Source organism: Aurantimicrobium photophilum (assembly GCF_003194085.1).
In the GTDB taxonomy this organism is placed as follows: domain Bacteria; phylum Actinomycetota; class Actinomycetes; order Actinomycetales; family Microbacteriaceae; genus Aurantimicrobium; species Aurantimicrobium photophilum.
This window is the reverse complement of the sequence record NZ_CP023994.1, coordinates 395,083-1,317,828: the sequence shown is the minus strand read 5'-3', so window position 1 is coordinate 1,317,828 and position 922,746 is coordinate 395,083. Positions and strand designations below refer to the sequence as shown.

Sequence of the window (922,746 nt, the reverse complement as noted above, 5' to 3'; positions counted from 1 at the left end):
AGAAAAACCGCGATTATTTCTAGTAAAAACGGTGAACATTTTTGTATACAGGGGTGAATACTTGAAATATCACCAAGTTTTACTTCCCTCGAAGCTTGGGTGAGACAAAGGAGACTCAGATGTCGATCGCAGACCTCACTCGGACAGAACCCATCGTTCAGCCTGAGGTGCCCATCGCCACTGACCTCAACGCTCCTCCCTTCGTCACGCAGCGTGCACTGCTGCACTGGGTAGCGGACATTGCCAAGCTGACCAAGCCTGAGCGCATCGAATGGTGCGACGGTTCCGATGCTGAATGGCACCGCTTGACCAAGCTTCTCGTTGACGCAGGTTCCATGATTCCTCTCAACGCCCAGAAGCGTCCCAACTCTTTCTTGGTTCGCTCTGACCCTGACGACGTTGCGCGAGTCGAAGACCGCACCTTCATCTGCTCCGTCAACGAAGCAGATGCTGGTCCGACTAACAACTGGCGCGACCCTGACGAGATGAACGAAGAGCTGCGTGGACTCTTTGACGGTTCCATGCGCGGCCGCACGATGTACGTCGTACCTTTCTCCATGGGTCCCTACGGCGGTCCTATTTCTCAAGTGGGTATCCAGCTCACGGATTCTCCTTACGCTGTGCTCAACCTGCGCATCATGACTCGCATGGGCTTTGACGCTTTGGCTCAGATCGATGAGAAGACCCCGTGGGTTCCTGCCGTTCACTCGGTGGGTGCGCCGCTGGTTGATGCAACCGGTCGCCGCGTTGCCGACGTTGCCTGGCCTTCGAACTCCACCAAGTACATCTGCCACTTCCCTGAGACTCGTGAGATCTGGTCCTTCGGTTCTGGTTACGGCGGAAACGCTCTGCTGTCCAAGAAGTGCTTCTCACTACGCATAGGTTCCTTCATGGGTCTGCAGGAAGGCTGGCTCGCTGAGCACATGCTCATCCTCAAGCTCACTTCGCCCGAGGGCAAGGCGTACCACATGGCTGCGGCCTTCCCTTCGGCCTGTGGCAAGACCAACCTCGCGATGCTCCGTCCCACCGTCCCCGGCTGGAAGGCCGAGACCATCGGTGACGACATTGCCTGGTTGCGCCCCGGCGCAGACGGTCGCCTCTTTGCAATCAACCCTGAAGCAGGCTTCTTCGGTGTTGCTCCTGGCACCGGCGAAAAGACCAACCCTGTCGCGATGGATACTGTGGCCTCCAACACCATCTTCACGAACGTGGCACTCACCGATGACGGCGACGTCTGGTGGGAGGGTATGACCGAAGCTACTCCTGATCACCTCATTGACTGGCGTGGTGAAGAGTGGACTCCCGATTCGGGTCGTCCGGCTGCTCACCCCAACTCTCGCTTCACGGTGCCCATTCAGCAGTGCCCCACCCTCTCCGAGGAATGGTACGAAAACGCTGGTGTGCCACTGGATGCCATCATCTTTGGTGGTCGCCGTGCAACCAACATTCCTCTCGTTGCCGAAGCCTTCGACTGGCAGCACGGTGTCTTCATCGGCGCCACCATGTCGAGCGAACAGACAGCAGCTGCTGAAGGAACCGTGGGCGATCTGCGCCGCGACCCCTTCGCCATGCTTCCCTTCTGTGGCTACAACATGGCCGACTACTGGGGTCACTGGCTCGAGATCGGTAAGACCTTGGGCAACAAGGCTCCTTCCATCTTCCAGGTCAACTGGTTCCGCAAGGATGCCGATGGTTCCTTCCTGTGGCCTGGCTTTGGTGAGAACTCCCGTGTTCTCGAGTGGATTGCACGCCGCGTCGACGGCGACGTCGCCACTGAGAACGCACCTATGGGCCGTGTTCCTGCCGCCGGCACCTTCAACCTCGAAGGCCTGGATGTCTCGGACGAGGCCATGGAGAAGCTTTTCCATGTGGACCGCAACATGTGGACCGCAGAGTGCGACCTCACCGAGGAGTACTTCGACAAGTTTGGCGAGCGCGTTCCAGCTGCGCTCACCGATGAACTGGCTCAGCTACGAGGACGTCTCACCACGTAGAACTACTGAGCCATAACCGACATTTTATTGTCGGACGAGTGAACCGGGCCATTGTCTCTTTGACTCGGTGAGAGGATGGGGCTGTACATCTGGAGGGAAACTGATGACCAGCCCCATCTTCTCCTCACTTCGAGGAGTGACAAGCACACGCTATGTCGCCGCTATCTGGACCTCACGTGTCCTTGCTCTCGCGGTCACGGCACTGTATTTCACTGCCTGGTGGGATGAATCACAGGCACGGCAAGAACCCATGCTTGGCGGTGCATCAAACCCCAGCCTGATCTACACCTGGGCAGTGTGGACTCACCTGTTTCCTGCCGTGGCCATCTTGCTGTTCACGGTGGTGGGCTGGAATCGTCCAGGCCTAGCCGGTATTGGCTTCGCCATCTTTGCACTGCTACAAGCCTTCACCGTCGGCACGGAGCTTGCCTTTCTGCCCATCGTCGTTGCCCCAGGACTGATTGTGGCAATTGCTTATGTCACTGCATATCGTTGGGGCATGCGTGATGTGTATCTGGAGAAGAACAAATGAGTGACGACCAGATAGAGAAGAAAGAACAATCCAAACTCGATGAACTCATCGAGGTAATGGCTGTCCTGCGCGCGCCAGGTGGATGCCCCTGGGATGCTGAGCAGACTCACGAGTCCCTCATCAAGTACTTGGTCGAAGAGACTTATGAGCTCATTGACGCCATTGAGTCAGGTAATCGTGAGGAGATGATCGAAGAGCTTGGTGACGTGCTCTATCAAGTGATCTTCCACGCCGACCTCGCCTCCACCACTCCCGGTGAAGAATTCGACATCCAAGATGTTGCCGCCCACATGACCGCCAAGATGGTGGGGCGTCACCCTCACGTTTTTGGCGAAAACAAGCTAGAAACAGCCGACGATGTCATGGCGGTCTGGGATGACCTCAAGAAACAAGAAAAGCCCGGACGAACCTCCACCCTGGATGGCATTCCGCAGTCCATGCCTGCCCTCGCGCTCGCCGAAAAACTCCTCGGCAAGGCAGAAAAGGTGGGTCTCGAGAAGCAACACCTGCCCGATCCACCCATCTGGGCAGATGAAGACGAAGTCGGCAGCATTCTGCTGAGCATTGTCTCCTCTGCACGTGAGCAGGGCATTGATGCTGAGAAAGCTCTGCGTGTGAGACTGCGTGAACTCCAGGAAGACATTCGAGAGGCAGAATAGATACATGGCTCGTGACGTATCTCCTCCCCGTGGCATGCGGGATTTCCTGCCTGCAGACAAGGCAAAGCGCGAACGCGCTTTACGTGTCATTCGAGATGTCTTCGCCAGCCATGGCTTTGAAGAAATCGAGACTCCCGTTGTTGAAGACTTTGAGCGCCTGCACTCCGGTCTCGGTGGCGATAACGAGAAGCTTGCCTTTAGCGTGCTCAAGCGTGGTCTGGATAAGGAAGCTCTTGAAGCAGCTGCCAACTCAGGTGATGCACACGATTTAGCAGACCTCGGTCTGCGCTTTGATCTGACTGTGCCTTTGGCTCGGTTCTATGCAACGCACCGTGCTGAGCTTCCTTCGGTGTTCCGTGCGATACAGATTGCCCCGGTCTGGCGAGCTGAACGCCCCCAGAAGGGCCGCTACCGCCAGTTCGTGCAGTGTGACATCGACATCATTGGTGAAGCAGGACAACTTGCTGAAGTTGAGCTCATCACGGCGACCTCGGCTGTTCTCTCCACCCTGGGCCTTGAGGGTTGCACCATCCGCATCAATGACCGTCGCATCCTGGCGGGAATCCTCGATTACTGCGGTTTTGCCCCCGAGCGCTTCGGATCTGCCCTGATCTCGATCGACAAACTCGACAAGATTGGCACCGAGGGCGTCGTCAAAGAACTCTCGGAAACAGGCCCCGATGCAGCAGCGGTGCTAGGCGGACTGCTCGAACGCATCGAGCCACATCTGGCTTCTGGTGGTGTCCCGATGACTACCGCAGACATTCTTTCCGTCCTGCCTGACGGCATCGATTCCGATGCCGTGGCAGACCTGGAAACCCTGGCGAAGTCGTTGACAGAGCTTCCTTCCGGTGTTGAGGTGCGCTTCGACCCCACCCTGGTTCGCGGCATGGGGTATTACACGGGCACCATCTTTGAGATTGCCCACCCCGAGTCCGGTTCCTCCGTCGGTGGCGGCGGTCGCTATGACGGCATGATTGGTCGCTTCCTGGGCCAAGACGTTCCTGCAGCGGGCTTCTCCATTGGTTTTGAGCGCATTGTTGACCTCATCGAGGTCGACGGCGCTTACGTCTCAGACAGCGTCGTGCTGGTTCACGATGCCGTGCTGGACAGTGCTGATCTGAGTCTTTCGACACTGATTGGCATCAAGAGTGAGCTCATTGCTGCGGGTAAGCGCGTGCGTCTCGAAAAGCGTGCCAAGAACCTCACTCCCGTGCTCGATCGTGCTCGGGAAGCAGGATTTGGCTCCTTTGCCTTTGTTTCTGCCCAGACTACGAGTGCCAAAGACTTGGTCTTCAAGGACCTCGCCTAGAATTACTTGTAATTCCCTCACTTTTTCTACACACCACCTAACACATCACAAGGAGACACTGTGGCCCTCATTGACGCCATTGGCGCACGCGAAATTCTCGACTCTCGCGGTAACCCCACCGTTGAGGTAGAGGTTCTGCTCGAAGATGGCGTGCTTGCCCGCGCTGCAGTCCCATCCGGTGCATCCACCGGTGCTTTCGAAGCATACGAACTCCGCGACGAAGACAAGAACCGTTACCTCGGTAAGGGTGTTCAGAAGGCTGTTGACGCTGTCATCGACGAAATCGGCCCTGCACTCGAAGGCTTCGACGCTGCTGACCAGCGCCTCATCGATGGCGCCATGATTGAGCTCGACGGCACCGAGAACAAGAAGCGTCTCGGCGCTAACGCCATCCTCGGTGTTTCTCTTGCTGTTGCCAAGGCTGCTGCAGACTCTGCAGACCTTCCTCTCTTCCGTTACGTTGGTGGCCCCAACGCTCACACTCTTCCTGTTCCCCTGATGAACATCATCAACGGTGGTGCCCACGCTGACACTGGTGTGGACATCCAGGAGTTCATGGCTGTTCCTCACGGTGCAGAGAGCTTCTCTGAAGCACTGCGCTGGGGTGTGGAGATTTACCACTCACTCAAGTCGCTGCTGAAGAAGAACGGTATGGCTACCGGTCTCGGTGATGAGGGTGGTTTCGCTCCTGACCTCCCCAACAACCGTGGTGCACTCGAATTCATCGTGGGCGCTATCGAGCAGGCTGGCTTCAAGCCAGGTAAGGACATCGGTCTCGCACTCGACGTTGCATCTTCTGAGTTCTACAAGGACGGCGCTTACCACTTCGAGGGCCAGAAGCGCACCTCTGAAGAAATGACCGCGTACTACGCAGAGCTCGTTCGCGACTTCCCGCTGGTTTCCATCGAGGACCCACTGGACGAAGATGACTGGACCGGTTGGACTCACATCACCGCTGAGCTTGGCGACAAACTTCAGCTCGTAGGTGACGACCTCTACGTCACCAACCCTGTTCGCCTGCAGAAGGGTATCGACCTCAAGGCCGGTAACTCGATCCTGGTCAAGGTAAACCAGATTGGTACCCTCACCGAGACTCTCGATGCAGTATCTCTCGCACAGCGTCACGGCATGAAGGCCATCCTCTCTCACCGTTCCGGTGAGACCGAGGACACCACCATTGCTGACCTCGCCGTTGCTACCGACTGTGGTCAGATCAAGACGGGTGCACCTGCTCGTAGCGACCGTGTTGCCAAGTACAACCAGCTTCTGCGTATTGAAGAAGAACTGGGTGAAGCAGCTGTCTACGCAGGCAGCAGCGCTTTCCCCCGCTTCACCGCCTAAGGCGTCACTGGCCCTTTATGGCTAAGAAAAACGTTCGCGTTCGTAAGGTTCCGGTGGCTTTGGTCACCGGAACCACGAAAGCGGGCGTCTGGCTCGGCAGTATTCGACTGTCGGGCTTTTCTATCTTGATTATGAGCCTGACCCTGCTGGGCATGCTCGTGCTCGCACCCAACATCAAGATTTGGATTGAGCAGCGTCAGGTTATTGCTGATCTGCAAGCTGAAGCTGATCTGAAAACTTCTCAAATCACGGACTTGGAAAAGCAGCGCGCTCGCTGGGATGACCCTGCCTACGTGCGTGCTCAGGCACGTGATCGCCTCTACTACGTCATGCCAGGTGAAATCAGCTACCTCGTCATCAACGACGCCACCATCGATGACCTCAAGCGTGAGAAGGCAACTGCTTCTCTGCAAGACACCAGCACTGACTGGGTCTCAGGTCTGCTCAAATCTTTCCTTGTTGCTGGTTTGGGTACTCCCACTCCGGAACAAGTTCAGCCCACACAGTAAGAAAGCTTTCTATGCGCCCGCCATTTGACCCTGCCACCGACGACGACATCCGTATTGTGTCGGCGCAGCTTGGGCGTCCCGCGCGCGATGTCATAGGTATTCCGGCACGCTGTGTGTGTGGTGCTCCGACAGTGGTCGCCACGGCGCCCAGGCTGTCGGATGGAACCCCGTTCCCTACCTTCTACTACCTCACCCACCCTGCTGCCACGGTTGCCATGTCTGACTTGGAAGCTACCCAGGTGATGGCTGAGTTCACTGAGATCTTGAACGCTGACGAAGAGATGCAAAAGCAATATCTCGTCGCGCATGAGCAGTTCATCGCAGACCGCGAATCCATTGCTGTTGTGCCTGAGTTGGATGGTATTTCTGCTGGCGGTATGCCGGTGCGCGTGAAGTGCCTGCACGCGCTGGCCGGTCACGCACTTGCTGCCGGTCCTGGCGTGAACCCGATTGGTGATCTTGCACTGGCTAGGTCTTCGTGGTCACCTGAGGTGTGTCAATGCATCGACTACGACGCGGTTTAGCCTCCCTCTCTGTCCTTGCCGTCACTGCTTTGGCAGTGCTCTCGGCAACCCCCGCCCGCGCGGACTACATTCGTGACTTCGAATACTGGTTGGGCGACTACAACTTTTACCAAGCCTGGGATGTGACCCAGGGAGACGGTGTGCTGGTTTCGGTCATTGACTCCGGGATTGGCTACGCCCCCGACATCAACGCGGCTGTCGTGGGCGGTGCAGACTTCTCAGGTGTGGGTTCCCCCGATGGGCGCACCCCAGTAGGGGAGTCTCCAGATCACGGAACGCTCGTTGCCTCTGTCTTGGCTGGCCGTGGCACAGGTGGAAATAACGGCGTCATAGGTACTGCTCCCGCAGCACAACTGTTATCTGCCTCGGTAGCTTTTGGAGACAACACGGCGGTCTCTTCAGACGAGCAAATTGCTAACGCCATCAAATGGTCCGTGGATCAAGGCGCCAAGGTCATCAACATGTCCCTGACTCGAAACAGCCTGGAATGGCCCCCCAGCTGGGACGACGCGTTTATGTATGCGTTCGAGCATGACGTTGTCATCGTTGCCGCAGCAGGAAACCGTGGAGCAGGAACCACGGAGGTGGGTGCACCCGCCACGATTCCGGGTGTGCTGACGGTGGCTGGTCTCGACGTCAACGGTGAAGCAAGCTATGACGCCTCGAGTCAAGGAATCACCATAGGTGTTTCCGCACCCAGTGAAGCGCTCGTTGGGGTTGCACCCGGTGGTGCCTACATGAAGTGGTCTGGCTCCAGTGGGGCGACTCCGATTGTTGCCGGCTTGGTGGCGCTGGTTCGTGCGTCACACCCCGAGCTCGATGCCAACAATGTAATCAACCGCATCATCTCGACAGCTACTCCCGTGGGCGAGGTTCCCAGCCCCATTTATGGCTACGGCAAGATCAATGCCTATGCCGCAGTGACGGCAGATGTCCCCACGGTCAAGAAGAACCCTTTGGGGTCTTTGGAAGAGTGGATCAAGCTTTATCGCCGTGGAAGTAACACCACCACACCCGAGCCCTGGGACACTTCCACGGCCACGCCACTGCCATTACCCTTCGACAGTGGGAATATTGCCGGGCTTCCAACCCTGTATCAGCTGACCACCGTGGGTGTTCCGTTATTGTTTTTCGCTGGATTCGGTACGATTGTAGTTATCGGGTACATCGTAGTTACTCGAAGACTTCGACCTGTTGTTCCCCGTGACAATTCCCATCACGAAACAGACGAGACGCCCTAACCCCACTTTGTCTAGCTGGAGACGTATTACTGTGCCCAAGATTCTTATTGTCGGTGCTGGCTACGCAGGTTTCTATACCGCGTGGAAGCTCGAAAAAATCCTTCGTAAGTCAGAGGCAGAGGTCACCATTGTTGATCCATTGCCCTACATGACCTACCAGCCATTCCTGCCTGAAATCGCAGCTGGCTCCATCGAGGCACGTCACGCTGTCGTTGGTCACCGCTCACACCTCAAGCGCACCCGCATCATCTCGGGCAAGGTTGTTGGCATTGACCACAAGAAGAAGACCGCAACCATCGTTCCCAACGCGGGCAAGGAATTCGCAGAGAAGTATGACCAGGTCATCTTCACCGCGGGTGCTGTTTCTCGCACCTTCCCCATCCCCGGCATTGCAGACAACGCTATCGGCCTGAAGACCATTGAAGAAGCAGTTGCGATCCGCGACCGCATCCTCTCCAACTTCGACAAGGCTGCTCAGCTTCCTGCAGGTCCTGAGCGTGACCGCCTGCTCACCGTCACCGTCGTTGGTGGTGGCTTCGCAGGTATTGAGGTCTTCGCAGAGCTTCGCTCGCTGGCTTCTGACCTCATCAAGGACTACCCAGAGTTGACCTTCGAGGACACCCACTTCCACCTCATCGAGGCTATGGGCCGCATCATGCCCGAGGTTTCGCTCGAGACTAGCAAGTGGGTTCTGAACAACCTCGCAGAGCGTGGTGCTCAGGTTCACCTCGACACCCAGCTTCAGTCGGCAGAAAACGGACTCATTCAGCTCTCCACCGGTGAGAAGTTCGAGTCTGACCTCATCATCTGGACCGCTGGTGTCATGGCTAACCCCATGCTCCGCGCAACCGACTTCCCCCTCGACGAGCGTGGCCGTCTGCGCGTTCGTGCGGACCTCCGCGTTGAGGGCGACAAGGGTGTTATCGAAGGCGCCTGGGGTGCTGGAGACGCAACCGCATGCCCCGACCTTTCAGGTGGCGGCGTTGGCGGTTACTGCGTTCCTAACGCGCAGCACGCTGTCCGTCAGGGCAAGCTGATGGCTCGTAACGTCGCAGCGGTTATCCGCGGCGAGGGCCCAACTGACTACTTCCACAAGAACCTCGGTGCGGTTGCAGGTCTCGGCCTCAACATCGGTGTGTTCCAGTCCGGCAAGCTCGCCCTCAAGGGTTACATCGCCTGGCTCGCACACCGTGGTTACCACGGTCTTGCCATGCCTTCCTTCGAGCGCAAGTTCCGCGTTGTTGGTGGCTGGTGGAACAACTTCTGGCTCGGCCGCGACATCGTCTCGCTCGAAGCTCGTGAGACTCCTCGCGCAGCATTCGAAGAGTTCGCTTCGCGTCCAGCTCCTGCAGCAGCCAAGGTTGCCGCAAAGCCTGCAGCAAAGAAGGCTCCTGCAAAGAAGCCTGCGGCTAAGAAGTAAAACTTCCAAAACGAAAGGGAGGCCGCATCGGCCTCCCTTTTGCTTTGCTAGCCTGAGAAGGTACGCCCCCATAGCCCAATCGGCAGAGGCAATCGACTTAAAATCGATCCAGTGTGGGTTCGAGTCCCACTGGGGGTACCAACAACTATCAGCTTCGACGCCGATAGGCAGTTCTGCGATGTGAGACCAGAACGATTTCAATCATGATTTCGTTGTCGAAGATTTCATAGATCACGCGGTATTCACCGCGTCTGGCAACCATCATGCCGGCAAGGTCACCGCGGAGAAGTTTTCCTATCCGATGAGGGTTCTCGGCTAGCGGGCCGTAGATAAACTCAACAACTGCAGCAGCTACTTTCTGGGGGAGCTGGAGCTCAATGGCAACACGTGCCGCGGGAAGAATTTTGACGGTGTAGGTCTGTTTCATTCGGGCATTCTGGCAGCGATGCTCGCTAGCAATGTTTCTTTATCCACAGCCACGCTCATGCCTGCTTTTTGCTGGGCCAATGCCACGCGAAGTTGAACCATGGTTTCTTCATCGCCCAGGATGTCGATGGTCTCGATGAGGGAGTCATATTCATCTGCGCTCATGAGCACAGCATCCCTGGCCCCGTTACGAGTGATCTCAAAAATCTCTTGAGTGGTGACAGCTGCCTCAACAAGCTTGGAGAGGTTAGCTCTGGCTTCAGCAAGGGGGAGGGTTGTCATGTACAGAATTCTAGCGTTAATGAATTCTGGCAAACAGGGGCTTGTGAATAACTAACCCTGCGTGAACCAGCGCATCTCATAGGGTGCGAGAGGAACTCCGGCGCCAATATCGAAGGTGTGGCCTGTGAGGTGGTCGGTCACAGAACCGGACAGAGTTCCCAGCTCGGTGGCGGTGAGCCAACGTGGACTGTCCGAGAGGTTATAGACCTGGACAATGTCCCCGGCAGGGTGAACGCGGTCAAAGATCACCACACCCTGTCCTGTTCCCTTGCGCACGGTCGTGGCAACACCGGCGTGCAGGGAAGGCAGGGATTTCCGCACTTCAATGACGTGCTTGATGCGGTTATAAATAATGCCCGCAGCCTTGTCATCGAGTTCACCAGCGGCTGCCGCGTCGGCAACCTTCCAGTTCATCTTGGGGCGGTGGAGCCAGCGGTTATCTTCGGCCTTGGTCTCGTCCTTGAGGTAGCTGTGGTCGTTGAGCAGGCCAATCTCGTCGCCCATATAGAGCAGAGGAATGCCGCCGAAGCCAAAGATCATTGTGTAGGCACAGAGGTATCGCTCAATGGCGAGGGCAAGCTGCTTTTCATCCTTGAGTTTGAGGGCTTTCTCAATACCGGCCAGGCTGGCGCCTGTGCCGGAGGTGCGGCGCTCACCGCTAACGGGGTCCGGCATAAAGGGCTCACCGGTTGCGAGTGAGCCATAGAAGCTACCCTCGAAGTATTCAGCCAAGAACATCCGGTGGTCGTGGCCATTGAGGCCCACCTCGTGGGCATCGGTGTCATCGATAGCCCAGCCGATGTCATCGTGGCAGCGCAGATAGACACCCCAGGCGGTGGTGCTGGGCAGGCCAGTGAAGCGAGACATGGTGTGAACCATGAGAGTGGCATCCTTGGCGGCGATAGCCGACCAAATCTGCACCATCAAGCTGTTGTGATACGCCAGGTCAGACACCTTGCCCGCATGCTTACCCTCGCCGAAGTAGGCACCTACTTGGGCGGGACCCACGATAGCTTCCGCTTTGAAAATCATGGCAGGGGAGAAGATCTTGGTGAAGGCACGCAGGGCTTGAGTGATCACGTGAACCTCGGGCTCACCCTGGCAGATAGTGCCCATGCGCTTCCACATAAACGCAATGGCATCAAGACGTATGCAGTCAACACCGTGGTTAGCCAGGTTGGCAATGATGTCGGCGTATTCGCAGAACACAGCAGGGTTCGACCAGTTCACATCCCATTGGTAGGAGTTGAAGGTGGTCCAGACCCAGCCGCCCAGCTGCTCATCCCAGGTGAAGTTGCCAGGGGCGAAGTCGGGGAAAACTTCGAGCAAACTCTTCTCGAACTCATCAGGGATGGTGCGGTCGGGATAGACATAGAAGTAGTCGCGGTAGGCAGGATCCCCGGCACGAGCTTTCTCTGCCCACTCGTGCTCCTGCGCAACGTGGTTGAGCACCAGGTCGAGGGTGAGAGAAATGCCTGAGTCATGCAGTTTGTCTGCCGTGGAGCGCAGCTCCTTCATGGAACCCAAGTCTTCGCGCAGTGCGCGGTAATCCATAACGGCGTAGCCACCGTCGTTGGCACCAGGGCGTGGCTTCAAGATGGGAAGAAGGTGCAGGTAGGTCACACCAAGGTTTTCAAGATAGGGAATGCGTTTAGCTATGCCTTTGAGATTCTTGGCAAACAAATCCGCATAGGCCACATAGCCAATAGTTTCGGGGCTTTGGAACCAGTCTTGTTCCAGCACGCGCTCGCGGTCACGCTGCTGTAAAGACTCATCGCGCTGCAGGTGGGCAGCTGCCATCACTTCAATGAGTTGGGGCAGAGCGGTCTCTATCGGATAGATCTCGGCAAGTGCCTCGACCAGGTCACCACCCCAGCGATCGAAGCGATCAAGCAGGTCCTGAGCACCACGAGTTGTCGTGCCAATAAGTCCCTGGAGCTGCGCGCGTGCAGCGTCAACAAGGTCGGGGGAATAGGGCATGAGGAGGGACTCCATTGTCTCTGGCCCGTTCGTCTCTTAACGGGTTGAGAAAAGTGTATTCCCGTGGGGTACAAGACGGAAACTTCCTGACCGATTTATGCCTGAATATGCGTTAGGAGACAGGTGCAGGTGCATTGCGAATACGGAAGCTGATCCACGCTGCCACAGCACATAATGCCGCAGCACCAAACCAAGCCAGGGTGTATTCACCGGTTTGGTCACGGATAACACCGGCTGCCAATGCGGCGATAGAAGCACCAACCTGGTGCGAGGCAAAGACCCAACCAAAGACGACAGGGCCTTTCTTTCCAAATACTTCATTACAAATGGCAATGGTGGGTGGAACGGTGGCCACCCAGTCCAGGCCATAGATCACGACAAAAAGAATCAGGCTGGGGTGAATGGCATCAGAGAGGAGCACGGGCAAAAGCATTAGTGCGATGCCACGGCCAAAGTAGTACAGCGCCAGCAGTAGGCGAGGGTTGACGCGGTCAGTCAGCCAACCCGAGGCAATCGTTCCGAACACATCGAAAATGCCCACCACGGCCAACAATCCAGCGGCCGTGGTTTCGGGCATGCCGTGGTCGTGAGCTGAAGGAATGAAGTGGGCGCCAATCAAGCCATTAGTTGTGGCACCACAAATGGCAAAGCCAATAGCTAGAGCCCAGAAGGTCTTGTTCTTGGATGCGTCAACAAGCGTGACCTGAGCATTCTTTGCAGGGTTAGTGGGTGCCGGGTTCTGGGCAGCATCAGAAGCGACCTTGGCGGCAATCTCTGGTGTTTCGCCAAAGCGAAGAATGCCCAGCTTGGCAGGGGAGTCCTTCATGAAAATGAGAACGAGAGGAACTACCGCTAAAGCAGAAAGGGAAACCACAATCGAAACGAAGCGCCAACCGTTAGTTTCGACCAAGCCGGCATAGGTGGAGAGGAAAACCAACTGACCGGTCGCGCTTCCAGCGGAAAGCACACCTGAGACCAAGCCTTTGCGAGCGTAGAACCAGGTGTTAGTAATCGTGGCAGCAAAGACCATCGCCATCGAGCCCGTGCCCAGGCCAATCATGACACCCCAGGTCATCATGAGCATCCACGGGCTCACCACCAAAGTGCTCAAGGCGCTTCCGGAGGCAATCATGATCAGCGCGAACGCAGAAACCTTCCGCATACCAAAGCGCGCCATCAGCGCGGCAGCGAACGGCGCCATCAAGCCATAGAGCAAGATATTGAGTCCGATGGCGGTCGAAATAGTGGTGCGGTTCCAGCCGAATTCTTGTTCCAAGGGAACCATCATCACACTTGGTGCGGCTCGGAATCCGGCAGCGCCCACGAGTGCGAGGAATCCTACTGCTGCCACAATCCAGGCAGGGTGAATTCTTCGTGAACGCGGGGAAGACATTGCTCCAGCCTAGTGAGATTCGTTCGGGGCAAAAAGGACGAAAGTATTCACGATTCTCTCGGCAGACATCCAGCTTTCTGGTCGTAACATGGAACACATGGATGTACTGCTCCCCGTACTTGGACTCATTGTCGTTGTCGCCGCCATCGTTGGCATTTACCTCTGGTCGACCTATAACGCACTGGTTACCCTTAACGTGCGCGTGGATGAGGCATGGAGCGACATCACGGTACAGCTCAAGCGCCGAGCAGACTTGATTCCCAACCTGATTGAAACAGTCAAGGGTTATGCCGCCCACGAAAAGGGCGTCTTCGAAGCCGTCACCAAAGCACGTGCAGAGTCACTCTCGGCCAGCACCCCAGCTGCTGCGGCAGAAGCTGAAGGCCACATGCAGGCAGCTCTGAAGAGCATCTTCGCTGTTGCAGAGGCCTACCCCCAGCTGCACGCCAGTGAGAACTTTCTCCAGCTCCAAGGTGAGCTTGTCGACACCGAAGACAAGATTCAGGCAGCACGCCGTTTCTACAACGGTGGCGTTCGTGAGTTCAACACCAAGATCCTCACCTTCCCCAACAACATGTGGGCAAACAAGCTGAAGTTCGACAAGCGCGACTTCTTCGATGTTGCAGATGCTGCAGCTATCGCCGAGCCTCCACGTATTCAGTTCTAATCAGAACTCCTGAGAGCTAGAGCTCTATGTATTCCGCAATCGCCGCGAATAAGCGCAACACCATCTTCATCATGTTGGTGTTCCTCGTGATCATTGGCGGTTTGGGGTGGTTCGCTGCCTATATGTATGGCGATATCAATATCGCCATTTTCACAGTGGTGATTGCTGCCGCCTATGCCTTCTTCCAGTACTACCTCGCTAGTTCACAGGCGCTCTCGATGGCAGGAGCCATCGAGATTCAGAAGGCAGACAACCCGCGGTTGTTCCGCATTGTGGAGAACCTCTGCATTGCCACAGGAACTCCCATGCCCAAGGTTTACATCATCAACGACCAAGCCCCCAATGCTTTTGCCACGGGCCGTGACCCCCAGCATGCCTCAGTTGCGGCCACATCGGGCTTGCTTGATCTGATGGATGACGCTGAGCTCGAGGGCATCATGGCTCATGAGCTTGGTCACGTGCGCAACTATGACATCCGCGTCTCCATGATTGTGTTTGGGCTTGTTGTCGCCGTCGGCTTCCTGGCCGACATGCTCGTTCGGATGTCGTTCTTTGCCGGCAACCGCCGAGACGACAACGGTGGGGGAGGTAACCCGGTCGTGATGATCTTTGGCCTGGTTGCCATGATCATTGCCCCGCTGGTGGCCACCATGGTGCAATTAGCCATTTCCCGCCAGCGTGAATACCTCGCAGATGCCACGGGAGCACTCACCACCCGTCACCCCGAGGCTTTAGCTAGTGCCCTGCAGAAGCTGGGTGCCTATGGTCGCCCCATGCAAAAGCAGAGCTCGAGCATGGCACACATGTGGATTGCAGACCCAGAAAAGCCAAGTCTAGCAGAGCGCATGCTCTCAACCCACCCACCCATCGCGGAGCGCATCGAGCGTCTCCACGAAATGGGTGGAAAGTTCTAGTGCCCTAAGATTTGGTTATGACCTCGAAGCACGTTGCTGGCCCCACTCTGGACGAGTTTGAGGCCGCCCGCGCCACCGTGGCCAAGGTGGCACAGTCCACTCCGATGGAAACCTCTCGCTACCTCAGTAGCCTGCTGGGCTCCGAAGTCTTTCTCAAGTGTGAAAACCTGCAGCGCACCGGAAGCTACAAGCTCCGAGGCGCCTATAACCGTCTGTCTCAGCTCACCCCCGACGAGCGTGCCAAAGGTGTCATCGCAGCATCTGCTGGCAACCATGCACAGGGTGTGGCCCTCGCTGCCCGTGAACTAGGAATCAAAGCCACCATCTTCATGCCTCTCGGTGTTGCCCTGCCCAAGCTCGAAGCAACCCGTGAATACGGTGCTGAGGTTGTTCTGGCTGGAAACATCTTCAATGAGTCGCTCAAGGCTGCCAAGGAGCGTGCGGCAGAAACCGGCGCCATCTTTATTGCGCCCTTCGACCACGAGCACGTCATCACCGGTCAGGGAACTCTGGGCCTGGAAATCTTGGACGAAGTCCCCGACGTGGACACCATCATTGTTCCTATCGGTGGCGGCGGCCTCATCTCCGGTGTTGCCTCTGCAGTGAAGCAGAAGGCTGCGACTCTGGGTCGCACCGTGCGCATCATTGGTGTGCAGGCAGAGAACGCTGCGGCCTATCCTCCCTCTCTGGCAGCAGGTGAGCCCGTCAATGTCGAGGTTCAGCCCACCATCTGTGACGGTATTGCTGTTGCTCGTCCGGGAACCCTGAACTTCGACATCATCAAGGACACCGTGGATGAGGTCGTCACCGTCTCGGATGATGACACTGCCCGTGCTTTGGTCATGCTGCTCGAACGAGCAAAGCTCGTTGTCGAGCCAGCAGGTGCTGTCGGTGTTGCCGCCATCATGGCGAAGAAGATCAAGAAGAGCGGAAAGACCGTTGCCATCCTCTCGGGTGGAAACATCGACCCTCTTCTACTGCAGCGCATCGTGGGTCATGGTCTTGCTGCTTCCGAGCGTTATCTCAAACTCCGCGTCATGCTTCCTGACCGTCCCGGTCAGCTGGCCCGCACGGCAGAGATTGTGTCCGAACAGAACGCCAACGTGGTTGAGGTACTGCACACCCGTCACGGACGTGGTTTGCAGATCAGTGAAGTCGAACTCGAACTCCACATCGAAACCCGTGGCAAGGAACACCGCAAACAGGTCGTCAAGGCCCTGCGCGATGAGGGCTACAAAGTCCGCATCAGCGACGACATCTAAGTCTTAACGAATAAAGCCTCCCCATCGGGGAGGCTTTATTGCTGGAGTTCTTTGTTAGCCGGTGAAGGTGGCTACGTTGATGACCTCAACCGCAATGTCTTTGCCGTTGGGAGCAGTGAAGACAGTCTTCTCGCCGACCTTGAGGCCGAGGATCGCAGCGCCCATGGGGCTGCTTTCGCTATAAACGGTGTAGTCGGTGCCAGCGGCAATCTCGCGGTTACCAAGCAGGAAGACAGATTCTTCACCGGCAATGGTTGCGGTGATGACCGTTCCGGTCTCCACAACGCCAGAGCTTTCGGGAGCTTCGCCCACCTTGACGTCCTTGAGCAGTGCAGTCAGGGTGCGAATACGAGCCTCGATCTTGCCCTGCTCGTCCTTGGCAGCGTGGTAGCCGCCGTTCTCTTTGAGGTCACCCTCTTCGCGGGCTGCTTCAATGCGCTTGGCAATCTCTTCACGACCCGTCGTGGACAGGGTGTCGAGTTCTCCCTTGAGGCGGTCATACGCCTCTTGGGTGAGCCATGTTTCTTTGATTTCTTCGCTAGCCATACTTTTCAGCCTAGGTGAGCCAACAACGGTAGACCAAACCCGTGGTGGCTGGCTGGCTGGTGGTGATGGTCTCTGAAAAGTCGCGAATTCGCTGACTGGAAGGGGGATAGACAAATACCTTCCAGCCCACAATGGCGAAAGCGGTGTTCTTGGCTTGGATGGCGCAGGCCACTTCATGTCCAGGAGTTGCCGTGAGTTCGAATTCCACTGTCACGCTGGTGTCAGTGAGGTTTTTGTAACCGAGGTCACGAGCTTCGGCTTGGGGGCCAAATCCCAAGGCATCTGTGCTGATGGCCCAAAGCGTCAGCGCGATGATAATTACTGCGGAGGTAATGATCACACCGAGATTGCGCCGGATGGGTCCCCGAGGTGTCGCTGGTCGACCATAACGGTCAGCGAGTGTGTTCTCGGTGCTCATCGGACTCCTTGGTGACGGCAAGCTCACAGCTTTTCGGCGGTACGCTCTATATCAAGGCTATTGGCTACAAACCCCTCGGAGGAACCGTGCTTTTTGCAAAAGAAACCATTGATCCACAGCTGGTCTCACCTGGTCCTGTTGGTTTCTTTGCCACCATCCTGGTTGCTGGCCTGACCTTGCTCTTGCTCCTAGACATGGTTCGCCGGATGCGCAAGGTAAACATGCGTGCGGATATTCAGGCCAAGTTGGACGCTGAAGAAGCGGCCGAAGGTTCGGCTTCAGAGAAGTAGCAGCATGTCCAATCAATTTGGAATGTATTCCGAGCAATACAGCAACGACTACTCGAAAGAGCAGAACGAGCAGTTCACCGCAGCATTTGATGCGATCACGCAGCAGTTTGTAGCTGGTCTGAATGAAGGTTTACCCGCCAGTGCCGAGGCAGTCCAGGAAGCTGTGCGTCAGCATTACGAATTCACCACACAGTTTTGGAAGCCCACTCGTGAGGCATACAAGAACCTAGCCCTGAGTTATCTCATGCCCTCGCCCTATCGGGATTCCTATGAAGGTATTGCCGAAGGTCTAGGAAAGTATCACTACGACGCCATTGTGATCTGGGCCGACAACAACCTCTAAGCGTTATAGGCGGGGTGGAGAGCAATCAGCAAGATTGCCGTCCAGTGGCACATAAAGGCCACAACCGTGAGGGTGTGGAAGATCTCATGGAAGCCAAAGACGCCCGGAATGGGGTTGGGCTTCTTGAGCCCATAGATCACAGCGCCGGCGGTGTAGGCAAGGCCACCAACGACGACAAGGATCATCATGGCCACGTTCGCTTGGAACAAGTCCACGATGTACATCATGGCGGCCCAGCCGAGCAGGATGTAAAGAGCGACGTAAAGCCAGCGCGGTGCGTGAACCCAGAACACGCGGAATGCGATGCCCAAGGTGGCACCAATCCACACCAGCACAAGAAGTAGAACACCTTTACTTGGTGGCAGTGCCAGCACTGCGAGAGGGGTGTAAGTACCTGCAATGAGCAGGAAAATGTTGGCGTGGTCAAAACGCTTGAGCATGACCTTGGTCTTTGGGCTCCAGTTGAAGCGGTGATAGAGCGCTGAGATACCAAAGAGCAACAACGAGGTAGTCATGAACACCGCGGAGCTCCACTTTGCTGCCGGACCATCTGCCAACACAATCAAGACAATGCCGGCAGCGATTGCCAGGGGGAAGGTGCCGGTGTGGATCCAGCCACGCCACGTGGGCTTCACCTCGACGTGAGGGAAAGACTCGGCATCTTCGATTAGCGGCAAGCTCATGATTCGAGCCTACGCCCGTTGAATGTGACGAAGCTGGGCGTAGAAGCCTGGGCTATACGGAAATCCAGGTCATCGAGTTCTGCTAATACGTCGGGGGAAGCCCACACCCGGTCACGACTGCGTCCAGTGATTTCTTGGAGGATTCCATCACGCGTGAGTTTCTCGAGTGCCGCATTGGCGCTCACGTGGGAGGTTGCAGTGAGACGTTGGGTTGTCTCCACATTCAGCGTCGGATGTTCCAGGAGAACATCAATGATCTCTAGTGCCGTGCTACCCACTCGATTGCGGGAAAGACCATGCCACTGCACAGGAAGGTGAATGAGCCTGCGTGCGGTTTCTGCTGCTTCGAGGGATGCCGTGTTGCACCCCTGGGCAAACAGCGTAACCAGGGGAGAAATAAGCCCGTCGTGGAAATGATTCAGCGCAGCAAAGTAGTCATCGCGCCTTGCGGTGAGGGCGCTGGCAATGGGCACAACGGAGTGCAGAGTGATCCCGCGACGGCGCAGAACCACATTGATGAGAGCTCTACCGATGCGGCCATTGCCATCTGTGAACGGATGAATGGACTCAAACTGGGCATGAACGAGTGCCGCCTGCACGAGCACGGGGACATCGTCACGATTGGCGAAAGCCTCGAGATCGGCCATGTAGGACTCAACAGTGTGAGCGGGAGGTGGAACGTAGTCGGCATTGCGAGGAGAGTGATCGCTGCCGTTGATCCAGTTCTGCACTTCCCGCCACTTCCCGGCATAGGGGCCGTCGAGTGAATCTTCTTTCATCAGGTCGTGATGCGCGGCAAGGATGCTGGCTAGAGAGATACGCCGTGTCTGGCTCACATCGTCCACAAGACGAGTCAGTGCCGCGCTCGCCGCAATCATGGACAACGCGCTGGGATTCGCTTTGCTTCCGGCTATGGCTCGGGCGTAATCGACAGAGCTGGCCTCGATGTATTCGAGCTTGGACGAGGCCACGCTTTCCGTTCTGATGAGAAAACTGTTGAGTACCTTGAGTCCCGAGCCGAACTCGGCATCGGTTCGGACAATCTGAATAAGTGCCTGTTCAGCCATTGCGATGACGTCTGGTGGCAGCATCACGTCGAGGTTGGCTATCTCAGGAGGCAGGCTCACTGTGACCTCGGAGAGAGTTCGGTCTTCACGTGTTCCAGAACGCCCGGACTGCTTCCATGGCACCACGTCATGCCCGTGCGGGGGAATTTCATGCGTGTGGGGCACGGCAGGTTCCTTACATAGTGTGTGTCTTATGTAAGTTTATATCCACTAAAACTACATAACAAGAATGCATTGTTCTGCCCTTCCTCGGATGGGCACCTCGTTCTCTGAAGCTGCTTCGGCTAACGTTAGGGACGTGATGTCGCGCGCAACAAAGACGGGTCTGCTCTACGGCCTGTACCAAAAGCGTCTGCGTCGGGGGCTCAACCAAGACAATCTTCCGCACCACATTGGAATGATTGTCGATGGCAACCGACGGTGGGCACGGGAGCGTTTCTTAGATAACCCTTCCCATGGTCACCGTGCTGGTGCACAAAAGGTTCCAGAGTTTTTGGTCTGGTGCGATGACATTGGCATCGGCATGGTCACCCTCTACCTGCTCTCTACCGACAACCTCACTGGTCGTGATCCCAAAGAGCTCACCGAGCTTTACGCCATCATTGGCGAACTGGCTGAAGGCCTGTCTCACTTCCGCAACTGGAAGATCAACCATGTGGGTAAGGACGACGTTCTACCCAAGGATCTTCTGGACACTCTGCTCGCTGCAGAAGAGCGCACCAAGAACAACACCGGCCTGCACGTGAACCTGGCCATTGGTTACGGCGGCCGTGCCGAGATTGCGGACGCCGTGCGCAGCATCATCTCCGAACACCAGAGTCATGGCGGCAGCCTGGACCAGCTCGCCGAGAAGCTCACCCCCGAACTCATTAGTGATCACCTCTACACCGGCGGGCTGCCAGACCCTGACCTGGTGATCCGCACCTCCGGCGAACAGCGCCTGTCTGACTTCATGCTGTGGCAGAGCGCCCACTCCGAGTTCTACTTCGTGGAGGCGCTTTACCCCGACCTGCGCGAGGTCGACTTCCTGCGCGCCATGCGTGATTACTCACGTCGTGAGCGCCGCTTCGGCGGCTAAGACTCACTCTGAGTTTCCCTCAGATGACACTTAGATGAACTCAGGGCGTGTCGCACTCAAAGTGTGTCACCGCAGTCTTAGTTTCATCACATGAGCCCACAAAGTAGTGGCGCTAAGATTGGTCAATCCGGTCAGCGCCAGAAGTCCACTTCCTCATCCACAACCGAGCGTGTCTATGTCATAGATACCTCGGTTTTGTTGTCTGACCCCCAGGCACTCTTCCGCTTCGCGGAGCATGCGGTGGTCATCCCGGTGGTGGTGATTAGTGAGCTCGAGAAGAAACGCCATGATCCTGAGATTGGTTACTTCGCTCGACAGGCGCTGCGCATTCTCGACGACCTGCGTATCAAGAACGAACGTCTCGACTTCCCCATCCCCATCGGTGATGGCGGTTCGCTCCGGGTGGAGCTGAACCACTCCAACCAGGCCGTGCTGCCGTCTGGTCTCCAGCTGGGAGATAACGACAGCCGCATCTTGGCCGTGGCCATGAACCTCGCTAACGATGGCCTCAACGTCACCGTGGTCTCCAAAGACCTCCCCATGCGCGTCAAGGCTTCCTCTATCGGCATGAGTGCGGAGGAATACCGTGCAGAGCTGGCCGTGGACAGCGGCTGGACCGGCATGGAAGAGATTTCTCTCAGTGCTGATGACATGGCCATCCTCTATGAAGAGGAAATCCTGCGATCCTCACAGGTCAAAGACACCCCCATCAACACCGGGTTGGTCATTCACTCTGACCGCGGTTCTGCCCTCGGTCGCGTCATCGACAAGGGTGAGATCACCCTTGTTCGCGGTGACCGCGACCTCTTTGGTCTGCACGGTCGCTCGGCAGAACAGCGCCTGGCTATCGACATGCTCCTCGACCCCAGCATGGGAATTATCTCGATGGGTGGCTCCGCTGGCACCGGAAAGTCGGCACTGGCACTGTGTGCTGGTTTGGAAGCCGTGCTCGAGCGTCAGCAGCACAAGAAGATCATTGTCTTCCGTCCCCTCTACGCCGTAGGTGGCCAAGAGCTCGGTTACCTCCCCGGTGACAAGGACGAGAAGATGAACCCCTGGGGTCAGGCCATCTTTGACACCCTCGGTGCTCTTGTCTCCGACAACGTCTTGAACGAGGTCGTGGACCGTGGCATCCTCGAGGTCTTGCCTCTGACCCACATCCGTGGTCGATCACTCCACGATGCCTTTGTCATCGTGGATGAGGCGCAGTCCCTCGAGCGCAACGTTCTGCTCACCGTGCTTAGCCGTATTGGTCAGAACTCCCGCGTGATTTTGACTCACGATGTCGCCCAGCGAGATAACCTCCGGGTTGGTCGCCACGACGGTATTGCCAGCGTGATTGAAAGCCTCAAGGGTCAGCCCCTCTTTGGCCACATCACCTTGACCCGTTCCGAGCGCTCCGCAATTGCGGCGCTCGTCACCGACCTCCTGGAGCGCCAGGAAGTCCTTTAGACGCCACGCGAATAGCCGGGGAGGAGAACACTCTTCGTTGGCTCACCCGCGGACTGTGGAAAGCCCTCGCCAAGCGAGGGCTTTCTGCATTAGTGTCTGGGCATGACGCTCTGGCAGATCATCCCCCTCGCCTACCTCGCAGTGGTGACGATTCCGCTGGTGCGCATTGACTGGAAAACCCACAAACTCCCCAACGTCTGGGTGATGCCGGGCTATATCGCTCTTGCCATTGCCTGGATTGGCGTGTGGATGACCACGGGTGAATACCCCATGCTTCCTGCTATTGCCGCTGCAGGTTATTTCACCTTCATGCTGCTGCTGAGCTATGGCGGGGGAATGGGCATGGGGGATGTGAAGCTGGCAGGGCTCTTGGGCGGTGCTGCTGGATTGATCAGTGTTCCGGCAGCCATCCTCTCGCCAGTGCTGGCTTTTCTTGCCGGGGGCGTGGCCTCACTCGTGGTGCTGATTATCACCTTCACCAGGCGATCTGACCTCCCACTCAAGCAAGCTTGGGCTGTGACGAGGCAGACGAGAATTCCCTTTGGCCCCTTCATGTTGTTGGGGTTCTGGGCAGCAATGGTCTTGGTTGCAGGCTTGTTCAACTAGATAAAGTGAGCTCATGACTGTTCCTGAACTTTTCTTTGTTTCTGAGAAGCCTGTTGCCGAGCTCACGGGCGCAGACAATGTTCTGTTTCTCGGCAATGCTCTCGGCACAGACACGCACCTCTGGGACTTGGCGTTGCCCACCCTGGCAGCGAAGTATTCAGTGATTCGCTTCGATATGCCCGGTCACGGACAGTCACCTGTGCCCACCGACTCCTACACCCTTGAAGAGATCGCGGATGCTCTCGTCGCAAAGGCAGATGAGCTCGGCGTTGAATCCTTTGACTATGCCGGTGTATCCGTCAGCGGAGCTATTGCGCTCGAGATCGCTTACAAATACCCCACCCGCATCAAACACTCCGTCGTGGTGTGTTCGGCTCCCTATATGGGCGGACCCGAAGGCTGGGCAGAACGTATTGCTCAGGTGAGCGCAGCAGGAACGGCTTCGCTAGTTCCTGCCATTCCAGCCCGCTGGTTCTCTGACGAGTTCATCGCCAAAGACCCTGCAGCGGTGAAGAAGACGCTGGATATGGTTGTTGCCACCGATGACTCCAGTTACATCAAGACCTGTGAAGCACTGGGAAACTACGACGCCCGCCCCTTCATGGCAAACATCACCGTTCCGGTGCTGGTGATTTCGGGAGAAATCGACCCCGGATCACCGCCTGCAGCAGGCGCCATCATTTCAGAGACAGTTCCTGGAGCACGCCAAGTTGTCATTCCTGGTGCTTCTCACATTGCTGTGGTGGAAGCACCACTTGAAGTGGCCAAGACACTGGTCACTTTCCTAGACAGCTAGGCATATCTCACAGCGAAACAAGGCATTGCCCACACAGTGAGAGCATTGCCTCGATACCTAATAAGGTGAAGGAATGGTTTCCGCAGAAATTTCCCGCTCCTGGCTGCTTGTCAACGGTTCGCACTCTGAAGAATTCGATGCCGCCGCTGCAACAAAAGCAGATCAGATTGTCCTCGACATTGAGGATGCCGTTGACCCCTCGCAGAAGAGCGCCGCTCGTGACGAGGTCGCCAAGTGGCTAGAAACCAAACAAGCATGGGTTCGCATCAATGACCGCTCCTCGGACTTCTGGTCAGATGACATTGACCAGCTCAGAGATATTCCAGGACTTCTGGGTGTGATGCTCGCCAAGACCGAAGACGGATCTCACGTAACCGAAACTTTTGACCGTCTCGGTGGCAGGACTCGCGTGTTGGCACTCGTGGAGTCAGCGCTGGGTATTGAAGAAGCACGAGAGATTGCGTGCGCTCGCGGTGCTTTCCGCCTCGCCTTTGGAAGCGGCGACTACCGCCGCGACACCGGCACCAGCGTGGAAGATATTGCGATGGCATATCCACGCTCACGCCTGGTTGTGGCCAGCCGTATTGGTAATATTCCTGGCCCCATTGATGGGCCAACGGTTGGTACCAGCTATGGAATTCTTCGCGAAAAGTCTGAACATGCAGTAGCTCTGGGCATGACCGGAAAACTATGTCTTCACCACGACCAGATCCCGGTCATCAACGAAGCCATTAGCCCCACTCAGTCTGACGTTGCCTGGGCGCGCACTTTCTTGGCCGACTTCGAAGCACGCGGTCGCGTGGTTCGTGACGGCAGTGACCTGCCTCGTTTGGGTCGTGCAGAGAAGATTGAGAAGTTGGCTGTCGCCTTCGGCATCAACCCTTCCTAGCCAGTTTTACGTGCTCTTCTTTCTGGTGAGCTTCACATAGAGTCCCAGGAGTCTGGGGACGATGAGGTAAACCGCAAGGGGAACCACAATCAACGTCAAAATCAGTGCCTTGAGTATGGGGTGCATATTCCCCAGAGCTGGCATGAGGAATGTCAGGCCAAGTGCTACCAGGGGAAAAATAGTTAGCCACGTGATGAATGCACGCATGTGGATGAAAACTTGCTGGGGAGGGTGAGCCATTTCTCTAGGCTAGCTCTTATATTTCTCACAGCTGGCTCATAAGAACCCTAGATACGGTGAATACACAACATCCCCTACTGGAGAACATGATGGCTAAGTCCACCCCCGCAACTTTTGATCCTGCTGACGAGCCCAAGGCTTCCGAAGCAGCTACAGCGCCCAAGACTGAAGCAGCAAAGCCTGCTGAAGTAGCTCACGCAACCTACCCAGGTCAGACCCTCGGTATCGTCGCTCTGGTTCTTGCTTTCTTCCTCCCCGTCCCTGCTCTAGCGCTGGGTATCATCGCATGGGTATGGTCCAACAAGGCAAGCAAGAACAACGTTCTTGCCAAGATTGCTGTTGGTGTGAGCGCCGCATTCGCAGTTATCGGAATATTCCTGTTTGGTCTCTGGATCGCACTTGCCGGCGCAGTATTCGGCGGTTTTGACCGTGGTCACGATGGCTTCGAAGGCGGTCCCGTGCAGGTTCATGTCATGCCTGGTCAGGGCGGAATGCAGATGCCCGGTGACATGGATGACATGATGCGCGGACTCGAAGGTGACATTGATGGCATGCAGGGTGGACACATGATGCCCGCACCGTCGGACCTCCCTTCTGCTTCTGCAACAACGAACTAGATCTCCTCAAAGACGAAGTGACCCTGGCCTAACGGCCGGGGTCACTTTCGTTAACAAGCAACAGTTACCGCCTACCCTAGAGATATGACTCACCACACGCATAAGCCGTTGATGGCTGCGTGGGTGGCGATTGCTCTTGCCGTTCTGGCAGGCATTCTGCGCACGAGCCAGGCGCGAATCAACGGTGCCTTTGCTCAGGAGATTCACGACGCTTTCCTCTCTGGTGTGATCAGCTTTGGTTCGGGCTTCCTGATCTTGCTGGTGATCATTTCCTTCAACAAGAAGGGCCAGCAAGGCTGGCGCCAGCTCATGGTTGCTATTCGTTCTGGCGGAATCACACCCTGGTTCACTTTGGCTGGCACCGCAGGTGCCGCCTACGTGCTCTCGCAGACGCTGGTTGTGGGCTTGACCGGTGTCGCCCTCTACACGGTGGCCTTCGTGGCAGGGCTCTCGATGGGTGGCCTGTTCTTAGATCTGTGGGGAATTGGACCTGCGGGCAAGAAGCCCTTGAGCTTCAACCGTGTGGGTGGTGCTGTGCTGGGTATTGCTGCCGTGGCGCTGTCCTTGGTGGGGCACTCCACTGCCGCCTCTGCTCTTCTTCCTTTGCTCTTGCCTCTTATCTGTGGTGTTCTGGTCGCCTGGCAGGACGCCGCGAACGGTCGAATGACCGTCATCGCGGGCACGCCTCTGACCTCCACCTTCCTCAACTTCATGGTGGGAACTGGTGTGCTGTTGATTGCCACGGCATTCCACTCGTTCTCAGTAGGACTGCCTGCTGCTTTGCCGACCCAGCCCTACTTCTATCTCGGTGGCGCCATCGGTGTGGTCTTCATTGGCATTACTGCTGTTGTGGTGCGCGAAATTGGTGTGTTGTTGATGGGGCTGGGTTCTATTGCCGGGCAACTTCTGATGGCCGTCATCTTGGACTTCTTTTTCCCCAGCGCCCAAGTCACGGGCGTGATGATCTTGATTGGTGCCAGTTTGGCGTTCGTGGCAGCTGCGTGGGCTGCCTGGCCCAAGAAGAAGCCGCATGCCCATGTGGCCGAAAGTGTTCCACACTCTGGCGAGTAACATCTCTTACATAAACTCCTCAAGGTGGTGACTGTGGCGAAAGCGCAAAGTGCATCTGCTGACAACAGCAGCGTCACCTCACGTGCCCTTTCGGTGTTATCTGCTTTCGAGAACTCGCCAGGTGCTTTGTCTGTGGCCCGTATCTCTCAACGCTCAGGTTTGCCGCTGTCCACGACCTATCGTCTTGTCCACGAACTGGAAGAGTGGGGCGGCCTCGATAAGACTCCCGACGGCAAATATCAAGTGGGAATGCGGATCTGGGAGCTAGGGCAGTTGGCTGGGCGCCGTTTGCGCGACCGTGCACACCCGTTCTTGCAGGACTTGTTCGATCTCACGCACGAGAACGTACACATGGCAGTGCGGGAGGGGACGCAAACCCTCTACACCGACAAGATTTATGGTTCCAAGAAAGTGCCACTGATTTCACGTGTGGGCGGGCGCTTGCCCCTGCATGCCACGGCCGTCGGCCGTGTGCTGCTGGCAGCCCAGCCTGAATGGTTCATTGAGGCCTACTTCGAACGAGAGCTTGAAGCCCCCACGGCGAAGACCGTCGTGGATCCAGAAGTTCTTCGTGCTGAGGTAGGGGAAGTACAGCGCACGGGCTACTCCATCACTATCGAACAGATGCGTGTGGGGCAGTTCTCACTCGCGTTGCCTGTTGTGGTCGAGGGGCAAACGATTGCTGCAGTCGGCATGGTGCTAGATAAGGGCAAGATCGGTGAGGTCCGTCGTTTGATGCCTTTGCTGCGTGGAACCGTCGAAAGCATCCAGGCTTCGATGTCTGGACGCGCCATTCGCTGAGCGGGAAAGCTCGCGTAACTTCCCCGTCTTTTCGGGGAGAAAGAATTAACTTTGACCCCGATTCTCACTGAGTGAGAAAACTCTCTAGGTGTTTACCTCTAACGGGTCGACTATGAAGATACGCACGTTCAAGGAGGAACGCACATGAGTGCAACAACTCACCACGGATACGAACCTTTCAACATGAAGGATCCTTTCCCTGCTTACGCTGAGCTTCGCCGCGAAGAGCCTGTGATGTTTGATGAGCGCATTGGCTACTACGTCGTCTCTCGATATGACGACGTGAAGGCCACCTTCGAAGACTGGGAGTCTTTCTCTTCCGAGAACGCTCAGGCTCCCGTTCGCCCCATGGGCGCTCCTGCCAAGAAGATCATGGAAGAAGGCGGCTTCACCGCCTACTCAGGACTCTCCGCTCGCGTTCCGCCAGAGCACACGCGCCTGCGCACTGTTGCATCCAAGGCATTCACTCCTCGCCGTTACAAGGTCCTTGAGCCCGCCATCCGCGAAAACGTCGACATCATGATTGACAAGATGCTCGCCGCGGGAGAACCCGGAGACATTCTCAGCGACATCGCCAACGACCTGCCCACCATCACCATCCTGACCTTGTTTGGTGTTCCCATTTCTCGCATTCCCGAAATCAAGAAGTGGTCGGCTAGCCGTGCCTTAATGACGTGGGCAGAGCTCACCGATGAAGAACAGATTCCTCACGCACACAACCTCGTTGAGTATTGGAACTTCTGCCAGGAAGTTGTGGCCAGCAACAAGGCAAACCCCGGACAAGACAACCTCGCTGCAGACCTGTTGAAGCTTCAGGCTGAGGGCAACGACATCTCTGACCACGAAATTGCATCACTGCTGTACTCGATGCTCTTCGCTGGCCACGAAACCACCACCACCTTGATTTCAAACTCACTGCGCATGTTACTGTCGAACCCTGAGACCTACCAAGCTCTCGTGGAAGACCCCGAGAAGATTCCAGGCGCCATTGACGAGGTGCTGCGCATGGCAGGAAGCATTGTGGCTTGGCGTCGCAAGGCAACCCGCGATGCAGAAATCGCCGGAGTCAAGATTCCTGAAGGATCTGGTGTTCTTCTGCTCATGGGCTCGGCAAACCGCGATGCCAGCGTGTTCGAGAACCCCGATGTATTCGACATCGGCCGCGAAAATGCCCGTAACCACATGTCTTTCGGTTACGGCATCCACTTCTGCCTCGGAAACCTCCTTGCGAAACTGCAGGGCAAGGTTGCTCTGGAAGAGATCACTAAGAAAATCCCCACGCTGCGCCTGATGCCAGGAGCAGATATCAACTTCATTGAAAACCTCTCCTTCCGTGTGCCCACGTCGGTGCCCGTTGAATGGACCAAGTAAGGGAAAACCATGGGTAAGTACACCTTCGCTTTTGACAGCACCGAAACCCCCGAGCACGACCGTCTAGGTGGCAAGTGCACCAGCCTGGCCATCATGACCAGCGCCGGTATGCCAGTCCCTCCCGGATTCGCCGTAACCACCGATGCATTCGACGCCGTGATGAACCAGACCACTCTGCGCGATCACATCGTGAAGCACTTGGCGGGTCTTGACCCCAACGATGTTGTGGACGTAGACACTCGTGCAGCACACATCCGCGAGCTCATCATGACTCAGGAAGTTCCTGCTGATGTCCGCGACGAGAGCATCGCCGCCTACAACACCCTGATGGAACTCTGTGGCGGGGAAGTGCCTGTAGCTGTGCGCTCGAGTGCAACCGCTGAAGATCTTCCTGACGCCAGCTTCGCTGGACAGCAGGACACCTACCTGTGGATCATTGGCCAGGAAGCAGTGATGCAGAAGATCCGTGAGTGCTGGGCTTCGCTCTACACCGCACGTGCCATCACCTACCGCATGGCGAACAACATCTCCGATGAGGGCCTGTCCATGGCAGTTGCTGTGCAGAAGATGGTCAACTCCCGCACCTCCGGTGTCGCGATGACCATCGACCCCAGCAACGGTGACAAGTCCAAGATCGTGGTCGACTCCAGCTGGGGTCTCGGCGAGATGGTTGTCTCCGGTGAAGTCACTCCAGATAACTTCCTGATCGACAAAGTCATGATGCACATCATCAACCGCATCATCTCGGACAAGCACGAAGAACTCGTTCCTTCCGGACACGGCACCGTGATCCGCAAGGAAGTTGAGGCAGAGCGCCGCAACAGCCCCAGCCTGAGCGATGAAGAACTCATCCAGGTTGCCACTTTGGCTAAGGCGGCTCACAAGCACTACGGAACAGTTCAGGACATCGAGTGGGCCATCGACGCCGACTTGCCTGCAGGTTCCAACGTTCTCCTTCTGCAAAGCCGCCCCGAAACGGTGTGGTCACAGAAGAAGCAGGAAGTGAAAATCACTTCCACCGGTTCCGGTATTGAAGCGATCACGAAGTCGCTGATGGCTCAAATCGGAGACCGCAAGTAAAGCCTCACCAACAAGGCACCACCTGCACCACAGATCCACCCCCTGTTCCACCAATCTCGACGATGAGAAAGGCACCACCCCATGTTCGGAAAGAAGGCAAAAGCAATGACGCCAAGCGCCGCTCGCAAGAGCTTCGTCTCGCCTTATGACCTGCCAGCACCCAAGGGTGCTGAAGGTTGGCAAGACCTCTACCCATACAACCTCGTCTTCCAGGACAACCTGAAGGACAAGGAAAACTCCAAGTTCTGGTTCTGCGACTCGCAGCACTGGCCCAACGTGTTCAAGCCATTCGAGACCGTCGGTGTCGAGTTCGCCGTTCGCTGCCTCGGTGCGTACAACACTCGCCACTACATCATTCCTCCCGCAAACGGTATTGAGTTCCGCATCCACAACGGCTTCTGCTACATGAGCCCTGTTGCTGTTGCACCTGAGCTCATCGGCGACCGCGTCCCTCACTTCATGGAGCGCGCTGGTTTCTACTTCCAGAACTGGGATTCCCTCCTGGAGAACTGGAAGAAGAAGGTTCTTGCAACCATCGAAGAGATGGACGCTATCAACTTCGAAGCTCTCCCAGACATGGTTGACATCGAGGTCATCACCAGCGGTGCTGGTATTGACCCCACCGCCAAGATGATGGCTGACTACGACCGTCTGATTCAGCTGGCATACAAGAACTGGGAGCACCACTTCGAGTTCCTGAACCTGGGATACGTCGCGTACCTCGACTTCTTCGGCTTCTGCAAGGAATCCTTCCCCGGCATCCCTGACTTGGCTATCGCCAAGATGGTGATGGGTGTGGACTCGGTTCTCTTCCGTCCCGATGACGAGCTCAAGGACCTCGCTGACCTCGCTGTGAAGCACAACCTCACCGCTGTCTTCGCTATGAACCTCGACGCAGCAGGAACCCTTGCTGAACTCGCAGGCTCTGCAGACGGCAAGAAGTGGATTGCTGCATGGGAGAAGGCTCAGGAGCCTTGGTTCAACTACACCAGCGGTAACGGTTTCTACGGTTCTGACGTCTACTGGCGTGACAACCTCGATCTGCCTATGGGTTACATCCAGGACTACGTTGTCCGCGCAGCCAAGGGCGAGCAGCTTCACCGCCCCAAGGATGCACTCATTGCAGAGCGCGACCGTATCACCGGTGAATACGCTGAACTTCTCGACGGCGAAGCCCTCGAGACTTTCAACGGCAAGCTCGGTCTTGCACGCACCGTGTACCCCTACGTAGAAGACCACAACTTCTACATTGAGCACTGGACCATGGGCGTCTTCTGGCGCAAGGTTCGTCAGCTGTCTCGTTTGCTCCACAGCTACGGCTTCTGGACTGAGCCAGATGACATGCTCTACCTGACCCGCGACGAAGTACGTCCCGTACTCTTCGACCTCGCAACCGGTTGGGGTGTTGGCGCTGACTGCATCGCACCTACCTACTGGCCACAGGAGATCGAGCGTCGTCGCAAGATCGTGGACGCCCTGATGACTGCACGCCCCGAGCCTGCATTCAACGAGCCTCCCGCAGAGATCAACGAGCCATTCACCATCATGCTCTGGGGTATCACCACCGAGCAGGTTCAGCAGTGGCTTGGCGGCGACGAGGGCGACCCCAACCAGCTCAAGGGTATGGCAGCATCCCCCGGTGTTGTTGAGGGTAAGGCACGCGTCATCATGGGACCAGAGGAGCTCGACCAGCTCCAGCAAGGTGAAATCCTTGTTGCTCCTGTGACCGCACCTAGCTGGGGACCTGTCTTCGGCAAGATCAGCGCAACGGTGACCGACATCGGTGGAATGATGAGCCACGCGGCTATCGTTTGCCGTGAGTACGGCCTTCCCGCCGTCACCGGTACCGGGTCTGCTTCCACCAAGATCAAGACCGGTATGAAGCTTCGAGTCGATGGCTCGAACGGTACCGTCGAAATCATTGGCTAAGTAAGCAGCCACTAAGGAATAAACCATGTCGACCCCATCCCACTCACCAGTTGTCAATCACCTGGGCCGCGATGTCACCGGAAAGATTCCGGACGCATCGCGAGTCCCCGGGATGATTGAACTGAACGAGCGGGATGGGGCGATTTGGTCCCTTGCGAAGGATTTCCTTCGCACCCGCGATAACGATGCGCACAGCCTCTATGCGTATTCGATCGCACAAGCACTGCTCTCCCAGATTCCTGAAGCTGATGAAAACATCGTGCTTCCCGCAATACTTCTCCACGACACGGGTTGGTCCACGGTCGATGAGCGTTTAGCGCTGGAAGCCATTGCTCCCGGAGCAGATGACTCTCTGCGCCACTTGATCATTCAGCACGAAAAAGAGGGTGCACGCATTGCGCGGGAAATCCTCGAGCAGGTCGGTGTTCCTGAAGAAGACATCGTGCAGATCGTGGACATCATTGATGGCCACGACACTCGTCTGGTCACCATCAACACCAATGACGCCCTGGTTAAGGACTCAGACAAGGTCTGGCGCGTCACTCCTCACGGCCGTCGCGTCGTGATGGACTGGTTTGGCATTGATGCTGAACAATCCCTGCGGTTGTGTGCCTACCGCGCGTATAACGAACTTTTCACTGACCAAGCAAAGGCCATGTCCCGAGTACTTGTGACTACGGCATGCATGGATTTCAGCGAAGAAATTGCTCACACTTACACCCGAGAGGATGTCGCCTAATGGGTGCTTCACCACAGTTTGACGGCAAAGTTGTCATTGTCACCGGCGCAGCCGGTGGCTTAGGTCGTGCCTTTGCTCAGGGGTTCGCTGCCGAAGGCGCCCAGCTCGTTGTGGCCGATATTGACCAGGCAGGCGTGGAAGAAACCGCCTCGATGCTGAATGCATCTGGTGCGAAAGCCATTGCCGTTAAGGTCGATGTCACCAGCAAAGAATCCACGGATGCTCTGGCCCAAGCTGCTCTGGATGCGTTTGGACGTATTGATGTGCTCATCAACAACGCAGCCATCTATGCAACGCTGACCCGCAAGCCCTTCACCGAGATTGACCCTGCAGAATGGGATCGCGTCATGAACGTGAACGTCAAGGGCGCGTGGCTGTGTTCAGCCTCGGTTTATCCCAAGATGGCTCAGCCTGGTGGTCGCATTGTGAACATTGCCTCCGCAACTGTCTTCAGCGGTTCGCCACTGTGGATGCACTACGTCGCGTCCAAGGGCGCCGTGATCGGCATGACCCGTGTGATGGCTCGTGAAGTGGGCCCACAGGGCGTCACCGTCAATGCCATTGCTCCAGGATTTACCCTGACTGAAGCCAGCTTGAGCCTGATGGAAGACGCCGAGACCTATGGCGTGGACCGCGGTGCTATCAAGCGTGCCAGCCAGCCCGAAGACATCGTGGGAACCGCTATTTTCCTTGCCGGCGAACAGTCCGGTTACATCACCGGCCAGACCCTCGTGGTCGATGGCGGCAAGCAATTCATCTAAAACTTTTCAGAGACAGAAACATAAAACAGGAGAGACACATGCCGAACGTAACTTACATTTCCCCCGACGGAACTGAGACCACCCTCGAAGCTCGTGACGGTGATTCCGTCATGGAAATCGCTGTGAAGAACGGCGTCAAGGGCATCGTTGCTGAATGTGGTGGAGCATGCTCCTGCGCAACCTGCCACGTCTATGTTGATGAGGCTTTCGTTGGTGCTGCCGGCGAAGTTTCTGACCTCGAAGATGACATGCTCGACGGTGCTGAGTCCGAGCGTCTCCCCGTTTCTCGCCTGTCCTGCCAGATCAAGATGTGTGCAGAGCTCGACGGCCTCAAGGTTCGAATCGCTCCCAAGCAGTAGTCATCATGAAGGAAAAGATTCTCATCATCGGTGCCGGACAAGCCGGCATGCAAATAGCCTCGTCGCTGCGCGACGAAGGCTATGTCGGTGATGTCACCATTGTGGGTGAGGAAGCATATGCTCCCTACCAGCGCCCACCACTATCGAAGGCATATCTTGCCGGCGAGATGGATGAAGAATCTTTGGAGTTCCGCAACGAACACTTCTATGTTGAAAACAACATTGGCGTGGTCACCGGTGAACAGATTGTGCACGTGGAGTTTGGTCCTGGCGGCGGAATTGCTAAGGGTAGCTCGGGCAAAACATACGAGTTCGACAGGCTCGCTTTGACTCCGGGTGCAGATCCTCGCAAGCTCAAGGTTGATGGTGCAGATCTAGATGGTGTGCTCTACATGCGCCACCTCGACGATGCCAAAGAGCTCAAGCAGCGCTGGGATTCCATCAACAATGTCGTCGTTCTTGGCGGTGGCTTCATTGGTCTTGAAGTAGCTGCTGTCGCACAAAAAGCGGGCAAGAACGTTACCGTCTTGCAGTCCGGCACTCGCCTGATGGGCCGTGCAGTGTCACCCATTGTTAGCGACTTTTACAAGGCAGCTCACGAAAAGCGTGGCACTACCGTTCACCTCAACGCTCAGGTTTCACACCTCATTGGAGATGCCGGCAAAGTCACAGGTGTTCAGCTGGCTGATGGTTCTGTCGTTCCTGCTGACATCGTCATGGTGGGTATCGGCGTGACCGCTCGCGGTGAACTCGCTGACCAGCTCGCTCTCGAGATGGAAGACGGCGTCATCGTGGTGAACGAATATGCCGAGACCTCCAACCCCAACGTGGTGGCTGCCGGTGACGCCGTGATTTTGCCTCACCCGCTGGGCCACGAAGGCACTGTTCGTTTGGAATCAGTGCAGAACGCAGTGGACCAAGCCAAGATTGCCGCCAAGACTCTGATGGGTCAGCGCGAGGCATATCGTGCTGTTCCGTGGTTCTGGTCAGACCAAGCAGATTTGAAGCTCCAAATTGCTGGGCTCTCCTCCGGATATGACCAGACCGTGATTCGTGGTGATCAGGCCGCGGACAAGTTCTCCGTTCTCTATTACAAGAACGGTTCCCTGTTGGCCATCGACGCTGTCAACGACGTCAGTGATTACATGGCCGTTCGCCGCGCACTCAATGCAGGGGCAAACATCCCTGCTGATGCGGCAGCAGACTCCTCCATTCCTCTCAAAACGCTCATTACGGGCGGGGAAGCGTAAAAGAAAAATGACTATGGAATACACGCATGTCCTCGGTGACATCCCCACTCTGGCTAACGGAGCAAGCCCACGTGGCGAATGGGAAAACCTCGACGCCGTCTGGGTGGCCGTTCGCCCCTACCTGCGCACCCGCGCTAACGACATTCACTTGCCGCTGTCCTTCAACTTTGCCGAGTTGCTGCTGGATCACCACCCCGAGGCAGATTCACTCGTGACACGTCTGGCAATCCTTCTCCACGACACTGGCTGGGCTCGCGTTGACGAAGACCGCATCATCTCCGAGGGTTTCCGGAGCGAAAACGCGATGCAGTCAGACGTTCGTGTTCTGCATGAAATTGAAGGATGCAACATTGCCCGCGAGGTCTTGCCTCCACTCGGATATAGCGAAGAAGTTGTCGAAGCTGTCTGCAAGATCATTGACGGTCACGACACTGACCCCAATCATGACGGCATCGAAGATGCCATCATGCGTGATGCTGATCGCCTGTGGCGCTTCCAGCCCACCGGTATGGCCTTCTCGGCTCTCTGGTTTGGCAAGACTCCTCAAGAGATTCGCCTGCGCTTAGAGGACACCATCTATGGCCAGCTAATCACCCCCGAAGCACGTGCCATTGCAGAAGTAGAGCTTGCCCGCTCTATTGAACTGCTCAAGCTCGACGTCATTCAGTAAGGACATCATGACCACGCTCGAGGAATACCACGACGATAACTTCATCAACGGTGACTGGGTAAAGTCTCGCTCCGACAAAAAGATCGAGATTGTTGATCCTTCCACCGAAGAAATTTGGGGAGCTGTCCCCGCCTCTAACGTTGAGGACATTGACGCTGCCGTTCAGGCGGCCTCGCGCGCATTCCGCGGCACCGGCTGGAGTGACATCGGGGCACCAGCTCGTGCTGCCATGATGATTCGCCTGGCCGAAGAGTTTGAAGCCCGCGCAGAGCGTCTGGCGATGATCATCACCAGCGAAAACGGTACCGGTATCACCGAAACCCGTCAGGCTGCCGGTCACGCGGGCAAGCTTCTGCGCTACTACGCAGGCCTTGCCGACTACGTCGACCAGATCGACCAGCGTCCTTTCCCTGGCGTGGAAGACCAGTTCACTGAGGTGGTTCGCCAGCCTCGTGGTGTGGCAGCACTCATTGCGCCCTGGAACTTCCCTGTTGCACTTGTCATGGTCAAGCTCGCTCCAGCACTCATCGCTGGCTGCACCGTCGTGATCAAGCCTGCCTCGGAGACTCCACTGGATCTGCGCATTCTGATGGAATCAGCACAGGCTGCTGGAATTCCTGAAGGTGTTCTCAACCTCATCACCTGTGGCCGCGATGTCGTCGGCGCACTAGTGGAGCACCCACTCGTGGCCAAGGTTGCTTTCACCGGTTCCACTGGTGTGGGACGCCTTCTCGCTGAGCAGTGCGGACGCCTCTTACGCCCTGTCACCCTTGAGCTTGGTGGAAAGTCCGCAAGCATCGTGCTTCCGGATGCCAACCTGGACTACTTTGCCTCGATGCTCAACCGCACCTGCTTGCGCAACACGGGACAGACCTGCTACAACTCCACTCGCATCTTGGCTCCTCGCTCCATCTACAACGATGTTGTCGATGCTGTTGCGACCGTGGTGGGCAACACCGTTATCGGTGACCCCTTCGACCCTGCAACGGTTTACGGTCCCTCTGCATCGAAGAAGCAGGCCGCCACTGTTGCCGACTACATCCGTATTGGTCAAGAAGAAGGCGCACGTGTTGCTGTGGGTGGATCGGGAATGCCAGAGGGTATTACCCGTGGTTACTACAACAAGCCCACTGTCTTTGCTGATGTGAACAACCAGATGCGTGTGGCACGGGAAGAGATATTTGGCCCTGTCCTCGTGGTCATTCCTTTTGAGGATGAAAACGACGCCGTCAACATTGCCAATGATTCTCCCTTTGGTTTAGGTGGCTCGATCTTCACGGAAGATCCCAACCATGGTGCTGAATTGGCTCGTCGTATTGAGTCAGGTTCGGTTGGTATCAACTTCTATGGTTCTAACCTGGCTGCCCCATTTGGTGGCTGGAAAGACTCCGGCATCGGTATGGAATATGGCCCTGAGGCCATTGGTGCATACACGCGCATGAAGTCCATTCACCGCAAGCGCTAGAAACACTTAAAGTTCGAAACCCCCATCCTGCTGGTCTGGGGGCCTCGAAGTTTGTAGCGCTCGTACTCAGTGCCTAGCGTCAATCTCAAGGAGCATCTCGAGGAGTTCCTTGGGTGCAGTGACCATAGCCTCATGGCAGGTGGCCAACTCATAAGTGGGCCAGCCCTTGGCAGCTGCACGCTCCGCAAAGCGCGTGAAGACACGCATCCAGTCCACGCACTCGATATAGACGCCGGCAACTGACTCTGAGGCCTCAGTGAGCACAATGTTCTCCCAGTAAGTGCCAAAGGGCTGTGGCGTCAGGCGTGGGGTGAGCCAGTCAATGTCAGCCTGGTCGGTCACGCCAAGCTTCTCGAGTGAACGTGGTGGGATCATCCAACCGAAGCCGGGACCCTTGACTGCTTCTCGGTAGTGGGAAGCAGGGACATCAGGGAGGATGTCGATGGCTGCTTCGCCGTTTTCGGGCAGGAAGCCGTCGAGGTGAACGCGCAGGCGTAGGCGTTCTGGGCGTTGCTCTGCAACGCCACTAATCACCATGCCGGCGTAGCTGTGGCCGACGAGAACCACATCTGTGAGGTCCTCAGCGTCGAGCATGCGCACGATGTCCTCAACGTGGGTGCTCAGGTTCACCGAAGGTGAAATGAGGTGGGCGCGGTCACTGAGACCGGTGAGGGACGGGGTGAAGACAGTGTGGCCTGCGGCACGTAGCTGGGGGGCTACGCGACCCCAGCACCAGCCGCCGTGCCATGCGCCGTGAACGAGGACAAATGTGGTCATGAGGGGCTCTCCGAGTTCTCAAACAGGGCTAACGCTGCTGCGGTATTAGATGCAGGGACGTGGTAGGTCTCCGTAATACGAGTAATGCTGGAATTCATGGCACCGCGCATGACGAGCCACATAATCAATTCAATGCCTTCGGAGCCTGCTTCACGGATATATTCCTCACGTGAAATCTGGGTTAGGGCTTGGGGGTCAGTTTGAATCTTCTCCAAGAACATCCGGTCGAAAGTTTCATTAATCAACCCGGCGCGTTCACCAGAGAGCTGATGAGACATGCCACCAGTGCCGAAGATAGCGACCTTAATGTTGTCGGGGTAGGACTGAATGGCTCGACCAATGGCCTGGCCGAGGGCGTAGCAGCGCTTGGCGGTCGGCTGCGGGTATTGCAGTACGTTCACCAAAACCGGAATGACGGGACAGGGCCACGCATCTCCTGGCTCAGGTGTGTAGACAGATAAAGGTACGGTCAAGCCGTGATCCACTTGGAGTTGGTTGGCCACAGTGATATCAAATTCTTCATCAATCAACGACTCCACTAAGTGGGTGGCTAAGTCAGGGTGTCCTAAAACTGGTGGAACGGGGCGAGGTCCCCATCCTTCGTCTGCGACGGGGAAGTGGGATGCGGTGCCAATCGCGAAAGTGGGCATCAAATCCAGGTCGATGGCGTTGGCGTGGTCGTTATAAACAATCAACACAACGTCAGGGGTGTGGTGCGCCATCCAATCACGAGCGGGCTGGTAGCCGTCAAAGAGGGGGCTCCAGTAGTCGTCGTGGGTCTTTGCGTTGTCCATGGCGGCGCCAATGGAGGGAACGTGGCTGGTGGCCAGGCCCCAGATAATCTCAGCCAAAGTGTCGACCTCCTGCTTTGAGCTCAGCAATGAACTCTTCGGTGCTCATGCCGGTGAAGATCCCGCCCAGATACTGGACAGACTTCTTATCTAGTTGTGCCAGTTTGAAGATGTAGAAAATGGATCCACCGAGGTCAAGCATCTTCACCCAGTCACGCTCCAGAATGGCCGTGCGCTGTTCAGGAGTGAGATCAAACTTGTCGCAATAGCCGGCTTCATCATCTTGAAAGAGCTGACGGTTCTCGGCAGAGGTGAATGTGGAACATAGTTTGTTCAGGGCATAACCGCGACGGTTGTCTTCAATGCCGAAAACGTAGGTTCCTTCAACAACAGGTTTACTTGACATCACATCTCCTGAGGATGGGTGGCGAGGGCTTCCACGTCCACATCCATCCAGGGGAACATGGGCAATGAAGCCAGGGCATCATGCAGGGCAGTGGCATCAGGTGCTTCCCACAGCCCCACCACTGCGCGGCGACCAGGTACCCGCCACAGGCGCTTGAGGATGCCCTGCTCGCGCAGTTCCATCGCGCGTGCGCGTTCGATTCCGCGCAGGCGCTCGCGCTCGTCAGCGGTCATGGATTCGGGCTGGTTGATTTCAAATCTGACGAGGAATTCCATTGTGATCTCCTGTGTGTGGGGGATTACCCAAAGAGGGCAGCGGCTTCGTAGTAACGATATTCGGGGACAGACTTGGGTTCCTGGGTTGCCGAGGACAAGCTCACGGTTTCAATGTCTGTTCCCTTGAGAACGACGGTGGAACCCCACTGTTCGTCATGGGCGGCATCAACGGCAGCAATGCCGAGGCGCGTGGCCAGGACACGGTCATAGGCGCTGGGAACACCACCGCGTTGAACGTGACCTAAGGACACGGCACGGGTTTCAATCCCGGTCAATGCTTCGATTTGGGGAGCAAGAATGTCTGCAATGCCGCCCAGGAGGGGACGGTTGAAGGGGTCCAGGCCCTTGTGAGAGTGGGCTTCATCCATCTCTTCGAGGGTGAAGCCTTCAGAGACGACAAATACAGGTGCACTGCCACGGTCGCGGACTTCGAGTGCCCATTCGGCAATCTGTCCCAAGCTGACCGGGTGCTCAGGGATCAAGATGGCATTTGCTCCGGCTGCCATGCCGGCGTGGAGGGCGATCCACCCTGCATAGCGTCCCATGACTTCCACGATGATGCAGCGGTCGTGTGATTCTGCAGTGGTGCGAATACGGTCCAAGGCATCGGTGGCAATCTCCACGGCTGTGGTGAAGCCGAATGAGTAATCCGTTTCCTGAATGTCATTGTCGATTGTCTTGGGCACCCCCACGATGTTGATTCCCTCTTCGGAGAGGCGACGTGCAGCAGTAAGAGTTCCCTCACCGCCAATGGCGATGATGGCGTCAATGCCGTGCTTGAGCATCATGCGCTTGATGTTCTCAGGGCCACCAAAAGGTCCCTCATAGGGGTTGGTGCGAGAGGAACCCAGGATTGTTCCACCCTGGTTAGCGAGGAAGCGCACGTGTTCCTCTGCGAGAGGAATGAAGCTACCCTCCACGACACCGCGCCAGCCGTGCTTGAAGCCGACAAAGTCGAACCCATAAGCCTCTGAGCCTTTGAGTACGATGCCACGAATGACGGCATTCAATCCGGGGCAGTCGCCCCCAGAGGTAAGAATTCCGATCTTCATTGTCGTCTCGTATCTTCGGTCTCAGTGGTCATTAGTGGAGGGAAAGTAAGTCATGTGGTGCGGTTGAATCTTTAGTTCTTGCTGGCGTGCACACCTTGCTCAATGAGCTCAGCCGCCTCCGTGACTAGGGAGAGGCCAGAGGTGTAGGGCTCACGCCAGATAGCCAGAGCATCGCTCACAAATCCGGGAAGAATTGTGCGCGTAAAGGCTTCCACGCCAATAGGTCCTGTGTAGCCGGATTTGAGCGCGTGAGAAACGACAGCAACAGGATCAACAACACCTGTGCTGAGTTTTCCACGTCCTGACTGGCCTAACTCGAGGTATCCCAAGCGAGGAAGGGCGTGCGTAATGGCCGCAAACATGTCTGCTTCTTCAACGGACATGTGGAAGGTGTCGAGGTGAATCTTGAGGTGTTCTGATTCGCTGAGCTCGGCGAAGTCCATGGCCTGAACTGCAGTGTTGATCAGAGACGTTTCGTAACGGTTGAGGACCTCGAAGGTCATGGTCACGCCACGATCATGAGCGTATTCGGCAGCCTTGCCCACTTCGCGGGCGGCGCGGGCAAAGTACCCGGAAGGTGCTGGCGCATCTGGCTTACCAAATACTCCGTAGGGAACTCCGTTCATTTGGGTTCCGCCCAAGGCAACCGTGAGATCCACCGTGGCCTTCATGGCTGCCAGGCCAGCCGCGCGAACATCAGCGTCTTCTGAGCCCACAGACGTCTCGGGAGACTGTCCACCGAAGATGGTGATGGGCGAGAGGCCACGCTCAGCAAAGAGTTGCTTGATGGCGGGTGCGTCAGGAGTTGCAGGATCCATGGGGCCTAACACCACGTGGGTGTAGCCCAGGTTTTTGAGGGAATCGAGGGAGCTGGGGAGAGCCTCAGGTGATGCATCACCAATGAGGACATTGATCAGGCATGCCACGGGGTTCGCGGAAGTCATGAGGCTCTCCTTGGCTCTACTAGAACGAGGGCAGGTCGAAGCGCTGCTTGAAAGCGGAGTAGCCATCATCAACGTGAACAACAGTTCCGTTGATGGCATTGGCTTCATCCGATGCCAAGAAGGCGACGGTGTCTGCAATTTCTTCAGGCAGGGTGAGCTTGTTGCGCATCTGCTCAGATGCGAACAGAGTCTTGAGCTCGTCACTGAACTGGTTGATGATCGGTGTTCCCACACGGCCAGGAGTGATGGCGACGGCACGGACACCATACTCAGCCAGTTCGTATGCTGCTGAACGAGTGAACGAAATGACCGCTGCTTTTGCTGCGCTGTAGGAGAAGGCCAGCTCTGCTGCCTGCTCGCCATAGATCGAGGAGGTGCTGATGATGACACCACCGGTGCCCTGGTCACGGAACTGACGACCTGCAGCCAGGATGCCGTAGTAGACACCGTCCTGGTCAACGCGGATCATGGGCATGTAGTCGACCTCGGGGTCGTGATCCAGCAGTGGCTTACCGCCAGCAATACCGGCGTTGTTGAAGATGATGTCGAGCTTGCCGAATGTCTTCACGGCGAGTGCCACGACTGCTTCGACCTCTTTATAGATAGAGACATTGACCTGACCAGCTGCGGTCGCGCCGGGGAAGCCCAGGGCGTCGATTTCTGCAACAGCTGCCTCAGCCTGAGCGAGGTTGATGTCGGCAATGAGAACCTTTGCGCCTTCGCGCACAAACTTTTTGACGGTCGCGAGACCGATACCGCTAGCTCCACCAGTAATAATGGCGACTTTGCCTTCTAAACGCATGAGTTGAACTTTCTAAGAAATGGTGGTTGGTGAGGAGTTGGTGAGGGGTGCAGTGGGGGCGGGGGACTGTCCCGCCCCCACTGCTAGTGGATGAGCTTTACAGCTTGTCCGAAGGGGTGATCTTTGCTGCGTTGACCTTGTCAACCAGGGTGGTACCCACGGTCTCGAAGTTCGAGGATGGCAGAGATCCGGTCTTCTGGAATTCGAGCATGTAGCCGATAACGGTTTCCAAGATCGAAGGCCAAGGCTGTTCGATGGTTGCGAGGAATGCGCCCTCAGCCTGGATTTCAGCAATAGCTTCGCTGGTTGCGTCAACACCAGTTACCTTGGCGGAAGAACCTGCCTCGGTGATGGCCTTGGATGCACCCAGTGCTGCGTCATCCCAACCAACCCAAACAGCGTCCAGGCCGTTAGGGTTTGCTGCCAGGTAGTCAGCTACGAGTGCAAGTGCCTCGGTGCGACCGGTTGCAGGAGACTGTACCTGCTGGATTTCGCCACCAGCAAGGTTTGCTCCAGCTGCCTTGAAAGCGTCGAATGCAAGTCCGGAACGCTCACGAATACCAGCGTGTGGGTCGTGACCGATAACCATGATGTTCTTGCCCTTGAGGCCACCGAGCTGAGTAGAGAGCGCTTCGACGGTGCTGTCCACGATGCCCTGCTGGTCAGTGGTGACGTTGATTGCAAATGCATCGGTAGGTTCAACACCACTGTCCATTGCGAAGATGGGGATTCCAGCGTCAGCAGCGGCAGCAGTAATTGAGCTGATGGATGCGTAGTCGGTGTAACCATCAAAAATTGCGTCTGCACCCTGTGCAATTGCACTTTCAACAGCTGGGTTCATCTTCTGGAAGTCGAAGTCACCTTGAATCATGGTGAGTTCCCAACCAAGCTCTTCAGCCTTGGCAGTAACTGCCTTGACCCACCAAGCACCAACAGGTGTCTGGTTTCCGGAGGTGAAGGCAATAACCTTGAAAGGCTTGTCTTCGGCTTCGCCACCGCCTGATGCGGCGCAACCGGTCAAAGCAAGTGCTGCGACAGCAGCCATTGCGACCAGTAACTTGAACTTGTTACGCATTACATACTCCTTTGTTGTGATTGCGATTGTTTCTAGGGTTACCGAGAAGGCTTGAGCCAACCCAGGTTTCACGTGAGAAATAGCGAGCTATCTCTCACGAGTCTTGAGGCCTGACAGTGTCACTGCCAGAATGATGATCACGCCGGTGACCACCTGCTGAACGTAGGCATTGACGCCCAGGATGTTGAGTCCATTGCTCATCACGCCGATGATTCCCACGCCGACCATGGTGCCTCCGAGGTTTGACATACCTGACTTGATGACGGTCATGCCTAGGAAGACGGCGGCAACAGATAGAAGCGTGTTGTCGCTACCTTGTACTGCGCTGGCACTGCCAAGTCGGGCTGCAAGCAGCACACCGCCAAATGCGGCAACGACACCTGCGATGGTGAATGCCATGAGTCGAGCACGACGAACCTTGACGCCAGAAAGACGTGAAACTTCTACGTTTCCACCAATGGCGTGCCAGCTTCGACCAATTGTGGTGAATTTCAGCAGGGCCCAAATCAGCACGGAAACCACAATCGCGAAGTAGACAGGAAGGGGAACATTGAAAATCTTTCCCTGTCCTAGTTCGTTGAATTCTGCAGGGAAGTTGAAGAGTGTGGTTCCTTCAGTCACGATGAATGCCACACCGATGACCGAGGTCATGGTGGCCAGTGTTGCAACGAACGCAGACAGGTTGAGATAGGCAATGAGGACACCATTGATGAGGCCGACAATCAAACCAACTACTAGTGCTGCTGCTATGGCAACAGGGACTGGTGTGCCCCCAATCATGAGCGCGCCAGCGACAGCACCGGCAAGTGTAGAAGTTGCCCCAACAGATAGGTCGAAGTCGCCCAAAACCATCACAATTGTTTGAGCGCCGGCAATGATGGCCAGGATGGACACCTGATACATAATGTTCTTCACGTTGACAAAGGTGAGGAAGATGTCAGGCCTCATAGCAAAGAAGAATCCAATAAGGACAATCAGTGCAATAACTGTTCCGCCCTGGAGAAGAGTCCTACCGATTGCGGTTCCAGTAATACGTCCGGTACTGGTTTTCGTCATTATTTTGTTGCCTTTCCGTAGCAGTAGGACAGAAGAAGTTCGTCGTTCGCGATGTCAGCTTGGACCTCGCCTGAAATATGGCCTTCGTGCATGATGAGAATTCGGTCGCTCATCCCGATGAGTTCAGGTAACTCTGAACTCACTGCGATGATGGTTGTGCCACCGGCAGCAAGCTCGCGGATAAGGCGATAGATTTCTGCCTTTGTTCCCACATCAATACCTCGGGTGGGCTCATCCATCAGCAGAACCTTGGGCTTCCGGGCCAACATCTTGGCCAGAACGACCTTTTGTTGGTTTCCGCCCGACAGCTGGCCAACTGTTTGACGTTGATTGCGTGCCTTGATCTGCAGGTTTTTGATCCCGTTCTCGGTTAGAGAGGTGATCTTGTTTCCCGAAACGAGGCCTAACGAGCTCACGGCAGGGATATTGGCAAGCGCAATGTTGTCACGAATGGATGCGCTCAAAATCACGCCCTGACTGCGGCGTTCTTCTGGTACCAACGCGATTCCAGCATCGAGTGCACGGTTCACTCCAGGTGAGCCGGGAAGTTCAACATCACCAATTGTGACGACTCCGGACGTGTGCTTTTGCGCGCCAGCAAGGATGCGGAGCAACTCGCTACGACCTGATCCGGCAAGACCGCCAATTCCGAGAACTTCACCCTTGTGGGCAGAAAAGCTGATGTCTTTGACTCGCCGACCATTGACACCCTCAACAGTGAGCGCAATTTCTGTTGTTGCCGTGCCGCGTTCAGGGTACAGCTCGCCCGCGTCACGACCCACCATGGTGGAGATGACTTCGTCAATGTTGGAGTCAGAAACGTTTTTCGAAATGATTGTCTCGCCGTTACGCATGATGGTGAGGCGGTCACACAGCTCGAAGACTTCTTCCAGGCGGTGTGAGACATAAATAATGGCCACACCCTGGTCGCGCAACTTGCGGAGCACGGCAAAGAGATCTCTGATTTCGGTGTCCGTCAACGATGCGGTGGGCTCATCCAAAATGAGCACACGAGCATCAGTTGCCAGCGCGCGAGCAAAGGCGACCATCGTCTGCTGCACCGGAGAGAGCTCCCCAGCGAGCTTGTTGAGGGGAATCTTTTGGTTCAGGCGGTCAAGTTGCTCCTGTGCTCTCTTTCGAAGTGCGGACCATTGGACGAAGCCTGCCTTGCTGGGGGTTTGCTCGCCCAACAAGATATTTTCGGCAACGCTAATTGAGGGGATGATGGAGAGCTCCTGGTAGAGAGCCACAATTCCTGCCGCATTAGCCATGCGAACACTACTGAATTCAACAGGGTCACCATTGCGTCGGATTTCACCAGAATCTGGGGCATAAATACCGGTGATGACCTTGACCAATGTGGACTTACCCGCACCGTTTTCGCCCAAGAGTGCGTGGATTTCACCGGTCTTGACCGATAGATTGACCCCACTCAGGGCGTGCACGCCGTCAAAGTGTTTGAAAATGTTGTGCGCCTCAATTGCGTAAGGTGCTTCCATCTTTTCGGAGGTAGTTACCGCATTCATGAGTTACCTCCGTTGTCGTCGAGATCATTACACCGGATAACAACCTTGGGAAACTTGCCGCTGATGTGGACTTCGAACGCATCCGCAGCATTTTCCAGATCGATAACAGACTGTGTGAGCTCATCAAGATTCAGGTGAGGAAGAATCTGCAGAGCACGAGGGAAAGTGTAAGGAGAGATGAAGACACCTGTGAGGGTGAGCTCCTTAAGGTAGAGATAGTCCGAAAGGTTCAGGGGCATCTCGAAGTCATGAGGATACATAGCCCCGTAGATAACCGTTCCGCCCTTGGCAGCAATGTCCAGAAGACCCTGGACTGCACGAGGAGAACCGGACGCGTCAATGACGATGTCGTATCCACGACCACCGGTGATCTCTTTGGTGCGCTCACCCTGGTTCTCAGTGATGGGGTCGATGACAAAATCTGCACCGTGACGCAGAGCCATCTCACGGCGTTCTGCGATGGGCTCAATGAGTGTTAGAGAAGTAGCACCATTCATCTTCATCATTTGAAGAGCGAGTTGACCGATGGGGCCACCGCCACAGATGGCTACACGGTCACCAACACGGATGTTGGTCTTATCGGCAATACGCACTGCAACTGAGGTGGGCTCGAGCAAGCAGCCCTTGAGCAGGCTGACGTTGTCAGGGAGCTTGTAGACCTGTGATTCGTGCCAGGTCACCGTCTCGGCCATGCCGGGACGGTTGTAATCCTGAATGAATTCACAGAACTGCTGCTGACCATCGCGGCAGGGGCCGCAGGTTCCGCAGAAACGAAGGAAGTTACCGGCTACGCGGTCTCCCACCTTGAGGCCAGTGCGGGTAGCGCGCTCGCCGAGTGCTTCGATGACGCCTGAGATCTCATGTCCGAGGCCAATGGGGACGTCAGTCCCGAAGAAGCCTTCAGCCAGGTGAGGGTCTGAACCACAGATAGCAGCGTAGGCGACCCGAACGCGAACATCCTCAGGGCCGAGGGGCTGTTCAGGGAAATCGACAACCCCGATGACGCCACGAGTTTCCTCGTTGGTGTCCCGCAGGCTCCCGATCTTGGTGACCGCTACTGTCTTCATCAAAATTCTCCGTTGAATGAGTGATTGTTTGGGTGCGAACTACTTAGTAGCTAACACTCGCATGATTGCGCTGATAGTTGAAGTGAGGCCGTAACCGTATTTATCGCGAAGCTCTTCATCGCCACCGAATCCGGCGTAAACCTGGGGGATACCCAGGCGCTCGAAGGCAGTGAGATTGATGCTGCGGTCGACGAGGACATCAGCAATGCGCGATGCCAGACCGCCATATGCCAGGTGATCCTCGAGAACAACGAAGCGTCCGCCTGTTTCCTTTGCGCAGCGCTCAATGAGGTCTGCGTCAATGGGCTTGAGGGTGAACATGTCGACGACGCGGATGGAGTGACCCAGTGCGCCAAGGGTTTCAGCGGCTTCCAGTGCCTGAGCAACGGTGGTGCCGTGGGTAAAGATGGTGGCGTCGTAGCCATCGCGAGCAACAATGCCCTTACCGATTTGGATGTCGTGCTGACCGGGTTCGTAGAGAACCATGTCGGACTTACCGACACCCAAGCGGATGTAGATCGGGCCAGACATCTTCATGGACTGGCGAAGAATGTCACCAGCCATCAGAGGGTCAGCGATCGAGGTCACTGTCATGTTGGTGAGCGCACACATCAGTGCGAGGTCCTCAACGGCGTAGTGAGTGGATCCACCATTACCAACCAAACCACCGTGAGTACCAATGATCTTCACGGGGAGGTTGGGGTAACAGACGTCGGAGCGAATTTGCTCCAACGCACGCATACTCAGGAAGGGCAACATTCCGGAGACAACCGGAATGTTTCCTTCGTATGCCAGACCTGCAGCAACACCAATGCTGACTTGCTCCGCGATACCGACATCGATGAAGCGGTCTGGGTAAAGGGAACGGAACTCACCGAGGGTAGCTCCGATTTCTGGAGTGATAGTCCAGAGGTTGTTGTATTCGCCACCGAGCTCAGCAAGAGTAGACCCAATAACTGAACGGGCTGAAAGCCATTCGCCGAATGTAAATGTAACGGGCATTATGCCGACACCACCTTACGTGTGGACTCGAGAGCGGCCATCGCTCGTTCTAAATCAGCTGCGCCTAACGAGCCAGCGTGCCAGGCGATGTTGCGCTCCATGAAGTCGACGCCCTTACCCTTAATGGTTTCGCAGATTACGACGGTGGGACGCGTGCTGTCAGAGCTAGGCAGGTTATCAATGATGTTGACTAGGTCCTGCATGTTGTGGCCGTCTACCGAAACGACATTCCAGCCAAAGGATGCCCACTTGCCCAGGTATGGCTCGAGAACAACTCGATCTTCGCTGAAGCTAGTCATGAGTTGGTGGTTACGGTCCACGAAAGCAACGAGGTTCCCGAGCTGACTGCTCCGAGCCGCCATGGCTGCTTCCCAGACGGAACCTTCACCCGTCTCGCCGTCACCGAGGACGCAGAAGACGCGGTGCTTCTCTCCCTTCTGACGAGCGCTCTTAGCCATACCTACAGCAATGGGGAGGCCATGACCCAGAGATCCGGTTGAAGCCTCAACGCCGCGAAGCTGAACCTTGCATGGGTGCATGCCGTAGGCGCTACCAAGCTGTCCGTATGTGGCGACAATGTCTTCGAAGTCAAAGAAGCCACGCATTGCCATGCTGATATACATGCACACTGCGGCGTGGCCCTTACTCAAGATGAAACGGTCTCGGTTGGGGTTAGAGATGTCATTGGGGTCTACATTCAGGCCGTAGTGGTACAGCGCGGTGAGCATGTCAGCAAGGGACAAATCACCACCAATGTGGACTGCGCCTTCGTATGTTCCGCAAAGGTAAAGAAGCTTCTCGCGAAGCTCGTACGCCAGGTCCTCGAGCTCAGCGACCGTGTGCTTTGGTTCGCTGCTGAGTGAAATTGATGTACTCATCAGGTGCCTCCTCGTTGATGACCCTGGTTGGTGATCTCTGTTTAGAGATCAAAGTTTCGGTGAATCAACTCCATCTAACTGGGTTGATGTGATGACAGTAACACGAATCCTGTTTACACATAAACAAGATTTTCAAGAACGTTATCATTTTGTTGTTTACTTGTAAACATAATGTTATGAAAACTTGTTTACAAGTAAACCGGTTTTACTTTAGGCTGTCACAACAGATGCAAACTAAGACAGTTGGCACACACGATTCAGGACACAGAGAGGTGCTTTGATAATGGGCGATAAGGACATCATCCGTACGGGGTTGTTCATCGGAGGCGCATCGCGCGACACCGTGGAACACCTTGAAATTGCAGACCCCGCCAAGCGCGGCGAAGTTGTGGGCTATGCAGCCGCAGCTACGAAGCAAAACGTTGACTACGCAATTTCCGTAGCAAAGAACGCATTCCCTTCATGGTCTTCCATGTCGGCTGTTGAGCGTGCAGATCTCATGTCTGAAGCAATTCAGGGAATAGCTGAAGCACGTGATGACGATGCCGCAGTTCTCTCTCGCGAAAACGGCAAGGTCCGTTTCGAGGGTTGGATTGACTCTCTCGTCTTCGAAATCCGCTGGAACCTGGCACTCATGATAGCTGACCAGGTAGATTCCGGAAAGACACTTCCTGTCGCACCTGGCATCCCCGTCTCCACAGAGGTTCAGCACCAGCCCCTCGGTGTGGTCACCATCATCGTTCCGTTCAACTGGCCCATCGCCATCCTCGGTGCTGCATTGCCTCACGCACTGCTCGCAGGTAACACCGTCATTGTGAAGCCACCACTGACTGCACCTTTGGCAACCACTCGCGTGATTGAACGCATCGCTGCCAAGTTGCCAGCTGGTGTCCTTAACGTCGTCACCGGTAAGGACGAAGACATGGCTGCTCTCATCGAGAGCGAAGACATTGCCAAGGTCTGCTTCACCGGTAGCGTCGGCGGTGGAAAGCGCATCATGTCTATGGCTTCCAAGGCGCTGACTCGCGTCACCCTGGAGCTCGGTGGAAACGATGCGGCTATCTTCCTGGAAGACGCCATCATCGATGACACTCACCTCGACCGCCTCTACGGTGCCATTTTCGACACCACTGGTCAGATCTGCATGAACGCAAAGCGTATTTACGTTCACGAATCTCGAATGGATGAGGTTGTCGAAGGTCTGACCGCTCGTCTCGAGAAGGTCAAGCTTGGTTACGGTCTTGATCCTGACACCACCATGGGACCTCTCCACGCACCAAGTCAAAAGGCTTTCGTCGAGAAACTCATCCGTGAAGCTAAGGATGCTGGAGCAGATGTACGCGAGTTTGGTGAACTGCCTACCGGTGAACTAGCTGCAGGAAACTTTGTCCGCCCCGCACTTGTTATCAACCCTGATCCCTCCTTGGGAGTCGTCGTTGAAGAACAGTTCGGTCCCGTTATTCCGCTGATTCCCTTTAGCACCGAAGCAGAAGCTATTGCCGCTGCAAATGACACCTGGGCTGGTCTGGCTGGTTCAGTGTGGACTGCTGACCCTGTTGCTGCGAACCGTGTTGGTTCCAAGCTGCAGTGTGGTTATGTCTGGATCAACGACCACGGTGCAACCCGCCTTGACCTTCGCGCACCATTCGGAGGTATGAAGAATTCGGGCTTTGGCCGCGAACAAGGCATCGAAGGTATCCGTGCATTCCAAGACACCCGCTCTATCGCAACCATCGATGCAGAGGCGCTAGCCGCTCAGGCTCACTAGTGTTTCACTCAACCTCGGCCAACGAATCCACTGTTAAACTTTGGGTTCGTTGGTCGATGTTGACTAACTGTTTTCAGCACAGAACAATCTGGTTGGGGAAATGACAGCTTCGAAAAGAACCGTCAAGGCAATTACGGTTGCCTCTGGTTCCAGCGTTCCTCATATCGGCAAGCAAGAAATAATTACTGAGCCGTTGTCTCAGTTGATCGATAGTGACGCGTTCACTCCTCGGCTTCTTGCTCTTCTCTCTAATGCACTGGTGTGGCGAGAATCAATGTTGATGCGCCAAGAGTTCAACCTAGGTACCAATGACTGGCGTGTTATATCTGCATTGGCCAATACGCCTGGCAGTAGTGCAACAGACGTGTCAGAGTTCTTGGCCATGAATAAGGCTGTGGTTTCCAAGGCGGTCAACACCCTTATTGATCGCAAGCTCATTGCCGTCAGTGATGGACCTCGTGGTTCACGACACCTTTATCTCACCCCTGAGGGGGCTCAGATGCATGACAAGATGATGCCCATCTCCCTCTCGGGTGAAGACATTATTTTGAGCAGACTGAGCCCGCGTGAACAGGCACAGCTGCGCAAGCTTTTGACCAAAATGATGTTAGAGATCCCGGATCTCTCACCCACTTCGGTCGTGATTTCACCACTCGAGGACTAGACCTCTTTATGTGGTGACAATCTCGACCAAAGCTGGACCAGACGCATCCGCTGCCAGACCAGATTCTGAGGTCACGATACGGGAGACGCAGCACGAGATCTTCTCGTTCTCTTCCTTCTGGCGTTCGCTATAGAACACGTCACGGTGGTCAACACGGCCCTTGAGGTTCAGTACGCGAACTTCACACAGCCCACACTCGCCCTTACGGCAATCAGAAAGCATGTCCACGCCAGCGGCTTCGAGGGCTTCCAGCATGGAGTGCTGCTTATTGACGAGAACTTCAACATTCTTCGCAGGTATGCGAACGATGAATTCCTCTGGGTCATACCAGCCGCTGGCACCAAAGGTTTCAAAGCGGAGGTTGGTGTTTTCAAGCTCGCTGTCGAGCCAGGTGCGACGCACAGCATCCATCAAGCGAATAGGGCCACAGATATAGAGCTCGGTGTTGTCATCCAGGGATGCGATGAGTTCAGGAATCTGAATGAAGTTCTTGTCTTCATCAAAGAAGATCTGCAGGTTCTCGCCGTGGAGAGCTTCAAGCTCCTCACGGAATGCCATGGCATCTCTACTGCGTGCTGCATACATCAGCGTGTAGTTGGCACCAATGCGCTTGAGCACAGCCGCCATCGCCATGATGGCGGTGACGCCAATGCCACCGGCGATGAGCACATAGCGCTCTGCACCTACACGCAGGGGGAAGTTCTGCAGTGGCTGAGTGATGTCCAGCTGGTCGCCCACGTTCAGCTCATGCACCGCGATAGAGCCACCGCGAGAGTTAGGAACCAAGAACACACCCAGAGTGAGGTCCTTAAGGTCCTCGCTCTGCGAGACCACGGAGTAGGAACGGCGAACCATTTCTCCGTTTGCCTTCACCATGAGGTCAATGTGGGATCCAGGGTCAGCCTTTGCCGGCTTTGACTGGCGAATAACAATCTTCTTGATGTCGTTGGCGGCCTGGGAAATCTCAATGATTTCGCCCTGCTGCCAGACTTCGATATTGGTTGCTGCCATTGTTACTCGGTCCAACCTTCTTCTTGCTTGGTTCCCAAGCGTCCTTCAGCAAGAAGTTGACGCTCGAGCAGGCGACGAACCCACATGCCGCCGGCATCGATGTTGATGTTGTAAAACTCGTAGTCAGGGTTGGCGTCAATGGCTTTCTGCTGAGCTCGAAGCATGACTTCGTCTTCTCCGAATACGCCGTGCACACCTTCACGCATCTGCGTGGTGATGGTTTGGCTGTCCAGGCGGTAGTTGCGCTGGATGGACCAGAAGTAGTGACTGGTCTTGGCGGACTCGGGGGAGATGGTGTTCATGACGAACGCATTCACGCCCTGGCTGCGGTCACCCTCGGGGGCGCCGGTGTCTGCCTTGGCCACTCCGACGTCAATGCAGATGGTGCCGGGAGCTTCGAAACGAATGATCTGCCAGCGGTCGACCTTACCCTCATAGCCGGGGAAGACATCGTGCAGGTTCTTCTTCCAGAAGGGAGGTGGGTAGATGCCCTTCATCCACCGGGTCACGGTGACGGAGGTGTCATCGTGAGTGGTGGTGAAATCTGATTCACTCAGCTCGGCCTGGCCGATGCTAGAGCCGTGCACGAACTCTTCGTGGGTGAGGTCCATCAGGTTGTCCACGATGAGCTGGTAGTTGCAGTCAGCATGGATGGTACGACCATCGCCGGTCCACTCAGGGTGATCCATCTGGAACATATTGGGAATGGTGTCGGGGTCGGCGAGGGTGGGGTCACCGAGCCAGACCCAGACGTAACGGTGGCGTTGAACGGCGGGGAACGAGGGGACGGTGGCGCTGGGGTTCACGGTTTCCTGCGCAGGCATGGAGATGCAGCGGCCCGCAGAGTTGAACACGATGCCGTGATAAGGGCACTGGATGCCATCTTTTCCAACCGCTTTACCCATAGACAGGGGGGCGAGGCGGTGCCAGCAGGCATCCGCCAAGGCGACGGGCTTGCCATCTTCCGTGCGATAGAGAGCCAAGGGACGGTCTGCGATTGTGCGAGACATCGGGTTGCGAGTGACCTCGTAATCCCATGCAGCGACGTACCACGCGTTGAGCGGGTAGTTCGTAATCTTGGTCGTTGTTGTGCTGCCTAAGTTCTGAGCAACCATCATGTCTCCTCTTTGAAACTAACTATCACCATAGATAGTGTTAAAGACACAATACATATGTCTATAGTTAGTTACAAGATTTCAGGCAAAGGAGTTGAGATGAGTCTTCGATACGCACTCCTTGCTGTCCTCACGGTTGAGCCCATGACGGGCTACGACCTTTCTAAGCTTTTCCAGCAGTCCGTTGCCCACGTGTGGAACGCACCTGACTCTCAGATATATCCCGAGCTACGCAAGATGGAAGCCGAAGGCCTCCTCGAAGGCAGTGATGTTCCCTGGGGTCCACGCGGACGCAAACGCCAATACGCCATCTCAGATGAGGGCCGCGAAGCATTCCGTCTCTGGATGAACGAACCTATTGGTTATTTCCTCGAGCGCGATCCTGCACACCTCAAGGCCGCTTACCTCGAATGGGCAGAGCCAGAAAATGCTCGTGTCATTCTCAACGAACACAAGGCGCACTTCACCGCACTGCTCCAAGACTGGACTTCTCGACTTATTGAAATCAACACCTTGACCAACCCACTGCTGGTCAAGCGTCTCGAGATTTCATCACCGAAAGACCATCAAAAGGTCGTGGCGTTCAAGCGCTACACCTATGAAGGTCTCATCGCGCGCGCTGAACAGGAAATTCTCTGGGCTGACCGTGGACTCGAACTCTTGGACTCATTCGAAACTGCGTGAGACAAGACCTGCTGAAAACCCGTAACTGACGACTCAGTTATTTACTAATCAACTAATTACTGATCAATGAGGAGTAGTAATGAACTTTTTGGACCCCACTACCTGGGCTGGAAAAATCTTCAATGGTGACTGGGTTGCAGCCGGCGGCGGCAACCTCGACGTCTTTGAGCCAGCCACAGGACAAGTACTGACTTCTGTAGGACTCGCCTCTGTGCAGGACGCTCACCGTGCTGCCAAAGATGCTGCCAAGGCGCAGGTTGCCTGGGCTGCAACCAAGCCTGAAGAACGTGCTGCCATCTTGCGCAAAGCTGGAGACCTCTGGCACGAACATGAGGCCGAAATTGGTCAGTGGATCATGCGCGAAACAGGCGCTATCCCACCCAAGGCTGGTCTAGAAACCCATATGGCACAAGGAATTTGCTACGAAGCATCCGCACTTCCTTCCCACACCATGGGCTCCGTTCACCCCTCAAACAACGACCACTGGAGCATCTCTCGCCGCCGCCCTGCCGGTGTAGTCAGTGTGATCTCGCCCTTCAACTTTCCGCTAATTCTCTCCATTCGTTCCGTGGCACCAGCACTTGCTTTGGGTAATGCTGTCGTGCTCAAGCCAGACCCCCGCACACCCATTACCGGCGGACACGTGATTGCTCGTGTCTTCGAAGAAGCAGGACTTCCCAAGGGTCTGCTCCAGGTCATTCCTGGTGCCGCTGATGTGGGCGTCGCTGTCGTTGAGGCTCCGGACGTTCGGGTGGTGTCCTTCACCGGTTCCACAGCTGCCGGCCGCAAGGTGGGCGAACTCGCTTCGGCCAACCTCAAGCGCGTTCACCTCGAACTCGGCGGAAAGAACTCGATCATCGTTCTGCCTGGTGCAGATGTTGCCAAGGCAGCAAGTGCTGCTGCCTTTGGATCATTTCTGCACCAAGGTCAGATTTGTATGTCGACTGGTCGCATCGTTGTGCACGAGTCTCTGTATGACGAATTCGTAGAGATTCTTGCGGGCAAGGCGCAGCACCTTCCCGTGGGTAACCCCCACACCGAGCAGGTTGCACTTGGACCCGTCATTGACCACAAGCAGCTCGAACGTATGGACTCCCTCGTGAAGGCCACGGTCAATGCTGGCGCAACTCTGGTTGCCGGTGGTACTCACCAGGACTTGTTCTACAAGCCCACTGTGCTCACAGGCGTGACCAAAGATATGCCCGCGTATAGCGAGGAAATCTTTGGCCCCGTCGCCAGCGTGTTCAAGTACTCCACCACCAAAGAAGCCATCGATCTAGTCTCCGACACGGAATACGGCCTGTCTTTGAGCATCTTGGGTGATGTGGGTATCGCGATGGAGATCGCGGACTCTGTTCCGACAGGTCTGGTTCACATCAACGAACAGACCGTCGCCGATGAGCCCAATATCCCCTTCGGCGGTGTGGGTAACTCCGGTAACGGTTCACGTTTCGGTGGTGCTGAGGCAAATATCGAAGCCTTCACCGAACTGCAATGGCTCACTGTCAGAAGTGAGATTGCTCCCTACCCGTTCTAAAGAGTCAACAAAAAGAAGAGCCTCCAACTGCTGGGTTGGAGGCTCTTCTTGGTTGAGTGCTGGTTAGCGCCAGTCGTCTGCGCTGTAGTCCCAGCCGACATAACCTTCAGCGATATAGGTCTGACCAGCTAGCGACTCGGTGTGTGAGTAGAGGTCAGCAACCTGGCGCTTCTTGTCGAAGTCGGTTGCATCTGGTGCGATGTGCAGCATGGTGGTCATCATGTAGGAGTAGTTGGTGGCCTTCCAGATGCGCTTGAGTGCGTCTTCCTGGTAGCTGTCCAAGAACTGCTCAGAGCCAGAGCGGTAGTACTCGCGCAGTGCACGGTTCAGCCACAGCACATCGCTGAAAGCAAGATTCAGGCCCTTTGCTCCGGTGGGGGGAACGGTGTGTGCAGCGTCACCCATGAGGAAGACTTTGTTCTTGCGCAGGCTGTCGTGGACGTAGCTGCGGAATTTGAGCACGTCCTTGCGGAAGATAGGGCCGCGCTTCAGTTCATGGGTGGAGACTCCAGCCTGGAGCTTGTCCCAGATCTGCTCGTCAGTAACGGCATTGACGTCCATGTTGGGGTCGCACTGGAAGTACATGCGCTGGATGTGCTCGTCACGGGTGGAGATGAGCACGAAGCCTTCTTCAGAGCGGCTGTAGATGAGCTCTTCAGAGCTGGGTGGTGCTTCCACGAGGATTCCGTACCAGCCGAAGGGGTATTCACGGGCCATGCCACTGAACTTGTTGCCAGTGACGTATTCGCGAGCGATGCTCATCGAACCGTCGGCACCAATGACGAAGTCAGCGGAGATCTCGAAGGCCTCGCCCTGAGCGTTCTTGCCCACAATCATGGGACCGTTGGAGCCGTCCACGACCTTGTCGGCGAGGTGCTCGAAAAGGGGAGTTACACCCGCAGCAACGCGGGCCTTGATCTGGTCCTTGAGCACTTCGTGCTGGGGGTAAAGGTAGACGCCCTTGCCGGTGAGCGCGGGGAAGTCGAAGCGGTGGGCGTGGCCATCGAAGTGGAACTCGATACCGTCGTGACGCATGGTCTCGACGTAGTCACGAGTGACAACGTCAGTGTCCACGAGGACCTCTACTGCTGGAGCTTCGAGGATGCCGGCCTTGACGGTGCCTTCAATGTCTTCGCGGCTACGGCCGTCGATCACGACGGAGTCGATGCCTGCGCGCTGGAGAAGGTGGGCGAGCTGCAGACCTGCAGGGCCGGCGCCGAGGATGCCGACCTGGGTGCGAATGGAGATGGTCATCATTGAACCTTTGCTGTAGTGGGGAACGTCTAGGACTATTCAGGCTTATGCGGAAGGGGGCAACAAGACTAAAGTTTCATGAGATGGAAGTTTCAGAGTGGAGCCAATCATGAGCCCAGCACGGGTAGAAAGCGGCGCACCAACTGCATTGCTGGAGCGCGCCATGGAGATCCTCGGCTGTTTCGACGAAAAGCACAGCGCACTCACGCTGACCCAGCTCGCTCAGCTCACCAAGCTCCCCATGTCTACCTGCCACCGCATCGTGGGAACACTCGAAGAGGGAGGGTTTCTCAGTAAGGGCAGTGACCGTAAGTTCCGCGTGGGCACAAAGCTCTGGACCATTGCACAGCACGCTCCTTTGAGTGAGCGTCTGCGCGAAAGTGCTCTGCCTACCCTTGCTCGTCTCTATGAAGAGACCGGAGAGAACGTGACTCTGGCTGTTCTGGACCGTGGTCAAGCGCTCTACGTTGACCGTCTCGTGGGGGAGCGCAGCATCCCCACCATCAGCCGTGCGGGTGGCCACCTTCCCCTCCACACCACGGGTGTGGGAAAGGTGTTGCTGGCGTATCAATCCGAGAAAGCCATCGAGCAGTACTTGTCACAACCTCTGCCCAGGCCCACTCCGCAATCCATCACGCAGCCAGATGCGCTGCGGAAGGATCTCGCTGAGGTGCGCAAGAACGGGTATTCCATCACACGCCAGGAGATGACCCGAGGAAGCGGCTCTATCGCTGTTCCCATCATGCGTAATGGCAAGTGCGTGGCAGCTGTTGGAGTGATTGTGCACTTGAACAGGCTTGATGTGAACCGTTTGGTATCCACGTTGACGGATGCTGCCGCGTCGATCGCGGCGGAACTCGACGGTCACTAAACCGGTCAAGTTTCTTGTGAATACTGCCCTGTCAGTGATTGTGTATAACTGATAGCATTTACTATATGTCCACCATTTCTTCTTTTGAGCAGCTGCAGGCTGAAGCCCGCGCTGCTGACTTGCTCTATGCCAGGTCTCGGAAGATTTTGGTAGATGCCGTCCGCGCGGGAATCAAGGCAGGCCTCAGCCAGCGGGACATCGCTGCTGCCGTGGGCAGGAGCCAGCCTGAGGTTTCAAGGTTGGTGCGTTTCCAGGGAAAGACCCCATTGGGAAAGAAGCTTCGTAAGCACCGCAGCGAGGTCATCAAGATTGCGAAATCTCATGGTGCTCGGGACCTGAAGGTCTTCGGAAGCGTTGTGACGGGCAAAGAGCATGAAGGCTCAGATATTGACCTGTTAGTAACTTTCGACAAGGGTGTCACCCTTATGGGTATCGTTCGCCTGGAATTCGCACTCGGCGAATTGTTGGGAGTCGATGTAGATGTTGTTGGAGAGAAAAGCCTCAGGCCATTTCTTCGTGATCGTGTGCTGGGGGAAGCAGTCCCTCTGTGAGTAGGACCGATGAGGAGTTAGTCCGAGACGCACTTAATCATTTGGAAATGTTGAAGTACCACCTGACCAAGGGGCCTTTTGAAGATCCGACGGTCTCTGATGCTGTGAATATGAGACTTGCTGCTGCGTTGGAGACGATTTCTCAAACAAGCACTGTGCTCCGGGATACATATTTCAGTGATGACTGGCGCCATATGAAGTCCATGAGAAACAGAATTTCTCATGGATATTCACTTCTCGATCTTGAACTCGTGCAGGGAACCATTGCTGAAGACGTGCCTCACTTTGAGCTTCAGCTTCGCAAGGCATTACGCGAATTATCGACCTAGGCTGTAAGTGTGACCGAGAAAAGCGTTCCGACCCGCACCGTGACCGGTCGCGCGCTCGCTGTCTTGGACACCTTTGATGTGAAGCATCGACGGCAATCGCTGGCGTCGATCTCTCGTCGCGCTGATTTACCGCTGACCACCGTTCACCGTTTGGTGCACGAGTTGGAAAAGCAGAACGCGTTGGTTCGTGGTTCTGATGGTGACTACGAAATTGGCAGCAAGATTTGGCGTCTAGGTCTGTTGGCTTCGGTTCACTCAGACCTGCGTGAAGTGGCACTTCCCTATATGGAAGACGTCTACCAACTCCACAACGATGCCGTGCAGATCGCGGTGCTCGATGGCCTGCGCTGTTTGATTGTGGAGCGTATTGCAGGCTCGAGAACCCTAGAAGTCATCAGTAAACCGGGCTCCCGGCTCGCTCTCCACGCCACGGGTGTGGGCAAGGTGCTGCTTGCGCATGGTGATCAGGAACTGCAGAAGGCTGTGCTGAACTCACTGGATCGTTACACCGACCAGACCATTACTGATCCCGGTGTTCTGGAAACGCAACTGAAGACCATCAAGGTGCAGGGCTTTGCCAAGACCCAAGAAGAGCTTGCGGAGGGTGCGGTTTCCATTGCTGTGCCCTTGCGAGGCAAGGGCGGCAATGTCATCGCCGCACTGGGCATCGTGGCACCGAGTGATGGTCGTGATCTAGGCAAACTTGTCCCCGTAATGCAGGTCACCGGAGCAGCTTTGTCGAAGAAGCTGGTTGAAGCAGGTCTGGGCGATGCTGCTCGCCTGCAAGCAAGCTCCTAAAGCTCATTCAGATTGGCCTTCCACTATCCGGAAGGCTCCTTGGTTTTGTCCTATGAAATGCAGTTGTCTGTAATCAGGCATATTTGCGTTAATTCGAAGGAGAATCATGGCACGCGTCGTTCGAGGAACACCACGAACCCCACTTGAGATTGTGGACGGCCTCGCCGCTCTCGGATCTGCCACCGTGCACGAGGCACAGGGACGCATTGGTTTGCTGAACCGTCGCCTGCGCCCCATCTTCCCCGCCATGATTGCTGGCAACGCGCTCACCTGTGAAGTTGCGCCCGGTGACAACTGGATGATTCACGTTGCCGTCGAGCAGGCACAACCTGGCGACATTCTCATTGTGACCCCCACCAGCCCTTGCGACGACGGTTACCTCGGTGACCTCCTCGCCGAGAGCCTGATGGCTCACGGCGTTCGAGGTCTCGTTATTGATGCCGGTGTGCGCGACGTTGCGACCCTGACCGAGATGGGCTTCCCCGTCTGGTCCAAGACCATCAGCTCGCAGGGAACCGTCAAGGAAACCATTGCGAACGTGCAGACGCCGATTCTCATGGCAGACCAGCTGGTTCGCCCCGGTGACGTCATCGTGGCCGACATTGACGGTGTGTGCTTGGTCAAGCGTGAAGACGCCGAAAAGGTTCTCAAGGCAGCCCAGGAACGTGAAGCCATGGAAGCAGGCAAGCGCAAGCGCCTCGCTGCTGGTGAGCTAGGTCTTGACATTTACAACATGCGCGAGAAGCTCGCCGCTAAGGGACTCGTCTACGAGGACTACGCGGGTGAATAACTCTCAGGTTGCTGTTCCCTGTGTGGTTATGCGCGGGGGAACGTCAAAGGGCCTCTACTTCCTCGCAAGTGATCTGCCCTCAGATCGCGCTGCCCGGGACACTTTCCTCCTTGCCGCTATGGGCTCTCCTGATGTGCGCGAGATTGACGGCATGGGTGGTGGGCACCCGCTGACCTCCAAGGTTGCGGTTGTTTCCAAGTCCGAGCGTGACGGCATCGATGTGGACTACCTGTTTTTGCAGGTCTGGCCCGACCGCGCTGAAGTCAGTGACCAACAAAACTGCGGCAACATCTTGGCTGGTGTGGGGCCATTTGCTATAGAAAAGGGACTCGTTTTAGCTGCGGACGGCGTGACCCCCGTTGCGATCTATATGGAGAACACTGACTCCAAGGCAACGGCCTTTGTGGAGACTCCTGGCGGAGTCGTGAACTACGCAGGAACTGCCCGCATTGACGGTGTTCCTGGAACTCACGCTCCGATCAACATCAATTTCGAAGATGTTGCCGGCTCCAGCTGCGGCACTCTGCTCCCCACCGGCAATGTGGTGGATGAGGTTTTGGGCGTGCAGGTGACCTGCATCGACAACGGCATGCCCGTTGTCTGCTTAAATGCCTCTGACTTCGGTATCACCGGCTACGAAACCCCTGCTGAGCTCGAGGCTAACACTGAGCTCAAGGCACGCGTGGAAGAGATTCGTTTAGCCGTGGGTCCGCTCATGAACTTAGGCGACGTCACCAACAAGACCGTGCCCAAGATGAGCTTGCTCGCCCCTGCGCAAGACGGTGGCTTGCTCTCCACTCGAACCTTCATTCCTCACCGTGTGCACGAAAGCATTGGTGTGCTGGGTGCTGTCTCTGTTGCCACTGCCTGCATGCTGGAGGGCAGTGTTGCTGCCCAGATTGCTGGTCTAGACACCGTCGGTTCCAGCCTCGAGGTAGAAGTGGAGCACCCCACCGGGTTCTTCACCGTCCAGATGGAAGTTGATAACTCCACTGGAACACCTGTTGTGACAAAGTCTGCGCTGCTGCGCACCGCCCGCATGCTCATGTCGGGTTCTATTTATGTCCTCGAATCTGCTTGGGAGAACAACGCATGATCATCGATATCCACGGCCACTACACAACGGCCCCTGAGCTACACAACAAGTGGCGCATTGACCAGCTCGCAGCCTATGCAGCAGGTCAGCCCAGCCCTGAATACCCCGAGATCTCCGACGAGATCATCCGCGAGACCATTGAGCAGAACCAGCTCAAGCTCATCAAGGAGCGCGGCTCGGATCTGACCATCTTCTCTCCCCGTGCTTCTGCGATGGGCCACCATGAAGGTGACCAGCGCATCAGCCTCGAATGGACCGTTGCCTGCAACAACCTGATCAAGCGTGTGGTTGACCTGTTCCCCGAAGACTTCGTCGGTGTTGCTCAGCTGCCCCAGTCTCCTGGTGCTGATCTGACCGAGACCATCAAGGAAATGGAACGCTGCATCAATGAACTCGGCTTCATTGGCGTGAACCTCAACCCTGACCCCTCCGGCGGTCAGTGGCAGACCGTTCCCTTGACGGACAAGTTCTGGTACCCGCTCTACGAGAAGATGGTCGAACTCGACGTTCCCGCCATGATTCACGTGTCTGCGTCCTGCAACCACAACTTCCACGCAACTGGTGCGCACTACATGAACGCGGACACCACTGCCTTCATGCAGTTGCTGCAGGGCAACCTGTTCGGCGACTTCCCCACACTGCGATTCATCATTCCTCACGGTGGTGGAGCTGTTCCGTATCACTGGGGTCGCTACCGCGGTCTGGCTGACATGCTCAAGCAGCCCAGCGTGGACACTCACCTCATGAACAACGTGTTCTTTGACACCTGTGTGTATCACCAGCCCGGTATTGATCTGTTGGTCGATGTCATCGACAACAAGAACGTACTCTTCGGCTCTGAAATGATCGGTGCCGTTCGTGGCATCGACCCTCAGACCGGTCAGTACTTCGATGACACCAAGCGATACATCGATGCCGCCAAGATCTCGGACGAAGAACGTACCAACATCTTCTCCAAGAACGCCCGCACCGTCTTCCCTCGTCTGGACGCCAAGCTGAAGGAGCGTGGACTGTGAGCGCATTTGTGAAGGATGCTGACTGGCTCGACTGGCACCCCAACCCCAGCAAGCCTAAGTTTGTTGTTCCTGAAGGTGCCGTAGATGCGCACTGTCACGTCTTTGGTCCTGGGGATGTGTTCCCGTTCGCTCCTGAGCGCAAATACACCCCCTGCGATGCCAGCTGGGAACAGCTCTTTGCACTGCGTGACTTCCTTGGCTTTGAAAAGAACGTTGTTGTGCAGGCAACCTGCCACGGTTCGGATAACTCAGCACTGCTGGATGTTCTCGAGCGTGCCAACGGCAAAGCCCGCGGTGTTGTCACCGTGAAGCCCGACATCACTGCCGAAGAACTGCAGCGCATGCACGACCTCGGTGTGCGGGGGGTGCGCTTCAACTACGTCAAGCGTTTGGTTGATCCCAAGCCTGATGACTACTACCGCGAAATCATTGAGAAGATCCGCCCTCTCGGTTGGCACGTTGTCCTCTACTTCGAGCCTGCGGACTTGAAGGAGAAGAAGGACTTCTTCAACTCACTCAACATTCCACTCGTCATTGACCACATGGGTCGTCCCGATGTGACCAAGCCCGTGGATAATGAGGAGTTCGAAATGTTCCTCGACTTCATGCGTGGCAACAAAGACATCTGGTGCAAGGTCAGCTGCCCTGACCGCCTCACCAAGAGCGGTTCACCCGAGTATGCAGATGTTGTTCCCTTCGCCAAGAAGATCGTCGAGGAGTTCCCTGACCGTGTTCTCTGGGGCACCGACTGGCCACACCCCAACATGAAGACAGAGATGCCGGATGACGGCATCTTGGTTGACTATGTTCCCTCAATTGCAGTTACCCCTGAGCTGCAAACCAAATTGCTTGTCACCAACCCCAACACCCTCTACTGGAGCTAATCATGAAGCCCAACTTTGAGCAGTACAAGGACATTCCTGGCACAACCATCTTCACCATTGAGTTGGCTCGTCAAGGTTTCCACCTCAACCAGTTCTGCATGAGCCTGCGCAGTGAGGAAAACCGTAAGCGCTTCTTGGCCGATAACCGTGCCTACCTCGACGAATGGGACATGACGGAAGAGCAAAAGCAGGCGGTCATTGACCGTGACTTCCAGAAGATGCTGGATCTGGGCGGCAACGTCTACTTCCTGTCCAAGATCTTTGCTTCGGAAGGGCTCTCTTATGTTCAGGCCGTGAGCACCATGACGGATATGACCACAGAGCAGTATCAAGAAATGATGATTAACGGCGGCCGTAACATCGAAGGCTGGCGCTCGAAGAAGGAACGAGGCGAAGCATAATGGCGAAGATTGTTGCTGGTATTGCGACCAGTCACGTCCCTGCCGTGGGCCACGCTGTGGACTCCGGTAAGACACAGGATGCCTACTGGAAGCCCATGTTTGATGGCTACGAATTCTCCAAGCAGTGGGCCAAAGACAACCCTGCTGATGTGGCGATCATTGTCTACAACGACCACGCTTCTTACTTCGGTATGGAGATCATGCCCACCTTCGCGATCGGCATTGCAGATAGCTACGCCATCTGCGACGAGGGCTATGGCCCCCGTCCCGTTCCTGTTGTGGAAGGTGCTCCGGAGCTGGCAACACACGTTGCTGCTTCACTCATCACCGATGACTTCGACATGACGGTGCTTAACGTCTTGGAAGTGGACCACGGCCTGACCGTGCCCATGTCCTTGATGTATGGCACCCCTGACAAGTGGCCCACCAAGGTCATTCCTTTGCCCGTCAACGTCGTGATGAACCCTCAGCCCTCCGGTGAGCGTTGTCTCGCGCTGGGTAAGGCTATTAAGCGTGCAGTGGAGCAGTTCGACGGCGACCTCAAGGTTGAGATCTGGGGAACCGGTGGCATGAGCCACCAGATCCAGGGTGCTCGTGCAGGACTCATCAACCTGCCCTGGGACATCCAGTTCATGGATGACCTCATCAATCAGCCTGAAGTGCTGCAATACAAGCCACACCTCGAATACATGATTGAAGCAGGCTCCGAAGGCGTGGAGCTCATTATGTGGCTCATCATGCGTGGAGCTCTCGGTGACCAGGTCAACGAGGTTTACCGCTTCAACCACGTTCCCGCCTCCAACACCTCAGTTGGCCACCTCATTTTGACCCCCAAGGAAGACTAAACATGACCGTCAATATTGCTGTTGTTGGCCTCGGTGCCTTCGGCCAGAAGCACCTCGATGCGCTGGCCAACATTCCTGATGCCACCATCAAGTACGTCGGCCACAGCCGTCAGAACGTGGCGGATGAAATCGCTGAGAAGTATGGCGCAGACAAGGGCTTTGATAGCTACACCGAGCTTCTGGCACAGCCAGACCTCGATGGCGTCATCTTGGCCACCCCCACCCAGATGCACCATGATCAGACTATTGAGGCTCTGCGTGCAGGAAAGCACGTCATGGTGGAAATCCCCATGGCAGATAACCTGCGTGGAGTTCAGGACATCGTGGACGTGCAGAAGGAAACCGGCTTGATTGCGATGGCTGGTCACACTCGCCGCTTTAATCCTTCCCACCAGTACGTTCACAACAAGATCACTGCGGGTGAATTCAACATTCAGCAGATGGACGTGCAGACCTACTTCTTCCGTCGCACCAACATGAACGCACTCGGACAGCCACGCTCGTGGACTGACCACCTGCTCTGGCACCACGCAGCTCACACCGTGGACCTGTTCCAGTACCAAACAGGTGAGAAGATCGTGAAGGCAAACGCCATTCAGGGCCCCAAGCACCCTGAGCTGGGCATTGCGATGGACATGTCCATCCAGCTCGCCACCGAAACTGGCAAGATCTGCACCCTCTCGCTCTCGTTCAATAACGATGGACCCCTGGGAACCTTCTTCCGTTACATCGGTGACACCGCAACTTACATCGCGCGTTATGACGACCTGGTCACCGGTAAGGAAGAAGTCATTGACGTCTCCAACGTGGATGTTTCTATGAACGGTATTGAGCTTCAGGACCGTGAGTTCGTTGCCGCAATCAAGGAAGGCCGCGAGCCCAACGCCAGCGTTGCGCAGGTCCTTCCTTGCTACATCGTCCTCGACGCACTTCAGCAACAGCTCGACTACTAAGAACTACCTGCCGCTTCCAGGCACAACAAAAGAATCCCCGCAGCAATTGAACTGCTCCCCAAAAGTTGGACTGATTAATCAGTATCCAATTTCTGGGGAGTATTTCTTTGCAACCAAATAGTTCACTCACAACACCTCAACGAGAACAGCTCGTTGATCTCTTCGAAACCGGCTTCGGTTATGTTGCCGCCGCTAACCGTTTAGGTTTCTCCGTTGACGCCTCGAAACAGTTCCATCGCAAGTGGATGCTTCATGGCAGGCTTTGTCTTATGCAAAGCAAAACCAAAAGTACTTTCTCTTTTGAAATCAAAAAAGAAGTAGTCGAACGTTTTCTTGCCGGTGCGACAAAGATGGAACTCGCGGCAGAGTTTCAGTTAAGTTCTGTTCAGCTTGTGACCGCATGGGCTCGTCAATGGCGAGCAGGCGGTGATGAGGCGTTGATGCCCAAACCTAAGGGCAGGCCTTTTGGTTCGGTTCAAAACCAGGAAGTTTCCAGCGAAGAAGACCGGCTGCGCCAACAAGTTAAACGCCTTGAAGCAGAGAACGCGTATCTAAAAAAATTGCGGGACTTGAGGAACCAAGGACACGCCTAAAGGTCCAGGTGATTTCCTCCCTCAAGTCCGATCACGCCCTTGACGATCTCCTCGCCGCAGCGCAGATGGCAAGGTCGACCTATTATTACCACCTCGCCCGGCTTGATGCGCCTGACCGGCATGCCTTCCTCAAAGCAGTCATCGTCACAGTCTTCTTCGCAAAAAAGAGACGATATGGCCATCGCAGAATCTGGCTGCATCTAACTCAACATGGTTGGCAAGTGGGGAAGAAGCTGGTTTATAAACTCATGAAACAGTTAGGCCTGAAATCGAAAGTGCGCATCAAACGCAAATACAACTCCTATCAAGGCACGATTTCTCATATCGCAGCGAACCATCTCAACAGAGAATTCGACGCAACAGCACCAAACCAGAAATGGGTCAGTGACGTGAGCGAATTCCGGGTGGGAAACCAGAAAGTGTATCTCTCAGCGATCTATGACCTGTTCGATCATGCAATCGTGAGCTTCAAAACAGGAACCTCACCGAATACCGGATTGACGTCACGGAGCCTGAAAGACGCGTTTGAACGTGAACAACCAGCTGCCGGACTACTCGTTCACACAGATCAAGGATTCCACTACCAACACCACTCGTGGCGTGAACTGTTGGAAGAACATGGCGCTATCCAATCCATGTCCCGCAAAGCAAACTGTTATGACAACGCCCTGATCGAGAACTTCTTCGGACACCTCAAAACAGAAATGTTCCATGGTGAAAGATTCAACACCGTCAACGAACTCATCGAAGAAATTGAGGAATACATCGATTGGTATAACAGAGATCGTCTACAAGAACGACTGAAGGGCATGACCCCGATGCAATATCGGAACCATGCCCTTCAGTTAGAAGCCGCCTAGTATTTATCCTGTCCAACTTTCGGGGGACAGTTCAAATGCGGGGATTCTTCACTTAAGCCGGGTTACTTCTTCCACTTATTCGTGGGCGCCTTGCTATAAGGAATCTTCTTTCCATGCATGATCCGGCCATGGGTGAACTGGATAGGCGCAATCATGGTGCTGTCATAGCCACTGCTGGCTAACAGCTCGACCACATCTTGCATCGCAATCTGGTGGCGCTTGAAGTTGTGGGCAGCGTCGTCGATGAGTGATTGGGCAGCGTCTGCATTGAAAGAGGTGAGTTCGGCCTGGATGTCTTTCCACGCCCATTCTTCAATTCCCAGGCTTTCTGCTGCCCAGAGAGTATCCGCCACAACTTCGGCCAGGCCATTGCTCAGCAGTGTGCGAATCAGAGTGCGTGCGGCAGCGTCGCCAGGAACATCAGAGATCACCGTTACAGCAATCTTGAGGTTGGTCAGTGCGACAAAGAGTGCGTGAGCGGCAGAACCAGAAGCTTCAATATTTCCAGAGGCGGGGAGGGCAGCATCTGCGTACGCTTGCTCAGGAAACAGCTGTGCTAGGCGCTTTTTGAGCTCGGGAGTTCCCGCGGTGAAATCTGCGTAGATGGCACCAGATTGCAGCTGGGGAGCAAACTCTTGTGCTGTCTTTTCGGCGAGATGTGGAGCAACGAAATTCAGCACCACATCTGCACTGGCTGCTTCTGTGATGCTGCTTGCCTGAGGAATGGGCACGTACTCGGCAGGAGCTAATTCAAATCCCACCACCTCAGCACCGGCAGCCTGAAGTGCGACGCCCAGGCGTAAGCCAGCGTCGCTGGCTCCAATTACTGCAATGCGCGTCATGACTAAACCTCGCGGTCCAACATCTTCATTTGTGCCTCGTTGTGGTGTCCACCAACGGGCTGGGTCACCTTGTCGAGTCGTGCAACCTGTTCAGTGGTGAGCTCCACGTCCACAGCAGCGAGGTCCTCTTCGAGGTGGCTAATGCGCACAGTTCCTGGAATGGGTGCCCAGTCAGCACCCTTGGCCAACAACCACGCCAACGCTAACTGCGCTGGGGTGCAGCCAACTTCGGCAGCAATGCTGGTAACTTCGCCGAGAATCTCTTTGTTCTTTTCAAAAGCCTCGGGCTGGAAGCGAGGGTTTGTCAGGCGCCAGTCGTCCTCATCGAACTTGTCCAGTGTGGTGATCTTGCCGCTGAGCATGCCTCGGCTGAGTGGCGAATAGGGCACAAAGCCAATACCGAGCTCAGCGAGTAGCTCAAGGGTTCCATCCTCACCATCGCGGGTCCAGAGTGAATACTCCGACTGCAGCGCTGTGATGGGGTGGACGGCATTTGCCTTGCGAATGTTGGCTTGGCCAGCCTCGGAGAGGCCGATGTGGCCAATCTTGCCTTCGTCGATGAGTTCCTTGAGCGTGCCAATGACGTCTTCTATGGGCACGTTCTTATCGATACGGTGCTGGTAGTAGAGATCGATGTAGTCCATGTCGAGACGCTTTAACGACTGCTCAACGGCATAACGAATGTTGGCGGGGGAGCTGTCGAAACCAAGCTTTCGCTCTTCACCCTCGCCCGTCATCATGCCGAACTTGGTGGCGATGACAACCTCATCACGGTGTGCCTTCAGGGCCTTACCCACCAGAACTTCGTTCTTGAAAGGACCGTAGATCTCAGCAGTGTCAAAGAAGGTCACACCAAGCTCGAGTGCGCGGTGAATGGTGGCAATGTGAACCTCGTCGGGCTGATCCTTACCGGTGAAGAGGTGGGACATGCCCATGCAGCCCAAGCCGATGCGAGAAACGGTGAGGTCACGAAGCTTCGTGTATTTCATGGGAATCCTTAGGGGTGGGTCATTGACAGCACATCCAGTGCGCTGTCGAGCTGTTCGAGGGTGAGCTTCTTGCCATCAACGAAGCCCAACTCAATGGTTGATTCTCGGATGGTCTTGCCGGTGGCAACAGCATGCTTGGCAATTTTGGCCGCGGCTTCGTAGCCAATGTATTTGTTCAGTGGCGTCACGATGGACGGGCTGGACTCTGCCATTGCACGAGCGCGCTTCACGTTCGCCTCGAGACCATTGATGGTCTTGTCAGCCAGGATGTGTGTGGAGGAGGAGAGTAGGCGGATCGACTCGAGAACAGCACTCCCCATCACGGGGATGGCCACGTTGAGCTCGAACAAACCGGATGCCCCACCCATCACAACGGTGGAGTCATTACCAATGACCTTCATGCAGACCATAAGCACTGCTTCCGGAACAACTGGATTCACCTTGCCGGGCATGATGGAGGAACCAGGCTGCAAGTCAGGGATGTGAATCTCGGCCAGGCCGGTGTTGGGACCGGAGCCCATCCAGCGAATGTCGTTGCAGATCTTGGTCAGTGACACCGCGATGGTGCGCAGCACGCCGGAGGCTTCAACCAGGCCATCGCGGTTGGCTTGAGCTTCGAAGTGATCACGTGCTTCGGTGATGGGAAGCTTGGTTTCTTTGGCCAGCTTCTTGATCACCAGCTGGGGGAAGCCCTTGGGAGTGTTGATGCCGGTTCCCACGGCCGTGCCGCCCAGGGGGACTTCGGCAATACGAGGCAATGCAGCCTTGATGCGCTCAATGCCGAGACGAATCTGGGCTGCATAGCCACCGAATTCTTGGCCGAGCGTCACAGGAGTGGCATCCATCAGGTGTGTGCGGCCAGATTTCACCACGGTGGCCCACTTCTTGGCCTTCTTCTCCAATGACTTGGCGAGATATTCCAAGGCAGGAATGAGGTCTTTCAGAAGCGCACTCGTCACGGCTACGTGAACAGAGGTGGGGAAGACGTCATTAGAAGACTGTGAGCAGTTCACGTGGTCGTTGGGGTGAACGGGTTTCTTGAGCTTGCCCGAGGCGAGGGTGGCCAGCACCTCATTCATGTTCATGTTGGAACTGGTGCCAGAACCTGTTTGGTAGATGTCGATGGGGAACTGGTCGTCATAGTTGCCGGTAATGACCTGGTCAGCGGCCCAGGCAATAGAGTCAGCGATCTTCTGGTTCAGAACGCCCAGTTCGGCATTGGCCAGTGCCGCTGACTTCTTGATCTGAGCGAGTGCAGCGATGTGAGCGGGCTCAAGAGTGGTGCCCGAGATGGGAAAGTTCTCCACCGCGCGCTGAGTCTGTGCGCCATAGAGGGCATTGATGGGAACGAGCACCTCACCCATGGTGTCGTGCTCGATACGGAAATCTTTGTTCTGTGCCATGAGCGCTTCCTTGCGTGGGTGAAGGGGGAAAAGACTTAGACGCCGATGTCGCCGACGACAACGTCAGGCTGTACGACACCCTGACCTAGACGGTAGTTGGCTCCCACAATGGCGAGATTACCTTCAGCAATGGCCTGAGTAATCAGCTCAGAGCTTTCCATGAGTTCTGCAATGGTGTCACGGAGGTGTTCGCGGCCTACTGCCAGAGCATCGACCTGTTCCGGGTTCAGCGAACCATCTGGGGCAAACAGCCCTGCTTTGCCCGCAACGCGGCGGATGGCCGGAACGATACGTGAAACAAGTGCCTCAATGTGGGGAGGCAGGGGAGTGGAGTCAGGACCCAGCATGTTGATGGCGCCGTTGACGGCACCACAGTTGTCGTGGCCGAGAACAACAATGAGGGGAACTTCGAGAACACCCACGGCGTATTCGAGAGAACCAACGACTGAGTCAGAGATGATCTGACCCGCGTTACGAACTACGAACAGGTCGCCCAAGCCCTTATCAAAGATGATTTCCGCTGCAAGGCGAGAGTCAGAGCAGCCAAAGAGCGCCGAAGTGGGGCGCTGTTCATCCACGAGCTCGGCACGGCGGTCAACATCTTGGCGAGGGTGAGCAGGGGCGCCGGAAACGAAACGTTCGTTTCCCCGCGCCATTTCAGCCCAGGCCTTTGCAGGAGTTATTCGGGTCATTGCTCACTCCTCAGGTCAGCCGTGATCGACGTGGCAAGTTGTTCAAATTCTGCATCGTCAGCAGTGCCATAGAGGACAACAGTGGAACGTCCCAGTGTGGTCACCATGGCGTACTCAACATTTCCGGCATCATTCATGGACCGATTGTCATAGACGGTCCATTGCTGGCCATCAATCGTGACGGTACCGGTGGCGGGGTAATCCTTGAGTTCGTTGGCAACCCAGGTCTCGTTGGCATCAAAGGCTTCATTGAAAGCGATGAACTTATCGCTCGGAGTAATGAAGCCGATATACCAGCTGGTGACCTGCCCGTTGGTGGCATTACGCAGCTCTGCTGCGTTAGCTCGCCACTGTTCAGGCATTGCAGGAACGAGGAGGGATTCACCTAGCGATTTTGAGGCAATTTCACTCTGGGCAACATAGTCAACTTGCCAGTTGGGCTCACCATCAGCGCGGGGGACTAGGAAATAAATTACAGCGACCAATCCCACAGTCACGAGGAGCGAATAGACCAGGTTGTTGATGGTCTTGCGAGATTTATACAGCCTGGAATTCTCTGCCTTACGAGCAGCAGTTTCCGCTGGTGTCTCAGGACGACCTAGCTCGGCAACAATCTTGGGCTTTTTGCTCATTCGGCGGCAGCGCCTGAATCTAGTCCGGCACGGGCAGCATTGAGGCGCTCCTTGGCGCCAACGAGCCACTCCTCGCAGCGCTTGGCAAGTGCTTCGCCACGTTCCCAGAGAGCAAGAGTCTCTTCGAGCGTGGGGCTTCCCTGCTCCAGCTGAGAAACAACAGCAACAAGTTCATTACGTGCGTCTTCGTAGCTGAGCTTCGAGACATCTACTGGTGCTGCCATAGTTACGATTCTACCTTCCGTGGACCGGCCGAAACCGCGTCGATAGTGCCCTCTGCCAGGGTGAGGGCGAATTCAGTCTGTGCGGGTGCATCCTTCGCGGAGCGAGCTACCTTGCCATTCGGTAAGACCGCAATGGCGTAGCCGCGGTCCAGCGTCTGCTGTGGTGACAGCGCTCGCAGTTGAGTCTTGAGTGACAGCGTTTCCTGCGCGGCATTGTGCAGGGCGCGGTCGACCAGGTCAGAACCGCGCTGAACGTTGCGCACGATCTCTTCAGCGCGAGTCGAGATGATCCAGTCCGCATCTGCCAACACGGGGCGTGAACGCAGGGATTCCAAGCGATCAAGTTCTCCGGTCAGGAAAGCAGTCACGCGGTTGCTAATGCGGCTGCGCGCATCGGCTACGCGTGCCAATTCTTCACCCACGTCGGGAACGACGCGCTTGGCAGCATCGGTAGGAGTGGAGGCGCGGAGGTCGGCCACATTATCCAGAAGCGGAGCATCGGCCTCATGGCCGATGGCACTGACCAGGGGAGTGACGCAGGCAGCAGCTACACGGACGAGCTTCTCATCGCTGAAGGGGAGCAGGTTCTGGAAGTCTCCACCACCGCGGGCAACGATGATGACATCGACTTCAGGGTCTGCATCAAGTTTCTGAATAGCGGCAATAACTTCAGGAACTGTCTGGTCGCCTTGCACCTTGGTGTGGATGACCTTGAACTCCACCTGTGGCCAGCGCAGGTGGGCGTTCTTGAGCACGTCCTTCTCGGCATCAGAGTCTTGACCGGTAATCAAACCAATGCACTGAGGTAAGAAGGGCAGTGGAACCCTACGGTCAGCATCGAAGAGACCTTCTTTGGCGAGCTGTGCGCGTAAGCGCTCCAGCTTCTCCAGAAGGTCACCGAGGCCTACGTGACGCAGCTCGAGGATGTTGAGGCCGAGGTTGCCGTTCTTTTTCCAGAAGTCAACCTTGACCAAGGCAATAACGCGGTCGCCTTGTTTGATGTCGTCGGGCATCTTTGTGCGGGCATTGGACCAAATGGTGAAGCCCATGGTGGAGTCTTCGGTGAGGTCCTTGAGCTTGCCAAAGATGCCGGAAGAGCGCTGATCCCACTGAGTAATTTCACCCTCAACCCACACCAGACCGAGACGATCGAGGTAGGCCTTGAGCTTGGTGGTGAGGGCAGCAATGGGCCACGGATCTTCCGGGGTCGATGCCTCTTCACTCATACCTTCTACGGTAGTCGAGACTCCGGACAAACTCTCACCCTCGTCACCTACACTTGAACACGTGAGCGCAACGAATATTGGTCTGGGCATGCCCCGCGTCCCCCGTCCCAAAATCACTCTGGTGGAACTTCCTTCCCCCGAGCCCAAGCGTGTGCTCTTGGCTTCTCCTCGCGGCTACTGCGCCGGTGTTGACCGTGCGGTCATCACCGTTGAGAAGGCCCTCGAAACTTTTGGTGCTCCTGTTTACGTGCGCAAGGAAATCGTTCACAACAAGCACGTGGTCACCACCCTTGAAGAAGCCGGCGCTATCTTTGTCGACGAAGTTGACGAAGTTCCCGAAGGCTCACACCTCGTCTTCTCCGCTCACGGCGTCTCACCAGCGGTGGTGGCTGAAGCAGAAGCTCGCAACATGCAGGCTATTGATGCCACCTGTCCGCTGGTGACTAAGGTTCACCGTGAAGCGGTGCGCTTTGCTCGTGACGACTTTGAAATCTTGCTCATTGGGCACGAAGGTCACGAAGAAGTAGAAGGCACTGCTGGAGAAGCTCCCGACCACGTCACCATCGTGGACGGTCCCCACGCCGTTCCACACATTGAGGTCAAAGACCCCGACAAGGTTGTCTGGTTGTCTCAAACCACGCTCAGCGTGGACGAGACCATGGAGACCGTTCGCCTGCTGCGTGAGCGCTTCCCCAACCTGCAAGATCCTCCAAGTGATGACATTTGCTATGCCACCCAGAACCGTCAGGTTGCCATCAAGAAGGTCGCTGCAGAATCAGACCTCGTGATCGTGGTGGGCTCAGCTAACTCATCGAACTCTGTGCGCCTGGTTGAGGTTGCCCTCGAATACGGCGCCAAGGCTTCCTACCGCGTGGACTTCGCAGATGAAATCAAGCAGGAATGGTTCGAGGGCGTTTCTTCCGTCGGAGTCACCAGCGGTGCTTCAGTTCCGGAAGAACTCGTTCAGGATGTTCTTGAAGTTCTGGCCTCGGGTGGATTCACCGAGATTCAAGAAGTGAAGACGGCAGAAGAAGATCTCATCTTCTCGCTGCCGAAGGAACTTCGACCTAAGCGTGCTTCTTAGTAAGAAGTAGGAGCCTTCGTTCCTAAGCTCAACACCTTGGCGCCTGGACGGTCGGCCTCATCGAGGTTGCGATATTCACGAGGCGTCATGCCCACTTCAGATAAGAACTGCTTATTGAAGTTCGCCAGGTTTGTATAGCCAGAGTCTTCTGCGATTGCAGAGACAGCTTTATCTGTTTGCTCAAGTAGGCGACAAGCGTGAGCGATCCTCAGTTTCTTCACCATGTCGCTAAAGGTCAGGCCGCTGACCTTTCTGAAGTACTTGGAGAATGTCGGCTCGGACATTGCCGCCAGTCGCGCTGCTTCTGACATGCGGATATTGGATCTGAGGTTTTCGAAGATGTAGGCAATACCGGTATCGGCAGCAGTTGCTTCATCTCGGCTGCTGGGCTCGGTGTACCACTCGTTAGCGATGAGTTCTTTTTCATCCGCGGGAGCATTAGCCATCAGGGAAAGAATGTTCATCAGATGAGCAATGCGAGCGATTCCTTCAGTCACGCCTACTGCTTCGATTTCAATGGCTGCTTTTTCGGCCGTCTCGCCTGTGAAGAGAATTCCTCGACTGGACTCTTGGAGCAAGTGTCGTGTGTCCGCAATTTCAGGGATTGTTTCTGAGCACTTGGCCAGCCATTCACGTTCGAACTGGATTACTGCATCACGGTTACGAATAACTTGTCCAGGCTCTAGATCGCTCATCCAGTCGTGGGGGAGACCAGATCCCATGAGATAAACCTGGCCTGCGGTGAAGGCACCAACGGTGTCTCCAATGATGAAGCTTCCGGTGCCTTCACGGATGAGGTGGATCTCAAACTCGGGGTGATATTGCCAACGAGCAATCTCGCTGGGGTAGTCGTGGTTAAGGAAGCGGAATGACTCGTTCGGCTGAAGTGGAATCACTTCGCGATAGGGGCTAAGGGTGAGGATTTCCTCAGCGATTGTGGCTGGGCGAGTGTCTCCAGAAAGTAACGGTTTTATAACACGCTCACTCAAGGGGGCCTCCATTGGCATCTCGTTAAAGGCCAATCTACCCCCGTTTTCCCCTGTAAACAAGCGGAAGTTGAGAGAGCTGCGAAGGGGGTCAAAAAGGGTGGCAAAAAAGCATTAGTTCGCTTTGGCAAAAAAGTATCAGAAGTACATGTCAGTGGGGGTGGATTTCGGTTTGCGTTCAGCAGTTTCTTTCGTACATTCAACTCAGGAAAATTTGTCTTCACTCATTTCAACTCTTTGGTGTGATGTGCTTCCGAAACTCTCTCCCTTTCTGGGTGAAGGCAACTTTTCTTAGCCAGGTCGGTATGGCGAACACCAAGTAAGTAAATAGCAACGACAACAAAGGAGTATCAATGCTTTTGACTAAAAAGCGTGCACTTGCTTTGAGCGCGATCCTCGCCACCTCGGCACTCGCACTCACAGGCTGTTCAGGTGCTGGTGGAGCTAAGCAGGACGTCACTCTGACGCTCGCAACTGTAAGCAACCCACAGATGAAGGACATGGAAGAGCTCAAGGGCCAGTTCGAAGCTGACAACCCAGGTATCAAGGTCAACTTCGTTCAGATGGAAGAAGGCGACCTTCGTGCCGCTGTTACCGCTGACGTCGCTTCCGGTGCGGGTCAGTACGACATCGTCACCGTTGGTGCTTACGAAGTTCCACAGTGGGGCGCAAACGGCTGGCTGCAGGACCTCACTCCTGCGCTCAAGGCTGACGCTACCTACGACGTCGAGGACATTCTTCCTCCCGTCCGTGCAGCACTTTCTGTAGATGGCAAGCAGTACGCAGTGCCTTTCTACGGTGAGTCTTCCATCCTCATGTACAACAAGGAAATGCTTGCTGCTGCAGGCGTTACCATCTCTAACAACCCAACTTGGCAGGAAGTTGCTGCTGCAGCTCAGGCTGTCAAGGACCAGGGCATCGCTGACTCGGGTATCTGCCTCCGCGGCAAGCCTGGTTGGGGTGACCTGTTCGCACCTCTCACCACTGTTGTTCAGACCTTCGGTGGTTCTTGGTACGACATGAACTGGGACGCACAGGTTAACTCTCCTGAGTTCACCGAGGCAGTTACCTTCTACAAGGACCTCCTCGCAAGCGCAGGTCAGGCTGACCCCGTTTCCTACTCGTTCACCGAGTGCCTTAACCTTCTCCAGGAGGGTAAGACCGCTATGTGGTACGACGCATCTGTAGCTGCATCGATCCTCGAGGACGCTAAGACCTCTAAGGTTGCAGGCAAGATGGGTTACGCTCACGCTCCTACCTACAAGACCGCTGAGTCCGGATGGCTTTGGTCGTGGAACCTCGCAGTTCCCGAGTCCTCCAAGAACAAGGAAGCTGCAGACAAGTTCGTACTGTGGGCAACTTCTAAGGACTACCAGCAGCTCGTTGGTAAGACTCTCGGCTGGACCCGCGTACCTCCAGGGGCTCGTATCTCAACCTACGAAATCCCTGAGTACAAGGAAGCTGCTGCAGCATTCGCACCCATCACCCTTGAGGTCATGAGCGCAGTGAACCCATCGCAGCCTGGTGTTAACCCACAGCCATGGGTTGGTATCCAGTACGTAACCATTCCTGAGTTCCAGGATGTCGGAAACCAGGTTGCACAGCTCGTAGCTGACGCAATCGCGGGCCGCATCTCGGTCGAAGAGGCTCTGAACAAGGGCCAGGAGATCGCTCAGAAGGCTGGAGACGCCCACAAGAAGTAATAACTTCTTAGGCAACTCAACTCGGGGCCGGTCACTCACCTGACCGGTCCCGGGTTTCCACCCCCTCAACGACGAGAAAGAACAACCATGACGACCATCGCTCAGAAGCCAGGCGCACAAGCAGTGCCACCGGTAGGCGCAGCAGAGAAGAAGAAAGTACGACTTTCACGCTCGCTGATTCTCCCCGCACTGATTTTCGCTTTGGTCCTGACCCAGATTCCCTTCTTGGTCACGATCTACTTCTCGATGCTCAACTGGAACCAGCTCTACCCCAACGAGGTCGGCTTCAACTGGTTTGCCAACTATGTGACTGTGTTCACTGGCCCAGACTTCCTCTCATCCCTCGGAGCAACAGTGCTCATCACAGGATCTTCTGTCGTCCTGTCCCTGTTGTTTGGCCTCGGATTTGCCATTCTTCTTGACCGTAAATTCCCCGGTCAAGCTATTGCTCGCACACTTCTCATTACTCCCTTCCTGATCATGCCTGCTGCTGCAGCGCTGATCTGGAAGTGGTCCATGCTGGATGCCAACGTCGGAATGATCAACTTCGCGTTGACTAGCCTCGGTCTTCCTGCAGTGGCATGGAACACGGATCTTCCTGCCGTCACCATCATCATGTTGTTGACCTGGCAGTTCACCCCCTTCATGATGCTGATCCTGCTGGCAGGTCTGCAGAGCCAGAGCAAGGATGTCCTTGAAGCTGCTTCTGTTGATGGCTCGGGTGCTATCCGCACATTCCAGTGGATTACCTTGCCTCACATGCGTCAATACATCGAGATTGCTACTCTGCTGGGCTCGATCATGTTGCTGCAGGTCTTTGACCCCATCGCCATCATGACCAAGGGAACTGGTGGCACCAAGACACTGTCCTACCTGCTCTATGAACGAGCATTCATTGGTCTTGATGTGGGCCAGGCAGCTGCCTTCGGTGTTGTCACCGTATTCATCACCATTCTTGTTGCCACTATCGCCCTTCGAACTTTGTTCAAGGTATTCATGAACGGAGGAGACCGCTGATGCGTCGTTTCAAGAGTGGGCTAACCACCACCATCACCTGGATTCTGGTCCTGCTGTTCTTCTTCCCCATTGCGTGGATGTTCATGACGGCGTTCAAGTCAGAAGCCGACGCGGCCTCTATTCCGCCCAAGTTATTCTTTACACCCACGCTGGATCAGTTCCAGATTGTTTTTGACCGCGGCATGGGTTCATTCTTGTTGAACTCGTTCTCCTCCAGCATTTCGTCAACCCTGATTGTGCTGTTGCTGGCTATTCCTGCCGCGTATGCACTGAGCATTCGCCCGGTCAAGAAGGTTCAGGACTCCCTGTTCTTCTTTATTTCCACTCGCTTCATGCCTGTGGCAGCATCCATCCTGCCCATCTTCTTCATTCTGAAGTTCACCGGCCTGCTGGATAACATCACCGCTTTGACCTTCCTCTACGCCGCAATGAACCTCCCCATTGCTGTGTGGATGATGCGCTCCTTCTTCAATGAAGTTCCCATGGAAATCATCGAAGCTGCCCAGATCGATGGTGCGAACTTCCGTACCGAGCTGGTCAAGGTAGTACTTCCGATTGTGATTCCAGGTATTGCAGCTGTCGCACTGATTTGTTTCATCTTCTCGTGGAACGAATACTTCATGGCTCTGCTGCTAACCACGGATACGGCACGCACCACTCCGCCATTCCTGGCTAGCTTCGTTGATGGTCGTGGTCAGTTCCTTGCAGTACTTTCTGCCGCGTCGACCATCGCTGTTCTCCCCGTCATCATCGCGGGATGGGCTGCTCAGAAGCAGCTCGTGCGCGGCCTTGCCATGGGTGCTGTGAAGTAGTTCTCAGAAACAAACAGAGACAAACAGATCATGACTACCCTCAACAAGAGCACCCTCTCAGGGATTAAGCCCGGGGTTCCCACCCCGAGCTATGACCTAGATGCTGTGAAGACGGGAATCGTTCACTTTGGTGTGGGAGGTTTCCACCGTTCACACATGGCCATGACGCTGAACCGCCTTATGAACGACGGTAAAGCTCTGGACTGGGGCATCTGTGGTGTTGGTCTTCTCGAAGGCGACAAGAAGCTCCGCGATATCTTCGCTGAGCAGGACTGCCTTTACACCTTGGTTCTCAAGCACCCAGATGGTGTGCGTGAACCTTCAGTTATCGGCTCCATTCGTGAATACATGTTTGCTCCTGATGACCCCGAAGCGGTTATCGAAAAGATGGCAGACCCTGAGACGCGTATTGTCTCGCTCACCATCACTGAGGGTGGATACAACTTTGATCGTGTAACCGGCGAATTTATGGCCTCCACACCAGCCGTTGCAGCCGATCTCAAGGACGGTGCAATTCCCTCCACTGCTTTCGGTTTTGTGACCGAAGCACTGCGCCGTCGCCGTGAACGTGGCATCCCTGCGTTCACTGTGCTTTCCTGTGACAACATCCAAGGCAACGGGCACGTAGCCAAGGAAATGTTCACCGCCTTTGCCAAGCTCAAGGACGCTGAGCTGGGTGAGTGGATTGAGCAGAATGTCGCATTCCCCAACTCGATGGTTGACCGCATTACGCCGGTAACAGCTCCTGAAGATATCGCTGAAGTTGCTGAACTCACTGGGCTCAATGACTCATGGCCGGTAGTAGCCGAGCCGTTCTTCCAGTGGGTTATTGAAGATGATTTCCCACTCGGTCGCCCACCTTTCGAAGATGCTGACGTCCAGCTCGTGGAAGATGTTGAGCCATATGAATTGATGAAACTTCGTCTTCTCAACGCCAGCCACCAGGGTTTGACCTACTTTGGATACCTCTCTGGTTACCGCTTTGCTCACGAGGCCCTGGCAGATCCCGCAATCGCCAATTTCCTCCTGGCTTATATGGATAAGGAAGCAACTCCTACGTTGCGCCCAGTTCCTGGCATTGACCTCACTGCTTACAAGCACATGCTCATTGAGCGTTTCTCAAACCCTGAGGTTCGTGACACTCTTGCTCGCTTGTGTGCTGAGTCCTCAGACCGTATCCCCAAGTGGCTAGTTCCTGTCATTCACGATCAGCTCGCTCGCGGAGGAGATGTCACGCTCTCTGCTGCCATTGTGGCCAGTTGGGCTCGTTATGCCGAGGGTGTCGACGAGCAGGGTGAACCTATCAATGTGGTTGACCCCCTCAAAGATGAACTCATTCCTATCGCGCTCTCGCAGCGAGAGAATCACCTGGCATTCGTTCAGAACAAACAGCTGTTTGGAAATCTGAGTGAGAACGAGAAGTTCACCGTTCCATATCTTGCGGCACTCGAGTCCTTGTTCACTCGCGGTGCTCACGAAACCGTTTCCAGCTACACCCGCTGATTCAGCACGACAACACCATTTCCCACAACAAGTAAGAGAACATCATGACTACCCAGATGAAGGCATCGTTTCTGAAGAAGCAGGGCGAAATTGCTGTTGAGACGATCGACGTTCCTGAGGTTCGTGCGGATGAAGTTCTCGTTCAGGTCGCAGCCGTTGGCGTCTGCGGAAGTGACGTTCACTACTACGCACACGGCAAGATTGGCCCCTACGTCGTAGAGGAGCCTTTGATCTTGGGCCACGAGCTTTCCGGTGTGATTACTGCCGTTGGTTCTGATGTTGACCCAGCTCGTATTGGCCAGCGCGTCGCAGTAGAGCCTCAGCGTCCCTGTGGTGACTGCTTCCAGTGCAACGCAGGTCGTTACAACCTGTGCCCAGACATCGAGTTCTATGCAACTCCACCCATCGATGGTGCCTTCTGCGAATACGTCACTATCCAGTCCAAGTTCGCCTTCGAGATCCCAGAAAGCGTTTCCTTCGAAGCTGCTGCCCTGATGGAGCCTCTCTCGGTGGGCATCTGGGCATGTGAGCGTGCTGAAGTGGGCAAGGGTAGCCGCGTACTTATTGCCGGTGCAGGTCCAATTGGTGTCATCGTGGCGCAGACTGCTCGCGCACTCGGTGCGGCTGAAGTCATCATCACCGATGTTGCTGAAGACCGTCGTGAGTTCGCTCTCAAGCACGGTGCAACCAAGGCACTGGATCCTCGCGTTGACGAGCTTGCGGGTCTAGAAGTTGATGCGTTCATCGATGCATCAGGTGCTCCGGCTGCCGTGCAGGGTGGCATCTTGGCTGTGCGTCCTGCGGGTCGAGTGATCCTGGTCGGCGGCGGTCACGATGAGTACAGCCTGCCTATTTCGTTCATCCAGAACCGCGAGATCTGGATCAGTGGTGTCTTCCGCTACACCAACACCTGGCCTACTGCCATTGAGATGGTGTCCAGCGGCAAGGTTGATCTCGACATCTTGGTCACTGGCAGGTTTGGGCTCAACGAAGTTGAAAATGCTCTCAACGCAGGGAAGACTGCAGGCCAGCTCAAAGCAATCGTTTACCCTGGAAAGTAAAACCAGCGAACTGCGCCGGCTCTTAATTACTTTCCGGCGTTGATGAGGGAATTGATTCCCTCTTGAAAGCCAGGGTCTGAAAACAGCGCAATAAAGATGCATGCTGTCGACAATGCGTTTGAAATCACTGCACCCAGTACTGGAACCCACCAGGCGAACTTCTTTGCCTTCATGCGCTGACGAGAAATCCACACCACCATGGCCAAGACAACTGCCTGAATGGTCACGGCAACCCAGCCCATTTGAACGGCGAAGGTGATGTTCTCAAAGTTGCCCAGGTTGAACGCGGGGTTCAAGGTGTTGAGCTCGTCATAGAGCAGGTTCATCGAGTTGCGTGGGTTGATGTAGTCGCCGAGGCCGGAGAAAACCGAATACACCGCGACAAAAATCAAACCCCAGGTGATCATGCGATCGAAAGCAAGGCTCCGCTCCTTCTTCTCCTCTGGTGTGAGGGGAGTCGGAGCCTGCTTCGAATCGTTCTTGTCTTTCTTGACGTTCTTTTCCTGTGCGGCAGGGGTCACCTGAGAAGCCTTATCTTCCGTCTCGGAAGCAGGCGTGTTCTCAGGAGTTTCTGCCATGGAAATGAACGTCTTACTTGCCGGAGTGGCCAGCAGAGCCGAGCTGGTGAGTTGCCTGACCAACACGAGCTGCCATGGCAGTCTCAGCGAGCTTGCCCCATGCGCGGGGGTCATAGATCTTCTTGTTACCCATTTCGCCATCAACCTTGAGCACACCGTCGTAGTTGCGGAACATGGTGTCTGCAACAGAGCGGGTGAAGGCGTACTGGGTGTCGGTGTCAACGTTCATCTTGATAACACCGTTGGCAACAGCTTCAGCAATCTCAGCGTCAGTTGAACCAGAACCACCGTGGAATACGAGGTCGAAAGGCTTAGCTGCGGTGCCGAACTTGGCCGCAACGCCTTCCTGGATTTCCTTGAGGAGTTCGGGGCGAAGCTTGACGTTACCGGGCTTGTAGACGCCGTGGACGTTACCGAAGGTCATCGCAGCCATGTAGCGACCGTTTTCGCCCAGGCCCAGAGCCTCAACGGTCTTGATGCCGTCTTCGATGGTGGTGTAGAGGCTGTCGTTGATGTCGTGAGAGACGCCGTCTTCCTCGCCACCGACAACACCGATCTCGACCTCGAGGATGGCGTTGATGTTCTTGGTCTTCTCGAGCATCATCTGAGCGATCTCAAGGTTCTCCGCCAGAGGAACAGCGGAACCGTCCCACATGTGTGACTGGAAGATGGGGTTACGGCCAGCCTTGACCTCTTCTTCGCTAGCTGCGATGAGAGGAAGAACGAAGTCATCAAGAGCGTTCTTGGGGCAGTGGTCGGTGTGGAGAGCCACGGTGATGGGGTAGCTCTTTGCTACTTCGTGAGCGAACTTCGCGAATGCGAGTGCACCGGTTGCACGTGCCTTCACGGTGTGACCTGCGAAGTAGTCAGCACCACCAGTAGTGACCTGGATGATGCCGTCAGAACCAGCCTCGGTCAGTCCCTGAAGAACAGCGTTGAGCGTCTGTGAGCTCGAAACGTTGAACGCGGGGTATGCAAAGCCCTTGGCTTTTGCCTTGTCGAGCATTTCTGCATACTGTTCCGGGGTTGCGACGGGCATGACATCTCCTAGATTTGTGGCGCGAATAGAAACGGGAAAGCGCCCCTCTAGTCTAACCAGCCCACCAGTGAGCGTGATTCGGGTATGAACGAAACGAATACGTGAGTATTACGCCCGTCGACTGGGGAGTGACGCGCGTCGACGCCTAGGCTGAGAGCGTGACTACGACAAACACCGGAATCCTGAACCTTCACCCTGATCGCAACCTTGGTATGGAGCTGGTGCGAGCTACCGAGGCTGCCGCTATCCGCGCAGTGCCCTTCATCGGCCATGGCGACAAGAATGCAGCTGACAAGGCTGCAGTCGACGCCATGCGCGCTTTCCTCGCCACCGTGAACTTTGACGGTGTCATCGTCATCGGTGAGGGCGAGAAGGACGAAGCTCCCATGCTCTTCAATGGTGAGCACGTGGGTAATGGTCGTGGTCCTGCCTGCGACATTGCGGTAGACCCCATCGACGGCACCAGCCTGACGGCCGCCGGCCGTCAGAATGCGGTCTCGGTCATTGCCGTTTCTGACCGCGGCACCATGTTGGATGCCTCCTCTGTCTTCTACATGAACAAGATTGTGACCGGCCCTGCGGGTATTGGTGTTGTTGACATTCGTAAGCCCATTGGCGAGAACATTCGTGCTTTGGCCAAGGCCATGGGCAAGGATGTCGGAGATATCCGTGTTGCTGTTCTTGACCGTCCCCGTCACGAAGGATTGATTCAGGAAATCCGTGACGCTGGAGCGGGAACCAGGCTTCTTCTCGACGGTGACGTCGCTGGTGGCATCAACGCTGCCCGCTATGAATCGCGCATCGACATGTGTGTAGGAATCGGTGGCAGCCCTGAAGGTGTCGTAACTGCCTGTGCCATCAAGGCACTAGGGGGCATGATTCAGACTGTTCTTGCCCCTAAGGATGACGAGGAAAAGCAGAAGGGTCTTGACGCAGGCCTCAAGTTTGACTACGTCTATGACCAGGACACCCTCGTCACCAGTGACAACACCTTCTTCGTCGCAACTGGTGTGACCGATGGTGGTCTTGTCGAAGGTGTTCGCCGCAAGGGTCCGATCATCCGCACCGACAGCATCATTTTGCGAGGTCGTTCCGGAACCATCCGCCGAGTTCAGGCGGACTACCGCGCTGACCGCTGGCTCGAGTCTTAAGTAGCCAACTTGAGTTCTGCGTCAACCATTCGGTTTCGACGCAGAATCAGGGCAGCAGGAATATTTGCTGCAACAGAGACGATCATGAGTGTTGTCAGAACCACTGTCCAGTCGTTGGTGCTGCTGTAGAGCAAGCCCATGAGTGGCGGTGCCATGGCAGCGCATAAATACGCCACGATCTGAGCAAACCCACTCAATGCCATGGAGCTGCGCACGCTACCTGTGCGCAGGTTGACCAAGACGAGCGCCAGCGGGAATTCCAAACATCCTGTTCCCACAATGGCAACCCAGATCCACGTTCCATGCGTGGGGGAGAGCAGTAAGCCCAGATATCCCACAACAAAGAAAGCACTGCCGACAGTAACAAGCCAGTGCACGTGCTTTCCCATCCGCTTTGCTAAGCCCGGGGTCACAAATGCCAAGGGCAGGCCAATGCCGGCAAAGAGGGCTAGAAGAGCACCACTTTGTACTGGGGTCACCCCGGCAATATCAATGAGAATGACCGGCATCCATGCATACATGGCATAGCCGGTGATGGAAGAAACAGCGAGGACAGTTCCCACTGCCCACGCTGTGGGGGAGCGCCAGGGATGAATCTTCCGCACCTGTGGGGACTCTTCTGGCGCATCGAACGACGAGTCTTTGCGGTGAGAACGGTATTCCAGGATCCAGGGGATCAGCGCAATGGTGGCAATAACTGCCCACTGGAGTAGAGATCCACGCCAGCCAATGGCATCAGCCACGGGAACAGCCACTAGCGCAGGCAAGAAGGCACTGATCGACATGATCGACATATAGACCGAAGTCATCATGCTGACCCGGTCAGGGAAGTATTTGCGCACCACCGGCGGCATGGCCACGTTGGCAAACCCCATGCCCACCAGAGCAGACAGAGTTCCCACAGCGAGGGTCTGCCAATTCACGGAGGCAGCACGAATGACGTGCCCCAGGATCATGAGAATTAAAGCCAAAATCAGTGTGCGCTCCAGGCCGATGCGCTTCTCAATGCGAGGAGTAAAGACTCCACCGGCCGCAAAGCTCAGAGGGGCGATAGATCCCAACAGGGCGATAGCTGCTGTGTTGAGTTCGTAGGTCTGGCCAATAATCGGAATCAGTGGTGACAAACCTGCCACAGCTGCCCGCATACTGAACGCCACCAGTGCGATACCCGCAAACGCTAAAACGCGCCCGGCGAATAATGCTCGGGGCGCGTTAGCTGATGGGGAACTCACGTTCCCATCATGTCATTAGCTGGGGAGACCCTTATTGTCGGGGTCGATCAACTCATCAGAGGTGATCGGCTTAGGAGCATCGTGCACCTCAATGCCCTCAGGCAGGATCTTGGTGGGGTCAATGCCGGGGAACTTACGAGCAGTCGAGAGGACACGAGTCTCCAGCGAAGAGATGAAGCCGTTGTAGTGCTTCACGGTGTTCTCAATTGCTTTACGAAGGTCTTCGGTGTGCTTGGTCATGGTGCTTAGGCGTGAGTAGAGCTCAATACCCAAATCAAAGAGCTTCTTTGCTTCATCGGTAACGACCTGCTGCTGCCAGGTGTAGGAGACGGTCTTGAGCACTGCCCACAGGTTCACGGGGGAAGCTAGAGCTACGCGCTTACCGAAGGCGTAGTCCAGCAGAGTGGGGTCTGCTTCCAGAGCTGAGGCCAGGAGGGATTCACTCGGAATGAATGCAAGGACGAATTCGGGGCTGAAGTCGAAACCGCTCCAGTAGCTCTTCGAGCTCAGCGCATCCACGTGAGAGCGCACTGCCTTGACGTGCTGATCCATCAAGCTCTTGCGACGGGCAGCTTCTTCGCCGGTTGCGGTGATCGGGATCTGACTTGCCTCGAGGTAGGAGTTGAACGGAACCTTGGCGTCGATGACGATGGTCTTTCCGCCGGGCAGATTAATCACCATGTCGGGACGGATGGTCCCACCATCGGTCTTCATGGTGGTTTGAGTGTCAAAGTCAACGTGGGCAGTGAGGCCAGCAACTTCAACGAGTCGGCGAAGCTGAGCTTCACCCCAGGTGCCACGGACGCTGTTTGAGCTGAGAGCTGAAGCTAAAGACTGAGTAGTTGCGCGAAGTTCTTCACCGAACTGGCGAGACTCCGTCAGTTGCTGAGCAATCTGGCCATATTGTTCTTGGCGCTGGTTTTCCAGGTCGTTGACCTTGGTCTGCATGGCCTGCAGGGTCTCTTTGACAGGAGCGAGCGCCTCAAGAACCTTGTGCTCTTCTTTGGCTCGCTCGACGTCTTCTGCAACGCGACGGTCATTGGTCTCACGAAGTTCAGCAATCATGCGCTCAAGACTGGAAATTTGCTCATCTTTACCTGAGATGCGCGCCTCGGCGGTGGCAGCGCGCACAGCGAGGTCGCCTGCATCCGTTGGCAATCCTTTGCGTGAGCGCAATGCCCAGCCAATAGAGATACCGGCAATGATGCCTGCGATTAATCCGAGCAGAAGAAAGAGAGCTGAATCCATACCTTTAGTGTGTCAGCAGGTACTGACAAATCCCTGCTCCCACGGTTAGAGTGATGGAGCACAGAAGGAATTGATATTCATGTCACAACTCCCCGTTGTTCCACACTGGATTGATGGGGCAGAGCGCCCCTCCACATCCGGTCGCACCGCTCCTGTTTTTGACCCAGCCCTAGGTGTCGAAACAAAGCACGTTGCACTCGCTAACCAGGCAGAAATTTTGGAAGCTATTGCTTCCGCGAAGGCTGCTTTCCCCGCATGGCGCGATGCCTCTCTGGCAAAGCGTCAGCAGATCATCTTCAAGTTCCGTGAGCTGCTCAATGAGCGCAAGGGTGAACTTGCCGAGATCATTACCTCCGAGCACGGCAAGGTTCTCTCTGACGCCATGGGTGAAATCACCCGAGGCCAGGAAGTTGTTGAATTTGCCTGCGGTTTGAACCAAATGCTCAAGGGTGAGTATTCCGAGAATGCCTCCACTGGTGTTGACGTGTACTCCACTCGACAGCCTCTCGGCGTTGTCGGAGTTATCTCTCCGTTCAACTTCCCCGCCATGGTTCCCATGTGGTTCTTCCCCGTGGCCATCGCGGCAGGAAACACTGTGGTGCTCAAGCCATCTGAAAAGGACCCCACAGCAGCAATCTGGATTGCCAAACTCCTGAAGGAAGCTGGTCTTCCTGACGGTGTCTTCAACGTCCTGAATGGTGACAAGGAATCCGTGGACGGGCTCCTCGAGCACCCGGACGTTCAGGCCATCTCGTTTGTGGGTTCCACTCCTATTGCGAAGTATGTCTACGAAACCGGTGCCAAGAACGGCAAGCGCGTTCAGGCACTCGGAGGAGCTAAGAACCACATGCTGGTTCTTCCCGACGCTGACCTCGACTTGGTTGCTGATTCCGCCATCAACGCAGGCTTCGGTTCTGCAGGTGAGCGTTGCATGGCAATCTCCGTGGTTGTTGCTGTTGAGCCCGTCGCTGACGCCCTCATTGAGAAGGTTGTCGAGCGCATGGGCAAGTTGACCACCGGTGACGGTCGTCGTAATTGCGACATGGGTCCCTTGGTTACCAAGGTTCACCGCGACAAAGTTGCCTCCTACATCGACATTGCCAAGGAAGACGGCGCAAAGGTTGTCGTGGATGGACGCGAGCAGGAATTCGATGGCGCAGCCGACGGTTTCTGGCTTGGCCCCACTCTCATCGACAACGTGCCCACTACTTCCAAGGTCTATACCGAGGAAATCTTTGGACCCGTACTCTCTATCGTTCGCGTGAAGAGTTACGACGAGGGTGTTGAGCTCATCAACAACGGTGCTTTCGGTAACGGAACCGCAATCTTCACCAACGATGGTGGTGCAGCTCGTCGCTTCCAGAACGAGATCGAGGTCGGCATGATCGGTATCAACGTGCCCATTCCTGTCCCCGTGGCGTACTACTCCTTCGGTGGTTGGAAGAACTCACTGTTCGGTGACACCAAGGCTCACGGTGCTGAAGGCGTTCACTTCTTCACCCGCGGCAAGGCCATCACCAGTCGCTGGCTTGACCCCAGCCACGGTGGCATCAACTTGGGCTTCCCCCAGAACTAAGTCAGGCGCTCAGTGACCACCGGAGTTATCAAACCCCGGTGGTCACTGAGCGCAATTCTCTGGATTTGTGTCCTGGGAATTATGGCCGGGTTTCAAACCTGGCGTGGTGCCTATGTTGACGGCATCCTGTTCTTTGCTCTTGTGGCCATGCTGGTGCTGGACCGCCTGACCGGCGGTCAGATTGTCATTTTCAAGAAGCCGATTGTGGCACCGAAGATTGTTACGATCGGCATCACGGGGGTGCTTGGCGTTGTCTTAGTGCTTGCTCCTCGGCATAGCTGGATTGACCTCGCAGTCTTTATCGCGATTGGTGTGACCGTGCTCATCGTGGCGTGGGAGCCTGCGCCAGAACGAGTCAAACGCCCACGAAAAGCCATGCTTCGCTCCATGTGGTTCTGGTCCATAGCTGCAGTCGTACTGTGTTTGTGGGAAGCCACGGCATTCATCTTGAGCGTGACGCTGCCCAATGGTTACCTGTATTTCCCCACCATTTCTGTTCTCCTTGACCCGTTTGTGGAAACCCTCGGGGGAAGGATTGTTTTTGTGGGACTGTGGCTTGCCGCGGGATATGGACTTCTTCGTTTCTGGAGGAAGTCATGATCTGGAATTTAGTTGCAGCTGGATACGCCGTCATCGCACTCATCGCAATAGGTGTTGAAATCTTTGCTCAGCGCAAACCTGACACCGTTGCCCCCATCGGGGACATGTTGGACCATGTGATGAAGTCCAGAACGACTCGCGTGGCAGTAATTGCTGCATGGTGGTGGTTTGGCTGGCACTTTGCTTTTGCTGACACGGTGCAGTTGAACCTCTAGCCCCGGGTACGATTAACCCTTGTGGCTCTAACTATCGCAATCGTGGGACTGCCCAATGTCGGCAAGTCAACCCTGTTCAACGCTCTGACCAAGAGCACCGTTCTCGCAGCGAATTATCCGTTCGCCACGATTGAGCCCAACGTGGGAGTTGTCAACCTCCCCGATGAGCGCCTCGGCGTTCTCGCAGGCATCTTCGGCTCCGAACGTCTGCTGCCTGCAGCAGTGTCGTTCGTCGACATTGCCGGCATTGTGAAAGGTGCTTCCGAAGGTGAAGGCCTCGGTAACAAGTTCTTGGCCAACATCCGTGAAGCTGACGCTATTGCGCAGGTTGTGCGCGGATTCTCTGACCCTGACGTTGTTCACGTCGATGGCAAGGTCAACCCTGCCTCTGACATGGACACCATCAACACTGAGCTGATCTTGGCTGACCTCCAGACTCTGGAGAAGGCTATTCCTCGTATTGAGAAGGAAGTGAAGGGCAAGAAGGCTGAGCCAGTTGCCCTCGAGACAGCTCTCGAAGCACAGAAGGTGCTCAACGACGGCAAGCCACTGTCTTCCACCACCATTGACCTCGCTCCCATCAAGGAACTGGGTCTGCTCACTGCAAAGCCCTTTATCTATGTGTTCAACGTGGATGAGGATGTTCTCGGTGACGAGGCTAAGCGCAAGGAACTCGAGGCACTCGTTGCACCGGCCAAGGCAGTTCTGCTCGACGCCAAGCTTGAGTCTGAGCTGATTGACCTCGACGCAGCAGATGCTGCTGAGTTGCTGGCCTCAACCGGCCAGGATGAGTCCGGACTCGACCAACTCGCTCGTATTGGCTTTGACACCCTCGGTCTTCAGACCTATCTCACCGCAGGTCCTAAGGAAGCTCGTGCGTGGACCATTGGTAAGGGTTGGAAGGCTCCTCAGGCAGCCGGTGTGATCCACACCGACTTCGAGCGTGGCTTTATCAAGGCAGAAATCATTTCCTTCCAAGACCTCGTCGACACCGGCTCAGTTGCCGAAGCACGTGCCAAGGGCAAGGCCCGCATGGAAGGTAAGGACTACGTCATGCAAGATGGCGACGTAGTCGAGTTCCGCTTCAACGTCTAAGGGAGTCCAGCATGTGTGGAGGTTACGCGCTCGCGGAACCGACCGAAGTGTTGGAAGACGTCTTCAACGTTGACCTGGTGGGGGAGAACCTCCCAGGGCCCAGCTGGAACATCAGACCCACTAACCAGGTGCCCATTGTGGTGGACACCGTGGATGCATCAGGCGACCAGCGCCGGCGCTTAGAAAGCGCTCGCTGGTCTCTGATTCCTTCCTGGGTCAAGGGTGAACCACCCAAGTTCTCCACCTTCAACGCCCGCAGTGAAGACGCTGCGTCGAAGCCTTCCTGGCGGGACGCGGTGAAGTCCAAGCGCTGTGTGGTTCCGGCCTCGGGATATTACGAGTGGGTTGTGGAAGACGGTGTGAAAGTTCCTCACTACATTCACTCCTCTGAGACCCTTGCGTTTGCTGGGCTGTATTCGTGGTGGCGGACCGCAGAGAGCGACCCTTGGATGCTCACGGCCACCATATTGACAATGCCGACGGTGCCAGAGTTAGCGGCTATTCATGACCGGAATCCGGTGCCACTACCCCAGGAATTCTGGGCAACGTGGCTGGATCCACAGGAAGTGGGAACGCAGCAGCTGGTGGATTTGGCAGTTGCTCAGGCGAGACCGGTCGCTTCTGGTTTGAGTGAGTATCGAGTGAACCCCATCAAGGGTAATGGCCCTGACTTGATTGTCCGTGCCACCTGATTAACTTCTCTATAGGGAGAGGTCAACGCTCATGAAATTATTGGAACAGGTAACTCCTGGTCAGGTTTTGCTGCATGACTTTCTTAACCCTTATGGATTGTCCCAGTCTCAACTCGCACGTCATATCGACGTGCCCGCCCGACGAATTAATGAGATTGTTCACGGTAAGCGAGCCATCACGCCTGACACAGCCCTGCGTTTGGCAAGAGCCTTTGGAATGACTCCCCGATTCTGGCTGAACCTCCAAGCGCGATTTGACCTTGACAAGCAGTCAGAAATTCTCAATGAGACCTTAGACCGGATTGAGCTTCTTCCTGCCTTGCAGGAGCAGCTTCGCGCCTAGGTTATTTCCCCGGCTTGATCTTGACGGTGTTCAAGATGAGGCCTGCCCCATTGCGCATGATGAGCTTGGTGTCTGGAGCAATCTTGGACAGCAGGGGATAGACCGCCGTGGCCAACATCATGCCAATAGCCATGGCAAAGAAGGTGAGTGCTGCAGTTCCGGCCACGTCACTGAGGTTGTGTGCCGATTCAATCTCTCCGGTCATGGCGACAAACCCCGTGGAGCCGGGAACAATCAGCCAGAACGTGGGCAAGAAGATAGCCAAGTCACCGGGACCACCACCCAGACGAGCATTGATAGCCCAGGAAATGATGAGGCCCACTGCCGTGGCAAGTCCTGCTGAGAGGGCAACACCGAGGGCAGGCAGTGTGAAGACCGAGACGGCAAAGCTCAGCACCAGCACGAACAGGCTGGGCAACCAGAGTCTGGTTGGGGTGCAGAAGTAGAGGAAGGTGCCGATGCCATACAAAATGGCACCTGCCCATGCCGCCCATTCGGGCGTCATGGTGGAGGTGAGATCCTCCAGGCGGTTGGCAGGAATGCGGCTGATGCTGATCGCCAGTGCACCACCAAAGGCCATGCTGCCCAAGATCATGACGGCATAGATCAGACGTGCTGCGCCCGAGATCATGTAACCACTGACCAGCTCAATAATGGCTGAGGTCAGTGACGCACCAGGCAACAACACCACAACCAACATCGCCACCATGCGCACGGGATCTGGCTTGTCTAGGGCAATGGAGATACCGGCCACCATGACGCCGGCAATAAAGGTGGCAACCAGAGGCAACAACGCTGCGAAGCGGGGGCTTCTACTCATATTCAAAACGAGAACACCAATGACGGCACCCATCACGGTGATGGCGCCCAAGGAGGGCAAATCCATCCGGAAGGCGGCACCAAAACCTAAAGCAGAGAGGGCATACCCCACGACGCGTAGCCAGCTGGGATAAATCGGCTTCTTGGTGGCAATGGCACGCAGACTCTCGGCCACATCGTGGGCATCTTCTTTGTTGTGACGAGCCTGCGCCATGACCGACTGCACCTGCGTCATTTGGTCGAAGCGGTAGCTGGTCTTCACTGAGCGCATCTGAGGAACGCCGTGCTTCTTGGTCTCCGTGAGCACCAAGGTGGGCAACAGAACAATCTCGGCATCTGCGTCATAGGCAGCCGCAAGACCACGGAGTACTTCCTCTGCCTGGGGCGCGGGGTAGGTGGAGCTCACCATGGCAGCTGCCGCTTCGGTTAGCATGTCTGTCACATCAGGACGTGTGGCAGGTGCTGGTGTTTGCTCAGTCATAACTCCACGGTAACAAACTCCCTCCACAACCTAGACTTGGGACTTCAGGGCACTTTCTGGGCCCACTTGGGAGTTCTGATGGAATACACCGGCAAAACCACACTCATCACTGGTGCAAGCTCAGGCATTGGCGTGCACTTTGCAGAGGGCTTTGCTGCCCGTGGTAGCAACCTCGTTCTGGTTGCACGCCGTAAGGAACTCCTTGCTGATCTTGCCGCGAAGTTGACCAAGAACTATGGCGTCACCGTGGATGTCATCACCGAAGACCTCAGTCTTCCAGGCTCCGGCGCTGCGCTGGAGAAGAAGGTTGCTAAGAAGCACACCGTTGATGTGTTGGTGAACAACGCTGGTTTTGGCACCAACAACCTCTTCGTGGATGAGGACCGATCACGTATTGCTCAGGAGATTCAACTCAATGTGGGCACACTTGTTGACCTCACCGCGGCTTTCTTGCCTGCCATGGTGGAGCGCAACAGCGGAGTTGTGGTGAACATTGCCAGCACGGCATCGTTCCAGCCCGTTCCTGGCATGGCTGTCTATGGCGCCACCAAAGCTTTTGTTCGTTCCTTCACTGAGGCAGTCTGGGGTGAGCTTCGTGGAACGAAAGTGCGTGTTCTTGCGGTGAGTCCCGGTGCCACCGAGTCCGAGTTCTTCCTCGTTGCGGGAGGAAAGTCTCCCGGTAAGCCCATGCCAGCAACTGCTGTAGTGGAAACCATGTTCGCCGCCCTGGATGCATCCTCGTCGACACCATCTGTAGTCGTGGGTGGAATGAATAAAATGTCCTCATCACTGGTGATGTTCTTCCCCAAGAAGACGGTGATCAAATTGGTGGGCACCATGTTCATGCCCAAGGAAGGCAAGTAATGCAGCACAACTTTCTCTACTCTGTAGAGCGCGAATACACCCAGCCCATGAGTCGCATCTGGGAGGCCTGGACTGACGCTGCTCAGCTTGAAGCCTGGTATCACCCCACCGTGCTGGCAAACGTTCCTGGTTCTTCTGTTTCCGAACCTCACGTGGGTGGCAACTGGGCAATTGCCGTGGACGTGCCTGAAGCAGGCTTTCAGTCCTGCTTCTGGGGCACTTACACCGCAATAGAACCCGGCAAACTCATCGAGCACACCATGTTCTATAGCCAAGACCCTGCAGAGTTTGCTGCCAAGGATCTCTCCGGTGAATTCGCCAAGATCGTTGTCGACTTCGAAGAGCGTCCCACCGGAACCTGGGTGAAGTTCAGCCAGTATGGTGAACTCCCCGAAGAGCACATCCCTCTCGCCAAAGCAGGAATGGACAGCTACTTCCAGTCGCTTGCTGACTACCTGGACTAACTAGCCCAGTAACGCCTTCATCTGCTTATAAATCAGAGCAGCTGCCTTCTCGGGCATCAAGCGAGTGAGTTTGTCCATTGTCTTGGCATCAGAACCGATGAAGACTTTGTAGGAGTTCTTCTCGATGGCGCCAATGATGGTGCTTGCTGCCACGTTCACTGAGGTCATCTTGAACTTGTTTCCTTCGTGAACATCCATGTCTGCGGGCATAGCCATGCCGGAGTTCTGGGCAATGTTGGTCTCAATCGCACCAGGATAAATCGCGGTGACGTGGACATTGGTGTCCATGAGTTCAGAGTGCAGACCTTCGGTCAGCAGTTTCACTGCTGCCTTGGTGGCACCGTAAATGGTCTGGCCAGGAACAGGGGCATAGCCACCCATGCTGGAGACGTTGGCGATGTAACCCTCGGGGCGCTTGAGAAGTTCAGGCAAGAAAGCCTTCACGGTGTTGATGGTGCCATAAAGGTTCACGTTGATGACGCGTTCTATGGCATCGAACTCGAGATCGTTGACACGAACAAATGGCTGAATGATTCCTGCCACATTGACCAGAGCATCAACCTGACCGTGCTTGGTGATTACTGCCTTCGGCAGTGCCATCACCTTGGCGCGGTCGGTGATGTTGAGGGTGTGGGTGGAGAGCTTGGCACCCTTGCCGGCAAGCTTGGCTGTTTCCTTCAAGCCGTCGGCGTTGAGGTCCACGGCAGCGACCGTGGCACCCTTGGCGAGGAGTTGGAGTACGAGTTCACGAGCGATACCGTTACCGCCACCGGTGACGACGAATACTTTGCCTGCGATGTCCATGATGTGTTCCCCATTCTGGATGATGTTCCTCATCCACTTTCAGTATCCTCCTGCCCGCTGAGTGCCACCTATGTTTTTGGACCGCTCAGCGGTCGAAATGAGCATTTCTCCTGTGTAAGGACCCTGCTAAATGCTCTGTTCGCAGTATTCTGGAGATACCCAAGGAACAGGAGTCATCATGGGTTTCACCGCATTTATGTCATCGACCTTCGGTCGCTGGGCTCGCATCGTTGTGGGGCTCGTTCTCGTCATCGCTGCCCTCACCTGGGGTCCCATTGGCGCCATCTTCTTCTTTATCGGCCTCATGCTCATTTCAGCTGGTGCTTCTGACACCTGCTACTTCGGGCCACTCTTTGGTCGCGGATTTAACGGCAACGACAACCGCCGCTAACGAAAACCTCAAGAAAGCCTCCGAAGTAATTGAACTGAACCCCTTTATTGGGACAGTTAATGAGGAGTCGGCTTCAAGTCTCTAATGGTCTGAGTTCGGTAGTCAACCGGACTCAGACCATTGAGCTTTAACTGGACCCTGTCGTGGTTGAACCAGTGAATGTATTTCTCTAGTTCCCGCTTGAACTGGCCCATGCTGGTGAAGTGGTGTTGACGCAGGAATTCTTCTTTGAAGTGTCCGAAGAAATTCTCAGCAACGGCATTGTCGAGACAGTTGCCTTTTCGTGACATTGATTGAGTGATGCCGCGTTGTTTCAACGCGAGTTGATATTTGATGTGTTGGTAATGCCATCCCTGATCTGAATGCATCACCAACCCAGTGCCAGGTTTCAACTGAGTGAAGGCTTTCTCCAACATTCCTGTGACTAAACCCATCACTGGTGATGGTGCCAGTTCATAAGAAATCACTTCACGGTTAAACAAATCAATCACGGGTGAGAGATATTGCTTCTGGCCCAGGACATAAAACTCAGTGACATCGGTCACCCATTTCTTCGACGGCTGTGCGGCATCAAAGTTCCTTGCCAACACGTTTGGCGCTGCCTTGCCAATCTCGCCCCTGTAGGACTTGTATTTCTTGCGCCTTCGAACTTGGCATGTGCGGCCTTCTTGACGCATCAACTTCAACACCGTCTTCCCGCTCAACTGGATGCCATGTCTAGTGGCAAGAACGGCGCGAATGCGCCGATAACCATAAGAACGATAAGAACCATCAAAGACCTCACGAAGCAGCGGACGAAGCTGCTCATAACGGTCGAGAGGAACAGGTTGTGAGCGGTGGCGATAGTAGGTGGAGACAGATAACCCCACCGCCTTCAAAACAGCTCGTGTGGAGTATTTGTGCTCTAACTCAGTAACAATCACAGACCGGACAGACGTCGATCTTCCTCCTGGGCTAGAGCCACCCATTTTTTTAGAATCTCGTTCTCCATCTCCAAAAACGCAAGCCGTTCCTCAAGCGTTTCCGGACGAGAATCTTTCCGCGGTCGCCCTTTAGCTTTCTCATAGAAAACTGAAGGACCGCCTTCGCGATAAGCCGACACCCATTTGGTCAACATGCCCCGATTAGAAATTTCAAACTCGGCAAGAACATCAGTTTTTGAAGCGCCAGCAAGAAACTTCTCAACCGCAGCAACCTTGAGCTCTGGCGGATAGAACTTCTTTCCCATAACTGTTGAGTCTAAAAGTCGACCCTGCAAATAACGATCCTGCCAATGCCGGACCGAATCCAGATTCAACCCCAAATGCGCCGCAACAGCTTTATAGCCAAAACCCGCATCGAAAAGCTTTGCAGCTTCGATGCGGGTTTCGATTGAATGAATAACCTTGCCATTCATGAACTCATCCCTTTCAAGTAGTGACTCTTAATTACGAGTCCCACTTTTGGGGTTCAGTTCAAATTCGGAGGCTTTCTTCTTTAACTTCAGTTTCAGTACTCTGTTGTTCATGACTGAAAAAGTTCAAGGCCCCGCTTCCTACTTCCCCTCGATCGAGAAGAAGTATGGTCAACCCATTGATCACTGGATGAGCCAGCTTGATGCTGTGAAAGATCAGAAGCACATGGACCAGGTGAACTACCTCAAGACCGAACACGGCATGGGTCACGGTCACGCCAATGCGATTGTTGCTGTTTATCGCGTAAACAACGGTCTCTAATGTCAACGGCTGAAATTGACGCCTATATTGCGGCGCAACCAGAGCCTCAGCGCTCCACGCTTGAGCACTTACGCAAACAGATCCTGACTGTCATTCCAGAGGCGGAGCAGTGCATTTCTTATGCAATGCCAGGTTTCCGGGTGAACGGCAAGGTTGTTGCCGGTTTTGCTTCGTATAAGAAACACATCGGCTATTACCCTCACTCTGGGCAAGTCTTTGGCGTCATGATGGATGACCTGGCTGGCTATGTCGTCTCTGAAAAGGGTGGTGGGGTGCAATTCCCCATTGATAAGGCTGTGCCAGACGCTTTGATTGAGAAGCTCATTGCCGTGCGCATGAGCCAGGCTTTCCCTCACGCCTAGGGAACATGAATGATCCCCGTGGTGGGGTCATCCGGAAGTTCTTCCGGTTTGAAGTGCTTGTCAGCGACTGCTTGCCACTGAATGCGGCGTTCTCTCCAGCTAAAGAAGAACACTTTGAAGAACTCTTCAATGGTTCGGCCAATGAAAAGGCCATAGATGCCCAGGGGAGTGAAGAAGGCTAAGGCAATAGTGATGGGTACGCCCACCAAGAACGGTGCAATGAAGTCGCCAATCACAACGCCCTTGACGTCATCTCCGCTGGGGAGAATAGCGGCACCTAATAGGGCAATGCGCACCTTGACGAACTGAATGGTGGCATTGAGCAGGATGGCAAAGGTGACCGGGATGAGAACTGCGGGGCCAACTTTGGGAAAGAGTGTGGGCACAGCAAAGGCACTGCCCGCAAAGAGAACACCAAACGCGATGCCGGTATAAACGCCAACCCGCTTGATCTTGGCAATCCAGGCCTGAGCCAGGGCGCCGTCACCGGCTCCCACCGCACGGCCTGCCAGTGCGGTGACCGCGCTCATCAGGCCCAAGCTAGCCACAAAGAAGACCGCTTCCAGGGAGCCAAAGATCTGCAGAACGGCTAAGGCATCGTTGCTGATTTGCTGGGCAATGATGTTGTAAATGAAGTTGCCCGAGGTCCAGAAAATCGTGGTGAGGGCCAGGGGTATACCCAACACAAACAGGGGAACCAAGACCAGCTTCCAGCTGACCCAGTTGCCCGGGGTTTCCCATCCAGCAATGCGATAAAGACCGTAGGTTTGGTAGGCCATCACGGCGGCTTTGATGATGCAAATAATGAGCGTTGCCCAGGCTGCGCCCACGATCCCCATCGCAGGAATGCCAAACCATCCAAACACCAAGATGATGGCGATGGGGGTGTTGAGCACCGTGGTGATGATGGTCGCCACCATGGGGGAGCGGGCATGGTCTGCCGAGCGCAGAATGCCGCTGAAGATTTCAGCCAGCACGGCAAAAGGCAGACTCAACGAGAGCACTGACATATAGATGGGGCCTTCTTTGAGCACATCGTCAGATGCGCCACAAGCCCGGAGAATCTCCGCGGGGAAGAACACCAACGGAATCGCAACGAGGCAGGAAATAACAAATCCCACAATCAGCGCCGAGGACACAACAGTGTTGAGTTCTTTCTCGCGCTTGGCGCCATACGCACGTGCAACCAAGATGGCAGCGCTAGCACCGAGAGCGCCCAAGGTGAAGGTGGGAATCAGATTCAGGCTGTTGACCAAGCCGACAGAGGCAACTGCAACGGCACCGAGTGCTCCCACCACAATCTGGTTGATGAAGTTCAGTAGCAGGATGAAGACAAACTCCAGGCTGACCGGAATCGCGATATTCGCGATTTCCCGTCCTGGAGTAGCTGCTACTGGTGTCGACATAACTTCCCAAGCTTATTCCCGGCAGACATACAACTGGCAGGCATACACTCAAAGGCATGACCGAAGAACAGCCCTATACCGTCCTCAAGAACTACGACGGGTTTGAGCTGCGCCACTACCCGGACTACGTCCTGGTTCAGGTCGACGTCACTGGTGACTTTATGCGCGCGGGCAACGTGGCCTTTGGCCCACTCGTGAGCTACATCTCCGGCAATAACGTGGTGGGTAAGAAGATCGCCATGACAGCGCCGGTATTACAAGAAACCCGTGGTGAAGAAACTCACACCGTTTCCTTTGTCCTTCCTGCCGGTATGAGTATTGCGGATGTTCCCTTACCTTCCAATGCTCGCGTCTCTACCAAGCACGTGGCAGCCCACGACGCAGCGGTGTTGAAGTTTGGTGGTGGCTGGAACGGTGACCGTTTCCAAGAAAACGGAGACATTCTTCAAAAGAAAGTCCACGAAGCAGGCCTCACCGCGGTGGGCAATGTCTACTACGCCCGCTTTGATCCACCGTGGAAACCATGGTTCCTCAAGCGCAATGAAGTTCTCATTGCCCTTGCTCCTGGGCAGGTTTAACGCTCTAGGCTAGTCACCATGCCTAAGCCTTATAGCCTCCAAGTTTCCGAAGACATCAACGCTCCTATCGACACTGTCTTCGATGTTCTCAACGACCTCAACCAGCTTGAAGCATGGTCTCCATTTAGTGCCATGGACCCCAGCCTGGTCAGCACCATCTCCACCCCAGCATCTGGTGTGGGCTCGGTGTATTCCTGGAAGGGCAAGCGCATTGGCTCAGGTTCGATGACCATGACCGTGTGCACCAAGCCCTACAAGATCGCCTTCGACATGGACTTCAACGGCAAGGACAAGGCACTCAGTGAATACCTCATCACCGAAACTGACGGCGTCACCACGGTGACCTGGTTCCTTGGTGGCGAGCGCGGCTTTGGCGGTCAGCTGATGAACGCATTGTTCAAGTTCGACAAGATGATGGCCAAGAACTTCGCGGATGGTCTCGGCTCACTCAAGAAGCTCATCGAAGCTCAGGGTAAGTAACTTAATTCGCCAATCCGCTGACGATGGAAACAGCGTCAGCTAGGGCTGCTGCTGCAGTACTGAGTTCTTCAGCAGTGGTGCTGTGGCTCAAGCTGAAGCGCACCGAGGTTTGTGCCACGTCAGGGTCAATGCCGCTGGCAATGAGAACGTGTGAAGGATCATCACTGCCTGCAGCACAGGCAGAACCACTCGAGACAATCACTCCGCGCTGTTCGAGTTCTAACAGCAGGGTTTCTCCATTGAGCCCGGCGAAAGTGAAGCTCGCAATGGCGGGGTGACGTTCGGTGGGGTTCCCGGTGAGTTGTGCTTCGGGGATTGAGCTGAGCACCTGAGTAATGAACTCATCACGGAGTGCACTCACACGAGCGGATTCAGTCGAAAACTCGGGCAGGCCGTCAACGGCAGTGGCGAGAGCAACAGCCCAGGCCACGTTCTCTGTTCCGGAACGTCGACCGAATTCTTGGCCGCCCCCGTGGAGCAACGGCTCCACGACCAGGCGTCCTCGAATGTAGGTCACGCCAGAACCTTTGGGGGCGCCGAGCTTGTGACCTGAGATTGTCAGTGCATCAACACCGGCAACGACTGAGCCGTTCTTGCCCACGCGCAGATCGAACCATCCAGCTGCTTGCACGGCATCGGTGTGCACGAGAGCACCCACGGCATGTGTTGCTTGGATGATCTGGGGAAGCGGATGTGTGGTGCCGATCTCGTTGTTAGCCAGCATGAGTGTGACGAGGGTGGTGTCGGAGCGCAGTGCCTTTCCCAGCTCAGCCAGGTCGATGTTTCCCTGGTGGTCCACGTTCAGCCACGTAATCTCAAAGCCATGCACGCGCTCGAGGTAATCCAGTGTTTCAAGAACAGCTTCGTGTTCGGTCTTTGCAGAAACGATCTGTTTACCCCGAGGGTTAGCCAGTGCCAGGCCAGTAATGGCGAGGTTGTCACCTTCGGTGCCACCGGAAGTGAAGACGAGGTCACTGGCGGGGCAGTCCAGCCAATTAGCTATGCGTGAGCGCGCACTTTCCAAAGCTGTCTTGGCACGTAAACCCAGCTCATGCGTGCTCGAAGGATTACCAAACACTGCCGTAAGCCAGGGCCATGCTGCTTCCAACGCTGCAGGAACCACGGGAGTGGTTGCGGCGTTGTCGAGATAAATCATGAGGAACTCTTAGGCATCAATCGTGACGTCGAGGCCAAGGTCGAGGGCGCGGGCTGAGTGTGTCAGTGCACCAACAGAGATCACGTCCACGCCGGTCTCCGCAATGGCACGCACGGTGTTCAGGTTCACGCCACCACTTGCTTCGACCACGGCACGGCCCGCAACCTGGTCAACACCGGTCTTGAGGTCTTCCAATGAGAAGTTATCGAGCATGATGATGTCCACGCCACCGGCAATGACGGGTTCAATCTGGTCCAGGCGGTCCACTTCCACCTCAAACTTCACGCCTGCAGGAAGTTCACTCTTCACGCGCTGAAGTTCCGTGGTGAGATCCTTGCCACCTGCCAACAACACAGCCAAGTGGTTGTCCTTGGCCATGAAAGCGGTGGAGAGGTTGAGGCGATGGTTTGTTCCGCCACCGCACACAACCGCGTGACGTTCAAATGCGCGCAGGTTGGGGGTGGTCTTGCGGGTATCCAAGATGGTGGCACCGGTTCCCTTAATGGCGTCCACATAGACCGCCGTCAAGGTTGCAATGCCACTCATGCGCTGGGTGAAGTTCAACCCAATGCGTTCTGCCGTGAGAATGCCTCGGGCAGGACCAGAAACACGAGCTAGCTCGTCCCCTGGAACAAAGCGGTCTCCATCTTTCTTGAGGAGTTCCACCTGAATACGAGGATCGGTTAGACGGAAGGCTGCTTCAAAGACCTCGGCACCAGAGAACGTACCTGGTTCACGCGCAGCCAGCACGGCGGTTGCGGTGGCATCCTCGGTGATGGCCAGCAGAGAAGTGATGTCCCCAGTGGGGGCATCTTCGTGCAGGGCCTCAGCAACAACCCGGTCGATGGTTTCTTGATCCAACATGGTTACGCCTTTCGAACCAGCGTGATGGGGCGAGCTTTCGCCGGGTCAGTGTCGGGGAAGTCGAGACGGTAGTGGCCACCACGAGATTCTTCGCGAGCCAGGGCAGCCTCGGTCACCGTGCGGGCTAGGAGAAGCAGGTTGGCATCTTCCCAGTCGGGGAAGAGGCGGTGGGCAGGGTCAGCCGGACGCCAGGAGTGGAGTTGAGTGAGTGCACTCTCGAGTTCAGATTTGGTGCGAGCCAGACCCACGTTGTCCCACATGAGTGTCTGCAGTTCCACACGGTCCACGACCTGGGCGGTGGTGGTGTGGTCGGGCTCGAGAAGTTCGAGTTCTGCCAATGGTGCTGCATTCGCCCAGCGAACACTGGGCGCATCTTCTGGCCACTGTTCTCCCAGTGCTCGAACAGCACGGTGGGCAAAGACGATGCTCTCGAGCAGAGAGTTCGAAGCTAAGCGGTTAGCGCCATGAGCACCCGTGCAGGCAACTTCGCCCACGGCATAGAGTCCGGGGATTGAGGTGCGACCAAAGGTGTCGGTGGCGATGCCACCCATCCAATAGTGCGCGGCAGGTGTGACAGGAATGGGGTCGCGTCCCCAGTTCAAACCATAAGAGCGGCAGGCCTTAGTAATACTGGGGAAGCGTTGAGCTAGGAAGTCACTTCCCAGAGCAGTGGCATCCAGGAGCACAGGCTGGCCGCCCTGCTCAATCATGGTGCGCTGAATGCCTCGGGCCACGACATCGCGAGGCGCTAACTCTGCCAAAGGGTGGATCTTCTGCATGAAGCGCTCGCCGTTGGCGTCGATCAAGACAGCGCCTTCACCACGGACTGCTTCAGAGATCAGAAACGAACCAGGAACAGCAAGTGCAGTGGGGTGGAATTGGTAAAACTCAACATCTGCCAACTCAGCACCTGCGCGAAACGCGGCTGCAACGCCGTCGCCGGTAGTGACAGCAGGGTTGGTGGTGTGGCGATAGAGCTGACCGGCACCACCACTGGCCAATATGACCGCATCGGCAGCAATGAATTGCATGCCGTCAGCGTCAAGCACCTGAACGCCTGTGACGTGATTGTTGTCAACCACAATGTCGGCGACGAAGGTGTATTCCCGAATCTCGGTGGCGGTGCGGCGCACCGTCTCCACTAAGGCATTACTTGTCACAGCACCGGTGGCGTCGCCACCGGCATGCAGAATACGTGCGTGGGAGTGGGCTGCTTCTAAACCCATGGCGAAATCTGCGCCCGTGCGGTCAAACTCAACACCGAAGTTCACCAGGTCGTTGATACGACCTGGTCCTTCGGCGCAGAGAACCTCGACAGCGGGTTCCCAGCACATGCCCGCTCCAGCAAACATGGTGTCGGCGACGTGTTCAGCGATGGTGTCATCGGTGGAGACAACGGCAGCAATGCCGCCTTGGGCATAGTGAGTGTTGCTTTCGGCAAGGTTTGCCTTGGTCACGAGGATGACCTCGTGATGACGGCTCGCCTCAGCTGCGGCGATCAGTCCTGCGACACCGCTACCGATAACAACAATCTTGGCCATAGTTAGTTTGCTGGCTTAGCAGCCAACATCCTCTCGAGTGCAACGCGTGCTGGTTCAGCCACAGACTCATCGACTGTGATCTGATTGACTACTTCACCCGCGACAAGGCGCTCGAGCACCCAGGCGAGGTAGCCGGGGTGGATGCGATACATCGTGGAGCAAGGGCAGACAACGGGGTCGAGACAGAAGATGGTGTGCTCGGGGTGCTGCGCAGCCAGGCGCTGCACCATATTGATCTCCGTGCCAATGGCGAAGGTGGTGGGCTCGGTGGCTGCTTCCACGGCCTTGCGGATGTAGTCGGTGGAACCGTATTCATCTGAGGCATCCACGACAGCCATAGGGCTTTCGGGGTGAACAATCACGCGCACGCCGGGGTATTCCGCACGTGCCTTCTCGATCTGTTCCACGGTGAAGCGCTTGTGAACTGAGCAGAAACCATTCCAGAGAATGACCTTGGCGTCAGTGAGTTCTTCTGCGGTGTTGCCACCAAGCGGCTTGCGTCCCCACCACAGAGGCATCTGCTCAACGGGGATACCCATGGCCTTGGCGGTGTTGCGGCCTAAGTGCTGGTCGGGGAAGAACAGCACACGCTGACCACGTTCAAAAGCCCACTCCAGTACGGTTGCTGCGTTAGAGGACGTGCAGACGATACCGCCGTGCTCACCGCAGAATCCCTTGAGAGCTGCAGAGGAGTTCATGTAGGTCACAGGGATGACAGGAACGCGACCCTGCTCATCTGGCTCGGTGCCATAGAGTTCCTCGAGCTGTTCCCAGCACTGAGTGACGGAGTCAATGTCAGCCATATCTGCCATGGAGCAGCCAGCTGCCAGGTTAGGCAGGATGACCTTCTGGTTGTCGTTGGAGAGAATGTCTGCGGTCTCGGCCATGAAGTGAACACCGCAGAACACGATGGCTTCAGCTTCGGGGCGCCCCTTAGCTGCAACAGCCAGCTGGAAGGAGTCTCCGAGGTAGTCGGCGTGCTGCACAATCTCATCGCGCTGGTAGAAGTGACCCAGGATCACGACCTTGTCGCCGAGAGTCTCTTTAGCGGCGCGGATGCGTGCGTGGAGTTCGTCGTTGGTCGCGGTCTTGTATTCCTCAGGCAAGCCACCCTGCACTGGAGAACCGGTGGGGATGACATCACCCATGGATGCACCTGGGCCATAGCCCGGGGTGCCCTTGTCGAATTCCCACGGGCCCTTGGCTAGCGAAGGGGAGCAGGTGCTCTCGTCGCTCTTGCCAGCGGCAATGAGCTGGATGCGGTCGTTGACCGAGGCGGTCGGGTTCATGAGTTATCTCCTCGGGTGGAGGCCGGAGTGCGGGGTGCACTCAGGCGTGAGAGCGGACCTTGGTCCGTGAGGTCAATGGAGGTGTTGTAGCGATAGAGCTGGGGTGGGCGGTGTGGTGTGCCCGCGAGGCGCTCGCCGGTGGCGACCACGGTGCCAGAGGCTTCCACCATGCGGCGGAAGTTGCCGGGGTCAACCGGCTTGCGAAGAACGACTTCATAGACCTCACGCAGCTGAGCCAAGGTGAAGGTTTCACCCAAGAAGCCGTGTGCAATGCGGGAGTATTCGAGCTTGGTGCGCAATCGCCACAGCGCGTAGTCCACGATGAGGTTGTGATCAAAGGCGAGCTCGGGCAGATTATCTGCAGTGAACCACTGCACGTTCTCACTCTGGATAGCGCGGTCTGCTTCATCACCAGCAACCAGTGCCCAGTAGACAATCGAGACCACGCGGTCATCGGGGGAGCGGTCGAGCTGACCGAAAGCGTAGAGCTGCTCGAGATAGCGAGGCTCCAGGGCGGTGGTCTCGAGCAGAGTGCGAGAGGCAGCTTCGGCCAAGTCTTCGTTGGAGTTCAATGGACCACCGGGCAGCGCCCACTGCCCCTCATAGGGTTCGCGGATTCGACGAACCAGGGGGAGAACCAGTTCCGGCTCGCCAGAGGCTGAAGGGCGCAACGCAAAGATCACCGTGGATACGGCGAGCGAGACCTGGCTCTCAGCTGTTGACATTGCCCCTACTTTGTAAGAGTCAGTTTGACTCTAAGTAAATCCATCTTAGTGTCATTCTGACTCGAACACCACAATTCGTCTTCATTTCGATTATGTAAAGAACTCTTGAAAGGTGGGTTATTGATGGAAATCTCTCACAAATGAGAGTTAAGTGTGTAGCAACCGCAGTTCAGGGCTGGGATGCGGACGTCACAAAGGAGCAACACCGAATGTCAACTACTGACCTCACCGGACAAAAAGGACTCAAGACAGGAGCATTGGGACTCGTCTCCAGTGTTGTTGTCGGAATGGCCTCCACGGCGCCGGCATATAGCCTGGCAGCTGCCCTCGGCTTCATTGTCTTAGGTGGTGAAACCCTTGTTGGGTTCCAAGCACCGGGCATCATCTTGCTGGCATTCGTGCCCATGTTCTTTATTTCTGTTGCTTACAAAGAGCTCAACCGCGTAGAGCCGGACTGCGGCACGGTGTTTACCTGGGCAGCACGTGCCTTTGGCACCCGCACCGGCTGGATGGGTGGTTGGGCATTAATCGCCGCCGACATCATCGTGATGGCCAACCTGGCACAAATTGCCGGTTCCTACTCCTTCACCTTCGTGGGAGAAGTCTTTAATAACCCGGAGATTGGCGCCATCTCAGGAGACGTCTTCTGGTCAACCTTTGCCGGTTTGATCTGGATCTTCCTGATGACTTGGATTGCGTATCGAGGCGTGGAGATCTCCGCCAAGCTCCAGTACTGGCTACTCGCTATTGAAGTAATCATCCTGATTGCCTTCGCCAGTGTTGCCCTGTTCCGTGTCTTTAGCGGAAACGGTATTGCAGAGTCCAGCATCCCTGAACTGAGCTGGTTCAACCCCTTCACTCTTCCCTTTGAAACCGCTATTGCTCCTGCTGTGCTGACCGCCCTGTTTATCTACTGGGGCTGGGACACCGCTGTGGCCATCAACGAAGAAACCTCAAACCCTGAAAAGACTCCCGGTAATGCTGCAGTCATTAGCACCCTGCTCTTGGTTGTGACCTACCTCTTGGTCACTGTGGGCGCCGTTGCATTCGCAGGTGTTGGTGAAACCGGTATTGGTTTGGGCAACCCTGACAACGCCGGCGATATCTTCGCCGCGGTGGGACCAACCCTGTTCGGTGACAGCATTCTCGGTCACATTATGATGCTGCTGTTGGCCGCATCGATTCTGACCTCGGCAGCTGCCTCGACTCAGACCACCATCTTGCCCACCGCTCGCGGTGCACTTTCGATGGCGGCCTACAAGGCCCTTCCCTCGCACTTCACAAAGATGCACCCCAAGTTCCTCACGCCCACCTGGGCAACCTGGGGCATGGGCATCATCTCGGCCGCGTTCTATCTCATCTTCACTTTGGTGAGCCCAGATCTGCTGGTTGCGTTGATTGGTGCACTGGGTCTGCTCATTGCCGTCTACTACGGACTTACCGGATTCGCTGCAACCTGGTTCTTCCGCAAGACCCTTTTTATGAGCACTCGAAACTTCTTCATGCGGGGCCTGATTCCTTTCCTCGGTGGCACAACGATGGCTATCGTCTTTGTCTATGGCCTGCAGCAGTTCCTGCTGCCGGACTGGCTGGTTGACGCCAACGGCAACAACGTCACCATCTTTGGTGCCGGCGCTGTCGGCGTAGTTGGTCTGATGTCTATCGCTTTAGGAGCATTCCTGATGATCTGGTGGAACGTGGTCAACAGTGAGTATTTCAAGGGCAAGACCCTTGAAAAGCGCGCTCATACCGCCGATTAAATCCTTCCAATTGGGTTGGCAAGAATCCCCACCTCACCAGAGGTGGGGATTCTGTTGTGACGGACTGAGTTCAGACCTTCAACCCTGACTTGAAGTAACTTCCTCAATTCCTTCCGCTCTGGCCAGAAAACATGCGGAGTATCGGGACTTCCGCCCATAGACTTGACGTACTAATTGAATATCGAGGTCTAGCGATCGATGCGGGAGAGTTCACTTTCGAGGTGAACACCGAAGGAGCAATCCTCCCCGACAATCTCTCAGGTACGCGTACCGCATCGGACGGACCACTCTGAAAAGAAGATGTTGAACAAAACATCTCGCCCACGGTGAAAGCTGCTTCGGCAGTGAAGCTCTCAGGCACCAATGACAGAGGGGGAGTTCCCACTCAAAAGGTTTTTGACCGAAGGAGAACTCAATGTCTGACTCACCTCGATACTCACCGCTGTACGCCGTGCACGAATCACTCGGTGCCAGCTTCACCGACTTCGCGGGCTTCATGATGCCCGTTCGCTATGACAGCGACCTGGCTGAGCACCACGCCGTGCGCACTGCTGCCGGTATTTTCGATATCTCCCACATGGCTGAGATCTCCGTCACCGGCCCAGAAGCTGGTGCATTCCTGGACTACGCACTCGCTGGCAAACTCTCTGCCATCAACATTGGCCAGGCTAAGTACTCTCTTCTGCTCAACGAAGCAGGTGGCATCATTGATGACCTCGTGGTCTACCGCCTCGGTGAGCAGCACTGGTTGGTTGTGGCCAATGCAGGTAACCGTTTCCCTGCCGTTGAGGCACTGAACCACCGCACCACAGGTTTTGATGTCAACGTCAAGGACGAAAGCGACGCCACTGCGCTTATTGCCGTGCAGGGACCCAACGCTCTCGACATTCTCAAGCACACCGTCGGTCTCGAGCTCGCAGCTGAAGCTGCTGAGCGTCCCGAGCCCACCCTTGAGTCCCTCAAGTACTACTGGTCTCTTCCTGCTACGTTCCTGGGCAACCCTATGCTGATCGGTCGTACCGGCTACACCGGTGAAGACGGCTTTGAGCTCTATGTCGATGTACAGCACGCAGCAGTTCTTTGGAACGCATTGATGGCTGCCGGTGAAAGCCGTGGACTGGTACCCACCGGTCTGGCATGCCGTGACACTCTCCGCCTCGAGGCCGGTATGCCTCTCTATGGTCACGAGCTCAACCTCACCACCGCTCCTGTTCAGGCAGGCCTGGGCAAGGTTGTTGCCCTGTCCAAGGAAGGCGACTTCGTCGGACGCGCAGCATCTGAGAAGGGCGTCTCTGCAGATGCTCCCGTTCTGGTGGGTCTCGTCGGCGAAGGCAAGCGTGCTGCTCGTGCTGACTATGAGGTCTACTCCGGTGAGAACAAGGTGGGTGTGGTCACCTCCGGTGCCCTGTCACCCACGCTTGAATACCCCGTTGCCATGGCGTTCGTTGACCCCTCGGTCTCCGAGCTGGGCACCATCGTGGATGTGGATATCCGCGGCACTCGTCTTCCCTATACCGTTACCGCTTTACCCTTCTACAGCAGAAAGAAGAACTAACCATGGCTAACCCCACCAACCTGAAGTACACCGAAGAACACGAGTGGCTGCTTGTCGACGGCGACAGCGCAACAGTGGGCATCACCGCCTACGCAGCTGAGAAGCTCGGCGACGTTGTCTACGTTGAGCTGCCCAAGGTCGGCGCCTCCATCACCGCGGGCACCGTTGTTGGCGAGATCGAGTCCACCAAGAGCGTAGGAGAGCTTTACGCCCCTGTCACCGGAACTGTCACCGAGGTCAACGACGCAGTTGTCTCCAGCCCTGAGCTCGTCAACGAAGACCCCTTCGGCGCTGGCTGGCTCATCAAGGTGAGCTTCGCTGACGTTCCCGCACTGCTGGACGCTGACGCCTACACCGCACTCACGGGCGAATAGTTCACAAGAACTCTCGTCGCTGCCCCGGCAGCACCTGTTCCAACTTTTGTAATGCCCTCAACCTGTCAAGGAAATTGAATGTCGAACGCGTTCGTCAACCGCCACATCGGAACTGACTCTGCAGCACAAGCCCAGATGCTGAAGCACCTGGGCTATGACAGCATCGAGCACCTCATCGAGGCTGCAATCCCTGAGTCGATTCACGTCGACCAGTTCCGTGCTGCTGGCTCATCTCTGCTCCCTGAGCCTGCTACTGAGCGCGAAACGATTGCGGAACTGCGTGAGTTGGCCTCGAAGAACACTCTTCGTCGCTCACTGATCGGTCAGGGTTACTACGACACGATTACTCCTGCGGTGATCAAGCGCAACGTGTTGGAGAACCCCAGCTGGTATACGGCATACACGCCCTACCAGCCTGAGATTTCCCAGGGTCGTCTGGAAGCCATCATCAACTTCCAGACCATGGTCACTGACCTCACCGGTCTGGCAACCGCCAACGGCTCGATGCTCGATGAGAGCACCTCGGCTGTGGAAGCCATGCTCTTGGCTCGTCGCTCCTCCAAGGTGGACTCCAACGTTTTCGTTGTCGACACCCATGTCCTGGCTCAGACCAAGAGCCTGATTGCCGGCCGCGTTGCTGCAGTGGGCATCGAGGTAGTTGAGCTTGATCTTGCTGCCGGTGCAGAGCTTCCTGAGGCTTTCGGTGTTCTCATTCAATACCCCGGTGCGAATGGTCGCATCTGGGACCCCAGTGCCGTCATCGAGAAGGCCAAGGCGGCCGGTGCCATCACGATCGTGGCTGCTGACCTGCTTGCCTTGACTCTCATTGCTTCCCCTGCTGAACTCGGTGCTGATGTTGCTGTGGGATCCTCACAGCGCTTCGGTGTTCCCATGGGCTTTGGTGGTCCCCACGCCGGTTACATGGCTGTTCGTGCTGGCCTTGAGCGCAGCATGCCTGGCCGTCTGGTGGGAGTTTCTCTCGACGCCAATGGTGAGCCTGCCTATCGCTTGACCCTGCAGGCACGTGAGCAGCACATCCGCCGCGACAAGGCAACCTCGAACATCTGTACTGCACAAGTACTCCTCGCTGTGATGGCCGGAATGTACGCGGTGTACCACGGCCCCGAGGGCCTGAAGGAAATTGCAACCCAGGTGCACGAGCGTGCCACCGCACTGGCAGCGATTCTTCGCGCCGGCGGTGTCACCGTCACTCACGACAACTTCTTCGACACCCTCCACGTCAGCGTTCCTGGCAAGGCAGCAGCTATCGCTGCCGCTGCACAAGCTGGTGGCTTCTTGCTCAACCAGGTTGATGCTGACACCCTCACCATCTCCGTGGATGAAACCACCACCCCCGGTGAAGTGGAAGCCGTTGCGGGGTTCTTCGGTGCAGACGCTGCTTACCAAGCAGTGGCTTCGGCCGTACCCGCCAAGCTGGTGCGCACTTCGACCTATCTTGAGCACCCCGTGTTCAACACGCACCGCAGCGAGACCAGCATGATGCGCTACCTCAAGCGTCTTGCTGACTTCGACTACGCACTCGACCGTGGCATGATCCCGCTGGGTTCCTGCACCATGAAGCTCAACGCTGCCACCGAAATGGAAGCAGTGACCTGGCCCGAGTTTGGTGGTCTACACCCCTTCGCTCCCGCTGAGGATGTTGCCGGTTACGTTGAACTCATTGCTCAGCTCGAGAAATGGCTTGTTGACCTCACCGGTTACAACACCGTTTCCCTCCAGCCCAACGCGGGAAGCCAGGGCGAGCTTGCTGGTCTGCTCGCTATTCGTGGATACCACTTGGCCAACGGTGACACTCAGCGCACCGTCTGCTTGATTCCTTCCAGTGCCCACGGCACCAACGCAGCCTCCGCAGTTCTAGCTGGCATGAGCGTGGTTGTGGTCGCCTGTGATGAGGTCGGAAACGTTGACCTCGATGACCTGCGCGCCAAGATCGCCGAGCACGGTGACACACTCGCTGCTCTCATGATCACCTACCCCTCCACTCACGGTGTGTATGAGCACGCAGTGCCCGACATCACCGCTGCGGTTCACGCAGCAGGTGGCCAGGTTTATGTTGACGGTGCAAACCTCAACGCGATGACCGGCTTTGCTCGCTTCGGTGACTTTGGTGGCGACGTCTCCCACCTGAACCTGCACAAGACCTTCTGCATCCCTCACGGTGGTGGCGGTCCCGGCGTGGGCCCCGTCGCAGCGAAGGCGCACCTTGCTCCTTACCTGCCCAGCCACTTCGCTATCCAGAACCCTCACCACGTGTTGGTGGAAGGTGACACCGTCTCCACCGTTACTCACGATGGTGCTCAGATCTCAGCTGCTCCTTACGGTTCGCCCAGCATTCTTCCCATCTCGTGGGCATACGTGCGCATGATGGGTGAGCAAGGCATCCGAGATGCAACAGCATCTGCAGTTCTCGCAGCGAACTACATTTCCAAGCGCCTCGCGGATTACTACCCCACCCTCTACACCGGTGACAACGGTTTGGTTGCGCACGAGTGCATCCTCGATCTGCGTCCGCTGACGGCAGAGACCGGTGTGAGCGTGGATGACGTGGCTAAGCGTTTGGTGGACTTTGGCTTCCACGCTCCCACCATGAGCTTCCCCGTTGCGGGCACGCTCATGATTGAGCCCACCGAATCGGAAGACCTTGACGAGATCGAACGCTTCATCAACGCCATGATCACCATCAAGGCAGAAGCTGACGCTGTGCTTGCTGGGCAGTGGCCTGCAGATGACAACCCACTGCACAACGCTCCTCACACGGCTGCCTCCATCGCAGGGGAGTGGAACCACCCTTACTCTCGCGAGAAGGCTGTCTATCCCTTCGCTGAAGGCCTCGATGCTGCCACCCGCACTATGCGCGTGCGGAGCAAGTACTGGGCTCCGGTTCGTCGTATCGACAACGCCTACGGTGACCGCAACCTGGTCTGCTCCTGCCCACCACCAGAAGCGTTTGAGAACTAACATTTCTCAATCTTGAATTGATAAGCCCCTCAAAGCAGCATGAAGCTGGTTGAGGGGCTTATCTAATGTTTCCCAAATCATTTCCGCGTCTACGGTGAAGTAGTGGTGACCAATGAGGTCGCGCTGACGCATTATTTTGCTCCAGGGGACTTCCGGCAGCGTCTCTCGTTGACTAGCGCTGAGAGACTTCACCGCTTCACCAATGATGAATAGTTGAAAAGTGACGGCGGCCAACACCGTCTCTTCAATTTCATCCTCAGAATGTTTCTCGAGTAATGCTTTGCTTCTGTGGATGGACTGGATGGCTTTCAGGATGTCGCTAATACGTTGTTTGTCGCTTCGGGTCATAAAGGAACTGCCTCTCGATGAGCGTGTAAAGCTACATGCTCAGCGAGGACAGAACGGGGGGCTACATCAATCTGTTGAAAAAGTATTTCTTGAAGGGCATCGGAAGCATCAAGCAAAGGCATCAAGCCATACTTTCTCGCGTCAAAATCAACCATGATGTCGATGTCAGAAGTTTCTGTTTCCTCGCCTCGGGCGACGGAGCCAAACACTGCCGGGTTGAACATGTCAAAACCGGCGAGGATCTCGATGATCTGTTTTCTTTTGGCCTGAACCAGAGCCATTATTCCTCGGCGAACATCCAGTTGCCGAGGGGAACTCGTTGCAGTGAGCTCGAGCGTGGAACCAGCTGCTGCCAGAATTCTTTCCAATGTCACCAGAGTGGGGACCGCTTCGCCTGACTCGTATTTACTCAAGGTTGCTTGCGATGTGCCAGCTCGCAACGCTAGCTCTGTCTGCGTGAGACCACTCTGAAGTCGAGCCTCAGAAATGAGCGTAGAGATGACCATAACTAATTATATCAATATTGATATAAGTGTTCTAGGCGGCAGCAGAGTAACCTGAAGCCATGACGAAGAACGCTCTCATCGTGATTGATGTCCAGCAGGGTTTTGACCAGCTGGATTACTGGGGACCGCGAAATAACCCTGCATGTGAAGACAACATTCGTTCCTTGCTCGGGAAATGGCGTTCCGAAGGTCAACCTGTCGTGTTGGTACGTCATGATTCTGTTGGCGCAACCTCGCCCCTTCGTCCGGGGCAGTCGGGCAACGATTTCAAAGCTGGAATAGATGGAGCTCATGACCTCCTTATTTCGAAGCAGGTGAACTCAGCTTTCTATGGAACGCCTGACCTCGATGCGTGGCTCAAGGCAGTAGGAATTTCTTCAGTCACAATTTGTGGCATCACGACGAACCACTGTTGTGAAACAACGGCACGCATGGCAGGAAATCTTGGTTATGACGTCACGTTCGTACTGGATGCTACGCACACTAATGACCGGAAAGATGTTGAGGGAAAAATCATACCCGCTGACGAAATAGCACGAATCACCGGAGCAAACCTGCACGGCGAATTCGCCACGGTTCGTTCAACCGCAGAAGTACTAGCGAACTAGTTCAGGATGGCCTTATCGACCACGTGCATCACGAGGTCGATCCAGGCTGCAGGGTCTACCTTTTCAGGGGCGATATCGTCAACGACGCGACCTACGGTGTAAGCCTGAACGAAGACGGCAGCAGCGCGAGCATCGACATTCTCTGACATCCAGCCCTTGTTCTGGGCTTCGATGAAGAGGTCAGTGAAGGCATCCGTGAGGCGCTTCTGTTCAGCGCCTAGTGCTTCGTGGAAGCGAGGGCTGCTGTAGGTCAAGCCAGCTGCACGAGCGCGCTCGAGGCGGAAGCTAGAACGTGCTTGATCCTGGTTATAAATGTTGAGCTTGCGGAGAGCTTTCAGAAGGTCATCGCGTGAGCCCACGGTGGCCAAAATCTGCGCGAGAGCATCAATGGTCGCGTCCACGTTCACGCTAAATCGAGCAATAAGTGCTGCTTCGAGCAGGTCTTCAAAATCTTCGAAGTGGTGATACAGCGAACCCTTAGAAACCCCCGAGGCTGTCAACACCTGATCGGCTGTGATGTGTTCTGGATCAGAACCATCCAGCAGTTCCGCCATCGTCTCAATAAGACGATCGCGGGTGGGGTGTGAAGATTTCGCCATAGTTAATTCTAAACCGCTTTGTGAAGCGGAAAATTGGACGAAAGGTATTTATTACTGGGCTGTCGCGGGCTCAACAGCAGAGTCAAAGAGCTTCTGTGCTTCCTCGCTGAGACCATAGGAAGACACCACGATCTGAGGAACGTTAACGCCCGTCGCCTTGCCGGAAATAACAGAGGTCATGACGAGGTCATTTTTGGTGTGAAGTTCGATGGTGAAATCGGTACCCGTAATTTTGAAGATGTTGTCACTGAGCTTGAACTCTGCGTCCGCGAACGTCTTCGAGTCGAGGAGCTTTTTCAATGCATTGATGGAGATTGACTTAGCTTCATCAAAAGTCGGAGTGGTCTTGTCGCCCAGGTTTGCTGTGACAACCTGCTTGCCTTCGGGTGCGCTGGGGTCATAGACAAGGACGAATTCTTTATCTGCTACCGAAAGAGTCTCAGTTCCGCCTTTGGCCTTGAACTCCTTGACCGAGTTAGCCACCACGGCAACAGCAGCATTACGGGCAGCGTTGCCAGAGAGATTTTTGTGGTCAGTGATGCTGCATGCGGAGAGAACAGCGGTGATGAGGAGAGCGACCATGGTCGCACCGATAAAGCGCTTAGACATAGGTACAACCCTACCGAGAGTTTCTTATGTGCTGGCTGTGAAAGAAAGGTGGTTTAGGTGCCGGGCAGGAAGCCCGGAGCAAGTGCCTTCACTGCGGCATAGCCAGTGAAGGAAACAATGTCCAAGATCCAGTGCGCAATCACGAGAGGCATCGTGCGACCCCAGCGCTGATAAGCCAAACCGAACACCACGCCCATCACGAAGTTGCCCACGAAGGGACCAAAACCTTGATACAGGTGGTAACTGCCACGCAAGGCAGCCGACGTGAGAATGATCTGCCAAGTCTTCCAGCCAAATTCACGCAGGCGAGTGAAGAGGTAGCCAACGACGATGAGTTCTTCGACCAGGGCTGCACGCAGCGCTGCCAGGACCAATACCGGCACAGTCCACCAGTAGGTATCCAGTGCGGTCGGAACAATCGTGACCGTAATTCCTAAGGCATTACCGACGAGGTAGAGGCCTAGACCTGGAATGCCAATAATCGCTGCCAAGCCAAATCCGCGCAGCAGGTCTTTGCCGGGTTCTTTGAAGTTGAATCCCAATTGGGTGAACGCGCTGTTGCCTGGTTTCGCTAACAGCCATAACACCAACACAACAGGAACCAGGCCAAAGAAGATACCTAAGAGTTGGTAGACCAGATCAAAGATGGGCTGATCCGACAGAGGCTGGTTGATGACCGCCTTCTGAGCATTGAGTGCTTCAGGAGTAGTGAGCTTTCGAATGAGCGACACAATCGAATACACCGCGGAGGACCCCAGAGAGAGTCCCAGCACAATGGCAATCTCAAGCCAGGTGCGTGCACGTTGCTGTTTCGGGGTCCATTCACTCACGCCGATAAGCCTAGTTAGAGATGCCTACGGTATGCTTGAAATGCTCGATTTACCCGGCATTGCACACCTGTGGTGCCGCTGGTTTTATTTTGTCGGGCAATCACTTCTAACCAACGATGACCATGTTCGGTCATCGAGAGGATTTTTCATGGCGCACGCCCTCCGCTCAGACCGCCGCAACGTTGCAATCGTTGCTCACGTTGACCACGGTAAGACCACGCTTGTAGACGCAATGCTCAAGCAGACCAACTCGTTCGACGCCCACTTTGCTGGCGAAGACCGCATGATGGACTCCAACGACCTCGAACGCGAAAAGGGCATCACCATCCTCGCGAAGAACACGTCTGTGTCCTACGAGGGAAAGCACGCCGACAACGGCCCCATCATCATCAACGTGATTGACACCCCCGGCCACGCCGACTTCGGTGGCGAGGTGGAGCGCGGTCTGTCCATGGTGGACGGCGTTGTTCTTCTCGTTGACGCATCTGAGGGCCCTCTTCCTCAGACTCGCTTCGTTCTGCGTAAGGCACTGGAAGCAAAGCTTCCCGTGATTCTTCTAGTCAACAAGACCGACCGTCCCGATGCTCGTATCGATGAGGTTGTGGGCGAAAGCCAGGACCTTCTTCTTGGTCTTGCTTCCGACATGGCCGATGACGTTCCTGACCTCGACCTGGACTCGATCCTGGATGTTCCTGTTGTCTACGCATCTGGTCGTGCCGGTGCTGCCAGCCACAACAAGCCTGAGAATGGCTCACTGCCTGACAACGATGACCTCGAGCCTCTGTTCGAAGCTATCCTGAAGCACGTTCCTGCTCCTTCCTATGACGACGCACACCCTCTGCAGGCTCACGTGACCAACCTGGATGCATCGCCATTCCTGGGTCGTCTTGCTCTGCTGCGTATCTTCAACGGCAACATCAAGAAGGGCCAGCAGGTTGCCTGGGTCAAGAGTGATGGTTCCGTGGCGAACGTGAAGATCACTGAACTTCTTATTACCAAGGCACTGGAGCGCTTCCCTACTGACGAAGCTGGTCCTGGTGACATCGTTGCTATCGCCGGTATTGAAGACATCACCATTGGTGAAACCATTGCGGATCCCAACGACATTCGTCCGTTGCCCACCATCACCGTGGATGACCCCGCAATCTCGATGACCATTGGAACCAACACTTCGCCCATCGTGGGCAAGGTTAAGGGGCACAAGCTCACCGCTCGTATGGTGAAGGACCGTTTGGACCGCGAACTCGTCGGTAACGTCTCTATCAAGCTCGTTGACATTGGTCGCCCCGACGCCTGGGAAATCCAGGGTCGTGGTGAACTTGCTCTGGCCATCTTGGTTGAGAACATGCGCCGCGAAGGCTTCGAGCTCACCGTGGGTAAGCCACAGGTAGTGACCAAGAAGGTCGACGGCAAGGTTCACGAGCCTTTCGAGCACCTCACCATCGATGCTCCTGAGGAATACCTCGGTGCTGTGACTCAGCTCCTCGCTGCTCGTAAGGGTCGCATGGAGTCCATGACGAACCATGGCACCGGCTGGGTTCGTATGGAATTCATCGTTCCTTCCCGTGGTCTGATCGGTTTCCGCACTGAGTTCATGACCATTACTCGTGGTGCTGGTATCGCCAACGCTGTGTCTCACGGTTATGAAGCTTGGGCTGGTTCCATCGTGACCCGCACCAACGGTTCGATCGTTGCTGACCGTGCCGGTGTTGCCACTCCATTTGCCATGGTTGCACTGCAGGAGCGTATGAGCTTCTTCGTGGAGCCCACTCAGGAAGTGTATGAAGGCATGGTTGTCGGCGAGAACTCACGTTCCGAAGACATGGATGTCAACATCACCAAGGAAAAGCAGCTGACTAATATGCGTCAGTCCACCTCGGACAGCTTTGAGCGCATGACCCCCTCACGCAAGCTCACCTTGGAAGAGTGCCTTGAGTTCGCTCGTGAAGACGAGTGTGTTGAGGTTACCCCTGAGCACGTGCGTATTCGTAAGGTTGAGCTAGACGCGAATGCTCGTGCCCGCTCGGCTAGCCGCTTGAAGAAGCAGAACGAGTAATTCTCGTTCTCGTTTTTGATCTAGCTGAAAACCCTCGCCTTACTTGGCGGGGGTTTTCGCATTAATCTGACGCAGGAAGACAGTTAGTGTGATTCCGACGTAAAGCGCCCAGCCAATGATCTGACCCCATGCCATTTCGGGGGTGAACCCGATTGTGCCGCGAAGGAGAACCGCATACCAGGTGTCTGGAGCAATAACTGCGCTGACGTTGAAAGCCTTGTCGGCATCGCCAGGGAGGATTCCTGCTTCTTGGAATTCGTGAATGCCGTAGCTCAGGATCCCAGCGGCAACAATGATGAGGAATGCGCCTGACCAGGCGAAGAATTTCTTGAGGTTGAGGCGCACCATTCCCTTGAAGATGAGCCATCCCAAAACTGCAGCGATGCCCAATCCGATGAATGCTCCCAGGACGGGGAGGATGCGCTCGCCGGTGGCGTTCGCTGCTGCCCAAATGAACAACGCAGTTTCCACACCTTCACGCCCTACAGCCAGGAAAGCCACGAACATGATTCCCCAGCCATTGCCCGCTAATGAATTCTCAACATCTGATTCGAGGTGAGACTTTAAATTCCGGGCAGTTTTGGCCATCCAGAAAATCATCCACGTGACCAGTCCGACGGCAAGGAAAGAGAGGGTGCCTGCCATGATTTCTTCGGATCGGTCATCCAGTGTGGCAACGCCGACCCCAAGAATGACTCCCACGATGGTGGAGAGAAGAGCAGCTAAGCCCACACCCATCCACATTTTGGGAAGAACGTCGCGTCTGTTGATCTTGATTAAGTACGCGCCAAGAATTCCGATGATAAGTGCGGCTTCAAGACCTTCGCGGAGGCCGATGAGCAGGTTTGCGAGCATGAAGTGCACGTCTCTTTCGTGTGAATCTATAAAGTTAGGGTTGCCTAACTTAGGTTTACCTTAGTAAGGATTACCTAACCTCGTCAATCTCTGAGCATTCACTCAGTGGAAATAATCATACGGATACGAACGAAATTTAGCTAGATACACTGGGGGAATGCCCGAAACTGCACCTCTCCGCCCATTCCCACAGCGCCTGCTCCTGAGCGCTGGCGGCTTCCTCCTGGGGCTCTTCGTGGGTTCTGTGACTACCGTGGTTCACCAAAGCGTGATCACAATTGCCGAAGTGGACGTGCCCTGGGGATTGATTCTGGGGGTGCTGGTGGTAACCGGCTTCTTAGTGGGACTGCGCATCGTGGTACAGGACCGTCTTGTTGTCCTCGTTGCCGCACTGGGACTCGTTGCCATGGTCTTTATGCTCAGCCAGGCCAGCACTGGTGGATCTGTACTCATTCCCAATAACCTCTGGGGCACAATCTGGGCGATAGCGCCCACACTGATTGCCACGATCGTGGTCGCATGGCCTCGCTTGCCTCAGCGTCACCGTGGCGCGGACAACGGCACTGCCGTAACCGCATAAACTTGTCTCAAGTACAGTCCCTTCCTGAAGGAGTAACAAGTTGACCTACGTCATTGCCCTGCCATGTGTAGACGTCAAGGACCGTGCCTGCATCGATGAATGCCCCGTGGACTGCATCTACGAAGGCGACCGTATGCTCTACATCCACCCTGACGAGTGCGTCGACTGTGGTGCGTGTGAACCTGTCTGCCCTGTTGAAGCCATTTACTACGAAGATGACCTTCCAGAGCAGTGGGCTGACTACTACAAGGCCAACGTGGAATTCTTCCAGGAGATTGGTTCTCCCGGTGGCGCTGCCAAGGTCGGTGTGATCAAGGGTGACCACGCTGTCATCACTGCTCTTCCACCCCAGGCTTAAGTTTCATGCTCACCGAGCTGCCTGAATACCCGTGGGATGCCATGGCGCCCTACGTGGCGAAGGCGAAAGCTCACCCGGGTGGAGCTATTGATCTCTCCATCGGTTCACCGGTAGATCCCACCCCTGCGGTTATTCGTGACGCACTGGCCAAGGCCACTGACTCTCACGCGTACCCCACCACGATGGGCACCCCTGCCCTGCGCGAAGCGATTGTGGAGTGGTTTGCTCGTCGTCGCGGTGTGACCGGGCTTGGTGTGGAAAACGTGCTTCCCACCATCGGTTCCAAAGAATTTGTTGCCTGGTTGCCGTTCATGCTGCGTTTGGGCCCTGGCGATGTGGTGGTTCACCCCACCGCTGCCTACCCCACCTATGACATCGGGACACGGATGGCCGAGGCCACCCCGTTCCCCTCTGACGATCCTGCCGAATGGCCGAAGAACACCAAGCTGGTGTGGCTCAACAGCCCCGGAAACCCTGATGGTCGCGTGCTCGATAAGGCACAGCTCAAAGCTCGCGTTGAGCGCGCCCGAGAACTCGGCGCCTACATCGTCGGAGACGAATGTTATGCCGAACTCGGCTGGGCAGGTCGCTGGGAATACGAACCCATTCCTTCCCTGCTCGACCCCGATGTGACCGGGGGAGACCTCACCGGAATCCTCACCGCCTACTCTCTGAGCAAGCAGTCCAACTTGGCTGGGTATCGCGCAGCTTTCGTTGCAGGTGATGCACAGCTCATTGCTCAACTCACCAACATTCGTAAGCACGCGGGCATGATGCAGCCAGGCCCCGTGCAGGCAGCCATGGTTGCTGCCCTGGCTGACGATGCCCACGTTGCTGCTCAGAAAGAGCTCTACCGCGCTCGCCGTGACCTGCTCATTCCTGCACTGAATTCTGCTGGTTACCGTCTTGATCACAGTGAAGCAGGACTCTACCTCTGGGTGACCGAAGGCGTGGATGCATGGGCTTCTATTGACAAGCTTGCGGGCTTGGGAATCATTGCCGGCCCCGGTGTTTTCTATGGAGATTTCTATCCCCAGCACGTGCGCCTGTCGCTGACTGAAACCGATGAGCGTATTGCTGAGGCCGCTCGTCGCTTAATGAGTGTGTAATAACAGCACTTTTTGCCAATAGGCTTGGATAATTCAGGGAATTCCGTCACAACGGAGCACCTGGGTACCCGATCACCCAGACAGTATCCACAAGGAGTCTTCGTGACTGAAGCCACTAATTCAGTGCCCACAGGCGACGTAGTTTCGCTCACCTATGGCGGAAAGACCGTTGAACTTCCGGTCCTTCGTGGAACCGAGGGTGCTCCCTCCATCGATTTGTCCTCGCTTACCAAGCAGACCGGTCTCACTGCACTGGACTATGGCTTCGTTAACACCGCTTCCACCAAGTCGAAAATCACCTACATCGACGGTGAGCAGGGAATTCTGCGTTATCGCGGCTATCCCATCGACCAGGTGGCCACTAACCTTAACTTCCTGCAGACTGCATACCTTCTGATCCACGGAGAAGTACCTACTCAGAACGAGTACGAGAACTTTGAAGACAAGATCCGTATGCACACCCTGCTGCACGAGGATCTCAAGGACTTCTTCTCCGGTTTCCCTCGCCGTGCACACCCCATGCCTGTTCTATCTGCTGGTGTTTCTGCACTGTCTACCTACTACGAAGACTCCCTCGACCCCAACAATGCAGAACAGGTTGAGACCTCGACCTACCGCCTGTTGGCCAAGCTTCCCGTGATGGCTGCCTACGCTCACAAGAAGAGCATCGGTCAGGCTCGTCTCTACCCAGACAACTCCCTCTCTTACGTTGAGAACTTCCTGCGCCTGACTTTCGGCAACAAGGCTGAGCCATACGTTCAGAACCCAGTTGTGGTTAACGCTCTTGAGCGCCTGCTTATTCTGCACGCAGACCATGAGCAGAACGCCTCCACCTCGACCGTTCGTCTCGTCGGCTCCACCGACGCCAACATGTTTGCGTCCGTCTCTGCCGGTATCAACGCTCTGTTCGGCCCTCTTCACGGTGGTGCTAACGAAGCAGTGCTCACCATGCTCGGTGAAATCCAGGCATCAGGCGAATCCGTTTCGAAGTATGTTGAGCGCGTCAAGAACAAGGAAGACGGTGTCCGCCTGATGGGCTTCGGACACCGTGTGTACAAGAACTACGACCCTCGTGCACGTCTGGTTAAGGACACCGCAGATGAGGTTCTCGCAGCTCTCGGTGTGAACGACCCACTGCTGGGTATTGCAAAGGAACTCGAAGGCATCGCTCTCGAGGACGACTACTTCAAGGAGCGTAAGCTCTACCCCAACGTCGACTTCTACACCGGCGTGATCTACAAGGCCATGGGTTTCCCCACCCGTATGTTCACTGTGCTCTTCGCACTGGGACGTCTGCCTGGTTGGATCGCTCACTGGCGCGAGATGAACCTCGACCCACAGACCAAGATTGGTCGCCCACAGCAGCTCTACATTGGCGAGCAGCAGCGTAACCTTCCTGGCTTCAACTAAGTCCTGCACTAGGGGTTAATCCCCTTACCTGAGCGGTTCCTGAGTTAAACCAAACCCCTATAACCCGGTATCTTTGACGGGTGAAGAAGATTGCTGTTCGTACCCTCCTGCTCTCCCTTGTTTTGAGCATTGCTGCAGCATTAGGTTTTGTTGCTCCGTCATATTCCACCAGTAGTGAAAGCATCACTCAGTCAGATCACTACCTGCAGGGAACTCTCAACTCTCAGTTGTGGCGTACCCCTGCATTCACTGCCGTTGGCTTTGTTTCAGGAGGAACAACCTTCACAATCACGCCTGCACTTCCTGCAGGACTGTCTATGTCGACAAGCGGTGACACTGCAACTATCTCGGGCACTCCAACAGTTGCCTATGCGCCGGTGACGCACACTGTCACGGCATCTGGAACGTCAACCACCACGGGTTCTGCTGCAACAGCCACCGCGACTATTCAAGTCAGCGTCGCTTCTGTGATCACCGTTACCTCTAACGTTTCTCAGCTGCCAGCGAGCACGCTCGTGACCACACCGATTACCGCCTCTTTTAGTCACGACTCTTTCATCTCTGGAACCACGGGTGGCGTTAGTTTTATCACCACTGGGTTCGTTCCCAACAACACAACTGACTGCTCCGATGTGACCCTCAGCGTGAGCAGCGCCGGATGCACAATCAACGCCACCCAAAACTCGGTTTCCTATAACTGGACTGGTATTGATTTCGACGCCAACACAAACTTTGTCGTGACGATGTTGGCGAATGCCTTCACCACCCCTAACGGCCAAGGCGCAGGAAGCTCAGCAGGACTAAATATCAACCTGTCGCAGACCCCCGGTTCACCACCCCAGATGAACTTTGGTGGAGCTATGGTGACAATTGGGTCTTCTCCACAAAACCAGCAGAGCCAGTCCACTCCCTTTACAGTTGGGAGCTCCAGCTTTCAGCGGGGGTCCTCGCCCTCTTTTTCCACACTCGCTGTCGGGGCTAACGTTCCCGCGTTCACCATGACGTTTGGTGGTTATTCAGCTGGCGCCGCAGTCGACCAAATCAACTACATTCTGGGCGACCCATACAACGACATCTTCTATACGGTCCCTGGCTCTGTGAGTAGTAACAGCCAGAACTACGCCGCTTGGAATCCTTCTTCCTCCACCTGCGGCATCACGGCCATCCGAATTGGTGGCGTTACTCAAACTGCAAACAGCGGCATCACCTGCGTGAAGTCGACCTCAAGTGTTTCTGGTTCGGCAACTCAGTACTGGAATGCAGTGAAATTCGCTACTCCCACGAGCGCAGAAATCTCTATCGATACTGCTGCAGGTGTTTTTGTGGTGAGTCAAGCAGGAAACCTCAATTACTTCGCCACCCTCTTCAATAACAGTGTCAGCCCCCGATGGATGGCTCACGTTTCGCAGCCTTTTGATGGTGCTAACCCGACTCCTTCAGCTCCAGCTTCACCCGTGAGCTTCACCATTCCTGTTGCTCCTGGTCAAAAGATTGTGGGTGAGGATGTCACCATTTCGGCAACTGATCTTGCGCTGAGCACTGATTACGCTGTGGTCTTGAGAAGCACCCCACAAATCCTTGCACAAGGCCGCACAGTATCGAGCTCCTTCAATACCTCGGTGACTATTCCTGACAACCTTGAAGCTGGATGGCACTCTATTACCTTCAGTGCAACACGATCTGATGGTGCTGCTGTGGAAGAAAAGGTCTACTTCAAGATCACTGCAGACGGCACTCTTCTGGCTACATCCACTGATACCCCAGCAGAGTTGGCCTTCACCGGCGCATTGACTGCCGGTGCTATTCCTCTCTCGATCATTGCTCTCGTGATGGGATTCATTGCCTTTTTCATTGCCCGTGAAATCAACCCTGACTTCATGCGTGTGATGACGTTGACACGAAATGCTGATGGCGAGCTTGACTTCGTCAAGCGCCGTATTCGTTCCATCGACTTCTAATCGCGGAGGCGATATCCCCGCTGTTAAGCTGACCTCATGAAGGCAGTACAGTTCGAGAAATTCGGTGTGCCACTTGTCGTGGCAGAACTGGTTACTCCCGTTGCGCCACCGGGTGGCGTAGTCGTGCAGGTGAAGGCCGCAGGCCTCTGCCGTTCCGACTGGCATGCCTGGCAGGGCCATGATCCCGACATCACGGTCTTCCCTCACGTCCCTGGCCATGAGTTTGCTGGTGTTGTGCACGAGGTGGGCTCTGGAGTTTCGTCCCTCAAGGTCGGTGACCGTGTTGTCTTTCCCTTTGTCTGTGGCTGTGGAGAATGTTCGTGGTGTGAGTCTGGGAATGCTCAGGTCTGCCCCGATCAATGGCAACCAGGTTTCAGTGGTCCGGGAACATATGCCGAGTATGTAGCTATTCCTCGTGCAGACTTCAACGCGGTTGTTCTCCCTGACGAGGTTTCTTTTGATGTGGCAGCTAGCTTGGGCTGTCGCTTTGCCACCAGCTACCGCGCCATCAAGCACGTAGCTGAAGTGCAGCCCGGTGAAACGGTGGCCGTCTTTGGCTGCGGCGGAATAGGTCTTGCTGCAATCATGATTGCCGCCGCGTCAGGTGCAACCGTGGTTGCAGTTGACGTGAACAACGAGGCTCTAGCTCTTGCCTCGCAGGTGGGAGCTACGCATGTGTTCAATGCTGCAGAAGTGGACGTCGTCGAAGCGATTCACCGTGTGATTCCTGGCGGCGTGGATGTCTCTATTGATGCTCTGGGAAGTATTTCCACAGCCAAGTCAGCGGTTGAGAGCCTGAGGGTTCAGGGACGTCACGTTCAGATTGGTTTGCTCTTGCCCGCCAAGATCGGCGACAAGGCAACGGTGCCCATGCACGTGGTTATCGCTAAAGAGCTTCAGGTGCTTGGATCTCACGGAATGGCAGCAGCTGCCTACCCCGAGATGCTGGCAGATATAGGTGCCGGAATCATTGATCCCGGAACCTTCATCACCCACAGAATCCCTCTGGACGCTGTGCCGGAAGCCCTTGCTCAGATGAGCACAGGTACTGAACCTGGTGTCACCATCATTCAGCCGTAAGTGAAGCGGTCAATGTTGCGGGGAAATTAATTTTTCCTAAGTTCCTTCCTGCGACCAAGTTAATTGTTACTTTTGTGGTCTATTTTTGGAAGGTGAAACAAAACCAGGGTAGCGAAAGCGTTAATCAACGCCGCCCTGTAGGTAGACCACGCAAAGAGTCATCTTTTGTCGCCGCTTCGGAAGCTCTTCTTCGGACCACCATTGAGCAAGTTGCAATCCACGGCGCATTTTCCATCAACGCGCGATTTGTTTGTGAAAAAGCAGGTGTCTCTTTTGGCGCTGTGAATCACCATTTTGGAAGCTGGGATGGTCTACTTGCTGCCGCAACTGTGGAGACCTACCGAGGTTATGTGGCGAGCACCTGGGAAGCAGTGCTTTCTGCTTCCCGAGACCCTGAAGCGCGACTTACAGCACTTATTCGAGCCCAGCTAGAGCACGCTCAGAAAATGTCTGGATGGAGTGCTGTGATCAACTACCCCGGTAGCTTTGAGGGTATTTCTGCAATTCTTCAGAGTGAGCATCAAGAAGAAATGAGCCAACTTCTTGAGCTCAATCTTGCTCGTTTAGGTCAACTCACCATTGATGTTCGTGAAAACAGTGTGACGGACATCACTTATGGTGTTGGCGAAGTGCCCCGCGAAGTGCTGATGAAAGATCAGAGAGCAGTTGCACGATCAACGATCGTGGGATGGGCGGCTCTGGGTATGTCCGTATGGGCTTCTAGCGCTGCCGCACGTGCGCAGGATTTTCCTGAGGCTCAAGAAATGTTTGAACAAATTGTTGGGTTTGCAATTGCAGAAGCTATTGAGGGCATCAAGCGAGATAGAGCCTTCTAAATTTAGCTTTTGAGGGCCCCTGCACATAGGGCAGGGCGCATCATCTTCTTAGATTGCGTTTGGTTCAAGAAATTGGCTTGGAGAATGTGGTTTTCCTCTAGAAATTCCCAGAAAAGTAATTAATGAAATCGAATATAGTTTTAAATAACTTGATTGTAGGTTTCCTTTGTTACAAAACACATTTCAGCGCGCATTTCTGCGCATCGCGGCAGCGGTAGCAATATTTTCAGTGCTGCTGCTCGGATTCTCAGCTCCTGCAAATGCAGTGGGCGGAAATGTTGGAATCACTCAGTCTCTCAAGCTACCAAGTGGTACACCTTCTTCGGCAATCACGGTTGGCTCCGGAAGTTCCTACGTCTGGACTGTGAATTTTACGTGCAGTAACAATGACTGTCACGACGGAATGATTCGATTGAATTTCCCGTCTTCTATGGTTGCGGGGACAGCAAGTTATTCTGTGAGCGAAGTGAGCCGAGTCATTCGTTCGTCAACACAACTTGTTTTTGTGCTGAACTCCACCGTCCCAGTCGGAACATCCAGCCAAATTGTTGTGAATATGAGCGTTGCTCCGTGGAGTACGCCAAATGGAACAGTGGCTGATCACACTTCAAATTTCTCAACATCCGATGGGGAGAACGTCACTACTACGGTGAACACGGTGACGGTGAGGGCGGCAAACACAACTACCGTGAATTCCAGCTTTAGTTCTGGTGGTAACCTCGATGATTTTGCGACGACAAGCGTCACTGCATGTCCCGTAGCGCCTACAACTGCAGGTTATGGTCCCGTCGGTATTGCTGCTGGTTCAGTTATCAAGGTGACGTTACCTGCCAATGTCGTCTTCCAATCTGCACCGAGCGGTTCATATAATTCGAGCACTCGAGAAGTGACATGGACCGTCGCTTCGAATGTAATTGGTTGTGTCTCATACAACCTCATCACGATGCACCCTTCTGCGTATTTTGCTGTCGGACAACTTGTTCCCTACCCCTACACGTGGACAGGGACAGACATAGGAAGTTCCAGTCCAGCCCGAACACTGGGTACATCCACAGCGGTGGTAAGTCTGGTTGCGCCAGGGCCAGCACAAGTCCTCGTAGACCGCATTTCTGCTCCAACGGGCAAATGGATTGGTGCAGGGGGATCCATTGATTTCAAGGCTGAAAACCCAAATGACTCCAGCCAGCCTTTGGATTCCATCTCCATTCGCGAAACTATTCCGGTTGGTCTTGGTCTGACCACAGTCACGATCTATAACAAAAGCGCCGGCTTGGCTGCCTTGTGGGTGAAATCAAAATTTGGTGCCGATGGAATTCAAGGTAACTCAGACGATAACCTCGCTTACCTAGCTGAATCGGGAATTGCGGCTGGCTCCACCGCCGTGGTTAATGTTTCTAACACCATGCCTTCTGGTGCCGCGGCTATGTCAGGTGGCAACTACATCACGTACATCAAAGCTACCTATGGAGTAATTCCAGTTGGTAGCGGTTCATTAGATCTGCTTTCTTATTCGTGGGTAATTCTTTCAACTACTCGGACAGGCGTTCCTGTCGTAATCGGCGATGTTTTTCCTGAGACTGCATATTTTGATTTCACCGAGACTGTCCCGGGATTCCCTCAATCAACCCGCACTCTTGTCGATACTTCATCTACCTCGGTCATTTCAGAACCTCCACCGCCCGCACCAAGCTTGGCGACTCGAGTTGGTTTGAGGAATAACCTTTCTGCAAACCTTCTTCCTGGTGTGCGGACGGCGCCTTTTACCGCGGGATTCGCTGCGTATTCAGCGGATCTTCCGGACCCAGTACTCTTTATCATTCAGCCGGCAGATACGACCATTGCTAATTCTTCCTTGGTCGTGAAAAACGGATCGACTACTCTGACCAACTACACCGTAACGAGGACTAGTGGCTTTGGATATAACAGTTCTGGATGGATAACCAACAATCCTTCACTGACTGGTGAATTGATCAAAATTACGTTCCCAACCGGAACAAAAATTGCTTCTGGGTCTACTCTGTCCGTTGACTTCTCTCTGGACCTCCAGGACACTTTGATGGGCAGTCCAAGTGTTGTCGCTGCCTTCAGCTCGAGAACAAACAACTCCTACGGGATGGAAGCTCAATACTGGGGAGCATTCGGCGACACATCTGCCGACCTAGATGGCGACGGACGGGTGGGTAACACTCTGAATACTGGTACTGACTCCGTGTTGTTCCCTACATTCAACGCTCAGGTGGTTCCTGCTGCCAGCGTTGCCGCATCGCTTACCCAGTCGGTAAAGGGTTCATGGGATACCTCATTCATTGGAGGGCCTTCAACGGGATACACCACTCCTGGTGCAACGGATGGCTTCAGAGTCTCTCTAAAGAACCGTGGTACCGTGCGCCTTGATGCTGCAACAGTCATCACGATTTTGCCGCGTCCGGGAGATACCAATGTTCTCTCCGGAACAACTAGAAACACCTCTTCTTCAACATTCCCGGTGCTGCTAACGAGTGTCCCGACACTTCCTGTTGGACTCACTGGCGCAACTGTGAGTTATTCAACTCAGGCAAATATTTGTAGAACCGAATTGAATTACTCTCCCGCTGGATGTGTATCCGCAAGCTGGAGCACAACTCCTCCAGGAAACCTTCAAACGGTAACTGCGCTGAAGTTTGATTTTGGCTCCAATGTTCTACTGCCTGGCCGTTCATGGAACGTAGACATGACAGTGACAACTCCGACCACCGGTGCTTCTGAACCGGATTTTGCGATTGTTAACCCCTTAGTTAACTCTCCGCTGACAAACGAAAAAGCAAAATCCTCATCCGCGTATGTCATCCGCGAGTTTGGTCAATCCTCATTCCTTAATGCCGCTGAATCTCCATCAGTAACACTGGCAATGCCCGGCACTTACGGCCCTGCGGGTATACCTCCGACAGCACCAGATGTTGCAACTACGGGAGTTGGAACTTCTCCACAGCGGGTCAGCGTGTCTGCTCCATCAAACGGAAGTGTGACACTCCTGAACCCTTCAGGTTCTTCCTCTAGTGGATTCGCTGTGCCAGGGCAGGGAACATATTCATTCTCAGCTGGTCGCATTACCTTTGATCCTGAACCTGGGTTTAGTGGTGTTGCTGACCCAATCATCTACCGAGTGACTGACGTGTTCGGGCAGACCGGTATTGCAACTTACACCGCGACAGTTACTCTTCCCGGTGTACCCAGTGCAATCCCTGTCGGTGTTTCAATCCCTCAGTCTTCGGCGGGCGGCTCTGTTTCAGTAGCGATTCCTTCCGGTGGAACACTCAGATTAATCGACGGTTCCGGAAGTCCCGTGACTTCTGTCACTGTTCCTGGTGAAGGTACTTATACGGTGAACGTTGGTACAGGGCGTACTGACTTTGTCCCCGACCCTGCCTTTACTGGAACAGCGACACCAGTCCCATATCGTGTAACTGATTCATACGGCCAGTCGACCTCATCGACGGTTGCCATCAACGTCATCCCGCCAACTACGCCCACCCCGCAAGTTTCTTCGGGCTATAACAAGGCACTCTCGACGGATCCCGCAGTGAGTCAAAGTGTAGTTATTTCGGTACCGGTTGGCGTCACACTTCAGATGCGCAGTCCGCTTGGTACATCTCAAACCACTTACACAATTCCCGGTGAAGGAGTGTACGACTTCAACAGTTCAACTGGTGAAATCAAGTTCACGCCGGTTTACGGCTATGCCGGCACACCAACTGCGATAACCGTTGCCTTCACCGACAGTTTTGGGCAGGTTGGGCTCACAACCTACACACCAACTGTTTTAGCGCCACCTTTTGGCCCTCTCAGTCCACTAACCGGTTCCGGCGGAGTCGGTGTCCAGCCTCAAACGATTCAAGTAACTGTTCCCCCCTCAGGTTCTGTCAAGCTTGTTGATGCTCAAGGGAATTCTGTCACCACCTTGATTGTTCCTGGTGAGGGCACGTATACCGTTGTGCCCTCAACAGGAATCGTGACCTTTGTGCCTGAGAACGGATATTCAGGTGCCACTACTCCTGTGACGTATCGGGCCACCGATGCTTACCAATCCACTGCGACGCAGACCATTAGTACCAACGTCACAATTCCTTCTGCGCCCTCGCCTCAGCCGGGTTCGACGTCCGGTACGGATTCAGAAACTCACGTATTCACGCCTGTTATCCCCGCAGGCGCAAGCCTTACTCTCGTCGATCCCAACGGAAACTCCGTTACCGGATACTCCGTACCTGGTCAGGGAACATACACAGTCTCTAACGGCCGTGTGTTGTTCGTGCCGGCAACAGGTTATGCGGGAGTGGCTGTCATTACCTATGGAATTGTTGACGGTTATGGTCAGCGGGGAACAGCAACACTTAGTTCCAGTGTCACTACTGTCCCGCGTTTGAGCCTTGCTCAAACCGGAGCAGTTGTTTTCCCGGCACTTGTATTAGCGCTCTTTATGCTCAGCGGGGGACTACTTGCTGTGATTCGTCGACGACGTGATCTTCAAAAAGAGTAAGTAGGAGCTATGCGCTCTGAACAAAGAAGAATGCCCCTCTTGCGAGGGGCATTCTCTATTTAACTTAGAGATTCTAGTGAAGTGCTGAGTTCAGCACGATGCCCACGCCCGTGCGCGAGGTGACTTCCACTGCGCCGGTGAGAGAGTTTCGGCGGAATAACAGATTGTTCACGCCGGAGAGTTCCTTGGCCTTGAGAACCGTGGTGTTCTCGCCGTCAATCACGTTCACCTTGGTGCCAGCTGTCACATAGAGCCCTGCTTCAACAACGCAGTCATCTCCGATGGAGATACCAATGCCAGAGTTTGCTCCCAACAGTGAACGTTGACCAATGCTGACCTTCTCGGTGCCACCGCCAGAAAGGGTGCCCATAATGGAGGCGCCTCCACCGATGTCAGAACCATCGCCGACGACGACACCTTGAGAGATGCGACCCTCAACCATAGAGGTGCCGAGGGTTCCGGCGTTGAAGTTCACAAAGCCCTCGTGCATGATCACGGTGCCCGGAGCAAGGTGAGCACCCAAGCGCACACGAGACGCATCAGCGATGCGCACTCGGTCTGGTGTGACGTAGTCGGTCAGTCGGGGGAATCTGTCAATTCCCTGCGCTTGAATGCCGGCGCGAAGTAAGCGTGGGCGCAGGGCAGTGAAGTCATCGGGGTGGACGGGGCCTGCGTTGGTCCAGACCACGTTGGGAAGCTGGCCAAAGATGCCATCGAGGTTGATGGTGTTGGGGGCAACAAGGAGGTGGGAAAGCAGGTGGAGGCGCAGGTAGGCATCAGATGCGCCGTTAGCTGGCTCAGAAAGAGAGATTTCAATGGTGACTGCTTCGAGCTTGACGTTACGACGTGCATCTTCGCCAACGAGGTCTTCGATCTCTGCAGGAACAATCCACTTGTCACGACCTGCTGGAAGTTGTCCCAGTTGGGGGGCGGGATACCAGGTGTCGAGAACGGTGCCATCGCCGGCAATTGTTGCCAGGCCATAACCCCAAGCGTGCGTGTTCGTCTGCGTAGAAACCATGCCTCTAGATTACCGGCGATAAACTTGAGGCATGTCCTCCACTTCTTCGCTTGACCTCTCACGCTCAAGCGTGGAGCTCACCGCAGACATCTGCAACATTGAGTCGGTCTCGGGGAATGAGAAGACGCTGGCTGATGCCATCGAATCTTCGCTGTCGGGTTTGGGCCATCTCGAGATCATCCGCAACGGCAATGCACTCGTTGCGAAGACGAACCTTGGTCGTGCACAGCGTGTGGTTATTGCTGGTCACCTCGACACTGTTCCTGTCAATAACAACCTCCCTGTTCGATACAGCGAAGACGAGGGTGCTGAGTGGCTCTGGGGGCGCGGAACAGTCGATATGAAGGCTGGTGTGGCCGTGGCAGTGAAACTCGCTGCAGAGCTCACTGAGGCCGCTTATGACATCACTTGGATTTGGTACGACAATGAAGAGGTTGCTTCAGAACTCAACGGCTTGGGCCGTCTCGCAGTACAGTCGCCAGAACTTCTGCAGGGTGACTTTGCCATCTTGGGTGAACCTAGTAATTCAACTGTGGAGGGTGGATGCAATGGCACCCTGCGTGTAGAGGTGCGCACACACGGTGTGCGAGCACACTCTGCTCGCGCCTGGAAGGGCGAGAACGCCATTCACAAGCTTGCACCTGCCCTTGCCGCCCTTGCGAGCTATAGTCCCGCAACCGTGACCGTGGACGGCCTCGACTACCGTGAAGGCCTCAGTGCCGTGGGTGTCTCTGGCGGTGTTGCGGGCAACGTCATTCCTGACGAGGCAGCACTAACCGTGAACTACCGCTTCGCTCCCGATAAGAGCGTTGCAGAAGCACTGGCTCACGTTGAAGACGTCTTTGCTGGCTTCGAAGTCGTCGTCACGGATAGCGCTGAAGGTGCTCGTCCGGGGCTCACAGCTGCACTGGCTCAGGACTTCGTTGCTGCCGTCGGTGCTGAGCCCATGCCAAAGTATGGCTGGACAGATGTGGCACGTTTCTCGGCATTAGGAATTCCAGCGGTGAACTTTGGCCCCGGAGATCCTTCCCTGGCCCACACCGATGACGAGCGGGTTCTGACTTCGCAGATCCTCGAGTGCGAGCGCGCACTGCGCAGCTGGCTGACCAAGTAACAGGTCTTCGGGGGATGACAAGAACTCGACTGCCATGGTGGCTCAAAGTCACCTTGGTGTTTTTGCTGGGTCGGGCAGTTTCCACCGTCATGCTGCTGGTTTTGGCCAGTCAACAGGCTGAGAATGCCTGGACTGGCGCCCAGCCGTCACTGTGGGATTTCTCCACGATATGGGATGGTCGCTGGTACAACATCATCGCCGAGACGGGCTATCCGCACGAGCTTCCCTATACCGATGACGGTCACGTCGGTGAGAATGCCTGGGCTTTCCTGCCCGCCTACCCGGCCATCGTGCGCGGGCTTATGGCGATTACGGGGCTGCCCTGGAGCATCTCAGGTGTGCTCATCTCGGTACTGTTTGCACTGGCGGCATCCCTGGTCTTCTACAAGGTCCTGATCAAGCATGTGCCTGCTCAGCAGGCACTCTTTGCCATCGTGCTGTTCGCTGTTTCCCCGGTGTCACCGCTCTTCCAGCTGGCCTATGCCGAATCCATGCAACTGTTCCTGATTGCTCTGGTGATCTTGCTCATGCAGCGCAAACTCTATGGCTGGGTTATTCCGGTGGTCATTGTGTTGTCCTTGACCAGGCCAGGAGCGTTAGCTGTGGCACTGGCGATTGGCCTGCACTGGATTTATCGCTATGCCAAGCGGAAGCGTTCTCGCTTCCCCACTCGTGAGCGAGTGCTGTTAGCTTCTGTGGCACTCATCTCTGCGGGTGCCGGTTTTGCCTGGATGTTTATCGCTGGTTGGGTAACTGGCGTTCCCACTGCCTATCTGGATACTGAACTGGCTTGGCGCTCTGCCTACATTGGCTACCAAGAACTCATTCCTTTCACCCCCTGGATTCACGCTGCCCAGTGGTGGACAACAAGCTTTGGTTATCCCGAACTCGGTGGCTACATTCTGCTCGGTGCTCTCGTGCTGGGTTTCTTTGTCTTCCTCTTCACCCCTGCGATGAAGAAGCTGGGCGTGGATGTTCGATTCTGGCTGGCCAGCTATGCGCTGTATCTGCTGGCAGTGTTCTTCCCACAGTCGAGCACATTCCGTCTGCTCGCGCCGCTCTTTCCTGTCTTGGGAGCCATTGCGGCGCCCAAGTCCAAGGTCTATCGCGTCATCATGGTGGTGCTATTCATCGTCTTGCAGTGGGGTTGGCTCTTGATCTGCTGGCGTATCGATGGATACGACTGGAGTCCGCCCTGAAAAGCGTCCGAAACAACGGATTCCGAAGCTGTTTGAGGCCTTCATGTGGTTTTTGGGCACCAAACAATACGGGATAATAGAAGTACACAAAGTAAGTGAAAGGGGTGGCCTAAATGGCTGCAATGAAGCCACGGACCGGTGACGGTCCCATGGAGGCTGTCAAGGAAGGTCGCCTCATTATTGTGCGCGTACCTCTCGAAGGTGGTGGCCGTTTGGTCGTCTCCGTCAACGACGCTGAGGCGAAGGAGCTTCACGACGTATTGGCGAAGGTAGTTCCTGCCTAGTAAACAACTTCTTCGGGAAACCGAATACAGAAAACCCCCGCTCACTGAGCGGGGGTTTTCTTATGAAGTCTGTGACTTACGCGATCTTGGTGAACTGCAGCAGACCGTCTCCAGCAGGGGAGAGGGCAACCACGATGTTCTCCGACTCAGTAGCTTCGGTGAGCACGGTGCGGAAGCCGGCAATGATTCCGGCACGCTTGGCGGGGTTTGCAATGTCGCCATCCTGCAGGATGTGAGGAACAAGCACGGTGCCGCCCACGCGAACCAGACGCAACGCGTGCTCCGCGTTCTGCGCAACCTGTGCAGGGTCACCATCAACAAGAACGATGTCGTAGCTGTTTTCGTTCATGCGAGGGAGAACATCCAGTGCCTTACCGGTGATCAAGCGCACACGGCTTGCGGGGTAACCGGCTTCGGTGAAGAGCTCACGAGCCTGCTCGTGATACTCAAACTCAGGGTCAATCGAAGTCAGGGTCGCCTCTGGTGCACCAGCCAACAGCCACAGACCGGAAAGACCCAGACCTGTGCCAATCTCAATGATGTTGGTGGCATTCGTTGCCGCAGCAACCAGTGCAAGCTGTGCTCCCACAGCGGGTGAAATCACGTTCACGCCATGCTCAAGTGAAATGGCGCGGGCTTTAGCCTGGGTGCTCGACTCAACATCAAATTCGTTGAGGAACTTCCACGTTAGTTCGTTGTGTGTCACGTCAGTCTCCTTGCTTCCCAAGCGTAGAGCTTTCCCCGTGTTTAGGCGCGGTAGTCTCGTAGTGTGTTTGGTTTGACCTTCGAGAAATTACTCCTGATTGGAGTGATTGCTGTCTTCGTTATTGGTCCTGAACGCCTGCCTGCTTACTCGGCGAAATTTGGTCAATTAGTGCGCAAACTCAAAGAAATGAGCTCGGGTGCCAAAGACCGTATCAAAGAAGAACTCGGTGACGATTTCGACGAGGAAGAGTGGAAGAAGCTCGACCCTCGCCAATATGACCCTCGACGCATCATTCGCGAGGCACTCCTTGATGATGCGCCAGTAAATAAAACTCCAGTGGCAGCACCGGTTGTGAAGAAGCCTGTTGTGCGTGACACGAATGCGTCCACGCCCTTTGATCTTGAATCGACGTAAAGGCTATAACTGAGTTCTTTCAGATTCTTTATCCGGAATAAATGCTAATTTCAGCCCTAACGCATGGGTGAGGCGAAAGAGTGTTGTCGCAGTTGGGTTCCCCACGCCACGTTCGATGCGACTTATCTCGGCTTGCTGAACATCAGCCAGCTTGGAAAGGGTGGGTTGAGTGAGTGATTGTGCTTTTCGGGCTGACTGGAGAGCTGCACCAAGCTCAGCTCGATCATTCATTTCTTTCTGGAAATCTGCAGAAATAGCGTTGTAGATATTCCAGTCATCTTCTGACCAAGACTGACGGATGTCCCTCATGAAGTCTTCGTAGGGAATGGTTTTTTGATTCTTTGCCATGTCAGTAATTATGTGATTAAACACTTTTTATTTCAACCCTTCCTTCCATTCATTATGAAGTTTCCTTGCCGCACGGATCTCTCGTTGTTGCCTTTTGGGAGAGGGATCACGTTGTTTGTCATATCCATGATGAAGAACCACAATCTTGTCTCCATGGAATGTGCAGAATATGCGGATGAGGACTGGAGAGTTCCTTGAGTCGGTACGAGACATGAGCGATGTCTCGTTTGTCGAGTTTTCAATTGCAAGAAGTGATTTCCTTATTCGGAATTCATACAAACCGCCACCGAGTGGCTTCCCCCACTCGCCTGAACAAATCCCGATTCCTTCAACACTCAAAACATTCAATAGCGCAGAGTCGACAACTAATTGTAGATACTTGGAGAGGGATGAGTAAAACCTGCCATACGATCGACCAAAGATTTCTATACACCACCTGGACATCTGATATTCCTCTTAACGGAGCGCAACTTGAAAGCTCACGATACGAAGAACAGGTGGTTACGTGGAGCGGGAATACAAAGCTGAGTGAGGCTGGCGCCTCAACTCAGCTTGTGGAGGACTAGTTCGCGAGATGACAACCCGCAAGGTGGTCATCCACTAAGCCAGCTGATTGCATCAGCGCATACATTGTGGTGGCGCCCACGAACTTGAAACCGAGTTTCTTCAAAGCTTTGCTGAGCTGTTCGGACTCGGTTGTCACAGCGGGCACTTCTGCAAGGGTTGCATAGCGCGCGTGCTCGTCACCAGCGCAGGAATTGGCGCGCTGCCTGGACATCGGTTGGAATGACCAGATTAAGTCGTGCAGGGCGCCAGCGGATTGCTCAAGCAAGTTTTTGGTTACCTTCGCATTTTCTATGGTCGCCACAATCTTGGCGCGATTACGAATAATGCGTTCATCGAGCATGAGCCGTTCGACGTCGTCATCGGTGAAGCTTGCCACCGCGTCAATATTGAAGTCTGAGAACGCTTCGCGAAATCCGGGGCGGCGCTTGAGAATCGTGATCCAGCTGAGCCCTGCCTGAAAGGCTTCCAGTGAGAGCTTTTCAAAGAGCTTCTGGTCACCCAGGAGCTTCACGCCCCACTCTTCATCGTGATAGCGCATGTATTCGGAGTCGGTGCCGACCCAGCCACAACGAGCGAGGCCGTCTTCGCCGATCTCGAGATCTTTGTAGGCCATTACCTGTAAGTAATGCCTTCGATGTCCAAGAGCTGAATCTTGGTGGAGACACCTGAACCACCGGAGTAGCCGGTGAGCTTGCTGTTGCCAGCAAGAATGCGATGGCAGGGAACAATGATGGGCACGGGATTCGCTCCCACAGCACCTCCCACGGCACGAGCTGCCTTGGGGTTCCCCGCACGGGCAGCAAGGTCTCCATAGGAAGCATGACCGCCATAGGGGATGGCCAAGAGCTCATGCCAGATGGCCTGCTGGAATGGTGTTCCCACCAGCTTGACGGGAACGTCAAAGTCTTTTCTCTTGCCGGCGAAGTATTCACCAAGTTCCTTGGTTGCCTGCTTAATCACCTTGTCGGGAACACCTGGGCGACCACCGTGCTGCAACCGTCCGTGAGGTGAACCCTCCACGCCTTCAATGCTGAGAAAGGTGATGGCTTCGCCATCGCTGGTCAGCTCAATGCGACCGATGGGGGAGTCGATGGTGGCGAAGGTGGAGGTCATATTTACAAAGATAATGGGGCTACCACCGCACGCGGTAGCAGCCCCATTGGGATACTGACATCGAGTAGTGGCGACGAAACCCTACTGAGCCAGAGTGTTAGACGATCTTTGCGCCTTCCTTGAGGACGCCCTCGAGGATTTCACGCATTTCAACGAATTCCTTGGGTCCAATTGTCAGCGGTGGAGCAAGCTGAACAACGGGGTCTCCACGGTCATCTGCACGACAGAACAGTCCTGCGTCATAGAGAGCCTTGGAGAGGAAGCCACGGAGCAAACGCTCGGACTCGTCGTCGTTGAAGGTCTCCTTGGTGGCCTTGTCCTTGACGAGTTCGATTGCAAAGAAGTAACCGTCACCACGCACGTCACCGACGATGGGGATGTCGAGGAGCTTCTCCAGCTCAGCACGGAACAGTGGCGAGTTGGTGCGCACGTTCTCGTTGAGCTTCTCTTCTTCGAAGATGTTGAGGTTTTCCAGTGCAACAGCTGCAGACACGGGGTGACCGGCGAAGGTGTAACCGTGGGGGAAGTAGCTGGTGCCCTTGGAGAAGGGCTCATAGATCTTGTCAGAGATGATGGTTGCACCGATGGGGCTGTAACCACTGGTCATACCCTTGGCGCAGGTGATCATGTCGGGGACGTAGCCATAGGCGTTGCAGGCAAACATTTCACCGATACGACCGAATGCACAAATAACCTCGTCCGAAACCATGAGGACGTCGTGCTTGTCGCAGATCTCGCGTACGCGCTCCATGTATCCGGGAGGTGGTGCGAACGCGCCACCAGAGTTTTGAACGGGCTCAAGGAAGACAGCTGCAACAGTGTCAGGGCCTTCGAACTCGATCATTTCTTCGATGCGGTTTGCTGCCCACTGACCGAATGCGTAGAGGTCATCTCCGTGCTGTTCAGCGCGGTAGAAGTTGGTGTTTGGAACACGGAAGGTCGAAGGAACCAGAGGCTCAAACATTTCCTTCATCGCAGGGATACCCGTAATCGAGAGAGCACCCTGAGGGGTTCCGTGATACGCAACAGAGCGAGAAATCACCTTGTGTTTAGTGGGCTTACCCATCTTCTTCCAGTACTGCTTTGCCAACTTGAAAGCAGTTTCAACAGCTTCACCACCACCGGTGGAGAAGAAGACCTTGTTGAGGTCGCCAGGTGCATAGTCTGCGAGGCGGTCAGCCAATTCAATGGCGGAAGGGTGTGCGTAAGACCAGATGGGGAAGAAGGCGAGTTCTTCGGCCTGCTTAGCGGCAGCCTGAGCCAGACGCTTGCGTCCGTGTCCAGCCTGAACAACGAACAGACCAGAGAGTCCATCGATGTAGCTCTTGCCCTGGATGTCGGTGATCATGTGACCGTCACCCTTGACGATGATGGGCACACCGTTTTCGTGCATGACCGACTGGCGTGTGAAGTGCATCCAGAGGTGATCACTGGCCTTCTTTTGAAGGTCCTTGTTGTCGTAGGTTGGCGCAACGTAAGGCTTCTCTGCCTCGGTTGCAGCGGCAGGTGCAACAACATGAGATGGGGCTGCGGCGTGAGCTGCAGTCTTTGTTTTCCGAGAGGTAAATAACGGCATTTTTATCGCGTTCCCCAGTTATATAACTGTTTGTGGAGCTTGAGATAGACGAAGGTTTCGGTTGAAACCACTCCCTCAAGCTTTCGGATCTGTTCGTTGAGAAGATTGATGAGATCTTCGTCGGACTCACAGACAACTTCAGCCATGATGTCGAATGACCCGGCGGTGAGCACCACGTAATCGACGGCTTCTAATGCAGCCAGCTTGTCGGCGATGGCGCGGGTGTCACCCGAGCAGCGCAGGCCGATCATTGCTTGGCGGTAGAACCCAAGTTGCATGGGGTCGGTCACAGCGACCACCTGCATCACGCCAGCTTCGGTCAGCTTTTGCACGCGTTGGCGGACAGCAGCCTCAGATAGACCTACCGCCTTGCCGATTTCGGCATAGGAGCGGCGACCGTCTTCTTGCAGCTGTTCAATGATGGCCTTGGACACATCATCGAGCTGCGCGGCGCGAGTCTTAGAGTTCATGGGGTTGATTCTGGCAGGAAAAAACACCCGAAGCAAGTGAAACCGCACATTTATGTGGATAAAACTACGAAATCCTCAGAATTACCCTTCTTTTACTATCGGTTTTCGCCTTATGCTGGGTTCATGAGTACTCACGCATTGAAGAACTTCATCAACGGCCAGTTTGTCGAATCCACCACAGACGAGCGTCTGGACATCCTCGACCCCACCACCGAAGAGGTCTATGCCACCAGCCCTGTCTCTAGTGAGAAGGATGTTGCCGACGCCTATGGCGCCGCGGCAACAGCATTCGAAGCCTGGGGTGAGACCACCCCCAGCGAGCGCTCTCTTGCTCTCTTCCGTATTGCAGATGCCATGGAATCCCGTGCGCGTGAGTTTGCAGAGGTGGAGTCCAAGGACACCGGTAAGCCACTCGAGACGCTCGTGGAATACGAAATCATGCCCTCGGTGGACCAGATTCGTTTCTTTGCTACCGCTGCTCGCCACCTCGAAGGCAAGTCTGCAGGCGAATACATGGCCGATCACACGTCCATGATTCGCCGCGAACCTATTGGTGTGATCGGACAGGTCACCCCCTGGAACTACCCGCTCAACATGGCGGTGTGGAAGTTCGCTCCTGCAATTGCTGCGGGTAACACGATTGTGCTGAAGCCCTCCGACACCACCCCTGCTTCGACCATGCTGTTGGCTGAGATGGCATCAGAGTTCCTGCCCGCCGGTGTCTTCAACGCCGTGATGGGTAACCGCGACACCGGTAAAGCAATGGTGGAGAACAAGACTCCACAGATGATCTCCATCACCGGTTCTGTGCGTGCCGGTATGGAAGTGGCCAAGAGTGCTGCCACTGACCTCAAGCGCGTCCACCTGGAACTTGGCGGCAAGGCCCCCGTCATCGTCTTTGACGATGCAGATATTCCCTCTGCTGTCGAAGGCATTGTCGGTGCGGGTTACTTCAACGCCGGCCAGGACTGCACTGCAGCAACGCGTTTGCTCGTGCAAGAAGGCATCTATGACGAATTCATGGCAGAGCTCGTCAAGTATGCCCGTGCGAATGCCATCACTGGTTCACCACTGGATGCCAACACCATGTTTGGTCCCGTCAACAACGTGAACCAGCTGGCACAGGTCCAGGGCTTTATTGAGCGCCTGCCCGATAACGCCACCATCGAACTTGGTGGCAAGCGTCAAGGCAACACGGGTTACTTCCACGAAGCAACGATTATTTCTGGCCTCAAGCAAACAGATGAGGTTATTCAGAATGAGATCTTTGGTCCGGTCATGACCGTGCAGAAGTTCACCGATGAAGCACAGGCATTGACCTGGGCCAACGACGTGAACTACGCCTTGGCTTCCTCTGTGTGGACTCAGAACCACGGCCGTGCAATGCGCATGGCAAAGAAGCTCGACTTTGGTTGTGTGTGGATCAACACCCACATCCCCATTGTTGCTGAGATGCCTCACGGTGGATTCAAGCACTCCGGATACGGCAAGGACCTCTCTGGTTACGGCTTTGATGACTACACCCGCATCAAGCACGTGATGAGCTACATCGGGGACTAAGCCGGGGTAATTCCGAGGTTTATTCCTGCACGACTGGGCCCGCTGTGAGCAATCACGCGGGCCAGTTCTGTAATGGCCTGAGCTGCAGGATCTGCCGGGTTAGACAACACGATAGGGGTTCCTTCATCGCCACCTTCACGCAGGCCTAGGCTCAATGGAATCTTGGCCAGAACCTTGACAGCCTTGTCTTGACCAATACTCAGTTCGTTGGCAACCGTCTCTGCGCCGCCCTCACCAAAGAGAGCGAGAGCTGAACCATCTGGCAAGACCAAAGGCCCCATATTCTCCACCACGCCCAAGATGCGTTGGCCAGTCTGGCGGGCCACGACGCCGGCCCGCACAGCAACCTCACTTGCTGCAGTCTGGCCCGTGGTGACCACGAGCACTTCAGCGTTGGGAAGCTGCTGGCCCACAGTGATAGCAACATCACCGGTGCCAGGAGGCAGGTCTAGCAACAAGAAGTCGAGGTCACCGAAGTAGACATCGGTCAAGAACTGGGTGATGGTGCGTTGCAGCATGGGTCCGCGCCAGGCCACGGCGGCATTGGCGTTCTCCACAAACATGCCAATGCTGATCACCTTCACGTCGTGGCCAACCGGGGGCACAATCATGTCATCTAGGCGTGTGGGCTTTGCTGCCACACCATCTGGCGCAAGACCCATCAGCGCGGGGATGGAGAAGCCATAGACGTCGGCATCAAGGATGCCGACACGGAAACCTTGCTGAGCTAGAGCAGCTGCCAGATTCGCGGTCATGGTGGACTTTCCCACACCACCTTTGCCACTGGTGACAGCAATAACGCGCGTGAGCGTGCCAGGACCAAACGGGTTCTGCTTTGGTCCACCGGGACGAAGTCGTCCCAGCAGCTCAGCACGTTCCTCAGCAGTCATCACCTGAACATCAACAGTGACTTCCTCGATGCCGGTGACACTCAGTGCTGCAGCACGAACATCGCTTTCAATCTTCTGTGCTGCAGGGCAGCCCGCAATAGTGAGACGAACCTCAACTGATGCCGTGTTGTTGTGTGTTGAAACTCCACCAATCATGCCGAGATCGCCCAGGCTGCGGCGAAGCTCGGGGTCGATTACTGCCCCCGCAGCCTCACGAACGAGCTCTGTGTGAGTACTCACGTGCTACTTGGCAGAACGAGTGGCAGGACGCGTTGCGGGCTTCTTTGCAGGTGCCTTAGCCGCAGGCTTCTTAGCCACTGACTTGGCAGGTGCTTCGTCCTTCTCGAGTTCCTCGAGCAGGGCACGCAGTTCAGCCTTGATGAAGTCTTTGGTGGCCATGTCTTTCATCGCCAGACGCAGCGCAACAACCTCACGGGCGAGGTATTCGGTGTCAGCAAGGTTGCGCTCAGCACGCTGGCGGTCCTGCTCAAACTGAACACGGTCGCGGTCATCCTGGCGGTTCTGAGCCAACAGAATCATGGGTGCTGCATAGGACGCCTGCAACGACAAGATCAGGGTCAAAGCCGTGAAGCCGATTGCATAGGAGTCAAAACGCCATGCTTCGGGAGCAAAGGTGTTGAACAACATCCACACCACAGCGAAGATGGTGAGCCCGAGCAGGAACCAGGGAGTACCCATGCCTCGTGCAATGGTTTCGGTGAATCGACCAAAGCGATCGCGAGAACGCGATGGTCGAGGGTTCAGCGCGCTGAAACCTTTGGGGGAGTCGAAGCTTTCATCGTGACGGTTGCTTCGTGCCATGTCAGCCCCTCCTTCCTCGGGTTACGGGCTTTGCTGCAGGAGCAGCACTCTTCTTCGCGGGACGCTTCTTCGGCGCACGTTTACTCATCGCTGCCGAGGCAGGAGTGTCTTCGTCGTCGTGACTGCGCCAGTCATCAGGGAGCAAGTAGTCGAGCACGTCATCGACGGTGACCACGCCGACGAGGCGATGGTTTTCGTCAATAACGGGAACCGAAACCAGGTTGTAGCTGGCAAGAATACGAGAGACCTCTGCGGCAGGTGTGTCTACCGAGATGGGCTCAAGACCGGGGTCAATGAGAGCACCCAAGCGCTCGTGGGGTGGGTAGCGCAGCATGCGCTGGAAGTGCACCATGCCCAAGAAGCGTCCGGTGGGGGATTCGTAGGGAGGCAGCGTAATGCAGACTGCTGCTGCCAAGGCAGGTGCAGTCTCATTACGGCGAATCATGGCCAGACCTTCAGCAACGGTCGACTCAGCAGACAGAATGATGGGCTCAGGGGTCATCAAACCACCGGCGGTGTCCGCACCGAAGCTGAGCAGCAGACGAACGTCATCGGCTTCCTCGGGCTCCATCAGCTCGAGGAGATGTTCACCACGCTCTTCGGGAAGCTGAGCAATGAGGTCGGCCGCGTCATCGGGCTCCATCTCATCGAGGACGTCTGCAGCACGCTCGTCGTCGAGCTGCGCCATGATCTCAATCTGGTCGCTCTCGTCCATCTCTTCGAGAACGTCAGCAAGACGGTCATCGGGAAGCTCTTCAGCAACCTCGAGCATGCGCTCCTGAGGCAGATCCAGCAGAGTGTTGGCGAGGTCAGCGGGGCGCAGTTCAGAGTAGGACGCAATGAGGGCTTCGGCAGACTGTGGTTCGCCCGCTTCGGTCTTCTCGGTAATCAGTGACCAGGGAACAAGCGCAGTGGGGCCCTTAGCGAAGGGAGCACCAGCTTGGCGGGGGCGACGAACAAAGAGCTGAGAGATTGCCCACTCGCCGGGACCAGTCTCTTCGATAGCAGCGTCTTCGATTTCGGCTTCGCCGGAACCGTCGTTGAAGGTGACCTTGCGGCCTAAGAATTCAGCCAGCAGGCGGACTTCGCCACCGCGCTGTTCAAACTTGCGGTCAGAAATAGGACCGGTGGTGATGACCTGGCCGCTGCCAATGCTGGAGACGCGACCTATCGAGATAAACACACGACGCTTACCGGGAAGTTCTGCCAGCAGACCAACCACTCGGGGAGCATTGTCCTTGCGGTACACCACGAGGACATCACGAATACGACCCAGGCGGTCACCCGCGGGGTCGAAAACGCCGCTGCCTGTCAGGCGCGCTACAAATACTCGTGTTCCAGTCACGTCTCTAACCTACCCGTTAAGCACTGTTTGCGCCCCTTGTGGAGGCGCAAACAGTGTGTGAACAGTGTTGTTTAGATCAAGGCATCGCTGAGGTGATTGGGGGTTCCAAAGCGGTGCGCGGTGATGCTCACAGCCTGCTCGCGCAAGAAGGGGAGCATTTCGATGCGGCCTGCCAGAAGCACAGGACCTGCATAGACGGCCACATCAGGGCGACCGTTGGTTGCCGCGGTGACCTGTGCTGCGGAGCCTCCAATCAGGCGGATGCGAGCATTGGTTAGATCCAACTCGTTCAGGCTAGAAAGCCAGGAGCCGTCTGAACGCTGGTCAACGCGAATACCGGTGGCTTGCAGTGCCCAGAGGTAACGCTCACCAAGGTTTGCAGGTACCGAGATGGTGAAGTTAGATTCTGCACGCATGGCGGCCAGCACCACGCGGAAGAGTTCAACTGGGTTGCCTGCTTCCATGAGGCGAATCTGGGTAGGCACCGAGCGGTAACGGAAGACGTTGCGCTCCACACCCAACTGGGACACATCGATTGCCTGACCAAACTCAGTTGACCACGAGAACTGGTCCAGGCTTGCAGCCTGGCGAACCCACGCCAGCTCGCCACCATTGAGTGTCTCCGAACGCTCGATGGCGTCAAGAAGAGTGAGCACGTGCTTGGAGATGGGAGCCTGGCCGATGTCTGCTGTGGCAGCAATTTCCCAGTTCCCGAGACCAAAGAGGTAGTTGGGGCCACCTGCCTTTGTGCCAGCACCCACAGCAGACTTCTTCCATCCACCGAAGGGCTGGCGCTGCACAATGGCACCGGTAGTGCCACGGTTGACGTAGAGGTTTCCAGCCTGAATGGTGTCCAGCCACAGGCCTACTTCGTCAGCATCCAGGGAGTGGATGCCCGAAGTGAGGCCGTAGTCAATGGCGTTGACCAATGCAATGGCTTCTTCAAGCGTGCGGGCAGTCATGATGCCGAGCACAGGGCCGAAGTATTCGGTGAGGTGGTATTCGCTACCGGCCTTCACGCCGTCGCGCACACCAGGAGACCATAGCTTTCCGGTTTCATCGAGCTGTGTGGGCTCAACGAGCCACTTTTCACCCTTGCCCACTGAGGTGAGCGCAGAAAGCAGCTTGCCCTTCGCTGGTTCAATGATGGGACCCATCTGGGTGGTGGCATCCTGGGGGTAGCCGACCTTAAGGCTGGAGACGCCGTCGATGAGCTGGTTGCGGAAGCGCTGCGAGGTCGCTACGGATCCAACCAGAACAACCAGGGAGGCAGCAGAGCACTTCTGGCCTGCGTGACCGAAGGCCGAGTAAATGACATCCTTGGCCGCCAGGTCGAGGTCAGCACTGGGGGTGACAATGATGGCGTTCTTACCGCTGGTCTCTGCCAGCAGAGGAAGGTCATGACGTAGTGAACGGAACAGCTCAGCTGTTTCGTAACCACCTGTGAGGATCACGCGGTCAACGCGAGGATCCGAGACCAGCTTGCTGCCGAGGGTGCGGTCTCCAATGTTGACCAGCTGGAGAGCATCGCGAGGAACACCTGCCTCCCAGAGTGCTTCCACCATGACCGCACCACAGCGACGAGCCTGGGCAGCAGGCTTGATAATCACAGGTGAACCTGCTGCCAGGGCAGCCAAAGTTGAGCCTGCGGGGATCGCAACGGGGAAGTTCCAGGGCGGAGTGACCACGGTCAGGCCAGCAGGAACAAACTCAGCACCAGAGATACGACCCAGCTTTTTGGCTTGCTCGGCGTAGTAGTGAGCAAAGTCGATAGCTTCGGTGACCTCGGGGTCAGACTGATCCAGCGTCTTGCCGGTTTCGCTGGCAGCTACTTCCATCAGCTCGGCACGGCGTGCTTCGAGAACTTCACCGGCACGGTGAAGGATCTCAGCACGCTCTTCTGGCGAACGTGTGCGCCACGATGAACCAGAACCGGTTGCGGTGGCAAAGACAGCCTCGAGTTCAGCTTCGGTATTGACAGTGTGGGTGGCCACGGTGTCATTGCCCAGCTGTGAGGTGGCAATGCGAGAAAGGATGCCATCGCCCCAGGCGCGGTTCGCCGCAATCGCAGGGTCAGTGTCTGCTGCGTTCTCGAAACGGTCGGTAGGCATGGGCTTGGCTGGCTTGGTGCGGTCCTGCACGCGGTGAGAAGCAGGGACCGTGTCATCGAGCTCGGCAAGTGAGTTCAAGAAACGAGTCTGCTCACGTTCGAACAGTGCTTCATTCGCGGAGAGTTCAAACACCGCCGACATGAAGTTGTCCTGAGACGCGCCTTCTTCGAGGCGTCGGATCAGGTAGGCAATTGCCACATCGAACTCTGCTGGGTGAACCACGGGTGTGTAGAGCAGAAGTCCGCCCACGTCCTTCTTGACGGCTTCGGCCTGACCCTGGGCCATACCGAGGAGCATTTCGAATTCAATTCCGGACTGAACGCCGCGCTTGCCGGCAAGAAGCCAGGCATAGGCCACGTCAAAGAGGTTGTGACCGGCAACACCGATGCGGACGTTGCCAATGCGGTCAGGGTGCAGGGCGTAGTTGATCACGCGCTTGTAGTTGGTGTCGCTGTCCTGCTTGGTGTGCCAGGTAGCAAGTGGCCAGTCGTGCAGTGCAGCCTCGACGCGTTCCATGGGCAGGTTGGCGCCCTTCACCACGCGAACCTTGATACCTGCACCACCGCGTGCGCGGCGAGCAGCAGACCATTCCTGAAGCTGCATCATGGCAGCAAGTGCGTCAGGCAGGTAGGCCTGGAGCACGATGCCAGCTTCCAGGTTGAGTAGCTCTGGTCGATCCAAGATGCGGGTGAACACTGCAATGGTGATGTCGAGGTCCTTGAACTCTTCCATGTCCAAGTTGATGAACTTGGGAGTGGGGCTCTCGGCAGCCAAGTGGAACAGCGGAAGCAATCGCTCCACGACGTGCTCCACATCCTGCTCAAATGCCCAGGCAGAGTGAGGAGCAACAGTGGAAGACACCTTGATGGAGACATAGTCGACATCATCACGAGCGAGAAGGGCACGAGTTCCTTCGAGGCGGCGAGCAGCTTCGCGCTCGCCGAGAACTGCTTCACCGAGCAGGTTGACGTTGAGGCGAACACCGGGCTTGCGGAGCTTGGCGATTGCACCACTGAGCTTGGCATCGGTGGCGTCCACGATGAGGTGGCCCACCATGTTGCGCAGCACCTTGCGAGAAATGGGGATAACTACACCAGGAAGAATCGGCGCAACGAGCCCACCCACGCGCACTGCAGCGCGCATATACCAGGGCAGGAACGCTGGAACCTTAGGAGCAAGCTCCTTCAAATTACGCGCAGCAACACGCAAGTCTTCGGGGCGAACCACACCATCAACGAAGCCCACGGTGAAGGCAAGACCGTTGGGATCCTTGAGCACACCGGCCAGCATGACGGCGCTGGAGTCAACGGGGAATCCTTGTGCTTCGGTCAACCATTTGCGAACCAATGCAATGGAATCTTGGGCAAGTTCAGGCGAGAGAGCATCTGCGGTCATGTTCTTAGTCTGGTGCCCAAAAGACTTAAGATAAAGCGCACATTAGTTACTAATACTCATTAGAATTACTTAACCTTTTAAGGAGTGCCATGCTCGACCTCAGACGACTCCGTCTTCTGCGTGAAGTCAAGCTTCGTGGCACCCTCGCTGAGGTGGCAGAAGCACTGAATTACAGCCCTTCTGCTGTCTCGCAGCAGCTGGCACTTCTCGAGAAAGAAGTGGGAGTTCCCCTACTTCGAAAGTCTGGGCGCCGGGTTACGCTGACCCCACAAGCTGAGATTCTGGTTGCCCACACCTCAACCGTTCTCGAAGTGCTGGAACAGGCGGAGGCAGAAGTCACGACTTCACTCGAGCGTCCAGCTGGTTTAGTGCGTTTGGCGGTATTCCAATCAGCAGCGCTTGCGCTTCTTCCTGACGCGTTGACTCTAGTTCGGAGCGAATACCCAGAGATGCGGCTGGAAGTAACCCAGCAAGAACCTGAAGCTGCCCTGCATGCCACATGGACGCGTGACTTTGATTTGGTTATTGCCGAGCAATATCCAGGCCATGCCGCACCGCGTCATCCCGAGCTGGACCGGGTGGATCTCACAACCGACCCCATTCGCTTAGGCGTCTCAAAGAAGCTCGTTACTGAACACAACATCAAGTCCTTGGCTGACACTGCTGGTCTGCCTTGGGTCATGGAACCGCGGGGAACGGCTTCACGACATTGGGCTGAGCAGGCTTGTCGACAGGCTGGGTTTGAACCCGATGTGCAATTCGAAACGGCAGATATTCAGGCTCACATTCGCCTTGTGGAGTCAGGTAATGCCGTGGCCCTGCTGACGGGTCTGGCCTGGGTGGGTAGGCCTGTGACCGTGGAGCTCATTGACCTGCCTGGTAACCCTCGAAGGACAGTGTTTACCGCAGCTCGTCGTGCCAGCGCCAAGAGCCCGGCCATTGTGGTGTGCCGAGACGTGCTGGCCCGCACAGCAGAGTTAATTACTTCGACCGAAGGATAGTTCTCGTCGGGGATTTCCACGCCCACCACAGCAAGGGAAGCTGCAGAGGAATACGGACCCAGGCAATCACCGTTAGCACGGTGCTGTCAGAGCCCAGTTGATCAAAGGCATACCAAATATTGGCAGGCCACACCGCCAACAAGGTGAGAACCGTCAGCACAGGTGCCCAGCTCCAGCGTTTGAGCAGTCCAAGAACACACGCCAGCTCCACGACACCGGAGACATAAACCAGAGCAAGATTCGTAGTCTCACCGAGTTCTGGTGGCATGAGCCACAAGAAACCACCAGGGGTGACCAGGTGCAGAACGCCACTGACCGTAAACAGCGCAATGACAATCCAACTACCGACACCGCGCTGGGTCATGGCTACTTCCTCTTTTTCTTGGCTAGGGCGTCAGCTTTGATCTGAGCTGCCTTCTGTGCCTTTGCAGCAGCGGCATGGGGTGCAAGCCATGCCTCCACGTCATCAGCGGTGCGAGGCAAAGCAATGGTGAGGTTCTCTGCACCGGTGGCAGTGACCAGGATGTCATCCTCGATGCGCACGCCTATGCCGCGGTATTCCTCGGGAACGGTCAGGTCATCTGGCTGGAAGTAGAGCCCGGGCTCAATCGTGAAGATCATGCCCTCTTTGACAATGCCGTCCATATACATTTCACGACGTGCCTGGGCACAGTCATGCACATCAATACCTAGGTGATGACTGGTGCCATGGACCATGTAGCGGCGGTGGTGACCATTCTCGGGAAGAAGTGCTTCTTCTGCCGTCACGGGGAGCAGGCCCCACTCGGCCGTCTTTTTCGCAATGACACCCATGGCGGTGTTGTGTACGTCACGGAACGTGATGCCGGGCTTCACTATGGCGAAGGCAGCATCTGCTGCTTCGCGCACAGCTTCGTACACCTTGCGCTGAATCGGGGTGAAGGTGCCATTCACGGGCAGGGTGCGGGTGACATCTGCGGTGTAGTAGCTGTCTCGCTCCACACCAGCATCAATCAAGATGAGGTCGCCGTTGTTGACCACACCATCATTGGTCACCCAGTGCAGAATGCAGGCGTGAGCGCCGCTGGCAGCGATGGTTCCATAGCCCACACCATTACCTTCTAGGCGTGCGCGTGAAGCAAAGGCACCTTCAACAAGGCGCTCGCCTCGCTTGTTGCCAGCTATCGCAGGCAGCACACGAGCGATGTCCGCGAATCCGCGGATGCTGGAGGCAACTGCTTCCCGCATCTCGTTGATTTCAAACTCGTCCTTGACTAAGCGCATTTCAGAGAGATCTTGAGCGAGATCTTGAGGAAGGTCCGTCACCTCGGCATCTTTGACAGGAAGCTCATCAAGGTGACGGGTGGCAATACCGAGATCGCCCGCAACCTGCGCAAGGGAAGGGCGGGGACCAATCCAGAACTCACCAATGTCGCTATTGGCATAAAACTCGTCGGAGTCGCGACCAGCGCGCTCGCGGAAATACAAGGTCGCCTCGTGACCTGAAGCAGTTGGTTCCATCACCAGCACTGAATCAGGTTCACTGTCGGAACCCCAGCCGGTCAGCCAGCTAAAGGCCGAATCAGCCCGGAAGGCATAAAAGGTGTCATTGCTGCGGCGTTTCATAGCGCCAGCAGGAATGACCAGACGCTTGCCTGGATATTTCTTGCTCAGTTCAGCACGACGTGCTGCGGCATAGGAGGCCTGTTCGCGAGGTGCGGGAATCTCTTCAGCACGGTCAGCCCACTGGCTGGAGATGTAGTGCTTGAAGGTGTCAGATCCAGGAGTTGTTGAGCGGTTCTCTGTGCCTTTAGGGACCTCGTGGATGGCTTCCTCAGCGTTCATGCTTCCAGTCTGTCACTGCTGGGAGCAGAAAGTAGGAGTTGTCCCCAGCCGGGCATAGAGTGAAAGGGTGGAAGCATTCTTGAGAGCCCAGGGTCCAATTGACCTTCACCTCCACAGCAATGTCTCCGATGGCACCGGATCTCCTACCGATGTTGTCCGTGAAGCACATGCTGCCGGTGTTCGCACCATGGCTCTCACTGACCACGACACCGCAGCGGGCTGGGATGAAGCCCGGGAAGAGTGCCTGCGCCTAGGGATGTCATTTATCCCCGGTATGGAGTTCAGCTCGCGCATTGAACATGGCAGCATCCACATCCTGGCGTATCTGATTGATCCCAACTACGCTCCACTTGCTGAGGAACTGGACAAACTTCAAAATGACCGCGAGAACCGTCTTCGTCAGATGACGGAGAACGTTAGCGCTGACTATGACATCACCTGGGAGCATGTGATGGAGCAGGTTGCTGCCTCAGGTAAATCACTGGGGCGCCCTCACCTGGCAGATGCTCTCGTTGCGCAGGGCATTATTGGTGAACGTAGTGAGGCTTTTGATGGCATCTTGTCCAAGAATGGCCCCTATTACGTCTCGCAATACGCCTTAGATCCCGTCTCTGCCGTGAAGCTCATTCGAGCTGCCGGTGGCGTTCCGGTAATGGCTCACCCCACCACCAGGGGACGCGTGGCACCGATGGAATACATTGATCGATTGATCGAGGCAGGTCTTGGTGGCTATGAAATTGAGCACAGAGAAAACATGGAGCCTGGCAAGACCATCCTGCGCGAAATCTGTGTCGAACGCGGGCTGATCATGACTGGGTCAAGTGACTATCACGGCACGGGTAAACCTAACCAGCCAGGTGAGAACACGACCGCTCCTGAGATGCTCGCCAAGATCATTGAGCAGGGAACAGGCGCTTCGCCCAGTTATCCGGCGTAGAAGGTGCCTTTGCCCTTCACGGCAGAGGCAATGCTGGGTATTTTGCCATCACCATAGGCGGCAACGACCTCTGAAATGACTACTTGGTAGCCGTCATACCAGCGCTGAACACCGGCCTTCGCGCTGAGGTGATCGGGAAAGCGCGAGAACTCTTTCAGAGTCTCTTTATCGGCGAAGTAGTAAATGGAGTTCTTCACGCCACCTTCTGGAGCCAGCCAGCGCTCAACACCAAGATAGCCAGGCATCGCCTGAACGAATTCTTCAATGGCGTCGTCGAGACGGTAGAACTCGTCGTCGTAGGTGCCGGGTTTGAAGATGAACTGTGCAGAGAACATGTTTCAGTTCTACCAGCTGATCAGAGCAAATTGATTGGGTCCAATAGCAATCAATGCGCAATAGATGGCAAAGATGGCTGCAATGACGCCCAAGATTTGGAACTGGTGATCCATGGTGAAGCGAAACAGATTCGTGAGCTGAACATTGCCCTTTTCGCCGCGGAACAAACGCCACAGCGGTGGCAGCAGCACAGGCACCATCGCCACGATGTAGACAAGTAACACGGTGGGCAACTGCAGCCACCAGGGAACATCCGCTGCTGTCACATCGTGAATAGCGGGCACCAACATGGCAAAGCTGGTGATGTCTTTAATACTCAAGGCAAAAGCGAAAGCAAAGAAAGTGACTGTCTTTGCTTTTGCAATGCGACTAGTTAGTCCCTGCTCAGCTTTCTTGGCAAGGTCGGGGTGAGGAATAAACAGCCACACAGCAATACCAGTCAGCACCACAGCTGCCGTGGACCAGACAATCCCACCAATAATGTCGGGTGAGTGAGGTGCTGGTTTGGGCAAAGATGCGAAACCTGCCGTCAGCAAAATACACGCCAGCAAGAAGGCACTACCGGAACCGGTAGCCACCGCAATGCTGCGCCTAATCCACTTCGACGAACTGGTGGAAAGAAGCTGGAGGCCGAGAAGTGACGGAGTGAACGAAGCGCCGATGGCGAGCGGAATAACCCGCACCAACAGCTCTACTTCAGCCACTCCGATGTTCATGGAGAAACTACTTATGCTCCGCCGAGACCTGGACCGCGACGACGGTTACGGGTGCGGGTGCGCGACGGGTTGTTCCCGTCGTGGTGTTCGTCTCCGCGACCATCGTGTGCTCCACCGGCAACGCCATGGGTGCCCTCGGGGCTGACGTGCTTGGGTGGGTTGTTGGTGCGACGGCGGTTACGATCGCCAGAACCTTCACGCTTTTCACCCTCGCGCTGACGACCGGTGTGACCTTCGGCGGTCTTGGTGGGAGGAGTGGACTTGAGGCGACCCTTGGCATCGGTGGGGATGTTCAGGTCGGTGAAGAGGTGAGGGGATGACGAGTAGGTCTCGGTGGGTTCTGGCTGACCGAACTCGAGAGCCTTGTTAATCAAGGCCCACTTGTGCAGGTCTTCCCAGTCCACGAAGGTCACCGCGATACCGGTCTTACCGGCACGGCCGGTACGACCCGCGCGGTGCAGGTAGGTCTGGTCTTCGTCAGGGATGGTGTGGTTGATCACGTGGGTCACGTCATCAACATCGATACCGCGAGCAGCAACGTCAGTTGCAATGAGGATTTCCTTCTTGCCCGACTTGAACTGGGCCATGCCACGTTCGCGCTGTTCCTGGTTGAGGTCACCGTGCACGGCAACAGCAGGGAAGCCGCGGTCGGTGAGCTCTTCCACCAGGCGTGACGCTGCACGCTTGGTGCGGGTAAAGATGACGGTCTTGCCGCGGCCTTCAGCCTGGAGAATACGAGCAATGACCTCGTCCTTATCCATGTTGTGGGCGCGGTACACCAGGTGCTTGATGTTGGCCTGAGTAAGACCTTCATCTGGGTCGGTGGCACGAATGTGGATGGGGTTGTTCATGAAGCGACGAGCCAGCGCCACGATGGGGCCAGGCATGGTTGCTGAGAACAGCATGGTGTGACGCTTGGGAGGAGTCTGCGAGAAGATCTTCTCAATGTCAGCTAAGAAGCCGAGGTCGAGCATCTTGTCTGCCTCATCGAGAACGATTTCTTCGATCTCAGAAAGAGAAAGTAAGCGCTGGTTAGCGAGGTCAAGGAGTCGACCGGGGGTTCCGACGACGATCTGAGCCCCAGCCTTGAGCTGCTCTACCTGGCCTTCGTAGGACTTGCCACCATAGATGGAGACAACCTTGGTCTCACGGTTGGAAGTGGCTAGTTCCATGTCTTCGGCAACCTGAACGCACAGTTCACGGGTGGGCACAACAACAAGCACCTTCACACCGGGGCCGGGGTTGGTTCCGAGGCGCTGAATGATGGGCAAACCAAAGCCGAAAGTCTTACCAGTACCGGTTTTGGCCTGTCCGATGATGTCCTGACCGCCCAAAGCAAGAGGGATGGTCTGCTCTTGAATGGGGAAGGGTTCAAGAATTCCCTTAGAAGCCAACGCTTCAACAATGTCAGCGTCGATATTTAAATCTGCAAAAGTCACGTAGGTGCCTGTCGTGTAAAAAGGTTCTACGCCTTTTCATTCGTCACACAGGCGTAGGGCTACCGATCCGTTGCCGGTAGCGACGTAACAAGCCTATCTCGCCTCGCTCGTATGCCGGTTTAGGCATAGGCTTGATACGTGGTCTTTTCTTGGTTTGGCATGCGCAAGCGCAGAGTCGTTGCGCCTACCCTCAAACCTCGTCAAGAGAAGGTTGAACGCGAAGACAAGGTTGACCTCAAGGACATGTCTCCTGATGTTGTGCCGTTCTTGGCGCAGGTTGCCTACTTCGAGCTCGCTGTCTTTGAATCACTGACGCGCGCTGTCACCGCTGCCCCCACCCTCGCTGCCAAAGAAGGTTTGAGCGCGGCAGCTGGTGAAGTTCTCGCTAAACACCATGGCCTCGTAGCCGAGCTTCGCAAGAAGAAGGTGGATCCAGCCGAGGAGATGGCACCTTTTGCTCCAGCAATTGACAAGTTTGAAGAGCTCACTGGTGGACGCAACTGGTATGAAATGCTTCTCGGTGTTTACCTCACCGCAGGTTTCTTGGATGACTTCTTTGTTCGTTTGGTGCCCAGCCTGCCTAAGGCACTTGCTGGCCGCGTAGAGATCTTGTTGGAAACAGATCGTTCTGCAGAAGTAATCGTTGCTTTGCTCAAGGAAGGCATCGAAGCAGATCCCACCTTGGCGTCACGCCTGGCTGTGTGGGGGCGTCGCCTCGTGGGCGACACTCAACTTGTTGCGCGCTCTGCCCTGCACATGTCAGACAACCGTGCAGACGACGAACAGCGCATTGAGCCTGTCTTCACAGACCTCATTGCAGCGCACTCGCGCCGAATGGATGAACTAGGGCTGACGGCCTAGTTCCTTACTTGTTGTGGGGCGAGTATTAGCCCACGAAACCGACGCGTCGGCTCTGGTCAGATCCAACCTCAACAAATGCGATATTGCCTGCGGCGATGAGGTACACCTTGCCCTTGTCATCTGACAGCTTCAACAGTGGGTCGCTGCCGGTGAGGGCGTTCGAGACGAGTGCTTCGACCTCAGCCAAAGATTGAGAAGTCTCCAGACCAATCTCACGAGAAGTGTTGATCATGCCAATGCGAATTTCCATGTGAAGACCTTTCGTAATTCGAACGAGTCCAACACTATGACAAAAAGCTGGACCCACTATGTTTGTGAAGCCTGCTTTCGCGCAGAGAGTAACTTCACCTGCACGTGACCATAATGAAGTATTGATAGAAACCAGATGGAGGGCACGATGACAACATCTTCCGATGTACTTGTCGTCGGTGCCGGGGTTTCGGGATTGTCTGTGGGAATTCTGCTGCTCAAGCAGGGCTACAGCGTCGAAGTATGGGCAAAAGATATTCCCCCTCACACCACCAGTGATGTGGCAGCGGCATTGTGGTATCCGTATCTGTGCCAGCCTCGCAATAAAGCAATTACCTGGAGTAAGAACACTCACGACTATCTCAAGGAACATGCACTTCCAGATCCACGAAGTGGGTGCATCGTTCGAAGCTTTCTCGAGTTATTTGAGGAACCCGTAGGGGAACCTTGGTGGGCAGAGGCAGTGGATTCTTACCGCCATGTTTGTCCCGAAGAACTTCCACCTGGCTATGTCGATGGGTATCAGACTGACGTTGTGCTAATGGACAGCGAGGTCTATATGCGCTGGTTAGTGGATGTTTTCTCAGAACTAGGTGGAGTGCTCACCGTTCGAGAGCTGTACGACTTTGGTGAAGCATTTGCGGTCAATCCACTGGTGATTAACTGCACTGGTTTAGGTTCACGAGAGCTCTGTTCTGATGAAAAGGTGTATCCCGTTCGAGGTCAGGTAGTGCGCGCAGCTTTGAACTCTTTCTCTGACATTGTGGTCTCTGAGACGGCTTCTGGGCTTTCCCTCATCGCGCCACGTATCGACGATGTTGTCCTTGGTGGCACAACTCAAGCACATAACTGGAACACCGAAGAAGATCCTGCTGACACAGCAGACATTTTGCGCAAAGTTGCCGCCCTTTCCCCAGACTTTGAGAACGTGACTGTTCTTGATGTGAAGGTGGGCTTACGCCCTGCCCGAGACGAGGTTCGACTTGAGGCTGAGAAGGTTGACGGTGGTGTGCTCATCCATAACTATGGTCACGGTGGTGCCGGTTACACGCTGTCGTGGGGCTGCGCCCAGGACGTAGTGGCCCTTGTTCAGGCGAACCTTCACAGGTGATGCAAGTTTCGGTCACTCGCGGGTGCGAGTAGAGGTCATTCTTGCCCAAACGACTCAGCGAGCGAGCGTAGGATGGCGATATGGCAACACCAGCTCATGCCGATGGTGGCATCCTTGCAGGAATACGGGTCCTCGACTTTTCTCGTGTCCTTGCCGGCCCCTACGCCACGATGACCTTGGCGGACTTTGGCGCTGATGTCATCAAGATTGAAAGTGCTGATGGTGATGACACTCGTGGCTGGCGTCCACCCGTAGACGGGCAGGGTGTTTCCACCTATTTCTCCAGCGTTAATCGCAATAAGCGATCCGTCATTCTCGACCTCCGCACGCAGGAGGGCAAAGCCAAGGCTCAGGAACTTCTGGCCACCGCAGATGTGGTGATTGAAAACTTTCGACCTGGCGTGATGACCAAGCTGGGTTTCAACTTCGAAGAAGCCCAGAAGATCAATCCGGGAATTATTTACTGTTCCATCACCGGGTTTGGCTCGGGCAAGGGTGCCAGTCTTGCTGGCTATGACCTTCTGGTGCAGGCACTCGGTGGCTTGATGAGTGTCACCGGTCCTCAAGACGGTGGTCCCACCAAAGTGGGTGTGGCTTTGATTGACATCATGACCGGTATGAATGCCGTGCAAGGAATCTTGCTTGCGCTCACAGCACGTGCCCATGCCGAGCCCGGTCAGTGGAAAGGGCAACTCATTCACGTAGACCTGATGACGACCTTGTTGGCGGCCATGACAAACCAGGCATCAGCAGCCCTGAACGCCGGGGTGACTCCGGTTCGTTTGGGAAATGCCCACCCCAGCATTTCTCCCTATGAGCTCTATGACGCAGGGGACCGACCACTACTTATTGCGGTGGGCAATGACAAACAGTTCCATACTTTGGTTCGACTTCTTGGAATTGAACACCTCACTACAGACCCACGTTTTACTGATAATCCCAGCCGTGCCACGCACCGGGAAGAACTCCGTGCACTTCTTGAAGAAGTCTTGAAGACTCAACCAGGAACGCACTGGGTGGAGCTGCTGAGTACTCAAGGTGTTCCTTCCGGGTTGGTCAACACACTGCCGGAAGCCTTTGAATTTGCAGACACACTGGAGCTCAATGCTGTGGTGGATATCCCCACTGCCGATGGTGATCACACCTTCCGGCAGGTGGTGAACCCCATCCATATTCCTGGACGAGGTGCCAGTTACAGGCTTGCTCCACCCTCGCTGGGAGAGCATAGTGAAGATGTCCGCTGGCTCGATGAGAAGCCGTCGGATGAGTAGTGAAGGAAAACAATGAGTACCGCTGAATTCCCCGAAGTTTCTGTGATGGATGAGGTCTTCGATCTCCACGCGATTTTGCAGCCTGACGAAATCGAATGGGCCATGAAGGCTCGTACATTCGCACAAACTCACATTCGTCCGGTTATCGAGGACGACTTCGACAAGAAGTACTTCCGCAAGGAACTCATTCCCCTCATTGCTGAGCAGGGCTTCCTGGGTATGCACCTCAAGGGTTACGGTTGCGCGGGAGCATCAGCTGTCAGCTACGGCCTGGTCTGTCTCGAGACAGAAGCTGTCGACAGCGGGTGGCGCACGTTCATCTCCGTCATGGGATCACTGGCCATGTCAGCGATTTACAAATACGGCACCGAAGAACAGAAGAACTACTGGCTGCCTCAGATGGCTAAGGGGGAGAAGCTCGGTTGCTTCGGCCTGACCGAACCACAGGGTGGTAGTGATCCTGCCAACATGCTCACCACCGCCACCAGGGTGGGGGAAACGTGGGTGATCAACGGTGCCAAGCGCTGGATCGGTTTGGCCACCCTCGCAGATCTGGCAATTATCTGGGCGATGACTGATGAAGGCGTGCGCGGCTTCATTGTTCCCACTGACACACCAGGCTTCACAGCAACCGCCATTGATGGCAAGCTCTCGATGCGTGCGTCGATCCAGTGCGAGATTGAACTCGACAATGTGACCGTGCCTGCAGATGCAATCTTGCCGGGTGCCAAGGGCCTCTCCGGGCCCTTCGGCTGTCTCAACGAGGCTCGATACGGCATCATTTGGGGCGCTATGGGTGCAGCTCGAGCATGTCTGGATGCAGCAATTATTCGTTCGAAGGAGCGTGAGGTATTTGGCAAGCCCATTGGCTCATTCCAACTAACTCAGGCCAAGCTCGCGGACATGACACTCGAATACGAGAAGGGTGTTCTCCTTGCCCTCCACATTGGCCGCCAGAAAGATGCTGGAACGCTCAACCTGGCACAAATCAGTGTGGGCAAGCTCAACAGTGTGCGCGAAGCTCTCAAGATTGCGCGCGAAGCGCGCACTATCCTTGGCGGCGATGGCATCACGGGAGAATTCCCCGTCATGCGTCACATGGCCAACCTGGAATCCGTGCGCACCTATGAGGGCACCGATGAGATTCACCAGCTCGTGGTTGGTCGAGCTTTGACTGGACTCAACGCATTTAGCTAAGGCTTAGAGACCGGGGTAGTCCTCGTTGTAGGCATCGAGGACTGCTTCGATGGGCCCATCGAGTTTGAGGGATCCCTTGTCGAGGTAGAGGCCTCGACTGCAGAAGCGGCGCAAGTCGCCTTCGCTGTGTGAAACGAAGAAGAGGGTGCGGCCTTCAGCCAGCATCTCTTCAATGCGGCGGTAACACTTGTTGCGGAATGACTTATCACCCACGGCAAGAACTTCGTCCACGAGCAGAACTGGTTCTTCCAGGCTCGTGACCACTGAGAATGCCAAGCGCACTTTCATTCCGCTGGAGAGGTGCTTGTAGGGGGTATCAAGGAAGTCTTCGATCTCGGCGAATTCGATGATGTCATCGAACTTCGCTGCCACCTGCTCACGGGTCATGCCGTGCAAACCTGCGGTGAGATAGACGTTGTCACGGACCGTGAGGTCATCGACGAACCCACCGGTAATTTCAATCAGGGGAGCAACACCAGCATTGACATTGACGGAACCCTCATCGGGGATGAGTACGTTAGCCACCAGCTTGAGCAGTGTCGACTTGCCCTGACCATTACGTCCCACCACGCCGATGGCTTCACCAGGGTGAACCTCAAAGCTGACGTGCTGGAGAGCCCAGAACTCATTGGGCTTAGAACGACGTGCCTTGGTGGAGAACAGGTCCTTGAAGGAGCGACGCCCCTTGTGGTTGCGACGAAAGCGGATGCCGGCGTCGGTCACAGTAATCACAGCAGAAGAAGTCATTAGATCTCCTTCAAAACGGATCGTTCGGCACGTTTGAAGACCCACAGACCCACAGCCAAAATTGCGAGAGACATGGTGGCAGAAATGCCCACAACTGTCCAGTTCAGTTCTTGGGGGAAGAACGCTGCGCGATAGAGATCAAAGATGCCGGCAAGAGGGTTGAAAGCTGCCCACGGCTGAATTGCAGCAGGCAAATCACCAAAGGCATAAATAATCGGCGATGCATAGAACAAGAAGCGCAGCACCAACTTGATGGCACGTTCGAGGTCCCTGAAGAACACCACCAGTGGTGCCACGATCAGGCCGATACCGAAGCTGAGGATGGCTTGCACAAGGATAGCCAGGGGGAAGAAGACAACCTCCCAGCTGAGTTGAGCTCCGGCAAATATGGCAAACAAGGCGAGGACCGGGAGTGCAAACAGGAACTCAATACCCTTACCCAACACAATGCTGGCAACCCAAATGCTGCGGGGGATTGCTGTGGAGCGAACAAGCTTGGCTGACTTCAGGAAAGCACGTGTCGAGTCCGAGACGGCACCGTTGAACCACATCCACGGCAGGAGTCCGGCCAGCAGGAAGACGATGTAGGGCTCTGTGCCGGCAGCGCGCTGGAACACCTGGGTGAAGATGAACCAGTAGATGCCACTCATGATCAAGGGATCAAGAATCGACCAGAGATATCCCAGTGCACTGGTGGAGTAGCGAACCTTGAGGTCGCGACGAGTCAGCAGCCAGAGGGCGTGACGATAGCGCGCGAAAGAAGACCGTTGATACGGTGACTGTTCCACAGATGCGCTCACGAAATACGAGCCTACGGCTAGTTAGAGCCTGAGAGGTTAAACGAAGAGGTTGGCGCGCTCGAGGTCCTCAGCGAAGTCGATTTCGACGGCGTAGAGGTCAGAGATGTCAACAGGCTCAACCAAGACACCATCCTGCTCGATAGCGAGCTCAAGGCCACGCTCGAAGTAATCCTGGTCGTTCACCTTGGTGAGCTGACGCAGCAGAACTGCCTTGTCCTTAGCGGAGATGTAGTTGATACCTACTGCCTCGCCCAGGCCGCCCTTGACGGTCTTGGAGAGTTCCTTGATGTAACCCTCGGCAGTGGTGGTGTACTTGACCTCTTCGTCTGAGACGGAAGAAGTGTTCACAGAGACGAAGGACTGGTCGCGCACGATCAGTTCAGATGCACGCACGAGAGCTGCGGGGTCGAAGACCACGTCACCGTTCATCCATAGAACGCCACCCGTGCTGGATGCACGCAGTGCGCGCATGAGCGACTTGGAGGTGTTGGTGGTGTCGTACTGCTCGTTGTAAACAAAGTTCACGTCGGGGAAAGCCTCGATGATGTGCTCGAGCTTGTAGCCGACAACAACAGTGATGTGTGCGTCTGCACCGAAAGCGAAGCGAATGTTTTCCATCTGCTGCTGCATGATGGTGCGGCCGTCGCTGAGTTCAGTCAGGGGCTTAGGAAGTGAGCGGCCCAAACGGCTACCCATGCCTGCAGCAAGAATGACAACCTGCGTAGTCACGATAAATCTCCTTGTGTGGTGTATTCGATGCACCAGGGAAGAAAGCAAAACGGGCATCAGAAAATGTCGATAGATACGACACCCCGTTATGTCTCCTTCAGTTTACCCGGCGTTTACCCGAAAAATCCAGACATTTCGGCACTTTGTTGCTCATTCGTGTCCATTTTCACAGGGTTCACTCAGGGGGCTTCCGCCTCATAGAATTGGCATATGAGCTCGACATTCCCTGATGGCACTCCACTGGAGACCGGTGGCGGCACCGCAACCCTGGACCGTGAGCTCGAAGAACTCCTGCGGAATGAGCAGTTAGAAGATGGCGATCACGATCGTTTCTCTCACTACGTGAAGAAAGACGACATCTTGAAGTCGGCTCTCTCGGGCAAACCCGTCAAGGCTCTCTGCGGAAAAAAGTGGACTCCGGGTCGTGACCCCGACAAGTTCCCGGTCTGCCAGACCTGTAAAGACATCTACGAGAAGATGGCGAATGACTAGCGGGAAGTTCAACCGCAACGCCCCCATCGGTGTCTTTGACTCCGGAGTTGGTGGCCTCACCGTTGCCCGGGCAATCCGTGACTCTCTGCCTCACGAATCGATCATTTACATCGGTGACACCGCTCACTCGCCCTATGGCACCAAAAGCATCGCGGATGTCCGCACGTATGCCCTGAATGTGCTTGACAATCTGGTTGAGCAGGGCGTCAAGATGCTGGTCATTGCTTGCAACACCGCCAGTGCTGCGATGTTGCGCGATGCCCGTGAGCGTTATGACGTTCCTGTGGTGGAAGTGATTCAGCCTGCGGTACGCGGTGCGCTCGCAGCGACGCGTAACAACCGCATTGGCGTGATTGCCACCGACGCCACCATTACCTCTCGTGCTTACAACGACGCCTTTGCCGCAGCACCTCACCTGGAGCTCTTCACCCAGGCAGCACCTCGTTTCGTCGAATTCGTTGAAGCTGGCCAGACCAGCGGTGCTGACGTTCTTCGGGTAGCCCGTGAGTATCTGCAGCCCCTCATCAAGGCAGACATTGACACCTTGGTCCTCGGTTGCACCCACTACCCCTTCCTCCGTGGAGCCATCTCCTATGTCATGGGAGATCACGTTCGACTGGTAGCCAGCGACAACGAAACCGCCAAGGACGTCTACCGCGAACTGGTGAACCGAGAGCTCGACCGCGTAGACCCCACACCTCCCACCTATCGCTATGAAGCAACGGGAGATAACACCGCAGAGTTCCTGCGTTTGTCCTCGTTGTTCCTTGGCCCCCAAGTCCTCACCGTGGATTACACCCCCACCGGTGCTATCGATCTTCCCCTCACCTAAAGGAACCCATGTCAGAGAACATCACTCGTGCCGACGGCCGCGCCGTTAACCAGCTTCGTGAAATCACTATCGAGCGCGGCTGGAGCGAACAGGCTGAAGGTTCCGCGCTGATCTCCTTTGGTAAGACCAAGGTGCTCTGCACGGCTTCCTTCACCAGTGGCGTTCCCCGCTGGATGACCGGCAAAGGTAAAGGCTGGGTCACCGCCGAATACGCGATGATTCCTCGCTCCACCAACTCCCGCATGGACCGCGAAGCAGTCAAGGGCAAGATTGGTGGTCGCACCCATGAGATCTCGCGTTTGATTGGTCGTTCGCTGCGTGCCGTGGTCAACACTAAGGCCCTCGGTGAAAACACCATCGTGATCGACTGCGACGTTCTCCAGGCAGATGGTGGCACTCGCACCGCAGCCATTACCGGCGCCTATGTTGCGCTCGCCGAAGCCATTCAGTGGGGCAAGGACAACAACCTCATCCCTAAGAGTGCCGAACCCCTCATTGACAGTGTTGCTGCTGTCTCGGTGGGCATCATTGATGGCACCCCCATGCTCGACCTCGCCTATGTCGAGGATGTCCGCGCAGAGACCGACATGAATGTCGTGGTCACTGGTCGCGGACTGTTCGTTGAGGTTCAGGGCACCGCCGAAGGTGCACCCTTCGATCGCAACGAGCTCACCGCTCTGCTTGATTTGGCCGTTGCTGGTGCTGAAGACCTCACCAACTTCCAGCGTCAGGCACTTGCCTAACTCATGAACACCTTCGTGCTCGCTACCCACAATCAGCACAAGATTGAGGAATTCAACGCGATACTCGGCGAGCTCGTTCCCGGCATCAACGTCATCGGTTATGACGGCCCTGAGCCCATCGAAGATGGTGTGAGCTTTGCCGAGAACGCGCTGATCAAAGCGCGTGCGGCGGCAGCACACACCGGCCTGCCGTCCCTCTCTGACGACTCCGGCATTTGTGTCGATGTCTTGGGTGGCATGCCCGGAATCTTCTCGGCACGCTGGGCAGGTAATGCCAAAGACAACGCAGCTAACGTGCAGCTGCTGCTGGATCAGATGAGCGATGTGCGAGACAGCGACCGTGGAGCTCACTTCACCTGCCACATCGCTGTGGTGATTCCTGAGACCCAGGAAGAGTTTGTCGTGGTGGGAAACTGGCCCGGCACAATCGCCCGTGAGGTTCACGGTGTGAACGGTTTTGGTTACGACCCTGTGTTTATTCCTGAAGGCTTTGAGGTCACGGCAGCGATTCTGGACCCGGCAGAGAAAAACAAACTCAGCCACCGCTCTCGCGCACTGCAGGCGTTAGCTGACAGACTCAGCTCATGACTGAACTTTCTGGCGCACGAATTCTCGTTACCGGAGCCACCGGAGCTCTGGGATCACGTATTGCCGGGCACTTCGCCGCACAGGGTGCTCAGTTGGTGCTCACCGGGCGTGATGCAGACAAACTGCAAGCTCTTGGAATTCCCGCAGAGCTGTTCACTCTTGATCTCTCTCTGCCTGGTGCAGCGGCGTCACTCATTCAGACCGTGACGTCAGCAGGACAACTTGACGGCGTCGTTGCCGCGCATGGTGTGGTGGCATTTGGCCCTGTTGTCGAGCTTGATTCTCAGACTCTGGGAACTTTGCAAGCATTGAACCAGACCAGTCCCATTGAACTCATCACCTCTGCCATCCCCGCGCTGTTAGCGTCCAAGGCCGCGGGTCGTGAACCGTTTGTGCTCACCATCTCCGGCGTCATCGCAGATATGCCCACGGCAGGCATGGCGGCGTATGGCGCGAGCAAGGCAGGGCTGAAGTCCTTCGTCTCTGCCACGCAGCGTGAACTTCGCCGTGAAGGCATTCGTGTGCTGGACACGCGTCCACCTCACACCGAAACTGGTCTTGCATCCAGGGCTATTGCCGGTGTTGCTCCCACGATGCCTCAGGGCTTAGATCCTGATGCTGTGGCTGCACGCATCGTGGCAGCCATCGTGAATGATGAAAAGGATGTTCCTGCGGAACTCTTTAGCTAGTTCAGATCGGTAGCGGTGCCAGAAATCTTCATTCTGGAACCACCAATGGTGAGCATGATGGAGCTGGGACGCCCCATGTCATCGCCTTGGAAAATCGTGACGTGGTCACCTGAACCATAGACACCTGTGTCGCGAAAGTAAGCACCCAGTGCGGCAGCGGCAGAACCGGTTGCGGGGTCTTCATAGATACCCACGGATGGTGCGGGGTTGCGTGAGTGCCATCTGCGACCGTGAGGGTCGCCCTCGTCGGGATAGGCCAGCTGGATGGTGGTCCAGCCGTGTTCCTTCATCAGGTCACCGAGCACATCAAAGTCGTAGTCCATCGAGGCGAGTGTCTCGCGGCTGTCTAAGACCAAGATGGGGTGGGCATTACCCACGAAGCCAACGGCAGGAGTGAAGCGGGTGTCCAGATCAGACTCATCCCAATCCAGTGCATCCAGGATGTCGTAGACCAGGTCGGGATCCAATGGCTGCAATGTTGCTGGGGGAGAAGTGAGCGTGGCAACGACGGAACGTCCTGCCACGGTGACATCAACTTCAACCGGGCCTGCATTGGTGCTCAGTTCATAGACTCCATCACCGTATTCGCGGCCCAACACAACTCCCGAAGCAATCGTGGCATGGCCACAGAAAGCAACTTCTGCTTCGGGGGTGAAGTAGCGAATCTGGTAGCTGTTCTCTCTGTCCTTGTGGGGAAAGAGGAAGGCAGTTTCGGAATACCCCACTTCGTGGGCGACAGAAAGCATCTCTGCATCGCTCATACCCTCGGCGTTGAGAACGACTCCGGCAGGGTTACCGCCTTCGGGGTCGTCGCTGAACGCAGTCAGACGCAACACCTCAGGAGCGGACATAGCTTTTCCTACTTCGTGGTGACGTCAGGCTCGTGCTGACCGTCGTGCTTCTGTGAGAACACGTCAGGCTTGAGAGCGAGCTTCTCTGCCTCGTCGTGAGTGACCTTGAGTGCTTCAGGGGAGTGCTTGTGTGCAGCTTCCTTCTTGGCACGACGAGCCTTCATCACGGCCTGGATGTAGTGGTAAACGCTGGGGATCAACACGATGACAACGACTCCGAGCAGAACGATGTCGATGTAGTCCTGAACGAATGCCGCGACGACGGGAATGTGTCCCACGCCATAACCCAGTGCGGTCAGACCGGAACCCCAGATGATGGCACCGATGAGGTTATAGAGGGTGTACTTTTTGTAGTTCATGTGACCCACACCAGCTGCCACAGGGGCGAAGGTGCGCACGACGGGCACGAAGCGAGCAATGATCACGGCTAGTCCGCCGTAGCGAACGAAGAAGCTGTTGGTGCGTTCGACATTCTTCTTACTGAAGAAGCCGCTCTCGTTTTTTTCGAAAATACTGGGGCCGAATTTATGGCCAATCAGATAGCCCACTTCACCACCGATGAAGGCGGCGGCGCTAATGGCAGCACACACAACAAAGATGTTCGCGCCGAAAGTGTCGGTGACGGTGAGGACACCAGCCGAGATGAGGAGGGTGTCTCCAGGAAGGAGAAACCCAACCAAGAGGCCGGTCTCAGCGAAGACAATGAATGCCACACCGAGGAGGGCATAAGGCCCAAAGCCGTCAATCAGGTTTGCAGGGTCAAGCCAGGGAATCAACGAGGTGTGCATAGTGGTTCCAGCCTACCTGTTGGCTCGGAGCGCGCTTTCAACTAATTCGCAGGATTTTGCTGACGGTCGCGGCGCTCCACAACCCAGGTTCGGATGCTGAATATGACTGAAGCAGTGATGAAGAAACCAGCGATGACGTAGGCAGCTGCCTTCACGCCGGGGATGCTCGCTGCGTAATAGCCCACAAGTGTCAGCCCCACACCCCACGCAAGAGCGCCGACAAAGTTGCTGGTGAGGAATTTGAAGTAGTTCATCTTGCCGATGCCGGCAACCCAGGGAACAAATACGCGAGCCCAGGGAATGAAACGCGCAATGACGACAGACCACCAACCGTAAGAGTTGTAGAACTTCTCCACCCGGGCGATGATCTTTTTCATCCGTGGACCGCTCTTGCGATCAAGGTAGGGGCGTCCGAGGTGGCGACCCAAAATGAAACCAACCTGGTCACCGACAAAAGCAGCGATGCCAACACCGAGAGCTAATATCCATACGCTCAGTTCCGGAGTTGCTGCAGTAACAAGGCCCGCAGCAAAGAGGAGAGAGTCACCGGTAATGAACGGAATGAAGGCGCCAACAAAGAGGCCGGTTCCGGCGAACACAAGCCCCCACACCACGAGATAGAACACCACAACACCTACTTGTGAGAACAGATCAGTCATCTGTCCATCAAGTGCCGAGGCGTGCAACATAAGTGCTCTTTCTCATGAGGTTGTTAGAGAAGTATTTGTACGGGAGAAGGGACTTGAACCCTCACGCCTCTCGGCACCAGAACCTAAATCTGGCGTGTATACCAATTTCACCACTCCCGCGAGTGTTACCTGACTAGTTTATGTGCCATTCTGGTTCAACCGCTCACTCCCTCCTGAGAGGACACAACGTACGTGACCCCTGCACCACAGCACCGTTTCTTACTCCTAGATGGGATGCGTGGCGTTGCCGCCCTGGGTGTTCTCGCGTTTCACGTCACGGTGAGTGCAACCTCAGATTTCCAGCAGCTGGCTTCCTTCTATCTCTTCGTGGACTTCTTCTTCGTCCTCAGTGGCTTCGTGCTCTGGCCCAGCATGCCTCAGCACGGCAAGCAGCTGGGCCGCACATCAGGCATCTTCATTCTTAAGCGTGTTTTTAGATTTTGGCCACTGGCCATTACCAGCCTCATTGTTGCGTTGATCGCCATTGACTGGGAACGCAATGTGTTGGTGGCGAAAGACAACTTCAATGCTCCTTATGGCAGCTTGGCGGGATTGCCGGCAGATGAACGGGTTCATATCCTCGTCATTGCCTTCCTGCTTCTGCAGGTGTTGTTGGCTTCAGCAATTGCGATCAACGTTCCGCTGTGGTCCCTCTCTGCTGAGTGGATTGCCAACGTCATCTATGCCCCCTTGACAGCAGTGAAGTGGGGCATGGGAATCATCCTGGCCGTCATCGCTGGCTACGTCATGCTCTGGTATGGATTGACCTCAGATGCGTCCTTCATTGAATACAGCGGACCTATCCGAGGTTTTGAGGCGGTGGGTCGTGCGTTTCTCGGCTTTGGCTTGGGACTCTTGCTGCGCAAGTATCTGACTCAGTTATCTCGTTTTCGTAACTGGTGGATGCTGGTTATCTCCGTCGGTTTGGTTGTTTCCCTTTTCTTCATCGAAGATGCCTGGCACTGGGATTCTTACCGCTACAACATCACCTACTTCGCTGCCCCCATCTTTGCTCTGCTGATTCTGCAGCTGACTAAGTTCGAAGTCACCCCGGGAACGCGCAAAGCCAAGGTGTTGTCCATTATGGGCGCCTATTCCTTCGGTGTGTATGTTTTCCACCAGCCCCTGATCCAGTGGACCAACATTGTGTTGGGCACACCCAGTGGTGCCTACCCACCTGGCAAATGGGTCTACTTCTTCCTGGTTGAATCCGTGAGCATCACGATTGTGTCAATCTTGTTCACGCTCATTGCCCGCACGTTAGTCGAGGCACCACTGCAGCGCATGGGTAAGAAGTTGATCCAGAAAGCGTCGTCGAAACTATCCGCGTAGACTTGTCTCGTGGCTAAATTCGTCAAAACCCCCTTCACCATTGAGGTCTATGACCTCATGCACCGTCCCGGTGAGCACCGCGAGCGTGAGCTCGATATTGCTGCGCCTGAAAAGTTGGGCGAAGGAATTATTGCTGTTCCTGCGGGCGAAAATATCCACCTTGACCTGCGTTTAGAGTCGCTCGGAGACGGTATTTTGGTCACCGCTGAGGTCGAAACAACAGCTCTGGGAGAGTGCGGAAGATGCCTCGAACCCATCGAGCAGGACCTCGAAGTCGAATTTCAGGAACTTTTCGCGTATTCTGTTGACGAAGCATTTGATTATGAGGTTCACGACGACCACGTGGATCTTGAACCTCTAGTCAGGGAAGCGGTAGTGCTCGCACTTCCGTTCCAGCCGGTTTGCCGGCCAGATTGTGCTGGTCTCGATCCTGAGACTGGTGAGCGTTTGGCAGAACCACTGGATACCACGCTGGAAGAGACGATTGACCCGAGATGGGCCGCGCTGAGCCAGCTGACTGCTTCCGCAGACAACGGTGACACAAGCACCGGTAAAAAGAAGTAAGTAAGAAGAGAAGAGATAGCCATGGCTGTTCCCAAGCGCAAAATGTCGCGAGCTAGCACTCGCATGCGCCGTGCCCAGTGGAAGGCAACTGCTGCCACCCTCGTCAAGAGCGTTGACGCTAACGGCAAGGTTTCCTACAGCCTTCCTCACCGCGCCAAGGTTGTTGAAGACTCTGCCGGCACCCCACTCTTCATGGAGTACAAGGGCCGCAAGGTAGCTGACGTTTAGTCACACCCTTATAGGCGAGTGAGCATGAGCTCTCCTGCTTCTGGTCATCTGACCGATATCTCGAGTCTCTCGAGTTCTCTTGGCATACCCCTGGACGGGGAGCTCTACGAGCTTGCCCTGACGCACCGCTCCTATGCCTACGAGCATGGCGGCATTGCCAACAACGAGCGCCTGGAATTCCTCGGCGACTCAGTATTGGGTCAAGCCGTCACGGTCATGCTCTATACCAACTACCCCGACTTGGATGAGGGTGACCTGGCCAAGCGCCGGGCTTCCTTGGTCTCCACACTGGCTTTGGCTGAAGTGGCTCGCAGTATTGAGCTCGGCCAATACATTCGCTTAGGTAATGGCGAAGAACTCACCGGTGGACGCAACAAGGATTCCATCCTGGCTGACACCGTAGAAGCACTCTTTGGTGCCACCTATCTCACCGCAGGTCCCGAGGTTGCCAATGCCCTCGTGCTGCGCCTGATTGAACCACTGCTGGACAACCCCGAACGCTTCGGTGCAGCAATGGATCCCAAGACCAGCCTGCAAGAGGCTGTTGCCAAGCTGGGTACTGCCGTTCCTGTGTATTCGGTTGAAGCAGCAGGTCCTGACCACGCACGCGTCTTCACCGCCACAGTCACCGTGGGGGAACTCGTCACCGCCACCGGCACGGGCACCAGCAAGAAGCACGCCGAGATGGCAGCTGCCCTCACTGCGTGGTCATCGCTCGGCGAGACGAACTAACTTCCCTATGCCTGAGCTTCCCGAAGTTGAGGTGGTGCGTGCAGGGTTAGAACCTGCACTGGTCGGTGCTCGGATTGACTCTGTTCAGGTATTCGATCCACGTTCGCTCAAACGTCATGACGCGAGACGTGGAGATTTTGTCGGCATGCTTCAGGGAGCAACGGTGCTCTCTGCCGAGCGCCGAGGAAAGTTCATGTGGTTCCCTCTGGGCTCAGGCGATGCCCTGGTGACTCACCTGGGCATGAGTGGTCAGGTTCTCTTACGAGATCTCGATGCAGCACCAGATCGCCATTTGCGCATCCAATACGTCATCACGCATCCAGAGCATGGCCAGCTCGTGGTTAACTTCGTCGACCAGCGCATCTTTGGATCGATGGCTGTGGATGAACTGGTGGAACAACCTTCGGGCCTTGTTCCCTCTCAAGCAGCCCACATCGCGCTGGATCCCCTCAATCCGTTCTTTGATGACGAGCTATTCATCACGCGGCTGCGCAAGAAAAGCACAGGCGTGAAGAGAGCCTTGCTGGATCAGACACTCATTAGCGGCGTGGGGAACATCTATGCCGATGAGTCGTTGTGGGCGGCAAAGATTCACGGGGAGAAACCTTCAGACACGTTGTCGAAGGCGAAAGCACGTGAGCTCCTGGAGGCAGTGCGAGCAATCCTCACCAAAGCATTGGGGGAGGGTGGCACCAGCTTCGACGAGCAATACGTGAACGTGAACGGTGAATCGGGTTACTTCTCCCACAGCCTCAACGCCTATGGACAGCAGGGCAAACCGTGCCCACGTTGCGGCACACCCATTCGGCGGGTGACGTTCATGAACCGTGGTTCACACTTCTGCCCGAAATGTCAGAGGGTGGCATAAGACTGAGCTCATATTTCCCTGGTGCTGAAGGGAAAGTGAGGAAGTTATGTACATAACAAGTTCTGAGTTGTACAATTCAGATATGTCTATTGTGAGTGTGGCTGACGCCCGAAACAACTTCTCTGAGATCATTACGCAGTCTCAGACCGAAGCTGTCTTTATCGAACGCCGGGGCCAACAGGCAGCAGTTCTGGTGAGCCCCGAGCATTACGAGCGCATGATGGTTGCACTTGAAGACGCAGAGGACGTTGCAGCATTTGATGCAGCAATGGCTGAAGAGGGCCCCAACATTCCGTGGGCTCAAGTGAAGTCAGATCTGGGTTGGGTGTGACCTACTCGATTGAACTTCGCCCGGCTGCAATTCGTGCACTGAAAACAATTGGGCATCAAGACCGGGACCGTGTTCGCGGAGCTATAGCTTTGCTCGGTGAGGAGCCACGCCCTCCAGGCGCTCAAGCACTGCAGGGGCGCCCAGGTCTGCGCGTGCGAGTGGGGAATTACCGCATCATTTACACCGTTGACGACAACGTGTTGGTCGTCGTCGTCATTACGCTGGGACACCGCAGAAATGTCTATGAGAAATAAAGTTATTCTTCACGTATCCCTTCGAAAGTAAGCTCGCAGTCATGACTATCTCTGCACCGGAGACTCCCTACATCGCTATAGAGCTCGGCATACTGCAGGGAAACATTGCCCGCGCTGCTGAGGCAGCGCGCACGGCAGGCATTGCTCTGCGTCCCCACGTGAAGACACACAAGATCATCGAGATCGCCCGCATGCAAGAAGCCGCCGGGATTCTCGGTATCACGGTTGCCACCCTTGGTGAAGCTGAAGTGTTTGTGGAGGCAGGATTCCCGGATGTCTTCATTGCCTATCCGCTCTGGTTGACGCCTATTAAGGCAAAGCGATTAGATGCTCTCCTTGATCGAGCCACTATTCGGATGGGGATTGATTCGCTGGAATCGGGAAAGAAACTTGCCGAGCATCTTCGAGGCCGTGCTTCTCTGATTGAACTACTCATCGAAGTGGACTGCGGTCACCACCGCAGCGGTATTGCTCCTGAGGGCGTGGGGAAGTTGGCAGTTGGTCTTCGAGATCTGGGTCTTGAGGTGTCCGGGTGCTTTACCTTCCCTGGACATAGTTACTCAGTCGATGGCCGTGCCGCAGCGGCTCAGGACGAGGCGCGGGCGTTGTCTCATGCACAGGAGCAGCTTGTTGCAGCTGGCTTCCCTGACGCCAACATTGTCAGCGGTGGATCTACACCGTCGCTGGCTGAGGCAGATGCTTCGGTGGTGACCGAGCAGCGTCCGGGTGTCTATGTCTTCAACGATGCACAACAGATTGAGCTGGGTTCGTGTGACTGGGACGACGTTGCCCTGACCGTGCATGGAACGGTGGTGAGTGTTCGTGGTAGCCGGGTGATTGTGGATGCGGGAAGCAAGGTACTCGGTGCCGATAAAGCCCCTTATGCCAGCGGCTATGGTCGTGTGCTGGGACAGCCCGATGCGCGCATCGTGGCGCTGTCTGAACACCACGCCACCATTGAGTTCCCTGAAGGATATGCGCCCGTTCTGGGTGATGTTCTGCCGGTTATTCCGAACCATGTGTGTAACACCGTGAACCTCGCAGATGAGGTTTTTGTCTTCGATCGTGGTGTTGTTGTGGACCGCTGGAAGGTCGCTGCGCGGGGAAGAAATTCCTGATTTTTCTATTTATCTTGATATCGAGATAAATGAGGAGTAGTGTTCCGGTCATTGGAACCTTATTTCTTGAGGCCTGAAAGGGCAGATATTTCATGAGTCCAGCACGTACTACTGCCGGTGCACCTATCTCCTCGATTGGTCGCGGCATCGCCGTTCTTGGTTGTTTCAATGAGCGCCGCCGCGCACTGACGCTGTCGGAACTGTCTGAGAAGTCCCTGCTTCCCATGTCGAGCACACACCGTGTTGTTGCCGAGTTGGTTGCGGGTGGTTTCTTGGTTCGCGGATCTGACCGTCGTTACCGCATCGGAACGCGCGTGTGGTCGATTGGTCAGCTCGCTCCTGTAAGCGACCAGCTGCGTCACCGCGCCCTCCCCACTCTTGCTCGTCTCTATGAAGAGACCGGTGAAAACATCACCCTCGCCGTGCTGGACCGCGGCCAGGCACTCTACGTTGACCGTATTGGTGGCGAACGTTCCGTTCACACCGCATCTCGTGCGGGTGGACACCTTCCCCTGCACACCACAGGTGTGGGCAAGGTGTTGCTGGCGTGGCAGAGCCCCGAGGCTATTGAGAAATATCTCAGCCGTCCGCTCTCTCGCACCACTCCCTACTCGATCGTGGACCCCGTCAAGCTCAAGACCGAGCTGGTTGAGACCAAGACTCGTGGCTATGCCGTGGCTCGCCAGGAGAGCACAGCAGGTAACGGATCTGTTGCTGTTCCTATTCTGCGAGGTGGCCGTTGTGTGGCTGCTGTGGGTGTGGTTGCTCACCTGACACACATGGATATTCCTCGTTTAGTAGAGGTGCTTCAGCAGGCTGCTGATTCGATTCGTAAAGAACTCGAAGACGACCACTAAATCGGTGGTTTTGTCGGGCTTTTATATCCAGTAAATTTGTTAGTTAGTGCGTTCGCACTGCTGACCGGGGAGCCTTCGACGTGTATCTAAAAAGCCTGACGCTCAAAGGCTTTAAGTCGTTTGCCCAGCCGACCACTTTTGCCTTCGAGCCCGGTGTCACCTGTGTGGTGGGACCCAACGGTTCGGGTAAGTCCAACGTCGTTGATGCGCTCGCCTGGGTTATGGGTGAGCAGGGTGCAAAGACTCTCCGCGGCGGCAAGATGGAAGACGTCATCTTCGCGGGAACCTCCACCCGCGGCCCGCTAGGCCGCGCCGAGGTTCTGCTCACCATCGATAACTCTGATGGTGCTCTGCCCATCGAATACTCCGAAGTCACCATTAGCCGAACCCTGTTCCGTAACGGCTCGAGTGAATATGCCATCAACGGTGAAAACTGCCGTCTGTTGGATGTTCAAGAACTTCTCTCTGACTCCGGTCTGGGTCGCGAGATGCACGTCATTGTGGGTCAGGGTCGACTCGATAACGTTCTTCAGGCCAGCCCAGAAGATCGCCGCGGTTTCATTGAAGAAGCTGCGGGAATTCTCAAGCACCGTCGCCGCAAGGAAAAGACTGTGCGCAAGCTTGAAGCGATGCAGGCTAATCTCACCCGTCTGACTGACCTCGCAACCGAGGTTCGTCGCCAGCTCAAGCCCCTGGGACACCAGGCCGAGATTGCTCGTGAAGCACAGAGCATCCAGGCTGAGGTGCGCGATGCCCGCGCACGCATCCTGGCTGATGATGTTGTTCAGTTGCGCACCACTCTCGACGCCCATAACAAGACCGAGTCTGAGCGTCACAGTGAACGTATCGTGCTGCAAGAACAGCTTGAGCGCACCATGTTGCGCGTGCGCCGTCTCGAAGCAGACCAGAGTGCTGATGATGTTGAGTCAGCCCGCAAGACTGTCTTCGCTCTTGAATCTATTCAGGAACGTCTACGTGGTCTCTATAACCTCGCTAATCAGCGTCTCGCCCTCCTCGGTGCAGACACTGACCAGCAGCCATTGGGCTCGGGTGTGAACCAGGCCATGATCGAGGGCGCTGAGTCTGAGGTTGAGGTTATGCGTGGCATCGTCATTGCTGCTGAAGCTGCCTGGCAGGCTGCCCAGCAGGCGACTGTGGTCGCGCGCGAAAAGCTGGACTCTATTGACGAGCAAATCTCAGCACAGTCCGCTCTGGTTTCTCAGCACGATCTGGAACTGACCAGCCTGCGCGGAAAGAAAGAAGCAGCTGACTCTGCACTGGCTGCCGTGCGCGGTGAAGTTCTGCGTCAACAGAACGCACTGGATGCGGCAACTGAGCGTCGTGTCTCTGCTCAAGAAAACTTGGCCCAGGTTGAGTCAGATTCTGCTGACACCACCGCGGGTGAAACGGGCCTGAATGACACATATGAGGCAGCACAGGCTGCTGTGGTGGAAGCAGATGCCACCATCGATCGTCTGCGTGATGAACTCCACACCCTTGAGCGCGAACGCGATGCGCTCCAGGCTCGCACCGGCGCACTCTCGATGGCTCTAGATCAGAAGGATGGCTCCTCTGCTCTGGTGAAGGCCAAGCTTTCCGGTATTCGTGGCCTCGTCGCCGAGCACATCCAGGTTAAAGCCGGTTTCGAAGCAGCAATCGCAGCGGGACTTGGTTCGCTCTCTGACGCTGTGCTGGCCGATGACATGGACTCTGCCATCTCGGCACTTGCCAATGTGGATCGTGACGACCTCGGTCGCGTGGAAATTGTTGTTGCGGCCAAGCCGGGCAAGAGTGCAGTTTCCTTACCCAGTGTTGTGGGTGTTGTCCCCGCCTCTGACGTGGTGACTGCGCCGGAAGGTGTGTTGGCACTTCTCGCATCCACCGTCATCGCCGATGACCTGGATGCAGCACGAGCTGCATGGAAGCAAGGCTTGGACACCTCCGATGCCAACGTCACCATCATCACCAAGGCAGGTGAAGTTCTCACCCGCTTCGTGCTGCGCGGTGGTTCTGGCTCAAAGCAGAGCCGTATTGAGCTTGTCTCTGATCGTGATGCCGCCCAGAAGCGCCTCGACGAAGTTATTGGCCTTATCGACAAGGCACGCCTGGATCTTGCTGACCAGCGCGGTGTTGCCCAGGTTGCCAAGGAACGCTCCACCGCAGCACTTGCTGCACTGCGCGAATATGATTCACAGCTGGCTGCCCGCTCGGAAGCACTCAACCGTGCTCGTGTTCAGGTCGAAGCAGCGATTGCTGAATCTGAGCGATTGAGCGCCTCACTGGCACTGGCTGCCACTTCTGTTGAGGAAGCAGAGCAGAATGCACACCGTGCCACGAGCGAACTTGAGTCTGTCGAGTCTCGTCCGCGCCCCATCCTGGATGTTTCTGCTCGTGATGAACTCTTTGCTGAACTTGAACAGGTTCGTGAGAAAGAAGTTCAGTCACGTTTGGAGCTCGAAACGGCGCGTGAGCGCGTTCGTGCTGAAGAACTTCGTGTGGAGGGCCTGCGCCAGCAGCTCGAGGCTGACCGTGCTGCAGCAGAAGAAGCAGCACGTCGTGCTGTTGTTCGCCGCCGCCAGATTGATGCCGCTGCCGGTGTTGCTGAAGCACTGCCTGCCGTTCTGGACTCCGTCGATCGTTCCGTTTCGGAAGCACGTGTTCTACTGGGTCAGCGCGAAGCGGACCGTGCAGCACAGAACCAAGAACTCATCACCCTGCGTCAAGAAGAATCACAGCTTCGTGAACGTCTGCACTCGATCACCGAGAACGTGCACGGGCTGGAACTGCAGATCTATGAAAAGAAGATGCAGCTCTCTGGTTTGCTCGAGCGTGCAGGTAATGAACTCGGTCTCGTTGAAGACGTCCTCATTGCCGAATACGGCCCCGAGGTGGGTATCCCTGTTGCTCTGGATGCAGATGCACCTGCGGATGCTGAGCCCGAAACTAAGCTATATAACCGTTCTGAACAGCAGACTCGACTAGAGAAGGCAGAGCGTAAGCTCGGTCAGCTCGGTCGTGTGAACCCGCTGGCGTTGGAAGAGTTTGCGGCACTGGAACAGCGCCACACCTTCCTCACCGAACAGCTCACCGACCTCACCAACACCCGCAAGGATTTGATGACCATCATCGAGGAAGTCGATTCCACGATGCAGTCGGTCTTCCAGGCAGCCTTCGATGACACTCAAGCAGCATTCGCTGAAGTGTTCCCCATCTTGTTCCCCGGTGGGTCAGGAAGCATTGCTTTGACCAACCCCGATGATCTCCTCACCACCGGTATTGAAGTCATGGTCAAGCCTGCGGGTAAGAAAATTGACCGTCTGAGCTTGCTCTCTGGTGGTGAGCGTTCGCTGGCTGCCGTTGCTCTGCTCGTGGCCATCTTCAAGGCGCGCCCTTCGCCGTTCTACATCATGGATGAGGTTGAGGCCGCTCTGGACGATGCCAACCTGGGTCGTCTGCTGGCGATTTTCGAAGACCTGCGTAATTCCAGCCAGCTCATTGTGATTACTCACCAGAAGCGCACCATGGAAATCGCGGACGCACTCTATGGAGTCTCGATGCGCCAAGATGGTGTCTCGGCTGTGGTCGGTCAGCGCGTGGCAGCGAAAGAGTCCACTGAAAAGGAAAGTGCGTAAGCTTTCGCAAGCTTGCCGCCTTGGTTTGCACAAATGAGCACTCCTGACGACAACACTCGCATCAACGTGAACGATGACACCGTCATCGGCGCTGATGCCAGCGATGACACCATCATCACAGTTCCAATTGATGAAACAGTTGTGGGATCAGTTGAGATCATCGATGACAGCACGGTCATCGGAGATGTTGTCCCGTCTGAGGAAACTGTCATCACTAGTGATGACACGGTCATCCCCGAAACGACAGACGAATACAACACCCTCATCGGCTCTCTCATGGACACCTCTCTGGGCCTGAGTGGACTGATTGAAGAAGTTGAGGAGAGCTCTGGTGACGTCGGGGATACAGCTCCGCAGCAGGAACTCATCTCCCGTTTTCGTTTGCGTCACATCAATGGCACCAAGTACGAACTGACCAAGCCGTTGATCATGGGGCGTCTGCCTGCAGCGCCCCTGCGTGGTGATCGCGGAGTGACTCTCGTTGTTCTTGCCTCACCTGATGGTGTTGTGTCGTCCACTCATGCCCGTGTTGAGGTGCTCGGTGATGTGGTGGTGGTGACCGACCTGCGCTCAACCAATGGCACCCGTGTGATCAATCCTGGGCAGCCCACCGTTCTGCTTGCCCCCGGGGACTCGATGGCGCTCGGGGTTGGCGCGATTATCGACCTCGGTGACGGTAATAGACTTGAAGTTCTTGGTTAGCTGTTTTCTTTCGGTTGTAGCCCCATAATCTTGGAGATTTTCCTGTGACTGCCCTAGGCCAGAACTCGACCGGCACGACTGTTGTCGACACGAGCACTGGTGCGAGCGTAACCCTCTCCTGGGCTGCCGGAACGGATGTGGGAAACCACCGCGCTAACAACGAAGACTCCTATGCCATTGCCTGCCCCGTCTTTGCTGTGGCGGATGGCATGGGTGGCCACAGTGCCGGCGACATTGCCAGCGATTGTGTCGTGCAGCGCATTGCCGGCTTGGAGAAGCCAGGATTCGCTGACTTAGACGCCCTCGAGATGGCACTGGCTATGTCGGTAGTGGACCTGCGTAACAAGCTCACCGAAGATCAGCAGGGTGCGGGGACAACAGTCACGGGTGCTGCTTTGGTCCAAGAAGGTGACCAGCTGCAGTGGGCTGTTTTCAACATTGGTGACTCGCGCGTCTATGTGAAGCTCGATGAAACCTTTGAACAGGTCACCGTGGATCACTCGGTTGTGCAGCAACTGGTGGATGCAGGAACCATCACCAAGGAAGAGGCGGACTACCACCCTCACGCCAACGTGATTACCCGTGCTGTGGGCATCATCGATGAGCCCATCCCTGACTATGTGGCACTTCCTGTCGTTCCCGGCATGCGTTTGTTGCTGTGTTCTGATGGCTTGACCAAAGAGCTCACCGATGTCGGAATTGAGCACTTTTTGACCAACGCTCCCACGGTGGAGGATGCCGTGAGCGAGCTCATGAACGCCGCGCTGACCAATAGCGGTCGTGACAACGTCACATTGATCGTCATTGACGTTATTGCGGTCACGGTGGGGCACACCGAATCCTCAGTTTCACCTGCCTAAACTTCAATTGCGCTGAATTTACGGCGTTATTTGCGTTGAGCTCTCCGAGACTCAATCCAGGTTGACGAAGGTGGTGGGACATGTCGAGACGACTTCCCTCAACTCCGCCTGTGCTGCCTGGATTCACATTCGTCCGTGTGTTGGGCTCTGGTGGTTTTGGCGACGTGTTTCTCTATGAACAGCAGCTTCCCAGGCGCAATGTTGCTGTGAAGGTTCTGCTGCCTGAGGTTGTGAACCCTCGCGTGCGGGACATGTTCCAATCTGAAGCTCAGTTGATGTCTCAGCTGAGCACACACCCCTCGATTTTGAGTGTCTTCGAAGCTGGCGTGAGCGCCGATGGTCGCCCCTATCTCGTGACAGAGGTGTGTGTCAGTGGTTACGGCGAACGCTTTCGTGCAGAGACGATTCCTGTGGCAGAAGCCTTGCGCACCGGTATACGCATTGCTGCTGCACTGGAAACTGCTCACCGCGCCAATGTGCTTCACCGCGACATCAAGCCTGGCAACATCTTGGTTACCGCCTATGGCCACCCGGTCTTGAGTGACTTCGGAATTGCCTCCTCGGTCTATTTGGGTGATAACTCCACCGCAGTGGGACTCTCGGTGCCATGGTCTGCTCCTGAAGTCATTCGTGAGAGCACCACAGGTTCAACAGCTTCAGAGATCTGGTCGCTGGGCGCCACGGTGTATTCGTTGCTGGCAGGGCGCAGCCCCTTTGAGATCCCAGGCAAGGACAACTCTCCCGGTCACCTCGCTGGCCGCATCTTGAAATCTAAGCCGCAGCCCATTGGCCGTAGTGACGTTCCTGCTCGTCTGGAAGAAGTTCTTAACCAGGCGATGAGTAAGAACCCCATCGACCGTCCACACTCGGCACTCGAGTTTGCTCGGCAGCTGCAGCAGGTTGAGACGTCAATGGGCTTAGCTCAGACTCCTCTGGATGTTGTCGGTGATGAGTGGGGTTCCACCGCGATTGTGATCAATGAGAACGATCGCACCGCACTGTCCCCGCTCGATGCCCACTCCACGCCAAGTTGGCGACGCCAGGGTTATAACTCCACTCCGGCAGAACGTGATGAGCTTGCGCTCGTCGCTGCGCGCCGCCGGCGCAAGCTCCTGATTTCTGTCGTCACGGGTGTGGTGGCAGTGGTGGCTATCGTCACTCTCGTCTTGGCAGTGGTGGCCGGATAATCATGATCCGTTCGTGGTTACGCCGCCTCCTCGGGGCAACCCCACGCCGTCGCACCATTATCAAGTGGACGGCGGCAACCAGTGTGCTTTCACTTCTGGTCATTGGCGCACTCGTGGCCACCGGGTATCAAGCGCAGCGCGTGAACCTCGATGATGGTGCTGTGTGGGTGACTAACGGTGACAAGCAAGCTATCGGTCGTGCCAACACCAAGGTCTTTGAACTCAACACCGTGCTCACCACAGATTCCAGTCAGATGGATCTGGTGCAAAACGCTCAACACGTGTTCCTCATTAATGACGCCACGCGTTCATTGGATGTGGTTGATCAGGCAACCGGAGAGGTCTCGGAGAGCATCCCACTTCCACAGGATGTGACCTATGCGGCGCTCTCTGGTGACAACGTCATCTTGCACGCCCCCAGCTCTGGTGATGTGTGGGTTATTCCTGCCGCAACCATCTCCACCTTTGATGCGCAAACCCAGCCCGCCAACTTTACGGTTGGTGCGGACTCTGTTGTGGCGGTTAATGCTCAAGGCTTCCTCGTGGGGGTCAGCGCCAAGCTTGGCACTCTCTCCAGCATCAACACATTGACTTCCGTCACACCCGAGTCGAAGACTCTGGATGCGAAGCTCAACACGGGCAAGCTGGAGATCACGCTGGTGGGGGACCGGTGGGCTGTGCTGGACCGTGAATCAGCAATGCTCATCACCGCTGGCCGTGTCATCTCTGTGAGCGCAACCGCCACTGAACTGGCTCAGGCGAAGCTGCAGCTTCCCAGCGCCGTGGGCGTGAACGCGAGCAATAACGCGTCTACGAATGTCTCGGGCACCTTATCTGTGCTGTTAGCAACCAGTTCAGGGCTTTCTGCCATCAACCTCGACAGTGGTGAGACTTCTCTCATTACTGCAGCAAACGGTCGACCCGCTGCTCCTCTGATTGACGGGGACTGCGGTTATGCAGCGTGGTCTGGTGGCACCGTGTGGTCGAAGTGCGGTTCAGCTGGGGACAGCACGGACAATGCAGAATCCATGTCTGGATCTGCCCAGCTGACGTTCCGCGTGTCTGATGGTGTTATTGCGCTTAATGATGCTGCCACTGGTTTGGTCTGGGCGGTGCAGGGTGGAGTTCGCCTCATCGACAACTGGGATTCACTCCTGGCTCAGCAAGCTCAAGAACAGCAGGTAGTCCAAACCAATAACGCTGATGCCCCTGAGTATGACAAAAACCCAGCACCCCCGGTTGCGGTCGATGACGATCTGGGTGCCCGTCCAGGTCGTGTGACTGCTCTCCCTGTTCTTCTCAACGACTACGACCCCAATGGTGATGCGCTCGTCATTGACTCGGTGACAGGTATTCCTGCCGGGCTCGGTGAGATTTACATCAACGCTGACCGTAATCAGGTCATGGTTCGTCTTGCCCCTGATGCTGCCGGTGCTACCCAGTTCGACTACACGATTTCTGACGGCCGCGGCGGCGAAGCCTCCGCCACCGTCACGCTCAACATTCGTCCTGATTCAGAAAACTCTCCACCTGTTCAGGCTCGCCCCACACGCACTTCTGTGGCCATGGGCGGGCAGGTCATTGTGAATGTGTTGGGTGACTGGGTCGACCCTGATGGCGATGCCATCTTCGTTGCTGCGGCAACAACCGAGGAACCAGACTCACTGTCCTATTCACCCGCAGGTCGTGTGGCATTCACCGACTCTGGTCGCGGGGGTGGCGGAAACAAGCAAATTGCGCTTGAAGTCTCTGATGGCCGTGCATCAGGTTTTGGTTCCGTCCAGGTCAGTGTGAAGGCAGCTGGTCAGGTGCCGATTGTTGCTGAAGCATTTGCCGTGATTGCGGTTCAGGGCCAGCCGGTCACCATTAATCCTTCTCCGCACATTCGCGGGGGAACTGGTGTGCTCAGCCTGACTGGTGTTCCAGCTGTTCCTGGTTTGGATATTGTTACCGACTTCGCCAACTTCTCCTTCTCTGTAACCGCGTCCCGCACAGGATCCACCTATGTCACCTATGCGGTGACAGATGGTGATGCCACCGGCTCGGGTCTGGTGCGCATAGATGTGATTGATCCGCCTGAAGTTTCCGCGCAACCGATTACCTCTGCTCACGCGGTCTATGTTCCGCTGCAGCAGTCTCGAACTGTTGATGTGACCGCCACCGACCGCGATCCTGCCGGCGGTGTGCTCGTGGTCACGGGAACCATGAATGTTCCTCTTGAATCAGGTATTCAAGTAGAGGTAGTCGACCACAGACTTGTGCGGGTGACGCTCACTAAGCCACTAGATGCAGCCGTGTCCTTCGGATATCGCATCAGTAACGGTATTTCTCAGAGCGAAGGCACCATCACGGTTGTGCAAACACCAGCACCAGTGGTTGCCCAGGCACCTGTTGCTGTTCCCGATGTGGTGGCGGTGCGCGTGGGAGATGTCATCAGCATTCCTGTCCTTGCCAACGACATTCACCCTGACGGTGGCCAGCTCACCTTGGCACCCACCCTCGATCAAGATGTTCCCTCCGGTGCAGGACTGCTCTTCGTCTCGGGGAACCAGCTGCGTTTCCTTGCTGGCAACAACCCGGGAACCTACTCGGCCGTGTACCGCGTCAACGCAGATAACGGCCAGTGGGCCAGTGGCACGGTCACTATCTCGGTTCGTGCCATTGACGAAGACACCAACCAAGCACCTAATCCGCGCACCGTGACCGCACGAGCTATGTCTGGTCAGACTGTGCGTATTCCGATCCCGTTGGTCGGTATCGATCCTGACGGTGACTCAGTGCAGTTTGTGGGTCTCGACACCAACCCTGAGAAGGGCTCCATCACGTCAGTTGGTGGTGACTGGATTGAATACGAAGCTTCTGCCTATGCAACCGGCACTGATTCCTTCAGCTACTCGGTCGTAGATGCTCTTGGAGCTCAGGCGAGTGCCACCATTCGCGTCGGAATTGCAGAGCCACTTGCCGGTGGCCGCAATCCCATTGCGGTAGCCGATAACGTGATCGCACGCCCCGGATACACCGTCTATGTCCGTGCCTTACAAAACGACAGTGACCCTGATGGACGTCCGCTCTCCATTGTGACGGTGACCCCTCAGGATGATTCCGTCACGGCAGAAATCGTGGGCGATCTGGTCAAGATCACCGCACCACTGACCCCTGGACGCTATGGCCTGATCTATGAAATAGAGAATGACCTGGCAGGTTCCGCCTCCAACTTCATCACTCTCGATGTTCAAACACAGGCACCACTGGCTAAGCCCGTCATCTCTGATGCGGTGGTGAGCCTGACAGACATCCTTGGCCACAACAGTGTCGATGTAAACGTGATGGCGAATGCCTTCTTCGCTGATGGGCCGGTATCGAGCCTGCGCCCCACCATTGTGAACGGCTACGGCCAGACTGCCCGTGTGATCTCGAGCAATACGGTTCGCGTGCAGGTGCTGGCACAAAGCCAGATCATCCCGTTCTCTGTCGCTCACCCCGATGACCCCAGTGTCACGTCGACGGCGTTTATTTGGGTCCCCGGCACCGATGATGCCCTGCCTCAGCGCAAGCGTGGTGTTGCTCCGCTGACCGTAGTGAGTGAGCAAACCCTGCGTATCAATATCAACGACTACGTCATTGCCGCATTGGGTAAGAACGTGAAGCTGACGGATTCCGCAACGGTTCGTGCGACCCATGCAGATGGCTCCAGGCTTGTCGTCAACGACACCACGCTGAGCTACACCAGTGAGGATCGCTACTTCGGCCCGGCCTCCATTTCCTTCGAAGTCACCGATGGTGATTCCGCCACCTCTCCCGGTGCTCACACCGCCACGATTGTGTTGCCGATAACCGTGACTCCTCGCGAAAACATGCCTCCGGTCATGATGGGCGCCAACATTGACCTCGAACCCGGTCAAGAGAAGACCCTCGACCTCGTCCGCGTCACGCGCTATCCCTACGTCGATGACCAAGATGAGCTCGAATACACCGTCTCAGGTGCCGGTCAAGGTGTCAGCGCGACATTGGACGGTCAGACGCTGACGCTCAAGGCCAGCGACGACGCTGCCAAGGGACGCACCGTTCCGTTGACCGTCACAGTCAAAGACAAGGTTGCGGACGGTTCTCCAGGTCAGATCATTATTCGTATCGTGCCCTCGACCAGGCCTTTGGCTATCCCGGCAACGGACAGCATTGTGGCCAAGCGTGGTGAAACCCAGACCGTGGACGTGCTGGCCAATGACCAAGCCACCAACCCCTTCCCAGGACAGCCTTTGAAGGTTCTTTCGGTCCGCGGTCTCGATGGTGGAAACATTCCTGCGGGGGTCACCGTGACTCCATCTGCAGATAAGTCCACTTTGACGGTGACGGTCTCTGGCAACGCTGACCCCAGTGACACCACGCTTGAATATGAGGTGGCAGACGCCACCAACGACCCCGATCGTTATGTCTGGGGCGTCATCAACATCTCTGTTCAGGATGTTCCTAACGCGCCACAAGCCCCCACGCGTGCTGCTGGGTTTGTTTCTGGAACTCTGACCCTGTCGTGGCCAGCGCCAGCTGCCAACAACTCGGCGATTACCAAGTACACCGTCGAAAGTGACGGCGGCTACCGCAAGGAATGCACCTCCACCATCTGTTCGCTGGATGGATTGCCAACCGGTCAGCGTTTCCGCTTCACCGTGAGTGCCACCAACGCCATTGGTACATCTCAGCTGAGTAACTGGAGTGAGCCACTGAGCGCAGACGTCATTCCAGCAGGGCCTGCCCAGGTCAATATTTCCACCGCGGCATTTGATTCTTCTCACCCCGAGGGTGGCGGAATTAATGTCTCCTGGAGTGCTGTGGGAACGCCCTCTGGTGGTAGCCCTGTCAGCAAGTACGTGGTCACCATCATCGAAGATGGCACCACCGTGCGGGCAAGTTACGACCAACCTGCCAATGTGACAAGCCTCCCCACGCTATGGCTAACCCCCGGGCACTCCTATGTTGCTCGCGTCACTCCGCAGAACAACGCAGACACCGAAAACTGGAACACCACCAGCTCTGGATCTATCGTTGCTATCGGCGCACCGCAGCCAGCAGGTGGCCTGGTGGCCACCCAGACTGGCGCCAACGGTGAAACCACGCTGAGTTGGAACCCCGTGGGTGCCAACGGTGCTGGATCAGTGACCTACTACGTCAAGGGTGGAACGTCTTCCTTCTCTGACGGAAGCTGCCTCGCTGGTTACCAATCAGGGGCGACCAATGTGGGCTCGGCAACGTCCTGGAATGACAACTCTTCCAAGAGTGTGGGCACTTACAACTACGTTGTCTATGCCGACAACGGATTTAGTTGCGTTGCCCAGACAACTAGTCTCACCATTGCACAGCGCATTCCAGGAGCTGCGTCCTATGACGCAGCCAGCTGTCTTGAATTCCCTCTGGCAACACCAGCAGTGACATGTTCCACAGCGACAAACGGCCAAGAATTTGTCATTCGCGTGGAAAACCCCACAGTTGCCTCACTGCAGTCCTCCATTCGAACCTGGCAGATCCAGATTGGCAGCACCTGGGTTGATCTGACCGAGGTAGCCGGGGCATCCACTCCGACCTACCAAATCGACAAAACCGCCTACTTCCAAGCCGGAGGAACCTCCGGCACAGGCCAGACTGTTGTTATTCGTGGCTGCACAGCTGCAGGTGACTGCGGTGCTGGCGGTTCCACCTCCAGTGGAACACCCGCTCCCTTCTACATTCCAACCCAGAACTAACCGCTCCATCGAAAGGCACAACATGAGTATGAAACCCGAACAAGCAGCCGGGTTCCAGAAAGTTTTCGACAAGCTCGTCGGAAACGTGGAACAGGTTCTTCTGGGCAAGAATCGAACCGTTCGCCTGGCATTCACTGCCATGCTCAGTGGTGGTCACCTCCTCCTCGAGGACTACCCCGGAACGGGTAAGACCTCGCTGGCTCGTGCAATGGCGCAGAGTGTGCAGGGAAGCCACTCACGTATCCAGTTCACCCCTGATCTTCTGCCCGGTGACATCACCGGTGTGAGCATCTTTGACCAGAAGAAGGGTGCCTTCGAATTCCACAAGGGCCCCATCTTCTCCAACATCGTTCTCGCGGATGAGATCAACCGCGCAAGCCCCAAGACGCAGTCGGCTCTGCTCGAGGTGATGGAAGAGCACCACGTGACCGTGGACGGTGTGACCCACCCCACCGGTGAGCCTTTCATGGTCATTGCGACCCAAAACCCCATTGAGCAAGCCGGTACCTACCGCCTCCCCGAGGCCCAGTTGGACCGCTTCCTCATGAAGGCATCCTTGGGCTACCCCGACCATGCCTCAACCATGCTCATCCTGGAAGGCTCTGCCAAGAAGCAGGCTGCTGAACTCGACGGTGTTGTGCCCGCCGAGATGGTGGTCAAGCTGATTGAACTGGCCAAGAGCGTCCACGTTGACCCCGAGATCAATGACTATGTCTCCCGCATTGTCGAAGCCACTCGCTTTGCGCCAGAAGTTCGCCTGGGTGCCTCGGTCCGTGGTGCTTTGGCACTCATTCGTGCGTCACGAGTTCACGCAGCATCGCAAGGCCGCCACTTCGTCATCCCTGATGACGTGAAGGCACTTGCTGACTCCGTTCTTTCTCACCGTCTCGTGCTGGACCCCGAGGCTGAGTTCGATGGCGTGACAGCAAACAACGTTGTGGGCAAGATCTTGATTGATCTTCCCGTGGGAGCACCTGCCGCATAATGAACTTCCGTGTTGTCACCTCGCGAGGCTGGGGCTGGGCTGTTGTAGCCCTGCTCTGCCTTGTCGTGGGTGCAGCACAGGGATGGATTGAACTCATAGGTTTGGGTGTTGCTGGACTGCTCACCTTTGGTCTGGCCACGCTCTACGCACTCTTTCGCCACTCTCATGAAGTGTCCTTCCACCTCGCTCACGAGCGTGTGGTCGTTGGAGATGAAGCACAGCTCGTCGTGACGGTGTCTAATCCCACTGGTCACTCACTGGCGTCGCTTGATGTGGTTGTTCCCGTGGGGGAGCAGCAGGTGGAGACTCAGGTGGGTCGACTGCGTAAAGCTGCGCAGGACGACATCACCTTGCCTGTTCCCACCGATCACCGTGGCATGGTTCAGGTGGGGCCTGCCCGTGTCATTCGTCAAGACCCGCTGGGCCTTATCTCGCGTGAAGTTGTTCACGGGGATGTGCGCACGCTGTTCATTCACCCCAGAACTATTGGCTTGCTCAGCATGAGCACGGGCTTTGTGCGAGATCTGGAAGGTAATCCCACCAGGGACCTCACCGACAGTGACCTGTCTTTCCATGCGCTACGTGAATATGTTCCCGGTGATGATCGCCGCAACATTCACTGGAAGTCCACGGCGAAGACGGGCCAGTTTATGGTCCGACAGTTTGAGCAGACTCGTCGCAGTCACCTCATGATTGTGCTGGACACCGAACCAGAAGTATTTGCCACCGATGATGAGTTCGAATTAGCCGTCAGTGCCGCGGCATCACTGGGTGTTCGTGCTATTCGCGACACCCGTGATCTCTCTGTTTTGGTGAGCGCCGATGCTAGGCCCGCTTCAACCGGCCGCCTCAGTGCTTTGCGTGAAGCTGCACGAGAGCTGGCTTCACGTCGCCGTGCTGAACGTGGTTCTGCACCTGCCCGAATTCGAGCGATGTCTACTGTTTCCCGCGACCGACTACTCGACGAACTCTCTGGAGTTCACCTGCAAGAGGGAAGCCCCAGCATTGTGGAGCTCTCACGCTTGGCCTCAGCGCAGGCAGCAGATGTGTCCATTGCGTTCCTGGTCACCGGTGCTGCCGTGGACTCGAAGACCCTGCACTCTGCCTCTGTGGCATTCCCTGCCGGGGTTGAAGTGGTTGTGGTGAGTTGTGCTCCTGAAGCTTCTCCAGTTACACGCCGAATGGGCAGACTAACTGTGGCAACCATTGGTCGCCTCGACGATCTCCAGCAACTCCTCGGCAAACGCATGGCGGTGTCGTAATGAGGGCTCTCATACTTGCCTTAGCGGTAGTGGTATCTCTCGTGCCGTTGTGGCCGGTGTATCAAAACCCTGCATTCTTTGTTGCTGTAGCTGGTGGTGCCCTTCTCGGTGCCCTCATTGCACTGCTCTCTGCCCGCGGTAAGTGGTCCGTGCTCCGCACCGCGCTCACGGCAGTTACTGCCTATCTGATCTTCGGTGTTCCACTGGCTGTGCCCAGCGAAGCATTCTTCGGCTTCCTTCCCAGCCTGCAAGGTGAACTCAATCTGCTCACTGGTGTCGTGCTGTCATGGAAACAACTGGTGACGGTCATGCCGCCAGTGGGCACATATGAAGCTCTCTTGGTGCCTGTGCTCTTGCTGTCGTTGCTGGGAGTATTGCTTGCGGTTGTGCTGAGCCTGCGGATCATTCGCACGCGAGGAATTGCCTCCGTGGCTGCACTGGTTCCCGTAATCACGCTGGGTGTCGCCATCTGGCTTGGCCCCAGTAGAAGTTTCGCCAGTGTTGTCGTCACCGTGGGTGTGTTTGTTCTTATAGCGATGTGGTTTGCGCTCAGCCGCGTCGGTGTTGCCCGAGCTGGATTCAGGGCAATCGGTATTCTCGTTCTTTCTGCAGTAGTGGCCTCTGCGGTTGTCTTGGTCACTCCCATCACGGACCGCACAGTCTGGCGCACCGAGATTGACCAGCCCTTCGTATTGCAAGACGACACCAGCCCACTCTCTGAATACCGTTCTTTTGTCACCGGCGATGACAAGAACAAGGATCTTCTCTCGGTTACTGGGCTGAGCGCGGGCCAAAGACTCAGTATTGCCGCCCTCGATAACTACACCGGGGTGTTGTTCTCCGTCGGTGGTGTTGCCGCCGACTTCACCAAACTTCCCGGCTCTATCCCCACAACGTCCAAGACAGGTGATGAAGTCACAGCGCAGGTCACGATCTCTGGCCTTACAGGTGCATGGGTTCCCCTTACAGGAGAGCTCGGCTCGTTGAACTTCACTGGAGCAGGTTCACGAGCACTCACTGATGCCTTCTACTACAGCCGTCCTGCGGGAACAGGAGCTGTCACCACAGGTTTGATAGAGGGTGATAGCTATCGCACCACCGGTCTTGCTGCACCTGAGGTGTCAATCTCCTCTGTTGGTTCGCTCGAACCTGGCGATGCCATCGTTCCTGCCCCTCAGGTGATGCCAGATGGGCTGGATGCTTTTGTGTCTTTGTCTTCCAAGGGAAAAACGTCTGCAGGGGAACGCGTGCAAGCAGCACTTACCGCGCTCACTTCCCAGGGTTACATCAGCCATGGTGGTCCCGAGGAGGTTTCTAGTGCCTCTGGCCATGGTGCTAATCGTCTCGCTGCTCTCTTTGCGGCAAGCCCCATGGTCGGAGACGCAGAGCAGTATGCGGCTGCCGCTTCGCTGATGGCAACACAGATTGGCTTCCCCTCTCGCGTGGTGATGGGCTTTATCGCCCCTGAAGGCTCCGATGCGGGTACTGATGTGACCTTTACCGGCGCTGAGATGACGGCGTGGATCGAGATCAACACCACCAACGGCTGGGTGGCTGTGAACCCCAACCCTGCGGAACGACCTATCCCGGAAGAGCAGCCTCAAGACCCCACAGAAGTGGCCTTCCCACAAACCGCAGTGGAACCCCCTGCGCAGGATGAACCACAACTCAACGACAACTCAGCCCCTGAAGCTGCCGATGAAGAACAGCCCACGGCAGTGGATCCTGTGTTGCAGGCCATTCTTGCGGTGCTGAACGTGGTTGGGTGGTCACTGCTCTGGCTAGGTGTTCTTGCGTCTCCGTTCCTCGCAATAGTCATTGCGAAGCGGCGCCGACGCGCAGCGCGTCACAGCGCCGCAGATCCCCGTGATCGTGTGGAAGGCGCATGGAGTGAGGTTCGAGATGCCCTGCTTGATCATGGCACTGCTGCATCTGCCTCGATGACGCGTCAAGAATTAGCAGAGATCACTGCTCTGCCAGCAGCAACCACGGTTGCCGTGCTGGCAGATACAGCCCAGTATTCGGTTGATTCCGTCACCGAATCTGACGTGATTCGTGCCTGGTCCGAAGCAGATGGTGTGGTCAAGGAATTAGATGCAAACCTGACACGTTGGCAGAAATTCAGAGCAAAGATTTCAGTGAAATCATTTGGTCTGTCATGGGCTCGCTTCACCGCTTGGTTGCCCAAGCGCCGGTAGCATCACAGTCATGGTGTGTGAGGTATGTCAGAGCGCGCTCCCGGACGGAGCGCTGTTCTGTGGCGAATGCGGCAGTTCTGTCTCCCGCACCCAAGCAATTCCTGTGGTGAAGCCAGAGCCTGTTGCTGAGCCTGCGGTTGAAGTAACTTCTGCACCTGCTGATCTTCCCCCCGCAGAGAGTTTCACTACGGTTCCTGCGCAGGAACCAGAAACTACATCGACCAACATCATTGAGCAGATCGAGGGCGTTGATCTCTCCGAGCTTTTCGAAACCCCGCCTGCCCGTGTTGTTGAAGCACCCCGTTTTGCTACCGAGAACGAACTCACCTCCATGGTCTCGTTCACCATCACGCTGGGAACCGGTGAAAGCGTTGAGATCACCCGCAGTGGACTCCTAGGCCGCATGCCCACGCCTGCTGAGGATGAAGAGTTCGAACACCTCATCGTGGTCTCAGACCCGGGTCGATCCGTCTCCAAGACCCACCTTGAGTTCGGTGTTGAGGGTAATGAGTTGTGGATTTCTGACCGCAAGAGTGGCAACGGAACCATTATTCGTGAACCCGGTGTTGTGCCCCGTCGTGCACAACCAGGAACTCACTACACCGTGGTGCGCGGAACTCGGGTGGATTTCGGAGATCTCCACCTCACCATTAGCTAACGCGGAGTTATCCACGAACACTCAGATGTGAGTGATTCGATACTCGACTTCGTGGTGAAGTGCCCCCATGCGCTTCCCTGTCTTTGCCCTTATTGCCCCACTTGTCACCAGTGTTGTGTTGTTCCTGATTACAGGCTCTGCTTACACACTCCTCTTTGCCCTTCTGGGGCCAGTTATGGCGGTTGCCCAGTACTTCGATGGCAAGTTTCATACCAAACGAGAAGCGCTCAAGCAGGCAGAGCGTGAAGACGAGGAAGAGATAGCCCTGTCTCAGCAAAAACAGCTCGAAACACTCGCTCATCGAGAAGAGATGCTCCGGCGCAATCCTCCCAGCAGCGCCAATGCACAACCCGGAAACATGATGAGGCCGCTGTGGGCTGCAGGAGCCCAGTCAGTAGGCGACGAGCGTGTGGTGCGACTAGGAGTTGATCGCACAGACGGTTTGCCGGTTCTGTTGGATATCACCTCAGGTATCGCTGTGAGAGGGACTGATATCGAGGCGAAATCGGTTATACGTGCGATGGCATTCCAGTTGGCGTGGAATTGGGGAAGCCATGAGATCACGCGTGTGGGGATCGAACTTTCTGCAGAACCAGAACTGGTTGCCTTGCTCTCTCCAACGAAGAGTATCAACGTCGTAGTGAGCCATATTTCCGATATGGACACCATCCCGGTGGGATTGCGTTATCTGCTCAAAGTGGAGCATGGACGAGCCACCTTGCTCGACACAGTCGATGCCATGGCCGCTCCCATCGAGCTGTCGGTGGATCTGCTCACCCGAGCTGAAGCGAACCTCATCCTGCCCAAATTAGTGGCAGAAACTACTCCCGAAACGAAAGAACGAGAAGTCATTCCCCAACGTGTTGAGACCGTCCTCAACACCACAGGAATGTGGCAGTCCACTAGAGAAAGTTTGGTTGTCAATGTGGGGAGGCAACAGTCATATCCACTCCTGCTTGACCTCGTCACCGCCGGACCACATGCCGTCATCACAGGAATGACAGGTTCAGGCAAGACAGAGTTCCTGAAAACTTGGCTTGTTGCACTAGCTGCCAGTTATTCGCCCGATGAACTCTCCTTCCTGATTATTGATTTCAAAGGTGGTGCCGGCTTTAGCCAGCTCACGGGCTTGGCACATGTTGTGGGAATGGTGACAGACCTTGATAACGCAGAAGCTCATCGTGCCTTGACGTCACTGCATGCAGAGATTCGCTATCGCGAACGGGTCCTGGCGCAGTGTGGAGCAGGGGATATTGCAGCTCTCGGTGAAGGCATTCAGCTCGGGCGTCTCATTGTCGTTGTTGATGAATTTCGTGCCGTTCTCGAAGCGTTCCCGGAACTCCAGAGCGTCTTTGTGGACCTCGCTGCAAGGGGAAGATCTCTCGGAATTCATCTGATTCTCTCCAGCCAGCGTGTGGGTGGAGCTCTCGGTGATGCGTTACTGGCGAACTGTGCTCTGAAGGTGGGATTCCGTGTTTCACAGAAACAAGATTCCCAGGCGCTGTTGGGAGATGACGCTGCTTTTGTTCTTCCCCACATCCCAGGCAGAGCTGTGATTGTAGGAACTGGTCTTGATCAGAAAGAGTTCCAAGCAGCATGTCTGACCGAGCAAGACATAGAGGTGGTCGAAGCAAAGACCGATCAATGGCGGCAGGAACATCTCGGATGGTCACCTCGATTGCCATGGTTACCGCCTCTGCCGTCAGTGATTCGTTCAGTCGACTTACCAGAGCCTCTCGATGAAGCTGCTTGGTTGGGGCTGGCAGATATCCCAGAACACCAGGTGCAAACATGGGCACAGTACTCACCACGTTCCGAGGGGAACCTACTCATCACAGGTCCTGCACGTTCAGGCAACAGCAATGCCTCCCAACTCATTGCTCAGCAGTTGGGCTTTGGTCTGATTGTTGAGGCTGAACAGGCTTGGGATGTTGTCGTTGGGGGAGCAGCACCAGAGGAAGGCTTCATCGTCGACGACCTTGATGCCATCCTGGATGACTTCGATCTGGAGCATCGTGAGGAGTTCCTTCAGTGCCTCACGCGCGTGGTGAGGAACGCCCCTAAGCAAGGCAAAGCTGTGGTGTTGGGGTGCAGTGAACACATCCGCGGCGTGACGGGGTTGTTGTCTCTTTTCCCTGCAACTCTCAAGCTTCAGTCGCATGCACAACCTGGCAGGGCTGTGTGGAATGGACATGAGGTTCAACTTTTCTTGACGGAGTTTCTAGAGCACCCTGTTGCTCAGGTCGAGAAGCTCGATTTTGACGAGAACACCTCTTATTTGGTTGTGACCCACCGGAAGCGCGAGCTCCTCCTTGCTTGGCAGGAAGAAGAATCAAGACTCTCAGATTTGGGCGAAGGGATTTCTGTTCAGGTTCAGAATTCACCATCCATCGTGGTGGGAACACCGGATGAGTGGATGTCTCAACCTGCACTCCTTGGGGCACTCAAGCACTCCTCTGTTGTGGTGCTGGATGGCTGCACCAGTTCAGAACTTCGAGGTTTGCGTCTGCGGTCGGGTCTGTTTCCTCACACGGGGTATGGAAAAACCCTTGTGGTCGAACCTGATGGCTCGACCACAAGGGTCATTCTGTGAACTTCTTTACGCGAAGATTGCGTCGAGGTCGCTGTATTCGAGACCCGTTGCCTGAGCAACAGGTGCGTTGGTTACAGCACCGGCGTGGGTGTTGAGGCCCAGACGCAGTGAAGGGTCTGCCTTGAGGGCTGCGTGCCATCCGTTGTTGGCGATGGAGCGCAGGTAAGGCAGGGTTGCGTTGGTCAGTGCGTAGGTCGAGGTGTTGGGAACAGCACCTGGCATGTTAGCTACGCAGTAGAACAGCGAGTTGTGAACCTGGAAGGTGGGCTCAGCGTGAGTGGTTGCGTGAGTGTCTGCGAAGCAGCCACCCTGGTCTACTGCGATGTCCACGAGAACGCTGCCTGGCTTCATGCGCTTGACCAAGTCGTTGCTGACCAGCTTGGGAGCCTTAGCGCCAGGAATCAGAACAGAACCGATCACCATGTCTGCTTCAAGACATGCCTTTTCGATCTCGAAGGAGTTCGAGGCGATGGTCTTGATGCGTCCGTCGTAGAGAGCGTCGAGCTCACGCAGGCGGAACAAGTTGGTGTCGAGAACAGTTACTTCTGCACCCATACCTGCAGCAACCTGCACAGCGTTGGTTCCTGCAACACCGCCACCAAGGACAACAACCTTGGCAGGGTGAGTTCCGGGAACGCCAGGAACGAGGAGGCCGGGGCCACCATTGGGCTTGAGCATAACGTTGGCACCGAGGATGGGAGCAAGACGACCTGCAACCTCACTCATGGGAGCAAGCAGTGGAAGCTGACGAGTGGGAAGCTGAACGGTTTCATAGGCAATACCGGTGACCTTGGCGTCAACCAGTGCCTTGGTGAGCTCAGGCTCAGCTGCGAGGTGGAGGTAGGTGAAGAGAACAAGTCCCTCACGGAAGTACTTGTATTCGCTGGCAATAGGTTCTTTAACCTTGAGCAGAACATCAGCTGCTGCCCAAGCTTCTTCAGCGGTGGCGACGATCTTCGCACCAGCGGCTTTGTAAGCCTCATCGGTGATCGAAGAGCCGAGACCTGCTCCAGCTTGAACGAGAACTTCGTGTCCGTTACCAACGAGTTCGTGCACGCCTGCGGGGGTAATTGCAACGCGGAACTCGTTGTTCTTGATTTCGGTGGGGACTGCGACCTTCATGACACTCCTAGTACGGGCTCATCCCTCGTTGGATGAGTACCTCCCTACTTTATCCCTTCAAGCGACGGAATCGGAAGTATTTTTGAAGAATTCATACGGATTTCGTAAATTTGATTCAAAATTATGAGGATTTCCTCAGGGTGCGAAAGTTCCTCTGGGAAATTACTTCGCTGGGGCAGGGGTCATGTTTGTGCTCAATTCGACCAGTTCGCTCAGTGGTGATAATGTTGACCTTCGGTTCGGAACACAATTTCGAACCAACTGCACCTCTAGCTCAATTGGCAGAGCAACTGACTCTTAATCAGTGGGTTCCGGGTTCAAGTCCCGGGGGGTGCACAAACACTAAGACCACCTCTCGCCAGGTGGTCTTTTTGTTTGGATATCAGCACACCACTATCCGAGATAATTGACCTATGGCTTCCCCCACAACACCTGCACCCAACGGCATTGTGTTGATTGACAAGCCACAAGGTTTCACCAGTCATGACGCAGTGGCTCGTATTCGTAAGCTCGCTGGCACCCGCAAGGTCGGTCACGCCGGAACGTTAGACCCGATGGCAACAGGTTTGCTCATTCTGGGGCTGGGGCCATCGACTCGTTTACTCACCTTTATCGTGGGGTTGAGCAAGGAATATGTCGCCACCATTCGGCTGGGTTCTTCAAGCACCACTGATGATGCTGAGGGTGACCTCCTGGGTTTTGCACCCCAAGCACAGCTCGATCGTGTGACCGATGAACTCATTGCAGAGGGCATCATTCCACTCACAGGCGAGATCGAACAGGTTCCCAGCACGGTTAGTGCCATCAAGGTGGGCGGCAAGCGTGCCTATGCATTGGCCCGCGCGGGGGAGACAGTGGAGCTCAAAGCTCGTGCGGTCACCATCTATGCCTTCGATGTTCAGAGCATTACTCGTGGATCTGACGAGGAGGGCAACGGCTTCATTGATGTTGAAGTGCGGGTGGAGTGCTCCTCGGGGACCTATATCCGTGCACTTGCTCGAGACCTGGGATTCAAGCTGGGTGTGGGTGGTCATCTCACTGCCTTGCGCAGAACACGTATCGGTTCTTTCCACGTCACCGATGCCCATGACTTAGACAAGCTGGAGAGCGCACCAGAGCTCATGTCCCCAGCTGATGTGGCACGAGGAATCTTCTCTGCGGTGGATCTCAATGAGACTCAAGCCGTCGAACTCTCTCAGGGTAAAAAAGTTCTTCTTGAGGGGTATCCCGACAGCAAAGAGCCCGTCGCAGCTATCGGCCCGGGGGATAGGCTGGTGGGACTGGTTACTGTGAAGAAAAACCAGACTCGTGTCGTGGTGAATTTCCCCACTGAAACCGAAGGTTCTTAACTCATGATCGACTGGTTTACTGCCCTGCAGATAGGCGTAGCCGTGACTGGTGGCGTGCTTGCCGTTGTTCTGGGTTTGATGGGGCGCCGACCCAGTGACTTGACTATGGCTTTTGCTGGTGTTGTTGCGTTGCTGTTGATTGTTCAGCTGGCTGTGACCATCGCCGGACCACTCACAGGTAATCGACCTACCGGAAGCCTGTTCGAGTTTTATATCTATCTGATCAGTGCCATATTCCTGCCCGTAGCTTCCGGATTCTGGGCGCTCATTGACCGCAGTCGTTGGAGCACAGTGATTTTGGGTGTGGCACAGCTCGCTGTTGCCGTCATGCTGTACCGCATGGGACAGATCTGGTTCATTCAGGGCGTCTAGTCCTCGTGAACCTAGAATTGACTCACCATGTCTGACACTTCCTCACCGGTATCTCGACGCTCAGGCGCGGGTCGCATTCTGATTGCGATTTACCTGGTGTTGGCATTGGCGGCTACCGGTCGATCGTTTTATCAACTGGTGGCCAAGTTTGATCAGGCACCCCTGGCGTATTCGCTTTCTGCGCTCGCGGCGGTTGTCTATGTCGTTGCCACGATTGCGCTCATTGCCCCCGGCGCGGTCTGGTTCCGCATTGCGCAGATCACGATTGGTTTTGAGCTAGCTGGTGTGTTGATTGTGGGTGCGCTGAGTTTGCTCATGCCCGCACTCTTTGCCCACCCCACCGTCTGGTCCTTCTTCGGTATGGGTTATCTCTTTATCCCACTGGTGATGCCCATTATTGGTCTGCGGTGGTTGCGTAAGCACCCTGAAAAGAAATCTGTCTGATGTTTCACTGGCGTTCTCTTGCGGAGGTCCCATCTGGATGGGGGCCCAGTGCGGTCACCATTGGCAAGTTCGATGGTGTTCACGTGGGGCACGTGGAAATTCTCCGGCAGCTTGGTGAGATTTCTTCCATGCGTGGATTGAAATCGACCGTGATTACATTTGATCGCCACCCAGCTTCGTTACTGTCACCAGAGCAGCTACCAGCAGACATCCTCTCCACCGAGGATCGTCTGGCACTGATTGACCAAGAGAACATAGATGCCAGCTTGGTGCTGGCCTTCGATACGGAACTTGCAGGCCTCAGCCCCCGGGCCTTCGTCACTAGCATTTTGCTCGGCAAACTCAACACCCAGGCAGTATTGGTCGGTCATGACTTCCGCTTTGGTGACCACGCCTCAGGCGATGTTGCAACACTGCAGGAACTTGGCGCAGAGCTCGGTTTTGATGTGGTGCTCATTGATGACGTTGCCCCAGTTGATGGCGTGCGCGTGTCGTCTTCGCTCATTCGTGAACTCATGGCTTCAGGAGATGTGGCGACGGCAGCGAAGCTGCTAGGTCGCTTGCCTCGCGTCAATGGTGAAGTAGTTCACGGTCACAAGCGTGGGCGCGAACTCGGTTTCCCCACTGCCAACCTCTCTCAAGAAGCCACGGGACTCGTGCCCAGCGATGGCGTCTATGCGGGCTGGTTCGTTGACGGAGGTCACCGGTATCCCGCAGCAATTTCTGTAGGAACTAACCCCACTTTTGAAGGTGTGAACAAGCGCACCGTCGAAGCTTTCCTCTTGGATCAGAACCTGGATCTTTATGGTCACCAGGTCACGATTGAGTTTGCTGCCCACATTCGTGGGATGGTTGCTTTTACCGGCATCGATCCACTCATTGAGCAAATGCATAACGATGTTCGCGTCACGAGAGAGATTCTTGGATTGGGTAAGTAATGGCTGAAGAATTCGACACCAAGAACGACGACCTCGGAGAATCCCAAGATGTGGGCGGCGTGAAAGTTGCTGTTGCGCAGTTCGGTCCTGGGCCCAACCCAGCAGAGAACGTGAGCACCATTCAGGCTCTCGTGCACGCTGCGTCTCACAACGATGCCCGCCTCATTGTTCTGCCCGAATATTCCTCTGTGCTGGGTGGCAAGCTCGGTGACTGGGTGTTTGAATATGCCGAGACTATGGACGGCCCCTTCGTGGAAGCCATGACCGAACTGGCAGATGAGTGCAACATTGCCATTGTCATTGGCATGCTCGAGAAGTCAGACAATCCCGAAGACAAGCGCCCTTACAACACCGCTATTGCGGTGTTGCCAGGGGCAGGCGTCGTGGCGAGATATCGCAAGGTGCACCTCTATGACGCCTTCGACATGCTCGAAAGCGAGTGGATGCAGGCAGGAGATCCTGCAGAGGCCCCTCAGTTGTTCACCGTGGATGATCTCACGGTAGGAATGCAGACCTGTTTTGATTTGCGTTTCCCCGAAACCACGAGGCGTTTGGTGGATGCCGGTGCCCACATGGTTGCCCTCATTGCGGAGTGGATCTCAGGGCCAAAGAAGGCGCATCACTGGGCTGCACTCACGTCTGCACGAGCTATTGAGAACACTGTCTACCTGGCAGCTGCTGACCAGATTCCTCCCATCGCGGTAGGAATGTCTCGTGTTATCTCGCCCATGGGTGAAACACTCATCGACATGGGAAACCAGATGGGTGTCTCGATCGCCACGGTCAACATTCAGGCCGTCATTGATGCGCGCCAGACCAACCCTTCCCTCCAACTGCGTCGTTATAGCGTTCAGCCACGCGACTAATTCAGCCTGCAGGCGTAGTGTGTTGCCATGACCACGCTGAAGAAAAAGTCAGAAGCCGCAGCACTCGTCGCATCACTGCGTGATGCCTATAACTCTGGCCTGACCGCCAAACGTCAGTGGCGCATCAACCAGCTCAACGCCCTGCGTCAGATGGTGGTCGATAACGAGAGTGTTATTGAAGCTGCGTTGTTCTCGGACCTGGGCAAGAGTGCGTCAGAGGCCCAGCTGACCGAGATTGGCATCATCTTGGGCGACATTGATTATGCCCTCAAGAATCTCTCGAGTTGGCTCAAGCCTCATAAGGTGAGCGTTCCGCTGGCAGCCATGCCAGCAAAGGCTTTTGTTGTCAGCGAGCCCGTGGGTGTTGCGCTCATCATTGCTCCCTGGAACTACCCCATGCAGTTACTGTTAGCTCCCTTGGTCGGCGCTATTGCGGCGGGTAATGCGGCAGTCCTCAAGCCCAGTGAGTTAGCACCAGCTACATCGGCGGCACTGGCCAAGCTCATTCCGGTCTATCTCGACCCACGCGCCATTGCGATTGTGGAGGGTGCCGCTGAAGAAACTGGTTGGTTGCTTGAGCAACGCTACGACCACATTTTCTACACCGGCAATGGCCGCGTGGCACGGATAGTGATGGAAGCTGCGGCTAAGAACCTCACACCTGTTTCTCTGGAACTTGGTGGGAAGTCGCCGATCTATATCGACGACTCTGTTGACCTCGAAGCTGCAGCGTTGCGCATTGCGTGGGCAAAATATCTCAACGCAGGTCAAACCTGTGTTGCACCGGACTACATCCTGGCCACACAGAGCGTCCAGAAAGAACTCGAGTCACACCTCGTGACTGCAATCGAGAATCTTTATGGTTCTGATCCGCTGCTCTCGGATGACTATGGTCGCATCATCAACGACAATCACTTTGCGCGCTTGAGTGGCTATCTCAAGGACGGTCGTGTTGTTGCCGCAGGCAAGCCCGTGGCGAAGCAGCGATACATCCCTCCCACTGTCTTGGTTGACGTCAAAAGAGATGCTGCGGTGATGCAGGAAGAGATTTTTGGTCCGATCTTGCCCATGATCACCGTCAAAGATCTTGACGACGCAATTGACTTCATCAACTCCAAGTCCAAGCCGTTAGCGCTCTATGTGTTTAGCGAGAACACATTAGTTCGTCGTGCATTCACCGAGCGCACCAGCTCTGGGGCTATTGGTTTCAATGTGGCTATTCTTCATTTGAGTGTCCCCGGTTTGCCCTTTGGTGGCGTAGGGGAGAGTGGCATTGGTGCTTACCGCGGCAAGCGCTCCTTCGACACGTTTAGTCACGAGAAGGCAATCTTGTCGAAGCCGCTCAAACCAGAAACTCTGGCTCTGGTCTATCCGCCATTTACGGAATCAAAGAAGAAACTCATCACAGGTTTGCTTCGAAAATTGAGCTAATGAATTGTCCGAATAGCCGGACGCCTTCCTTGTTCGTGCCCGAATGACCGTTCTAGACTCGTGACGACCCACAAAGTCCTTCAACACAGCAATGGAGCTGATAACCAGTGTCTGAACAGACCACACCATCCACACGTCCCATCGACACTCTTGGTCTCTCCTCGACCGACCGGGTTGGAAACTTCGCCGGAAATGCACAGCTGCCGATTGCGCCTGTAGCTACTCGGACCGAAACCGACTCTCTTGGAGCCATGCAGGTTCCTGCAGACGCTTACTGGGGCGTCCACACCGCACGTGCTCTGGAAAACTTCCCCATAGCTAAGCGTCCTATCTCGGTATTCCCCGAGCTCATCGTTGCTCTGGCCTGCGTGAAGCAGGCAGCTGCTCGCGCCAATGCAGAGATTGGTGTTCTGGACCAGCACAAGGCTGACATCATTGACCGCGTTTGCCAGGAAATCATTGACGGTGCATGGCACGAACAGTTCGTCGTTGGTGTGATTCAGGGTGGTGCGGGAACCAGCACCAACATGAATGCCAACGAAGTCATTGCAAACCGCTGCCTCGAGCTCATGGGGCACGCCAAGGGCTCCTATGAGCACATGCACCCCATCGACGACGTGAACAAGTCACAGTCGACAAACGACACTTATCCCACCGCTGTGAAGCTCTCACTCGCGTTTGCGTTGCCTCACTTGCTCACCGAGCTGGGACTGCTGCGTGATGCCTTCAACGCTAAGGGTGAAGAGTTCAAGCACATCCTCAAGGTCGGCCGCACACAGCTGCAAGATGCTGTTCCTATGACCTTGGGTCAAGAATTCCATGGCTTTGGCACCACGCTCGGTGAAGACTATGACCGTCTTACCGAGACGGTGTGGATGCTGAGTGAAATCAACCTGGGTGCTACCGCTATTGGTACGGGTATCACGGCAGATCCTCGCTACCGCGAGGCTGCTGTGCGCCACCTTGCAGCTATTTCTGGTCTCGACATCACCAGCGCTCCTGACCTCATTGAGGCCACCAGCGACGCGGGTGGATTCATGAGCTTTTCCGGCACGCTCAAGCGCTCTGCGATCAAGCTCTCCAAGATCAGCAATGACCTTCGCCTGCTCTCCTCGGGACCCCAGGCTGGTCTGGGCGAGATCAACCTTCCTGCTCAGCAGGCAGGTTCGTCAATTATGCCGGGCAAGGTCAACCCTGTTATTCCTGAAGCCGTGAGCCAGGTTGCTTACGCCATTGCTGGCAATGACGTCACCGTCACCATGGCTGCCGAAGGTGGACAGCTTCAGCTCAACGCCTTTGAACCTGTGATTGCATACTCACTCCTGCAGGGCATTAGCTGGCTCGCTCAGGCATGCATGACTTTGCGTGTGAACTGTGTTGTGGGCATCACTGCCAACGTGGAGCGCCTGGAAGGCATGGTTGCCTCCAGCGTCGGTGTAATCACCGCCCTGATTCCCTTCATTGGTTATGGCCCCGCTGCAGAGCTGGCCAAGCAGGCACTCAAGACAGGTCGCCCCGTGGCAGACCTGGTCGTTGAAGCAGGCTTGATGACCAAGGAAGATGTTCTGCGCGAGCTGTCGCCCGCAAAGATCTCGGGAATGGACTCAGAGTAGTCTCACCCTCGTTACGCTGGAAACATGAGTAACGCGACCGATGTCGTCATGCAACGCATGGTGACTGTTCCCGACTTCCCTTCCGAGGGGATTCTCTTTCGGGATCTCACTCCTGTGTTTGCCCATGGAGCTTCTTTTCGTTCTGTTGTCGACGGTTTGATTGAGCCTTTTGTGGGCAAGTTTGATGCCGTGGCTGGCCTTGAGGCTCGTGGATTCTTGCTGGCAGCTGCCGCAGCCATTGATGGCGGAGTCGGTGTTCTGCCCATTCGTAAGGGTGGGAAGCTGCCTGGTGACATCATTGGTGAAACCTATGACTTGGAATATGGTTCTGCCACGCTCGAAGTGAACCCCGCTTCATTGCCTGCAGGTTCTCGTGTTCTCGTCCTCGATGATGTGCTCGCAACTGGCGGCACTATCGGTGCCTCAGTGTCGTTGATCGAGCGTGCGGGCTGGGAAGTGGCTGGTATTGCCGTGGTGTTGGAGCTTGAAGCTCTCGCAGGTCGCGAACGCCTCTCTGGGCGCGATATTCACGCTCTCGTCACGCTCTAGAAAGCCCTACGCTGGAGGGTATGACAACTCCCACAGTTACCCTCAATGATGGTTTAGTTCTGCCCCAGATTGGTCTGGGAACCTACAAACTCACCGGTGACGATGGCATTGCCTCCATCGTGGGCGCCATCCACGAGGGGTACCGCCTGATTGATACCGCAACCCGGTATAACAATGAGGGCGAGGTAGGCAAGGCTATTGCGGCCTCAGGAGTTCCTCGTGAAGAGATCATCGTCACGACCAAACTGCGTGGTTCAGCTCACGGTTTCGATGAAACCATGGCTGCATTTGAGCTGAGCCGTCAGACACTGGGACTCGACTACATCGACCTCTACTTGATTCATTGGCCTAACCCCAGCGTCAACCGCTACCTCGACTCGTGGCAGGCCATGATCGAGCTCAAGGACGACGGGCTCGCCAAGAGTATTGGTGTGTGTAACTTCACCGAAGAGTTCTTGTCCAAGATCATCGACGCCACCGGCGTTGTGCCCTCGGTCAACCAGATCGAACTCCACCCCTACTTCCCCCAGGCACAGATGCGTGCATTCCATGCGCAGCACGGCATTCAAACCGAAAGCTGGAGTCCGCTGGGCAAGACAGAAGAACTGCGTAACGAGAAGGTCATTACTGACCTCGCTCAGGCACGTGGGGTTACTCCTGCACAGTTGATCCTCCGCTGGCACACTCAGCTGGGCGCAATTCCACTTCCTAAGTCAGCTGATCGTGGTCGTCAGATGTCGAACCTCCACAGCTTCGACTTTGATCTCTCGCCTGAAGAGCTGGATGTCATCTCTGGCTTGGAGCGTGGACGCCTGTGGGGTGGAGATCCCAACACTCACGAAGAGATGTAGTTCGAAGAACTATTGATCAGGCAGTCGGAGCTGCCTTCTTGGCTTGGGTAGTGGCAATACGCCGCTTGACCACGGTCACTATCACCGCAATGACTGCTACGCCAATGGTGAAGAACACGTTCGGGCCATTCAAGACCAGCAGCACGATGGTCATGGCTAGTGCCACAACAGCAACCCACCAGTCCCCGCTCCAGCGAGGAAAGATCAATACTGCTGCCGTCATGCCCAACACATAGATGGCAACCATCGAGCTCAGGTGAATGGGAATCAGACTGAGAAGCTGGAAATCCTGTGCAAACAAAATCCCAAAGAAGATGATGGAAATTCCCAGAGACAGCATCAAGCTACGACGAGGAACCTCATCAGGCTCTGAACCCTGAGCGAAATAGTGGGGGAGATCTCCGTCACGCCCCAGTGAGGCACCCAGCTTGCCTATGGCTGCCAAATAGGCGTTGAGCACGCCGAGGGACACGATCGCCGCGATGCTGGCGATAATGATGGAGCCTGCCTTGGGAGCAGTTTCATTGACCAAGGTCAGTAGGGGAACACTGCCCTTGCCGGCATTTTCGCCGAGCACGCCGATGGTGACCCACTGCAGGGCAAGATAAGCCGTTCCCACAATCACCAAAGCAATACCGGTGGCGATAGGGATGGTCTTGCGCGGGTTCTTGAACTCGGCGGCGATGTGGGTCCCAACTTCCCAGCCGGCAAATGCCCAGACGAACAAACTGATGGCCACGCCCACACCAACCCAGCCATGGGGCATGAACGGCTGGAAGCTGGTTTCCTGCACGGCAGGTGCGCCATAGGAAATCACACCCACGACCACCACAACGAGCAGTGCGCTAAGACCTAACTGCACCCAGCCAGCAACTTTCACGCCGAACAAGTTCAAGGTGAAGGGAACCAGGAACAACACAGCGGCAACAGCTGGCAGGAGTGAGCGGTCAGCACCGGTAATGGCAATGACATATTCGGCGCCCATGACGGCAACCACCGGTTCACCAGCGGCGACACCGAAGTAGAAAAGATAACCAGCTACTCGGGCCCAAGTGTTACCCATGGATGTGCGCACATAGCTGGCCACACCACCGGAATCGGGATAGCGGGCTGCTAGAGCGGCAAAGGTTCCTGCCAAGGGGATGGACAACACAAAGATGATGGCAACAGAGAGAATCGAGGCAGGTCCTGCAACCTGAGCTGCTAAGCCCGGGAGAACCAGGATGCCGGTGCCCAGCACACTGGCGATATAGAGGGCCGTGCCCTGGGCAATGCCGAGGGTGCCTTTGTGTTCACTCACAGAATTACTCTGTCATGTTTTTGTGCATGACCTTCACTGTTACCCCAGGAAGCCACGAAGCAGAGCTGCAGAGCCAGAAACGTGGTCAGCCATTGCCGCACTGGCTTTATCTGTATCACCAGTGAGAATTGCCAACACGATTGCTTCATGTTGTTCGTTGGAGTGCGCAATGTTGGGAGCCAGAAGTGGAATTCCGTCAAGGAGTTCATTGACTCTCATGCGTGAGGTGGCAACTTGCGACAGAAGTGAAGGAGAACCGGTCAACTCTGCAATGAGCAAATGCAAGCGAGAGTCCAACATTCGGTAGTTCTCTGAAGTAGATTCAGCCGTCTCTTTCAGGACAGACCACAGCTGCTCACGTTCGACAGAGCTCAAGCTCCGAGTTGCCGCGTGTTGGGCAGCTCCACATTCCAAAATTTCACGCAGGATGAGCACGTCTTCTAACTCGTCATGAGTGAATTCAACGTTATGCGTGAGTTCACCATCTCGGCCCATGCGCAAGGGTTGTGTCGGGAGGTTATCTGCTACGAACGTGCCACCATATCTCCCCCGCTTTACGACGAGATAGCCCGCATCTACCAGCGACGAGATAGCTAAACGAACAGTGTCGCGACTGACATCCAACATGGTGGCTAGCTCGCGCTCAGGAGGTAGCTGGACACCAGGAAGTGCTAAACCTAAGCGAATGGTTTGAAGCAAACGCTCCACCGTTTCCTCATAGGTGTTCCCACCCCGGACAGGCCGAAGTAACAAGTCACCGTTGAGTGGACTTGTGACTGCGGCCAGTCCAGGTTGGATGTCGGGAGACATTGGAGGTGTGCTTAGTCCAGTGGAGTGACGTAGGCAGAGGAAATTCCACCGTCAACCAGGAAGGTTGAACCTGTAATGAAAGAAGAGTCATCACTGGCAAGGAATGCAACGGCTGCGGCAAGCTCCTCGGGCTTAGCAAAGCGACCGATAGGAATGTGGACCAGCCGACGCTGTGCACGCTCGGGATCCTTAGCAAACAGCTCCTGAAGCAGGGGAGTGTTCACTGGGCCAGGACAGAGAGCGTTGACTCTGATGCCCTGACGAGCAAACTGAACACCGAGTTCACGGCTCATGGCCAGAACTCCACCCTTGGAAGCGGTGTAGGAAATCTGTGAGGTGGCAGATCCCATCACGGCTACGAAGGAAGCCGTGTTGATGATGGAGCCGCTCTGCTGCTTCACCATGTGGCGGAGCGCAGCGCGTGAGCACAGGTAGACCGACTTGAGGTTGACGTCTTGAACCTTGTTCCATGCAGGAAGTTCAGTGGTTTCAATGGAGTCGTCATCGGGTGGTGAGATGCCAGCGTTGTTAAAAGCAATGTCAACAGATCCATAGACTTTGAATGCGGTGTCGAAGAGGTTGTTCACCTGATCTTCATCGGTCACGTCAGCACGGACATACAGTCCGCCTACCTCCGCAGCTGCTTTCTCGCCAGCTTCTTGGGGGGCAACGTCGCCAATGACGACTGTGGCGCCTTCCGCTGCGAAGCGCTTTGCGGTAGCAAAGCCGATGCCGCTTGCGCCACCGGTGATGACGGCAACCTTGCCGGCAAGACGCTGGGTGAGGTCAATCTTTTCGATACTCATTGTTTTCTCCTTAGTGAGGTTGTTCAGGTCTTAGTCGGCAGGAATAAAGACGTTTTTGGTTTCGGTGAAAGCCAAGGCTGCATCTGGACCAAGCTCGCGGCCTAGTCCCGACTGCTTGAATCCGCCGAACGGGGTGTTGTAACGGACGGAAGAGTGCGAGTTCACGGACAGGTTTCCAGACTCCACGCCTCGTGAAATACGCAGCGCGCGTCCCACATCGCGTGTCCAGATGGATCCAGAGAGCCCATACTCGGTTGCATTAGCCAGTTCCATGGCGTCAGCATCATCATCAAATGGAAGCACAGTGACGACAGGACCAAAGATTTCATCCGTTGCGCTGATGTGATTGCGGGAATCAGGAGTCAGCACGGTGGGAGCAAACCAGTAGCCAGCACCCTCAGGTGCAGAACCGCGGAAAGCAACCGGTGCATCGCTGGGGACATAGGAAGAGACGCTGTCAAAGTGCTTTTTGTGAACCAAGGGACCCATCTCTGTCGCTTCATCGAGAGGGTCACCTACCTTGACGCCCTTGACTGCTGGCTCGAGGTATTCCATGAACTTGTCATAGACGCTGCGCTGAACCAAGATACGACTGCGAGCGCAGCAGTCCTGGCCTGCATTTTCGAAGACACCATAGGGAGCGCTCGCAGCTGCTTTCTCGAGGTCCGCATCTGCAAAGACAATGTTGGCGCTTTTGCCGCCGAGCTCGAGAGTCACTCGTTTGATCTGGTCTGCTGCGCCAGCCATGATGCGCTTGCCCACTGCGGTGGAGCCAGTGAAGACAACCTTGCGCACGGTGGGGTTGGTGACGAAGCGCTCTCCCACGACTGAACCCTGGCCTGGCAGCACCTGGAAAAGTCCTTCAGGTAGTCCAGATTGCAGGGCAAGCTCACCCAAACGAATACTGGTGAGGGGAGTCCACTCAGCAGGCTTCAGAACAACAGCGTTACCTGCTGCAAGTGCAGGCGCAAAACCCCATGATGCAATGGTCATGGGGAAGTTCCATGGGGTGATGACCCCCACCACCCCCAGGGGCTCATGGAACGTAAAGTCAATCCCGCCGGCAACGGGAATCTGCTTGCCAAAGAGACGCTCAGGGGTTGCCGAGTAATACTCGAGAACATTACGCACGTGTTCAGCTTCCCAACGGGCCTGACCGATGGGGTGGCCAGAGTTACGAACTTCGAGTTGGGCAAGGTTTTCAATATCGCCGTCTACGGCATCAGCAAAGAGACGCAGAGCTGCAGCGCGGTCGGCAGGGTTTCTTGCAGCCCATTCTTTCTGTGCACGCTTGGCGAGATCAATTGCCTCATCTGTTTGTTCCAGGCTCAGGTGCTCAATAGTTTCGCCTGCTTCTTCTGTTGCAGGGTTGATGATGGTGTAACTCACGATGAGCTCCTTTGAGTGTTGCGGGGGTGGTGGTGGGCATATTCTTTTGCTGCATCCACCAGGCCTTCAAAGAGGCCGATGTCTTCGGGGGTTTGTTCTGGGTGCCATTGCACGGCAAGACCGAACGGAACGTCATCAAGTTGGAGTGCTTCAATCACGCCATCTTTGGTGGTGGCAACAACGCTGAGACCTTCACCGACCTCGCCAATGGCTTGGTGGTGATACATCGCACCCACGGGTGCATCGTTGTTCAAGATCTCGGCGAGGAGTGAATCTTCTTCGACTTTCACGGGAATGTGGCTGAAGTTTCCTTGGCCCTTTTGGTAGCGGTCATCACCGACAACGTCGGGGAGGTGTTGAATCAGGTCGCCACCGCGGATCACATTGAGCATTTGAGCTCCGCGGCAAATGCCGAGGAAAGGCAGTTCGCGATTAATGGCCGCGGTGAGGAGGGCGTCTTCCAGAGCATCACGATCTGGCCGTGGTTCGTCGGTCAGAGGGTGAGGATCCTGTCCATAGCGGGCTGGGTCAACATCCTTGCCGCCACAGATAATCAATCCATCTAGCCCGTCCAGAATGGTTTCAGCGCTTTCTGCATCGATGGCCTGTGGGGGGAGGAGGACGGCAATGCCACCGGCTTTATTGACGGCATTGAAATACACCTTGGGTAAGAAGGCAGCCTGAACGTCCCAGACCCCTGATTGTGCCTGCTCGAGGTAGGTTGTCAGCCCAATGACGGGTTTGCGATTAGAGACGCTCGAAGCCACGGACGCGCTCCCAGTCAGTAATCGCAGAGTCGTAAGCTGCTACTTCAATACGTGCGTAGTTGAGGTAGTGATCTACGACATCCTGTCCGAAAGCTTCCTTGGCGATGGTTGAGTTGGCAAACAACTCGGCCGCATCACGCAAGCTAGAGGGGACGCGGGGTGCACCTCCGGTGTAGGCGTTGCCTGTGGTGAGAGGCTCGAGTTCGAGCTCGTTTTCAATACCGTGTAGTCCTGCAGCAATCAGTGCAGCAACTGCGAGGTACTGGTTGACGTCTCCACCGGGTACGCGCTGCTCGACACGCATGCCGTGACCTTGGCCGACAACACGAAGAGAGCACGTGCGGTTATCCAGGCCCCACGCAACTGCGGTAGGAGCGAAGCTGCCATCAACGTAGCGCTTGTAGGAGTTGATGTTTGGAGCGAAGAAGAGGGAAAGCTCGCGCATGGCAGCAATCTGTCCGGCCAAGAAGTGGCGGAACATCTTGCTCATGCCGTGTTCAGCGTTCTTATCTGCGAAGACCGGGTTACCGTCAGTGTCGCGGAGACTGATGTGGATGTGGCAGGAGTTACCTTCACGCTCGTTGAACTTCGCCATAAACGTCAGTGACTTGCCGTGCTTGTCCGCAATCACCTTGGCGCCGCTCTTGTATACCGAGTGGTTGTCGCAGGTGACGAGGGCCTCGTCGTAGCGGAATGCGATTTCTTGCTGACCAAGGTTGCACTCACCCTTGACGCCTTCGCAATACATCCCGGCCGCATCCATGGAGTTACGAATGTCACGCAGCAGCGGCTCGACACGGGTGGATGCGAGGAGGTCATAGTCCACGTTGTAGTCCGTGGAGGGGCGCAGGTTGTCGTAACCCTTAGCCCATGCTTCGCGGTAAGTGTCATCAAAAACGATGAACTCAAGTTCTGTTCCTACGTAAGGAATCAGTCCATGTGCAGCGAGACGGTTGATCTGGGTGCGCAGGATTTCCCGGGGGGACTGCATCACAGGGGAGTGGTCCAGCCACTGCATGTCTGCCATCACCATAGCTGTGCCTTCGAGCCAGGGAGCTGTGCGCAGGGTGCTCATGTCGGGGATCATGGCCATATCTCCATAGCCGCGTTCCCAGCTCGAGATGGAATATCCGTCAACGGTGTTGTTTTCAACATCAACGGCAAAGAGGTAGTTGCAACACTCGGCGCCATGAGCCATAACATCCTCTACGAAGAGTCGTGCCGAGATTCGCTTACCCACAAGACGCCCCTGCATGTCAGTAAATGACACGATTACGGTGTCGATGCTTCCATCCTCGACGAGAGCCTTGAGGCCTTCGGCGGTGAGGTTCCCAGCTGCAGTGGACATTGTCACTCTCTTCCTTGAGGTAGGTATTCCAACCATTAGACCACTCTATTGGGGAATCTATGTCAAGCGTTCTCCGGTAAATAGCAGATATTTTTCAGATTAATTATTTGTTAAAGGTAGTTACAAGAACCAATTTGAGGCATATAGTCATCTCCAAGGAATCTCACAGCGTTGTGTGCCTCACCTCGATCCTTGAGGTGCTCAACCCGAGCAGAAGGAAAATTAATGTCCAAAGACACCTTGAACGTCTCGGGTGTGACGTACACAACCGCAGACGCCAACTATTTCAAGAAACGGACGCTCAAGCGTTCGGCCGGTTTGTGGGGCCTCTGGGGTCTCGCAGTAGCAGCAGTTGTTTCCGGCGACTTCTCCGGATGGAACTTCGGTATTGGCTTCGCCGGCTTTGGTGGAATGCTCATCGCATTCGCCGTCCTCATCTTTATGTACTACGGAATGATGTTCAGCATTGGTGAGATGGCGGGAGCCATGCCTCACTCTGGTGGAGCTTATTCATTCGCCCGATCGGCAATGGGGCCGTGGGGTGGATTCATTACCGGTCTCGCAGAAACGATTGAGTACGTCGCCACCACTGCCGTGGTTGTCTTCTTCTCTGCGTCCTATGCCAACAGTGTGACCAGTGAACTCTTGGGACTCAACCTGCCCATGTTCGTCTGGTACATCATCCTGTATGCGGTGTTTGTGTTGTTGAACTCCGCAGGTTCTGCCGTGTCCTTCAAGTTCGCCATCGTGGTGTCGATCATCTCAATCGCAATCTTGCTGGTCTTCTCTGTCATGGCGGTGTTCTCCGGCAAGCTCGACTTCAACTCGCTCTGGAACATCGCTCCAGATGCCGGTCAGTCCACGTTCCTCCCACACGGGTGGTTGCCGATTCTGTTCGCTCTTCCCTATGCAATGTGGTTCTTCCTGGGTATTGAAGAACTTCCTCTTGCTGCCGAAGAAGCCCACGACCCTGTCAAGGACATTCCTCGTGCAGGTCTGATCGCTCGCACTACCCTGATCGTGACTGGTTTGTTGGTGCTGTTCCTCAACACTGCCCTTGTCGGCGCCGAAGGAATCAGCGCTGCAGGTGAGCCATTGCTTGATGGCTTCCGCGCCATGGTCGGTGACGGTGCAGCAGCTGTGCTTGCACTGTTTGCTCTCATTGGTTTGCTTGCTTCCCTCCAGGGAATCATGTTCGCCTACGGCCGCAACATGTACTCGCTCTCACGAGCTGGTTACTACCCCAAGGTGCTCTCTCTGACAGGAAAGCGCGAGACCCCCTACGTTGCACTGACCGTTGGTGCAGTTATTGGGTTCCTTGCACTGATTGCAGTTGACTCCCTCGGTGGAGCAACCGGTGTTGCCGGAGCTATCGTGCTCAACATCGCAGTATGGGGTGCTGTTATCGCCTACATCCTGCAGATGGTGTCCTTCGTTATCCTGCGCAAGAAGTTCCCCAAGGCTAATCGCCCCTACAAGAGCCCTTGGGGTATCCCCGGTGCTGTTATTGCGGCAGTGGTCTCGCTGGCGATCTTCTTCGGATTCTTCATCAACGAACCAGCACGTCCAGCCATCATCGCTATTGCAGTGATCTATGCATTGATGCTGATTGGTTTTGCACTCTACGGACGTAAGCGACTGGTGCTCTCACCTGAAGAAGAATATGCCGTTTCAGGAGGTCTCCACGGAGACCCCCAAAAGGAAGGCTACGGCGGCAAGGTGGAGAAGGATCTTCTCGCCTCCGACGGTGCTGACGGAAAATAAGTAACCTCCAGTGAAATACGGGGCCGGTTCCTTCTGAAGGAGCCGGCCCTTTTCTCTGCCAGAATTAACCCATGACTGAACACAACCTCACAAAGCCAGAAATCGACGCCCCAATGGGTCCTGCTCCCGCGGAGCTTGAGATCACAGACATCGTCGTCGGCGACGGCGCAGAAGCAACCCCCGGTGCAACCGTTGACGTGCACTACGTCGGTGTTGAATACGAAACCGGCGAAGAATTCGACGCTTCCTGGAACCGTGGCGAATCCATCAACTTCCCTCTCCAGGCCCTCATCTCCGGATGGCAAGAAGGTATCCCTGGTATGAAGGTCGGCGGACGCCGCATGCTCGTGTGCCCTCCCGCTAAGGCATACGGTCCAGCTGGTGGCGGTCACCGCCTCTCCGGTAAGACCCTCATCTTCGTTATCGACCTGCTGGGCGTTAGCTAAGCATGACCTTCCCTGCCATCGACAGCACCGCTGTGCGGTGGTCAGTACCACGAGAGAGTGTCGCCACCGTTCTGGCCGAACGCCCCTTGCTCATCATGATGCATGGCTACGGCTCGAACGAGGGCGACCTCTTCTCGTTAGGGCAGTACCTGCCCGAACAATTTGTTATTGCCTCGTTGCGAGCACCGCTCACTGCAGGACCGGGCAACGCCTGGTTCGCCATTGACTACGACGCAGAGAATGACACTCTTCGCCGTGACATCAACGAAGTTACTGCCTCCACCCACCGCCTCATTGAGTGGATTGATGAACTAGACGCTGAAGTCGGCGGCTTAGGTGATGTTGCACTACTAGGCTTCTCCCAAGGGGGAGTCATGCTCACTCAGCTCTTCCGTCACCAGCCTGAACGCTTCATAGCAGGTGTCTTCTTTGCCAGCTTTGCTGTGGATGACACCACTGAGGGTGCTGCAGAGCGCGATCAAGCGCTCGCGGATGTAAAGCCGCCATTGTTCTGGGGTCGCGATCCACAAGACCCCGTGATCACCCCCAACCTCATTGACTTCACGCGCCGCTGGTTACCAGAACACTTCGATGTGGAAGCCAAGCTCTATGCCCATGTGGGCCACAGCTTGTCTTTGGAAGAAATCGAAGACGCTGCTGCGTTCTTGCGCAGGAACGTAACCGGTTAGTCGTCGATCTCGACCTGTTTGATGCGTGCAGTGTGACCGCGCACAACACGGACACGTGACTTGGGCACGTCAAAATGATCAGCCATGAGCTTTATTACTCCCTCGTTGGCAGCGCCATCAATAGCTTTTTCGCGCACGAAAACGACAATACCTTCGTCGTCTGACTCGACGAGAGGACCTTTGGAACTGCCGGGTTTCACCCGAACCACAACGCGCATATCTAGAAGCTAGCGCGAAGAGCGATTACTTACCGAGGTATTGAACACCGAACTTGTTCGAACCTGGCTGGCTGGGCTGCAGCATGAAGATGATTTCGAGCAGACCTCCCACAGCGGGGATAAATCCGATGAAGAACATCCAGCCGGACATGCCCTGGTCGTGGTAGCGACGCACGGTCACAGTGATGCGCGTAATCCACAGGAATACCCAGATCGAACCTGCAGCAATAAGGAAAGGAAGAATTGCCCAGACATCGCGCTGAGGAATCAACATGGCTACCAGAATGACGGGGAGAATGGTGAACATCTGAACGATGAAGGTGAAGAGAACCCAGTACCAGTATTCTGAGCGCGGAGCGCGGCCCTCAAGCTTGGTTGCCTTGGAAAAAACAGATTGAATCGCCTGAGAAAAATTCATAATCTCCATCTTGGCTTATCCAGGGATTAACCCCCGAATTGAAACTGCCCCCTGTGAATAAACACAGAGGGCAGTTTCAATGATTGAGCTGTTATGCAGGCTTGGGGCTAGCTCCGAAACGGTTAGCTTCAACGTCGCTGTCTTGGACAAACCAGATCAACAACATGATGAAACCTGCAATCGGAATGAGGCCATAGAGCAGGTGCCACCCTGAACGGTTGGTGTCGTGGAGACGACGCACACCAAACGCGAGGGAGGGAAGCAATAATGCGAGGCTTGCCAGGCTGCCAAGGTCACTGAAGAAATTGTCTTTGTCGCCCGAAAGAATGTTAAAAGCTGCGCTGACGAGGACGGTAAACAAAAACCACCACCAGTAACCCGAACGGCGTGAACGTCCCTGGAAATTGGCGTAGTTCTTGAAGCCAATAGTGATTGATTCTCCGAAAGTCATGGGTTCCCCTGTTAGTAGACGATGTGTCTCAGGCTAGTCGAGCTGACACTTATCAAAGAATGACTGCCTCCAGCGATTCTCGCTGAGGGCAGTCATTGCACATGGATTGTTTTAGCCTTTGGGGCTAGCACCAAAGCGGTTAGCATCAGCATCGCTGTCCTTGACATACCAAACCAGCAGAAAGATCCAGCCCACAAGTGGGATCAGGGCGAACAAGACAAACCAGCCCGACTTGTTGATGTCGTGGAGGCGGCGAACTGAAAACGCTAGTGAAGGTAGAAACAATGCCAGGGCTGCGATGGTGCCCACAATTCCGAAGATGTTCGAGGAATCTCCACCGGAAAGAATGTTGAAGGCGGCGCTGACAATTGCTTCAAAAAGTGTCCAGTACCAGAAACCTGAGCGACGAGAACGTCCCTGGAAGTTGGCGTAGTTGCTGAAGCCGAACTTGATTGCTTCACCGAAATTCATGATTACTCCTGACTGTTGCGAGAAACAACAACCGTTGTCACTCCATTTCAGGCTACTCCCGGTGAGTGAACAACGGATTGACCTCTGGTTTCTGGCGCGCCTCACACTCTGATAACCTTGTGAAGTTGCCGTCTAACGGCCGCGGATAAAGAGAGCTCAGACATAAGGTCATGGGCGCCGCGCAACGAGGTACTAAGAAAGGGGATCCCAACATGGCACTTGAAGCAGATGTCAAGAAGGCGATCATCGACGAATACGCAACTCACCCCGGTGACACTGGATCTCCTGAGGTTCAGGTTGCACTTCTCACCAAGCGCATCAAGGACTTGACCGAGCACCTCAAGGAGCACAAGCACGACCACCACTCACGTCGTGGACTGCTGCTGCTCGTTGGTCAGCGTCGCCGTCTTCTCGGCTACCTGTCCGATGTCGACATCACTCGCTACCGTAAGCTCATCGAGCGCCTCGGTCTGCGTCGCTAGTCGAATACAGACGTTCACCAAGAGCCACCCTTCGGGGTGGCTCTTGTGATTTAACCTGACATTCATCTTCGAAAGTCAGCCTTCATGGGCTTATTGAGGGTTTTGGGGTACTCTTAGAGAAGAGCAGGCAGGCAGTTCGCTGGTCTTCGGTGGTGGTTTACCAACAGATGTTGGTGGATTTCTACTGGTGGCCAGCACGAAGTCTGATACTCGTGCGATGTATGTGCGTTGATAACGCCTTCGTTCTGTCTTGTTCTGCTTTCGAACGTATGAGTCGAATCCCACACGGGGAATCGACGTAAAACAAAGGAGAAACCTTCAATGGAAGGTCCAGAAATCAAATTCGCCGAAGCCGTTATTGACAACGGTAAGTTCGGCAAGCGCGTCGTCCGTTTTGAAACCGGTCGTCTCGCACAGCAGGCTCAGGGCGCAGTTGCGGCCTACCTGGATGAAGAGACCATGTTGCTCTCTGCTACTTCGGTCAGCAAGCAGCCTAAGGATAACTTCGACTTCTTCCCTCTGACCGTAGACGTTGAAGAGCGCAGCTACGCAGCAGGCAAGATCCCCGGTTCGTTCTTCCGTCGTGAAGGCCGTCCCTCGACTGAGGCCATCCTGGTCTGCCGTCTGATCGACCGCCCACTGCGCCCATCATTCGTTGATGGTCTGCGCAACGAGGTTCAGATCGTTGTTACCGTTCTGTCTATTGCTCCTGGTGAGTTCTATGACGCACTGGCCATCAACGCTTCCTCCGCATCAACCCAGATCTCCGGTCTGCCTTTCTCTGGTCCTATCGGTGGTATCCGTATGGCTCTGATTGACGGCCAGTGGGTTGCATTCCCCAACGTTGAGCAGCTCAAGGACGCCGTCTTCGACCTCGTCGTTGCTGGTCGCATCGTTGTGGACAAGGATGGCAAGGAAGACGTCGCCATCATGATGGTTGAGGCAGAAGCTACCGAAGGTAGCTGGGACCTCATCAAGGCTGGCGGCATCAAGCCCGACGAGGCAATCGTGTCTCAGGGTCTCGAAGCATCGAAGCCTTTCCTCACCGCACTCATCAAGGCTCAGGAAGAGCTCGCACGTCAGTCGGCAAAGGAAGTTCAGGACTACCCCGTATTCCTGCCTTACTCTGACGAGCTTTACGCCGCAGTGAGCGAACTCGCACTTGCTGACCTCGAGAAGGTCTACCTCATCGCAGACAAGATTGAGCGTCAGAACGCTGACGACGAGGTCAAGGCACGCGTCAAGGAAGCTATCGCTGCACAGGTTGCCGAAGGCAAGCTCGAAGAGATTGCTCTCAACCAGTTCGGTGCTGCGTACAAGTCGGTAACTAAGAAGGTTGTTCGCGGACGTATCCTCACCGAGGGTGTTCGTATGGACGGCCGTGGTCTGCGCGACATCCGTGCACTGGATGCTGAAGTTCAGGTCATCCCTCGCGTTCACGGTTCAGCTATCTTCCAGCGTGGAGAGACCCAGATCATGGGTATCACCACTCTGAACATGCTGAAGATGGAACAGCAGATTGACTCGCTGTCTCCGATCACTTCGAAGCGCTACATGCACCACTACAACTTCCCTCCATATTCCACCGGTGAAACCGGTCGTGTGGGAACTCCTAAGCGCCGCGAAATCGGTCACGGCTTCCTGGCAGAGCGTGCTCTCGTTCCCGTGCTTCCTGCACGTGAAGAGTTCCCTTACGCCATCCGTCAGGTATCTGAGGCTTTGGGCTCCAACGGTTCGACCTCGATGGGTTCGGTCTGTGCATCGACTCTGTCGCTGCTCAACGCTGGTGTTCCTCTGCGCGCTCCTGTTGCAGGTATCGCTATGGGTCTGGTTTCTGACCAGGTCAACGGTGAGACCCGCTACGCAGCTCTGACCGACATCCTCGGTGCAGAAGATGCTCTCGGCGACATGGACTTCAAGGTTGCTGGTACTTCTGAATTCATCACCGCGATTCAGCTCGACACCAAGCTCGACGGCATCCCTGCCTCCGTGCTCACCGGTGCGCTGACTCAGGCGAAGGAAGCTCGTACCGCAATCCTCGCTGTCATCAACGCAGCGATCGATGGTCCTGACGAGATGGCAGCTACTGCTCCTCGCGTGATCAGCGTTCAGATTCCTGTCGACAAGATCGGTGAACTCATCGGTCCTAAGGGCAAGACGATCAACACCATCCAGGACGAGACGGGTGCAACCATCTCGATCGAGGATGACGGAACCGTCTACATCGGTGCAACCGATGGTCCTTCGGCTGAGGCAGCTCGCGCACAGGTTAACGCCATTGCGAACCCCACCAACCCTGAGGTTGGCGAGCAGTTCCTCGGTACCGTCGTCAAGCTCGCAACCTTTGGTGCGTTTGTCTCCTTGCTTCCTGGCAAGGATGGCCTGCTGCACATCTCTGAGGTGCGCAAGCTCGCTGGTGGCAAGCGTGTGGAGAACGTTGAAGATGTTCTCTCCGTTGGCCAGAAGGTTCTCGTCAAGATCACCAAGATCGATGACCGTGGCAAGCTTTCGCTTGAGCCCGTTCTCGAAGGTGAAGAGGGCGAAGCAGCCGCTGAAAGCGACGCAGAGTAAATTCACTCCAACGAAACCCGTCCCACTTTGGTGGGGCGGGTTTCGTCTTTCTGGGGGACACTTTAAAGCCCTGGCGGGGGACAATTTCCGTCTACTAGTAGACCGTTGGTCTGTCGTAACATTGCTGTGACATTTCTGCTCTATCGTCAGAGTTATGACCGGAGAAACAGGGGAAGTAGCCTCCGGAGCAGCCCGCTCCGCAGAGGCTGAAACTCCTCTGCGTCGCATCGGTCAAACCGACATTGAGGTCTATCCGGTAGCTCTCGGTGGAGCGGTGTTTGGCTGGACTCTTCCTAGTGGTCGTTCGACAGATCTTCTGGATCGATTCGTTGAACTCGGTGGCAACCTGGTCGACACCTCTGACTCGTATTCCTCAGGAATGTCAGAACAGATTATTGGCAAGTGGATGCGCGAGCGTGGTAACCGCGACAAGGTGGTTGTGGCCACCAAGGTGGGACGTCATCCTGAATACCCTGGCCTGTCTGCCAGAAACATCATCGAAGCTGTTGATGCTTCTCTCGAACGTTTGCAGTCCGACCACATCGACCTGCTCTACTTCCACGCCGAAGACCCTGATGTCTCACTCGAGGAGAGTCTTTCCGCGGTTGAAACCCTCATCCAAGCAGGCAAAGTTCGTGCGCTTGGTGCATCCAACTTCACTGCCGATCGGCTTCTGGAAGCACGCATTGCGGCGGGCAGCGGTTTGCCTCGATTCGAAGCTGTGGCTTTGGAATACTCGCTTCTTCGACGGGACATTGTTGAAGGAAATATCGCCATGATGGCGATTGCCCAGCGCATGTCCGTGATGCCGTATTTCGTGTTGGCTAATGGATTCTTAGGCCGTCACCGCAACATCAAGGGCTTCAACCCCAGTGATACGCGCGCTCGTCGTGCGGCACAACATGGTGGACGCCATGGCACACATGTTTTGCGTATCTTGGACAACATCGCCATGACGCAGGGCGTGGATATTTCCACCGTGGCATTGGCCTGGGTTTTGGGTCGTCCTGCCGTGGGCATCCCCACAGCGGGTGTTGAGTCGCTTCGTGAACTCGAAGCACTCATGCACGCCCCTCAGGTTCAACTCACTCGCCAGCAGTTAGCGGACCTGGATCGTGCCTCTGCTGAGCAAGGTCGTAACTGGCTGCCTGGACGTCAACGTTCTTAATATCTCTGCCGCACGTCGGTGGTGTGCCCTAGGCTTGAGCACCGTATGAATAACCCCATTGCTTTCCCGCTCGATCAGCCCGAGCTTCAGTTCATTGCATCTGGTGATGCTCTCGTTCGCCGCAGCGTTTTACCTTCTGGTGTGCGCATCCTGACCGAACGTGTGCCCGGTGCACGCAGCGTCACGCTGGGCTATTGGGTTGCCGTGGGCTCCCGAGATGAGATTCCAGCAGAAGAAGCTCACGATGGTCAGTGGGCACACCCTGCGAGCTTGGGTTCCACCCATTTCCTAGAACATCTCTTGTTCAAGGGCACGCCGACCCGAACCGCACTCGATATTGCGATTGCCTTTGACTCGGTTGGTGGCGAACACAATGCCGCCACCGCCAAGGAATACACGTGCTACTACGCCAAGATTCGCGACAGCGATCTGCCCATGGCCATCGATGTCATGAGCGACATGCTCACGTCCAGCTTGATTGACCCTGATGAGTTTGAAACAGAACGCGATGTCATTCTGGAAGAACTCGCGATGGCAGAGGATGACCCGTCGGATGTTGCCCAGGAGCGCTTCTTTGAAGGTGTGCTGGGGGGCCATCCGCTGGGTCGCCCTATTGGTGGAAGCCCAGAAACTATTCGTGCGGCCACGCGCGAAGCGGTCGTGGCGCACTACCGTGCCAACTACCGTCCCAATGACTTAGTCATCACGGCTGCGGGTTCGCTGGATCACGATCAGCTCGTGGCACAAGTTCAGCGCACCTTAGAAGCTGCTGGCTGGGATCTCTCGGTTGAAGCCACTCCAGTTGCACGCCGTCCTCGCACACCAGTACTCATTACCCAAGGCAAAGCTTTGCAAGTGATTGAGCGCCCCATCGAGCAGGCCAACATCATGTTGGGTGTTCCCGGCATCGTGGCAACAGATGAGCGCCGCGTGGTCCAGACTGTCATGAACGCCATCTTGGGTGGGGGAATGTCTTCACGTCTGTTCCAGGAGATTCGCGAGAAGCGTGGACTTGCCTATTCGGTCTTCTCTTTTGCTTCGTCCTATTCAGATGCGGGTGCGTTCGGGCTCTTCGCGGGTACCTCTCCGAAGAAGGCTCCTGAAGTAGCCGAGCTGCTGTTATCCGAATTCCACAAGTTCGCAGAACACGGTGTTACTGAAGATGAGCTCAGCCGGGCCAAAGGCCAGCTTGCAGGCGGTTCCGCTCTTGCACTAGAGGACACCGATACTCGTATGTCTCGTCTGGGGAAGTCTGAGATTTCTTCGGGTGAATTCATTGACTACGACGCTGCATTAGCGTTGTTGGCGGAAGTCACCCCGGAACGTATTCAAGATCTTGCCAAGGAACTTGCTGCTGGCAAGGTTTCTTTGGTTTCTGTGGGCCAAGCAGATGAGGCCGCGTTATCGCGTATCCTTTCTGAGGGGTAATCAATGGCACACAACATCATCTTGGTTCGTCACGGCGAACAGCTCGACGCCGAACACGGCGTCATTGACGGTCCCCTCTCCCCGCGCGGTATTGCTCAGGCAGAAGCAGTCGGACGTCGTCTAGCCGATGTTGAGTTCTCTCATGTGTGGCACTCTCCGTTGGAGCGGGCATGGGAAACCGTGCGCGTGATGAGTGAGCAAATGCAGGGTGTGACCACGGAGCCTTCTGCGTTGCTGATGGACTGCATCCCTGCGGGCAAGAGCGATGAAACCCCGTCGGTCTTCGATCCGTTCTTTGGTTCTGTAACTGAGGCAGATATTGAAGCAGGCTCTGCTCAGATGGCAGATGCTGTTGCAGAATTCCTCGCTCCAGGTCGTCAGGGCGAAACTGACCTTCTGGTTACTCACAACAACGTCATTGCGTGGTTTGTGCTGGAAGCCCTCGGTGCACCGGCATGGAAGTGGGTCACCTTGAACCAGGCCAACTGTGGAATTACTGTTCTGCAACAGCGTCCAGGTCGCCCCTGGGCTCTGGTTTCACACAATGACCTCGGCCACCTGCCCGTGGAATTGCGTTCGGGTATTCCTGACGCCTACACAATCTAGACTTGAATCGTGACTACATCCGTTGCCGTCGTTGGTGCCTCAGGGAAACTGGGCTCTCTTGTCTGCCGTCTGATCAATGAATCAGAGGACTTCACCCTTGCCGCCCAATTGGGGTCTCAGAGTGATCTGAGTGAGATGCTCGTGGCAGACATCGTTGTGGACGTCTCTCTGCCATCGATTAGCCGCAAGGTTCTCGAATACGCCGTGGAGAACGGCAAGTCCATCATGATTGGCACCTCGGGTTGGTCAGCAGAGCGCATCAACCAGGTTGAACCACTCATTGAAGCTCACCCTGAAGTCGGTGTCATCTTCATCTCGAACTTCTCGCTTGGTTCTGCACTCTCTGCGCACCTGGCCACCTTGGCAGCTAAGCACTTTGACTCCATTGAGATCATCGAAGCTCACGGCATCCACAAGGTTGACTCACCTTCAGGAACTGCCGTGAGTACTGCTGAGCGCATTGGCAAGGTGCGTGATCAGGATGTTCAGGCTCCTCACGCTGACCAGCGTGCTCGTGGTCAGCTGGTTGCTGGTGTTCCTGTGCACTCGCTGCGCATGGAAGGCGTTGTGGCCAAGCAGGATGTCATCTTTGGCGGCAACGGTGAAACCGTCACCATTACCCACACCACTCTCTCTGACCGCTCCTATGAAGCGGGCATCATGGCTGCCATTCGTGCACTTCCTGGTCTTTCCGGCAAAATCGTCGGTCTTGACCGCGTGATTAACCTCTAAACATTCTCCTGATGCGCGCAGTTCTTGGAGCATTGCTCATGGCAGCGCTGCTGGCGTTGTATTTGTGGGCTGCCGCCTATCAAGGCGTGGTCATGATCAGCACGGGTGTTCCTGTTGCCATCGTGATGGGTGTTGCCCTGATTGTGTTGCCGGTTGTGGGTGCCTGGGCGCTGTGGCGAGAGATAGCTTTTGGTATCTCTTCGACCAAGTTGGTCAACATTCTGAAATCTGAAGGATCTCTTCCAGGAGATGACCTGCCTCACCGTCCCAGTGGACGTCCCATTCGCTCCGATGCGGATAAAGAATTCCCTGAATATGCCGCTGCCGTGGATGCAGAACCTGCCAGCTGGCGGGCGTGGTGTCGTTTGGGTCTGGCTTATGACGCATCGGGCGACCGTAAGCGTGCTCGCGCTGCCATTCGCACCGCAATTGCGCTGCACAAGTCCAACCCGGTTTAGTCTCCTAATCCCAGGGCAGTAGCACTGCCGCTGGGATAGACGCCAGCATGGCTAGGGGTGAGAGATAGTCCTTGCCCTGCCTCGCGCCCATGTGAAGGCATGTGCAGTGATTACTCGTGGTGACGGTTCCGATGACTTGGCCTCGGGTGACACGATCTCCTTCGGTGAGGGTGGAGGTCACTGGTTCGAACGTGGAAAGAAACTGTCCGTGATCGAGTGAGATGAGTTCCCGGTCGACCACGGTGCCCACAAAATGAACCACGCCATCGGCAGGGGCAAGGACTTCTTGCCCCACTTCGGCAACGAGATCGATGCCTCGATGACCTGCGCCATAGAAAACGCTGGGTGCCTCATAGCCGCGAGAGATGGTGTGTGCTCCAGCCAATGGCCAGGACCAGCTCCCTGCGCGCAGGGCATGGGCAGGGGAGGCGTTGAGCGTCACTGCAATCGCCACACAGAACAAGCTGGTGGCAAGGAGTTTGGCAAAGTCGTTGTTCTGAAATCCCCACATGCCTCAGAGCATGAGCTGTAGTGGTGTTCTCAGGTCAGTGTTTCTAACTTTCAGTGCAGAAGTTGCGCTCTAGTGAACTGTGGAGGACTGCTGGGCATATTCGGCATAGAGTTCACGCTCGCGGTTCTTCTTGGGGAAGAAGAAGAACGTGATGATCATGCCAATGAGCATGACAACAATGCCAGAGGCATAAGCCCAGTTCGCGCCATCTAAGAATGATTGCTTGGCAGCATCCATGATGGCCTGCGAGTAATCCGGATACTTCGACGCCAAATCTGCGGCACTACCGAAGGATTTCTTGAGGGTGTCACCAATGCTGGAGGTGATTTCGGCCTGAGTGGCTGCAGGTGCTGCAGAGATGGACTTGGCAATAGCGGCGGCATAGCCAGCGCCGAGGATTGCCCCCAGCAGCGACTGCATAATGGAGCCACCTAGGTCACGCTGGAGGTCACCTGTTCCAGATGCCATACCCACCTTGGTGACGGGAACAGAGTCAGTCAGAGCGTGGCTGGCTGGAGTTCCCGCAAAGCCCACACCGGCACCAATCAAGACATAGCTGATGATCACTAGAGCCAGGGGAGTGTGGATGTTCCAGCCGAACAACATCACCAAGAACCCAGCCATGCAGACAACGAAGCCCACTAGCAAGGTGATGCGAGAACCATAATTCTCAATCATGCGACTCGAGAACGGTGCCACGATCACCATCGCGAGAGCTGAAGGAATGATGGCGAGGCCTGCCTGCAGGGTGTTGTAACCAAGAACGTTTTGCAGGAACTGCTGTCCCACAAACATGGCACCCATCAAGGAGCCAAACACGATGATTCCAGACACAGCCGCCACCCAAAAGGGTGGCCGTGCTGCATACGTCAGGTCGAACAGCGGTTCACTCGCGTGCTTTTGGCGCCAGAAGAACAAGAAACCGGTCACTGCAGACGCACCCAGCATGCCGATGGCAATGTCGAGCTGGCCGTCGAGTGCGATGTAGTTGATGCCCAGGACCAGAGTTCCAATGAAGATTCCCGAGAGCACACCGCCGAGGTGGTCCACCTTATCTTTGGTTTCATTGACGTGAGCAGGAACCAAACGCCACACCAGGAAGATCGCCACAACGGCGAACGGCACAGCAATCAAGAAGGAATAGCCCCAGGGCAGAATCATCAAAACGGCTCCGGCCAACAACGTGGAAGAGGCGGACATCGCCGCACCTATGGCTGACCAGAGCGCAATCGCGCGTGTGCGAGCAGGGCCAGACCACAGCGCCGTGATTAACGCCAAGGTGGTGGGGTAAGCCATACCGGCAGCAAAACCACCAATCAACCTAGACAGTGCCAGCATTTCAACGCTGGGGGAGAGGGCCGACATAAACGCTGCCGGAACACCAATAATCAAACCGGCCAGCAGCATCAGCTTGCGGCCGTAACGGTCACCCAAGGCGCCCAAATACAGCACGGTTGCAGCGAGGCCGAGGGAGAAGCCAACCGCGACAACGTTGAGCCCAGCCTGTGAGGCACCTAGGTCGCGGCCAATGTCGGGGAGACCCACATTGGCTACAGCCAAGTTCATGTTGGCCACCCCAGCACCCAGAATCAGTGCCGTGAGCACCAAACCAGCCTTTTGGGGAGAGGTGCTGGGTGGAAGTGCGACGGTCGCTGAAGATGCCATACCCCTATCTTGCCTGTTATGCTGGTCAAGCACTCCATTTATGGGGTGACTTCGCGTGCCCAACACGTTTGACAAAACCCTTCGGTCGAAACTGAGCAATCAGATTCGCGGGAATTGCATCGGGCACTAGGGCGAGAACCAACCGGTCCTCGCGACAAAACCGCAAGCGGTATGTGTTGTGCTGTGCATAAAACATGCCAAGAAAAGGAGATGGCCATGGCCGTCGTAACAATCCGCCAGCTGCTCGACAGCGGCGTTCACTTTGGTCACCAGACCCGCCGTTGGAACCCGAAAGTAAAGCGTTTCGTTCTTGCTGAGCGTTCCGGTATCCACATCATCGACCTGCAGCAGTCTCTGCAGCACATCGACAACGCTTACGAGTTCGTGAAGGAAACCGTTGCACACGGTGGAACCGTTCTCTTCGTTGGAACCAAGAAGCAGGCTCAGGAAGCAATCCTCGAGCAGGCAACCCGCGTAGGTCAGCCTTATGTCAACCAGCGTTGGCTCGGTGGCCTCCTCACCAACTTCAACACCGTTGGTAAGCGCCTCGCACGTATGAAGGAGCTCGAAGAGCTCGACTTCGAAGACACCACGAAGAGTGGCTTCACCAAGAAGGAACTTCTGATCAAGAAGCGTGAACTCGACAAGCTCCACAAGAGCCTCGGTGGTATCCGCAACCTGACCAAGACCCCTTCCGCAATCTGGGTTGTTGACACCAAGAAGGAGCACCTGGCAATCCAGGAGGCACAGAAGCTTGGTATTCCCGTTATCGGTATCCTCGACACCAACTGTGACCCAGACGAGATGACCTACCCCATCCCTGGTAACGACGACGCAATCCGCTCTGTCGGTCTGCTGACCCGCGTTATCGCTGATGCAGTAGCTGAGGGCCTGATCCAGCGCCACCAGAAGCCTGCTGAGGGTGAATCTGCTGAGCCATTGGCTGAGTGGGAGCGCGAACTGCTCGAAGCTGGTGCAGAAGCCGCAGTAGAGGCAGCCGTCGTTGAGGCAGTTGCTGAAGTTGTTGCTGAAGAGGTAGTAGCTGAGGCTGCTGCTGAGAAGAAGCCTGCTGCAAAGAAGGCTGCTGCTCCCAAGGCTGACGCTGCAGAAAAGAAGCCTGCCGCTAAGAAGCCTGCCGCTAAGAAGCCTGCTGCCAAGAAGCCCGCAGCAGAATAATTTCCCACTTTCAAGCCTTAATTAGGAGCTAGAACTATGGCATCTTTCAGCATGGAAGACCTCAAGACCCTGCGCGAGCGCCTCGGCACCGGCATGGTCGACACCAAGAACGCCCTCACCGAAGCAAACGGTGACTTGGAGAAGGCAACCGAGATTCTTCGTCTCAAGGGAGCAAAGGGTAACGCTAAGCGTGCCGACCGCTCCACCAGCGAAGGCCTCGTTGCTGCCAAGGAAGAGAACGGCACCGCAACCATGATCGAGCTCGCGTGCGAGACCGACTTCGTGGCTAAGGGTGACAAGTTCGTTGCACTCGCAGCAAAGGTTCTCGACGCAGTATCTGCAGCTGGCGCAACCTCGGTTGACGCAGGCCTCGCAGCAGCTGCTGGTTCGCAGACCGTTGCTGAGCTCATCGCAGATGAGGCAGCAATCCTGGGTGAGAAGATCGAACTTCGTCGTCTCGTTGCTTTCAGCGGCGACAAGTTCTCCATCTACCTGCACCAGACCAGCCAGGACCTTCCTCCTCAGGTTGGTGTTGTGGTTGCCTACACCGGTGACGACGCAGAGACTGCTCGTGCAATTGCACAGCACATCTCCTTCGCTGACCCTGTGTACCTGAGCCGCGCAGATGTTCCTGCAGAGGACATTGAGAAGGAGCGCGCCATCGTTACCGAGATCAGCCGTAACGAGGGCAAGCCCGAAGCTCAGCTGGAGAAGATCGTTGACGGTCGTATCTCTGCCTACATCAAGCAGATCGCTCTGCTCGAGCAGGAATACTCTCGCGACAACAAGTTCAAGGTCCAGCAGGTCCTCGACAACGCTGGCATCACCGTGACGGGCTTCGCTCGCTTCAAGGTTGGCGCATAGTCGTTAGAACGATTCGTAAAGAAGCCCGGTCCGAAAGGACTGGGCTTCTTTCATGTGTGCCGGTAGTTCCGAGCCCTGTGATGCCCGTGTAAATTGGTCTTAGCGCCACTGCTTTTAGATAAGGAACCTCATGCCGACAAACACCCGCCGTCGCGTACTACTCAAGCTCTCGGGTGAGGCATTCGGTGGCGGTGGACTGGGTGTAAACCCAGATGTGGTCAGTGCCATTGCCCGCGAAATCGCGGCAGCTTCCGAACACGTTGATATCGCCGTGGTTGTTGGTGGCGGTAACTTCTTCCGCGGAGCTGAGCTGTCTCAGCGCGGAATGGACCGCGCACGCGCGGACTACATGGGCATGCTCGGTACCGTGATGAATGCTTTGGCCCTGCAGGACTTCCTAGAGCAGGCAGGTGCGGCAACTCGAGTGCAGTCGGCTATTGCGATGAGTCAGGTTGCTGAGCCATATCTTCCCCTGCGCGCTATTCGTCACTTGGAAAAGGGTCGCGTCGTCGTCTTCGGTGCAGGTGCAGGTCTTCCCTTCTTCTCGACCGACACTGTTTCTGCACAGCGTGCGCTCGAAATCCACGCAGATGAGGTCCTCGTAGCTAAGAACGGTGTCGACGGTGTCTACACCGCAGATCCCAAGACTGACCCCAGTGCAGAGAAGCTGGAGACCGTCACCTTCCGTGACGCCCTCAAGCGTGGACTCAAGGTCGTCGACTCGACAGCATTCAGTCTCTGCATGGACAACAAGATGCCTATGCGCGTCTTCGGTATGGAGCCTTCCGGCAACATCACCAAGGCCATTCTTGGCGAAAAGATCGGCACGCTGGTCACCAACTAGACTGGCTCTAACGCACCAAATTTCAAGGAGTTACCGTGATCGCGGAAGTACTGTCAGATGCCTCAGAGCGCATGGCCAAGGCTGTTGAAGTAGCCAAAGAAGATTTCTCTAGCGTCCGTACCGGTCGCGCAAACCCTGCCATGTTCCAGAAGGTCATGGTCACCTACTACGGCAGCCCCACTCCGTTGGCGCAGCTGGCTTCTATGCAGAACCCTGAAGCTCGCACCCTGCTGATCACCCCCTTCGACAAGACCGCTCTGCGCGACATCGAGCAGGCTATTCGCGACGTGCCTAACCTGGACGCTAACCCCACTAACGACGGCAACGTGATTCGTGTCACCATGCCCGAGCTCACTGAAGAGCGTCGTAAGGAATACGTCAAGATCGTGAAGACCAAGGCAGAAGACGCCAAGGTATCTCTGCGCAACATCCGCCGCAGCGCCAAGGATGGCATTGACGCCTTCAAGGGTGAGCTCGGCGACGACGAGCGTGCTCGTGGTGAAAAGGAACTTGAAGTCATCACCAAGAAGTATGTTGACGCGATTGACGAAGCACTCAAGCACAAGGAAGCTGAACTCCTCAAGGTTTAGTCCTTTTCCTGGCCACAGCCATGAACGAGAATCCGAACCGCGACGAACACAGCCGGAGAAATCCGGCTGGTGAGCTGCATGCGCAGTTCCGGGCGACCCGTGCTGACTTTGAGCGCCAGCTCGAAGCCCGCCGGATGCAGTTTGAAAAGACCAACGAGCGCATCAAGGCGAAGTCGGGTCGTAATCTTCTAGGCGCCATCGGCATCGGAATTGTGCTTGGTGGTTTGCTACTGTTGAGCCTGTTGGTCAATAAAGACCTGTTTATGCTCTTTGCTGCGGTTCTGCTGGGTATCTCAGCAGTTGAGCTCGCGACTGCTTTGCAAGCAATGGGACGCCGCGTTCCTCGCATTCCCACTGCTATTGCCACAGTCCTAGCTGTACCTGCAGCGTATTTCTACGGTATTGGGGCTGCGCTGCTGGTTGCCCTGGGTGGTGCCGTGGTCGTCACGTTGTGGCGTTGGGTAGAAATCAAGCGTGAGTATCATGCCACCGCTGATGTGAGTCTGCGTAAAGACTTCCTTGCTGCCGTCTTTGTGCAGGCCTATGTCACGGTGCTAGGAAGCTTTGCTGTGGCTTTGGTGGCCAAGCCAGATGGTCAGTGGTGGACTCTGGCTTTCCTCATCATCGTGGTCTCCGTCGATACCGGCGCCTATGTCAGCGGTTTGAACTTTGGTAAGCACCCCATGGCACCCAAGATCAGCCCCAAAAAGACGTGGGAAGGTTTTGCTGGAGCAGCGCTTGCTGCCATCATCGCCGCTACATTGCTCAGCATCTTCATGATTGGTCAACCATGGTGGTTTGGATTGGTATTGGGGCCCATCCTTTTGGTTACGGCCACACTCGGTGACCTGGGAGAGTCTCACATCAAACGCACCATCGGAGTGAAAGACATGAGCTCCTGGCTTGCCGGTCACGGAGGTTTCTTGGACCGACTGGACTCGATTCTTCCCTCTGCCCTCGTGACTTTCGTGATCTATTCCCTTGTTGTGCACTAAGGCACTGGAATCTCTGAAACAATAAAGCTTGTGAGTATGACTTTCCCCCGTGTTAAGCGCGGTACCCGTGGCTACAACATTGCTGAAGTCGATGCGTTTATCGCTGAAGCACGTATTGCCTATGACAGCAATATCGCAGGAGCATCAACCCTGACCTCTCACGCCATTCGCGACACGTCCTTTGGGCTGGCTAAGGGTGGGTATTCCACTCGCCACGTTGACGGCGCTCTCGAGCGTCTCGAGACGGCCTTTGCTGAGCGTGAGCGTGCTGTTGCCTTGGCAACCATGGGTGAAGCTGCCTGGCTAGAGCAGGCAAGTCGCAACTCTGCTGAGCTCACCGCTCGATTCTCGCGTGAACCAAAACACCGCTTTTCTCGAGTTGGCTTCCTGAGTCAGGGATATGCCATCAAAGACGTTGATGCTTTCGCCGATCGCGTGCTGGCCTACTTACTCCAGGGTGAGCCCCTGAGCGTTGCAGATGTCCGTTCCGTCACATTCCGCGCAGCACGCGGCGGCTATGACGAGGCGCAGGTGGATGCAGTACTCGATGCACTTGTGGACCTGCTTCTCTCCCTCGGCAACAACTAAAACCCCTGTTCAGAGCCACTCTGCTGGCTGTTTCACAGCCTTCTGGTCTAAAATCAGAGAACTGTGGGTAGACATTCTGAAGTGACACGCGCCTCGGACCATTCGGTCGTCCGAGCCTTGCGTGATTCCGCGAACAAGTCGAAGGTGCGCAGAGCGCCGGTGGCTGTTGTTCGTCCTCGCCTTGTCATGCCTAGTTTGTTTCCCTCACAGCGCTCGGCAGGATTGTTTTCTTCTGCCTTTGTCATCACGGTGGCCTTGTTATTGGTGAACGTCGTTGACCCATATTCGGGTGCTGTTGCGTCGCCGTATTACATTCCTGCCACCTCGACGACGTCACGCGCTGGACAAGACGTGACCGTTGAAGGCACATATACAACAGCCGCAAGCCGTGATGCCGTGACCGTTACAGGTCGTTCTGCCGCCAAAGCATCAGCGACGGCGCCTGCTGCAGGAACTCCCGACCCCGACACCGCCCAGGCCATCGGCCTGGCAGCTGTCAAGGCTCGTGGCTGGGGCATGGAGCAGTATGACTGCCTCGTTGCGCTGTGGAATCGTGAGTCCCGCTGGAACGTTTATGCCCACAACACCAGTAGTGGTGCGTATGGAATCCCACAATCCCTGCCGGGTGAGAAGATGGCTACTGTCGCAGATGACTGGCAGACCAACCCTGCAACACAAATTGAATGGGGCCTGCGGTATATCGAGGGTCGCTACGGTTCACCCTGTGGCGCTTGGGCACACTCTGAAGCTGTTCGCTGGTACTAATGGCGCGCAACAATCGTTCGCGCAAGCGTGAGGCCGAGTATGAGCCTCTGGACGTGGAGCGTCTGACTACGGGCTGGCGTCGTACGGAGGTGCGCTCAGGCCGTCAATGGACCGTACAGCCCATTTCAGCACTCAATGCCACCAAGACGTACACTTGCCCCGGTTGCTCGGGAGAAATTGCTCCAGGCGTTTCTCACCTCGTTGCCTGGCGAAATGATGGCATTCTGGGAGACCAGGCTGATCTTGAAGCTCGTCGCCACTGGCACGAGGCCTGCTGGAAAGTGAGCTAAAGCGTGTCTACTGAAATTCGTGGCGGTATCAACCTGCCTGCTGTGCGGGAAGAGATTGAACTTCACACCAGTGATGGACTTACCTTGGTGGGGGAGTTGGCACTACCGCTTGGCGGAGCACCTGTGGCAACTCTGGTGACCCTGCACCCACTGCCTACTGCTGGCGGCTTCATGGACTCCCATATCCTGCGCAAAGCTGCCGGTCGTCTGCCTGCCTTGGCGAATATTGCTGTGCTGCGCTTCAACACCCGCGGCACCAAGTCTGCACGTGGTCAGAGCCACGGTGAATTTGGTCATGGTGTTGATGAGCGCGCTGATGTGGCCGCTGCCATGGCGTTTGTGACCGAGCGAGGACTACCACACCCCTGGTTGGTGGGCTGGTCATTTGGAACAGAGCTGGCCTTGAAATATGGCCGCGAGCACGCCATTGACGGAGCTATTCTTCTTTCTCCACCTTTACACCGCGCCACGGCAGAGGAAGTTGCCGCTTGGGATGGAGATCATCGCCAACTCGTTGCGTTGGTTCCAGAGCATGACGATTACCTCCAGGGGCCCGAAGCACGGCAGCGCTTCTCCACTGTTTCTCACATCGACATCGTCGAGGTCGAGGGAGGCAAGCACCTCTGGGTTGGAGAGAACCAAACCAAACGTGTGCTCAACGAAATCGTGGAACGAGTCAATCCCTCAGCTGCGCCCCTGCCGGAATGGTGGGACGGCGAAGTCGCTGGTTCCAGCGACTAGTTCTGGGCGGGAGAAAGCGAAGCTAGGCCTCGTTTTGCGCCGGGATGACCACTTCTTTGATGATCAGCACAATCGATGCAGCAATAGGAATGGCGACCAGTGCTCCCAAGATTCCCATCAACGTTCCACCGGCAAGAGCCGCGATCACCACAATTGAACCAGGGATCGAAATCGCCTTGTTCATGATCTTGGGGCTAAAGACATACGCCTCAACCTGCATGTAGATCAAGAAGTAGATACCGATGATGATCGCTACCTGGGCATCAGCCAGGAGCAACTGACCAAGTGTGACGATAATCGAGGACATCACAGTACCGATAAGGGGAATCAGTGCGAACAGGAATGCCAAGAATGCGAAGAGCAGGGCTTGTTTGCCGCCAATGAGGTTCAGCACGATGAATGCCAATATGCCGTTGAGGGCAGCCAGAGCAATTTGGCCAACAACATATTTGCCAACACCGCCGGTGATCTCTTCGCTCATCTCAATGAACTTTTCGCGCTTGCTCAAGGGAACGAGTGAGTAAGCGGTGTTCTTGATTGTCTGGAGTGAAGCAGTGAAGTACAGAGTCAGAATCACAACAACGAGCGTTCCTGTCAGGGCGTTGGCTACGCCCACACCCACTGCCAGTGCACCACCGGCGATCTTGCTGATGTTGGCGGGGTCACCAAAGAAGTGTCCTACGTCTGTGATGACCTGGTTGACGTCAATGAAGCTGCCGAACTGCTTTTGAATGAATGCGATCCAGTCAGTGGTTTTCAGTGAGGTGATTTCTTTGGGAAGGGTATTCCATAACGTAACTATCTGATCGACCATCATGGGCACAACGGTAAACAAGATAGCGACAACGCCACCAACGACGGCAATCACGACAGTGAGAATTGCTGCCCACTGTGGGAACTTCTTGCTCATTAACCACTTGACAGCGGGGTCGAGGCCCAGGGAGAGGAACAGTGCAATGAAGATGTAGGTGAGGACAGTCGCGAGTGAGTGCACTGCCGTCATCAGCACAAGGCCTAGGCCAACGCCCAAGCTTCCGATCAAACCAGCGCGGAATGCATTCTGGATACGCATCGGGAAGGCTCCTTTGTTAGCGGTCGAGCTTTTTTGTGGTCACAGCATCACCCAGTGAGTTCTGTAACTCCAACCGTAGCGCGTCAAAGAACGCAGCGACGGATTCACGCTCCGCGCGGATGCCTTCAATGTGGGAATAGATGGAGGCAATGACGGCGGCAACATACTTCTCGGCGTCAGAGATTTTCTTTCGTGCAAGCTTGTCAGCATGTTCAACGTGCTTTGCCGCCTGTAACCTCGCCTGTTCGAGGATCTGTTCCGATTGCAATTTTGACGCGTTCTCAAGAGCGTCTAGTTCGGCCTCAAGGGTACGTTGGCGGGTTCGTGCTGTGGCGAGTTGTGCCTCTGCAGCACCGATGTACTTATCTGTTTGCATCAGAGATTCTTGATGACGGGTCTGAAGTTCTTGTTCCATTTCAGCGCGTACAGCGGCACCGTCAGCATTGAGCTTGAGCAACGAAACTATTTCTTCATCAACAGAGATGTTGGGGTCTCTGTTTGTTACCAAAATGAGCTTGAGTTCTTCTGCTTCGCGATGAGCCTCAGCGGTCATTCGAGCTATTTCATTCCGCGTCTCAGCGCGAAGGTTCGCAGCAACTGTTGCTGCTTCACCACGTAACCTCTGAGCTTCCTCCTGACCAGATGCCACAATGGCGGCAGCTTCAGTACGGGCAGCAGCGATGATGTTTTCGGAAAGTTCACGTGCCTGTTCTGCCATAGATGCAGATAACGCTTGTGCCTCTGTACGAGCTCGTTCGTAGTCATCTCGTGCTGCTTCAATGAATTGACTGGACGTTTTTTCTGCAGCTGAGCGAATAAACAATGCATCGCTTTCAGCGCGCTTTACTATCCCGGCAGCTAACTTGTCTGCCTTCTTGAGCTTGTTGTTCAAAGAGGTGCTCAATCCTTGAACAGTGGGAGTGCCCCTAAGGCCTACCTCAAGTTCAAGTTCAGCAATGCGGGCTTCGCTCTGTTTGAGCGCGAGAGAAGTCTCATCACGAAGTGTGTTTGCCGTGAGGAGTTCTCGCCGAAGCTTTTGAATGAGGGGATCAACCTCAGCGGGGTCGTATCCGCGCAATACGCGAGAAAACGATTCTTCCGTTGCCACTGTTGACCTCCAAAGCCCCATAATTCGGGGAAAAACTAACGGTGTGAGTCTACCCAGCTCAGAGAGGTGCGGGCATGATCGGGGAGGGCTTAAGACCTCTCTCAGGTTTGTCTCCGCGGTTTCGGGTATCTTGGAAAGTGACTTAACGTGACGGACGAAGGCCGATTCTGGTGTCTTGCCGATGACGTGGAGGAGACAAATAGTGCGATTCCTTTTTGCCATTGGTGTGTTTGCCGTGGCTGCAGTGCTGCTTGGCGTGGGTGTCGTCCAAAAAGTGTTTTTTGCAGGCGATGAATACACCACACTGACTACGACTGTGGAAACAAATGCCCCCTATATGGTCATTGATGGCAAAACACTCACGATGCATGGGACGAATCCCATCATTACTGTCTCTGGTTCAAAAACGGCCTTTGTTGGTTTTGGTCGAAGTGAAGATGTCACAGGCTGGATTGGTTCTGACGACTATGACGTCCTGAAGTACTCGACAAAGAAAAGCGACTTCGTTTTTGGTGAAGGCACCGCGAAAAATGTAGAGCCCACTGAAGTTGAAACCCCGGCACTGACTGAGCAGGAAATTCTCACACCGGAAGGTAGTGACCTCTGGCTGGGTGAAGCTTCTGGAAAAACCACAGCAACTCTGCCCACCTTCCTCGATAGCGATATGTCCGCCATCATCGCTGCAGATGGAAAGGCAGACGCTCCAGGAACGGTGACGATAGCGTGGCCATTGCCTAGCCGCGTTCCTTTTGCAACCGGGTTCATCATCGGTGGTGGCGTTGCCGCCCTGATTGGTTTGGTTCTCTATTTGTGGGCACTTCGTCACGACCGAAATTCTCAAGGTCCACGTCGCCGCGGCAAACTGCCTAAACCACCCAAGCCTCGTGCCATCAGAATGCCCACCCCGAAGTCGCTGGTCAGTGCAGCTCCTAAGGGGCGCCGCGGAATTACGCGCGGTTCCAGTTTTGTTGCCCTCGGTCTAGCAGGTGTTCTCACCCTCGGCCTGAGTTCCTGCAGTCCATATAACTCTGGGCAGAATGTCGCAGAACCGACACCTACTGCAACGGAGTCGGTAGAGATTGATGGTCACCCACCGGCGGTGACAGAGCGTCAATTACAGCGCATTCTCAGCCGGATTTCTCAGACGGTAACAGATGCAGATGCCGCGCTCGACCCCGCACTCTCCGGCACACGCCTGATCGGTCCTGCGCAGGAAATTCGTGCAGCAAACTATGCCATCCGCAAGGCGGACTCGTCTGTAGCAGCACTGCCTAAGTTGGCTGCTTCCCCCATTACGTTCACCATGCCGCAGGCCACCGCAAACTGGCCACGCCAGGTCATTGCGGTCGTGCAGAACGAAAATGATCCTTCGGTTCCCACCATGGGTCTCATGATGATTCAGAATTCACCTCGTGAGAACTATCACGTGGAATACATGGTGACGCTGGAACCCAATGCACAGGTTCCCACGGTGGCACCTGCGAACGTGGGCTCGGCGCTAGTTGCTCCAGATTCCAAACTGCTCCTCATCTCACCAGATCAGCTCTCTGCTGCTTACGGTTCTGTGTTGACTCAGGGTGAAGCCAGCCCCTATTTCGGACTATTCGATTTGACGGCAGATTCTTTAGTTGCGCAGGTGGGTAAGGCCTATAAGGATCAGAAGCAGGCTGCTGTGAGTGAACGTGCATCGTTGGAATTTAGCCAAAATGCAGGTTCTGGTGCACCGTTGGCGCTGGCCACGATGGACTCTGGTGCCATTGTCACGGTGAGCTTGAATGAAATTGAGACGGTACGTCCCACGCAAGCCGGAGCGTCCGTCAGCCCCGAAGGCCAGGCAAAGATTCTCAGTGGTGTCAGTTCTTCCACCACGGGTGTGGAATCCACCTACGGCATGGAACTGGCGTTCTATGTTCCGCCTTTGGGAAGCACAGACAAGATTCGTCTCTTGGGCTACACCCAAGGATTGATTTCAGCGCGAGGTCTCTAATGTCGATGCCATCACTTCCTAACTTGCGTGGTGCTGTGGACCTGAGTTCTTTGGTTAACAAGCCACAACGCGGTGCCGTCAACACAGCTGGAGGTACGCGTGCTCCAGGAGAAGAATCAGCACCTGTTTCTCCGGGAACACAGGTACCTGTTCCACAGCTCGTCCTCGATGGCACTGACCAGAACTTCACCGCAATTCTGGACCTTTCCAACCAGGTTCCCGTCATTGTTGATCTGTGGGCTGAGGAAGCGCCTCAGTGTGCCGAACTCTCACCGATACTGGAAAAGCTTGTTCTGGGCTTTCAAGGACGTTTGATTCTGGTTCGAGTCAACGCTGTAGAGAATCCCGGCCTGACTCAGGCTTTCCAGGCACAAACCGTCCCCACCACCGCAGCTGTTCTGGCGGGAAGACCTCTGCCATTATTCGCTGGTGTGGCCGGTGAGGCCGACATTTTCAATCTCTTTGAACAGGTACTTGAACTTGCCGCTCAAAACGGGGTTGTGGGTATTGCGAAGCCTGCTGGCGCTCCCGCAGGAGAAAGTGGTGCCACCGTGGCGCCGCCTGCGCCAGCCCTGCCCCCACTTCACCATGAGGCCTTTGATGCGGCTGAGCGTGGAGATTATCCAGCTGCTATTGCCGCCTGGGAAAAGGCGCTCAAGCAGAACCCCAATGATGCTGAAGCCAAAGCAGGTTTAGCCCGGATATCTTTGCTGCACCGCCTGCAGGGCAAAGCACTCGCTGATATTCGTGCGGCCGCTGCTGCCAACCCTGACGGTTTAGAGCAGCAGCTCGACGTTGCGGACTTGGATGTTTCTGGTGGACATGTCGAGGATGCTTTTGATCGCCTCTTGGTGCTGTTCCCTAAGCTGGATCAAGACGGCAAGAACATTGTTCGCACACGTTTGTTAGACCTTTTTGAGGTCGTGGGTTTGACAGACCCTGCCGTGAACGCCGCACGAATGCGGTTGACGAACCTGCTCTACTAGAGCCTTACTTAGCGCTCTTATAGAAGAACAGAACGCCCAAAGGTGGCAGGGTAATTCGAGCAGAGTGCTCAAAGTTGTTCCATTGGTCCGCGGTGGCAGTTACCTTGCCCATGTTGCCCACACCGGAACCACCAAAGTCTGTCGCGTCCGAGTTGAACAGTTCCGTCCAGACGCCGCCAGAGGGCAGGCCTAACTGGAAGTCACTGTGGGGATTGCCAGCAAAGTTGGCCACGACAGCTAGGGCGTTGCCCTTCTTGTCATAGCGCACGAAGGAAACAACGTTACGTCCGTTGTCTGCGCCGTCAATCCACTGGAAACCTGCAGGGTCGCTGTCGCGCTCCCACAGTGCTGCGGTGTCTTTATAGACGGTGTTGAGTTGCTTGACCATGCGCTGCAGGCCTTGGTGGGCTGGCTGGTCGAGAATCCACCAGTCGAGCGAGCGCTCTTGGCTCCACTCAGACGGCTGACCAAACTCTTGACCCATGAACAAGAGTTGCTTGCCCGGGTGTCCCCACATGAACGCCAAGTAGGCACGCATGTTGGCGAGCTTCTGCCAGTGGTCACCGGGCATCTTGGCTAGCAGTGAACCTTTGCCGTGGACGACCTCATCGTGGGAGATGGGAAGCACAAAGTTCTCGCTAAACGCATACTGGAACGAGAAGGTGATGTCCCAATGGTGATACTCGCGATACATCGGATCGGTGTGGATGTATTGCAAGCTGTCATGCATCCAGCCCATGTTCCACTTGAAACCAAAGCCCAATCCGCCTGCTTCGGTGGGAGCAGTGACGCCGCCCCATGAGGTGGATTCTTCGGCGGCCATGGTCACGCCGGGGTGGTGCTTGTAAACCGTCGCGTTAGCTTCCTGGAGGAAGTTGATGGCCTCAAGGTTCTCGCGCCCGCCATATTGGTTGGGCAGCCACTGGCCGTCTTCACGGCTGTAGTCGAGATAGAGCATGGATGCGACCGCATCCACGCGCAGGCCATCGATGTGGAATTCTTCGATCCAGTAGAGCGCATTAGCAACGAGGAAGTTGCGCACTTCATTGCGACCGAAGTCAAAGATGTAGGTTCCCCAGTCAGGGTGCTCGCCCTTGCGGGGGTCAGCGTGCTCATAGAGGGGTTGGCCGTCAAAGCGAGCAAGTGCCCACTCGTCCTTGGGAAAGTGCCCTGGAACCCAGTCGAGCAGGACCCCGATACCGGCGTCGTGCAGGCGATCAATCAAATACTTCAGATCATCAGGGTTGCCAAAACGTGCTGTGGGGGCGTAGTAACCAGTGACTTGGTAACCCCAGGAAGGGCCATAGGGGTGCTCGGCAAGCGGCATGAACTCCACGTGAGTAAAGCCCGTCTCAAGCACGTGACCGATGAGGTCATCTGCGAGTTCACGGTAGGAGAGACCCTGACGCCATGAACCTACGTGCAGTTCGTAAATACTCATGGGAGCTTCGTGCGCCTTGGTCTTATCGCGCTTGGTAATCCACTTTTTGTCACCCCACTTGTAGTTGGAGTGAGCAATGATGGAGCCGGTCAGCGGTGGGCATTCGGTTTGGCGTGCCATCGGGTCTGCACGCTCCACCCAGTGACCTGCCTGAGTCAAGATTTCAAACTTGTAGGTCTCACCGGGGTGAACATCGGGAACAAACAGCTCCCAGACGCCACTGGCGCCCAATGAGCGCATGGAGTGGCCTTCACCATTCCAGCCATTGAAGGTTCCCTTGACACGCACAGCCTTCGCGTTCGGTGCCCAGACAGCAAATGCCGTTCCCTGCACGGTGCCCTTGACGCCGCCGTGGCCGATGTAACGCGCACCGAGGACTTCCCACAGGCGTTCGTGACGGCCTTCACGGATGAGGTGAAGGTCGAGTTCGCCCACGGTGGGAGTGAAGCGGTAACCGTCTTCAGCAATCCACTCAGCACCGTCGGGATATCGAGTCTCAATGACGTAGTCCTGCAGACCGAGGGTGTGAGCACCTTCCCAGATGCCGTGGCCAGCATGGGAAAGCTCAATCCGGGCCTTGGAGCCCAAGATGGCAATAACTTCGCTTGCCAAAGGTCGTCGCGTGCGAATGACGGTGACGGAGTCTTTGGAGCCTTCGACAGGGATGAGGTGTTGACCCAAGACACTGTGTGGGTCGTAGTGGCTGCCCTGAGCTACCCAGGCCAGAAGACCGTCATCGAGAGAGGGAGTATGCCATTCGGTGGCACCCTTGGTCTTCTTGGTGAGGGTTTTCTTCACAATTGGTGTCTTCTCTGCAGCATGCTTGGGAGCTGCTTTTTTGGTTGGCTTCTTCTCGGTCATCAGTTCACCTTGCTCACGTGCAAGATGTGGACAGGCTCGGTGAAGGGATCTAGTCGCACATAGTTATCTGCGCCCCACACCCATTCCACGCCGGTAACCAGGTTGGTCACGGTGATGGAATCACCGTGCTGGGCACCCAAGGTGGTCAGGTCGAGGTGAACGGTTGTTTCACGCACGGAGTGAGGGTCCGTGTTGACCACAACAATGATGGTGTCGTTCGTGCCGGTGCCCGTGAACTGGGCATCCAGGTGCTTGCTGTAGGCCAGGATGGCGTCGTCATCGGTGCGCTGAATGGTGATGTTGCGTAGCTGGCGCAGAGCAGGGTGTTCTGCACGGATCTCGTTGAGCTTCGTGAGGTAGGGCGCGAGAGAGGTGCCTTCCTTCTCAATGGCAACCCAGTCTCGGTTCTTGTATTCGAATTTCTCGTTATCGATGTATTCCTCAGCACCGGGACGGGCTACTGATTCATAGAGTTCAAAGCCGGTGTACACACCCCAGAGCGGGGCAGCGGTGGCGGCCAGCGTTGCACGGATCGTGAACGCGGCAGGGCCACCGAACTGCAAATACTCAGTCAGGATGTCGGGAGTGTTCACGAACAGGTTCGGACGCATAAAGTCGGCAGTCTCGCCTGAGATGCTGCGGAAGAACTCTTCCAGCTCCCACTTGGTGTTACGCCAGGTGAAGTAGGAATAGGACTGTTGGAAGCCCACCTTGGCCAGCGCCTGCATCATGGCCGGGCGAGTAAAGGCTTCAGCGAGGAAGATCACGTCAGGGTGCTGCGCATTGACGGTTTTGATCAGCCATTCCCAGAAGTCCACGGGCTTGGTGTGGGGGTTGTCCACGCGGAAAATGTTGATGCCCTTGGAAATCCAGAACAGCACCACACGCAACACCTCAGCACGAATGCCTTCTGGATCGTTGTCGAAGTTGATGGGATAGATGTCCTGATACTTCTTGGGAGGGTTCTCTGCATAGGCAATGGTGCCGTCAGGGAGAGTTGTGAAGAACTCAGGGTTGGTCTTCACCCAGGGGTGATCCGGAGCAGCCTGGAGTGCCAAATCTAGAGCGACTTCAATGCCGTTCTTCTTCGCTTGAGAAACAAAGTAGGCAAAGTCCTTGAAGTCACCGAGGTCAGGGTGAATGGCATCGTGGCCACCATCAGCAGAACCAATAGCCCAGGGAGAACCAGGATCACCTGGCTTGGTGACCAGGGTGTTGTTCGGGCCCTTGCGGTTGAGCGTGCCAATGGGGTGGATAGGGGGCATATACAGAACGTTGAAGCCCATTTTGGCTACAGCAGGAAGGCGCTTGGCAGCCGTGCGGAAGGTGCCCGAAACCCAGGTTCCATCTGCATTCTGCTTGGCACCTTCCGAGCGGGGGAAGAATTCATACCAGTTGGCGCTACCAGCCAAGCTTCGCTCCACGAGCAGCGGGTATTCAGCAGAGAAGGTCTCCAAGCTGGAGATGGGAGCACCCGAGAGGAGCTTGTCTACTGCTTCGCCCTCTGCCTGAGCGAATCGAACAAGGGGGTCAACAGAAGTATCGGCAAGAACCTCGGCCAAGGCCGCCAGCTTCTTGCGCGTAGCTGCCGTGCGAGAAGCTTCCTTGCTGGCACGGGCGAATAGCTGAGAGCCAATCGTGAGCATCAGCTCAACGTCGATGCCCAGAGGGATTTTCACCTCGGCATTGTGATGCCAGGTCGCGTAGTCATCAGAGTAGGACTCGATGGTGAACGACCACTTGCCCGCCTTGTCAGGCTGAGCTAGTGCACTCCAACGATCCGTGCCGGGGGCATCGGAGGTCATCTCAATGCGGCTGGACTTACCATCCGGAGCGCGCAGGTGCAGGGCAACACCGATGAGGTCATGGCCTTCGCGGAAACAGGTCGCACCAAAGGGCACAACCTCCCCAACATAAGCCTTGGGAGTGAGCTCAGGCACACCTAAATCAGGCGTGACATTGAGAATGGGCAAGCGTCCGATGGAGGAGGGTTCCATAAACGAAAACTAGCGCATTTTTATTGCGCTGAGGTAACGGCTAATTCGCAGCGTTAAACAACAAAATCGAGGTGCCGGTGAGCTTGAAGGTTTCACCTGGACGCAGAACGCCCGGAACCTCACGAGGAGTGTGGTGAGGACTGAACCACAATGGCTCATAGAACTGCACGCCAGGGTGTTTAGGAACAACAACCGAGGTGGGTTGTTCGGTTCCGTGAATGATCATGAGAATGCGGTTGAAATCTTCATTTTCCGGCGTGCTTGCCGCCACATACTGCAGTGTGCGGTTGTGGGGATCTTCCCAATCCTCGTTCTCCATGGTTTCACCCTGGGTGTTGTACCAATCCACCTGGCTGGCGCTGGGGATGCGCTCGCCGAAGACACCAAACTTGGTGGGGCGGATAGCAGGGTGTTCCCGGCGCATCTTTGCCAAGTGCTTAGTAGTGGCCAGCATGTCCTGCTGCCATTCCTGCAGTTCCCAGTTGACCCAGGTCAGGGGAGAGTCGTGACAGTAGGCATTGTTGTTGCCGTGCTGGGTACGACCAAACTCATCACCTGCGGTGATCATGGGAATACCTGCAGAGAGCATTAAAGTGCCCATCAGGTTACGCATGGTGCGACGACGTGCAGCAATGATGTCGGGGTTATCCGTGGGGCCTTCAACACCGTGGTTGAACGAGCGGTTGTCGTTGGCGCCATCACGGTTATCTTCGCCGTTACCGATGTTGTGCTTGTAGTTATACATCGTGAGGTCGTTGAGGGTGAAGCCATCGTGTGCGGTGATGAAGTTCACTGAGGCAACCGGGCCACGTTCAGCGGAGAAGGTGTTGCTGGAGCCTGCCAGGCGAGTGGCGAAGCCACCGACGCCAGTCGGAGCAAAGCCCGTCTCACGCGCTTGTGCAATGTCTGGCAGCCAGAAGTTGCGAATACGGTCGCGGTAGCGGTCGTTCCATTCGTGCCAGCCGTCAGCAAAGTTTCCGGTCTGCCAACCGCCCATGCCCACATCCCAGGGCTCAGCAATGAGCTTGGTTGCGGAGAGGATGGGGTCGGTGCGAATTGCCTCGAGTAGAGGGTGATCCTTGTGGTACCCAGCTTTCTCGTCACGGCCCAGCGTCACAGCGAGGTCGAAACGGAAACCGTCCACCTGAGTTTCTTCAGCCCAGTAGCGCAATGAATCCAGAATGAGCTGCTGAACGACAGGCTTGGATGCGTTGAGTGAATTTCCGCACCCTGTGGTGTCGATGTAATTACCGTCTTCGTCTTGGCGGTAGTAGGAAGCGTTGTCCAGGCCGCGGAAGCTCAGGCGAGGACCAACCTTGCCCTCCTCTGCAGTGTGGTTGTAGACCACGTCAAGAATGACCTCGAGACCTGCTTCGTGTAGATCCTTGACCATCTGCTTGAACTCGCGCAGAACAGCAGAAGGTCCCCCTTCGCGAGCTGCCTTGGTGGCATAAGCGTTGTGAGGAGTAAAGAAGTTCAGAGTGTTGTAACCCCAGTAGTTGGTCACGCCCTGGCTAAGCAGGTGCTCCTCGGAGAGATAAGCGTGAACAGGGAGAAGCTCCACAGCGGTTACGCCGAGTTCCTTGAGGTAGGTCGTCATGGCTTCGTGACCCAGACCTGCATAGGTTCCACGCAGTTCGAGAGGAACACCGGGGTGCATCTTGGTCAAACCGCGCACGTGAGCTTCATAAATCACGGACTGGTCAAGAGGAGTTTGAGGCTTCTTGGACGTGCCCCAATCGAAGCTGGTGTCAACAACGACGGAACGCCATGAATTACCAACACGGCTGAGGCCCTTGGCATAGGGATCTACTAGAAGTTCTTCGGCAGAGAAAGAATCCTGTGGTCCAGCAGGACCCCACGCCTGCAACGCATATTCAGCACCGGGCACCAGCAGGCCACTGCTGGTGGACCACATGCCACCCTTGCCCTTGACCAGGGAGTGACGCTCAGCAATGTGTGCACTGCCGGGAGCGTCATAGATCAGAACATCAATTCCCTCAGCGGTGTCGCTAAAAACCTTGAGCTCGCCACCGCTACGGGTTGGGCGCACGCCAAGGTTCTTTAGTGATGGAGGGATAGGCACTCGAAATAGACTAGCCAGATAGATTGCCTTCGTGTTTCGCACACGTAGGTGAGCCGTTAAACATTTTGTTCACACGTTCTTCGAAAGGGGTGTTGTTATGGTGGCATATCTTGACCACGCAGCATCAACACCCGTGCGTCCCGAAGCTGCCAAGGCCTTTACAGACGCGTTGGCGCACGCAGGAAACCCCAGCTCTGTTCACCGTCATGGTCAAGCAGCGCGTGCCCTCGTGGAAGACGCCCGTGAATACCTTGCAACAGTCCTAGGTTGCCAGCCCATTGAAGTGATTTTTACCTCGGGTGGCACGGAATCCATCAACCTCGCACTAGTTGGACTATTTCGTGCTGCTGTAGAGAAGGACGCCAAGCGCAATCGCATCGTTGTTCCCGAGGCAGAACACCATGCCACCCTCGACACCGTGCTCTGGCTGCAAGAGCACGAAGGTGCTGTGCTGGAGTGGATCCCAATAGACAAGCTCGGGCGCATCGACGTCACCGAGCTCAATGACACTCTCGAACGTGCGGGGAAGTCGGTAGCGCTGGTCACCATGCTCTGGGCCAACAACGAAGTAGGCACCATCCAACCCGTGGCAGAGATTGCCGCGCTCGCCGCAGAACACCACGTTCCACTCCACATCGATGCCGTCTCAGCATTCGGACATATCCCGGTGAACTTTGCCCAGATCAGAACTGATTCAGGCGCCCAAGGAAATGCCGGGCTGGTTGCCCTGAGCATTTCCGGGCACAAATTCGGTTCTGTGCCTGGCGTGGGCGCACTGGTCGTGAGCCGCGAAGCGCAATTGGAACCATTGATCCATGGTGGTGGCCAACAACGTGGCCTGCGCAGTGGAACTCTCGATGCCCCGGCCATCTCCTCGATGGCCATCGCGGCACTGGTGACCGATAAGGCATTCGAAAACGAACATGCTCGTCTGATTTCTCTCCGCGATGCCACCATCGAGAAGATTCAGGAACTTGTTCCTGACGCTGTGCTCAGCGGTGATCCAGAGAACCGGCTCGATAACAATGTGAACTTCACGTTCCCGGGCTGCCAGAGCGACTCATTGTTGTTCTTGCTGGATGCCATGGGTGTTTCGGTGTCGACGGGATCTGCCTGCCAGGCAGGCGTGGCTCAGCCATCACATGTGCTCTTAGCCATGGGGCATGACGAACGTGGAGCGTCGTCTGCACTGAGAATTTCCCTAGGCCACACCACGGCTCAAGAAGAACTCGATGAGTTCTTTGCTGCACTTCCAGAGGCAGTGGAACGTGCTCGCAAGGCCGGCACGACCGTTTAGCTGCTGAATCCAGCAAACTGGCAGGGAGTGAAGCTCCGCACGCCTTAAACTTGAATTATGCGAGTACTAGCGGCAATGAGTGGTGGAGTTGACTCCGCTGTTGCTGCTGCGCGGGCAGTAGAAGCAGGACACGACGTTGTAGGGGTGCACTTAGCGCTCAGCCGTATGCCTGGCACCCTGCGAACCGGTGCACGTGGCTGCTGCACCATCGAAGACTCGATGGATGCGCAGCGCGCTGCCACCATGCTCGGCATTCCCTATTACGTCTGGGACTTCTCAGAACGCTTCAAGTCCGACGTGGTCGATGACTTTATTGCTGAATACCAGGCTGGTCGCACGCCGAACCCCTGCATGCGCTGCAACGAGAAGATCAAGTTTGCTGCCCTGATGGAGAAGGCACTTGCGCTGGGCTTTGATGCTGTCTGCACCGGTCACTATGCCAATGTCGTTTCCGATGCCAACGGCAACCTCGAGCTTCACCGCGCCAGTGCGTGGGCAAAGGATCAGTCCTATGTTCTCGGTGTGCTCACCTCGGATCAGCTCGCGCACGCCATGTTCCCGCTCGGGGACACCCCCTCCAAGGACCTCATTCGTGCCGAGGCGGCAGAGCGTGGTCTGAGCGTTGCGCAGAAGCCTGACAGTCACGACATTTGCTTTATTCCTGATGGTGACACCCGAGGCTGGCTCGCAGATCGTGTGGGCATCAGTGAAGGTGACATTGTCGACACTGCTGGAAACAAGCTCGGCACCCATGAAGGAACACCAGGTTTCACCATTGGCCAGCGCAAGGGACTCCACATTGGAACTCCTGCACCGGATGGTCTTCCACGCTTTGTGCTGGAGATCCGTCCCAAGACCAACACCGTAGTGGTGGGCCCCAAGGAAGCACTCGACATTATCGAGATTGCTGGCACCAGCTTCACCTGGTGTGGGGAACCACAGGAAAACCCTGAAAACGAATTCGATGTTGAAGTGCAGATTCGTGCACACGCAGATCCCGTACCTGCTGTTGCGCAGCTGGTTGGAGGCGAACTCATCGTTCGCCCCGCCAACCCGCTCAACTCGGTAGCTGCCGGGCAAACTGCCGTCATTTATGTCGGCACCAGGGTTCTGGGGCAGTTCACGATTGCACGAACAGTGAGTGACTTGAATGTTGTGGCCACCGCATGAGCGAGGACGCACTCTTCGATTTAGAGGATGTAGTTCCTGAAGAGATTCCGTCTTCAGCAGAAGTTTCCGAACTTACCGATTTTGAAAAAGCGCAAGCAGAAGCAATAGAACTAACTGCCAAGATCAACAAAGCCGCAGATGCTTATTACGAACGCGACGAAAGCATCATTTCAGATGCTGAGTACGACTCCGCAATGCGTAGGCTCGAAGCAATCGAAAAAACTTACCCGGTACTTCAAGGGCAGGACAGCCCCACTCTGAGTGTTGGCGGCCGTGCTGCGGCAACCTTTGAAAAGGTCCCTCATCTCGAGCGAATGATGAGTTTGGACAATGTTTTTTCAGAAGAACAATTTCTTGCATGGGCAGAAAAAACTGAAAGAGATGCTGGAACTGCAATCAAGTATCTCTGCGAGCTGAAGATCGACGGTCTTGCTATCAATCTTCGCTTCGAGAATGGAACCCTCACAGGGGCAACAACTCGTGGTGATGGAGTAGTAGGAGAAGACGTCACAGCAAATGTCCTCACCATTCAGGGCATTCCACACCGACTTTCAGGTGTTGGGTTCCCTGAACTCATGGAAGTTCGTGGTGAAATTTATATTCCAACTGCAGAGTTTGAAGCGCTTAATAAGCGTTTGTTAGAGGCCAAGGAAAAGACATTTTCTAACCCCCGAAACTCTGCCAGTGGTTCACTGCGCCAGATTGACCCGGCAAAAACGGCTGCAAGGCCTCTTCGCCTTCTGGTTCATGGAATTGGTGCCTGGGATCAGGTACCTGTTGCTAACCAGTCAGATGTTTATGGGCTCCTTGAGTCTTGGGGACTGCCAACTTCGAAGTACTTCGAAGTACTTTCAAGCGCAAAAGAAGTTGCAGCATTCATTACCGAGATGGGTGCAAAACGACACGACATTGACCATGAGATTGACGGCATAGTCATCAAGGTCGACGACTTAGCCATTCAAAAGCAACTTGGTGCCACCAGTCGAGCACCTCGTTGGGCAATCGCCTACAAATACCCTCCTGAGCAGGTCAACACCAAGCTGAAAGACATCAAGGTCAGCGTGGGGCGCACAGGACGCGCAACACCTTTTGCCATCGTTGAACCAGTTCAAGTTGCTGGCTCAGTCGTTGAATACGCAACACTTCATAACCAAGATGTGGTTAAAGCCAAGGGCGTTCTCATCAAGGACACGATTGTCATCCGGAAAGCCGGTGACGTCATTCCTGAAATCTTGGGGCCAGTACTCGAACTTCGCGATGGCACAGAGTATCCATTTGTGATGCCTGAAAGTTGTCCTGAGTGTGGTGCGAAGCTAGCACCAGCCAGCGAGGACGATATTGATCTTCGTTGCCCAAACACGAAAGCTTGCCCTGCTCAAGTTCGTGGGCGCGTTGAACATATTGGTAGTCGCGGTGGTCTTGAAATTGAAGGACTGGGTGAGTCGACTGCTGAAGCGTTGACTAATCCGATCCCACCACTTCAACCCGCTTTGCTCACAGAAGCAGGACTTTTTGAGCTCACGTTAGAGGATCTTTTCCCTCTCGAGGTTTGGAATTACTCAGACATTCGAATCCGTGAAATCAAGCTTGATAAGGAAACGGGAGAACCGCTTCGAGAACTTCCTTTCCGTCGCATTAGAAAGATTGGCAAGAAAGTTGTCATGGATCCACCCTTTGACCCTCAAGCAGAGGTCTTTGACGGTGATGAAAAATTCATACTTTCTAAGGGTGCGTATGAGCTCATCGCTGAGCTCGAAAAGGCAAAGACAAAGCCTTTTTGGCGAATGCTGGTTTCCTTGAACATCAGACACGTTGGACCTGTAGCAGCTAGAGCATTGGCAAATCACTTTGGTTCTATTGAAGCCTTAGATGAAGCCACCGCCGAGGAACTGGCAGCAGTCGAGGGTGTCGGTCAAATCATTGCTGAGTCAGTGAAATCGTGGCTAGAAGTTGATTGGCATCGCGAAATCATTGAACGCTGGAAATCTGCCGGTGTCCAACTGTTTGTTCCAGGACATGCCGGGCCCGGCGCTGTGACCTCAAACGAAGGACCCTGCAGCGGACTCATCATTGTGGCTACAGGCTCTCTTGACGGATTTACTCGCGACGGCGCACAAGAGGCGATTATCGCTGCAGGTGGAAAACCTGCATCTTCGGTATCGAAGAATACAAACTTTGTGGCTGCTGGCCCTGGTGCAGGATCGAAACTGACTAAAGCGAAAGAATTAGGGATTCCAGTTTTAGATGCAGAAGGTTTCAAAATACTGCTGGAACATGGTCCTTCTGCATTGTCTTAGGAGCAATGTAGCCTGAAAGAAAATTGCAACTGGGGGAAAATATGAGCTCAAACGGCTTTGCTGTAATTGATTTTGAAACCACAGGCTTTAGCCCCAATAAGGGTGACAAAGTTGTTGAGATCGGCCTTGTACTTCTGGATCAACATGGTGATCCAGAATCGACATTTTCTACGCTGATTAATCCAGGGCGTGATGTCGGAGCGACAAAAATACATGGCATTACCGCGACAGATGTGATCGATGCGCCTTCATTCGAAGATGTAGCCCCTGGGCTTCTGCAGATGATAAATGGCCGAGTAATTGTGGCGCATAACGCGAGTTTTGATACCAATTTTTTAGTTGCCGAATTCAATTCAGTAGGAATTCTTATTGACAAGGGTTCACTGCCTGTTATTTGCACAATGAAAATGGCAACCGAGATGCTTCCCGGTGTGGGTAGATCGCTTGCTGCGTGTTGTGAGGCTTATGACATAGATATTGAAAACGCCCACTGTGCACTTGACGACGCAATTGCAACGGCAAAACTTCTTCGTTCATATTTCGAACAAGAGCCGAATTTTTTCCTTTGGGACAGGGTAATTGAACAGTCTTCGTTGTTCGTATGGCCTTCAGTTCCTGCGCAAGTAGCTCCCACGAAACAACGTGGTGAAATTCTCACAGTTGAAGAGCCCGTGCTGACCAAATACATCACAAAACTTCCGGATGCGGCAGAAACCGCTGAAGACCGAGGGCTCTTGAGATTGTTTGATGACATCTTCAGTGATGGGTTGATGACCCCGGAGGAAGCCTCACTAGTTGATGCATATGTCGAGGAAGTTGGCATGGATGCAAAGAAACTTGCTGCTCTTAAAGATCAATATTTCTTAGATTTGGTGAATGTTGCTTGGGCAGATGGAGTGTTAAACGCTGCTGAGATTGCAGGGATTCATTACGTGGGAAAACTGATGGGTAAATCTCTTGCTGAGATCAAATCCAAGATCGAATATCTCAAAGATGAAATTTCTGAGGAAGCTCCAAACTTTGCCAGATTCACCATTCATCTAGAAGAAGGTGATCACATTGTCTTAACCGGGGAGATGCCCCTTTCGCGGAGCCACTACGAACAAATTGCTAGCGAAAACGGCCTCATTTGTTGGCCATCGGTTACCAAAAAAGTGAAAGTCGTTGTTGCGCAGGATCCCAATACATTGTCTGGTAAGGCTAAAAGAGCTCGACTTATTGGAATACCAGTGGTCAGTTTGGAAGATTTCTTAGTGGCAATCCAAGAATCTAAGTAATCAATTTATTGGCAGATCTCTGCACTTTTTCTGCCTTGCCTCGGTAATTTGCCCGGTGTCGTGACGGGTAAACTTGTGCCTTATGTCTGACATTTCTGCCGAGCAGGTACGCCACCTGGCTAACTTGGCCCGTATTGACCTTTCCGACGCGGAAATCGCGACGATGACCACTGAGTTGGGCCAGATCATGGAAGCTGTTGCTTCTGTACAGGCCGTTGCCACGCCTGACGTGCCTGCAACCAGCCACCCCATTCCGTTGAAGAACGTTTACCGTCCCGACGTTGTCGCTGATGTGATCCCTACCGACAAGGCTTTGGCTTCTGCTCCTGAGCACGATGGTTCGCGCTTTAAGGTGTCAGCAATTCTGGGGGAGGAGCAGTAATCATGTCTGACCTCATTCACAAGACCGCCGCCGAGCTCGCAGAGATGCTCGCTGCCGGAACCACAACTTCTGTGGAAATCACCCAGGCACACCTTGACCGCATTGCTGCGGTTGATGGTGACCTCAACGCGTTCCTCCACGTGAACGCTGCTGTGTCACTCGAGGCTGCCAAGGCGTCAGATGCACGCCGTGCTGCTGGTGCTCCGCTCAGCCCCCTCGATGGTGTTCCTATCGCCATCAAGGACGTGTTGGTCACCACCGACATGCCCTCGACTTCCGGTTCCAAGATCCTCGAAGGCTGGATGTCTCCTTATGACGCCACCGTCGTGACCAAGGTGCGCGAAGCGGGACTTGTTCCTCTGGGTAAGACCAACATGGACGAATTCGCTATGGGTTCCTCCACTGAGCACTCGGCATATGGTCCTACTCGTAACCCCTGGGATCTCGACCGTATTCCTGGTGGTTCCGGTGGTGGCTCGGCAGCTGCTGTGGCTGCTTTTGAAGCGCCATTGGCTCTCGGCTCTGACACGGGTGGATCTATCCGCCAGCCAGCACATATCACCGGCACCGTGGGCGTGAAGCCTACCTATGGTGGTGTTTCCCGCTATGGCGCGATTGCTTTGGCTTCGAGCTTTGATCAGATTGGTCCGGTAACCCGCACTGTTCTGGACTCTGCACTTCTTCACGACGTGATCAAGGGCCACGACGTGCACGACAGCACCTCACTCAAGGACGAATGGCCTTCCTTTGCAGACGCTGTGAAGAACGCCGACGTCAAGGGCCTCAAGATTGGTGTTATCGAGCAGTTGGATGACGAAGGCTTCCAGCCTGGTGTTCTTGCTCGTTTCCACGAGTCTTTGGAACTGCTCAAAGCCAACGGCGCTGAGATCGTGAACGTTTCGCTTCCCAGCCTTGCTCACGCCGTTGCTGCGTACTACTTGATTCTTCCCGCGGAAGCATCCAGCAACCTGGCCAAGTTCGACTCCGTTCGCTTTGGTCTGCGCGTGCAGCCAGAAGGCGGCGGAACGGTTGAGCAGGTCATGTCGGCCACTCGTGAAGCTGGATTCGGTGCTGAAGTGAAGCGCCGCATCATCTTGGGAACCTACGCACTCTCTGCTGGCTACTACGACGCCTATTACGGTTCTGCACAGAAGGTGCGCACGCTCGTGCAGCGCGACTTCGCAGATGCCTTTAGCAAGGTTGATGTCTTGGCTTCACCGACTGCTCCCACGACTGCGTGGAAGCTCGGCGAACAGCTCGATGACCCCGTAGCTATGTGGCGTGGAGACATTGCAACCATTCCTGCCAACATGGCTGGTATTCCTGGAATCAGCGTTCCTGCTGGTCTCGCAGACGAGGACGGATTGCCTGTCGGCATCCAGTTCCTCGCACCTGCTCGTGAAGATGCGCGCCTCTACAACGTGGGTGGCGCACTCGAAGCACTGCTGGAGCAGAAGTGGGGCCACACCCTGCTGAGCCAAGCACCAGAACTCAAGGGAGGGGCGCTCTAATGGCTAAAGCAAAGCTCATGGATTACGACAAGGCGCTCGAACTGTTCGAACCCGTTCTCGGTTTTGAAGTTCACGTGGAACTCTCCACCAAGACTAAGATGTTCTCGGCAGCTCCCAACAACTTTGGTAGTGAGCCCAACACCAACATCACTCCCACCTGCTTGGGTCTTCCCGGTTCACTTCCTGTGGTGAACGAAGAGGCTGTGCGCTACTCCATCAGCTTGGGCCTTGCCTTGGGCTGTGAGATTGCAGAATCTTCTTCCTTCGCGCGCAAGAACTACTTCTACCCTGACCTCGCGAAGAACTACCAGATCTCACAGTTTGATGAGCCCATCGCGATCAACGGAAACGTGGAAGTAGAGCTGCCTAACGGTCGCATCATCCAGGTCGACATTGAGCGTGCTCACATGGAAGAAGACGCGGGAAAGCTCACCCACGTCGGTGGTTCCACCGGTCGTATCCAGGGGGCTGAATACTCTCTCGTGGACTACAACCGTGCTGGTGTTCCCCTGGTGGAGATTGTGACCCGCATGATTGAGGGCGCCGAACACGACGCCCCTGAACTGGCCAAGGCGTATGTCGCGACTATTCGCGACATCGTGCTGGCACTTGGTATTTCTGACGCCAAGATGGAACGCGGAAACCTACGCTGTGATGCAAACGTGTCTCTGCGTCCTCGTGGATCTGACAAGCTCGGCACTCGCACCGAAACCAAGAACGTGAACTCCTTGCGTTCGGTTGAGCGTGCAGTGCGCTATGAAATTCAGCGCCAGGCACAGATTCTCTCTGAGGGTGGAACCATCATCCAGGAGACTCGCCACTGGCACGAAGACACTGGTGCAACCAGCGCTGGCCGTCCCAAGTCAGACGCTGATGACTACCGCTACTTCCCTGAGCCAGATTTGCTTCCAGTAGTGCCAGACCCAGCTCTGATTGAAGAGTTGCGTGCAGCACTTCCCGAGAAGCCAGCTGAGCGCCGTCGTCGCCTCAAGGCTGAGTGGGGATTCACCGACCTGGAGTTCCAGGATGTGGTGAACTCTGGTCTGCTCAACGAGATTACTGAGACGGTTGCAGCAGGCGCTACACCTCAGGCAGCACGTAAGTGGTGGACGGGTGAGATTGCTCGTTTGGCTAACGCAGCTGAGGGTGATGCCGGTATCGACATCACTCCAGCACAGGTTGCAGAACTACAGCAGCTCGTGGATGAGGGCACTCTGACTGACCGTTTGGCTCGTCAGGTCCTCGAAGCTGTTGCTGCCGGCGAAGGTTCACCACGTGAGATTGTGGAGACCAAGGGTCTTGCTGTGGTCAGCGATGACGGTGCACTGATCGCCGCCATCGACGAAGCACTTTCCGCTCAGCCGGATGTCCTCGAGAAGATCAAGGACGGCAAGGTTCAGGCTGCTGGTGCCGTAATTGGCGCTGTCATGAAGGCAATGCAAGGCAAAGCTGATGCGGCACGCGTTCGAGAGCTCGTGCTTGAACGTGCTGCTGCGCTCTAAACTGTAATCATGCGCATCGTTGAATTTATTGTTTCGTTCGCCCTGCTGGTAGCAAGCTTCTGGCTTATGGGTGCAGCGTTCACTCCTGAGTTTGCTGGCTACGAACTAGTCACCTTCACCGCCGGAATCATCGCTTTCACCTTGTCGTTTGGCTTGCCCATGCGTCGCTTCCTGAAGGCATAATTACCTCCTCGATTCTTCATGTCGACATGGACGCGTTCTTCGCGTCTGTGGAGGTATTAGACAGGCCAGAGGTGCGCGGCAAACCCGCTGTTGTTGCCCATGATTCACCGCGCTCTGTGGTGACCAGTGCCACCTATGAGGCTCGTGCTTTAGGCATTCGTTCGGCGATGCCGTTGACGAATGCCAAGCGTCTTGTTCCGAACGTCATTGTTTTGGAACCCCACTTTGAGAAATACCGTCATTACTCGCGCCTGGTGATGAAGGTGTTCAATGACTTCACACCATTGGTGGAGCAACTGTCTATTGATGAGGCATTCCTTGATGTCTCTGGAGCCATCAAGATCTTCGGCACACCTGAGCAGATTGCAGCTCAAATCAAACAGCGCGTGTTTGAGGAAACAGGTTTGCCCTGTTCTGTGGGGGTTGCGAGTACGAAGTTTGTCGCCAAACTGGCCTCCACCAAATCCAAGCCCAATGGGCTCTTGATCGTTCCCGAAGAGGACACTCTGAAATTCCTACACCCCCTTCCCATTGATGCGCTTTGGGGTGTGGGAAAGAAGACTGCAGAGGTGTTAAACAAGCGCGGACTCCACACTGTGTCCGATGTTGCTCATTCACCTGAACAGAGTTTGATTGCAGCACTGGGGCAAGCTGCTGGTTCTCACCTCTATGCACTGGCTTGGGCGCGTGATCCTCGCCCGGTGAACAGCGAAAAGGCAGATAAGTCCATTGGTAAGGAACACACCTTCAACGAGGATGTGACAGATATCGAGAAGCTCAAAGCAACCTTGTTGTTCCAAGCAGATCATGTTGGAGCCCAGCTGCGCAAAGCGCAGCTCGAGGCTCGAACAATCGGCCTCAAGGTCACCTTCTCTGACCTCGAATCCCTGACGCGTTCACGCACTCTTCCAGAAGCCACGAGCGTGGGCAGGGAGATTCACAAGATTGTCTGTGAGCTCCTGGATGACCTGCGCATCGGTGGACGTGCTGTTCGATTGATTGGCGTTCGTTCTGCAGGGCTGGTTGAAGCAGGTGGGCAGCAGCTGTCTTTATGGGAAGACGAAACAGATCCTTGGAAGGATGCTGAAATCGTCATTGACCAGGTAGATCAAAAGTTTGGCCCAGCTAGTGTTCGTCCGGCCTCGTTACTGCGTAAGATAGAGCCCACACGGGAGTCCGGTACACCGGGCTGAGAGGGAAGTTCCGTAACTTCCGACCGTCGAACCTGATCTGGATCATGCCAGCGCAGGGAGGCATTCTCAACGATTATCCCGTGCCCTCATTTCTACTGAAAGGGGCACGAAAGTGCACGCAACACCTGTTAACAAGTTCCGCTGGCGCACCGTCGATATTGTCGTGGCAAGCGTTATCGGAGTCGCTTCTGGAATCATCTTCTGGGCATGGGGATTGGCCTATGGTCCTCTCTCTGCAGCTCTGGCAGCAACGCCAGGCCTGACCGCCCTGCTGGGCGGTGGCTGGCTCTTTGCTGCCGTGCTCGGCGGACTCATCGTGCGCAAGCCCGGTGCGGCCATCTTTACCGAACTCATCGCGGCAACCGTCTCGGCTTTGATCGGGAGCCAATGGGGTTTTGGAACCCTGATGTCAGGACTGGTTCAGGGCCTTGGCGCTGAGCTGGTCTTTGCCCTCTTCCTTTATGCCAACTGGAACGTGTTCACCGCTGTTCTGGCTGGTGCAGGAGCTGGTGTAGCCATGAGCATCAATGACTTGGTTGTCTGGTACCCCGGCGTTGATGCTGGATTCCAGACTGTCTACGTCATTTGCGGCATCATTTCTGGTGCTGTTCTTGGTGGGGTGGTTCCCTGGTTCATTGTGCGCGGGCTAGCTCGCGCTGGTGCACTCAGCAGATTCGCTGCGGGACGCCAGAACTAAGTGGCAACATTTTCAGCGCAGGGGTGGGGTTGGCAGTTCGCTGCCCGCCCTGCTCCAGCGTTGACCAACATCTCCTGTGAGGTGAATGCGGGGGAGAGAGTTCTCCTGCTGGGAGCTTCCGGTGTTGGTAAGAGCACGCTGTTGCGAGCTCTCGCTGGTGTACTCGGTGAAGACGAAGGTACCCAGAGTGGCTCTCTTCACATCAACGGAGCTGCCCCGGAGCAGTCTCGTGGAACTGTGGGGCTTGTTCTTCAAGACCCTGAGAACCAGGTCATCTTGGAACGCGTGGGCGACGATGTCGCTTTTGGCTGTGAGAACCTCGGTGTTCCCCGCGAAGAAATCTGGGAACGGGTTGATGAAGCTCTCGGGCTGGTGGGGCTTCATGTTCCATTAAGTCATTCCACCTCAACACTCTCAGGTGGCCAGAAACAACGATTGGCCTTGGCCGGTGTTCTCGCCATGAAGCCAGAAATCATTGCCCTGGACGAGCCCACAGCAAACCTTGATCCTGCTGGAGCGAGAGCACTCAAGGACGCAGTCACAACCGTGGCAGATGCAACCGGAGCCACCATCGTGATGGTGGAACACCGAGTGGATCTCTGGTGGGACTTTGCCACTCGAATCATTGTTCTGGGAGCTGAGGGTGTGCTGTGGGATGGAGCGCCTCACTCGTTGCCCCCAGAAACGGCTTCGGTATTAGAAGCCTCCGGCGTATGGCTTCCTCACACTCAGATTCCACGTGCGCCTCAACACAGAGGTTCACCGGTGCTCCTCACGGCGCAGAACCTGTGTGCTGGATATCCAGGAAGCACACAATCGACCCAGCCTGTGAATGTGAATATTCATGCCGGCGAGATACTGGCCATTACAGGAGCCAATGGTGCTGGAAAAACAGCACTGGCATTGACCTTGGGTGGACTCATCCCTGCCCAGAGTGGAGCGGTTGTTGCTTCTACTGAGCTCCAAACCACTGCCAGGTCATCGAATCCTTACGCCTGGCGCTCTCGTGAACTGCTCACGAGAATCGGCAGTGTTTTCCAAGCACCCGAGCAGCAATTTATTGCTGCCACTGTTCGAGCTGAGCTTTCTGCTGGTCCTCGGGCTCAGGGGCTGTCTCAGAATGAGATTGACGATCGAGTAGAGGAACTCCTCGAACGACTGCATCTGACTGAACTGGCCGATGCACATCCCTTCACTCTTTCTGGTGGCCAACAGCGCAGGCTCTCGGTAGGAACAGCTTTGGCCACAAAGCCTCGCTTACTCATCCTGGATGAGCCCACATTCGGTCAGGATGCCGTGACCTGGGCAGAGATGGTCTCGCTGTTGAGTGAACTTCGTGCCGAAGGTCACGGCATCGTCGCCATTACCCACGATGAAGCATTCGTGCAGGCAGCGGCAGATACCGTGTTGAAGTTGGGCGGTGAGCAATGACCACGATTAGTCCTCTGGCAAAGCTGTGTGCTGCAGGAATCCTCGGCATTGTTCTCTTACTCTCGCTAGATCCTGTGTCTGCCCTTGTCGCGTTGGTCTTCGAGCTCGCACTGCTGCCTTGGGCAGGTGTGCCCGCTCGGAGACTCCTTCGAATTCTGACTCCACTCTTGATTGCAGCACCCTTCGCTGGGCTCTCGGGATTGCTCTATGGCAGAGATGAGGGAGATGTCGTACTTGTTGTTGGTCCCTGGAATATCTCCAAAGGTGAAGTGGCCTTAGCTGTCACCATCACTCTTAGAATTCTTGCGGTGGCGCTTCCTGCGGTCGTTCTGTTCGCCACGACAGACCCCACCGATCTTGCAGATGGCCTTGCGCAGATGTGGAAATTGCCTGCCCGCTTTGTCATAGGAGCACTAGCTGCTATTCGCATGCTGGGACTCATGCGACAGGACTGGCAGATGCTGCGCTTGGCTCGTCGTGCACGCGGCATTGCTGATGGCGGTGGACCCATTGCCGCACTGGGAAGACTGGGGAATCAGGCCATGGCGCTCTTGACAATTGCGGTGCGCAGAGGAAGCCTGCTTGCCACCGCTATGGAGGCACGAGCCTTTGATGCTCCTGTACAACGAACCTGGGCCAGAATCGCCAGGTTCACCCCCAGAGATGCCTGGTTCGTTGTGGGAGCAGCAGTAATTGCAATTATTGCTGTCATGATGGCGGTTATGACTGGAGCGTGGAACTTTGTTATCTCCTGACCTTTCTCAGATCACGGCTCATATTCACGAGCGTGCTCTGGCCTATGACGACGCGGTCAAGCACGACCGCCGTGCTCCCGCGCCCACCTTCCTCATTGATGGCCCGAGTGGGTCGGGGAAGACCACGCTCACTGCGGAGATTGAGCAGCACTGGAATTCTGCAGTGAAGCTTCAGGTGGTTCATATGGATGACCTCTACCCAGGCTGGGATGGCTTGGCGGAAGGGGCTGCCAAAGCCCTTGCAATGCTCACCGAGCGAGCCACAGGTGCTGACACACACTGGCAGCGCTATGACTGGAAAACCAGATCATTCGCAGAATGGCATTCTGTGGACTCACTCGAACCATTGCTCATTGAAGGGTGTGGTTCTATGTCTCAGGAGAGCCAGTCGCTCTCTCAAGTGCGCATTTGGCTTGATGCTGAGACAGAACTGCGCAGAGAACGAGCACTCTCACGGGTGGGTGAGAACTTTGCTGAACACTGGACTCAGTGGGATGCCCAGTTTGAGAACTTTATCTCTCTCCACAACCCCCGGGCCATAGCGACCTTAGAAGTCTCCGCAAGCGAGTAATCTAGAAGTATGACTACTTCAGATCGCACCGACGTCTACTTCACCGCCGAGTTCGTTGACGGCCCTCTTGCAGGAACCGCAGAAGAGCGCGTTCTTGTTCGTGGAACCCACGATGAAAAGCTCAGCGAGGTTGCACTCGTCGACGGTATTGAGTCCATCTTCCGTTACTTCGCCGTGGACACCCGCGAAGTTGCTGGCAAGCTCCACGTTCGTTACACCTTCAACGAACCTGCAAGCGACACCTACACCTCGGAAGACGAGAACGAGTAAACGTTCCCCTCAGACAACGACAAAACCCCGGAGCTGTTGCTCCGGGGTTTTGCTGTAAGTAAAGAAGGCTTAAGAAGTCTCTTCTGGCTGTGTGAGGGCTTCTGCGATCTGATGAATTTCGTGGGCCTGCTTCTTCGAGGTGCGGCTCAGCACGATGAATACAGCTGCCAGAACAGCGACAATTATTCCGGCAAGAATGTTGCCAGCAAGTGCTGAGAATATGAGTACGGAAACAAACAGAATTACTCCAGCGATAACGCTAAAAATACGTGCGTTCTGGAGTTTCTTTCGTGAGTTCTTGTCGTAGTTCTCAGCTAAGAGGATGAGGCCAGAATTGGTCTCCGGTTCTGACTCAACAACTTCTTCCTTTACGTCAGCTTCGGTGACGGGAAAAGAGGAATCGCGCAGAATGCGGACAAACCGATCAGGAATGGGCGTGCTGAAGTCAACGGGCTCCAGAACATAGTTGGGGTCAGCGCGATCTTCATTACGCGCTAGAAAACCGTTCAACAGTTGATCGAGATTGTCGCCGCTGTTCACAGCATCGCCATTCACAGAATTTCGTGCCACGTTGGTTGCCCCCAGTTAAACTTCCTGTTCGAAATCATACAGGGGTTAACACCTCGTCATTAAGGGGTAAATAACCTAGAAAAATGGGAATTGAGTTTTCTCAGTGAATAACAAAAGCCCGGAGCTTAGAGCTCCGGGCTTTCATTTTTTTGGGGTGAGTAACGGGTATCGATCCCGCGACCTCCTGAACCACAATCAGGCGCTCTACCAACTGAGCTATACCCACCATGTTGTGCTTCCGACGAATCGGCAACTCAATAATCTTACACGTTTCGCCCGGAGGCAAAAACTGAAGAACAGTGCTTAGGAAGAGTGCTTGGCCACGATGTCGGCAGAAATCTTGCCCGCCTCTTCAGAGTTGGGGCCTGGCTCTGCCACAAGAAGTGCCTGACGGTAGTAATCAAGCTCACGAATGGACTCTTGAATATCTGCCAAAGCGCGGTGGCCGCCGTCTTTACTGGGGGAGTTAAAGTAGACGCGGGGATACCAGCGACGAGCAAGTTCCTTCAAGGAGGAGACGTCGATGTTGCGATAGTGCAGGCGGGCATCAACGTTAGGCATGTAGCGAACGATGAATGCTCGGTCGGTGCCAATCGAGTTGCCACACATCGGTGGCTTCTGGCCTTCGGGAACATGCTCGTTGATGTAGGCAAGAACCTGAGTTTCTGCTTCTTCGAGCGAAACACCGTGAGGAATTTCTTCAATCAGGCCTGAAGTGGTGTGCATGTTGGTGACGAATTCACCCATGTTGTCCAAGGCTGCCTGGCTGGGGTTGATCACGATGTCGAAACCTTCGTGAACGGCATTGAGCTCAGAGTCGGTAATGATCACAGCGACTTCAACAAGCTCATCAACATCGAGGTTGAGTCCGGTCATTTCGCAGTCGATCCAGACCATGTACTCATTCGGTGTTCCCATGCCTCAATTCTAGGCGTGCCCACAGACAAAGATTCCCTGGCCATCTGAACTGCTCCCCAAAAGTTGGACTGATTAATCAGTTTCCAATTTCTGGGGAGTATTTCTTTGAAACCATCTAGTTCACTCACAACTTCTCAACGAGAACAGCTCGTTGATCTCTTTGAATCCGGCCTCGGTTATGTTGCTGCCGCAAGCCGTTACGGATTTTCATCGGCTGTGGTCAAACACTTCCATCGCAGGTGGATGCTTCATGGCAGGCTTTGTCTTGTGGAGAGTAAAACCAAAAGTTCTTTTCCTTTTGAAATCAAAAAGGAAGTAGTCGAACGTTTCCTTGCTGGCGCAACAAAGATGGAACTCGCGGCTGAGTTTGAGTTGCGTTCTGTTCAACTCGTGACCACGTGGACTCGTCAATGGAGAGCAGGTGGGGATGAGGCTTTGATGCCCAAACCTAAGGGCAGACCTGTCGGATCTTCGCCAGGACTTGGAGCAAGTGAAGAGGACAAGCTTCGTCAGCAAGTTAAACGCCTCGAAGCAGAGAACGCGTATCTAAAAAAATTGCGGGACTTGAGGAACCAAGGACACGCCTAAAGGTCCAGGCGATTTCCTCCCTCAAGTCCGACCATGACCTTGCCGACCTGTTGAATGCGGCAGGGATGGCAAGGTCGACCTATTACTATCACCTGGCCCAACTCGATGTCCCTGATCGTCATGGCGAGCTCAAAACAGCCATTGCTGCGATATTCAGCTCCAGTAAGCAACGTTATGGCCATCGACGAATCTGGCTGCGACTGCGGCAAGACGGCTGGCAAGTGAGCAAGAAACTGGTCCATAAACTCATGAACCAGTTAGGCCTGCGCTCAAAAGTGCGCGTCAAGCGCAAATACAACTCCTATCAAGGCGGAACTTCTCACGTTGCGGGCAACGTCCTTGCCCGAGAGTTTGAAGCTGCAACGCCCAACCAGAAATGGGTCAGTGACGTGACCGAGTTCCGTGTGGGAAACCAGAAGGTGTATCTCTCACCGATTTATGACCTGTTCGATCACTCCATCGTGAGTTTCCAAACAAGCACCTCTCCCAGCACTGCATTGACTGCTCAAAGCCTGCGAGAAGCGTTAGAACGTGAACAACCAACCACTGGAGTGCTTGTTCACACAGATCAAGGATTCCAATACCAACACGTCTCCTGGCGTGCCCTGTTGGAAGAACATGACGCTGTTCAATCCATGTCTCGCAAAGCGAACTGTTATGACAACGCCCTCATCGAGAACTTCTTCGGACACCTCAAATCAGAAATGTTCCATGGTGAAAGATTCAACACCGTCAACGAACTCATCGACTCAATCGAGGAATACATCGATTGGTATAACAACGAACGTATCCAGGAACGACTGAAGGGCATGACCCCGATGCAATATCGGAACCATGCCCTTCAATTAGAAGCCGCCTAGGATTTAACCTGTCCAACTTTCGGGGGACAGTTCAATCAGGCCAGGGAATCTTCGGTAGTTCTAACTCTGAATTACTTCAGAATGCGAATGAGCTTACGGTTGACGAACTCTTCGATACCGAACCGACCCAGTTCGCGGCCGAAGCCTGAGCGCTTGATGCCACCGAAGGGAAGCTCAGGGCTGTCCAGGCCAACGCCGTTGACGTAAACCATTCCGGCTTCGATCTGGTCTGCCACGCGAAGGACCTGGTCCTTGTCGGTGGAGAACAGGTAGGAACCCAGACCAAATGGAGTGTCGTTTGCCAATTCAACAGCAGCTGCTTCGTCCTTGACGGAGTAAACAATCGCAACAGGGCCAAAGAACTCTTCGTGGTGTGCATCCATGGCAGGAGTGACGTCAGTCAGCACAACACCGGAGAAGTAGGTTCCACTGCGGTCACCACGTGCGTGCAAGGTTGCACCCTGCTTCACTGCTCGAGAGACCTGTTCTTCCAGGCCGTCTGCTGCGCCAGCAGACGACAGGGGACCGAGGTAGGTATCCTCGTCCATGGGGTTAGAAGGAGTCATCTCGAGCATCTTGGCGGTGAACTTCTCCAAGAACTCTGCATACAGGCTTTCGATGACGACAAAACGCTTGGCTGCGTTGCAGGCCTGGGCGTTGTTGTCGTTACGACCGGCAATAGCTGCTTCAACGGTGGCATCCATGTCATCGGTGCTCAGCAGAATGAAGGGGTCAGAGCCACCAAGCTCAAGAACAACCTTCTTGAGGTAGCGTCCAGCGGTTTCTGCCACAGCTGCACCAGCACGCTCGGAACCGGTCAGGGAAACACCCTGAACGCGTGGGTCAGCTATAACGCCTTCGATCTGCTTCGAGTCTGCGTAAAGGTTTTGGTAAGCGCCTGCAGGGAAGCCGGCGTCGTTGAAGATCTTCTCCATAGCGGCTGCAGATTCAGGGCACTGAGATGCGTGCTTGAGCAGGATGGTGTTACCCAGTACCAAGTTAGGACCAGCGAAGCGGGCAACCTGGTAGTAAGGGAAGTTCCATGGCATGATGCCAAGGAGCACACCCAAAGAAGAACGGCGGATGAAGGCTTCGCCTTCACCTTCGAACTCGGGGATGGCTTCGTCAGCAAGGAACTTCTCTCCATTGGTGGCGTAGAAAGAGTAGATGTCTGCGGTGAAGTCGACCTCACCAAGTGCCTGCTCGTATGGCTTACCCATCTCGCGAACAATGATTTCTGCGAGGTTTTCACGGCGGTCGCGGTGAAGCTGGGCCACCCTCTCAATGAGTTCAGAACGCTCGGCAACAGTGGTGGTCTTGGACCAGCCCTGGTGAGTTGTGTGAGCAGCATCAATAGCTGCAGAAATCTGCGCGTCGGTGGTCTGGGCAAATGGTGCTCCAGATTCTCCGGTTGCAGGGTTTGTAACGACGTACTTACTCATTTCCACTCCTATGTGGCACTAGATGGTGTTGCTTCGATGATAACTGTTCGGCTCCGAATAGATAAGGGCGTCTCAGGAGTTCACAGCACTTTCTGGGCATAAAAAGTCCCCCCGGCAGGAATCGAACCTGCGACCAAGAGATTAGAAGGCTCTTGCTCTATCCACTGAGCTACGGAGGGTTGGTTTACAAGTTTACCTTCTCACTTCAGCCCTCCTTGCCCTCGATAGGGTTGCTATATGGATGACGAAACACTTGATGCCGTTGGCAAGATCTCTCACACCTACCTCTTCGTCCTCCACGATGGTGAAGCTGTCCACCGCAATATTGCCGTGAAGATGGTCGCTGAAGAGCTCGGTCTCTTTGATGAGAACACGAAGAAAGAAATCGTGGAACTAGCTCAAGAAAAACTCATGCCATTTCTCGATGTTTTGCTCGAGTCGGGCTTCTTGCTTTCGCGCCCTCAAAAGACCGTCATGATTGCGCCCAAGGGGTTAGAGGCACTCATCGACAACGAAGGAACCTTCTCGAAGGATTTCCTTGCAGAGCACATCCCTCAGCTCTTGAGTGTTGAGCTGTAGTTACTTCTTGCGGATGGGGATTGCTCCCGTTGTGGCAGCGAGGTCAAGATCTACGATCTTGCCACCTCGCGACGTCTGGGCCAAGATGATGCCCGCGGTGACAATCAGTGCACCCAGAATCTGAATGAAGCTCAACGATTCACCCAGCCACAACCACGCCACGATGAAGGCAAAGATCACTTCAGAAGAGGCAACGATGCCGGCAGAGGTGGCACTGAGCAAGCTCAGCGACTTGAAGGACATATAGAAAGCCACGAAGGAACCCATCGTGATGGTCCACAGGAATGGCACCCACAGCGGAACATTGACTGCCGCAAGCGAGCCACTGAGAGAAATCTGGTGGCTAAAGACAGAGAAGTCCATGTTCTGCCAGCCGCTAAAGAATGCCCAGAACAACGATGCAAACAGCATGGACCAGAAGGTCATGGCCAGCACGTTCATACCTTTGAGAGCTTGCTCACCAATGAGGAAGTAGATCGTGTAGGAAGCGGCAGCGATGAGGGCAAAGATCATGCCCAGGCCATCCACACTCGAGTTCCACATCTCTGCGACCACGCCCAGGCCGATGAGCACTAAGACAATGGCGACCCACAACCGGGCGCGAACGTGTTCCTTGAAAAAGAAACGCGCTATGACGGCCACAGCCAGCACAGCAAGGTATTCAAAGAGCAGAGCAATTCCTACAGGAATGCGCTCAATGGCCAGTGCATAGAACCACTGCAACATCGCCACACCAAATACACCCAACGCAGCCATGGCAAGCAGTCGCTTGAAACTGATCTTGAAGGCACTGCGTTCGGTGAAAAGTAAGACAATGCCGGCAATCACCATGGTGGCGGTGGCGCGAAAGAAAGTCATCTGGGCTGCGGTTACGCCCTCGGAGAGAACGAGTTTGACCACGCTTCCGTTCGAGCCGAACAAGAGAGCGGCCAGGAAGCCAATGATGTAACCCATGAGAGTTCTAATCTAACGAACAATTGCCCCCGTTTCTGGGGGCCATTGAGGGAATTAACTTAGAACTTCGCGTTGAGCCAGGTGAGTGCTTCGCCAATACTGGCCTGAGGGAGAGCGAAGTGGTCACAGTCAGGATAGGTAGACGAGGAAATATCGCCACCGAGTTCCTTAATTGCTTCGATATAGCCCAGCTGCCATGGCAGTGGACACGGTCCATTGGGGTCCTGGCCATCAATGAGAACCAGAACCGGAACAGATGGCTTTCGCTGTGCAGCAGATGCCTTGTTGAAGGCCTGGAACCACAGAGGGAGTTTGTCTTTCTTGACATCCATAATGGCACCTTGGTGTTTCCAGGTGCGGGTGAGAATGTCACCAAGGTGATGCACAGGTGCAGTGTTGTAGTTGTCGAGGAAGATCTGTTTTCCCAGTGGGGTAAAGACGTCATCGAGGGAAAGCTCGTCGGGGAATGCGGCGGTCATGCCACCCAAGATCATGTAGATGTGGGCATCTGGAGCTGAAGGCGCTCCCGTGCCAGCAAGGGCTGCTTGAGTTTCGGGCACCTTAATCGCTACTGAAGGGACACCGGGGGACATTGCGACAACGCCGACAAGTTCCAGTTCGCCAAATGCTGACGCGTCTAACTCTGCGACGGCAGCGGTAGTACCGCCTCCTTGAGACCAACCAATAGCACCAAACTTGGTGCCGGCTCCGAGATCCATCTCACGAACTGCGTGGACAATATTCACTGCATCGAGAGCATTAGTGATGTTGACGGTGTATTGGTGAATACCGGGGGTGCCCATGCCCTGGTGGTCAGTTGCGACAACAATCCACCCCTCATCGATGAATTGCTGGAGTGCAGGAATCCCGTAGTCGATTTGGGTTACTGATCCTGACGCAAAATACAGAGTAAGTTCTCGCGCGGGGTCATCATGAGCCGAAGGAGCTCCTGCGTCCCCAATGCCGGTGGTGCCATGTGCCCAAGATATGACCTTCCGGCCTTCTTTGTATTCGCTTGGAGCGACAACAAGACCTGTGGACTGTGTTTCCTTACCGTGAAGATCAGTTGAGTTGTATCGAATGCGATACGCAACGGCGTTCGAAATGGAGGTCTCGATTTTCTCGCTTGACAGCAGAACAGGGCTCATGGGTACTTCCTTTGCTCAGATATCTCTAATCTAGAGGCATGACAACTTTCGTAGTAGCAGGTGGCTGTTTCTGGTGTTTGGATGCGGTCTATCGCACCCTCAATGGCGTTTCTGATGTTGTTGCTGGGTACACCGGTGGCACGAAAGAAAACCCCACCTACGAAGAGGTCTGCACCGGTACCACTGGTCAGGCTGAAGCGGTCAAGGTTGTCTTCGACGAGGCAGTGATTCCTGCTGAGGTCATTCTGGATGTGTTCTTCACCCTCCACGACCCACGTCAACTCAACCGTCAAGGCAATGACATTGGCACGCAGTATCGCTCTGCCATGTTCTATGACGGTGAAGAGCAGAAGGAACTGTTCCAAGCTTCTATTGATCGCGCCAACGAGTACTGGGGTGGGGGACTGGTCACCACACTGGAGCCTCTGGGTGTGTTCTATGACGCTGAGGAATATCACCAGAACTTCTTCGCGCGTAACCCAGGACAGGGTTATTGCCTTGCTGTTGCCGTGCCTAAGGTGAACAAGGTTCGCGCCTCTTTCGCTAGCTACATCAAGGACTAACTTCTCCTAGTCCTCCACAGGGCAATGCCGTGTGACCTTCATCCCAGATGTGGGATTGTTTGTCGTGCCGTGACCTCTCCTGACGCATTCTTCGTTCACATAACCCGAACGAAAGGACGTCATCATGACGGACAACATCACTCTCACCGGATTGGTTGCCACCACTCCACGTCACCTCACCACCAGCGAAGGTCTTGCCATTACAAGCTTTCGTCTGGCATCCAGTCAGCGTCGCTTCGACCGTGCAGCAAACCGCTGGGTTGATGGTGACACCAACTGGTACACCGTTTCCAGCTTCCGAGCACTCGCGGAGAATGCCGCCACCTCAGTGTCGAAAGGTGACCGTGTCATTGTCACTGGCAAGCTGCGTATCCGTGATTGGGAAAACACCGATCGCTCCGGCACCACTGTTGAGATTGAAGCCGAAGCACTCGGTCACGATCTGACGTGGGGCATCGCTTCGTACACTCGTAACTCGTCCTCCACAGAGGTGACCTCAGTTGCTGAAGATGATTGGGGCGGCCTTCCCGACAAGGACAGTGATGAAGAGGACCTTCCTCTCGCTGCGAAGAGTCGTAAAAAGGTTGCTGCCTAGCAACACCTCCTCATACTGAGCGAAAACACAGAACGCCCCCTTTAGACTTGGGGGCGTTCTGTCGTTTCAGGGAAGGAGAGCCATGAAGATTCGCGTTATTGCCACTGCACTAGCTCTCTCTGGCGCACTTGCACTCACAGGCTGCTCTGCATCCACTCCAGATCTGAAGCCCACCGAGACTGCAACAGCTTCCGCATCGGCAACCCCCAAGCCCACCAAAGACCCTGTGCTTCTGCCTAACGGCAGTGCCAAGGACAATCTGTATTACTTCACCTGGATCATTGAAAAGACACTCGCCGCTGATCCTGCGGCCGATTCTTATGCTGTTGCCCAAGCAGTCGGTGCTGCAGGGTTCGATCCTGCGACCGTGCAGTTCACGTTTTCGCGCACAGCAGCAGGCCTTGCTGCTGACACATCGGAAGTTGCCGTCCAATTTGGTGGCCAGTGTGTGATTGGCCAGTTTGGACCTGTTGCCCCCAAAGTCATCTCCCGGGTGCTTCCTGTTTTGGCAACAGGCGGTTGTCTGCTCGGAACGGAAGTTCAGAGCCTGGGCTAACACCTAGAATTGAGCCATGGCTGAGTTCATTTATTCCATGGTTCGTGCCCGCAAGGCAGTGGGCGACAAGCTCATTCTCGATGACGTCACAATGTCGTTCTTCCCCGGGGCCAAGATTGGTGTCGTAGGACCCAACGGTGCTGGTAAGTCCACCATTTTGAAGATCATGGCAGGTCTCGACACCCCCTCGAACGGTGAAGCCAAGCTGAGCCCTGGCTATTCAGTCGGCATCCTCATGCAAGAACCCGAACTCGATGAGAACAAGACCGTTCTCGAGAACGTCCAAGACGGCGTGGGTGAGATCATGGGCAAGATCAACCGCTTCAACGAAATCTCTGCCGCCATGGGTGAGCCTGACGCAGACTTTGACACTCTTCTCGCCGAGATGGGAACCCTCCAGGAAGACATCGACGCTGCCAACGGCTGGGACCTCGACTCTCAGCTCGCTCAGGCGATGGATGCTCTGCGCTGCCCACCCGGTGACTGGCCCGTGGACAAGCTCTCCGGTGGTGAGAAGCGTCGTGTTGCACTCTGCAAGCTCCTGCTGCAGAAGCCTGACCTGCTCCTGCTCGATGAGCCCACTAACCACCTCGATGCCGAGTCTGTGCTCTGGCTCGAGCAGCACTTGGCTAAGTACCCCGGTGCCGTTCTTGCCGTAACACACGACCGTTACTTCCTCGACCACGTTGCTGAGTGGATCGCGGAAGTAGACCGCGGACACCTCTACCCCTACGAAGGTAACTACTCCACCTACCTCGAGAAGAAGCGTGAGCGTCTTGAGGTTCAGGGTAAGAAGGACGCCAAGCTTGCTCGTCGTCTCTCGGAAGAGCTCGACTGGGTTCGCTCCAACGCGAAGGGTCGCCAAGCTAAGTCCAAGGCCCGTTTGGCTCGCTATGAAGAGATGGCTGCGGAGGCTGAAAAGACCCGCAAGCTCGACTTCGAAGAAATTGTTATTCCTGCAGGACCACGACTGGGTGCAGTAGTTCTCGAAGTAAAAAACCTCAAAAAGGGCTTTGGAGATCGCACTCTGATCGACGGCTTGTCCTTCTCGCTGCCTCGCAACGGTATCGTCGGCATTATCGGCCCTAATGGTGCCGGTAAGTCGACCCTTTTCAAGACCATTGTGGGTCTGGAAGAAGCAGACGGTGGTGAAGTCAAAATCGGTGAAACCGTGAAGATTTCCTATGTTGACCAGAGCCGTGGCGGCATCGACCCCAACCTCAACCTCTGGGAAGTTGTTTCGGACGGTCTGGACTTCATCCAGGTTGGAAACGTGGAAATCCCTAGCCGTGCTTATGTCTCCACCTTTGGTTTCAAAGGTCCAGACCAGCAGAAGAAGGCTGGTGTGCTCTCCGGTGGTGAACGTAACCGCCTGAACTTGGCACTGACTCTCAAACAGGGTGGAAACCTTCTCCTGCTCGATGAGCCCACCAACGACTTGGACGTGGAAACTCTCGGAAGCCTCGAGAATGCCCTGCTCGAGTTCCCCGGTTGTGCTGTGGTCATCACACACGACCGGTGGTTCCTTGACCGTATTGCGACGCACATCCTTGCCTACGAAGGTACTGATGAGAACCCCAGCTACTGGCACTGGTTCGAGGGTAACTTCGAGTCCTACGAAGCCAACAAGATCGAGCGCCTCGGTGCTGATGCGGCGAAGCCACACAGCAGCACCTACCGCAAACTCACTCGCGACTAGGACTGATTATGCGTTTACACATTCCCACCAGTATCCGTTGGTCTGACCTGGATGCCTACGGGCATGTGAACAACGCAGCCATGTTTGGTCTGCTCGAAGAAGCTCGTATTCATGCCTTTTGGGCAGGAGATTCCGGTCACGGTGACGACCACTTGGCTACCCGCATCCTGGAAGGTGGGCCTACGGCTGACACCTTCACACTGATCGCGCACCAAGAAATTGAATACTTGGCTCCGATTCCCTACATGCGCGAAACCTTGGACCTCCAGATGTGGCTTGGCCATGTCGGGGGAGCCAGCTTGGATGTCTGCTACGAAATCTATTCACCTACGCAGACCGCAACAGCTGAGAATCCACAGCAGCTCTTTGCCAGGGCTACAACAACGATTGTGTTGGTCGATGCCAAGACGACGAAGCCTCGTCGGCTGACAGACGTGGAAAGGGAAGCAATCGCTCCCTATACAGGTGAGAACATCACCTTCAAGCGTCGTTCTTAGGCAGTGTAAATCACACCGTCAGTAACAATGACGGGGTAGTTCTGTAGAGCACCGTCTGCTGGACCACTGATTGGTTCGCCATCAGTCATGCTGAAGACCGCGCTGTGGCAATCGCAACGTATCTCTTTGTCCCGGCAGCCCACAACACAGCCTTCGTGTGTACAAATCGCACTGAACGCCAAGAGTTCACCTTCAGTAGGTTGGGTCACAACCAACTTGGTGCCCTCAACCTCGAAGTTGCGGCCCCCGCCGACAGGAACGTCGGCGACAGGGCCAATTTCCAGTCCGGACTTCAACACGTTTCCAGCGCCACCAGAATCTCCTGCTTCTGCTGAGCAGCCCGTCATCGCAATAGCTACGCCAGCAGCACCAATAGCGCCGAGGCCAAGTACTTCACGGCGGGAAAGTTTGGGAGTGAGATTACGTGCAGCCATTACTTGTCCAATCCAGGAACGCGAACCATGCCCTCTTGGGCAACTGAAGCAAGAAGTATTCCTTCACGAGAATAGATACGTCCAAAGGATAAACCTCGTCCGCCCTGGGCACTGGGAGATTCCTGAACGTAGAGCATCCACTCATCTACACGGCCAAAACGGTGGAACCACATGGCGTGGTCCAGGCTTGCCGCCTTGAGGCCTGGTGTTGCCCACGGAATACCGTGTTTGCGGTAGATGGGCTCGAGGATCGTGTAGTCGCTGGCATAGGCCAGAGCGGCACGGTGGAACTGGGGGTCATCCGGAAGTGGAGAGAGGGCTTTCATCCACACCGCTTGGTGGGCAACATTCTCACCTTCAACGCTCATGTATATCGGTGACTCACAGTGACGTAAATCAAAAGGGCGTTGAGTCGCCCAGTATTGCGCAACGGGGTGGTCAATGGGGCCCAGAAGTTCACCTGCGGTGGGGAGGGATTCGGGCTCGGGTAAACCCGTTGGCATATCAATTTGATGGTTCAGTCCAGGGTCTTCATCCTGGAAAGAAGCAATCATGGAGAAGATGGGAACGCCATCTTGGTAGGCCTGAGTTCTGCGGGTGGAGAAGGAACGGCCATCGTGAATGCGGTCGACGGAAAACTCAATCGGTTTCGTAATGTCCCCGGCGCGCAGAAAGTAGCCGTGCAGGGAGTGAACGGGGCGGTCCTCGTTGATAGTTTTTGACGCAGCAATCAGTGATTGAGCAAGTACCTGTCCGCCATAAACCCGACCATGTGGCATGAACTGGCTAGGGGCTGAGAAGCGGTCCTCACCATTGATGGCTGGCTCTTCGGTCAGGTGCAGAGTCTCGAGTAATGCCTCGATGTTTTCGTGCATGTGTTCTGGCTGCATATGTCCCTCGCGAATGGAGATGTGTTTCATTCGATAGTTTAGGTTGCAAGATGACGAATACGGTGACCCTCGCTAGCGAGCACGACTCTGCGGACCTACAGACCTATCTAGAGCGTGCAGAACGCCTGGGTGCTGAACATGTCTGGTTGGTTGGTGTGGGCACTGCACTTGCTGCCTATGTGGCTGTTCTGACCCCGCAGGGGTTATTGGATATCGCCCCGACTGTCTTAGGTTTGCGCGTATTCGAACGGGTGGAAACAGGAACGCTGGACATGGTGGTTCAAGTTCGAGCCATGCTCGACCGCCTTGCCCATGACAAGATCACAATTCCTCTGCCTGTAGGTCAGGCAGGAATCGCGTGGACTGGTGTTGCCCCACCTCGAACTGACTGGGTTCCTGCGGGAACACTCTTGGAGATTGAACTTCAACTCGCGGCCAAAGCAGGTATTGAAGAAGTGGCCAAAGCCAACGGCTTGGGCACCAACATCGTCACCGCGGTGCGCGAAGAAGTGTGGCGCAGGCCGCTCAATGTTCAAAACACTGAGATTCCTCGAACTGTTCCTGCTGGTGTTGCCTTTGCTGGCTTTGGCCTGGGGTTCTTTGTTACTGGTATCGCCCAGGTGACCACGTCGGGCGCATGGACCCGCATTGCGACCGAACGCGGTCACATTTTGACGAAATAGTTCGTGAAGTAGCTAGTCCTCGAACGTATTTGTCATCGCGTTAGCAGCACGCTCAAGGTATTCGAGCAGAGTCTCGCGCTGGAGCGGAGGCAAGTTCAGTGTGTCCACGGCATGCCCCATATGGCCTAACCAGCGATCCCTGGCATCGGGGTTGATCTTGTAGGGCATGTGTCGCATGCGCAGGCGGGGGTGCCCTCGTGTGTCGCTGTAGGTGCTGGGGCCACCCCAGTACTGCTCCAGGAAGAGCTTGAGACGTTCCTCAGCAGGACCTAAGTCATCCTCGGGATACATAGGTTTGAGCACAGGGTCCTTGGCTACGCCCTTGTAAAACTCGTGTGCCAGCTTGGCAAAGACAGGCTCACCGCCTACTTCGTCATAGAAGGAGAGAAGTTCTTCGCTCATGCTTTCTTGGCCGAACTGGGTTTCTTCGTCTTCGCGGCGAAACGCTTGGGGTCACCATAGGACTTGTTTCCCACGCGCACGATTTCACCGTTGCGCACAAACCAAATCGTGCCATCGTCGCCGCGCAACGTGGTGATGCGCAGTCCAACAGATTCCACGGTTCCTGTTGCCAGGCCTAGATCAACCTTGTCGCCCACTCCCAGCTGGTCTTCGAAGACCATGAACATGCCGTTGAGAACGTCCTTAATGATGTTCTGTGCACCGAAACCCAGAGCTGCCGTTCCAATACCTGCCGTTGCCACAATGGCCGTCACAGAGACGCCAATGACCTGCAAAATCTGTATTGCTGCAACGCAGACAATGCTCCACGTGATGAAGTTGTGGAACACCGTACCCATGGTCTTCGTGCGCTGAACCTGGCGGCTTGCCGTCACCGCTGCTGGAACACCAACAGGACCGGTGTGGTCGGCAGTGCCACCATTTTTCTTGCGGGCGTCAGATACCAGGCGCTTGATTACGCGGTCGCTGACAGCAAGCAAAATACTGCGCAGAACGACCGCAACGATGAAGATCAGTGCAATGTTGAACGGGATTTCAGCTGCGTGATAGACCGCAGCAACCCATGACCAGAAGGAGTCCATAGTTCTATCCTTGCTTGTCGCGAGCCTGAGCGGCGAGTGTGCGCTCGGTGCCGGCCAAGTTTTCGACAATCAAGCGACGCAGGGGAGCAGGAGGGTTGTTCTTCGCGAGGTAGTCACGCGTTGCCTGTGCCAGTGCTTCATTAGCAAGGGGAGCGGGGTAGTAGCTCTCGACGAGTTCCTCCGCGATGGCATAGCTGCGGTTTGCCCAGATTTTCTCGATCGAGTCAAAGTACTGCTTCACAAACGGCTCCAGCACAGCGAGGTCCTGTGCCTTGTTAAAGCCCAGGCCAGTTGCGCGCACGATCAAGTTGGGCTTGTCGTCTTCAACCCACACCGAATTCCATGCGGTCTGCTTCTGAGCCAGCGAAGGCAAAGCTGCCTTCGCATGGGCTGCAGACTGTGCGCCGGTAGCAGTGTTGTCTTCACCAAGGTATTCATCGATGTCTGCCTCGGTGGCGTGACCACCGGCAGCTAGAGAAATCAGGAGTTCCCAGCCGAGGTCAGTGTCGATGTCGAGGCCACCCAAGTTGATCTTTCCGTCTCGAAGTTCCTTGACGTGAGCGAGGTGCTCAACTGTGGATGCCAGAGCAGCGAAACTGCGCAAGAACTGGAACTGGTTGTCACTTCCTGCTTCTGCGTCGTTTGCGAGAGTCCACAGAGCATCTGCCACGCGCACAGTCTGTGCTTCGCGAGTTGCAGGGTCTACATAGCTGGAAGCAACCAAGAGGAGCTGCCCCAAAACGGTGCGGACCACGGTGGACTCTGTTTCGGTGGCAATGTTGCCGAGGACTAAGTCGATGAAGTCACGACCTGCGGTTTCTGCATCGCGGGTGGAATCCCACACGGAACCCCACACAAGTGAACGAGCCAGTGGGTCTTCAATGTCTTTGAGGTTCGCAATTGCCACACGCAGCGAAGCCTCATCGAGACGAATCTTGGCGTAAGCAAGATCGTCATCGTTGATGAGGATCAGGTTGGGGCGTGTGAGACCCACGAGTTCTTGAACCTCAGTGCTCACACCATCAACATCGAGCTCGACACGGTGGTCGCGGACGAGTTTGCCTTGGTTGAGGTAATAGAAACCAATCGCCATGCGGTGTGGGCGAATGGTGGGCCAATCTGCTGGTGCAGTTTGCTCAATCGAGAACGCAGTGATGATTCCATCTGCATCGGTGGTCAGTGCGGGGCGAAGTGTGTTCACACCTGCGGTTTCTAGCCACAGCTTGGACCAGGTGGTCAGGTCGCGACCGGAGGTGGCTTCCAGCTCGACAAGTAAGTCCTTGAGCTCGGTGTTGCCGTAGGCGTGCTTCTTGAAGTACTGACCCACACCAGCGAGGAATTGCTCCTGGCCAACCCATGCGCCAAGCTGCTTGAGCACAGAACCACCCTTGGCATAGGTGATGCCATCAAAGTTCACGCGCACTGCATCGAGATCAGGAATATCGGCCACGATCGGGTGGGTGGAAGGAAGCTGGTCCTGGCGGTATGCCCAGCTCTTCTCCATGACGGCAAAGGTGGTCCAGGCTTCGTGCCATTCAGTGGCTTCGGCGGTGGCCAAGGTGGAGGCGTATTCAGCGAAGCTTTCGTTGAGCCACAGGTCATTCCACCAGCGCATGGTGACCAGGTCGCCAAACCACATGTGAGCAAGCTCGTGCAGGATGGTGACCACGCGACGTTCGCGGATAGCATCGGTGACTTTGGAGCGGAAGACGTAGGCCTCAGTGAAGGTCACGCAACCTGCGTTCTCCATCGCTCCTGCATTGAATTCAGGAACAAAGAGCTGGTCATACTTGTCGAAGGGGTAGGCGTAGTCGAACTTCGATTCGAAGTATTCGAAACCTTGACGAGTCTTTTCAAAGACGTAGTCGGCATCCATGTATTCCGACAGCGACTTTCGGCAAAAGACTCCGAGAGGAATCACGCGACCATCAGCACTGGTGAGTTCACTGCGCACGACGTCATAGGGGCCAGCAACAAGTGCAGTGATGTAGCTGGAGATACGGGGAGTGGGTGCAAAACTCCAGGTTGCTGAGCCGTTACTGTGCTTGACAGGAGCTGGTGTGGGCTGGTTGCTGGTGACTTCCCACTTCTCAGGTGCCGTCACGGTGAATTGGAAGGTTGCCTTGAGGTCAGGCTGCTCAAACACGGCAAACATGCGACGCGAGTCGGGAACCTCGAACTGGGTATAGAGGTAAACCTCGCCATCTACGGGATCCACGAAGCGGTGCAGACCTTCACCGGTGTTTGTGTATTTCGCTTCAGCGACCACGGTCAAGGTGTTGTGTGCATCGAGGTTATCCAGTTGGATGCGTGTGCCGTCAGAGACCTGTGCGGGGTCATGCTCAACACCGTTGAGGGTGACGCTGTGCACGCTGGAGGTGATCGCATCAATGAAGGTTGAGTAGCCGGGTGTTGCTGAGAAAGTCACGGTCGTAGTGGCGCCGAATACGTCAGCACCTCGCAAGAGATCGAGGTCAACCTGGTAGCTCTCCACGGCAATGTTTTCTGCACGTTCAATGGCTTCGAGGCGGGTGAGGTTCTCTCCGGACACGTGTTTTCCTTCCAGCGGTTTAGTTAAGAGCCTAACCCGGCTCCGTCGCCCCTAAAATCGAGGAATGCGCATTCATATCGCCACAGACCACGCTGGACTCGAATTCAGTCAGTTCCTTCAAGATCACCTGGCTCAGGCAGGCCACGAGGTCGTTGATCACGGACCGAAAGAATATGACGCTCTTGATGACTACCCTGCCTTCTGCATCAATGCAGCAGCAGCTGTCGCTGCTGACCAGGCTGCTGGTGTTGAGGCTCTCGGCATCGTCTTTGGTGGGTCCGGTAATGGTGAGCAGATTGCTGCCAACAAGGTGAAGGGCATCCGTGCGGCACTGGTGTGGAGCATCTCCACTGCAGAGCTCGCCCGTCAGCACAACGATGCCAATGTGATTTCTATCGGTGCACGTCAACACACCCTCGAAGAAGCAGTGGGCTTCATTGATGCGTTTATTGCTGAGCCTTTCTCCGGTGATGAGCGTCACGTGCGTCGCATTGCGCAGCTTGCTGAATACGAGACCACCGGCGATATCGCAGGCAAAGGCGTAGACAAGTACTAGTCACCCATGCCTGAGGGTCACTCCGTTCACCGCATTGCGCGGCAATTTGAACGCAACTTCGTAGGACACCGTATTGCAGTGTCGTCTCCACAGGGACGATTTGCTGAGGGTGCTGCAGTGCTCAACGGCACAGAGCTCATCGAAGTATGGGCAGTGGGCAAGCAAATGTTCATGGGCTTTGCCGGAGATCACTGGTTGCGCATTCACCTCGGTATTTATGGTGCATGGGACTTCTCGGGAGATATCCAGGCCGATGCCACGATTGCCTCGGCTAACGGTCGGATGGGGCAAACGAATCAGCGGGGCACAGTCTTTGATGCTGAGGGTGAGAACTCACTGACCTCTATTGGTGCACCGCGGAAGACTCGAGTGCGCATGGCCGAGGCAGAGAAAGAATCAGCCCTAGATGTCGCTAATAGCTTTCCTCCCGAGCCCATTGGTCAGGTCCGCGTTCGTCTGCTGACCGACACGGTATGTGCAGATCTCCGCGGACCAACTGCATGTGAGGTGTTGACTCAAGAACAAGTTGATGCTGTATTGAATCGCCTAGGACCTGATCCTCAACGCGACCCCAGTGATGTGGCGGGGCAGAAGTTTGTGGACACCATTCGGAAAAAGAACACGGCAATCGGTCTGCTGTTGATGGATCAGTCAGTTGTGGCAGGCATCGGCAACGTCTATCGCGCAGAGATGTTGTTCCGTGCCGGTATTGATCCGTATCGTCCTGGAAAACTCATTACCGAAGATGAAGCCTGGGCGCTGTGGCGAGACTGGGTGTATTTGCTGGAGATTGGTGTTCAAACCGGCCAAATGATGACGATAGATGGGCTTGAAGGTGAAGCGTGGCGCAAGGCCATGGCCAACCGGGCAGACCGACACTGGGTCTATAAACGTGAAGGTATGCCCTGTCTGAAATGTGGCACGAATATTCGTCTGGATGAGATGGCAAACCGCAAGCTTTATTGGTGTCCGTCATGCCAAACTTGAGCTATGCAACTCACCCTCACTAACGCACGAATTCCTGGTGAACGTGGACTGATCGGAAGCTTGATCAATGTCGTCATCACCGATGGCATCATCAGCGACATTCAGTTCGTGGGGGCAACAGGAGCTATCAGTCTGGACTTTGACCCTGCTGGTGAAACCATCGACCTGGGTGGGCGCTACCTCATCCCTGGAATGTGGGACACCCACACCCACTTCACTTCGTGGTCAATGCTGCTGCAGCGGTTGAACCTCGAGGGTGTTAGCTCGGCTAGTGAAGTCGGCGAGCGCGTGAAGGCTCGTCACGTAACTCACCCCGGAACAATGGTGGGTTTCGGCTGGCGGGGAAGTTTGTGGGAAGAAGAACCCCACTTCAGCATTCTTGATGCAGCATGCCCAGATGAAGAGGTCTATCTCTTCAGTGGCGATGGTCACAGCGTTTGGTTAAACACCACAGCTCTTGAAGCTCGTGGTCACGCAGGTCACCCCACGGGTTTGCTCGTGGAAGATGACTGCTTCGCCATTTGGGGTTCGCTGGGGGACTTGAGCCCTGAAGAACTCGACAAGGCAGTGCTGGAAGGTTCCAAGGCAGCCGCTGCTCGCGGCATCGTGGGAATCGTGGACTTCGAGATGGGGTGGATTCTTCCCGACTGGCGTCGCCGTATTGGTAATGGCAATGACTACTTGCAGGTTGAGTTCAGCGTCTATACCGAGAACCTCGATCGCGCGATTGAGACAGGTCTGCGCACCGGGGACACGATTGCGTCCACTGAAGGGTTACTCCGGATGGGGAATTACAAACTCATCTCCGATGGTTCGCTCAACACCCGCACCGCCTTCTGTCACGATCCCTATCCCGGGCTCACCGGTAAGCATGCCCGAGGCATGCTCAACACCTCCTATGACCAACTCGTCGCGTTGATGACGAAAGCAAGTTCTGCTGGCATCAATTGCTCCATCCACGCCATCGGGGATGACGCCAACACGTTTGCCCTCAATGCGTTTGAAGAAGTGGGCTGCGACGGAACCATCGAGCACGCCCAGTTACTGGCCTGGGAAGATATTCAGCGCTTTGCTGAGTTGGGTGTGGTTGCCTCCGTTCAGCCCGAGCACGCCATGGATGACCGTGATGTGGCAGACGTGCTGTGGGAAGGTCGCACTGACCGCTGCTTCCCCTTCGCGTCCATGCTGGATGCGGGGGTGAAGCTGACCATGGGCTCAGATGCGCCGGTGGCACCACTGGATCCCTGGTTCGCTATTGCCTCCGCCGTGGAGCGCACACGCGATACGCGTGAGCCATGGCATCCAGAGCAGCGCATTGAGCCACAAGCTGCCATTGATGCCTCTGTTCGCACCCGTGTTGCGGTGGGGCAGCGTGCTGACCTCTGCGTCGTGGATATTGATCCGCTGTATGCCTCCGTGGAGGAGCTGCGCACCATGCCCGTAGCCGCCACATTCAATGGTGGTCGACTCACGCACAACGCGCTGTAGACATGGCAGCACGAACGAGTGTCGCTAGGCGACAAAAGGGCTATGGGTGGTTTCTCTACCCCGGCCTTGGCGTGCTCGTGGTGTTCTTTTTTGGCATGTTCTTTTGGAACGTCGGGATCAGCTTCCTTAAGTGGCCAGGATATGGGCCTGCAAAATGGGTTGGCTTAGAAAACTTCCGCAACATCCTGGACAATCAAGATTTCTGGGAATCGTGGATTCATGGTGCTTTTTATGTGATTCCCTATGCCCTTATTCCCACGCTTCTGGGATTAGTGCTTGCGGTGGCAACCTATGACGCATTCGTGGGCAAGTTCGGTTCCAGGCTTGTTCCCGTTGCCCGTACTGGTTTCTTCCTGCCTCAGATTGTTCCTATTGCTGTCTCGGGAATGATCTGGATGTGGATGCTGGATGGTTCCGGGGGTGCACTCAATACGTTCCTTGAGCAACTTGGCATGGGTGAGGTGACCACAGAGTGGCTTCGTGAACCAGATACTGCCCTGTTGGCGGTTGCGTTCTTCATGCTGTGGCTACAAACCGGGTTTGCCTACGTTGTGTTCCTCGCCGGGCTCTCTCGACTGGACCCCTCTGTATTAGAAGCATCTCAACTTGATGGAGCTAACTGGTGGCAACGGCTGCGCTGGGTCACTGGTCCTTCCCTGCGCCCAGAGAGTTTTGTTGTTCTGTTGTTTTTGATTGTGGGCGCGTTGAAGGTCTTTGCCCCTGTCTTTTATCTCACCGGTGGTGGCCCCAACGGGGCGACGATGTCGCCGTCCACTTTTGCCATCGATAGTTTCTTTGGCGGCGCCTCAGTGGGTATTGGTTCTGCTTTGGTGACCACGTTGGCGCTCATCATTGGCGGACTCCTCGGTATCACCTTCGTGATTGTTCGACTGCGTGCACGGGTGGTGAACCGCGATGCGTAGAGCACTTTCTCGCCTGCCCAGGTCTGGGGTTATTGCGCTAGTCATTGCTGTGGCAGTGATGTGGTTGTTGCCGGTAATCATGGTCGTGCTGGCTTCGGTCAAGTCCAGTCAAGACTTTGCCTCCAGTGGTTTCCTGGATCTGCCCAAAGAGATTGCCTGGAACAACTTCGAGATGTTCTTTGGTGGAATCAATATTGGTCAGAAGATTCTTAACTCCTTCACCATCAGTATTGGTGCGGTTCTGATCAGTTTGTTCCTGGCATTCCCTGTTGCCTATGCCGTGAGTGTGGGCAAGCACCGCTTACGCCCCGTCGTCATCACGTTGAGCGTGTTGATCTTCTTGCTCCCTGTTGAATCAGTGGCATTCCCCATCTACTTGCTTTCCAAGATGACCGGGCAATACGGCAGCATCGGATTTTTGATCATGCCGCTGGGTATTATCGGCAGCGCCTTTGCCATCTTCCTTCTGGCGAATGTGATGAATCACATTCCTGCCTCGCTGGCAGAAGCTGCCGAGATTGATGGAGCAAACAAGTGGCAGGTGATGTGGAAGGTTGTTCTTCCTCTGATGACGCCCACGGTGTTGACTGTTGCTCTGTTGTTGTTCGTCAACAACTGGAACGAGTATTTGCTCACCCTTCTGCTCTTGCCTGACACGGCAAGCCAGACGGTTCCTCTTGCCATTTCGATGGTCAACTATGGCCAGTTTGGTGGGGCTCCAGGTGAACTCGTTGCAGCGGCTAGTGTTCTTGCTGCGCTGCCTTCCTTGCTCGTGTTCTTGTTCTTCCAGCGCACGTTGGTGCGCGGTATTACCGCGGGAACGCAGTAGTTCTTAGAATTCGTGTTGAGGGGGAATCATGAAAAAGAACGAAGAACTCGATGATGATCTGAACATCGAGGCCGCGATGGAAGATGATGGCGCCTCGTCTAGTCCTGGAATCATCAGCATGCTTGTTAGTGGGGTTATTAACTTCTTCGGAAATTTCCTCCGCTAACGCGCATGCACCGTGGCCAGTTCATCCCAGCGGGTGGTGGCTCTCAAGGAAAGCATCTCTCGCTTCATTTCCCAGTGACGCGGTGACTTGAAGCCGGCGGCGCCGAGGCCAATGCTGAAGGCGCCGTGCTTCTCCATCACCTGATCGAGTACTTCGCCGAGCTGTCTGCTCTCGTGAAGGGGAGTGAACAGGTCGAGGTATTGGTGGGAAGTCTTAGGGCTCACATCATGCAACATGATTCCTGCTCGCACATACTTCCGCCCGTCTTCAATGCTGTCGAGCAGGACGGCGCTCGATGCTTTGAGAATCTCCACGGGGTCGTTGGTGGGAACCGAGAACACCGCGTTTCTGTAAGGGGAGTGGAAGGGTTCGTTCGCAAAGCGGGAGGTGCCGGCGAAGCAGGTCAATGCTCCGGCCACAGAACCCTGCTTACGCAGGCGTTTACTTACTCGTTGGGCATAGACCGCCAGGACTTCTTCCATCTGCTTCCGCGTGGTCACGGGCGTGGCAAAGCTGCGTGAATACATCACCTGGTTCTTCACCAGGCGCTCGCCTTCGAGCTTGATGCAGTCGATGCCGCGTAGTTCATAGAGTGAGCGCTGCACCACCACACCAAACTTCTTCTTGATGCGGACCGGGTCCGCATCTTTCAGATCCTTGATGGTGTGGATGCCGATGCTGTTCAGGCGCTTACTCAGGCGCCTCGCAATGCCCCAGATATTGTCCACAGGCAGAGCAGCCATGATGTGGTCTATCTGCTCTGGCGTGAAGGTGTCGAGGTTACATACGCCGTTCAGTCCTGCAGATTTCTTGGCGCCACTATTGGCGAGCTTGGCTTGGGTTTTGGATCTGCCAATGCCCACGCACACCGGTAAGCCCAGCTTGTTCTGAATAGCGGCCTTGATCTCACGCCCCATGACCACAAGCTCTTCGGGGGTTCCCTTGAGCTCCAGGAATGCCTCGTCGATGCTGTAGACCTCCACGTGAGCAGAGAACTCATGCAAGATACTCATCACGCGTGAGGAGAGGTCGCCATAGAGCTCGTAGTTAGACGACTTGGCCACTAGTCCCACGGATGGTGCCCAAGCAGAGATTTTGAACCACGGAATACCCATCTTTACGCCCAGAGCCTTCGCCTCTTTACTCAGTGCCACCACGCAGCCGTCGTTGTTAGAGAGCACCACAACGGGCTTGCCTTCCAGGCTGGGGTCAAAGACGCGCTCGCAGGAGGCGAAGAAACTATTGACGTCGACGAGGGCAATACGGCGCTGAGATTTGGGCAGGGAAGCTGAATCAAACATGGTGGAGGCACCTGGTGACAACACCCCAAATGGTGAGTTCACTCAAGGTGTCCACGGCAATGTCGGGAAAGCGAGGATTCTCTGCTTTGAGCAGTACTCGCTCAGAACGAATGAATAGTCGCTTGAGGGTCAGCTCACCATCGAGCACTGCCACCACGACGTCACCGTCGCGAGGTGTCAGGGCTCGATCCACGATGACTTCATCGCCATCGCTAATGCCCGCATTCTTCATGCTGTCGCCAGCTACTCGCACAATGAACGTGGAGTTCACATCTTTGATGAGGTGAGTGTTGAGGTCTACTCGGCCATCAAAATAATCTTGCGCGGGGGAGGGAAAACCTGCTTGAACGGCAGTGGAGGCAGCCAGAATTGCCGGAATAGATTCTCCCGTGAGTGGTCTGACCACTAATTCCAGATGCTGTTGCGCCATGCGGATCCCCTCCTGCTATTCGAATATATCTTCGAATAGTTGAGCATAGCCCACGGACACTGGGTGTTGTCTAGTCGAGATTTTCAGCTCAGGGGAAATAAGAAATCCCCCGGAATTCCGGGGGATTTTCTGTGATTGGAGGGGATGACGGGAATCGAACCCGCGTAATCAGTTTGGAAGACTGAGGCTCTACCATTGAGCTACATCCCCGTGCTGTCCAACACCCTTCGGTGCGGGGCACTCGACCTATCTTATACGTTAGAGTGGTACTCGGTCATTTCGCCTCGGCGAATACCGGCCTTGCGAAGTTGTCTTCTTTGAATAACTTGACTGCAGGACCGGGGCGTAGCTCAGCTTGGCTAGAGCGCCCGCTTTGGGAGCGGGAGGTCGCAGGTTCGAATCCTGTCGCCCCGACCACATCCAGATCCATCACCATCAAGCAGGAGTACCCCTTCGTGAAGACCAAGGTCGAAAAACTCAGCAACACTCGCGCAAAACTCACCATCACGGTGACCGCAGATGAGCTGAAGCCAGCAATCAAGCACGCTTACGAGCACATTGCTGAATCTCTCAACGTTCCCGGATTCCGTAAGGGCAAGGCACCTGCGGCACTGATCGACCAGCGCGTTGGTCGCATGGCTGTGCTCGAGCACGCTGTGAACGAGGGTCTCGAAGGTTTCTACCGCCAGGCCGTTCTCGACGAGAAGGTGCGCCCCATGGGTCGCCCCGAGGCAGACATCACCACCTGGCCAGCCGAGAAGGACTTCTCTGGCGACCTGGTTGTCACCATTGAGGTTGACGTTCGTCCCGAGGTGAAGCTTCCTAAGCTCGACGGTCTCACCGTTGAAGTTGAAGCAGCTGCTGTGTCCAAGGAAGACGTTCAGAAGGAACTCGACGAGCTGCGTAGCCGCTTCGGCACCCTCGTCACCGTTGACCGTCCAGCTAAGAAGGGTGACTTCGCTCAGCTTGACCTGGTTGCAACCATTGGTGGCACCGAGGTCGACACTGCTCAGTCCATCTCCTACGAGGTTGGCTCGGGCGAGCTCATCGAGGGTATCGATGAAGCCATTGAATCTCTCACCGCCGGTGAGTCCACCACCTTCGAGTCCAACCTGCTCGGTGGCGACCACGAAGGTGAGAAGGCACAGATTGCTGTCACCGTTACTGCTGTCAAGGAGCGCGAGCTTCCCAAGGCTGACGATGACTTCGCTCAGATTGCGTCTGAATTCGACACCATTGCAGAGCTGACCGAGAGCCTCAAGGCTCAGGCAGAGCAGCGCAAGGTTGCTGTTCAGGCTCGTGAAGCTCGCGAGAAGCTCGTTGCTCAGCTCGTTGAAGCTGCCAAGATCGAGGTTCCTCAGGGCATCATCGATGACGAGGTGCACCGTCACCTCGAGGGTGAGGGTCGTCTCGAAGATGACAAGCACCGCGCAGAGGTCATCGAAGAGTCACAGACTCTGTTCGCAACTCAGATCTTGCTTGACACCATTGCTGAAGCTGAAGATGTTCAGGTGAGCCAAGACGAGCTCACTCAGTACATCATCCAGGGTGCAATGCAGTACCAGATGGATCCTTCTGAGTTCGCCAAGATCCTCACCGACAACGGCCAGATTCCTTCCATGGTTGCTGAAGTTGCTCGCAACAAGGCTGTCAGCATCATCCTCGGCAAGGCCAAGGTTGTTGACACCAAGGGCAAGGCAGTCGACATGAGCGCATTTGCTCCAGTCGAAGAGAAGAAGGCTGAGAAGCCTGCAAAGGCTGACAAGGCAGAAGCTGCTGAGAAGAAGCCTGCTGCTAAGAAGCCCGCAGCGAAGAAGGACTAGTTCTTCACACTTTTATGCGTCTAGCCACGTATGGAACTCTGGGGCCAGGTAAACCCAACCATCATCACGTTTCGATGATTGACGGGAACTGGTCAAGCGGTTCCGTACGTGGCTTTTTGTATGAAGCAGGCTGGGGTGCCAAGCTCGGGTTTCCTGGAATCGTTCTCGATTCCACCGGCCCCGAAGTAGCTGTTGATCTCTTGGAAAGTGATCTTCTTTCAGAACATCTTGAACGCCTTGATGAATTCGAAGGTCCCGGTTATGACCGGGTCCTGACGCAGGTTCAGACTCCTTCAGGAGTTGTTGACGCATATATTTACGTCATCGTTCCCTAGCTTTTCTACGTGGTCAAAGTCGCGCGAAGCTGAACTTGGCCACTTCCGCTATTTGTGAGGGACCACGTCCCGCCAAATTTGCTCACCCATGCGTCGATAACAGCAGTACCGGAACCAGCAGTGTGAGGTTTTTCGGATAGTGGTGCCCCGTTGTTTTCCACCAGGATCACAACAGTGCCGTCGCTTTCGGTTGATGTTCGAATCAGGCAATGGTCAGCATTCCCATGTAGCGCAGCGTTGAGAAGTCCCTGTTCGCAGATGCGATAAATCGCAAGAAGTTTCTCAACAGGAAATTCTGAATGATATTCATCAAGCTGAACCGAGACCTGCATGGTGCTCCGGTAGCGCTGCGTCAGTTCAGAAATGCAGTGGTTCAAACCTTGAACGGCAATGTCGGGGCTGAGGAGTCTGCTGGCATCACGGACATCGAATCGGCGGATTTCTTCCAGCTCGGCCACGATAGAGCGAATTTCTGCTTTGTGTTGCTCCGAGAGTTTTTCTGAAATCTTATTGAGTTCGAGGTTCGCCACGACGAGACCAGCTTGAACACGGTCATGGAGAAGGTCCGCTACTTCTCGGCGGGTGTCCTCATCGGCTTGAAGTAGAAGTGAACGTTGTCTGTCTACCTCGGCAAGTGCACTTTCGGCACGACTGGCTTGTGCTCTCACGCGCTTCTCTCCCACGCCGAAGATGATGGAGACAACCATTATCGCGAGATACACTCGCACGCTGTTGAACGGGACATCCTTGAAGGGCCTGTTATAAAACAGGCCGTAGGCCACAGCAAAACCTATGGCGATGAGTGCAATACCCACGTGGTAGATGAGCTGTTTCCGTCGGAGTGGCTCAGTTCGTCGCATGGCCCACGCAAGTGCGGCAAAACTCAGACCAAGAGAGAGTCCAATTGCGGCACTCGAGGGGAAGCTTTCCAGCCAGGCCATCACCGGTGCTCGTCCCGCGCTCACCGCTGCGCGAACGTCGGAGAATTGGTTCAGAAAGGCTGAAATGACTCCAAATCCAATGGGGCGAATAGACCAGGGTCCCGCGATAAATTCAGCTATACGGCGGGCACGATTACTCGAACTGAGTTTGTTATTCGCCATGAGTCCAGGCATAGCTTCGGCTTCGTCGCAGATATCGCAGAACCGCAGTTGTGCGCAGGTCTGTGCCAGGAGCTGGTTCGGGCACAATCACTTTGTAAATTCTCGAAAGTTCCTGACGGATAGTCACCGCAGAAACCCCTAACTTCTCTGAGATGTGGGGGACATCAATGCCTTCCACGATGAGAGCCATAATTTCGTGCTGGCGTGGGGTGAGCTGCTCAAACTCAGTTGAGGATTCGCTTCGCTCTGTTTCCAAGATTTTGGGGTCGATGATGGAAAGTCCACGTGCTGTTGAGCGCAGGACATCTACCAAGTAGGGCATATCGATGGACGCGCTCTTTTGGATGGTGGACCATCCTTCGAGGTTCCGTGCTGAAAGTTGAGAGAGGAAATTCACCTCAGCATGTTGAGAGTAGATCACGATACCGATGTTGGAGTTGATGGATCTCAGCTGAAGTGCAAGTTCCTGGCCTGTGGCACTGTTGTGACCGAGAGCGATATCGAGCAAGGCAACATCTATTTGAGATGTTTGAGCACACTCAAGAGCTTCGTGAGAGTTTCCAACGTTTGCCACAACGTCAATGCCGTCTTGACTGTGGAGGAGTTTGCTCATGATGGCACGCAGAGCGGGGTCATCTTCGACATAGAGAACTCGTGTGTCTCTCATTGACCCCTCCTTTCTAAAGGCTCTCTCACTTTTACAACATATAGCGGGACCCCGGTACGGAGGTGCTTTCATACAGTTGTATGAACTTCTTCACGTGCAGTTTGGCGCCGGTTATCGTGAATCCATGTCAACGTCAGTTACGCGCCGCACGTCAGTTATCGCATCATTTTTCGCTGCATTTGCTGTATTTGCCTCGGCAATCTTAACTGCAAGCCCTGCCTCAGCAGTCGGGACTATAGATCAGCAGTATGTCGGTAATGACAACGGGTACGTTCAGATGTACTCGGACATGAACATGGCACAACGATTCACTTCTGGTCGAACGGGATTGCTCGATCGAGTAACAGTCAACCTGCTGAAGAACGGAAATCCCGGTTTGCTAACGGCGGAGTTATATGCCGCTGCTAATGGAGTTCCCAGTGGGCCGGTAATGGCGTCTGCTTCAGTTCCAGATTCTGCGGTTTCGAGTTCCCTGACAATTGCCGTTTTTGATTTTTCTTCTCCTGCCAGTGTTACTGCTGGGGCTGACTATGTTTTAGTGCTCAAGTCTCCATCCGCTACCAGCCAAAGTTCTCTATTGAATCAATTAGGCGGAGGAATGTCGCCCCAAATTGATGGTTATTTTTTTTCAATTGGTGGCGTAGCTCCAGCTGCGAATCAAGTTCTTTATGAATTTGGAGCCAACAACTGGCAAAACGTGAATTACGGGTTCCGATTCTCAACTTTTGTTACAGCAGTCACTGCGCCAAGCTCCTCACCAAGCGTGAGCAGTTCATCGAGTGCATCTTCAAGTGCAAGTTCATCAGCTTCGCTTGCATCTACGGGAACTTCGGTTTTTGGGCTGTTGCTCGTAGCAGGTTTTTCTTTTGTTCTTATCGGAGTTGTGTTAAATCTCACTCGTAATCGGCGAATTCATTCAGAGTAATTTTGAAAAGACGCTCGCATGTACTTCATACATGTGTATGAACTTCTAACGAAGTACATGAGTTTCGTTATCTTTCAAATATGCCAACTTCCTATTCAGTGATGATTGTTAAGATTTCAGCGATAGTTACTTCCCTTTGCTTCCTTGCTATCGGTCTATTTTCTGCAATTCCAGCAAATGCCGTTGGAATACGCCAAGAATCTGCTCATGGATCGATGTCACAGTACGTCACACTGGATGGAACGCATACACAGGGCCAGGTCTATACATCGGGTTATACAGCACTACTTGACCGTTTCCAGGTCGCGCTGTTGAAGACCGGAACTCCTGGCGCAATTACGGTTGATGTTTATGCCACGTCGAACGGTGTACCCACTGGACCATCGCTTTCAACAGGCACCATTTTAGAATCGGCGGTTTCCAGCTCCACGCCAGGTTTGGTTCCTGTCGATTTTTCATCCCCCGCTTCGCTGACTAGCGGTAGCGACTATGCAGTTGTCTTCAGTGTTACTTCAAGTGGAGCTGGCAATTTTTACAATGTTTACACTGTAGGAATAAATCCTGGCCGTTGGCAGAGAGTTACTTCAACTACTCCTGGTACTTGGGTTGCCACACCTGAGTGCCTCGATTTTGAAACGTACCTCACTTTTGTAAGCCCCAGTTCACAACCGTCTTCAAGTAGTAGTTCCACATCAGTTATTACCGACCCCAGCCTTGTTCACACCGGTATCAACGAGGTCCAGTCATATCAATACCTTGGTCTGGGTGCCGTGCTTCTTCTCGTTGGCGCAGTCGTCATCAACATTGCACGCGTTCGTTCTCGACAGGACTAATTCGTTCCGGACCTACGAGCATCCAAATCCCCGCAGGAAAGGCGAATTCAATTGGTCGTTGCAACACTGGCGTGATTTAGTTCGACACTAGTAGGTCTCTTAAACACTCGGCTGGATTTTTCCAGCCGAGTGTTTTTCTTGGCCGTCCGTTGAGTTGCAGGGCGACTCTTTCAAGGTCTTCAGGACCAAACACTGACAGGTCAGTGCCCTTGGGGAAATACTGTCTGAGGAGTCCGTTGGTGTTCTCGTTTGATCCGCGCTGCCAAGGACTTGCTGGATCACAGAAATAGACAGGCATGTCTGTGGCGATACTGAATTCTTTATGCCTTGCCATTTCAACGCCCTGATCCCAAGTCAACGACCCCCGCAAATGCTCAGGCAGGGTCTGCATCGTTGTGATTAGTGCATCGCGAACAGTTTCTGCCGTGTGATCACCGGGAAGGTGTGCAAGCATCACAAACCGTGTGCTGCGCTCCACCAACGTCGCAATAGCTGACCTGTTTTGCGTGCCAACAATCAGATCACCTTCCCAATGCCCCGGAACGGCCCTGTCTTCGATCTCGGCAGGACGTTCAGAAATCATCACCATCGGATCAACAAACCGAGGCTGTCTCTCCAACCCTGTGTTGTGGGGTTTGCGCCTGGTGCGACCGGTGCGAAGAGCCGCCTGGATCTCTTTCTTCAAACCACCACGAGCCTGCAAATACAAGGTTTGATAAATCGTCTCCGGTGACACTCGCATCTCCTGACTGCCGGGAAACTCTTCAACCAACTTGTTGGAAATCTGCTCCGGAGACCACTGATTATCTAATCCCTCTTGAACAAACACCTGCAAAGCCGGCTGAGTCAAAATCTTACGAGTTTTCGGCCTCGGCCTGCGCATAACAGAAACCCGATGAGCCGCATAAGGCTCATAAACACCCTCGACACTATTGCGTTTGAGCTCCCGACTAATACTCGAAGCAGCCCTGCCCAACGCTGTGGCCATGGAACGAACACTCACCCCCTGCGACTGAAGCCCACGAATCTTTTCCCGCTCAGCAAGTGAGAGAAACCTCGGATCCAGAACCTGCTCCAGAGCAGAAACACGAACACCGCTAACAAGTCGCTCTTGAACATTCACACTCTTGTTGTAGTCGATAACACGGCCATCAGGATAGATGCGTGAATGGATTTTCTTCACTATCCCTCTGTCCCAATCTTGGGCAGTACGAATATGAACACCCGCCTGCTTGGCCGCATCCGATCGGTAAACGCCCGCAGCACGCAAACTGAAATAGTGCTCACGGACACGGCTGTGGCGTTGACGACGCGGCGCACCAACATCAACACCTGCAGCAACAAGCCACTGATAACTGGTGAGGAAAGGTAAATCTAACTCCCTAGCGGCAGCTCTAGCATTTCCTAAACGCTCAAAAGCCTCAAAAAATGCGGCCTTCTCAGCCTGGGAATAACGCCTTCGGGAACCTGTGGGTGGCGGGGTAAAAGACATGGTCGTTGCAACCTCCAAAAAGATGGAGTGTTGCAACGACCATTAGAACCCAAGAAACTGCGGGGGTTTGTTCGTTAAGTCCTAGGCGGTGAAGCTGCCGATCAACAACTGCACGAAACTGAACATTCCTAGTCCTTAGTCAAGTCCCCAGAAACTACCCGAGAGGCCGACGTTTCTTAAATATTCTTTAGCTTGTGAGGGTTCTCTGCGAACGTAACCCTTTTCAAGTCTTCCTGTGTACCAGTCAGACGCAAGCTTCCATAAAGTATCCAGATCCATGACGTAACCACGATCATGCTGAGTTCTTTTCAGCCATTCGTCAACGCAAAGTTCATCACAAAAAATTCTTTGATTACTGCAAGTGTGAACCACGTCATCCCACATATGGCTGGTGGGTATCAGAAAGTGTGCAACTTGCTTGCCTTGCGGAGCTTTTTGGGTACTCACGTTCCAAGCGAGCGCATTGTCACAATTCGGGCACGTCGTTGCGACGAGATAGGAGTTCTCGGTGTCCAAGAGATGTACGAGGGCGAAAGAATCCCATGCACATCCTCCCCACCACAGTGTGTTTTCACTCATTACTGAAAAACCAAGAGGGACTGATGAAAAGGGATGTGCCATTGCAATTTCATCTTTGGGGTCTAAAGCAAGATGTCTTTGGCTAGCAAGGGCTTTGAGTCCATCGATAACTTCTTCTTCTGGAACCATCATTGTCTCGGCAATGAAACATCTCCCAGGAGCTGCACCTGTTTGGGCAAAGGTTGTGTAGACGAGCAACCTAAGTTTTTCGAGATCCATAGTTCCTCCTTTGGTTGGTTAAGTTACTAGGTGCTGTACGAAGCTAACCAGCAGGCTCATACCCAGGGTGAACATCACCACGGCAATGATGGCGTCGAGAACACGCCAGGCGGTTGGTTTCTTGAATACGGGGGCTAGGAGGCGTGCGCCAAAGCCCAAAGTGCTGAACCAGATAATGCTGCCGAGCATGGCGCCGGCGGCAAACCACCAACGGTTGGCTTCATAGGTTCCCGCTACTGATCCCAAGAGCAGAACCGTGTCGAGATAGACGTGGGGGTTCAGGTAGGTCAGAGCCAGCACAGTGCCGACGGCAACCTTGAGGCTGATTGCTGCACCGCCGGTATCGGTGTTGAGAACTTCGGGCTTCCAGGCGCGCTTGGCGGCCATGACGCCGTAGGTGCACAAGAACACACCGCCAATGACTTCGATAAGAAGTAATAGCCATTCGAGCTGCTGAATAATCGCGCCGAGACCTGCCACGCCCACAGCAATGAGAGCGGCGTCAGAGAGTGCACAGATCGCCACGATGACAAAGACATGCTCTTTGCGTAAACCCTGTCGCAGAACGTATGCGTTCTGAGCTCCGATGGCCACGATCAGAGAGAGCCCAAAGCCTAAGCCTGCAAGTGCTGCAGTCAGGACAGGAGTCATGATTCGAGCATACTTGCTGAATATTCTCAGTTAGCTACCGGTTTATTCCCAGCTTCAATGGATTGACTGTTGTCAACAGCCACAACTATTCCGGGAGCTATGCATGAACTGTCCAACTGACGGCGCAACACTAGTGATGTCTGATCGCGCAGGAGTCGAAATTGACTATTGCCCACAATGTCGCGGAGTCTGGCTAGACCGCGGTGAATTAGACAAGATTCTTGAACGCTCCGCTACCGTCGGTGCTCCTGCAGTCTCTGCTGCTCCACGCATGGATGCTCCACAACCCCGTTATGACAACTACAACCAGGGTTACCAAAAGCGACCCAAGAACTGGTTGAGCGAAATATTTGATTAGACCCCCAACGCCTCATTGGGTAGTCGGGCCTCCACGTCTCTGGAGGCCCGACATTTTTAATTCGTCGCTGTGGGCGAACGGCACTCCGCCTGAGGCGAACACTGCCGTGTTGAGCGTGTTTGCTCCGCTAGATTCGAAACACCGCAAGAGAAATGTCTCGTGGTTGTTGAAATGGAGCTGACATGGCCGAGATGGTAATGCCGAACAATGTGTTTGAGCGTCTACTGAAGGACCGCATCATTTGGTTGGGTTCGGACGTGCGTGATGACAACGCCAACGAGATTTGCGCGAAGATGTTGCTTCTTGCTGCTGAGGATGCCGAGAAGGATATTTACCTCTACATCAACTCTCCTGGTGGTTCGATTACCGCAGGTATGGCGATCTACGACACCATGCAGTTCGTTCCTAACGACATCGTGACCGTGGGTATCGGCATGGCGGCATCCATGGGACAGCTGCTTCTGACCTCGGGCACCAAGGGCAAGCGTTACATCACCCCTAACGCTCGTGTTCTTCTTCACCAGCCTCACGGTGGCTTCGGTGGTACTGCTTCTGACATTCAGACTCAGGCACAGCTCATCAACTCGATGAAGCAGAGCCTGGCTGAAATCACAGCATCTCAGACCGGCAAGACCGTTGAGCAGATCAACGCTGATGGTGACCGCGACCGCTGGTTCACCGCTCAGGAAGCTCTCGAGTATGGCTTCGTTGACCACGTTCGTGCATCCGCAAGCGACGTCGCTGGTGGCGGCGGAACCAAGACTGCGTAAGCGCCGGAAAAGATACGAGGACTCATTATGACTATTCCCAACTTTGAGAGCCGTTACGTTCTTCCTACTTTTGAAGAGCGCACCGCATACGGATACAAGCGCCAGGACCCTTACGCGAAGCTGTTCGAAGACCGCATCATCTTCTTGGGTGTCCAGGTTGATGACGCATCTGCTGATGACGTCATGGCTCAGCTTCTCGTTCTGGAGAGCCAGGACCCTGACCGCGACATCGTGATGTACATCAACTCTCCCGGTGGCTCGTTCACCGCGATGACCGCGATCTACGACACCATGCAGTACATCCGTCCCCAGGTTCAGACCGTATGCCTCGGTCAGGCAGCATCCGCTGCAGCTGTCCTGTTGGCTGCTGGTGCTCCTGGTAAGCGTCTGGCTCTGCCCAACGCTCGTGTTCTTATTCACCAGCCTTCGACCGGTGACGCCGGCCGTGGTCAGGCTTCGGATATCGAGATCCAGGCCAAGGAAATCATGCGTATGCGTGAATGGTTGGAAGAGACCCTGTCCAAGCACTCCAACCGCTCCATCGAGCAGGTCAACAAGGACATCGACCGCGACAAGATCCTTTCGGCTGCGGAGGCACTCGAATACGGTTTGATCGACCAGGTTCTCACTTCGCGTAAGAATGCAGCAATTACTGCGTAATCACGGAAAGTCACACGAAAACCCCGGCTTCGGTCGGGGTTTTCTCATTTTCTGATTGACTAACTTTGTGAAAGAAGATGAAGGGGCAATACGACAAGGCGTTCGTTTGACGTCCGTGGAACCGACTCCAAGTCTTCCTCCTCAGGTTTGGGCCAATGATGTTCAGCTCTCAATTACCCAGTACGAATGGGCAACCCCTGACGGTTTTGTTTCTCACATCGTGGAGAAGCCTGAAGACGCTGTAATTACACCAGTTCGGCTTGCAACTCGAACACTTCGTCTCACTATTTCCCCATCCGCCAAACCATCCGCGTTTGTCATCAGTTTCTTCGCAGACGCCGATGAATATGGATTTCCCTTGGTGTCGTCGGGCTTAAACATTGATTGTTTCGAATCCGACCAATGTCGCATAACTTTCGAAGATTCGTCCATGAACGTTGAAGTTGATCAAGTGGGAACATTTCGATTTGCTGTGATTCGTGTCGCGTACTTCAACGGAGCTTTGGCAACCACTCAGGAGAAAATGTTGTCTACCGCTTCGTGGGTAATGAGCTTCACCAAATAGTTGCCTTTGTTTGGGTTGATTTTCTTGCCCTCTGATTAGTGTCAAAAACTTAAGGCAAATATATTTTCTGTATTTCGGCACGCCGAGGCGTCACATCCACAGGTGACAAAGAACGTCTGTGGTTCGGGTTAGGCTCGAATGTCTAGATATTCAGACGTCTAAAGGAGTTGACCATGGCACGTATCGGCGAAAGCGCTGACCTGCTCAAGTGCTCCTTCTGTGGCAAAAGCCAGAAGCAAGTAGCTCAGCTCATTGCGGGCCCCGGCGTCTACATCTGTGACGAGTGTGTGGAACTCTGCAACGAGATCATTGAAGAACGTCTGGCAGAAGCCAACGAAGAAGGCGTCATTGCAGATTTCGATCTGCCTAAGCCCCGCGAAATCTTTACCTTCCTTGAGGAATACGTCATCGGTCAGGAGCCAGCCAAGAAGGCTCTCTCCGTAGCGGTCTACAACCACTACAAGCGTGTGCGCGCAGGGGAGGGTGTCAAGACTGCTGAAGACAAGGCCAACGAAGTTGAGATTGCAAAGAGCAACATTCTTCTCATCGGTCCCACCGGCTGCGGTAAGACGTATCTTGCTCAGACTCTTGCGCGTCGTCTGAATGTTCCGTTCGCTGTTGCTGACGCAACATCGCTGACGGAAGCCGGCTATGTTGGTGAAGACGTGGAGAACATTCTCTTGAAGCTGCTCCAGTCTGCTGACTTTGATGTCAAGCGTGCGGAGCAGGGCATCATCTACATCGATGAAATCGACAAGATCTCCCGCAAGGCAGAGAACCCTTCGATTACTCGTGACGTTTCTGGTGAAGGTGTTCAGCAGGCACTGCTGAAGATTTTGGAAGGCACAGTTGCCTCCGTTCCACCGCAGGGTGGCCGTAAGCACCCCAACCAAGAATTTATTCAGCTCGACACCACCAACGTTCTCTTCATCGTTGCCGGAGCATTTGCGGGCCTAGAAGACATCATTCAGTCGCGTGCGGGCAAGACCGGTATCGGCTTTGGTGCACCCTTGCAGAGCAAGGACGAAGCGCGCGACTTCTTTGCTGAGGTTCTCCCTGAAGACCTCCACAAGTTTGGTTTGATTCCTGAGTTCATTGGTCGTCTTCCCGTTATTGCAACGGTGTCGCCGCTGGACCGCAGTGCCCTCATCGACATCCTGACGGAGCCCAAGAATGCTCTGGTCAAGCAATACCAGCGCATGTTTGCTCTCGATGATGTGGAGCTCGAGTTTGAGCCTGCAGCACTCGATGCCATCGCTGATCTTGCTGTCCTTCGCCAGACCGGTGCACGTGGCCTGCGTGCCATCTTGGAAAACGTTCTTGGTCCCATCATGTTCGAGGTTCCCTCAACCGATCAGATTCACAAGGTCATCATCACGGCCGAATGTGTGAGCGAGAACGCGGCACCCACCATCGTGCCTCGCCTGGCTTCTGCCATCGTGGATGCGCCTGAAGAACGCACTGCCTAAACAGCACTGCTAACATTTCTATATCGCCATTACTGGTGAGTAAGCGACTGCCGAGCCCGGCCCACGCTTCGCGGATAACAATCCTGTTTATCCTTCATGCGAATTGTGCCCCGAGGAATATCGATGAGTAACGCACCAGCCACTAGCTCAACAGAGCTCAACATTGGCGTGCCCTTCTCCTTTGAGGTCTATCCACCACGCAATCCAGACCTGCGTGAAGCACTCAACAAGACCATCCTCGAACTGGCTGCCACGGGCCCCGACTTCATCTCCGTCACCTATGGCGCTGGTGGTTCCTCACGTGATGCCACTTTGGATTGCGTGAAGTTCATCCTCGCGAACACCGACGTGGAGCCCATGGCGCACCTCACGTGTGTTGCCGAGTCCTATCAGGGCGCCAATGAGCTTGTAAGGACTTTTCTCGACGCTGGTGTGCGATCATTCCTCGCCCTGCGTGGAGACCCACCAGAGGGCACTCAGGAGGGCGAAGACTTCCTTGGGGACCTCGGCAGTGCAGCAGAGCTCACACAGCTCATTCACCGAGTACAGGCCGAGCGAGAGCCTTTCGTCTTTGAAGAAGAACCCCGTTGGCATGCCGGTGCTACCCGCCTGAGCCAAAAGCGTGAATTTGTTCGCATTGGTGTTGCTGCATTCCCTAATGGGCACCCTCAGTCACGTTCAAAAACTCAAGACATTGATGTTCTGCTGGCAAAGGAAGCAGCGGGAGCCAACCTAGCTATTACCCAGCTTTTCTTCCACGCAGATGACTACCTCTCTTTTGCCCAGAAGGCCAAAGAAGCAGGCCTCACCATGCCCATCATTCCGGGCATCATGCCCGTGATCAGCCCGGGGCGACTACGTCGCATGATCGAGATCTCAGGTGAAGAAATGCCCAGTGATCTCGAGATTGCTCTCGAGATTGAGCCCACCACTGAAGGTCAGCGCGAGATCGGTGTTGAGCACGCGGTGAGCCTAGCTAAGGAGCTCATTGCCGGGGGAGCGCCAGGTATTCACCTCTATGCGTTCAATCAAAGCGGTCCGGTTGTGGATGTGCTTCGCCGTCTCCAATAATTCATAAACATAAAAAGTCCCGCACGCTGTATTCAGCATGCGGGACTTTTCGTTTGTGGGGTTAGACAGATCGAAGAACTGTCACAACCTTTCCCATAATGGTGGCGTGGTCGCCCAAGATGGGTTCGTAGTTGCTGTTGCGAGGCAAGAGCCAGGTGTGACCATCGCGCTGGCGGAAGACCTTGACGGTTGCTTCATCATCGAGCAGGGCTGCAACGATGTCACCGTTCTCTGCTGTCTGCTGCCTGCGGACCACGACGAAGTCACCGTCGCAGATCGCGGCATCAATCATGGATTCACCCTTGACCTTGAGCATGAAGAGTTCTCCCTGGCCCACAAGCTGGCGGGGGAGAGCCATGGTGTCTTCGGTGTTCTGCTCGGCTGTAATGGGACCACCAGCAGCAATCTGTCCTACGAGCGGAACCTGAACTGCTTCACCCATGGGGAACACGTTGTCAGCAACAGGTGCTGGCGTGCGGGCAGCGGTGCCCTGGCCGAGTACCTCAAGTGCGCGGGGGAGCTTGGGGTCGCGGCGGATGTAGCCACCTAGTTCAAGCTGTTGAAGTTGGTAGGTGACACTCGCCAGCGAGGAGAGACCTACTGCATCACCGATCTCCTGCATGGAGGGTGGGTAGCTGTTCTCATCAATGTAAGCAGTGATGACGTCGAGGATGAGCTGCTGCTTCGCGCTTATGCCTTTGCGTCGTTTGCTTTCGCCAGCTGGTGACTCAGTCATGGCATCTTCCGTTTCTGTTGGGTAAGTCCTGGGCTGTACGAACGTGAATGTCCGTGGCTCATGATGAACTTTTCTCAATACCGAAAGAGTATTCGAAGAATGTCAATAAAACAAACACATATTCGAAGATTCTTGAGGTTTATCCACAATCAACCTTCAATATGTACTTGACATTGAAGAAATACGAATATATCTTCGAAATATATCTTCGAATCGGGTTCTCCCGGCCGAGGGCCCGATTCGAGATAAACACCAGGAAAAGGAGAATCTCATGAGCGCAGTACTCGCATTCACCGCACCAATCCACCGTCCCGTTGAGCCTGACTACATCGACGAACCATGCAGCGCAGCTGGCAATGTCCGTGGGTCGCACCAGATTAACAACGTGACCTATGTGAACTTCCTCCCCGCAGCAGAACCCAAGACCCGTCTTCGCATTACCAAGCGTGGACGTCGTGTCCTCACCGCCGCAGTAGCACTGCCCCTCGTGATCGGCGCACTTGTAGCAGCACTCAACAGTGGTGGTGCAGCTGCTGTTGCTGAAGGCGCAGCAAACGACTTCACCTACGTGACCATCGCTCAGGGTGAAAGCCTCTGGCAGCTTGCACAGGAGATTGCCCCCAACGCAGATCCTCGCGATGTTGTTGCCGAGATTGTCTCCCTCAACCAGCTTCACGGTGAAGTGCAGGCTGGTCAGAAGATTGCGATTCCTGCCGGGTACTAAACCTTTCCTCCCTTTTCCTGCGAATGCCGGTCCCTTTTGGGGCCGGCATTTGTGTGTTTCAAGCGCCCGTAAACTTATCTCGTGACCTCATTTGAAGACCTCCCCATTCGTGATGACCTGCGTGGCTTGAAGCCGTATGGCGCACCACAGGCACATGTTCGGGTTGAGCTCAACGTCAATGAGAACACCCACCCCGTGCCACCCCAGGTGGTCATGGACATCATGGGGCGCATTCACACCGCCCTAGGGAACATCAACCGTTACCCCGATCGTGAATTCACGAATCTTCGTGTTGCCCTAGCTGAGTATCTTGGTCACGGTCTTTCTGCTGAGAACATTTGGGCAGCAAACGGCTCTAATGAGGTTATTCAGCAGCTCCTGCAGGCCTTCGGAGGTCCAGGACGCTCTGTTCTGGCATTCCCGCCCACTTATTCCATGCACTCGATCATCGCTTCGGGAACGGGAACTACCTGGATTCCTGCCCAGCGTGATGCGGACTTCGAAATCTCACCAGCCACTGCAGTTACGGCAATCAAAGAAAACAAGCCCGACATCGTCTTCTTCTGCACACCCAACAACCCCACGGGCACACCGGTGTCGTTGGAAACCATTGCTGCGGCTTATGACGCAACGGACGGCATTGTCTTCGTTGATGAAGCGTATGCAGAGTTTGCACCTGAAGGTGAGCCCACGGCGTTGACGTTGTTGGCTGGTCGTCCACGACTGGTTGTCTCTCGCACCATGAGTAAGGCGTTTGCCTTTGCTGGTGCTCGTTTGGGTTACTTGGCAGGCGATCCTGCTGTTGCTGATGCGCTACGTTTAGTGCGTTTGCCCTATCACTTATCTGCGTTGACGCAGGCGGCGGCAGAAGGCGCATTGGCACACACTCCAGCCATGCTGGCCATGGTCGAAGACATTCGCCAGCAGCGTGACCGCTTGGTTACAGAGCTGGCAGTGCTGGGATACACCCCCTATCCCTCGAGTGCGAACTTTGTACTCTTTGGTGGTGTTCGTGATCCTCAAGAAGTCTTTGAGAAGCTTCTGGCTCAGGGCATCATCATTCGCGATATTGATATGCCCAACCACTTACGTGTGACGGCAGGAACTGAAGCAGAAACAACGGAGTTCTTGAACGCACTGGCAGCCCTCGATGGCTCGATCAATGGCGCTCTCTAAGCCCTACTAAACTGGTCATATGACTACAGCACCGCGCATTGCGAGCATTTCTCGCACCACGAGCGAGTCAAGCATTGAACTTACGATCAATCTTGATGGCACGGGTGTGAGCAACATCGAGACGACTGTTCCGTTCTTCGACCACATGCTGACCGCGTTTGCTAAGCACTCTCTTTCTGACCTCACCGTCAAGGCTTCCGGTGACATCCACATCGATGTTCACCACACAGTTGAAGACATTGGTATTTCTCTTGGTCTCGCAATTCGCGAAGCACTGGGAGACAAGGCTGGTATTTCCCGCTTCGGCGACGCTCTGGTTCCTCTCGATGAGGCACTCGTGCAGGCCGTCGTGGATATTTCTGGACGCCCATTCCTGGTGCACTCAGGTGAGCCTGCTGGTTTTGAATTCCACCTCATTGGTGGTCACTTCACTGGTTCCATGGTTCGTCACGTGTTCGAAGCCATCACCTTTAATGCAGGTCTCACCACCCACATCACGGTGTTGAACGGTCGCGACCCACACCACATCGCTGAAGCAGAATTCAAGGCGTTTGCTCGTGCATTCCGCCAGGCCAAGGCACTTGACCCTCTCGTGCAGGGAATCCCCAGCACTAAGGGTGCTCTGTGACCCAAAAGTCCGTCGTTGTTTTCGACTACGGCACGGGGAACATCCACTCCGCTATCAAAGCGGTGGAGCTCGCAGGAGCAAAGGTCGAACTGACGCGCGACAAAACAAAGTGCGCTGAGGCTGATGGTCTGCTTGTTCCAGGCGTCGGCGCTTTTGCTGCCGTGATGGAAGCACTCAACGCCGTGGATGGTGGCGAGATCATTGAGCGTCGTCTTGCTGGTGGTCGTCCCGTCATGGGTATTTGCGTGGGCATGCAGATCATGTTTGCCAACGGGCTTGAGGGTGGCGTGGACACTCCAGGACTAGGCGAGTGGGAAGAAACCGTGCACAAGCTCGAGGCACCTGTTCTTCCCCACATGGGCTGGAACACCGTCGAGGTGGGCGAGAACTCGAAACTCTTCAAGGGAATCGAGAACGAGCGCTTTTACTTCGTGCACTCCTATGGAGTGACCGAGTGGAATCTCGATGTCATTCCTCCGTTCCCGAAGCCTTCAGTGACGTGGGCTGAACACGGACAGCGCTTCATTGCTGCTGTTGAAAACGGCCCTCTTGTTGCTACCCAGTTCCACCCCGAAAAGTCTGGCGAAGCAGGTATTCAGCTGTTGCGCAACTGGCTCGAGACTCTCTAACTAAAGGAATATCTACTCATGACTGCGCCCATTCTTGAGCTGCTGCCCGCTGTTGACGTTGCTGAAGGCAAGGCTGTTCGCCTCACCCAAGGTGCTCTCGGCACTGAGACTGACTTTGGTGATCCCGTTGATGCAGCGGCCGACTGGGCTCGTCAAGGCGCTGAGTGGATTCACCTCGTCGATCTCGACGCAGCATTTGGTCGCGGCGAGAACCGCGCCCTGCTGCGTCGTGTGATCACCGAGGTTCCTGGTGTGAAAATTGAGCTTTCTGGTGGTATTCGTGATGATGCGTCACTCGAGTCCGCTCTCGAAAGTGGCGCAACTCGTGTGAACCTCGGCACAGCTGCTCTGGAGAACCCAGACTGGGCAGCCTCGGCGATTGCTCGCTTTGGTGAGCAAATTGCTGTGGGTCTAGATGTGCGCGGAGAAACCCTTGCAGCACGTGGCTGGACCGAAGAAGGCGGAAACCTCTGGGATGTTCTCGCACGCCTCGAAGATGCTGGCTGCTCCCGTTATGTCGTGACTGATGTCACCCGTGATGGCATGCTCAACGGACCCAACTTAGAGCTTCTGACTGCGATTACTGAGAAGACCGGTAAGCCCGTCGTTGCATCAGGTGGCATCGCCAGCCTGGATGACCTCGTTGCACTTCGTTCACTCGTTCCTATCGGCGTGGAGGGTGCAATCGTGGGCAAGGCTCTCTATGCTCAGAAGTTCACGCTTGAGCAGGCCATCCAGGTCGCCTACAACTAGGAACAACCATGTCTCACAACCACGACGGTCATATGTTTGGTTCTTCCGACCACGCAGATTCTGCGGGGCAGCCTTGGGAAGGCCGCGAGTTTGAAGCGAACCCTTTCGCATCTGATGATGGCACCACCCCTGAGCGGCTCAAGCTAGCTCTGGATACTTTCCACGCCCTTCCTTTGGATTCCGAAGAGCGTGCTGGTCGTCACTTGAACGTCGTGGACGCAATTCGTGTTTCTCGTTTCCTTATTCCTCTCCTTGCTGAAGCAGGAGAAGTGGGCGTGAACGCGGCTGGACTTGTCGTTGACAAGACTCAAGAACTGGCCATCGTCACCGTGGCAGGGCCTAACGGTCAGAAGGTTCTTCCTGTCTTCACCTCCGTAGAGGCAATGCAGAAGTGGAAGCCTGAGGCTCGTCCCGTTCCTGTTGAAGCTCGTCGTGCTGCGCTCGCTGCTGCTGCGGACGGTGCGCAGTGGATGGTTGTGGACCCACAAAGTTCAACCGAGATTGTTCTTCGACGTCCCACGGTTGAAGCCATTGCGAAGGGCACACCCTGGGTTCCTAATCAGATTGACCCCATGCTTCAGCAGGTGTTTGACGAATCCATCACCGACGAACCCTTTGTGAAGGCTATTCGCCTCACCTCGGGTGATCCTGATGCGCGCGGATTCGATGAAGAGCTCGTCGTTCAGGTTGTCTTGCCACCGAGCCTTGAGCAAAACGAAGTAGAGCGTGTTATCCGCTCACTGTCCAACAAATGGGCACAGCAAAGCATCTTCTCCGAGCGTGTGGACTCGATGCGTCTTCAGCTCGTTCCCGCTGTTTAGCGGAGGAACTTCAGCAGAAACCCAGCCCTAGACGGGCTGGGTTTCTTTGCTGAGTGTGGTGATGGAGACGTGACGCTTGCGTGAGATGGCTAGTGCGGTCACTAGAACACCACCAAGACTCCACAGCACCAGCGCGGTGACAGCTGAAGCAAACCCAGAGACATTCCCAGAGTTGATAACGGCTTGGAGTGCGGTCACGGCATCGTTGGCAGGGGTGAATCCCAGGAGTGTGTCCAGCAGAGCCGGCACTGTCGAGATCACGCCGGTGACCAGAATGAGAATTCCCACCGCCAGTGACACCATGCGGCCAAAACCACCGAGCACAGCGTTGAGTGCTTGGTTGGTTGCCGTGAACGCAATACCAATCAGGGCGGCAATGCCTGCCACGCTGGCCCATTCACCCAGGTCATAGCCGTTGGCCACAGCAATGACGGTGGCGACAGCAACGCCCTGCGCAATGCCGACCACAGCAGGGATCACAAAGGATCGTGTGGCAAGTGAGAGCGAGGAACGGGTTGATTCAAGCAGGCGCTGGGGGAGTGTGCGCAGACCAACGAAGATGGCCAGAGCACCAATCCAGAGCGAGAGCACGACGTAGAGTGGAGTGCTGTTCGCGCCAAAGCTGAGGTTGCCGGCATCCTTGAGCCCAACAGGAGCTGTGACTACTTCGGAGAGCTTCTTGGTTTCTGCTTCGGTGTAGACCGGGATGTTTTCTACCGCGGTATCGAGACCGTTTGCGAGTTCAGTCGAACCGCTAGCAATCGCCGTGGTTCCAGAGGCAATGCCTTCGACTCCGGTGGCGATGTCGGTGCTTCCAGCTGCAAGTTTGGTAATTCCGTCACTGAGACCACCCAGACCCGTTGCAAGGCCAGCAGTGCCGCCAGAGAGCTGGGCGAGCCCTCCACAGAATTGGGCTTGTGCTGGGGCAACAACAACCTGGGTGCAGGTGGCAGAGAGGCCAGCAAGACCATCAGCTAGTGATTGTGCATTACCGGGAATGGAAGAAGCCTGAGACTGGAGAGTCCACATTCCGTTGGAGAACTGACTTGCGCCGGTGGAGAGCTGGGTGGCTCCATCGGCGAGTGTTCCGAGGCCGCTGCTGAGGTCATGAGCGCCAGATGCTGCCTTGCCCAGGCTTTCGCTCAACGTGCTGAAGCCAATTAGAACGTTCTCGATATAGCTGGCACTGAGCTGCTGATTGAGCATGTTGACTGCGGTTGAGGTAATCGCCGTGGTGATGGCGTCATCAACCAGGCGTGTCTTATCGCTCGAGGTGACGTCAATGATGGCCTGTTGAGGGTTGGAAGCGTCACTAAAGGAAGAAGTCGCTACCTTGGAGAAGTTCTTGGGGATGGTCACGGCGGCGACATACTTACCGCTTTCTAAGCCCTTCTTCGCTTCTGCTGCGTCTGTGATTTCCCAGTTGTAGTTAGAAGCTCCGTCAGCGCCATCAACAAGACCTGCGGTGAGCAAGCGACCCAGAGGAGTGAGTTGACCGTTGATGGTGACAGGCTCATCGTCGTTCACGATGGCAGCGGTCACGTTATCGAGGCGGTCAGTAGGGTTCCACAAACCCCACATCAAAGTTCCCACGACGACGAGCGGAACAAAGATGAGAGCAGCCAGCGTGAGAATGCGTGGTTTGCCCTCTGTCTTGGCAGAGTTCTTGGACAGGCGGGTAATCAGTGATGCCATGGTTATGCCTGCACTTTCTTGCTCGAAGCGGACACAGTGTCGAGGTCGAGGACCATTGAGTCAACGCGGGCACTGAGAACATTTCCCCATGTCTCCACGGGCATGTCATTGGTTGTTCCCACGAATACGGTGAGGGTTCTGCCTGCCTTGGTTGCAGCCTCACGAGCTGCATTGAGGGCATCAGCAACGGCATATTGCTCGCTCTCGGAGGAGAGGAAGTCAATGTTGTCCAAGATGATCACCTGAGGCTTTTCAGAAGCCGCATCTTCGATGGCGGCAACCGTGTTGCGGTTGGCGTGTTCAGAGACATCGATCAGTGCAACACGTGAGCGCACAGCACCGGAACGAACTGGCAGGACCATGTCAGCAACCTTGAGCTTGCCGGCGTCAGGGTCGAGGCGGCCACTGAGGGTGAGCAGCAGTGCTGAGGTCGCAATCTTGTCACTACCGGTGACAAAGAGCGTGGTTCCCACAGGAACGGTGAAGGCAAGGTTCTTGAAGTAAGAACGGGTTCCTTCGGCGTTCTTGAGGCTCAGACCTTCGGCTGCAACGACAATGTTCTTCTGAGCTGGCCAGTCGGCAAGCTCAAGCTCGTGCTGAACGCCTTCGCCTTCCACATCGAAGTGAGGGAGAACGCGGTCGAGCCACTTGGGCATGTACCAGGCCTTGTCGCCCAAGAGCTGGAGTACGGCGGGAACAAAGGTCATGCGCACGATGAAGGCGTCAACGAAGATACCCACCGCAAGCGCCAGTGAGATGCCCTTCATGTTCACATCACCCTCAGGCACGAATGCAGCGAACACGGCGAACATAATCACAGCTGCCGCTGTCACAACCTTGGCGGAGCCGACGAAGCCGGTCACGATGGACTTTCGTGCCTTGCCAGAGTGGACATAGTCCTCTCGCATGCGAGCCACGAGGAACACCTCGTAGTCCATGGCAAGACCGAACAAGATGCCCATCACAATGATCGGCATGAAGCTCAAGACCGGCCCAGGTCGGTCGATATGGATGAGGTGTGCTCCCACTCCTTCTTGCATCACGAGTGTGACAACACCGAATGCGGCCACCACGCTAAATAGGTAGCCAATTGCTGCCTTGATGGGCACCCAGATTGAGCGGAACACCATCGTGAGCAAGATGAGGGAAAGCCCCACCACCACGATGCCGAAGGGCAGGAGTGCATTCCCGAGGCGTTCTGAGACGTCAATTCCACTGGCAGTGAAGCCGGTGACGGAGAGGTCAACCCCATATTTCTTCTGGAAGTAGTCATGCTTGTCGCGGATGGCTTGAACCAATGCCTTGGTTTCCTCGGAAGCAGGTGCTCCAGTGGGAATCACTTGAATGATGCCGGTGTCGGCAGTCATGTTGGGAGTTGCGAGGGGAACGGCGGCAACGCCAGGAATCTTTTCCAGCTCAGACTTGAGGTCGTCCATGAGTCCCAGTGGGTCTGTGCTGGTGACGATGGTTCCGGTCACGAGCAGTGGACCGTTGTATCCCTCTCCGAAGTTCTCAGCGACCAAGTCATAGGTAATGCGCGAGCGGTCATCGGGAGCGTTGCTGCCTGCATCTGGAAGAGCAAGGCGCAGGTTGAGTGCTGGGAGCGCCACAATCGTGATGACGGCAACCACAGCCAAGATGGTGACGATGGGGAAGCGGGTAACAGCCTTGACCCAACCCAGGAAGAAGCGATTGGGCTTGTGTGAGGCAGCCTCGGCTTTCTTGGTCTTTTTGGGCTTGGGGCGCAGTCGCTCGCCGGCGAAGCCGAGCAAAGCAGGGATCAACGTAATCGAGATGATGACGGCAACGCCGACTCCCACTGCTGCTGCCACACCCATCGTGGTGAGGAAGGGGATTCCAGCAATGCCCAAACCAACCAGGGCAATCATGACGGTCAGGCCGGCAAAGATGACAGCAGAACCTGCGGTACCTGTTGCACGCGCAGCGGCTTCCTCGGGAGTGTCCCCCTTGCGCAGTTCGTCTTGGTGGCGGGAAATGATGAAGAGGGCGTAGTCAATACCCACGGCAAGACCCAGCATGAGGGCCAGCATCGGAGTGGTGGAGGTGACCTTGGCGAATGCGGTGGCCAGGAAAATCAGTGCAATCGAGATGCCCACACCCAGCAGGGCAGTCAGCAGTGGCATACCTGCTGCCAAGAATGATCCGAAAGTAATGATCAACACGACCAATGCCACGCCCACGCCGATGAGTTCAGTGGGGCTGATGCTGGGCATGCTCTGGCTATAGATCTGACCCCCCAAGGACACCGTTGATCCTGCGGGAAGTTCGTCACTCAGGGTTTGCGTAGCTCCTTCGAGCTTTGCTAAAGATTCGGGGGTGATGCTTGCAGTTGGGCCAGAGAACTGAATGTTGAGTAGACCTGCTTTGTCGTTCTTGCTGATCGCTCCATTGATGCGCTCGTTAAAGGGTGAGGTGGCGTTATCAATCTGGGGCAGCGTGGCCATGTCGTCGGCTGCATTATTAAGAGCGTCCTTGTATGCGGGGTCAGTGATTAGCTGACCGTCAGCGGCCACCACAATGATCTGTGCTGAGGCGCCACTGACCTGGGGGAAGGTCGTGTAGAGGGAGTCCAATGCCTTCTGGGACTCAGTACCTGGAATAGAGATGCCGTTGTCGAGTCCCTTGTTGAATACGGCGGCAGAACCACCGATAGCAACCAAGACGATGATCCACGCAGCGAGTACGAGGCGGCGCGAGCGGTATGCCCAGCGTCCGAGAGAGTAGAGCAGTGATGACATGGCTGTCCTTGGTGTCAGCAACAGCGGGGATCAGCCGGCGTTGCGGGGATAAAACACATTTCGATACACCGGTGTATCCGATACATGAGTGTATCGTTAAGCATGTGAGCACCACAACCGAAACAGAAGCCAAGCCGGCGGAGTCAGCACGGCGTCAAAAGACCCGTGAACGCTTGATGGATGCGGCTTTCGAGGTCTTTTCTGAAGTGGGTATTCACGCAGCCAGCGTGGAAATGATCGCCGAACGCGCAGATTTCACCCGCGGAGCTTTTTACTCCAATTTCGACACGAAGGAAGAACTCTTCCTCGCGCTCGCCGAACGCGGCAATAACGAACGCCTAGCTCTGCTTCGAGGAAGCGTGGCCAACATCGATGTCATCATGCCCACATTGGTGGGGTCCACTGAGGGAAAACTCAGCGCTGCTGAGTTGGGCCCCATCGTGGCCAGCTTCCTGGAGCAGCAGGGGGAGAACCGTTTATGGTTCTTGTTCCAATCTGAATTGCGCTTGCTAGCGATGCGAGATCCAGAAGTGGGCAAGCTCTACCTGGAGCAGAAGAAGGCCGCAGATACCGAATTTGGCAGCATCATTTCAGCGGCATTCGATGCTGTGGGGCTCACACCTGCATTGGATTCTGTTGAGCTCGCGAACGTGCTCATGAATACCTATGAAGCAGCGCTTCAAGAAGCCATCATGCGTGGTGGAAACAAGGTGCAAGAAGATGCACACCAGCTGTTTATGCAGCGATTGCTTGGCCTGATTGGCCAACTAGCAAGCTAGTTGACTGGACCAGTCCACTTTTCGCCTGGACCCTTGCCGATCTCATCAGGGATGGGGGAGGCTTCGCGGAACGCGAGCTGCAGAGAACGCAGTCCATCGCGCAGTGGTCGAGCGTGCGAGTCGCTGATATCTGGTGCTGCAGCAGTAATGAGGCCGGCCAGAGCATTAATGAGCTTGCGTGCTTCATCCAGATCCGTCAGCGAAGCCGCATCGGGGCCTTCTGCCAGACCGCACTTGATCGCGGCAGCACTCATCAGGTTCACGGCAACCTCGACAATGACCTCAATGGCGGGGACTTCAGCAATGTCGAGAACTGCCTTGTGAATGGCTTCGTTCTGGTCGCTTTCGCTCACAATGTATTCCTCTGCTAGGCTTATGCAGGTTTCTTAGCTCATGCCAAGAAATTGAAAGAGGAGTTATCTCCCACCCGTAACCCGCACCATCAGGTTACTGGGTTCTTGCACTCCGCCGGTTCAGCTTGCTGGGCAGGTAGGTCAGGGTGCCACAAGGTTTTTATCTTGTGTCGTGTTTTCACGGATGAAAGTCTGTGTGCGCGTAAGACTCCTCTTTCTCCCCGTAAGGGTTTTAGAGAAATAACAAGGAGCACCGCATTAGCGATCCACGTACAAACGACCGTATCCGCGTCCCTGAAGTTCGCCTCGTTGGTCCCAACGGCGAACAGGTAGGTGTCGTGGCGATCGATGTTGCCCTTCGACTTGCACAGGAGGCTGACCTCGATCTCGTTGAGGTTGCTCCCGAAGCCAAGCCGCCTGTGGCCAAGATCATGGACTACGGAAAGTTCAAGTACGAAGCTGCGCAGAAGCTCAAGGAAGCTCGTCGTAACCAGGCCAACACCATCCTCAAAGAGGTACGTTTCCGCCTGAAGATCGATGTACACGACTATGAAACCAAGAAGAAGCGCGCTATCGGCTTCCTCAACGACGGTGACAAGGTCAAGGCCATGATCCTCTTCCGCGGTCGTGAGCAGTCACGTCCCGAGCAGGGTGTTCGCTTGCTTCAGAAGTTCGCTGAAGAAGTTGCCGAATTCGGCACCGTCGAATCCAGCCCCACCATCGATGGCCGCAACATGGTCATGATCATTGGACCACTCAAGAGCAAGTCAGAAGCCAAGGCAGAGCAGAACGCGAAGCGCGATGCCAACAAGCGTGGCGACAAGAAGGTCGCCAACTCTGGCGAATCCGTTCTTGCTGTTGAAGATGACAAGGCAAATGCCGTTCAGGTTGTTGAAGCTGAAGTCATTGCCGAAAAGCCAGCTAAGGCTGCACCTAAGACCACAGCTGCGAAGGCAGCTGCACCCAAGAAGTCCACCAAGTCGGTCTCAGACGAGCTCGACGACTAAAAGCCCCGCCTTCCCTCACCAGGGAATGTGAAACCCCAAGGAGATCCAATGCCAAAGATGAAGACCCACTCCGGGTCCAAGAAGCGCTTCAAGGTGACCGGTACCGGCAAGCTCAAGAAGCAGCAGGCCGGCATGCGTCACAACCTCGAAGTCAAGTCGGGCAAGCGCAAGCGCAGCCTGAACCAGGACCAGATCCTGTCTCCAGCTGACTCCAAGGTCATCAAGAAGCTTCTCGGTCTGTAATCCGGCTGAGCGAAAACTAAAAGGATAAGAAAATGGCAAGAGTAAAAAGAGCCGTTAACGCTCACAAGAAGCGTCGCGTCATCCTCGAGCGCGCCTCCGGTTACCGCGGTCAGCGTTCGCGCCTGTACCGCAAGGCAAAAGAGCAGGTCATTCACTCGCTGGTGTACAGCTACCGTGACCGTCGTGCCCGCAAGGGTGACTTCCGTCGCCTCTGGATCCAGCGCATCAACGCAGCAAGCCGTGCAAACGGCCTGACCTACAACCGTTTCATTCAGGGCCTCGCTCTGGCTGACATCCAGGTTGACCGTCGCATGCTTGCTGAGATCGCTGTAACCGATCCTGCAACCTTCACCAAGTTGGTTGAAGCTGCACGCAAGGCACTTCCTGCAGATACTTCTGCACCCAAGGTCAAGGCCTAAGGAACATCATGCTCGACAACCCCCGCGCTCCTCGCGTGAAGGCGGTTGCGAAGCTAGCCACGAGGGGAGCCCGGTCCGAGACCGGGCTCTTCCTCTTGGAAGGCCCGCAAGCCGTCGCTGAGGCATTGGCATATCGCCCACAGTTGATTGTGGAGCTCTATGCCACGCCCACTGCGCTTGAGCGTTACCAGGACATCGCAGCAACTGCTGTCGATGCCGGGGTAGATGTCGAGTTCGTCTCCGAAGAAGTCCTCGCCGCCATGGCAGACACGGTCACCCCGCAGGGATTCATTGCGGTGGTTCACCAGTTCCCCACAGCTTTGAAAGACATCTTCGCGGAAGACCCCAAACTAGTTGTCATCCTCGAAGAGGTCCGTGATCCCGGAAACTTGGGCACCATTATTCGTGTGGCAGATGCTGCCGGAGCGGATGCAGTCATTTTGACTGGTCGCTCGGTTGATCTCTACAACCCCAAGGTTGTACGCTCCACGACTGGTTCGCTGTTCCACTTGCCCATCACGGTGGACGTGGAGCTCGAGAACGTTCTTCCCTACGTTCGTGAATCTGGCCTGCAATTACTTGCTGCCGACATCAAGGGTGAAGATCTCGTGCTTGCTCGCACCAACGGTGTCCTCGATGCTCCCACTGCGTGGTTGTTTGGTAACGAAGCTCGCGGTTTGAGCGACGAACACTTTGCTTTGGCAGAGAAGGCCATCACCGTGCCCATCTATGGTGACGCCGAATCCATGAACTTGGCCACAGCTGCTGCTGTGCTCATCTACGAGAGCGCGTTCGCTCACAATAAGGTCTCAAACTAGTCACTCTTTGTCATACTTCTGGTATACCTAGAGTATGACTAGTGTCCTTTCAGATAGTTCCCGAACTCGGGAATCTGCGCCTACGACGATCAAGCTCTCCAAAGCTACGCGTGATCGAATCAAAGCCAATGCGGCTAAGCAGAACCTCACTATTGAAGAACATCTCAACTTTCTCGAAGATTTGCATGCACGCGAGCAGCGCTGGGACTCCATGCGTGAATCTCTTGCGAAGATGACGCCCGCTGATTGGGCTGACTACCGCACAGAAAGTGCATCGATTTCTGGTGCTGATTTTGACGGGCTCAATGATGAAGCTTGGTAATCAGCTGCTTCCCGGCATGGTGGTCTGGGCTGACCTTTCTCCTACGCAAGGAAGGGAGCAGTCTGGACGCAGGCCTGTTCTTGTTGTGTCTTCTGAGAATTACTTGTCTGTCGTGGACACGATGGCGATTGTGGTTCCCTTTACGAAAAAGAATCGTGGTTGGCCAAATCATGTGAAATCAACCGGGCCCACTGGCCTGACTGTTGACTCGTGGATCATGACGGAACAAATTCGAACAATTTCTCGGGATCGCATCCTGGGTGTGCGTGGTGCTGTCAGCCCTATCTGTTTGAAAACAGTCCGGACTTGGGTTGGTGACTTCCTGGGAGCAACGCTCGTCTAGCGTGAGCTCCGCACTCTCGGTGAGGGTGAAAATGAACCGCCTACCTGACAACTAAACTTGGGAACTGTGTCTGCACCTACTGAAATAACCGAAGCAGCCGTCACGGCTGCGGTCAACGACGCCCTGGCAGCTATCGCTGCTGCCGTCGATTCCGCCGCGCTGAAGGCTGTCCGCACTGCCCATGTGGGGGAGTCCTCGACTCTCTCCCAGCTGAATGCCCTGATGAAGGACGTTCCTGGAGACCAGAAGGCTGCCGTCGGCAAGCTCGTAGGTCAGGCGCGTGCCGAGGTGAACCAGGCTTTTGCTGCCCGTGAAGAAGCCATCGTGCGTGAAGAGCAGACTGCTCAGCTTGCTGCCGAGAAGGTCGATGTCACCGCTGCTGCCTCACGCTGGAGTGCAGGTGGACGTCACCCACTCATGCTTCTGCAGGAGAGCATCTGTGATGCATTCGTGGGCATGGGTTGGGAAATTGCCGAAGGACCAGAACTCGAAGGAGAATGGTTCAACTTCGACGCACTCAACTTCGATGCTGACCACCCTGCACGTGCGATGCAGGACACCTTCTTCGTTGAGCCTGTTGATTCTCACCTTGTTCTGCGCACCCACACCTCACCAGTACAGGTGCGCTCGATGCTCGAGCGAGAAGTTCCGATCTATGTGCTGGCTCCTGGTCGCGTGTATCGCACCGATGAACTAGATGCCACCCACACCCCTGTCTTCACACAGGTCGAAGGTCTTGCCGTGGATAAGGGCCTGACCATGGCTCACCTGCGCGGAACTCTCGAGCACGCAGCTCGCATCATGTTCGGTGAAGGTGCCAAGATTCGCCTGCGCCCCAACTACTTCCCCTTCACGGAACCCTCTGCTGAGCTCGATGTGTGGCACCCCACCTTCGCTGGTGGTGCTCGCTGGATCGAGTGGGGTGGCTGTGGCATGGTGAACCCCAATGTTCTGCGTTCGGCAGGCATTGATCCTGAGGTGTATTCCGGTTTCGCTTTCGGTGTGGGTGTTGAGCGCACGCTCATGTTCCGCAATGACGTCAGCGATATGCACGACATGGTCGAAGGCGATGTTCGCTTCAGCCAGCAGTTTGGAATGGTGGTCTGATGCGCGTCCCACTGAGTTGGCTCGGCGAATACGTCGACCTCGCAACTGACATCACTCCTGAGCAGGTTCAAGCAGACCTGGTCAAGGTTGGTTTTGAAGAAGAAGACATCCACGGCGGAGACATTTCTGGCCCCATCGTGGTCGGTGAAGTTCTCGAATTCACTCCAGAAGAGCAAAACAATGGCAAGACTATTCGTTGGTGCCAGGTTCGTGTTGCTCCAGATGGTCAGGTCGCTGACGATGGTGGCGACGCCATTCACGGCATCGTCTGTGGTGCTGGAAACTTCTTTGTCGGAGACAAGGTAGTTGTCACACTTCCCGGTGCTGTTCTGCCTGGTCCGTTCCCAATTGCGGCACGTAAGACCTACGGCCACGTTTCTGACGGCATGATGGCGTCGGCCAAGGAGCTGGGCCTCGGCGAAGGGCACGACGGCATTATTCGCCTTGCTGAAATGGGTCTTGATCCTGAAGTTGGCACGGACGCTCTTGAGCTTTTGGGTCTGTCTGAATCTGCAGTTGAAATCAATGTCACTCCTGACCGCGGATATGCCTTCTCTATCCGTGGTGTTGCACGCGAATACGCGCACTCAACCGGTGCTGCATTCCGTGATCCTGCCACTGAGGTCATTTCTTCCCACGGTGTGACCGAAGTGAAGAAGTTTGGCAAAGAATTCCCCGTGTCGGTCGACGACCAGGCTCCTATTCGTGGTCGCGTGGGCTGCAATGTCTTTGCCACCCGCATCGTGCGCGGCATCGATGCCACGGCACCTACCCCTGCCTGGATGGTTTCACGCCTGAAGTTGGCTGGTATCCGCTCCATCTCGCTACCGGTGGACATTTCGAACTACGTCATGATCGAGTTGGGCCAGCCCAACCACGCATATGACCTAGACAAGCTTGCCGGTGACATTGTTGTTCGTCGCGCCACCAAGGGTGAGAAGATCGTCACTCTCGATGAGGCAGAGCGCACCCTGGACGTGGAAGACCTGCTCATCACCTCTGGTGGTAAGGCCATCGGACTTGCTGGAGTCATGGGTGGAGCAAACACTGAAATCAGTGATGGCACCACTAACGTTCTTGTTGAGGCAGCCAACTTTGATCCTGTATCTATTGCTCGCTCAGCACGTCGCCACAAGCTGCACTCTGAAGCTTCCAAGCGTTTCGAGCGCGGTGTTGACCCTGAGGTTGCAGCTGTTGCAGCTGGTCGCGTTGCCCAGCTGTTGGTTGAGCTTGCCGGTGGCGAGATCGTGGATGAAGGTTCCTACTTCAACCACTTCTCTGCTCCTGCAGCCATTGAGCTTCCTGCCGGTTTCGTGACCAACCTGATTGGTCTCGAATACACCGACGCGCAGATTGAGTCTTCGCTGACTGAAATTGGCTGTGTTGTGGTCAAGGCAGGCACAGGTTTCACTGTGACACCGCCCACCTGGCGTCCGGATCTCACCGACAAGTGGACTCTGGCAGAAGAAGTGGCCCGTATTGTCGGTTACCACCTCATTCCTGCCGTGCTTCCTGTGGCACCTCCCGGACGTGGTTACACCGTTGCCCAGGACGTGCGTCGTCGAGTATCCAACACTCTGGCCGCGACCGGTCACACCGAGGTGTTGAGCTACCCCTTCTTCGATGAAGAGACCAACAACCTTTTTGGTTCGGCTACTGCGCCGTTTGTTCCTCAGGTTCGTCTGGCAAATGCACTGGATGCAACCCAGGGCTGGATGCGTACGTCGTTGCTACCGGGTCTGATTGGCACCGCAGCGCGTAACCGCTCACGTGGTTTGACGGACCTCGCCCTGTTTGAAACGGGACTCGTGTTCCTTCCTGAAGAGGGTAAGAACTACGGTCAAGACATTGTTGCCGGGGGAGTGCGTCCCGCACCTGAGGTGGAAGCCAAGCTCTATGCAGGTATTCCACCCCAGCCTCGCTACATCTCTGGTCTGTTTGTTGGAGATGCCGTCTCAAAGCAGGTAGGCCAGAAGGCTATTGCGTATGACTGGCAGGACGCACTTGCTGCTGTTCAGCAGATTGCTCTGGGTGCTGGTGTTCAGATTTCTGTTCGTCAGGGAAGCCACAAGGCATTCCACCCAGGTCGCACCGCAGAACTTCTTCTTGGTGATGCTGTGATCGGTTATGCCGGAGAACTTCTGCCTTCTGTGGCAGAAGATGCACACCTTCCCCGCACCGTGGCTGCATTCGAACTCAACCTCGATGCCGTCACTGACGCAGCTGGTGTTCCCCACGTGGCAGTGGATGTCAAGACCATGCCTGCAGCAACTCAGGACCTCTCACTTGTTGTTGCTGAAACCATTCCTGCAGCAGATGTTCTTGCTGCTGTGGCGGAAGGTGCAGGGGAGCTACTGGAAACAGCAACCTTGGTTGATGTGTACCAGGGCACTGGAATCCCCGAAGGACAGCGTTCGCTGACCTTCGCACTGCGATTCCGAGCTGATGACCGCACTTTGACTGCTGCAGAAGCTACTGCCTCCAAAGAAGTGGGTGTTGCGCTCGCCGCTTCACGCTTTGGTGCAACAATTCGCGAATAGTGCTTCGTATGGCTGAAACGAAGACAGTTCCCACGTCGGCGTCGGTAACAGAATTCCTCGCACAGGTTGAACCACTCGGGCGCCGCGAGGATGCAGAAGTGTTGCTTGGCTTGATGCGTGACGCTTCTGGTGTTGAGCCTGTGATGTGGGGAACCAACATCATTGGATTTGGGTCATTTCATTACCGATATGCCTCAGGCCATGAGGGAGATATGCCGGTGTTATCTTTCTCTCCGAGAAAGGCTTCCATGTCTGTGTATGGCGTGTATTACCCGGGATTTGAATCACAACTCACAGAAATTGGCCCCTATAAAACAGGCAAATGGTGCCTATACCTGGGTCGTTTTGCGTCGCTCAATCTTGAAGCACTCCGTCACACCATTGCGTGGGCCTGGAATGGTGGAGTTCCTGTCATTGCGGAAGAACTTAGCCAGTAACTGTGGACACGCTCTCCCGCCCTGCCAAAGTTCAATAACTGGTTGAAGGTTTAGATAGAGTTATCTAATGACATACTCGGTTGCCATTGCTGGAGCCAGCGGTTATGCCGGTGGTGAGGTGCTTCGCCTGCTCGCAGGTCACCCCGAGCTTGAGGTGCGGACGGTTACCGCCCACTCCAATGCTGGCCAACGTCTCATTGATGTGCAGCCACATCTGCGTAGCTACGGCGATCTCGTTCTGCAGGACACCACTGCCGAGATTCTTTCGGGACACGATGTTGTCTTTTTGGCGTTACCACACGGTTCTTCCGGCGCGCTCGCCGCACAACTGAGTGCAGACACGCTCGTTATTGACTGCGGTGCTGACCACCGTCTTGAAGACAAAGAAGACTGGGATGCGTTCTACGGCGGCGAGTTCAACTCTGCCTGGACCTACGGCATCCCTGAACTTCCCCTCTCCACTGGTTCCCAGCGTGAATTTCTTGCTGGAACGAAGCGCATCGCAGCTCCTGGCTGTAACGCTTCTGCGATTTCGTTAGCAATTGCTCCTGGTGTTCAGGCAGATCTCATTGACGCGGTAGATATTGTTTCTGTGTTGTCAGTTGGCCCTTCTGGAGCAGGAAAGAGCCTCAAGGTTGATCTGCTGGCTAGTGAAATCATGGGCTCTGCCTCGGCATATGCCGTTGGTGGCGTTCACCGCCACACTCCTGAGATTGCACAAAACCTGCGTAAAGCTGGTGCTGCCGAGGTGTCTGTCTCCATGACTCCCGTGCTGGTGCCCATGTCTCGTGGCATTCTGGCCACCACCACGGCGCGCATCAAGCCTGGTGTGACGCTAGAGAAATTGCACGCTGCGTGGAGTGCTGCCTATGCAAACGAACCTTTTGTTCAGGTTCTCCCTCTCGGTCAGTTCCCGCGCACCGCAGACACCGTGGGTGCAAACACCTGCCTGATTGGCCTTGCACTGGATGAGAACGCCGGTCGCGTTGTTGTCATCAGCGCCCTCGATAACTTGACCAAGGGCACTGCCGGTGCGGCTATTCAGTCCGCCAACATTGCTCTTGGGATCCCAGAAACTACTGGACTAACCACGAATGGAGTTGCACCGTGAGTGTGACCGCTGCAGCTGGCTTTAGTGCCGCAGGTGTTGTGTGTGGACTGAAGTCCACCGGTAAGAAGGATTTCGCCATGGTGCGAAACCTGGGGCCTTTGAAGTCAGTAGCCGCAGTGTTTACCTCGAACCGATGCAAGGCCAACCCCATTCTCTGGAGTCAGCAAGTTATGGCTGATCCTGTGGTGGAAGCTATCGTGCTGAATTCGGGTGGTGCGAACTGTTACACCGGTGCTCGTGGATTCCAAACCACGCATGCCACTGCTGAGGCGGTAGCCGAGCGTCTGGGAGTTTCTGCAGGTGACGTTCTCGTGTGTTCCACTGGTCTGATTGGTGAACAACTTGACCTCGACAAACTCAAGACCGGTGTCTGGGATTCGGGCTTGGAAGTTCTTTCTGACGCGGGCACCAGTGAACAAGCCGGTATCGATGCTGCTCACGCCATCATGACCACCGACTCTGTTCCCAAGATGTCGACCTCTACCGGTGCTGGGTACACCATCGGCGGTATGGCTAAGGGTGCTGGCATGTTGGCTCCTGGACTGGCAACCATGCTCGTTGTCATCACAACGGATGCGGTGTTGACCAGTGAACAGCTGGATACTGCGCTGCGCGCAGCCACTCGTGTGACTTTTGACCGCTTGGATTCAGACGGCTGTATGTCTACCAATGATCAGGTCACCCTGATGGCTTCAGGTGCCTCTGGCGTTGAACCAGAATTGGCAGAGTTCACAGCACGTCTGACAGAGCTGTGTCGTGATCTCGCTATTCAGCTCCAGAAGGACGCTGAAGGTGCGAGCCACAACATTCACATCACTGTCACCGGTGCTGCATCAGAAGATGATGCAGTGGATGTGGCACGAACAGTGAGCCGCTCGAACCTGTTCAAGGCCGCCATCTTCGGCAACGACCCCAACTGGGGTCGTGTGTTGGCAGCGGTAGGAACCAGCTCTGCTGTCTTTGACCCTTACAACATTGATGTGAGCTTCAACGGTGTTGCCGTCTGCACCGCAGGGGAGCCTGATCAGTCTCGTGAACTGGTTGATCTCACCCCGCGCGAAGTGGATATCCAGATTGAACTCCACAGCGGAACTGAAACTGCAACAATCTGGACCAATGATTTGACCCACGACTACGTGCACGAAAACAGCGCGTACGCGAGCTAGAATTCAAGGATTTCTCATGACCCAAATGCGTGAAGAAGACGCAGCAGCAACTATCAAAGCTGCGACGCTGATTGAGTCACTGCCGTGGCTCAAAAAGTTCAATGACCAGATAATTGTGGTCAAGTTTGGTGGCAACGCCATGGTGAGTGAAGAACTCACTCGTGCCTTTGCCGAAGACATGGTGTATCTGCGCACCGTCGGCATCAAGCCTGTCGTTGTGCACGGTGGCGGGCCTCAGATCACCAAGATGCTGGAACGTTTGGGTATTGAAAGTGAATTCCGCGGTGGCTACCGCGTGACCAGCCCTGAAGCCATGGACGTGGTTCGTATGGTGCTCACCGGGCAAGTTTCACGTGACCTGGTTGGTCACATGAACGAACACGGTCCGTTGGCAGCTTCGATTTCTGGTGAAGATGCTGGTCTGTTTGTAGGTGAGCGTCGTGGCGTTGAGATTGACGGCGAGCTCGTGGATTTAGGCCTCGTCGGTGACGTTGTTGCCGTAGACCCCGAAGCGGTTCACGCGCTCATTGATGCTGGACGCATTCCCGTTGTGTCCTCGATTGCGCCAGATAAGGACACTCCTGGTCAGTCATTGAATGTAAACGCTGATGCAGCTGCTGCGTCACTTGCGGTTGCACTTGGTGCAGCCAAGCTTGTGATCCTCACCGATGTTGCAGGTCTCTACAGCGACTGGCCCAACATGGATTCTCTTGTTTCCGAGATTGGCGCAGATGAACTTCGTGCCCTCCTGCCTTCGCTGGAGTCAGGCATGATCCCGAAGATGGCTGCGTGTTTAGAAGCCGTTGATGGGGGAGTGCCCAAGGCTGCCATCATTGATGGCCGTAACCCGCACTCGATTTTGCTCGAAATTTTTACCCAGACCGGTTCTGGAACGGAAGTAGTGGCCTGATGACAAAGCATTTCCTTCGTGATGATGACATCACCCAGGCAGAACAGAGCGAGATACTCGATCTGGCTGCCGCGCTTAAGGCTCAGCCCTATAGCGAGAAGCCACTGGCCGGTCCACAGACCGTCGCCGTCATCTTCGACAAGACCTCTACTCGCACACGAGTGTCGTTCGCAGTGGGAATTGCTGACTTGGGTGGTGTTCCTCTGATCATGGACTCCGGCTCCAGTCAGCTCGGTGCGAAAGAGTCAGTTTCAGACACCGCACGTGTGCTGGAGCGCATGGTTGCTGCCATTGTCTGGCGCACCTTCTCTCAGGCTGGCTTGGAAGAAATGGCTTCTGGCACCACTGTTCCCGTAGTGAATGCACTGAGTGATGAATTGCACCCCTGCCAGCTCCTGGCAGACTTACTGACCATTCGTGAGCACAAGGGTGACCTCAAGGGATTGAAAGTAGCTTTTGTCGGTGATGGCAGCAGCAACATGGCACACTCCTATCTGTTGGCCTGTGCTGTTGCGGGAATGCATGTGCGCATTGCAGCTCCTGCTGGTTACCAGCCAGATCCTGCCATTGTTCGTGACGCCGATGAAATTGCCGTGGAAACCGGTGGTTCTGTTGCTGTGACTGAAGACGCAGCCCTCGCTGTTGATGGTGCTGATGTTGTGGTGACCGACACCTGGGTGTCGATGGGGCAAGAAGACCAGAAAGCTCAGCGCGTCAAGGACTTCGGCGCTTACCAAGTTGATGCTGCACTGATGGCCAAGGCTGATGCCGCTGCCATCTTCCTGCACTGCCTGCCTGCTTACCGTGGCTACGAAGTATCCGCTGATGTCATTGATGGCACCCAGAGCGTCATCTGGGACGAGGCGGAGAACCGCCTGCACGCCCAGAAAGCACTGCTGACCTGGTTGCTTCGCCACAAGTAATTCACGACAACCCTAGGATTGAATCATGACTACCTCGAACAACGCTGCCAACCGTGCTGGTGAAGCCGGAGCGCTGTGGGGCGGTCGTTTTGCCTCGGGACCGTCTCCTGAACTGCAGAAACTGAGCAAGTCCACTCACTTTGACTGGGCGCTGGCCGACTACGACATCACGGGTTCTCAGGCACACGCCAAGGCTCTCCATGCAGCGGGCTACCTCACCACAAATGAACTGAAAGTAATGACTGACTCTCTGGAGAAGCTTCGTGCTGCTGTGGCGTCGGGAGAGTTTGTGGCCCTCGAGAGTGATGAAGATGTTCACTCTGCATTAGAACGTGGCCTCATTGATATTGCTGGTGTTGAGGTCGGTGGCAAGCTTCGTGCTGGCCGCAGCCGCAATGACCAGATTGCGACACTGGTGCGCATGTATTTGCTTGACCACGGACGGATCATTGCGCACGAGGTTACTCAACTCATTGACGCGATTGCAGGGCAGGCTGCTGCGCATCCTGCGGCAATCATGCCTGGACGTACTCATCTGCAGCACGCTCAGCCCGTGCTTCTCGCGCACCAACTCCTTGCTCACGCGTGGCCGTTGGTGCGCGACCTCGAGCGTCTTGCTGACTGGAGTGCGCGTGCATCGAAGTCTCCCTACGGTTCTGGTGCGCTTGCTGGTGGTTCGCTGGGGCTTGATCCTCAGCTAGTAGCTGCAGAACTAGGACTTTCTGGTCCCACCGAGAACTCCATTGATGCCACCGCTAGTCGAGACGTAGTAGCCGAGTTTGCGTTCATCACCTCGTTGATTGGTATCAACCTCTCGCGCTTCTCTGAAGAGATCATCATTTGGAATACGCGTGAGTTCGACTTCGTCAAGCTGCACGATGGCTACTCCACAGGGTCTTCCATCATGCCCCAGAAGAAGAACCCAGACATTGCCGAGCTTGCTCGTGGAAAGTCTGGTCGCCTTATTGGGAACCTCACGGGCTTGCTGGCCACGCTCAAGGGTTTGCCTCTGGCATATAACCGCGACCTGCAGGAAGACAAAGAGCCTGTCTTTGACTCCGTGCAAACGCTCGAAGTTCTTCTTCCAGCGTTTACCGGCATGGTTGCCACACTGACCTTCAACACTGCACGCATGGCAGAGCTTTCCCCCCAGGGTTTCTCGCTGGCCACCGACGTTGCCGAGTGGTTGGTCAAGCAGGGTGTTGCATTCCGTGACGCTCACGAAATCTCCGGTGAACTGGTTCAGTTCTGCGAAACCCGTGGCATTGAACTGCACGAACCTTCCGATGCTGATTACTTGAGCGTGAGTGAACACCTCACTCCTGTGGTTCGTTCTGTGCTCACTATTGAGGGTTCGGTTAATTCTCGTAATGGTGCTGGTGGAACTGCCCCTGCACAGGTTACGAATCAGTTGAGCTCATTGACTGAGCGTGTGAAAGATCTCAATAAGGCGTTAGGGCTCTAAGTGTCACTCGAAACACAAGCAAATGATTCCAGCTTCGACACCCTCTGGGATGAGTTGGTCTGGCGCGGTCTGATTCATGTCTCCACCGATGCTGATGAGCTCAAGAAGCTCTTCCAGGGCCCACCCATCACGTATTACTGCGGTTTTGACCCCACAGCACCATCGTTGCACTTGGGTAACCTCGTGCAGCTGCTGTTGCTACGACGTATCCAGCTCGCCGGTCACAAGCCCTTGGGGCTTGTCGGTGGTTCCACCGGACTTGTGGGAGATCCACGTCCCACCGCTGAGCGCACCCTCAACACCAAAGACACGGTGAATGAGTGGGTTGGCTACCTCAGTTCACAGATTTCTAAGTTCCTCAGCTTTGAGGGCGTCAACGCTGCTCGTATGGTGAACAACCTGGACTGGACTGCCCCCATGTCAGCGATTGACTTCCTACGCGACGTGGGAAAGTACTACCGCGTGGGCACCATGCTCAAGAAGGACGCTGTTTCTGCGCGACTGAATTCAGAAGCAGGTATTAGTTACACCGAGTTCAGCTACCAGATTCTTCAGGGTATGGACTTCCTGGAGCTCTACCGCAACTATGACTGTGTCTTGCAGACCGGCGGTAGTGACCAGTGGGGTAACCTCACCAGCGGTACTGATCTGATTCACCGTGCCGAAGGTAAGAGTGTTCATGCCATTGGTACACCATTGATTACCAATAGTGATGGCACCAAGTTCGGTAAGAGTGAGGGCAACGCCGTCTGGCTCGATGCCTCTATGACCAGCCCTTATGCGTTCTACCAGTTCTGGCTCAACACCGACGATGCAGATGTGATTGATCGCATCAAGGTCTTTACCTTCCTCACTCGTGCAGAAATCGAAGAATTGGCACAGCAGGTCGCCGAAGAACCATTCAAGCGTGCTGCTCAGCGCCGCCTGGCTCTGGAAGTAACTTCACTTGTACACGGTGAGGCTGCTACTGAGGCCGCTATTGCGGCTGCAGCTGCACTGTTTGGGCAGGGGGAGTTGGCCGAACTCGATGCCGCTACTCTCGAAGCTGCCTTACGCGAGCTTCCTCACACCACGACGCCGGCAAATACCCCTGTTGCTCAGCTGTTAGTTGATACTGAACTATCGCAGAGCCTGGGTGCTGCACGCCGTTCAATTGCTGAAGGTGGCGTCTATCTCAACAACGTGAAGATCACTGCTGAAGACGAAACACTGGAAAAGTATGTACTTCCCAGTGGAATGGCTGTGTTGCGTCGCGGAAAGAAGACTCTGGCGGGCGTATTCGTCGAGTAAAACCACTGCGTTATACGGGCCAAGCAGGGCGACACGCCCGGGATGCGGTAGTGATTTGCTCGGGTCGTAATAAACCCGTAATGTAGTCACTTGTCACCCCAAAGGTGCTGATTGCCTCAGAGCGTCAGACCTCAAGCGGGACCATCTCAGCTTCTTTGAGAAAACGCCTAGGCGCACACTTGGAAGCTAACCGGATGAAAATCCATCATGTATCGCGATGTTGCGAACGGCAGCCAGGGAGTCTACGACTCTCCGGTGATGAGTTTGACAAGATCGCTTTTGATGGTAAGTTAGGACAGTTGCCCTAAACCGGTTCCGAAAGGAATTGGAGTAGGAGCGCCCGATCCTTGAGAACTCAACAGCGTGCACAATGTCAAATGCCAAAACCCGGCATCTACTTTTTGTAGATGTACGGATTCCTTTGGATAAAAATTAAAACAACAAAGCAAGTCAGTAATGATTTGTTCTGTCAGTTTCAAACTCGTGACTTTCGCCCTTATTCCGGGGAATGTCACATAAATAGATTTGCCACCAGACTTCGGTTAGGTGGCTATCAACTTTTACGGAGAGTTTGATCCTGGCTCAGGACGAACGCTGGCGGCGTGCTTAACACATGCAAGTCGAACGATGAACCCGGAGCTTGCTCCGGCGGATTAGTGGCGAACGGGTGAGTAACACGTGAGTAACCTGCCCTTGACTCTGGGATAACTGCTAGAAATGGTAGCTAATACCGGATACGACCCTCGGCGGCATCGCCAGGGGGTGGAAAGAATTTCGGTCAAGGATGGACTCGCGGCCTATCAGCTAGTTGGTGAGGTAACGGCTCACCAAGGCGACGACGGGTAGCCGGCCTGAGAGGGTGACCGGCCACACTGGGACTGAGACACGGCCCAGACTCCTACGGGAGGCAGCAGTGGGGAATATTGCACAATGGGCGCAAGCCTGATGCAGCAACGCCGCGTGAGGGATGACGGCCTTCGGGTTGTAAACCTCTTTTAGTAGGGAAGAAGCGAAAGTGACGGTACCTGCAGAAAAAGCACCGGCTAACTACGTGCCAGCAGCCGCGGTAATACGTAGGGTGCAAGCGTTGTCCGGAATTATTGGGCGTAAAGAGCTCGTAGGCGGTTTGTCGCGTCTGCTGTGAAATCCCGAGGCTCAACCTCGGGCCTGCAGTGGGTACGGGCAAACTAGAGTGTGGTAGGGGAGATTGGAACTCCTGGTGTAGCGGTGGAATGCGCAGATATCAGGAAGAACACCGATGGCGAAGGCAGATCTCTGGGCCATTACTGACGCTGAGGAGCGAAAGCGTGGGGAGCGAACAGGATTAGATACCCTGGTAGTCCACGCCGTAAACGTTGGGAACTAGATGTAGGGTCCATTCCACGGATTCTGTGTCGCAGCTAACGCATTAAGTTCCCCGCCTGGGGAGTACGGCCGCAAGGCTAAAACTCAAAGGAATTGACGGGGGCCCGCACAAGCGGCGGAGCATGCGGATTAATTCGATGCAACGCGAAGAACCTTACCAAGGCTTGACATATACCGGAAAAGCGTAGAAATACGCTCCCCGCAAGGTCGGTATACAGGTGGTGCATGGTTGTCGTCAGCTCGTGTCGTGAGATGTTGGGTTAAGTCCCGCAACGAGCGCAACCCTCGTCCTATGTTGCCAGCACGTAATGGTGGGAACTCATGGGAGACTGCCGGGGTCAACTCGGAGGAAGGTGGGGATGACGTCAAATCATCATGCCCCTTATGTCTTGGGCTTCACGCATGCTACAATGGCCGATACAGAGGGCTGCAATACCGCAAGGTGGAGCGAATCCCAAAAAGTCGGTCTCAGTTCGGATTGAGGTCTGCAACTCGACCTCATGAAGTCGGAGTCGCTAGTAATCGCAGATCAGCAACGCTGCGGTGAATACGTTCCCGGGCCTTGTACACACCGCCCGTCAAGTCATGAAAGTCGGTAACACCCGAAGCCAGTGGCCTAACCGCAAGGAAGGAGCTGTCGAAGGTGGGATCGGTGATTAGGACTAAGTCGTAACAAGGTAGCCGTACCGGAAGGTGCGGCTGGATCACCTCCTTTCTAAGGAGCATTTGGAGACTTCGGTCTTCCAGAGCCTCTAGCCAGACGAATGTTCTGGCGAGGTTAGCTCATGGGTGGAACATTGACATTGATTCAGAACCAATCGGTTCGCAGTTAGTACGATCTTCGGATTTGGAACGCAGCGCTCCAGGAGTGTCTGAATATGCACGCTGTTGGGTCCTGAGGGACCGGGACACCAGGTTTTACTTGGTGAAACGAACCTCTGGACCTTTCTTTTGTTACATCACTCGTAACGAAGGAGGGGTACCGCCCGTACTTTGAGAACTACACAGTGGACGCGAGCATCTTAGATACAGACTTTATTGTCTGTATCACAAAGATCATATTGAGCGTAAATTTATTTACGTTCCGATAGATCATTGGTCAATTTTTCTAAACGAAAAATCGATTCAAACTCATGTGATTTCAAATTTCTAAGAGCAAACGGTGGATGCCTTGGCATCTGGAGCCGAAGAAGGACGTAGTAATCTGCGATAAGCCTCGGGGAGCTGATAAACGAGCTTTGATCCGAGGATGTCCGAATGGGGAAACCCCGCTGGGCCCGCAAGGTGACCCAGTGACTCCCGCCTGAATATATAGGGCGGGTAGAGGGAACGTGGGGAAGTGAAACATCTCAGTACCCACAGGAAGAGAAAACAAAAGTGATTCCGTAAGTAGTGGCGAGCGAACGCGGAAGAGGCTAAACCGATCATGTGTGATATCCGGTAGGAGTTGCATGGTCGGGGTTGCGGGACTTTTCATTCTGTTCTACCGAGCAGTGAGCGTTACAACGTTGTATAGACGAATGGTCTTGAAAGGCCAGTCATAGAGGGTGCCAACCCCGTAGTCGAAATGCAGCAATGGCGCGAGAAGTATCCCAAGTAGCACGGGGCCCGAGAAATCCCGTGTGAATCTGTCAGGACCACCTGATAAGCCTAAATACTCCCAGATGACCGATAGCGGACAAGTACCGTGAGGGAAAGGTGAAAAGTACCCCGGGAGGGGAGTGAAATAGTACCTGAAACCGTTTGCTTACAAACCGTTGGAGCACCCTTGTAGGTGTGACAGCGTGCCTTTTGAAGAATGAGCCTGCGAGTTAGTGATATGTGGCGAGGTTAACCCGCGAGGGGAAGCCGTAGCGAAAGCGAGTCTTAATAGGGCGTTATAGTCGCATGTTCTAGACCCGAAGCGAAGTGATCTATCCATGGCCAGGTTGAAGCGACGGTAAGACGTCGTGGAGGACCGAACCCACTTAGGTTGAAAACTGAGGGGATGAGCTGTGGATAGGGGTGAAAGGCCAATCAAACTTCGTGATAGCTGGTTCTCTCCGAAATGCATTTAGGTGCAGCGTTGCGTGTTTCTTGCCGGAGGTAGAGCTACTGGATGGCCGATGGGCCCCACCGGGTTACTGACGTCAGCCAAACTCCGAATGCCGGTAAGTGAGAGCGCAGCAGTGAGACAGTGGGGGATAAGCTTCATTGTCGAGAGGGAAACAACCCAGACCACCAACTAAGGTCCCAAAGCGCGTGCTAAGTGGAAAAGGATGTGGAGTTGCAGTGACAACCAGGAGGTTGGCTTAGAAGCAGCCACCCTTGAAAGAGTGCGTAATAGCTCACTGGTCAAGTGATTCCGCGCCGACAATGTAACGGGGCTCAAGCACGCCACCGAAGTTGTGGCATTGATATATTTTGGTAGGCCTTCGTGGTCCAGCCATATTGATGGGTAGGAGAGCGTCGTGTGGCCAGCGAAGCGGCGGTGTAAACCAGCCGTGGAGGCCACACGAGTGAGAATGCAGGCATGAGTAGCGAAAGGGGAGTGAGAAACTCCCCCTCCGGAAGACCAAGGGTTCCAGGGTCAAGCTAATCTTCCCTGGGTAAGTCGGGACCTAAGGCGAGGCCGACAGGCGTAGTCGATGGACAACGGGTTGATATTCCCGTACTGACGAAGAACCGCCCAAACTAATCCAGTAATGCTAAGTGTCTGAATCCCCCTGATCTGAGACTTCGGTCAACGACGGGCGGGCCTAGCACACGACCCTATGCTGGTGCGGTTAGCGTATTAACAGGTGTGACGCAGGAAGGTAGTCAAGCCGGGCGATGGTTGTCCCGGTCTAAGGCCGTAGGGCGAGAGATAGGCAAATCCGTCTCTCATTAAGCCTGAGAACCGATGGGTAGCTCTCACGAGCGAAATTGATGATCCTATGCTGCCAAGAAAAGCATCGACGCGAGGTTCCAGTCACCCGTACCCCAAACCGACTCAGGTGGTCAGGTAGAGAATACTAAGGAGATCGAGAGAATCGTGGTTAAGGAACTCGGCAAAATGCCCCCGTAACTTCGGGAGAAGGGGGGCCTGAGGCGTGTAGGGATTTACTCCTGAAGCGTTTGAAGGCCGCAGAGACCAGTGGGAAGCGACTGTTTACTAAAAACACAGGTCCGTGCCAAGTCGCAAGACGATGTATACGGACTGACGCCTGCCCGGTGCTGGAAGGTTAAGAGGAGCGGTTAGCGTAAGCGAAGCTGCGAATTTAAGCCCCAGTAAACGGCGGTGGTAACTATAACCATCCTAAGGTAGCGAAATTCCTTGTCGGGTAAGTTCCGACCTGCACGAATGGCGTAACGACTTCCCAGCTGTCTCAACCGCGAACTCGGCGAAATTGCACTACGAGTAAAGATGCTCGTTACGCGCAGAAGGACGGAAAGACCCCGTGACCTTTACTATAGTTTGGTATTGGTGTTCGGTGTGACTTGTGTAGGATAGGTGGGAGACTTTGAAGCTGGCACGCTAGTGTCGGTGGAGTCATTGTTGAAATACCACTCTGGTCACTCTGGACATCTAACCATGAACCGTAATCCGGTTCTGGGACAGTGCCTGATGGGTAGTTTAACTGGGGCGGTTGCCTCCCAAAAAGTAACGGAGGCGCCCAAAGGTTCCCTCAACCTGGTTGGCAATCAGGTGTCGAGTGTAAGTGCACAAGGGAGCTTGACTGTGAGACTGACAAGTCGAGCAGGGACGAAAGTCGGGACTAGTGATCCGGCAGTGGCTTGTGGAAGCGCTGTCGCTCAACGGATAAAAGGTACCTCGGGGATAACAGGCTGATCTTGCCCAAGAGTCCATATCGACGGCATGGTTTGGCACCTCGATGTCGGCTCGTCGCATCCTGGGGCTGGAGTAGGTCCCAAGGGTTGGGCTGTTCGCCCATTAAAGCGGTACGCGAGCTGGGTTTAGAACGTCGTGAGACAGTTCGGTCCCTATCCTCTGCGCGCGCAGGAAATTTGAGAGGATCTGTCCTTAGTACGAGAGGACCGGGACGGACCAACCTCTGGTGTGTCAGTTGTTCCGCCAGGAGCACCGCTGATTAGCTACGTTGGGAATGGATAACCGCTGAAAGCATCTAAGCGGGAAGCCGGCCTCAAGATGAGATTTCCATCCCTTCGGGGGAGAGGCTCGCAGCTAGACTACTGCGTTGATAGGCCGGATGTGGAAGTGGGGACTAAAGACCCATGGAGCTGACCGGTACTAATAAGCCAATAATTTGATAATCACTACACATAACCCGTTGTAAGGCTGGGTTGTGTGGCCTGATGTTCGCGTCCACTGAGTGGTTCTCGATGTACGGTCGAGAACCTGCACATTTCGTATGTGCTCGTTTCACTTTGATATACATCAATAGTGTTTCGGCGGCCATAGCGAGAGGGAAACGCCCGGTTACATTCCGAACCCGGAAGCTAAGACTCTCTGCGCCGATGGTACTGCAGGGGGGACCCTGTGGGAGAGTAGGACACCGCCGGACTTATTTGTAAAATAGCCACCCGTTTTTACGGGTGGCTATTTTGCGTTAAGCTAGACATTGCACCTGTTGGCAACGCCACAGATGCGATCAAACTACACAGAGGACTCTCTTATGAGCGATAACAACGAAGATTTTGGCACGCCTGATCGTGCTGACCGAGCCCGCCGCGATGGCCAGGGCCCCCGCTACAACCGCTCAGAGGGTTCTCGAGAAGAACGTCCCAACCGCTATGGCGTTCCCCGTGATGGACAGTCACGTCCGCAACGCGGTGATCGTCCCACCTATGGTGACCGTCCTCAGCGTGGAGAGCGCCCTTCTTACGGTGACCGTCCTCAGCGTGGAGAACGACCTTCAAATGGAGCTCGTCCCGATAGGGGAGAGCGTCCTCGTTATGGAGATCGTGATGGTGCCCCCCGTGGAGACCGCCCGCGCTATGGAGATCGTGATGGTGCACCCCGTGGAGAACGTTCTACCTACGGCAGTCGTGACGGTGCACCACGAGGTGACCGTCCTTACCGTCCAGCGGGTGATCGCCCCGCATATGGTGACCGCGGAGACCGTAACGCACGCCCAGAGCGCGGTGGTTTCGGCCGAGGCGGTTCAAATGGAGCTCCTCGAGGCGAACGTCCAGGCGGAGATAGAGGCGGTAAGCCTTCATTTGGAGACCGTAACGGTCGTCCGGAACGTTCCGAGCGTCCTAGTTATGGTGATCGTCCTCAGCGGGGAGAACGACCCTCATATGGTGATCGTGGTCCTCGCCCCGATCGCGGTGGAGACCGTCCTTCCTACGGCGACAGAGGCCCCCGTCCGGAGCGTTCTGACCGTCCAAGTTATGGAGATCGTCCCCAACGCGGAGACCGTCCCTCATATGGTGACCGTGGTCCTCGTCCAGATCGTGGGGGAGATCGACCATCCTACGGAGATCGTTCAGAACGTCCCCGTTTCGGTGACCGTGGAGGTCGTCCAGATCGTGCTGGTGCTCCTCGTGGTCGTGATGACCGCTCTTCTCGTTGGGAAGAGCCAGAACTTACTGAAGAGCAGCGCATGGCTCGCGAACTTCGTATGGTTCGTCCACACCACGATGACCCCTGGATCGATGACGATGTCACCGGTGATGAACTCGACAAGGTCGCTCGTAATGAGCTGAAAACTCTGACCAAGGAAAACGCAGAACGCGTTGCCAAGCACCTTGTGATGGCGGTTCGTTTGATGGATGAGAATCCTGAACTGGCTCACCAGCATGTGCTCTCGGCAGCACGTCGTGCTGGTCGTATTGCGATTGTTCGTGAAACTCTCGGAATTACGGCTTATGCCATTGGTGACTTTGCTCTGGCTTTGCGTGAACTTCGCACCTACCGTCGCATTTCTGGCTCGAACGAGCAGATTGCACTCATGGTGGATGCAGAGCGTGGTGTTGGACGTCCAGACAAGGCGCTGGAACTGGGCCGTTCTGTTGAACGCTCCACACTCAGTGAAGCAACACAGGTTGCTCTCTCTATTGCGATGTCGGGTGCTCGTTTGGATCTCGATCAGGTTGACCTTGCTCTCGCCGAGCTCGAAATTCCTCAGCTTGATCCCACCAAGGCGTTCACCTATAGCCCTGCATTATTTAGTGCTTATGCAGAGGTTCTGGAAGAGCTTGGTCGACACCAAGAAGCTGCTGAGTGGACCACCTGTGCTGAAATTGCCGAGAAGGCTCTCGTTGCTGCGGACCTGATGGAATCTTCGGACGAAGATGAACAAGACATTGTCGTGTTCGAAGAAGAACTCGAAGAAGACGAGCTCGAGCTCGTATCTGAGGGCCTGGTTGATAACGAAGGTCTCGCTTTGGCTGATGTCATCAGCTCAGGCGCGTTCGAGGAATCGGACAGTGCTGAGGTGGAACTGAGTTCAGAGGAAAAGGATGCCCTCATCGCTGAAGGAATTAGTCCTGATGACCTTCTCGAAGATGATGTCCGCCAGATTCTGATTGAGACAGCGCACCTGGATGCCGAGGGAGATAAGGCGTGAGCCTCTTCTCCAAGAAGCAGCCAGAACTAGCCCCTAGCCCCATTGAGGGGAAGGTCGTTGTTCTTGCTGACCTCGATGGTGTTGTCTATGCAGGGCCTGGAGCGATTCCACATGCCGTGGAGTCGTTGAATGCTGTTGCTGAGCACATACGTGTGGGGTACATCACCAACAACGCTTCGCGCACGGCAGCCAGTGTCGCAGGTCACCTGCGTGAGCTGGGTTTGAGCTGCTCTGACGAAGATATTGTGTCCTCACCTCAGGCCGCCATGCATCTCCTTGCTGAACTTGTTGAACCTGGTTCCACCATTTTGGTTGTCGGTGGTGAGGGCCTCACCTATGAGCTGGAGAAGAACGGTTACGTTGTCACGTTCTCAGCAGAAGACAATCCTGCTGCTGTAATTCAGGGTTTCTCTCCCGATGTGGGGTGGAAGCAACTGGCTGAAGCTTCTTTCGCATTGAACGCTCGCCCAACGGCAGATGCCTTTGGTGGCACTGTTACTGGGGCTGGTGAAACTGCTGGTATTCCCTGGGTTGCCACCAATATGGACTGGACCATACCTGTTGCCCGCGGTGTTGCGCCTGGCAACGGAACACTCGTTTCTGCCGTTCACACTGCGGTCGGTCGGCTTCCAGTTGTGGCGGGAAAGCCGGAACTCCCCATCTTCGACGAGGCAGCCCGTCGCTTCGGCACAGCCGCAGCTCCAGAGACTGCCTTGTTTATTGGAGACCGTCTCGACACCGACGTCATGGGTGGCAATCGTGCCGGAATGAAAACGGTGCTGGTCCTGACCGGAATTGACCAGGCCAAGCAGTTGTTAGCTGCCCCTGTCGGTTCTCGCCCTGATTACATCCTGAATGACTTGCGCGAGCTCTCAGAGCCCTATCCTGCCGTCATCACGAATAAAGATGGCTCTGTTACGGTGCGAGGGGCAACCGTGCGCAAAGACGGAATGAATCTCACCATCGTGAGTCGGGGAGAGAACAAGCTTGATCTATTGCGTGCTGCGTGTCAGGTGATTTGGGACAGCGGTTTGGCCATCTTCGGTTTCACCGTTCCTGAAGAGCTGTATATCTAATTCCTAAAGCAAGAACGCCCCTGGGAAATGAACTGAACCCCAAAAGTGGGACTCGTAATTAAGAGTCTCTACTTGAAAGGGAAGAAAGTTCATGGATCTCAGGGTCAAACATTCACTCGAAACCCGCATCGAAGTCGCAAGACTTTTTGATGCGGGTTTTGGTTTTCATGCCATTGCTACACAACTCGGTCTCAAGCGGGAATCTGTGCGTAATTGGCACGACCAATATATGCAGGGTCGTCTTTTAGACTCAGCTGTTATGGGCAATAAAAAGTATTCGCCTCAGTTGAAAATTGCAGCTGTTGAGAAGTTCCTCTCTGGAACGCCGAAGCAGGATGTTCTTGTCGAGTTCGATATCTCAACTCGCGCCGTGTTCGATAAATGGGTTGTTCTTTATCGCAACGAGGGACCTGAGGGTTTGTCGAAAACTGCGGGACGCAAAGCTCGTGGTGATGGGCCGATGACGCCTGAAGAAGAACTTGCGTTTCTTCGAATGGAGAACGAGATTCTAAAAAAATGGGTAGCTCTAGCCCAGGAGGAAGATCGACGGCTTTCCGGTCTTTGATCGTCACTGAGCTGGAGCACAAATACCCCACACGGGCTGTTTTGAAGGCGGTGGGGTTATCTGTCTCCACCTACTATCGCCACCGCTCCAAAACTCCACACGACCGTTATGAGCAGCTTCGACCGCTACTTCGTGAGGTCTTTGATGGTTCTTATCGTTCTTATGGTTATCGGCGCATTCGCGCCGTTCTTGCCACCAAGCATGGTCTCCGGCTCAGTGGGAAGACGGTGTTGAAGTTGATGCGTCAAGAAGGCCGCACATGCCAAGTTCGACGACGGAAGAGATACAAGTCCTACCGGGGCGAGATTGGCAAGGCAGCGCCAAACGTGTTGGCGAGAAACTTTGACGCCACGCAGCCGTCGAAGAAATGGGTCACGGACGTTACTGAGTTTTATGTCCTGGGGCAGAAGCAATATCTCTCACCGGTGATTGATTTATTCAACCGTGAAGTGATCTCCTATGAACTAGCACCATCACCGGTGATGGGTTTAGTCACAGGAATGTTGGAGAAAGCCTTCACGCAGCTCAAGCCAGGCACTGGGTTGGTGATGCATTCAGATCAGGGATGGCATTACCGTCATGCTGGCTATCAACTCGCGTTGAAACAACGAGGGATTACCCAATCAATGTCACGCAAAGGCAACTGTCTCGACAACGCAGTTGCAGAGAACTTCTTTGGACACTTCAAAGAAGAATTCCTACGTCAACACACCTTCACCAGCATGCCCCAGTTCAAGCGAGAACTAGAGAAATACATTCACTGGTTCAACCACGAACGCATCCAAGAAAAGTTAAAGGGACTGAGCCCGGTTGACTACCGGACACAGTCCCTTGCAAACTTAGAAACGACTCCCAATTAGAACTCCCACTTAAGGGGTTCAGTTCAGAAACCAGGGGCGTTCTTGCTTGTTCGGATGTGCTTAGTGGTGAACTTCCTTCTCTGCACCGTGACCGGTGAGTGAACGAACTTCCATTTCAGCTGCAAGCCAGGAGTTCTCCTTCTTGCCACCTGAGTAGGTACCGATGATACCGAGCAGGAATGCGAGAGGGATCGAAACGATACCTGGGTTGTCCAGTGGGAACCAGTGGAAGTCAACGCCCTTGATCATGGAAGCGGTGAGCTCCATGGTCTTGGGGTCAACCTTGCCGGAAACCACAGGGGAGAATGCAATCAGAACGACAGAGGAAATCAAACCACCGTACATCGACCACAGTGCACCACGAGTGTTGAAGCGGCGCCAGTAGAGCGAGTAGATGATGGTTGGCAGGTTTGCGGAAGCTGCAACTGCGAAAGCAAGTGCAACCAAGAACGCAATGTTCTGTCCCTGAACACCGATACCACCGAGGATGGCGAGAGCACCGATCACAACAATAGTGATGCGAGCAATCTTGACCTCAGCGTTGGGGCGAACTTCACCGCGCTTGATGACGTTTGCGTAGATGTCGTGTGCGAACGAGGTAGCAGCGGTGATGGTCAGACCAGCAACCACAGCAAGAATCGTTGCAAACGCAATCGCCGAAACGATACCGAGCAATACGGGGCCACCGAGAGCTGCTGCAAGCAGAGGAGCGGCCGAGTTAGCAGCACCAGGTGCAGCAGCAATGACAGCAGGACCAACGAGGACCATAGCGCCGAAGCCGAGAACCAAGGTGAAGAGGTAGAACGCACCGATGAGCCAAATCGCCCATACAACGGACTTACGAGCTTCTTTAGCGGTAGGAACCGTGTAGAAACGCATGAGAACGTGAGGGAGACCAGCGGTACCGAGTACGAGAGCCATTGACAACGAAATGAAGTCAATGGGGTTCTTGCCGTACTTCAGACCAGGCTGCAGTGGGTCGAATGGTGCCTCGAGTGCCTGAGAAACCTCAACACCCTTCGAGAGCAATGCAGACAGATCGAAACCGTTGAGTGCGAGCACCCAGATGGTCATGATGCCAGCACCTGCAATAAGCAGAGCTGCCTTGATGATCTGAACCCAGGTAGTACCCTTCATGCCACCTACGAGAACGTAGATCACCATGAGGACACCGACGACGCCCACAACTAGCGACTGACCGAGCTGGTCGTTGATGCCCAAGAGCAACGAAACGAGACCACCGGCACCAGCCATCTGAGCGAGGAGGTAGAAGAAGCAGACAACCAGAGTGGAGATTGCTGCTGCCAGACGCACGGGGCGCTGGTGGAGGCGGAACGACAGAACGTCAGCCATCGTGAACTTGCCGGTGTTACGCATAAGTTCAGCGACGAGGAGGAGGGCTACAAGCCATGCCACCAGGAAGCCGATGGAGTAGAGGAAGCCGTCGTAACCAGCCAGTGCGATAGCACCGGTGATACCAAGGAAGGATGCTGCCGACAGGTAGTCACCTGCGATAGCCATACCGTTCTGGGTACCGCTGAAGGAGCGGCCACCAGCGTAGAAGTCGTTGGCAGATTTGTTGTTACGACCAGCACGGATAACGATGATCATGGTCACAATAACGAAAGCACCGAAGATGCTCATGTTGAGGACGGGATCGCTCGCTCCTGCGTTTGCTGTATCTGCAGCGAGAACTAGTGCGTTACTCATGCGACACCTGCTTTCTGCTTAGCTTCGAGTTCCTGACGAAGTTCGCTTGCCAGTGGGTCAAGACGCTTGTTTGCGAAGCTGACGTACCACATGGTGATTGCGAAGGTCGAAACGAACTGAAGAAGTCCGAAAATCAGACCAATGTTGATAACACCAATGACAGGTGTTGCCATCCAGTTGGATGCGAACACAGCAAGAACTACGTACAGGAAGTACCAAGCCATAGCTGCAATGAGCACAGGAATAACGAATCCGCGTTGACGCTTGCGGAGCTCCTTGTACTTAGGGGTTTCTTCGAAGGCAGGATAGTCAATCCTGTGATGACCCTTCTCGGTCTCTTCTTTACTCACACGGCCTCCTTGCCGAAATGTGGATAAGGGGTATTACGTGATGTCACCGGTTATCAGGCCGGTTTCATCGGTTCAGGGTTACCCACAAGGGCAACCGTGAGGTCTTCGAGGACACTGATGTCCTCAATGGTTGGTGGGACAACGAAGTCTTCGCCATCCACAATCTGACGCATGGTTTTGCGCAGAATCTTTCCTGAGCGGGTCTTAGGTAGACGCTCAAGCACGAGCACATCGCGGAAGGCGGCAACAGGGCCCACCTTGTCACGCACCAGTTTGACCAGTTCAGTACAAATCTCATCGTGGTTGCGATCCACGCCAGCCTTGAGGGTGACAAACCCACTGGCACGCTGTCCCTTGAGTTCGTCCTTCACGCCAATAACTGCGCATTCGGCAACATCGGGGTGGTGGGCAAGAGCTTCTTCGAGCTGTCCGGTAGAGAGGCGGTGGCCTGCCACATTAATGACATCATCGGTGCGACCCATGACGAAGACGTAGCCGTCTTCGTCAAGGTAGCCGGAGTCACCGGTGGCGTAGTAGCCGGGGAAGGCTTCAAGGTACGCCTTCTGGTAACCATCGGGACGTCCCCATAGACCAGCGAGGGTTCCGGGAGGCATCGGCAGCTTGATCACGATGTTGCCTTCTTCGCCGGCAGCAACGTGGTTACCCTTGCCGTCGACTACTTCAACCTTGTAGCCAGGAACAGGAACGGTGGAAGAACCAGGCTTGATGGGCAGGGTTTCAATCCCGCGCAGATTTGCGGTGATGGCCCATCCGGTTTCGGTCTGCCACCAGTGATCAACGACAGGAATCTTGAGACCTTCAGAAGCCCACTCCAAGGTTTCCGTGTCGAGACGCTCACCTGCCATGAACAGGGTGTGCATGCTGGTGACGTCGTAGCGGGCCAGTTCTTTGAGTTCGGGGTCTACGCGGCGAATTGCACGCAGAGCCGTGGGGGCAGTGAAGAGCGCGCGAACCTTGTACTCATCAACAATGCGCCAGAAAGCTCCAGCATCGGGAGTTCCCACGGGCTTACCTTCATAGATCACCGTGGTGGCACCAGCAAGCAGGGGAGCGTAAACGATGTAGGAGTGGCCAACCACCCAGCCCACATCTGACGCTGCCCACATCACTTCACCGGGCTTGATGTTGTAGATGTTGGCCATCGACCACGTGAGTGCAACGGCGTGACCGCCGTTGTCACGCATGATGCCCTTGGGCTTTCCGGTGGTGCCAGAGGTGTAAAGAACGTAGAGAGGATCAGTAGCGAGAACAGGAACACAGTCAGCGGGTGTCACCTTCGCTGCAGCGTCATCCCAGTCGAGCCAGGTCACATCATTGACTCCGTTGTAGGTCTTGATGGTTCCTGGAACGTTGCGTCGTTCCTTCACAATGACGGTGTGTATGGAGCCCTTGGAGAGAGAAAGTGCTTCAGCAACCATGGGCAGGTATTCCACGGTGCGACCGGGCTCAAGACCACCTGACGCAGTTACCAGAACAGTAGGAGTGGCATCATCAATACGAACCGCTAACTCATTGGCAGCAAAGCCACCAAAGACAACCGAGTGCACAGCGCCGATACGGGCACAGGCGAGCATCGCAATGATGGCCTGCGGAATCATGGGCAAGTAGATGATGACGCGGTCACCCTTGGTCACACCCTGGTCAACCAACACACCGGCAAAAGCCTTTACTTCGTCAAGAAGTTCGGAGTAGGTAAAGCGATCCTTGACCCCGGTCATTGCGGAGTCGTAGATAACTGCAGTCTGGTCGCCGCGACCAGCGAGGACGTGACGGTCTACGGCGTTGAAGCAGGTGTTGAGTTCAGCCCCGGGGAACCAGCGATACACGGGAGCACCAGAATCATCCAGGGCAGAGGTGGGATCGGTAATCCAGTCGATTGCTTCTGCGGCATTCATCCAGAAGGCTTCAGGGTTTGCAGCACTGGCTTCATAAGCTGCCCGGTAAGCACCTGTGGTTGCAGTCATTTCTCGCCTCCCCTTTGAGTTCAAACCACATCGTTGTGGCTTGTTGAGTTGTGCTGCAGTTCCCTGACCTGGATACAAATGTCCCCAGGAAATGAAACGTTAGAGACGACTGTATACACAAAACACCAAAACGTGCAATATTTCGACAACTATTGCGTGTTGAAACACCTGTGTGTATACATAGAGGAGCTGGTCTGTATACAATAAGCTCAAGCTAACCCGTCGAAGGAGACCTCGTGAGAGCAAGCGATAAGGCGTATAGCAAGCTGTTCCACGAAATTGTGGATGGCGATATCGCTCCCGGCACCGTCCTGGCTGAAGTAGAACAGTCAACGCGTCTCGGTGTCTCGCGCACGCCATTACGTGAAGCTCTATCTCGTCTTATTGCAGATGGCCTCGTAGAGTCGGCCCCAGGCCGTGGTGTTGTGGTTACAGAGATTTCACTCGAAAACATCACTGAGCTCTATGAAGTTCGAGAAGCACTCGAAGAACAGGCTGCACGACTAGCCGCACAACGTCGAGACCCCAAAGTTTTTATCAAGATTGCTGAGCAGTTTGCAGATGCCAATCGCCTCATTGAATCTGGTGAAGAGGGCGTTCGTCACTACTACGAACTCAACGAGAGGTTTGATGAAGCACTCGATGAGGCAGTCAACAATGCCTACCTCGTCTCTGCTCTTCAGAACTCACGTGTTCACCTCTCACGCATCCGCCGTATTGCCCGCGGTAACCCAGCTCGCCTGCACGAAAGCGCGACCGAGACCCTCTTGATCATTCAAGCGATCATCGACGGAGATGCAGCCCTCGCTGCCCACGCAACTCACGTGCACCTCCACAAATCTTTAACCAACATTCGAGCCTCGGTAAAGGGGCACCTTAAATCCGCCGACGTGGCCTAAGCCGCAACTGACACCCCACGAAGGGAAACCCTATGAAGCTCCACAACGTGCGCGTCTACAAGAGTGAAGAAACTCTTGAGCGCAAAGACCAGCTCGCTTGGAAGATCGCAGAAGTAGCTTCTGACCCTGTTGCTGTTTCTGCAGAGGTAACCGAGATGGTGATCAACCGCATCATCGATAACGCATCTGTTGCTGTTGCGTCACTGACTCGTAAGCCAGTTGTGTCTGCTCGTTCGCAGGCACTCTCACATCCCTCATCGACAGGTGGCAACGGCGCAAACCTGTTCGGTGAGCCTCAAGATCTCCGCGTCTCACCTGAGTGGGCAGCCTGGGCTAACGGTGTTGCTGTTCGTGAACTCGACTACCACGACACCTTCTTGGCTGCAGAATACTCACACCCCGGCGACAATATTCCACCCATCCTTGCTGTTGCCCAGCACGTAGGCGTCTCCGGTGCTGACCTGGTTCGCGGTATTGCAACCGGCTACGAAATTCAGGTTGACCTGGTGAAGGCCATCTGCCTGCACAAGCACAAGATTGACCACGTTGCCCACCTCGGTCCCTCGGCAGCTGCTGGTATCGGAACAATGTTGAAGCTTCCTACCGAAACCATCTACCAGGCGATCGGTCAAGCACTGCACACCACCACTGCAACCCGACAGTCACGCAAGGGTGAGATTTCCTCATGGAAGGCACACGCACCTGCATTCGCTGGAAAGATGGCGGTGGAGGCTGTCGACCGCGCGATGCGCGGCGAGACCAGCCCCACGCCCATCTATGAAGGTGAAGACGGAGTTATTGCGTGGATGCTCGACGGACCCACCGCAGCATATGAAGTGCCACTTCCTGAAAAGGGCGAGGCCAAGCGTGGCATCCTCGACACGTACACCAAAGAACACTCGGCTGAATATCAGGCACAGGCCCTGATTGACCTTGCTCGTAAGCTCCACAACGAGCACCCTGAGGCAACTAACCCCGAGAACGTGAAGTCTGTGGTCATCCACACCTCGCACCACACTCACTACGTCATCGGCTCGGGAGCAAACGACCCGCAGAAGTATGACCCCACGGCTAGCCGTGAGACCCTGGATCACTCGATTCCTTACATCTTCACTGTGGCACTGCAGGATGGAGCGTGGCACCACGTGGACAGCTACGCTCCTGCACGTGCAGGTCGTGCTGACACCGTTGCACTGTGGAACAAGACCACCACGCTGGAAGATGCTGAGTGGACTCGTCGTTACCACTCCGAAGACCCTGCTGTGAAAGCATTCGGTGGTCGCGTCGAGATCACTCTCAACGATGGAACAGTCATCGTGGACGAGCTTGCTGTGGCAGACGCTCACCCCCTCGGTGCTCGACCCTTCGCTCGGGAGCAGTACATCAACAAATTCCGTATCCTCGCTGACGGTGTGATCGAAGATGCTGAAGTTGAACGCTTCTTAGCTCTGGTTCAGCGTTTACCCGAGCTCACTGCTGAAGAAATCGGGGGCTTGACCGTCACAGCTAAGGCTGGCGTTCTGGCTTCTGCGCCACTGCCCAAGGGTCTGTTCTAATGCTGTATGCCAAGACAACTCCTGCAGAGAAGCGTCGTCTCTTCCGAGAGCGTCTAGCCACCGGTGAACTGCTGCAGTTCCCCGGTGCGTTCAACCCGCTCTCGGCCAAGCTCATTCAGAGCAAAGGTTTTGACGGTGTCTACATCTCTGGTGCTGTCTTGGCAGCAGACCTTGGTCTGCCCGACATTGGTCTCACCACCCTGACCGAAGTTGCCGGACGTGGACAGCAGATCGCGCGCATGACGGATCTTCCTGCGCTCATCGATGCGGACACGGGTTTTGGTGAACCTCTCAACCTTGCCCGCACCGTACAGACTCTCGAAGATGCGGGTGTTGCTGGCCTTCACATTGAAGACCAGGTCAACCCCAAGCGCTGCGGTCACCTTGATGGTAAAGCTGTCGTGGACAACGACACCGCCGTCAAGCGCATCAAGTCCGCAGTAGATGCTCGTCGTGATGAGAACCTGCTTATCATGGCTCGCACCGACATCCGTGCCGCTGAAGGCCTTGATGCAGCAATCGACCGCGCCAAGATGCTCATCGATGCTGGTGCTGACGCGATCTTCCCTGAAGCCATGAAGGACCTCAGGGAATTTGAGGCTATGCGTGCAGCAATTGAAGTGCCGATGCTCGCGAACATGACGGAGTTTGGCAAGAGCGAGCTCTTCACGAAGCAGCAGCTCTCTGACATCGGCGTGAACATCGTGATCTACCCGGTTTCGCTGTTGCGTTTGGCCATGGGCTCTGCGGTCCGAGGACTTGATTCCTTGAAGGAAACTGGTTCCTTCCAGGCTTCTGTTCCTGAGATGCAGACCCGTGCAGAACTTTACGAAACCCTCGACTACGAGGAATACAACCACTTCGATTCAGGCATTTTCAACTTCGACCTGAGCACCCACACCAAGCACTAGCTCAATCTGTGAGGAACACGCAATGACTGAACAACCCCAGATCTTCAAAGGCCTTGCCGGTGTTGTTGTTGACGCAACCGCCGTCTCCAAAGTGAACCCTGAGACCAACTCGCTGCTCTATCGCGGATACCCTGTGCAAGAGCTCGCTGCCAGCAAGAGCTTCGAAGAGGTAGCTTGGCTGCTCTGGCACGGCGAACTTCCTACAGCAGCAGAACTTGCTGGGTTCCAGAAGTCTGAGCGAGCACAACGCGCTCTGGACGCCAACGTCAAGCGCGTCATCGATGAGCTTCCTTTGACAGCCCACCCCATGGATGTTGTGCGCACAGCAGTCAGTGTCATTGGTGCGTCGGACCCCAACACAGACGACTCATCTCCTGAAGGAAACCTGGCCAAGAGCATCACGCTGTTTGCCAAGCTTCCCGCCATCGTTTCCTATGACCAGCGTCGCCGTCGTGGCGAGGGAGTCATTGAGCCTCGCGAAGACCTGGATTACTCAGCAAACTTCCTCTGGATGAGCTTCGGCGAAATTCCAGATGACGTGGTGGTGGATGCCTTCCGTGTCTCCCTGATTTTGTATGCAGAGCACTCCTTCAACGCCTCGACCTTTACCGCACGTGTGATTACCTCGACGCTGTCTGATCTCTACTCAGCAGTGACCGGTGCCATTGGTGCACTCAAGGGACCTCTGCACGGTGGTGCGAACGAAGCTGTGCTTCATATCTTCAACGAGATTGGTTTCGGCCCTGATGCTCCAGCTCGCTCAGAAGCATGGCTCGAGCAGGCACTGGCAGAGAAGCGCAAGATTATGGGCTTCGGCCACCGTGTTTATAAGAAGGGTGACTCTCGCGTTCCCACCATGCGTAAGTCCATGGTTGAGCTCATCGAGTACTACAACCGCCCCGATGTTCTTGACCTATATGAGGGTCTCGAAGCAGCCATGACCGAGCGCAAGGGAATCCTGCCCAACCTGGATTACCCCTCTGGTCCTGCGTATCACCTGATGGGTTTTGACACACTGACCTTCACTCCAATTTTCGTGGCAGCACGAATCACCGGTTGGACTGCTCACATCATGGAGCAGCTCCAAGCGAACGCACTTATCCGTCCGTTGTCGGCCTACAACGGTGTGGATGAGCGTCACCTCTGAACAATTGAGGGGAAATAAGAAAAACCTTGCAGGATCGTCTCTCCAGCAAGGTTTTTCTTATCAACGCGTGAGATAACCTTGAACTATGAGCACTCCTGAGAACACCCAGAGCCCCGCAGACGGCGAACTCGTCTCCACGCTCTCGGTTGTTGAGGGGCAGCCACTTGAAACCCGAGCTGAGGGTTACGCAAAGCTTTATGACGATCTGCGTGCTCAGCTCGAAGGCGGCGACATTCCTACCCGTGACTAGTCAACGTCTCGACGCTGCCCTCGCTGAGCGCGGCCTGGCGCGTTCGCGCACACATGCAGCAACCCTCATCTCTGAAGGTTTTGTTCGTGTGGGCGGCAAAGTTGTGAATAAGGCTTCAACCAAGGTTGAGGAAACCGACGAACTCAGTGTTGATGGCGCAGACCACTACGTTTCTCGCGCTGCACACAAACTCCTTGCCGGCCTCGAAGGCTTCGGCATTGACGTGAAAGGCCGCGCTGCATTTGATGTGGGTGCGAGCACCGGAGGATTCACTCAGGTTCTTTTAGAACGTGGCGCTGAGCCTGTCGTGGCATTGGATGTGGGTCACGGTCAGCTCTCTCCACGCATCCGCTCAGATGAGCGTGTGTTGGTTGTGGAAGGGGTCAACGCCAAGAATCTCGATCAAAGCCAGCTCTCTGGCCTGGTCAAGCAGGACTTTGTTGCTGATGTTGTTGTTGCTGACCTCTCCTTTATTTCCTTGACTCATGTCATGGCCGCGTTGAAAGCGTGTGCCACGCCCACCGCGGACTATGTCCTTCTGGTCAAGCCACAGTTTGAAGTCGGTCGCACAGGCGTCAAAGAGGGCATCGTAACCAACCCTGCTCTGCGTGAAGATGCGGTCATGGCGGTGCTCTGGTCTGCTTTCGATAACGGTCTTGGTGTCTGTGGCATCTTGTCCTCCCCAATCTTGGGCGGAGCGGGTAATCACGAGTATGTGCTCTGGCTCCGTGCAGATAGTCAGTCGAATCCGTCAGAATGGACTCAGCAGGTTCACCAACTGGCAGGAGCATGACAATGAGCGCTGAACAACGCTTCATTCTTGTTGTCTCTCACGCTGCCCAGCAGGCCACCCTCGAAGCAGCCGTTCAGGTGTGCCGTGAGATTCAGGCGCAGGGTGCTATTCCTGTTTTGCGTGAACTTGAAGTCGCCCCGGTCAAAGAACTTGCACCAGAACTCACTACTCTGGTCACTCTCGACAAGGACGTCACTGTCACACAGATTGAATGCGCCATTGTGGTCGGTGGTGACGGAACCATTCTTCGTGCGGCAGAACTCTTGCGAGATGCTGCGGTTCCCATGCTGGGTGTGAATACTGGACACGTTGGTTTCTTGGCAGAAACCGAACGTGACTCTATTCCACAGACGGTGGCTCGTGTGCTAGCCAAGGACTACCAAGTTGAAGAGCGTTCCACGCTGTCTGTGCGCGTGAAAGTGGCCAACGAGGTTGTCTTTGAAACCTGGGCCCTCAACGAAGCAACCGTTGAGAAGGCAAGCCGTGAGCGCATGCTCGAGGTTGTCATCGAGGTTGATCGCCGCCCCCTTTCCAGTTTTGGCTGTGATGGCGTCGTGATGAGTACCCCCACTGGTTCGACGGCATACAACTTCTCAGCAGGGGGTCCTGTTGTGTGGCCCACTGTAGACGCCATGGTGCTCGTGCCCCTCTCGGCACATGCACTCTTTGCCCGTCCGCTAGTGGTTGGGCCGGATTCTGTCTTTGCAGTGGAAATCATGGAGCGCCGCAGTGGTCACGGAGTGCTGTGGTGTGACGGTCGTCGCACCCGTAACCTGCCCCCAGGTGCACGTGTGATTGTGAAGAAGTCACCCTCCCCCGTTCTCCTCGCCCGCTTCCACGCGGAAGCATTCACTGACCGTTTGGTGGAGAAGTTTGATCTTCCCGTCACGGGATGGCGAGGACCAGGGCAGTGATCGAGGAGATTCGCATCCGAGACCTCGGAGTGATCTCTGAGGCTGTGCTTCCGCTAGGTCCTGGCTTCACAGCCATTACCGGTGAAACCGGGGCTGGTAAGACCATGGTTGTAACTGCGCTGGGACTGTTGCGCGGTGAGCGTTCAGACTCTTCGGCCGTGCGCAATGGAAGTGACACCGCATGGGTGGAAGGTCGCTGGATCCTCACCAACCCCGAAGCCATCACCGAAACAGTGAACGACGCTGGTGGTCTCATCGAAGGAGACGAGCTCCTGCTTGGTCGTTCGGTTTCTGTAGAAGGTCGCTCACGAGCAGTCGTGGGTGGACGCAGTACTCCTGTTGCGGTCCTAGGTGAACTAGGTGAACTCCTGGTTGCTGTGCATGGGCAGTCTGACCAAGTCCGTTTACGCTCTGCCTCAGCACAGCGTGAAGCTCTAGATCGTTTTGCCGGTGCACAATTTGCAGAAGTGTTGGGGGAGTATGCCCACGCTTTCCGTCGTTGGAAGAACAACGCCGCAGAACTAGCCGAGATCACTGCCCAGCGCGATGCGCGCACGCGTGAAGCCGAAGAACTTCGCCTCTCCATCTCTGAGATCGAAGCTGCCGCGCCACAATCTGGTGAAGATGAACAGCTCACGGCTCTCGCCGAGCGTCTAACTCATACTGAAGATCTTCGTGTAGCGACGGCCCTTGCCAGAGAAGCGCTTTCCTCTGAAGAAGGTGACGGAGGAGATGCTCTCGCTCGTGTGGATGCGGCTAAGCGTCAGCTCGAGAAGATGTCAGATGTTGATCCAGTGCTGTCGGGTATTGCGGAGACTTTGACGCAACTGTCTTTCCAGCTCCACGATGTCACTGGTCAGCTTTCGAGTCACCTGGCGAACCTCGAGGGTGAAGGGGAGCGAGATCTCGACGTTATCCAGAACCGTCGTGCAGAACTCAACACACTTATTCGTAAATATGGCCCCACGCTCGATGACGTCATTGCGCTGTTGGATTCAGGTAGTCGTCGACTGCTCGAACTTGACGGTGATTCGGATCGCATCACCGAGTTGGCTGAAGAAGTAGCGGCAGATCATGCACTTGTAGTGCGCGGTGCTGATGCGCTTCACGACCTCCGTGAAGCAGCTGCTGCTCGACTCTCTGCTGCGGTGACCGAGGAACTCTCTGCGTTGGCAATGCCCGATGCGCAGTTGTCTGTGAAGGTCACAAAGAACGACGAGCTGGCTCTTCATGGATGCGACACAGTTGAGCTGTTGTTGCGGCCTCACCCTGGTTCTGATCCACGCCCCATCTCCAAGAGTGCCTCCGGTGGTGAGCTTTCTCGGATCATGTTGGCGCTGGAAGTAGTCATAGCGGGACAAGACTCTGTTCCCACCTATGTCTTCGATGAGGTGGACTCCGGTGTTGGTGGTGCGTCGGCGATTGAAATCGGTCGACGCCTTGCCCGCCTGGCAGAAAAGTCCCAAGTAATTGTTGTCACGCACTTGGCGCAAGTTGCCGCTTTTGCGAACAATCACCTACGAGTAGTCAAGGACACATCAGGCGAAGTGACCGAAAGTAGCGTGCAAACACTGCGTGGAGCAGACCGTGAAGCCGAGATGGCACGTCTTCTCTCCGGACTGCCAGATTCTGAAAATGCTTTGGCTCACGCCCGCGAGTTGATTCAACTGGCCTCCTCCCGCTGATAAGCTCTAATTCCGTGGTGAATACTTCGGGAAACAACGTAACCAAGCACATTTTTGTCACCGGGGGCGTTGTCTCGTCACTCGGTAAAGGCCTGACGGCGGCTAGCCTCGGCAATCTTCTCACCGCACGCGGTCTCCGCGTTGTGATGCAAAAGCTCGATCCATATCTCAACGTGGATCCCGGAACGATGAACCCGTTCCAGCACGGTGAAGTCTTCGTCACCGACGATGGCGCCGAGACCGACCTCGACATCGGACACTACGAGCGCTTCCTTGACATCAACCTGTCTCAGGCCGCTAACGTCACCACCGGTCAGATCTACTCTCAGGTCATCGCGAAGGAACGCCGTGGCGAATACTTGGGTGACACCGTTCAGGTCATTCCTCACATCACGGACGAAATCAAGCGCCGCATGCGCCTGCAGGCAGAAGACATCCCTCAGCCAGACGTCATCATCACCGAAATCGGTGGAACCGTTGGCGACATCGAATCACAGCCATTCATTGAGTCTGCTCGTCAGGTTCGCCACGAACTCGGCCGCAAGAACGTATTCTTCGTGCATGTGTCCCTCGTTCCCTTCATGGGCGCCTCGGGCGAGCAGAAGACCAAGCCCACTCAGCACTCTGTTGCCGCGCTGCGCTCCATTGGTATTCAGCCAGATGCACTCGTGCTTCGTTCTGACCGTCCCGTGACTGAAAGCAACAAGCGCAAGATTGCATTGATGTGTGACGTGGACGAAGACGCTGTCGTCAACGCAGTAGACGTTCCCAGCATCTATGACATCCCCACCATGCTGCACAGCCAGGGCCTCGACGCCTACATCGTGGAGCAGCTTGGCCTGGACTGCAACGAGGTCGACTGGTCGCACTGGTCGCCACTGCTGGAAGCAGTGCACGATCCTGCACACGAAGTCACAATCGGTTTGGTTGGAAAGTACATCGACCTGCCAGATGCGTATCTTTCTGTTTCTGAGGCACTTCGTGCCGGTGGCTTCGCCCATCGCACCAAGGTGAACCTGCGTTGGATTCCGTCTGACGACTGTGAAAGTCACGAAGGTGCTGCAGAGAACCTCTCTGATCTTGATGGCATCTGTGTTCCTGGTGGTTTCGGTATTCGCGGAATTGAAGGCAAGCTCGGTGCGCTGAAGTTTGCTCGGGAGAACGGCATTCCAACCTTGGGTCTATGCCTCGGTCTGCAGTGCATGGTTATTGAGTACGCTCGCAACCTTGCTGGTTTGCCTGATGCTTCGTCTTCAGAATTCGACCCTGAAACCAAGACCCCTGTGATCGCCACCATGGCGGAGCAGGTCGACATCATCAACGATGGCGACATGGGTGGAACCATGCGTTTGGGTCTTTACAAGGCTGCCTTGACGCCAGGCTCACTCGCTGCTGCGGTCTATGGATCTGAACTGATTGAAGAGCGTCACCGTCACCGTTACGAAGTGAACAACACCTACCGTCAGCAGATTGCTGACGCTGGTCTGTCCTTCTCGGGTACTTCTCCTGATGGTCAGTTAGTTGAGTTCGTTGAGCTTCCTCGTGAGGTTCATCCTTACTACATCGCTACCCAGGCACACCCTGAACTTCGTTCACGCCCCAACAACGCTCACCCCCTGTTCTCAGGTCTGGTTGAAGCATCGCTGGAGCGCCAGAAGGCTACTCGCCTGTTCGACATCGAAAAGGCCTAACGTGGCTGACACCAACGCGGAAGGTCTGGTTGACCAGCCTGCCGAGGTGACCATCACCGAACGCGAGACGGTGTTCACCGGCCGTGTCTGGAACATCGAGCACGAACGGTTTGAATACAACGGTCACGTGATTGCCCGTGATTACGTCGACCACACTGGGGCAGTAGCGGTTTTGGCGTTAGACGATAACGACCGTTTCATTGCCATCCAGCAATACCGTCACCCCATTCGCACCCGCGAATGGGAGATTCCGGCAGGACTGCTGGATATTGCTGGTGAAAGCGCACTTCTTGCTGCGCAACGAGAACTCGCTGAAGAAGTAGATCTGCAAGCAGATTCGTGGTCGGTTCTCTCCGATTACTACACCTCACCTGGCGGCTCCAACGAGATCGTGCGCATCTTTCTTGCTCGGGATCTCCACAACACTCCCGTTCCGTTCGAACGCAGTGAAGAAGAAGCAGACATGGAACTGCGCTGGGTGAGCTTGGACGAGGCCCATGATGCCGTGTTGGCAGGAAACGTCAGTAATTCCATCTTCCAGATTGCTGTTCTGAACGCCTTTGCTTCCCGGGCACGAGGTTGGGACACTCTGCGTCCAGGTGATGCCCCGTGGGCTATGCGTGAACACCGTGATGCTCTGGGCTCAGGAGCTCCCTGGCAGGCCTAAGCCAGCGCACTACTCACCATGAACCTGCAACGAGCCCGCGATAACTACTTGAGATATGTCGCCATTGAGCGTGGTCTGTCTCAGAACACTGTTGCTGCCTACACGCGCGATATTGACGCGTATCTGGCCTGGCTAGGGGAGCGTGGCACAACAGAGGCTGAAGCCATCACCCTGCCGGACGTGAGCGCGTATGTTCAATGGCTTGCCACCCGCACCGAGAGCCCTCTGACGTCATCAAGCCAGTCCCGCACGCTCAGCTCCATCAAGGGATTCCACAAGTTCATGGTGGAAGAGAACATCATCGTGAACAACGTCACCGCGGATGTGAATCCTCCGAAACTCCCTAAGAGACTTCCCAAAGCCATCTCCGTCGACCAAATGTCAGCATTGATTGCTGCCACCGACGGTGATGACGAAGTCCGAGTGAGAGATAAAGCTCTCTTAGAGCTGCTTTATGCCACTGGGGCTCGTATTTCTGAGGCCGTCGGCCTCAATGTTGATGATGTCACCGTGAGCGAAGGCATGATTCGCTTGCGCGGTAAAGGTGGAAAGCAGCGCATCGTGCCCGTGGGTTCTTATGCCCAAGCAGCGCTGGATGCCTATTTGGTGCGTGTGCGCCCTGTGTTCTCTGCTCGAGGTAAGTCCACCCCGGCATTGTTTCTAGGCCCCAGAGGTGCTCGTGTGAGTCGTCAGATGGCGTGGCTCATCATTCGGGAGGCAGGAGAGCGGGCACAGCTTGATGTAGAGCTCTCGCCACACACCTTTAGGCACTCATTTGCCACCCACTTGCTAGCAGGCGGAGCGGACGTTCGTGTAGTGCAGGAACTGCTCGGTCACGCCTCTGTGGCAACCACGCAGATCTACACTCTGGTGACCGCAGATACGTTGCGTGAGACCTACATCACGGCACACCCACGTGCGCAAGGTTAGTCAAGGTATTTCAGCCTGAGAACTAGCTAGAATGGGCATCACGGTAGTCCGGGGACATGGTTTTCAGGATGCCAACATTTTGCTCAATCTCACAGTGGGGACACTCGAGTGGTTACGTACAAGAACGGCGTGAAAGTCGGCCCAACTGGACGTCCCTTGAAAGACTTCCCAGTACCTGAGCCACTTGCTTCTCACGGTCCTGCACGCATCATCTCTATGTCCAACCAAAAGGGTGGAGTAGGTAAGACCACCACCAGCATCAACCTGGCTGCAGCACTTGCTGAATACGGCCGCAAGGTGCTTGCTGTTGACTTCGACCCCCAGGGTGCACTTTCTGCAGGTTTGGGCATCCAAACTCACGACGTTCCCACCATCTACGACCTCATGCGTGGATCGGTCAAGGACACTAAGTCAGCTATTCAACACTCCAAGGTTCCTAACCTGGATGTCATTCCTGCCAACATCGACCTCTCTGCTGCTGAAGTTCACCTCATCAACGAGGTTGCCCGCGAGCAGATTCTTGCTGGTGTGCTTCGCCAGGTGAAGAACGACTACGACGTCATTTTCATTGACTGCCAGCCTTCACTGGGGCTGTTGACAGTGAACTCGCTCACCGCAGCTCACGGCGTCATTATTCCGTTGGCTACCGAGTTCTTTGCACTCCGTGGTGTTGCTCTCCTGATTGAGACCATCGACAAGGTCAAGGAACGCTTGAACCCTGCCATCGAACTCGATGCCATTGTTCCCACGATGTATGACCCCCGCACCCTGCACTCGCAGGAAGTCATGGAGCGTGTTGTCGAAACCTTCGGTGACAAGGTCACCGACACCGTCATTGGTCGCACCGTGAAGTTCCCCGATGCTTCTGTTGCTGGTGTTCCTATTACCGAGTTTGCTCCTGAGCACGCTTCTGCGAAGGCCTACCGCCAGCTCGCTCGTGAACTGATCGAACGCGGTGTCGTCGCTTAGCGAAGCCACCACTGACGCTGTCGGCACTCCTGAAGAGGTTGTCGACGGCGGTTTTCGTGTTGCAGTGGGGGAGTTTGAAGGCCCTTTTGACCTTCTTCTGAATCTCATTTCTAAGCATGAACTCGACATAACCGAGATTTCGCTCAGCGTTGTCACCGACGAGTTCATTCAATACCTCAAGACTCTCGATCTTGAGAAAGAACTCGACGCTGCCACCGAGTTCCTGGTCATTGCAGCAACCTTGCTCGATCTCAAGGTTGCGGGGCTACTTCCTCAGGGTGAAGTTGTAGACGCTGAAGATGCAGCACTCTTTGAAGCTCGTGACCTGCTCTTTGCACGACTGTTGCAATACCGTGCCTTCAAGGACGTGGCGAAGTGGTTCAGCGAGAACATGGATGCCGAGTCCACGCGTCACGTGCGCACTGTGCGTCTAGAAGACCGCTTCCGCAAGCAGGTGCCAGAACTGATCTGGAATACCAGCGTTGATGACTTCGCGGCGTTGGCCATGCTGGCCATGGCGCCGCGTGAGATTCCCGTGGTGGGACTTGATCACCTGCATGCGCCCTTGGTGAGTATCCGTGAGCAGGCTGCCACCGTCGTGACCAAGCTTCGTCAGGGCAAGCCCATGACATTCCGAGAACTCGTCGCAGATGCGGCAATTGCCGGTGTCATCGTGGCGCGATTCCTCGCGGTGCTGGAACTCTACCGCCACGCAGCTATTTCTTTTGCCCAGGATGAACCCCTGGGAGATCTGACAATCGAATGGACCGCCACCAACTGGTCCGATGAGAACCTCGCCAACTTGGGGGCTGACTATGACCGCTAACGAACAGACAGATGTTGAAGTGACTGTGGAAGACGTCGTGGAAGCCACCGTCGCAGAGCACGTGCCTGTGGTCGATGTTGAGCGCGCTATTGAGGCCATCCTCATGATTGCGGATGAGCCACAGTCCATGGTCTCCATTGCTACGGCCATGAGCGTTCCGGTCAAAGCAGTGAAGCAGGCTATTGAGAACTTGGTGAACGACTACAACGGAGCCAACGGGGGAGTAGAGCGCGGTTTTGAACTGCGTGAAGTCGGCGGCGGCTGGCGTTTGTATGTCCGTGAAAGCTACGACCACGTTGTTGCTGACTTTGTTCTGACCCAGAACCCCACCAAGCTGTCACAAGCTGCGTTGGAAACCCTGGCGGTTATTGCGTACAAGCAGCCCATTAGCCGTGGTCAGATTGCCCAGATCCGTGCCGTGAACGTGGATTCGGTAGTGCGCACACTGCTCAGCCGTGGATTGATCACCGAAGTATCCAGTGATGCTGAGACCGGTGCCATTCTTTACGGCACCAGTGACCTACTGCTCCAGCAACTTGGAATCAACTCTTTAGATGAGCTTCCCCTCATCTCGCCACTGTTGCCAGATGGCCAGGAAGGCTTCGATGTCGACGCTTCGTAGTGGTGATCCATTACCCGAAGGTGTGAAGAACGCTGACCGCCCACCTATTGAGGACTGGGACGTAGCAGCAGCGCCTGAAGGTATTCGTATCCAGAAGGTGATGGCTGCAGCAGGTGTTGCTTCACGCCGGGTAGCAGAGAACATGATTGCTCAAGGCCGTGTTGCGGTTAACGGGCAGTTAGTAACCGAACCTGGGCTTCGCGTGGACCCTGAAGTAGACGAAGTCACTGTAGACGGAATCCCCGTGCAGGTAGACACCTCGAAGCGTTATTTGATTCTGAATAAGCCTGTTGGTGTGGTCAGCTCTATGGCTGATGACCGTGGGCGCCCAGATCTCTCTGATTTCACCCGAGACTACGAAGAGCGCCTGTTCTATGTGGGGCGTCTCGACCAAGACACCAGTGGTTTGCTCATTCTCACAAATGACGGAGACCTTGCACATGTGCTGGCTCACCCGTCCTTTGGTGTGCAGAAGACATATATTGCCAAGGTGCGAGGCAAGGTCACGCCACAGACCCTTTCTAAGCTTACGAAGGGCTTTGACTTGAGCGACGGCTTTATCCAGGCAGATAAAGCTCGCCTGTTGTCTTCCTCTAACAATGGAGACTCCTCCATCGTGGAGATCACCCTGCACTCGGGGCGTAACCGCATTGTGCGCCGCATGCTCAAAGAGGTCGGTCACCCCGTCCTTGAGCTCGTCCGCCGTGCATTTGGTCCCCTGAACTTGGGCACCCTTCCCGCAGGTCACATGAGAGACCTCACTAAAGTTGAACTCGGGGCAGTGCTCGCGCTTTCCCGCTCCAACACCGAAGAACTGCCCGAATACACCGAGATCGACAACGACGATATGAGCGAAGGAGATGACAACTAATGTCAGATACCAACGCCGTGCGCCTCGACGCACAAGTCCGTATCGTCGGAACGGGATTACTCGGTGCCAGTATCGGTCTTGCACTGCGCTCGCAGGGGATTGATGTTGCGCTCGCCGACTCGTCACCTAGCTCAGTCCATCTCGCATCTGACTTGGGCGCTGGACGCCCCGCACACTCTGATGACAGCCCCAAAATCATTGTGGTGTGCGTGCCACCAGATGTCACCGCAGATGTCATAGAGGCAGAGCTCAAAGCTTTCCCTGACGCCGTTGTTACTGATGTGGCCAGTGTGAAACTTTTTCCCTTGCACCAGCTGCAAGCTCGTGGCGTTGACATCACCCACTACGTGGGTGGCCACCCGCTAGCTGGCCGCGAACGTGGCGGAGCTATTTCTGCCCGTGGTGATTTGTTCTTGGGTCGTCCTTGGGTGGTCTGCCGCGATGAAGAGACTCCTGCGTGGGCTTTAGCGCTGGTTGAAGACCTCGTCCTGGACTTGGGTGCAGTTCCCATCGAGATGACCCCAGAAGCCCACGATGAGGCAGTGGGCTTGGTTTCTCACGTTCCCCAGATAGTTTCGAGTCTGATGGCAAAGCAACTTGAAGGTGCTTCGGATGAAGCAGTGCGTTTGGCAGGTCAGGGTGTGCGCGATGTGACCCGTATTGCAGCGAGCTCACCAGGGCTGTGGATTCAGATCCTGGGTGCCAACAAGGATTCCATCGTGGGAGTGCTGGAGAACCTCCAAAAAGACCTTCAGAACGTCACAGACGCCCTGAGAGACATATCCGCACCCGGTGCCCGCAAGGTTATTGCCGAAGAAATGTCGGCTGGTAATGCTGGTGTTGCGCGCCTCCCCGGCAAGCACGGTCAAAACAAGCGTTACGCACAGATTGTGGTGCTCATTGATGACCGCCCCGGTCAGCTGGCTCAGTTGCTGACGGAACTCGGCGAACTCAACATCAACTTGGAAGATCTTCGCCTTGAGCATGCTGAAGGTGCACAGATGGGTATGGTCGAGTTCTCGGTCGTGCCCGAGGTTCGCGAGACCCTCGTGAGTGAACTTGAAAAACGAAACTGGAGAGTGGCCTAATGAGCACCCCCATAGTTGTTGCTATTGATGGTCCCGCAGGAAGCGGAAAGTCTTCTGTTTCCAAGGCAGCAGCTCGCAAGCTGGGCTTTGCCTACCTCGACACCGGTGCTGCCTACCGCGCAGTGGCGTGGCACGTGCTCAACACTGCCACTGACCCAGCAGATGAGCAGGCTGTTATCGACAGCTTGGAAGACTTTGGCTATGTCATCAGTACCAACCCGGATGAGTACTTCGTTCGTGTGAATGAAGAAGACATCACCGAAGCTATTCGTGAACCTCGCATCACGGATGTGGTGAGTAAAGTTGCCAAGATTCCAGTGGTGCGCCAATACCTCAGTGATCTCTTCCGCCACATCATGGCCACCACTGATAAGCCCGGCATCATTGCCGAAGGACGTGACATCACCACCGTGGTTGCCCCTGATGCTCCTGCTCGAATCCTGCTCACTGCCAGTGAAGAAGCTAGAATGGCAAGGCGGTCTGCGGAACTTCCACAGCAATCGCAAGATCAAACTGCGTCTGCACTGCGTGCCAGGGATGCAGCCGACTCGCGTGTATCTGACTTCATGACCGCCGCCGATGGCGTTGTGACCGTCGATTCGACTGACTTCTCATATGAGCAGACGATTGATGCGGTCGTAGAGGTTATTCGTTCACGCACGTCGTAAGCCGTGCGAAGGAGAAAATAATGGCTGATAACAAGCCCACCGACGAAGAATTCTTCGACGACGAATTAGACCAAGATGGACTTTCCGAGCGTCTGGATGACCTCGATGAAGAACTAGCAATTGCCCGCGCTGCTTCGCTGCGCGCAGGCCTGGACGACTATGACCTCGACGAGGAAGACTTCGAGCTCCTCGACACCGTCACCGAAGACCCCGACAAGATCACCTACCTGCCTGCACTTCCCGTGCTGGCCGTGGTGGGACGCCCTAACGTGGGTAAGTCTGCACTGGTCAACCGTATTATCGGTCGCCGTGAAGCCGTCGTGGAAGACACCCCAGGTGTGACCCGCGACCGCGTCAACTACAAGGCAGAGTGGATGGAACGTCAGTTCACCCTCGTCGACACCGGTGGCTGGGAACCAGATGCCAAGGGCATCAACGCATCCGTTGCCGCCCAGGCCGAGGTCGCAATCGACCTCGCTGATGCTGTTCTTTTCGTCGTCGACGGCAACGTCGGTGCTACCGCAACAGACGAGCACGTTGTCAAACTTCTGCGCAAGACCAAGAAGCCTGTCTACCTGCTGGCAAATAAGGTTGATGACGCACGCCAAGAGCCCAACATCGCCACCTTGTGGTCTCTGGGCCTGGGTGAGCCCTACCCCGTCTCTGCACTCCACGGCCGAGGTGTTGCCGATCTTCTTGACCTCGTTATTCCGAAGCTTCCAGAAGTTTCTGCCGTAGCAAAGCAGGAAGTTGGCGGTCCTCGCCGCGTTGCAATCCTCGGACGCCCCAACGTAGGTAAGTCTTCGCTGCTCAACAAGGCTGCTGGTGAAGAGCGCGTGGTCGTCAATGACCTCGCTGGAACCACTCGTGACCCCGTTGATGAGCAGGTAGAGATTGCTGGCAAGGTGTGGCGCTTCGTCGACACCGCCGGTATTCGTCGCCGCGTTCACCTTCAGCAGGGCGCTGACTTCTATGCAACCCTGCGCACCAGCGCTGCTTTGGAAAAGGCAGAAGTTGCAGTCGTCATGATTGACGTCACCGAGCCCATCTCGGAGCAGGACGTGCGCATCATTGACTTGGTCCTCGAGTCTGGTCGTGCACTGGTCCTTGCTTTCAATAAGTGGGACATGCTCGACGATGACCGTCGTCGTTACCTCGAGCGTGAAATCGAACAGGACCTGGCACATGTTGCCTGGGCTCCTCGTGTGAACATCTCTGCTCGTACCGGTCGCCACATGGAGAAGCTGGTACCAGCCCTCGAGCGTGCGCTTGAGTCATGGGATACCCGTATTCCTACCGGTAAGTTCAACGCCTTCTTGGCTGAGCTCACCGCGGCACATCCCCACCCTCTTCGTGGTGGAAAGCAGCCTCGTATTCTCTTCGGAACGCAGTCCTCGACTCGTCCACCTACTTTCGTGCTCTTCACCACAGGCTTCCTGGATCCCGGCTACCGCCGTTACATCCAGCGTCGTCTGCGTGAGATCTACGGCTTCGAAGGTTCACCCATCAACGTCAACATGCGCGTGCGCGAAAAGCGTAAGCGATAACCTTCACTCATGGGTAACGTCCCGCCACACCTGCCACCGCCACACTTACGTGACCCCGGTGACGCGTGGGCGGTGGGACCGGACGGTCAGAAGTTCTGGGGTGCTTTTGGTGCTGCTGGGCTTCTTGTCTGGCACAGAGAAGCAGGTATCTTGCTGCAACACCGTGCCGAGTGGTCACACCACGGCGGAACGTGGGGGATACCTGGCGGAGCCATCCGCCAGGGTGAAGATGCCATTTCAGGTGCCTTACGTGAAGCCAATGAAGAAGCAGGTGTTCCTGCAGAATCGGTGACAGTTCTCTTCACGGAAGTTCTGGATCTCGACTTCTGGAGTTACACCACCGTCGTGGTTGAATCCTCTGATGTGTTTGAACCCGTCATGGGAGATAGCGAGAGCGAAGCTCTCGCGTGGATTGCACTTGATCTGGTGGAATCCTTTGATCTCCACCCCGGCTTTGGTAAGTCGTGGCCAGCGCTCAAGCTCAAGCTTGAAGATTTAGCGAACTAGATCAGCATCACAATCTAGAGTTGACTCATGGCAACTTCCCGCGGATTTGATCGAGTCGTCAACTTCTCTGACGCTGTCGTGGCAATTGCCATCACCATTCTGGTTCTGCCCCTTGTTGACGAAGCCAGCAGTATTGGCCACGGCGATGTGAATCACTTCCTAGCGGGTATTGGTGCACAGGTTTACGTTTTTGTGTTGAGCTTTGCGGTCATTGCTTACTACTGGTTCCTGCACCACACCTTCTTTGAACAGCTTCAGCAGGTAGACAGGCGCATCATGCTCCTGAATACCCTGTGGTTATTTGGCATCGTCTTCATTCCGTTTCCCACCGCATTGATCGTGGACTCGAATGGCCCAGCAGGCTGGGCAACGACCATCTATATGGGAACCATGTTGTTTTTGGCCATTATTCAGTTCGCAATGAAGGTTTACATTCAGAAGCACAAAGATCTGTTGACCCCGGGCACGTCATATATTCGCGGCTACATCGGTTCTCAGATCATCGTTGTTCTGTTGGTGATCGCAATTGTTATTGCCACGGTGTTCCCAAATATCGGTCTATGGGCACTGATGTTGCTCTGGACGACTCCTGTGTTTGTGAAGCCGGTAAAGAAGTTCCAACGTTCTGCATAGGACGTGCACACGCACCTCTTTAGAACCGATAAGATTAGTAAGTTGTCTTCGTGAGAAATCACAAAGATTACGGGCTGTGGCGCAGCTTGGTAGCGCACTTGACTGGGGGTCAAGGGGTCGCAGGTTCAAATCCTGTCAGCCCGACCATTTGGAAAGCGGCGGTCTTATGGCCGTCGCTTTACTGCTTAACGCGTCTGAGTCAAGTGAAAGCTCAGCGTTAGACTCAACCAGTGACTGAAACCAAGCGCCGCTTCGTCGACCTGACGCCGCTCAAGGTTTCACCCGCTTTCGCCAGGCTCTGGATTGGTGCTGGTCTTTCTGGCATTGGTGCCCAAATGACCATCATGGCTGTGGGGCTTCAGATTTTCGACATCACTCACAACACCTTCATGGTGGGACTAGTTGGCGGAATTGCACTTATTCCCATGCTCTTTGCCGGGCCATGGGGTGGCATGCTTGCTGACAGTCAAGATCGTCGAACTGTCATTCTTGGTGCGATCACCGTCTCATTCATCTCAACTTTGGGTCTTGTTGCTCTCTCAATAACAGACGCCGGTCTTGAGGCTAATGGCTCCAGCGTTGCCGTGTGGCCGTTCTATGTCTTCACCACGATTAGCGCCATGGCCTACATCATCTCTGGTGCTGCACGCATGGCTGTCTATCCGCGCATTCTCAAGTTGGAAGATGTCCCCAAAGCCAATGCGCTCAGTGGAATTTCAATGGGTATTCAATACACCGTTGGTCCCGCGCTGGCTGGAGTCCTAGTGGCAACTTCCGGCTTCACGGTGACATTTGTTGTGGACATGGTGCTCATGCTTGCCGGCTTCTTTGGTGTCTTTACCCTGCCCAAGATCCCACCTCTTCACGACGCCGTTGCCAAAGGCTGGGATGGCATCAAGCAGGGCTTGGCGTTCCTTCGCACTGCTCCCAACATTCGCACCAGCTTCCTCTTTGACATCATTGCCATGGGCTTAGGTCGTCCCTATGCCGTGCTTCCTGCTGTGGCGGCCACCGTCATCGGCGGCGGCCCCACCACAGTGGGCATCTTGACCGCAGCTGCTGCGGTGGGAACTTTCTCCACCAGTGTGCTCAGTGGTCCCGTGGCGCGGATCAACCGTTTCGGTCTCGCTATTGGCCGCGCCATCACTGTCTATGGTGCCTTCATTGCACTTTTCGGTGTGGTGGTACTCGCTGGAATGCTGGGCGCCTTTGGCAAGGTGGGGAACACCTGGTCTGAAGTCAGTGTTCTTGGTTTGAGCTTGGCTGCGTTCTGTTTCGTGGGCATGGGTGCTTCTGACGAGGTTTCTGCCATCTTCCGCTCCACCATCTTGATGACGGCAGCTCCTGATGAGATGCGTGGACGTTTGCAAGGTGTGTTCTACTCGGTCGTTGCCGGCGGACCACGTCTGGGCGATCTCTTTACGGGGCTCATGGCTGTATCTATTGCTTTGTGGGCACCAGCTCTCATCGGTGGACTGGGCATCATGGTAATGATTACTGTTCTACTCAGGACCAACAAGAGATTTAGAAACTATGACAACCGGACCCCTGAGCTCTAGGCAACTGGCGAACATGCAGCGCTTGTTCGCAACGCCTTTTGCGGATATCTATCCGCTGTATGTCACCAAAGTTCAGAGAAAAAACCGCTCTGAGTCTGAGCTTCGCACAGTCTTGTCATGGTTGACCGGACTTGATGGCAGACAGCTCGATCTAGCGATTTCATCGGGGGAGTCTCTTCAAGAATTCTTTGAACGTGTACACGTACATCCCAACTCTGTCCTGATAACAGGAATGGTCTGTGGTGTTAAAGTGCAGGACGTGGAAGACCCGCTCATGCGCAACATTCGCTATATGGACAAACTTGTTGACGAATTGGCGCAGGGCAAGGCTTTAGAGAACATTCTCAGATAACACTTTTAGCTCTTAGTGCATTTGATTGTGTCGTTTTTGTCAATTTCGGCATAGTCTGAATGGTGAACATTAGACAGATAGTCCAACTTCATCTGTCTCGTTGAACAAGGAGCATTTCATGGCTGTTGATCTCATTATCAAGGCGTCTTCCATTATTACCATGGACCCAGACAACCCCCGAGTTGAGGCAGTTGCTGTTGACTCTTCGACAGGCTTGATTTCAGCGGTTGGGTCATATTCTGAACTTCAAGAAGCACATTCTGATGCGCAGGTTCATGATTTAGGAAAGACAGTGCTGACGCCTGGACTTATTGATCCTCACAGCCACCCTGCGCTGAGCGGTTTGAGCACCCAATCTCCTGCTCACTGGATTGCTCCATACGTTGGATTCCCAACTTTTGATGACGTCACCGCTTATTTCACCAAGGTGAACGCAGAAACCCCGGCAGGTGTCCCTGTTGCGTTTAACGGTCTAGATCGAATTCTCCACAATGCGCCAGAACTCACCAACACGATCTTGGATCAGTATTTCCCAGACCGTGCAGTCATTGTGATTGATAACTCCGGTCACGAGGTCTACTTCAACACGGCAAACATCAAACTTCTTGGTTGGGAAGACGGAAAGCCTCCTGCGGATCCTGTAGGTGCCCGCTATGGAAGAAACGAAGACGGTACTTCCAACGGACGTGCTTATGAATCTGCGGCTCTTCTCGTTGCAGCATCGAAGGTGCTGGCATCGTTAGCTACCCATCCACTTGCTCCTATCGCTCAGTGGTACAAACTCATGGCGACAAATGGAATTACCTCAACATCTGAGCACACCTATGCTTCCAACCAATTCAAGGCTTACGTAGCAATGGCAATGGCACCAGACAGCCCATTGCGTATATCGCTGTATCACATGTCAATTGAGCCAGATTGCGCTGATCCCATTGCTATCCCCGTTCCAGATACAAAGTTGAAGAAACAGGGCATCAAGTTGTGGGCAGATGGCTCCCCTTGGGTAGGAACCATTGCGGCATCTTTCCCTTATCTCGATAACGACACCACTAAGAACGCCAATATTCCTTTGGGCCCAGGTGGTGAAGGAATGATGAACTACAACCGTGCCCAGCTCGATGAAATTCTGGACAAGTTGACACCTACTGGCTACCAGATGGCATTCCACTGCAATGGTGATGTGGGTATGGACATAGTTCTAGACGCCTACGAACATGCACTGAGCAAGCACGGTTTGATGGGAACTGACCACCGTTGGCGAATTGAACACCTTGGTGCGTGCCGCAAAGATCAGTTCGAACGTGCTGCACGCCTCGGTGTGTGTTTATCGATGAGCCCATTCCAGTTCATTTATTGGGGCGATCTTCTTGATGGCACCATGTTCGAAAGTTCAATCGGTTCAGAGTGGCAGGCAGTGGGAGATGCGTTCAAGTCAGGCGCTTCAGTCACCTTCCACAACGATGGTTCAGTGAGCCCACCCATTCCTCTGCTGAACTGGCAGGCAATGGTCACTCGCCAGACTGCCTCAGGAAAAGTACATGGTGAAAACCAGGCAATCAGCTTGGAAGACGCCATGAAAGCTCACACCGTCAACGCAGCTTTCCAGCTTGGGCGGGACCACGAAGTCGGTTCAATTACTCCAGGTAAGCTAGCTGATTTCTGCGAACTGTCGACTGATCCTTTCCTTGTTGATCCTCACAAATTGACTGATTTAGTCAAGGTTGAAGGCACTTGGCTCAGTGGAAAGCGTATAGATCTTGATGCATTCCTTGCACAAGTAGAGGCAATGGATCCTTCGGAACACAAAGATCTCCCTGCTCAAGCACATGCTTCGAAGAAGTGTTGTTGAGAGCCTAGGTCTATCCGCACATGGGAACTGTTGACACCGCTGCAAAGTCTCCACCTGTACTTCTTCCTCTGATATACCTGGGTTTGCTCGCTTCAATTCAGGGAGCTGATCCAAACATTGCTTCAACTGCGTTGTTATCAGCCGGCAAGGATTTACAATTTGGCAACTTAACAGCTCTTGCCGCGTCAGTGAGCACCTTAACTCTTGCCGCCTCGGTGATTACCACGGGTATGCTCGCAGACCGCTTGGGACGTAAAAAAGTCATTATTTTCGCCATGCTATTAGCGGTTGTTGGTGATGGACTTGTCTCCATTTCTCAAGACCCCATCATGTTTATTTTGGGTAGAGCGATTGCTGGTGTCGCACTTGGTGCTGTGTACGGATCAGCATTTGCTTATGTCAAATATTTTGGGGAAAAAGCAAAGGGTGGCATCTCTGCAGCCCTTGGCACGTTCTCTGCCTCAATTGGCTTATTTACGCTGCTAGTAACCTTTGCAGGCTCTACTCTCGTCGGAGTTGGGTGGCGTGAGGCATTCCTCGTCATCCCTGCTCTCAGCATTTTTTCTTTGTTGCTGGGATTCTTTATCCTCCCCAAGGACGTTGTTGTTCACACTGAACAACCTTGGGACGCTCTCGGCCAGGTACTCCTCGGTTTAGCAGTTGTGTTGAGCCTTTATGGCATCTCCCATGCGGCTAACGGATTGTTTACTGCGCTGACGATTGTTCCTTTTGTATCCGGTGTGGTTTTGTTCGTCATTTTTTATCTCAGAGAGCGCTCACGTTCAGAGCTTCGATTCTTCCCAGTTGCTCTTCTCAAAAACCCCTTGTTCCTTGCCGCAATAGGTGTGGGTTTTCTCTACAACTTCTCAACCGGGTTGGGATTGATCTCTTTTAGCAACCTGTTCCAGTACCAGCTCGACCTCAAAGGTCTGAGTCTGTCACTTTCGCAGCTTCCATATTTGCTCCTCGCGATTCCTACTGCACTCACAATTGGTGCTCTGATTAGCAAGAAGATTCTTACTCGACAAATGTCTGCGTTGATTGGCGCATTCATTGCATCAGTTGGTGGAATATTGTTTGCGATTACCGCACTTAGTTCCCCCAAATCGGTGAGCGATTATCTTCCTGCTTTGATTGTTTTGGGAATTGGTGCTGCGGTTCCCGCAGTGGCTTACGGCGGAATGATTCTTGAGGAAGCTGACGAGAAACATTATGGAGTTGTCTCATCTTCTCGAACAACAATTGGTCAATTTTGGTACTCCTTAGGATTAGCTTCCTCGACAGTAGTGATTGACACAATTGCAAAGGCTCACGTTCTCAACAAGCTCGGATCTACTGCTGAGTCTCAGTTGGACGCCTGGTCAGCATCAGGTGCAAAGCCAACCGATACTTCGGTTTTTCCCACAGCAGTTGAGGGATTCACTCAAGGTTTTGCCGTTTTGATGATTGCTTACGCTGTCATCATGGTTGTGGTCGGTTTTGTCGTTCTCTTCTTGGGAAACAAGTCAGACAAGCAGAAGGCCGCTGCCGCGTCGTAACAATCGGGTGGATTCGTTTCATCAACAAGGCCTCTGGATTCTCGGAGGCCTTCTTGTTGCTGAGATGTGTGCGTAACAAAGTGCTTTGATACTGACTTATTTGTTCGTTTTTCTTCACAAAGCGACGTAACAATTCAGAAGTGATTACCGTTACAGACACCGGAAGAAAACTTCCGGATTTCTTCTGATCTTTTCGAGGTAAAGAATCATGTCTGTTCTGAACGAAGTACTTGCAGCCAACGAAGCATATGCTGCAGATTTTGGTGCGAAGGGTGAGCTAGCTCTTCCTCCTGCACGTGGCTTTGCCATCCTTACCTGCATGGATGCTCGTCTTGACCCTGCAAAGTATGCAGGTTTGAGCGAAGGTGACGCACACGTTATTCGTAATGCTGGTGGTCGTGCTTCTGATGACGCGATCCGTTCACTTGTTATCTCCTACAAGCTCCTCGGCACCAAGGAATGGTTTGTCATTCACCACTCCAACTGCGGCATGGAATTCTTCACCGATGAGGTCATTCGTGGTCTTCTGGCAAACAGCCTCGAGACTGCTGCTCTCGGTGTTGAAGGTTTCTACGACGTAGGAACCGGTCCAGGCTCTGCCGAGGCAAAGTACATTGACTGGTTGACCATCTCTGACCAGGCACAGTCCGTGACCGAGGATGTTGCTCGCATCAAGGCACACCCCTTGGTTCCCGCCGGCATTCCTGTCTATGGTTACATCTATGACGTTGTCACCGGGCGCCTCATCGAGGTTCCCACCGCTACTGCTGCAGGTAAGGCAGCGTAGTTCTCTTCGTTACACAAGTAAGACCGCCCCTTGTCGGTAAGGGGCGGTCTTTTGTTTGTTGTGGAGATGGATATCGTTAAGTCATGACTTATGAGCGCACTCTTATCTCTTCTGGATCTGTCTATGAGCCTGTTGTTGGCTACTCACGTGCAGTACGCGCAGGAGACTTCGTCTTCATTGCGGGCACAACTGCTGGTGCTCCAGAAGGTGCAATCGGTGGTTCTGACCCCGCAGCGCAGACTCGTGAGATCTTCAAGCGTCTCGCTTTAGCCCTCGAGCAAGCCGGCGCCACCTTTGGTGACGTTGTTCGCACACGCATTTACCTCACCAACATCGCTGACTTCGATGCAGTCGGCAAGGTTCATGGTGAATTTTTTGGCGAGATTCGTCCGGCAGCAACTGCAGTTGAGGTCTCAGCACTCGCTGCACCTGACATGCTTGTTGAAATTGACGTCGACGCCATCATCGGTTCTGCTTCAAAGTAACAACATCGGTTAGGTTGAGTACATGGCTGACCAACCTGAACTTCTTGCCGATGTTGCCGAGTTAGAAACTCAACTCGCAGAATTACGCTTTGAATCGTTAAGCCACGAAGATGCTCTGGCTTTAGGGATGGATTTGGCTGCTCGTGCAGAAGAGCGAAACTGGCCATTGGCCGTCTCGGTATTTCTTGGTGACCAACATGTCTTTCGCTATGCCTGCCCAGGAACTAGCTCAGAGAATGATGACTGGATCGAACGCAAGCGCAAAACCGTCTATAAGTTCCAGGAGCCTTCGTTTCTTGTGGGTCAGCGTTTGATTTCGCAGGGGAAACATTTTCACACTGAAACAGGCCTCGATCAATCTTTTGCCGCACATGGAGGCGGTTTCCCGCTCTTCGTGGGAGATGAGTTCGTGGGTGCTGTCATTGCGAGTGGAGTTCCACAACAAGACGATCACGCCATCGTGGTGGAGGCACTTCGCGCAGCCCTCGACGGAGAGTAATCCATGCTGGATTACTCCGTTCTTCCTGCGTTCCTTATTTCAGCACTGGTGATTATTCTCTCTCCCGGTGCTGACACGTTCCTCATGTTGCGTTCGACTCTGCGCGGGGGCATGCGAGACGGCTTTCTCACCATGCTGGGTATTTATGCCGGCATAACAACCTTGTCAGCGCTGTTGATCTCTGGTGTTGGTTTGTTGATTGCTCGGGCACCTGGAGCTTTGTTTTGGCTCAAAATTGTGGGCGCACTGTATTTGCTCTACTTAGCTGTGCAATCCCTTCGCGCTGGCATCAAACTCGTTGCGTTGAACCGTTCTGGAGATGTTAATCAGGTAGATATTAATGCTGCTGGACCCAAGCGCAAGGCTGGGCCATTTGTTTTGGGTTATCTCACAAACGTGACCAATCCCAAAGTGTTAATCTTCTTCCTGGCGTTCTTCCCACAGTTTCTAGGCACGGCACCAAGTGCAGCACTCCAGCTCACATTCCTCTGTCTTGTCTTTGTTCTTGTTTCAGCAGTGTGGCTCATCACCATCGTGTTCACGGCCTCAGCAATGAGAAAGGTGATGACCACCACCGGTTTCACAATTGCCATGGAATTTGTCGTGGCTGGAGTGTTCGCAGTGCTGGCCATCACCTTGCTGGTGTCTGGCTTGAGTGTGCACTAGGCACACAAAGGTTTAGGCCTCTTTGTAGTTAGCTTTTGCAGTTGCCTTATCTTTCTTGTCGGCACGCTTCTCTTTGAGCGACTTGGCAGGAGCGGTCTTGCCGCTGCTTTTCTTGATGTTTTTCTCGGCCATGGTCTTTCCCTTCGTAGGGAGCCAAAATGGCTCTTGGGCTGAGCCTACGCCTCAAGTCTGGATGCAAGCCGAACGCGCTCAAGACACCTAGGCTGAATTCCGTGAACTTTCTTTCCCGCAATAAGGCAGACATTCTGCTCTTGGGCGTTGCGGCGGTCTGGGGAAGTAGTTATCTAGCCACCAAGGTTCTCACTGAACACGGCAGTGTCTTTGCCATTCTCTCTGCCAGGTTTTTGATTGCATCTGTGATCATGCTCGTCGTGTGGTTGTTTACGTCGAACAAGAGACTTGATCGTCGTGGCTTTCTCATTGGAGTCTTCTTTGGGCTGACCCAGGCAGGAATCCTGAGCCTCGAGACGTGGGGTGTGAAGCTCACTAGCGCCACCAATGCGGGCCTGATTATCAGCATGACTATTGTGTTCACCCCGATTCTGGAATCGCTTTGGCTTAAGAAGTGGTTGCCGAGAAGCTATTTCATCGCTGCCACGGTTGCTGTGGTGGGTGTGCTGTTGCTTGTCTCAGGCAACGGGTTCCACACTCCCAACTGGGGTGATGCACTCATGCTGGGAGCTGCGATTGTGCGCAGCATTCACGTCACTGCGTTAGGGCAACTCACTACCGGTTTTAGTTACAGCTCCGTCAGTGTGACCTTTGTGCAAACGGTGGTGTGTGCTGTGGTGTTTACTGCCGCCGATGTGCCAGGTGTTATTGCTAGTTACTCCACCTTCACGGCACTTGATTGGCTTGATCTTTTCTACCTAGCCGCGGCCTGCACCGTTTTTGCCTTCCTGGTTCAGCTATGGGCAGTGCGCAAGACCTCTGCAGCACGCGTGAGTTTGCTCCTAGGAACAGAACCGATCTGGGCGGTTGTGATTGGTGTGTTCCTGGGTGCTGAGATGCTGGGCTGGCTCGGAGTCCTCGGTGCAGTCTTGATTATTGGTGGAAGCTACCGGGCTCAAGGAATTGAACTCAAGCACCGGGTAGTCCCGTTGCTACCAAACGGTCCTGCTTAGTCGGTTTTAGTGCGGTGAGCGCGCACCGTTGACGAGTAGTGTCTGTCCCGAGACAAAACCCGCTTCTGTGCTGGCAAAGTAAACACATGCCGCACCGATATCTGCTGGCGTTCCAAAGCGTCCAGTGGGAACGGTGGCGAGATATCCATCCAGGACTTCTTGAGGGAGGTCTTTGTGGCGCTCAACCGGGATGAATCCTGGAGCCACATGGTTAACCGTGATGCCGAACGGGGCAAGCTCAGTGGCCATTGATCTGGTCCACCCAATCTGGGCACCCTTGCCGGCGACATAGGCAGAGGAATAGGGCTCACTCTTCTCAAATACCTCTGAGGTGATGTTGATGATGCGACCGAAAGAGTGTTCTTTCATTGCAGGCAATAGAGCAGTTGTTGCAACGTATGGAATTTTCAGAAAAACATCAATCATCTGCTGGTGGTAGTCCCAGTCATAGTCTTCTATGGCCTTGGTGAACTGTGGGGGAGTTGCACACACCACCACGGTGTCGATCCAGTGCCCGCGAGAAGAGGCATCTGTCTGTGCTGCTACATACGCCTCGGGTGTGGTTGCATCCGCGCAAATAACGCTGAGTTGAGCCTCGAGGGCATCAAGTTCCACTCGAAAGGCTGTTTCCTTTTCGGCGTTCGTATCGAGGGCAATGACATTCGCGCCGGCAGTGATGAAGGCAGAACAGATGCCTCGGCCTAATCCGCCGAGGCCGCCAATGACGAGAACAGTGCGACCATCTGCCTGAAACATTTCCATAGTGACAAATGTATATCCCTCAGTTTTCCCCGCACCTGAATTAGGCTGGAATTACTCCCTCCCCGGAAGACGCTGATGTCCCCGGTACAAACTGAATACCCCAGTCGCATGCTCGAGATACGCGTGAGGCATTTTCAACAGTTTCAAGGGAGAACCACTGGTTATGGCACCACACAATGACGCCACCTGGACCGACCGACAAGCAGTTGCTGAACAGCTCATCCCGCTGATCGGTGGTCTGTATCGTGACAACGGCGTTGTCACTTCTATTCACGGTCGTCGCCTCATCAACTCTTCGCCGCTGCAGATCGTCAAAGCACACCGCTATGCCCGTCACGTCGATGGCCAAGAACTCGACATCAATCGCACGCTCGAACTCGTTCAGGCCATTGTCTCGCTGAACCCTGGTCCTGCCTCGATCAATGTTGCAGGTATCCTCGCTGAGCAAGCAGGGTCCGGAAAGACTATTGCTGACTATGCAGCCGAAGTCCTTGCACCGGTTGCGGGCAAAGGTCAGCCTGCCACTGCTGACGATGCCAAAGATGTTGTGCTTTATGGTTTTGGACGCATTGGTCGACTCTTGGCACGTATTCTTCTCGGCAATGCCGAGAATGGTCGCGGCCCAGTTCTTAAAGCAATCGTGGTGCGCAAGGGTGATGACAAAGACCTCACCAAACGAGCCAGTTTGCTCCGCCGCGATTCAGTGCATGGCCCCTTCAATGGCACCATCACCATTGATGAGGATAAGAACCTCATCATTGCTAATGGCAAGCCCATCCAAGTCATTTACTCCTCTGACCCCACCACCGTGGACTACACCGCGTATGGCATCTCTGATGCGATTTTGGTGGACAACACAGGCCGCTGGCGCGACGAGCCAGGACTGGCTCAGCACCTCGAAGCCAAGGGCATCTCCCGTGTTGTCTTAACTGCACCGGGTAAGAGTCCACTTAAGAACGTGGTTTATGGAATCAACCACGACACCATTACCCCTGATGACAAGATCATCACGGCAGCGTCCTGCACCACAAACGCCATCACTCCTGTGCTCAAGGTCATCAATGATGAATACGGTGTGGGATACGGTCACGTTGAGACAGTGCACTCGTACACCAACGACCAAAACTTGATTGATAACTTCCACAAGGGCGACCGTCGGGGACGCTCAGCTGCCATGAACATGGTCATCACCGAAACCGGTGCCGCGAAAGCAGTTGCGAAGGCACTTCCCGAGCTTGTAGGAAAGCTGTCCGGTAATGCCATTCGCGTTCCCACTCCAGATGTCTCCATGGCCATCTTGAACCTGACCCTGAAGAAGGCCGTTGATCGCGACACCGTGAACAAAGTACTTCGCGATGCGTCACTGAAGTCCAATCTGCGTAACCAGATTGACTACATCGAATCTCCTGAGGTTGTCTCTACCGACTTCGTCGGTTCCAACCGTGCGGGAATCGTGGATGGCCTGGCCACCATTGCCAACGGAAAGAACATCATTCTCTATGTCTGGTACGACAACGAGTATGGCTACAGCCACCAGGTTGTGCGAGTGATTCAAGAACTTGCTGGACTTCACCCACCCAAGTTCCCTTCTCGCTAGTCTGAGAGCTATGAAAACAACACCCCACGCGAGTTATGGCGGGGGTGTTGTTGCGTTACTGCTTGCTTGCACGTTCTGGGGCACTACCGGTATGGCTGCCAGTTTCATTCCGGGCATCAATCCCATTGCTATTGGTGCGAGCACCATGGGTATTGGTGGACTCATTCTGGGTCTCACAGCATTGCCTGGGGTGTGGCTGACCTGGAAGAACATTGGCGCTATTCCACTTGTGCTTCTAGGGGCACTGGGCCTGGCTGTTTACAGCACCGTTTTTTACATCGGAATGAGCTGGGCAGGTGTTGCACTCGGTAACGTCATTGCTTTGGGTTCTGCGCCCCTGTTTGCCGGACTCATTGAATGGGTCGTTGATAAGCAGCGTCCTAGTGGCCGCTGGTTGATTGCCACCGCCATCACGGTTGCCGGTGGCACCATGTTGGTCTCCGGTCGAAACTTCGGTGAAGACGGCGGTGGCATTGTTCGAGATCAGAACATGGTGACGCTCGGTATTGCTCTCGCGCTTATTGCCGGCTTCGCATATGCCCTCTATACCTATATGGCGAACAAGCTCATGAAACCCAGTGCTGACCGCCCGCAAGGTATTGGTCATCGCCCAGTTATCTCCACAATCCAACTCGTTTCCGCCGTGCCACTCATTGTGGTGTTGATCGCGTTGGTCATTGCCGATCCAGGCCAATTTGCCAACCAGCCCTTAGCTATTCCCGTGATGGCATATCTTGTTCTTTTTCCCACAGCAGTGGGGCATTTGCTTCTTGCTGTGGGCTTAGGGGCAATGCCCGCGTCACGTGCAGCTGTCTACACGCTCTTTGAACCTGTAGTTGCTGTCGTAATGGCTGTGTTGGTGGTGGGAGAAGTTATTTCCCCCATCGGTTGGATTGGTTTAGCTGTCGTCTTGGCTGGTCTTTTCACGCTCACTACTGAGGTGCGCTCTCGATGAGATGGCTCATGGCTGACCAACTTGGTCCCCATTTCGATGACGGCGGAGAGATTCTCCTCATTGAGGCTAAAGGGGTGCTTGCCAGACGTCCCTACCACTGGGCTAAAGCCCATTTGATTCTCAGTGCACTGCGCCACCGTCACGCAGAGCTCGGTTCCCGTGCTAGCTATGTAACTGCAGAGCACTACCGAGATGTCTTGATTCCTCTCCAAGCTCAAGGCATTCAGTTAGAGATGGTGAACCCCACTAGCTGGGGGAGTCGGGCACTCGTTGCTGAGCTCGGGATATCAACTGTTCCAAGTCGAGGATTTGTGAGCAGTGAAGAATTCTTTGGCAACTGGGTTGCAGACAAAAAGCCTGGAACACTCAAGCTAGAGAACTTCTATCGCCACTGGCGAGATTCCACCGGAATATTGATGGAGGGCCCACAGCCTGCCGGTGGTCAATATAACTATGACCACGACAACAGGCAGCCACCACCCAAGGGTGCAATGAATCTTGGTCTGCCGGCGCCGTGGGCACCTGTTGAAGACGAGATTGATGCACAGGTTCGTGCTGATCTGACGGCGTGGAGTGAAGCTGGAGAGATCACTCTGCTGGGACGCGATGGTCCCAGGCGCTTCGCTGCCACGAGATCTGAGGCTCTTGAAGCTCTTGCTGAATTCGTCGAAACAAGGCTGATGGACTTCGGTCCCTTTGAAGATGCCAGCTTGCAGGGCGACGACGTGATGGCACATTCGATGCTGAGTGTTCCGATGAACCTTGGGTTATTGCACCCGCAAGAAGTCATTGATGCCTGTGTTGCAGCTTATGAACGTGGTGATGCCCCGCTTGGAAGTGTCGAAGCAATTGTTCGTCAGATTGCTGGATGGCGTGACTGGGTGTGGCATTTGTATTGGCACTTGGGTGAAGACTACGCCGAGAGCAACAACTTCCTCGAAGCCAACGTTGATCTGCCTGACCAGTTCTGGAAACTCGATGGTGAAGGCGTGGATGCGGCATGCCTGAAGCATGTGCTCACTGCTGTGGGGGACAGTGGTTATGCCCACCACATTCAACGCCTCATGATCTTGGGAAACTGGTCGCTTCAGCGAGGCTATAACCCTCAGCAACTCAACAACTGGTTCATTGATGCTTTCGTTGATGGGACACCTTGGGTAATGCCTGCCAATGTGATTGGGATGAGTCAACACGCAGATGGCGGACTCGTAGCCACAAAGCCCTATTCCTCAGGTGGTGCCTACATCAATTCGATGTCTGACTTCTGCAAAGGATGCCCCTTCAATCCCAAGATTCGACTGGGAGAGGATGCCTGCCCTTTTACGGCTGGGTATTGGGCTTTCTTGAACCGGGTTGAACCCAAGATTAGGACGAATCACCGCATGGCCCAGCCGTATGCGGGTATGCGGAAGTTGGTTGATTTAGTAGCAGTTGTTGAACAAGAACGTTCTCGCGTCAACTGGTAAACATTCATTGTTCCCTGTGGTTTACTAGACCTTCGTTTTAGCTGTTGATGCGTCATTTTCACTTAGACTCCATATGTGAAATCCCCTCATCTGGTTCCCCTCGTATTAGCTATATTTTTGGGAATCGTCGGTTCGATTTCCGGCGTTACTTCGGCGAGTGCCAACGGATGTATAAATCCCGCAGCAGGAACAATTTCTGATCCATACTTGATTCAAACGCCTGCGAATTTGAGTTGTTTAGTCAATAACGACTCTTATTACTGGGGTGCGGGTAAGTATTTCAAGCAAACTGCTGACCTCGACATGGCTCAGTATCCCTGGACAACGGGCATCGGGACTGCTGGATTTACTTTTGAAGGTTCTTTTGACGGTCAGGGTTTTTCGATCAGCAATCTTGCTATCACAAGCTCTAGCGGTGACTCCCTCGGATTATTTGGAAAAGTCGGTTCGGCAACGGTGATTTCAGATGTTCACCTAACCAACGCAAGCGTGACTGTTACAGGATCTGGAATCGCACAACGAGTCGGTCTACTGGTTGGTTTCTCTCCAGGAACGGTCGAAGACTCGTCTGCAGAGGGAACCATTTCCATAACGCGTGCTGGGAATGTGCATGAAGTAGGTGGATTAGTCGGAAATTCAAACTATGGCAACATCGATAGGTCTACTTCAGACGTGGATATCACTATCACTACAACGAATCCTGGGGTCTCTAATAATGCGTACATTGGCCATACTGGTGGACTCGTAGGGTTTCATGAAGGCCAACCGCTTACGCAGAGTTCAGCAACCGGTTCTATAAATCTCACGTCATATATGTGGATTGAAAACATCGGTGGCTTTGCAGGGAGTATCGCCTCGGCGAACGTATCGAACTCGTATACGACTTCTTCAGTTTCCGTTTCTGCACAATCAGGCTTGTCTGGAATCGGTGGCTTTGCAGGAAAAATTCGTGGAGCCACGATTGAGAAAAGTTTTACTGCGTCAACATTGACCCGCTCAACAGCTTCCGGCGGACAAAACTACATTGGTGGTTTTGTAGGCCAGCTGGACTCAATGCAAAGCAGCACCGTCCGTAATACAACATGGAATTCAGAAACAACGGGACTTACAGGTACTGGCTTCGGAAGCAATACTTCTGGAAATACGATCACTTCGGTAGTTGGAATCACCACAGTCCAAAACAAAACCTTCTCAACATTTGGCGGAACAACACTTCTCAGTAGTGCCTGGGACATCTACAACGGCTTCGAAAGTACGCCAGTCAAAATCTGGGGAATCTGTGGAGGATCAAGTTTCCCGTTCCTCCGGACAGCAACGATTACTAACCCTTGTCCCGTTGCAAGTGTCAATCTTTCCAGTGGAAATGTTCTTGCCGGTGGGACACTGACTCTTTCAGGAACTGGTTACCAATCAAACGAAAACATCAGAATTGAACTTCATTCGAATCCCGTCATCTTGGCAACAGTTCAAGCAAACGGTTCAGGCTCATTCAGTACATCGGTAGTTATTCCATCAAACACTTCAGCCGGATCGCACAACATTGTTGTGTATGCCCTGGGTAGTTCAACATCGACCACAACGATAATTGTTGTAGAAGCTGCTCTGGCAAATACCGGCTATGAGCAGATGCCTTTGATCCTGATTGCAACATTGCTATTGCTGTCTGGATCAGTGCTAGTGATGCGTCGAAAATCTATCTAAATGTGACGTAAAGAGCCGCGGGCCACTTAATGTTTGCTACTTAGCGTCCCTGTGGACGTGCACTGCGTTGACGTTGACCGGCACCAGTGGGGCGTGAACTTGCAGAAGCAGTAGCACGCTGGCCACCACCTGCGGCTGAACCATAGGAACGTGCTCCGCCATTGGTGCTGGGCTTGTTTGCGCCGGTGCGACGCGTTCCATTCTCATTAGCTGGTGGGCGACCTGAACGGTCACGGGCGGGCTGGCCTTCGCGGGTCACGCGCTGGGGGCGACCGTTGGCTGCGCCTGCTTCGCGGAGTGCACGCTTGCGCTGGGCATTCTTACCGGTGGAGTTTCCGCCACCGCCTTGAGGCTTTACTTCGCGGGGTGCTGGCTTCACATAGGGAGCTATTTCACCAACGAGTTCGAGAACCTCGGGGGAGTTGGCGTTCACCTTTTGCGGCTGAACCTGGATGTCTGCCTTCTTGAGTAGAGAGGCAAGATCCTTCTGCTGAGTTGGTAGGCAGATGGTAACAACATCACCCTCTGCGCCGGCACGGGCCGTGCGACCAGAGCGGTGCAGGTATGCCTTGTGCTCCATGGGTGGGTCAACGTGAATAACGAGCTCCACGTTGTCCACGTGAACACCACGGGCAGCGACGTCAGTAGCGACGAGCACCTTGACGTTGCCTTCACCGAAAGCAGCAAGGTTTCGGTCGCGTTGAGGCTGTGACAAGTTGCCGTGCAGATCGACTGCGGGGATACCTGCATCGGTTAGTGCCTTGGCCAGCTTCTTAGCATGGTGCTTGGTGCGCATGAACAAAATGCGACGACCGGTGCCCGAAGCAAGCTTGTAGACAAGATCCTTCTTGGCATCGTTGCCGCTGGTTTCGAATACATGGTGGGTCATCGCAGCAACGGGGGAGTTGGCTTCGTCAACCGAATGAAGAACTTCGTTGTGAAGGAACTGGTTGACCAGCTTGTCCACGCCATTGTCCAGTGTTGCGGAGAAGAGCAGACGCTGACCGCCGGTGGGAGTGGCCTTGAGAATCTTGGTGACGATGGGGAGGAAGCCCAGGTCAGCCATGTGGTCTGCTTCATCGAGAACGGTGATCTCGATGGCATCGAGGTGGAGGAAACCCTGTTTCATGAGGTCCTCGAGGCGACCAGGTGTTGCCACGACAATGTCGACGCCGGCCTTGAGTGCAGCCACCTGACGTGCCTGTGAGATGCCGCCGAAGATGGTGGTCACGCGCAGGTCGTAGGCATCTGCAAGAGGAACCATGGTGTTAGTGATCTGGGTTGCCAGTTCACGAGTAGGCGCAAGGACAAGACCCAAGGGGCGACCTGGTCGACGACGACCGCCCGCAAGGGCGCCACCAAGGCGGGCAACCATGGGAATACTGAAGGCCAAAGTCTTACCCGAGCCGGTTTTTCCACGACCTAATACGTCACGGCCGGACAGAGTGTCAGGCAGGGTGTCAACCTGAATGGGAAACGGTGAATCAATTCCTGCTGCAGTCAGTGCTGCAACTAGTGGGGCGGGAACGCCCAGTGTGGAAAAAGTCTTTTCAGACATAGAAGTTATTACCTTTGAGTAATTTCCTGGCAGGAGTCAATTGAGAAAAACTCAATTGAGAGCAGAGCTCACGAAGAACTCCTGCTCGACATCGAAACCGGGATACATGGCGAAGGCATCTGATGATGCATCCGTTCGCCGAAGAAAAATGTCAACCGATTTCGGTGAGGGAAGCGTTCTATCGACGCAGGGAACGAAACATGTCGTTCACAAGATGTCTCTAGTCTAGCTTACGAAGGTGCTGTTCAGATTTGTTCGGATGGAACTCACAGAAGTCAATAAATGGCCTCCAGGTTTCCGCTAGCAGGTCATAAAAAGTCTCGTATTTTGCGCAGGGAAAATGTCCACTAATGTGGTGAAGTACGAAAGGGGAAAAGTGAACGTTTCACTCAATGGCGATGACGCCACACAGGTCCCCTCTTCGACCCCCGGACCAGATCAAACTGCCACTTTCTCGCAGTCATTTATTGATCAGGTCAAAGCTTTAGAAGCAGTCGACGTCACTCCGGAAGAGCAGGAAGCTATTGCTTCCCTTCCCAGTGGTAGTGCACTTCTGATTGTTCGACGTGGCCCCAGCCAGGGAGCACGCTTCCTTCTGGATGTGGACGTGACCACCTGTGGTCGCCACCCCGACTCTGACATTTTCTTGGATGACGTGACGGTCTCTCGTCGTCACGCGGAGTTCCGTCGAAACGGAGCTGAATTTGAAGTGCGCGATCTCGCATCGCTGAACGGAACCTATTACGAAGGAGAGCGCGTGGAACGCCATGCTTTGACAGATGGTGATGAAGTTCAGGTGGGTAAGTTCCACCTCACTTTCTTTGCGTCCCGCGTTGACCTGGCTCGAGGTGTTTCGGCGTAATGGCAACAGCAGCACGTAAAGCACCCGCAACCCGCGGCCTGCTCAGCATCGGTCAAGTTCTGGCCAAGGTTTCTCCCGATTTCCCCGACCTCACTCCCTCGAAGCTTCGCTTCTTGGAAGAGCAGGGTCTCATCACTCCCGAGCGCACCCCCTCTGGATACCGCAAGTTCTCGGTTGAGCACGTTGACCGTCTTCGCCTCATCCTCACCATGCAGCGCGATCACTACCTTCCTCTGAAGGTCATTCGCACTCACCTGGATGAGATTGATGCAGGTAATACTCCAGCTCTTCCCAATGCACAGAGCCTGTCCGCAGATTCACTTCTTTCTGCTCCTACGCGGTACACCCGTGAAGAATTTGTTCGTGCGTGTGGTGCCAGCATGAATCTGCTTCAAGACGCCGTTTCTGCGGGAATGCTTGAGCCAGCAGATTCTTACAGCGAAGAACACATTGTGGTCTTCACTGCTTTGGTTGAACTTCAGCGCTCCGGCATCGAGCCACGCCACCTGCGCACTATGCGTGCAGCCGCTGAGCGCGAGTACTCTCTGATTGAACGTGCACTGGTTCCTGTGAGCCACCGTCAGGATGCAGCGAGCCAGGCTCGCTCCATTGAGCGTGCTCACGAGATTTCTCGTCACATCGAGATCGTGCGTTCTCAGATGCTGCGCCAAGTAATTACTCAGCAATCTCGATAAATTCAGGATTGCGACACGCCCAAGAGCGTGTGAAGCTTTAAATCCCAGACACGATTAAAAACTGTCTGTAAGTTTGGGTATACAAACTCTCAACAACAACTTGAACCTTAAGGTTGTTGCATCTAGTAAGGGCCGGAAATGAACGAACTGAACCGCAGCGACGATGCTCGCTACGAGCTTGATGTCCTGTTCAGCGACGGCATGCCCGAACGTGATGAGAACGCTGGTTACCGTGGTGCTGAGGCAGCAAAGGCTGCCGGTATTACCTACCGTCAGCTCGACTACTGGGCTCGCACTGAACTCGTCGTTCCCACCGTGCGTGATGCATCCGGTTCGGGTTCACAGCGCCTCTACGGCTTCCGTGACATCTTGGTTCTCAAGCTGGTTAAGCGTCTCCTCGACACCGGCATTTCTCTCCAGCAGATACGTGCGGCTGTAGACCAGCTCCGTTCTGCCGGTATTTATGACCTGGCTCAGACCACGCTGATGAGTGATGGTGCGAGCATCTACCTCTGCACCACCAATGACGAAGTTATTGACCTCGTCAGCCGCGGTCAGGGCGTATTCGGTATTGCTATTGGCAAGGTTCTGCGCGAAGTTGAGACCAGCCTGGTTGAGATCACTTCTGCAGCAACCGATGCAGCAGATGAGCTTGCTGCTCGTCGTGCCCGCAAGGTTGGCTAAATCTCAAACAACACTTACGAAGAAAACCCCCGCAATAGCGGGGGTTTTCTTGTTATCAACGACAGTTGATTAGGACTTGGGGGCGTATTCGCCAATCTTGCCCGCGCGTGAAATGCGGTTGAGCAACTGATCGAAGTTACGAGCCATGTCTGCTGCTGCTTCACCAGGCCAGGCGTGGACGGGACGTGCTGCACCCTGAGCTTGTTGCAGCGAGGTGCGTTCTGGCAGCTGAGGCTGAAGAACGAGAGGGCCAAACATGTCGCGTAGTTCCTGAATGCGGAACTGGTGCTCAAGTGACTGGGCACGCACACGGTTGATGATCAAACCCAGCGGCTGAAGACGTGGGCTCAGGCCGCGACGTACTTCTTCAATCGCACGAAGAGCTCGGTCAGCAGCAGCAACAGAGAACAAACCGGGCTCAGTGACTACGACAACGCGGTCAGAAGCTGCCCAAGCCGTTCTGGTGAGGGCATTGAGGCTAGGAGCGCAGTCGATGAGGACGAGGTCATATTCGTCTTCCACGGTCGCCAGAGCCTCTTCTAGACGCCATACCTCGCGTGCTGTGGGGTGGGGGCCATCAAAGTTGACCGCTGAAGGGCTACCAATCATGACGTCGATGGGAGCGTGTCCCGGCGCTGACCATCCGGCAGGAGCAATAGCCTGACGAACTGTTTTGAGCTTGGGGTTTGCCAATACGTCTGCAACGTTGAGGTGATCACGAGTGTCCACGCCTAGACCGGTTGAAACATCGGACTGGGGGTCAAAATCGACCACAAGTGTGCGCAAATTGGCGGCGAACGCAGCGGATGCCAAACCGAGGGTGACCGTTGTTTTACCAACGCCACCCTTCAGGGAACTAATACTGACGACGTGCATTAGCACCACGATACCTTCTGTAGGCTGGGAGTACCTAACTACGAACCGATGCTGGCGGCATTCGAAGGGGTCATATGTTCAAGAAAATCCTGGTTGCAAACCGTGGCGAAATCGCCATCCGTGCCTTTCGCGCGGCTGTAGAGCTCGGAGCCAAGACAGTTGCTGTTTTCCCAGAGGAAGACCGCAGTTCTTTGCACCGCCAGAAGGCGGATGAGGCTTACCAGATCGGTGAACCAGGTCACCCCGTTCGTGCTTACTTGGACGTTGCCGAGATCATTCGTGTGGCCAAGCTCTCCGGCGCCGACGCTATTTACCCTGGTTACGGTTTCTTGTCTGAAAACCCTGAACTAGCCCAGGCCGCAGCAGACAACGGCATCACCTTCATTGGTCCTCCCGCCCGCGTATTGGAAATGGCCGGAAATAAGGTCACCGCGAAGGACCATGCAATCGCAGCGGGTGTTCCTGTTCTTAAGTCCACTCAGGCCACCACAGATATTGATCACCTTTTGGCAGAAGCTGCTGAAATTGGTTTTCCCATCTTCGCTAAGGCTGTTGCCGGCGGTGGTGGACGCGGTATGCGTCGCGTGGAGACCATGGACGAGCTTCGTCCAGCCCTCGAAGCCGCCATGCGTGAAGCAGAAAGTGCTTTCGGCGATGGTCGGATGTTCCTCGAGCAGGCTGTCCTTCGCCCACGTCACATTGAAGTTCAGATTCTGGCCGACAGCCAAGGTGAGACCATTCACCTGTTCGAGCGTGACTGCTCCGTGCAGCGTCGCCATCAGAAGGTTGTGGAGATTGCTCCTGCTCCCAACATCTCGGACGAGCTGCGTGCAGCTCTGCACCGCGATGCTGTGGCTTTCGCTCGCTCCATTGGCTACCAGAACGCAGGAACCGTAGAGTTCCTCGTTGATACCGCAGGTGAACGTGCTGGTCAGCACGTCTTCATTGAGATGAACCCGCGTATTCAGGTTGAGCACACCGTGACTGAAGAGGTCACCGATGTTGACCTCGTACAGTCACAGATGCGCATTGCAGCGGGGGAGTCGCTCGACGACCTCGGTCTGCACCAGGAGAGCGTCCACGTTCGTGGCTTCGCGCTTCAATGCCGCATCACCACTGAAGATCCTTCGCAGGGCTTCCGCCCCGACACGGGCAAGATCACCACTTACCGTTCACCTGGCGGTGCTGGTATCCGCCTCGATGGTGGAACAGTCAGTCCTGGTTCGCAGATTAGCCCTCACTTTGACTCCATGCTGGTGAAGCTCACCTGCCGCGGTCGTACCTACACCGCTGCCGTGGACCGCTCACGCCGCGCACTTGCTGAATTCCGTATCCGTGGCGTTTCCACCAACATTCCGTTCCTGCAGGGAGTTCTGGACGACGAACAGTTCAAGGCCGGAGATCTCTCCACCAGCTTCATCGATGAGCGTCCCCACCTGCTCACCGGTCGTGAGTCTAAGGACCGCGGTACCAAGATCCTTAACTGGGTCACTGACGTCACCGTCAACAAGCCCAACGGTCCTCGCCCAGCTGGTGCTGACCCCAAGGCCAAGCTTCCTCGTATTGACCTGAGCACTCCTGCTCCTGCAGGTAGCCGTCAGGCACTGCTGGAACTCGGCCCCAAGAGATTCGCTGAAGCTCTGCGTCAGCAGAAGGCCGTTGCTGTTACCGAGACCACTTTCCGTGACGCTCACCAGTCACTTCTTGCTACGCGCGTTCGCACCAAGGACCTCGTCAATGTGGCTCCTTATGTAGCACGCATGACTCCTCAGCTCCTCTCGGTTGAAGCATGGGGTGGAGCAACGTACGACGTTGCACTGCGCTTCCTCGGAGAAGACCCCTGGGACCGTCTAGCCAAGTTGCGTGAAGCACTGCCCAACGTCGCCATCCAGATGCTGCTGCGTGGTCGTAACACTGTGGGCTACACCCCATACCCAGAAGAAGTCACCAAGGCATTCATTCAAGAAGCTGCCGCAACCGGCGTTGACATCTTCCGAATCTTTGATGCGCTCAACGATGTCAACCAGATGCGTCCCGCTATCGAAGCTGTGCTGGAAACCGGCACCACTATTGCTGAAGTAGCTGTTTGCTACACCGGTAACTTGCTGGATCCTGCCGAGGACAAGTACACCCTGGACTACTACCTCTCTCTCGCAGATGAGATTGTGGCAGCTGGTGCACACATCCTGGCCATCAAGGACATGGCAGGTCTGCTGCGTCCCGCAGCTGCTGCCAAGCTCGTTACTGCTTTCCGTGAGCGCTTTGACCTTCCCGTTCACGTCCATACCCACGACACTGCTGGTGGTCAGCTGGCAACACTACTTGCTGCCGCTGCTGCTGGCGCGGATGCTGTCGATGTTGCTTCGGCTCCGATGTCAGGCACCACCAGCCAGCCCAGTGCTTCTGCTCTAGTTGCCGCCTTGGCCAACACCGAGCGCGACACCGGTTTGAACTTGGATAACGTGTGCGACCTCGAGCCCTACTGGGAAGCAGTTCGTAACATCTACAAGCCTTTTGAATCAGGTCTGCCTGCACCAACTGGTCGTGTTTATCACCACGAAATCCCCGGTGGCCAGCTCTCTAACTTGCGACAGCAGGCAATTGCGCTGGGCCTCGCCGATGATTTCGAGTTGGTTGAAGACATGTATGCCGCGGCAAACAAGATCCTGGGCCGCGTTCCCAAGGTGACGCCATCTTCGAAGGTTGTTGGAGATCTCGCTCTTCACCTGGCAGCAGTCAAGGCAGATCCAGCTGACTTCGAGGCCAACCCTCAGAAGTATGACATCCCTGACTCGGTCATCGGATTTATGGCAGGTGAACTGGGAGATATCCCAGGTGGCTGGCCTGAACCATTCCGAAGCAAGGTGCTTGAGGGTAAGTCCATCAACATTCAGGTTGCACCACTTTCTGAAGAAGATCACGCAGGTTTGGCTGGGGGATCGGCTTCACGTCGTTCAACTCTGAACCGCCTGCTGTTCCCTGTTCCCACTAAGGCATTTGAGCAGGTGCGTGAAACATACGGCGACGTTTCTGTTCTTGACACCGTGGACTACCTCTACGGCCTTGAATCAGGCAGTGAGCACATCGTTGACCTTGGTCGTGGTGTTCGCCTTTACGTGGGTCTTGAAGCCATTGGTGGAGTAGATCCCAAGGGTATGCGAACTGTTATGACGACGTTGAACGGTCAGTTGCGTCCCGTCTTCGTGCGTGACCGCTCGGTTGAAATCAGCACCAAGAGTGCGGAGAAGGCAGACCTCACTGAGGCCGGTCACGTCGCAGCACCTTTCGCTGGTGTCGTTACGGTCAAGGTTGAAGTTGGTCAGACTGTAGCTGCTGGAGATCCTGTCGCTTCGATTGAAGCGATGAAGATGGAAGCCGCAATTACCGCAACAATTACCGGCCGCGTTGAACGTGTTTCTTTCCAGAAGTCTCAGCAGGTTGAAGCAGGTGACCTCATCGTGGTCATCACGCCAATTACCCCAGCTAACTAGCCTCCAGAATCAGTCAGGTGGAAACACCTGAGTCATCTAGTAAGTGCCCGTAATTGGGTAGACTCACACAGTTACATAACTACTGAAGGATTATTTCGTGAGCACGGAAACACCAAAGAACTCTGCAAAGAAGTCGGCTTCGAAGAAGACTGCTGCCAAGAAAGCATCACCTGAACGCATCTCTGAAGTTTCTTCCAACGCTGAGCGGGAAGTCGAACAAGCTCCCGAAGTTTCCACGATCTCTCTTCCTGCCATTCCGGTTTCTCTTACTAGCAACGTGAGCTCCGATATGGAAGCATCTTTACGATCGGTTCTTAGCGGTGAAAACCCTGTCGTTTCTTCTCCTGTGGAGGACATGGTTGTCGCTGAGGTTGAGGAGATTGTTGTGGAAGAGTTCGAAAACGTCGACACCGGTTCTTTGCCTTCTCGTAGGGATCGACTTTCTGGTGAGCCTTCCAGCAAGCCTGAACCCGTTTCTATGCTGACTCCAGAGCGCGTTCTCGATGCAAAGAAGAAGCGTGACAAGCCAACCGAAGGTTGGAACAAGTTCGTTTATGACATTTCATTCCATGCAATCAACCTTGGTGATTCACCCGTAACTCGCCACCGCAAGGCGCTTGACGCTAGCATCGGTCGTCCTCTATCCGGAGGAACGAAGTTTGTTCCCGTCCTGACGCGAAAGGGTGGTGTGGGAAAGACCACTACCACGACGTTGCTGGGTATGGCTATGGCGCTGGTTCGTGAAGACCGAGTTCTAGCTATCGACGCTAACCCTGACCGCGGAACCTTGGCTGAGCGCTTTAATAAGACCACCGAGAAGACTGTTCGTGACCTCGTCAACGATGCCGCCAAAGTGCTGACCTTCAATGACTTTTCAGAGTTCGTCAACCGTGACAAGACTCGTTTAGATGTCCTTGCATCGGACACTGATCCTTTCTTGTCTGAAGCCTTCGGTGCAAACGACTACAACATCGTTTCTGACTTAGCTAGCCGCTACTACTCAATTGCCTTGACTGACTGTGGTACTGGAATTATCCACTCGGTAATGGGGGCAACACTCAAGCGTGCTGATGGCCTGGTCATCGTTTCTGGTGGTTCCTTCGATGAAGCTCGTCTTGCTTCTGAGACGCTGACCTGGCTTGAATCGAACGGTTATGGCGACCTGGTCAAGAACACCATCGTCGCGATCAACACCGCTACACAAGGCACCAACCTGATCAAACTGCGCGAGATTGAAGATCACTTCAAGTCTCGTGTGCGCGAGACGGTGCGCATTCCCTACGATGCCATGCTTGCGGCTGGTTCCTACATCGACTTCAAGAAGCTCAAGCCCGAGACCCAGGAAGCAGCTCGTCAGCTCGCTTCTCTCGTGGTTGATGGTCTTTAAGCCTTCTCAAGCCAATGACTGAACGTCCAATCCGCATCTTTGGGGACCCTGTTCTCAAGACCCCAACAGATGAGATTGTCGTCATCGATGACAAGATCCGTTCGCTTATTGAAGATCTCGTTGATTCCGTCAAGATTCCGGGACGCGCCGGTGTCGCAGCTACCCAAATTGGTGTGGGACTACGTGCGTTCAGTTACAACGTGCACGGTGACATCGGTTACATCATCAATCCGCGCATTGTGGAGACCCGTGGTGAACTTGAACTCGTTGAAGAAGGCTGCTTGAGTGTTCCCAACCTGTGGTTCAAGACGCCTCGCTACCCCTATGCCAAAGTCGAAGGCATAGACCTGGATGGCAATGTAGTCGTACTCGAAGGTGAAGGCCTGATGGCCCAAGCTTTGCAGCACGAATGTGACCACCTAGATGGGTTGGTCTATCTCGACCGACTGGATCAACTCACCCGCAAAGAAGCTATGCGGCAAGTGCGCGAAAGCGACTGGTTCTAGTCGACTGCTCCAGAAGCTCCTGCATACATTGCTTCGATTTCGTTAGCGAAATCTTTCACAATGACATTGCGCTTAATGCTCATCTTCGGAGTCAGGTGTCCTGATTCTTCAGTGAACTGGATGGGCAAGATGGTGAACTTACGAATAGATTCAGCGCGTGAGACACGGGCATTCGCTCGATCCACTGCGGCCTGAACTTCAGCTGTGATTGCAGGGTTTTTGGCAGCCTCAGCAATTGTCATAGTGGGATCCATTTTGTTGTTCGTCAGCCACATGGGCAACATTTCTGGATCCAACGTGATGAGTGCAGAAATGAATGGCTTAGCGTCACCCACAGCAACTACCTGACTGATCACAGGATTTGCGCGGATGGGGTCTTCCAGGAATGCGGGCGCGACATTCTTGCCACCTGCAGTGACGATAATTTCCTTCTTGCGACCTGTGATGGTGATGTAACCGTCTTTATCGATTTCACCAATGTCACCGGTCATAAACCAGCCATCGTGGAAAGTTTCAGCAGTTGCCTGCGGGTTTTTCCAATATTCCTTGAAGACGTTGATTCCAGCGGCTTCAATTTCTCCATCCTCGCCCAAGCGAACTGAGCAGCCAGGAAGAGCTGGACCAACTGTTCCAATCACGAATTTGGATGGCAAGTTGATGGAGATGGGGGCTGTTGTTTCAGTCAAGCCATAGCCTTCAAGAACGACGAGGCCCAGTGCGTGGTAGAAGTGACCTAAGCGGTCACCCAAAGGAGCCGAACCGCTAATGGCGTAGGTGCAGCGACCTCCGAGAGCTGCTCGTAGCTTGGAAAGCACAAGCTTGTCCATGACAGCGAACTTGAGCTTGAGGCCGAGGGGGATATGTCCCGCCATTTCAGCCTTGGAGTATTCGATAGCAGTCTTAGCTGCAGCGCGGAAGATGTTTCCCTTACCGCCAGCTTCCGCTTTTTGTTCAGCTGAGTTGTAGACCTTTTCAAACACACGAGGAACTGCCAAGAGGAAGGAAGGCTTGAAAGACTGCATTGCAGGAAGCAACTGAGTCGTATCGCCCTGGTGGCCCACTTTCACGCCACCTTCAATGGCGAGGATGGAAATGAAACGGGCAAAGATGTGTGCGGTTGTAATAAACAACAGAGTAGAAGCTTGGGAGTTAACCACCTCGGGGACGGCAGCCCGGGCATTGCGTGCAAGCTCCAAGAAGTTGGAGTGAGTCAACACGCAGCCCTTGGGCTTGCCGGTCGAACCCGAGGTGTAAATCAAAGTTGCAAGGTCACTGCCGTGCAGTGACGAGCGACGTTCTTCTACTTCATCATCTGAAATGCCAGTACCGGCAATAACGAGAGCTTCGAGATCCCCCGCATCGATTTGCCAGACTGAATGCACGAAGGGAGCATCCGAGCGAATTTCTTCAAAACGTGCAAGATGTTGTGGTGTCTCCACTATTAATGCGACTGCTTCAGAGTCTTCAAGAATCCACTGAATCTGGCTGGGTGCACTGGTTTCGTAAATGGGGACTAGGGCTGCGCCGGCAAACCACATGGCAAAGTCAATGAGTGTCCACTCGTAGCGGGTCTTACACATCAGACCAACGCGGTCACCTTGCTTGATACCGCTCGCGATAAATCCCTTAGCAAGGGCAACTACTTGGTTATAAAACTCTGTCGAGGTGACATCTTGCCAACCATCACCAACAGGGATTGAGAAAAGTGCTCCGTTGGGAGTTTCACGGATTCGGTCAAGGAGTACCTGAGTTGTGTTGGCCTGAGGATCAGCGGGAACGAGTGCGGGTGTATCGAACTGAATAATGCTCGAGGCCATGTGAAACTCCTTTGTCTTAACTACACTTTAGTAGTTCCACCTTTCCCTCCGTCCAGCTTCTTTCTTGGAGTTTCCTGTGTACTCGATTGGCATTGATATTGGGGGGACCAAAATCGCGGGGGCGTTGGTTAATGATCTGGGCGAAATCATCTCCCAGACCCAAGTTCCTTCACCTGCGCAGAGCGCTCAAGCAATGGAAGATGCCATTGTTGGGCTGATTCAAGAACTCAGTGCTGGCAACCCGGTTCGTGCAGCGGGTGTTGCTGCCGCTGGCTTCATTGATGCTGCACAATCCACGGTTTATTACGCCCCCAACATCGCATGGCGCAATGAACCCCTCAAAGACAAGCTGGAAGCCCGTATTGATCTTCCAATCGTCATCGAAAATGATGCGAATGCTGCCGGATGGGCTGAGTACCGATTTGGCGCAGGCAAATCTTTTACCCACATGACCATGCTGACGATTGGCACGGGAGTGGGCGGCGCCATTATTGCCAATGGTGAGCTCTTTACGGGTGGCTTTGGTGCAGGCGCAGAACTTGGACATTTGCGTGTTGAACCCAATGGACTCGAATGTGGATGTGGTCAACGCGGCTGCATCGAAGCATATGGCTCCGGACGTGCACTACTGCGCTATCTCCGTGAAGAAACAGGTAACCCTGAGTTAGATCCTGATCAAGGCAAAAAACTTCTCGAAATCGGTGATGAAGCTGCCTGGCGGGCAGTGAGCACTCTCGGAAATTGGATGGGCATTGCCTGTGCGAGCCTCTCAGCTGTCTTGGACCCCCAGGTCTACGTCATTGGCGGGGGAGTCGCAGCTGCAGGTGAGCACCTTCTCAAGCCCATTCGCGACTCTTTCTTGGCAAATGTGTCAGCAAAGGGTTATCACCCTGAGCCAGAGTTTCGCATTGCTGAACTTGTCAATGATGCTGGTGTGGTCGGGGCGGCTGACCTGGCACGCAAGCATGCAGAAAAGCTCTAACGGTAAGCTGAAGCTATGTTTTATTGGCTGATGAAGAACGTCATCGCCGGACCGTTGCTCAAAGGCATCTTCCGTCCGTGGGTGACCGGCGCTGACAACATCCCCAAACAGGGCGCTGTCATCCTGGCCAGTAACCACCTCTCCTTTGTGGACTCTGTCTTTCTCCCTATTTGCATTGACAGGGACATGGTTTTTCTTGCCAAGAGTGAATACTTCACGACAAAAGGCATCAAAGGTTGGGCAACCAAGTGGTTCATGAAGGGCACGGGTATGTTGCCCATCGACCGTTCGGGTGGAAAAGCCTCTGAAGCGAGCCTCAACACGGGTCTTCGTGTACTTGCCGAAGGTCGTGTACTGGGTATTTATCCTGAAGGAACCCGTTCACCTGATGGCAAGCTCTACCGAGGTCGTACTGGAATCGCTCGCATGGTTCTTGAGTCGGGTGTTCCCGTTGTTCCTGTTGCCATGATCGACACCGAAAAGGTCATGCCCATTGGTGCTAAATGGCCCAAGATGCGCCGTCCCGGCATCATCATTGGTGAGCCTTTAGATTTCTCACGGTTCCAGGGCATGGAGGGTGATCGTTTCATCCTCCGCGCTGTGACGGACGAAATCATTTATGAACTCGCTGGCCTGTCAGGACAGCAGTATGAAGACGTCTATGCGTCTTCCGTGCGCGAAAAGCGCCCTGTCAACGCAAGATAAGCTTGTGAGGTTGCTATTTCGTGAGGAAATAGTTCCAGAGACAATAATCATCACCATCTAGGGGAGTACCTTCGTGGCTAGCCAAATTGAGCCCAACATCGTCGCTGACAAGTCCGTCATCGAGGATTTGGACTATTGGCGCACTCTTCCCATCAAGCAGCAGCCACTGTGGCCCAACGCTGAAGCGGTTAAGTCCGCTTCTGAGCGTTTGGCTAGCTACCCACCCCTCGTCTTCGCCGGTGAGGTAGACACTCTGCGTGATCGCCTCGCTCAGGCAGCTCAGGGCAAGGCTTTCTTGCTCCAGGGTGGTGACTGTGCTGAGACATTCGCTGGTGCAACTGCGGACAAAATTCGCAACCGCATCAAGACTGTTCTGCAAATGGCAGTCGTACTGACCTACGCAGCAGAGATGCCCGTCATCAAAATGGGTCGTATGGCTGGGCAGTTCGCAAAGCCGCGCTCGAGCGACACGGAAACTCGTGGTGACATCACCCTCCCCGCCTACCGTGGGGACATAGTCAACGGCTACGACTTCACCCCTGAAAGCCGTGAAGCAAACCCAGAGCGTCTCGTTCAGGGCTACAACACAGCTGTTTCTACTTTGAACCTCATTCGCGCCTTCACCACCGGTGGTTTTGCGGATCTTCGTGAAGTCCACCGTTGGAACCAGGGTTTTGCAAAGAACCCTGCCAACGCACAGTACGAAGCCCTGGCCAACGAGATTGACCGTGCCATCAAGTTCATGGCTGCCTGTGGTGCTGACTTTGATGCACTCAAGACCACTGAGTTCTTTGTTTCTCACGAAGCACTGCTCATGGACTACGAGCGCCCCATGACGCGTATTGACTCTCGTACTGGCACGCCTTACAACACCAGTGCACACTTCGTGTGGATCGGTGAGCGCACCCGTGAGCTCGATGGAGCACACGTGGACTTCCTGTCTCGTGTTCGCAACCCCATTGGAGTGAAGCTTGGTCCCACCACGGACGTGGACACCGTCAAGCAGCTCATTGAGAAGCTTGACCCCAACCGTGAGCCTGGCCGCTTGACCTTCATCACACGTATGGGAGCGGGCAAGATTCGTGAAGCCTTGCCACCTCTACTGGAGGCAGTCAAGGCGAGCGACGCTAACCCACTGTGGATCACTGACCCCATGCACGGTAATGGCATCACCACCCCCAACGGCTACAAGTCACGTCGTTTCGACGACGTTGTCGATGAGGTCAAGGGCTTCTTTGAAGCACACCGTGCTGTAGGAACCTTCCCTGGTGGTGTTCACGTTGAGCTCACTGGTGACGACGTGACGGAGTGCCTGGGTGGATCTGAACAGATTGATGAGAACGACCTCGCAACCCGTTACGAGTCACTGTGTGACCCACGTCTGAACCACATGCAGTCGTTGGAGCTGAGCTTCCTCATCGCTGAAGAGCTCAAGAAGTCCTAAGCATCATTCAATTGAGAACCTGAACAAATGTGGCCCCCACCAAATGGTGGGGGCCACATTTACGTGTTCTAGCTGTTACTTGACGACCTTGTTGAAGTCCGTAACAGGCTGTGCTTCGTCGAAGCCAGCAACCTGCTTGCGGAATCCCTTGGTCAGGATTGCCAGGTAAACAATTCCGATTGCAGCCCAGATCAGACCTCCGGTGAGTGCCTCGGGGGAGAGGTTGACCCACAGGATAACAGTCAGTGCAAGACCAAGAACTGGCATCACAATGAACTTGAAGATGTCGCCAGCAGTGTGACGGCGACCCTGACGGATTGCAAACCATGCAACAACTGAGATGTTCACGAAGCTGAATGCGACGAGAGCACCGAAGTTGATGAAGTGCACGATGTCAGCCAAAGTCAGGACCACACCGGTCAAGCAGACAACACCAGCAAAGATGACGTTGAAGGTTGGGGTGTGGGTCTTCTTGTTGACGAAACCAAACAGCTTCTTGGGCAGAACGTTGTTACGACCCATCACCAACAGCATGCGGGCAACCGAAGCCTGTGAGGCAAGCAGTGACGCAATGGTTGCTGCGAAGCCTGCAGCAGTCAGGATGACCTTCATGGTCTGACCACCCACGAGCTCACCAATGATGGGGAGTGTGGAGTCATCAACGTACTGACGGTCTCCGCCTGGAGCAAAGACGTTCCAGTCGGGGAACAGTGCCTGAGTGAAGTACGAGGTCACGATGAAGATACCGCCACCGATAAGTACGGTGAGCATAATCGCACGTGGGACAACGCGGGGAGTGCGAGCCTCTTCGACATACATGGTAACCGCGTCGAAACCGATGAAGCTGAAGCAGACGATGGTTGCACCAAGAAGAACTGCAGAGAGGTCAACACCTTCGTGGATGAAGGGTGTTGGGGTGATGAGTGTACCTTCACCAGCACCACCAAGAAGCTGACCGATTACAACAGCGACGAAGCCGATCATAGACACAACGGCAATGACCAAGAGGATGGTGTTGACGTTTGAAGTTCCACGCATGGTGAAGTAGATGATTCCTGTTGCCAAAACAGTGAAGAGGATCACCCATACGGCACCGTCAATGTCGGGGAAGAACGACTCCATGTAGCTGCGCACGATGATGATGTTCACCAGGGGGAGCAGCATGTAGTCCAACATCGAGGTCCAACCCACGACAAATCCGACGTTAGGGTGAATCGAGTTCTTTGCGTAGGTATAAGCCGAACCGGCCGAGGGGAATTGAGAAGTCATCTTGCCATAGCTGATCGCGGTAAAGACCATCACGATCAGAGCAAATACGTAGGCAAGTGGCACAACGTTGTTTGTTCCTTCAGCGACGAGGCCGAAGGTGTCGAAGACAACTGTAGGAGTCATGTAACCGAGGCCGAGAGCAACAATTGCCCACATTCCTAGGTTGCGTTTGAGGGCGACTTTAGAGTCAGCTCCCGGGACAAAGGATTCAGGCATGTACTTCTCTCTTCTTTGAGGCCATGAAATTCCACAGATGATTAAACCTGTGTGCGATTACTTACTCTAGTCCTCTGAAGCACACCAAAGGTTCTTCAAAATAGGAAATTTTCAACGAAATCCGTGGCTATTTATTCTTCTCCCAACAGAAATTCGTTGTAACTACTGTTCAGAAGTAGAAATCTTCTAGGAGGCCCCAGGACTTTGGTGGCGGAGAGTCATCGAATGCCAGGAAAATTGCCCAAATACAACATTGTGGGCGTGACTTGTTAGTCACGCCCACAATCTGTGTTCGAGAAGAGTTAGAGCTTCTTCGAGAAAGCTGCAAGGTGACTTTCACTTGCACTGCGAAGTTTTTCTAAGGTAGCCACAATGGTTGCATCTGACGTGGAGTTGATCGCTGTAGTCAGATCGGTGATGTCGGTTTCTTCAATGAGGACACCAACCTTGTACGCCTCGGCCTGGCTGGTCATACCCTGGGCGATGAGCTGGTCATACAAGGACTGAAGGTCTGGGTTGACAAAGACGCCAATCTCAGAAGAACGGGGGTCTGTGAGTCCGTATGAATTGAGTAGGTTCAGAACCTGGTCTTGGTGAGAAGTTTCGCTTCCCAAAATATTGCTGAACGTGTTCCCGCCCCAGGTCTCGCCCAGAACTGTATAGACGTCATGCGCGAGCTTTTCTTCTTCAATCAGATACAGAAGAAGATCTTCTGTTGTTGACGCAGGCGCAACAACTGTTCCTTCTTCAACAGCCTGGACCTCATCGGCTTCAGTGAGGGCTTGCTGTGCTTGAGTGTTGGCAAGTGGCGCTGGGGGAGTACTTGTGATGACAGCGGCCGATACCCCGGCGGCGCCGATGACGACCGCAAGAATTGAAGAGGTGATGATGGTTGATTTCTTCATGTCGAACTACTTTCGTTTGGAATACTTCCAAGATACCCCCCGGGGTATATGAAATGACTGTGGATAAATTATGAGTTCTCTATGAATGGCGGCTAGATGGTGGATCGAAATTGCAGCTATCACCAGGGCAATACTGAGGAGCTGTTCGCGAGAACCGTTTCTGAAGTTCACAACCGATGCAGATTCCAAAAGCTGTTTCTAGAAATAGAACGCCCATGCAGATACCGCAGAGAAGTAACACAACCCATAGCGGTGAGGCAAGCCATCCCATCGTGAAGCAACTAGTGAGTGCAATTCCTAACCCCAAACTCCACGCAAATTTCTTTTGAGGGGCTCCAACAAATTCTGGGCATTGGCGATACACAATCACACGTCCTAGAGCCAACGTGGGTGAGAACCGAGGGGAGACGAACAAACGTATGAGCATGTCTAAAAGAAACAGAACTGCGAAGCCTCGAAGTGGAACTACAAAACCTGTTGTCCAGGCAATCACATACCCGGTGAAGCCAATAAGAAAGAGAATTCCTGCGCCAGCTCTCACTTCTCTTTCGTTGAATACCGGTATGTCATAACCGGTAACGATTTCGCCAAATTCTCCCCACGAGCGTTCAGGATTATGTGCTGTGTTGCCGGTCGTAGCTGTCATTGAGTTCCCCTGAGGCATGATGAAGAGATGAGCCATAAAACTAAGGGGATCATCCTCGTACTTATCCAATTCGGATTGCTGATTGCGATTATTGGATTACCCCATGGAGATGTATGGGCTGTGACGGAGCTTGTTGGAAACATCGCTGTGCTTTTGTTGATGGCGGGACTAGCAATTACTCTTTTTGGAATTGTCAGTCTGGGAAACTCCTTAACAGCGACCCCGGTTCCCAAAGCAACTGCGGTCCTCAGGACTACTGGAATGTATGCCATTGTTCGCCACCCCATCTATCTCGGCTTGATACTGATCGGTCTTGGACTAACCGTTCCAGCAGGTTCATTATTCACAGTCTTTGCTTTTGTACTTTTGATCGTTTTGCTTTCTTATAAAGCTAGGTTTGAAGAACGCTTGCTGATAGAAAAATTCCCCCAATACAGGGCATATGCTGCACGAGTTGGCCGCATCATTCCTTTTGTGGGGAAGCTCAAGAACTAACTTTTCAAATATACCCCAGGGGGTATCCCTATTTAGGGTAAGATTTTTTCATGGCTTCTGTAGAACTCACCGCTGAAAATTTTGATTCGACCATCACCGGTAACGAAATTGTTGTCGTTGACTTCTGGGCCGATTGGTGCGGTCCTTGCAAAATGTTTGCCCCCACATTCGAGGCAGCATCTGAAAAAGATCCTGAGATTGTTTTCGGGAAGGTGGACACCGAAGCTGAGCAATCCCTTGCAGCAGCTGCAGGGATCCAATCCATCCCAACCCTGATGGTCTTCCGCGAAAAGATTTTGCTCTTCTCGCAGGCAGGCGCGTTGCCTCCCGCTGCTCTGGATGACCTCATTGCACAGGTAAAGGGCTTGGACATGGAAGCTGTTCATGCCGAGATTGCCAAGCAGCAAGCGGAAGTTGCCGAGTAAAGAATTCACTAAGAAAGCCCCCTCCTTATGAACTGAACCCCTTAAGTGGGAGTTCTAATTGGGAGTCGTTTCTAAGTTTGCAAGGGACTGTGTCCGGTAGTCAACCGGGCTCAGTCCCTTTAACTTTTCTTGGATGCGTTCGTGGTTGAACCAGTGAATGTATTTCTCTAGTTCTCGCTTGAACTGGGGCATGCTGGTGAAGGTGTGTTGACGTAGGAATTCTTCTTTGAAGTGTCCAAAGAAGTTCTCTGCAACTGCGTTGTCGAGACAGTTGCCTTTGCGTGACATTGATTGGGTAATCCCTCGTTGTTTCAACGCGAGTTGATAGCCAGCATGACGGTAATGCCATCCCTGATCTGAATGCATCACCAACCCAGTGCCTGGCTTGAGCTGCGTGAAGGCTTTCTCCAACATTCCTGTGACTAAACCCATCACCGGTGATGGTGCTAGTTCATAGGAGATCACTTCACGGTTGAATAAATCAATCACCGGTGAGAGATATTGCTTCTGCCCCAGGACATAAAACTCAGTAACGTCCGTGACCCATTTCTTCGACGGCTGCGTGGCGTCAAAGTTTCTCGCCAACACGTTTGGCGCTGCCTTGCCAATCTCGCCCCGGTAGGACTTGTATCTCTTCCGTCGTCGAACTTGGCATGTGCGGCCTTCTTGACGCATCAACTTCAACACCGTCTTCCCACTGAGCCGGAGACCATGCTTGGTGGCAAGAACGGCGCGAATGCGCCGATAACCATAAGAACGATAAGAACCATCAAAGACCTCACGAAGCAGCGGTCGAAGCTGCTCATAACGGTCGTGTGGAGTTTTGGAGCGGTGGCGATAGTAGGTGGAGACAGATAACCCCACCGCCTTCAAAACAGCCCGTGTGGAGTATTTGTGCTCTAACTCAGTGACGATCAAAGACCGGACAGACGTCGATCTTCCTCCTGGGCTAGAGCTACCCATTTTTTTAGAATCTCGTTCTCCATCTCCAAAAACGCAAGCCGTTCCTCAAGCGTTTCCGGACGAGAATCTTTCCGCGGTCGCCCTTTAGCTTTCTCATAGAAAACTGAAGGACCGCCTTCGCGATAAGCCGACACCCATTTGGTCAACATGCCCCGATTAGAAATTTCAAACTCGGCAAGAACATCAGTTTTTGAAGCGCCAGCAAGAAACTTCTCAACCGCAGCAACCTTGAGCTCTGGCGGATAGAACTTCTTTCCCATAACTGTTGAGTCTAAAAGTCGACCCTGCAAATAACGATCCTGCCAATGCCGGACCGAATCCAGATTCAACCCCAAATGCGCCGCAACAGCTTTATAGCCAAAACCCGCATCGAAAAGCTTTGCAGCTTCGATGCGGGTTTCGATTGAATGAATAACCTTGCCATTCATGAACTCATCCCTTTCAAGTAGTGACTCTTAATTACGAGTCCCACTTTTGGGGTTCAGTTCACCTTAGGAGGGGGCTTTCTCGTTACAACTTGAGGGAACTACTTTACGAGTTCGCGCCCCCACTTGTCGCGCATGTTGCCTGTGGCAATAATGATGATGTCGATAATCCACCACACGCCCAGTCCGCCGCCGGTAATGAGCTTGAGGAAGCCTGTTCCCCATTTACCGATGAACATGCGGTCGATGCCGAGTGTTCCGACGAAGATGGAAAGTATTAAAGTGATTGTCCAGTCGCGTGGAGCTGTTTCAGTAGTAGCCATGATTTAACGCTACTCCTCAATCTCTATTGTGATGGTCCCATTGTGGAGAACCCTAATTGTCGTTCCGTCATCAAGCTGAACAACTGGCCGGTTCTCTAGATAGGTCAGAGTCCAATACCAATTGCTTGTGTCTTGCTTGAGTGCAGATAGTTCTCGCTCAACTTCAGCAACAGAATCTGTGACTGCGCCATCAAGGTTTTGAGGAGCTGGAGTGTGAGCAAGCCAGCGAGTGCCCAGTTGCATGATTACTCAGTAACCTCTGGAACAGGCGCCAATTCAATGTTGGTCACAGAAAGCTCTGTGGCCTCAGTGAAGTTCAGTTCCGCAATACGACCTGTTGCCATGAGGTCACCCTGTGCAGCTTCAAGCAGAGAAATGGTGGCTTCAGGAGCAGCAATGGTTGCTGTGAGAACTTCAGTCTTCTGCGAAGCCTTGGCATCCGTCTTCGCACGGCGAATACCAATAAGCGCTTCAGAAGCTGCCTTGAGAATGTCGGGGTTTCCGATCTTCTCATCACCAGGAGCTGGCCAGGAAGCGCGGTGAATGCTGTCATCGTGGAACCATGACCAGGCTTCTTCTGCAGCGAAGGGAAGTACTGGTGCGAGTAGACGCAAGAACACGGTGAGAGCCTTGTTCAGGGCAGCTGCAGCGGAAGCCTGCTCTGGGTGCTCTTCGTTATAGGCACGTTCCTTGACTAGTTCGAGGTAGTCATCGGTGAAAGTCCAAAAGAAGTGCTCAGTAACTTCGAGAGCTTTCGCGTGGTCATAGTTCTCGAGAGCTTCAGTAGCTTCGCGAACTACCTCGTGGAGTGATTCCAGCATGCTCAGATCGAGTGGGTTGGTTACCACGGTGTCTGCAGGAGCATTGAAACCCAAGATGAACTTAGATGCGTTCAAGAGCTTGATGGCCAGTCGGCGACCAATCTTGATCTGGGTGGGGTCCTGTGGGTCAAACGCAGCATCGGTACCAAGGCGGCTGCTCGCTGCCCAGTAGCGAACGGCATCGGAGCCGTGCTGATCCAGCATGTCTGCGGGAGTGACCACGTTGCCCTTGGACTTGGACATCTTCTTGCGGTCAGGGTCCACGATGAATCCAGAAATGGCGGCGTTAGTCCAAGGTTTGCCACCGTTCTGCAGGGCAGAGCGAAGCATGGTGGAGAAGAGCCAGGTGCGAATAATGTCCTGACCCTGGGGGCGCAGGTCGAAGGGGAACACCAAGTTCCACAGGTCTTCGTCACTTTCCCAGCCACCAGCAAGCTGGGGAGTCAGACTTGAGGTTGCCCACGTGTCCATGACATCGACTTCACCCTGGAATCCGCCGGGGATGCCTCGCTGAGCTTCGGTGTAACCGGCGGGGACATCGGTGGATGGATCAACTGGAAGTTGCTCGCGTGAAGCAATGATGGGCTCATCGAAGACGGGGTTTCCGTCACCATCAAGTGGGTACCACACAGGAATAGGAACACCGAAGAAACGCTGGCGCGAGACGAGCCAGTCGCCGTTGAGGCCATTGACCCAGTTCTCATAGCGCACGCGCATGAAGTCAGGGTGCCACGACATTTCTTGACCCAAGTCAATGAGCTTCTTCTTAAGTTCGTCATCCTTGGCGCCGTTGACCAAGTACCACTGGCGAGTGGAGACGATTTCGAGAGGCTTGTCACCCTTTTCGAAGAACTTAACAGGGTGCATGATGGGCTCTGGTTCGCCCAGCATTTCACCGGACTCCTTGAGCATTTCGACCATGGCGGTCTTCGCGCTGAAAGCCGTTTTGCCAGCTAGCTCTGCATAAGCAGCCTGTGCTTGAGGTGATTCAAGTCCTTCAGGTGCATCAGAAACGAATCGACCGTCAAAGCCAATCACTGCGCGGGTCATGAGATTGAGTTCACGCCACCAGATCACGTCGGTGACGTCACCAAAGGTACAGATCATGGCAATACCGGTGCCCTTGTCTGGCTGTGCAAGGTGGTGGGCCAGAACGGGAACCTCAACACCGAAGACAGGGGTCTTCACGGTCTTGCCGAAGTAGGGCTTGTAACGCTCGTCATCGGGGTGTGCAACCAGAGCAACACAGGCAGGAAGCAGCTCGGGGCGGCTGGTCATGATTTCAATGTGACCGCCGTCAGGTTTGTGAAAAGTGAGGCGGTGGTAGGCGCCAGGCATCTCTTTATCTTCGAGTTCTGCCTGTGCCACTGCAGTTCGGAAAGTCACATCCCACAGGGTTGGAGCCATGGCCTGATAGGCCTCACCACGTGCGTGGTTGTTGATGAAAGCTAACTGGCTCGTGGTGATGGTTTCATCAGAGATGGTGCGGTATGTCTGGGTCCAGTCGACAGAAAGACCGAGCTGACGCCAGACGTCCTCGAACTGCTTCTCGTCTTCGACGGTGAGTTTTTCACACAGCTCAATGAAGTTCTTACGGCTAATAGGCAGCTGGTCAGCTGCCTTGGAGCTTTTGTTATCTCCGCCTTCGAACGGGGGAACGAAGTTCTCAACGTAGGGGAGAGTGGGGTCGCAACGAACGCCGTAGTAGTTCTGAACCCGACGCTCGGTGGGAAGACCGTTGTCATCCCAGCCCGCGGGATAGAAAACTTCCTTGCCTCGCATGCGCTGGAAACGAGCGATCACATCGGTATGGGTGTAGCTGAAAACGTGTCCTATGTGGAGTGAACCAGAAGCTGTGGGGGGAGGAGTGTCAATGGAATAGACACTTCCACGGGTCTGTCCGTCCTTGCGGAAGCGGTAGAGACATGATTCTTCCCACTTGGTATCCCAGAGAGCTTCGAGACCTTCCAGAGCCGGCTTGTCAGGAACGTTGGCGGGCGTGATGGACATAGGTAGTACTCGCTCTCTATGGGCGGCATCGCGTCAACGTAAGAAAACAGGATGTTTGCTCACTTGATGCCTCAAATGGTGATGTTTCTAGCTTACTAAAGGCAATAGAATGGTCTCTAACGACACCGATCCGGCTATCACCGGGGAGTTTTCGGAAGAACGGTCTTCGGACTCAGTAGAACCGAACGGGACGAGCCCGTTATTGCTCAAGAACAAGCGGTGAGATTTGTCTCACAAGCTCAGGTGGTACCGCGGAAGAAATTTCGTCCTGGCACAGTGTTTTACTCAACAACTGGAGCCCTAAGTGACGTATCCCCGCCGTAATGCATTCGGTCAGCAGACTGAGATCGTTCCTTCGCCATCGTTCCCTGCCATCGAAGAGCAGATTCTGGCCTTCTGGGAGAAAGACAACACCTTCAAGGCATCCATCGAACAGCGTGCCGATGGGGATGAGTGGGTCTTTTATGACGGCCCTCCTTTTGCCAATGGTCTTCCTCACTACGGTCACCTTCTCACTGGCTACGCCAAAGACTTGTTCCCTCGCTACCAAACCATGCGTGGTAAGAAAGTGGACCGTCGCTTTGGTTGGGACACCCACGGTCTCCCTGCGGAGCTGGAAGCTATGCGTCAGTTGGGGATCACCAAGAAAGAAGAAATTGAAGAGATGGGTATTGCTGCGTTCAACGCAGAAGCTCGCTCCTCTGTCCTTCGCTACACCGGAGAATGGGAACAGTATGTAACCCGTCAGGCACGCTGGGTCGACTTCGAAAATGACTATAAGACGCTGGATATCTCCTTCATGGAGTCCGTCATCTGGGCATTCAAGCGTCTTTACGACAAGGGCCTGGCATATGAAGGCTTCCGCGTTCTTCCTTATTGCTGGAACGATGAAACGCCTTTGTCCAATCATGAACTCCGTATGGATGATGACGTCTACAAGATGCGTCAGGACCAGTCCGTGACGGTCACATTCCCCCTGACGGGGGAGAAGGCAACAGCCCTGGGTCTGACTGGAGTTCGAGCCCTGGCATGGACGACCACCCCATGGACTTTGCCCACTAACGCGGCTCTCGCGGTTGGGCCAGAGATTCACTATGCCGTTGTTCCCGCAGGGCCTAACGGTGCAGCCGATGGTGCTGCATGTTGTGAAGCTGATTACCTGATTGCAATTGATCTTCTCGGTAACTACGCCAAGGACCTCGGATACGATGATGCCGCAGCTGCGAAGGAAGCAGTCAAGTCCACCGTTGTGGGTAAAGATCTTGATGGTGTGAGCTATGACCGTCTGTGGGATTACTACGCAGATGATGAGGAATACCAAGCGAATGCGTGGCAGATCCTTGTTGCTGACTACGTCACCACCGCAGACGGTACTGGTGTTGTTCACCAAGCACCTGCCTACGGTGAAGAGGACCAAAAGGTCTGTGAAGGCGCAGGAATTGGTGTGCGCGTTTCAGTCGATGACGGCGGCAAGTTCCTCTCGCGCTTCACAGAAGTCGCAGGCATGCAGGTGTTTGAGGCCAACAAGCCATTGACCAACTTGTTACGCGAACAGGGTCGCCTCATTCGTGTTGCGTCCTATGAGCACAGCTACCCACACTGCTGGCGTTGCCGTCAGCCGCTGATTTATCGCGCTGTGTCTTCATGGTTTGTCTCGGTCACGACATTCCGTGACCGCATGGAAGAGCTCAACCAGCAGATCAACTGGGTTCCAGAGAACGTCAAAGACGGCCAGTTTGGTAAGTGGGTCGCTAACGCCCGCGACTGGTCAATCTCTCGTAACCGCTACTGGGGTTCACCCATTCCGGTATGGAAGTCGGACAACCCTGAATACCCACGTATTGATGTGTATGGCTCTCTCGATGAACTGGAAGCAGACTTTGGTGTTCGTCCCACAGACCTGCACCGTCCATTTATTGATGAACTGACACGTCCCAACCCTGATGACCCCACCGGTCAGTCCACAATGCGTCGCATTGAAGACGTCCTAGACGTGTGGTTCGACTCGGGCTCCATGCCGTTCGCTCAGGTGCACTATCCCTTTGAGAATGCAGACTGGTTCGATAGCCACAACCCTGCTGATTTCATCGTGGAATACATCGGTCAAACTCGTGGCTGGTTCTACACCCTGCACATCCTTGCTACTGCGCTCTTTGACCGCCCTGCGTTCAAGAACGTCGTTTCCCACGGCATTGTTCTCGGTAATGACGGTCAGAAGATGTCTAAGTCTCTGCGCAACTACCCCGATGTCTCTGAAGTCTTTGATCGTGACGGTTCCGACGCCATGCGCTGGTTCTTGATGAGTTCACCCGTACTTCGTGGTGGAAACCTCATCGTCACCGAAGAGGGCATTCGTGAAGGTGTTCGACAGCTGTTGCTTCCGCTGTGGAACAGCTACTACTTCTTCTCGCTCTATGCGAATGCGGATGGTTACGAGGCAACGTGGCGCACTAACAGCACAAACGTGCTTGATAAGTACCTCCTTGCGAAGACACGTGACCTCATTCTTGAAGTCCAAGGAAACTTGGATGCTTTGGATTCCACCAACGCTTCTGAAGCTCTACGTAACTTCGCGGACGTATTGACCAATTGGTATGTTCGTCGCTCTCGTGATCGTTTCTGGACCGGTGGCGCCGAATCGCACGAGGCCTTCGACACCCTCTACACCGTGTTAGAAACCCTCTGCCGCGTTGCAGCGCCTTTGCTTCCTCTGGTTACAGAGAACATCTGGCAAGGTCTCACTGGTGGACGTTCCGTTCACCTCGAGGACTGGCCAGATGCTGACACATTCCCCGCAGATCCTTCTCTCGTTGCCTCAATGGATGCTGTTCGAGAGATCACCTCGTCCTCTTTGGCGCTTCGGAAGAAGGTCGGACTGCGCGTGAGACTGCCATTGGCAGATCTCACCGTTGTGTCTGCTTTGTCTGATTCTCTAGCTTCGTTTAGTGACATTCTGCGCGATGAGCTCAACGTCAAGCAGGTCACTCTCGTTCAGTTGACGGACTCTTCTGCGGCTGAATACGGCATCACTTCGAAACTGACCGTGAATGCTCGTGCTGCCGGCCCTCGTTTGGGTAAGCAGGTTCAACAGATTATCCAGGCTGCTAAGGCTGGGGACTGGTCTGAGAACAACGGTGTCGTCACGGCTGGGGGAGTTGGTCTCGTCGAAGGTGAGTATGAACTCACCCTAGAAACAGGTGACGGTGGAGAAATCTCACGTGCTCTGGCTCTGCTTCCTGCAGGTGGTTTTGTTCTCCTCGACACGGTCACCACGCCTGAGCTGGAGGCCGAAGGTCTTGCTCGTGACGTAATTCGTGCCGTTCAGGACACGCGTAAGGCTGCTGGATTTGAGGTCTCTGACCGTATCCATCTCAATGTGTTCTGTTTCTCTCAAGCAGATGCGGATGCTTTGAAGATGAGTACCGCGGCAGATATTGCCGCCGATACTTTGGCCACAGAGTTCGGTGTCCATGACCCAGCGTTCCATGGTGAACTCGCAGGTTTCGCTGATGTTTCTCCTGCAGAGTGGTTGCCAGGAATGTTATCCACGGCACCTGAGCACTTCGCTGTGATTCCTGCGGGTCAGTACGCCAACGAGGGAAACTTTGTCGTGGCAGTTTCACGCGTGAATCGAGTAGTCAATGTCTAAAGATGATCTGACACCAGGTGGTTTTGCCAACGGCGATTTCTCCTCAGATGACGATTATGAGGGTATTGATCCTGCCGAGATGGATGAGTACTCCCGCGCTGCTCAGCTGGTATTCCAAGAGCTTTCTGTTCGACTCGGTGAAGGAAATCCTCAACCCAGGCTCGAGCCCACGCGACGCGTGGTTGAACTCCTCGGTGACGTGCACCGCGCTTACCCGATCATTCACATCGCTGGAACAAACGGTAAGACCACGACGGCACGCCTCATTGAAGCCATCTTGCGCTCCTATGGTCTCGCAACGGGTGTCTTCACCTCACCCCATCTTGTTTCCTTCAATGAACGAATTCTGCTCGACGGCGTGCCCGTTCGTGACGATGTTCTGGTGACAAACTGGCTAGATGTGAAGCCCTATGTTGAACTCGTTGACGCCGAGCTCGAAGCAAAAGGTGAACCACGTCTGACCTTCTTTGAAGTGATGACCATCTTGGCTTATGGAACATTTGCTGATGCTCCCGTTGATGTAGCGATTGTGGAAGCAGGTCTTGGTGGGGAATGGGATTCCACCAACGTTGCAGACGGTGTAGTTGCCGTGTTCACCCCTATTGCCCTCGACCACACTGATCGTTTAGGTAAAGACCTAGATGCGATTGCTCGCACGAAGTCAGGAATTATCAAGCCTGCCGCCATGGTTGTTTCTGCAGCACAGACCCCGGTTGTTCGAGCTGTGCTCGAAGAAGCAGCAGATCTCACCGAATCCACTCTGACGTTTGTCTCCACAACCGACACTCCTGAAGTGGGCAACCCTGTTGCTGTGGTTTCTCGAGCCGTGGCAGTAGGCGGACAGCTCGTTACTATTCAGGGTGCTGCAGGTCGGTATGAAGATCTCTTCCTCGCACTCTATGGAGACCACCAAGCAGAGAATGCTGCCCTGGCCATTGCCGCAGTTGAGGCATTTCTGGGCGGAGCCTCCCAGGCACTTGAACAAGCTGTTCTGGACGAAGCATTTGCCACGGTGGCCTCCCCGGGTCGTTTGCAGCTCGTTGCTGCCGACCCCACGGTGCTCGTCGATGCTGCACATAATCCCCATGGTGCTGCGTCACTAGCAAAAGCCTTGGATACCTACTTCACCTTTGATGATGTCACTGTGGTTCTTGCGATTTTTGAAGATAAAGATGCTGAGGGAATCATCGAAGCTTTGGCGCCTGTGGCAACTCGGTTCATTGTGACGAATGCGCCGTCAGAGCGTTCGCGTACTGCTTGTGACTTAGGTTTCCTCGTTGCGGACAAGGTCGGAGACGACAAGGTCTTGGTTGAGTCTGATCCTGTTGTCGCTCTTGCGATGGCTCGTGGCTATGCCGCGAACTTTGAAAAGGGAGCCGTCGTTGTGACAGGTTCGATTACGTTGGTGGGTCTGACTGTCGGACTTGCTGCAGAGACGCAAGGATGGACATTGTGAGCACACCACAAACACCACGTCAGCGTTCTGCCCAAGCTTCACTGGGTCAGGTAGTGCTGGGGTTTGAGCTCATCGTTGTGGGGCTTGCAGCGTTGACCATCTTTGGTTTGGGAGCTCTTCCTCCAGTTGTGGCACTCGGGGGTGGTGCAGCAGTGTGTCTTCTCATGCTCGCCACCATCGGACTCATGATGAAATACAAATGGGCTTTCATCCTGGGCTGGGCAGTACAGGCCATCATTGTGCTCTCTGGATTTGCCGTCACCATGCTGTTTTTGATCGGTGCAGTATTTGCCGGTATTTGGACCTTCGCCATGACAACCGGGGCGAAACTTGATTCTCAAAAGAAAGAAAACTGATGACCACTATTGAAGAAACCCTTGTCCTTGTGAAGCCTGATGGCGTTGCTCGTGGCCTAACCGGTGAAATCCTGCGCCGTATTGAAGCCAAGGGTTATGCACTCGTTGACATCCGCCTTGTTCAGGCAGATCGAGAACTCCTCGGCAAGCACTATGAGGAACACGTGGGCAAGCCCTTCTATGAACCACTTGTGAGCTTCATGGAGTCAGGCCCCGTCGTTGCGATTCGTCTCGCCGGTAACCGCGTTATCGAAGGCTTCCGCAGTCTTGCAGGCACGACAGATCCCACCACTGCTGCTCCGGGCACCATCCGTGGTGACTTGGGTCGCGACTGGGGACTCGCGGTTCAGCAGAACCTCGTCCACGGTTCTGATTCACCCGAGTCAGCAGCTCGTGAACTTGCTCTGTGGTTCAACTAACCAGCACTAATTGAACAAAGATAGCCCCCGCACTGCGGGGGCTATCTTTGTGGAGACGCTTTCTTTAGTGCTGCAGTTCGCGAGCCATTTCTTCGGTACTCGCCGGACGCTTCAAAATGACGGCAATAGCAATCAAGCCCAACGATGCAATGGCACCGATGAGGAATGCTGATCGCATACCGCCTGCGAGTGCTTCAACATCTGTTGCGCCGCCGTCACGGAGACCTGCAGAGATGATGGTCATCACGGTCACAAAGAGAGCAGTACCTGCTGCACCTGCAAGCTGCTGCAATGTTCCGATCGTGGCACTGGCATAGCTATAGAGCTGTGGAGGAACTGAACTGAGAGACAACGCAAACAGGGGAGTGAACAAGAACGCTAAGCCCACACTCAAGAGCGAGTAGCTGCCAAAGACGAACCATATTGAAGTTTGCGTTCCAAATGTGGTCATGGTCCAGAACGCAACGCTGACGGCGACCGCTCCAGGAATGAGCAGTCGTTGAGGTCCGTGCCTGTCATACATGCGACCCACGACAGGTCCCAACAGGCCCATGGCCAGGCCACCAGGCAACATCATGAGGCCCGTAGTGAGAGGTTCGACGCCCAGCACGTTTTGCATGTAGATCGGAATAAGGATTCCGGCACCAAAAAGGATCAGCATGCCGATACCCATAATGCCCATTGCTTCTGTGAAGGAACGTGAGCGGAAAGTGCGAAGGTCAAGAAGTGCAGAATCTGTCTTCTGAAGGCGTGACTGACGTTGTAGGAACAGAGCAAAGAAAACGACGCCAATACCCAGTGGAATCCACGGCGACACAGCAGCAACACCGCGTGCGGCATCTGCAAAGGAGCTGAGTCCATAGATCAGACCTGAGAACGCAAACGCGCTCAAGATGACGGAGAGGACATCGATAGGAATCTTACGAGGCTCTTGACTGTTGGAAATGCGGATGGTTCCGATGATCAAGGTCACAACACCGATGGGGAGCATGATCCAGAACAGCCAGCGCCAGTCCAAGACACTCAGAACTAGACCTGAGAATGCGGGGCCTAGTGCAGGTGCTGCGGAGAGCACCAGAGAAATATTTCCGTTGATACGTCCACGCAGGTGTTCAGGAACCAGAACCATGACTGTGGTCATGAGCAACGGCATCATGATTGCCGTTCCGCTTGCTTGCAGAATTCGTCCAATAAGCAAGAACAAGAAATCTTGCGAAAGTGCAGCAACAAGTGTTCCCGTGGTGAAGAACGTCATCGCGGCGATATACATCGGCTTGGTACTGAAACGCTGCAGTAAGAAACCGGTGGTGGGGATGATGACCGCCATGGTCAGCATGTAGGCGGTGTTGAGCCACTGGCCCGTGCTGGGCTGGATGTTCAACTGCTCCATGATCTGGGGAAGGGCAACACCCAGTGCCGTCTCGTTCAGAAAGACGACAAATGTCGACACCATGATGACGCCAAGAATGACCTTGTGTCTGGGGTCGAGTTTGTCGGAAACAGCTGTTGATTCCGAAGTAGACATTGTTACAGCGTAGCGACCCAATTGAGGACGAATTGCGCAATCACGGCTTCAATGAGGTAGCTCGCCAACACAATGATTGCGACCCAGCTGAGCAATGTTGTTCCGAGCTTCTGTGCCTTAGAGCCCCAGATACCGTGCTTCATGTTCCAGAAGGTCACTACCCAGAACAAAGGAATAGTTGCAGACCAGGTCACCATGCACCAGGGGCACAGAGTTCCAAGGACAAAGACAGACTGGCTGAACAGCCAGATCACAAAGGCAAGTGCGAAGGCAGCACCTATGTTTAAGCCACGCCAAAACCAGTTTGCGTATCGCGCGCCAGCAAGCATGCTCACACCAATGGTGATCACAACAGACCACGCCATCAGGCCAATGATGGGGTTGGGGAAACCGAGTAGTGACCCTTGCCATGAACCAAGATTCTTTCCACACTGCACGATGACGCTGAAGTCGCAAGATGCTGCTTCTTCGGGGTGCAGCAACTTGTGAATCTTCTCCAGGGTCAATGCGAAGGCAGCTGTGAGGCCAACGAAACCCGCAATGATGAGAAATACAGGGTAGCCAACCGGGCGCTTTGAGTCTGTAGAAGTGATGCTCACCTTCTCATTATTGCCCAGTGTGGGAATATTACGTTCAGGAATCACACAGGGGAGTGAAACCTGACATACTGGTATCAGTGCGAAGGCATCGTCCTCGCGCGACGTGACAAACAAGACTTTGCATAACAACGGTTATGCGCACGGGAGATCACCGCGATCGCCCGCCACAGTTCCAGAGCTACATGCCGGATTCCGTGGGAAGACATAAAGATTTATAGCCAGAATTCTTCGGAATTCTGCAAACGAGAATAGTTACATCCCCGTGACGCGGTGAGGCAGGGGGTAACGGGGAGTACACCACTGATGGTGAATAACACCGAGAACGACGACAACGTTGTTGAAGAATTTGTAACCGAAGTTGTTTCTGAAGCCGTGGAAGCAGCTGAAGAGATCGTCGCTGAAGCGGTCGAGGTTGCCGAAGCAATTGTCGCTCAGGCTGAAGAAGTGGCGACGGAGATTGTCACTGAGGCAGAAGCAGAGGCTGCCGTTATCGAGGTAGCTGCCGAAGTACTTGCAGAAGCCGTCGTGGAAGCTGCCATTGTTGAGGCTCCAGTTGTCGAGAAGGTTGAATACCCCACCTTCGAAGCAAAAGAAGTTACCGACATCTTTTTCTTCGCACCCAACCTTCCTGGTTCAGAAGACCGTGTTCCTACTCGTGACGGCCGTGACCGTATGGAAGACCGTCGTCCCAACCGCAACAACCGACAGGAACGAGGCGCTTTTGGTCAGGTAGAGGACGAAGGAAATGACGGGGGCACACTTCGTCGCCGCGTTCGTCAACGCCAGGGTGAAAACCGTGAGATTCAGGACGATTCGGGCAACACCGTCGTTCGAATTCGCACTCCACGAGCACCTGAACAAATCACCGAACCTCAGCGCATCAAGGGCTCAACTCGTCTTGAGGCAAAGAAGCAGCGCCGCCGTGATGGCCGAGATGCTGGCCGTCGTCGCACAGTTGTGACCGAGAGTGAGTTCCTCGCCCGTCGTGAAGCCGTCGATCGCGCCATGATCGTTCGTGAAAAAGAAGATCGCGTGCAGATTGGTGTGCTCGAGGACAACGTCCTGGTTGAGCACTATGTCGCTCGCGCTTCTGAAGCAAGCCTGATTGGCAACGTCTACCTCGGTAAGGTGCAGAACGTTCTTCCTTCGATGGAAGCTGCATTCGTGGACATTGGCCGTGGTCGCAACGCCGTTCTCTACTCGGGTGAGGTGGACTGGGATTCGGTCGAAACGGGAAACCAGCCACGCAAGATTGAGAATGCCCTCAAGCCCGGTGACAAGGTTCTCGTTCAGGTCACCAAGGATCCCGTAGGTCAAAAGGGTGCACGTCTGACCTCTCAGGTTTCACTTCCAGGTCGCTACTTGGTTTATGTACCCAACGGATCCATGAACGGCATCAGCCGTAAGCTGCCAGACACTGAGCGCACACGTCTCAAGCGCATCTTGAAGGAAGTACTTCCCGAAAACGTAGGCGTCATTGTCCGCACCGCAGCCGAAGGTGCAACAGAAGAGCAACTCACCGTTGACGTTCAGCGCCTGACCCAGCAGTGGGAAGAAATCTCGCGCAAGGCAGAGAATGATGCAGCTCCTGCCATCTTGCACAGCGAATCAGACCTGCTGATCAAGATTGTTCGTGATGTTTTCAATGAAGACTTCCACCGCATGATCATTCAGGGGGATATTGCCAAGGGCACCATCGAGAGTTACCTCAACCAGGTTGCTCCTGAACTCCTTGAGCGTGTTTCAGCGTATGAAGGCACTCGTGATGCATTTGATGAGTACCGCATCACCGAGCAGATTGAAAAGGCTCTGGATCGCAAGGTCTGGCTGCCTTCAGGTGGATCACTGGTTATTGACCGCACTGAAGCTATGACCGTTGTGGACGTCAACACCGGCAAGTTTGTGGGTTCGGGCGGAAACCTCGAAGAAACCGTCACCAAGAACAACTTGGAAGCTGCAGAAGAAATCGTTCGCCAGCTCCGTCTGCGTGACATTGGTGGCATCATCGTTGTCGACTTCATCGATATGGTTCTTGAAACTAATCGTGATCTCGTGCACCGACGTCTGATCGAATGTCTTTCTCGTGACCGCACCAAGCACCAGGTTGCCGAAGTAACCTCCCTTGGTCTGGTCCAGATGACTCGAAAGAAGCTCGGACTTGGTCTACTTGAGACCTTCTCTGAGGCATGCCAGGTCTGTGCTGGACGCGGTGTCATTGTTCACCACGAACCCGTCACCCGCGCAGGTAACAACGGTGAATCCAACGCAGCAGAGCCACGTCGTCGATCCAAGGGTCGTGGGGGAGACAAGCCAGTTGCTCCAGCAGTTGTTGCTCACCCCATTCCTGAAGGCGCCAAGAGTGCACTTGCGCAGATTGCAGCAAGCACCTTGGGTCACAGCACAGAAGACCAAGTTGAGGCAGATTCTGCGGAAGAAGTTGTTGAAATCCTCGATATACCTGTTGTGATGTCTGGTCGTGGCCGTAAGCCTCGTGTGTCAGCTGAAAATGCTGAAGTTATTCTCGAAAACGTTCTCGAAGCACTGCCTGAGCCCAAAGCAGCAGGCCAGGGTCGTGGACGTTCCCGTCGAGTTTCTACCGCAAATATCTCCACTGGAGAGGACCATGACGCCTCACTTGGTGAGGCATAAAGCGGTAGGGGAGTAATCCTGCTCACACGCCGGTCTTGTTGGTTTGACCACAGTGCGAGAAATGGCTATTCTTGAACCTTGGTGCTCGTTCGATTCTGAGCGTTTCAGCCCCAATCTTCTGCGGATAGTCCGGTTTGCCCAGGAAATCAACGCAGAAACAATTCATTAGCTTTAAGAAATTAGGTAGCAAAGTGGTTTACGCAGTAGTGCGCTCCGGCGGTCGCCAGGAAAAGGTCGAGGTCGGCACCATTGTCACAATGGACCGTGTAAAGGCTGACAAGTCTGGCTCCATCGAGCTTCCCGCAGTTCTCCTCGTTGACGGTGACAAGATCACTGCTGACCAGGCATCGCTGGCAAAGGTCAAGGTAACCGCTACGGTTCTCAACGACCTCCGCGGCCCCAAGATCATCATCCAGAAGTACAAGAACAAGACCGGTTACAAGAAGCGTCAGGGCCACCGTCAGGAGCTCACTCGCGTTCAGATCACCGGTATTAAGTAAGGCCTAGGAGAGACTCAGATGGCACATAAAAAGGGTGCGAGCTCCACTCGCAACGGTCGTGACTCCAACGCACAGCGCCTCGGCGTAAAGCGCTTCGGTGGTCAGAAGGTTCTTGCTGGCGAGATCATCGTTCGTCAGCGTGGCACTCACTTCCACCCCGGCGTAAACGTCGGTCGTGGTGGCGATGACACTCTCTTCGCCCTCGCAGCTGGTGCTGTTGAGTTCGGTAACAAGGGTGGCCGCAAGGTCGTCAACATTGTGACTGTCTAACACCAGTACAAATAGCTTTAGAGGAAGGGCGAGCTTTTTAGCTCGCCTTTTCCTATTTACATCCGCAACATCTACGCCTGAGCATCGGCAGAAAAGGAGCAGACATGGCAACGTTTGTCGATATCGTCACCCTGCACCTCAAAGCCGGTCACGGTGGAAATGGCTGTGTGTCAGTCAAGCGCGAAAAGTTCAAGCCTCTTGCTGGGCCTGATGGCGGTAACGGTGGAGACGGTGGAGACATTGTTCTCTTCTCTGATCCTCAGGTCACCACTTTGTTGAGCTACCACCGCTCACCTCACATCAACTCTCCTCATGGTGGACCTGGCATGGGCGATCACCGTCAGGGTTTCAAGGGAGAAGAACTCGTTCTCTCTGTTCCTGTGGGAACCGTCGTCAAAGACCCCGATGGCACCGTCATTGCCGATATGAACGTTCCCGGTATGCGCGTCGTGGTTGCTCCTGCTGGCCAGGGTGGTTTGGGTAATGCTGCCTTAGCTTCGACCAAGCGCAAGGCACCAGGTTTTGCTTTACTCGGAACTAAGGGTTTCGAGGGCGATGTCATGCTCGAGCTGAAGACCTTGGCCGATGTTGCCTTGGTTGGATACCCCTCTGCAGGTAAGTCTTCTTTGGTTGCTGCTCTTTCAGCAGCACGTCCCAAGATTGCCGACTACCCCTTCACCACCTTGCACCCCAACTTGGGGGTCGTTCAGGCTGGTGAAGTTCGTTACACCATCGCAGACGTCCCAGGACTGATCGAAGGTGCTTCTGAGGGTAAGGGTCTAGGCCTTGAGTTTCTGCGTCACGTAGAGCGCTGTACCGCGCTTTTGCACGTGATTGACTGTGCAACCCTCGATCCAGGCCGCGATCCGCTTTCTGACCTCGATGTGATCCTTGCTGAGCTAGCTGCTTACCCTGTTCCCTCCGATCAGGTTCCTCTTCTGGAGCGTCCGCAACTCATCGCCTTGAACAAGGTGGATGTTCCTGATGCCAAAGATTTGGCAGACATGGTTCGTCCCTACCTCGAAGAGCGTGGCTACCGCGTGTTCGAGATTTCTGCCGTCTCCCACGAAGGACTCCGTCAGCTTTCCTTTGCACTTGCTGAACTCGTTGAGCAAGGACGCAAGGAAGCTCTTGCTAACGAGGTAGTACCTGTCATCATGCTGCGCCCACGTGCGGTAGATGACCAGGGGTACATCATCCGCGTTGAGGGTGGATCTGGCGGAAACATTTACCGTGTTATCGGTGCCAAGCCTGAGCGTTGGGTTGAACAAACCGACTTCAACAATGAAGAAGCTGTGGGATACCTCGCTGATCGTCTTGCTAAGGCAGGCGTGGAAGACATGCTCTTCAAGAAGGGCGCCGTTGCTGGTTCAACCGTCATCATTGGTGAAGGAAATGGTTTGGTTTTCGACTGGGAGCCCACCATGACTTCTGCTGCAGAGTTGATGACTGGTCCTCGCGGAACTGACGACCGTTTGAACCAAAACAACCGACGTACCAACAAGGAACGTCGTGATGAGTACTACGACCTGATGGATGCCAAGCAGGAAGCTCGTGAAGAGCTCGTTCGTGAACGTGATGCTGGTCTGTGGCAGGTAGATGACGAGATAGCAGATGAGAGTTAGTAGCCGTCAAGATATTCCTGCTGCCCGCAGGATTGTGGTCAAGGTGGGTTCTTCCTCCATCAGTGGAGAGAACGCTCACCAGATCAAGACACTGGTGGAAGCACTTGCTGAAGCTCACGGTCGTGGCACCGAGGTTGTTCTGGTTTCCTCTGGCGCCATGGCCACCGGCTTTCCCTACATCAACCTGACTTCTCGCCCTACTGACTTGCCTACGCTCCAAGCAGCTGCTGCCGTGGGTCAGAGTCGCCTCATGGTTCGTTACCAAGAGCTTCTTGATCACTCCAACATTGTTGCTGGCCAAGTCCTTCTAACCTCTGGTGACTTTGAAAATGACAGCACCCGTTCCAACGCTGCACTTGCTATGGAAAAGCTCCTTGAGCTACGGGTACTTCCCATCGTGAATGAGAACGACACTGTTGCGACCCAAGAAATTCGTTTTGGTGACAACGATCACTTGGCAGCACTCGTAGCCAAGCTCGTGAATGCAGATGTTCTCGTGCTGCTCTCAGATGTTGACGGTATTTACACGAAGCCACCTACCGAGCCCGGTGCAGAACGTATCGAGCTAGTTCCTTTTGGTCACCTTCTCGACCATGTCGAGTTTGGTTCGATTGGCTCGGCAGGTGTGGGCAGCGGGGGAGCAGGAACCAAGGCAGCTGCTGCACAGTTCGCTGCAGATTCTGGGACAGCTGTTCTCATTACCAATGCAGCACTTGTTGCTTCTGCCCTGCGCGGAGACAATGTCGGTACGTGGTTCGACGCCGCATCTGAATAATTTTCGCTTGGGTAGCATTGACTCATGGCATCCTCATCACTCTCTGCTGCGCTGGTAACCAAGCTTGAAGCTGCTCAGATAGCTTCACGCGCTCTGGCAACGCTGACTACAGCGCAAAAGAACCAGGCCCTTGCAGCTATTGCTGATGTGATTGATGCCAACCACAGTGCCATCTTGGCGGCTAATGCCCTTGACATCGAGGCGGGCGAATCCAGCGGCATGGCCGAAGGATTACTAGACCGCCTCCGTTTCACTCCAGAGCGTCTCACATCACTTGCCAATGCTGTGCGTGATGTCATTTCCTTGCCAGACCCAGTTGGTGTTGTGGTGCGCGGCAATGACATGCCCAATGGCATTCACCTCAGCCAGGTTCGCGTGCCTTTTGGCGTGGTGGGCGCAATCTATGAGGCGCGTCCCAATGTGACTGTAGATATTGCTGCGCTGTGCATCAAAAGTGGTAATGCCTCTGTTCTTCGCGGTGGATCTGCTGCCGAGAACACCAACACTGTCACTGTCTCACTCATTCAAAAAGCACTAGTTTCTGCTGGTCTTCCCGCCGAAGCAGTTCAAAGTATTGATGAGCTTGGACGTGAAGGCGCCACTCAGCTCATGGCTGCTCGCGGATACGTAGACGTACTTATTCCTCGAGGCTCAGCAAACCTCATCAACGCGGTTGTTCTTGAGTCCAAGGTTCCTGTTATTGAAACAGGTGCTGGTGTGGTGCATCTCGTTATTGATGAGAGCGCTGACCTCGCCCAGGCTGTAGAGATTGCACACAACTCAAAAGTTCAGCGACCCAGCGTTTGCAACGCTCTCGAGACGCTGATTGTGGTGGACAGCATTGCTGAAGAAGCATTGCCACCGATTCTGTCTCGACTGGCTGACGCGGGAGTCACTCTCAAGGGTGACGCCAGAACTCGTGAGATATTCCCCACCATCGGTTTGGCGACCGATGAGGATTACGCAACCGAACATATGGCTCTTGAGATGAGCGTCAAAGTTGTTTCAGATCTTGACGAAGCAATTGCCCATATTCGTCGATTCTCAACCAAGCACACCGAGTCAATCCTGACCAACAACGTTGCGCAAGCAGATAAGTTCCTTGCTGAAGTAGACGCTGCTGTTGTGATGGTCAATGCCTCAACACGGTTCACAGACGGGGGAGAGTTCGGTTTTGGTGCAGAAGTGGGAATCTCTACCCAGAAACTTCACGCCCGTGGTCCTATGGGGCTTCCTGAACTCACCTCGACCAAGTGGTTGGTCCGCGGTTCTGGTCAGATTCGCCACTAGACTTTAGAAGTAGTCAAAACACACGTGGAGTAACAATGAACACAGTAGAAATTCTGGCAAACGCCGAAGGTCACGAGAGCTTCCCCCTGGTCATTCCAGCAATTGCTTTCGCCATCATTGCAGCCGGTTTCTTCACCTTCCTTGGTCTGGTTACCTACAGCTACAAAGATGTTGCAGCACGTCACCGTCAGAAGTGGTCTGACGCGAGCGACCACGCAGCACACCACTAGGAACGTTCACCATGACCGTTGACGGTCAGGAAACACGTATCGGTGTCCTAGGCGGCACTTTTGATCCACCTCAAAACGGCCATATTGCTGTTGCAGAAGCGGTTTTTGAGGGTCTTCACTTGGATCACGTCCTGTTTGTTCCTGCGGGTGATCCCTGGCACAAAGACGAAGAAGCAACTCCTGCGGAGCGGCTAGCCATGGTTTCTTTGGCTCTCGAAGACAGTCAACACTTCTCTGTTAGTTCAGTAGATATTGATCGACCAGGCCCCACCTACACAATCGACACTCTTCGTGATTTATCCAAGCTCTATCTCGGTGCAAAGCTATTTTTTATCGTGGGAGACGAAGCTTTTGCAGGAATTCAAACGTGGAAAAATTATGAAGAATTAGGTGAATTTGCCACCTTTGTTGTGGTTTCTCGCCACGGCACACAGCCAGAAGTTCCCGCAAAGCTTTCACCCAGCGTAAACTTGCTAGAAATATCGGCTTTGCCTATTTCGTCCACGCAGTGTCGTGAACGAATTGTGAACGGACAATCTCTTGAAGGTCTTGTTCCAGACAACGTCGCTGAATTTATTGAAGAACATCAGTTGTATCGGAGAAATGCGTGAGTGGTGATACTCCCGACATCGTGTTGAACGAATTCGGTGACCTCTCGCGCAAGGCACGTCGTGAGCTGGAAGCCCGTGGAATCGACCCGGACACAGCTGTTGTCGAATACATTGCTGCCACAGGACAGATGCCCGTCATCACTCATGAAATGGCTGCAGCTGCGAAAGCTGAAGCACAGGCAGAAGCTGCTGCTGCCAAGGCATTCGAAGCTGAGGTTGTTGAAGAGCACATTGCTCCTGTTGAAGAACCTGCTGAAGAAATTGTTGCTCCAGTTCAGTCAGTAATTGAGCAGACATCTATCCCTCCCGTTTCTGTTCCAGTTACCTCTGCAGAAACTGGCCCCATCGAACCTCTTGCCGTTGCTCCGGCTCTCGATTTTGGATCTCTTTCAGCGGTGGAGGAGACACTCGCCGCGGTTTCTGATCAGACCGGTGAGATTGTTACCTCAGGCTTCGATTCACTTGTTTCTGTTGAGACTTCCGACGTGCCCACCGGCCCTACCAAGGGTGAAGCGCGACGACTTGCTCGAAAAGAAAAGAAAGCTCAAGCTCTTGCTGCCAAACAAGAGAAGATTGCTGCCGCTGCTGAATCTAAAGCTGCCGCAGCTGCCGCTGCGGAAACACTCGCTGTTGAAAAGGCAGCAATAAAGGCCGCGGAAGAAGATGCTCGAGAACAAAGCAAAGCCGATGCAGCCGAATTAGCTACACGTGAAGCAGAAGCTCTTGCTGCTGCCGAAGCTCGTGAAACTGAGCTCGCTGCAGAACGCGAAGCTGCCCGAGTTTCACAAGAAGCACTCGAAGCCGAACAGGCACGAATTGCGCTCGAAAAAGAAGAACAAGCCATCGCCGAAGCCGCAGCCGCAGCTACAGCCGCAGCATCCGTCAAAGAGGAAACTTCGCAAGAACTTGTTGTCGAAGAATTGGATACCTTCGACGATGATGAGTACGAAGAAGAAGTAGAGCCACAGACCATTTCTGAAGCAACTGCCGCGATTGCTATCGCTGAAGCTGTTGCGGCAGCTGAAGCAGTTGTCGAAGCCGGTGAGGTCAACATTGAATACGGCAACCTCGCCAATTCTGTTCCAGCAACGACCGGATCTATTTCCGTCATCAGCAATGCTCTGATTCTTCCGACTCTTCCTGAGACCACAGGATCTATAGCTCCCATTAACCCCACTGGCGAGATCGTGATTACAGGTTCCATACTGATTCCGTCTTCTGTGTCCCAGGTGGGTGCAAACTTAGAAAACCTCGACACCTCAGAAATTGATGTCATCAAAGATGACGAAGAGGTTGCCCCAACCCAGGGAATGGCGCCTGTATCTGCCGCAACTGCCGTCTCTGCTTACAACATCTCCAACAGCGTCGTCACAACTCCTCGTGGCATGAATGAACGCCTTCCTTTCATCCTCTCCATCACAGCTGCCGGTTTGGCTGTCGGAGTGGTTGCTCTATTCGTTGCCGGTTATTTCTTAGGACTGTTCTAATTGGCTGCTACTGAAAACGCTCACCGTTTGCTCCAAATTGCTGCACAAGCAGCAGATGACAAAGGTGGCTTCGATCAAGTTGCGCTCGATATTTCTGAGCCACTGCCTCTGGTCGACATCTTCCTTCTTGTTACTGGTCGCAATGAGCGCAACGTCATCGCGATTTCTAACGAAATCGAAGACAAGATGATCGAAGCTGGCGTGAAAACTATTCGTCGTGAAGGTCGTGCTGAAGGTCGTTGGATTCTTCTCGATTTCGGTGACTTGGTTGTTCACGTCTTCCACGAAGAAGAACGCATGTATTACGGACTTGAGCGTCTATGGAAGGACTGCCCTGCAATCCCTCTTGAGTTCGTTCAGCACAGTCCTGATGTAGTAATCTAAACAAGTTGTCTCGCAGATATTGCGAGGTTACGGGTCTGTGGCGCAGCTGGTAGCGCACCTGCATGGCATGCAGGGGGTCAGGGGTTCGAGTCCCCTCAGATCCACAAAGAAAAATCCCTGCAAAGGCAGGGATTTTCTTAATTACTCAACTGGTTTCAGATTCTCGTCATTTATTTCGACTACTTTGGCGACACGTCGTGCAAACTTCTCATCGGAAGTTCCCAACCACTCAGTTGTCATCCAGACACGAACAATCTCCATAGCGATAGCTGAGCCAATAATCTTTCCGCCGATACACAACACATTGGTGTCGGAGTGACTCCGTGCTAGTTCTGCACAGAATGAATCTTGGCAGACTGCTGCATAAACTCCGTTGACCTTGTTGGCAATCATGGCAGAGCCATATCCAACACCGTCGACAAAGATTCCTCTGTCGGCTTTTCCTGTTGCAACTGCTCGTGCAGCGGGATAGACGTGATCGGGTAGGTCAGCGGGATCTGAACTGTCAGTGCCGAAGTCGATAACCTCGTGCCCCTGAGCGGTGAGCCAGGCCGCAATCTCAATCTTCAGTGCGAGTCCTGCATGGTCATTGGCGAGGGCTATCTTCATGTTGCAAGGCTACGTGATATGTTTTCGAGGTTCAAAGGAATGACATGTCAGAAACTCTGCCTCCCTGCCCACACTGTTCAAGTGAATACACCTACGAGATGGGTGCACTATTGGTTTGCCCTGAGTGTGCCCATGAGTGGAACCCTGAAGAAGATGAGGCTATTGACTCCTCCATCATCAAAGATTCTGTCGGCAACATTCTTGCTGACGGCGACACAGTAACCGTGGTCAAGGGGCTTAAGGTCAAGGGTTTCCCTCAAGACATCAAGGTGGGCACCAAGGTGCGCAATATTCGTTTGGTTCCTGGTGCGTCAGACGGCCACGACATCGACTGCAAGGTTGACGGTTTCGGCCAGATGCAGCTGAAGTCCTCTGTGGTGAAGAAAGTTCTTTAGAACTTATTGTTCATCGCTGATCTGGACAACAATTTTTCCAAGATTGTCCCCAGAAATCAGTGCTTCAAATCCCTGGTGAATGTTTTCCAGCGTCACACTGTGATCAATTACAGGTCGTGCACCGGATTCTTCCATCACACGAAGACATTTATAGAACTCCGCCAACGTGCACGTAGTGGAGCCAATAATGCTGAGTTGTTGGTAGAAAACACGGTTGAGGTCTGCATTCGCATTGGGGCCACTGGTCGCTCCACAAATCACTACTGTGCCGCCCGGGCGCAGAGATTTGAGCGAGTGTGACCAGGTAGCCTCTCCTACGGTCTCCACCACGATGTCGACCCGCTCTGGAAGACGTGCACCTGGTTCAAAAGCAGCGTCAGCGCCTATATCGAGCGCAAACTGACGTTTACGTTCATCACGCGCTGTGACATAGACAGTTGCTCCTGCGGCTTTAGCGAGCGATATCGCAGCGCTGGCTACGCCCCCAGATGCGCCTTGAACAAGAACGCGATCTCCTGCTTTGAGTCCTGCACGCGAAAACATCATTCTGTAGGCGGTTCCCCACGCAATACCCATGGCAGCAGCTTCCTCAAAGCTCAACCATTCGGGCTTGGGCACCAAACTGCTTTCTGGAACCACAATGTAGTCAGCGAAAGTGCCGTTATAGAGCTCACTAATGATGGAACGCTGAGGATCCATGGTCATGTCACCCATGCCTCGAGCTGCATCGGCAATGACGGGATAAATGATGACGGGCTTGCCATCGTCTGTGTAACCAGCTCCGTCACAGCCCAAAATCATGGGGATGCGTTCAGCGGGGTGACCCACCCCTCTCAGAGTCCACACATCATGGGGGTTCAGTGAGGCTGTGACCAGACGAACTTTTGCCCATCCTGGCGGAACTTCGGGTTCTGGCACATCTTGCAGGAGCAATCCTGCAAGTGGATTGTCATGGTCTTGGCTGGTGGCTACGGCGGCACGCATGACTACAGGCTAAACCAGGTCACGCCAATCACGAACAGGTTCATCAGCACCACGTGGCGGCATTGGTTCGTCGTTGTATTCGAAATCGTCCTCATCTCGAATGATGTCAACGGCTGCAGTAAAGGTTCCCGTGGGTGGGTTAATTACTACTTCTTCATCTCTGCGGTATTGGAGAACGTTTTCGATGTAGTCACGAACCGCCTCGTTGAGAGGAACATCTCTCGCTTGTTCTTGCGACATGAACCAGCGGTGTTCCAATACTTGGTGGAACACTTCAGCGGGTTCTAACTTGCTGTCGAGGTTTTCAGGCACTGCGCGAATAACTGGCTCGAAAACACGAGTGAGCCACAAATGAGCCACTACCTCTTCATCAAGATTGAGAAGACTCACAGTTGCTGCGTAGGAGTCAAGGTCATTGAGGAGGCGACGGGCTTGGTTTTCTTCGGTGTCGAGACCGGTGAGGCGAAGTAATCGGCGGGCATGGTGACCTGAGTCCACAACCTTGGGTTGAATTTTCACCTTGGTGCCATCTGCATCAGTCTTGATGGAGAGCTCCTCAATATCGAAGCCCAAATCGTTCAATCGTTGAACACGTTTGTTGATCTTCCAGAGTTCGTTTTGTTCGAGAAGCTCCGGATCATTGAGTTCGTGCCACAGAGTGTCGTAACTGGCCATGATGCGGTCACTGGTGGCAACAGGATCTATTGCTGCATCGAGTTTGCCGCCTGCCTGAATGTCCATGAGTTCACCGGCAATGTTGACCCGAGCAATCTCCAGATCGTGTTCACGCTGACCCTTGGTCAAGCTGTCATAGAGGCGGCCTGTTTCGGCATCGACCAGATACGCAGCAAACGAACCTGCGTCACGGCGGAAGAGAGTGTTGGAGAGGGAAACGTCTCCCCAGAAAAAGCCCACGTTGTGGAGGCGAACCAAGAGCAAGGCAAGGGAGTCAACCAGTCGTTGGGCAGTTTCGGGACGCAAAGTGGTCGAATAGAGCGCACGGAAAGGCATTGAGAACTTGAGGTGACGTGTTACGAGTGCAGAAGGAAGTGGGTTGCCTTCACTATCCGTTCGTCCCTGAATGACGGCAACAGGTTCAACGCAGGGAACTTCGATCTTCTGAAGATTGCGCAGCATGTCATATTCGCCCTGCGCCATCTCATCGGTGGTCTCCTTGATGGCGATGACATAGCCATCCAGTTGAGCAAAACGCACAATGTGGCGAGAAATGCCTTTCGGCAGTGCTGTGATGGTGTCGTCTGGCCAGTTTTCCAGTGGGATATCCCACGGTAGAGCTAACAGGCCTGGTTCTACTGTTGCAGCGGTGATGTTGAGTGAACCACTCATCTATCAATCTCTCTTGTTAAGTGAGTTGCCCGCGACCAGTGATCTGATCGCGGGCAACATTGCACCAAATGGTTTTGTGAATCCAGTAGATTCAGGCGAATATCTAGAGAGCTACTGCTCCTGAAAGACGCTCACCGGATTCTGCGTCGAAGACGTGGATGTGCTTCTCGGTGGGAAGTACGAATACTTCGTCACCACGCATGGGGTGGTCGCGACCATCAACACGAACAGTGATGCTGTGCTCGGTGCCATCGATGGTGACGTGACCGTAAAGGTAGCCGTCTGCACCGAGTTCCTCAACAACATCAACCTTGATCTTCAGGCCCTTGTCCTTGTTCACGGTGAGGTCTTCGGGACGAATACCAACAGTGACAGCTCCAGTAGCCTTTTTGGTTACCTCAGCGTCGACCTTGGCAACGGTGTTACCGAATTCAACACCACCCGAAACAATCTTGGAGGGGAACAGGTTCATGGCGGGGGAGCCAATGAATCCTGCAACGAACTTGTTTGCGGGACGCTCATAGAGGTCACGAGGAGTACCAACCTGCTGAAGAAGACCATCCTTGAGAACCGCAATGCGGTCACCCATGGTGAGGGCTTCAACCTGGTCGTGGGTTACGTACACAGTGGTGACACCGAGACGGCGTTGGAGTGAAGAGATCTGAGTACGAGTCTGAACACGAAGCTTGGCGTCCAGGTTCGACAGTGGCTCATCCATGAGGAATACCTGTGGCTTGCGCACGATAGCGCGACCCATAGCTACACGCTGACGCTGACCACCAGAAAGAGCCTTGGGCTTACGGTCGAGGTACTGCTCGAGGTCAAGAAGCTTTGCTGCTTCAAGAACGCGCTCTGCGCGCTCTTCCTTCTTGACGCCGGCAATCTTGAGCGCGAAGCCCATGTTTTCTGCCACGGTCATGTGAGGGTACAGAGCGTAGTTCTGGAAAACCATGGCGATGTCGCGGTCCTTTGGTGGAACGTCAGTGACATCGCGGTCACCAATGAGGATGCGACCGCCGTTGACCTCTTCGAGGCCTGCGAGCATGCGCAAGGTAGTGGACTTACCGCAACCCGAAGGTCCGACAAGTACGAGGAATTCGCCGTCTTCAACCTTGAGGTTGATCTTGTCTACCGCGGGCTTGGTGGTGCCGGGGTAGAGGCGAGTGGCGTTATCAAATGTAACTGTAGCCATGACTTTTACTGCTCCTTCACCGGCAGGTACGTGCCGGACGATCCGTTGTGAATGGAAAGAGATACCCGTCTTTGGATATCTCCATTACCTAGTCTGGCATAACAAGCCGGTGTGGGAATAGAACTTGCTGTATTTCACTTATCCTGAACAAGTATTCAGATCTGCATGAGAAATGAGCTCCACGTGGCACACGACGTTGAATTCGGTTTAGACACATTCGGTGATGTCACGGTTGATCTAGATGGTAAGCCTGTTTCGCATGCCCAGGTGCTCCGAAACGTTGCAGCAGAGGCTGTATTGGCTGACGAGGTAGGTCTGAACTTCTTCGGCATTGGTGAACACCACCGAGATGACTTCGCTGTTTCCTCTCCAGAAGTTCTCCTGGGAGCTATTGCTAGCCAAACAAAGAATATTCACCTCGGCTCGGCAGTGACCGTGCTGAGTTCTGATGACCCCATTCGTGTATTCCAGAAGTTTGCCACGTTAGATGCCGTCTCTAACGGCCGTGCTGAAGTGATTGTGGGGCGAGGCTCTTTCACAGAGTCTTTTCCCTTGTTTGGTTTTGATCTTCAAGATTACGAAAAGCTCTTTGAGGAGAAACTCGATCTTTTCGCCCATCTTGTTCAGGGCGGGCCAGTTACCTGGCAGGGAACAATTCGTCCGGCTTTGAACGAACAAGCGGTTTATCCCACCGTTGAAGGCAGAAAACTCAAGACATGGATTGGTGTGGGTGGTAGCCCACAGTCTGTTGTTCGTGCAGCTCAATACGGCTTGCCCCTGATGCTGGCCATTATTGGGGGAGACCCGCTGCGATTCCGTCCTTATGTTGATCTGTATCACCAAGCTCTTGCTCAACTTGAGTTAGAGACTCTTCCTATAGGTCAACACTCTCCAGGATTTATTGCCGAAACCGATGATGAGGCGAAGAACCTCATGTTCCCGCACTATCAAGTGATGCACGAACGCATCGGTCGTAGTCGTGGCTGGCCGCCCCTAACTCGGGCCCAATTTGAACATGAAGCAGGTCCTGAAGGTGCTCTCTTTGCTGGATCACCTGAAACTGTTGCCCAAAAACTTGCTCGAAGTATTCATGGGCTTGGTGTTTCACGATTTGACCTCAAATACAGTTTGGGCACTTTGCCCCACGAGCACTTGATGAACAGCATTCGTCTGTATGGTGAAGTTGTTGTTCCACGCGTGCGTGAATTGCTCGCTGAGATGGATAAGTAACATCTCGTAACGATACCCCTAGGGGTATATGCTGTAACCATGGTTCGGCCCAAAAAAATCGTGGTTATTGGTGGTGTTGCTGGCGGAATGTCGGCAGCTACTCGTCTGCGTCGTCTCGACGAGACGGCACACATTCTGGTGCTCGAACGCAGTGGTTATGTCTCCTATGCGAACTGTGGCTTGCCCTATCACCTGAGTGAAACCATTGAAAAGCGATCGCTTCTCATTCTTCAAAACCCCATTACGTTGGGTGCTCGATTCAACTTGGACGTCCGCGTCCGTCATGAAGTTCTCTCGATTGATCGTCAGTCCAAAACTGTCACCATATATGACAGGGTCTGGAAAGTAACCTACGTCGAAAAGTATGACTATCTCGTCCTTTCACCAGGTGCCAAAGCCACCATGCCTGAAGGTCCAGATGCCAAGTGGATTTTGGCCATGCGCACAGTGGAAGACATGGATAAGGCCATTGCGTGGTTGTATCCCAACCCTGAACATGCCGTGATTCTTGGTGGGGGATTTATCGGTCTCGAGCTTGCAGAGAATCTCATCAAACGAGGAATGAAAGTCACTCTCATTCATCGCGGCAAACAGCTGTTGAGCTATCTCGACCCAGAGCTTGCTATCGCGGTTGCCCAACGAGTGCGCGCATCGGGGGTTGATCTTCGTTTAGAGAGTTCCATCACTTCTTTTACGCGAAACAGCGTAACCCTTGCGGATGGAGAAGTTATCAGCACCGATGTCATCTTCTCAGCACTGGGTGTGAAGCCAGAGGTTCATCTTGCTGAAGAAGCTGGACTCAAAATCGGTCACAACGGTGGAATTTGGGTAGATAACGAACAGCGGACTTCAGATCCCAATATCTTTGCTGTCGGTGATGCTGCAGAAAAGATTGATGCGATTTCTGGTGATGAGCGGCTTGCCACCCTTGCAGGATTGGCTAATAGACATGGCCACTCGGTAGCGAACGCGATTGCAGGGGCACGCACTGTTCCCGCAACTCCAACACTGGGAACATCCATTCTTTCCTTCGATGGCTTAGTGGCCGCAACAGTGGGTTGGAGCGAAAAGGCATTACGTGCAGCTGGACGTCCTGTCCGAGTAATCCATACCCATCCCGCAGATCATGCTGCCTACTATCCAGGTGCACAAACCATGAGATTCAAGCTCATGGTGGATCCTGAAACTGATCTCATTCTCGGTGCCCAGGCTGTGGGCGGTCACGGTGTGGATAAGCGCATTGACGTCATTTCAACAGCAATCTTTGCGGGAATCACTGCTAGTGATCTTGCTCAATTAGAACTTGCCTATGATCCCCAACACGGTTCTGCCAAAGACCCCATCAACATGCTCGGGTATGTCAATAGAAACATTGCAGAGGGTCTGACCAAGGTCATTGAGTGGCATGAACTCGATAGTGCACTGGATTCGGGTGCTGTGCTTGTTGATGTTCGGACCGAGGGCGAATATAAGTACGGACATATTGAAGGAAGCCTCAGTTTTCCGATCGATGTTCTCCGCGAGCACATCAGAGAACTTTCGGGTCAGAAAGTAGTTGTGTACTGCCAAGTTGGTCAGCGTGGTCACACAGCTGCGCGCATCTTGGCGCAAGAAGGAATTGACGTAGTCAACCTCAACGGTGGCTATCTCACGTGGAAGGCTGGCATGGCCTCGAAAGGAGATCAGAAATGACTGACGTAACACCCGAAGAGCAGAAGGCAATAGTCAATCGCCTCAAGCGAGCTCAAGGTCAGCTGGCAGCTGTGATTACAGCTGTGGAAGCAGGCGGAGATTGTCGTGCAGTGGTCACGCAGCTTTCAGCCGTTTCAGGTGCCATTGATAAGGCTGGTTTTGCCATCATTGCGAAGGCGATGCAGGAGTGCATGGCCTCAGGTGAAACAAAAGAGAACGCGCCGACCGTTGCGGAGCTCGAAAAGCTGTTTCTCTCCCTCGCCTAGCTAAACTCCAAACATGGCCAAGCCCAAGCATCCAGTAGCACTCTGGTTTGCTGTCATTGCGGGAACACTCGTGACGGCGTTCATGACCGTTTTACTGTTTACACAGCCCGCCATAGACCGGGTAGGTAATCCCCAGAACTACACCCAGATTTACCAACGTCCCGTCATTGAACCTTGGGGCGTTCACCCCCTTGAGTTCTACGTTGAAGACTCTCTTGCGAACATGACACTCGAGCAAAAGATTCGCTCGCTCATCATGGCTAATCAACCAGGAACTGATCCTGCATCTTTGCAGTCTTTCGTCTCGTCTAATGAACTTGGTGGATTCATTGTCATGGGCAGCAATGTTCCCGAGACCCCAGCAGAACTCACTGGCATTACTACAGCGATCGCTGGCTCTGCAGAGTTGCCTCGTTTGATAGGGATTGACGAAGAAGGTGGGTTGATTAAGCGCCTGCCTTATGACGCCTATGCCGGCGCTGACACCTTGCGCAATGAGCCTGTTTCATCCACATTGACTGCATTCACGTCGCGCGGTGATCTTCTCAAGAGTCTTGGGGTGAATCTGAACTTCGGTGTGGTGGCAGATGTTTCTAGCGACCCGCAATCCTTCATCTATGGTCGTTCCTTTGGAGCAGATGCCGCGGCTACGGCTGAACGAGTGGCAGCTGCCGTCACGGGTGAAGATTCATCGGTGATGAGCACCATCAAACATTTCCCCGGTCATGGCAGTGCGCCTGGAGATTCCCACATCGGTGTTCCCACATCTCCACTGACGTATGACCAATGGCTCTCCACCGATGCGATCCCATTTCAAGCCGGTATTGATGCTGGAAGCTCAATGGTGATGTTTGGCCACTTAGCCTTCCCGGCCGTGGATTCCTTGCCTTCATCGTTGTCGCCTCTATGGCACAAGATTCTTCGTGAAGAGATGGGTTTCACGGGTGTCATCATTACTGACGACATGACGATGATAGAACACTCACGTCTTCCCGAGTATGAAAACCGCGTAACGAACGCGGTCTCTGCGTTAGCTGCAGGCAATGACGTCTTGCTATATGTCCCAGGTCCAGATTTTGATCCAGGAGCAATCGTTGCGGGTGTGTCAGCGGCTGTTCAGTCGGGGCAGATTTCTCAGGAACAACTTGATGATTCAGTCCGAAGAGTATTAACTTTGCGACGGGAACTCTTCCCTGAGGCAAATTCCTGGATGCCACCCTGTGATGAGCGCTGCTTTATTCGGGTGACGTATTAGTCGCCCGTGCCCGTAATTTCGTCACGAATACGGCGAAGGTTTTCCATGAGGAAACCAATCAAGATCCAGTTATATCCAGACGGCGGACTTAGTCTGATGGGTTCAGTCAGTGCTGGCATTTCTTGCGTATCTGGATGAGCTTGTTTCATGGCAGGAAGACCAGCATCCCGGACCAGCAGTCTCAGGTCATGTCCTGAACGCATGAATTCTTCAGCTATCTGAGCAATTCCTGGTTCGGCAATAACTGTTTCGTCATAGTTGTCCCGAACACCTCGGGCAACACCTATAGTTCTGGTCACTAAAACAGCGAGTTGTTCAAGAAGCAGTTGCTGTGCATCAAGATCTTTGCCGTGCGTTCCCTTGAATACATTGAAACGAAGACTTTCCTGTGCTGAACGCAAAGTCGCTTGTGCTTTATCTAGTTGGGGTCTGAGGTTGCGTGCACGGGTATTGATATTGGACAAGACTTCGTAGCTTGTCTCTCTGCGAAGCACACTTCCAATGTCTTCAAGTACTTCGGCAATATTGGCGCCTAACTCAGCAATCGCTTGTTGAGATGGTCCAATCGCTACAGGTGGAACGATCACCGCATTGACAATAAAGGCAATGGAGGCACCAATGAGGGTTTCCACAATGCGCCCTGCTGCATATTCAGGAGTTGCAGATCCAATTGCAATGACCAACATGGCGCTGATGGCAATTTGATTGGCTGTGCCAGGAGTGAATTTGAATAACCAGCCCGCGATAAAGGCCACCATAATTGCGGCAAGGACGAGCCAGCTATGGTTGCCGAAGATGAGGCTTGCGCCCAAAGCGATGGCCACACCGAGAACGACGCCGGTGCTTCGTTCGATGGCTTTTCCCAGCGACTGGTTAATGCTGGGTTGGATGACAATGATTGCCGCTATCGCCGCAAAGATGGGTTGCTCGTTGGGATAAACCCACAACGCAGCAAACCAAGCCAAAAGCGTGGCAATGATTGTCTTGGCTAACTGCAGAAACGGAATGCGCTTCTTTGTCTGGACGTTGGACACGATGCTCACGTATTCACCGTATTGGTTTGTCTCAACACCCGCTTCAGGGCTCGCCTGTAGTTCTCCACCCCGAGTAAAGCGGTAGGTCTACTCACATTCTTCAAAAACCTGGATGTGTTCGCATTCTGAATATCTACTCTCATCACATGTCGTGGTTAGGTGATCAATTCAGGCGTTTGGCTGGATTGGATGATGCATCACAATCTGATGTCTTCCTCCAGGACAATTCATCTCATCGAATCAGAGTACGAGTTGCCGTAGGTGCTGCCACCGTCGCTGGACTAGCCATCGTAGTTATTGCGATTCTGTCCTCAACAATTGCTTCAGCCGGCAATCAAGTTCACGTTCCACTCGATCTCACAGCGTCACCATTAGTCACAACCGAGGAGGAGACAAGCCCATTGGGAACGGTACTTATCCATGTCATTGGAGAAGTGACTAGTCCAGGCATTTACGAACTAGAGAGTGGTTCTCGAGTTATTGACGCTGTCATGGCAGCTGGGGGATTAAGTCCTCAGGCTACTGAGTGTGGCATAAATCTCGCACGAGAAGTCAGAGATGGTGAACAAATAGTCATTTCCTCTCAGCAAGCAGGGTGTGCCACTGGTGAGGGAAGTGCAACTGGTTCTTTGGTGTCGTTGAATCAGGCAACAGCAGAGCAGTTTGATTCATTGCCGGGCATAGGACCGACTCTTGCCAATCGAATCGTCCAGTGGCGAGATAGTAACAACGGCTTTTCTTCTGTCGATCAGCTCAACGAGGTCTCCGGTATAGGTGACAAATTGTTTGCCGGAATCAAAGATCTCGTTTCATTGTGAACAAGGTCAGAATTGAGGCAGATCTCCGTCTTTCCATACCCGTTCTCGTGGGCTGGAGTGGTCTCGTTGTTGTTCTGAACGTAGACATTCCTTTGTTCAGTCCGTCAACTAGTCATTTTGGCTTTGTAGCAGTTCTTGCGCTTTCAGGATGCTTCACCCTGAAAAGACTCCCGATACTTGGTCTCACAGTTCTTACATCCTCAGCTGTCTTGCTGTCCTGGCTCATCCAATTACCCCATCATGTTGATGTTCTCCCCTGGGAGAAGACTCCGCCCATAGAGATCCCCTGGTGGTTAGTGTGGGCGGAACACCTGAGAAATTCCTTCTTGGATGCGGCATCCACGCTTCCAAGTTTCGGTGGTCAGCTCATACCGGGGTTAGCAATTGGAGACACCAGCAGAGTTAGTGAACACCTTTCACACTCAATGAAAACGGTTTCGCTCACACACATCACCGCAGTGTCTGGGGCGAACATTGCCATTGTTACTGCAAGTGTGATGGCTATCGGTGCACTGTGTGGGGCTGGTCGGCGGGTACGCCTTGTCATTGCAGTTTGTGCACTTGTTGCATTTGTCATATTGGTCACGCCTCAACCCAGCGTTCTTCGCGCTGCGGTGATGGCTGTAGTCGTGATGATTGCACTGTTTAGCGGAAGACCAGGTTCTGGAATACCACTGTTAGCTTTTGCGACTCTCTTGATGCTGATGTGGAATCCCTGGTGGGCCATAGATTACGGATTCATACTTTCCGTTTCGGCAACCGCAGGATTGCTTCTCTTTTCAGGGCCACTTGCTTCAAGTTTGAATAGATGGTTACCGCTATGGCTTGCCACCGTGATAGCTATTCCACTCTCGGCTCAATTGATGTGTCAGCCATTCATTATTTTGCTGAATCCACAACTTCCTACCTATGGAGTGCTGGCAAATGTCATTGCTGCACCAGCGGCACCGATAGCCACCGTCATTGGCCTTGCAGGATGTTTGTTGACGTGGTGGATACCCGGTGTAGCTTTCCCACTGCTGTGGTTATCGTGGCTACCCGCTGAATGGATCGGTCAAACCGCAACAGTTCTCTCCCGATTCCCCGAATCGCAACTCCCTTGGATTTCTGGTCCGGTTGGGGCAATCACTGCAGCATTTGTTTCTGTAGTGATTTTGCTGATGTTGCTCTCTTCGAATAAACGAGTGAGGAACACTCTGGCAGTGAGTGTCGTTGTCACCGTTATCACTTTGACTATTACTTCAGTAATGAGTGGGCTACGTTTCACCGCAAGTATTCCGCCCGATTGGAGCATTGCCGCTTGCGATGTTGGTCAAGGTGACGGATTAGTCCTCAGAAGCGAGGAACGTATTGCGGTTATTGATGTTGGTAGAACCCCCGAGCCCCTCAGACATTGCCTTGAACAGCTCGGAATCACTCATATCGACCTGTTGGTTCTTACCCATTTTGATAAAGATCATGTGGGTGGATTAGAAGCCGTATTAGGGAAAGTTGATGTCGCAGTTGTAGGCAAAGCAGAAAACGCGGAGGATCAAGGACTGCTAACTGAACTAGCGCGTTCGGGAGCTTCACTGCACAGAGGAACGCAAGGTCTTACAGGTGCATTGGGTGAAGCGCAGTGGCAAGTTCTGTGGCCAGATGAACATCACCCACTCATGGATATGGGGAACCCAGGATCGGTAACTCTGTTGTTAACTTTCCCACGGTTTAAGGCACTGTTTCTGGGTGATCTCGGCAAAGAAGCTCAGTTGGCCATGATGAGCACAGTGCATCTGCCTCAAGTTAACGTTGTGAAAGTTGCGCACCACGGTTCAGTAGATCAGAGCTCAAGTTTGTATGAACAGATACAACCTCAGATAGGCATCTTCTCAGTCGGTCAGGAAAACGATTATGGTCATCCTCGGCGAGAAACACTCGACATGTTGAGTCAGCTTGGAACACTCACGCCTCGGACGGATCAAGATGGACTGATTCTGATTAGTGAGAATTCGACGGGGTTGAGTGTCTGGACTGAGCATTAGGCTAAAACCATGGCAGGTAAGGCAAAGATTGCGATTGAGCAACTCTCATGGAACAACGCTAAACCTGCTCCCATCGTGCTTGTCAGCGGTGCAGAAGGATTTTTAGCTGACCGAGCTACACAGCGAATCCGTGAAATTCTTCGAGATGCAGATGCGTCCTTAGAAGTCAGTGATTTGGATGCCAGCAGCTATGCTCCTGGTGAATTATTGACGTTGGCCAGTCCGTCATTGTTCGGCGAACCTCGTTTGATACGAGTCAGTGACGTTGAAAAATGTAATGACGAATTTCTTCTAGAAATGCTGGATTATGCAGAGTCTCCCGACACTGACACCACCGTTGTGTTGCGGCACGGTGGGGGAGTGCGCGGTAAGAAACTGCTAGATACCCTGCGTGCAGGCACGGGCGGTGCTGTCGAAATTGTGTGCGCAGAGCTCAAGAGCGATAACGACAAGTTTGATTTTGCCGGTAATGAATTCCGAATTGCCGGACGCAAAATTGCACCAAGTGCACTTCGTTCACTGGTTCAAGCGTTTTCTGGGTCAGGTTCAGAACTCGCCAATGCTTGTCAGCAACTCATCGCTGATGCAGATGGCGACATTTCCGACAGGACTGTTGAGGATTACTACGGTGGTCGTATCGAAGCTACTGCGTTCAAGGTGGTCGATTCTGCAGTAGCAGGACGCCTAGGTGACGCCTTAGTTACGTTGCGTCACGCCTTACAGTCAGGTGCAGACCCCGTGCCAATTGTGGCCACCTTTGCTTCCAAGTTGAGACTGATGGCCAAGCTCTATGGCGAACGTCGAGGTTCTGGTGAACTTGCAGGAGCATTAGGCGCTGCTCCCTGGCAAATAGATCGTGCCCGGAAAGATCTATCGGGCTGGAGTGAAACGGGCCTGGGTAATGCCATTGAAGTGATAGCTCAAACAGATGCCAACGTTAAAGGTGCTTCTCGGGACCCCATTTATGCCTTGGAACGTATGGTCAATGTCGTTGCCAGTTATGGCAGACGCTAAGCCGGAGCGCTTAAACAAATATGGCCCCCACAATCGTGGAGGCCATATTCATAAAGTGTGCTTAGAGAGCAGCAACCTTCTTAGCAATAGCTGACTTGCGGTTAGCGGCGTTGTTCTTGTGAAGAACACCCTTGCTTACTGCCTTGTCAAGCTTCTTGCCTGCGGTCTTCAGGGCTGCTTCAGCAGCTGCCTTGTCTCCGGTTGCAACTGCGGTGCGAGCTGCACGGACAGCGGTCTTAACCTCTGACTTCACAGCCTTGTTGCGCTCAGTTGCCTTTGCGTTGGTGCCAATTCGCTTGATCTGCGACTTAATGTTTGCCACGTTAACCGTGTCTTTCACTCGATGTTTGTACGTTTGGATTGTGTCGCACCAGAGGTAGAGGGCTCTTCGCGACGAATCGTGTAGGTGGGACTACACGTAAGCCAAGAACCAACACTACCAGTAAGTGTGGCAGTTGCTAAAACTGTGTCGCAGTTCGTGGGAGACTAGAGGTTCTATGTCTCCACGTGCTACGAAACCACTGCAACCTGCGTCAACAGACCCAGCGAAGATTCGCAACTTCTGCATCATCGCTCACATTGACCACGGCAAGTCGACCCTTGCCGACCGCATGCTTCAGATCACCGGCATCGTGGATGACCGTTCCATGCGTGCACAGTATCTAGACCGCATGGATATCGAACGTGAACGTGGCATCACCATCAAGAGCCAGGCAGTTCGTATGCCCTGGGAACTCAATGGTGAGACCTTTGCCCTCAACATGATTGATACACCTGGTCACGTTGACTTCACGTATGAAGTGAGCCGTTCATTGGCTGCGTGTGAAGGTGCAATTCTTCTTGTTGACGCAGCACAGGGAATTGAAGCGCAGACTCTCGCAAACTTGTATCTGGCGATGGAGAATGACCTCACCATCATTCCAGTGCTCAACAAGATTGATCTTCCTGCTGCTGACCCAGAGAAATATGCCAAAGAACTGGCAGATCTCATTGGTGGCAAGCCAGAAGACGTCCTGCGTGTCTCAGGTAAGACAGGCATGGGTGTTGCGGAATTGCTGGACCTCGTAGTGGAGAAGATCCCAGCACCTGTGGGCAACGCAGATGCTCCTGCACGCGCCATGATTTTTGACTCCGTCTATGACGCTTACCGTGGTGTTATTACCTACGTACGCGTCATTGATGGAGCGCTCAAGCCCCGACAACGTATTCAGATGATGAGCACCAAGGCATCTCACGAACTCATCGAAATCGGAGTGAGCTCACCCGAACCCATCCCTTCCCAGGGCCTAGGCGTGGGTGAAGTGGGTTATCTCATCACCGGCGTTAAAGATGTTCGTCAGTCCAAGGTCGGTGACACTGTTACAGACTTCACTAAGCCAGCAACCGAAGCACTTCCGGGTTACACCGACCCAAAGGCGATGGTCTTCTCAGGTCTCTATCCCATTGACGGTTCCGATTACCCCGTTTTGCGTGAAGCCCTAGACAAGCTCAAGCTCTCTGACGCTTCGCTGAACTATGAACCAGAGACTTCGGTAGCTCTCGGTTTCGGTTTCCGCTGCGGATTCCTCGGGCTTCTTCACCTTGAGATCATTACTGAGCGCCTCGAACGAGAGTTTGGCCTTGACCTCATTGCAACAGCACCGTCTGTGCCCTATGAAGTCACAACCGAAGACAAGAAGACCGTCACCGTCACTAATCCGAGTGAGTACCCTTCCGGAAAGATCACTCGAGTTTCTGAGCCCTTAGTGCGCGCAGGTATTTTGACACCTAAGGATTACGTTGGCACCATCATGGAGCTGTGCCAGAGTCGCCGCGGAAACCTGCTGGGCATGGAGTACTTCGGAGAAGACCGTGTTGAGATGAAATACGAGATTCCTCTGGGAGAGATCGTGTTTGACTTCTTCGACCACCTCAAGAGTCGAACCCAAGGGTATGCCTCCCTGGACTATGAAGAAGCTGGTGAACAGGACTCTGACCTCGTCAAGGTAGACATTCTTCTCCAGGGTGAACAAGTAGACGCATTTAGTGCGATTGTTCACAAGGACAAGGCGTATGCCTATGGCCTCATGATGACGGAGCGACTGAAGAAGCTCATTCCTCGTCAACAGTTTGAAGTCCCTATTCAGGCAGCTATTGGTGCGCGAATCATTGCCCGCGAAACCATTTCTGCTATTCGTAAAGACGTTCTTGCTAAGTGCTACGGCGGTGACATCACCCGTAAGCGCAAACTTCTGGAAAAACAGAAGGAAGGTAAGAAGCGCATGAAGATGGTCGGTCGCGTTGAGGTTCCACAGGAAGCCTTCATTGCTGCGCTTCAAGGCGATGAAGAAGTGAAAAAGAAATAATGTCTGAAACACAACGCCGATCCAATTTCAGTGGGGATCGCGCCGTGAGCTATGGCTCTGTCGGCGCGACTCAGGCAGCAGATGTTCTGGTCTTCCCACCAGCTGGTTTTCGTTCAGCACAGTCTGAATTTCGCCTCGGAAGCGGTCAAGAACGTTTTGACACGGCAACTGCTGCTTTGATGACCTGGGGAGTTCCCAAGGGCTCACATCTCGAGGTCGTCTCAGTCAATGAAGCACACTCCGAGGGGTATAACGGATTGCTCTTCAACGAGTTTGGTGCCCCCGTACCTCCAACTGCAGATGCGTTGGATCAATTATTTGCTCCTGATGGAACCCCATATTTATCCGCTGGTACGACAGTCGAACTTGCCAAGTTGTGGAGTCCCTCTGAGCTCACATCAAGTTACCGTGTCATCTATGTTGTTCGTGAAGAACGACGCATGGGTTATGCCCTCGGCACTTTGGACTACGAACCCGTCATCGGTGAAGAATTCTTTAGCGTTGAATGGCGTGACGACGATTCTGTGTGGTCTGTCGTTCGGTCTGTGACGGCAATTGCAGAGGGTAGGAAGTATTTCTACCTCACACCTTTGATTCGTTTGCGTCAGTGGCTCCAGCGTCGTCAATACGTTCGTTCTTTACTTCCTGCTCGTACCGCATAACTGATGGCTGGGCCGCTGCCTGAAGGCAATGACATGCCAGCTGATGGTTCATTGCCAAATGGAGTCAATGTCGGTGCCGACAGTCGGACCATGAGTGCATATATTCACGTTCCGTTTTGTCGTGTGCGTTGCGGATACTGCGATTTCAATACCTACACAGCTACTGAACTTCGAGGAACCTCACAATCGACATATATCGATGAGCTTTCTCGTGAGATTGAACTCTCTGGGTCAGTGTTGACTCGTGCAGGTGTGCCAAAGAGACCGCTCACATCAGTGTTTTTTGGGGGAGGAACACCAACCCTCCTCCCAGCCAGGGATCTTGTGCGTGCTCTCGAGCTGGTGCGCGACGAACATGGACTTGATTCACATGCTGAAATCACAACCGAAGCAAACCCTGACACGATTACTCCTGAATATGTGCAGACCCTTGCGCAGGCTGGATTTACTCGCCTCAGTCTGGGAATGCAGTCAGCTATTCCCTCTGTATTGGCAACTCTCGACAGAACGCACAACCCAGCTTCTGTTTCCGCCGCAGTCCAGGCAGCACATGAGGTTAGCTTAGAAGTCAGTATTGACCTCATTTATGGAACGCCAGGGGAGACGCTTGATCAATGGCGCCAATCTCTGGAAGCAGCAATCTCACTGAATACTGGGCATATTTCTGCCTACGCGCTCATTGTCGAAGACGGCACAGCACTCGAGCGACGGATACGTCGTGGTGAATTGCCAGTACCGGATGACGATCTCGAAGCCGATATGTATGAATTGGCTGATGAACTTCTTACAGCTGCTGGTTTTCAATGGTATGAAGTCAGTAACTGGTCTAAGTCTTTAGAGCAACGCTCAGTACACAACCTCACTTACTGGCAAGGAAACGACTGGTGGGGTTACGGGCCTGGAGCTCATTCACATATCGGTGGAACCAGGTTTTGGAATGTGAAGCACCCAGCTGCTTATGCTCAACGTCTTTCTCTGGGCCAATCACCTGCTGCTGGGTGGGAACAGCCCCATGAGGAAGCGGTTGCACTTGAACGTGTTCTTCTAGGTAGTCGAATTCGTGAGGGGATTTCCACCCTCGAATTCGAACCGAACATAGTTGCTGGACTCATCGCTGATGGACTTATTGACGGTCATTTCGCGCTCAAACACAACCTCGTGCTTACTGTTGCAGGACGTCTTCGCGCAGATGAGGTTGTGCGCAGGCTTACCTTCTCCTAACTCAGCAGACAGGGCTAACTCGGGGTAGTATTAGCACTCAGAATGGTCGAGTGCCAGCGATGAATTGAAGGAGGATTGCATGGTTTCTCAACGCGGTCTTGAAGTCCTTCGAGCAATTGTTCAGGACTATGTTTCTTCACGTGAACCAGTAGGTTCCAAAGCAATTGTGGATCGTCACCAATTTGGTGTTTCTGCAGCAACCATTCGCAACGACATGGCCCTGCTGGAGGAAGAAGAGCTCATTGTTGCTCCCCACACCTCGAGCGGTCGAGTTCCAACTGATAAGGGCTATCGACTCTTCGTTGACCATCTTGCTGAGGTCAAGCACATCAGTACTGCTCAGAAACAGGCCATCGATCACTTTCTCGATGAATCAGTAGATTTTGATGAACTCCTCGGGCGAACCGTTCGTCTTCTTTCGCAGCTCACAAACCAGGTTGCAATAGTTCAATACCCCACTCTGGGAGCAACTCGTGTTCGTCATATCGAACTCGTCTCTCTTGGTAATCGACGCGCACTCTGTATTGTCATCACCGATAACGGCCGAGTCGAACAGAGATTGCTCGATCTCGACACTGACGTGTCAGAAGCTGATTTGTCTGAACTTCGCTCGAGTATCAATGCCCAAGTTGCAGGAAAGCTTCTCACAGAACTTGCTGAATCAGTTGTTCTTTTGTCCACATCGGTTTCTCCGCACCTGTCTTCTGCAACAAACCACATTGCGTCTGCATTGAGTGACAGCATCCAAGCAAATCGACAGCAGAAGTTGGTTATGGCAGGCACGGCTAATTTGGTGCGTACTGAGGAAGATTTCCACGGCAGTATCTATCCTGTGCTTGATGCAATTGAAGAGCAGGTCATCCTTCTCAAGCTCCTGACCGAGATGAAGGCTGACGCTCACGAGGTGGCTGTCAGCATTGGTCGGGAACACAGTAATTCTGGTTTAGAGCAAACAAGTCTTCTCGCCACGGGATACACCTCCGCTGGGGAGTCAGCGACTCTAGGTCTGCTTGGTCCTACTCGTATGGATTATTCCAACAACATCGCTTCAATTCGGGCAGTTGCTCGATACCTCACACGCGTCCTTGACGCTCAATAACGTTCAAACCAAAGGAGATTGCCTTCGTGGCTGATCATTACGACGTGCTCGGTGTCTCTCGTGACGCGAGCCCAGAAGATATTAAGAAGGCGTATCGACGTCTAGCGCGTGAACTGCACCCAGATGTAAACCCTGACGAGACCTCACAGGAGAAGTTCAAGCTGGTTACTCACGCCTATGAGGTGCTGAGTGACCCTGTTCAACGTCAACAGTATGACCTTGGACCTCAAGCAGGATTTGGTGGTGGAGGGGGCTTCAGTGATTTTGGAGACATCTTCTCCACCTTCTTTGGCGGGGGACAGCAACGCGGTCCTCGTTCACGCATGGAGCGCGGTCAGGACGCACTTCTTCGCGTAGAAGTAGAACTCGCAGAAGTGATATTTGGAGTTCACAAAGATATCGAGATCGACACCGCAGTTGTGTGTGAAACCTGTGAAGGCTCGTGTTGCCAGCCTGGAACATCGCTTGCAACATGCGACATTTGTGGCGGTTCCGGAACCATTCAGCGTGCTGTTCGTTCGCTTCTGGGCAACGTCATGACCTCTAACCCCTGTGGAAGCTGCCGTGGCTATGGAACTACCATTCCCGCACCCTGTAGCTCTTGTCAGGGACAGGGTCGAGTTCGCGCCACGCGTTCGATTCCACTCGACATTCCTGCCGGTGTGGACACGGGAGTTCGACTCCACATGACCCAAGCCGGTGAAGCAGGTCAAGCAGGCGGAGTCAATGGAGATCTGTACTTTGAGATCAAGGTCAAAAACGATGAGATCTTCAGCCGTGACAACGATGATTTATTGTGCACGCTCGAGATTCAAATGACCGATGCCATTTTGGGCACCAAAGTAACTGTCCCCGCACTCGATGGTGACGTCACCGTCGACATCAAGCCAGGTACTCAAGGTTCTGAAGTGGTGACTGTGAAAGATCGCGGAATTACGCGTTTGCGTGGAAATGGACGTGGTGACCTCAAGGTAGGTATACATATCGTCACGCCCACCAAGCTCAGTGGCAAAGAGAAAGATTTGATTGAAAGCTTCGCCAAGGGGCGTAAGCAACCAGCTCCACAACTTGCTCATTTCCAACAGGGAATGTTCTCTAAGCTTCGTGATCGATTCTTCAACGTCTAAACATGGCTCACTTTTACCTCCTGGAAACTCTCGAATCCACAACTGTGGGTTCGACGATTGTTCTTGAGGGTGCAGAAGGAAGACACGCGGCCACTGTTTCACGTGTGCGTGTGGGTGAACCCTTTTCTCTCGGTAATGGTCGAGGCCTCGTCGTCGCAGCTGAAGTGCTTTCCACATCCAAGGACTCCGTCGAACTTCGTGTCGATTCTGTAGAACAGATGACGCCTGAAACTCCTCAGATTTATTTGGTCCAGGCTCTTGCAAAGACCGACCGCGATGAACGTGCTGTTGAAGCTGCCACAGAATTAGGAATCGATGTTGTCATACCGTGGGCGGCAGATCGAAGTATTTCAAAGTGGGAAGGCCCCAAGATTGACAAAGGTCGCTCTCGCTGGTCAGCCATTGTTCGAGAAGCCACCAAGCAGTCCATTAGAGCCTTTCTCCCTCGTGTTGGACCCCACCTCAAAACAGCTCAACTGATTTCTGAGCTTGAGGGAGTTCACATCATTGTTCTGGACCCCACGGGTACTGTTCCGTTGAGTCAGATTGAACTCGATGAGAGAGACATTGCTTTAGTTGTGGGGCCTGAAGGCGGTATTACTGAGGCCGAGCTCGCTCGCTTCAGCGAAGCTGGGGCATCAACAGTGACATTAGGTTCCAACATTCTTCGAACGTCAACTGCAGGCCCTGCGGCCTTAGCCATCATTAACGCCAAGCTGGGGCGTTGTTAAGCTAGAGATATGACTGACGCAGCTGAATCCATCTTCACCAAGATCATCAACCGGGACATTCCTGCAGAGATCTTGTTTGAAAACGATCGCGTGATTGCTATCCGTGACATCGCTCCACAAGCTCCAGTCCATTTATTGGTAGTGCCCAAGGTTCCTCACTATTCCAACGTGACAGAACTTGCCGCTGGGGATCCTGAACTTCTTGCAGAGATTGTTGCAACGGCTCACAATCTGGCAACTCTTCACGCCAATGGCGAATACCGCCTCGTCTTCAATTCCGGAGAAACAGTGGGGCAAACGGTTTTCCACGTTCATGCACACGTCCTCTCCGGTGGACTCCAGGAGCAGTCACTTGCCTAATTCCTCGGCAGAAAATGACGTCATCACCATCGATGGCATCGAGATGGTGCGCCTACTTGGTGCACAAGATCGACTCCTCACCAACCTTGAACATCAATATCCGTTAGTCGACGTTCACGTTCGAGGGAACGAAATTCGTTTACTCCCCAAAACCGCGGGAGAAGAAGCTGAGGCACAGGTCTTGGGTGCACGTGATCTCATGACGGAACTGCTGACCATGGTCCGCAATGGTCAAGACCTAGCTCCTACCGATGTGGCTGAATCAAAACGCATTCAAGACGCCCACCCTCACACTTCACCTTCTGCTGTGCTGGGCGAAGATATTTTGTCTACTCGTGGAAAAACGTTGCGGCCTAAGACGGTGGGGCAGCAGGAGTATGTTCGCGCCATCGACGACCACACCATTACCTTCGGTATTGGTCCTGCTGGAACAGGTAAGACCTATCTAGCAATGGCTAAAGCAGTCCAAGCTCTGCAGCGTAAAGAAGTTGAGCGAATCATTTTGACCCGTCCCGCAGTTGAAGCGGGAGAGCGCCTGGGCTTCCTACCGGGAACGTTGACGGACAAGATTGATCCATATCTTCGCCCCTTGTTCGATGCGCTCAATGAAATGCTTGACCCCGAAGTAGTTCCCAAATTGATGGCTGTGGGCACTATCGAGGTTGCTCCTTTGGCATATATGCGTGGTCGAACCCTGAACAACTCGTTCATCATTCTGGATGAAGCTCAGAACACCACACCTGAACAAATGAAGATGTTCCTCACTCGACTCGGGTTTGATTCCAAGATGGTGATCACTGGTGACATCACTCAGGTTGATTTGCCCTCCACCGCAAGTGGTTTGCGTCTCGTCACGGGCATTCTTGATGACATCGAAGACATTCACTTTGCGAGGCTGACAAGTGCTGATGTGGTGCGTCATTCCCTCGTGGGTCGCATTGTTGACGCCTACAGTGAATATGACGAAAAGACATTGGCTGCTCGTCACCGCCGGGAAAACGCCAAGGAGAACTCCAAGTGAGTATTGAAGTCAACAATGAGTCGACCTATGACATCGACGAAGCTGCGCTCCAGCGTTTAGCAACGTATTGTCTTGATGCGATGCGTGTGCATCCAGATGCGGAGATTGCGATTGTTCTCGTTGACGAAGCAGCCATGGAACAGCTCCATGTTCAATGGATGGGTGAACCTGGGCCAACAGACGTGCTTAGTTTCCCCATGGATGAACTGCGCCCTGGAAATGATGATGTGATAACCCCTGCAGGAGTACTCGGTGACGTTGTTCTCTGTCCGCAAGTTGCTGAAGTCCAAGCCGAAGGTGCTGGACACTCAACAATGGATGAACTTCTGTATTTGACTGCCCACGGAATTCTGCATCTCCTCGGATTTGATCATGCAGAACCCGAGGAAGAAAAAGAAATGTTCTCACTTCAACGTGACCTCATCATTGGATACACCATGAGTGAAAAGCAGCGCGACTCAAAGTGACCATTTTCCTCACCATTGTTGGGCTGATCCTCCTGATTGGCTTTGGTGGTCTGATGGCTGCCAGCGAGTCGGCTATGGGTGTGCTCTCCACTGATGACATTCGTGATCAAGCTCGGGGCCGTCGATCAGAGCGTTCCCTCGTTGCGTTGGCCAACGATCTTGGTCCACACCGGACGGTGACAACTTTTGTGCGCATTCTTGCCGAGACAGCTGCGGCAGTTCTCGTCACTCTAGAACTTGTTACCGCTGGCTTGCCCTACTGGGCGGCCCTACTCCTGGCTATATTCATCATGTCTGTGGCAAGTTTTGTTCTTGCTGGTTCCAGCCCTCGATCTGTTGGACGTGCACACCCTGAAGAAGTGTTGAGTGTCTCAGCACCACTCATTCATTTCTTCCGCGTAATCCTGGGACCACTTGCTAATTTCTTGGTCACCATGGGCGACAAAGTCACCCCTGGTCGCCCCGGTAACACTTCTTTTGCTTCAGAAGACCAACTGTTGAGCATGGTTGATGAGGCAGTGAAGCATGACGTCATTGAAAGCGATGAGCGTGAACTTATCCATTCGATTTTTGAATGGGGCGACACTGTCGCTCGCGAAGTGATGGTACCCCGAACCGACATGGTGACCATCGACGCAGACTCAACCCTTGATGCGGCAACCAAGGTGTTCCTAGATTCTGGCTATTCTCGTATCCCTGTCATTGGCGATGACGTTGACGAAGTAGTGGGTGTGTTGAATCTCCGCGATGTCTCACGTCGTTCTTTTGAGAACCCTGACGAATTCGCCACACTCACTGCACAAGATTTAGCGCGACCAGCCATGTTTGTCCCTGAGTCGAAGAAGGCGGATGACACCCTCAAACAGATGCAGGCACAGCACACCCATTTAGCTCTCGTAGTTGATGAGCACGGTGGTATTGCCGGACTAGTCACTCTTGAGGATCTCATTGAAGAACTTGTGGGCGATATTGCGGATGAACATGATCGCGGTGCTCCGGAGGTTGAACAACTCAGTGAACAACGTTTCCGTGTCGCTACCCGTTTACCTCTCGATGAATTGGGTGAACTCTTTGGACTAGAACTCGATGACGATGATGTTGACTCCGTTGGCGGTTTGTTGGCGAAAGAGCTGGGACGCTTGCCAGAAGTCGGCGATAAGGTGACGGTCAGTGGTCTCATTATTGAAGCTGACCGCAGTGGTTCTCACCGTAAACGCGTCACACGTGCGATTGTGGAACCAAATCAAGATCTCATCGATGCTCGTCATGCTTTTACGGAAGAGGAAAACTAATGGCTCGTCCGTCTAAGGCAGAAAAGCGAGGAGATACTCCCGACATTGCTTTACGTTCTGGTTTTGTTTCATTAGTAGGGCGCCCCAACGTGGGAAAGTCAACACTGACAAATGCACTCGTGGGGGAGAAGGTAGCAATTACTTCTTCTAAGCCACAGACAACTCGCCACACTATTCGTGGCATTACCAACCGACCTACAGGTCAGCTAATTCTTGTCGATACCCCCGGTATCCATCGCCCTCGAACTCTTCTTGGTGAAAGGCTTAACGCCCTTGTTACGGCAACGCTGGGCGATGTCGACGTCATTGGAATGTGTTTCCCAGCAGATGAACCGGTTGGTCCCGGTGATCGATTTATCAATGAACAGCTGGATAAGTATCCACGTGCGGTGAAAGTTGCCGTGATTACCAAGACAGATGTGTCGTCCAAGAAGGCAATTGCCACGAGACTTCTTGAGGTTCAAGAGCTTCGTGATTGGGCGACCATCATCCCTGTTTCAGCTGTGGGTGATGATCAAGTTGATCTTCTCGCTGACGAGCTCATCAAGCTTCTTCCCGAGGGAGAAGCGCTGTATCCCCTCGAGCAAAACACGGATGAAGATCTTGAAAAGCGCATTTCTGAACTCATTCGGGAAACCATTCTCGAAGGCGTTCACGAAGAGTTGCCTCACTCACTCGCCGTCACCCTCGATGACATGATTCAACGCGAAGACAAAGATCTTCTGGAGATTTACGCGAATGTTTTCGTTGAACGTGACAGCCAGAAGGGCATCATCATTGGAAATGGTGGTGAACGCCTGAAAGACATTGGTCAACGATCGCGTGCTGCGATTGAGCCGTTAGTAGGTCAAAAGGTCTTTTTGAGTCTTCGAGTGAAGGTCGCCAAGGATTGGCAACGCGACCCTAAGCTGCTTCAGCGATTGGGCTTCTAGATAGGCAGTGCTAGCCTAGAAATATGTCCTTTGGTCTGCTTCTTCTTAGCTGCCGCGACGAGTCCACTAAATAGGCCTCCCTCGTCGCGGAGACGCCCGTTGGCTGACCACCACCCGCGAGGAGAAAAAAGCATGAAGAACAATCAAACCCCCAGCACAATGCCAGTGCACAAGTATCGTCCGTATCACGAGTCTCTCGGCATTGACCTGACAGACCGCACCTGGCCAGGTAAGCGCATCGAGAAGGCACCCATTTGGTGTGCTGTGGATCTGCGTGATGGAAACCAAGCACTGATCGACCCGATGAGCCCTGAACGTAAGCGCATTATGTTCGATCTCCTCGTGAAGATGGGCTACAAGGAAATCGAAGTAGGTTTCCCCTCGGCGAGCCAGACTGATTTTGATTTTGTACGTTCACTCATTGAAGAAAATGCCATTCCTGATGACGTCACCATTCAGGTGTTGACTCAGGCGCGTGACCACCTCATTGAGCGCACCTACGAAGCTATTGCTGGCGCTAAGCAAGCAATTGTTCACTTCTATAACTCCACCAGCATTTTGCAGCGTGTAGTTGTCTTCCGTGAAGACCGTCAAGGAATCATGGATATCGCCCTTCACGGCGCTCGTTTCTGTCGCGAAATGGAAAAGACCATTCCGCAGACACAGGTCTATTACGAATACTCGCCTGAGAGCTTCACAGGCACTGAACTCGAATACGCCGTTGAGGTCTGTAACGCGGTTCTCGAGATCCTTGAACCCACTCCTGAGCGCAAGGTCATCATTAACCTTCCAGCAACCGTGGAAATGGCTTCACCCAACGTCTATGCAGACTCCATCGAATGGATGGGTCGTAACCTCGCACACCGCGAGAACGTTCTGATTTCGTTGCACCCTCACAATGACCGTGGAACGGCAGTTGCTGCCGCAGAGCTCGGATACATGGCTGGCGCAGACCGCATCGAGGGATGTCTCTTCGGAAACGGCGAGCGCACCGGAAACGTGGACCTCGTTGCTCTTGGTATCAACATGTTTACCCAGGGTATTGACCCACAGATCGACTTCAGCAACCTTGACGAGGTCAAGCGCACCGCGGAGTACTGTAACCAGCTCAAGGTGCACGAGCGCAGCCCTTGGGCTGGTGACCTGGTGTACACGGCCTTCTCTGGTTCACACCAAGACGCCATCAAGAAGGGCTTTGAGCGCATGGCAGCAGATGCCCAGGCTCAAGGCACCCATGTCGACAACTTGGTATGGGCTGTTCCATACCTTCCTGTAGACCCTAAGGATCTCGGTCGTAGCTATGAGGCTGTGATCCGGGTTAATTCACAATCGGGTAAGGGTGGTGTGGCTTACCTGCTCAAGAAGGACCACAACCTCGAACTTCCACGTCGTCTGCAGATTGAATTCTCCGGCGTAGTTCAGCACAAGACCGATGCTGAGGGTGGAGAAGTTTCCAGTGATGATCTCTGGGAGATTTTCCAAGATGAGTATCTTCCTGCGAAGGATGTGGCAAACAAATGGGGTCGTTTCGAACTCACTGGTAGCCGCACCGAGAGCGACTTCAATGGCACCCTCAAGCTCTCTGTTGACCTGCGTGATGGCGAAACCGTCTCACGTCAGGACACAGTAGGAAACGGTCCAATCGATGCTTTCCTCAAGCTGATGGCCGCTCAGGGCATCGAGGTGGAGCTCTTCGACTACGTTGAACACACTCTGTCTGCAGGTGGAGACGCTATGGCCGCGGCTTATGTGGAGCTCAACGTCAATGGAACTCGCCTGTGGGGTGTCGGTATTGATTCAGATATCTCTACTGCATCACTCAAGGCAGTCGTTTCTGCCATCAACCGCGCAGTTCGATAGTTACTGGCTGTCGAGGATGGCATCTTCGATGTCTTCCTCGGTGGGGCGTGTTTTGCGCTTTCGAGCTTTCTCAGCCAGTTTGGCTTGACCAGCTTCTGTTTCAGAATTCCGGATGCGCATTTCATTGCGCACTGCCCAACCCAAACCAATGAATGCCAAAATGCCAAACATGATCCACTGGAAGGCGTAACTCAGGTGTGCACCTTCATCGAGTGAAGGTTTGAGGGCAGGAAGCGGTGCAGTTTCAACCGCCGCAGGCGATTCTGAATCGAGTAATCCGTAGGCTCCGGTGTAGATGGGCTGGTTGAGTACTTCTTGAATAAGGGGAAGTTCAATTGTTGCTAATTGCCCATCAGCCATGCTCCGGCCAGGAATGCTGGGCTCGCTCGCTTTCAAGCGTGCCACCACAGTCACTACACCAGCGGGCGGTTCTGGGATGATGTATGGATCCTTTGGGTTCTCGTTCGCAGGAAGCCAACCACGATTAACAATGAATACAGATCCGTTGGACATGCGGAGGGGAGTGAGGACCTCCACTCCAGCAACTTGTTCTCGTGGGCGACTACGAACAATGAGTTGATTTTCGGTTAAATACGTACCGGTTACGGTAACTGGAATCCACTTGTCATCCTGATTGAAAGCATCTAGCTGGGGGATAACAGATTCAATCGGTTGAGGGACTGCGTTGTAGTTTGTGAGGACGCGAGCGATCTCTTGCTGGGCTTCATCCCTTCTCGCAAATTGCCAGTTCGACAGAGCAACGCAGGTACCAGCGAAGAGAGCTGTTAGCAGCAAATAGCTCAGCCAGCGCTTAGTAAATGCAACGCGATACCAGGGGACGTGCTGAGTTCCCTGTTGTGAAACTGGACTCAATTCGACTTCTCTTGGTACAGAACAATCGTTGCTGGACGCTCAACAAATCCCTGTTGAGGAGCCATTTTTACGTTCGCAATGATCATGGCAAAGTAGGGCAGGACAATTGCCCCTGTGGCGCACACGACAAGCCACCAACCAGAAACAAACAGCATGGCCACGATGCACGCCATACGGATTGCCATGGCAATCGAATACTTGATCATGCGAATGCGACGCTCATCAACAGGAGCGAGCGGAAGCGATGTTGCAGACTGAAGTTGTTTCTTCATTGTCGGCGATGTCCCAACGTTTGATGTGGTGTTACTAGCCTACGGCTAAGCTGGCTTTCAATGCATCCGACTGGAGGAATTGTGACCGTTCGTACCGTTCTTATCACTGGTGGAAACCGTGGAATTGGTTTCGCTCTTGCTGAAGAGTTCATCGCCCAGGGACACCGTGTGGCAGTTACTGCCCGTTCTGGTGAGGGTCCTGCTGGTTCTCTGACGGTTCGTGCTGACGTGACAGACGGTGCTTCACTGGATGCTGCATATGCAGAGGTTGAGTCGAAGCTTGGTCCTGTTGAAGTTCTCATTGCTAACGCGGGCATCACCAAAGACACTCTGGTCATGCGTATGACTGATGAAGAATTCGATTCCGTTGTTGATACCAACCTCGGCGGAACATTCAAGGTAGTCAAGCGTGCCGTCAAGGGAATGCTTAAGGCTCGTTTCGGCCGAATTGTTTTGATCTCTTCTGTTGTCGGTCTTTACGGCTCTGCCGGGCAGGTGAACTACTCTTCTTCGAAGAGCGCGCTGGTTGGCATGGCTCGTTCGCTCACACGTGAACTTGGCGCACGCGGTATTACTGCGAACGTTGTTGCTCCTGGCTTCATTGAAACCGATATGACCGCCGCACTACCTGAAGAGCAGCAGGAGCAGTACCGCAAGAACATTCCCGCCGGTCGTTTTGCTCAGCCTTCTGAAGTCGCCAAGGTTTGTGCGTGGTTAGCTTCAGATGACGCTGGTTATATTTCTGGCGCCGTTATTCCCGTTGACGGTGGATTGGGCATGGGCCACTAAAGCCCAAATAAGCCCAAAGCTTTGCTGAGATCGCGCTCATTGAGTGCGACATCTGCATGTTCTTGCACAATTGGTTTGGCGCAAAAAGCGATACCCAGTCCTGCAACACCCATCATGGTGAGGTCATTAGCGCCATCTCCGATGGCCACCGTCTGAGCCAGGGGAGTGTTGGTCAGGTTTGCCCACTCGATCAGAGTGTCTGCCTTTGTTTGAGCGTCGACAATATCTCCCAGAACTTTGCCGGTGAGTTTTCCGTCGACTATTTCGAGACGGTTCGCTTTCCAGAAATCGAGCCCAAGTGATGTGGCAAGTGGGTCCAGGAGTTCGTGGAACCCTCCGCTGACAACTCCAACATGACCGCCGTGTTCTTTGACTGCGGCAATAAGCGCTTGAGCGCCTCGTGTGACAGATATCTGTGAACGAACAGTGTCAAAGACACTCTCTGGTAGCCCCGATAAGGTCGCCACGCGTTCACGCAAACTTTCGGCAAAGTCGAGTTCACCACGCATGGCACGTTCAGTCACAGCAGCAACAAGTTCTAAAGAACCAGCTTCTGCAGCAATGAGTTCAATTGCTTCGTTTTCGATCAGTGTTGAATCAACGTCGAGAACGACGAGAAAGCGCTTCGAATCCGTATCGGCTAGTTCGTTACGGACTTCGGTCATGGCGCTACTCGTACTCCCTTACCCACAACGGTGATGCCTGACTCGGTCACAGTGAAACCACGAGCTCGGTCACGGTCGTGATCGACACCAATCTTGGCGCCGTTCTCAACTACAACTGCCTTATCCAGAATAGCTCGACGAATTTCAGCGTCTGAACCAATCTCAACGTGGTCAAAGACGATGGAGTCATGCACACTCGCACCAGAATTCACTTCACACCATGGACCAAGAACACTTCGTTCGATGTGAGCTCCTGACAAAAGGGAGCCAAGTGAAACAACCGAGTCGATTGTTGCCCCAACGCGACCGCGTGCATCACGAACGAATTTGGCAGGTGGTGAATTCACCTGCATCGAGTAAATCGGCCAATCAGTGTTGTAGAGGTTGAAAACTGGAAGGGTTGAAATCAAGTCCATGTGAGCATCAAAGAAGCTGTCAATGCTCCCTACATCACGCCAGTAGTACTTGTCACGCTCTGTGGAGCCTGGAACAGCATTGCGGTTGAAGTCATACACACCCGCCTCGTCCTTGGCGACGAAGTAAGGAATGATGTCACCACCCATGTCGTGGCTGGAATCAGCTAATTCTCCATCTGATTCAACTGCCTCGATGAGTGCATCTGCGTCAAAGACGTAGTTTCCCATCGAAACGAGAACTTCTTCAGGATTGTCGGGAAGACCAATTGCATCAGAGGGCTTTTCGCGGAAACGACCAATCTTGGTGACATCTTTGCTATCAACTTCAATCACACCGAATTGATCAGCAAGACGGATAGGTTGACGGATAGCTGCAACGGTTGCTTTCTTGCCTGATTCGATGTGCGCTTGGATCATTTGATCGAAATCCATGCGGTAGACGTGATCTGCACCAACCACCACAACAATGTCAGGCTTTTCGTCGCGAATGAGGTTCAGGCTCTGCAAGATGGCATCGGCGCTTCCGGAGAACCAACGCTTACCCAGGCGTTGTTGTGCAGGTACAGAAGCTACGTAGGAACCAAGAAGGCCAGACATGCGCCAGGTCTGTGATACATGGCGGTCAAGCGAGTGCGACTTGTACTGTGTCAACACCACAATCTGGCGTAGGCCAGAGTTGATGAGGTTGGAGATAGCGAAGTCAACCAAGCGATATTGCCCACCAAAGGGCACAGCTGGTTTCGCACGGTCTTCTGTCAGGGGCATGAGGCGTTTGCCCTCGCCGCCGGCGAGAACAATTCCGAAAACCTTCTTTGGCATGACTCAACAGTAGGACACTCATGTAACAGATACGCAACGTATTGGGAAAGATTACGTGAGGACTTTAACCCTCGGAGGGTTATAAAGTTCTTCACATGCGCATTGATTTATTGACCAAGGAATATCCACCAGAGATTTATGGCGGTGCGGGCGTTCACGTTGCCGAATTGGTCAAGGCATTGCGTGTCACAGAAGAAGTACAAGTTCGTTGCTTTGGTGCGCCTCGTAACGAAAAAGATGTGACCAGTTACACGGTCCCTACTGAGCTCACCTCAGCAAACGCCGCACTTCAAACCATTGGTGTTGACCTCCTCATGGCGAACGATGCTGCCGGTGCTGATCTCGTTCACTCACACACGTGGTATGCCAATGAAGCTGGAAGAGTGGCTCAACTTCTGCATGGAATTCCACACGTGATTACGGCCCATAGTCTTGAGCCACTCCGTCCCTGGAAGGCAGAACAACTTGGAGGCGGTTACCGCGTCTCCAGCGAGATTGAGAAATCCGCCTACGAATCTGCCAATGCTGTGATTGCTGTGAGTGCCGGCATGCGCCTCGACATTCTCAGAAGTTATCCAAACATCGACCCCAACAAGGTGCATGTCGTTCACAACGGCATCGATGTGGATGCCTGGGCGCCCACATCTAATCCAGAACTCCTGGAAAGGTGGGGAATCGACGCATCTCGCCCTTCGGTTGTCTTCGTAGGTCGCATCACGCGTCAAAAGGGTTTGCCATACCTCTTGGAAGCCGCTGAACGCCTTCCGGAGGACGTTCAACTCATTTTGTGTGCAGGAGCCCCAGATACTCCTGAAATCAAAGCAGAAGTTGAATCAAAGGTTTCAGCTTTACAAGCTCAGCGTGACGGGGTCATCTGGATTACAGATCATCTGCCACGTCATGAACTTGCAGCGATATTGAGCGCTGCAACGACATTTGTGTGCCCATCGATATATGAGCCGCTTGGAATTGTGAATCTAGAAGCAATGGCTTGTGGCATCCCTGTCGTCGGTACTGCTACTGGAGGAATTCCTGAGGTCGTTGAGGACGGTGTCACGGGGTGGTTGGTCCCTATTGAACAAGTTCAAGACGGCACGGGTACTCCGATTAATCCTGAAAAGTACATCACTGATTTGGCCGAAGCGATGCGGGTGGCCGTTTCAGATCCATCACGAGCTCAGGAAATGGGTGTCGCTGCTCGCGAACGAGCACGTGTTCACTTCGACTGGATGGCAATTGCTGACCAAACACGGGCGATTTACAACCTCGTCACAGGCTAACTCTCGTTAGCATTGAGGCATGGTTCAGGTTCTTCGTTTTTCTAACGCTTCTCTCGTTCGCGACGGCAACACCGTTGTCAACAACCTGAACTGGGAGGTAACCAGTGATCAGCGCTGGATTATTCTCGGCGCTAACGGTGCAGGAAAGACTTCGCTGCTGGATATGGCTGCCGGGTGGGATGTTCCATCCAGTGGGCAGGTAACTGTTCTTGATGAGGACCTCTCTACAGCTGATCCAGAATGGTTGCGTCCACGTGTTGGCTATGCATCTTCCAGCATGTCAAAGAGGATTCCTCCCACTGAGACCGTTTCAGACGCAGTCATTACCGCTGCATATGCCGCAGCTGAACGTCGCGGGGAACAATTCGAAGACCTTGATATTCGTCGGGCTCGTCGTGTACTTGCTGAATGGCGTCTTGAATCTCTGTCAGATCGGACGCTCGTTTCTCTTTCAGAGGGTGAAGCAAAGCGCATGCAAATTGCCCGCTCCATCATGACCGACCCTGAACTTCTTCTGCTTGATGAACCCACAGCTGGTCTCGATCTTGGTTCTCGTGAAGAAATTATGCAGATGCTCGGTTACTTTGCTGGCAACCCTTCTGCTCCCGCCATCATCATGGTGACGCACCATGTGGAAGAAATTCCACGTGGATTTACTCACGTTCTCCTGGTGAAAGACGGGGGAGCGGCATACGCAGGTCCTATCGCTTCAACCTTGACAAGTGAGAACCTCACTGATGTTTTTGGGGTGAAGGTAACCGTCTACAACAACGACGGTCGATACTCTGCACAAGCAAGTCTCTGAGTTTCTGATAACATTGTGAGTCGGCCTTGTTCGCAAGGCGAATGGCCGCAAGCTTTTGTTCCTCACATCATGTGTTGAGCAACGTCCCTATTGAAGGAAAATCCTGATGAAGTCTGACATCCACCCCGAGTACGCACCCGTCGTCTTCCACGACCTTGCTTCGGGCGAGTCGTTCCTGACCCGTTCCACTCTCACCAGCTCTAAGACCACCACGTGGACTGACGGCAACGAGTACCCCATCATTGACGTTGAAATTTCCAACGCTTCTCACCCCTTCTACACCGGTAAGCAGCGCATCATGGACTCCGCCGGTCGTGTGGAGAAGTTCAACAAGCGTTTCGCTGGTTTCGGTCAGTAAACTTCATATTCAACAAGAAAGCCCGGTCATTGACCGGGCTTTCTTCGTAAACTTAGTGCGCTTAGCGCACTGGCCAGAGGCCATCACCTGGATATACAGGAAGGTTCTGGCTGCGACGCCAGGTCGCATAGCTTTCTGCCTGCTCTTTGGCCCAGGTGACCTGTAGGTCATGCAGTTCACGAGCAGGGTATGCCAGATCGGCGGCATATTTCTTTCCGATTGCTTGCGCAACACGACCAGCTGCAATTGCATCCGCTGAAGCGTCGTGAGCATCTGTGAGGGCAACACCGTAATGGGCTGCAGCCGCTTCAAGAGTGCGCTTACCCTTGCGATATTTATCAACCTGCTTATCAATAATGAGCGGGTCGATGATGGGGGCTGGAACGTCAAGAGGATCAAAACCATAACGCTTCGCTTCACGGTCCAAGATGGTGAAGTCATAAGCAGCGTTGTATGCCACAACACCGATACCTGCAGAAAGAAAACCCTGAATCTTGGTTAAGATTTCGTAGATACTGTCTGCTGCGGGTGCTCCTTCAGCACGCATGCGCTCGGTGGTGATGCCATGAACTGCGGTTGCTTGCTCAGGAATATCAATTCCACAGTCAATGAGCCAGTTGGTGGGGTCTTCCACTTCGCCATAAGGGTTCAGGACGCTCACATGCGCAGAAACGATACGGGTCGTTTCTGGAGCGATACCTGTCGTCTCTGTATCGAATACGGCAATAACGTTGGCCCATTCGGGCAATCCAGTGTTGGTCACGTAAATCACTCTAGGTTGAACCCCCGACATGAGCCGGCTTATGCCTCGGTGCGCCTACACTTGAGGCAATGCCTGCTGTATCTCCTTATGCCCATAAGCTCGCTGTGATTCCCACTGTCGAAGCTTCTGTCGTCGTTGATGGAGTTACAACCCACTATTGGGAATACGGAGATGTTTCATCACCAGTTCAGCTGGTCATGATTCACGGATTTCGCGGCGATCACCACGGTTTGGAACCGATAGTTGCTGAACTCGGCGCCGATGTTCATGTCATCATTCCTGATCTTCCCGGATTTGGAATTTCGGACGCACTACCAAGCCGAGCAGATATCAATTCTTATGCCCATTGGCTTTCTGGTTTCATCACTACACTCAACGCGGAGAGTTCGGCCATACTTGGCCATTCATTCGGTTCCATCGTTGTTGGTGCTTCTCTTGCTACTGGACTTCCCAATAAGCGTGCCATTCTGATCAACCCCATTGCGGCAAATGCTCTCAAGGGTCCTCGAGGGTTTATGACTCGTCTGGCGGTCCTCTATTACAAAGCCGCAGCAGCATTACCTGCGAAATCTGGCTATGCCCTGCTCAAGAACAAAGCCATTGTGCGAGTCATGAGTGAAACGATGGCGAAGACAAAAGACCCCAATCTGCGTCAATGGATTCACGAACAGCATGATCAATACTTCAGCCTGTTTGCCTCACGTGACTCTGTACTTGAAGCGTTCGAAACATCAGTTTCTAATGATGTGTCTCAATTTGCTCCAGATATCCACCAGGAACTGATGATGCTGGTTGCAGACAAAGACGACATCACCGCACTACCTGAGCAGAAGCTACTTGCTTCCCGTATTCCTGGCACTCGACTTGAAATTGTTGAAGGCGTGGGGCACCTTGTTCACTACGAAGCTCCTGATTTTGCTGCACGCAATATTCGAGACTTTCTTGGGCTCAAGGCAGCATCGTGAAAATTGCTTTTGATTGCCGTTATGTCCGAACTGATCATCATGACGGGATTTCACGATTTAGTGCCCGCCTAGTTGAGCAACTCGCTCCACTAGCAGCTCAACGAGGTGATGAGCTCATCATGCTCATCAGTGATGAAAAACAACTAGGCATGTTGCCAGAACTTAGCTACGAGTTGATAAGTTCGCCGACAAGTCCTCGTGAACCGTTTGTTGCGACGCAGATCAACAAACTATCTCCCGACATCGTCTTCAGCCCCATGCAGACCATTGGCGCTCGAGGGCGCAGATACAAACTCGTTCTGACAGTGCACGACTTGATTTATTACAGTCACCCGACCCCTCCGCGTCAGTTTTCCTGGCCGATTAGGTTGATGTGGCGTCTGTATCACACCGCCTGGTGGCCTCAGAAGATGTTGCTGGCTCATAGTGATGCTGTTGTTGCTGTGTCAGAAACAACCAAGAAACTCATTCATGATCACAAGCTCACTACTAAGCCTGTGTTTGTCGTTCACAATGCTGCTGATCAACCACAATCAGACATCGTCGTAAACCCGGCTGCTAGCCGCATAAAATCGCTGGTCTATATGGGCTCTTTCATGCCCTACAAAAACGTGGAGACGCTCGTGAAAGCAGTTGCTCTCCTTCCTGATTTCACCCTGCACCTCACAAGCCAGATTTCCGAGCAGGATCGTCAACGATTGAGTGCACTCGCTCCAGAAGCCAAGATTCATTTCCACAATGGAACGACGGATGAGGACTATTTCGACCTGTTGACCCATGCGACAGCTTTAGTCAGTGCTTCTAAAGACGAAGGTTTCGGTATTCCTTTGGTTGAAGCAATGAGCTTAGGAACACCAGTAGTGGTTTCAGATATCCCGATATTTCATGAAATTGGGGGAGAGGCAGCACTATTTGCGAATGTGAAAGATCCGCAAGCATTTGCTGACGCCATTACGTCACTCACTCATGAGGCAACATGGACGGAAGTTTCGGAACTGTGCAAAAAACAAGCTTCCTTGTTTAGCTGGAAGAAGTCAGCGGCAGACTTACTCGATGTCCTCGTAAAGGTGTCCCGCTCCTAAGCTCACTGCTAAAGAGCTCAAGACATCACTTGTTCCGGCTTCTAACTTGATGGAAGCTTTCTTATCGCCTTTTGTCTCACCTCGGTTGATGATGATAATCGGCATACGCTGACGCCTTGCTTGGTCAAGAAGGCGAATTCCCGAATTCACCGCGAGTGAGGATCCTGCAATGAGGAGAACATCCGCACGTTTTACTAATCCAGTCGCTGCAGAAAAAATCTTCGGTGGAACAAATTCTCCGAAAAACACGACGTCCGGCTTAAGAATCCCGTCACAGACTGAACACGTAGGCACCTCGACTGAGCTGTAGTCGGTCACATCCACGTCACCATCTGGAGCGAGGACAATATTGCTCAATTCATCAAGCCAAGGGTTGAGGAAACTGAGTTTCTTTTCAACACCAGAACGGTCAAACTGCTGACCACAATCGAGACAAATAACTCGATCCAAGCTGCCGTGAAGATCAACAACATGTGAACTTCCAGCACGGCGATGAAGTCCGTCAACATTTTGGCTAATAACGCCTTCGATAATGCCGGCTTGTTCCATGGCGGCGAGTGCCAGATGCCCCTGGTTGGGTTGCGCATCAGAAAATGACTTCCATCCAACATGAGCACCAGCCCAGTAGCGCTGCCTAGACGAGGGGGAGGAGAGGAAATCGCTGATGTTCATGGGAGTGCGCTTTGAGGCACCCTTACCGCGGTAATCAGGAATCCCTGAGTCCGTGGATACACCTGCACCTGTGAGTACGGCAACACGGCGGCCATTAATGAGCTCAACTAAAGACTCAATGCCTTCGACATGAGTGTTGTGCTCCAGAATTGCGGCCATGGCCGCAAGCATAAAACACTCTCGTTTCGTTCATGTTTCGAGTTACTGCCAAACTGAACTCATGGCTTCCGTTGTTCGCATCACTGATCTCTCACACAACGGTCTTCAGGATTATGTCTCGCTGACAGATGTGGCACTTCGCAAAGTGACTGAACCTGAACGTGGCCTCTACATCGCAGAGTCGAGCAAGGTCATTCAACGCGCTGTGAATGCTGGCCACATTCCGCGTTCGGTTCTCCTGCAAGAACAATGGCTAGCTGACATTGAGCCTCTGGTGGCAGATTTCCCTGAGTGCATCATTTATGTCGGAAGTTCTGAATTGCTTCAGGAATTAACCGGTTTTGAAATGCACCGTGGTGCTCTCGCATCGATGCAGCGACCAGAGCTTCCTTCAGTACCAGATTTACTAGCCAATGCCACTCGCGTCGTTGTGCTGGAAGACATCGTCGATCACACGAACGTGGGGGCGATATTCCGTGCAGTAGCAGGTTTAGGTGCTGATGCTGTTCTCATCACTCCCAGATGTGCGGATCCGCTGTATCGACGTTCTGTGCGTGTTTCTATGGGCACAGTGCTCCAGGTTCCCTGGACGAGGTTGCCTGAATGGCCAGAAGCACGTGAAATTCTTCATGAGTCTGGTTTTCACATCGCAGCAATGGCTCTTTCTGATGATGCTGTATCGCTCAGAGAGTTTGCGTCCAATCCACGTTCGAAAATTGCTCTGGTATTCGGTTCTGAAGGTGATGGCCTCAGTCGTCAAGCATTAGAGGCATGTGACACCGTCGTCACCATTCCTATGTTGCACGGTGTGGATTCATTGAACGTTGCTTCGGCGAGCGCGGTCGCTTTATACGCACTCACCGAGTGACCGATCAGTCATTGCGCCGATTCTTTCTTAGTATTGGTTCATCATGACCGGTGAACAGACGCATATTGGCTCGTTCGCCGCAGAACATCTTTCTCCTGCATATCCGGCACGTGCGCCCTGGGGAACAGCAGACAACCTTCGTGCGTGGCAAACTGAGGCGTTAGACGCCTACTTCCAGAATGAACCCAAGGATTTTCTCGCTGCAGCGACACCTGGTGCGGGAAAGACCACATTCGCTCTTCGACTAGCTACAGAACTGTTGCGCCGGAGAACTATTGACCGTATTACGGTTGTCACCCCCACCGAGCACCTCAAGACCCAATGGGCAGATGCGGCGCATAAGGTGGGTATTCGCCTCGACCCGAATTTCAGCAACGCTCAGAAGCGCCATGGTCGTCAATTCCATGGGGTTGCTGTGACCTATGCCCAGATTGCGATGAAGGCACATATTCATCAAGATCTCACTGATTCGGCCAGAACTCTGGTCATCATGGATGAAGTTCATCATGGCGGTGATGCGTTGAGTTGGGGTGATGCGCTCCGCATTGCCTTTAGTCGAGCTGAGAGACGTCTATCTCTGACTGGGACCCCCTTCCGCAGTGACACAGCTCCGATTCCTTTCGTGTCGTACTTGCCTGATCGTGATGGCGTTCTTGTCTCTCAGACTGATTATGACTATGGCTATGGCCGAGCTCTCCACGACGGAGTCGTTCGACCTGTGATGTTTATGGTCTATGCCGGTTCTATGCGTTGGCGGACTCGCGCCGGCGATGAGATGGAAGCTCGTCTTGGCCAAGACAACACCAAAGACGTGACCTCCCAGGCTTGGCGTGCTGCTTTAGATCCAGGTGGTGACTGGATACCCCAGGTCATGCAAGCTGCAAACAATCGGCTTACTGAAGTCAGGCAGTCAATACCCGACGCTGCTGGGCTTGTCATTGCTACCGATCAAGACGATGCCCGCGCCTATGCAAAAGTCCTGTTCGAAATCACAGGTGAGGAACCAACTGTAGTTCTGAGCGATGAATCCGGTGGCGGACAGAAGATCGACGAGTTCTCAGCAGATACTTCTAGGTGGATGGTTGCCGTCCGCATGGTTTCTGAAGGTGTTGATGTTCCCCGATTGGCCGTCGGTGTTTATGCCACGAGTGCTGCAACACCGCTCTACTTTGCGCAAGCGATTGGCCGTTTCGTGCGGGCACGTCGCCGCGGTGAAACTGCAACCGTATTTCTCCCCAATGTTCCACAACTCATGCAACTTGCTCAGGAACTAGAGCTTCAACGAGATCACGCATTAGAGAGAAGAGCAACACCCGGTGACGAAGAATATCCAGAAATGGATGCCTTCGATCAAGCTCAGCGTGAAGAATCTGCCTCAAACACTCTTGAAGACGATCTAGGGGAGTATGCGTTCCTCGGTTCCGATGCCAACTTTGACATGGTGATGTTCCAGGGAGAAGAGTTTGGCGGCTATGCAGAACCGGGCTCACCGGAAGAGTTCGACTTCATTGGAATTCCCGGCATCTTGGAGCCAGAACAAATTTCGGATCTCCTGCGCCATCGCCAACGTCGTCAAGCTCAACGCGGCGCTGGCCGTTCCAGTGACGTTGCAGTCAATAAGTCAATACCCCTACACCGCAGCTTGAAAGAACAGCGGGCACTTCTCAACTCTTTGGTGGCGCTGTGGAGTAAGCAAACGAATACTCCTCATGGAATTATTCATACCGAACTTCGCCAAACCTGTGGTGGACCTGCAGTGGCTCAGGCAACAGTTGCGCAGTTGCAAGCACGTATTGACCTGATGCGTCGCCGCATCTCTTCGCCCGTGAAATAGCAATATCTTCGATATTTTTCCGCGACACACCCTAGATGTTGTGTTTCAATAACTACTTGAAGGTTTGTCAGCAGTACTATTTTCAACATGTCTTGCATACGATTTAACACTCCAGCACAGCGTGCTCAGCTTGATGCCCTCAAAGCAGACAAGAAACTTAATGAGACTGCTGTTGCCAAGTTCCTTGGTCCTGAGTTCGGTGAAAGCAAAATCAATCGCTTGCGCAGCATGGCCAAAGATAAGAACCCCAAGATTCGCGAGAGCGTTGCTCTGAGCTACCATGTGCCAGAAGAGGTGATGTGGGCTTTGGCTAAAGATAAGAACGAAGGCGTTCGTATCTGTGTTGCTCGCAATGAAACCACTCCCTGCGACATTCTCCGTCACCTTGCCACTGACAAGAGTGAGCAAGTACGCAGCTGGGTTGCAGTGAACTACTTTGTTCCTCAAGACACCATGGAGTTACTTGCCTCAGACAAGAGTGAGTCCGTCCGCAAACTTGTGGCATGGAAAGCCGATCTTGCAGAGAAAGAACTTGTCTCGGCATAGATTTACAAACAAAGAAGCCCCGGTCTCAACGACCGGGGCTTTTCTCTGTGCGCGAAGGGGGACTTGAACCCCCACGTCCTTACGGACACTAGCACCTCAAGCTAGCGCGTCTGCCATTCCGCCACCCGCGCAGGTGTTGGTGTTTAACCACCGAGAGACAACATTAGCACGAACAAATATGGTCAATGTTCACGTGGCACAGATGTGATGAAGAAATGGGCAGTTAGTGTCATGTTTATGGGTTTTTTCGAGGCACTATTTCTTGGTTTTGTTCAAGGACTTACGGAGTTCATCCCCGTTTCTAGCTCTGCTCATCTTCGTATCATTGGTGAATTTCTTCCACACGGCGGCGACCCTGGTGCAACGTTTACCGCGATAACCCAGTTGGGAACCGAAGCCGCAGTGGTTGTCTATTTCTGGCGTGACTTAGTTCGTATCGTCAAGCACTGGTCCTTAGCGCTGGTCGGAAAAATGCCCCGCAATGACCCTGATGCACGTATGGGGTGGCTGATCATCGTAGGTTCTATCCCCATCATCGTGTTGGGTTTGGTATTCCAAGACGAGATTGAGACGACGTTACGTTCTCTGTGGATCGTTGCCACAATGCTCATTGTCTTTGGCATCCTCCTTGGTGTTTCAGATGTCGTAGGTAAGAAAACGAAGAGCTTGCAACAGCTGACGGTAGGGCGAGGAATAGTTTTTGGTTTCGCCCAGGCCCTTTCCTTGATCCCAGGAGTTTCTCGCTCAGGCGGAACAATTACAGCAGGTTTGTTCATGGGGTTCTCCCGGACTGCGGCGGCTCGTTATTCGTTCCTCTTGGCACTGCCCGCTGTATTTGGAAGTGGTCTATACCAACTCGCAAAGAGCTTTAAGGAACCTCAAGTCTTCAACGGTTTTGAAACTTTTGGCGCAACAGTCGTTGCCTTTATCGTCGGTGTCGGCGTTATTGCGTTCTTGATGAACTGGCTCGGTAAGCACAGCTTCTGGCCATTCGTGGTTTACAGACTGCTGTTGGGTGGAACACTACTGGCACTCCTTGCTACAGGAGTTCTCCAGGGCTAAAGACCAGTTTGTGGTTCTGTGCCCTCGCCGTCGGGCTTATCTGTTGTTCTGAGGAACCGCTCAAACTCCTGAGCTAATGATTCGCCTGTGGCTTCGGGGGAGTCGACCATGTCTCGTGCCTGCTCGAGCTGTGCAATGTAGGAAGACATATCTTCGTCTTCCGCAGCAAGTTTGTTGATGTTTTCTTCCCATTCGGCTGCTTCAGCCACGAGTTCACCGCGTGGGATGACAACGTCAACGATTTCTTCCAACTTATCGATCAAAGCCAAAGTTGCTTTGGGGCTGGGGCCCTGGTGGACATAGTGAGGAACTGAAGCCCAAATAGCCACAGTGGGAATATCCGCTTCCTCTGCCGCTGCAGCAATCACACTGAGGATTCCAACCGGTCCTTCATACGTGCTTCGTTCAACATCGAGCTCGTGTCGTACTGCCGCATTTTCACTTGAGACAAAAGTAGAAATTGGGCGAGTGTGAGGAACGTCAGCGAGCATCGAACCGAGAAGAACAATTGCAGAGATGTCTGCGGCGAGAGCGATGTCAAGAATCTCGTTAGTAAAAGTCAACCAATTTCGACTTGGTTCAACACCCTGCAGAAGGTAGATGTTGTTGGCGTTTGCTCCGGTCACGTCTAAAAGTAGATCCTCGGACACTGACTCATCAAGTTCTGCCGGAACCATTGGTGCGTAGAGGATGGAGGTTGGCCAGGTCAAAGCCCTGTTGCCCTCTTCATCAAAACCAATGGTTGGACGGTTGAACTGGAAGTCGTAATACGTTTCAGGATCAACAGTGTGGAGAGCAATCACATCAAGTTGTTCTTGCAGAGTTGTAACAGCCGAACTAGCAGCCTCACCGGCGTCATTCCAGCCTTCAAACGCAACAACAAGAAGTCGTCCTCGGAATGGATTGCGTGCTTTACTCACAGTGGGGAACCCCGTTCTACTTCACTCACAAGAATACTCAGGTCTACTGACAAGTAGTCTTGAAGGGTGAGTACTTCTGAATCCAGTTCATTTGTTATGCCCGAAGCAATTTTGTGGGACATGGACGGAACCATTGTGGATTCTGAGGAGTATTGGATCAATGCTGAACTTGAACTCGTTGAGCTATTCGGTGGCACGTGGACTCACAAAGATGGTTTAGAACTTGTCGGCAATGGGCTTCCCCTCACAGCGGCAAAGCTTCAACAGCATGGGGTCAAGCTCAGCATTGATGAGATTATTCAAGCTTTGACCAACCGAGTCTTAGAACAACTAGAGGTGGCTGTCCCGTGGCGACCGGGTGCCGTTGAGCTCATTCATCAATTTCAGGTTGCCGGTATTCCACAGGCCCTCGTCACAATGTCGATCGAGCGCATGGCTCGAAGCGTAGTGGCGATGATTCCCGGACTTCCCCTCTCAGAAGTCGTTGCCGGAGATAACGTCATCACGTCAAAACCTGATCCCGAAGCCTACCTTTTGGGTGCAGAAAAGCTCGATGTAGATATCACCAAATGTGTTGCCTTCGAGGATTCTCCCTCTGGATGTCAATCTGCCTATTCTTCTGGGGCGGTTACGGTGGGAGTCACAAATCTAGTTTCTTTGGAAGATATTTCCACCGACGTCACACTCGATACGCTCGTTGGCGTCACTTCTGGACAGATTTTTGAACTTTATGCAGCTAAGCGAGGACTGAACTAATGTCACACGAAACAACTCCTCGCTATATGCCTGGTCCCTTCCGTGCTGGAGATAGGTGTCAGCTCACTGACCCCAAGGGCAAGATCAACACTGTTTCTCTCAAACATGGTGATGAGTTTCACACCCATCGTGGTGTGGTGAAGCACGATGACATCATTGGTCTTCCTGATGCATCGGTGGTCCTGAATAGCTCAGGCGTTGAATATTTGGTCATGCGCCCATTGCTCGTTGATTTCGTGATGTCTATGCCTCGTGGTGCGGCCATTATTTACCCTAAAGAAGCACAGGCAATTTTGGGTCAGGCCGATATTTTCCCCGGTGCTCGCGTCGTTGAAGCCGGAGTTGGTTCCGGAGCACTGTCACTGTGGTTGCTTCGTGCCATTGGTCCGCAAGGATTCTTATATTCATTTGAACGCCGTGAAGAATTTGCCGAGATCGCGAGAGCAAATGTTTCTACTTTTCATGGATTTACCCCTGATAACTGGTCGGTCACTGTAGGAGATCTTCAGGACGCACTGCCTTCGACGGTGGAGCCCGGACAAGCAGACCGTGTCGTTCTTGACATGTTGGCCCCGTGGGAATGTGTCGACATGGTGGCAGATGCTCTCGTTCCAGGTGGAGTAGTGCTGATGTATGTCGCCACAGTTACCCAGCTTTCGCGGGTTGTGGAGGCTCTTCGTGAAACAGGACAGTTCTCTCACCCTCAATCCAGTGAGACGATTGTGCGCGGTTGGCACGTTGAAGGATTAGCTGTTCGTCCAGAACACCGCATGATCGGACACACTGCGTTCTTGGTCACTGCTCGCAAACTTGCTCCTGGCACTGTTCTTCCTGATCTCAAGCGCCGTGCTTCCAAGAGCGATTTCAGCGCAGAAGATCTTGAAGCATGGACTCCCGGTGTCCTTGGTGGACGTGAGATTAGTCCCAAGAGTCTTCGTAAACGAGTGCGCTCTGCGACTGAAAGTGCAGAACTTTCCCAGGCAGCAGACAGCTCGTCGCCAGCTGAATAGGCACAACACGACATAGGCTATTTCTCGTTGAGGTATTTCTTCCTCACAATGATTTTTGCGAGGAATTGTGCGACGTAGTTCTGCCCTTTTTGTCAGTATTGCCCTAGTTGCAGGCTTGAGTGCCTGCGCTTCCCCTGCCGCTGACACTTCCTGCACCCCTCTAGCTGAATCAGGATCGGCAGTAGACAAGGTCAAAGTCACTGGTGGTTTCGGCGAACTTCCTACTGCGACGTTCCCTACTCCACTCACTGCATCCAAGACTGAGCGAAAGATTCTGGTCAAGGGAGATGGATCGCCAGCACTTCCCGGTGGAGCAGTGACCCTTGATTTCACTATCTATAACGGTGAAACCGGTGACATTCTTGGCCAGACCAAATATGACGGTACTGATCTACAGACAACTTCGCTCGATGACACCAGCCTGATTCACGGACTTGTTGCCACGATCCAGTGTGCGCCTGCAGGAAGTCAGATTGTCTCAGTCATTGCCCCGACAGACCTTCTTGACCCCAATGGTGCTCCTATTGGTGATCTGGGTAAGGACACAACACTTGTCGTTGTTGCTGACCTCATCTCAACGAGCCTTGCAAAAGCTAATGGTAAAGATCAGCCTGCCCAAGACGGCTTTCCAGCAGTAGTTCTTGACGCAAACGGTGTTCCAGGAGTCACTGTTCCCAAGTCGAAGGCTCCTACTGAGCTCAAGGTTGAGGTTCTCAAAAAGGGTGACGGACCCGTGGTCAAGGCAGGAAGCTCGGTTACCGTGCACTACACCGGCGTTCTGTGGAGTGACGGAACTGTTTTTGATTCAAGCTGGACACGTAAGTCTCCTGCAACCTTCAGCCTCAACGGTGTTGTTCCTGGTTTTGCTCAGGCGCTTGAAGGTCAAACTGTGGGGTCCCAAATTGTTGCGGTCATTCCTCCAGAGCTGGGATACGGAAACCAGGACAACGGAACCATTCCTTCTGGTTCCACCCTGGTCTTCGTCATTGACATCTTGGGAACCACTCCCTAATTCGGGATAACTCATGGCACGCGCAGAGAATCGAATCAAGAAGGAAGACAGGCTTTTCAGTCTCATTCTTGCCCTCGTTTCTTCCCGTGAGGGCCTGACAAAGAACGAAATACTCAAAACCGTTCGTGGTTATAGTGACTTTTTTGATTACAACGGCAACACTGCCTTGGACAAAATGTTCGAACGGGACAAAGACGAAATTCGATCCATGGGCGTCATTATTGACACGCTCGAATTACCGGAAGAAGAAGGTCAAACTCACAACATTCGGTATTCGATTTCCAGAAAGAATTACGACTTCCCAGATGATGTGACATTTACCTCAGATGAACTCACGCTGTTGAACGTTGCCGCTAACGCATGGCGAGAAGCTTCGCTCTCGAGTGATTCGCGGCATGCGCTGACCAAAATTAAGTCTTTAGGTGTGTCAGCCAGTGATCCTTTGATAGGTGTTGCGCCGCATATCCGCACCAATGACAGAGCATTCAATTCAATTGAAGATGCCCTCGAGAATGAGTTGATTCTTACCTTTAATTACCTCAAGCCAGGTCAGTCCAAATCGCAGCTCCGCACCGTTTCACCCCTAGCGATGCTCAGTTGGGGAGGTCTGTGGTACGTATTGGCTTTTGACTTTGAAGCTCAAGCTGAACGAACATTTCTCCTCAAACGAATCGTTTCTGTCCCTGTTCGTGTTCCTCAAAAAACGCATCCTCGCCCTTCAGAGAATTATGTGCGTCGACTGCAGTCGGAACTTGAGGAACTCACCAGAGCAAACTCGGCATCTCTGAAACTTCTTTCCGGCTCAGATGCACAACTTCGTCTGACCTCGAAATATGGGTACTTCTCAGAAGAGACATCCATCACCTTTGGGTTTTCAGATTTAGAACTCCTTGCAGATGAACTCGTGGTCTTCGGCAATCAGGTCAGTGTTGTTTCACCATCTGAACTGGCAGAAGCTGTGCGTGCACGTCTAGAGCTCATCTCTTCACAGCATGGCGGTGAACAATAGTGGCCGCATCGCGATTAGAAGCAGCAGACCGCGTCACGTTGTTGATGGCTTTTGTTCCATATTTGATTGACCAAGGTGCTGTACCAGTTGATCAATTAGCTTTACATTTCGACATCACACCTGCTCAAGTGCAAGAGCTTGTCCAACTTCTTGCCATGTCTGGAGTTCCAGGGGATAACGGTTTTTATCAGCATCAGGATCTCTTCGATATCAACTGGGACCTCTTTGAGGAAGAACAGATCGTAGAACTGTGGCAACACGTTGCTGTTGAAGCCACACCAAGATTTTCAGCACGTGAAGCCGCAGCGTTGTTAGCTGGTCTGCAATATATTTCCGCAATAGTCCCGGATAAAGACAAGTCAGTAATTGAACAATTGGTTTCGAAGATTGCTTTAGGAGCCTCAGCTGCACCAGAAAATCTTCTCGTCACACCTGCTGCATCTCCCGTGGATTTGGAAGTCATTAGGCAAGCTGTTGCATCTGGTCTGAGTGTTCATTTTTCGTATCAAAATGCCACAGGTGAACGTCTATCCAGAACAGTCGACCCCCTCCGCCTCGACTTAGTGGGGGAGTCCTGGTACCTGCGAGGCTGGAGCCACGAACGTGAAGCACTGAGGACATTTCGGTTAGACCGAATTTCTGATCTATCCATCTCAACCCAGCAGATCACGACAACTCTGACCCACGGTGATCTTCCTGATGAGCTTTTTGACATTTCCGACTCTCACATTCGTGTGAGCTGTGTTGTTGAAGAATCTTCGTTGCCATTGATATCTGCCTATAGGCCAGTAGTTGTGAACGCAGCAGAGGGTGACACCGTTCAGATTGAAGTTGCATTCAGTGATCTTTCAAGTGTTCCAGTCTTTGTTTCCCAGCTTCCCGGTGCAATTCGAGTGGTCTCGCCACCAGAAGCTGTTTCCGCTGTGAGCAGATGGGCCAAGCAGGCACTCACCGGCTATAACGCCTAAACTAGTGACAACACCTTCGCAACAATTCATAAGGAAGTACAGATGCTAGGAAATCTCTCCGGATGGCACTTGCTCATCATCATTGCCATCATTCTGTTGTTGTTCGGTGCACCAAAACTTCCCGGTCTTGCTCGTTCACTTGGACAGTCCATGCGTATTTTCAAGAGTGAAGTTAAGCAAATGAAAGAAGAAGGTCAGACCCCTTCTGATACAAGCTCCACCGACTCAAGCGACTCTTCAAAGTCCGCTTAGTAGCCCATGGCTGCACGGCAGACTAAAGCCTCTCGGCGCGAAGGAAAGATGTCCCTAGGTGGACACCTTGTTGAACTTCGCAAAAGGCTCTATCTCTCTGCCCTCTTTATTGTTATCGGTGCGGTTCTCGGCTGGTTGTTGGCAGATTTTCTCCTTGCTCAACTTCGAGAACCCATCTTCCTGGTCGCTTCTGAACAGGACCGTGTCGCAACACTCAACTATGACGGCATCACGAGTGCCTTTGACTTGAAACTTCAGATTGCCTTCACCGTTGGCATCGTTATTTCGAGTCCCTTCTGGCTTTATCAGATCTGGGCATTCTTTATGCCAGGGCTTACAAAGAAGGAAATCAAGTACACCCTTGGTTTCATGTTGAGCGCTATTCCGCTCTTTTTAGCGGGCTGTGCCGCCGGGTGGTATGTCTATCCCCATATCGTTGCGCTCATGACGAGTTTCGCTCCGAGTGATGATGCCACCATCATTACGGCCAAGACATATTTCGATTTCGTGTTGAAACTGGTTCTCGTCGTTGGTGTGGCTTTCGTGCTCCCGGTATTCCTGGTTTTGTTCAATTTCGCTGGATTGCTCTCTGCCCAGAGCATCATCAAGTCGTGGCGCATCGCAGTCCTGGTCATTTTTTTGTTCACAGCAATCGCAACGCCTGCCGCAGATGTTCTGTCCATGTTCCTGCTGGCCATCCCCATGGTTCTTCTCTATTTCGCTTCTGCGGGTATTGCCTGGCTACATGACCGTCGTCAGGGAAAGAAGCAATTGACGTTCAGCGATGACAGTCCAAGCATTGTTCCTCCTTCAGAACCCCTTTCGGCATAATCGATGGTTGAACTCAGTGCTGCAGAACGTTTTGCCCAGGCACAGGCTCGAAATAAAACTCCACTGGTCAATGCCTTTCGTGAAAAACGTTCCTTTGATTTAGATCCGTTCCAAATAGCTGCGGCCAACGTTCTTGAAGCAGGGAACAGCGTATTGGTAGCTGCTCCAACAGGTGCCGGTAAAACGGTTGTCGCTGAATTTGCTGTCTTCCTCGCCATGAGCACGTCTTCAGACAAGTTGTTCTACACAACCCCCATGAAGGCCCTTTCTAACCAGAAATACAATGAGTTTGTTGAGGAATGGGGTGCTGAAAATGTCGGCATTCTCACTGGGGATACAAATATCAATTCCGGTGCTCGCATTGTGGTGATGACCACTGAAGTTCTTCGTAACATGCTTTACGCGGATAGTGATCTCCTTGCAGATCTTCGTTTCGTTGTCATGGACGAGATTCACTATCTTGCCGATAGATTCCGAGGTGCTGTTTGGGAAGAAGTCATTATTCACCTGCCCCAACATGTTCGGCTCGTTGGTCTGAGCGCCACTGTTTCCAACGCAGAAGAATTCGGTGATTGGCTTCAAGCAGTACGCGGTGACACAGACATCATCGTTTCTGAAGACCGTCCGGTCCCGCTCGATCAACATGTCTTAGTAGGCAATAAATTCATTGACTTGTTTGATGGCTCCACAGCTGCCGCACAACATCGTGTCAATCCTGAATTACTTCGGCTTGCTCATTCCAATCAGCGTGCTCCACACATTCGTTCTGCAGGTCGCAATGCCAACCGTGGCGGCAGGAACAACAGACCTCAATATGCACAGAATCAGCCTCTTCAAGGCCGTATGGATCGTGCCAACATCATCGAGTTGTTGGCGGAGAAGAATCTTCTCCCAGCCATTTCTTTCATATTCAGTCGTGCGGGCTGTGACCAGGCAGTATCACAAGTTCTTCGCTCAGGTATTCGCCTCACGGATGCGGAAGAACGAGAGATTATTCGAGACATAGTTGAAGAACGATGCAGCGTTCTTGCCGACGAAGATCTCGGGGTATTGGGATATTGGGAATGGCTAGAAGGTTTAGAGCGGGGTGTTGCCGCTCACCACGCAGGATTACTTCCTGCATTCAAAGAGGTAGTTGAAGAGCTCTTTCAAAAGAAACTTGTGAAGGTTGTCTTTGCCACTGAAACTCTTGCTCTAGGTATCAATATGCCTGCTCGAACTGTGGTGCTGGAAAAACTAGAAAAGTTCAACGGTGAAGCACGTGTTCCATTAACGCCAGGGGAGTACACCCAGCTCACCGGTCGTGCAGGACGGCGTGGTATTGATGTGGAGGGACATTCCCTCATTCAGTGGGCAAACAACCTAGATCCACAGACAGTTGCCTCTCTTGCTAGTCGGCGAACGTATCCTCTGAATTCCAGTTTCAGGCCGACCTACAACATGGCCATCAACCTGATTGAACAGTTTGGCCGAAGCAGAACCAGAGAGATTCTGGAAAGTAGTTTTGCTCAATTCCAAGCAGACCGAGCTGTTGTCGATCTTGCTCGCAAGGTCAAACAACAAGAAGAAACACTTGCTGGCTATGCCGAACCAATGACCTGTCACTTAGGTGACTTTGCAGAATATGCAGCATTGCGACGCACGTTGACCGATGTTGAAAAACAATCCGAACTAGGTTCTCGGGCAGCCAAAGAAAAACGTAGTGCTGAACTCAATTCGCTGCGTAAGCAGATGAAAAGCCATGCCTGCCATCATTGCCCTGATCGTGAACAACACGCCAGATGGGCCGAACGCTGGTGGCGCCTCAAGCGCGAGACAGACAAAATAGTTCAACAGATCAATACTCGGACAGGCGCTGTTGCGCGCATCTTTGACCGAGTCTGTGACATTCTGGTGGACATGGACTACCTGATGAAAGATCCTTACGGAACAGAGTTTTCGCTCACCCCTAAGGGCGAGTCCTTAGGAAAGATTTACGGTGAACGTGACCTCTTGATTGCGGAGTCCATTCGACTCAAGTTGTGGGATGAACTTGATGCTCCTGGCTTGGCCGCCATGGCGTGTGCGATTGTGTTTGAACCACGACGCGAAGAGGGTTTGGTCAACGAACGATATCTTCCTCGAGGAAAATTCATCGATGCACTTCATGAGACACAAAGTCTCTGGTCGGATCTAGAAGAGCTGGAAAACTATCACAAGCTTCCTGGCACACATCCGCTCGCTACCGGCCTCTCATTGGCGATGTATAAATGGGCAAAGGGCTCACGTTTAGACGATGTGTTGTTTGATGCAGATATGCCTGCTGGAGACTTTGTGCGCTGGTCAAAACAGACCATTGACTTACTCGACCAACTTGCACAGGTCACTTCTGGTGATCTTCAAAAAACTGCCCGCACAGCCTTAGATCACGTGCGACGTGGCATTGTTGCGTATTCCACGGTGGCCTGATGAAAAGACTCAATTTTTGGATTGCACTGTTTCTCGCTGTGGTATCAGGGTTTGCTTTGCAGGGTGCATTTCCGGCAACCAACTTCTGGCCTTTAGCTTTTGTCGGCGTATTTCTCCTTCTGTGGTCACTACTCGGTCGCTCTTTCTGGACAGCATTTATCGTCGGTTCTTCAGCCGGAGCAGCATTCTGGCTGTCACTGATTAACTGGCTTACCCTCTATCTCGGGCCGGTTCCTTGGTTGGCACTCGGAATTTTGCAGGCCCTTTTCTTTGGGCTGGGTGCTTCGCTCATCTCGATTGTGATCAATCGAGGCCCTACGCGGTGGACCAACAAATGGGGTCGTATTGGGCTCGTCAGTATTGTCATTGCATCGCTATGGACTCTTCGTGAAAGCATCACAAGCGTGTGGCCTTATGGAGGTTTTTCGTGGGGCAGGTTGGCGCAATCGCAATCTGAGAGCCCTATTTCTCATGTCGTCACTTGGGTTGGTACAGCAGGTCTGAGCTTCTGCGTTGCTGTGACTGCCGCTCTTGTCTTTCAAGTACTTCGAGAGAGACATCGCCCCTTACTCGTTTACCCCATACTCGCGTTCGTTGTCCTCATTGCTATTCCTGGTTTCACCATAGATATCTCAGGGACGACAAATGTTCTCGCTGTTCAGGGCAACTCTAAGGCTGGTTTATTTGACCATGGTGCGCCTGGTTCTATTCTTCAAGATCATGTGTCTGGAACTCTTCCTTATGCCGGAGAAGATATCGACATGGTTGTGTGGCCAGAGAACGCCAGCGACGTGGACCCTCTTGAATCAGAGCTTGCTGCACTCACGCTCACTACTGTTTCAAAAAAACTGGGCGCACCCATTGTGACCGGAACAATCACAACTAATGCAGACGATGAGAACTTTAACTCCTCTTTAGTGTGGACAGATCGAGTAGTAGCTCAATACGATAAAATCCATCCAGTACCGTTCGCCGAATACATGCCCAACAGAGAATTGTGGCGCACATTCCAGCCCGAACTTGTTGATCTTGTTACCCGAGATTATTCGTTTGGAACGCGATCTAACGTTGTTGACATCAATGGTGTTCTTGCCGGTATTGCCCTTTGCTTTGACATTACTGATGACCAACAGGCCTATCAGTTGATTGATGGAGGAGCGCAGCTCATCCTTGCCCAAACAAATAATGCTGATTTTGGGAAAACTTCAGAAAATCTTCAACAATTAGCAATTGCGCGTCTTCGAGCAATTGAAACAGGACGATCTGTTGTCAACATCTCTACGGTGGGGACTTCAGAAATCATTTCTCCTACAGGTGAAACGATTTCGAGTATTCCTGCCTATCAACCAGGGGAGATGTTGAGCGCTGTTCCCTTGAGCTCAACCATCACCCCTGCGATGGCTTTCGGTCGAACAATCGAATGGACGATCGGCGCAGTTGGCGTTGTCGGTTTGTCGCTCATTCTCATTCGTCGCAAGCCCTAGAATTGAACTTCTAGAGACTTACGAAACCGGAGTGAACATGGGCAAGGACAACGATTCTTTCGTTCACCTTCACGTTCATTCCGAGTACTCGATGCTCGATGGTGCTGCACGTGTCAAGCCACTTGTGAATGCAGCTGTCGAGGCAGGAATGCCTGCGATTGCTATTACCGATCACGGCAATATGTTCGGCGCATATGACTTCTGGAATGCTGCTACAGACACCGGCATTAAACCAATTATTGGTACGGAGGCGTACCTCACTCCCGGCACTCATCGCACCGATAAAACCCGTATTCGTTGGAATAACGGTGGGGATGATGACGTCTCAGGTGGTGGTGCTTATACGCACATGACTCTGTTGTCGTCCTCGACCGAGGGCATGCATAACCTCTTCAAGATGTCCTCTTTGGCTTCACTTGAGGGCTACTACTTCAAGCCTCGTATGGACCGTGAACTCCTCAACACCTACGGGAAGGGCCTCATCGCGACAACAGGCTGCCCTGGTGGTGAAATTCAAACCCGCCTGCGCATTGGTCAATATGATGAAGCACGCGCAGCGGCGGCAGAATTCCGTGACATTTTCGGCAAAGAAAACTTCTTCGTTGAAATTATGGATCACGGTCTGGATATTGAGCGTCGAGTTGTCACAGATCTCATCAAGCTCTCTAAAGATTTAGGGTTACCTCTCGTTGCAACCAACGATCTCCACTACACGCATGCTCATGACGCTGATGCACACGCCGCGTTGTTATGTGTGCAGTCGGGATCCACTCTGGATGACCCCAACAGATTTAAGTTCGAATCAAATGAGTTCTATCTCAAGTCAGCCGCTGAAATGCGCCGACTCTTTGCTGACTACCCCGAAGCCTGTGACAACACGTTGCTCATCGCTGAGCGGTGTGAAACCAGCTTTGAAAAACGTGATCTCATGCCACGTTTCCCTGTGCCAGAGGGTGAGACGGAAGCAACGTGGTTTGAAAAAGAAGTTGCCGCTGGTCTAGCTCGTCGATTCCCCAACGGTGTCTCCGATGCTCATAAGGCACAAGCCAAATATGAAGTTGATGTCATCATTCAGATGGGTTTCCCCGGCTACTTCCTCGTCGTCGCTGACTTCATTGCGTGGGCACGCCAGCAGGGTATTCGAGTTGGCCCTGGTCGTGGTTCAGCAGCGGGTTCACTCGCGTCGTATGCCATGGGTATCACCGAGTTAGATCCGCTCCACCACGGTTTGATTTTTGAGCGCTTCCTGAACCCCGAACGTGTTTCCATGCCCGATGTCGATGTTGACTTCGATGATCGTCGACGTGGTGAAGTAATTCGCTATGTCACCGAGAAATATGGCAGTGACCGTGTCGCACAGATTGTGACCTACGGCACCATCAAGGCCAAGCAAGCTCTCAAAGACTCATCTCGCGTATTGGGAATGCCCTATTCGGTAGGGGAGAAGCTCACCAAAGCGATGCCTCCATCCATCATGGGTAAGGACATCACCCTGACCGAAATCATGGATCCTCAGGCACCGCGATACAAAGAGGCGGCTGACTTCCGATCGGTTCTTGAATCTGATGTTGATGCACAGACTGTTTTCAACACGGCACAAGGTATAGAAAACCTCAAACGTCAATGGGGTGTTCACGCCGCTGGTGTGATCATGTCGGCTGAACCATTGATGGATGTCATTCCCATCATGAAACGTGAAGATGATGGCGCCATCATTACCCAATTCGATCAGCCGCCTTGTGAATCTCTTGGCTTGCTCAAGATGGACTTCTTGGGCCTGCGTAACCTCACGGTTATTCAAGATGCCCTTGTCAATATTCAGAACAACCGTGGCATCACGGTTGAGCCTGAACTGTTAGATCTTGATTCTGACCCAGCAACCTACGAGCTTCTTTCGCGCGGTGACACTCTCGGTGTTTTCCAGCTTGATGGTGGACCAATGCGCGCACTTCTGCGCCAGTTGAAGCCCACAAACTTCGAAGATATCTCTGCTGTGATCGCTCTGTATCGCCCAGGCCCTATGGGTATGAACTCACACACCAATTACGCATTACGAAAAAACGGCCTTCAAGAGATTGAGCCCATTCACCCCGAGCTTGAGGAACCGCTCTCTGAAATCCTGGGAACAACCTACGGTCTCATTGTGTATCAGGAGCAAGTAATGGCGGTTGCTCAAAAGGTCGCGGGATTTACCCTGGGTCAAGCAGATGTTTTACGTCGTGCCATGGGTAAGAAGAAGAAGTCAGAACTGGATAAGCAGTTTGCTGACTTTGAAGCTGGCATGCTCGCAAATGGATATTCAGCCCCCGCGGTCAAAATTCTCTGGGATACCTTGATGCCCTTCGCTGACTACGCCTTCAACAAGGCTCACTCTGCTGGATACGGAGTTCTGAGCTATTGGACCGCTTATCTCAAGGCAAATTTCCCGGCTGAATATATGGCAGCTCTCTTGACATCAGTTGGTGATTCCAAAGACAAACTAGGTATTTACCTGTCTGAATGTCGACGAATGGGGCTCAACGTTTTGGCCCCAGATGTGAATGAATCAGACGGTGTTTTCTCCGCAGTTGGTCAAGATATTCGCTTCGGTATGGGTGCTATTCGCAACGTCGGTTTTGGCGTCGTTGAACACATTAAGTCAGCCCGTGCGGAAAAGGGTCGCTTTGATTCTTTCCACGACTTCCTCAAAAAGGTTCCTGTTCAAGTCGCAAACAAGAAGACGCTGGAGTCGCTCATTAAAGCTGGCGCTTTTGATGCGATGGGGAATACACGACGTGCACTCGTAGAGATTCATGAGGATGCAGTCGAATCTGCTGTGAGTCTCAAGCGCAACGAAGCCCTTGGTCAAGTTGATCTTTTCGGTGACATGTTTGAGTTCACTGAAGAGCACTCTCAAGTTCCCGATCGACCTGAATTTACCAAACGTGACAAGCTCGCTTTTGAACGTGAAATGCTGGGTCTCTATGTCTCCGATCACCCCCTTGCTGGGCTTGAACTCCAATTGGCTAAGCATGCAACGGTGACTATCAACGACCTCACTACAAGTGACACCACCATGGACGGAGACATCGTGGTTCTTGCCGGCCTCGTCACAGAGGTCCAAAGACGTATCGCGAAGAAATCAGGCAATGCCTACGGCATTATCAAGCTGGAAGATTTCGGCGGCGAGATGGACATTATGCTGCTTGGTCGCACCTATCAAGAGTTTGGTCCCATGCTCGAAACAGACTTAGTTTTAGCAGTTAAGGGCCGGGTTAACGTTCGCGATGATGGACTCAACATCCAAGCTATGAGTATGTTCGTCCCAGACGTCGGTGCTGTTGTGGGCGAACAAGGTCCGCTGAACCTGGTTTTACCAGAAGTAAGAGCAACCTCCTCAACCATTGGAGAGCTCTCCGAGGTCCTCAAACGTCACCCTGGTCAATCTGAAGTGCGATTGCGACTTACCCGCGGGGCAACTGCACGCATCTTTGAACTCCCTGCTCGCGTCAACGTGTCATCAGATTTGTATGGAGAGCTAAAGTCTCTCCTAGGTCCAGGTTGCCTCGGTTAGCGGAAATAGACTGGATACCTGATGATTCACACTCTTGATTTGCGTGGAAGACGACCTTCTCGCGCTGAACTACTGGCACTCATTCCTCGAACAGAGGTTGATGTTGATGTTGCCCTCGACGTTGCTACGTCGCTGATTAGTGATGTTCGTGATCGTGGATCCGAGGCCTTGCGGGAACAGGCTTCACGCTTGGACAAAGTTGACGATTATGAACTTCGCGTTCCTCAGTCCCACATCGATGAAGCTGTCGCTTCGTTATCTCCGCAGTTACGGGCTTCATTAGAAACAGCTATTGCTCGAGTCCGGATAGGTTCTGCCGCCCAGGTTCCTGCTGCTGTTCGTAGTGAAATCGCACCCGGGGCTGTAATCACACAAAGATGGCAACCAGTAGAGCGTGTTGGTCTCTATGTGCCAGGCGGAAAAGCTGTTTATCCTTCTAGCGTCATCATGAATGTTGTGCCTGCACAGGTTGCTGGCGTTAGCTCGATTGCTCTTGCTTCTCCAGCACAGGCTCACTTCGGTGGCCGGGTTCACCCGACCATCCTTGCTGCTGCAGGTTTGCTGGGTGTTTCTGAGGTGTACGCAATGGGTGGCGCAGGTGCGATTGGCGCCTTCGCCTACGGTGTCGAAGATCTGGGTCTCGTTCCTGTCAATGTGGTTACGGGTCCGGGTAACGTCTATGTTGCCGCCGCGAAAAGATTGGTTCGTGGCCGCGTAGGAATTGATTCTGAAGCAGGTCCGACTGAAATTCTGATCATTGCTGATTCTTCAGCCAGAGCTGATTTCATTGCTGCTGACCTTATTTCTCAGGCAGAACACGACGAAATGGCCTCTGCTGTATTGGTTACTGATTCTGAAGAACTCGCTCGTGCTGTTACGCAGCACGTTTCAGAACTGGCGGAAAAGACTGCTCACGCTCAGCGCGTGAAGATTGCTCTCGAAGGCCCACAATCTGCACTCGTACTCGTTGATGATCTCTCTGTAGCCGTCGATTTTTCGAATGCGTATGGACCCGAGCATCTAGAAATTCACACTCAGAAGAACTCTGAGGTTGTCGCTCAGATCACCAATGCTGGTGCTCTGTTTGTAGGGGATTACAGCCCAGTGAGTTTGGGTGACTATTCCGCCGGTTCTAACCACGTTCTCCCCACTGCAGGCCAGGCCCTGTTTTCTTCTGGTCTGGGAGCGTATACATTCCTGCGACCCCAGCAGGTCATCGAATACTCCAAGGCTGCGCTTTCCGAGGTTGCAGGCGGGATTCGTGTACTAGCTGATGATGAAGATTTGCCCGCCCACGGTGATGCAGTAGATATCCGTTTCAACACAGAGGACAATTAGTCGAATGTATTGCCCCTTTTGCCGCCATTCAGATTCCCGCGTAATCGACTCTCGCACGAGCGACGATGGCCTCTCCATTCGTCGTCGTCGTCAATGTCCTGAGTGCAATGGTCGTTTCTCCACACTCGAAACTGCGTCACTTTCTGTGATTAAGCGCTCAGGTGTGGTTGAGTCATTCAGTCGCGAAAAGGTCGTTGCAGGTGTCCGTAAGGCGTGCCAGGGAAGACCAGTTACTGATGCGGATCTTGCCGTGCTGGCCCAAAAGGTTGAAGAAACCATTCGCGCCACGGGAGCGTCCCAGATTGAAGCAAACGAAATTGGTTTAGCAATACTGCCTTCCTTGCGCGAACTCGATGAAGTTGCCTACCTACGTTTTGCCAGTGTGTATCAAGCTTTTGACTCACTCGAAGACTTCGAAGTTGCAGTTCAAACCTTGCGTTCCGAACGTCAGACAGGTCAGGCTCAGTAGTAGTGGCAACTCACAACGGCAATCACTCCTTTTACAATCTAATCTTCAAGGGGTTTTTCAAGTTCATAGACCCTGAGGATGCTCACCACCTCGGTGCGTTTGTCATCAAACTTGCTGGCCTACCTGGTATTCGTTCGATCAAGCACGCTTTTTCGCAGCCCAATCCTGAACTTCATGTTCAAGCGCTGGGATTACATTTCGATTCACCCTTTGGAATGGCCGCTGGTTTTGATAAAGACGTCACCATGGTTTCAGGGCTGTATGCGCTCGGCTTTGGTCACGTAGAAGTTGGCACTCTGACTGCCCACGCACAACCTGGAAACCCGAAGCCTCGTCTTTTCCGCTTGATTCCAGACCGTGCATTGATTAACCGGATGGGCTTCAACAACGGGGGAGCGGCAGCTGCAGTTCCTCGTTTGAAAAGACTCCGTGCTTTGAAACACCGCCCTGTGATCGGGGTAAACATTGGGAAATCCCGAATTACTGAAGTTGAGAATGCGACTGAGGATTACCTCATCAGCACTAAACTTCTTGCCCCTTTGGCTGACTATCTTGTCGTGAATGTCAGCTCACCCAACACGCCAGGGCTTCGTGGGTTGCAAGAGATTACACAACTCAAACCTCTCCTCAGCGCGGTCAAAAATGCTTCTGGCGATACGCCTCTATTGGTGAAGATTGCACCAGATCTCACGACTGAAGAAATATCCGAGATTGCAAAGTTAGCGGTTTCTCTCGGGCTTGATGGCATTATCGCCACAAACACCACGATTAGTCGCGAGGGCCTAGTTTCGGATCCTGCACGCGTCGAAGCTATTGGCGCAGGTGGATTGTCTGGTGCCCCACTTGCAAATCGTTCACTTGAGGTGCTCAAGCACATTCGATCTATCGTTCCAGCACAGATGTGCATCATTTCAGTCGGTGGTATTGAAACAGCTGAACAGATACAAGAACGGCTCAATGCTGGAGCAACCCTTGTTCAGGGATATTCAGCGTTTGTTTACAACGGCCCTCTTTGGGCCGTCAAGCTCAACCGCGGCTTGAAAAAATTAGCGGCACGTAGCTAACAACTAGCTTGGGTATTGACGGCGACCAACTTGTGGCTTAGGCAAACGCAAGGGGCGCATCTGCAGGCTGCGCATACCGGCATACCAGCGAACACCCTTATCCAAAGTTCCAAACTTGGCGGTGATGCGCTTTCTCAGCTGTACACCGAGAATCATCACATCAATCAGTGCAATAAAGAAGAACGCCCAGAGTACGAGGAACGAACTTTCCTGAACGGGGAGACTGGGGATAAAAGTCATAATGATGACCAGGAACATGAAGGGCACCATCAGTTCGCCAACGTTATAGCGAGCATCTACGAAATCACGAGCAAATTTCTTTTGAGGACCACGGTCACGCATGGGGAGGTATCGTTCATCACCAGCAGCAAGTCCGATACGTGCCTTGTTGCGTTCCTCGTTTAAACGAGCGCGCTCCATACGAGCAGCTTCCTTACGGTCGCTGGGCACAAGGGGACGCTTGTTTGCAGCTTCTCGTTCCTTGCGACTGGGTGTTGCGTGGCCCTTGCCAGAACTGTTTTCTTCGACAGTTGATTCTGCAGTGGTGTTTTCTTCAGATTTCTTAGCCACGATGGTCCTTTGTTTGAATGCTACGCCCATAAGATTACCGGCATGACAGCTTCAATTTCTGACGTTCGCTCTGTGGTGTCTCAAACGTTTCCTCAATCTCTCAACGAACTGAAAGATTTAGTTCGTATCCCTTCGGTTTCTTGGTCTTCTTTTGATCCTGAACAAGTAGCTCGAAGTGCACAGGCTGTCTCAGACCTCCTTGCAGGAACTAATTTGTTCGAGGACGTATTTATCCTGCGTTCTCAGAAGTCAGACAGTAAAGAACTTGGACAACCAGCTGTTGTCGCACGACGCAACCCCGCACCAGGAATGCCTACTGTCCTTCTCTATGCCCACCATGATGTTCAGCCTCCTGGTGACCTCGCGATGTGGGAAAGTTCTCCTTTTGAACCAGAAGAACGAAGTGGGCGACTTCACGGTCGCGGTGCAGCTGACGACAAGGCGGGAATCATGGCTCATGTCACCTCCTTGCGTTTACTCCCTGAGCTTGTCGAAAACGTGGAACTTGGAATCGTTGTGTTCATTGAAGGTGAAGAAGAATTCGGTTCTCCATCTTTCGAGAATTTCTTATCTGATCACCACGAACTTCTCGCATCTGATGTGATCGTCGTAGCAGATTCAGGAAATTGGAACACCGAAACACCTGCGTTGACAACGACTTTACGAGGCAATGCAACATTCAAGCTCACGGTTCGAACTCTGGATCATGCACTTCATTCAGGCATGTTTGGTGGAGCTGTACCCGATGCATTTATGGCTTTTGCAGGGCTTGTTTCGAGTTTCTACACTCCATCGGGAAGTGTTGCCGTTGAAGGACTTCACCGATCATCAGTTCCAACCCCTGAGTATTCAGATGAACAAATGAGAGAAGAGAGTGGTGTCCTTGATTCCGTTTCTCTTATCGGAGATGGTCATGTTTTAGGGCGTCTCTGGTCTCAGCCGTCGATTTCGGTGACGGGTATTGACATTCCTGATGTGGCAAATGCGTCGAACACCTTGCTTCCCAGTGTTTCTGCTCGAATCAGCGTAAGAGTCGCCCCAGGTCAATCAGCTTCTGAAGCTTTCTCTGCCATTCAACAACACATCACTGAGCACATCCCGTTTGGGGCGATTGTTGAGTTTGAGGATGTGAATTTAGGAGAAGCGTTCTCAACAGATACATCTGGCTGGGCAGCTCAATCAATTTCACACGCACTTACTCAATCATGGGATCAAGAAGTCGTGAATATGGGTGTTGGTGGTTCAATCCCATTCATTTCAAGTTTTGTCTCTGCTTTCCCCAATGCTCAGGTGTTGGTTACTGGTGTTGAGGACCCTGACTCTCGAGCTCATAGCCCGAATGAGTCATTACATATCGAGTCTTTTGAGAAGGCAATTGTTGCTGAGTTGCTCTTTTTGGTAGACCTGAACTCGAAAAAACCTTGATTTCTCAGGAATATTGCAGACTACTTTCACCTTCTGCTTTTAGAATGGTGTTACCCGCTACAACCCTTCCAAGGAGTGGAAATGACTGAAACGACAACAGCCGAAGTTAAGGCACATGGCGTTGGTCTCACTGACGCAGCTGCACAGAAAGTTCGCGCGCTCCTGGAGCAGGAGGGACGCGATGATCTTCGTCTCCGTATTGCTGTTCAGCCTGGCGGATGCTCAGGTCTGATTTACCAGCTTTATTTTGACGAACGCGTCATGGATGGCGACGCCATCGTAGATTTCGGGGGAGTAGGCGTAGCCGTCGACAAGATGAGTGTTCCTTATCTTGATGGAGCAACCATCGACTTTGAAGACACCATTCAAAAGCAGGGGTTCACCATCGACAACCCCAATGCGGAGGGTAGTTGTGCATGCGGAGATTCTTTCCACTAAAGAACTTATGTTTCGATTCTGAGGAGCGAAAATTCAGCACGTTGCTACACTTTCACAGCTCTTTCTGAGGGTAGAGTTGAAATGTTCGGAACATTCATGTTTCGTTTTTGAACAAGTGTTTGTGAAAGGCCAATAGTGCGTTCTACACGTCGAATCCGATGGGCTGCGATTCCCCTCGCAGCAACGCTAGTACTTGCGTTAACTGCATGTACTGATCAGGAGCTTGCAGGCTATATGCCTGGCTTCGTTTCTGGGGCCTCTCCAGTAACAAACCACACTCAGCTCGTAATTGACTTCTGGGTCAACAGCTGGATTGTTCTCCTCGGTATTGGATTTATCACCTGGGGTCTGTTGCTGTGGTCGATGGTTGTTTATCGACGCCGCAAGACTGACACTGGTCTCCCAGTCCAGCTGCGTTACAACATGCCCATTGAAATCCTTTTCACAGTTATTCCATTTATTCTCATCATTGGTTTGTTCGCACTCACGGCTCGTGATACAGAAATCATTGAAAAGCGCTTCGACGCTCCAGAAGTCACCATTCAGGCATTCGGTAAGCAATGGGCGTGGGACTTCAACTACACCAATGAAGATGTCTACTACTCGGGAATCCAGGTACAGCCTGACCTTTCAGAAGGTGCTGAACAGGGTGCAATTGAGGAATCTTCATTACCAACTCTCTACTTGCCCGTTGGTAAGAAGGTAGAAATCCAGCTCAACGCTCGCGATGTCATTCACTCCTTCTGGGTTATCGACTTCCTGTACAAGAAAGACATGATTCCCGGAAAGACGAATTACATGTCGATCATCCCTGAACGTGAGGGTACCTATGCAGGAAAGTGTGCAGAACTCTGTGGTGAATTCCACTCACAGATGCTTTTCCAAGTGAAGGTAGTTTCTCAGGAAGAGTACGACGCCTACATCCAGAGTCTGCGTGATCAAGGCTTTGAAGGTCAGCTCGGCACTGAGTATGACCGCAACAGTAACCAAGCGAATGTAGTCGCATCCGCTAACGAGTCGAAGTAGTAGGGAATAGCGATGAGCGCAACACTTACTCCCACCCCAGTAGTAACCACTAATCAGAAACCACAAACTGTTGGTGTCACTCGACCAGTGACTAAGGGCAACATCATTGTGCGTTGGCTGACCTCAACTGACCACAAGATCATCGGTCACATGTACAACATCACCTCGATGTTGTACTTCCTGCTCGGTGGTGTGATGGCCCTGATAATCCGTGCACAACTGTTCGCACCAGGTCTCAACGTTCTTCAGACCAAAGAGCAGTACAACCAGATGTTCACCATGCACGGAACAATCATGTTGCTCATGGTTGCAACTCCGCTCTTTGCTGGTCTTGCAAATGCAATTCTTCCTTTGCAGCTGGGCGCACCAGATGTGGCCTTCCCCCGTCTGAACATGCTTTCGTTCTGGCTTTATTTCTTCGGTGCGCTTATTTCCGTTGGTGGATTCCTCACCCCACAGGGTGCCGCTAGTTTCGGTTGGTTTGCTTACGCTCCGCTTTCAACTTCAACCTTCTCACCAGGCATCGGTTCCAACATGTGGGTACTCGGCCTTGCAATGGGTGGTTTCGGAACGATTCTTGGTGCCGTGAACTTCATCACCACGATTCTCACCATGCGTGCACCTGGTATGACTATGTTCCGTATGTCGGTTTTCTCATGGAACATCTTGATCACCTCGATCTTGGTTATCCTCGTTTTCCCCATACTCGCCGTTGCTCTGTTCGGTCTCGCAGCTGACCGTATCTTCGGAGCACACGTCTACGACGCCGCTACAGGTGGAGCCATTCTGTGGCAGCACATGTTCTGGTTCTTCGGACACCCAGAGGTTTACATCCTTGCTTTGCCATTCTTCGGTGTGGTTTCTGAAATCATTCCAGTATTCAGTCGCAAGCCAATTTTTGGATACAAGACTCTGGTTTACGCAACCATCTCCATCGGAGCACTATCTATGACTGTGTGGGCACACCACATGTATGTCACTGGTTCTGTACTTCTGCCCTTCTTTGCGCTTCTCACCATGCTTATTGCAGTTCCCACTGGTGTAAAGATCTTCAACTGGATTGGAACTATGTTCCGTGGTTCAGTGACATTCGAAACCCCGATGATGTTCGCAATAGCATTCGTATTCAACTTTGTTTTCGGTGGTTTGACCGGAATCATCCTGGCTTCGCCAGTTCTTGACTTCCCCATGTCTGACTCATATTTCGTCGTTGCCCACTTCCACTACGTCATTGTCGGTGCTCTAGTCTTCGCTCTCTTCGGAGCTTTCTACTTCTGGTGGCCAAAGTGGACTGGAAAAATGCTCAACGAACGCCTTGGTATGTGGCATTTCTGGCTGTTATTCATCAGCTTCCACATGACCTTCCTCGTTCAGCACTGGCTTGGTGTTGTAGGTATGCCACGCCGTTACGCTACGTACCTTCCTGAAGATGGATTCACATGGATGAACCAGCTTTCAACTATCGGTGCATTCTTGATGGCGGTCTCGCTACTTCCTTGGGTCCTCAACGTTTACCTCACTGCACGTTACGGCGCAAAGGTAACCGTCAACGATCCTTGGGGTTACGGACGTTCACTCGAGTGGGCAACTTCTTGCCCTCCTCCTCGACACAACTTCACTTCGATCCCACGTATCCGCAGCGAATCTCCTGCGTTTGACTTGAACCACCCAGAGCTTGCTCCTAGCGGTTACACAAGTCAGCCAGCTCTCGCCGGAAAGGTAAAGGCCTAACAGCTCATGAAAAGTAATGTTGTCATCCTGATTCTCCTCGGAGCTTACTTCTTGCTCTCAGGCGTCGTTTACATCGTCTGGAACATCCTGGCTGGAAATGAGTTTGAGGCTACAGGATCTATTGGTCTTCTTCTTTCTGCAATTTTGGCCGGTTTCATCGCCTTCTTCTTGAACATGGTGAACCGTTCACAAGGAGGAATTCTTCTTCCCGAGGACGAGCCATCTGCAGATATTGATGACGCAGATCCAAACATTGGTCACTTTAGCCCATGGAGCTGGTGGCCTCTGGTTCTTGGTTTTGCAATTGGACTAGCATTCCTGGGGCTTGCCGTTGGTTTTTGGATCATCTTCCTCGCAATTCCTTTTGTCCTGGTTGCAATCACTGGATGGACCTACGAGTACTACCGCGGTAACTTCGGCAGATAGTTTATAGCTACGTCAAAAAGGCCTCAGATTCGCTTCTGGGGCCTTTTTCATATTTGAATAGGTAGGTATTCAGATGTTAGAAAAATTCGATGTGAAGATGGCATTCCCTTCGCTTTATGCTCCAAAGAATTCAGAGCTTGCTTTGGTCGATGTTCCTGCGATGCGGTATCTCAGCATTTCCGGGGAAGGATCACCACAGAGTCCGAACTAAGCAGCAGCAATAGAGGCTCTGAATTCAACGGCATATCCCGTCAAATTCATTTCCAAGGCAGCAACAGGCAAAGATTATGTTGTTCCTCCGCTTGAAGGATTGTGGTGGGCAGAAGATCCTTCAGCCTTCACATCTAACCACAGAGATTCTTGGAAGTGGACTCTGCTGTCATTCCTTCCTGAATGGGTGACAGAAGAACATGTTCAAGCAGCCACTTCCAAAGCTCTATCTAAGGGGATTCATCGAGCTCAACAAGTTCAGATTCTTGAACTGACCGAAGGAAGTTCATTTCAAGCTCTTCATATTGGCTCTTTTGTGGAGGAGGGACCCGTCCTTGAACAACTTCACAACACAGTCATGCCAGCACACAATGTCACCTTTAACGAGTTTCATCATGAGATATATCTCAGTGATTTTCGAAAGACAGAACCTTCGAAGCTCCGAACAATCCTGAGACAACCTGTGAAACAGCTAATCCAGCATTAACGAAGAATGCCCCACCAAAGAGGGGCATTCTTATTGATTGCTTAGTGGTGAGCGTGCTCGAGAGCTTGCTTGTATTCTTCCTGAGTAACAGGAGCAATACGGTCTTCGAAGAAGAAGCGAGATAGAGATGCACGCATACGCATACCACCAGTGATCTTGCCCTGCGGGTTTGGACGAAGCATGATGGGAGCGTTGTCGTTGTATGAGACAAGCTGCCAGCGGTCATAAGCGTCCAGCTGCTGGTGAACTTCAGTGAATTCACCACCGGGAAGACGAACAATGCGTCCAGTTTCAAAACCATGAAGCAGAATCTCACGATCCTTCTTCTGCAGTGCCAGAGCAATGCGCTTTGTCACAACAAAGGCAATAATTGGGCCAACAATCAGGAGAATCTGAAGAGTGTTAATCACACCTTCCATAGTCACCTTGAAGTGAGTAGCAATGAGGTCCGAAGACGCTGCTGCCCATAAGACTGCGTAGAAGGTAACTCCAGCAGCTCCAATTGCGGTGCGAACAGGTGCGTTGCGTGGACGGTCAAGCAAGTGGTGCTCACGCTTGTCGCCGGTCACCCACGCTTCAACGAAGGGGTAAGCAAACGCTGCAGCAAGGAACACAACCAAAAGGAGCACAGGAATGATGATGTTCCAAGACCAGGTGTATCCGAACCAATAAGTTTCAAGATGTGGTGGTACCAGGCGCAAAGCACCATCGGCAAAACCGATGTACCAGTCAGGCTGGGTTCCAGCTGAAACAGGGGAGGGGTCGTAAGGCCCGTAGTTCCAAATGGGGTTAATCGTGACCGTAGCACCGATGAGTGCAACAACTCCGAATACGAGGAAGAAGAAGCCACCTGCCTTCGCTGCATACACAGGAAGGATAGGGAAGCCAACAACGTTTTCTTCAGTCTTTCCAGGGCCGGGGTACTGAGTGTGCTTGTGGATGATGACGAACATCAAGTGAAGCACGATGAAAATCAAAACAAAAGCAGGAAGCAGAAGGATGTGGAGCGAGTACAAACGACCCACGATGTCTGATCCGGGGAACTCACCGCCAAAGAGGAGGAAGGTGATCCAAGTACCAACTACTGGTAGACCCAAAACCATTCCGTCGATGATGCGCAGACCGTTACCGGAAAGAAGATCATCGGGGAGAGAATAGCCCGTGAAACCTTCAGCCATAGCCAGAACGAACAGTACGAAACCAATCGACCAGTTCAATTCACGTGGCTTACGGAATGCGCCTGTAAAGAACACGCGGAGCATGTGCAGGCCGATGCTTGCGACGAATAGCAGTGCAGCCCAGTGGTGAATCTGGCGCATCAGCAAGCCACCACGAATATCAAACGAGATGTCCAAAGTGGATGCCATGGCGGCAGACATTTCGATTCCCTTGAGGGGAACATAGGAACCTTCGTAATTAACCGGCGTCATCGACGCTTGGAAGAAGAAGGTGAGGAAGCTACCGGTGAGCAAGATGATGACGAAGCTGTATAGAGCTACTTCACCAAGCAAGAAGGACCAGTGGTCAGGGAATACCTTACGACCGAATTCCTTAACGGCTCCAGAGATGCTGGTTCGTTCGTCGAGGTAGTTCGAGAACTTTCCTACGACACCAGTTTGTGCGGGTGCAGTTACGTTACTCATTTAGCGCGCTCCCAGAAGCTAGGTCCTACAGGTTCAGTGAAATCGCTGGTCGCAACAAGGTAACCCTCTGCGTCAACGGTGATGGGAAGTTGGGGGAGTGGACGAGCAGCTGGTCCGAAGATCACTGCACATTCGTTAGCAATATCAAACTGAGACTGGTGGCAAGGGCACAACAGGTGGTGCGTCTGCTGTTCGTAGAGAGCTACAGGGCAACCAACGTGAGTACAAATCTTGGAGTAGGCGACAATACCTTCATAAGACCAGCTTTCACGCTCTTTGCTTGTCCAGTTCAAATCTTCCTTCTTGAGGCGAACCAGAAGAACGGCAGCCTTGGCTTTTGCATCGAGCATTTCGTGCTCGGGCAAATCGACAAGACCTTCTGGGATGACCTGGAAAGCAGATCCAATAGTTAGTTCTGACGCCTTAATGGGAGTTCCCTGAGGGTCGCGTGTCAGACGAATACCCTTCTTCCACATAGTGTGCTTGAGCTCATTATTTGGATCTACATCCATTGGAGCAAGTCCGCGGAAAAGAGCAATAGCAGGAAGGGGGAATGCAATCAATGCACCAATAAGGCCGTTACGAATCAAAGTGCGACGGCTGAATCCAGATTCTTCGTCAGATTCACGAAAGATTTCAACTGCACGTGCGCGAGTTTCTTCAGTTCCACGAACCGGGTGACGGTGGTCAATGGCTTCTTTATCTGCCATGAGGGCTTTACCCCAGTGAACTGCGGCAATACCAATCGCCAAGAGAGAGAACGCAATTCCAAGACCCAAGTACAGGGTGTTCATGCGCACCGAGTGAACGTTTTCAGGCTCAATGGGGAAGAACATGTATGCGTACACAGCGAAAACGCTGGCAGCGATGGATAGGTAGAACAGGGTGTAAACAACACGCTCTGCACGCTTAGCTGCCTTGGGATCGAGGTCAGTAACGCGTGGTCGGTGCGGGGGCAAACCAGGGTTTACAAAAGCGTCAGGTGCTACAACACCTGTTCCCGTTGCCTCTGCGTTGTTCGCAGGAACGATATTGGCTTTGCCACTCTCGTTCTTAGCCATGTTTCTCCTCAGATTCTTTCTAAATTCGTTCTGAAAGTCTTAGTTCGACTTTGCGGTAATCCATACGGTGAGGGCTACGATTGCGCCCAAGCCAAATACCCAAAGAAAAAGACCTTCTGAAACAGGGCCCAAACTTCCGAGTTCTAGACCACCAGCTGAAGGGTTTTCCTGAATGTAAGTGAGGTAAGAAATAATGTCTTTCTTCTCTTCAGGAGTGAGGTTGAGGTCGTTGAAGACTGGCATGTTCTGAGGGCCGGTCAGCATCGCTTCGTATACGTAAACAGCAGCTACACCCTTAAGTTCAGGTGCGTACTTTCCTTCTGTAAGTGCTCCACCAGCACCAGCAACGTTGTGGCACATTGCGCAGTTGATGCGGAAGAGCTCACCACCGTTAGAAACACTGCCATCTTCAAGTTGTGACTGTGAAGGAATAGCAGGTCCTGGAGCGAGTGAAGCAACATATGCGGCAAGGGCTTTTGTCTGTTCATCGGTGAACTGAACTGGCTTTTGTTCAGCCTGAGGACCAGACATCTGCATGGGCATACGTCCAGTACCAACCTGGAAATCAACTGCAGCGGAGCCGACACCAATCAGGCTTGGACCGTTGGCGGTTCCCTGTGCCTGCTGTCCGTGGCAGGTAGAGCAGTTAGCAGCAAAGAGTTTCTGACCCTCATCGATGACAGCAGGGGAGCTGAGATCTACAGATGCAGTGGCAGAGGCGCTACTGAATGCAGCATATGCACCACCGGTAGCAACGAGGCCGATGAGAATGAGGGCGACAGAAGCCAATTGACCGCGACGACCGTTACGACGAGCTGCCTTTGATTCAGACATGTTCTTACGCATGAAGTTCAATACCGTCCGTTTGTTATCTGAGTACGTAGATGACGAGGAAGAGGCCTATCCAGACCACGTCCACGAAGTGCCAGTAGTAGGAAACAACAATGGCGCTTGTTGCTTCTTTGTGTCCGAAGTTCTTGACAGCAAATGCGCGTCCAATGACGAGCAAGAAGGCGATCAAACCACCGGTTACGTGAAGACCGTGGAAACCAGTTGTCAGGTAGAAGGCCGTTCCGTAAGCATTTCCGTTGAGCGTAATTCCTTCACTGACCAACATGGCGTATTCGTAGACCTGACCAGTCACGAAGATAGCGCCGAGGACATAAGTGAGGAAGAACCATTCAACCATTCCCCACTGAGAAGGTTTCCAACCAGTAGCTCGTGACTGAAGTCGTTCTGCAGCAAACACACCAAACTGAGCCGTCACTGAGGATGAAACCAGAATGATTGTGTTGGTCAAAGAGAACGGGAAGTTCAACAATGCGGAGTCTTCTGCCCACATTTCGGGCACTGCTGCGCGCAATGTGAAATAGATGGCAAAGAGGCCAGCGAAGAACATAACTTCGCTTCCAAGCCAAACAATTGTTCCGACCGCAACAGGGTTGGGTCGACTCACAGAAGACGATAAGGGGGCTGGTGTAATAGTGGCTGCTGTCACCCTTCCATTATGCCGGAATTCACATTCCTCATGGGTGCAATCGACTCTCGCCACGCTGTGCAAGTACCCTGTTAGCTATGGCAGAAAACATCTCCTGGGCAAATTTGCTCAGTGCACTCCTGAGCGGAACTGACTTATCCATTTCGGAAGCTGAATGGGCAATGAATCAGATCGTGACGGGAAACGCGACTAATGCTCAAATTGCCGGCTTCCTTATTGCTTTGCGCGCTAAGGGGGAGGCTGTACATGAGGTCGTTGGTTTCCGAGATGCTGTTCTAGCCAATGCCCTTGATTTACCCGTGCCTGCTATGGCCCTGGACATTGTTGGCACCGGTGGAGACCGTCACAACACGGTCAACATTTCCAGCACTGCCGCTATCGTCGCTGCTGCTGCTGGAGTTCCTGTGGTCAAACACGGAAACAGAGCAGCCAGCAGTGCTTCAGGATCTTCAGATGTACTTTCTGAGCTGGGAATTAACCTCAATCTGACCAATACTCAGGTTGCTGATGTGCTCAACGAAACAGGCATCACTTTTGCATATGCAGCTGCATTTCACCCGGGTTTCCGCCATGCGGCTGAAACCCGACGTGAATTAGGCGTTCCCACCATTTTTAATGTGCTTGGACCGCTCTGTAACCCTGCCCGCCCAGAAGCCTCAGCAGTGGGAGTAGCTCAGTTAGACCGTGTTCCCTTGATTACTGGTGTTTTCCGTACACGTGATGCAACAGCCTTAGTTTTCAGGGGTGATGATGGTCTTGACGAGCTGACTACCACTGGACACAGCCATATTTGGGAAGTATCACGTGGTCAAATCGTTGAGCACGATCTCGACCCATCAGATTTAGGAATTCCACGCGCAAGTTTGGATGATTTCCGCGGGGGAGAACCAAGATACAACGCCGAGGTTCTTCGACAGACACTTGATGGTCACAAGGGAGCTGTGAGAGATATCGTCCTCCTCAATGCTGCTGCAGGTCTCGTTTCTTATGACCTTGCTCAGGACTCTTCACAGGTTCTTCGCCCAATTACGGAACGTCTTTCAGAGAAGTTGATTGTTGCAGCCGAAGCCATAGATTCCGGTAAGGCTTCTCAACAGCTCGAGAAATGGATTACTGCAACTCAGATTTAGAGCTGAACTGAGTCTTCATCTATCCAGTTGAGACTTTTCTCGACTGCCTTGTTCCATACTCGGAGTAATTTTTGGCGTTCTTCTTCATCGATTTGAGGCGTCCATCGCTTGTGTTCTTGCCACAGCGCACGCAATTCGTCGGTACCGCTCCAAAAACCGACAGCGAGACCAGCTGCATAGGCGGCGCCAAGTGCTGTCGTTTCAGCAACAACAGGACGGATTACGGGAACACCAAGCAAGTCTGCTTGGAATTGCATAAGGAGTTCGTTGGAAATCATTCCGCCGTCCACACGAACTTCCGTGAGTGGTACCCCTGTATCCGCATTCGTAGCATCCAGAACTTCACGAGTTTGAAAGGCTACTGCCTCTAAGGCTGCACGAGCGATATGCGCTTTATTCACATAACGGGTTAGGCCAACGATGGCACCACGTGCATCTGGTCGCCAACGCGGAGCAAATAGTCCACTAAATGCGGGGACAAAATAGGCACCGCCATTATCGGGAACAGAGAGTGCAAGTGTTTCTACTTCACTTGCCGAAGAGATAATTCCAAGGTTGTCTCGAAGCCATTGAATGAGTGATCCAGTAACAGCTATCGAACCCTCCAGCGCGTAGTGCGCTGGCTGATTGCCGAGTTTGTAGGCGACTGTCGTGAGAAGACCGTTCTGAGAATGAACTATTTCTTCTCCGGTATTGAAAATGAGAAAGTTTCCCGTGCCATAGGTGTTTTTGGCTTCACCCTGAGAGAAGGCTGCCTGACCGAAGGTTGCAGCCTGTTGATCGCCCAATATGCCGGCAACGGGTACACCGTGAAGTAGTTCCACAGCAGTTCCATAAATTTCTGAAGAAGAAACAATTGCGGGGAGCAGGGTAGGCGGAATATTGAAAGCCGAAAGAAGTTCTGGATCCCATTGAAGTGCCTCGAGATCCATCAAGAGGGTACGAGAAGCATTAGTCACGTCTGTGACATGAACACCGCCAGAACTTCCACCCGTGAGATTCCACACAAGCCAGGAATCTATTGTCCCGAAGGCAAGAGAACCGGACTCTGCACGTTGTCGAACGTCCTCAACATGTTCCAAAATCCATACGATTTTTGATGCAGCGAAATAGGTGGCTAGGGGGAGACCAGTCTTCGACTTGAAGCGATTGAGATCTGGTTCTGAAAGGTTCTTCTCGGCAATCTGATCAATAATTGATTGAGTGCGGGTGTCTTGCCACACAATGGCGTTATATACGGGAACACCGTTTGTCTTATCCCATATGACTGTGGTTTCACGCTGATTTGTGATTCCAATCGCGGCTATGTCGGAAGCGGTGAGTGAGGCCTGTTCTAGAGCTAATTCAATGACCTTGCGGGTGTTATTCCAGATTTCGACGGGATCGTGTTCTACCCAGCCACTTTGAGGAAAAATCTGTGTTGTTTCGAGTTGCCCAGTTCCAATCTTTGCTCCTGCATGGTCAAAGATAATTGCACGAATGCTCGTGGTTCCGTTGTCAATTGCAAGAACATACTGTGGCGTAGACATGGCAGAAACCTACCAGCGCAAACGGTGAAATGTTCTGTTATTTCGAAGTCAATGGTTTTGCTTCACCAGCAAAATACACAGCACACGCGACAAAGAAGGCTAAGAGATAGAACATATTGAGCAGACCCCAAGCTTGTCCGAGGAATCCCAGCAGAGGAGGACCGACCAAGAATGCGGCATATCCAAAGGTTGTGACGGTGGCGACTCGTTGAGAAGTGTTTTCCCCGTCAGCTGCTGCCGAAATGAACAGTGGGAATCCAAGCGCTACTCCCGCACCCCACAAAGCTGCACCGACCCAAGCGAAGTAAATAGTGGGAGAGAGGATGACAATCAAGATGCCCACCACACCCGCAATACCCAGTGTTCTCAATGCGAAAACTCGTCCAAAACGATCGACGAGACGACCTCCAGAAAATCGGGTAATCACCATAGCTAACGTCATGATGGCGAAGGTAATACCTGCAGTTGTGGTGTCGAGTTTGTAATCGTCAACTACTGAGAGAGCAAGCCAGTCATTCGAACCACCCTCTGCAAGAGAAAGTCCCATGATTCCGAGCCCGAGGAACAAGATTCTCTTAGATAGAACAACAGGTTCTCTCTTGGATCTGACTCCACCATCAACTACATGCGTTTTTCCCGTTGAGTCCGGAAGTTGACGGTAAGTGAACCATGCAATTGAAGTAGTGAGGCAGGCAATTGTGATCATTTGTATCACTAGCGAAAAGTTGGTAACAATTGCCAGAGTCCCAATGCCCGCTCCTGCTAATGCACCCAGGCTATAAGCGCCATGAAGCTGGGGGAGAAGGCTCTTTCCGCGCAGTTTTTCAAGCTCTGCGCCCTCCACGTTGATACCTACATCTCCAATTCCATAACCGAGACCAGAAACGAGGCCACCTAGTGCAACGCCAATTGGGGACTCACCCACAAGCGACAAGGCTTGAATAATCTGACCGATACCCAAAACGGTGAAACCCACAACAACAGCATTTCTTGCACCAAATCGAGCAACGAATCGTCCCGATATAAGTAGAGATGTAAGTGCACCGACAGATCCTGCGAATAGCACCCAACCTAGGACTGCGGTTGAAACGTTGATGTAACTGCGTACATCAGGTAGTCGAACGAGCCACGAAGCTCCTCCTACGCCAAAAACGAAGAAGTATGCGAACAGGATGACTGCTTGAGAGCGAAACGACTTTGTTTCGCCAAGTGAAGTTGACATGTAGTTATTGAATCACATTCATCGACGCGCGTCGACGGGAATGTGGGCTCGTGTCGCCCGGTTGAATGCCATTCCAGCAAGTAAAAGGAAGAAAGGGACTAAGAATGCAGAGAAAAGGCCAGCAACCTGACCAATGAATCCCAGAAGCGGTGGACCGGCAATACCGGAGGTGTTACTTGAAACAACGAGGACACCCACACGAGAGCCAGCAAGACGTGGATCCTCTGAAACAGCAGAAACACATAATGGGAAACCAATAGAGTTGCCAAGACCCCACAGTGCAGCTCCAACGAGCGGAATAGCAATCCAGCCAGTAAGAATGACGATCAAGATACCTAAAGCGGTCAATGCCGCAAACATAATCAATGCTTTTGCTCGACCAAGATAGTCAACTATGGGACCGCCTGAGAGGCGACCAACAGCCATGGCGCCGGCAAAGACAGTATAGGAAGCAGTGGCTATTGCGCTTGAAAGACCAGCGTCAACTAGAGCGATGGGGAGCCAAGTACTTGCAGTTCCTTCAGCAAGATTAAAGCCAATGACGATAAAGGCAACCATTAGCGTTTGTGGCTCAAGCCACACACGACGGCGATCTCGCGCTGTGGCCACAGTGGCAATCTGGTCGGTATTCATATCGGAGTGGACGTGCATACCTGAGGTGCGGGGGAGTCGAGTTGTGACGAGTAACGTCACAATAAACACCAGAGCTGACATGCCGATGAGGTTTGCTTCTACAGAAACACCGTTGACAATGGCCACCGTTCCTATGGCGCCACCAAGGAGAGAACCAAGACTAAATGCACCATGGAGAGAGGGTAAAAGACTTTTGGGTGAACTTCGGTCAACATTTGCACCTTCAATGTTGATTGCTAGTCCACCTGCACCACCCGAGAAACCTACGAGAATAATCGACAACGTGGCTAATTGATGATTGTGCATCTGTGCCATTACGCCAAGCAGAGAAAGAAAAACAGCACCTCCGCAATAAGCGAAAATGAGGACGATTCTTGTCCCGAGGCGGGCGATGATGGGGCCACCTATAAGTAGACCGCTGAGTGAACCCAATGCCATGGCAAGTGTGAACAAACCCATCTGTGCCGTATCAAGACCGAGAAGTTTCTGAATTTCTGGGGTTCTGCTTACCCAAGTTGAGAAGTAAAGTCCTTGCACTCCAAATGAAGCAAAAGCCAACCAGTACCAGCTTCGTGGAGAAAGAGTTTTCGAGGACATCACTTTCTAACACTAGGGGGTGAAATCGTCTTCACACGCGCCCTCACGGCGATGAATGCAAGAGCAATGATGACGGCTCCACCAATGAGTATTTCTGGTGTGAGTACTTCACCCAGGATGAGTGTTGACCAGATTAATGTAAAAACTGGCTGACTCAGCTGAACTTGGCTCACAGACGTCATTGGACCAATTGCTAATCCGCGATACCAGGCAAAGAAGCCGAGGAACATGCTGAAAAGTGCGGTGTACAGAAAGCACAACCAAGCAATCGGGTCGTGCGAGAGAGGGGCAATAACGAAATTGACCGCTGTCAGGGGAGCCATGACGGGCAAAGAAATAATCAAAGCCCAGCAGATTGTTTGCCACGAACCTAGTTCACGTGAAAGCAGTCCACCTTCGGTATATCCAATAGCTGCTGAAATGACGGCTAGAACGAGGAATATGTCAGGCAAACTAAAGCCTGAGAACCCATTACTCAAGGCTAAGAATGCGATTACTGCGATTGCTCCAGCTATTGATGCGCCCCAGAAAAGAAAACTTGGACGTTCTCCGGTGCGGATGACCACAAACAGTGCAGTTACTGCAGGCAGCAAGGCGATAACAACAGTGCCGTGTGCTGAGGGAACGCTCTGCAACGCGAGAGATGTGAAGAGCGGGAATCCGATAACGACACCAGCTGCAACAATGATCAGCCGTATGACTTGATTCTTGTTTGGACGCTGAGGTCTCACAACTGAAAAAACGACCAGAGCAAAAAGAGCCGCAAGCGCTGCACGGCCAGTGGTCATGAAGAAGGGGTTGATTGTTTCGACAGCAATCCTGGTGAAGGGGAGTGTGAATGAAAATGCGAGAATTCCGAGTAATCCCCACAGCACCCCGGCATAACGTGCTGTGATGAGACTTTTCGGAGATTCACTCATTGCTGAACTCTACGAATCAAATTTGCGTTAGTCAAAGTTCAGCGGGGACCTGTTACGCGGGGAAGTGTGTAATGCCGAGGTAGAAAATATTAACTGACATAATGTGTATTATCGGATAACTATTACTAATGACGACCAGTAATGAAGTTAGCCATGCTTGCTACTGCAGACGTCTTTGAAGAAGTTGATCTCTGCTCTGCTTTGTCTGCGAAACCGTAGGCTGCGTACAAGCCGTGAGTTGCAATCCAGCGCAAAGGTTCAAATTCCCAATTTCGTACCTTGTGGTTTACCCAGGGCAATTCAGAGAGTTCTGTCCTGCGTCCCAGGATTAAAACGGTCAGTGTCCTTCCAGCAAGGTTTGTTGAAGTAACTCCTGTCCCCACATAACCACCGGCAGAACCCTCTCCGGTTGAACTGACATAATTCACTGTTGCCGACCAATCTCGTGGAACGCCAAGCACACCAGACCACACGTGATCAAAACCAAACCTCTTTGTCTGCGGGAAGTGTTTATGAGTGAGTTACATCAAGGTATTGATTGTTACCCCTTGAGCAGAGCCGTTCATATCGGTTTTTGAGCCGTAACGATAAGGAACTCCCCTACCGCCCATAGCTATGCGGTTGTCAGAGGTGCGTTGAGCATAAAAATACACGTGCGCCATGTCGCCGAGAGTTTCATAGCCATTCCAGCCGATTTCTTCCCAGAAACTTTCTGGCAGTTGCTGGGTCACGATAATCGAAGAATTCATGGGCAATATTTGCCGGTGAACTCCTTTCAGGTTAGCTGTGAAGCCTTCTGTAGCTCGTATAACGTGTTTGGCCGTAACAGTTCCATGCTCTGTAATTGCTTGATGGGGACGAATCTCTGAGACAGTCGTTTTCTCATAAATCGTGACCCCACGCTCCTGAATAATGCGTCGAAGCCCCTGAGCAAGTTTTGCTGGTTGAATACGAGCACAATGGGGGTGCCAAATTGAGGACACAGCTCCTGGTGTGAAAACTCTATTGAGCGTGGCTGTGCGATCGAATACCTGGACATCGTCGAAGCCCCATGAGTGTTCATCTTCTGCCCATTCAAGTAAGCGAGAGTGCTGGGCTGGATTGTAGGCAACATTAAGTTCGCCTCCTTTGACGATGTCTGCATCAATGCCTTCGGCCAGGCACACTCTGATGACCTCATCAACAGTGTTATTCATTTCTAATTGAAAAGCTAAGGCAGCTACCTTGCCATGAGTGGCAACATATTGATCCCGACCACCCGTCACAGAGTTGGTCAACCAGCCCCCATTACGACCAGAGGCACCAAATCCTGCAAACTCTTTTTCCAGGAGGACAACGTTAAGTTCTGGTGCGGCTTGTTTGAGGTAGTACGCCGTCCACATCCCGGTGTATCCAGCACCGACGATGCACACATCTACATCTATAGATTCGCGTAAAGGTTCATTCGGAACGGGAAAGCCTATTTCGTCGTACCAAAAGGAAACGTTTCCGTTGATGAGAGATTGACCTGGCACAGCCCCAGCCTGTCAATTTCCGAGGAATGGCGCAAGCAATAGCAAGATTGTGAATGAGGGGAATTATCCTGAGAGGGCGTTATGCGCACAACTAAGGAGTAACTATGTCCAACAATTCCCCTGATGTCCAGGGCTTTGCTTTCTACGGCGATGGTCACGAGACCGCAAAACAAACCGTGAAGGTTATTCGTACCGGCCTCATCATTGGTGCACTTCTTTCGGCACTATTCGGAGTTCTTATCCTGACGGCTACTGGTCAGGTTCTCGAAGTTGTCGCTGTTCTCTTTGGTATTTACTTCATTGTCCGTGGCGCAATCCGACTTGGTACCGGTTTCCTATCTGGCGCATTTGGCGCAGCCGGCCGCGCACTGAACATCATCATTGGAATACTGCTTCTGGTTGTGGGTGTCCTAGCTGTTATTCACCCAGCTGAAATCCTCGCTGTAATCGGAATTCTGATTGGTATTTCATGGATTATCGACGGAATTGTCAGCATTGTTGAATCGTCCAAGTCGCCGTCTAAGGCATTCTCCATTGTTGCTGGCATCATCTCCGTAATCGCGGGTATTGTCGTTGTACTTCTCCCGCTTGAGGGCGTTGCAGTACTCACGATGATCGCTGGAATTTTCTTACTGATTATTGCCGTGGCACAAATCATTGGCGCCATCATGATTGGCAAAGCAGTAAAGAACGCCATCTAAGAACAAACTAGTAAAGGGGTCTGGTAATCCAGGCCCCTTTTAGTTTGTCCGTGAGCGCTCAATTGCGAGCTGAATAACCTCCAGAAGAGGTTCAGGTGAGTATTTCTCTCCCGAGCTCTGAAGTTCTTCTACTGTCCACCAACGGACATCTGTGATGTCGACGAATTCATTGTCCATCCAGTTTTCATTTGTGAGTTCAAAACTGGTCGTACGGACAACGAAGTATTCACTGTAGGTGGATTGAACATGACCATCATTGAAAATCGATTGACCTTCGATACTCCAAATTGGTTCTCCAACTGAGTCAACACGAAGGCCTGTTTCTTCGAAGAGTTCGCGAATGGCACCTTCGGCGTGAGATTCGTGGTCCTCTACTCCCCCACCAGGTGTAAGCCATCTCACGACAGGAATCTGCAGTCGTGGCGAAGCTGTCAGTAACAGAAGGAACCGATCATTTTCGTCGAGAAGAACGACTCGAGAGACTCTTCTGTGCGCTGGGCGCGCCATGATTACTCCGCTACGAAGGAGCTCACGTCTCCAACAAGGCGAGTGTTATCCGCAGGAACCGGCTCGACAGCTGCAAGCGCAACCTCAGCCGCAAACTCACTGACGTTATAGAGCTTTCCAGCAGATTCTTTACGAGCATTGATTGCGCCAGGGTTAGCGCGTTCGAGAAGAGTAGCCGTAATGGTTCCTTCGATCATGTCGCCAGAAACCACAGTGAAACCGATTCCTCGAGCTTCGAGCTCAGGAATCATGTCACGAAGTGCATCCTCACCTGCACGCTTAGACAGCGCAACGGGTAGGTATTCATCCATAGTTGGAGTGGTGCGAATGAAGTGAGCTTGGTGGCTTGTGACGAAAACAACACGAGCTCCATCAACGAGAACCTCAAGTGCAGCTTTGAGAAGGTTGACCTGAGAGTCGCGGTTGAGCTTCATGGCATAGTCATCTCCCATGCCTGCTTCCATACCGCCCGAGGCATTCATCACGAGAATGTCGAGTCCACCAAATGCTTCCTTAGCTGCAGCAAACATTGACGCAACCGAAGCGGGATCCGTCAGGTCTGCACCAACTGCAATGGCTTCTCCCCCGTTTGCCTTAATGGCATCAACGATCTTGAGTGCTCGTGCTTCTTTGTTGCGATAGTTGACGACAACTTTCGCACCAGCCTCTGCAAAATAGTTAACTGTGTCTGCACCAATGCCGCGAGAAGATCCGGTAACAAGTGCTCGTTTTCCGGCAAGTGATCCGGCAGCTAGTGGGTTCGACACGAGAGTCTCCTTAGTGAAAGTTTCCTCAAGCAGACTACCAACCCCAGAGGATGTTAGCCTCTAGCCGTGCATAGCTATTTTGAGAACACAGGGCCACATATTCTGGCCCACCAAGGTTTAGCCCTCGATTGCACTCCCAACACCCTTGAGGCCTTCTCTAGTGCTTTGGCTGCTGGCGCCGATTACATTGAAACTGATGCCCACGGAACCAAAGATGGAATTGCGGTGCTATTCCACGACGACGATATTAACGGCGTGCCCATTTCAACACTGTTATTTACTGATTTACCAGAACACATCCCAACTCTGAGGTCCGCGCTTGAACACTTCCCTCAGGTTAAATTCAACATCGACATCAAAAACTCAGAAGCTTCAGTTCCAGTGGCACAAGCGATCAATGAGTTGAAAGCACATCATCGAATTCTGTTGACCTCTTTTGATGCCAAACGCAGAAAAACGACGATGCAGAAAGCTCCCGGCACTGCATCTTCTCCCTCTGTCAGTGAATTCACGCCAGCATTCTTTGCAGCTCTGTGTGGGCAACAATGGCTTGTGAATCGATTACTGCGGAATTTCGATGCGGTTCAGATACCGGCTTCTGCGTTAAGCCTCAACATCGTGAGTCCCCGGCTGGTAAAGATGTACCACAAAGCAGGAGTGATGGTTCATGTCTGGACAATCAATGATCCGGAACAGATGAAGAAACTACTTGAGGCTGGCGTAAACGGGATTGTTACTGATCGGACAGATATCGCTGTAACGCTTCTCAAAAACTAGCGTTGAGAAAGTGTGTCCTTAATTGCTTGAGCAATAGCTGGACTGATCTGAGGGGTTTGAGCAATTTCCTCAACGGTTGCTTTGCGTAATTGAGCAACAGACCCGAACTGCGCCAGAACTGCCTTGACCTTTGCAGGCCCCATTCCTGGTACTTCTGAAAGAACAGTATTGATGTCTCGTTTCCGAGAGGCGCGTTGGAAGGTAATGGCGAAACGGTGAGCCTCATCACGGAGTTGTTGGAACAAAAAGAGCGCTTCAGAATTTCGCGGAAGAATGACGGGAAACTTCTCTCCCGGCATCCAGAGTTCTTCCAGTCTTTTTGCCAAACCTACAACTGGAATATGGCTCAAACCAGCATCTTTCAGTGCCTGCGCTGCGGCGTTGACTTGCGGAAGCGCACCATCCACGACGAATAGCCCTGGCGGGTATGAGAAACTCGAGGCTTTCTTCTCAGAATCTTCTTCTAGCCCCGTGAGATAAGCAGCACGACGTGCAAGGACCTGATTCATCGCGTCTGTATCATCACGTGCTTGAGCGATGCTGAATTTTCGATAGTCACTCTTCTTGGCAAGTCCGTCTTCGAACACAACCATGGAAGCGACAATCTTTGTTCCGCCAAGGTGTGACACATCGAAACATTCAATGCGCAACGGTGATTCGGGAAGCCCAAGAGCTTCTTGAATATCACTCAGTGCTTTTGTCCTCGTGACGTAATCTGAACGACGTTTGGTCTTGTAAAGAACAAGGGCTTGTTGCGCATTGTGTTTGACCGTACTTGCCAACGCTGCGAGATCTCCGCGCTGAGCAACCTTAAGTTTTACTGTTGCTGCGCGGTCATCAGATAGTCGTTCGCGACGAATCTCAGTGAGCCAAGAAGAAAGGGCCACGGAGTCTTCTGGAATCTCAGGGACAATAATTTCTTTGGGAGGAATCTCCTCGGAGTCATATGCTGTTCGAAGCATATTATCGACAAGCTCACTGACTGACACGTCAAGTTCTGTATCTACGTTCCAGGAATGAACGCCTCGAATACGACCTTCGCGCACGATGAACATTTGAACAGCGGCTGAGAGCTCATCACTGGCAATGCCAAATATGTCAGTATCTACTTCATCTCGAAGTACAACGGCACTCTTCGAAGCCACTGTTTCGAGGGCTTGTATGTTGTCTCGATATTTGGCGGCGGTTTCGTAATCCTGCTCGGCAGAAGCCTGAGCCATCTTCTCTTTCAAGCTCTTGATGTGACCATCATTCTTGCCTGTCATGAACGTTGCGAGATCAAGTGCAATGGAACGATGTTCTTCAGGAGTAACGCGACCTGCACATGGTGCAGCACATCGCCCGATGTCACCTAACAAGCATGGACGTTTAGCCCGTTCTGCCTTGTTGTAAACACCTTCTGAACACGTCCGTACAGGAAATACAGGGAGAATCAGATCTAGCGTCTCTCTGATAGCCCAGGTTTTTGTATACGGGCCAAAGTATCGAGCGTTCTCAATCTTGCGCGTGCGGGTCACCATGACACGAGGGATCTTCTCCCCCAGCGTGATGGCGAGATAGGGATAGCTCTTATCGTCCCTGAATTGGATATTGAAAGGCGGATCGAATTCTTTGATCCATGTGAATTCGAGCTGGAGAGCTTCGAACTCAGTCCCCACGATGATCCACTCAACGCTGGCAGCAGAGGTCACCATTCGCCTCGTGCGCTCATGAAGTGTGTTCAGTGGAGCAAAATAACTCGTCAGTCGTGCACGAAGGTTCTTTGCTTTGCCGACATAGAGAATGCGCCCTGACTCATCACGGAATCTATAGACACCGGGATTCGTCGGAATATCTCCCGTTTTGGGACGATAAGGGACAGTCTCTGCCATAACTACGTCGCGATGATCTCACGTAAGAAAGTTGCTGTGTGGCTCTGTGTGCTCTTTGCCACCTGTTCTGGAGTACCCACAGCAATGATTTCGCCACCGCCAGCACCACCCTCAGGGCCTAAGTCAATCAGCCAGTCTGCACTCTTGATCACATCAAGATTGTGCTCAATCACAATCACTGTGTTGCCTTTATCCACGAGTGAATTCAGCACTAGCAGGAGCTTGCGGACATCTTCGAAGTGAAGACCCGTGGTGGGCTCATCAAGTACATAGATGCTTCTACCGTTGCTTCGTTTCTGCAGTTCGGTCGCAAGCTTGACGCGTTGTGCCTCACCGCCAGAGAGAGTGGTGGCACTTTGACCAAGGCGAACGTAGCCGAGACCAACGTCCACGAGGGTCTTGAGGAATCGGTGAATTGAACTAATGGGTTCAAAAAATTCAGCAGCTTCAGCAATAGGCATATCTAGAACTTCTGAAATGTTCTTGCCTTTGTAACGAACTTGCAGGGTCTCTCGGTTGTAGCGCTTTCCGTGACACACTTCACAATCCACATACACGTCAGGGAGGAAGTTCATCTCAATCTTGAGCGTTCCGTCACCAGAACATGCTTCACAACGCCCACCCTTGACATTGAAGCTAAATCGTCCCTGCTGATAACCACGAGTTTTCGACTCAGTGGTTTCTGAGAACAGAGTACGAATCTTGTCAAAGACACCTGTGTAGGTTGCCGGATTGGATCGAGGAGTACGACCAATGGGGTTCTGGTCGACGTGAATGACCTTGTCCAGGTGTTCAAGACCCGTAACTCGCACGTGCTTGCCTGCAACAGTTCGAGCACCATTGAGCTTGTTAGCAAGAACCTTGTAGAGAATGTCGTTGACCAAAGAGGACTTACCTGATCCAGAAACACCTGTTACCGCGGTGAGAGTTCCCAGAGGGAAGGTCGCAGTGACCTTCTTGAGGTTATTGGCCTCTGCGCCAACCACAGTAATTTCTCTGTTCTTGTCAATTGGTCGTCGCTTCTTGGGAATCTCGATCTTGGTGCGACCAGAGACATAATCGGAGGTAATTGATGCAGTGTTCTTGAGCAGAGACTCATAATCACCAGAGTGGACGACCTGGCCACCGTTCACGCCAGCACCTGGTCCAATGTCCACAATCCAGTCGGCCGTGTGAATGGTGTCCTCATCGTGTTCCACCACGATCAAGGTGTTACCTAGATCTCGGAGTTTGATGAGGGTATCTATGAGGCGGCGGTTGTCTCGCTGGTGAAGGCCAATAGAGGGTTCATCGAGGACGTAGAGAACGCCTGTCAATCCCGAACCAATCTGGGTTGCGAGTCGAATACGTTGTGCTTCACCACCAGACAGGGATCCTGCTGCTCGGGAAAGATTGAGATAGGTTAAGCCAACCTCAATCAGGAAGTTCAAACGTGCACGAATCTCACGCAAGACCTGGGCTGCAATCATGGCATCTCTGTCTGTCAGCGTGAGATTGTCCATAAAGCTTCTGGCATCTGATAGCGGCAACTCGGCCAAGTCAGCAATGGACAAACCATTGATCTTGACGGCCAAAACTTCGGGCTTCAAACGCTGTCCTGAGCACTCCACGCAGGGAACTTCACGGAGGTATTCAGCCCATCGAGCACGCTGAACATCGGTGTCTGCTTGAAGATACTGGCGTTCAATGTAAGGAACAACACCCTCGAAGCCTGAACTGTATTGAACCTCTCGGCCGTAACGGTTCTTCCACTTCACACGAACATTGAAGTTGTTTCCGTTCATCACAGCTTCACGAACTTCTTCGTCGAGCTCTTCCCACGGTGTATCGAGAGAGAAATCTAAATCTGCTGCAAGACCAAGAAGTAGCTTCTCGTAGTACTGGAATAAGCCCTTACCCTGTGTTGCCCAAGGAATGATCACACCGTCATTGATGGAGAGTGACGGGTCCCCCATCAATAATTCTTCATCGACTGACATTTTGGTGCCGAGACCAGAACACACAGGACATGCACCAAACGGCGAATTGAAAGAGAAGGTGCGCGGTTCAATTTCAGCTAATTGAATGGGGTGCGCATTGGGACACGAGAGCTTCTCACTAAAGGACTGCCATGCACTCTCCCCCTCTTGGTCAACGTAGTTGATATCTACGGTGCCATTGGTGAGTTTGAGGGCAGTTTCTAGAGAGTCAGTCAGACGAGAAAGGAGCTCAGGACCAGCGACAAGGCGATCGATAACAACTGAAATATCGTGCTTGAAGCTCTTTTTGAGAGCAGGTGCATCTGCAAGTTGAATAACGTCACCGTCAACAATGACGCGTGAGTATCCAGAGGCAGTGAGTTCGGTGAAGAGGTCAACGAATTCTCCCTTTTTCTGCGAAACAACGGGAGCTACGACCTGGTAACGGGTGCCTTCCGGCAGATCCATCAGTTGATCAGCAATTTGCTGAACCGTCTGCGATTGAATGACTTCGCCACACTCAGGACAGTGCGGAATACCAATACGCGCCCAGAGCAAACGCATGTAGTCGTAGATCTCGGTAATCGTTCCCACTGTTGAACGAGGGTTACGGTTCGTGGACTTCTGATCAATCGACACTGCAGGTGAGAGGCCCTCAATGAAATCGACATCGGGACGATCGACCTGGCCCAAGAACTGACGAGCATACGCAGAAAGAGACTCAACGTAACGACGTTGACCTTCAGCAAAGATGGTGTCGAAGGCAAGAGATGACTTTCCAGAACCAGACAGACCGGTAAAGACAACAAGTGAGTCACGTGGGATCTCGAGGTCAACGTTTTGAAGGTTGTGAACGCGAGCACCCTTGACACTCAGATGAGAGTGCGTGTTGTGTGGCTTAGGCATGTCCTGCTTCTTTCATAATGCGGAGTTCGCGTTTCAGTTCAGATAATTCATCACGTAATCGTGCGGCAAGTTCGAACTTCAATTCTGCTGCTGCAACAAGCATTTGTTCGTTCAGATCACCGATAATGTTTTCAAGTTCTGTCGCTCCAGCAGCACCAATGCGAGGGGTAAGCAAGGTTGAGGTACTCGGTCTAGAAGCACCTGATTTGGTCTTCTTGTTTCCCTTATCCGCAAGAAGTTCAGCCGTATCAGCCTCTTCACGTTGGAGCATGGCAGTGATGTCTGCGATCTTCTTGCGTAAGGGTTGAGGATCGATGCCGTTCTGGACGTTGTATGCAATCTGTTTTTCTCTACGTCGCGTGGTTTCATCAATAGCTTGGGCCATTGATTTCGTAACCACGTCTGCGTACATATGGACTTCACCCGAGACGTTACGGGCAGCGCGACCTATGGTCTGGATCAAGGACGTTGCTGAACGTAAGAAGCCCTCTTTGTCTGCATCCAAGATGGCCACAAGCGAGACTTCAGGGAGGTCAAGACCCTCTCGAAGTAGATTGATTCCAACAAGAACGTCATACACGCCCTGTCTCAGCTCGGTAAGAAGCTCAACGCGTCGCAGGGTGTCAACGTCAGAGTGAAGGTACCTGACACGCACTCCAGCTTCTGTCAGGAAGTCCGTTAGCTCTTCTGCCATTTTCTTCGTCAGCGTCGTGACGAGTACACGTTCGTCCTGTGCGGCGCGAACCCGAATTTGCTCGAGCAAGTCATCGATTTGGCCCTTAGAAGGCTTGATCACAATCTGAGGATCTACGAGACCGGTAGGACGAATGATTTGTTCAACAACGCCGTCGGCGATACCCATTTCGTACTTACCGGGGGTGGCCGAAAGATAGACGGTTTGACCAACACGTTCTTTGAATTCATCGAAACGGAGGGGTCTGTTATCCATTGCAGATGGAAGACGGAAACCGTGTTCGACGAGTGTTCGCTTACGAGAAGCGTCGCCTTCGTGCATGGCACCTATTTGTGGAACCGTCACGTGAGATTCGTCAATGACACAGAGGAAGTCATCCGGGAAGTAGTCCAAGAGACACTGTGGAGCTTCGCCGGGCTCGCGCACATCAATGTGACGTGAATAATTCTCAATACCTGAACAGAAGCCGATCTGTTGCATCATCTCCAGGTCAAAGGTGGTGCGCATGCGCAGGCGTTGAGCTTCAAGAAGCTTCCCTTGCTTCTCAAATTCCGCAACACGTTCTTCCATTTCTTCACGGATCGTGAAAATGGCTTTTTTCATAATTTCTTCACTGGCTACGTAATGCGAAGCTGGGAAGACGGAAACCATATCGAGCTTTTCGACAACATCACCTGTGAGTGGGTGGAGGCTATAAAGCGCTTCAATTTCATCACCGAACATCTCAATGCGAACAGCAAGCTCTTCATACATTGGGATGATTTCTATGGTGTCTCCGCGAACTCTGAAGTTTCCTCGGGAGAAGTCAATGTCATTGCGTGAATACTGCATTGAGACGAATTGACGAAGAATGGCTTCTCGGGGAATCCTCTCCCCCACGGACAGCGTAATCATGGCCTCTAAGTACTCTTGCGGAGCACCCAGACCATAGATACACGACACAGTGGAAACAACTACAACATCACGCCTGGTCAGGAGAGAGTTCGTAGTGGAGTGCCTGAGACGTTCAACTTCTGCGTTGATGGAGCTGTCCTTCTCGATGAAGGTATCGGTCTGAGGGACATACGCTTCAGGCTGGTAGTAGTCGTAGTAGGAGACGAAATACTCAACAGCATTATTGGGAAGCAGCTCGCGGAATTCGGTCGCGAGCTGAGCCGCCAGCGTCTTGTTGTGCGCAAGGATCAGGGTTGGTCTCTGAACTGCTTCAACAAGCCATGCCGTTGTTGCAGATTTACCAGTACCTGTAGCACCTAGGAGGACAACATCGGTCTCACCTGCGTTGATCCGGCCTGCTAATTCAGCAATAGCAGTGGGTTGATCACCACTGGGTGAATACTCGCTAACGACCTTGAAAGGCTTCTCAGATCGTCGTGGGTCCACTCCCCTAGTCTACGTTTTTAAGCTGAGTCCAGAGAGCGTCAACCTGAGCGTAAGTATGGGAAATGTCACCGCTCGTATCGATGACATGGTTAGCAATTTTGAGTCGGTCTTCTTCAGGTGCCTGAGACTCAATTCGTGAAGCAGCTTCCGCCTCAGTCATACCTCGGTGCTCCATCAGCCGTTCGATTCGAACGCTTTCAGGAGCACTAGCAACGATAATTTCCTCAAAGGGGTAATCCACTGACGCTTCGACCAACAGGGGAACGTCATAGACAACAACAGAACCTTCTGGCGCCTGAGCAAACAACGACAGAGTGCGTGCTTTTACCGCAGGATGAACGATCGAGTTCAGCACTTCAAGTTTGCTCTTGTCTGTAAACACGATGGAGCCCAAGGCACTTCGATTGAGAGAACCATCTGGCTGACGCAGATCATGACCAAGAGCGTCAAAGATTGCCTCTAGTGCCGGTTGTCCTGGCTCTACAACGTCACGTGCTACTTGGTCAGCATCAATGATGACGGCACCATGATTGGCTAAACGCCTAGCAATCGTAGATTTGCCTGAGCCAATACCTCCTGTGAGACCAATCAGTTTCATATGCCCAGCTTAACGATTAATGGGTGGGCCCCGAAGGACCCACCCATCAAATAACTCTGCAGACTAGTTGCCAGCAAGCTTCTCGCGAAGAGCTGCAAGCGACTCGTCGTCTGCGAGGGTACCAGCAGATGCTGCCTCGCTAGAGAATGAGGTGCTTTCAGAAGCTGCAGCTGCTGGAGCATCAGGAATGTTGGCTTCGGCTTCGTTAGCTGCCTTGACCTGGATCTTGTGCTGTTCCCAACGAGCCTGAGCTGCTGCGTAGTCCAGTTCCCACTTCTCGCGTGCGGTGTCGAAACCTTCACGCCATTCGTTGGTCTCTGGGTCGAAGCCCTCTGGGTACTTGTAGTTGCCGCTCTCGTCATACTCGGTGAGCATGCCGTAGAGAGCTGGGTCAAACTCGGTACCTTCGGGGTCAACACCCTCGTTAGCCTGCTTGAGGCTGAGAGAGATGCGGCGACGCTCGAGGTCGATGTCGATGACCTTGACGAATACGTCGTCACCAACAGAAACAACCTGCTCTGCGAGTTCAACGTGCTTGCCGGAGAGCTCAGAGATGTGGACGAGACCTTCGATGCCGTCTGCAACGCGAACGAATGCACCGAATGGAACAAGCTTGGTGACCTTACCGGGAGCAACCTGACCGATTGCGTGGGTACGGGCAAATACCTGCCATGGGTCTTCCTGAGTTGCCTTGAGCGAGAGCGATACACGCTCGCGGTCCATGTCAACCTCGAGGATTTCGACGGTAACTTCCTGGCCAACTTCAACAACCTCAGAAGCGTGCTCGATGTGCTTCCAGGAGAGCTCAGATACGTGGACGAGACCGTCTACGCCACCGAGGTCAACGAATGCACCGAAGTTGACGATCGAAGAAACGACACCCTTACGGATCTGACCCTTCTGGAGGTTAACCAGGAAGGTGCTGCGGCTCTCGGACTGAGTCTGCTCAAGAAGTGCACGGCGAGAAAGAACAACGTTGTTACGGTTCTTGTCCAGCTCGAGGATCTTGGCTTCGATGTCCTGGCCGAGGTAAGGAGTGAGGTCGCGAACGCGACGAAGCTCGATGAGAGATGCAGGAAGGAATCCACGCAGACCGATGTCTACGATCAGACCACCCTTAACAACTTCGATAACCGAACCGGTAACGATGCCGTCTGCGTCCTTGATCTTTTCAACATCGCCCCATGCACGCTCGTACTGTGCGCGCTTCTTGGAGAGGATGAGGCGACCTTCTTTATCTTCCTTCTGAAGAACGAGTGCCTCAACGGTGTCGCCAACCTTGACTACCTCAGAGGGGTCAATGTCGTGCTTGATGGAAAGTTCACGAGAAGGGATAACACCTTCGGTCTTGTAGCCAACGTCAAGGAGAACCTCGTCGCGATCTACCTTGACAACGGTGCCTTCAATGAGGTCACCATCGTTGAAAAACTTGAGGGTCTTTTCGACAGCGGCGAGGAAGTCCTCAGCAGAACCGATGTCGTTGATTGCAACCTGAGCGGCTGCCTTCTTTGCTACAAGCGTCATGTAAAACGTGCTCCAGTATTTACTTACTTCAGGCCTTCAGACACAGCGAACTGTTGAATTGTCTTTCGGGCAGACGGATAGAACGCACAAATGTGCATCTCTCAGATTACTTCACAGCAGACTTCCGCGCAAACTCGCGGATATCGGACTAGTGGGCAGCTTCATTCCAATTAGCTCCGACACCAATTTGCACGTCGAGAGGAACCCTCAGCTTCGCAGCATGAGACATTCTGTCGGTCACAATCTTCTCGACCTGTTCACGTTCGGATTCAATAACTTCGAGAACCAATTCGTCATGTACTTGAAGCAACAATTGAGACTTCAGCCCAAGTGCAACGAGGTCCTGCTCAATACCGATCATGGCGATCTTCATGATGTCTGCTGCTGTTCCCTGCATTGGTGCGTTCAGAGCAGCACGTTCTGCGTTGTCTCGGAAAACACGGTTGGGGCTTGCCAAATCAGGGAATGGCCTCCTGCGACCGAAGAGTGTTTCGGTATATCCCTGTGCTCGGGCCTGTTCAACGACGTTGCGCAGATAGTCGCGCACTCCCCCAAAACGCTGGAAATAGTCTGCCATAAGCTTCTTAGCTGCCGAATTATCGATGCCAAGCTGACGCGCAAGACCAAAAGCACTCAAACCATAAGCGAGGCCGTAGCTCATTGCTTTGACTTGACTGCGCATTTCTCCTGTTACTTCGCCAGGTTCCACACCAAAGACACGTGCACCCACAAACTTGTGGAGATCTTCACCGGAGATAAAGGCTTCAATCAGGCCTTCATCCTCTGAGAAGTGCGCCATGATGCGCATTTCAATTTGTGAATAGTCAGCTGTAAACAGAGCGTCGAAGCCTTCTCCGACTTCAAAAGCCTCGCGGATTCGACGACCATCCGCAGTTCGAATGGGAATGTTTTGCAAATTCGGGTTCGCAGAAGATAAGCGGCCTGTGCTTGTTCCTGTTTGGCCATAGGTGGTGTGGATTCTGCCGTCTGGCCCAATAGCCAAAATCAGCGTCTCCACAATTTGCTTGAGCTTGGTCACATCACGGTGTTCAAGTAACAGACCTAAGAACGGATGCGGATTCGTTGCTTGGAGATCCGCCAAAGCAGTTGCATCTGTGGTGTAACCGGTTTTCGTTGCACGGGTTTTCGGCATACCGAGCTGGTCAAACAACACTTCTTGAAGCTGCTTGGGTGAGGCGAGGTTCACTTCTCGTCCAATGACGGCAAATGCTTCGTTCTTTGCTGTTTCTGCTCGGATTCCGAGCTCGTCAGAGAGTGCTTGAAGTTTGTCTTTATTTACCGTGACGCCACGCATTTCCATGGCAGCGAGTGTGGTCAACGAAGGAATCTCAATCTCAAGGAAGAGGGCAAGAGTTGCTGCTTCCATGCGGTCACGGATTGCAGAATCGATACGGTTCACAAACCATGCACGTCCACCGGCATCAAGTTCCGAATCATCAGGAACGAGCTGGTTGGGGTCGGGGGTGGGAAGTACTTCATTGAGGTAAAGCTTGACAAGATCAGCAAGCTCTCGCTTGGAGGAATCGGGTCGCAATACCCAATCGGCTATCTCAGTATCAAAACCGAGGTTCTCCAGTGGAATACCTAGCGATAACAGTGCCTTGATCTGTTCTTTAGCACCGTGGAAGATCTTGGGAGTGGGACCGGCAAACCATTCAATCAAAGGCTTCATATCGGCTTGCACAGGTGACCACGGAATGGAGACCGTTTCAGTTTCTGTCGCTAAGCCCACAACTGCGATACCCGTGGCATAAACCTCAAGCTCAACCGCAACACCCTGTGGAGAGGTCTCAGATGCTCTGTGGAGCCACGCTGCGAGCTCCTCATCGAGAAGTTGCTGAGAACGCGGAGCCTGGGCAGCTGCCACAGGCTCCGAACGCACTTCATCAACCACAGGAGCTACTGATGGTGATGGTTTTGTCGCGGTCGAAGTCGAATCCTGCTCACCATTGAGTGCAAGCACTCGTGTCAACAAAGATTTGAACTCGAGACGACCGAAGACTTCTTTAACTGACTCAGAATCAAAAGGAAGTCGCTCTAAATCTGCAGGTCCAACGGGAAGATCAACGTCTGGAATCAGTCGATTGAGTCGGCGGTTCCTGATTGCGTTTTCTTTGAACTCTCGGAGACTTTCGCCAACTTTGCCACCGATTTCATCGGCTCGACGAAGGATTTCTTCGAGGGATCCATATTCGTTGATCCACTTAACAGCGGTCTTCTCACCCACCTTCGGAATACCAGGCAAGTTGTCGCTGGTTTCACCGACCAAGGCAGCAATCTCTGGGTACTGATGAGGTTGAATGCCATAGCGTTCAAACACTTTGGCTGCGTCATAACGCGTGAGTTCCGAAACACCTTGTTTGGACGGATACAGCAACGTGACATTGTCATCGATGAGTTGGATAGTGTCCCGGTCACCTGAAACAACTAAGACTTTGAAATCTTGAGCAGAGCCTTGAGCAGCAAGCGTGGCGAGAATGTCATCCGCCTCAAAATCTTCTTTAGTGATGGTCGTGATACCCATTGCGTGAAGTGCATCTTGAAGGAGAGGTACTTGACCAATGAACTCAGGCGGAGTTTCTCCACGAGTCCCTTTGTACTCGGGGTACTCCCGGGTGCGAAACGAATAGCGAGAGATATCGAAAGCCACTGCCAAGTGAGTGGGCTTTTCCTTTGCCAACAGGTTCAACATCATGGAGATAAAGCCATGAATGGCGTTGGTGTGCTGGCCATCAGCAGTTCGGAAACTGTCTACCGGAAGAGCATAAAACGCCCGGAAAGCGAGCGAATGCCCATCAATGACCATAAGGGTAGGCTGGGCGTTATTCGACACGTGCCAAGCCTACACAGCACGTAAGACCTAGCTCACGAGGAATCTTCAATGTCTTCTGAATATGTTCGCCCACCTGTACTGGATCTTGAGCAGTTCCGCGGATTTTCTGCCGGACCCCTGTGGGACAAGATGGGCATTCAACTCCACGAGCTCTCCCCTGAATACGCTGTTGCCACAATGCCCGTCGAAGGCAACACCCAGTCAGTAGGAATCTTGCACGGCGGTGCGTATGTCGTCATTGCTGAAGGACTCGGGTCTATTGCTGCAAACATGTTTGCTGGTGAAGGCCGTGTTGCTGTCGGTATCGAAGTCAGCGCCACACACACCGGCAGTATTTCAGAAGGTTTTGTGACAGCAACCTGTAAGGCTCTTCACCTAGGACGCACCCTCACCACTCACGAAATCGTCTGCACAGATGAGAATGGTCGACGACTGTCAACCATTCGTTTGACGAACTTCATCAAGGACAGAAAGAAGTAGGTTACTTCTTTTCCTTTTTGTCTGAACCCAGCTGGTCCACAATCGTGACAGCAACATCTTTCATGGTCAGTCGGCGATCCATCGATGCCTTTTGAATCCAACGGAAAGCTTCTGGTTCCGTCAGACCCATCTTTTCGTTGAGAATGCCCTTAGCAATGTCGACAATCTTGCGAGTCTCGAAACGCTCAGAGAGGTCTGCAACCTCATTTTCCAAAGCAACAATCTGCGCCCAACGAGAAAGTGCGATCTCAACAGCAGGAAGTAAGTCATTGGGAGTGAAAGGCTTCACAACATAGGCCAGTGCACCTGCCTCTGTGGCGCGCTCGACGAGTTCTTTCTGACTGAACGCAGTCAAGAGAACAACGGGTGCGATGTGCTCTTTGTTGAGCTGATCTGCAGCAGAAATGCCATCAAGCTTGGGCATCTTCACGTCCATCACTACGAGATCAGGGCGAAGTTCTTTTGCCAAAGCAACGGCTGCTTCACCATCGCCAGCCTCCCCCACAACATCAAAACCGTTGTCGCGAAGAGTTTCAACGATATCCATGCGGATAAGGGACTCATCTTCTGCAACAACAACACGACGTTTGGTGGGTGTTTGGATCTCTTGGTCGGCCATGCCTCCAGCCTAGGATATTCTTGAAGATATATCAGCCGAATTGGCGGAATGGCAGACGCGGAGCACTCAAAATGCTTTGTCTTCGGACGTGTGGGTTCAAGTCCCACATTCGGCACCAATAAGAAAAGCCCCTCATGTGAGGGGCTTTTCTTTGTGTGAGCCTAGAGGTTCTCGTAGGCGGGAGCTGCAGCGTTGCGTGCATCTCCCACCTTGTGAACACGAAGGTCGTTGGTAGAACCTGCGATTCCGGGAGGGGAACCAGCAATAACGACGACCTTGTCGCCGGCTTCTGCCAATCCTTCACCGAGAAGTAGGTCATCTACCTGACCGAACATCTGATCAGTGTGAGTTACTGCATCAACCAAGTAAGACTTGACGCCCCAGGTCAGTGCCATACGGCGACGAATGTGCTCGTGTGGGGTCAGAACAATCATGGGGATGTCTGAACGCAAGCGAGCCATACGGCGAGCAGAGTCGCCGGATTCGGTGAACACACAGAGGTATTTTGCATCAACGAACTCGGCAACTTCCTTAGCAGCCAAGGTAATTGCGCCACCCTGGGTACGAGGCTTGGTGCCGAGCTCAGGAATTCGCTCAATACCGTGGTCTTCAGTGGACTCGATGATGCGAGCCATAGTTGCAACGGTAATCGTGGGGAATTCACCGACACTGGTTTCACCCGAGAGCATGACAGCGTCCGTTCCATCCAGAACAGCGTTGGCACAGTCAGATGCCTCTGCACGAGTGGGACGAGGGCTTGAGATCATGGATTCGAGAACCTGAGTTGCCACAATGACAGGCTTTGCCCAACGACGAGCGAGTTCTACGGCACGCTTCTGGACAATAGGAACTGCCTCGAGAGGAAGCTCAACACCAAGGTCACCACGAGCAACCATGATGGCATCAAAAGCGTCAACGATTTCTTCCAAGTTGTCGACAGCCTGTGGCTTTTCAACCTTGGCAATAACGGGAAGACGAACGCCTTCTTCATCCATGATTTCGTGGACTCGCTTGATGTCAGCAGCATCACGAACAAAGCTCAATGCAATGAAGTCCGCGCCCAAGCGAAGGCCCCAACGCAGGTCTGCTTCGTCCTTGTCGGAGAGGGCAGGAACGTTCACAGCAACACCAGGAAGGTTGATGCCCTTGTTGTTAGATACGGGTCCAGGAACCTCAACAACGGTGGTGACAACAGTTCCGTCAGTTTCGAGAACACGGAGAGTGACCTTACCGTCATCAATCAGGAGAGGATCTCCAGGCTTGACGTCCTGAGGAAGACCCTTGAATGTAGTGGAGCTGATCTCCTTGTTACCAACGATGTCTTCAATGGTGATCTTGAAGATGTCGCCTTCGGCGAGGTCGTAGGGACCGCCTTCAAACTTGCCGAGACGAATCTTGGGGCCTTGTAGGTCAACGAGTACGGCAACAGGCTTGCCTAGATCTTCAGCAGCCTTGCGAACGTTGCGGTAAACCTCTTCGTGAACATCGTAGGAACCGTGTGAAAGGTTCATACGAGCCACGTCAACACCAGCTTCGATGATTGACTTCAGGCTTTCATAGCTAGAAGTTGCTGGACCAAGGGTCGCAACGATTTTGGCGCGTCTCATGAAATGTCTCTTTCGTTTCAGTGGTGCCAGGTCGCAGGAGGGAATTGCGACTGTTTTATCGTACTAAACCGCGAAGCCGCGGTCTGTGGGTGCTACAGGAGCAGGAAGTAACGTCTCACCTTCAAGGTAGCGGTCAACTGCTGCTGCAGCTGCGCGACCCTCGGCAATAGCCCAGACAATCAGTGATTGTCCACGCCCTGCATCACCTGCAACAAAAACACCCGGTTCTGCAGTTGCATACTGTGCATCGCGATTGAGGTTTCCACGCTGGGTGAGGCTCACGCCGAGTTCAGAATGAGCGATGTCGCCCTCTGGACCAGTAAAGCCCAGTGCGAGCAAAACGAGATCTGCGGGGATTTCTCGTTCGGTACCCGCCTTGGGAACGCGAGCACCGTCGACGAATTCTGTCTCGGCGACGCGAACGGCGCGAACATTTCCGTCCTTATCGCCTAAGAACTCAACGGTTGAGACGAGGTACTCACGAGTACCACCCTCTTCGTGCGCGCTAGCGACTTCAAACAGGTTGGGGAATGTTGGCCACGGCTGAGAATCTGGGCGCTCCGCAGGAGGCTGCTTACCAATGGCCAAGTTGGTAACTGATGCTGCCTGGTGACGGTGAGCAGTTCCGATGCAGTCTGCACCAGTGTCACCACCACCCAGAATTACAACGTGCTTTCCCTGTGCGTGAATCTGGTTGGGAACATCCTGACCATCAACTGCACGGTTGGATTGTGCAAGATAATCCATAGCGAAGTGAACACCGTTGAGGTCACGACCCGGGATGGGAAGATCACGAGGAACCATGGCGCCCGTTGCGACAACCACTGCGTCATAACGCTTGCGCAGGTCTTCCCACGAAATGTCTGTGCCGATGTTGACACCGGGGCGGAATCGTGTTCCTTCAGCTTCCATCTGCTCTAGACGACGATCGATGTGGATTTTTTCCATCTTGAAGTCAGGAATACCGTAACGAAGAAGACCACCGATCTTTTCGTCACGCTCATACACAGCCACTGTGTGACCTGCACGAGTGAGCTGCTGCGCAGCAGCAAGTCCTGCAGGGCCTGAACCAACGACAGCAACAGTTTTACCGGAGAGTCGTTCTGGAATGAGAGGGGTAACCCATCCTTCATCGAAAGCCTTATCAATGATGGATACTTCAACCTGCTTGATGGTCACAGCTGGCTGGTTGATGCTCAACACACAGGAAGATTCACAGGGTGCAGGACACAGACGACCCGTGAACTCAGGGAAGTTGTTGGTTGCGTGAAGGCGATCAATCGCGTCCTTGTCATCCCCGCGCCAGGTGAGGTCATTCCATTCAGGAATGAGGTTGCCCAATGGGCAGCCCTGGTGACAGAAAGGAATTCCACAATCCATGCAACGACCAGCCTGACGCACCAGCGTCTCGCGGTCGCCTGCTTCATAGACTTCTTTCCAGTCCATGAGGCGAATGGGAACAGGGCGACGGGCAGGAACTTCACGCTGGCGTGTGTTCAAGAAACCTTTGGGATCAGCCACCAGTCACCTCCATGATCTTCTTCCAGGTTGCATCCCCGTCGGGGTCAATACCTGCATTCTCTGCATCCTGACGAACTTCTAACACTGCAGCGTAATCACGAGGAACTACCTTGGTGAAGTCGTCAACAGACTTCTCAAAGTTGGCAAGAAGTGCAGCAGCTCGAGGTGAACCTGTCTCAGCTAGATGAGATTCAAGAATGTCCTTGAGGATTTCTGCATCAGCGCTTCCCAGCTTCTCCAAACGGAGTTCACCAGAACCAAGTGAATCAGCGTTGACCTTGTTGGGGTCTAGAGAATGTACGTAGGCAATACCGCCAGACATACCTGCACCGAGGTTGCGGCCAGTGGAGCCGAGAATGACAGCCAAACCGCCGGTCATATATTCGAGGGCGTGGTCTCCCACACCTTCGGCAACAGCGGTCGCACCAGAATTTCGCACCAGGAAGCGTTCACCAACAAGACCGCTGATGAAGATAGAACCGCTTGTTGCGCCATAACCAATAACGTTTCCAGCAATGACGTTCTCTTCAGGAGCAAAGCTCGACGATGGTGACGGCTTCACGACGATAGATCCGCCAGAAAGCCCCTTACCTACGTAGTCGTTCGAGTCTCCAACCAAGCGCAGGGTGATACCTGCAGGAACGAAGGCACCGAAGGACTGACCAGCTGTTCCGGTCAGGGTGATGTCGATGGTTCCGTGTGGCAAGGCGTCCTGACCAAACTTCTTAGTCAATTCGTGGCCAAGCATGGTTCCCACAGCACGTTCGGTGTTGCGGATAGGAAGCTCGATCGAGACCGGCTCGCCCTTAGTCAATGCTGCACGAGAGAGGTTAATGAGCTCGTTGTCGAAGTGTTCTTCGAGTTCGTGGTCCTGTGCACGTGCACGGATACGAGGTTCATCTGCAAGGAACTTAGGTCCAACCAGGATGGGCTCGAGGTCTAGACCTTCAGACTTCCAGTGTTCGACTGCGTCATTGACGTTCAAGAGATCGTTACGACCAATGATTTCGTCAAGGCTGCGATAGCCCAGCTCTGCAAGGTATTCACGAACTTCCTGAGCGATGAACTCAAAGAAGTTGACCACGAACTCAGGCTTGCCTGTGAAGCGTGCACGGAGCTCAGGGTTCTGTGTTGCAACACCAACAGGGCAGGTGTCGAGGTGGCACACGCGCATCATGATGCATCCAGAGACCACAAGTGGAGCAGTTGCGAAACCAAACTCTTCAGCACCCAGGAGAGCAGCAACGATAACGTCACGGCCGGTCTTGAGCTGACCATCTACCTGAACGGAAACGCGGTCACGCATACCGTTGAGCATGAGAGTCTGCTGCGCTTCAGCAAGACCCAGCTCCCACGGCGTTCCAGCGTGCTTGAGCGAGTTCAGCGGGCTTGCGCCAGTTCCACCGTCGTGACCTGAAATGAGAATGACGTCAGCAAGTGCCTTAGATACACCTGCAGCAACAGCACCAATACCTGACTGGCTCACGAGCTTCACGTGCACACGAGCAGCGGGGTTCGCGCGCTTCACATCGAAGATCAGTTGCTTGAGGTCTTCAATGGAGTAGATGTCGTGGTGTGGGGGTGGAGAAATCAGACCAACGCCAGCGGTTGCGTGACGTGTGCGCGCAATCCAGGGGTAAACCTTGTTGTTAGGGAGCTGACCACCTTCACCAGGCTTCGCGCCCTGAGCCATCTTGATCTGGATGTCATCAGCGTGAGTGAGATACATGCTGGTGACACCGAAACGACCAGAAGCAACCTGCTTGATGGCAGAACGACGAGTGGGGTCAAGAAGACGGGCAACGTCTTCACCACCCTCACCAGTGTTGCTCTTGGCGCCAATAGAGTTCATCGCAATCGCGAGTGTCTCGTGAGCCTCAGGTGAAATCGAGCCATAGCTCATGGCACCAGTTGAGAAGCGCTTCACGATTGACTCAACAGATTCAACTTCATCGAGTGGCACAGGGTTACGCTTGCCTGTTTCTAGGGTGAAAAGACCACGAAGGGTCATCAGTTCACGAGTCTGATCGTCGACCAGCTTGGTGTACTCGCGGAATGTGTCGAAACGACGTTCACGGGTGGAGTGCTGAAGCTTGAAAACTGTTTCAGGGTTGAACAAGTGCGGTGCACCATCGCGACGCCACTGGAACTCACCACCAGTGGTCAAACGCTCAGTTGTCAGTGGAGCCCCATCGGAAGGATAGGCAGAAGCATGGCGGGCAAGGTTTTCGGCAGCAATAACATCAATGCCTACTCCCCCAAGCTTGCTGTTGGTTCCCGTGAAGTACTGGTCTACAAACTCCTGAGAGAGACCAACTGCTTCGAAGGTTTGCGCGCCGGTGTAGGACGAGACGGTAGAAATACCCATTTTCGACATCACTTTAAGAACACCCTTACCGAGTGCCTTGATGACGTTCTTGGTTGCCTTCTCGGTTGTCACACCCGTGATGAACTCATCACGGACCAACTGCTCGCAGGTTTCCATCGCGAGGTAAGGGTTGACTGCAGAAGCACCATAACCCAGTAATACAGCGACGTGGTGAACTTCACGAACGTCACCAGCTTCAACAACAATGCCGACCTTGGTGCGGTTTTCCGTACGAATGAGGTGGTGGTGAACCGTCGAAACCATCATCAAGGATGGAATCGGCGCCATATCGGAGTTCGAGTCACGGTCAGAAAGCACGATGAACTTGATGCCCTGAGCAATTGCTTCATCTACTTCTTCACAGAGCTGCGCCAGGCGCTTTTCCATGGCGCGAGGACCCTTGTTGACTTTGTAGAGTCCCTTGAGCTTGATTCCTTCACGAGCACCGCTCTTGCCACGAATGTGGAGAACCTTTGCCAGCTGATCGTTATCGATCACAGGGAAATCAAGTACTACCTGTTCGGTGTGCTCGGGACCGGCAGCAAGCAGGTTTCGCTCGGGCCCCAGACCCAACTTCAGGCTGGTCACTACTTCTTCACGAATGGAGTCCAGTGGCGGGTTTGTTACCTGAGCAAACTGCTGAACAAAGTAATCGAAAAGCAAACGTGGGCGTGAAGAAATAACAGCAATAGGAGTATCTGTTCCCATAGCACCAAGAGGTTCTGCACCGGTTTTTGCCATAGGAGCAAGCATGATGCGGAGTTCTTCTTCGGTGTAGCCAAAGGTGCGCTGACGACGAATGACTGAACTACGAGTGTGCGCAATGTGCTCACGCTCAGGGAGTTCCTCTAGGTCAATACGCGATTGGTCAATCCATTCCTGCCACGGACCAGAAGCGGCAAGCTCGCTCTTGATTTCATCATCAGAAATGATGCGACCAGCAACGGTGTCAACCAACAACATTTTGCCTGGCTGCAAACGACCCTTTTGGACTACCTTTGCGGGGTCAACGTCATAGACGCCGATCTCTGAACCTACGACGATGAGGCCATCATCGGTAACGAGGTAACGACCAGGGCGCAGACCGTTACGGTCCAGAGTTGCACCGACAAGAGAACCGTCAGTAAAGCAGATAGCAGCGGGGCCATCCCAAGGCTCCATCAAGGAGGAGTGATACTCATAGAACGCACGACGAGTGGGATCCATGTCGGGCTGGTTTTCCCATGCCTCAGGAACCATCATCATGATGGCGTGAGGAAGTGGACGGCCAGCAAGAGTAAGAAGTTCTACAACTTCGTCGAAAGACGCACTGTCCGAAGCGCCAGGGGTGCAAATGGGAAGAAGATCCTTCATGTCGCCGAGAAGCTCAGACTCCAGCTGCGACTGACGTGCACGCATCCAGTTACGGTTTCCCTGAACAGTGTTAATCTCACCGTTGTGGCAGATGAAACGGAAGGGGTGTGCCAGCGGCCACGAGGGGAATGTGTTCGTGGAATAACGCGAGTGCACCAGAGCGAGAGTGGATGCAAAACGCGCATCACTGAGATCTGGATAGAAAGGCTCCAGCTGCAGGGTGGTAACCATGCCCTTGTAGACAAGGGTGCGTGAGGACAAGGATGCGAAATAGATTTCACATTCGCGCTCTACACGCTTACGCAGTCGGTAAATCAGGCGGTCCAGTTCAATGCCGGAAAGATCTCCTGAAGAAGATGTGACGAAAGCCTGTTCAATGGCAGGCATCGCTTCGCGTGCGAGCTTTCCGAGGTTGTCTGGTGCAGTTGGGACAACACGCCAACCCAACACCTTGAGGCCTTCGCTGTCTGCAATTTCAGCAAAGCGAGCCTGAATAGCTGCTCGTTCGGAGTCCTTCAAAGGAAGGAAAGCATTACCCACTGCATAACTACCTGCAGCTGGGAGGTCGAAGTCAACAACTTCACGCAAGAACGCATCAGGAATCTGGGTCAAAATACCGGCCCCATCGCCAGTACCTGCGTCAGAACCAACAGCACCCCGGTGCTCGAGGTTACGAAGAGAGCTCAGCGCGACATCAATGATGTCGTGTCCAGGAATACCTCGCAGAGTGGCGACCATGGCCAGGCCACAGGCGTCTTTCTCTAGGGCGGGGTCATACAGACCTTGGGCAGCGGGTGCCAAGGAAAAGCGTTGATGGGGAGTCGCTAGCGACATGGAACCCTCCTCTCGAAACCGTTAATCGGGAGGGACGACGTTGGCCCTAAAGTCATCTGGAAAAGTGAAACGCGAGAGCTTGTCGCTCGTGTGAACTTCTGGGCCGCTTGTGGCGGGGTGAAGTGCCAAAGTTAGTTCTATAACGGGGGCATCTTTGCCCGGATCCGAGTGAAAAAACTTACTTGTCCAACTTTACAGTAGGACCGCCCTCTACGTAGACACTGAGCTCTTTACCCGGGTGGCGTCGGTTCTGGATGAGGATAATCAATACACCAACAACAATGGCCAGCAGTGCTGCCCACACATTAGTGCGAATAGAGAAGAAGGTTTCACTCGAGTCGAGACGGTACGTCTCGAAAACTGAGCGTCCAATTCCGTACCAAATCAGATAGACACCAAAGGCCTTACCCCAGCGCAGGTAGAGCTTGCGTTCAAGCACAATAATGACAAACGCACCCAACAGATTCCACAGAATTTCATAGAGGAACATGGGGTGGAACAGGGTTCCTTCTGGCAATCCGGCAGGGAATGCAGGGTTTGTAGACTCAATTTCTAAGCCCCAGGGCAACGTGGTGGGCTGACCGAAGAGTTCGTGGTTGAAATAGTTACCTAGGCGACCTGTTGCTTGTGCAATCAACATGGCAGGTGCCAGAGCGTCAGCGAATGACCAGAAACGAATCCCCGTTTGCTTACAGCCAATCCACGCACCAACGGCTCCGCCAAGGAGGGAACCAAAGATTGCGTTGCCGCCCTCCCAGATGTAGAAGACCTTCATCAAGTCAGCGCCTTCATAGAAGTAGTCGGCTGGGTGCGTGAAGACGTGGTAGAAACGAGCACCAATAATCCCCAGTGGTACTGCCCACAAAATAATGTCGAGGACAACACCTCGTTCTGCGCCTCGTTTACTCAACCGCGCGTCAGTAATCCAGGTTGCAAGCCCAATTCCAAGAAGAATGCACAACGCATAGATGTGGATGCGCAGTGGTCCTAGATCAAAATATTGAATCGAAGGGCTGGGAATACTCGTAATCAGATGCACAGTGTCAGCTTAGTTTGGAAAGCGAGCAGAGAGTTACTTACCCTGGGCGAGTTCTTCTGCAACGGAACGAAGAGAGTCAATACCGCCATCGTTGAGTGACTTGACGAGAGCAGAACCCACAATTGCACCATCGCCGTAGGCAAGAACTTCTCGCACCTGAGTACCGTTCGAAATGCCCACGCCGACACCGACGTGGGTTGCTCCTACTGAGCGCAGGCGTGCAACCAGAGATTTCGCCGCAACATCCACGTCTTGACGAGCACCAGTAATGCCCATCGTAGAGACGGCATACACAAAGCCACGGCTCTTCTGTACTGCCTGAGCAAGACGTTCATCAGTGGAGGACGGAGCTGCCAAGAAGACGCGGTCAAGGTCATACTTTTCCGCAGCAGCGAGCCACTCCCCTGCTTCCTCTGGAATAAGGTCAGGTGTAATCAGGCCCGCACCACCTGCGGCAGCTAGATCAGAGGCAAACTTATCCACGCCGTATTGAATAACGGGGTTGAAATACGTCATCAACAGAACAGGAATATCTACTCGAGCAGTGATCTTCTTCACAGCTTCAATAGCCTGAGGCAATTTGAAACCGTTTGCCAAAGCAACCTGAGTTGCTTCCTGAATGACCAGGCCATCCATGACGGGATCGGAGTAGGGAACACCCAACTCGAGGATGTCTACGCCACTTTCGACGAGAGCAACCGCAGCTTCAATACTGTCTTCAAGGGTGGGGAACCCAACCGGAAGATAACCGATCAGGACCTTGCCTTTAGCAGAGATAGCTGCTTCAACCTTGGAACTCATGCTGCTCCCCCATCGAGAATGCCGAAGTACTTGGCAGCAGTTTCCATGTCTTTGTCACCACGACCAGAGTTATTCACCAAAATAATCGCGTCAGGACCGAGCTCTTTCCCTAATTGCAGCGCACCGGCAAGACCGTGAGCGGTCTCAATAGCGGGAATGATGCCTTCTGTGCGAGCTAGGAGTCGCAAGGCATCCATAGCCTCAGCATCAGTAATGGGGCGATAGTGAGCACGACCAATGTCGTTGAGCCAGGAGTGTTCAGGTCCAACACCGGGGTAATCCAGACCGGCAGAGATGGAGTGGGACTCAATGGTCTGTCCGTCTTCATCTTGGAGCATGTATGAACGAGCTCCGTGCAGAACACCTGGACGACCCTTTGTGATGGTTGCTGCGTGTTCAGGTGTGTCAACACCGCGACCAGCTGCCTCAAAACCGTAGAGACCAACTGAAGGATCATCAAGGAAAGCATGGAAAATACCGATGGCGTTTGAACCACCACCAACACATGCAGCTACGGCAGTAGGGAGTTGCCCAGTGATTTCGAGCATCTGTTCACGTGCTTCTTCGCCAATGATCTTGTGGAAATCACGAACCATGACAGGGAACGGGTGAGGTCCGGCAACAGTACCCAGCAAGTAGTGAGTGGTGTCCACGTTGGCGACCCAGTCACGAAGTGCCTCATTGATGGCGTCTTTGAGAGTGCGAGAACCGGTGGTAACCGGAATGACTGTGGCGCCGAGTAGACGCATGCGAGCGACATTGAGTGCCTGACGTTCAGTGTCAACCTCACCCATGTAGACAACACACTCGAGACCAAAAAGTGCAGCTGCAGTGGCGCTGGCAACACCGTGCTGACCAGCACCCGTCTCAGCGATGATGCGTGTCTTGCCCAGACGCTTAGCGAGGAGAGCCTGTCCCAGCACATTGTTGATCTTGTGGCTACCTGTGTGGTTGAGATCTTCACGCTTGAGGAAGATACGAGCTCCACCGGCGTGCTCCGCAAAACGAGGAACCTCTGTAATGATGGATGGCCGACCGGTGTAGGTGCGGTGAAGATCAGCTAATTCCTGCTGAAAACCAGGGTCGAGCTTGGCGAGTTCATAGGCAGCAGAGAGTTCATCCAAGGCAGCGATGAGCGATTCAGGAACAAAGCGACCACCGTATTCACCGAAGTAGGGACCAAGTTCATCGCGAAGAGCCATTTATACCGCCAGGAAGGATTGGAGGGTCGCTGCAGGATCTGAGGTGACGAGTGCTTCACCAACAAGTACAACATCAGCACCTGCGTCTCGATAGTGCTGAACATCTGTTGCGTCTCGTACCGCTGATTCTGCCACTTTGATGACGTCAGTAGGAATTTCGCCCACGAGCGAAGCAAAGAGTTCTCTATCTAGCTCGAAGGTGCTTAAGTTTCGCGCGTTGACACCAATCAACTTCGCATCAATATCGAGAGCACGATGAAGCTCTTCACGTGAGTGCGTTTCAACAAGAACGGTCAGCCCTAATGACAGGGCAAACTCGTTGAGTTCAGCAAGAAGTTCTTGCTCTAAAGCCGCAACAATCAAAAGAACAAGATCCGCTCCTGCTGCACGAGCTTCAAGAATTTGATACTTCTCAGCAATGAAGTCTTTACGCAGGACAGGAACAGAAACCTCAGCGCGTACAGCACGCAAATCCTCGAGGGTTCCCTTGAATTTGCGTCCTTCGGTGAGGACACTGATTGTGGAAGCTCCATTAGCTGCATATGTACGCGCAAGAGCTGCAGGATCTGCGATTGCTGCAAGATCACCACGTGAAGGACTCGCACGCTTCACCTCAGCAATGACCTTGATGTGATCAGCTGGTGCGAGAAATTCAAGTGCATTCAGAGCAGGACTCTGAGCTAGTGCTGCTGCCTCTACTTCTGCAAAGGAAACAAACTCACGACGTGCAGCTGCATCCGCCAGAGCGCCAGCTGTCAGGTCGGACAGCATTTAGTAGTGGTGAGGCTTGGGGGTGAACTTAGGACCGTTCACACCATAACCAAGCTTTGCCAAAAGGAAACCAAGTCCCCATCCGACAAAAATACCGACGGCTGAAGCCCAGACAAGCCATTCAATCGCAAGAACGAATGCGGCTGTACCAATGGCAAAAAATACCAACATGGTAATAACGGCAGTCCATGCTGCGGGCGAGTGGCCCTCTCCTGGATCAACGATGTCGTTGCTCATGTCACTCCTCAGTGCGAAAACTTCTGTTGAAATTCTAGTTGATAGTTGGGTCGGTTCCGTGGCTCAACGAGTCCCAGGCGTCAATATTTACCGAAGAAACATCTTTGTTTTCATCAGGAGCTCTCTGTGGAGGCTTGGCTTGCCCCGAATCTGAGCCGCTTGGGCCAACTCTGTCGAACTTTCGACTACCGGTACCCCACTTACCTGCGGTGAACACAATGATGATTCCCGCAGGAACGAGAAGGATTCCTGCAACAGCAGTAATTCCTGGCCAGACCGTTGCCGAGGAAGAAATCACAAAAGTACGTAACGTCTCAATGTCACTAATGGCACTCAACGCAGTCAACTGAGACGCTGCAGCAAGAACTGGGTCCGACCAGGCAGAAATGCTCATCAACACAACGGCGACGCCAAGCCCAAAGAGCAAAACTCCCAGTATGCGACGTATGACAACTGAGGAGAGAGCAAGTGCTGCGGTAATAGCAAATCCTGCAAGTCCGAAAGCACTCAAACCTGGAGCCGCTATCTGACCGGAAACAGCCAGTCCCTCAGAGTTTTCTGTGGGAAAGGTAACCTCGAGAAAAAACCACGTTTGCGACCAGCCAATAAGAATGACGGCTGACAGGACGAATGCCGCAAACAGAGAGTATGACTTGAACTTGCGGTAGTTCATGGTCACACCTTCTTCAGTGCGTTAGCGATGGCTACAGCACGCAACGGAGCAGCAGCTTTGTTTTGAGTTTCGAGATATTCAGTTTCAGGAACTGAATCCATCACGAGACCTGCACCAGCTTGAACATATGCTTTGTCATCTTTGAGCACAACCGTGCGAATGGCGATGGCCAAATCTGCATCTCCCGCGAAGTCGAAGTATCCAACTACTCCCCCATAGACGCCGCGTTGGGCCGGTTCGAGGTCGTCAATGATTTCGAGAGCTCGGGGCTTGGGAGCACCGCTCAGCGTACCTGCAGGGAATGTTGCACGAAATACGTCAACGGGACCCTTACCTGAAGCAAGGTCACCTTCTACAGAACTGACGATATGCATGATGTGAGAGAAACGTTCCACACGCATGAACTCAGTAACTTCAACCGAACCGGCGTCACAAACCCGCAAAAGATCATTGCGAGCAAGGTCTACGAGCATCAAGTGCTCTGAACGTTCCTTGTCATCGGCCAGCAGGTCAGTTTCTAATTCAAGATCCTCTTCAGGATTTGCGCCACGTGGTCTTGATCCTGCAATGGGGTGAGTAAAGACTCGACCAGAGGACACCTTGACGAGTGCTTCTGGGCTCGAACCCACTATCGAGTAGGGAGTGCCGTCAACCGTTTCCAGAGCCAACAAATACATGTATGGGCTGGGGTTCAAGCTCCGGAGAACTCGATACACATCTTCAGGAGAAGCTGAATTGTCAGCATCAAAGCGTTGTGAGATCACAACCTGGAATACATCACCATCAACAATGTGCTTCTTTGAGGTAACAACTGCATCGAGGAAATCTTGTTTGGGTGTGCGCAGACGAGGTTCGGCGACCGTATCCAGGTCAATGTGAGCCAAGCCGACGGGTCCAGGTACGGAGAGTCGGAGTTGCAGATCATCCAAACGCGCTTGTGCACTGGTGAGAAGTTCTTCAGCCGAAGGTGAATCCCCCAGAACGAGAACGTTGGAGATCAGTGTGACTGTCCCAAATTTGTGATCGAGAACAATGACCTCGCGAGAAAAACTCAGACCCTGTCGGGGAATAGAGAAATCAGCAGGAGGTGCACTTGGGAGATTCTCTAACTCTCGGATAGCTTCCCATCCAATAAAACCGACGAGTGCACCCGTCAGTGGAGGCATCCCCTCAATGTGAGGGGTCTTCCAACGACGGTAAAGAGCATCCAGTGCACTCAGACCTGTCGCAGGAATCTCACCACCGAAAGCATCCTGTGAAGAAAGTCCAAAATCTTGCCACTGAGGAGTAACGTCATGATCGGTAATGACGCCATAGCTTGATACACCGACGAAGGAGAACCTGGACCAAATACCGCCCTGTTCAGCAGATTCGAGTAGGAATGAACCAGGTACTCCTGACGCAAGCTTGCGATAGATACTGATGGGTGTTTCTGCATCTGCAAAAAGTGAGCGGGTGACAGGAATTACTTTGTGACCCTCAGCAAGCAATGAGCTGAATGAGTGCAAGTTGGTGTCGTGCGTAGCCACTACTCCCCCGGTCCAATCACAGAAGAGTCAACATCGACGACAGCTGCAACGTCATAGTCTTCAAAACAGGTGCGTGAACCGGTGTGGCATGCTGCACCTATTTGTTCAACGCCGATGAGCAAAGTATCTGCATCACAGTCGTGGTGCACCGAGCGAACAAATTGAGCGTGACCGCTGGTGTCACCTTTGCGCCAATATTCCTGGCGGGATCGAGACCAGAAGGTGACACGCCCCTCTAAGAGTGTTCTACGTACAGCCTCCGCGTTCATGTAGCCAAGCATCAGAACATCGTTGTTGGCAACATCTTGAATGATGGCGGGAATCAGGCCTTGAGAGTCATACTTCAAGTTGGATGGATCGAAAGCTGACATTTATCGCACCTCAAACCCATCATTTTTCAAAACTGACTTTACTTCTCCAATAGTGACAGCTTTGGAGTGGAAAATACTGGCAGCAAGGGCAGCGTCAGCTCCCGCTTGGATTGCAGGTGGGAAATCTGCTGCAGAACCTGCACCACCGCTGGCAATAACGGGAACAGAACTGATCTCTCGAATTGCAGAGATCAATTCGAGGTCGAAACCATCCTTTGTTCCGTCTGCATCAATTGAATTCACCAGAAGCTCACCAGCGCCACGAGTAATGGCTTCGCGAGCCCATTCAAGCGCGTCAATGTCAGTGAGTTCACGACCACCATGAGTCGTCACAACGAAACCAGATGGCGTCGACGCTGACCGAGTGATGTCCAAGGAAAGCACAAGTACTTGTGCACCATAACGACTGGAGATGTCGTCTAACAATTCAGGTCGTTGAATAGCTGCGCTGTTGACGCCGACCTTGTCTGCACCGTGGGCGAGTAACTGGGCAACATCCTCAACGGTGCGAACACCGCCACCGACTGTCAATGGAATAAAAACCGCATCTGCCGTGCGGGCAACGACATCAAACATGGTGGAACGGTTTTCTACCGTGGCTTTGACGTCGAGAAACGTAATTTCGTCTGCACCTTGCTCGTAGTAGTAACGAGCAAGCTCGACAGGGTCTCCCTGATCTTTCAGATTCAGGAAGTTGACCCCCTTGACTACTCGACCATCAGCTACGTCGAGGCAGGGAATGATGCGAACAGCTACAGACATGGTTACAGGCGAGCAGCGTGGATTGCTGAGACCAAGATGGCGCGGGCACCAAGGTCGTAGAGCTTGTCCATGACATCATTACGATCCGCACGTGGAACCATAACTCGAACAGCAACCCATTCTGGATCGTGCAGGGGGCTCACAGTTGGAGACTCAATGCCAGGTGCAATCGCGCAAGCAGCATCTAAGAACTTCTTGGGAACGTCGTAATCCATTAGGACATACTGTTTTGCCACAAGAACACCCTGCAGACGACGCATCAGGGTGCTGATTCCATCGATGGAGGCATCGCGACTAATCAACACTGCTGTGGACTCGAGGATGACGGGGCCGAAAATATCCAGACCAGCCTTACGCAACGTTGAACCAGTAGAAACAACATCGGCAACAGCGTCGGCTACACCCAAACGAACGGCCGATTCAACAGCACCGTCCAACTTGACCAAGTGAGACTGCACACCTGCTTGCGCCAGGAACGTGCCGACGAGGCCTGGGTAGCTGGTAGCTACTCGCTTACCCGCGAGGTCCGAGAGATCGGCAAAGGTTCCCGCAGGACCTGCAAATCGGAAGGTGGAATCTCCGAACGAAAGTTCGGCAATTTCTTTGGCTTCTGAGTGAGAATCAAGCAGGAGATCACGTCCAGTAATACCGACGTCAAGAGCGCCCGAGCCAACATACGTTGCGATATCTCGTGGACGGAGATAGAAGAACTCAACACCGTTACGGGTATCGGAGTAGTGGAGATCCCGGGGATCTTTACGACCGGTGTAACCGGCTTCATAGAGCATTTCTGCTGATATCTCAGCGAGAGAACCTTTGTTTGGAATAGCTACGCGCAACATGTGAATAAACCTTTGTGAAGTGGAAAAGAAACTCAGCGTTTAGAGATGATGGTTAACCTCGTCGAGCGAGATACCCTTGGCAATCATCAAAACCTGCACATGGTAGAGAAGCTGAGAAATTTCTTCGGCAGTTGCCTCTTGTGATTCGTATTCAGCAGCCATCCAGACTTCTGCTGCTTCTTCGACGATTTTCTTACCAATAGCGTGAACGCCTGCATCTAGTTCAGCGACAGTGCGCGAACCTTCTGGGCGCTCTACTGCCTTGGCGCTGAGCTCGGAGAAGAGGGAATCAAAGGATTTCACCCCTTAAGGCTACCCTGCTTGAACTAGTGCTTGTGCGCAGTGTGAGCTGCAGCGCGCAGACCCGCGATGGCCTGCTCCGGATTTCCGGAGTTATAGACACTGGAACCAGCCACAAAAGTGTCTGCACCGGCTTCTGCGGCAATCACGATGGTGTCCAGGGTGATGCCACCGTCTACCTGAAGCCAGACGTCCAAACCTGATTTCTTTCGTGCTTGATCGAGCAGGACGAGCTTAGGCATGACATCAGGAATAAATGATTGTCCACCAAAACCAGGTTCAACCGTCATCACGAGAATTTGATCAAATTCGGGCATCAGTTCTAGATAAGTCTCAATATCTGTCCCGGGTTTCACTGCTAAACCGGCTCGAGCACCGATTTCACGCAAACGGCGCGCTACAGCAACAGGGTTGTCTGTGGACTCGGCATGGAAGGTCACCGAATACGCACCAAGTTCTGCATATCCGGGCGCCCAGCGTTCCGGGTTGTCAATCATGAGGTGAACATCTAGAGGAATTGGCGACACATCCTGAATGCGACCAACCATCTGAGGGCCAAAAGTCAGATTTGGGACAAAGTGATTGTCCATCACGTCGACGTGTGCAAGATCTGCAGTTGCTATGGCGCCCAAGTCTCGTTCCATGTTGACGAAGTCAGCAGAAAGAATGCTGGGATTGATCCGAATAGCCATGTTCTCAGCCTATTCCGACTTAGTCAGAAGTGAGATGAACATGGCATCTGTGCCATGTCGATGTGGCCACAGCTGAACAGATTGTGAATCTCCGGCAATATCCATGGTTTCCATTGCTACGTCAGACAACACAGCACGTGCATCAAGTTCAGAAACATTCTGATTCTTTCGAAGTGCACCTTCGACTATTGCTCGAGTCTCGGCCAGGTGCGGAGAACACGTGACATAGGCAAGGACTCCCCCGGGTTTCAGTGCGTGAAGGGCGCTTGTGAGAAGTTGAGCCTGCAGTGCAGTGAGATCACCAACATCCTTAGGAGATTTCCGCCATCTGGCTTCGGGGCGTCGACGTAGAGCACCTAATCCAGTACAGGGAGCATCGAGAAGAATACGGTCATAGGTATTGGGCTGGTCCAGTCCAATATCAACACCATCTCCGGTCACAACGTCGACGTCCGGAAGTATGGCTAAGGCTTTACGAACCAGGTCTGCACGACCTGGAATAACTTCATTAGCAGTTAATTCAGCTCCACCTAGTGTTGCCTCTGCAGCCAGGAGCGCGGCTTTGCCACCTGGACCAGCACACATATCGAGCCACTTCTCACCGGGTGTAATTTCGTGGTGACGAGAGAGCACGAGTGCAGCAAGTTGAGAACCTTCATCTTGAACACGAACGACACCTTCGCGCACGCGAGCAAAACGCGTTGGGTCACCACCGGTATTCAACGACATCCCTAGCGGTGAGTAGTTGGTGGGTTCACCTTCGACTTCGTCGTTGGCATCAACGAAACCTGGAAGCTCAACTAGAGTCACTCGAGGATTGAGGTTGTCACTTGCCAGAAGATTCTCGAGCTCTTCACCTCTACCCTCTGCTTCCAAGCTTTGCTTGAGGGCACGAACGATCCACACAGGATGCGAATACAGAGCAGCGAGTCGCTCATCTGCATTCGAGATGTCTTTAGTGATGAACTCTTGCCAGTCTTCTAGGTCGTGACGACTTGTGCGGCGAAGGACAGCGTTGACGAAACCAACCGCACCGAGTGAAGCCATGTGTTCGGCAAGGTTCACACTTTCATCAACGGCTGCGTGCTGTGCCACTCTCATATTCAGAAGTTGATGAACTCCCATGCGAAGAATGTTCAAGACAACTAAATCAATAGTGTCGATATCGCGTGCTGCGGCATTTGCAATGACACGGTCATAAAACCCTTGCATCCGCAATGTGCCATAAGTGAGTTCTGTGGCTAGGCCAGCATCATTTGAGCTGAGTCCAAACTCTCTGATCTTTGCGGGCAAGGCAAGGTTCGCATAGGCGTCATCAACATCTACGGCCATGAGTACTTCAAAAGCAACCAAACGTGATGGAGTAACTGGCCTCGAACGTCGTGGTCCTTTTGTGTGCGGTCTTTTGTCGTTGCTCACGAAACGTGTACTACTTCCTGTCGGAGGCCTCGGAACCAGTCCATGGCAGACATTGCTTGTTTACCTGCGGGTTGAACGCTGAGCAGTTCGATAGAACCAGGAGCGCAACCCAGATAAAGCTTTTTAGACACTGAGGTGATTGCAGAAGGAACTACCTCTTCATCCGCTCCTGAACGGGCCTCAATAATCTTGAGACGTTCGTCACCTAAAAAGACGAAAGCACCAGGTTCTGGAGTAACACCTCTGAATTGGTTATAGACAGCTTCTGAATCCAGAGAGAGGTTGAGGTGACCATCTTCTAGAGAAAGTTTTCGTGCGTAGGTTGATTCTCCCTGCTGAGGAATTGAATTCGCAGTCCCGGAATCAAGAGAGGTCACGACATCCAAGACTTGCTGTGCACCGAGAACCGAGAGTCTGGTCAACAACTCTCCCGCAGTTTCGTCCGGAAGAATGGGCCAATCCCGTGTGTCAAACACATCACCGGCATCAAGTTCCTTGACCAGCTGAAAGACAGAAGAACCAGCTTGTGTCGCTCCAGAGATAACTTGCCACTGAACCGGTGCTGCACCACGCCACTGTGGCAATGAAGAGAAGTGAAGATTGATCCAGCCAAGTTTCACAGAATCGAGAATTTGCTGAGGAAGTAGAGCACCATATGCAACCACAACCCCTAAGTCAGCTGCAGATTCAGCAATTGCTTTCTGAACTTCATCATCAATGCGATTGGCGTAGATAACTGGAATGCCCTGGGCAATGGCGACCTGCGCAACCGGTGACGGAGTAAGAATTCGTTTGCGACCTTGAGGTGCATCTGGACGCGTCAACACGGCAATAACCTCGAAGTCACTGCTGATGAGGGCTTCAAGAGTTGGAACTGCGGCTTCTGGAGTGCCTGCGAAAATTATCTTCACAACACCCACCTCACTCGAGAAAACATTAGAGCGAGTCGATATCGGGGTCGTCGAAACGCACTCTCAGTCTAAGCACTCGCGCAGCACGCTCCGATGAGGCAAGCGGCTTCTTCGAGCGAGTAGCGGAGGTTATTACAGCTGCACGTAAATGCGTAGCTAACTTTTCGCCGTCTTTATATTCAAAGAAAACGAGCGCGCGCGAAGAACCATCTGCTTGGCCAACTGGACCAAGAACCCTATTACCTGCAAGCGGAGGGAGTTCATCACAGGTTGTCCGAACCATCTCTGCATATCCAGAAATCGAAACCACACGCACAGCAGGTGGGAGATGTAACTGCATTCGATCGGCTAACTCGTGCGCTGCCCATCGAACCTGAGCAGATTCAACCAGAGTCTGACCAAGAGCCACTCCAGCACCATTGATAAATACTGTGGCATCTGGCTTGGCCAGGGCAATGGTGTTACTCCAATTACGTAGAACATCTTCATCAACTCGGAAGGCTTCTCTTCCCCTGAGACGTTCTCCATCTAAGAGCAAGATGGCAGCATAACCACCCTCAGCAACCGGTTCTGCACCAGGAGTCGCAACAACGACCGCAGGAGTAGCCGGAACGGAGGTGATGATGTGCTGACCATCCGCAACAATGACCTTCACTCCAGGAAATGCACGGCCAATTTCATCTGAGGTGCGCTCTGTACCAGCAGCAATCGGTCGTAGTTGCTTTCCGCCACAGCCTTGACAAGCCCAAGAAGCATTGAGATTGCCACACCAGCGACAGCTTGGAGAGGAATTGCGGTGGGCTAAGTGCAGCGGTCCATGGCAGGAAGAACATGTTGCTCGCTCATTGCATCCGCTACACACCAGTGCAGGTGAGAATCCAGGGCTCGCGACTTGAACGAGCACAGGACCTCGATCCAGTGCTCTCTTGGCACCTAACCATGCGGCACTGGGAATTCGCGAAGGTGTGGTTCCCTCTTCAAGGTGGGCATCTGTGAGGACAATTTCAGGCTGATCAACTTCGCTGACTGGCACCTCAGAAAAGAACCCAAGTTCAACTAGGCGCTGAGTTTCCAGGGAACGAGTGTGTGAAGCAAAAAGTAATGAACAACCAGACAGGGACTGGCGAACTAACGCGATATCTCGCGCATGTGTGTAAGGAGCAAGAGGTTCCTCAAAGTTGTGGTCTCCGTCATCCCAGACAACCACGAGTCCCACATTATGAGCAGGAGCCAGTGTTGCTGACCTGTTTCCCACAATGATGAGGGGTTCTTCAGTGAGAGAACGTAAGTAGTTGACGTATCGCTCTTGCCCTGAAAGTTTTGCGTCTACCCGAATGAAATGACTTTCTAGACCTGCCGCAATAAGTGCCTGTTCAAGCTTTTCAATTTCCCTAAAGTCAGGAACAGCTAGAACAGCGCTGGAACCCTTGACCAACTGTTCAACAGCAAGAGAGACAAACAGTTCTGCCCAATTCGACATGGTTACCTGTGATGTCACTTCAAGCCGAGGTGGGACTTTGAGGGCAAGTCGTGAACCAGCAGAGACATCGAGCGCGGTGAATTCAGAGGGTTTCTCGGGAATCTCGCCGCTGTATTGCTTGGGCTTCACAGGTTCTGCGAGAAAAGCCTTTTCTGCTCGGACATAACGAGCAGGAATGATCAACCTGAGAACATCAATGGCAGATCCTGCTTGTCGGTCCGCTATTTTTCGAGCGAGATCGAGTGTGTCTGGTTTCAACAACGAAATAGGAGAAATGACTTTCTCGATGAACTGCAGATCTCCAGTGAATTCAGGTTTGTCGCTCAATGCAGTGACATAGGCATCTGAAAACCGTGCACCGCCTCTGAGTGGAACTGAGACTTTTGAACCCACACGAACATGCCCGAAAAGAGACTCAGGGATGCGGTATTCAAATACGTGGTCAAGCTGAGGTAACGAGGTGTCTAGCAACACACTCGCAAACCCAGGTTGTGGGTTCACGTATTACAGACCAGCCAAACGGCGAAGTTCGTCAACCTTGTCGAGCTTTTCCCAGGTGAAATCAGGAAGTTCACGGCCAAAATGACCATAAGCAGCTGTCTGACGATAAATCGGACGAAGAAGGTCTAATTCACGAATGATGCCTGCTGGGCTGAGATCAAAGGTGTCACGAATTGCCTTAATAATGACAGAGTCATCTACCTTGCCTGTTCCAAAGGTTTCCACGTAAAGACCTACTGGCTGTGCCACACCGATGGCATAGGCAATCTGTACTTCAAGTTTTTCTGCAAAACCCGCGGCTACAGCATTCTTGGCGACATGGCGCATTGCATAGGCTGCCGAACGGTCGACCTTTGAGGGATCTTTACCAGAGAAGGCACCACCACCGTGACGGCTTGCGCCACCATACGTGTCCACGATGATTTTGCGGCCAGTAAGACCAGCATCTCCCTTGGGGCCGCCGATTTCGAACTTGCCCATGGGGTTAACCATGAAGTTTGTGTCAGCAGAGCTAAAACCAGCATCTGCAAGAACAGGGCGAATGATGTGATCAATGACATCTGCACGCAGGCTCTCAAGTGACTCATCTGCCTGTGGTGCGTGTTGGGTAGACACCACTACCGTCTCGATGGTTCGAGGAATGATTCCCTCGTAACCCACAGTGACCTGAGTTTTTCCATCGGGACGAAGATAAGCGAGCTGTCCGCTCTTGCGAGCTTCAGTCAAGCGTTCAGCAATACGGTGTGAGAGATAGATTGGCAGCGGCATGAGCTGTGCAGTCTCTGTGGTGGCATAGCCAAACATGATGCCCTGGTCACCAGCACCCTGCTCTTCTTGACCGAACACAAGGTTGGCAATGTCAGGGGACTGTTGTCCGATGGAAACTGAAACACCACAGCTATCACCATCAAAGCCGATGTCTGACGAGGTGTAGCCGATGTCTTTTACTACGTTGCGGACGATTTCTGGGATTTCTGCATAGCCCTCAGTTGTTACCTCACCGGCAACGTGGACCAAACCAGTAGTGACGAGGGTTTCAACTGCTACTCGGCTGCCTTTGTCCTGATCAAGCAGGTTATCCAGAATGCTGTCTGAAATCTGGTCACAGATCTTGTCGGGGTGACCTTCAGTGACAGATTCAGATGTAAATAGTCGTAAAGCGCTCATGGCGATTAGTCCTCTCGTACGTAGACGTTGGATTGTGCCACGCGAGTTACGCGTTGTGGAATGGCGATGTTGCGATGCAATCGAGAATAGTGTCCGCTACAGACATCTTGGATCCGGTTGCAGTATTCAGAATATCGCCACCAGCAGCTAACACGGTGACGGTGTTACTTTCTGTTCCAAAACCTTGATCCCAACCAACCTGATTGAGAATCAAAAGGTCGCACCCCTTACGGGCTAGCTTTTCCTGACCGATTCGGATCAGTTCATCTTCTGTTGCGGTTTCTGCGGCAAAACCAACCACGAGCTGCTGTGCAGATTTTGACGAAGACAATTCTTTGAGGATGTCTGGGTTTTCAACGAGAGTGAGATGGAGCTCTCCCCCATTGTCTGCTTTCTTCAATTTCGAACCAGAAACGGTATCCATGCGGTAATCAGAAACTGCCGCAGCCATGATGACAATGTCAAAACCAGGCGCAAGTGTCTTCACTTCACTGTGCATATCTGCTGCAGTGGAAACAGAAACGAGTGATATTCCTGCAGGTGGTTCAACTTCGAGATGGGCTGCAATAAGAGTGACCTCGGCACCACGCTGCATCGCGCGTTGTGCGAGTGCTACTGCCTGCTTCCCCGAGGATCGATTGCCAATGAAGCGAACAGGATCCAAAGGTTCACGTGTTCCACCACCGGTAATCAAGATTCGCTTACCGAGTAGGTCATGCTTTGTCTCACCAGAAACTGCTTCATAGGCTACCGCGACGATTTCTTCGGGTTCACTCATACGGCCTGGACCAGAATCAGAACCCGTGAGTTGACCCACACCAGGGCCAACAACGACAACGCCTCTGGAACGCAAAGTAGAAATGTTTGCTTGTGTTGCTGGGTTGTCCCACATCTCTGTGTGCATTGCAGGAGCAACCACGAGTGGGCCACGACGAGCGAGAACGGTGTTTCCCAGAAGGTCAGGAGCTAAGCCAGTGGCAAAATGTGCAAGCGTGTTTGCAGTTGCGGGAGCTACAACGATGACATCTGCTTGCTGGCCCAGTGCAACATGGCGAACTTGTGCCACGTCGTCATACAAACCCACATGAACAGGGTTACGACTGATTGCTTCGAGTGTGGGACGGCCCACAAATTGCAACGCTGCTTCTGTAGCAATGACGTCAACATGGTGACCGTCTTTGACAAACTCTCGAACGACAGAAACTGCCTTATACGCAGCAATGCCGCCGGTTATCCCGACGACAATGCGTAAAGGTGTGCGCGACACTTCAGGTGTCGATTCGGTAATTAGGCCGAAAGTGGACGAACGATCAGCTTGTCTTCGTTGATTTCGTGCATAGCAACGGAGAGTGGCTTGTCGTCGATGTTGGAGTCAACGAGGGGACCAACGTTGTCGAAGAGGCTTCCTTCGTGCAGGTCAGAGTAGTAATCGTTGATCTGGCGGGCACGCTTGGATGCGAAGATAACCAGTGCGTACTTGGATTCAACCTTCGAGAGCAAGTCGTCGATAGGTGGGTTGATGATGCCTTCAAGCTTGGTAGCCATGTTTACTCCTTGATAAGTCCCATTAAGTCTACGACCTGTTGGGCAGCTTCGGTGACGTCTCGGTTTATGACCCGGACGTCAAATTCATCTTTCGCAGCGAGTTCGCCGAAAGCGGTTTCTAATCGACGTTGGATTTCTTCTTCAGATTCAGTCCCACGTTCGCGTAAACGTCGAACTAGTTCATCCCAGTCGGGAGGCAATAGGAAGACAAGACGAGCTTCTGGCATGCTTTCGCGAATTTGTCTCGCACCCTGAAGATCAATTTCAAAGAGAACGCTTCTGCCTTGAGACAACGCATTCTCTATTGGCCCACGAGGTGTTCCATATTTGTTGCGACCGTGGACTTCCGCCCATTCCAGGAGTGCTTCTGAATAAATCATGGCGTCGAATTCACCATGATCAATGAAGTAATAGTTCACACCATCCACTTCACCAGGGCGTGGGTCACGTGTAGTGGCAGAAATTGAGAGGTGAACTTGAGGGTGGTTGCGAACGATGTGGTTAACAACAGTCCCCTTACCAACACCGGAAGGACCCACGAGTACAACAGCTTTCGGTGCCCACGACTCGTTACGTTTTGCCTGGTAAGAAAGGATCCATTTACGTAAACCTGCTCGCTGGTGCTTCCCCAGACCACCGAGCCGTTTGCGAGGAGAAATATCAAGCTCTTCAAGGATGCGAGGAATCTTGTTGACTCCCACACCTCTCAATGATTTCAAGAAATCAGTAACCCGAATTGTTGCTTCGGAAGACGACGGATCAATCGTGGCAACAACAAAGACATCTAGCGCAGATCTACGCCCCTCAAAAACATCCGCCTTAATAGCAGCACGTTTGCGACGCGCCACGACTCCCGCCTGCGCTGCAGCGCGGCGGTCAACCTCAGGCATGACGTTAGGCAAGGGCGGATGCGACCTCTCCTGCACGACGTGTGACGGATTCAACAACGCCGTCACGCCCAGCTGAGAGGACACTTCTCGTTTCCGACACAATCAAGTTTGTCGAAAGGTTCCCGAACAAGCGTTGTGCATCTTCCACACGAGCGCCCTGGAAGCCGAAACCTGGAGCAAGCACGGGAAGTGCTGGGTAGTCATCTGGCTGGATACCCAAGCTAGGCAGGTCGAGAGTTGCGCCAAGCACTGCACCAACAGAGTTCTGGGGTGTGGCTTCAGTTGCCCACCTAGCAACGTCACTCAACATGGCTGCCGCGATGGTCTTACCCTGATGAATTCCCTGAGTTATTTGCGCAGTCTGCAGAAGCGCAGCTTCCGGGTTACTGGTCGCAGCAAGAATGAAGACACCCTTGTTGTGTGAGAGGGCATAGTCAACTGTCTGAGAAAGTGCACCTGAGCCCAAGTATGGGCTGACCGTAATGGCATCAGATTCCAGATTCCATCCGGGAGTCAGCCAAGCCTGCGCATAAGCCTCCATGGTGCTGCCAATGTCTCCGCGCTTGCAGTCGGAGATCACTAATAAACCTGCTTCACGTGCACGTCGAATGATGTATTCGAGTGCTTCCATACCTTTGGCACCGTGGCGTTCATAGAAGGCAACCTGTGGCTTGATGATGCCGACTTGGCCCACACACGCATCAATGACGCGCAGTGAGAATTCACGCAGGCTCACAGAGGTGTCGTCAAACTCCCACTCGTTGAGCAGGAACGGGTGTGGGTCAATTCCCACACACAAGTGCCCAAACTGCTGGAAGGCAGCTTGGAGATGATCTCCGAACCCTACTTCACTCATACTTTGGCCAGAGCCTCACGACGCTTGATGGCATATTCCTGCAAACTGCACACATCAAAACCTTCGCGGATTGTGTCGATAGATGCAACAGCTGCACTGACCTGAGCCATGTTGGTAAAGAGTGGCTTATCGGCAGCGATAGCTGAGGCACGAATCTCGTAACCATCAGCACGCGCAGCTGAACCACTTGGAGTATTGATGACGATATCGACCTCGTTGCGGTTGATGAGTTCCACAATGGTGTCATCCCCAAGCTTGGCGCTGACCTTGCCAATGATTGTTGCGGGAATGCCGTTGCGCTGCAGAATCTCTGCAGTGCCCTCGGTAGCAACAATGTTGAAGCCCAGTTGTGAGAAACGCAGCGCAGGCAAGATGATGTTGCGCTTGTCGCGGTCTGCAACCGAGATAAACACGGTTCCCGATGAAGGCAAGCCACCATATGCACCAGCCTGAGCCTTTGCGAAGGCAATGGGGAAGTTCACGTCCATACCCATGACTTCACCGGTTGAGCGCATTTCAGGGCCGAGGAGCGAGTCCACTACCTTGCCCGCAGGAGTGCGGAATCGCTTGAAGGGAAGCACTGCTTCCTTCACAGCGATAGGCGCATCCATGGGCACAACAGAACCATCCTGAACAGGGAGGAGGCCTTCAGCGATCAAATCACGAATGCTCTCCCCCACCATGATGCGGCTCGCTGCCTTAGCAAGAGGAATACCGAGAGCTTTAGAGACGAAAGGAACGGTACGAGAAGCACGTGGGTTGGCTTCGAGTACATAAAGAACTCCTGCACCAATGGCGAACTGAACGTTGAGTAGACCCTTGACGCCGATTCCCTTGGCGATAGCCAAGGTTGCTTCACGAACACGGTCAACATCTTTCTTACCCAGCGAAATGGGCGGAAGAGTACAAGCAGAGTCACCAGAGTGAACACCTGCCTCTTCGATGTGCTCCATCACGCCACCGACGTAGAGCTGTTCTCCGTCGTAAAGAGCATCCACGTCAATTTCAATCGCGTCATCCAGGAAGCGATCCACCAACAGTGGCGAATCTGGACCGACAATGGCCTGACCATCAATGCGCACGAAGTAGTCGCGCAAAGTGACGGTGTCGAAGACAATCTCCATACCGCGACCACCGAGCACATAGGAAGGACGAACGAGAACGGGATATCCGATCTCTTCTGCAACCTTCACCGCACCCTCAACATCCGTTGCGGTTCCATTGCGAGGAGCCAGCAGGTTTGCTGCGTCCAAGATACGGCTGAATTCGCCACGTTCTTCGGCAAGGTCGATGGCTTCTGGAGTCGTACCCAAGATAGGAACTCCGGCAGCTTTGAGGCCCTTAGCGAGGCCCAGAGCAGTTTGACCACCGAGCTGAACAACAACTCCGACGAGTTCACCTGACTTGCTCTCGGCATGAATAACCTCGAGAACATCTTCCAAAGTTAGGGGCTCGAAGTAGAGACGATCACTGGTGTCATAGTCCGTCGAAACAGTCTCAGGGTTGCAGTTGATCATAATGGTTTCGTAACCAGCATCTGAGAGTGCAAACGAGGCGTGAACACAGGAATAATCGAACTCGACACCCTGACCAATACGGTTCGGACCAGAGCCGAGAATAACGACCTTCTTGCGATCGCTGGGCATGACCTCTGTCTCAAGGTCATAACTTGAGTAGTGATACGGGGTGAGAGCCGGGAATTCACCCGCACAGGTATCAACAGTCTTGAATACAGGGCGAATATCGAGGGCGTAACGCTGGTTACGAACCTCTTGCTCGCTCAGGCCGCGCAGCTCTGCGATTTGGGCATCCGAGAAACCAAAGTCCTTGGCATAGCGGATGACGGATGCGTCAAGAGCTGGCGCTGCCTGAACTTCAGCAGCAACCTCGTTGATCAGGACAATTTGGTCAATGAACCAGGGGTCAATCTTGGTGGCGTCAAAGACCTGCTCCAGCGTTGCACCCTTACGAAGTGCCTGCTGAACGGTGACAATACGACCGTCTGTGGGAACCTTGGAGATGGTGAGCAGTTCGTCAACAGAACGGGTTTCCTCACCCCAGTGGAATGAGCTTCCACGCTTCTCGAGTGAACGTAAAGCCTTTTGAAGCGCCGTGGCATAGTTTCGGCCAATAGCCATAGCTTCACCAACAGATTTCATGGTGGTGGTCAATGTTGCATCTGCTGCAGGGAACTTCTCGAAAGCAAAGCGTGGAACCTTGACCACGACATAGTCGAGGGTGGGCTCGAAGGAGGCGGGAGTCACCTTGGTGATGTCATTAGGGATCTCATCGAGGCGATATCCAATTGCCAACTTGGCTGCAATCTTGGCAATAGGGAATCCAGTTGCCTTGGAAGCCAGTGCAGATGAGCGAGAAACACGTGGGTTCATCTCGATCACGATGACACGGCCATCCTTAGGATCGATGGCGAACTGGATGTTACATCCACCCGTGTCTACGCCAACGAGACGAATGATTTCAATACCGATGTCACGCAGGTTCTGGTACTCGCGGTCAGTCAGCGTGAGCGCGGGTGCCACAGTGATGGAGTCACCGGTGTGAACACCTACAGGGTCTACGTTTTCGATGGAACAGACGACAACGGTGTTGTCGGCGGTGTCGCGCATGAGCTCGAGTTCGTATTCCTTCCATCCCAAGATGCTCTCTTCAAGGAGAACTTCACTGGTGGGGCTGGAGTGGATTCCGTCGCCAGCGATACGAATGAGATCTTCTTCGTTATAGGCAAAACCTGAGCCCAAGCCACCCATGGTGAAGGACGGACGGACAACGAGCGGGTATCCCAGATCCTTGGCAGCTTCGATGCACTCTTCGAGTGTGTGTGCGATGTAGGACTTGGCCACATCAGCACCCGAAGCAAGAACGAGATCCTTGAAGATCTGGCGGTCTTCACCCTTACGGATGGCTTCAACCTTGGCTCCGATGAGCTCAACACCGTGACGCTCTAGAGCACCGTTCTCGTGCAGTGAAATGGCAGCGTTAAGGGCTGTCTGACCACCAAGGGTGGGCAGAATTGCGTCTGGCTTTTCCTTGATGATGATTGCTTCAATCACCTCAGGAGTGATGGGCTCAACATAAGTCGCATCAGCGAAGTCAGGGTCGGTCATGATGGTGGCGGGGTTTGAGTTCACGAGAATCACTCGAATACCCTCTTCACGAAGCACTCGGCAGGCCTGAGTTCCTGAATAGTCAAACTCACAAGCCTGACCGATCACAATCGGACCGGAGCCAATAACGAGGACTGATTTGATGTCTGGACGACGTGGCATTAGTTCGATGCTCCCGAGGTAGTAGCGGATGCGAGGACCATGTCGCGGAAACGGTCAAAGAGATAGTTGCTGTCGTGTGGTCCCGACGCAGCTTCTGGGTGGTACTGGACAGAGAATGCATTGATATCAAGGCAACGTAGGCCTTCAACGACCTGGTCGTTCAAGCTGTAATGGCTTACCTCAACGCGGCCGAATCCCGCTGGAGATTCAAGCACCCCGTCAATGGGAGCATCCACAGCGAACCCGTGGTTCTGGCTGGTGATTTCAACCCGACCTGTTGCCTTGTCCAGTACAGGCTGGTTGATACCGCGGTGACCGAAGGGAAGCTTGTAGGTTGAGAAGCCCAGCGCACGACCTAACAACTGGTTACCGAAGCAGATACCAAAGAACGGGATTCCAGCTTTGAGGACGGTGCTCAGAAGCTCCACATGCTTGTCACTGGCTGCAGGGTCACCAGGACCGTTGGAGAAGAACAACGCTGATGGCTTCATGGCAAGAATCTGTTCAGCCGTCACTGTCTGTGGCAGGACATGTGCATCGAATCCGCGCTCTGCAATGTAGTTGACCGTGGAAGTCTTCACACCGAGGTCAAGGATTGCGACAGAACCGATCTTCTCCCCCACCGCAGGAACGACATATTCTTCCTGAGTCGAGACCTGGGCAGAAAGGTTCTTTCCAGCCATCTGGTCAGCTTCGAGGACCTGTGAAAGCTGAACTTCTGCAGGTTCTGCAGCAGCAGCGCCCGAGAAGATACCTGCTCGCATGGAACCCTTTGAGCGGATGTGACGCGTGACAGCGCGGGTATCGATGCCTTGAATACCCACGATGCCTTCGTGGTCAAGGTCGTTATCCAGACTGCGTTCAGCACGGAAATTCGAGACGATACGTGATGCGTCGCGCACGGCATAGCCGGCAACCCAGATACGACGTGACTCCATGTCCTTGTCGTTCATACCCGTGTTGCCAATGTGAGGCGCGGTCATCAGCACGATCTGACCTGCATACGAAGGGTCAGTCAGTGTCTCCTGGTAACCAGACATACCCGTAGCAAAGACGATCTCACCAAAGGTGGTTCCTTCAGCGCCATAGGCACGTCCTTCATAACGTGAACCGTCTTCGAGGACTAATACGGCATTGGGGGTCGTGAGACTCACGAGGCAACCTCTTTCGATGTGTCAGTTGGGAAACTGGTGGTGAGTGCGTTCTCACATGCGAGGCGCACTTCTGGAATAGAAAAGCGGAAGAAGGAAGTGAACTCGACGAGTTCCTGTGTGGTGGTGTCCCATGCAGACCATGAGATGGCAGTGAGACCGTCTTTCTCCACTGCTTTATCGATGGTGACCTGCGTGCGGTGAATCTGCAGGATTTGAGCCGCTGGAATGAATGTTGGCTTTTCACCGCGAGGGGCAATGGTCACACCATCCTGGCTGACCAATACATGCGCATCTGCGCGAAAAGATAGACCAGGCAGAGTAACTCTTTGAAGTGGATCAACAGCGAGGGTCGTAGCTACATACAGGCCCGAGAATTCAGCGGGTGCACTGGTGTGATCGAGCACAGTTGCCCCTGGGGCAACAACCTGAAAACGGGAGTCTCGAGCTACTCTCTTGCGCCAAGACAGAATCATTCCCGCAATCGCCACAAGGACGAGTGCGAGGACAATACCGGTAACAAGTGCCTTATCCACGTGCCACCAGCTCTGCTTGTGCAGCAACTGTCTCGGCAGCGACGACATGTCGATCTGACGCAGTGAGGTATCCCTGGTGAATGGTTGAAACAACCTGACCTGCAAGCTCTTTTCCGAGGTAGGGAGTGTTGTGGGACAAGCTGGCCAAGTCTTCAACACCGAAGTTTCGACGAGTAGATGGATCGACCAAAACAAGTTCTGCCTGAATGCCTGGCTCAATCTTCTGACCGTGTGTCGCAAGACCACCAATTCGTGCTGGTGCTTCTGACATCACGCGAGCGACCTCTGCCCAGCCGATAAGGCCGGTTTCCACCATCGTTGTTTGCACAACAGCCAGAGCAGATTCCAGACCCACCATGCCGAAAGCGGCAGCACCCCATTCGCAATCCTTGCTCTCAACAGGGTGTGGAGCATGGTCAGTAGCGACGATGTCGATGGTGCCGTCAGCAAGTGCTTCACGCAGAGCCATTACGTCTTCAGCACGACGCAGAGGAGGGTTCACCTTGAATCGTGCGTCATAGCTTTCAGCTCGTTCGTCGGTGAGAAGCAGGTGGTGCGGTGTAACTTCAGCGGTGACATTGATTCCACGTTTTTTTGCCCAACGAATCACATCGACAGAACCTGCCGTAGAGAGGTGACAAATGTGCAGACGAGAACCGGTGTGCTCAGCCAAGAGAACATCGCGAGCGATGATGGATTCTTCTGCAACTGCAGGCCATCCAGCCAAGCCGAGGCGGGCGGAAACTTCGCCTTCATTCATCTGTGCGTCAACGGTGAGACGGGGCTCCTGAGCGTGCTGAGCAATAACTCCGCCAAACGTTTTCACATACTCCAGTGCACGTCGCATGATGAGTGGATCGAAGACACACTTTCCGTCATCGGAGAAGACGCGGACAGCAGCTCGTGAATTCGCCATCGCGCCGAGCTCAGCTAGCTGAAGCCCTTCCAAGCCCTTCGTTACTGCTCCGATAGGGCGGACGGTGGCATAACCTGCCTCATCCCCCAGGCGAAGCACCTGTTCAACGACTCCTGCAGTGTCCGCAACAGGAAGTGTGTTGGCCATGGCAAAGACGGACGTGAATCCACCTAGTGCTGCAGCTTGTGTACCAGTAAGCACTGTTTCTGACTGCTCGTATCCAGGCTCACGCAGGTGAGTGTGGAGATCAACAAAACCAGGAAGGGCAATCAGACCATCAGCATCAATCTTGGTCGCCGAAGCCGAGCTCAGACCTTGACCCACAGCAGATACACGGTTTCCTTCAACAAGGATGTCGGCACGATTACCATCTGGGAGGGTCGCTCCGGTGATGAGTAGATCTGGATTAGTCATGAGTTACCTCTCGTTCACCGGTGAGAACCATGTAGAGCGCTGCCATGCGCACGGACACTCCGTTGGCAACCTGTTCAAGAACTGTTGATTGTGGTGAATCAGCTGCTACCGAGCTGATTTCAAGACCGCGGTTCATGGGACCTGGGTGCATCACCATTGTTTTGGCAAGGAGCGAGAAGAATCGCTCCTGTGTGAGTCCCCACATATTTGAGTATTCACGCTCGTTGGGGAAGAACGCATCGTGCATGCGTTCCTGCTGAATACGCAACATCATGACAACGTCAGGCTTGCTCTGAGCAAGGGCTTCGTCGAGGTTGTAACTCACCGAAACTGGCCAGGTGTTGACTGCATGAGGCAAAAGGGTGGGCGGAGCCACGAGCTGAATTTCAGCTCCCAGCGTTTGCAACAGCCAGACATTTGACCGTGCCACGCGAGAGTGCAGGATGTCGCCGACGATCGTCACTTTGACGCCGTCGAGACCCTTACCGCGTGAACCGGCACCATGAAGACGCTTACGCATGGTGAAGGCATCGAGTAGCGCCTGGGTGGGGTGTTCGTGTGTGCCATCACCTGCATTGATGACGGGGGCATCAATCCAGCCACTTTGAGCAAGAACTTGTGGAGCTCCTGATGCGCCGTGTCGAATGACGACTGCATCAATACCCATGGCAGCCAGGGTTTGAGTGGTGTCCTTCAGGCTTTCACCCTTGGAAACACTTGATCCCTTGGCGGCGAAGTTGATGACGTCTGCAGAAAGGCGCTTCTCGGCTGCTTCGAAAGAGATGCGTGTGCGAGTGGAATCTTCAAAAAAGAGATTCACAACCGTTTTTCCGCGCAGTGCAGGAAGTTTTTTGACCTCGCGCTCGTTGACGGCGGACATGTCCTCAGCAATATCGAGAAGCTGGATAGCTACTTCGCGAGAGACATCACGGGTGCTCAGTAGGTGCTTCATGCACTCACCACCTCTTCGATTTCTACGCCATCTTCGCCGTCGTGTTCGACCAGGCGCACATTGATGCGTTCGCCATGTGCAGAGGGAAGATTCTTACCGACGAAGTCGGCACGAATGGGCAGTTCGCGGTGTCCACGATCTGCCAAGACAGCTAAGCGGACAACCTTGGGTCGGCCGAGGTCGGTGAGAGCGTCTAGAGCAGCGCGCACTGTGCGGCCGCTGTAGAGAACATCATCGACCAGGACTACTGTTGCGTCATCAATGCTCACAGGAACTTCTGTGGGCGCAGTGGAGCGAGTGGGCTGCTGGTAGAGGTCATCTCGATACATCGTGACGTCCAGAGAACCAACCGGCACTGAAGCGCCAGGGACGATGGATTCGAGAATCGCAGCTAGACGATGAGCGAGTGTCACACCACGAGTAGGGATGCCGAGAAGGACGAGTGACTGTGCGCCTCGATTAGATTCGAGGATCTCGTGAGCAATACGCGTCAGTGCGCGTTGCATGTCAGTCGCCTGCATGATGTTTCGTGCAGTCATTCTGACCTCCTTCCCCGCCTCTCTGGACGGTAATTAAAGGATGTCGGTGTTGTGTTTAGTGTATCAGTTTGCGGTGGAAGCGATAGTAGCTAACAAGCCATTTACATAGCTCGAAGATTCTTCCGTAGAAAGAGTCTTCGCTGCTTCAACAGCTTCATCTACTGCGACTGCACCGGGAACCTCGGGGTTGTAGAGGATTTCCCACACAGCAATACGCACAATGGCGCGATCTACTGCTGGCATACGCTCCAGCGACCAGCCACGTGCATAGGTTTCGATGGTTTCATCGATTTCCGCACTGTGGTCGATGACGCCGTCAAGAATTTCACGAGCATAGAGCCAAGATGCTGCACGATCAGGTTCGCTAGCAGCCCGTTCGGCTTCAGCCTCGAGGGCTTCAGTAATAGAGATATCTCGGACGTCTGCGGAAAACAACACATCGAGAGCACGCTTACGTGCTTTAGTACGTGCGCTCATGAATTAGTCGTTTACGCGACCCTGGTAAGAACCATCGCGAGTGTCAACCTTGACCTTGGTACCGATTTCCAGGAACAGAGGAACCTGAATCTCGAAGCCGGTCTCAACGGTTGCAGGCTTGTTTCCACCAGTTGAGCGGTCACCCTGCAGGCCAGGCTCGGTGTAGGTGATCTCTAGTACGACCGAAGCAGGAAGCTCAACGTAGAGAGGAGTTCCTTCGTGGAGCGCAATCTGAACATCCTGGTTCTCCAGCATGAAGTTCTTTGCATCACCAACAACAACCTCTGAGACAGAAAGCTGCTCGTAGTTGCCCTTGTCCATGAAGACGTATTCGTTACCGTCGTTGTAGAGGTACTGGAAGTCGCGACGGTCAACGTTGGTGATGTCGATCTTGGTGCCTGCGTTGTATGTCTTGTCGACGACCTTGCCAGTCATCAAGTTCTTCATCTTGGTGCGGACGAAGGCTCCACCCTTACCTGGCTTGACGTGCTGGAATTCAATGATTGTCCAGAGTGCACCATCAATGTTGAGGACGATGCCGTTCTTGATATCAGCGGTAGAAGCCATGAGTGTTCCTTTTTACGAATCAAAATGCCCGTGGGCAAAACTATGGGTCGAGACCCAACAGATAAGTCTACGTGTGTGCCTGAGGTTCAGCGCACAGTTCAGGCCTATCTGGTCAGTTGAGCAAGTGCTAAACGATACGAATCGAATCCAAAACCTGCGATAACACCGGTTGCAACAGCCGAAATCACGCTGTTGTGTCGGAATTCTTCACGAGAGTGCGGGTTTGAAATGTGAACCTCAATGAGAGGAACACCTGCTTTGGTCACCATGGCAGCAGCATCACGAAGTGCATAGGAATAGTGCGTGAATGCAGCAGGGTTCAAGATAACCGCAGTGTTGGTGTCAACAGCTTCAAACAGCCACGACATGAGTTCAGGCTCAGAATCGGTCTGACGAAGGTCAATCTCGTGTGATGGTGCATCAGCTTCGAGTAGCACCTTGAGGGCAGCAAGATCTTGGCTGCCGTAAACATCTGGTTCACGAGAACCAAGGCGACCCAGGTTGGGGCCGTTGAGAACAAGAATGCGTGCCATGACACCTAGCCTAACGAAAGTTAGGCGGTGAGCTCTTGATAGGCAGTGAAGAGGATGGACGTGTCTGGCACGTTCAAAATCGTGGGCTGGCCAATATCGCGCAACACAACGAAGCGCAGCATCGATCCACGAGCCTTCTTGTCACGCTTCATTGTTGTCAGCAGGTGCTCCCACGCTTCCGCGCCATATGTAGTGGGAAGAGTAAGAGATTCCAAGATGCGGCGGTGACGATCAACAACCTCATCAGGAAGATTCTGAGTCATGCGTGAGAGTTCTGCAGCAAAAACCATGCCAATACTGATCGCTGCACCGTGACGCCAGGTGTAACGCTCGGCATGTTCAATTGCGTGACCTAGTGTGTGACCGTAGTTCAGGATTTCTCGTTGACCTTGCTCGGTGAAGTCTTCCGACACAACTCGTGCCTTGATGCCAACAGAAAGCTCAATCAAACGCTGGAATTCAGTCGAAGTCGGATCAGTTGCTACATCAACATCGGCTTCAAGAATGTCGAGGATTTCTGGTTCAGCAATGAATCCACACTTCACAACTTCAGCAAAACCAGCAAGAAGTTCATTACGAGGAAGCTTTTCTAAAACATCCAAGTCACACACAACAGCATGAGGAGCATAGAAAGAACCAACAAGGTTCTTACCTTCAGCGGTGTTGATTCCCGTCTTGCCTCCAACAGAGGCGTCAACCATAGCCAGCACTGTGGTGGGAACTTGAATGAGTTTCACACCGCGCAGCCACGTTGCAGCCACAAAACCGGCGAGGTCCGTGACGGCGCCCCCACCTAGCCCAATAATGGCGTCGGAACGAGTGAAGTCTGCCTGACCCAGCACTTGCCAGCAGAACGCAGCAACTTCTACGCGTTTAGCATTCTCAGCATCTGGAACCTCAGCAAGGAGGACCTCACGCTCCCCCATGAGTTGCTCACGGAGCTTGTTTGCAATCGCACCCATGGTTGGTGGGTGGATGATGAGTACTTTATTGACGGCAGGGCCGAAGATGGGGCCGAAGAATGGTTCTGGGTCTGCCAACATGCCACGGCCGATGTTCACCAGGTAATCGCCACCACCGGTGACGTGAATCTGGGTAGTGCTCATGATGAAACGCCCTGTCGTGGAGTGCCGGAGGAGATCCAGGAAACAATGTCTTCAGCGATGGCATCTAAATCCCCGGCTGAAGTATCAAAAGTGTTCCATGCCAATTCGGAGTAAATCGGCATCCGCGCGGCGACAAGCTTCTTCCATGCCTCAATTCCATCGCGCAGGAGTGGGCGTTTAGGGTCGCTAATGCGCGACGCAACAGCCTCTTCAGAAACAGTCAGTAGAACTACTGGAACTGTAGTGAGGTCTTTCTGAGTATCTGGATCGAGGACGGCTCCCCCACCTAAGCTCACGATCGCTCTGTGCTGAAGGGCATCTTTCACAGCTGCACGTTCGTAGGCACGGAAGGTAGCTTCACCCGAGTTATCGAAAATGTCAGCAATGGGTCCATGCTCTGCAACAACAACTTTGTCGGTATCAATGCGGGGAACATCAAGCAGAGACGCAACGCGCTTCGCTATCTTAGATTTTCCTGAAGCAGGCGCTCCGATGAATACAACGACTGGTGAAGGCACGTGTGTACTTACTGACCTACGGTGTGAACAGAGTCAGGGATATGCGCCAGGTAGCTTTCCAGGTTGCGCTTGGTTTCGCCGATGCTGTCGCCACCGAACTTCTCCAGAACAGCATTTGCAAGAGTCAGTGCGACCATCGCTTCTGCAACTACTCCTGCTGCCGGCACAGCACACACATCCGAACGCTGGTGATGCGCTGGGGCTGCTTCACCAGTAGAGGTGTCAATGGTGCGCAGAGCGTGGGGAACGGTCGCAATCGGCTTCATGCCCGCACGAACACGCAGGACTGTTCCGGTGCTCATTCCGCCTTCAATACCGCCGGCGCGGTCAGTCTCGCGAGCAATTCCATCCTCAGTCGCAAAGAGCTCATCGTGAGCGACGGAGCCGCGGCGACGAGTGGTTTCGAAACCATCTCCAACTTCGACACCCTTGATGGCTTGAATACCCATCAAAGCTGCTGCGAGTTGTGAATCAAGTCGACGATCCCAGTGCACGTGTGAACCAAGTCCTGGTGGCAAACCATAGGCAAGAACTTCAACAACACCACCGATCGTGTCGCCATCTTTGTGGGTTTGTTCTACTTCAGCAAACATTAATTCACTGGTTGCCTTGTCAAAGCAGCGCAGTGGATCAGCATCTAGAGCGTCAACATCGGTCACTCGAGGCAGTGGAGTGCCGTCTGGAACAGCAACGGGACCAATAGCGATGGTGTGGCTGACCAGGGTAATTCCAAGTTCATTCAAGAAAGAGCGGGCAACAGCGCCCAGTGCAACACGGGCTGCAGTTTCGCGAGCACTAGCGCGTTCCAGAATGGGGCGCGACTCATCAAAATCATATTTCTGCATGCCCACCAAGTCAGCGTGACCTGGACGTGGACGCGTCAATGCAGCGCCACGACCTGATTCGAGCACAGAAGGATCAACCGGTGCAGGGTTCATCACATCAACCCATTTAGGCCATTCGCTGTTTCCTACCCGCAGAGCAATTGGGCCACCGAGGCTCTTTCCGTGGCGAACTCCACCTGAGATGTTGAGTTCATCTTGTTCAAACTTCATACGGGCACCGCGGCCATAGCCAAGGCGACGACGTTGCAGGTCGAGCTGAATATCCTCTGCAAGAACAGGCACGCCAGCAGGCAATCCTTCGAGAACTGCAATCAGTTCTGGACCATGAGATTCACCTGCGGTAAGCCATCTAAGCATGTATCAAGTTTGTCATAGACACAGCAGGTGAATTTGCACGCTAGAGCGATTCCAGCCCAACTGAAGCAAACATTGCTGATTTAACACCTGATTCGTCCGGAAGAACATCGAAGGGAGAACCACCAACAAAGATTCTCACTTGAATAAGGGCTTGGTGAGCAAGCATACGTAACCCACTGACTACTTCTCCCCCAGCGGCAGACCACTGGGTTCCCCGAGCACTGGGCCAGGGATTGTAAGCAACATCGAGCAAGCTGGCTCGTGAAGTTCGAGGAAGAGTTTCCAGGGACTGTACAACATCTCCAGGAAGCGTAGAAATTGCCACATCAACTGAAGCAATTTCACTCATCTGGTCCAAGGAGTGAACAGTGACGTTCACTCCGCATTCTTGGCCCACGGTTTCTAGATAGAACGCTTTCTGAGGGGTGCGCACAATGACCGAGATGTGTTCTGCCCCCAGTTCAGATGCCGCTGCAATTGCTGACGAAGCTGTAGCGCCGCCACCGATAACTGCCACATGGTGAGCCTGGTGGACACCTGAGTCTTTAAGGGCATTGACGATTCCCAGCACATCTGTGTTGAACCCGCTCAGTTCTCTTTGACCAGATTCGGTGTATTCACACAAAAGCGTGTTGACCGAACCTGTTCTCTCCGAGAGGAGATCCAGCCGGTTCGCTGCTTCAAGTGCAGCAACTTTATGCGGCATGGTCACGGAAAGCCCACGCAAAGATGAATCTGTTGAATCGAGAAAACCAGCTAACTCCCCTGGCTGCACATCAACGGCAACATATTTCCAGGGCAAGCCCAAGTGGTCATAGGCTGCTTGGTGCAGGGTTGGTGAGAGTGAATGCGCAATTGGGTGTCCAACAACTGCAAGAGTTCTGATTTCAAATGTCATGGCAGTTAACCAACTGCTTCAGGGTGCGCTTCAAGCCAGTCGTAATACTGAACAACAGCGGCTTCATGCTCGGCCGAAGTTTCGCTAAAGACTGTTTCTCCCGTGGTGAGGTTGACGGTAACGAAGAACAGCCAAGGCCCATCTGCCGGGTGGTAAGCAGCATCAATAGCATCGGCACCAGGATTCGAAATGGGGCCTATCGGCAGACCAGGGAGAATTCGAGTGTTGTAGAGGTTGCTGGTGTCATCCAGCGCCGCCTGAGTGATGAGAAGGCAATCTTTACCCAAAAGGCCTGCACCGTAACAGGTGGTAACGTCGGACCCCATGTTCATTCCCTGATCTAAGCGATTGTGGAATACACGTGAGATCTTGTACATGTCTTCAGGATTCGGCCCGCTCTCGCGCTGAATGACAGAGGCCATGCGGATGACATCCCAACGCTGGTCGGCAGGAACACCTGCTGTTTCTAGTGCAGCAAGAGATTCATCTACAAGCTGCTGAAGAACCTCTGTGGGCGTCACTCCTGGTGAGAAGGTATAGGTCGCTGGAAAGAGGAAACCTTCCAACGTAGTTGCTTCTGCAGGAACACCATAGGGTGCAGGATCTGCTGCAGCAGCTTGGAAATCTGCAAGGGGAATGGAGAGACCTTCAGCAAGCATCTTGAGAACGTTCTTTTCAGTTGTTCCCTCAGGAATAGTGACGGTGAGCTCCACCCTGTTTGCCGGATCCAGAAGAGCATCTAATGCGGCCTTGGCAGACATTTCTTGCTTGAGCTTGTAAACACCTGGGGTGAAGACAGGTTCAGGCTTTGTCTCCAGAAGGAGCTGATAGAAGGAATCGAAACTCTTTGTCACACCCGCCTCAACGAGGTTATTGGCGATTTGATCGCCAATTTCACCGTCGCTAATGGTGAAGATCACTTCGCCGTGACCGCCACCAACGTAATCATTTTGATTTCCACCGAGAATTCCGGTGTAAAACAGACCACCAAGAACCGCTCCGATAAGAACGAGAACACCAATCACAGAACCGATCACGAGGCCCGGCTTCTTCTTCGAAGGCTTACGTCGTTTACCTACGTAGGCAGAATCATCTGGAAGAGAGCTCGACGAAGAGGTTGTCGAGTTGTGAGAGAAGTTGTCGTCTAACATCACTGCCTGTTTCGTGGAATGGACGTGAGCCAGCCTACAGAAGCTCGTTATGACTGAGCTGGAAACTCGCTGATGTCTTTACCAGGAAGGTTTCCGCTTGATCGTTCTGAATCCAACGCGTGCTGCAAAATCATCACTGCAGCTACTTGGTCGATAACGGACCTTGTTTGCTTTTGCTTCTTGCCCGCAGCTCTCAAAGCAGAGTGCGCCGAAACAGTCGTCAGACGCTCATCAACAAGTCGAACAGGTACTGAGGAGTTCTGTGCGAGTTCACGTGCCATCACCAGCGCATCTTCCGTGGAAGCAGTGTGCGAACCATTCAAAGAAAGTGGCAGGCCAACAATTACTTCGATTGCTTCGAGTTCAGCAATAAGGGAAACAAGCTGACCAATGGGGTTCTCAGAACCTCGATCTACTGTTTCTACAGGAGTCGCGAGGTAACCATCACGATCGCTTCTGGCCACGCCAATTCTGACAGTGCCGATATCGATGCCTACACGAACACCAGAACGCATTAGAGGCTGCGAAGCTCCGCGAGGATTGCCTGCAACGCCGAACCGAGCTCGTTGACGTTCGTTCCGCCACCTTGAGCCATGTCGTCACGACCGCCGCCGCCACCGCCAAGAATGCCCGCTGCAAGTTTCGCAAGGGCACCTGCTTTGGCTCCAGCAGCACGTGAGCTTTCAGTAGTTGCCACGATGACGGCTGGCTTGCCATCCACGACAGCTCCGAGAGCAATAACTGTGTTCGTTGCTTGAACCTTCTCGCGAACTCCGGTGACCAAATTACGCAAATCGTCCACAGAGGCAATTCCGGTGACAGTCTCCACAATGGCGGTCACGCTGCCCACAGGAGCTGCTTTGCCAACCAGCGCAGGAATTTGTTCACGAACCGCAGCAGCTTCGAATTCTGCAATCTTTCGTTCAGCAGCCTTGAGGCTTGCCACCAGATCAGCAACACGAGTAGTTACCTGCTCGCGAGGTGCCTTCAGCGAAGAAGACAACTCATGAACAATGGCACGCTCTGCAGCAAGTGACTTGAATGCATCTGCACCAATAAGAGCTTCCACACGACGGTTAGATGAACCAACAGAAGATTCGCTCACCAGGTTGATCAGACCAACCTGCGAGGAGTGTGCCACGTGTGTTCCAGCGCAGAGTTCGCGTGACCAAGGACCACCAATGTCAACCATGCGGACAGTCTCGCCATACTTCTCACCGAAGAGAGCCATGGCACCCATCTTCTTAGCGTCATCGAGAGCCATCTCGCGAGTGACGACGTCGAAATCAGCCAAGATTGCGTTGTTGGCAATCTCTTCGATTTCGGTGCGGGTTTCGGATGAAAGTGCTTCGTTCCAGGAGAAGTCGAAACGCATATATCCGGCTTTGTTCAATGAACCAGCCTGGTGTGCTGTTTTTCCCAGAACTTCACGCAGTGCTGCGTGAACGAGGTGGGTTGCCGAGTGAGCCGCAGCAGCTGCGGCACGGTAGTTCTTGTCCACAACAGTTGTTGCTGCGGCACCAGCATTTACCTGGCCGCTACGAACCTCAACAGTGTGTGAAACGAGTCCCTTGACCGGCTTCTGCACGTCGAGTACCTCAAGGTCGAAACCGTCACCAATGATGGAACCAGCATCAGAAACCTGACCACCAGATTCTGCGTAGAGAGAAGTTGCGCCCACAATTACTTCGACAACATCGCCAGCAGAAGCGCTCTGAACAGGCAGGCCGTCCTTGAGGAGACCCAAAATGCTGGTTTCAGTTTCGAGGTCGGTGTAACCAGTGAATACTGTTTCGCCCTGTGCACGCAGGTCTGTATAGATTGACAGGTCTGCAAGAATCGACTTCTTTGCCTTGGCGTCCGCCTTTGCGCGAGTGCGCTGATCCAACATCAGAGTGTCAAAAGCAGCACGGTCAACACTCAAACCAGCTTCTTCTGCCATTTCCAGAGTGAGGTCAATGGGGAAACCAAAGGTGTCGTGAAGCAGGAACGCAGTATCTCCTGCAAGTGCTTTGGCGCCTGACTTCTTGGTTTCAGAAACAGCAGTATCCAAAATGGTTGTTCCGGATGCCAGAGTCTTCAGGAATGTCTCTTCTTCGCCATAGGCAATCTGAGAAATGCGAGCGTATTCGTTCTCAACATCGGGATATGCAGCCTTCATGGCATCACGAGATGCTGTGAACAACTCGGGGAAGGTTGCGGAATCCACGCCAAGTAAACGCATGGCACGAACAGAACGACGCAGCAGACGACGCAAGATGTAGCCGCGACCTTCGTTGGAGGCCTGAACGCCATCAGCCATCAGCATGAGAGCTGAACGAACGTGGTCGGCGACAACGCGCAGGCGAACGTCGTTTTCTTGGTTGGCACCGTAGGTGACGCCTGCAAGTTCTGCAGCGCGGTCAAGAACGGGACGAACCTGATCGATTTCATAGAGGTTCTCAACACCCTGCTTGAGGAAAGCAACACGTTCAAGGCCCATACCGGTATCGATGTTCTTGTTGGGCAGTTCGCCCAAGATTTGGAACTCGGTCTTACTGGTTCCTTCTCCACGCAGGTACTGCATGAACACGAGGTTCCAGATTTCGATGTAGCGATCTTCATCTGCTACTGGGCCACCCTCGATGCCGTACGCAGGGCCACGATCGAAGTAAATTTCAGAACAAGGGCCTGCAGGACCAGGCTGACCGGTCGACCAGTAGTTGTCTTCCTTGCCACGACGCTGAATACGCTCATCAGGAAGACCAGCAGTCTTCTTCCAGAAGGCAATGGCCTCATCATCGTCTTCGTAGACAGTGACCCAGAGATCCTTCTCAGCAAAGCCAAGACCGCCATCAGCCTCAGACGTTGTCAGAAGTTCCCAGGCATATTCAATGGCCTGTTCCTTGAAGTAGTCACCGAAAGAAAAGTTTCCATTCATCTGGAAGAAAGTTCCGTGACGAGTGGTCTTACCAACTTCTTCAATATCCAAGGTGCGAATGCACTTTTGAACACTGGTTGCACGTGGGTATGGAGGTGGCACAACACCGGAAAGGTAAGGAATGAATGGAACCATTCCTGCCACGGTGAACAGAAGGGTGGGGTCATCACTGACCAGTGATGCAGAGGGAACTACGGTGTGTTCACGCGCAGCAAAGAAGTCAAGCCAACGTTGGCGAATTTCAGCAGTTTGCATAGTTAGTTCTTACGAGCTGCGCGCAGCTCTGCCTCACGCTCTTTGTATCCTTCGACGAGTGCCTCGGTGAAGTCACGAGTTTTCGCGTCGACAGCGGCGAAGAACGCCTGGCCCTGTTCTGTCTGGTTTACTTTGTGCGCGACAAAGAAGCCGGCGATAACGCCTACGGTAAGCCAAAAGAGCTGCTTCATGATTTCTCCAGATGAACGGTGCAAATGCGAGACTCCAGTCTACGGGAGGCAAGCGTGAGCAATAAAACAAGAAAGGGTGCAGATCCGAAGATCCACACCCTTTCCCAGCTAAGAATTTAGCGAGCTGCGTAGTACTCAACCACGAGCTGTACGTCACAGGTGACGGGAACTTCTGCACGCTTGGGGCGACGCACCAAGGTTGCGTGAAGCTTGTCGAGTTCAACCTCGAGGTATGCGGGCACGGGAGGAAGAACCTCAGCGTGTCCACCAGCTGCAGCAACCTGCAGTGGCTCAAGAACCTCAGAGCGTGGCTTGACGTGGATGAGCTGTCCAGGCTTTACGCGGAAAGATGGACGGTCAACCAGCTGACCATCGACGAGGATGTGACGGTGCACAACCAGCTGACGAGCCTGAGCGGTGGTACGTGCGAAACCTGCACGGAGTACGAGTGCGTCAAGACGCATTTCGAGGAGCTCTACCAGGTTTTCACCGGTCAGACCCTGGGTCTTGCGAGCTTCCTGGAAGACGTTGCGCAGCTGTGCTTCGCGGATACCGTACTGAGCGCGTAGACGCTGCTTCTCACGCAGACGAACTGCGTAGTCAGAGTCAGCCTTGCGCTTGGTGCGGCCGTGCTCACCTGGAGCGTAGGGACGCTTTTCCAGGTACTTTGCTGCCTTGGGGGTCAGTGCGATGCCGAGGGCACGCGACAGACGGGTCTTGCTACGGGTACGTGACTTAGTAGACACAATTTCCTTTTCGATTGAACAAACAAAATGAACACGCTCGTAATAGAGCGAAAATCGAGGGGTTCGTCATGGTGCCCGGCTACAGGGCCATCCAGTTCTTTCGTCACTGTGTTGCAGCCGCGCTTCACAGTCGAAATAGACTCTAAAACCTTATCACTATTGGTGACGAGCTACCGACGCTTCTTGGTAATCGCCCGAAGTTTCTCTAAACGGGCCTTCACATCACGCTCTGAGCCGTGATCTGTCGGCGAGTAATACTCAGTTGAGGCCAGGGTATCGGGCAAATATTGCTGTTCTACAACGCCAAGCGGGTTGTCATGAGGGTATTTATAACCCTTGCCATGTCCCAGCTTTTTTGCACCCGCATAGTGAGCATCCCGCAAATGAGTGGGAACAAGACCTGACTTTCCTGCCTGAACATCAGCAAGAGCAGCATTGATGGCGTTATAGGCAGCATTCGATTTAGGCGCCGTAGCGAGATAGATCGTGGCCTCTGATAACGGAATACGGCCCTCAGGCATACCAATCAACGCAACGGCATCTGCCGCAGAGGTGGCAATTCCGAGGGCGTGAGGATCAGCTAAGCCAATGTCTTCAGCAGCGGAAATAATCAATCGACGAGCGATAAACCGGGGGTCCTCCCCCGCAGCAATCATGCGAGCAAGGTAATGAACAGCAGCATCAGGGTCAGAACCACGAATGGACTTAATGAAGGCACTAATGACGTCATAGTGCTCATCTCCATTGCGGTCGTATCTCAACAAGGCAGAATCCACGGCTGCAGATACATGATCGGCCGTAACAGCAATAACGCCGGTTTTCTTCTTAGACGTTTGCTGCGCAATCGAGGATGCTGCCTCCAAAGAGGTCAACACACGACGAGCATCACCGGAAGCAAAGTTGATAATTGCGTGACGTGCTTCTTCATCAACACTGAACTTTCCTGCCAGACCAAATGGTTCATCGAGAGCACGTTGAATGAGCGCATCCAGCGCAGCATCCGAGAGAGGCTCAAGACGCAACAAGAGAGAACGCGAAAGCAGCGGTGTGACAACACTGAATGAGGGATTCTCCGTTGTTGCAGCAATCAGGGTGACCCACCCGTTTTCTACACCGGGAAGAAGAGCATCCTGTTGAGCTTTACTGAAGCGATGAATCTCATCGAGAAAGAGCAGCGTGCGCACGCCATAAAGATCACGCTGAGACTGGGCCTCTTCCATGACGGTTCTCACGTCTTTGACACCCGCCGTCACAGCAGAAAGCTCGACACATCTACGATCGGACGAGGTGGCGATGGCATGAGCCAAGGAGGTTTTGCCTGTTCCTGGAGGTCCCCACAAAATCACAGAAACCGCACTTTGTGAACCTGGGGCAGCGAGAACCTGTAATGGCGATCCAGTTTTGAGCAGCTGATCTTGACCAGCTACCTCAGCAAGGGAACGAGGCCTCATTCGCACAGCAAGAGGTGCTGTCTGTCCCCCGAGTGTCGAATCACCTTGTGCCATGGACTTTAGATTAGCGTTGCTTGCTATGGCAAAGATGAGCGACAACCGCGTAACCAAAGAAGATCGTGACCGTATCAAGACGTATGCAGACCGTAAGGCTGCACATGAACGTGCTCAGAAAGCACGTAAGCGCACCAATCGAATCATCGTGGGGTCAATTTCCGGCGTTGTCGTGATCGCCCTGGGATTCGGAATCTACTCAGCCGTTGTATCGGTCGTGGCTCCTGCACCAGAAACGACTTCTACGCCCACAGCAACAGGTGCTGCTGCCCCAGATGCCGCACTGAGTGAATACCGCGTCTGGACAGGTTCCATGGACGTTGCTGGTGTGCCCATCACTTTTGAACTCAATGGTGAAGCTGCACCCCAGGCCGTTGCAAGCACCGTATCGCTTATTGGTTCTGGTTTTTATGAAGGAATTAGCTGCCATCGCCTCACCACTGAAGGAATTTACGTCCTTCAGTGTGGAGACCCAGCTGGAGATGGCAGCGGCGGTCCTGGATATTCCTACGGTCCAGTTGAAAATGCCCCTGCAGACAATGTGTATCCCGCGGGGACCATCGCAATGGCTCGCCAGGGTGGCAACGGAAACTCCATGGGTAGCCAGTTCTTCATTGTGTACGAAGACAGCACAATCCCAAGCGATGCTGCAGGTGGATACACCGTCATCGGACACATCACCAGCGGTTTACCAGAACTGATTGCCCAGGTCACCAGCCAGGGCACCTCTAACGGTTCTTCAGATGGTTCTCCTAAGGTCCCCGTGACATTGAAGAGCGTCTCCGTAAAGTAGCAGTCTCCACAACGGGAAGCCTTGCTCTAGGCTTGAGGCTGGTTGTTCCCTATCCCAACGAGGTGGATTGTTATGTCTGAAAAGACAACGGCGCGTGTCGACGAAGCCGGCCATGTGTATGTCGTCGAAGCTGATGGCGAGCGTCTGATCGGTCAGTATGCCGACGTCACTCCCGAAGAGGCTCTGGCTTTCTTCGAGCGTAAGTTCAACGACACCAACTCAGCACTAGTTCTTCTCGAACAGCGTGCAAAGCGTGGCGCTCCTGCTTCTGAAATCAGTGAGAGTGCCAAGAAGATTGCCGAGCAGGTTGAAGCACGCAACGGTATTGGCAACTACGCCGCACTCGCAGAACGTCTCGACAAGCTTGTTGCTTCTCTGAGCGAACTCAGCGAGGCTGAGAAAGAAAAGAACGCAGCAGCAGTTGAGGAATCTCGACTTGCCCGCATTGCCATCGTGGAACAGATTGAAGCGCTCGCCGCAACCGAACCTGCAAAAATTCAGTGGAAGACCACCACCGCGAAGGTTGATGAACTCTTCGCTGCATGGCAGACCGCTCAAAAGAGTGGACCGCGTCTGTCGAAGTCTGAGTCCAATGAACTGTGGAAGCGTTTCCGCGATGCACGTCAGAAGCTAGATCAGCACCGTCGTGCCTTCTTCGCAGAACTCGATTCCAAGAACAAGGGCGCAAAGTCCGCCAAGGAAGAGCTGATTTCCAAGGCAGAGGCTCTCCTTTCACAAGGCACTAATGGTGTTGCCGCATACCGTGCATTGTTAGATCAGTGGAAGCTTGCACCACGTGCAGGCAAGAAGATTGATGATGCTCTCTGGGCACGCTTCAAGGCAGCCGGTGACGCTCTTTACGCTGCAAAGAAAGAGCAGGACGAAGTAGAGGATGCTTCCTACGCAGGAAACCTCGAGGTTAAGCTCGCCATTCTCACTGAAGCTGAAACTCTTCTCGAGGCTACTGATCGCGTCGAAGCACGCGCCAAGCTCAACGCGCTTCAGAAGAAGTGGGATGCTGCGGGCAAGGTTCCTCGCGCACAACTCAAGCCAACTGAAGAGCGCATGCGCAAGGTCGAACAGGCCGTGCGCAAACTCGAAGATAACCACTGGAATGCGTCAAACCCAGAAAAGCAAGCTCGTTCTGAAGGCTTAGCTGGACAGATTGAAGAAAAGATCGAGAAGCTCGAAGCGGAACTTGCAGCTGCAAAGTCAGCTAAGGATTCCAAGAAAGCCACAGAGCTTGAGGAAGCAATCAAGACTCAAAAGGAATGGCTTGCTGTCCTGAAGTAGATTGTCCACACATTTGTGAGTTCCTTTACTCACCGAGTGGTCCATGATGCACGATGTGCGCATGGACCACTTTTCGTTAACTTCTCACTTCTCCCCCGCCGAACTGTCAGCATTGCGCTTATCCGGTGAAATTAATCAAGATCACGATTTCTGGGATGAGGTACAGAACTGGAGGACTCGTAGTAGGAAAATCCTCCAACAAGAACGTCACCCGGTTGTCCTCACCGGCATATCTGCTGTGTGGGCATTGGGCTTGTGCAAAGAACCGAACACACACACCGCTTCAACCGTGACAGTTCGACGTATACGAAGGGCTGTTCATCACAATCTAGATATTGAAGAACGAACACTTGCTTCAACTGATGTGTGGCTGGAAAGCACGAGTGGGATCACCAGTCCGCTCAGAACCATTATTGACCTTCTAAGGTCGGGACATGTGAACGACCAACTAGTGCAAGGACTGTGTAGGAATGTGATGAGTGCTTATGAAATTTCACAGGAAACAGTTCTCAGGAGACTCAACAACATGATTTCCGTGCCGAACAAACGGACGGCACTCAGAAGAGCACAAGAGTTATATATTTAGCCCTCGGATACGCGATAGACGTCATAGACGGCATCAATGCGACGAACGGCGTTGAGAACGCGATCCAGGTGCATCACGTCACTCATTTCGAAGACGAAACGACTCAATGCCAACCGGTCCTGAGACGTACTCACCGTGGCAGACAAGATGTTCACGTGGTGTTCGGACAAGACCCGTGTCACATCAGAGAGAAGGCCTGATCGATCCAATGCTTCAATCTGAATTTGAACTAGGAACACACTCTTGGATGATGGTGACCATTCAACTTCGATCATGCGCTCAGGTTCATTGAGCATATTCGCCACATTGTGACAACTCGTCTGGTGAACAGATACCCCTTGACCACGTGTAACAAAGCCAGAAATTGCATCTCCGGGAACTGGAGTACAACACTTGGCCAACTTCACCAGGATGTCGGGAGCACCTCGAACAAGAACGCCAGAATCGCTGTGAAGTAGAGGCTTTGAAGGTCCACGAGAGGGAAGAACAAACTCAACTTCTTCGGTGTCACCATCTTCGTGAATGCTCGCAAGAATCTTCTCAATAACCGATTGAGTCGAGACGTGACCTTCTCCCACAGCTGCATAGAGCATGGAGACATCTTCATAGCGAAGGTTGCTGGCAACTTCAGCCAAAGAATCCTGAGTCATCAATTTCTGTAACGGCAGGTTCTGCTTGCGCATTGCCCGAGCAATTGCGTCCTTGCCCTGCTCAATGGCCTCGTCGCGACGTTCCTTCGTGAACCACTGCTTGATCTTGTTGCGTGTGCGCGTACTTTGAACGAAGTTCAACCAGTCTTGACTGGGACCTGCGTCTGGATTCTTTGAGGTGAGAACCTCAATGACATCGCCGCTGGAGAGTTTGCTCTCGAGTGGAACAAGTCGTCCGTTGACCTTGGCACCCATGGTTCGGTGACCAATTTCGGTGTGAACTGCGTAGGCAAAGTCGATAGGCGTTGCCCCAGAAGGCAAACCGATAACACGTCCCTTAGGCGTAAAGACGTAAACCTCTTTGGCACCGATTTCAAAACGAAGGGAATCGAGGAACTCCCCTGGGTCTTCGGTTTCTGCTTGCCAGTCAGAAATATGTGCCAACCACGCCATATCTGTGTCCTGAACTGCAACAGGGTCAACACTCTTACCGCTATTCATGCGGTCTTTGTACATCCAGTGTGCAGCAACACCGAATTCAGCACGGTGATGCATCTCAGGAGTACGAATCTGGATTTCAACGGGACGACCTGATGGACCCATCACTGTCGTGTGAAGAGATTGATACAGGTTGAACTTAGGTGTTGCGATGTAATCCTTGAAACGACCTGGAATGGGATTCCAGCGTGCGTGGATGGAACCCAAGATGCCGTAACAGTCTCGGACGCTGTTCACAATGACGCGGATACCAACGAGGTCATAGATTTCATCGAACTCGCGACCGCGAAGGACCATCTTTTGATAGATCGAGTAGAACTGCTTGGGCCGACCCTTGACCTCACCGCGAATACGAGCAGCCTTGAGGTCGTTTTCAACATCCTTGATAACGGATTGAACAAACGACTCACGTTGAGGAGTGCGCTGTGCAACAAGATTTTCAATCTCTTGATAAATCTTGGGGTGCAGAACAGCAAAAGAAAGATCTTCCAGTTCCCACTTGAGGGTCTGGATACCTAAACGGTGGGCAAGCGGGGTGTAAATCTCGAGTGTCTCACGTGCTTTGCGCTGAGCTGACTCCACCGGCATGAAGCCCCAGGTGCGCGCGTTGTGGAGGCGGTCTGCAAGTTTGATAACGAGGACACGAATGTCTTTCGACATCGCGACAATCATCTTACGAACAGTCTCAGCCTGTGCACTATCGCCGTATTTAACCTTGTCGAGCTTAGTCACACCGTCTACCAGCATGGCAACTTCAGCACCGAATTGCGCTCGACATTGTTCCAACGTGTAGTCGGTGTCTTCCACTGTGTCATGCAGCAGGGCAGCAATGATTGTTTTGGGGCCAATACCTAGTTCAGCAAGAATCTGAGCAACAGCAATGGGGTGAGTGATGTATGGCTCACCTGAGCGTCTCTTTTGACCTTCGTGGGCCTTGAGTGCAACCTCGTGAGCTTCCTCAAGCTGAACAAAATCAGCACGTGGGTGATGGTGGCGAACTGTTTTAAGAAGTTTTTCAAAACCATCAGCAGGCTGTGCACGACTGAATATTCGTGGCACGAGGCGACGCAGTGACGTTGAACCCGTTGTATCAACCATGTCGCCTCCTCGAGGTTTCCATTATGACGGGCTTATCTGCAATTAAGCAGAGACAGGCTCTGAAGCCGCGTCAGCCTTGCCTTGGGCAGCCAATGCCTTCTTATCGCTTTTACGAATCTCGGGCTCATTGGAACGAATCTGAGCGTAGAGAGGCGTTGCAAGGAAGATGGTGGAGTAGGTTCCCACGATGATTCCGATGAGCAATGCAAGTGAAATGTCTCGGAGCGTTCCTGCACCAAGAACGAAGGCACCAATAAACAGAATCGATGCCACGGGAAGTGCTGCAACTACCGAGGTGTTGATCGAACGAACCAAAGTCTGGTTTACGGCCAAGTTCACCTGCTGAGCAAAAGTGAAGCCAGCTTCCCTGGTGGAACCGCTCGTGTTTTCACGAATCTTGTCGAAGACAACAACCGTGTCATAGAGGGAGTATCCAAGAATGGTCAGCAGACCAATAACAGCACCTGGCGTAACCTCAAATCCGGAGATGCCATAGATACCAGCAGTAATCACAAGGTCGTGGAGCAACGCAATGATTGCTACGAGAGACATCTTCCAGGTGCGGAAGTAAATAGCCATGACAAGTGCTGCCAGCACCAAGAAGACCAACAGACCTCTAATTGCCTGGGCTGTAATGTCCTGCCCCCAGCTGGCGCCAATAAACGAACTGGTGACGTTCTCAACAGGTACTGAATAAGCCTGAGCCAAACCATTGCGGATTTCACGAGTCTGTGTATCCGTCAGCTGTTCGGTCTGAACACGAACACTGGCATCACCCAGACGAGAAACTTTAGGAACCGTGTTGGGATCTACAGCCTGAACTGCATTCGTAGCCAAGGTCTGAGAGGTGTCCGTGACGTTCGAAATAACGAACTCACTACCACCGGTGAACTCGATACCAAAGTTAAAACCGCCACGAAGGATGGGGCCCACAATGCTGATCAGAATCAACACAGCAGAAATCGTGTACCAGAGCTTGCGGCGACCAACAATGTTGATGGAACGTGCACCGGTGTAGAGGTCATTACCGAACTGAGAAAAACTAGCCATTAGTTCTCACCCTTCTCACCGGAGGACTGTTGAGCTTTGCGCTCAGCAATGGTTTGACGCTTGAGGGCTTCTTTTGAAGACTTTGCGAGCTTTCCTGAGGACACAGCTGTCGAAGGCGCAAACTGTGCTCGTCCTCGGTATGCAGCACCCAAAGCCTGTGGATCAAGTCCGGAGAACTTGTGGCCACTTGCAAAGAAATTCGTCTTCGCCAAAAGCTGAAGCATGGGGTGGGTAAAGAGCGAAACAACGAAGAGGTCAACAATCGTTGTCAGACCGAGTGTCAGTGCGAAACCACGCACGTTACCCACAGCGAGGATGAAGAGGACGATTGCCGCAAGGAAATTGACAGCATCCGAGGCAATGATGGTGCGGATAGCGCGCTTCCAGCCCGACTCGACTGCAGATTCAATTCCGCGTCCATCACGCAACTCATCACGAATACGTTCGAAGTACACGATGAAGGAGTCAGCAGTAATACCAATGGCCACAATCAAACCTGCAACACCAGCAAGTGAGAGTCGGTAGCCTTCACGCCAAGACAGGATCGTAACTACGAGGTAGGTCAAGATCGCAGCCACAACGAGAGAGGCAACAGTAACTAAGCCAAGAGTGCGGTACTGGAACAGGGAGTACAGAACGACAAGTAACAAACCAATGGCACCTGCCAGCAAACCACTCATCAACTGGGTAGAGCCCAGCGTTGCCGAGATAGTGTCCGAAGACTGCACTTGGAAACCAATAGGCAACGCACCATACTTCAACTGGTCAGCAAGAGTCTTGGCGCTGGTCTGGGTAAATCCACCGGTAATTTGAGCGCTGCCGTTAGTAATCGCAGCATTTGTTGCGGGGGCAGTTAGAACCTTGCCATCTAGAACAATGGCGAACTGATTTTGTGAACCAGTTAGGGCGTTGAGGCGTGAGGTAACGTCTCCGAAGTCTTTAGTGCCTTTGCCATTGAATGCAAGGTCAACTGCCCACTGGCCAGTAGTGGCTCCCGTAGAAGTGGTAACCATGCTTGCACCAGCGTTAGAAATATCAGCACCAGAAACCTCAACCGGCCCCAGGATGTACTTGACAGTGTTGGTGAAGTCACATGTGATCAGTGGCTGGTCTTCAGGTGCTGCATTAGCTACCTGAGCGTTTTCTGAAGCACAATCGAATTGTTCATACTGTGCTTGAAGGGCAGGAGTAACCCAGTTAAGGTCGCTGCCGTTTGAGGGGGAAACCGCGGGAACAGAGGAAAGGTTCGGATCAACAGTTCCCACCGGAACAGGTGTGGCTGTCCCGTCTGCTCCAATCGTTGAAGTAGTTGGAGCGCCAGCTACTAGAACGGCACGGAAATCAAGCTTTGCAGATGCCTCAATGCGCGCAAGGGTTGCGTCGTCAGGAGTACCCGGGATGGAAACAACAATGTTGTTGTTGCCTTGAGTGTTGATTTCTGCCTCAGAAACACCAGCAGCGTCGATGCGCTGACGAATAATCGAAACCGCCTGAGCCATCTGCTCAGTAGTTACAGTCTGTCCACTCTCCAACTGAGGAGAGAGCACAATCTGAGTACCACCCTCGAGGTCGAGAGCGAGTTTGGGAGCCCATGAACCGCCACCCCAGAGCACACCAGCAGCGTTAATACCTACTAAACCAGCGACAAGTACGAGCAGCCAGGTCAGAGAGCGCAGGGCTTTGCGCGTTGACTGAGACTTAGCCATTACTTTGAGTTTTTGGGCTTACGCTCACCGAACTGTGGGTCGATTTCGAGCTTGCCAGATTCAGCCTCAGGGTTGAGTGCAAGGTTGGTCAGATCTGCACCAATTGCCTCACCAGCAGAGGGAGTGACAGCAGTAGACTCAACAACACGAGCAATTGCCTGACGGTGAAGCTTGAGGGTGTTCTTGGGAGAGGTCTCGAGAACAACAATGTTCTCTGCCTCATCAATGGACTTGATGGTTCCATAGACACCAAAAGTAGTCATAACGTGAGCGCCAACAACAACCTGGTTCTGCAGTTCAAGAGCAGCCTTTTTACGCTTCTGGCCGTTACGGAACATGAAGAAGACCAGGACAGCCAAAACGGCCATCATGAAAAGTGTCATTGCATCCACGAGAAATCCTTAGTTATTGCTTGGAGTTGGTGAGAAATCACCGCTAATTGAGTATAGGTCACAGAAGTGTGGGGTCATTTGCAGGTGGAGTCAGACCTAAGTGCTTCCAACCTTCCTGAGTGGCGACACGTCCCCGAGGGGTGCGCACAATGAGGCCCTCACGAATGAGGAAAGGTTCGACAACTGCTTCGATTGTTTCCGCGTCTTCACCAATAGAGACAGCTAATGACGAGACTCCAACCGGTCCCCCAGCAAAGCGATTGATCAACACTGTGAGAACTGATCGGTCTAGACGATCGAGTCCTCGAGGATCGACGTCATACAAAGCGAGAGCATTGTTGACAGCATCTATTGCTGACTCAGACGAATGAACAGTCATATAGTCGCGAACTCGGCGGAGTAAACGGTTAGCAATACGTGGCGTTCCTCGGCTGCGTCCTGCGATTTCAGCAAGAGCAGGTTGCGGAATTTCAAGCCCGAGAAGAGCTGCTGAACGAGTCAACACACGCAACAGCTCTTCAGTTTCGTAGAACTCAAGGTGACCGGTGAAACCAAAACGGTCGCGCAAAGGGTTAGCGAGTAACCCTGTACGAGTGGTGGCGCCAACCAACGTGAATGGTGGAAGTTCGAGTGGAATACTCGAGGCACCCACCCCTTTGCCCACCATGATGTCGATTCGGAAGTCTTCCATCGCGAGGTAAAGCATTTCTTCGGCGGAACGAGCCATGCGGTGAATTTCATCGATGAATAACACTTCACCAGGAACCAAAGAAGACAGCAAGGCGGCCAAGTCCCCCGCGTGTGAAATTGCTGGACCGCTCGACATGCGCAATGCACGTCCCGTTTCATGAGCCACGATCATCGCAAGAGTCGTTTTACCCAACCCAGGAGGGCCAGCCAACAAGATGTGATCGGGGGTTCGACTATCCATCTCGGCAGCTTTGAGCAGCAGATCTAGTTGACCAACGACACGGCGCTGTCCAACAAACTCGTCTAGCGAGGACGGGCGAAGTGCGCCTTCAAAGTCGAGTTCTGCCTCGTCGAGAGGCTCAACTGAAGTGATGTCGAACTCAGACATCAACTGTTCCTCGCTAAGGATGCCAGGGCCTCTTTCAAAACAGATGCTGTGGTTGCGGAGGCAGATGACGTATCCAGGGATTCGACTGCATCTCGCGCGGTCTTTTCATTCCAGCCAAGACCAACAAGTGCTTGAACAACACTGAGCGTAATGGCAGAACTTGCAGGGATTGCTGATGCAACCACATCAGTGTGGGAAAGTGCAGTGAGCTTTCCTGCGAGCTGCACAATAATCAACTTCGCCGTCTTCGGACCTACTCCAGAAACCTTCTTGAACGCCGTGTCATCTTCATTAACAACCGCAGTCAAAATATCTGCTGGAGAGAGTTCAGCCAAGACTGCAAGTGCAGAGCGTGGACCAACACCAGAAACAGAGAGCAGGAGCTCAAAGAGTTCCAGGCTTTCAGGATTCTCAAAACCAAAAAGCGTCATGGAATCTTCACGCACAATGAGTGACGTGAGGAATGAGTATTCGTTTCCAACATGAAGTGAACGCTTGTGAGAGGGAGTGATGTTCACTGCATAGCCAACACCGTTCACATCAACGATGCAGGTGTTCTCTCGCACCGATAGTACGGTGCCGCGCAGGGAGGCAATCACCTGCTCAGCTTAAGCGTTGTTAACCGCGTTTCTTGGCCTGACGCTCCGCATCACGCCAACGCTGCTGTGCAGGAGTGAGTGCGCCCTTGGGCGCAGTTCCCGCTCCCCCACGCCAGGCATTACAGATCGCCAAAGCTAGCGCATCCGTTGCATCAGGAAGCAATTTTCCTTCGGGCAGGGTCAGGAGTCTTCCCACCATGGTGGCCACTTGCACCTTGTTGGCACGGCCCGTTCCAGTGACAGATGCCTTTACCTCACTGGGAGTATGCATATCGACGGGGATGCCGCGCTCGGCAGCTTCCACGAATGCGACAGCACTTGCTTGTGCGGTGCCCATCACGGTGCGGAGATTGTGCTGAGCAAAGACGCGCTCGACAGCTATTCGTTCAGGCTTGAATTCTTCAATCAGCGCAGCAAGTTCGCTTCGGAGTTGAAGCAGTCTTTGTGGCAGTTCAAGATCTTTATCCGTTGTGAGCACCGTGACTGAGACAAGTGACACAGAACGATCAGCGTTGGCATCGATGATGCCAACACCGCAACGGGTAAGCCCCGGATCAACTCCGAGAATGCGCAAGTTAGTCCTGCTCGAGCTCAGCGAGAACTGATTCACTCAAGTCGAAGTTACTGAAGACGTTTTGAACATCGTCGGAATCTTCGAGTGCATCAATGAGCTTGAACACCTTGCGTGCAGTGTCCGCATCAACTTCAACCTCGAGGTTAGGCACGAACTCTGCATCAGCAGAGTCATAGTCAATGCCGGCAGCCTGAAGAGCTTCGCGCACCTTGACCAGGTCTTGAGGTTCAGAAATGATTTCGAACGAACCGTTGTGTGTTTCAACGTCTTCAGCACCCGCGTCAAGAACAGCAGCCAGGATGGAATCTTCATCGATACCGGTCTGAGCAGAAACGCGAATAACACCCTTGCGGCTGAAGTTATAGGCAACAGAACCAGGATCTGCCATGTTTCCGCCATTACGGCTCATCGCAGTCCGCACTTCAGCGGCGGCACGGTTCTTGTTATCGGTCAAACATTCGATGAGAAGTGCAACACCGTTAGGTCCGTAACCTTCGTACATGATGGTGGTGTATTCAACCGAGTCACCAGTAAGTCCAGCACCACGCTTGATGGCGCGATCAATGTTGTCGTTGGGAACACTTGTCTTCTTTGCTTTCTGAACCGCATCCACCAAGGTGGGGTTTCCAGAAAGGTCAGCACCGCCAAGCTTGGCTGCTACTTCAATGTTCTTAATCAGCTTGGCAAATGACTTCGCACGGCGAGAGTCAATAATCGCCTTCTTGTGCTTGGTGGTTGCCCATTTGGAATGTCCAGACATGCCTTAGATACTAGCTTTCTTCTCAACAACAGATTGGGCTACGCGCCCAAGGAAGTATTCATGAACTCGGGTATCACCGTTGACTTCAGGGTGGAAAGAAATACCAAGGAGATATCCCTGCTCAACAGCAACGATGCGACCATCGGCAAGTTGGGAAATCACGCGGACACCCTCACCAACGCGTTCCACAATCGGAGCACGGATAAACGTTGCAGGAACAGGTTCAGCTGTGACACCTGGCATTTCGAGGTCAACCTCAAAAGAATCAATCTGGGTGCCAAAAGCATTTCGACGAACATCGACATGAAGTCCACCGAGCGACTCTTGTTCGGCAATAGCGTCCACGATGTGGTCAGCCATCATGATGAGTCCCGCACAGGTACCAAAAACAGGAAGCCCACTAGCGATGGCGTCACGAAGAGGTTGTTGCATGCCAAACAAGCGAACTAGCTTGTCCATCACACTGGATTCCCCACCAGGGATCACCAATGCGTCCACAGCGGCTAGTTCATCGGGACGACGAACTTTACTGACCTGCGCACCAAGTTCTTCGAGAACCTGGATGTGCTCACGAACATCACCTTGAAAGGCGAGGACGCCAATTCTGAGGTGCTGGAAGTTACCAGCCACGATCAGCGAGGCGGTGTGGTGCAGGAATGTCAGCGACGTTGATGCCGACCATTGCTTCACCGAGTCCGCGAGAGGTTTCCACGATGACCTTGGGGTCATCGAAGAATGCTGCTGCCTTGACGATCGCCTTTGCGCGAGCAGCAGGGTCACCCGACTTGAAGATACCTGAGCCGACGAAGACACCATCAGCACCGAGCTGAAGCATCATGGCTGCATCTGCAGGAGTGGCAACACCACCAGCGGTGAACATAGGAACAGGAAGCTTTCCAGCAGCTGCAACCTCTACAACGAGGTCGTAGGGAGCCTGAAGTTCCTTAGCAGCAACGTAAAGCTCGTCCTTCGACATGGAGGACAACCAACGCAGTTCTGAGTTGATCTTACGGATGTGCTTAGTTGCTTCAGAAACGTCACCGGTACCAGCTTCACCCTTGGAGCGAATCATGGAAGCACCTTCGTTGATACGACGAAGAGCTTCACCCAGGTTTGTTGCACCACAGACGAAAGGAACATCGAATGCCCACTTGTCGATGTGGTTGACGTAGTCAGCTGGGCTGAGAACTTCGGACTCGTCAATGAAGTCAACGTTGAGCTCGGCAAGAACCTGTGCCTCAACGAAGTGACCGATACGGGCCTTAGCCATGACGGGAATTTTCACAGCAGCTTGAATGCCCTCAATGAGGTCGGGGTCGCTCATGCGAGCTACGCCACCCTGCGCACGAATGTCTGCGGGGACACGCTCCAGAGCCATTACTGCAATTGCACCAGCGTCTTCAGCAATGCGAGCCTGCTCTGCGTTGACGACGTCCATGATGACACCGCCCTTGAGCTGCTCTGCAAGTCCACGCTTGACGCGGTTGCTACCAGTGAGAGGGGCGTTGTTCTTTTCAGTCATGATCTACAGCTTCTTCTTTAGAGGGTGAGAGGAAAAAGTTTAGTTTGCTTTGGGCCATGCTTGCGCAATGGCATTACGCACATCACCGAGCAGAGCAGTTACTGCTTTGCTCTTGGCAATGATGGGGAAGAAATTCGAATCCGTGGCCCATCTGGGCACCACATGTTGATGAAGGTGATCTGCAATTCCAGCTCCAGCAACCCGGCCTTGATTCATGCCGATGTTGTAGCCATCATTGCAAGAAACCTTCTTCAGTACTCGCATTGCTTCCTGAGTAAGACTAGCTATTTCTGCCGTCTCTTCAACAGTTGCGTCGTCATACATCGCAACGTGTCTGTAGGGGCAGACAAGTAAATGTCCACTGTTATAGGGATACAGGTTCAGCAAGACGAAGGCATGCGTGCCTCGGTGAACAATTAAGCCCTCTTCGTCAGACATTTCCGGTGCCAGGCAAAAAGGACAGTCCGCCTCGGGTGGCTGTTGGCCATTTTCAATGTAGGCAAGGCGATGCGGGGTCCACAGACGCTGAAATTCATCAGGAACTCCAGCGAACGAAGAAGCAGATCGAAGATCTACACCTTCGAATTCACTTTCTCCGTAGTGGTTCATAGATCGTCTGCAGTGAGTACTTGACGGTGATCCTTGGCAGCACCTACGAGAAGTGCGATTGCCTCACTGACCGGAATACCGTTGCGCTGACTTCCGTCACGGAAACGGAAGCTCACGGCACCGTTGTTGCGGTCTTCTTCACCAGCAATGATTTGCACAGGGATCTTCTGGGCTGCGGCGTTACGGATCTTCTTCTGCATGCGGTCATCACTGGCATCCAGTTGAACGCGAAGTCCTTCAGCCTTGAGCTGGTCAAGAACACCGGAGAGATACTCTTCATACTCTTCAGCAACAGCAATACCGATGGCCTGGACTGGAGCCAACCAGAGTGGGAATGCACCAGCGTAGTGCTCCGTCAAGACGCCAAAGAAACGTTCGATTGAGCCAAAGAGGGCACGGTGGATCATGACGGGACGGTGACGATTGCCATCCGAGCCTGTGTATTCGAGATCAAAACGCTCGGGCAGGTTGAAATCGAGTTGAATGGTCGACATCTGCCAGGTACGACCAATTGCGTCACGTGCCTGTACGGAGATTTTGGGGCCATAGAAGGCAGCACCACCTGGATCTGGCACCAGGGTCAATCCAGAGTCCTCTGCAACCTGGCGTAGCGTCTCGGTGGCTTCGTCCCAGATAGCGTCATCGCCGACATATTTCTTGGGGTCCTTGGTAGAGAGCTCCAGATAGAAGTCATCCAGACCGTAGTCTCGAAGGAGCGACAGCACGAAGTTCAGAACCTTGGTGAGTTCTTCTTTCATGTTCTCGCGCGTGGTGAAGATGTGAGCATCATCTTGAGTCATACCGCGAACGCGAGTCAGACCGTGAACGACACCTGACTTCTCATAACGATAAACAGAACCAAACTCGAACAAACGCAAGGGAAGTTCGCGGTAGCTCTTGGAGCGTGACTTGAAGATCAGGATGTGGAAGGGGCAATTCATCGGCTTGAGGTAGTAGTCGACGCCCTGGCGGGTCACATCCCCTGCCTCGTTGCGAATCTCGTCCAACTTCATGGGAGGGAACATGCCATCGGAATACCAGTCGAGGTGACCGCTGGTTTCAAAAAGGTTCGACTTGGTGATGTGAGGTGAGTAGACAAACTCATAGCCACCTTCTTCGTGGCGACGACGAGAGTAATCCTCCATCGTGCGACGAATCACACCACCCTTGGGGTGGAATACCGGAAGACCAGAACCAATCTCGTCAGGGAAGCTAAACAGATCAAGCTCACTACCCAAACGGCGGTGGTCACGCTTGGCAGCTTCTTCGAGTCGTTCTTGGTAGGCACGAAGGTCTGCTTTTGAAGGCCATGCGGTGCCGTAGATGCGCTGAAGCTGGGGGTTGTTTTCTGAACCGCGCCAGTAGGCAGCAGCCAGGCGAGTGAGGGCGAAGCCTTCACCAATCATGCGCGTGTTCGGAATGTGAGGACCGCGGCAGAGGTCCTTCCACACGGTCTCCCCGGTGGCGGGATCTACGTTGTCGTAGATGGTGAGTTCATTGCCACCGACTTCAACGCTCTCGTTGTCATCTCCGGTGTTTCCACCCTTGAGGCCGATCAGTTCAAGTTTGTATGGCTCTGCAGCAAGTTCTGCACGAGCTTCTTCCTCGGTGACAACGCGACGCATGAAGCGCTGTCCAGCGCGAACAATGCGAGACATGGCCTTTTCCAAGGCCTTCATGTCTTCTGGCGTGAAGGCTTCTTCAACATCGAAGTCGTAATAGAAACCGTCAGTGACGGGAGGGCCGATTCCCAGCTTTGCTTCAGGATTCACATTCTGGACAGCCTGGGCAAGTACGTGAGCGGCCGAGTGGCGAAGGATGTTCAAGCCATCTGCCGAATCGATGGCAACAGGTTCAACAACGTCACCAGCATTGAGGACGTGAGCTAGGTCACGAAGTTCGCCGTTGACACGCATGGCGACGATGCTGCGGTCTGTGAAGAGCGCAAAGCCATCGCTGGAAGCTTGAACGGTGAGTGAACCGGAAACATCAGACACGAAGTGAACTCCTCTTAGAACTTTCTCTACTCCCAGCCTAGCCAAAAGAAAAACCCCCGGAAATCCGAGGGTTTTCAGTGAGCGATACTGGGATCGAACCAGCGACCTCTTCCGTGTCAGGGAAGCGCGCTACCGCTGCGCCAATCGCTCAAAAGCTAAGTCTTTCAACCTAGTTTTGGAGGTGGATACCGGATTCGAACCGGTGTGGACGGCTTTGCAGGCCGCTGCCTATCCTCTCGGCCAATCCACCGTAGGTGGTTGCCCACGCTAACAATGAGTAAGTCTTAGGAATGACCACACTCGAGCGGATGACGAGATTCGAACTCGCGACCCTAACCTTGGCAAGGTTATGCGCTACCACTGCGCCACATCCGCGTTGCACTCTAATGAGTACCTTGGAACTTTATCGAGAAGTTTGCTCTAACGCAAAACCTGACACGCAGGTTTAGTAGTCGTAGCTCTCTTCTCCGTGCATGACCAAGTCAATACCGGCAAGTTCATCCTCGTTACGAACACGGAAGCCCATGGTCTTATCAATGACCCAGCCAATGGCAAAGGACATGACGAACGAGTAGATCAAGACGCTGAAGGCCGCAATTGCTTGCTTGCCCAGCTGCTCAAAGGATCCGGAGTAGATCAGACCAACTTCAGTAGCGAAGAATCCGAGGAACAAGGTTCCAATCAGACCACCGACAAGGTGGATACCCACCACGTCGAGCGAGTCATCAAAACCGAAGGTGAACTTGAGCTCAACAGCTAGCGCACACAACACTCCAGTCAAAAGACCAAGTACCAGCGCCCAGGTAGGTGTCAAGTATGCGCAGGACGGCGTAATGGCGACCAGACCGGCAACAGCACCAGAAGCAGCACCCACAGAGGTTGCCTTGCCATCCTTGAAACGCTCAATGATGAGCCATCCGATAATTCCGGATGCACCAGCGGCCATGGTGTTGATGAGGGCAATGGCCGCAATACCATCCGCTGCCACAGCAGAACCGGCGTTGAAGCCAAACCACCCGAACCAGAGCAGACCAGCACCCAGCAGAACAAAGGGAACGTTGTGTGGCTTGTGAACACCCTTTGCGAAACCAATGCGCTTACCCAGGACCAAAGCAAGAGCAAGAGCTGCGGCACCAGAGTTGATTTCAACAGCTGTACCACCGGCAAAGTCGAGGGCACCGACGTTGTACACGAGCCAACCACCACTGGTCATTTCACCATCTACAACAGTGAAGTTGAAGATCCACGAGGCAACAGGGAAATAGACCAGAGTCGCCCAGACGCCAGCAAAGACCATCCACGCACCAAACTTGGCACGGTCAGCAATGGCTCCTGAAATCAGCGCAACGGTAATGATGGCGAAGGTTGCCTGGAACGCAGCAAAAACAAGAGGAGGAACAGAGGCACCCTCGGGAATAACCAGGAGGTTTTCCAGGCCAATGTGAGCGAGATCAATACCGAAGACACCAGGAATGCCATAAAACGATGAGCTGTCCAGTGCGGGGAACGCGATGGCGTAGCCATAAACAATCCAGAGCACGCCAACAATGGCCATCGAGCCAAAGCTGAGCATCATCATGCTGATCACGCTCTTGGCACGAACAAGACCACCATAGAAGAATGCCAGGGCGGGAGTCATCATCAACACGAGAGCCGTGCAGATGATCAGAAAAGCGGTATTACCTGTATCCATGAGAACCTCCAGAAGAGATTCTTTGCTACACGCGTTTCATTCATGAAGCATTTATGTTTCGAACACGTTAACGCGGCTAAGCCCTGCAGTTCTCTGCAGGGCCCAGCGCGTGCGTATTCAGTTATGAACGCGGATTAAGCGTCCTGGAGTGCGTAACCCTCTTCGCCGTGAACGATGGTGTCGATGCCAGCGAGCTCATCTTCGTTCTTGATACGGAAGCCCATGGTCTTCTCGATGATCGTTCCGATGATGTAGCTCAGAACGAAGGAGAAGATCAGGACGGTGAAGGCTGCGATGGCCTGCTTGCCCAACTGGTCGAACGAACCAGAGAAGAGAAGGCCCACATCGGTTGCGAAGAATCCAAGGAACAGAGTTCCAATCAGACCACCAACGAGGTGGATACCCACTACGTCGAGAGAGTCATCGAAACCGAAGGTGAACTTGAGCTCAATAGCCAGGGCACAGACTGCACCGGCTACCAAACCTAGAACAATTGCCCACATGGGAGTCAGGTTTGCACAGGCGGGAGTAATTGCTACAAGACCAGCAACAGCACCCGAAGCCGCGCCAACCGAAGTTGCCTTGCCTTCCTTGATGCGCTCGATCAGGAGCCATCCAAGTACCGCAGCAGCAGGAGCAGCGATGGTGTTGATGAAGGCCAGCGATGCAATGCCGTCAGCAGCAAGTTCTGAACCTGCGTTGAAGCCGAACCAGCCGAACCACAGCAGACCTGCTCCGAGCAGAACCAATGGAACGTTGTGAGGCTTTGCTACACCCTTAGCGAAACCAATGCGCTTACCGAGCACGAGTGCGAGTGCGAGTGCAGCAGCACCTGCGTTGATGTGAACAGCTGTACCACCAGCGAAGTCGATGGCGCCCAGGTTGTAGGCAATCCATCCGCCGTCAACAATCTTGCCATCCACGATGGTGAAGTTGAAGACCCACGATGCAACGGGGAAGTACACAACGGTTGCCCAGATACCTGCGAAGACCAACCATGCGCCGAACTTTGCACGGTCAGCGATCGAACCGCTGATCAGCGCGACAGTGATGATGGCAAAGGTTGCCTGGAATGCAGCGAATGCCAGTGGTGGGAAGGCAGCACCCTCTGGGGTTTCCAGAAGACCTTCAAGACCGATGTAGGCGGTATCGATACCGATAATGCCGTCGATGCCATAGAAAGTTGGAGAACCTTCGTTGGCGAACGCAATGGCGTATCCGTAGATAACCCACAGAACGCCAATGAGAGCAAGTGAGCCAAAGCTCAGCATCATCATGCTGACGACGCTCTTGGCTTTGACGAGACCGCCATAGAAGAATGCCAGGGCGGGAGTCATCAGGAGCACGAGAGCTGCGCTGATGAGTACAAAGGCGGTGTTGCCTTGATCCATTTCAACCTCTTTCACGAATGGTGACGGATGTTGCACCGTCTCTATTCATGAGTGTGAGGGGTCGGCGTTTCCGCATGAGTTCGTCTGCGTGACGCTGAGGTTACAAATTATCCGGTTTTGTTTCCGGCGTATTTCTGCTTAGGAATTGGTCAGAGCAATCAGACGAGAAACACAACGTAAATACTTCTTGCGGTATCCACCGTGAATCATGTCTCCACCAAAGACCTCAGAGAGTGGACTTCCACTAGCAATGATGGGTATCTGGGCGTCATAGACACGGTCAATAAATGCAACGAGTCGAAGCGCATCAGTCTGATTCACAATCACGTGGACATCAGAGAGCGCAATCACATCAAGCCCCTCGAGCAGGCGGACGTATACAGAGGGGTGAACCGTTGCTAAATGTGCCAGAAGTGAATCAAACGAGTCGGATGAAACGGTGAGACCCTCGTTGCTCTTGCTTTCAACAGCAGAAGTAAGTTCGGAAGAACTGAGTACGCGGGATACTCCTTCAGCAGTGCGCTGACGGTAGTCGGTTCCGTCAATACGGAGAGTGCGGAAGTTGGAGGCAAGAGCCTGAATTTCGCGCAAGAAGTCAGCAGCAGCAAAACGTCCTTCACCCAATGCGGCAGGTGGTGTGTTGCTTGTGGCCGCAATTCGGGTACCGCCAGCAACCAACTCCCCTAACATTCGGGTCATCATCATGGTGTCGCCTGGATCATCGAGTTCGAACTCATCGATACAAATCAGGCTTGCACCCTTGAGCGCTTCAACTGCTTTGACGTAACCCAGTGCACCTACAAGTGAGGTGTACTGCAAGAAAGTGCCGAAATACTTCTTGCCCGAGGCAATATTCCAGGAGGCAGCCAGAAGGTGAGTTTTACCAACGCCGAAACCACCATCGAGGTAGACCCCCGGAGGAAACTCTTCGACTTTCTTGGTGCGACCAAAAAGTTTGCCTTGCTTGATGACGGAGGTGTTTTTCGACGCAAACTCTTCCAAGATGTGACGTGCCTCTTCTTGTGAAGGGAAATCAGGGTTCGGAATGTAGTTGTCGAATCGCGCTTCTACGAACTGCGGCGGTGGAACCAGGCTGCTGACAATTGACCCTGCATCAAGGGTCGGATGGCGTTCGACCAGGGAAATGGTGGAAGTCATCGCGTGAAATATTCCTCAACATAAGGTGTGAATCGTGGCTGTGGGGTTGGCACTTACAGAATCTGTACGTAGTCTCGAAGGTGCACCACAAGCCTATTGGCATATATTCCTGCCGGGCTTGAACCGTGCATCGTGAGATAAGAAAAATGGAGCTATGAGCGTACCTATCGATAACAGCCCGAAGTTTGCCGAATACGCACACCCAGAAGCGATTGTGAGCACTGAATGGCTCGCTGCGAACCTCAACACCCCCAACCTTGTTGTTGTGGAATCAGATGAAGATGTTCTTCTCTATGAAATTGGTCACATCCCTGGCGCCGTCAAAATCGACTGGCACACCGACCTCAACGACCCCGTCCTTCGTGACTATGTTCAGGGTGAGGCATTTGCAGAGCTCTTGAGTTCAAAGGGAATCTCCCGCGACACCACCGTTGTGATTTATGGCGACAAGAGCAACTGGTGGGCTGCATATGCTCTCTGGGTTTTCAAACTCTTTGGCCACGAAGATGTCCGCCTGCTTGATGGTGGCCGCGACAAGTGGATCGCAGAAGGCCGCGAGCTCACCAAGGAACAACCAGAGATTGTTCGCTCCAGCTACCCCGTTGTGGAGCGCAACGACGCTCCAATCCGTGCATACCTCAGCGACACTCTTGCCCACATTGGTAAGCCCATGATTGATGTGCGCAGCCCTGAAGAATATTCAGGTGAGCGCACTCACATGCCTGCTTATCCTGAAGAGGGCGCCTTGCGCGGTGGTCACATCCCCGGCGCGGCAAGCGTTCCCTGGGCTCGTGCCGCTAACGAAGACAGCACCTTCAAGAACCGTGCTGATCTCGAAGCCCTTTATCTTGATGGTGCTGGTCTCAAGCCTGGCGATGACATCATTGCCTACTGCCGCATTGGTGAGCGTTCAAGCCACACCTGGTTTGTCCTGAACTACCTCCTCGGATTCACCGGAGTTCGCAACTACGACGGCTCCTGGACCGAATGGGGGTCTGCCGTTCGTGTGCCGATTGTCAAGGGCACCGAACCAGGCGCACTGGTCGATTAGTGGAGATGGGAGTCAACTTCGGTTGGCTCCCATTCTTTTTGCCTAGCGAATACCTGAGAAGATGGAGTCATCATGACTGAGCTTCCTGCTGCACTCGCTGAAACCCGCGACGATTTTCTTGACCTGGGCGATAAAGACAAGATTCAGCTCCTCATCGAATTTGCTGAAGAACTCCCTGAACTTCCTACGAGATATGCAGACCATCCTGAACTGCTCGAAAAGGTTGAAGAGTGCCAGTCGCCGGTCTACATCTTCGTTGAGGTAGAGAACAACACAGTTTCTGTCTTTGCCACCGCTCCGGAACAAGCACCCACTACTCGCGGCTTCGCAAGCATTCTCGCTCAGGGCCTGACCGGACTCTCTGTCGAGGAAGCACTGGGTGTTCCTGATGACTTCCCCAGCACGCTCGGCCTGAATACCCTTATCTCTCCTCTGCGTGTGCGAGGAATGACAGGAATGCTCTGGCGCATGAAGCGTCAGATCCGCGAGAAAACACAGGGCTAATCATGGAGATTTCACTTCTGAGTGATGAACAACTCAGTGATCTCTATAGCTGGCCACAGGAGCGCAGCTTCCGCCTCAATATGCTTCTGGATTCTGATGACTCCAGCACGGGAGACGACGGCACATCGAATTCACTCACCTCCGGCGAAGACCGCCGTCTTCTCAGAATCATTCGAAATGCAACAGATGTTCTCATCGTGGGTGCTGCGTCTATTCGAGCAGAGGGTTGGTTCCTGCCGCCTCAGGGGCGTATGGCAGTTCTCTCCCAATCAGGAAACATTCCCTGGGATTCGTGTCCAGATTCATCCCGAGTCTCGAGTTACCCCAGCGTTTCAGCACTCTTGCACTCTCTTCGAGATTCCGACATAAACATCTTGTGTGAAGGCGGCAAGGCAACTGCCCAATTGCTGAGTGAAACCATCGGATTCGATGATTTTGCACTCACACGTATTGGCACTGTTGAGAATGCACCCCTCCCAGATTTCCTCGGTGAAAGTTCTGACTTAGCGCTTGTTTCAACACTGAGCGACGCCTCTCACAGCATGACTTTCCAATATTGGCGGCGAGCCGTAGAGCACCAGTAATGCCGCGACTTTAGGGTCAAGATGTGAGCGTCACCGAGAACCTGCCTGAGGCATTCAAACTTGCTGTTGAAAGCATCAGTTCTGTTGCCTTCCGCGAAGAACTCACCGTTCGTCAAATTGACTCTCCCTCAGGCGTTGCCCCCTATAGCTACGCCTTAGCTGCTGACGTCCTCATCGCTGAACACGAGCACGAATCGCAGCACGGCACAGGCCGTTTCATTCTTCTTTATGACCCTGCAGAGCCAGAGTCATGGGGTGGGCCTTTCCGCGTGGTTGCTTTTGCTCAGGCACCCCTGGAGGCCGAAATTGGTCTAGATCCTTTCCTTGCCAACGTGGCATGGTCGTGGCTCACTGATGCGTTAACAATTCGAGAAGCGGACTATTTCAACGCTTCGGGTACAGCTACTCGTATCCTTTCCACCGGCTTTGGTGAACTCGCCGATGCTGGCGAAGGTGCACAAATAGAACTTCGTGCATCCTGGTCACCTGCATCTCCACAGATGGGTGAGCAAGCAGAAGCGTGGGGCGAGCTCCTGTGCATGCTTGCAGGACTTCCTCCCACTGCAGATGCCGTAAGCCTGACCGCCCGCCGCAGGGAGCGTGGTTAGCGTTCGCGTCATTGATAACGCTGCAGAATTTCTCGAAGCGTGTGAAGTAATTACATCAGGAACGGGCCCGCTGGCCATTGATGCTGAGCGCGCTTCAGGATTTACCTACTCTCAACGCGCCTATCTGATCCAAGTTCACCGCCGCGAAGCAGGAACCTTCCTCTTTGATCCCCCTGCAATTGGTGACATGTCGCAGTTGTTTCTCCAGAACGCTGATGAAGAATGGGTTCTCCACGCCGCCAGCCAAGACCTAGCTTGCTTGCGCGAAGTGGGCATCACCCCTGCACGGATCTTCGATACGGAACTTTCAGCCCGACTGCTGGGCATGGAGCGCGTAGGACTGGGTCCTGTAGTTGAGTCACTGCTAGGGATTCATTTAGCTAAAGAACACAGTGCAGCAGACTGGTCTACTCGTCCGCTTCCAGAGCCGTGGCTGAAATATGCAGCTCTTGATGTTGAGCTCCTCGTTGATGTTCGAGACGAGATTGAAAAGCTTCTTATCGAATCCAACAAACTTTCCTGGGCGCAGGAAGAATTTCAAGCAACCCTCGATAAGCCTGAGAAGATTGTGAGCGCAGAACCCTGGCGCCGAATCTCAGGACTTCACACACTGCGCACTCCTAGGCAGCTCGCCGTCGCACGTGCACTCTGGAACGCCCGGGATGAGGTAGCTCAGCGTCGTGATGTTTCACCAGGTCGACTCATTCCCGACAGCGCCATTGTTGCGGCCAGTCGATCGACTCTGACGAACAAGTCAGAACTCATCGGGCTCAAAGAATTCAACGGTCGCGCGAGTAAGAGCCTTCTCGACACCTGGTGGGATGCGGTCCTTATCGGCCTGAAAGATGACTCGCTTCCCGTTATGCGAGTTCCCAGTGACACCCTGCCACCACCTCGTGCATGGGTTGATCGCAAGCCCGAGGCACTCGAGCGTCTTCAAACTGCTCGAGAAGCACTCTCAGCACGCGCGGAAGAACTATCTATGCCAGTTGAGAACTTGCTCACTCCCAGCATTCTTCGAGAGCTTTCCTGGGCCCCGCCCAGCCCGATCACCGTGGTGAGCATCTCGGCAGCATTGAAAAAGCACGGTGCACGTGTATGGCAAATAACGGAGACGTGTGCACTGATTTCGAATGCTTTTGTTGAAGCAGACCAAAAAGTACCTGAAGAACCTGCAGAGGTTTCGTAGAGAACATCAGCCGTCTTTCACAGCTGAATCCCACGAACTAGCATCAAGATAGCAACGACGCTTCGAGAGGAAATCATGACAGCGGGAAATCGTGTTGTATTTGTCGATGGTGTGAGAACACCCTTTGGCCGTGCCGGTGAGAAGGGGATGTTCTGGCAGACACGTGCCGATGACCTCATCGTGAAGGCAATGATGGGCCTTCTCGAGCGCAATCCTGCTGTTCCCGTTGAAGAGATCGACGATGTTGCCATCGCGGCCACTACTCAACAGGGCGACCAGGGTCTGACATTAGGTCGCACGGCGGGAATCTTGGCTGGTCTCCCCCGCCACGTTCCCGGATTCGCTATTGACCGCATGTGTGCTGGCGCAATGACCGCTGTCACTACGACCGCTGGCGGTATTGCGATGGGCTCCTACAACATTGTTCTTGCCGGTGGTGTTGAACACATGGGTCGTCACCCTATGGGCTTCAACGCTGACCCCAACCCACGATTCCTCGCAGAGAAGCTAGTAAGCGCGGATGCCCTCAATATGGGTGCCACGGCCGAGCGTCTGCATGACCGTTTCCCTCACCTGACTAAAGAACGTGCAGATGCCTATGCACTGCGCTCACAGCAGAAGGTTTCTGCGGCATACGAAGCCGGATATATCCAGCCCGATCTCATTCCCGTCTCGGCTAAAACGGCCGAAGGTTGGACTCTCGCGACAGTAGACGAAGCTCCTCGACCAGAAACAACCCTGGAAGGCTTGGCTTCCCTCAAAACTCCGTTCCGTCCACACGGTCGTGTCACAGCGGGTAATGCCAGTGGTCTCAACGATGGCGCAACTATCTGCATGCTTGCTAGCGAGGAAGCAGCTGAGCAATTTGGCCTGGGCGTCAAAATGACCATGGTTTCCTTCGCCTTTGCTGGTGTTGAACCAGAGGTCATGGGAATTGGCCCCGTTCCTGCCACTGAGAAGGCACTGCGCAAAGCAGGGCTCGACATCAAGGACATTGGACTCTTTGAAGTAAACGAAGCGTTCGCGGTGCAGGTTCTCGCATTCCTGGATTACTTCGGCATTGCCGATGATGACCCCCGTGTAAACGAGTACGGTGGCGCTATTGCCCTGGGCCACCCTCTCGCCAGCAGTGGTGTTCGACTCATGATTCAACTGGCACACCAGTTCGAACGTCACCCAGAAGTTCGCTACGGCATGACCACGATGTGTATCGGTTTGGGTCAAGGTGGCACCGTCATTTGGGAAAACCCTCACTACAAGGGAGCTAAGTAATGACTAATTACGACGCCATTGATTTCACAGACCTCCTAGCTCTCAGCGAGGAAGAAGTCGTCACGCACAGCTTTGTTCGAGACATTCCGCTGCCCAGTGGCAAGGTCTTGGCTTTGGTCACCTTGGATAACGGACTCGACTACAAGCGTCCAAACACCTTGGGACCTCAGGGACTGCTCGAGCTCGACAAGACACTCGTTGCGCTCAGCGATCGTGCCGCACAGGGAGAAATCCACGGTGTTGCTGTTACCGGTAAAGAATTCATCCTTGCTGCAGGTGCAGACCTCAGCCGTGTTGGTGAAGTCCCCAGTAAAGCAATGGCGGTCAAGCTTGCTCAGCTCGGCCACCGTGCCTTGGGACGCCTCGGACAACTCGGAGTTCCCTCTTTTGTCTTCATCAATGGTTTGGCCTTAGGTGGTGGCCTAGAAGTTGCCCTCAACGCTGATTACCGCACTGTTGATGCGAACGTCAGTGCGATTGCTCTTCCCGAGGTGTTCTTAGGCCTCATTCCTGGCTGGGGCGGCGCTTACCTTCTCCCCAACCTGATCGGCATTGAGAATGCTCTCAAGGTCGTTATTGAGAACCCCCTCAAGAACAACCGCATGCTCAACGCCTCAGCTGCTTTCGAGCTCGGCATCGCTGATGCCATGTTCGGTTCTGCCCGATTCCTCGAAGAATCCATCCTGTGGGCAGATTCTGTACTCAACGAACACCAGCCTCATCGCCCAAACCAACCAGGCAAGGTCGAACGCCTCGCCAAGTGGAACTTGGCTGTGAACATTGCCAAGAAGAGTGTGGAAGACAAGCTCGGAACTGTTGCCAAGTCCCCTTACGTTGCCCTCGAATTGCTCGAACAAGCTCGGAAGGTAGATAAAGAAGCTGCTTTCGCCCGAGAAGACGAAGCAATTGCTTCTCTGATTGTGGGCGACCAGTTCCAAGCGTCGATGTATGCCTTTGATCTCGTGCAAAAGCGAGCAAAGAAGCCAGCCGGTGCACCAGATCCCAAGCTTGCTCGTCCCGTGGGCAAAGTCGGCGTTATCGGTGCTGGCCTCATGGCAAGGCAGTTTGCGCTTCTTTTTGTCCGCAAGCTCAAAGTGCCTGTGGTTCTTACCGACATTAACCAGGACAAGTTAGACGAGGCTTTGGCCTACATCCATGCTGAAATTCAAGCGATGCATGACAAGGGTCGCATCTCCTCTGATGAAAACCAGCGCCTCCAGGCATTGGTGAGCGGAACCACTAACCCTGCTGCCTTCTCGGATGCTGACTGGGTTATCGAAGCAGTCTTTGAAGAACTCAGCGTCAAGCAAGATGTTTTTGCCAACATTGAACAGTTCATTTCAGAAGACGCAATTTTGGCCACCAACACCTCAAGCCTGTCCGTCAATGAAATTGGCGCCAAGCTCAAGCACCCCGAGCGTTTGGTCGGCTTCCACTTCTTCAACCCTGTGGCAGTAATGCCACTTGTTGAAGTGGTGAATGCTCCTCACACCAACGAGATTGCACTGGCAACAGCAATGGACACCGCCAAGAAACTGGGCAAGACCGCAGTTATCACGACGGACTCCCCCGGATTCGTCGTCAACCGCCTCCTCGCTCGCTTGCTCGGTGAAGCGATGCATGCTGTTGACACCGGAACATCGTTCAAGACCGTTGATGAGTCAGTTGCTTCCTTCGGTATGCCGATGGCGCCGTTTGAACTACTTGACCTGGTTGGTCTCAAGGTCGGTGCGCACGTTCTTGATACTCACCATGCAGCATTCCCTGATCGCTTTTTCCGCAGCGACAACCTCCACAAGCTGGCAGAACATGGTTCCATCATTGTTCGAGGCCGCACGGGCAAAATCACCGGTTATGACCGTGGAGCTGAAGCAATCGTGAAGGGTGGCACGAGCCCCATGACTGCGGATCAGATTCGTCTGCGCATTGAAGATGGTCTGGCGGATGAGATTCACCGCATGCTGGATGAAAAGGTTGTCAGTGCTGCCCAGGACATTGATCTGTGCATGATTATGGGCGCTGGCTGGCCATTCCAGATGGGTGGAGCAACACCATTCCTCGACCGCATTGGCGCAAGCCAACGCGTCTTTGGTGACACCTTCCACAACCCGCCCATCGCGGGAACGACGAAGTAAAACTATTCGGCGCGCAGTGAGTCACTCACCTGTGACTCTTCAGGAAGCGGCCTAGCCACAGGAATCTTGCTTCCAAGAACCTGTGCAACGACATCGCGTGCGATGTCTTGTGCAGTCAATCCTGCCTCAGCGAGGATTTCTTCACGGGTTCCGTGATCGAGGAATTCGTCGGGTAGACCCAATTCATCAACGGCCGTGTCGACCCCGGCACTGCGGAGGTCTTGACGGATGCGTGTTCCGATACCACCGACACGAACACCGTCTTCAAGTGTGATGACCAAACGGTGGTCACGAGCCATGTCAATGATGCTGGTGGGAACAGGGACGACCCAGCGAGGGTCCACCACAGTGGCACCAATTCCCTGCTGAGCAAGACGTGCAGCAACTTCAAGGCCAAGGGTGGCAAAGGCGCCAATGGCAACAATGAGCACATCCTTGTGGGCTGCTTCAAGGAGAACATCTACTCCGTCGTCACATCGACGGACAGCCTCGATATCAGCCCCCACAGAGCCTCTGGGGAAACGAATGACCGTTGGGGCGTCATCTACAGCCAATGCTTCTGCCAGCTCCTCACGCAGGCGCGTAGCGTCGCGGGGAGCTGCCAAGCGAATGTGTGGCACGACCTGGAGGATAGCCAAATCCCACACACCGTGGTGGCTAGGGCCATCAGGACCAGTGACACCAGAACGGTCTAGAACAAAGGTGACGCCAGCTTTGTGAAGGGCAACATCCATCAAAACTTGGTCAAAAGCACGATTCATGAACGTCGCATAAATAGCAACGACCGGGTGCATGCCACCAAATGCAAGACCAGCAGCTGAGGTAACGGCGTGCTGTTCTGCAATACCCACATCGATGATGCGTTCCGGGTATCGCTCAAGCATTTTGTGAAGACCGGTAGGTCGCAACATTGCTGCCGTGATGGCCACAATCTTGTCGTTGTGCTCTGCCTGGGCAACGAGCTCGTCACCAAAAACATCCGTCCACCCCACAGCTGAGGAACTGCTCAGGGCTTTACCGGTTGCAGGGTCAATCTTGCCCACGGCGTGGAATTGGTCATCTAGGTCACGGCGAGCAGGTTCGTAGCCCTTACCCTTTTCGGTAATGGCGTGAACAATGACGGGGGCGCCATAGCTCTTTGCCTGACGCAGAACAGCTTCCATGGCTTTGACATCGTGACCGTTAACGGGGCCTAAGTATTTGATGTCGAGGTTGGCATAGAGATCTTGGTTGTTGGTGAAGCGACTCAAGAAGCCGTGAACACCGCCACGAACACCGCGATAGAACGCACGTGCATAGGGGCCCATCTTGGCAAAGAGGCGACTGCTGCTGAAGTGAAGGTTGCGGTAGCCCTTGCGCGTACGAACGCTGTCCAAGAACCTGGCCATGCCACCGATAGTGGGGGCATAACTGCGGCCATTGTCGTTGACAATGATGATGAGGTTGCGGGAGTTGTCGTGGCTGATGTTATTCAGCGCCTCCCAGGTCATGCCGCCCGTAAGTGCACCATCACCCACGACGGCAACAACATGGCGGTCTGATTGACCTGACATGGAATAGGCGCGAGAAATTCCATCAGCCCAGGACAACGAACTCGAAGCGTGCGAACTTTCCACGATGTCGTGAACAGATTCTGAGCGCTGCGGGTAGCCGGCGATGCCGCCCTTTTCGCGCAACTTGGAAAAATCCTGACGACCAGTCAGGAGCTTGTGCACGTAGGACTGGTGGCCTGTGTCAAAGACGATGGAGTCCTTGGGTGAGTCAAACACTCGGTGAATGGCAATCGTCATTTCGACCACACCAAGGTTGGGGCCGAGGTGCCCGCCAGAGCGGGCTACCTCGCGCACCAAGAACTCACGGATTTCTCCGGAGAGCTCAATCAGTTGGTCGTTGGTGAGCTTGTCGAGGTCGCGTGGACCGTGAACAGTCTCAAAAATTGCCATGGCTCGAGTCTATGAGGAAACGAACCAGTTTGTGCTGTGAATTCGTCGACTAAGCGACGAGCGAACGCAGCACGTACTGGAGGATTCCGCCATTGCGGTAGTAGTCAGCTTCACCAGGGGTGTCGATGCGCACTACTGCGTCAAACTCAATGGTCTGCTTTCCAGCAGGTGAGTTCTCAGAAGGAGCTGCAGTCACACGAACAGTCTTAGGAGTGACTCCCTTGTTGAGTTCTTCAACACCAGCGATCGAGACGATCTCGGTGCCATCAAGACCCAGGGACTCCCAGCTCTGACCTGCAGGGAACTGGAGAGGAAGAACACCCATACCGATGAGGTTAGAGCGGTGAATACGCTCAAAGCTCTCGGTAATAACGGCCTTCACACCCAGCAGTGCGGTTCCCTTAGCTGCCCAGTCACGAGATGAACCAGAACCGTATTCCTTGCCACCAAAGATGACCAGAGGAGTTCCGGCAGCCTGGTAGTTGGCGCTGGCGTCATAGATGAAGGACTGAGGTCCATCTGCCTGAGTGAAGTCGCGAGTGTAACCACCCTCAACGCCATCAAGGAGCTGGTTCTTCAGACGGATGTTCGCGAAGGTTCCGCGAATCATCACTTCGTGGTTACCACGACGAGATCCGTAGGAGTTGTAGTCAGCACGTGCCACACCGTGCTGGTCCAGGTAGACAGCCGCAGGGGTGCCCGCCTTAATGTTTCCAGCAGGAGAAATGTGGTCGGTAGTAACCGAGTCACCCAGAGTCGCGAGAACGCGAGCACCAGAAATGTCGGTGACAGGAGTGGTTTCCTTCTTCATACCTTCGAAGTATGGGGGCTTACGAACGTAGGTTGACTTAGCATCCCACTCGAAGGTTGCACCGGTTGGGGTGGGCAGGTTGCGCCAGCGCTCATCACCGTTGAAGACGGAAGAGTATTCGTGGTCAAACATGGCGGTGTCGATGGACTCGCCAATTACCTTCTCAACCTCAGCGGTCTCAGGCCAGATGTCCTTGAGGTAGACAGGGTTACCGTCGGAACCAGTTCCGAGAGCGTCCTTTTCGAAGTCAAAGTCCATTGATCCAGCAAGTGCATAAGCAATAACCAAAGGAGGACTTGCTAGATAGTTCATCTTGACGTCGGGGCTAATACGGCCCTCGAAGTTACGGTTACCCGAAAGAACAGCAGTCACAGCGAGGTCGTTGTGGTTGATTGCCGCAGAGATTTCATCCTTGAGAGGACCAGAGTTACCGATGCAGGTCATGCAGCCGTAACCAACTGGGTAGAAACCGAGCTCGTCAAGGTAAGGAGTAACCCCTGCCTTTTCGTAGTAATCGGTGACGACCTTGGATCCGGGAGACAAGGTGGTCTTGACCCAAGGCTTGGTCTTGAGGCCCTTTTTCACTGCGTTTCGTGCTAGAAGACCAGCAGCGAGCATGACGGAAGGGTTGGAGGTGTTGGTGCAGGAAGTGATAGCTGCAATGGTGACGGCACCATTCTTCAGCTCGAACTCTTCTCCCCCATCGACACTGACCTTGACAGAGTCACCGTGGGAGTAGTTCTTGACGTCCTCAGCGAACTGGCTTTGAGCCTTGGAAAGCTCAATGCGGTCCTGGGGACGCTTTGGACCTGAGATCGAGGGAACAACAGTCGAGAGGTCGAGCTCCATGTACTCAGAGAAGTTGGGCTCACTGCTGGGGTCAAACCAGAGGCCCTGAGCCTTGGAGTATGCCTCAACGAGGGCGACCTGCTCTTCGGAACGACCGGTGAGACGCAGGTAGTCCAGGGTGACATCGTCAACAGGGAACATTGCTGCGGTTGAACCGAACTCGGGGCTCATGTTTCCGATGGTGGCGCGGTTTGCCAGTGGAACAGAGGAAACACCGGGGCCGTAGAACTCGACGAACTTGCCCACAACTCCCTGCTTACGCAGCATCTGAGTAATGGTGAGAACAACGTCAGTTGCGGTTACACCGGTTGGGATCGAGCCAGAAAGCTTGAAGCCGACAACCTTAGGAATGAGCATGGAGACGGGCTGACCGAGCATTGCAGCTTCGGCTTCAATGCCACCAACACCCCAGCCAAGAACACCCAGACCGTTGACCATGGTGGTGTGAGAGTCGGTACCCACGCAGGTGTCAGGGTATGCCTGGAGCACGCCAGCAACTTCGCGAGCCATGGTGACACGTGCCAAGTATTCAATGTTGACCTGGTGGACGATACCGGTTCCTGGAGGAACAACCTTGAAGTCGTCGAATGCGGTCTGGCCCCAGCGGAGGAACTGGTAGCGCTCACCGTTGCGCTCGTATTCAATTTCAACGTTCTGCTCGAGAGCATCTGCTGAACCGTAGAGGTCAGCAATAACGGAGTGGTCAATAACCAACTCTGCAGGGGCGAGTGGGTTGATCTTGGTGGGGTCGCCGCCAAGTTCGGTCACTGCTTCACGCATGGTTGCAAGGTCAACAACACAGGGAACGCCAGTGAAGTCCTGCATGATGACGCGAGCAGGGGTGAACTGGATTTCAGTGTCGGGCTCAGCTGAGGGAACCCAGCTTCCGAGTGCCTTAATCTGCTCAGCGGTGACGTTAGCGCCATCTTCGGTGCGCAGAAGGTTCTCGAGGAGAACCTTGAGGCTGTAGGGCAACTTGTCGTGTCCCTGAACCGAGTCGAGGCGGAAAATCTCGTATGACTTTCCAGATACCTCAAGGGTGCTCTTAGCTCCAAAGCTGTTTACTGCCGACACGTGCTGCTCCTCCATTGGGCGTACTACGCAGGTCAAAAATTGTGGTGCGCATCAAGAGTCAAAAAGTCTCTTGATATCAAGATATATCTTAGTCGAACTTTTTGACAGTTATTTCTGCGAATTCGAGGTTTTTTCTCGATAGAGAGAGCGCACGATCAGCCACGTCAAGGCAAGAACAGGTACATACAAAGGCAATCCAAGAATCAGTTTCGCCGTTGCCAGACCAGCAACGTTTCCAGCTAGATACAGCGGAACTTCGACGGCGAGGCGCAGTGAAAACATTCCAACCCACAACGCTGTGACGCCCATGTAGACACGCTTGTGGTGTCGATTCTGTCGCCACTTCGTTCCTTCAGAACGAACAAGGCCAACTACGACACCAATAAGCGGCCAGCCAACCAGGATCGAGAGCAGGAAGACAAGCCCATAAACACCGTTGGTCACCATTCCGACCACAAAGTTGTCTTCGGGCTTGTTAGACATCAATGCCAGCACTGCAGAAAGGACCACTCCAGCAAGGCCCACGAGTGCTTGGGTAGCTGCCTGGCGACGGATTAGGCGATACAGAGTGAAGAGGACAGAAGCGCCTACAGAAATCCAGATGGCCAGCCAAGGATTCAATGTGAAAGTGAATACGGCAACAAACAGCAGACCAGGAAGAACGGTCTCAACAATGCCCAGTGCACCGCCCATGGCATTCCACAGGGGGTGTTTGCCATTGGAACTGCCACCAAGCTGTGAAGCTAGGCCCGCTACTCCTTGTTTCTCGCTCATGCGTTAACGCTGAGTAGGAGCAATGCCTGCAGCTTGCTCAGGAACCTTCAGCGGCATAAGTTCACGAGGAGGCATTGGCTGCTGACCGCGGACAACAACGATGTCTCTAAAGAGTTCAACTAAACGTGCACCCTGTTCAGGGTTTGTAGCTGCTGGACCTGCAATAACTCCACGAAGGAACCATCTGGGGCCGTCCACACCGATAAAGCGAACCTCTTGGAAAACCTGTTTGCCGTCCACGAGTGCGGGAACTTTGCACAACAGTTCAGGGCCCAACTCTGAAAGAGCATCTTCCACGAGGCCACCCTGAGTAGAAATCTGCTCAGTGAGCTGTGCTCGCACTTCGTGCCACAGACCCTGTGAACGCGTAGATGCGAATGCCTGAACCTGAAGGGTAGAGCCGAGGAAATCCATTGCTACTGCAACGACGCGACCAGAACCTTCTTCGACTTCTAAACGAAGATTGAGGCCTTCACGAGGAATCAGCTTGAGTGAACCCAAATCAACATAGGGCCTTACACCGCTGACCTCAGATTCGTCGAAGGGTCCGGTCGTTTCACGATCAGCCGGTGCGCTTTTAGCGTCTGAAATAGGACCTGACATCGTTATTTTCCTTTTCGTGCAGCGAGTCCGGTAGAACCAAAACCTGATTCTCCGCGTTCACTTACTGGAAGTTTCTCAACAGGGATAAAACGTGCTTGCGTGACAGGCATCACGATGACCTGAGCGATACGGTCCCCCACTGCAATTTCAAATGGCTCCGAGAGGTCCGTGTTGAGAAGAGTCACTTTGAGCTCTCCTCGATAACCTGCATCAACAGTGCCGGGTGAGTTCACAATCGTAATTCCGTGCTTTGCAGCAAGGCCAGAACGGGGAACAACAAAGGCGACGTATCCATTTGGCAAGGCGATAGAAACTCCCGTACCCACGGTCGCTCTCTGTCCTGGAGCCAAAGTCAACGCCTCAGCGGAGGAAAGATCGGCCCCGGCATCACCAGGATGAGAGTAACTGGGAACGTTCTGAGCAGTGATGAGAACTTCAACTGTTTCGGCCACGTGTCGAGGTTAGTCCAAAAACAGTGGTCGAATAGATGTATGACGACGTTTCGTGAAGTTTTACGGCCTACCTGGTGGATGTATCTCATTGCTGCATTAATGATTCCCACGATCATCTTGGTCATGGCACCCATTAATTTCACCCTGGGCATTGTCTTGTCCATTGTTGTTTATGCGCTGATCGTCATACCTATGTTCGCGACATCACCGACCATCACGCTGACAGAAACAGAACTTCGTGTCGGAAAGGCACACATCAACCGTGAGTTCATTGGCGCGGTAAGTGCTTATTCAGGCAACTACGCTGTGGCAGCTCGTGGGCCAGAACTGGATGCCCGTGCGTGGATCTTCCTTCGTGGATGGATTAACCCGGTGGTGCGCGTGGATATCACTGACCCCAATGACCCAACACCTTATTGGCTGTTCTCGAGTCGGCACCCAGAAGAACTTGTTGCCGCACTCCGTGCAGGCAGAAAAGCAAAATAGCAAAACAAAAGGGCCAGATTTTCATCCGGCCCTTTTGTTATAGAAAAAGATTTAGAAAGCGCATTCCTTGCAAACAGGTCCGAGCTTTTCCTCGTGATCAACCTGTGAGCGATGCTTAACCAGGAAGCAGCTCACGCAGGTGAACTCGTCATCCTGCGGTGGAAGAACGACAACGTCGAGTTCCATATCTGACAGATCAGCACCCGCGAGCTCGAAACCACCAGGGTTGTCAGCGTCTTCTGCATCAACAGCTCCGGAGAGCTTGTCGGGGACACGCTCTTTGAGCGCTTCGATCGACTCGGTGTCGTCGTTATCTGTTTTGCGGGGTGCGTCGTAGTCAGTTGCCATCTTGAAGATCCAATTCGTCACGTCACCGGCGTTGAAATGCTCCGGCGCCGACAGTTTGCCTCATTGAGCTCAGAAACACAAAAACCTGACTGGGCGTGTTGCCCGACAGGAGGAATTAGCTCGGCACGCGCACGCGCTACTGCCCAAGTGAGTCATTCCATGGAATTCTCTAAACAGCAGAATTTGGCCAAGGAGCACACTGTTATGCGCGAACTCAAAGTCACCGATGTCGATGGCGCTACCCTCGTTGTTTCTGACGATGAAGGAAACGAATTCCGCGTCCCCGTCGATGAGACGTCATTACGCCGCCTGCGTCACAGAAGCGCTCCCGAAGACGGACCACGCGTCTCCCCCAAAGACATCCAAGCTCACTTGCGTGCAGGTCTGTCGAATGAAGAAATTTCTGCTCTCACGGGAGCAACTTTGGACCTCATCCAACGATTCGAAACTCCCGTTCTTGCAGAGCGTGAATTCATCATTACTTCAGCATTGTCCGTTCCCACGCAGACCACGGTGGAAACGGAAACCGGAAACCTCAGTACCGCGTTTGGCACTGTTATTACCCAGCGCTTGCACGGTTTGAACGCAACCGCAGAGCGATGGGCAACCTGGAAGGAAGAATCAGGTTCTTGGGTTGTCAAGCTGGAGTTCACAGCAAACGGGATTGAGCACGATGCGCGTTGGTCTTTTGAGCCCCGCAAGCGAACTCTCACTCCCGTCAATAGTGACGCGTCAACACTTTCTCAAAAGGGCGACCTGAGCACGGGACTCATTCCTAAGCTTCGCGCTGTGGGTGTTGATTCTGCTGACACCATTGTGGTTGAGCCCATTCAAAGTATTGAACCGGTAGCAACCGTTTCCGCCGTGACCGAACAGGTGACTGTCGAAGCGCCCGCTGCCGAACAAACTCGCGAACACAGCCCTACGGCCGATCTCCTCGAAGCTCTGCGCAAGCGTCGCAATGAACGCGAATCCACCCCAGCCTGGCTCAAGGATGAAGTCAGTGCGGCAACCGATTCACATGAGGTGGTATCAGAAGACACCGTCATCAGTGGTGAAACGGTGGAATTCGACGCGACTCTGAACTTTACAGAGCCTTTCGATATGTCCGTCTCTGAGGAAGCTCCAACGGTTGCTCCTTCAGAATCCAAGAATGATTCCAAGCAAATTGGCAAAAACGGACGTCCTGCAATGCCTTCATGGGACGACATTGTCTTCGGAACTCGTTCCGATGACGATCCTGCCTAACTAGCGTGAATATGCTCCGAGGCGAATACCGGGGATAGCGAGCTCGGTGGGTGAAACCCCACCATGTTGAGCAATCATGTTTCGGCCTTTCAAAGACGTGTCACGCTCGTCATAAAAGGCGACATCTTTTTTGGCAAGAACAAACACATCGCCCAAGCGAGGCAGTACATCAGAGTCGACGTCGCCATAAAGTCCGGCTGCTAAGACTTCTTCTTGAGTAAGAACCCAGGCAAGTTCCGACCAATCTTCACGCCAGGACGCCACTGCCTGTGCACGTTCCGCTTGTGAGGCATGCTCCGAAAAATAGAGCTGTACGCAGCGAGGTTCTCCCCCAACGTGGGCAATGTGCCTCATGTGGTCGACATCAAGTCCATACAGAAAATGTTGTGACTGTTTGACATCCAGCACACCGTGATCTGCTGTGACAAAGAGCCCCACTCCCTCAGGTATGCGGTCAGAGAGTTCTTTGATTGCTCCATCAACAGACTCCAACGCTGCGGCCCATTCCGCACTGGAGACGCCCTTGTTGTGGGCGAGCTCATCTAGCTCTGAGATGTAGAGAACAATCAGATGTTGACCGGGCTTGTTCAGGGTGCTGAGGACAGCTTGAACACGGTCATCAATAGTTTTGGCGCTGAGCTGTAATGCACCCTCGTGGATGATGTGAGTGAGAGGCGTATCGGCAAAACGTGGATGTGCGACTACTGATGGAGTAATTCCGTTTTCTTCAGCAAGTGCATAGAGAGGATCACAGCGCAGCCACGAAGAAGGGCTTGTGAGCGCACCAAGCCCAGTGAGGAGATTCAGGACCTCACCAGTTTCTGGATTGAGGACCCTATATCCGGTCATTCCGTGTTGCCCCGGGGTGGCACCTGTTGTGAAGGAAGCAAGAGCCGCAGCTGTGGTGCTGGGAAAGACGGTCGACAAATGAGTTCCTGGAGAGGAATTCTTGCTCAAAAAACGAGCATGTGCTGAGGCCGATGAAAGATTCTGAGCACCCAATCCATCAACCAGCACAACAACAGCAGAGCGCACAGGAGCAAGCTCAAGAGCATTCGGCAACTGCTGGATTCCGAGGCTCGATAAGCAACTTGGCAACACGTCGGCAAGGCTCAACTGAGCTGAATTCAGGCTCGGTAACATGATGGACATCGACGTCAGTCTGCCATAGTTACGCGGTTTGCCAGCTATGCCTGCTGTGTCTTATGCGTAACGAAAGATCACAGATATGGTCCCCTCCACCCCAGCGAATGATGCCCTCGAGCGCATCGAGGACATCGATGTCTCGACAGAGATGCGGGACTCGTTTCTGGAATATGCCTACTCGGTGATTTACTCTCGGGCACTGCCCGATGCACGCGACGGCCTCAAGCCCGTTCAACGCCGCATCCTGTTCATGATGAGTGAGATGGGTTTGCGCCCCGACAAGGGCCACGTAAAGTCGGCGCGTGTTGTTGGTGAAGTGATGGGAAAACTTCACCCCCATGGTGATGCTTCCATCTATGACGCCCTCGTTCGCCTGGCTCAAGACTTCTCGCTCCGCCTGCCCCTCATTGATGGACACGGTAACTTCGGTTCGCTGGATGACGGCCCTGCTGCTGCCCGCTACACCGAAGCCCGCCTCGCTGCTTCTGCACTTGCCATGACAGCGAACCTTGATGAAGACGTCGTCGACTTCGTTCCGAACTATGACAACCAGTTCCAGCAGCCAGATGTTCTTCCTTCGGCCTATCCCAACCTGCTGGTAAACGGTGCGAGCGGTATTGCAGTGGGCATGGCCACCAACATGGCTCCCCACAACCTGATTGAGGTCATTGAAGCCTCGATTCACCTCCTGAGGAACCCCCAGGCATCGCTGGACGACCTGATGGCGTTCGTGCCTGGACCAGATCTTCCCTCCGGTGGTGTGATCATGGGCTTGGACGGTATCCGCGAAGCCTATGAAACCGGTCGCGGAAGCTTCAAAACGCGTGCTCGTGTGACCATCGGAAGCGTCTCCCCTCGCAAGATGGGCATCACAGTTACCGAACTCCCCTACCTGGTCGGTCCTGAAAAGGTCATCGACAAAATCAAAGATGGCGTCACGAGCAAAAAGCTCAACGGTATTTCTAACGTCATCGACCTCACGGATCGCCACCACGGTCTCAAGCTCGTGATTGAAATCAAGACAGGTTTCGACCCTGAAGCCGTCTTGGAACAGCTCTACCGCTACACCCCGCTGGAAGACTCCTTCAGCATCAATAACGTTGCCCTGGTCAACGGTGGCCCACAAACCATGGGTCTGCGCGAGATGCTCACCGTCTATGTCGACCACCGCAAGCAGGTAGTTCAGCGTCGTTCACAGCACCGCCTCACCAAGCGTCAAGAACGTCTTCACTTGGTCGATGGTCTGCTCATCGCCATCATGGACATTGACGAGGTTATTCAGCTCATTCGTCAAAGCGACGACACCGAACAAGCCAGAGCACGTCTGATGGATGTGTTTGAACTCTCGGTCCCTCAAGCTGACTACATCTTGGAACTGCGTCTTCGTCGCTTGACCAAATTCTCTCGAGTAGAGCTCGAAGCAGAAGCCGATGCGTTGCGTAAAGAAATCTCAGAACTGGAAACCATTCTCGCCAGCGATAAGAAGCTGATTGATGTCGTAGTCAAGGAGCTTTCCGAGGTTTCCAAGAACCTCGGAACTCCTCGCCGCACTGTGTTGTCCACCTCAACAGTCGCACCAGCTACAACCGCAGCACGTGTTGCTTCAGCGCAACCCGAAGCACTGCAGATCGAGGACACTCCGTGCCGCGTGTTGCTCTCTGCCAGCGGACGACTTGCTCGTGTTGATCTTGATAATGCTGACGACCCCATTGCTCAAGGAACCCACCGCACAGCACATGATGGTGTTGTCTCCAACATCTCCACAACTCGTCGAGGTCTCATTGGTGCTGTGACGAGCAAGGGACGCTTGGTTCACTTCTCCCCCGTTTCACTTCCTGGGGTTCCTGCCTCCAGCGTTTCACTTGCTGCAGCTGTCAATAGCTCCGACTACGTCGAACTGGAATCTGGCGAGAAGGTTGTGGGCCTAGTTTCCTTCGGCGGAGAAACCACCTATGCACTAGGAACCTCTGAGGGTGTCGTCAAGCGCATCCAAGCCGATGCATTCCCTGTGAAATCTGGCAATGCCATCATCTCGTTGAAAGATTCCGACACGGTTGTGGGTGTCGCTCCCGCAGCAGAGAGTGATGAACTGATCTTTGTCACTTCTGATGCGCAGCTCCTCCACTTTGGCGCAGAGGCTGTTCGCCCCCAGGGTGCTGCAGCCGGCGGCATGGCCGGTATCCGGGTCTCTGACACTGCTCGAGTGATCTACTTCACCGCAGGCCCAGAAGCTGACGCCCAGGTGGTCACCATCTCCACCAGCATGAACACTTTGCTCGGAACAGACGCTGGCCGCGCCAAGGTATCTCTGCTTTCTGAATTCCCCGCTAAGGGCCGTGGCACCGGTGGTGTTCGCGCACAAACTCTCCTCAAGGGAGAAGATGCGTTGGCACTGGCCTGGGTGGGCCGGGGAATTCCTCGCGCTAGCGCACTAGATGGAATGCCCCGCGAACTTCCCACTGAGCTAGCCAAGCGCGATGCCTCTGGCACCTTGCTCGACGGAGACGTTGCCTTTGTGGGCAACGCCGTTAGCTAAACGTCGATTCGGTCGCGAGACAGGCCAGCTGAGCCTTCAATAATGAAGTCTCGGCGTGGACCAACGTCATTACCCATCAAGAGCTCAAAGACGGTGTCAGCCATCGCTGCATCCTCCACACGAACACGGCGCAGTGTGCGAGCTGAGCGATCCATGGTGGTGGTGGCAAGCTGATCTGCATCCATTTCACCCAGACCCTTATAGCGCTGAATGGGCTCTTGGTAGCGCTTTCCGGACTTCGCCAATGCAGCCAATACGGACTGAAGTTCAGGCTCTGAATAGGTATAAATCGTTTCGTTGGGCTTAGTACCGGGGTTAATCACCACCACGCGGTGAAGTGGCGGAACAGCGGCAAACACGCGCCCTGCTTCAATGAGGGGACGCATATAACGGAAGAAGAGAGTCAAGAGAAGCGTTCTAATGTGTGCGCCGTCAACATCAGCATCTGACATCAGGATGACCTTGCCGTAACGGGCCGCATCAAGATCGAAGCTGCGTCCAGAGCCCGCACCAATCACCTGAATAATCGAGGCACATTCCGCGTTGTTGAGCATGTCAGAAACAGATGCTTTTTGAACGTTGAGGATCTTGCCTCGGATGGGCAGCAACGCCTGATACTCACTATTGCGAGCGAGCTTTGCCGTTCCGAGTGCCGAGTCACCCTCCACGATGAAGAGTTCGGACTGTTCAACATCATTGCTTCGACAATCAACCAACTTTGCGGGAAGGCTCGAAGTTTCCAGCGCATTCTTTCGGCGCTGAGTTTCTTTGTGAGTGCGAGCCGAGATGCGGCTCTTCATTTCAGAAACAATCTTTTCCAGCAGTAAGGCAGATTGTGCCTTCTCGTCACGCTTAGTTGAGGTCAGGCGTGCTGTGAGTTGCTTCTGAACAACAGAGGCAACAATGGCCTTCACTGCAGGAGTTCCCAGAACTTCCTTGGTCTGACCTTCGAACTGTGGTTCTGGGACGCGAACGGTCACTACAGCAGTGAGACCGGCTAGAACATCGTCTTTCTCAACCTTGTCGTTACCTGCTTTGAGCTTGCGAGAATTCGCATCAACCTGGGCACGGATGACCTTGAGCAGCGCCTGTTCAAAACCTTGCTGGTGGGTTCCACCCTTGGGGGTGGAGATGATGTTGACGAAGCTCTGCATCTCGGTTTCATAACCGGTGCCCCAACGCAGTGCGATATCGACACCACAGCTGCGCTCTACTTCAGTGAGAGCCATATTTCCATCAGGCCCCAAGACAGGAACGGTCTCCGTGAAGTTACCCTCGCCTGAAAGGCGCCAGATGTCAGTCACTGCAGTATCTGGAGCAAGGAACTCAGCGAACTCGCTAATACCGCCGCTGAACTTGAAGCTCGATTCAAGGACTTCGGGACCACGCTCGTCTGTAATCTTCATTTCAAGACCGGGAACAAGGAACGCTGTTTGGCGGGCGCGCGAGTCTAAATCTTCAGTTTGAAAAGAGGCACCTGGAGTGAAAATCTGCTGATCTGCCCAGTAGCGCACACGGGTTCCGGTAACACCCTTGGCAACCTTGCCCTTGACGGTGAGTGAACTTCCGTCTTCAAAGGGGGTGAAGGGATTGTTGGGAGCAATTCCCTTGCTGTCGTCAAAAACGCCAGGTTCGCCACGTCGAAACGACATGGCCCAGGTCTTGCCATCACGGTCAACTTCAACGTCGAGGCGCTCTGACAGCGCGTTAACGACCGATGCACCCACACCGTGGAGACCACCGGAAGCGGCATAAGAACCGGAACCAAACTTTCCACCTGCGTGCAGCTTGGTGAAGACAACCTCAACACCAGTCAGGCCTGTCTTAGGCTCAACATCAACAGGAATACCACGCGCTTTGTCACGAACCTCGACGCTATTGTCTTTGTGAAGTTGGATCTCAATAGAGTTACCGTGACCGCCCAAAGCTTCATCAACTGAGTTGTCGATGATCTCCCACAGGCAGTGCATGAGTCCACGAGAGTCAGTGGTTCCGATATACATACCGGGACGTTTACGGACCGCCTCTAATCCTTCCAAAACGGAAAGATGGCGAGCGGAATACTCAGAAGAACTCACGCGACTCCTCAACTACTTCGTGGCGCTCTTGAACAGTAGTTTGTTCGGAGCCCAATTCCGCGGAGGCACGCGTCAGGAACCTGATACGCGGTCAGCGAAATGCCCTGCATTCCGACCACAAAACACAGCTCTTCATGGTTATATGTGCTTAGGACTTCATTACGAAGAGGAGCGAGAGATGACAACAGCAATGACTGAAACCGCATCAACCGACGTAGCCTCCGAGCTCACCAGCCTCGACCGCTGCGACAGCTGCGGTGCACAGGCATATGTTCGAGCAACCATGCCTGCAGGCGGTGTTCTCCTCTTCTGCGCACACCACGCTTCCAAGCACCGTGAAAAGCTCACCGGTCTGGGTGCTCAGTGGCACGACGAGACCGCAAAGCTGCACGCAGCGAACGATCGCTCAATCTAAGAACTCAACTTAACGAAGAAGCCCCGGTGCAGGGCGAATTCAATTGATCGTTGCAACACTGACGTGATTTAGTTCGACACTAGTAGGTCTCTTAAACACTCGGCTGGATTTTTCCAGCCGAGTGTTTTTCTTGGCCGCCCGTTGAGTTGCAGGGCGACTCGTTCAAGGTCTTCAGGCCCAAACACTGACAAGTCTGTTCCCTTGGGAAAATACTGTCTGAGGAGTCCGTTGGTGTTCTCGTTGGAACCGCGTTGCCAAGGGCTTGCTGGATCACAGAAATAGACAGGCATGTCTGTGGCGATACTAAATTCTTTATGCCTTGCCATCTCAATTCCTTGATCCCACGTCAGTGACCCTCGCAAATGCTCTGGCAGGGTCTGCATGGTTTTGATTAGTGCGTCACGAACTGTTTCTGCAGTGTGATCACCGGAGAGATGGGCAAGCATCACATATCGTGTGCTGCGCTCAACCAACGTCGCAATCGCTGACCTGTTTTGCGTTCCAACTATGAGATCACCTTCCCAATGCCCTGGAACGGCCCTGTCTTCAACTTCGGCAGGACGTTCAGAAATCATCACCATCGGATCAGCAAAACGAGGCCGGCGTTCAAGCCCCGTGTTGTGGGGTTTGCGCCTGGTGCGTCCCGTGCGAAGAGCTGATTGGATCTCTTTCTTCAAACCACCACGAGCCTGCAAATACAAGGTTTGATAGATCGTCTCCGGTGACACTCGCATCTCCTGACTGTCGGGAAACTCTTCCACCAACTTGTGAGAAATCTGCTCCGGAGACCACTGATTATCTAATCCCTCTTGAACAAACGCCTTTAACATCGGCTGTGTCAAAAGCTTACGAGTTTTCGGTCTTTGTCTGCGTGTGACAGAAACCCGATGGGCTGTGTAGGGCTCATAAACATCCTCGACCCTATTGCGTCGCAGTTCCCTGCTGATGCTTGAAGCAGCCCTGCCCAACACCTGAGCCATGGAGCGAATACTCATGCCCTGGACGTGGAAACTGCGAATCTTCTCCCGCTCAACAAGTGAGAGAAACCTCGGATCAAGCACCTTCTCCAACACAGAAATACGAACACCATCAACAAGTCGTTCCTGAACATTCACACTCTTGTTGTAGTGGACAACATGGCCATCAGGATAGATGCGTGAATGAATTTTCTTCACTATCCCTCTGTCCCAATCTTGGGCAGTGCGAATATGAACACCTGCCTGCTTCGCCGCATCTACTCGATGAACGCCCGAATCTCGCAGACGGAAATAGTGCTCACGGACAAGATTGTGGCGCTGCCGACGAGGCGCACCAACATCAACCCCTGCAGCAACAAGCCACTGATAACACGTGAGCATAGGAAAACCCAGCTCTCTGGCAGCGGCATTGGCATTGCCTAAACGCTCGAAAGCCTCAAAAAGAGCAGCCTTCTCAGCCAGGGAATAACGCCTCCGAGTGCGTTTGGGCGGCGGGGTAAAAGACATGGTCGTTGCAACCTCCAAAAAGATGGAGTGTTGCAACGACCATTAGAACCCAAGCAGAGCACCGGGGCTTCTTTCACATTTCTCGATTTATTCGAGGTAGTCACGCAGAGACTGAGAACGCGAAGGGTGACGAAGCTTCGCCATGGTCTTCGACTCAATCTGACGAATACGCTCACGAGTCACACCGAAGGTGTCACCAATCTGGTCGAGGGTCTTGGGGATGCCATCGCCCAGACCAAAGCGCATGCGGATAACTCCGGCTTCACGCTCAGAGAGTGAATCCAGGAGAGACTCCAGCTGCTTCTGCAACATAGTGAATCCCACTGCATCAGCTGGAACAACTGCTTCGGTGTCCTCGATGAGGTCACCGAATTCACTGTCACCATCTTCACCAAGAGGCGTGTGAAGCGAGATGGGCTCGCGGCCATACTTCTGAACTTCAACAACCTTCTCAGGAGTCATGTCGAGTTCGCGTGAGAGCTCTTCAGGAGTTGGTTCGCGACCGAGATCCTGGAGCATCTGACGCTGTACACGTGCCAGCTTGTTGATGACTTCAACCATGTGAACAGGAATACGAATGGTTCGTGCCTGGTCAGCCATAGCGCGAGTAATTGCTTGACGAATCCACCAGGTTGCATAGGTGGAGAACTTGAAGCCCTTGGTGTAGTCGAACTTCTCAACTGCACGAATCAGACCGAGGTTACCTTCCTGGATAAGGTCCAGGAACTGCATGCCACGCCCGGTGTAACGCTTCGCAAGAGAAACAACCAGACGCAGGTTGGCACCGAGCAGGTGGCTCTTGGCGCGCTGGCCATCGCGGGCGACCCAACGAAGTTCACGCTCGAGCTGCTTCGGAATGTTCTTCTTGGTTGCCAGCTTGTCTTCAGCAAAGAGACCAGCTTCAATACGCAGGGCAAGTTCAACTTCTTCAACAGCGTTGAGCAGAGGAACTTTACCGATCTGCTTGAGGTAATCCTTAACGGGGTCAGCTGTAGCACCGGTGATTGCGGTGGAGTAGACAGGGATGTCATCGTCATCGTCTGCCATGGACAAAACAATGGCGCCAGTGGGAAGAGGTTCTTCAGTTACTGCAGGACGTGCAGGCTTGTCTTCATCTTCTTCGAGTGCTTCGTCGTCAACAACGTCAATGACAACTGCTTCGATAGCGACATCTGCGACGAGATCTTCTTCGTCTACTTCTTCGTCATCTGCCTCAGGATCGACTGCCTTTGCGCGGCCACGACCACGCTTGGGAGCGATTTCTGCGGGTGCTGCTTCTTCGGTCAAGAGAGCATTTGCCATCTTTTCCAGTTCAGCTTTAGTGGGCTTCTTTGCCTTAGCTGCTGGCTTCTCTGCTTCAACAGCCTTAGCAGGAGCCTTAGTGGCTGCTTTGGCAGGAGCCTTTGCTGCTGACTTTGGCTCGGCCTTAGGGGCAGCAGCCTTAGTTGCAGGAGCTTTGGTGGCAGGAGCCTTAGCCGCTGCAGTCTTTGCGGCAGGTGCTTTCGCAGCAGTCTTAGTTGGTGCCTTTACGGCGGGCTTTGCAGCAGCTTTAGCTGGTGCCTTCGCAGCGGGCTTCTCAGCCGCCTTTGCAGGTGCCTTTACTGCAGGCTTAGCAGCAGTTTTGGCGGCGGGCTTGTCAGTTTTCGCTGCTGCTTTTGCAGGAGCCTTAGCTGCGGGCGCTTTTGCGGCGGGCTTTTCAGCAGGCTTAGCAGCAGCTTTTGCAGGGGTTTTTGGAGCAGGAGTCTTGGCGGCAGGAGCCTTCACAGAGGGAGCACTTTCCGGAGCTGGCTCGACAGCAGAGGACTTGGACTTTCCACCAAAGAGCGACGCAAAACGTCCTTTAGCCTTGGGGGCTGTGTTCTCTGTAGCCATGAGCAGATTTCTCCTGTTCGGGGGCATAACTAGGACCCTTGTCAAGTCCCGTGAAGGGATAAGACTGGGTCCGGTTTCTATTATCGCATGTCGCCAGACTCTTCCGTACCACGGCGGTACGCAAGAAACTCTTCGAGTTCTGCAGCTATTTCATCAGCGGTAGGAAGTTCACCCTCAACGTCGGTCAGAGGGGAACGGAGTGCGTTGTCCTTCATGTATGAGTCGTAACGCTGTTCGAGGGTGTGAACGAGTTTGTTCAATTCTTCGTTGGTCTCGACTTGCTCATCAATCTTGCCAACGAACTCACGTCCCTCTTCACGCAGACGATCGGTGGGGAAGATCAAACCTGTTGCAGAGCTGATGCTTTCTAGCGCAACAAGGGAGGCCTGAGGGAACTCAGTATCGGCGAGGTAGTGAGGAACGAGGAGGACGAAGCCAGCTACTTCATGCTCAATTTCTTGCAGTCGATATTCCACCAGGTGCATGGCGTTGGCTGGAACCTGGGTGTGAGGACGCCAGACCGAGAACTGTTCAATCAGATCTGCACGATTACCACTCACGGTGGTGCCAATTGGTCGGGTGTGGGGAACGGGCATAGGAATGGAGTGGACCCAGGTCGTCGTAGCAACATCGAAGCGCTCAACGAAGTTGAGAACTTCCTTACTGAATGTTTCCCATTTGAAATCAGGTTCATATCCAGTGAGCAAGATGAAGGGACGAGAGATTTCATCACGAACCAGGTGGAAGGCCAGCATGGGTGGCTCAAATCCGGTCAAATGGTCCTGATCGAAGTAAATAATGGGGCGGCGAGCACGGTAGTCGAGAAGAGAATCAGCATCAAAGATGGCGATGATCTGTGAATCCATCGTGTCCACGATGTAGTCGGTGAAACCCGTGACTGCAGAACCAGAATCTGCAAAGCCTGTGAGTCCAGCAACAAGTGGAAGCCCACGTGGGACTTCGGCGGCATCCATGACGAAATGGAGCAGGCTCTCGCGTTCGGACATAGCTTCAGTCTACGTTCGGTTTTCTCACCTCTCGTACGCGTGGCAGAAGCTTGTGCACAGCACGAGAACCTAATGTGAAGTCGTGAGTATTCCTAAGCTGTCTTTGGTCCCCCGCCCCTCTGCGAAAGCCCTCATTGTTGTCGGTGCTGTTTCTGGAAAGAAGGGTGTGCGCATCGAGTCTTCTCGGGACACATCTAAGCTGGCCAAGCTGGCAGAAGCGCTTGAGATAACCGGCGCACTGGATTCGTTCACAACCGTGGTTGACCCGGCACACCCCACCACGATTATTGCCGTGGTTGGTTTAGGTTCAGAGCCCCTCACCCCCAACAGCTACCGCTACGCCGGCGCCGTCGCTGCCCGCAAACTGGCGGGTACAGAAACTATTGCTTTTGATCTAGCCCTTACCGATTCTGCCTCTGTTGAAGCTCTTGCTGAAGGTGCTGCACTTGGCACATATACCTACAACGAGTACAAATCGACTCCAGAGAAAAAGAATCCCGTCTCCGCGGTGGAAATAGTTGCAGATAATAAAATCTCTGCAGAACTCTCCAAATCAACGATTTCTGCTCAGGCACTTTCACTCGTCAAAAACTTGGTCAACACTCCACCCAATGACCTCTACCCCGCTTCTTTTGTTGAGCACACTCTGACAACCATCAAGGGTCTGCCGATTAAGTCCACGGTGTGGGATGAGAAAGCACTCGTCAAAGACGGCTTTGGCGGCATTGTCGGTGTAGGTAAGGGTTCATCTCGCCCACCACGTCTGGTCAAGCTTGTTTATGCGCCCAAGAAAGCCAAGAAGCACATAGCCATTGTGGGCAAGGGAATCACCTTCGACACTGGCGGGCTCTCGCTCAAGAGCGGTGCCGGCATGATCGGCATGAAATATGACATGACAGGTGCCGCCTCAACCTTGGCCATCATCACTGCCGCAGCTGAGCTCAAACTCAACGTCAACATCACAGCATGGTTGTGCTTGGCAGAGAACATGCCTTCGAGCACTGCGACACGTCCCAACGACGTATTGACCATCCATGGCGGAAAAACCGTCGAGGTTCTGAACACTGATGCAGAAGGCCGCCTCGTTCTCGCTGACGGCCTCGTTGCTGCCAGTAAGGAACACCCTGATCTGATCATCGACATCGCCACTCTCACCGGTGCCGCAACCACAGCATTGGGTACTCGTTACACGGGCGTGATGGGAGACACTGAATCTATTTCCCACCTTGTGGAACTCGGAAAGTCTGCGGGAGAAAGCTTCTGGCACATGCCATTGCCTGAAGAACTTCGCGCCTATCTGAACTCTGATGTTGCAGATATTGCCAACGTCAAGCCAGGTAACACCGCTGCAGGAATGCTCGTGGGAGCTACATTCCTCAAAGATTTCGTAGGAAAGTCCTCTGACAAGCCAGACGCACCACTTATTCCGTGGATGCACCTTGACATTGCTAACACCGCAAACAATGCCGGTGGGGCATATGGCTATACAAGTGCTGGACCAACAGGCGTTGCTGTACGCACCCTGATTAACCTCGCAGAGTCCTACGCCACGGCGTAGTAGTCTCGTAGAGGTTAACTTCACCGTAAGTAACGCAGATTTTTGCGTCTGCCTGGCGCAAACCCACTCTCAAAAGGAGCAGAAACGTGGCTGAACTCAACTTTGACCTCGTCGTACTCGGCGGCGGAAGTGGCGGCTACTCAGCTGCTATCCGCGCCAGCGAACTGGGCATGAACGTTGCCCTCATCGAAAAGAACAAGCTTGGTGGCACCTGTCTTCACGTGGGATGTATTCCCACCAAGGCAATGCTCCACGCAGCTGAGGTAGCTGACAACGCACGTGAAGCTCACGAATGTGGCATCAACGCCACCTTCAACGGTGTGGACATGGACCGCGTAAACGCATTCCGCGAAGACATCATTGCTAAGAAGTTCAAGGGTCTCGGCGGCCTGATCAAGGCACGCGGGATCACCGTTATTGAGGGTGAAGGTCGCCTCGTCTCCCCTAACACCGTTGCTGTTGGTGCAGACAACATTGTGGGAAAGAACATTGTTCTGGCAACTGGTTCTTACTCTCGCTCTCTTCCCGGTCTCGAAATCGGTGGCCGCGTTATCACCAGCGAGCACGCTCTGCAGATGAACTACGTCCCCAACAAGGTCGCCATTCTTGGTGGCGGTGTTATCGGTGTCGAGTTCGCATCTGTCTGGAAGAGCTTTGGTGCAGAAGTTGTCATCATCGAAGGCCTCCCTCACCTCGTTCCCAACGAAGAAGAGAGCATCTCTAAAGCTCTCGAGCGTGCGTACCGCAAGCGCGGAATCGACTACAAGCTGGGTGTTCGCTTCCAAGGCGTAACTCAGAGTGACTCTGGCGTTGTCATCACCCTCGAAAGCGGCGAGACCATCGAAGCCGACCTCATGCTGGTTGCTGTAGGCCGTGGCCCCGCAACCGCAGGTTGTGGCTTCGAAGAGGTCGGCATCACCATGGACCGCGGTTTCGTAATCACTAACGAGCGCCTGGCTACCAACATCCCCGGCGTCTACGCCGTGGGTGACATTGTTCCTGGCCTCCAGCTTGCTCACCGTGGTTACCAGCAGGGCTTCTTCGTTGCCGAAGAAATCGCTGGCCTGAACCCTGTTGTCATCAGCGACACCAACATTCCGAAGGTCACCTACTGCGAGCCAGAAATTGCATCTGTCGGTCTCACCGAAGCTAAGGCTGCAGAGCAATACGGCGCAGACAAGATTGCCGCATACGACTACAACCTTGCCGGTAACGGTAAGAGCGAAATCCTCGGAACCGCAGGTTCGGTCAAGGTCGTTCGCGTCGTTGACGGCCCAGTAGTTGGAGTTCACATGATTGGTGCTCGCGTTGGCGAACTCATCGGTGAAGCTCAGCTTGTTGTCAACTGGGAAGCACACCCAGAAGACATCGCACCTTTGGTCCACGCTCACCCAACTCAGAACGAGTCACTGGGTGAAGCATTCCTGTACCTCGCTGGCAAGCCTCTACACACGCTGTAGAGACCGGCCAAGCATTAGTAAGCTAAACAACGCAGCAGCTAACAAGGAGATTTAGTCCATGAGCGAGTCAGTCAGCCTCCCCGCACTGGGTGAAAGCGTCACCGAAGGCACCGTTACCCGGTGGCTCAAGAACGTCGGTGACCGCGTAGAGGTAGATGAGCCTTTACTCGAAGTATCAACCGACAAGGTTGACACCGAGATCCCTTCGCCTATCTCTGGCGTTGTGGAAGCAATTCTGGTCCAGGAAGACGAGACCGTTGCCGTGGGCACCGTCCTCGCTCACATCGGTGATGGTTCCGGTGCTGGCGCAGCTCCTGCGGCACCAGCCGCTGAGGCTCCCGCAGCACCAGCTGCTCCAGAGCCCGTTGCAGTGCCTGAGCCCGTTGCAGCTCCTGAGCCAGTAGCAGCACCAGTCGTTGCACCTCCCGTTGTTGCAGCTCCCGTTGTAGCACCTCCAGTAGTGGCTCCCCCCGTTGTTGCTCCTCAGCCTGTAGCAGCACCTGCTGCTCCCGCTGCACCAGCACACTCCGGAGGCGCAGGTTACGTCACACCCATCGTGCGCAAGTTTGCAAACGAAAACGGCGTTGACCTCAACGCAGTCGTCGGAACCGGAATCGGTGGACGTATCCGCAAGGAAGATGTCCTCTCGGCACGCGGTGGTTCTTCTGCAGCTCCTGCAAAGACTCGCACCCCGCTGACCGTGTCTCCTCTCCGCGGAACTACCGTTCCCATGACTCGTCTGCGCAAGGTTGTTGCAGAGCGTGCCGTGATCTCCATGCAGAGCACTGCACAGCTGACCAGCGTTGTTGAAGTTGACGTCACTCGCATTGCTGAACTGCGTAAGCGCGTTCAGGGACAGTTCGTTGCTGCAACCGGTGGCAAGCTCAGCTTCATGCCTTTCTTTGCTCTTGCAGCAACGGAAGCGCTCAAGGCTTTCCCCATCATCAACGCAACTGTTGACGGTGACAACATTGTTTACCCAGGCCACGAAAACGTGTCCATCGCGGTTGACACCGAGCGCGGCCTCCTCACCCCTGTGGTGAAAAACGCTGGAGAGCTGAACATCGCTCAGTACTCCATCGCCATCGCTGATGTTGCAGCTCGCACCCGCGACAACAAGCTGCAGCCAGACGAGCTCGCTGGTGGAACCTTCACCCTGACCAACACAGGTTCTCGTGGAGCTCTCTTCGACACTCCTGTGGTCTTCCTCCCCCAGCTTGCAATCCTCGGAACCGGTGTAGTCACCAAGCGTCCCGTTGTGATTGAGGCTGAAGGTCAGGAAGTAATCGCTGTTCGCTCGATGGTCTACTTGGCTTTGTCCTACGACCACCGCATCATCGATGGTGCCGACGCAGCTCGCTTCCTCGGCGCTATCAAGGAACGCCTCGAAGAGGGTGCTTTCGAAGCTGACCTCGGCATCTAAGTTCTAACGAGGATCAAACACCTCACGAATTCGCCACGCAGTTCCTTTCTTTTGCAGGAGCAGCGTGGCGAATGTCGTTAAGCCATCGTTGAGTTGGGCTTGGACGTCAACCAAAACAATCTCTCCACTTGTGCTCACAACTGTGGCCTGCAGAGAGTCTCTAGAAGCATTCTCAGGGATTACCACCCCTGGAACCTTTCCTGACACTACGAAATCAATCGCTGCCTCCGTCGGCTTTGTTGGCTGATCAACCAGTACGGGGGTTTCACTCGAGCCCGGTGTGGCCAACTGTTCGAGTGAACCGCCATTCTTGGACGTTTGGGATGTGAGACTCAATCCGAGAAATACCAACAACGCGCTAACAAATCCCGAAACAATCATGAGTCTTTTTCTCTGAGAAATTCTTTCTGTGAGCGCGAGAACCAGGCTTCTGCGCTCCCCCAGCTCGTGCTCGCTGTCGAGTTCTGGAGGCTGAACTTCAGGGTCATACTCTAGGACTGGCTCGAGCACTGTCACGAGAGGCGGAATGGAAGTAACAAGGTCCTCCTTCTTAGAGATCCAGACCAGATCGCCATCAGCATTGCGGCCTACGTCACAGTATTTTTCAGGACGGGAGCAAACCGTAAGAACATGCTCAACTGGGACACCATCGATATGAGCAGTGCCATGCATCATTGAACGACCACTACTGCTTGGCTCTATTTGATATCCAACGAGGTATTGATGTTGAACAGTTCCCATGTGCCGAGAATGTCATTCGGATCAACAAACAACGGATGTATTGACGCTGTCGTGGACAAGCTTCTGGGAAAAGATCTGTGGAGAACTGGTGTCTTACGGAAGGTAGACTTGAAGAATGTTGGATGTCGTCATTCTCGGTCTCGGAGATGACGCAGTTCCCTACCGTGAAGCATGGGAAAAACAGCGTGAAATCCACAAACAAGTGGTCTCTGGCGAACGTCCCAACACTCTTCTCCTTTTGGAACACCAATCGGTTTACACGGCGGGCAAGCGCACCGAAGACTCTGAGCGTCCTGTAGACGGAACTGAAGTCATTGACGTTGACCGCGGTGGAAAGATCACGTGGCACGGCCCTGGTCAACTCGTGGGATACCCCATTACCAAGCTGCAGGAACCCATGGACGTAGTTGCATATGTCCGCACCATTGAAGGACTCCTCATCGACGCTGCCGCGGAGTTTGGCGTTACTGGTGAACGCGTTGAAGGCCGCTCAGGTGTCTGGGTCAATCGTGGTCTGAACTATGACAAGGTTGCAGCCATTGGCATTCGCATCAGCGAAGGCGTCTCGATGCACGGCTTTGCCATCAACTGCAACAATTCTCTTCAGGCCTACGAGAACATCGTGGCCTGCGGCATCCGTGATGCTGGTGCAACAACTTTGTCTCAGATTTCGGGAACAAACATCACCCCTGGTGACGTTGTTCCTGTTGTTACACGTCTTTTCACTCACTACTTTGAGGATGCTCATGTCAGCTGATGGCCGCAAGCTTCTGCGCTTGGAAGTTCGTAACAGCGAAACTCCTATTGAGAAGAAGCCTGAATGGATTCGCACCAAAGCCAAGATGGGTCCTGAATATCAGGCGCTCCAGAAACTGGTGAAGAGCGAAGACCTTCACACTGTCTGCCAGGAAGCCGGCTGCCCCAACATCTATGAATGCTGGGAAGACCGTGAAGCAACCTTCCTCATTGGTGGATCTCAGTGCACCCGCCGTTGTGACTTCTGCCAGATCGACACCGGAAAGCCCGACGCATTCGACCGCGACGAACCCCGTCGTGTAGGCGAATCCGTCGCTCAGATGAACCTGCGCTATGCCACTGTGACCGGTGTGGCCCGAGATGACCTCGAAGACGAAGGCGCGTGGCTCTACGCCGAGACCATTCGTCAGATTCACCAGCAGAATGCCAACACGGGTGTGGAGATCCTTGTTCCTGACTTCTCCGGCAACCCCGATCACCTCAAGCAGGTCTTCGATGCCGCACCTGAGGTATTTGCTCACAACGTAGAAACAGTGCCACGCATCTTCAAGCGTGTTCGCCCTGCGTTCACCTATGAGCGTTCACTCGATGTTCTGACCCAAGGTCGCAACGCAGGCATGATCACCAAGTCGAACTTGATCTTGGGCATGGGCGAAACCCGTGAGGAAGTCAGCCAGGCACTCCAGGACCTTTATGACGCTGGTACTGACATCATCACCATCACGCAGTACTTGCGCCCCAGTGCCCGTCACATGCCTGTTGACCGCTGGGTTCACCCAGAAGAGTTCGTTGAGCTCAAGGACGAGGCAGAAGCTATTGGTTACCTCGGCGTCCTCTCTGGACCCCTTGTGCGCTCTTCCTACCGCGCTGGCCGTCTTTATGCACAGTCCATGCGCGCTAAGGGCCGTGAAATCCCTGAAAGCCTCAGCCACTTAGCTGATGCCGAACTGGGTTTCTCCCAAGCCGTTTAGTTTTTCTTTGAGGTGATCTCCCCCGTGGTGGTCATCCAAACCTCTCCACGATAGGTATTGTTTTCTCCATGGCACGAACGAAAAAACCCAAGGGATCTTCACGTCTAGCTCAGATGTGGCAGGTCTTCCAGATGACCCGTCGTTACGACAAGAGTGTTGTTGGATTACTCCTGCTGGCATTCTTACTCCCCACCGGAGCCGGCGTAGCTGCAGGTCTCATTCTTAGTGGCGGTAACGTCTTCACTCTCGTCATCTGGATCATTGTCGGCGTCATGCTCGGTTTGCTGATCGGCTTGATTGTTTTGGGTCGACGAGCGGAACGTGCTGCATATTCCCAGCTGGAGGGTCAGCCCGGAGCCGTTGGTGCAGTCATCAAATCTGCTCTCAAGCGCAGCTGGATTGCTGAAGAAATGCCTGTAGCTATCAACGCGAAAACCAAGGATGCAATTTACCGTGCCGTCGGCCGCGGTGGTGTTGCCCTCATCGCTGAAGGACCTATTTCTCGCACACAGCGTCTCGTTGACGACGAGAAGCGTAAGACTGCAAAGATTCTCCCCAACGTACCCATCACTGTCTTGACCGTGGGGCCGGATGAAGAATCCGTCAAGCTCTACAAGCTCGGCTGGCAGCTAACCAAGATCAAGCCTGCATTGACCAAGAGCGAGGTTCGTGTCGTCTCTAACCGTCTGGCGTCGCTGGGAACCAACGTTCCTATCCCCAAGGGAATTGACCCTTACAAGGTTCGCCCTTCACGCGCACGCTAAAGTTGCCCAACAATCCGGTCCACTCCTCGAGTGGGCCGGATTTCTTTATCTGGACTTGAGTAGCAATGTCCCTGCGATCTTGTCGTGGAATCCTCGCTGATCTGAATCCCACACCAGTGCCGGCACGACAAGAGCAAGCAAAACGCTTCGCGCAATAGGTCGCCACCAGGTCAGGCTCCCGCCATGGACATTGACCACGAATAAGCCCAGCAAACGGTGTCCCATGCTTCCGCCAATTGCCCAAATGGAAAGAATTTGCAGGGCGACAAAAACGCCAAGTAGTTGCAATTGTCCTGCTGCAGTGGACGAAATGGTGAGGTAATCACGCCCAGATATCAACATCAACACCAGGGCAGAAATGACCCAGTCCACCGTAATGGCGGCAAAACGACGGCCTACTCGACCCACAGATTGTGGACCTGATTCAGGCAGTCCCAAACGTTCTCCGGGATAGCGACTCATGGGCAAATCGGGTCGTTTCGGTTCTGAAGCCATACCCCTGAGTTTACGCGCCTGAAAGCCTGTAACATGGTGGAAACAATTGCGATACAGCTACGCAACGCAAGACTCGTACATTGGTTCCAAGGTTGCACTCACGTAACCGCTTTATTCCATCTAATTTGGAGCTATCTAAGCATGTTCAAAGATTCCTCTGAGGTTCTGAAGTTCATCAAGGACACTGACGTAAAGTTCCTTGACATCCGCTTCACCGACCTTCCCGGTGTTCAGCAGCACTTCAATATCCCCGCCTCGACTGTTGACGAAGAATTCTTCACTGTCGGCCAGATGTTCGATGGTTCGTCGATCCGTGGCTTCGCCTCGATCCACGAGTCGGACATGCAGCTCATCCCAGACCCCACCACTTGCTACATCGACGAGTTCCGCACCGAGCGCACTCTCGTTATGCTCTTCGACATCTACAACCCACGTACCGGTGAGATCTACCACCGTGACCCCCGTCAGGTTGCTAAGAAGGCTGAGAAGTACCTTGCTTCGACCGGTATCGCTGACACCGCTTTCTTCGCTCCTGAAGCAGAGTTCTTCATCTTCGATGACGTACGTTACGAAGTAAACCAGCAGACCTCCTTCTACAAGATTGACTCTTCTGAAGCTCCCTGGAACTCCGGCAAGAAGATCGAAGGCGGAAACCTCGGAAACACCACCCCCTACAAGGGCGGTTACTTCCCCGTCTCCCCCGTTGACCAGCACGCTGATCTCCGCGATGACATCTGCCTCAAGCTCATCAACGCAGGCCTCATCCTCGAGCGCAGCCACCACGAGGTTGGTACCGCAGGTCAGGGTGAAATCAACTACCGCTTCGACACCATGGTCAAGGCTGCAGATGACATCCTGAAGTTCAAGTACATCGTCAAGAACACCGCTAACGAGTGGGGCAAGACCGCAACCTTCATGCCAAAGCCTCTCTTCGGTGACAACGGTTCGGGTATGCACACCCACCAGTCGCTGTGGAACGACGGCAAGCCCCTGTTCTACGACGAGAACGGCTACGGCGGTCTCTCTGACGTTGCACGTTGGTACATCGGTGGTCTGCTCAAGCACGCAGGTGCTGTGCTCGCATTCACCAACCCAACCGTGAACTCTTACCACCGCCTGGTTCCTGGTTACGAAGCTCCCGTAAACCTCGTTTACTCTGCTGGTAACCGTTCCGCTGCGATCCGCATCCCCTTGACCGGTAACAACCCCAAGGCAAAGCGCATCGAGTTCCGTGCACCTGATGCTTCTGGTAACCCTTACCTCGCATTCGCTGCACAGATGATGGCTGGTCTCGACGGAATCAAGAACCGTATCGAGCCTCACGAGCCCGTGGACAAGGACCTCTACGAACTGCCACCCGAGGAAGCAAAGAACATTCCTCAGGTTCCTGAGTCGCTGGAGCACGCTCTCCAGGCTCTCGAAGCAGACCACGAATTCCTCCTGCAGGGCAACGTGTTCACCAAGGACCTCATTGAGACCTGGATTTCGTACAAGCGCGACAACGAAATCAAGCCTCTCTCGTTGCGTCCTCACCCCTTCGAGTTCGAGCTCTACTACGGCGTCTAATCGCTCTAGAGGACACTCACAAGAAAGCCACTGCCGCAAGGCAGTGGCTTTCTTCGTTAACTCAACAGTGAGCTAGAAATCAAAGAACACGCGTTCGACGACCTGTCGGGCACGGCGCGTAATCGAAAGGTAATCCTCTTCTAAGCGTGATGCAGAACCGGGTGGGTAATTCAGAAGTCGAGCAATGCCCTCAAGATCACGGGTGTCCTGAGGAAGCACGTCGGTTGCTTTGTCTGCCCAAATCGTGATTCCGGAACGCACACGTGAAGCAAAGATCCACGCATCAATTAGTTTTTGTGCATCTACTTCAGCAATAAGTCCCGCCTCAACAGCTGCACGAAGTGCTTTCACGGACGAGGTTGTGTGAAGCGAGGGATACTTGTGGGCGTATTGCAGTTGCAACAGCTGCACCGTCCACTCCACATCACTGAGCGAGCCGCGGCCTAACTTCACGTGCCGTGCAGGATCAGCTCCTTGAGGAAGACGTTCTGCTTCAACACGTGCCTTGATCCGGCGGATCTCTCGCACATCTTCCACGCTGATGCCCTCGGGATATCGAACTCTATCGATGAGCGTCATCATGTCTTTCTGAAGCTTTTCAGGGCCCAACACAGCACGAGCACGGAGGAGTGCTTGTGCTTCCCACATCAACGACCACCTGGCGTAATAGGCGGCGTAGGAGTCCAGTGAACGGGCGATAGCACCGTTCTTGCCCTCAGGACGGAGGTCGGTGTCAATGTCGAAGGGAAGGCGAGGATCTTCCACAAGTTCCTTGATACGCAAGACAATGCGTTCTGCACGCTTTTGGGCCTGTTCACCTGAACACTCTGCTGTGGGGCGGTAGACGTAAATCACATCTGCATCGCTGTCGAAACCGAGTTCTTGACCGCCATAACGCCCCATCGCAATCACGGCGAACTCTGGGTTATGTTCTGCTTCTCGCAGAGCAATTCCTAAATAACCGTTGAGTGCTGCTGTGGTGACATCGCTTAAGCCCTGGCTGATCTGGTCAATGGTGACCACTCCAAGGATTCCGCCGATTGCAAGGCGCAGAACCTCACGTCGACGCATGGAGCGAACAGCCTTACGTGCTGCGTCATCATCTTCGTGGTGACGCGCAAGGATTGCTAACACCTCTGCCTCTAAAACTTCTTGCGGGGTAGGGGCAAGCTCCTCATCTCCGTCGAACCACGCCGCAGATTCGGGGATGAGCTCCATCAGGTCAGAGACGTATCGCGAACCACTCAACACCTGTGTCAAGCGCTTGGCAGCACCTGCAGAGTCACGTAACATCCTCAAGAACCAGTGCGACTCCCCCAGCTGTTCACTGAGCAAACGGAAGGTGAGCAGACCATGGTCAGGGTTGGCGCCCTCAGAAAGCCATTGCAACATCACCGGTAGGAGCGCACGTTGAATCGCAGCACGGCGAGAGACACCGTTCGTGAGTGCAGCAATGTGCTTGAGAGAGCCTTGTGGGTCACGGAAACCAATTGCTGCGAGGCGTGCTTCAGCCTGGTCATTGGTCAGCTGGTGAGTTTCTTCAGGCAGCTTGGCTACTGCCGCCAATAGCGGCCTATAGAACAGGCGCTCATGCAACTCACGAACGTCGAGTTTGGTTTGCTGCCACTGAGACACCACTTCTTCCGCGGTGTGCCACAGGCCCGTGGCGCGGGCAAGAACGCGCTGCCCTTCCTCGTCACGGGGCATCAGGTGAGTCCTGGAAAGATCCCGCAATTGCATGCGGTGTTCCAGTAAACGCAGGAAGCGATAGTTGTCAGCGAATGACTGTGCTTCGTCACGGCCGACATATCCGGCTTCAGACAGGCGGGTTAGAGATTCCAGTGTGCCCTTGGTGTGAACACTGTCATCGACGAGACCATGCACGAGCTGTAGCAACTGAACAGTGAATTCGATGTCTCGCAGACCACCAGGGCCTAGCTTGATTTGATACTCAACATCATCACCGGGGATGTTTTCGGTGACGCGTTCGCGCATGCGCTGAACCTGTTCCACAAAGTTGGAACGGCTCGCACTTGACCACACCTTGGGAGCAACCGAGGCAACATACTGCTCACCCAGTTCTTTGCTTCCAGCAAGTGGTCGCGCCTTGAGCAGAGCCTGAAACTCCCAATCTTTTGCCCAGCGGTCGTAATAGGCCAGGTGCGAGTCAAGGGTACGCACCAGCGCACCATCTTTACCCTCAGGACGCAGATTGGCATCGACTTCCCAGAGTCCTGGCTCTTTGGACACTTCAAAAATAGCTCGGGCGGTGTGCTGAGCAAGACGCGTGGCGATAGTCAGCGCCTTATCGGTGGGCAACTTCTCTTCATCTAGAGATGCGCCGACATAGATTACATCCACGTCACTGAGATAGTTCAGCTCCCTCGCACCGCACTTACCCATACCGATGATGGCGAGATCAACCAGGGCAACGTCATCAGTGGAGAAATTCTCTGCCACCTCGGTTCGAGCAATAGCGAGGCCTGCCTCCAATGCACCGCCGGCAATATCGGACAGAGAGCCAGTTACCCACTCAATCTGGTGGAGAGGATCCTCATGCCCGAGGTCCCAGATCGCAATCTTGAGCAAGAGCTCACGGTAGTGAATACGCAACGCATCACGTGCCGCATCCCCACCGCTCTTCGCAAAACCCTTTGCTGCTCCCACACTTTTAAGCAATGTGGCACGCATCTTTTCTTGATCACCAGGCAGACCTGGTTCATCGTGGAAGAAAGCCAGTGTGTGGGGATGACGTTCAATGAACTCTGCAAGCCCCTTGGAGCCACCCAGAATGCTCAAAAGCCGGGTAGTTGCCCCTTCGTCACCGAGAAGTTTCTTCACCGCTTTAAGGGCAGTATCAGACTGACTCAGTCGCAATAACCAGCTAATTGCTCGATCTGGATCGGCACTGTTGTGGATGGAACGCAGAATGAGCTCAGCATCACCACCGGTGAGTTCACAAACCTTTTCTAGTTGAACGAGAGCTTCACTAAGGTCGGTGAAACCGGCCTTAGCGAGCTGAGTGCGCGATAGTGCCACGAGAGTTGGGGGTTAGAACTAGAGCGTCTCGAGGTTAGAGCGTAGCTCGAAGTTCGTGACCTGGTTGCGGTAGTCAGCCCATTCCTGACGCTTGTTGCGAAGGACGTAGTCAAAGACCTTGGAACCGAGGGTCTCGGCAACCAACTCAGACTCTTCCATCAACGTGATTGCGTTGTTGAGACTGGAGGGAAGTGGCTTGTAACCAAGGGCCTTGCGCTCGGTGTCAGTGAGCTCCCAGGCGTTCTCTTCTGCTTCTGCAGGAAGATCCATGCCCTCTTCAATACCCTTCAGACCAGCTGCAAGCAGGACTGAGTAGGCAAGGTAAGGGTTCGCAGCAGAGTCAATGGCGCGGTATTCGATACGAGCGCTCTGACCCTTCCCTGGCTTGTAGACAGGAACGCGAACAAGAGCCGAGCGGTTGTTGTGACCCCAGTTAGCAAATGCTGGAGCCTCACCACCACCCCAGAGACGCTTGTAGGAGTTGACGTACTGGTTTGTAATCGCCGTGATTTCTGGGGCAAAGTGCAAGAGACCAGCAATGAACTGACGGCCAACCTTGGAGAGCTGGTGCTTGGCACCGGCCTCGTAGAACGCATTGTTGTCACCCTCGAAGAGTGACATGTGCGTGTGCATACCCGAACCCGGGTGCTGCGCGAAAGGCTTAGGCATGAAGGTGGCGTATACGCCCTGCTCCATCGCAACTTCCTTGATCACGGTGCGGAAAGTCATGATGTTATCCGCGGTAGTCAACGCGTCTGCGTAGCGCAGGTCGATTTCGTTCTGACCGGGGCCAGCTTCGTGGTGGCTGAATTCAACCGAGATTCCGATGTCTTCGAGCATGCGCACCGAACGACGACGGAAGTCGTGTGCAGTTCCACCAGGAACGTTGTCAAAATAACCAGCAGTGTCGATGGGCTGTGCGCCACCGTTAGCCCAGTCACTGTCCTTGAGGAGGTAGAACTCAATCTCAGGGTGAGTGTAGAAAGTGAAGCCACGCTCTGCGGCCTTAGCCAGTGTGCGCTTGAGAACGTTACGGGGGTCAGAAACAGCTGGCTGACCGTCAGGAGTGTTGATGTCACAGAACATGCGAGCGGTGGGGTCTACCTCACCGCGCCAGGGCAGGATCTGGAAGGTGCTGGGGTCTGGGTGAGCCAGAACATCGGCTTCGTAGGCACGAGTCAAACCTTCAATGGCAGAACCATCGATACCGACACCTTCAGCGAAAGCACCTTCGACCTCGGCAGGTGCCACAGCAACTGATTTCAAGGTACCAACAACGTCGGTGAACCAGAGGCGAACAAACTTTACGCCGCGCTCTTCAATCGTGCGCAGCACGAAGTCCTGTTGCTTGTCCATGAGAACCCTTTCCTATCGCTACTAGGCTACTTGTTATGCCGATTCTTCGCTTGGCTCTTGCCCAGACAAACCCACGATTAGGGGATTTTTCTCGCAATGTTTTACAGATTGTTAACACAGCTGTAGAGGCATTCGGCAAGGGTGCTGATCTAGTCGCATTTGGCGAGATGTCTTTGACGGGGTATCCCATTGAAGACCTTGCGACTCGACCTGATTTCTTGCGCGAAACACGCACTCATCTCGAAGACATCGCAACACAGATTGCCGCCTCTGGCGCAGGCTCCATCCCGGTTATTGTGGGGTTCCCTCACGGGCCACTTGATGATCACCACGCCAATAGCGGCTCCCCCTCAGCCATTGCCTACAACTCAGCTGCGGTGCTCCAAGACGGCCGCATTATTGGCATCTATAACAAACACCACCTGCCCAACTACTCCGTCTTCGATGAGTACCGCATCTTCCGCGCCGGTTCCGATGCTCTTGTTCTTCACGTAGCAGGAGCCGACGTTGCCCTCGCTATTTGCGAAGACATCTGGCGCGAGGGTGGCCCAGTTGCCGCAATTGCAGAGGTTAAGCCCAGTCTGTTGCTCATACTCAACGGTTCGCCGTTCGAACGTGAAAAAGACGAGGTGCGTTTGCCCCTCGTTCAGCGCCGAGCTGAGCAGGTCAATGCTCCCGCGGTCTATCTCAACCTTGTCGGTGGACAAGACGACCTGGTTTTCGATGGTGGCAGCTTTGTCACGAATGCCTCGGGCAAAGTGTTGGCACGTGCTCACCAGTTTGTGGAACAAACCTTGCTGGTCGACATTGATGTCAAAGACTCAACCACCAACGGCTCCCAAGTCGGTCCCGGCGTCGTAGTTGTTGAAGCAGGCGCGGGCAACCCTCAGCGTTCAACACGAGCAAAGGTCACAGCTGAGATTGCTCCACAGCTGGACATCAATGAACAAATCTGGGACGCACTGGTTCTCGGCATGCGTGACTATGTCGAAAAGAACGGCTTTAGGTCAGTCATTCTGGGCCTTTCTGGCGGTATCGATTCGGCCGTGTGTGCCGCACTTGCCGTGGATGCCATTGGCCCCGATCGAGTTTTCGGTGTATCGATGCCGAGCAACTATTCCAGTGATCATTCCCGCTCGGACGCCGATGACTTGGCTGAACGATTGGGTATCGATATTCGTACCGAGGCAATTGCACCCCTGGTTGACCCCGTTGAAACCCAACTTCATCTGGATGGTGTGGCGGCAGAGAACCTTCAGGCTCGTATTCGCGGAATCATTTTGATGGGCTTGAGCAATGCCGAGGGGCACCTTGTCCTCACCACCGGCAACAAAACCGAGATTGCCGTTGGCTACAGCACCATCTATGGCGACAGCGTGGGCGGCTTTGCTCCTATTCGTGATGTTCCCAAAACACTGGTGTGGGAATTGGCGAAGTGGCGCAATGAGCACGCTCGCACGAAGGGCCTGACTCCCCCCATTCCAGAGAACTCCATTACCAAGCCACCGTCAGCTGAACTTCGCCCGGGCCAGGTTGATCAGGACACCCTGCCGGAATATGACGTTCTGGATGCCATTCTCGATGCTTACATCACCGAGCGGGTGGGCAGGGATGTCATCATTTCGCGTGGATTTGGTGCAGAGATGGTGGACCGAGTCATTTCTCTCGTTGACCGCGCAGAGTGGAAGCGTCGCCAAGGCGCGATTGGTCCCAAGATTTCTGAGATGGCGTTCGGTCGCGACCGACGACTGCCGGTCACTTTTACCCGTAACTAGACTGGTTCCATGAGCGTTCACCCTGATCCCACCTCTGATGCTGTCACCAAGCGTGTCCGCACGCGCCACTTTGCTCAGGCAAAGGCCAACGGCATCAAGATCACGGGGTTGACCAGTTATGACACCCTGACTGCTCAGATCTTTGACGAAGCAGGAATCGACTTCCTGCTTGTGGGCGACTCAGCCGGTAATACTGTTCTCGGTTACGACTCCACGCTTCCCGTCACCGTGGATGAACTCATCCCTTTGACCCGTGCTGTGGCGTTATCCGCAAAGCGTGCACTTGTCATCGCAGATATGCCGTTTGGTTCTTATGAAGAGGGCGCAGAGCACGCTCTGCGCACCGCCATGCGCTTCATGAAGGAAACACACGCTCACGCCGTCAAGCTAGAAGGTGGTGTTCGCAGCGCAGACCAGATTCGTCGCATCGTGGAATCAGGTATCCCAGTGATGGGTCACGTGGGCTTTACTCCCCAAAGCGAGCACGGCCTCGGTGGTCACATGATTCAGGGTCGCGGCGAAGCTGCCGATGCAGTTCTGGCCGATGCCAAGGCGGTTGAAGCCGCCGGCGCTTTCGCCGTTGTGCTCGAAATGATTCCGGCAGAACTTGCTGCGCGCATCACTGCAGAGCTCACGATCCCCACAATTAGCGTGGGTGCAGGCGCAGAAACAGATGGCCAGCTCTTGGTCTGGACCGACTTTGCCGGCATGAACACCGGTCGCGTTCCCAAGTTCGTCAAGCAGTATGCAAACCTCGGCGCAATCCTCAGCGATGCCGCCAAGGCATTCAAAGCAGATGTGGAATCAGGAACCTATCCAGGTCCTGAACACAGCTACGAAGATAACTAACTGTACTGCCCAGGGACGTTAGTTAAGCGGCTCATGGGTGGCCGGTTTCCGATCGCAGTGTGGGGCCTATGGTGATTGTATTCGTGCAACCATCCTGGCAACGCGTTGTTTCTAGCTGAATCAGTGTTGTAGAACTTCCCAAAGGCCCAACCATCGGCCAAGGTGCGGTGGAAGCGTTCAATTTTGCCGTTCGTCTGTGGCCTGTAGGGCCTTGTCCTTTTCGGTTTGATGCCAAGTTCGTTGCACGCATCTCTCCACAAATGAGACACGTAGGCAGGTCCATTGTCGGAAAGAACTCGCTCAACAGTGACTCCTCTTGCAGCAAACCACGACACTGCGCGGCGTAAAACGCCGACAGCAGTGTCTGCAGTTTCATTGGCATGAACCTCGGCATAGGCAATGCGGGAATGATCATCGATAACAGTGTGGACGAATGTTATCCCTGCAACACGTCCACGTTTATTGTTCTTTGGCCGCCCTGCAGTGGCGCGAATATTGAGGTTTCCTTGCTGACGCCCGACGTATCGACTACCGCCACCATCTGGAATCTTGCCGAGTTTTTTCACATCAACATGAATCATCGCTCCAGGGGTCGCATGTTCATAACGGCGGATAACTTCCCCCGTTCGAACATCAACGTGATGAAGTTTGTTCAGACGGCATCGAACTAGAACGGCATGAACAGTTGAAGCTGAGAGGCCCAGTTTCCCGCCGATAGCCACTGGTCCAAGGCGTTTCTTCCACCGCAAATGCACAATCTTGCGAACGAGTTGTTGATCGGTTTTATTCGGGCTTCGATGTGGCCGGGAAGAACGATCATCCATCCCGGCAACACCCATAGCCGCATATCTTTGAGCCCAACGATTAGCTGTTGGCCACGAAACATTGAACATGTGGGCAGCCGCAACGACTGTCCAACCTTCATCAACTATGAGGCGCGCGATGCGAAGACGATGACGAGGAGTTAAAGCGGCATTAGCGTGGGACATGAGTACCTCCGGGTGGTGTTGTGAATGCCTTTGACAGCTCCACTCCACTCCCGGAGGTACTCACTCACGTTTAACGACTACAGCGAGTCGTCACATTTACTCAACCAACCTGCCTGGGCAGTACAACTAGTTACCTTCACGCTCCGCACGCTCTTCAGCTTCCCAACGGTCGCTGTTTTCACGCAGCTTCTCCATGGCGTGCTCTGCTTCGTGGGCAGTTTCAAAAGGTCCTACGCGCTCGGTTGAGGGCGAGAGGAAACCCTTTTCCACCGACTTGGTGTGCAGGTTGTACCAGAACATTTCACTTGGCTTGTCAGACATAAACTTAACCTTATGCCTAGAGATGCCGCAGGGGTTTTGATTCCCGGAGTTTTGAGCCCACAGCGTGCTGTTCCCAACTCGATCGTGCGCCCTCCCTATGTGGGCAAAGCCACCCCACCAGCACATGTTGGCGGAGATATTTACGATGCTGAGTCGATTGAAAAGATTCGTCGTGCTGGAAGAATTTCTTCCCAAGCACTCGACCTGATCGGGACTCTCCTCAAGCCAGGAATGACCACGGATGAGATTGACCGTATTGGCCATGAATTTGTTCTCGACCACGGCGCCTATCCTTCAACCCTGGGATACCGCGGCTACCCCAAGTCGCTGTGCACGAGCCTCAATGAAGTCATTTGCCACGGAATTCCAGATGACACCGTTCTGCAGGAAGGGGACCTGGTCAACGTCGACATCACAAGCTATCTCGACGGCGTCCACGGCGATACAAACCGCACCTTCATTGTCGGCGAAGGAACTCAGGAAGTGCGTGACCTGGTCGAGCGCACAGAAGAGGCACTTCGTCGAGGCATCAAGGCAGTTGCTCCGGGGCGTGAAGTCAACGTCATTGGTCGCACCATCGAGTCCTATGCCAAGCGATTCGGTTATGGCGTGGTGCGAGACTTCACCGGTCACGGCGTGGGAACGAGCTTTCACTCAGGCTTGATCATCCCCCACTATGACTCTGCTCCCCTTTACAACGACGTGATGGAAGTGGGCATGGTATTCACCATCGAGCCCATGTTGACCCTCGGCACGCACGAATGGGACATCTGGGCAGATGACTGGACTGTCACCACCAAGGACAAGTCCTGGACCGCACAGTTTGAACACACCCTTGTCGTTACCGAAACCGGTGCCGATATCCTGACACTCTCTTAACTCAACGACTTTCGAAGGTTTTCATGCGCGCAACAGCTATTGGTATCGACATTGGTGGAACTGGCATTAAGGGTGGACTGGTTGATGTCCTCTCCGGCGAGCTCATTGGTGAGCGGATCCGCGTTGCCACACCAGAAGGTGGCGAACCTGAAGACATTGCCCGTGTAGTCAAAGAGGTCATCGAACAACTCGATGCACCTGCAGATGTCCCTGTGGGTATCTGCTTCCCCAGCTCCATCCGTCACGGCGTGACGATGCTTGCAGCCAATATTTCCCAGCGCTGGATTGGTTTCGAAGCTGAGAAGTTCTTCGAGAAGGAACTTGGTCGCAACATTCACTTCGTTAATGACGCTGATGCTGCAGGCTATGCCGAAGTAATCTATGGCGCAGCTAAGGATCAAAAAGGCCTGGTCATCATGACCACCCTGGGCACTGGCATTGGCGCCGCCATGATCTATGACGGCGTTCTTATTCCCAACGCCGAGCTCGGTCACCTTGAGATTGATGGCTTCGATGCTGAAAAGCGCGCCTCAGGCGTTGTGCGCGAGCGTGAAGGCTTGAGCTACCCCGAGTGGGCCAAACGCCTCCAGCGCTACTACAGCCACGTTGAGATGCTCTTCTCCCCTGAGCTCTTCATTGTTGGTGGCGGTGTCTCTAAGAGCCACGAGAAGTTCTTGCCTCTGTTGGAGCTACGCACCCCCATCGTTCCTGCGAAGCTCTTCAACAAGGCGGGCATCATGGGTGCCGCACGCCTGGCGTTCGATTTGGAGTAATTGAATGGGCCGGCTATTACGCCGGGTTCTGTCCGCTTTCGCGTGACGGCCATCTATCTCGGAATTACGTTGCCGCAATTCTCTAGCGGTCTACCCGAGAACTCAGCGAGTAGCTTCACCGTTCTCTGTCTGACCTTGCTCCGGGCGAGGTTTACCTAGCCAATCTGGTTACCCAGACTGCTGGTGGTCTCTTACACCACCGTTTCATCCTTACCGCCGGCGAACCGGAGGCGGTTTACTTTCTGTTGCACTGTTCTCGCGGGTTACCCCGGGTGGGTGTTACCCACCGCCCTACTCTGTGGAGCCCGGACGTTCCTCGGTACTGGAGTAAACCCCAGTAACGCGACCGCCTTGCCGACCCATTCTTGATAAGTCTAGAGCGGGGAGAGAGATGAGACTAAGCGTCGAAGGATTCGCGTAAGTCCATGGACTTGTTGGCGGCCGCATCTGCAAGAGCATTCTGCAAACGGGGAACCCATTCATATGTCACCGCACGGTTGCCAATAACGTCTTTAGCTTTGGCAGCAAGAACAGCCATATCCGGGTGCTTAATCTTCCACCGACCTGACATCTGCTCAACCACGAGCTTAGAATCCATCCGCACATGCACAAGAGCACCTGGGTCAATGTCATACGCCTTGATCAATCCAGCGAGTAGGCCGTTGTATTCAGCGACGTTGTTGGTGGCAATACCGACATAGACACCCACAGAGGCCAGCACCTGCTGTGTTTCACCATCAATCACAACGGCACCACCTGCAGCAATGCCGGGGTTGCCACGAGAACCGCCATCGGCCTCAATGATGAGCTGACGGGGCATTAGAGTCCAGATTCGTTCGTGCGAACGAGGATGCAGGAGCTGTCAGGGCAGATCACGACGTCATCGGGAGCAGCTGCACGAACAGCATCCAGATCGGTCGAGGTGAGTTCCACGCCACTACCACCGGTGACACGACGTGTGAGCAATGCTGCTCCGATGCCGTAGCGTGCGCGCTGACGCTCGTAGAGTTCAACGAGGTCTGCAGGCAAGCTGGCGGCAAGTTCAGTTCGGGCAGCAGTCTCTGCAGCTAGTTCTGCATCAATTTCTGCCTCACGTGTTGAGACGGCCTGAGCTAGTGCAGCACGACGAGCTTCAACAGCGTCACGCTCGACCAGCACATCTGCCACGGCAACCTCTGCATCTTCGATGCTTTGCATCACGACGAGTTCGATGTCTTCGAGGTTGCTCTTGCGCGTTGCCAGTGAGGCAAGCTCAGCTTCAAGAGCTTGCAGGTCCTTCGCGGAAGCAGCTCCTGCCTCACGCTCCTTGTCCTTGGCAATGCGCTCATCGACAACGCGCACGTCATCTTCAATTCGAGCGAGCTCAATCTTGGCGTCTTCAAGAACGCCTTGGGCAGCGATGAGGGACTGAGAAAACTCGCGCAATGAAGCAGTGACTTCTGCCAGTTCTGCTTGCTCGGCAATGTTCTTGCGCGCATGGTTCAACTGAGTGATGTGGTTATCACGTTCTTGCAGGGTGAGCAGAGCGAGCTGATCCTCGGGGCGTGCTTTCACGTCACTTCTCTCGTTGAATTATGTGTGGAACTGTTGTCTCTACTGTACGACGAGGAAGTCCCATGGATCTGTTCGCAGGTCCGAAACTTCCACATCAATGTCAGGGAATTGCTTCTGCAGCTGGGCAGCAGCAGTGTCGAGCCATAACCACTCTGAAGCCCAGTGAGACACATCAATAAGTGCAGGGCCACCCGAGATGAGTGCTTGTTCACGGGCTTCTTGCGCCGGGTGGTGACGCAGATCTGAGGTGATGTAGACATCGGCACCCCGCACAGCGTCAGTGGCCAGCAGTGAATCTCCTGCTCCACCACAGAGTGCAACGCGAGAAATTGCCGCAGTGAATTCTCCAGATACTTTCACACCACCTGCGGTGTTTGGAAGTAAATCTGCAAGTGCTCTGGCGAGTGCTCCCAGGGTCGTCACCTCTGGAAGATTTCCCACGCGGCCAATACCTGTTCCGGGAACAACACCGGGCTCAATAGGGGCAGTATCAATGAGCCCCAGAGACTGGGCAATGACGTCTGAGACACCGTTTTCAACTACATCAGCATTGGTGTGGGCGGCAAGTAGTGCCACGTTCCCACGAATGAGCTGGGCAATCAGGTTGCCTTTGTAAAGCTCTTCATTGACGCTGGTCACGCCACGCATCAACAACGGGTGGTGAGTTATGAGGAGATCTGCCTCAACTTCAACAGCTTGCTCCACCGTCTCAGCAACAGCATCAACAGCGAGCAGGATGCGCTTCACGGGGCTCTCGAGGGAACCTGAAACGAGACCTGGGGCATCCCAGCTTTCGGCACCAGAAAGTGGCCACAGTGTGTGGGCATACTCAACAACATCGCGAAGATTAGTCACGATTCGAGCCTAGTCGTCTGACTTAACTCCGAAAACGAGCTCATCAAAGGTTGGACGCGGTGCAAAAGAGTTGATGTGGTTGATGGGATTAGTTGAGCGGAATACAGGAGCCTCAAACTCCTCAACGACAACTTCGTCGACAACAACGGCTTCAACCGCTACTTCTTCCTCAGTGTTGTCCTCAAGAACAACCTCATCAACGATGATGTCCTCTTCAATAACGACAGGTTCTGGGGTGTAGCTCATCGAGGCGGCAAAGACTGGCGCGGCAATGGGTGCACTTGCCGCGGCTTCACCAAACATCAGAGGAATGGGATCAGCACCAGCGGTTGCAGAAATGGTGGTTGCCACAATCTCGCCATCAATGCTGATTTCGGAAAGAATGCGCTCGGCAATGACGTGCGCATCTTCGATGACTTCTTCCACCACTGTTTCTTCAACAACGATGTGGTTGTCAATAATCGCAGCTTCGGTGATGGTCTCTTCTACGACAATCTGCTCGTCAATCACAGCAACCTCCACAACATCCTCCTGGATGTAGGTGATGGGTTGAGTGTGCTCGAGGGAGCTTTCGTCAACAGAAGGAATGAAGACAACTTCTTCTTCCACCTGAACAACAGGAATATCAGTGGTGTCTTCGAGAAGCGCACCAAAAAGCTCGTCAATGCCCAGTTCTTCTTCAACCTCGGCAGCTACTACTGGCTCAACATGAACAGCAGAGACAGTGGGCTGCGGAGCAGTAATCGGCGCGGAAGAACGCATGGCCCGCATCTGCTCTTCGAGCAAACGAGCGAGCTCTTCATCAGAGTGAGGCTGGAATGTTGATTCTGAATTATCAGTCATAGTTCACGCCTCCTTGAGTTTGAGTAGGGGAAATCCCCTGAAGAGCACCCTACTTGAACACCAAACGTTAACCCAAAAGTTCACGGCAGAGTGTCGTCAACAATAAGAAAGAGCGCCGCATTTCTGCGACGCTCTTTCACACGAGTGGGCCCTACCGGGCTCGAACCGATGACATCCACGGTGTAAACGTGGCGCTCTACCAACTGAGCTAAAGGCCCGTGCTCGAAATATATTACAGGTTTTCTACGAGCTCTTTGTACGAGGCGAAGTCACGGGCCTGTCCAGGCTCGGTGACGAACTGTCCAGCGAGGTTGCCGTCCTTGTCGATCACGAAGGTGCCGCGGTTCGCAAAGCCCTTGTCTTCAAGGAAAACGCCGTACTTGGACGCGACCTCACCGTGGGGCCACATGTCAGACAGGAGTGAGAAATCGTAGTTTTCTTTTTCTGCAAAAACACGAAGAGTGGGGCTGGAGTCCACAGAGATAGCAAGCAGTTCAACACCATTGGTCTTGAAAACGGAGATGTTGTCACGCAGCTCGCACAGCTCGCCCGTGCAGATGCCCGTGAACGCGAGTGGGTAGAAGACGAGAACGACAGGTTTCACCCCACGGAACTGTGACAGGGAAACTTCTTCACCGAACTGATTCTTCAACGTGAAATCAGGGGCTGGTGCACCGATAGTGAGGCTCATGTGAGCTTCTCCTTGCTTTGTGGGATGACGACAGAACAATCTTAGATGTGTTGATGGTTTACATATCCATCAATAATTACTCCTAGCCCTCAGCTCGTCTGTAGAGTGTTACCTAGTGTCCACGCTGTAACCCAGTTGGATCTTCCCTCCCCCAGCATGTACAGGCACGATCTGCCTGTGAGAAAGAGGTTGTTGTGACGGTTAACGACCAGGATCCCTACTCGGTCAGTAACTACGACGCCGATCCGCAAGAGACAGCGGAATGGAACGAATCACTTGATGGCGTCGTTGCGTCACAGGGTCACGAACGCGGTCGAGACATCATGCTCTCCCTCCTTCGTCGCTCAAAGGAACTGCACCTGGGTGTGCCCATGGTTCCCACAACCGACTACCTCAACACCATCGCTCCAGAGAACGAGCCCGCATTCCCCGGCGACGAAGAAACCGAACGTCGCTACCGTGCCTGGATTCGCTGGAACGCTGCAATGCTCGTGCACCGCGCACAGCGCCCCGGCATTGGTGTCGGTGGCCACATCTCTTCCTACGCTTCTTCCTCATCGCTGTATGAAGTCGGTTTCAACCACTTCTTCCGCGGTCAGGACCACCCCGGTGGTGGCGACCAGATCTTCGTGCAGGGTCACGCCTCTCCCGGTGTGTATGCCCGCGCATTCCTTGAGGGACGTCTGAACGAAAGCCAGCTTGATGGCTTCCGTCAGGAGAAGTCTCACGCCGGTGGCGGACTCTCGTCCTACCCACACCCCCGCCTGATGCCTGACTTCTGGCAGTTCCCCACCGTGTCGATGGGTCTAGGTCCCATCAACGCGATCTATCAGGCACAGCTCAACCGCTACCTCACCAACCGTGGCATCAAGGATGCATCTGATCAGCAGGTCTGGGCATTCCTCGGTGACGGTGAAATGGATGAAGTCGAATCGCGTGGTCAGCTCCAGGTAGCTGCCAACGAAGGTCTCGACAACCTCAACTTCGTGATCAACTGCAACCTGCAGCGTCTTGACGGCCCTGTGCGCGGTAACGGAAAGATCATCCAGGAGCTCGAGAGCTTCTTCCGTGGTGCTGGCTGGAACGTCATCAAGGTCATCTGGGGTCGTGAATGGGATTCACTTCTCGCCAACGACCACGACGGCGCTCTCCGCACACTCATGAACGTCACCCCCGATGGTGACTTCCAGACATACAAGACCGAAGATGGCGCATTCGTGCGTGAAAACTTCTTTGCTCGTGACCCACGTGCGCTCAAGCTCGTCGAGCACATGAGCGATGACGATGTCTGGAAGCTCAAGCGCGGTGGCCACGACTACAACAAGGTTTACGCCGCGTTCAAGGCAGCCTCTGAGCACAAGGGTCAGCCCACTGTCATCTTGGCTCACACCATCAAGGGTTACGGTCTCGGCAAGCACTTCGAAGGCCGCAACGCAACCCACCAGATGAAGAAGATGAAGCTTGATGACCTCAAGCTCATGCGTGACTTCCTCAAGATCCCCATCACCGATGCGGTTCTGGAAGAAAACCCCTACATGCCTCCGTACTACAAGCCAGAGGACAACGATCCTCGCCTGCAGTACATGCATGAACGTCGTCGTGAACTCGGCGGATACGTCCCTGAGCGTCGCTCGAAGTACACCGAGATTGCTCTTCCCGAAAAGAAGACCTACGACATCGCCGCCAAGGGTTCTGGCGTGCAAGAAGTTGCCACCACCATGGGCTTCGTGCGTCTGCTCAAGGACCTCATCCGCGATAAGGAATTTGGTCCCCGCCTCGTGCCCATCATCCCCGATGAGGCTCGCACCTTCGGTATGGACACCTTCTTCCCCAATGCGAAGATTTACAACCCCAACGGTCAGCACTACATGTCCGTGGACCGCGATCTTCTCCTGGCTTACAAAGAAGACCCCACTGGAACCATCATTCACGTGGGCATCAATGAGGCAGGTGCACTGGCTGCATTCACCGCCGTGGGTAGCTCCTACTCCACCCAGGGTGAAATCCTCATTCCGATCTACGTCTTCTACTCGATGTTCGGATTCCAGCGCACTGGTGACGCCCTGTGGCTCGCCGGTGACCAGATGGTCCGCGGTTTCGTCATCGGTGCAACCGCTGGTCGCACCACACTGACCGGTGAAGGTCTGCAGCACGCTGACGGCCACTCGCCTATCCTCGCTGCAACTAACCCTGCAGTGGTGACCTATGACCCTGCCTACACCTACGAAATCGGACACATCATGCGTGATGGTCTGCAGCGTATGTATGGCGGAACTCACCCAGACCCCAACGTGATGTACTACATCACCGTCTATAACGAGCCCATTCAGCAGCCTGCTGAGCCAGAAAACCTCGATGTTGACGGCGTCCTGCGCGGTATCTACAAGCTCCAAGAAAACGACATGCCTGGCGTCAAGTCTCAGATATTGGCTTCTGGTGTTGCTGTTCCATGGGCACTCGAGGCTCAGAAGCTACTTGCCGAAGACTGGGGCGTTTCTGCCGATGTCTGGTCTGTCACCTCATGGGGTGAACTGCGTCGCGACGGTATTGCAGCAGACCACTTCAACATGATGAACCCTGAGGCACCTGCACAGGTTCCCTACGTCACCGAGAAGCTCTCTGGTGCTGAGGGTCCATTCGTTGCCGTGACCGACTACAACCACATGGTTCCTGACCTGATTCGTCCTTACATCCCAGGTGACTATGCCACCTTGGGTGCTGACGGATTCGGTTTCAGTGACACTCGTGCAGCAGCTCGTCGCTTCTTCACCATCGACGGTCCTTCCGTTGTGGTGCGCACGCTCGAGCAGCTGGCAAAGCAGGGCAAGGTTGATCGTGGACTGGTTCGCCAGGCCATCGAGAAGTACCGCCTCTACGACGTCACTGCAGGAACCACCGGATCTGCCGGCGGCGAAAGCTAACCTACGCGGATGGCCGCTGAACGAACCAAGGCGGAAACGCTTGCCTGGTTGCGCACCATTTCTGGTGAGCTCTCCACGCTGACCGTCAAACGCCTTGAGGACACACTCCCCTGGTATCGCGATATGCCCCCTGGGCGTCGCTCTGCCGTGGGCTTGGTAGCTCAGGCAGGTATAACCTCGTTCATTGCCTGGTTCGACGACCCAAAAACCACCCCGTGGATTGCCTCCGATGTGTTCGGCGGTGCTCCTCGTGAACTGCTACGTTCGGTCACTCTGCAACAAACCCTGCAGCTCATTCGTTGCACAGTTGAAGTAGTGGAAGAGCGCATCAAGGGTCACGGTGAAGAACTCCGCGAAGCAATCCTGTTGTATTCGCGTGAAATCGCCTTTGCTGCTGCAGATGTATATGCCCGTGCTGCTGAAGCCCGTGGCCTGTGGGATGCACGACTCGAAGCACTCGTAGTCGACAGTATTCTCTCCGGCGAATATGACGACGAACTTCCCAGCCGCATTGCCGCATTGGGCTGGCAGGGCCGCGGTGAAGTCTGCGTTGTCGTAGGTCGCGCACCTCGCCAACTTGAGGTGGATCGCCTGCGTCGCACCGCCCGTCACCTGCACGCTGACATCTTGATCGGAGTGCAAGGAAACCGCCTTGTTGTCGTGATTGGTCGCGCTGAGCCTCTCGAAGACGAGGTAGAGAACTCCACCATGAGCTTCATGGAAATTACCAAGAGGATCGAAGAAGACTTTGGTGAAGGCCACCTGGTTGTGGGTCCAGAGGTTCCTTCTCTCGTGGATGCTGTGACCAGTGCACGTGCTGCGCTTGCTGGATATTCGGTAGCAAGTGCATGGCGTGGTGCGACGCGCCCCATCGCAGCAGACGATCTTCTTCCTGAGCGCGCTCTTGCCGGTGATCCACTTGCCAGGGCTACCCTCATTGAGCGCATCTATGTGCCCTTGAGTGACCAGTCTTCTGAACTACTCACCACACTGCAGAGCTATCTTGATAACGGTCGAAGCCTGGAAGCTACTGCTCGTGACCTCTTCGTTCACCCCAACACTGTGCGCTACCGCCTCAAGCGAGTCACCGATGTCATCGGTTGGGATGCCACTGGTCCCCGCGAAGCAATGATTTTGCAGTGTGCTCTGATTCTGGGTTCCATCAAGGAACCCATCAAGAAGGCACGCAAACCACTTCGCCCCGTGGTTGCCGAATAAGGATTTCCCGCAAAAACATGCGGAAAATGTAGAGACTCCACAACGTTTCTCGCGATAGTGTGTCGATGAGTGCACAGCACTCACAGTCAACGATTGGAAGACTTAACCCGTGATTGTTGTCGTCTGCCCTGGACAGGGCTCGCAGACCCCTGGATTCCTCGAACCTTGGATTGCTGATCCCGGTTCGAAAGCACTCCTCGAAACTCTTTCTGCCGCAGCAGACGTTGACCTGGTCAAGCACGGCACGGTGAGCGATGCGGACACCATCCGCGACACCGCCATAGCCCAACCACTCATCGTGGCTGCCGGCATTCTGACTCTGGATGCACTGGCCGAAACTGATCACCTCTCTAAGACTTCCGGAATTGCTGGCCACTCGGTTGGTGAATTCACCGCTGCCGCTGGCGCTGGTGTTCTGGATGCCACTGACGCTGTGCGTCTTGTGGGCATTCGTGGGCGCGCGATGGCTGATGCCGCTGCACTGGTTCCCACCGGCATGAGTGCGGTCATCGGTGGCGAAGAATCCGACATCATTGCCAAGCTCGATGAACTTGGCCTCTTCCCCGCTAACTACAACGGCGGCGGACAGCTTGTCGTTGCAGGTGAACTTCCTGCTCTGACCAAACTCGCTGAAGAACCACCAGCTGGTACTCGAGTTATTCCTTTGCAGGTTGCCGGCGCATTCCACACCAGCTACATGTTGGATGCTGTGGAGACTCTGCGTGAAGCAGCTGAGACGGTCAACACGGTAGACCCCATCAAGACTCTCTGGACTAACAAGGACGGCTCAATCGTCACCAAGGGTCAAGAATTCCGCGATCTTCTCGTTGGACAGGTTTCTTCACCTGTGCGCTGGGATAAGTGCATGGAAAGCTTTGCTGCTGCGGGCGTCACCGGCATCATCGAGTTGGCACCAGCTGGCGCACTTGTTGGTTTGGCCAAGCGGGGCCTCAAGGGCATTCCTACCGTTGCCGTCAAGACTCCAGAGGATCTCGATGCAGCCCGCGAACTGATTGACTCTGTCGCCTAAGCGGCCGGACGAGAAAGAACATCATGACTCACGTGAATCTGAAGCAGTCCGAGGGCGCCAAGTACTCTCGCATCTACGCCATGGGGGCTGCTCGTGGCGACCTCACCGTCACCAACGACGACATTGCCGGTCCTATCGAGTCCAGTGATGAGTGGATTCGCCAGCGCACCGGTGTGATTACTCGTAAGCGTGCCTCCAAGAACATCACCGCCGCAGACCTGGCTACCGAAGCAGCCAAGGAAGCCATTGCCAAGGCAGGAATCAAGCCTGAAGAGATTGATGTTGTTCTGATTTCTACCATCAGCAACAGCGTTCAGACTCCGTCAATGGCAGCACTCGTTGCTGACCGAGTGGGTGCAAACCCAGCAGCCGCGTATGACATCTCAGCAGCCTGCGCTGGTTACACCTACGGCATTGCCCAGGCAGACTCATTCGTTCGTTCCGGGCTGGCAAAGTATGTGCTCGTGATTGGTGCCGAAAAGCTCAGTGAAATCATTGAGCCCACGGATCGCACCATCAGCTTCTTGCTCGGTGACGGCGCCGGCGCTGCCGTCGTTGGACCCAGCGACTTCCCCGGTATCTCGAAGAGCGTGTGGGGCTCAGACGGCTCCAAGTGGGATGCCGTCGGCATGAACCACACCATGATTGAATACCGCGACGGACACGGCGAAGTGGCTTGGCCCACCCTGCGCCAAGAAGGACAGACTGTCTTCCGCTGGGCTGTGTGGGAGATGGCCAAGGTCGCTCAGAAGGCGCTTGAAGAAGCCGGTATCACCAGTGATCAGCTCGCAGCGTTCATTCCCCACCAGGCAAACATGCGCATCATTGACGAATTCGCTAAGCAGCTCAAACTCCCCGAATCCGTCGTCATTGCTAAGGACATCGAGACCACCGGAAACACCTCCGCTGCCTCCATCCCTCTCGCAACCCACAGACTGCTCGAAGAACACCCCGAGCTCAGCGGTGGCCTCGCCCTCGAAATCGGCTTTGGTGCCGGTCTCGTCTATGGCGCTCAGGTCGTCGTCCTTCCCTAGAAAAGCCTCTTTTGGCCGGTAAACTAAACCAGTCAAACGAACCCCCAACAAGGAGATAACAATGGCACTGTCCACCGAAGAAGTACTTGCAGGTCTGGCTGAGCTCGTAAACGACGAAACCGGCATTGCAACCGACACGGTACAGCTGGACAAGTCTTTCACTGACGACCTCGACATTGACTCGATCTCGATGATGACCATCGTCGTGAACGCAGAAGAGAAGTTCGACGTAAAGATCCCCGACGAGGAAGTAAAGAACCTCAAGACCGTCGGCGACGCAGTTAACTTCATCGTTTCTGCATCCTAAGGATTTCGTAGGTAAGGGCCGGTAACACTCGTTCCGGCCCTTGCTTACAATCCCCCAGCTTTCCCTCCACCCCACCAGAAAGATTCCACTCATGAGCAAGAAGATTGTCGTCACCGGTATCGGTACCACGTCTCCTCTCGCAGGAAATGCCCCCGAGACATGGGCAGCACTTCTTGCTGGCAAATCAGGTGCCCGCGCACTTGAGCAAGAGTGGGTTGAGAAGTGGGAAATCCCCATCAAGTTTGCTGCTCAGGCAGCGGTTCCTGCTGAAGAGATCCTCGAGCGTGTTGAAACCAAGCGTCTTGACCCTTCCTCGCAGTTCGCTCTCATTGCCGGCCGTGAAGCATGGGCAGATGCAGGCAGCCCCGAGGTTGACCCCGGTCGCCTCGCAGTTGACTGGTCCACCGGTATCGGTGGGGTCTGGACTCTCCTCGACGCATGGGACACCCTGCGTGAAAAGGGCCCCCGTCGCGTTCTGCCCATGACCGTACCTATGCTCATGCCTAACGGCCCCGGAGCTGCTATCGGCATGGATCTGCACGCTCGTGCAGGTGTGCGCACTGTGGTTTCTGCTTGTGCTTCCAGCACCGAGGCAATTGCTAACGCCTATGAGCACCTTCAGGCTGGTTTGGCTGATGTCATCATCGCTGGTGGTTCTGAAGCAGCTATCCACCCACTCCCCATTGCCTCGTTCGCTGCAATGCAGGCACTTTCTAAGCGCAATGATGACCCACAAGCCGCATCTCGCCCCTATGACGTGAACCGTGACGGTTTCGTCCTCGGTGAAGGTGCTGCTGCTCTGGTTCTCGAAACCGAAGAACACGCACTTGCTCGTGGCGCAAAGATTTATGCAGAGGTTGCTGGCGGCGCTGTCACCTCTGACGCGTACCACATCACAGCTCCAGACCCAGAAGGTTCTGCTGCAGCACGTGCAATGCTGCAGGCTATTGAGCAGGCTGGCGCGAAGATCGAAGACGTCGTCCACATCAACGCTCACGCTACCTCCACTCCTGTGGGAGACATCGCAGAATACAACGCTCTGCGTCGCGTATTCGGTGACCACCTGGACAACATCGCCGTGTCGGCAACCAAGGCTTCCACCGGTCACCTCTTGGGTGGTGCAGGTGCCATCGAGGCCATGTTCACTGTCCTGGCTCTTCACAACCGTCTTGCTCCCCCCACCATCAACCTTGACGATCAGGACCCTGAGATCAAGCTTGATGTTGTCACCAGCCCACGTGAGCTTCCTGCCGGCGACATCCTCGCCATCAGCAACTCCTTCGGCTTCGGTGGTCACAACGCCGTGGTTGCGTTCCGCAGCTACAACTAAGCCACACACGAACTAAGCCCCTGCACTTGAACTGAACCCCTTAAGTGGGAGTTCTAATTGGGAGTCGTTTCTAAGTTTGCAAGGGACTGTGTCCGGTAGTCAACCGGGCTCAGTCCCTTTAACTTTTCTTGGATGCGTTCGTGGTTGAACCAGTGAATGTATTTCTCTAGTTCTCGCTTGAACTGGGGCATGCTGGTGAAGGTGTGTTGACGTAGGAATTCTTCTTTGAAGTGTCCAAAGAAGTTCTCTGCAACTGCGTTGTCGAGACAGTTGCCTTTGCGTGACATTGATTGGGTAATCCCTCGTTGTTTCAACGCGAGTTGATAGCCAGCATGACGGTAATGCCATCCCTGATCTGAATGCATCACCAACCCAGTGCCTGGCTTGAGCTGCGTGAAGGCTTTCTCCAACATTCCTGTGACTAAACCCATCACCGGTGATGGTGCTAGTTCATAGGAGATCACTTCACGGTTGAATAAATCAATCACCGGTGAGAGATATTGCTTCTGCCCCAGGACATAAAACTCAGTAACGTCCGTGACCCATTTCTTCGACGGCTGCGTGGCGTCAAAGTTTCTCGCCAACACGTTTGGCGCTGCCTTGCCAATCTCGCCCCGGTAGGACTTGTATCTCTTCCGTCGTCGAACTTGGCATGTGCGGCCTTCTTGACGCATCAACTTCAACACCGTCTTCCCACTGAGCCGGAGACCATGCTTGGTGGCAAGAACGGCGCGAATGCGCCGATAACCATAAGAACGATAAGAACCATCAAAGACCTCACGAAGTAGCGGTCGAAGCTGCTCATAACGGTCGTGTGGAGTTTTGGAGCGGTGGCGATAGTAGGTGGAGACAGATAACCCCACCGCCTTCAAAACAGCCCGTGTGGGGTATTTGTGCTCCAGCTCAGTGACGATCAAAGACCGGAAAGCCGTCGATCTTCCTCCTGGGCTAGAGCTACCCATTTTTTTAGAATCTCGTTCTCCATTCGAAGAAACGCAAGTTCTTCTTCAGGCGTCATCGGCCCATCACCACGAGCTTTGCGTCCCGCAGTTTTCGACAAACCCTCAGGTCCCTCGTTGCGATAAAGAACAACCCATTTATCGAACACGGCGCGAGTTGAGATATCGAACTCGACAAGAACATCCTGCTTCGGCGTTCCAGAGAGGAACTTCTCAACAGCTGCAATTTTCAACTGAGGCGAATACTTTTTATTGCCCATAACAGCTGAGTCTAAAAGACGACCCTGCATATATTGGTCGTGCCAATTACGCACAGATTCCCGCTTGAGACCGAGTTGTGTAGCAATGGCATGAAAACCAAAACCCGCATCAAAAAGTCTTGCGACTTCGATGCGGGTTTCGAGTGAATGTTTGACCCTGAGATCCATGAACTTTCTTCCCTTTCAAGTAGAGACTCTTAATTACGAGTCCCACTTTTGGGGTTCAGTTCAACTGCAGGGGCTTTCTTCGTTAACAGAGCTTCAAGCGAGAACTACCCCACCTGGTGCAGCCAGCGCACAGGTGCCATATCTGAGGCATAACGGAAGACATCGAGTTCCGTGTCCCACTCTTCGCCCAAAGAGCGCGAGATGCCCGTGCGTAGAAGATCAGCATCATTACCGGCAAAGTCCAACACGGCACGAAGCCTGTTTTCGGTAATAACCATGTTCCCAGCAGCATCCACGGGCGAATGAAAGAGCCCCAGGCTTGGGGTGTGGCACCAGCGACCACCATCAATACCAGGTGCGGCATCTTCGGTGATCTCGAAGCGCAAGTGCTCCCAGCCCAATAACTCGGATGCAATAGCACTTCCAGAGCCCACAGGGCCCTGCCAGACGTATTCTGAACGCTGAGCGCCGCTCAGGATGGGCTGAGGACTCCAGGAAAGCGTGATGCCCTTACCGAGGACACGACTAATAGCCCACTCAACATGTGGGCTCAACGCGCGAGGCGAGGAGTGGATATAAACCACTCCGGTCGACACTGCAGTCATCTCTTCATCCTTTTCTTTGTGGTGCGTCTTCCCCTACGACCACATGGATGCGAGCTGTTCTCGTGCGTATTGTGTTGTGAGACTAGTGTGACACAGCCCAGACCCGCATAACAACAGGGGTTTATCCCCTCACAGCGAGTTCTCAGAGTGAGACTCTACTCAGTAGAGTGTTTTTATGGCCGTTCGCGAAGCACTCCTGGGGATCTTGACCCTGGGCCCCGCATACGGCCTCCAGCTCCATGCCGAGCTTGGCGCTCGTGCTCCGCACCGCGCCAAGACTAACGTGGGTCAGGTTTATGGCACCCTGGATCGTCTCAGCACGGCAGGGCTCGTTGTCCATCAGGGTCTCACCGAGGACGGACTCCCCCTTTATGCGCTGACCGAGGCGGGCAAAGAGCAAGCTGTTGCGTGGCTCGAAGGAAACAACCTTACTGTCCTGCCCGAATGGGCAGATGTCCAAGACGTCGTTCTGATCAGCTCAAGTGTGAGCGGACAGCATGCCACGGCGCTACTGACCAAGCTCGGTGCATTATTGGAACAGACTCCAGCAGCCAATGCACAGTCACCTGCCCAGCACCTGAACGAACAAGCTGCCATGCGCTATCGCGAAGCAGTGTCTGCATGGCTAGGAGATGTTCAGGCCGCAGTATTTCAGCCTCAGCCTGGCTATGCCCTAGGTCGACCCAAGAGAGGCCGCCCAGCAAAGTCCTAGTGGAGTAGATCGCCAGCTTTGTTGAGAACGTTCTTCTCCCCTGCTTCAACAGCAAAAGGGAAACGATTCTCTGCCGGAGGCATAGGGCAGTTGAAGTTATAGCTGAATGCGCACGGTGGCAGGTAGGCGCGGTTAAAGTCCAGTGTGATGGTGCCATCTGGATTAGGCGCAACCATGAGGAAACGGCCCACGCTATAGGTCACAGGACCTGATGTGGCATCCGAGAAAACAATCATGAGAGCACGGCCCTCTTTGAAAGCAGAGGGTGCGTATTCGACACCATCAATGCTGAAACGGATGTCGCCAGGAATCACCTTGTCACGGCCAGCACCTTGATCTTTGAGGTGAGACACCTCAACAGCACGACCGCCCTCAATAGGGGCGAATGTTCCGGTAATCACCCAATCAGGGTTGTAGTCGAATGCATCAATTGAGCCAAAATTCTGCAGGTCGTCCGAGTTGGTGTCCCAGACGCGAAGAGCATATTTGCCATCTTCACCTTTGATGACGGTTCCAGACTTGGTCTCGTCAAAAACGATGGTGGAAGCAGTCTCTGCATCCTTACCAGTGACAACGACTGTTCCATCTACAACGACACCATCAACAGTGATGTTCTCAGCTGCCGAAGCAGTCAACTGGATGCCCTTCTCGTCTTCAGGAAGTGCTGACCATAGCCCGTTGACACCCCAGATGCTTTCGGTCTCCCCAGGAGCTCCATAGAACCACTGAGTGTTGACCAGCGCGAGCGAACCCTGGGGCAGCAACGCCATTTCATGGCGGCGACTGCGGTAGTAGGCATACGCCTCTTCGGGGGTCTGAGGGGCGGTGGCGGCAGGTGTTGAAGTGGTCACAGATTCACATTAGTTCTCAAGGGGTTATGCCCCGTGGAGCCACTCCATTTTCACCAATCAAGAAAATACTTATCCACAGATTTAGACTTTTCGTCTAAAAAGTCAGACCTTTCCCAGCTTGGGGCAATTGGCTCGAAATATGACAGCTCGCCCTCTCAGCCACAAGTACCGGGTGAGCACAAACAATTCGATGAGGAGATAACCCACATGAAGTACACACGACCGACCGCGGCAATTGCCGCATTGGCAGCGACCGCCATCTCTATAGCAGGACTTTCTGCACCAGCCCAAGCAGTCACGAGCGACGTCAACGTGGACTGGAAGATCACCCAAGACTGGGGATCCGGATTCCAAGGAAGTGTCACGGTTAAGAACACTTCGACCAAGAGCATCAACCCCTGGTCCGTAACCATCCCCTACGCCAACACGATCAGTTCCACGTGGGACGCCACTGCTACAAGCACCACAGGCGGTTATCGTTTCTCAGGCCCCAACTGGAACCTTGCACTAGCTCCTGGCGCTTCCGTCACCTTTGGCTTTGTGGGAGCTTCAAAGGGTGGGGCAATGACGCCCACCACCTGCGTTGTCTCTGGCGCTACCTGCGCCGTGAACAATGGCTCTTCAACCGTGACCCCCGACCCTGTGCCAACTGTTGATCCCACGACCACACCGACTCCAGCCCCCACCACTCCCGCAACCTCAACCAGTGCACTCAAGGTCGCACTCAAGGTCACCAGCGACTGGGGCACGGGACGCAATGTGGACATGGTTGTGACAAACACGGGCGCCACCACATTGAATAAGTGGTCTGTCTCGCTCCCTTGGAAGGGCTCTAGCGTCTCAATGTGGAACGCAAGCTCCTTCTTAGCTGGTGGCGTACTCACTGCCACCAACCTGTCCTGGAACGGAACGATCGCTCCAGGGGCGTCTGTCTCTCTGGGCTTCACCGACAACGGAAGCTTTGTGCTTCCCACAACCTGCGCGACGACTGTGGGCACCTGTGAAGTGGCTGGTTCAGGAGTGACGCCGCAACCCACTCCCACCGAGACGGCCAAGCCAGATTCCACGCCAACCGTAGATCCCACTTCTCCCCCGGTTGACCCCACTACTCCACCAGTAGACCCTTACGTTCCGAGCCCCGATGCTTACACCGGGGATAAGAAGATCGTGGCGTATTACCCTTCTTGGGCAACCTATGCCCGTAACTACCAAGTCGCGGATATTCCTGCCGAGAAGATCACCCACATCAACTTCGCCTTTGCCAACATCGCTGATGGCAAATGTGTTGTGGGCGACTCTTATGCAGACACCGACAAAGCATTTGCGGGAGATAGCTGGGATCAGGGCGCCAAGCGCGGAAACTTCAACCAGCTCACCAAACTCAAGGCAGCTAATCCCAACCTCGAAACCATGATCTCGATCGGTGGCTGGACCTGGAGCAAGAACTTCTCCGCTGCAGCAGCAACGCCAGAATCTCGTCAGGTTTTCGTTGATTCATGTGTTGATTTCATGAAGACCTACGGGTTTGATGGCATCGACATTGACTGGGAATACCCCGTCTCTGGCGGTCTCTATGCAGGTACTGCAGCAGATAAGGCCAACTACACCGCGCTGCTTGCAGAGTTCAAGGCAGAGTTGGCAGCACAGACTGCAATTGATGGCGAGCACCACCCTCTCACCATCGCAGCACCCGCTGGCCCCACCACTATCCCTAACCTGGAAGCCAAGAACATTGGTGGAATCATCGACTGGATGAACCTCATGTCCTACGACTACCACGGCGGCTGGGACCCCATCTCAGGTCACAACGCTCCATTAAACGTGGGATCAAAGGACACTGCACAGGGATTTAGCATCTCTGATTCTGTTGATGCTTATCTGAACGCTGGCTTCCCTGCACAGAAACTCGTATTGGGTCTGCCCCTCTACGGACGCGGCTGGGAGAACGTGAGCACGACAGCTAACGGTCTCTACCAGTCCGGCGTGAACGCTTCCGTGGGCACATGGGAAAAGGGAGTTTTTGATTACACCGACATCAAGAACAACTATCTGCCAACCATGACTCGCTACTGGGATACCGAGGCACAGGTTCCTTACCTCTACGACCCAGCGCGCAAGCTCTGGATCAGCTATGACGACCCTCAGTCCATCAAAATCAAGGTCGACTACATCAAGGCTAAAGGCCTTGGCGGAGCAATGCTGTGGGAACTCAGCGGTGACCGAGATGAAGAACTCATCGACGTAATCGGGGCGAATCTCAAGTAGCCAGAAAACAAAGATAGGGACCCCCACGGGGGTCCCTTTCTTGTAGGGCGGACGGGACTTGAACCCGTGACCGACGGATTATGAGTCCCAAGTTTGCTCACTTGATTGTGACAGAAGTGAGCGCCCCTCCCTCTAAAAGACAAGAGAATTGCATCTTCTAATTCACTCGACAACTCGCTGTGTATTAGTTGTGTATTGATTTTGAATTCCTGCACTGCAGTAAATCAAATCGACAAAACCTAGATTTCTAGATTCTGGACTTCAGTAGCCAAACGGCTAACACGAAGAAAAGGAAAGTTCTATGAACGAATTGAAATCAAGTTCGAAGCCTAAATTACGTCAGAAAAACGGCACTGGACATACATACAAATTCCGAAATGGCTGGCGCTGCGTAATTCAGTTTCAGGGTCGCGTCATCACTGCCACAGGTCCTACCAAGTCCGATGCTCAGCGACGAGCAAGGGAGAAAATGGGGGCGATACGTCCTCTGAATTATGGGGTGGACCGAACTGCGGGAAATTTGAAAGTCGGACCATACCTACTGGACTGGCTTGAATACGAACACAAAAGTGAAATCGCATTCACAACATATAAACGATACAAAGGGCTACTCACCGTTCACGTAGTGCCATTAATCGGACAAATCTCCCTTGCCAAGCTTGAAAAGCGACACATCAATTCAATGTTGAAAGCCATGAAAGCGTCGGGGCAAAGTGACCGCTCACGCCAGCAAGCTCGTGCCGTACTCAGCAAGGGATTGTCGTCAGCAATTGATGAAGACCTGATTTCAGTTAACCCTGTTCGGGAGACTAAGCGGGTAGTAGTCAAGAAGCACATTATTGACCCGCTAAGTCCCGAGGAGGTCTCGAAGGTGTTTACCGCCGCCAAAGACACATCATCTCTTTTGCGTTGGCGTATCGCACTCCTTTACGGTCTTCGTCAAGGGGAATGTCTTGGACTTCGCTGGCAGGACATCAATTTCGAAAATGCAACTATGAATATTCGTGTTCAGATTCAAAACACAGAATCAGGTCGCGACTTCACAGATTTGAAAACAGAGCTGTCGCGGCGTGAATTATTTCTTGACGAAAAGACACTTATTTTGTTCGCAAAGCACCGTGACGAACTGGATGAATTCAGGTCGACAGTTGCGAGTGGCTGGCAAGAACACGATTTAATATTTCCCAACAAGCTGGGATTCCCTATGCAATCAAGCTGGGACAGTAAGTTGTGGCACCGCGCGTTGTCTGAGGCGGGAGTTTCTGACCGTCGCCTCCACGATGCCCGACATACAGCTGCAACCCTTCTCTTTGAGGAAAAGACTGACATTGAGGTAATCCGCCGTGTCCTTGGACACAGCGACATTGGTCTGACTTCGAGGACTTACGTCCACGCCTCTGCTGAACCCATGAAAAGGGTCGCTAATACTTTGAACGGTTTTTGATACAGACGAAGGGGCTGCAATCTCAGGATTGTGGCCCTTGTCACATCTAAAAAGACCATTTGTTGTTTACGAAATTGACGTTGTTGTTTTTCAAAATCTCGAAGACACCATCTTCGTCCTTAGAGATTTCTCCATTCAAAAATAATTGATATGCCAACAGCCAATACTCATCTGCTTTGCAAACATCATTCGGGTCACGAATTACAGCCTGACGAAAATTACTAGCTTTATCTTTGCGGAATTCGTATGCGACCGTCATAGGAACTACATCAGGAATAGAAATAAGAATGTCTATTAGCTCATCGTCTATAAATCCTGCGATTCCAAGAATCATCAAAACCCAAGCACGAGAATCAGAATTTAAGAATTGGTACTCACTTTTCAGCCAAATCTGGAGGGCACAAAGGTCTGCTTCATTAATTTCAGGCACGAAGTCAATAAATTCGTCCAAAAGCGGAGTCAGATATTGGTGAGTCTGTATTTCAAGGATTAGAAGTGTCGCCGCCCATTTCGTCTGGTTCAAACGAATTGCCTGCCGAAGAACTGCACGCATTCCATAACGAAGCGCCATCCCAGCATTGATATCTTCCGAAAGCTTTTCAGCTTTGACCCAGTACTTCAGAAGAGACTCTGGTGAATTCAAATCATGAACATCAATTTCGTTCAGTTCTAAAAGCCACTTCGGTGACGCTGGAATGTCCACTGTCTCCATCAGTGTTTTATGTGGGTTTATGGACAATTGCAATTTTGAAAGTTCATTTTCAAGTATTGATTGAAAACGAGTGACCTCTGCTCGGCTTTGAGCATAGAAAGTGTAATCGTCAATATGCCGCCTGAATCGGTTATCAAAAAATTCTCTGAGTTTCGCATCCACGCCAGAAAGCAAATATTCAGCGACAAGGTTCGAAGTTGCTGGACCGATGAGAATTCCCTTACTCATTTTTCTGTTGCTATCCAACAAGGCATTTTCTACTTTTGTCGAAAAATGATTCCTCACTGCGTCAGACTTCAAATTCGCCTGCACAAAATCACGACCTAAGGCAGCCCAAGCCAAAGTATGGGTGTAGATGGAGGGGTAAAACTCTTTGATATCGAATTTTGCTCTGTGTGTTGCGCCGAACTCCGATATCTCGTCCCAGTTATCTTCTGGATAAAGTCCATCAGAATAATTGCTCACGAAGACACGGCCATCTCTGAAGACCATTGGCCTTATTGCACTGTTCTTGTTCAAACTGAGAGGTTCAAGTGCCTCCCAGCCCTCTATCAGGGCATTTACAACGTTGCAATGGGACCAAGGATGAGGAATATGGGTTACCCGAACAGAACCCTCATGTCGTGTTTGACCGTAACTTACGGCTCCAAAGCCTCGTTTAGCACGGGTGTTTGCCAGACGGTCACGGCCAAGCAACTGATTCGACACTTCAGGCGTGAAGTCAGAAGTAGTGAACAGACTCGGAAGCTCTGTTTTTCGAGCCTTCATCCGAGGAAAATAATTGGCACTCAGAAGTGAGTGACGCAGTATTTCCTTTGTCAGTATTGGATAACCGTCAGCCCCGAAAGTAGTACTAAGCCCCAAAGTAGGGAGCTCAATGAGGTCGCCCTCCTGACCCAACTCAAAGCCTTCATCTTCAAAGTTGTCCACTGCTCCCCCAGACCTCACCTCAGTCAACGATATCTTCAGCGCATTACTCTCATTTACTTTGTTTTCAATATGTACACAAACGAACGTTTTTGTACATATTTATCAAGCCACGCCAAAAGCCCCAAGTTTAGATGGTTGACTTAGTAACATAACTCGTCTCAAAATCATTGTAATGTTAGCAACGTTTGTGTTACAGTTTATTTATGACATCAAGACGAATCGGATACGGCAGAGTTTCAACTCTCGACCAGAACCTCGAATCACAGAGTGACGCTCTCAAAGCGGCGGGTGCAGACAAAATCTTTGTTGAGAAAATAACAGGCACAAAAGCCTCACGACCTGAGCTGGACAAGGTTAAGGAGCAGCTCCGCGAAGGTGACACACTAGTAATCACTCGAATGGACCGTTTGGGACGCTCTGCAAAGGATTTGTTGAACATAGTCTCCGAGCTAGATGCTCTTGGGGTTGACCTTGAAATCATTGAGCAAAATATTGACACAAAGACTCCCGAAGGAAAGCTGTTTTTCACGATGGTGGCTGGCTTTGCGGAATTCGAACACAGCATGATGGTCGCACGCACAAAGGATGGTCTTGCAGCTGCCCGCGCAAGAGGTCGCGTTGGTGGCAGAAAACCAAAGATGACTCCTGCACGTGCCGCAGAAGCAGAGCGTTTGTACAAAGAAAAAAACATGACCGTTCAAGAAATTGCAGACATCTTTGGAGTCAGTCGCCCCACCATTTATCGAGCTGTCGCTCAATTAACTACATAATTTTTCGACTTTCCTCACTAAACTATTAGCGGGGGAAAATTGTTCTCCCTTTAACCTTAAATAGGGGGAACAACATGACAGACGCCAACAACACTGACCCAAAAGCCGCCAAGGCAGATGCCGCGGCTGCGAAGGCTAAAGCAAAGGCACTTCGTCCTTGGTTCAAGAAGAAGCGTTTCATCTTTCCAATCGTTCTTGTGGCGATAATTCTTATTGCTAACGTCGCAAATGCAGGCGGTGGCAATTCCTCAAACTCTGCAGATAGCTCAACTTCTTCCGAGGTAACTACTGAAGAAACAACGCAGGAAGAAAGCAAAGAAGCTGGACTGAACACACCAGTGGTCGATGGCAAGTTCACCTTCACCGTTACTGGCGTAGAGTGCGGAATCACCTCTGTCGGTTCAGACATGCTTGGGGAAACTGCTCAGGGCCAGTTCTGCCGCGTAGGTCTTGTAGTTGAAAACACAGGTAACGAGCCACAGTACATGTTTGCTGACAATCAAAAAGCATTCGATGCTGAAGGCCGTGAATTCTCTCCGTCAACTAGCGCCATGATTTACGACGGTGATGCAGGTGCTGCTTGGATGACTGAAATCAACCCAGGTAACTCAATTACTGGTTCGCTTTTGTTTGACATCCCAGCAGGTGCAACCCTCACCTCTATTGAACTTCACGACAGTGCGTTCAGCGGTGGAGTTAAGGTATCCCTGCAGTAAAAAGCAACAAAATTCAACTAAGGGAGGGGAAGTTCTTAGGGCTTTCCCTCCCTTTATTTTTACAAAATTTATACATTTCAGGCCGCAAAAGGAGCTTTCTAAAATGACCTCAGCGTATGTTCGTAAAATAAACTTGTCGCCATTATGGAAATGGACTTTGGGAATCTCGGTCGCTTCCTTGGGTATCTCAATTTGGTATTTCGTCGACACTTTGGCGTTTGTCTTCAAGTTTTCAACTTACGAACAAGAAGCTTTCAAAGAGCTAATTCAATTTGGGGCGGTTGTAGTCCTTTTAGGCTTCGTAATCAGCAACATTCTTCGGGGTAAGTTTTCCTCTGTTCCATGGCTACTTTTGGTTGCGTCAGTTGTTGAAGACTTAGCTTTCAGATTTATGAATTCGATTGAATCTGGAACGTTTAATTTGCCTCTGGTCAATTATTTTAAGGCTGGTGGTTGGAACTCAACGCTTCAAGAGGCAGGGCCAGCGATTGCACTGATGCAGCTATTGATTTCGGGTGTAATTTACCTCTTACTTGCATCTACTGTGTTGGCATTCGTTGCTTTGAAGAAAAAATCAAATAGATAGCTACTTTTGCCTTGTCATCGGAACAATGAGCAATCATTGTTTTGTGGTGAATACTTACACCTTTAGATAGAGTTTTACGAAATGGCAAAAATGCCAATTGGGGGAATTATGCAGTTTGTTAAAAAATTTTGGATGCTAATTGCTGGAGGATTAAGTTTCTTAATCGCTCTTTACGCTGCCACAACAATGCAGGTCAGCACTGGATATCTGAAAGGCGACGAAGAAATTTTCGTCAGTCAGCCTCTAAGCGGTGGTGTTTTCAGTACTTCAATCAACATGAAGGAATATCTAGAAATCACAGATGGCATTGATTCAGCCGTAGCAACGCTTTCGACTGTTTTTTGGGTATTTTTCATTGCAGGGGTGGCTTTAGTCATCATGTTTTTCGTACTAAAAAGACGAGCAAAGTCTCCTCGAAATGTAAACGTCGAAGTCGTTACGAACGTTCGTCAATGTCCATTCTGCGCTGAAGAAATAAAAGCTGAAGCAAAGATTTGCAAGCACTGCCAAAAAGAAGTTAGCTGAGCGAAATTAATATGGGCGAATCGACATCAAACATGTCCTCGGATGAGAGAGCATGCCCTTGGTGTGCTGAAACCGTAAAGACTAAGGCTGTTGTTTGTAAACATTGCAAGCGTGACATAACTACTGAGGAAGCCCAAAAAAGCTCGGTGGCTAGTGCTAAGAAATCAGTTCCAAATGAATCTCCAATTACCGTTTCACAAACTCCTTCTGGTTCGTTGAACCGAATTTGGGGAATCATTCTGGTTTCAGTTGGTGGCTTGTCCCTCATCACTGGTTCTTTTGGTTCAGTTTTGGGATTCATAATTTTTGTTCTTGTACCAGCGTCCTTCGGGATTTGGCTACTTATTAAAGCCAAAAAACAATCATCAGAAAGCACTTCTTCGACTGTTGAGAAAATCTCCAGCGTTGGAGTCAACACCCAGTCAGAAATAGCTGTCAAAGCAGCAAACCTCTACAAAGCGGGGGTGACTTCCTCAAAGAAACTGCTCTCTCAGAAAAAGAACATTTACTTATTGGTTAGCGCTTTCGTTGCAGTGTTTCTGCTTATTGTCGGGCTTACCGTCAAGGCAAATTTTGATGAACAAGCTCGAGTTGCGGCCGCTGCACTACTAGCAGAAGAACAAAAGGTTGAAGAAGCAAAGCAGGACTTGATTCGTGAATCCAAAACTGGGAAAGAGTTAATTGAAAATGCCCAAAATAGGTATGACGAGTCAGTCGGATGGTCAAATGACACTGACCGCGCTTCTTTACTAGCAGCAGTTGAAGTTGCTCAAAAAGCCCTCAAATCAAATAAATACTCAACGATTTCATCTGCAAACGCCAAACTTCTTGCTGCATTCAACAAGGTTGGAACTTTAGCTGAGGCGCAAGCTGCTGCTGAGAAAGCAGCTGAGGCCGCCCGTGATGAGCAATACAAGGCACTAGTTACAGCCAATGGCCGCCCAGGATGGGCTGAAACCGCAGGAACTGGTCGGAGTCAATGTGCGGGCATCAAAGAAAACAAATACGTTAACACAAACGACCCAACTGCTTTAGCTATCCACTGGATTGAGAACCCTGACAGACAGGTTTACGAGGCAGTTCAAGTTTATTGTCCCGAGTACCAACCTGCTGTTGACATTGCTAAAACTGGCTTTAAGGACGGAACCAAAGTAATCGGAAAGAACATCCCTGCAGGTACATACAGGACTGTCAAGGGAGTTTCTGATTGTTATTGGGAGAGAAACAACGGTAGCGGCGACATCATCGACAACAACTTCATCACTGCTGCGCCAAACGGAGTCGAAGTTCGGGTCAATGACGGTGAAGCTCTTGTAACTAGAGGCTGTGGTGTCTGGATAATGGTCGGCTAAATCGGGCATCAAACAAAGCATCCCCGTGCTCAATCACTCAGCAAGTAGTAAAGCCTAGCCTGAGGAACGGATTCGTCCCTCTGTCGTTTGTTGAATGTTTTGACCTATTTGGCACATCACATTTGAATTACCCGCCATAGTCCAAAACAGCCCCGACTCTCCCAGAGTCCTTGAAAGCGCTTCAGGTTGTAACGAAATCCAAGTATCTGGCTTGACTCTTCCGAGGTATTTGACCGCCTCGACCAGTTCCTCGGCAATTCGGCGAGCGCTACTCGTCTTCATGTTCCATTTTTGTGAATAGTTTGGGGAAAAGTCTGTGTCTTTTGGGATGGTCCATCCGTAGACTTTTGCCCTCAAATCCTGAGCGCGAAGTATCAGGTCTTCTGTATCAGTTACGCGCTGGGCCTCTATCGAGATGGTGTGGGAATCACCCAACATCTGGGCTTGAACGTAAAACGTTAAAACGGGGATTTGAGCGTCCAGAAAAGTCACAGTGAACGAGGACTCATCCCCATCGTTAAGGGCCGCTAAACAGGCTTCTAAGGCTTCTCGGATGCAAATGTACTGGCCATTTACATTATTGGGCAGTCGTGCGATTGACATTGAATTTCTCTCTTTTACTTCGGTTCGCTACCCACTCTTAATTTTCCCATGAGTGAGGAAAGTTGATTCTGTTTCGCAACGAAATTAGGTGACTTACTAACGCACCGATTGGATTTCAATGTGGTTGATTTATGGCTTGAACTTCTGTTTCCAATCGAGATATACAGGAGTGGCCACGTGGCCTCTCTAACTTCAAACCTCTTTAGTTATTTATATTTTTCTAAAAAGGATTGAAACCATAATGACCACGTGGCCTAAACCCTACTTTTGGAACTTCACCCCGCGAATAGCTACATAACGTTCAAGCTCTTCAGATTGGATTTCAGTTCCAAATATTCGCAACGGTGTGATGAAGGTGGTTTCCCACTGTCCTGCACGAACCCGCTTCTTCTCAACCCTCATAGGTCGAACTGTCTCATGTTCTAAAAACTTCGATATGAAGTTTGGCTGAGACATAGGCTTATTCCCTTGGGATTCCATCCAGTTTTTGTAAACGAAGTACAGGTCACTTGCGCTTACGTGACACGTTGCGTCAAATTCGATGCATTCCTTCACGAAGCCTTGCACCTTGTCACAGCGTTCACGCCATGACTCCAAATCGGCAGACATTTTGACCGTTGGGGCTAACGCCTTTCCTCCTCGGGACAAATTGGCATGAGCTGCCTCTACCATCAAGGCAAGCATCGCTTCGAGCTGACCGTCAGCATTTCCTTCAATTCGTGCCAGTAAATCTGGGTCAGCTAGCTTGTCGCCCGCGACTTGCTCTTTCTCGGGCCCCACATAGCGGTATGGGAATGTCAGTACGGTAAACCGTCTCCATGTTCCATGGTCAGTCTCATCAACACGGGGTAAATCATTGGTAGTCACGAATAACGTGTGGGTACTTCGCCATTCCACATATTCTTTGAACAAAAATCGCCCCTGAATAACAGGTGTGCCCACAACCTCTTTCAAATTTCGATTCGAAAATGTGTGACCTTCAGGAAACTCCTCAATTAGCGCAACACGCACTCCTCGAAGAGTCATCTTGTCGTTTGGCTGAACCTTTGACGACGCAGCCAACACAGTTACTGGAATTCGTCCGAAAAATGTACCTGCCGCCAAGTTGGCTGCGTGCATAACGCTTGTCTTGCCGTTTGCACCAAATCCCACCAACAAAGTAATCGTTGCGTCCTTTGGCTGGGAGCCAATCAACGCTTGGCCGTGTCGGTCGCAAAGCCAATTACGCTCCACAGCGTCCAAACACGTCAACATGCTTTCAACGTCATTGTGCCTAGCTTTTGGGATGTAGGGGACGTTTGTAATCTTCGTGAAGTAAAACTTCGGGTCTGATTTCAAAATCTCTAGAGTTCGAAGATTTACAACACCAGTAGGAGTATTAAGCAGGTCGTTACGTTGGTCGAACATGCCTGCGTCAACCTGTACTTGACCTGCGAGAAGGGCCACTATCGACTTAATCTTTGAAGCAGATAGCAGCTTCTTTACTTTCGTAGCGTCTAAAGCTGCACCTCCGCCTCCAGCCATGAAACGTGCATGAAGACTCGCGTTCGCAATACGAACAATTTCCACAATTGTCTGTTCTGAAACTCGATTCCAGACACACCCGTAGAAGGCCATCCAGCCGAATTCTTTATTCCACGCAATCCGCTCGTCAAAAACACAGTTGACAATCCATTCGGACATTTCAGAGTCAGTAGTTTCCACAGGCAAGCCAACGTCTTCAAGGACCATCTCCACAATTTCAATAATTGTGTCGTTCAAAGTCGGCAGTTCAACATCTTCAAACCCGTTATTGATTTCACTCATGCCTTTACACCTTCCGAGTTGTTAGTCCATTCGGCGCCAATAACCCACCGAATGATGTCCTCAAGTTCGTTTTGCCATCCGTCGTAGTTGTTTGTTGTCCGTTGGAATTTGTCGACAAGTTCAATGAACACAGGCTTGAGACTGTCCTCACCTTCTAATCGGCACTTATGAATGCGGATGACATATTTCAAAAGTTGCCCATGCCCTATGTGGTTTTGAGACGAAATAGCGTTTCGAATGGCGTTGGAACTGAACCAAGGCACGTCATCCCCGAGCCAATCAATCCATTCATCGATATCTCCAGCAAACGGTTCACGTGTCGCATCAGAGCTGTCTGAGTAATTGGTTGCCTTCGTGCGAGCACCTCGGTCTTTGTAGAGCCAATCTGGGGCTTCTGGGAGCATATTTAGCGATGAGGGCGCTCCCCCATACCAAATTGCGTAGGAACCCCCTGCGCGAATATCTACTCCGCGTAAACCTAAATAGTTAGTTGCAGGCTTGAGGGGGCGTCCCTTGCGAGCTCGGAATACGCAGTGCGACCCGCCAGAAGGAGTTCTATAGCTAACGAGAGATTGATAGTCCAATTCCCGAGAGTCCAATTCGTAAACTCCAGAAATCCCATTTTTCTCGTCCAAATCAATGACTACGAGATTCGCTGCACCAGTCCAATAGCCGACTCTGGCGTCTGGCCACTTTGCCCACCACGACCGAATGCTCTTTTCATCTGTTGTAGCGTCATAGAACCCGCCCGAGACCAGCGGAGTCTTGCGCTGCCCGTTTACAGGGAAGACGGGTAAACCAAGTACTGCAAGCGCAAGAGCGAGAGCCTCTCCCTCCAAAGAAACCCAGCAAATTGTGGATGTAGTCTTTTCAGAAGAAGTTAGGCTACCTAGCATTTCTTCATTACCCTCGAACGAGCTGCAACTCGTTTCGGGGGTTTTTCCTTTTTCTAAGGGCACTTCGCCCTTCGAATAAAAGTCACTTGTCACTATTTCTCCTTCATATTTTTTGTTGAAATCGGTGCTCGGCTTATGTAGTTCGAGCAAAGTTCGTCATGAAACTCTTGGAATAAATAACGAACCATTTTGCTCTAGTCGTTTTCATGCACATTCAGCTGTATATTCTTTTGTCGTTTACGCGCACGCAAACTTCTGTTGTATGCGTTGAAATCAATTTCGCCTTCAACGTCAGCAAGGAAATCTGGATAAATTCGCAAAACGCCGCGCAAACGTCTGTGCCTAATTTCATGAGCCGCAGCCATCCGTCGGATTGTGCTCTCACTTACGTTTGCGGCCAGTGCTGCATCTTTCACCTTGAGCATTTGTTGCATCTCTGCACCTCCTCTGTGAGTGTTGGTAGAGCTACAGTTGACCGTCTTTTGAGAACCGACGAAGGGAATTCCTGTGCCACAGCAATTTGAAGCAGACTCTGGATTGTTCTTCACCGATAGCGGCCCAGATAGTCCTCATGACATCAACAAAGTCATACGGGCGAATATGGCATTCCTCAAACAGCAGGTTCTCCAAGACAAAGTCGAATCGCGATGGGTTGAAGAACATGGCCCGCAGTGGGTGGAGAAATTTGAGAAATCGACTGGCTACAAGGAGATTATTGAAGACAGCTACCACCTAGCAACGCTCGAACAATACATTTCAGAAGAGCTTGAACTCGATGGTTGGCACTTCCAAGACCCAGAGAAAACATTGCCGATGGTCACAAGAAAAGCTGTATCTGAAGGAACAGGTATCAGCGAGGGGCGGCTAACCAATATTGACCAAGAAAAAACAGAATATGGGACTGGTGCAAGTGAGGGTGGTCAGCCCATGACGGTTGAAGAGTTACTAAAACTCGCTGTTTATTTCGATGTGACTGTGGCCTATCTCCTTACCCCGCCTTCCGACTTCATCAAAAAGACTGCAAATTTGAAACTTCCACTTTCACATGGGAAGGCTCAAATGGAAATTTCAACTTCAAATTGGATTCTTTGGCTTCACAACTTACTTCCCCTCCCCCAACAGGATTCTGTGAGGTTCGAAAGAAATCATTCTTACCCTTCACTTTCGGTGGAAGCACTTGCCAGAAATGCTCTTCCCGAAAAAGTTGGAGTACGACGTACCGTCACGGAAACCCGAAGAAGTCGAGTGTCATTAGTCAAGTCACTTAAGGAGTTTGGCCCGCTTAGTAAGACTGATGAGCAAAACGCATTGGACGGTTTGAAAGACCCCGAAATGAAAAATACACGCCTCAATGACAATGTCATCTTTCAAAATCGAGGGCTTTTCGTTGAATTGCGGAAAGGAATTCGAACTTCAGTCAGAAAAGAGGAACCAACCTCATTTCTCGCCAAAATTCAAAATTCTGGCTCCAAAGCAATTAATTTCTATTTCGGAATCGCAAAATTTTTGAGGGCGCAAGACCTACGTTCAGAGAAATCCATCACTTGATGTGTATGAGTTTGTGTATGAGAAATCTGACTAATTCTGGATAAATCTGGAAGTTTGAGGTCAAGAATCACTTATGCTCTAAACGTCCAGTTGCACTGAATTATCAAGGTTTTATTGAATTATTACTGTAGGGCGGACGGGACTTGAACCCGTGACCGACGGATTATGAGTCCGCTGCTCTAACCAGCTGAGCTACCGCCCCTTGTGGTGTTACGAGTAAAAGTTTAGTCGTCTGTGAGCTCAGGGTCTGGGTCAACAACCACTTGACCACGGTAAAGAGCTTCGAATGTGTCCAGAGTTCGCGTGATGTCGTGACCGCGAATGAACTTCAAGGAGTTGTTCTTCATACGAAGAAGCTCTTCCTTATCTGCGGTGAGAACCTTGACCAACTTGTCGCGGAGATCATCCACATCGTTGGGCTCGAAGAGATAGCCGTTCTCGCCATCGTGGATGAGATGAGGCAACGCCATAGCATTAGCTCCCACGATGGGAAGTGCCGTCGCCATAGCTTCCATGGTCGCAATGGACTGAAGTTCAGCGATAGAGGGCATTGCAAAGACCTTGGCACGTGTCAGAGCTGCCTTGAGCTCATCATCTGAGACGTAACCAGTGAAGGTGACTTTGTCATTCAAGCCCAGGTGTGCAACCTGCTGTTTCATCTGCTGAAGAAGATCTCCACCGCCGACGAATTCAAGTTTTGCATTGAGTTCAGGGGGAAGTTTGCGGAATGCCTTGAGGAGAACATCAAGCTTCTTCTCGCCCGTAATACGACCAACAAAAACTATGCGGTTCTCACCATCAGTGTCGAAGTTTGGTGTGTAGTGGTGGGCGTTGATACCGCAGGAGATCGCGTGAACGTCGGTGAGATGAGTGTATTCCTCGAGGAAGTTTGCTGCTCGACGCGTGGGGGTGGTGACGGCCTCTGCACGGCCAAAGGTGCGCGCAGCTGCTTTCCACACCAGGCGAATCACACTGCGCTGAGTGGGTCCAGGGAGAAGGGTGAACTGCATCATGTTTTCGGGCATGAAGTGGTTCGTGCCAATGATGCGAATACCGCGGAGCTCAGCTTCCTTAGTAAGCCCACCACCAACGATGAGGTGGGACTGGAAGTGAACTACGTCTGGCTTGAAGTGATCGAGTACTCGAGCAGAGTTGTGGCGCACTCGCCAGGGAATCATGTAGCGGAGCCAGTCGTGCGGATACCAACGCCAGCTCTTGATGCGATACATCGTCATCGGCTGACCTTCGTGGGTTTCCACCCAGGTTCCCGACTTACGTCCGGCGGCAGGAGCCATGACACGAACATCGTGTCCACGCTCAACAAGGCCGGCGGCTAAACGTTCAGCGAACTTAGCTGCTCCGTTAACGTTCGGACCGAAGGTGTCACACCCAATCAGGATGCGTAAAGGTTTCGGCATAGTGCCTTTAGTTTACGGACTTGGCCTTCTTGATGACCTCTTTAGCACCGTGTGCCGCTGCATTCACTTTTGCCTTTGATTCAGCTTTTGCGCCCTGGAAACCAGCTTTTGCCTCGGCACCTGCTTCTGCAAGTGGCTCATGAGCATCAGGGTGGTATTTCGCCAGAAGGAATACACCGATGACGGCAAGGACACCAGCAACGATGTAGGCCACAATCGCCCACGGTGGAGCCTGTGATGCCTCGTCGAGGATGACGATACCGATGGTCACCGCAACGATGGGATCGATCACGGTCAGACCTGCAATCACGAGGTCAGGCGGACCAGAGGAATACGCGTTCTGAACAAAGAGTGCGCCCAGAATGGTGGCCGCCAGCAGAGCCGCCAAGCAGGCCCAGGTGAGCCAATCCGTTGCACCGTGAGTAATGCTCGTGATGACAACCTTGGCCAAGGTGGCTACAAAACCATAGAGAACACCAGCACCCACGATGTAATACAGCGCGGAAAGGTGCTTACGGAAGATCAAATACAGTGCGCCAAAGATGGCGAGAACAACAATCAAAATGATCAGAATCTCGGCAAGATCTCCCGAGGTCATCGGGGCGTTCACTGCGGTGAATGCAGCAATCGACACGAAGATACCGATGCCACCGACGCTCAACGCGATCGCAATGACGGATTCTTTATTGAGACTGGTTTTGCTCACACGAGAGTTGAGGATTGCTGTCATCACCAGTGCCACGGCACCAATGGGCTGAACCACAATCAACGGTGAGAAACCTAGTGAAATCAGCTGGAACAAGATCGCTCCACCCAAGAGCAATGTTCCGGTGAGCCAGGACGGGCGGCGGAAGAGCCCGAGGAGTTGCTTGAAGTTCAGTGAAGAACTTCCCTCGTCGCCATCACTGCCGACCTTGCCCACACCACGGTGCTGAAGCTGAGCGCCAATAGACATCAACACAGCACCGACCAGCGCGAAAGGGATACCAATGAGCTGAGATGGTTCGAAGTGGACCTGTGTGAGGTCGGGCAAGTCGCCAAGCATAACTAGAACGCTACCTTGCCAAGCTGCTAATAGGCTTGAGGCATGACCGTGCGCCCCATTGTTATCTCAGGTGAACCCGTCCTCCACGAACCCGCTGCGCCGGTGACCACGTTTGATGACGAGCTTCGGACCCTGGTTCAAGACATGTTCGACACCATGGATGAAGCTCCTGGTGTGGGATTGGCCGCTCCTCAGGTGGGCGTTGGCCTCCAGGTTTTTGTCTATGACTACCCCGAAGACGATGGGACACCACGACGTGGTGTGGCCATCAATCCCACACTCTTGATTTCTCCGGTAGAAATTCGCGACACCACCGACGCCGATGACGAGGGTTGCCTCTCCTTTCCCGGGGAGCGTTTCCCACTCGTGCGAGCCGAGAAAGCTTTGCTGCGCGCAGTAGATCTCGAAGGAAAACCTTTTGAGATCGAATGCGACGGTTGGTTCGCCCGCATCTTCCAGCACGAATACGACCATCTGCTCGGCTACCTCTACACCGACCGCCTGGACTACGAATTCAACAAGCAGGCGTCCAAGATTGAACGCAAGCGCGGCTGGGGTAAGCCCGGTAAGTCCTGGATGCCCGGCATTGACAACCTCGAGGACTAGGCCATCCAGCCGAGGTTTCTCAGCACCACTGCCACGATTCCGGCAACCGCGACCACCACGATAAAGGGCACGCGGAACGAGAACAGGATGGCTGCCAGGATGACCGCAGGTATGCGGGCGTCTAACGCGATCGCTTGACCAGATCCGAGCGTCTGAACAGCAACAAGTGCCGCAAGCATGGCAACCGTTAACAGGTTGGTCACACGGGTGAACTTAGGCTTTTCCAGCATGCTTTGTGGAATGAGATAGCCGGTGTATTTCACGGCGAACGAGAGTACCGAGGCGATGATCACGGTTAACCAGAGAGTCATGATGTTGCCCCCTCATGCCCTGGATGGAATCCAGGAGTATCCAACGGCTCGGAAGCATCATCTGGTTGAACCTGCGCTGCGGGTTCGCGGTGTAGCCAGTTGGTCAAACCAAATACCAGCGCAACAACAGCTGCTGCCAGAACAGGAACGCCCGGTGGCGTGAAGGGAATCAACAGCGTTGCCAGCACGGCTGCGACCATGGCAACCGCAGCAGCTTGTAACTGCTTGAGGCGTGGCCACAACAATCCCACAAAGGCAGCTGCCGCGACGGCATCTAAACCAAATTGATTAACGTCACCGACAAGATTGCCCAGCAATGCTCCGGCAAAAGTGGCGAGGTTCCAGCCGATGTAGATCGCGATACCGGTGGTCCAGAAACCAACCTTCTGCGCACTTTTCTCATCTTGAGCAATAGCAACTGCAGTGGATTCATCAATGGTGAGCTGAGCCGCAACGAGGCGTCGCCACCAAGGCCCATCCCCCACAATCGGTGCCACACGCATGGAATAGATGCCGTTACGCAATGCCAAGAAGGTACTGGAAGCGATTGCAGGAATTCCCGCTGCAGCACCACCCGAGGCAATGATGCCAATGACGGCAAACTGTGACCCGCCAGAGAACAGCACCAAAGACAAGAAACACGTCTGCCATACGTCGAGACCGGCAGCAACACTCAGTGCACCAAAAGATACACCGTAGGCGGCCACGGCAATGCCGACAGAGATACCGGTTCGCAGGGCGCGCTTATCAGCAGCAGATAAAGCCACGGCGCCTCCTCAACACGAACACCCCCACGCTACCGAAGAGTGCAGGGCAAGTAAAAAGCCCCTGGTCGTGAAGGACCAGGGGCTTCGCTCCCCGACATGGACTCGAACCATGAACCTACGCATTAACAGTGCGTTGCTCTGCCAATTGAGCTATCGGGGATTGCTTTTAGGCGTTTTTATATTACCCCAAATGAGACGGTGCAAAAACCGCACACGAGACAGGCTCTCTAGTAGCCGGCTTCGGTGTCCACAACACCGGTGAACTGCTCCCCGGCAATGAACGCCGCAACGTTGCGAGAGATGCGTTCTGCCAGCAAAGGTGCGGTCATATCTGGCGTATCTGCCATGTGTGGCGTGATCAACACATTCTTTGCCGTCCACAACGGGTGACCATCGGGCAAAGGCTCTGGTTGTGTCACATCCATGGCTGCGCCATAAATCTTTTCTGCGTTCAATGCCTCAACAAGAGCATCAGGATCCACCAGTGGACCTCGAGCAATGTTGACTAACACTGCAGTGGGTTTCATCAAGGCAAGTTCTTCTGCACCAATGAGGTGCGTGGTCTCCCCTGTGAGCGCGGCAGCAACGACAACCACATCGGCGGTGGGCAGGACCTTGTGCAAGCGGTTGGTTGTGACTGTACTGGCAGCGCCAGGAACCTGGCCTGCCGAGCGTCGCACGACCGTGATGTGGGTGTTGAAAGGTTCTAGTTGGCGAATGAGTTCCCTCGCAATACCGCCAGCACCAATGATGACGACGTTCTTGTTGAAGAGAGATATGCCCTTGGGTTCAGCATCCCAACTGGTGGCACGAATACGGCGAGGGAAGAGTCTCAACAGCGCAAAGATCATGCCAAAGGCATGCTCTGCCACGGGCTGGGCGTAGGAACCTTTGGCGCTGGTGAAAACTAAACCAGGGCGTGAGAGTTCACTGAGCACTTGCGCATAGGCATCAACGCCAGCCCAAGGCAATTGCACCCAGGTCAGATGAGGGTTCGCTGCGAGCACCTCACCAAGTTCAGAAGACTTTGTATAGGAAAGCCAAACCAACCCTCGAGTATCCGGACCCAAAGGCTGAAGGTCTCCCCCAGCCTCAATGACGGCATCACGGAAAACCTGACTTCCACCAATGGTGTTGTCGTCATGGTTTTCAGGCAGGACTGCAATAGGGCCAGATTCAACCCGAGGTGCAGCAGCCGATGTTGTTTCATCACCCAAGACAGCAACGTGTTGAGGAACCTCACACACGCAGTCTTTCTGACGAATCTTCATGGACTAATCCTCGCGCAGTGAACGGCGCTTTGTCTCCAGCTCGAGAAGTTCGCGCTGGATTTCACGGCTGACTTCACCCTGATCAACGCTGGTGCGCTGGAGGCGACCCACGAGCTCAGACTTTCGTCGAACGAGGTCCCGTTCAATCAGTGAAATCACCACACCACGGCAGTAGGACTGGGTCTGCTCAGCATTTTTCTGCGGCAGAGGTGCTACAGCTAACTGGGTAACTAAGGGCTTGAAATCGTGAGGCAGATCATTCTGGATGCGATCGAGCCAGGTTTCTCCACCCAGTTCATTCACATTCGCACCAATTGCGTCACGAACAGTGGCGAGGTTGGCATCCATAATGGCGGATTGAACGGCATCTGCCGCGAGTTCTAGACCTACTAATTCTGGGTATTGAATGAGCGCCATCATGGCGTCACGCTCAAGACGGGTGGATGGATCATTCTTCAGCTCAAATACCCGTGGACCTTCAGGTTCAGCAACTGCTTCCCCCGCAATATCTGCTGGTGCACCTGCTGGACGGGCTGTGGCAGGGCCTGCATAGCCTTGTCTAGCCCCTTCTGAAGTGGTTTGCATGCCTTTGGAGCGAGATGCCTTCACTGCGTTAGAAACTGCCACCTGCGCCTCTGAAACATCCACGCCGGTCAGTCGAGCTAATTCGCGGGTGTAACCAGGGCGAAGCGCAGAGTCACGAATATCTGCCACCACTGGTGCTGCTTCACGCAGTGCGGCAACACGACCTTCGACGGTGTCGAGGTTGTAGTTCTTCAGCATCTGACGAATGACGAACTCAAACATGGGCACCTTGGCATCCATGAGGTCACGCACAGCTTGCTCTCCACGTGCCAAACGCAGATCACAGGGGTCAAGACCTTCTGGAGCAACAGCAACAAATGTTTGCGCTGCAAAGCGCTGTTCTTCCGCAAAAGCACGCATGGCGGCTTTCTGGCCGGCAGCATCGGGGTCGAAGGTGAAGATCACTTCACCGAGCCCCGAGTCATCTCCCATGATGCGACGAATGAGTTTGATGTGCTCCACACCAAAGCTGGTGCCACAGGTCGCCACCGCGGTTGTCACACCAGAGAGATGAGCAGCCATGACGTCGGTGTAACCCTCGACCACTACGACGCGACGGGTTTTGGAAACATCTCGCTTGGCAAGGTCTAACCCGTAGAGCACTTGCTGTTTGTGATAGACCGGTGTCTCAGGAGTGTTGAGGTATTTGGGACCCTGGTCGTCGTCAAACAACTTGCGCGCACCAAACCCAATGGTCTGTCCGGTCACATCTCGAATGGGCCAAATCACACGACCGCGGAAGCGGTCATAGACACCTTTGTCACCCTGTGAGAGCAGACCTGCCTGGAGCTGTTCTTCTTCAGTGAAACCCTTGGTCTTGAGGTGGTCACGAAGTTCGTTCCATGCCTTAGGCGCATAGCCAATACCGAAGTGCTCCGCAGCTGCTTTGTCGAAGCCTCGCTCACCGAGGAATTTGCGCCCCTCGGCAGCTCCAGGGGTGGCCAGCTGTGCCACAAAGAATTCAGCTGCTGCTGTGTTGGCTGCCAGAATACGTGAACGGTTCCCCGACTCATTGGGCTTGCCAGAGCCTTCTTCGTAGTGGAGTTCAAAGTTGATGCGCTGGGCAAGCCGTTCAATCGACTCCGTGAAGCTGAGGTGATCCATCTTCTGAACAAAGGTGTAAACGTCACCTGATTCACCACACCCAAAGCAGTGGAAGTAGCCCACGGTGGGTCGAACATGAAAACTCGGAGAGCGCTCATCGTGGAAAGGACAAAGCCCCTTCATTGAGCCAACACCCGCACTCTTCAAGGTGACGTAGTCACCAATGACATCAGCAATATTTACGCGCTGCTTGAGCTCTTCCACGTCTGCTTGGCGAATACGGCCGGCCACTAGACAATCACCTGCGCAGAGTTATTGCCACCACAGAGGCGGTTATGCCACGCAAATGCCGATTGATCGGTCAGGCTTGCAACCTGGTCAATGACAATGCGGCGACGAACCGCTTCATCCGTGGTGTGGTTCCAGTCATCTGCAAAGTGACGATCCAGTACGTCAGGCCCTTGTTCAAACAAGGTATTACACAGATCCGTGAGGACTTCACGCTGCTGGGTATAGACAGGCTGACGCGAGTTCGTGGTCATCACAAACGCCGCAACAATTCCCTTGAGCACAGCAATCTCTGCCCGAACTTCGGCAGGAACAATGACGTTGCCACCAAAGCGAACCAGGTTCTGCTGGGGGTGTGCTTCACGGGTGGCGTGAACTGCTGCGTGAGCAAAACGACCAATGAGCTGGCTGGTGAGGTTCTTCAGCTTCGCCTGAGCAATGCGCGAACCATCCCAGGTGTCGACCCAGACATCGAGGTTGTCGAGTCGATCAAAGGCAGCAATGAGTTCATCGTGGGTGAACTCACCACCAATCCACTCAAACATGGAGTCCACGAGCTCATCGTGATTGACCCGGGCACCGAGTTCCCCTGCGTCCACGTAACCGTTGAAGATGGCATCTTCAAAGTCGTGAACAGAGTAGGCAATGTCATCGCTGAGGTCCATGACCTGTGCTTCAATGCAGCGCTGGCGATCTGGTGCGCCTTGGCGCATCCATTCGAAGACATCGAAATCATCGGCATAGAAGCCAAACTTGGCACGGCCTGTTGGATCAATGACAGCTTGCTGTTCTGGCCAGGGATACTTTGTGCTGGCATCCAGGCTGGCGCGGGTCAAGTTCAGGCCAAAGCTGCGACCGTTGGTTCCAAATACCTTGGGCTCCAGGCGAGTAAGCAAACGCAAAGTCTGCGCATTGCCTTCAAAGCCGCCGATGTCTGCACACCAGGTGTTGAGTGCCTTCTCACCGTTGTGACCAAAGGGCGGGTGGCCAATGTCATGAGCGAGGCTGGCGGTGTCGACCACATCTGGGTCGAGGCGCAGACGCCCGGCAATCTCACGGCCCACTTGGGCAACCTCGAGTGAGTGTGTCAGACGATTACGGGCGAAGTCGAGACCTGCTGTGGGACTGAGGACCTGAGTCTTGGCAGAAAGACGACGTAGAGCACTGGAGTGCAAGAGCCGAGCACGATCACGGGCAAAGTCGGAACGACGTGACGAGTGAGTCTCTTCGAGCATGCGCTCAGCATCGAACTCTGAATAGCCGGGAGTAATCACCGGAATAGAGGCAGTTTCATGAATGTGATCAGACATTAGCCACCACTCGCATCGATTTCAGCGTGGGCAACAACTGCCTTCTCAGCATCACTGAGAGCTTGGGATTCAAGCCAACGATCGGGTAGAGACGGACGCTTGGGCGTGCCCTGACGACCACGCTGACCTTCAGCATCAGCGCCCGGGTAAGGAACAGACCAGTCAAGCTGCCCAAGAAGGTCGTCCAAGTGCTGCAGGCTCGTCACCTGAGCCAGCTGAGAGCGGACGTCTCCCCCAACGGGATAACCCTTGAAGTACCAGGCCATGTGCTTACGAATGTCTCGGCACGCATGTTCTTCGGTGTCAAAGAATTCAATCAACAACTCAAGGTGACGACGCAGCGTCGCTGCGACATAACCCAAGGTCGGTTCAACCCGGTTGCCGGGTTCTTGTAAACCAGCACGCTCGCGGAACGCAGCGTCCAATTCGGCGAAGAGCCACGGGCGTCCTAAACATCCGCGCCCCACCACAACGCCGTCGCAATCGGTCTGCTCCATCATGCGAATCGCATCTTCAGCTGACCAGATGTCACCATTGCCCAGAACGGGAACACTCGTAATGGCTTGCTTGAGCTCACCGATCGCGTTCCAGTCAGCGTGACCGGAGTAGAACTCGGCGGCAGTGCGACCATGTAGTGCAATGGCCGCTACACCGGCACCCTCAGCAGCTTTACCCGCCTCAATGAAGGTGAGGTGGTCAGCGTCAATGCCTTTACGCATCTTGATGGTGAGGGGAACGTCACCAGCAGCTTTGACGGCTTCTTCGACAATCTCTCGAAAGAGATCCTTCTTCCATGGCAGTGCAGAACCGCCACCCTTGCGGGTGACCTTGGGCACCGGACAACCAAAGTTCAGGTCGATGTGGTCAGCACGGTTCTCTGCCACGAGCATGGTGACGGCTTCACGCACCGTCTTGGGTGCCACACCGTAGAGCTGAATCGAGCGCACTTCTTCACTGGGGTGAGTCTGGATCAAGTGCATGGAACCAGGCGTGCGCTCGACAAGTGCACGCGAGGTAATCATCTCGGAGACGAAGATTCCGGAGCCTTGCTCACGGCAGAGGCGACGGTAGGCCATGTTGGTAATACCTGCCATGGGTGCGAGTACGACAGGAACTTCGGCCTGAATCGGCCCAATGTTCAAATTGCCCGCCCGGGCACCTGTCTTCACACTCGTCATCGTCATTCGCTCCTGTGTTTCAAGTATCCCACGTTGTGAGCTGGGACTGTAGCGAAAAAAGGAGAGTTACTCCCTGTTTTCTGCAGCTTCTGTAAGTGCTGCAGCAAAGGTTGCTGAATCCTGTGCACCAGAGATGCCGTATTTGCCATCGATGACATAGAACGGAACCCCATTGATGCCATAGGCCTGCGCCTGAGCCATGTCAGCCTTCACTGCTGCGAGGTACTCTTCATCGTTGAGAGAACGCAGCACATCTGCCTCATCGAGGCCAATTTCTGCAGCAAGTTTGGCGAGGTTTTCACTCTTTCCCACATGCTCACCGTCAATGAAATAGGCCTTGAGCAGGCGTTCCTTCATTTCGAGCTGCTTGCCCTGAGCCTTGGCATAGTGCAGAAGTTCATGAGCCTTGATGGTATTGGTTTGGTGCACAGCGTCGTAGTTGTAGTTCAAACCCACACTCTCGGCAATGCCGGTCACGCGCTCAAGCATCTGGTGCACCTGTTCCACCGGAATGCCCTTGCGTTCACTGAGGTATTGAACAGGATCACCTTCGTAGTCCACGGGAGTATCTGGCGCTAGCTCAAAGGAGTGGTACTCGATCTCGACGGGACGGCCATAGAGCTCTGCACCCTTTTCGAACTTGCGCTTGCCGATGTAACACCATGGGCACTGCACGTCAGACCAAATATCAACCTTGATGGGTGCGGTGGTCATGAGAAATCCTTTGCGACGAGTTCGATGATGGTCTGGGCTGCTGATGCGGGTTGGGGCCGAACGGCCTTCACGAGTGCAGCAATCTCGGCACTGCGATCTGGCAGTGTTCCTTCCTGGGCTTGCGCGATTGCCCCTTCAACCTCAGCCATCGTATGAACGGTAACGGTGGAGGCAGCAGCAATATTCCCTAAAGGAGAGAAGTCCCAGTGCACGCTCTTCTCCCAGAAGATGGCAGGTTTGCCCGTCACCAGCGGATACTCCGCAAGGAAAGAGACACCGTCTGTTAACAGTGCATCTGAACCGAGAAGTATCGAGGTGAGCGGTGCTCCGAGATCAGTGAAGGTGTTGGGCAACGCATCCCATCGTGCACGCCAGTCATCGACTTCCTCTTGAGTCATGACTTCTCGGTCCGTCATCGTGCCAAAGAGGAACGGGTGCGGACGGAACACGATGTCCATCTCAGGATGCTGTTGGGCAAAAGCAAGCATGGGTTCGCGCTGGTCGTTGAAGTGTCCAAAGTTCAACCAACGATCGGCATAGCTGTGATGTGGTGCCCACAGCAGTTTGAATGGTTCTTTTCCACCTGGCAGCTCGCGAACAATGGGCCATATGGAAGGCACATCTGTTTTAGCCGCCATCAGTGCATCAATCTTGGGTGTGCCTGTCAGGAAAGAATGATCGGCTCGGCCGTTGGCATCAAAAGCTGCCTTAGTGTCGGCATCTTGGAGAAATACCATGTGTGCCAGTTGGTGAGTGGGCTGCGTGTATTGATGCGGGGCAACTCCCGACTCCCCCGGTTCTTGCACGAGCGAAGTGGAGAAGTAGGGCACGTAACAAACCTTGGTGAACTCGACCAGCTTCTCTATCTGGTAGTTCTTTTTGTAGTTGCGCTGCCAGGGGTAGTTCAAGAACACATAATCGGGTGCGAGTTCTTTGAGACGTGCAAGGCCATCTTTGCTTTTTTTGAACTTAAATCTTTCGTGCTCAATTCCTTGGGACTCCAGAAAGGCACTGACCTTCTTCTCATCACGAAACTTGTCATACCCGGTCAGCTTGCGCGGAAGTGACACCACCATGGGTTCAAAACGAGGATCAGCCAACATGCCACGATAAATGGCATCAAGGGCGTCCCAGGCTTCAAAGTAGAAGACCAGGAAAACCACACGGATTGGTCGGCTCATGCCTCGACTTTAGGGTTTGAAACTGGCGTCTGCAGGCTATTTCGCGCTGGGCTTATCAATGGCACCACCAAAGCGGCGGTCACGGCCTATGTATTGCTCAATGGCTTCCCACAGGTCTGTACGGGAGAAAGCAGGCCACAGCTGATTCAAGAACACCATTTCGGCATAGGCCGACTGCCACAGCAAGAAGTTGGAGGTGCGCTGTTCACCGCTGGAACGGACGAACAAATCCACATCAGGCATGTCTGGGATGTAGAGATTTTTCGCAATGAACTTCTCGGTGACCTTGCTGGGGTTGATCTTGCCGGCGGCAACTTCGTCAGCGATCTTACGCACAGCGTCTGCTATCTCAGTGCGACCGCCGTAGTTCACGCACATGGTGAGAGTTAGGGTCTTGTTGTTCTTAGTGAGCTGTTCTGCAAATTGCAGCTCCTCAATCACTGATGCCCACAACTTAGGCTTACGGCCGGCCCAGCGCACGCGGACATCCCACTCGTTGAGCTGGTCACGGCGACGGTGAAGAACATCACGGTTGAAGCCCATCAAGAAGCGGACCTCATCAGGTGAGCGCTTCCAGTTCTCGGTGCTGAAAGCATAGACACTCAGGTGTTTCACACCAGCTTGGATAGCTCCAGCGACAACGTCGAGCAGAGCTGCTTCGCCGGCTTTGTGGCCCTCAACACGGGTGAGCCCGCGCTGGTTGGCCCAGCGTCCGTTGCCATCCATCACGATGGCAACGTGGTTGGGCACTGCACCATCGAAAGCGGGTGGATAGACACCCGTCCAGTCCAGGGGCTTGTATTCGACCGCGTCTTTGTGCGTGTAGGGCTTACTCATTTCGCTACATGCTCCAAAGATCGAAGGGTTCGTTCCAAATGCCACTGGGTATAGGCAGAAACCAGGGCAGATGCCTTGCTCCAATTCTGCTGGGTATGAGCCTCAGCCGCATCCCACTCGCCACGAACTAGTGCATCCAAGAGACTCACAACTTCGGGGACAATATGTGGAGCACCGGGAGGTGCACACTTCACACAGACCATGCCACCGAGTTGAACGACGAAGCTTTCGTGCGGACCAACCTCGCCACAACGTGCACAGCTATCAAAGGTGGGTGCCCATCCAGCAAGGCTCAAGGCTCGAAGCAGATAGGAATCCAGAGTGAGCTCGGTGGGATGTTCCTGGCGAGAGAGGGAGCGTAAGGCTCCCACCAGCAGCAGATACTGCTGCGGGGAGCCTTCCAGCTCTGTGACCTTGTCAGCTGTCTCCACCATCACACTGGCCGCGGTGAATCGTGGATAGTCATCCACGATGTCCGCGCCATAGGAGGCAATGGTTTCTGCCTGCTGTATGGTGTCGAGGCTGCGACCTTCATAGAACTGGATGTCCGCCACCATGAACGGCTCTAGTCGTGCACCGAATTTCGAGGAGGTTCTACGAACACCCTTAGCCACTGCACGAACCTTGCCGTGACTCTTTGTTAGCAACGTCACAATGCGGTCGGCTTCGCCGAGTTTGTGGGTGCGCAGCACCACTCCCTCATCACGATAGGTGGGCATTAGAGATCTCGTTGAACGTCGATTGGTCCCGTGAGGTCTGCTGGACGCACCAACTTAGGGTTGCGCAGAGACTTCAGCATGCGCTGTTCAGGCAGTGACCAACCAAAGCGCACAGCGAGCAAGCGCAGGATTGTGGTCACCGCAACGCTGATGGGGACGCTGTATTCCAAACCAATGTTTGCTTCGTTGAAGCCCAGCAACACAATCGATCCAGCTGCTGCAGCGATGGCATAGAGCGAACCCACATGCATCACGGAGATGGGCATGTTCAGCAAAACATCTCGAATGAAACCGCCACCCACAGCAGTGATGACACCAACAAACAGAGCAGGAACAAAGGGCAAACCAGACACCAGTGCCGCGGTGGTTCCCAATGCTCCAAACAATCCCAGTGCCAGCGCATCAAGGACTGTGATTAGCCAGTCAATCCGACGGAAAATGCGAGCCAAGAACATTCCCAGCAAGGCTGCAACGAGAGCGGTAAGGATGTACCAATTCTCGGTAAGAGCAATGGGGAGACGGTTGAGAAGAATGTCTCGAAGGAATCCACCACCGAGACCAGTTGCAATACCGATGACCGCAACGCCGAAGAGATCAAGCTTGCGATCCCGGAATCCGGATGCATAAATCGCACCCTGCAAACTCGCAACACCAATAGCCAAACCATTGACCCATTCGGGCACATCAATAGGTTCAGCAATCAGCATGACTACAGGCTACGCCTGTGAAGCTCTAGGCGAGCTCAATGAGGTCGGCGTATTCCTTGTTCCAGTGATCTTCAATACCGTCAGGCAAGATCAACACTCGTTCAGGGTTGAGAGCTTCAACTGCTCCGGGGTCGTGAGAAACCAGCACGACAGAGCCCTTATAGCTCGCCAGTGCTCCCAGAATCTCTTCACGAGAAACGGGGTCCAGGTTGTTGGTGGGCTCATCCAAAAGGAGCACATTCGCGCTCGAAACAACCAGCATGGCCAAGGCCAGACGAGTCTTCTCTCCACCAGAGAGAACACCTGCAGGCTTGAGCACATCATCACCGGTGAACAAGAACGAACCAAGCACCTTGCGGCACTCTGTCTCAGTCATGTGAGACGCAGCAGAAACCATGTTCTGCAAGACAGAGTCCTGCACACGAAGAGTTTCGTGTTCCTGGGCGTAGTAGCCGACCTTGAGGCCGTGACCTTCAATGACTTCACCGGTGTCAGGCTTGTCCACGCCCGCAAGAATACGGAGCATGGTTGTCTTACCAGCACCGTTGAATCCCAGGATCACGACGCGTGAACCACGGTCTATAGCCAGGTCTACGGCAGTAAAGATCTCAAGTGAACCGTAGGAACGAGAAAGATCAGTGGCCATGAGCGGCGTCTTGCCACAAGGCGCAGGATCGGGGAAGCGTAGCTTCGCCACCTTGTCACTCTGACGAACCTCGTCGAGACCTGCCAGAAGGGTTTCAGCACGACGGGCCATCTGCTTTGCCGCCACAGCACCGGAAGCACGAGCACCCATCTTGGCAGCCTGCGTTTGGAGCGTGGAGGCCTTTTGTTCCGCGTTGGCACGTTCACGCTTACGGCGCTGTTCGTCCTGCTCACGCTGCTTCTGGTAGTTCTTCCAGTTCATGTTGTAGACGTCAATGACCTGACGGTTGGCGTCCAGATAGAACACACGGTTCACGGTCTCGCCGACCAGCTCCACATCGTGACTGATGATGATTAGTCCGCCCTGGTATCCCTTGAGAAATTCGCGAAGCCAGACGACAGAGTCGGCATCCAAGTGGTTCGTTGGCTCATCGAGCAACATGGTCTCAGCACCAGAGAACAAAATACGTGCCAACTCAATACGACGGCGCTGACCACCAGAAAGTGTCTTGAGGGGCTGATCGAGAATGCGGTCAGGCAACTGCAGGTTCGATGCTATCGAGGCAGCTTCTGCTTCGGCCGCATAGCCACCGAGTGCATCAAAGCGGTCAGCGAGTTCGCCATATTTTCGCATGGCTTCCGCAGCGACCTTTTCGTCTGCATCACCCATAAGCATGCTGTTCTCAGCCATGCCCTGCACGAGCGAACCTAGGCCTCGAGCGTTGAGGATTCGCGTGCGAGCAAGCTCTTCGGGATCGCCCGAGCGAGGGTCCTGTGGGAGGTAACCAATCTCTCCACCGACCTCGATGAGGCCACCAGCTGGTTGAAGGTCGCCGGCGAGTGTTTTAGTCAATGTGGTCTTGCCGGCACCATTGCGGCCGACCAACCCAATCTTGTCTCCGTTGGAGACGCGGAAGGAAACTTCCGACATGAGCACTCGGGCGCCTACGCGCAGCTCAAGGTCTTGGACGTTGAGCACAGGCTTTTCCCGATTCGTTTGTATGTCTTTACTAAGCCTTAAGGCTCTTTTCTTCCTTTAGTATATTTCTATGTCGAACATCACTCTTGCTGCTTCACGTCCTGTGCTCGCTGACCGTATCGGTTCGCGCACTCTCGCTACAGATGTTGCCCTCATTGCTGCAGGTGCAGCTTTGACCGCTGGTGCAGCACAGATTGTTATTCCTATGTGGCCTGTGCCCATTACTGGACAGACATTTGCAGTGCTGTTCGTTGGTGCAACCCTCGGTTCTCTCCGCGGCGCACTCTCTATGCTTCTCTACGTTGGTCTCGGTGTTGCTGGTCTTCCTGTCTTCGCTGAAGGCGGCGCTGGTCTGGCCAAACTTGCTGGGCCTACCGGTGGTTACATGATCGGTTTCGTCCTGGCAGCTGCTCTCGTGGGCTGGCTCGCACAGAAGCAGTGGGACCGTAAGGTTTTGGGCACCATTGGTGCTTTCCTTGCTGGTACTGCCGTCATTTACGCAGTGGGCCTCCCCTGGCTTTCTGTTGCACTCGGTCAGCTGGGTTACCCCAACGACCTCACTGCAACCCTCCAGGCGGGTCTCTACCCCTTCATTCCAGGTGACCTGATCAAGGCTCTTGCTGCAGGCGGTCTGCTTCCTCTCGTATGGAAGCTCACTTCTCGCACCAAGTAAGTAACTTCAAGAACGAAAGCCCCTGACTGATGTCAGGGGCTTTCGCTTTTGTACAGGTGCCTGTCGCAGGGGTGCGACGAACAGATCAACCTGTAGGTCTTTGCGTATTCGCGATTACTGATTAGAGCAGAGAATCCAGTGCTTGCGCAAGGTCTTCGATGAGATCATCGATATCTTCGATGCCCACGCTGATGCGCACCAGGTTCGCTGGAACCTCGAGAGCGGTTCCCTCAACGGAGTGATGAGTCATGAGTCCTGGATGCTCAATCAAGGATTCAACTCCACCCAGCGACGGTGCCAGAGTGAAGAGTTTGGTGTTGGTGAGCAGGCTTTCGGCAGCCTTCACTCCCCCTACCAATTGCATTGACATCATGCCGCCGAAGAGCGACATCTGACGCTTGGCAATATCGTGACCTGGGTGTGAAGCAAGTCCTGGGTAAAGCACACGTTCAACGGCTTTGTGGTTTTCAAAGCGTTCAGCCAAGGCCAGGGCATTGCTGGAGTGACGCTCCATGCGCACACCCAAAGTCTTGATTCCGCGCATGGTCAGATAGGCATCAAATGGAGAAGAAATAGCACCCAGCCAGTTTTGAATCTGAGCAACTTTTTCTGCCAGTCCAGCATCAGAGAGGACAATGGCACCGCCAACCACATCACTGTGACCACCGAGGTATTTGGTGGTGCTGTGCAGCACAACGTCTGCACCCAGTTCAATGGGACGCTGGAGTGCGGGGGTAGCAAAAGTGTTGTCGACAAGAACGAGTGCACCATGCTTGTGGGCAATCGTGGAGACACCCTCAATATCCACGATGGTCATCAGGGGGTTGGTGGGGGTTTCAATGCGCACCACGCGTGGCTTGGTGCTCTTGATGACTTCTTCCACAGAAGTGAGATCAGTGAAATCAATACAGGAGTTCGTCACACCCCAGGGGCCATAAACCTGTTCAATAGCGCGGTAGGAACCGCCATAGGCGTCATTGCCCAAGACAATGTGATCACCGGGCTTCAGAACGGCACGGAAGAATGCATCTTCAGCGGCCATGCCACTGGCGAAGGAATATGCCAGGAGACCACCCTCAAGTGACGCAAGGTTTTCCTGCAACGAGGTGCGAGTGGGGTTATCGCAGCGCGAGTATTCAAAGCCGTTGAGGGGCGTTCCAGGGACTTCCTGCTGGAAGGTGGAAGACAGGTAGATCGGAGGAACGACAGCACCCGTTGTGGGTTCTGAGGTTTGACCGACGTGAATCGAACGCGTATTGAATCCCTGAGGCATGTTCCTCAGACTAAACGCTGGAAAGAATTTGTGAAAAATTTCTTTCAGGAATTGTTACGACGACAAAGTTCCTAGATGGAGAACCCGAGGGCGCGCATCATTTCACGACCGTCATCGGTGATCTTCTCAGGACCCCATGGGGGCATCCATACCCAGTTGATGCGGAACGCATCCACGACGTTATCCAGCGCTTGTGCCGTCTGCTCTTCAATGACATCAGTCAAGGGGCAACCAGCACTGGTCAAGGTCATGTGAATGATCAGTGCATCATTCTCGTCATCCCACTTGAGGTCATAGATGAGCCCCAGGTCAACAATGTTGATACCCAGTTCGGGGTCCATGACCTCTTTGAGCGCATCAATGCACTCGTTATAGCGGTCGTCAGAGAGTTCAGAAGACATTGTTAGGCAATCTCGAGGTAACGGTCGTAGCCCTCAGACTCAAGTCGGTCTGCAAGCTCAGGACCGCCCTCTTCAGCAACCTTGCCATTGACGAAAACGTGCACGAATTCAGGCTTGATGTAGCGAAGAATGCGGGTGTAGTGAGTGATGAGGAGCACACCCATGTCGGAGTTGGCCTTTGCGCGGTTAACGCCCTCAGACACGATCTTGAGTGCGTCTACGTCAAGACCAGAGTCAGTCTCATCAAGGACTGCGAACTTGGGCTTGAGTAGTTCGAGCTGAAGAATCTCGTGACGCTTCTTCTCACCACCGGAGAATCCTTCGTTGACGTTGCGCTCAGCGAAGCTGGAATCCATCTTGAGGTTCGCCATCGATTCGCGAACATCCTTGATCCAGTTACGCAGCGAAGGTGCTTCACCATCGATTGCGGTCTTGGCAGTGCGCAGGAAGTTCGTGACCGTCACACCGGGGATCTCCACGGGGTACTGCATAGCTAGGAACAGACCTGCCTTGGCACGCTCGTCTACGCTCATCTCGAGTACGTCAACGCCGTCGAGGGTGATCGAACCACTGTCTACGGTGTACTTGGGGTGACCTGCGATTGTGTAGGCCAGAGTCGACTTACCCGAACCGTTGGGGCCCATGATCGCGTGGGTTTCACCCGAGTTGATCTCAAGGTTGACGCCGCGCAGAATCTGCTTGGTGCCCTGGTCGGTCTCGACGCTGACGTGCAGGTCGGTGATCTTCAGAGTTGACATGGCTTAGATCTCTTTCGTGACGGTGGGGTCAATGAAAATCTCGCCGTCGATAACCTCGACGACAAAAACGGGGACGGGTTCGTAGGCAGGCAGTGTCAGTGGCTTGCCGGTAGTCAGTTCAAACTTGGAGCCGTGCGCCCAGCACTCGAGGGTGTCGTCTTCAACGAAACCCTCAGAGAGGGAAATATCTCCGTGAGTGCAGGTGTCACCAATGGCGTGGATATCTCCGGCAGCATCCAAAACGAGTGCCACGGGAATTCCGCCCACAACAACCTTCTTGGCCTGGTTGAGCACGAGCTCACTTGCAACGCACACCTTCTCAGCAGCCATTACTTCACTCCAGCTTCGAGCTCGGCATTGAGGGAAGCCTCAATGCGTTCAGCGAGGGCAGGAACGCCCAGCTGCTGAACAACTTCGTTCAAGAATCCACGAACAACGAGGCGACGTGCTTCTTCTTCACTGATGCCACGGGCTTGCAGGTAAAAGAGCTGCTCGTCATCGAAACGACCGGTTGCCGAAGCGTGACCAGCACCGGCAATGTCACCTGTTTCGATTTCGAGGTTAGGAATCGAATCTGCGCGGGTTCCCTCGGTGAGCATCAAGTTACGGTTCTGCTCATACGAGTCAGTTCCAGTTGCCTTGTTGCCAATAAGCACGTCACCGATCCAGACGGTGCGAGCACCCTTGCCCTGGAGAGCACCCTTGTAGGTGACACGGCTCTTGGACTGTGGTGCGTCGTGGTTGACATACACCTGCTGCTCAATGTGCTGGTGTGCATCTGCGAAGTAAACACCAAGCATGTTGACCGAAGATCCGTCTTCCGCCAGAACAGTAGAGGGGTTCACACGAATGACTTCACCGGTGAGCGAGACAACACTGTGCTGGAGCGAGGCGTTGCGTCCCACACGTGAGAAGTGGCTAGCCAGGTGCAGTGCGTCATCGTTCCATTCCTGGACTGAGATCACGTTGAGATCAGCTTCAGCGCCGACAAGAATCTCGAGGTTTTCAACCAAACGAGCATCGCCATTGTTCTGCAGAACAACTGTTCCCTTGGAGAACGGTGCCGCCTCAATCACAATGTGTGCAGCGCGGTGGGTGGTGCCGAGTGCGTCACGAGTGATGGTGATTTCGGAAACATCTTCAGATGTAATCGAAACGAGAAGAACTTCGGTAGCCGCAGCCCACGCATTTGCTGAAGCCTTGTCTTCAGGAAGACCAGCGGTACCTACGCGTGGGTCTGTGACAGGAATCCAGGACAGGCTCACACCTGCAGCAACAGTTGCGGTGTAGTCAAAACGAGAACCATCGAGTTCACCAGCAATGAGCTCCTGAAGCTTGGCTACAGGGGTGAACTTCCAGTCGAGTTCACGACCGGTGACGGCCTCAAAATCGGCAGGATTAGTCGATTTCGGGCGCGCAGAACGAACTTGTACGGGAACAGTCACTTAGCCCACGGATCCTTCCATGCCGATTTCAATCAGCTTGTTGAGCTCGAGTGCATATTCCATGGGAAGTTCACGAGAGATGGGTTCAATGAATCCACGAACAATCATGGCCATTGCTTCGTCTTCAGCCATACCGCGGCTCATCAAATAGAAGAGCTGGTCTTCACTGACCTTCGAGACGGTTGCCTCGTGGCCGAGCTGAACGTCATCCACACGGATGTCGATAGCTGGGTATGTGTCAGAGCGAGACTGAGTGTCGACCAAGAGCGCATCACAGCGCACCGTGTTGGCAGAGTTGTGCGCATTGGCATCAATACGGATTTCACCACGGTAACCGGCACGACCACCACCACGAGCAATCGACTTGGAGACGATCGAGCTCTGCGTGTGAGGAGCCATGTGGATCATCTTGGCGCCGGCGTCCTGGTGCTGACCGGGACCAGCGAAAGCGATGGAAAGGGTTTCACCCTTTGCGCCTTCACCGACCAGGTAGACCGACGGGTACTTCATGGTGACCTTGGAACCGAGGTTTCCGTCAATCCACTCCATGGTGGCGCCTTCATGCGCAATCGCACGCTTGGTCACCAGGTTGTAGACGTTGTTGGACCAGTTCTGGATGGTGGTGTAACGAACGCGGGCGTTCTTCTTCACGATGATTTCGACCACAGCAGAGTGCAGAGAGTCACTCTTGTAGATCGGTGCAGTACAACCTTCGATGTAGTGCACGTAGCTTCCCTCGTCAGCGATGATGAGGGTGCGCTCGAACTGACCCATGTTCTCCGTGTTGATACGGAAGTAGGCCTGAAGGGGAATCTCTACGTGCACACCTGGTGGCACGTAAACGAAGGATCCACCAGACCACACCGCCGTGTTGAGAGCGGCGAACTTGTTGTCTCCCGAGGGGATCACGGTGCCGAAGTATTCTTCGAAGAATTCAGGGTGCTCTTTCAGAGCAGTGTCGGTGTCCATGAAGATGACGCCCTGTCGCTCGAGCTCTTCATTGATCTGGTGGTAGACCACTTCAGATTCATACTGTGCTGCAACACCTGCAACGAGACGCTGGCGCTCTGCCTCAGGAATACCCAACTTCTCGTAGGTGTCCTTGATTTCGTCGGGGAGGTCTTCCCAAGTTTGTGCCTGACGTTCCGTTGAACGGACAAAGTACTTGATGTTGTCAAAGTGAATTCCGGAGAGGTCGGCACCCCAGTTGGGCATGGGCTTACGACCAAAGATTTCGTATGCCTTCAAGCGCATCTTGAGCATCCACTCGGGCTCATTCTTCAGGCCAGAGATGTCGGCAACGACCTCTGCGCTGATACCTCGGCGAGCGCTAGCTCCGGCTGCATCTTTGTCGTGCCAGCCGAATTCATACTGCCCAATGCCCTCAAGTTCGGGCCGGTCGATCAGGATGTCTGACATGGCACTCTTCCTTACGAATCTAGACTGAGAAGAGAACGCACGAACTGTCGCGAAAACCGCGGCAATCTCGCATGTTCTCGCCCTCGAGATATCGGCTTACGCACGATCACATTGAACTTACTTAGCCTAGCCTTACTTCACTAGCAATAACAGGGTTAATGAGTTCTTCCTCAGCGAACAACAACTAATCATCGAAGGAATATTCCCCATCGTGAGCACTCTTGTGAATTGGTTCCCCACCACCGTTGATCGCAAGGTCCGGATTGCGGCCTGGACAACCTTCGTTGTGCAGATCCTCATTGTGGTCACCGGTGGCGCCGTTCGCCTCACCGCGAGCGGTCTTGGTTGCCCCACCTGGCCTACCTGCACGGAAGACTCTCTGGTGAACACCCCCGAGATGGGTATTCACGGCATTATCGAGTTCGGTAACCGCCTGCTGACCTTCCTTCTGGTCATTGTGGCGATTGTGACTTTTGCTCTCGTATTCCGTATGCGCAAGAGCCGCAGGGACTTCTTCTGGCTGACTTTACTTATTGGTTTGGGAATCCCTGCCCAGGCAGTTATCGGTGGGATCTCTGTCTTGATGCAACTGAACCCCTACGTTGTGGGGCTGCACTTCATTGTTTCGATCGTGATGATTGTGCTTTCTACTGTGCTGGTCTTCCGTGTCTATAACGGCAATGCCCCTCGCACGTGGATTCTCAGCCCATCAGGGCTATCTCTGCCTCGCATTGTGTGGCTAGCAGCGGTGTTCCAGATCGTGACCATCATCTTGGGCATACTCACAACTGGTTCAGGCCCTCACGCCGGAGACGCTGATGCGCCCCGTAACGGCCTTGATGGCGGCATTCTGCAATCACTCCACTCCTACCCTGCCTATGTAGCTGTGGGATTGACGCTATTGGCCATCGCGATGGCCTCCCGTGCACGCCAGCTTGCAGAGCGCAATGCCCTTCTGATGCTTCTGGCAGTCAACGTGGCCCAGATTGTGGTGGGAATTGTTCAGTCACGCACAGGACTTCCCCCGCTTTTGGTAGGAATCCACATGCTGCTGGCCTGCCTAGTTGCAGCGGGTACAACCAACGCATTGCTCAACCTGCGTAAGCCAGCCGAGTAGTTCTGTAGCCGCTCTAGAAGGGCAGCAGAGCGTCAATGGCTACCGCGAGGAAGATCAGCGAGAGATAGCCATTGGAGAAGTGGAACAAGCGCATGGGCTTGGGGTCTTCGTGGTGCAGTGCGCGTGAGTAAAGCAGGTGGCTTTCCACCACAAACCACACGCCTGCCACCGTGGCGATAGCGGTGTAGGTCCACCCCATGTGACCGATAGGAACCAGCAGCAGAGTTGCCGCAAAGGTTGCCCAGGCATAGAGCACAATCTGGAGTCCTACCGTGACGCGTCCGCGCACCACGGTGAGCATGGGCACGTTGGCGTTTTTGTAGTCCTCGCGGTACCGCCAAGACAGTGGCCAGTAGTGCGGTGGCGTCCACAAGAAGATGATGAGGAACAAAACCACGGGGGTCCAGGTCAGTGAACCGGTTACCGCAGCCCAGCCAATCAGTACGGGGAAACCGCCAGCAGCGCCTCCCCAGACGATGTTCTGCGGGGTGCGGCGCTTCAAGACCAGGCTGTACACAATCACGTAGAACGCAATGGCTGAAACCGACAGTGACGCCGCCAACACATTGGTAAACAGCAGGAACCACACAGTTGAGATGATCGCGAGTGCCCAGGCAAACACAATCGCCTCACGATCAGAAATCTCACCAGTAACCAGCGGACGGCCCTTGGTGCGGTTCATCAGACGGTCAATATCGCGGTCGATGTAGCAGTTGAAGGTTCCCGCAGAACCAGCGCTCATCATTCCACCCAATAAAACAACGAGGACCAACCAGAGGTTGGGAATTCCCTCTTGAGCCAAGAACATCGTGGGGATGGTTACTGCCAGCAGTAGTTCCATCACACGGGGCTTGGTCAGCGAGACATACGCGGCAACTTTGCGCTTAATACCGACCTTGGACACCGCAGTGGTGCCAGATTCGGAAGCGTTCATGAGTCCTCAAGAGTGGAGTGCGCGAGAGCATCAAGTCTACGGGAGGTAATGGTTCGACATCTGGCACGTTCCCCGTCGGCGTAAGCCGGTAACTGCCTATACTTATAAGAGCCGTTATTCGGCGTGCATGGCTGTAATTTCCAGCCATCGTAATTTTCTCTCCCTCACCTCCACACGGAAAAACGGAAGGCCGATATTCACATGGCGCAGCTCGACTGGTCCGAACTAGACAACAAGGCAGTTGACACCGCGCGTGTTCTCGCCGCAGACGCAGTCGAGAAGGTGGGTAACGGTCACCCCGGAACCGCAATGAGCCTCGCTCCTGCTGCGTATCTGTTGTGGAACAAGGTCATGCGCCGCGACCCACTGGACGACCAGTGGATTGGCCGCGACCGCTTCATTCTTTCTGTGGGCCACTCGTCGCTCACTCAGTACGTTCAGCTCTACCTGAACGGCTACGGCCTCGAACTCGAAGACCTCAAGGCTCTGCGCACCTGGGGCTCACTGACCCCGGGTCACCCCGAATATGGCCACACCAAGGGTGTTGAAATCACCACTGGCCCTCTCGGTCAGGGTCTGGCTTCGGCTGTTGGTTTTGCCTATGCATCTCGCTTCGAGCGCGGTCTGTTTGACCCCAACGCCGCTGCGGGCAAGAGCCCCTTCGATCACTTCGTGTACGTCATCGCGGGTGACGGCGACCTGCAAGAAGGTGTTACCGCTGAAGCATCCTCGCTTGCTGGCCACCAGCAGCTGGGTAACCTCATCGCGATTTATGACTCCAACCAGATCTCGATCGAAGATGACACCACCATTGCGTTCACCGAAGATGTAGCCAAGCGTTACGAGTCCTACGACTGGCACGTCCAGACGGTGGACTGGAAGAAGACCGGTGTTTACGTTGAAGACGTCGCTGCTCTGAACGACGCCATTGAGGCAGCAAAGGCTGTCACCGACAAGCCTTCGCTCATCATCCTCAAGACCATCATTGGGTGGCCTTCGCCTAAGAAGCAGAACACCGGCAAGATCCACGGTTCTGCACTCGGTGCAGATGAGCTCAAGGGCCTCAAGGAAGTTCTTGGATTTGATCCAGAACAGAGCTTCCAGGTAGCCGACGAGGTTATCGAACACACCCGTAAAGCAGTAGCGAAGGGTGCTGCTGAACGCGCTGAATGGCAAAAGAGCTTCGATGCTTGGGCTGCAGCAAACCCTGAGAACAAGAAGCTTCTTGACCGCCTCGAAGCTGGTCAGCTTCCTGATGGTGTAGAGGCCGCACTTCCTGTATTTGAAGGTGGCACCGAAGTTTCAACCCGTGCCGCATCCGGCAAGGTGCTCAACGCTCTCGGCCCCGTTATCCCTGAACTCTGGGGTGGATCTGCTGACCTTGCCGAGTCCAACAACACCACTCTTGAGGGCGCCAAGTCCTTCGTTCCTGCCCAGTGGTCAACCCACGAGTGGACCGGTGACAACTACGGTCGCGTCCTCCACTTCGGTATTCGTGAGCACGCCATGGGTGCCATCCTGAACGGTATTGCCCTGCACGGCAAGACCCGCGCCTACGGTGGAACCTTCCTCATCTTCAGCGACTACATGCGCCCTGCTGTGCGCTTGGCCGCACTCATGAAGGTGCCTTCGATCTTCGTGTGGACTCACGACTCTGTGGCTCTCGGTGAAGACGGCCCCACTCACCAGCCCATCGAACAGCTCGCAACCTTGCGCGCCATTCCTGAGCTGGATGTAGTTCGTCCTGCTGACGCGAACGAAGTTGCCTACGCCTGGAAGACCATCCTCGAGCGTCGCAACGGACCTGCAGGAATTGCTCTGACTCGTCAGAACATTCCCGTGTTCACCCGTGGTGAGGGAGTTGCCACCGGCGACACTTTCGCTCACGCTCGTGAAACCGCAAAGGGTGCCTACACTCTCGTTGACGCCGCTAACGGCAAGCCTGATGTGATCTTCATCGCAACCGGTTCTGAAGTCCAGCTCGCTGTGGCAGCTCGCGAACAGCTCGCAGGAGAAGGTATCCACGCTCGCGTGGTCTCTGTTCCTTGCCTCGAGTGGTTCTACGAGCAGCCTGCTGCTTACCAGGAGAGCGTTCTTCCTGCCGCGGTGAAGGCTCGTGTTTCTATTGAAGCTGGCCTGTCGCTGACCTGGGACAAGATTGTCGGCTCCACTGGCCGCAGCGTCTCGATCGAGCACTTCGGTGCCTCGGCTGACTACAAGACCTTGTTCACCAAGTTCGGTATCACCACCGATGCTGCTGTCGCCGCTGCGAAAGAATCCCTCGCAGCTCAGTAACACTTCACACGGGGTGTGAGGAATAACTTTTCACACCCCGTGTTACAACTTCATACCTGATCCGCTCCACCACATTCCCTAGGAGAATCAACGTTCATGTCGAACACCCCCACCGCACAATTGTCCGCAGCCGGCGTCAGCATCTGGCTCGATGACCTCTCACGTGAACGCATCACCTCGGGAAACCTTCAGGCGCTCATTGCTGAAAAGAACGTCGTTGGTGTGACCACCAACCCCACCATCTTCGCGGGTGCTCTCACCAACGGTGAGAGCTATGCAGCACAGGTCAAGAAGCTCGCAGCTGCTGGTGCAGATGCAGAAGCAGCCGTGTTCGACATCACCACCGATGACGTTGCAGATGCCTGCGACATCTTCCGTGGCGTCTTCGACGCAACCCAGGGCGTAGACGGCCGCGTTTCTATCGAGGTCTCCCCCACCCTTGCTCACGATGCTCCAGGCACTGTGGAAGAAGCAAAGCGTTTGTGGGCAAAGGTCAACAAGCCCAACGCTCTCATCAAGATCCCTGCAACGCTGGCTGGCCTCGACGCCATCACCGAAGTCATTGGTGCAGGCATCTCGGTTAACGTGACCCTCATCTTCTCGCTCGAGCGCTATGAAGCCGTCATCAACGCTTACCTTGCAGGACTCGAAAAGGCACAGGCCAACGGCCACGACCTTTCCCAGATCCACTCGGTAGGTTCTTTCTTCGTCTCTCGTGTGGACTCCGAGGTCGACAACCGCCTCAACGCCATTGGCACCCCTGAGGCACTGGCTCTCAAGTCAAAGGCAGGTCTGGCTAACGCTCGTCTGGCCTATGAACTCTTCGAGGACATGTTCGACACTGAGCGTGCTGCAGCGCTGCTTGCCAACGGCGCAAACGTCCAGCGTCCCCTCTGGGCCTCCACCGGCGTTAAGGACCCCAGCCTCCCCGACACTCTCTACGTCACCGAGCTGGTTGCTGCTGGCATTGTGAACACCATGCCTGAAAAGACTCTGGATGCCACCTACGACCACGGTGTGGTCACTGGTGACACCATTACCCCCAACTACGCAGATTCCAAGGCTGTCTTCGCAGCTCTGGCGGCTGTGGGCGTGGACTTCCAGGACGTGACCAACGTCCTCGAGTCTGAGGGTGTTTCCAAGTTCATCATCTCGTGGGGAGAACTCCTCGAGACCGTCAACACCGCTTTGGCTGGAGCTTAAATGTCGTTCCGCATCAAGGTTTCTGGAGCAGCTGAAGCAGCTGTTGAGACTCACGTTCCTCAACTGGTTGCTGACCTCGTAGCTTCCAGCATCACTGCTCAGGACCCCGCGCTCTGGGGCAAGGCAGCTGAAGCTGAATCAGCTATTCGTCTGGGCTGGACCGAGTCTGTCTCGATCTCTCGTCCCCTCGTACCTGAGATTGAGGCTCTGCGTGACGAGCTGCGAGCCAAGGGTGTCAACCACATCGTCTTAGGTGGCATGGGTGGTTCTTCTCTAGCCCCCGAGGTCATCACCGCAACCATGCAGGCAGAGCTCACTGTGCTGGACTCCACTGAGCCTGGACAGATCAAGGCAGCTATCACCGACCGCCTGGAGACCACCGCAGTCGTGATCTCCAGCAAGTCCGGTGGCACTGTCGAAACTGACAGCCAAAAGCGCATCTATGAAGCAGCCTTTGCCGCTGTGGGCATTGACCCACTCGAGCGCATCATTGTTGTTACCGACCCCGGTTCTCCTCTGGATAAGTCAGCACGTGAAGCCGGATACCGCGTCTTCAACGCCGACCCCAACGTGGGCGGACGCTTCTCTGCACTCACTGCATTCGGTTTGGTTCCTTCCGGTCTTGCCGGTGTGGATCTCAACGAACTGCTCAACGAAGCAGAGGCCATCTCGATTGACCTCGCTGTTGATCAGCCTGAGAACCCCGGTTTGATCTTGGGCGCTGCTATCGCCGGCACTTCACCACTGAAGAACAAGCTCGCACTCGTAACCGATGGCACTCACCTGGTTGGTTTCCCCGACTGGGCAGAACAGCTCATCGCCGAGTCCACAGGTAAGGAAGGCACTGGAATTCTTCCCGTCGTTCTGGACGTTGTCTCCCCCGAACTTTCTGCAGGTTATGCAGATGTTCAGGTGCTGCGCCTTGTCGATGATGCACACGAGTTCCACCTGCTCAACCGCGACAAGCACGAAGGTGAAATCCTCGTCTCGGGCACCCTAGGTGCCATGTTCATGGTGTTTGAGTATGCAACCGCTGTTGCAGGCCGCCTGCTGGGCATCAACCCCTTCGACCAGCCAGATGTGGAGTCGGCAAAGATTGCTGCTCGCGCACTGCTGGATAACCGTCCTGCACCTACCGAGCCTCTGTTCACCGACAAGGGAATTGAAGTGCGTGCTCACGGTGACCTGGGAGATGCCAAAACAGTCCGCGAGGCAATCACTGCTGTTTTGGAACAGCTTCCTGCAGATGGTTATGTTTCGGTTCAGGCCTACGTTGACCGTGCAAACTACCCTCAGCTTCACGGTGTGCGCGACCTCGTCGCTGCTCGTGCCGGTCGCCCCGTCACCTTCGGTTGGGGACCACGCTTCCTGCACTCCACCGGTCAGTTCCACAAGGGCGGGCCCGCAGTGGGTGTCTTCATCCAGATTCTCCAGGCCCCAGACGGTGACGTTGTCATCCCTGAGCGCCCCTTCAGCTTTGGTCAGCTCATTGCTGCTCAGGCTGCTGGTGATGCAAACGTTCTGGCCGACCACGGTCGCCCCGTTCTGACCCTCACCCTGACTAACCCCAACACTGAACTCGAACACCTGTTCGCAGCCTTCAACTAAAGGACGTTCATGTCACCTGTTGACATCACTCCGGAGAACAACCCTCTCCGCGTTGCCGAAGACCGTCGACTCAACCGCATCGCTGGACCTTGTGGTCTGGTGCTGTTTGGTGTGACCGGTGACTTGGCTCGTAAAAAGCTCATGCCCGCGGTCTATGACCTCGCTAACCGTGGTCTTCTTCCTCCTGGTTTCGCACTCGTGGGCTTTGCTCGTCGCGACTGGGAAGACCAAGACTTCGCGCAGGTCGTGCACGACTCGGTCAAGCAGTATGCCCGCACCGAATTCCGTGAGGAAGTCTGGGAGCAGCTAGCCAAGGGCATTCGCTTCGTTCAGGGTGAATTCAACGACGACGCCGCATTTGATCGTCTGAAGAAAACAATTGCAGAACTGGACGAAAAGCGCGGCACTATGGGCAACCATGCTTTCTATCTCTCCGTTCCTCCCCGCTCCTTCCCAGAGGTTGTTTCTCAACTCAAGCGCGCAGGTTTGGCAGAAGAGGTTGAGGGTCAGTGGCGCCGCGTGGTCATTGAGAAGCCTTTTGGTAGTGACCTCAAGACTGCTCGTGAACTGAACACAGTCGTTGAGTCTGTTTTCCCCGCAGATTCCATCTTCCGCATTGACCACTACCTCGGTAAAGAAACAGTGCAGAACATTTTGGCTTTGCGCTTTGCTAACCAGCTATTTGAACCACTGTGGAACGCTGAGCACGTCGACCACGTCCAGATCACCATGGCTGAAGACATTGGTGTGGGCGGTCGTGCTGGCTACTACGACGGCATTGGTGCTGCGCGTGACGTGATTCAGAACCACTTGCTCCAACTTTTGGCACTGACCGCCATGGAAGAGCCCATTTCCTTCGACGCTGAAGATCTTCGTGCGGAGAAGGAAAAGGTTCTTGCCGCTGTTCGCTTGCCTGAAAACCTGGGCGAAGCAACCGCACGTGGCCAATATGCCAGCGGTTGGCAGGGGGGCGAAGAGGTTGTTGGCTTCTTGGACGAAGAGGGCATGAACCCTGAGTCCGTCACCGAAACCTATGCAGCCATGCGCCTCGACATTGGAACCCGCCGCTGGGCCGGAGTTCCGTTCTATCTGCGTGCGGGTAAGCGCCTGGGCCGTCGTGTGACTGAAATTGCTGTCGTGTTCAAGCGAGCACCCCAGTACTTGTTCGCTGACCACCAGACCTCTGCCCTCGGTCAGAACGCGTTGGTTATCCGCGTTCAGCCCGATGAAGGTGTCACCATCCGTTTCGGCTCCAAGGTTCCAGGCGCTGGTATGCAGGTCCGCGATGTGACCATGGACTTCGGTTATGGCCACGCCTTCACCGAAGCGAGCCCTGAAGCCTATGAGCGCCTCATCTTGGACGTTCTGCTCGGCGATCCTCCCCTGTTCCCCCGCCACGAAGAGGTGGAACTGAGCTGGAAGATCCTCGACCCCATCGAAGAATTCTGGGAAACCCAAGGGCAGCCTGAGCAATACGCTCCAGGAACCTGGGGACCTGCCTCTGCTGATGCCCTCATGGCCCGTGACGGCCGCGTTTGGAGACGTCCATGATCCTCGAACTCCCCGACACCACCACCGCGAAGGTTGCCAAAGAACTGGTCAACCTCCGCGAAGAAGGCGGCGCTGTTGCGCTTGGTCGCGTGCTCACCCTGCTCATCTCCACCACTCTCGGTGAAGAAGAAGAGGCCATTGCTGCTGCGAACGAGGCATCTCGCGAACACCCCATGCGTGTGATTGTGCTCTCCGTTATTGAGCCCGAGCACTCCATCTCAAACCGTCTCGACGCGGAAGTTCGCGTCGGCGGTGACGCAGGTGCCAGTGAAGTTATTGTGTTGCGTGCCTATGGCCAGGTTGGCTCGGACGAGCAGGGTCTTGTGACCGGTCTTCTGCTTCCTGACACCCCTGTGGTGGCATGGTGGCCCGGCGCTGCTCCTGAGAAGGTGTCGGAGTCTCCCCTGGGCAAGATTGCTCAATGCCGCATCACCGATGCTGCATCTCAGGCAGACCCCATCGAGGCTCTTTCAGATCTGTCCAAGACCTATGCTCCTGGTGATGCAGACTTCGCGTGGACTCGTCTGACCCTCTGGCGCACACAGCTCGCTGCTGTGCTTGACCAGCCACCCTATGAGCCCATCACCGAAGCACACGTCACTTCCACCCCCGATTTCCCTTCGGCCAAGATGCTGGCTGCCTGGTTACAACTTCAGCTGGGTGTCCCCGTCTCCTGCGATCTCACCCACACGGGTCTGAGCTGGGGCGGCATTCACGGCGTTCGTTTGGTTCGTCCTTCCGGTGATATTGAGCTGACTCGTGTTGAGCCTTCCGTGGCACGCCTCAAGCAGCCCAACCAGCCCACCCACGACCTCGCCATGCCCCGCAGAAGTCTGCGTGACTGCTTGGCTGAGGAACTGCGTCGCCTTGACCCCGATGAGGTCTATGGTCGCGTAGTGACCGAAGGTCTTCCCCAGATCATTGTGCACGCCTCATGAGCGAGGAAACCACGCTCGAAGCGTATGCAGACAAGCAAGAACTCATCGACAACATTGATGAGATCTTCGAAGAAGCCGTCAAGGAACTCCTCGTTGAACAGCCTGCTGTTCACGTCGTTCTCACCGGTGGCACCGTAGGCATTGCTCTGCTGGAAAACATCGACCCCAGCAACAAGCTGGACTGGTCTCGCATTCACCTGTGGTGGGGCGACGAACGCTTCGTTCCTGCCGGCCATCCAGACCGCAATGAAGGCCAGGCAACTGCTGCCCTCATTCACCGTCTGCCCATCCATGCCGAGAATGTTCACCGCATGCCTGCATCAGATGCTGGTATGACGCTGGACGAAGCAGTAGATGCCTATGACGACGAACTAGCCAAGTTCTGGCCTGAACTTCCTGAGTTCGACATCACGTTCTTGGGCGTGGGTCCAGATGCCCACATCGCCAGCTTGTTCCCCGGCCTAGAGGGCATCGAGGTGGATGACCGTGCGGTGATTGCCGTGCGCAACTCCCCCAAGCCACCTGCCGAGCGCATTAGCTTGACGCTTCCTGCTTTGAACAATTCCAAGAACGTCTGGGTCGTCGCCTCCGGGGCTGACAAGGCAGATGCGATCTATGCCGCATTCACCTCTGAAAACCCCTCAGAAGCGCCCGTGAGCGCCGTTGAGGGCCTTGAGGAGACTGTGTTCTTCACGGATGAAGCTGCCGCAGCACGCCTCATCGACGAAGACTAGTTGTACTGCCCAGGCAGGTTGGTTGAGTAAATGTGACGACTCGCTGTAGTCGTTAAACGTGAGTGAGTACCTCCGGGAGTGGAGTGGAGCTGTCAAAGGCATTCACAACACCACCCGGAGGTACTCATGTCCCACGCTAATGCCGCTTTAACTCCTCGTCATCGTCTTCGCATCGCGCGCCTCATAGTTGATGAAGGTTGGACAGTCGTTGCGGCTGCCCACATGTTCAATGTTTCGTGGCCAACAGCTAATCGTTGGGCTCAAAGATATGCGGCTATGGGTGTTGCCGGGATGGATGATCGTTCTTCCCGGCCACATCGAAGCCCGAATAAAACCGATCAACAACTCGTTCGCAAGATTGTGCATTTGCGGTGGAAGAAACGCCTTGGACCAGTGGCTATCGGCGGGAAACTGGGCCTCTCAGCTTCAACTGTTCATGCCGTTCTAGTTCGATGCCGTCTGAACAAACTTCATCACGTTGATGTTCGAACGGGGGAAGTTATCCGCCGTTATGAACATGCGACCCCTGGAGCGATGATTCATGTTGATGTGAAAAAACTCGGCAAGATTCCAGATGGTGGCGGTAGTCGATACGTCGGGCGTCAGCAAGGAAACCTCAATATTCGCGCCACTGCAGGGCGGCCAAAGAACAATAAACGTGGACGTGTTGCAGGGATAACATTCGTCCACACTGTTATCGATGATCATTCCCGCATTGCCTATGCCGAGGTTCATGCCAATGAAACTGCAGACACTGCTGTCGGCGTTTTACGCCGCGCAGTGTCGTGGTTTGCTGCAAGAGGAGTCACTGTTGAGCGAGTTCTTTCCGACAATGGACCTGCCTACGTGTCTCATTTGTGGAGAGATGCGTGCAACGAACTTGGCATCAAACCGAAAAGGACAAGGCCCTACAGGCCACAGACGAACGGCAAAATTGAACGCTTCCACCGCACCTTGGCCGATGGTTGGGCCTTTGGGAAGTTCTACAACACTGATTCAGCTAGAAACAACGCGTTGCCAGGATGGTTGCACGAATACAATCACCATAGGCCCCACACTGCGATCGGAAACCGGCCACCCATGAGCCGCTTAACTAACGTCCCTGGGCAGTACAACTAGTTAGCGTAGCCTGCTGGAAGCAGGAATGTGGAGAGCACCATCTCGATAGCTCAGACCCGCCAGACTTTTCACGACGATTTCCACGTCTGTATCCAGGGCAACCTTCGTAACCCCAATCACGCGGGATGCACCTGCAGAGAGCCCTGCCTGAATACCCGCAGCAGCATCTTCGAAGACGATGCACTCCCCTGGTTCAAGTCCTAAGTTCTGCGCTCCGCGCAGATAAGGATCAGGGTGTGGCTTGCCACGCTCCACGTCCTCTGAGGACACCAACTCGGCAGGAACAGGAAGCCCCGCAGCACGCAGGCGCGCTGCCCCCAATCGAGGGTTTGCTGAGGTGCAGACAGTCCACATTCCTGGTGTCAGAGACGTCAGGAGTTCAACGGCGCCAGGAAGCGCTTGGGTCATGTGTGCTGAGTCTTGCTCCAACTGGTGAATGTAAGCAACGGCTTCCTCATAGCGATCTTCGGTTACATGCCTGCGCACCATATCTTCGGCGCGAATACCGGCGTTGGAACGATCACTCCAATCGAAATCGGGAGCAAAAGCTACAGACCAACGACTCCAGGCATCAACAGCTGCACCATGACTATCAACCAGAACACCATCGTTATCGAACAGTAAACCTGCAATAGGGAGTTCAAGATCAGACATTTGCATTCCTGGAGTCAAGGAAAAGAAAAATATAGCCCCTGATTACTCAGGGGCTATATGAAAGTTACTTGGTGGGCTTCACTGTTCCGCGGCGAACGCGGAGCTGGTGGAGAGCGTCTTCGAGAATCTGCTCAGCCTCTTCTTCGGTGCGACGTTCCTTCACGTAAGCAAGGTGAGTCTTGTAAGGCTCAAGCTTGGCTAGCTCAGGTGGGTTTGCCTTATCGCGACCTGCAGGAAGACCAGACTGTGGACAGTCGATGATCTCAGGAATTTCTTCCTCAGGCAGGTTTGCTGCGAAGTAACGTACTGTCTCGTTACCGAGAGCATCCCAGTATGAGATGGCAATACGTTCTGCGTGAATACCGTGATCTTGTTCACCCATGGGTCCCGCGCCAACGCGCGAGCCACGGATTGCACTTCCGCCGGATGCCATAGTTATGCTCCTTGGAACTTAGTGATGAGGCCGAGCAGGATGATGCAGACAATCCAGACCAGACCCAAAATGATGGTGATGCGGTTGAGGTTACGCTCAGCCACACCAGAGGAACCCAGAGTAGAGCTCATGCCGCCACCGAACATGTCGGAGACGCCACCACCGCGACCCTTGTGAAGGAGGATCAGCAGGGTGAGGAGCAGGCTCGTGATGCCGAGCAGCACCTGCAGAACAATCTGAAGAATTTCCATAGCTACAGTCTACCCGACTAGATAACGTGCTTCTGGAAACGAGCAATGCTCGAGAACTCTGCAACGTCCAGGCTGGCACCACCGACGAGAGCACCGTCGATGTTGGGCTGACGCATGAAACCAGCGATGTTGTTGGCCTTGACCGAACCACCGTAGAGAATGCGCGTGCGCTGTGCAGCAGCGTCGCCGAGAACTTCGCCGAGTGCCACGCGAATAGCAGCACACACTGCTTCTGCCTGCTCTTCGGTAGCAACCTTGCCGGTACCAATAGCCCAGACAGGCTCGTAGGCAATAACGATCGCTGCGTCCTGAGAGACGCCCTCGAGTGCCTTCTTGAGCTGAGCAACAGGAACAGCGGACGGTCCGAACTCTTCAAGTTCCGCTTCTGTTTCACCAACACAGAGAACAGGAACAACACCGTGCTTGAGAGCTGCCTTGACCTTGTTGCCCACGATCTCGTCGTTCTCGCCGTGGTACTGACGACGCTCGGAGTGACCAATGATCACGTACGAGCAACCCAGGGCATTCAGGAATCCACCAGGGATTTCACCGGTGTATGCACCGGAGTCATGCATGGACACGTCCTGTGCACCATAGGCGAGCTCGAGCTTGTCTGCTTCAACCAGGTTCTGCACCGAACGAATGTCAGTGAAGGGTGGGAAGACCGAAACTTCAACGTCGGTGTACTTGTGTCCGGCGTCCTTGAGCGTCCACGCCAGCTTCTGAACAAACGCAATCGCCTGGAGGTGATCCAGGTTCATCTTCCAGTTACCCGCGATGAGCGGGGTACGAGTGTTTACCATCCGAGGACCTCCAGGCCAGGTAGACGCTTACCCTCGAGGAATTCGAGGCTAGCTCCACCACCGGTTGAAATGTGACCAAACTGGTCATCTGCGAAACCAAGAATGCGCACAGCAGCTGCTGAGTCACCGCCGCCGACAACGCTGAGGCCGTCGACCTCAGTCAGTGCCTGTGCGATGGCGCGAGTGCCTTCAGCGAAGGCGGGAATTTCAAACACACCTGCAGGGCCGTTCCAGAACACGGTCTTGGAGGCCTTGATCTGCTCGGCGAATGCCTTACCGGTCTCAGGACCAATGTCGAGGCCCATACCGGTTGCACCGAATGCGGTGTCTTCGAGCGCATCTGCTGGAGCAACAACGTGCTCTGCATCAGCACCAAACTTGCTGGCCATCACGATGTCGGTGGGAAGAATAATCTTCACGCCGCGCGCTTCGGCATCTGAGATGTACCCGCGGACAGTGTCGAGCTGATCAACCTCAAGAAGGCTGGCACCGACCTTGTAGCCCTGAGCTGCGAGGAAGGTAAAGACCATGCCACCGCCAACCAGAATCGTGTCCACACGAGGAAGCAGGTGAGAAATCACACCGAGCTTGTCAGAAACCTTAGAACCACCGAGAACGACCGTGTAAGGGCGCTCAGGATTTTCAGTGAGGCGGTCCAAAACATCGAGTTCAGTCTCGATGAGCAGACCTGCTGCGCTGGGAACCAGCTTGGCCAGGTCATAGACCGAAGCCTGCTTACGGTGAACAACACCGAAGCCGTCAGAGACGAGCACGTCACCGAGCTCAGCAAGCTGAGCAGCGAATGCGCCACGCTCAGCTTCGTCCTTGGATGTCTCACCTGGGTTGAAACGCAGGTTCTCCAGGACAGCAATCTGGCCATCAGCCAGAGTAGAAACTGTGGCCGTTGCGGATTCGCCGACCGTGTCGGTGGCGAAGGCAACGGGCTTGCCGAGTAATTCACCCAGGCGAATTGCGGCAGGTTCGAGGCTGTACTTAGCCTCGGGCGCTCCGTCAGGACGCCCGAGGTGGCTCATCACCACGACACGGGCGCCCTGATCGAGCAGAGCGTTCAATGTTGGCAGCGACGCACGGATACGTCCGTCGTCAGTAATCACACCATCCTTGAGCGGGACGTTGAGGTCACAGCGGACCAAAACCCGCTTGCCAGCAAGCGAACCGAGTGAGGAAAGGGTGCGAAGTGCCATATTGAATTACTTTCTTTAGAGCTGTTCGCCGACGTACTCAGTCAGGTCGACGAGACGGTTGGAGTAACCCCACTCGTTGTCGTACCAGCTGGAGATCTTGACCTGGTTGCCCAGAACACGCAGCAGACCAGCATCGAAGATCGACGAGTGTGGGTCGGTCACGATGTCGCTCGACACGATCTCGTCTTCGGTGTACTTCAGGATGCCCTTGAGGGGACCTTCTGCAGCAGCCTTGAATGCAGCCTTGACCTGCTCTTCGGTAACTGGCTTCTCCACCTGGATGGTGAGGTCAGTGATCGAACCGGTTGGTACGGGAACGCGCAGTGCGAAACCGTCGAGCTTGCCGTTGAGCTCAGGCAGAACCTTACCGATGGTCTTTGCAGCACCGGTGGAGGAAGGAACGATGTTGATAGCTGCAGCGCGTGCGCGGCGCAGGTCAGAGTGAGGACCATCCTGGAGGTTCTGGTCAGCGGTGTACGCGTGAACAGTGGTCATCAGACCGGTGATGATGCCGAATTCCTTGTCAAATACCTGCACGAGAGGTGCGAGGCAGTTGGTGGTGCAGGAAGCGTTTGAGATGACGTGGTCAGTAGCCGCGTTGTACTTCTCGTTGTTAACACCCATGACGAAGGTAGGAATGTCGTTGCCGGTGGGAGGAGCAGAGATCAGAACCTTCTTGGCGCCTGCAGCAATGTGCTTGCCAGCGGATGCGCTGTCGGTGAAGCGACCGGTTGACTCGATAACGATGTCAACACCGAGCTTGCCCCAGCCGAGGTCTGCAGGGTCGCGCTCTGCGAGAACCTTGATCTTCTTGCCGTTGACGATGATGTTTTCGTCATCGTGCGATACATCTGCGTCCAGACGACCAGTTACCGAGTCATACTTCAGCAGGTGAGCGAGCACCTTGGTGTCGCTGAGGTCGTTGACGGCAACAATTTCAATGTCTGCGCCCTGAGCGAGTGCAGCACGGAAGTAGTTACGTCCGATACGGCCGAAACCGTTGATTCCAACTTTGACAGTCACTTCGTCTCCAAGTGATGTTAGGGAGCGAAATGCTCCAGTGGTGGGGATGGTGGAGGGAGGGTATTACGTTGATGAAAAATCAGTAGGAACGGGTGCCCCGAAAAGCTTCAGGACACCCGTTGTCAACTACTAAGAGAATAGCAGGACGCTGGAAGCGCCCTTGCGTGCAGCGTCGAAACGCGCCGAAACATCCGCCCAGTTGATGATGTTCCAGAAAGCGGTGACGTAGTCACCCTTCACATTCTTGTAGTCCAGGTAGAAGGCGTGCTCCCACATGTCGAGCATGAGCAGAGGAATGGTTCCTGCTGCGATGTTGCCTTGCTGGTCGTAGAGCTGCTCAATGATGAGGTTCTTGCCGAGTGCATCCCAGGCCAGGAATGCCCAGCCGGAGCCCTGCAAACCAAGTGCAACAGCGTTGAACTGTGCCTTGAATGCGTCGAAGGAACCGAAGTACTCATCGATTGCTGCAGCGAGTTCGCCGGTGGGGCGCTCTTCGGTGCCAGGAGTCAGGTTCTTCCAGAAGATGGAGTGGTTGGTGTGTCCACCGAGGTGGAATGCCAGGTCCTTCTGGAGCTTGTTGATGTTGGCGAAGTCGTTCTTCTCACGTGCTTCGGTGAGCTTCTCGAGTGCGGTGTTCGCGCCGTCAACATACGCCTTGTGGTGCTTGCTGTGGTGCAGCTCCATGATGGTTGCGCTGATGTGAGGCGCAAGTGCTGCGTAGTCGTAGTCGAGCTCGGGCAGTGTGTAGTTAGCCACGGGTGTTCTCCTTAGAACGTGCGGTTGAGTCTTACTGGATGTAACCGTCTCGACAACAAGTTTATTGCCGAAAAGCTGAGTTATTTTTGAGAAGTTTTAGGCGTCAATATCGTCGGGAACAGCGGATTCGGTGCCGGGAACGCCCAGATCCTGTGCGCGCTTATCTGCCATGGCGAGCAGACGACGAATACGTCCGGCAACGGCATCCTTGGTCATCGGAGGATCAGCGTGGTGTCCCAGTTCGTCCAGGCTGGCGTCACGGAAGTTCAGGCGCAACTCACCTGCATACTTCAGGTGTTCTGGGATGTCGTCACCCAGAAGCTCGAGTGCACGCTCTACGCGAGCACATGCAGCCACGGCAGCCTGTGCCGAGCGGCGCAGGTTCGCGTCATCGAAGTTGACCAAGCGGTTGGCCGTGGCACGCACTTCTCGGCGCTGTCGCAGCTCTTCCCAGTTCTTGACCGTCTCGGTTGCTCCCATAATGGTGAGCACGGCAGAGATCGCCTCATCTTCACGAATGACAACGCGGTGAACACCGCGAACTTCACGAGCCTTTGCCGCGAACTGGAGGCGGTTTGCTGCCCCCACGAGTGCCATGGCGGCCTCGTTGGTGGGGCAGACGATTTCCAGTGCTGCCGAGCGGCCTGGGTCGGTCAGGGAACCTGCAGCCAAGAATGCACCACGCCAGATCGCAGAAAGGTCTTCTAAATTACCGGTGGTGAGCTTGTTGGGTAGGCCACGGATGGGACGACGGCGAGCATCGAGGAGGCCCGTCTGGCGAGCCAGCGTTTCACCGTCGAGGACGCGCACGAGGAAAGTGGGAGCGTTCTTGCCACCCGAGTTGGGTGAGAGACGACCTTCAGAGCGAACACCGTAAATCTCAGCCAAATCCTTGCGCACGCGGGTGGCGAGTTCCTGAGAGTCTAGTTCTGCTTCAACAGCAATACGACCCGAGATGGTGTGCAGACCACCCGCAAAGCGCAGCACGGTGGCCAGTTCTGCCGTGCGCACGCTGGTCTTGCCAGCACCGACGGTAATCAGTTCTTGTTTAACGTTCTCGGTGAGACCCATATCCCCAAATTCCTCTTTGTTTCTTCAGTAATGATGTTGTTGCAGTCGCTATTCGCGACCAAAATCTCTGTGTTTGACCCTCACAACGACGCCAGGAAGCTCAGCCAAACGCTTTGCTAGTTCCTCGGTCAGAGCAACCGAGCGGTGCTTCCCGCCGGTGCAACCGATAGCAATCGTGGCGTGACGCTTGTTTTCTCGCTGGTAACCGGCCAGAACAGGCTCAAGTGCCTTGGCATAGTTCTCGACGAACTCCATCGCACCAGGCTGCCCCAAGACATAATCCGAGACTTCCTTGTCCATGCCGGTGCTCCCCCGCAGTTCTGGAATCCAGAACGGGTTGGGCAAGAAGCGGCCATCAGCAATGAGGTCCACATCTGTAGGAGTTCCATATTTGAAACCAAAGCTCATCAAGTTCAGACGAACACCGGCGGTGTCTTCCTGAGCGAACTGCTCTGTAATCAATGTAGAGAGCTGGTGAATGTTGAGATCGCTCGTGTCCACGACGATGTCACTGCTTTCACGCAGTGCCGTCATACGAGAACGCTCAGCAATGATGCCATCCAAGATGGTGCCATCGCCTTGGAGTGGGTGCGGGCGACGAACCGATTCAAAGCGACGAACCAGCGACGCATCGGTAGCGTCCAAGAACAGCACGCGCACGACTGTCTCTGTCGGCATCGACTGGATGATCTCTTGCAGGTTCTCAAAGAAGTCACGGCCACGAACGTCCACCACAGCGGCAATCTTGGGCAGGTTTGCTCCTGCCTTATCTGCTAGCTCAACCAGAGGGCGCAGCATCTGCGGGGGGAGGTTGTCGACGACATACCAATCGAGGTCTTCGAGGGCATTGCCCACGGTCGAACGACCAGCGCCAGACATACCGGTGACGATGAGCACTTCCTGCTTGTTGCGGGATTGCTCGGGCATAGTCACTTCCTTGATATCTGGGGCGTGTTACGGCGTGTCGTTCAAGACTAGCCATATGCGACACGCCGAGAAACTCCTGAGGGCAAAACCTTTGCCTAGGAGTTGAAGGTTAGCCCGCGGCGAGAACGTCGAGTGCGTGTTGCAGATCTGCAGGATAGGCAGACGTGAACTCCACATATTCACCCGTGGCGGGGTGAGTGAAACCAAGTTTGTGAGCATGGAGCCACTGGCGCGAAAGGCCCAGACGTCCACTGAGTGAAGGGTCTGCGCCATAAAGGCTATCTCCGACACACGGGTGGCGTTGGGCAGCCATGTGAACACGAATCTGGTGAGTACGACCCGTCTCGAGCTTGATCTCGAGCAACGAGGCAAAAGGGAACGCTTCGAGTGTTGTGTAGTGAGTGACGGCATGCTTGCCATCGTTGGTGACCGCAAATTTCCAGTCAGAACGAGGGTGACGCCCAATAGGAGCATCAATAGTTCCTGCCAGAGGGTCCGGGTGGCCCTGCACTACCGCGTGATAAATCTTGTTGACTTCACGATCGTGGAATGCCTGCTTGAGTGCGCTGTAGGCCTTCTCGCTCTTGGCCACGACCATGAGACCGGATGTGCCCACATCGAGGCGGTGCACAATTCCTGCACGCTCAGCAGCTCCTGAGGTGGCAATGGTGAATCCCGAAGCAGCAAGAGCACCGAGGACGGTGGGGCCATCCCAACTGGCGGCAGGGTGTGCTGCCACGCCCACGGGCTTATCCACGACGACGAAGTCGTCATCGTCATAGACGATGCCAAAATTGGGCACCATCATGGGCACAATCTCGGGACCGCGCTTTTCTTCCCAGGACACCGTCAAGAAAGCTTCAGCTCGGAGTTTGTCTGATTTACCGAGGGCAACACCGTTTTGCTCTACTCCCCCGGCTTCAGCGATCTCTGCTGCTTGAGTGCGGGAAAAACCGAACAGACGAGCTAAACCTGCGTCAACACGAACACCATCAAGGCCATCGGGAACAGGAGTGGATCTAGTTTCCACCTGAGCCACCATCTCCAAAGGAACCACCATCGACGGTGCCATCAATGCCAACTGATTCGCCACCACCGAGAACGCTGGAGGTCGTGCCTGCGGCACCCAGCAACACTGTTGCACCAGCGTCTGTAGAGCCAGTAGGGCGAGACTTTCGTGGCTCGCGAGTGCCATCGATGTGGAAACCCATCAAGGTCAGCAATACGAGCAAGCACATGCTCGAGACGATGGCGATATCAGCCACGTTATAAATCGCCGGCATCATCCAGGGTGTGGAAATGAAGTCAATGACCAGACCATTCCCAAACTGCACGACTCCCTCGCCGTTTTCTTTGGTCAAACGGTCCGTGAGGTTACCGAGGGTTCCACCCAGGAGTAAACCAAACACCACCGCCCAGGCGATGGAACGAATTTTGCGTGCGAACACAATAATGACCACGGTGACAACCGCGGCAAGGATGGAAAACACCCAGGTTGTGCCAGAAGCAAGCGAGAATGCTGCACCTGGATTACGCACGAAATAGAACTGGAGGAAATCCCCCAGAATGGGTTGGCTCACACCTTCAGTGAGGGTCGACATGACCCACAACTTGCTGAGCTGGTCAGCGGTGTAGACAACGACAGCAGTGATGCCCAGAAGCATCAATACAGCCCACACGGGCCGTTTTACCGCCACGTTAGTTCTTGGCTGAGTCACCAGTTACATTGAGCTCATCAAGCTCGACCAACTGGTTAGAAATGTAAGAGCGAAGCTTTTCGCGGTATTCCTTCTCAAAACCACTGAGTTCAGCAATAGCCCTCTTCAGCGTTGCCTTCTCAGTTTCAAGGGTGGAGAGCTGAGCCTTTGCGGTTGCTTCTGCTTCAGAAACAAGGCGAGTAGCGGTCTCGTGACCTTCAGCGATGAGAGCGTCACGCTTCTCAACACCTTCACGAACGTGCTCTTCGTGCAGACGGCGGGCAAGAGTTAGCAGATCATTTGCGCTAGCAGTTGCACTGGTGTCATCGACTACTGCAGGTGCAGGGGTGGAGACAGGGCGTGCAGGAGCTGCTGACTCGCCGCCTTCTAGACGTGCCTCGGCAGCTTCAAGCTTGGTCTTGAGTTCATCGTTCTCAGCGGTGAGACGACGCAGCTCAACAACAATTTCGTCCAGGAAGTCATCGACCTCGTCCTGATCGTAACCTTCGCGGAACTTAGTCTGCTGAAAGCGCTTGTTTACTACGTCTTCTGGCAATAAAGCCATGTCGAGCCATCCTCAAGTGAGAGATACAAAAATATGTTGTCTAAGTGACAACGTCCCTAACGCTACCAAAAGAGTTGGGTGGTGCGGAAACCCCTGAGGAAGAATTACAGAGGTTAACTAAAGAACCATCAGGTATTCGGCGATATACATCGCCACAATTGCGGCCAACATGACCACGGTCCAGCCGAAATCAAGTGCAATAGCACCAAAGCTCATGGGCTTGACGAATCGACGAACTGCCTTCATCGGCGGATCAGTAATGCCATAAACAACACCGCTGATTACCAGCAGGAAGCTGGGCGGACGCCAACCCGGGCGCATCGCACGAATGAAGTCAAGGATGAGCCGTGCCCACATGGCAATGACAAATACCAACAGTGAGTAGTAAAGAACTACGCCGAGAATGCCTACTACAGACATAAGTTTCTTTCAGCACGCAGCCACACAGTGGCGAGCGGCTTACTCACCGAAGAAGGTGGTGTCGACTTCAGCGGTCTCAGCAGCTGCATCGCCCGAAACAGCAACGTGTGCTGGTGAGAGCAGGAATACCTTGCTCGTGACGCGCTCGATCTTGCCAAAGAGACCCTGTGACAGACCAGAAGCGAAGTCAATGAGACGACGAGCGTCTGTTTCGGTCATCTGCGAGAGGTTCATGATGACGGGAACGCCTTCACGGAAGTTTTCTGCAATTACCTTTGCGTCCGAGTACTGCTTGGGGTGGACGGTGACGATTTCGTTCATGTCGCTCGCTGCCTGGTTCTTTGCGGTGTTACGGCGAAGGGGGGTTACCTGTGCACGACCAGCAGATACGGGAGCAACCTGAGGTGCTGCAGCATATGCGGGTGCGTCGTAGCTCGTGTCCTCGTCAGCGAGACCGAGATAGACCATGGTCTTCTTGAGTGGGTTGGACATTGAGTACCTCCAGGAATAAAACGTCTAATTGAGATTAACCGGAAACAGGTCTGTTTCCCGTGATTGCAGAGCCAATTCGTAGGTGTGTCGCGCCTTCAGAAATGGCAGCGGCATAGTCGTGGGACATGCCGGTAGAAATGTAGGTTGCTGAAGGGATCACAGTCTGAACTCGTTCCGATGCGGCACGAACACGAGCAAAGGCAACGCGAGGCTCTTCATCAAGTGGCGCAACCGCCATCACGCCCAGCAAGTTGAGGCTGGGTTGCGCGGCAACGAGCTCGGCGAGTTCGACCACATCAGCGGGTTGAACACCCCCACGGGCAGGATCTTGGGTCAAGTTCAGCTGAACAAAGCAATCCAATACCTCAACAATGTTGTTTTCCGGCTCCCCCTCGGGGGTGAAAGCAGCATTTCCCAAAGCGGTCACCAAACTGGGTCGGTCAACCGAGTGCACCACACTGGCGTATTTGCGGGCAGCACGAGCCTTATTGGACTGGAGCTGACCAATGAAGTGCCAGGTGAGATCAAGTTCAGACAGCTCAGCTGCCTTGGCTTCGGCTTCTTGGTGACGGTTCTCCCCCACGTTGCGCACGCCGAGATCATACAGATCTCGCACGAGCTGAGCAGGGTGGAACTTGGTCACCACAATCGTGGTGAGATCGTTGACGTCGCGCCCTGCATTACGGGCCGCCTCAGCGATTCCCTCCTGTACGAGCGAAAGACGCTCGGCTAGGGAGGCGCTCACTTACTTGAGGAAGTCGGGGATGTCGAGGTCGTCATCCTCGTCGACGTAGGAAGGAGTGACAGAGACGTGGCTCGTGGTCGCAGGAGTGGTCATCACTGCGGCAAGCTCATCATCTGCGAAAACGCCGGTGGTCGAGGTGATCACGGTCTCGGAGTAGATGCTCTCACCTGCGGGGAGTACCGAACCGGTATCCGTTGAGGTGAATGCGCGGCGAGGCATGGCCTTGTGCGTGGGCTCGCCACCATCAAAACCAGCGGCGATAACCGTGACGCGAACTTCGTCCCCCAGAGTGTCATCAATGACGGCACCGAAGATGATGTTGGCCTCAGGGTGAACGGCTTCGCCGACCAGTGCAGCAGCGTCATTGATCTCGAAGAGACCAAGGTTGGATCCACCCTGAATGGAGAGAAGAACGCCACGGGCGCCTTCGATGCTGGCCTCAAGCAGGGGTGAGGCTACGGCCAGCTCGGCTGCCTTGATCGCGCGGTCTGCCCCGCGTGAGGAACCGATTCCCATCAGGGCAGATCCAGCGCCCTGCATTACCGACTTCACGTCTGCGAAGTCGAGGTTGATCAGACCAGGAGTGGTGATGAGGTCTGTAATTCCTTGAACACCAGCCAGGAGGACCTGGTCTGCAGTTGCAAAAGCTTCCTGAACGGAGATGCTGCGGTCGCTGATTTCGAGAAGACGGTCGTTGGGAACAACGATGAGAGTGTCAACCTCGGCGCGGAGGGCAGCAACACCGGTGTCCGCTTGAGCTGCACGGCGCTTACCTTCGAAACCAAAGGGCTTGGTCACAACACCAATGGTCAGTGCACCAATGGACTTGGCAATCTTTGCCACGACAGGAGCGGCACCTGTTCCAGTTCCACCACCCTCACCTGCGGTGACAAAGACCATGTCAGCACCGGCGAGGGCTTCTTCGATCTCTTCTGCGTGGTCTTCTGCAGCCTTGCGGCCTACTTCGGGGTCAGCACCAGCACCGAGGCCACGGGTGAGCTCACGGCCAATGTCGAGCTTGACGTCTGCTTCACTGAGGAGGAGAGCCTGTGCGTCAGTGTTGACGGCGATGAATTCAACACCCTTGAGACCAAGCTCAATCATGCGGTTCACAGCGTTTACGCCACCACCGCCGACGCCGACCACCTTGATGACGGCGAGGTAATTCTGATTCATTGACACGATGTGGCCTCCGCTAGAACCCTAAAGTTCAAGTCGAACCTTAAAGTTATGCTCAGTATGCATTTCTTGATTTGAGAGTAGGTCGAAGCATCCCACTCCCCTGCGCGACACGCCCGTAGAAGACAGATCAGCGAATGAATTAACGAACGACCGCTGTTTTGGGCGACGAGACGTCGTACTCGCTGACGGAACCTACCGGGTTCACTGCAAGCAATTGGGTCAAAACCCGGTTCTTCATGGCCGCATTTTCTGGACCACCCCAGAACACACGAGCGCCACCAGTCAAGACCAGGGTGACATCATCGGTCGTGTTAGCAATCACTTCTTCAAGTTGGCCGGCAAGGGCACCAGGCAGAGAGTTAATCACATCAACAGCTGCCACAAAGCCCTTGGACTGAGCACTGCCACCTTCAACTGTGAGGATGGGAATACCTGGTGTTTTTTCCGTGGATTGCTCCAGAACAACTCCGGCAGGATCAACCATGATCAAGTTGCCATTGACCGAGAGATATCCAATCGGGCTTCGTTCAACAATCTTGATCAGCAGTGTGTGCGGCGGCAGGGCAACGGTGGAATAGCTCTTCACCAGAGGCTGGGCTTCCACCGCCTTGCGAACGGCACCCATATCAACCAAAGGAAGTGGCTTGTTGATCTGTGGCTGAAGCGCTGCCATGATCTGATCTGCCGGGACGCGAGTAGCGCCCTCGACAGCAATGGTTTGCAATGCCAGCACCGGAGTGAATACTCCGACGCTGACAAAAATCATGATTGCAGCAAGAGAACCGGCAACGGATCCCCAGATGATCTTGCGTCGACGCAAATGTGCTGTGAATCGACGCACTTCATCACGTTCAAATGCTTTGCGGGCTTTGACGGCCTCTTTGAGTTTGCGTTTGGCTTCAGCAGCTTCCTGCTGGGCCTTAGTGAGGCGACGAGCGGGACGACGAGGTTCTTTACGCTCTTCGGTCAATACTGGCGTTACAGGCTTCCCTGGCTCGCTAGCAGGTCGACGAATGCCTTGAACCCGACTGCCCACTGCATCCACTCGAGCCGGAGCAGCAGGAGTCACGCGAGTGCGCTGTGAAGCCAGTGCTGCAGCGCGGTGTGAGGCTTTCTGGGCCTTACGCTCCGCACGCGTGAGTTTAGGTGGCTTGGGCGCCTTTGCAGGCTGAGGGGCTTTTGCGGGCTTGGCGATTTTGGATGCCTGAACAGGCCGAGGCGTTGCCGCAGCCGATTGAGGCGCTCGGGGCGGTGGAGTTGCCCCTCCAGGCCCAACAGGACGTTTCATGAGAGTTACTCAGTAGCTTCTAGAGAGGCCAAGATCTGAGGAATGATGCGATACACATCACCACAACCCAACGTGATGACGTAGTCACCGGGCTGAGCGATAGCTGCGATGTGGTCTGCAGCTTCTTGCCAATCGGCAATGAAGGCCACCTTGGACTGGTCGGTGAATTTCTCTGAAACCAATGCACCGGTGACACCAGGAACGGGATCTTCACGGGCTCCGTAGACATCCAGCACCACGGTGAGATCAGCATCATGTTCGAGAGTGTGTGCGAATTCACCACAAAAGTGCTGCGTACGACTGTAAAGGTGAGGCTGGTGAACGGCGATAACCCGACCTTCGCCCACAACGGTGCGAGCAGCACTGAGCACAGCGTTAACTTCGGTGTGGTGGTGGGCATAGTCGTCATAGACGCTCACCCCACGACGAATCCCGTGAAGTTCAAAGCGACGTTCAGTTCCACCAAACTCTGAAATAGCAGCCAGCGATGATGCAGCGTCAAAACCTAAGCCCACCAAAGTGGCAAATGCACCGGCAGCGTTTAAAGCGTTGTGACGGCCAGGAACCTTGAGCTGGGCGGTGTACTTCGTGCCCAAGTACTCAATGGTGAGGGTCACTCCCCCAGTGGTTGTATCGATGTGAGCAAGACGAACATCGGCATGTGCTGCTTCTCCGAAGGTCAACACACGAGGGCCTGAAATCTTGTGGGTCACACGAACAGCACCTGGATCGTCACTTGAGATAACAACCAGTTCCTTGGCGGCAGAGGTGAAGTCAACAAATGCCTGATCAAAAGCTTCGAGCGATCCATAGTGATCCAGGTGATCCGCATCCACATTGGTGACCAGTGCCACTGCCGTGTCATAGAGAAGGAATGAACCATCGGATTCATCTGCTTCGACGACGAACAGTTCACCCTCGCCATAGGCAGAACTCAAGCCATAGGCCTGAACTACTCCACCGTTGACAAAGCTGGGGTCGGCCCCAAGCTCACGAAGCCCGGTAACAATCATTCCGGTGGAGGTGGTCTTGCCGTGAGCACCGGCTACAGAGACCAGGCGAGAACCACGCGTGAGCCATTCCAGCGCCTGCGAACGGTGCAAGATAGTCAGTCCACGCTGCTGGGCCAGAACATACTCAGGGTTGTCCTGCCACAGCGCACCGGTGACCACCAAGGTTTGTGCATCACCGAGATTGGCAGCGTCGTGCCCAATGTGAACGCTCACGCCCAAATCACGCAGTGCCTGAATGTTGTTGGAATCGCGAACATCGGAACCCGTGACAGTGATGCCGTTGGCGAGGAAAAGTCTTGCAATACCGCTCATGCCAGAGCCGCCAATACCCACCATGTGCACGGTGCCCAAATGTTCGGGGGCAACAACGCTGGGGTCTGGCTTAATCACAGTCGAGCTTTCTTCTCAGAGGGCAGCAATAAGCCACCACGTTCCGTTATAACGCAGAAAGCTGAGCCTAAGCCGATGACAGGGCGGCGTCGATGAGATTCATCATGCGAGCAGTTCCATCGCGCATGCCCACGCTCGCAGCCTGAGTGCCCATCTTTTCAAGGGCAGCTTCATCACGTAACAGTGGAATCAGAGTCGAGTTCACCCAGGCAGGTGTGAAGTGTGCATCAGAGACCATCACGCCTCCCCCGGCCTTCACCACACCGGCCGCATTGAAACGCTGTTCGCCATTACCCACCGGATAGGGCACGTAGACAGCCGGAACTCCCAGTGCCGAGAGTTCCGACACCGTAGCCGAACCAGCACGAGAGACCACCATGTTTGCTGCCGCCAGTGCGAGATCCATTCGATCGCAGTAGTCCAGAGCAATGTATCCAGGTAGTGAGGGCAGCGCCTCGGGCTTGTTTTGCCCAACAATATGCAGGACCTGATACCCCGCGGCCACAATGTCCGCGGCTGATTCTGCAATGGTGGTGTTGATGGATCTGGCTCCCTGAGAACCGCTAGTGACCACGAGGACAGGCCGGTGAACTTCTAGACCAAAATGCTCACGGGCAGCAGAACGTGCTGCTGGAATATCGAGGGTCTCGATTTCTTTCCGAAGCGGAGTTCCCACAGTCGTGGCATGAGGCAATGGAGTTCCCTCGAAGGTGACACCCACGTAAGGGGTGCGCAGAGCGCCCCATCTGTTGGCTAAACCAGGCTTGGCATTGGCTTCGTGAATAACGAATGGAATACCTGCTTTGCGAGCAGCGGCATAAGCCGGTGCCGCGCTATATCCACCCACACCAATAACGACATCAACATGTCGGTCAGTAATGAGCTGAGAGATCGTCTTCACTGCTTGAGGCCAGCCAGCGATGAAGCGCTTGGAGGAGGAAACTAATCCACGGATGCGGGGAAAAGGGATCCTCGGAATGGTGACGAGTTCAAATCCACGCGCAGGCACCAATGTAGATTCCAGGCCTTCAGCCGTTCCGACGCACACAATCTGGGCCGCCGGATCTCTGCGACGCAGTTCATCCGCCATGGCGAGCATGGGGTTCACGTGCCCGGCAGTGCCACCACCAGCCAGGAGATAACTCGTCATCAGCTGCGACCTGATTGGGGCTGGCGGGTGCGTGCCTGAGGAGTTTTCGTGCGATTCTGGGTTCGTGGCTGGCTCCGAGAGCGAGTCCGCTTGATGGGTTTCTCGTCCTTAGTGAACGAGAGCACCACGCCGATGGCAAGCAAGGTCATAATCAGCGCCGAACCGCCAGAACTCAGCAACGGCAAGGGAACACCGAGAACGGGAAGTACTCCCACCACAACACCGATGTTCACGAATGCCTGACCCACAATCCAGATCATGATTCCACCGGTCACAATGCGGACAAGGGGGTCCTGTGCTTGGCGAATAATGCGCACGAATGCCACCGCCAGGGTCACGAACAGGGCGATGACAACCAGGCACCCGATCATGCCCAGCTCTTCACCGATGATGGCGAAAATGTAGTCGTTATCTGCCGCAGGCAGCCAGGACCATTTGGCTTTAGATTGCCCCAAGCCAACACCAAAGATGCCGCCGTTGGCCAGTGCCCACTTGCCGTGGAGCGGCTGCCAACACGCATTGGTGTAGTCAGTACAGTTCTCATTCAAGAACGACATGATGCGCGCCATACGGTTGGGGCTAATCAGTGCCATAAAGAGCACGCCAACCGCACCCAACACCATGGGCACACCGATCATGCGACCGGCAACTCCAGAGAATGCCAAGCAGCCCAACACAATGGCAAACAAGATGATGACTGTTCCCAGGTCTTGACCCAGAAGAACCACAAACATGGCGATGTAGACAGGGAAGATTCCACCAAAGATGCGGAAGCTGTAGGGACCAACGCGGTCAATAATCGCTGGCAGGTTCACCCCAAGCCACACCGCAATGGTGAGCTTGATCATCTCGGAGGGCTGGAACTGAATACCCACATCGAGCCAGTTTCTGTTACCACCGGATTCAACACCCAGAGGGGTAAACACCAAGAGCTGTAAACCGATGGTGATAAACAGGGCAATGTTTGCCCACTTACGGAAGAACACCAATGGAAGGCGGCTGATGCCCAGCATCAGGGGAAGAGCTACGAATGCCGCAATTGCTTGCTTGAAAAATCCGCTAAAGAATCCGCCATCTTGCAAAAACGAGTCCACGGCCGAGGCGGACAACACCATGATCAAACCCAGAATCACAGTGAAGAGAGTCACACCCGCGAGGAGATAGAAGTTGGGCGATTCTGCCTTGAACGCTTTCTCCAGCTTGAAGCGTGTGGCAAGACCACCTGGACGGGTAGGGGTTGAAGCCTGTGGCGCCGGGCGAGTTGACGTGCGAGGAGTGGCAGATGGTCTGCGGGGCTGGCTAGTGCGAGGCGGAGTCGCCATCCGCCTCACCTCCAACTTTGTCTCGAACAGCCTGTGCGAAGAGGCGTCCTCGCTCGGCATAGTCAGTGAATTGATCCATCGAAGCTGCAGCTGGAGCCAACAACACCACGTCACCGCTGTGTGCTAAATCTGCGGCCAAGTTCACGGCGTGAACCATGACATCACTAGTGTCATCCGCCTCCACCTCGAGCGCGGTGACCCCGGGCGCGTGTCGCTCGAATGCCGCTTTCACAGGTTCGCGGTCCACGCCAATAATCACAGCACCGCGAAGGCGATGTGCATGGCGGGAAACGAGTTCATCAATGTTCACACCCTTGAGCAATCCCCCCACGATCCACACGATGGATTCGTTGGCAGTCAGTGAAGCATCAGCAGCATGAGGGTTTGTCGCTTTGGAGTCATCAATCCAGGTGATCTCCCCCACGGATGCCACAACTTCATTGCGGTGTGAGTCGAGGCTGAACGTCTTCAAAGCTTCATAGATTGCCTCAGTTGGCGCCCCAAACGAGCGCGCGAGAGCACTTGCCGCCAAAATATTGGCCACGATGTGGGGAGCGGCCAAGCCCCGTTCTTCAAGGTCGCGAATTGTGGTGATTTCCAGGGCAGTGGAATGACGATCATCGAGGAATGCGCGGTCACACAAAATGCCATCGACGACTCCCAAGTCGCTCTTTCCCGGCGCTCCCAAGTCAAAGCCAATAGCCCTGGCGCCTTCCATCACGTCCGCATTTTCAACCATGCGCTCGGTGACTTTATCTGCCTTGTTATAGACGCACGCCACCTGGGTGTTCTCATAAATCTTGGCCTTAGCGGCAACATATGCCTCGAAGGAGCCGTGCCAGTCCAGGTGGTCATCAGCAATGTTCAACACAGCAGATGAATAGGGGTGAACGCCCGTCATCCAATGCAGTTGGTAGCTGGAGAGTTCCACCACAAAGACGTCAAAGCCCTGAGGATCACGAACTGCGTCAAGAACAGGAACGCCGATATTGCCACACGGTGCAACACGATACCCGGCAGCAGCCAGCATGGCAGCGGTGAGCTGAACTGTTGTCGTTTTACCGTTGGTGCCGGTGACGGCAAGCCACTCGGCTGCCTTGACCTTGTCTCGCACCCGCCAAGCCAGCTCGATATCTCCCCAGATGGGAATGTTGCGAGCTGCCGCCCATAGAAGAATCTCGTGGTCGGGGTGATACCCCGGAGAGACAACAATGAGCTCAGGATCAAATTCGACCAGCTCGTGGGGAACATCTTCACCCGAGCGTTCTTGAACATACGTTGCCCCAATAACGTCAACCATGGTGATGCGGAGCTCGTCTGCTCCGGAAGCAACAACCATGACTTTCGCACCAAGTTCAGCCAAAGTGTCAGCAACGGAGAAGCCGGTGACGCCCAGTCCTAAGACACCAACACGTAACCCTGACCAGTCGGCATGCCAACTATTCAGAGTGCTCAGATCGCGTGGCGAGGTCATCAAGTTCCGATTAGCGAGTAAGCCACTCGAGATAGAACATGCCCACACCGGTAATTACAAACAGTGCGGAAATGATCCAGAAGCGAACCACGACGGTCACTTCTGCCCAGCCCTTAAGCTCAAAGTGGTGGTGAATGGGTGACATCAAGAAGATGCGCTTACCCTTGGTCAGCTTGAAGTAACCGCGCTGAACAATGACCGAACCGGTGTCGATGACAAAGAGGCCAGCGAGGATGACCAGAAGAAGTTCGGTCTGGCTGAGGATCGCCAGGGCTGCCAGTGCACCACCGAGAGCCATCGAGCCGGTGTCACCGAGGAAGATTTGTGCAGGCGAGGTGTTCCACCACAGGAAACCAATCAAACCACCCACGATGGCTGCTGCCACGATGGCGAGATCCAGAGGATCACGAACGTCATAACACTTATAGGCAACCTGGGGGTCGAGACGTCCACTGAAGCAAGACTGGTTCTGCTGCCAGAAGTTGATAATGACGAATGAACCAATGGTGAAGATGGATGCGCCGGTTGCCAGACCATCCAAACCATCCGTGAGGTTCACTGCATTTGAAGTGCTGGTCACAATCAAGATAACCCACACCAAAAACGCAAACACAGCAAGCCATCCACCGAGAACAGCGAAGTTGAAGTGGGTGTTGCGGATGAAGGAAATACTCATCGACGCAGGGGTGATGCCGTTTTCATCGGGGAAGTTAATGGCCAACAAACCAAAGATCACCGCAACGATGACTTGGCCAAACACCTTGGGCCAACCCGAAAGGCCCAGGGAACGCTGCTTGTGAGTCTTGATGAAGTCATCAATGAACCCAACCAAGCCCAGACCGGTCATTAGGAACAGCACCAAAATGGCAGGCAGTTCAATGGTGGAGCCCGTGAGGAGCGATGCGAGGAAATACGCAATCACCACGCCAACCACGACGACAATGCCACCCATGGTGGGGGTGCCCTTCTTGGCGTGGTGAGCATCAGGTCCACCATCACTGATGAACTGGCCCCAGCCCACGCGGCGGAAGATACGAATGAAGACCGGAGTCATCAAGAGGGTGAAAAGCAGCGAGAGTGCGCCGGCGAGAAGAAGGGTACTCACGCGTATGCCTCTCCTAACCGATCTCCCAGGAACCGGAGTTTCGCCGAGTTCGACGACTTCACCAGAACAATGTCTCCTGCACAAAGCAGGCTCGATAGGTAATCGTATGCCTCGTCTGGGGTCGAGTAGAACTTCGACTCACCATCCCAGGATCCCTCGTTGATGGCAGAGATGTGGAGTCGACGTGCTCCGTCCCCCACAACGACCAGTTGGTCGATTCCCAGGCGCACAATCAACAGGGCCAATCTGTCCTGTTCTTCGCCGGCATATTCGCCCAACTCCGCCATCTCACCCAGAACCGCGATGGTGCGATTTTCAGGACCTGCCACTTGGCGCAACGTCTTCAATGCAGCTGCCATGGAATCTGGACTGGCGTTATACGCGTCGTTGATGATGGTGACGCCGTTGCCTCCCATGAGCTCCATGCGCCAGTGCTCAGCACGAATGACAGACTCCAGGCTGGCAACAATGAGCTCCAGCTCAAAGCCCAGAGTCAAGGCAATCGCTGTTGCAGCAGCGGCATTCATCGCGTGATGTTCACCGAGAACTTTGAAGCGAACGTGTGCGTCGCCGGCAGGGGTGTGAAGTTCGAACTCAGTTCCTTCAATCGAGGACGTGATGTCGCTCACTCGAACATTGGCTTCTGGACTATGACCGAAGGTGATGATTTCACCTGGTGCTGCAGATGCCATCGACATCACACGAGGATCATCGAGGTTCAAGATAGCAATGCCGTCAGGACCCAGTGATTCGATCAATTCCCGCTTTGACTCAACAGTGGTTTCAATGCCACCGAATTCGCCGGCATGAGCCAATCCAATCATCAGCACAGCGGCAATATCAGGGCGGACCATATCGGTCATCCGCTTGATGTGTCCCTTACCGCTTGCTCCAAGTTCGAGAACTAAGTAACGAGTGTCTTCGGTAATTTTCAACATCGTGATGGGTGTGCCCACCTCATTGTTGAACGAATCCCGAGGGAATACTGTGGGCCCCACTCGTTCACACATGCTGGCAACGAGGTTCTTCGTGGTTGTTTTTCCGTTAGATCCGGTAATGCCCACAACGGTGAGGTTCCCCTTGGCCCGCACACGCGCGACTACCTCTGTGGCAAGCCTTCCCATTGCTACGACGGTGTCATCAACAACAATCTGGGGAACGGTGGTCTCGACTTCGTGGTCAACAATGACAACCGCAGCTCCGTTTTCGACCGCTGCAGGAATGAACAAGTGCCCATCGGTGAATTCACCCGGCTTCGCCACAAAGATGTCGCCTGGAGTAATCAAACGCGAGTCAGTGTCAGTTAGCCCCGAGATCACGGTGTCAGCATTTGACCCTGTGCTTCCCAGAATAAGTGTTCCCTGCATCGTCTGAGCGATGTCTGCCAATGTCATCGAAATCATGCGGTGTGCTCTCCTCGAGGGGTGTAGCCAGCCTCAGTAAGAGCAGCTTTAATTTCTTCACGGAAGTTAAAAGCGATAGTTCCACCAGCAACTTCACGCTCGGTTTCATGACCTGGACCGGCATAAATGATGGCATCGCCTTCTCCTGCCTCAGCAATGGCCCGAGCAATAGCCGATTGAACATCGGCGACTTCAAAAATCTCAGCTGCACTGCCTGCTGATGTGGCGCCTTCACGCAGTGCGGCGCGAATCACGGCAGGGTCTTCCGTGCGGGGGTGGTAATCCGTAATGACAACTACGTCTGCGCCTTCGGCAGCAATCTTGCCCATGGCATGACGCTTAGTTTTATCGCGGTCTCCATCAGCACCGAAGAGGAAGACAACCTTGCCGGGAGTCACCTCGCGTACTGCTGTCAACAAACTCGAGAAGGCATCGGGAGTGTGACCGTAATCAAGATAGAAAACAGGGCCGGACTCCCCCGAGACAATCTCGGTGCGGCCAGGAACAACCACCTGGATACCGCCAGCGGCATTAACCACGTGTGCAATGTGCTCTAAATCAAAACCTGACTCGACCAGCATGACAATGGCCAGAGCTGCGTTAGAAGCCATGAAGCTGCCCAACAAAGGAACCGACGTTGTCAGTTCTCGGCCGTCTGGGCCACTCAGCACAAACGAGGTCTCACGCTGAGTCTGCTCTGTGACAGTCATCTTCCACTGGGCTGTATCCCAGCCAACCGAGTTGGGAATAGTCGCCACAGTGGTCAATGGAATAAGAGCCTCTTCAGCGAGGCGAACACCCCATGGGTCGTCAACCGTGACAACCCCTCTGCTGGCGATATCTGGGTTGAAGAGTTGAGCCTTAGCTGCGTAGTAGTCCTCGAAGTCCACATAGTCATCGAGGTGATCGTGACTGAGGTTGGTGAAACCCACGACATCGAAATGAATACCGTCGACGCGGTGACGCGTCATGGCTTGGGCAGACACCTCGAGACACACAGCCCGCACAGACGATTCACACATGCGCGCTAACAGTGCGTGCACTTCAGTTGACTCTGGAGTGGTCAATCCGCTGACCATGGCCACATCTCCGATGCGGCGTTCTGCTGTGGAGCTCAACCCATTCGTGACACCGAGTTGCTTCAGCAGAGCTGACAGGATGTAGACGACGGAGGTTTTCCCGTTTGTGCCCGTCACGCCGAATACGGTGGCATCCACATCCTGGTTTCGATAAATCCACGACGCAATATGTCCAAGGGATGCGCGAACTTCAGGAACAATCACGATCGGAATACCACATTCGTGTGCAATGTCAGCACCTGCAGCATCAGTGAGCAGCGCCACTGCTCCTGCATCGCGGGCTGCGCCAGCGAAAGATGCCCCATGGATTTTGGCCCCGGGCATACCAACGAAGACATCGCCTGGGCGAACGTCTTTGGTGGTGAGAGTGATACCCGATATTTCGATGTCATCGAGAAGATCTGAGGTGGTGAGTCCCAGTTCTGTGACGAGACCTGACAGCGCACGTGGCTGAGGATGCTCAGGCCTTAACGACCCAACAAAAGCACCCACTCGTGCACCACCTTTCCTTGGTTCAAGTCTATTGCTGACGTGACCTTAGAAGCGGATTGGGAAGTCTGGCGCTTCACCCTGAGAAGGCTTGATGCGATAGCGCTTAATCACCTGTTGCTCGATCGCTTTGAACACGGGTGGGACAACCATTGATGTAAATGTAATTTTGGGCTCGGCAATGACCACCGTGATGACGTACTGCGGATCATCGGCAGGAATCATACCCATGTTCGACACCACATACTCAGCTTTATAACCACCAGCGCCGTCAGGCTGTTGCGCAGTACCTGTCTTCATGGCAACTCGGTATCCAGGAACGGTGACTTCTTTGGTAATCCATCCCTTGGTCACGAAGTTTTCCATCATGCCGATGGTTGTTCGTGCTGTCTCTGGCTTAATGACCTGAGTGGTCTCAGGAACGTCAGGCTTGACCACAGTGCCATCTGGCATGGTGCAGCTTTCCACCAAGGTGGCAGGAATCAACTTTCCATTGTTGGCAATGGCCTGGTAAGCGCTGGACATCTGTATTGCTGTGGTTGCCACACCCTGACCAAAGGTCACGGTGTAGTGAGTTTGGTTATCCCACGCATCAGATGAAGCCAAAATACCGGCGGACTCGGCTGGGTAACCAGATGCCGAAACGGATGAAAGCCCAAACTTGAGCATGTAGTCATAGCGCTGATCTGGTGCCAATGTGTCACCGAGCTGGGACATTCCCACGTTCGAGGACTGCTCAATCACACCGGTCAATGTCAGAGGAAGTGTTCCGTGCATCACAGCATCAGTAACTTCAGCACCGTTAGGAAACTTGATGTAGTAGGGGTCCCAGACTTGGGTCTCAGGTGTGGCAACACCTGTATCAATCAACATGGACGCCGTGATGGGCTTCATGGTTGAACCGGGCTCATAGGGGCTCATGAAGGCGCGTGAACCACGGTTTGCATCTGCCGTAGCATCCACATTGTTGGGATCGAGTGTCGGGTAATCGGCAACAGCAAGCAGCTTTCCGGTTTTTGCTTCCTGAACTACGGCAATGCCCCACGCGGCAGAATACTTATCTACCTGCTTGGCCAGTGATTGCTGAACAAACCACTGTAAATCAGAGTCAATGGTGAGCTTGAGCGTTCCACCGTTTTGGCTCTTCACACTCGTAACGGTACTGCCTGGAATGCGAACACCATCAGCACCGCGTTGATACATTTCTTCACCGTTGATGCCGGCAACACAGCTGTCCCAACCAGTTTCCAGACCTGCCTGAGCGAGGCCATCGGCACCAACAAATCCCAGCAAGTTACCCGCGACAGCACCATTGGGATAGGTGCGGCCAGGGGCCTGTTCGAAGAACAACCACGGAATTTCAAGTGCGTTGAGTGCCCGGAAGGTGTCTACATCAACAGCCTTCTTGATATAGGCAAAGTCAGACTTCGGGTTCTCGGCCAGGGCATCAGCAATGATTTTGAGAATCTCTTCGGGCTTCTGCCCGGTCAGGGTTCCAATTTCAATTGCCGCTTGCTGAGGAGTAATCGTCACCTCTGAGCGATCTGTTTGACGCAGGAAGTCTTTAGCGTTTTTGGGCGAAACCGTGACGTTGTAACGCATCACGCTGTCAGCAAGAACGATGCCGTTCTTGTCCGTGATTTGGCCACGCTTGGCATAGACGGTTGTCGGGATTGAACGCTTGTCTACTGACTGTTGCGTCAGCGCAGCTGCTTCAATGACCTGAATATCGATCAGGCGAATAACGAAAACGCTCACCAGGAACACCACAAACGCCAGCACAACAGTTGCGCGGAATGTGACGGGGTTTTTTCTCACACTGTTCCTTAAGCCTTACGAGCGATTCTGAGCCGCTAGCACGTCCTTAGCGCGTAGTGACGCTAGGAAGGCCGTTGGTCAAAGTTACCGGCCCAGCTGGAACAGCAGCGGCAGGCGCGCTGTCAGTGACGGGGGCTACTTTTGCTGCCTCAGCAGCTGCCTTCTTCGCGGCTGCAGCCTTTGCTTCAGATTCTTTCTGAGTAACCAGAGTCACACCAGTCAGAAGAGAGTTAGGGACGGCACCTTCGGCGCCTGCAATGAGGCCAGAAGTTGCTGAAGCTGGCTCGGGGGTTCCGAGTACGGCACCATCAGAAAGTCGCAGATAGACAGGAGTGCTGTTGTTGACCATGCCGAGCGCTTCAGCGTTGGCTGCCAAGTTTTGAGGGGACGACAGGCGGTCCAGATCCTGGTTCATTGTCTGGTAACTACGACCAAGTTCCTTATTGGATTGCTGCATTGCAGCAATCTCATAGGCGCCCGATGCAACTGCCACGGAGAGCAGCAAGTTCGAGATGATGATGCCGAAAATGACACCAACGGTGACGATTGCGTAAAAAACACGGGGACGTGCTTTGCGCTGTGCACGGGTAGCGACAACCTGAATGCTGGGGCGCCACGACGTGCCTTTGTTGATTGACGTGCGTGCCTTGAGTGCCAAGTTTCCCTGAACGGTTGGGGTAGAGCCGCCGCGCTGAGGTGCAGCAGGACGAGCAGATGGCTTCGCCGCCATCTGTGGTCGAACCTGGGGACGTGAAATACGCGAGGTGTTCAGAGTGCTCATGCCGCCACCTTGATTCGTTCGGCGGCACGCAGACGTACTGGCGTGGCACGAGGATTACGTGCTTTTTCTTCGTCGCTAGCAAGTTCTGCACCACGGACGAGAAGTTTGAGTTCGGGCTTGAACTGTTCAAGTTCGACGGGAAGGCCAACAGGTGCTGAAGATGCAGCTCCGGTCTGCAGGAATCCCTTGACGATGCGATCTTCGAGGGATTGATACGACATGACCACGATGCGGCCACCGAGTGCCAACTTGCCCAGTGCCGCTGGAATCGCGGTTTCGAGAACAGAGAGTTCCTGGTTCACTTCAATGCGCAACGCCTGGAAGACGCGCTTAGCGGGGTGACCGGAGTGAGAGAGCGCTGCGGGGGTTGCCACAGTCAGAATGTGAACGAGCTGACCGGAACGCGTAATGGGTTCGATCTCGCGGTTGGTCACAATGGCCTTGGCATAGCGAGCAGAGAGCTTCTCATCTCCATACTTGTGGAAGATGTTACGCAGTTCGTGCTCGCTGTAAGTTGCGATGACGTCCGCGGCGGTGATGCCCTCGGTTTGGTTCATGCGCATGTCCAGCGGCGCATCCTGTGAGTAGGCAAAGCCACGCTCTGCGCGGTCAAGCTGCAATGAGGAAACACCGAGGTCGAACAGAATGCCGTCAACAGAAGTTATACCTAAGCCATCAAGCGCGTCAGCGATACCGTCATACACGGTGTGGACCAGGTGAACGCGGTCACCGAAGCGAGCCAGGCGCTCACCGGCGATAGCCAGAGCGTCAGTGTCACGGTCAAGACCCACGAGAGTGAGTTCAGGGAAGCGAGTGAGGAAAGCTTCGGAGTGGCCGCCCATACCCAAGGTGGCATCGACCAGTACAGCACCAGGCTTCTCGAGTGCAGGAGCAAGAAGCTCGACACAGCGTTCGAGGAGTACGGGGGTGTGAATGTCGTTGAGAGTCATAACGAGTCTGGAATGTGGCCCTAGATTCTGATCCCCATCCAGGTCAACCTGCATCCGGGGAAGTGGAGTCAGGGTGCACAGGCTGGGAGTCAGAACCTAAGGACTAGAAGAGTCCAGGAATCACCTCCTCCGTGGTGTTGGAGAAGGCTTCTTCGTTGGCAGCGAGGTAGGTGTTCCAGGCCTCGGTGTCCCAAATCTCTACTCGGTTACCCGCACCGATGACGGTGAGGTCGCGGTCTAGCCCGGCGTACTGACGCAGGTTGGCAGGGAGGGTGATGCGGTTCTGGCTATCTGGAGTTTCAGAGCTGGCTCCTGAGAGGAATACACGCAGGAAGTCACGAGCTGACTTGCTGGTCACAGGTGCCTGGCGGATCTTCTCGTGCAGGTCGTTGAACTCAGCAGCGCTGAAGACGTAAAGGCAGTTCTCTTGGCCGCGGGTCACCACGATGCCCTCAGCCAGTTCGTTGCGGAATTTCGCGGGCAGGATGACGCGTCCCTTGTCATCGAGTTTGGGTGAATGAGTTCCTAAGAACATCTGCGTCACCCCCTTTCACAACCGGCCTTGTTGGTGATTTCTCCACTTTACTCCACTTCCAGCCACAAGTTTTAAAAATTACCCATATTTTCTGGTCGGCGTGTCGAGATATCCGCTAATTTACAGGGTTTAAGTAGGTGGAGGGAAATGGAGGCAAAGGGATTAACCTGGATCGGTTTGGGCACACAAAAAAACCGCCCCGAAAGGCGGTTAGTGTGGGCGGCGAATCAGCTAGAGGCGGCCACCATCGCGCTCATCCCAACGCTGTTCCATGCGCTGCATGAAGGAGCTTCCAGCTGAGCGAGGCTTCTTGTCCGTCGGAGAGGCAGGTGCACCTGGCTTTGCAGCCACAAGTACACCAACAAACATAAGAACAAATCCCACGATGCCGATCACAATCATGTGGGTCATGACACCAGCGAGCAAACCACCCAAACCGGCGAGCGCGATGAGGACACCCAACACAATTGCGCGGTAGTTGGGACGAGGCATTCCCACGAAAGCGGTCGAAGTCACATCTGCGTCGTGACCATAGAGGTTACGCTCCATCTCATCCAGGAGTCGTTGTTCATGCTCGGACAGTGGCATGTGTTTCCTCCTTGGTTGATGGTGAGAAGTGTTCGAAGTCCCAGTGTACCTGCGCTGGCCTAGATAGGCTAGGCGCATGCGTGACCAAGACACATGGGTTGAGCGAGTAAATACTCGTCTGGACCAGTTCATCACTGACCGTGAATCCATTGTGCGTGAGGTTTCCCCTGATTTGGAACCATTCTTGGAGTTTTCACGGGAGTTTCTCAGCGGCGGAAAGCGCTTCCGTGCGCGTTGTGCACTCCTGGGATATGGCACTCAGAACGAGTCCACTCCTGATCACGTCATCGATGTGGCGAGCGCGTTAGAGATTTTCCACGCTGCCGCCCTGGTTCACGACGACATCATGGATAAGTCCGACACTCGTCGAGGTGCTCCTTCAGCTCACCGTCGCTTTGAAAAGCTGCACCGCGAATCTGGCTGGGCTGGCACAAGCGAAGATTTCGGTACTTCTTCTGCCCTACTCTTTGGTGACCTGCTGCTGGCTTTTAGCGATGAGTTGTTCTCCACGGGTATTGCGGCAGAAACAAACCGCCCCGCGGTGCGCGCTTCTCGTATTGAGTTTGACCGCATGCGTATTGATGTCACCGCAGGCCAATATCTCGACATTGTCGAAGAACGTGCCTGGCCTGTCATCGACAAACTGGATGCCCTCACCCGGGCACAGCGTGTGGTTGTCTACAAGTCAGCAAAGTACTCCATCGAGGCTCCCCTGGTTATTGGTGCAGCTCTCGGTGGCGCCACTCCTGAACAGCTCGAGTCTCTCCGAGCAATTGGTTTACCCCTGGGTATCGCCTTCCAACTGCGAGATGATCTTCTCGGTGTCTTTGGCGACCCTGCCGTCACCGGCAAGCCTGCAGGTGACGACCTGCGCGAGGGAAAGCGAACAGTTCTCATCGCTCTGGCTCAACAAGAGCTTCCTGCCACGGCTATTCGCTTGATGGATGAGCTGTTGGGAGATTCAGATCTTGATGACAGCCAAATCTCAATGCTGCAGGCAACCCTGACGAACACCGGTGCCGTGGACAAGCTTGAAGAAGTCATCGAGCAGCAGGTTGTGTTGGCACAGAAAGCGATCGCCTCTGCCGGATTTAGTGAGCTTGCAACTCAAGGCTTGACTCAGCTGGCAGCGCTCGTGTCCCAACGAGCTTCTTAAGCATTTCTCGTTAGAGAAGTGCTTGTGCGATACGTCGCACTTCTGCCTTGCGGCCTGCCTTAAGGGCGTCTACTGGAGAAACTGTGAGGCTTTCTTCTTCCGAGATGAGCCAATCAACGAGCTCGTCACCGTCGAAGCCCACATCGCGCAGGAGAACAATGGTTCCCTGTAGTGCCGGCAGAGGCTCGCCTTCGTGAATGAAGTCCGCAGGAACCTTGAGCACACCATCTACTCGCTTGGCAGCAAGGATGTTGTCTTCTATGAGGCGACGAACCTGGCTTTGGTTGAGCCCGAGGACCTCCATGAGGTCAGGGATTGTCAGCCATTGGGTCTGGGGTGTTTTTGCGTTAGCCACGAGATAAGCGTGCCATAGGTAGCCACCCCGCGCGAACCCAGACCGAAACTGCGACACGCCGAATTCACTCCACGTTAACCTTCAAGCTGAGGTAGAGACTGAGCGAATCTTTTAATGGGGAGAGGAGTGTGTGCATGTCCGGTCGAAACTATCGATCCAACCATGAGGCGCTTTCCTCAGCGACCCTTCCAAAAGCCCGCAAAATAAAGAAGATTGCCGCTATTCCTGTTGCACTCGCCGCAGTAACCAGCATGATCTTCACGGCTCAGTCCGCCTCGGCAGATCAACTGCCCAAGGTAGACAAACTTCCCAAAGCTAATGCGGGGAACTCTCCCCAACAGAGTTCAGTAACGCACTCCACCGCTGCAGTACTTCGCGCAAATAAATACACCGTGGTTGCCGGAGACACCCTGCGGAGCATTGCTCAGCTTCACGGAATCTCTTCTGCAGAACTGCTCGCAGCTAACGGTTTGAGCTGGAAAACCATGATGTTCGCCGGCCAACAGCTCAACATCCCTGCCTCCACTAGTGGTACCGAATCTGCAGAAGTAGGCGAAAGCATTACCCGCCACAACGTGTCTTCTGGTGAAACTCTTGAAGCCATTGCTCGAAGCTATGGTGTGCAGCCACGTGCCATCATGACGGCCAACGGTCTTGACCGTTCCAGCCGCCTCGTTGTCGGCCAACGACTCGTAATTCCAGACGCAGGTCTGATGAGCAGCATGCCCGCTGTTGCCAGCGCGTAAAACGCCGGTGTTTCTCAGCGTTTTGCCCACTTCTCTTACATAGACTCGCGTTGTGACTATTGCCGCCGAAGACCCCATGATCGGTCGTCTTATCGACGGCAGATACCAGGTCAAGTCGCGCATTGCCCGCGGTGGCATGGCAACCGTCTATCTCGCCACTGATCTTCGCCTCGAGCGTCGGGTTGCGGTCAAGATTATGCACGGTCACCTGGCTGACGACAGCGCATTCAAAGCACGCTTCGTCCAGGAAGCTCGCTCTGCAGCGAGGCTTGCACATCCCAATGTGGTGAATGTTTTTGACCAAGGTCAAGATTCAGACATGGCCTACCTGGTGATGGAATACCTGCCAGGTATTACTCTGCGCGATCTCCTCAAGGACTACGGCAAGCTCACCCCAGAGCAAACTGTCGACATCATGGATGCGGTTCTGCAGGGCCTTGCCGCCGCGCACGAGTCAGGCATTGTTCACCGCGACCTCAAGCCGGAGAACGTTCTGCTCGCTGATGACGGTCGCATCAAACTCGGTGACTTCGGTCTAGCTCGAGCAACCACTGCCAACACGGCATCCGGTCAGGCGCTGCTCGGCACCATCGCGTACCTCTCCCCCGAACTCTTGACTCGTGGTGTCGCAGATGCCCGCAGTGACATCTATGCCATCGGCATCATGATGTATGAAATGCTCACCGGCGAGCAGCCCTTCAAGGGTGAACAGCCCATGGCTGTGGCATACCAACACGCCAACGATAAGGTCCCTGCCCCTTCAGCTTCCAACCCAGCCATTCCAGTCGAACTTGATGAGATTGTGGAGTGGGCAACTACTCGCTCCCCCGACGGCAGACCTGAGAATGCAGGGATTCTGCTCGACAAACTTCTCCAAGCTGAGAAAGTGATTCGCACCGGTTCGAGCTACCAGGACCTTTCAACCCAGCAGACCATGGTTATGCCTGCCGGAATGTTGATTGGTTCTGACGATGAGACACAGGCCATCGGCACAGGAGCTCTCGCTGGCCTGAACCGCAAGGTCCCCATCGATAATCCCGTGGCCGCCCTGAAGGAGATTTCCTCCACACGACGTAGTCGTGGCTTCTGGATTTTTGGCATCACCATTGTTCTAGCCGTTCTGGGCGCCACAGCTGGCTGGTTCTTTAGCTCTGGCCCAGGTTCCCTAGCCACGATTCCTGCGACTGCAGGAATGGCTCCCGCCGATGCTCAGAAGCTGGTCGAAGAAGCTGGCTTTACCGCCAAAGTGGTCGAAGCGAACGACTCCACTGTTGCCGTGGGCAAGGTCATTGACACTGACCCCAAGGGTGGAAGTACCATCACACGTGGCGCAACGGTGAAGATCATGGTCTCACTGGGCCCCAAAATTGTGGACACTCCTGCATTTGCTGGCATGACGGAAGCAGATGCCAAGAAGAAGTCACAAGAGTTGGGCTTCAAACTCAAGGACCCCGCTGAACAATTCTCTGCAGATGTTACCAAGGGTTCTGTGATTGCAGCCCTTGATGGCAAGGGCCAGCCCTTGCCTGCGAAGTATCCCGTCGGTGGCGAAGTTCAGTTCGTCGTCTCCCTCGGAGCTATTCCCCCCGTTGACGGCTTGAGTGTTGCCGATGCAACAAAGGCGCTCACAGATGCGGGTCTCGTGGTCGGTGCAACCAATGAAGAATTCAGCGATGTCGCTAAGGGCACTGTGATCTCACTCGCAGTTCCTGAAGGTGTTGTCACCAAGGGAACAAATGTGACCCTCGTCGTTTCAAAGGGACCTGACCTGGTTACCGTGCCCAACGTTGTTGGAAAGTCCATCAAGGACGCAATTGCTGTCCTCCAGGCAGCTGGCTTTGGTTTTGCAACCGAAGTTGACCAAGAACTGTGGGATGCCAAGGCAGTTCGAAGCCAAAGCCCCGCAGGCGATAGCCAAGCGAAGCGCGGCGCCGTCGTCACAATCTCTAACCGCTAACGCGGAAGAGAAAAATCACTAAGCCGAAGGCTTGGTGGCAATGCTCACGATCTTGGGTGCACGCACAATCACGTTGACGATCTCGCGACCTTCGAGTGCTCGAACAACACCGGCAAGTTCACGGGCCTGTGCTTCGAGATCTGCTTCCGCAATATCTGGAGCAACGTCGAGACGGTCACGCACCTTGCCATCAACCTGAACTACACAGGTCACCGAGTCCTGAACCAGTAGCGCTGGGTCTGCCGCAGGCCACACAGCGTGAGCAACTGCAGGTTTGTGCCCAAGGGCTGCCCACATGTCTTCTGCGGTGTAAGGAGCGTAGAGGTCCAGCATCATGGCGATAGTCTCTGCTGATTCGCGCACAGCAGGATCAGCTGCACCAACACCAGAGTCAATGGCCTTGCGGGTCACGTTGACGTGTTCCATCAGGCGTGCGACGAGAACGTTGAACTTGAAGCTCTCAATGAGTCCTGGAGCTTCTGCAAGGAGGTGATGGGTTGCCTTGCGCAATGCCTTATCTCCCCCAGCGAAGTCCACACCAGGAGCACTGGAAACATCCTGAGCAATACGCCAGGCACGAGCCAAGAAACGGTTGCTGGCGGCAGGAGAAACATCTGCCCAGTCAATGTCGTCCTCTGGAGGACCAGCGAAGGCCATGGTCAGTCGCACAGCATCCACACCGTGTTCTTCTAGCTGTTCTGAGAGCTTCACAATGTTGCCCTTGGACTTGCTCATTGCGGAGCCTTCCATGAGCACCATGCCCTGGTTGAGCAGGTTAGTGAAGGGCTCTTCAAAGTCGATGAAGCCGAGGTCGAAGAGAACCTTGGTGATGAAACGGGCATAGAGCAGGTGAAGAATGGCGTGAGTCACACCACCGACATACTGGTCAACCGGTGCCCACTTCTTTGCTTCTGCAGGATCAAATGCCTGAGTATCATCGTTCGGCGACAAGAAGCGCAGGAAGTACCAGGAGCTATCCACGAAGGTGTCCATGGTGTCGGGGTCGCGACGAGCAGGGCTGCCATCAATCGGGTTGGGGACGTTTACCCAGTCTTCAGCAGCACCAAGTGGTGACGAACCCTTGGGCTGAAGGTTGAGACCTTCAGTGGGAGGAAGAACAACCGGGAGCTGGTCTTCAGGAACCGGAATCTCGGTGCCATCTTCCGCGTGGATGATGGGGATAGGAGTTCCCCAGTAACGCTGACGAGAGATGAGCCAGTCGCGCAGACGGAAGTTCTTGGCTGCCTTACCGGTGCCACGCTGAGTAAGAATCTCGATTGCCTTGGCAATCGCATCCTTCTTGGTGAGACCATCCAGCTCTCCTGAGTTGATGAGCTTTCCTTCGCCGCCGGTGGCAATTCCGGTCACGGCAGGGTTGTTATCAATGACGTTGCCGTCTTCGTCTGTTCCTGCAGGAACATCCACGACGATCTTGATGGGCAAGTCATATGCACGAGCAAAGTCGAGGTCGCGCTGGTCGTGAGCAGGAACTGCCATCACAGCACCGTGGCCGTAGTCAGCCAGAACGTAGTCTGCAGCCCAGATAGGAAGGCGTTCGCCATTGACCGGGTTGATGGCGTAACGCCCCAGGAAGACACCGGTCTTGGGGCGATCGGTTGCCTGGCGCTCAATTTCCGTCGCCTTCTGAACCTCGGTGAGGTAGTCAGCAAAGGCAGCCTGAATCTCAGGAGTTGCACCAGCAGCCAGCTCAGAAGCTAAATCTGCATCAGGAGCAACAACCATAAATGTTGCACCGTGAAGAGTGTCTGGGCGGGTAGTGAAGACCGTGACAGGCTGCTCGCGGCCTTCGATCACGAAGTCAACGTCAGCACCGATGGAGCGACCAATCCAGTTGCGCTGCATGGTGAGCACCTTGGCAGGCCACTGACCCTCGAGGGTGTCGAGGTCATCGAGAAGACGATCTGCGTAATCGGTGATGCGGAAGTACCACTGGGTGAGCTTCTTCTTCACCACGATGGCGCCAGAGCGCTCCGAGGTGCCATCAGGCATCACCTGCTCGTTGGCCAGAACGGTCTGGTCTACGGGGTCCCAGTTGACCCAGCTGTCCTTGCGATACGCCAGACCCTTTTTATACATCTGCAGGAACAACCACTGGTTCCACTTGTAATACTCAGGGTCTGAGGTGTGAATGACGCGTGACCAGTCAAAGCTGGTGGCATAGCGACGCATGGAGCGCTTCTGCTGATCGATGTTGTCGTAGGTCCAGGTGACAGGGTTCAGTCCGCGCTTGATTGCCGCGTTCTCAGCAGGCAGACCGAACGAGTCCCAGCCAATGGGGTGAAGAACATTGTGGTCACGGTGGCGCCAGTAACGGGCAATCACGTCACCGAGGGCATAGGCCTCAGCGTGACCCATGTGCAGGTCACCGGAGGGGTAAGGGAACATGTCGAGCACATACTTGCGTGGACGCTCATCTGTGGGGTCGTCAGAGCGGAATGGCTGGATCTCGTCCCAGATAGGAAGCCATTTTTCTTGAATTTCCGCGAAGTTATAGGTCGCGCCCTCGTTCTCAGACATCCTTCTAAGAATACTCGCTTGGAGAGACCCCTAGTGCCCTGAGCAGCGGTGCCACCTTGACCCAGGTTTCTTCAAGTTCTGCTTGTGGCTCAGAACCACTGGTGATGCCACCACCGGTGCCAATAGAGGCACCTTCAGGCGTCAGCACAATGCTGCGAATCACCATGGCCAGATTTGCTGCGCCATCAATGCCCAGATAGCCAAAGGCGCCCGAGTAGATACCTCGAGGCCCCTGCTCCAAACCGTGCAGGATCGTCATGGCGCTGATTTTGGGAGCCCCGGTCATCGACCCCGCGGGGAAGCACGCTTCCAGAGCATCAACTGCAGTCAGGCCGTGGGCCAAGTCTGCAGAAACAGTAGAAACCAGTTGGTGAACGTGTTCGTAGGTTTCCACTTCCAGAAGTGAATCCACCTGCACTGTGCCGAGCTGTGCAACTCTGCCCACGTCATTACGCATGAGATCCACAATCATGAGGTTCTCTGCACGTTCTTTCTCACTAGCCAGCAGTTCTTCTGCGAGCGCGGTATCCAGAGCAATATTGTCACCTCGGCGCCTGGTTCCCTTGATGGGCTTGGTGGTGAGGTGACCATCAGAATCAACAGACAAGAAGACTTCCGGGCTACTGGAGAGCAACGCAATGTCATCCACCACAATGAGACCTCCGTGGTGGCTGGGATTAGCCTCACGCAGGCGCAGATAGACCTCCAAGGGATCGAAAGTTCCCGCAACCTTCACTTCGTTGGTCAGGCAAAGCTGATAGGCATCACCTGCCGTAATAGCGTCGAGGCAGCGCTGGACCAGAGATTGATAGTCCTGAGGGTTGTGGCGCCAGGACACGGCAGCTGCCTGCGCCGTGACGGCGACATCTACTTCAGGAGTATCTGCAGTACTCAATACCTCTTCTACAGCAGTGAGCCTGGACTGAAGTGCATCATCGTCCCCGAGTACCAAGAGATCGAGGGTGTGAAGCTCGTGATCAAACTCCAGGGCCCAATCCACATAGACAAACAGGGCATCTGGGGTTCGTGCCTGAGCAGTAGGGACTCCGGTGGTGTGTGCTGCGAGTTCATAACCCAGCCATCCCACCCAACCCAGGGCAAATCCGTCCTCTCGGACTGCCGAGGTGTCTACTGTCGAATCATGTTCCACTGCTGAGCGCAGACGCTCAAAGATGGTGACATCCCCCTCGTCCACGTTTTCGTGGAGGGATTTTTTTGTGGGTATGGAGACATAGGACAAGCCGGCAGTGGCGTGGGGGCCAGCATCAAGCCAGACGGCGCGTGGTTCACCTTCTGCCAGCGCAGCGTAGACAGCAGCAGGGTCTACCCACTGCGACATCCTTACGCGCTGAACTTGCCTGGTCACCGTACTAGCCTAGGGCTGTGGATGTCTTACGTTTTCGCTGGAATGGCAGTGAACTTGTTGACGTCACGGGCGCGCCAGAAATACCCCTCTATGTCGCAGACTCTTTCCTTCTGAATGACGGAAAGGTTGTGGCGTATCAGCGCCACCTTGACCGTTTTGCTGCCTCTGCAGAATTCCAAGGATTAGTCCGTCCACTGGATGATTTTCTTTCTGCGGTCACAGCTTCACTTCCCCGCACTGGGAAACTCTTTCCTCGCATTGACCTGACCGAGCGTGGGGAACTGGAACTTCACATACGTCCTGCTCCTGAACTACACGAGACCATCGTGCTCGCCACCGCGTCTCTCGACCCCCGTGTTGAACCAACCATCAAGGGACCAGATATCCCCGCCCTCAATGCTTTGCGCGCTGAAGCGCAGACTCAAGGTGCAGACGATGCAGTCATCCTGGATGCGCAGGGTCGGGTTGTGGACGGATCCACAACCTGCCTGATTTGGTTCACCGAAGGCGGCCTTCACCTGCCTCCCGCAGAAGCACTGCGGGTGAATAGCGTGAGTGTTGCTGTGGTGCGTGAACTTGCTGCCCAAGGCGGCTTCAGCGTCAGCGAAACCTGGGCAACGCCTGCAGATCTTGAGGGAGTTGAACTCTATGCTGTGAATGCTCTTCACGGCATACGTTCAGCAGTTTCTTGGGTTAATGGCCCATCGTTGAGTGTGAACGAAGAAAGACTGGCGCATTGGCGCCAGCAATATGACCTTCTCGCTGAAGAATTGCCGGAGGCCTGATGAACGAGATCATCAACAACATCTTGTCCGCTGTCGCTTCGGTTGATCCCGTCACACGAACACTGCTTTCTTCGCTGTTCATCATGTTGGAGACTTCGTTCCTGGTGGGCTTGGTTATCCCCGGTGACACCGTTGTTTTGATTTCCAGCACGGCCATTACGAACCTGCAGGAATACATCTTCATGATTGTCATGGTGATTGTGGGATCACTCACCGGCGAAACCATTGGGTTCTTTGTGGGCAAGTACTTTGGTCCCCACATTCGCCGTTCGTGGCTGGGAAGAAAACTCGGACCCCACCGCTGGGAACAGGCAGAAAACTACATTGACCGTCGTGGTGGCATCGCGGTGTTCTTGAGCAGATTCCTCCCCATCCTTCACTCACTCATTCCCCTGACTGTCGGCATGACAAAGATGAAATACCGCACCTTCATTGCCTGGACATCTGCAGCGTGTGTGATCTGGACCTTTGTCTACGTCACGTTGGCGGCTGTGCTGAAAGACCAGTACGAAGCGTTCGCTGCCAAATACGACTGGGCAGGTTTCCTCTTCATCGGCATCGTCATCGCATTCATCGTTGTGGTCTCCCTCATAAAGAAGCGCGTCGAAAAGACCCAAGAGAAGTACATGGAAGAACCCGCTGATCATGACCCCAGCACGGTTGAGAACCCTCTGGGTTCCTAAACTCTGACAAACTGAGTGACGTGAAGTCGAGTAAACCTACGAGCGCTGCGGAGCTGACGCAAGATGTCATGCACCGCGCAGCCCGCATCGAGGACCGCTTTCACGCCTACCGAGAAAAGCGTGCACGCAAGCGAGGCTACGCCGTCACTGTTGTTCCCTATCCCGGCTATGGATCAACCGAGTGGGTTCGTGTACTTTCTCGAGTTCTGTTGACCCGTAACCCCCGCCCCGGTTCTCGAGCTGCACGCAAAATGCAGAAGCGTTCTGAGAGCGTGCGCGGCTGGCGCTCATTCACCGCCGTGCCCATCAACGACGTCACTGTCACCATCACCATCAACGGCGTAGACACCGTCGTGAAGGCAGACCGTGGCGGTGTGGTGGACGTGCAAATCCCGATGAAGCTCTCCCCCGGAATGCACACCGTGCAGATCCAGGCAGAAGGCTCTGATGTCACTGAATCAACCATTCATGTCATTTCGCCCAAGGCCACAGTGGGACTGGTTTCAGACGTTGATGACACGGTCATGGTCACTGCACTTCCCAGACCCTTCTTGGCGGCCTGGAACTCGTTTGTGCTGGACGAACATGCTCGCGTTCCAACCCCCGGTATGGCTGTGTTCCTCTCCCGCGTCGCAGATATTCAAGAAGATATGCCCGTGGTCTATCTCTCCACGGGCGCATGGAATGTTGCCCCCACACTGCGCCGATTCCTCGGACGTAATCTGTACCCGCAGGGAACATTGCTCCTGACCGACTGGGGCCCCACTCACGACCGCATGTTCCGTTCCGGTCGTGCTCACAAAGAGACCCAGTTGCGCCGTTTGGCTTCAGAGTTGCCCAAGATCAAATGGATTCTTGTGGGCGATGATGGGCAACACGATGAGTCCATCTATGCCGAGTTTGAAAAAGAATTCCCCGGCAATGTCAAAGCCGTGGCCATACGCCAGCTTTCTAATGGTGAAGCTGTGCTTGCCGGTGGTCGCAAAAAAGCCGAGGAACACATTCAGGCAGGCGATGCACCGTGGGTTTATGCCCCCGATGGGGCTGGCCTTGCTGCCCAGCTCACCGAGTTCAAAGTTCTCTAACTAGGCAGAGACAAATTCCTCAAACTGGGGAAGATCTGCGTGCTTGACGCGCACATGCATGCGAGTGCCGCCTTCTTCGTAGTCGGTGGAATCAACCACGGCCTTGGCATGCAACGAGGAGACGACATCTCCGCGCTCATAAGGAACAAGCAAGTTCAAGGGAACATCAGGTGTTGGAATGCGTTCAGCAATGACCTGAAGAACCTCGTCAATACCTTCACCCGTTCGCGCGGAGGCAAAGATGGCAGAGGGTTCAAGCCCGCGAAGTAACAAGCGGGTGTTGTCATCAATAAGGTCGCACTTGTTGAAAACGATTTGTTCTGGAATATCGGAGGCTTCAGCTTCCCCAATGACATCGCGCACGGTGCGAATCTGCGATGCAGGGTCTGGATGCGAGGCATCCACGACGTGGACAATCAGATCTGCATCCGCTACTTCTTCAATGGTGGAGCGGAATGCTTCCACGAGCTGGTGAGGCAGGTTGCGAACAAAGCCCACGGTGTCGACGAGCGTGTAGTTTCGTCCGTCTTCGGTCTGCGCTTGGCGAACCGTGGCATCCAGCGTTGCGAACAACGCATTCTCAACGAGAACACCTGCCCGGGTGATGCGGTTGAGCAAAGAAGACTTACCCGCATTGGTATATCCCGTAATAGCTACTGATGGAATAGAGTTGCGCTTGCGATTAGCTCGTTTGGTGTCACGAGCGGGCTTCATCGCTTCGATTTGTTTGCGCAGTTTGGCCATACGCGTGTTGATGCGGCGGCGGTCCAGTTCAATCTTGGTTTCACCGGGACCTCGGGAACCCATACCGGCACCGCCGCTACCCACCTGGCCACCAGCCTGGCGGGACATCGACTCACCCCAACCGCGCAGACGGGGAAGCATGTATTGCATCTGAGCTAGCTCGACCTGAGCTTTACCCTCACGACTCTTGGCGTGCTGGCTAAAGATATCCAAAATGACCGCGGTGCGGTCAATGACCTTCACCTTCACTTCGTCTTCCAAAGCACGGCGCTGGGAAGGAGACAGCTCCGTATCTGCCACGACGGTGTCTGCGCCCAGTGCGGCAACGAGGTCACGAAGTTCCTGGGTCTTTCCTCGACCGAGATAGGTTGCAGGATCCGGCATGGGTCGCATCTGCATCACACCATCAAGAACCTGAGCACCCGCCGTTTCACACAATGCCGCAAGTTCACGCATGGAGTTCTCGCCGTCTTCAACCTGCCCCTTGGGGTAGACACCAATGAGGACAACGTTTTCTAAACGAACCTGGCGGTATTCAACCTCGGTGACGTCTTCGAGTTCAGTGGAAAGGCCCTGCACACGACGCAGAGAAATTCGGTCCGCAAGATCTTGCTGTTCACCATCAAAACTGCGGTCATGATCACTGCCAGAAGAGTCATCGAGCGCTTGAGCTTTGCCGGAAGAAAACACGGAAACACGTGCCCGGTCAGTTTTCTCCGCAGCACGGGAGAGAACGCGGTCAACGATGTCGTCAGAGGACTCAGTAGTCATTGCTTCAAAGATATCGCCACTGGCTGTGAATCATTCCCAGCTTGAGCCAAGTAGTGTGAGGCCATGACAACTTCTACAGCCACATGTCCTCACTGTGGTGCTGGACTCGTGCCGATTGTCTATGGCTTTCCCGCACCGGACGCCTTTGAACAGGTCGCACGGGGAGAGATTGTCCTAGGCGGGTGCATGATGTATCCGGGAGCGCCTGATGATGGTTGCCCCACCAAGGGGTGCTCTGGCCCCACCGTTGAGGAGCCTGCTCGTACGCGATAAACTCTTGGTACGGTCTGCGTCACTACGCAGACCATTTCTATGAGGAGTTCTTGTGTCTACACCCAGCAATCCAGCACGCTCAGCTTCCAAGCTTCCCTGGATCATCGTCAGCGTTCTCGCTGCCGTCATCGTGATTGCTTTGGTGACCTTTGTTGCTGTTGCGAACGGAACACCTAAGCCAGACCCCACCAATTCGGGCATCCCGACGGTGACCCCCACCCCACACCCCACAGCAACACCCACCAAGACTCCGACGCCCACGGTTACCCCCACGGCGACTCCTACGCCTACCAAGACCGCGAGCCCCACACCCACACCAAGCCCTACTGTTGTTCCTGTAACTGCCTGGGCAGACAAGGCCTATGGCACGTTCACACCCGTGAGCCGCACCAACCAGACCGGCACGAAGGTCGTGGACTTCGGAAACAACATCACCGCAGGTGTGGTCAAGATTGACTCCACGAACCTCAACGATGTTCCTTTCCTGGTTGAAGTACTCGCAACAGACAACGTCACCGTGATTGACACCATCGTGACGAGTCCTGGAACCTACAACGGAACAGTCGCATTTGGTCTTGCCGGATACGGTAACAACACCGCTGGCGCGCTCAAGATCACTACAGCAAACGAAGTGACATGGTCTGTTCTTATTTCGCCAGTCTCTACTGCCCCGCAGGGCCCCCTGTCTGCACCAAGTTCCACGAGCGGTGATGTTGTGTACCTCTACGCAGGTGCCGCAGCAACCCTTCACGCACAGACCTTTGTTCCTGACCAGGGAATTGTTGTGACCCAGTTCTTCGGACCAACTACTCCTGCACTCACCTTGGTGAACTCCCCCACCATGGTTGATCAGCGCGGCCCCATCTCCGCAGGTCCATCGGTCGTCACCATCAAGGCTGACGGTTCATGGAACGTCACGGTCAACTAGCCTGAAGTTATGACCGAGAAGAACACCGAGCACTACTTCTCGGCACAGCCCGCAGGAGAGTTCCGCAGTACTGAGATTGCCGTGCGCTTGTCGCACGGTGATTACGCCGTGGAAACTGCTGGCGGTATTTTCAGCCCCGATCACATCGATGCTGGAACGGAACAGCTCCTATACAGCGTCCCCACTCCGCCCAGCACTGGTCATTTCCTTGATGTGGGCTGCGGCTGGGGACCCATGGCACTGACCTTGGCACTGGAAGCTCCTGAAGCCTCGGTTTATGCCGTTGACGTCAATGAGCGTGCTCTTGAGCTCACTCGCAGGAATGCCGCACGTTTAGGCCTAGCAAACATCACTGTTGGTCTGCCCGATTCGCTAGATGCCGCACTGAGGTTTGACCTCATCTGGTCTAACCCTCCCATTCGCGTGGGAAAGTCAGAACTCCACGAGATCATGAACACCTGGCTACCCAGACTCAATGTGTCTGGTGAGGCCTATTTGGTTGTGGCGAAGCACTTGGGCGCTGACTCGTTCGAGAAGTGGTTAGGAACTCAGTTCGCTGACACTCACACGGTCACACGTGAGGACACCCGCAAGGGATTCCGCATCATCAAGGTAGTGCGAACGAACTAAGGAAGTTGGGGCAGTTCCAAGTTCACCGTTGCGCCCAAAATGGCGCACCGAGCTGAGATGCCCATACCCGAGGCAATAAAGCCCGCCACATCTGGTTGATTCCCTTCAACCACTGATTGTGCGTTCTTCTTGAGTTCAGCAAGAGCTTCGGTGAGCTGCTTATCTTTTGCCTGACTCAACACGGTATCTAGCTGTCCAGGAACATTGATGAAGGCCAGTGGCAATCCAGCAATATCTCCAGAGCTCAGGGCTGAGTTGAGTGTGTCCCAGGTTTTGCCCACAGCCTCGCATGCAGCTTTGTTGGCTGCCTGATCATTGACATCAAGGCTAGGAATCTGGTCGCAACCCGCAAGCGTCAACACGGCAATAGAAGCAACAGAAAGGCTCAGGATGGCCTTGTGAGAGGTTTTCATGGTGTTTTAGGCCAGTTCTACTGTTCCGGTGTAAACAAGCTCTGCTGGGCCTGAGAGTGCGACATGCTCCCCTTCTTCTGTGGGGAACATACGAACAGCCAACGTTCCGCCAGGAACATCTACACGCCAGTTGTGGGGTGCACCTTCACCAGCCCAGTGACGTGTAGCCAGCGCAGCTGCCACGACACCCGTGCCGCACGACAAGGTTTCCCCTGAGCCGCGCTCGTGCACACGCATGCGAATGTGACCGACGCCATCTTTCACCAGTGGGTCGTGAGGAACAACGAGCTCCACATTCGCACCTTCAGGAAGTTCTGGTTCAAGTCGAGGTGCTGAACTGAGGTCAGCAGCATCAAGCTCAGCATCATCTGCAAAAGCAGCGATGACGTGAGGGTTCCCCACGTTAATGCCCACACCAGGGCGAGCAACGGGAACACCGGCCACCTTCACGACGGGTTCTCCCCCATCAAAGCTCCAGCGGCCCATATCGACCTGGAACTGTGTTCCTTGTGCGGTGAGGTCACGAACGCCGGCACGTGTGCCAATGGCAAGGGTTTCACCGCGGTTGATGGAAGCAAGCCCGGTCTCGAGTAAATATTTGGCATAAACACGAATGCCGTTGCCACACATCTCAGAGAGAGAACCATCTGAGTTGTAGTAGTCCATAAACCACTCGGCAGCAGAATCTTCAGCGAGCGCAGCAGCCCCGGCAGGATCCACAACGACCTGGCCTGGTTCGTGCTTGCGGTTGAGCTTGCTGCTCTTCACTGCACGAATGACGCCGTCTGCACCAATTCCGAAGTGACGGTCACACAGTGCCGCTATCTGGCTTGGGGTGAGCGGAAGTTCACCCTCAGGGTCGCTATAGAGCACGAAATCGTTGCCGGTTCCGTGACCTTTGGTGAAGTGCAGCGAGATAGCCATGTCTCCAGCTTAAAGGCTTAGCTGGGAGATCACCTGAGAGACGTTGTCTCGATGTCCCGCAGGAAGCCAAGTGAGATCTGCATACCGCTTAAACCAGCTCACCTGACGCCGTGCATAGCGTCGAGTAATTGCCTGAGTTTCCTCAATTGCCTCGGCTTCAGTCATCTCACCTGAGAGCTCAGCCAATGCCTGCGCATAACCGATTGCCCTGCGGGCAGTGATGCCTTGTTCAATACCTTGAGGAATCAGGCCCTGAACTTCTTCAAGAAGTCCGTCGTGCCACATCTTTTCAACGCGGCGGTCTAGCCGCTCAACAAGCACCTCGCGCTCTTCAGCGAGGCCAACGATGACTGTGGGTTTCCAATACACAGCTTCTTCGGGCAATGTTCCCAGCCCCGCTGTGCTGCCGGTCACTTCAAGAACTTCCAAAGCTCGAACGACCCGCCTCGAGTTTTGCTGATCGATGCGTTCGGCAGCTTCGGGAGCGAGCTCCTTGAGGCGTTGAAAGAGAACGCCTGGTCCCAACTCTTCCAATTCCTTTTCAAGTCGCTCACGGATGACATCGTCATGACCAGGAAATTCAAAATCAAAGAGAACACTGCTGACATAGAGTCCAGATCCACCCACCAAGATGGCGAGATGTCCACGATCATTGATTTCTGAAATCACAGCACGTGCCTGAGCCTGGTAGTCGGCTACAGCGGCTTCATCGGTGACGCCCAACACATCAAACATGTGGTGAGGTATTCCTCGACGCTCTGAAACAGGAAGCTTGGCGGTGCCAATATCCATTCCCACATAAAGCTGCATGGCGTCGGCATTGACGATTTCAACACCGTGGCCCTGGGCAATTAATGCTTCTGCAACATCTAAGGACAGGTCCGACTTTCCTGTTCCCGTCGCTCCCACGATCGCGAGGATCTGGGTTTTCTCGCTCACGCTAGCGCTGTCCGTCGTCGAGGTCGTAGATCGGTGCGGTCGAAACACGCAAGCTGGGCATACCTAATCCCACAACAGGTATCGAGGTGGAGCCCAGGTTCTTCGCTCCCCCTGTACTAGGAACACCGCAGCTTTCAGCCTGTTCGCGATCCCAGGCATCTCCGGCAATGGTGCGGCGAATCTTCAGCGGTGCACCTGTGGGGTCATCAGCGAGTAAGTGGAACGGTGCTACTTCCGTGATGGTTACCGTCACGATGTCACCAGGACGTGGTGTTTCACTTCCCGGAGTCACTTCAAAGTGAACCAGACGAGAATCTTCAGCACGGCCGCTCATGCGCTCAGTTGCGCTGTCCTTACGACCTTCACCATTGGCAACCAAGACATGAACTTCACGGCCAATTTGTGCCTTGTTTTCCTGCCACGCAATGTCGTTCTGGAACTTGAGGAGACGCTCATAGCGCTCCTGAACAACTGCCTTGGGGATTTGATTATCCATCTCTGCTGCAGGAGTTCCAGGACGCTTCGAGTACTGGAAAGTGAAGGCGGTTGCGAAGCGAGCTTCCGCAACTACTCGCATGGTTTCTTCGAAGTCTTCTTCTGTTTCGCCGGGGAATCCCACAATGATGTCGGTGCTGATTGCCGCGTGTGGCATTGCATCACGAACACGCTGGAGAATTCCTAAGAACTTCTCGCTGCGGTAGCTGCGACGCATGGCCTTGAGCACGCTGTCTGAACCTGATTGCAGTGGCATGTGGAGCTGAGGCATGACGTTGTGTGTTTCTGCCATGGCTGCGATCACATCGTCCGTGAACGCAGCAGGGTGTGGGCTTGTGAAGCGCACACGCTCCAGGCCTTCGATCTCACCACAAGCCCGCAAAAGCTTGGCAAATGCACCCTTATCGCCGAACTCAACACCGTAGGTGTTGACGTTCTGGCCCAGCAGAGTAACTTCAATGGCGCCCTGGTCCACAAGTGCCTTGACTTCGTTGAGCACTTCGCCAGGTCGACGATCGCGTTCTTTTCCGCGCAGGCTAGGGACAATGCAGAACGTGCAGGTGTTGTTGCATCCCACCGAGATGGACACCCAACCGGAATAGGTCGAATCACGCTTAGTGGGAAGAGTAGAAGGGAAAGTTTCCAAAGACTCGAGGATTTCAATCTCTGCCTTGTGGTTGTGGCGAGAACGTTCGAGCAAGCTCGGCAAAGAACCCATGTTGTGGGTTCCAAACACCACATCAACCCAAGGAGCTTTCTTCAACAGAAGTGCTTGGTCTTTCTGAGCGAGACAGCCACCCACAGCAATCTGCAGATCCTTGTGCTTTTCTTTCACGCGGGCCAAGTGACCGAGGTTTCCGTAGAGCTTGTTATCGGCATTTTCACGAACAGCACAGGTGTTGATGACAACAACATCTGGTTGAGCAGAACTTGCACTGCGCTTCATGTCGGGATCTTGTTCAGCCTCCGCAGCAAACTCAAACTTCACATAGCCAGCAGCTTCCATGGCTCCAGCTAGACGTTCACTGTCGTGAACGTTCATTTGGCACCCAAAAGTGCGCACTTCATAGGTGCGCTGACGCCCGGTTTCATCTATTGCCGCAGAGGAGGCGGGGATGAGTGTGGGGGCTTCACTTGGGCTGGTCATAACCCCATAAGTTTACGCGCCGAAAGGCACCGATTATTTCGGTGCGTTGGGACCCATGTAATGAGACCACAATCCAGCAAGTGCCCATAAAACGCCGACATATCCAGCGGCATAACTCGCGAACATCCATGGTGTGGAGACGCCTGCTGGCAGCACTGCTGAAATAACGCCCAATACGAAACACAGGCTTGCACAAATGATGACGGCAACGACATTCATTTTCTTCGTGCGAGCACGGGCCGCAATCTGCTTCTCTGTCAAAGGTTTGGCAGGTTTTGGCTCTTCTGCGGGTTCTACGTCAAACATGTTGAGTGCACTACTTTCTGCGGCGATAGCCCCATGTGATGTACGCAATGATCACCAGCAAAGCTGCAGCAATTGCATAGGGGCTGTTGAGGAAGTCATTGAGCACGGACTTAGCCTAATTCCTCGAAGCAAGCGCCTCTCTGCACGCCTCGCGGACAGTTTGACCCGAATATCCACGACGAGAAAGAAAACCCACCAGACGGCGTTCTGCGGTCGCATCATCGAGCTTGCTGAACTGGCGCACGCGTTGCAGAGCTAGCTCCGTTGCTTTCGAAAGTTCGTCGTCGTCATCGATTGCCTCGAGCGCTTCATCCACAGCTGACGAGGAAATACCTCGTTGTCGAAGCTCTCTCGCAATGACGCTCTTACTCTTGCCCTTGCGCTCACTGAGTCGAGACACTAGTTCCCGAGCTAAGCGTTCATCATTGAGGTAATTCAGTCGCTCAAACTTGGCTACAAGTTCAGCAGCATCGCCTTCGGCTGCATCTTTGGAACGCAACCAGGTCATTACTTCGTGCACCGACATATCGTGGGTGTGGAGTTTCCGTAAAAGTGTCTGCTCGAGTGCATCAAGATCCAGCGCCGCCACTGATTCTTCTTCATCCTCAACAACGTCTTCCACCTCGGTGAACATGACACGGCTCAGTCGCTGGACTCCGGCAGGAACTTCTGCAGCATCCCCTACTGCCTCGCCTGATATTTCAGGCGAGGCAGCGATGTGACTGCTTTCTGGATCAACCCAGGGCAGAAAAGTGACGTTCGTCACGAAGCTCAGGCTCCCTTACGAACCTCTTCAACTGCCTCGAAGTCTGGTTCGACCTCTACAGCAGTTGCAGCAGCTTCAATGGCAGCAGCTTCAGCTGCTGCGGCACCCACACCGAGCTTGGCCAGAATCTTCTGCTCAATCTCGAGGGCAACAGCAGGGTTCTGGATGAGGAAGTTACGAGAGTTTTCCTTACCTTGACCAAGCTGATCTGCTTCGTAGGTGTACCAGGCACCCGACTTCTTGACGATGCCGTGATCGACACCAAAGTCAATCAGGCTACCTTCGCGAGAGATACCGGTTCCATAGAGGATGTCGAACTCTGCCTGCTTGAAGGGGGGTGCCATCTTGTTCTTGACGACCTTGACGCGGGTACGGTTACCCACTGCGTCAGTGCCATCCTTGAGGGTCTCAATGCGACGAATGTCCAAGCGAACTGACGCGTAGAACTTCAGTGCCTTACCACCAGCGGTGGTCTCGGGGCTTCCGAAGAAGACACCGATCTTCTCGCGCAGCTGGTTGATGAAGATCATGGTGGTGTTGGTCGAGTTGAGGCCACCGGTGAGCTTACGCAGCGCCTGAGACATCAGACGTGCCTGGAGGCCCACGTGGGTGTCTCCCATTTCACCTTCAATTTCAGCGCGGGGAACTAGAGCGGCAACCGAGTCAATGACAACGAGGTCGATAGAACCGGAACGAACGAGCATGTCGGCAATTTCGAGCGCTTGCTCACCTGTGTCAGGCTGTGACACCAGCAGTGCGTCAATGTCGACACCGAGCTTCTTGGCGTAGTCGGGGTCAAGTGCGTGCTCAGCGTCGATGAAGGCAGCAATGCCGCCCTGCTTCTGGACGTTAGCAATCGCGTGAAGAGTGAGTGTGGTCTTACCCGAGGACTCAGGACCGTAGATCTCTACGATGCGGCCACGGGGAAGTCCGCCAATGCCGAGAGCAACATCCAATGCGATGGAGCCTGTCGGAATCACCTCGACGGGAGCGCGCTCGTCGCTTCCCAGGCGCATGACGGAACCCTTACCAAACTGGCGGTCGATCTGGGCTAGTGCTGTTTCTAGTGCTTTTTCGCGGTCAGCGGCAGATGCCATGGCCGTCTCCTTTACTTATCGAGGGTGATTCGCCTATCGGCTGCCGTGCTACTCCTCCGCTACCGGCCGGCCGATGAAGGCGGGACGGGCGCTGCGGGGCGCTTACGACAAGGCGCATGCTCCTATATGGACGTGTTTCACCGTAAGAGAAGCCACTGACATTGAGCGCCAGAGGTGATTCTCCGTGGATAACACGTGCAAACAAGTGCATGTGTAGGAGACTAGCCGTTTTCGAATACATATTCGAACAAATGTCGGCGTGTTGAAAATTACTTCTTGGGCTCCGGCAGACCCACGCCATACCAGCGGGACTCAGGAACATCGACAGCTTTGACCAGAGCAAGCCACACGTTTCGCGCGGGGATACCCTTACGCAAGGCTTCCGCGGAGGTAACTGACTCTAATTCGGACAGCACTAAATCATTGACCAGAACACGGCCATAAGCCTCACCGAACTCATCCGAGACGGCACGCCAAAATTCGCTGAGGCGCACGAACGCTTCTAGCGTGTTGCAGCGAAGTCGTTGACGAACTCGTCAGGAACAGTGTCGGGAATCGCACGAATAGGTTCGATTCCTTCGATCACAGCAAGACGGTCCCCTACTTCACGCATGATCTGCGAGATGGGGGTGTCCAGAGCATCTGCTACAGCAGCAAGAATTTCTGAGCTTGCTTCCTTTTGGCCACGTTCAACCTCGCTCAAGTAACCGAGTGCCACGCTGGCCTTGCTTGCAACCTGTCGCAACGTGCGACCTTTCTGCAGGCGGTAGTCGCGCAGAACATCGCCGATTTCCTGTCGAACAAGAATCATGGTGCCTCCCTACGCTGGTGAACTATAAAAGTTCCTCTACATCTATAACCCCATGCTAGCTCCAGAAACCTGAAAACCAGATGTGAGTCTGCTTGTATCAACTTAGGTTACGACAGTTTTATTCCCAGAATGTTTCAGAATGCTCAAGAAACTGCAGATGCCAGCATCCGCAGGGCGGCATGGACGGTCAAGGAACGGATTTCATTGCGCGTTCCGGACAAGGAAAGCTCCTCAACGACGCGCTTCTTGCCCCATACGCAGGCAATAAAGACCGTTCCTACAGCTTTTCCATCCTGCGGTTCTGGCCCGGCCACTCCCGTGGTCGAAATACCAATATCGGCCCCTAGTTTGGAGGCGACACCAGCAGCCATCTCCAAAGCAACGTCTGCGTCCACGGCCCCTACGGTGTCAAGCAGTTCATGTGGAACATCCAACATCGATGCCTTGAGATCCGTCGCATAGGCCACTACTCCCCCGCGAATAACCGCTGATGCACCAGGAACCTCTGTCAACGCAGCACAGAGCAACCCACCCGTCAACGATTCGGCAATGGCAACGGTCAGACCGCGGTGAGTCAAACGTTCGATCAGCTCAACAGTCACAGTCGCCCCTTAGGCTTTTGACGTGTGCTTCTTGTTTTGGCGCCAGGCATCCACTAGATAATCAATTCCAGTCCAGACGGTAATGATGGTCGCAGCTGACATCAGCACAATGTTGATGATGTTGGCACTATCGCCAATGACTGCCTGCATAGGCAGCAAAGCAAAGGTGATGGCGACGAACTGAGTAATGGTCTTGAGTTTTCCGCCACGAGAGGCCGGAATGACACGATCGCTCAACACTGCAAAGCGGAATACGGTAATTCCCACTTCGCGGAGCAAGATCACAGCGGTAACCCACCATGGCAACTCATCCAAAATGGATAGTGTGATCAGCGCACCACCAGTAAGGACCTTGTCCGCAATGGGGTCAAGCAGTTTTCCAAAGTCACTGACCACGTTGTATTTACGCGCAAGGTAGCCATCAATGCCATCTGTGGCCATACCGAAAACGAACAGTCCAGCACCCCACCAGCGAAGTGGTGATGTGAGGTCATCGCCTGCGGTCAAGAGCATCCAGATAAAGACTGGAGCAAAGAAGATCCGGACGATCGTGATGGTGTTGGGGACGTGCTTCATAACACTCACGTTAGTCGCGATCAGTGAGGTTCCAGGCGTCTTCACTACCTTCGTCACCGTCAACTTCTTCTAATCCAGCAGACATTTCCGCAACGGGATCGTTGGCGTAGGGGTCCCCAGTTGGGATTACAGAAGCAGTTGGGGGTGCAGGTGAAGCAACAACATCACCCTTGAGCTTGGCGAGGACCTCAGGGAGTTGTTCCTGGGAAACCAGAACATCTCGAGCCTTGGAACCTTCGGAAGGGCCCACAATTTCGCGGCTTTCCATCAGGTCCATCAAGCGTCCTGCCTTAGCAAAGCCCACACGGAGCTTGCGCTGCAGCATCGAGGTCGAACCAAACTGAGTCGAGACAACAAGCTCTACGGCCTGCAGGAGAACTTCGAGGTCGTCTCCGATGTCTGCGTCAATCTCTTTGCGTTCCGCTGCGGCTGCAACGTCCTGACGGTATTCAGGACGAGCTTGACGGGTGACGTGGGTAACAACCTTGTGAATCTCTTCTTCAGAAACCCAGGCGCCCTGGACTCGGATGGGCTTGTTTGCGCCCATAGGCAGGAACAATGCGTCACCTTGACCAATGAGCTTGTCAGCTCCTGGCTGGTCCAAGATCACGCGGGAATCCGTCACGCTGGTCACAGCGAATGCCAGTCGAGATGGCACATTGGCCTTGATCAAACCAGTCACGACATCAACAGAAGGTCGCTGCGTGGCAAGGACCAGGTGAATACCCGAGGCACGGGCTAGCTGAGTGATGCGCACGACAGAGTCTTCCACATCACGCGGGGCAACCATCATGAGGTCTGCGAGCTCATCCACGACGACGAGGAGATAGGGGTAAGGGCGAAGCTCACGCTTACTGTCTGGTGGCAAGGTGATTTCGTTGTTCACCACAGCACGGTTGAAGTCATCAATGTGACGGAAACCAAAGCTGGCCAAGTCGTCGTAACGCATGTCCATCTCTTTAACAACCCACTGCAGTGCTTCAGCTGCCTTCTTGGGGTTGGTAATGATGGGCGTAATGAGGTGTGGAACACCCGCATAGGGGGCAAGCTCCACACGCTTGGGGTCAACCAAAACCATGCGCACTTCAGCAGGAGTAGAGCGCATCAAAATGCTTGTGATCATGGAGTTCACAAAGCTGGACTTACCAGAACCGGTAGAACCTGCCACAAGCAAGTGAGGCATCTTGGCCAGGTTGGCAACAACGAAGCCACCCTCAACATCTTTACCCACACCAATAGTCATGGGGTGTTCGCTGGAAGTAGATGCGTTCGAACGCAGCACATCTCCCAAAGTGACAATTTCGCGGTCGGTGTTGGGAATTTCAATACCAATAGCGCTCTTGCCGGGGATAGGTGAGAGGATACGAACTTCGTTCGATGCCACGGCATAGGAAAGGTTCTTGGAAAGCGCAGTGACGCGCTCAACCTTGACACCAGGGCCAAGCTCAATTTCGTAGCGCGTCACGGTGGGTCCTCGGCTGAAACCAGTCACAGTGGCATCAACAGCAAACTGCTTGAGGACTTCTGTAATGGCACGAACTGCTTCGTCATTAGCTGCCGAGCGAGTCTTTGCAGGAGCACCCTGAGCCAGTGCATTGGCTGGCGGAAGGCGATAAATAGCTGCTGGACCCTTGGGCGCAGGCGGTGCGGCGACAACTGCTTCGTCCACACCCGCAGCTTCGGCGGTCGGTGCGACGATGTTCACCGGAGCGGTGGAGACATTGTCCTGTGCCGCCACGGCCGAGGAGTCTGTAACGACCTCGCCGGTGTGGAATACCCGCACTGCTTCTTCTGCGTTTACCAGTTCCTCGATGATGTCGAGGTCTGTCATTTCGCGCGTAGCTGCGAGATCGACAGCATGCGCTGCAGGGTCGGTGATGACCGGTGAATCGAAAGCGGCCTCGGTCTCACGGCGACTACTGTTCCGGCGCCACCAGGGCAGAGAAGAAGCTTCAACAGGGTCAAGATCAAGAATCTCGATTTTGCCTGTCTGGTTTGCCTCTGTGTCAGTGTGAGCACCGAAAAGGTAGGCGTAAAGCTCGCGGAAACGTGCACCAATACGGTTGGGTGGAGTCTTGGTAATGATCAAGAGCGAGAGCAGAATCAGCGCAATCATCACAATGACTGCACCAACTGGTGAGATCACTGTCGAGAGTGGACTGGCAAGAATCCAGCCCAGCAAGCCACCTGCATCTGCCAACGCGGCAGGTCCAGCAGAAGGATCTGGCTGACCGCCAAAGACCTGAGCAAGACCAGCAGCCGCCATCAATAGCAGCGTGAGGCCTACCCCAATGCGATTGTTGTCGTTGACTGAGCTGGGGTGACGGAAAAGCCAAATAGCCGTCAACAGCATGACGACAGGAAGACCATAAGCAATTCGCCCAAAGAGGCCGCCAATAGTCCAGTCGTTGATGATCTGAGCGATTTCGTTATTGGGCAGGAACCACTGTGTGATTGCTCCCGCAATTGCGAGAACGACGAGAGTGAATGGCACGCCGTCACGGCGTTCATCTTTGGCAAACTTTTCAGGCCCCAGCATGCGTGCAGCACCACCGGTGATGTGGGCCATGCTCATCCAGAGCCAGGCAATTCCGGTGTATTTGGCACCGCCGTTTGAGGAAGATGAGCGTGCACTTGGAGAAGACTTTGTGGACTTCGAAGCGGAGGTACGCGAACGAGACCCACTCGTCGAACGGGAACGCGAATTAGAGCCTGAAGCCATGCCTCAAAGTTACGCGAGGGCACTGACTTTGCCCGGGATTACAGGCGAGTGTCCAGATATAAGAATGCCCCGCAACCAAGGGTTGCAGGGCATTCAATCGGAGGGAGGGAACCCCTATGTTGTGATCCACGCGGTGGCGTTGCCTGGAAGCTTGCCATCTACGAGTGGAGCACTGGTGAGTCGAACCGTGCCTGCGGGAAGGGCCACTGGCTTCTTCCCGAAGTTTGTAATGTTGTGCCATCCGTTAGGACGCACAAAGTGAACCACCTTGCGCTTGCTGGGAACAAACTCAAGGGTTTCATCCGTGAGGAGCTCCTTGCGCAACTTCAGTGCAGCGCGGTAGAGCTTGAGGGTTGAATCTTCCTGAGCTTCTTCAAACTCAACCGAGTGACCAGCAAACCAGGCTGGCTGTGGCAAGTGCGCTGAACCGGAACCAAAGCCGAATGATGAACCCGTCTTTTCCCAGGGCAAGGGAACACGGCAACCGTCACGACCCTTACGAGTCATTCCGTCACGGAGCCACATCGGATCCTGAAGAACCTGTCCTGGAAGGTCAGCTACTTCAAACAGTCCCAGTTCTTCACCCTGGTAGAGATAGGTGCTTCCGGGAAGAGCCAGGAGCAACATTGTTGCCGCACGTGCACGTGTCTGTCCCTTTTCGCGGTCTAGCTCGGGGCTAGTTCCATCAGTCATGACCCACTTTTCAAAGTTGGTCTTTTTGGGCAAACCGTAGCGAGTGGCGTGACGAATCACATCATGGTTCGAGAGAACCCACGTTGAAGAGGATCCTGACTTCTCCGAAAGCTCAAGGTTGAATTCAATGGTTTTCTTGAACTTCTTTGCAGACCAGGGTGCGCTCAACAGGTCGAAGTTGAATGCTTGCCCCAAAGTTTCAGGGCTTGCGTAACGAGTACGACGTTCTGCGGGGACCCACGCTTCTGCAACAGCAACACGAGGAGGGTTGTAGGAGTTAAAGATTTCTCTCCAACCCTTGTAAATCTCCATCACGTCATCACGGTCGAAGAGATGGTGAGAACCATCGAGAGGAATGTTCTCCATGTCGTAGCTCTTGATATCGGGGTAAGGCTCGGACATGTCCTTCTTCATGGCGTGAGCCACGTCGATACGGAATCCGTCTACGCCACGGTCTGACCAGAAACGAAGAGTCTTCTTGAAGTCTTCGATGACTTCTTCGTTATCCCAGTTGAAGTCTGGCTGTTCTGGGGCAAAGAGGTGGAGATACCACTGTCCAGGGGTGCCATCTGGGTTTGTCGTGCGAGTCCATCCGGTGGGGCCGAAGTGAGAGGGCCAGTTGTTGGGGGGCAATTCACCGTTTTCGCCCTTGCCGTCACGGAAGATGTAACGATCACGTGCTGCCGAACCAGGCTCTGCCTTGAGTGCTTCTTGGAACCACACGTGAAGATCAGATGAGTGATTAGGGACAATGTCCGCGAAGACGCGAATTCCCTTGGCGTGGTAGGCCGCAATCATCTCGTCAAATTCAGCTAAGTTACCGAGCTTGGGGTCTACGTCACGGTAGTCCGCAACATCGTAACCACCATCGGCAAGCGCAGACGGATAGAACGGGCTCAGCCAAATGGCGTCTACGCCTAGTTCTGAAAGATAGTCAACCTTGGACGTGATGCCCTTGATGTCTCCCAGACCATCACCGTTGGAGTCCTTGAACGAGCGAGGGTAGACCTGGTACACAACGGCTTGGCGCCACCAGTTTTCATCCCCAGAGAGGAATACAGACTCAGACATGTGATTCAACTTTCGTTTGTTTCTGTGATGCTACGTGTTGTTTCTTTCGAACAGATTTCCTGTCCGTCGACGCGCGTCGATTGTGAAGCAAAAGGTGGGGTTGTGAGGGATTTAACTCCCCCACAACCCCGAGGTATTACTTGACCGAACCCATCGTGACTCCCTTGAGGAGTGTGCGCTGGAAGATCAGGAAGAAGAGCAGGGTAGGCAAAATACCGACCAGTGCTGCAGCTGCCTGAGTGGTGGGGTCACTGGTGTACTGACCAGATGCCAGACCCATGGACAAAGCCACAGTTTGGCTGTCGTTTGAAGGCAACATAACCAGAGGCAACAGGAACTCGTTCCATGTCCAGATGAAGAAGAACACCATCAGAACAGTCAACGTAGGACGGACCAAGGGGAACACAATGTCCTTGAGCAAACGCCAGCTACCAGCACCGTCGATACGTGCAGCTTCGAGAAGTTCCATGGGGAAGTCCGACATCACGGAGGACACCAAGTAGGTACCGAATGCACTTTGCAATACAGCAAAGATGATGATCAGTGCCCAGATGTTGTCGTAAAGACCGACCATCTTCGCCATACGCAGCAAGGGGTACATGAGTGCTTCACCTGGGATGGTGAAAGCGACCAGGAACAGCCCCAAGATCCAGAAACGACCCTTGACGCGACCGATACCAATTGCGTATGCGGTGAAGAAGCTCAGAGCCACACCCAAAATCGCTACCCAGAAGCTGATCTGGAAGGAGTTCCAGAGCTTCAGAGTGAAGTCTGCTTTCTCCCAGAAGTGAATGATTCCTTCAAAGCTAATTTCACTGGGAAGAGTCAGAGGACCGGTAGTGGTGTATTCCTCAGGAGTCTTGACGGAGTTAACAAAAGCCAAGTACAGCGGAGAAATCCAGGCCAATGCGCTGGCCAACATGAATGCAACAACGAGCCACGAGACAGGTGTGCGCTTGTTAAAGCCACCCTTGCCCTTTTTGCTGACTTTTTGTGCCTTGCGAGATTCTGGGTTGAGGGTGTTTTCAACCATGATTGCGGTGCTCATCGGTTTTCCCCCTGCTTGTTCTGGTAACGGAAAATGACCAACGACATGATGATCAGCAAAATGGCGAGGACGGTAGAAATTGCTGCACCGTATCCAACCTTGCTGGTCTGAATGAAGTTGAAGTATGAGTAATAGGCGGGAACGGTCGTCGCGGTACCAGGGCCACCCTGAGTCATGACATAGACCGGAGCGAACACCTTCAGCGCAGCAACTGTTGTTGTCAGCAGCACCACAGCAATTTCAGGAGCCAACTGGTTCAGGGTGATGATGCGGAAACGCTGGAACCAGGTTGCACCATCGATAGCAGCTGCCTCATGAACGGACTGATCTGCACGAGCAAGACCGGACATGAAGATCACGATGGTGTAGCCGACCTGAATCCATATCAGAACGATGGTGACCGAGAACATGGCCCACTTGGCATCTCCGAGCCAGTTCTGGGCCCATTCTGGGTGTCCCCAGTCCGTCAAAACCTTGTTGACGATACCTGTCTGGGAAGAGAGCATCCACGTCCACAGCAAACCTGCAATGGGAATCGGGATGATCTGGGGAAGGAAGAAGCCCGCGCGAGATGCTGCCGATGTGGCGTTTCCAAAACGGGGAGAAATGTAGTCAAAAAGGGCGGAGGCGATGATCAGACCCAAAGCAGTGGGGACAATCGCCATCGCAAAAATAAAGACAACCGAGTGGAGGAAGGACTGCCAGAACGTCTCATCAACCATGAGCTTGGCGTAGTTATCGAAGCCAATCCACTTAGGAGCTCCGAGGCCGTTCCACTTGGTGAACGAAAGGTAGATGTTCCAAACGAAGGAAACAATCACGATAAGAGTAAAGGCGATCAGCCCTGGAACCATATATGGCCAGTAAACGCCATTGGTGATTGTGGACTTCTTGCGAGTCTTGCCCGAAGTGAGTGCAGTCATGATGCCCCGTTGTCAGAAGTTCAAAGGTGGAGGGATTAGTGAGGAGATTATCCTCGATGTCTCAAGAGACTAGCGAGACGAAAAGTCGACCGCAAGAAAGAGAAATCCGGTGCGATGCCGCGGACGACACCGCACCGGATTAATGCCTTTCAGTGTGGTGAGGCTAAAGCCTCATCAGCTACTGGTTATGGCTTGTTCTCTTCGTAGTACGAACCGATTGCCTCGCGGTACTCAGCAGGAGTGGTGTTACCTGCTACGAGGTCGATTACGGCAGCCTTCAGGATGTCGTAGTAACCGGATACGGGCCAGTCAGGGTAGAAACCAAGACCGTTGTCAGCAACGAGCTGCTGGAAGAGAGGCAGAGTGATGGCAGTGGTTGGGTTGTCACCGAGCTCAGTTGCGAGCAGTGGGAGACCACCGTTGTTTGCCATGGTGTTCTGTGCCTTGGGCTGAAGAGTCAGGTTGATGAACTCTGCAGCGAGGTCAGGGTTCTTACCCTTTGCAGGGATAACCCAGATGTTTCCAGCAGAACCGGTCGATACAGCGTTACCAGGGTTAAGGATCTTGCCCCAGGTGAACTTAGCTGCACCAGCAACGGTTCCATCCAGCCAGGTACCACCAGGCATGAAGGGAGAAGTACCGCTGGTGAATGCTGCGACTGCGTCGTCAGCGGTTGCACCAGAAGCGCTCGATGCGATGTAACCCTTCTGGGTCCAGCTCTGGATCTGCTCAGATGCCTGAGTGAATGCTGCGTCGTTGAAGTCAACTTCACCGTCGAAGAACTGGTAAGCGTTTACCCAGTCGTTGTCAGCCTTGTTCAGGGTCAGGTTGTATGCGAGGTGCACGAGCATGTAGTCAGCTGCTGCGATAGGAGTGATTCCTGCAGCAACGAGCTTTGCGAATGCAGCTTCGAGGTCAGCCTGGCTCTTGAGAGCAGTTGCGTCGATACCGTTTGCGTTCAGAACGTCAGCGTTGTAGAACCAACCTACGTACTCACCGTAGGTAGGGACACCGTAGAGGTCTCCGTTACCCATGAGGCCGTCGGTGTAGCGTCCAACCTGCTGTGCAGATGCGGGGAGGAGGTCAGTCCAGCCGTACTGAGCTGCGTAGTCCTCGAGGTTGAGGAGCAGACCAGCCTGTGAAGCTGCACCAGCGGTACCGTTACCCTTGTTCCACTCGGAAAGGTCAGGTGCCTTGTCGGAGTCGAGGATGGAGTTACCCGACTTCTCGATCTGTTCCCAGGTCTTGAACTCGAAGTTAACGGTTACGTCAGGGTTTGCAGCCTTGAACTCGTCGAGAGCCTCAGTCCATGCGATGTACTGTGCGGTGTCTTCACCGGAGTACCACCAGACGGTGAATGTCTTGCTGTCGTTACCACCAGCGGCACAACCCGAGAGGGTGCCGAGGGTGAGCGCACCTGCAGCAACAGCTGCGGCGACGCGGAGACCGCGCTTGCTTACCTTCATGTGTAATTACCTTTCTCAGTGGTGACCAATTTGGCCACGCAACTTCTTTGGTGCTTCCAGGTTGACGCGCATCGTCGACGCGCGTCGATACAGAGAAATCTACCTAACACAATGAGGGTATGTCTAGCCCGGAATCACCGTTTCGCCGTTTCGTAACCGAATCGTGATTCAAGGGGTAATTTGTTCCCTTACCCGCGTAATTGCGGGGCAGGACCAGTACTGCCCCGATCAAAGAACTGAGGCTGCGTGAGGTTTTGAAGTACAGACTTTTTATCCCCATTGAGGCGGGCGATCAAATACTGGACTGCCATGCGTCCAAGTTCGGGACCATCCACGTTAATGGTGGTCTGAGCAGGAACAGTCATATTCGCTGCTTCATCTGAGAGACCAAAGCTCAACACTGATAAATCTTCTGGAATCCGAATTCCCCGTGCTCCTGCAACTTCCAAAGCACCAATAAAGGCCGGTTCATTGAAGCCGATAATGGCGGTGATATCTGGTTGCTCTTGCAATAACTCCTCGAAGGCCTGGCGACCAGCACGAATAGTGGGCTTGGGGTGCTTGATGGTCACGTGGACGCCCGCACGCTGGGCAACCTCAATAAGAGGCTTCTCTGTGCGAACTACAGGCCCATAACCAGCTTCAACCAATTCGCCGCGCATTGAAATCACACCAATATTGGTGTGCCCCAAGTCAGCGAGGTGATGAATGGCCATTGGGCCCCATTGCGAAAAGTCCGCGTCAACATATGTCAGATCTTGCGAGTCGTCTGTTCGACCGATGAGGCAGAAAGGTGTTCCACTCTCTCGGAGTACTTCTACTCGAGGATCCTGAGAACGGACTTCCATGAGAAGAACACCCTCAACAAGACCCTGGGCAACAATTTTCTTGAGCGACGCAGTGTCTTCTACCGCGTTGGGCCACAACAGTAATTGATAGCCGTCTTCCGCGGCAGCTTCAGTTGCAGCTTCGACATACTCAAAGTCTGTCTCGCCAAAGCCGCGCTCCCCCACGGGGAATAGGAGTGCAAGCAATCCAGACTTCTTACTTGCCAGCGCTTGCGCCATGGCGTTGGGGACGTAGCCCAACGTCTTCATGGCCTCTTCGATGCGCTCGCGAGTGTCCTCACTGATGGGACGAACGCCAGTTAAGGCATAGCTGACTGTGCTCTCGGAAACGCCAGCCATGCGCGCAACATCAGCACGCGTGGCTTGTTTGGGCTTCTTCGTTGAGGACACATCTGTAGCCTAAACGAATTCATCGACACGCGTCGACTACTTATTCGATGAATTTAGGCTTCGATCACCAAGGGAATAATCATCGGACGACGACGGTAGCTCTTCGAGACCCACTGCCCCACCGTGCGACGAATGACCTGCTGCAGGGAATGCGCGTCACGAACGCCATTGTGAGCTGCTTCCTGAAGAGCCTTGGCAATAGCTGGCTTAATCTCATCAAACACCGCATCGTCTTCGGCGAAACCCTTGGCGTGAATCTCAGGTCCGACAATGATCTTGCCGGTGGCAGGATCCACGACCACGATGATGGAGATGAAGCCTTCCTCGGCGAGGATGCGACGGTCCTTGAGATCGTTATCTGTGATCTCACCCACACTGGAGCCATCCACATAGACGTAGCCAATATCGAGCTGGCCGACTACGCGGGCAATTCCACCCTTGAGATCAATGACAGTTCCGTCTTCACCCAGGATGGTGCGGTGTGCATCAACGCCTGAATCAATCGCCAGGTTGGCGTTCGCTACCAAGTGACGGTATTCGCCGTGCACCGGGAACACATTCTTGGGCTGCAAGATGTTGTAGCAGTAGAGCAACTCCCCTGCCGCTGCGTGCCCAGAGACGTGCACCTTGGCGTTGCCCTTGTGTACGACCTTGGCACCCAACTTGGTGAGTCCATCAATCACGCGGAAGACGGCGTTCTCATTTCCGGGAATCAAGCTTGATGCCAGAATCACGGTGTCACCAGGACCGACCTCAATTTGGTGCTCGAGGTTAGCCATGCGGGCAAGCACAGCCATGGGCTCACCTTGAGAGCCAGTCGACATATAAACCAGACGATCATCAGGCAGCTCTGCTGCCTTCTTGGCATCAATGATGGTTCCCTCTGGAACCTCGAGGTAGCCCAGCTCTGCCGCGATGCCCATGTTGCGCACCATGGAACGGCCCATCAGAACTACGTGGCGGTTGTTGGCCACTGCCGCATCAATAACCTGCTGCACGCGGTGCACGTGTGACGAGAAGCTCGCCACAATAACTCGGCGCTTAGAACGGTGAATCACGCTCTCCAACACAGGCCCAATGTCACGCTCAAGTGGAGTGAATCCAGGAACGTCAGCGTTGGTGGAGTCGGGCAGGAACAGATCCACACCTTCTTCGCCGAGGCGTGCGAAAGCACGCAGATCGGTGAGGCGACCATCGAGAGGAAGCTGGTCCATCTTGAAGTCACCAGTGTGCAAAACAAGACCTGCTTCAGAGCGAATGGCCACAGCTAACGCATCAGGAATGGAGTGGTTCACAGCAACGAACTCGAGCTCGTAGGGACCGAACTGTTCCTTATCGCCTTCCTTGACCTGCAAGGTGTAGGGCTGAATCCGGTGCTCTTTGAGCTTGGCTTCAATGAGTGCCAAGGTCAGTCCTGAGCCCACCAGAGGAATGTCATTCTTCAAACGAAGCAGATACGGGACAGCACCAATGTGGTCTTCGTGACCGTGTGTGAGCACGATGGCCAGAACGTCATCCATGCGGTCACGGATGTAGCTGAAGTCAGGAAGGATGAGGTCCACACCAGGCTGAGTCTCTTCAGGGAAAAGAACACCACAGTCCACGACAAGGAGCTTGCCGTTGAGTTCATAGACGGTCATGTTGCGACCAATCTCCCCCACTCCTCCGAGTGGGACAACGCGCAGCGTTCCGTGTTCTAGTGCAGGTGGGTCAAACAGTTCGTTAGGCATATTCCTCTTACGAGCATGGATCGAAACGATCCGTATTCACGCCCTGGCGGTTGCCCTGACGAGTGTGGCGCTACCTGGTAGTGCCGGCGATTTTGGGCAATGCTCCGCCAGCGGCGGCATTGCGGTCTGGGCGGAAGTTAGAGAAGTCCACACCAGCGATGGGGCCGACGAGAGATATCTCGTCTTCGATCTTGGCTGCTTCCCACTCTTCTGGACCAACCAGAGGAAGACGCACGCGTGGGCTGCCGATGCGGCCCAGACCGTGCAGAACATACTTGGCAGCAACAGTGCCAGGTACGTGAGTCATGATGGCACGAACCAGAGGCTCGAGAGCCTTGTGCTCTGCAGTAGCTGCAGCAAGGTCGCCGCGGTTTACTGCATCCACCATCGCACGGTAGGGAGCAGGAGCAACGTTGGCAGTGACACCAATGAGACCTGAAGCACCGATGGCCATGTGAGGAAGAACGTTAGCGTCATCGCCAGAGAAGTAGAGCAAGTCAGTCTGGTTCAGCACACGGCTGACTTCACTGAAGTCACCCTTGGCATCCTTAACCGCAACGATGTTCGGGTGCTTGGCCAAGCGAAGGATGGTTTCGTACTGAATCTGAATACCGGCACGACCAGGGATGTCATACATGATGAACGGCAGATCCGTTGCGTCAGCAACCATGCGGAAGTGTGTGAGAACACCAGCTTGGGTGGGCTTGTTGTAATACGGGGTGACGGCCATGATGCCATCAGCACCTGCCTTGGCGCTCTTCTTCGCCAGTTCAATAGCGTGAGCGGTTTCGTTAGAAGGACCACCCATGATGATCTTGGCGCGGTTGCCGGCAACCTTCTTGCCAACCTCAACCAGCTTGACCTTCTCGTCGTCAGTGAGCGTGCTGGTTTCTCCAGTTGTACCCGTGACCACAATGCCGTCAGCACCGTTGGAGATGACGTTGTCAATGTGCTTTTCAACGTCGTTCCAGTCCACTTCGCCATCGGCGGTGAAAGGAGTTACGAGCGCGACAAGTACTTGTCCGAAGGGGTTTTCTGGATTGGCCACAGATTAAGCGTACTGAAAAGCAGTGATTACGGCGAAACGCGGCCGTGCTCATTGAATGCCGCATAGGTCAACGGCATGAGCTTGGCCCACTCGTCTTCCATCTTCTCAGCAACCATTTCAATCTCTCGCTGAGGGAATGAAGGGAAGTGAGTTCCTTCACGCTTGGTGCGCAGGGAAAGGAAGTTCATCAGCGAACGAGCGTTCATGGTGACATACATCGAGGAGTAGGTCGCAACGGGAAGTACACCACGAGCTACTTCACGAGCAATGCCAGCTTCGAGCATGCGCTCGTACTCTTCATACGCAACGGTCACAGCACGCTTTGTTGCTTCCTGCGTCAGAGCAGTCTGCTCTGCAGTTCCTGGAACGAAGTCATAGGCGCCTGGCTTACCTACCTGAATCAGGTTGCGGTCAGCAGCTGGCACATAGAAGACAGGGTTCAGTTCGCGGTAACGAGCAGACTCTTCGTTGTAGGAGGCAATGCGGTGACGCATGAACTCGCGGAAAACGAAGATGGGCGCCTGCACGTAGAAGGTCATCGAGTTGTGCTCGAAAGGAGAACCGTGACGGTCACGCATCAGGTAGTTGATGAGACCCTTGTCGCGCTTCTCATCCTCTGCACGAGACTCAGGAGTGTGCATGGACTCTTCTAGAGTCTGCTCTCCTTGGGTCGACACACGCGCAGCAAAAAGCACATCGGAGTCGTGGGCGCTCGAGCGCACCAATTCAACAGTTACATCTGAACGAAATTCAATCTCAGCCACGGGTAAAACCTTACCCGTCGTCACGTTACGTCACACTCGGCACGGCGGGGTTGAAGAGAAATAGTCTGTAATAACTATGGATCTTTCGCTCGTTCTTCTGCTGCTCGGCGGCCTCATCGTGGTGTCCACTGCGCTGGGTTTGCTGATCAAGGCTGCCGAAGGCCGGGTGAAGAAACAGGATGGCCTCACTCGAATCGACCCTTCAACCCTCGGTGAAGGTATCGAGTTCGGAAAAATCGGAACACTGTTGCAGTTCAGCTCCGAGTTCTGCACCAAGTGTCCTGGCACTCGGAAGTACCTCGAGCAGGTGGCGAAAGATCATCCCGGTGTCACCCACGTTGATGTTGATCTGACCAACCGCCAAGACTTGGCTCAGCAGTTCAACATTCTGCAAACCCCCACAACCTTCATCCTTGATGACAGCGGCGCTATTGCAGCTCGCATCGGTGGATCACCTCGTCCCGAAGCAGTTACCGCTGGTTTGGAAATCGCTATCAAGAGAGAGCACGACAGCTATGTCATCTAACAAGCCCAACCCACTCGCAGCTCAGCCTGGCACCAAGGGCATTGACCCTCGTGGACCCCGCTTTGGTGCCACCATCACCTTGATCACCCTCACCGTTGAGTTGATCTTCCTCCTCTCCAACCCAGAGGCTCTTTCCAGCAGCAACACACTGGCTCAAAACTTCGCCACTCCTGCGGGAATCCTTCTCACCTACATCACTGTCATCTTTGCCATCGGCGCATTCGCCGGTATCGGCAAGCACCCCTACGGCGCTATCTTCAAGGCACTGGTTCGTCCACGCCTGTCCGCTCCCACCGAGCTCGAAGACCCCAAGCCGCCCACATTCGCTCAGCTGATCGGCTTCATCATCACGCTGGCTGGACTTGTCTTTGCCGTCCTCGGCATCACGGCCGGTGCGATTATTGCCGTGGCATTCGCTTTCGTCGCAGCGTTCCTGAACTCCGTATTTGGTTACTGCCTCGGCTGCCAAATCTATGTGTTGCTGGTGCGCGCCGGTATCGTGGGACGCGGAAGCGCATCCGCCTAACTCATTCACTTTCGAGCCACGGCCGCTTCCACATATTGGAGGCAGTCGTGGCCTGTTCGTTAACGGTTCTCATTGCTGGTGGCACCGGCATGATCGGTACTGCCCTGACCACAGAACTCGAACAGGCAGGTCACAAGGCTCTCCTTCTGTCCCGCACACCAGGCACTCAGCGCATCGTCTGGAACCCTGAGTCAACTCCGCTCGACCTCGATTCCATCGCCGCAGAACACGGTCCAGTTGATGTCATTGTGAACCTGGCAGGTTCCACCATCAGCAAGATGCCATGGACCGCAAAAACCAAGCATGAGATTCTCTACTCTCGCTTGTCTTCAACAAACACGATTGTGGAAGCTATCGAGCGAGCCAAGAAGAAGCCACGTGCCCTCATCAACGGATCTGCAGTGGGCTTCTATGGTGACCGCGGCAACGAGGTTCTAACTGAGTCCTCTGCCCGCGGTGACGGATTCCTCGCGGACGTTGTGGTCTCCTGGGAAGCAGCAGCAAAGCCTGCAGAACAGCACACACGTGTTGCCTATGCCCGCACCGGCTTGGTGCTCGGCAAGAAGGGCGCTTTGGGACCGCTCCGGTTATTGACCTCGTTCTTCGTTTCCGGCCCGCTTGCTGGCGGAAAAGACTGGTGGCCCTGGATTAGCCTGCGTGATGAAGCCCGCGCACTGGCGTTCTTGATTGAGCGCGACATCTCAGGTCCGGTCAATCTTGTTGCCCCCACGCCAGCAACCACAGGAACGCTGATGAAGGCACTGGCAAAGCTCCTGGGGCGCCCCTATTGGTTCCCGGCTCCGGGTTTTGCTATCTCTCTTGTTCTTGGCCAAGCAGGTCGTGAACTGCTGCTTTCCAGCCAAAAGATCACACCTGAGGTTCTGTTAAGTTCAGGTTTCACTTTCCTCGATAGTGACGTATCGGAAGGTCTGCAGTCTGCTCTGAGATAACGTGGAGGTATGGGTGTACGCATCGAAAAAATTGACCTCCCTGGTTTCGGAGTTCGTCACGACGTCGTGACACAAGCCGGCCAGCACATTGGTGTCCTCAGCTTCCGCGACGGTCACCGTGAAGTTGCTCTGTATGACCCCGAAGACCCGGATGCCATCCTCGGCTCCGTTGCTCTCACCGGCGATGAAGCTGCAGCGCTCTCCGACCTCCTCGGTCACGCTGCTCTGCTGAGTCAGCTCTCTGGCTTGGGCAATGGCACGATCGGACTTTTCACTGAGCAACTCGTCCTACCTTCTGACTCCCGCTTCTTGGATCGCCCCCTCGGTGATACTCAGGCTCGCACCAAGACCGGTGTTTCCATCGTGGCGATCTTGCGCGGCAAGGACGTCATTGCCTCCCCCACACCATCAGAAATCCTTCGCATGGATGACCTGATTGTTGCAGTGGGAACTCGCGAGGGTCTCGACAAGCTCGACAAACTTCTGGCGCACAGTCAGGTTTAGTAATGCACGACGAGACCTGGATGCTGATTGAGGTAGGAGCATTGCTCCTGGGCCTCTCTCTGCTGGGGCGCCTCGCCATCAAATACGGCCAATCCCCAATCCCGCTCTATATGACGGCAGGGTTAGTTTTTGGATCGGGAGGCCTGCTCCCACTTCATGCCAGTATCGACTTCCTCAGCTCCGGAGCTGAGCTTGGAGTTGTGCTGTTACTTGTCATGCTGGGATTGGAATATTCACCCACTGAGTTAGTGGGAAACCTGAAGTCATCTGCCCGTGCAGGAATTTGGGATGGTCTTCTCAATGCCGTTCCGGGTGCCGTCTTTGCACTGATCCTGGGCTGGGGACCTATTGCAGCACTTGTCATGGCAGGTGTGACATGGGTTTCTTCTTCGGGAGTGATCGCCAAAGTATTGCGAGACCTCGGGCGTCTTGGTAACCGCGAAACCCCCATTGTGCTGTCTGTCTTGGTTCTCGAAGACCTCGCGATGGCCTTCTATCTACCCATCCTTTCTGCGGTAGTCATTGGCGCAAGCCTGCTCGAAGGAGCCATTACAGTTGCTATTGCTGTGGGCTCTGTCACCGTCGTCCTTTATCTCGCTGTGCGCCACGGTAAGAAGCTCTCCCGCATATTCCACTCAGAACAGCCTGAAACCCTCCTGATGGGTGTCTTGGGCTTGACCATGCTGGTGGCTGGACTTGCCTCAGAAGTGCAGGTTTCTGCAGCTGTGGGCGCATTCCTCGTGGGCATCGCGCTCTCTGGTCAGGTTGCTCACAACGCCGAAAAGCTACTTGCTCCGCTGCGTGACTTGTTCGCTGCTATTTTCTTCGTCTTCTTCGGCCTCACCACGAACCCTGCAGATATTCCTGAAGTCTTCTTCCCCGCCCTGATTCTTGCTGCGGTCACTATGAGCACCAAGGTGCTCACCGGTTATTTGGCCGCGAAGAAAGCAGGCATTGGTCGCCCTGGTCGTTGGCGTACAGGTGTTGCCCTCATGCCTCGTGGTGAGTTCACCGTCATCATTGCCGGCCTTGCTGTTTCTGCCGGCGTTCAGCCACTGATTGCACCTCTGGCTGCGACCTACATGCTCATCACGGTGATCTCAGGACCTGTCCTGGCGCGCATCACCGACACCGCCTGGTTCAAGCAGCAGATGAAGAACGCAGCTAAGCGCGAGGGTGCGCTTGCTGGTAGCTCGAAGTAAGTCGTTCCATCGAGACGTGGGTATAAATCTGCGTCGTTCCCATGCTGGCGTGGCCAAGCATCTCTTGCACGATTCGCAGATCAGCACCACCATCTAATAGATGCGTTGCTGCGGTGTGGCGCAGTGCATGTGGACCTGCGGGACCACTGCCACCTAACGGCTCTAACAATGACGCAACAAGCGCATAAACAGCACGGGTACTGAGCTTGCCGCCACGTGCTCCCACAAAGAATGCTGTGGTTGCAGGCTTCCCCTCAACCAAAAGCTTCCGCGACCTAGTGAGGTAGTCCGTCAGTGCAGACGCTGCAGGAATACCAAAGGGAACTACTCGTTCTTTAGAACCTTTACCCATCACGCGCACTGTGAGGCGATCGAGATCCACATCCCCCATACTCAAGCCCACCAGTTCTGACACGCGAAGGCCTGAGGCATAGAGCAATTCAATAATGGCGAGGTCACGCAGTGCGAGGGGCTCGCCCTCGCTTGCTTCCTCCACCAAACCTTCAAAGATCTCATCCAGTTGTGGCATCGAGATTACGCGAGGCAAGGACTGCTCTGCCTTGGGCGACTTCAGACGTGCTCCCGCATCATTTTCAGAGATCCCCTGCCTTCGCATCCACGCTGTGAAGCTGCGCACGCTTGCCGAGCGACGAGCAAGGGTTGTTTTGCTCAGCCCTGATTGTGCTGATTCATAAAGCCATTCACGAAGAAACTCCAGAGTGATCCCATCGAGGCTCTTCACATTCCTTCGTTCGGCGTAGTTTGCAAGATCTCGAAGGTCCGAGGAGTAGGCCTTGATGGTGTGCTCGGAGTAGCCACGCTCAGCGCCCAGATAGGCGATGAAGCCGTCTAGGGCACTCTCAAGCTGCATACGTTCAAGGATGCCTCACTCTGTCGCTTCTGCAAGCTCTGACTCGCTCAGAGCTGGTGGCTGACCTGGCAGAAGTTCCATCATCTCCGACGCCGTCGTGACACAGACGGCGTCATATTCACGCAGTAATCGATGACACCCAGCAGACGACGCACTGGTTACCGGTCCCGGCACAACACCGAGGGGCCTGCCCAACGTTGCGGCATGGTTTGCAGTGTTGAGCGAGCCTGAACGCCATCCTGCTTCCATCACCACAGTTGCCTGGGCAGAAGCAGCAATCAACCGATTGCGGAGCAAGAAGCGCCACTTAGTGGGCGCATAGCCACAGGGGGCTTCCGCCAACACGAGACCGGTCTCAATGATGCGTCCCAGCAACGCATCATGGCCGCTGGGATAGAACCGATCGACGCCACCAGCGAGGAATGCCATGGTTGTGCCACCGACAGCAAGTGCTGATCGGTGCGCCATTCCGTCGATGCCATACGCGGCACCAGAAACGATGGCCACTCCAGTTTCAGCAATGGCAGAGACCGTCTCCATCGTGACGTGTTCGCCATAGCCTGTGGAGGCACGAGCGCCCACAATTGCCAGTGAGTTCTCAAACTTTCCCAAAGTAGAGCGCTTCCCTCTTCCCCACAACACCAGGGGTGCATGCATGCCGAGATCATTCAAGCCATCAGGCCACAGTTCTTGTTCAGGGGTAATGAGAAATGCCCCCAACTTGGCCGCATGCGTCACCGCATTGAGCGCATCACCTGAGCTCAATCGTGGCTGCCAGCGAGTAATCCCCTCAGCCAAGTCCTCAGTGAACTGTGAAGGATCCCATTCGAGCTCATCAAGATCCTCACACTGCGCAATGATTTCGTCGGCACGTAATCGTTCGATCAGGAACTGAAGTGCCAGTTGCGGTCCGAAGATACTGATGAGCCGTCCGGCGACTCTGTCGCCCGGCTCAACCAACGTGCTCCAGGCAGCACGAGCAAAACCCAGGGCAATCTGTTCGTTTTTTGAATCTTCCGGCAGCACCTGCCGCATACTCTCTTCAACGGCCAGGGTGGGCAAACCACAAATTGTTGTCATGATGACCTCCGCAGAGAATCATCACGGGAGATCTCAGCGTCAATCCACCTATAACAAAACTGTGTGATTCACCCGAGGTGCTTCAGAACTGTGGAGGACTACTCGTCGAGAGCAAGTTCCTTGGGCAGCTCGAACTCTTTCGACGAGAGTTCCTCGACGTTGACATCCTTGAAGGTGAGAACACGCACGCTCTTGACGAAGCGGTCGGCACGATACACATCCCAGACCCAGACATCGTTCATGGTGAGCTCAAAGTAGAAGTCGTGTTCTGCGTCGATGCGCTTCACATCAACCTCGTTAGCGAGGTAGAAACGACGTTCTGTTTCGATGACATAGGAGAACTGACCGACCACGTCACGGTATTCGCGGTAGAGCGCAAGCTCGGCCTCGCGGTCGTAGTCGTCGAAGTCTTCTTCATCCATGGTGAGTCAATCCTACGTCTAACAGCTGGGGACTTATTTCACCCAGCTTGCACGGTGATAGGGAGTCAACCCAATGGTCTTGATGGCTTCCATATGGACTGCCGCGCCATACCCCTTGTTGGAAGCCCAACCATATTCAGGGTGCTGGGCATCTAACGACACCATGAGCTCATCTCTGGTCACCTTGGCCACGATAGACGCGGCTGAAACCACTGCGCAGTCTTGATCTGCTTTGACACGAGTCGTGACCTGAAGTTTGCTGGAGAGTGCTGGGTTCAACCAGTCATGCGCTCCATCGAGAAGGACCGTTGCCTCCCCAACGGGAACACCTGCCTCATGCAATGAAATGAGCGCTCTGCGCGCAGCGAGGCCTAAACAGGCTGTGATGCCCAGTTCATCAATCTCAGCCGCTGACGCCTCCCCCACGGCCGTGGGAGCCCACTGTTGAACTTCCGGGAACAAGGCGATGCGTTTCTTCTCAGAAACCAATTTGGAATCCCGCAGCCCTGCAGGAAACTCGGTTACACCTGGACTCAGTGCACACACCCCGACCATGACCGGACCAGCCATCGCACCACGGCCCACTTCATCAATACCGATAATCATTGTCGCACCAGAAGCAAAGAGCTCGTGCTCAACGTTGAGTGTGGGTTCAGCTGGCATGAGTGTTACTTGGAGGTTGCAGGTTCAGGGACGTCAGCGAAGACTTCTGGGTAGTTGGAGAGCCAACCCCAGTGACTCATCGGCCAGCTCAGCACAAAGGCGCGGCCCACAACATTGTCCATTCCTACGAATCCGCCACCGGGCTTATCGGTGTTGTAGCGAGAGTCTTTGGAGTTGTATCGGTTGTCACCCATCACAAACAAAGAACTCTCGGGCACGGTGACGTTGAAGTCAATGGCAGAAGCTCGAGTCTCCCCTGCCGGGATGGTGATGTAGGGCTCAGTGATGGCAACGCCATTGACCATGATTTTGCCGTCTGCAGAGCAACACTGCACAGTGTCCCCGGGCAACCCAATCACACGCTTGATGAGGTGATCGTTGCTGTCTGGCGAAGCCAGTCCGAAGAGAGACAATACCCACTCGGTGCCCGCCTGGATTCCTGTGACCTCCACGGGAGGTCTGGCAGGAAGCCAGCCACCTGGATCTTTGAACACCACGATGTCGCCGTGATCCACAGCAACGGCCTTAGGCACGAGTTCGTTGACGATGACGCGGTCATCAATCATGAGGGTTTGTTCCATCGAGGCAGAAGGGATGAAGAAGGAACGAACCAAGAATGTCTTCACCAAGAAAGAAACCAGAATCGCGATTCCGAAGATCACCAGAACGTCGCGAAGAAACAGCAACACCGAACGCATCGGGGCACGTCGTGCGGGTGGTGCATCTGTCATGTATCTGAATCTTTCTTCTGCTTCTCAAGTTTAGGTTGCCGATTCCGACAAAAGCCTGTGTGGCAGATATGAAACACCGCAGGGAAAACAAAAGACCCCCGAGCGAATCGGGGGTCTTTGGGACAAGTCGACTTAGAAGTCGCGCTTCTCTTTGATCTTTGCCTTCTTACCGCGGAGGTTGCGCAGGTAGTACAGCTTGGCGCGACGTACGTCACCACGTGAGACGAGCTCGATGTGGTCGATAACGGGCGAGTGTACGGGGAACTTACGCTCCACACCTACCTGGAAGGAAACCTTACGAACGGTAAAGGTCTCGCGAACGCCTTCACCGGAGCGACCGATAACAACACCCTGGAAAACCTGGATACGAGAGCGGTTACCTTCGATGATGTTTACGTGAACCTTTACGGTGTCACCGGCGCGGAATTCTGGAATGTCGCTACGCAGCGATGGTGCGTCTACAGCGTCAAGAATGTGCATGATTTATCTCAATCTGTACAAGCCACAGGTCTCATACGTGAATGATGAAAAGAATTGTGCAGTGTTGTAGGTCTCAGTGCCCCCTGTGGCAGGGTAAGACCAACGGCACAAGGTTCAATTGTGCCAGAGATTTACTCAGGAAGTAAATCGGGGCGAACAGCCTTGGTGCGTTCGAGCTGCTGTTCGTGACGCCACGTGGCAATTGCGCCATGGTTTCCTGAAAGCAAAACAGGTGGAACTTCCAATCCGCGCCATTCGGCGGGCTTGGTGTAGCTGGGGTATTCCAGCAAACCGTCCTCGTGACTTTCTTCCACCAGCGACTCAGGATTACCCACCATGCCAGGGATCAAGCGGCCAACAGCCTCAATCATGGCCAGAGAAGCTACTTCCCCACCGTTGAGCACGTAGTCACCAAGCGAGATGGGACGAACACGAATACGAGTGGCGAAGTAATCGCTCACGCGCTGATCAATACCTTCGTAACGGCCACAGGCAAAGATGAGCTGCTTTTCTTCTGCCAGTTCTTTCGCCACTGCCTGCGTGAACTGCTCGCCTGCCGGTGAAGGCACGATGAGGACAGGGTTTTTGGAGCTTTCGGGATCATCCAGAATCGCATCCAGGGTGTCCCCCCAGGGCTCAGGCTTCATCACCATGCCAGCGCCACCGCCATAGGGAGTGTCGTCGACGGTGCGGTGCTTGTCTGTGGTGGCATCACGAAGGTCATGCACGCGGGTATCAATCAACCCCGACTGGCGAGCTTTACCCAGAAGCGACACATCCAGAGTGCCGAAGAACTCCGGAAAGATCGTCACAATGTCGATGCGCATTTAGGCCTCGGCAGTTTCCTCGGCAGGAGCGTCATCGTCATCCTCCGGCAGCTCTTCGAAGAGTCCGCCAGGAGGAGTCAGGGTCACGATGCCCTTCTCGATGTCGACTTCAGGAACAATGGCCTTCACAAAAGGAACCATGACATCGCCGTTGGCGGTCTTGATAACCAACAGATCTTGTGCGGGGAAGTGATCTACGCGAGCAACCGTTCCCACTTCGACACCGTCACGCACAGCCTTGAGACCAGTGAGCTGGTGGTCATACCAGGCTTCAGGGTCTTCAGGCAGGACGCTGGTGTCGTGCTCCACCCAGAGAATGGCCTTGATCAGGGACTCTGCCGCCGTGCGGTCAGGAACATCCTTGAAGAAAGCAACGGGGTGTGAGTTGTACCAGCGAAGTTCAATCAGTTCAATGTTCTTGCCATACCAGGGAGATTCTTCCGGCACCTGAACAGAGAAAATGGCCCCGGGCACAAAGCGCTTCTCGGGCTCATCGGTATAGAGCTCGACCTTGATAGCACCTTTGAGGCCGTGGGCCTTGGTGAGACGACCGACGCGAAGTTGGGTCTGTCTAGATTCAGCGGTCACGTTTAAGCGTCGGTGTCGACGACGTCGACACGAACGTTGCGACCATCAGCCAGGGCGTTCACAACAGTGCGAATGGCCTTGGCAGTGCGGCCTGAACGGCCAATAACGCGGCCAAGGTCCTCGGGGTTCACATGAACCTCGAGGACCTCACCACGATTGTTCGAACGCACAGCAACCTTCACGTCATCGGGGTTCTCTACGATGCCCTTGACGAGGTGCTTGACTGCTGATGCGAGCATGTTGGTTAGGCCTGTTCCTCGCCAGCTGCTTCTTCAGCAGCCTCAACGATTTCCTCAGCCTCGGCAACAACCTCAGCTGCTACCTCTTCAACAACAGTTTCAGCTACAGCCTCTTCGACGATTGCTTCTGCAACTGCCTCGACTACTGCTTCCTCAGCTGCGGCCTCTACGACGGCTTCTTCAGCAGCTTCAACAGCTGCCTCTTCCTTCTTAGGTGCCTTCTCAGTCTTTGGGACGAGAACGGGCTTCTTCTTGGTGTCGACAACGAATGCAGCCTTAGGCTCAGCAACCTTGATGGTGCTCTTTGCATTCTTGTCACCCTTGAAGATTCCCCAGTCACCGGAGAGCTTCAGAAGTGCTTCGACCTGCTCGGTTGGCTGTGCGCCAACGGAGAGCCAGTACTGAGCACGGTCTGACTTGACCTCGATGAACGATGGGTTCTCGGTGGGGTGGTACTTACCGATCTCCTCGATAACACGACCATCGCGCTTGGTGCGCGAGTCTGCTACGACGATGCGGTAGTAAGGCGCGCGGATTTTACCCATGCGCTTCAAACGAATTTTGACAGCCACAATTCTCCTGTGAGTGATGTGTAGTGGATGAACTGACGACCGTGAGCGTGGGGGCACACTCGGTACAAGCTCTAAGGGTTTCGGCACATATCTGATTAGAGGGTCGGATATGAGTCGAACTCGACTTCCTATTCTGGCAGGTTTGAGCCCTAATTGGCTAATCGAGAGGGAAAATCAGCAGGTATGTTTGAAGAAACCAGTCCAGGAGAGAAATGAACAGACCCCACTACCAAGTGATGTGCACCTGGGGGCTCTCAGGTTCACAACGGTTAAGCGTGAACCCTGATGTTGTGATTTGGGTTAATGCACTGTCTCAATCAGCGCCTCTCCCCCTCCAACTGGATTCATTCCCCGGGGACAGCAAGGTCTTGGTCGGCTCATACTTTGATGCGTTTGCGGTTGCAGATTGGGTGGCAAACTACCAATTAGAGCAACAAAGACGGGTCATTGTGTTGATTGTCTACTCAGATGCAGAAACACACAATGTGGCAGATGAGCTAGCTGCCGGCGCGATCATTGAACGACTCGCACAACAAGGCCTCGATGCCATGAGCCCCGAAGCTGCAGTTGCAAATGCTGCCTTTAGTCAGCTTCGAAATGCGGCAGCTCACCTCATCGCCGCTTCAGAGCAAGCTCAAAACATAACTCTCAGAGATGATGAGCTTGTACTTAATGAATCACTCACGTCTGCAGATGTGAGAGTGCTGAGGTAATAATTACTCAGCTTCAAAGTTAAGCGCGATGGAGTTCATGCAGTAACGATCACCTGTTGGGGTTCCAAAACCGTCAGGGAAAACATGTCCTAAGTGAGAACCGCAACCTGCACACAACACTTCAGTGCGAATTTGTCCCAGACTTGCGTCTTCTCGGAGTACCACAGCATCTGGACGAACAGATTCATAGAAGCTAGGCCAGCCACAGCCGGAATCGAACTTGGTTCCTGCTTTGAATAGCTCATTTCCACACGCCTTACAGGTGTAGAGACCTGCACGCTTTTCATCCAAGAGCTCACCTGTCCAAGGTCTCTCGGTTGCAGCTTGACGCAACACCGCGAACTCTTCCGCACTGAGTTCAGCGCGCCACTGGTCTTCGGACTTATCTACTGAATAGCTCATTGCTTCTCCTAGATGTGTTGGTTAGCCCTTGCCCAGCATCTTCTGCAGAGCTTCGAGTTCTTCAGGGCTTGGACCGCCTGCGGCGCCTTGGTTACCCAGGCCAAAACCGCCACCGTTTCCAGGCTTGACTCCCCCAGCAGCCAGTGCAGCATTCTCTTGAGCTCGCTTGGCAGGGTTTCCAGACTTGGAACCCTTCTTCTTGGCTTGTTGCTTCTTGCCGCCGTGACCCATTGCACCCATGGGACCCATTCCAGGGATCTGAGGCATTCCACCCTTGGCAACGGTCTTCATCATCTTGGCGGCTTGTTCAAACCGGTTGACCAGTGCGTTCACGTCTGTGACGGTCATGCCGGAACCCTTGGCAATACGAAGACGGCGTGAACCGTTGAGCAACTTGGTGTTCTGACGTTCTGCCTTGGTCATTGACTGAATGATGGCTTCGGTGCGAACAAGTTCTCTCTCGTCGAAGTTGTCGAGCTGCTCTTTCATGGCACCAGCGCCAGGAAGCATGCCGAGCATCTTCTTCATGGAGCCCATGTTCTTGAGCTGCTGCATCTGCTCGAGGAAGTCCTCAAGGGTGAAGGAGTCTGTGGCGAACTTCTCTTGAAGTTGTGCAGCTTCTTTTTCGTCGAAGGCTTCCTGCGCCTGTTCGATCAGGGTGAGGATGTCACCGAGGTCGAGAATACGGCTGGCCATGCGGTCTGGGTAGAAGGGCTCAAAGTCATCGAGGTTTTCACCGGTGGACGCGAACATGATGGGGCGTTGGGTCTCAGAGACCACAGAAAGAGCAGCACCACCGCGGGCGTCACCATCGAGCTTGGTGAGGACAACACCAGTGAAGTCCACACCCTCTTGGAAAGCCTGGGCAGTTGCAACGGCGTCTTGACCGATCATGGCGTCAATGACGAACAGAACTTCATCAGGGCTGGTGGCCTTGCGGATGTCCGCAGCCTGCTTCATCAGCTCTGCATCAACACCCAAGCGACCGGCGGTGTCAATGATGACCACGTCGTATTGCTTATCGTTAGCGAACTTGATCGAATCCTTGGCGACTTTGACGGGGTCTCCTACGCCGTTTCCTGGCTCAGGTGAGTACACAGCCACACCGGCGTTCTTCCCAACCACCTCGAGCTGCTGAACAGCGTTGGGGCGCTGAAGGTCACAGGCCACCAGAAGTGGGGTGTGCTTGTCCTTGGCGAGGTATTTCGCCAGCTTTCCGGCAAGGGTCGTCTTACCAGCACCCTGCAAACCAGCAAGCATGATGATGGTCGGCGGCTTCTTAGCAAATTCCAAACGACGCTGTGCTCCACCGAGGATGGTGACGAGTTCTTCGTTCACGATCTGAACAACCTGCTGGGCAGGGTTCAACGCCTTATTGACCTCATCGCTGAGGGCACGTTCGCGAACATCGCTGGTGAACTTCTTCACCACGTTGAGCGAGACGTCGGCATCCAACATGGCGCGACGAATCTCGCGCAGTGTGCCGTCTACATCTGCGGGGGAAAGTTTTCCCTTGCCGCGGAGGTTTTTGAGGGACTCAGTAAGACGCGTGGAGAGTGTGCCGAAGGTTGCCATAACCCCTCTAGCCTAGCCAACGAGCTGGGCTGCGAAGGCGTGTGGCGTGAAGCCGATCAAGTCATTGATGCCTTCGCCATTACCCACGAGCTTCACCGGGATTCCCGTGCGCTCTTGAACAGCGAGTACAAAACCACCCTTGGCAGAACCATCGAGCTTGGTCAAAACCAAACCGGTAACTCCTGCGTGCTCGAGGAAGGCTTCCGCCTGTGAAAGACCGTTTTGGCCCGTGGTGGCATCTAAAACGAGGAGAACTTCAGAAATTGGGGCTTGCTTCTCAATGACGCGGCGAATCTTGGAAAGCTCATCCATCAGACCACTCTTGGTCTGGAGACGCCCTGCGGTGTCGATGATGACGATTTCGGTGCCCTTATTAATGGCCCACTCAATGGTTTGATAGGCCACAGCAGAAGGGTCTTGGCCTTCCATCTGTGGCTTGACCACGTCTACCCCGGCACGCTCTGCCCAGGTGGCGAGCTGGTCGACTGCAGCAGCACGGAACGTGTCAGCTGCACCGACCACAACGCTCTTGCCTGCGTTGGAGATGTATTTGGCCACCTTGCCAATGGTGGTGGTCTTTCCCACACCATTAACGCCCACAACCAAGATCACAGCTGGACGCTCACTGAGCTTGAGGGTGGTGTCGAACTTGTTCAAGCGATCTTCGATTGCTTCACGAAGCAAACGAATGAAATCTTCAGGATCGGTGGTGCCAAACTTTGCCACGTTTGCGCGCATGACGTCGATGAGCTCTTCGGTGATATCTGGCCCAAAGTCTGCTGCGAGAAGGGTTTCTTCGAGCTCTTCCCACATGTCCTCATCGATAGCGGCGCGACGAGGGGCTTTAGCTACAGGCTTTGCCTTTACTGGCTTTGCGGCAACAACGGGTGCAGGTGCAGGTTCTTCAACGACAGTTTCTTCACGGACCTCGAGAACTGGTCCTGGCTCAGGCTCAGGTTCTGCGACAACCTCGGGCTCAGGAGTTGGCTCTGGAAGAACTTCTGCAACTGGCTCGGGAAGAACTTCTTCCGGTTCTTCAGCAGGCGTTACTACCGGTTCAGGCTTGGTTTCAACAACCTTGTGGGCAATAGGCTCAACAACAGGTTCTGCAACCTTGTCAGGCTTGGGCTTCTTCTCTGCCGTGGGTTTATCAGCTACAGGCTCTGGAACAACTTCACGTTCAACTTCCTCATTGCGAGGAAGCGAGGGAACATCATCAAAGATGTCATCGACTGTCTCATCTGCGTCTGAGCGCGCAAAAAGCCCTTTGAGCTTGGCGCCAAGCGACCAGCGTGATTTTTCAGCCATAGATACAGCGTATTAGGCGCCTTGGAGATACTGTGCCACGACGTGGGGAACGTAGGGACGAACATCTCCACCGAGCGAAGCAACCTGACGCACCAGCGAGCTGGAAACGTAGGAATGACCAGGCTCTGGCATGAGGAAAATGGTCTCCATGCCGGCAAGGTTGCGGTTGACCATGGCCATGGGAGTTTCGTAGGAGATGTCGAGCTGGGTGCGAATGCCCTTGATCAAAACGGTTGCGCCCACATCAGAGCAGTAGTCCACGAGAAGACCCATGCTCCAGGATGCGACTACAACATTGTCGCTAAGGCCGGCTTCTTCGATGGCTTCTTCAATCAGCGTGACACGTTGAGCAATCGGGAGCAGCGCATGCTTATCCGGGTTGTGCACCACAACGACGTGAATCTCATCGAAGAGCTTTGTTGCTCGAGCAATGACATCCATGTGACCGAGGGTGATCGGGTCAAACGAACCAGGGACTACGGCGATCCTGCGCATGACTCCACCCTACGCATCAAACGCGGGTCTGGTCAGGCAAAATGCTAGTTTTTGTCCAAGAAATCGCGTTCACTTTCACTGAGTCGACGCGAGATGGCCTGAGCCAGCACTGGATGCCCAGCAAAACCAGGATCAGATGCCAGGATCTCAGCAGCAGCATCACGGGCATCCATGATGACGTCGCCGTCCCGCGCTGCACGCAAGAGACGCAGAGAAGAGCGCCCACCAGACTGACTCGTGCCCAGCACGTTTCCTTCACTGCGGAGTTCGAGATCGATGCGTGCCAACTCGAAGCCATCGGTGGTGCTGGCCACAGCCTCCACACGTTCATAGGCAGTTGTTCCTGGCTGGGCATGGGTAACGAACAAGGCAAGCCCGGGCACTCCCCCTCGACCCACACGGCCTCGCAGCTGGTGTAACTGAGAGACACCAAAACGGTCAGCATCCATCACGACCATGGTGGAGGCATTGGGCACATCCACACCCACCTCAATGACCGTGGTGGCCACAATGAGATCAATATCTCCTGCTGAGAAGGCCTGCATCACAGCATCCTTGTCATCGCTGGTCATCCGACCATGAAGTTCGGCAATGCGACGCTTGCCCAGATGAGGATGTTCTCTCAGCAGTGCCGCAACGGATTCCACCGATGCTTTCTCGGGCTTCGCCTCATCTGTGTCGAGTTCAACTTCGTCATTGACCAGGGCATCTAGATCATCTTCTGGAGCACCAGCGGCATCAATGGCAGGACAGACCACAAAAGCTTGTCGTCCGGCAACGAGTTCTTCTTCTACGCGCTCCCACACCCGCGTGATCCACGACGGGTGTTCGGCGAGCGCGACGGCATGACTGGTAATTCCTGCACGCCCTGCAGGTAGCCCTGCAATGACAGAAACATCCAAGTCGCCAAAGACCGTCATGGCAACTGTGCGGGGAATGGGAGTCGCTGTGAGCACGAGGACGTGGGGTGTGAGTTCCGTCTTCACTCGAAGTGCTTGACGCTGCTCCACCCCGAAGCGGTGTTGTTCATCCACGACCACGAGCCCTAGGTCAAAGAACTCGACCTTGTCACTGAGCAGTGCATGTGTGCCGATGACAATGCGTGCTTGCCCTGTAACGGTTCGAAGCAGTGCTTGCCGCTTAGCAGCGGCGGGTAGCTGTCCAGTAATGAGCGTAGGCATCAAAGACGCAGAGAGATCAGGACCCAGCATGTTCGTAATGGAGCGCAAGTGTTGGGCAGCAAGTACTTCTGTGGGCGCCAGCAATGCTGCCTGGCCGCCACTGTCGGCAACCTGCAGCATTGCTCGCAGCGCCACCAGTGTCTTTCCCGAGCCCACTTCCCCTTGAACCAATCGGTTCATGGGGTGAGAAGATTGCAGATCCTCTGCAATCTCTGCCCCGGTTGTGAGCTGGTCTTCGGTCAGCGTGAAGGGCAGTCGTGCATCGAGTTGATCGAGGTAACCCCCAGCTTTGGGCGCGCGCGGTGTTGCTGCCTGAGCTTTGGCTTTTGCACGCTGATCCAGCAGGGTTGCCTGCAGAACGAATGCTTCCTGGAAACGAAGGGTGTCACGAGCCTTCTGCCAGTCAGCGTCTGTCTCGGGTTGGTGAATCTTGAGAATGGCTTCGTTCAAGCTGAGCAGCTTGCGGTCATTCCTCACGTCAGCGGGAACCGGGTCAGGAAGTTCAGCACTTCCCCGGACCGTGATGAGCACAATCTCCATCACCTTGGCAATTTGCCAACTGGCCAGAGTGCTGGTGGCGGGATAGATCGGGATGGGCTGCATGGCCCACTTTGCCGCATCTTTATCGGCAGAGTCTCTCTCATCCTCGCCATCGAAGAGTTCATAGTCCGGGTGGGCAAGCTGGAGTGCCCCGCGATAGGCACCGACTTTGCCTGCAAAGATTCCCCGCACCCCTGCTTTGAGGTCTTTGGCTCGCCATGCCTGATTGAAGAAGGTGAGCGTCATGATGCCGCCTGAGCGGCCGTCAGTGATTCTTACTTCCAGAATCGACCCCTTGCGAGCACGCATAGGACGTTCGCGCACATCCAACACTTCAGCCACGATGGTGACGTTCTCATTGAGGGGAACATCATTGATGGCGGTGAGCTCACCGCGGCGGGCATAACGACGTGGATAGTGCGCGAGCAGGTCACCCACCGTGCGAATGCCAAAGGCTTTCTTGAGCGATCCTGCAGTCTTACTGCCCACCACTGGCTCAAGTGCTGCATCAAGCAAGGCATCAGAGCTGGGCATAACCCCAGTTTATGGTCGGGGTCCGACTAGACCGCAGAGATCCAGTGGATAGTCGTTTCGCCATAGGCCTTGGACTTATCCAGCTCAAGTCCTGCAGGTAATGCTGGAAGGCCTGTTCTTGTGCTGCGTTCGAGAACAACTTCAGCATCTTCTGCCAGGTGGGGAATAAGAAGTTCAAGTGCGTGGGTTACTTCTTCTTCGCTGAGCTCATAAGGAGGATCGATGAACACGATGTCAAAGAGTTCAGATGATGGGTTGCCCAGATAGGAAGCCACCGAGGCAATGACCACTCTGGTGGCAAGTGCATCGAGTTTGCCTGCATTGCGGATGAGGTCTGCATTGGTGCGGAGGAGTGCCCCAGCTTGGGGGTTCTTCTCCACCATGCTCACACTCAGTGCCCCACGACTGAGTGCTTCCAAAGCCAGCGCGCCTGAACCGGCAAAGAGATCCAACACTCGAGCACCCTCAATAACATCGCGTGCCTCGAGGGCAGAGAAGATGGCTTCTCTCACGCGGTCACTGGTGGGACGGGTGCCACTCTTGGGAACTTTGAGTTCGCGGGACCCGGCAAAGCCAGCAATGATGCGGGTCATGAGATCTCCCCGTTCCAGCCGGTGTAAGGATTCCAACCATTTTCTGGCAAGACACCCTCACCCATGTTCACGTGTGGCGTCTCATCGTCAGCACAGGCCACGACGTGACCTAAGGCAGTAAATCCTGGCGGGAGTGCAACGTCTGCAGGGAACGTCATGAGCAAAGCGTGGTCTTCTCCGCCATAAAGAATTGCTTGGCGTGCGTGAGATGCATCAACACCACATTCGATAGCCAGATGCGCAGCCAGATCATCGAGAGCACTCTCGTCGAGAACAATCACCACACCACTGGCCCCAGCAATACGTCCGGCATCCATGATGAGTGAGTCAGAAATATCCATGGCAGAAGTCGCACCCCCGAGTGCACCAGCTACCCCTTGCGAAATAGGCGGCCAGGGTGAGAGCTGGGCAGAAAGGAGCAGGGGGTTGGTGGTGTCTTTCTCGCCCGCAAACAGTGCGGCTAATCCAAGCCCGGCAAGGCCCAGACGCCCCGTCACGGCAACAACGTCACCGGGTCGAGCTCCTGAGCGCAACAAGGGCTGACGGCCTTCCAAATCACCGAATGCCGTCACGCTGATAGTGAGGGTGTTGGAAACCGACAGGTCTCCCCCGACAACACCACACCCAGGTGCAAGCTCAAGGCAGGCATCATGGAATCCGTCAGCGATCTGCTCCAAGAACGTTACTTCCGTGTCCTTGGGAGCGGCGATGGAGACAACCATGCCAGTGGGCTTCGCCCCCATGGCGGCGACATCCGAAAGATTGGTGGCAGCTGCCTTGATGCCGAGTTGATGCGGCGTGGACCACTCGAGACGGAAGTCAGGACCGTGAACCATCATGTCGGTGGTGACGACGAAACGGCCATCTGGAGCCTGCATCACCGCACAGTCATCACCGGGGCCCACAATCGTGGCATCCGAGGAGGGAAGCCTTGGGAATATGCGAGCGAGGATGGCCGACTCAGGCATTTCGCCCAAGGTCTGGTTTACAGTATTTTCACTCACCCTCTCACGGTAGCCTGAAGAGGATGAATATTCGCACTCGAGCACTCGCCTTCGGCACACTTTCTGCTGTGCTGGGACTTTCTTTGGTAGGTTGCGCCGGTCAAGTTCCCATGACTCCGGCCAAAGACGCAAATAACCCTGAGTGTGCAAGTGTGACTGTTCGACTGCCAGACACGGTGGCAGAGCTCAAGAAGCGCGAAACCAATGCGCAGGCAACAGGTGCCTGGGGAACCCCTGCATCTGTGTTGTTGACCTGTGGTGTTGAAGTTCCTGGACCCACCACACTTCCCTGTGTATCCGTCAATGATGTGGACTGGATTGAAGATGACTCCCAGGCCCCGCTCTATCGCTACACGACCTATGGCCGCACGCCAGCTGTGGAAGTAGTGATCGATTCTGATGCTGTGAGTGGCACCACAACACTGGTTGACCTGGGTGCCGCCGTGAGCGTGCTTCCCAGCACGGCGAAGTGCACTGACCTCGCTGACGTATTCAGCGGAAACTAAGACTTAGTCTTCAGCGTGGTGGGCTAGTGCCACCTGGATGAGCTCATCAATGAGTTCGGGATAACTTAAACCCGTTTCCTGCCAGCATCTAGGGAACATCGAGATGGGCGTGAAGCCAGGCATGGTGTTGATCTCATTGAGAACAAAACCGTTCTCGGTGAGGAAGAAGTCCACACGTGCCAGGCCGGCACCATCAATGGCTTCGAAAGCACGAATGCTCAGGCGCTGGAGTTCGGACAGCTCGTCTGCACTCAGCGCAGCTGGGCAGACAAGATCGATTCCGTCAGCTCCGAGATATTTTGCTTCAAAGTCGTAGAACTCTCGGCCTGAGACCACGATTTCACCCGCAACCGACGCACGGGCGGGCTGGCCAGGCATTCCCTGCAACACAGCACACTCCACCTCGCGGCCAAGGATGCCTGCTTCGATGAGTACGTGATCGTCTTCGAGGAAAGCAGTGTCCATGGCTGCGGCGAACTGATCCCAGTTCGACACCTTGCCCACACCCACGCTCGAACCTGCACGAGCTGGCTTGATAAAGACCGGCAGAGGCATCTGTTCGGCCATTGCACGAATAGCCTGGGGGCGCTTGTGCCAGTCATAACGCTTGATCGTGCGCCAGGGAGCAACCTCAATACCAGCGGCCTGCAAAACAGTCTTGGTGAAGTGCTTATCCATGCCCAGGCTCGAGGCAAGAACACCAGAGCCGACATAGGGAAGACCAAACAATTCCAGCATTCCTTGGATGGTGCCATCTTCACCGAAAGGTCCATGCAAAATTGGGAATACAACGTCCACGTTGCCAAGCGAACGATCCGCGCCATCCCCAGAAACCCAGAGCTCGCTTGAACCAGCAGATTCAGGCCAGATGATTCTGGTGCCATTGTCCTCAACCTCAGGCAATTGGCCAGGACGAAGTACGTAGTCGTCAGGGTTAGCACTAGCTAACGTGAATGCACCGTCTTTGGTGATGCCGATAGGCAGCACGTCATAACGGTCCGTGTCAATCGCCTGAAGGACTCCCCGGGCTGTCGCGCAGCTGATTGAATGCTCGCTTGAGCGCCCCCCAAACAACACCGCCACCACGAGCTTGGTAGTCATCGAGGCTCCTTTCGCCCTGAGGCTCATCCGTATCCGTTGTGAGGTGAGGTGCAATGTCCTTGGGGTCGAGCGTACCCGCCAAAACCTGGCTGACCTGCTCGACAATAGGCATGTCTACTTCACGAGCACGAGCAAGTGTCAACACTGGCGCGACCGAAGCGAGACCTTCAGCGGTCTGCTGCATCTGGTTAGTGACTTCCTTGAGGGTGTACCCCTGTCCCAGAAGGCGTCCTGCCGTGTTGTTGCGAGACAGTGGAGACTCACAGGTGGCAATGAGGTCACCGAGACCTGCTAAGCCTGCGAGAGTCTCGGGCTGTGCCCCATAGGCAACGGCAAAGTCTGTCATTTCGGCAAGACCACGGGTAATGATGGACGCCTTGGTGTTATCGCCATAGCCCACGCCATCCACGATGCCGACAGCCACTGCGATGAGGTTTTTCAGAACTCCACCAAACTCGGTGCCGGGAACATCAGTGTTGACGAAGCAACGGAAGTAGCGGTTAGACACTGTCAATGCCACTTGGCTGGCAGTTTCCAAGCTCTGGCTGGAGATCACTGCAGCGGTGGGCTGCTCCTTGGCAATCTCCAGAGCCAAGTTAGGGCCTGAGGCAACGGCAACCATGTCAGGGCTGATGGGAAGCTCTTCTGCAATGACCTCGCTCATGCGCAGGCCTGTCTTGCGCTCGACGCCCTTCATGAGGGAGATCACAATTTGATCGTCGCGGAGTAGGGGTGCGAGCTGAACCAGGTTTTCGCGCAGCGTTTGGCTGGGAACACAGAGGTAAACCTGCTCAGCGTTCTTCACAGCTGCTGCCATCGAACTGGTGGCAACGAGGTTCAGAGGAAGACGAATACCGCGAAGGTAGTCACTGTTGCGGTGAGTCTCGTTGATGTCCTCAGCGAGGTCATCACGACGAGCCCAGAGCATGACGTCGTTACCGCCGTCAGCCAAAATCTTGGCAAAGGTGGTACCCCAGCTACCTGCACCGAGAACAGCAACCTTACGCGCAGGTGGAGTTACTGGCTTCTTACTCAAAACCGCCCCGTCTCGCTCTGGTTGTGTTCGGCAGGGTTCCAGCGGGTTGCTGGTGCCTTCTCGCCACGTAAGTCTTCCAGCAAAGCAGTGATGGCGTCCATCACTTTGGTCGTTGCAGCGGTGAGAGTTTTATTATCCAAGGGTTTGCCTTGGAACTCGCTGAGGTCGACGGGGTCCCCCACCTTCACATCAATGGTGTGGCGAGGGAAGACATTGATCTTCTTGGAATAGCGCGCCATCAGGTTTTGAGTTCCCCAGTGAGCAACAGGAACAACAGGAATACCCAGTTCCAACGCCAAGCGCACAGCGCCGCTCTTGCCACGCATAGGCCAGATGTCTGGGTCGCGAGTGAGTGAACCTTCTGGATAGACAATGACCGCACGTTCCTTGGTGACGAGTTCTTTCGCCGCCATCAGGGCAGCGGAGCTGCGCGTGGAGCCACCACGTTCAACCGGAATCTGTCCCGACTTGCGCAAAATCCAACCCAGCACAGGAACCTTCAAGATGCTGGCCTTGGCCATAAAGCGAGGAAGGCGGCCCAAATACCAGGTGGCAACACCAATGACCACAGGGTCAATGTTGGAGTAGTGGTTGGGGGTGATCACCACGGCGCCTGTTTGTGGCATCTTTTCACGGTCGTGGAAGCGGAACTTCACCATCAACCCCATCAGGGGCAGGGCGATAGCGCCTAACAACCAGAAGATTGATGGCTTACTGCGTTCACTCACGAGGAGTTACTCGCCCTCAATTACAAAGTCGGCGCCAAGCTGACGCAGCTTGGTAATGAAGTCACCATAACCACGGCTAATGATGCCCACATTGCTCACGCGAGACGTGCCCTTGGCAGTCAGCGCTGCAATGAGGTGGCTAAATCCACCACGCAGGTCAGGAACTTCAATGTCAGCACCGTGAAGTTCGGTTGGACCAGAGATCACAGCAGAGTGCAGGAAGTTACGCTGACCAAAACGGCAGGGGTGACCACCGAGGCATTCGCTGTGGAGCTGAATGTTGGCACCCATCTTGATCAGGGCATCAACGAAACCAAAACGCTGTTCATACACTGTCTCGTGCACAATCGAGACACCCTGTGCCTTGGTGAGGGCAATCACGAGAGGCTGCTGCCAGTCCGTCATGAAGCCGGGGTGAACATCAGTTTCGATCACAACGGGCTTGAGCTCTCCACCGGGGTGGAAGAAACGAATACCGTCATCGTGAATCTCGAAAGCGCCACCAACCTTGCGGAAGATGTTGAGGAAGGTGAGCATCTCTGCCTGCTGTGCTCCCCCGACAAAGATGTCTCCACCGGTTGCCAGAGCAGCTGAAGCCCAGCTTGCTGCTTCGTTGCGGTCGAAGAGTGCGCGGTGGGTGTAACCCTCAAGCTTGTCTACGCCTTCGATGCGAATGACGCGGTCAGTATCGACCGAGATAATGGCGCCCATCTTCTGCAAAATGTTGATGAGGTCCATGATCTCTGGCTCAATAGCTGCACCAGAAAGTTCGGTCTTACCCTTGGCACGAACGGCAGTAAGAAGAACCTGCTCAGTTGCGCCCACGCTGGGGTAGGGAAGAGAAATCTTGGTTCCAACGAGACCATCTGGAGCTGTCATGCGAATGCCAGAAGGCAGCTTCTCAATAACGGCACCGAAGTTACCGAGAACTTCTAGGTGGTAATCAATGGGGCGGTCACCAATACGGCAACCTCCAAGGTCAGGAATGAATGCCTCACCTAAGCGGTGAAGCAATGGGCCACAGAAAAGAATGGGAATCCGGCTCGAGCCAGCGTGGGCATCGATATCCGTCATGTGTGCCGATTCAACACCAGCTGGATCGAGCTTGAGAACACCTGCTGCTACATCGTGTTCAACCTTGACACCGTGAACTTCGAGGAGGCCCTTGACTACGCGAACATCGCTGATGTCGGGGACATCGCGCAGTTCGCTGGGGCTTTCACCCAGGAGTGCGGCAACCATCGCCTTGGTGACCAGGTTCTTTGCACCCTTGACCTCAATGCGACCAGAAAGTGGGTGGCCACCATTGATGGTGATGGTGTCTCCGGAGAGGCCTACGCGTGCGCCAGCGGCGCGTGCGTCGTTTGCAACAGTGTTCATGCATGCCTCACAGGAAGGGTCTTGGGGCGCCAGCCTTCACGCTTCGCTTCGAAGTCAGTGATGGCCTGCTCGTTACGCAAGGTTAGCGCGATGTCATCGAGTCCTTCGAGCAAACGCCAGCGAATGTAGTCATCGACTTCGAAGGGAACAACAAGGTCACCGAGTGTTGCCTTCTTTTCAACAAGGTCAACGGTCAGTTCAACACCAGGCTGAGCTTCCAGTGCAGCCCAGAGTTTCTCGCAGTCTGCCTCAGAAATAACGCCGGTAAGCAAACCTTGCTTACCTGAGTTTCCGCGGAAAATATCTGCGAACTTCGGTGCCAGAACTGCATCGAAACCGTAGTCACGCAGTGCCCAGACAGCGTGCTCACGTGAGGAACCCGTTCCAAAGTCAGGTCCGGCAACAAGCACTCGAGCACCAGCATATTCAGACTGGTTCAAAATGAATTCGGGGTCCTGACGCCAGTTGGCGAAGAGGGCATCATCGAAGCCGGTCTTGGTCACGCGCTTGAGATAGACGGCAGGAATGATCTGGTCGGTGTCCACGCCACTGCGTCGCAGAGGAACACCAACACCGGTGACGGATGTGAATTTCTCCATGACTAGCCTTCCAAATCTGAGGGGCTCGAGAGCGTGCCGCGAATAGCGGTGGCTGCAGCGACCTGTGGGGAAACCAGGTGAGTACGCCCACCCTTACCCTGACGGCCTTCAAAGTTACGGTTCGAGGTGGAAGCACAACGCTCCCCCGGTGCGAGCTGGTCTGGGTTCATACCCAAACACATCGAACAGCCAGCAAAGCGCCATTCAGCACCAAAGTCTTCGATGATCTTGTCGAGGCCTTCAGCTTCTGCCTCGAGGCGAACACGGGCAGAGCCCGGAACAACCATGACGCGAACGCCATCAGCCTTCTTCTTTCCCTCAACCAGTGACGCAAAGACGCGAAGGTCTTCGATGCGGCTGTTGGTGCACGAACCCATGAACACTGCGTCTACAGGAACGTCCTTGAGCTTGGTGCCAGGCTTCAGATCCATGTATTCGAGAGCACGTTCAGCTGCAGCACGCTCGTTGGGGTCTGCGAAGTCCTCAGGTGAGGGAACGACATCGCTGAGCGAAACACCTTGGCCTGGGTTTGTTCCCCAGGTGACGAAAGGCTCGAGTTCGTTAGCGTCGAGGTTAACCTCGGCATCAAAGGTTGCACCCTCGTCGGTGGGCAGCGTCTTCCAGTAGGCGACGGCCTCGTCCCAGTCGGCCCCAACGGGTGCGTGTGGGCGACCTTCAAGGTAGTCAAAGGTGGTCTGGTCCGGAGCGACCATACCGGCACGAGCACCTGCTTCAATAGCCATGTTGCAGATGGTCATGCGACCTTCCATCGACAGGGCACGAATAGCAGAGCCACGGAATTCAAGAACGTAGCCTTGACCCCCGTTAGCACCGATCTTGGCGATGACCGCCAGGATAATGTCCTTGGCGGAAACGCCTGGCTTGAGGGTTCCTTCAACATTGATAGCCATTGTTTTGAACGGCTTCAACGGCAGCGTCTGAGTGGCGAGAACATGCTCAACCTCACTGGTACCAATACCGAATGCCATGGCACCAAAAGCACCGTGGGTTGAAGTGTGAGAGTCGCCACAGACTACGGTGATACCTGGCATGGTCAGGCCCAGCTGCGGACCCACCACGTGAACAATGCCCTGCTCGAGATCACCGAGAGAGTGCAGGCGCACACCAAACTCTTCAGCGTTGTTACGCAGCGTTTGAATCTGGATACGGCTGGTCTCATCAGCGATGGGCTTATCAATGGCCAACGTGGGAGTGTTGTGGTCTTCGGTGGCAATGGTGAGGTCCAGGCGGCGGACGGGACGTCCGGCCTGGCGCAGACCATCAAAAGCCTGAGGACTGGTTACTTCGTGAACAAGGTGGAGGTCGATGTAGATGAGATCGGGGGTACCGTCTTCGCCCTTAACGACCAAGTGGTCGTCCCACACTTTTTCCGCAAGAGTTCTTGGTTTGTTCACCTTGTAATTCTACTTCGTGTGCGAAGTAGGTTCTGCAGAGCGCATCTTGATCACACTGGCAATGGTCGCAACTGCCATCGAGGCCACAATGACCAAGAGAGAGGTCACGGTACTGATTTCCGGCGCCCAGTCAATGTGCTGACCGCCGTTGATGAAGGGTAACTCGTTCTCGTGCATCGCGTGCAGCACCAGCTTCACGCCAATGAAGCCCAAGATAAACGCGATTCCATACTTGAGGTATTCGAGCTTGTCGAGCAGACCACCCAGCAGGAAGTACAGCTGACGCAGACCCATCAGGGCAAAAATGTTTGCCGCGAAGACCAAGAACGGGCTGGTTGTAATACCGAAAATGGCGGGAATGGAGTCAAAAGCAAAGATGACGTCGGTCACAGCGATGGTGATAAACACCACAATCATCGGGGTGAACATCTTCTTGCCGTTGTGAACGGTGCGGATCTTGGCGCCATCAAAGTCGGGTGACATCGTTATGCGCTTGCGCAGGAAGCTAATGAGCTTGCCTTCAGTCTCTTCTTCGTCCTCGTGCGAACGGAAAGCTTGGTGGTATGCGGTGTAGAGCAGGAATGCTCCGAAGATGTAGAAAATCCATGAGAAGTTCTCGATGAGTGCAGCACCCAAAATGATAAAGATTCCGCGCAGAATCAAAGCCATGATGATGCCCACCATGAGAACTTCTTGCTGGTACTTCCTCGGCACCGCAAAGCGGCTCATGATGATGACGAAGACGAAGAGGTTATCGATACTCAAGCTGTATTCGGTGAGCCAACCGGCATAGAACTGACCTGCGTGCTCGATATCGCCCAGAGCAAGGATCGCGCCACCAAAAGCGATGGCTAGGAGGGCGTAGAAGCCCACCCAGAGTGCTGCTTCTTTCATCGAAGGGATGTGTGGGCGCTTGAAAATAATCAAGAGATCAGCAACAAGAATTGCCGTCAAAACAACGAGAGAACCAATTTCAAACCACGCGGGGAGAGCACCATCCATAGTGGTTCAAGGCTACCGGTAAGAATGCTGTGAATCTGCTTAGAGAAGAATGCAAAAACCCCCGCCGGATGGCGAGGGTTTTTGACAATGGTGACCCCAGCGGGATTCGAACCCGCGTTACCGCCGTGAGAGGGCGGCGTACTAGGCCGCTATACGATGGGGCCGTTTGCGACGTGTCAATAATGCCACAAGAACTTAGTGCTCGCCAATCGAGGCAGAAGTGTTAGACGAACACCCGCACAGCTGCAGGAACAACATCGACATGTGCCGGCAATTCCCAGACCCGCTCCCCATCCGCATAAGCGACGATTCCAGGCGCATCAAGAACAACGGTTTTGCCGCGTTCAATCCTCACTTCAGGCTCGGTGACGTGTGTACCTGCAAAGACTCGTGGAAATAGTCGAAGAAATCGCAGTCTCGACAACGGCCTCAAAACAAAGACATCTAACAAGCCATCACGCATACTTGCCTCCGGCGTGACCTTCATTCCCCCGCCCATGGTGGAATTGTTGGCCACGGAGATGAGCATGGCTGATTCCTCACGATGAACACCATCTACCGTCAGCGAATACCGCACAGGTTTGAGCGCAAAGAGCTCCAAGAGCAAGGCCAGGGTGTAACGAGACTTCCCCTTGGGCCAGTGCATGGCATTAGCCCGCTCATTCACAATGGCGTCGAATCCGGCAGAGAGAATGCTCGCAAACCAGCGAACCTCTGAACCATCAACACTGGTGATGCGACCCAGATCAAGTCGCTCGGGTTCGCGCGACAGGGAGTCCACCATCTTCGAAATACAGGAAGAAAGATCACCCACGGGCAAACCAATCCCCCGAGCAAGGTCATTGCCCGTTCCTGCTGGAACAACAGCGAACGGAACAGAAGTTTGAGCGACCATATTGACCGCCAACGAAACCATGCCATCGCCACCAACGACAACTAGGGCATCTGGAGTGAGTGTGAGTGCGCGATTGAGCTGCCCACGAAGCAAGTCATAGTTCTCTGCACGCAAGGCAGTGACTCGATAACCGGCCGCTTCAAGAGCTGACACCGTCTGCTCCCCTGCCGCAGGATTCTTACCAAAAGCGGCGCTGGGATTGATGGCCACAACAATGTGGCGGGGTGTTGAACTCACCAGTTGATTATGCCGGTTAAACGAGAAAACCCTCGCTATTGCGAGGGTTTTACTTGCTGGGGTACCTGGACTCGAACCAAGAACAAAGGTACCAGAAACCTCCGTGTTGCCAATTACACCATACCCCACCGGGTCTGAGCTAAGCCCTGAACCGACTCCCTAGCCTAACCCACGAGGGGCAGACTAAACAAACTCATTGCCCCTAGCGTTCGTTGAAACGAACGAGACGATCAATGGTGTCTTGCTTTCCCAAAATCTCCATAGATTCGAACAAGGGAGGAGAAATTCGACGACCAGAAATGGCTGTGCGCAAAGGCCCAAACGCATTACGAGGCTTGAGCTCCAAGCCCTCAATGAGGGTCTCATTCAAGGCGGCCTGAATGCGATCGTGAGTGAATTCTGCTTCGGGAATGAGCTCCAGTGTTCCAACAGAAGCGGCAACAATTTCACCCGAGTTCTCGGGCAATCCCTTGAGTGCATCCTCTGCGTAGGTGATCTGAGATGCAGGGGTGAACAGGAACTCCAGAAGCTCTGGAGCTTCGCTGAGCACGTTCATGCGGGTCTGCACCAGAGGTGCTGCTGCAGCAAGAATCTCGAGTTGAACATCAGTGGGGTCGTTCGAGAGAACGTTGCCTGCCTGAAGATACGGAATCATGCGAGCGGTGAAGTCTTCCAGAGTGAGCAAACGAATCTGGTCGCCGTTGATGGCGTCCGCCTTCTTCTGATCAAAGCGCGCAGGGTTAGGGTTCACATTGACCACGTCGAAAGCCTTGACCATCTCCTGAATGGAGAAGACATCACGATCATGGCTCAACGACCACCCCAACAGGGCGAGGTAGTTGATGAGACCCTCAGGAATGAATCCGCGATCACGGTGGTGGAACAGGTTTGCCTCAGGGTCACGCTTAGAAAGCTTCTTGTTTCCTTCACCCATGACATAGGGCAGGTGGCCAAAACGTGGGATGTGGGTGGTGAAACCTGCGTCAATGAGTGCGTGATACAGCGCAATCTGGCGAGGAGTTGACGAAAGTAGATCTTCACCACGGAGCACGTGAGTGACCTGCATGATCGCGTCATCAACAGGGTTAACCAGCGTGTAGAGAGGGTCACCATTGGGTCGAACCACAACGAAGTCAGGGAACGAACCAGCAGGGAACGTGATTTCACCACGAACCAAGTCATCGAAGGTGATGTCCTCATCAGGTACGCGAACGCGAAGAGCGGGGAGACGTCCCTCGGCACGGAAAGCTGCCTTCTGCTCTTCTGTCAGGTTGCGGTCAAAGTTGTCATAACCAACCTTGGGGTCCTTGCCTGCGGCAAGGTTGCGAGCTTCGATTTCTTCAGGTGTAGAGAAGCTCTCATAGACACGACCAGTTGCCTTGAGCTTCTCAATGACCTCTTTGTAGATGTCGGAGCGCTGAGACTGGCGGTATGGCCCGTGAGGGCCGCCCACGTTGATGCCTTCGTCCCAATCCAGGTTCAACCAGGACAGGGCGTCAATGATCTGCTCGTAGCTCTCTTCAGAGTCGCGAGCTGCATCAGTGTCTTCGATGCGGAAGATGAACTTACCGCCGGTGTGACGGGCATATGCCCAGTTGAACAGGGCGGTGCGCACCAGTCCTACGTGAGGTGTACCGGTTGGTGAAGGGCAGAAGCGCACGCGAACGTCGCTCCCCGTCGCGGTGGAGAAGGGGTAGTTAGTTGTCATGCGTCGAGTTTGACCATCCAGCCGTGACGGTCAGGAAGGCGACCGTATTGAATATCTGTGAGTTCCTTGCGCAGGCTCATGGTGAGTTCACCGGCAGGTGCATCTGGGTTTCCAACAGCAAGACCGTTTGCCCCGATGAGCTGACCAATCGGAGTAATCACAGCAGCAGTGCCACAAGCGAAAACTTCCGTGATCTGGCCAGAGGCAACGCCTTCCTTCCATTCAGAGATGGGCACGGTGCGCTCTTCAACCTCAAGCCCACGATCCTTGGCCAAGGTGATGATGCTTTCGCGAGTAATACCTTCCAGAATGGTTCCGGTGAGCTTGGGAGTGACAATCTTGCCGTCTTTGCGGACGAAGAAGACATTCATACCACCGAGTTCTTCCACATTGGTGTGGGTTTCGGAGTCAAGGAAAAGAACCTGGGCACAGCCGTTCTCATAAGCCTCAACCTGGGCAGTGAGCGAGGAAGCGTAGTTACCACCACACTTGGCAGAACCGGTTCCGCCCTTACCCGCACGTGAGTACTCGGTGGTGAGCCAAATCTTGACCGGTGCCACGCCCTGCGCAAAGTACGCACCAGCTGGCGACGCAATGAGGTAGTAACCCACCTTGTGCGCGGCACGAACACCCAGGAAGGTCTCGTTCGCAATCATGAAGGGACGCAGGTAGAGGCTAGTCTCGGGAGCAGAAGGAACCCACTTGCCATCGACCGCGATGAGCTGCTTGATCGACTCAATGAAGTCAGGAACAGAGAGCTCAGGCAGTGCCATGCGGCGTGCAGAGCGCTGCAAACGCAAAGCGTTTGCCTCGGGGCGGAAGGTCCAGATGGAACCATCAGCATGACGGTAGGCCTTGAGGCCTTCAAAGATCTCTTGGCCGTAGTGCAGCACGGAAGCAGCAGGGTCCAGAGTCAATGGCCCATAGGGCTGAACGTGTGCACCGTGCCACCCTTCCTCGATGGTCCAGTCAATGGAGACCATGTGGTCGGTGAAGTGCTTACCAAACCCGGGGTCAGCGAGGATTTCCTCACGAGCTGCCTCTGCGCGTGCAGAGGTTGACGGGGTGAGGGCGAAGTTCAGCGGAAACGTCGATGTTTCGTTGCTCATGATCTTCCTTTACTTCTTAGGACAGACGGGCGACAATGGCGTCGCCAATCTCACTCGTACGACGGGGGGCAGAACCACGCTCAGAGAGGTCAGTAGCGACAGCATCATTGATGCGCGCTGCGGCCTCAGCGTAGCCAAAGTGTTCCAGCAGCAGTCCCACGGAGAGGATTGCTGCGGTGGGGTCAGCTTTCTGTTGACCAGCAATGTCAGGAGCAGAACCGTGTACTGGTTCAAACATGCTGGGGAATGCGTTGGTGGGGTTGATGTTTCCACTCGCAGCGAGACCAATTCCGCCGCTGATCGCAGCAGCAAGGTCGGTGAGGATGTCGCCGAACAAGTTGTCGGTGACGATGACGTCGAAGCGTGCAGGGTCAGTGACGAAGAAAATGGTGGCTGCGTCAATGTGAAGGTAGTCCACCGAAACCTGAGGGTATTCAGCAGCAACAGCATCCACGATGCGGCTCCACAGAGAACCAGCGTTGACCAAGACGTTGGTTTTGTGAACAAGAGTCAGCTTCTTGCGATCACGCTTGGCGGCAAGCTCGAACGCGTAGCGAACGACACGCTCAACACCGTGTGCGGTGTTGACGGAAAGTTCGTTGGCGATTTCGTAGGGAGTTCCCTGGCGAAGTGCGCCACCGTTGCCCACATAAGGTCCTTCGGTTCCTTCACGCACAACCACAAAGTCCACGTCACCGGGGTTAGCCAATGGGCTGACAACACCGGGGAAGATCGTGGTTGGACGCAGGTTAACGTAGTGGTCCAAGCTGAAGCGCAGCTTCAGCAGAAGACCACGCTCGATGATGCCAGCAGGAATACGAGGATCGCCAGGCTTTCCACCGACAGCACCTAACAGGATTGCTTCGTGAGAGGCAATAGCTGTGAGATCTTCTTCGCTAAGCACGTCGCCGGTGGCGAGGTAGCGGTCAGCGCCGAGCGAGAACTGTGTCTTCTCGATAACCAGATCTGCAGAGGGAGCGACCACGTCCAGCACCTTCACTGCTTCAGCAATGACCTCGGGGCCAATACCGTCACCAGGGATGACTGCGAGCTTGAGTGTGCGCGACATGGGTTTTCCTTGCGTTGTTCTGAACTTATTCGGTGATGTCTACTTCGAGCATGACATCTGCATCGATGGCCTTACGAACCTTTTCGAGCAGTGATGCGGGAACGGGTGAGTCCACGGTCAGCACAGACAGTGCCTTGCCACCAAGGTTCTGGCGAGCAATCTGCATACCGGCGATGTTGATCTTGGCGTCACCGAATTCCTTGCCATATACGGCAACGATTCCGGGACGATCGATGTACTGCATCACGATGAGGTGGTCATCGATGGGGACGTCTACTTCGTAGCCGTTGATTTCGACAATCTTCTCAACCTGCTTGATACCAGCCAGAGTTCCCGAAACGGAGATCTGTGTACCGTCGCTCAGCGCACCACGAATGGTGAGCACGGTGCGGTATTCAGGAGATTCTTCTTCGCTCAGTGTGCGCACTTCAATGCCACGCTGCTCAGCCAGCAAGGGAGCGTTGACATAGGAGACGCTCTCACTGACCACGTTGGTGAAGATTCCCTTGAGAGCTGCCAGCTTGAGCACAGAAGTGTCGAACTGTGTGATCTCACCACGGACCTCAACATCGACTGAGGTCAATGGGCTGGTGTGTGCCAGACCTGAGAAGACCTGTCCGAGCTTCTCCACTAGAGGAATAGCGGGGCGGACGTAAGGATCAATCACACCACCGGCAACGTTCACTGCGTCAGGAACGAGCTCACCACTGAGAGCAAGGCGAACCGACTTGGCAACCGAGATACCAGCCTTTTCCTGAGCTTCATCAGTAGAAGCACCCAGGTGAGGGGTGGTGATGACGTTGGGCAGACCCAGCAAGGGCGAACCAGTGGGAGGCTCGGAAACGAATACGTCCAAACCAGCACCGGCAATGACGTTGTTGGTCAGAGCTTCATACAGAGCATCTTCGTCAATGAGGCCACCGCGTGCGACGTTGATGACGTATGCAGTGGGCTTCATCGCCTTGAGCTGAGCAGTGCCGATCATGCCGGTGGTCTCAGGAGTTTTGGGCATGTGGATGGTGATGAAGTCAGAGGTTTCAATGAGCTCATTGAGCGAGAGGAGCTGAACACCCAGCTGCTGGGCACGGGCTGAGGTGACGTAGGGGTCGTATGCCACAACCTTGGTACCAAACGCCTTCATACGCTCAGCAATGAGCGCACCAATGCGACCCAGACCGATGATGCCAATGGTCTTTTCAAACAGTTCAGTACCGGTGTAAGCACTGCGCTTCCACTTGCCTTCGGCAAGTGCTGCGTGAGCTGCAGGAATGTGACGAGCCAGGCTCAAGATGTGACCACAGGTGAGCTCAGCGGCAGAAATAATGTTGGAGGTGGGTGCGTTGACCACCATGACACCGGCAGTGGTAGCTGCCTTGATGTCGACGTTATCCAGGCCCACACCAGCACGCGCAATGACCTTGAGGTTAGGTGCTGCAGCAAGTACTTCAGCATCAACCTGGGTTGCGGAGCGAACCAAGATTGCGCTGGCAGAGTGCACTGCTTCCAGAAGAGCGGGACGGTCAGTGCCGTCAACGACGCGCACGTCGAAATCGGGGCCCAGAGCCTCGATAGTGGCAGGAGAAAGCTCTTCAGCGATGAGTACGACGGGCTTAGTCACGAGTATGTATTTCCTTGGGTTGTGGAGCTCAGGAGAGGTTCAAGTCTACCCGAGCGGTTTGGGGCTGTTTTGCGCTAATTCACGCTGAAAATGAGGAATGCGTTGGTGCCAAGTGCGAGGTCCACACCCACCACGGCGGAGAGGGACAACGCGACGATATAGATCACCAGTGCAGGAGCAAATGATTTCTTTCTGGTAAACCACAGCGCACCAAAAAAGAGAACTACCGGTGCCACGATTCCGAAGATGACCGCAAACCAGCCAAAAGCACTCAGACCGATACCGAGGGACAGGCTTTGGGACATTACTCCAATGAAGTTGCCAATGCCTTCCCAGACGTCATAAGCAAAAAGCAGGGCAAACACGGCGGCAAGTATCCATGCCCCCACCGAACGCTTCAATTTCTCGTTCATATCTAACCTGCCCAAGAGACGTAAGGCCAGGGAATGAGAATGGCGACACCTAAGAGCAAGTACAGCAACCGGGTGGAAACTTTCTTTTCTTTGCCGAGGTAAAGAACGGCACCAAACCAGATTGCAGGGGCAGCAACAGACAGCCACAGCCCGAACTGGAACATGGCATTGCCGAGCGCATCAGCAATCTGGGTGGGGTTCCGCAAAGCGGTAATCAACCACGCTACGGAGTACAGCAAGTAGATCCCGGCAAAGATTCCAAAGCCAATCAGGGCAGCTGAGCTGAGGCCCGCAGGAAGCTCAGCGGTCTCCGCTGCTTCCTGTGGGGCCTTGGTTCGTGGCTTCTTAACGGAAGAAGCGCCACTCGCGTCCCGTTTCGCACTCTGTGGAGAGCCCGTTGTCAGGCGATCATCGTCGCCTGCCCAACTGAGGGCATCTTCTTCTGGAGTACTCATACGTGACGCGCGTGGCGCATCCTCTCGTTTAGCTAATGACTAGCGAGCGGCAGAACCCTCGGTGTAGTCCTTGTCCTGTGGACGCCATGCGAAGAGCTCGCGCAGCTTGCGACCGGTTGCCTCGATGGGGTGCGCTGCACCCTTGTCGCGGAGGGCGAGGAACTCGGGAGCTCCAGCGTCCTGGTCGTTGATGAAGCGGGTTGCGAATGCACCGTTCTGGATGTCTGCGAGAACTTCCTTCATGTGCTCCTTGACCGAAGGGTCGATCACGCGAGGACCGGAAACGTAGTCACCGAACTCTGCAGTGTCGGAAACCGACCAACGCTGCTTGGCGATGCCACCTTCCCACATGAGGTCAACAATGAGCTTGAGCTCGTGCAGAACCTCGAAGTACGCGATCTCAGGCTGGTAGCCAGCCTCAACGAGGGTCTCGAAGCCGTACATCACGAGCTGAGAAGCGCCACCACAGAGGACAGCCTGCTCGCCGAAGAGGTCAGTTTCGGTCTCCTCGGTGAAGGTGGTCTTGATACCACCGGCACGCAGACCACCGATTGCCTTGGAGTAAGACCATGCGAGGTCCCATGCCTTGCCAGATGCGTCGTTCTCGACAGCGACGATGACAGGAACACCACGGCCTGCAAGGTACTCGCGACGAACGGTGTGGCCTGGGCCCTTAGGAGCTACGAGTGCAACGTCAACGTTCGAAGGAGCGGTGATGTAGCCGTAACGGATGTTGAAACCGTGACCGAAGATGAGGGTCTTACCTGCAGAGAGGTTAGGAGCAATGTCATCTGCGTAGAGGTGACGCTGGAACTGGTCTGGTGCAAGGATGACGATAACGTCGCCCCAAGCAGCAGCTTCGGCAGTGGTCATGACCTTGAGGCCAGCCTCTTCTGCCTTAGCAATCGACTTCGAGTTAGCCTTCAGGCCAACGACGACGTCAACGCCGGAGTCGTGCAGGTTGAGTGCGTGTGCGTGGCCCTGTGAGCCGTAACCGATAACAGCAACCTTCTTGCTCTTGATGAGCTCGAGGTCTGCGTCCTTGTCGTAGTGAATTTCAGTCACTTTGGGTTTTCTCCTTGTTTGTAGGTTTGGAAAATCGGGAAATCTAGTTCTTGAACACGCGCTCGGTGATTGACTTGCTACCGCGACCGATAGCCAGCAGACCAGACTGTGCGAGTTCCTTGATTCCATAAGGCTCGAGAACCTTGAGGAATGCAGAGATCTTTGCTGAGTTACCGGTGACCTCAATGACGAGGGCATCGGTGGCAACGTCCACAACACGTGCGCGGAACAGTGACACTGCTTCGAGTACCTGTGAACGTGTGGAGTTGTCGACGCGAACCTTGATCAGCATGTGCTCTCTGGCAACAGACTGCTCAGGATCGAGTTCCACAATCTTGATCACGTTGACCAGCTTGTTGAGCTGCTTGGTGATCTGTTCGAGGGGAAGGTTCTCCACATCCACCACCACGGTGATGCGTGAGAGACCTTCAATCTCGCTGTGTCCCACAGCTAGAGATTCAATGTTGAAGCCGCGGCGGGCGAACAGACCAGCAACGCGGGTCAACAGACCTGGCTTGTCCTCAACGAGGAGGCTCAAAATGTGTGTGCTCATGATGGCTACTCCCCTACTCGTCCGTGTCCCAGGTGGGCGCGTGATCTCTGGCGTACTGAACGTAGCTGTTGCTCACTCCCTGCGGAACCATGGGCCACACCATTGAGTCAGCACTCACCACGAAGTCAATCACCACGGGGCGATCGTTCGTTTCAAGAGCCAGCTTGATAGCGGCATCAATTTCTTCTTCCTTGGTGACGCGGATGCCGAGAGCACCATAGGCGTCAGCAAGCTTGACGAAGTCAGGAACACGAATGGTGTCGTGACCAGTGTTCAAGTCCGTGTTGGAGTAGCGACCGTCATAGAACAGGGTCTGCCACTGGCGAACCATACCCAGGGACGAGTTATTGATAATCGCCACCTTGATGGGGATGTTGTTGATGGTGCAGGTAGCCAACTCTTGGTTGGTCATCTGGAAGCAGCCATCGCCATCAATAGCCCAGACCACACGGTCAGGCTCGCCCACCTTGGCACCCATTGCTGCAGGCACGGAGTAACCCATGGTTCCTGCACCACCTGAGTTCAGCCAGGAGTTGGGGCGGTTGTACTTGATGAACTGTGCAGCCCACATCTGGTGCTGGCCCACGCCAGAAGCAAAGATGGCCTCTGGACCGGACATCTCACCGATGCGGGTGATGATGTGCTGAGGGGCAAGCAAGCCGTCGGTTGGTGCGCTGTAACCCAAGGGGTATTCCTTGCGCAGCGAGTTGAGGGTGCTCCACCATTCGGAGAAGTCAGCGTGCTTTGCCGCTGGGGTTGCCTTGTAGGTCTCTACGAGATCAGCAATGACATCCTTGAGGTCACCCACGATAGGAACTTCAGCGGCACGAATCTTGCCAATTTCAGCTGGGTCAATGTCAACGTGAATCACCTTGGCGTTCGGTGCGAACAACGACGCCTTTCCGGTCACACGGTCATCGAAACGAGCACCCAAGGTAATGAGCAGATCAGATTCCTGCAGTGCCAACACGGCAGGAACAGTTCCGTGCATTCCGGGCATACCGAGGTTGTTTTCGTGGCTATCGGGGAATGCTCCACGAGCCATCAACGTGGTCACAACGGGTGCACCAACGAGGTCAACGAGCTCCAAGAGCTCCTTGGACGCGCCAGAACGAATAATTCCACCGCCGACATAGAAGACAGGCTTCTTGGCTTCCACGATGAGATCCGCTGCGGCCTGAATCTGCTTGCCGTGGGCCTTTGTTACCGGGCGGTAACCGGGAAGATCCAGCATGGCAGGCCAGATAAATGGTGCTTCTGCTTGCTGAGCATCCTTGGTGATGTCGACGAGAACGGGACCTGGACGGCCTGTCGAGGCAATGTGATACGCCGCAGCAATCGTTGCGGGAATGTCTTCAGCCTTGGTGACCAAGAACGAGTGCTTGGTAATCGGCATTGTGATTCCGACGATGTCAGCTTCCTGGAACGCATCGGTACCCATCAGGTGCGAGAACACCTGACCCGTGATAGCCAGCAGAGGAACTGAGTCCATGTAGGCGTCAGCAATGGCGGTAACAAGGTTGGTTGCACCAGGACCGGAGGTCGCAATGCAGACACCGGTCTTTCCAGTTGCCGAGGCATACCCCTGAGCAGCGTGGCCAGCACCCTGCTCGTGGCGAACCAAGATGTGACGCAACTTCTTAGAGTCCATCAGTGGGTCATAGACCGGGAGGATGGCACCGCCAGGTAAACCGAACACATCGGTAACACCCAAGAGTTCCAAGGTGCGCACGACTGCTTCTGCGCCGGTCATGACAGGTGCATTGGACGCCTTGGCAGGCGTCGTGGTGGGGAGTGATTCCGTAGACATCGTGAATCCCTTAAGTAGGAAGGCGAAAAGTGATTGGGGCGTCGTTACCCAGTAATCGCACCCTCAGATGCGGAGTGCACCAGCTTGGCGTACTTTGCCAGTACACCGCGGGTGTAACGCGGAGGGAGCGGAGCCCAGCCGATTCGGCGGGCTTCGAGCTCTGATTCGTCGACGAGTAGGTCGAGCGTCCGAGCTGCGATATCGACCCGTATGAGATCACCATCGCGCACGAGGGCGACGGGTCCACCGTCAACAGCCTCGGGAGCTATATGTCCGATACACAGTCCGGTTGTGCCGCCTGAGAATCGTCCGTCTGTCAATAGTAGAACATCTTTACCCAGTCCCGCACCCTTGATAGCTGCGGTGATGGCCAACATCTCACGCATACCGGGTCCACCCTTGGGGCCTTCGTAGCGAATGAGGACGATGTCGCCCTTCTTGATGTTGCCTTCGGTGAGGGCATCCATTGCTGAACGTTCGCGCTCAAACACGCGAGCTGGACCTTCAAATACTTCGAGGTCAAAGCCTGCGGTCTTCACCACTGCGCCCTCAGGAGCAAGTGAACCGTGAAGGATCGAGATACCACCGGTTGCGTGAATGGGGTTGTCGAGGGTGCGAATAACTTCACCATCGAGAGGAAGCAGGTTCATCTCAGCGAGGTTCTCAGCCAGAGTCTTACCGGTCACGGTCAGAGCATCACCGTGAAGCAGGCCTGCGTCAAGCAGGGCCTTCATCACAACAGGAACACCACCCACGCGGTCAACGTCGTTCATGACGTACTGACCGAAAGGCTTGAGGTCACCGATGTGAGGAACCTTGTCGGCAATGCGATTGAAGTCTTCGAGGGTGAGGTCAACCTCTGCTTCGCGAGCAATGGCAAGCAGGTGCAGAACAGCGTTGGTGGATCCACCGAAGGCCATGACCACAGCGATAGCGTTCTCGAACGCCTTCTTGGTCATGATGTCGCGAGCGGTGATGCCCTGGCGAATCAGGTTGACAACTGCTTCACCGGAACGGTGTGCGAAGTAGTCACGACGGCGGTCGGCACTTGGTGGCGCTGCCGAGCCGGGAAGGCTCATTCCGAGTGCTTCTGCAACCGAAGCCATGGTGTTCGCGGTGTACATACCGCCACACGCACCTTCACCTGGGCAGATGGCGCGCTCAATGCGGTCGAGGTCTTCCTCGCTCATGGTGCCTGCCTTGCAGGCGCCCACAGCTTCGAAAGCATCAATGATGGTGACGTTCTTTTCGGTGCCGTCGGAGAGACGAACCCAACCGGGAGCAATAGATCCGGCATAGAGGAATACGGAGGCCAAGTCGAGACGAGCTGCAGCCATCAACATGCCAGGAAGCGATTTGTCGCAACCGGCCAGGAGAACTGAACCATCGAGGCGCTCTGCCTGCATGACGGTTTCAACAGAGTCAGCAATTACTTCACGGGAAACCAGGGAGAAGTGCATACCCTCGTGACCCATGGAAATACCGTCAGAAACGGACACGGTTCCAAACTGGAGAGGGTAGCCACCACCAGAGTGGACACCTTCCTTGGATGCCTGTGCCAGGCGGTCAAGACTGAGGTTGCAGGGAGTGATCTCGTTCCAGGAACTCGCCACACCAATCTGGGGCTTACTCCAGTCTTCATCTCCCATGCCGACAGCACGGAGCATGCCGCGCGAGGCAGCTTTCTCGATACCGTCTGTTACGTCGCGACTACGGGGCTTCATGTCGTTTTCTGGCATAGGGATAAGTCTACGACGTTCAAACTCTCGGTTAACTCCCAGCGCGCTGGGGATAAACGCCCATTTCTCACTCAGCGACCCAACTAGGCTGGAACAAATGATTCAAGTTGGTATGAGCGCATCCTGCGTATATCCCCTGGCCTGTGAAGATGGCTTCCGTTTCGCGAACCTTGCCGGCTTCGACGGTGTCGAGGTGATGGTCACTCGTGAGCCCGTCACGCAGAGTGTGGACGGCATCAAAAAGCTCATCGACACCTACGAGATGCCCGTGCTCTCTATCCATGCACCTGTGCTCTTGCTGACTCACTTTGTGTGGGGGCGGGATCCTCAGATCAAACTTGAAAAGTCTGCCGAATTAGCAGCCAACGTCGGTGCGAGCACCGTTGTGGTTCACCCACCCTTCCGCTGGCAATCCACCTATGCCGAGAAATTCCTCGACATCGTGCGCCAAACCAGCGAAAACACGGGCATCACCATCGCCGTGGAGAACATGTTCCCCTGGAAGGTGCGCAACTCACAGATGCAGGCCTATGCGCCAGGCCCTGATCCTCGTGAGCTCGACTGCGATGCCATTACCCTGGATTTCTCTCACGCAGCATTGTCCGGTCATGACAGCCTTGAGCTCGCGCTCGAATATGGTGACCGCCTGCGTCACGTGCACCTCACCGATGGCTCAGCAGCTGCCGACGACAACCGCATCTTCGATGAGCACCTGCTCCCCGGCTATGGCAAACAGCCTGTTGCAGAAGTTCTTCAGCACTTAGCTGCCAAGGACTGGGATGGTCACGTCGTTGCCGAGGTCAATACACGCAAGGCAAAGACCGAAGAAGAGCGCTTAGCTCTGCTGGTGGAAACGTTGGAGTTTGCCCGACTTCACTTGGGGCAAAACGCGCCAGTTTCTAGCTAGTTTCTGCTGACTTTCTCCAGCGAATACCCGCAGCAATAAAGCCGTCGAGGTCACCGTCGAACACGTTCGAGGGGTTATTCACTTCGTATTCCGAACGCAGATCCTTGACCATTTGGTAGGGCGCTAGAACGTAGCTGCGCATCTGGTCTCCCCAGCTGGCTGTGATGTTTCCGGCGAGTTCTTTCTTCTTTGCGTTCTCTTCTTCGCGTTGCAACAACAGCAAACGCGAAGTGAGCACACGCATTGCCGCTGCGCGGTTTTGAATCTGGCTCTTCTCGTTCTGGCAGCTAACCACCAAACCGGTGGGAATGTGAGTGATGCGGACAGCAGAGTCGGTGGTGTTCACCGACTGGCCACCAGGACCACTGGATCGGAACACATCCACACGGATGTCGTTTTCTGGGATCTCAATGGCTGCTGACTCGGGCATGAGTGGCACTACTTCGACCGCAGCAAACGAGGTCTGACGCTTCCCCGCAGAGTTGAAGGGGCTCATGCGCACCAGACGGTGAGTTCCTGCCTCAACCGAAAGCGTTCCAAAAGCGTAGGGAGCATCCACTTCGAAGGTTGCAGACTTGATTCCTGCTTCTTCGGCATAGCTCGTGTCAAGGACGTTGACCTTGTAGTTGTGCTTTTCTGCCCAGCGCAGATACATGCGCAGCAGCATCTCAGCGAAGTCAGCTGCGTCCACGCCACCAGCACCGGAACGGATGGTGATCACGGCGGGATAGGAGTCATATTCACCGTTGAGCAGAGTCTGCACTTCGAGCTCGCCCAAGATGGCGGTGATGCTGAGCAATTCTGCTTCGGCTTCTTTGGCAGAGTCTTCATCGCCAGCTTCATTGGCTAGCTCAATGAGCACTTCGAGGTCGTCGAGACGGGCTTCAATGCTGTTGATTGTGGTGAGTTCTGCCTGGCGGTGGCTCAGTTCACTCGTCACTTTCTGAGCATTCGCGGTGTCATCCCAGAGATCAGGGGCTTCCGCTAATTCACTCAGGCGGGAAATCTCAGCGGTGAGGCGATCAACGTCGACGACAGCACGAATGTCCGCAAACGTGGAGCGCAGAGCACGAATCTGCTCGGAGAGATCAAGGTCAAGCATTGTGAGTCCAGCCTACCGGCGGGAGCTGGGGCGTAGGCTCGTACACGACATGAGCAACTCCAGCGCCCCCTTTCAACTGCGACAAGCGGCGCTTCCGGTCTACCTGCCAACGCTGCTCTTTACGGCTGGCGAAGCAGCCTTCATTCCAATCGTTCCGGTCATTGCCCAGAATGTGGGAGCCAACCTCGCCACAGCAGGTTTGGTAGCAGGAATGCTCACCCTCGGCATCGTCATTGGAGATATTCCCAGCGGGTGGATCATCGCTCGCATCGGCGAGCGGATGGCCATGCTGTGGTCAACCCTCATTGCTCTCATCGGTGGCGGGCTGGCTCTAGCCGCGACAAATCCGTTCATCTTGGGCCTCGGTATTTTCTTCATCGGCCTGGCCACGAGTGCGTTTGCCCTAGCGCGGCATGCCTTTTTGACCACGTTTGTGCCCTTTGAGTACCGAGCTCGGGCCCTGTCCACGCTCGGTGGCATGTTTAGAGCCGGCGCCGTGATGGGGCCTTTCCTCAGTGCCGCAGTGCTTGCTGTGACTCACACTCCCCTGGCTGCGTTCTGGATCATGGTTATCTTCACGCTGGGCACTGGTGCTGTCTTGTTGTTTATGCCAGACCCTGAGAAAACCTTTGGTCGAGCTGAACGCATGCGTGACTCCACAGGTCACCAGGTCACCTCAGGTGAGCTGGAAGTTGAGCAAGAGACCATCGGTCTCTTCTCCACCATCAAGAAGAATTGGCGCGTTCTTGCCCGTTTGGGCGGTGCATCTGCGCTGGTGATGGCGCTGCGCTCTGGCCGAACAGTGATCTTTCCTCTGTGGGCTGTGAGTATCGGAATCAAAGATTCTGACACGGCACTGATTATTGGCTTGGCCACCGCCATTGACTTCTTGCTCTTCTTCTCAAGCGGTCAAATTATGGATAAATGGGGGCGTTTGGCCTCGATTGTGCCGTCCATGATGGTGATGTCCTCTGCTCTTTTCGTTCTGTCCGTCTCGCATGATGTGAGCACGAATGTGTTCTGGTTCGTGGCTACAGCGTTCTTGTTTGCCGTGGGAAATGGCATCGGCTCAGGAATCTTGCTCACCTTGGCGTCAGACCTCGCCGATAAACGAAACCCTGCACCTTTCCTTGGAGCATGGAGATTTATCACCGACTCCGGTGCTGCACTTGCCCCGATGGGAATTGCAGCCATCACTGCTGCGCTCTCTCTGGCTCTTGCATCTGCGATTACTGGAGTTGCTGGCCTCGTGGGAGTCATCATGATGTTGATCTACGTGCCACGCTTCTTGCCTCGAAACAAGTAGCTAATTCAGAGTCAGTTTTGATGTCACTAATGTGTCGGGGACAGGAACGTGAGAAATCACAATGACTGCGCGGTGAGCTGATTTACTTGCCTCTAGCACGTCCCGCATGAGTGCATCGGCTTGACCAGGATCAACATTGGCTGTGGGCTCGTCCAAAATGAGAACCGGGAAATCATGCAGCAGTGCGCGCGCTAAACCTAGACGCTGCGCTTGGCCACCAGATACCAAAGCTCCCTTTTCACCAACCTGTGCGTCTAATCCCCCACGCTGGGTAACCCACTCTGATAAGCCCACACGGTTCAAGGCGCTCATGAGTTCTTGGTCATTCGCAGTGGGGTGTGCAAAGAGCAAATTTTGACGGATGGACTGAGAGAACATGTGAGGTGATTGTTCAACCAATCCCACGTATTGCCGCACTTGTTCTACTGAGAGTGAGCGAACATCAACACCGTTGATCGCATACTGGCCAGAATGATCAAGGAATCGAACCAGCACGTGGGCAAGCGTCGTCTTTCCCGAACCGCTGTGGCCTTCCACCAGCAAGCATTCTCCAGCGCGAAGAGTGAAAGAGAGGGGATGAAGGGCCGGAGAGCCTGCCCCTGGCCAGGACGCCGACACACCAGATAACTCGAGCGAGTCAAAGCTTCCCAGGTTTGCCATCGGCAGTGACATGTGTTCGCGTGGGATTTCTGAAGGAATTGTTTCTGGAGTCACCTCAGCAACTCGTGTTGCACTGGTTTTCACAGCTCGCCAGACGCCCAAAGCTTGAGGCAAAGTTTGGAAAACCTCGAAGACGGCCATCGGAACTAGCACAACGATGGCTAAATAGGGGCCGCTGAAGACACCCCAGCCCAGACCCGGTGTTTCATTGGCATCTGCGGGAAATACAAGATGTGGAACGCTGATCCACAGAGCAATGAGTGTTGCCAGACCCGCAATCAGCGAAAGTAAAGCCGCGACAGCCCCCGATGAGACCGCTCGACGAAGTTGAACATCTCTGAGCTCACGATCTGCTCGAGCAACATCTTTCATGCGACCATCCAAAGCCCCAAATGCTGAAAGCACATCAAGTCGTGACACGACATCCATCACGGTGTCATCCAGCTGAGCTCTCACACCGGCTAATGCCCGGTCTGATCCTGAGGCGAGCATCGATTGAAGCACAGTCCCCACAAGACCGGCGAAGACGAGAGCGATGAGCAGTGCGAACCCAGCTGGTGGCAAAATCATCCAGACCGCAATCACGCTTCCTAGGCTCACCACTAGTGCGATCACAACAGGCTGAATAACTCGAAGCGGGAGATCTTGGAGTTGATCAACATCTGCCACGAGACGTGAAAGAAGATCTCCACGACGAGTTCTCGCTAACCCGTCGGGCGCTAACGGAACTAATCGGCGATACATCGCCACTCGCAATGTTGAGAGTGAGCGGAATGCAGCATCGTGGCTTGATAGCCGTTCTACATATCTGAATGAGGCTCGAGCGAGCGCAAAGAATCGAACCCCCACAATGGCCATATTCAAATACATAATCGGGGGCATATCGCCGGCACGAGTGATCAACCAAGAGGAGACGGCTAGCAAAGAGACAGCTGCTCCTGCAGAGAAAATGCCAAAAATAACTCCTGGCGCAAATTTACTCAACGGAGGTTGAGCTAAACGGAGAACTTCCTTCACCCCACTCATGAGCTCACCTCCTCAGATACAGGATTGAGCTGACAAATCGCGTCTGCGGCAGCAATGACTGCAGGCCGGTGACTGACCACAATTACGGTGTGACCGCTCCCGGCAAAGGTGCGCATTCCTTCAACAACACGCTTTTCTGTTGCTGAATCCAAAGCCGAGGTGGGCTCATCTAATACAAGAATGGGCGTGTTGTGAGTCAATGCTCGGAAATACGCACGTGCTAAAGACACTCGTTGAGCTTGACCTCCAGAAAGCCCAGTCCCTGCCACCCCCAGCACAAGTTCACGGTCTAAGTCTTCGACTGCTGCAAGTTCACAAGCTTGTTGCACCAGGTTTGAGTCGATTTTCCCCTTGGATCCCAAGGTGATGTTCTCGAAGATAGACCCAGCGACAAGACTGGCGGATTGGGGGGCCCAGGCAATTTCTGCCCGGGCAACACCACTACCAGTGAAGAATGTGTCGCCCCACCCGATATCTCCTCGAACAGGTACAAACCCCATGAGGGCATTCACCAACGTGCTCTTGCCTACCCCACTCGGCCCCACCACTGCGGTGATGGCGCCAGGTAAGAACTCTGAAGTCAGGTTGTCCAAAATTTGTCGGTCTCCCAGGCGAACACTGAGTCCCCTCACCGTAAAGGCAGGACCTTGGTTGAGTTGGGTCGCGGTTGTGGGTCCCGAAAGAGTAACCATGAACTCTCGACCGTTTGCACTGAGTTCGCGATCATCACGGCGGATTCCATTATCAACAATGGCCGAATCTAAAGAGCCCTGAGCTCGAGGAGTGTGCACAGATTTTTGATCTGCCGAGTCCAGGATGTCGAAGACATCATCAGCCGCCGCGACACCTTCCGCTGCTGCATGGAATTGAGCACCAACGTTTCGAATGGGCAGATACGCCTCAGGAGTGAGCAAGAGCGCAAATAAACCCACGGAGAGGGCAAGACTTCCATCAATCAATCGAATGCCGATAGAGACGGCAACAAGTGCGACCGATAACGAAGCAATTAATTCCAGGGTGAACCCAGAGAGGAAGGAAATCCTCAGCACTTTCATCGTGCGCTTACGGTAGTCCTCTGTCAGCGACTCAATGTGTTCAGACTGTCGCTGGGCACGACCAAAGATCTTGAGGGTTGAGAGTCCCTCGACAACATCGAGGAATCCTGAAGACAGAGTGGTCAATTGGCGCCATTGTTGGGCCTGAACACTCCTGGTTGCCCAGCCAATCAGAATCATGAAAAGCGGGATAAGTGGCAACGTGATGAGTACAGTCAGCCCCGTACCAAAATCAGAGCTGAACAGAACGACCAACAGAACCGGTGTTGCTAACCCCGTCAGTATCAGCTGGGGCAAATACCTAGAAAAATAAGGGTCCATTGCCTCGAGGCCGCGACCGATGATGGTCGTGAGCTGGGCAGAGTTGTGTGTTGCCATCCACTGAGGCCCAAGTTTGGCTATTGCAGCCACCACACGCAAACGCAGCTGAGATTTGGCCTTCGCCGCTCCGCGGGTGGCGGCAAGATCCATCAACCACAACACCACAGCACGGACAGCCACAGACGCCAAGATGAGTTGAAAAGAGGGAATCAACTCGTGAAGGGACTTTCCAGAGACAGCACCGCTAATTCCCTGTGCGACGCCCCACGCAAATCCAATTGTGGTGGCCACCTGCGCGAGCGCGAGAAAGGCGCCGGCGACGAGGAAGAACCTCGCCGCCGACGCGTATCTCAATAACCGGGGATCTACCGGTCCAGTAGCCATAGGCGAAAGCCTAGTGAGCTGCCGCCAGAACACTCTGACGTGTCACGCGCTTGCGGAAAACCCAGTAGGTCCAGCCTTGGTAAACCAACACGACGGGCATGAAGATTAAGGCGGTCCACGTCATCACCGTGAGCGTGTAATCCGAAGACGACGCATTCTCAATGGTGAGGCTGTAGGCAGGGTTATTTGATGCAGGCATCACGTCAGGGAACAGTGCAAGGAACAAGCTCAACACCGCAGTTGCAACCGTGACTGACATGAATGCGAAGGACCAGCCTTCACGTCCACGCAGGTTAAGCAAGTAGGCAGTAATCAGTGCCAGAGCCGCAATAACAGCGACAGCGCCTGAAAGTACCGATCCAAAGGCAATCGTGGTCCACACCAAGAAGGTGGCAGCAACCACAATCGTGACGAGGCCTGACTTGATGGCCAGCTTGCGTGCTCGCTCTTTGAGCTCACCCTCTGTCTTCAACGTGATGAACACAACTCCGTGGGTAAAGAACAAGACGAGAGTAGTGATTCCGCCCAGGAGGGCATAGGGGTTGAGCAGTGGCAAGAGACCACCGGTGTAAATGTGGTTTTCACTCAGTGCCACACCTTGAACGATGTTGGCAAAAGCAACACCCCACAGCAGTGCGGGCAACGCTGATCCGACGATGATCATTCCGTCGAACCACTTCTTCCACTTGGACTCAGGGTTCTTATGGCGGTATTCGAATGAAACACCACGAACGATGAGCGCAAGGAGAATCAGCAACAGTGCGAGGTAGAAGCCACTGAAGAGTGTTGCGTACCACTCAGGAAAAGCAGCAAACAAGCTGGCACCTGCAACGATGACCCAGGTCTCGTTGAGGTCCCATACGGGACCAATGGTGTTGATGAGGACACGACGATCCGTGTCATCCTTCCCTAAGAAGGGCAGAGACATTCCTACGCCAAAGTCGAAGCCATCTAGTACGAAATACCCAATGAAGAGGAATCCAACGATAAAGAACCAAAGGTATGCGAGATCCATCGTGTCCTCCTAGTAGACAGTTCCGACGAGGACGGGCTGCTCTTCATCAGAGCCATCCACCTTCGTCATCTCAACGGGAGCAGGACCCTTTTGGGCTGCCTTGAGGAAGAGTTTGGCTTCAACAACAGCCAGCACTCCATAGATAGCCGTAAAGGCCACGAGAGAGATCAGTACTTCAAGTCCTGTGACTCCAGGTGAAACGCCGTCTTCGGTCTTGAGAAGTCCAAAGACAATCCAAGGTTGACGACCCATCTCGGTGAAAATCCACCCGACAGTCATTGCGAGAAGTGGCAGTGGCCAGCTCCACGTGGCTGCCTTCCAAGCCCACTTGCCAGGGTTGCGGTTTCCGCGAGTCATCCAGAGGCCAACAACAGCGACAAAAGCAGCAAGTGCTCCGAGGCCAATCATCCAACGGAAGGACCAGTAGGCCACCCAGATCAGTGGTGCATAGTCACCAGGGCCGTAGGCAGCTGTGTATGCAGCCTGGAGGTCGTTGATGCCTTCAACCTCACCGGTGAAGGTGTGGGTGGACAAGAATGACAAGAGTCCGGGAACGCGTACCGACCAGATTTCAGATGAACCGTCTGGAGTTCCGATTGAGAACACCGAGAAGGACGCATTTGCAGAGGTTGTGTAGAGAGCTTCTGCAGCTGCCATCTTCATTGGTTGTGCTTCGACCATGGCAAGGCCGAGCGAGTCACCAGAGATGAACATCATGATGCCTGAACCCAATAATGCCCAGAGTCCAAATTTCAATGCAGGACGCATGGTGTCGATGTTCTGGTTTCGTGAAAGGTGCCAAGCAGAGGTAGAGACAATGATTGCTGCAGCAACCATGATCGATCCCAGAATGGTGTGCGGGAATTGGTTTGTTGCGATGGGGTTAGCCAAGACTGCAACAATGTCGACGAGTTCTGCGCGCCCTTTTTCTGCATTCATTTCAAAGCCAACTGGGTTCTGCATGAAAGCATTAGCGGCCAAGATGAAGTACGCAGATAGAACCGTACCCACCCAGGTGAGCCAAATCGTTGCGAGATGGAGACCTCGTGGAAGTTTGTCCCAACCAAAAATCCACAATCCGATGAAGGTAGCTTCGAAGAAGAAGGCCATCAATCCTTCAAACGCAAGTGGTGCACCAAAAATGTCGCCAACAAATCGTGAGTAATCAGACCAATTCATACCGAACTGGAATTCTTGAACGATTCCCGTTACGACGCCCATAGCGAAGTTGATGAGGAATAAGTTTCCAAAAAAACGGGTCAACTGCAGGTAGTGCACTTTGTTGGTGCGATACCACGCGGTTTGGAACAGAGCTACTGAGAGCGCCATACCAATCGTGATGGGCACGAACAAGAAGTGGTAGACCGTAGTCAAACCAAACTGCCAACGTGCCAAAGCTAACGGGTCAAGCCATTCCATGGCTGCCTCCAAGGCGTCTCATTTACAATTACCGCACCGCGAAGCTGTCGCGATGATGAGTTCTACGCCTTTGTGGGTTTAGAACCCATACTTTGACGCTACGCCTCAAATGGAGCAATTTTGGTATTTTTATTCCATTGAGCGGTATTTGCTCTCAGGAAACTCTCAGATAAGGCTAGCCTTACCTAAACTCGTGATACCTAAATCCTTATAAATAAAGGGATTTACTGGTTTGAGGCGGCGAGGGCTTTGGTCAGAGCTTCCGTCAATGCTGCATCCGCCACGCCGTAGGCAGCCCAGTCACCAGCTATGCGAGCTGCTTCACGGTCGGCGAGCGCTGCCTTAGCTGCTTGGAGCGCCTGGTTTAGCGTGCTGTTGGTCGACGGAGTGTTTCCGCCATTGTCAGCAGCTGGGTCAGGCTCTGGAGCTTCTGCTCCCCCGTTTGTGGGGTCATCCACGCCAGCGTTACCGCCAAAGAGTGCATCCAGCGCCAATGGCAGGGTGTCTTCGAAGGCAATCTTGTCACCGAAGGCAACCAGGATCTTCTTCAGCAGTGGGTAACTGGTATTACCGGTGGATTGCACATACACCGGCTGGACGTAGAGCAGACCGCCACCGACGGGCAGAGTAAGCAAGTTACCCTTCAGCACGTTGGTTGAGCCTTGCGACAGAAGGTTGAGTTCCTTGGAAACGGCAGGGTCAGCGTTGAAGTTGTTCTGAACCTGTCCTGGACCTGGAACGGTGACATCCTTCGGCAGGGTCAACAAACGTAGCTTGCCATAATCGGCAGAGCGCTTGCCCTTCTCAGCACCTGCATCCGCATCGGCTACGAGGTAACCGGTGAGCACGTTACGGCTGGAGGTTCCCGAAGCCTTCGGAATGAAGGTGGAGTAGATGGAGTAGGCAGGCGTCTCTGCTCCGGGCACCTTCATCGTCAGGTAATAGGGCGACTGATACTTGGTGGTGTCTGTCGCAGCGGTGGGATCGTTGGGAGTAACCCACGCGTCATCGCTGGAGTAGAACGAACCAGCATCGGTCACGTGGTACTGGCCCAGGATCGAGCGCTGTGCCTTGAACAAATCGGTGGGGTAACGAACGTGGCTCATCAACTCTGCCGACATCTCGCTCATGGGCTTGATGTTGGATGGGTAAATCTTCTGCCAGGTCTTCAAGACGGCGTCGTTTTCATCCCAGGTGTAGAGGGTGACAGAACCGTCATAGGCATCCACTGTTGCCTTGACCGAGTTACGGATGTAGTTGACGTTATCCAGTGTGAACGCATTCGATGCTTCAGGCTGGTCGCTGATCACCGAGGAGAGTGACTCCACCTTTGAGTAGGGGTAGTTCTCACTGGTTGTGTAGGCATCAATGACCCACAGAACCTTGCCATCCACCACGGTGGGGTATGGGTCCGAGTCGAGGGTCAGGTAGGGAGCTACCTTCTTGACGCGCTCAAGTGGGTTGCGGCTGTAGATGATCTGAGAATCATTGGTGACCGCGTCCGAAAGAAGAATCTCTTCACTTTGGAACTTCAGTGCGTAGACGAGACGGTTGAAGATGTTGTCCAGCTTGGGTCCACCATTACCTGCGAAGGTCGTGTAGACCTGCTCGTTTTGCTCACCCGAGGCGGGGTAGTCCAACTCAACAGGCTTGGTTTTGGTAGTTCCACCGACGATGGAATACACGGGTGATTTCTCACCAAAGTAAATTCGGGGTTCAAATTTACCGAGTTGGCCCGAGGAAGGAATTCCTGCTTCGAGGAAGACAGGCTGACCATCGGCTGAACGCTCAGTTCCATAGGCAGAGACCATGCCGTAACCGTGGGTGTACACCAGTGTGTTGTTGTACCAACTCTGCGAAGAACCAATACCTGCCTGATTGAGTTCACGTACCGCAACGACCGAATCTTGGCTCTTACCGTCGATGTTGTATCGATCCACATCGAGTTCCTCTGGGAAAGAGTAGTACTGCTTGAACTGCTCAAGCTGAGCAAAAGATGCGCTCACGAGAGCAGGGTCAATGATGCGGATGCTGGCAGTGGTCTCAGCATCTGCACGAAGAGCACCTGCAGTGGCATCTGTGGTGGCGTTGTAAGGAATTTCTTCCACATCAGAGATGCCATAAGCCTCACGAGTGAGGTCAATATTGCGGGCAATGTAAGGCTCTTCCAAGCTGCGCTCAGAAGGGTCAACAATGAAACGCTGCATAACCCAGGGGTATCCCATGGTCAGGATGAGACCTGCCACAACGAGCATTGCGGTACCCACCAGAGGAAGGCGCCAACGGCCAGTGAAGGCGGTGACGATAAACAGCAGAGCAACCAAGATCGCAATGACAGAGAGAATCTGGAGACCGGGGATGGTTGCGTTGACATCGGTATAACCGGCGCCCGTGATCAAACCTTTGTCGCTCGTCATCGTGGCAAATTGATCAAGCCAGATGCTGACTGCCTGAAGGGCAATGTAGATAGCTGCGATCACAGCCAGCTGAATTCGTGCGGCCTTCGCCACACGAAGCTCACGCTTAGCTACGGCAATGGAGCCATAGACATAGTTGGTGATCAGTGCGGCAAGACCCGAGAGCAACACAATGGCTGAGAACAATGCAACAGCGGCCTGATAGAAGGGCAAGTTGAACAGATAGAACGAAATGTCCATGTTGAACTGTGGATCGGTTTGACCACTGGACACACTGTTGAAAGAGAGCATGGCCAACTGCCAACGGGTCGCCGTTGACAAACCTGCAAAGACACCGAGCAGTGCGGGTACACCCCAGGTGAGAAGTTTCCGAAGCGGCTCAATTACGTCCTGGTAGCGATCAAGCTGTGAGTTCAGGCGCGCATATACCGGACGGCGACGATACGCGATCTGGATAGAGAGCCAAACTGGAACCGCCATGGCAATGAAGCCGGCCACAAAGAAGCCTGCTGCGGCATACCACTGGGTAGTGAGCACGTTGAGGTAGCCCAGCTGCTTGTACCAGAGCACATCCGCATAGACACTCGCGAAGGCAAAGAATGCGATGAGAAGAACAACCAACACACCAATGGTGATGGCGAGCGGTCTTCTAGTTCCCAGGCGACCAGGGGTAGGTGTTGCATTACTCACAATTGACCTCTATCAATGACGGTTGGTTCGGGACTAATTCTGACACGTTGCGAGCATGCCCATTTTGGCATTCATCGCCTCTGATTTTTCGCCGTGCATTTCCACAAAAGACAACACATTAAGTGCATCGTTGAGGGTTTCCACGGAATACACCTGCAGCCCTGCGGGCACATGTCCCACGACTTCATCACAGTTACCTGCGGGGGCAAGGAAGTAGGTAGCTCCTGCCTTTTTGGCACCATAAAGCTTCTGTTGAATACCACCAATGGGGCCGACGTTGCCCTGTGCATCAATCGTTCCCGTGCCAGCGAAGTGATTGCCGTCGGTGATGTCCTGCGGAGTGAGCTTGTCAATGATGCCAAGAGCAAACATCATTCCTGCACTGGGACCGCCCACATCATCGAGACGGATAGAGACGTCGAAGGGGAAGTCATACTTCGACTTCGCGCCGATACCGAGCACGATGTTGCCATTCACATCCATTGGTGTGACTTGGGCTTCTTGTGCCACACCCTTGCGGGTGAAGCTCACAATTCCTGGGGTGGACGTTCCATTGGCTTTGAGCAGTTCACGCAATTGAGGAACACTCTCCACAGCAGTGCCATTGAAAGCTGTAATGACGTCGCCGAGCGAAAGCACTGACTTGGCAGGTGAATCATCAGTGAATCCCAGTACTTCCACGCCTACAACTACGTCATAGCCCAAATTTGTGAGAGCGGCTGCAATAGCGTCCTGCTGGGAATCAACCATCTGAGCTGTGTTGGCCGCTTCACGCTCTTCTGTTGATTCTTGCTTGGGGAAAATCGCCTCAAGAGGCACGACGGCTTTAGAGGGATCGAACCAGGCAGTTGCAACTTCCAACCAGGATGGAGTCTGCTCGGGATTACCCAGCACAGAAACAGTGAGCAGATCCAATTCACCTGTCGTGGGGAAAGATTCCGTCCCCTCGATAGTGATCAGCGGAATCTTGTCTTTTTTGGTGTCATCCTCGGGGTCTGGAACCGAAACTGTGCCCAAGGTGTCGAACCAGGGACCTGGCTGCTCAATGACGTAGGCAGAAGGAACAGCAGCCAACCCGACTGCCAGAACAAGTGAACCAACTAAGAGTGTCACACCAAGTGTGCGCTTGCGTTGTGCCTTGGTTTGAGGGGCCTTCCGGTGCCCCTCGGGCAGTCCTTGCTCATCTGCACGGAACAGTGTCACGTCAGTGCTCACCTTTCTCACGTGCTCGAGTCTTACGTCTAGATAAGAGTGTCAGGTGTTGCTGGGTATTTCCCGCATGTTCGCGCCCAGCGCACGTGTTTTTCACCGGTATTCAGAGGAAATACATAACCCCAGGGTTTAGCGTTGATGTACCGACACAAAGGAAAGCACATGGCGGACGAGAACGATCGCACTCCCGAGGATGAATTCCGCGACATGATTCGCGACATTCTCTCCGGTAAAGAGGGCGTGGACGCCAGTCAGCTTGCTGCAGCCGCAGGGCTACCTAACGATCCTGCGAGCTTGGCCAACATCATGCGCCAGTTCCAGGCAGCCATGAATGCCAGTACTTCTGGTGAGGGAATCAACTGGAATATGTCGATGGAACAGGCCAAGTCGTTGGCTCTGTCCACCGTGAAGCCGGTCACTGCGATTCAACGTGCCGAAATTGACCAGGCATTCCACGTGGCCAATCTGTGGCTTGCTGAAGCAACCTCTATCTCTGAACTGTCCAGCACCCCTGCCCTGATTTCACGCTTGGAGTGGATTGAGCAGACCATGCCGCTGTGGACTCAATTAGCAGAACCTGTAGCCAACAGCATTTCTGCAGCTCTGACGAGCGTGCTCACCGATCAAGCCCCCGAAGAAATGAAGGGCATGATTGCCGGGGCTTCTCAGCTGATGAAGCAAATTGGTGGAACCCTCTTTGCCATGCAGCTGGGCCAGGTCGTGGGTCAACTCTCCACCGAGGTTGTCTCTGGTGGTGATGTGGGTATTCCCCTCCTCGATGAAGGCCATGCTGCACTGCTCCCCCAGAACATGGATGAATTCGGTGCAGGACTGGATATCCCCATGGACCAAGTTCACCTCTACCTGGCTGTCCGCGAGCTCGCCCATGCACGCCTGTTCCGCCACGCACGCTGGCTTCGCTTGAATCTTATTTCTGCAATTCAGGACTTTGCTCGCGGTATCAGCATCGATCTGTCTCGCGTGGAAGATATTGCCGGAAACTTTGATCCTCAGAACCCCGATGAACTCAAGGAAGCACTCTCCAGCGGTGCACTGATTCCGCCCAAGTCGGAAGAACAGCTTGCAGCTCTGGGCCGTCTCGAGACTCAACTAGCCCTCATCGAGGGCTGGGTGGATGTCGTTACTGGTGCCGCCACAACCAGACTCCCCCGAGCCAGCGCGTTGGCGGAGACCGTGCGTCGACGCCGCGCTTCGGGCGGTCCGGCAGAGTCTGCCTTTGCCACCCTGGTTGGCCTGGAACTGCGCCCACGTCGACTGCGTGAAGCCACCAGCCTGTGGCAGCAAGTTACGGATGCTGTCGGTGCCGATGCTCGCGATGACCTCTGGTCACACCCTGACATGATGCCCACGGCAGAAGACTTGGATAACCCTGCTGCACTCATTGCCAAGCTGGAAGCAACTGCTCGCGGTGAAGTTGCTGAGCAGGACGATATGGACCGTGCTTTGGCTGATTTGTTGGATGGAAACATCCCACCTGTGGATGAATCTGAACAGGATTAGCGTTTATGCAGCATTCTTCGCTGCATGTACAAAATCAGTTCTGACCTTCCCCTTGTTTGGCGCACACCCACCTCACTGCAAATTGGGATAGATCATCCTCGGGTGGTGATCCCGAAAATCTTTCCCGGTGAGGAAAGATTGCTTTCTGCACTACGTGCGGGGATTTCTGACGCGTCGTTGGCTGCCGTGGCAGAGGAATGTGGTCTCACCCCGGCCGAAACGTCAGCATTCATGTCCGCACTTGCCCCAGCCTTCATGACACAACCACCTTCGCAGAGTTGGCGGATTGCCCTTGATGGCACGGGTCCACTTGTGGACACACTCGGCCTATTACTTATCGCTGCGGGTCATCGAGTGATCCGAGCAAGTTCAGCAGTGGCAGGCAAAACAGACCTTGCCATCATCGTCGGTGACTTTGCCCTCGAACCTCACCGCCCAGGTGGCTGGCTTTCCCGAGACATTCCCCATCTCCCCGTTGTGTTCAGTGATGAATCTGTGCGCATCGGACCTCTTCTGGGAAGTCGAGTAAGCAATGATTCCGACCTTGAGCACTACCCCTGCGAGCAGTGCATCGAGCTGACGCATCGAGATCAAGACGAGTGCTGGGTTGCCATGATGAGTCAACTTGTGAGCACTCCGGCACTGAGCCAAACACCACTGGTCAATGCAGAAATCTCGGCACTGATTGCTCGCTGGATTCAATCACCAGCTTCACACCCGATTACCCACAACACAGCAGTCAGAATTGATGCTCTCAGTGGTGGGAAAGAAGAGGTTACTTTCGCCCTGCATCCTGATTGTGCATGCCAAGCTCTGCCACGAAACGTGAGCGTTCTCGGTTCGTCGCACGGCCAGTACCTTGCTGCGCCCACGACAAGGAGAGTTGCTTCCTCGCACGCGTAATGGCGACATAAAGCAGCCTGCGCTCTTCAGCTATTGCTTCCAGATTCTGGGCATAGCTAATCGGGAACAAGCCTTCACTCAGGCCAATGACGTGCACCGAATCCCACTCCAAACCTTTAGCAGAGTGAACTGATGCCAAGGTCACGGCATGCATGGTTGGCTCGTGGCGTGCCGCCTGACGAGCCAACAGTTCATCGGTGAAGGCACGGAAACTTGTTCCTTCGGGAGCTTCATCTGCCATCACCATGAGGGCATTTAATGCTTCCCACTTTGAGCGTGCTGCTCCGGTGGTCTGGGGAGCTTCCTGGCTCCACCCCACCGAGCGCAGCACATCACTCACGGACTTGAACAGGGGTTCACCGGATACGGAAACAGAAGCACCGCGCAGTGCCATGATGGCTTGCTTAACCTCGGGCAGGTCATAGAAGCGCTTTGCCCCATAAATCGTGGTACTCACGCCCACATCAGAGAGCGCCTGTTCAAGAGCAACCGCCTGCACATTGATGCGATAAAGCACGGCAATGTTCTCGGGCAAGGTGCCGGAAGCAATTTCAGCCGCGATCTTGGTTGCCACTGCACGAGCCTCAGCGCCGTCATTGGGATAGGCCGTGACCTGGGGTGCTGGACCTTCTGGCGTTGCCGCCGTCAGGGTTAGCGCACCTGGACGGCCCCGCATTAGCGCGTTCGCGGCAGAAACAATCGGTGCCGTCGAACGATAGTTCGTCTCCAACTTCACCACATGAGCATCGGGAAAGGTCGACCCAAATGAGAGTAGGTAATCACTGGTTGCGCCGGTGAAGGAGTAAATAGTCTGACTCGCATCTCCCACCACACAGAGATCTCGGTGGTCTCCTAACCAGAGGTCAAGCAGGTGGTGTTGTAGCGGCGAAACGTCCTGATATTCGTCAACAACGAAGAAGCGGTAACGCTCACGCACTTCCATCGCTGCAGCGGCTTCTGATTCCAGCAGACCAGCTGTGAGCAGAAGAACATCTTCCATGTCGATCTGTCCACGAGCATCTTTGAGGTCCTCGTAGCCATTCATCACAGCCAACACATCCGCAACGGCAAGGTTTCCAGGCATGGCCCGGGCATAGGCGCGCTTTTCATAGCTCGACAGGCTCAAATTGCTGGTCTTGCGCCATTCCACCTCAGAGGCGAGATCGCGCAGCGTGGCCGTGTCCAGCTTCAAACCCATTTGCGTGGCTACTTCAGCGAGAGGCCTGGACTTGGATTCGAAAATCTTGGGCGTCTCTCCGCCGACAAACATCGGCCAAAAGTGACCTAATTGGCGAAGTGCTGCAGCGTGGAAAGTCTGTGCCTGCACAGGACCTGCACCAAGGTGACGCAGACGCGTGCGCATCTCTCCGGCAGCACGATTAGTGAAGGTCAGCGCAAGAACTCGGTCCGGTGAATATGTTCCCGTGGCAATGCCATAGGCAATGCGGTGGGTAATGGCACGCGTCTTACCCGTTCCAGCGCCAGCTAGAACACAAATGGGGCCACGCAGCTCCTCGGCAACGGTGCGCTGATCGTCATCGAGCCCAGCGAGCAGTTCTTCCGGTGTTGCGGAGATGATCTCGCTCACGCGATTCGCCCATTCCACGCGTCATCTTGATCCAGGCTCTCCCCCAGCCACTCTTCGATGAGAGCGCGAGCAATGGAGACCTTCCCGGGCAGAACAATGTCATTCAAGCTGGCCTTGAGCTCATCACGCGTGAACCACCGCAGTGTGAGGATCTCTTCCCCATCGGCAACATGGTTCTCGGGATCAAACCCAGCAGCAACCGTTGCCCTGAATCCGAGCATGAGGGACTGCGGGAATGGCCAGGGCTGTGATCCCAGATAAACCGGGTTCACCACGACAACACCTGATTCTTCGAAGACTTCACGAATGACCGCGGCTTCGAGTGATTCACCTGGCTCCACATATCCAGCCAAGAGTGAGAAACGATTGCTTTCCCACATCGCATTGTTGCCCAGAAGCAATCGATCCTGATCGTCAGTGACGAGCACAATCACAGCAGGGTCAGTTCGGGGGAACATCTGCGCAGTGTCGTCATCTTCCAGATGACGAACCCATCCGGCTTGCCCGGCAACAGTCTTCTCACCGGAAACGGGAGAGTGCGTGTGGGAACGGTGCCAGTTGGCTAAGGCAAGAGCTTGGGTGAACAAACCCGCATCACGGTCGGAGAGTTCGTGTCCGAGGACTCGAAGGTCACCCCAGTGTGAACCGTCTGGTCCCAGCACAGCTGCAACGTCAGCATTCACTGTCACGGCGAGGAACGGAGTTCCTACTGCTTCGCTGGGGGCATCAGAGGTGCTGATGCCCAGGAAAACGATTTCTTGTGATTCGGGAGTGCATACTGCGTTGAGTTGTTCCCAGGTGAGCGTCACAAGAGAGCGGTTATCAATCAGAGCTTTGCCCTGGTGCAAGACAATGACGCGAGTGCGGGCATCTGCAGCGAGTTCGTCCAGTAATCCTGGACGCGTGCGCAGATCTGCTCGTCGATCGGTGGCATGACGCGACAACGTGAGCCGTTGTGTGAATTCGTCAGTCATTGCACTCGTTCTGGGGTATCAGTAGGGCATTGGATGCGTGGCGTTGAGAGCCACAAGCGCATCCGCGAATTAGCCTGTATTTCATGGCCAGATCTCATATCACTCTAGCGGCGTTGGCTACAGCGGCAGTGCCCGGTTTTGACCCCGTTCAAGCCCAGGCTTTCTCCACCGGAATGCACGGTGACTTCTTTGCTGCCATCGTCACCGACGCTACTGGCCGCGAGCTCATTGTTCGCGTTCCGAACTCTGCAGAGGCAGAAGCACAGCTCGGTGCTGAGAAGTATGCACTCGAGACGATGACCGCAGGTATTCGTTCACGCCTCAGCTTTGACGTTCCCACTTTGGTCGGCCGCGCACCCATTGGTAAAACCTTTGGACTTGTCTTTGAGTTCCTGCACGGTCACCAGCTTTCTCTTGCAGATTTCACCGTTGAGTCTGGACTGGCAACCTCGATCGGAACTTCGATTGCTTCCATCCACTCGCTTCCCACTCACTTCGTCTCTGACGCTGGTCTCCCCTTCTTCAGCGCCCAGGACATTCAGCGCCAAACTCGCGAACTAGTAGCCAAAGCTAAGGGGACAGCTCTGCTTCCCGCTGCGCTCTCAGCTCGCTGGCAAGAAGCCGTCGATGACAACTCGTTGTGGCTGTTTGACCCCACCGTTATTCACGGATCTCTCGGAGCTGACTCATTCATTGCCGGAACCGATTCTGTTTCTGGTGTTCTGGGCTGGGCAGCACTGCGTGTGGGAGACCCTGCTGCAGATATGCACTGGATTATCAATGCACCGCTTGACTCTCAAGATGCAGCATTTGCTGCCTATGGTGACTCTCGCCACTCACTGGTTGATCCCAAGCTGCGTCAACGTGCAACTCTGTATTCCGAGCTAGAAGTGGCTCGTTGGCTTCTTCACGGTGTGGACCAGAAGAGTCCTGAGATTGTTGATGACGCTATCGACATGCTTGATCGCCTGGTCGACAGTGTTCACCAGGAAAACACCAACGCCATTGGCACTGACACTGCACCCGTGTTGACTGTGACGGAAGTTGTTGAGCTCCTGGATGAAACTCCTGGTGATGCAGCAGGCGGTCGTTACCGCGGCATGGAGCCTGTTACGGACGACCAGCGTTCTTCCAACTCACTCTCTGAGTAAATTCGCTCTGGCCTGATCACCTTGTCTTCGGCAACGAAGTAGAAGGCGGCGTCAATGTTCTCTGCAGGAACTCCTGACCAGCGGGCATAGGCCAGTCGATAGAGAGCGAGCTGGAACTGCTTGAGTTCCAGGTCAGCAGCATCCTTGGGCGCTTTGCCTGTCTTCCAGTCCACGATTTCAAATCTCTGCCCGTCGGAACCCTCTACTTCATAGATGGCATCGATCTTGCAGATGATGATGGAGTTTCCGAACGGAACGTTCACCTCTAATTCGACGGCAACAGGTTTGCGTGTTGCCCACTGGCTTCGCTCGAAGGTTTCTTTCAAACTGCGGAGGGTCTGTTCATCAGCGGAGACAAGTGAGTCCGCTTCGACACCATCGAGTTCATCCGGATGAGCATCAACAAGGTCAATGTGACTGGAAACAGTCGAGCGTTCTTCCACCCAGGAGTGGAAGAGGGTTCCTAGTGCTGTGGCACGGAAAGGGCGCTCAGGCAGAGGTCTGCGCAATGATTTCGCTACAGCTTGAGGATCGTCGATGAAGTCTTTGAATCTCGATGCAGGAATACGCTCTGGCAGCGGAATATCAGCATCTGCAATATTCCTCTTGTCACGCTCGGTGAGCAGAAGTTCAATCTCCGAATCCCAGGGTGTGGGGGTGGCAGGGTTCGCCACATAAACCGCCTCGGCAGCGCGAGTCACAACATCACGGCGGGAACCCAGAGGATCCAATGGCCAGGTGACCGTCTCCTCATCGTCCCCCAGAGGATTTGCTTCATTTTCAGGAGCTTCAGGAAGCTCGTGACCAAAGATTCCGGCAGCAGCCAGCTCCTGCACGAAGATGCCAGGAGGTCGTGGGGTGACTTGTGTGGCCCAGAAAGAAGCCGAAAGTAGTAACGAGTGCTTGGCTCTGGTCAGCGCAACATAGGCCAATCTGCGCTGTTCATCGTCATAACGAACTCGAACCTCTTCGACGAAAGCGTCATAGCTCTCTCCCAGCTCAACCTGGGTCGTTGCAGAGCGCCAGTTGAATACCGGAAGGTGCATCGCATCACCACGGAAAGGGAAAGGCAACCGACCAAAACCAACCCAGTTCTCGGCACGAGTGCGATTGCCAGGAAGTTCGTCCTTGACCATGCGTGGAATGGCCACCACGTCCCACTCCAGGCCTTTTGCGCCGTGAATAGTCATGATCTGGACTGTTCCCGGCTCAGCAGGAGCTGATTGCGGACTGAGGCGTTCACGACGTTCTGCTTCTTTGAGCCAGCTGAGGAATCCACCGAGTGTGGCCCTGTCTTCACCGTCGACATAGGCACTCAGCGGTTCCATAAATGCTTCGAGGCTAGAAAGGGCAGTTGCCGCAGACTCGTTCGCTACTGCTTCGATATCGAGGAGTAATTCTTGTTGCACAATGGTGACCAGCTCACGCAAGTCGACACCTACGCGGCGACGCAACCGAGCAATCTGCTCCCCGGCGTGCTTGAGGCGGGTTCGGCCGGTCGCAGAAAGTTTCTCGAGTACGGAGTGTGACTCTGGCGCACTGACGACAAAGTCCAGGGCGTCAACTAGAGAAGCGCCATCTTCGGAAACAACAGAATTACGAAGTGCAGTGCGAACTTCGTCAGTGAGGCGCTGTTGACGGTGATCGCGCTCACTCATCCACTTCGAGATCTCACTCAACCCCACGATGTCTTTAGGTGCTATTGCCCAGCGTGCACCGGTGAGCAAACGAACCAGCTCGGAATCTGCGGTGGCATCGTGAAGCACGCGAAGCGTGCAGACAAGGTCAACGATGACAGGTTCATCGAGTAATCCCCCAAGCCCGACCACGTGATACGGAACCCCGTACTCATCCAGTGCCCGTTTGAATGGCTCGATGCCTTTGAGGGAGCGACAAAGCATCGCAGAGGTGGTCTCCTCATTGATACGTGCCTTCAGCCACTGGGCAACAGCATCAGCTTCGTCGTAGATGGTCTCGGTGACGCTCAGTTCAACCTCACCCTGCGTTGCATCAGGTTTCGCCCGCAACTGTTCAACCGGTACCTGCGTCTTGGCGGTCAGCGGGGTGACCAACACGTTTGCAGCTGCAAGGACGCCCACAGGGTTTCGCCAACTTGTCGACAGTGAATAGGTTCTGGTGTTCTCAACATCTGCACCAAAGGCGGCACCAAACTGTTCGATGTTGTCTGCCGAGGCTCCACGCCAACCATAAATGGACTGGTGCGGGTCGCCCACCGCCATCACGGGAGTCTGCGCAAACAGCATGCTCAGCAGCTTGGTCTGAACAACAGAGGTGTCTTGATATTCATCAAGAAGGACAACTTTGAATTGGCTGCGGAAATCTGCGACAACGCTGTCAAAGCGGTGACAGATTTCCAACGCCAATGCGACCTGGTCACTGTATTCGATCAGGCCTTGGCGGCGTTTGGCCTCTGAAAATTGAATCGCTAGGTCGACCAGAACGGGAAGGGTTGTTCCCACTTCGCGCGCCTTGACCCAGGCATCAACAGCCGCACTCTTGCGGCTACCGGGGACATCCAGAGGCATGTTGACGGTGTGCTCATCGAGAGATCGAGCAAAAGACACAATCTCTGCCGGATCAGCCACATTGTCAGCGATGGCGCGAGATAACCGCAGGATGGCTTCGGTGAGCACATCCAGGCTCTTGTCGAGATCGGAAAGGACCTCCCCGGTTCCTTCCCGGGCAATCGAACGCGCCAACTGCCACGCAGCTGCCTCCCCAAGAACAGTGGCATCAGGGTCGCGGCCAATGAGCACCGCATACTGCGAGTAGATCCGGTTGGCGAAGGAGTTGTAGGTCGTCACGGTCGCTTGATCAAGCTCGTCCATGTCGAGGGGAACGATCTTCTCAGCGACCAGCTTGGCCACACGCTTGCGGATACGTTCTCCAAGTTCACCAGCTGCCTTGCGGGTGAAGGTCATGCCGAGGATCTCGTTGATGTTGACCTTGCCATTGGCGATGAGCCACACCACACGATTCGCCATGGTTTCGGTCTTGCCACTACCAGCACCAGCAATAACTAGGGCTGGCTCGAGTGGCGCCTCGATGATGGCCTGCTGTTCTTCAGTAGGAGGGAGCTGCCCTAAACGCTCGGCCAGCTCGAGAGCACTGATCTGGAATTCACTCATGATGCCGACACCGCCGGTGAGGTGTGAATACGGAATTCGTATCTGGTGTGGGGCTTGCCGCGTTCTTCTTCAATCACGATGGGGGCAGTGAATTCATTCCCCGCCATGCCTTCGGCAGCGTTCTCAATTCGCTCACGGATGGTGTGCAGTTCAGTGTCGTCGTAGGGTTTTTGTTCCATGGCCTTATAGAGCTTGCCCTTGGTGCCGTTGGTGACATAAATCAGCTTGGCTCCGCCATTACGTGCACCTTCAGGGACCTCCTTGAGAGCACCCTCCGTCAACGCGAGCTGATAACAGGCGAGCTGGGCATGCTCGGGCAGGTCTTTCACACGAGGTTCGTATTTGCCAGTCTTCAGGTCCACAATGACGACCTGACCCACAGCATCTTGTTCAATGCGGTCGATATACCCGCGCAGAGTGGCGTTACCGAGTTCCAGGGTGAACCCACCTTCGGTAGCGAGGAGGGTCTTGCCGTCATTTTTGAAGTTCTGCAAGTATTCGGACACGGCTGCCACCATCTTGCGGACACGTCGCTTCTCGCCTGTGCTGAGCCATTCGGCATCAAAGGAAAGTTCATGCCAACGTTCATCCACGGCCGCCCAGAGAGAATCGGCATCGATGGGTTGGCCCTCAGCGCTGGCATCTTCCATCACCTTGTGCACGATGGTGCCAATACCCTGGGCGGAACTCGAGGTTCTTCCTACGACGGATTCAATAAACCATGCCAGTTGGTTCTTTTCCCACGTATCGAGCTTGGAGGGGGAAACAGATACCGAGTTTCCCTCCACGCTCAAATCAACAAGTGGCGCACTGGTGGAAGGCTCTCGCAAACCATACCAATCTGTGGGTGCTGCTCCAGGAATTTCTTCCGCCGAAAGCTTGGCCAGGGCTGTAGCCAACTGAGCACTGCGGTCAGATGACTCACCCCGGCGTAAAGAGAGCGTCAGTGCGCGACGCAGGGAACCGACCAGTCCACGAAGAGTTAATGGATATTCACTGAGTCCATTGCGCTCAGAGTTCTGAGCTTCCTCAGGATCAACACCCAGAACCGATTCAACTCTGCGCAGGAATGGCGAGGGAAGGGTGTCATCGTTTGCCGTTGCGGTCAGAATGACAGATTGTTTCGCCCTGGAGAGAGCCAGCGCAAACATGCGTAGTTCATCATCGAGCACTTCTTTGCGGGACGCTGCAAAGTCAATCTCTACTCCCACAGAGTCCCCTAGGAGATCTTGGGCATGGAGCAAAGAACCTCGTGGGCGAAGGTTAGGCCATAGGTTCTCTTGAACAGCGGCAATAGCCACCACATCAAACTCGGTACCGATCAATGCCGACGGCGTACACACCAAAACAGCATCAGCCTGAGCCTGCGGCGCCAGGGTGTCTTCAGGAACATCAGCTTCGAGAAGTTCAGCAATATATTCAGCAGCGGGGCGGTCGGGATATCGTTCGACGTAGCGTTTTGCTGAGGTGAATAACGCCATCACGCCGTCGAGATTGCGATTGGCATCGTCGGCGATGAGTCCGGCACTGAGTGCTTCAGTGCCCCAGGTTTTGGCCAGACCACTGCGTTCCCACGTGGTCCACAGCAACTCTTCAATGGAGTTTCCTTCAGAAATCTCAGTCCGAAGCATCTGCAGAGTCTCTGCAAAGCGTGCAGCACGGCGAGCGGGGGCGAAGTCGAGAGTAACCAGATCTGCAGGTTGTTCAAGAGCTGCGATGAGGAGTTCTTCACCGGTGCGCACTCCTCCGGCAGCCAGCTCGTCGTGACGCAAGGCCAAACGAAGTCTTCTGAGATCCAACACCGTGAGGCCCACCATGGGCGAAGTGAGCAAATCAGTGGCGACATTGGAGGTGAGTTCCATTCGCCCCATCGCCACTGCAATTGCTGCAATCAAATCAAGTGCCGCAGGGTGTTCCTTTAACGAACGCTCAGACAACAAGGTCCTGGTGGGAACTTCAGCAACAGCTAACGCCCTGGCGACCTGGGGCACGAGTGAGCTGGTACGCACGACAACTGCCATCTGGGACCACGCTATAGAACCCAAGATGTGGTGTTCACGCAATTGGCGAGCAATAGCAGTGGTTTCAGCTACTCGTGAGCTTCGTTCAAGGACTTGCACCGGAGAGGAAACAGCATCTTCAACGACAGAGAGTGCTTTACGCTGTGCACCGGCCTCAGCAGAGCCCATCTCGGTCATCTTGCTCACGGCAGAACGAATCTGAGGACCGTGACGGTAGACACTGTCCAGAACAAAAGACTTCACAAGATCTGTTGAGATACCGAGTTCAACGGCGAATCGTCCCAAGAAGTTGGGCACTGCACCACGGAACGTGGTTGAGGTGATGTCAGGATCACCAAAAACGACGACAGGAACACCACGGCGGGCAAAAGCCTGCAGCATGCGCACAGCACCGTAGGTGAGCTCCTGCGCATCGTCGACGAGAACGAGCTCCACATTCGGCATCACAGCTGAATTGGCGAGCGCGTTGGCTCCAATGGCCAAGATTTCAGAAGAATCAAAGGATTCTGTTCTAAATCCCGCAATAACTTCGCGGTATTCACTCCAGAACTGAGAAGCGGCGACCCATTCAGGATGTTCGCGCGTCTCCCCCTGAGAACGCAGGTCGACAGGAGTCCAGCCCCTCTCCGTGCTGCGAGCAAATAGATCACGTAATTCACTGCGGAATGCACGGCGCTGTCGAACCTCAGCTACAAGTGGGTCTGGCCACGCGGGACCAGTGCCATCTTCAATATGCCCAAGGAGCAATTCAGCAAAAATGCTGTCCTGTTCACTACCGGTCAGCATTCGAGGTGGTGCTTGTCCTGTGGCCAGGGCGTGCTCTTGGGCAAGAGCAAAGGCAAGAGATCCCGGGGTTCGAGCGAGAGCACCATTTGTTGCAATGCCTAACCTCAAGCCAAGAGAGTTCCTCAGGCGGCTAGCAGCAACACGGTTGGGGCTGAGCACAACGATGTTGTCGGGGTTGCTCCCTCCAGCTACGCGCGCAGCAACAAATTGGGTGAGCAGAGCTGTCTTACCAGTGCCCGGAGCCCCCAGTACGACAGCTGAATCACCGACTGGGAGAGCGAGAACCTGAGCCTGAGATGCATCGGGAACAAATGGGCGCACGGGTGCGATTTCACGCTGAACAAACCCCGTTTGAGCCACATCCCTAAGCTACTGGGAACCACGGACACTCCCGGCGTAAACAAGCCGAAGTAGCGCGATTGAGGATCAGTCAGCAGCGTGAAGTGCGGCGTTCTTGTCCCACTCATCCATCAAGTGCTGGATGGCAGCATGGAAGCGCTGGGTGGGAACACCAGGGGTGATATCTCCGAAGTAGTGCTTGCACCATCTTGATAGGCGTGCCTGTGCTTCAGGATCGTGTTCGATTGCGTCTATTTGAGCCACGATTTCGCCAGCCTTGTCTGCATAGAGCCATTCACAGTCACTGAGATAGCCACACTCGTCGATCTCTGCCTCAGGATTGACCGGGCGAGTAATGATCAGGGGCTTCCCTGCAGCGAGACGGTCATAAACCATGGCCGAGATATCCACGATCGCCATATCTGCCACCGAGAGCTGCCAGCCCAACTCTGCACCCTCATCCACGATGTGCTTGGCCGAAGGATCGTGCGCATTTGCTCGGCGTAACAACGCTTTGATTTGGTCATTGGCCTGACCATAATCGAAGTCAACTGCACCACTTCGAGGGTGCGGGCGATAAATCACGCGGTGACGCCCGGTTGCAATGAGTGCTTCAACGAGTGTGAGTCCGTGGGTCTCCACCGAGCCATAGGCCGCTGCTGGTCGGTCTCCCTCCCAGGTGGGGGCATACAGGACCACTTCCCGGTCATCTGGTTCAAAGGGAACTGTTCCGGTGTAGTGGTCCGCCTGGGGGCGACCGATAGGAATTGCCCGCTTCTCAAAGTCGTAATCCCAGAGCACTCGGCCTAGGCGTTCACGAGCCGCGTCTCCGGCAATCAGGCTGTAGTCATACGCCTTGAACTGGTTAGTGGTCATGTACATCTTGTCGGATTCACCGTGGTTGATAAACACGTGCCAACGCTGGCCGTATCTAAACATTTGGAAGTTTCGAGCATTCTGGTTGACATACAGAATGACGTGAAGATCTTGATCAGCGATGAACTCTTCCAAATCCACCACCGTGCGCACATACGCCACGGGAACGGGGGATTCATCGAGCAGTTTGAGAGCACCCAACGTGTTGCGGCTCAGGATGACAACAGGCCAGGTCTTCGAAAGCTCTTCGAGTGGTTTGTACCACTGGCGCACTTGGTAGAGGTTGACTTCACCATCAGCAAAGTAGACGCCTACTTTGAAGTTGTGCCCTGGAAGAGGGTGCTCAGCTAATTTGCGGGCAAGTTCTTTGCGGCGCAGACGACCCTGCAAGGCCTTCGAGAGAAGGCTGGTTGCCGAACGTGCATCTTGAATCAAACCCATGAAATTAGCCTAACTTGCGAAGAATGAGTCGAAGACGACTACAGAATCGGGAAACGACCAGCCTTGGTCATGCGATAAACCGTGAGCCATCTCATGGCCACGCGACCGCCAGGGTTTTCTCGCCAACCCTCTAACCAACCGGAGAACCAGGAGCCAAGTCCTGCACCTCTATTGCGGACGGAGCGCACAAGTTGAACTCCTGTCCACGAGAGCACATAAAACGGAATCAAGATCAGTGGCAGGTTTCGCTTGGCCAACCAGACACGATTGCGTGCATTGAGACGGTAATACGTCGCATGACGTGTGGGCGTCGTAACAGGGTGGTGAACCACCATGTCCCCTGCATACCAGACGGTTTTGCCTGCATTCCAGACGCGCCAAGCCAGCTCAATGCCTTCATGAGCATAGAAGTAGGGATCTCCCCAGCCACCGATGTCTTCAAAAACGCGGGTAGGCATCAAAACAGCGGCTTCTAGCACGGAGAAGACATAGCTCGAAACAGTTGCCTCACCCTTGCGCAGGCGGGGAATCCAGCGACGTGGGGTTTCTTTCCCGCTGGGATCGGTAATGCGGGGCTGTATCAGACCAAGTGAAGAATCAGCTTCGAGCTTCTTGATTCCCTCTGCGAGAAAGAGCGGATCTGCTAGCTCTGCATCGTCATCGAGGAAGAATATGTATTCCCCTGAGACCCTGGCAGCACCAGCATTGCGGCCGGCGGGGATGCCAAGATTCTCTTCCAGGTGAAGACCGCGAACCCCGGCAGGTAAAAACTCGGGACGCCAGCCATTCCCCACGACAACAATGTCGAGAATGACAAGCTGCTGCGCCAGCACACTCCTGATCGCACGAGTCAGTTCTTCAGGTCGCTGTCCCATGGTGAGCACGACGACGCCCACTCGAGGTCGAACGCCGAATTCAGTGGAACTAAGCAGCCCGGACACGTGAGCTCGTCATGATCGCAACAAAGTGACCAATGATGGCTAGGACGGACAACGGCAGCAACACGGCAACAAGGACCTGGCTGATCTGAAGTTCTCCTACTGCCAGACCAATGACTGCCGCGACAAAAGCGATGATGGTCAGCTCCACCGAGTGATAAATACGGTGGAAGGGAACGAAGCGAGCCAAGCGACGCAGTTTGGCAACCATGCCGGGGCGTGGCGCGTTCGCTCCCTTGGCATCTGCCAACTTGGGCAAATCAGACATGGCACGTGCGACACGAACAAGATCGTTGAGAACCTTGTTCAAAATGATCACGATGGCCAGGAATGCACCGAGGGCAACCCACATCCAGTCAATGGGTCGTGAATTGTCGGCAAAACCGGCAGCACGCAGACCCAGAGCAAGAGGAATTAATGCTTCGGTTGTGTAGTGACCTACGGCATCGAGGAAGTGCCCGGCAGGGCTCTTCGTTTTGCGCCAGCGGGCAACTTCTCCATCGCAGCAGTCGATGAGCATTTGCAGCTGCCCCAAAATCAGAGCAAGAACAGGGCCCCAGATGCCGGGGATGAGCAAGGCAGCTGCAGTTGCCCAGCCGGTGAGAATCATGATCCCGGTCACACCATTGGCCGAGATAGGGGTTTTGAGCAATACCCAGGTGACATAGGGAGAAAGATCACGCAGGTAGAGGTGAGCTACCCAGTGTTCTGCGTTGGCGCGGGTGCGCACCTCAGGTGGCTGGGTTACTTCACGCAGTTGAGCGAGAGAGGTGGGTTTCTCCACGTCTTACCTTCCGCTCTTGCCAGCAATGTTTGAGGTGAGTCTGGTGTAACTCATGATGAAACCTACACCCCATGCGAAGTGAATACAGGGAAGGACGAGAGGAAACCACCCGAGTCCCTTGGCGCCCATGCCGCGACCATAAACCACGGTCGACACCAGAACGAATGCCACATACACAGCAGGAACAACCCACCCGAGAGTGAATCCCAGCACACCGGCAAGAATTCCGAGTGCGGTCGCCACCACCATCATGGGCGGCACGAAGTAACGCAGACCACTACCAAAGCGACGAGAGAGTTCTCCTCGCCAAAGACCAGTGGAATACATCTGCTTCACAAGTGCTTTCACTGAGGTGCGTGGACGGTAAACAACCTTGAGCTTGGGAGTGAACCAGACCAGTCCGCCAGCGTCACGAATGCGTCGGTTGAGTTCCCAGTCCTGTCCGCGACGAATCTCTTCGTTGAACATGCCGACCTTGAGAAGGCTCTCACGGTTGAAGACACCGAGATAGACAGTGTCCACAGGGCCTTCCTTGCCTCCCACGTGGAAGGGAGTTCCACCCAAGCCCACCTTGGTGTCATATGCCCGAGCAACGGCGCGCTCAAAAGGTGTGGTTCCTTGGGCATCCATGATGCCACCCACGTTGTCTGCTTGGGTGCGTAGAAGCGTCTCCACAGCAATACTGGCGTAGTCCTTGGGCAGCACAGAGTGGGCATCCACGCGGATGACAATGGGAAAGCTCGATGCCATGATGGCTAAGTTCATTCCCACCGGCGTTGCCGCAGCAGGGTTGTCGACGGAGTGAATCCGAGGATCCTCGGCACACATCTGTGCAACTAAATCATTTGTGCCGTCCGTACTCGGCCCCAGTGCCAGAGTGACTTCCATGGGGCCGGCATAGTCCTGCTCCAGCAAGCTCGCCACCGCAGCACGAATGTGAGTGACCTCGTTGAGGACAGGCATCACATAAGAGACGCCGGGTAAGGGCGTTGCTGGAATTGGCGCAGAGCCGAGAGCAGACATGGGGTCCTTGAGTAGAAGGCCGAGTTCTAGGTTACCAAGAACAGGCCCTTTCCCCCGTTACTTGAGGGTGCCGAGCTGAACCTTGATTGTCTGCTGCTTACCGTCGCGATTGACCACAACTGTTGCTTCAGAACCACCAGCTGCGGTGCGAACCTGAGCGGTGAGGTCATTGGCATCTGTGATGCGAACACCATTGAACCGAACCACGATGTCGCCATCCTTGATACCAGCTTGAGCGGCAGCGCCACCCTCAACAGCCTTCTCGATGTAGGCACCAACTGCAGTGCTGCCATCCTTTGATGCCGCATCAGATACCTGGGCACCCAAGAGACCATGTGAAGCCTTCTGGTTTTCGATCAGCTCAGCCGAGACACGCTTGGCCAGGTTGGAAGGGAGGGCAAAGCCCACACCAATGCTTCCGGACTGTCCGTCGGAGGATCCAGCACTGGCAATCGCCACGTTGATACCGATCAAGCGACCCTTCGAGTCCAGGAGCGCTCCACCAGAGTTACCAGGGTTGATAGCGGCGTCTGTCTGGATGACAGGGATAGAAATCGAGGCGCTCTGAGATTGAGTCTGTGTTTGACCTTGACCAAAGTCGAAGTTGAACGGGTTGGAGCTATCTCCACTGCCAGAGTCTGAGTCAGAGCCCGATGAGTCTGGCACAGCAGAGCTTGCAACCTGAATGGATCGATTGAGTGCTGAAACGATACCGGTGGTGACCGTTCCGGCAAGTCCGAGCGGTGCACCCATCGCGATGGTGAGGTCTCCCACGTTGAGTTTGCTGGAGTCAGCCCATTCGATGGGCGTGAAGACTCCCTCTCCCTCAATCTTGAGCACAGCCATATCTACTGTTGGGTCTGTTCCCACGATGGATGCGGGGTAAATGTTCCCGTCATTGTCCTGGACAGTGATCGTGGCGTTGCTATCTGCACCATCCAGAGTTACGACGTGGTTATTGGTGAGGACATAGCCTTCTTTGTTCAAGATCACACCTGAACCTGAGCCACCTCCGGCAGCACCTGTCACAGAAATGGTGACGACGCTGGGCGAAGCTTTCGCCGCAACCGCAGTTACGGTTGAGACTTCTTCGGTGTTGTTGATGGTGATGCCCTGAACATTGCTGGAAGCAGAGTTGTTTGCGTTCTGTCCACCCATGACGGTGGCAACACCAGCACCTGCGATACCGCCAACCAGTGCGGCAGCAACAGCCACGGCAACCAGTGGGGCAACCTTGTTCTGCTTGCGCTCCTGAACAGCAGCGGGACCAACGAAGGTTTCGGGAACTTCCTGCTCTGCAACGGGAGGTGTTGCAGGTGGTGGAGTGGACTCACCCACGGGTGGGAAGTAGTACTCGGGAATTCCTTTGTCGTTGTTCTCAACCATTCGAGAAGCTCCTTTCAAGCACCTTTAGCTTTCCAAATGAATCTATGTGAATGCTATGAGAAGGCTGAACGTTATCTGAGTGTTTTCTCATAGGGCTAAAAGAGTGCCTGTTCAGGCTAACAGCGACTTCTGCTTCAGATAGTGGTCCCGTTCAGGCTTGTCTAAATGTTCAATCGCGTATCGCAACATAGTGCGGGGCATTGTTGCCGAATACGTATCTAAGAACCCTCGTAGTACAGCGATGTCTTGATCCCCCACCACGCGGAGCATCCAGCCAGTGGCCTTGTGAATGAGGTCATGTGTGTCTGTCATGAGTAGCTCACATAGCTCAAGTGTGGGTTGATAAATACCTGCACGAATCAACGCCGCTGTGAGCATCACAGCTGTCCGGCGTTCCCACAGATCTTCCGACTGAGCAAGAGCAAGAAGGAGATCACTGTAGTCAGGCATCTCCAGGAGATAAGCGCCGATATAGGGAGCAGAAGAATCTACGAGGTCCCAGTTATTGACGTGACCACTGGAGACCAGCATCAACAAGATCTCGAACAGCTCTGCCCGCTGCTGAACTGTCTTGGCGCGTGTGAACTGACTCGTGAGAATCAGCAACGCACTCAAACGGTGTTCATGAACAGTTGATTGAGCCAACTCCACAATCTCGGGAGTACTCAAGTCTTTGAATTGGCGAACAACGGTTCTCGTGACAGGAACACGTATACCGATAAAGACATCGCCCTCGCCGTACTCTCCAGGACCTGTTTTGAAGTAACGCTGAGAATGCGCAGCAATCACTGGATTGCCCAGCGCATTCAATGTGTTCATCACCTCAACAACGCGAGGAGAGGTGGTCTGATTAGTCACCCTCCCACGCTAGCCGAAGTGACTTAGTTGCAGCTCTGACTACTTCGAGATTTATTACAGTCCCTAGCCGCCAACACAGTGTCAGCACCTTCCACAATCACCACCGTCGTGGTCGCAGAACTCGAGACTTCTCCTGAAACTGGGATCCACGCTCCCCCGCCCACGCGGTATTCCACGCCATAGCGAACAGAAACAGAAGTGGTGAAACTTCCTTCACTGGCATAGATGTGACTTGTTGGAGTGGCAGAGAACTCGCGTAATCCAAGAGCATCCCACCGTGCTCCAGAAACAGCAGTTGATTGAGTACCTCCATCACCGTAGTTCCAGTCATATGCATGCGGGGTAAAGCGAACCTCTGCAGATTGGCCAAACAACGAACCGCCCACCACATGGGTTGATGCTCCGGCAATAAAGTTCGTGTTCAAATTCACCACGGTCCAGCCCCGAGGCTGTGAGGTGAGAGATGCCGACCGAGGAACGAAATTGGCCAGATCCGTCAAAGTAACCGGGGCGTAGTTCACTGGTGCTGGGGCTGGCGGAGCGGGCGTTCTGCGGCAACTAGCAATCGTTGATTGCCGAGCCAAACAATTGAATGCAATCGTCCCTGTTGCGTAATAAGGCGTGGGTTTAGTTGAGCGAGTTCCACCACCACTTCGACCTGCAGGCACGACTACAGAAGACGAACCACCAGGAGTAGTTGATCGAGCCCAGACATCTACGGAGTTATTGGAAGTTTGGGCACCAGTGCACAGGCCAATTCGCTGATCAGCTGAACTACATGAGGTTGCAGCAATTGCTTGATTGGGAAATGAAAACACAATTGAAAGTGCTACGAAAGACGTGCCCAAAATACTCAGCAGAAGTTTGTTCCGGTCCACGTTTCACTTCCGGAAATAACTAGAGTGCCATTTTTTGATTCAAAGGTTACAAATAATGGCCACCGGTCTTCCCTCGATGAAGGAGTCACGTCAATTCCTGAGGAATCAAGTACCCGACTTTGTGAACTATCCAGGCAAAGATAGGCGGAAACATTCTCGGAATCAGAACTGGCTATATGTAAAGAATCAAAAGACATCTGGCCGGAGGAATGTATGTCTTTGGTTACATAATTTTGAAATGAAGAAACTTCAGTTTGATATTGATCACTACTCAACAACCCCTTCAATCTCTCTGGATTAGCTCCACCGTCTCTCGCTATCTGGTCTGAGACCTCGAGATAGTTTGCATAGGCGGCTTCTGCTGCAGCTAAGGCCTCTGCATCCGTGGCAAAGAGGGGCTTCTGCTCAGGTGCAGCTGTCGTTTCTTGGGGAGTAGGTGTTTGAGCCGAACAGCCCGCCAGAGCAACGGCTATCAGCGGGATGGCAATGAGAGGTTTCGCACGCATGTGAGGAAACCTACTCAATATGCGTGGAGTGGTTCCTGAGTTATCCACATCCACTTAAACGACAAGCGGGAGAGCCCGAAGGCACTCCCGCTTGTGCGAGTGGTTCTTTACTAGCCGCCGAGAGCAGCAGTAAGAGGTGCTGATACGAAGTAGAGCACGAATCCAGCTGCAACAATCCAGAGGATGGGGTGAATTTCCTTACCCTTACCTGCGAATGCGCGGATGACTACCCAGGTGATGAAGCCGATACCGATACCGTTTGCGATCGAGTAGGTGAAAGGCATCATGATGATGGTCAGGAAGGCAGGGAACGAGATGCTCCAGTCCTTCCAGTCGATGTCAACAACCTGAGACATCATGAGTGCACCCACGATGACCAGTGCCGAAGCACCAACCTCGATGGGGACTACAGAGGTCAAAGGTGCGAAGAACATTGCAACCAGGAACAGAACACCGGTAACGATGTTGGCCAGACCGGTACGTGCACCACCGGCGATACCGGAAGCAGACTCGATGTAGACGGTGTTGGATGAGGTCGAGGTGAAACCACCAACAACAGCACCAGCACCTTCAACAACCAGTGCGGACTTCAGACGTGGGAAGTTACCGTCCTTATCAGCAAGGCCAGCCTGCTTGGACAGACCGGTCATGGTGCCCATTGCGTCGAAGAAGTTCGAGAACACGAGGGTGAACACGAGCATGATTGCTGCGAGAGCACCGATGCGCTCGAAGGAACCGAAGAGGCTTACTTCACCGATGGTGGAGAAGTCAGGCACAGCAAAGATGCTGGTAGGCAGACCAGGAATGGTGGTGTCCCAACCGAAGGGGGTCACGAACTCACCGTTGACGAACTTGCCGCCTACGGGGAAGAGTGCTTCCGCAATGATGGCGATAACGGTGGTCGAGACCAGACCGATCAAGATTGCTGCACGAATGCGCAGCGCCATCAGAACACCGATGGTGAGAACACCAATGATGAAGATGGTGGTGGGGAGACCAATTCCGTGGTCGGTGCCAACACCGAGTCCAACAGGAACAGGACCAACGTCAGTGCGACGAACAAGGCCACCGTCAACAAGACCGATGAATGCAATGAAGAGACCAATACCCACGGTGATCGCGGTCTTCAGCGCAGCAGGAACTGCGGTGAAGATCATGGTGCGAAGACCAGTGACCGCGAGGATGAGGATGATGATTCCGTCGATGACGACGAGGCCCATGGCCTCCTGCCAGGTGACGTCCTTGACCAGTGTTACGGCGAGGAATGAGTTGATACCCAGACCAGCTGCAATTGCGAATGGCAGACGTGCAACGAAACCGAATGCGATGGTCATCAGACCTGCAGCAAGTGCAGTTGCCGAAGCAATTGCCTGTGGTGCAAATTCGAATGCGTCAGCTGCACCGCCGCCGATAACGTTGCCGTTTACGTCGGGGCTGAAAGCCAAGATGATGGGGTTCAAGATGATGATGTAAACCATCGTCATGAAGATGACGAGACCGCCACGGAACTCCGTACCAATGGTGGAACCACGCTTGGTAATTTCGAAGTAGCGATCGAGTGTTGCTGCGAAGCCAGACTTGGGCTTCTCGGTGGTCGACGACGACAAACCGATCTCCTTTTTGAGTAGGGGTAAGGGAACTACGTTGTTGAGACTACCGCGCCTGAGAGTTTGCCTAGAGTTTTTCGTCGGAAAGTCTTAACCACTACTTGAAGTGAATTTTCTGCTATTACACCACCACATATGGGGTTAAGCGACAGAACCCCTCACTTTCGTGAGGGGTTCTGCTGGGGGTTCGTCCTACTTGTGGAAGAACGGAATGATCAAGTAGACCTCATACAGAACCGCAATAGCGCAGAGCGTGAAGCAGATGTAGGCAACACTGCGGAAGAAAGATTCCTTGCGCACAGCAGAACCATCACCCTGTGCTGCCTTGGGGGCAAGCAGCTCTGCATCAGTGACGAAACGAACGCCGAGTGAATACAGCGACACGATGACGGCTGCGCCACCAATCGAGGTGAGAACAACGGATAAGAATGCATCCCAAGCGATAGTCATTAGTTCTTGCCCTTCTTGTTCTTCTTAGCTTGCTTGGCGGCCTTTTCGGCAGCCTTCTTTGCAGCGAGCTTGGCGGCCTTCTCTGCACGGCGACGCTGTGCAGGAGTTTCCACGATTTCGCTCGCACCCTCGACCTCAGAGAGGACGTTGGTGTGGGTAACGGCATTGCGCTTGCTTATCTGGAACAACGCGATGATGACACCGGTAACGAGAACTGCGTCAACCAAGATTCCGAAGGGACCCGTTCCTGCAATCCATGCCGCGAACGCTCCAACGATGGCAGCAGCAGGGAGGGTGAGGAACCATGCGCCAACGACGTGGCTTGCCTTGTTCCAGCGGACAGTTCCACCCTTACGGCCCAGGCCTGCACCAATAACAGATCCTGACGCAACCTGAGTTGTCGAGAGAGCAAAACCAAGGTTGGTCGAGGCCAAGATGGTGACACCGGTTGCGGTTTCGGCGGCAAGACCTTGGGCTGGCTTAATTTCAGAAAGCCCAGTTCCCATGGTCTTGATGATGCGCCATCCACCCATGTAGGTGCCGAGTGCAATAGCAAGAGCTGCTGCAATCATGACCCATAGCGGAACGCCACTGTCTTTCCCGAGCACACCAGCGGTGATAAGAACCAACGTGATCACACCCATGGTCTTCTGAGCATCGTTAGTACCGTGCGAAAGCGCAACCAGCGTGGACGAGAAGATCTGTCCGGTGCGGAAGCGTGAACGTCCTGTACCGATTCCAGTACGAGCACGCTCTGCCTGCGAACGCGCAGTAATGATGTAGGCAAGCTTGGTAGCCAGGTAGGCAGCCACACCAGCAATCACAGGGGCGAAGAGGGAAGGAAGGATGACCTTCTCCACAACCTTGATGAAGTTGACCGCATCGAAACCAGCACTAGCGATAGCCGCACCAATCAGTCCACCAAAGAGTGCGTGTGACGAAGAGGAGGGCAATCCCAAGATCCACGTGGTGAGGTTCCACAAGATCGCACCACACAAACCGGCAAAAATCATTTCCACCTTGATGGTGACGTCTTCATTAATGAGATCAACTGAGATGGTCTTTGCCACCGCAGTGGAAAGGAATGCACCTACAAGGTTCAACACCGCTGCAATGAGAACAGCGGTACGAGGCTTGAGCGCACCAGTTGCAATAGGGGTTGCCATTGCGTTTGCGGTGTCATGGAAACCGTTGGTGAAGTCAAAGAAAAGCGCGAGTGCTACAACGAGCACGACGACGAATAGAGGATCCACATGAACCTTTTCTGGATGAAATGAGAAAAATGTCGTCTTTCCTTATGCTCACTGAAAGCGAGCAGATTGGGCAACTGTATCCACGTAAGAGAAATAAACATAAATGTCTACTACACAGTCGAGAACCCTCGATAACTCGTTGAACCTTCGAACTCTTCTACTCTGTGCATTGAACCACAGCGGTGCATGGACTCCCGTCGTAACATGAAGGTATGAGCGCACAGCTACCACCAAACGGCACAGAACTTGAAGCCAATGGAATTTCTCTCGATTTACAAATCCCTGAACGAGCTGTGCGAGGCCACGTTGAGATTGATGGCTATAAACTCGCGACCATCTCGATTGAACCCGTGGGTGAACACGTGGGAACCGCTCTGCTTATTCCTGGCTACACCAGCTCAGCAGACACCTTCAATGGTTTACTACAGCCCCTCTCTGAGCGTGGCTATAAGGTCGTCACTTTCTCTCAGCGCGGTCAGTGCCTGTCGGAAGGGCCTGACGACACAGCTGGCTACGAACTTCCACGTTTAGGCCAGGACATTCACGAAGTCATCCAGAAACTCGGTCTAGGCACTCACGTACATCTCTTGGGCCACAGCTTCGGTGGTGTTGTGTCCATCGAGGCAGTTCTTCAAGACCACTCCCCCTTTGCCAGCTTGACCATGTGGAACAGCGGTCCGCGCAACATGGGTCGAGACCTCCTGGAGCAACGCGCTGGTCTTATAGAGCACGGGCCCCGTGCCTACTTTGTCGGAAACCAGTTGGCAACCGGAAACGATCCCGAAGCAGATCTCAAGGGTGAGCTCAACGTCATTGAGCAGTACTACTACGACCGCCTGATGAGCACGAACCCTGCCCAGCTAGAAGCTGGTATCAACATTTTGATTGATCAAGTTGACCGCACCCTCGAGCTTTCCCGCACAGGCATACCTGTTCTTGTCTCTCATGGTGCCAATGATGATGCCTGGCCTATCGAGATGCAGCGCGTCATGGCAGAGCAGCTCGGTGCCGACTATTGGGTGATCGCCAACGCGGGTCACTCAGCACATGCAGATCGCACTCATGCCTCAGCACAACTGCTCGCCACATTCTGGGACGAGCACTAACTCCTAGGCCAGCTGGTGAATAACAAAGCTCACCAAGAAACCCAAGGTTGCTAGCAACCCCGTGTAGTTGTGTGCTTTGCGGAAGGCATCGGGAATCATGGTGTCGCAAATCATGGCCAGCATGGCGCCCGCCGCGAGTGACGTGATGAACCCGGTGAGCTCCACGGGAGCATCCGCCAAGATGGTGAAACCCAAGAGGCTGGAGATAGCCGCTGCAAGGGCAATGCCGCCCCACAGCAAGAAGACAAAGCGGGGCTTGCGTCCCGCCGCCTTGAGCTCTGCTGTGCTGGAGAGGCCCTCCGGCAAGTTCGAGATGATGACAGCGGTGAGAATAGGGATACTCACTCCCTGCCCGCCGAGCATGGACAAACCCAACACCATGGATTCAGGCACACCGTCGAGGAGTGCACCCACAGCAATACCGGTTCCTGTTCCTGGGCCTTCGGCAGATCCTCGGCGATTACGGGCATCCCGGGCATCGAGCAAAATGTTGACGCCCACATAGACAATGGCGCCCACGGCAAAGCCTGACACGGTGGGTACTAATCCCGATTCCGCCATGGCTTCGCCAACCAGGTCAAAGGCCAGTGCCGAAATCAGCACACCGGCGCCAAAAGCCATGATGCTGGCCACGACACGTGCAGGAACGTTAACGAACCATGCGATGAGTGCGCCCACAAACAGAGCACCACCGGCAAGCAGGCCTGCGCCTGCAGCGGTGAGCCACTCGTTCATGGTTACAGGCTATGCGTACTGCGTAGAGATTGCACGAGTAAGAATGTGAACCAGAGCATCGAGCTGGATGGAATCCTGCGAGCCTGCTTCAATCTCTTCACCCTCGAGTGCACGGGCTGCAAGACCACGCTTGCTGTCTATGAGCTCAGCGATCTTCGCGTCAATGGTCTGGGCGGCAATAATGCGCCATGCCGTAACTGGCATTTCCTGACCAATACGGTGAACACGGTCAATGGCCTGGGTCTGCTCGGCAGAGGTCCAGGACAGTTCCGCCAACACCACGTTGGAAGATGCTTGCAGGTTCAAACCAACACCAGCTGCGGTGAGCGAACAAACCGCAACCTGAACTGACTCGTCCTTATTGAAGGCGTCAATGGCATCCTGGCGAGCAGAGGTGCTCTGGTCACCACGGATGGAGACGGACTTGATGCCCTGGGCGGCAAAGGCGCGCTCTGCGGCGTCCATGACGTCAATGTGCTTAGCGAAGAAGACAACCTTGCCCACCGAACGAGCAAGCTGTGCTGCGTAGTCGGAAGCAAGTCCCGCTTTTGCCTGACCAATCTTGCGAACCATGGTGAAGACGTTCTCTCCGGTCTTCTGGCCCTTGGACTCATCGAGTTCCTGCTGCGCAACCATGCGGATAAGTTCCGTGGTGGAACCACGGAAATTACCGGATACGGTGAAGCGGTTGTAACGCTCGAGCAGGCGCTTAGCCAGCTCTGCTTCGGCAGCCTTGATGGAGTTACCCAGTTCGTCGTCGAGCTCAACGGGAAGATCCACCACGCGCTTGGCAGGAAGATCCTTGGCCACGTCAATCTTGCGGCGACGAACAATACCCATCGACACCACGGTGTCGCGGGCAGAGGCATAGAAGCCTTGATCTGCAGGGGTGAGACCAATAGCCTCCAGCTTGGCGGTGAGTTCAGCCGAAGGCTTCTCGCCGTCAATCCACCCCAGGAACTTCCAGATAGCGCGGAAGTCATCAATGTCGTTGATCAGCGGTGTACCTGTCAGGGCAATACGAAGTGGGTTGTGACCAGGCGTGCGCGCGACGATGCGGTCTGCCAATGCCAGTACGTGCTTGGAGCGCTGCGAGGTGAGGTTCTTGATGAAGTGCGCTTCATCAACAACCATGCCCTTGAAGCCCATCTGGCCAATCCAGGACAGGTGGCGGTCCAGAACTTCGTAATTGACGATGAACACGTCGGCGAAGGCGTCCACGTCCGTACCGTCACCGTGAATGACGGTTGCCTTGCGGCCAGGAATCCAGCGCTCAACTTCACGAGCCCAGTTCATCTTCACCACGTTGGGAACGATGGCCAGAAGAGGGAACGCGTTGGCAACGGATGCTGCAATGAGAGACTGTGCAGTCTTACCCAGACCAGGCTCATCTGCCAGCAGGAAGGTGCGGTGACCTTCGCGCACGCTCTCAATGAAGCGAATCTGGTGTGGCATGAGCTCGCGACCCTGAGGTGAGTAGCGGTCAAACTTGGGAACAGCGGGCATGTTCATGCATGCCGAGCCACCACCAGCACCGGTTTCAAAGGACTTGAACAAAGGACCCAACAGCTCCCAGTTCGACAGGCGCATCACGGGGATAGAACCGGTCGCTGGCTTGCTGAAGTCTGGTTCTAAGAAGGGAGTCGACTTCAGACGTGCCTTGACTGAAAGAGGCAGAACCTGCTTCTCAGCAAGTTCGGGAGCGAACTCCTGAACAGGCTTTGCCTGTTCGGTAGTGATGATGAGGTCTTCAGGGTTGATCTCAGCACCGGATTCAACCAGCCAGTCACGGCGCATTTTTTGCGCCACAGGACTGGTTGCGTGGTCAACTTCAAGAAGCTGAATCAGTGAAGTGTCACGAGCTGCCGTCTTGGCCAGGATGGTGGCAACACCATCAAGACGCTTGAGCTGTTCAGCACGTGAAGCATCTGTCAGTGACGCGTCACCTTTGACGCGTGCACGCTCTTCACGCACGAGGAATGCGATGACCTGGAACTTGGTGCGGTTGGTAGGACCAACCTTCTTGCCGGTCTGAGCTTTTGCCTCCACCTCGCGCACCTTGCGGGCGAGGATAGGAATGAGCCCCGAGTTATCGAGGGTGTTACGACGAGTGCCGGTACGGGCCACTTGGTCTCCATGACTAAAGAAACGATGACATCACAAACAAGCAGTGCTTGTGTCATGCCCCAAACTGCACCTCCCCCAGAAGGTACCTCGCGCATCACGCGTTAGCGCCGGCGACAGTAGAAACGAAGGTTGTGGTGCGGATTTAGTCTACTACTTCGGAGCAGGGGTCTTAATCAGGAATCCTCCGAGGAAGAATACGGCAGCCGCTCCGGTCTGGAGAAGCATCCACCACTGAATTCCCGGAGTGATGCCGTCTGTCAGTCGAACGATGGGATTCCAAAAAATAGCGATCAACAAGAACAGTGGAAGGAAGACCCACTTCTTAGGATCAGCCCACTGCCACGAGAACACCGAAAGGATGGCGGCCAAGATGCTCACCACGAACAAGATGGTGATGTACCAGTCGGAACCGTAGACACCCATACCAATAAACATCGCTGCGACACCTGCAAGTCCAGGCACGATGCCGGGACGAATGAGCTCAGGTTCTGCTTGCTTTTTTGCCATGTAAAAAGTCTAGCGACGACGCATACGGTCGGCTTCAGGACAATCGAACGGATCGCGCGCTGCCAAGCCGACTTTGTTCAGGTAGGCGATGACGATGCCGTAGGAGCGCATCAGCGTGGTCTCTGTGTAAGGAACACCCTCGGTTGCACAGTGCTGCTTCACAATGAGACGTGCCTTGCGCAGGTGTGGGCGAGCCATGCTGGGGAACAAGTGGTGCTCGATCTGGTAGTTCAACCCACCCATAAACGCGGTAGCGCCTGCACCCTTGATGTTGCGAGAGGTCAGCACCTGCTTGGTCATGAAGTCCACGCGGTTCTCTTTAGGAATCATCGGCATGCCCTTGTGGTTAGGGGCAAATGATGCTCCCATGTAGACACCAAAGACAGCGAGTTGAACACCTAAGAAAGCAAAGGCCATACCGAGAGGCAAGAAGAGGAAGATCACGGCAACGTAGGCACTCAATCGCAGAGCAATGAGAGTCAGTTCGACGGCACGACCCTCAAGACGCTCCTTCTGGAACAGAGTCAGGATCGAACGGAAGTGCAGGTTGATTCCCTCGAGGGTGAGCAGTGGGAAGAAGAGATACCCCTGACGCTGGGTAATCCAACGCAGGAAACCCTTCTGCTTGACCGCATCCACTTCCTGAAACGAGACGGTGTCCCACTCGATATCAGGGTCTTTGCCCACGGTGTTGGGGTTGATGTGGTGCTTGGTGTGCTTATTCATCCACCAGGCATAAGAAATACCGACCACGGCGGTAGCCAGAATGCGACCGCTCCAGTCATTGAGCTTTCCCGAGGCAAACACCTGACGGTGGGAGGCTTCGTGGGTAATGAAAGCAAACTGAGTCAGCAAAATACCCAAACCAGCAGCAATCAACAGCTGGAACCAGGAGTCACCGATCAGCACAAACCCGGTAATCAAACCACCCAGAGCGAGAGAAAGCCCTACAAACAAGGTGATGTAGAACGCGGGACGCTTGCGCATCAAGCCAGCTTGGGTCACAGCTTTCATGAGCGCTGCATATGAGCTGGTCAGAGGCTTACGGTTGGGATCTTTCGGCTCTGTTGAGCGGAGAGGACCAAGGGTAGAGCTGAGTGTCATTGTCGCCAATTCTGGATAAGTCAGGTCGACTTCACAGCCGGCGAGGTAGTGCTTATTGCGCTTAATTCAATCTAGCGTGCGAATCTGCGAAGACGCAGTGAATTGAGCACAACGAACAAACTCGAGAATGCCATGGCAGCTCCCGCCAACATGGGGTTCAAGAAACCTAGTGCAGCAAGGGGTATTGCGGCGACGTTATAGGCAAAAGCCCAGAACAGGTTGCCGTGAATAATGCGCAGTGTTTTGCGCGAAAGCTCCAGGGCATCTACTGCCGCGGAGAGGGTGCCACGAACCAAGGTGAGGTCACTTGCTGCAATGGCCACATCGGTTCCGGTTCCCATCGCAATACCAAGGTTTGCCTGAGCCAAGGCAGCGGCGTCGTTGACGCCATCTCCCACCATTGCAACCTGCTTCCCATCAGCCTGCAGAGCCTTGACGACCTCTACCTTGCTTTCGGGACTTGCTCCGGCAATCACGCGAGAGATGCCGACTTTCTGGGCAATCGCGTGAGCAGCTTCTTCATGATCACCGGTGAGCAAAATGGGTTCAAGACCGAGCTCAACGAGTCTGATTATTGCTTCAGCAGAGTCTTCCTTGATGGTGTCTGCCACCGCAATGATCGCGCGAACCTGAGAATCCCAACCCGCGAGAATTGCAGTGGCTCCCCCGGCTCGAGCGGCAACTAGTTGAGTTTCATTTTCTTCCGAGAGCGAGAAACCGTGAGAGTCCATCCACGCTGTCGTGCCCACAGCAATTCTCACTCCCTCAATAACTCCCTGCACGCCCTGCCCGGCAACTGAGCGAAAGTCAGTAACTACAGGAAGCGAAGCCCCCGCATGGTCTGTGACATAGGAGAGGATTGCTCGGGCTATGGGGTGCTCTGAACCAGCTTCCAGTGCGGCAATGCGCAGCAGTGCCGCATCTTCCTCAGCGCCAGTAATGAACACTTCGCTCACACTCATGTGGCCCGTGGTCACTGTTCCGGTCTTGTCGAGAACAACCGTGCGAATGTGTGAAGAGCTCTCAATGGCATCGGGACCAGAAATAATGATGCCCATCTGTGCGGCACGGCCGGTTCCCACCATGAGAGCTACAGGCGTTGCCAACCCCAAAGCACACGGGCATGCAATAACCAAAACAGCGATTGCTGCCGTGAAACCCACGGCAAGAGGCGCTCCAGCTATTGCCCACCCCATAATCGTGACGACCGCAATGCCGATCACAATGGGCACAAACACAGCAGAGATTCGATCTGCAAGCTTTTGTACCGCTGCCTTGTGAAGTTGGGCATCCTCCACGAGTGCAGCAAGTTGGGCAATGCGAGTGTTCTGCCCCACCTGGGTTGCACGAACAACAAGTCGGCCATCCAGGACAATCGTGGAACCAGTGACGCGTGATTCTGCGACCACTTCAACCGGCAAGCTTTCCCCCGTCAATGCGCTCTCATTAACGGCAGCTTGACCTTCCACCACCACACCATCGGTGGCAATGATTTCACCGGGGCGAACTACAAAAAGCTCCCCCACACGAAGTTCAGAAGCAGGAATTCTCTCTTCCACGCCGTCGACAATCCGCGTTGCCTCGGTTGCCTTGAGCTCACCCAGTGCGCGCAGTGCAGCACCTGCACTGCGTTGAGACTTCTCTTCGAGATAGCGTCCGAGCAGGAGGAATGTGGTCACACCGGCAGCAGCTTCGAAATAAATATTGAGGGTGGGGTCTGCCTGCCACGCAAAAAACTCCATGGTGTGGTGCATGTGGGGATCACCGGCAGCACCAAAGAACAGGGCATAGACCGACCAGCCATAGGCAGCGAACGTGCCCATGGTGATGAGCGTGTCCATGGTGAGGGTGCCGTGGCGAAGATTCAAAAAAGTCGCTCGGTGGAAAGGCAAACCGCACCAGAACACCACAGGAGTGGTCAACAGCAAAGAAATCCACTGCCAGTAGGTGAATTGCCAGGCAGGAACCATGCCCAAAACAATGACGGGAACCGAAAGCACAATGGCAATCACCAAACGCTCGAGCAGAGTGACTTTTCCGGCACGGCCGTCGAGAAGAACCTCGTCTTCAACTACTTCGTGGTGAGGAAGTGTGGCGGTGTAACCGATCTTCTCGACCTGTTGCACCAACTGTTCTTCACTAACCGTCGAGGGGTATTCAACCTTTGCGCTGTGCATCGCGAGGTTCACGGCAGCTGTCACACCGGGGAGTTCATTCAAGCTTTTCTCAACCCGGGCAACGCAGCTTGAGCAGGTCATCCCCTCAACACCCAAGACAATTGTCGATGTGGTCTGGTTTACCATAGCAACCTCATTCCTCACTCGACTTAAACGTTGTTTCACTCCAGTGTATTCCCGCTTAACGCATCAATGCCGCCCCGGTTGGGACGACACTGATGGATAAAGAACTACTTAGTTCGTAGTGGTGCTGGGGGTGGTACTAGGTGTAGTGGTGGGGTAACCCTCAGGAATGATGTCGTTACCGTTGGCATCGTGCTTGTGAGGAACGTTGCCCGGCATAGAACCATCAGCCTCGAGTCCACCCTGTGGCGCGCCAGCCATGCCACCCTTAGGGCCGTGACCTGGCTTGCCGTGAGGACCATCGCCATCGCCATCACCATCACCCATGTGACCTTGAGCAGGACCCTGTCCAGCAAGGCCGAGTGCAGGAGCTCCACCGTGACCGATGACGTTCGCGACTGCCATGCCGCCGCCGAATACACCGGCAAGCAGGGCAACGCTGGCTGCCGAGATGCCGATGATGGCTCCGGTACCGAGGCGACGCTTGGATCGAGCATCGGTGATGGGGGTAACTGTTTCTTCAGTTTCCTCTGCTGCAGCTTCGGGGGTGTACTCAGCAGGAGTCTGAGTTGCCTCTGCGTTGTCGAGGTTGTCGTTGTTGTCGTTCTTTGGCATCTGCATGCCTCCTTACGTTCGTTATGAGCTCTGACCTTGTGGCCGGTAATTACACAATGCAGAACGAAGCTATGAGGACACTATGAACGAGTTATGCACCAGCCCAGAGTTTTAAACACTCTGAGTTCGCTTCAGATAACGCTCGTGGGCTGCCTCAGTGATGCGCTTAGCCATGCCATTAAAGATGATGCCGTGGGCGGGAAGAATCGACAGCCAGTACAGGCGCCCACCCAATCCTCGAGGGAAGAAGATGGCCCGCTGAGTGTAGTGAGAGGTGCCATCAGGCAGGGCATCCGCGGTCAGTTCTAACCAGGCCAAGCCCGGAACCTTCATCTCGGCACGAAGCCGGAGGAAGTTGCCATGGTCAATGCGCTCCACGCGCCACCAGTCCACTGCTTCACCCACACGGAGCTTTTCTGGATTGCTGCGACCGCGTCGAAGACCCACGCCGCCAACGAGCTTGTCCGCGAATCCTCGGGCAGCCCACGCAATGGGAAGTGAATACCAGCCATTGTCACCACCAATGCCCTCGATGATGGCCCAAAGGTCCTCAGCAGGGGCATCACAGTCACGTTCCTTGAGATCGAGATAGACCCGGTGACCAGCCCATTCAGGGTCGCTGGGGAGTGGATCACTGGGAGCACCGTCCACGCTGGAGTTTTGCCAGCTGGTTTCTAGATCTCCTTCTTGCATCTTGCCGAGGGCAAGATGCACTGCCGTGCGATAAGGCAACAGTCCTTCGGCAGGTGGAGGAATGATCTCGTCCACGTCATGTTCATTCATCACACAGTCGTGTTGCAGAGAGGCAATGATGGGCACGGCGAGCGCACGAGGAATCGGGGTGACGAGATTTACCCACTGGCTTGCCAGATAGGGAGTTAGAACGGGCAATCGAAGAATGGCCCGTTCTTTCATGCCCGCTTCAACGGCATAGCCATTCATCATTTCCGAGTACTTGAGAACCTCTGGCCCACCGATGTCGAGTGTTCGGTTCACACTCGCTGGGAGATCTGCCGCTTTGATCAGGTAATACATGACGTCTCGCACAGCAATGGGCTGGATAAGGTTTCCGACCCACTTGGGGGCGGTCATCACCGGAAGGACATCCGTGAGGTGGCGAATCATCTCAAAACTGGTGGAACCTGAACCGATGATCACTCCTGCTTGCAGGGCAACAGTGGGAACGCCCGATTCCAGGAGGATTTCGCCCACCTCGGCTCTGGATCGCAGGTGCTTGGAAAGCTCCCCTGTGGCGGGGTGGAGACCACCCAGATAGACGATGCGGGAAAGCTTGTTGGCCTTGGCAGCGACTGCGACGTTTCGGGCACCAATGAGCTCTTTGGTTTCGAAGTCACCCTTTTGTCCCATCGCATGGACGAGGTAGTACAGCACATCGATATCTGCGCAGGCAGTGTTCACGATGTCGGCATCCAGCAGATCGCCTTCGACGATGTCCACCTTAGAACGCCAGGGCACATCTTTGAGCTTGTCGGCATTGCGAACCAGTACTCGGACAGTGAATCCAGCATCGAGCAAGCGTGGAACTAGTCGACCACCGATATAGCCAGTTGCACCTGTGACGAGGGCTCTGCGATTCGACATGACCTGACTCTACGCCTGGAAGCTTGGTAGCTTCTATAGCAGGGAGGGAATGATGCCGACGAAGAAACGTCTGTGGCTTGGTGGCACGATTGCCGTGCTCATTCTCCTGCCGGTGGTTTCTATCGGCTCTGCCTTCAACGCAGTTCAGTCCATGCAAACGGCCGGGACAGTCGAATCCCTCGAGAAAGCGCTTGGTGGAACTGAGACTCCCGTCGATATTGCTCTCCCCACGGAAACACCTGAACCAAGTACTACTGCACCCGCAACCCAGAGTGCTCAACTTGGTTCAAGTAGCGTCTCCACGTTCTTAAGCATGCTGGAACAGCTGCCTACCGACGATGCTCCTGCTTCACACACCGGCTACAACCGTGACTATTTCAACGCCTGGATCGATGCGGATGGTGACGGATGCAATACCCGAGCTGAAGTTCTCATGATGGAATCACAGGCTGCCGTCACTACTCGTGGCTCCTGCACCGTAAGCACAGGTCAATGGACCTCGGCCTATGACGGCGTCACCCTCACCGATGCCGGCGGACTAGATATTGACCACTTTGTTCCCTTGAACGAAGCCTGGGGCTCGGGAGCGTATGGCTGGGACAGTGCCACACGAGTGAGTTTTGGCAATGACCTGGGCTATGACGCCTCCTTACTTGCTGTGACAGCGAGCTCGAACCGCTCCAAGAGCGATAAAGACCCTGCTCAGTGGATGCCTGCTAGTCACGGCTACTTTTGTGATTATGCCGCTACCTGGGTGGCGGTGAAGTGGCGCTGGTCATTGACCGTGGATTCGCTCGAGCGTCTCACGCTGCAGTCCGTTCTCAACGGCTGTTCAAACGTGAACATTACCGTTCCTGAAAAGGCCGCGGTCACTGCAGGGGCAGTAGCCGAAGCGGTGGCTCCGGTCAGTGACGGGGTCCTCGATCCCAACTATGGAACGTGTTCTGTTGCACAAGCTAACGGCGCTGGCCCCTACTACAAAGGTGTTGATCCGGAATATGCCTGGTATCGGGACCGTGACAAAGATGGCGTTGTCTGCGAATAGGGCTTAACAGAACAAGGGCCCGACCACCGAAGTGGTCGAACCCTTGTGCGCTGTGTTTACGCTTACTTTCCGCCGCAGCACGCGCCGCCGCAGCAGCCGCCCTCTTCGCCGCCACCAATGGTTGCGGAAGGGGTCTCAAGCTTGATGTTTGCGGTTGCCATGTGGTCTCCTTCAGATAAGGGGTGACCGTCGGGGCTTTCGCCTGACCGGTCGAGGTCTATAACCAGTGTGCGCCTGTTTTCTCAGAACGTCAACGTCAGGGCTGGGTATGTCGCCCAGAGCTTAATTAGCCGTGTGAGCTTCCCATTTCTAACAGCACAACCCCGACGATGATCAGCGCAATACCCAGGAATCCCCACACATTGAGATTTTCTTTGAACAGGAAGATACCCATAATCGCAACAAGTGCAGTTCCAGCACCTGCCCAAATCCCATAGGCAACGCCCATGCTCAAGCCTTTAGAAAGGCCCAGCCCCAATGAAGCGAACGCAGACAAATACCCCACGACGACAAAAATGGTGGGAATGACTTTGGTGAAGCCGTCACTCATTTTCAGGGCGAGTGTCCCCACGACTTCAGAGACGATAGCGAGAGCTAGAAGTAAATATGCAACAACCATGGGCTTAGCTTAACCGGCACCATGAATACGACGGCTGAGCTCATGGGCAGTTGCCGTCATTTCCGGCAACAGAGAGTTAATGCGGTCATTGAGAGCTTCTGGAGAGGTCAATCCTGCGGCAGAGAAGGTCACCGCAATGCCTGCTGCAGGCCATCCAATGTGGTCTTTGACTACAACGCCGACTGACGCGAGACCTTCTGTAATCTCACCACGCTCGATGGAATAACCCTGAGATGCAGCTTCGGATACCAACGCTTTGAGCTCGCGATAGGTTCTAGGGCCGGTGTTGGCCACGCCAGCACGCTGAGTGAAGACGATGCTGTCGGGGTAGAGCGCACGCAGTTGTGCTGGTGGCAATGCTGAAAGCAGTGCCCGACCCGAGGCTGTGAGGTGTGCAGGAAGACGCACGCCGACATCGGTGACCAGACTGGGGCGACGTGGAGCACGTTCTTCGACGACGTAGAGAACATCCGTGCCATGCAACACAGCCAAGTGAGCTGACTCGCCAATGTGATCGACCAATTTCGCCAGCAAGGGTGCACCCAATCGAGTCAGTGGTTGCTGGCGCGTGTAGGCGGAAGAGAGTTCGAAGGCAGCAGGGCCCAGACCGTAGCGACGCTCTTCGGGGATGTGTAGGGCAAAGCCACGTTCGGTGAGTACGGTCAGGATTTGATACACCGAGGAGCGGGGAAGCTCTAAGGCAGTGGCAATAGATTGCGCAGGCACGGGACCGCGTTGATGGGCTAGATGCTCAAGAATGCGCAGGGTTGAATCTGCTGCGGGGACTTTACTCACAGCCCCAGTCTGCCATGTCTGTTATCTCAGACACAAGGGTATCTTTCACTGTATTTTCGGACTATTTTTTAGTGTGAAATCAGAGCATGAGTTCAGTAGTTGTCGGCGCAGGCGCCGTATCCATCGAAGACGTTGTTGCCGTTGCCCGCCACAACACCACCATCACCCTCGATCCCGGGGCGCTTGCTGGCGTTACCGCATCACGTGCCGTGATTGATGGCTTGGCATCTGATCCCAACCCTCACTACGGAATCTCCACTGGCTTCGGCGCACTGGCCACCACCTTCATTGAGTCCGACCGCCGAGCACAGCTGCAGGCATCCCTGGTTCGCTCCCACGCAGCAGGTTCTGGCCCTGAAGTGGAACGTGAAGTCATTCGCGCGCTCATGCTGCTTCGGCTCTCCACCCTGATGACCGGTCGCACGGGCGTGCGCCCCGTCGTGGCAGAAACATACGCAGCCGTGATCAATGCCGGTATTACCCCTGTGGTTCGCGAGTACGGATCACTGGGCTGCTCTGGAGATCTGGCTCCACTGTCTCACTGTGCTCTGGCCACACTCGGCGAAGGTGACGTGCGCAACGCTGAAGGCGTGCTGATGCCCGCAGCAGAAGCGCTCGCTTCTGCCGGCATCACTCCCCTCAAACTGGAGGAAAAAGAAGGCCTCGCCCTGATTAATGGCACCGACGGCATGCTCGGCATGCTGGCACTGGCCATCACAGATCTCAAGATGTTGATGACCACGGTGGACATCTCTGCCGCTATGAGCATCGAAGGCCTCATGGGCACCGACAAGGTGTTTGCAGCCGATCTGCACGCTCTGCGTCCCCAGGTTGGTCAGGGACAGTCGGCCACAAACCTGCGCAACATCTTGGCCGACTCCCCCATCGTGCATTCACACTCAGGCCCAGAAGATGGCCGCGTTCAAGATGCCTATTCACTGCGCTGCTCACCCCAGGTTCACGGCGGTGCGCGCGACACTATTGCTCACGCCGAGCTGGTGGCAGGCCGCGAACTCGCCTCCGCTGTCGACAACCCTGTTTTGACCGTTGATGGCCGCGTGGAAAGCAACGGCAACTTCCACGGAGCACCCGTGGCCTATGTGCTCGACTTCCTCGCCATCGTCGCTGCAGACGTTGCTTCCATGAGTGAGCGTCGCACCGACCGCTTCCTCGACCGTGCCCGTAACCAGGGACTTCCTCCCTTCCTTGCACACGAGGTGGGCGTGGACTCCGGACTCATGATTGCCCAATACACCGCAGCTGGCTTGGTCTCGGAGATGAAGCGACTAGCTGTTCCTGCCTCAGCAGACTCGATCCCCTCGAGCGCGATGCAAGAAGACCACGTCTCGATGGGTTGGCATGCAGGTCGCAAGCTGCGTAAGGCAGTAGATGCCTTCTCACGCGTTGTTGCCATCGAACTCATGACCGCAGCTCGTGGTATTGACCTGCGCGAACCCCTCAAGCCCAGCCCCGTTACCGGTGCTGTGATTGCCGAACTGCGCAGCAACGGCGTTGCCGGCCCCGGCGCAGACCGCTTCCTCTCCCCCGAGATCGAAGCTGCAGCCGAGCTCACTCTGAGCGGACGCATTGCTGCAGTCGCTCAGTCTGCATCCACCACCCCATTGATTTAGTCAGCACCAGATTTAGCCAAGGAGAACATCATGACCTCAGGACCTCGCACCGTTCGCGCCGCACGCGGTAACAAGCTGACCGCAAAGAGCTGGCAGACCGAAGCACCCATGCGCATGCTCATGAACAACCTCGACCCCGAGGTTGCCGAGCACCCCGAAAAGCTCGTGGTTTATGGAGGCACCGGTAAAGCTGCCCGCACCTGGGAAGCCTATGACGCCATTGTGCGCACGCTCGAGACCCTCGAGTCTGATGAGACGTTGCTGGTGCAGTCTGGCAAGCCCGTTGGGGTCTTCCGCACGAACGAGTGGGCGCCCCGTGTTCTCATTGCGAACTCGAACCTCGTCGGCGACTGGGCGACGTGGCCTGAGTTCCGCAAGCTCGAGGCAGAAGGTTTGACGATGTATGGCCAGATGACCGCAGGTTCCTGGATCTACATCGGAACCCAGGGCATTCTGCAGGGCACCTACGAAACATTTGGTGCTGTTGCACGCCAACACTTTGGTGGCACGCTCGCCGGCACGCTGACCCTCACTGGTGGTTGTGGCGGTATGGGTGGCGCACAGCCACTGGCTGTGACCATGAACGACGGAGTTGTTCTCATCGTGGATGTCGATGCGTCTCGTCTTGAGCGCCGAGTAGAACACGGCTACCTCGACGAGATGACTCATGACCTCGACGACGCCATTGCTCGCGTACTGGCAGCGAAGGAATCCAAGACGCCGCTTTCCGTGGGCATCGTGGGTAACGCAGCTGATGTCTTCACCGAGTTACTGGAGCGTAAGGTTCCTATCGACATCGTCACCGACCAGACCAGTGCTCACGACCCCCTCTCCTACCTTCCAGAAGGTGTCTCGGTTGAGGAATGGCACGCAAAGGCAGAAGCAGACGCAGTCTGGTTCACCGAGCACTCCCGCGCTGCCATGGCCAAGCAAGTCAAAGCCATGGTCGAGTTCCAGGATGCTGGTGCCATCGTGTTCGACTACGGCAACTCGATTCGTGCAGAAGCCAAGCTCGGCGGCTATGACCGCGCTTTCGAATTCCCCGGATTCGTTCCTGCCTACATCCGTCCATTGTTCTGTGAAGGAAATGGCCCCTTCCGCTGGGCTGCGCTCTCTGGTGACCCCGAAGACATTGCCAAGACCGATAAGGCAATCCTCGAGCTCTTCCCCGAGAACGAACACCTCAAGCGCTGGATCACCAAGGCGGGCGAGAAGGTTCACTTCGAGGGTCTACCTGCTCGAATCTGCTGGTTGGGCTATAAGGAGCGCCACCTTGCCGGTCTGAAGTTCAACGAGATGGTCGCCTCCGGTGAACTCTCGGCACCCATCGTGATTGGCCGTGACCACCTGGACTCTGGTTCGGTAGCTTCCCCCTACCGCGAGACCGAAGCAATGAAGGATGGCTCGGACGCTATCGCCGACTGGCCACTACTCAACGCACTGCTCAACACCGCATCGGGTGCAACCTGGGTTTCCCTCCACCACGGTGGTGGCGTCGGCATCGGCCGCTCAATCCACTCTGGTCAGGTCACCGTTGCCGATGGCACCCCTCTGGCTGCACAGAAGCTGGAGCGCGTTCTCACCAATGACCCCGGCACTGGCGTCATGCGTCACGTGGATGCAGGTTACGAGCGTGCTGAGGAAGTTGCTCGCGAGCGCGGCCTGCGTGTTCCTATGCAAGAAGGCTAAGGCCTAGGCTCACAATCATGACCCGCACACTCTTCACCAATATCGGTTTACTTGTCACGAATAACCCGAGCGAAGCTGTGCGCGCCGGCGGCACTCAGACTCCCACGGGAGAGATCGAGAACGCCGCCATGATCGTGGACAACGGGCTGGTTGCCTGGGTGGGCCGAGCTGCAGATGCCGAAACCGGTGGCGGTTTCGATATCGACGCGGTTGTCAATCTGCACGGAAACACCCTGATTCCAGGCTTTGTGGACTCGCATTCCCACATCGTCTTCGCTGGCGATCGTGCTGGAGAGTTTGCTGCTCGTATGGCAGGCAAACCGTATGCAGCTGGTGGAATACGTTCCACCGTCGCTGCCACGCGGGAAGCCAGCGATGACGAACTCCGCGAGCGCCTGCACGCCCTCCTCACCGAGATGCACGCTCAGGGAACCACCACAGTGGAAATCAAGAGCGGTTACGGTCTTGACGTGGCGACAGAAGAACGCCTGGTTCGTCTTGCTCGTGAAGTCACGGAAGAAGTGACCTTTCTTGGAGCTCACGTCGTTCCTGCAGAGTTCACAGACAACCGCGAAGACTATGTACAACTTGTAATCGGCGAGATGCTGGAGAAGTGTGCACCTCACGCCAAATGGATTGATGTCTTCTGCGAAGAAGGCGCCTTCACGGTCGAGGAATCTCGTCGGATTTTGAATGCGGGCAAAGAATCAGGTCTTCTCCCTCGCGTTCATGCTTCACAACTCGGCCCTGGCGAAGGCATCGCTTTGGCTATTCAGGTGGGCGCAGCATCAGTGGATCACTGCACATATCTCACAGATGCAGACGTTGACGCGCTTGCTGCGTCACAGACGGTGGCAACACTTCTTCCCGGTGTGGAGTTCTCCACCAAGCAGCCCTACCCCTCAGGGCGTCGCCTGATCGACGCTGGGGTGAGCGTTGCACTCTCTACCGACTGCAACCCAGGCTCGAGCTTCACCTCGTCAATGCCATTCTGTATTGCCGTGGCCGTGCGTGAGATGGGTATGACTCCTGCCGAGGCTCTCTGGTCTTCCACTGCAGGTGGTGCCCAGGCACTACAGCGCACTGAGGTGGGAAAGATATCCGTCGGCATGCGGGCTGATCTCGCTGAGATCACAGCACCCAGCTATGTTCACCTGGCCTATCGCCCAGGAGTTCCCCTGATTGGTCGTGTTTGGAAAGACGGCGAACTTATCGCTGGCTAAGGCCAGCAACTGCTTCCAAGACACACAGCGCTGCTAAGCGAATGGTGCGACCATCTGGAGTATCCATCGTGGCATCAATCTCAGCCAGGTCGATGGAGTGAACCTGTGAGTGCTTGCCAGCAGCACGCGCAGCCTGGCGAAGCTCGAAGGCACTGATACCTCCAGGGACACTGGCAGGACAAGCTGGTGCCACAGCGCGGTCACACACGTCCACGTCGAGATCCACGTGAATGGGTCCACCAGCAGAGCCGGCAATCGAGAGTGCTTCAGCCATGACCTCGGCCATGGAGCGACGTTCCAGGTCATCACGGTGAATCACAGTGATGCCGAACTCTTGAGCACGACGGGCATAGCTCGCTGAGTTAGCAAAGTCTTGAATGCCAATCTGGACAATGCGTTCGGGGTTCATGCCCGCTTCGATCAGTCTGCGCACGGGTGAACCGTTACTCACACCATCTCTCAGGTCATAGTGAGCATCGAGGGTAATCAGACCTGCGGTTTCCAGATCACTACCCCACACTCCGAGTGCTGCAGCCACAGTGATGGAGTTATCGCCACCCAAAGCAATCACTAATTCAGAAGCCTTAGCAGCGTCGGCCATCAATGCGATGGTGCGAGCCTCACCGGCGGGTGAGTCAGGGTCAGACACGTTACCAAAATCAGCAACCGTGAGTTCTTCAAGATCGATGATCGCAGGGTCGTTGCGCAGGTTCTTATCGAGCACGCCGCGGTCCTGCATCAGTGCGGGAGAGTAGCGATAGAGCGCTGCACGAATTGCATCAGGGGTTTCGTGAGCGTTGGTAGCACTCAGCGATGTCTGCGACGCAGGAATACCCACCAGAGCGGCATCAATGCGCTTTCCTGGTGCTATCTCGTCTGGAGCGGGCCAACCTCCGGCACGAGGCCACAGAGCATCGTGAGAAAGACCTGCTGGCTTGTTAGACATCGGCTGCCTTTGCCGCCTTCTGGCCCTGTACTCCAGCAAAAATCACTCCTGCAAGCAGCGCACCAGTGGCAACCTGAACGAGATATGCCTGAAATTCACTGGGTAAGAACAACGAAATAATCAACAGCGTTGCATTCGCTAACGCAGTGTCTCGCATGATGGGATAGGCAGCTACGTGGGCTGCAAGCCAGGTCTTGTCATTCTTGCGCGTTGCCTTGGTGCGAATACCAGCCCACGCGTTAGGCCCCACCTTGCCTGAAGCAGCTCGAGCTACAACGTTATACAAAATGATGTCTGCCACGATCGACAACGCAATGATGAGGTAGTGGGTGCCTGAATCCATAGCTCTAGGCTACTTTGTCTCTGGTCTACTGAGGGTGTTGCAGGTCGATGGTTTCACCGTGTTCTGGCGCACGAACATTCCACTTCAATTCAGAAGAAATAAGGAATCGCATGCGATCAGCTGCATCCATTTCACCGTGGGTGACATAGGTCATCTTGGGTGCTCGTGGTGTGCGCTTCATCCATTCCACGATTTCCACCGAGTCAGCATGCCCTGACATGCTTTCCAGCTGAATAACCTCTGCTCGGATGGGAACATCACGGCCAAAGATGCGCAGAGTAGTTGCCCCCTCAGCAAGGAGAGCACCACGTGTGCCTCCTGCTTGATAGCCAGAAATCACGATGGCATTGTTGGGGTCTTCTCCAAAAGCTACCAAGTGGTGGAGAACACGACCACCGGTCATCATGCCTGAAGCGGCGATGATGATCATGGGGCCGTGACGTTCATTAAGCGCTTTCGATTCTTCGACAGTTCCCACCATGTGAGCCACGTCATAGACAGATTCGAATTCCTCAACCGGAATCGTGTGCTCTTCCTGATGCTTGTGATACATCCGAGTGGCACTAGCTGCCATGGGGCTATTCACATAGATCGGAACGCGAGGAATCTCACCCCGATCCATCAATCGCCAGATGTGGAGCATCAATCCTTGGGTGCGACCCACGGCAAAAGCCGGAATGACAACAACTCCCCCGCGCTCCAGCACGGGCTTGAGCGCCGGAGCAAGCTCGCCCTCTGGTTCAATGTTGGGGTGGGTGCGGTTTCCATATGTGGATTCCGTGATCAAAATATCTGCACCCTCAAATTCACGAGGTGGCTTCATCAATGGGTCGTGTTGCCGTCCCATATCCCCCGTGAAGTGCAAGCTGGTTCCAGCCACGTCAATGTGAAGCTGTGCCGCACCAAGGATGTGACCTGCTGGCAGGAAAGTGGCCTTAAGCCCCGGCACGACATCTAAGACCTCGTCGAAGTTGGCTGTGCGGAACTGCGACAGTGCCTGTTCCACATCCTGGATTGTGTAGAGGGGCTTGGGTGGATTGTGCTTGGAATATCCCTTACGCGCAGCGTGAGATGCTTCCTCTTCAAGCAGGTGTGCACTATCTGGCAGCAGGATGGAGCACAGCTCTGCTGTACCTGTGGTCGTGATGATGGGACCACGGAACCCGTCCCGCACTAACGCAGGAACATATCCGGAGTGATCCAGGTGCGCATGGGTGAGCAGCACTGCATCAATGGTGTCGGGTGGAATAGGGAAAGGTTCACGATTACGTTCACGCAGGGCCTTGTATCCCTGGAACAAACCACAGTCCACAAGCACACGCTTGCCGCCGCTCTCAATCAGATACTTACTTCCGGTAACGGTTTCCGTTCCCCCCAGGAAGCGGAGCGTGTGCTCTGGTCTGTTCATATCTTCAGACTACGCCTGCTTTCCGGAGTGGTTAGAGGGCATCATTCCCCGTGGTAAACTGGTACTACCGACGCGGGGTGGAGCAGCTCGGTAGCTCGCTGGGCTCATAACCCAGAGGTCGCAGGTTCAAATCCTGTCCCCGCAACAAAAAGAGAAAGCCCTTCCTTTCGGAAGGGCTTTCTTGTTTGTATTCGCGAGTATCGTGGAAACGTGACCAGAAGCCACTTCACCATTAACGAAGACCTCCAACTTGCCCTTCAGCTTGCTGATGCAGCGGACGAAATTTCCCGCGCCCGATTCCTGGCGATGGATCTTGAGGTGAGCACCAAGCCGGACAAGACTCCCGTGACCGATGCGGACCGTGCGGTGGAGCAGGCCATCATTGACATCCTCAGCCGCGAGCGCGGTGAAGACTTCATGCTTGGTGAAGAGTTTGGCGAACAGGCTGGTTCGGTTTCTGAACACCCCACCGGTACTTCTGACCACCCTCACCGTCAATGGATTATTGACCCCATTGATGGCACGTCTAACTTCCTGCGCGGTGTTCCCGTCTGGGCAACTCTGATTTCCCTTGCCATTGATGGCGTTCCCGTCATCGGCGTGGTGAGTGCTCCCGCACTGGGTAAGCGCTGGTGGGGCTCAAAGGGCAACGGCGCATGGGTGGATGAATCACATGACCCCTTAGCCAATATTCCCCTGCCTGAAGAACTTTCTGAATACCTCGAGCAGCCCATGGTTGCTGTGGCAGAACCTCGCAAGTTGGAAGTTTCTGGCGTGAAGGAACTGGCAGACGCCAGCATCAGCTACAACTCGTTGCAGCAATGGGACCAGGCAGGCTACCTCGACGAACTTGTCGGGCTCAGCCGTAAAGTCTGGCGCACGCGTGCCTATGGTGACATGTGGTCATACATGATGGTGGCCGAAGGCATCTTGGATGTCGCCGGTGAATTCGACCTCAAGCCCTATGACATGGCTGCACTAATGCCCATCGTCACCGAGGCTGGTGGAACCTTTACCTCCATCGACGGTCACGCAGATGTGTGGCACGGCAGTGCCCTAGCCACCAACGGACAGCTTCACGCTGCCGTCTTGAATGAACTAGCTCGCTAGTTTTCCTTCTGCTTTCAAGCGCGCAATACGAACGCGAGCAGCATCTTCTGAGGTCGAGGATGGGCCCAGCAGGGTTCTGAGCATTTTGAGGATGACCCCGGTCATCCAGAATGCAGGCCACCAAGGCTTCTTGAGGCCCAGAATCTTTCGGTATTCCTCAGGAATACTCGCAACTGCCCCGCCAAACATGACGCGATAGAACGGCATCATGCTCTTGCGCAGTGGTGGCTTTTTCAAAAACTCAATGGTCTCTTCGACCCGCTCATCGTGCTTGAGCACGCCGTCCACATTGAACTGGTGCAATGCCGCAATGAGCTCAGCTTCCGAACGTGGTGGGTTGGCCACACCAACTAGCTCACCGGCCTTGGACCATTCATGGACATATTGATCAGCCCCGCCAGGAATGGCGTCTCCCCACGCCTGCTGACAGCCCAGGAAAGCATCTGTGAAGACAACATGAACCCAGTAGAGCAACTCGGGATCATCGGCTCTGTAGGGGCGTTCCACGCCCTGCGCGTCGATATAGGTGCCTTTGACGCGGTCATGGAACTTGGCCACACGAGACGATTCATATTCAGCGAGTTTGGTGTCACCAAAGGTGACGGTAATCAGCCACTGAATAGTTCCTGCCAGGCGTCCTAGCGGGTCTTCTTTATAGCGAGACCAGTCGTGCACCCCTGCCATTGCGCCGGGATGCAATGTCTGCATCAGAAGTGCTCGAATGCCCGCAACCATGGTGGGCATCCCGCCATGGACCGCCCAGGATGCCGAACCGGGGCCAAAGAAACCAATGTCATCACCGGCTTCAATGTTCTTCACCCAATAGGGAGTGCCTGCCGTGTCTCCCGAGAAGGTTTCCAGCAGGTGTGAGCGAATGCTGTCGCTGAAGCGACTCATGCGTCGAGCTTGGAGTTGCTGTCTAGTTTGTGCCAGGTGCGGTTGTGATAAACCAGCGGGTGGGCGGCACTGGCATCCAGTTCACTACTTCCCTCTGCCGGAGTCTTGGCTTCCAGGGCCTCAATCAAAAACACGGTCGAGTTTCCAGCCTTGAGCTTGTTCACGGTGCGACCACGAATCCAGGCGTGGGCCTCGGAATAGACCGTCTCACCGGTGGGCAGCTTCTCCCAGGCAATGTCATCAGGGAAGCGGTTGGCGCCACTTGTTGCTGCAAGCTTGGCCAAGTGAAGCTGATCTGCCCCGAGCAGATGAATCACGACGGTGTCTGCCTCAGCGATCGTGGGAGTGGCAGAAGACTGTGCCGAAGCAGAGAACACCAGCAGAGGTGGCTCTGCACTGACGGAGAACACACTGGTCACCGTCATCGCCACGGGTCCCTTGCCCGCATCTGCCGTCACAATGGCGACACCAGCAGGGTGGTTGCGAAAAGCGAGCTTGAACTCATCAGCTGAGAGCACCTCAACATCGTGAGGTGGGTCGATGATGCCATCGTGGATGATGGGCAAGTTCTCTGACGGCGCATTGTTTGTCATGGTTTCTCCATTGTTTCACCCTGCAAGCCGCGTTAGCCTCAGAAGTATGAGCTTGAATGACATTGAACTGACCACTCTGGATGGAAAACCCACTACCTTCGGCGCTTATTCCGACAAAGTAGTTCTTGTTGTGAACGTGGCAAGTAGGTGTGGACTTTCTCCGCAATACCAGCAGCTCGAAGAATTGCAGAAGAAGTATGGACCACGCGGCTTCACCGTCGTGGGCATTCCTTCAAACCAGTTCCTTCAGGAACTCAAAAACAGCGACGATATTGCGGAATACTGCTCCACCACCTGGGGAGTCACCTTTCCCATGATGGAGAAGGCTAATGTCAATGGTCGTAAACGTCACCCGCTCTATGTTGAGCTGGTCAAGACCAAAGATGCTGGCGGTAAGGCAGGTCCTGTGATGTGGAACTTCGAAAAGTTCTTGGTTCTCCCCAACGGAGAAATCAAGCGCTTCCGCCCCACAACCAAGCCAGACGATCCAGCGATTATCGAAGCAATTGAGGCAGCACTTCCCAACTAGACCACACACAAGTAAACCCCCGGTTTCGATAACCGGGGGTTTACTTCGTTAAGGAAGAGAATTACATTGCTTCCGCTTCAGGATCCTTGACGCCTTCTTCGACGATGCCCTTGGCGAGGAGAGCCAAGCGGCGCTCTTCAAGGCGACGCTCGAACTCAGCCTGACCAGCTGCGATGAATTCATCGGTCAGTGGGTAGTTCACGGCACGAGGGTTACCGTGGTACTTCTCGATGTACGCGTCGAGCTCGGGACCGGACTCCCATGAGGTGATGAGGCAGTAACGAGGCTCGTCGCCCTGGTGCCATACGGCGTGCCAGAAGCGCTGAGTATCCACGATGAGCTGTGCACCTGCGGGCAGAGGAATACGGATCTCGGTGGATGGGTCCAGGCGGTCTTCGCGCAGAATCATCATCGAGTCTGGGTTGTCGGAGAGGTTGAAGAAACCACGAACAATCCACCCGGTGCCATCTGGGTTCAAACGGTTGTTGTCGTCCTGGTGCATGTTGTAAAGAGCGTCAGAGTACTTGTTGGGCTGCAGCTCGATAACGCGGCAGCGACCAATGTTCGCACCGGGCTCCTGAGCACGCTTGGTCAGGATGGGAGCGAGATCTACGTTTTTCTTGACCCAGACGCCGTCCTTGTCGGTGCGAGGAGGGGTGTGGTTCCAGAAACCGTTGCATTCCATCTCGCCGAAGGCAGAAGCCAAAGGAGCGAAGCGGGTAACACCGGAAGACTTCCAGTCGACATACTCAATGTCGAGCCATTCCTTGGGGTCGGCAGCCTGGTCATAGCTGTCCAGGACAACATAGCCAGTTTCTTCAAATGCCTTGAGGCGGTTGTAGCCCATAAGGTGGGTCCCTTTCAACAACGAGCGCACACGTTTTAATACGCTCAACTGTGGGAAACGCTACCACTGCGAGGGGTGTGTAACCGGGATACTCACGGAGTTCTTGGCCAATTCATATCTCGCCCCATCACTTGTCCACCCCCGCATACAGAATCTTCACTGACACCCAGCAGATACCTTTCACAGAAGTTATAAAAGAGTGTGCACAACACAACTCGTGATGTCTCCCGCAGCACAACTGCCCAGAGTCATTCACTTCTTGACGACATTGTTGGAATTACAGCCTCATCCCTGCTGGCTGCCATCGGTATTTTCCTGATGGATAGCGGGCATGTAGTGACCGGCGGAATTGCCGGCCTCGCCCTCCTCATCAGCTATGCCACACCTTTCTCTTTCAGCGTGGTGTGGATTGTGGCAAGCCTTCCCTTCCTGCCTTTGGCAGTGTGGAAAAAGGGGTGGAACTTCACGTTGCGCAGCTTGGTTGCCATTGTGATGGTGTCTCTTTTTGCCCAGCTCACCACCGCGAAGCTTGGCCATCTGAGTATTGATCCACTCTTCGGTGCAGTTGCTGGCAACGTGGTCGCCAGCATCGGCGTTCTGGGCCTGTTTAGGCACCGCTCTTCGCTCGGTGGCTTCAACGTGGTTGCCCTGATAGCCCAGGAGCAGTATCACTGGCGGGCAGGTTATGTGCAGCTAGTTATTGACCTCGCGATTGTGGCCGGGGCATTCTTTGTTGCCTCCCCTGTGATTGTTCTTTACTCAGCGGTGGGAGCTTTTGTGTTCAACTTCATCCTCGCTTTGAACCACCGCGAAGGCCGCTACAACGGCTAGAAACACAACATCCCACCCAAGCAATACCTGGGTGGGATGTTTACTCTCAAGCGCATGATGTGAACAACTCACGAAGTGGTGGAGATGGGGGGAATTGAACCCCCGTCCACTGCTGAAATTGTGAGTCTTCTACGGGTGTAGCTGATTAGAGGCGTTCTACTTGGCTCCGACCTTTGTTACCAGCATCTAAGTCGACAAGCCCAGTCTGAGTTAAAGTCCCGCAGTGCCCTCAGGCATAACACTGCAGCAAGTCCCCTTCATGACGCCAGAACACGGAGCGGGGACGCCTCCGGTCTGACGGACTTCAGGCTCGCTTAGGCAGCGAGGGCGAAGTCGGCGCGGTTAGATTTTGCACCTATTTTTTGCAGAGGTCGTTAACGAGATATCCCTGCATCCTCGACCCGCTTCTCTCCCGCTTGCAGGCAATGTCGAATCCGATCATCCCCATGAGAGTGCGTTGTCACATCATGCGCTGTTGAGTTGTGTGTGCGAGATTGCTCTCGCTCTGGCGCGTATTTCAGCGCAGTTGAAGTGTATAACGCTCAGCTGACAATAAACATTCCCAGCACTGAGGAGTTATTCACCCATGTGTTTGCGGGCAGAGATGGCGCGATCTGCTTCGCGCTTATCCTGACGTTCACGTAAGGTCTGACGCTTGTCGTATTCCTTCTTACCCTTGGCAAGTGCGAGCTCAACCTTGGCTCGACCGTCCTTGAAATACAGCGACAACGGAACAAGGGTGTAACCACCCTCTTTGACTTTGTTGTGAAGCTTGAGGATCTCCTGCTTGTGCATCAGGAGTTTGCGCTTGCGACGAGGTGCGTGGTTGTTCCACGTGCCCTGGGTGTATTCAGGGATGTGTACGGCGTCTAGCCATGCTTCGCCACCCTCGATGAAGGCGTAGCCGTCTGTCAGGGATGCACGGCCTTGGCGCAGAGATTTGACCTCTGTGCCCCACAACACCACACCACATTCATAGGTGTCGATGATGTTGTAGTCATGACGAGCTTTACGGTTGGTGGCAACAACCTTTTGACCTTGTTCTTTAGGCATTGCACACCTCCTTCAGCTTGTTGTGCGCAAACCCTTAGTTTACGCGCCTGAGGGAGCGACTAAATCTTGAGGTAACGCGTGATGGCGAAGTTGGCAGAGATAGCTGCCAGCAATGAACCCACAACAACCAAGACCGGAACAACAATCAGGGCTTCTGAAATACCCACGAACGACGTCAATGGAATGTTGACGGCGAGGTAACCCTGAACGAAGAAGTGCACGATTCCCACAATGGCTCCGCCGGCCAGTACTGAACCGACCAGTGCAGCAAACACACCTTCAAGAATGAAGGGGGTTTGAATGAAGCGGTTAGACGCACCCACCAAGCGCATGATGCCCAGCTCGCGACGACGCGAGAAGGCAGAGAGTCGAATGGTGGTGGCAATCAACAGCACCGCAGCAATCAACATGAGACCGGCAACACCAATGGCGGTGTAACTTGCGGAGTTGAGGATAGAGAAGATCTGATCCAGATAACTGCGCTGATCAGTAACCGACTCAACTCCCTTTTGAGCTGAGAGTGCCTCTACCAGGACGGCGGACTGCGAAGGATCCTTAAGGTTGACCCAGAAAGTCTCATTTAGCTGATCAGCTGTGACGTATTCAGCAACAGGGTTTCCCTTGAACTGTTCTTGGAAGTTCTTGAAGGCAGCTTCGTGGTCTTCGAAGTAGAACTTGTCAATGAACGGAGCTAGCGTCGCACCTGAGAGTGCAGATTTCACTGCTTCAACCTCGGTGGCAGATGCAGCACCGTCGAGACAGTTTTCACCAGCGGAGACATCGGTACAGAGGTAGACAGCAACCTGTGCCTTGTCATACCAATAGTTCTTCATCTGACCGATCTGCATCTGAAGAAGGATTGCAGTGCCGACAAAGGTCAGCGAGATGAAGGTCACCAAAATGACCGAAACAACCATGGAGAAGTTACGACGCAGACCGTTCGCAACCTCTGACCAAATCAGAGAGAACCTCATCGAACAGGCCCCACATTCTGGTCATCGTTGCCGGTGTTCTTCGCGCGCTGCTGTGCCTGAATGCGTAGGCGTTCCGTCAACGGCAAGGAGCTCAGGTCAACCTGTGGCTTAGTCAGTGGCTCAGGCTCGCCAGAAGCTGCGGGAGCATCCTGGAAGGCAGGCTTATCGAGGCGCTGAACTGGACGTGAATCGTTCATGCCAAAGAGTTCACTGAGGTCGCCCAGATCATCGATTTCACCGGTGTCATAGGCACTAGGGATCTCAGGTACAGCATCCATCGTGATTTCATCAACCTGTTCAAATACAGGGGTGGGAACCACGATGTCTGTTGTTTCAATGATCTGAGGCTGCTCGGAAGCAGTCACGATGCCCTGTGGGCGCGTTGTTGCTGCCATCGCAGCTGCCGCTGCGGCCGTGTGGTCACCAGTGGAGTTGATGGTCGCATCTGCACCAACAATGGGCAGTGCTGCGGTGTTGCCATAGCCAGATTCACGTTCGTCACGAACAATCTGACCTGCAACAAGCTCAATCACGCGCTTTTGCATGCGGTCCACGAAGTCAGCAGCGTGGGTCGCCATCACAATGGTGGTTCCACCGGCGTTAATTCGCTCAAGCAACGCCATGATGCCGGCGCTAGTGGCGGGGTCGAGGTTACCGGTGGGCTCATCGGCGAGGAGAAGAGCGGGCTTGTTCACAATCGCGCGCGCAATAGCCACACGCTGCTGCTCACCACCAGAAAGTTCGTGCGGGTAACGCTGTGCCTTACCGGCTAGACCCACCATCTTGAGGACATCAGGAACAGCTTCCTGAATGAAACCACGAGACTTACCAATCACCTGCAGGGTGAAGGCAACGTTGTCGAAGACGGTCTTGTTAGGAAGAAGACGGAAGTCCTGGAACACAACACCAAGGTTGCGACGGAAATAGGGGATCTTGCGGTTCGAGATCGAACCCAAGTCCTGGCCAAGTACGTGGATAGAACCAGCGTTGGGCTTATCTTCCTTGATCATCAAACGCAGGCAGGAAGACTTACCAGAACCGGACGCTCCCACCAGGAAGACGAATTCTCCGCGCAGAATCTCGAAGTCAACGCCGTTAAGGGCGGGACGCGAGGAACCAGCGTACTTTTTGGTGACCGTACTAAAGCGAATCATGACTCATTGAGCCTATGCGGGGAGTTTCCCAAAAAGCTGAAAGGCGCGGGCGTGCCGACGAACCGATAACCTTGAAACATGCGCAAGTTCTTATTCAACGCCAGTGTCCTCGGAGCGCTCTTCGGTGGCTTTTCTGCGCTGCGTGCAACCGCGCGCGGTCCTCGCGATTGGCGTTTGATTCTGGTCTGGTTGGGCTGGGGAATTTCAGTCGCACTTGCAGTCGCTGATGTCGTTGCCGAAAGCAAAGAAGAAGAGCTCGAAAACGAGCAGTACGACTTCTAACGGAGCCGACACACATGATCTCCACCACACTCAAGGGCGCTGATCCGCACGAATACGATCACTCCCACCCCGACCTCGCAGGCGGATGGCTTCGTGCATCCGTCTTCGGTGCGATGGATGGTCTTGTGTCGAACATTGCCCTCATTGCAGGTATTGGAGCAGCAGGTGCAAACGCGCAGACAGTTGTGCTCACCGGCGCTGCTGGGCTTGTAGCTGGTGCATTCTCCATGGCCCTCGGTGAATATGCTTCGGTCAAGACCGCCAATGAGCAGGTAGATTCCGAACTTGAGATTGAGCGTCAAGCTCACGCCCGCAACCCTGAGGGTGAAGAGAACGAACTCGTTCTCAACTTCATCGAGATGGGCATGGCAGAAAAAACTGCCCGTTTTGCCGCTGCAGAGGTTCACCAAAACAAAGAACAAGCAGCTCGCATCCACATTGCCCAAGAACTCGGTGTGGATCCAGATTCCAAGCCTTCGCCTTGGGTTGCGGCGTCGTCCTCGTTCGCCATGTTTGCAAGCGGTGCATTCATTCCACTTATCCCTTACGCGCTTGGTTTCGAATCTCTCGCGCTGGGGCTTGGCGTGGGCGGCGTTGGACTCTTGGTAGCTGGTGGCCTTGCAGCACGCTTCACGCGCAAGTCATGGTGGAAGAGTGCCCTCCGCCAGCTGTTCTTCGGCGCTATCGCAGTGACCGCGACATACCTAGTTGGTTCCCTGTTAGGCGTTGGCGGAGCGTAATTTCGGTCGTAGAGTGAGACAACTTCACTTCAGCCTCCGGGAGAGCACATGTCGAACTCCACTGCACCAAAAACCTCAGTAGGTTTGTGGCTGCTTCTTGCCGTATCTTTTGCAGCAGCTTTCGTCCCTGCAGGAACTCCTGGAAGCATCACTCTGGTCATCGGGCTGATGCCGGTCACGTTCTCCATGTGGCATTTCATTCGCTGGGCTGGGGCCCGGACCGCGTGGCTCTCATTTCTTGCTGTTGTGGTGATTAGTTTCTCGGGTGAAGCTTTCGGTGTTGCCACAGGCCTCGTTTTTGGAAACTATTACTACCCCGATGGCCCACTGGGACCACTTCTTTTGGGTGTTCCTCCTCTGATTCAGCTGCAGTACTTCGCCATGGCCTATGCGTCGTTGATGGTTGCACGCTCCATCGGAGGAGTGTTGACCACTGCTGCCAGAGGTTGGTGGCTCGTTTCCGTATCCGCCATGGCGGCATTTGGTATGACACTGCTGGACCTGGCAAGTGATCCTTGGCATGCCACGGTGCTGCAGCAGTGGATCTGGCGTGATGGTGGCCCCTACTTCGGTATTCCCCTGCACAACTTCTTTGGCTGGTTCTTCGAAACCCTCGCTTTCCTCCTGGTAGTTCAGGCACTGCTGAACTCAAAGAAAGCCTTGGCAAAAATGGCCGAGGTTAAACCACGAGGTTTCTGGCTTCAAGGCGTCTTGCTTTATGGCACGTTCCCCTTCACCATCGCGTTGACTCCCCTGATTCAGGGAGCTGCTTTCTCCCAAGCAAACGTGGATATTGCCGTGGCCATGGTCTGTGTTGCGCTGTTTGCCGTGGTTCCACTGTGGCTCGCGGCCCTGATGTCACTCAAAAAGGTGAGTTCAACCTCATAACCCTTTACGCTGGAGCGCGTGCAGCAGGAGATTATTGACTGGTTTGAAACCGGCGGTAGAGATCTACCTTGGCGCCAGCCTGGCTTCACCCCGTGGGGTTCTCTTGTTTCTGAGTTCATGCTGCAGCAAACCCCAGTGGCACGTGTTATTCCCAAACTGGACGAGTTCCTGACCCGCTGGCCCACCCCGGCCGCGCTGGCGGCATCACCGTCCGGTGATGCCGTGAGAGCGTGGGCAAACCTGGGTTATCCCCGCAGGGCACTCTGGTTACACGCCTGCGCAGTCACCATTACGGAGAAGTTCAACGGTCAAGTCCCGAGCAATGTGGATGACCTACTTTCTCTGCCCGGTGTTGGCCCCTATACAGCCCGAGCAATTGCGGTCTTTGCTTTCGGCGGGCATGAACCTGTGGTGGATACCAACATTCGTCGGGTCATTGCCCGACACAACCAAGGCAATGCCGATCAAGGACCGCCGTCAACAAAGCGTGACCTTGAAGCAATGGCCGCCTTGTTACCAACTCCAGATCTCTCCCCCGCTTTCAACGCCGGCATTATGGAACTTGGTGCACTCATCTGCACCGCTCGGAATCCTCAGTGTGAGATATGCCCCATTGCCCGGACCTGTGCCTGGAAAAACGCCGGTTACCCCGAACACGTGGGACCCAAGAAAACGGTTCAAAAGAAATACGAAGGCAGCGACCGACAAGCTCGCGGAGCTGTGATGAAAATTCTTCGCGAAGCTCACCGAACCGTGTCAACTTCAGAACTGAACGATTGCTGGCCAGACAAGGCCCAGCTTGGACGAGCAATTTCCGGGCTTCTCAAAGACGGCTTGATTGAGCTTGTCGCTGATGACAGCTACCAACTCCCGGCGTAAGGTGAAAACATGAACGAAACAGAGATGCGTGAATTCGCTAAAAAGCGCCTCAAGAAACAAGCTGATTTCAAGCAATACCTCTGGGTGTGGGCTGGGGTCTCAGCACTTCTGACTGTCATTTGGTTTATGACGACCCCCGGAACATACTTTTGGCCAGCCTGGGCAATCTTCGGTATGGGGATCGGTGCATTCTTTGCCGGGCTGGACGCCTATGGCAAAGATCCCAAGTTCATTACTGACGAAGCCATCGATGCTGAAGTTGCACGCATCAAATCCAAGAACAACAAATAACTTCATTACAAACAACAGTGAAGGCCTGGGAATGTGATCATTCCCAGGCCTTCACTGTTGAAGTACTTAGTCTTCGTCAGAAACTTCACGAGGCTTCACATAGGGGTCTTCATCCCCTGCGTATTTCGCCTTCTTTGCGAGGGCTTCTACCTCTTCGTCCTGAGCGTGAGCCTTAGCCAGCAAGTCATCAATTGACTTGGCGCTGTCGGGCAAAGCGTCCAGGATGAATTCGATGGTGGGCGTCAGGCGCACGGTCAGACCGCGACCCACTTCACCACGAATACGTCCCGTGTTGGCCTTGAGCGCAGCAGCTGTTTCTTCACGCTCTTCATCGGTGCCATAGACGGTGTAGAAGATGGAGGCGTGCTGGAGGTCACCAGTCATGCGCACGTCAGTGATCGTGACGAAGCCCAGACGAGTGTCCTTGATAACGCCGCGCTCTAGTGCCTGCGCGACGATGACCTTAATGAGTTCACCGAGCTTACGAGCTCTCGCGTGATCAACCATGATGTTCCCTTACCTGATAAGTAAAGAGGGGCCCTGTTGAGACAACCTGACCCCTCTTCTCGCACTTAAACGCGGGGCTTTTCCTTGAGTTCGATGGTCTCGATCTCATCGCCGATTTGGATGTCGTTGTACTTACCCAGACCGATACCACATTCGAAGTCAGTCTTGACCTCAGTGGCGTCGTCCTTGAAGCGACGCAGAGACTCGATGGCTAGGCCATCGGCGATAACGATACCCTCGCGGATAACGCGTGCCTTCGAGTTACGAGTAATCGTTCCGCTGCGGACAATACATCCGGCGATGTTGCCGAACTTGCTCGAGCGGAAGATCTCGCGGATCTCTGCAACACCGGACTGAACCTCTTCGAACTCAGGCTTGAGCATGCCCTTGAGGGAGTTCTCAATGTCCTCGAGTGCCGAGTAGATGACCGAGTAGAAGCGGATGTCGACACCTTCACGCATGGCACGCTCACGTGCCTTGGTGTCGGGACGAACGTTGAAGCCGATGATGACAGCGTTATCAACGGTTGCGAGGTTAACATCGCTCTCGGTAACAGCACCAACACCACGGTGGATGATGCGTAGCTGAACGCTGTCATCAACCTCGATCTTGAGCAAGGACTCTTCCAGTGCTTCAACAGCACCGGAAACGTCACCCTTGATGATGAGGTTGAGGGACTCAACCTTGCCATCTTCAAGTGCCTTGGTGAAGTCTTCAAGTGAGATGCGCTTGCGAGCCTTAGCCAGCTGAGCGTTGCGCTCTGCAGCTTCACGCTTTTCAGCGATCTGACGAGCAGTACGGTCATCCTCGGTAACAAGGAAGGTGTCACCGGCACGAGGCACGGAAGACAGACCCTGAACCTGGACGGGGCGAGAAGGAGTTGCAGCCTCAACAGCAACACCGTTCTCGTCGACCATGGCACGAACACGACCATAAGCAGTACCCGCAACAATGGCGTCACCGACGCGAAGAGTTCCAGACTCGATGAGCACGGTAGCAACAGCACCGCGTCCCTTGTCCAGACGAGCTTCAATCGCAATACCGCGAGCGTCCTTGTTGGGGTTCGCACGCAGGTCAAGACCGGCGTCTGCGGTGAGGAGAACAGCGTCAAGCAGTTCTGTCACACCCATGCCCGAGAGTGCAGATACGTCAACGAACATGACGTCTCCACCGTATTCTTCGGCAACCAGGTTGTATTCGGTCAGCTGCTGACGAACCTTTGCAGGGTTCGCATCTGGCTTGTCCACCTTGTTGACAGCAACAACGATGGGAACGCCAGCTGCCTGAGCGTGGTTTAGTGCCTCAATGGTCTGAGGCATGATGCCGTCATCTGCTGCGACCACGAGGATCGCGATGTCGGTAACCTGAGCACCACGTGCACGCATGGCGGTGAACGCCTCGTGACCGGGGGTATCAATGAAGGTAATGAGACGGTCGACGCCTTCGTGGTTGGCGTGGACTTGGTATGCACCGATGTGCTGGGTGATTCCACCAGCTTCACCCGCAATGACGTTGGTCTTACGGATGGCATCGAGCAAACGAGTCTTACCGTGGTCAACGTGACCCATCACGGTGACGACTGGAGGACGAATCTCGAGGTCTTCATCTGTTTCGTCTTCGAGCTCCTGCTCGAGGTCGATGTTGAAGGCGTCGAGGAGTTCCTTGTCTTCTTCCTCAGGCGAGACGATCTGGATCTTGAAGCCCAGTTCTTCACCAAGGATTTCGAATGTGGCCTCGTCGATGGACTCAGTAGCGGTTGCCATTTCACCCAGGTGGAACAGAACGGTCACCAAGTTACCGGGGGTTGCATTGATCTTGTCTGCGAAGTCAGCAATCGATGCACCGCGGCGTAGACGAATGACAGTGTTACCGTCACCACGAGGAACGCTTACGCCACCAAGCGAGGGTGCCTCGCGGAGTTCAAACTCTGCTCTTTTTGTTCTCTTCGACTTACGTGCCTTAGACTTTCCGCCGCCACGACCGAAAGCACCAGCGGTTCCACCGCCGGGACCACGGCCACGGCCGCCACCGCCACCTGCGGGGGGACGGTTAGGGCCAAAACCGGGACGTGCGGGAGCGCCTGCTCCAGCACCTGCACCAGCTCCACCAGCACCACCGGGACGGAATCCGCCGCCAGCACCACCTGGACGCTGGAAACCAGTTCCTGCACCACCTGGACGACCTGGACCACCGGGACGACCTGCGCCACCGGCACCGCCGGGACGTGGCATGCCGCCGGGACGAGGAGCCATGGGGCGGGGAATGCTGCCTGGGTTAGGGCCCGCGGGGCGGGTTCCCATGCCCTGTGCAGATGCAAAGGGGTTGTTACCGGGACGTGGAGCACCCGCGGGGCGAGTACCCATGCCCTGAGCAGAAGCAAAGGGGTTGTTACCGGGGCGTGCGCCACCAGCAGCCTTAGGTGCAGCCTCGCCACCCTCAGCAGGAGCTGCGGGAGCTTCTGCGGCAGGCGCAGGCGCTTCAGCAGGTGCCTCAGCTACTGGCTTGGGGCCAGGAGTGGGGGCAGCAGGTGCTGCGGGAGCTTCAGCAGCGGGAGCTGCCTTCGCAGGAGCCTTTGGAGCAGGTGCTGCAGCTTCTCCAGCAGGAACAGGCTTCATGCCTTCTGCTTCAAGAGCGTTACGCAGCTTGCGCGCTACGGGAGGCTCAATGGTTGACGATGGTCCCTTAACGAACTCACCGAGATCTTTAAGCTTGGCTAGAGCAAGCTTGCTGTCGATGCCGTATTCGGCAGCAACTTCGTGTACGCGTGGTTTGGCAGCCACAATTCTCCTGTCTTAGGGCCTGAGCCCTGTTAAAACAGGACCAGACCATTACTTACGGACGGAACTCATTTCGAGCCGCTCATTAGTTGTCCATTAGCCGTTCAGCCTTTGTGTGATGGTTTCAGTGTCAGTAATTTCTGCGCGAAGTGCTCTGCCGAAAGCTCGGCGCTTCACTGCTTCATTGCAACACTCTGGTGTGGGGTGTAGCCACGCACCGCGACCTGGCGCTGAACCGGAAATATCCGCTTCAACACGGCCGTCAACGTTGATAACCCGCAACAAAGCGGACTTATCTGAGCGCTGACGGCAGCCGATGCACGTCCTTACAGGTTCCATGATACCCCAGCAACGCTGTGGCGGGGGTTCCCGCCGTGCGGTGCTGCCTAGTCTTCGTCCATGACGGAGTCAGGCTGGATGTCGATCTTGGCACCAGTAAGCTTCGCCGCCAGGCGAGCGTTCTGGCCTTCCTTACCGATTGCCAGCGAGAGCTGGTAGTCGGGAACGAGGGCACGAACAGCCTTGGTAGCTGCATCGAGAACGAATGCGTCCGACACCTTGGCTGGTGAGAGAGCGTTCGACACGAAGGTGGGAAGGTCGGTGGAGAAGTCGACGATGTCGATCTTTTCCTCGTTGAGCTCTTCGGTGACGGCACGAACACGACGTCCGAGCTCACCGATGCACGCACCCTTAGCGTTGATCGCAGGATCCGTTGCCTTCACCGCAATCTTGGTGCGGTGGCCTGCTTCGCGGGCCAAGGCAACGATTTCAACCAGGCCGCTCTGAATTTCAGGAACTTCCATTGTGAAGAGCTTGCGCACGAGCTGAGGGTGGGTGCGAGAAACAGTGACCTGTGGACCCTTGGTTCCGCGGGTGACCGAGGTGACGTAGACACGAATACGGTTACCGTGTGAGTAATCCTCGCCAGGAACCTGCTCTTCTGGAGGCATCACTGCCTCAACGGTGCCGAGGTCGATGAAGACCATCTTGGGGTTCTGACCCTGCTGGATCACACCGGAAACGATGTCGCCCTCACGGCCCTTGAACTCGCCAATTACGGCCTCGTCTGCGATGTCGCGCAGACGCTGGTTGATGACCTGCTTGGCTGCAAATGCGGCAATTCGGCCGAAGTCGTCGGGGGTTGCTACTGCTTCACCGATGACGACGCCTTCATCGTCCTTCTCAGGAACAAAGATGGTCACGATTCCGGTCTTGCGGTCGAGTTCAACGCGAGCTTCAGGAAGCTCAGGAGCAACACGAGGCGCACGAGGAGTATCGGTGTCTGCAGAACCTGCACCACCACCGAGTCCAGTTGCGCTCTTAGGGTTCTTCACCGGCGCAACACGAGGCTCAGCCTGAACCATGTGCTTTTGGTAGGCGGTGAGGATGGCCTGTTCGATGATCTCTACCAACTCATCGAAGGGAATACCTTTTTCGGTTTCCATGAGCTTGAGAACTCTGAGATCGATGTCCACTGTGGGCCTCCTCTATTCGCACCTGTAATCCCACGCCTCCCGGCGCAGCACTCTAAGGCTACCCGACCTGCGGGCATGATGGAACCGCGCTCCCCCAGCGGGAACGTGGCACTAAGAACGTGTAATTACTTGATGTGCTTGAGCACGTCAGCAACGGGAACGCTGGTGCGTTCGTTACTGCGACGATCCCACAGCTCAACAACGCCGTCGGCAAGACCCTTACCCACGATGACAATCGTAGGAACACCGATGAGTTCAGCGTCACCGAACTTCACACCGGGAGAGACCTTGGGACGGTCGTCATAGAGAACTTCGTAGCGAGCATCTTCCAGCTCAGCCACGATCTTCTCTGCTGCTTCGAACACTTCATCGTCCTTGCCGGTGGCAATGACGTGAATATCAAAGGGTGAGACATTGGCAGGCCAGATCAGGCCCTTCTCGTCGTTGTTGGTCTCCGCGATAACCGCGAGGATACGGGTCACACCAATTCCGTAGGAACCCATGGTGACGGTGACGAGCTTGCCGTTTTCATCCAGAACCTTGAGCCCCAGCGCCTCGGCGTATTTGCGTCCCAGTTGGAACACGTGACCGATTTCCATACCGCGAGCAATCTCGACAGGCCCCGAACCATCTGGTGCTGGGTCACCCGCGCGCACATCAGAAGCTTCAACAACACCGTCAGCATTGAAGTCACGACCGGCAACAACGTTCAATACGTGCTTCTGGTCCACGTTCGCACCGGTCACCCACGCGCTGCCATCGACAACACGAGGATCAACGAAGTAGCGAATCTTGGAGGTGCCTTCGGAGCCCAGAACAGCACCCTTTTCGGACCAGGGGCCGATGTAGCCCTTGACCAGATTCTTGTTCTTGGCGAAGTCCTCTTCGGTTGCTGCTTCAACAGCAGCAGGAGCGAAGGCAACCTCAACACGAGCCAGCTCAACATCACGGTCACCAGGAAGACCGATCGAAATCAGCTCACGAGTGCCGTCGAGGTGAGTCAGGGCCAGTACAACGTTCTTGAGCGTGTCAGCAGCAGTCCACTGTCGGCCATCTTCACGAGGCTCGGTGGCGTTGAGGTGATCAACAAGAGTGTCAATCGTGGGAGTGTTGGGGGAATCAAACACACGTGCCGCAGGCTGACCTTCGATAGGAATCGAAGGTGGAACAACCGTAGTGAAGGCTTCAATGTTGGCGGTGTATCCACCTGCAGAGCGCACGAAGGAGTCTTCGCCCACCTCAGTGGGGTGAAGGAACTCTTCTGAGCGAGAGCCACCCATGGCGCCGGCATCAGCCTTCACAATGACGTAGTCGAGACCGAGACGAGTGAAGATGCGCTCATACGCGTCACGCTGAGCTTGGTAGCTCTCGGCGAGACCCTCGTCAGAGACATCGAAGGAGTATGCGTCCTTCATGGTGAATTCACGTCCACGCAGGAGGCCTGCGCGAGGACGTGCCTCATCGCGGTACTTGTCCTGGATTTGATACAGGCACACCGGCAAGTCTTTGTAGGAGTTGTAGAGATCCTTCACCAGAAGAGTGAAGACCTCTTCGTGGGTGGGAGCAAGCAGATAGTCCGCGTCCTTGCGGTCCTTCAGGCGGAAGATGCCGTCGCCGTATTCGGTCCAACGACCGGTAACTTCGTAAGGCTCCTTGGGCAGCAGTGCAGGGAAGTGAACTTCCTGAGCACCGGCAGCAGTCATCTCTTCACGGATGATCTTCTCAACCTTGGCCTTTACGCGCAGACCCAGCGGCAACCAGGCGAAAACTCCAGGGGCCTGGCGGCGAATGTAACCGGCGCGAAGCAACAGCTTGTGACTGGTTACTTCTGCTTCAGCAGGATCTTCGCGCAGCGTACGGAGGAATAGGTGTGAAAGACGTGTAGGCACGTCTCAATCTTAAGCCGTGGCAGATGCCTTGGTGCGCCAGCCGAGCGAGAGCACGGCAATCACCACGAAGAGGACCAGGGTAATTACCCAGATATTGAGAAGCCCATAGCCCACGGCAGCAAGAACGAGTCCCGCCAAAGCCCCGCCGCCTGCACCTGCCAAGCTCATCACGGTGTCAGAGAACCCTTGAACGGTGGTGCGGTCCTGGGCAGCAACGGACTCGGTCAACAGTGCACTGGAGGCCACTGTTGCTGCCGACCACCCCAGTCCCAACAAAATCAGGGCAATGGTCACCGCGAGGACAGAATCTGGTGCAGAGAAGTTCACCAGCAACGACAACAACAGGATTGCTTGTCCAATCAGAATGACGGGTGTTCGACCAATGCGGTCTGCCAACCAACCAAACACTGGTGAGAACGCATACATCCCCGCGGTGTGCAAACTGATGGTCAACCCAATCAGGGGAATAATCACACCATGCAAGGCCAGGTGAACTGGCGTCATCGCCATTACCGCCACCATGGTGGCGTGGCTCATGGCTAAAGCAAAGACAGCAACAGCTGCTGCCGGCGATTCAGCAAGAATGCGAATGGCCACGCCAAAACCTCGACGAGGAGGTGTCTGGACTCCACCTTCAGAAGACGCTCTCGCTCTGGCAATAAGAAGGGGATCTGGACGCAGTGCAGAAAGATACAAAATCGCGGAAAGTAACTGGGCAACCGCCGCAATGGCGAATGCTCCGGTGAGGGCAGGTAGTCCCAGCTTCTCCCCCAGAAGGTCACCCGGACCAACCAGGTTGGGCCCGGCAACAACACCAATCGTTGTTGCCCACACCACCAAAGACAGATCGCGTGCTCGGGTTTCTGGCTTTGCCAGATCAGCTGCAGCGAAGCGGGTTTGCAAGTTCACAGCGCCACCAGCACCGAGGGTGAGCATGCTGGCAAGTAGAAGCGGGAGGTTGTTCAGCGAAGCTGAAACGATGACCATGATTGCGCCAACGAGGCCGATTGCACCTCCGGTTGCCAAGGCAAAACGTCGTCCAACCCGACCAGCTAGACGCGCAAGGGGAATAGCAAAGAGTGCTGTACCCAACGTGGACATGGTGGCGGAAAGTCCGGCAAATGCAGGTGAACCGCCGACAGAAGCCGTCAGCAGCGACCCAAGGGAGAACGCGGCACCCATTCCGAGACCACCGAGAACCTGACCGGTGGCAAGTACGCGCAACGAGCGTCGTTGTATTGCCCCGTAGTCCATTGTGGTCACGTTTAGAGGCTATACCCCAGGGGGTTTATTTGAAGCGACTGAAAATTACGATTCCGATGCCAATAAGCACCAAGAAGAAAATGGCCGAAAAGATGAAAGGCCCAGTAAAGATAGCGTCCATTAGGGCGTAATGACCTGAACGGTGCCCACTTCGCTAGCAGGCATTTCAGCAGCCAAACGGTTAGCTTCCTCGATCAGGGTTGCCACAATTTCGCTCTCAGGAACAGTCTTGACGACTTCACCCTTGACGAAAATCTGGCCCTTACCGTTACCTGAAGCGACACCCAGGTCAGCATCTCGTGCTTCACCCGGACCGTTGACAACACATCCCATGACGGCAACACGAAGTGGAACAGTCATTCCTTCAAGACCAGCAGTGACATCGTTCGCAAGTTTGTAAACATCAACCTGTGCACGACCACAGCTGGGGCAGGACACAATTTCAAGCTTGCGTTCGCGCAGGTTCAGTGATTGCAGGATTTGCAGACCAACCTTGACCTCTTCAGCAGGAGGAGCAGAAAGTGAAACACGGATAGTGTCACCAATTCCCTCACCCAGGAGGATGCCGAAAGCGGTAGAGGACTTGATGGTTCCCTGGAAAGCAGGACCGGCTTCGGTCACGCCCAGGTGGAGTGGCCAGTCACCGCGTTCAGCGAGCTGGCGGTATGCCTTGACCATCACGATGGGGTCGTTGTGCTTGACCGAAATCTTGAAATCGTGGAAATCATGCTCTTCAAACAGGCTGGCTTCCCAGACAGCACTCTCCACAAGGGCCTCAGGGGTTGCCTTGCCGTACTTTTCCAGAAGGCGAGGGTCCAAAGAACCTGCATTCACACCAATGCGGATGCTGACGCCTGCTTCTTTAGCACGGCGAGCGATCTCACCGACCTGGTCGTCAAACTTACGTATGTTTCCGGGGTTCACACGAACCGCAGCACAGCCCGCATCAATAGCTGCGTAAACATAGTTGGGCTGGAAGTGGATGTCCGCGATAACGGGAATCTGGCTCTTCTTCGCGATGATGGGCAACGCTTCTGCGTCATCACGGCTGGGCACGGCAACACGCACAATGTCACAACCAGAAGCGGTCAGCTCAGCAATCTGCTGCAAGGTTGCGTTGATGTTGGTCGTGGGGGTGGTGCACATGGACTGCACGCTGACGGGGGCATCGCCACCGACCAGCACCTTACCCACCTTAATCTGGCGCGATTTACGGCGAGGAGCAAGGACTTCAGGGGTCTTGGGCATTCCCAAATTCACGGCTGGCACGGCTTTAGCTTACGCGTCTCAGTTGAAGTTGTTTAGCCAAAAATGCGGACAGGCTTGAAGATATCTGCATAAAGAAGCAACGCACTCATAGAACCCAGCAACACGATGACCAGCAAAGTCAAAGGCATCAACTTTGCAGTATCGAAGGGACCAGGGTCTGGGCGCTTACGCCACTTAGCAACCTGGCGACGAGCTGCCTCATAGAGCGCACCAGCAATATGGCCACCGTCCAGAGGCAGTAGTGGCACCATATTGAACACGAACAAAGCAATGTTCAGCGACGCAAGGATGCCAATCAGAGTCGCACCCTTTGCATCAGGCGCAACTAAGTCGGTACTTGCCACTTCACCGGCTACTCGTCCTACTCCAAGAACACCAATCGGGCCATTGGGGTCACGTTCGGCATCACCGAAAGCCGCTTCACCGATGTCGACCATTCGTTGGGGCAAGTTCAGAATCATGTGGGTGACACTGGAGAGGTTCTGTCCCATCATGGGGAACACAGCTGTGATCGGCTGTGTTTGCATGGTTGTCGTGGGCGCTATGCCAACAAATCCCACTTCTTGAATTATTGGATTTCCGGCACCATCAAGCACGGGGTTTCCTTGGGCATCATAAAGGGGGCGTTGTGCCGCTACTGGGGTAATGGTGAGGTTCTTCTCTACCCCGTCACGAAGCACGGTGACCGTAAGTGGCTGACCTGCCGAGTCACGAATAATGTCAGTTCCAGAAGTCCAATCGTTAACCTCAGCGCCATTGATCGCCACGATTGTGTCACCTGCGAGCAACCCTGCTGCCGCGCCAGGTGCAGGAACGGTATCTGTTCCACATTCCTGAGGCACACCGTCGGTTGTAATACATTCGGTGACACCGGCAACCGTGGTGGTGGAGGTGGGCTGGCCGTAACCCATCACCAAAATGGCAAAAAGCACAAAAGCCAGCACCAAGTTCATGAATGGTCCGCCGACCATAATGATGATGCGCTTCCAGACTGGTAGGTGATAGAAAGCTCTCGAAGAATCGAGATCCACCATGGATTCGTCGCTGGCCTGGCGGGCATCTTGCACAAGCTTGCCGAAAAGACGACGAACTTTATTGTTTGATTCCGAGGGCTCATCTCCAGGTGGGAACATTCCTGCCATTGAGATGTAGCCGCCGAGCGGAATGGCCTTCACGCCATATTCGGTTTCGCCGACCTTCTTCGAGAAGAGGGTCGGGCCAAAGCCGATCATGTACTGCGCAACCCGCACGCCGAAGATCTTCGCGGGCACCAAGTGACCGATTTCGTGCAGGCCGATAGAGATCGCCAGACCCACCACAAAGATGACGACGCCGAGTACGTAAAGCCAGAAAGTATCCATTAGAAAAAGATTAACCTGACCGTCTGACAATCAACCGAGAAACGGCTAGCCACCAATGACTTCATCGGCTCGGCGACGTGCCCAGCTCTCTGCTTCCAGCACTGCTTCTCGCGTTAACGCACCCGATTCAGGGGTGTGTTCGTCCACCACGCGTTGAATCGTAGTGAGGATGTCGAGGTAGCCAATTTTTCCGGCGTGGAAAGCGATCACGGCCTGCTCGTTTGCAGCATTGAAGACAGCAGGGAAGGTTGATCCAGAAGTTCCCACTTGCTTCGCTAGCCACACTGCAGGGAATGCTTCCTCATCGAGGGGTTCAAATGTCCAACTCTGGGCCTTGGTCCAGTCCAAAGGCTCCCCCACACCCGCAACACGGTGGGGCCAATCAAGGCCAAGCGAGATGGGGAGTCGCATATCTGGCGGAGATGCCTGCGCGATGGTGGACCCGTCCACGAACTCGACCATGGAGTGCACGATCGACTGGGGGTGAACGGTGACATCAATTCGGTCGAATGGAATATCAAACAAGAGATGAGCTTCGATAACTTCGAGACCCTTGTTCACCAGCGTGGATGAGTTGGTGGTCACGACGAGGCCCATATCCCACGTAGGGTGCGCCAGCGCTTCCTGCGGAGTGACATTGACAAGGGATTCACGACTACGGCCACGGAATGGTCCACCAGATGCTGTCAAAACTAGCCTGCGCACCTCAGCATGGGTGCCTGAAACCAATGCCTGCGCGAGCGCAGAGTGTTCGGAGTCAACCGGCACAATCTGACCAGGCTTGGCCAGATCAGTAACCAACGTGCCACCAACAATGAGGCTTTCCTTGTTGGCCAGGGCAAGCGTTTTGCCTGTTTCAAGTGCTGCCAGTGTGGGGCCAAGACCCACCGAACCCGTAATTCCGTTGAGCACGACGTCAGCGTCAACTGAGCGAACAAGCTCTTCTGCTTCCACGTGGCCAATCGCAATATTGCTCACACCGAATTCGGTGGCCTGTTGGTGCAGAACCTCACGGTTACTGCCCACAGACAGACCCACGACCTCAAAACGGTCACGGTTTGCGCGAATGACGTCCAGTGCCTGAGTTCCGATGGAACCAGACGAGCCAAGGATCAATACGCGACGCATAACAGCCATCTTTCCACTCTTCCCCTCTAGCCATGTCATTCGGGTGCGAACTATCATTGTTGAAGATTGTTAACTCTGCGAAAAATCACGAATTTTTCCATGCCGACACCCACTCCCCTCACAGCCCGGGAAGTTAGGATTGCACTATGTCAAACACCTCTGCCCCCGCATCCGTTGCAGTAACTCAGGAACGTAAGGTTGTCACCGCGATTCCTGGTCCCAAGTCTCAGGAAATGCACAAACGACGCGCAGAGGTTGTTCCTCCTGGCGTGGGTGCTGCACTTCCCGTCTACATCGAGAACGCCTACGGATCCATCGTTCAGGACGTTGACGGCAACCAGTTCATTGACTTCGCAACCGGCATCGGCGTGACCACCATCGGTCACGCAAACGATGCTGTGGTTGCAGCGGTTGCAGAGGCAGCCGCTCACTTCACTCACGTGTGCTTCACCGTGACCCCCTACGAGGGCTACGTCAAGGTTGCAGAACTTCTGGCCAAGCACACCCCCGGCAATCACGCCAAGCGCACCATGCTATGTAACTCAGGTGCTGAGGCAGTAGAGAACGCGGTCAAGATTGCCCGCAAGTACACCCGCAAGAACGGTGTTGCTGTTCTGGATCACGCTTACCACGGTCGCACCAACCTGACCATGAGTATGAACTTCAAGAACGCTCCCTACGCGACTGGCTTCGGCCCCACCGCACCCTCGATCTTCCGTGCACCCAGCTCTTACCCCTTCCGCGACGGGCTCTCCGGCGCAGAGGCAGCCAAGCGCACCATCACCTACCTCGAGAAGATTGTTGGCGCAGAAGACCTCGCTGTCGTCTTTGCAGAGCCCATCCAGGGTGAAGGTGGCTTCATTGTTCCTGCAGATGGTTACCTTCCCGCAATTCAGGAATGGTGCACAAAGAACAACGTTGTCTTCGTAGCTGACGAGGTTCAGGCAGGTATGGCTCGTACCGGTGCCTACTTCGCATCTGAAGGCTTTGGCTTCGTTCCTGACCTCGTCACCATTGCGAAGGGTGTCGGTGGCGGTATGCCTATCGCAGCCGTAACCGGCCGCGCCGAAATCATGGATGCTTCTCACCCCGGTGGCCTTGGTGGCACCTTCGGTGGTAACCCCGTTTCCTGTGCCGCAGCAATCGCGATCTTCAGCGAAATCGAAAAGGACAACCTGCTCGATGAAGCTAAGCGCGTAGAGAAGACCCTTGGTGGCGGCCTCAAGAAGCTGCAGGAGAAGTACCCCGTCATTGGCGAGGTTCGCGGTAAGGGTGCCATGCTCGCTATCGAGCTGGTCCACCCTGGCACCAAGGACCCCAACGCAGAAGCAGTGACCAAGATTGTGGCCTTCGGTGCCCAGCACGGCCTGCTCTTGCTCTCGGCTGGAACCTACGGAAACGTTCTGCGCTTCCTGCCTTCGGTCAAGACCAGCGATGCACTGCTCGAAGACGCCCTCGGTGTCCTCGATGAGGCACTCGCTTCTCTCTAAAACAACTAGATTATGAGGGGTCACCGCGTCTAGCGCAGTGACCCCTCTTTTCTTTTTCACCTAAGGAATGAACATGGCTGGAACCGGCACCGTCGCCACATCAGAAGAACTAGCCGTCTTGGTGCGCAACGACTTCATCGAGTCCCGCCACGCCGGAAGCTTAGTTGTTGTGGACCCTGCAGGACAGGTGCTCTTCAGCAAGGGTGATCCCAACGCGCTGGTCTTCCCTCGTTCGGCAATGAAGCTTTTCCAAGCCATGGGTATTTTCTCCACGGGCATTGAGCTCTCCCCCGAATTCACCGCGCTGGCAACTTCTAGTCACACCGGCTCCGCAGCACACGTTGAGTTAGTGAAAGAACTACTGGCAACCGGCGGTTTCACTGAAGCAGACCTTAAGTGCGCTACAGAATGGCCTGTGAACAAGGACATGCTCAAGCAGGTTTACCAAGCAGATGGTGGAGCTATGCCCATCTACCACTGCTGCTCTGGGAAGCACGCAGCAATGCTCTTGGCCTGCAAGCACGAGGGCTGGCCAACCGAGAACTATCTCGACCGCGACCATCCACTTCAAGTTCGCATCCTGGAAGCCGTGGAATACCTCACCGGTGAAACTATTACTTCAACAGCGGTTGATGGCTGTGGTGCTCCCGTTCACGCCATGCCGCTAGTGAAGTTGGCATCTGGTGTTGCCAAGATGCTCACAGCCGATGATTCTGCTCCCATGGGAATCAAGGATTCTGCGCAGAAACTGGCCTCCTCGATGCTCGCTCACCCTTGGATCGTGGGAGACCACGGGGAGCCCGATGTCATCATCATGGAAGAGCTCGGCTTCACAGCCAAGTCTGGCTATGAGGGCGTCTTCATTGTCTCCACCCCCGATGGCACCACCGTTGCCACGAAGATCCTGGACGGCAACCTCCGCACGGCCCCCATTGTTGCTTTGCAAGCCCTGGTCCGCGCCGGTGCACTCGAACAAAGCAAGGTTGATGCACTCATTCCTCGCCTCCACACCGATGTTTATGGTGGCGGCAAGGTTGTTGGCCAGCTACAGACCACGTTCTAGTTTCTAGCCCAGCACTGTTCGTGCTGTGGAGGTCACATCGATGACCATGCCTTCGGGCATGAATATCGAGACAACTGGTGGATGCCAGGTTTTCTGCAAACTCACCGTTGCGCTCCTGCCGTCGTTGGTGACCGCCGAGACCACAGAAACACCCCTGCTTTCAGTCGCCGGGATGAGTTGTAAGTAGTGATCAGTTTCTGAGCGCACCGCAGAGCTGGTGAGAGTAATGGACGCATGCCCGTTTACTACCTGAACGTCATCCAAGTTGAAGGCTTCAGCCGCGGCGAGAGCAGCGCCGTCTGCCACGGTGAAGAGTCTTTTCCGCTCGATATAGAGGCTGGTGGCAGCCACCGTGCCCAAAATGACAGCGAGCCCAATGAGCCCAGCAAAGATGATGAGGATCAGGCTAGATCCCTCTTCCTCTGAATGAATACGTTTTCCGAACATTAACGGACTCTGTGGAAGCGAGAGACAACTTGGCTAGCTTGAGAGGAGACTGGAACAACGGCTGCTTGATCGAGGTTGAGCACAGCTGGAACTAGTGGCATCACCACTTTGACACCCACACCAATACTCACGAGCGACTCTGGTTCTAAACAGCTTGATGTGCATGTGATGGTGACGTCTGCTTGCTTCGAGTCCAGGCCGTAGTCGGCGAGCGCGAAGTCAATGGCCTGTTGAGCTCTCTTGATGGCAGTGTCTTGATCTGGAGACTCCACATAAACTCGTGCTGCCTGTCTAGCGGCACCTTCAGTAGCCAACGTGGCGCCTTGCACAGCCCCCACTGCCACTACCAGATACACCAAAGGAATCAGAAGCAGCATTCCTGCAGTGATGAATTCAAGCGAAGCAGACCCTTCGTCATTAGTTAAGAACTTCGGTAGCTGCATGCCCGCTCACCTCCATGGAAGAGGCAGGACCCCACAGCCCAATCATGGGCAGAGGAGCTTTGACAGTGATTACGGTGGCAGGTGCACCCATCCACTGCTGGCTTGCGATAGAAATGTCCTTGGCATATTGCTCCCCTACTGCCGTAGTGATGAGCTCTTTCGTTCTTTGCACACCATCTGCAGGGGTGGAGTCGATCAGTGCTCCCCACCTCGCCCCTTCAGATGCCGCATCTTGAATCGTGTTGCGCACATGCAGTGCAAGCCCCAATTGCAGAACACCCAGGGTGAGGAAGGTCAGCAGAATGCCCACAAAGACAAACTCGACCACAGCCGAGCCGCTCTCTTCATGGCGCACTCTTTCGAGCACGCGTCCCAACACTGCCTTCATGATGTGTCCTAGAAGCTCACAACGCGTGAAATGGCTTGATCAAAGACAGTGCCCAAGGCAGGTGCCGCAATGGCCCAGATAGCAACGACGAGCCCGGCCGTCATCAGCGTGATGAGGACCCATCCGGGCACATCTCCACGCTCATCTGTGACTTTGGAGCTGATCTTGGCGCTCATACGAGCAATGATGTTGTTCATTTCTTTCTTCTTTCGTTGTGGGCTAAAAGCCCGATTGAATAACGAGTAATCCAGGGAATACGGCAAAAACGATGGTGACGGGGAGAATCAAGAACACCAGCGGCACCAGCATGGCTACTTCTTTTTGGCCTGCACTCTCCAGCAACCTGCGCTTGGAGTCTTCCCGGGCATCCAGAGCATGAGCCTGAAGAACAGCAGACACCGGTGTTCCACGATTCAGCGCACCCAGGATCTGCTCTATGCCTCGGGAAAGAGCTGAAATCTTGAGCTTGCGTTCTAATGTCTGCAGCGCTGTTGCCATCGGGATACCCATCTGGACATCCAGCACAACCACCCGGAATTCATCGGTGATGTCACCGTGACCGATGGTTGCCATGCGACGCAAAGCATCAGGCAGACCTTCTCCTGCGGAAAGGCTCAAGGACAAGAATTCCCACACCGCAGGCAACTGGGCCTCGATGCGTTTCACGCGAGACTTCGCTGCGTAGCCGAGGAAGTAGAGCACACTGAGGTATCCCACGAGTGAACCAATGACAGGTACTACGACATAAGCAATAAAGCTGGGCTGAGTGACAAACGCAACCGCGCCATCCACAACAAGACCTGCAGCCGCACCCCACAATCCCCATGTAACCTGACGGGCACGGAACTCTGAAACACTCAGCGCAGACCCCGCCCGAGCAAGATCTAGCTGGAGAACATCTGCTGGGCCAGCAAACTTCTCACTCATCACAACCAGACTTGCCTTGAGGCTCCTCACCCCAAAATCAAACTGTGGCAGTGGCGCTGAACTCTTCTCTGTCACATCGGCATAGGCCTGAGGAGAGATGTCGGCAACCATGTGTGCCACGCGCCTCTGCAATGAGGCACTGCGGAATCTGGGCAGCGTGGTGAGAATGATCCACACACCCAGCCCAAAGAGGGCACCCAGTCCAATACCCCACGCACCGAGCGAACTCATGCGAGCCACCTCTTCTCATCTGGGAGGTAGCCCACTGCAGACATGATGCGATACGCCAGCATGCTCACACCCAGCCCAATCAGAATGAGCACAATTCCGGCCCCTGAGTTATAGGCCTGGGCTGCCTCTGGACGAGTTGAGAGGAGCACCAGAACAATCCACGGTGCCATCACGCCAATGCGAGCTGCCAGACGAATCCATCCTTGGCGCGCTTCCACTTCTTGGCGCAGAGCAGATTCTGCTCGCAGGTGAGAACCGAGAGAGCCCAGGACAGTGGTGATTTCTGTTCCACCGAGTTCACGACCCAGGCGCAGAGTTTCAATAATGCGATCCCCGTTGGGGTTCGCCCAACGAGCTTTGAGATCCTTCGCAGCAAGCTCAAAGTTGCCAGAAACCTTGTAATCCTGGGCAAAAAGAGCAACGGGTGTGCTGACGGCCTTCGAAGAGAAACCCGCCAGGGAAACCACAGCATCAGGAATATTGGCACCTGAACGAATGGCGGATATCAGGGCATCCACTACATCTGGCCACTGGTTTCGCAATGCTTTGCGCGCTACAGCCCGCCGGCTGGCGGCAAACATCACCGGCAGCATTGCTGCAGTTCCAGCCAGCACCACACTCAACACAGCAACACCGGTGATCGCCCACGCTATAGCACCACCAATAACTGCCAACACTGTGCACAAAACAACCAAAACAGAGGGTTTCATCCCCAACTGCAAAGCCGTCTCGTTGAGTCCGCGAGTGAGACGGGAGGGAGATGACACTTTTTCTACTTGTACTTTCCTGGGCCACAACCTGCTGGAAACAATGAGAAAAATGCCCAGCCCAGCACTGGCACCTAGGAAGATGCCAAGTATTTCTAGAGATGACAGTCTCATGCTGCATCCAACACGATTCGTGGGTTCAAGTTCGTAAGCTCAAACTTGTCTAGGCGCACAGGAGCATCACCGGTTGCAACCAAAACATCATCAACAAGGTGGAAGATAACTGTCGCCTCAATCTCCCCATCAACAACGCGACCTGTGGGTGAAATGATTTCGCTCACGCGACGACGGCCAAAACGATCGAGCTCACAGTGAACGACCACATCAATACAGCTCGCCACGGTGGGAACAACGAAGCTGGAGTCAATGTTGCGACCGGCAAGTAAAGGCAGTGTGCAGAGCTTAGTGAGGGCATCCTGAGCGCTATTGGCGTGGAGTGAACACGCCCCAGGGAGTCCGCTGTTCAAAGCAATGAGCAGATCCAAGCTCTCAGCCTCGCGAACTTCTCCCACGACCAATCTGTCTGGGCGCATACGCAAGGCTTCTTTGATCAAGCGACGAAGAGTGATTTCACCGGTGCCCTCGAGGCTTGCCTGGCGACACTGCATTGCTACGCAATCACGTGCGTCAAAGTTCAATTCAAAAGTTTCTTCTACTGTGATGATGCGGTCGTTTTCACGTGAAGAACGAAGCAGCGCATTGAGCATGGTGGTCTTACCTGCCTGCGTTGCACCACACACCAAGATGTTCTGCCTGGCTAAAACACTCATGCGGAGGAACTCTGCCGCTTGACGCGTGAGGGAACCACTCTCGACGAGATGTGCCAAATCACGCACGTTCTTCGAGAACTTCCGAATGTTCACAGCCCAATACTTGGATGTGATGTCAGGAATAGTCACGTGAAGACGAGAGCCATCGGGCAAAGAAGCGTCCACAAAGGGTGACGTCATATCAACGCGGCGCCCAGAAGCCTGCAGCATGCGCTCAACCAGGTCGCGAACCTGAGTTTCAGAAAACGAAAGCTCTGTGAGCTCGGAAACACCATTTCGTGCAACAAAGATCTCAGTGGGGCTATTAATCCAAATTTCCTCGATAGAGGGGTCTTCCAGCAGGGGCTGAAGGGCACCGAATCCATTGAGTTCCGCCATAGCGAGAGAACGAAGTTCCTCATCGTTGAGGGGAGCGCCTGAGTTGTGGGTTCCATCCCGAAGAATCTCATCTCGCAACAACTGCTCAAGATCTGGAGACAGAGTAGACGTCGCGGTAACACTGTCATGTGCCTTGGCGCGCACAGCACCAACGATGCGGGAGATGGAATCGGACATGAAGAAATCATGCCCGTTCCCTCACAACCGCCTCAGGAGTTATCCACACCCGCTCCGCTTAAGCCAGATGCTCGAGAGAAATATCGAAGAATTCAGAGGGTTGGTGTTCAGAAGACGGGATTTACCAATGTTTCAAGGGGAAACAACACATTGTGTTCAAGAAATGCAGGTGGCACCTCATCATGTGAAGGGACCCGCTCCCCTAAATGAGCTGGAAAAGGAAGAGTCAAGGAATCTTCATGTACCCATGTGGGCGCTGGTAGCGAATCGTGTGAAAGCCAGTGCTGAATGAGTGCAGCGATTGCTGCGTCATAGACAGGGTCGCCGGTTGACTCAGGCCGATTAAGCGTCAACGCCAACCGCACCACAGGATCTAAGCGCAACAAAGTAATGCTGTACGCGATGAATGCTCGATACGCACGCACAGGATTCTCAGCAACTAAAGCGTCACGGATGAACTCTGCAACTTCGCCAGGCGTTTTAGCTTTTGTGGGAATGGTCACCAGGCGATGTTCAGTCAGATTAAGCAAACTTTGTAATCTCTCAAAGCTCACTCCTCTTTTTCCAGTCTCAATCTGGCTGATTGCTGCCGAGGAAGTACCGGCAAAAGCTGCGAGCTTGCGCAACGTAAGCCCTCTTTCCAGGCGGGCTCGATTTAATTCTTTGCCTGCGTACACCCATGCCTCCTTTTGCTATCAAATATGATAGCAAAAGTGTTGGCTCACTGCTCAGATCAGCAGAGCTTCTGAACTACTCCAGAAACCACGAGGTTGAGCTCTGCAGGCCACTCAGCAGTTGCTTCAGTTCCGCGCTCCATCATCATGTTCTTGGAAGCTGCCCAGGTAATGAGCTCCTCAACGGTGGTGATGGTGCTTGTGTGTGCGGAATCTTTAGCCAGGGCACGAACAAACTCGCCCTTGCCCTTCTTGTTGAAGTGATTCAGTGCTCGCAGCTGGCCATTCTCGCCTTTTGTCACCACGCGGAGATAGACGGTGTTTTCAGCTGGAACGAGAGGAGCAAGGGCTGAGTACCCCTCAGAGCGAAGATCAAGAACCAGCTGAGGTTCTGCCTTGAGTTTCTTGGCAATCGCTTTGCGCCCAGCCTCAGCCCATGCCTTCTTGAGGCTTCCAGCAGCCAATGCAGGCAATTTGGAGTCGAAGGAAAGCCGATATGCCGGGATGGGTTCTAACGCTCCCACGGGGCCCAGGAGCGCTGACTGGATCATGACGTTCTCTGCCAAGAATTTCCGAGCATTTTCGTCAAGGTTCATCGCAGCCAGGCCGTCATAGAGCACGCCGGTGTAGCGATCAATGGCAGGCATGGTCGTTGAAGTCTTGACCGCTTTGTTGCGGTCAACCTCCCCCATTTGCTTGGGGCTGAGTTTCAACACCTCAGCACACACCTTGGGTTTGCGAGCCAATGACACTGTTGCGGCCACCACACGCTTGCGAATGGGGTTGAGTTCGGGGAAAGACAGGGCTGATTCAGCAAGTAGCTGCTCCAACGGAGCACCTTCTCCCCCATCACGCTTCGTTTCCGAAGGTGGCAACAGAATCAACACTGCGTTTCCATAAGTGCGTAGTCCTTAAGTGCAAACACCCACGGGAAGAGCAAGTCTTCAACCGCGGGCATCAGCGTTTGTGTGGTTGAGCGTTAGCCAACCAATTCTGCGGCAGAGGCAACAACAGAAACGTTGTTGTTTTCAACCGAAAGGAAACCACCAGCTGCGTTAGCAGTGATCTTCGAGCCGTCCTCAGCAGTGACGCGAACTTCACCGCCGGCGAGAATCGCCAGCATAGGTTCGTGTCCGGGAAGGATACCGATCTCGCCCTCGCTGGTCTTGGCAACAACCATAGTGGCTGCGCCAGACCAGACTTCCTGGTCGGCAGCTACGACGCTGACCTGAAGGAGAGAAGAAGCCATGATTAGCCGTTTTCCTTCTGGATCTTTGCCCACTGCTCTTCAACGTCGGAGATTGCACCCACGTTGAAGAAGGCCTGCTCAGCTACGTGGTCGAATTCACCCTTAGCAATCGCGTCGAAGGATTCGATGGTGTCCTTGAGAGGAACGGTCGAACCTTCAACACCGGTGAACTTCTTCGCCATGTAGGTGTTCTGCGAGAGGAACTGCTGAATACGACGTGCGCGCGAAACGGTGATCTTGTCTTCTTCAGAGAGCTCGTCAACACCAAGAATCGCGATGATTTCCTGGAGTTCCTTGTTCTTCTGGAGGATCGCCTTGACGGTGGTCGCAACGCGGTAGTGGTCTTCACCTAAGTAGCGAGGGTCCATGATGCGCGAGGTCGAGGTCAGTGGGTCCACAGCAGGGTAGAGACCCTTCGATGCGATTTCACGAGAAAGCTCGGTGGTTGCATCGAGGTGGGCGAAGGTAGTCGCTGGAGCAGGGTCGGTGTAGTCATCCGCAGGAACGTAAATAGCCTGCAGCGAGGTAATCGAGTGACCACGAGTCGAGGTAATGCGCTCCTGGAGGATACCCATTTCGTCAGCCAGGTTGGGCTGGTAACCCACAGCAGAAGGCATACGACCGAGAAGTGTCGAAACTTCAGAACCTGCCTGGGTGAAACGGAAGATGTTGTCAATGAAGAGCAGAACGTCCTGCTTCTGAACGTCACGGAAGTATTCCGCCATGGTCAGAGCAGACAGTGCTACACGAAGACGAGTTCCTGGTGGCTCATCCATCTGGCCGAAGACGAGGGCGGTCTTGTCGAAGACGCCTGCTTCTTCCATTTCGTGGATAAGGTCGTTACCTTCACGGGTACGCTCACCAACACCGGCGAATACCGATACACCACCGTGGTCCTGAGCTACACGCTGAATCATTTCCTGAATCAGAACGGTCTTACCCACACCGGCACCACCGAACAGACCAATCTTTCCACCCTGAACGTAGGGGGTCAGAAGGTCGATGACCTTGATACCAGTTTCGAAGAGCTGAGTCTTGGACTCGAGCTGGTCGAATGCTGGAGGTGTGCGGTGGATGGGCCAGCGCTCCTTGATTTCAACCTTGTCGCCGGGCTTACCGTTGAGGATGTCGCCGGTGACGTTGAAAACCTTACCCTTGGTGACGTCACCAACGGGCACGGAGATAGGAGCACCAGTGTCGGTGACTTCCTGGCCGCGCACGAGACCGTCGGTGGGCTTGAGGGCAATGGCACGCACGAGGTCATCGCCGAGGTGCTGAGCAACCTCGAGGACGAGCTTGGTGCTCTCGGTGCCGATGACGACCGTGGTCTCCAGGGCGTTGTAGATGCCGGGGATCGAGTCGTGTGGGAACTCGATGTCGACGACGGGACCGTTCACGCGGGCGATGCGACCGGTTGCGGTTGCTGCCTTCTTAGGAGCCGCTGCTTTCTTAGCAGGTGCTGCCTTTGCGGGGGTCTTAGCCTTAGTAGCTGGTGCTGCTGCCATTGCTCTTCTTCTCTCTTACCGGGTTTGGAAAGTCTGTGTTACTTGGCGGACGACAGGGCGTCGGCGCCACCAACGATTTCGGAAATTTGCTGGGTGATCTCGGACTGACGAGCGTTGTTCGCCAGACGGGTGTAGTCGCGGATCAACTTGTCGGCGTTGTCGCTTGCCGACTTCATTGCGCGCTGACGGCTCGCGTGCTCGGACGCAGCCGACTGCAACATCGCGTTGTAGATGCGGCTTTCGATGTAGACCGGAAGCAGTGCGTCCAGTACCTTGTCAGCCTCGGGTTCGAACTCGTAGAGAGGAAGAACCTCGTCATCACCAGGCTCGTCCACGCCTTCGACAACTTCCAAAGGAAGCATGCGAACGACGTGAGGAACCTGAGAAACCATGGAGACGAAACGGTTGTACACAACGTGGATTTCGTCCACACCACCGTCTGCGTAGTCGCGCAGGAAGCTTTCGAGAACTGCACCAGCGATTTCCTGGGCGGTTTCGAATACGGGCTGGTCTGTGCCACCGGTCCATACACGCTCAGCGGGACGCTGGCGGAAGGAGAAGTAAGCGTTTGCCTTGCGGCCAACCAGGAAGTAGACAACTTCCTTGCCCTGCTCACGAAGAAGCTCTGCGAGCTGCTCCGATTCGCGCAGAACCTGCGAGCTGAAAGCACCAGCAAGACCGCGGTCTGAAGCCAGAATCACAATCGCCGCGCGCTGAATCTTTTCAGGCTCAGTGGTGAGGATGTGTGACACGTTGGAATACGTGGCAACGGCCGACACGGCGCGAGTAATCGCACGCGAGTAGGGCGTGGACTGCAGAACACGTGCCTGCGCTTTTTGAATGCGCGAGGCAGAGATCAGCTCCATTGCACGCGTGATCTTCTTGGTCGTCTGGGCAGAACGAATTTTCTGCCTATAGACCCGAAGTTGCGCTCCCATGTCTCTCCTGTGGTTTCTCTAAATGTGGTTGATGTCAGTGAAGAAGGCGCTTAGCGCTTCTTCTTGACGATCTTTTCCTGCTTGACGTCGTCAGCATCGATAGCGGTGAATTCTTCCTTACCAACCGAAGCCAGTGAAGAACCGTCGCCCGCCTGGAATTCCTTCTTGAAGGCAACAACGGCCTTCTCGAGGTCTTCCACAGTCTTGTCATCGAGCACGTTGGTGTCGCGCAGAGTGGTCAGAACCTTGGTCTTGCGACCGAGGTAGTCCAGGAACTCACGCTCAAAGCGCAGGATGTCCTCAACAGGAACCTCATCGAGCTTGCCGGTGGTACCTGCCCAGATGGAGACAACCTGGTCTTCAACGGGGTAAGGAGTGTACTGAGGCTGCTTGAGCAGTTCGGTCAGACGAGCACCACGTGCCAGCTGACGACGGCTTGCGGCGTCGAGGTCAGATGCGAACATTGCGAATGCCTCGAGTGAACGGTACTGAGCCAGTTCGAGCTTCAAGGTACCGGAGACCTTCTTGATCGACTTGACCTGAGCGTCACCACCCACACGAGAAACCGAGATACCTACGTCAACTGCCGGACGCTGGTTCGCGTTGAACAGGTCGGACTGCAGGAAGATCTGGCCGTCGGTGATCGAGATCACGTTGGTGGGGATGTATGCCGAGACGTCGTTTGCCTTGGTCTCAATGATGGGAAGACCGGTCATCGAACCTGCACCAAGCTCGTCAGAGAGCTTTGCACAACGCTCCAGCAGACGGGAGTGTAAGTAGAAGACGTCACCGGGGTATGCCTCACGTCCTGGTGGACGGCGAAGCAGCAGCGATACGGCACGGTAAGCCTCTGCCTGCTTGGAGAGGTCATCGAAAATGATGAGAACGTGCTTGCCGCCGTACATCCAGTGCTGACCAATGGCAGAACCTGTGTAAGGGGCAAGGTACTTGAAACCTGCGGGGTCAGATGCAGGAGCAGCCACGATGGTGGTGTACTCCATTGCGCCAGCGTCCTCGAGTGCGCCCTTTACAGCAGCAATCGTGGAACCCTTCTGGCCGATAGCAACGTAGATGCAGCGAACCTGCTTGTTGGTGTCGCCGGACTCCCAGTTAGCCTTCTGGTTGATGATGGTGTCGATCGCGATAGCGGTCTTACCGGTCTGACGGTCACCAATGATGAGCTGACGCTGTCCACGACCAACGGGGATCATGGCGTCAATAGCCTTGATACCGGTCTGCATGGGCTCGTGTACCGACTTACGCTGCATAACGCCAGGAGCCTGGAGCTCGAGAGCACGACGGCCCTCAATCTTCTTGATGTCACCGAGACCATCGATGGGGTTACCGAGTGGGTCAACCACGCGACCGAGGTAGCCTTCGCCAACGGGAACGGAGAGAACCTCGCCAGTGCGGGTTACTTCCATACCTTCCACGATGCCGGTGAACTCACCGAGGACAACAACACCGATCTCGTTCTCGTCGAGGTTCAGGGCGAGACCAAGAGTGCCATCTGCGAAGCGGATGAGCTCGTTAGCCATCACACCGGGCAGGCCCTCAACGTGTGCGATACCGTCGGCTGCGTCGATGACGTGGCCAACTTCGTTCTTCGAAGCCTTGGTGGGCTTGTAGGAAGAAACGAAGTCCTTGAGAGCGTCGCGGATCTCGTTGGGGCTGATCGTAAGTTCTGCCATTGTGTTTTCCTTGTCTGATTCAGTCGGTTGACTGAGAGGTTTTGGTAAGTGTTACCGGCTATCCAGCGAGCTGGAGTCGCAGTTCTTGAATACGGGACGAAACTGAACCATCAATCACGTCATCGCCAACCTGCACGCGCAGGCCACCGATAATCGCAGGATCAATGATGAGGTTGATGTTGAGCTCGCGTCCGTAGACCTTCGCCAGGGACTTGCCCAGGCTGGTGAGCTGCGCTGCAGCAATAGGCTGCGCACTGGTCACGGTTGCAATGGATGCGCCTGCCTGGTCCGCAACAATGTCTGCTGCGTAAGAGAGCAGGGCGCCAATGCGGCGACCACGAGGCTGCTGAACAAGCGCAGACACGATGGCAATAGTTGCCGCCGATGCCTTGCCCTTGAGCAGCTTTACTACGAGAGCGGCTTTAGCGTCGGGGTTACCAAGCTTGGAACCAAGGCTGAGCTCGAGTTCTGCGTCGCTCGACACGGCACGAGAGAACGCGAACAGCTCAGCGTCTACAGCTTCATTCTTCTTGGAACCCGACACAGCAGCGCGGATAGCGATTTCTTCGACACCGGCGAGCAGGTCATCCTGGCTCGACCAGCGATCAGAGACGATCTGTCCCAGCAGCTTGGATGCGGTGGCATCCAGTCCCTTGCCGAAAACCTTGCCCAGAAGGGAAGACTTGTCGGCTGCAGGAACAGCAGGGTCAGCTAGTACAGCGCGCAATTGGGCAGACTCAGCGAAGGCACGACCAGCAGCAAAGAGCTGTTCGCCCAATGCCAGGTTTGCCTTTGCTCCCAAGCCAGCAAGTGCTGCCTTGGAGCTAGTGATTGCGTGTCTGCTTGCGCTACCCATTACTTAGCTGCCTTCTCCGAAGCTGCGAGGTCAGCGAGGAAGCGGTCAACGAGAGCCTTGGACTTCTTGTCATCGGTGAGAGCCTCACCGATAACGCCCGAAGCTAGGTCGATGGCCAGCGAGCCAACCTCACTCTTGAGCGAAACGAGTGCCGACTGGCGCTCTGCTTCGATCTGAGTTTTTGCAGTCGCAGTGATGCGAGCTGCCTCGGTTGACGCGAGATCCTTTGCCTCAGTCACGATCTTGGCGCCGTCTGCACGAGCAGCGTCGCGGATCTTGCCTGCCTCAGCACGTGCGTCAGCGAGCTGCGCGGTGTACTTAGCAAGGGCTTCCTCAGCTTCACGCTGAGCAGCATCTGCCTTCTCGATGTTTCCCTCGATAGCTGCTCCGCGCGCTTCCAGCATGGCTGAAACGTTGGGGAGCACCTTCTTCCAGAAGAAGATGAGGATGATCGCGAAGACGACCGCCGACCAAACCATGTCGTACGGTGCTGGCAACAGAGGGTTTGGTGTTTCCTCTGTTGAAGCCACGATTAGTGCCTGAAGCATGATGCCTCCGTGTCGAACGGGTAGATGACTAGTTGGTGAAGATGAAGTAGGTCGCGATACCGATGAAGGCAAGTGCCTCGGTGAAAGCGATACCCAGGTACATCAGAACCTGAAGACGACCAGCAAGTTCAGGCTGGCGTGCAACCGACTCGATGGTCTTGCCGACGACGATACCTACGCCGATAGCGGGGCCAATGGCTGCGAGACCGTAGCCGACGGTGGCAATGTTGCCGTTGATTTCGGCGAGAACCGATGTTGCGTCCACGATTGTTTCCTTCCGTGTGGTCGAGACTGGCGGATGCCAGACCCGTTAGTGTTCCTCAGCCAGCGCGAGCTGGATGTAGACCGTTGTAAGCAGGGTGAAGACGTATGCCTGGAGCACAGCAACAAGAATCTCGAAGACCGAGAAAACGAAGCCGAAGGCAAACGTGCCGAGACCGAAGAAACGAGCCCAGCCCGCGTCGTCGAGAGCGACAGAGAAGAAGAAGAAGTCTGTAGCTGAGAAGCAGAGCACCAGAAGAAGGTGACCGGCAACCATGTTCATCAGAAGACGAAGAGCCAGAGTAATCGGACGCAGGATGAAGATCGAGAAGAACTCAATCGGAGTCACGATGATGTAGATAGGCCAGGGAACTCCTGGGGGGAAGAACGAGTTCTTCAAGAACGCACCAGGGTGCTTCTTCAGACCGGCATAGATAAAGGTGACGTATGCCACGATGGCCAAGGTCAAAGGAAGACCAACAAGTGACGAACCGGCTACGTTCATACCGGGGAAAATACCCGGGATGTTCATAGCCAGAACAGTAAAGAAGATGGCGGTGAGCAGGGGAAGGAAGCGCTTGCCGTCCTTCTTACCCAAGAGGTCTTCGGCAATGTTGACGCGGACAACGTCCAGTGCCATTTCAGCCAGCGACTGTCCCTTGCCAGGAACAAGCTTCATGTTGCGCGTAGCAAGCCAGAACAGCAGGATGACCAGCGCTGCCATGACGAAGCGGATCAGGATGATGCGGTTGATCTCGAAAGGAGTACCAGCAAAGAAGATCGCGTCAGGGAAGAACTCGTTGATCGACGGCCCGTGAAAGCTCGAGTCGCCCTCTGTCGAGGTGACGAGCTTGGTTACAGCGTTTACTAGCAGCGCTATCTCCTGTTTCGGGGCGTGGAGCTTCTGCTCTCGCGTCGACGAACATGCGGGATCCCCCAGCAGTTCAATCTCGTTTGGCTTCGTTGTCGAAACGTGGGTGATTGATCCGCAGATGGTGCGAGGGATTACTCAAGACTTTACAGGGAAAAAGTGCGGCTGACCCAATCTAAAAAAGACTTACCGGTCAGCGGAATGTTCTGTCTGCGTTGGCCTACTGCTCCCGTGCGGGAGCCGGCGGTCCGAGACGAATTTTCTTTCCTTGCGTATCGACGCCGCCCACGCGATTGCTGCGTTCTGTCAACGCCACGAGAGAGAGGTACCGATCAGCAGTCCAACAGAGCAACTTACCCTTGTGATCCTTGGTGCGGGAGAGTATTTTCGCCGCTTCAAGCTCTCCCAGTGCCCGGTGTGCAGATGCCAGCGAAACACCAAATCTGCTTGTGACAGACTCCGCAGTCAACACCGGTTCCGCTGCAAGAGAGTCAAGTATTTTGACCGTCACCGCATCACGACGCGGTGCATTGGGGACAACACCACTTTCACGCCGAAAAGAAACGAATTGCTCGGCTAGTTCTTCATCTAGTTCAGAAACGAGCTGAGCTAACTTCACAGCATTTGCGGCGGCACGTTCCGTCGCTTCAGCAAATGCAATGACCCAGTCGTCTAACAAAGCAGGTTCTTGGCGGAATCCCGTCAACCCAGAAATATATGCGTCCACATTTCCGGCAAAAACTGTACTGATGGGAATGAGAGAGTTCCTCACCGCATCTGCTCTTTTGAGCACTGAGTGAATGAGCGCTCGACCTGTTCGACCGTTGCCATCAACGAAAGGGTGAATGGTTTCAAACTGAGCGTGAGCAATGGCTGCCCGCACAACCGGATTCCCCTCGGTGGCGGTGATGAATTGTGCCAAGTTGTCAACGAGGCGTGGCACATCACTCTCTGGCGGCGGCACAAACTGGGCCCTCAGCGGGCTCCAACCAGATCCCCCCACCCAGTTCTGTTCTGTGCGGAGCCCATATTCAAGTCGTGGCTCAATCACATGCTGAAGCGCACACAGGTCAGCCGTTGTGATCTCGCGGGTGTGTTCCGAGAGTTCAGCTATTGCTTGTTCAGTTGCGCGAACATTTGCCACAACATCAAGTGCGGCTTGAGTCCCCTGTCTCAACGATTCTGCGATAGCAAGTTTTTTGGGGGTGACTCGGTTACCTTCAATCCAGGATGAGGAGATGCTTTCGGAGCGGATAAGTAAATGGCTCAAATAGCCACCACGGCTGCCCACTCTCTCATCAGCGCGGGCCAACACCACCAATGCATCTTCTGCTGCAGATTGTGCGCGTTCACCCAGTTGAGGCAACCGCAGGCTGAGCTCGTCTGGAACATAAGCCAGATAGCGCCCCGCTGCTCGATCTTTGCGGCTGAGTCCACCAGTGTCTTCTGGTTGCCAGAGCCTCTCTACGTAAGTACCCATGGTGACTCCTGACGTAGAAAAAGGAAGCTTATATTTCTACTTTAGAGCATCTAACCGAGAAATAGGAACACGAACCGACAGGATATTTCAAGAGCAGCGAGGCCGCTGACTGAAGCTAACGACTGAGGTCTGAAACGTAGGGCATGCGGGTCTTCATCACGACCATCACGTCCACCACCAGCGAGGCAATGACGCCGGCGATGAGAGACAAGAACAGGGCAGTCGGGTTGATCCAGGGCTGGTCGCGCAGCGCAAGCGCTGCCACGATGAACGCCACAAACTTCAACAACCAGGCGCCCAGCACGATGCCGAAGAACGCCACGATGTCATAGCGAACCGCAACCAGAATGCTCAGCGCTGTGATCCCAAGAAACACACCGGCCATTGCTGCACCAATAACCGCAGACCAGGCAGCGGTCGGACCGGCAACGAGCAGGCCAATGACTCCGCCCACCACAGCAATAGCTGCGGCGAAAGCGAAGCCATAGGCCAACGTGCGACGCAGCACAGGAACAGAGCTGGGAACACCGGGAGGAAGAACGCGTGAGGTTTCAGGATTAGTCATGACTACTTGTCTTTATCTTTCTCATCTGCGAACTTGGGTTTAGAAACGGAGGCTGGTTTCTTGGAAGACCCGCGCTTCACGGTTCCGCCCAAGTCAATCTGGCCGGTAGCACCGGCAATGATTTCTTCGGCAGGAACAGGAACGTCGTCTTCGAACTTGTTGCTGGCTGCATCCAGAGGGTCATATTCCGCTAGTACAGCGTCGTCCTTGAGCGACTGGATTGTCTTCTCCACACGCTGGCGACGAGTCAAAGGCAGGATGGTCAACACAGCGCTGACAATCGTTCCCACAATCAAGAACACCACGGCAATGGCATAGGGCTTCACAATGAAGAACAGCAAGAAGCCGATGGAAACAACAGCAGTCCAGCTATAGAGGATCAGCACTGCTTGCAGGTGAGAGTGCCCCATGTCGAGCAGCCGGTGGTGCAAGTGTTTGCGGTCAGCTGTAAACGGAGACTTGCCCGCGCTCACGCGGCGCAAAACGGCGAGTGAGAAGTCAGCCAAAGGCAACAGCAAAATGGCAAACGGCAACATGATGGGCAGGAATGCAGGTAGCAACTGAGACTTACCTAGGCCCGTCTCCGTGAACCCACCGGGATCAATCTGGCCCGTCACCGCAATACCGGCCACTGCCATGAGCAGACCCACCAGCATGGAGCCGGCATCTCCCATGAACAAACGAGCTCGGTGCCAGTTGAAGGGTAAGAATCCAGCACACGCACCCACCAACACGGCAGCAATCAGCGAAGCAAGGTTGAAGTAGTTGGATGGGCTGGTCTCTCGCGCAAGCAGGTAGCTATAGATCAAGAAGACACCGTTGGAAATCAACGAGACACCGGCAACAAGCCCATCGAGGCCGTCAATGAAGTTGACGGCATTCATCACCAGAACAATGACAAAGATGGTCAGCAAGAACGACATGGTGGGTGAACCCACTGTGATGCCACCGATGGGCAGAGACAGAATCTGAACACCCTGCCATGCAACGAGAGCAGCAACACCCAACTGCGCAGCAAGCTTGATGGTCCAGTCCAAATCCCAGAGGTCGTCGAGAACACCGACCACCACAATGAGGAACGCAGCCCCCATGATTGCGAGGGCAGGCCCGGGGTCAGCGAAGACGACACGGAAGAAAGGAATCTGGCTTGCGATGGCAAACGTCAGCACGATTCCGAGGAACATTGCCACGCCACCCAAACGAGGGGTGGGGCGGGTGTGAACGTCACGTTCACGAATCTTGGGATAGAGCTTGTACTTCAGACTCAGGCGACGAATCACATATGAGAACCCAAAGGTGACCACTGCCGAAGCGCAGGCCATCAAAGCCAGCATGAACACGGAGTTAGCCCACCGCTTCAGTTGCTGGCTCGAGGGTGTCTCCGATGACTTCTCTTAGCTGCGCAGCACTAATGACACCGTCGCGAAGAATACGGATTCCGCCTTCACCACGAGACAAGCTTGTGGCATCCACGATGGTGGATGCCTGGCCGGCAGTTGCTTCTCCCCCATCGAGATAAACCTCAACACGAGCACCTAGCTGGTCATGTGCGCCAGCTGCAGTCGTGGCCGCAGGCTGGCCAGTCAGGTTTGCTGAAGAAACAGCAAGTGGTCCGGTCTCGGCAAGGAGTTCCAATGCGACTGGGTGGGCGGGAACACGAACAGCAACTGTGCCGTTGGTATCTCCCAAGTCCCAGGCCAGTGAAGGCTGTGCCTCGAGCACGATAGTGAGTCCGCCAGGCCAGAAGACTGCAGCAAGAGCGCGAACTTCGTCAGGAATGTTCTGCGCAAGCCCATCCATGGTTGCTGCTGAAGGCATCAACACGGGAGGAGGCGACTGGCGCCCGCGACCTTTGGCCTCCAGAAGCAGTTGCACTGCTTCTGGACTGAATGCATTAGCTCCTACGCCATAGACAGTGTCCGTAGGGATTACGACAAGCTGACCCTTCGCCACGGCTTGGCGAGCAAGCCGCATGCCGGTGAGGAGTTCGGAATTATCCGAGCAGTCGTAGATGCGAGACATAACTCTGACAGTTTACGCGTCGAAGTTTAAAGCGAAGTTGGAACAGCGCCTTAGAGCGGCTGAACCAAATCACGCAGTACATCACGGGGTCCATTACTCACTCGGAAATAACGACCTGTGATGACTTGCCCCAGCACAGGAACCCAGCGAATAGCTCTACTACGCGGGTAGGCAGAACGCGCTTGTTGTAACTTCAGCGAAGACGAAATCAGCGATTGTGCAGTAGCAGAAGCTCCGAGGACATTAGAGCGTTCTGAAAGAGACGTGATTCGAGTCAACAGGCGAGCATTACGTTCTGCCCCTTCAGCGCGTAGCTTGGCCATGCGGGTGGAGAGTGTGTTCTTCTTCACACCAATCTGGTTGGAATCATGTTGGCGATAGCCAATCAATGATTCCGTCACAGCGAACTTCTCATCTGACAGTGCAGCAACCATGGCTAGCCACTCATCATGAACCCAGCCGGAGGGAAAAGGTGCGGCTTTGTCGAAGACTGAACGTGAGAAGGCAGCAGTAGCACCGGTCACAATGTTCCGCTTGATCAGAACATCTACGGGGTGTGAAACAATCCCCGCTCGTTCTGATGCAGAGAGAGATAGAGCTTCGAAAAGTGAGTGACCTAGTGGCTCACCACTGGAGTTAACCAACTGGGCATCGCCAAAGACGAAACCTGCACCAGCTTTCAGCCTGGAAGTTTCGACTTCCAAGCGCTGCGGGAACCACAGGTCATCTTGATCTGCCAAGAAGATATAGGGCTTGGTAGTTGCAGAAATCGCCTGCTCGAAGTTCTTGGTGACGCCCAAAGATGACTTGTTTGAGATCACAGTCAATTCCACTTTGCGCAGTTCAGAACTTTGCTCAGAAAGGCGTTCCCAGGTTTGCTTGAGAAGAGCAATCGTGCCGTCTGCTGAGCCGTCATCTGAGACCACGATTTCAGCAGGCAAGAGCGTCTGAGCAGCCATGCTCTCTAGCTGTTCCACGATGTACTGCGCACCGTTGTAAGTGCACATTGCCACCGCGATGTCCGGCGAAATAGCCACAGGTCAACTCCCCTTAGGTCAGGGTTCAGTCTACGGGCGGGTCGCTGTTGTGTAGCGGTCGCGACCGGTCAGGTCGCGATGTGTTGCTGGAGCCCGCCACCCGTCAGCCGAGAGAATTTCTCGAATGTCAGCGCCTTGCAATTCACCATGCTCCAACATGAGAGCGGCACCAGGGCGCCCGAGTACTAAAGCCACCTGGGACACCTGGCGCACCACGTCAAGACCGTCCTGGCCGCCATAGAGAGCCAGTTCGGGGTCAAAGAGCTGAACCTCTGGGTCGCGTGGAATGGCATCCACGGGGATGTAGGGAGGGTTGGACGCAATCACTGCGACAGAGCCTTCAAGATGAGGGAAGGTCGCTAGTAACTCATCGCCTGCAAGGTCGCCCGGAACCAGGTGAGCATTATTGCCACCGAGTGCAGAAAAGTTCTTCGACGTCCAAGGGAGCGCTTCAGGGCTCTTCTCGACGGCATAGATGGAGGCATGAGGAACTTCGGTTGCCATGGCGAGTGCAATCGCGCCCGAACCTGTTCCCAGATCAACACCGATTGGCGAAGGTTCCGCCAGAGAACGTAGAGCGTCAATAGCCATGCCCGCAAGCTGCTCAGTTTCTGGGCGCGGGACAAAGACTCCTGGGCCCACCTGAAGTGTCATTGACCTAAACCAGGCGACCCCCAAGATGTGTTGAAGCGGTTCGCGGCCAGCCCGACGCTCCACCAATTGACGAATAGCAAGTGCGGATTCACCTGGCACGGTGAAGCCCGTGACCAGCTTGGAGGCGAGTTCACCGCGGCTCCAGCCCAGAATGTGACCGATCAAGAGCTCGGCGTCCACATCAGCATCGAGAATGCCCGCAGCACTCAGAACCTGCATTGCCCACTGACGGAGATCAGCGAGGGCAATGTCGTCGGCGTGCGGTGTGGAATTCATAATGTCTTTGAACGTAACAGAACTATGCGGGGGTGCGTGTGTGCCACATAATCAAAGAACGCTTTAGTACCACCCACTTAGTAGAGAAACAGGTTCATCGTGGCTCGTCTGTATGACAACATCACAGAGCTCACTGGCAACACCCCGCTGGTGCGCATCAACAGCTTGACCAAGGGCGCTGGCGCCACGGTTTACGCCAAGCTTGAGTTCTACAACCCCGGCAACTCCGTCAAGGACCGCCTGGGTAAGGCGATCATCGACGCTGCAGAGAAGTCTGGTGAGCTCAAGCCAGGTGGAACCATCGTTGAGGGAACCTCCGGTAACACCGGTATCGCTCTCGCCCTCGTAGGTGCAGCTCGTGGCTACAAGGTCATCTTGACCATGCCCGAGACCATGAGCATCGAGCGCCGCGTTCTTGTGCGTGCATACGGTGCTGAAGTTGTCCTCACCCCCGGTTCTGAGGGAATGCGCGGTGCTGTTTCTCGCGCAGAAGAGATCGTGGCAAACACTCCTGGTGCAATCCTGGCTCGTCAGTTTGAGAACGCTGCTAATCCAGCTATCCACCGCGCAACTACTGCCGAAGAGGTCTGGGCTGACACTGACGGCAAGGTAGACATCTTCATAGCAGGCGTGGGAACTGGTGGAACCATCACCGGAACCGGTCAGCGCCTCAAGGAACTCAACCCCAACATTCAGATCATTGCTGTTGAGCCTGAAGAGTCCCCCATCCTCAACGGTGGCGCTCCTGGCCCTCACAAGATCCAGGGCATTGGCGCGAACTTCGTGCCCCCCATCCTCGACACCACCGTCTATGACGAGGTATTCGACGTCAACTTCGACCAGTCGATCGAGTTTGCTCGCCGTCTGGCTGCAGAAGAAGGCATCTTGGCTGGAATCTCCACCGGAGCTATCTTCTACGCAGCAACCGAGGTTGCTAAGCGTCCCGAAAACGAGGGCAAGACCATCGTTGCCATCGTCTGCGACTATGGCGAGCGCTATGTCTCCACCGCACTGTGGGAGCCTTTTAAGGACTAGCCCCTCTATTCAGAACCCCCGTTTGACGAAGTCTTACGGGGGTTCTTGGGTTAATAGTGATTACGCATGAACCCGTTTATAACAATTTATAAGCATTTATAGTTTTTTCTTATAAGTACTTATAAAATGTTACATATGGAACATGGAACGAACCCTTACTCCCCTGGCGCTGGTCGAAAGCCGACTGAACTTGTTGGAAGAGACCAAACTCTGGACAGATGGAAATCTAGTCTGCAGCGAATCGAAAATGGTCGGGACGCAAGATCTTTTTGCCTATACGGTTTACGAGGTGTCGGCAAAACCGTTCTGCTTGCTGAATTTTCCAGAGAAGCAAAGAAACACGAATGGATAGTAGTTAAATTTGAAGCCGGGGCTGGACAAACTCTTCGGGAAAGACTGAGCCTGGAGCTACATCAAGTTCTTGCAGATTTCGCAAGGCCAGGCGCAAAAGAACGAATGCTAAAAGCTTTCAAAACACTCGCGAGTTTCAAAACAACGTTCGATCCTAATTCTGGAAACTTCAGCTTTGGTATCGACCTAAGTGATCAACCAGGCGGAGGTGCGGATTCAGGAAACTTAGAATCTGACATGTTTAAACTCGTCCACGACGTCTCCAGCGCAGCGCAAGATCTCGGCTTGGGCTTCACACTATTGGTCGATGAAGCTCAAGACCTGGAGGAAGAAGAACTCGCTGTTCTAGCTGCAGTTACTCATCGCGCTGGGCAAGAAGGTTGGGCATTTCTAGCTGCCGTTGCCGGACTTCCAAGCCTCCCAAGATTGTTTTCTGAAGCGAAGTCTTATACAGAACGGCTTTTTGATTATCATGAAATTCGAGAATTACCCCTTGAAGATGCGCGGTTAGCGCTCACCTCACCTGCTGCTAGTGAAGGAATCGGGTGGGAAGACAGTGCTCGAGATTATGTGATTAACGCAGCAAGCGGATATCCCTATTACATCCAGCAATTTGGACATGATTCATGGATCGCCGCGGATTCCGACCCGATTTCTCTCCAAGATGCTCAACAAGGAGTTGAGTTTGGACAACGGGAATTAGACGGTGGGTTCTTCCGGTCCCGCTGGGATCGCGCCACTACCAAAGAAAAAGAATATCTCCGTGCCGTTGCTGCAGAGGGAAACAATTCAGCTATGTCTAGTGAAGTCGCCTCTCGCATGGGGCGAAAGATTGAAAGCCTTGGGCCCGCTAGGGCAAATTTGATTTCAAAAGGCATAATCTACGCCCCCGAACATGGGGTCGTAGCATTTACCGTTCCTGGAATGGTTGAGTTCATCAATCGACAAACTGACGAATAGTTTTTTAGAACTTAGATAGCCTTGTAAGTCTTATGCTCAATATCCGTGAAGACATCGCCAATGCGCGCTCACACGACCCAGCTGCTCGCTCGTCGTTTGAGACCTGGGTTGTTGCCTCTGGTCTTCACGCTGTCTGGGCTCACCGCTGGCACCACTGGCTCTGGACTCATGGGTTCAAGTTCATTGCTCGCGTGGGGTCTCAATGGATCAGGTTCTGGACCGGTATTGAGATTCACCCTGGAGCGACCATCGGCCGCCGATTCTTTATTGACCACGGCATGGGTGTTGTCATCGGTGAAACTGCAGAAATCGGTGACGACGTGATGATCTATCACGGCGTCACACTTGGTGGGCGTTCGCTCGAGCACGGAAAGCGCCATCCCACCATCGAGAACAATGTCACTATTGGCGCAGGCGCCAAGGTACTTGGCCCCCTCATCGTTGGTCACAACAGCGCAATTGGCGCCAATGCAGTTGTGGTGAAGGACGTTCCTGCAGACTCACAGGTCGTAGGCATTCCAGGTATTGCCCGCCCACGTAACGGCAAGGTAGCGGTGCCAGGTGACGTAGTAGAGGACAACGGTCGTGCGTGGGTAGATCCCGCCATGTTTATTTAAAAAGTTCTAAAAGCTCTACATGCAGGTAAAATAATAAACAGCAAGAGTTTGATTCTCTGAGAAATCCGACAGTCGACTTGGTCCCTCACGAATATGCTGCGGCAGTGAGGGATTGCTCATTTAAGCTTCCGTGGATTATTTCGCTCGTGAAACTTCCAATGAATACTTCGCAATCTTCTTACCGTCATCCAGCGAGACATTGAGTGCTCGGTGAATGTTGACCCACTTTGTCCATGCATAGGCGGGGTTCACAAACATCCAAAGCGTCTTGGCCCAGATGCTGTAGTCGCCATCTCGCAGAATCTTGCCCCAGCAGACAAGTACATCTCGCACGGCGCGAAGCTTGGCTTGGGCCCACGACAAAGACTGTCGACCTTCGCCCACACGACGCATACCTAGGTTCTCATCAAAGATACGTTTGCCGTATTCACTTAAGGTGACGTCGTTGGAATGCTCCACCACAGCCGTGGCTACATAAGCTTTGCGGTAGCCAGCTTCTAAGAGATCTCTCGCGAAAGCCATGTCTTCGCTGTAGTTCACGTCACGGTAGGCAATTGTGTTGAGTAAGAAGTCGCGTCTGGTTGCGGAGTTCACATCAGAGTAGAACAACTCTCCCGGAGAAAGTTCATGCGTCTTCGAGAGTGCGCCATCAATGACGGTGGTTTCTCCGTCAGGTCCGCAGGCTCTGAATACGCCATCTATTTCATACTTCAATAGTGGTGAGCAGTTAGCCCGGGCAATGTGCTTTCCCACAACCCCCACACAGTTCAGACCTGCAGAGTCCAGTGGTGCTGTGATGTTAGTGAGCCAGTTGGAATCTGTAGGAATAGCGTCGTGGCTGAGATAGGCGATGTAGGTGCCACGAGCAAGCCTCGCAGCTAGGTTACGTGTCTTCCCGTGGCCAAACTCTGAACCTGGAATCTCCACCAAGCGCACGGCTGGGTGGGTGCCGATAATGTCGAGGGTGGCATCGCTTGAACCAGAGTCAATGATGAGAATTTCAAAGTTGCCTGCGAAGTCTTGAGATTCGACAGCATGAAGCAAACGGTCTAGATACTTCTCACCATTGAAAGTAGGAATGAAGACGGTTGCATCAACCGTCTTCTTACTCTCTGGAGTAACGAGGGGCATTACTTCTTCTTGCGCTTGATGATCTTGTCAAAGGTGGCCACGACGTGTGCGCCTGCATTGTTCCAGGAACCACCTTCAGCAGACTTAGCCAAGGAACGCGAATACTCAACCTGATCTGGGCGATCCAAAGCCGCAATGATGCGATCAGCCATGAGTGCGGGAGACATAGGCACGAACTCAATACGTGGATCATCACGCAAGGTCATGCGTGTGTTTTCACCATCGTTGACCACCGGAACAACACCACAAGCCATGACTTCCAAAGGAAGCAAAGACATGCAGGTCAGCGAAAGAACAAGCGCAGCACCACAGCGGTTATAGAGCTCTGGGAGCTGAGAAACCTGAAGAGTTCCGTGGTTCACAAACGGGAATTCAATTCCCGCTTTGGACATGTCCCACCCTGCGATGTTGATGGAGATGTCAGGACGTCTGCGGTGGACTTCTTCAAGAACAAGGAGTCCAAACTCGGTGCCACGACGAGGTGTCGTAGGGCGGGCATAGAACAAGATTTCATTGCGAGCAGCGTCGTTGGTCCGGGTGTAGCGAGATGCATCTACGGAGTATTCGTAGAAGTCTGTGGGCATGCCGTAATCACGCTTGAGCTTCGCGGCAAGCCACGAACCGATCGTGATTCCGTGGTACCCGAGACGGTATGAGTTCTCTGCCACAACGTAGTCAGGACCTGCAGGAAAGAAATAGGGTTCAAAGTCGAGAACCCAGTAGATCCTGGGGATATTGCGCTCGTAGCGCCATGCCGCATATGCAGTTGCCCAGTCTGTCGCAACAATGACATCAAAATCACCGGTCAGACCCGTTTCAGGGTCATACATCTGGTATTCAGCATTGAGCTGGGGGTAACCCGAGTTGGTGGAAAGCATGTGCTTCACACCCTCAACACTCACCTTGGGATAGGCGCCTGCCGAATAGAGAAAGATGGTGATTTCATAGCCGGCTTTTTCCAGGAATTCCATAAACAAGTATGCGTTCTGGTGACCACCACTGGATCTTCCCGGAGGTGAGATAACCCACGCAATCTGAGGCTTCCCGCCAGGCTTGACAGGCTTTTCCGCTTTGAAGTCTCGGTCTTGTGTCCAGTCAACAGCCAAGACATCTTGCTTGAACACTGTTGCTAGGGGTACTTCTTCGAAAGGGTTTGACCGTGAGGTCAACCACTTTGCTCCGCGCCACGCAGTGGACTTCACGCCCTCATATTTGAGCATGTCAGAGGCACGTTTGAGAACGGACATTACTTCTGGAAAGCCTTCACGGTGTCAATGACGTAGGCAATCTGAGCATCCGTCATTCCTGGCCAGAGAGGCAACCGAGCAAGACGCCCTGCAAAGGAGTCTGTCTTAGCGAGAGAACCTACAGTTCGACCATACTTGTTGCCAGCGGGGCTGGAATGAAGTGGCACGTAGTGGAAGGTACCAATAACTCCATTGCTTCGGAGGTATTCAAGAAGTGCATCTCTGGTGTCTTGATCAGGCATCAAGACATAGAACACGTGAGCAGCATGTTCCCCATTTATGGGAGACATGACTGCACCGCCTAAAGACTTTGCCCAATCGGTCAAAGCTTCGGAATAGGTGTTCCAAATCTCAAAACGTCGTTCCTGAATGCCTTCAAAAGCATCTAGTTGAGCATCTAACACTGCTGCGTTCAGCTCTGAAGGAAGATAGCTAGATCCCCAATCCACCCAGGTGTATTTGTCGACTTGACCACGCAAAAACTTAGAACGGTTGGTTCCCTTTTCTCGCATGATTTCAGCAGCTTCAACGAGTGCTGGATCATTGATCAGAACCGCTCCACCTTCACCACAGTGAATGTTCTTGGTGTCGTGGAAACTCTGTATAGCAACAGAACCAATGGTTCCGAGAGCACCGTATCGAGAATTCACAGCTAGTCCGTGAGCATTGTCTTCAATCACGGGGATGTTGTGCTTGCGAGAGATCGCCATGATGGCGTCCATATCCACAGGCGCTCCGCCGTAGTGCATGACGGAGATGGCTTTTGTCTTAGACGTAATTGCCTTTTCAACCTCGACGGGGTCAACGTTTCCACTGTCGCCTTCGATATCGACGAAGACGGGCACTCCCCCGGCAGCAACGATAGATGCCGCGCCCGAAGAGAAGGTAAAGCTGGGGACGATTACCTCGTCACCTTCACCGATACCCAATAGACGAACTGCCATCTCAAGCGCAGCTGTTCCAGAAGTGGTGAGCAGGACAGTTGGAGAACCCGTAAGTTCCACCAACTTTGCTGACGCAGACTTCGTGAAGGGGCCGTCACCATGGACATGGTCTGACGCAATTACTGCGGCCAAATTGTCTGGTGCAGCAGGCGCACGAAAGGGCACCGAGAAAAGAATCGGTGCCAATGCATCGTTTGCAGACATGCTTTGAGTCTAGTTCTGAACTAGTTTTGGTCGCCCAAAGCTGCCAAACGTGATTCTTCGTCAGCACTAATGCAGGACTGAACCACTGGCTCGAGAGCGCCATCCATCACGCGGTCTAAGTCATAAGACTTGTAACCCGTGCGGTGGTCAGCAATGCGGTTCTCAGGGAAGTTGTAAGTACGAATACGCTCTGAACGGTCCACGGTGCGGATCTGTTCTTTACGTGCCGCACTGGCTTCCGCCATTGCTTCTTCCTGCTGGCGAGCAAGGATGCGCGCGCGGAGCACGCGCATACCGGCTTCACGGTTCTGAAGCTGGCTCTTCTCGTTCTGCATCGAAACCACAATTCCCGTGGGAAGGTGGGTAATACGTACGGCAGAGTCAGTAGTGTTCACAGACTGTCCACCAGGACCACTCGAGCGATAGACATCGATCTTGAGGTCGTTCTGATTAATCTGTACTTCTTCAGGCTCATCCACTTCCGGGAAAACGAGGACACCGGCAGCAGAGGTGTGAATACGGCCCTGAGACTCGGTTGCGGGAACGCGCTGAACGCGGTGCACACCACCTTCATATTTCAGGTGAGCCCAGACACCCTGTGCTGGGTCGTTCGAGTTGCCCTTGATGGCAACTTGAACGTCCTTGTAGCCACCAAGGTCGGACTCGGTCTTATCCAGAACTTCTGTCTTCCAGCCCTTGGACTCGGCGTAGTGGAGATACATACGCAGAAGGTCAGCTACGAAGAGCTGGCTTTCAGCGCCACCTTCACCACCCTTGATTTCCATGATCACGTCACGGCCATCATCGGGGTCACGAGGAATGAGTAAACGGCGCAGCTTCTCCTGAGCTCCTGGAATTGCTTCCTCGAGTGCGGGAATCTCAGCAGCGAATGCTTCGTCTTCCTTAGCAAGTTCCTTAGCTGCAGCCAAGTCCTCTTCCAGAGCGTTCAACTGCTCATATGCAGTCTTGATCTGGCTGAGTTCGGCATAACGGCGGTTGAGCTTCTTCGAGCGTGCAGCGTCAGCGTGCACGGCCGGGTCGGAGAGCTGAACCTGCAGCTCTTCGTACTCGGCGAGAAGGCCTTGTACAGAAGAAAGCACGGGTTAGTCCTCCTTGGAAGCGTTGGACTTCTGCATCAACATGAGGAACTCAACGTTGGTTGCAGTCTCCTTGAGCTTGCCCACAACACTTTCCAGCGCCTGCTGCTGGTCAAGACCAGCAAGAGCGCGGCGAAGCTTCCAAGTGACCTTGACTTCGTCAGGCCCCATCAACATTTCTTCGCGGCGAGTACCCGACGCGTTGACGTCAACAGCAGGGAAGATGCGCTTGTCTGCGAGTGAACGCGACAGGCGAAGCTCCATGTTTCCGGTCCCCTTGAACTCTTCGAAGATGACTTCATCCATCTTCGAACCGGTCTCAACCAGTGCCGAAGCGATGATGGTCAGTGAGCCACCGTTCTCAATGTTGCGAGCGGCACCAAAGAACTTCTTGGGTGGGTAAAGCGCAGCTGCATCAACACCACCGGAGAGAATACGACCGGAAGCAGGCGCTGCCAGGTTGTATGCGCGTCCGAGGCGAGTGATGGAGTCGAGGAGAACAACAACATCCTGGCCGAGCTCGACGAGGCGCTTTGCGCGCTCGATAGCGAGCTCTGCCACCATGGTGTGATCTTCTGCAGGGCGGTCAAATGTGGAAGCAATAACTTCACCCTTGACGGTGCGCTCCATGTCGGTCACTTCTTCGGGACGCTCGTCGACGAGAACAACCATGAGGTGAACCTCAGGGTTGTTCTGGGCAATGGCGTTCGCAATCTGCTGCATGACGATGGTCTTGCCAGCCTTGGGCGGTGCAACAATCAGACCACGCTGACCCTTACCAATGGGCGAAACCAGGTCAATGATGCGACCAGTGATCTTGGAGGACTCGGTCTCTAGACGCAGACGCTCCTGTGGGTAGAGAGGAGTCAAGGACTGGAAGTCGACGCGGGTTGCTGCTTCTTCAATGGTCTGACCATTGATGGAGTCAATCTTGACCAGTGCGTTGTACTTCTGACGGCCGAAGCCCTCACCATCGCGTGGCTGCTTGATAGAACCAATGACAGCGTCACCCTTGCGCAGGTTGTACTTCTTAACTTGGCCGAGCGAGACATAGACGTCGTTGTTTCCGGGAAGGTAGCCGGAAGTGCGCACGAAGGCGTAGTTGTCGAGAACGTCCAAGATACCTGCGATAGGAATCAGGACGTCGTCTTCAAGAATTTCTGGTTCAACTTCGTCACCCATCCGGCCACCGCGACGGCGGTCACGCTGACGGTTGTTGCGGTTGTTGCGGTCATTACGGTCGAAGCGCTCTTCGCCTTCGGACTCGGGGCCGTTGTTACGGCTTCCATTGTCGCCTTCGGTGCGATCGTTACGGTCGCGACGGTTGCGGTTGCGGTTGCGGTTACGGCTGGGGCGATCACCTTCGGCGTTGTCGCCCTCAGCTGCACCCTCAGAAGAGTTGTTGTTCTCTGCGTCGCCGTTACTTTCAGCGGCTTCGGCGTTGCGACCGCGGCCACGTCCACGACGTGGACCTGCTTCGCCAGCTTCTGCTGGTGCAGCAGATTCGGTTGCGGGAGCTTCAGCAGTAGCGTCGACAGTCTTCTTGGCTGGGCGTCCACGTCCACGACGTGGTGCTTCCTCAGCGCTGGCCTGGAGAGCAGGTGCCAGCGCAGGAACGCCAGCGTCACTTGAGTTCACGTGGTTTGAAGCACTTACTGAGACTGCACCGGACACTGCGTCAGCAGATGCCACGGGAGCGGTCACGGTTGCGCGACGAGAAGTGCGCTTGCGGGGTGCTGCTTCTGCAGCGGGGGTTTCATTGATCGAGTTCTCAGACATGAGTTCTCCTTATAGATATTTAGTGCACTAGAGCTTTTCCAAGCCGCTGCATTCGAAAATGTGGGCTGTGTGGAGGTAGTGCGAAATGAGGTGTTACAGAAGTTCGATATCGAACTGGTGAATGCTCCGGGAGGCTTTCGCGAGATTTCGCGACTTCAACCGGTGCACTTACATAGTAGCAGTTTGCTGTACTTAAACCTGGGAACCCTCCGGTTCAAGCCAGTGATGGACTGTGCTTGTAGTCTGGGGAAGGAAAATTCTCATGACTCAAAAGACAACTGCCCCCAGCGATGTAGCCATCATTACCGTGAGCTACAACTCCAGCGCGCAGTTTGCTGACTTCCTCACCAGTGCAGTGAAGTCAGTCGCCTCCCCCAGCCAGATCACAGTAGTGGACAACAACTCTGCAGACGTTGAAGTTACTGAGAAGCTCACCAAGAAGCTTGGTGTCAACCTACTCAAGCTTGACGCAAACGTCGGTTACGGTTCAGCGGTGAACAAAGCAGTTCCTGGCCTCCATAAGGAACTCACGACTCTGTTGGTGTGCAATCCAGATAGTGAACTGAACCCGGAGACGGTTGCGTCACTCAGAAATGCAGTTCAGGACTCAAAGGTTGGCGTGGCTGGACCTCGAATTTACAACGAAGACGGCTCTGTTTACCCCTCAGCACGTTCTATCCCTTCCATTCGTAACGGAGTGGGGCACGCATTTTTTGCCAATATTTGGCTCACTAACCCGTGGACCAAGAACTATCTTTCGGAAGCACATCTTCAGAACAAGACAGTTTCTACCGGCTGGGTTTCAGGCGCCTGCCTTGCCGTCCGCAGGGACTTGTTCACACAAGTAGGAGGCTTCGATGACCACTACTTCATGTATTTCGAAGACGTGGATCTGGGATACCGACTAGGCAAGCTCGGTTACACCAACCTCTATGTTCCTGAAGTTTCGATTACCCATATCGGTGGCGAATCCACCAAGGCCATCAAGAAGACCATGCTTCGTATTCACCATGAAAGCGCCATGCGCTTTATCCATGTGAAATACAAGGGCATCCTCTGGGCGCCAGTGCGCGGAGTAATCCGCTTAGGTCTGGCCCTGCGCTTCTGGCTTCAGGCCAGAAAAGCAACTACGTAGCAGTGGTTATTCAGCAGGTGCGTAGGAAGCGCCTGCGAAGTCCACAGCAAGCATGAGAGCTCGCCACGGGCTCTCTTCGTGCTGAGCAACAAGCTTTGCTGCTTCGACGCGCTGTGCAGGATCTGAGCACAGCACCAATATGGATGGACCAGCACCAGAAACAACAGCTGCGAAGCCGTGCTCACGAAGAAGCTTGATCAAGGTACTGGTCTGAGGCATTGCCTCAGCACGATAATCCTGGTGGAGCTTGTCTTCTGTTGATTCAAACAACAGCTCGGGGCTCTGCGTGAGCGCAGCGACAAGCAGAGAAGAGCGTGACACGTTGAAGATCGCGTCTTCGTGAGGAACACTCTCTGGCTGCAAAGCACGAGCCTGCTTTGTCGACATGGTGAAGGAGGGCACCAACACAAGAGGTGAAACACCTCGGTGAACGAGCAAACGCTTGCAGCGGGGACCATCTTCAGTGGTCCACGCAATTGTCAGGCCACCGAAAAGCGCAGGCGCGACATTGTCGGGGTGGCCTTCAAGATCAGTAGCAAGACGCAGCAGGGTATCTGCGTCGAAGTCAAAGATTCCCTCGAGCAAACCTTGAGCCGCAACCAAACCAGAAACAATCGCCGCACTAGAGGAACCCATGCCGCGGCTGTGAGGAATCTGGTTGTGTGCACGAAGGTTCAGTCCAGGCATTGCCACGCCCGCATGCGCGAAAGCGTGAGCAATGGACTGAACAACCAAGTTGGAAGAGTCGGTGGATACCGGAGCAGCACTATCTGCTGCACCTTCACCGATGACATCGACAGTTGCACCTGGTTCAGATCGAGTGGAAACCTCGAGCTCGTCGTAGAAACCTAAAGCAAGTCCAAGGGTGTCAAAGCCGGGGCCCAAGTTTGCCGAAGTAGCCGGTACGCGAACGGTAACCGCTCTGCCTACCGGCACCTGCATGGACCCTGAAGACATTAGTGAGAAGCGCCCTTGACCAAGCCAAGTACGCCAGCAACCTCTTCGGTGCTGACTGGAACAACAGTAGGAGCTACTTCGGTGCCGTCAGCCTTCTTGAGAGCCCAGAGGGGGTCCTTGAGGCCGTGACCGGTCACGGTCAACACAACGGTGGAACCTGCTGGAATGTGGCCGTTCTCAGCACGCTCCAGAAGACCAGCAACAGAGATTGCAGAAGCTGGCTCTACGAAGATGCCGACCTCAGCAGAAAGGATCCGCTGTGCAGCAAGGATGCCTGCGTCATCAATGGCACCAAAGTAGCCATTGCTGGTGTCGCGTGCACCGAGTGCAAACTCCCAAGAAGCAGGGTTACCAATACGGATAGCACTTGCAATAGTTTCGGGGTTCTTGACGGGGTGGCCGAGCACGATAGGTGCTGAACCAGCTGCCTGGAAACCGAACATACGAGGAAGCTTGGTTGCAGCACCACGTTCGAGTTCTTCACTGTACCCACGGAAGTATGCGGTGTAGTTACCCGCGTTACCTACGGGAACAAAGTGGAAGTCAGGAGCGTCCTGGAGAACTTCAACTACTTCATATGCAGCAGTCTTCTGGCCTTCGATGCGGTCTGGGTTCACCGAGTTCACGAGGTGAACAGGGTAGTTAGCTGCGAGGTCACGCGCGATGTCGAGGCAGTCATCGAAGTTTCCTTCGATCTGAATAATTTCAGCGTTGTGAGCAACAGCCTGGCTGAGCTTTCCCATGGAGATCTTGCCCTCAGGAATAAGTACAGCGGCAGAAATACCTGCGTGAGTTGCATAGGCCGCAGCAGAAGCACTGGTGTTACCGGTGGAAGCACAGATAACTGCCTTGGCACCGTGCTCCACAGCCTTCGAGATGGCCATGGTCATACCGCGGTCCTTGAATGAACCCGTAGGGTTCATTCCTTCGTACTTCACGAAGACACGTGCACCAGTGCGTGCCGAGAGAGCCTTAGCTTCAATCAGTGGCGTGCCACCTTCACCCAAGGTGATGATGGGGGTTGCATCAGAAATGTTCAGACGGTCTGCATACTCGGGCAGAACGCCACGCCACTGGTGTGCCAATTTAGGCTCCTTCAACTCGTAGAACCGAAACCACTGAGCTCACGGCATCCAGCTGCGCGAGAGCGGAAACGGTGGCCGCCAGATCAGACTCAAGAGCTGCGTGCGTGCCAATAACTAGCGTAGCCGTCGGAGCAGCCTCTCCAGACACCGCCTCACTACCAAATGTGCCTTGCTCAACCAATTCGACCGAAACACCGTGCTTGGCAAACTCTTCAGCAACCGAGGCCAGAACACCAGGACGGTCAAAGACCAGCAGGGTCACGTGGTAGCGGGTTGTGATCGCGCTAATGGGCAACACAGGCAGGTTCGCGTGAGTAGAAGCACCCAAACCAGGACCGCCGATTACGTGACGTCGTGCAGCAGAGACGAGATCACCCAGAACTGCAGAAGCAGTCTCGGGGCCCCCAGCACCTGCGCCATAGAACATCAGCGAGCCAGCTGCTTCTGCCTCAACGAAGACTGCGTTGTTGGCCTTGTGAACCGCGGCAAGTGGGTGCTCACGGGAAATCAATGCAGGGTAAACACGCGCAGAGACGCCTTCTTCACCAGTGGCTGGGTCGGTCAAGCGCTCGCAAACTGCGAGGAGCTTGACCACGTAACCAGCCTTCTTTGCTAGTTCAACGGTCTTACCCGAGATCGCGCGGATACCTTCACGGTGAACACTTTCCAAAGGAATCGTGGTGTGGAAGGCGAGGCTGGCCAGAATGGAAGCTTTTTGAGCTGCATCAAAAGCATCAACGTCTGCGGTGGGATCTGCTTCGGCATATCCCAGCTCAGTGGCCACGGCAAGCGCGTCATCGAATGACGCGCCTTCGGTGTCCATCTTGTCCAAGATGTAGTTGGTGGTTCCGTTCACAATGCCCATGATGCGCTTGACGCGGTCACCGGCAAGGCTTTCACGCAGTGGGCGAATGATCGGGATTGCACCCGCAACAGCAGCTTCGAAGTAGAGCTGAGCGCCTACGCGCTCGGCTGCCTCGAATAATTCTGTTCCGTGAGTAGCAAGAAGTGCCTTGTTTGCGGTGACAACATCAGCACCCGAGTTAATGGCCTGCAGAATGTAGCTCCGAGCTGGCTCCAGACCACCCATGACCTCGATGACAATGTCGGCTCCCAGAATCAAAGATTCTGCGTCAGTTGTGAAGAGCTCCTTGGGCAGATCTGCAGAACGCGCTGCGTCCAAGTTGCGCACGGCAATGCCGGTGAGCTCCAAGCTAGCCCCCACGCGAGAAGCAAACTCTTCTTTGTGTTCCAGAAGCAATCGCGCTACCTGCGCTCCGACGGTTCCACCACCCAGCAAAGCTACGCGGACGTTACGGTACTCAATCATTACTGTGCCTTTCGGATAACGCCCATGTCGCGCGCTAAGAGGTCTTCTTCGGTTTCGCCGCGCACAATCACGCGTGCGGCGCCGTCTTTCACGGCCACGACCGGAGGTCGTGTTAAGTAGTTGTAATTACTGGCAAGCGACCAGCAGTATGCGCCGGTAGCAGGAATGGCGAGTAGGTCACCTGGGTGGACATCCCCCGGAAGGTAATCCGCATAGACAAGAATGTCTCCGGATTCACAGTGCTTACCTGCAATACGCACCAGCGCGGGCTCAGAATCAGAAACTCGGTTTGCTATGCGAACTGAATAATCAGCCCCATAAAGCGCAGGGCGTGCGTTGTCGCTCATGCCGCCGTCAACGCTGACGTACTTGCGTACTGCAGATTCGCCAGTGGGGACACCGTTTACATCAACGACTTCAACGGTGACATCTTTGGTGGTTCCCACTTCATAGAGAGTGAAGGTGGACGTGCCAATCACCGCACGACCAGGTTCAACACAGATAACTGGAATTTCAATACCAAGACGAGCGCACTCTGCAGCAACGACAGAAGCAATCTCCTGAGCGATTTCTTCAATAGGAGTCGGCTCATCTGCAGGTGTGTAGGCAATTCCGAAGCCTCCACCGAGGTTCAGCTCGGGAACTGGACCACCCCTAAGGAGTTCTGCGTGCAGAGTCAGCAATCGTGCAGCCGATTCAGCAAAACCATCTGTTCCGAAGATCTGGGAACCGATGTGGCAGTGAAGACCAACAAACTCCAGAGAATCATGTGAGCGAATCTCAGTAACAAGCGCAGGAGCGTCAGAAATGGTGACGCCGAACTTCTGATCTTCATGCGCGGTAGCAAGAAAGCTGTGAGTGTGTGCGTGAACACCACTGTTCACGCGAAGACGAACGCGTTGAGTTTTGCCGGCACGACGAGCAGCATCAGCAACTCGTCCGATCTCAACAAACGAATCGATAACGATGGTGCCGATACCGAGATCAACAGCACGCTCGATTTCAGCCTGCGACTTGTTGTTTCCGTGCAGGCCGATGCGGGCTGGATCGAGTCCGGCGGCGAGCGCCACAGCAAGCTCTCCCCCACTAGCAACGTCAACATTGAGTCCTGCTTCGGAAACCCAACGAACTACTTCAGTACAAAGGAAAGCTTTACCTGCGTAGTAAACCTTTGCTGTGGTCCCGACAGCGCCAAGTGCAGCATCAAAAGCTGATCTGACCTGTTCAGCACGATGACGTGCGTGAGCTTCATCCACAACAAATACTGGGGTGCCGAATTGAGCCGCCAGAGAAGAAACAGGAACTCCAGCAACTTCAAGCTCACCCGAGGGATTACGTAAGGTATTTGATGACCAAATGTCACCAATCAACGCGTTGTCATCCACACTGGCGTCGAGCCAGTGTGGAGCAAGCGGGTTAGCAACCACAGGAATACCTCTTGAGATAAATATCAGAGTAAAAGTGTGGGCGAGCGGACCCGGCTTGGTCCCTGAAGCCTTTCACCAAGCACTATTTGCGGTGAACCTCAATTCTAGGCGAGTGAAAACACCCACGCGAACTGGTTACATGCGCTCCGGAGCGGAAACACCTAACAAGCCAAGACCATTACGAATAACATGACCGGTCGCATCATTGAGCCATAGACGTGTGCGTTGAAGATCTGTTACTTCTTCATCTGCCTGTGGAATAACACGGCACTTGTCATACCAGCGGTGGTAGTAGCCGGCTACTTCTTCGATATAGCGAGCAACGCGGTGGGGCTCTCGAAGCTCCGCTGCCTGCGCCACAATGCGAGGGAACTCTTGCAGGACACCTAGTAGTTGAGACTCTGCCTCGTGGTCCAGCAGCTCGGGCGCAAAACCATCTTCACGGCGCACACCAGAAGCTTTTGCGTTGCGCGCGACAGCACAGGTTCGGGCATGGGCATATTGCACATAAAAGACAGGGTTGTCATTGGTCTTTTTGCCTAGAAGGTCAAGATCAATATCGAGCTGAGAGTCGCTAGAGCTGCGCACAAGGGCATAACGACCGGCATCTACACCGACTGCTTCAACCAGATCTTCGAGAGTGACAATTGTTCCTGCACGCTTACTCATGCGCATGGGCTGTCCGTCACGAACAAGATTGACCATCTGGCCAATCATGATTTCGAGGTTTACACCTGGTTCGTCACCAAACGCAGCACACATCGCCATCATTCGGGCAACATAACCGTGGTGATCTGCACCTAACATGATGATGTTGCGATCAAAGCCACGCTCACGCTTATCTAAGTAATACGCAAGGTCTCCGGCGATATAGGCAGCCTGACCATCGCTCTTGATAATTACGCGGTCTTTGTCGTCTCCGAGATCAGTTGTGCGCAGCCAGGTTGCCCCATCTTGTTCGAAGATGTGGCCTTGCTGGCGAAGACGCTCAACTGCGCGTTCAACTGCTCGAGACTCATGGAGTGAGTCCTCGTGGAAGTAGACATCAAAGTCCACACCGAATTCATGCAGGCTAGCTTTGATTTCACCGAACATGAGTTCCACACCAATAGAGCGGAATACTTCCTGCATTTCATCTCGAGGAAGTACTGAGAGGTCTTGTGCATAGGCAGCTGCAACACGTTCTGCGATGTCATGGATATATGCACCGCCATAGCCATCCTCTGGAGCTGGCTCACCCAAATGAGCGGCAATGAGGCTTCGTGAGAAGCGATCAATCTGTGCACCATGGTCATTGAAGTAGTACTCGCGGGTAACTTCACCACCAGCAGCTTGAAGAATACGCGCTAAAGAGTCACCAACAGCAGCCCAACGGGTACCGCCCATATGGATAGGGCCTGTGGGGTTCGCTGAGACAAACTCAAGATTGAGCTTCACCCCGCGGTAAACGTCTCCATTGCCATATTCAGAAGCAACGTCAACGATGGTTTTGGCAAGAGCACCTGCTGAAGCTGCATCTAGGCGAATGTTGATGAAGCCAGGACCTGCGACTTCAACAGAAGCGATTCCTTGAACTGATTCAAGTTCCAGGGCCAGTTGGGTTGCAAGTTCGCGAGGGTTCAACCCCCATGGCTTTGCCAATTTGAGAGAAATACTGGATGCCCAATCTCCATGGTCGCGATTCTTGGGACGTTCTAGTACTACTTCGTCTGCCACCAGATTGGAAGTCTCGAAGCTTCCACGCTGGGCAACGACGAGAATGCGTTCAAATAGTTCGCGTGCAAGGTCTTGTGGGGTCACAATGGACAATTCTATCGGGGGACTCGTATTCAACCCGACTGATAGCCTTGTTCAATCCCGCCCTCGTAGCTCAGGGGATAGAGCATTGGTTTCCGGTACCAAAGGTCGGAGGTTCGAATCCTCTCGAGGGCACTTGTGTGAAGTCTCGAGACATAGTTGATATATGTCTCGAGACTTCGTTGTTATTGCAACGAGTTGTCGCATCATGCCTGTTGGATTATTTCCTTGATGCCCCGTTGATTTAGAGCACCGCACTAGCGCTGCTTGGCGGGCAAGAAGCCGATGAAGTGAATCTGCCATCTTGTCTTGCACCAGCGCGGATGTAGGTTTCTTAGCTTGAAGTGAACGAATCGATTCGTCTCAAGCAGAACAGATATCAAATTCCTTGATCAATGTTGCAAGACATCGAAATGTGAACCCCCGAGGGGTTCAGCGCGGTCAGGGTTGGAGTATCAACGATGTTGTGGGACAGATATCAACGATGTCGTGAACCTAGACACTCTCGAGGGCACTTGTGTGATGAGTCGGGACCTTGTTGACAGATGAGTCCCGACCTTGTTGACAAAATTATGAAAGTCCAGGCCATCGGCCTGGACTTTTTAGTTGGTCTCGCCAGTAGTTTCTTTCTGGTTCTATGTGATGTTGACTGAGGACTTCTCCACTGTGTTGCAGTGTCACGATGACGGTTGTTTGGTCGATCAACATAAGAACTTCTTCTCCGGCATGTGCCGCGCCGACGCTCATGTGGTGAAGTTTTCCTGCGCGTCTGAGGGTGAGTTTTCCTCCTTTGTCGACTTTGTCATAGCGGGTGCGCCAGTCGTGTGAAACGGATTCTTTGACGGGGTGTGCTTTCACTCCAGCTTGATAAACCTCTTCGGGTGTTCTTTTGCCCAATGCGCGGTGTGGTCTGTGGTGGTTATAGATTTCTTGGAACTCATCGAGTTGTTGTTGGAGTTCTGCGAGAGTGTGTGCTGGTTCTCTGCTGCGCAGTCATTTTTTCAGTGTTTGGTGGAAGCGTTCGATTTTGCCTTGGGTTTGAGGATGGTAGGGCTTGCCGTTCTTTTGAACGATTCCAAGCTCTGCCAAGAAGTATTCAAACGCGTTTTTGCCTTTGGTGAAGCGAGCAGTGTAAACAACCCCGTTGTCGGTGAGTGTGGACTGGGGAGGCCCGTATTTGTTGATGTTTGCCGTGAATGTTTCAACAACTATGGGGCCGGTGATGCGGTCATAGGCCGTGATGGAAAGTAGCTTTCTGGAATGGTCATCGAGCCAGTTAATGATTTCAATATCGCGCCCGTCAGCTAATGACCAGTGGGTGAAATCCGACTGCCAGGTTTCGTTGGGTTGGTCTGCTTCGAAACTGAGGAAAGAAGATTTAGGTCTTTTCTTCGGCTCCGGGGTGATGAGTCCTGCCTGGTGGAGAACACGTCTGATTGTGGATGTGGACGGCGCGGTGAAGCCTTCAGTAGTGAGGAAGGGTTGAATGCTTTCAGGTCCATGATCGAGTCCTTCTGCATCGAGATGGATGCGCAATTGAATAATGCGCAAACGCAGTTCATCGCTGAGGGCATGTGGTGAGGACTTCGGCCTGGACGATTGAGGTTCGACAGCGTCAAGGCCACCTTCTTGATAACGCTTGAGGAGGGTGTAGATATGGGCTCTGGAGAAGCCATGAGTTCTGGCTGCTTCAGTGACTGTTAGGCCTTGGTGGACGATAGAGAGGACGACGACGCGTTGTTTCGACATTGCTCCAGAGTGTCAACAAGGACGCGACTCATCTAGTGTTAATAAGGACGCGACTCATGTGTCAACAAGGTCGTGAACCTAGACACTCTCGAGGGCACTTGTGTGAAGTCTCGAGACATAGTTGATATATGCCTCGAGACTTCGTTGTTATTGCAACGAGTTGTCGCATCATGCCTGTTGGATTATTTCCTTGATGCCCCGTTGATTTAGAGCACCGCACTAGCGCTGCTTGGCGGGCAAGAAGCCGATGAAGTGAATCTGCCATCTTGTCTTGCACCAGCGCGGATGTAGGTTTCTTAGCTTGAAGTGAACGAATCGATTCGTCTCAAGCAGAACAGATATCAAATTCCTTGATCAATGTTGCAAGACATCGAAATGTGAACCCCCGAGGGGTTCAGCGCGGTCAGGGTTGGAGTATCAACGATGTTGTGGGAGAGATATCAACGATGTCGTGAACCTAGACACTCTCGAGGGCACTTGTTGTCTAATCGACGTGAATTAGTTTTTTGAATTTTCTCAGTGTTTTCCCAAAGAGATTTTTCAAGAACAAATCAGTTGAATACTTGAAGCCATTCAACTTGACACTTAGCGAATACATGAAGATCCTCTGCCTCAGTGTTCGTCTCCCAACATGTGCGAGTTTGGTGATGCCTAGAGAGAATCCGCTGTTGTAATCTGCTGCATGTTGGGAGGCAATTACAAATTCAATCAGTGGCTGAAGTACTAAATTCCATTTTAAATTTCTTGAGTAGTGATTCACGTTTACTCGAACTGCCTGTGAAAGCTTCTGGTCGTAGAGCAGTTCTGTGATTGCAGAAGCAAGGTGCTCTACATCACCTGGCGGAACTGTTTTTCCAAGAATGTTTGATTCAATAATCGCTTCAAAAGTGTCTCCACTCGTCGCGACAATCGGCAAGCCTGCCCAGAGATAATCCAAGATACGAGTTCGGAAACTAAATGCGGTTTCCAAATGATCAAGGTGGGTACTTACGCCAAGATCAGCATCTAAGAGAAAATCAGCTCTTTCGTTATAAGGCACCCAACCCTCATTGAAGAAAACATGTTTACCCTCCAGACCAAGTTCTTTCGAGAGCTCTCGTGCTTCAAAAGACATCTTCATTTCGGGGACATGTGGATTGGGATGTTGAGTTCCCATAAATACAAGTTTGATGTCTGGGTGACTTTGGGAGACCTTCGCAATTGCAAGGATTAATGTGAGTGGGTCAAACCAGTTGTAGATTCCCCCACCCCATAGAACGACTTTGTCATCCATTCCAATTCCAGGAATGACCCCACGAATCCCATGCTTGTGTTGCTGAGGTGGTGCTTCTTGAATTCCAAAAGGAACGACATCGATTAAAGTTCTTAGACTTGTGTCGCGGTCGTAGGTGAGTGGGTTTAAGCGACCTACAGAAGCAAGTTGGCCGATCCAGAGATCTCTTTGTTTTTCTGAAGCACAAAGCAAAAAATCTGCTCGTACGAGTTGCTCATTGAAGATGGCAACAATATCCAAGGTTTCAACGAAACGTATTCCTGCTGGAATGTGTTTTTGTTGCTCTAAGGTCTCTAAATGCATCGGGTCATAGACATCGGCAACAATAATTTTGTCCGTCTTAGCGATCCACGGATGTGTTGACAGCAGAGCGCCTTGGAACACAATGATGTCCGACCATCTCACAAGTCCACGAAGGTTGCTGTCCGTTGCATCGACTACGTCAAAACCGTCGTGCACAAAAGTTGTTGGCACGGTTGCGGCAAGAATGACAGTGGAAACTTGAGAAAGAGCTTTTGCCATCTCAAGGGCTCGGATTGCTGGACCTGCCATTGCAGCGCCCAAAGTATCTCCTGTGACAATGAGAACATTCGGCATTATTTCTTTTCCCCTGAGTTTTTGAGGTAGGCATGCGTGACCGAACGGGCAGGACCTAGTTGCTGCAGTTTTCCTTTGTTAACCCAAGCGACTTGATCACACAAACCATTAACTGCATCCATGTCGTGGCTCACCAAAATTATCGTCGTTCCCTGGCGCTTGAGTTCACGAAATCTTTCAAAGCATTGTTCTTGGAATGCGGCATCTCCAACTGCAAGAACCTCATCAACCACGAGAATGTCCGGCTCAACGTGGATTGCAACAGAAAATCCTAGACGAACATACATTCCTGAGGAATAGTTTTTAACGGGTTGGTCAATGAATTCTCTGACGCCTGAAAATTCAACTATTTGCTCATAACGCTTTTCAATTTCCTTACGTTTCATGCCCAAAATAGAACCATTAAGGAAAATGTTTTCCCGCCCCGTTAATTCAGGGTGGAACCCAGAGCCCACTTCAAGTAACGCTGACATGCGGCCGAAGTATTCAATGTCACCTTCGTCTGGCCAGTAAATCTTGGCCAAAGTTTTCAGAAGAGTTGATTTCCCTGAACCATTTCCGCCGACTAGACCGAGCGTTGTTCCCTTTTCAACTTCTAGCGAGAAGTCACGGAGTGCCCAAAATTGGTCATATTTTGATACACGACCACGCATGAGTGCAGACTTGAGGCTTTGGTTGCGCTCCGAATAAATCCGAAATTTCTTTCCAAGATGGTCGACACGAACTGCAACTTCATTCACAGTAATTCCGCCAATCTTTTCTCATATCGAGCAAACAATGCGAGCCCAAATCCGAGCGCCAAAATACTCCAGCCAATGCAGCCCAACCAAATTTCCGCGGAAGGCATGCGGTTGTCATAGAGCAAATTGCGGAAGGCTGAGATATAACTGACCAGAGGATTGACTTCATAAAGTCCCAAGAGTGTTATGTTTGTGCCGAAAAGGCCACCTAAACGCTGGGACTGTGTCTCTACCAAAGAAATCGGATAAATGACCGGGGTGAGATAGAGCCAAATCTGAGTGAACACAGTTACAGCGTGTTCCACATCCCGAAAGTTCACATTTGTAATTGAAAAAATCAGTGCAATGCCAGCAGCAAAAAGGCCCAGTAGAGCCATAACTACTAGAACCAGAGGCAGCCATGGCAAAACAAAAGCCCCTGCAATGAGCAATGCAACAACCAGGACTCCCATTTCAAAGAGCCAGTTGAAACCAACAACTCCAACGAGTGAGAGTGGCATGATTGCCCGTGGGAAATAAACCTTTTGAATCAGGGGTGCATTAACTACAAGAACGCCTGTACCCATGTTCATGACTCTAGAAAAAAACATCCAAGGTAGAAGGCCGACCAAAAGCCACAAAGCATAGGACTTGAGACCACTTGGTTCGCCCTCTTGTAAAGGGAGTCTGAACAAAAATGAAAAAATAAATGTGTAAATCAGCATCGCTGCCAAAGGATTCGCAAGGGACCACAATTGGCCTAAAGCGGTTCGCTTATATTGGCCACGAATTTCACGAAGTGTCAGGTTATATAGGACTTCTCTAGCAGCCCAAATTGATGAAATATATTTGAAAGGCCCGATACGGGAATTACGAGCGTTATCGGACTTCACGATAATTTTCTATCAGTAAACCCTGAAGATACTCTCCGTAGCCGCTCTTCTTTAGAGGTTCTGCAAGTGAGGCCAGCTCGTTATCACTTACCCAACCATTACGCCAAGCGATTTCTTCAATACAGCCAATTTTGAAGCCCTGCCGTTGTTCAATTACTCGAACATATTCAGAAGCTTGAATCATGGAGTCAACTGTTCCGGTATCTAACCAGGCAACCGCGCGATCAAGAACTTGAACATTAAGTGAGCCTTGCTTCAAATAATTCTCATTGACAGATGAGATTTCTAACTCACCCCGGTCGCTGGGTTTAATCGATTTGGAAACATCAATTACTGAATTGTCATAAAAATAGAGCCCCGGCACGGCGTAGTTACTCTTTGGATCGGCAGGCTTTTCTTCAATTGAGATAGCACGATTTTCTGAATCAAACTCCACAACTCCGTATGCAGAGGGTTCTGCAACATGCGCAGCAAAAATAAGTGCGCCTTTAATATCGTGGTTGTTTGCAAGTGCAGTTCCAAGCCCTGCACCATGGAAAATGTTGTCACCCAGTACCAACGCTACTGAATCCTCACCAATGAATTGTTCTCCAATGATGAATGCTTGAGCGAGGCCATCTGGGCTTGGTTGAACTTCGAAAGAAAAGCTCATGCCGAGTTGAGAACCATCGCCTAATAGTCCTCTGAATTGCTCTAAGTACTCTGGGGTTGTGATGATGAGGATGTCTTTAATCCCAGCCATCATCAAGGTAGACAAGGGATAGTAGATCATCGGCTTGTCGTAAATGGGCATTAGTTGCTTAGAAATACCTTTGGTTATCGGCCACAAACGCGTACCAGAACCGCCTGCGAGAATAATGCCTTTCATTATGAATCGAGTCCCATCGATAGGTGAGAACCACTTCTTGAAGCAAGATTCTTGTGCACGGTTTCCCCTACTGCGGATTCTGATGTGGCAATAATGATAAAAGTCTACCCGAGCAGGAAAGTTACGAAGCCTAGACTGAATACACGATCTAACAGTTGGGGATAGAAATGCAACGAAGCAAGATTTGGGTTCTAACATTCGCTGGAATAATTGCTGTCTCATTAACTTCCTGCTATCAAGAGGTGCCTACCACCACTTCATCGGAATCGGTGAAGGCAACGAAGCCTACAAATGCTTCAAAGATTGAAACGCCCACTTCAACGAACAGCAACATAGATGGAAAGTTGCAGCCAGATCCTTCAGGAAACATCAACTGCGAAGCTGTCCTAACTCCTCAAGCGCTGTATGAACTTAATCCAAACCTTGCCCTTATTCCAGATGTCCGCCTTGGTCTGACCCCAGCAACAAAAGAAATCGAGTCTTTAGGTGGGATAGCCTGCCAAATCAGCAACCTTAGTTCAACAAGTGAAACTGAGATAGCTATTGTCAAACTCACCACAAATAGTGCTGCCTTTAAATCCGCAGCGCTTTCGTCGGCAGGGATATATACACCTCAGGAAATTGGAGAAGACTTAGTCAGTTATTTCAATTTCTCAGAAGGTATTGGGCAATTGCAATTTGTCTACAAGAATTATTGGGTGGCAATTGCATCTTTGAGTATTAGCGATGGGTTACAAGCCTCGGCACTAGCCGGAATAGTCAAGGCAAACGTTCCAAATTAGCCAAGCCATGCAATGGTATTCCAACCGACACCAATAGGCGTCTGGGAAAGCCAGCCAGCTCTTCCATTTCCCGCATAAAGGCGAAGTGTGCCGTTGGGATCACGGGTAAGTAGGTCTGTTTTTCCATCTCCGGAGAAATCACCTGGACTCATCAAGAATGAATAACCCTGCCATCCCCAGCCAATTTGTGAAGGTGTTCCCCAACCGCTTGCACCATTGCTTGGGTATAGCCATAATTTCCCTGCATTGTCGCAAGAGATGATGTCAGGAAGTCCGTCACCACTGAAGTCTCCGGCATACAAGATTGAGCTCATCGTATTCCAACCAGAACCAACCTGAATCCGAGTCAACCAGCCCCCGCTTCCATTGCCGGGATATAACCAAAGTGAACCGGAATTATCTCTCGAAAGTAGGTCAGAATGTCCATCTCCCGACATGTCCCCAACTCCGATAATGAGGTTCATAATGTTCCAACCAGAACCTATAGAGGACAAAGCTGAGACGTTGGACTGGGAGTCAATACTAAAAATGCTCAAAGTGCCGTTGGCATCTTTGATCATAAAATCTCTCGTGCCATCTTCATTAAAGTCACCCACACTGGTCATGCCCTGTCCCATGGACCAATTCGAAGCTAGCTTCCGAGGAGCAAGCCAGGCACCCGCTTTGTTCCCAGGGTAAAGCCAGAGCTCTTGTGAAGTATTGACTGCTAGAACATCTCTCGTTCCATCTCCATTGAGGTCACCTGCACCAGCTGGTTCAACAAAAGGGCCAGTGCTTGCTGTTCCTACACCAAAAATGGTGTCCATTCCTTGCCAGCCAACACCAATTTGTTTCCCTGATTTAAAACCTGCGAGTCCGTTTCCGCTGTAGAGGTAGAGTCCGCCATTGTTGTGGCGCCCCATTACATCTGGAATTCCATCCCCATCAAAATCTCCAGGTCCGCTAATTGAGGTCATACCCTGCCAACCCCAACCCATTTGTATGGGCATCTTCCAGAGTCCACCTCCTGCAGAGGGGTATAACCAGAGCTCTCCTGAGGCATTTCTTCCGATGAGATCTACAAGTCCGTCAGAGTTCATATCTCCCGCGCCGAAAATAGCGGTAAATCCTGTCCAGCCGTTACCAATTTTCTTTGGAGGAGCAATCCTTCCGTGACCTAGTCCAGAATAAAGCCAGAGATCACCTGCTTGATCCCGAGCAATAAAGTCAGGAACACCATTGCCGTCAAAATCCCCAGGACTAATCAGGAAAGTTTGAGGGGAAAGTCCATTGGCTACCTGAACACGTGACGACCACCCCATTAAGCCATTTGACGGGTAAAGCCAAACTGTTCCTGCAGAATCGATGCCGACCACATCACGATTACCATCACCGCTGATGTCGCCGGTGCCAATGAGTGAGTTCAGTCCTTGCCACCCGACTCCTACTTTGGTTGGGGGGAACCAACTCCCGTTTCCCGTACCGGGATATATCCAAAGATCTCCCGCTGAATCTCTCGCGAAAACACCAGAGCTAAACGATGAAGGTATTTGAGTGGATCCAAACCAAGAAGTGAAGATTCTCCAGAAATTTCTATTTCCGTATGCCGAGCATGAATCACCAAATCCGCTTATGTTCGCAAGCGCTGCTGCATTGGGCTGATATGGCGTGTAGTAATACAGAGCAGCCGTCGCACGGTTTTGAATTAATACTGGGGTGGAGCCACAAGCGGCGTTGGGGTGAAACCTGACGTTTGTATAAGCGCCGACAGGGTACCAATTGAATTCTTGAGTGCCATAAACCTGTAATTGTCGAGCTGCTGAATAAACTTGTCGGAAGAATCCAGCGCTAGTTGCAGAGCATGGGGCAGTGTCGGGGCAATTGAAGCCAGTTGCACTTGAAATTTGTGAAGCAGCCGGGAAAGAATCTGAAATAAGCTGTTGTTCTTTTTCAAGCAAAACAAGCAAAGCTTTCTGGCTGACGTTACAGGACACACCTACCCGGTAAATGATTTCAGCTGCAGAAAGAGTTCCCCCAGTTAGGGCGGCGCAATAAGCATCTCCTGTGAGATTGGGAACCGACTCGACGTAGTCTTTGATGCAGCTGTTTGCAAGAAGAACTTGGCCGCCTCCGGGGAAAGTGTAAATTCCACCGGCAGGCTTTCCTGGGTCGTTAAGAGTGCACCTCGGCACTTGTGAATTCAAAAAATTCTGTATGTCAGCAGGGGCTAGTGACAGGCCGTTAAACATAACTGCATCACTAATGATATTTCCGGGATTGAAATCACTTGGAGAAAGTGCTTGTGCCTTAGAGCTAGGTCCCAAGAAAACAATGAAAGCGGCAGCCAAAGTGGCAACACTCGATAGCGCGATCGACCTAAGGAAGCCGCGGACCTGATTTCGTGTCCCCTTCACAGAACCAGAATAGTCTCAAGTTTCACTTGAAGCTTGGATTTGACTGTGAAACACACCCAATTTGTTTTCGAAAAGTGTTAGCCCCCTGGTTTGTAATGCATTTCTCACCATTAATTTATTGAATGCCAAGGTGCGTTTCAAAGGTTTAAATCACGGCGAGGTAAGTCAATCAAAAACCCAAATCGGATACGATAGAGACTCGTTACTTCAACAAGTAACATCCTTGACTTGGAGAAATATGGCTACCCCAGAGGGCTATACGCACCCCACTGCAGATGTTGCAGAAAATGCCTCAATCGAATCTGGTGCAAAGGTTTGGCACTACGCACAAGTTCGCGAAAACGCGGTAATCGGCGCGAACTCAATTGTGGGGCGAGGAGCTTATGTCGGCACAGGTGTGCAAGTTGGAGAGAATTGTAAAATTCAGAATTACGCTCTCGTGTACGAACCAGCAAAATTAGCAAAGGGTGTATTCATTGGACCTGCGGTAGTTCTAACTAATGATCATTTTCCCCGGGCAATAAATGCTGATGGATCTCAGAAATCAGCAGCTGACTGGAAGCCAGTCGGTGTAGAAATTTTAGAGGGGGCATCAATTGGAGCAAATAGTACCTGTATTGCACCTATTGTTATCGGCAGATGGGCACTTGTGGGTGCTGGCTCTGTAGTGGTTAAAGATGTTCCTGATTTTGCCCTCGTTGTAGGTAGCCCTGCAAAGAGAATTGGCTGGGTTGGTACCGCAGGACATCCTCTGCGCTCAGTTGATAACAATGAATGGATTTGTCCAGTAACACATGCTCGTTACCGTGAGGTCGAGCCAAACAAACTAGTTGAGATTGAGGCGTAATGATTCCTGCAGCTAACCCAATTATTGGAAAAGAAGAGCGACGAGCTGTAGATCGTGTTCTCCGCAGCGGTGGACTTGCTCAAGGTCCTGAAGTAGCAGCTTTCGAAAAAGAATTTTCTCACCATGTCGACGGTCGCCACTCAGTAGCGCTTAATTCAGGTACTTCAGCACTTCACATGGCCTTCATCGCTGCGGGAATCAAGGCTGGTGACGAAGTTATTGTCCCGTCATTTAGCTTCGCAGCAACTGCAAATTCAGTAGCTCTCACTGGTGCAACTCCGGTTTTTGTTGATATCGAAGAGAATCACTTCAATCTTGACCCGAGCAAAATTGAAGCAGCAATTACCAAGCGAACTCGCGCAATTATGCCTGTTCACCTTTATGGTCATCCTGCGAACATGGTTGCAGTCAATGAGATTGCGGAAAAGCACGGGTTGCTAGTTTTCGAGGACGCCGCACAGGCCCATGGGGCAAAGATTAATGGAATCCCTGTTGGCGCTTGGGGACTTGCAGCAAGTTTCTCCTTTTACCCCACCAAGAACATGACAAGCGGCGAAGGTGGAATGGTAACTACTCCTTCAGATGAATTAGCCAGAATGGTTAAGGTTCTTCGCAACCAGGGAATGGAAATTCGCTATCAGAACGAAGTCGTCGGTTTCAACACTCGAATGACTGACATTCACGCGGCAATTGGCCGTGAGCAGCTGAAGAAATTGCCAAAATGGACGGAACAGCGTCAATCCAACGCCGCGTTCCTCAACGCAAACTTGGAAGGTGTAGTCACTCCATCTACTGCTCCCGGAATGGAACATGTTTTCCACCAGTACACAATAAAGGTCGTCGACACAGATCGTGATGCATTTGCTGCTGAACTAACTAAGCGCGGAGTGGGAAATGGTGTTTACTACCCCACACCAATTCACCGCCTTCCTTCTTTCCAGTTGGAGCTAGATCTTCCTGCAACGGAGCGAATTGCGCAGCAAGTTCTTTCGCTGCCTGTGCATCCAGCTCTCAAAAAACGCGACTTGGAAACAATCGTTAAGGTTGTTAACTCAGTTGCTAAGGCAGGAAGCTAATGACACTTCGCGCTGGAGTTCTCGGTCTTGGAGTAATGGGTCGCCACCACAGCAGAATTCTAAACAATCTTGAGGGAGTCGATTTCCTTGGAGTTTACGATCCTGCGGATTCAGTAGGACCAACTGTTGAGGGCAAGCCTGTCTACAAAAACCTTGATGAGTTTTTAGATCTTGGCTTCGACTACTGCGTTGTAGCAGCTCCAACCATCTATCACCTAGATATCGGAAAAGCACTGGCAGAGCGTGGTATCCACGCACTCATTGAGAAGCCAGTAGCCTCAACAACTGTTGCCGCGGGAGAACTTCGTGATTTGTTCGCCAGCAAAGATTTAATTGGTGGAGTAGGACACATCGAGCGCTATAACCCAGCTGTCCAATCTGCCCGCAAGCGCCTCGAGGATGGAATCCTCGGTGAGATATATCAAATTAGCACTCGTCGCCAAGGACCCTTCCCCGGAAGAATTGCTGATGTTGGGGTTATTAAGGATTTAGCCTCCCACGATATAGATCTCACAGCCTGGGTGAGCCAGCAAAAGTTTGTCAGCGTCAACGCGCGAACAGCCCACCAAAGTGGCCGAGACCACGAAGATATGTTGGTGGCTGTCGGGACGTTGAGCGGGGGAACCATAACCTCACACACAGTCAACTGGCTCACCCCTTTCAAGGAGCGGACCACTGTCATTACTGGAGAAAAGGGGGGTCTTGTTATCGACACTCTGACAGCTGACCTCACTCATTTCCAGAACGGAACCTTCGGTGAATCTTGGTCTGGAGTAGCGGCCTTCCGAGGCGTTGCCGAAGGCGATGTCACACGATTCGCATTAGATAAAAAAGAGCCACTTGCTGCAGAGCATGAAGCATTTAGGGATGCGGTACTGACAGGGGACGTCTCCCACATCGTTACCCTCGCTGAAGGAACAGATGTTGTGCGAATTGCCGAAGAAATGGCTCAGGATGGGCTCAATAGCCGTCTTTCCTAAACGAAATAGCCACCAATATAGGTCCTCAAGGGAGCTTGGCTATGAAAAATTCGTAGAGGATTTTTTGTCACTAAAACATCAACTGAACGGTAATTCCATCTTTTCGAGATGAGTTCCATCATTTTTTCGGTTGAGAGGCTGTTTTGCAGAATCCCAGTAAACACCTGGTGGTCAAGAATTGAAAGATATTTCTCGGCACCTCCCGACCAACTACTGATGTAGTTTGCTACGTGCGCCAAGGCTTCACGTTCAGAAGCGATGAAACCTGACTTCGCTCTGTTCACTACAGCATCGAACAAATGGCCTCTAATCATCTTTATGCCAACCGCAGAGCGTTCACCTTCTGTCGCAGTCTTCCCCCACGTTGATTCAAAAATAAGTTCAAGAAATGCGAAGTCTTCTGAAATCGGTCGGGGGGCAGAAGTCACTCGGTCATCTGCATCCGCATGCACGAGGTATGCCGGACCGGTTCGGTCAAATGCAATATTTTTCCCTGTAAACCAGAGTTCAGTTACGTAGGGTAGGTCCTCACCAGAGGCTAAATTTGCCGCAAACCTTAATTGTGGAAACTTTTCCCTCGAAAGAAGTCCAAGGGGAGCACTTCTGTATGACAACCGATCTTTAACTGGATCTAGATTGAATCTGCGTCGAGGTCTGGCAGGCGGAGATGGAACTAGCCCTCCGCCAACGTTTCGAATCTGGGCAATAACAAAGTCAGCGCGACCTTCTGACTGAACATGTAGCCAGGAATCAATCGCACCGGCTTGAAATTCATCATCACTACCCATCACCGCAACAAACTTTGCAGTGCAGTGATCTAGGCCAAAGTTCATCGGGCCAGCAGGGCTCGCAATTCCGTCTTCTAAATGGAGCAATCGAACCCGAGGGTCATTGACCAATGCGCCAAGGTTATCCGAAATGACTTTCTCACTGATGTTGTGAGCGACTACATTGACACGAACCGCTGCATCGGTGTGGTCGAGAACAGACGACACTGCACGCGAAATTGGGCGTGTTTGTGAATGAACTGGGATAACCACATCAACTAATGGAGTGCTCATCATTTTTCAATCGTCTTTCGCTAAAGGTTGTTCTTGGCTATCTGCAATCCAGTGTGTCTCCAACACCTTCGAACTGTATTTACCACTGTGTATCGCGCGAGCAAACTCGTAGCCATCACGAGCAATTTGTTGGAAAGAATCTCTGTTCAAGCAAATTTCTCTGAGGACTTTGGCCAGGGTAGAGGGAGTTGCTTCTACTATAGGAAGTTTGCGTCCCGTCTGAGACATCACAATTGATCGCACTTCTTGAGCGACATGTCCAACGACAACTCTTCCTGTCGACATTGCTTCTACAGCTGCGACTCCGTATGAACCGATTCTGAATTGATCCAAAACGATATCCGCCGCGGCAATAACCTTCGGCATTTCGAAGGCTGGTACACCGTGAAGAGCCTGGTAATCAATTAATCCTTCACTATCAAGACTCATGAGTGTGTCATGGATTAAATGCGTTCCTTTGATATTCCCCATACTCGGAATGTGCGCAACGACAGGTCTGGTTTTCTTCAACGGCTCTTGAGTGGGAAGCCAAACCCCGGTATCTACAACAACAGGGCACCAATGCGCTTCAGGTAGGTCGAGAAGTAGGTCTGGAGTGGAGACAAAAGTCGGAACTTGAAGGTCTGCAATGAGTTTGAGGTTGGCATCAACCTCTTTTTGATGTTGGGTCGCTAGTCGAACCTCATCAACATAGGGAGACCATTCAGTCAATGAAACATGCTTCATTGGAGATCGCACATCTGTTCCATGGCAAATCAAAGCAACTGAAACTTCAGCGCTAATGAGTGCGTTCACTTCTTTTTTGACATTGCGATGAAACAAGCTTCCGAATAATGGCCGCTCTGCCTCATAGAGCACATGTGTAAAAGATTGGACTGCCTCAAGTTCTTTTCTCTGCCACTTACCTGAACGGTTATAGGCTGAAATTGAAGCTTTAGAATCTGTAGGAAACTGAAAGCTCCCGGGAAGTTCAATTTCAAGATTGCATGCTTTGAGATTCGGATTTGATGCTTCTAAAGCCCTAGACCAGGCGTATCCCTGCCCCGCATAGTTTGTAGGTCCGATAAACAGCCTGATTGACGATTTTGGAACTTGAGTAACGACAGGAGCTGCTTGAGTAGCCAACAAAAGTGAGTCGACAATTCTCGCAAGAATTCCATCTGGCCTTTTTGCAACATCGTCAATAAGTACATTGACAAATTTGGGAATCTTGCTTCGATTGCTCATCAACTGAGCTGCGATACTTGATAATTTTGTCGAGAATGAGGTCATGATTTAGTCGCCCGGTGAATAGAACTCACAATGTTTCTGGCAATGACGTCAATGGAGAAATGTCCTCTCGACCAATGGCTTAAAGTTTTTCGACCCTTAGGAGAAAGAGGTGACTGTGCGACAAGAGTCATCGCTTCGAGTACTTGCAGAGAATCAAAATCAACAGAAACCCCCGATGAAAGGCTCGCATCGATTCTCCTCATGAACTGATGAGTTGGTCCAGCCCCCGAAAAAATGACAGGACAGCCAGCAGCTAATGATGCATAAATCTTGGTTGTAAATGCATATTCATAGCCTGTTCCTGGCTTCAAACTTGCGAGTGAAGCAACTGCTCCGTTGAGGATGTCGTTGAGCTCTTCCGGAGGTACAGGATTTCTGAACTCTATAGCGTCAAGTGCGAGATCAGATGCCAGCTGTTCAAGAACATTTCGTTCCGAACCATTTCCCACAAATATGAGCTTGAATGAGGGATTCAGGCGAGAAAATTCTGAAAATGCCTGAATGAAAACTGATGCCCCGTGAGGTTCTGAATAAGTGCCCGCATAGACAAAGTATTTTTGAGCGTCAGATTCTTTTTGGTCAAAATGAAAAATTTCTGTGTCAACACCGAAACCTACAACTGTGACATCAGTATTGACACCTAGCTCCTTTAGCCTTTTTTCTACACCCGTCGAAATTGTGAATATCTCACGGGCACCCTGTAACGAAAAAAGTTCTATTTTGCGCAAAATAGAAAGTACGAATCGATTACTCGTAGCCAAGGCTGCGGCATCTGACCAAATATCTGCAGCGTCATAAAAATATGGTTTTCGCTTTAGCCAAGCCACGAGCCTCATCACAGCCCCAGAAGTAGGAGGCGGTTCAATGAAATAAAGATCCGGACGTTGGCGAAACAACAGTCTAAAAAACAAAGGAATATCAAAAGACATATATGGGAGGTACCCACGGAGATATCCGCTTCGGTCGCGGAGAACCGGAGCGCGCGAAATGGAGAAACCTTCAGGGGTAATTTCTTTCTGCCCTCGAGGTAGCGAGGAAGTTATGACTTCGACTTCATCACCTGCGGCAACAAATGCCCGTGCCACAGCTTCAAGCATGAAAGATGCAGCGGCAGGTTCTGGAGAGAAAATTCTGCTGGCAATGATTACCTTCACGAGTTCTCCTGATTTGCGTGTGAGAACTTATTTTCAGCGAAAAGGAAGTTTCGTTCTAGAACTCTTCTGGAAAAAGCTCCATCATGAACGTAATTGATGAATGAGGGGCCCTGTGCTGCAATTTCAGAATAATGTTCAGAGTTCAAGGCAATATTCCTCAATACCTGCTCAATGTTGTCAATATTTGCCTCAACGATTGGGAGGGATAGCCCAGTCTCTTGGACAATGAGTTCTCGTGCTTGCTTGCTGACGTGAGAAACAACCAATCGGCCTGCCGCCATGGCTTCACACGCAGCAACTCCGTAATCGCCCAATCTGAACTGATCCAGAACTATGTCACAGTTTCCAAAAATCTTTGGCATCTCTTCATGCGTAACTCCTGATACCTGGATGTACTCGATGATTTCTTCGTTGTGTAAACGAGTGAGTGCCTCAGAAATTTCTGCTGTTCCCTTAACTAAAGGATTAGAAGGGATATGCACAACTTTTAGTCGCGTTCTCTTTAATACTGGTTGAGATGTTGCCCAACGCGATGGATCAATAACCACTGGAAGCAAATGAGCATAAGGAACATCCAGCAACAAGCCAGGAGTTGAAACAAATGTTGGGGCATCAATCTCATCAAGTAACTGGCGGTTTTTCACCATGACTTTTTCAAGTTTTTCAACGGGGACCCAGTCATCGTTAACAAACGGAGACCATGGCTCCAATTCTTTATGGCGACTAGGGAGTCGAATGTCAGAGCCGTGGCAGACCATTGCGACGTTTACTCCCCCGGCGCGTAATGCTTCAACCTGTTTGAGAACGTTCTCGCCAAACATTCCGCCGAGGGGTGGGAACTCAGCTTCGATAATCACGTGCGTGAAATTGCTTGTGAGCGTCTCTAATTGTTCACGTTGCCACTTCCGAGAATGGGTTACTGTCCTCCACCTAACGGGGAAATCGACGTCATACCCAAAGGGGTTTATCTCTGCATAAACCATGTTTCTCGCTGAGATATTTTCATTTTGTTCCAAAGCTCTAGCCCAGCGATAACCTTGTCCCGCGTAATTTGCGGGTGCAATAAATACGCGAAAAGCTTTACTCTGATCACAACTAGCAGGTGCAGGAATTTCATTTCCGCTAACTCGGTCAACCGTGGATGCGATGAAATCTTGAGCAAATTTGGGAATTAACTTCCATATTTTTTCAAGTGTGGGGTTCACTGAGAGATACCCCCAACTATGGATTCTTTCTGGACCGGCCTTATCCAATTATTCATCAATATCTCAGCGCTCAAAGCACCGTCATGTAACCGTGAAGCATATTTGCCGCCAGCAGACTTAAGCTCATCCATTTTCAATGGATGAGCAACCAAATTAATTAAAACTGATTCCAGGTTGTCTGGTGTTGCTTCGATAATGGGAAGCTCCAGTCCGGTGTGACCCTGAATCAGTTCACGGACTTCCGGAATAATGTGTCCGATGACGACTTTATGAGCCGCCATGGCTTCTACTGCCGCGACACCATAGGATCCCAACCGGAACTGATCCAAAACAACATCAGCCCAAGAAATTTCTTCTGGCATCAGCCGGGATGGAATACCTCGAAGTTCTCGATATTCAATGATTCCTTGTTGATGAAGTTTGTTCAGAGCCGGTTCGATGAGATGTGTCCCCTTTATTGTCTGCACACTTGGTGCATGGACAACACGAATTGGGCCTGGTCTCCTGGTAGTTTCCCTGAGTGTCGACCATTTTTCTATTTCGACTACTACTGGGCACCATTTCGCGTTGGGCAAATCAAGAAGTAAATCTGGCGTCGACACAAACACAGGGCTGCCGATTGAGTTCAAGAAATCTACATTTTTTGTCGCGAGTGCATTCAGGCGATTGATGTACAAAGTTGGGTCTAGATATGGAGACCATTTCGTTCTCTTCGCATGTTTATCTGGGATACGAACATCTGTTCCGTGCGCTATGTATGCCACGCTCACACCGCGATTATTGAGAAAAACTGACTCTTTTTCAACAGATCGTTGGAACAGACGTCCAACAAGAGGCTCTTCCGCCTCGACTAATACGTGACTGAACTTAGACAATGCCTCAATCTGAGCTTTTTGCCAACGTGAGGAGCGCTGATAGAAATCCATTGGGATTATCACATCAGAAGGAAAGTTGAAGCCACCAGGGACCTCAATTGCGAAAGTGGAAGTTGAAACTTCTGGATATTTTTTGGAGAGGGATTTAGCCCACAAAGTGCCCTGGTTTGAATAGTTCACAGGACCTATTGCAACGGTAAACAGATTCTTACCGCTCTTCGACACATCCGGGAGTGGCCCACGCGGCCTGTATCTCAAGGATGCAAGCCTTCCAATTAATCCTGATGGGTTATCAGCGACTGAATCTATGGCAGTGTTCAACCACTTAGGCCATGAATTCCTCGCTTGAAGGAGTCTGTCTAACCGACCGTAGCTCACGCTAATCGCCTTGAATGCGTAACTTCTGTGACAAACCAGCAAGGGCAACTTGTTCACCAAAAGCGGGCAGCTGGCGCGCTAAATCTGTGAAAGTTCCTTTACCTACAATTAGACCGTCCTCTAGGTAGCAAACTTGGTCATAATCTTTGATTGTTGAGAGTCGGTGAGCAACCGAAATGAGTGTTACTTCACCTCGAAGAGCTCGGATAGCTTGAGTAACATCGTCTTCGGTTTTTGTATCTAATGAGCTTGTCGCTTCATCCAGAACTAGCACTAAAGGATCTGAATACAGAGCCCTGGCAATCCCAAGGCGTTGTTGCTGACCTCCAGAAAGGGAGAAACCTCGTTCACCAATTTTGGCGTCGATTCCACCTTCTCGAGAATTCACGAGTGCTCCAAGCTGTGCTCGCTCAAGGGCTTCAATAACCTTGTCCCTGTTGAAATCTGCGTCCCAGGTCAGCGCAACATTTTGAGCGATGCTTCCATCAAAGAGAGCAACACGCTGAGGAACGTAACCTACTCGATCTCTCCAAGCGTGAATCACATTTGTCAGGGCAACACCGTCGATTTCAATCGACCCTCCCGTAGGTACGCTCAATCCGAGTAGAAGGTCAATAAGTGTTGATTTTCCTGCACCTGAGGGACCCACAATCCCCAATGAGCTACCAAGAGGGATATCAAGATTTAGACCTCGTAAAACTTGATTTGTCGAGGAGTGATAGGTAAAAGTGACATTCTTCAGATTGATGTGGTGAGGTTGAGGTGGAAGGATCTCAGAGTCAACCCTCTGGAAATCATCCTGTTCCGTTTTACTTAATCTATTCAGGTCGTCGATTACGTCCCGTGCCGCTGGACTACTCGCATTTCCCTGAACAATGCTGCTTTGCAATCCATTAATTGCGGGGATAAGCCGAAATCCGGTCGCCGCAAAAAGTGCGACTGAGGCGAGTGCCCCACTGGCCCCTCCGGTGAAGAATCCCGCAATACCTACAAGAATGAACCCGCCTACAAGGGCCGCTTCAAAGGCATACAGTGGGATGATCCCAAGGAACGAGATATTTGCCCGAGCCCTCACAGCGATTTGTCGGTTCCGGGTGACAACATCAGCTACTTGACCAAGTTTGCCTCGAAGGCTCAATTCCTTGAGTGCATCCACCATCTCGGTCATCAGGATCGCAACTCGGTAACTGTAATTGAGATTAACTTGCCCCGCGTTGAGTGCTCGCTTGGTCACTACCTTATTCACGATGAATGCAACCAAAGCTAAGTAAACCAGAGCAACCAACGCAGTAATGGGGTCAGCAATCAAAAGAACGAGAAGAATCAATCCAAATGTGAGGAACAGACTCGGGACTTTAGCAAGCGGGAGCAAAAAACCCATAACTGTGTTTGCAATACCCGCATCAGCGATTCGTGTGATTTCGGCCACCGTTCGCTTGGAACGTTCCTCCCATGAGGAATGGATGTAACTGGTGAACATCCGCTCACCAATCTGAAGTTCATACGTAGCAAATCGTCTAGTTGCAACCCACTGAAGAAAGACAGAAAGTGCGCTTTTTAGAATGATGAGGCCACATGCAATGAGGACAAGCACAGGAGCAGCTGAGAGACTTATTTGACCGATGATGGGCATCTCAATTGGCTTGGAGTTGACTATTGGTGTGATGAGTAGTGCAAGTAACGCCATCGCTGCGACATCGAGCAAAGTAATAAAGCTCGTGGCGCCTATATAAATCCCAAAAAATCTTCTTGCACCTGCTGGTAACAGAGGAAGTAAATCTCGAAGTGTTTGGATGATCAACTTCACGAGGTGCTCGAAGTCTCATTGTCGGAATATTGATTCTTGAGTAGTGCTAATTCCCGAGCCACTGTTGTCAGTGAAGTCTCAAGCTGACGAAAACGTCTGTAGGTGTTTGCCACGAAACCGATAAAGATTAACACCAAGAGGTAAAGCAAAAGATCGGCGCCTCTGCCGATTCCGAAAAGATTAGCCACCCAAGTCCAAGCTTGTGGGAAGAATACCGACGACGCAGCCGCAAGGATGAAAAGAAACATAAAGACTCTGCGAAGTGCTTGATGACGTGCCCCCCCGCCTCGAAAGAGGAATACACCCGCAAAAACAATCGCAATGACTGCACAGATTTGAAAAACTATTGTCATTGTGACCTCACTTGAAAAGTAACTCTACGAGAATATTGACTGAATTGAGCAAGGACTGACCCTTAGCTTTGGAGTATTCGGAGTAAACAATATGCGTGGGGTATTCAGCCCACTCCAATTTGAGTTCACTAAAAATGTCAACAATTTCCGAGGCATGAGCCATTCTGTTTTGTCTCAACCTAAATCTCTTCAAGGTGTCCCTATTGATGACTCGCAACCCGTTGTGAGCGTCTGTCAGTGACATTCCCGAAGTGAGACGGGTAAAAAGCGCTGCCATTTTTAGCACTAGTCGTTTTGCAAACCCCAGCTGCGTTCGGGAATCAAGGAACCGGGAGCCAATAACCACATCGAGCTTTCGAGCGCGTAAAAGTTCTAACATGCCAAATGCATCATCAAGGCTGTGCTGACCGTCTGCATCAAAAGTGATGACCTCCGTCATCATTGAGTCGCTAAGAGCAAAATCAAATCCAGTCTGAAGAGCCGCACCCTGTCCCAAATTGATGGGGTGCTGGATGACTACCGCTCCGGCACGTTTTGCCTCAGAAACAGAGTTATCGCTGCTGCCGTCGTCAATACAGACCACAAAAGGAAAGACAGTCCGCACATGCGAGACGACGTCTGCAATAACTGTTTCCTCATTAAAAAGTGGGATAACTACCCAGGTATTACCCATGATCGAGTGCCACCTGCCTCTTCAATGATGGGGAGGTAGTTGACCCATCAAGATTAATTTCACGGGCAACAATGACGGCAACGGCTGCAAAGCCAATCGATCCAATCAGTAGAACTGCCATGGGAGGAATAAATCCTGACCACCACCATTCGACTGATTGGTTAAGGTTCCATCCCATCGAATCAATTCCTGTGATGTACCTTCGCATGTTGAAGTGAAGAGATACAAAATTTGCAATTGAGAGAGCGATCGCTACCAGATATGCCTGGCCTCTGGTGAGTCTGAGTTCCTTCTCACGCACCTTGACTAGGAGAATTCCGGCAAAAAGAATGATGAGCGGGAGGAGATACCGAGGTTGTACCTCAGTTCCAATATGCGATCCGCCTTTGGTGAGAACATAAACAGGTAAAACCCACAGTGCCAAACCTATTCCTGCGAGTACAAGCATTTTTCGCTTGTTCAAGTTTCCAAAACCGATAAAAGCGATTGCAACGAATGCGGCCAGGCTCCCCAGATAGACGATGCTGGGCAGATCAGTATCCAACCAACCCAGGCCCCAAGAGCCAAAGGTTCCTTCCCACAGCATGGGGGCATTCAACACATTGAATGCAAGGAGGGCAAATGTAGAAGGTGTGTCTTTCGATACATTTTCGATTTCCCCGCCGAAGCCGCCAACGGCTGTAACAGGATTCCCAAAGCCATTAATCGCTGACGTTCCTTGAGTGGAGTTGAGATAGAAGAGTCCACAGACAATTAATGCCGCAGCAAAGATTGAAAAAATTCTCCAATTCAGGATTGATTTTCTGAATTTCAGGAGAATTACTGCCCCCAGACCGATGACGGAGTAAACAGCTCCATCAGCCCGGGAACCTGCAGCAATAAGAATTGTAAAGAGCGTTATTACACCAAGCAAAACCCTTTGCTTCCCGGATGTTTCTATAAAACCTAGGAATGCAATCCAAGAAATTCCAACACCAATCATTGCCCACGCACTCGGGTTATTGGATGCAAGCAGAAAGGCCCCGAGGGGAATTGAAGTCAACATCCAACTCCAGAGGAGCACACCGCGACGATTCTTGGGTAAAGCTAGGAATGTAAGTGTCATCAACCCGGTAAATAGAAAGATATTTACAAATCGCATGATGAGAGCTGAAAGTTGGACGTCGTCACCGGCGAAAAGATTCATAACGGTGTAGAAAACTGGTGGATAGCCACCGGCAAAATTCCCTCTGTCAGTGAGGACAGTTGGTTCTGTTGAATAACCAATTTTGTCGAGACAAGCAGCACTGAGCTCAGGCTTGTATGCGTAACAGGGAGCTTGAAGAAGTATTTCAGGAACCGTACGGGTTGCTGCAGTGGTTCCAGGCCCACATATCTGATCAGTAGTTGGTTGAGCGCACCAAATACTCGTTAGATGGAAGTCATCATCTGGGCTGGAACCTATCGGTGAAGCATAGGCCCAAGCCCCAAGAGCAACTATCAAAAAAAATGGGACAAATTTGAGAAATTTGACCGATTTGAGTCTGCTCAAGGAATTAGATAACACCAGCCAATTCTAGCCCGGACAGGCTTAAAAACCCTGACAAGAAAACATGGCATGAATCGAAACTGGGCGCTGGGGTGTGCTGCTTACTGTGAGAGCTTAATTCTGTCTGAGAATCGTCTGATCTTCTTTTCGAAGGGTTTTTCTACCCAAGCGTGGAGCGCAAAAGCAATAACCAACCCTGCCACTAAAACTATCGGGTACCACGTCAAGTTTTTCCAGCTCACATCCAACTGTCCAAAGATGTCCACAAAGACATACATCACTGTCGCGTGAACCAAATAGAACGCAAACGATACTTCTCCCAGTTTTACTAACCATGAAGACTTAAATCCGGTTCTCATTCCAGAAATATCTCTCTGAGCAACACTTGCTATTGTCAGGGCCATCAAAAGAAGTGTCATTTCATTAGCGAAATAGAGAGACAGCTGGATAAACGATTCGGGGATTGCGAGCGCTGAACCGAAGGATAAATAGACAAAAAGCACACCTAGCGCTGCAATGGGCATCCAGGGCGACAACCTCAGGAGTTTCCCTCTCTTCGCTAGGACACCTATTCCCATTCCAATAACGAATTCGGGTAAACGCTCAATTGGGAGTGGTAAAGGAACACATCCTTGTCCCCCGCTAGCAAAGCAAGCCGACTTCACAATGAGGATGCCCACAAATATGGCAACTAATGCAATCAAGACTGCTTGTGAACTAATTCGTATGTATGCGCGCTGGAAAAGGGGGTGCAGGGAATAAAAGAAAAATTCGCAGGTGAGTGTCCACGCTGCTGGGTTGCCTGAGAAAAGAATGGCTGGTGCAAGCCACCATCCCTGAATAAGTGGGACTGAGAGCAACAAAATCCCGAGATCAAAAGGCTTAACCCACCAGTGCGCTGGATCAGGATTAAAGCTATAAAAAATAGGAATAGCGAGGAGAAGTGCAACGAACGCGGAAGGCCAAATACGACCAAACCGCCTCATGTAGAAAGCTCGGACGGGTAGGTCTGCTTTCCATGACCACGAAAGAACAAATCCCGAAAGTATGAAGAAAAACATGACGCCATAATTTCCGTATTCAAAAAGCGGAAAAATAGGAATAGGCGCAAAGGCGGTCATGTGGAAGAAGAAAACAGCAAATGCTGCCCACCATCTCAATCCAGTCAGGGAATCCAACGCTGCATTTCTTGCAGACATTTTTCTCCTGTCGGATAAATCGAAATAAGGTCTTTTGCTTCCAGAACCATCTTCAAGCATAACGATTTAGGTTTAGGGTTAAAGACGGACATCTTTGTGTTTGTATTCAAAAATTACAAACCAATTTAATCAACGGAGAGTGGGCGACTTTAGCTGTGTCGAACCAGACGGAGAATGGCGGAGCTGCCGAGGAATTCGGCGCTAACGAGTGGATGGTTGAAGAGCTCTACGAGCGCTTCGTCGTAGACAAGAACTCGGTTGATCCCAACTGGTGGCCAACTCTCGAAAAATACGCAGCTAAGTCAGGCTTTACCGCACCAGCTGCTCCTGTTCAAGCAAGTCCAGCCCCAGTGACAACTGCCCCTGTTACAGCAACAGCAGGCACGGAAACGCAACCCGTAGCCACTACTACCTCACGCCCAGCACAGACAGCACCCATTCCTGCTGATGCACCTGTTATTGCACAAGATTTCTCTGCTGCTGAATCAGCAGAACAAGACGTGGTCACCATCCTTAAAGGCATGCCAAAGGCTCTTGCCACCAACATGGACCAGTCTCTGACGGTTCCCACAGCTACAAGTGTCCGTGCCATTCCTGCAAAGCTTCTCATTGATAACCGCATCGTTATCAATAACCACCTCAAGCGCACACGTGGTGGCAAAGTTTCCTTCACCCACATCATTGGCTGGGCGCTTGTCCAGGCTCTCAAGGCATTCCCCAGCCAGAACGTCTACTACGAAGAGGTTGATGGCAAGCCTGCACTTGTTTCCCCAGCACACGTCACTCTTGGTCTCGCTGTTGACGTGCCAAAGCCTGACGGCTCTCGTGCGCTCATGGTTCCTGGCATCAAGCGCGCAGACACCATGACTTTTGGTGAATTCCTTGCTGCCTACGAAGACCTCGTAGTCAAGGCACGCACCAACAAGCTAGCTGCTGAAGACTTCCAGGGAATCACTGTTTCTCTGACAAACCCAGGTGGAATCGGAACAGTTCACTCGGTACCTCGCCTCATGCGTGGACAGGGCTGCATCATTGGTGCAGGTGCCCTTGACTACCCCGCTGAGTTCCAGGGTGCGAGTGAAGAAACTCTCATCGAGATGGCCATCAGCAAGGTTCTGACCTTGACAAGCACTTACGACCACAGAGTCATCCAGGGTGCAGGTTCCGGAGAGTTCCTCAAGATCGTGCACGAGTTGCTTATCGGTCAACGGAATTTCTACGAAGACATCTTTGCTGCACTTCGTATTCCATATGTCCCCATTCACTGGGGCGTTGACGTCAGTGTCAACCGTGGTTCTGCCATCGACAAAACCGCCCGTGTTCAGGAGCTCATCAACGCCTACCGCGTTCGCGGCCACCTCATGGCAGACATCGATCCACTTGAGTACAAGCAGCGCACTCACCCCGACCTCGAAATTGAAAACCACGGTCTGACCTTCTGGGATCTCGACCGTGAATTCGTTACGGGTGGCATCGGTGGAACCCGCACTGCTCCTTTGCGCAAGGTTCTTGGAATCCTTCGTGACTCCTACTGCCGCACTGTGGGCCTGGAATACATGCACATCCAGGACCCTGAACAGCGCAAGTGGATCCAAGAAAAGGTCGAACGCCCCTACGAAAAGCCTGGCCACGATGAGCAGATGCGCATCTTGGGCAAGCTCAACGAAGCCGAAGCTTTCGAAACTTTCCTGCAGACCAAGTACGTAGGACAGAAGCGCTTCAGCCTCGAAGGTGGAGAGTCTGTTATCCCTTTGCTGGATGAAATCCTGCAGGATGCAGCTACCGCTGAACTCGATGGTGTTGGCATTGGAATGGCTCACCGTGGTCGTCTCAATGTTCTGACCAACATTGCCGGCAAGACATACGGCCAGATCTTCCGTGAGTTCGAGGGAACCCAAGACCCCAAGAGTGTTCAGGGCTCGGGTGACGTGAAGTACCACCTCGGAACTGAGGGTGTCTTCACTTCGGCCGAGGGCAAGACCATTCCGGTCTCCCTCGCAGCGAACCCTTCGCACCTTGAGACCGTGAACTCGGTACTTCAGGGAATCGTCCGCGCCAAGCAGGACCTCAAACCCATTGGCACCTTCACCACTCTCCCCGTGTTGATTCACGGTGACGCCGCTATGGCTGGTCAGGGTGTTGTACTTGAAGGTCTTCAGATGTCGCAGCTGCGCGGTTACCGCATTGGTGGAACCGTTCACATCGTGATCAACAACCAGGTTGGTTTCACCACCCTGCCAGAAGCATCACGAACTTCCGTTTACGCAACGGACGTTGCTAAGACCATCCAGGCTCCTATCTGGCACGTCAACGGTGACGACCCCGAGGCAGTTGTCCGCGTCGCACGCTTGGCATTCGAATTCCGTCAGCGCTTCAACAAAGACGTTGTCATTGACCTCGTCTGCTACCGTCGCCGCGGTCACAACGAGGGCGACGACCCCTCGATGACTCAGCCACTGATGTACAACTTGATTGAGGCAAAGCGTTCCGTACGTCGCCTCTACACCGAAGCCCTCGTTGGCCGCGGTGACATCACTCAGGAAGAGTTCGACAAGGCACAAGGCGACTTCCAAGGCCAGCTCGAGACAGCATTTGCTGAAACTCACGCTGCCCAGACCGGAACCATGTCCACTGTCGGCGCAAATGACACCGTTACTGGTGGCAACCTGCTCGACAACGAAGTGCTTGCTCCCACCACCACTGGTGTGGACGTTTCAGTCATTCACCGCATTGGTGACGCTTTCAACAACGTTCCTGCAGGCTTCACTGTTCACAACAAGCTCCAGCAGCTCCTTGCCAAGCGCCTTGAGATGAGCCGTAACGGTGACATCGACTGGGGCTTTGGTGAACTCCTTGCCTTTGGATCGCTCCTTCTCGAAGGAAAGCCTGTTCGACTCACAGGTCAGGATGTGCGCCGCGGAACCTTCGTTCAGCGTCACGCTGTCTTCCACGACCGTGAAAACGGTCAGGAATGGTTGCCACTGCTTAACCTCAGCGAAGACCAGGGTCGTTTCTGGATCTATGACTCACTCCTGAGCGAGTACGCAGTTCTCGGCTACGAATACGGCTACTCCGTGCAGCGTGAAGACGCTTTGGTTATGTGGGAAGCACAGTTCGGTGACTTCGCCGACGGTGCCCAAACAGTGATTGACGAATACATCTCTGCTTCCGAGCAAAAGTGGGGACAGCGTTCCTCCGTTGTCATGCTTCTGCCCCACGGATATGAAGGACAGGGTCCTGACCACTCCTCCGCACGAATTGAGCGTTTCCTGCAGCTCTGCGCTGAAGACAACATGGTTGTGGCACGTCCTTCAACACCTGCGTCTTACTTCCACTTGCTCCGCCGTCAGGCATACAGCAAGCCACGTAAGCCACTGATCGTCTTCACCCCCAAAGCCATGCTCCGCCTCCGCGGCGCATCCAGCAATGTTGAAGACTTCACCAACGGTGTTTTCGAGCCAGTGCTGGATGACCCACGCCAGCTTGACCGCAACGCAGTCAAGCGCGTGATTCTCACCGCGGGTAAGCCTTACCACGACCTCGTTGCTGAGTTGGAGAAGACTCCAAACCCAGCAATAGCTATCGTGCGCCTCGAGCAGTACTTCCCAGCTCCTATGCAGCAGCTCAACGAAGTTCTTGCGACCTACCCCAACGCTGAGTTGGTCTGGTACCAAGACGAGCCTGCTAACCAGGGTGCATGGCCCTTCATGTTGCTTGAAGTGTCACCCAAACTTGAAGGTCGTGTTCTGCGCAACGTTTCACGCCCCGCTTCAGCATCACCTGCTGTGGGATCTGCGAAGCGTCACGCTGTTGAAGCCGCTGAGATTCTCGAACGAGCACTCAACCTCGGCTAACACAAGCACACAACAATGCCCGCGAGATAAGGCGAATTCAATTGATCGTTGCAACACTGACGTGATTTAGTTCGACACTAGTAGGTCTCTTAAACACTCGGCTGGATTTTTCCAGCCGAGTGTTTTTCTTGGCCGCCCGTTGAGTTGCAGGGCGACTCGTTCAAGGTCTTCAGGCCCAAACACTGACAAGTCTGTTCCCTTGGGAAAATACTGTCTGAGGAGTCCGTTGGTGTTCTCGTTGGAACCGCGTTGCCAAGGGCTTGCTGGATCACAGAAATAGACAGGCATGTCTGTGGCGATACTAAATTCTTTATGCCTTGCCATCTCAATTCCTTGATCCCACGTCAGTGACCCTCGCAAATGCTCTGGCAGGGTCTGCATGGTTTTGATTAGTGCGTCACGAACTGTTTCTGCAGTGTGATCACCGGAGAGATGGGCAAGCATCACATATCGTGTGCTGCGCTCAACCAACGTCGCAATCGCTGACCTGTTTTGCGTTCCAACTATGAGATCACCTTCCCAATGCCCTGGAACGGCCCTGTCTTCAACTTCGGCAGGACGTTCAGAAATCATCACCATCGGATCAGCAAAACGAGGCCGGCGTTCAAGCCCCGTGTTGTGGGGTTTGCGCCTGGTGCGTCCCGTGCGAAGAGCTGATTGGATCTCTTTCTTCAAACCACCACGAGCCTGCAAATACAAGGTTTGATAGATCGTCTCCGGTGACACTCGCATCTCCTGACTGTCGGGAAACTCTTCCACCAACTTGTGAGAAATCTGCTCCGGAGACCACTGATTATCTAATCCCTCTTGAACAAACGCCTTTAACATCGGCTGTGTCAAAAGCTTACGAGTTTTCGGTCTTTGTCTGCGTGTGACAGAAACCCGATGGGCTGTGTAGGGCTCATAAACATCCTCGACCCTATTGCGTCGCAGTTCCCTGCTGATGCTTGAAGCAGCCCTGCCCAACACCTGAGCCATGGAGCGAATACTCATGCCCTGGACGTGGAAACTGCGAATCTTCTCCCGCTCAACAAGTGAGAGAAACCTCGGATCAAGCACCTTCTCCAACACAGAAATACGAACACCATCAACAAGTCGTTCCTGAACATTCACACTCTTGTTGTAGTGGACAACATGGCCATCAGGATAGATGCGTGAATGAATTTTCTTCACTATCCCTCTGTCCCAATCTTGGGCAGTGCGAATATGAACACCTGCCTGCTTCGCCGCATCTACTCGATGAACGCCCGAATCTCGCAGACGGAAATAGTGCTCACGGACAAGATTGTGGCGCTGCCGACGAGGCGCACCAACATCAACCCCTGCAGCAACAAGCCACTGATAACACGTGAGCATAGGAAAACCCAGCTCTCTGGCAGCGGCATTGGCATTGCCTAAACGCTCGAAAGCCTCAAAAAGAGCAGCCTTCTCAGCCAGGGAATAACGCCTCCGAGTGCGTTTGGGCGGCGGGGTAAAAGACATGGTCGTTGCAACCTCCAAAAAGATGGAGTGTTGCAACGACCATTAGAACCCAAGTAATTTCGCGGGCATTGTTCGTTAAACCAATTAAGAATTAATGCTGCTGCATACTGCGCAGTTTCTCTAGGACCTCAGACTTCAGCTCTTCTGGTGCCGTCTCTTCGCATGCGCGTTTCACAGCTTCGGTCAGCACGACACCGACGCGGTGTTCATCTGAGCAATCAACACAGTTCTCCATGTGTGCACGAATATCTGCAGCCTCTTCGCTACATAATTCGTTGTGGAGATACTCTTCAAGGTCCTTCTTGGCCTTGTCGCAACCGCAGTCACCCATTACTTGCCCTTTCCAATGCCTTGCTCGCGTGCATAGTCAGCTAATTGTTCACGGAGTAGCTTTCTTCCGCGGTGAAGTCTGCTCATGACTGTCCCCGTGGGAGTGTCCATGATGTCGGCTACCTCCTGGTAACTGTACCCCTCAACATCTACTAAGTAGACAGCAGCTCTGAAGTCTTCAGGAATCGCCTGCAGTGCGTCTTTGACAGCACTTGCAGGCAAGTGATCAATCGCCTCTGCCTCTGCAGAACGGCTGGAAGTAGCCGTTCTGCTCTCTGCATCTCCGAGTTGCCAGTCTTCTAATTCCTCAAGTGGTGAATAAAAGGGCTGGTTCTGGAGCTTGCGGTATTGGTTGATGTAGGTATTCTCAAGAATGCGGTGCAGCCAGGCTTTGATGTTTGTTCCCTGTTGGAACTGATCAAAGGCAGCAAAGGCTTTGAGATAGGTTTCTTGCACCAAATCATTGGCGTCTACGCGGTTGCCGGTCTTGCGCATGGCATGGGCATAGAGCTTGTCAATATGCTCCATGGCCTGTTCTTCAAACAGTGCGCTTTTGGCAGAGGGTGCGGTAGTCATCTGTTGTAAGCCTACGCCTGCCCTGTCCAACGTGAGTGAACCAGCCATAAGCGCCCACTCCTCTGCTAAATCCTCGATAACCTAGAACAAATGTTGACCTCTCCTTATTCCCGGCCTGAATTTGACCCTTACGGGTCAAACGACGTCCCAGGTGTCGTATCAGGCCACTGGAAGGCCCCTCAGGCTAGCCAACCTGTTACTGGAGAGCTTCAAATCCCAGGTTCCAAGTCGTTGACTAACCGTGAACTCGTTCTTGCTGCTCTGGCGGATGGTCCTTCGACAATCAAGAGACCCCTTCATTCACGAGACAGTCGACTCATGATCGAGGCGCTGAGGTCCCTAGGCGCAGAAATCGTTGAAGTTCCAGGAGAAGGTGCTTTCGGTCCTGATTGGAAAATCACCCCTGGTGAACTGATTGGATCAACCACCATTGATTGTGGTCTAGCTGGCACGGTCATGCGTTTCATTCCTCCCGTGGCATCTTTAGCTCTGGGACCCACCACTTTTGATGGCGATGAAGGTGCGCGTCGTCGCCCTATGGCTACCACTATCTCCTCGCTCCGCGCTTTAGGCGTGGATGTGGCAGATGAAGGTCGTGGCAGCCTGCCATTCACTGTTCATGGAACTGGAAACGTAGCCGGTGGTGCACTCACCATTGATGCATCGAGTTCTAGTCAGTTTGTCTCTGGTTTGTTGCTTTCTGCCGCTCGCTTTGAAAACGGGCTTGATCTCACCCACTCCGGCGAGCGACTCCCTAGCCTCCCCCACATAGAGATGACCATCGAGGTGCTCCGTGCTCGTGGAGTAAAGGTCGAAAGCCCCGAAGTTGGCCGTTGGATAGTCAAGCCAGGCCACATTTCTGCCGTTAATGTTCAGATCG

Annotated in this window: 873 protein-coding genes, 21 tRNA genes, 3 rRNA genes, 2 other RNA genes, 5 pseudogenes and 3 riboswitches (1 of these 907 only partly in view); of the genes and pseudogenes, 426 read left to right on the top strand and 478 right to left on the bottom strand. The window is 54.1% G+C overall.

Features of this window, described 5'->3' with window-relative positions; translation table 11 throughout:
- Positions 1–119 precede the first annotated feature (119 nt).
- From AURMO_RS06575 to AURMO_RS06530, 10 genes are all read left to right on the top strand, one after another.
- Complete coding sequence (locus AURMO_RS06575; RefSeq protein ID WP_110234237.1) at positions 120–1,994, top strand: phosphoenolpyruvate carboxykinase (GTP); 1,875 nt, start codon at positions 120–122, stop codon at positions 1,992–1,994.
- Between the two features lie 103 nt (positions 1,995–2,097).
- Positions 2,098–2,526: a DUF7670 domain-containing protein gene (locus tag AURMO_RS06570; RefSeq protein ID WP_110234235.1), complete on the top strand. Its 429-nt coding sequence runs from the start codon at positions 2,098–2,100 to the stop codon at positions 2,524–2,526.
- Complete coding sequence (locus tag AURMO_RS06565; protein ID WP_110234233.1) at positions 2,523–3,185, top strand: nucleoside triphosphate pyrophosphohydrolase; 663 nt, start codon at positions 2,523–2,525, stop codon at positions 3,183–3,185. The genes AURMO_RS06570 and AURMO_RS06565 overlap by 4 nt, the downstream gene beginning before the upstream one ends.
- Before the next feature lie 4 nt (positions 3,186–3,189).
- A complete protein-coding gene (gene hisS / locus AURMO_RS06560; RefSeq protein ID WP_110234231.1) occupies positions 3,190–4,497 on the top strand; it encodes a histidine--tRNA ligase in 1,308 nt (435 codons plus the stop codon).
- Positions 4,498–4,557: 60 nt separating this feature from the next.
- A complete protein-coding gene (gene eno, locus AURMO_RS06555; RefSeq protein WP_110234229.1) occupies positions 4,558–5,838 on the top strand; it encodes a phosphopyruvate hydratase in 1,281 nt (426 codons plus the stop codon).
- Positions 5,839–5,855: 17 nt separating this feature from the next.
- Positions 5,856–6,347: an FtsB family cell division protein gene (locus AURMO_RS06550; protein ID WP_110234227.1), complete on the top strand. Its 492-nt coding sequence runs from the start codon at positions 5,856–5,858 to the stop codon at positions 6,345–6,347.
- Positions 6,348–6,358: 11 nt separating this feature from the next.
- A complete protein-coding gene (locus AURMO_RS06545; protein ID WP_110234224.1) occupies positions 6,359–6,871 on the top strand; it encodes a DUF501 domain-containing protein in 513 nt (170 codons plus the stop codon).
- Positions 6,847–8,112, top strand: a complete 1,266-nt coding sequence (locus AURMO_RS06540) for a S8 family serine peptidase (RefSeq protein WP_110234221.1) — start codon at positions 6,847–6,849, stop codon at positions 8,110–8,112. Before AURMO_RS06545 ends, AURMO_RS06540 begins: the two co-directional genes overlap by 25 nt.
- 31 nt (positions 8,113–8,143) lie before the next feature.
- Positions 8,144–9,532, top strand: coding sequence for an NAD(P)/FAD-dependent oxidoreductase (locus tag AURMO_RS06535; RefSeq protein ID WP_110234218.1), 1,389 nt, complete (start codon positions 8,144–8,146; stop codon positions 9,530–9,532).
- A gap of 64 nt (positions 9,533–9,596) precedes the next feature.
- A tRNA-Leu gene (locus AURMO_RS06530) sits at positions 9,597–9,673 on the top strand.
- 7 nt (positions 9,674–9,680) lie between these two features.
- Here the strand turns inward: AURMO_RS06530 and AURMO_RS06525 are convergent.
- The 4 genes from AURMO_RS06525 to AURMO_RS06510 all read right to left on the bottom strand — a co-directional run bounded on the left by AURMO_RS06525 (position 9,681) and on the right by AURMO_RS06510 (position 13,613).
- The gene (locus AURMO_RS06525; protein ID WP_110234215.1) at positions 9,681–9,959 is read right to left on the bottom strand and encodes a type II toxin-antitoxin system RelE family toxin; all 279 of its coding nucleotides are present in this window, start codon (positions 9,957–9,959) and stop codon (positions 9,681–9,683) included.
- Positions 9,956–10,240: a type II toxin-antitoxin system Phd/YefM family antitoxin gene (locus tag AURMO_RS06520; RefSeq protein WP_110234213.1), complete on the bottom strand. Its 285-nt coding sequence runs from the start codon at positions 10,238–10,240 to the stop codon at positions 9,956–9,958. The genes AURMO_RS06525 and AURMO_RS06520 overlap by 4 nt, the downstream gene beginning before the upstream one ends.
- A 51-nt stretch (positions 10,241–10,291) precedes the next feature.
- Entirely contained in the window at positions 10,292–12,220 is a 1,929-nt protein-coding gene (locus AURMO_RS06515) for an alpha-amylase family protein (protein WP_110234210.1), read from the bottom strand.
- Between the two features lie 112 nt (positions 12,221–12,332).
- Positions 12,333–13,613 (bottom strand): MFS transporter, encoded by a 1,281-nt coding sequence (locus AURMO_RS06510; RefSeq protein WP_110234208.1) that lies wholly within the window; start codon positions 13,611–13,613, stop codon positions 12,333–12,335.
- A 97-nt stretch (positions 13,614–13,710) separates the two neighbouring features.
- Between AURMO_RS06510 and AURMO_RS06505 the strand changes: the two genes are divergently transcribed.
- The 3 genes from AURMO_RS06505 to ilvA are packed head-to-tail and all read left to right on the top strand — an operon-like array spanning position 13,711 to position 16,456.
- A complete protein-coding gene (locus tag AURMO_RS06505; RefSeq protein WP_110234205.1) occupies positions 13,711–14,280 on the top strand; it encodes a LemA family protein in 570 nt (189 codons plus the stop codon).
- A 26-nt stretch (positions 14,281–14,306) separates the two neighbouring features.
- Positions 14,307–15,194 carry a M48 family metalloprotease gene (locus tag AURMO_RS06500; RefSeq protein ID WP_110234203.1) on the top strand — a complete coding sequence of 296 codons (888 nt, stop codon included), beginning with the start codon at positions 14,307–14,309 and terminating at the stop codon, positions 15,192–15,194.
- Between the two features lie 17 nt (positions 15,195–15,211).
- Positions 15,212–16,456 carry a threonine ammonia-lyase gene (gene ilvA, locus AURMO_RS06495; RefSeq protein ID WP_110234201.1) on the top strand — a complete coding sequence of 415 codons (1,245 nt, stop codon included), beginning with the start codon at positions 15,212–15,214 and terminating at the stop codon, positions 16,454–16,456.
- A gap of 54 nt (positions 16,457–16,510) precedes the next feature.
- Here ilvA and greA read toward each other — a convergent pair whose 3' ends face one another.
- Positions 16,511–17,002, bottom strand: coding sequence for a transcription elongation factor GreA (gene greA, locus AURMO_RS06490; protein ID WP_110234199.1), 492 nt, complete (start codon positions 17,000–17,002; stop codon positions 16,511–16,513).
- A gap of 10 nt (positions 17,003–17,012) precedes the next feature.
- A complete protein-coding gene (locus tag AURMO_RS06485; protein WP_110234197.1) occupies positions 17,013–17,420 on the bottom strand; it encodes a DUF4307 domain-containing protein in 408 nt (135 codons plus the stop codon).
- Positions 17,421–17,431: 11 nt separating this feature from the next.
- Here AURMO_RS06485 and AURMO_RS06480 point away from each other — a divergent pair, with 11 nt between their 5' ends.
- Both AURMO_RS06480 and AURMO_RS06475 read left to right on the top strand, forming a co-directional pair.
- Positions 17,432–17,710 carry a hypothetical protein gene (locus tag AURMO_RS06480; RefSeq protein ID WP_110234195.1) on the top strand — a complete coding sequence of 93 codons (279 nt, stop codon included), beginning with the start codon at positions 17,432–17,434 and terminating at the stop codon, positions 17,708–17,710.
- A 4-nt stretch (positions 17,711–17,714) separates the two neighbouring features.
- Entirely contained in the window at positions 17,715–18,053 is a 339-nt protein-coding gene (locus tag AURMO_RS06475; protein WP_110234193.1) for a TipAS antibiotic-recognition domain-containing protein, read from the top strand.
- Here AURMO_RS06475 and trhA read toward each other — a convergent pair.
- Together trhA and AURMO_RS06465 are read right to left on the bottom strand one after the other, a co-directional pair.
- A complete protein-coding gene (gene trhA / locus AURMO_RS06470) occupies positions 18,050–18,736 on the bottom strand; it encodes a PAQR family membrane homeostasis protein TrhA (protein WP_110234191.1) in 687 nt (228 codons plus the stop codon). The two genes, AURMO_RS06475 and trhA, sit on opposite strands and share 4 nt — an antisense overlap.
- Positions 18,733–19,968, bottom strand: coding sequence for a Fic family protein (locus tag AURMO_RS06465; protein ID WP_204163603.1), 1,236 nt, complete (start codon positions 19,966–19,968; stop codon positions 18,733–18,735). The genes trhA and AURMO_RS06465 overlap by 4 nt, the downstream gene beginning before the upstream one ends.
- A gap of 136 nt (positions 19,969–20,104) precedes the next feature.
- Between AURMO_RS06465 and AURMO_RS06460 the strand changes: the two genes are divergently transcribed.
- From AURMO_RS06460 to AURMO_RS06440, 5 genes are all read left to right on the top strand, one after another.
- The gene (locus AURMO_RS06460; RefSeq protein ID WP_110234905.1) at positions 20,105–20,881 is read left to right on the top strand and encodes an isoprenyl transferase; all 777 of its coding nucleotides are present in this window, start codon (positions 20,105–20,107) and stop codon (positions 20,879–20,881) included.
- A gap of 90 nt (positions 20,882–20,971) precedes the next feature.
- Complete coding sequence (locus AURMO_RS06455; protein WP_110234189.1) at positions 20,972–22,333, top strand: PhoH family protein; 1,362 nt, start codon at positions 20,972–20,974, stop codon at positions 22,331–22,333.
- A gap of 102 nt (positions 22,334–22,435) precedes the next feature.
- Entirely contained in the window at positions 22,436–22,939 is a 504-nt protein-coding gene (locus AURMO_RS06450; protein WP_110234187.1) for a prepilin peptidase, read from the top strand.
- 13 nt (positions 22,940–22,952) lie between these two features.
- Positions 22,953–23,735, top strand: coding sequence for an alpha/beta fold hydrolase (locus tag AURMO_RS06445; RefSeq protein ID WP_110234186.1), 783 nt, complete (start codon positions 22,953–22,955; stop codon positions 23,733–23,735).
- A 73-nt stretch (positions 23,736–23,808) separates the two neighbouring features.
- Positions 23,809–24,624, top strand: a complete 816-nt coding sequence (locus AURMO_RS06440) for an HpcH/HpaI aldolase/citrate lyase family protein (RefSeq protein ID WP_110234183.1) — start codon at positions 23,809–23,811, stop codon at positions 24,622–24,624.
- Positions 24,625–24,630: 6 nt separating this feature from the next.
- Here the strand turns inward: AURMO_RS06440 and AURMO_RS06435 are convergent, their stop codons facing one another.
- A complete protein-coding gene (locus tag AURMO_RS06435) occupies positions 24,631–24,864 on the bottom strand; it encodes a putative antibiotic biosynthesis monooxygenase (protein WP_110234180.1) in 234 nt (77 codons plus the stop codon).
- Between the two features lie 89 nt (positions 24,865–24,953).
- On the opposite strand from AURMO_RS06435, the gene AURMO_RS06430 reads away from it, so the two are divergent.
- The 12 genes from AURMO_RS06430 to AURMO_RS06375 all read left to right on the top strand — a co-directional run bounded on the left by AURMO_RS06430 (position 24,954) and on the right by AURMO_RS06375 (position 36,977).
- Positions 24,954–25,481 carry a hypothetical protein gene (locus AURMO_RS06430; RefSeq protein WP_110234178.1) on the top strand — a complete coding sequence of 176 codons (528 nt, stop codon included), beginning with the start codon at positions 24,954–24,956 and terminating at the stop codon, positions 25,479–25,481.
- Between the two features lie 84 nt (positions 25,482–25,565).
- Positions 25,566–26,552 (top strand): DMT family transporter, encoded by a 987-nt coding sequence (locus AURMO_RS06425; RefSeq protein ID WP_110234176.1) that lies wholly within the window; start codon positions 25,566–25,568, stop codon positions 26,550–26,552.
- Between the two features lie 33 nt (positions 26,553–26,585).
- Complete coding sequence (locus AURMO_RS06420) at positions 26,586–27,353, top strand: IclR family transcriptional regulator (RefSeq protein WP_110234904.1); 768 nt, start codon at positions 26,586–26,588, stop codon at positions 27,351–27,353.
- 144 nt (positions 27,354–27,497) lie between these two features.
- On the top strand, positions 27,498–28,724 hold the full coding sequence (locus tag AURMO_RS06415) for a cytochrome P450 (protein ID WP_110234174.1): 1,227 nt from the start codon (positions 27,498–27,500) through the stop codon (positions 28,722–28,724).
- 9 nt (positions 28,725–28,733) lie between these two features.
- Complete coding sequence (locus AURMO_RS06410) at positions 28,734–29,804, top strand: PEP/pyruvate-binding domain-containing protein (RefSeq protein ID WP_110234172.1); 1,071 nt, start codon at positions 28,734–28,736, stop codon at positions 29,802–29,804.
- 105 nt (positions 29,805–29,909) lie between these two features.
- Positions 29,910–31,733, top strand: coding sequence for a PEP-utilizing enzyme (locus AURMO_RS06405; RefSeq protein WP_110234903.1), 1,824 nt, complete (start codon positions 29,910–29,912; stop codon positions 31,731–31,733).
- Between the two features lie 25 nt (positions 31,734–31,758).
- A complete protein-coding gene (locus tag AURMO_RS06400) occupies positions 31,759–32,472 on the top strand; it encodes an HD domain-containing protein (RefSeq protein ID WP_110234169.1) in 714 nt (237 codons plus the stop codon).
- Positions 32,472–33,233, top strand: coding sequence for an SDR family NAD(P)-dependent oxidoreductase (locus AURMO_RS06395; RefSeq protein ID WP_110234166.1), 762 nt, complete (start codon positions 32,472–32,474; stop codon positions 33,231–33,233). The genes AURMO_RS06400 and AURMO_RS06395 overlap by 1 nt, the downstream gene beginning before the upstream one ends.
- Positions 33,234–33,271: 38 nt before the next feature.
- Positions 33,272–33,592 (top strand): 2Fe-2S iron-sulfur cluster-binding protein, encoded by a 321-nt coding sequence (locus AURMO_RS06390; RefSeq protein WP_110234163.1) that lies wholly within the window; start codon positions 33,272–33,274, stop codon positions 33,590–33,592.
- Positions 33,593–33,597: 5 nt separating this feature from the next.
- Positions 33,598–34,842 carry an NAD(P)/FAD-dependent oxidoreductase gene (locus AURMO_RS06385; protein ID WP_110234161.1) on the top strand — a complete coding sequence of 415 codons (1,245 nt, stop codon included), beginning with the start codon at positions 33,598–33,600 and terminating at the stop codon, positions 34,840–34,842.
- A 13-nt stretch (positions 34,843–34,855) separates the two neighbouring features.
- Positions 34,856–35,512: an HD domain-containing protein gene (locus AURMO_RS06380; protein ID WP_204163602.1), complete on the top strand. Its 657-nt coding sequence runs from the start codon at positions 34,856–34,858 to the stop codon at positions 35,510–35,512.
- 7 nt (positions 35,513–35,519) lie between these two features.
- Positions 35,520–36,977: an aldehyde dehydrogenase family protein gene (locus tag AURMO_RS06375; protein ID WP_110234157.1), complete on the top strand. Its 1,458-nt coding sequence runs from the start codon at positions 35,520–35,522 to the stop codon at positions 36,975–36,977.
- Between the two features lie 66 nt (positions 36,978–37,043).
- On the opposite strand, the gene AURMO_RS06370 is transcribed toward AURMO_RS06375, so the two are convergent.
- The 13 genes from AURMO_RS06370 to AURMO_RS06310 form a co-directional block, all read right to left on the bottom strand.
- Positions 37,044–37,754, bottom strand: coding sequence for an alpha/beta hydrolase (locus AURMO_RS06370; protein ID WP_110234155.1), 711 nt, complete (start codon positions 37,752–37,754; stop codon positions 37,044–37,046).
- On the bottom strand, positions 37,751–38,605 hold the full coding sequence (locus AURMO_RS06365) for a class III extradiol dioxygenase subunit beta (RefSeq protein ID WP_110234153.1): 855 nt from the start codon (positions 38,603–38,605) through the stop codon (positions 37,751–37,753). The genes AURMO_RS06370 and AURMO_RS06365 overlap by 4 nt, the downstream gene beginning before the upstream one ends.
- On the bottom strand, positions 38,598–38,951 hold the full coding sequence (locus AURMO_RS06360) for a protocatechuate 3,4-dioxygenase (RefSeq protein ID WP_110234151.1): 354 nt from the start codon (positions 38,949–38,951) through the stop codon (positions 38,598–38,600). Before AURMO_RS06360 ends, AURMO_RS06365 begins: the two co-directional genes overlap by 8 nt.
- Positions 38,951–39,226 (bottom strand): muconolactone Delta-isomerase, encoded by a 276-nt coding sequence (locus AURMO_RS06355; RefSeq protein WP_110234149.1) that lies wholly within the window; start codon positions 39,224–39,226, stop codon positions 38,951–38,953. The genes AURMO_RS06360 and AURMO_RS06355 overlap by 1 nt, the downstream gene beginning before the upstream one ends.
- Before the next feature lie 23 nt (positions 39,227–39,249).
- On the bottom strand, positions 39,250–40,278 hold the full coding sequence (locus AURMO_RS06350; RefSeq protein WP_110234147.1) for a 6-phosphofructokinase: 1,029 nt from the start codon (positions 40,276–40,278) through the stop codon (positions 39,250–39,252).
- 71 nt (positions 40,279–40,349) lie between these two features.
- Positions 40,350–41,222, bottom strand: a complete 873-nt coding sequence (locus AURMO_RS06345) for a sugar phosphate isomerase/epimerase family protein (RefSeq protein WP_162532693.1) — start codon at positions 41,220–41,222, stop codon at positions 40,350–40,352.
- A gap of 19 nt (positions 41,223–41,241) precedes the next feature.
- On the bottom strand, positions 41,242–42,024 hold the full coding sequence (locus tag AURMO_RS06340) for an SDR family NAD(P)-dependent oxidoreductase (RefSeq protein WP_110234143.1): 783 nt from the start codon (positions 42,022–42,024) through the stop codon (positions 41,242–41,244).
- Between the two features lie 97 nt (positions 42,025–42,121).
- Complete coding sequence (locus tag AURMO_RS06335) at positions 42,122–43,099, bottom strand: sugar ABC transporter substrate-binding protein (protein ID WP_110234141.1); 978 nt, start codon at positions 43,097–43,099, stop codon at positions 42,122–42,124.
- Between the two features lie 87 nt (positions 43,100–43,186).
- Positions 43,187–44,155: an ABC transporter permease gene (locus AURMO_RS06330; RefSeq protein ID WP_110234139.1), complete on the bottom strand. Its 969-nt coding sequence runs from the start codon at positions 44,153–44,155 to the stop codon at positions 43,187–43,189.
- Positions 44,155–45,681, bottom strand: a complete 1,527-nt coding sequence (locus AURMO_RS06325) for a sugar ABC transporter ATP-binding protein (RefSeq protein ID WP_239406810.1) — start codon at positions 45,679–45,681, stop codon at positions 44,155–44,157. Before AURMO_RS06325 ends, AURMO_RS06330 begins: the two co-directional genes overlap by 1 nt.
- Positions 45,678–46,748 (bottom strand): alcohol dehydrogenase catalytic domain-containing protein, encoded by a 1,071-nt coding sequence (locus AURMO_RS06320; protein WP_110234137.1) that lies wholly within the window; start codon positions 46,746–46,748, stop codon positions 45,678–45,680. Before AURMO_RS06320 ends, AURMO_RS06325 begins: the two co-directional genes overlap by 4 nt.
- Positions 46,749–46,787: 39 nt before the next feature.
- Positions 46,788–47,750 (bottom strand): transketolase family protein, encoded by a 963-nt coding sequence (locus AURMO_RS06315; protein ID WP_110234135.1) that lies wholly within the window; start codon positions 47,748–47,750, stop codon positions 46,788–46,790.
- Positions 47,750–48,628, bottom strand: a complete 879-nt coding sequence (locus AURMO_RS06310) for a transketolase (protein ID WP_110234133.1) — start codon at positions 48,626–48,628, stop codon at positions 47,750–47,752. Before AURMO_RS06310 ends, AURMO_RS06315 begins: the two co-directional genes overlap by 1 nt.
- A gap of 283 nt (positions 48,629–48,911) precedes the next feature.
- On the opposite strand from AURMO_RS06310, the gene AURMO_RS06305 reads away from it, so the two are divergent.
- Together AURMO_RS06305 and AURMO_RS06300 are read left to right on the top strand one after the other, a co-directional pair.
- A complete protein-coding gene (locus AURMO_RS06305) occupies positions 48,912–50,396 on the top strand; it encodes an aldehyde dehydrogenase family protein (protein WP_110234131.1) in 1,485 nt (494 codons plus the stop codon).
- A gap of 100 nt (positions 50,397–50,496) precedes the next feature.
- Entirely contained in the window at positions 50,497–51,060 is a 564-nt protein-coding gene (locus tag AURMO_RS06300) for a MarR family winged helix-turn-helix transcriptional regulator (RefSeq protein WP_110234129.1), read from the top strand.
- Between the two features lie 6 nt (positions 51,061–51,066).
- Here AURMO_RS06300 and AURMO_RS06295 read toward each other — a convergent pair whose 3' ends face one another.
- Both AURMO_RS06295 and AURMO_RS06290 read right to left on the bottom strand, forming a co-directional pair.
- Positions 51,067–52,071: a PDR/VanB family oxidoreductase gene (locus AURMO_RS06295; RefSeq protein ID WP_110234127.1), complete on the bottom strand. Its 1,005-nt coding sequence runs from the start codon at positions 52,069–52,071 to the stop codon at positions 51,067–51,069.
- A gap of 2 nt (positions 52,072–52,073) precedes the next feature.
- Positions 52,074–53,186: an aromatic ring-hydroxylating oxygenase subunit alpha gene (locus AURMO_RS06290; protein ID WP_420807782.1), complete on the bottom strand. Its 1,113-nt coding sequence runs from the start codon at positions 53,184–53,186 to the stop codon at positions 52,074–52,076.
- Between the two features lie 99 nt (positions 53,187–53,285).
- Between AURMO_RS06290 and AURMO_RS06285 the strand changes: the two genes are divergently transcribed.
- Together AURMO_RS06285 and AURMO_RS06280 are read left to right on the top strand one after the other, a co-directional pair.
- Complete coding sequence (locus tag AURMO_RS06285) at positions 53,286–53,870, top strand: PadR family transcriptional regulator (RefSeq protein ID WP_110234123.1); 585 nt, start codon at positions 53,286–53,288, stop codon at positions 53,868–53,870.
- A gap of 79 nt (positions 53,871–53,949) precedes the next feature.
- Positions 53,950–55,407 carry a benzaldehyde dehydrogenase gene (locus AURMO_RS06280; protein ID WP_110234121.1) on the top strand — a complete coding sequence of 486 codons (1,458 nt, stop codon included), beginning with the start codon at positions 53,950–53,952 and terminating at the stop codon, positions 55,405–55,407.
- Positions 55,408–55,470: 63 nt separating this feature from the next.
- Here AURMO_RS06280 and AURMO_RS06275 read toward each other — a convergent pair whose 3' ends face one another.
- Positions 55,471–56,664, bottom strand: a complete 1,194-nt coding sequence (locus tag AURMO_RS06275; protein ID WP_338021090.1) for a 4-hydroxybenzoate 3-monooxygenase — start codon at positions 56,662–56,664, stop codon at positions 55,471–55,473.
- Positions 56,665–56,770: 106 nt separating this feature from the next.
- Here AURMO_RS06275 and AURMO_RS06270 point away from each other — a divergent pair, with 106 nt between their 5' ends.
- The 12 genes and pseudogenes from AURMO_RS06270 to AURMO_RS06215 form a co-directional block, all read left to right on the top strand.
- A complete protein-coding gene (locus AURMO_RS06270) occupies positions 56,771–57,532 on the top strand; it encodes an IclR family transcriptional regulator (protein WP_110234118.1) in 762 nt (253 codons plus the stop codon).
- A 65-nt stretch (positions 57,533–57,597) separates the two neighbouring features.
- Positions 57,598–58,083 (top strand): nucleotidyltransferase family protein, encoded by a 486-nt coding sequence (locus AURMO_RS09010; protein ID WP_204163600.1) that lies wholly within the window; start codon positions 57,598–57,600, stop codon positions 58,081–58,083.
- A complete protein-coding gene (locus tag AURMO_RS06260) occupies positions 58,080–58,412 on the top strand; it encodes a HepT-like ribonuclease domain-containing protein (RefSeq protein ID WP_338021089.1) in 333 nt (110 codons plus the stop codon). Before AURMO_RS09010 ends, AURMO_RS06260 begins: the two co-directional genes overlap by 4 nt.
- 9 nt (positions 58,413–58,421) lie before the next feature.
- Entirely contained in the window at positions 58,422–59,210 is a 789-nt protein-coding gene (locus AURMO_RS06255) for an IclR family transcriptional regulator (RefSeq protein WP_110234114.1), read from the top strand.
- Positions 59,211–59,316: 106 nt separating this feature from the next.
- Complete coding sequence (locus AURMO_RS06250; protein WP_110234113.1) at positions 59,317–60,000, top strand: 4-carboxy-4-hydroxy-2-oxoadipate aldolase/oxaloacetate decarboxylase; 684 nt, start codon at positions 59,317–59,319, stop codon at positions 59,998–60,000.
- Positions 59,993–61,096 (top strand): 4-oxalomesaconate tautomerase, encoded by a 1,104-nt coding sequence (locus tag AURMO_RS06245; RefSeq protein WP_110234111.1) that lies wholly within the window; start codon positions 59,993–59,995, stop codon positions 61,094–61,096. The genes AURMO_RS06250 and AURMO_RS06245 overlap by 8 nt, the downstream gene beginning before the upstream one ends.
- Positions 61,093–62,112, top strand: coding sequence for an amidohydrolase family protein (locus AURMO_RS06240; RefSeq protein WP_110234109.1), 1,020 nt, complete (start codon positions 61,093–61,095; stop codon positions 62,110–62,112). The genes AURMO_RS06245 and AURMO_RS06240 overlap by 4 nt, the downstream gene beginning before the upstream one ends.
- Complete coding sequence (locus AURMO_RS06235; protein ID WP_110234107.1) at positions 62,109–62,996, top strand: amidohydrolase family protein; 888 nt, start codon at positions 62,109–62,111, stop codon at positions 62,994–62,996. Before AURMO_RS06240 ends, AURMO_RS06235 begins: the two co-directional genes overlap by 4 nt.
- Before the next feature lie 2 nt (positions 62,997–62,998).
- Complete coding sequence (ligA, locus tag AURMO_RS09055; protein WP_110234105.1) at positions 62,999–63,397, top strand: protocatechuate 4,5-dioxygenase subunit alpha; 399 nt, start codon at positions 62,999–63,001, stop codon at positions 63,395–63,397.
- A complete protein-coding gene (locus tag AURMO_RS06225; protein WP_110234103.1) occupies positions 63,397–64,242 on the top strand; it encodes a class III extradiol dioxygenase subunit beta in 846 nt (281 codons plus the stop codon). Before ligA (AURMO_RS09055) ends, AURMO_RS06225 begins: the two co-directional genes overlap by 1 nt.
- A gap of 2 nt (positions 64,243–64,244) precedes the next feature.
- Positions 64,245–65,195: a Gfo/Idh/MocA family oxidoreductase gene (locus AURMO_RS06220; RefSeq protein ID WP_110234101.1), complete on the top strand. Its 951-nt coding sequence runs from the start codon at positions 64,245–64,247 to the stop codon at positions 65,193–65,195.
- A gap of 260 nt (positions 65,196–65,455) precedes the next feature.
- Positions 65,456–66,648, top strand: a pseudogene (locus AURMO_RS06215) (IS3 family transposase); the annotation flags it as partial.
- A 62-nt stretch (positions 66,649–66,710) separates the two neighbouring features.
- On the opposite strand, the gene AURMO_RS06210 reads toward AURMO_RS06215, so the two are convergent.
- Genes AURMO_RS06210 through xseA form a run of 7 tightly spaced genes read right to left on the bottom strand, consistent with a single transcriptional unit; the run spans position 66,711 to position 72,656 of the window.
- Entirely contained in the window at positions 66,711–67,490 is a 780-nt protein-coding gene (locus AURMO_RS06210; protein ID WP_110234100.1) for an NAD(P)-binding domain-containing protein, read from the bottom strand.
- A 2-nt stretch (positions 67,491–67,492) separates the two neighbouring features.
- A complete protein-coding gene (locus tag AURMO_RS06205) occupies positions 67,493–68,479 on the bottom strand; it encodes an aldo/keto reductase (protein WP_110234098.1) in 987 nt (328 codons plus the stop codon).
- A gap of 8 nt (positions 68,480–68,487) precedes the next feature.
- Entirely contained in the window at positions 68,488–69,882 is a 1,395-nt protein-coding gene (locus AURMO_RS06200) for a class II fumarate hydratase (RefSeq protein ID WP_110234096.1), read from the bottom strand.
- Positions 69,883–69,917: 35 nt separating this feature from the next.
- Positions 69,918–70,574 carry a carbonic anhydrase gene (locus AURMO_RS06195; RefSeq protein ID WP_204163598.1) on the bottom strand — a complete coding sequence of 219 codons (657 nt, stop codon included), beginning with the start codon at positions 70,572–70,574 and terminating at the stop codon, positions 69,918–69,920.
- The gene (locus AURMO_RS06190) at positions 70,571–71,206 is read right to left on the bottom strand and encodes a DUF4245 domain-containing protein (RefSeq protein ID WP_110234094.1); all 636 of its coding nucleotides are present in this window, start codon (positions 71,204–71,206) and stop codon (positions 70,571–70,573) included. The genes AURMO_RS06195 and AURMO_RS06190 overlap by 4 nt, the downstream gene beginning before the upstream one ends.
- Positions 71,203–71,430: an exodeoxyribonuclease VII small subunit gene (locus tag AURMO_RS06185; RefSeq protein ID WP_110234092.1), complete on the bottom strand. Its 228-nt coding sequence runs from the start codon at positions 71,428–71,430 to the stop codon at positions 71,203–71,205. Before AURMO_RS06185 ends, AURMO_RS06190 begins: the two co-directional genes overlap by 4 nt.
- A gap of 2 nt (positions 71,431–71,432) precedes the next feature.
- The gene (gene xseA / locus AURMO_RS06180; RefSeq protein ID WP_110234090.1) at positions 71,433–72,656 is read right to left on the bottom strand and encodes an exodeoxyribonuclease VII large subunit; all 1,224 of its coding nucleotides are present in this window, start codon (positions 72,654–72,656) and stop codon (positions 71,433–71,435) included.
- Positions 72,657–72,744: 88 nt separating this feature from the next.
- Here xseA and AURMO_RS06175 point away from each other — a divergent pair, with 88 nt between their 5' ends.
- A complete protein-coding gene (locus AURMO_RS06175; RefSeq protein WP_110234898.1) occupies positions 72,745–73,740 on the top strand; it encodes a 4-hydroxy-3-methylbut-2-enyl diphosphate reductase in 996 nt (331 codons plus the stop codon).
- Here the strand turns inward: AURMO_RS06175 and AURMO_RS06170 are convergent.
- Positions 73,737–74,729, bottom strand: coding sequence for an AraC family transcriptional regulator (locus AURMO_RS06170; protein WP_239406809.1), 993 nt, complete (start codon positions 74,727–74,729; stop codon positions 73,737–73,739). The genes AURMO_RS06175 and AURMO_RS06170 overlap by 4 nt on opposite strands.
- Positions 74,730–75,079: 350 nt before the next feature.
- Between AURMO_RS06170 and AURMO_RS06165 the strand changes: the two genes are divergently transcribed.
- The 5 genes from AURMO_RS06165 (at position 75,080) to AURMO_RS06145 (ending at position 80,822) form a co-directional block, all read left to right on the top strand.
- On the top strand, positions 75,080–76,429 hold the full coding sequence (locus AURMO_RS06165) for an ABC transporter substrate-binding protein (RefSeq protein WP_110234086.1): 1,350 nt from the start codon (positions 75,080–75,082) through the stop codon (positions 76,427–76,429).
- A gap of 87 nt (positions 76,430–76,516) precedes the next feature.
- Positions 76,517–77,446: a carbohydrate ABC transporter permease gene (locus AURMO_RS06160; RefSeq protein ID WP_110234084.1), complete on the top strand. Its 930-nt coding sequence runs from the start codon at positions 76,517–76,519 to the stop codon at positions 77,444–77,446.
- A complete protein-coding gene (locus AURMO_RS06155) occupies positions 77,446–78,258 on the top strand; it encodes a carbohydrate ABC transporter permease (RefSeq protein WP_110234082.1) in 813 nt (270 codons plus the stop codon). The genes AURMO_RS06160 and AURMO_RS06155 overlap by 1 nt, the downstream gene beginning before the upstream one ends.
- 30 nt (positions 78,259–78,288) lie before the next feature.
- Positions 78,289–79,761 (top strand): mannitol dehydrogenase family protein, encoded by a 1,473-nt coding sequence (locus AURMO_RS06150; protein WP_110234080.1) that lies wholly within the window; start codon positions 78,289–78,291, stop codon positions 79,759–79,761.
- Positions 79,762–79,805: 44 nt separating this feature from the next.
- Positions 79,806–80,822: an NAD(P)-dependent alcohol dehydrogenase gene (locus AURMO_RS06145; RefSeq protein WP_110234078.1), complete on the top strand. Its 1,017-nt coding sequence runs from the start codon at positions 79,806–79,808 to the stop codon at positions 80,820–80,822.
- A 26-nt stretch (positions 80,823–80,848) separates the two neighbouring features.
- On the opposite strand, the gene AURMO_RS06140 is transcribed toward AURMO_RS06145, so the two are convergent.
- Positions 80,849–81,400, bottom strand: coding sequence for a DUF6264 family protein (locus AURMO_RS06140; RefSeq protein ID WP_110234076.1), 552 nt, complete (start codon positions 81,398–81,400; stop codon positions 80,849–80,851).
- A 13-nt stretch (positions 81,401–81,413) separates the two neighbouring features.
- Complete coding sequence (fbaA, locus tag AURMO_RS06135) at positions 81,414–82,439, bottom strand: class II fructose-bisphosphate aldolase (protein ID WP_110234074.1); 1,026 nt, start codon at positions 82,437–82,439, stop codon at positions 81,414–81,416.
- Between the two features lie 158 nt (positions 82,440–82,597).
- On the opposite strand from fbaA, the gene glpX reads away from it, so the two are divergent.
- The gene (glpX, locus tag AURMO_RS06130) at positions 82,598–83,590 is read left to right on the top strand and encodes a class II fructose-bisphosphatase (protein WP_420807766.1); all 993 of its coding nucleotides are present in this window, start codon (positions 82,598–82,600) and stop codon (positions 83,588–83,590) included.
- Here the strand turns inward: glpX and AURMO_RS06125 are convergent.
- Positions 83,587–84,822: an MFS transporter gene (locus AURMO_RS06125; RefSeq protein WP_162532692.1), complete on the bottom strand. Its 1,236-nt coding sequence runs from the start codon at positions 84,820–84,822 to the stop codon at positions 83,587–83,589. The genes glpX and AURMO_RS06125 overlap by 4 nt on opposite strands.
- Positions 84,823–84,837: 15 nt before the next feature.
- The gene (locus AURMO_RS06120) at positions 84,838–86,070 is read right to left on the bottom strand and encodes a DNA recombination protein RmuC (RefSeq protein WP_110234070.1); all 1,233 of its coding nucleotides are present in this window, start codon (positions 86,068–86,070) and stop codon (positions 84,838–84,840) included.
- 79 nt (positions 86,071–86,149) lie between these two features.
- Between AURMO_RS06120 and AURMO_RS06115 the strand changes: the two genes are divergently transcribed.
- From AURMO_RS06115 to AURMO_RS06090, 6 genes and pseudogenes are all read left to right on the top strand, one after another.
- Positions 86,150–87,646: a CoA-acylating methylmalonate-semialdehyde dehydrogenase gene (locus tag AURMO_RS06115; protein ID WP_204163597.1), complete on the top strand. Its 1,497-nt coding sequence runs from the start codon at positions 86,150–86,152 to the stop codon at positions 87,644–87,646.
- Positions 87,647–87,658: 12 nt separating this feature from the next.
- A complete protein-coding gene (locus AURMO_RS06110; protein WP_162532691.1) occupies positions 87,659–88,246 on the top strand; it encodes a hypothetical protein in 588 nt (195 codons plus the stop codon).
- Positions 88,243–88,461 (top strand): DUF6186 family protein, encoded by a 219-nt coding sequence (locus tag AURMO_RS06105; protein ID WP_110234064.1) that lies wholly within the window; start codon positions 88,243–88,245, stop codon positions 88,459–88,461. Before AURMO_RS06110 ends, AURMO_RS06105 begins: the two co-directional genes overlap by 4 nt.
- A gap of 21 nt (positions 88,462–88,482) precedes the next feature.
- Complete coding sequence (gene ychF, locus AURMO_RS06100; protein ID WP_110234062.1) at positions 88,483–89,556, top strand: redox-regulated ATPase YchF; 1,074 nt, start codon at positions 88,483–88,485, stop codon at positions 89,554–89,556.
- Positions 89,557–89,567: 11 nt separating this feature from the next.
- The gene (locus tag AURMO_RS06095) at positions 89,568–90,248 is read left to right on the top strand and encodes an SOS response-associated peptidase (RefSeq protein ID WP_110234060.1); all 681 of its coding nucleotides are present in this window, start codon (positions 89,568–89,570) and stop codon (positions 90,246–90,248) included.
- A 22-nt stretch (positions 90,249–90,270) separates the two neighbouring features.
- Positions 90,271–90,591, top strand: a pseudogene (locus tag AURMO_RS06090) (HigA family addiction module antitoxin); the annotation flags it as partial.
- Between the two features lies 1 nt (position 90,592).
- Here AURMO_RS06090 and AURMO_RS06085 read toward each other — a convergent pair.
- Complete coding sequence (locus AURMO_RS06085) at positions 90,593–91,891, bottom strand: threonine/serine exporter family protein (protein ID WP_110234056.1); 1,299 nt, start codon at positions 91,889–91,891, stop codon at positions 90,593–90,595.
- A gap of 78 nt (positions 91,892–91,969) precedes the next feature.
- Here AURMO_RS06085 and AURMO_RS06080 point away from each other — a divergent pair, with 78 nt between their 5' ends.
- Entirely contained in the window at positions 91,970–92,755 is a 786-nt protein-coding gene (locus AURMO_RS06080) for an SDR family NAD(P)-dependent oxidoreductase (RefSeq protein ID WP_110234054.1), read from the top strand.
- Entirely contained in the window at positions 92,755–93,219 is a 465-nt protein-coding gene (locus AURMO_RS06075) for an SRPBCC family protein (RefSeq protein WP_110234052.1), read from the top strand. Before AURMO_RS06080 ends, AURMO_RS06075 begins: the two co-directional genes overlap by 1 nt.
- On the opposite strand, the gene AURMO_RS06070 is transcribed toward AURMO_RS06075, so the two are convergent.
- Complete coding sequence (locus tag AURMO_RS06070) at positions 93,220–94,056, bottom strand: SDR family NAD(P)-dependent oxidoreductase (protein WP_239406808.1); 837 nt, start codon at positions 94,054–94,056, stop codon at positions 93,220–93,222.
- Positions 94,057–94,201: 145 nt separating this feature from the next.
- On the opposite strand from AURMO_RS06070, the gene AURMO_RS06065 reads away from it, so the two are divergent.
- Positions 94,202–94,414, top strand: a complete 213-nt coding sequence (locus AURMO_RS06065) for a YgaP-like transmembrane domain (RefSeq protein WP_162532690.1) — start codon at positions 94,202–94,204, stop codon at positions 94,412–94,414.
- Between the two features lie 56 nt (positions 94,415–94,470).
- Here AURMO_RS06065 and AURMO_RS06060 read toward each other — a convergent pair whose 3' ends face one another.
- Positions 94,471–95,337 (bottom strand): IS3 family transposase, encoded by an 867-nt coding sequence (locus tag AURMO_RS06060; RefSeq protein WP_162532689.1) that lies wholly within the window; start codon positions 95,335–95,337, stop codon positions 94,471–94,473.
- The gene (locus tag AURMO_RS06055; RefSeq protein ID WP_110233498.1) at positions 95,334–95,810 is read right to left on the bottom strand and encodes a helix-turn-helix domain-containing protein; all 477 of its coding nucleotides are present in this window, start codon (positions 95,808–95,810) and stop codon (positions 95,334–95,336) included. Before AURMO_RS06055 ends, AURMO_RS06060 begins: the two co-directional genes overlap by 4 nt.
- Positions 95,811–95,919: 109 nt before the next feature.
- On the opposite strand from AURMO_RS06055, the gene AURMO_RS06050 reads away from it, so the two are divergent.
- Both AURMO_RS06050 and AURMO_RS06045 read left to right on the top strand, forming a co-directional pair.
- Entirely contained in the window at positions 95,920–96,129 is a 210-nt protein-coding gene (locus AURMO_RS06050; RefSeq protein ID WP_110234895.1) for a DUF4287 domain-containing protein, read from the top strand.
- Positions 96,129–96,491, top strand: coding sequence for an iron chaperone (locus tag AURMO_RS06045; protein ID WP_110234046.1), 363 nt, complete (start codon positions 96,129–96,131; stop codon positions 96,489–96,491). The genes AURMO_RS06050 and AURMO_RS06045 overlap by 1 nt, the downstream gene beginning before the upstream one ends.
- Here the strand turns inward: AURMO_RS06045 and AURMO_RS06040 are convergent.
- The gene (locus tag AURMO_RS06040; protein WP_110234044.1) at positions 96,488–97,897 is read right to left on the bottom strand and encodes an MATE family efflux transporter; all 1,410 of its coding nucleotides are present in this window, start codon (positions 97,895–97,897) and stop codon (positions 96,488–96,490) included. The two genes, AURMO_RS06045 and AURMO_RS06040, sit on opposite strands and share 4 nt — an antisense overlap.
- Before the next feature lie 56 nt (positions 97,898–97,953).
- Here AURMO_RS06040 and AURMO_RS06035 point away from each other — a divergent pair, with 56 nt between their 5' ends.
- Both AURMO_RS06035 and AURMO_RS06030 read left to right on the top strand, forming a co-directional pair.
- Positions 97,954–98,475, top strand: a complete 522-nt coding sequence (locus AURMO_RS06035) for an SOUL family heme-binding protein (RefSeq protein ID WP_110234042.1) — start codon at positions 97,954–97,956, stop codon at positions 98,473–98,475.
- Positions 98,476–98,493: 18 nt separating this feature from the next.
- On the top strand, positions 98,494–98,955 hold the full coding sequence (locus AURMO_RS06030) for an SRPBCC family protein (protein ID WP_110234039.1): 462 nt from the start codon (positions 98,494–98,496) through the stop codon (positions 98,953–98,955).
- 1 nt (position 98,956) lies between these two features.
- Here the strand turns inward: AURMO_RS06030 and AURMO_RS06025 are convergent, their stop codons facing one another.
- Genes AURMO_RS06025 through AURMO_RS06005 form a run of 5 tightly spaced genes read right to left on the bottom strand, consistent with a single transcriptional unit; the run spans position 98,957 to position 104,530 of the window.
- Positions 98,957–100,111 (bottom strand): cysteine desulfurase family protein, encoded by a 1,155-nt coding sequence (locus AURMO_RS06025; protein ID WP_110234037.1) that lies wholly within the window; start codon positions 100,109–100,111, stop codon positions 98,957–98,959.
- Between the two features lie 9 nt (positions 100,112–100,120).
- Entirely contained in the window at positions 100,121–100,975 is an 855-nt protein-coding gene (gene nadC / locus AURMO_RS06020) for a carboxylating nicotinate-nucleotide diphosphorylase (protein ID WP_110234035.1), read from the bottom strand.
- Positions 100,976–100,977: 2 nt separating this feature from the next.
- Entirely contained in the window at positions 100,978–102,516 is a 1,539-nt protein-coding gene (gene nadB / locus AURMO_RS06015; RefSeq protein WP_110234033.1) for an L-aspartate oxidase, read from the bottom strand.
- Between the two features lie 2 nt (positions 102,517–102,518).
- A complete protein-coding gene (gene nadA / locus AURMO_RS06010; RefSeq protein WP_110234031.1) occupies positions 102,519–103,805 on the bottom strand; it encodes a quinolinate synthase NadA in 1,287 nt (428 codons plus the stop codon).
- Entirely contained in the window at positions 103,802–104,530 is a 729-nt protein-coding gene (locus AURMO_RS06005; protein WP_110234029.1) for an NUDIX hydrolase, read from the bottom strand. The genes nadA and AURMO_RS06005 overlap by 4 nt, the downstream gene beginning before the upstream one ends.
- Positions 104,531–104,739: 209 nt before the next feature.
- Between AURMO_RS06005 and AURMO_RS06000 the strand changes: the two genes are divergently transcribed.
- From AURMO_RS06000 to gcvP, 4 genes are all read left to right on the top strand, one after another.
- A complete protein-coding gene (locus AURMO_RS06000) occupies positions 104,740–106,290 on the top strand; it encodes an APC family permease (protein WP_110234027.1) in 1,551 nt (516 codons plus the stop codon).
- 191 nt (positions 106,291–106,481) lie between these two features.
- Positions 106,482–106,573: riboswitch (glycine riboswitch) on the top strand.
- Positions 106,574–106,670: riboswitch (glycine riboswitch) on the top strand.
- Positions 106,671–106,705: 35 nt separating this feature from the next.
- Positions 106,706–107,845: a glycine cleavage system aminomethyltransferase GcvT gene (gene gcvT / locus AURMO_RS05995; RefSeq protein WP_110234025.1), complete on the top strand. Its 1,140-nt coding sequence runs from the start codon at positions 106,706–106,708 to the stop codon at positions 107,843–107,845.
- 2 nt (positions 107,846–107,847) lie between these two features.
- Positions 107,848–108,219 (top strand): glycine cleavage system protein GcvH, encoded by a 372-nt coding sequence (gcvH, locus tag AURMO_RS05990; protein ID WP_110234023.1) that lies wholly within the window; start codon positions 107,848–107,850, stop codon positions 108,217–108,219.
- Between the two features lie 78 nt (positions 108,220–108,297).
- Entirely contained in the window at positions 108,298–111,198 is a 2,901-nt protein-coding gene (gene gcvP / locus AURMO_RS05985; RefSeq protein ID WP_110234021.1) for an aminomethyl-transferring glycine dehydrogenase, read from the top strand.
- Between the two features lie 6 nt (positions 111,199–111,204).
- Here gcvP and AURMO_RS05980 read toward each other — a convergent pair whose 3' ends face one another.
- Together AURMO_RS05980 and AURMO_RS05975 are read right to left on the bottom strand one after the other, a co-directional pair.
- Complete coding sequence (locus tag AURMO_RS05980) at positions 111,205–111,546, bottom strand: HepT-like ribonuclease domain-containing protein (RefSeq protein ID WP_110234019.1); 342 nt, start codon at positions 111,544–111,546, stop codon at positions 111,205–111,207.
- Positions 111,543–112,052: an XRE family transcriptional regulator gene (locus tag AURMO_RS05975; RefSeq protein WP_110234009.1), complete on the bottom strand. Its 510-nt coding sequence runs from the start codon at positions 112,050–112,052 to the stop codon at positions 111,543–111,545. Before AURMO_RS05975 ends, AURMO_RS05980 begins: the two co-directional genes overlap by 4 nt.
- Before the next feature lie 59 nt (positions 112,053–112,111).
- Here AURMO_RS05975 and AURMO_RS05970 point away from each other — a divergent pair, with 59 nt between their 5' ends.
- Complete coding sequence (locus AURMO_RS05970; protein WP_110234007.1) at positions 112,112–112,660, top strand: cysteine hydrolase family protein; 549 nt, start codon at positions 112,112–112,114, stop codon at positions 112,658–112,660.
- Here AURMO_RS05970 and AURMO_RS05965 read toward each other — a convergent pair.
- The 3 genes from AURMO_RS05965 to AURMO_RS05955 are packed head-to-tail and all read right to left on the bottom strand — an operon-like array spanning position 112,657 to position 114,698.
- Entirely contained in the window at positions 112,657–113,259 is a 603-nt protein-coding gene (locus AURMO_RS05965; RefSeq protein WP_110234005.1) for a TetR/AcrR family transcriptional regulator, read from the bottom strand. The two genes, AURMO_RS05970 and AURMO_RS05965, sit on opposite strands and share 4 nt — an antisense overlap.
- Before the next feature lie 51 nt (positions 113,260–113,310).
- Complete coding sequence (locus tag AURMO_RS05960) at positions 113,311–113,868, bottom strand: hypothetical protein (RefSeq protein ID WP_110234003.1); 558 nt, start codon at positions 113,866–113,868, stop codon at positions 113,311–113,313.
- 53 nt (positions 113,869–113,921) lie between these two features.
- Positions 113,922–114,698 carry a CPBP family intramembrane glutamic endopeptidase gene (locus AURMO_RS05955; protein WP_239406807.1) on the bottom strand — a complete coding sequence of 259 codons (777 nt, stop codon included), beginning with the start codon at positions 114,696–114,698 and terminating at the stop codon, positions 113,922–113,924.
- 148 nt (positions 114,699–114,846) lie between these two features.
- Here AURMO_RS05955 and typA point away from each other — a divergent pair, with 148 nt between their 5' ends.
- A complete protein-coding gene (gene typA, locus AURMO_RS05950; RefSeq protein ID WP_110233998.1) occupies positions 114,847–116,754 on the top strand; it encodes a translational GTPase TypA in 1,908 nt (635 codons plus the stop codon).
- A 39-nt stretch (positions 116,755–116,793) separates the two neighbouring features.
- Here the strand turns inward: typA and efeU are convergent, their stop codons facing one another.
- A complete protein-coding gene (gene efeU / locus AURMO_RS05945; RefSeq protein ID WP_110234894.1) occupies positions 116,794–117,609 on the bottom strand; it encodes an iron uptake transporter permease EfeU in 816 nt (271 codons plus the stop codon).
- Between the two features lie 157 nt (positions 117,610–117,766).
- On the opposite strand from efeU, the gene AURMO_RS05940 reads away from it, so the two are divergent.
- The 8 genes from AURMO_RS05940 (at position 117,767) to AURMO_RS05905 (ending at position 129,453) form a co-directional block, all read left to right on the top strand.
- Positions 117,767–118,189 carry a hypothetical protein gene (locus tag AURMO_RS05940; protein ID WP_110233996.1) on the top strand — a complete coding sequence of 141 codons (423 nt, stop codon included), beginning with the start codon at positions 117,767–117,769 and terminating at the stop codon, positions 118,187–118,189.
- A 40-nt stretch (positions 118,190–118,229) separates the two neighbouring features.
- Complete coding sequence (gene fdxA, locus AURMO_RS05935) at positions 118,230–118,547, top strand: ferredoxin (RefSeq protein ID WP_110233995.1); 318 nt, start codon at positions 118,230–118,232, stop codon at positions 118,545–118,547.
- 5 nt (positions 118,548–118,552) lie between these two features.
- Complete coding sequence (dapC, locus tag AURMO_RS05930) at positions 118,553–119,656, top strand: succinyldiaminopimelate transaminase (protein ID WP_110233992.1); 1,104 nt, start codon at positions 118,553–118,555, stop codon at positions 119,654–119,656.
- A gap of 102 nt (positions 119,657–119,758) precedes the next feature.
- The gene (locus AURMO_RS05925; RefSeq protein ID WP_239406806.1) at positions 119,759–121,066 is read left to right on the top strand and encodes a citrate synthase; all 1,308 of its coding nucleotides are present in this window, start codon (positions 119,759–119,761) and stop codon (positions 121,064–121,066) included.
- An 80-nt stretch (positions 121,067–121,146) separates the two neighbouring features.
- Positions 121,147–123,024 carry a hypothetical protein gene (locus AURMO_RS05920; RefSeq protein WP_110233990.1) on the top strand — a complete coding sequence of 626 codons (1,878 nt, stop codon included), beginning with the start codon at positions 121,147–121,149 and terminating at the stop codon, positions 123,022–123,024.
- A gap of 36 nt (positions 123,025–123,060) precedes the next feature.
- The gene (locus AURMO_RS05915; protein ID WP_110233988.1) at positions 123,061–124,104 is read left to right on the top strand and encodes a zinc-dependent alcohol dehydrogenase family protein; all 1,044 of its coding nucleotides are present in this window, start codon (positions 123,061–123,063) and stop codon (positions 124,102–124,104) included.
- Positions 124,105–124,385: 281 nt separating this feature from the next.
- Complete coding sequence (locus AURMO_RS05910) at positions 124,386–124,940, top strand: TetR family transcriptional regulator C-terminal domain-containing protein (RefSeq protein ID WP_162532688.1); 555 nt, start codon at positions 124,386–124,388, stop codon at positions 124,938–124,940.
- 466 nt (positions 124,941–125,406) lie between these two features.
- Positions 125,407–129,453 (top strand): Ig-like domain-containing protein, encoded by a 4,047-nt coding sequence (locus AURMO_RS05905; RefSeq protein ID WP_162532687.1) that lies wholly within the window; start codon positions 125,407–125,409, stop codon positions 129,451–129,453.
- A 73-nt stretch (positions 129,454–129,526) separates the two neighbouring features.
- Here AURMO_RS05905 and dapD read toward each other — a convergent pair whose 3' ends face one another.
- Positions 129,527–130,474: a 2,3,4,5-tetrahydropyridine-2,6-dicarboxylate N-succinyltransferase gene (gene dapD / locus AURMO_RS05900; protein ID WP_110233981.1), complete on the bottom strand. Its 948-nt coding sequence runs from the start codon at positions 130,472–130,474 to the stop codon at positions 129,527–129,529.
- A 31-nt stretch (positions 130,475–130,505) separates the two neighbouring features.
- On the opposite strand from dapD, the gene dapE reads away from it, so the two are divergent.
- The 3 genes from dapE to AURMO_RS05885 all read left to right on the top strand — a co-directional run bounded on the left by dapE (position 130,506) and on the right by AURMO_RS05885 (position 133,071).
- Positions 130,506–131,588: a succinyl-diaminopimelate desuccinylase gene (dapE, locus tag AURMO_RS05895; protein ID WP_110233979.1), complete on the top strand. Its 1,083-nt coding sequence runs from the start codon at positions 130,506–130,508 to the stop codon at positions 131,586–131,588.
- A gap of 14 nt (positions 131,589–131,602) precedes the next feature.
- A complete protein-coding gene (locus AURMO_RS05890; protein ID WP_110233977.1) occupies positions 131,603–132,787 on the top strand; it encodes a hypothetical protein in 1,185 nt (394 codons plus the stop codon).
- 113 nt (positions 132,788–132,900) lie between these two features.
- The gene (locus AURMO_RS05885; protein WP_110233974.1) at positions 132,901–133,071 is read left to right on the top strand and encodes a DUF3117 domain-containing protein; all 171 of its coding nucleotides are present in this window, start codon (positions 132,901–132,903) and stop codon (positions 133,069–133,071) included.
- Positions 133,072–133,147: 76 nt separating this feature from the next.
- On the opposite strand, the gene AURMO_RS05880 is transcribed toward AURMO_RS05885, so the two are convergent.
- On the bottom strand, positions 133,148–133,777 hold the full coding sequence (locus AURMO_RS05880; RefSeq protein ID WP_110233971.1) for an O-methyltransferase: 630 nt from the start codon (positions 133,775–133,777) through the stop codon (positions 133,148–133,150).
- A gap of 63 nt (positions 133,778–133,840) precedes the next feature.
- Here AURMO_RS05880 and AURMO_RS05875 point away from each other — a divergent pair, with 63 nt between their 5' ends.
- Entirely contained in the window at positions 133,841–134,191 is a 351-nt protein-coding gene (locus AURMO_RS05875; RefSeq protein WP_110233968.1) for a twin-arginine translocase TatA/TatE family subunit, read from the top strand.
- A gap of 3 nt (positions 134,192–134,194) precedes the next feature.
- Here the strand turns inward: AURMO_RS05875 and AURMO_RS05870 are convergent, their stop codons facing one another.
- From AURMO_RS05870 to AURMO_RS05850, 5 genes are all read right to left on the bottom strand, one after another.
- A complete protein-coding gene (locus AURMO_RS05870; RefSeq protein ID WP_239406805.1) occupies positions 134,195–134,539 on the bottom strand; it encodes a helix-turn-helix domain-containing protein in 345 nt (114 codons plus the stop codon).
- Positions 134,540–135,101: 562 nt separating this feature from the next.
- The gene (locus AURMO_RS05865) at positions 135,102–135,719 is read right to left on the bottom strand and encodes a DNA-3-methyladenine glycosylase I (RefSeq protein ID WP_110233966.1); all 618 of its coding nucleotides are present in this window, start codon (positions 135,717–135,719) and stop codon (positions 135,102–135,104) included.
- Entirely contained in the window at positions 135,719–136,219 is a 501-nt protein-coding gene (locus AURMO_RS05860; protein WP_110233963.1) for a methylated-DNA--[protein]-cysteine S-methyltransferase, read from the bottom strand. Before AURMO_RS05860 ends, AURMO_RS05865 begins: the two co-directional genes overlap by 1 nt.
- A gap of 97 nt (positions 136,220–136,316) precedes the next feature.
- Positions 136,317–137,795, bottom strand: coding sequence for an aspartate aminotransferase family protein (locus AURMO_RS05855; RefSeq protein ID WP_110233961.1), 1,479 nt, complete (start codon positions 137,793–137,795; stop codon positions 136,317–136,319).
- 2 nt (positions 137,796–137,797) lie between these two features.
- Positions 137,798–138,265, bottom strand: a complete 468-nt coding sequence (locus AURMO_RS05850) for an Lrp/AsnC family transcriptional regulator (protein ID WP_110233958.1) — start codon at positions 138,263–138,265, stop codon at positions 137,798–137,800.
- A gap of 123 nt (positions 138,266–138,388) precedes the next feature.
- Here AURMO_RS05850 and AURMO_RS05845 point away from each other — a divergent pair, with 123 nt between their 5' ends.
- Positions 138,389–139,825: a gamma-aminobutyraldehyde dehydrogenase gene (locus AURMO_RS05845; RefSeq protein ID WP_110233955.1), complete on the top strand. Its 1,437-nt coding sequence runs from the start codon at positions 138,389–138,391 to the stop codon at positions 139,823–139,825.
- Here the strand turns inward: AURMO_RS05845 and AURMO_RS05840 are convergent.
- The 4 genes from AURMO_RS05840 to AURMO_RS05825 all read right to left on the bottom strand — a co-directional run bounded on the left by AURMO_RS05840 (position 139,822) and on the right by AURMO_RS05825 (position 146,388).
- Positions 139,822–140,955: a P-loop NTPase gene (locus tag AURMO_RS05840; RefSeq protein WP_110233953.1), complete on the bottom strand. Its 1,134-nt coding sequence runs from the start codon at positions 140,953–140,955 to the stop codon at positions 139,822–139,824. The genes AURMO_RS05845 and AURMO_RS05840 overlap by 4 nt on opposite strands.
- A gap of 3 nt (positions 140,956–140,958) precedes the next feature.
- Positions 140,959–141,537, bottom strand: a complete 579-nt coding sequence (locus AURMO_RS05835; RefSeq protein ID WP_110233952.1) for a DUF1003 domain-containing protein — start codon at positions 141,535–141,537, stop codon at positions 140,959–140,961.
- A gap of 1 nt (position 141,538) precedes the next feature.
- Positions 141,539–142,882 (bottom strand): magnesium transporter MgtE N-terminal domain-containing protein, encoded by a 1,344-nt coding sequence (locus AURMO_RS05830; RefSeq protein ID WP_110233950.1) that lies wholly within the window; start codon positions 142,880–142,882, stop codon positions 141,539–141,541.
- Positions 142,883–142,953: 71 nt separating this feature from the next.
- A complete protein-coding gene (locus AURMO_RS05825) occupies positions 142,954–146,388 on the bottom strand; it encodes a bifunctional proline dehydrogenase/L-glutamate gamma-semialdehyde dehydrogenase (protein WP_110233948.1) in 3,435 nt (1,144 codons plus the stop codon).
- 89 nt (positions 146,389–146,477) lie between these two features.
- Between AURMO_RS05825 and AURMO_RS05820 the strand changes: the two genes are divergently transcribed.
- Positions 146,478–147,389 carry a LysR family transcriptional regulator gene (locus AURMO_RS05820; RefSeq protein ID WP_110233946.1) on the top strand — a complete coding sequence of 304 codons (912 nt, stop codon included), beginning with the start codon at positions 146,478–146,480 and terminating at the stop codon, positions 147,387–147,389.
- Here AURMO_RS05820 and AURMO_RS05815 read toward each other — a convergent pair.
- Complete coding sequence (locus tag AURMO_RS05815; RefSeq protein ID WP_110233944.1) at positions 147,370–147,753, bottom strand: DoxX family protein; 384 nt, start codon at positions 147,751–147,753, stop codon at positions 147,370–147,372. The genes AURMO_RS05820 and AURMO_RS05815 overlap by 20 nt on opposite strands.
- Before the next feature lie 2 nt (positions 147,754–147,755).
- On the bottom strand, positions 147,756–149,213 hold the full coding sequence (locus tag AURMO_RS05810) for an aminopeptidase P family protein (protein WP_110233941.1): 1,458 nt from the start codon (positions 149,211–149,213) through the stop codon (positions 147,756–147,758).
- A gap of 67 nt (positions 149,214–149,280) precedes the next feature.
- Here AURMO_RS05810 and AURMO_RS05805 point away from each other — a divergent pair, with 67 nt between their 5' ends.
- Positions 149,281–150,150 (top strand): PHP domain-containing protein, encoded by an 870-nt coding sequence (locus tag AURMO_RS05805; RefSeq protein WP_110233938.1) that lies wholly within the window; start codon positions 149,281–149,283, stop codon positions 150,148–150,150.
- Here the strand turns inward: AURMO_RS05805 and AURMO_RS05800 are convergent.
- Genes AURMO_RS05800 through AURMO_RS05790 form a run of 3 tightly spaced genes read right to left on the bottom strand, consistent with a single transcriptional unit; the run spans position 150,138 to position 152,641 of the window.
- Complete coding sequence (locus tag AURMO_RS05800) at positions 150,138–150,485, bottom strand: antibiotic biosynthesis monooxygenase family protein (protein ID WP_110233936.1); 348 nt, start codon at positions 150,483–150,485, stop codon at positions 150,138–150,140. The genes AURMO_RS05805 and AURMO_RS05800 overlap by 13 nt on opposite strands.
- A gap of 9 nt (positions 150,486–150,494) precedes the next feature.
- On the bottom strand, positions 150,495–151,202 hold the full coding sequence (locus tag AURMO_RS05795; protein ID WP_110233934.1) for a GAP family protein: 708 nt from the start codon (positions 151,200–151,202) through the stop codon (positions 150,495–150,497).
- 11 nt (positions 151,203–151,213) lie between these two features.
- On the bottom strand, positions 151,214–152,641 hold the full coding sequence (locus tag AURMO_RS05790) for a DEAD/DEAH box helicase (RefSeq protein WP_110233933.1): 1,428 nt from the start codon (positions 152,639–152,641) through the stop codon (positions 151,214–151,216).
- A gap of 138 nt (positions 152,642–152,779) precedes the next feature.
- Between AURMO_RS05790 and AURMO_RS05785 the strand changes: the two genes are divergently transcribed.
- The gene (locus AURMO_RS05785; RefSeq protein WP_239406804.1) at positions 152,780–153,502 is read left to right on the top strand and encodes a ferritin-like fold-containing protein; all 723 of its coding nucleotides are present in this window, start codon (positions 152,780–152,782) and stop codon (positions 153,500–153,502) included.
- 25 nt (positions 153,503–153,527) lie between these two features.
- Here AURMO_RS05785 and AURMO_RS05780 read toward each other — a convergent pair whose 3' ends face one another.
- On the bottom strand, positions 153,528–153,752 hold the full coding sequence (locus tag AURMO_RS05780; protein ID WP_110233927.1) for a DUF3107 domain-containing protein: 225 nt from the start codon (positions 153,750–153,752) through the stop codon (positions 153,528–153,530).
- 147 nt (positions 153,753–153,899) lie between these two features.
- Between AURMO_RS05780 and AURMO_RS05775 the strand changes: the two genes are divergently transcribed.
- The 3 genes from AURMO_RS05775 (at position 153,900) to AURMO_RS05765 (ending at position 157,330) form a co-directional block, all read left to right on the top strand.
- On the top strand, positions 153,900–154,862 hold the full coding sequence (locus AURMO_RS05775; protein ID WP_162532686.1) for an FAD-dependent oxidoreductase: 963 nt from the start codon (positions 153,900–153,902) through the stop codon (positions 154,860–154,862).
- A gap of 80 nt (positions 154,863–154,942) precedes the next feature.
- The gene (locus tag AURMO_RS05770) at positions 154,943–156,133 is read left to right on the top strand and encodes a CaiB/BaiF CoA transferase family protein (RefSeq protein ID WP_204163596.1); all 1,191 of its coding nucleotides are present in this window, start codon (positions 154,943–154,945) and stop codon (positions 156,131–156,133) included.
- Positions 156,134–156,145: 12 nt separating this feature from the next.
- On the top strand, positions 156,146–157,330 hold the full coding sequence (locus tag AURMO_RS05765) for an acyl-CoA dehydrogenase family protein (protein WP_110233923.1): 1,185 nt from the start codon (positions 156,146–156,148) through the stop codon (positions 157,328–157,330).
- A gap of 3 nt (positions 157,331–157,333) precedes the next feature.
- Here the strand turns inward: AURMO_RS05765 and AURMO_RS05760 are convergent, their stop codons facing one another.
- Genes AURMO_RS05760 through AURMO_RS05750 form a run of 3 tightly spaced genes read right to left on the bottom strand, consistent with a single transcriptional unit; the run spans position 157,334 to position 159,606 of the window.
- Complete coding sequence (locus AURMO_RS05760; RefSeq protein WP_110233921.1) at positions 157,334–158,077, bottom strand: ABC transporter ATP-binding protein; 744 nt, start codon at positions 158,075–158,077, stop codon at positions 157,334–157,336.
- On the bottom strand, positions 158,077–158,877 hold the full coding sequence (locus tag AURMO_RS05755; protein ID WP_239406803.1) for an ABC transporter permease: 801 nt from the start codon (positions 158,875–158,877) through the stop codon (positions 158,077–158,079). The genes AURMO_RS05760 and AURMO_RS05755 overlap by 1 nt, the downstream gene beginning before the upstream one ends.
- Positions 158,878–158,913: 36 nt before the next feature.
- A complete protein-coding gene (locus tag AURMO_RS05750) occupies positions 158,914–159,606 on the bottom strand; it encodes a phosphocholine cytidylyltransferase family protein (protein ID WP_110233916.1) in 693 nt (230 codons plus the stop codon).
- Between the two features lie 210 nt (positions 159,607–159,816).
- On the opposite strand from AURMO_RS05750, the gene AURMO_RS05745 reads away from it, so the two are divergent.
- From AURMO_RS05745 to AURMO_RS05725, 5 genes are read left to right on the top strand one after another with little or no spacing between them, the layout of a single operon-like run.
- Positions 159,817–160,098 (top strand): DUF3039 domain-containing protein, encoded by a 282-nt coding sequence (locus AURMO_RS05745; protein WP_110233914.1) that lies wholly within the window; start codon positions 159,817–159,819, stop codon positions 160,096–160,098.
- Positions 160,091–160,930: a glutamate racemase gene (gene murI / locus AURMO_RS05740; protein ID WP_110233911.1), complete on the top strand. Its 840-nt coding sequence runs from the start codon at positions 160,091–160,093 to the stop codon at positions 160,928–160,930. Before AURMO_RS05745 ends, murI begins: the two co-directional genes overlap by 8 nt.
- An 8-nt stretch (positions 160,931–160,938) precedes the next feature.
- A complete protein-coding gene (gene rph, locus AURMO_RS05735) occupies positions 160,939–161,673 on the top strand; it encodes a ribonuclease PH (protein ID WP_110233908.1) in 735 nt (244 codons plus the stop codon).
- A 3-nt stretch (positions 161,674–161,676) separates the two neighbouring features.
- Positions 161,677–162,261: an RdgB/HAM1 family non-canonical purine NTP pyrophosphatase gene (gene rdgB / locus AURMO_RS05730; RefSeq protein WP_110233906.1), complete on the top strand. Its 585-nt coding sequence runs from the start codon at positions 161,677–161,679 to the stop codon at positions 162,259–162,261.
- Entirely contained in the window at positions 162,258–162,950 is a 693-nt protein-coding gene (locus tag AURMO_RS05725; protein ID WP_110233904.1) for an SDR family NAD(P)-dependent oxidoreductase, read from the top strand. The genes rdgB and AURMO_RS05725 overlap by 4 nt, the downstream gene beginning before the upstream one ends.
- Here the strand turns inward: AURMO_RS05725 and AURMO_RS05720 are convergent.
- The 4 genes from AURMO_RS05720 to AURMO_RS05705 all read right to left on the bottom strand — a co-directional run bounded on the left by AURMO_RS05720 (position 162,947) and on the right by AURMO_RS05705 (position 165,398).
- Positions 162,947–163,801, bottom strand: a complete 855-nt coding sequence (locus tag AURMO_RS05720; RefSeq protein WP_110233902.1) for a PhzF family phenazine biosynthesis protein — start codon at positions 163,799–163,801, stop codon at positions 162,947–162,949. The genes AURMO_RS05725 and AURMO_RS05720 overlap by 4 nt on opposite strands.
- 8 nt (positions 163,802–163,809) lie before the next feature.
- On the bottom strand, positions 163,810–164,589 hold the full coding sequence (locus tag AURMO_RS05715) for a DedA family protein (RefSeq protein ID WP_110233900.1): 780 nt from the start codon (positions 164,587–164,589) through the stop codon (positions 163,810–163,812).
- A gap of 41 nt (positions 164,590–164,630) precedes the next feature.
- A complete protein-coding gene (locus AURMO_RS05710; RefSeq protein WP_239406802.1) occupies positions 164,631–165,278 on the bottom strand; it encodes a DedA family protein in 648 nt (215 codons plus the stop codon).
- A gap of 38 nt (positions 165,279–165,316) precedes the next feature.
- A tRNA-Leu gene (locus AURMO_RS05705) sits at positions 165,317–165,398 on the bottom strand.
- Between the two features lie 72 nt (positions 165,399–165,470).
- Between AURMO_RS05705 and AURMO_RS05700 the strand changes: the two genes are divergently transcribed.
- The 19 genes from AURMO_RS05700 to AURMO_RS05610 all read left to right on the top strand — a co-directional run bounded on the left by AURMO_RS05700 (position 165,471) and on the right by AURMO_RS05610 (position 191,374).
- Complete coding sequence (locus AURMO_RS05700) at positions 165,471–166,610, top strand: acyltransferase family protein (protein ID WP_110233898.1); 1,140 nt, start codon at positions 165,471–165,473, stop codon at positions 166,608–166,610.
- 57 nt (positions 166,611–166,667) lie between these two features.
- Positions 166,668–167,174 carry a YceD family protein gene (locus tag AURMO_RS05695; RefSeq protein WP_110234889.1) on the top strand — a complete coding sequence of 169 codons (507 nt, stop codon included), beginning with the start codon at positions 166,668–166,670 and terminating at the stop codon, positions 167,172–167,174.
- 21 nt (positions 167,175–167,195) lie between these two features.
- A complete protein-coding gene (gene rpmF / locus AURMO_RS05690; protein ID WP_110233896.1) occupies positions 167,196–167,402 on the top strand; it encodes a 50S ribosomal protein L32 in 207 nt (68 codons plus the stop codon).
- A 24-nt stretch (positions 167,403–167,426) separates the two neighbouring features.
- Positions 167,427–168,134, top strand: a complete 708-nt coding sequence (gene rnc, locus AURMO_RS05685) for a ribonuclease III (RefSeq protein WP_110233893.1) — start codon at positions 167,427–167,429, stop codon at positions 168,132–168,134.
- Between the two features lie 7 nt (positions 168,135–168,141).
- Complete coding sequence (gene mutM / locus AURMO_RS05680; protein WP_110233891.1) at positions 168,142–169,002, top strand: bifunctional DNA-formamidopyrimidine glycosylase/DNA-(apurinic or apyrimidinic site) lyase; 861 nt, start codon at positions 168,142–168,144, stop codon at positions 169,000–169,002.
- Between the two features lie 82 nt (positions 169,003–169,084).
- Positions 169,085–169,333, top strand: a complete 249-nt coding sequence (locus AURMO_RS05675) for a type II toxin-antitoxin system Phd/YefM family antitoxin (RefSeq protein WP_110233889.1) — start codon at positions 169,085–169,087, stop codon at positions 169,331–169,333.
- Positions 169,330–169,587 carry a type II toxin-antitoxin system RelE family toxin gene (locus tag AURMO_RS05670; RefSeq protein WP_110233887.1) on the top strand — a complete coding sequence of 86 codons (258 nt, stop codon included), beginning with the start codon at positions 169,330–169,332 and terminating at the stop codon, positions 169,585–169,587. The genes AURMO_RS05675 and AURMO_RS05670 overlap by 4 nt, the downstream gene beginning before the upstream one ends.
- A 41-nt stretch (positions 169,588–169,628) precedes the next feature.
- Positions 169,629–170,705: an alanine racemase gene (locus tag AURMO_RS05665; protein WP_110233885.1), complete on the top strand. Its 1,077-nt coding sequence runs from the start codon at positions 169,629–169,631 to the stop codon at positions 170,703–170,705.
- A gap of 92 nt (positions 170,706–170,797) precedes the next feature.
- A complete protein-coding gene (locus tag AURMO_RS05660; protein WP_110233883.1) occupies positions 170,798–171,562 on the top strand; it encodes an IclR family transcriptional regulator in 765 nt (254 codons plus the stop codon).
- An 80-nt stretch (positions 171,563–171,642) separates the two neighbouring features.
- A complete protein-coding gene (smc, locus tag AURMO_RS05655; protein ID WP_110233881.1) occupies positions 171,643–175,194 on the top strand; it encodes a chromosome segregation protein SMC in 3,552 nt (1,183 codons plus the stop codon).
- A gap of 33 nt (positions 175,195–175,227) precedes the next feature.
- Entirely contained in the window at positions 175,228–175,896 is a 669-nt protein-coding gene (locus tag AURMO_RS05650) for an FHA domain-containing protein (RefSeq protein WP_110233879.1), read from the top strand.
- Between the two features lie 44 nt (positions 175,897–175,940).
- Complete coding sequence (locus tag AURMO_RS05645; RefSeq protein WP_110233876.1) at positions 175,941–176,756, top strand: PP2C family protein-serine/threonine phosphatase; 816 nt, start codon at positions 175,941–175,943, stop codon at positions 176,754–176,756.
- An 80-nt stretch (positions 176,757–176,836) separates the two neighbouring features.
- Positions 176,837–177,943 (top strand): serine/threonine-protein kinase, encoded by a 1,107-nt coding sequence (locus tag AURMO_RS05640; protein ID WP_110233874.1) that lies wholly within the window; start codon positions 176,837–176,839, stop codon positions 177,941–177,943.
- Between the two features lie 2 nt (positions 177,944–177,945).
- Complete coding sequence (locus AURMO_RS05635) at positions 177,946–183,678, top strand: Ig-like domain-containing protein (RefSeq protein WP_110233872.1); 5,733 nt, start codon at positions 177,946–177,948, stop codon at positions 183,676–183,678.
- Between the two features lie 22 nt (positions 183,679–183,700).
- The gene (locus AURMO_RS05630) at positions 183,701–184,663 is read left to right on the top strand and encodes an AAA family ATPase (RefSeq protein WP_110233870.1); all 963 of its coding nucleotides are present in this window, start codon (positions 183,701–183,703) and stop codon (positions 184,661–184,663) included.
- Positions 184,663–185,925, top strand: a complete 1,263-nt coding sequence (locus AURMO_RS05625; RefSeq protein WP_110233868.1) for a DUF58 domain-containing protein — start codon at positions 184,663–184,665, stop codon at positions 185,923–185,925. The genes AURMO_RS05630 and AURMO_RS05625 overlap by 1 nt, the downstream gene beginning before the upstream one ends.
- A gap of 29 nt (positions 185,926–185,954) precedes the next feature.
- On the top strand, positions 185,955–188,123 hold the full coding sequence (locus tag AURMO_RS05620; protein WP_162532685.1) for a transglutaminase-like domain-containing protein: 2,169 nt from the start codon (positions 185,955–185,957) through the stop codon (positions 188,121–188,123).
- A gap of 10 nt (positions 188,124–188,133) precedes the next feature.
- Positions 188,134–188,781 (top strand): FHA domain-containing protein, encoded by a 648-nt coding sequence (locus AURMO_RS05615; RefSeq protein ID WP_110233863.1) that lies wholly within the window; start codon positions 188,134–188,136, stop codon positions 188,779–188,781.
- 67 nt (positions 188,782–188,848) lie between these two features.
- A complete protein-coding gene (locus AURMO_RS05610; RefSeq protein ID WP_110233861.1) occupies positions 188,849–191,374 on the top strand; it encodes an FtsK/SpoIIIE domain-containing protein in 2,526 nt (841 codons plus the stop codon).
- 6 nt (positions 191,375–191,380) lie between these two features.
- On the opposite strand, the gene ald is transcribed toward AURMO_RS05610, so the two are convergent.
- Positions 191,381–192,496, bottom strand: coding sequence for an alanine dehydrogenase (ald, locus tag AURMO_RS05605; protein ID WP_110233858.1), 1,116 nt, complete (start codon positions 192,494–192,496; stop codon positions 191,381–191,383).
- A 263-nt stretch (positions 192,497–192,759) separates the two neighbouring features.
- On the opposite strand from ald, the gene AURMO_RS05600 reads away from it, so the two are divergent.
- From AURMO_RS05600 to AURMO_RS05555, 10 genes are all read left to right on the top strand, one after another.
- Positions 192,760–192,832, top strand: a tRNA-Lys gene (locus AURMO_RS05600).
- Positions 192,833–192,909: 77 nt separating this feature from the next.
- On the top strand, positions 192,910–193,845 hold the full coding sequence (gene truB, locus AURMO_RS05595) for a tRNA pseudouridine(55) synthase TruB (RefSeq protein ID WP_110233855.1): 936 nt from the start codon (positions 192,910–192,912) through the stop codon (positions 193,843–193,845).
- A 3-nt stretch (positions 193,846–193,848) separates the two neighbouring features.
- Entirely contained in the window at positions 193,849–194,217 is a 369-nt protein-coding gene (locus tag AURMO_RS05590) for a hypothetical protein (RefSeq protein WP_110233852.1), read from the top strand.
- 27 nt (positions 194,218–194,244) lie between these two features.
- Entirely contained in the window at positions 194,245–194,661 is a 417-nt protein-coding gene (locus tag AURMO_RS05585; protein WP_110233850.1) for a hypothetical protein, read from the top strand.
- Entirely contained in the window at positions 194,661–195,599 is a 939-nt protein-coding gene (locus AURMO_RS05580; protein ID WP_110233848.1) for a bifunctional riboflavin kinase/FAD synthetase, read from the top strand. The genes AURMO_RS05585 and AURMO_RS05580 overlap by 1 nt, the downstream gene beginning before the upstream one ends.
- Entirely contained in the window at positions 195,599–196,465 is an 867-nt protein-coding gene (locus AURMO_RS05575; RefSeq protein WP_110233846.1) for a carbon-nitrogen hydrolase family protein, read from the top strand. The genes AURMO_RS05580 and AURMO_RS05575 overlap by 1 nt, the downstream gene beginning before the upstream one ends.
- Before the next feature lie 27 nt (positions 196,466–196,492).
- Positions 196,493–197,896: an aldehyde dehydrogenase family protein gene (locus AURMO_RS05570; RefSeq protein ID WP_110233843.1), complete on the top strand. Its 1,404-nt coding sequence runs from the start codon at positions 196,493–196,495 to the stop codon at positions 197,894–197,896.
- 206 nt (positions 197,897–198,102) lie between these two features.
- Positions 198,103–199,509, top strand: coding sequence for an aspartate ammonia-lyase (locus AURMO_RS05565; protein WP_275425181.1), 1,407 nt, complete (start codon positions 198,103–198,105; stop codon positions 199,507–199,509).
- 24 nt (positions 199,510–199,533) lie between these two features.
- A complete protein-coding gene (locus AURMO_RS05560; protein ID WP_110233840.1) occupies positions 199,534–200,058 on the top strand; it encodes an adenine phosphoribosyltransferase in 525 nt (174 codons plus the stop codon).
- Positions 200,059–200,078: 20 nt separating this feature from the next.
- A complete protein-coding gene (locus tag AURMO_RS05555; RefSeq protein ID WP_110233838.1) occupies positions 200,079–200,909 on the top strand; it encodes an aldo/keto reductase in 831 nt (276 codons plus the stop codon).
- A 16-nt stretch (positions 200,910–200,925) separates the two neighbouring features.
- Here AURMO_RS05555 and AURMO_RS05550 read toward each other — a convergent pair whose 3' ends face one another.
- From AURMO_RS05550 to AURMO_RS05525, 6 genes are read right to left on the bottom strand one after another with little or no spacing between them, the layout of a single operon-like run.
- Positions 200,926–202,209, bottom strand: coding sequence for an APC family permease (locus AURMO_RS05550; RefSeq protein WP_110233836.1), 1,284 nt, complete (start codon positions 202,207–202,209; stop codon positions 200,926–200,928).
- Between the two features lie 39 nt (positions 202,210–202,248).
- A complete protein-coding gene (locus AURMO_RS05545; protein WP_110233834.1) occupies positions 202,249–203,019 on the bottom strand; it encodes a FadR/GntR family transcriptional regulator in 771 nt (256 codons plus the stop codon).
- A gap of 11 nt (positions 203,020–203,030) precedes the next feature.
- Positions 203,031–203,825: a 3-oxoacyl-ACP reductase gene (locus tag AURMO_RS05540; protein ID WP_162532684.1), complete on the bottom strand. Its 795-nt coding sequence runs from the start codon at positions 203,823–203,825 to the stop codon at positions 203,031–203,033.
- A gap of 30 nt (positions 203,826–203,855) precedes the next feature.
- Entirely contained in the window at positions 203,856–205,217 is a 1,362-nt protein-coding gene (locus AURMO_RS05535; protein ID WP_110233832.1) for an aldehyde dehydrogenase family protein, read from the bottom strand.
- On the bottom strand, positions 205,211–205,981 hold the full coding sequence (locus AURMO_RS05530; RefSeq protein WP_110233829.1) for a gamma-glutamyl-gamma-aminobutyrate hydrolase family protein: 771 nt from the start codon (positions 205,979–205,981) through the stop codon (positions 205,211–205,213). The genes AURMO_RS05535 and AURMO_RS05530 overlap by 7 nt, the downstream gene beginning before the upstream one ends.
- Positions 205,962–207,329 (bottom strand): glutamine synthetase family protein, encoded by a 1,368-nt coding sequence (locus AURMO_RS05525; RefSeq protein WP_110233827.1) that lies wholly within the window; start codon positions 207,327–207,329, stop codon positions 205,962–205,964. The genes AURMO_RS05530 and AURMO_RS05525 overlap by 20 nt, the downstream gene beginning before the upstream one ends.
- A gap of 225 nt (positions 207,330–207,554) precedes the next feature.
- Between AURMO_RS05525 and AURMO_RS05520 the strand changes: the two genes are divergently transcribed.
- The 3 genes from AURMO_RS05520 (at position 207,555) to AURMO_RS05510 (ending at position 210,228) form a co-directional block, all read left to right on the top strand.
- On the top strand, positions 207,555–209,093 hold the full coding sequence (locus tag AURMO_RS05520) for an amino acid permease (protein ID WP_110233825.1): 1,539 nt from the start codon (positions 207,555–207,557) through the stop codon (positions 209,091–209,093).
- A 71-nt stretch (positions 209,094–209,164) separates the two neighbouring features.
- Positions 209,165–209,539: an FKBP-type peptidyl-prolyl cis-trans isomerase gene (locus AURMO_RS05515; protein WP_110233823.1), complete on the top strand. Its 375-nt coding sequence runs from the start codon at positions 209,165–209,167 to the stop codon at positions 209,537–209,539.
- A gap of 2 nt (positions 209,540–209,541) precedes the next feature.
- Positions 209,542–210,228: an alpha/beta hydrolase gene (locus AURMO_RS05510; RefSeq protein WP_110233821.1), complete on the top strand. Its 687-nt coding sequence runs from the start codon at positions 209,542–209,544 to the stop codon at positions 210,226–210,228.
- Here the strand turns inward: AURMO_RS05510 and AURMO_RS05505 are convergent.
- The 4 genes from AURMO_RS05505 to AURMO_RS05490 form a co-directional block, all read right to left on the bottom strand.
- Complete coding sequence (locus AURMO_RS05505; protein ID WP_110233819.1) at positions 210,225–210,446, bottom strand: DUF167 domain-containing protein; 222 nt, start codon at positions 210,444–210,446, stop codon at positions 210,225–210,227. The genes AURMO_RS05510 and AURMO_RS05505 overlap by 4 nt on opposite strands.
- 25 nt (positions 210,447–210,471) lie before the next feature.
- Entirely contained in the window at positions 210,472–210,864 is a 393-nt protein-coding gene (locus AURMO_RS05500) for a DUF805 domain-containing protein (RefSeq protein WP_162532683.1), read from the bottom strand.
- 91 nt (positions 210,865–210,955) lie between these two features.
- Positions 210,956–211,315, bottom strand: a complete 360-nt coding sequence (locus AURMO_RS05495; protein WP_110233815.1) for a DUF805 domain-containing protein — start codon at positions 211,313–211,315, stop codon at positions 210,956–210,958.
- 111 nt (positions 211,316–211,426) lie between these two features.
- A complete protein-coding gene (locus tag AURMO_RS05490; protein ID WP_110233813.1) occupies positions 211,427–211,786 on the bottom strand; it encodes a DUF805 domain-containing protein in 360 nt (119 codons plus the stop codon).
- Between the two features lie 212 nt (positions 211,787–211,998).
- Between AURMO_RS05490 and rpsO the strand changes: the two genes are divergently transcribed.
- The 7 genes from rpsO (at position 211,999) to AURMO_RS05455 (ending at position 219,231) form a co-directional block, all read left to right on the top strand.
- Positions 211,999–212,268: a 30S ribosomal protein S15 gene (rpsO, locus tag AURMO_RS05485; protein ID WP_110233811.1), complete on the top strand. Its 270-nt coding sequence runs from the start codon at positions 211,999–212,001 to the stop codon at positions 212,266–212,268.
- A gap of 321 nt (positions 212,269–212,589) precedes the next feature.
- Positions 212,590–214,839, top strand: a complete 2,250-nt coding sequence (locus AURMO_RS05480; protein ID WP_110233809.1) for a polyribonucleotide nucleotidyltransferase — start codon at positions 212,590–212,592, stop codon at positions 214,837–214,839.
- Between the two features lie 154 nt (positions 214,840–214,993).
- The gene (locus AURMO_RS05475) at positions 214,994–216,007 is read left to right on the top strand and encodes an aldo/keto reductase (RefSeq protein WP_110233807.1); all 1,014 of its coding nucleotides are present in this window, start codon (positions 214,994–214,996) and stop codon (positions 216,005–216,007) included.
- Positions 216,008–216,052: 45 nt separating this feature from the next.
- The gene (locus AURMO_RS05470; RefSeq protein ID WP_110233805.1) at positions 216,053–217,435 is read left to right on the top strand and encodes a M16 family metallopeptidase; all 1,383 of its coding nucleotides are present in this window, start codon (positions 216,053–216,055) and stop codon (positions 217,433–217,435) included.
- 3 nt (positions 217,436–217,438) lie between these two features.
- Complete coding sequence (locus tag AURMO_RS05465; protein ID WP_110233803.1) at positions 217,439–218,041, top strand: histidine phosphatase family protein; 603 nt, start codon at positions 217,439–217,441, stop codon at positions 218,039–218,041.
- A gap of 9 nt (positions 218,042–218,050) precedes the next feature.
- On the top strand, positions 218,051–218,773 hold the full coding sequence (dapB, locus tag AURMO_RS05460) for a 4-hydroxy-tetrahydrodipicolinate reductase (RefSeq protein WP_110233801.1): 723 nt from the start codon (positions 218,051–218,053) through the stop codon (positions 218,771–218,773).
- An 11-nt stretch (positions 218,774–218,784) separates the two neighbouring features.
- Positions 218,785–219,231 (top strand): hypothetical protein, encoded by a 447-nt coding sequence (locus AURMO_RS05455; protein WP_110233799.1) that lies wholly within the window; start codon positions 218,785–218,787, stop codon positions 219,229–219,231.
- A gap of 4 nt (positions 219,232–219,235) precedes the next feature.
- Here AURMO_RS05455 and AURMO_RS05450 read toward each other — a convergent pair whose 3' ends face one another.
- The gene (locus AURMO_RS05450; protein ID WP_110233797.1) at positions 219,236–219,742 is read right to left on the bottom strand and encodes a M23 family metallopeptidase; all 507 of its coding nucleotides are present in this window, start codon (positions 219,740–219,742) and stop codon (positions 219,236–219,238) included.
- A 69-nt stretch (positions 219,743–219,811) separates the two neighbouring features.
- On the bottom strand, positions 219,812–221,407 hold the full coding sequence (locus AURMO_RS05445; protein WP_110233795.1) for an MFS transporter: 1,596 nt from the start codon (positions 221,405–221,407) through the stop codon (positions 219,812–219,814).
- Positions 221,408–221,623: 216 nt separating this feature from the next.
- On the opposite strand from AURMO_RS05445, the gene rpsB reads away from it, so the two are divergent.
- The 9 genes from rpsB to AURMO_RS05400 all read left to right on the top strand — a co-directional run bounded on the left by rpsB (position 221,624) and on the right by AURMO_RS05400 (position 228,260).
- Complete coding sequence (gene rpsB / locus AURMO_RS05440) at positions 221,624–222,583, top strand: 30S ribosomal protein S2 (RefSeq protein ID WP_110233793.1); 960 nt, start codon at positions 221,624–221,626, stop codon at positions 222,581–222,583.
- Positions 222,584–222,619: 36 nt separating this feature from the next.
- The gene (gene tsf / locus AURMO_RS05435; protein WP_110233790.1) at positions 222,620–223,447 is read left to right on the top strand and encodes a translation elongation factor Ts; all 828 of its coding nucleotides are present in this window, start codon (positions 222,620–222,622) and stop codon (positions 223,445–223,447) included.
- A 130-nt stretch (positions 223,448–223,577) separates the two neighbouring features.
- On the top strand, positions 223,578–224,291 hold the full coding sequence (pyrH, locus tag AURMO_RS05430; RefSeq protein WP_110233788.1) for a UMP kinase: 714 nt from the start codon (positions 223,578–223,580) through the stop codon (positions 224,289–224,291).
- Positions 224,292–224,326: 35 nt separating this feature from the next.
- Positions 224,327–224,881 carry a ribosome recycling factor gene (gene frr, locus AURMO_RS05425; RefSeq protein WP_110233785.1) on the top strand — a complete coding sequence of 185 codons (555 nt, stop codon included), beginning with the start codon at positions 224,327–224,329 and terminating at the stop codon, positions 224,879–224,881.
- Between the two features lie 20 nt (positions 224,882–224,901).
- Positions 224,902–225,876 carry a phosphatidate cytidylyltransferase gene (locus AURMO_RS05420; RefSeq protein WP_204163595.1) on the top strand — a complete coding sequence of 325 codons (975 nt, stop codon included), beginning with the start codon at positions 224,902–224,904 and terminating at the stop codon, positions 225,874–225,876.
- Between the two features lie 36 nt (positions 225,877–225,912).
- Positions 225,913–226,464 carry a DivIVA domain-containing protein gene (locus tag AURMO_RS05415; RefSeq protein ID WP_110233781.1) on the top strand — a complete coding sequence of 184 codons (552 nt, stop codon included), beginning with the start codon at positions 225,913–225,915 and terminating at the stop codon, positions 226,462–226,464.
- Positions 226,465–226,545: 81 nt separating this feature from the next.
- Positions 226,546–227,229, top strand: a complete 684-nt coding sequence (locus AURMO_RS09000; protein WP_204163594.1) for an aggregation-promoting factor C-terminal-like domain-containing protein — start codon at positions 226,546–226,548, stop codon at positions 227,227–227,229.
- Entirely contained in the window at positions 227,229–227,519 is a 291-nt protein-coding gene (locus AURMO_RS05405; protein WP_110233778.1) for a hypothetical protein, read from the top strand. The genes AURMO_RS09000 and AURMO_RS05405 overlap by 1 nt, the downstream gene beginning before the upstream one ends.
- Before the next feature lie 3 nt (positions 227,520–227,522).
- Complete coding sequence (locus AURMO_RS05400; protein WP_110233776.1) at positions 227,523–228,260, top strand: alpha/beta hydrolase; 738 nt, start codon at positions 227,523–227,525, stop codon at positions 228,258–228,260.
- A gap of 22 nt (positions 228,261–228,282) precedes the next feature.
- Here AURMO_RS05400 and AURMO_RS05395 read toward each other — a convergent pair whose 3' ends face one another.
- The gene (locus tag AURMO_RS05395) at positions 228,283–229,332 is read right to left on the bottom strand and encodes an AI-2E family transporter (RefSeq protein ID WP_110233773.1); all 1,050 of its coding nucleotides are present in this window, start codon (positions 229,330–229,332) and stop codon (positions 228,283–228,285) included.
- A gap of 16 nt (positions 229,333–229,348) precedes the next feature.
- Positions 229,349–230,440: a DivIVA domain-containing protein gene (locus AURMO_RS05390; RefSeq protein ID WP_162532682.1), complete on the bottom strand. Its 1,092-nt coding sequence runs from the start codon at positions 230,438–230,440 to the stop codon at positions 229,349–229,351.
- A gap of 202 nt (positions 230,441–230,642) precedes the next feature.
- On the opposite strand from AURMO_RS05390, the gene AURMO_RS05385 reads away from it, so the two are divergent.
- Together AURMO_RS05385 and AURMO_RS05380 are read left to right on the top strand one after the other, a co-directional pair.
- Positions 230,643–232,427: a DUF8094 domain-containing protein gene (locus tag AURMO_RS05385; protein WP_162532681.1), complete on the top strand. Its 1,785-nt coding sequence runs from the start codon at positions 230,643–230,645 to the stop codon at positions 232,425–232,427.
- Complete coding sequence (locus AURMO_RS05380; RefSeq protein WP_110233767.1) at positions 232,427–233,413, top strand: tetratricopeptide repeat protein; 987 nt, start codon at positions 232,427–232,429, stop codon at positions 233,411–233,413. The genes AURMO_RS05385 and AURMO_RS05380 overlap by 1 nt, the downstream gene beginning before the upstream one ends.
- A 4-nt stretch (positions 233,414–233,417) precedes the next feature.
- Here AURMO_RS05380 and glgB read toward each other — a convergent pair whose 3' ends face one another.
- Genes glgB through glgX form a run of 3 tightly spaced genes read right to left on the bottom strand, consistent with a single transcriptional unit; the run spans position 233,418 to position 239,765 of the window.
- On the bottom strand, positions 233,418–235,715 hold the full coding sequence (gene glgB / locus AURMO_RS05375; RefSeq protein ID WP_110233765.1) for a 1,4-alpha-glucan branching protein GlgB: 2,298 nt from the start codon (positions 235,713–235,715) through the stop codon (positions 233,418–233,420).
- Positions 235,715–237,712 carry an alpha-1,4-glucan--maltose-1-phosphate maltosyltransferase gene (locus tag AURMO_RS05370; protein WP_110233763.1) on the bottom strand — a complete coding sequence of 666 codons (1,998 nt, stop codon included), beginning with the start codon at positions 237,710–237,712 and terminating at the stop codon, positions 235,715–235,717. The genes glgB and AURMO_RS05370 overlap by 1 nt, the downstream gene beginning before the upstream one ends.
- Positions 237,713–237,752: 40 nt before the next feature.
- Entirely contained in the window at positions 237,753–239,765 is a 2,013-nt protein-coding gene (gene glgX, locus AURMO_RS05365) for a glycogen debranching protein GlgX (RefSeq protein ID WP_239406801.1), read from the bottom strand.
- A 130-nt stretch (positions 239,766–239,895) separates the two neighbouring features.
- Between glgX and AURMO_RS05360 the strand changes: the two genes are divergently transcribed.
- The 14 genes from AURMO_RS05360 to AURMO_RS05300 all read left to right on the top strand — a co-directional run bounded on the left by AURMO_RS05360 (position 239,896) and on the right by AURMO_RS05300 (position 254,334).
- The gene (locus AURMO_RS05360; protein ID WP_204163593.1) at positions 239,896–241,095 is read left to right on the top strand and encodes a cysteine desulfurase family protein; all 1,200 of its coding nucleotides are present in this window, start codon (positions 239,896–239,898) and stop codon (positions 241,093–241,095) included.
- A 57-nt stretch (positions 241,096–241,152) separates the two neighbouring features.
- A complete protein-coding gene (gene mnmA, locus AURMO_RS05355; RefSeq protein ID WP_110233760.1) occupies positions 241,153–242,265 on the top strand; it encodes a tRNA 2-thiouridine(34) synthase MnmA in 1,113 nt (370 codons plus the stop codon).
- Positions 242,262–244,562, top strand: coding sequence for an NAD-dependent DNA ligase LigA (gene ligA / locus AURMO_RS05350; protein WP_110233758.1), 2,301 nt, complete (start codon positions 242,262–242,264; stop codon positions 244,560–244,562). Before mnmA ends, ligA (AURMO_RS05350) begins: the two co-directional genes overlap by 4 nt.
- A 41-nt stretch (positions 244,563–244,603) precedes the next feature.
- Positions 244,604–245,839 (top strand): exonuclease domain-containing protein, encoded by a 1,236-nt coding sequence (locus tag AURMO_RS05345; RefSeq protein ID WP_110233756.1) that lies wholly within the window; start codon positions 244,604–244,606, stop codon positions 245,837–245,839.
- Positions 245,840–245,921: 82 nt separating this feature from the next.
- Complete coding sequence (gatC, locus tag AURMO_RS05340; protein WP_110233754.1) at positions 245,922–246,221, top strand: Asp-tRNA(Asn)/Glu-tRNA(Gln) amidotransferase subunit GatC; 300 nt, start codon at positions 245,922–245,924, stop codon at positions 246,219–246,221.
- A 2-nt stretch (positions 246,222–246,223) separates the two neighbouring features.
- Positions 246,224–247,732, top strand: a complete 1,509-nt coding sequence (gene gatA / locus AURMO_RS05335) for an Asp-tRNA(Asn)/Glu-tRNA(Gln) amidotransferase subunit GatA (protein WP_110233751.1) — start codon at positions 246,224–246,226, stop codon at positions 247,730–247,732.
- Positions 247,732–249,234, top strand: a complete 1,503-nt coding sequence (gene gatB / locus AURMO_RS05330; protein ID WP_110233749.1) for an Asp-tRNA(Asn)/Glu-tRNA(Gln) amidotransferase subunit GatB — start codon at positions 247,732–247,734, stop codon at positions 249,232–249,234. Before gatA ends, gatB begins: the two co-directional genes overlap by 1 nt.
- Positions 249,235–249,243: 9 nt before the next feature.
- The gene (locus tag AURMO_RS08925; RefSeq protein ID WP_162532680.1) at positions 249,244–249,417 is read left to right on the top strand and encodes a hypothetical protein; all 174 of its coding nucleotides are present in this window, start codon (positions 249,244–249,246) and stop codon (positions 249,415–249,417) included.
- Positions 249,414–250,610 (top strand): DNA polymerase IV, encoded by a 1,197-nt coding sequence (gene dinB / locus AURMO_RS05325; RefSeq protein WP_275425180.1) that lies wholly within the window; start codon positions 249,414–249,416, stop codon positions 250,608–250,610. Before AURMO_RS08925 ends, dinB begins: the two co-directional genes overlap by 4 nt.
- Positions 250,576–250,684: riboswitch (TPP riboswitch) on the top strand. (Overlaps the previous gene by 35 nt.)
- A 38-nt stretch (positions 250,685–250,722) precedes the next feature.
- The gene (locus AURMO_RS05320) at positions 250,723–251,307 is read left to right on the top strand and encodes an ECF transporter S component (protein ID WP_239406800.1); all 585 of its coding nucleotides are present in this window, start codon (positions 250,723–250,725) and stop codon (positions 251,305–251,307) included.
- Positions 251,308–252,738: an ABC transporter ATP-binding protein gene (locus AURMO_RS05315; RefSeq protein ID WP_239406799.1), complete on the top strand. Its 1,431-nt coding sequence runs from the start codon at positions 251,308–251,310 to the stop codon at positions 252,736–252,738.
- Positions 252,735–253,493: an energy-coupling factor transporter transmembrane component T family protein gene (locus AURMO_RS05310; protein ID WP_110233746.1), complete on the top strand. Its 759-nt coding sequence runs from the start codon at positions 252,735–252,737 to the stop codon at positions 253,491–253,493. Before AURMO_RS05315 ends, AURMO_RS05310 begins: the two co-directional genes overlap by 4 nt.
- On the top strand, positions 253,480–254,064 hold the full coding sequence (locus tag AURMO_RS05305) for a nucleoside/nucleotide kinase family protein (RefSeq protein ID WP_162532678.1): 585 nt from the start codon (positions 253,480–253,482) through the stop codon (positions 254,062–254,064). The genes AURMO_RS05310 and AURMO_RS05305 overlap by 14 nt, the downstream gene beginning before the upstream one ends.
- A gap of 9 nt (positions 254,065–254,073) precedes the next feature.
- Positions 254,074–254,334, top strand: coding sequence for a hypothetical protein (locus AURMO_RS05300; RefSeq protein WP_110233742.1), 261 nt, complete (start codon positions 254,074–254,076; stop codon positions 254,332–254,334).
- A 69-nt stretch (positions 254,335–254,403) separates the two neighbouring features.
- On the opposite strand, the gene AURMO_RS05295 is transcribed toward AURMO_RS05300, so the two are convergent.
- The 3 genes from AURMO_RS05295 to orn form a co-directional block, all read right to left on the bottom strand.
- Positions 254,404–254,904: a DUF2207 domain-containing protein gene (locus tag AURMO_RS05295; protein ID WP_162532677.1), complete on the bottom strand. Its 501-nt coding sequence runs from the start codon at positions 254,902–254,904 to the stop codon at positions 254,404–254,406.
- A gap of 150 nt (positions 254,905–255,054) precedes the next feature.
- A tRNA-His gene (locus AURMO_RS05290) sits at positions 255,055–255,130 on the bottom strand.
- 77 nt (positions 255,131–255,207) lie between these two features.
- Positions 255,208–255,822: an oligoribonuclease gene (gene orn, locus AURMO_RS05285; protein ID WP_110233737.1), complete on the bottom strand. Its 615-nt coding sequence runs from the start codon at positions 255,820–255,822 to the stop codon at positions 255,208–255,210.
- A gap of 258 nt (positions 255,823–256,080) precedes the next feature.
- On the opposite strand from orn, the pseudogene AURMO_RS05280 reads away from it, so the two are divergent.
- A pseudogene (locus tag AURMO_RS05280) lies at positions 256,081–257,270 on the top strand (IS3 family transposase); the annotation flags it as partial.
- Positions 257,271–257,341: 71 nt separating this feature from the next.
- Here the strand turns inward: AURMO_RS05280 and AURMO_RS05275 are convergent.
- Complete coding sequence (locus AURMO_RS05275; RefSeq protein ID WP_110233735.1) at positions 257,342–258,712, bottom strand: NAD-dependent succinate-semialdehyde dehydrogenase; 1,371 nt, start codon at positions 258,710–258,712, stop codon at positions 257,342–257,344.
- Between the two features lie 106 nt (positions 258,713–258,818).
- A tRNA-Arg gene (locus AURMO_RS05270) sits at positions 258,819–258,891 on the bottom strand.
- 58 nt (positions 258,892–258,949) lie between these two features.
- Here AURMO_RS05270 and AURMO_RS05265 point away from each other — a divergent pair.
- Positions 258,950–259,291 carry a hypothetical protein gene (locus AURMO_RS05265; RefSeq protein ID WP_110233733.1) on the top strand — a complete coding sequence of 114 codons (342 nt, stop codon included), beginning with the start codon at positions 258,950–258,952 and terminating at the stop codon, positions 259,289–259,291.
- On the opposite strand, the gene AURMO_RS05260 is transcribed toward AURMO_RS05265, so the two are convergent.
- Positions 259,292–260,245, bottom strand: coding sequence for an EamA family transporter (locus AURMO_RS05260; RefSeq protein WP_110233731.1), 954 nt, complete (start codon positions 260,243–260,245; stop codon positions 259,292–259,294).
- Between the two features lie 59 nt (positions 260,246–260,304).
- On the bottom strand, positions 260,305–261,393 hold the full coding sequence (locus AURMO_RS05255) for a lipase family protein (protein WP_110233729.1): 1,089 nt from the start codon (positions 261,391–261,393) through the stop codon (positions 260,305–260,307).
- 38 nt (positions 261,394–261,431) lie between these two features.
- Between AURMO_RS05255 and msrA the strand changes: the two genes are divergently transcribed.
- From msrA to AURMO_RS05230, 5 genes are all read left to right on the top strand, one after another.
- The gene (gene msrA / locus AURMO_RS05250) at positions 261,432–261,956 is read left to right on the top strand and encodes a peptide-methionine (S)-S-oxide reductase MsrA (RefSeq protein ID WP_110233726.1); all 525 of its coding nucleotides are present in this window, start codon (positions 261,432–261,434) and stop codon (positions 261,954–261,956) included.
- Positions 261,957–262,080: 124 nt separating this feature from the next.
- The gene (gene ssb, locus AURMO_RS05245) at positions 262,081–262,551 is read left to right on the top strand and encodes a single-stranded DNA-binding protein (protein ID WP_110233724.1); all 471 of its coding nucleotides are present in this window, start codon (positions 262,081–262,083) and stop codon (positions 262,549–262,551) included.
- Positions 262,552–262,633: 82 nt separating this feature from the next.
- The gene (locus tag AURMO_RS05240; protein WP_110233722.1) at positions 262,634–263,107 is read left to right on the top strand and encodes a DUF6993 domain-containing protein; all 474 of its coding nucleotides are present in this window, start codon (positions 262,634–262,636) and stop codon (positions 263,105–263,107) included.
- A gap of 16 nt (positions 263,108–263,123) precedes the next feature.
- Complete coding sequence (ettA, locus tag AURMO_RS05235) at positions 263,124–264,806, top strand: energy-dependent translational throttle protein EttA (protein WP_110233720.1); 1,683 nt, start codon at positions 263,124–263,126, stop codon at positions 264,804–264,806.
- An 8-nt stretch (positions 264,807–264,814) separates the two neighbouring features.
- Positions 264,815–265,303: an acyl-CoA thioesterase gene (locus tag AURMO_RS05230; RefSeq protein ID WP_110233718.1), complete on the top strand. Its 489-nt coding sequence runs from the start codon at positions 264,815–264,817 to the stop codon at positions 265,301–265,303.
- Here AURMO_RS05230 and AURMO_RS05225 read toward each other — a convergent pair.
- Together AURMO_RS05225 and AURMO_RS05220 are read right to left on the bottom strand one after the other, a co-directional pair.
- On the bottom strand, positions 265,300–265,737 hold the full coding sequence (locus AURMO_RS05225) for a Rieske (2Fe-2S) protein (RefSeq protein ID WP_110233716.1): 438 nt from the start codon (positions 265,735–265,737) through the stop codon (positions 265,300–265,302). The genes AURMO_RS05230 and AURMO_RS05225 overlap by 4 nt on opposite strands.
- Positions 265,737–266,612, bottom strand: a complete 876-nt coding sequence (locus tag AURMO_RS05220) for an acyl-CoA thioesterase (RefSeq protein ID WP_110234882.1) — start codon at positions 266,610–266,612, stop codon at positions 265,737–265,739. The genes AURMO_RS05225 and AURMO_RS05220 overlap by 1 nt, the downstream gene beginning before the upstream one ends.
- Before the next feature lie 65 nt (positions 266,613–266,677).
- Here AURMO_RS05220 and AURMO_RS05215 point away from each other — a divergent pair, with 65 nt between their 5' ends.
- A complete protein-coding gene (locus tag AURMO_RS05215) occupies positions 266,678–267,310 on the top strand; it encodes a DUF8185 domain-containing protein (RefSeq protein WP_110233714.1) in 633 nt (210 codons plus the stop codon).
- A gap of 12 nt (positions 267,311–267,322) precedes the next feature.
- On the opposite strand, the gene AURMO_RS05210 is transcribed toward AURMO_RS05215, so the two are convergent.
- The 3 genes from AURMO_RS05210 to pepN are packed head-to-tail and all read right to left on the bottom strand — an operon-like array spanning position 267,323 to position 270,904.
- Positions 267,323–267,712, bottom strand: a complete 390-nt coding sequence (locus AURMO_RS05210) for a globin (RefSeq protein ID WP_110233712.1) — start codon at positions 267,710–267,712, stop codon at positions 267,323–267,325.
- Positions 267,709–268,353: a mechanosensitive ion channel family protein gene (locus AURMO_RS05205; RefSeq protein ID WP_110233710.1), complete on the bottom strand. Its 645-nt coding sequence runs from the start codon at positions 268,351–268,353 to the stop codon at positions 267,709–267,711. Before AURMO_RS05205 ends, AURMO_RS05210 begins: the two co-directional genes overlap by 4 nt.
- A 4-nt stretch (positions 268,354–268,357) precedes the next feature.
- Positions 268,358–270,904 (bottom strand): aminopeptidase N, encoded by a 2,547-nt coding sequence (gene pepN, locus AURMO_RS05200; RefSeq protein ID WP_110233708.1) that lies wholly within the window; start codon positions 270,902–270,904, stop codon positions 268,358–268,360.
- A gap of 64 nt (positions 270,905–270,968) precedes the next feature.
- On the opposite strand from pepN, the gene AURMO_RS05195 reads away from it, so the two are divergent.
- From AURMO_RS05195 to AURMO_RS08920, 6 genes are read left to right on the top strand one after another with little or no spacing between them, the layout of a single operon-like run.
- On the top strand, positions 270,969–271,460 hold the full coding sequence (locus AURMO_RS05195; protein ID WP_110233706.1) for a ribose-5-phosphate isomerase: 492 nt from the start codon (positions 270,969–270,971) through the stop codon (positions 271,458–271,460).
- A 6-nt stretch (positions 271,461–271,466) separates the two neighbouring features.
- Positions 271,467–272,447: an Fpg/Nei family DNA glycosylase gene (locus AURMO_RS05190; protein WP_110233704.1), complete on the top strand. Its 981-nt coding sequence runs from the start codon at positions 271,467–271,469 to the stop codon at positions 272,445–272,447.
- 3 nt (positions 272,448–272,450) lie between these two features.
- Entirely contained in the window at positions 272,451–273,935 is a 1,485-nt protein-coding gene (locus tag AURMO_RS05185; protein ID WP_110233702.1) for an amidohydrolase, read from the top strand.
- A gap of 2 nt (positions 273,936–273,937) precedes the next feature.
- On the top strand, positions 273,938–274,858 hold the full coding sequence (locus AURMO_RS05180; protein WP_110233700.1) for a carbohydrate ABC transporter permease: 921 nt from the start codon (positions 273,938–273,940) through the stop codon (positions 274,856–274,858).
- Entirely contained in the window at positions 274,851–275,687 is an 837-nt protein-coding gene (locus AURMO_RS05175; RefSeq protein WP_110233698.1) for a carbohydrate ABC transporter permease, read from the top strand. The genes AURMO_RS05180 and AURMO_RS05175 overlap by 8 nt, the downstream gene beginning before the upstream one ends.
- Positions 275,688–275,715: 28 nt before the next feature.
- Positions 275,716–275,853 carry a hypothetical protein gene (locus AURMO_RS08920; RefSeq protein WP_162532676.1) on the top strand — a complete coding sequence of 46 codons (138 nt, stop codon included), beginning with the start codon at positions 275,716–275,718 and terminating at the stop codon, positions 275,851–275,853.
- Here the strand turns inward: AURMO_RS08920 and AURMO_RS05170 are convergent.
- The 3 genes from AURMO_RS05170 to AURMO_RS05160 form a co-directional block, all read right to left on the bottom strand.
- Positions 275,850–277,154 carry a Y-family DNA polymerase gene (locus AURMO_RS05170; protein ID WP_110234881.1) on the bottom strand — a complete coding sequence of 435 codons (1,305 nt, stop codon included), beginning with the start codon at positions 277,152–277,154 and terminating at the stop codon, positions 275,850–275,852. The two genes, AURMO_RS08920 and AURMO_RS05170, sit on opposite strands and share 4 nt — an antisense overlap.
- A complete protein-coding gene (locus AURMO_RS05165) occupies positions 277,147–277,584 on the bottom strand; it encodes a LexA family protein (RefSeq protein WP_110233696.1) in 438 nt (145 codons plus the stop codon). The genes AURMO_RS05170 and AURMO_RS05165 overlap by 8 nt, the downstream gene beginning before the upstream one ends.
- Positions 277,585–277,720: 136 nt before the next feature.
- Positions 277,721–277,794, bottom strand: a tRNA-Gly gene (locus AURMO_RS05160).
- Between the two features lie 129 nt (positions 277,795–277,923).
- On the opposite strand from AURMO_RS05160, the gene AURMO_RS05155 reads away from it, so the two are divergent.
- From AURMO_RS05155 to AURMO_RS05145, 3 genes are all read left to right on the top strand, one after another.
- A tRNA-Pro gene (locus tag AURMO_RS05155) sits at positions 277,924–278,001 on the top strand.
- Between the two features lie 38 nt (positions 278,002–278,039).
- On the top strand, positions 278,040–279,407 hold the full coding sequence (tig, locus tag AURMO_RS05150) for a trigger factor (RefSeq protein WP_110233694.1): 1,368 nt from the start codon (positions 278,040–278,042) through the stop codon (positions 279,405–279,407).
- A gap of 14 nt (positions 279,408–279,421) precedes the next feature.
- Positions 279,422–279,742 (top strand): gamma-glutamylcyclotransferase family protein, encoded by a 321-nt coding sequence (locus AURMO_RS05145; protein ID WP_110233692.1) that lies wholly within the window; start codon positions 279,422–279,424, stop codon positions 279,740–279,742.
- Between the two features lie 5 nt (positions 279,743–279,747).
- Here AURMO_RS05145 and AURMO_RS05140 read toward each other — a convergent pair whose 3' ends face one another.
- Positions 279,748–280,845 carry a sensor histidine kinase gene (locus AURMO_RS05140; RefSeq protein WP_162532675.1) on the bottom strand — a complete coding sequence of 366 codons (1,098 nt, stop codon included), beginning with the start codon at positions 280,843–280,845 and terminating at the stop codon, positions 279,748–279,750.
- Entirely contained in the window at positions 280,835–281,512 is a 678-nt protein-coding gene (locus AURMO_RS05135) for a response regulator transcription factor (protein WP_162532674.1), read from the bottom strand. Before AURMO_RS05135 ends, AURMO_RS05140 begins: the two co-directional genes overlap by 11 nt.
- A 124-nt stretch (positions 281,513–281,636) precedes the next feature.
- On the opposite strand from AURMO_RS05135, the gene AURMO_RS08915 reads away from it, so the two are divergent.
- A complete protein-coding gene (locus AURMO_RS08915) occupies positions 281,637–282,437 on the top strand; it encodes a hypothetical protein (RefSeq protein WP_162532673.1) in 801 nt (266 codons plus the stop codon).
- Positions 282,438–282,652: 215 nt separating this feature from the next.
- Positions 282,653–283,270 carry a hypothetical protein gene (locus AURMO_RS05125; protein WP_110233682.1) on the top strand — a complete coding sequence of 206 codons (618 nt, stop codon included), beginning with the start codon at positions 282,653–282,655 and terminating at the stop codon, positions 283,268–283,270.
- A 76-nt stretch (positions 283,271–283,346) separates the two neighbouring features.
- Here AURMO_RS05125 and AURMO_RS05120 read toward each other — a convergent pair whose 3' ends face one another.
- The 3 genes from AURMO_RS05120 to AURMO_RS05110 all read right to left on the bottom strand — a co-directional run bounded on the left by AURMO_RS05120 (position 283,347) and on the right by AURMO_RS05110 (position 286,211).
- Positions 283,347–284,762 (bottom strand): IS30 family transposase, encoded by a 1,416-nt coding sequence (locus AURMO_RS05120; protein WP_420807765.1) that lies wholly within the window; start codon positions 284,760–284,762, stop codon positions 283,347–283,349.
- Positions 284,763–284,897: 135 nt separating this feature from the next.
- Positions 284,898–285,560 carry an organomercurial lyase gene (merB, locus tag AURMO_RS05115; RefSeq protein ID WP_110233680.1) on the bottom strand — a complete coding sequence of 221 codons (663 nt, stop codon included), beginning with the start codon at positions 285,558–285,560 and terminating at the stop codon, positions 284,898–284,900.
- 18 nt (positions 285,561–285,578) lie between these two features.
- A complete protein-coding gene (locus tag AURMO_RS05110; RefSeq protein ID WP_110233678.1) occupies positions 285,579–286,211 on the bottom strand; it encodes a LysE/ArgO family amino acid transporter in 633 nt (210 codons plus the stop codon).
- 103 nt (positions 286,212–286,314) lie between these two features.
- On the opposite strand from AURMO_RS05110, the gene AURMO_RS05105 reads away from it, so the two are divergent.
- From AURMO_RS05105 to AURMO_RS05080, 6 genes are all read left to right on the top strand, one after another.
- A complete protein-coding gene (locus AURMO_RS05105) occupies positions 286,315–286,569 on the top strand; it encodes a TFIIB-type zinc ribbon-containing protein (protein WP_110233676.1) in 255 nt (84 codons plus the stop codon).
- A 182-nt stretch (positions 286,570–286,751) separates the two neighbouring features.
- Positions 286,752–287,339, top strand: a complete 588-nt coding sequence (locus AURMO_RS05100; RefSeq protein ID WP_110233674.1) for an ATP-dependent Clp protease proteolytic subunit — start codon at positions 286,752–286,754, stop codon at positions 287,337–287,339.
- Positions 287,340–287,366: 27 nt separating this feature from the next.
- Complete coding sequence (locus AURMO_RS05095) at positions 287,367–287,999, top strand: ATP-dependent Clp protease proteolytic subunit (protein WP_110233672.1); 633 nt, start codon at positions 287,367–287,369, stop codon at positions 287,997–287,999.
- Between the two features lie 106 nt (positions 288,000–288,105).
- Positions 288,106–288,564: a hypothetical protein gene (locus AURMO_RS05090; RefSeq protein WP_162532672.1), complete on the top strand. Its 459-nt coding sequence runs from the start codon at positions 288,106–288,108 to the stop codon at positions 288,562–288,564.
- A 173-nt stretch (positions 288,565–288,737) separates the two neighbouring features.
- Positions 288,738–290,033: an ATP-dependent Clp protease ATP-binding subunit ClpX gene (clpX, locus tag AURMO_RS05085; RefSeq protein ID WP_110233668.1), complete on the top strand. Its 1,296-nt coding sequence runs from the start codon at positions 288,738–288,740 to the stop codon at positions 290,031–290,033.
- A gap of 123 nt (positions 290,034–290,156) precedes the next feature.
- On the top strand, positions 290,157–291,104 hold the full coding sequence (locus tag AURMO_RS05080; protein WP_110233667.1) for a methylenetetrahydrofolate reductase: 948 nt from the start codon (positions 290,157–290,159) through the stop codon (positions 291,102–291,104).
- Between the two features lie 61 nt (positions 291,105–291,165).
- Here AURMO_RS05080 and lexA read toward each other — a convergent pair whose 3' ends face one another.
- A complete protein-coding gene (lexA, locus tag AURMO_RS05075; RefSeq protein ID WP_110233665.1) occupies positions 291,166–291,840 on the bottom strand; it encodes a transcriptional repressor LexA in 675 nt (224 codons plus the stop codon).
- A 271-nt stretch (positions 291,841–292,111) separates the two neighbouring features.
- Between lexA and AURMO_RS05065 the strand changes: the two genes are divergently transcribed.
- From AURMO_RS05065 to AURMO_RS05040, 6 genes are all read left to right on the top strand, one after another.
- The gene (locus AURMO_RS05065; RefSeq protein WP_239406797.1) at positions 292,112–292,564 is read left to right on the top strand and encodes a LysM peptidoglycan-binding domain-containing protein; all 453 of its coding nucleotides are present in this window, start codon (positions 292,112–292,114) and stop codon (positions 292,562–292,564) included.
- An 81-nt stretch (positions 292,565–292,645) separates the two neighbouring features.
- Entirely contained in the window at positions 292,646–293,740 is a 1,095-nt protein-coding gene (locus tag AURMO_RS05060) for a histidinol-phosphate transaminase (protein ID WP_110233661.1), read from the top strand.
- A gap of 19 nt (positions 293,741–293,759) precedes the next feature.
- A complete protein-coding gene (gene hisB, locus AURMO_RS05055) occupies positions 293,760–294,368 on the top strand; it encodes an imidazoleglycerol-phosphate dehydratase HisB (protein ID WP_110233659.1) in 609 nt (202 codons plus the stop codon).
- Positions 294,365–294,997 (top strand): imidazole glycerol phosphate synthase subunit HisH, encoded by a 633-nt coding sequence (gene hisH, locus AURMO_RS05050; protein ID WP_110233656.1) that lies wholly within the window; start codon positions 294,365–294,367, stop codon positions 294,995–294,997. The genes hisB and hisH overlap by 4 nt, the downstream gene beginning before the upstream one ends.
- Positions 294,998–295,015: 18 nt before the next feature.
- Entirely contained in the window at positions 295,016–295,750 is a 735-nt protein-coding gene (gene priA / locus AURMO_RS05045) for a bifunctional 1-(5-phosphoribosyl)-5-((5-phosphoribosylamino)methylideneamino)imidazole-4-carboxamide isomerase/phosphoribosylanthranilate isomerase PriA (RefSeq protein ID WP_110233653.1), read from the top strand.
- 8 nt (positions 295,751–295,758) lie between these two features.
- On the top strand, positions 295,759–296,571 hold the full coding sequence (locus AURMO_RS05040; RefSeq protein WP_110233650.1) for an SseB family protein: 813 nt from the start codon (positions 295,759–295,761) through the stop codon (positions 296,569–296,571).
- A 27-nt stretch (positions 296,572–296,598) separates the two neighbouring features.
- Here the strand turns inward: AURMO_RS05040 and AURMO_RS05035 are convergent, their stop codons facing one another.
- Positions 296,599–298,266 carry a YhgE/Pip domain-containing protein gene (locus AURMO_RS05035; protein WP_110233648.1) on the bottom strand — a complete coding sequence of 556 codons (1,668 nt, stop codon included), beginning with the start codon at positions 298,264–298,266 and terminating at the stop codon, positions 296,599–296,601.
- Positions 298,267–298,268: 2 nt separating this feature from the next.
- A complete protein-coding gene (locus AURMO_RS05030) occupies positions 298,269–301,025 on the bottom strand; it encodes an MMPL family transporter (protein ID WP_110233645.1) in 2,757 nt (918 codons plus the stop codon).
- Positions 301,026–301,129: 104 nt separating this feature from the next.
- Between AURMO_RS05030 and AURMO_RS05025 the strand changes: the two genes are divergently transcribed.
- Positions 301,130–301,804: a TetR/AcrR family transcriptional regulator gene (locus AURMO_RS05025; RefSeq protein WP_162532671.1), complete on the top strand. Its 675-nt coding sequence runs from the start codon at positions 301,130–301,132 to the stop codon at positions 301,802–301,804.
- Here AURMO_RS05025 and AURMO_RS05020 read toward each other — a convergent pair.
- Positions 301,801–302,157 (bottom strand): DUF1844 domain-containing protein, encoded by a 357-nt coding sequence (locus AURMO_RS05020; protein WP_239406796.1) that lies wholly within the window; start codon positions 302,155–302,157, stop codon positions 301,801–301,803. The genes AURMO_RS05025 and AURMO_RS05020 overlap by 4 nt on opposite strands.
- A gap of 257 nt (positions 302,158–302,414) precedes the next feature.
- Between AURMO_RS05020 and infC the strand changes: the two are divergent.
- The 22 genes and pseudogenes from infC to AURMO_RS04905 form a co-directional block, all read left to right on the top strand.
- Positions 302,415–302,969: pseudogene (gene infC, locus AURMO_RS05015) on the top strand (translation initiation factor IF-3); the annotation flags it as partial.
- Positions 302,970–303,212: 243 nt separating this feature from the next.
- On the top strand, positions 303,213–303,407 hold the full coding sequence (gene rpmI, locus AURMO_RS05010) for a 50S ribosomal protein L35 (protein ID WP_110233635.1): 195 nt from the start codon (positions 303,213–303,215) through the stop codon (positions 303,405–303,407).
- Positions 303,408–303,439: 32 nt separating this feature from the next.
- Positions 303,440–303,826, top strand: a complete 387-nt coding sequence (gene rplT, locus AURMO_RS05005) for a 50S ribosomal protein L20 (RefSeq protein WP_110233632.1) — start codon at positions 303,440–303,442, stop codon at positions 303,824–303,826.
- An 8-nt stretch (positions 303,827–303,834) separates the two neighbouring features.
- On the top strand, positions 303,835–304,644 hold the full coding sequence (locus AURMO_RS05000; protein WP_110233630.1) for a TrmH family RNA methyltransferase: 810 nt from the start codon (positions 303,835–303,837) through the stop codon (positions 304,642–304,644).
- A gap of 34 nt (positions 304,645–304,678) precedes the next feature.
- A complete protein-coding gene (locus tag AURMO_RS04995) occupies positions 304,679–304,966 on the top strand; it encodes a hypothetical protein (protein WP_110233628.1) in 288 nt (95 codons plus the stop codon).
- Entirely contained in the window at positions 304,950–305,309 is a 360-nt protein-coding gene (locus AURMO_RS04990) for a type II toxin-antitoxin system PemK/MazF family toxin (protein WP_239406795.1), read from the top strand. Before AURMO_RS04995 ends, AURMO_RS04990 begins: the two co-directional genes overlap by 17 nt.
- 66 nt (positions 305,310–305,375) lie before the next feature.
- On the top strand, positions 305,376–306,416 hold the full coding sequence (pheS, locus tag AURMO_RS04985; RefSeq protein ID WP_110233625.1) for a phenylalanine--tRNA ligase subunit alpha: 1,041 nt from the start codon (positions 305,376–305,378) through the stop codon (positions 306,414–306,416).
- Positions 306,416–308,956, top strand: a complete 2,541-nt coding sequence (pheT, locus tag AURMO_RS04980) for a phenylalanine--tRNA ligase subunit beta (RefSeq protein WP_110233623.1) — start codon at positions 306,416–306,418, stop codon at positions 308,954–308,956. The genes pheS and pheT overlap by 1 nt, the downstream gene beginning before the upstream one ends.
- 8 nt (positions 308,957–308,964) lie before the next feature.
- Positions 308,965–309,393: a DUF1801 domain-containing protein gene (locus AURMO_RS04975; RefSeq protein WP_162532670.1), complete on the top strand. Its 429-nt coding sequence runs from the start codon at positions 308,965–308,967 to the stop codon at positions 309,391–309,393.
- 67 nt (positions 309,394–309,460) lie between these two features.
- Positions 309,461–310,504 (top strand): N-acetyl-gamma-glutamyl-phosphate reductase, encoded by a 1,044-nt coding sequence (gene argC, locus AURMO_RS04970; RefSeq protein ID WP_110233618.1) that lies wholly within the window; start codon positions 309,461–309,463, stop codon positions 310,502–310,504.
- Positions 310,501–311,670 (top strand): bifunctional glutamate N-acetyltransferase/amino-acid acetyltransferase ArgJ, encoded by a 1,170-nt coding sequence (argJ, locus tag AURMO_RS04965; RefSeq protein ID WP_110233616.1) that lies wholly within the window; start codon positions 310,501–310,503, stop codon positions 311,668–311,670. Before argC ends, argJ begins: the two co-directional genes overlap by 4 nt.
- 16 nt (positions 311,671–311,686) lie before the next feature.
- Positions 311,687–312,580: an acetylglutamate kinase gene (gene argB / locus AURMO_RS04960; protein ID WP_110233613.1), complete on the top strand. Its 894-nt coding sequence runs from the start codon at positions 311,687–311,689 to the stop codon at positions 312,578–312,580.
- Positions 312,580–313,503 (top strand): ornithine carbamoyltransferase, encoded by a 924-nt coding sequence (argF, locus tag AURMO_RS04955; RefSeq protein WP_110233611.1) that lies wholly within the window; start codon positions 312,580–312,582, stop codon positions 313,501–313,503. Before argB ends, argF begins: the two co-directional genes overlap by 1 nt.
- A 25-nt stretch (positions 313,504–313,528) precedes the next feature.
- A complete protein-coding gene (gene argH, locus AURMO_RS04950) occupies positions 313,529–314,968 on the top strand; it encodes an argininosuccinate lyase (RefSeq protein ID WP_110233608.1) in 1,440 nt (479 codons plus the stop codon).
- Positions 314,969–316,258, top strand: a complete 1,290-nt coding sequence (gene tyrS / locus AURMO_RS04945; protein WP_110233605.1) for a tyrosine--tRNA ligase — start codon at positions 314,969–314,971, stop codon at positions 316,256–316,258. It begins immediately after the preceding gene.
- A 559-nt stretch (positions 316,259–316,817) separates the two neighbouring features.
- A 16S ribosomal RNA gene (locus tag AURMO_RS04940) occupies positions 316,818–318,338 on the top strand.
- A 424-nt stretch (positions 318,339–318,762) separates the two neighbouring features.
- Positions 318,763–321,878: ribosomal RNA gene (locus AURMO_RS04935) — 23S ribosomal RNA — on the top strand.
- A 133-nt stretch (positions 321,879–322,011) separates the two neighbouring features.
- Positions 322,012–322,128 (top strand): 5S ribosomal RNA (gene rrf, locus AURMO_RS04930).
- Together the 16S, 23S and 5S rRNA genes form the textbook arrangement of a ribosomal RNA operon.
- Positions 322,129–322,239: 111 nt before the next feature.
- On the top strand, positions 322,240–324,138 hold the full coding sequence (locus AURMO_RS08990; protein WP_204163591.1) for a hypothetical protein: 1,899 nt from the start codon (positions 322,240–322,242) through the stop codon (positions 324,136–324,138).
- Entirely contained in the window at positions 324,135–325,214 is a 1,080-nt protein-coding gene (locus AURMO_RS04915; protein WP_110233600.1) for an HAD-IIA family hydrolase, read from the top strand. The genes AURMO_RS08990 and AURMO_RS04915 overlap by 4 nt, the downstream gene beginning before the upstream one ends.
- A 91-nt stretch (positions 325,215–325,305) precedes the next feature.
- Positions 325,306–325,779: a helix-turn-helix domain-containing protein gene (locus AURMO_RS04910; protein ID WP_110232849.1), complete on the top strand. Its 474-nt coding sequence runs from the start codon at positions 325,306–325,308 to the stop codon at positions 325,777–325,779.
- Complete coding sequence (locus tag AURMO_RS04905; RefSeq protein WP_162532641.1) at positions 325,776–326,639, top strand: IS3 family transposase; 864 nt, start codon at positions 325,776–325,778, stop codon at positions 326,637–326,639. Before AURMO_RS04910 ends, AURMO_RS04905 begins: the two co-directional genes overlap by 4 nt.
- A 60-nt stretch (positions 326,640–326,699) precedes the next feature.
- Here the strand turns inward: AURMO_RS04905 and AURMO_RS04900 are convergent, their stop codons facing one another.
- Genes AURMO_RS04900 through AURMO_RS04890 form a run of 3 tightly spaced genes read right to left on the bottom strand, consistent with a single transcriptional unit; the run spans position 326,700 to position 330,684 of the window.
- Positions 326,700–328,349 carry a solute symporter family protein gene (locus AURMO_RS04900; protein WP_110233598.1) on the bottom strand — a complete coding sequence of 550 codons (1,650 nt, stop codon included), beginning with the start codon at positions 328,347–328,349 and terminating at the stop codon, positions 326,700–326,702.
- Positions 328,346–328,699, bottom strand: coding sequence for a DUF485 domain-containing protein (locus AURMO_RS04895; RefSeq protein ID WP_110233595.1), 354 nt, complete (start codon positions 328,697–328,699; stop codon positions 328,346–328,348). The genes AURMO_RS04900 and AURMO_RS04895 overlap by 4 nt, the downstream gene beginning before the upstream one ends.
- Positions 328,700–328,752: 53 nt before the next feature.
- A complete protein-coding gene (locus AURMO_RS04890; protein WP_110233593.1) occupies positions 328,753–330,684 on the bottom strand; it encodes a propionyl-CoA synthetase in 1,932 nt (643 codons plus the stop codon).
- Positions 330,685–330,920: 236 nt separating this feature from the next.
- On the opposite strand from AURMO_RS04890, the gene AURMO_RS04885 reads away from it, so the two are divergent.
- The 30 genes from AURMO_RS04885 to AURMO_RS04745 all read left to right on the top strand — a co-directional run bounded on the left by AURMO_RS04885 (position 330,921) and on the right by AURMO_RS04745 (position 358,738).
- Positions 330,921–331,583, top strand: coding sequence for a GntR family transcriptional regulator (locus AURMO_RS04885; protein WP_110233590.1), 663 nt, complete (start codon positions 330,921–330,923; stop codon positions 331,581–331,583).
- Between the two features lie 32 nt (positions 331,584–331,615).
- Positions 331,616–333,139 carry an MmgE/PrpD family protein gene (locus tag AURMO_RS04880; RefSeq protein ID WP_110233587.1) on the top strand — a complete coding sequence of 508 codons (1,524 nt, stop codon included), beginning with the start codon at positions 331,616–331,618 and terminating at the stop codon, positions 333,137–333,139.
- Positions 333,139–334,050: a methylisocitrate lyase gene (prpB, locus tag AURMO_RS04875; RefSeq protein WP_110233585.1), complete on the top strand. Its 912-nt coding sequence runs from the start codon at positions 333,139–333,141 to the stop codon at positions 334,048–334,050. Before AURMO_RS04880 ends, prpB begins: the two co-directional genes overlap by 1 nt.
- A 22-nt stretch (positions 334,051–334,072) precedes the next feature.
- Positions 334,073–335,197, top strand: coding sequence for a bifunctional 2-methylcitrate synthase/citrate synthase (locus tag AURMO_RS04870; protein ID WP_110233583.1), 1,125 nt, complete (start codon positions 334,073–334,075; stop codon positions 335,195–335,197).
- Positions 335,198–335,282: 85 nt separating this feature from the next.
- The gene (locus tag AURMO_RS08985; RefSeq protein ID WP_204163590.1) at positions 335,283–335,447 is read left to right on the top strand and encodes a hypothetical protein; all 165 of its coding nucleotides are present in this window, start codon (positions 335,283–335,285) and stop codon (positions 335,445–335,447) included.
- On the top strand, positions 335,440–336,240 hold the full coding sequence (locus AURMO_RS04865) for a TlyA family RNA methyltransferase (protein ID WP_239406794.1): 801 nt from the start codon (positions 335,440–335,442) through the stop codon (positions 336,238–336,240). Before AURMO_RS08985 ends, AURMO_RS04865 begins: the two co-directional genes overlap by 8 nt.
- Positions 336,241–336,242: 2 nt before the next feature.
- Positions 336,243–337,154, top strand: a complete 912-nt coding sequence (locus AURMO_RS04860) for an NAD kinase (protein ID WP_110233579.1) — start codon at positions 336,243–336,245, stop codon at positions 337,152–337,154.
- Complete coding sequence (recN, locus tag AURMO_RS04855; protein ID WP_110233576.1) at positions 337,151–338,839, top strand: DNA repair protein RecN; 1,689 nt, start codon at positions 337,151–337,153, stop codon at positions 338,837–338,839. Before AURMO_RS04860 ends, recN begins: the two co-directional genes overlap by 4 nt.
- Before the next feature lie 14 nt (positions 338,840–338,853).
- Positions 338,854–340,530 (top strand): CTP synthase, encoded by a 1,677-nt coding sequence (locus tag AURMO_RS04850; RefSeq protein ID WP_239406793.1) that lies wholly within the window; start codon positions 338,854–338,856, stop codon positions 340,528–340,530.
- Position 340,531: 1 nt separating this feature from the next.
- Positions 340,532–341,197 carry an NUDIX domain-containing protein gene (locus AURMO_RS04845; protein ID WP_110233572.1) on the top strand — a complete coding sequence of 222 codons (666 nt, stop codon included), beginning with the start codon at positions 340,532–340,534 and terminating at the stop codon, positions 341,195–341,197.
- Between the two features lie 18 nt (positions 341,198–341,215).
- Positions 341,216–342,127, top strand: coding sequence for a site-specific tyrosine recombinase XerD (gene xerD, locus AURMO_RS04840; RefSeq protein ID WP_110233570.1), 912 nt, complete (start codon positions 341,216–341,218; stop codon positions 342,125–342,127).
- A gap of 108 nt (positions 342,128–342,235) precedes the next feature.
- Complete coding sequence (locus tag AURMO_RS04835) at positions 342,236–343,096, top strand: ParA family protein (RefSeq protein ID WP_239406792.1); 861 nt, start codon at positions 342,236–342,238, stop codon at positions 343,094–343,096.
- Entirely contained in the window at positions 343,083–343,922 is an 840-nt protein-coding gene (locus AURMO_RS04830; RefSeq protein WP_110233568.1) for a segregation and condensation protein A, read from the top strand. Before AURMO_RS04835 ends, AURMO_RS04830 begins: the two co-directional genes overlap by 14 nt.
- Complete coding sequence (gene scpB / locus AURMO_RS04825) at positions 343,912–344,544, top strand: SMC-Scp complex subunit ScpB (protein WP_110233565.1); 633 nt, start codon at positions 343,912–343,914, stop codon at positions 344,542–344,544. The genes AURMO_RS04830 and scpB overlap by 11 nt, the downstream gene beginning before the upstream one ends.
- Entirely contained in the window at positions 344,528–345,415 is an 888-nt protein-coding gene (locus AURMO_RS04820; RefSeq protein ID WP_110233563.1) for a pseudouridine synthase, read from the top strand. Before scpB ends, AURMO_RS04820 begins: the two co-directional genes overlap by 17 nt.
- A complete protein-coding gene (locus AURMO_RS04815) occupies positions 345,415–346,503 on the top strand; it encodes a prephenate dehydrogenase (protein ID WP_110233561.1) in 1,089 nt (362 codons plus the stop codon). Before AURMO_RS04820 ends, AURMO_RS04815 begins: the two co-directional genes overlap by 1 nt.
- On the top strand, positions 346,503–347,171 hold the full coding sequence (gene cmk, locus AURMO_RS04810; RefSeq protein ID WP_110233560.1) for a (d)CMP kinase: 669 nt from the start codon (positions 346,503–346,505) through the stop codon (positions 347,169–347,171). The genes AURMO_RS04815 and cmk overlap by 1 nt, the downstream gene beginning before the upstream one ends.
- Positions 347,172–347,191: 20 nt before the next feature.
- Complete coding sequence (gene der / locus AURMO_RS04805) at positions 347,192–348,718, top strand: ribosome biogenesis GTPase Der (protein ID WP_110233558.1); 1,527 nt, start codon at positions 347,192–347,194, stop codon at positions 348,716–348,718.
- 9 nt (positions 348,719–348,727) lie between these two features.
- Positions 348,728–349,225, top strand: a complete 498-nt coding sequence (locus AURMO_RS04800) for an NUDIX domain-containing protein (RefSeq protein ID WP_110233556.1) — start codon at positions 348,728–348,730, stop codon at positions 349,223–349,225.
- Between the two features lie 27 nt (positions 349,226–349,252).
- Positions 349,253–349,858, top strand: coding sequence for a TMEM175 family protein (locus AURMO_RS04795; RefSeq protein ID WP_110233554.1), 606 nt, complete (start codon positions 349,253–349,255; stop codon positions 349,856–349,858).
- Positions 349,859–349,928: 70 nt separating this feature from the next.
- Positions 349,929–350,005 (top strand) — tRNA-Pro (locus tag AURMO_RS04790).
- Positions 350,006–350,088: 83 nt separating this feature from the next.
- Positions 350,089–351,417: an MFS transporter gene (locus AURMO_RS04785; RefSeq protein WP_110233552.1), complete on the top strand. Its 1,329-nt coding sequence runs from the start codon at positions 350,089–350,091 to the stop codon at positions 351,415–351,417.
- Entirely contained in the window at positions 351,392–351,769 is a 378-nt protein-coding gene (locus tag AURMO_RS04780; protein ID WP_239406791.1) for a DUF2200 domain-containing protein, read from the top strand. The genes AURMO_RS04785 and AURMO_RS04780 overlap by 26 nt, the downstream gene beginning before the upstream one ends.
- 118 nt (positions 351,770–351,887) lie before the next feature.
- Positions 351,888–353,618 (top strand): amidohydrolase, encoded by a 1,731-nt coding sequence (locus AURMO_RS04775; RefSeq protein WP_110233550.1) that lies wholly within the window; start codon positions 351,888–351,890, stop codon positions 353,616–353,618.
- A 20-nt stretch (positions 353,619–353,638) separates the two neighbouring features.
- Positions 353,639–355,156: an MFS transporter gene (locus AURMO_RS04770; protein WP_110233547.1), complete on the top strand. Its 1,518-nt coding sequence runs from the start codon at positions 353,639–353,641 to the stop codon at positions 355,154–355,156.
- Positions 355,157–355,364: 208 nt separating this feature from the next.
- Complete coding sequence (locus AURMO_RS04765) at positions 355,365–355,943, top strand: carbonic anhydrase (RefSeq protein WP_110233545.1); 579 nt, start codon at positions 355,365–355,367, stop codon at positions 355,941–355,943.
- Positions 355,944–356,026: 83 nt separating this feature from the next.
- Positions 356,027–356,428: a RidA family protein gene (locus AURMO_RS04760; protein WP_110233543.1), complete on the top strand. Its 402-nt coding sequence runs from the start codon at positions 356,027–356,029 to the stop codon at positions 356,426–356,428.
- 22 nt (positions 356,429–356,450) lie between these two features.
- The gene (locus AURMO_RS04755) at positions 356,451–356,927 is read left to right on the top strand and encodes a heme-degrading domain-containing protein (RefSeq protein ID WP_110233541.1); all 477 of its coding nucleotides are present in this window, start codon (positions 356,451–356,453) and stop codon (positions 356,925–356,927) included.
- A 3-nt stretch (positions 356,928–356,930) separates the two neighbouring features.
- The gene (locus tag AURMO_RS04750) at positions 356,931–357,593 is read left to right on the top strand and encodes a LysE family translocator (protein WP_110233539.1); all 663 of its coding nucleotides are present in this window, start codon (positions 356,931–356,933) and stop codon (positions 357,591–357,593) included.
- 233 nt (positions 357,594–357,826) lie between these two features.
- On the top strand, positions 357,827–358,738 hold the full coding sequence (locus AURMO_RS04745; RefSeq protein WP_204163589.1) for a DMT family transporter: 912 nt from the start codon (positions 357,827–357,829) through the stop codon (positions 358,736–358,738).
- Between the two features lie 6 nt (positions 358,739–358,744).
- Here AURMO_RS04745 and AURMO_RS04740 read toward each other — a convergent pair whose 3' ends face one another.
- Positions 358,745–359,500, bottom strand: a complete 756-nt coding sequence (locus AURMO_RS04740) for an SDR family NAD(P)-dependent oxidoreductase (protein ID WP_110233534.1) — start codon at positions 359,498–359,500, stop codon at positions 358,745–358,747.
- A gap of 163 nt (positions 359,501–359,663) precedes the next feature.
- Between AURMO_RS04740 and AURMO_RS04735 the strand changes: the two genes are divergently transcribed.
- The 4 genes from AURMO_RS04735 (at position 359,664) to AURMO_RS08910 (ending at position 365,219) form a co-directional block, all read left to right on the top strand.
- Complete coding sequence (locus AURMO_RS04735) at positions 359,664–361,097, top strand: glyceraldehyde-3-phosphate dehydrogenase (RefSeq protein WP_110233532.1); 1,434 nt, start codon at positions 359,664–359,666, stop codon at positions 361,095–361,097.
- 10 nt (positions 361,098–361,107) lie between these two features.
- Positions 361,108–362,052, top strand: a complete 945-nt coding sequence (locus AURMO_RS04730) for a DMT family transporter (protein ID WP_110233530.1) — start codon at positions 361,108–361,110, stop codon at positions 362,050–362,052.
- Positions 362,053–362,060: 8 nt separating this feature from the next.
- Complete coding sequence (locus AURMO_RS04725) at positions 362,061–363,518, top strand: cryptochrome/photolyase family protein (RefSeq protein ID WP_239406790.1); 1,458 nt, start codon at positions 362,061–362,063, stop codon at positions 363,516–363,518.
- 75 nt (positions 363,519–363,593) lie between these two features.
- Positions 363,594–365,219: an LPXTG cell wall anchor domain-containing protein gene (locus AURMO_RS08910; RefSeq protein ID WP_162532669.1), complete on the top strand. Its 1,626-nt coding sequence runs from the start codon at positions 363,594–363,596 to the stop codon at positions 365,217–365,219.
- Positions 365,220–365,259: 40 nt separating this feature from the next.
- On the opposite strand, the gene AURMO_RS04715 is transcribed toward AURMO_RS08910, so the two are convergent.
- A complete protein-coding gene (locus AURMO_RS04715; RefSeq protein ID WP_110233524.1) occupies positions 365,260–366,777 on the bottom strand; it encodes a DEAD/DEAH box helicase in 1,518 nt (505 codons plus the stop codon).
- A gap of 340 nt (positions 366,778–367,117) precedes the next feature.
- Here AURMO_RS04715 and AURMO_RS04710 point away from each other — a divergent pair, with 340 nt between their 5' ends.
- The 3 genes from AURMO_RS04710 (at position 367,118) to AURMO_RS04700 (ending at position 369,018) form a co-directional block, all read left to right on the top strand.
- On the top strand, positions 367,118–367,639 hold the full coding sequence (locus tag AURMO_RS04710) for an FHA domain-containing protein (RefSeq protein WP_110233523.1): 522 nt from the start codon (positions 367,118–367,120) through the stop codon (positions 367,637–367,639).
- Entirely contained in the window at positions 367,639–368,334 is a 696-nt protein-coding gene (gene ftsR / locus AURMO_RS04705) for a transcriptional regulator FtsR (RefSeq protein ID WP_110233522.1), read from the top strand. The genes AURMO_RS04710 and ftsR overlap by 1 nt, the downstream gene beginning before the upstream one ends.
- Positions 368,335–368,472: 138 nt before the next feature.
- The gene (locus tag AURMO_RS04700; RefSeq protein WP_110233520.1) at positions 368,473–369,018 is read left to right on the top strand and encodes a MerR family transcriptional regulator; all 546 of its coding nucleotides are present in this window, start codon (positions 368,473–368,475) and stop codon (positions 369,016–369,018) included.
- Between the two features lie 69 nt (positions 369,019–369,087).
- Here AURMO_RS04700 and AURMO_RS04695 read toward each other — a convergent pair whose 3' ends face one another.
- Positions 369,088–369,894, bottom strand: a complete 807-nt coding sequence (locus AURMO_RS04695; RefSeq protein WP_110233518.1) for a ParA family protein — start codon at positions 369,892–369,894, stop codon at positions 369,088–369,090.
- Positions 369,895–369,968: 74 nt separating this feature from the next.
- Here AURMO_RS04695 and AURMO_RS04690 point away from each other — a divergent pair, with 74 nt between their 5' ends.
- The 3 genes from AURMO_RS04690 to def (AURMO_RS04680) all read left to right on the top strand — a co-directional run bounded on the left by AURMO_RS04690 (position 369,969) and on the right by def (AURMO_RS04680) (position 375,278).
- Positions 369,969–373,385 (top strand): pyruvate carboxylase, encoded by a 3,417-nt coding sequence (locus AURMO_RS04690; RefSeq protein ID WP_110233516.1) that lies wholly within the window; start codon positions 369,969–369,971, stop codon positions 373,383–373,385.
- A gap of 97 nt (positions 373,386–373,482) precedes the next feature.
- Positions 373,483–374,772 (top strand): MinD/ParA family ATP-binding protein, encoded by a 1,290-nt coding sequence (locus AURMO_RS04685; protein ID WP_239406788.1) that lies wholly within the window; start codon positions 373,483–373,485, stop codon positions 374,770–374,772.
- A gap of 14 nt (positions 374,773–374,786) precedes the next feature.
- Positions 374,787–375,278 carry a peptide deformylase gene (gene def, locus AURMO_RS04680; protein ID WP_110233514.1) on the top strand — a complete coding sequence of 164 codons (492 nt, stop codon included), beginning with the start codon at positions 374,787–374,789 and terminating at the stop codon, positions 375,276–375,278.
- On the opposite strand, the gene AURMO_RS04675 is transcribed toward def (AURMO_RS04680), so the two are convergent.
- Positions 375,275–377,095, bottom strand: a complete 1,821-nt coding sequence (locus AURMO_RS04675; protein ID WP_239406787.1) for an AMP-dependent synthetase/ligase — start codon at positions 377,093–377,095, stop codon at positions 375,275–375,277. The genes def (AURMO_RS04680) and AURMO_RS04675 overlap by 4 nt on opposite strands.
- Before the next feature lie 76 nt (positions 377,096–377,171).
- On the opposite strand from AURMO_RS04675, the gene AURMO_RS04670 reads away from it, so the two are divergent.
- The 3 genes from AURMO_RS04670 (at position 377,172) to AURMO_RS04660 (ending at position 380,226) form a co-directional block, all read left to right on the top strand.
- Entirely contained in the window at positions 377,172–378,077 is a 906-nt protein-coding gene (locus AURMO_RS04670; protein ID WP_110233512.1) for an ROK family glucokinase, read from the top strand.
- 15 nt (positions 378,078–378,092) lie between these two features.
- Complete coding sequence (locus tag AURMO_RS04665; RefSeq protein ID WP_110233510.1) at positions 378,093–378,782, top strand: lysophospholipid acyltransferase family protein; 690 nt, start codon at positions 378,093–378,095, stop codon at positions 378,780–378,782.
- Between the two features lie 73 nt (positions 378,783–378,855).
- Positions 378,856–380,226 (top strand): class II 3-deoxy-7-phosphoheptulonate synthase, encoded by a 1,371-nt coding sequence (locus AURMO_RS04660; RefSeq protein ID WP_239406786.1) that lies wholly within the window; start codon positions 378,856–378,858, stop codon positions 380,224–380,226.
- A 75-nt stretch (positions 380,227–380,301) separates the two neighbouring features.
- On the opposite strand, the gene AURMO_RS04655 is transcribed toward AURMO_RS04660, so the two are convergent.
- The 3 genes from AURMO_RS04655 to AURMO_RS04645 all read right to left on the bottom strand — a co-directional run bounded on the left by AURMO_RS04655 (position 380,302) and on the right by AURMO_RS04645 (position 383,262).
- On the bottom strand, positions 380,302–381,711 hold the full coding sequence (locus AURMO_RS04655) for an APC family permease (protein ID WP_420807764.1): 1,410 nt from the start codon (positions 381,709–381,711) through the stop codon (positions 380,302–380,304).
- A gap of 302 nt (positions 381,712–382,013) precedes the next feature.
- A complete protein-coding gene (locus tag AURMO_RS04650; protein WP_110233508.1) occupies positions 382,014–382,616 on the bottom strand; it encodes a ferritin-like domain-containing protein in 603 nt (200 codons plus the stop codon).
- Between the two features lie 79 nt (positions 382,617–382,695).
- Complete coding sequence (locus AURMO_RS04645) at positions 382,696–383,262, bottom strand: DUF4395 domain-containing protein (RefSeq protein ID WP_110233506.1); 567 nt, start codon at positions 383,260–383,262, stop codon at positions 382,696–382,698.
- A 27-nt stretch (positions 383,263–383,289) separates the two neighbouring features.
- Here AURMO_RS04645 and AURMO_RS04640 point away from each other — a divergent pair, with 27 nt between their 5' ends.
- Together AURMO_RS04640 and trxA are read left to right on the top strand one after the other, a co-directional pair.
- Positions 383,290–383,757, top strand: coding sequence for a methyltransferase family protein (locus AURMO_RS04640; protein ID WP_110233504.1), 468 nt, complete (start codon positions 383,290–383,292; stop codon positions 383,755–383,757).
- Between the two features lie 50 nt (positions 383,758–383,807).
- Positions 383,808–384,182 (top strand): thioredoxin, encoded by a 375-nt coding sequence (gene trxA, locus AURMO_RS04635; protein WP_110233502.1) that lies wholly within the window; start codon positions 383,808–383,810, stop codon positions 384,180–384,182.
- A gap of 54 nt (positions 384,183–384,236) precedes the next feature.
- On the opposite strand, the gene AURMO_RS04630 is transcribed toward trxA, so the two are convergent.
- The 5 genes from AURMO_RS04630 to valS all read right to left on the bottom strand — a co-directional run bounded on the left by AURMO_RS04630 (position 384,237) and on the right by valS (position 388,724).
- Positions 384,237–385,145, bottom strand: a complete 909-nt coding sequence (locus tag AURMO_RS04630; protein ID WP_110233500.1) for an IS3 family transposase — start codon at positions 385,143–385,145, stop codon at positions 384,237–384,239.
- A complete protein-coding gene (locus AURMO_RS04625) occupies positions 385,097–385,573 on the bottom strand; it encodes a helix-turn-helix domain-containing protein (RefSeq protein ID WP_110233498.1) in 477 nt (158 codons plus the stop codon). The genes AURMO_RS04630 and AURMO_RS04625 overlap by 49 nt, the downstream gene beginning before the upstream one ends.
- 98 nt (positions 385,574–385,671) lie before the next feature.
- Positions 385,672–385,893, bottom strand: a complete 222-nt coding sequence (locus AURMO_RS04620) for a TM2 domain-containing protein (RefSeq protein ID WP_110233496.1) — start codon at positions 385,891–385,893, stop codon at positions 385,672–385,674.
- Between the two features lie 9 nt (positions 385,894–385,902).
- Entirely contained in the window at positions 385,903–386,136 is a 234-nt protein-coding gene (locus tag AURMO_RS04615; protein ID WP_110233494.1) for a hypothetical protein, read from the bottom strand.
- Between the two features lie 2 nt (positions 386,137–386,138).
- Positions 386,139–388,724 carry a valine--tRNA ligase gene (gene valS, locus AURMO_RS04610; protein WP_204163588.1) on the bottom strand — a complete coding sequence of 862 codons (2,586 nt, stop codon included), beginning with the start codon at positions 388,722–388,724 and terminating at the stop codon, positions 386,139–386,141.
- Positions 388,725–389,028: 304 nt separating this feature from the next.
- Here valS and ileS point away from each other — a divergent pair, with 304 nt between their 5' ends.
- From ileS to ndk, 4 genes are read left to right on the top strand one after another with little or no spacing between them, the layout of a single operon-like run.
- Positions 389,029–392,373, top strand: a complete 3,345-nt coding sequence (ileS, locus tag AURMO_RS04605) for an isoleucine--tRNA ligase (RefSeq protein WP_110233492.1) — start codon at positions 389,029–389,031, stop codon at positions 392,371–392,373.
- Positions 392,366–393,829, top strand: a complete 1,464-nt coding sequence (locus tag AURMO_RS04600) for a bifunctional folylpolyglutamate synthase/dihydrofolate synthase (RefSeq protein ID WP_420807763.1) — start codon at positions 392,366–392,368, stop codon at positions 393,827–393,829. The genes ileS and AURMO_RS04600 overlap by 8 nt, the downstream gene beginning before the upstream one ends.
- Complete coding sequence (locus AURMO_RS04595) at positions 393,826–394,185, top strand: DUF4233 domain-containing protein (RefSeq protein ID WP_162532667.1); 360 nt, start codon at positions 393,826–393,828, stop codon at positions 394,183–394,185. The genes AURMO_RS04600 and AURMO_RS04595 overlap by 4 nt, the downstream gene beginning before the upstream one ends.
- Positions 394,185–394,604, top strand: a complete 420-nt coding sequence (gene ndk, locus AURMO_RS04590; RefSeq protein ID WP_110233488.1) for a nucleoside-diphosphate kinase — start codon at positions 394,185–394,187, stop codon at positions 394,602–394,604. The genes AURMO_RS04595 and ndk overlap by 1 nt, the downstream gene beginning before the upstream one ends.
- Positions 394,605–394,668: 64 nt before the next feature.
- Here ndk and AURMO_RS04585 read toward each other — a convergent pair whose 3' ends face one another.
- Positions 394,669–396,129 (bottom strand): DHA2 family efflux MFS transporter permease subunit, encoded by a 1,461-nt coding sequence (locus AURMO_RS04585; protein WP_110233486.1) that lies wholly within the window; start codon positions 396,127–396,129, stop codon positions 394,669–394,671.
- Between the two features lie 2 nt (positions 396,130–396,131).
- Positions 396,132–396,728, bottom strand: coding sequence for a vitamin K epoxide reductase family protein (locus tag AURMO_RS04580; protein WP_110233484.1), 597 nt, complete (start codon positions 396,726–396,728; stop codon positions 396,132–396,134).
- Positions 396,729–397,031: 303 nt separating this feature from the next.
- Between AURMO_RS04580 and AURMO_RS04575 the strand changes: the two genes are divergently transcribed.
- The 11 genes from AURMO_RS04575 to AURMO_RS04525 all read left to right on the top strand — a co-directional run bounded on the left by AURMO_RS04575 (position 397,032) and on the right by AURMO_RS04525 (position 406,653).
- A complete protein-coding gene (locus AURMO_RS04575) occupies positions 397,032–399,377 on the top strand; it encodes an Rne/Rng family ribonuclease (protein WP_110233482.1) in 2,346 nt (781 codons plus the stop codon).
- Positions 399,378–399,568: 191 nt separating this feature from the next.
- A complete protein-coding gene (gene rplU / locus AURMO_RS04570) occupies positions 399,569–399,877 on the top strand; it encodes a 50S ribosomal protein L21 (protein ID WP_110233480.1) in 309 nt (102 codons plus the stop codon).
- A gap of 18 nt (positions 399,878–399,895) precedes the next feature.
- A complete protein-coding gene (gene rpmA / locus AURMO_RS04565) occupies positions 399,896–400,147 on the top strand; it encodes a 50S ribosomal protein L27 (RefSeq protein ID WP_096381303.1) in 252 nt (83 codons plus the stop codon).
- 104 nt (positions 400,148–400,251) lie between these two features.
- The gene (gene obgE / locus AURMO_RS04560; RefSeq protein ID WP_110233478.1) at positions 400,252–401,772 is read left to right on the top strand and encodes a GTPase ObgE; all 1,521 of its coding nucleotides are present in this window, start codon (positions 400,252–400,254) and stop codon (positions 401,770–401,772) included.
- Positions 401,762–402,547, top strand: coding sequence for a glutamate 5-kinase (gene proB / locus AURMO_RS04555; RefSeq protein ID WP_110233476.1), 786 nt, complete (start codon positions 401,762–401,764; stop codon positions 402,545–402,547). The genes obgE and proB overlap by 11 nt, the downstream gene beginning before the upstream one ends.
- Before the next feature lie 24 nt (positions 402,548–402,571).
- The gene (locus AURMO_RS04550) at positions 402,572–403,837 is read left to right on the top strand and encodes a glutamate-5-semialdehyde dehydrogenase (protein ID WP_110233474.1); all 1,266 of its coding nucleotides are present in this window, start codon (positions 402,572–402,574) and stop codon (positions 403,835–403,837) included.
- A gap of 35 nt (positions 403,838–403,872) precedes the next feature.
- Positions 403,873–404,067 (top strand): hypothetical protein, encoded by a 195-nt coding sequence (locus AURMO_RS04545; protein ID WP_110233473.1) that lies wholly within the window; start codon positions 403,873–403,875, stop codon positions 404,065–404,067.
- Positions 404,068–404,078: 11 nt separating this feature from the next.
- Positions 404,079–404,678, top strand: a complete 600-nt coding sequence (gene nadD, locus AURMO_RS04540; protein WP_110233471.1) for a nicotinate-nucleotide adenylyltransferase — start codon at positions 404,079–404,081, stop codon at positions 404,676–404,678.
- Entirely contained in the window at positions 404,675–406,165 is a 1,491-nt protein-coding gene (locus AURMO_RS04535) for a hypothetical protein (protein ID WP_110233469.1), read from the top strand. Before nadD ends, AURMO_RS04535 begins: the two co-directional genes overlap by 4 nt.
- Positions 406,166–406,549: a ribosome silencing factor gene (gene rsfS / locus AURMO_RS04530; RefSeq protein WP_110233467.1), complete on the top strand. Its 384-nt coding sequence runs from the start codon at positions 406,166–406,168 to the stop codon at positions 406,547–406,549.
- A 31-nt stretch (positions 406,550–406,580) separates the two neighbouring features.
- Positions 406,581–406,653 (top strand) — tRNA-Ala (locus AURMO_RS04525).
- 37 nt (positions 406,654–406,690) lie between these two features.
- On the opposite strand, the gene AURMO_RS04520 is transcribed toward AURMO_RS04525, so the two are convergent.
- Complete coding sequence (locus AURMO_RS04520) at positions 406,691–407,158, bottom strand: RpiB/LacA/LacB family sugar-phosphate isomerase (protein ID WP_110233465.1); 468 nt, start codon at positions 407,156–407,158, stop codon at positions 406,691–406,693.
- Positions 407,159–407,202: 44 nt separating this feature from the next.
- Here AURMO_RS04520 and AURMO_RS04515 point away from each other — a divergent pair, with 44 nt between their 5' ends.
- Positions 407,203–407,553 carry a zinc ribbon domain-containing protein YjdM gene (locus AURMO_RS04515; protein ID WP_110233463.1) on the top strand — a complete coding sequence of 117 codons (351 nt, stop codon included), beginning with the start codon at positions 407,203–407,205 and terminating at the stop codon, positions 407,551–407,553.
- Between the two features lie 3 nt (positions 407,554–407,556).
- Here AURMO_RS04515 and AURMO_RS04510 read toward each other — a convergent pair whose 3' ends face one another.
- The 3 genes from AURMO_RS04510 to AURMO_RS04500 form a co-directional block, all read right to left on the bottom strand.
- A complete protein-coding gene (locus AURMO_RS04510; protein WP_110233461.1) occupies positions 407,557–408,537 on the bottom strand; it encodes a zinc-binding dehydrogenase in 981 nt (326 codons plus the stop codon).
- Positions 408,538–408,546: 9 nt separating this feature from the next.
- The gene (locus tag AURMO_RS04505; RefSeq protein ID WP_110233459.1) at positions 408,547–409,884 is read right to left on the bottom strand and encodes a DUF4032 domain-containing protein; all 1,338 of its coding nucleotides are present in this window, start codon (positions 409,882–409,884) and stop codon (positions 408,547–408,549) included.
- Positions 409,885–409,987: 103 nt separating this feature from the next.
- The gene (locus AURMO_RS04500) at positions 409,988–411,076 is read right to left on the bottom strand and encodes an ABC transporter ATP-binding protein (protein WP_110233457.1); all 1,089 of its coding nucleotides are present in this window, start codon (positions 411,074–411,076) and stop codon (positions 409,988–409,990) included.
- 165 nt (positions 411,077–411,241) lie between these two features.
- Here AURMO_RS04500 and AURMO_RS04495 point away from each other — a divergent pair, with 165 nt between their 5' ends.
- The 4 genes from AURMO_RS04495 to AURMO_RS04480 are packed head-to-tail and all read left to right on the top strand — an operon-like array spanning position 411,242 to position 415,519.
- Positions 411,242–412,306 carry an LLM class flavin-dependent oxidoreductase gene (locus tag AURMO_RS04495; protein ID WP_239406785.1) on the top strand — a complete coding sequence of 355 codons (1,065 nt, stop codon included), beginning with the start codon at positions 411,242–411,244 and terminating at the stop codon, positions 412,304–412,306.
- Between the two features lie 39 nt (positions 412,307–412,345).
- Complete coding sequence (locus AURMO_RS04490) at positions 412,346–413,998, top strand: FAD-dependent oxidoreductase (protein WP_110233453.1); 1,653 nt, start codon at positions 412,346–412,348, stop codon at positions 413,996–413,998.
- Positions 413,995–414,264, top strand: coding sequence for a metal-sensitive transcriptional regulator (locus AURMO_RS04485; RefSeq protein ID WP_110233451.1), 270 nt, complete (start codon positions 413,995–413,997; stop codon positions 414,262–414,264). The genes AURMO_RS04490 and AURMO_RS04485 overlap by 4 nt, the downstream gene beginning before the upstream one ends.
- A 13-nt stretch (positions 414,265–414,277) precedes the next feature.
- Positions 414,278–415,519, top strand: coding sequence for a glycoside hydrolase family 3 N-terminal domain-containing protein (locus AURMO_RS04480; protein ID WP_110233449.1), 1,242 nt, complete (start codon positions 414,278–414,280; stop codon positions 415,517–415,519).
- Here AURMO_RS04480 and AURMO_RS04475 read toward each other — a convergent pair.
- Positions 415,516–416,562: an FUSC family protein gene (locus AURMO_RS04475; RefSeq protein WP_110233447.1), complete on the bottom strand. Its 1,047-nt coding sequence runs from the start codon at positions 416,560–416,562 to the stop codon at positions 415,516–415,518. The two genes, AURMO_RS04480 and AURMO_RS04475, sit on opposite strands and share 4 nt — an antisense overlap.
- A 137-nt stretch (positions 416,563–416,699) precedes the next feature.
- Here AURMO_RS04475 and AURMO_RS04470 point away from each other — a divergent pair, with 137 nt between their 5' ends.
- From AURMO_RS04470 to holA, 3 genes are read left to right on the top strand one after another with little or no spacing between them, the layout of a single operon-like run.
- The gene (locus tag AURMO_RS04470; protein WP_110233445.1) at positions 416,700–417,371 is read left to right on the top strand and encodes a ComEA family DNA-binding protein; all 672 of its coding nucleotides are present in this window, start codon (positions 416,700–416,702) and stop codon (positions 417,369–417,371) included.
- A complete protein-coding gene (locus AURMO_RS04465; RefSeq protein ID WP_110233443.1) occupies positions 417,368–419,392 on the top strand; it encodes a ComEC/Rec2 family competence protein in 2,025 nt (674 codons plus the stop codon). The genes AURMO_RS04470 and AURMO_RS04465 overlap by 4 nt, the downstream gene beginning before the upstream one ends.
- A 9-nt stretch (positions 419,393–419,401) precedes the next feature.
- Positions 419,402–420,406, top strand: coding sequence for a DNA polymerase III subunit delta (gene holA, locus AURMO_RS04460; RefSeq protein ID WP_110233441.1), 1,005 nt, complete (start codon positions 419,402–419,404; stop codon positions 420,404–420,406).
- A 61-nt stretch (positions 420,407–420,467) separates the two neighbouring features.
- On the opposite strand, the gene rpsT is transcribed toward holA, so the two are convergent.
- Positions 420,468–420,728: a 30S ribosomal protein S20 gene (rpsT, locus tag AURMO_RS04455; protein WP_110233439.1), complete on the bottom strand. Its 261-nt coding sequence runs from the start codon at positions 420,726–420,728 to the stop codon at positions 420,468–420,470.
- A 175-nt stretch (positions 420,729–420,903) separates the two neighbouring features.
- Between rpsT and lepA the strand changes: the two genes are divergently transcribed.
- The 12 genes from lepA to leuA all read left to right on the top strand — a co-directional run bounded on the left by lepA (position 420,904) and on the right by leuA (position 433,523).
- Positions 420,904–422,751, top strand: a complete 1,848-nt coding sequence (gene lepA / locus AURMO_RS04450) for a translation elongation factor 4 (protein ID WP_110233437.1) — start codon at positions 420,904–420,906, stop codon at positions 422,749–422,751.
- The gene (locus AURMO_RS04445) at positions 422,751–423,413 is read left to right on the top strand and encodes a DUF1990 family protein (protein ID WP_110233435.1); all 663 of its coding nucleotides are present in this window, start codon (positions 422,751–422,753) and stop codon (positions 423,411–423,413) included. The genes lepA and AURMO_RS04445 overlap by 1 nt, the downstream gene beginning before the upstream one ends.
- A gap of 3 nt (positions 423,414–423,416) precedes the next feature.
- Positions 423,417–424,634: a radical SAM family heme chaperone HemW gene (hemW, locus tag AURMO_RS04440; RefSeq protein WP_110233433.1), complete on the top strand. Its 1,218-nt coding sequence runs from the start codon at positions 423,417–423,419 to the stop codon at positions 424,632–424,634.
- 79 nt (positions 424,635–424,713) lie between these two features.
- Positions 424,714–425,733 (top strand): heat-inducible transcriptional repressor HrcA, encoded by a 1,020-nt coding sequence (hrcA, locus tag AURMO_RS04435; protein WP_110233431.1) that lies wholly within the window; start codon positions 424,714–424,716, stop codon positions 425,731–425,733.
- 26 nt (positions 425,734–425,759) lie between these two features.
- A complete protein-coding gene (gene dnaJ, locus AURMO_RS04430; RefSeq protein WP_110233429.1) occupies positions 425,760–426,860 on the top strand; it encodes a molecular chaperone DnaJ in 1,101 nt (366 codons plus the stop codon).
- Between the two features lie 2 nt (positions 426,861–426,862).
- The gene (locus AURMO_RS04425) at positions 426,863–427,591 is read left to right on the top strand and encodes a 16S rRNA (uracil(1498)-N(3))-methyltransferase (RefSeq protein WP_110233427.1); all 729 of its coding nucleotides are present in this window, start codon (positions 426,863–426,865) and stop codon (positions 427,589–427,591) included.
- A 9-nt stretch (positions 427,592–427,600) separates the two neighbouring features.
- Positions 427,601–427,951: an HIT domain-containing protein gene (locus AURMO_RS04420; RefSeq protein ID WP_110233425.1), complete on the top strand. Its 351-nt coding sequence runs from the start codon at positions 427,601–427,603 to the stop codon at positions 427,949–427,951.
- Positions 427,905–428,972: a PhoH family protein gene (locus AURMO_RS04415; RefSeq protein WP_110233423.1), complete on the top strand. Its 1,068-nt coding sequence runs from the start codon at positions 427,905–427,907 to the stop codon at positions 428,970–428,972. Before AURMO_RS04420 ends, AURMO_RS04415 begins: the two co-directional genes overlap by 47 nt.
- Entirely contained in the window at positions 428,969–429,439 is a 471-nt protein-coding gene (gene ybeY, locus AURMO_RS04410; RefSeq protein WP_110233421.1) for an rRNA maturation RNase YbeY, read from the top strand. The genes AURMO_RS04415 and ybeY overlap by 4 nt, the downstream gene beginning before the upstream one ends.
- Positions 429,436–430,731 (top strand): hemolysin family protein, encoded by a 1,296-nt coding sequence (locus tag AURMO_RS04405; RefSeq protein ID WP_110233419.1) that lies wholly within the window; start codon positions 429,436–429,438, stop codon positions 430,729–430,731. The genes ybeY and AURMO_RS04405 overlap by 4 nt, the downstream gene beginning before the upstream one ends.
- Positions 430,731–431,663 carry a GTPase Era gene (gene era, locus AURMO_RS04400; protein ID WP_110233417.1) on the top strand — a complete coding sequence of 311 codons (933 nt, stop codon included), beginning with the start codon at positions 430,731–430,733 and terminating at the stop codon, positions 431,661–431,663. Before AURMO_RS04405 ends, era begins: the two co-directional genes overlap by 1 nt.
- Before the next feature lie 132 nt (positions 431,664–431,795).
- Positions 431,796–433,523 carry a 2-isopropylmalate synthase gene (leuA, locus tag AURMO_RS04395; protein ID WP_110233415.1) on the top strand — a complete coding sequence of 576 codons (1,728 nt, stop codon included), beginning with the start codon at positions 431,796–431,798 and terminating at the stop codon, positions 433,521–433,523.
- Here leuA and AURMO_RS04390 read toward each other — a convergent pair whose 3' ends face one another.
- Together AURMO_RS04390 and AURMO_RS04385 are read right to left on the bottom strand one after the other, a co-directional pair.
- Complete coding sequence (locus AURMO_RS04390; protein ID WP_110233413.1) at positions 433,524–434,396, bottom strand: SURF1 family cytochrome oxidase biogenesis protein; 873 nt, start codon at positions 434,394–434,396, stop codon at positions 433,524–433,526. It lies immediately after the preceding gene.
- A complete protein-coding gene (locus tag AURMO_RS04385; protein WP_110233411.1) occupies positions 434,393–434,668 on the bottom strand; it encodes a DUF3099 domain-containing protein in 276 nt (91 codons plus the stop codon). Before AURMO_RS04385 ends, AURMO_RS04390 begins: the two co-directional genes overlap by 4 nt.
- 78 nt (positions 434,669–434,746) lie before the next feature.
- Here AURMO_RS04385 and fabG point away from each other — a divergent pair, with 78 nt between their 5' ends.
- Positions 434,747–435,457: a 3-oxoacyl-ACP reductase FabG gene (fabG, locus tag AURMO_RS04380; protein ID WP_110234869.1), complete on the top strand. Its 711-nt coding sequence runs from the start codon at positions 434,747–434,749 to the stop codon at positions 435,455–435,457.
- Here fabG and serB read toward each other — a convergent pair.
- Both serB and glgC read right to left on the bottom strand, forming a co-directional pair.
- Positions 435,454–436,122 carry a phosphoserine phosphatase SerB gene (gene serB / locus AURMO_RS04375; protein WP_110233409.1) on the bottom strand — a complete coding sequence of 223 codons (669 nt, stop codon included), beginning with the start codon at positions 436,120–436,122 and terminating at the stop codon, positions 435,454–435,456. The genes fabG and serB overlap by 4 nt on opposite strands.
- Positions 436,119–437,357 (bottom strand): glucose-1-phosphate adenylyltransferase, encoded by a 1,239-nt coding sequence (glgC, locus tag AURMO_RS04370; RefSeq protein WP_110233407.1) that lies wholly within the window; start codon positions 437,355–437,357, stop codon positions 436,119–436,121. The genes serB and glgC overlap by 4 nt, the downstream gene beginning before the upstream one ends.
- 95 nt (positions 437,358–437,452) lie before the next feature.
- Here glgC and glgA point away from each other — a divergent pair, with 95 nt between their 5' ends.
- From glgA to AURMO_RS04355, 3 genes are all read left to right on the top strand, one after another.
- Positions 437,453–438,637, top strand: coding sequence for a glycogen synthase (gene glgA / locus AURMO_RS04365; RefSeq protein WP_110233405.1), 1,185 nt, complete (start codon positions 437,453–437,455; stop codon positions 438,635–438,637).
- A gap of 19 nt (positions 438,638–438,656) precedes the next feature.
- A complete protein-coding gene (locus tag AURMO_RS04360; protein ID WP_110233404.1) occupies positions 438,657–439,442 on the top strand; it encodes an ABC transporter ATP-binding protein in 786 nt (261 codons plus the stop codon).
- Positions 439,443–439,548: 106 nt separating this feature from the next.
- Positions 439,549–439,800 (top strand): type B 50S ribosomal protein L31, encoded by a 252-nt coding sequence (locus AURMO_RS04355; protein ID WP_110233403.1) that lies wholly within the window; start codon positions 439,549–439,551, stop codon positions 439,798–439,800.
- Positions 439,801–439,861: 61 nt separating this feature from the next.
- Here AURMO_RS04355 and AURMO_RS04350 read toward each other — a convergent pair whose 3' ends face one another.
- Positions 439,862–440,563, bottom strand: coding sequence for an exonuclease domain-containing protein (locus AURMO_RS04350; protein ID WP_162532666.1), 702 nt, complete (start codon positions 440,561–440,563; stop codon positions 439,862–439,864).
- 68 nt (positions 440,564–440,631) lie between these two features.
- On the opposite strand from AURMO_RS04350, the gene AURMO_RS04345 reads away from it, so the two are divergent.
- Both AURMO_RS04345 and AURMO_RS04340 read left to right on the top strand, forming a co-directional pair.
- Positions 440,632–441,528: an alpha/beta fold hydrolase gene (locus AURMO_RS04345; RefSeq protein WP_110233399.1), complete on the top strand. Its 897-nt coding sequence runs from the start codon at positions 440,632–440,634 to the stop codon at positions 441,526–441,528.
- Positions 441,525–442,610, top strand: a complete 1,086-nt coding sequence (locus AURMO_RS04340) for a glycosyltransferase family 4 protein (RefSeq protein ID WP_110233397.1) — start codon at positions 441,525–441,527, stop codon at positions 442,608–442,610. The genes AURMO_RS04345 and AURMO_RS04340 overlap by 4 nt, the downstream gene beginning before the upstream one ends.
- Here AURMO_RS04340 and AURMO_RS04335 read toward each other — a convergent pair.
- The gene (locus AURMO_RS04335; RefSeq protein ID WP_110234868.1) at positions 442,575–443,441 is read right to left on the bottom strand and encodes a Sir2 family NAD-dependent protein deacetylase; all 867 of its coding nucleotides are present in this window, start codon (positions 443,439–443,441) and stop codon (positions 442,575–442,577) included. The two genes, AURMO_RS04340 and AURMO_RS04335, sit on opposite strands and share 36 nt — an antisense overlap.
- Before the next feature lie 61 nt (positions 443,442–443,502).
- On the opposite strand from AURMO_RS04335, the gene AURMO_RS04330 reads away from it, so the two are divergent.
- The 3 genes from AURMO_RS04330 (at position 443,503) to AURMO_RS04320 (ending at position 446,689) form a co-directional block, all read left to right on the top strand.
- Entirely contained in the window at positions 443,503–444,309 is an 807-nt protein-coding gene (locus AURMO_RS04330) for a TrmH family RNA methyltransferase (RefSeq protein ID WP_110233395.1), read from the top strand.
- Positions 444,310–444,352: 43 nt separating this feature from the next.
- The gene (locus AURMO_RS04325) at positions 444,353–446,143 is read left to right on the top strand and encodes a DEAD/DEAH box helicase (RefSeq protein ID WP_110233393.1); all 1,791 of its coding nucleotides are present in this window, start codon (positions 444,353–444,355) and stop codon (positions 446,141–446,143) included.
- An 87-nt stretch (positions 446,144–446,230) separates the two neighbouring features.
- Positions 446,231–446,689: a hypothetical protein gene (locus AURMO_RS04320; RefSeq protein ID WP_110233391.1), complete on the top strand. Its 459-nt coding sequence runs from the start codon at positions 446,231–446,233 to the stop codon at positions 446,687–446,689.
- A gap of 48 nt (positions 446,690–446,737) precedes the next feature.
- Here AURMO_RS04320 and AURMO_RS04315 read toward each other — a convergent pair.
- A tRNA-Leu gene (locus AURMO_RS04315) sits at positions 446,738–446,820 on the bottom strand.
- Positions 446,821–446,926: 106 nt separating this feature from the next.
- Between AURMO_RS04315 and AURMO_RS04310 the strand changes: the two genes are divergently transcribed.
- Positions 446,927–447,751, top strand: coding sequence for an undecaprenyl-diphosphate phosphatase (locus AURMO_RS04310; protein ID WP_110233389.1), 825 nt, complete (start codon positions 446,927–446,929; stop codon positions 447,749–447,751).
- On the opposite strand, the gene AURMO_RS04305 is transcribed toward AURMO_RS04310, so the two are convergent.
- Positions 447,748–448,671 carry a PAC2 family protein gene (locus tag AURMO_RS04305; RefSeq protein ID WP_110233387.1) on the bottom strand — a complete coding sequence of 308 codons (924 nt, stop codon included), beginning with the start codon at positions 448,669–448,671 and terminating at the stop codon, positions 447,748–447,750. The two genes, AURMO_RS04310 and AURMO_RS04305, sit on opposite strands and share 4 nt — an antisense overlap.
- A 66-nt stretch (positions 448,672–448,737) precedes the next feature.
- Between AURMO_RS04305 and AURMO_RS04300 the strand changes: the two genes are divergently transcribed.
- The 13 genes from AURMO_RS04300 (at position 448,738) to AURMO_RS04240 (ending at position 464,865) form a co-directional block, all read left to right on the top strand.
- Positions 448,738–449,427, top strand: coding sequence for an HAD family hydrolase (locus AURMO_RS04300; RefSeq protein ID WP_239406868.1), 690 nt, complete (start codon positions 448,738–448,740; stop codon positions 449,425–449,427).
- Complete coding sequence (locus AURMO_RS04295) at positions 449,427–450,437, top strand: tRNA (adenine-N1)-methyltransferase (RefSeq protein ID WP_110233383.1); 1,011 nt, start codon at positions 449,427–449,429, stop codon at positions 450,435–450,437. Before AURMO_RS04300 ends, AURMO_RS04295 begins: the two co-directional genes overlap by 1 nt.
- 67 nt (positions 450,438–450,504) lie before the next feature.
- Positions 450,505–451,449: an FKBP-type peptidyl-prolyl cis-trans isomerase gene (locus AURMO_RS04290; protein WP_162532665.1), complete on the top strand. Its 945-nt coding sequence runs from the start codon at positions 450,505–450,507 to the stop codon at positions 451,447–451,449.
- 13 nt (positions 451,450–451,462) lie between these two features.
- Complete coding sequence (locus AURMO_RS04285) at positions 451,463–452,458, top strand: helix-turn-helix transcriptional regulator (protein WP_110233379.1); 996 nt, start codon at positions 451,463–451,465, stop codon at positions 452,456–452,458.
- Positions 452,458–453,426: a helix-turn-helix transcriptional regulator gene (locus tag AURMO_RS04280; protein ID WP_110233377.1), complete on the top strand. Its 969-nt coding sequence runs from the start codon at positions 452,458–452,460 to the stop codon at positions 453,424–453,426. The genes AURMO_RS04285 and AURMO_RS04280 overlap by 1 nt, the downstream gene beginning before the upstream one ends.
- A 42-nt stretch (positions 453,427–453,468) precedes the next feature.
- Complete coding sequence (gene tatA, locus AURMO_RS04275) at positions 453,469–453,678, top strand: Sec-independent protein translocase subunit TatA (RefSeq protein ID WP_110233375.1); 210 nt, start codon at positions 453,469–453,471, stop codon at positions 453,676–453,678.
- 6 nt (positions 453,679–453,684) lie between these two features.
- Positions 453,685–454,509: a twin-arginine translocase subunit TatC gene (tatC, locus tag AURMO_RS04270; RefSeq protein ID WP_338021099.1), complete on the top strand. Its 825-nt coding sequence runs from the start codon at positions 453,685–453,687 to the stop codon at positions 454,507–454,509.
- 3 nt (positions 454,510–454,512) lie between these two features.
- On the top strand, positions 454,513–456,957 hold the full coding sequence (locus tag AURMO_RS04265) for a DEAD/DEAH box helicase (RefSeq protein WP_110233371.1): 2,445 nt from the start codon (positions 454,513–454,515) through the stop codon (positions 456,955–456,957).
- A complete protein-coding gene (gene lnt / locus AURMO_RS04260) occupies positions 456,957–458,441 on the top strand; it encodes an apolipoprotein N-acyltransferase (protein WP_110233369.1) in 1,485 nt (494 codons plus the stop codon). Before AURMO_RS04265 ends, lnt begins: the two co-directional genes overlap by 1 nt.
- Before the next feature lie 37 nt (positions 458,442–458,478).
- A complete protein-coding gene (dnaE, locus tag AURMO_RS04255) occupies positions 458,479–461,994 on the top strand; it encodes a DNA polymerase III subunit alpha (RefSeq protein WP_110234867.1) in 3,516 nt (1,171 codons plus the stop codon).
- 21 nt (positions 461,995–462,015) lie between these two features.
- The gene (gene hisD / locus AURMO_RS04250) at positions 462,016–463,332 is read left to right on the top strand and encodes a histidinol dehydrogenase (protein ID WP_110233367.1); all 1,317 of its coding nucleotides are present in this window, start codon (positions 462,016–462,018) and stop codon (positions 463,330–463,332) included.
- Between the two features lie 4 nt (positions 463,333–463,336).
- Positions 463,337–463,801 (top strand): transcriptional regulator NrdR, encoded by a 465-nt coding sequence (gene nrdR / locus AURMO_RS04245; protein ID WP_110233365.1) that lies wholly within the window; start codon positions 463,337–463,339, stop codon positions 463,799–463,801.
- A gap of 2 nt (positions 463,802–463,803) precedes the next feature.
- Positions 463,804–464,865: a quinone-dependent dihydroorotate dehydrogenase gene (locus tag AURMO_RS04240; RefSeq protein WP_275425176.1), complete on the top strand. Its 1,062-nt coding sequence runs from the start codon at positions 463,804–463,806 to the stop codon at positions 464,863–464,865.
- 3 nt (positions 464,866–464,868) lie between these two features.
- On the opposite strand, the gene AURMO_RS04235 is transcribed toward AURMO_RS04240, so the two are convergent.
- Positions 464,869–465,435 carry a DUF3043 domain-containing protein gene (locus AURMO_RS04235; protein WP_239406867.1) on the bottom strand — a complete coding sequence of 189 codons (567 nt, stop codon included), beginning with the start codon at positions 465,433–465,435 and terminating at the stop codon, positions 464,869–464,871.
- Between the two features lie 42 nt (positions 465,436–465,477).
- Between AURMO_RS04235 and AURMO_RS04230 the strand changes: the two genes are divergently transcribed.
- The 6 genes from AURMO_RS04230 (at position 465,478) to AURMO_RS09050 (ending at position 471,178) form a co-directional block, all read left to right on the top strand.
- Positions 465,478–466,860: a dipeptidase gene (locus AURMO_RS04230; RefSeq protein ID WP_110233361.1), complete on the top strand. Its 1,383-nt coding sequence runs from the start codon at positions 465,478–465,480 to the stop codon at positions 466,858–466,860.
- A gap of 81 nt (positions 466,861–466,941) precedes the next feature.
- Positions 466,942–467,298: a HesB/IscA family protein gene (locus AURMO_RS04225; RefSeq protein WP_110233359.1), complete on the top strand. Its 357-nt coding sequence runs from the start codon at positions 466,942–466,944 to the stop codon at positions 467,296–467,298.
- A gap of 135 nt (positions 467,299–467,433) precedes the next feature.
- Positions 467,434–468,324 carry an aa3-type cytochrome oxidase subunit II gene (ctaC, locus tag AURMO_RS04220; protein WP_110233357.1) on the top strand — a complete coding sequence of 297 codons (891 nt, stop codon included), beginning with the start codon at positions 467,434–467,436 and terminating at the stop codon, positions 468,322–468,324.
- A 12-nt stretch (positions 468,325–468,336) separates the two neighbouring features.
- A complete protein-coding gene (ctaD, locus tag AURMO_RS04215; protein WP_110233355.1) occupies positions 468,337–470,055 on the top strand; it encodes an aa3-type cytochrome oxidase subunit I in 1,719 nt (572 codons plus the stop codon).
- A gap of 6 nt (positions 470,056–470,061) precedes the next feature.
- Positions 470,062–470,481, top strand: a complete 420-nt coding sequence (gene ctaF, locus AURMO_RS04210; RefSeq protein WP_110233353.1) for an aa3-type cytochrome oxidase subunit IV — start codon at positions 470,062–470,064, stop codon at positions 470,479–470,481.
- A gap of 397 nt (positions 470,482–470,878) precedes the next feature.
- Positions 470,879–471,178, top strand: coding sequence for a GyrI-like domain-containing protein (locus AURMO_RS09050; protein WP_338021098.1), 300 nt, complete (start codon positions 470,879–470,881; stop codon positions 471,176–471,178).
- Positions 471,179–471,219: 41 nt separating this feature from the next.
- Here the strand turns inward: AURMO_RS09050 and qcrB are convergent, their stop codons facing one another.
- The 4 genes from qcrB to ctaE are packed head-to-tail and all read right to left on the bottom strand — an operon-like array spanning position 471,220 to position 475,380.
- Complete coding sequence (gene qcrB / locus AURMO_RS04200) at positions 471,220–472,821, bottom strand: cytochrome bc1 complex cytochrome b subunit (RefSeq protein ID WP_110233351.1); 1,602 nt, start codon at positions 472,819–472,821, stop codon at positions 471,220–471,222.
- A complete protein-coding gene (qcrA, locus tag AURMO_RS04195) occupies positions 472,818–473,882 on the bottom strand; it encodes a cytochrome bc1 complex Rieske iron-sulfur subunit (protein ID WP_110233349.1) in 1,065 nt (354 codons plus the stop codon). Before qcrA ends, qcrB begins: the two co-directional genes overlap by 4 nt.
- Before the next feature lie 39 nt (positions 473,883–473,921).
- Positions 473,922–474,716, bottom strand: coding sequence for a cytochrome bc1 complex diheme cytochrome c subunit (qcrC, locus tag AURMO_RS04190; RefSeq protein ID WP_110234865.1), 795 nt, complete (start codon positions 474,714–474,716; stop codon positions 473,922–473,924).
- 34 nt (positions 474,717–474,750) lie between these two features.
- Complete coding sequence (gene ctaE, locus AURMO_RS04185; protein WP_110233347.1) at positions 474,751–475,380, bottom strand: aa3-type cytochrome oxidase subunit III; 630 nt, start codon at positions 475,378–475,380, stop codon at positions 474,751–474,753.
- Positions 475,381–475,457: 77 nt separating this feature from the next.
- On the opposite strand from ctaE, the gene trpD reads away from it, so the two are divergent.
- Entirely contained in the window at positions 475,458–476,510 is a 1,053-nt protein-coding gene (trpD, locus tag AURMO_RS04180) for an anthranilate phosphoribosyltransferase (protein ID WP_110233345.1), read from the top strand.
- Here trpD and glpK read toward each other — a convergent pair.
- From glpK to AURMO_RS04155, 6 genes are all read right to left on the bottom strand, one after another.
- On the bottom strand, positions 476,507–478,039 hold the full coding sequence (gene glpK / locus AURMO_RS04175) for a glycerol kinase GlpK (protein WP_110233343.1): 1,533 nt from the start codon (positions 478,037–478,039) through the stop codon (positions 476,507–476,509). The genes trpD and glpK overlap by 4 nt on opposite strands.
- A 37-nt stretch (positions 478,040–478,076) precedes the next feature.
- Entirely contained in the window at positions 478,077–479,261 is a 1,185-nt protein-coding gene (locus AURMO_RS04170) for an MFS transporter (RefSeq protein WP_110233341.1), read from the bottom strand.
- Between the two features lie 18 nt (positions 479,262–479,279).
- Positions 479,280–480,491 (bottom strand): MFS transporter, encoded by a 1,212-nt coding sequence (locus AURMO_RS04165; protein ID WP_110233340.1) that lies wholly within the window; start codon positions 480,489–480,491, stop codon positions 479,280–479,282.
- A complete protein-coding gene (locus AURMO_RS04160; RefSeq protein WP_110233339.1) occupies positions 480,491–481,411 on the bottom strand; it encodes a DMT family transporter in 921 nt (306 codons plus the stop codon). The genes AURMO_RS04165 and AURMO_RS04160 overlap by 1 nt, the downstream gene beginning before the upstream one ends.
- A gap of 125 nt (positions 481,412–481,536) precedes the next feature.
- Positions 481,537–481,884 carry a hypothetical protein gene (locus AURMO_RS09070; RefSeq protein ID WP_338021097.1) on the bottom strand — a complete coding sequence of 116 codons (348 nt, stop codon included), beginning with the start codon at positions 481,882–481,884 and terminating at the stop codon, positions 481,537–481,539.
- A gap of 48 nt (positions 481,885–481,932) precedes the next feature.
- Positions 481,933–482,925 carry an NAD(P)/FAD-dependent oxidoreductase gene (locus tag AURMO_RS04155; protein WP_338021096.1) on the bottom strand — a complete coding sequence of 331 codons (993 nt, stop codon included), beginning with the start codon at positions 482,923–482,925 and terminating at the stop codon, positions 481,933–481,935.
- A 104-nt stretch (positions 482,926–483,029) separates the two neighbouring features.
- Here AURMO_RS04155 and AURMO_RS04150 point away from each other — a divergent pair, with 104 nt between their 5' ends.
- Positions 483,030–483,626 carry an HdeD family acid-resistance protein gene (locus AURMO_RS04150; RefSeq protein WP_110233337.1) on the top strand — a complete coding sequence of 199 codons (597 nt, stop codon included), beginning with the start codon at positions 483,030–483,032 and terminating at the stop codon, positions 483,624–483,626.
- Positions 483,627–483,665: 39 nt separating this feature from the next.
- Here the strand turns inward: AURMO_RS04150 and AURMO_RS04145 are convergent, their stop codons facing one another.
- Both AURMO_RS04145 and AURMO_RS04140 read right to left on the bottom strand, forming a co-directional pair.
- Complete coding sequence (locus tag AURMO_RS04145) at positions 483,666–484,133, bottom strand: NUDIX hydrolase (RefSeq protein ID WP_110233335.1); 468 nt, start codon at positions 484,131–484,133, stop codon at positions 483,666–483,668.
- Positions 484,134–484,135: 2 nt separating this feature from the next.
- Complete coding sequence (locus AURMO_RS04140) at positions 484,136–484,900, bottom strand: SDR family oxidoreductase (RefSeq protein ID WP_110233333.1); 765 nt, start codon at positions 484,898–484,900, stop codon at positions 484,136–484,138.
- Between the two features lie 66 nt (positions 484,901–484,966).
- Here AURMO_RS04140 and AURMO_RS04135 point away from each other — a divergent pair, with 66 nt between their 5' ends.
- A complete protein-coding gene (locus AURMO_RS04135; RefSeq protein ID WP_110233331.1) occupies positions 484,967–485,677 on the top strand; it encodes a glycerophosphodiester phosphodiesterase family protein in 711 nt (236 codons plus the stop codon).
- On the opposite strand, the gene uvrC is transcribed toward AURMO_RS04135, so the two are convergent.
- From uvrC to polA, 6 genes are all read right to left on the bottom strand, one after another.
- A complete protein-coding gene (gene uvrC / locus AURMO_RS04130; RefSeq protein WP_110233329.1) occupies positions 485,674–487,548 on the bottom strand; it encodes an excinuclease ABC subunit UvrC in 1,875 nt (624 codons plus the stop codon). The two genes, AURMO_RS04135 and uvrC, sit on opposite strands and share 4 nt — an antisense overlap.
- A gap of 2 nt (positions 487,549–487,550) precedes the next feature.
- A complete protein-coding gene (gene uvrA / locus AURMO_RS04125) occupies positions 487,551–490,412 on the bottom strand; it encodes an excinuclease ABC subunit UvrA (RefSeq protein WP_110233327.1) in 2,862 nt (953 codons plus the stop codon).
- Positions 490,405–492,486, bottom strand: coding sequence for an excinuclease ABC subunit UvrB (gene uvrB, locus AURMO_RS04120; protein ID WP_110233325.1), 2,082 nt, complete (start codon positions 492,484–492,486; stop codon positions 490,405–490,407). The genes uvrA and uvrB overlap by 8 nt, the downstream gene beginning before the upstream one ends.
- 4 nt (positions 492,487–492,490) lie before the next feature.
- Entirely contained in the window at positions 492,491–493,084 is a 594-nt protein-coding gene (gene coaE, locus AURMO_RS04115) for a dephospho-CoA kinase (protein WP_110233323.1), read from the bottom strand.
- 63 nt (positions 493,085–493,147) lie between these two features.
- Positions 493,148–494,608, bottom strand: coding sequence for a 30S ribosomal protein S1 (rpsA, locus tag AURMO_RS04110; RefSeq protein WP_110233321.1), 1,461 nt, complete (start codon positions 494,606–494,608; stop codon positions 493,148–493,150).
- A 148-nt stretch (positions 494,609–494,756) separates the two neighbouring features.
- Entirely contained in the window at positions 494,757–497,462 is a 2,706-nt protein-coding gene (gene polA, locus AURMO_RS04105) for a DNA polymerase I (RefSeq protein ID WP_110233319.1), read from the bottom strand.
- 129 nt (positions 497,463–497,591) lie between these two features.
- Here polA and AURMO_RS04100 point away from each other — a divergent pair, with 129 nt between their 5' ends.
- Positions 497,592–497,942, top strand: a complete 351-nt coding sequence (locus AURMO_RS04100) for a PaaI family thioesterase (RefSeq protein ID WP_239406878.1) — start codon at positions 497,592–497,594, stop codon at positions 497,940–497,942.
- Position 497,943: 1 nt separating this feature from the next.
- On the opposite strand, the gene AURMO_RS04095 is transcribed toward AURMO_RS04100, so the two are convergent.
- Positions 497,944–498,561 carry an ANTAR domain-containing response regulator gene (locus AURMO_RS04095; RefSeq protein ID WP_110233315.1) on the bottom strand — a complete coding sequence of 206 codons (618 nt, stop codon included), beginning with the start codon at positions 498,559–498,561 and terminating at the stop codon, positions 497,944–497,946.
- A 34-nt stretch (positions 498,562–498,595) separates the two neighbouring features.
- Here AURMO_RS04095 and AURMO_RS04090 point away from each other — a divergent pair.
- Positions 498,596–498,679 (top strand) — tRNA-Leu (locus AURMO_RS04090).
- A 43-nt stretch (positions 498,680–498,722) separates the two neighbouring features.
- Here AURMO_RS04090 and pyk read toward each other — a convergent pair.
- The 42 genes from pyk to AURMO_RS03880 form a co-directional block, all read right to left on the bottom strand.
- Entirely contained in the window at positions 498,723–500,168 is a 1,446-nt protein-coding gene (gene pyk, locus AURMO_RS04085) for a pyruvate kinase (RefSeq protein ID WP_110233313.1), read from the bottom strand.
- 63 nt (positions 500,169–500,231) lie between these two features.
- Complete coding sequence (locus tag AURMO_RS04080; RefSeq protein WP_110233311.1) at positions 500,232–501,689, bottom strand: glutamate synthase subunit beta; 1,458 nt, start codon at positions 501,687–501,689, stop codon at positions 500,232–500,234.
- Positions 501,682–506,244, bottom strand: coding sequence for a glutamate synthase large subunit (gene gltB, locus AURMO_RS04075; RefSeq protein ID WP_110233309.1), 4,563 nt, complete (start codon positions 506,242–506,244; stop codon positions 501,682–501,684). The genes AURMO_RS04080 and gltB overlap by 8 nt, the downstream gene beginning before the upstream one ends.
- Before the next feature lie 178 nt (positions 506,245–506,422).
- A complete protein-coding gene (lgt, locus tag AURMO_RS04070) occupies positions 506,423–507,277 on the bottom strand; it encodes a prolipoprotein diacylglyceryl transferase (protein WP_239406877.1) in 855 nt (284 codons plus the stop codon).
- Between the two features lie 39 nt (positions 507,278–507,316).
- Entirely contained in the window at positions 507,317–508,084 is a 768-nt protein-coding gene (trpA, locus tag AURMO_RS04065) for a tryptophan synthase subunit alpha (RefSeq protein WP_110233305.1), read from the bottom strand.
- Positions 508,081–509,286 carry a tryptophan synthase subunit beta gene (gene trpB / locus AURMO_RS04060; protein ID WP_110233303.1) on the bottom strand — a complete coding sequence of 402 codons (1,206 nt, stop codon included), beginning with the start codon at positions 509,284–509,286 and terminating at the stop codon, positions 508,081–508,083. Before trpB ends, trpA begins: the two co-directional genes overlap by 4 nt.
- On the bottom strand, positions 509,287–510,057 hold the full coding sequence (gene trpC / locus AURMO_RS04055) for an indole-3-glycerol phosphate synthase TrpC (protein ID WP_110233301.1): 771 nt from the start codon (positions 510,055–510,057) through the stop codon (positions 509,287–509,289). It lies immediately after the preceding gene.
- The gene (locus AURMO_RS04050) at positions 510,058–510,294 is read right to left on the bottom strand and encodes a DUF6704 family protein (RefSeq protein ID WP_110233299.1); all 237 of its coding nucleotides are present in this window, start codon (positions 510,292–510,294) and stop codon (positions 510,058–510,060) included.
- 34 nt (positions 510,295–510,328) lie between these two features.
- Positions 510,329–510,967 (bottom strand): Trp biosynthesis-associated membrane protein, encoded by a 639-nt coding sequence (locus AURMO_RS04045; RefSeq protein ID WP_162532663.1) that lies wholly within the window; start codon positions 510,965–510,967, stop codon positions 510,329–510,331.
- A 2-nt stretch (positions 510,968–510,969) separates the two neighbouring features.
- A complete protein-coding gene (locus AURMO_RS04040) occupies positions 510,970–512,496 on the bottom strand; it encodes a chorismate-binding protein (RefSeq protein WP_110233295.1) in 1,527 nt (508 codons plus the stop codon).
- Positions 512,496–512,867, bottom strand: coding sequence for a phosphoribosyl-AMP cyclohydrolase (gene hisI, locus AURMO_RS04035; RefSeq protein WP_110233293.1), 372 nt, complete (start codon positions 512,865–512,867; stop codon positions 512,496–512,498). The genes AURMO_RS04040 and hisI overlap by 1 nt, the downstream gene beginning before the upstream one ends.
- Positions 512,868–513,629, bottom strand: a complete 762-nt coding sequence (hisF, locus tag AURMO_RS04030; protein ID WP_110233291.1) for an imidazole glycerol phosphate synthase subunit HisF — start codon at positions 513,627–513,629, stop codon at positions 512,868–512,870.
- Positions 513,630–513,631: 2 nt separating this feature from the next.
- Positions 513,632–514,471, bottom strand: a complete 840-nt coding sequence (hisG, locus tag AURMO_RS04025; protein WP_110233289.1) for an ATP phosphoribosyltransferase — start codon at positions 514,469–514,471, stop codon at positions 513,632–513,634.
- A 39-nt stretch (positions 514,472–514,510) separates the two neighbouring features.
- The gene (locus tag AURMO_RS04020) at positions 514,511–514,774 is read right to left on the bottom strand and encodes a phosphoribosyl-ATP diphosphatase (RefSeq protein ID WP_110233287.1); all 264 of its coding nucleotides are present in this window, start codon (positions 514,772–514,774) and stop codon (positions 514,511–514,513) included.
- Between the two features lie 23 nt (positions 514,775–514,797).
- Positions 514,798–515,463 (bottom strand): ribulose-phosphate 3-epimerase, encoded by a 666-nt coding sequence (rpe, locus tag AURMO_RS04015; RefSeq protein WP_110233285.1) that lies wholly within the window; start codon positions 515,461–515,463, stop codon positions 514,798–514,800.
- A 9-nt stretch (positions 515,464–515,472) separates the two neighbouring features.
- Positions 515,473–516,882: an RsmB/NOP family class I SAM-dependent RNA methyltransferase gene (locus AURMO_RS04010; protein ID WP_275425174.1), complete on the bottom strand. Its 1,410-nt coding sequence runs from the start codon at positions 516,880–516,882 to the stop codon at positions 515,473–515,475.
- Positions 516,879–517,793 carry a methionyl-tRNA formyltransferase gene (gene fmt / locus AURMO_RS04005; RefSeq protein WP_110234864.1) on the bottom strand — a complete coding sequence of 305 codons (915 nt, stop codon included), beginning with the start codon at positions 517,791–517,793 and terminating at the stop codon, positions 516,879–516,881. Before fmt ends, AURMO_RS04010 begins: the two co-directional genes overlap by 4 nt.
- A 25-nt stretch (positions 517,794–517,818) precedes the next feature.
- A complete protein-coding gene (locus AURMO_RS04000; protein ID WP_110233281.1) occupies positions 517,819–519,747 on the bottom strand; it encodes a primosomal protein N' family DNA-binding protein in 1,929 nt (642 codons plus the stop codon).
- Positions 519,748–519,777: 30 nt separating this feature from the next.
- Positions 519,778–520,941, bottom strand: coding sequence for a methionine adenosyltransferase (gene metK, locus AURMO_RS03995; protein WP_110233279.1), 1,164 nt, complete (start codon positions 520,939–520,941; stop codon positions 519,778–519,780).
- Between the two features lie 46 nt (positions 520,942–520,987).
- Positions 520,988–522,208, bottom strand: a complete 1,221-nt coding sequence (gene coaBC / locus AURMO_RS03990; RefSeq protein ID WP_110233276.1) for a bifunctional phosphopantothenoylcysteine decarboxylase/phosphopantothenate--cysteine ligase CoaBC — start codon at positions 522,206–522,208, stop codon at positions 520,988–520,990.
- A gap of 20 nt (positions 522,209–522,228) precedes the next feature.
- Positions 522,229–522,486 (bottom strand): DNA-directed RNA polymerase subunit omega, encoded by a 258-nt coding sequence (gene rpoZ / locus AURMO_RS03985; RefSeq protein ID WP_110233274.1) that lies wholly within the window; start codon positions 522,484–522,486, stop codon positions 522,229–522,231.
- Between the two features lie 2 nt (positions 522,487–522,488).
- Positions 522,489–523,376, bottom strand: a complete 888-nt coding sequence (gene gmk, locus AURMO_RS03980; RefSeq protein WP_110233272.1) for a guanylate kinase — start codon at positions 523,374–523,376, stop codon at positions 522,489–522,491.
- A gap of 4 nt (positions 523,377–523,380) precedes the next feature.
- The gene (gene pyrF / locus AURMO_RS03975) at positions 523,381–524,232 is read right to left on the bottom strand and encodes an orotidine-5'-phosphate decarboxylase (protein WP_110233270.1); all 852 of its coding nucleotides are present in this window, start codon (positions 524,230–524,232) and stop codon (positions 523,381–523,383) included.
- Positions 524,229–527,519 (bottom strand): carbamoyl-phosphate synthase large subunit, encoded by a 3,291-nt coding sequence (gene carB, locus AURMO_RS03970; RefSeq protein WP_110233267.1) that lies wholly within the window; start codon positions 527,517–527,519, stop codon positions 524,229–524,231. The genes pyrF and carB overlap by 4 nt, the downstream gene beginning before the upstream one ends.
- Complete coding sequence (carA, locus tag AURMO_RS03965; RefSeq protein ID WP_110233265.1) at positions 527,519–528,673, bottom strand: glutamine-hydrolyzing carbamoyl-phosphate synthase small subunit; 1,155 nt, start codon at positions 528,671–528,673, stop codon at positions 527,519–527,521. Before carA ends, carB begins: the two co-directional genes overlap by 1 nt.
- The gene (locus AURMO_RS03960) at positions 528,670–529,206 is read right to left on the bottom strand and encodes a PH-like domain-containing protein (protein WP_110233263.1); all 537 of its coding nucleotides are present in this window, start codon (positions 529,204–529,206) and stop codon (positions 528,670–528,672) included. The genes carA and AURMO_RS03960 overlap by 4 nt, the downstream gene beginning before the upstream one ends.
- Positions 529,199–530,536 (bottom strand): dihydroorotase, encoded by a 1,338-nt coding sequence (locus AURMO_RS03955; protein WP_110233261.1) that lies wholly within the window; start codon positions 530,534–530,536, stop codon positions 529,199–529,201. The genes AURMO_RS03960 and AURMO_RS03955 overlap by 8 nt, the downstream gene beginning before the upstream one ends.
- Positions 530,529–531,488 (bottom strand): aspartate carbamoyltransferase catalytic subunit, encoded by a 960-nt coding sequence (locus AURMO_RS03950; RefSeq protein ID WP_110233259.1) that lies wholly within the window; start codon positions 531,486–531,488, stop codon positions 530,529–530,531. The genes AURMO_RS03955 and AURMO_RS03950 overlap by 8 nt, the downstream gene beginning before the upstream one ends.
- Positions 531,485–532,027, bottom strand: coding sequence for a bifunctional pyr operon transcriptional regulator/uracil phosphoribosyltransferase PyrR (gene pyrR / locus AURMO_RS03945; protein ID WP_110233257.1), 543 nt, complete (start codon positions 532,025–532,027; stop codon positions 531,485–531,487). Before pyrR ends, AURMO_RS03950 begins: the two co-directional genes overlap by 4 nt.
- A gap of 63 nt (positions 532,028–532,090) precedes the next feature.
- The gene (gene nusB, locus AURMO_RS03940) at positions 532,091–532,504 is read right to left on the bottom strand and encodes a transcription antitermination factor NusB (RefSeq protein ID WP_110233254.1); all 414 of its coding nucleotides are present in this window, start codon (positions 532,502–532,504) and stop codon (positions 532,091–532,093) included.
- A 3-nt stretch (positions 532,505–532,507) separates the two neighbouring features.
- Positions 532,508–533,071 carry an elongation factor P gene (gene efp, locus AURMO_RS03935; protein ID WP_110233253.1) on the bottom strand — a complete coding sequence of 188 codons (564 nt, stop codon included), beginning with the start codon at positions 533,069–533,071 and terminating at the stop codon, positions 532,508–532,510.
- A gap of 104 nt (positions 533,072–533,175) precedes the next feature.
- A complete protein-coding gene (locus tag AURMO_RS03930; protein WP_110233252.1) occupies positions 533,176–533,604 on the bottom strand; it encodes a type II 3-dehydroquinate dehydratase in 429 nt (142 codons plus the stop codon).
- Between the two features lie 20 nt (positions 533,605–533,624).
- The gene (aroB, locus tag AURMO_RS03925; RefSeq protein ID WP_110233251.1) at positions 533,625–534,710 is read right to left on the bottom strand and encodes a 3-dehydroquinate synthase; all 1,086 of its coding nucleotides are present in this window, start codon (positions 534,708–534,710) and stop codon (positions 533,625–533,627) included.
- Positions 534,707–535,228 (bottom strand): shikimate kinase, encoded by a 522-nt coding sequence (locus tag AURMO_RS03920; protein ID WP_110233250.1) that lies wholly within the window; start codon positions 535,226–535,228, stop codon positions 534,707–534,709. Before AURMO_RS03920 ends, aroB begins: the two co-directional genes overlap by 4 nt.
- A gap of 8 nt (positions 535,229–535,236) precedes the next feature.
- Entirely contained in the window at positions 535,237–536,430 is a 1,194-nt protein-coding gene (gene aroC / locus AURMO_RS03915) for a chorismate synthase (protein ID WP_110233249.1), read from the bottom strand.
- Between the two features lie 40 nt (positions 536,431–536,470).
- Entirely contained in the window at positions 536,471–537,328 is an 858-nt protein-coding gene (locus tag AURMO_RS03910; protein WP_110233248.1) for a shikimate dehydrogenase family protein, read from the bottom strand.
- Between the two features lie 5 nt (positions 537,329–537,333).
- Positions 537,334–538,479, bottom strand: a complete 1,146-nt coding sequence (mltG, locus tag AURMO_RS03905) for an endolytic transglycosylase MltG (protein ID WP_110233247.1) — start codon at positions 538,477–538,479, stop codon at positions 537,334–537,336.
- Between the two features lie 47 nt (positions 538,480–538,526).
- A complete protein-coding gene (ruvX, locus tag AURMO_RS03900) occupies positions 538,527–538,994 on the bottom strand; it encodes a Holliday junction resolvase RuvX (RefSeq protein ID WP_110233246.1) in 468 nt (155 codons plus the stop codon).
- A complete protein-coding gene (gene alaS, locus AURMO_RS03895) occupies positions 538,994–541,654 on the bottom strand; it encodes an alanine--tRNA ligase (protein WP_110233245.1) in 2,661 nt (886 codons plus the stop codon). Before alaS ends, ruvX begins: the two co-directional genes overlap by 1 nt.
- A 2-nt stretch (positions 541,655–541,656) precedes the next feature.
- Complete coding sequence (locus tag AURMO_RS03890) at positions 541,657–541,845, bottom strand: hypothetical protein (protein ID WP_110233244.1); 189 nt, start codon at positions 541,843–541,845, stop codon at positions 541,657–541,659.
- Between the two features lie 116 nt (positions 541,846–541,961).
- Complete coding sequence (gene rpsD, locus AURMO_RS03885) at positions 541,962–542,591, bottom strand: 30S ribosomal protein S4 (protein WP_096381021.1); 630 nt, start codon at positions 542,589–542,591, stop codon at positions 541,962–541,964.
- 170 nt (positions 542,592–542,761) lie between these two features.
- Positions 542,762–544,096 carry a replication-associated recombination protein A gene (locus AURMO_RS03880; protein ID WP_110233243.1) on the bottom strand — a complete coding sequence of 445 codons (1,335 nt, stop codon included), beginning with the start codon at positions 544,094–544,096 and terminating at the stop codon, positions 542,762–542,764.
- A 25-nt stretch (positions 544,097–544,121) separates the two neighbouring features.
- On the opposite strand from AURMO_RS03880, the gene AURMO_RS03875 reads away from it, so the two are divergent.
- Both AURMO_RS03875 and AURMO_RS03870 read left to right on the top strand, forming a co-directional pair.
- Entirely contained in the window at positions 544,122–544,889 is a 768-nt protein-coding gene (locus tag AURMO_RS03875; RefSeq protein WP_110234863.1) for a peptidylprolyl isomerase, read from the top strand.
- 72 nt (positions 544,890–544,961) lie between these two features.
- Positions 544,962–546,182 carry a DUF349 domain-containing protein gene (locus AURMO_RS03870; RefSeq protein ID WP_204163640.1) on the top strand — a complete coding sequence of 407 codons (1,221 nt, stop codon included), beginning with the start codon at positions 544,962–544,964 and terminating at the stop codon, positions 546,180–546,182.
- A gap of 582 nt (positions 546,183–546,764) precedes the next feature.
- Here the strand turns inward: AURMO_RS03870 and AURMO_RS03860 are convergent.
- The 18 genes from AURMO_RS03860 to zapE form a co-directional block, all read right to left on the bottom strand.
- Positions 546,765–549,014, bottom strand: coding sequence for a RelA/SpoT family protein (locus AURMO_RS03860; RefSeq protein WP_110233241.1), 2,250 nt, complete (start codon positions 549,012–549,014; stop codon positions 546,765–546,767).
- Between the two features lie 42 nt (positions 549,015–549,056).
- On the bottom strand, positions 549,057–550,064 hold the full coding sequence (gene secF, locus AURMO_RS03855; protein WP_110233240.1) for a protein translocase subunit SecF: 1,008 nt from the start codon (positions 550,062–550,064) through the stop codon (positions 549,057–549,059).
- Positions 550,064–551,770, bottom strand: a complete 1,707-nt coding sequence (gene secD / locus AURMO_RS03850; RefSeq protein ID WP_110233239.1) for a protein translocase subunit SecD — start codon at positions 551,768–551,770, stop codon at positions 550,064–550,066. The genes secF and secD overlap by 1 nt, the downstream gene beginning before the upstream one ends.
- Positions 551,770–552,153: a preprotein translocase subunit YajC gene (gene yajC, locus AURMO_RS03845; RefSeq protein ID WP_239406876.1), complete on the bottom strand. Its 384-nt coding sequence runs from the start codon at positions 552,151–552,153 to the stop codon at positions 551,770–551,772. Before yajC ends, secD begins: the two co-directional genes overlap by 1 nt.
- Positions 552,154–552,220: 67 nt before the next feature.
- Complete coding sequence (gene ruvB / locus AURMO_RS03840; RefSeq protein WP_110233237.1) at positions 552,221–553,240, bottom strand: Holliday junction branch migration DNA helicase RuvB; 1,020 nt, start codon at positions 553,238–553,240, stop codon at positions 552,221–552,223.
- Positions 553,240–553,839, bottom strand: a complete 600-nt coding sequence (gene ruvA / locus AURMO_RS03835; protein WP_110233236.1) for a Holliday junction branch migration protein RuvA — start codon at positions 553,837–553,839, stop codon at positions 553,240–553,242. The genes ruvB and ruvA overlap by 1 nt, the downstream gene beginning before the upstream one ends.
- A gap of 19 nt (positions 553,840–553,858) precedes the next feature.
- Positions 553,859–554,413 (bottom strand): crossover junction endodeoxyribonuclease RuvC, encoded by a 555-nt coding sequence (gene ruvC, locus AURMO_RS03830; protein WP_110233235.1) that lies wholly within the window; start codon positions 554,411–554,413, stop codon positions 553,859–553,861.
- A 1-nt stretch (position 554,414) separates the two neighbouring features.
- On the bottom strand, positions 554,415–555,173 hold the full coding sequence (locus tag AURMO_RS03825) for a YebC/PmpR family DNA-binding transcriptional regulator (protein WP_110233234.1): 759 nt from the start codon (positions 555,171–555,173) through the stop codon (positions 554,415–554,417).
- Between the two features lie 3 nt (positions 555,174–555,176).
- A complete protein-coding gene (gene pdxT / locus AURMO_RS03820) occupies positions 555,177–555,803 on the bottom strand; it encodes a pyridoxal 5'-phosphate synthase glutaminase subunit PdxT (protein ID WP_239406865.1) in 627 nt (208 codons plus the stop codon).
- Complete coding sequence (gene pdxS, locus AURMO_RS03815) at positions 555,793–556,695, bottom strand: pyridoxal 5'-phosphate synthase lyase subunit PdxS (RefSeq protein WP_110233232.1); 903 nt, start codon at positions 556,693–556,695, stop codon at positions 555,793–555,795. Before pdxS ends, pdxT begins: the two co-directional genes overlap by 11 nt.
- A gap of 39 nt (positions 556,696–556,734) precedes the next feature.
- Positions 556,735–557,304 (bottom strand): HIT family protein, encoded by a 570-nt coding sequence (locus AURMO_RS03810; RefSeq protein ID WP_110233231.1) that lies wholly within the window; start codon positions 557,302–557,304, stop codon positions 556,735–556,737.
- Positions 557,301–559,220 carry a threonine--tRNA ligase gene (gene thrS / locus AURMO_RS03805; protein ID WP_110234861.1) on the bottom strand — a complete coding sequence of 640 codons (1,920 nt, stop codon included), beginning with the start codon at positions 559,218–559,220 and terminating at the stop codon, positions 557,301–557,303. Before thrS ends, AURMO_RS03810 begins: the two co-directional genes overlap by 4 nt.
- 159 nt (positions 559,221–559,379) lie before the next feature.
- Positions 559,380–559,451: transfer RNA gene (locus AURMO_RS03800), tRNA-Val, on the bottom strand.
- Between the two features lie 26 nt (positions 559,452–559,477).
- Positions 559,478–559,551, bottom strand: a tRNA-Cys gene (locus AURMO_RS03795).
- 53 nt (positions 559,552–559,604) lie between these two features.
- Positions 559,605–559,676, bottom strand: a tRNA-Gly gene (locus AURMO_RS03790).
- A gap of 70 nt (positions 559,677–559,746) precedes the next feature.
- Positions 559,747–560,994, bottom strand: a complete 1,248-nt coding sequence (locus AURMO_RS03785) for an ammonium transporter (RefSeq protein WP_110233230.1) — start codon at positions 560,992–560,994, stop codon at positions 559,747–559,749.
- 134 nt (positions 560,995–561,128) lie between these two features.
- Positions 561,129–562,385 carry an ammonium transporter gene (locus tag AURMO_RS03780; protein WP_110234860.1) on the bottom strand — a complete coding sequence of 419 codons (1,257 nt, stop codon included), beginning with the start codon at positions 562,383–562,385 and terminating at the stop codon, positions 561,129–561,131.
- Between the two features lie 138 nt (positions 562,386–562,523).
- A complete protein-coding gene (zapE, locus tag AURMO_RS03775; RefSeq protein WP_110233229.1) occupies positions 562,524–563,543 on the bottom strand; it encodes a cell division protein ZapE in 1,020 nt (339 codons plus the stop codon).
- Positions 563,544–563,697: 154 nt separating this feature from the next.
- On the opposite strand from zapE, the gene AURMO_RS03770 reads away from it, so the two are divergent.
- The 7 genes from AURMO_RS03770 to AURMO_RS03740 all read left to right on the top strand — a co-directional run bounded on the left by AURMO_RS03770 (position 563,698) and on the right by AURMO_RS03740 (position 570,886).
- Entirely contained in the window at positions 563,698–564,594 is an 897-nt protein-coding gene (locus AURMO_RS03770) for a sulfurtransferase (protein ID WP_110233228.1), read from the top strand.
- Positions 564,595–564,666: 72 nt separating this feature from the next.
- Positions 564,667–565,098 (top strand): SufE family protein, encoded by a 432-nt coding sequence (locus AURMO_RS03765; RefSeq protein WP_110233227.1) that lies wholly within the window; start codon positions 564,667–564,669, stop codon positions 565,096–565,098.
- 2 nt (positions 565,099–565,100) lie between these two features.
- Positions 565,101–565,682, top strand: a complete 582-nt coding sequence (locus AURMO_RS03760) for a hypothetical protein (protein ID WP_110233226.1) — start codon at positions 565,101–565,103, stop codon at positions 565,680–565,682.
- A gap of 23 nt (positions 565,683–565,705) precedes the next feature.
- A complete protein-coding gene (locus AURMO_RS03755) occupies positions 565,706–566,290 on the top strand; it encodes a DUF3000 domain-containing protein (RefSeq protein ID WP_110233225.1) in 585 nt (194 codons plus the stop codon).
- Positions 566,283–567,479, top strand: coding sequence for a ribonuclease D (locus AURMO_RS03750; protein WP_110233224.1), 1,197 nt, complete (start codon positions 566,283–566,285; stop codon positions 567,477–567,479). Before AURMO_RS03755 ends, AURMO_RS03750 begins: the two co-directional genes overlap by 8 nt.
- A gap of 75 nt (positions 567,480–567,554) precedes the next feature.
- Positions 567,555–568,751: a thiolase family protein gene (locus AURMO_RS03745; RefSeq protein ID WP_110233223.1), complete on the top strand. Its 1,197-nt coding sequence runs from the start codon at positions 567,555–567,557 to the stop codon at positions 568,749–568,751.
- Positions 568,751–570,886 carry a 3-hydroxyacyl-CoA dehydrogenase NAD-binding domain-containing protein gene (locus tag AURMO_RS03740; RefSeq protein WP_110233222.1) on the top strand — a complete coding sequence of 712 codons (2,136 nt, stop codon included), beginning with the start codon at positions 568,751–568,753 and terminating at the stop codon, positions 570,884–570,886. The genes AURMO_RS03745 and AURMO_RS03740 overlap by 1 nt, the downstream gene beginning before the upstream one ends.
- Positions 570,887–570,888: 2 nt before the next feature.
- On the opposite strand, the gene dxs is transcribed toward AURMO_RS03740, so the two are convergent.
- The 5 genes from dxs to dut form a co-directional block, all read right to left on the bottom strand.
- Positions 570,889–572,829 carry a 1-deoxy-D-xylulose-5-phosphate synthase gene (gene dxs / locus AURMO_RS03735; protein WP_110233221.1) on the bottom strand — a complete coding sequence of 647 codons (1,941 nt, stop codon included), beginning with the start codon at positions 572,827–572,829 and terminating at the stop codon, positions 570,889–570,891.
- 49 nt (positions 572,830–572,878) lie between these two features.
- Complete coding sequence (acnA, locus tag AURMO_RS03730) at positions 572,879–575,578, bottom strand: aconitate hydratase AcnA (RefSeq protein ID WP_204163639.1); 2,700 nt, start codon at positions 575,576–575,578, stop codon at positions 572,879–572,881.
- Between the two features lie 93 nt (positions 575,579–575,671).
- Positions 575,672–576,337, bottom strand: a complete 666-nt coding sequence (locus tag AURMO_RS03725) for a DUF3159 domain-containing protein (RefSeq protein WP_110233219.1) — start codon at positions 576,335–576,337, stop codon at positions 575,672–575,674.
- A 3-nt stretch (positions 576,338–576,340) separates the two neighbouring features.
- A complete protein-coding gene (locus tag AURMO_RS03720) occupies positions 576,341–576,940 on the bottom strand; it encodes a DUF3710 domain-containing protein (protein WP_110233218.1) in 600 nt (199 codons plus the stop codon).
- 2 nt (positions 576,941–576,942) lie between these two features.
- Positions 576,943–577,392 (bottom strand): dUTP diphosphatase, encoded by a 450-nt coding sequence (gene dut / locus AURMO_RS03715; RefSeq protein ID WP_110233217.1) that lies wholly within the window; start codon positions 577,390–577,392, stop codon positions 576,943–576,945.
- A gap of 39 nt (positions 577,393–577,431) precedes the next feature.
- On the opposite strand from dut, the gene AURMO_RS03710 reads away from it, so the two are divergent.
- Positions 577,432–577,878, top strand: a complete 447-nt coding sequence (locus tag AURMO_RS03710) for a DUF3093 domain-containing protein (RefSeq protein ID WP_162532661.1) — start codon at positions 577,432–577,434, stop codon at positions 577,876–577,878.
- 51 nt (positions 577,879–577,929) lie between these two features.
- Here the strand turns inward: AURMO_RS03710 and AURMO_RS03705 are convergent, their stop codons facing one another.
- The gene (locus AURMO_RS03705; protein WP_110233215.1) at positions 577,930–578,226 is read right to left on the bottom strand and encodes a DUF4193 domain-containing protein; all 297 of its coding nucleotides are present in this window, start codon (positions 578,224–578,226) and stop codon (positions 577,930–577,932) included.
- A gap of 204 nt (positions 578,227–578,430) precedes the next feature.
- Here AURMO_RS03705 and sepH point away from each other — a divergent pair, with 204 nt between their 5' ends.
- Positions 578,431–579,474, top strand: coding sequence for a septation protein SepH (sepH, locus tag AURMO_RS03700; RefSeq protein WP_162532660.1), 1,044 nt, complete (start codon positions 578,431–578,433; stop codon positions 579,472–579,474).
- On the opposite strand, the gene AURMO_RS03695 is transcribed toward sepH, so the two are convergent.
- Positions 579,475–580,626, bottom strand: coding sequence for an alkaline phosphatase family protein (locus AURMO_RS03695; protein WP_110233213.1), 1,152 nt, complete (start codon positions 580,624–580,626; stop codon positions 579,475–579,477).
- A gap of 76 nt (positions 580,627–580,702) precedes the next feature.
- Between AURMO_RS03695 and AURMO_RS03690 the strand changes: the two genes are divergently transcribed.
- The gene (locus tag AURMO_RS03690) at positions 580,703–583,156 is read left to right on the top strand and encodes a DNA gyrase/topoisomerase IV subunit A (protein WP_110233212.1); all 2,454 of its coding nucleotides are present in this window, start codon (positions 580,703–580,705) and stop codon (positions 583,154–583,156) included.
- On the opposite strand, the gene AURMO_RS03685 is transcribed toward AURMO_RS03690, so the two are convergent.
- Complete coding sequence (locus tag AURMO_RS03685; protein ID WP_110233211.1) at positions 583,153–585,234, bottom strand: DNA gyrase/topoisomerase IV subunit B; 2,082 nt, start codon at positions 585,232–585,234, stop codon at positions 583,153–583,155. The two genes, AURMO_RS03690 and AURMO_RS03685, sit on opposite strands and share 4 nt — an antisense overlap.
- A 178-nt stretch (positions 585,235–585,412) precedes the next feature.
- On the opposite strand from AURMO_RS03685, the gene AURMO_RS03680 reads away from it, so the two are divergent.
- The gene (locus AURMO_RS03680; RefSeq protein WP_110233210.1) at positions 585,413–585,649 is read left to right on the top strand and encodes a DUF7455 domain-containing protein; all 237 of its coding nucleotides are present in this window, start codon (positions 585,413–585,415) and stop codon (positions 585,647–585,649) included.
- Between the two features lie 68 nt (positions 585,650–585,717).
- Here AURMO_RS03680 and AURMO_RS03675 read toward each other — a convergent pair whose 3' ends face one another.
- The 3 genes from AURMO_RS03675 to AURMO_RS03660 all read right to left on the bottom strand — a co-directional run bounded on the left by AURMO_RS03675 (position 585,718) and on the right by AURMO_RS03660 (position 590,012).
- Complete coding sequence (locus AURMO_RS03675; RefSeq protein ID WP_420807778.1) at positions 585,718–587,133, bottom strand: IS30 family transposase; 1,416 nt, start codon at positions 587,131–587,133, stop codon at positions 585,718–585,720.
- A gap of 87 nt (positions 587,134–587,220) precedes the next feature.
- Complete coding sequence (locus AURMO_RS03670) at positions 587,221–588,897, bottom strand: RNA polymerase sigma factor (RefSeq protein WP_420807781.1); 1,677 nt, start codon at positions 588,895–588,897, stop codon at positions 587,221–587,223.
- A gap of 188 nt (positions 588,898–589,085) precedes the next feature.
- The gene (locus AURMO_RS03660; RefSeq protein WP_110233209.1) at positions 589,086–590,012 is read right to left on the bottom strand and encodes a proteasome assembly chaperone family protein; all 927 of its coding nucleotides are present in this window, start codon (positions 590,010–590,012) and stop codon (positions 589,086–589,088) included.
- 82 nt (positions 590,013–590,094) lie between these two features.
- Here AURMO_RS03660 and AURMO_RS03655 point away from each other — a divergent pair, with 82 nt between their 5' ends.
- The 3 genes from AURMO_RS03655 to AURMO_RS03645 all read left to right on the top strand — a co-directional run bounded on the left by AURMO_RS03655 (position 590,095) and on the right by AURMO_RS03645 (position 594,453).
- Positions 590,095–591,570: a leucyl aminopeptidase gene (locus AURMO_RS03655; protein ID WP_110233208.1), complete on the top strand. Its 1,476-nt coding sequence runs from the start codon at positions 590,095–590,097 to the stop codon at positions 591,568–591,570.
- A gap of 86 nt (positions 591,571–591,656) precedes the next feature.
- Complete coding sequence (gene lpdA / locus AURMO_RS03650) at positions 591,657–593,030, top strand: dihydrolipoyl dehydrogenase (RefSeq protein ID WP_110233207.1); 1,374 nt, start codon at positions 591,657–591,659, stop codon at positions 593,028–593,030.
- 58 nt (positions 593,031–593,088) lie between these two features.
- Complete coding sequence (locus AURMO_RS03645) at positions 593,089–594,453, top strand: 2-oxo acid dehydrogenase subunit E2 (protein ID WP_110233206.1); 1,365 nt, start codon at positions 593,089–593,091, stop codon at positions 594,451–594,453.
- Between the two features lie 3 nt (positions 594,454–594,456).
- Here AURMO_RS03645 and AURMO_RS03640 read toward each other — a convergent pair whose 3' ends face one another.
- Complete coding sequence (locus AURMO_RS03640) at positions 594,457–595,194, bottom strand: hypothetical protein (RefSeq protein ID WP_162532659.1); 738 nt, start codon at positions 595,192–595,194, stop codon at positions 594,457–594,459.
- A gap of 115 nt (positions 595,195–595,309) precedes the next feature.
- On the opposite strand from AURMO_RS03640, the gene lipB reads away from it, so the two are divergent.
- From lipB to AURMO_RS03625, 3 genes are all read left to right on the top strand, one after another.
- Entirely contained in the window at positions 595,310–595,951 is a 642-nt protein-coding gene (gene lipB / locus AURMO_RS03635) for a lipoyl(octanoyl) transferase LipB (protein WP_110233204.1), read from the top strand.
- Positions 595,941–596,921, top strand: coding sequence for a lipoyl synthase (gene lipA / locus AURMO_RS03630; RefSeq protein WP_420807779.1), 981 nt, complete (start codon positions 595,941–595,943; stop codon positions 596,919–596,921). Before lipB ends, lipA begins: the two co-directional genes overlap by 11 nt.
- 68 nt (positions 596,922–596,989) lie before the next feature.
- Positions 596,990–597,685, top strand: a complete 696-nt coding sequence (locus AURMO_RS03625; protein WP_110233202.1) for a DUF4191 domain-containing protein — start codon at positions 596,990–596,992, stop codon at positions 597,683–597,685.
- A 45-nt stretch (positions 597,686–597,730) separates the two neighbouring features.
- Here the strand turns inward: AURMO_RS03625 and AURMO_RS03620 are convergent, their stop codons facing one another.
- Positions 597,731–598,180 carry an RDD family protein gene (locus AURMO_RS03620; protein WP_110233201.1) on the bottom strand — a complete coding sequence of 150 codons (450 nt, stop codon included), beginning with the start codon at positions 598,178–598,180 and terminating at the stop codon, positions 597,731–597,733.
- A 141-nt stretch (positions 598,181–598,321) separates the two neighbouring features.
- Here AURMO_RS03620 and glnA point away from each other — a divergent pair, with 141 nt between their 5' ends.
- On the top strand, positions 598,322–599,746 hold the full coding sequence (glnA, locus tag AURMO_RS03615; protein ID WP_110233200.1) for a type I glutamate--ammonia ligase: 1,425 nt from the start codon (positions 598,322–598,324) through the stop codon (positions 599,744–599,746).
- A gap of 72 nt (positions 599,747–599,818) precedes the next feature.
- Here glnA and AURMO_RS03610 read toward each other — a convergent pair whose 3' ends face one another.
- Positions 599,819–602,785, bottom strand: a complete 2,967-nt coding sequence (locus AURMO_RS03610; protein ID WP_110233199.1) for a bifunctional [glutamine synthetase] adenylyltransferase/[glutamine synthetase]-adenylyl-L-tyrosine phosphorylase — start codon at positions 602,783–602,785, stop codon at positions 599,819–599,821.
- Between the two features lie 18 nt (positions 602,786–602,803).
- Positions 602,804–604,141, bottom strand: coding sequence for a glutamine synthetase family protein (locus tag AURMO_RS03605; RefSeq protein ID WP_110233198.1), 1,338 nt, complete (start codon positions 604,139–604,141; stop codon positions 602,804–602,806).
- A gap of 35 nt (positions 604,142–604,176) precedes the next feature.
- Here AURMO_RS03605 and AURMO_RS03600 point away from each other — a divergent pair, with 35 nt between their 5' ends.
- Positions 604,177–605,916: an NAD+ synthase gene (locus tag AURMO_RS03600; protein ID WP_110233197.1), complete on the top strand. Its 1,740-nt coding sequence runs from the start codon at positions 604,177–604,179 to the stop codon at positions 605,914–605,916.
- Positions 605,917–605,925: 9 nt separating this feature from the next.
- Positions 605,926–606,765, top strand: a complete 840-nt coding sequence (gene panB, locus AURMO_RS03595; protein ID WP_110233196.1) for a 3-methyl-2-oxobutanoate hydroxymethyltransferase — start codon at positions 605,926–605,928, stop codon at positions 606,763–606,765.
- On the opposite strand, the gene AURMO_RS03590 is transcribed toward panB, so the two are convergent.
- Both AURMO_RS03590 and AURMO_RS03585 read right to left on the bottom strand, forming a co-directional pair.
- Positions 606,762–607,754, bottom strand: a complete 993-nt coding sequence (locus AURMO_RS03590; RefSeq protein WP_110233195.1) for an IS481 family transposase — start codon at positions 607,752–607,754, stop codon at positions 606,762–606,764. The genes panB and AURMO_RS03590 overlap by 4 nt on opposite strands.
- Positions 607,755–607,880: 126 nt before the next feature.
- Positions 607,881–608,075, bottom strand: a complete 195-nt coding sequence (locus AURMO_RS03585; RefSeq protein WP_110233194.1) for an SPOR domain-containing protein — start codon at positions 608,073–608,075, stop codon at positions 607,881–607,883.
- A gap of 12 nt (positions 608,076–608,087) precedes the next feature.
- Between AURMO_RS03585 and map the strand changes: the two genes are divergently transcribed.
- Together map and ppgK are read left to right on the top strand one after the other, a co-directional pair.
- Positions 608,088–608,954, top strand: coding sequence for a type I methionyl aminopeptidase (map, locus tag AURMO_RS03580; protein ID WP_110233193.1), 867 nt, complete (start codon positions 608,088–608,090; stop codon positions 608,952–608,954).
- A 23-nt stretch (positions 608,955–608,977) separates the two neighbouring features.
- Positions 608,978–609,727 carry a polyphosphate--glucose phosphotransferase gene (gene ppgK / locus AURMO_RS03575; RefSeq protein WP_110233192.1) on the top strand — a complete coding sequence of 250 codons (750 nt, stop codon included), beginning with the start codon at positions 608,978–608,980 and terminating at the stop codon, positions 609,725–609,727.
- A 1-nt stretch (position 609,728) separates the two neighbouring features.
- Here the strand turns inward: ppgK and rnpB are convergent.
- The 7 genes from rnpB to AURMO_RS03540 form a co-directional block, all read right to left on the bottom strand.
- An RNA gene (rnpB, locus tag AURMO_RS03570) (RNase P RNA component class A) lies at positions 609,729–610,089 on the bottom strand.
- Between the two features lie 35 nt (positions 610,090–610,124).
- Entirely contained in the window at positions 610,125–610,547 is a 423-nt protein-coding gene (locus AURMO_RS03565) for a reverse transcriptase-like protein (RefSeq protein WP_110233191.1), read from the bottom strand.
- On the bottom strand, positions 610,547–611,281 hold the full coding sequence (locus AURMO_RS03560; protein ID WP_110233190.1) for a zinc ribbon domain-containing protein: 735 nt from the start codon (positions 611,279–611,281) through the stop codon (positions 610,547–610,549). The genes AURMO_RS03565 and AURMO_RS03560 overlap by 1 nt, the downstream gene beginning before the upstream one ends.
- 39 nt (positions 611,282–611,320) lie before the next feature.
- Entirely contained in the window at positions 611,321–612,139 is an 819-nt protein-coding gene (locus AURMO_RS03555; protein ID WP_110233189.1) for a Nif3-like dinuclear metal center hexameric protein, read from the bottom strand.
- A gap of 6 nt (positions 612,140–612,145) precedes the next feature.
- On the bottom strand, positions 612,146–612,979 hold the full coding sequence (locus AURMO_RS03550; protein ID WP_110233188.1) for a hypothetical protein: 834 nt from the start codon (positions 612,977–612,979) through the stop codon (positions 612,146–612,148).
- A gap of 145 nt (positions 612,980–613,124) precedes the next feature.
- Positions 613,125–613,197: transfer RNA gene (locus AURMO_RS03545), tRNA-Val, on the bottom strand.
- A 14-nt stretch (positions 613,198–613,211) separates the two neighbouring features.
- Positions 613,212–613,670, bottom strand: a complete 459-nt coding sequence (locus tag AURMO_RS03540; protein ID WP_110233187.1) for a peroxiredoxin — start codon at positions 613,668–613,670, stop codon at positions 613,212–613,214.
- A 194-nt stretch (positions 613,671–613,864) separates the two neighbouring features.
- Here AURMO_RS03540 and aceE point away from each other — a divergent pair, with 194 nt between their 5' ends.
- From aceE to AURMO_RS03510, 6 genes are all read left to right on the top strand, one after another.
- A complete protein-coding gene (aceE, locus tag AURMO_RS03535; RefSeq protein WP_110233186.1) occupies positions 613,865–616,591 on the top strand; it encodes a pyruvate dehydrogenase (acetyl-transferring), homodimeric type in 2,727 nt (908 codons plus the stop codon).
- Between the two features lie 9 nt (positions 616,592–616,600).
- Positions 616,601–617,809 carry a PucR family transcriptional regulator gene (locus AURMO_RS03530; RefSeq protein ID WP_110233185.1) on the top strand — a complete coding sequence of 403 codons (1,209 nt, stop codon included), beginning with the start codon at positions 616,601–616,603 and terminating at the stop codon, positions 617,807–617,809.
- A 109-nt stretch (positions 617,810–617,918) separates the two neighbouring features.
- Positions 617,919–618,839 (top strand): ACP S-malonyltransferase, encoded by a 921-nt coding sequence (locus tag AURMO_RS03525; protein ID WP_110233184.1) that lies wholly within the window; start codon positions 617,919–617,921, stop codon positions 618,837–618,839.
- A gap of 23 nt (positions 618,840–618,862) precedes the next feature.
- Positions 618,863–619,873 carry a beta-ketoacyl-ACP synthase III gene (locus tag AURMO_RS03520; RefSeq protein WP_110233183.1) on the top strand — a complete coding sequence of 337 codons (1,011 nt, stop codon included), beginning with the start codon at positions 618,863–618,865 and terminating at the stop codon, positions 619,871–619,873.
- A 61-nt stretch (positions 619,874–619,934) separates the two neighbouring features.
- On the top strand, positions 619,935–620,180 hold the full coding sequence (locus AURMO_RS03515; RefSeq protein ID WP_110233182.1) for an acyl carrier protein: 246 nt from the start codon (positions 619,935–619,937) through the stop codon (positions 620,178–620,180).
- A gap of 91 nt (positions 620,181–620,271) precedes the next feature.
- Positions 620,272–621,510, top strand: coding sequence for a beta-ketoacyl-[acyl-carrier-protein] synthase family protein (locus tag AURMO_RS03510; RefSeq protein WP_110233181.1), 1,239 nt, complete (start codon positions 620,272–620,274; stop codon positions 621,508–621,510).
- A 53-nt stretch (positions 621,511–621,563) separates the two neighbouring features.
- On the opposite strand, the gene AURMO_RS03505 is transcribed toward AURMO_RS03510, so the two are convergent.
- From AURMO_RS03505 to AURMO_RS03495, 3 genes are all read right to left on the bottom strand, one after another.
- Positions 621,564–622,427 carry an IS3 family transposase gene (locus AURMO_RS03505; RefSeq protein ID WP_162532641.1) on the bottom strand — a complete coding sequence of 288 codons (864 nt, stop codon included), beginning with the start codon at positions 622,425–622,427 and terminating at the stop codon, positions 621,564–621,566.
- A complete protein-coding gene (locus tag AURMO_RS03500) occupies positions 622,424–622,897 on the bottom strand; it encodes a helix-turn-helix domain-containing protein (RefSeq protein WP_110232849.1) in 474 nt (157 codons plus the stop codon). Before AURMO_RS03500 ends, AURMO_RS03505 begins: the two co-directional genes overlap by 4 nt.
- 104 nt (positions 622,898–623,001) lie before the next feature.
- Positions 623,002–623,502: a DUF3145 domain-containing protein gene (locus AURMO_RS03495; protein WP_110233180.1), complete on the bottom strand. Its 501-nt coding sequence runs from the start codon at positions 623,500–623,502 to the stop codon at positions 623,002–623,004.
- Between the two features lie 175 nt (positions 623,503–623,677).
- On the opposite strand from AURMO_RS03495, the gene AURMO_RS03490 reads away from it, so the two are divergent.
- Positions 623,678–624,214 (top strand): PadR family transcriptional regulator, encoded by a 537-nt coding sequence (locus AURMO_RS03490; protein ID WP_110233179.1) that lies wholly within the window; start codon positions 623,678–623,680, stop codon positions 624,212–624,214.
- Here AURMO_RS03490 and AURMO_RS03485 read toward each other — a convergent pair.
- The gene (locus tag AURMO_RS03485) at positions 624,211–625,065 is read right to left on the bottom strand and encodes a DUF1684 domain-containing protein (protein WP_239406863.1); all 855 of its coding nucleotides are present in this window, start codon (positions 625,063–625,065) and stop codon (positions 624,211–624,213) included. The genes AURMO_RS03490 and AURMO_RS03485 overlap by 4 nt on opposite strands.
- Positions 625,066–625,272: 207 nt before the next feature.
- On the opposite strand from AURMO_RS03485, the gene AURMO_RS03480 reads away from it, so the two are divergent.
- Together AURMO_RS03480 and AURMO_RS03475 are read left to right on the top strand one after the other, a co-directional pair.
- Positions 625,273–627,330, top strand: coding sequence for a glycosyl hydrolase family 18 protein (locus tag AURMO_RS03480; RefSeq protein ID WP_110233178.1), 2,058 nt, complete (start codon positions 625,273–625,275; stop codon positions 627,328–627,330).
- 301 nt (positions 627,331–627,631) lie between these two features.
- A complete protein-coding gene (locus tag AURMO_RS03475) occupies positions 627,632–628,774 on the top strand; it encodes a tyrosine-type recombinase/integrase (protein WP_110233177.1) in 1,143 nt (380 codons plus the stop codon).
- Between the two features lie 46 nt (positions 628,775–628,820).
- On the opposite strand, the gene AURMO_RS03470 is transcribed toward AURMO_RS03475, so the two are convergent.
- A complete protein-coding gene (locus AURMO_RS03470) occupies positions 628,821–630,416 on the bottom strand; it encodes an RNA-directed DNA polymerase (protein WP_162532658.1) in 1,596 nt (531 codons plus the stop codon).
- Between the two features lie 203 nt (positions 630,417–630,619).
- On the opposite strand from AURMO_RS03470, the gene AURMO_RS03465 reads away from it, so the two are divergent.
- From AURMO_RS03465 to AURMO_RS03445, 5 genes are all read left to right on the top strand, one after another.
- Positions 630,620–631,186, top strand: a complete 567-nt coding sequence (locus AURMO_RS03465) for a recombinase family protein (RefSeq protein WP_110233175.1) — start codon at positions 630,620–630,622, stop codon at positions 631,184–631,186.
- 74 nt (positions 631,187–631,260) lie between these two features.
- Positions 631,261–631,902, top strand: a complete 642-nt coding sequence (locus AURMO_RS03460; protein ID WP_110233174.1) for a DUF4352 domain-containing protein — start codon at positions 631,261–631,263, stop codon at positions 631,900–631,902.
- Between the two features lie 103 nt (positions 631,903–632,005).
- Positions 632,006–632,488 (top strand): hypothetical protein, encoded by a 483-nt coding sequence (locus AURMO_RS03455; RefSeq protein ID WP_110233173.1) that lies wholly within the window; start codon positions 632,006–632,008, stop codon positions 632,486–632,488.
- Between the two features lie 81 nt (positions 632,489–632,569).
- The gene (locus AURMO_RS03450; protein WP_110233172.1) at positions 632,570–633,013 is read left to right on the top strand and encodes a hypothetical protein; all 444 of its coding nucleotides are present in this window, start codon (positions 632,570–632,572) and stop codon (positions 633,011–633,013) included.
- 146 nt (positions 633,014–633,159) lie between these two features.
- Complete coding sequence (locus tag AURMO_RS03445; RefSeq protein WP_110233171.1) at positions 633,160–634,365, top strand: hypothetical protein; 1,206 nt, start codon at positions 633,160–633,162, stop codon at positions 634,363–634,365.
- A gap of 54 nt (positions 634,366–634,419) precedes the next feature.
- Here the strand turns inward: AURMO_RS03445 and AURMO_RS03440 are convergent, their stop codons facing one another.
- The 4 genes from AURMO_RS03440 to AURMO_RS03425 form a co-directional block, all read right to left on the bottom strand.
- On the bottom strand, positions 634,420–634,968 hold the full coding sequence (locus AURMO_RS03440; protein WP_110233170.1) for a hypothetical protein: 549 nt from the start codon (positions 634,966–634,968) through the stop codon (positions 634,420–634,422).
- Between the two features lie 261 nt (positions 634,969–635,229).
- On the bottom strand, positions 635,230–636,774 hold the full coding sequence (locus AURMO_RS03435; RefSeq protein ID WP_110233169.1) for a DNA primase family protein: 1,545 nt from the start codon (positions 636,772–636,774) through the stop codon (positions 635,230–635,232).
- The gene (locus AURMO_RS03430; RefSeq protein ID WP_110233168.1) at positions 636,771–637,763 is read right to left on the bottom strand and encodes a bifunctional DNA primase/polymerase; all 993 of its coding nucleotides are present in this window, start codon (positions 637,761–637,763) and stop codon (positions 636,771–636,773) included. The genes AURMO_RS03435 and AURMO_RS03430 overlap by 4 nt, the downstream gene beginning before the upstream one ends.
- 101 nt (positions 637,764–637,864) lie before the next feature.
- Positions 637,865–638,104 (bottom strand): helix-turn-helix domain-containing protein, encoded by a 240-nt coding sequence (locus tag AURMO_RS03425; protein WP_110233167.1) that lies wholly within the window; start codon positions 638,102–638,104, stop codon positions 637,865–637,867.
- A 73-nt stretch (positions 638,105–638,177) separates the two neighbouring features.
- Here AURMO_RS03425 and AURMO_RS03420 point away from each other — a divergent pair, with 73 nt between their 5' ends.
- Positions 638,178–639,218, top strand: coding sequence for a helix-turn-helix domain-containing protein (locus AURMO_RS03420; protein WP_110233166.1), 1,041 nt, complete (start codon positions 638,178–638,180; stop codon positions 639,216–639,218).
- A 128-nt stretch (positions 639,219–639,346) separates the two neighbouring features.
- Here the strand turns inward: AURMO_RS03420 and AURMO_RS03415 are convergent.
- From AURMO_RS03415 to AURMO_RS03405, 3 genes are all read right to left on the bottom strand, one after another.
- Positions 639,347–639,420: transfer RNA gene (locus tag AURMO_RS03415), tRNA-Ile, on the bottom strand.
- Positions 639,421–639,442: 22 nt separating this feature from the next.
- The gene (locus tag AURMO_RS03410; RefSeq protein WP_110233165.1) at positions 639,443–640,636 is read right to left on the bottom strand and encodes a glycosyltransferase; all 1,194 of its coding nucleotides are present in this window, start codon (positions 640,634–640,636) and stop codon (positions 639,443–639,445) included.
- A 7-nt stretch (positions 640,637–640,643) separates the two neighbouring features.
- A complete protein-coding gene (locus tag AURMO_RS03405) occupies positions 640,644–641,681 on the bottom strand; it encodes a DMT family transporter (RefSeq protein ID WP_110233164.1) in 1,038 nt (345 codons plus the stop codon).
- Positions 641,682–641,723: 42 nt separating this feature from the next.
- Between AURMO_RS03405 and def (AURMO_RS03400) the strand changes: the two genes are divergently transcribed.
- Positions 641,724–642,287 (top strand): peptide deformylase, encoded by a 564-nt coding sequence (gene def, locus AURMO_RS03400; RefSeq protein WP_110233163.1) that lies wholly within the window; start codon positions 641,724–641,726, stop codon positions 642,285–642,287.
- Here the strand turns inward: def (AURMO_RS03400) and AURMO_RS03395 are convergent.
- The 13 genes from AURMO_RS03395 to abc-f form a co-directional block, all read right to left on the bottom strand.
- Entirely contained in the window at positions 642,284–642,598 is a 315-nt protein-coding gene (locus tag AURMO_RS03395) for an AzlD domain-containing protein (protein ID WP_110233162.1), read from the bottom strand. The genes def (AURMO_RS03400) and AURMO_RS03395 overlap by 4 nt on opposite strands.
- Positions 642,595–643,365 carry an AzlC family ABC transporter permease gene (locus tag AURMO_RS03390; RefSeq protein WP_110233161.1) on the bottom strand — a complete coding sequence of 257 codons (771 nt, stop codon included), beginning with the start codon at positions 643,363–643,365 and terminating at the stop codon, positions 642,595–642,597. The genes AURMO_RS03395 and AURMO_RS03390 overlap by 4 nt, the downstream gene beginning before the upstream one ends.
- Before the next feature lie 87 nt (positions 643,366–643,452).
- Positions 643,453–643,525 (bottom strand) — tRNA-Asn (locus AURMO_RS03385).
- A 67-nt stretch (positions 643,526–643,592) separates the two neighbouring features.
- Positions 643,593–644,636: a D-isomer specific 2-hydroxyacid dehydrogenase family protein gene (locus AURMO_RS03380; RefSeq protein WP_110233160.1), complete on the bottom strand. Its 1,044-nt coding sequence runs from the start codon at positions 644,634–644,636 to the stop codon at positions 643,593–643,595.
- Positions 644,637–644,639: 3 nt separating this feature from the next.
- Complete coding sequence (gene dnaG / locus AURMO_RS03375) at positions 644,640–646,556, bottom strand: DNA primase (RefSeq protein ID WP_110233159.1); 1,917 nt, start codon at positions 646,554–646,556, stop codon at positions 644,640–644,642.
- Positions 646,556–647,863 (bottom strand): deoxyguanosinetriphosphate triphosphohydrolase, encoded by a 1,308-nt coding sequence (locus AURMO_RS03370; protein ID WP_110233158.1) that lies wholly within the window; start codon positions 647,861–647,863, stop codon positions 646,556–646,558. The genes dnaG and AURMO_RS03370 overlap by 1 nt, the downstream gene beginning before the upstream one ends.
- Positions 647,863–649,047: a tRNA dihydrouridine synthase DusB gene (gene dusB, locus AURMO_RS03365; RefSeq protein WP_110233157.1), complete on the bottom strand. Its 1,185-nt coding sequence runs from the start codon at positions 649,045–649,047 to the stop codon at positions 647,863–647,865. Before dusB ends, AURMO_RS03370 begins: the two co-directional genes overlap by 1 nt.
- A gap of 60 nt (positions 649,048–649,107) precedes the next feature.
- Positions 649,108–649,755 carry a DsbA family oxidoreductase gene (locus AURMO_RS03360; RefSeq protein ID WP_110233156.1) on the bottom strand — a complete coding sequence of 216 codons (648 nt, stop codon included), beginning with the start codon at positions 649,753–649,755 and terminating at the stop codon, positions 649,108–649,110.
- A complete protein-coding gene (locus tag AURMO_RS03355) occupies positions 649,752–650,936 on the bottom strand; it encodes a glycosyltransferase family protein (protein ID WP_162532657.1) in 1,185 nt (394 codons plus the stop codon). The genes AURMO_RS03360 and AURMO_RS03355 overlap by 4 nt, the downstream gene beginning before the upstream one ends.
- Before the next feature lie 36 nt (positions 650,937–650,972).
- On the bottom strand, positions 650,973–651,773 hold the full coding sequence (locus tag AURMO_RS03350; RefSeq protein WP_110233154.1) for an isoprenyl transferase: 801 nt from the start codon (positions 651,771–651,773) through the stop codon (positions 650,973–650,975).
- Positions 651,770–652,492, bottom strand: a complete 723-nt coding sequence (recO, locus tag AURMO_RS03345) for a DNA repair protein RecO (protein ID WP_110233153.1) — start codon at positions 652,490–652,492, stop codon at positions 651,770–651,772. Before recO ends, AURMO_RS03350 begins: the two co-directional genes overlap by 4 nt.
- Positions 652,492–653,199, bottom strand: coding sequence for a trimeric intracellular cation channel family protein (locus tag AURMO_RS03340; RefSeq protein WP_110233152.1), 708 nt, complete (start codon positions 653,197–653,199; stop codon positions 652,492–652,494). The genes recO and AURMO_RS03340 overlap by 1 nt, the downstream gene beginning before the upstream one ends.
- Before the next feature lie 25 nt (positions 653,200–653,224).
- Positions 653,225–654,823 carry a ribosomal protection-like ABC-F family protein gene (gene abc-f / locus AURMO_RS03335; protein ID WP_110233151.1) on the bottom strand — a complete coding sequence of 533 codons (1,599 nt, stop codon included), beginning with the start codon at positions 654,821–654,823 and terminating at the stop codon, positions 653,225–653,227.
- A gap of 70 nt (positions 654,824–654,893) precedes the next feature.
- On the opposite strand from abc-f, the gene AURMO_RS03330 reads away from it, so the two are divergent.
- Positions 654,894–655,496 carry a biotin transporter BioY gene (locus AURMO_RS03330; protein WP_110233150.1) on the top strand — a complete coding sequence of 201 codons (603 nt, stop codon included), beginning with the start codon at positions 654,894–654,896 and terminating at the stop codon, positions 655,494–655,496.
- A 121-nt stretch (positions 655,497–655,617) separates the two neighbouring features.
- On the opposite strand, the gene AURMO_RS03325 is transcribed toward AURMO_RS03330, so the two are convergent.
- The 6 genes from AURMO_RS03325 to sufB form a co-directional block, all read right to left on the bottom strand.
- On the bottom strand, positions 655,618–656,769 hold the full coding sequence (locus AURMO_RS03325; protein ID WP_110233149.1) for a cystathionine gamma-synthase: 1,152 nt from the start codon (positions 656,767–656,769) through the stop codon (positions 655,618–655,620).
- A 71-nt stretch (positions 656,770–656,840) separates the two neighbouring features.
- Positions 656,841–657,170 carry a metal-sulfur cluster assembly factor gene (locus AURMO_RS03320; RefSeq protein ID WP_110233148.1) on the bottom strand — a complete coding sequence of 110 codons (330 nt, stop codon included), beginning with the start codon at positions 657,168–657,170 and terminating at the stop codon, positions 656,841–656,843.
- Positions 657,171–657,172: 2 nt separating this feature from the next.
- On the bottom strand, positions 657,173–657,928 hold the full coding sequence (gene sufC / locus AURMO_RS03315; RefSeq protein WP_110233147.1) for a Fe-S cluster assembly ATPase SufC: 756 nt from the start codon (positions 657,926–657,928) through the stop codon (positions 657,173–657,175).
- A 3-nt stretch (positions 657,929–657,931) separates the two neighbouring features.
- Entirely contained in the window at positions 657,932–658,258 is a 327-nt protein-coding gene (locus tag AURMO_RS03310) for a non-heme iron oxygenase ferredoxin subunit (protein ID WP_110233146.1), read from the bottom strand.
- Entirely contained in the window at positions 658,258–659,373 is a 1,116-nt protein-coding gene (sufD, locus tag AURMO_RS03305) for a Fe-S cluster assembly protein SufD (protein ID WP_110233145.1), read from the bottom strand. Before sufD ends, AURMO_RS03310 begins: the two co-directional genes overlap by 1 nt.
- Positions 659,374–660,792 (bottom strand): Fe-S cluster assembly protein SufB, encoded by a 1,419-nt coding sequence (sufB, locus tag AURMO_RS03300; RefSeq protein WP_110233144.1) that lies wholly within the window; start codon positions 660,790–660,792, stop codon positions 659,374–659,376. It abuts the gene before it with no gap.
- A gap of 211 nt (positions 660,793–661,003) precedes the next feature.
- On the opposite strand from sufB, the gene AURMO_RS03295 reads away from it, so the two are divergent.
- A complete protein-coding gene (locus AURMO_RS03295; RefSeq protein ID WP_110233143.1) occupies positions 661,004–661,909 on the top strand; it encodes a COX15/CtaA family protein in 906 nt (301 codons plus the stop codon).
- Between the two features lie 13 nt (positions 661,910–661,922).
- On the opposite strand, the gene AURMO_RS03290 is transcribed toward AURMO_RS03295, so the two are convergent.
- Positions 661,923–662,843 (bottom strand): heme o synthase, encoded by a 921-nt coding sequence (locus AURMO_RS03290; RefSeq protein ID WP_110233142.1) that lies wholly within the window; start codon positions 662,841–662,843, stop codon positions 661,923–661,925.
- 201 nt (positions 662,844–663,044) lie between these two features.
- On the opposite strand from AURMO_RS03290, the gene tkt reads away from it, so the two are divergent.
- From tkt to AURMO_RS03255, 7 genes are all read left to right on the top strand, one after another.
- Complete coding sequence (tkt, locus tag AURMO_RS03285) at positions 663,045–665,138, top strand: transketolase (RefSeq protein WP_110233141.1); 2,094 nt, start codon at positions 663,045–663,047, stop codon at positions 665,136–665,138.
- A 96-nt stretch (positions 665,139–665,234) separates the two neighbouring features.
- A complete protein-coding gene (tal, locus tag AURMO_RS03280; RefSeq protein ID WP_110233140.1) occupies positions 665,235–666,341 on the top strand; it encodes a transaldolase in 1,107 nt (368 codons plus the stop codon).
- Positions 666,342–667,949: a glucose-6-phosphate isomerase gene (locus tag AURMO_RS03275; RefSeq protein WP_110233139.1), complete on the top strand. Its 1,608-nt coding sequence runs from the start codon at positions 666,342–666,344 to the stop codon at positions 667,947–667,949.
- Between the two features lie 9 nt (positions 667,950–667,958).
- A complete protein-coding gene (zwf, locus tag AURMO_RS03270) occupies positions 667,959–669,500 on the top strand; it encodes a glucose-6-phosphate dehydrogenase (RefSeq protein WP_110233138.1) in 1,542 nt (513 codons plus the stop codon).
- Entirely contained in the window at positions 669,497–670,438 is a 942-nt protein-coding gene (locus AURMO_RS03265) for a glucose-6-phosphate dehydrogenase assembly protein OpcA (protein ID WP_110233137.1), read from the top strand. Before zwf ends, AURMO_RS03265 begins: the two co-directional genes overlap by 4 nt.
- Positions 670,435–671,172 (top strand): 6-phosphogluconolactonase, encoded by a 738-nt coding sequence (gene pgl / locus AURMO_RS03260; protein WP_110233136.1) that lies wholly within the window; start codon positions 670,435–670,437, stop codon positions 671,170–671,172. The genes AURMO_RS03265 and pgl overlap by 4 nt, the downstream gene beginning before the upstream one ends.
- A gap of 126 nt (positions 671,173–671,298) precedes the next feature.
- Positions 671,299–672,291: an IS481 family transposase gene (locus AURMO_RS03255; RefSeq protein WP_110233135.1), complete on the top strand. Its 993-nt coding sequence runs from the start codon at positions 671,299–671,301 to the stop codon at positions 672,289–672,291.
- Here AURMO_RS03255 and AURMO_RS03250 read toward each other — a convergent pair whose 3' ends face one another.
- The 29 genes from AURMO_RS03250 to AURMO_RS03110 all read right to left on the bottom strand — a co-directional run bounded on the left by AURMO_RS03250 (position 672,292) and on the right by AURMO_RS03110 (position 699,900).
- Positions 672,292–672,945 carry an HAD-IA family hydrolase gene (locus tag AURMO_RS03250; RefSeq protein WP_162532656.1) on the bottom strand — a complete coding sequence of 218 codons (654 nt, stop codon included), beginning with the start codon at positions 672,943–672,945 and terminating at the stop codon, positions 672,292–672,294.
- 64 nt (positions 672,946–673,009) lie between these two features.
- Entirely contained in the window at positions 673,010–673,378 is a 369-nt protein-coding gene (locus tag AURMO_RS03245; protein ID WP_110233133.1) for an RNA polymerase-binding protein RbpA, read from the bottom strand.
- A 2-nt stretch (positions 673,379–673,380) separates the two neighbouring features.
- Positions 673,381–673,629 carry a preprotein translocase subunit SecG gene (secG, locus tag AURMO_RS03240; protein ID WP_110233132.1) on the bottom strand — a complete coding sequence of 83 codons (249 nt, stop codon included), beginning with the start codon at positions 673,627–673,629 and terminating at the stop codon, positions 673,381–673,383.
- Positions 673,630–673,646: 17 nt separating this feature from the next.
- Positions 673,647–674,432 (bottom strand): triose-phosphate isomerase, encoded by a 786-nt coding sequence (gene tpiA, locus AURMO_RS03235; protein WP_110233131.1) that lies wholly within the window; start codon positions 674,430–674,432, stop codon positions 673,647–673,649.
- A complete protein-coding gene (locus AURMO_RS03230; RefSeq protein ID WP_110233130.1) occupies positions 674,426–675,637 on the bottom strand; it encodes a phosphoglycerate kinase in 1,212 nt (403 codons plus the stop codon). Before AURMO_RS03230 ends, tpiA begins: the two co-directional genes overlap by 7 nt.
- A 15-nt stretch (positions 675,638–675,652) precedes the next feature.
- Positions 675,653–676,660: a type I glyceraldehyde-3-phosphate dehydrogenase gene (gap, locus tag AURMO_RS03225; protein WP_110233129.1), complete on the bottom strand. Its 1,008-nt coding sequence runs from the start codon at positions 676,658–676,660 to the stop codon at positions 675,653–675,655.
- A gap of 129 nt (positions 676,661–676,789) precedes the next feature.
- Positions 676,790–677,416 (bottom strand): superoxide dismutase, encoded by a 627-nt coding sequence (locus tag AURMO_RS03220; protein WP_110233128.1) that lies wholly within the window; start codon positions 677,414–677,416, stop codon positions 676,790–676,792.
- Positions 677,417–677,512: 96 nt separating this feature from the next.
- The gene (whiA, locus tag AURMO_RS03215) at positions 677,513–678,487 is read right to left on the bottom strand and encodes a DNA-binding protein WhiA (protein ID WP_110233127.1); all 975 of its coding nucleotides are present in this window, start codon (positions 678,485–678,487) and stop codon (positions 677,513–677,515) included.
- Positions 678,488–678,535: 48 nt separating this feature from the next.
- Positions 678,536–679,414: an RNase adapter RapZ gene (rapZ, locus tag AURMO_RS03210; RefSeq protein WP_110233126.1), complete on the bottom strand. Its 879-nt coding sequence runs from the start codon at positions 679,412–679,414 to the stop codon at positions 678,536–678,538.
- 109 nt (positions 679,415–679,523) lie between these two features.
- A complete protein-coding gene (locus AURMO_RS03205; RefSeq protein WP_110234858.1) occupies positions 679,524–680,444 on the bottom strand; it encodes an RluA family pseudouridine synthase in 921 nt (306 codons plus the stop codon).
- On the bottom strand, positions 680,434–681,111 hold the full coding sequence (gene lspA, locus AURMO_RS03200) for a signal peptidase II (protein ID WP_239406861.1): 678 nt from the start codon (positions 681,109–681,111) through the stop codon (positions 680,434–680,436). The genes AURMO_RS03205 and lspA overlap by 11 nt, the downstream gene beginning before the upstream one ends.
- 1 nt (position 681,112) lies before the next feature.
- Positions 681,113–681,676 (bottom strand): DivIVA domain-containing protein, encoded by a 564-nt coding sequence (locus AURMO_RS03195; protein ID WP_110233125.1) that lies wholly within the window; start codon positions 681,674–681,676, stop codon positions 681,113–681,115.
- Positions 681,677–681,793: 117 nt separating this feature from the next.
- Positions 681,794–682,096, bottom strand: a complete 303-nt coding sequence (locus AURMO_RS03190) for a YggT family protein (protein WP_110233124.1) — start codon at positions 682,094–682,096, stop codon at positions 681,794–681,796.
- Positions 682,097–682,135: 39 nt separating this feature from the next.
- A complete protein-coding gene (locus AURMO_RS03185) occupies positions 682,136–682,588 on the bottom strand; it encodes a cell division protein SepF (RefSeq protein WP_110233123.1) in 453 nt (150 codons plus the stop codon).
- Positions 682,589–682,622: 34 nt separating this feature from the next.
- Positions 682,623–683,333: a YggS family pyridoxal phosphate-dependent enzyme gene (locus AURMO_RS03180; protein WP_110233122.1), complete on the bottom strand. Its 711-nt coding sequence runs from the start codon at positions 683,331–683,333 to the stop codon at positions 682,623–682,625.
- Entirely contained in the window at positions 683,334–684,515 is a 1,182-nt protein-coding gene (gene ftsZ / locus AURMO_RS03175) for a cell division protein FtsZ (RefSeq protein ID WP_110233121.1), read from the bottom strand.
- A gap of 139 nt (positions 684,516–684,654) precedes the next feature.
- A complete protein-coding gene (locus AURMO_RS03170; protein WP_110233120.1) occupies positions 684,655–685,803 on the bottom strand; it encodes a cell division protein FtsQ/DivIB in 1,149 nt (382 codons plus the stop codon).
- A 5-nt stretch (positions 685,804–685,808) separates the two neighbouring features.
- On the bottom strand, positions 685,809–687,206 hold the full coding sequence (gene murC / locus AURMO_RS03165; RefSeq protein WP_110233119.1) for a UDP-N-acetylmuramate--L-alanine ligase: 1,398 nt from the start codon (positions 687,204–687,206) through the stop codon (positions 685,809–685,811).
- A gap of 67 nt (positions 687,207–687,273) precedes the next feature.
- Positions 687,274–688,356 (bottom strand): UDP-N-acetylglucosamine--N-acetylmuramyl-(pentapeptide) pyrophosphoryl-undecaprenol N-acetylglucosamine transferase, encoded by a 1,083-nt coding sequence (locus AURMO_RS03160; RefSeq protein ID WP_110233118.1) that lies wholly within the window; start codon positions 688,354–688,356, stop codon positions 687,274–687,276.
- Entirely contained in the window at positions 688,356–689,678 is a 1,323-nt protein-coding gene (locus tag AURMO_RS03155) for a peptidoglycan glycosyltransferase FtsW (protein ID WP_162532655.1), read from the bottom strand. Before AURMO_RS03155 ends, AURMO_RS03160 begins: the two co-directional genes overlap by 1 nt.
- Positions 689,656–691,152: a UDP-N-acetylmuramoyl-L-alanine--D-glutamate ligase gene (gene murD, locus AURMO_RS03150; protein ID WP_110233116.1), complete on the bottom strand. Its 1,497-nt coding sequence runs from the start codon at positions 691,150–691,152 to the stop codon at positions 689,656–689,658. The genes AURMO_RS03155 and murD overlap by 23 nt, the downstream gene beginning before the upstream one ends.
- Before the next feature lie 10 nt (positions 691,153–691,162).
- Entirely contained in the window at positions 691,163–692,257 is a 1,095-nt protein-coding gene (mraY, locus tag AURMO_RS03145) for a phospho-N-acetylmuramoyl-pentapeptide-transferase (RefSeq protein ID WP_110233115.1), read from the bottom strand.
- Positions 692,254–693,660, bottom strand: coding sequence for a UDP-N-acetylmuramoyl-tripeptide--D-alanyl-D-alanine ligase (locus AURMO_RS03140; protein WP_110233114.1), 1,407 nt, complete (start codon positions 693,658–693,660; stop codon positions 692,254–692,256). The genes mraY and AURMO_RS03140 overlap by 4 nt, the downstream gene beginning before the upstream one ends.
- Positions 693,657–695,231 carry a Mur ligase family protein gene (locus tag AURMO_RS03135; RefSeq protein ID WP_110233113.1) on the bottom strand — a complete coding sequence of 525 codons (1,575 nt, stop codon included), beginning with the start codon at positions 695,229–695,231 and terminating at the stop codon, positions 693,657–693,659. Before AURMO_RS03135 ends, AURMO_RS03140 begins: the two co-directional genes overlap by 4 nt.
- Positions 695,232–695,276: 45 nt before the next feature.
- On the bottom strand, positions 695,277–697,046 hold the full coding sequence (locus tag AURMO_RS03130) for a peptidoglycan D,D-transpeptidase FtsI family protein (protein WP_239406860.1): 1,770 nt from the start codon (positions 697,044–697,046) through the stop codon (positions 695,277–695,279).
- Positions 697,047–697,092: 46 nt separating this feature from the next.
- Positions 697,093–697,827 carry a cell division protein FtsL gene (gene ftsL / locus AURMO_RS03125; RefSeq protein WP_110233112.1) on the bottom strand — a complete coding sequence of 245 codons (735 nt, stop codon included), beginning with the start codon at positions 697,825–697,827 and terminating at the stop codon, positions 697,093–697,095.
- Positions 697,824–698,777 (bottom strand): 16S rRNA (cytosine(1402)-N(4))-methyltransferase RsmH, encoded by a 954-nt coding sequence (gene rsmH / locus AURMO_RS03120; protein WP_110233111.1) that lies wholly within the window; start codon positions 698,775–698,777, stop codon positions 697,824–697,826. The genes ftsL and rsmH overlap by 4 nt, the downstream gene beginning before the upstream one ends.
- Before the next feature lie 103 nt (positions 698,778–698,880).
- Positions 698,881–699,312, bottom strand: coding sequence for a division/cell wall cluster transcriptional repressor MraZ (gene mraZ / locus AURMO_RS03115; RefSeq protein ID WP_110234855.1), 432 nt, complete (start codon positions 699,310–699,312; stop codon positions 698,881–698,883).
- A gap of 231 nt (positions 699,313–699,543) precedes the next feature.
- Positions 699,544–699,900: a DUF3040 domain-containing protein gene (locus AURMO_RS03110; RefSeq protein WP_110233110.1), complete on the bottom strand. Its 357-nt coding sequence runs from the start codon at positions 699,898–699,900 to the stop codon at positions 699,544–699,546.
- Positions 699,901–699,976: 76 nt separating this feature from the next.
- Here AURMO_RS03110 and AURMO_RS03105 point away from each other — a divergent pair, with 76 nt between their 5' ends.
- Positions 699,977–701,056 carry a polyprenyl synthetase family protein gene (locus AURMO_RS03105; protein ID WP_110233109.1) on the top strand — a complete coding sequence of 360 codons (1,080 nt, stop codon included), beginning with the start codon at positions 699,977–699,979 and terminating at the stop codon, positions 701,054–701,056.
- Positions 701,057–701,066: 10 nt separating this feature from the next.
- Here the strand turns inward: AURMO_RS03105 and AURMO_RS03100 are convergent, their stop codons facing one another.
- Positions 701,067–701,411 carry an Rv2175c family DNA-binding protein gene (locus AURMO_RS03100; protein ID WP_338021095.1) on the bottom strand — a complete coding sequence of 115 codons (345 nt, stop codon included), beginning with the start codon at positions 701,409–701,411 and terminating at the stop codon, positions 701,067–701,069.
- A 134-nt stretch (positions 701,412–701,545) separates the two neighbouring features.
- On the opposite strand from AURMO_RS03100, the gene AURMO_RS03095 reads away from it, so the two are divergent.
- Both AURMO_RS03095 and pknB read left to right on the top strand, forming a co-directional pair.
- Entirely contained in the window at positions 701,546–702,157 is a 612-nt protein-coding gene (locus tag AURMO_RS03095) for a LysM peptidoglycan-binding domain-containing protein (protein ID WP_110233108.1), read from the top strand.
- Positions 702,158–702,209: 52 nt separating this feature from the next.
- Positions 702,210–704,114 (top strand): Stk1 family PASTA domain-containing Ser/Thr kinase, encoded by a 1,905-nt coding sequence (pknB, locus tag AURMO_RS03090; protein WP_110233107.1) that lies wholly within the window; start codon positions 702,210–702,212, stop codon positions 704,112–704,114.
- Positions 704,115–704,132: 18 nt separating this feature from the next.
- On the opposite strand, the gene leuS is transcribed toward pknB, so the two are convergent.
- Positions 704,133–706,652: a leucine--tRNA ligase gene (gene leuS, locus AURMO_RS03085; protein ID WP_110233106.1), complete on the bottom strand. Its 2,520-nt coding sequence runs from the start codon at positions 706,650–706,652 to the stop codon at positions 704,133–704,135.
- A 4-nt stretch (positions 706,653–706,656) separates the two neighbouring features.
- A complete protein-coding gene (pabB, locus tag AURMO_RS03080) occupies positions 706,657–708,018 on the bottom strand; it encodes an aminodeoxychorismate synthase component I (RefSeq protein WP_239406859.1) in 1,362 nt (453 codons plus the stop codon).
- Between the two features lie 17 nt (positions 708,019–708,035).
- Here pabB and AURMO_RS03075 point away from each other — a divergent pair, with 17 nt between their 5' ends.
- From AURMO_RS03075 to AURMO_RS03065, 3 genes are read left to right on the top strand one after another with little or no spacing between them, the layout of a single operon-like run.
- Positions 708,036–708,803 (top strand): aminotransferase class IV, encoded by a 768-nt coding sequence (locus AURMO_RS03075; protein WP_110233104.1) that lies wholly within the window; start codon positions 708,036–708,038, stop codon positions 708,801–708,803.
- On the top strand, positions 708,803–709,486 hold the full coding sequence (locus tag AURMO_RS03070; RefSeq protein WP_110233103.1) for a DedA family protein: 684 nt from the start codon (positions 708,803–708,805) through the stop codon (positions 709,484–709,486). The genes AURMO_RS03075 and AURMO_RS03070 overlap by 1 nt, the downstream gene beginning before the upstream one ends.
- A 20-nt stretch (positions 709,487–709,506) precedes the next feature.
- The gene (locus AURMO_RS03065; RefSeq protein WP_338021094.1) at positions 709,507–710,571 is read left to right on the top strand and encodes an App1 family protein; all 1,065 of its coding nucleotides are present in this window, start codon (positions 709,507–709,509) and stop codon (positions 710,569–710,571) included.
- Here the strand turns inward: AURMO_RS03065 and hflX are convergent, their stop codons facing one another.
- Entirely contained in the window at positions 710,572–712,086 is a 1,515-nt protein-coding gene (gene hflX, locus AURMO_RS03060; RefSeq protein ID WP_110233101.1) for a GTPase HflX, read from the bottom strand.
- Between the two features lie 63 nt (positions 712,087–712,149).
- On the opposite strand from hflX, the gene AURMO_RS08905 reads away from it, so the two are divergent.
- Genes AURMO_RS08905 through AURMO_RS03050 form a run of 3 tightly spaced genes read left to right on the top strand, consistent with a single transcriptional unit; the run spans position 712,150 to position 713,917 of the window.
- Positions 712,150–712,359, top strand: coding sequence for a hypothetical protein (locus AURMO_RS08905; RefSeq protein WP_162532654.1), 210 nt, complete (start codon positions 712,150–712,152; stop codon positions 712,357–712,359).
- Positions 712,360–712,411: 52 nt separating this feature from the next.
- Entirely contained in the window at positions 712,412–713,287 is an 876-nt protein-coding gene (locus AURMO_RS08980; protein WP_204163637.1) for a hypothetical protein, read from the top strand.
- Between the two features lie 9 nt (positions 713,288–713,296).
- Positions 713,297–713,917 carry a class I SAM-dependent methyltransferase gene (locus AURMO_RS03050; RefSeq protein ID WP_110233100.1) on the top strand — a complete coding sequence of 207 codons (621 nt, stop codon included), beginning with the start codon at positions 713,297–713,299 and terminating at the stop codon, positions 713,915–713,917.
- On the opposite strand, the gene AURMO_RS03045 is transcribed toward AURMO_RS03050, so the two are convergent.
- From AURMO_RS03045 to thyX, 20 genes are all read right to left on the bottom strand, one after another.
- Positions 713,914–714,330 (bottom strand): hypothetical protein, encoded by a 417-nt coding sequence (locus AURMO_RS03045; protein ID WP_110233099.1) that lies wholly within the window; start codon positions 714,328–714,330, stop codon positions 713,914–713,916. The two genes, AURMO_RS03050 and AURMO_RS03045, sit on opposite strands and share 4 nt — an antisense overlap.
- A 6-nt stretch (positions 714,331–714,336) precedes the next feature.
- Positions 714,337–715,254 carry a diaminopimelate epimerase gene (gene dapF / locus AURMO_RS03040; protein ID WP_110233098.1) on the bottom strand — a complete coding sequence of 306 codons (918 nt, stop codon included), beginning with the start codon at positions 715,252–715,254 and terminating at the stop codon, positions 714,337–714,339.
- A 9-nt stretch (positions 715,255–715,263) separates the two neighbouring features.
- The gene (miaA, locus tag AURMO_RS03035) at positions 715,264–716,193 is read right to left on the bottom strand and encodes a tRNA (adenosine(37)-N6)-dimethylallyltransferase MiaA (protein WP_110233097.1); all 930 of its coding nucleotides are present in this window, start codon (positions 716,191–716,193) and stop codon (positions 715,264–715,266) included.
- A 1-nt stretch (position 716,194) separates the two neighbouring features.
- Positions 716,195–717,835: a tRNA (N6-isopentenyl adenosine(37)-C2)-methylthiotransferase MiaB gene (miaB, locus tag AURMO_RS03030; RefSeq protein ID WP_110233096.1), complete on the bottom strand. Its 1,641-nt coding sequence runs from the start codon at positions 717,833–717,835 to the stop codon at positions 716,195–716,197.
- 33 nt (positions 717,836–717,868) lie between these two features.
- Positions 717,869–718,141 carry a hypothetical protein gene (locus AURMO_RS03025; protein WP_110233095.1) on the bottom strand — a complete coding sequence of 91 codons (273 nt, stop codon included), beginning with the start codon at positions 718,139–718,141 and terminating at the stop codon, positions 717,869–717,871.
- Between the two features lie 115 nt (positions 718,142–718,256).
- Positions 718,257–718,907 (bottom strand): regulatory protein RecX, encoded by a 651-nt coding sequence (locus tag AURMO_RS03020; RefSeq protein ID WP_110233094.1) that lies wholly within the window; start codon positions 718,905–718,907, stop codon positions 718,257–718,259.
- A 5-nt stretch (positions 718,908–718,912) separates the two neighbouring features.
- The gene (gene recA / locus AURMO_RS03015) at positions 718,913–720,004 is read right to left on the bottom strand and encodes a recombinase RecA (RefSeq protein WP_110233093.1); all 1,092 of its coding nucleotides are present in this window, start codon (positions 720,002–720,004) and stop codon (positions 718,913–718,915) included.
- A gap of 269 nt (positions 720,005–720,273) precedes the next feature.
- Positions 720,274–720,498, bottom strand: a complete 225-nt coding sequence (locus tag AURMO_RS03010) for a DUF3046 domain-containing protein (RefSeq protein ID WP_110233092.1) — start codon at positions 720,496–720,498, stop codon at positions 720,274–720,276.
- A gap of 8 nt (positions 720,499–720,506) precedes the next feature.
- The gene (locus AURMO_RS03005; protein WP_110233091.1) at positions 720,507–720,815 is read right to left on the bottom strand and encodes a helix-turn-helix domain-containing protein; all 309 of its coding nucleotides are present in this window, start codon (positions 720,813–720,815) and stop codon (positions 720,507–720,509) included.
- A 143-nt stretch (positions 720,816–720,958) separates the two neighbouring features.
- Positions 720,959–721,417, bottom strand: coding sequence for a CinA family protein (locus AURMO_RS03000; protein ID WP_110233090.1), 459 nt, complete (start codon positions 721,415–721,417; stop codon positions 720,959–720,961).
- Between the two features lie 9 nt (positions 721,418–721,426).
- Complete coding sequence (pgsA, locus tag AURMO_RS02995) at positions 721,427–721,993, bottom strand: CDP-diacylglycerol--glycerol-3-phosphate 3-phosphatidyltransferase (RefSeq protein ID WP_110233089.1); 567 nt, start codon at positions 721,991–721,993, stop codon at positions 721,427–721,429.
- A 10-nt stretch (positions 721,994–722,003) separates the two neighbouring features.
- Complete coding sequence (locus AURMO_RS02990) at positions 722,004–724,715, bottom strand: DNA translocase FtsK (protein ID WP_110233088.1); 2,712 nt, start codon at positions 724,713–724,715, stop codon at positions 722,004–722,006.
- 114 nt (positions 724,716–724,829) lie between these two features.
- Positions 724,830–726,479: a glycoside hydrolase family 13 protein gene (locus tag AURMO_RS02985; RefSeq protein WP_110233087.1), complete on the bottom strand. Its 1,650-nt coding sequence runs from the start codon at positions 726,477–726,479 to the stop codon at positions 724,830–724,832.
- 136 nt (positions 726,480–726,615) lie between these two features.
- The gene (locus AURMO_RS02980; protein ID WP_239406858.1) at positions 726,616–727,527 is read right to left on the bottom strand and encodes a carbohydrate ABC transporter permease; all 912 of its coding nucleotides are present in this window, start codon (positions 727,525–727,527) and stop codon (positions 726,616–726,618) included.
- Positions 727,524–728,450: a carbohydrate ABC transporter permease gene (locus tag AURMO_RS02975; RefSeq protein ID WP_110233086.1), complete on the bottom strand. Its 927-nt coding sequence runs from the start codon at positions 728,448–728,450 to the stop codon at positions 727,524–727,526. Before AURMO_RS02975 ends, AURMO_RS02980 begins: the two co-directional genes overlap by 4 nt.
- 185 nt (positions 728,451–728,635) lie before the next feature.
- A complete protein-coding gene (locus AURMO_RS02970) occupies positions 728,636–729,916 on the bottom strand; it encodes an ABC transporter substrate-binding protein (protein WP_110233085.1) in 1,281 nt (426 codons plus the stop codon).
- A 188-nt stretch (positions 729,917–730,104) separates the two neighbouring features.
- Complete coding sequence (locus AURMO_RS02965) at positions 730,105–731,154, bottom strand: LacI family DNA-binding transcriptional regulator (protein ID WP_110233084.1); 1,050 nt, start codon at positions 731,152–731,154, stop codon at positions 730,105–730,107.
- Between the two features lie 53 nt (positions 731,155–731,207).
- A complete protein-coding gene (locus AURMO_RS02960; RefSeq protein WP_110233083.1) occupies positions 731,208–732,884 on the bottom strand; it encodes a ribonuclease J in 1,677 nt (558 codons plus the stop codon).
- A gap of 70 nt (positions 732,885–732,954) precedes the next feature.
- Complete coding sequence (gene dapA, locus AURMO_RS02955) at positions 732,955–733,932, bottom strand: 4-hydroxy-tetrahydrodipicolinate synthase (RefSeq protein WP_110233082.1); 978 nt, start codon at positions 733,930–733,932, stop codon at positions 732,955–732,957.
- A gap of 26 nt (positions 733,933–733,958) precedes the next feature.
- Positions 733,959–734,696, bottom strand: coding sequence for an FAD-dependent thymidylate synthase (thyX, locus tag AURMO_RS02950; RefSeq protein WP_110233081.1), 738 nt, complete (start codon positions 734,694–734,696; stop codon positions 733,959–733,961).
- A gap of 76 nt (positions 734,697–734,772) precedes the next feature.
- On the opposite strand from thyX, the gene AURMO_RS02945 reads away from it, so the two are divergent.
- From AURMO_RS02945 to AURMO_RS02925, 5 genes are read left to right on the top strand one after another with little or no spacing between them, the layout of a single operon-like run.
- Positions 734,773–735,222, top strand: coding sequence for a TlpA family protein disulfide reductase (locus AURMO_RS02945; RefSeq protein ID WP_110233080.1), 450 nt, complete (start codon positions 734,773–734,775; stop codon positions 735,220–735,222).
- Positions 735,212–735,748, top strand: coding sequence for a DUF4395 domain-containing protein (locus AURMO_RS02940; RefSeq protein WP_110233079.1), 537 nt, complete (start codon positions 735,212–735,214; stop codon positions 735,746–735,748). Before AURMO_RS02945 ends, AURMO_RS02940 begins: the two co-directional genes overlap by 11 nt.
- 47 nt (positions 735,749–735,795) lie before the next feature.
- On the top strand, positions 735,796–736,698 hold the full coding sequence (locus tag AURMO_RS02935) for a TIGR01777 family oxidoreductase (protein ID WP_239406857.1): 903 nt from the start codon (positions 735,796–735,798) through the stop codon (positions 736,696–736,698).
- 9 nt (positions 736,699–736,707) lie between these two features.
- A complete protein-coding gene (locus AURMO_RS02930) occupies positions 736,708–737,202 on the top strand; it encodes a cation:proton antiporter regulatory subunit (protein ID WP_110233078.1) in 495 nt (164 codons plus the stop codon).
- Between the two features lie 2 nt (positions 737,203–737,204).
- Positions 737,205–738,404 carry a cation:proton antiporter gene (locus AURMO_RS02925; protein WP_110233077.1) on the top strand — a complete coding sequence of 400 codons (1,200 nt, stop codon included), beginning with the start codon at positions 737,205–737,207 and terminating at the stop codon, positions 738,402–738,404.
- Here AURMO_RS02925 and AURMO_RS02920 read toward each other — a convergent pair.
- From AURMO_RS02920 to rpsP, 10 genes are all read right to left on the bottom strand, one after another.
- Complete coding sequence (locus AURMO_RS02920; protein WP_110233076.1) at positions 738,367–739,275, bottom strand: tyrosine recombinase XerC; 909 nt, start codon at positions 739,273–739,275, stop codon at positions 738,367–738,369. The two genes, AURMO_RS02925 and AURMO_RS02920, sit on opposite strands and share 38 nt — an antisense overlap.
- A gap of 15 nt (positions 739,276–739,290) precedes the next feature.
- Positions 739,291–740,355 (bottom strand): DNA-processing protein DprA, encoded by a 1,065-nt coding sequence (gene dprA / locus AURMO_RS02915; protein WP_110233075.1) that lies wholly within the window; start codon positions 740,353–740,355, stop codon positions 739,291–739,293.
- Positions 740,356–740,453: 98 nt separating this feature from the next.
- Entirely contained in the window at positions 740,454–740,777 is a 324-nt protein-coding gene (locus AURMO_RS02910) for a DUF2469 domain-containing protein (RefSeq protein WP_110233074.1), read from the bottom strand.
- Positions 740,778–740,810: 33 nt separating this feature from the next.
- Positions 740,811–741,440, bottom strand: coding sequence for a ribonuclease HII (locus AURMO_RS02905; protein WP_110233073.1), 630 nt, complete (start codon positions 741,438–741,440; stop codon positions 740,811–740,813).
- A gap of 5 nt (positions 741,441–741,445) precedes the next feature.
- Positions 741,446–742,171: a signal peptidase I gene (gene lepB, locus AURMO_RS02900; RefSeq protein ID WP_110233072.1), complete on the bottom strand. Its 726-nt coding sequence runs from the start codon at positions 742,169–742,171 to the stop codon at positions 741,446–741,448.
- A 132-nt stretch (positions 742,172–742,303) separates the two neighbouring features.
- The gene (gene rplS, locus AURMO_RS02895; protein ID WP_110233071.1) at positions 742,304–742,651 is read right to left on the bottom strand and encodes a 50S ribosomal protein L19; all 348 of its coding nucleotides are present in this window, start codon (positions 742,649–742,651) and stop codon (positions 742,304–742,306) included.
- Positions 742,652–742,782: 131 nt separating this feature from the next.
- The gene (trmD, locus tag AURMO_RS02890) at positions 742,783–743,478 is read right to left on the bottom strand and encodes a tRNA (guanosine(37)-N1)-methyltransferase TrmD (RefSeq protein WP_110233070.1); all 696 of its coding nucleotides are present in this window, start codon (positions 743,476–743,478) and stop codon (positions 742,783–742,785) included.
- Entirely contained in the window at positions 743,479–744,066 is a 588-nt protein-coding gene (rimM, locus tag AURMO_RS02885; RefSeq protein WP_110233069.1) for a ribosome maturation factor RimM, read from the bottom strand.
- 2 nt (positions 744,067–744,068) lie between these two features.
- Positions 744,069–744,305 (bottom strand): RNA-binding protein, encoded by a 237-nt coding sequence (locus tag AURMO_RS02880; RefSeq protein WP_110233068.1) that lies wholly within the window; start codon positions 744,303–744,305, stop codon positions 744,069–744,071.
- 5 nt (positions 744,306–744,310) lie between these two features.
- Complete coding sequence (gene rpsP / locus AURMO_RS02875) at positions 744,311–744,877, bottom strand: 30S ribosomal protein S16 (RefSeq protein WP_110233067.1); 567 nt, start codon at positions 744,875–744,877, stop codon at positions 744,311–744,313.
- A gap of 212 nt (positions 744,878–745,089) precedes the next feature.
- Between rpsP and AURMO_RS02870 the strand changes: the two genes are divergently transcribed.
- On the top strand, positions 745,090–745,590 hold the full coding sequence (locus AURMO_RS02870) for a 2-phosphosulfolactate phosphatase (protein ID WP_110233066.1): 501 nt from the start codon (positions 745,090–745,092) through the stop codon (positions 745,588–745,590).
- Between the two features lie 3 nt (positions 745,591–745,593).
- Here the strand turns inward: AURMO_RS02870 and msrB are convergent, their stop codons facing one another.
- From msrB to thiL, 7 genes are all read right to left on the bottom strand, one after another.
- Positions 745,594–745,992: a peptide-methionine (R)-S-oxide reductase MsrB gene (gene msrB, locus AURMO_RS02865; RefSeq protein ID WP_110233065.1), complete on the bottom strand. Its 399-nt coding sequence runs from the start codon at positions 745,990–745,992 to the stop codon at positions 745,594–745,596.
- A gap of 21 nt (positions 745,993–746,013) precedes the next feature.
- Positions 746,014–747,567 (bottom strand): signal recognition particle protein, encoded by a 1,554-nt coding sequence (gene ffh / locus AURMO_RS02860; RefSeq protein ID WP_110233064.1) that lies wholly within the window; start codon positions 747,565–747,567, stop codon positions 746,014–746,016.
- Positions 747,568–747,579: 12 nt separating this feature from the next.
- Positions 747,580–748,392, bottom strand: coding sequence for a signal recognition particle-docking protein FtsY (ftsY, locus tag AURMO_RS09045; protein ID WP_275425178.1), 813 nt, complete (start codon positions 748,390–748,392; stop codon positions 747,580–747,582).
- A 495-nt stretch (positions 748,393–748,887) separates the two neighbouring features.
- Positions 748,888–749,370 carry a pantetheine-phosphate adenylyltransferase gene (coaD, locus tag AURMO_RS02850; RefSeq protein WP_110233062.1) on the bottom strand — a complete coding sequence of 161 codons (483 nt, stop codon included), beginning with the start codon at positions 749,368–749,370 and terminating at the stop codon, positions 748,888–748,890.
- A gap of 44 nt (positions 749,371–749,414) precedes the next feature.
- Positions 749,415–751,625 (bottom strand): ATP-dependent DNA helicase RecG, encoded by a 2,211-nt coding sequence (locus AURMO_RS02845; RefSeq protein ID WP_110233061.1) that lies wholly within the window; start codon positions 751,623–751,625, stop codon positions 749,415–749,417.
- Between the two features lie 26 nt (positions 751,626–751,651).
- Positions 751,652–752,218, bottom strand: coding sequence for a 16S rRNA (guanine(966)-N(2))-methyltransferase RsmD (gene rsmD / locus AURMO_RS02840; RefSeq protein ID WP_110233060.1), 567 nt, complete (start codon positions 752,216–752,218; stop codon positions 751,652–751,654).
- The gene (gene thiL, locus AURMO_RS02835) at positions 752,215–753,186 is read right to left on the bottom strand and encodes a thiamine-phosphate kinase (protein WP_110233059.1); all 972 of its coding nucleotides are present in this window, start codon (positions 753,184–753,186) and stop codon (positions 752,215–752,217) included. The genes rsmD and thiL overlap by 4 nt, the downstream gene beginning before the upstream one ends.
- 59 nt (positions 753,187–753,245) lie before the next feature.
- Between thiL and AURMO_RS02830 the strand changes: the two genes are divergently transcribed.
- Entirely contained in the window at positions 753,246–753,728 is a 483-nt protein-coding gene (locus tag AURMO_RS02830) for a DUF3515 domain-containing protein (protein ID WP_110233058.1), read from the top strand.
- Between the two features lie 3 nt (positions 753,729–753,731).
- Here the strand turns inward: AURMO_RS02830 and AURMO_RS02825 are convergent, their stop codons facing one another.
- The 20 genes from AURMO_RS02825 to ilvD all read right to left on the bottom strand — a co-directional run bounded on the left by AURMO_RS02825 (position 753,732) and on the right by ilvD (position 773,660).
- Entirely contained in the window at positions 753,732–754,829 is a 1,098-nt protein-coding gene (locus AURMO_RS02825) for a D-alanine--D-alanine ligase family protein (RefSeq protein ID WP_110233057.1), read from the bottom strand.
- Positions 754,732–755,865, bottom strand: a complete 1,134-nt coding sequence (locus AURMO_RS02820) for an NAD(P)H-dependent glycerol-3-phosphate dehydrogenase (protein ID WP_110233056.1) — start codon at positions 755,863–755,865, stop codon at positions 754,732–754,734. Before AURMO_RS02820 ends, AURMO_RS02825 begins: the two co-directional genes overlap by 98 nt.
- Positions 755,862–756,593, bottom strand: coding sequence for a lysophospholipid acyltransferase family protein (locus AURMO_RS02815; protein WP_332550717.1), 732 nt, complete (start codon positions 756,591–756,593; stop codon positions 755,862–755,864). The genes AURMO_RS02820 and AURMO_RS02815 overlap by 4 nt, the downstream gene beginning before the upstream one ends.
- 6 nt (positions 756,594–756,599) lie before the next feature.
- Positions 756,600–757,973 carry a UDP-N-acetylglucosamine 1-carboxyvinyltransferase gene (gene murA / locus AURMO_RS02810; protein ID WP_110233055.1) on the bottom strand — a complete coding sequence of 458 codons (1,374 nt, stop codon included), beginning with the start codon at positions 757,971–757,973 and terminating at the stop codon, positions 756,600–756,602.
- On the bottom strand, positions 757,970–758,572 hold the full coding sequence (gene leuD / locus AURMO_RS02805) for a 3-isopropylmalate dehydratase small subunit (protein ID WP_110233054.1): 603 nt from the start codon (positions 758,570–758,572) through the stop codon (positions 757,970–757,972). The genes murA and leuD overlap by 4 nt, the downstream gene beginning before the upstream one ends.
- A gap of 2 nt (positions 758,573–758,574) precedes the next feature.
- A complete protein-coding gene (gene leuC, locus AURMO_RS02800; RefSeq protein WP_110233053.1) occupies positions 758,575–759,987 on the bottom strand; it encodes a 3-isopropylmalate dehydratase large subunit in 1,413 nt (470 codons plus the stop codon).
- A gap of 9 nt (positions 759,988–759,996) precedes the next feature.
- Entirely contained in the window at positions 759,997–760,989 is a 993-nt protein-coding gene (locus AURMO_RS02795) for a TerC family protein (protein WP_110233052.1), read from the bottom strand.
- A gap of 88 nt (positions 760,990–761,077) precedes the next feature.
- Positions 761,078–761,153 (bottom strand) — tRNA-Glu (locus AURMO_RS02790).
- A gap of 59 nt (positions 761,154–761,212) precedes the next feature.
- The gene (locus AURMO_RS02785) at positions 761,213–762,121 is read right to left on the bottom strand and encodes a diacylglycerol kinase family protein (protein ID WP_110233051.1); all 909 of its coding nucleotides are present in this window, start codon (positions 762,119–762,121) and stop codon (positions 761,213–761,215) included.
- Positions 762,122–762,177: 56 nt separating this feature from the next.
- Positions 762,178–762,249: transfer RNA gene (locus AURMO_RS02780), tRNA-Gln, on the bottom strand.
- Positions 762,250–762,323: 74 nt separating this feature from the next.
- Entirely contained in the window at positions 762,324–763,829 is a 1,506-nt protein-coding gene (gene gltX / locus AURMO_RS02775) for a glutamate--tRNA ligase (RefSeq protein WP_110233050.1), read from the bottom strand.
- Entirely contained in the window at positions 763,826–764,938 is a 1,113-nt protein-coding gene (locus AURMO_RS02770; RefSeq protein WP_110233049.1) for a branched-chain amino acid aminotransferase, read from the bottom strand. Before AURMO_RS02770 ends, gltX begins: the two co-directional genes overlap by 4 nt.
- Positions 764,939–764,954: 16 nt before the next feature.
- Positions 764,955–766,007, bottom strand: coding sequence for a 3-isopropylmalate dehydrogenase (locus AURMO_RS02765; RefSeq protein ID WP_110233048.1), 1,053 nt, complete (start codon positions 766,005–766,007; stop codon positions 764,955–764,957).
- Between the two features lie 25 nt (positions 766,008–766,032).
- A complete protein-coding gene (gene serA, locus AURMO_RS02760; RefSeq protein WP_110233047.1) occupies positions 766,033–767,625 on the bottom strand; it encodes a phosphoglycerate dehydrogenase in 1,593 nt (530 codons plus the stop codon).
- 74 nt (positions 767,626–767,699) lie between these two features.
- The gene (locus tag AURMO_RS02755) at positions 767,700–768,038 is read right to left on the bottom strand and encodes a hypothetical protein (protein WP_110233046.1); all 339 of its coding nucleotides are present in this window, start codon (positions 768,036–768,038) and stop codon (positions 767,700–767,702) included.
- A gap of 2 nt (positions 768,039–768,040) precedes the next feature.
- A complete protein-coding gene (locus tag AURMO_RS02750; protein WP_110233045.1) occupies positions 768,041–768,493 on the bottom strand; it encodes a hypothetical protein in 453 nt (150 codons plus the stop codon).
- 39 nt (positions 768,494–768,532) lie between these two features.
- Entirely contained in the window at positions 768,533–769,558 is a 1,026-nt protein-coding gene (gene ilvC / locus AURMO_RS02745) for a ketol-acid reductoisomerase (RefSeq protein WP_110233044.1), read from the bottom strand.
- 43 nt (positions 769,559–769,601) lie between these two features.
- On the bottom strand, positions 769,602–770,111 hold the full coding sequence (ilvN, locus tag AURMO_RS02740) for an acetolactate synthase small subunit (protein WP_110233043.1): 510 nt from the start codon (positions 770,109–770,111) through the stop codon (positions 769,602–769,604).
- A 13-nt stretch (positions 770,112–770,124) separates the two neighbouring features.
- Positions 770,125–771,921, bottom strand: coding sequence for an acetolactate synthase large subunit (locus AURMO_RS02735; protein WP_110233042.1), 1,797 nt, complete (start codon positions 771,919–771,921; stop codon positions 770,125–770,127).
- 44 nt (positions 771,922–771,965) lie between these two features.
- Positions 771,966–773,660: a dihydroxy-acid dehydratase gene (ilvD, locus tag AURMO_RS02730; RefSeq protein WP_110233041.1), complete on the bottom strand. Its 1,695-nt coding sequence runs from the start codon at positions 773,658–773,660 to the stop codon at positions 771,966–771,968.
- 97 nt (positions 773,661–773,757) lie between these two features.
- Here ilvD and AURMO_RS02725 point away from each other — a divergent pair, with 97 nt between their 5' ends.
- Complete coding sequence (locus AURMO_RS02725) at positions 773,758–774,567, top strand: sugar phosphate isomerase/epimerase family protein (protein WP_110233040.1); 810 nt, start codon at positions 773,758–773,760, stop codon at positions 774,565–774,567.
- Here the strand turns inward: AURMO_RS02725 and prfB are convergent.
- Positions 774,560–775,669 carry a peptide chain release factor 2 gene (gene prfB / locus AURMO_RS02720; RefSeq protein WP_110233039.1) on the bottom strand — a complete coding sequence of 370 codons (1,110 nt, stop codon included), beginning with the start codon at positions 775,667–775,669 and terminating at the stop codon, positions 774,560–774,562. The two genes, AURMO_RS02725 and prfB, sit on opposite strands and share 8 nt — an antisense overlap.
- Before the next feature lie 49 nt (positions 775,670–775,718).
- Between prfB and AURMO_RS02715 the strand changes: the two genes are divergently transcribed.
- Positions 775,719–776,975, top strand: a complete 1,257-nt coding sequence (locus AURMO_RS02715; protein WP_110233038.1) for an MFS transporter — start codon at positions 775,719–775,721, stop codon at positions 776,973–776,975.
- Here AURMO_RS02715 and cydC read toward each other — a convergent pair whose 3' ends face one another.
- The 6 genes from cydC to AURMO_RS02685 form a co-directional block, all read right to left on the bottom strand.
- Complete coding sequence (cydC, locus tag AURMO_RS02710) at positions 776,976–778,661, bottom strand: thiol reductant ABC exporter subunit CydC (protein ID WP_110233037.1); 1,686 nt, start codon at positions 778,659–778,661, stop codon at positions 776,976–776,978.
- Positions 778,658–780,421 (bottom strand): thiol reductant ABC exporter subunit CydD, encoded by a 1,764-nt coding sequence (gene cydD, locus AURMO_RS02705; RefSeq protein WP_110233036.1) that lies wholly within the window; start codon positions 780,419–780,421, stop codon positions 778,658–778,660. The genes cydC and cydD overlap by 4 nt, the downstream gene beginning before the upstream one ends.
- A gap of 10 nt (positions 780,422–780,431) precedes the next feature.
- On the bottom strand, positions 780,432–781,436 hold the full coding sequence (gene cydB, locus AURMO_RS02700) for a cytochrome d ubiquinol oxidase subunit II (protein WP_110233035.1): 1,005 nt from the start codon (positions 781,434–781,436) through the stop codon (positions 780,432–780,434).
- Between the two features lie 9 nt (positions 781,437–781,445).
- A complete protein-coding gene (locus AURMO_RS02695) occupies positions 781,446–782,855 on the bottom strand; it encodes a cytochrome ubiquinol oxidase subunit I (protein ID WP_110233034.1) in 1,410 nt (469 codons plus the stop codon).
- A 224-nt stretch (positions 782,856–783,079) separates the two neighbouring features.
- Positions 783,080–785,962, bottom strand: coding sequence for a UPF0182 family membrane protein (locus tag AURMO_RS02690; protein ID WP_204163636.1), 2,883 nt, complete (start codon positions 785,960–785,962; stop codon positions 783,080–783,082).
- 33 nt (positions 785,963–785,995) lie between these two features.
- Positions 785,996–787,165 (bottom strand): YlbL family protein, encoded by a 1,170-nt coding sequence (locus AURMO_RS02685; protein WP_239406855.1) that lies wholly within the window; start codon positions 787,163–787,165, stop codon positions 785,996–785,998.
- Positions 787,166–787,336: 171 nt separating this feature from the next.
- Between AURMO_RS02685 and AURMO_RS02680 the strand changes: the two genes are divergently transcribed.
- Positions 787,337–788,695, top strand: a complete 1,359-nt coding sequence (locus tag AURMO_RS02680; RefSeq protein WP_110233033.1) for a zinc-dependent metalloprotease — start codon at positions 787,337–787,339, stop codon at positions 788,693–788,695.
- A gap of 775 nt (positions 788,696–789,470) precedes the next feature.
- On the opposite strand, the gene AURMO_RS02670 is transcribed toward AURMO_RS02680, so the two are convergent.
- On the bottom strand, positions 789,471–791,186 hold the full coding sequence (locus tag AURMO_RS02670) for an ATP-dependent helicase (RefSeq protein ID WP_110233031.1): 1,716 nt from the start codon (positions 791,184–791,186) through the stop codon (positions 789,471–789,473).
- Positions 791,183–792,160: an NAD(+) diphosphatase gene (gene nudC, locus AURMO_RS02665; RefSeq protein ID WP_110233030.1), complete on the bottom strand. Its 978-nt coding sequence runs from the start codon at positions 792,158–792,160 to the stop codon at positions 791,183–791,185. The genes AURMO_RS02670 and nudC overlap by 4 nt, the downstream gene beginning before the upstream one ends.
- Before the next feature lie 83 nt (positions 792,161–792,243).
- On the opposite strand from nudC, the gene AURMO_RS02660 reads away from it, so the two are divergent.
- The gene (locus AURMO_RS02660; protein WP_110233029.1) at positions 792,244–793,311 is read left to right on the top strand and encodes a phosphotransferase; all 1,068 of its coding nucleotides are present in this window, start codon (positions 792,244–792,246) and stop codon (positions 793,309–793,311) included.
- Here AURMO_RS02660 and AURMO_RS02655 read toward each other — a convergent pair.
- The 13 genes from AURMO_RS02655 to AURMO_RS02600 form a co-directional block, all read right to left on the bottom strand.
- Positions 793,251–796,460: an ATP-dependent DNA helicase gene (locus tag AURMO_RS02655; protein WP_110233028.1), complete on the bottom strand. Its 3,210-nt coding sequence runs from the start codon at positions 796,458–796,460 to the stop codon at positions 793,251–793,253. The two genes, AURMO_RS02660 and AURMO_RS02655, sit on opposite strands and share 61 nt — an antisense overlap.
- Complete coding sequence (locus AURMO_RS02650) at positions 796,457–799,627, bottom strand: UrvD/REP family ATP-dependent DNA helicase (RefSeq protein ID WP_110233027.1); 3,171 nt, start codon at positions 799,625–799,627, stop codon at positions 796,457–796,459. The genes AURMO_RS02655 and AURMO_RS02650 overlap by 4 nt, the downstream gene beginning before the upstream one ends.
- 66 nt (positions 799,628–799,693) lie before the next feature.
- On the bottom strand, positions 799,694–800,923 hold the full coding sequence (locus AURMO_RS02645; RefSeq protein ID WP_110233026.1) for a hypothetical protein: 1,230 nt from the start codon (positions 800,921–800,923) through the stop codon (positions 799,694–799,696).
- A gap of 38 nt (positions 800,924–800,961) precedes the next feature.
- Positions 800,962–801,798 carry a glycosyltransferase family 2 protein gene (locus tag AURMO_RS02640; protein ID WP_110234848.1) on the bottom strand — a complete coding sequence of 279 codons (837 nt, stop codon included), beginning with the start codon at positions 801,796–801,798 and terminating at the stop codon, positions 800,962–800,964.
- Between the two features lie 49 nt (positions 801,799–801,847).
- Positions 801,848–802,645 (bottom strand): CDP-alcohol phosphatidyltransferase family protein, encoded by a 798-nt coding sequence (locus AURMO_RS02635; protein WP_110233025.1) that lies wholly within the window; start codon positions 802,643–802,645, stop codon positions 801,848–801,850.
- A 3-nt stretch (positions 802,646–802,648) separates the two neighbouring features.
- Positions 802,649–803,668, bottom strand: coding sequence for a glycosyltransferase family 2 protein (locus AURMO_RS02630; RefSeq protein WP_110233024.1), 1,020 nt, complete (start codon positions 803,666–803,668; stop codon positions 802,649–802,651).
- Between the two features lie 57 nt (positions 803,669–803,725).
- On the bottom strand, positions 803,726–805,054 hold the full coding sequence (locus tag AURMO_RS02625) for a S1C family serine protease (protein ID WP_110233023.1): 1,329 nt from the start codon (positions 805,052–805,054) through the stop codon (positions 803,726–803,728).
- Between the two features lie 111 nt (positions 805,055–805,165).
- Positions 805,166–805,912 (bottom strand): DNA alkylation repair protein, encoded by a 747-nt coding sequence (locus AURMO_RS02620; protein WP_204163635.1) that lies wholly within the window; start codon positions 805,910–805,912, stop codon positions 805,166–805,168.
- Positions 805,913–805,935: 23 nt separating this feature from the next.
- Positions 805,936–806,346: a hypothetical protein gene (locus AURMO_RS02615; protein ID WP_162532653.1), complete on the bottom strand. Its 411-nt coding sequence runs from the start codon at positions 806,344–806,346 to the stop codon at positions 805,936–805,938.
- 419 nt (positions 806,347–806,765) lie between these two features.
- Positions 806,766–807,296, bottom strand: coding sequence for a hypothetical protein (locus AURMO_RS08900; protein ID WP_162532652.1), 531 nt, complete (start codon positions 807,294–807,296; stop codon positions 806,766–806,768).
- A 110-nt stretch (positions 807,297–807,406) separates the two neighbouring features.
- A complete protein-coding gene (locus tag AURMO_RS02610; RefSeq protein ID WP_275425172.1) occupies positions 807,407–808,903 on the bottom strand; it encodes an NCS2 family permease in 1,497 nt (498 codons plus the stop codon).
- A gap of 192 nt (positions 808,904–809,095) precedes the next feature.
- Positions 809,096–809,353 (bottom strand): hypothetical protein, encoded by a 258-nt coding sequence (locus tag AURMO_RS02605; RefSeq protein ID WP_110233020.1) that lies wholly within the window; start codon positions 809,351–809,353, stop codon positions 809,096–809,098.
- The gene (locus AURMO_RS02600; RefSeq protein WP_110233019.1) at positions 809,353–810,606 is read right to left on the bottom strand and encodes an inorganic phosphate transporter; all 1,254 of its coding nucleotides are present in this window, start codon (positions 810,604–810,606) and stop codon (positions 809,353–809,355) included. Before AURMO_RS02600 ends, AURMO_RS02605 begins: the two co-directional genes overlap by 1 nt.
- 212 nt (positions 810,607–810,818) lie before the next feature.
- On the opposite strand from AURMO_RS02600, the gene AURMO_RS02595 reads away from it, so the two are divergent.
- Entirely contained in the window at positions 810,819–811,712 is an 894-nt protein-coding gene (locus tag AURMO_RS02595) for an alpha/beta fold hydrolase (protein WP_110233018.1), read from the top strand.
- A gap of 3 nt (positions 811,713–811,715) precedes the next feature.
- Here the strand turns inward: AURMO_RS02595 and AURMO_RS02590 are convergent, their stop codons facing one another.
- The 7 genes from AURMO_RS02590 to AURMO_RS02560 all read right to left on the bottom strand — a co-directional run bounded on the left by AURMO_RS02590 (position 811,716) and on the right by AURMO_RS02560 (position 820,702).
- Entirely contained in the window at positions 811,716–812,447 is a 732-nt protein-coding gene (locus tag AURMO_RS02590) for a ZIP family metal transporter (RefSeq protein WP_110233017.1), read from the bottom strand.
- Between the two features lie 9 nt (positions 812,448–812,456).
- Entirely contained in the window at positions 812,457–814,574 is a 2,118-nt protein-coding gene (locus AURMO_RS02585) for a DEAD/DEAH box helicase (RefSeq protein ID WP_110233016.1), read from the bottom strand.
- Positions 814,575–814,724: 150 nt separating this feature from the next.
- Positions 814,725–815,081, bottom strand: a complete 357-nt coding sequence (locus AURMO_RS02580; RefSeq protein ID WP_110233015.1) for a hypothetical protein — start codon at positions 815,079–815,081, stop codon at positions 814,725–814,727.
- A gap of 9 nt (positions 815,082–815,090) precedes the next feature.
- Positions 815,091–816,185, bottom strand: a complete 1,095-nt coding sequence (locus AURMO_RS02575) for a fatty acid desaturase family protein (protein WP_110233014.1) — start codon at positions 816,183–816,185, stop codon at positions 815,091–815,093.
- 71 nt (positions 816,186–816,256) lie between these two features.
- Positions 816,257–818,488, bottom strand: coding sequence for a heavy metal translocating P-type ATPase (locus tag AURMO_RS02570; RefSeq protein WP_110233013.1), 2,232 nt, complete (start codon positions 818,486–818,488; stop codon positions 816,257–816,259).
- Positions 818,489–818,596: 108 nt separating this feature from the next.
- A complete protein-coding gene (locus tag AURMO_RS02565; RefSeq protein WP_110233012.1) occupies positions 818,597–819,106 on the bottom strand; it encodes a hypothetical protein in 510 nt (169 codons plus the stop codon).
- A gap of 105 nt (positions 819,107–819,211) precedes the next feature.
- Positions 819,212–820,702: an SDR family oxidoreductase gene (locus AURMO_RS02560; protein ID WP_110233011.1), complete on the bottom strand. Its 1,491-nt coding sequence runs from the start codon at positions 820,700–820,702 to the stop codon at positions 819,212–819,214.
- Between the two features lie 52 nt (positions 820,703–820,754).
- On the opposite strand from AURMO_RS02560, the gene AURMO_RS02555 reads away from it, so the two are divergent.
- Positions 820,755–821,747 (top strand): excalibur calcium-binding domain-containing protein, encoded by a 993-nt coding sequence (locus tag AURMO_RS02555; protein WP_162532651.1) that lies wholly within the window; start codon positions 820,755–820,757, stop codon positions 821,745–821,747.
- Between the two features lie 286 nt (positions 821,748–822,033).
- Here AURMO_RS02555 and AURMO_RS02550 read toward each other — a convergent pair whose 3' ends face one another.
- On the bottom strand, positions 822,034–822,366 hold the full coding sequence (locus AURMO_RS02550; protein WP_110233010.1) for a DMT family transporter: 333 nt from the start codon (positions 822,364–822,366) through the stop codon (positions 822,034–822,036).
- A 9-nt stretch (positions 822,367–822,375) separates the two neighbouring features.
- On the bottom strand, positions 822,376–823,161 hold the full coding sequence (locus AURMO_RS02545; protein ID WP_110233009.1) for an IclR family transcriptional regulator: 786 nt from the start codon (positions 823,159–823,161) through the stop codon (positions 822,376–822,378).
- A gap of 86 nt (positions 823,162–823,247) precedes the next feature.
- Between AURMO_RS02545 and hutH the strand changes: the two genes are divergently transcribed.
- From hutH to hutI, 3 genes are read left to right on the top strand one after another with little or no spacing between them, the layout of a single operon-like run.
- Complete coding sequence (gene hutH / locus AURMO_RS02540; RefSeq protein WP_110233008.1) at positions 823,248–824,792, top strand: histidine ammonia-lyase; 1,545 nt, start codon at positions 823,248–823,250, stop codon at positions 824,790–824,792.
- A gap of 30 nt (positions 824,793–824,822) precedes the next feature.
- On the top strand, positions 824,823–826,481 hold the full coding sequence (gene hutU / locus AURMO_RS02535; protein WP_110233007.1) for a urocanate hydratase: 1,659 nt from the start codon (positions 824,823–824,825) through the stop codon (positions 826,479–826,481).
- 17 nt (positions 826,482–826,498) lie between these two features.
- Complete coding sequence (gene hutI / locus AURMO_RS02530; protein WP_110233006.1) at positions 826,499–827,704, top strand: imidazolonepropionase; 1,206 nt, start codon at positions 826,499–826,501, stop codon at positions 827,702–827,704.
- On the opposite strand, the gene AURMO_RS02525 is transcribed toward hutI, so the two are convergent.
- Genes AURMO_RS02525 through AURMO_RS02515 form a run of 3 tightly spaced genes read right to left on the bottom strand, consistent with a single transcriptional unit; the run spans position 827,691 to position 830,401 of the window.
- Entirely contained in the window at positions 827,691–828,650 is a 960-nt protein-coding gene (locus AURMO_RS02525; protein WP_110233005.1) for an arginase family protein, read from the bottom strand. The two genes, hutI and AURMO_RS02525, sit on opposite strands and share 14 nt — an antisense overlap.
- A complete protein-coding gene (locus AURMO_RS02520) occupies positions 828,643–828,993 on the bottom strand; it encodes an SdpI family protein (protein WP_110233004.1) in 351 nt (116 codons plus the stop codon). The genes AURMO_RS02525 and AURMO_RS02520 overlap by 8 nt, the downstream gene beginning before the upstream one ends.
- 25 nt (positions 828,994–829,018) lie before the next feature.
- Complete coding sequence (locus AURMO_RS02515; protein WP_110233003.1) at positions 829,019–830,401, bottom strand: MBL fold metallo-hydrolase RNA specificity domain-containing protein; 1,383 nt, start codon at positions 830,399–830,401, stop codon at positions 829,019–829,021.
- 71 nt (positions 830,402–830,472) lie between these two features.
- Between AURMO_RS02515 and AURMO_RS02510 the strand changes: the two genes are divergently transcribed.
- Positions 830,473–830,546 (top strand) — tRNA-Met (locus tag AURMO_RS02510).
- 65 nt (positions 830,547–830,611) lie between these two features.
- Complete coding sequence (locus AURMO_RS02505; protein WP_162532650.1) at positions 830,612–831,511, top strand: inositol monophosphatase family protein; 900 nt, start codon at positions 830,612–830,614, stop codon at positions 831,509–831,511.
- On the opposite strand, the gene AURMO_RS02500 is transcribed toward AURMO_RS02505, so the two are convergent.
- Positions 831,500–832,408, bottom strand: a complete 909-nt coding sequence (locus AURMO_RS02500) for an oxygenase MpaB family protein (RefSeq protein WP_110233001.1) — start codon at positions 832,406–832,408, stop codon at positions 831,500–831,502. The genes AURMO_RS02505 and AURMO_RS02500 overlap by 12 nt on opposite strands.
- Positions 832,405–833,001 (bottom strand): flavin reductase family protein, encoded by a 597-nt coding sequence (locus AURMO_RS02495; RefSeq protein ID WP_110233000.1) that lies wholly within the window; start codon positions 832,999–833,001, stop codon positions 832,405–832,407. The genes AURMO_RS02500 and AURMO_RS02495 overlap by 4 nt, the downstream gene beginning before the upstream one ends.
- A 46-nt stretch (positions 833,002–833,047) precedes the next feature.
- Between AURMO_RS02495 and AURMO_RS02490 the strand changes: the two genes are divergently transcribed.
- Positions 833,048–833,530 (top strand): glutathione peroxidase, encoded by a 483-nt coding sequence (locus AURMO_RS02490; RefSeq protein WP_110232999.1) that lies wholly within the window; start codon positions 833,048–833,050, stop codon positions 833,528–833,530.
- 61 nt (positions 833,531–833,591) lie between these two features.
- Here AURMO_RS02490 and AURMO_RS02485 read toward each other — a convergent pair whose 3' ends face one another.
- Entirely contained in the window at positions 833,592–834,377 is a 786-nt protein-coding gene (locus AURMO_RS02485) for a cupin domain-containing protein (protein WP_110232998.1), read from the bottom strand.
- A gap of 201 nt (positions 834,378–834,578) precedes the next feature.
- On the opposite strand from AURMO_RS02485, the gene AURMO_RS02480 reads away from it, so the two are divergent.
- On the top strand, positions 834,579–835,208 hold the full coding sequence (locus AURMO_RS02480; RefSeq protein ID WP_110232997.1) for a YitT family protein: 630 nt from the start codon (positions 834,579–834,581) through the stop codon (positions 835,206–835,208).
- A gap of 76 nt (positions 835,209–835,284) precedes the next feature.
- Here the strand turns inward: AURMO_RS02480 and ssrA are convergent.
- The 4 genes from ssrA to ftsE form a co-directional block, all read right to left on the bottom strand.
- Positions 835,285–835,654: a transfer-messenger RNA gene (ssrA, locus tag AURMO_RS02475) on the bottom strand.
- 130 nt (positions 835,655–835,784) lie between these two features.
- Positions 835,785–836,261, bottom strand: coding sequence for an SsrA-binding protein SmpB (gene smpB, locus AURMO_RS02470; protein ID WP_110232996.1), 477 nt, complete (start codon positions 836,259–836,261; stop codon positions 835,785–835,787).
- A 59-nt stretch (positions 836,262–836,320) separates the two neighbouring features.
- Complete coding sequence (gene ftsX / locus AURMO_RS02465; RefSeq protein ID WP_110232995.1) at positions 836,321–837,235, bottom strand: permease-like cell division protein FtsX; 915 nt, start codon at positions 837,233–837,235, stop codon at positions 836,321–836,323.
- Positions 837,232–838,389: a cell division ATP-binding protein FtsE gene (gene ftsE, locus AURMO_RS02460; RefSeq protein WP_110232994.1), complete on the bottom strand. Its 1,158-nt coding sequence runs from the start codon at positions 838,387–838,389 to the stop codon at positions 837,232–837,234. Before ftsE ends, ftsX begins: the two co-directional genes overlap by 4 nt.
- 78 nt (positions 838,390–838,467) lie before the next feature.
- Between ftsE and AURMO_RS02455 the strand changes: the two genes are divergently transcribed.
- From AURMO_RS02455 to AURMO_RS02435, 5 genes are read left to right on the top strand one after another with little or no spacing between them, the layout of a single operon-like run.
- Positions 838,468–838,671 carry a hypothetical protein gene (locus tag AURMO_RS02455; protein ID WP_110232993.1) on the top strand — a complete coding sequence of 68 codons (204 nt, stop codon included), beginning with the start codon at positions 838,468–838,470 and terminating at the stop codon, positions 838,669–838,671.
- A gap of 14 nt (positions 838,672–838,685) precedes the next feature.
- Complete coding sequence (locus AURMO_RS02450; RefSeq protein WP_110232992.1) at positions 838,686–839,411, top strand: VIT1/CCC1 transporter family protein; 726 nt, start codon at positions 838,686–838,688, stop codon at positions 839,409–839,411.
- Between the two features lie 48 nt (positions 839,412–839,459).
- Positions 839,460–840,299, top strand: a complete 840-nt coding sequence (locus AURMO_RS02445) for a carotenoid biosynthesis protein (protein WP_110232991.1) — start codon at positions 839,460–839,462, stop codon at positions 840,297–840,299.
- Positions 840,300–840,317: 18 nt separating this feature from the next.
- Positions 840,318–841,178, top strand: coding sequence for an HhH-GPD family protein (locus AURMO_RS02440; protein ID WP_239406854.1), 861 nt, complete (start codon positions 840,318–840,320; stop codon positions 841,176–841,178).
- Positions 841,179–841,187: 9 nt separating this feature from the next.
- Positions 841,188–841,469 (top strand): 2TM domain-containing protein, encoded by a 282-nt coding sequence (locus AURMO_RS02435; protein WP_110232990.1) that lies wholly within the window; start codon positions 841,188–841,190, stop codon positions 841,467–841,469.
- 66 nt (positions 841,470–841,535) lie between these two features.
- Here the strand turns inward: AURMO_RS02435 and rbfA are convergent, their stop codons facing one another.
- From rbfA to dxr, 9 genes are all read right to left on the bottom strand, one after another.
- Positions 841,536–841,976, bottom strand: a complete 441-nt coding sequence (gene rbfA, locus AURMO_RS02430) for a 30S ribosome-binding factor RbfA (protein WP_110232989.1) — start codon at positions 841,974–841,976, stop codon at positions 841,536–841,538.
- Positions 841,977–842,041: 65 nt separating this feature from the next.
- The gene (infB, locus tag AURMO_RS02425) at positions 842,042–844,756 is read right to left on the bottom strand and encodes a translation initiation factor IF-2 (protein WP_110232988.1); all 2,715 of its coding nucleotides are present in this window, start codon (positions 844,754–844,756) and stop codon (positions 842,042–842,044) included.
- Positions 844,757–844,849: 93 nt separating this feature from the next.
- Positions 844,850–845,092 carry a YlxR family protein gene (locus AURMO_RS02420; protein ID WP_110232987.1) on the bottom strand — a complete coding sequence of 81 codons (243 nt, stop codon included), beginning with the start codon at positions 845,090–845,092 and terminating at the stop codon, positions 844,850–844,852.
- 47 nt (positions 845,093–845,139) lie between these two features.
- Positions 845,140–846,228, bottom strand: a complete 1,089-nt coding sequence (nusA, locus tag AURMO_RS02415) for a transcription termination factor NusA (protein WP_110232986.1) — start codon at positions 846,226–846,228, stop codon at positions 845,140–845,142.
- 125 nt (positions 846,229–846,353) lie between these two features.
- The gene (locus AURMO_RS02410; RefSeq protein ID WP_110232985.1) at positions 846,354–848,117 is read right to left on the bottom strand and encodes a proline--tRNA ligase; all 1,764 of its coding nucleotides are present in this window, start codon (positions 848,115–848,117) and stop codon (positions 846,354–846,356) included.
- A gap of 9 nt (positions 848,118–848,126) precedes the next feature.
- The gene (locus AURMO_RS02405; RefSeq protein WP_110232984.1) at positions 848,127–849,371 is read right to left on the bottom strand and encodes an MFS transporter; all 1,245 of its coding nucleotides are present in this window, start codon (positions 849,369–849,371) and stop codon (positions 848,127–848,129) included.
- A gap of 129 nt (positions 849,372–849,500) precedes the next feature.
- On the bottom strand, positions 849,501–850,628 hold the full coding sequence (gene ispG / locus AURMO_RS02400; protein ID WP_110232983.1) for a flavodoxin-dependent (E)-4-hydroxy-3-methylbut-2-enyl-diphosphate synthase: 1,128 nt from the start codon (positions 850,626–850,628) through the stop codon (positions 849,501–849,503).
- Between the two features lie 53 nt (positions 850,629–850,681).
- Positions 850,682–852,010, bottom strand: coding sequence for a M50 family metallopeptidase (locus tag AURMO_RS02395; protein ID WP_110232982.1), 1,329 nt, complete (start codon positions 852,008–852,010; stop codon positions 850,682–850,684).
- Positions 852,011–852,055: 45 nt separating this feature from the next.
- The gene (gene dxr, locus AURMO_RS02390; protein WP_110234844.1) at positions 852,056–853,138 is read right to left on the bottom strand and encodes a 1-deoxy-D-xylulose-5-phosphate reductoisomerase; all 1,083 of its coding nucleotides are present in this window, start codon (positions 853,136–853,138) and stop codon (positions 852,056–852,058) included.
- A 146-nt stretch (positions 853,139–853,284) separates the two neighbouring features.
- Here dxr and gabT point away from each other — a divergent pair, with 146 nt between their 5' ends.
- Positions 853,285–854,628, top strand: coding sequence for a 4-aminobutyrate--2-oxoglutarate transaminase (gene gabT, locus AURMO_RS02385; RefSeq protein ID WP_110232981.1), 1,344 nt, complete (start codon positions 853,285–853,287; stop codon positions 854,626–854,628).
- 73 nt (positions 854,629–854,701) lie between these two features.
- Entirely contained in the window at positions 854,702–855,691 is a 990-nt protein-coding gene (locus AURMO_RS02380; protein ID WP_162532649.1) for an asparaginase, read from the top strand.
- Between the two features lie 3 nt (positions 855,692–855,694).
- Here AURMO_RS02380 and AURMO_RS02375 read toward each other — a convergent pair whose 3' ends face one another.
- The 23 genes from AURMO_RS02375 to prmC form a co-directional block, all read right to left on the bottom strand.
- Positions 855,695–856,138, bottom strand: a complete 444-nt coding sequence (locus AURMO_RS02375) for a pilus assembly protein TadG-related protein (protein WP_110232979.1) — start codon at positions 856,136–856,138, stop codon at positions 855,695–855,697.
- On the bottom strand, positions 856,138–856,581 hold the full coding sequence (locus AURMO_RS02370) for a hypothetical protein (RefSeq protein WP_162532648.1): 444 nt from the start codon (positions 856,579–856,581) through the stop codon (positions 856,138–856,140). Before AURMO_RS02370 ends, AURMO_RS02375 begins: the two co-directional genes overlap by 1 nt.
- On the bottom strand, positions 856,556–856,969 hold the full coding sequence (locus AURMO_RS02365) for a TadE/TadG family type IV pilus assembly protein (RefSeq protein WP_110232977.1): 414 nt from the start codon (positions 856,967–856,969) through the stop codon (positions 856,556–856,558). The genes AURMO_RS02370 and AURMO_RS02365 overlap by 26 nt, the downstream gene beginning before the upstream one ends.
- A gap of 8 nt (positions 856,970–856,977) precedes the next feature.
- A complete protein-coding gene (locus tag AURMO_RS02360) occupies positions 856,978–857,166 on the bottom strand; it encodes a hypothetical protein (protein WP_110232976.1) in 189 nt (62 codons plus the stop codon).
- Between the two features lie 22 nt (positions 857,167–857,188).
- Entirely contained in the window at positions 857,189–858,127 is a 939-nt protein-coding gene (locus tag AURMO_RS02355; protein WP_162532647.1) for a type II secretion system F family protein, read from the bottom strand.
- Positions 858,124–858,894: a type II secretion system F family protein gene (locus AURMO_RS02350; protein WP_110232974.1), complete on the bottom strand. Its 771-nt coding sequence runs from the start codon at positions 858,892–858,894 to the stop codon at positions 858,124–858,126. The genes AURMO_RS02355 and AURMO_RS02350 overlap by 4 nt, the downstream gene beginning before the upstream one ends.
- Positions 858,895–859,004: 110 nt before the next feature.
- Positions 859,005–860,219, bottom strand: a complete 1,215-nt coding sequence (locus AURMO_RS02345; RefSeq protein WP_110232973.1) for a TadA family conjugal transfer-associated ATPase — start codon at positions 860,217–860,219, stop codon at positions 859,005–859,007.
- 107 nt (positions 860,220–860,326) lie between these two features.
- Entirely contained in the window at positions 860,327–860,896 is a 570-nt protein-coding gene (locus AURMO_RS02340) for a helix-turn-helix domain-containing protein (RefSeq protein WP_110232972.1), read from the bottom strand.
- A gap of 56 nt (positions 860,897–860,952) precedes the next feature.
- Positions 860,953–861,780 carry a YaaA family protein gene (locus tag AURMO_RS02335; RefSeq protein ID WP_110232971.1) on the bottom strand — a complete coding sequence of 276 codons (828 nt, stop codon included), beginning with the start codon at positions 861,778–861,780 and terminating at the stop codon, positions 860,953–860,955.
- 92 nt (positions 861,781–861,872) lie between these two features.
- Positions 861,873–862,142, bottom strand: a complete 270-nt coding sequence (locus AURMO_RS02330; protein WP_110232970.1) for a F0F1 ATP synthase subunit epsilon — start codon at positions 862,140–862,142, stop codon at positions 861,873–861,875.
- A gap of 2 nt (positions 862,143–862,144) precedes the next feature.
- Positions 862,145–863,647, bottom strand: coding sequence for a F0F1 ATP synthase subunit beta (gene atpD, locus AURMO_RS02325; protein WP_275425171.1), 1,503 nt, complete (start codon positions 863,645–863,647; stop codon positions 862,145–862,147).
- Positions 863,648–863,685: 38 nt separating this feature from the next.
- The gene (locus tag AURMO_RS02320; RefSeq protein ID WP_110232969.1) at positions 863,686–864,585 is read right to left on the bottom strand and encodes a F0F1 ATP synthase subunit gamma; all 900 of its coding nucleotides are present in this window, start codon (positions 864,583–864,585) and stop codon (positions 863,686–863,688) included.
- Between the two features lie 50 nt (positions 864,586–864,635).
- Positions 864,636–866,276, bottom strand: coding sequence for a F0F1 ATP synthase subunit alpha (gene atpA / locus AURMO_RS02315; protein WP_110232968.1), 1,641 nt, complete (start codon positions 866,274–866,276; stop codon positions 864,636–864,638).
- 58 nt (positions 866,277–866,334) lie between these two features.
- A complete protein-coding gene (locus tag AURMO_RS02310) occupies positions 866,335–867,132 on the bottom strand; it encodes a F0F1 ATP synthase subunit delta (protein WP_110232967.1) in 798 nt (265 codons plus the stop codon).
- The gene (locus AURMO_RS02305; protein ID WP_110232966.1) at positions 867,132–867,680 is read right to left on the bottom strand and encodes a F0F1 ATP synthase subunit B; all 549 of its coding nucleotides are present in this window, start codon (positions 867,678–867,680) and stop codon (positions 867,132–867,134) included. Before AURMO_RS02305 ends, AURMO_RS02310 begins: the two co-directional genes overlap by 1 nt.
- A gap of 28 nt (positions 867,681–867,708) precedes the next feature.
- A complete protein-coding gene (gene atpE, locus AURMO_RS02300) occupies positions 867,709–867,945 on the bottom strand; it encodes an ATP synthase F0 subunit C (RefSeq protein ID WP_096380363.1) in 237 nt (78 codons plus the stop codon).
- Between the two features lie 45 nt (positions 867,946–867,990).
- Complete coding sequence (gene atpB, locus AURMO_RS02295) at positions 867,991–868,821, bottom strand: F0F1 ATP synthase subunit A (RefSeq protein ID WP_239406872.1); 831 nt, start codon at positions 868,819–868,821, stop codon at positions 867,991–867,993.
- 211 nt (positions 868,822–869,032) lie between these two features.
- Positions 869,033–870,292 carry a Fic family protein gene (locus AURMO_RS02290; protein WP_110232964.1) on the bottom strand — a complete coding sequence of 420 codons (1,260 nt, stop codon included), beginning with the start codon at positions 870,290–870,292 and terminating at the stop codon, positions 869,033–869,035.
- Positions 870,293–870,407: 115 nt separating this feature from the next.
- Positions 870,408–870,857 (bottom strand): Cg1360 family ATP-synthase-associated protein, encoded by a 450-nt coding sequence (locus AURMO_RS02285; protein ID WP_110232963.1) that lies wholly within the window; start codon positions 870,855–870,857, stop codon positions 870,408–870,410.
- A 2-nt stretch (positions 870,858–870,859) separates the two neighbouring features.
- Complete coding sequence (locus AURMO_RS02280; RefSeq protein WP_110232962.1) at positions 870,860–872,197, bottom strand: MraY family glycosyltransferase; 1,338 nt, start codon at positions 872,195–872,197, stop codon at positions 870,860–870,862.
- A gap of 4 nt (positions 872,198–872,201) precedes the next feature.
- Positions 872,202–872,879, bottom strand: coding sequence for an L-threonylcarbamoyladenylate synthase (locus tag AURMO_RS02275; RefSeq protein ID WP_110232961.1), 678 nt, complete (start codon positions 872,877–872,879; stop codon positions 872,202–872,204).
- 50 nt (positions 872,880–872,929) lie between these two features.
- The gene (locus tag AURMO_RS02270; RefSeq protein ID WP_110232960.1) at positions 872,930–873,916 is read right to left on the bottom strand and encodes a glycosyltransferase family 2 protein; all 987 of its coding nucleotides are present in this window, start codon (positions 873,914–873,916) and stop codon (positions 872,930–872,932) included.
- Positions 873,917–873,946: 30 nt separating this feature from the next.
- Positions 873,947–874,846: a peptide chain release factor N(5)-glutamine methyltransferase gene (prmC, locus tag AURMO_RS02265; protein ID WP_110232959.1), complete on the bottom strand. Its 900-nt coding sequence runs from the start codon at positions 874,844–874,846 to the stop codon at positions 873,947–873,949.
- A gap of 99 nt (positions 874,847–874,945) precedes the next feature.
- Here prmC and cysK point away from each other — a divergent pair, with 99 nt between their 5' ends.
- The 3 genes from cysK to epsC all read left to right on the top strand — a co-directional run bounded on the left by cysK (position 874,946) and on the right by epsC (position 877,809).
- Positions 874,946–875,881: a cysteine synthase A gene (gene cysK, locus AURMO_RS02260; protein WP_110232958.1), complete on the top strand. Its 936-nt coding sequence runs from the start codon at positions 874,946–874,948 to the stop codon at positions 875,879–875,881.
- 135 nt (positions 875,882–876,016) lie between these two features.
- Positions 876,017–877,192: an ATP-binding protein gene (locus AURMO_RS02255; RefSeq protein ID WP_110234842.1), complete on the top strand. Its 1,176-nt coding sequence runs from the start codon at positions 876,017–876,019 to the stop codon at positions 877,190–877,192.
- Between the two features lie 32 nt (positions 877,193–877,224).
- Positions 877,225–877,809, top strand: a complete 585-nt coding sequence (gene epsC, locus AURMO_RS02250; protein WP_110232957.1) for a serine O-acetyltransferase EpsC — start codon at positions 877,225–877,227, stop codon at positions 877,807–877,809.
- Between the two features lie 135 nt (positions 877,810–877,944).
- Here the strand turns inward: epsC and AURMO_RS02245 are convergent, their stop codons facing one another.
- From AURMO_RS02245 to rho, 5 genes are read right to left on the bottom strand one after another with little or no spacing between them, the layout of a single operon-like run.
- A complete protein-coding gene (locus AURMO_RS02245; protein ID WP_110232956.1) occupies positions 877,945–878,940 on the bottom strand; it encodes a glycosyltransferase family 2 protein in 996 nt (331 codons plus the stop codon).
- Positions 878,940–880,187, bottom strand: coding sequence for a glycosyltransferase family 4 protein (locus AURMO_RS02240; RefSeq protein WP_110232955.1), 1,248 nt, complete (start codon positions 880,185–880,187; stop codon positions 878,940–878,942). Before AURMO_RS02240 ends, AURMO_RS02245 begins: the two co-directional genes overlap by 1 nt.
- Positions 880,187–881,335 (bottom strand): dTDP-4-amino-4,6-dideoxygalactose transaminase, encoded by a 1,149-nt coding sequence (rffA, locus tag AURMO_RS02235; protein WP_110232954.1) that lies wholly within the window; start codon positions 881,333–881,335, stop codon positions 880,187–880,189. Before rffA ends, AURMO_RS02240 begins: the two co-directional genes overlap by 1 nt.
- Before the next feature lie 20 nt (positions 881,336–881,355).
- Entirely contained in the window at positions 881,356–882,435 is a 1,080-nt protein-coding gene (prfA, locus tag AURMO_RS02230) for a peptide chain release factor 1 (protein ID WP_110232953.1), read from the bottom strand.
- A 3-nt stretch (positions 882,436–882,438) separates the two neighbouring features.
- Positions 882,439–884,211, bottom strand: coding sequence for a transcription termination factor Rho (gene rho, locus AURMO_RS02225; protein WP_110232952.1), 1,773 nt, complete (start codon positions 884,209–884,211; stop codon positions 882,439–882,441).
- A gap of 262 nt (positions 884,212–884,473) precedes the next feature.
- Here rho and AURMO_RS02220 point away from each other — a divergent pair, with 262 nt between their 5' ends.
- On the top strand, positions 884,474–885,346 hold the full coding sequence (locus tag AURMO_RS02220) for a glycosyltransferase family 2 protein (RefSeq protein ID WP_110232951.1): 873 nt from the start codon (positions 884,474–884,476) through the stop codon (positions 885,344–885,346).
- A gap of 6 nt (positions 885,347–885,352) precedes the next feature.
- On the opposite strand, the gene thrB is transcribed toward AURMO_RS02220, so the two are convergent.
- The 5 genes from thrB to argS form a co-directional block, all read right to left on the bottom strand.
- Positions 885,353–886,288: a homoserine kinase gene (gene thrB / locus AURMO_RS02215; protein ID WP_110234841.1), complete on the bottom strand. Its 936-nt coding sequence runs from the start codon at positions 886,286–886,288 to the stop codon at positions 885,353–885,355.
- Positions 886,289–886,302: 14 nt separating this feature from the next.
- On the bottom strand, positions 886,303–887,388 hold the full coding sequence (thrC, locus tag AURMO_RS02210; protein WP_110232950.1) for a threonine synthase: 1,086 nt from the start codon (positions 887,386–887,388) through the stop codon (positions 886,303–886,305).
- A 1-nt stretch (position 887,389) separates the two neighbouring features.
- Positions 887,390–888,718 carry a homoserine dehydrogenase gene (locus tag AURMO_RS02205; protein WP_110232949.1) on the bottom strand — a complete coding sequence of 443 codons (1,329 nt, stop codon included), beginning with the start codon at positions 888,716–888,718 and terminating at the stop codon, positions 887,390–887,392.
- Positions 888,718–890,145 (bottom strand): diaminopimelate decarboxylase, encoded by a 1,428-nt coding sequence (gene lysA / locus AURMO_RS02200; protein WP_110232948.1) that lies wholly within the window; start codon positions 890,143–890,145, stop codon positions 888,718–888,720. Before lysA ends, AURMO_RS02205 begins: the two co-directional genes overlap by 1 nt.
- Positions 890,146–890,280: 135 nt before the next feature.
- Positions 890,281–891,906: an arginine--tRNA ligase gene (gene argS, locus AURMO_RS02195; protein WP_239406871.1), complete on the bottom strand. Its 1,626-nt coding sequence runs from the start codon at positions 891,904–891,906 to the stop codon at positions 890,281–890,283.
- A 98-nt stretch (positions 891,907–892,004) separates the two neighbouring features.
- Between argS and AURMO_RS02190 the strand changes: the two genes are divergently transcribed.
- A tRNA-Arg gene (locus AURMO_RS02190) sits at positions 892,005–892,077 on the top strand.
- Between the two features lie 435 nt (positions 892,078–892,512).
- Here AURMO_RS02190 and AURMO_RS02185 read toward each other — a convergent pair.
- From AURMO_RS02185 to rfbA, 5 genes and pseudogenes are all read right to left on the bottom strand, one after another.
- Positions 892,513–893,691: pseudogene (locus AURMO_RS02185) on the bottom strand (IS481 family transposase).
- A 484-nt stretch (positions 893,692–894,175) separates the two neighbouring features.
- Positions 894,176–895,516, bottom strand: coding sequence for a glycosyltransferase (locus AURMO_RS02180; protein ID WP_162532646.1), 1,341 nt, complete (start codon positions 895,514–895,516; stop codon positions 894,176–894,178).
- 44 nt (positions 895,517–895,560) lie between these two features.
- Positions 895,561–896,301 (bottom strand): ABC transporter ATP-binding protein, encoded by a 741-nt coding sequence (locus tag AURMO_RS02175; protein WP_239406853.1) that lies wholly within the window; start codon positions 896,299–896,301, stop codon positions 895,561–895,563.
- The gene (locus tag AURMO_RS02170; RefSeq protein WP_204163633.1) at positions 896,298–897,173 is read right to left on the bottom strand and encodes an ABC transporter permease; all 876 of its coding nucleotides are present in this window, start codon (positions 897,171–897,173) and stop codon (positions 896,298–896,300) included. The genes AURMO_RS02175 and AURMO_RS02170 overlap by 4 nt, the downstream gene beginning before the upstream one ends.
- The gene (gene rfbA, locus AURMO_RS02165) at positions 897,160–898,041 is read right to left on the bottom strand and encodes a glucose-1-phosphate thymidylyltransferase RfbA (protein WP_110232945.1); all 882 of its coding nucleotides are present in this window, start codon (positions 898,039–898,041) and stop codon (positions 897,160–897,162) included. The genes AURMO_RS02170 and rfbA overlap by 14 nt, the downstream gene beginning before the upstream one ends.
- A 167-nt stretch (positions 898,042–898,208) precedes the next feature.
- On the opposite strand from rfbA, the gene AURMO_RS08895 reads away from it, so the two are divergent.
- On the top strand, positions 898,209–898,823 hold the full coding sequence (locus tag AURMO_RS08895; RefSeq protein ID WP_162532645.1) for a hypothetical protein: 615 nt from the start codon (positions 898,209–898,211) through the stop codon (positions 898,821–898,823).
- Here AURMO_RS08895 and AURMO_RS02160 read toward each other — a convergent pair.
- The gene (locus tag AURMO_RS02160; RefSeq protein ID WP_110232944.1) at positions 898,820–901,216 is read right to left on the bottom strand and encodes an FG-GAP repeat domain-containing protein; all 2,397 of its coding nucleotides are present in this window, start codon (positions 901,214–901,216) and stop codon (positions 898,820–898,822) included. The genes AURMO_RS08895 and AURMO_RS02160 overlap by 4 nt on opposite strands.
- Positions 901,217–901,454: 238 nt before the next feature.
- Between AURMO_RS02160 and AURMO_RS02155 the strand changes: the two genes are divergently transcribed.
- From AURMO_RS02155 to AURMO_RS02145, 3 genes are read left to right on the top strand one after another with little or no spacing between them, the layout of a single operon-like run.
- Positions 901,455–902,063, top strand: coding sequence for an acyltransferase (locus tag AURMO_RS02155; RefSeq protein WP_110232943.1), 609 nt, complete (start codon positions 901,455–901,457; stop codon positions 902,061–902,063).
- A complete protein-coding gene (locus AURMO_RS02150) occupies positions 902,063–903,139 on the top strand; it encodes a DegT/DnrJ/EryC1/StrS family aminotransferase (RefSeq protein ID WP_110232942.1) in 1,077 nt (358 codons plus the stop codon). The genes AURMO_RS02155 and AURMO_RS02150 overlap by 1 nt, the downstream gene beginning before the upstream one ends.
- Positions 903,139–904,119 carry a Gfo/Idh/MocA family protein gene (locus tag AURMO_RS02145; protein WP_110232941.1) on the top strand — a complete coding sequence of 327 codons (981 nt, stop codon included), beginning with the start codon at positions 903,139–903,141 and terminating at the stop codon, positions 904,117–904,119. Before AURMO_RS02150 ends, AURMO_RS02145 begins: the two co-directional genes overlap by 1 nt.
- Here the strand turns inward: AURMO_RS02145 and AURMO_RS02140 are convergent.
- From AURMO_RS02140 to AURMO_RS02095, 10 genes are all read right to left on the bottom strand, one after another.
- Positions 904,116–905,183, bottom strand: coding sequence for a glycosyltransferase family 2 protein (locus tag AURMO_RS02140; RefSeq protein ID WP_239406852.1), 1,068 nt, complete (start codon positions 905,181–905,183; stop codon positions 904,116–904,118). The two genes, AURMO_RS02145 and AURMO_RS02140, sit on opposite strands and share 4 nt — an antisense overlap.
- Positions 905,184–905,186: 3 nt before the next feature.
- A complete protein-coding gene (locus tag AURMO_RS02135) occupies positions 905,187–906,452 on the bottom strand; it encodes a glycosyltransferase (RefSeq protein WP_110232940.1) in 1,266 nt (421 codons plus the stop codon).
- The gene (locus tag AURMO_RS02130) at positions 906,449–907,606 is read right to left on the bottom strand and encodes a glycosyltransferase family 4 protein (RefSeq protein ID WP_110232939.1); all 1,158 of its coding nucleotides are present in this window, start codon (positions 907,604–907,606) and stop codon (positions 906,449–906,451) included. Before AURMO_RS02130 ends, AURMO_RS02135 begins: the two co-directional genes overlap by 4 nt.
- Complete coding sequence (locus AURMO_RS02125) at positions 907,603–908,811, bottom strand: glycosyltransferase family protein (RefSeq protein WP_110232938.1); 1,209 nt, start codon at positions 908,809–908,811, stop codon at positions 907,603–907,605. Before AURMO_RS02125 ends, AURMO_RS02130 begins: the two co-directional genes overlap by 4 nt.
- Positions 908,808–909,911, bottom strand: a complete 1,104-nt coding sequence (locus tag AURMO_RS02120) for a glycosyltransferase family protein (protein WP_110232937.1) — start codon at positions 909,909–909,911, stop codon at positions 908,808–908,810. The genes AURMO_RS02125 and AURMO_RS02120 overlap by 4 nt, the downstream gene beginning before the upstream one ends.
- 154 nt (positions 909,912–910,065) lie before the next feature.
- Positions 910,066–911,871 (bottom strand): ABC transporter ATP-binding protein, encoded by a 1,806-nt coding sequence (locus tag AURMO_RS02115; RefSeq protein ID WP_110232936.1) that lies wholly within the window; start codon positions 911,869–911,871, stop codon positions 910,066–910,068.
- Positions 911,868–912,224: a DUF2304 domain-containing protein gene (locus AURMO_RS09095; RefSeq protein ID WP_110232935.1), complete on the bottom strand. Its 357-nt coding sequence runs from the start codon at positions 912,222–912,224 to the stop codon at positions 911,868–911,870. The genes AURMO_RS02115 and AURMO_RS09095 overlap by 4 nt, the downstream gene beginning before the upstream one ends.
- Before the next feature lie 7 nt (positions 912,225–912,231).
- Entirely contained in the window at positions 912,232–912,897 is a 666-nt protein-coding gene (locus tag AURMO_RS02105) for a glycosyltransferase family 2 protein (RefSeq protein WP_110232934.1), read from the bottom strand.
- On the bottom strand, positions 912,890–914,443 hold the full coding sequence (locus AURMO_RS02100) for a DUF2142 domain-containing protein (RefSeq protein ID WP_162532644.1): 1,554 nt from the start codon (positions 914,441–914,443) through the stop codon (positions 912,890–912,892). The genes AURMO_RS02105 and AURMO_RS02100 overlap by 8 nt, the downstream gene beginning before the upstream one ends.
- Before the next feature lie 83 nt (positions 914,444–914,526).
- Positions 914,527–915,684 (bottom strand): acyltransferase family protein, encoded by a 1,158-nt coding sequence (locus AURMO_RS02095; protein WP_110232932.1) that lies wholly within the window; start codon positions 915,682–915,684, stop codon positions 914,527–914,529.
- 152 nt (positions 915,685–915,836) lie between these two features.
- Here AURMO_RS02095 and AURMO_RS02090 point away from each other — a divergent pair, with 152 nt between their 5' ends.
- Positions 915,837–919,478 carry a multifunctional oxoglutarate decarboxylase/oxoglutarate dehydrogenase thiamine pyrophosphate-binding subunit/dihydrolipoyllysine-residue succinyltransferase subunit gene (locus AURMO_RS02090; RefSeq protein ID WP_110234837.1) on the top strand — a complete coding sequence of 1,214 codons (3,642 nt, stop codon included), beginning with the start codon at positions 915,837–915,839 and terminating at the stop codon, positions 919,476–919,478.
- A gap of 66 nt (positions 919,479–919,544) precedes the next feature.
- On the opposite strand, the gene AURMO_RS02085 is transcribed toward AURMO_RS02090, so the two are convergent.
- From AURMO_RS02085 to AURMO_RS02075, 3 genes are all read right to left on the bottom strand, one after another.
- A complete protein-coding gene (locus tag AURMO_RS02085; RefSeq protein WP_420807778.1) occupies positions 919,545–920,960 on the bottom strand; it encodes an IS30 family transposase in 1,416 nt (471 codons plus the stop codon).
- Between the two features lie 91 nt (positions 920,961–921,051).
- Positions 921,052–921,291 (bottom strand): zf-HC2 domain-containing protein, encoded by a 240-nt coding sequence (locus AURMO_RS02080; protein ID WP_110232931.1) that lies wholly within the window; start codon positions 921,289–921,291, stop codon positions 921,052–921,054.
- Positions 921,291–921,866, bottom strand: a complete 576-nt coding sequence (locus AURMO_RS02075) for a sigma-70 family RNA polymerase sigma factor (protein ID WP_239406851.1) — start codon at positions 921,864–921,866, stop codon at positions 921,291–921,293. The genes AURMO_RS02080 and AURMO_RS02075 overlap by 1 nt, the downstream gene beginning before the upstream one ends.
- A gap of 90 nt (positions 921,867–921,956) precedes the next feature.
- On the opposite strand from AURMO_RS02075, the gene aroA reads away from it, so the two are divergent.
- A protein-coding gene (gene aroA, locus AURMO_RS02070) for a 3-phosphoshikimate 1-carboxyvinyltransferase (protein WP_110232929.1) crosses the window boundary here: on the top strand, positions 921,957–922,746 show its 5' portion. 590 nt of this gene lie beyond the right edge of the window; the window shows 790 of its 1,380 coding nt (coding positions 1–790); the start codon lies at positions 921,957–921,959; its stop codon lies beyond the right edge, outside the window.

Bases quoted from the DNA above. Each gene is read 5' to 3' on its own strand.
- AURMO_RS06575 (WP_110234237.1), top strand. From the start codon at position 120: ATGTCGATCGCAGACCTCACTCGGACAGAACCCATCGTTCAGCCTGAG.
- AURMO_RS06570 (WP_110234235.1), top strand. From the start codon at position 2,098: ATGACCAGCCCCATCTTCTCCTCACTTCGAGGAGTGACAAGCACACGC.
- AURMO_RS06565 (WP_110234233.1), top strand. From the start codon at position 2,523: ATGAGTGACGACCAGATAGAGAAGAAAGAACAATCCAAACTCGATGAA.
- hisS (WP_110234231.1), top strand. From the start codon at position 3,190: ATGGCTCGTGACGTATCTCCTCCCCGTGGCATGCGGGATTTCCTGCCT.
- AURMO_RS06550 (WP_110234227.1), top strand. From the start codon at position 5,856: ATGGCTAAGAAAAACGTTCGCGTTCGTAAGGTTCCGGTGGCTTTGGTC.
- AURMO_RS06545 (WP_110234224.1), top strand. From the start codon at position 6,359: ATGCGCCCGCCATTTGACCCTGCCACCGACGACGACATCCGTATTGTG.
- AURMO_RS06540 (WP_110234221.1), top strand. From the start codon at position 6,847: ATGCATCGACTACGACGCGGTTTAGCCTCCCTCTCTGTCCTTGCCGTC.
- AURMO_RS06525 (WP_110234215.1), bottom strand. From the start codon at position 9,959: ATGAAACAGACCTACACCGTCAAAATTCTTCCCGCGGCACGTGTTGCC.
- AURMO_RS06520 (WP_110234213.1), bottom strand. From the start codon at position 10,240: ATGACAACCCTCCCCCTTGCTGAAGCCAGAGCTAACCTCTCCAAGCTT.
- AURMO_RS06515 (WP_110234210.1), bottom strand. From the start codon at position 12,220: ATGCCCTATTCCCCCGACCTTGTTGACGCTGCACGCGCGCAGCTCCAG.
- AURMO_RS06510 (WP_110234208.1), bottom strand. From the start codon at position 13,613: ATGTCTTCCCCGCGTTCACGAAGAATTCACCCTGCCTGGATTGTGGCA.
- AURMO_RS06505 (WP_110234205.1), top strand. From the start codon at position 13,711: ATGGATGTACTGCTCCCCGTACTTGGACTCATTGTCGTTGTCGCCGCC.
- AURMO_RS06500 (WP_110234203.1), top strand. From the start codon at position 14,307: ATGTATTCCGCAATCGCCGCGAATAAGCGCAACACCATCTTCATCATG.
- ilvA (WP_110234201.1), top strand. From the start codon at position 15,212: ATGACCTCGAAGCACGTTGCTGGCCCCACTCTGGACGAGTTTGAGGCC.
- greA (WP_110234199.1), bottom strand. From the start codon at position 17,002: ATGGCTAGCGAAGAAATCAAAGAAACATGGCTCACCCAAGAGGCGTAT.
- AURMO_RS06485 (WP_110234197.1), bottom strand. From the start codon at position 17,420: ATGAGCACCGAGAACACACTCGCTGACCGTTATGGTCGACCAGCGACA.
- AURMO_RS06475 (WP_110234193.1), top strand. From the start codon at position 17,715: ATGTCCAATCAATTTGGAATGTATTCCGAGCAATACAGCAACGACTAC.
- trhA (WP_110234191.1), bottom strand. From the start codon at position 18,736: ATGAGCTTGCCGCTAATCGAAGATGCCGAGTCTTTCCCTCACGTCGAG.
- AURMO_RS06460 (WP_110234905.1), top strand. From the start codon at position 20,105: ATGTCGCGCGCAACAAAGACGGGTCTGCTCTACGGCCTGTACCAAAAG.
- AURMO_RS06455 (WP_110234189.1), top strand. From the start codon at position 20,972: ATGAGCCCACAAAGTAGTGGCGCTAAGATTGGTCAATCCGGTCAGCGC.
- AURMO_RS06450 (WP_110234187.1), top strand. From the start codon at position 22,436: ATGACGCTCTGGCAGATCATCCCCCTCGCCTACCTCGCAGTGGTGACG.
- AURMO_RS06445 (WP_110234186.1), top strand. From the start codon at position 22,953: ATGACTGTTCCTGAACTTTTCTTTGTTTCTGAGAAGCCTGTTGCCGAG.
- AURMO_RS06440 (WP_110234183.1), top strand. From the start codon at position 23,809: ATGGTTTCCGCAGAAATTTCCCGCTCCTGGCTGCTTGTCAACGGTTCG.
- AURMO_RS06435 (WP_110234180.1), bottom strand. From the start codon at position 24,864: ATGGCTCACCCTCCCCAGCAAGTTTTCATCCACATGCGTGCATTCATC.
- AURMO_RS06430 (WP_110234178.1), top strand. From the start codon at position 24,954: ATGGCTAAGTCCACCCCCGCAACTTTTGATCCTGCTGACGAGCCCAAG.
- AURMO_RS06425 (WP_110234176.1), top strand. From the start codon at position 25,566: ATGACTCACCACACGCATAAGCCGTTGATGGCTGCGTGGGTGGCGATT.
- AURMO_RS06415 (WP_110234174.1), top strand. From the start codon at position 27,498: ATGAGTGCAACAACTCACCACGGATACGAACCTTTCAACATGAAGGAT.
- AURMO_RS06410 (WP_110234172.1), top strand. From the start codon at position 28,734: ATGGGTAAGTACACCTTCGCTTTTGACAGCACCGAAACCCCCGAGCAC.
- AURMO_RS06405 (WP_110234903.1), top strand. From the start codon at position 29,910: ATGACGCCAAGCGCCGCTCGCAAGAGCTTCGTCTCGCCTTATGACCTG.
- AURMO_RS06400 (WP_110234169.1), top strand. From the start codon at position 31,759: ATGTCGACCCCATCCCACTCACCAGTTGTCAATCACCTGGGCCGCGAT.
- AURMO_RS06395 (WP_110234166.1), top strand. From the start codon at position 32,472: ATGGGTGCTTCACCACAGTTTGACGGCAAAGTTGTCATTGTCACCGGC.
- AURMO_RS06390 (WP_110234163.1), top strand. From the start codon at position 33,272: ATGCCGAACGTAACTTACATTTCCCCCGACGGAACTGAGACCACCCTC.
- AURMO_RS06385 (WP_110234161.1), top strand. From the start codon at position 33,598: ATGAAGGAAAAGATTCTCATCATCGGTGCCGGACAAGCCGGCATGCAA.
- AURMO_RS06380 (WP_204163602.1), top strand. From the start codon at position 34,856: ATGGAATACACGCATGTCCTCGGTGACATCCCCACTCTGGCTAACGGA.
- AURMO_RS06375 (WP_110234157.1), top strand. From the start codon at position 35,520: ATGACCACGCTCGAGGAATACCACGACGATAACTTCATCAACGGTGAC.
- AURMO_RS06370 (WP_110234155.1), bottom strand. From the start codon at position 37,754: ATGACCACATTTGTCCTCGTTCACGGCGCATGGCACGGCGGCTGGTGC.
- AURMO_RS06360 (WP_110234151.1), bottom strand. From the start codon at position 38,951: ATGTCAAGTAAACCTGTTGTTGAAGGAACCTACGTTTTCGGCATTGAA.
- AURMO_RS06355 (WP_110234149.1), bottom strand. From the start codon at position 39,226: ATGGAATTCCTCGTCAGATTTGAAATCAACCAGCCCGAATCCATGACC.
- AURMO_RS06350 (WP_110234147.1), bottom strand. From the start codon at position 40,278: ATGAAGATCGGAATTCTTACCTCTGGGGGCGACTGCCCCGGATTGAAT.
- AURMO_RS06345 (WP_162532693.1), bottom strand. From the start codon at position 41,222: ATGACTTCCGCGAACCCCGTGGCATGCCTGATCAATGTCCTCATTGGT.
- AURMO_RS06340 (WP_110234143.1), bottom strand. From the start codon at position 42,024: ATGCGTTTAGAAGGCAAAGTCGCCATTATTACTGGTGGAGCTAGCGGT.
- AURMO_RS06335 (WP_110234141.1), bottom strand. From the start codon at position 43,099: ATGCGTAACAAGTTCAAGTTACTGGTCGCAATGGCTGCTGTCGCAGCA.
- AURMO_RS06330 (WP_110234139.1), bottom strand. From the start codon at position 44,155: ATGACGAAAACCAGTACCGGACGTATTACTGGAACCGCAATCGGTAGG.
- AURMO_RS06325 (WP_239406810.1), bottom strand. From the start codon at position 45,681: ATGAATGCGGTAACTACCTCCGAAAAGATGGAAGCACCTTACGCAATT.
- AURMO_RS06320 (WP_110234137.1), bottom strand. From the start codon at position 46,748: ATGAAGACAGTAGCGGTCACCAAGATCGGGAGCCTGCGGGACACCAAC.
- AURMO_RS06315 (WP_110234135.1), bottom strand. From the start codon at position 47,750: ATGCCCGTTACATTTACATTCGGCGAATGGCTTTCAGCCCGTTCAGTT.
- AURMO_RS06310 (WP_110234133.1), bottom strand. From the start codon at position 48,628: ATGAGTACATCAATTTCACTCAGCAGCGAACCAAAGCACACGGTCGCT.
- AURMO_RS06305 (WP_110234131.1), top strand. From the start codon at position 48,912: ATGGGCGATAAGGACATCATCCGTACGGGGTTGTTCATCGGAGGCGCA.
- AURMO_RS06300 (WP_110234129.1), top strand. From the start codon at position 50,497: ATGACAGCTTCGAAAAGAACCGTCAAGGCAATTACGGTTGCCTCTGGT.
- AURMO_RS06295 (WP_110234127.1), bottom strand. From the start codon at position 52,071: ATGGCAGCAACCAATATCGAAGTCTGGCAGCAGGGCGAAATCATTGAG.
- AURMO_RS06290 (WP_420807782.1), bottom strand. From the start codon at position 53,186: ATGGTTGCTCAGAACTTAGGCAGCACAACAACGACCAAGATTACGAAC.
- AURMO_RS06285 (WP_110234123.1), top strand. From the start codon at position 53,286: ATGAGTCTTCGATACGCACTCCTTGCTGTCCTCACGGTTGAGCCCATG.
- AURMO_RS06280 (WP_110234121.1), top strand. From the start codon at position 53,950: ATGAACTTTTTGGACCCCACTACCTGGGCTGGAAAAATCTTCAATGGT.
- AURMO_RS06275 (WP_338021090.1), bottom strand. From the start codon at position 56,664: ATGATGACCATCTCCATTCGCACCCAGGTCGGCATCCTCGGCGCCGGC.
- AURMO_RS06270 (WP_110234118.1), top strand. From the start codon at position 56,771: ATGAGCCCAGCACGGGTAGAAAGCGGCGCACCAACTGCATTGCTGGAG.
- AURMO_RS09010 (WP_204163600.1), top strand. From the start codon at position 57,598: ATGTCCACCATTTCTTCTTTTGAGCAGCTGCAGGCTGAAGCCCGCGCT.
- AURMO_RS06250 (WP_110234113.1), top strand. From the start codon at position 59,317: ATGGCACGCGTCGTTCGAGGAACACCACGAACCCCACTTGAGATTGTG.
- AURMO_RS06240 (WP_110234109.1), top strand. From the start codon at position 61,093: ATGATCATCGATATCCACGGCCACTACACAACGGCCCCTGAGCTACAC.
- ligA (WP_110234105.1), top strand. From the start codon at position 62,999: ATGAAGCCCAACTTTGAGCAGTACAAGGACATTCCTGGCACAACCATC.
- AURMO_RS06225 (WP_110234103.1), top strand. From the start codon at position 63,397: ATGGCGAAGATTGTTGCTGGTATTGCGACCAGTCACGTCCCTGCCGTG.
- AURMO_RS06220 (WP_110234101.1), top strand. From the start codon at position 64,245: ATGACCGTCAATATTGCTGTTGTTGGCCTCGGTGCCTTCGGCCAGAAG.
- AURMO_RS06210 (WP_110234100.1), bottom strand. From the start codon at position 67,490: ATGACGCGCATTGCAGTAATTGGAGCCAGCGACGCTGGCTTACGCCTG.
- AURMO_RS06205 (WP_110234098.1), bottom strand. From the start codon at position 68,479: ATGAAATACACGAAGCTTCGTGACCTCACCGTTTCTCGCATCGGCTTG.
- AURMO_RS06200 (WP_110234096.1), bottom strand. From the start codon at position 69,882: ATGGCACAGAACAAAGATTTCCGTATCGAGCACGACACCATGGGTGAG.
- AURMO_RS06195 (WP_204163598.1), bottom strand. From the start codon at position 70,574: ATGACCCGAATAACTCCTGCAAAGGCCTGGGCTGAAATGGCGCGGGGA.
- AURMO_RS06190 (WP_110234094.1), bottom strand. From the start codon at position 71,206: ATGAGCAAAAAGCCCAAGATTGTTGCCGAGCTAGGTCGTCCTGAGACA.
- AURMO_RS06185 (WP_110234092.1), bottom strand. From the start codon at position 71,430: ATGGCAGCACCAGTAGATGTCTCGAAGCTCAGCTACGAAGACGCACGT.
- xseA (WP_110234090.1), bottom strand. From the start codon at position 72,656: ATGAGTGAAGAGGCATCGACCCCGGAAGATCCGTGGCCCATTGCTGCC.
- AURMO_RS06175 (WP_110234898.1), top strand. From the start codon at position 72,745: ATGCCCCGCGTCCCCCGTCCCAAAATCACTCTGGTGGAACTTCCTTCC.
- AURMO_RS06165 (WP_110234086.1), top strand. From the start codon at position 75,080: ATGCTTTTGACTAAAAAGCGTGCACTTGCTTTGAGCGCGATCCTCGCC.
- AURMO_RS06160 (WP_110234084.1), top strand. From the start codon at position 76,517: ATGACGACCATCGCTCAGAAGCCAGGCGCACAAGCAGTGCCACCGGTA.
- AURMO_RS06155 (WP_110234082.1), top strand. From the start codon at position 77,446: ATGCGTCGTTTCAAGAGTGGGCTAACCACCACCATCACCTGGATTCTG.
- AURMO_RS06150 (WP_110234080.1), top strand. From the start codon at position 78,289: ATGACTACCCTCAACAAGAGCACCCTCTCAGGGATTAAGCCCGGGGTT.
- AURMO_RS06145 (WP_110234078.1), top strand. From the start codon at position 79,806: ATGACTACCCAGATGAAGGCATCGTTTCTGAAGAAGCAGGGCGAAATT.
- AURMO_RS06140 (WP_110234076.1), bottom strand. From the start codon at position 81,400: ATGGCAGAAACTCCTGAGAACACGCCTGCTTCCGAGACGGAAGATAAG.
- fbaA (WP_110234074.1), bottom strand. From the start codon at position 82,439: ATGCCCGTCGCAACCCCGGAACAGTATGCAGAAATGCTCGACAAGGCA.
- AURMO_RS06120 (WP_110234070.1), bottom strand. From the start codon at position 86,070: ATGGATTCAGCTCTCTTTCTTCTGCTCGGATTAATCGCAGGCATCATT.
- AURMO_RS06115 (WP_204163597.1), top strand. From the start codon at position 86,150: ATGTCACAACTCCCCGTTGTTCCACACTGGATTGATGGGGCAGAGCGC.
- AURMO_RS06105 (WP_110234064.1), top strand. From the start codon at position 88,243: ATGATCTGGAATTTAGTTGCAGCTGGATACGCCGTCATCGCACTCATC.
- AURMO_RS06095 (WP_110234060.1), top strand. From the start codon at position 89,568: ATGTGTGGAGGTTACGCGCTCGCGGAACCGACCGAAGTGTTGGAAGAC.
- AURMO_RS06085 (WP_110234056.1), bottom strand. From the start codon at position 91,891: ATGACTGAGCAAACACCAGCACCTGCCACACGTCCTGATGTGACAGAC.
- AURMO_RS06080 (WP_110234054.1), top strand. From the start codon at position 91,970: ATGGAATACACCGGCAAAACCACACTCATCACTGGTGCAAGCTCAGGC.
- AURMO_RS06075 (WP_110234052.1), top strand. From the start codon at position 92,755: ATGCAGCACAACTTTCTCTACTCTGTAGAGCGCGAATACACCCAGCCC.
- AURMO_RS06070 (WP_239406808.1), bottom strand. From the start codon at position 94,056: ATGAGGAACATCATCCAGAATGGGGAACACATCATGGACATCGCAGGC.
- AURMO_RS06065 (WP_162532690.1), top strand. From the start codon at position 94,202: ATGGGTTTCACCGCATTTATGTCATCGACCTTCGGTCGCTGGGCTCGC.
- AURMO_RS06055 (WP_110233498.1), bottom strand. From the start codon at position 95,810: ATGAATGGCAAGGTTATTCATTCAATCGAAACCCGCATCGAAGCTGCA.
- AURMO_RS06050 (WP_110234895.1), top strand. From the start codon at position 95,920: ATGACTGAAAAAGTTCAAGGCCCCGCTTCCTACTTCCCCTCGATCGAG.
- AURMO_RS06045 (WP_110234046.1), top strand. From the start codon at position 96,129: ATGTCAACGGCTGAAATTGACGCCTATATTGCGGCGCAACCAGAGCCT.
- AURMO_RS06040 (WP_110234044.1), bottom strand. From the start codon at position 97,897: ATGTCGACACCAGTAGCAGCTACTCCAGGACGGGAAATCGCGAATATC.
- AURMO_RS06035 (WP_110234042.1), top strand. From the start codon at position 97,954: ATGACCGAAGAACAGCCCTATACCGTCCTCAAGAACTACGACGGGTTT.
- AURMO_RS06030 (WP_110234039.1), top strand. From the start codon at position 98,494: ATGCCTAAGCCTTATAGCCTCCAAGTTTCCGAAGACATCAACGCTCCT.
- AURMO_RS06025 (WP_110234037.1), bottom strand. From the start codon at position 100,111: ATGATTTATCTCGACAACGCCGCAACCACTCCCGTGGTTCCTGCAGCG.
- nadC (WP_110234035.1), bottom strand. From the start codon at position 100,975: ATGTTGGATCAAGAAACCATCGACCGGGTTGTTGCTGAGGCCCTGCAC.
- nadB (WP_110234033.1), bottom strand. From the start codon at position 102,516: ATGGCCAAGATTGTTGTTATCGGTAGCGGTGTCGCAGGACTGATCGCC.
- nadA (WP_110234031.1), bottom strand. From the start codon at position 103,805: ATGAACCCGACCGCCTCGGTCAACGACCGCATCCAGCTCATTGCCGCT.
- AURMO_RS06005 (WP_110234029.1), bottom strand. From the start codon at position 104,530: ATGTCAACAGCTGAGAGCCAGGTCTCGCTCGCCGTATCCACGGTGATC.
- AURMO_RS06000 (WP_110234027.1), top strand. From the start codon at position 104,740: ATGTCAACTACTGACCTCACCGGACAAAAAGGACTCAAGACAGGAGCA.
- gcvT (WP_110234025.1), top strand. From the start codon at position 106,706: ATGTCTGACTCACCTCGATACTCACCGCTGTACGCCGTGCACGAATCA.
- gcvH (WP_110234023.1), top strand. From the start codon at position 107,848: ATGGCTAACCCCACCAACCTGAAGTACACCGAAGAACACGAGTGGCTG.
- gcvP (WP_110234021.1), top strand. From the start codon at position 108,298: ATGTCGAACGCGTTCGTCAACCGCCACATCGGAACTGACTCTGCAGCA.
- AURMO_RS05980 (WP_110234019.1), bottom strand. From the start codon at position 111,546: ATGACCCGAAGCGACAAACAACGTATTAGCGACATCCTGAAAGCCATC.
- AURMO_RS05975 (WP_110234009.1), bottom strand. From the start codon at position 112,052: ATGGTCATCTCTACGCTCATTTCTGAGGCTCGACTTCAGAGTGGTCTC.
- AURMO_RS05970 (WP_110234007.1), top strand. From the start codon at position 112,112: ATGACGAAGAACGCTCTCATCGTGATTGATGTCCAGCAGGGTTTTGAC.
- AURMO_RS05965 (WP_110234005.1), bottom strand. From the start codon at position 113,259: ATGGCGAAATCTTCACACCCCACCCGCGATCGTCTTATTGAGACGATG.
- AURMO_RS05960 (WP_110234003.1), bottom strand. From the start codon at position 113,868: ATGTCTAAGCGCTTTATCGGTGCGACCATGGTCGCTCTCCTCATCACC.
- typA (WP_110233998.1), top strand. From the start codon at position 114,847: ATGGCGCACGCCCTCCGCTCAGACCGCCGCAACGTTGCAATCGTTGCT.
- efeU (WP_110234894.1), bottom strand. From the start codon at position 117,609: ATGCTCGCAAACCTGCTCATCGGCCTCCGCGAAGGTCTTGAAGCCGCA.
- AURMO_RS05940 (WP_110233996.1), top strand. From the start codon at position 117,767: ATGCCCGAAACTGCACCTCTCCGCCCATTCCCACAGCGCCTGCTCCTG.
- dapC (WP_110233992.1), top strand. From the start codon at position 118,553: ATGCTCACCGAGCTGCCTGAATACCCGTGGGATGCCATGGCGCCCTAC.
- AURMO_RS05915 (WP_110233988.1), top strand. From the start codon at position 123,061: ATGAAGGCAGTACAGTTCGAGAAATTCGGTGTGCCACTTGTCGTGGCA.
- dapD (WP_110233981.1), bottom strand. From the start codon at position 130,474: ATGGTTTCTACGCAGACGAACACGCACGCTTGGGGTTATGGCCTGGCA.
- dapE (WP_110233979.1), top strand. From the start codon at position 130,506: ATGTCCTCCACTTCTTCGCTTGACCTCTCACGCTCAAGCGTGGAGCTC.
- AURMO_RS05890 (WP_110233977.1), top strand. From the start codon at position 131,603: ATGACAAGAACTCGACTGCCATGGTGGCTCAAAGTCACCTTGGTGTTT.
- AURMO_RS05885 (WP_110233974.1), top strand. From the start codon at position 132,901: ATGGCTGCAATGAAGCCACGGACCGGTGACGGTCCCATGGAGGCTGTC.
- AURMO_RS05870 (WP_239406805.1), bottom strand. From the start codon at position 134,539: ATGGCAAAGAATCAAAAAACCATTCCCTACGAAGACTTCATGAGGGAC.
- AURMO_RS05865 (WP_110233966.1), bottom strand. From the start codon at position 135,719: ATGGCCTACAAAGATCTCGAGATCGGCGAAGACGGCCTCGCTCGTTGT.
- AURMO_RS05860 (WP_110233963.1), bottom strand. From the start codon at position 136,219: ATGACCTCCACCTTCGCCACCATCGACTCCCCCATCGGTCGCATTGAG.
- AURMO_RS05855 (WP_110233961.1), bottom strand. From the start codon at position 137,795: ATGCCGTTATTTACCTCTCGGAAAACAAAGACTGCAGCTCACGCCGCA.
- AURMO_RS05850 (WP_110233958.1), bottom strand. From the start codon at position 138,265: ATGAACTCTAAGACTCGCGCCGCGCAGCTCGATGATGTGTCCAAGGCC.
- AURMO_RS05845 (WP_110233955.1), top strand. From the start codon at position 138,389: ATGAGTACTCACGCATTGAAGAACTTCATCAACGGCCAGTTTGTCGAA.
- AURMO_RS05835 (WP_110233952.1), bottom strand. From the start codon at position 141,537: ATGGCACGAAGCAACCGTCACGATGAAAGCTTCGACTCCCCCAAAGGT.
- AURMO_RS05825 (WP_110233948.1), bottom strand. From the start codon at position 146,388: ATGACCGCAGATGCTCTCTCGCCTGAACTTGCCCAAGATTCCATTGCA.
- AURMO_RS05820 (WP_110233946.1), top strand. From the start codon at position 146,478: ATGCTCGACCTCAGACGACTCCGTCTTCTGCGTGAAGTCAAGCTTCGT.
- AURMO_RS05815 (WP_110233944.1), bottom strand. From the start codon at position 147,753: ATGACCCAGCGCGGTGTCGGTAGTTGGATTGTCATTGCGCTGTTTACG.
- AURMO_RS05810 (WP_110233941.1), bottom strand. From the start codon at position 149,213: ATGAACGCTGAGGAAGCCATCCACGAGGTCCCTAAAGGCACAGAGAAC.
- AURMO_RS05800 (WP_110233936.1), bottom strand. From the start codon at position 150,485: ATGTTCTCTGCACAGTTCATCTTCAAACCCGGCACCTACGACGACGAG.
- AURMO_RS05795 (WP_110233934.1), bottom strand. From the start codon at position 151,202: ATGAACATCGGAGTGGCTGAAGTAGAGCTGTTGGTGCGGGTTATTCCG.
- AURMO_RS05780 (WP_110233927.1), bottom strand. From the start codon at position 153,752: ATGGAAATTCGCATTGGCATGATCAACACTTCTCGTGAGATTGGTCTG.
- AURMO_RS05775 (WP_162532686.1), top strand. From the start codon at position 153,900: ATGACAACATCTTCCGATGTACTTGTCGTCGGTGCCGGGGTTTCGGGA.
- AURMO_RS05770 (WP_204163596.1), top strand. From the start codon at position 154,943: ATGGCAACACCAGCTCATGCCGATGGTGGCATCCTTGCAGGAATACGG.
- AURMO_RS05765 (WP_110233923.1), top strand. From the start codon at position 156,146: ATGAGTACCGCTGAATTCCCCGAAGTTTCTGTGATGGATGAGGTCTTC.
- AURMO_RS05760 (WP_110233921.1), bottom strand. From the start codon at position 158,077: ATGACTTCTTCTGCTGTGATTACTGTGACCGACGCCGGCATCCGCTTT.
- AURMO_RS05745 (WP_110233914.1), top strand. From the start codon at position 159,817: ATGAGCTCGACATTCCCTGATGGCACTCCACTGGAGACCGGTGGCGGC.
- murI (WP_110233911.1), top strand. From the start codon at position 160,091: ATGACTAGCGGGAAGTTCAACCGCAACGCCCCCATCGGTGTCTTTGAC.
- rph (WP_110233908.1), top strand. From the start codon at position 160,939: ATGTCAGAGAACATCACTCGTGCCGACGGCCGCGCCGTTAACCAGCTT.
- rdgB (WP_110233906.1), top strand. From the start codon at position 161,677: ATGAACACCTTCGTGCTCGCTACCCACAATCAGCACAAGATTGAGGAA.
- AURMO_RS05725 (WP_110233904.1), top strand. From the start codon at position 162,258: ATGACTGAACTTTCTGGCGCACGAATTCTCGTTACCGGAGCCACCGGA.
- AURMO_RS05720 (WP_110233902.1), bottom strand. From the start codon at position 163,801: ATGTCCGCTCCTGAGGTGTTGCGTCTGACTGCGTTCAGCGACGACCCC.
- AURMO_RS05715 (WP_110233900.1), bottom strand. From the start codon at position 164,589: ATGCACACCTCGTTGATTCCCTGGCTTGACCCTGCAAACCTGATTGAC.
- AURMO_RS05710 (WP_239406802.1), bottom strand. From the start codon at position 165,278: ATGTTGCACGCCTCGGCACTTGATGGACAGATGACTGATCTGTTCTCA.
- AURMO_RS05695 (WP_110234889.1), top strand. From the start codon at position 166,668: ATGCACCGTCCCGGTGAGCACCGCGAGCGTGAGCTCGATATTGCTGCG.
- rpmF (WP_110233896.1), top strand. From the start codon at position 167,196: ATGGCTGTTCCCAAGCGCAAAATGTCGCGAGCTAGCACTCGCATGCGC.
- rnc (WP_110233893.1), top strand. From the start codon at position 167,427: ATGAGCTCTCCTGCTTCTGGTCATCTGACCGATATCTCGAGTCTCTCG.
- mutM (WP_110233891.1), top strand. From the start codon at position 168,142: ATGCCTGAGCTTCCCGAAGTTGAGGTGGTGCGTGCAGGGTTAGAACCT.
- AURMO_RS05675 (WP_110233889.1), top strand. From the start codon at position 169,085: ATGTCTATTGTGAGTGTGGCTGACGCCCGAAACAACTTCTCTGAGATC.
- AURMO_RS05665 (WP_110233885.1), top strand. From the start codon at position 169,629: ATGACTATCTCTGCACCGGAGACTCCCTACATCGCTATAGAGCTCGGC.
- AURMO_RS05660 (WP_110233883.1), top strand. From the start codon at position 170,798: ATGAGTCCAGCACGTACTACTGCCGGTGCACCTATCTCCTCGATTGGT.
- AURMO_RS05650 (WP_110233879.1), top strand. From the start codon at position 175,228: ATGAGCACTCCTGACGACAACACTCGCATCAACGTGAACGATGACACC.
- AURMO_RS05640 (WP_110233874.1), top strand. From the start codon at position 176,837: ATGTCGAGACGACTTCCCTCAACTCCGCCTGTGCTGCCTGGATTCACA.
- AURMO_RS05635 (WP_110233872.1), top strand. From the start codon at position 177,946: ATGATCCGTTCGTGGTTACGCCGCCTCCTCGGGGCAACCCCACGCCGT.
- AURMO_RS05630 (WP_110233870.1), top strand. From the start codon at position 183,701: ATGAGTATGAAACCCGAACAAGCAGCCGGGTTCCAGAAAGTTTTCGAC.
- AURMO_RS05625 (WP_110233868.1), top strand. From the start codon at position 184,663: ATGAACTTCCGTGTTGTCACCTCGCGAGGCTGGGGCTGGGCTGTTGTA.
- AURMO_RS05615 (WP_110233863.1), top strand. From the start codon at position 188,134: ATGGTGTGTGAGGTATGTCAGAGCGCGCTCCCGGACGGAGCGCTGTTC.
- AURMO_RS05610 (WP_110233861.1), top strand. From the start codon at position 188,849: ATGCGCTTCCCTGTCTTTGCCCTTATTGCCCCACTTGTCACCAGTGTT.
- ald (WP_110233858.1), bottom strand. From the start codon at position 192,496: ATGAAGGTCGCAGTCCCCACCGAAATCAAGAACAACGAGTTCCGCGTT.
- truB (WP_110233855.1), top strand. From the start codon at position 192,910: ATGGCTTCCCCCACAACACCTGCACCCAACGGCATTGTGTTGATTGAC.
- AURMO_RS05590 (WP_110233852.1), top strand. From the start codon at position 193,849: ATGATCGACTGGTTTACTGCCCTGCAGATAGGCGTAGCCGTGACTGGT.
- AURMO_RS05585 (WP_110233850.1), top strand. From the start codon at position 194,245: ATGTCTGACACTTCCTCACCGGTATCTCGACGCTCAGGCGCGGGTCGC.
- AURMO_RS05580 (WP_110233848.1), top strand. From the start codon at position 194,661: ATGTTTCACTGGCGTTCTCTTGCGGAGGTCCCATCTGGATGGGGGCCC.
- AURMO_RS05575 (WP_110233846.1), top strand. From the start codon at position 195,599: ATGGCTGAAGAATTCGACACCAAGAACGACGACCTCGGAGAATCCCAA.
- AURMO_RS05570 (WP_110233843.1), top strand. From the start codon at position 196,493: ATGACCACGCTGAAGAAAAAGTCAGAAGCCGCAGCACTCGTCGCATCA.
- AURMO_RS05560 (WP_110233840.1), top strand. From the start codon at position 199,534: ATGAGTAACGCGACCGATGTCGTCATGCAACGCATGGTGACTGTTCCC.
- AURMO_RS05555 (WP_110233838.1), top strand. From the start codon at position 200,079: ATGACAACTCCCACAGTTACCCTCAATGATGGTTTAGTTCTGCCCCAG.
- AURMO_RS05545 (WP_110233834.1), bottom strand. From the start codon at position 203,019: ATGTCTCCCGACATCCAACCTGGACTGGCCGCAGTCACAAGTCCACTC.
- AURMO_RS05540 (WP_162532684.1), bottom strand. From the start codon at position 203,825: ATGAGTATCGAAAAGATTGACCTCACCCAGCGTCTTGCCGGCAAGGTT.
- AURMO_RS05525 (WP_110233827.1), bottom strand. From the start codon at position 207,329: ATGTCCACTGCAGCTGGGAACCTCACCGCCGAAGGCCTCAAGGCTCTC.
- AURMO_RS05520 (WP_110233825.1), top strand. From the start codon at position 207,555: ATGTCCAAAGACACCTTGAACGTCTCGGGTGTGACGTACACAACCGCA.
- AURMO_RS05515 (WP_110233823.1), top strand. From the start codon at position 209,165: ATGACTGAACACAACCTCACAAAGCCAGAAATCGACGCCCCAATGGGT.
- AURMO_RS05510 (WP_110233821.1), top strand. From the start codon at position 209,542: ATGACCTTCCCTGCCATCGACAGCACCGCTGTGCGGTGGTCAGTACCA.
- AURMO_RS05505 (WP_110233819.1), bottom strand. From the start codon at position 210,446: ATGCGCGTTGTGGTTCGGGTGAAACCCGGCAGTTCCAAAGGTCCTCTC.
- AURMO_RS05500 (WP_162532683.1), bottom strand. From the start codon at position 210,864: ATGAATTTTTCTCAGGCGATTCAATCTGTTTTTTCCAAGGCAACCAAG.
- AURMO_RS05495 (WP_110233815.1), bottom strand. From the start codon at position 211,315: ATGACTTTCGGAGAATCAATCACTATTGGCTTCAAGAACTACGCCAAT.
- AURMO_RS05490 (WP_110233813.1), bottom strand. From the start codon at position 211,786: ATGAATTTCGGTGAAGCAATCAAGTTCGGCTTCAGCAACTACGCCAAC.
- rpsO (WP_110233811.1), top strand. From the start codon at position 211,999: ATGGCACTTGAAGCAGATGTCAAGAAGGCGATCATCGACGAATACGCA.
- AURMO_RS05480 (WP_110233809.1), top strand. From the start codon at position 212,590: ATGGAAGGTCCAGAAATCAAATTCGCCGAAGCCGTTATTGACAACGGT.
- AURMO_RS05475 (WP_110233807.1), top strand. From the start codon at position 214,994: ATGACCGGAGAAACAGGGGAAGTAGCCTCCGGAGCAGCCCGCTCCGCA.
- AURMO_RS05470 (WP_110233805.1), top strand. From the start codon at position 216,053: ATGAATAACCCCATTGCTTTCCCGCTCGATCAGCCCGAGCTTCAGTTC.
- AURMO_RS05465 (WP_110233803.1), top strand. From the start codon at position 217,439: ATGGCACACAACATCATCTTGGTTCGTCACGGCGAACAGCTCGACGCC.
- AURMO_RS05455 (WP_110233799.1), top strand. From the start codon at position 218,785: ATGCGCGCAGTTCTTGGAGCATTGCTCATGGCAGCGCTGCTGGCGTTG.
- AURMO_RS05450 (WP_110233797.1), bottom strand. From the start codon at position 219,742: ATGTGGGGATTTCAGAACAACGACTTTGCCAAACTCCTTGCCACCAGC.
- AURMO_RS05445 (WP_110233795.1), bottom strand. From the start codon at position 221,407: ATGGCATCTTCAGCGACCGTCGCACTTCCACCCAGCACCTCTCCCCAA.
- rpsB (WP_110233793.1), top strand. From the start codon at position 221,624: ATGGCCGTCGTAACAATCCGCCAGCTGCTCGACAGCGGCGTTCACTTT.
- tsf (WP_110233790.1), top strand. From the start codon at position 222,620: ATGGCATCTTTCAGCATGGAAGACCTCAAGACCCTGCGCGAGCGCCTC.
- pyrH (WP_110233788.1), top strand. From the start codon at position 223,578: ATGCCGACAAACACCCGCCGTCGCGTACTACTCAAGCTCTCGGGTGAG.
- AURMO_RS05420 (WP_204163595.1), top strand. From the start codon at position 224,902: ATGAACGAGAATCCGAACCGCGACGAACACAGCCGGAGAAATCCGGCT.
- AURMO_RS05415 (WP_110233781.1), top strand. From the start codon at position 225,913: ATGACTTTCCCCCGTGTTAAGCGCGGTACCCGTGGCTACAACATTGCT.
- AURMO_RS05405 (WP_110233778.1), top strand. From the start codon at position 227,229: ATGGCGCGCAACAATCGTTCGCGCAAGCGTGAGGCCGAGTATGAGCCT.
- AURMO_RS05395 (WP_110233773.1), bottom strand. From the start codon at position 229,332: ATGCGTATCCAGAATGCATTCCGCGCTGGTTTGATCGGAAGCTTGGGC.
- AURMO_RS05380 (WP_110233767.1), top strand. From the start codon at position 232,427: ATGTCGATGCCATCACTTCCTAACTTGCGTGGTGCTGTGGACCTGAGT.
- glgB (WP_110233765.1), bottom strand. From the start codon at position 235,715: ATGACCGAGAAGAAGCCAACCAAAAAAGCAGCTCCCAAGCATGCTGCA.
- AURMO_RS05370 (WP_110233763.1), bottom strand. From the start codon at position 237,712: ATGGAACCCTCCTCCATCGGACGCTTGCCCATTCTCAATGTCACGCCT.
- AURMO_RS05360 (WP_204163593.1), top strand. From the start codon at position 239,896: ATGGTGGCATATCTTGACCACGCAGCATCAACACCCGTGCGTCCCGAA.
- mnmA (WP_110233760.1), top strand. From the start codon at position 241,153: ATGCGAGTACTAGCGGCAATGAGTGGTGGAGTTGACTCCGCTGTTGCT.
- ligA (WP_110233758.1), top strand. From the start codon at position 242,262: ATGAGCGAGGACGCACTCTTCGATTTAGAGGATGTAGTTCCTGAAGAG.
- AURMO_RS05345 (WP_110233756.1), top strand. From the start codon at position 244,604: ATGAGCTCAAACGGCTTTGCTGTAATTGATTTTGAAACCACAGGCTTT.
- gatC (WP_110233754.1), top strand. From the start codon at position 245,922: ATGTCTGACATTTCTGCCGAGCAGGTACGCCACCTGGCTAACTTGGCC.
- gatA (WP_110233751.1), top strand. From the start codon at position 246,224: ATGTCTGACCTCATTCACAAGACCGCCGCCGAGCTCGCAGAGATGCTC.
- gatB (WP_110233749.1), top strand. From the start codon at position 247,732: ATGGCTAAAGCAAAGCTCATGGATTACGACAAGGCGCTCGAACTGTTC.
- AURMO_RS08925 (WP_162532680.1), top strand. From the start codon at position 249,244: ATGCGCATCGTTGAATTTATTGTTTCGTTCGCCCTGCTGGTAGCAAGC.
- AURMO_RS05310 (WP_110233746.1), top strand. From the start codon at position 252,735: ATGACCACGATTAGTCCTCTGGCAAAGCTGTGTGCTGCAGGAATCCTC.
- AURMO_RS05300 (WP_110233742.1), top strand. From the start codon at position 254,074: ATGACTACTTCAGATCGCACCGACGTCTACTTCACCGCCGAGTTCGTT.
- orn (WP_110233737.1), bottom strand. From the start codon at position 255,822: ATGGGAACACCGAATGAGTACATGGTCTGGATCGACTGCGAAATGACC.
- AURMO_RS05275 (WP_110233735.1), bottom strand. From the start codon at position 258,712: ATGAGTAAGTACGTCGTTACAAACCCTGCAACCGGAGAATCTGGAGCA.
- AURMO_RS05265 (WP_110233733.1), top strand. From the start codon at position 258,950: ATGGATGACGAAACACTTGATGCCGTTGGCAAGATCTCTCACACCTAC.
- AURMO_RS05260 (WP_110233731.1), bottom strand. From the start codon at position 260,245: ATGGGTTACATCATTGGCTTCCTGGCCGCTCTCTTGTTCGGCTCGAAC.
- AURMO_RS05255 (WP_110233729.1), bottom strand. From the start codon at position 261,393: ATGAGCCCTGTTCTGCTGTCAAGCGAGAAAATCGAGACCTCCATTTCG.
- msrA (WP_110233726.1), top strand. From the start codon at position 261,432: ATGACAACTTTCGTAGTAGCAGGTGGCTGTTTCTGGTGTTTGGATGCG.
- ssb (WP_110233724.1), top strand. From the start codon at position 262,081: ATGACGGACAACATCACTCTCACCGGATTGGTTGCCACCACTCCACGT.
- AURMO_RS05240 (WP_110233722.1), top strand. From the start codon at position 262,634: ATGAAGATTCGCGTTATTGCCACTGCACTAGCTCTCTCTGGCGCACTT.
- ettA (WP_110233720.1), top strand. From the start codon at position 263,124: ATGGCTGAGTTCATTTATTCCATGGTTCGTGCCCGCAAGGCAGTGGGC.
- AURMO_RS05230 (WP_110233718.1), top strand. From the start codon at position 264,815: ATGCGTTTACACATTCCCACCAGTATCCGTTGGTCTGACCTGGATGCC.
- AURMO_RS05225 (WP_110233716.1), bottom strand. From the start codon at position 265,737: ATGGCTGCACGTAATCTCACTCCCAAACTTTCCCGCCGTGAAGTACTT.
- AURMO_RS05220 (WP_110234882.1), bottom strand. From the start codon at position 266,612: ATGCACGAAAACATCGAGGCATTACTCGAGACTCTGCACCTGACCGAA.
- AURMO_RS05215 (WP_110233714.1), top strand. From the start codon at position 266,678: ATGACGAATACGGTGACCCTCGCTAGCGAGCACGACTCTGCGGACCTA.
- AURMO_RS05210 (WP_110233712.1), bottom strand. From the start codon at position 267,712: ATGAGCGAAGAACTTCTCTCCTTCTATGACGAAGTAGGCGGTGAGCCT.
- AURMO_RS05205 (WP_110233710.1), bottom strand. From the start codon at position 268,353: ATGGACTCCTTCTGGTCATGGGTTGCTGCGGTCTATCACGCAGCTGAA.
- AURMO_RS05195 (WP_110233706.1), top strand. From the start codon at position 270,969: ATGCGCATTCATATCGCCACAGACCACGCTGGACTCGAATTCAGTCAG.
- AURMO_RS05190 (WP_110233704.1), top strand. From the start codon at position 271,467: ATGCCTGAGGGTCACTCCGTTCACCGCATTGCGCGGCAATTTGAACGC.
- AURMO_RS05185 (WP_110233702.1), top strand. From the start codon at position 272,451: ATGCAACTCACCCTCACTAACGCACGAATTCCTGGTGAACGTGGACTG.
- AURMO_RS05180 (WP_110233700.1), top strand. From the start codon at position 273,938: ATGGCAGCACGAACGAGTGTCGCTAGGCGACAAAAGGGCTATGGGTGG.
- AURMO_RS05175 (WP_110233698.1), top strand. From the start codon at position 274,851: ATGCGTAGAGCACTTTCTCGCCTGCCCAGGTCTGGGGTTATTGCGCTA.
- AURMO_RS08920 (WP_162532676.1), top strand. From the start codon at position 275,716: ATGAAAAAGAACGAAGAACTCGATGATGATCTGAACATCGAGGCCGCG.
- AURMO_RS05170 (WP_110234881.1), bottom strand. From the start codon at position 277,154: ATGTTTGATTCAGCTTCCCTGCCCAAATCTCAGCGCCGTATTGCCCTC.
- AURMO_RS05165 (WP_110233696.1), bottom strand. From the start codon at position 277,584: ATGGCGCAACAGCATCTGGAATTAGTGGTCAGACCACTCACGGGAGAA.
- AURMO_RS05145 (WP_110233692.1), top strand. From the start codon at position 279,422: ATGCGTCTAGCCACGTATGGAACTCTGGGGCCAGGTAAACCCAACCAT.
- AURMO_RS05140 (WP_162532675.1), bottom strand. From the start codon at position 280,845: ATGGCGAATAACAAACTCAGTTCGAGTAATCGTGCCCGCCGTATAGCT.
- AURMO_RS05135 (WP_162532674.1), bottom strand. From the start codon at position 281,512: ATGAGAGACACACGAGTTCTCTATGTCGAAGATGACCCCGCTCTGCGT.
- AURMO_RS08915 (WP_162532673.1), top strand. From the start codon at position 281,637: ATGTCAACGTCAGTTACGCGCCGCACGTCAGTTATCGCATCATTTTTC.
- AURMO_RS05125 (WP_110233682.1), top strand. From the start codon at position 282,653: ATGTCACAGTACGTCACACTGGATGGAACGCATACACAGGGCCAGGTC.
- AURMO_RS05120 (WP_420807765.1), bottom strand. From the start codon at position 284,762: ATGTCTTTTACCCCGCCACCCACAGGTTCCCGAAGGCGTTATTCCCAG.
- merB (WP_110233680.1), bottom strand. From the start codon at position 285,560: ATGGATCTCGAAAAACTTAGGTTGCTCGTCTACACAACCTTTGCCCAA.
- AURMO_RS05110 (WP_110233678.1), bottom strand. From the start codon at position 286,211: ATGACTCCTGTCCTGACTGCAGCACTTGCAGGCTTAGGCTTTGGGCTC.
- AURMO_RS05105 (WP_110233676.1), top strand. From the start codon at position 286,315: ATGAACTGTCCAACTGACGGCGCAACACTAGTGATGTCTGATCGCGCA.
- AURMO_RS05100 (WP_110233674.1), top strand. From the start codon at position 286,752: ATGGCCGAGATGGTAATGCCGAACAATGTGTTTGAGCGTCTACTGAAG.
- AURMO_RS05095 (WP_110233672.1), top strand. From the start codon at position 287,367: ATGACTATTCCCAACTTTGAGAGCCGTTACGTTCTTCCTACTTTTGAA.
- clpX (WP_110233668.1), top strand. From the start codon at position 288,738: ATGGCACGTATCGGCGAAAGCGCTGACCTGCTCAAGTGCTCCTTCTGT.
- AURMO_RS05080 (WP_110233667.1), top strand. From the start codon at position 290,157: ATGAGTAACGCACCAGCCACTAGCTCAACAGAGCTCAACATTGGCGTG.
- lexA (WP_110233665.1), bottom strand. From the start codon at position 291,840: ATGACTGAGTCACCAGCTGGCGAAAGCAAACGACGCAAAGGCATAAGC.
- AURMO_RS05065 (WP_239406797.1), top strand. From the start codon at position 292,112: ATGAGCGCAGTACTCGCATTCACCGCACCAATCCACCGTCCCGTTGAG.
- hisB (WP_110233659.1), top strand. From the start codon at position 293,760: ATGACTACAGCACCGCGCATTGCGAGCATTTCTCGCACCACGAGCGAG.
- priA (WP_110233653.1), top strand. From the start codon at position 295,016: ATGACTGCGCCCATTCTTGAGCTGCTGCCCGCTGTTGACGTTGCTGAA.
- AURMO_RS05040 (WP_110233650.1), top strand. From the start codon at position 295,759: ATGTCTCACAACCACGACGGTCATATGTTTGGTTCTTCCGACCACGCA.
- AURMO_RS05035 (WP_110233648.1), bottom strand. From the start codon at position 298,266: ATGGCATCACTGATTACCCGCCTGTCCAAGAACTCTGCCAAGACAGAG.
- AURMO_RS05030 (WP_110233645.1), bottom strand. From the start codon at position 301,025: ATGTCATCACTGCTCTACTCTCTCGGACGCTGGGCATACCGCTCGCGC.
- rpmI (WP_110233635.1), top strand. From the start codon at position 303,213: ATGCCAAAGATGAAGACCCACTCCGGGTCCAAGAAGCGCTTCAAGGTG.
- rplT (WP_110233632.1), top strand. From the start codon at position 303,440: ATGGCAAGAGTAAAAAGAGCCGTTAACGCTCACAAGAAGCGTCGCGTC.
- AURMO_RS05000 (WP_110233630.1), top strand. From the start codon at position 303,835: ATGCTCGACAACCCCCGCGCTCCTCGCGTGAAGGCGGTTGCGAAGCTA.
- AURMO_RS04995 (WP_110233628.1), top strand. From the start codon at position 304,679: ATGACTAGTGTCCTTTCAGATAGTTCCCGAACTCGGGAATCTGCGCCT.
- AURMO_RS04990 (WP_239406795.1), top strand. From the start codon at position 304,950: ATGATGAAGCTTGGTAATCAGCTGCTTCCCGGCATGGTGGTCTGGGCT.
- pheT (WP_110233623.1), top strand. From the start codon at position 306,416: ATGCGCGTCCCACTGAGTTGGCTCGGCGAATACGTCGACCTCGCAACT.
- AURMO_RS04975 (WP_162532670.1), top strand. From the start codon at position 308,965: ATGGCTGAAACGAAGACAGTTCCCACGTCGGCGTCGGTAACAGAATTC.
- argC (WP_110233618.1), top strand. From the start codon at position 309,461: ATGACATACTCGGTTGCCATTGCTGGAGCCAGCGGTTATGCCGGTGGT.
- argB (WP_110233613.1), top strand. From the start codon at position 311,687: ATGACCCAAATGCGTGAAGAAGACGCAGCAGCAACTATCAAAGCTGCG.
- argF (WP_110233611.1), top strand. From the start codon at position 312,580: ATGACAAAGCATTTCCTTCGTGATGATGACATCACCCAGGCAGAACAG.
- argH (WP_110233608.1), top strand. From the start codon at position 313,529: ATGACTACCTCGAACAACGCTGCCAACCGTGCTGGTGAAGCCGGAGCG.
- AURMO_RS08990 (WP_204163591.1), top strand. From the start codon at position 322,240: ATGAGCGATAACAACGAAGATTTTGGCACGCCTGATCGTGCTGACCGA.
- AURMO_RS04910 (WP_110232849.1), top strand. From the start codon at position 325,306: ATGGATCTCAGGGTCAAACATTCACTCGAAACCCGCATCGAAGTCGCA.
- AURMO_RS04900 (WP_110233598.1), bottom strand. From the start codon at position 328,349: ATGAGTAACGCACTAGTTCTCGCTGCAGATACAGCAAACGCAGGAGCG.
- AURMO_RS04890 (WP_110233593.1), bottom strand. From the start codon at position 330,684: ATGACTGCAACCACAGGTGCTTACCGGGCAGCTTATGAAGCCAGTGCT.
- AURMO_RS04880 (WP_110233587.1), top strand. From the start codon at position 331,616: ATGAAGCTCCACAACGTGCGCGTCTACAAGAGTGAAGAAACTCTTGAG.
- prpB (WP_110233585.1), top strand. From the start codon at position 333,139: ATGCTGTATGCCAAGACAACTCCTGCAGAGAAGCGTCGTCTCTTCCGA.
- AURMO_RS04870 (WP_110233583.1), top strand. From the start codon at position 334,073: ATGACTGAACAACCCCAGATCTTCAAAGGCCTTGCCGGTGTTGTTGTT.
- AURMO_RS08985 (WP_204163590.1), top strand. From the start codon at position 335,283: ATGAGCACTCCTGAGAACACCCAGAGCCCCGCAGACGGCGAACTCGTC.
- AURMO_RS04860 (WP_110233579.1), top strand. From the start codon at position 336,243: ATGAGCGCTGAACAACGCTTCATTCTTGTTGTCTCTCACGCTGCCCAG.
- xerD (WP_110233570.1), top strand. From the start codon at position 341,216: ATGAACCTGCAACGAGCCCGCGATAACTACTTGAGATATGTCGCCATT.
- scpB (WP_110233565.1), top strand. From the start codon at position 343,912: ATGACCGCTAACGAACAGACAGATGTTGAAGTGACTGTGGAAGACGTC.
- AURMO_RS04820 (WP_110233563.1), top strand. From the start codon at position 344,528: ATGTCGACGCTTCGTAGTGGTGATCCATTACCCGAAGGTGTGAAGAAC.
- AURMO_RS04815 (WP_110233561.1), top strand. From the start codon at position 345,415: ATGTCAGATACCAACGCCGTGCGCCTCGACGCACAAGTCCGTATCGTC.
- cmk (WP_110233560.1), top strand. From the start codon at position 346,503: ATGAGCACCCCCATAGTTGTTGCTATTGATGGTCCCGCAGGAAGCGGA.
- der (WP_110233558.1), top strand. From the start codon at position 347,192: ATGGCTGATAACAAGCCCACCGACGAAGAATTCTTCGACGACGAATTA.
- AURMO_RS04800 (WP_110233556.1), top strand. From the start codon at position 348,728: ATGGGTAACGTCCCGCCACACCTGCCACCGCCACACTTACGTGACCCC.
- AURMO_RS04795 (WP_110233554.1), top strand. From the start codon at position 349,253: ATGGCAACTTCCCGCGGATTTGATCGAGTCGTCAACTTCTCTGACGCT.
- AURMO_RS04780 (WP_239406791.1), top strand. From the start codon at position 351,392: ATGACAACCGGACCCCTGAGCTCTAGGCAACTGGCGAACATGCAGCGC.
- AURMO_RS04775 (WP_110233550.1), top strand. From the start codon at position 351,888: ATGGCTGTTGATCTCATTATCAAGGCGTCTTCCATTATTACCATGGAC.
- AURMO_RS04770 (WP_110233547.1), top strand. From the start codon at position 353,639: ATGGGAACTGTTGACACCGCTGCAAAGTCTCCACCTGTACTTCTTCCT.
- AURMO_RS04765 (WP_110233545.1), top strand. From the start codon at position 355,365: ATGTCTGTTCTGAACGAAGTACTTGCAGCCAACGAAGCATATGCTGCA.
- AURMO_RS04760 (WP_110233543.1), top strand. From the start codon at position 356,027: ATGACTTATGAGCGCACTCTTATCTCTTCTGGATCTGTCTATGAGCCT.
- AURMO_RS04755 (WP_110233541.1), top strand. From the start codon at position 356,451: ATGGCTGACCAACCTGAACTTCTTGCCGATGTTGCCGAGTTAGAAACT.
- AURMO_RS04750 (WP_110233539.1), top strand. From the start codon at position 356,931: ATGCTGGATTACTCCGTTCTTCCTGCGTTCCTTATTTCAGCACTGGTG.
- AURMO_RS04740 (WP_110233534.1), bottom strand. From the start codon at position 359,500: ATGGAAATGTTTCAGGCAGATGGTCGCACTGTTCTCGTCATTGGCGGC.
- AURMO_RS04735 (WP_110233532.1), top strand. From the start codon at position 359,664: ATGGCACCACACAATGACGCCACCTGGACCGACCGACAAGCAGTTGCT.
- AURMO_RS04730 (WP_110233530.1), top strand. From the start codon at position 361,108: ATGAAAACAACACCCCACGCGAGTTATGGCGGGGGTGTTGTTGCGTTA.
- AURMO_RS04725 (WP_239406790.1), top strand. From the start codon at position 362,061: ATGGCTGACCAACTTGGTCCCCATTTCGATGACGGCGGAGAGATTCTC.
- AURMO_RS04715 (WP_110233524.1), bottom strand. From the start codon at position 366,777: ATGTCTGAAAAGACTTTTTCCACACTGGGCGTTCCCGCCCCACTAGTT.
- AURMO_RS04710 (WP_110233523.1), top strand. From the start codon at position 367,118: ATGTCCACTAATGTGGTGAAGTACGAAAGGGGAAAAGTGAACGTTTCA.
- ftsR (WP_110233522.1), top strand. From the start codon at position 367,639: ATGGCAACAGCAGCACGTAAAGCACCCGCAACCCGCGGCCTGCTCAGC.
- AURMO_RS04700 (WP_110233520.1), top strand. From the start codon at position 368,473: ATGAACGAACTGAACCGCAGCGACGATGCTCGCTACGAGCTTGATGTC.
- AURMO_RS04695 (WP_110233518.1), bottom strand. From the start codon at position 369,894: ATGCACGTCGTCAGTATTAGTTCCCTGAAGGGTGGCGTTGGTAAAACA.
- AURMO_RS04690 (WP_110233516.1), top strand. From the start codon at position 369,969: ATGTTCAAGAAAATCCTGGTTGCAAACCGTGGCGAAATCGCCATCCGT.
- def (WP_110233514.1), top strand. From the start codon at position 374,787: ATGACTGAACGTCCAATCCGCATCTTTGGGGACCCTGTTCTCAAGACC.
- AURMO_RS04675 (WP_239406787.1), bottom strand. From the start codon at position 377,095: ATGGCCTCGAGCATTATTCAGTTCGATACACCCGCACTCGTTCCCGCT.
- AURMO_RS04665 (WP_110233510.1), top strand. From the start codon at position 378,093: ATGTTTTATTGGCTGATGAAGAACGTCATCGCCGGACCGTTGCTCAAA.
- AURMO_RS04655 (WP_420807764.1), bottom strand. From the start codon at position 381,711: ATGCCTGAATCCTTTGTCCCGGGAGCTGACTCTAAAGTCGCCCTCAAA.
- AURMO_RS04650 (WP_110233508.1), bottom strand. From the start codon at position 382,616: ATGAAGAAATCAACCATCATCACCTCTTCAATTCTTGCGGTCGTCATC.
- AURMO_RS04645 (WP_110233506.1), bottom strand. From the start codon at position 383,262: ATGACAGCTACGACCGGCAACACAGCACATAATCCTGAACGCTCGTGG.
- AURMO_RS04640 (WP_110233504.1), top strand. From the start codon at position 383,290: ATGAGCCATAAAACTAAGGGGATCATCCTCGTACTTATCCAATTCGGA.
- trxA (WP_110233502.1), top strand. From the start codon at position 383,808: ATGGCTTCTGTAGAACTCACCGCTGAAAATTTTGATTCGACCATCACC.
- AURMO_RS04630 (WP_110233500.1), bottom strand. From the start codon at position 385,145: ATGGGTAGCTCTAGCCCAGGAGGAAGATCGACGTCTGTCCGGTCTTTG.
- AURMO_RS04625 (WP_110233498.1), bottom strand. From the start codon at position 385,573: ATGAATGGCAAGGTTATTCATTCAATCGAAACCCGCATCGAAGCTGCA.
- AURMO_RS04620 (WP_110233496.1), bottom strand. From the start codon at position 385,893: ATGGCTACTACTGAAACAGCTCCACGCGACTGGACAATCACTTTAATA.
- AURMO_RS04615 (WP_110233494.1), bottom strand. From the start codon at position 386,136: ATGCAACTGGGCACTCGCTGGCTTGCTCACACTCCAGCTCCTCAAAAC.
- valS (WP_204163588.1), bottom strand. From the start codon at position 388,724: ATGTCCATCACGCCCGCCAACGTTCCTGACAAGCCGGCTCTGGAAGGT.
- AURMO_RS04600 (WP_420807763.1), top strand. From the start codon at position 392,366: ATGTCTAAAGATGATCTGACACCAGGTGGTTTTGCCAACGGCGATTTC.
- ndk (WP_110233488.1), top strand. From the start codon at position 394,185: ATGACCACTATTGAAGAAACCCTTGTCCTTGTGAAGCCTGATGGCGTT.
- AURMO_RS04585 (WP_110233486.1), bottom strand. From the start codon at position 396,129: ATGTCTACTTCGGAATCAACAGCTGTTTCCGACAAACTCGACCCCAGA.
- AURMO_RS04575 (WP_110233482.1), top strand. From the start codon at position 397,032: ATGGTGAATAACACCGAGAACGACGACAACGTTGTTGAAGAATTTGTA.
- rpmA (WP_096381303.1), top strand. From the start codon at position 399,896: ATGGCACATAAAAAGGGTGCGAGCTCCACTCGCAACGGTCGTGACTCC.
- obgE (WP_110233478.1), top strand. From the start codon at position 400,252: ATGGCAACGTTTGTCGATATCGTCACCCTGCACCTCAAAGCCGGTCAC.
- proB (WP_110233476.1), top strand. From the start codon at position 401,762: ATGAGAGTTAGTAGCCGTCAAGATATTCCTGCTGCCCGCAGGATTGTG.
- AURMO_RS04550 (WP_110233474.1), top strand. From the start codon at position 402,572: ATGGCATCCTCATCACTCTCTGCTGCGCTGGTAACCAAGCTTGAAGCT.
- AURMO_RS04545 (WP_110233473.1), top strand. From the start codon at position 403,873: ATGAACACAGTAGAAATTCTGGCAAACGCCGAAGGTCACGAGAGCTTC.
- nadD (WP_110233471.1), top strand. From the start codon at position 404,079: ATGACCGTTGACGGTCAGGAAACACGTATCGGTGTCCTAGGCGGCACT.
- AURMO_RS04520 (WP_110233465.1), bottom strand. From the start codon at position 407,158: ATGAAGATAGCCCTCGCCAATGACCATGCAGGACTCGCACTGAAGATT.
- AURMO_RS04515 (WP_110233463.1), top strand. From the start codon at position 407,203: ATGTCAGAAACTCTGCCTCCCTGCCCACACTGTTCAAGTGAATACACC.
- AURMO_RS04510 (WP_110233461.1), bottom strand. From the start codon at position 408,537: ATGCGTGCCGCCGTAGCCACCAGCCAAGACCATGACAATCCACTTGCA.
- AURMO_RS04505 (WP_110233459.1), bottom strand. From the start codon at position 409,884: ATGAGTGGTTCACTCAACATCACCGCTGCAACAGTAGAACCAGGCCTG.
- AURMO_RS04500 (WP_110233457.1), bottom strand. From the start codon at position 411,076: ATGGCTACAGTTACATTTGATAACGCCACTCGCCTCTACCCCGGCACC.
- AURMO_RS04495 (WP_239406785.1), top strand. From the start codon at position 411,242: ATGAGAAATGAGCTCCACGTGGCACACGACGTTGAATTCGGTTTAGAC.
- AURMO_RS04490 (WP_110233453.1), top strand. From the start codon at position 412,346: ATGGTTCGGCCCAAAAAAATCGTGGTTATTGGTGGTGTTGCTGGCGGA.
- AURMO_RS04485 (WP_110233451.1), top strand. From the start codon at position 413,995: ATGACTGACGTAACACCCGAAGAGCAGAAGGCAATAGTCAATCGCCTC.
- AURMO_RS04480 (WP_110233449.1), top strand. From the start codon at position 414,278: ATGGCCAAGCCCAAGCATCCAGTAGCACTCTGGTTTGCTGTCATTGCG.
- AURMO_RS04470 (WP_110233445.1), top strand. From the start codon at position 416,700: ATGTCGTGGTTAGGTGATCAATTCAGGCGTTTGGCTGGATTGGATGAT.
- holA (WP_110233441.1), top strand. From the start codon at position 419,402: ATGGCAGGTAAGGCAAAGATTGCGATTGAGCAACTCTCATGGAACAAC.
- lepA (WP_110233437.1), top strand. From the start codon at position 420,904: ATGTCTCCACGTGCTACGAAACCACTGCAACCTGCGTCAACAGACCCA.
- AURMO_RS04445 (WP_110233435.1), top strand. From the start codon at position 422,751: ATGTCTGAAACACAACGCCGATCCAATTTCAGTGGGGATCGCGCCGTG.
- hemW (WP_110233433.1), top strand. From the start codon at position 423,417: ATGGCTGGGCCGCTGCCTGAAGGCAATGACATGCCAGCTGATGGTTCA.
- hrcA (WP_110233431.1), top strand. From the start codon at position 424,714: ATGGTTTCTCAACGCGGTCTTGAAGTCCTTCGAGCAATTGTTCAGGAC.
- AURMO_RS04425 (WP_110233427.1), top strand. From the start codon at position 426,863: ATGGCTCACTTTTACCTCCTGGAAACTCTCGAATCCACAACTGTGGGT.
- AURMO_RS04420 (WP_110233425.1), top strand. From the start codon at position 427,601: ATGACTGACGCAGCTGAATCCATCTTCACCAAGATCATCAACCGGGAC.
- AURMO_RS04415 (WP_110233423.1), top strand. From the start codon at position 427,905: ATGCACACGTCCTCTCCGGTGGACTCCAGGAGCAGTCACTTGCCTAAT.
- era (WP_110233417.1), top strand. From the start codon at position 430,731: ATGGCTCGTCCGTCTAAGGCAGAAAAGCGAGGAGATACTCCCGACATT.
- leuA (WP_110233415.1), top strand. From the start codon at position 431,796: ATGAAGAACAATCAAACCCCCAGCACAATGCCAGTGCACAAGTATCGT.
- AURMO_RS04385 (WP_110233411.1), bottom strand. From the start codon at position 434,668: ATGAAGAAACAACTTCAGTCTGCAACATCGCTTCCGCTCGCTCCTGTT.
- serB (WP_110233409.1), bottom strand. From the start codon at position 436,122: ATGACCGAAGTCCGTAACGAACTAGCCGATACGGATTCGAAGCGCTTT.
- glgC (WP_110233407.1), bottom strand. From the start codon at position 437,357: ATGCCAAAGAAGGTTTTCGGAATTGTTCTCGCCGGCGGCGAGGGCAAA.
- glgA (WP_110233405.1), top strand. From the start codon at position 437,453: ATGCGCATTGATTTATTGACCAAGGAATATCCACCAGAGATTTATGGC.
- AURMO_RS04360 (WP_110233404.1), top strand. From the start codon at position 438,657: ATGGTTCAGGTTCTTCGTTTTTCTAACGCTTCTCTCGTTCGCGACGGC.
- AURMO_RS04355 (WP_110233403.1), top strand. From the start codon at position 439,549: ATGAAGTCTGACATCCACCCCGAGTACGCACCCGTCGTCTTCCACGAC.
- AURMO_RS04345 (WP_110233399.1), top strand. From the start codon at position 440,632: ATGCCTGCTGTATCTCCTTATGCCCATAAGCTCGCTGTGATTCCCACT.
- AURMO_RS04335 (WP_110234868.1), bottom strand. From the start codon at position 443,441: ATGGCCGCAATTCTGGAGCACAACACTCATGTCGAAGGCATTGAGTCT.
- AURMO_RS04330 (WP_110233395.1), top strand. From the start codon at position 443,503: ATGGCTTCCGTTGTTCGCATCACTGATCTCTCACACAACGGTCTTCAG.
- AURMO_RS04325 (WP_110233393.1), top strand. From the start codon at position 444,353: ATGACCGGTGAACAGACGCATATTGGCTCGTTCGCCGCAGAACATCTT.
- AURMO_RS04320 (WP_110233391.1), top strand. From the start codon at position 446,231: ATGTCTTGCATACGATTTAACACTCCAGCACAGCGTGCTCAGCTTGAT.
- AURMO_RS04310 (WP_110233389.1), top strand. From the start codon at position 446,927: ATGGGTTTTTTCGAGGCACTATTTCTTGGTTTTGTTCAAGGACTTACG.
- AURMO_RS04295 (WP_110233383.1), top strand. From the start codon at position 449,427: ATGTCACACGAAACAACTCCTCGCTATATGCCTGGTCCCTTCCGTGCT.
- AURMO_RS04285 (WP_110233379.1), top strand. From the start codon at position 451,463: ATGGCACGCGCAGAGAATCGAATCAAGAAGGAAGACAGGCTTTTCAGT.
- tatA (WP_110233375.1), top strand. From the start codon at position 453,469: ATGCTAGGAAATCTCTCCGGATGGCACTTGCTCATCATCATTGCCATC.
- tatC (WP_338021099.1), top strand. From the start codon at position 453,685: ATGGCTGCACGGCAGACTAAAGCCTCTCGGCGCGAAGGAAAGATGTCC.
- AURMO_RS04265 (WP_110233371.1), top strand. From the start codon at position 454,513: ATGGTTGAACTCAGTGCTGCAGAACGTTTTGCCCAGGCACAGGCTCGA.
- lnt (WP_110233369.1), top strand. From the start codon at position 456,957: ATGAAAAGACTCAATTTTTGGATTGCACTGTTTCTCGCTGTGGTATCA.
- dnaE (WP_110234867.1), top strand. From the start codon at position 458,479: ATGGGCAAGGACAACGATTCTTTCGTTCACCTTCACGTTCATTCCGAG.
- hisD (WP_110233367.1), top strand. From the start codon at position 462,016: ATGATTCACACTCTTGATTTGCGTGGAAGACGACCTTCTCGCGCTGAA.
- nrdR (WP_110233365.1), top strand. From the start codon at position 463,337: ATGTATTGCCCCTTTTGCCGCCATTCAGATTCCCGCGTAATCGACTCT.
- AURMO_RS04230 (WP_110233361.1), top strand. From the start codon at position 465,478: ATGACAGCTTCAATTTCTGACGTTCGCTCTGTGGTGTCTCAAACGTTT.
- AURMO_RS04225 (WP_110233359.1), top strand. From the start codon at position 466,942: ATGACTGAAACGACAACAGCCGAAGTTAAGGCACATGGCGTTGGTCTC.
- ctaD (WP_110233355.1), top strand. From the start codon at position 468,337: ATGAGCGCAACACTTACTCCCACCCCAGTAGTAACCACTAATCAGAAA.
- ctaF (WP_110233353.1), top strand. From the start codon at position 470,062: ATGAAAAGTAATGTTGTCATCCTGATTCTCCTCGGAGCTTACTTCTTG.
- qcrB (WP_110233351.1), bottom strand. From the start codon at position 472,821: ATGAGTAACGTAACTGCACCCGCACAAACTGGTGTCGTAGGAAAGTTC.
- qcrA (WP_110233349.1), bottom strand. From the start codon at position 473,882: ATGGCTAAGAACGAGAGTGGCAAAGCCAATATCGTTCCTGCGAACAAC.
- qcrC (WP_110234865.1), bottom strand. From the start codon at position 474,716: ATGTCTGAATCAAAGGCAGCTCGTCGTAACGGTCGTCGCGGTCAATTG.
- trpD (WP_110233345.1), top strand. From the start codon at position 475,458: ATGGCAGAAAACATCTCCTGGGCAAATTTGCTCAGTGCACTCCTGAGC.
- glpK (WP_110233343.1), bottom strand. From the start codon at position 478,039: ATGTCTACGCCACAGTATGTTCTTGCAATTGACAACGGAACCACGAGC.
- AURMO_RS04170 (WP_110233341.1), bottom strand. From the start codon at position 479,261: ATGTCAACTTCACTTGGCGAAACAAAGTCGTTTCGCTCTCAAGCAGTC.
- AURMO_RS04165 (WP_110233340.1), bottom strand. From the start codon at position 480,491: ATGTCCTCGAAAACTCTTTCTCCACGAAGCTGGTACTGGTTGGCTTTT.
- AURMO_RS04160 (WP_110233339.1), bottom strand. From the start codon at position 481,411: ATGAGTGAATCTCCGAAAAGTCTCATCACAGCACGTTATGCCGGGGTG.
- AURMO_RS04150 (WP_110233337.1), top strand. From the start codon at position 483,030: ATGTCCAACAATTCCCCTGATGTCCAGGGCTTTGCTTTCTACGGCGAT.
- AURMO_RS04145 (WP_110233335.1), bottom strand. From the start codon at position 484,133: ATGGCGCGCCCAGCGCACAGAAGAGTCTCTCGAGTCGTTCTTCTCGAC.
- uvrC (WP_110233329.1), bottom strand. From the start codon at position 487,548: ATGGCAGAGACTGTCCCTTATCGTCCCAAAACGGGAGATATTCCGACG.
- uvrA (WP_110233327.1), bottom strand. From the start codon at position 490,412: ATGCCTAAGCCACACAACACGCACTCTCATCTGAGTGTCAAGGGTGCT.
- coaE (WP_110233323.1), bottom strand. From the start codon at position 493,084: ATGAAACTGATTGGTCTCACAGGAGGTATTGGCTCAGGCAAATCTACG.
- rpsA (WP_110233321.1), bottom strand. From the start codon at position 494,608: ATGACGCTTGTAGCAAAGAAGGCAGCCGCTCAGGTTGCAATCAACGAC.
- AURMO_RS04100 (WP_239406878.1), top strand. From the start codon at position 497,592: ATGGGCATTCAACTCCACGAGCTCTCCCCTGAATACGCTGTTGCCACA.
- AURMO_RS04095 (WP_110233315.1), bottom strand. From the start codon at position 498,561: ATGGCCGACCAAGAGATCCAAACACCCACCAAACGTCGTGTTGTTGTT.
- pyk (WP_110233313.1), bottom strand. From the start codon at position 500,168: ATGAGACGCGCCAAAATCGTTGCGACCCTTGGTCCAGCAACTTCTAGC.
- gltB (WP_110233309.1), bottom strand. From the start codon at position 506,244: ATGTCGCTAGCGACTCCCCATCAACGCTTTTCCTTGGCACCCGCTGCC.
- trpA (WP_110233305.1), bottom strand. From the start codon at position 508,084: ATGAGTTCCAAGGTTGAAGCAGCTATCTCTGCTAAAGGCAAGGTCCTG.
- trpB (WP_110233303.1), bottom strand. From the start codon at position 509,286: ATGGCTCTTCGCGATGAACTTGGTCCCTACTTCGGTGAATACGGTGGT.
- trpC (WP_110233301.1), bottom strand. From the start codon at position 510,057: ATGCTGTCCGACCTGACAGCTGGCGCTCTGGCGGATGCAGCTGCACGT.
- AURMO_RS04050 (WP_110233299.1), bottom strand. From the start codon at position 510,294: ATGAGCAACGACATCGTTGATCCAGGAGAGGGCCACTCGCCCGCAGCA.
- AURMO_RS04045 (WP_162532663.1), bottom strand. From the start codon at position 510,967: ATGAACTACCGCAAGTTCAAGTCATACTCTCTGTTTGCGGCATTCGTC.
- hisI (WP_110233293.1), bottom strand. From the start codon at position 512,867: ATGTCAGCTTTCGATCCATCCAACTTGAAGTATGACTCTCAAGGCCTG.
- hisF (WP_110233291.1), bottom strand. From the start codon at position 513,629: ATGTCTGTAGCTGTTCGCATCATTCCCTGCCTCGACGTAGCTGATGGT.
- hisG (WP_110233289.1), bottom strand. From the start codon at position 514,471: ATGTTGCGCGTAGCTATTCCAAACAAAGGTTCTCTCGCTGAGATATCA.
- rpe (WP_110233285.1), bottom strand. From the start codon at position 515,463: ATGGCTATTCGGATCAATCCCAGCATTCTTTCTGCTGACTTCGTCAAC.
- metK (WP_110233279.1), bottom strand. From the start codon at position 520,941: ATGAGCGCTTTACGACTATTTACATCTGAATCTGTCACTGAAGGTCAC.
- rpoZ (WP_110233274.1), bottom strand. From the start codon at position 522,486: ATGGCTACCAAGCTTGAAGGCATCATCAACCCACCTATCGACGACTTG.
- gmk (WP_110233272.1), bottom strand. From the start codon at position 523,376: ATGCCTGAGGTTGACCGCCGCGCTGCAGCGCAGGCGGGAGTCGTGGCG.
- pyrF (WP_110233270.1), bottom strand. From the start codon at position 524,232: ATGAGTGAAGTAGGGTTCGGAGATCATCTCCAAGCTGCCTTCCAGCAG.
- carB (WP_110233267.1), bottom strand. From the start codon at position 527,519: ATGCCACGTCGTCCAGACATCAAATCAGTCCTCGTTATTGGCTCCGGT.
- AURMO_RS03955 (WP_110233261.1), bottom strand. From the start codon at position 530,536: ATGACTAATCCAGATCTACTCATCACCGGAGCGACCCTCCCAGATGGT.
- AURMO_RS03950 (WP_110233259.1), bottom strand. From the start codon at position 531,488: ATGAAGCACCTACTGAGCACCCGTGATGTCTCTCGCGAAGTAGCTATC.
- pyrR (WP_110233257.1), bottom strand. From the start codon at position 532,027: ATGACTGCACGAAACATCATGCAGGCGACTGACATGCAACGCGCACTG.
- nusB (WP_110233254.1), bottom strand. From the start codon at position 532,504: ATGAGCGCACGTACTAAAGCACGTAAGCGTGCTCTCGATGTGTTGTTT.
- efp (WP_110233253.1), bottom strand. From the start codon at position 533,071: ATGGCTTCTACCGCTGATATCAAGAACGGCATCGTCCTCAACATTGAT.
- AURMO_RS03930 (WP_110233252.1), bottom strand. From the start codon at position 533,604: ATGGCACGCATTCTTGTTCTCAACGGCCCCAACCTGGGTCGCCTTGGT.
- aroB (WP_110233251.1), bottom strand. From the start codon at position 534,710: ATGAGCACTACCCAGATTCACGTCACCGGTGGTGGCGATTACCTGGTG.
- aroC (WP_110233249.1), bottom strand. From the start codon at position 536,430: ATGCTTAGATGGCTTACCGCAGGTGAATCTCATGGTCCAGAACTGATT.
- AURMO_RS03910 (WP_110233248.1), bottom strand. From the start codon at position 537,328: ATGACATTTGAAATCAGAACTCTTGCAGTTGTTGGACACCCAATTGCG.
- mltG (WP_110233247.1), bottom strand. From the start codon at position 538,479: ATGTTAGACGACAACTTCTCTCACAACTCGACAACCTCTTCGTCGAGC.
- ruvX (WP_110233246.1), bottom strand. From the start codon at position 538,994: ATGCGTTCTGGTGTTCGTGTAGGCATCGATATCGGCACTGTCAGAATT.
- alaS (WP_110233245.1), bottom strand. From the start codon at position 541,654: ATGCAAACTGCTGAAATTCGCCAACGTTGGCTTGACTTCTTTGCTGCG.
- AURMO_RS03890 (WP_110233244.1), bottom strand. From the start codon at position 541,845: ATGAAGCAGCTCTTTTGGCTTACCGTAGGCGTTATCGCCGGCTTCTTT.
- AURMO_RS03880 (WP_110233243.1), bottom strand. From the start codon at position 544,096: ATGGCACAAGGTGATTCGACACTCGGGGGACAGACAGCACCTCTTGCT.
- AURMO_RS03875 (WP_110234863.1), top strand. From the start codon at position 544,122: ATGGCAAAGATGAGCGACAACCGCGTAACCAAAGAAGATCGTGACCGT.
- AURMO_RS03870 (WP_204163640.1), top strand. From the start codon at position 544,962: ATGTCTGAAAAGACAACGGCGCGTGTCGACGAAGCCGGCCATGTGTAT.
- AURMO_RS03860 (WP_110233241.1), bottom strand. From the start codon at position 549,014: ATGGTTGATACAACGGGTTCAACGTCACTGCGTCGCCTCGTGCCACGA.
- secF (WP_110233240.1), bottom strand. From the start codon at position 550,064: ATGGCTAGTTTTTCTCAGTTCGGTAATGACCTCTACACCGGTGCACGT.
- secD (WP_110233239.1), bottom strand. From the start codon at position 551,770: ATGGCTAAGTCTCAGTCAACGCGCAAAGCCCTGCGCTCTCTGACCTGG.
- yajC (WP_239406876.1), bottom strand. From the start codon at position 552,153: ATGACACTTTTCATGATGGCCGTTTTGGCTGTCCTGGTCTTCTTCATG.
- ruvB (WP_110233237.1), bottom strand. From the start codon at position 553,240: ATGTCTGAGTTCGACATCACTTCAGTTGAGCCTCTCGACGAGGCAGAA.
- AURMO_RS03825 (WP_110233234.1), bottom strand. From the start codon at position 555,173: ATGTCTGGACATTCCAAATGGGCAACCACCAAGCACAAGAAGGCGATT.
- pdxS (WP_110233232.1), bottom strand. From the start codon at position 556,695: ATGACTGAAAAGAACAACGCCCCTCTCACTGGTAGCAACCGCGTCAAG.
- AURMO_RS03810 (WP_110233231.1), bottom strand. From the start codon at position 557,304: ATGAACCACTACGGAGAAAGTGAATTCGAAGGTGTAGATCTTCGATCT.
- thrS (WP_110234861.1), bottom strand. From the start codon at position 559,220: ATGCGTGTCAACGGCGAACTTCGTGACCTAGCTCACGTCCTCAATGCT.
- AURMO_RS03785 (WP_110233230.1), bottom strand. From the start codon at position 560,994: ATGGATACAGGTAATACCGCTTTTCTGATCATCTGCACGGCTCTCGTG.
- AURMO_RS03780 (WP_110234860.1), bottom strand. From the start codon at position 562,385: ATGGATCAAGGCAACACCGCCTTTGTACTCATCAGCGCAGCTCTCGTG.
- zapE (WP_110233229.1), bottom strand. From the start codon at position 563,543: ATGACTTCCACCATTTCCCTGGTCGAACGCCATCCGACCCTTGATGCA.
- AURMO_RS03770 (WP_110233228.1), top strand. From the start codon at position 563,698: ATGAGCGTACCTATCGATAACAGCCCGAAGTTTGCCGAATACGCACAC.
- AURMO_RS03765 (WP_110233227.1), top strand. From the start codon at position 564,667: ATGACTGAGCTTCCTGCTGCACTCGCTGAAACCCGCGACGATTTTCTT.
- AURMO_RS03760 (WP_110233226.1), top strand. From the start codon at position 565,101: ATGGAGATTTCACTTCTGAGTGATGAACAACTCAGTGATCTCTATAGC.
- AURMO_RS03745 (WP_110233223.1), top strand. From the start codon at position 567,555: ATGACAGCGGGAAATCGTGTTGTATTTGTCGATGGTGTGAGAACACCC.
- AURMO_RS03740 (WP_110233222.1), top strand. From the start codon at position 568,751: ATGACTAATTACGACGCCATTGATTTCACAGACCTCCTAGCTCTCAGC.
- dxs (WP_110233221.1), bottom strand. From the start codon at position 572,829: ATGGCAATTTTTGAGACTGTTCACGGTCCACGCGACCTCGACAAGCTC.
- acnA (WP_204163639.1), bottom strand. From the start codon at position 575,578: ATGGAGGAGCAGCACGTGTCGGCAGTAAACAGCTTTGGAGCTAAGAGC.
- AURMO_RS03725 (WP_110233219.1), bottom strand. From the start codon at position 576,337: ATGAGCGAGAAACAAGGAGTAGCGGGCCTAGCTTCACAGCTTGGTGGC.
- AURMO_RS03720 (WP_110233218.1), bottom strand. From the start codon at position 576,940: ATGTCAGGTCCTATTTCAGACGCTAAAAGCGCACCGGCTGATCGTGAA.
- AURMO_RS03710 (WP_162532661.1), top strand. From the start codon at position 577,432: ATGACGACGTTTCGTGAAGTTTTACGGCCTACCTGGTGGATGTATCTC.
- AURMO_RS03705 (WP_110233215.1), bottom strand. From the start codon at position 578,226: ATGGCAACTGACTACGACGCACCCCGCAAAACAGATAACGACGACACC.
- sepH (WP_162532660.1), top strand. From the start codon at position 578,431: ATGCGCGAACTCAAAGTCACCGATGTCGATGGCGCTACCCTCGTTGTT.
- AURMO_RS03695 (WP_110233213.1), bottom strand. From the start codon at position 580,626: ATGTCCATCATGTTACCGAGCCTGAATTCAGCTCAGTTGAGCCTTGCC.
- AURMO_RS03690 (WP_110233212.1), top strand. From the start codon at position 580,703: ATGGTCCCCTCCACCCCAGCGAATGATGCCCTCGAGCGCATCGAGGAC.
- AURMO_RS03680 (WP_110233210.1), top strand. From the start codon at position 585,413: ATGACAACAGCAATGACTGAAACCGCATCAACCGACGTAGCCTCCGAG.
- AURMO_RS03675 (WP_420807778.1), bottom strand. From the start codon at position 587,133: ATGTCTTTTACCCCGCCGCCCAAACGCACTCGGAGGCGTTATTCCCTG.
- AURMO_RS03660 (WP_110233209.1), bottom strand. From the start codon at position 590,012: ATGTCCGAACGCGAGAGCCTGCTCCATTTCGTCATGGATGCCGCCGAA.
- AURMO_RS03645 (WP_110233206.1), top strand. From the start codon at position 593,089: ATGAGCGAGTCAGTCAGCCTCCCCGCACTGGGTGAAAGCGTCACCGAA.
- AURMO_RS03640 (WP_162532659.1), bottom strand. From the start codon at position 595,194: ATGGGAACTGTTCAACATCAATACCTCGTTGGATATCAAATAGAGCCA.
- lipB (WP_110233204.1), top strand. From the start codon at position 595,310: ATGTTGGATGTCGTCATTCTCGGTCTCGGAGATGACGCAGTTCCCTAC.
- lipA (WP_420807779.1), top strand. From the start codon at position 595,941: ATGTCAGCTGATGGCCGCAAGCTTCTGCGCTTGGAAGTTCGTAACAGC.
- AURMO_RS03625 (WP_110233202.1), top strand. From the start codon at position 596,990: ATGGCACGAACGAAAAAACCCAAGGGATCTTCACGTCTAGCTCAGATG.
- AURMO_RS03620 (WP_110233201.1), bottom strand. From the start codon at position 598,180: ATGGCTTCAGAACCGAAACGACCCGATTTGCCCATGAGTCGCTATCCC.
- glnA (WP_110233200.1), top strand. From the start codon at position 598,322: ATGTTCAAAGATTCCTCTGAGGTTCTGAAGTTCATCAAGGACACTGAC.
- AURMO_RS03605 (WP_110233198.1), bottom strand. From the start codon at position 604,141: ATGGACAAGCAACAGGACTTCGTGCTGCGCACGATTGAAGAGCGCGGC.
- AURMO_RS03600 (WP_110233197.1), top strand. From the start codon at position 604,177: ATGCCGATTCTTCGCTTGGCTCTTGCCCAGACAAACCCACGATTAGGG.
- panB (WP_110233196.1), top strand. From the start codon at position 605,926: ATGAGCGTTCACCCTGATCCCACCTCTGATGCTGTCACCAAGCGTGTC.
- AURMO_RS03590 (WP_110233195.1), bottom strand. From the start codon at position 607,754: ATGTCCCACGCTAATGCCGCTTTAACTCCTCGTCATCGTCTTCGCATC.
- AURMO_RS03585 (WP_110233194.1), bottom strand. From the start codon at position 608,075: ATGTCTGACAAGCCAAGTGAAATGTTCTGGTACAACCTGCACACCAAG.
- map (WP_110233193.1), top strand. From the start codon at position 608,088: ATGCCTAGAGATGCCGCAGGGGTTTTGATTCCCGGAGTTTTGAGCCCA.
- ppgK (WP_110233192.1), top strand. From the start codon at position 608,978: ATGCGCGCAACAGCTATTGGTATCGACATTGGTGGAACTGGCATTAAG.
- AURMO_RS03565 (WP_110233191.1), bottom strand. From the start codon at position 610,547: ATGCCCCGTCAGCTCATCATTGAGGCCGATGGCGGTTCTCGTGGCAAC.
- AURMO_RS03550 (WP_110233188.1), bottom strand. From the start codon at position 612,979: ATGACTGATAATTCAGAATCAACATTCCAGCCTCACTCTGATGAAGAG.
- AURMO_RS03540 (WP_110233187.1), bottom strand. From the start codon at position 613,670: ATGAGCCTCACTATCGGTGCACCAGCCCCTGATTTCACGTTGAAGAAT.
- AURMO_RS03530 (WP_110233185.1), top strand. From the start codon at position 616,601: ATGGCCGCTGAACGAACCAAGGCGGAAACGCTTGCCTGGTTGCGCACC.
- AURMO_RS03520 (WP_110233183.1), top strand. From the start codon at position 618,863: ATGACTCACGTGAATCTGAAGCAGTCCGAGGGCGCCAAGTACTCTCGC.
- AURMO_RS03515 (WP_110233182.1), top strand. From the start codon at position 619,935: ATGGCACTGTCCACCGAAGAAGTACTTGCAGGTCTGGCTGAGCTCGTA.
- AURMO_RS03510 (WP_110233181.1), top strand. From the start codon at position 620,272: ATGAGCAAGAAGATTGTCGTCACCGGTATCGGTACCACGTCTCCTCTC.
- AURMO_RS03500 (WP_110232849.1), bottom strand. From the start codon at position 622,897: ATGGATCTCAGGGTCAAACATTCACTCGAAACCCGCATCGAAGTCGCA.
- AURMO_RS03495 (WP_110233180.1), bottom strand. From the start codon at position 623,502: ATGACTGCAGTGTCGACCGGAGTGGTTTATATCCACTCCTCGCCTCGC.
- AURMO_RS03490 (WP_110233179.1), top strand. From the start codon at position 623,678: ATGGCCGTTCGCGAAGCACTCCTGGGGATCTTGACCCTGGGCCCCGCA.
- AURMO_RS03480 (WP_110233178.1), top strand. From the start codon at position 625,273: ATGAAGTACACACGACCGACCGCGGCAATTGCCGCATTGGCAGCGACC.
- AURMO_RS03475 (WP_110233177.1), top strand. From the start codon at position 627,632: ATGAACGAATTGAAATCAAGTTCGAAGCCTAAATTACGTCAGAAAAAC.
- AURMO_RS03465 (WP_110233175.1), top strand. From the start codon at position 630,620: ATGACATCAAGACGAATCGGATACGGCAGAGTTTCAACTCTCGACCAG.
- AURMO_RS03460 (WP_110233174.1), top strand. From the start codon at position 631,261: ATGACAGACGCCAACAACACTGACCCAAAAGCCGCCAAGGCAGATGCC.
- AURMO_RS03455 (WP_110233173.1), top strand. From the start codon at position 632,006: ATGACCTCAGCGTATGTTCGTAAAATAAACTTGTCGCCATTATGGAAA.
- AURMO_RS03450 (WP_110233172.1), top strand. From the start codon at position 632,570: ATGGCAAAAATGCCAATTGGGGGAATTATGCAGTTTGTTAAAAAATTT.
- AURMO_RS03440 (WP_110233170.1), bottom strand. From the start codon at position 634,968: ATGTCAATCGCACGACTGCCCAATAATGTAAATGGCCAGTACATTTGC.
- AURMO_RS03435 (WP_110233169.1), bottom strand. From the start codon at position 636,774: ATGAGTGAAATCAATAACGGGTTTGAAGATGTTGAACTGCCGACTTTG.
- AURMO_RS03425 (WP_110233167.1), bottom strand. From the start codon at position 638,104: ATGCAACAAATGCTCAAGGTGAAAGATGCAGCACTGGCCGCAAACGTA.
- AURMO_RS03410 (WP_110233165.1), bottom strand. From the start codon at position 640,636: ATGCCGAAACCTTTACGCATCCTGATTGGGTGTGACACCTTCGGTCCG.
- AURMO_RS03405 (WP_110233164.1), bottom strand. From the start codon at position 641,681: ATGCTTGGCGACTTGCCCGACCTCACACAGGTCCACTTCGAACCATCT.
- def (WP_110233163.1), top strand. From the start codon at position 641,724: ATGACCGTGCGCCCCATTGTTATCTCAGGTGAACCCGTCCTCCACGAA.
- AURMO_RS03395 (WP_110233162.1), bottom strand. From the start codon at position 642,598: ATGACTCTCTGGTTAACCGTGATCATCGCCTCGGTACTCTCGTTCGCC.
- AURMO_RS03380 (WP_110233160.1), bottom strand. From the start codon at position 644,636: ATGAAGATTCGTCAGAAAGACTGCGTGTGTGAGGTTCCTCAACACGTT.
- AURMO_RS03370 (WP_110233158.1), bottom strand. From the start codon at position 647,863: ATGTCTGATCACATTCATGAAACTGCCTCTATTCCGGTGATTACTCCC.
- dusB (WP_110233157.1), bottom strand. From the start codon at position 649,047: ATGACGATGACGAGTGTGAAGACAGGTGCCCGGGCGGGCAATTTGAAC.
- AURMO_RS03360 (WP_110233156.1), bottom strand. From the start codon at position 649,755: ATGACCACCGCACCCATCAAGGTTGATATTTGGTCTGACGTGCAGTGC.
- AURMO_RS03355 (WP_162532657.1), bottom strand. From the start codon at position 650,936: ATGAGCCGACCAATCCGTGTGGTTTTCCTGGTCTTCTACTTTGAAGCC.
- AURMO_RS03350 (WP_110233154.1), bottom strand. From the start codon at position 651,773: ATGAGTAAGCCCTACACGCACAAAGACGCGGTCGAATACAAGCCCCTG.
- recO (WP_110233153.1), bottom strand. From the start codon at position 652,492: ATGCCCACCTATCGTGATGAGGGAGTGGTGCTGCGCACCCACAAACTC.
- AURMO_RS03340 (WP_110233152.1), bottom strand. From the start codon at position 653,199: ATGCTGATTGCTGAACCTATTGATGTGCCCGAATGGGTCAATGGTTTG.
- AURMO_RS03330 (WP_110233150.1), top strand. From the start codon at position 654,894: ATGTCGAACATCACTCTTGCTGCTTCACGTCCTGTGCTCGCTGACCGT.
- AURMO_RS03325 (WP_110233149.1), bottom strand. From the start codon at position 656,769: ATGCCTCAGGGATTCAATACGCGTTCGATTCACGTCGGTCAAACCTCA.
- AURMO_RS03320 (WP_110233148.1), bottom strand. From the start codon at position 657,170: ATGTCTTCTGAACTCTCTGACGACCGCTATAACGAGTGCATTGATGCG.
- sufC (WP_110233147.1), bottom strand. From the start codon at position 657,928: ATGTCAACTCTGAAGATCACCGACCTGCACGTCAGCGTCGAGACCGAC.
- AURMO_RS03310 (WP_110233146.1), bottom strand. From the start codon at position 658,258: ATGGCTGCTGAGAAGGTGTGCGTTGCAAGTGAGCTCGTGCTCAACCAG.
- sufB (WP_110233144.1), bottom strand. From the start codon at position 660,792: ATGTCAGACATCCTGATCGACCGGCCCGAACTTGAGGGCATTGGGCAG.
- AURMO_RS03290 (WP_110233142.1), bottom strand. From the start codon at position 662,843: ATGAACGCTTCCGAATCTGGCACCACTGCGGTGTCCAAGGTCGGTATT.
- tkt (WP_110233141.1), top strand. From the start codon at position 663,045: ATGGCGCAGCTCGACTGGTCCGAACTAGACAACAAGGCAGTTGACACC.
- tal (WP_110233140.1), top strand. From the start codon at position 665,235: ATGTCGAACACCCCCACCGCACAATTGTCCGCAGCCGGCGTCAGCATC.
- AURMO_RS03275 (WP_110233139.1), top strand. From the start codon at position 666,342: ATGTCGTTCCGCATCAAGGTTTCTGGAGCAGCTGAAGCAGCTGTTGAG.
- zwf (WP_110233138.1), top strand. From the start codon at position 667,959: ATGTCACCTGTTGACATCACTCCGGAGAACAACCCTCTCCGCGTTGCC.
- AURMO_RS03265 (WP_110233137.1), top strand. From the start codon at position 669,497: ATGATCCTCGAACTCCCCGACACCACCACCGCGAAGGTTGCCAAAGAA.
- pgl (WP_110233136.1), top strand. From the start codon at position 670,435: ATGAGCGAGGAAACCACGCTCGAAGCGTATGCAGACAAGCAAGAACTC.
- AURMO_RS03255 (WP_110233135.1), top strand. From the start codon at position 671,299: ATGTCCCACGCTAATGCCGCTTTAACTCCTCGTCATCGTCTTCGCATC.
- AURMO_RS03250 (WP_162532656.1), bottom strand. From the start codon at position 672,945: ATGTCTGATCTTGAACTCCCTATTGCAGGTTTACTGTTCGATAACGAT.
- AURMO_RS03245 (WP_110233133.1), bottom strand. From the start codon at position 673,378: ATGGCATCCGGCGGAAGTGCAATCCGTGGCTCGCGCGTTGGCGCGGGA.
- secG (WP_110233132.1), bottom strand. From the start codon at position 673,629: ATGGAAATTCTTCAGATTGTTCTGCAGGTGCTGCTCGGCATCACGAGC.
- tpiA (WP_110233131.1), bottom strand. From the start codon at position 674,432: ATGGTAAACACTCGTACCCCGCTCATCGCGGGTAACTGGAAGATGAAC.
- AURMO_RS03230 (WP_110233130.1), bottom strand. From the start codon at position 675,637: ATGGCACTTCGCACCCTTTCCTCACTCGGTTCGCTTGCTGGCAAGCGG.
- whiA (WP_110233127.1), bottom strand. From the start codon at position 678,487: ATGGGTCTCACCGAGAACGTTAAACAAGAACTGATTACCGTCGGTGCT.
- rapZ (WP_110233126.1), bottom strand. From the start codon at position 679,414: ATGCCCGAGCAATCCCGCAACAAGCAGGAAGTGCTCATCGTCACCGGT.
- AURMO_RS03195 (WP_110233125.1), bottom strand. From the start codon at position 681,676: ATGGCTTTATTGCCAGAAGACGTAGTAAACAAGCGCTTTCAGCAGACT.
- AURMO_RS03190 (WP_110233124.1), bottom strand. From the start codon at position 682,096: ATGTCTGTAGTAGGCATTCTCGGCGTAGTTCTTTACTACTCACTGTTG.
- AURMO_RS03185 (WP_110233123.1), bottom strand. From the start codon at position 682,588: ATGTCCAACCCACTCAAGAAGACCATGGTCTATCTCGGTCTCGCTGAC.
- AURMO_RS03170 (WP_110233120.1), bottom strand. From the start codon at position 685,803: ATGAAACGTCCTGTTGGGCCTGGAGGGGCAACTCCACCGCCCCGAGCG.
- AURMO_RS03160 (WP_110233118.1), bottom strand. From the start codon at position 688,356: ATGACGAGTTATCTCCTGGCTGGTGGTGGCACTGCCGGGCACGTGAAC.
- AURMO_RS03155 (WP_162532655.1), bottom strand. From the start codon at position 689,678: ATGGCGACTCCGCCTCGCACTAGCCAGCCCCGCAGACCATCTGCCACT.
- murD (WP_110233116.1), bottom strand. From the start codon at position 691,152: ATGACCTCGCCACGCGATCTGAGCACTCTGAATAGTTGGCATGCCGAC.
- AURMO_RS03140 (WP_110233114.1), bottom strand. From the start codon at position 693,660: ATGATTTCGATGACATTGGCAGACATCGCTCAGACGATGCAGGGAACA.
- ftsL (WP_110233112.1), bottom strand. From the start codon at position 697,827: ATGAGCACTCTGAACACCTCGCGTATTTCACGTCCCCAGGTTCGACCA.
- rsmH (WP_110233111.1), bottom strand. From the start codon at position 698,777: ATGACTCTCAACGACATTCACACCCCCGTACTCCTCGAACGCTGTGTC.
- mraZ (WP_110234855.1), bottom strand. From the start codon at position 699,312: ATGTTCTTAGGAACTCATTCACCCAAACTCGATGACAAGGGACGCGTC.
- AURMO_RS03110 (WP_110233110.1), bottom strand. From the start codon at position 699,900: ATGCCACTGTCCGAGCATGAACAACGACTCCTGGATGAGATGGAGCGT.
- AURMO_RS03105 (WP_110233109.1), top strand. From the start codon at position 699,977: ATGCGTGACCAAGACACATGGGTTGAGCGAGTAAATACTCGTCTGGAC.
- AURMO_RS03095 (WP_110233108.1), top strand. From the start codon at position 701,546: ATGTCCGGTCGAAACTATCGATCCAACCATGAGGCGCTTTCCTCAGCG.
- leuS (WP_110233106.1), bottom strand. From the start codon at position 706,652: ATGTCTGAGAACGAGGGCGCGACCTATAACTTCGCGGAAATTCAAGAA.
- AURMO_RS03070 (WP_110233103.1), top strand. From the start codon at position 708,803: ATGAACGAGATCATCAACAACATCTTGTCCGCTGTCGCTTCGGTTGAT.
- hflX (WP_110233101.1), bottom strand. From the start codon at position 712,086: ATGACTACTGAGTCCTCTGACGACATCGTTGACCGCGTTCTCTCCCGT.
- AURMO_RS08905 (WP_162532654.1), top strand. From the start codon at position 712,150: ATGACAACTTCTACAGCCACATGTCCTCACTGTGGTGCTGGACTCGTG.
- AURMO_RS03050 (WP_110233100.1), top strand. From the start codon at position 713,297: ATGACCGAGAAGAACACCGAGCACTACTTCTCGGCACAGCCCGCAGGA.
- AURMO_RS03045 (WP_110233099.1), bottom strand. From the start codon at position 714,330: ATGAAAACCTCTCACAAGGCCATCCTGAGCCTTTCTGTTGCTTCTATT.
- dapF (WP_110233098.1), bottom strand. From the start codon at position 715,254: ATGGCTATCTCGCTGCACTTCACCAAAGGTCACGGAACCGGCAACGAT.
- miaB (WP_110233096.1), bottom strand. From the start codon at position 717,835: ATGACCAGCCCAAGTGAAGCCCCCACACTCATCCCCGCCTCCTCTGCG.
- AURMO_RS03025 (WP_110233095.1), bottom strand. From the start codon at position 718,141: ATGTTTGACGTAGAACCCGCAGAAGAGCCAAAACCTGCCAAACCTTTG.
- recA (WP_110233093.1), bottom strand. From the start codon at position 720,004: ATGGCATCTGCCGCTGACCGCGAAAAAGCACTAGAAACAGCACTAGCC.
- AURMO_RS03005 (WP_110233091.1), bottom strand. From the start codon at position 720,815: ATGATTCTTGTTCGACAGGAAATCGGCGATGTTCTGCGCGACTACCGC.
- pgsA (WP_110233089.1), bottom strand. From the start codon at position 721,993: ATGAAGCACGTCCCCAACACCATCACGATCGTCCGGATCTTCTTTGCT.
- AURMO_RS02990 (WP_110233088.1), bottom strand. From the start codon at position 724,715: ATGGCTTCAGGCTCTAATTCGCGTTCCCGTTCGACGAGTGGGTCTCGT.
- AURMO_RS02985 (WP_110233087.1), bottom strand. From the start codon at position 726,479: ATGTCTGAGTCTGTATTCCTCTCTGGGGATGAAAACTGGTGGCGCCAA.
- AURMO_RS02980 (WP_239406858.1), bottom strand. From the start codon at position 727,527: ATGAGCACCGCAATCATGGTTGAAAACACCCTCAACCCAGAATCTCGC.
- AURMO_RS02975 (WP_110233086.1), bottom strand. From the start codon at position 728,450: ATGACTGCACTCACTTCGGGCAAGACTCGCAAGAAGTCCACAATCACC.
- AURMO_RS02970 (WP_110233085.1), bottom strand. From the start codon at position 729,916: ATGAAGGTAAGCAAGCGCGGTCTCCGCGTCGCCGCAGCTGTTGCTGCA.
- AURMO_RS02960 (WP_110233083.1), bottom strand. From the start codon at position 732,884: ATGCCTAACGAACTGTTTGACCCACCTGCACTAGAACACGGAACGCTG.
- AURMO_RS02945 (WP_110233080.1), top strand. From the start codon at position 734,773: ATGGATCTTTCGCTCGTTCTTCTGCTGCTCGGCGGCCTCATCGTGGTG.
- AURMO_RS02940 (WP_110233079.1), top strand. From the start codon at position 735,212: ATGTCATCTAACAAGCCCAACCCACTCGCAGCTCAGCCTGGCACCAAG.
- AURMO_RS02930 (WP_110233078.1), top strand. From the start codon at position 736,708: ATGGGTGTACGCATCGAAAAAATTGACCTCCCTGGTTTCGGAGTTCGT.
- AURMO_RS02925 (WP_110233077.1), top strand. From the start codon at position 737,205: ATGCACGACGAGACCTGGATGCTGATTGAGGTAGGAGCATTGCTCCTG.
- AURMO_RS02920 (WP_110233076.1), bottom strand. From the start codon at position 739,275: ATGCAGCTTGAGAGTGCCCTAGACGGCTTCATCGCCTATCTGGGCGCT.
- dprA (WP_110233075.1), bottom strand. From the start codon at position 740,355: ATGACAACAATTTGTGGTTTGCCCACCCTGGCCGTTGAAGAGAGTATG.
- AURMO_RS02910 (WP_110233074.1), bottom strand. From the start codon at position 740,777: ATGGATGAAGAAGACTTCGACGACTACGACCGCGAGGCCGAGCTTGCG.
- AURMO_RS02905 (WP_110233073.1), bottom strand. From the start codon at position 741,440: ATGCCAGCTGAACCCACACTCAACGTTGAGCACGAGCTCTTTGCTTCT.
- lepB (WP_110233072.1), bottom strand. From the start codon at position 742,171: ATGACAGATGCACCACCCGCACGACGTGCCCCGATGCGTTCGGTGTTG.
- rplS (WP_110233071.1), bottom strand. From the start codon at position 742,651: ATGCACATTCTTGACGCTGTAGACGCACCATCGCTGCGTAGCGACATT.
- trmD (WP_110233070.1), bottom strand. From the start codon at position 743,478: ATGCGCATCGACATTGTGACGATCTTTCCGGAGTTCTTCGGCACTCTG.
- AURMO_RS02880 (WP_110233068.1), bottom strand. From the start codon at position 744,305: ATGCTCGCATCAGCAGTCAAGCACCTCGTCAAGGGCATCGTAGAGAAC.
- AURMO_RS02870 (WP_110233066.1), top strand. From the start codon at position 745,090: ATGAACAGACCCCACTACCAAGTGATGTGCACCTGGGGGCTCTCAGGT.
- msrB (WP_110233065.1), bottom strand. From the start codon at position 745,992: ATGAGCTATTCAGTAGATAAGTCCGAAGACCAGTGGCGCGCTGAACTC.
- ffh (WP_110233064.1), bottom strand. From the start codon at position 747,567: ATGGCAACCTTCGGCACACTCTCCACGCGTCTTACTGAGTCCCTCAAA.
- coaD (WP_110233062.1), bottom strand. From the start codon at position 749,370: ATGCGCAGGATCGCCGTAGTCCCTGGTTCGTTTGACCCGATCACCCTC.
- AURMO_RS02845 (WP_110233061.1), bottom strand. From the start codon at position 751,625: ATGCCCAGCTCTGATGCCTTGCTTGATGCAGCACTTGAGCCAGTGGTG.
- rsmD (WP_110233060.1), bottom strand. From the start codon at position 752,218: ATGACCCGCATCATTGCTGGCTTTGCCGGGTCCCGCGAACTCAAAGTT.
- thiL (WP_110233059.1), bottom strand. From the start codon at position 753,186: ATGCCTGAGTCGGCCATCCTCGCTCGCATATTCCCAAGGCTTCCCTCC.
- AURMO_RS02830 (WP_110233058.1), top strand. From the start codon at position 753,246: ATGAATATTCGCACTCGAGCACTCGCCTTCGGCACACTTTCTGCTGTG.
- AURMO_RS02825 (WP_110233057.1), bottom strand. From the start codon at position 754,829: ATGACTACCAAGCTCGTGGTGGCGGTGTTGTTTGGGGGGCGCTCAAGC.
- murA (WP_110233055.1), bottom strand. From the start codon at position 757,973: ATGAACACTGTTGCAAACGACGCACGCGCCGCTGGCGCACGCGTAGGC.
- leuD (WP_110233054.1), bottom strand. From the start codon at position 758,572: ATGGAGAAATTCACATCCGTCACCGGTGTTGGTGTTCCTCTGCGACGC.
- AURMO_RS02795 (WP_110233052.1), bottom strand. From the start codon at position 760,989: ATGGATGGTGCTCTCCCCGCGTGGTTTGAAATTGGTTCTCTCGTTGTT.
- gltX (WP_110233050.1), bottom strand. From the start codon at position 763,829: ATGACAACTAACTACCCCTTCTCCACCGCGACGGGGAGCGACGTTCGC.
- AURMO_RS02770 (WP_110233049.1), bottom strand. From the start codon at position 764,938: ATGAGCAACGAAACATCGACGTTTCCGCTGAACTTCGCCCTCACCCCG.
- AURMO_RS02765 (WP_110233048.1), bottom strand. From the start codon at position 766,007: ATGTCGCGCACACTCAAGCTCGCAGTCATCCCTGGTGACGGTATTGGC.
- AURMO_RS02755 (WP_110233046.1), bottom strand. From the start codon at position 768,038: ATGAACGAGAAATTGAAGCGTTCGGTGGGGGCATGGATACTTGCCGCC.
- AURMO_RS02750 (WP_110233045.1), bottom strand. From the start codon at position 768,493: ATGAGTACTCCAGAAGAAGATGCCCTCAGTTGGGCAGGCGACGATGAT.
- ilvN (WP_110233043.1), bottom strand. From the start codon at position 770,111: ATGAGCACACACATTTTGAGCCTCCTCGTTGAGGACAAGCCAGGTCTG.
- AURMO_RS02735 (WP_110233042.1), bottom strand. From the start codon at position 771,921: ATGTCTACGGAATCACTCCCCACCACGACGCCTGCCAAGGCGTCCAAT.
- ilvD (WP_110233041.1), bottom strand. From the start codon at position 773,660: ATGCCAGAAAACGACATGAAGCCCCGTAGTCGCGACGTAACAGACGGT.
- AURMO_RS02725 (WP_110233040.1), top strand. From the start codon at position 773,758: ATGATTCAAGTTGGTATGAGCGCATCCTGCGTATATCCCCTGGCCTGT.
- prfB (WP_110233039.1), bottom strand. From the start codon at position 775,669: ATGCTTGACCTTGATCTCTCCGAGCAGATTCGTGCTCTGCGCTCCACG.
- AURMO_RS02715 (WP_110233038.1), top strand. From the start codon at position 775,719: ATGAGCAACTCCAGCGCCCCCTTTCAACTGCGACAAGCGGCGCTTCCG.
- cydC (WP_110233037.1), bottom strand. From the start codon at position 778,661: ATGAGTGGGGTGAAGGAAGTTCTCCGTTTAGCTCAACCTCCGTTGAGT.
- cydD (WP_110233036.1), bottom strand. From the start codon at position 780,421: ATGGCTACTGGACCGGTAGATCCCCGGTTATTGAGATACGCGTCGGCG.
- cydB (WP_110233035.1), bottom strand. From the start codon at position 781,436: ATGGATCTCGCATACCTTTGGTTCTTTATCGTTGGATTCCTCTTCATT.
- AURMO_RS02695 (WP_110233034.1), bottom strand. From the start codon at position 782,855: ATGGAATGGCTTGACCCGTTAGCTTTGGCACGTTGGCAGTTTGGTTTG.
- AURMO_RS02680 (WP_110233033.1), top strand. From the start codon at position 787,337: ATGGCGGACGAGAACGATCGCACTCCCGAGGATGAATTCCGCGACATG.
- nudC (WP_110233030.1), bottom strand. From the start codon at position 792,160: ATGACTGACGAATTCACACAACGGCTCACGTTGTCGCGTCATGCCACC.
- AURMO_RS02660 (WP_110233029.1), top strand. From the start codon at position 792,244: ATGGCCAGATCTCATATCACTCTAGCGGCGTTGGCTACAGCGGCAGTG.
- AURMO_RS02655 (WP_110233028.1), bottom strand. From the start codon at position 796,460: ATGAGTGAATTCCAGATCAGTGCTCTCGAGCTGGCCGAGCGTTTAGGG.
- AURMO_RS02645 (WP_110233026.1), bottom strand. From the start codon at position 800,923: ATGGGTTTGATTCAAGATGCACGTTCGGCAACCAGCCTTCTCTCGAAG.
- AURMO_RS02640 (WP_110234848.1), bottom strand. From the start codon at position 801,798: ATGGGACAGCGACCTGAAGAACTGACTCGTGCGATCAGGAGTGTGCTG.
- AURMO_RS02630 (WP_110233024.1), bottom strand. From the start codon at position 803,668: ATGTCTGCTCTCGGCTCTGCGCCAATTCCAGCAACGCCCTTACCCGGC.
- AURMO_RS02625 (WP_110233023.1), bottom strand. From the start codon at position 805,054: ATGGTTGAGAACAACGACAAAGGAATTCCCGAGTACTACTTCCCACCC.
- AURMO_RS08900 (WP_162532652.1), bottom strand. From the start codon at position 807,296: ATGCGTGCGAAACCTCTCATTGCCATCCCGCTGATAGCCGTTGCTCTG.
- AURMO_RS02605 (WP_110233020.1), bottom strand. From the start codon at position 809,353: ATGACTATCGCTTGGGATGCATTCTTATCCGTTGTTCTCACCTCGATT.
- AURMO_RS02595 (WP_110233018.1), top strand. From the start codon at position 810,819: ATGAGCGCACAGCTACCACCAAACGGCACAGAACTTGAAGCCAATGGA.
- AURMO_RS02590 (WP_110233017.1), bottom strand. From the start codon at position 812,447: ATGAACGAGTGGCTCACCGCTGCAGGCGCAGGCCTGCTTGCCGGTGGT.
- AURMO_RS02580 (WP_110233015.1), bottom strand. From the start codon at position 815,081: ATGGCAAAAAAGCAAGCAGAACCTGAGCTCATTCGTCCCGGCATCGTG.
- AURMO_RS02575 (WP_110233014.1), bottom strand. From the start codon at position 816,185: ATGACACTCAGCTCTACCCTTGGTCCTCTCCGCTCAACAGAGCCGAAA.
- AURMO_RS02570 (WP_110233013.1), bottom strand. From the start codon at position 818,488: ATGGTAAACCAGACCACATCGACAATTGTCTTGGGTGTTGAGGGGATG.
- AURMO_RS02565 (WP_110233012.1), bottom strand. From the start codon at position 819,106: ATGCAGATGCCAAAGAACGACAACAACGACAACCTCGACAACGCAGAG.
- AURMO_RS02560 (WP_110233011.1), bottom strand. From the start codon at position 820,702: ATGTCGAATCGCAGAGCCCTCGTCACAGGTGCAACTGGCTATATCGGT.
- AURMO_RS02555 (WP_162532651.1), top strand. From the start codon at position 820,755: ATGCCGACGAAGAAACGTCTGTGGCTTGGTGGCACGATTGCCGTGCTC.
- AURMO_RS02550 (WP_110233010.1), bottom strand. From the start codon at position 822,366: ATGGTTGTTGCATATTTACTTCTAGCTCTCGCTATCGTCTCTGAAGTC.
- hutH (WP_110233008.1), top strand. From the start codon at position 823,248: ATGAGTTCAGTAGTTGTCGGCGCAGGCGCCGTATCCATCGAAGACGTT.
- hutU (WP_110233007.1), top strand. From the start codon at position 824,823: ATGACCTCAGGACCTCGCACCGTTCGCGCCGCACGCGGTAACAAGCTG.
- hutI (WP_110233006.1), top strand. From the start codon at position 826,499: ATGACCCGCACACTCTTCACCAATATCGGTTTACTTGTCACGAATAAC.
- AURMO_RS02525 (WP_110233005.1), bottom strand. From the start codon at position 828,650: ATGTCTAACAAGCCAGCAGGTCTTTCTCACGATGCTCTGTGGCCTCGT.
- AURMO_RS02520 (WP_110233004.1), bottom strand. From the start codon at position 828,993: ATGGATTCAGGCACCCACTACCTCATCATTGCGTTGTCGATCGTGGCA.
- AURMO_RS02515 (WP_110233003.1), bottom strand. From the start codon at position 830,401: ATGAACAGACCAGAGCACACGCTCCGCTTCCTGGGGGGAACGGAAACC.
- AURMO_RS02500 (WP_110233001.1), bottom strand. From the start codon at position 832,408: ATGAGTCGCTTCAGCGACAGCATTCGCTCACACCTGCTGGAAACCTTC.
- AURMO_RS02495 (WP_110233000.1), bottom strand. From the start codon at position 833,001: ATGACAAACAATGCGCCGTCAGAGAACTTGCCCATCATCCACGATGGC.
- AURMO_RS02490 (WP_110232999.1), top strand. From the start codon at position 833,048: ATGAGCTTGAATGACATTGAACTGACCACTCTGGATGGAAAACCCACT.
- AURMO_RS02485 (WP_110232998.1), bottom strand. From the start codon at position 834,377: ATGGGCTACAACCGCCTCAAGGCATTTGAAGAAACTGGCTATGTTGTC.
- smpB (WP_110232996.1), bottom strand. From the start codon at position 836,261: ATGCCTAAAGAACAAGGTCAAAAGGTTGTTGCCACCAACCGTAAAGCT.
- ftsX (WP_110232995.1), bottom strand. From the start codon at position 837,235: ATGAGGTTCTCTCTGATTTGGTCAGAGGTTGCGAACGGTCTGCGTCGT.
- ftsE (WP_110232994.1), bottom strand. From the start codon at position 838,389: ATGATTCGCTTTAGTACGGTCACCAAAAAGTACGCTGGTTCCTCGCGT.
- AURMO_RS02455 (WP_110232993.1), top strand. From the start codon at position 838,468: ATGCGCAAGTTCTTATTCAACGCCAGTGTCCTCGGAGCGCTCTTCGGT.
- AURMO_RS02450 (WP_110232992.1), top strand. From the start codon at position 838,686: ATGATCTCCACCACACTCAAGGGCGCTGATCCGCACGAATACGATCAC.
- AURMO_RS02445 (WP_110232991.1), top strand. From the start codon at position 839,460: ATGTCGAACTCCACTGCACCAAAAACCTCAGTAGGTTTGTGGCTGCTT.
- AURMO_RS02435 (WP_110232990.1), top strand. From the start codon at position 841,188: ATGAACGAAACAGAGATGCGTGAATTCGCTAAAAAGCGCCTCAAGAAA.
- rbfA (WP_110232989.1), bottom strand. From the start codon at position 841,976: ATGGTTGATCACGCGAGAGCTCGTAAGCTCGGTGAACTCATTAAGGTC.
- AURMO_RS02420 (WP_110232987.1), bottom strand. From the start codon at position 845,092: ATGGAACCTGTAAGGACGTGCATCGGCTGCCGTCAGCGCTCAGATAAG.
- AURMO_RS02405 (WP_110232984.1), bottom strand. From the start codon at position 849,371: ATGGACTACGGGGCAATACAACGACGCTCGTTGCGCGTACTTGCCACC.
- ispG (WP_110232983.1), bottom strand. From the start codon at position 850,628: ATGCCCAAGACCCCTGAAGTCCTTGCTCCTCGCCGTAAATCGCGCCAG.
- AURMO_RS02395 (WP_110232982.1), bottom strand. From the start codon at position 852,010: ATGGATACTTTCTGGCTTTACGTACTCGGCGTCGTCATCTTTGTGGTG.
- dxr (WP_110234844.1), bottom strand. From the start codon at position 853,138: ATGCGTCGCGTATTGATCCTTGGCTCGTCTGGTTCCATCGGAACTCAG.
- gabT (WP_110232981.1), top strand. From the start codon at position 853,285: ATGTCAAACACCTCTGCCCCCGCATCCGTTGCAGTAACTCAGGAACGT.
- AURMO_RS02380 (WP_162532649.1), top strand. From the start codon at position 854,702: ATGGCTGGAACCGGCACCGTCGCCACATCAGAAGAACTAGCCGTCTTG.
- AURMO_RS02375 (WP_110232979.1), bottom strand. From the start codon at position 856,138: ATGTTCGGAAAACGTATTCATTCAGAGGAAGAGGGATCTAGCCTGATC.
- AURMO_RS02370 (WP_162532648.1), bottom strand. From the start codon at position 856,581: ATGCAGCTACCGAAGTTCTTAACTAATGACGAAGGGTCTGCTTCGCTT.
- AURMO_RS02365 (WP_110232977.1), bottom strand. From the start codon at position 856,969: ATGAAGGCAGTGTTGGGACGCGTGCTCGAAAGAGTGCGCCATGAAGAG.
- AURMO_RS02360 (WP_110232976.1), bottom strand. From the start codon at position 857,166: ATGAACAACATCATTGCTCGTATGAGCGCCAAGATCAGCTCCAAAGTC.
- AURMO_RS02355 (WP_162532647.1), bottom strand. From the start codon at position 858,127: ATGAGTTCGCTCGGTGCGTGGGGTATTGGACTGGGTGCCCTCTTTGGG.
- AURMO_RS02345 (WP_110232973.1), bottom strand. From the start codon at position 860,219: ATGTCCGATTCCATCTCCCGCATCGTTGGTGCTGTGCGCGCCAAGGCA.
- AURMO_RS02330 (WP_110232970.1), bottom strand. From the start codon at position 862,142: ATGGCTTCTTCTCTCCTTCAGGTCAGCGTCGTAGCTGCCGACCAGGAA.
- atpD (WP_275425171.1), bottom strand. From the start codon at position 863,647: ATGGCAGCAGCACCAGCTACTAAGGCTAAGACCCCCGCAAAGGCAGCA.
- AURMO_RS02320 (WP_110232969.1), bottom strand. From the start codon at position 864,585: ATGGGAGCGCAACTTCGGGTCTATAGGCAGAAAATTCGTTCTGCCCAG.
- atpA (WP_110232968.1), bottom strand. From the start codon at position 866,276: ATGGCAGAACTTACGATCAGCCCCAACGAGATCCGCGACGCTCTCAAG.
- AURMO_RS02310 (WP_110232967.1), bottom strand. From the start codon at position 867,132: ATGGGTAGCGCAAGCAGACACGCAATCACTAGCTCCAAGGCAGCACTT.
- AURMO_RS02305 (WP_110232966.1), bottom strand. From the start codon at position 867,680: ATGCTTCAGGCACTAATCGTGGCTTCAACAGAGGAAACACCAAACCCT.
- AURMO_RS02290 (WP_110232964.1), bottom strand. From the start codon at position 870,292: ATGGGTACTTACGTAGAGAGGCTCTGGCAACCAGAAGACACTGGTGGA.
- AURMO_RS02285 (WP_110232963.1), bottom strand. From the start codon at position 870,857: ATGACTAATCCTGAAACCTCACGCGTTCTTCCTCCCGGTGTTCCCAGC.
- AURMO_RS02275 (WP_110232961.1), bottom strand. From the start codon at position 872,879: ATGTCTCGCATCTACGACTGCTCGGATAATTCCGAACTCCTCACCGGC.
- prmC (WP_110232959.1), bottom strand. From the start codon at position 874,846: ATGAATTCCACACCGCACGCCGACGACATTGCCCTCGCTGATCTCCGT.
- AURMO_RS02255 (WP_110234842.1), top strand. From the start codon at position 876,017: ATGGAACATGGAACGAACCCTTACTCCCCTGGCGCTGGTCGAAAGCCG.
- epsC (WP_110232957.1), top strand. From the start codon at position 877,225: ATGCTCAATATCCGTGAAGACATCGCCAATGCGCGCTCACACGACCCA.
- AURMO_RS02245 (WP_110232956.1), bottom strand. From the start codon at position 878,940: ATGCCCCTCGTTACTCCAGAGAGTAAGAAGACGGTTGATGCAACCGTC.
- AURMO_RS02240 (WP_110232955.1), bottom strand. From the start codon at position 880,187: ATGTCCGTTCTCAAACGTGCCTCTGACATGCTCAAATATGAGGGCGTG.
- rffA (WP_110232954.1), bottom strand. From the start codon at position 881,335: ATGTCTGCAAACGATGCATTGGCACCGATTCTTTTCTCGGTGCCCTTT.
- rho (WP_110232952.1), bottom strand. From the start codon at position 884,211: ATGTCTGAGAACTCGATCAATGAAACCCCCGCTGCAGAAGCAGCACCC.
- AURMO_RS02220 (WP_110232951.1), top strand. From the start codon at position 884,474: ATGACTCAAAAGACAACTGCCCCCAGCGATGTAGCCATCATTACCGTG.
- thrB (WP_110234841.1), bottom strand. From the start codon at position 886,288: ATGCAGGTGCCGGTAGGCAGAGCGGTTACCGTTCGCGTACCGGCTACT.
- AURMO_RS02205 (WP_110232949.1), bottom strand. From the start codon at position 888,718: ATGATTGAGTACCGTAACGTCCGCGTAGCTTTGCTGGGTGGTGGAACC.
- AURMO_RS02180 (WP_162532646.1), bottom strand. From the start codon at position 895,516: ATGGCAGGTCCAGCAATCCGAGCCCTTGAGATGGCAAAAGCTCTTTCT.
- rfbA (WP_110232945.1), bottom strand. From the start codon at position 898,041: ATGAAAGGCATTATTCTCGCAGGCGGTTCTGGTACGCGTTTGTGGCCG.
- AURMO_RS08895 (WP_162532645.1), top strand. From the start codon at position 898,209: ATGCAACGAAGCAAGATTTGGGTTCTAACATTCGCTGGAATAATTGCT.
- AURMO_RS02155 (WP_110232943.1), top strand. From the start codon at position 901,455: ATGGCTACCCCAGAGGGCTATACGCACCCCACTGCAGATGTTGCAGAA.
- AURMO_RS02150 (WP_110232942.1), top strand. From the start codon at position 902,063: ATGATTCCTGCAGCTAACCCAATTATTGGAAAAGAAGAGCGACGAGCT.
- AURMO_RS02145 (WP_110232941.1), top strand. From the start codon at position 903,139: ATGACACTTCGCGCTGGAGTTCTCGGTCTTGGAGTAATGGGTCGCCAC.
- AURMO_RS02140 (WP_239406852.1), bottom strand. From the start codon at position 905,183: ATGATGAGCACTCCATTAGTTGATGTGGTTATCCCAGTTCATTCACAA.
- AURMO_RS02135 (WP_110232940.1), bottom strand. From the start codon at position 906,452: ATGACCTCATTCTCGACAAAATTATCAAGTATCGCAGCTCAGTTGATG.
- AURMO_RS09095 (WP_110232935.1), bottom strand. From the start codon at position 912,224: ATGACAATAGTTTTTCAAATCTGTGCAGTCATTGCGATTGTTTTTGCG.
- AURMO_RS02105 (WP_110232934.1), bottom strand. From the start codon at position 912,897: ATGGGTAATACCTGGGTAGTTATCCCACTTTTTAATGAGGAAACAGTT.
- AURMO_RS02095 (WP_110232932.1), bottom strand. From the start codon at position 915,684: ATGCTTGAAGATGGTTCTGGAAGCAAAAGACCTTATTTCGATTTATCC.
- AURMO_RS02090 (WP_110234837.1), top strand. From the start codon at position 915,837: ATGGTTGAAGAGCTCTACGAGCGCTTCGTCGTAGACAAGAACTCGGTT.
- AURMO_RS02085 (WP_420807778.1), bottom strand. From the start codon at position 920,960: ATGTCTTTTACCCCGCCGCCCAAACGCACTCGGAGGCGTTATTCCCTG.
- AURMO_RS02080 (WP_110232931.1), bottom strand. From the start codon at position 921,291: ATGGGTGACTGCGGTTGCGACAAGGCCAAGAAGGACCTTGAAGAGTAT.
- AURMO_RS02075 (WP_239406851.1), bottom strand. From the start codon at position 921,866: ATGACTACCGCACCCTCTGCCAAAAGCGCACTGTTTGAAGAACAGGCC.